The sequence below is a fragment of the Veillonella magna DSM 19857 genome, assembly GCF_000428745.1.
GTDB classification, from domain to species: domain Bacteria; phylum Bacillota; class Negativicutes; order Veillonellales; family Veillonellaceae; genus Veillonella_A; species Veillonella_A magna.
This window is the reverse complement of the sequence record NZ_KE386795.1, coordinates 22,692-687,613: the sequence shown is the minus strand read 5'-3', so window position 1 is coordinate 687,613 and position 664,922 is coordinate 22,692. Positions and strand designations below refer to the sequence as shown.

Annotated in this window: 601 protein-coding genes, 7 tRNA genes, 1 rRNA gene, 1 other RNA gene, 5 pseudogenes, 5 riboswitches and 1 other annotated feature; of the genes and pseudogenes, 310 read left to right on the top strand and 305 right to left on the bottom strand. The window is 43.6% G+C overall.

Going from position 1 to position 664,922, the window contains the following annotated elements:
• The first annotated feature begins 131 nt into the window (after nt 1–131).
• Nucleotides 132–248: ribosomal RNA gene (gene rrf, locus G344_RS0110150) — 5S ribosomal RNA — on the top strand.
• A gap of 266 nt (nt 249–514) precedes the next feature.
• On the opposite strand, the gene G344_RS11315 is transcribed toward rrf, so the two are convergent.
• Nucleotides 515–1,651: a phosphatase domain-containing putative toxin gene (locus G344_RS11315; RefSeq protein WP_051245909.1), complete on the bottom strand. Its 1,137-nt coding sequence runs from the start codon at nt 1,649–1,651 to the stop codon at nt 515–517.
• A 668-nt stretch (nt 1,652–2,319) separates the two neighbouring features.
• Here G344_RS11315 and G344_RS0110140 point away from each other — a divergent pair.
• The 7 genes from G344_RS0110140 to pth all read left to right on the top strand — a co-directional run bounded on the left by G344_RS0110140 (nt 2,320) and on the right by pth (nt 10,036).
• Nucleotides 2,320–2,988 carry an NAD(P)H-dependent oxidoreductase gene (locus G344_RS0110140; protein WP_028256116.1) on the top strand — a complete coding sequence of 223 codons (669 nt, stop codon included), beginning with the start codon at nt 2,320–2,322 and terminating at the stop codon, nt 2,986–2,988.
• Between the two features lie 557 nt (nt 2,989–3,545).
• Complete coding sequence (nhaA, locus tag G344_RS0110135) at nt 3,546–4,706, top strand: Na+/H+ antiporter NhaA (RefSeq protein WP_028256115.1); 1,161 nt, start codon at nt 3,546–3,548, stop codon at nt 4,704–4,706.
• A gap of 204 nt (nt 4,707–4,910) precedes the next feature.
• On the top strand, nt 4,911–5,735 hold the full coding sequence (locus tag G344_RS11740) for a peptidoglycan-binding protein (RefSeq protein WP_244869515.1): 825 nt from the start codon (nt 4,911–4,913) through the stop codon (nt 5,733–5,735).
• Between the two features lie 372 nt (nt 5,736–6,107).
• On the top strand, nt 6,108–6,926 hold the full coding sequence (purR, locus tag G344_RS0110125) for a pur operon repressor (RefSeq protein WP_028256113.1): 819 nt from the start codon (nt 6,108–6,110) through the stop codon (nt 6,924–6,926).
• 13 nt (nt 6,927–6,939) lie between these two features.
• On the top strand, nt 6,940–8,316 hold the full coding sequence (gene glmU, locus G344_RS0110120; RefSeq protein ID WP_028256112.1) for a bifunctional UDP-N-acetylglucosamine diphosphorylase/glucosamine-1-phosphate N-acetyltransferase GlmU: 1,377 nt from the start codon (nt 6,940–6,942) through the stop codon (nt 8,314–8,316).
• A gap of 161 nt (nt 8,317–8,477) precedes the next feature.
• Nucleotides 8,478–9,431 carry a ribose-phosphate diphosphokinase gene (locus G344_RS0110115; RefSeq protein ID WP_028256111.1) on the top strand — a complete coding sequence of 318 codons (954 nt, stop codon included), beginning with the start codon at nt 8,478–8,480 and terminating at the stop codon, nt 9,429–9,431.
• Nucleotides 9,432–9,454: 23 nt separating this feature from the next.
• Nucleotides 9,455–10,036 carry an aminoacyl-tRNA hydrolase gene (gene pth, locus G344_RS0110110; RefSeq protein ID WP_028256110.1) on the top strand — a complete coding sequence of 194 codons (582 nt, stop codon included), beginning with the start codon at nt 9,455–9,457 and terminating at the stop codon, nt 10,034–10,036.
• A 197-nt stretch (nt 10,037–10,233) separates the two neighbouring features.
• On the opposite strand, the gene G344_RS0110105 is transcribed toward pth, so the two are convergent.
• The 9 genes from G344_RS0110105 to G344_RS0110065 all read right to left on the bottom strand — a co-directional run bounded on the left by G344_RS0110105 (nt 10,234) and on the right by G344_RS0110065 (nt 19,815).
• Complete coding sequence (locus G344_RS0110105; protein ID WP_028256109.1) at nt 10,234–10,551, bottom strand: HIRAN domain-containing protein; 318 nt, start codon at nt 10,549–10,551, stop codon at nt 10,234–10,236.
• 184 nt (nt 10,552–10,735) lie between these two features.
• Nucleotides 10,736–12,088: a uracil-xanthine permease family protein gene (locus tag G344_RS0110100; protein ID WP_028256108.1), complete on the bottom strand. Its 1,353-nt coding sequence runs from the start codon at nt 12,086–12,088 to the stop codon at nt 10,736–10,738.
• A 59-nt stretch (nt 12,089–12,147) separates the two neighbouring features.
• Complete coding sequence (guaD, locus tag G344_RS0110095) at nt 12,148–13,512, bottom strand: guanine deaminase (protein ID WP_038155330.1); 1,365 nt, start codon at nt 13,510–13,512, stop codon at nt 12,148–12,150.
• 578 nt (nt 13,513–14,090) lie between these two features.
• On the bottom strand, nt 14,091–15,203 hold the full coding sequence (locus tag G344_RS0110090; protein WP_169718818.1) for a sensor histidine kinase: 1,113 nt from the start codon (nt 15,201–15,203) through the stop codon (nt 14,091–14,093).
• Between the two features lie 167 nt (nt 15,204–15,370).
• A complete protein-coding gene (locus G344_RS0110085) occupies nt 15,371–16,063 on the bottom strand; it encodes a response regulator transcription factor (RefSeq protein WP_028256105.1) in 693 nt (230 codons plus the stop codon).
• A 34-nt stretch (nt 16,064–16,097) separates the two neighbouring features.
• Entirely contained in the window at nt 16,098–17,042 is a 945-nt protein-coding gene (gene pstB / locus G344_RS0110080; protein ID WP_083963110.1) for a phosphate ABC transporter ATP-binding protein PstB, read from the bottom strand.
• Nucleotides 17,039–17,941 carry a phosphate ABC transporter permease PstA gene (gene pstA, locus G344_RS0110075; protein WP_028256103.1) on the bottom strand — a complete coding sequence of 301 codons (903 nt, stop codon included), beginning with the start codon at nt 17,939–17,941 and terminating at the stop codon, nt 17,039–17,041. Before pstA ends, pstB begins: the two co-directional genes overlap by 4 nt.
• Nucleotides 17,934–18,893, bottom strand: a complete 960-nt coding sequence (pstC, locus tag G344_RS0110070) for a phosphate ABC transporter permease subunit PstC (RefSeq protein ID WP_083963109.1) — start codon at nt 18,891–18,893, stop codon at nt 17,934–17,936. Before pstC ends, pstA begins: the two co-directional genes overlap by 8 nt.
• A 25-nt stretch (nt 18,894–18,918) precedes the next feature.
• On the bottom strand, nt 18,919–19,815 hold the full coding sequence (locus tag G344_RS0110065) for a phosphate ABC transporter substrate-binding protein (protein WP_028256101.1): 897 nt from the start codon (nt 19,813–19,815) through the stop codon (nt 18,919–18,921).
• Nucleotides 19,816–20,044: 229 nt separating this feature from the next.
• Here G344_RS0110065 and G344_RS0110060 point away from each other — a divergent pair, with 229 nt between their 5' ends.
• The 11 genes from G344_RS0110060 (at nt 20,045) to G344_RS0110010 (ending at nt 32,180) form a co-directional block, all read left to right on the top strand.
• The gene (locus G344_RS0110060) at nt 20,045–21,979 is read left to right on the top strand and encodes an LTA synthase family protein (RefSeq protein ID WP_028256100.1); all 1,935 of its coding nucleotides are present in this window, start codon (nt 20,045–20,047) and stop codon (nt 21,977–21,979) included.
• A gap of 69 nt (nt 21,980–22,048) precedes the next feature.
• Nucleotides 22,049–23,443 carry a 23S rRNA (uracil(1939)-C(5))-methyltransferase RlmD gene (rlmD, locus tag G344_RS11305; RefSeq protein ID WP_038155327.1) on the top strand — a complete coding sequence of 465 codons (1,395 nt, stop codon included), beginning with the start codon at nt 22,049–22,051 and terminating at the stop codon, nt 23,441–23,443.
• Nucleotides 23,444–23,795: 352 nt separating this feature from the next.
• Nucleotides 23,796–24,308, top strand: a complete 513-nt coding sequence (locus G344_RS0110050; protein WP_211219568.1) for a hypothetical protein — start codon at nt 23,796–23,798, stop codon at nt 24,306–24,308.
• A gap of 117 nt (nt 24,309–24,425) precedes the next feature.
• Nucleotides 24,426–24,737, top strand: coding sequence for an ArsR/SmtB family transcription factor (locus tag G344_RS11300; protein WP_038155325.1), 312 nt, complete (start codon nt 24,426–24,428; stop codon nt 24,735–24,737).
• Nucleotides 24,738–24,825: 88 nt separating this feature from the next.
• On the top strand, nt 24,826–25,839 hold the full coding sequence (locus tag G344_RS0110040; protein ID WP_028256098.1) for a permease: 1,014 nt from the start codon (nt 24,826–24,828) through the stop codon (nt 25,837–25,839).
• Between the two features lie 15 nt (nt 25,840–25,854).
• The gene (locus G344_RS0110035; RefSeq protein WP_028256097.1) at nt 25,855–26,247 is read left to right on the top strand and encodes a thioredoxin family protein; all 393 of its coding nucleotides are present in this window, start codon (nt 25,855–25,857) and stop codon (nt 26,245–26,247) included.
• Nucleotides 26,247–27,293, top strand: a complete 1,047-nt coding sequence (arsB, locus tag G344_RS0110030) for an ACR3 family arsenite efflux transporter (RefSeq protein WP_028256096.1) — start codon at nt 26,247–26,249, stop codon at nt 27,291–27,293. Before G344_RS0110035 ends, arsB begins: the two co-directional genes overlap by 1 nt.
• Complete coding sequence (locus G344_RS0110025) at nt 27,290–27,691, top strand: arsenate reductase ArsC (protein WP_028256095.1); 402 nt, start codon at nt 27,290–27,292, stop codon at nt 27,689–27,691. Before arsB ends, G344_RS0110025 begins: the two co-directional genes overlap by 4 nt.
• Before the next feature lie 142 nt (nt 27,692–27,833).
• Nucleotides 27,834–28,058 carry a helix-turn-helix domain-containing protein gene (locus G344_RS0110020; RefSeq protein WP_028256094.1) on the top strand — a complete coding sequence of 75 codons (225 nt, stop codon included), beginning with the start codon at nt 27,834–27,836 and terminating at the stop codon, nt 28,056–28,058.
• A 908-nt stretch (nt 28,059–28,966) separates the two neighbouring features.
• Complete coding sequence (locus G344_RS0110015; RefSeq protein ID WP_028256093.1) at nt 28,967–30,013, top strand: virulence RhuM family protein; 1,047 nt, start codon at nt 28,967–28,969, stop codon at nt 30,011–30,013.
• A 154-nt stretch (nt 30,014–30,167) separates the two neighbouring features.
• A complete protein-coding gene (locus G344_RS0110010; protein ID WP_028256092.1) occupies nt 30,168–32,180 on the top strand; it encodes a DUF4357 domain-containing protein in 2,013 nt (670 codons plus the stop codon).
• A gap of 4 nt (nt 32,181–32,184) precedes the next feature.
• Here G344_RS0110010 and G344_RS0110005 read toward each other — a convergent pair whose 3' ends face one another.
• Nucleotides 32,185–33,603: a Na+/H+ antiporter NhaC family protein gene (locus tag G344_RS0110005; RefSeq protein WP_028256091.1), complete on the bottom strand. Its 1,419-nt coding sequence runs from the start codon at nt 33,601–33,603 to the stop codon at nt 32,185–32,187.
• Between the two features lie 608 nt (nt 33,604–34,211).
• Here G344_RS0110005 and G344_RS0109995 point away from each other — a divergent pair.
• The 39 genes from G344_RS0109995 to G344_RS0109805 all read left to right on the top strand — a co-directional run bounded on the left by G344_RS0109995 (nt 34,212) and on the right by G344_RS0109805 (nt 70,133).
• Nucleotides 34,212–35,171: a lactate/malate family dehydrogenase gene (locus tag G344_RS0109995; protein WP_028256090.1), complete on the top strand. Its 960-nt coding sequence runs from the start codon at nt 34,212–34,214 to the stop codon at nt 35,169–35,171.
• A gap of 21 nt (nt 35,172–35,192) precedes the next feature.
• Nucleotides 35,193–36,041 (top strand): MerR family transcriptional regulator, encoded by an 849-nt coding sequence (locus G344_RS0109990; protein WP_028256089.1) that lies wholly within the window; start codon nt 35,193–35,195, stop codon nt 36,039–36,041.
• 602 nt (nt 36,042–36,643) lie between these two features.
• Nucleotides 36,644–37,021 carry a fluoride efflux transporter CrcB gene (crcB, locus tag G344_RS0109985; RefSeq protein WP_028256088.1) on the top strand — a complete coding sequence of 126 codons (378 nt, stop codon included), beginning with the start codon at nt 36,644–36,646 and terminating at the stop codon, nt 37,019–37,021.
• 116 nt (nt 37,022–37,137) lie between these two features.
• Nucleotides 37,138–37,608: a YbaK/EbsC family protein gene (locus G344_RS0109980; protein WP_028256087.1), complete on the top strand. Its 471-nt coding sequence runs from the start codon at nt 37,138–37,140 to the stop codon at nt 37,606–37,608.
• Between the two features lie 43 nt (nt 37,609–37,651).
• Nucleotides 37,652–38,179 (top strand): nitroreductase family protein, encoded by a 528-nt coding sequence (locus G344_RS0109975; RefSeq protein ID WP_028256086.1) that lies wholly within the window; start codon nt 37,652–37,654, stop codon nt 38,177–38,179.
• A gap of 39 nt (nt 38,180–38,218) precedes the next feature.
• Nucleotides 38,219–38,731, top strand: coding sequence for a flavodoxin (locus G344_RS11295; protein WP_051245907.1), 513 nt, complete (start codon nt 38,219–38,221; stop codon nt 38,729–38,731).
• Nucleotides 38,732–38,973: 242 nt separating this feature from the next.
• A complete protein-coding gene (locus tag G344_RS11965) occupies nt 38,974–39,186 on the top strand; it encodes a hypothetical protein (RefSeq protein ID WP_211219567.1) in 213 nt (70 codons plus the stop codon).
• 410 nt (nt 39,187–39,596) lie between these two features.
• Nucleotides 39,597–40,619: a phenylalanine--tRNA ligase subunit alpha gene (gene pheS / locus G344_RS0109960; RefSeq protein WP_028256085.1), complete on the top strand. Its 1,023-nt coding sequence runs from the start codon at nt 39,597–39,599 to the stop codon at nt 40,617–40,619.
• A 12-nt stretch (nt 40,620–40,631) separates the two neighbouring features.
• Nucleotides 40,632–43,073 (top strand): phenylalanine--tRNA ligase subunit beta, encoded by a 2,442-nt coding sequence (pheT, locus tag G344_RS0109955; protein WP_028256084.1) that lies wholly within the window; start codon nt 40,632–40,634, stop codon nt 43,071–43,073.
• Nucleotides 43,074–43,288: 215 nt separating this feature from the next.
• Entirely contained in the window at nt 43,289–45,733 is a 2,445-nt protein-coding gene (gene secA, locus G344_RS0109950) for a preprotein translocase subunit SecA (protein WP_028256083.1), read from the top strand.
• Between the two features lie 108 nt (nt 45,734–45,841).
• Nucleotides 45,842–46,949, top strand: a protein-coding gene (gene prfB / locus G344_RS0109945; protein ID WP_239447810.1) for a peptide chain release factor 2 whose coding sequence is annotated in 2 segments (ribosomal slippage) — nt 45,842–45,898 and nt 45,900–46,949 — 1,107 coding nt in all. Because the reading frame shifts where the segments join, the coding sequence is not laid out codon by codon here.
• Nucleotides 46,950–47,019: 70 nt separating this feature from the next.
• Entirely contained in the window at nt 47,020–47,712 is a 693-nt protein-coding gene (locus G344_RS0109940; protein WP_028256081.1) for an LmeA family phospholipid-binding protein, read from the top strand.
• A 13-nt stretch (nt 47,713–47,725) separates the two neighbouring features.
• Complete coding sequence (locus tag G344_RS0109935) at nt 47,726–49,753, top strand: DUF5693 family protein (protein WP_420864502.1); 2,028 nt, start codon at nt 47,726–47,728, stop codon at nt 49,751–49,753.
• Nucleotides 49,754–49,756: 3 nt separating this feature from the next.
• Nucleotides 49,757–50,854, top strand: a complete 1,098-nt coding sequence (gene csaB, locus G344_RS0109930; RefSeq protein ID WP_028256079.1) for a polysaccharide pyruvyl transferase CsaB — start codon at nt 49,757–49,759, stop codon at nt 50,852–50,854.
• Nucleotides 50,855–50,937: 83 nt separating this feature from the next.
• Entirely contained in the window at nt 50,938–51,771 is an 834-nt protein-coding gene (locus tag G344_RS0109925; RefSeq protein ID WP_028256078.1) for a transketolase, read from the top strand.
• 2 nt (nt 51,772–51,773) lie between these two features.
• Nucleotides 51,774–52,706 (top strand): transketolase family protein, encoded by a 933-nt coding sequence (locus tag G344_RS0109920; protein WP_028256077.1) that lies wholly within the window; start codon nt 51,774–51,776, stop codon nt 52,704–52,706.
• 17 nt (nt 52,707–52,723) lie between these two features.
• Nucleotides 52,724–53,410, top strand: coding sequence for a cell division ATP-binding protein FtsE (ftsE, locus tag G344_RS0109915; protein ID WP_028256076.1), 687 nt, complete (start codon nt 52,724–52,726; stop codon nt 53,408–53,410).
• Nucleotides 53,400–54,287 (top strand): permease-like cell division protein FtsX, encoded by an 888-nt coding sequence (gene ftsX, locus G344_RS0109910; protein ID WP_028256075.1) that lies wholly within the window; start codon nt 53,400–53,402, stop codon nt 54,285–54,287. Before ftsE ends, ftsX begins: the two co-directional genes overlap by 11 nt.
• A 12-nt stretch (nt 54,288–54,299) precedes the next feature.
• Nucleotides 54,300–55,505, top strand: coding sequence for a murein hydrolase activator EnvC family protein (locus tag G344_RS0109905; RefSeq protein WP_028256074.1), 1,206 nt, complete (start codon nt 54,300–54,302; stop codon nt 55,503–55,505).
• A 1-nt stretch (nt 55,506) separates the two neighbouring features.
• Nucleotides 55,507–56,673, top strand: a complete 1,167-nt coding sequence (locus G344_RS0109900) for a S41 family peptidase (RefSeq protein ID WP_038155322.1) — start codon at nt 55,507–55,509, stop codon at nt 56,671–56,673.
• A gap of 77 nt (nt 56,674–56,750) precedes the next feature.
• On the top strand, nt 56,751–58,022 hold the full coding sequence (gene obgE, locus G344_RS0109895) for a GTPase ObgE (RefSeq protein WP_028256072.1): 1,272 nt from the start codon (nt 56,751–56,753) through the stop codon (nt 58,020–58,022).
• Between the two features lie 17 nt (nt 58,023–58,039).
• On the top strand, nt 58,040–58,327 hold the full coding sequence (yhbY, locus tag G344_RS0109890; RefSeq protein ID WP_028256071.1) for a ribosome assembly RNA-binding protein YhbY: 288 nt from the start codon (nt 58,040–58,042) through the stop codon (nt 58,325–58,327).
• A gap of 90 nt (nt 58,328–58,417) precedes the next feature.
• Nucleotides 58,418–59,539, top strand: coding sequence for a glutamate 5-kinase (proB, locus tag G344_RS0109885; protein ID WP_028256070.1), 1,122 nt, complete (start codon nt 58,418–58,420; stop codon nt 59,537–59,539).
• 14 nt (nt 59,540–59,553) lie between these two features.
• Nucleotides 59,554–60,813 carry a glutamate-5-semialdehyde dehydrogenase gene (locus G344_RS0109880; RefSeq protein WP_028256069.1) on the top strand — a complete coding sequence of 420 codons (1,260 nt, stop codon included), beginning with the start codon at nt 59,554–59,556 and terminating at the stop codon, nt 60,811–60,813.
• Between the two features lie 156 nt (nt 60,814–60,969).
• Nucleotides 60,970–61,578, top strand: coding sequence for a nicotinate-nucleotide adenylyltransferase (nadD, locus tag G344_RS0109875; protein WP_028256068.1), 609 nt, complete (start codon nt 60,970–60,972; stop codon nt 61,576–61,578).
• Nucleotides 61,579–61,595: 17 nt separating this feature from the next.
• A complete protein-coding gene (gene yqeK, locus G344_RS0109870; protein WP_028256067.1) occupies nt 61,596–62,171 on the top strand; it encodes a bis(5'-nucleosyl)-tetraphosphatase (symmetrical) YqeK in 576 nt (191 codons plus the stop codon).
• 5 nt (nt 62,172–62,176) lie between these two features.
• Entirely contained in the window at nt 62,177–63,322 is a 1,146-nt protein-coding gene (locus G344_RS11290; RefSeq protein WP_071838114.1) for an LCP family protein, read from the top strand.
• A 120-nt stretch (nt 63,323–63,442) separates the two neighbouring features.
• Nucleotides 63,443–63,802: a ribosome silencing factor gene (rsfS, locus tag G344_RS0109860; protein WP_028256066.1), complete on the top strand. Its 360-nt coding sequence runs from the start codon at nt 63,443–63,445 to the stop codon at nt 63,800–63,802.
• A gap of 2 nt (nt 63,803–63,804) precedes the next feature.
• Nucleotides 63,805–64,737 (top strand): CvfB family protein, encoded by a 933-nt coding sequence (locus tag G344_RS11285; RefSeq protein ID WP_051245905.1) that lies wholly within the window; start codon nt 63,805–63,807, stop codon nt 64,735–64,737.
• Nucleotides 64,734–66,077: a Trk system potassium transporter TrkA gene (gene trkA / locus G344_RS0109850; RefSeq protein ID WP_028256065.1), complete on the top strand. Its 1,344-nt coding sequence runs from the start codon at nt 64,734–64,736 to the stop codon at nt 66,075–66,077. The genes G344_RS11285 and trkA overlap by 4 nt, the downstream gene beginning before the upstream one ends.
• Before the next feature lie 13 nt (nt 66,078–66,090).
• On the top strand, nt 66,091–67,578 hold the full coding sequence (locus tag G344_RS0109845) for a TrkH family potassium uptake protein (RefSeq protein WP_028256064.1): 1,488 nt from the start codon (nt 66,091–66,093) through the stop codon (nt 67,576–67,578).
• Nucleotides 67,579–67,599: 21 nt separating this feature from the next.
• Complete coding sequence (locus G344_RS0109840; protein WP_051245904.1) at nt 67,600–68,274, top strand: MBL fold metallo-hydrolase; 675 nt, start codon at nt 67,600–67,602, stop codon at nt 68,272–68,274.
• A 176-nt stretch (nt 68,275–68,450) separates the two neighbouring features.
• A tRNA-Asp gene (locus tag G344_RS0109835) sits at nt 68,451–68,526 on the top strand.
• 7 nt (nt 68,527–68,533) lie between these two features.
• Nucleotides 68,534–68,609: transfer RNA gene (locus tag G344_RS0109830), tRNA-Phe, on the top strand.
• Between the two features lie 5 nt (nt 68,610–68,614).
• Nucleotides 68,615–68,689: transfer RNA gene (locus G344_RS0109825), tRNA-Gly, on the top strand.
• A 9-nt stretch (nt 68,690–68,698) separates the two neighbouring features.
• A tRNA-Cys gene (locus G344_RS0109820) sits at nt 68,699–68,773 on the top strand.
• Between the two features lie 10 nt (nt 68,774–68,783).
• A tRNA-Leu gene (locus tag G344_RS0109815) sits at nt 68,784–68,872 on the top strand.
• Between the two features lie 57 nt (nt 68,873–68,929).
• On the top strand, nt 68,930–69,469 hold the full coding sequence (locus G344_RS11280) for a 2-thiouracil desulfurase family protein (protein ID WP_169718817.1): 540 nt from the start codon (nt 68,930–68,932) through the stop codon (nt 69,467–69,469).
• 202 nt (nt 69,470–69,671) lie between these two features.
• Nucleotides 69,672–70,133: a GNAT family N-acetyltransferase gene (locus G344_RS0109805; RefSeq protein ID WP_028256062.1), complete on the top strand. Its 462-nt coding sequence runs from the start codon at nt 69,672–69,674 to the stop codon at nt 70,131–70,133.
• Between the two features lie 85 nt (nt 70,134–70,218).
• On the opposite strand, the gene G344_RS0109800 is transcribed toward G344_RS0109805, so the two are convergent.
• Nucleotides 70,219–72,075: a phosphoethanolamine transferase gene (locus G344_RS0109800; RefSeq protein WP_028256061.1), complete on the bottom strand. Its 1,857-nt coding sequence runs from the start codon at nt 72,073–72,075 to the stop codon at nt 70,219–70,221.
• A gap of 314 nt (nt 72,076–72,389) precedes the next feature.
• Between G344_RS0109800 and G344_RS11275 the strand changes: the two genes are divergently transcribed.
• From G344_RS11275 to G344_RS0109735, 13 genes are all read left to right on the top strand, one after another.
• The gene (locus tag G344_RS11275; RefSeq protein WP_239447808.1) at nt 72,390–73,205 is read left to right on the top strand and encodes a segregation and condensation protein A; all 816 of its coding nucleotides are present in this window, start codon (nt 72,390–72,392) and stop codon (nt 73,203–73,205) included.
• Entirely contained in the window at nt 73,180–73,776 is a 597-nt protein-coding gene (scpB, locus tag G344_RS0109790) for an SMC-Scp complex subunit ScpB (protein ID WP_028256060.1), read from the top strand. Before G344_RS11275 ends, scpB begins: the two co-directional genes overlap by 26 nt.
• Before the next feature lie 70 nt (nt 73,777–73,846).
• Nucleotides 73,847–74,575 (top strand): pseudouridine synthase, encoded by a 729-nt coding sequence (locus G344_RS0109785; RefSeq protein WP_028256059.1) that lies wholly within the window; start codon nt 73,847–73,849, stop codon nt 74,573–74,575.
• Between the two features lie 6 nt (nt 74,576–74,581).
• A complete protein-coding gene (locus tag G344_RS0109780) occupies nt 74,582–75,832 on the top strand; it encodes a BaiN/RdsA family NAD(P)/FAD-dependent oxidoreductase (protein WP_028256058.1) in 1,251 nt (416 codons plus the stop codon).
• A gap of 38 nt (nt 75,833–75,870) precedes the next feature.
• A complete protein-coding gene (cmk, locus tag G344_RS11270) occupies nt 75,871–76,590 on the top strand; it encodes a (d)CMP kinase (protein WP_083963108.1) in 720 nt (239 codons plus the stop codon).
• On the top strand, nt 76,587–77,192 hold the full coding sequence (locus tag G344_RS0109770; protein WP_028256057.1) for a lysophospholipid acyltransferase family protein: 606 nt from the start codon (nt 76,587–76,589) through the stop codon (nt 77,190–77,192). The genes cmk and G344_RS0109770 overlap by 4 nt, the downstream gene beginning before the upstream one ends.
• Nucleotides 77,193–77,297: 105 nt before the next feature.
• Nucleotides 77,298–79,202: a bifunctional 4-hydroxy-3-methylbut-2-enyl diphosphate reductase/30S ribosomal protein S1 gene (locus G344_RS0109765; RefSeq protein WP_028256056.1), complete on the top strand. Its 1,905-nt coding sequence runs from the start codon at nt 77,298–77,300 to the stop codon at nt 79,200–79,202.
• Nucleotides 79,203–79,358: 156 nt separating this feature from the next.
• Nucleotides 79,359–80,693, top strand: coding sequence for a ribosome biogenesis GTPase Der (gene der, locus G344_RS0109760; protein ID WP_028256055.1), 1,335 nt, complete (start codon nt 79,359–79,361; stop codon nt 80,691–80,693).
• Entirely contained in the window at nt 80,690–81,298 is a 609-nt protein-coding gene (gene plsY / locus G344_RS0109755; protein WP_028256054.1) for a glycerol-3-phosphate 1-O-acyltransferase PlsY, read from the top strand. Before der ends, plsY begins: the two co-directional genes overlap by 4 nt.
• Nucleotides 81,295–82,296: an NAD(P)H-dependent glycerol-3-phosphate dehydrogenase gene (locus tag G344_RS0109750; protein ID WP_028256053.1), complete on the top strand. Its 1,002-nt coding sequence runs from the start codon at nt 81,295–81,297 to the stop codon at nt 82,294–82,296. The genes plsY and G344_RS0109750 overlap by 4 nt, the downstream gene beginning before the upstream one ends.
• A gap of 125 nt (nt 82,297–82,421) precedes the next feature.
• Nucleotides 82,422–82,976, top strand: coding sequence for a 16S rRNA (guanine(966)-N(2))-methyltransferase RsmD (gene rsmD, locus G344_RS0109745; protein WP_028256052.1), 555 nt, complete (start codon nt 82,422–82,424; stop codon nt 82,974–82,976).
• Nucleotides 82,977–82,980: 4 nt separating this feature from the next.
• Nucleotides 82,981–83,463, top strand: coding sequence for a pantetheine-phosphate adenylyltransferase (gene coaD / locus G344_RS0109740; RefSeq protein ID WP_028256051.1), 483 nt, complete (start codon nt 82,981–82,983; stop codon nt 83,461–83,463).
• A gap of 20 nt (nt 83,464–83,483) precedes the next feature.
• Entirely contained in the window at nt 83,484–83,942 is a 459-nt protein-coding gene (locus G344_RS0109735; protein WP_028256050.1) for a hypothetical protein, read from the top strand.
• 53 nt (nt 83,943–83,995) lie between these two features.
• Here the strand turns inward: G344_RS0109735 and G344_RS0109730 are convergent, their stop codons facing one another.
• A complete protein-coding gene (locus tag G344_RS0109730; protein WP_028256049.1) occupies nt 83,996–85,732 on the bottom strand; it encodes an Rqc2 family fibronectin-binding protein in 1,737 nt (578 codons plus the stop codon).
• A gap of 113 nt (nt 85,733–85,845) precedes the next feature.
• Between G344_RS0109730 and G344_RS0109725 the strand changes: the two genes are divergently transcribed.
• The 16 genes from G344_RS0109725 to rpe all read left to right on the top strand — a co-directional run bounded on the left by G344_RS0109725 (nt 85,846) and on the right by rpe (nt 101,813).
• Nucleotides 85,846–86,724, top strand: coding sequence for a YicC/YloC family endoribonuclease (locus G344_RS0109725; RefSeq protein ID WP_028256048.1), 879 nt, complete (start codon nt 85,846–85,848; stop codon nt 86,722–86,724).
• A 24-nt stretch (nt 86,725–86,748) separates the two neighbouring features.
• Nucleotides 86,749–87,012: an extracellular matrix/biofilm regulator RemA gene (gene remA / locus G344_RS0109720; protein ID WP_028256047.1), complete on the top strand. Its 264-nt coding sequence runs from the start codon at nt 86,749–86,751 to the stop codon at nt 87,010–87,012.
• 7 nt (nt 87,013–87,019) lie between these two features.
• Nucleotides 87,020–87,640, top strand: coding sequence for a guanylate kinase (gene gmk, locus G344_RS0109715; RefSeq protein WP_028256046.1), 621 nt, complete (start codon nt 87,020–87,022; stop codon nt 87,638–87,640).
• Between the two features lie 35 nt (nt 87,641–87,675).
• Complete coding sequence (gene rpoZ / locus G344_RS0109710) at nt 87,676–87,888, top strand: DNA-directed RNA polymerase subunit omega (RefSeq protein WP_028256045.1); 213 nt, start codon at nt 87,676–87,678, stop codon at nt 87,886–87,888.
• Nucleotides 87,889–87,940: 52 nt separating this feature from the next.
• Nucleotides 87,941–89,122: a bifunctional phosphopantothenoylcysteine decarboxylase/phosphopantothenate--cysteine ligase CoaBC gene (gene coaBC / locus G344_RS0109705; protein ID WP_028256044.1), complete on the top strand. Its 1,182-nt coding sequence runs from the start codon at nt 87,941–87,943 to the stop codon at nt 89,120–89,122.
• A gap of 98 nt (nt 89,123–89,220) precedes the next feature.
• Nucleotides 89,221–89,321: riboswitch (SAM riboswitch) on the top strand.
• 52 nt (nt 89,322–89,373) lie between these two features.
• Nucleotides 89,374–90,564, top strand: coding sequence for a methionine adenosyltransferase (gene metK / locus G344_RS0109700; protein WP_028256043.1), 1,191 nt, complete (start codon nt 89,374–89,376; stop codon nt 90,562–90,564).
• A 153-nt stretch (nt 90,565–90,717) separates the two neighbouring features.
• A complete protein-coding gene (gene priA, locus G344_RS0109695; RefSeq protein ID WP_028256042.1) occupies nt 90,718–92,895 on the top strand; it encodes a replication restart helicase PriA in 2,178 nt (725 codons plus the stop codon).
• 10 nt (nt 92,896–92,905) lie between these two features.
• Nucleotides 92,906–93,436 carry a peptide deformylase gene (gene def / locus G344_RS11265; RefSeq protein WP_051245903.1) on the top strand — a complete coding sequence of 177 codons (531 nt, stop codon included), beginning with the start codon at nt 92,906–92,908 and terminating at the stop codon, nt 93,434–93,436.
• Nucleotides 93,437–93,456: 20 nt separating this feature from the next.
• Nucleotides 93,457–94,443 carry a methionyl-tRNA formyltransferase gene (gene fmt / locus G344_RS0109685; protein ID WP_028256041.1) on the top strand — a complete coding sequence of 329 codons (987 nt, stop codon included), beginning with the start codon at nt 93,457–93,459 and terminating at the stop codon, nt 94,441–94,443.
• Complete coding sequence (locus tag G344_RS0109680) at nt 94,418–95,218, top strand: DUF116 domain-containing protein (protein ID WP_028256040.1); 801 nt, start codon at nt 94,418–94,420, stop codon at nt 95,216–95,218. Before fmt ends, G344_RS0109680 begins: the two co-directional genes overlap by 26 nt.
• Nucleotides 95,208–96,584: a 16S rRNA (cytosine(967)-C(5))-methyltransferase RsmB gene (gene rsmB / locus G344_RS0109675; RefSeq protein ID WP_038155321.1), complete on the top strand. Its 1,377-nt coding sequence runs from the start codon at nt 95,208–95,210 to the stop codon at nt 96,582–96,584. The genes G344_RS0109680 and rsmB overlap by 11 nt, the downstream gene beginning before the upstream one ends.
• A complete protein-coding gene (gene rlmN / locus G344_RS0109670; RefSeq protein ID WP_028256038.1) occupies nt 96,581–97,639 on the top strand; it encodes a dual-specificity RNA methyltransferase RlmN in 1,059 nt (352 codons plus the stop codon). Before rsmB ends, rlmN begins: the two co-directional genes overlap by 4 nt.
• A 9-nt stretch (nt 97,640–97,648) precedes the next feature.
• On the top strand, nt 97,649–98,350 hold the full coding sequence (locus tag G344_RS0109665) for a Stp1/IreP family PP2C-type Ser/Thr phosphatase (RefSeq protein ID WP_028256037.1): 702 nt from the start codon (nt 97,649–97,651) through the stop codon (nt 98,348–98,350).
• 14 nt (nt 98,351–98,364) lie between these two features.
• Entirely contained in the window at nt 98,365–100,287 is a 1,923-nt protein-coding gene (pknB, locus tag G344_RS0109660; protein WP_051245902.1) for a Stk1 family PASTA domain-containing Ser/Thr kinase, read from the top strand.
• A 7-nt stretch (nt 100,288–100,294) separates the two neighbouring features.
• On the top strand, nt 100,295–101,155 hold the full coding sequence (gene rsgA, locus G344_RS0109655; RefSeq protein WP_028256035.1) for a ribosome small subunit-dependent GTPase A: 861 nt from the start codon (nt 100,295–100,297) through the stop codon (nt 101,153–101,155).
• Nucleotides 101,156–101,159: 4 nt separating this feature from the next.
• Complete coding sequence (rpe, locus tag G344_RS0109650; RefSeq protein WP_028256034.1) at nt 101,160–101,813, top strand: ribulose-phosphate 3-epimerase; 654 nt, start codon at nt 101,160–101,162, stop codon at nt 101,811–101,813.
• A gap of 118 nt (nt 101,814–101,931) precedes the next feature.
• Here the strand turns inward: rpe and G344_RS0109645 are convergent, their stop codons facing one another.
• On the bottom strand, nt 101,932–102,591 hold the full coding sequence (locus G344_RS0109645) for a hypothetical protein (protein WP_028256033.1): 660 nt from the start codon (nt 102,589–102,591) through the stop codon (nt 101,932–101,934).
• Between the two features lie 300 nt (nt 102,592–102,891).
• On the opposite strand from G344_RS0109645, the gene G344_RS11595 reads away from it, so the two are divergent.
• The 10 genes from G344_RS11595 to G344_RS0109595 all read left to right on the top strand — a co-directional run bounded on the left by G344_RS11595 (nt 102,892) and on the right by G344_RS0109595 (nt 117,259).
• The gene (locus tag G344_RS11595) at nt 102,892–103,455 is read left to right on the top strand and encodes a TetR/AcrR family transcriptional regulator (RefSeq protein ID WP_051245901.1); all 564 of its coding nucleotides are present in this window, start codon (nt 102,892–102,894) and stop codon (nt 103,453–103,455) included.
• On the top strand, nt 103,452–104,585 hold the full coding sequence (locus tag G344_RS0109635; RefSeq protein ID WP_028256032.1) for an efflux RND transporter periplasmic adaptor subunit: 1,134 nt from the start codon (nt 103,452–103,454) through the stop codon (nt 104,583–104,585). Before G344_RS11595 ends, G344_RS0109635 begins: the two co-directional genes overlap by 4 nt.
• 10 nt (nt 104,586–104,595) lie before the next feature.
• On the top strand, nt 104,596–107,730 hold the full coding sequence (locus G344_RS0109630) for an efflux RND transporter permease subunit (RefSeq protein ID WP_028256031.1): 3,135 nt from the start codon (nt 104,596–104,598) through the stop codon (nt 107,728–107,730).
• Nucleotides 107,731–107,876: 146 nt separating this feature from the next.
• Nucleotides 107,877–109,154, top strand: a complete 1,278-nt coding sequence (locus G344_RS0109625; protein ID WP_028256030.1) for a manganese-dependent inorganic pyrophosphatase — start codon at nt 107,877–107,879, stop codon at nt 109,152–109,154.
• Between the two features lie 147 nt (nt 109,155–109,301).
• Nucleotides 109,302–111,497: a DNA helicase PcrA gene (pcrA, locus tag G344_RS0109620; RefSeq protein WP_028256029.1), complete on the top strand. Its 2,196-nt coding sequence runs from the start codon at nt 109,302–109,304 to the stop codon at nt 111,495–111,497.
• A gap of 105 nt (nt 111,498–111,602) precedes the next feature.
• Nucleotides 111,603–113,612 carry an NAD-dependent DNA ligase LigA gene (gene ligA / locus G344_RS0109615; protein WP_028256028.1) on the top strand — a complete coding sequence of 670 codons (2,010 nt, stop codon included), beginning with the start codon at nt 111,603–111,605 and terminating at the stop codon, nt 113,610–113,612.
• A 45-nt stretch (nt 113,613–113,657) separates the two neighbouring features.
• Nucleotides 113,658–113,948: an Asp-tRNA(Asn)/Glu-tRNA(Gln) amidotransferase subunit GatC gene (gatC, locus tag G344_RS0109610; RefSeq protein ID WP_028256027.1), complete on the top strand. Its 291-nt coding sequence runs from the start codon at nt 113,658–113,660 to the stop codon at nt 113,946–113,948.
• Nucleotides 113,949–113,989: 41 nt separating this feature from the next.
• Nucleotides 113,990–115,417, top strand: a complete 1,428-nt coding sequence (gene gatA / locus G344_RS0109605) for an Asp-tRNA(Asn)/Glu-tRNA(Gln) amidotransferase subunit GatA (RefSeq protein ID WP_038155438.1) — start codon at nt 113,990–113,992, stop codon at nt 115,415–115,417.
• Entirely contained in the window at nt 115,414–116,856 is a 1,443-nt protein-coding gene (gene gatB / locus G344_RS0109600; RefSeq protein ID WP_028256025.1) for an Asp-tRNA(Asn)/Glu-tRNA(Gln) amidotransferase subunit GatB, read from the top strand. Before gatA ends, gatB begins: the two co-directional genes overlap by 4 nt.
• Nucleotides 116,857–116,890: 34 nt before the next feature.
• Nucleotides 116,891–117,259, top strand: a complete 369-nt coding sequence (locus G344_RS0109595) for a hypothetical protein (protein WP_028256024.1) — start codon at nt 116,891–116,893, stop codon at nt 117,257–117,259.
• Nucleotides 117,260–117,513: 254 nt separating this feature from the next.
• Here the strand turns inward: G344_RS0109595 and G344_RS0109590 are convergent, their stop codons facing one another.
• On the bottom strand, nt 117,514–118,719 hold the full coding sequence (locus G344_RS0109590) for an MFS transporter (protein ID WP_028256023.1): 1,206 nt from the start codon (nt 118,717–118,719) through the stop codon (nt 117,514–117,516).
• A 282-nt stretch (nt 118,720–119,001) separates the two neighbouring features.
• Here G344_RS0109590 and G344_RS0109585 point away from each other — a divergent pair, with 282 nt between their 5' ends.
• The 22 genes from G344_RS0109585 to G344_RS11590 all read left to right on the top strand — a co-directional run bounded on the left by G344_RS0109585 (nt 119,002) and on the right by G344_RS11590 (nt 143,932).
• Nucleotides 119,002–120,744 carry a B12-binding domain-containing radical SAM protein gene (locus G344_RS0109585; RefSeq protein WP_028256022.1) on the top strand — a complete coding sequence of 581 codons (1,743 nt, stop codon included), beginning with the start codon at nt 119,002–119,004 and terminating at the stop codon, nt 120,742–120,744.
• Nucleotides 120,744–121,709: a tRNA modification radical SAM protein MnmL/YtqA gene (gene mnmL, locus G344_RS0109580; protein WP_028256021.1), complete on the top strand. Its 966-nt coding sequence runs from the start codon at nt 120,744–120,746 to the stop codon at nt 121,707–121,709. Before G344_RS0109585 ends, mnmL begins: the two co-directional genes overlap by 1 nt.
• A 12-nt stretch (nt 121,710–121,721) precedes the next feature.
• A complete protein-coding gene (locus G344_RS0109575; RefSeq protein WP_028256020.1) occupies nt 121,722–122,693 on the top strand; it encodes a PhoH family protein in 972 nt (323 codons plus the stop codon).
• Nucleotides 122,690–123,166, top strand: coding sequence for an rRNA maturation RNase YbeY (ybeY, locus tag G344_RS0109570; RefSeq protein WP_028256019.1), 477 nt, complete (start codon nt 122,690–122,692; stop codon nt 123,164–123,166). The genes G344_RS0109575 and ybeY overlap by 4 nt, the downstream gene beginning before the upstream one ends.
• Nucleotides 123,159–124,058, top strand: coding sequence for a GTPase Era (gene era / locus G344_RS0109565; RefSeq protein WP_028256018.1), 900 nt, complete (start codon nt 123,159–123,161; stop codon nt 124,056–124,058). Before ybeY ends, era begins: the two co-directional genes overlap by 8 nt.
• 33 nt (nt 124,059–124,091) lie before the next feature.
• A complete protein-coding gene (locus G344_RS0109560; protein WP_071838112.1) occupies nt 124,092–125,459 on the top strand; it encodes a hemolysin family protein in 1,368 nt (455 codons plus the stop codon).
• Between the two features lie 22 nt (nt 125,460–125,481).
• On the top strand, nt 125,482–126,192 hold the full coding sequence (recO, locus tag G344_RS0109555) for a DNA repair protein RecO (RefSeq protein WP_028256016.1): 711 nt from the start codon (nt 125,482–125,484) through the stop codon (nt 126,190–126,192).
• Between the two features lie 301 nt (nt 126,193–126,493).
• Nucleotides 126,494–127,369 (top strand): glycine--tRNA ligase subunit alpha, encoded by an 876-nt coding sequence (gene glyQ / locus G344_RS0109550; protein WP_028256015.1) that lies wholly within the window; start codon nt 126,494–126,496, stop codon nt 127,367–127,369.
• 1 nt (nt 127,370) lies between these two features.
• The gene (gene glyS / locus G344_RS0109545; RefSeq protein ID WP_028256014.1) at nt 127,371–129,422 is read left to right on the top strand and encodes a glycine--tRNA ligase subunit beta; all 2,052 of its coding nucleotides are present in this window, start codon (nt 127,371–127,373) and stop codon (nt 129,420–129,422) included.
• Nucleotides 129,423–129,589: 167 nt separating this feature from the next.
• Nucleotides 129,590–129,931: a 50S ribosomal protein L19 gene (rplS, locus tag G344_RS0109540; RefSeq protein WP_028256013.1), complete on the top strand. Its 342-nt coding sequence runs from the start codon at nt 129,590–129,592 to the stop codon at nt 129,929–129,931.
• A 188-nt stretch (nt 129,932–130,119) separates the two neighbouring features.
• Complete coding sequence (gene ylqF, locus G344_RS0109535; protein WP_028256012.1) at nt 130,120–131,025, top strand: ribosome biogenesis GTPase YlqF; 906 nt, start codon at nt 130,120–130,122, stop codon at nt 131,023–131,025.
• 29 nt (nt 131,026–131,054) lie between these two features.
• Nucleotides 131,055–131,864, top strand: a complete 810-nt coding sequence (locus G344_RS0109530; protein ID WP_028256011.1) for a ribonuclease HII — start codon at nt 131,055–131,057, stop codon at nt 131,862–131,864.
• Nucleotides 131,865–132,241: 377 nt separating this feature from the next.
• Nucleotides 132,242–132,631 carry a YraN family protein gene (locus tag G344_RS0109525; RefSeq protein WP_211219566.1) on the top strand — a complete coding sequence of 130 codons (390 nt, stop codon included), beginning with the start codon at nt 132,242–132,244 and terminating at the stop codon, nt 132,629–132,631.
• A gap of 50 nt (nt 132,632–132,681) precedes the next feature.
• Entirely contained in the window at nt 132,682–134,226 is a 1,545-nt protein-coding gene (locus G344_RS0109520; RefSeq protein ID WP_028256009.1) for a YifB family Mg chelatase-like AAA ATPase, read from the top strand.
• A gap of 118 nt (nt 134,227–134,344) precedes the next feature.
• Nucleotides 134,345–135,610, top strand: coding sequence for a DNA-processing protein DprA (gene dprA / locus G344_RS0109515; protein WP_051245900.1), 1,266 nt, complete (start codon nt 134,345–134,347; stop codon nt 135,608–135,610).
• On the top strand, nt 135,600–137,933 hold the full coding sequence (gene topA / locus G344_RS0109510; protein WP_028256007.1) for a type I DNA topoisomerase: 2,334 nt from the start codon (nt 135,600–135,602) through the stop codon (nt 137,931–137,933). The genes dprA and topA overlap by 11 nt, the downstream gene beginning before the upstream one ends.
• Before the next feature lie 98 nt (nt 137,934–138,031).
• Nucleotides 138,032–139,348, top strand: a complete 1,317-nt coding sequence (gene trmFO / locus G344_RS0109505) for a methylenetetrahydrofolate--tRNA-(uracil(54)-C(5))-methyltransferase (FADH(2)-oxidizing) TrmFO (RefSeq protein ID WP_028256006.1) — start codon at nt 138,032–138,034, stop codon at nt 139,346–139,348.
• Complete coding sequence (hslV, locus tag G344_RS0109500; RefSeq protein WP_028256005.1) at nt 139,348–139,884, top strand: ATP-dependent protease subunit HslV; 537 nt, start codon at nt 139,348–139,350, stop codon at nt 139,882–139,884. The genes trmFO and hslV overlap by 1 nt, the downstream gene beginning before the upstream one ends.
• A gap of 13 nt (nt 139,885–139,897) precedes the next feature.
• Nucleotides 139,898–141,316: an ATP-dependent protease ATPase subunit HslU gene (gene hslU, locus G344_RS0109495; protein ID WP_028256004.1), complete on the top strand. Its 1,419-nt coding sequence runs from the start codon at nt 139,898–139,900 to the stop codon at nt 141,314–141,316.
• A 606-nt stretch (nt 141,317–141,922) separates the two neighbouring features.
• Nucleotides 141,923–142,240, top strand: coding sequence for a hypothetical protein (locus G344_RS0109485; protein WP_028256003.1), 318 nt, complete (start codon nt 141,923–141,925; stop codon nt 142,238–142,240).
• 282 nt (nt 142,241–142,522) lie between these two features.
• Complete coding sequence (locus G344_RS0109480) at nt 142,523–142,756, top strand: RpnC/YadD family protein (protein ID WP_028256002.1); 234 nt, start codon at nt 142,523–142,525, stop codon at nt 142,754–142,756.
• 372 nt (nt 142,757–143,128) lie between these two features.
• Nucleotides 143,129–143,932 (top strand): helix-turn-helix domain-containing protein, encoded by an 804-nt coding sequence (locus G344_RS11590; RefSeq protein WP_051245899.1) that lies wholly within the window; start codon nt 143,129–143,131, stop codon nt 143,930–143,932.
• Here the strand turns inward: G344_RS11590 and lgt are convergent.
• Nucleotides 143,890–144,675, bottom strand: coding sequence for a prolipoprotein diacylglyceryl transferase (lgt, locus tag G344_RS0109470; RefSeq protein WP_028256001.1), 786 nt, complete (start codon nt 144,673–144,675; stop codon nt 143,890–143,892). The two genes, G344_RS11590 and lgt, sit on opposite strands and share 43 nt — an antisense overlap.
• 118 nt (nt 144,676–144,793) lie before the next feature.
• On the opposite strand from lgt, the gene pheA reads away from it, so the two are divergent.
• From pheA to G344_RS0109455, 3 genes are all read left to right on the top strand, one after another.
• Entirely contained in the window at nt 144,794–145,645 is an 852-nt protein-coding gene (gene pheA, locus G344_RS0109465; protein ID WP_028256000.1) for a prephenate dehydratase, read from the top strand.
• Between the two features lie 13 nt (nt 145,646–145,658).
• Nucleotides 145,659–147,698, top strand: coding sequence for a glycosyl hydrolase family 18 protein (locus G344_RS11585; protein ID WP_051245898.1), 2,040 nt, complete (start codon nt 145,659–145,661; stop codon nt 147,696–147,698).
• Between the two features lie 144 nt (nt 147,699–147,842).
• Entirely contained in the window at nt 147,843–150,755 is a 2,913-nt protein-coding gene (locus G344_RS0109455) for an insulinase family protein (RefSeq protein WP_028255999.1), read from the top strand.
• A 261-nt stretch (nt 150,756–151,016) separates the two neighbouring features.
• Here the strand turns inward: G344_RS0109455 and rpsT are convergent, their stop codons facing one another.
• Complete coding sequence (gene rpsT, locus G344_RS0109450; protein WP_028255998.1) at nt 151,017–151,277, bottom strand: 30S ribosomal protein S20; 261 nt, start codon at nt 151,275–151,277, stop codon at nt 151,017–151,019.
• A 127-nt stretch (nt 151,278–151,404) separates the two neighbouring features.
• Here rpsT and polA point away from each other — a divergent pair, with 127 nt between their 5' ends.
• The 18 genes from polA to G344_RS0109360 all read left to right on the top strand — a co-directional run bounded on the left by polA (nt 151,405) and on the right by G344_RS0109360 (nt 170,093).
• The gene (polA, locus tag G344_RS0109445; protein WP_028255997.1) at nt 151,405–154,062 is read left to right on the top strand and encodes a DNA polymerase I; all 2,658 of its coding nucleotides are present in this window, start codon (nt 151,405–151,407) and stop codon (nt 154,060–154,062) included.
• Between the two features lie 8 nt (nt 154,063–154,070).
• Nucleotides 154,071–154,892: a bifunctional DNA-formamidopyrimidine glycosylase/DNA-(apurinic or apyrimidinic site) lyase gene (gene mutM / locus G344_RS0109440; RefSeq protein ID WP_028255996.1), complete on the top strand. Its 822-nt coding sequence runs from the start codon at nt 154,071–154,073 to the stop codon at nt 154,890–154,892.
• Nucleotides 154,893–154,909: 17 nt separating this feature from the next.
• Nucleotides 154,910–155,524 (top strand): dephospho-CoA kinase, encoded by a 615-nt coding sequence (gene coaE / locus G344_RS0109435; protein WP_028255995.1) that lies wholly within the window; start codon nt 154,910–154,912, stop codon nt 155,522–155,524.
• Between the two features lie 12 nt (nt 155,525–155,536).
• Nucleotides 155,537–156,109, top strand: coding sequence for a lytic transglycosylase domain-containing protein (locus G344_RS0109430; RefSeq protein ID WP_028255994.1), 573 nt, complete (start codon nt 155,537–155,539; stop codon nt 156,107–156,109).
• A 14-nt stretch (nt 156,110–156,123) separates the two neighbouring features.
• Nucleotides 156,124–156,777, top strand: coding sequence for a hypothetical protein (locus G344_RS0109425; RefSeq protein WP_028255993.1), 654 nt, complete (start codon nt 156,124–156,126; stop codon nt 156,775–156,777).
• A gap of 233 nt (nt 156,778–157,010) precedes the next feature.
• A complete protein-coding gene (locus G344_RS0109420; protein ID WP_028255992.1) occupies nt 157,011–157,469 on the top strand; it encodes a ribosome maturation factor RimP in 459 nt (152 codons plus the stop codon).
• A gap of 49 nt (nt 157,470–157,518) precedes the next feature.
• A complete protein-coding gene (gene nusA, locus G344_RS0109415; RefSeq protein ID WP_028255991.1) occupies nt 157,519–158,616 on the top strand; it encodes a transcription termination factor NusA in 1,098 nt (365 codons plus the stop codon).
• Nucleotides 158,613–158,879 (top strand): RNase P modulator RnpM, encoded by a 267-nt coding sequence (gene rnpM, locus G344_RS0109410; RefSeq protein WP_028255990.1) that lies wholly within the window; start codon nt 158,613–158,615, stop codon nt 158,877–158,879. Before nusA ends, rnpM begins: the two co-directional genes overlap by 4 nt.
• Nucleotides 158,872–159,177 (top strand): L7Ae/L30e/S12e/Gadd45 family ribosomal protein, encoded by a 306-nt coding sequence (locus G344_RS0109405; protein WP_028255989.1) that lies wholly within the window; start codon nt 158,872–158,874, stop codon nt 159,175–159,177. Before rnpM ends, G344_RS0109405 begins: the two co-directional genes overlap by 8 nt.
• A gap of 20 nt (nt 159,178–159,197) precedes the next feature.
• A complete protein-coding gene (infB, locus tag G344_RS0109400) occupies nt 159,198–161,654 on the top strand; it encodes a translation initiation factor IF-2 (RefSeq protein WP_028255988.1) in 2,457 nt (818 codons plus the stop codon).
• A gap of 24 nt (nt 161,655–161,678) precedes the next feature.
• Nucleotides 161,679–162,044 carry a 30S ribosome-binding factor RbfA gene (rbfA, locus tag G344_RS0109395; RefSeq protein ID WP_028255987.1) on the top strand — a complete coding sequence of 122 codons (366 nt, stop codon included), beginning with the start codon at nt 161,679–161,681 and terminating at the stop codon, nt 162,042–162,044.
• Nucleotides 162,031–162,972 (top strand): DHH family phosphoesterase, encoded by a 942-nt coding sequence (locus G344_RS0109390; protein WP_028255986.1) that lies wholly within the window; start codon nt 162,031–162,033, stop codon nt 162,970–162,972. The genes rbfA and G344_RS0109390 overlap by 14 nt, the downstream gene beginning before the upstream one ends.
• Entirely contained in the window at nt 162,972–163,853 is an 882-nt protein-coding gene (gene truB / locus G344_RS0109385) for a tRNA pseudouridine(55) synthase TruB (RefSeq protein WP_028255985.1), read from the top strand. Before G344_RS0109390 ends, truB begins: the two co-directional genes overlap by 1 nt.
• 9 nt (nt 163,854–163,862) lie before the next feature.
• On the top strand, nt 163,863–164,798 hold the full coding sequence (locus G344_RS0109380) for a bifunctional riboflavin kinase/FAD synthetase (protein ID WP_028255984.1): 936 nt from the start codon (nt 163,863–163,865) through the stop codon (nt 164,796–164,798).
• Between the two features lie 220 nt (nt 164,799–165,018).
• Entirely contained in the window at nt 165,019–166,203 is a 1,185-nt protein-coding gene (locus G344_RS0109375; protein ID WP_028255983.1) for an aminotransferase-like domain-containing protein, read from the top strand.
• Nucleotides 166,204–166,507: 304 nt separating this feature from the next.
• The gene (locus tag G344_RS0109370; RefSeq protein WP_028255982.1) at nt 166,508–167,275 is read left to right on the top strand and encodes a chorismate mutase; all 768 of its coding nucleotides are present in this window, start codon (nt 166,508–166,510) and stop codon (nt 167,273–167,275) included.
• Nucleotides 167,275–169,422 (top strand): SF1B family DNA helicase RecD2, encoded by a 2,148-nt coding sequence (gene recD2, locus G344_RS0109365; RefSeq protein WP_028255981.1) that lies wholly within the window; start codon nt 167,275–167,277, stop codon nt 169,420–169,422. Before G344_RS0109370 ends, recD2 begins: the two co-directional genes overlap by 1 nt.
• Nucleotides 169,419–170,093, top strand: a complete 675-nt coding sequence (locus tag G344_RS0109360; protein WP_028255980.1) for a ComF family protein — start codon at nt 169,419–169,421, stop codon at nt 170,091–170,093. Before recD2 ends, G344_RS0109360 begins: the two co-directional genes overlap by 4 nt.
• 32 nt (nt 170,094–170,125) lie before the next feature.
• Here the strand turns inward: G344_RS0109360 and G344_RS0109355 are convergent, their stop codons facing one another.
• Nucleotides 170,126–170,728, bottom strand: coding sequence for an HD-GYP domain-containing protein (locus G344_RS0109355; RefSeq protein WP_028255979.1), 603 nt, complete (start codon nt 170,726–170,728; stop codon nt 170,126–170,128).
• A gap of 940 nt (nt 170,729–171,668) precedes the next feature.
• Here G344_RS0109355 and G344_RS0109345 point away from each other — a divergent pair.
• The 28 genes and pseudogenes from G344_RS0109345 to hemW all read left to right on the top strand — a co-directional run bounded on the left by G344_RS0109345 (nt 171,669) and on the right by hemW (nt 204,876).
• A complete protein-coding gene (locus G344_RS0109345; protein ID WP_028255977.1) occupies nt 171,669–172,490 on the top strand; it encodes a basic amino acid ABC transporter substrate-binding protein in 822 nt (273 codons plus the stop codon).
• Nucleotides 172,491–172,601: 111 nt separating this feature from the next.
• The gene (locus G344_RS0109340; RefSeq protein ID WP_028255976.1) at nt 172,602–173,378 is read left to right on the top strand and encodes a basic amino acid ABC transporter substrate-binding protein; all 777 of its coding nucleotides are present in this window, start codon (nt 172,602–172,604) and stop codon (nt 173,376–173,378) included.
• Between the two features lie 73 nt (nt 173,379–173,451).
• Nucleotides 173,452–174,639, top strand: a complete 1,188-nt coding sequence (locus G344_RS0109335; protein ID WP_169718816.1) for an aminotransferase-like domain-containing protein — start codon at nt 173,452–173,454, stop codon at nt 174,637–174,639.
• Between the two features lie 284 nt (nt 174,640–174,923).
• Nucleotides 174,924–175,580, top strand: a complete 657-nt coding sequence (locus G344_RS0109330; RefSeq protein WP_028255974.1) for an amino acid ABC transporter permease — start codon at nt 174,924–174,926, stop codon at nt 175,578–175,580.
• Nucleotides 175,577–176,296 carry an amino acid ABC transporter ATP-binding protein gene (locus G344_RS0109325; protein WP_028255973.1) on the top strand — a complete coding sequence of 240 codons (720 nt, stop codon included), beginning with the start codon at nt 175,577–175,579 and terminating at the stop codon, nt 176,294–176,296. Before G344_RS0109330 ends, G344_RS0109325 begins: the two co-directional genes overlap by 4 nt.
• Before the next feature lie 333 nt (nt 176,297–176,629).
• Complete coding sequence (locus tag G344_RS0109320; RefSeq protein WP_028255972.1) at nt 176,630–176,827, top strand: cold shock domain-containing protein; 198 nt, start codon at nt 176,630–176,632, stop codon at nt 176,825–176,827.
• Nucleotides 176,828–177,267: 440 nt separating this feature from the next.
• Nucleotides 177,268–178,332 carry a hypothetical protein gene (locus G344_RS11580; protein ID WP_028255971.1) on the top strand — a complete coding sequence of 355 codons (1,065 nt, stop codon included), beginning with the start codon at nt 177,268–177,270 and terminating at the stop codon, nt 178,330–178,332.
• 163 nt (nt 178,333–178,495) lie between these two features.
• Nucleotides 178,496–178,924: a type I restriction-modification system subunit M N-terminal domain-containing protein gene (locus G344_RS11240; protein ID WP_028255970.1), complete on the top strand. Its 429-nt coding sequence runs from the start codon at nt 178,496–178,498 to the stop codon at nt 178,922–178,924.
• Nucleotides 178,903–179,094 carry an N-6 DNA methylase gene (locus tag G344_RS12170; protein WP_028255969.1) on the top strand — a complete coding sequence of 64 codons (192 nt, stop codon included), beginning with the start codon at nt 178,903–178,905 and terminating at the stop codon, nt 179,092–179,094. Before G344_RS11240 ends, G344_RS12170 begins: the two co-directional genes overlap by 22 nt.
• A gap of 332 nt (nt 179,095–179,426) precedes the next feature.
• The gene (locus G344_RS0109300; protein ID WP_028255968.1) at nt 179,427–179,630 is read left to right on the top strand and encodes a helix-turn-helix domain-containing protein; all 204 of its coding nucleotides are present in this window, start codon (nt 179,427–179,429) and stop codon (nt 179,628–179,630) included.
• A gap of 15 nt (nt 179,631–179,645) precedes the next feature.
• Nucleotides 179,646–180,716, top strand: coding sequence for a DNA cytosine methyltransferase (locus tag G344_RS0109295; protein ID WP_028255967.1), 1,071 nt, complete (start codon nt 179,646–179,648; stop codon nt 180,714–180,716).
• Nucleotides 180,703–181,947 carry a DNA cytosine methyltransferase gene (locus tag G344_RS11235; RefSeq protein ID WP_038155316.1) on the top strand — a complete coding sequence of 415 codons (1,245 nt, stop codon included), beginning with the start codon at nt 180,703–180,705 and terminating at the stop codon, nt 181,945–181,947. The genes G344_RS0109295 and G344_RS11235 overlap by 14 nt, the downstream gene beginning before the upstream one ends.
• A gap of 16 nt (nt 181,948–181,963) precedes the next feature.
• Nucleotides 181,964–183,763 (top strand): 5-methylcytosine-specific restriction endonuclease subunit McrB, encoded by a 1,800-nt coding sequence (locus G344_RS11230; RefSeq protein WP_051245897.1) that lies wholly within the window; start codon nt 181,964–181,966, stop codon nt 183,761–183,763.
• Nucleotides 183,764–183,775: 12 nt separating this feature from the next.
• Entirely contained in the window at nt 183,776–185,221 is a 1,446-nt protein-coding gene (locus tag G344_RS0109280) for an LlaJI family restriction endonuclease (protein WP_028255966.1), read from the top strand.
• A 662-nt stretch (nt 185,222–185,883) separates the two neighbouring features.
• A pseudogene (locus tag G344_RS11225) lies at nt 185,884–187,074 on the top strand (IS256 family transposase).
• Nucleotides 187,075–187,206: 132 nt separating this feature from the next.
• Nucleotides 187,207–188,328 carry a DUF3387 domain-containing protein gene (locus G344_RS0109265; RefSeq protein ID WP_028255964.1) on the top strand — a complete coding sequence of 374 codons (1,122 nt, stop codon included), beginning with the start codon at nt 187,207–187,209 and terminating at the stop codon, nt 188,326–188,328.
• Nucleotides 188,329–188,548: 220 nt separating this feature from the next.
• Nucleotides 188,549–189,322 (top strand): hypothetical protein, encoded by a 774-nt coding sequence (locus G344_RS0109260; RefSeq protein ID WP_028255963.1) that lies wholly within the window; start codon nt 188,549–188,551, stop codon nt 189,320–189,322.
• Nucleotides 189,323–189,540: 218 nt separating this feature from the next.
• The gene (locus G344_RS0109255; protein WP_028255962.1) at nt 189,541–190,371 is read left to right on the top strand and encodes a PHP domain-containing protein; all 831 of its coding nucleotides are present in this window, start codon (nt 189,541–189,543) and stop codon (nt 190,369–190,371) included.
• A gap of 9 nt (nt 190,372–190,380) precedes the next feature.
• Nucleotides 190,381–191,220: an Asp23/Gls24 family envelope stress response protein gene (locus tag G344_RS0109250; RefSeq protein ID WP_028255961.1), complete on the top strand. Its 840-nt coding sequence runs from the start codon at nt 190,381–190,383 to the stop codon at nt 191,218–191,220.
• Between the two features lie 36 nt (nt 191,221–191,256).
• Nucleotides 191,257–192,567 (top strand): tRNA (N6-isopentenyl adenosine(37)-C2)-methylthiotransferase MiaB, encoded by a 1,311-nt coding sequence (miaB, locus tag G344_RS0109245; protein ID WP_028255960.1) that lies wholly within the window; start codon nt 191,257–191,259, stop codon nt 192,565–192,567.
• Between the two features lie 94 nt (nt 192,568–192,661).
• Nucleotides 192,662–195,319 (top strand): DNA mismatch repair protein MutS, encoded by a 2,658-nt coding sequence (mutS, locus tag G344_RS0109240; RefSeq protein ID WP_028255959.1) that lies wholly within the window; start codon nt 192,662–192,664, stop codon nt 195,317–195,319.
• Complete coding sequence (mutL, locus tag G344_RS0109235) at nt 195,319–197,478, top strand: DNA mismatch repair endonuclease MutL (RefSeq protein WP_028255958.1); 2,160 nt, start codon at nt 195,319–195,321, stop codon at nt 197,476–197,478. Before mutS ends, mutL begins: the two co-directional genes overlap by 1 nt.
• An 8-nt stretch (nt 197,479–197,486) precedes the next feature.
• Nucleotides 197,487–198,287 carry a class I SAM-dependent methyltransferase gene (locus G344_RS0109230; protein ID WP_028255957.1) on the top strand — a complete coding sequence of 267 codons (801 nt, stop codon included), beginning with the start codon at nt 197,487–197,489 and terminating at the stop codon, nt 198,285–198,287.
• Entirely contained in the window at nt 198,275–199,204 is a 930-nt protein-coding gene (gene miaA, locus G344_RS0109225) for a tRNA (adenosine(37)-N6)-dimethylallyltransferase MiaA (protein WP_028255956.1), read from the top strand. The genes G344_RS0109230 and miaA overlap by 13 nt, the downstream gene beginning before the upstream one ends.
• Nucleotides 199,205–199,399: 195 nt before the next feature.
• Entirely contained in the window at nt 199,400–200,641 is a 1,242-nt protein-coding gene (locus G344_RS0109220) for a methionine gamma-lyase family protein (protein WP_028255955.1), read from the top strand.
• A 138-nt stretch (nt 200,642–200,779) separates the two neighbouring features.
• On the top strand, nt 200,780–201,841 hold the full coding sequence (gene mnmA / locus G344_RS0109215) for a tRNA 2-thiouridine(34) synthase MnmA (protein ID WP_028255954.1): 1,062 nt from the start codon (nt 200,780–200,782) through the stop codon (nt 201,839–201,841).
• Between the two features lie 12 nt (nt 201,842–201,853).
• Entirely contained in the window at nt 201,854–203,659 is a 1,806-nt protein-coding gene (lepA, locus tag G344_RS0109210; RefSeq protein WP_028255953.1) for a translation elongation factor 4, read from the top strand.
• Between the two features lie 41 nt (nt 203,660–203,700).
• The gene (gene hemW, locus G344_RS0109205) at nt 203,701–204,876 is read left to right on the top strand and encodes a radical SAM family heme chaperone HemW (RefSeq protein WP_028255952.1); all 1,176 of its coding nucleotides are present in this window, start codon (nt 203,701–203,703) and stop codon (nt 204,874–204,876) included.
• A 114-nt stretch (nt 204,877–204,990) separates the two neighbouring features.
• Here the strand turns inward: hemW and G344_RS0109200 are convergent, their stop codons facing one another.
• From G344_RS0109200 to G344_RS0109185, 4 genes are all read right to left on the bottom strand, one after another.
• Nucleotides 204,991–205,380, bottom strand: a complete 390-nt coding sequence (locus G344_RS0109200; protein ID WP_028255951.1) for a type II toxin-antitoxin system death-on-curing family toxin — start codon at nt 205,378–205,380, stop codon at nt 204,991–204,993.
• Complete coding sequence (locus G344_RS12005; RefSeq protein WP_169718815.1) at nt 205,377–205,520, bottom strand: hypothetical protein; 144 nt, start codon at nt 205,518–205,520, stop codon at nt 205,377–205,379. Before G344_RS12005 ends, G344_RS0109200 begins: the two co-directional genes overlap by 4 nt.
• 137 nt (nt 205,521–205,657) lie before the next feature.
• Nucleotides 205,658–205,733: transfer RNA gene (locus G344_RS0109190), tRNA-Ala, on the bottom strand.
• Between the two features lie 240 nt (nt 205,734–205,973).
• Nucleotides 205,974–206,489: an ECF transporter S component gene (locus G344_RS0109185; protein ID WP_028255950.1), complete on the bottom strand. Its 516-nt coding sequence runs from the start codon at nt 206,487–206,489 to the stop codon at nt 205,974–205,976.
• Nucleotides 206,490–206,721: 232 nt separating this feature from the next.
• Here G344_RS0109185 and G344_RS0109180 point away from each other — a divergent pair, with 232 nt between their 5' ends.
• From G344_RS0109180 to thiE, 24 genes are all read left to right on the top strand, one after another.
• Nucleotides 206,722–207,651 (top strand): ABC transporter permease, encoded by a 930-nt coding sequence (locus G344_RS0109180; protein ID WP_028255949.1) that lies wholly within the window; start codon nt 206,722–206,724, stop codon nt 207,649–207,651.
• 1 nt (nt 207,652) lies between these two features.
• Nucleotides 207,653–208,558 (top strand): ABC transporter permease, encoded by a 906-nt coding sequence (locus G344_RS0109175; protein WP_038155313.1) that lies wholly within the window; start codon nt 207,653–207,655, stop codon nt 208,556–208,558.
• Nucleotides 208,555–209,613, top strand: a complete 1,059-nt coding sequence (locus tag G344_RS11220; protein WP_071838111.1) for an ABC transporter ATP-binding protein — start codon at nt 208,555–208,557, stop codon at nt 209,611–209,613. Before G344_RS0109175 ends, G344_RS11220 begins: the two co-directional genes overlap by 4 nt.
• A complete protein-coding gene (locus G344_RS0109165; protein WP_028255947.1) occupies nt 209,614–210,564 on the top strand; it encodes an ABC transporter ATP-binding protein in 951 nt (316 codons plus the stop codon).
• Nucleotides 210,565–210,574: 10 nt separating this feature from the next.
• Nucleotides 210,575–211,396, top strand: coding sequence for a serine hydrolase (locus tag G344_RS0109160; RefSeq protein WP_028255946.1), 822 nt, complete (start codon nt 210,575–210,577; stop codon nt 211,394–211,396).
• A 17-nt stretch (nt 211,397–211,413) separates the two neighbouring features.
• The gene (locus G344_RS0109155; protein WP_028255945.1) at nt 211,414–213,006 is read left to right on the top strand and encodes a peptide ABC transporter substrate-binding protein; all 1,593 of its coding nucleotides are present in this window, start codon (nt 211,414–211,416) and stop codon (nt 213,004–213,006) included.
• Between the two features lie 28 nt (nt 213,007–213,034).
• Nucleotides 213,035–213,994, top strand: coding sequence for a S66 peptidase family protein (locus G344_RS0109150; RefSeq protein ID WP_028255944.1), 960 nt, complete (start codon nt 213,035–213,037; stop codon nt 213,992–213,994).
• A 26-nt stretch (nt 213,995–214,020) separates the two neighbouring features.
• The gene (locus G344_RS0109145; protein WP_244869514.1) at nt 214,021–215,250 is read left to right on the top strand and encodes an amidohydrolase; all 1,230 of its coding nucleotides are present in this window, start codon (nt 214,021–214,023) and stop codon (nt 215,248–215,250) included.
• Between the two features lie 200 nt (nt 215,251–215,450).
• Entirely contained in the window at nt 215,451–216,044 is a 594-nt protein-coding gene (locus G344_RS0109140) for an NAD(P)/FAD-dependent oxidoreductase (RefSeq protein WP_028255942.1), read from the top strand.
• 318 nt (nt 216,045–216,362) lie between these two features.
• Nucleotides 216,363–217,385 carry a heat-inducible transcriptional repressor HrcA gene (gene hrcA / locus G344_RS0109135; protein WP_028255941.1) on the top strand — a complete coding sequence of 341 codons (1,023 nt, stop codon included), beginning with the start codon at nt 216,363–216,365 and terminating at the stop codon, nt 217,383–217,385.
• Between the two features lie 16 nt (nt 217,386–217,401).
• The gene (gene grpE, locus G344_RS0109130; protein WP_028255940.1) at nt 217,402–217,956 is read left to right on the top strand and encodes a nucleotide exchange factor GrpE; all 555 of its coding nucleotides are present in this window, start codon (nt 217,402–217,404) and stop codon (nt 217,954–217,956) included.
• Nucleotides 217,957–218,012: 56 nt separating this feature from the next.
• Complete coding sequence (dnaK, locus tag G344_RS0109125) at nt 218,013–219,863, top strand: molecular chaperone DnaK (protein WP_028255939.1); 1,851 nt, start codon at nt 218,013–218,015, stop codon at nt 219,861–219,863.
• Nucleotides 219,864–219,879: 16 nt separating this feature from the next.
• Complete coding sequence (dnaJ, locus tag G344_RS0109120) at nt 219,880–221,058, top strand: molecular chaperone DnaJ (protein WP_028255938.1); 1,179 nt, start codon at nt 219,880–219,882, stop codon at nt 221,056–221,058.
• Nucleotides 221,059–221,074: 16 nt separating this feature from the next.
• Nucleotides 221,075–221,929, top strand: a complete 855-nt coding sequence (locus G344_RS0109115; protein WP_028255937.1) for a 50S ribosomal protein L11 methyltransferase — start codon at nt 221,075–221,077, stop codon at nt 221,927–221,929.
• 6 nt (nt 221,930–221,935) lie between these two features.
• Entirely contained in the window at nt 221,936–222,667 is a 732-nt protein-coding gene (locus tag G344_RS0109110) for an RsmE family RNA methyltransferase (protein ID WP_028255936.1), read from the top strand.
• Nucleotides 222,668–222,751: 84 nt separating this feature from the next.
• Nucleotides 222,752–224,050, top strand: coding sequence for a tRNA (N(6)-L-threonylcarbamoyladenosine(37)-C(2))-methylthiotransferase MtaB (gene mtaB / locus G344_RS0109105; protein ID WP_028255935.1), 1,299 nt, complete (start codon nt 222,752–222,754; stop codon nt 224,048–224,050).
• A gap of 18 nt (nt 224,051–224,068) precedes the next feature.
• Nucleotides 224,069–224,413, top strand: coding sequence for a histidine triad nucleotide-binding protein (locus tag G344_RS0109100; RefSeq protein WP_028255934.1), 345 nt, complete (start codon nt 224,069–224,071; stop codon nt 224,411–224,413).
• A gap of 177 nt (nt 224,414–224,590) precedes the next feature.
• Nucleotides 224,591–224,770 (top strand): 30S ribosomal protein S21, encoded by a 180-nt coding sequence (gene rpsU / locus G344_RS0109095; protein WP_028255933.1) that lies wholly within the window; start codon nt 224,591–224,593, stop codon nt 224,768–224,770.
• A gap of 21 nt (nt 224,771–224,791) precedes the next feature.
• Complete coding sequence (locus G344_RS0109090; RefSeq protein WP_028255932.1) at nt 224,792–225,247, top strand: GatB/YqeY domain-containing protein; 456 nt, start codon at nt 224,792–224,794, stop codon at nt 225,245–225,247.
• A gap of 150 nt (nt 225,248–225,397) precedes the next feature.
• Entirely contained in the window at nt 225,398–227,293 is a 1,896-nt protein-coding gene (locus G344_RS0109085) for a type I glutamate--ammonia ligase (protein ID WP_028255931.1), read from the top strand.
• A gap of 117 nt (nt 227,294–227,410) precedes the next feature.
• Nucleotides 227,411–227,509: riboswitch (TPP riboswitch) on the top strand.
• A 53-nt stretch (nt 227,510–227,562) separates the two neighbouring features.
• On the top strand, nt 227,563–228,060 hold the full coding sequence (thiW, locus tag G344_RS0109080) for an energy coupling factor transporter S component ThiW (RefSeq protein WP_028255930.1): 498 nt from the start codon (nt 227,563–227,565) through the stop codon (nt 228,058–228,060).
• Nucleotides 228,061–228,086: 26 nt separating this feature from the next.
• A complete protein-coding gene (gene thiD / locus G344_RS0109075) occupies nt 228,087–228,875 on the top strand; it encodes a bifunctional hydroxymethylpyrimidine kinase/phosphomethylpyrimidine kinase (protein WP_028255929.1) in 789 nt (262 codons plus the stop codon).
• Nucleotides 228,876–228,957: 82 nt separating this feature from the next.
• Nucleotides 228,958–229,749 (top strand): hydroxyethylthiazole kinase, encoded by a 792-nt coding sequence (gene thiM / locus G344_RS0109070; RefSeq protein ID WP_028255928.1) that lies wholly within the window; start codon nt 228,958–228,960, stop codon nt 229,747–229,749.
• Nucleotide 229,750: 1 nt separating this feature from the next.
• On the top strand, nt 229,751–230,413 hold the full coding sequence (gene thiE / locus G344_RS11215; RefSeq protein ID WP_038155309.1) for a thiamine phosphate synthase: 663 nt from the start codon (nt 229,751–229,753) through the stop codon (nt 230,411–230,413).
• A 249-nt stretch (nt 230,414–230,662) separates the two neighbouring features.
• On the opposite strand, the gene tpx is transcribed toward thiE, so the two are convergent.
• A complete protein-coding gene (tpx, locus tag G344_RS0109060) occupies nt 230,663–231,178 on the bottom strand; it encodes a thiol peroxidase (protein ID WP_028255927.1) in 516 nt (171 codons plus the stop codon).
• Between the two features lie 207 nt (nt 231,179–231,385).
• Here tpx and G344_RS11210 point away from each other — a divergent pair, with 207 nt between their 5' ends.
• The 14 genes from G344_RS11210 to G344_RS0108990 all read left to right on the top strand — a co-directional run bounded on the left by G344_RS11210 (nt 231,386) and on the right by G344_RS0108990 (nt 243,994).
• The gene (locus G344_RS11210; RefSeq protein ID WP_244869513.1) at nt 231,386–233,074 is read left to right on the top strand and encodes an ABC transporter ATP-binding protein; all 1,689 of its coding nucleotides are present in this window, start codon (nt 231,386–231,388) and stop codon (nt 233,072–233,074) included.
• Nucleotides 233,071–234,837, top strand: coding sequence for an ABC transporter ATP-binding protein (locus tag G344_RS0109050; protein WP_051245895.1), 1,767 nt, complete (start codon nt 233,071–233,073; stop codon nt 234,835–234,837). Before G344_RS11210 ends, G344_RS0109050 begins: the two co-directional genes overlap by 4 nt.
• Nucleotides 234,838–234,865: 28 nt before the next feature.
• Nucleotides 234,866–235,669 carry a TrmH family RNA methyltransferase gene (locus G344_RS0109045; RefSeq protein ID WP_028255925.1) on the top strand — a complete coding sequence of 268 codons (804 nt, stop codon included), beginning with the start codon at nt 234,866–234,868 and terminating at the stop codon, nt 235,667–235,669.
• Nucleotides 235,666–236,418, top strand: coding sequence for a nickel pincer cofactor biosynthesis protein LarB (gene larB / locus G344_RS0109040; RefSeq protein ID WP_028255924.1), 753 nt, complete (start codon nt 235,666–235,668; stop codon nt 236,416–236,418). Before G344_RS0109045 ends, larB begins: the two co-directional genes overlap by 4 nt.
• 212 nt (nt 236,419–236,630) lie before the next feature.
• Nucleotides 236,631–237,083, top strand: a complete 453-nt coding sequence (gene larC2 / locus G344_RS0109035) for a nickel pincer cofactor biosynthesis protein LarC2 (RefSeq protein WP_051245894.1) — start codon at nt 236,631–236,633, stop codon at nt 237,081–237,083.
• 197 nt (nt 237,084–237,280) lie between these two features.
• Nucleotides 237,281–238,138 (top strand): ChbG/HpnK family deacetylase, encoded by an 858-nt coding sequence (locus tag G344_RS0109030; protein ID WP_038155307.1) that lies wholly within the window; start codon nt 237,281–237,283, stop codon nt 238,136–238,138.
• Nucleotides 238,135–239,142: a lysylphosphatidylglycerol synthase transmembrane domain-containing protein gene (locus G344_RS0109025; protein WP_028255921.1), complete on the top strand. Its 1,008-nt coding sequence runs from the start codon at nt 238,135–238,137 to the stop codon at nt 239,140–239,142. Before G344_RS0109030 ends, G344_RS0109025 begins: the two co-directional genes overlap by 4 nt.
• Before the next feature lie 18 nt (nt 239,143–239,160).
• Entirely contained in the window at nt 239,161–239,610 is a 450-nt protein-coding gene (locus G344_RS0109020) for an ACT domain-containing protein (RefSeq protein WP_028255920.1), read from the top strand.
• A gap of 124 nt (nt 239,611–239,734) precedes the next feature.
• Complete coding sequence (locus G344_RS0109015; protein ID WP_028255919.1) at nt 239,735–241,024, top strand: homoserine dehydrogenase; 1,290 nt, start codon at nt 239,735–239,737, stop codon at nt 241,022–241,024.
• An 8-nt stretch (nt 241,025–241,032) separates the two neighbouring features.
• Nucleotides 241,033–241,950, top strand: coding sequence for a homoserine kinase (gene thrB, locus G344_RS0109010; RefSeq protein WP_028255918.1), 918 nt, complete (start codon nt 241,033–241,035; stop codon nt 241,948–241,950).
• A gap of 90 nt (nt 241,951–242,040) precedes the next feature.
• Nucleotides 242,041–242,117 (top strand) — tRNA-Pro (locus G344_RS0109005).
• Between the two features lie 40 nt (nt 242,118–242,157).
• Nucleotides 242,158–243,027: a zinc metalloprotease HtpX gene (htpX, locus tag G344_RS0109000; RefSeq protein ID WP_028255917.1), complete on the top strand. Its 870-nt coding sequence runs from the start codon at nt 242,158–242,160 to the stop codon at nt 243,025–243,027.
• A gap of 12 nt (nt 243,028–243,039) precedes the next feature.
• A complete protein-coding gene (gene ndk / locus G344_RS0108995; protein ID WP_028255916.1) occupies nt 243,040–243,450 on the top strand; it encodes a nucleoside-diphosphate kinase in 411 nt (136 codons plus the stop codon).
• A 37-nt stretch (nt 243,451–243,487) separates the two neighbouring features.
• The gene (locus G344_RS0108990) at nt 243,488–243,994 is read left to right on the top strand and encodes a cob(I)yrinic acid a,c-diamide adenosyltransferase (protein ID WP_028255915.1); all 507 of its coding nucleotides are present in this window, start codon (nt 243,488–243,490) and stop codon (nt 243,992–243,994) included.
• A gap of 96 nt (nt 243,995–244,090) precedes the next feature.
• Here G344_RS0108990 and G344_RS0108985 read toward each other — a convergent pair whose 3' ends face one another.
• On the bottom strand, nt 244,091–244,414 hold the full coding sequence (locus tag G344_RS0108985) for a hypothetical protein (protein ID WP_028255914.1): 324 nt from the start codon (nt 244,412–244,414) through the stop codon (nt 244,091–244,093).
• A 165-nt stretch (nt 244,415–244,579) separates the two neighbouring features.
• Between G344_RS0108985 and cobU the strand changes: the two genes are divergently transcribed.
• The 31 genes from cobU (at nt 244,580) to G344_RS0108830 (ending at nt 273,427) form a co-directional block, all read left to right on the top strand.
• Nucleotides 244,580–245,155, top strand: coding sequence for a bifunctional adenosylcobinamide kinase/adenosylcobinamide-phosphate guanylyltransferase (gene cobU, locus G344_RS0108980; RefSeq protein ID WP_028255913.1), 576 nt, complete (start codon nt 244,580–244,582; stop codon nt 245,153–245,155).
• The gene (locus G344_RS0108975; RefSeq protein WP_028255912.1) at nt 245,148–246,668 is read left to right on the top strand and encodes a cobyric acid synthase; all 1,521 of its coding nucleotides are present in this window, start codon (nt 245,148–245,150) and stop codon (nt 246,666–246,668) included. Before cobU ends, G344_RS0108975 begins: the two co-directional genes overlap by 8 nt.
• Nucleotides 246,668–247,645 (top strand): adenosylcobinamide-phosphate synthase CbiB, encoded by a 978-nt coding sequence (gene cbiB, locus G344_RS0108970; RefSeq protein ID WP_028255911.1) that lies wholly within the window; start codon nt 246,668–246,670, stop codon nt 247,643–247,645. The genes G344_RS0108975 and cbiB overlap by 1 nt, the downstream gene beginning before the upstream one ends.
• Nucleotides 247,642–248,397 (top strand): adenosylcobinamide-GDP ribazoletransferase, encoded by a 756-nt coding sequence (cobS, locus tag G344_RS0108965; protein ID WP_028255910.1) that lies wholly within the window; start codon nt 247,642–247,644, stop codon nt 248,395–248,397. The genes cbiB and cobS overlap by 4 nt, the downstream gene beginning before the upstream one ends.
• 51 nt (nt 248,398–248,448) lie before the next feature.
• Nucleotides 248,449–249,327: a GHMP family kinase ATP-binding protein gene (locus G344_RS0108960; RefSeq protein ID WP_028255909.1), complete on the top strand. Its 879-nt coding sequence runs from the start codon at nt 248,449–248,451 to the stop codon at nt 249,325–249,327.
• 23 nt (nt 249,328–249,350) lie between these two features.
• Nucleotides 249,351–250,490, top strand: a complete 1,140-nt coding sequence (locus G344_RS11205; protein ID WP_051245893.1) for a pyridoxal phosphate-dependent aminotransferase — start codon at nt 249,351–249,353, stop codon at nt 250,488–250,490.
• On the top strand, nt 250,453–251,088 hold the full coding sequence (gene cobC, locus G344_RS0108950; protein ID WP_028255908.1) for an alpha-ribazole phosphatase: 636 nt from the start codon (nt 250,453–250,455) through the stop codon (nt 251,086–251,088). The genes G344_RS11205 and cobC overlap by 38 nt, the downstream gene beginning before the upstream one ends.
• A 20-nt stretch (nt 251,089–251,108) precedes the next feature.
• Nucleotides 251,109–251,810: a pseudouridine synthase gene (locus G344_RS0108945; protein ID WP_028255907.1), complete on the top strand. Its 702-nt coding sequence runs from the start codon at nt 251,109–251,111 to the stop codon at nt 251,808–251,810.
• A 79-nt stretch (nt 251,811–251,889) separates the two neighbouring features.
• Nucleotides 251,890–252,960, top strand: coding sequence for a M24 family metallopeptidase (locus tag G344_RS0108940; protein WP_028255906.1), 1,071 nt, complete (start codon nt 251,890–251,892; stop codon nt 252,958–252,960).
• A 14-nt stretch (nt 252,961–252,974) separates the two neighbouring features.
• Nucleotides 252,975–253,532 (top strand): elongation factor P, encoded by a 558-nt coding sequence (gene efp / locus G344_RS0108935; RefSeq protein WP_028255905.1) that lies wholly within the window; start codon nt 252,975–252,977, stop codon nt 253,530–253,532.
• Nucleotides 253,533–253,605: 73 nt separating this feature from the next.
• Nucleotides 253,606–254,025, top strand: a complete 420-nt coding sequence (locus G344_RS11200) for an Asp23/Gls24 family envelope stress response protein (RefSeq protein ID WP_051245892.1) — start codon at nt 253,606–253,608, stop codon at nt 254,023–254,025.
• Nucleotides 254,003–254,416 carry an Asp23/Gls24 family envelope stress response protein gene (locus G344_RS11195; RefSeq protein WP_051245891.1) on the top strand — a complete coding sequence of 138 codons (414 nt, stop codon included), beginning with the start codon at nt 254,003–254,005 and terminating at the stop codon, nt 254,414–254,416. Before G344_RS11200 ends, G344_RS11195 begins: the two co-directional genes overlap by 23 nt.
• The gene (gene nusB, locus G344_RS0108920) at nt 254,400–254,807 is read left to right on the top strand and encodes a transcription antitermination factor NusB (RefSeq protein ID WP_028255904.1); all 408 of its coding nucleotides are present in this window, start codon (nt 254,400–254,402) and stop codon (nt 254,805–254,807) included. Before G344_RS11195 ends, nusB begins: the two co-directional genes overlap by 17 nt.
• A gap of 13 nt (nt 254,808–254,820) precedes the next feature.
• Nucleotides 254,821–255,780, top strand: a complete 960-nt coding sequence (locus G344_RS0108915) for a Kae1-like domain-containing protein (RefSeq protein WP_028255903.1) — start codon at nt 254,821–254,823, stop codon at nt 255,778–255,780.
• 103 nt (nt 255,781–255,883) lie between these two features.
• Nucleotides 255,884–257,107: an exodeoxyribonuclease VII large subunit gene (gene xseA, locus G344_RS0108910; RefSeq protein WP_028255902.1), complete on the top strand. Its 1,224-nt coding sequence runs from the start codon at nt 255,884–255,886 to the stop codon at nt 257,105–257,107.
• Nucleotides 257,082–257,282 carry an exodeoxyribonuclease VII small subunit gene (gene xseB, locus G344_RS0108905; protein ID WP_028255901.1) on the top strand — a complete coding sequence of 67 codons (201 nt, stop codon included), beginning with the start codon at nt 257,082–257,084 and terminating at the stop codon, nt 257,280–257,282. The genes xseA and xseB overlap by 26 nt, the downstream gene beginning before the upstream one ends.
• A 63-nt stretch (nt 257,283–257,345) precedes the next feature.
• Nucleotides 257,346–258,224 (top strand): polyprenyl synthetase family protein, encoded by an 879-nt coding sequence (locus G344_RS0108900; protein WP_028255900.1) that lies wholly within the window; start codon nt 257,346–257,348, stop codon nt 258,222–258,224.
• Between the two features lie 11 nt (nt 258,225–258,235).
• Entirely contained in the window at nt 258,236–259,039 is an 804-nt protein-coding gene (locus G344_RS0108895; protein ID WP_028255899.1) for a TlyA family RNA methyltransferase, read from the top strand.
• Between the two features lie 12 nt (nt 259,040–259,051).
• Complete coding sequence (locus tag G344_RS0108890; protein WP_028255898.1) at nt 259,052–259,936, top strand: NAD(+)/NADH kinase; 885 nt, start codon at nt 259,052–259,054, stop codon at nt 259,934–259,936.
• Nucleotides 259,933–260,508: a tRNA 5-(aminomethyl)-2-thiouridylate-methyltransferase MnmM gene (mnmM, locus tag G344_RS0108885; RefSeq protein ID WP_028255897.1), complete on the top strand. Its 576-nt coding sequence runs from the start codon at nt 259,933–259,935 to the stop codon at nt 260,506–260,508. Before G344_RS0108890 ends, mnmM begins: the two co-directional genes overlap by 4 nt.
• Before the next feature lie 2 nt (nt 260,509–260,510).
• Nucleotides 260,511–260,966 (top strand): arginine repressor, encoded by a 456-nt coding sequence (argR, locus tag G344_RS0108880; protein WP_028255896.1) that lies wholly within the window; start codon nt 260,511–260,513, stop codon nt 260,964–260,966.
• 3 nt (nt 260,967–260,969) lie between these two features.
• On the top strand, nt 260,970–262,664 hold the full coding sequence (gene recN / locus G344_RS11190; protein WP_051245890.1) for a DNA repair protein RecN: 1,695 nt from the start codon (nt 260,970–260,972) through the stop codon (nt 262,662–262,664).
• Nucleotides 262,665–262,907: 243 nt separating this feature from the next.
• A riboswitch (Lysine riboswitch) is annotated at nt 262,908–263,078 on the top strand.
• Nucleotides 263,079–263,173: 95 nt separating this feature from the next.
• Nucleotides 263,174–263,971, top strand: coding sequence for a 4-hydroxy-tetrahydrodipicolinate reductase (dapB, locus tag G344_RS0108870; protein ID WP_028255895.1), 798 nt, complete (start codon nt 263,174–263,176; stop codon nt 263,969–263,971).
• Between the two features lie 255 nt (nt 263,972–264,226).
• Entirely contained in the window at nt 264,227–265,258 is a 1,032-nt protein-coding gene (locus G344_RS0108865) for an aspartate-semialdehyde dehydrogenase (RefSeq protein WP_028255894.1), read from the top strand.
• A gap of 29 nt (nt 265,259–265,287) precedes the next feature.
• Nucleotides 265,288–266,166, top strand: a complete 879-nt coding sequence (gene dapA / locus G344_RS0108860) for a 4-hydroxy-tetrahydrodipicolinate synthase (RefSeq protein WP_028255893.1) — start codon at nt 265,288–265,290, stop codon at nt 266,164–266,166.
• A 529-nt stretch (nt 266,167–266,695) separates the two neighbouring features.
• Nucleotides 266,696–269,890 (top strand): type II CRISPR RNA-guided endonuclease Cas9, encoded by a 3,195-nt coding sequence (cas9, locus tag G344_RS0108855; RefSeq protein WP_028255892.1) that lies wholly within the window; start codon nt 266,696–266,698, stop codon nt 269,888–269,890.
• Nucleotides 269,891–269,902: 12 nt separating this feature from the next.
• On the top strand, nt 269,903–270,829 hold the full coding sequence (cas1, locus tag G344_RS0108850; RefSeq protein WP_028255891.1) for a type II CRISPR-associated endonuclease Cas1: 927 nt from the start codon (nt 269,903–269,905) through the stop codon (nt 270,827–270,829).
• Complete coding sequence (cas2, locus tag G344_RS0108845) at nt 270,816–271,142, top strand: CRISPR-associated endonuclease Cas2 (protein WP_244869512.1); 327 nt, start codon at nt 270,816–270,818, stop codon at nt 271,140–271,142. The genes cas1 and cas2 (G344_RS0108845) overlap by 14 nt, the downstream gene beginning before the upstream one ends.
• A gap of 14 nt (nt 271,143–271,156) precedes the next feature.
• Nucleotides 271,157–272,059: a hypothetical protein gene (locus tag G344_RS0108840; RefSeq protein WP_028255889.1), complete on the top strand. Its 903-nt coding sequence runs from the start codon at nt 271,157–271,159 to the stop codon at nt 272,057–272,059.
• Nucleotides 272,060–272,931: 872 nt separating this feature from the next.
• The gene (locus tag G344_RS12245; RefSeq protein ID WP_277352591.1) at nt 272,932–273,057 is read left to right on the top strand and encodes a hypothetical protein; all 126 of its coding nucleotides are present in this window, start codon (nt 272,932–272,934) and stop codon (nt 273,055–273,057) included.
• Between the two features lie 91 nt (nt 273,058–273,148).
• Nucleotides 273,149–273,427 (top strand): hypothetical protein, encoded by a 279-nt coding sequence (locus tag G344_RS0108830; protein ID WP_028255888.1) that lies wholly within the window; start codon nt 273,149–273,151, stop codon nt 273,425–273,427.
• A gap of 311 nt (nt 273,428–273,738) precedes the next feature.
• On the opposite strand, the gene G344_RS0108825 is transcribed toward G344_RS0108830, so the two are convergent.
• A complete protein-coding gene (locus tag G344_RS0108825) occupies nt 273,739–274,968 on the bottom strand; it encodes an aminopeptidase (RefSeq protein WP_028255887.1) in 1,230 nt (409 codons plus the stop codon).
• A 128-nt stretch (nt 274,969–275,096) separates the two neighbouring features.
• Between G344_RS0108825 and G344_RS11575 the strand changes: the two genes are divergently transcribed.
• The 39 genes from G344_RS11575 to sufU all read left to right on the top strand — a co-directional run bounded on the left by G344_RS11575 (nt 275,097) and on the right by sufU (nt 317,966).
• Nucleotides 275,097–275,765: a ComEA family DNA-binding protein gene (locus tag G344_RS11575; RefSeq protein ID WP_051245889.1), complete on the top strand. Its 669-nt coding sequence runs from the start codon at nt 275,097–275,099 to the stop codon at nt 275,763–275,765.
• Nucleotides 275,725–278,115, top strand: coding sequence for a ComEC/Rec2 family competence protein (locus G344_RS0108815; protein ID WP_028255886.1), 2,391 nt, complete (start codon nt 275,725–275,727; stop codon nt 278,113–278,115). Before G344_RS11575 ends, G344_RS0108815 begins: the two co-directional genes overlap by 41 nt.
• A gap of 60 nt (nt 278,116–278,175) precedes the next feature.
• Nucleotides 278,176–279,165, top strand: coding sequence for a DNA polymerase III subunit delta (gene holA / locus G344_RS0108810; protein WP_028255885.1), 990 nt, complete (start codon nt 278,176–278,178; stop codon nt 279,163–279,165).
• On the top strand, nt 279,162–280,529 hold the full coding sequence (locus G344_RS0108805; protein WP_028255884.1) for a VanW family protein: 1,368 nt from the start codon (nt 279,162–279,164) through the stop codon (nt 280,527–280,529). The genes holA and G344_RS0108805 overlap by 4 nt, the downstream gene beginning before the upstream one ends.
• 150 nt (nt 280,530–280,679) lie before the next feature.
• Nucleotides 280,680–284,339 (top strand): PolC-type DNA polymerase III, encoded by a 3,660-nt coding sequence (locus tag G344_RS0108800; RefSeq protein ID WP_028255883.1) that lies wholly within the window; start codon nt 280,680–280,682, stop codon nt 284,337–284,339.
• A 120-nt stretch (nt 284,340–284,459) separates the two neighbouring features.
• Entirely contained in the window at nt 284,460–286,016 is a 1,557-nt protein-coding gene (locus G344_RS0108795; protein WP_028255882.1) for a gluconokinase, read from the top strand.
• 18 nt (nt 286,017–286,034) lie between these two features.
• A complete protein-coding gene (locus G344_RS0108790; RefSeq protein WP_028255881.1) occupies nt 286,035–287,354 on the top strand; it encodes a gluconate:H+ symporter in 1,320 nt (439 codons plus the stop codon).
• Between the two features lie 305 nt (nt 287,355–287,659).
• Complete coding sequence (locus tag G344_RS0108785) at nt 287,660–287,803, top strand: hypothetical protein (RefSeq protein ID WP_156886175.1); 144 nt, start codon at nt 287,660–287,662, stop codon at nt 287,801–287,803.
• A 216-nt stretch (nt 287,804–288,019) separates the two neighbouring features.
• A complete protein-coding gene (rpsB, locus tag G344_RS0108780) occupies nt 288,020–288,790 on the top strand; it encodes a 30S ribosomal protein S2 (RefSeq protein WP_028255879.1) in 771 nt (256 codons plus the stop codon).
• 153 nt (nt 288,791–288,943) lie between these two features.
• Nucleotides 288,944–289,624: a translation elongation factor Ts gene (gene tsf / locus G344_RS0108775; protein ID WP_028255878.1), complete on the top strand. Its 681-nt coding sequence runs from the start codon at nt 288,944–288,946 to the stop codon at nt 289,622–289,624.
• A 68-nt stretch (nt 289,625–289,692) separates the two neighbouring features.
• Nucleotides 289,693–290,421, top strand: a complete 729-nt coding sequence (gene pyrH / locus G344_RS0108770; protein ID WP_028255877.1) for a UMP kinase — start codon at nt 289,693–289,695, stop codon at nt 290,419–290,421.
• Nucleotides 290,421–290,981 (top strand): ribosome recycling factor, encoded by a 561-nt coding sequence (gene frr / locus G344_RS0108765; RefSeq protein WP_028255876.1) that lies wholly within the window; start codon nt 290,421–290,423, stop codon nt 290,979–290,981. The genes pyrH and frr overlap by 1 nt, the downstream gene beginning before the upstream one ends.
• Entirely contained in the window at nt 290,981–291,235 is a 255-nt protein-coding gene (locus G344_RS0108760; protein ID WP_028255875.1) for a hypothetical protein, read from the top strand. The genes frr and G344_RS0108760 overlap by 1 nt, the downstream gene beginning before the upstream one ends.
• A complete protein-coding gene (locus G344_RS0108755) occupies nt 291,213–291,986 on the top strand; it encodes an isoprenyl transferase (protein WP_028255874.1) in 774 nt (257 codons plus the stop codon). Before G344_RS0108760 ends, G344_RS0108755 begins: the two co-directional genes overlap by 23 nt.
• Before the next feature lies 1 nt (nt 291,987).
• Nucleotides 291,988–292,803 carry a phosphatidate cytidylyltransferase gene (locus tag G344_RS0108750; protein WP_028255873.1) on the top strand — a complete coding sequence of 272 codons (816 nt, stop codon included), beginning with the start codon at nt 291,988–291,990 and terminating at the stop codon, nt 292,801–292,803.
• A 17-nt stretch (nt 292,804–292,820) separates the two neighbouring features.
• On the top strand, nt 292,821–293,966 hold the full coding sequence (locus G344_RS0108745; RefSeq protein ID WP_028255872.1) for a 1-deoxy-D-xylulose-5-phosphate reductoisomerase: 1,146 nt from the start codon (nt 292,821–292,823) through the stop codon (nt 293,964–293,966).
• An 8-nt stretch (nt 293,967–293,974) separates the two neighbouring features.
• Nucleotides 293,975–294,991, top strand: a complete 1,017-nt coding sequence (gene rseP / locus G344_RS0108740; protein ID WP_028255871.1) for an RIP metalloprotease RseP — start codon at nt 293,975–293,977, stop codon at nt 294,989–294,991.
• 17 nt (nt 294,992–295,008) lie between these two features.
• The gene (ispG, locus tag G344_RS0108735) at nt 295,009–296,079 is read left to right on the top strand and encodes a flavodoxin-dependent (E)-4-hydroxy-3-methylbut-2-enyl-diphosphate synthase (protein ID WP_028255870.1); all 1,071 of its coding nucleotides are present in this window, start codon (nt 295,009–295,011) and stop codon (nt 296,077–296,079) included.
• Nucleotides 296,080–296,085: 6 nt separating this feature from the next.
• Nucleotides 296,086–297,807: a proline--tRNA ligase gene (locus tag G344_RS0108730; protein ID WP_028255869.1), complete on the top strand. Its 1,722-nt coding sequence runs from the start codon at nt 296,086–296,088 to the stop codon at nt 297,805–297,807.
• A 143-nt stretch (nt 297,808–297,950) separates the two neighbouring features.
• Nucleotides 297,951–298,313, top strand: coding sequence for a holo-ACP synthase (gene acpS / locus G344_RS0108725; RefSeq protein WP_028255868.1), 363 nt, complete (start codon nt 297,951–297,953; stop codon nt 298,311–298,313).
• Nucleotides 298,314–298,341: 28 nt separating this feature from the next.
• A complete protein-coding gene (locus tag G344_RS0108720; RefSeq protein WP_028255867.1) occupies nt 298,342–299,853 on the top strand; it encodes a bifunctional ADP-dependent NAD(P)H-hydrate dehydratase/NAD(P)H-hydrate epimerase in 1,512 nt (503 codons plus the stop codon).
• Nucleotides 299,854–299,861: 8 nt separating this feature from the next.
• Entirely contained in the window at nt 299,862–300,803 is a 942-nt protein-coding gene (locus G344_RS0108715; RefSeq protein WP_028255866.1) for a ComEC/Rec2 family competence protein, read from the top strand.
• A 203-nt stretch (nt 300,804–301,006) separates the two neighbouring features.
• Nucleotides 301,007–302,134 carry an N-acetylmuramoyl-L-alanine amidase family protein gene (locus G344_RS0108710; protein ID WP_028255865.1) on the top strand — a complete coding sequence of 376 codons (1,128 nt, stop codon included), beginning with the start codon at nt 301,007–301,009 and terminating at the stop codon, nt 302,132–302,134.
• A 5-nt stretch (nt 302,135–302,139) separates the two neighbouring features.
• Nucleotides 302,140–302,712, top strand: a complete 573-nt coding sequence (locus tag G344_RS0108705) for a GerMN domain-containing protein (protein WP_028255864.1) — start codon at nt 302,140–302,142, stop codon at nt 302,710–302,712.
• A 183-nt stretch (nt 302,713–302,895) separates the two neighbouring features.
• Nucleotides 302,896–303,873: a thiamine-phosphate kinase gene (gene thiL, locus G344_RS0108700; protein ID WP_028255863.1), complete on the top strand. Its 978-nt coding sequence runs from the start codon at nt 302,896–302,898 to the stop codon at nt 303,871–303,873.
• A 146-nt stretch (nt 303,874–304,019) separates the two neighbouring features.
• Nucleotides 304,020–304,514, top strand: a complete 495-nt coding sequence (gene tsaE, locus G344_RS0108695; RefSeq protein WP_028255862.1) for a tRNA (adenosine(37)-N6)-threonylcarbamoyltransferase complex ATPase subunit type 1 TsaE — start codon at nt 304,020–304,022, stop codon at nt 304,512–304,514.
• Nucleotides 304,498–305,256, top strand: coding sequence for a tRNA (adenosine(37)-N6)-threonylcarbamoyltransferase complex dimerization subunit type 1 TsaB (gene tsaB, locus G344_RS0108690; protein ID WP_028255861.1), 759 nt, complete (start codon nt 304,498–304,500; stop codon nt 305,254–305,256). The genes tsaE and tsaB overlap by 17 nt, the downstream gene beginning before the upstream one ends.
• Nucleotides 305,256–305,708, top strand: a complete 453-nt coding sequence (gene rimI, locus G344_RS0108685) for a ribosomal protein S18-alanine N-acetyltransferase (RefSeq protein WP_028255860.1) — start codon at nt 305,256–305,258, stop codon at nt 305,706–305,708. The genes tsaB and rimI overlap by 1 nt, the downstream gene beginning before the upstream one ends.
• A complete protein-coding gene (gene tsaD, locus G344_RS0108680; RefSeq protein ID WP_028255859.1) occupies nt 305,705–306,733 on the top strand; it encodes a tRNA (adenosine(37)-N6)-threonylcarbamoyltransferase complex transferase subunit TsaD in 1,029 nt (342 codons plus the stop codon). The genes rimI and tsaD overlap by 4 nt, the downstream gene beginning before the upstream one ends.
• Before the next feature lie 17 nt (nt 306,734–306,750).
• Nucleotides 306,751–308,187: a sensor histidine kinase gene (locus G344_RS11180; RefSeq protein ID WP_051245887.1), complete on the top strand. Its 1,437-nt coding sequence runs from the start codon at nt 306,751–306,753 to the stop codon at nt 308,185–308,187.
• A gap of 90 nt (nt 308,188–308,277) precedes the next feature.
• Nucleotides 308,278–308,856 carry an ANTAR domain-containing response regulator gene (locus tag G344_RS0108670; protein ID WP_028255858.1) on the top strand — a complete coding sequence of 193 codons (579 nt, stop codon included), beginning with the start codon at nt 308,278–308,280 and terminating at the stop codon, nt 308,854–308,856.
• Between the two features lie 331 nt (nt 308,857–309,187).
• Nucleotides 309,188–309,472 (top strand): co-chaperone GroES, encoded by a 285-nt coding sequence (gene groES, locus G344_RS0108665; RefSeq protein ID WP_028255857.1) that lies wholly within the window; start codon nt 309,188–309,190, stop codon nt 309,470–309,472.
• 92 nt (nt 309,473–309,564) lie between these two features.
• Nucleotides 309,565–311,202, top strand: coding sequence for a chaperonin GroEL (gene groL / locus G344_RS0108660; protein WP_028255856.1), 1,638 nt, complete (start codon nt 309,565–309,567; stop codon nt 311,200–311,202).
• Nucleotides 311,203–311,437: 235 nt separating this feature from the next.
• Nucleotides 311,438–312,694, top strand: coding sequence for a diaminopimelate decarboxylase family protein (locus G344_RS0108655; RefSeq protein ID WP_028255855.1), 1,257 nt, complete (start codon nt 311,438–311,440; stop codon nt 312,692–312,694).
• 345 nt (nt 312,695–313,039) lie between these two features.
• On the top strand, nt 313,040–313,783 hold the full coding sequence (gene sufC, locus G344_RS0108650) for a Fe-S cluster assembly ATPase SufC (RefSeq protein ID WP_028255854.1): 744 nt from the start codon (nt 313,040–313,042) through the stop codon (nt 313,781–313,783).
• Between the two features lie 9 nt (nt 313,784–313,792).
• The gene (gene sufB, locus G344_RS0108645) at nt 313,793–315,202 is read left to right on the top strand and encodes a Fe-S cluster assembly protein SufB (protein ID WP_028255853.1); all 1,410 of its coding nucleotides are present in this window, start codon (nt 313,793–313,795) and stop codon (nt 315,200–315,202) included.
• Nucleotides 315,203–315,211: 9 nt separating this feature from the next.
• A complete protein-coding gene (locus tag G344_RS0108640) occupies nt 315,212–316,264 on the top strand; it encodes a SufB/SufD family protein (RefSeq protein WP_028255852.1) in 1,053 nt (350 codons plus the stop codon).
• A gap of 21 nt (nt 316,265–316,285) precedes the next feature.
• Nucleotides 316,286–317,515 carry a SufS family cysteine desulfurase gene (locus G344_RS0108635; protein ID WP_028255851.1) on the top strand — a complete coding sequence of 410 codons (1,230 nt, stop codon included), beginning with the start codon at nt 316,286–316,288 and terminating at the stop codon, nt 317,513–317,515.
• A 16-nt stretch (nt 317,516–317,531) separates the two neighbouring features.
• Entirely contained in the window at nt 317,532–317,966 is a 435-nt protein-coding gene (gene sufU, locus G344_RS0108630) for a Fe-S cluster assembly sulfur transfer protein SufU (RefSeq protein ID WP_028255850.1), read from the top strand.
• Nucleotides 317,967–318,068: 102 nt separating this feature from the next.
• Here sufU and G344_RS0108625 read toward each other — a convergent pair whose 3' ends face one another.
• On the bottom strand, nt 318,069–318,311 hold the full coding sequence (locus G344_RS0108625) for a (2Fe-2S)-binding protein (RefSeq protein ID WP_028255849.1): 243 nt from the start codon (nt 318,309–318,311) through the stop codon (nt 318,069–318,071).
• 125 nt (nt 318,312–318,436) lie between these two features.
• On the opposite strand from G344_RS0108625, the gene G344_RS0108620 reads away from it, so the two are divergent.
• Nucleotides 318,437–319,114, top strand: a complete 678-nt coding sequence (locus G344_RS0108620) for an HAD hydrolase-like protein (protein WP_028255848.1) — start codon at nt 318,437–318,439, stop codon at nt 319,112–319,114.
• Between the two features lie 215 nt (nt 319,115–319,329).
• On the opposite strand, the gene G344_RS0108615 is transcribed toward G344_RS0108620, so the two are convergent.
• Nucleotides 319,330–319,827 (bottom strand): S-adenosylmethionine decarboxylase family protein, encoded by a 498-nt coding sequence (locus G344_RS0108615; protein ID WP_028255847.1) that lies wholly within the window; start codon nt 319,825–319,827, stop codon nt 319,330–319,332.
• Between the two features lie 272 nt (nt 319,828–320,099).
• Here G344_RS0108615 and G344_RS0108610 point away from each other — a divergent pair, with 272 nt between their 5' ends.
• Nucleotides 320,100–322,925 carry an FAD-binding and (Fe-S)-binding domain-containing protein gene (locus G344_RS0108610; protein WP_028255846.1) on the top strand — a complete coding sequence of 942 codons (2,826 nt, stop codon included), beginning with the start codon at nt 320,100–320,102 and terminating at the stop codon, nt 322,923–322,925.
• 231 nt (nt 322,926–323,156) lie between these two features.
• Here G344_RS0108610 and G344_RS0108605 read toward each other — a convergent pair whose 3' ends face one another.
• Nucleotides 323,157–324,038, bottom strand: a complete 882-nt coding sequence (locus G344_RS0108605) for a LysR family transcriptional regulator (RefSeq protein ID WP_028255845.1) — start codon at nt 324,036–324,038, stop codon at nt 323,157–323,159.
• 258 nt (nt 324,039–324,296) lie between these two features.
• Here G344_RS0108605 and G344_RS0108600 point away from each other — a divergent pair, with 258 nt between their 5' ends.
• The 13 genes from G344_RS0108600 (at nt 324,297) to G344_RS0108540 (ending at nt 337,444) form a co-directional block, all read left to right on the top strand.
• Entirely contained in the window at nt 324,297–325,289 is a 993-nt protein-coding gene (locus G344_RS0108600; RefSeq protein WP_038155302.1) for a YeiH family protein, read from the top strand.
• Nucleotides 325,290–325,528: 239 nt separating this feature from the next.
• A complete protein-coding gene (locus tag G344_RS0108595) occupies nt 325,529–325,906 on the top strand; it encodes a MarR family winged helix-turn-helix transcriptional regulator (RefSeq protein ID WP_028255843.1) in 378 nt (125 codons plus the stop codon).
• A 159-nt stretch (nt 325,907–326,065) separates the two neighbouring features.
• The gene (locus G344_RS0108590) at nt 326,066–326,380 is read left to right on the top strand and encodes an oxidoreductase (protein ID WP_083963098.1); all 315 of its coding nucleotides are present in this window, start codon (nt 326,066–326,068) and stop codon (nt 326,378–326,380) included.
• 184 nt (nt 326,381–326,564) lie between these two features.
• Nucleotides 326,565–326,696: riboswitch (FMN riboswitch) on the top strand.
• Nucleotides 326,697–326,796: 100 nt separating this feature from the next.
• Nucleotides 326,797–327,951: a bifunctional diaminohydroxyphosphoribosylaminopyrimidine deaminase/5-amino-6-(5-phosphoribosylamino)uracil reductase RibD gene (gene ribD, locus G344_RS0108585; protein WP_028255841.1), complete on the top strand. Its 1,155-nt coding sequence runs from the start codon at nt 326,797–326,799 to the stop codon at nt 327,949–327,951.
• Nucleotides 327,932–328,606: a riboflavin synthase gene (gene ribE, locus G344_RS0108580; RefSeq protein WP_028255840.1), complete on the top strand. Its 675-nt coding sequence runs from the start codon at nt 327,932–327,934 to the stop codon at nt 328,604–328,606. Before ribD ends, ribE begins: the two co-directional genes overlap by 20 nt.
• Nucleotides 328,607–328,621: 15 nt before the next feature.
• Entirely contained in the window at nt 328,622–329,827 is a 1,206-nt protein-coding gene (locus G344_RS0108575) for a bifunctional 3,4-dihydroxy-2-butanone-4-phosphate synthase/GTP cyclohydrolase II (RefSeq protein WP_028255839.1), read from the top strand.
• A gap of 182 nt (nt 329,828–330,009) precedes the next feature.
• The gene (gene ribH, locus G344_RS0108570; RefSeq protein ID WP_028255838.1) at nt 330,010–330,471 is read left to right on the top strand and encodes a 6,7-dimethyl-8-ribityllumazine synthase; all 462 of its coding nucleotides are present in this window, start codon (nt 330,010–330,012) and stop codon (nt 330,469–330,471) included.
• A gap of 3 nt (nt 330,472–330,474) precedes the next feature.
• Nucleotides 330,475–331,341, top strand: a complete 867-nt coding sequence (gene hslO, locus G344_RS0108565) for an Hsp33 family molecular chaperone HslO (protein WP_028255837.1) — start codon at nt 330,475–330,477, stop codon at nt 331,339–331,341.
• Nucleotides 331,342–331,448: 107 nt separating this feature from the next.
• Nucleotides 331,449–332,243, top strand: a complete 795-nt coding sequence (gene mtnP, locus G344_RS0108560; protein ID WP_028255836.1) for an S-methyl-5'-thioadenosine phosphorylase — start codon at nt 331,449–331,451, stop codon at nt 332,241–332,243.
• A gap of 17 nt (nt 332,244–332,260) precedes the next feature.
• On the top strand, nt 332,261–333,349 hold the full coding sequence (mtnA, locus tag G344_RS0108555; RefSeq protein WP_028255835.1) for an S-methyl-5-thioribose-1-phosphate isomerase: 1,089 nt from the start codon (nt 332,261–332,263) through the stop codon (nt 333,347–333,349).
• Nucleotides 333,346–334,590, top strand: coding sequence for an adenosylhomocysteinase (locus tag G344_RS0108550; RefSeq protein ID WP_028255834.1), 1,245 nt, complete (start codon nt 333,346–333,348; stop codon nt 334,588–334,590). Before mtnA ends, G344_RS0108550 begins: the two co-directional genes overlap by 4 nt.
• A 226-nt stretch (nt 334,591–334,816) precedes the next feature.
• The gene (locus tag G344_RS0108545; RefSeq protein WP_028255833.1) at nt 334,817–336,094 is read left to right on the top strand and encodes an amidohydrolase; all 1,278 of its coding nucleotides are present in this window, start codon (nt 334,817–334,819) and stop codon (nt 336,092–336,094) included.
• 354 nt (nt 336,095–336,448) lie between these two features.
• Nucleotides 336,449–337,444 (top strand): site-specific integrase, encoded by a 996-nt coding sequence (locus G344_RS0108540; RefSeq protein ID WP_028255832.1) that lies wholly within the window; start codon nt 336,449–336,451, stop codon nt 337,442–337,444.
• Nucleotides 337,445–337,519: 75 nt separating this feature from the next.
• Here G344_RS0108540 and G344_RS0108535 read toward each other — a convergent pair whose 3' ends face one another.
• The gene (locus G344_RS0108535; RefSeq protein ID WP_028255831.1) at nt 337,520–337,849 is read right to left on the bottom strand and encodes a LysM peptidoglycan-binding domain-containing protein; all 330 of its coding nucleotides are present in this window, start codon (nt 337,847–337,849) and stop codon (nt 337,520–337,522) included.
• Nucleotides 337,850–338,075: 226 nt separating this feature from the next.
• Between G344_RS0108535 and lexA the strand changes: the two genes are divergently transcribed.
• Entirely contained in the window at nt 338,076–338,762 is a 687-nt protein-coding gene (gene lexA, locus G344_RS0108530) for a transcriptional repressor LexA (protein WP_028255830.1), read from the top strand.
• Nucleotides 338,763–338,831: 69 nt separating this feature from the next.
• On the opposite strand, the gene tenpIN is transcribed toward lexA, so the two are convergent.
• The 74 genes and pseudogenes from tenpIN to nth all read right to left on the bottom strand — a co-directional run bounded on the left by tenpIN (nt 338,832) and on the right by nth (nt 420,453).
• Entirely contained in the window at nt 338,832–339,296 is a 465-nt protein-coding gene (tenpIN, locus tag G344_RS0108525) for a type III toxin-antitoxin system TenpIN family toxin (protein ID WP_028255829.1), read from the bottom strand.
• A 398-nt stretch (nt 339,297–339,694) separates the two neighbouring features.
• A complete protein-coding gene (locus tag G344_RS0108520) occupies nt 339,695–351,190 on the bottom strand; it encodes a YadA-like family protein (protein WP_028255828.1) in 11,496 nt (3,831 codons plus the stop codon).
• Nucleotides 351,191–351,229: 39 nt separating this feature from the next.
• On the bottom strand, nt 351,230–351,604 hold the full coding sequence (locus G344_RS0108515; RefSeq protein ID WP_028255827.1) for a hypothetical protein: 375 nt from the start codon (nt 351,602–351,604) through the stop codon (nt 351,230–351,232).
• 3 nt (nt 351,605–351,607) lie between these two features.
• Complete coding sequence (locus tag G344_RS0108510; protein ID WP_028255826.1) at nt 351,608–355,249, bottom strand: ESPR-type extended signal peptide-containing protein; 3,642 nt, start codon at nt 355,247–355,249, stop codon at nt 351,608–351,610.
• 312 nt (nt 355,250–355,561) lie between these two features.
• A pseudogene (locus G344_RS11175) lies at nt 355,562–356,373 on the bottom strand (transposase).
• 561 nt (nt 356,374–356,934) lie between these two features.
• Nucleotides 356,935–357,156: an RpnC/YadD family protein gene (locus G344_RS11170; RefSeq protein ID WP_028255825.1), complete on the bottom strand. Its 222-nt coding sequence runs from the start codon at nt 357,154–357,156 to the stop codon at nt 356,935–356,937.
• Nucleotides 357,157–357,438: 282 nt separating this feature from the next.
• The gene (locus G344_RS0108490) at nt 357,439–357,756 is read right to left on the bottom strand and encodes a hypothetical protein (RefSeq protein WP_028255824.1); all 318 of its coding nucleotides are present in this window, start codon (nt 357,754–357,756) and stop codon (nt 357,439–357,441) included.
• Nucleotides 357,737–357,859, bottom strand: coding sequence for a hypothetical protein (locus G344_RS12240; protein ID WP_277352590.1), 123 nt, complete (start codon nt 357,857–357,859; stop codon nt 357,737–357,739). Before G344_RS12240 ends, G344_RS0108490 begins: the two co-directional genes overlap by 20 nt.
• Before the next feature lie 331 nt (nt 357,860–358,190).
• Nucleotides 358,191–358,436 carry a hypothetical protein gene (locus tag G344_RS11165; protein ID WP_038155297.1) on the bottom strand — a complete coding sequence of 82 codons (246 nt, stop codon included), beginning with the start codon at nt 358,434–358,436 and terminating at the stop codon, nt 358,191–358,193.
• 283 nt (nt 358,437–358,719) lie between these two features.
• Nucleotides 358,720–358,989: a hypothetical protein gene (locus tag G344_RS0108475; protein ID WP_028255823.1), complete on the bottom strand. Its 270-nt coding sequence runs from the start codon at nt 358,987–358,989 to the stop codon at nt 358,720–358,722.
• Nucleotides 358,990–359,435: 446 nt separating this feature from the next.
• Nucleotides 359,436–359,984 (bottom strand): hypothetical protein, encoded by a 549-nt coding sequence (locus G344_RS11570; RefSeq protein ID WP_028255822.1) that lies wholly within the window; start codon nt 359,982–359,984, stop codon nt 359,436–359,438.
• Between the two features lie 143 nt (nt 359,985–360,127).
• The gene (locus tag G344_RS11960; protein WP_156886174.1) at nt 360,128–360,316 is read right to left on the bottom strand and encodes a hypothetical protein; all 189 of its coding nucleotides are present in this window, start codon (nt 360,314–360,316) and stop codon (nt 360,128–360,130) included.
• 170 nt (nt 360,317–360,486) lie between these two features.
• On the bottom strand, nt 360,487–361,020 hold the full coding sequence (locus G344_RS0108465; RefSeq protein ID WP_028255821.1) for a hypothetical protein: 534 nt from the start codon (nt 361,018–361,020) through the stop codon (nt 360,487–360,489).
• Between the two features lie 324 nt (nt 361,021–361,344).
• Nucleotides 361,345–362,187, bottom strand: a complete 843-nt coding sequence (locus G344_RS0108460) for a hypothetical protein (protein ID WP_028255820.1) — start codon at nt 362,185–362,187, stop codon at nt 361,345–361,347.
• Nucleotides 362,188–362,265: 78 nt separating this feature from the next.
• The gene (locus tag G344_RS11155) at nt 362,266–363,546 is read right to left on the bottom strand and encodes an ATP-dependent nuclease (RefSeq protein WP_211219565.1); all 1,281 of its coding nucleotides are present in this window, start codon (nt 363,544–363,546) and stop codon (nt 362,266–362,268) included.
• Nucleotides 363,497–363,865 carry an AAA family ATPase gene (locus G344_RS12080; RefSeq protein ID WP_211219564.1) on the bottom strand — a complete coding sequence of 123 codons (369 nt, stop codon included), beginning with the start codon at nt 363,863–363,865 and terminating at the stop codon, nt 363,497–363,499. The genes G344_RS11155 and G344_RS12080 overlap by 50 nt, the downstream gene beginning before the upstream one ends.
• Before the next feature lie 15 nt (nt 363,866–363,880).
• Nucleotides 363,881–365,677, bottom strand: coding sequence for a sulfatase-like hydrolase/transferase (locus G344_RS11150; RefSeq protein ID WP_051245884.1), 1,797 nt, complete (start codon nt 365,675–365,677; stop codon nt 363,881–363,883).
• 36 nt (nt 365,678–365,713) lie between these two features.
• Nucleotides 365,714–366,475 carry a glycosyltransferase family 25 protein gene (locus G344_RS0108445; protein ID WP_028255819.1) on the bottom strand — a complete coding sequence of 254 codons (762 nt, stop codon included), beginning with the start codon at nt 366,473–366,475 and terminating at the stop codon, nt 365,714–365,716.
• A 60-nt stretch (nt 366,476–366,535) separates the two neighbouring features.
• Entirely contained in the window at nt 366,536–367,507 is a 972-nt protein-coding gene (locus G344_RS0108440) for a glycosyltransferase family 9 protein (RefSeq protein ID WP_028255818.1), read from the bottom strand.
• A gap of 9 nt (nt 367,508–367,516) precedes the next feature.
• Nucleotides 367,517–368,413, bottom strand: coding sequence for a glycosyltransferase family 8 protein (locus tag G344_RS11145; protein WP_051245883.1), 897 nt, complete (start codon nt 368,411–368,413; stop codon nt 367,517–367,519).
• A complete protein-coding gene (locus G344_RS0108430; protein ID WP_028255817.1) occupies nt 368,413–369,171 on the bottom strand; it encodes a glycosyltransferase family 2 protein in 759 nt (252 codons plus the stop codon). Before G344_RS0108430 ends, G344_RS11145 begins: the two co-directional genes overlap by 1 nt.
• 239 nt (nt 369,172–369,410) lie before the next feature.
• A pseudogene (locus G344_RS11140) lies at nt 369,411–370,657 on the bottom strand (IS256 family transposase).
• A 150-nt stretch (nt 370,658–370,807) separates the two neighbouring features.
• A complete protein-coding gene (locus G344_RS0108420; protein WP_028255816.1) occupies nt 370,808–372,031 on the bottom strand; it encodes an O-antigen ligase family protein in 1,224 nt (407 codons plus the stop codon).
• Nucleotides 372,032–372,059: 28 nt separating this feature from the next.
• A complete protein-coding gene (locus G344_RS0108415) occupies nt 372,060–373,034 on the bottom strand; it encodes a glycosyltransferase family 9 protein (RefSeq protein WP_028255815.1) in 975 nt (324 codons plus the stop codon).
• Between the two features lie 45 nt (nt 373,035–373,079).
• Nucleotides 373,080–373,694, bottom strand: coding sequence for a glycosyltransferase family 8 protein (locus G344_RS11135; RefSeq protein WP_277352621.1), 615 nt, complete (start codon nt 373,692–373,694; stop codon nt 373,080–373,082).
• Between the two features lie 4 nt (nt 373,695–373,698).
• The gene (locus tag G344_RS12305; protein ID WP_367997317.1) at nt 373,699–373,935 is read right to left on the bottom strand and encodes a glycosyltransferase; all 237 of its coding nucleotides are present in this window, start codon (nt 373,933–373,935) and stop codon (nt 373,699–373,701) included.
• 6 nt (nt 373,936–373,941) lie between these two features.
• Entirely contained in the window at nt 373,942–374,682 is a 741-nt protein-coding gene (locus G344_RS0108405; protein ID WP_244869517.1) for a glycosyltransferase family 2 protein, read from the bottom strand.
• Nucleotides 374,683–374,922: 240 nt separating this feature from the next.
• Nucleotides 374,923–377,043: an LTA synthase family protein gene (locus G344_RS0108400; RefSeq protein ID WP_028255813.1), complete on the bottom strand. Its 2,121-nt coding sequence runs from the start codon at nt 377,041–377,043 to the stop codon at nt 374,923–374,925.
• A gap of 119 nt (nt 377,044–377,162) precedes the next feature.
• Nucleotides 377,163–378,500: an ATP-binding protein gene (locus G344_RS0108395; protein WP_028255812.1), complete on the bottom strand. Its 1,338-nt coding sequence runs from the start codon at nt 378,498–378,500 to the stop codon at nt 377,163–377,165.
• Nucleotides 378,501–378,863: 363 nt separating this feature from the next.
• Nucleotides 378,864–379,343, bottom strand: a complete 480-nt coding sequence (locus G344_RS0108390) for a deoxycytidylate deaminase (RefSeq protein WP_028255811.1) — start codon at nt 379,341–379,343, stop codon at nt 378,864–378,866.
• Between the two features lie 18 nt (nt 379,344–379,361).
• Nucleotides 379,362–381,827, bottom strand: coding sequence for a leucine--tRNA ligase (gene leuS / locus G344_RS0108385; RefSeq protein ID WP_028255810.1), 2,466 nt, complete (start codon nt 381,825–381,827; stop codon nt 379,362–379,364).
• A gap of 269 nt (nt 381,828–382,096) precedes the next feature.
• Nucleotides 382,097–382,627, bottom strand: coding sequence for a ribosome hibernation-promoting factor, HPF/YfiA family (gene hpf, locus G344_RS0108380; protein WP_028255809.1), 531 nt, complete (start codon nt 382,625–382,627; stop codon nt 382,097–382,099).
• Nucleotides 382,628–382,732: 105 nt separating this feature from the next.
• Nucleotides 382,733–383,929 carry an MFS transporter gene (locus G344_RS11130; protein ID WP_051245881.1) on the bottom strand — a complete coding sequence of 399 codons (1,197 nt, stop codon included), beginning with the start codon at nt 383,927–383,929 and terminating at the stop codon, nt 382,733–382,735.
• An 11-nt stretch (nt 383,930–383,940) separates the two neighbouring features.
• A complete protein-coding gene (locus G344_RS0108370; protein WP_028255808.1) occupies nt 383,941–384,504 on the bottom strand; it encodes an NAD(P)H-dependent oxidoreductase in 564 nt (187 codons plus the stop codon).
• 44 nt (nt 384,505–384,548) lie between these two features.
• On the bottom strand, nt 384,549–385,718 hold the full coding sequence (locus G344_RS0108365; RefSeq protein ID WP_028255807.1) for a phosphopentomutase: 1,170 nt from the start codon (nt 385,716–385,718) through the stop codon (nt 384,549–384,551).
• Between the two features lie 57 nt (nt 385,719–385,775).
• Nucleotides 385,776–386,309: an NUDIX hydrolase gene (locus G344_RS0108360; protein WP_028255806.1), complete on the bottom strand. Its 534-nt coding sequence runs from the start codon at nt 386,307–386,309 to the stop codon at nt 385,776–385,778.
• 27 nt (nt 386,310–386,336) lie between these two features.
• Nucleotides 386,337–386,786: a PaaI family thioesterase gene (locus G344_RS0108355; protein ID WP_038155292.1), complete on the bottom strand. Its 450-nt coding sequence runs from the start codon at nt 386,784–386,786 to the stop codon at nt 386,337–386,339.
• A 24-nt stretch (nt 386,787–386,810) separates the two neighbouring features.
• A complete protein-coding gene (gene nirJ2, locus G344_RS0108350; protein ID WP_028255804.1) occupies nt 386,811–387,806 on the bottom strand; it encodes a putative heme d1 biosynthesis radical SAM protein NirJ2 in 996 nt (331 codons plus the stop codon).
• 117 nt (nt 387,807–387,923) lie between these two features.
• Nucleotides 387,924–389,138, bottom strand: coding sequence for an ABC transporter permease (locus G344_RS0108345; protein WP_028255803.1), 1,215 nt, complete (start codon nt 389,136–389,138; stop codon nt 387,924–387,926).
• Nucleotides 389,131–389,856, bottom strand: coding sequence for an ABC transporter ATP-binding protein (locus tag G344_RS0108340; RefSeq protein ID WP_028255802.1), 726 nt, complete (start codon nt 389,854–389,856; stop codon nt 389,131–389,133). Before G344_RS0108340 ends, G344_RS0108345 begins: the two co-directional genes overlap by 8 nt.
• A 9-nt stretch (nt 389,857–389,865) precedes the next feature.
• Entirely contained in the window at nt 389,866–390,957 is a 1,092-nt protein-coding gene (locus G344_RS0108335) for an efflux RND transporter periplasmic adaptor subunit (protein WP_038155291.1), read from the bottom strand.
• Nucleotides 390,958–391,079: 122 nt separating this feature from the next.
• On the bottom strand, nt 391,080–392,039 hold the full coding sequence (gene pfkA / locus G344_RS0108330; RefSeq protein ID WP_038155288.1) for a 6-phosphofructokinase: 960 nt from the start codon (nt 392,037–392,039) through the stop codon (nt 391,080–391,082).
• Nucleotides 391,951–392,649 (bottom strand): shikimate kinase, encoded by a 699-nt coding sequence (locus tag G344_RS0108325; RefSeq protein WP_028255799.1) that lies wholly within the window; start codon nt 392,647–392,649, stop codon nt 391,951–391,953. Before G344_RS0108325 ends, pfkA begins: the two co-directional genes overlap by 89 nt.
• A 129-nt stretch (nt 392,650–392,778) precedes the next feature.
• Nucleotides 392,779–393,225, bottom strand: coding sequence for a hypothetical protein (locus G344_RS0108320; RefSeq protein WP_156886173.1), 447 nt, complete (start codon nt 393,223–393,225; stop codon nt 392,779–392,781).
• A complete protein-coding gene (locus G344_RS0108315; RefSeq protein WP_028255797.1) occupies nt 393,191–393,727 on the bottom strand; it encodes a hypothetical protein in 537 nt (178 codons plus the stop codon). Before G344_RS0108315 ends, G344_RS0108320 begins: the two co-directional genes overlap by 35 nt.
• A complete protein-coding gene (locus G344_RS0108310) occupies nt 393,720–394,601 on the bottom strand; it encodes a hypothetical protein (protein WP_028255796.1) in 882 nt (293 codons plus the stop codon). The genes G344_RS0108315 and G344_RS0108310 overlap by 8 nt, the downstream gene beginning before the upstream one ends.
• A gap of 34 nt (nt 394,602–394,635) precedes the next feature.
• Nucleotides 394,636–394,989: a hypothetical protein gene (locus tag G344_RS0108305; protein WP_156886172.1), complete on the bottom strand. Its 354-nt coding sequence runs from the start codon at nt 394,987–394,989 to the stop codon at nt 394,636–394,638.
• 166 nt (nt 394,990–395,155) lie between these two features.
• Nucleotides 395,156–395,797, bottom strand: coding sequence for a type II secretion system protein (locus G344_RS0108300; RefSeq protein WP_156886171.1), 642 nt, complete (start codon nt 395,795–395,797; stop codon nt 395,156–395,158).
• Nucleotides 395,772–396,194: a hypothetical protein gene (locus G344_RS0108295; RefSeq protein WP_028255793.1), complete on the bottom strand. Its 423-nt coding sequence runs from the start codon at nt 396,192–396,194 to the stop codon at nt 395,772–395,774. The genes G344_RS0108300 and G344_RS0108295 overlap by 26 nt, the downstream gene beginning before the upstream one ends.
• Nucleotides 396,191–396,634 (bottom strand): pilus assembly FimT family protein, encoded by a 444-nt coding sequence (locus G344_RS0108290; protein ID WP_028255792.1) that lies wholly within the window; start codon nt 396,632–396,634, stop codon nt 396,191–396,193. Before G344_RS0108290 ends, G344_RS0108295 begins: the two co-directional genes overlap by 4 nt.
• A gap of 38 nt (nt 396,635–396,672) precedes the next feature.
• Complete coding sequence (locus G344_RS11125; RefSeq protein WP_051245880.1) at nt 396,673–397,293, bottom strand: prepilin peptidase; 621 nt, start codon at nt 397,291–397,293, stop codon at nt 396,673–396,675.
• A 32-nt stretch (nt 397,294–397,325) separates the two neighbouring features.
• Nucleotides 397,326–397,787, bottom strand: coding sequence for a competence type IV pilus major pilin ComGC (locus G344_RS0108280; protein ID WP_051245915.1), 462 nt, complete (start codon nt 397,785–397,787; stop codon nt 397,326–397,328).
• Nucleotides 397,788–397,842: 55 nt separating this feature from the next.
• Nucleotides 397,843–399,021, bottom strand: coding sequence for a type II secretion system F family protein (locus tag G344_RS0108275; protein WP_028255790.1), 1,179 nt, complete (start codon nt 399,019–399,021; stop codon nt 397,843–397,845).
• Nucleotides 399,008–400,096, bottom strand: coding sequence for a type IV pilus twitching motility protein PilT (locus tag G344_RS0108270; RefSeq protein ID WP_028255789.1), 1,089 nt, complete (start codon nt 400,094–400,096; stop codon nt 399,008–399,010). Before G344_RS0108270 ends, G344_RS0108275 begins: the two co-directional genes overlap by 14 nt.
• Nucleotides 400,090–401,115, bottom strand: a complete 1,026-nt coding sequence (locus tag G344_RS0108265) for a GspE/PulE family protein (protein WP_028255788.1) — start codon at nt 401,113–401,115, stop codon at nt 400,090–400,092. The genes G344_RS0108270 and G344_RS0108265 overlap by 7 nt, the downstream gene beginning before the upstream one ends.
• A gap of 390 nt (nt 401,116–401,505) precedes the next feature.
• Nucleotides 401,506–403,116, bottom strand: coding sequence for a gamma-glutamyltransferase family protein (locus G344_RS0108260; RefSeq protein ID WP_028255787.1), 1,611 nt, complete (start codon nt 403,114–403,116; stop codon nt 401,506–401,508).
• A 133-nt stretch (nt 403,117–403,249) separates the two neighbouring features.
• The gene (gene eno, locus G344_RS0108255; RefSeq protein ID WP_028255786.1) at nt 403,250–404,539 is read right to left on the bottom strand and encodes a phosphopyruvate hydratase; all 1,290 of its coding nucleotides are present in this window, start codon (nt 404,537–404,539) and stop codon (nt 403,250–403,252) included.
• 247 nt (nt 404,540–404,786) lie between these two features.
• Nucleotides 404,787–406,316: a 2,3-bisphosphoglycerate-independent phosphoglycerate mutase gene (gene gpmI, locus G344_RS0108250; protein ID WP_028255785.1), complete on the bottom strand. Its 1,530-nt coding sequence runs from the start codon at nt 406,314–406,316 to the stop codon at nt 404,787–404,789.
• Nucleotides 406,317–406,327: 11 nt separating this feature from the next.
• Complete coding sequence (tpiA, locus tag G344_RS0108245; RefSeq protein WP_028255784.1) at nt 406,328–407,080, bottom strand: triose-phosphate isomerase; 753 nt, start codon at nt 407,078–407,080, stop codon at nt 406,328–406,330.
• 18 nt (nt 407,081–407,098) lie between these two features.
• Nucleotides 407,099–408,274: a phosphoglycerate kinase gene (locus tag G344_RS0108240; protein ID WP_028255783.1), complete on the bottom strand. Its 1,176-nt coding sequence runs from the start codon at nt 408,272–408,274 to the stop codon at nt 407,099–407,101.
• Between the two features lie 81 nt (nt 408,275–408,355).
• Nucleotides 408,356–409,363, bottom strand: a complete 1,008-nt coding sequence (gene gap, locus G344_RS0108235; protein ID WP_028255782.1) for a type I glyceraldehyde-3-phosphate dehydrogenase — start codon at nt 409,361–409,363, stop codon at nt 408,356–408,358.
• A 114-nt stretch (nt 409,364–409,477) separates the two neighbouring features.
• On the bottom strand, nt 409,478–410,500 hold the full coding sequence (locus G344_RS0108230; protein WP_028255781.1) for a sugar-binding transcriptional regulator: 1,023 nt from the start codon (nt 410,498–410,500) through the stop codon (nt 409,478–409,480).
• A gap of 172 nt (nt 410,501–410,672) precedes the next feature.
• Entirely contained in the window at nt 410,673–411,299 is a 627-nt protein-coding gene (gene upp, locus G344_RS0108225; RefSeq protein ID WP_028255780.1) for a uracil phosphoribosyltransferase, read from the bottom strand.
• A gap of 60 nt (nt 411,300–411,359) precedes the next feature.
• Nucleotides 411,360–412,592, bottom strand: coding sequence for a serine hydroxymethyltransferase (gene glyA / locus G344_RS0108220; RefSeq protein WP_028255779.1), 1,233 nt, complete (start codon nt 412,590–412,592; stop codon nt 411,360–411,362).
• A 54-nt stretch (nt 412,593–412,646) separates the two neighbouring features.
• The gene (gene rpiB, locus G344_RS0108215; RefSeq protein WP_028255778.1) at nt 412,647–413,084 is read right to left on the bottom strand and encodes a ribose 5-phosphate isomerase B; all 438 of its coding nucleotides are present in this window, start codon (nt 413,082–413,084) and stop codon (nt 412,647–412,649) included.
• A 76-nt stretch (nt 413,085–413,160) separates the two neighbouring features.
• Nucleotides 413,161–413,601, bottom strand: coding sequence for a low molecular weight protein arginine phosphatase (locus G344_RS0108210; protein ID WP_028255777.1), 441 nt, complete (start codon nt 413,599–413,601; stop codon nt 413,161–413,163).
• Between the two features lie 71 nt (nt 413,602–413,672).
• A complete protein-coding gene (locus G344_RS0108205; RefSeq protein ID WP_028255776.1) occupies nt 413,673–414,743 on the bottom strand; it encodes an L-threonylcarbamoyladenylate synthase in 1,071 nt (356 codons plus the stop codon).
• A gap of 24 nt (nt 414,744–414,767) precedes the next feature.
• Entirely contained in the window at nt 414,768–415,643 is an 876-nt protein-coding gene (prmC, locus tag G344_RS0108200; RefSeq protein ID WP_028255775.1) for a peptide chain release factor N(5)-glutamine methyltransferase, read from the bottom strand.
• Complete coding sequence (gene prfA / locus G344_RS0108195) at nt 415,636–416,718, bottom strand: peptide chain release factor 1 (RefSeq protein ID WP_028255774.1); 1,083 nt, start codon at nt 416,716–416,718, stop codon at nt 415,636–415,638. Before prfA ends, prmC begins: the two co-directional genes overlap by 8 nt.
• Nucleotides 416,719–416,745: 27 nt before the next feature.
• Nucleotides 416,746–417,636 (bottom strand): DUF1385 domain-containing protein, encoded by an 891-nt coding sequence (locus G344_RS0108190; RefSeq protein ID WP_028255773.1) that lies wholly within the window; start codon nt 417,634–417,636, stop codon nt 416,746–416,748.
• Nucleotides 417,637–417,711: 75 nt separating this feature from the next.
• Nucleotides 417,712–417,909, bottom strand: coding sequence for a 50S ribosomal protein L31 (gene rpmE, locus G344_RS0108185; protein ID WP_028255772.1), 198 nt, complete (start codon nt 417,907–417,909; stop codon nt 417,712–417,714).
• 73 nt (nt 417,910–417,982) lie between these two features.
• Nucleotides 417,983–418,291 carry a YdbC family protein gene (locus G344_RS0108180; protein ID WP_028255771.1) on the bottom strand — a complete coding sequence of 103 codons (309 nt, stop codon included), beginning with the start codon at nt 418,289–418,291 and terminating at the stop codon, nt 417,983–417,985.
• Nucleotides 418,292–418,312: 21 nt separating this feature from the next.
• Nucleotides 418,313–419,812, bottom strand: a complete 1,500-nt coding sequence (locus G344_RS11120; RefSeq protein ID WP_051245879.1) for a hypothetical protein — start codon at nt 419,810–419,812, stop codon at nt 418,313–418,315.
• Nucleotides 419,813–419,814: 2 nt separating this feature from the next.
• Nucleotides 419,815–420,453, bottom strand: coding sequence for an endonuclease III (nth, locus tag G344_RS0108170; RefSeq protein ID WP_028255770.1), 639 nt, complete (start codon nt 420,451–420,453; stop codon nt 419,815–419,817).
• A 152-nt stretch (nt 420,454–420,605) separates the two neighbouring features.
• Here nth and G344_RS11115 point away from each other — a divergent pair, with 152 nt between their 5' ends.
• A complete protein-coding gene (locus G344_RS11115) occupies nt 420,606–420,839 on the top strand; it encodes a DUF896 domain-containing protein (RefSeq protein ID WP_038155283.1) in 234 nt (77 codons plus the stop codon).
• A gap of 397 nt (nt 420,840–421,236) precedes the next feature.
• On the opposite strand, the gene G344_RS12165 is transcribed toward G344_RS11115, so the two are convergent.
• The 17 genes from G344_RS12165 to mraZ form a co-directional block, all read right to left on the bottom strand.
• Nucleotides 421,237–422,880 (bottom strand): nucleoside kinase, encoded by a 1,644-nt coding sequence (locus G344_RS12165; RefSeq protein WP_028255769.1) that lies wholly within the window; start codon nt 422,878–422,880, stop codon nt 421,237–421,239.
• Nucleotides 422,880–424,130, bottom strand: a complete 1,251-nt coding sequence (locus G344_RS0108155; protein ID WP_028255768.1) for a pyridoxal phosphate-dependent aminotransferase — start codon at nt 424,128–424,130, stop codon at nt 422,880–422,882. Before G344_RS0108155 ends, G344_RS12165 begins: the two co-directional genes overlap by 1 nt.
• A 241-nt stretch (nt 424,131–424,371) precedes the next feature.
• The gene (locus G344_RS0108150; protein ID WP_028255767.1) at nt 424,372–424,950 is read right to left on the bottom strand and encodes a porin family protein; all 579 of its coding nucleotides are present in this window, start codon (nt 424,948–424,950) and stop codon (nt 424,372–424,374) included.
• A gap of 68 nt (nt 424,951–425,018) precedes the next feature.
• On the bottom strand, nt 425,019–426,041 hold the full coding sequence (gene ftsZ, locus G344_RS0108145; protein ID WP_028255766.1) for a cell division protein FtsZ: 1,023 nt from the start codon (nt 426,039–426,041) through the stop codon (nt 425,019–425,021).
• Between the two features lie 194 nt (nt 426,042–426,235).
• On the bottom strand, nt 426,236–426,580 hold the full coding sequence (locus G344_RS0108140) for a small basic family protein (RefSeq protein ID WP_028255765.1): 345 nt from the start codon (nt 426,578–426,580) through the stop codon (nt 426,236–426,238).
• Nucleotides 426,577–427,263, bottom strand: coding sequence for a DUF881 domain-containing protein (locus G344_RS0108135; RefSeq protein ID WP_028255764.1), 687 nt, complete (start codon nt 427,261–427,263; stop codon nt 426,577–426,579). The genes G344_RS0108140 and G344_RS0108135 overlap by 4 nt, the downstream gene beginning before the upstream one ends.
• Nucleotides 427,264–427,280: 17 nt before the next feature.
• Complete coding sequence (locus tag G344_RS11110) at nt 427,281–428,315, bottom strand: cell division protein FtsQ/DivIB (RefSeq protein ID WP_051245878.1); 1,035 nt, start codon at nt 428,313–428,315, stop codon at nt 427,281–427,283.
• A 16-nt stretch (nt 428,316–428,331) separates the two neighbouring features.
• Nucleotides 428,332–429,264 carry a D-alanine--D-alanine ligase gene (locus G344_RS0108125; protein WP_028255763.1) on the bottom strand — a complete coding sequence of 311 codons (933 nt, stop codon included), beginning with the start codon at nt 429,262–429,264 and terminating at the stop codon, nt 428,332–428,334.
• Complete coding sequence (murC, locus tag G344_RS0108120) at nt 429,261–430,640, bottom strand: UDP-N-acetylmuramate--L-alanine ligase (protein WP_028255762.1); 1,380 nt, start codon at nt 430,638–430,640, stop codon at nt 429,261–429,263. Before murC ends, G344_RS0108125 begins: the two co-directional genes overlap by 4 nt.
• A 21-nt stretch (nt 430,641–430,661) precedes the next feature.
• Nucleotides 430,662–431,768 carry an undecaprenyldiphospho-muramoylpentapeptide beta-N-acetylglucosaminyltransferase gene (gene murG / locus G344_RS0108115; RefSeq protein ID WP_028255761.1) on the bottom strand — a complete coding sequence of 369 codons (1,107 nt, stop codon included), beginning with the start codon at nt 431,766–431,768 and terminating at the stop codon, nt 430,662–430,664.
• On the bottom strand, nt 431,765–433,138 hold the full coding sequence (murD, locus tag G344_RS0108110) for a UDP-N-acetylmuramoyl-L-alanine--D-glutamate ligase (protein WP_028255760.1): 1,374 nt from the start codon (nt 433,136–433,138) through the stop codon (nt 431,765–431,767). The genes murG and murD overlap by 4 nt, the downstream gene beginning before the upstream one ends.
• Before the next feature lie 25 nt (nt 433,139–433,163).
• On the bottom strand, nt 433,164–434,132 hold the full coding sequence (gene mraY, locus G344_RS0108105; protein WP_028255759.1) for a phospho-N-acetylmuramoyl-pentapeptide-transferase: 969 nt from the start codon (nt 434,130–434,132) through the stop codon (nt 433,164–433,166).
• A 110-nt stretch (nt 434,133–434,242) separates the two neighbouring features.
• Nucleotides 434,243–435,607, bottom strand: coding sequence for a UDP-N-acetylmuramoyl-tripeptide--D-alanyl-D-alanine ligase (locus G344_RS0108100; protein ID WP_028255758.1), 1,365 nt, complete (start codon nt 435,605–435,607; stop codon nt 434,243–434,245).
• A gap of 2 nt (nt 435,608–435,609) precedes the next feature.
• Nucleotides 435,610–437,094, bottom strand: a complete 1,485-nt coding sequence (locus G344_RS0108095) for a UDP-N-acetylmuramoyl-L-alanyl-D-glutamate--2,6-diaminopimelate ligase (protein ID WP_028255757.1) — start codon at nt 437,092–437,094, stop codon at nt 435,610–435,612.
• Between the two features lie 60 nt (nt 437,095–437,154).
• Complete coding sequence (gene ftsL, locus G344_RS11105) at nt 437,155–437,562, bottom strand: cell division protein FtsL (RefSeq protein ID WP_051245877.1); 408 nt, start codon at nt 437,560–437,562, stop codon at nt 437,155–437,157.
• An 18-nt stretch (nt 437,563–437,580) separates the two neighbouring features.
• Complete coding sequence (gene rsmH, locus G344_RS0108085; protein WP_028255756.1) at nt 437,581–438,513, bottom strand: 16S rRNA (cytosine(1402)-N(4))-methyltransferase RsmH; 933 nt, start codon at nt 438,511–438,513, stop codon at nt 437,581–437,583.
• Nucleotides 438,514–438,526: 13 nt separating this feature from the next.
• A complete protein-coding gene (gene mraZ / locus G344_RS0108080; protein ID WP_028255755.1) occupies nt 438,527–438,958 on the bottom strand; it encodes a division/cell wall cluster transcriptional repressor MraZ in 432 nt (143 codons plus the stop codon).
• A 444-nt stretch (nt 438,959–439,402) separates the two neighbouring features.
• Between mraZ and G344_RS0108075 the strand changes: the two genes are divergently transcribed.
• On the top strand, nt 439,403–440,740 hold the full coding sequence (locus tag G344_RS0108075; RefSeq protein ID WP_028255754.1) for a threonine/serine exporter family protein: 1,338 nt from the start codon (nt 439,403–439,405) through the stop codon (nt 440,738–440,740).
• 126 nt (nt 440,741–440,866) lie between these two features.
• Here the strand turns inward: G344_RS0108075 and trxA are convergent, their stop codons facing one another.
• From trxA to fapR, 31 genes are all read right to left on the bottom strand, one after another.
• On the bottom strand, nt 440,867–441,193 hold the full coding sequence (gene trxA, locus G344_RS0108070) for a thioredoxin (RefSeq protein ID WP_028255753.1): 327 nt from the start codon (nt 441,191–441,193) through the stop codon (nt 440,867–440,869).
• Between the two features lie 60 nt (nt 441,194–441,253).
• Nucleotides 441,254–441,628 (bottom strand): CoA-binding protein, encoded by a 375-nt coding sequence (locus tag G344_RS0108065; protein WP_028255752.1) that lies wholly within the window; start codon nt 441,626–441,628, stop codon nt 441,254–441,256.
• Between the two features lie 23 nt (nt 441,629–441,651).
• Entirely contained in the window at nt 441,652–442,617 is a 966-nt protein-coding gene (gene gluQRS, locus G344_RS0108060) for a tRNA glutamyl-Q(34) synthetase GluQRS (RefSeq protein ID WP_028255751.1), read from the bottom strand.
• Nucleotides 442,614–444,581, bottom strand: coding sequence for an ABC-F family ATP-binding cassette domain-containing protein (locus tag G344_RS0108055; protein ID WP_028255750.1), 1,968 nt, complete (start codon nt 444,579–444,581; stop codon nt 442,614–442,616). The genes gluQRS and G344_RS0108055 overlap by 4 nt, the downstream gene beginning before the upstream one ends.
• A gap of 37 nt (nt 444,582–444,618) precedes the next feature.
• Nucleotides 444,619–445,863 carry a type II secretion system protein GspD gene (locus G344_RS11100; RefSeq protein WP_051245876.1) on the bottom strand — a complete coding sequence of 415 codons (1,245 nt, stop codon included), beginning with the start codon at nt 445,861–445,863 and terminating at the stop codon, nt 444,619–444,621.
• Between the two features lie 12 nt (nt 445,864–445,875).
• Nucleotides 445,876–446,562, bottom strand: coding sequence for a hypothetical protein (locus G344_RS0108045; protein ID WP_028255749.1), 687 nt, complete (start codon nt 446,560–446,562; stop codon nt 445,876–445,878).
• A gap of 101 nt (nt 446,563–446,663) precedes the next feature.
• Nucleotides 446,664–447,656, bottom strand: a complete 993-nt coding sequence (gene galE, locus G344_RS0108040) for a UDP-glucose 4-epimerase GalE (protein WP_028255748.1) — start codon at nt 447,654–447,656, stop codon at nt 446,664–446,666.
• A 14-nt stretch (nt 447,657–447,670) separates the two neighbouring features.
• Nucleotides 447,671–449,107 carry a hypothetical protein gene (locus G344_RS0108035; RefSeq protein ID WP_028255747.1) on the bottom strand — a complete coding sequence of 479 codons (1,437 nt, stop codon included), beginning with the start codon at nt 449,105–449,107 and terminating at the stop codon, nt 447,671–447,673.
• A gap of 152 nt (nt 449,108–449,259) precedes the next feature.
• Nucleotides 449,260–449,982, bottom strand: a complete 723-nt coding sequence (locus tag G344_RS0108030; RefSeq protein ID WP_028255746.1) for a ribonuclease H1 domain-containing protein — start codon at nt 449,980–449,982, stop codon at nt 449,260–449,262.
• A gap of 129 nt (nt 449,983–450,111) precedes the next feature.
• On the bottom strand, nt 450,112–450,597 hold the full coding sequence (gene ybaK / locus G344_RS0108025; protein WP_028255745.1) for a Cys-tRNA(Pro) deacylase: 486 nt from the start codon (nt 450,595–450,597) through the stop codon (nt 450,112–450,114).
• Nucleotides 450,598–450,645: 48 nt separating this feature from the next.
• Nucleotides 450,646–451,647: a nucleoid-associated protein gene (locus tag G344_RS0108020; RefSeq protein WP_028255744.1), complete on the bottom strand. Its 1,002-nt coding sequence runs from the start codon at nt 451,645–451,647 to the stop codon at nt 450,646–450,648.
• Nucleotides 451,648–451,743: 96 nt separating this feature from the next.
• A complete protein-coding gene (locus G344_RS0108015; protein WP_028255743.1) occupies nt 451,744–452,343 on the bottom strand; it encodes a rubredoxin-like domain-containing protein in 600 nt (199 codons plus the stop codon).
• An 86-nt stretch (nt 452,344–452,429) separates the two neighbouring features.
• Complete coding sequence (locus G344_RS0108010; protein WP_028255742.1) at nt 452,430–453,362, bottom strand: NAD-dependent epimerase/dehydratase family protein; 933 nt, start codon at nt 453,360–453,362, stop codon at nt 452,430–452,432.
• Nucleotides 453,363–453,421: 59 nt separating this feature from the next.
• Nucleotides 453,422–454,768 carry a branched-chain amino acid transport system II carrier protein gene (brnQ, locus tag G344_RS0108005; RefSeq protein WP_028255741.1) on the bottom strand — a complete coding sequence of 449 codons (1,347 nt, stop codon included), beginning with the start codon at nt 454,766–454,768 and terminating at the stop codon, nt 453,422–453,424.
• A gap of 85 nt (nt 454,769–454,853) precedes the next feature.
• Nucleotides 454,854–456,683, bottom strand: a complete 1,830-nt coding sequence (gene uvrC, locus G344_RS0108000) for an excinuclease ABC subunit UvrC (RefSeq protein WP_028255740.1) — start codon at nt 456,681–456,683, stop codon at nt 454,854–454,856.
• Entirely contained in the window at nt 456,676–459,525 is a 2,850-nt protein-coding gene (gene uvrA / locus G344_RS0107995; RefSeq protein WP_028255739.1) for an excinuclease ABC subunit UvrA, read from the bottom strand. The genes uvrC and uvrA overlap by 8 nt, the downstream gene beginning before the upstream one ends.
• An 11-nt stretch (nt 459,526–459,536) precedes the next feature.
• On the bottom strand, nt 459,537–461,693 hold the full coding sequence (gene uvrB / locus G344_RS0107990; protein WP_028255738.1) for an excinuclease ABC subunit UvrB: 2,157 nt from the start codon (nt 461,691–461,693) through the stop codon (nt 459,537–459,539).
• A gap of 1 nt (nt 461,694) precedes the next feature.
• Complete coding sequence (locus G344_RS11095; RefSeq protein WP_051245875.1) at nt 461,695–462,108, bottom strand: hypothetical protein; 414 nt, start codon at nt 462,106–462,108, stop codon at nt 461,695–461,697.
• 99 nt (nt 462,109–462,207) lie between these two features.
• Nucleotides 462,208–463,140, bottom strand: a complete 933-nt coding sequence (gene ftsY / locus G344_RS0107980; protein ID WP_028255737.1) for a signal recognition particle-docking protein FtsY — start codon at nt 463,138–463,140, stop codon at nt 462,208–462,210.
• Nucleotides 463,140–466,691 (bottom strand): chromosome segregation protein SMC, encoded by a 3,552-nt coding sequence (smc, locus tag G344_RS0107975; RefSeq protein WP_028255736.1) that lies wholly within the window; start codon nt 466,689–466,691, stop codon nt 463,140–463,142. Before smc ends, ftsY begins: the two co-directional genes overlap by 1 nt.
• A gap of 53 nt (nt 466,692–466,744) precedes the next feature.
• Complete coding sequence (locus G344_RS11090) at nt 466,745–467,839, bottom strand: elongator complex protein 3 (RefSeq protein ID WP_051245874.1); 1,095 nt, start codon at nt 467,837–467,839, stop codon at nt 466,745–466,747.
• Nucleotides 467,840–468,021: 182 nt separating this feature from the next.
• Complete coding sequence (rnc, locus tag G344_RS0107965) at nt 468,022–468,768, bottom strand: ribonuclease III (protein WP_051245873.1); 747 nt, start codon at nt 468,766–468,768, stop codon at nt 468,022–468,024.
• Nucleotides 468,769–470,013, bottom strand: coding sequence for a beta-ketoacyl-ACP synthase II (fabF, locus tag G344_RS0107960; RefSeq protein WP_028255734.1), 1,245 nt, complete (start codon nt 470,011–470,013; stop codon nt 468,769–468,771).
• Between the two features lie 30 nt (nt 470,014–470,043).
• Nucleotides 470,044–471,000 (bottom strand): NAD(P)H-dependent flavin oxidoreductase, encoded by a 957-nt coding sequence (locus G344_RS0107955; protein WP_028255733.1) that lies wholly within the window; start codon nt 470,998–471,000, stop codon nt 470,044–470,046.
• A 69-nt stretch (nt 471,001–471,069) separates the two neighbouring features.
• The gene (locus G344_RS0107950) at nt 471,070–471,306 is read right to left on the bottom strand and encodes an acyl carrier protein (protein ID WP_028255732.1); all 237 of its coding nucleotides are present in this window, start codon (nt 471,304–471,306) and stop codon (nt 471,070–471,072) included.
• Between the two features lie 42 nt (nt 471,307–471,348).
• The gene (fabG, locus tag G344_RS0107945) at nt 471,349–472,092 is read right to left on the bottom strand and encodes a 3-oxoacyl-[acyl-carrier-protein] reductase (RefSeq protein ID WP_028255731.1); all 744 of its coding nucleotides are present in this window, start codon (nt 472,090–472,092) and stop codon (nt 471,349–471,351) included.
• A gap of 1 nt (nt 472,093) precedes the next feature.
• Nucleotides 472,094–473,035 carry an ACP S-malonyltransferase gene (gene fabD / locus G344_RS0107940; protein ID WP_028255730.1) on the bottom strand — a complete coding sequence of 314 codons (942 nt, stop codon included), beginning with the start codon at nt 473,033–473,035 and terminating at the stop codon, nt 472,094–472,096.
• A 15-nt stretch (nt 473,036–473,050) separates the two neighbouring features.
• Nucleotides 473,051–473,995: an enoyl-[acyl-carrier-protein] reductase FabK gene (gene fabK / locus G344_RS0107935; protein WP_028255729.1), complete on the bottom strand. Its 945-nt coding sequence runs from the start codon at nt 473,993–473,995 to the stop codon at nt 473,051–473,053.
• Between the two features lie 11 nt (nt 473,996–474,006).
• The gene (locus G344_RS0107930) at nt 474,007–475,002 is read right to left on the bottom strand and encodes a beta-ketoacyl-ACP synthase III (protein ID WP_028255728.1); all 996 of its coding nucleotides are present in this window, start codon (nt 475,000–475,002) and stop codon (nt 474,007–474,009) included.
• A complete protein-coding gene (gene plsX, locus G344_RS0107925) occupies nt 474,986–476,014 on the bottom strand; it encodes a phosphate acyltransferase PlsX (RefSeq protein ID WP_028255727.1) in 1,029 nt (342 codons plus the stop codon). The genes G344_RS0107930 and plsX overlap by 17 nt, the downstream gene beginning before the upstream one ends.
• Before the next feature lie 5 nt (nt 476,015–476,019).
• Entirely contained in the window at nt 476,020–476,580 is a 561-nt protein-coding gene (gene fapR, locus G344_RS0107920; RefSeq protein WP_028255726.1) for a transcription factor FapR, read from the bottom strand.
• A gap of 242 nt (nt 476,581–476,822) precedes the next feature.
• On the opposite strand from fapR, the gene G344_RS0107915 reads away from it, so the two are divergent.
• Nucleotides 476,823–478,424 (top strand): DUF438 domain-containing protein, encoded by a 1,602-nt coding sequence (locus G344_RS0107915; RefSeq protein WP_028255725.1) that lies wholly within the window; start codon nt 476,823–476,825, stop codon nt 478,422–478,424.
• 13 nt (nt 478,425–478,437) lie between these two features.
• On the opposite strand, the gene G344_RS11565 is transcribed toward G344_RS0107915, so the two are convergent.
• Nucleotides 478,438–478,887, bottom strand: coding sequence for a VanZ family protein (locus G344_RS11565; protein WP_051245872.1), 450 nt, complete (start codon nt 478,885–478,887; stop codon nt 478,438–478,440).
• A gap of 166 nt (nt 478,888–479,053) precedes the next feature.
• On the opposite strand from G344_RS11565, the gene G344_RS0107905 reads away from it, so the two are divergent.
• Nucleotides 479,054–480,613 carry a capsule assembly Wzi family protein gene (locus G344_RS0107905; RefSeq protein WP_028255724.1) on the top strand — a complete coding sequence of 520 codons (1,560 nt, stop codon included), beginning with the start codon at nt 479,054–479,056 and terminating at the stop codon, nt 480,611–480,613.
• Nucleotides 480,614–480,842: 229 nt separating this feature from the next.
• Here the strand turns inward: G344_RS0107905 and G344_RS0107900 are convergent, their stop codons facing one another.
• Complete coding sequence (locus tag G344_RS0107900; RefSeq protein WP_028255723.1) at nt 480,843–481,514, bottom strand: hypothetical protein; 672 nt, start codon at nt 481,512–481,514, stop codon at nt 480,843–480,845.
• Between the two features lie 152 nt (nt 481,515–481,666).
• Complete coding sequence (locus tag G344_RS11080; protein WP_038155279.1) at nt 481,667–482,686, bottom strand: DUF362 domain-containing protein; 1,020 nt, start codon at nt 482,684–482,686, stop codon at nt 481,667–481,669.
• Nucleotides 482,687–483,055: 369 nt separating this feature from the next.
• Between G344_RS11080 and G344_RS0107890 the strand changes: the two genes are divergently transcribed.
• Both G344_RS0107890 and G344_RS0107885 read left to right on the top strand, forming a co-directional pair.
• The gene (locus G344_RS0107890; RefSeq protein ID WP_028255722.1) at nt 483,056–484,549 is read left to right on the top strand and encodes a nucleotide sugar dehydrogenase; all 1,494 of its coding nucleotides are present in this window, start codon (nt 483,056–483,058) and stop codon (nt 484,547–484,549) included.
• A gap of 118 nt (nt 484,550–484,667) precedes the next feature.
• On the top strand, nt 484,668–485,789 hold the full coding sequence (locus G344_RS0107885; protein ID WP_051245871.1) for an NAD-dependent epimerase/dehydratase family protein: 1,122 nt from the start codon (nt 484,668–484,670) through the stop codon (nt 485,787–485,789).
• Nucleotides 485,790–485,889: 100 nt separating this feature from the next.
• Here the strand turns inward: G344_RS0107885 and G344_RS0107880 are convergent, their stop codons facing one another.
• Nucleotides 485,890–486,120, bottom strand: a complete 231-nt coding sequence (locus tag G344_RS0107880; protein WP_028255720.1) for a hypothetical protein — start codon at nt 486,118–486,120, stop codon at nt 485,890–485,892.
• A gap of 599 nt (nt 486,121–486,719) precedes the next feature.
• On the opposite strand from G344_RS0107880, the gene G344_RS0107870 reads away from it, so the two are divergent.
• Nucleotides 486,720–487,748, top strand: a complete 1,029-nt coding sequence (locus G344_RS0107870) for an Rpn family recombination-promoting nuclease/putative transposase (RefSeq protein ID WP_051245870.1) — start codon at nt 486,720–486,722, stop codon at nt 487,746–487,748.
• A gap of 644 nt (nt 487,749–488,392) precedes the next feature.
• Here G344_RS0107870 and G344_RS0107865 read toward each other — a convergent pair.
• The 10 genes from G344_RS0107865 to G344_RS0107815 form a co-directional block, all read right to left on the bottom strand.
• Entirely contained in the window at nt 488,393–489,001 is a 609-nt protein-coding gene (locus G344_RS0107865) for a DUF1659 domain-containing protein (RefSeq protein WP_028255718.1), read from the bottom strand.
• Between the two features lie 160 nt (nt 489,002–489,161).
• A complete protein-coding gene (locus tag G344_RS0107860; RefSeq protein ID WP_028255717.1) occupies nt 489,162–489,401 on the bottom strand; it encodes a hypothetical protein in 240 nt (79 codons plus the stop codon).
• A 211-nt stretch (nt 489,402–489,612) separates the two neighbouring features.
• A complete protein-coding gene (locus G344_RS0107855) occupies nt 489,613–490,308 on the bottom strand; it encodes an RNA polymerase sigma factor (protein ID WP_028255716.1) in 696 nt (231 codons plus the stop codon).
• Between the two features lie 406 nt (nt 490,309–490,714).
• The gene (locus G344_RS11560; RefSeq protein ID WP_051245869.1) at nt 490,715–491,632 is read right to left on the bottom strand and encodes an ATP-binding protein; all 918 of its coding nucleotides are present in this window, start codon (nt 491,630–491,632) and stop codon (nt 490,715–490,717) included.
• Nucleotides 491,632–492,645: a hypothetical protein gene (locus G344_RS11555; RefSeq protein WP_051245868.1), complete on the bottom strand. Its 1,014-nt coding sequence runs from the start codon at nt 492,643–492,645 to the stop codon at nt 491,632–491,634. The genes G344_RS11560 and G344_RS11555 overlap by 1 nt, the downstream gene beginning before the upstream one ends.
• A gap of 482 nt (nt 492,646–493,127) precedes the next feature.
• Nucleotides 493,128–493,604 carry a DUF4411 family protein gene (locus G344_RS0107835; protein ID WP_211219563.1) on the bottom strand — a complete coding sequence of 159 codons (477 nt, stop codon included), beginning with the start codon at nt 493,602–493,604 and terminating at the stop codon, nt 493,128–493,130.
• A 5-nt stretch (nt 493,605–493,609) separates the two neighbouring features.
• Nucleotides 493,610–494,737 (bottom strand): ImmA/IrrE family metallo-endopeptidase, encoded by a 1,128-nt coding sequence (locus G344_RS0107830; RefSeq protein WP_028255714.1) that lies wholly within the window; start codon nt 494,735–494,737, stop codon nt 493,610–493,612.
• Between the two features lie 109 nt (nt 494,738–494,846).
• Entirely contained in the window at nt 494,847–497,351 is a 2,505-nt protein-coding gene (locus G344_RS0107825) for a P-loop NTPase fold protein (protein ID WP_169718814.1), read from the bottom strand.
• 32 nt (nt 497,352–497,383) lie between these two features.
• Entirely contained in the window at nt 497,384–499,612 is a 2,229-nt protein-coding gene (locus G344_RS11550; RefSeq protein WP_028255712.1) for a KAP family P-loop NTPase fold protein, read from the bottom strand.
• A 224-nt stretch (nt 499,613–499,836) separates the two neighbouring features.
• Nucleotides 499,837–501,528, bottom strand: a complete 1,692-nt coding sequence (locus G344_RS0107815; RefSeq protein ID WP_038155370.1) for a retron Ec67 family RNA-directed DNA polymerase/endonuclease — start codon at nt 501,526–501,528, stop codon at nt 499,837–499,839.
• A gap of 729 nt (nt 501,529–502,257) precedes the next feature.
• On the opposite strand from G344_RS0107815, the pseudogene G344_RS12255 reads away from it, so the two are divergent.
• Nucleotides 502,258–502,503 (top strand): annotated as a pseudogene (locus G344_RS12255) (transposase); the annotation flags it as partial.
• 20 nt (nt 502,504–502,523) lie between these two features.
• On the opposite strand, the gene G344_RS0107805 reads toward G344_RS12255, so the two are convergent.
• The 23 genes and pseudogenes from G344_RS0107805 to G344_RS11035 all read right to left on the bottom strand — a co-directional run bounded on the left by G344_RS0107805 (nt 502,524) and on the right by G344_RS11035 (nt 528,699).
• On the bottom strand, nt 502,524–504,038 hold the full coding sequence (locus G344_RS0107805) for a UvrD-helicase domain-containing protein (protein ID WP_028255709.1): 1,515 nt from the start codon (nt 504,036–504,038) through the stop codon (nt 502,524–502,526).
• On the bottom strand, nt 504,035–505,744 hold the full coding sequence (locus G344_RS0107800; protein ID WP_028255708.1) for an ATP-dependent nuclease: 1,710 nt from the start codon (nt 505,742–505,744) through the stop codon (nt 504,035–504,037). Before G344_RS0107800 ends, G344_RS0107805 begins: the two co-directional genes overlap by 4 nt.
• A 55-nt stretch (nt 505,745–505,799) precedes the next feature.
• Nucleotides 505,800–506,678 carry an HAD family hydrolase gene (locus tag G344_RS0107795; RefSeq protein ID WP_028255707.1) on the bottom strand — a complete coding sequence of 293 codons (879 nt, stop codon included), beginning with the start codon at nt 506,676–506,678 and terminating at the stop codon, nt 505,800–505,802.
• Nucleotides 506,679–506,972: 294 nt separating this feature from the next.
• Nucleotides 506,973–507,635, bottom strand: coding sequence for a hypothetical protein (locus G344_RS11545; RefSeq protein WP_028255706.1), 663 nt, complete (start codon nt 507,633–507,635; stop codon nt 506,973–506,975).
• A gap of 197 nt (nt 507,636–507,832) precedes the next feature.
• On the bottom strand, nt 507,833–508,093 hold the full coding sequence (locus G344_RS0107785; RefSeq protein ID WP_028255705.1) for a hypothetical protein: 261 nt from the start codon (nt 508,091–508,093) through the stop codon (nt 507,833–507,835).
• A gap of 273 nt (nt 508,094–508,366) precedes the next feature.
• Nucleotides 508,367–509,045, bottom strand: a pseudogene (locus G344_RS11735) (transposase); the annotation flags it as partial.
• Nucleotides 509,046–509,127: 82 nt separating this feature from the next.
• Nucleotides 509,128–509,328 (bottom strand): hypothetical protein, encoded by a 201-nt coding sequence (locus tag G344_RS0107775; protein WP_028255704.1) that lies wholly within the window; start codon nt 509,326–509,328, stop codon nt 509,128–509,130.
• 304 nt (nt 509,329–509,632) lie between these two features.
• Nucleotides 509,633–510,553 carry an acyltransferase family protein gene (locus G344_RS0107770; RefSeq protein ID WP_071838108.1) on the bottom strand — a complete coding sequence of 307 codons (921 nt, stop codon included), beginning with the start codon at nt 510,551–510,553 and terminating at the stop codon, nt 509,633–509,635.
• A 168-nt stretch (nt 510,554–510,721) separates the two neighbouring features.
• On the bottom strand, nt 510,722–511,921 hold the full coding sequence (locus tag G344_RS0107760; protein WP_028255702.1) for an ATP-grasp domain-containing protein: 1,200 nt from the start codon (nt 511,919–511,921) through the stop codon (nt 510,722–510,724).
• Between the two features lie 40 nt (nt 511,922–511,961).
• On the bottom strand, nt 511,962–513,401 hold the full coding sequence (locus tag G344_RS0107755) for a lipopolysaccharide biosynthesis protein (protein WP_028255701.1): 1,440 nt from the start codon (nt 513,399–513,401) through the stop codon (nt 511,962–511,964).
• A 23-nt stretch (nt 513,402–513,424) separates the two neighbouring features.
• Nucleotides 513,425–514,393, bottom strand: a complete 969-nt coding sequence (locus tag G344_RS0107750) for a polysaccharide deacetylase family protein (protein ID WP_028255700.1) — start codon at nt 514,391–514,393, stop codon at nt 513,425–513,427.
• 7 nt (nt 514,394–514,400) lie between these two features.
• Entirely contained in the window at nt 514,401–515,570 is a 1,170-nt protein-coding gene (locus G344_RS0107745) for a glycosyltransferase (RefSeq protein WP_028255699.1), read from the bottom strand.
• A gap of 115 nt (nt 515,571–515,685) precedes the next feature.
• Nucleotides 515,686–516,804 (bottom strand): EpsG family protein, encoded by a 1,119-nt coding sequence (locus G344_RS0107740; RefSeq protein ID WP_028255698.1) that lies wholly within the window; start codon nt 516,802–516,804, stop codon nt 515,686–515,688.
• A gap of 2 nt (nt 516,805–516,806) precedes the next feature.
• Nucleotides 516,807–517,874, bottom strand: coding sequence for a glycosyltransferase family 4 protein (locus G344_RS11045; protein WP_051245865.1), 1,068 nt, complete (start codon nt 517,872–517,874; stop codon nt 516,807–516,809).
• 1 nt (nt 517,875) lies between these two features.
• Complete coding sequence (locus G344_RS11730; RefSeq protein WP_071838107.1) at nt 517,876–520,179, bottom strand: glycosyltransferase; 2,304 nt, start codon at nt 520,177–520,179, stop codon at nt 517,876–517,878.
• Nucleotides 520,180–520,186: 7 nt separating this feature from the next.
• Nucleotides 520,187–521,002 (bottom strand): glycosyltransferase, encoded by an 816-nt coding sequence (locus G344_RS0107725; RefSeq protein ID WP_028255697.1) that lies wholly within the window; start codon nt 521,000–521,002, stop codon nt 520,187–520,189.
• Nucleotides 521,003–521,004: 2 nt separating this feature from the next.
• Nucleotides 521,005–521,703 (bottom strand): sugar transferase, encoded by a 699-nt coding sequence (locus G344_RS0107720; protein ID WP_028255696.1) that lies wholly within the window; start codon nt 521,701–521,703, stop codon nt 521,005–521,007.
• Nucleotides 521,704–521,737: 34 nt separating this feature from the next.
• On the bottom strand, nt 521,738–522,991 hold the full coding sequence (locus G344_RS0107715; RefSeq protein ID WP_244869510.1) for a DegT/DnrJ/EryC1/StrS family aminotransferase: 1,254 nt from the start codon (nt 522,989–522,991) through the stop codon (nt 521,738–521,740).
• Between the two features lie 49 nt (nt 522,992–523,040).
• Nucleotides 523,041–523,721 (bottom strand): CpsD/CapB family tyrosine-protein kinase, encoded by a 681-nt coding sequence (locus tag G344_RS0107710; protein WP_028255694.1) that lies wholly within the window; start codon nt 523,719–523,721, stop codon nt 523,041–523,043.
• The gene (locus G344_RS0107705) at nt 523,703–525,205 is read right to left on the bottom strand and encodes a GumC family protein (protein ID WP_038155275.1); all 1,503 of its coding nucleotides are present in this window, start codon (nt 525,203–525,205) and stop codon (nt 523,703–523,705) included. The genes G344_RS0107710 and G344_RS0107705 overlap by 19 nt, the downstream gene beginning before the upstream one ends.
• 14 nt (nt 525,206–525,219) lie before the next feature.
• Nucleotides 525,220–525,879 (bottom strand): polysaccharide biosynthesis/export family protein, encoded by a 660-nt coding sequence (locus G344_RS0107700; RefSeq protein WP_028255692.1) that lies wholly within the window; start codon nt 525,877–525,879, stop codon nt 525,220–525,222.
• Between the two features lie 47 nt (nt 525,880–525,926).
• Nucleotides 525,927–526,718: a tyrosine-protein phosphatase gene (locus G344_RS0107695; RefSeq protein ID WP_028255691.1), complete on the bottom strand. Its 792-nt coding sequence runs from the start codon at nt 526,716–526,718 to the stop codon at nt 525,927–525,929.
• Nucleotides 526,719–526,761: 43 nt separating this feature from the next.
• The gene (locus G344_RS11035; protein WP_071838106.1) at nt 526,762–528,699 is read right to left on the bottom strand and encodes a polysaccharide biosynthesis protein; all 1,938 of its coding nucleotides are present in this window, start codon (nt 528,697–528,699) and stop codon (nt 526,762–526,764) included.
• Between the two features lie 468 nt (nt 528,700–529,167).
• On the opposite strand from G344_RS11035, the gene G344_RS11535 reads away from it, so the two are divergent.
• Nucleotides 529,168–529,701, top strand: coding sequence for a DUF2726 domain-containing protein (locus G344_RS11535; protein WP_028255690.1), 534 nt, complete (start codon nt 529,168–529,170; stop codon nt 529,699–529,701).
• A 71-nt stretch (nt 529,702–529,772) separates the two neighbouring features.
• On the opposite strand, the gene rpmF is transcribed toward G344_RS11535, so the two are convergent.
• From rpmF to G344_RS0107655, 6 genes are all read right to left on the bottom strand, one after another.
• The gene (gene rpmF, locus G344_RS0107680; protein WP_028255689.1) at nt 529,773–529,955 is read right to left on the bottom strand and encodes a 50S ribosomal protein L32; all 183 of its coding nucleotides are present in this window, start codon (nt 529,953–529,955) and stop codon (nt 529,773–529,775) included.
• Nucleotides 529,956–529,990: 35 nt separating this feature from the next.
• The gene (locus G344_RS0107675) at nt 529,991–530,506 is read right to left on the bottom strand and encodes a YceD family protein (RefSeq protein WP_028255688.1); all 516 of its coding nucleotides are present in this window, start codon (nt 530,504–530,506) and stop codon (nt 529,991–529,993) included.
• The gene (locus G344_RS12235) at nt 530,503–530,637 is read right to left on the bottom strand and encodes a hypothetical protein (RefSeq protein WP_277352589.1); all 135 of its coding nucleotides are present in this window, start codon (nt 530,635–530,637) and stop codon (nt 530,503–530,505) included. Before G344_RS12235 ends, G344_RS0107675 begins: the two co-directional genes overlap by 4 nt.
• 46 nt (nt 530,638–530,683) lie before the next feature.
• Nucleotides 530,684–530,818: a rubredoxin gene (locus G344_RS0107665; protein ID WP_028255687.1), complete on the bottom strand. Its 135-nt coding sequence runs from the start codon at nt 530,816–530,818 to the stop codon at nt 530,684–530,686.
• 109 nt (nt 530,819–530,927) lie between these two features.
• On the bottom strand, nt 530,928–531,713 hold the full coding sequence (locus G344_RS12070) for a TPM domain-containing protein (protein ID WP_028255686.1): 786 nt from the start codon (nt 531,711–531,713) through the stop codon (nt 530,928–530,930).
• 9 nt (nt 531,714–531,722) lie between these two features.
• Nucleotides 531,723–532,277, bottom strand: a complete 555-nt coding sequence (locus G344_RS0107655) for a LemA family protein (protein WP_028255685.1) — start codon at nt 532,275–532,277, stop codon at nt 531,723–531,725.
• Between the two features lie 283 nt (nt 532,278–532,560).
• On the opposite strand from G344_RS0107655, the gene G344_RS0107650 reads away from it, so the two are divergent.
• Together G344_RS0107650 and G344_RS0107645 are read left to right on the top strand one after the other, a co-directional pair.
• On the top strand, nt 532,561–533,502 hold the full coding sequence (locus G344_RS0107650; RefSeq protein ID WP_028255684.1) for a nitronate monooxygenase: 942 nt from the start codon (nt 532,561–532,563) through the stop codon (nt 533,500–533,502).
• 15 nt (nt 533,503–533,517) lie between these two features.
• The gene (locus G344_RS0107645) at nt 533,518–534,063 is read left to right on the top strand and encodes a gamma carbonic anhydrase family protein (RefSeq protein WP_028255683.1); all 546 of its coding nucleotides are present in this window, start codon (nt 533,518–533,520) and stop codon (nt 534,061–534,063) included.
• A gap of 248 nt (nt 534,064–534,311) precedes the next feature.
• On the opposite strand, the gene nrdG is transcribed toward G344_RS0107645, so the two are convergent.
• The 64 genes from nrdG to G344_RS0107330 form a co-directional block, all read right to left on the bottom strand.
• Entirely contained in the window at nt 534,312–534,809 is a 498-nt protein-coding gene (gene nrdG, locus G344_RS0107640; protein ID WP_028255682.1) for an anaerobic ribonucleoside-triphosphate reductase activating protein, read from the bottom strand.
• 109 nt (nt 534,810–534,918) lie between these two features.
• A complete protein-coding gene (gene nrdD, locus G344_RS0107635; protein ID WP_028255681.1) occupies nt 534,919–537,069 on the bottom strand; it encodes an anaerobic ribonucleoside-triphosphate reductase in 2,151 nt (716 codons plus the stop codon).
• Between the two features lie 326 nt (nt 537,070–537,395).
• Nucleotides 537,396–538,745: an AMP-binding protein gene (locus tag G344_RS0107630; RefSeq protein WP_051245864.1), complete on the bottom strand. Its 1,350-nt coding sequence runs from the start codon at nt 538,743–538,745 to the stop codon at nt 537,396–537,398.
• Between the two features lie 10 nt (nt 538,746–538,755).
• Complete coding sequence (locus G344_RS0107625; protein WP_028255679.1) at nt 538,756–539,952, bottom strand: acetyl-CoA C-acyltransferase; 1,197 nt, start codon at nt 539,950–539,952, stop codon at nt 538,756–538,758.
• A gap of 35 nt (nt 539,953–539,987) precedes the next feature.
• On the bottom strand, nt 539,988–540,503 hold the full coding sequence (locus tag G344_RS0107620) for a biotin transporter BioY (RefSeq protein WP_028255678.1): 516 nt from the start codon (nt 540,501–540,503) through the stop codon (nt 539,988–539,990).
• A gap of 53 nt (nt 540,504–540,556) precedes the next feature.
• The gene (locus G344_RS0107615; RefSeq protein WP_028255677.1) at nt 540,557–541,231 is read right to left on the bottom strand and encodes a hotdog family protein; all 675 of its coding nucleotides are present in this window, start codon (nt 541,229–541,231) and stop codon (nt 540,557–540,559) included.
• Between the two features lie 336 nt (nt 541,232–541,567).
• Nucleotides 541,568–541,911: a transfer-messenger RNA gene (ssrA, locus tag G344_RS11725) on the bottom strand.
• 69 nt (nt 541,912–541,980) lie between these two features.
• Nucleotides 541,981–542,457 (bottom strand): SsrA-binding protein SmpB, encoded by a 477-nt coding sequence (smpB, locus tag G344_RS0107610; protein ID WP_028255676.1) that lies wholly within the window; start codon nt 542,455–542,457, stop codon nt 541,981–541,983.
• A gap of 76 nt (nt 542,458–542,533) precedes the next feature.
• On the bottom strand, nt 542,534–544,852 hold the full coding sequence (gene rnr, locus G344_RS0107605; RefSeq protein ID WP_028255675.1) for a ribonuclease R: 2,319 nt from the start codon (nt 544,850–544,852) through the stop codon (nt 542,534–542,536).
• A gap of 80 nt (nt 544,853–544,932) precedes the next feature.
• Nucleotides 544,933–545,169: a preprotein translocase subunit SecG gene (gene secG / locus G344_RS0107600; protein WP_028255674.1), complete on the bottom strand. Its 237-nt coding sequence runs from the start codon at nt 545,167–545,169 to the stop codon at nt 544,933–544,935.
• Between the two features lie 5 nt (nt 545,170–545,174).
• The gene (gene sigH, locus G344_RS0107595) at nt 545,175–545,855 is read right to left on the bottom strand and encodes an RNA polymerase sporulation sigma factor SigH (RefSeq protein ID WP_028255673.1); all 681 of its coding nucleotides are present in this window, start codon (nt 545,853–545,855) and stop codon (nt 545,175–545,177) included.
• 97 nt (nt 545,856–545,952) lie between these two features.
• The gene (locus G344_RS0107590; RefSeq protein ID WP_028255672.1) at nt 545,953–546,510 is read right to left on the bottom strand and encodes a YacP-like NYN domain-containing protein; all 558 of its coding nucleotides are present in this window, start codon (nt 546,508–546,510) and stop codon (nt 545,953–545,955) included.
• Between the two features lie 4 nt (nt 546,511–546,514).
• Nucleotides 546,515–547,240, bottom strand: a complete 726-nt coding sequence (rlmB, locus tag G344_RS0107585; protein WP_028255671.1) for a 23S rRNA (guanosine(2251)-2'-O)-methyltransferase RlmB — start codon at nt 547,238–547,240, stop codon at nt 546,515–546,517.
• A 38-nt stretch (nt 547,241–547,278) separates the two neighbouring features.
• Nucleotides 547,279–547,746, bottom strand: a complete 468-nt coding sequence (locus G344_RS0107580; protein ID WP_028255670.1) for a Mini-ribonuclease 3 — start codon at nt 547,744–547,746, stop codon at nt 547,279–547,281.
• Nucleotides 547,736–549,184 (bottom strand): cysteine--tRNA ligase, encoded by a 1,449-nt coding sequence (gene cysS, locus G344_RS0107575; protein ID WP_028255669.1) that lies wholly within the window; start codon nt 549,182–549,184, stop codon nt 547,736–547,738. The genes G344_RS0107580 and cysS overlap by 11 nt, the downstream gene beginning before the upstream one ends.
• Before the next feature lie 48 nt (nt 549,185–549,232).
• Nucleotides 549,233–549,440 (bottom strand) — a binding site (T-box leader).
• 68 nt (nt 549,441–549,508) lie between these two features.
• The gene (pepT, locus tag G344_RS0107570; RefSeq protein ID WP_028255668.1) at nt 549,509–550,729 is read right to left on the bottom strand and encodes a peptidase T; all 1,221 of its coding nucleotides are present in this window, start codon (nt 550,727–550,729) and stop codon (nt 549,509–549,511) included.
• Between the two features lie 39 nt (nt 550,730–550,768).
• Nucleotides 550,769–552,235: a glutamate--tRNA ligase gene (gene gltX, locus G344_RS0107565; RefSeq protein ID WP_028255667.1), complete on the bottom strand. Its 1,467-nt coding sequence runs from the start codon at nt 552,233–552,235 to the stop codon at nt 550,769–550,771.
• A gap of 2 nt (nt 552,236–552,237) precedes the next feature.
• Nucleotides 552,238–553,413: a 2-C-methyl-D-erythritol 2,4-cyclodiphosphate synthase gene (gene ispF, locus G344_RS0107560; RefSeq protein WP_028255666.1), complete on the bottom strand. Its 1,176-nt coding sequence runs from the start codon at nt 553,411–553,413 to the stop codon at nt 552,238–552,240.
• Nucleotides 553,410–554,555 carry a PIN/TRAM domain-containing protein gene (locus G344_RS0107555; RefSeq protein WP_038155270.1) on the bottom strand — a complete coding sequence of 382 codons (1,146 nt, stop codon included), beginning with the start codon at nt 554,553–554,555 and terminating at the stop codon, nt 553,410–553,412. Before G344_RS0107555 ends, ispF begins: the two co-directional genes overlap by 4 nt.
• An 89-nt stretch (nt 554,556–554,644) precedes the next feature.
• A complete protein-coding gene (radA, locus tag G344_RS0107550) occupies nt 554,645–556,024 on the bottom strand; it encodes a DNA repair protein RadA (protein ID WP_028255664.1) in 1,380 nt (459 codons plus the stop codon).
• A 162-nt stretch (nt 556,025–556,186) separates the two neighbouring features.
• Nucleotides 556,187–558,619 carry an ATP-dependent Clp protease ATP-binding subunit gene (locus G344_RS0107545; RefSeq protein WP_028255663.1) on the bottom strand — a complete coding sequence of 811 codons (2,433 nt, stop codon included), beginning with the start codon at nt 558,617–558,619 and terminating at the stop codon, nt 556,187–556,189.
• A gap of 11 nt (nt 558,620–558,630) precedes the next feature.
• Nucleotides 558,631–559,698, bottom strand: a complete 1,068-nt coding sequence (locus G344_RS0107540; protein ID WP_028255662.1) for a protein arginine kinase — start codon at nt 559,696–559,698, stop codon at nt 558,631–558,633.
• A 12-nt stretch (nt 559,699–559,710) separates the two neighbouring features.
• On the bottom strand, nt 559,711–560,247 hold the full coding sequence (locus tag G344_RS0107535; protein WP_028255661.1) for a UvrB/UvrC motif-containing protein: 537 nt from the start codon (nt 560,245–560,247) through the stop codon (nt 559,711–559,713).
• Between the two features lie 3 nt (nt 560,248–560,250).
• Nucleotides 560,251–560,718: a CtsR family transcriptional regulator gene (locus G344_RS0107530; RefSeq protein ID WP_028255660.1), complete on the bottom strand. Its 468-nt coding sequence runs from the start codon at nt 560,716–560,718 to the stop codon at nt 560,251–560,253.
• 520 nt (nt 560,719–561,238) lie between these two features.
• Nucleotides 561,239–561,727: a ferritin gene (locus tag G344_RS0107525; protein ID WP_051245863.1), complete on the bottom strand. Its 489-nt coding sequence runs from the start codon at nt 561,725–561,727 to the stop codon at nt 561,239–561,241.
• A gap of 146 nt (nt 561,728–561,873) precedes the next feature.
• Nucleotides 561,874–562,320, bottom strand: a complete 447-nt coding sequence (dut, locus tag G344_RS0107520; RefSeq protein WP_028255658.1) for a dUTP diphosphatase — start codon at nt 562,318–562,320, stop codon at nt 561,874–561,876.
• A 144-nt stretch (nt 562,321–562,464) separates the two neighbouring features.
• Nucleotides 562,465–564,534 (bottom strand): polyribonucleotide nucleotidyltransferase, encoded by a 2,070-nt coding sequence (locus G344_RS0107515; protein ID WP_028255657.1) that lies wholly within the window; start codon nt 564,532–564,534, stop codon nt 562,465–562,467.
• A gap of 176 nt (nt 564,535–564,710) precedes the next feature.
• Entirely contained in the window at nt 564,711–564,977 is a 267-nt protein-coding gene (rpsO, locus tag G344_RS0107510; protein WP_028255656.1) for a 30S ribosomal protein S15, read from the bottom strand.
• Between the two features lie 136 nt (nt 564,978–565,113).
• Nucleotides 565,114–565,905, bottom strand: coding sequence for an ABC transporter ATP-binding protein (locus G344_RS0107505; RefSeq protein WP_028255655.1), 792 nt, complete (start codon nt 565,903–565,905; stop codon nt 565,114–565,116).
• 11 nt (nt 565,906–565,916) lie between these two features.
• Nucleotides 565,917–566,786, bottom strand: a complete 870-nt coding sequence (locus tag G344_RS0107500) for an ABC transporter permease (RefSeq protein WP_028255654.1) — start codon at nt 566,784–566,786, stop codon at nt 565,917–565,919.
• 61 nt (nt 566,787–566,847) lie between these two features.
• Nucleotides 566,848–567,786, bottom strand: coding sequence for an ABC transporter substrate binding protein (locus G344_RS0107495; RefSeq protein ID WP_407448694.1), 939 nt, complete (start codon nt 567,784–567,786; stop codon nt 566,848–566,850).
• Nucleotides 567,787–567,905: 119 nt separating this feature from the next.
• Complete coding sequence (locus G344_RS0107490) at nt 567,906–568,274, bottom strand: arsenate reductase family protein (RefSeq protein WP_028255652.1); 369 nt, start codon at nt 568,272–568,274, stop codon at nt 567,906–567,908.
• A gap of 30 nt (nt 568,275–568,304) precedes the next feature.
• A complete protein-coding gene (locus G344_RS11025; protein ID WP_244869509.1) occupies nt 568,305–568,703 on the bottom strand; it encodes a hypothetical protein in 399 nt (132 codons plus the stop codon).
• Nucleotides 568,687–570,099, bottom strand: coding sequence for an aminopeptidase (locus G344_RS0107480; protein WP_028255651.1), 1,413 nt, complete (start codon nt 570,097–570,099; stop codon nt 568,687–568,689). The genes G344_RS11025 and G344_RS0107480 overlap by 17 nt, the downstream gene beginning before the upstream one ends.
• Nucleotide 570,100: 1 nt before the next feature.
• The gene (locus tag G344_RS0107475) at nt 570,101–571,084 is read right to left on the bottom strand and encodes a 3'-5' exonuclease (RefSeq protein ID WP_028255650.1); all 984 of its coding nucleotides are present in this window, start codon (nt 571,082–571,084) and stop codon (nt 570,101–570,103) included.
• 9 nt (nt 571,085–571,093) lie between these two features.
• On the bottom strand, nt 571,094–572,134 hold the full coding sequence (locus G344_RS0107470; RefSeq protein ID WP_028255649.1) for a glycosyltransferase family 9 protein: 1,041 nt from the start codon (nt 572,132–572,134) through the stop codon (nt 571,094–571,096).
• Entirely contained in the window at nt 572,118–573,149 is a 1,032-nt protein-coding gene (locus G344_RS0107465) for a glycosyltransferase family 9 protein (protein WP_028255648.1), read from the bottom strand. Before G344_RS0107465 ends, G344_RS0107470 begins: the two co-directional genes overlap by 17 nt.
• Nucleotides 573,136–573,657 (bottom strand): D-glycero-alpha-D-manno-heptose-1,7-bisphosphate 7-phosphatase, encoded by a 522-nt coding sequence (locus G344_RS0107460; protein WP_028255647.1) that lies wholly within the window; start codon nt 573,655–573,657, stop codon nt 573,136–573,138. The genes G344_RS0107465 and G344_RS0107460 overlap by 14 nt, the downstream gene beginning before the upstream one ends.
• A gap of 55 nt (nt 573,658–573,712) precedes the next feature.
• A complete protein-coding gene (gene rfaD / locus G344_RS0107455; protein WP_028255646.1) occupies nt 573,713–574,678 on the bottom strand; it encodes an ADP-glyceromanno-heptose 6-epimerase in 966 nt (321 codons plus the stop codon).
• On the bottom strand, nt 574,675–576,156 hold the full coding sequence (gene rfaE1 / locus G344_RS0107450) for a D-glycero-beta-D-manno-heptose-7-phosphate kinase (protein ID WP_028255645.1): 1,482 nt from the start codon (nt 576,154–576,156) through the stop codon (nt 574,675–574,677). The genes rfaD and rfaE1 overlap by 4 nt, the downstream gene beginning before the upstream one ends.
• The gene (gmhA, locus tag G344_RS0107445) at nt 576,134–576,724 is read right to left on the bottom strand and encodes a D-sedoheptulose 7-phosphate isomerase (protein ID WP_028255644.1); all 591 of its coding nucleotides are present in this window, start codon (nt 576,722–576,724) and stop codon (nt 576,134–576,136) included. Before gmhA ends, rfaE1 begins: the two co-directional genes overlap by 23 nt.
• Entirely contained in the window at nt 576,721–577,653 is a 933-nt protein-coding gene (locus G344_RS0107440) for a dipeptidase (protein WP_028255643.1), read from the bottom strand. The genes gmhA and G344_RS0107440 overlap by 4 nt, the downstream gene beginning before the upstream one ends.
• The gene (gene nrdR, locus G344_RS0107435; protein ID WP_028255642.1) at nt 577,646–578,143 is read right to left on the bottom strand and encodes a transcriptional regulator NrdR; all 498 of its coding nucleotides are present in this window, start codon (nt 578,141–578,143) and stop codon (nt 577,646–577,648) included. The genes G344_RS0107440 and nrdR overlap by 8 nt, the downstream gene beginning before the upstream one ends.
• Before the next feature lie 42 nt (nt 578,144–578,185).
• Nucleotides 578,186–579,103 carry a VirK/YbjX family protein gene (locus G344_RS0107430; protein ID WP_028255641.1) on the bottom strand — a complete coding sequence of 306 codons (918 nt, stop codon included), beginning with the start codon at nt 579,101–579,103 and terminating at the stop codon, nt 578,186–578,188.
• A gap of 55 nt (nt 579,104–579,158) precedes the next feature.
• Nucleotides 579,159–580,307 carry a Coenzyme F420 hydrogenase/dehydrogenase, beta subunit C-terminal domain gene (locus G344_RS11530; RefSeq protein WP_051245862.1) on the bottom strand — a complete coding sequence of 383 codons (1,149 nt, stop codon included), beginning with the start codon at nt 580,305–580,307 and terminating at the stop codon, nt 579,159–579,161.
• Nucleotides 580,308–580,580: 273 nt separating this feature from the next.
• The gene (locus tag G344_RS0107420) at nt 580,581–584,030 is read right to left on the bottom strand and encodes a pyruvate carboxylase (protein ID WP_028255640.1); all 3,450 of its coding nucleotides are present in this window, start codon (nt 584,028–584,030) and stop codon (nt 580,581–580,583) included.
• 268 nt (nt 584,031–584,298) lie between these two features.
• Nucleotides 584,299–584,985 carry a hypothetical protein gene (locus G344_RS0107415; protein WP_028255639.1) on the bottom strand — a complete coding sequence of 229 codons (687 nt, stop codon included), beginning with the start codon at nt 584,983–584,985 and terminating at the stop codon, nt 584,299–584,301.
• 9 nt (nt 584,986–584,994) lie between these two features.
• On the bottom strand, nt 584,995–586,275 hold the full coding sequence (locus tag G344_RS0107410; protein ID WP_028255638.1) for a M18 family aminopeptidase: 1,281 nt from the start codon (nt 586,273–586,275) through the stop codon (nt 584,995–584,997).
• A 226-nt stretch (nt 586,276–586,501) separates the two neighbouring features.
• On the bottom strand, nt 586,502–587,902 hold the full coding sequence (locus G344_RS0107405) for an anion permease (protein WP_028255637.1): 1,401 nt from the start codon (nt 587,900–587,902) through the stop codon (nt 586,502–586,504).
• A 143-nt stretch (nt 587,903–588,045) separates the two neighbouring features.
• Nucleotides 588,046–588,873: an Mrp/NBP35 family ATP-binding protein gene (locus G344_RS0107400; RefSeq protein ID WP_028255636.1), complete on the bottom strand. Its 828-nt coding sequence runs from the start codon at nt 588,871–588,873 to the stop codon at nt 588,046–588,048.
• Nucleotides 588,874–589,109: 236 nt separating this feature from the next.
• Complete coding sequence (locus G344_RS0107395; protein ID WP_028255635.1) at nt 589,110–590,303, bottom strand: aminotransferase-like domain-containing protein; 1,194 nt, start codon at nt 590,301–590,303, stop codon at nt 589,110–589,112.
• A gap of 126 nt (nt 590,304–590,429) precedes the next feature.
• Nucleotides 590,430–591,140, bottom strand: a complete 711-nt coding sequence (locus G344_RS0107390) for a TVP38/TMEM64 family protein (RefSeq protein WP_028255634.1) — start codon at nt 591,138–591,140, stop codon at nt 590,430–590,432.
• Between the two features lie 5 nt (nt 591,141–591,145).
• Nucleotides 591,146–591,727: a phosphatase PAP2 family protein gene (locus G344_RS11525; protein ID WP_051245861.1), complete on the bottom strand. Its 582-nt coding sequence runs from the start codon at nt 591,725–591,727 to the stop codon at nt 591,146–591,148.
• 90 nt (nt 591,728–591,817) lie between these two features.
• Entirely contained in the window at nt 591,818–592,588 is a 771-nt protein-coding gene (gene surE / locus G344_RS0107380) for a 5'/3'-nucleotidase SurE (protein ID WP_028255633.1), read from the bottom strand.
• A 77-nt stretch (nt 592,589–592,665) separates the two neighbouring features.
• Complete coding sequence (locus G344_RS0107375) at nt 592,666–593,925, bottom strand: glycosyltransferase family 2 protein (protein ID WP_028255632.1); 1,260 nt, start codon at nt 593,923–593,925, stop codon at nt 592,666–592,668.
• A 16-nt stretch (nt 593,926–593,941) separates the two neighbouring features.
• Nucleotides 593,942–594,613 (bottom strand): CDP-diacylglycerol--serine O-phosphatidyltransferase, encoded by a 672-nt coding sequence (gene pssA / locus G344_RS0107370; RefSeq protein WP_028255631.1) that lies wholly within the window; start codon nt 594,611–594,613, stop codon nt 593,942–593,944.
• Nucleotides 594,606–595,247, bottom strand: a complete 642-nt coding sequence (locus G344_RS0107365; RefSeq protein ID WP_028255630.1) for a phosphatidylserine decarboxylase family protein — start codon at nt 595,245–595,247, stop codon at nt 594,606–594,608. The genes pssA and G344_RS0107365 overlap by 8 nt, the downstream gene beginning before the upstream one ends.
• 14 nt (nt 595,248–595,261) lie before the next feature.
• Complete coding sequence (locus G344_RS0107360) at nt 595,262–595,987, bottom strand: WecB/TagA/CpsF family glycosyltransferase (protein WP_028255629.1); 726 nt, start codon at nt 595,985–595,987, stop codon at nt 595,262–595,264.
• A gap of 18 nt (nt 595,988–596,005) precedes the next feature.
• Nucleotides 596,006–597,460: an IMP dehydrogenase gene (guaB, locus tag G344_RS0107355; protein WP_028255628.1), complete on the bottom strand. Its 1,455-nt coding sequence runs from the start codon at nt 597,458–597,460 to the stop codon at nt 596,006–596,008.
• An 84-nt stretch (nt 597,461–597,544) separates the two neighbouring features.
• Nucleotides 597,545–597,733, bottom strand: coding sequence for a 4-oxalocrotonate tautomerase (locus G344_RS0107350; protein ID WP_028255627.1), 189 nt, complete (start codon nt 597,731–597,733; stop codon nt 597,545–597,547).
• Between the two features lie 140 nt (nt 597,734–597,873).
• Nucleotides 597,874–598,224, bottom strand: coding sequence for a 50S ribosomal protein L20 (rplT, locus tag G344_RS0107345; protein ID WP_028255626.1), 351 nt, complete (start codon nt 598,222–598,224; stop codon nt 597,874–597,876).
• A gap of 49 nt (nt 598,225–598,273) precedes the next feature.
• A complete protein-coding gene (rpmI, locus tag G344_RS0107340) occupies nt 598,274–598,471 on the bottom strand; it encodes a 50S ribosomal protein L35 (protein WP_006555054.1) in 198 nt (65 codons plus the stop codon).
• Between the two features lie 19 nt (nt 598,472–598,490).
• Complete coding sequence (gene infC / locus G344_RS0107335; protein ID WP_083963088.1) at nt 598,491–599,048, bottom strand: translation initiation factor IF-3; 558 nt, start codon at nt 599,046–599,048, stop codon at nt 598,491–598,493.
• 134 nt (nt 599,049–599,182) lie between these two features.
• Complete coding sequence (locus tag G344_RS0107330; RefSeq protein WP_038155269.1) at nt 599,183–600,031, bottom strand: polysaccharide deacetylase family protein; 849 nt, start codon at nt 600,029–600,031, stop codon at nt 599,183–599,185.
• A gap of 510 nt (nt 600,032–600,541) precedes the next feature.
• On the opposite strand from G344_RS0107330, the gene G344_RS0107325 reads away from it, so the two are divergent.
• Nucleotides 600,542–601,729 carry a sodium/glutamate symporter gene (locus G344_RS0107325; protein WP_051245912.1) on the top strand — a complete coding sequence of 396 codons (1,188 nt, stop codon included), beginning with the start codon at nt 600,542–600,544 and terminating at the stop codon, nt 601,727–601,729.
• Nucleotides 601,730–602,046: 317 nt separating this feature from the next.
• Nucleotides 602,047–603,159 carry an IS1249 family transposase gene (locus G344_RS0107320; RefSeq protein ID WP_028255622.1) on the top strand — a complete coding sequence of 371 codons (1,113 nt, stop codon included), beginning with the start codon at nt 602,047–602,049 and terminating at the stop codon, nt 603,157–603,159.
• A gap of 61 nt (nt 603,160–603,220) precedes the next feature.
• Here G344_RS0107320 and rsmA read toward each other — a convergent pair whose 3' ends face one another.
• The 24 genes from rsmA to G344_RS0107200 all read right to left on the bottom strand — a co-directional run bounded on the left by rsmA (nt 603,221) and on the right by G344_RS0107200 (nt 629,525).
• Nucleotides 603,221–604,081, bottom strand: coding sequence for a 16S rRNA (adenine(1518)-N(6)/adenine(1519)-N(6))-dimethyltransferase RsmA (rsmA, locus tag G344_RS0107315; protein ID WP_028255621.1), 861 nt, complete (start codon nt 604,079–604,081; stop codon nt 603,221–603,223).
• A gap of 12 nt (nt 604,082–604,093) precedes the next feature.
• A complete protein-coding gene (gene rnmV, locus G344_RS0107310; RefSeq protein WP_028255620.1) occupies nt 604,094–604,633 on the bottom strand; it encodes a ribonuclease M5 in 540 nt (179 codons plus the stop codon).
• A 207-nt stretch (nt 604,634–604,840) separates the two neighbouring features.
• Complete coding sequence (locus tag G344_RS0107305; protein WP_028255619.1) at nt 604,841–605,821, bottom strand: 3D domain-containing protein; 981 nt, start codon at nt 605,819–605,821, stop codon at nt 604,841–604,843.
• Between the two features lie 478 nt (nt 605,822–606,299).
• A complete protein-coding gene (locus G344_RS0107300; protein ID WP_028255618.1) occupies nt 606,300–608,423 on the bottom strand; it encodes an RNA degradosome polyphosphate kinase in 2,124 nt (707 codons plus the stop codon).
• A gap of 3 nt (nt 608,424–608,426) precedes the next feature.
• Entirely contained in the window at nt 608,427–609,980 is a 1,554-nt protein-coding gene (locus G344_RS0107295; protein ID WP_028255617.1) for a Ppx/GppA phosphatase family protein, read from the bottom strand.
• A gap of 12 nt (nt 609,981–609,992) precedes the next feature.
• Entirely contained in the window at nt 609,993–611,531 is a 1,539-nt protein-coding gene (locus G344_RS0107290) for a Ppx/GppA phosphatase family protein (protein WP_028255616.1), read from the bottom strand.
• Between the two features lie 241 nt (nt 611,532–611,772).
• Nucleotides 611,773–612,543, bottom strand: a complete 771-nt coding sequence (locus G344_RS0107285; protein ID WP_028255615.1) for a TatD family hydrolase — start codon at nt 612,541–612,543, stop codon at nt 611,773–611,775.
• A 1-nt stretch (nt 612,544) separates the two neighbouring features.
• Nucleotides 612,545–614,491 carry a methionine--tRNA ligase gene (gene metG / locus G344_RS0107280; RefSeq protein ID WP_028255614.1) on the bottom strand — a complete coding sequence of 649 codons (1,947 nt, stop codon included), beginning with the start codon at nt 614,489–614,491 and terminating at the stop codon, nt 612,545–612,547.
• On the bottom strand, nt 614,488–615,393 hold the full coding sequence (gene rsmI, locus G344_RS0107275; protein WP_028255613.1) for a 16S rRNA (cytidine(1402)-2'-O)-methyltransferase: 906 nt from the start codon (nt 615,391–615,393) through the stop codon (nt 614,488–614,490). The genes metG and rsmI overlap by 4 nt, the downstream gene beginning before the upstream one ends.
• A complete protein-coding gene (locus G344_RS0107270) occupies nt 615,344–616,108 on the bottom strand; it encodes a tRNA1(Val) (adenine(37)-N6)-methyltransferase (RefSeq protein WP_028255612.1) in 765 nt (254 codons plus the stop codon). Before G344_RS0107270 ends, rsmI begins: the two co-directional genes overlap by 50 nt.
• Nucleotides 616,101–616,943, bottom strand: coding sequence for a PSP1 domain-containing protein (locus G344_RS0107265; RefSeq protein WP_028255611.1), 843 nt, complete (start codon nt 616,941–616,943; stop codon nt 616,101–616,103). Before G344_RS0107265 ends, G344_RS0107270 begins: the two co-directional genes overlap by 8 nt.
• Nucleotides 616,940–617,983, bottom strand: coding sequence for a DNA polymerase III subunit gamma/tau (locus G344_RS0107260; RefSeq protein ID WP_028255610.1), 1,044 nt, complete (start codon nt 617,981–617,983; stop codon nt 616,940–616,942). The genes G344_RS0107265 and G344_RS0107260 overlap by 4 nt, the downstream gene beginning before the upstream one ends.
• Nucleotides 617,984–618,059: 76 nt before the next feature.
• A complete protein-coding gene (locus G344_RS0107255; RefSeq protein ID WP_028255609.1) occupies nt 618,060–618,734 on the bottom strand; it encodes a dTMP kinase in 675 nt (224 codons plus the stop codon).
• A 3-nt stretch (nt 618,735–618,737) separates the two neighbouring features.
• Nucleotides 618,738–620,240 (bottom strand): aminotransferase class I/II-fold pyridoxal phosphate-dependent enzyme, encoded by a 1,503-nt coding sequence (locus G344_RS0107250; protein ID WP_028255608.1) that lies wholly within the window; start codon nt 620,238–620,240, stop codon nt 618,738–618,740.
• A 125-nt stretch (nt 620,241–620,365) separates the two neighbouring features.
• Nucleotides 620,366–621,076: an NUDIX domain-containing protein gene (locus G344_RS12155; protein WP_244869508.1), complete on the bottom strand. Its 711-nt coding sequence runs from the start codon at nt 621,074–621,076 to the stop codon at nt 620,366–620,368.
• 120 nt (nt 621,077–621,196) lie between these two features.
• A complete protein-coding gene (locus G344_RS0107240) occupies nt 621,197–621,394 on the bottom strand; it encodes a hypothetical protein (protein ID WP_028255607.1) in 198 nt (65 codons plus the stop codon).
• 344 nt (nt 621,395–621,738) lie between these two features.
• The gene (locus G344_RS0107235; RefSeq protein WP_028255606.1) at nt 621,739–622,350 is read right to left on the bottom strand and encodes an ECF transporter S component; all 612 of its coding nucleotides are present in this window, start codon (nt 622,348–622,350) and stop codon (nt 621,739–621,741) included.
• A 192-nt stretch (nt 622,351–622,542) separates the two neighbouring features.
• On the bottom strand, nt 622,543–623,442 hold the full coding sequence (locus G344_RS0107230) for a hypothetical protein (RefSeq protein WP_028255605.1): 900 nt from the start codon (nt 623,440–623,442) through the stop codon (nt 622,543–622,545).
• Entirely contained in the window at nt 623,442–623,843 is a 402-nt protein-coding gene (locus G344_RS0107225; protein WP_028255604.1) for a hypothetical protein, read from the bottom strand. Before G344_RS0107225 ends, G344_RS0107230 begins: the two co-directional genes overlap by 1 nt.
• Nucleotides 623,844–623,989: 146 nt before the next feature.
• Entirely contained in the window at nt 623,990–626,104 is a 2,115-nt protein-coding gene (locus G344_RS0107220; RefSeq protein ID WP_028255603.1) for a heavy metal translocating P-type ATPase, read from the bottom strand.
• A gap of 1 nt (nt 626,105) precedes the next feature.
• Entirely contained in the window at nt 626,106–626,384 is a 279-nt protein-coding gene (locus G344_RS0107215; RefSeq protein ID WP_028255602.1) for a DUF6110 family protein, read from the bottom strand.
• Nucleotides 626,385–626,553: 169 nt separating this feature from the next.
• Complete coding sequence (locus G344_RS0107210; RefSeq protein WP_038155262.1) at nt 626,554–626,736, bottom strand: FeoB-associated Cys-rich membrane protein; 183 nt, start codon at nt 626,734–626,736, stop codon at nt 626,554–626,556.
• 150 nt (nt 626,737–626,886) lie between these two features.
• Nucleotides 626,887–629,280, bottom strand: coding sequence for a ferrous iron transport protein B (feoB, locus tag G344_RS0107205; protein ID WP_028255600.1), 2,394 nt, complete (start codon nt 629,278–629,280; stop codon nt 626,887–626,889).
• An 11-nt stretch (nt 629,281–629,291) separates the two neighbouring features.
• A complete protein-coding gene (locus G344_RS0107200; RefSeq protein WP_028255599.1) occupies nt 629,292–629,525 on the bottom strand; it encodes a FeoA family protein in 234 nt (77 codons plus the stop codon).
• Between the two features lie 556 nt (nt 629,526–630,081).
• On the opposite strand from G344_RS0107200, the gene G344_RS0107195 reads away from it, so the two are divergent.
• Complete coding sequence (locus G344_RS0107195) at nt 630,082–631,371, top strand: DEAD/DEAH box helicase (protein WP_028255598.1); 1,290 nt, start codon at nt 630,082–630,084, stop codon at nt 631,369–631,371.
• Nucleotides 631,372–631,459: 88 nt separating this feature from the next.
• Here G344_RS0107195 and G344_RS0107190 read toward each other — a convergent pair whose 3' ends face one another.
• From G344_RS0107190 to G344_RS11005, 11 genes are all read right to left on the bottom strand, one after another.
• A complete protein-coding gene (locus G344_RS0107190; protein ID WP_028255597.1) occupies nt 631,460–632,446 on the bottom strand; it encodes a deoxyguanosinetriphosphate triphosphohydrolase in 987 nt (328 codons plus the stop codon).
• A 99-nt stretch (nt 632,447–632,545) separates the two neighbouring features.
• Nucleotides 632,546–633,364 (bottom strand): pyruvate, water dikinase regulatory protein, encoded by an 819-nt coding sequence (locus G344_RS0107185; RefSeq protein WP_028255596.1) that lies wholly within the window; start codon nt 633,362–633,364, stop codon nt 632,546–632,548.
• Between the two features lie 12 nt (nt 633,365–633,376).
• Nucleotides 633,377–634,006: a helix-turn-helix transcriptional regulator gene (locus G344_RS0107180; RefSeq protein WP_028255595.1), complete on the bottom strand. Its 630-nt coding sequence runs from the start codon at nt 634,004–634,006 to the stop codon at nt 633,377–633,379.
• Between the two features lie 63 nt (nt 634,007–634,069).
• Complete coding sequence (gene ppsA / locus G344_RS0107175) at nt 634,070–636,454, bottom strand: phosphoenolpyruvate synthase (RefSeq protein WP_028255594.1); 2,385 nt, start codon at nt 636,452–636,454, stop codon at nt 634,070–634,072.
• Between the two features lie 446 nt (nt 636,455–636,900).
• Nucleotides 636,901–638,109, bottom strand: coding sequence for a tyrosine--tRNA ligase (gene tyrS, locus G344_RS0107170; RefSeq protein WP_028255593.1), 1,209 nt, complete (start codon nt 638,107–638,109; stop codon nt 636,901–636,903).
• A gap of 115 nt (nt 638,110–638,224) precedes the next feature.
• Nucleotides 638,225–640,300 carry a transglycosylase domain-containing protein gene (locus G344_RS0107165; RefSeq protein ID WP_051245859.1) on the bottom strand — a complete coding sequence of 692 codons (2,076 nt, stop codon included), beginning with the start codon at nt 640,298–640,300 and terminating at the stop codon, nt 638,225–638,227.
• A 135-nt stretch (nt 640,301–640,435) separates the two neighbouring features.
• On the bottom strand, nt 640,436–642,808 hold the full coding sequence (locus tag G344_RS0107160) for an endonuclease MutS2 (RefSeq protein ID WP_028255591.1): 2,373 nt from the start codon (nt 642,806–642,808) through the stop codon (nt 640,436–640,438).
• Nucleotides 642,809–642,828: 20 nt separating this feature from the next.
• Nucleotides 642,829–645,324, bottom strand: a complete 2,496-nt coding sequence (locus G344_RS0107155) for a U32 family peptidase (RefSeq protein WP_028255590.1) — start codon at nt 645,322–645,324, stop codon at nt 642,829–642,831.
• A gap of 79 nt (nt 645,325–645,403) precedes the next feature.
• On the bottom strand, nt 645,404–646,633 hold the full coding sequence (locus G344_RS0107150; protein ID WP_028255589.1) for an aspartate kinase: 1,230 nt from the start codon (nt 646,631–646,633) through the stop codon (nt 645,404–645,406).
• A 91-nt stretch (nt 646,634–646,724) separates the two neighbouring features.
• Entirely contained in the window at nt 646,725–646,901 is a 177-nt protein-coding gene (locus tag G344_RS0107145; RefSeq protein ID WP_028255588.1) for a 4Fe-4S dicluster domain-containing protein, read from the bottom strand.
• Nucleotides 646,902–646,905: 4 nt separating this feature from the next.
• Nucleotides 646,906–647,760, bottom strand: coding sequence for a Cof-type HAD-IIB family hydrolase (locus G344_RS11005; RefSeq protein WP_051245858.1), 855 nt, complete (start codon nt 647,758–647,760; stop codon nt 646,906–646,908).
• 368 nt (nt 647,761–648,128) lie between these two features.
• On the opposite strand from G344_RS11005, the gene G344_RS11000 reads away from it, so the two are divergent.
• Nucleotides 648,129–648,620: a helix-turn-helix domain-containing protein gene (locus G344_RS11000; protein WP_038155258.1), complete on the top strand. Its 492-nt coding sequence runs from the start codon at nt 648,129–648,131 to the stop codon at nt 648,618–648,620.
• Between the two features lie 60 nt (nt 648,621–648,680).
• Entirely contained in the window at nt 648,681–649,097 is a 417-nt protein-coding gene (locus G344_RS10995; RefSeq protein WP_038155256.1) for a helix-turn-helix domain-containing protein, read from the top strand.
• Nucleotides 649,098–649,239: 142 nt separating this feature from the next.
• Here the strand turns inward: G344_RS10995 and G344_RS0107125 are convergent, their stop codons facing one another.
• The 4 genes from G344_RS0107125 to G344_RS0107110 all read right to left on the bottom strand — a co-directional run bounded on the left by G344_RS0107125 (nt 649,240) and on the right by G344_RS0107110 (nt 652,210).
• Complete coding sequence (locus tag G344_RS0107125) at nt 649,240–649,743, bottom strand: low molecular weight protein-tyrosine-phosphatase (protein ID WP_028255587.1); 504 nt, start codon at nt 649,741–649,743, stop codon at nt 649,240–649,242.
• A 17-nt stretch (nt 649,744–649,760) separates the two neighbouring features.
• On the bottom strand, nt 649,761–650,528 hold the full coding sequence (locus G344_RS0107120; RefSeq protein ID WP_028255586.1) for a cyclase family protein: 768 nt from the start codon (nt 650,526–650,528) through the stop codon (nt 649,761–649,763).
• A 235-nt stretch (nt 650,529–650,763) separates the two neighbouring features.
• The gene (locus tag G344_RS0107115; protein WP_028255585.1) at nt 650,764–651,423 is read right to left on the bottom strand and encodes a TenA family protein; all 660 of its coding nucleotides are present in this window, start codon (nt 651,421–651,423) and stop codon (nt 650,764–650,766) included.
• A gap of 25 nt (nt 651,424–651,448) precedes the next feature.
• Nucleotides 651,449–652,210 carry a DUF1638 domain-containing protein gene (locus G344_RS0107110; RefSeq protein ID WP_038155254.1) on the bottom strand — a complete coding sequence of 254 codons (762 nt, stop codon included), beginning with the start codon at nt 652,208–652,210 and terminating at the stop codon, nt 651,449–651,451.
• Nucleotides 652,211–652,306: 96 nt separating this feature from the next.
• On the opposite strand from G344_RS0107110, the gene G344_RS0107105 reads away from it, so the two are divergent.
• Complete coding sequence (locus G344_RS0107105; RefSeq protein WP_028255583.1) at nt 652,307–652,804, top strand: pyridoxamine 5'-phosphate oxidase family protein; 498 nt, start codon at nt 652,307–652,309, stop codon at nt 652,802–652,804.
• 191 nt (nt 652,805–652,995) lie between these two features.
• Nucleotides 652,996–653,132, top strand: a riboswitch (glycine riboswitch).
• Between the two features lie 247 nt (nt 653,133–653,379).
• The gene (locus G344_RS0107100; protein WP_028255582.1) at nt 653,380–654,756 is read left to right on the top strand and encodes an alanine/glycine:cation symporter family protein; all 1,377 of its coding nucleotides are present in this window, start codon (nt 653,380–653,382) and stop codon (nt 654,754–654,756) included.
• 143 nt (nt 654,757–654,899) lie between these two features.
• Here the strand turns inward: G344_RS0107100 and cas2 (G344_RS0107095) are convergent, their stop codons facing one another.
• From cas2 (G344_RS0107095) to G344_RS0107060, 8 genes are all read right to left on the bottom strand, one after another.
• Nucleotides 654,900–655,178, bottom strand: a complete 279-nt coding sequence (gene cas2, locus G344_RS0107095; protein ID WP_028255581.1) for a CRISPR-associated endonuclease Cas2 — start codon at nt 655,176–655,178, stop codon at nt 654,900–654,902.
• A 69-nt stretch (nt 655,179–655,247) separates the two neighbouring features.
• Nucleotides 655,248–656,240, bottom strand: a complete 993-nt coding sequence (gene cas1b, locus G344_RS0107090; RefSeq protein ID WP_028255580.1) for a type I-B CRISPR-associated endonuclease Cas1b — start codon at nt 656,238–656,240, stop codon at nt 655,248–655,250.
• A gap of 11 nt (nt 656,241–656,251) precedes the next feature.
• Nucleotides 656,252–656,755 (bottom strand): CRISPR-associated protein Cas4, encoded by a 504-nt coding sequence (gene cas4, locus G344_RS0107085; RefSeq protein ID WP_028255579.1) that lies wholly within the window; start codon nt 656,753–656,755, stop codon nt 656,252–656,254.
• A 20-nt stretch (nt 656,756–656,775) separates the two neighbouring features.
• Nucleotides 656,776–659,448 (bottom strand): CRISPR-associated helicase/endonuclease Cas3, encoded by a 2,673-nt coding sequence (locus G344_RS10990; RefSeq protein WP_028255578.1) that lies wholly within the window; start codon nt 659,446–659,448, stop codon nt 656,776–656,778.
• Nucleotides 659,449–659,528: 80 nt separating this feature from the next.
• A complete protein-coding gene (gene cas5 / locus G344_RS0107075) occupies nt 659,529–660,602 on the bottom strand; it encodes a CRISPR-associated protein Cas5 (RefSeq protein ID WP_028255577.1) in 1,074 nt (357 codons plus the stop codon).
• 12 nt (nt 660,603–660,614) lie between these two features.
• Entirely contained in the window at nt 660,615–661,517 is a 903-nt protein-coding gene (cas7i, locus tag G344_RS0107070) for a type I-B CRISPR-associated protein Cas7/Cst2/DevR (RefSeq protein WP_028255576.1), read from the bottom strand.
• A gap of 16 nt (nt 661,518–661,533) precedes the next feature.
• Nucleotides 661,534–663,018 (bottom strand): type I CRISPR-associated protein Cas8a1/Csx8, encoded by a 1,485-nt coding sequence (gene cas8a1, locus G344_RS0107065; protein ID WP_028255575.1) that lies wholly within the window; start codon nt 663,016–663,018, stop codon nt 661,534–661,536.
• Between the two features lie 72 nt (nt 663,019–663,090).
• On the bottom strand, nt 663,091–663,819 hold the full coding sequence (locus G344_RS0107060; RefSeq protein WP_028255574.1) for a CRISPR-associated endoribonuclease Cas6: 729 nt from the start codon (nt 663,817–663,819) through the stop codon (nt 663,091–663,093).
• Nucleotides 663,820–664,922 lie beyond the last annotated feature (1,103 nt).

Here is a 664,922-nt window from a genome sequence, read left to right as displayed (position 1 = left end):
GAGCTGACTGGTACTAATAGATCGAGGGCTTTACTTAAGAAGTAAGGAAGAGGATGTACAAAAGTACAATGACTAATGTGAAACAAATACAATAGCTTCTATGCGGTTTTCAGAGTGCAAGCTCTGACAGATTCAGTGGCGATAGCTACGAGGGTCCACCTGTTCCCATCTCGAACACAGTAGTTAAGCTCGTAAACGCCGAAAGTACTTGGCTGGAGACGGCCCGGGAGGATAGGAAGTCGCTGATTGGAAAGAAAGCGTCAACCGAAAGGTTGACGCTTTAATTGTACATATAGAAACTCTTTTGTTATTGCACATACAAGGAACTTGCAGAATAAAGAACTTGTAGAATAAAAAAGACACCGGCAGTTTGTGAAGTGAGCCTCAAATGTTAGATACATTTGGGGCTCATTTCGTTGTTGGTGTCTTTTTTGATGTCTTTTATCTAAGAGTTTTATTCGGTCAATAACTATTTATAGTGAGGGTCTTACTTAAGCTGTTTATAGTGAGGAGGTTACTTATTTTCGTTGTGACGGTTAAGCCATGTGCTCCAAGGTGTGGCGTAATTAGTATAGGTTGTTTCGGTAACATATTGATGGAATAATGCTAACATATCGCTGCGTTGTTTACTGTAAGGCGCTTTCCAACCTTTTTCGTTACCGGTAGCCATGAGAGAGATACCGCCTAAGGCTTCTTGGCGTTTTAAAATATCGTAAAGAGGAACGTGTGGATTGCGCATCATATCATAAAGGGCCATGAATGTTGTGGTGCGGCCTTTACCGGCTTCACAGTGAAAATGTAGCCATGCATTTGTTGGTAGATTGCGATACAACGAAATGAATTGATCGACGATTGTTGCATCGGGCCAAATATGATCGGTAGCAGTCAAGCGCCAGTAGTTGAAACCGGCTTTACGGGCAACCGATGCTTCCGTTGCTACGGACGTAACGGTGATGGTCATACCGGTACCGGCTGTTTTTTCTTTTGTCAGCCGATGAATACTAAGTGATTGTCCCGGTAATGTCTTCACTAATTCTTCTTCGGTGGTAAGAATTTCTTCGGAGGCTTTACCTACATTAATCCAATCGCGTTTGGCGTAGCGACTGATGGGGTAATCATTGACGAAGAGATGCGTTTCTTGACGAAGATCAACGTCGAATACAGGACCATCCGTTTTGCGTTTAATCTCCTTGGCCATGTGTTTAAACTGTTGCACGGTTGGCTGGGAGCTACCGGATATACGAAGTGTATCTAATCCTGTGGTGAAGATTCCCGATAGCTTTGGATTGAGACGAGCATCATTGGTTATCATGCGAAAGCGATCGGGATACTCTCCGTTGTCTTTACTATCATATCGCCAAAAATAATTTGCATAAGGGGCACGCTCTTCCGGCGTAATGCGGTGACGATAGAGTTGATTGGGATTTATGGGAGACGTAGTGGAAGCGTATGCAGTGCTATGGGGTGTAGTGCCTTTCGTAGCGATACTATCCGTGGCGTGCTTTATATTAAGCGTTGTTGTATTGTCTGCGGCTATGACATTGCCGGAAAGAGTAAGACACATCGTAGTTAGAATAGTAGCCACCATGCTTGTAAGAAATAATTTTTTTTGATGTTGGAGCGATACTGATTGGTCATGTAATCTCTTCATGGATAAGACCTCCTAGATAAAGAACGTTTAATACATTAGATATCATCTAGACGTATTGTAATCCCACTGAAATGCATTATGCAATAGGAATGGCAATAGAAATAGAACAAGAATAGCAATAGAACAAGAATAGCAATAGAACAAGAATAGCAATAGAACAAGAATAGCAATAGAATAGGAATGGTAATGGTAATAGCAATAGGAATAGCGATAGCTAGGAATAGAAAGAGAAAGAGTCTTGCATTGTGCACAATGAATATATTATAATTAAACAGTCGGTTTTATTGTGTACTTTATATATCGATAGTTATTGCTCATTTTATATACCGATAGTTACTGAGTACATTGCGTATCGATAGTTACTGAGTACGTTGTGTATCGGTAGTTGCTGAGTACGTTGCGTATCAATAGTTACTGAGTATGTTGTGTATCGGTAGTTGCTGAGTACGTTGTGTATCGGTAGTTACTGAGTGCATTGCGTATCGGTAGTTATTGAGTACATTGCGTATCGGTAGTTACTGAGTACATTGTGTATCGGTAGTTACTGAGTGCTTTGCATATTGGTTGGTACCGTGCACTTTATCATCGATAGTTAGTATGTAACAGTTATGTTGCCACAAATCTTACAATGGGTCGGGGGATACATTGTAGTGAACATAGGAGGAAGTATGAAAGCAGAGAACAAAAAAATTTTAGATGTGATGAAATTCCGTCACGCATGCAAAAAGTTTGATCCTACTAAGCGCGTTAGCGATGAAGATTTTGAAACGATTTTGGAAGCAGGTCGATTGGCGCCGACGTCTTTCGGTATGGAGCCGTTTAAAATTTTGGTTGTGGAAAGTCAGGACTTGAAGGATAAATTGTATCCTGTATCTTGGGGCGCGCAGCGCAGCATCGAAGGGGCTAGTCATTTGGTTATCTTCTTGGCACGTAAACGGGCAGACCTAGTAGCCGACGGCGAATATATTACGCATATGTTAAAAGATGTGCATCAGATTCCGGAAGAAGCTCGCGAAATGCGTCGCAGTATTTATCGCCAGTACAGTGAAAAGGATTTCGGTTTCATTCACTTTGAAGATGCATCCCTAGAGTGGTCTCGCAAACAAGCATACATCGTCATGGCTAACATGCTTACCGCGGCTGCTTACTTGGGTATTGATTCTTGCCCTATTGAAGGCTTTGATTATGCGAAGGTGGCTGATATTTTGGAAGAAGCCGGCGTGCTTGATCCAAAACATTTCGGCGTAGCCGTTATGGCAAGCTTTGGCTACCGCGGGGAAGAACCGCGTCATGAAAAAACGCGTCGTCCTATGAGCGAAATTGTAGAACGCATTTAAAAAGTAGACAGTGTGTATATGCAAGAACCGGCGTAGAGGACACATGCAAGTAAACGTACAGAGTGTAGATCTAATTGCATGATGGATGTTTGTAATAGATATAGGTCTAATTACAGGATGGATGTCTACTTATATAATTGATGTTCGTAATAGACATAAGTCCGATTGCGTGATAGATGCAAGTACGATTACAAAATAAAGGCAGGTCGTATACAAGGTGAGGCTTGTTATTGATAGCGGAGCGATTGTGGTGCAGGATGCATAATAGACATTGTATTCTCCTTAAATGACAGCCGTAACTACTTGACAATGAGAGTGAAGGTCCGATAACTATTGATTATATCGGGGCTTTCACTCTTTTCTATATATATACGGATATAGCAAGAGGAGTACATATAAAATATACATACATGTATTGTATACACACATTCACATTTACGACAAAGAATACCCTATGATATAATTAATATGTAATCTATGTGCAATAGGAGAAGATATGTAGTTAAGATAAATTATTATACAGAACAATAGTGTATTGAAAGAGTGAGGTAGAGTAAATGAGCAGATTGGTTTTCTTTTTTCAGTCCGCTTCGGCAGGGGGCGTATTGTTATTCGTAGCGGCTGTGTTCGGCATTATCATGGCAAACTCGCCATTGGCGCCGGTGTATTTTAATTTTCTTCATATGAAGGCGGGGCCGTTGGATGTTCACCTCTGGATTAACGACGTGCTCATGGCTATATTCTTTTTGTTGGTTGGCCTAGAAGTAAAACGCGAAATGGTTCACGGCGAACTGAACACAAATGCGAAACGTTTCTTGCCCGGCATCGGTGCCTTCTTTGGATTATGTGTGCCCGCCATTATTTACGGTGTACTCAACGGAGGTAATCCGGAGTACATTCACGGTTGGGCTATCCCGACGGCAACGGATATTGCTTTTGCTATCGGTATCGTATCTATTTTAGGATCTCGCGTGCCGGTGGCAATGAAAGTGTTCCTGACAACACTTGCCGTTATGGATGACTTGATGGCCATTGTGATCATCGCTATTTTTTATACGGACACCTTGCAATTCTTTTTCTTGTTTGCAGCGGCGTTGATTTTTATAGCACTTATGTACATCAATAAGAAAAATTATGTGCGCCCGGTTCCGTATATACTTCTTGGCATTGGTCTTTGGTTCTGTATTTTCCAATCCGGCTTGCATGCCACCTTGGCCGGTGTAATTTTGGCCATGACGATTCCCTTCCATGGTGAACGCGACGGTCGCCATATTTCGCCGGTTGTGGAATGGGAACATGCCCTTAGCAATTGGGTTACCTTCCTTATTGTACCGATTTTCGGTTTTGCTAATACCGGCGTTCCCATGGGCGATGTATCCCTCGGCGACTTGGTTCATCCCGTGGTATTAGGCGTTGCCGGCGGATTGTTTGTGGGAAAACAAATCGGCGTGTTCGGTACGATGTACGTGTTGGTAAAAACGAATATCGTACCTATGCCGGATAAGACAAATTGGGTGCATGTATACGGCATTGCGCTGTGCTGTGGTATCGGTTTTACAATGAGCCTTTTCGTAAACCTCCTGGCATTCCCGCCGGGACATGCACAGGAAATGGCAAAGATTGGTATCTTTATCGGCTCTGTTCTTTCCGGCATCTGCGGTTACATCGTTCTTCGCTTTATTGCCAAACCGGCTGAACCGCAACTGAGTAACAGCTAATCGGTGTATTAGTTTTATAATAGCTTTAAAAAAGTACGCTTGCTTTATGGAGTGAGCGTACTTTTATTTTTGTGCTTCGATTATCAAGAAGTGGGAAAACATAGCAGGAAAACGGATAAAAGTGGTGGTTCACACCCATAAAGAGGTGGTATTTTTGACAAAAAGGGCGTTTTACGGTAAAATAGGATTGCATTTAGATACGAGGTGGAAATCTTGAAAAAACTAACTATATTGACTGTTCTCTTCGGTCTAATGATGTCGGTGTGGTCTATTGCATTGGCGGACGTAGGCAGAGGCGATAGCAACAGCGAGGTCGAGCACGTACAGCGCTTGATGATTACACAAGGCTATTTGCTTGATCAAGCGGATGGTATTTTCGGGAATAACACGGAATATGCGGTGCGTGTATTCCAAGAGCAGCATGGTATTCCTGTAACGGGAATCGTAAACTCGAAAACCTTAGCGGCTATGGAAGAGAATAACAAACGATTTGTAGTACAGCAACAATCACGTAATGTGCGCAGTCAGATGGCTGTGTCACGGTATGGCGATCGCGGCCGTCATGTGGAGGATTTGCAGCTGCGCCTAGCAGGCAGCGGATTTTCTCCGGGAGAGATTGACGGTGTGTTCGGTTCCGGTACAGCCAATGCGTTGAAACGCTTTCAGCGTGCCAAAGGCGTAGAGGCCACCGGCGAATTGGATTCGCGTACGCTTCAGTTATTATCTGCAGCGCAAGGGTTCCCTACCAATTATCGTAGGACCTTAACCATGAGTGCCAGCGCGTACTCCGCAGAAGATCCGGGCAACACGGCGTATACGGCGCGAGGCAATTTATTGCGTCGTGGCTACGTATCGGTGGATCCGGACGTTATTCCGTTGGGGACAAAGCTCTACATTGAAGGCTATGGCTACGCAGTAGCCGATGACACCGGCGGAGCTATTGTCGGTAATCGTATCGATTTAGCGATGGACTCACATGGTGAGGCTATCAACTTCGGTCTACGCACGGTTAAAGTATACGTGTTATAGTCACGTGCGTTGATAACAGTGTTTTACAGTGAAATAGTGTATATGTAATTGTTAACATCTAAATGACACCATCCCTTCGACTTCGGTCGGAGGGAATTTTTTTGTTATACAGTTACTATGACACAGTTACTATGACACAGTTACTATGACACAGTTACTATGATGCAGTTACTGGAATACGGGGAAGGTACTTTTGAATGACGGTACCTGTAAACATTTCCTGGATTAAACGATGCGAACGTTCGCCGAGAAAAAATACGGGAATGTAAGGAATTTTTCGGTGAAAGTGTAGGCTTATTTCACAGTTTGTGGTATCCTAGGGTAGGAACCGACGATTTACGGTTCAAACTGTAATTCACAAGGGGGTAGACAGTGGAAAAGGTGCGACGCGTGGAGCGCATGGTGGCGTTGACGAAGCTATTGGTCGATTCGCCACAGGAGCTGATCCCATTAAATTATTTTTGTGACTTCTTTGGCATTGCCAAATCCACATTGAGTGAAGACTTGGCATGCGTAAAGGATTCGCTTCAGCATTTTTCGCTGGGAACATTAGAAACGGTGGCCGGAGCCTCCGGCGGCGTTCGGTTTATTCCGTATCGCAGCGGTGAACGCGCCAATGCGGTACTAAAGGAAGTACAGCGCCGTTTGGAAGAACCGGACCGAATTATTCCCGGCGGCTTTTTATATATGTCGGATATATTATATGATTGGCATATAGCAAGCCGATTGGGTGAAATCATCATGAGCCGCTTTGCGGATACCGAGCCGGATTATATTATGACTGTTGAAACGAAGGGCATTCCTTTGGCGGTCATGGTAGCGCGGGCCTTTAATAAACCGCTCGTCATTGCACGGCGGGACAGCAAGGTAACGGAAGGCTCATCCATCAGCATCAACTATGTGACCGGTTCATCCCGGCGCATTCAAACGATGTCCTTGACAAAGCGCGCCGTTCCGCCGCAATCGAAGGTGCTTCTCATAGATGACTTTATGAAAGCCGGCGGCACAGCCAACGGTATGCGCGAACTGGTGAACGAAATGGGCGGTGTCGTTGTAGGCATTGGCGTACTCGTTGCCACTGCATCGCCGAAGCCTAAGCTCGTCGATGATTACAAAGCGCTGTTGGTACTTAACAACGTGGATGAAGCAATAAAACAAATTGATGTAGAACCTGTGTATGATAAGGTATAGGAGGTAGACATACATGAACAAGGTAGCAGCATTAGTGCTGGCCGCCGGCAAGGGAACGCGTATGAAATCGCGCTTGCCGAAAGTATTACACAAAGTAGGCGGTAAAGCCATGGTAGAACGTGTACTTGATACAGTCAACGCCGTCGGCGTCGATCGCAGCGTTGTCATCGTCGGCTTTGGCGGTGAAGAAGTGCGCGCCTATTTAGGTGATCGTTGTGAATATGTAACGCAGGCGGAACAAAAAGGAACGGGTCATGCCGTACGCGAAGCCAAACCGGTATTGGGTGACTTTGACGGCACCATCGTTTTGATGTGCGGTGATACACCGCTGGTAACGGAAGATACCATCAAGGCATTGCTTAACGAACACGCTGCGACGGGAGCGGCCGCTACCGTATTGACGGCGCACATGGAAAATCCTACTGGCTACGGTCGTATCATTCGCGATGAAGAAGGCAAAGTGCTTCGCATTGTGGAACAGAAGGACGGCACGCCGGACGAATTGGCCGTGCAGGAAATCAACACTGGCATGTATGCCTTTGACAGTCAAAAACTTTGGCCGTGCTTGGCACAGCTTTCCGATGATAATGCACAAGGCGAATTGTACATTACCGACGTAGTGGGCATCTTGGTTAATGCCGGTGAAAGAGTAAGCGCGTACATGACTATGGACGAAGACGAATCGTTAGGCGTTAACTCCCGTGTACAGCTGGCGGAAGCCGAACGGATTTTGCGCAACCGTAAACTTCGCGAACTTATGGATGCAGGCGTTACCATCATCGATCCGGCTACCACCTATGTAGCACCGGAAGTCGTTGTAGGCAGTGATACCATTTTGCATCCGGGCACAATCCTCGAAGGCAACACCGTTATCGGTAAGGAATGTGAAATCGGACCGCATACACGTTTCACCAATGTAACAGTAGGGGACAACAATGTGATTCACTTCACCTATGCCCATGACTGCGAAATTAAAAACGGCACCGACATCGGACCGTACGTACACTTACGCCCGAATACGGTCATCGGCGACAAGGTACACATCGGTAACTTTGTGGAAGTAAAGAACAGCATCGTTGGCGAAGGTACGAAATTCCCGCACCTTTCCTACATCGGCGACAGCGATGTAGGCGGTGGCGTTAACATCGGTTGCGGTACTATCACCGTTAACTACGATGGCAAAATCAAACATCGCACGCGCATTGACGACGGTGCTTTTGTCGGTTGCAATACTAACCTTGTTGCACCGGTACACGTAGGGTCTTACAGTTACATCGGTGCCGGATCGACGATTACCAAAGACGTACCGGACAAAGCCTTGGCGGTAGGTCGTGCTCGTCAGATGATTAAAGAAAATTGGGTCACCGACGACACCTTTAAGAAAAAATAAATCGGTGCATAGGCACCTCACAGAATCAAGAAGTAAATTAAATCACAATAATTTTAAAAATTAATCACACAAAATGGCTGAAATAGTATAAAATAGTAGGCGATGAAGTTACGCAAGCTTCAGTTGTGTAGAGTACAGTTATTAAAGAGGGGTATCAAAACATGGCATTTGAAGACGGTAAGAAGCTTAAAATTTTCACAGGTAATGCGAATCCGGAATTAGCGAAAGAAATCTGCGATTATCTTGGCTTGCCGCTGGGTGAAGCATTTGTTGGACGTTTTAACAATGGCGAAGTACAGATTATGATCGATGAAAGCGTTCGCGGTAAGGACGTATTCATCGTGCAGCCGACCAGCTTCCCGGTAAACGATAATTTGGTTGAACTACTTGTTATGGCTGATGCCTTAAAACGCGCATCCGCACGTCACATTACGGCAGTCGTACCGTACTATGGCTATGCGCGTCAAGACCGCAAGACACGTGGTCGCGAACCGATTACGGCTAAATTGGTAGCCGACTTGATGCAGACCGCAGGGATTACCCGTTTGGTAACCATCGACCTTCATGCCGGTCAGATTCAAGGTTTCTTCGATGTACCGGTAGATCACTTGTTAGGTGCATCCATTTTGGCGAAATACATTAACGAAAAGAAAATGGAAGACTTGATCGTTGTATCGCCTGACCTTGGCGGCGTTACCCGCGCTCGTGATTTGGCTGACCGCATCGGCGCACCGATTGCTATTATCGAAAAGAAACGTCCGCAGCCGGGCGTAGCTAAGGTGATGAACCTTATCGGTAATGTAGAAGGCAAGAACTGCATCATCATCGACGACATCGTTGATACGGCAGGATCCTTGGTAGAAGGTGCGAAAGCATTGAAGGAATTCGGTGCGAAATCGGTTATGGCTTGCGTAACACACGCTGTATTAACGGATCCGGCATGCGAACGCATTGCTAATTCCAACATTAAAGAATTAATTGTAACGAACACGATTAGCTTGCCGAAGGAACATCAGCTCCCCAACATTACCAGCTTGTCCGTAGCCCCTCTCTTGGGTGAAGCTATCATGCGTATTTTCCACGAAGTATCGGTAAGTAATCTGTTCGATAAATAAGTCGACGTATAAGGATTACAACATTGAAAATGGTAGTGGGCCTGGGCAATCCGGGCAGTCAATATGAAAAGACAAAGCACAATATCGGCTTTATGGTCATTGATGCCATTGCCGATACGGTGACGCATACACCGTGGCGTGAAGACATGAAAGCCTTGGTGTGTACCTTTACCTTGGACGGTGAAAAAATTATGCTGGTGAAACCGCAAACATTTATGAATGCCAGCGGTGAAGCCGTAGGACCGTTGATGCGGTACTACAAATTAGACCCGTCCGATGTATTCTGCGTGTACGACGATATGGATTTGCCGGTAGGCAAGATTCGCATTCGTCCGAACGGCAGTGCCGGCGGTCACAACGGAATTAAATCCTTGTTGGCTCACATCGGATCGGATGGCTTTCCTCATTTCCGATTCGGTATCGGTCGACCGTTGCCACAGTGGACCGTCATCGATCACGTATTGGCACCGTTCCCGGAAGACCAACAGGAAAAAGTAAACGACGGCATTGCGGCTATGGCAAAAGCTGTACTGGGCACATTGGAAGTGGGCATTGATAAGGGCATGAACCTATACAATCCTAAACGCCGTGCACCGCGCAGATAACACAAACGTTACTCGTGTCGAGCGGTAACGGTGGCTGATAACGCCGACCGTGCCGGATGGTATGACCCGTAACGGTAACGAACAGAAACATAAGAAAACCCCGTACATAGGTGGTTATAAGAGACTATCTTTGAGATTATTTTCTCGGAGATAGACCCTCTATAACACATAGCCTGTGTACGGGGTTTTTGTATTGACTATAGGACGTCTTCCTTTTGGGCTTTCGTTTTTAACACACATACGGCACTGTTATCAAAAATATATTTTACCTTGCCCTTGGCGGTGTCGCCGATTTTGTCATATAGACGACCGGCACTGTAGGATTCTCCCTTTACCGTGTTGGTACTGTTGGCAACATAACCGATTTTGCCGAGCCCTTCCATGGTAACGCGAATGGCTTCACGGTCATACTTGTTGTCCGGATCTTTTTCGAGATGAACCGTCATACCCTTCTTTAAACATTGGGACCCACTGTAATGGTTCATACCGGTAATCGTAAAATAAATCTTTTTCATACTGACTCCTCCTTAATTGCTTGGCACGATTGTGCCGATTGCTATTTCCGTGTCTTTAGTATAGCACAGAGGAGAGAATTTTGTGTAAGATATAGAGATTTACTTTATGTAAGAAACTGAACAGAATATACGAAGGCAAAGAAAATCTACAGTGCCGGTGTTTGTAATAGATATTACTAGGAAATTATTTTTCGTTATATAAATTTATTTCTTGCGGCAATACTTTGTTTAGTACGATGGCAACCAATGCAGCCGAGGCGATGGTGGAATTTAGGATATAACGAAGAAATTCCGGCAAGGTGGCTACATAATCTTGGGGAAGTAAGAAGAGGGCCAACGTAACAATAATAGGAATACCGATGATAAACATGTTGCGTTCGGTCAATGGCAAATGGCGGATGATGCGGAAGCCGCTAAGGGCAATAATAGAACAAACAATTACAAAGACACCGCCTATTACCGGTGCAGGGATTGAAGCGATAAGGGTGGCTAGTTTGTTGGATAAGCCGAATAAAATCATCCAGAAGGCACAGCCATAAAAGGCGTGACGACTGGCGACGCCGGTAATAGAAATTAACCCGGCGTTTGTGGAGTATCCGGTTACCGGAGTTCCTCCGAATAAGCCTCCGATAAAACAGCCAAGACCTTCACCGATGATACCGCGATCCAGTTGTTTATCCGATAACGGTTGTTCAATAACAGAACTTACGGCGAACCAAGTGCCGGTGGTTTCAGCTAATAACACAAGGTAAATAATCATCATAGTAATGATGGCGGAAATATCAAAGACAACAGGAAAACTTACAAATGCAATTCGTGGCATTGAGAACCAAGGAGCAGCGATGACGGCATCCAAGGAAAAACGTCCCATAGAGGCAGCAGCAATACAACCGGCAATCAATGCTAAGACAACCGATCCGATACGCAACCAATTTCCTTTGCGTCCCAAGCGAATACCCAACATAACGCAAAGTGTTAATACACCGCCGGAAATAAAAGCTAATACAATATTTTCTCCAATCGTACCGGGACCATGAACAGTAAAAATATTTTCTTTTAGTCCTACCGGCATAAGAGAAAGTCCTACTACAAAAATAATTGTGCCACCAACTAACGGAGGAACAAAATAATTAATGCCTTTGCGAATAATGCTACTGAAACCTAATACAGTAGTAATGATACCACCGATTAAAATGGCACCAAACGCAGTACCTAACCCGGTGATACCTCCGCCGGCAGCTAAGGCAATACCAACAATAGATGCTATAGGAACATAGGAAGGCCCTTGGGCAACAGGCAAACGCATGAGAAAACGCGCTTGCAATAATGTAGAAATCCCACAAGCAATAAAAGTAGCTTGAATTAAAAATGCCGAATCACTTAATGACAATGATAAAATTCCGGCAATGATAAAGGGGACTACGTAAATATCCATAGCCAATAAATGTTGAAGTCCGAGAAAAATAGACTCGGCAAAAGGTAATTTTTCATCGGGACCGACAAGCAATGTCCCGTCATACTGTTTTTGTTCGTTCATAGTAGGTGTCCTTTCGTAATCAATTAGATATAGGGAATGGTTGTAACGGTTAGCAGGGATTAATTATTTTTTCTTTTATATACAGAACGACCTTGCACCCAAGTCGATACAATATTGGTACGTTGCCCTAAGAAAATTGTTTTTTGAAGAATATCTTCCGGTGTATCAAAATCGTAGGTACGCAAATTACTATCCGGTGCTTGGGTATCAATCAATAGAGCATCGAAGGAGTACCCCGGCTTAAACAGTCCTGTTTGTAAGGATAATGCAGTAGCACCACCTACCGTTGCCATATAAAGGGCATGTCTGAAATCAAAACGAGAATTTGGACAACCACGTTTCTCCGGTGCTAGTGTATGGTGAACACCGTCCTCGAGTGTACGTGAAGATAAAATAGCTTGACGCATTGCATCAAACATTGATGGGGAATAACCGCCGGAAATATCTGTTGCAAGTCCTACGTTAACACCTTGTTCCAAACGATGGCGAATAGGGGCGATTGCATTGGCGAACAATACATTGGATACGGGACAATGAGCAATGGAAGCGCCACTTTGTTTGAAAAGTAACGCATCTTCATCATTTAAAAATACGCAATGAGCCATGGCTGTTTTGTTAGTGAGAAGTCCAAAATCGTATAGAGCTTGTGTATCACGTTTGCCTGTTCGTTCTTGCACATAGGCGTGCTCCCAATCACCTTCGGAACAATGGGATTGAATAGGTGCATCATAAGTGGAAGCTAATTTTCCCAAGTCAGCTAACACTTCATCGGAACATGTGGGAATAAAACGAGGCGTTACAACACCATAAATACCTTGCGGTGTAGTTTTCGAAAGATGTTGCGTAAAGGATAAAAAGGATTCGGTAGTGGCAACCGCTTGTTCAGGTGAAGAATTACGATAGAAATCCGGGGATTGCGATATATCATCCATAACTACGTTACCAATGAATGCACGTTGTCCTTTATCTGCACAAAGCTGTGCCAGTATACGGTTTGGCTCTAAATGAATCGAACCGAAATATAATGATGTCGTTGTGCCATTCGCTAATAATGTGTCGATGAGATCGGCATATACTGTCTGGGCAAAGGCTTCATCTTGATATGAATTTTCCAGAGGAAAGGTATAGGTATTTAACCAAGTGGGTAAATCGACATGCAGTGCTTTACCTGCTTGGGGCCATTGAGGTGCATGCACATGAGTATCAATAAAACCGGGGAGTAAAAATTGGCTATCCTTCAAATGAATATAGTCTGCATGATTCCTGTGAGTTTCATAGAATTCTTCATAGTTATCATTGGTCGGTGAAACCACATCAGTGAGGACACCATCTTCATTAATGAGGAATAAATAATCTTGCAATACTTCTACATTACCTAAGGTAGGTGTATGAAATGCATTGCCACGTATCATGAGTGTTTTCATATTAACCTCCTTTATTAATTATCTGATTTTATTTTAATATATTTATAAAACGATTGACTAGGGGAACATTATGAAAAGGAAAACACCTAACTATGAGAAATTGATATAAAGATTCGAAAAATCTATGATTATTAGAAAAAAGTATGCAGTTTATTAGCTGATGCGGTTAGAATACATTGTCATCGAATAGGGTGAAGTTGATTTACAACTGTAAGATTATGTCCATACAAAATAAATAGATAGATTAAATTATTGTTAACTACATGTCCTTCAGATAGTGGATATGGTCTTACGCAATTTGGAAAGTGACATATAAATGTGACGATGACACAAAGCGGTTGTTACAATTATTATTTTCGATTATAAAAAGAGTCCTGTATATAGGCATCACGAGTCAGGTCCAGCGAATGATGTTGTTCAACCTATATACAGGACTCTCTTCTTTCAGGTGGTGGGAAAGAGGGATTCATAGATGTCGTAGATGTGTCATTCGTAAGACCTGACCAGCGAGACAGCTATGAATCCCTCTAAATATTTTTACGTCTTACGATATATTAACGGTCATGCCTCGTAATATTTTATTCTCCCGATGGTAGGCGCAAGGTGAATTCGGTTCCTTTATGAAGTTCACTTTTTACGCTTACTGTTCCGCCGTGTACATCCATAATGTGTTTTACCAAGGATAAGCCGAGGCCGCTTCCTTCGTGACGGCTGTTGCGACTTTCATTGGTTTGATAGAATCGCTCGAAGATGCGCGGCAGTTTGTCTTTGGCAATGCCGATACCTTCATCGGCTACGGTAATGAGGGTAGCCTGTCCTTGGCGTTTGGCGCGGACGGTGATGGTATTGTGCGTTGTCTTACTAAACTTTATCGCATTGTCGAAGAGGTTGACAAATACATCTTCCAGTAGTTTGCGGTTGGCAACGACGCGAAGGTTGGCGGTTCGAAAGTCGGTGGTGATTGACTTCGTTTGCCATTTAGGTTTGAGGTGTGACCAGGCACCGGAGATAACATCATCCAGTAGCAAGGATTCTTTGGCGATATCCCGACTGCCTTCTTCGATACGAGAGAGTTTTAATATGTTTTCGATCAGTTCGGACATGTGCTTGGCTGCTTTATGAATGTGGTTGCCCAGCATGGAAACGTCATCACTGCTTTGATACATACCCTTAGCCAATAATTCGGAGTAGCCTTGAATGGTAGTCAGCGGTGTGCGCAGTTCATGCGACACGTTAGAGGTAAATTCTGCACGGTGTTGCTGTTCTTTAAGCTCTTTGGCCATCGTGTCGAGTAAGATAAGATGCTTTGTCCAACGCCGTGCCAGGTAATAGCAAAGGGCGGTGATGGCGATAAAGATGCCTAGCATCCACGGCAGTGCTTGAAAGAGCAGTGCATAAATGGTCGTGCCTACGCGAGAGATGCGCAGTACCGATCCGTCGGCAAGGCGCAAGGCTTCGTAATAGTTGACGGCTTGTAGGGTCGACGAGTGTCGGATGTCACTTCCTTCACCGGTGCGCAGTGCTGCTTGTACTTCCGGACGGTGGCTGTGATTTTCCATCGAGGCGGCATCACTATTGGAGTCGTAGTAGACGTGACCGTCGGGAGAAATCCAGGTGAGGCGTAGCTGCGGATCGACTTTGCTGCTAATGTCTTTCAGTAAGGATAACGAAATTGTTGCGGGTGTGCTCACTGTGCTCTCGGCAGGTTGGCTGAGTGCTACGATGGTTTTTGCTTCCATTAATAGGGCGGTGTGGAAATCTTCTTTCCAACCGGTGTAAAAAATGGTACTGAATAAGGCAGTGCAAAGAATGAGGCATAGCATGCTAATGCCGAAGAGGGCACGGAATAAGGTTTGTTTCATAGGCTAAGCTCCCAGCGGTAGCCGATACCGCGAATGGTTTTAATATATCGCCCTACGGGTCCCAGTTGTTGGCGCAATGATTTGATATGCACATCAACGGTGCGGGATTCGCCTTCGTAGGTAAAGCCCCAGACGGCTTCCATGATGCGGTCGCGCGATAGGGCGATGCCGCGATTTTCCATGAGGTACACCAGTAAATCGTATTCTTTCAGCGTTAACGACAGCGGAGTTCCGTCTAATGTTACTTCGCGACTTTCCGTGTTGACCCGCAGTGTATCGGCGGCGAGTAAGGCAGAGGCTTTCAGGGTGGAACCCATAGTGCGACGCAATAATGCTTTTACCCGCGACACGAGTTCTACCACGCCGAAGGGTTTGGTAATGTAGTCGTCGGCTCCGTCATCCAGTCCTTTGACAATATCATACTCGGTGCCTTTGGCGGTGAGCATAATAACGGGAATGGCAACGGTTGCCGGTTGGCTGCGCAGCTTGCGAAGGATGGTGAGTCCGTCTTCGTCGTCAAGCATGATGTCTAACAGAATGAGGTCGGGGCGGCGCTTTTCCAGAGCAGACCAAAACGAGGTACTGCCTTCAAAGGTATGTACCTCGTAATGATGACCGGTCAAGACATAGGCTACCAGGCCGCGAATACTTTCCTCATCCTCCACACAATACAATAATGGTTTGTTCATGAGTACTTTCTCCTGGGTGATTAATAGTGGCTACTTAGCCAAATCGTCCCGTAATGTATGCTTCTGTTTGAGCATGGGCGGGATTGGTAAACATAATATTAGTTACATCATATTCTATCAAATCTCCTAAGAAGAAAAAAGCGGTTTTGTCAGAGATGCGTGCCGCTTGTTGCATGTTGTGGGTAACGATGACGATGGTGTAGCGGTCTTTCAGTGTCATTACTAATTCTTCGATTTTAGCGGTAGCGATGGGATCAAGGGCACTGGTCGGTTCGTCCATGAGGATAACCTCCGGTTTGGTAGCCAAGGTACGCGCGATGCAGAGTCGCTGTTGTTGTCCGCCGGAAAGTCCGAGGGCGCTTTTGTGTAAACGATCTTTCACTTCGTTCCAGATGGAAGCATTGCGCAGACTTGTTTCTACGATGTCATCCAATTCGCTACGCTTGGTGATGCCTTGCAGGCGAGGACCGAAGGCAACGTTATCATAAATGCTTTTCGGAAACGGGTTCGGCTGTTGAAAGACCATGCCCACGCGATGACGTAAGTCGATGGGGTTAATGTCGTGATAAATGTCGAGGCCGTCCAGGTAGAGGGAGCCTTCGACGCGGGCCCCTTCTTCTAAATCGTTCATGCGGTTCAAGGTTTTTAAGAAGGTGGATTTACCGCAGCCGGAAGGACCGATGAAGGCGGTAATCTCATGACTGGTAATATCCATGGAGATATTTTTTAAGGCATGAAATTGTCCGTAGTAAAAGTTAAGATTGGATACGGAGAATTTCTTTGTCTTCGTAGCAGCCGCTTCGCGACTGGCGATGTTGTCTTTCAGAAAATTTTTCGCCCGGGCTTCGTTCGGTGCATCATGTGAAGAGACGGCGCTTTGACCAACGAGAGGTGATGCGGAGGCACCGGAATGAGTTGTGGATAGTAAGGTAGTCGGGGATAGCGGAGATGATGTTGTTTGGGTAGTTATGTGTGTCATTTGGTAGCTCCTAACATGGTACGAGATAGATAACGATGTAAGTAACGGGCGCCGATGCTGACGGCGAGAACTAAGAGCAACAAGCACAATGCACTCATGTTGGCCATGGCTGCCGCATACGCATTGAGGGCTTCTGTGCGGGAGGCCCAAATGTGGAGAGCCAAGGTTTCACCGGGGCGCATCGGGTTAAAGGGATTGGTTGGGGAGAGTAAATTACTGCTGTTCCAGTTGATGTCCGTACTCATACCGGCGGTGAACATGAGAGCTGCGGCTTCACCGAATACGCGACCGGCGGCGAGAACAATGCCGGTTAAGATAGACGGAAAGGCAGCAGGCAGTAATACATTAGTAATGGTTTGCCATTTTGTAGCACCCATGCCATAGCTTCCCTTGGCATAGCCCGGTGGCAATGCGCGAAGAGCATCTTCGGTGATGGTGGCGATTAACGGCAGGGTAAGAATAGATACCGTCAGTGCGCCGGCCAAGAGGTTCCATTGCGATCCGGTAAGGATGATGAAGACTAAGTAGCCGAAGAGACCGACTACGATGGAGGGCAATGAGGATAGAGTTTCTATGGAGATGCGCATCGTTGTTTGCAGTCGTCCCGGTTTAGCGTATTCGGCCATGTAAATACCGGTACCGATGCCGATGGGAACACTGATGCAAAGTGCCAATACGACAAGGTATATAGTATTAAACAGCTGATTGCCAATGCCTTTAGGGGAAAAGGATAGAAGGGCCGGAGAAAAATCCTTCAGTCCCAACCAAAAGAGGTAGCCGATGATAGCTAACAACAAGGCAAGTGTAGTTACGCTCATGCCATAGAAGAAGGCGGTCATCATGTGATTGACGGTCAGTGCTTTACGGCGGTGGCTGTTAGTACCTGATGGGTTAGTCATGGGTGTCACCTCCTGCATTGGATAGGTAGCGCAGTGTGAAAATAAAGAGTACGGAAATGACAAATAAGAGAAGCGCCATTGACCAAAGGGCCATATTAAACTCACTGCCTTCCATAGTATTGCCCATGTCGGCGGCGATGGCAGCGGTGAGGTTAACGGTAGCATCGAAAAGCGAGGTAGGGAAGGCTTTCATTTTGCCGATGACCATGGCTACGGCGAGTGCTTCCCCGAAGGCGCGGGCAAAGCCTAGGATGAGTGCCGCCAAGATGCCGCGTTTAGCTACGGGCAGGATGATTTGGCGGATGACTTCCCAGCGTGTAGCCCCTAAACCGTAAGCGGCTTGCCGATAGGTTTTAGGGACGCTGTCGAGGGCGTTGATAGTAACGGCAGTTACCGTAGGGAACATCATCAGAGCCAACACAAGAGCCGCAGCTAATACAGAAAAGCCTGTCAAAGAGGGTGTGTATTCACGGATGAACGGCACTAAGACGGTAAGTCCTAACCAACCGTACACGATGGAGGGGATGCCTACAAAGATTTCAATGACCGGTCGCCATATGCGATTGCCCCAGGTGGGGGCGATTTCTGTCATAAAAATAGCAAGGCTTATACTGCACGGCGTGGCGATTATAAGTGCCAGCAAGCAGGTAATGAGGGAGCCGGCAATGAACATGGCAGCACCGATATGCCCGCCGCCTTCCATGGTGTCTGCCGGATTCCACTGCGATGAGATTATGAAATCCAGCGGAGAATGTCCGTACAGCCAGAAGCTGCCGGTACCGCGATATAAGAGAAAGGCACCGATAGCCAAGGTAAGTAGGATACTGGTGAAGCCGACGGTTCGAATAAGCAGTCGGCCCCAGGTGTCATGACGTAATGCTTTGGCAGCGGCGCGTCCCGGAGGGACCACCGTGCGAGAGGTGGTCCCTAGAGAGCCGGATGATGTGTACATAGGTATGCTCCTTAGTTAACGATAATTACTTTGCTTCTTTTATCTTGGACGCTACACCGTAGCCCATGTCTTCGATGTGTTTGCCGAATTCATCGGACATGATGAAGGTGAGGAAGGCTTTGACGGCACCATCGGCTTCACCTTTGGTGTACATGTGCTCGTAACCCCATACAGGATAGCTGCGGTTATAGGTGTTTTCCAAGGTAGGTGCTACGCCGTCAATGGCAAGAGCGGTTACATTGTTTGCATTTTTCAGGTAGGGTAAGGCTACGTAACCGATAGCGCCTTCGGTGGAAGCGATGCTGTGGAGCAAGGTACCGGAGTCATCGGTTTCCAATGATTTGTTGGAGGCTTCCTCTTGGTTGTTTAGTGCAAATTCACGAAAGAGTGCGCGTGTACCGGAGGAAGCCGGACGTGTTACGAGAACGATGGTTTTGTCCGGACCGCCGACCTCTTTCCAGTTTGTAATGTTACCGGTGAAGATGCCGATGAGTTGATCCCGCGTCAAACCGGGAACGGTATCGCCGATGGCTTTATTTACAACGGGAGCAACGGTAACGACAGCTACCTTGTGATCGACGAGGGATTTGGCTTTATCCGCAGGCAATTTTGTTTCGGCAGCTACATCGGAGTTACCAATCATGACGGTACCGTCGGAGACTTGTTTGAGTCCGAGCCCGGAGCCACCGCCGTTAAGGGTAATAGATACATCGGGATGGGTCTTCTTAAACTCTGCGGCTGCATCCTTTACCAGTGGCAGTAGTGCGGAAGAGCCTGCGGCTGTAACGGTACCGCTTACTTTACCTGCGCCGCCGGATGCGGTTTCGCCTCCGCAGCCTACGAGGCCGAAAAGTATAACGCCTGTCATGGCGGCAAGACCTACACGTTTCATAGTTTTCCAAAGACCGGATGTTGTTTGCATTTGTGAATCCTCCTCTGTATGCAAGTATCTTACGAATTTGTTGTTGCCCTTAGTATAACGAAGGTTTGTAAAGAACAGCACAGAGGTTTGTAAAATGTTTGTAAAATATATGGTGGTAACTGCTATTTTATTTACAAGGGATAGCATGCTATCATATAGGGTAGAATATACATGTAGAGTGTGCAGGATAGATACGTAGTAGACTGGATAGATATTGTTAGGAGGATTCATGAATCGCTATTATCGATTTACAACAGGGTTACAGCTGGACTTGAAGGGGTTCATTTGGTTTTCCATGCTGTTTACCTTTTTTCGGTTTTTGTTTATTTGGTGGTTTAGCAGTCAGTTACCGGATGGGACAACGAATTCCGATTGGTGGTTAACGCTGTGGTATGGGTTCCGCTTGAGCTTGAAAACGGTGGGAATTATTGTGCTCGCCGGTTTCATTGGAGCTACAGTACCGGAGACGTTGTATCGCAACTGGCCGGGCGTGCGCATTCGTCACTGGATATACATGGCGGCGTCTATGGTGTTTACGATTTTATTTTTTGTGCGTCTATCCTATTATGAAATTTTTAACTCCGGCTTTAACATGATGCTCATTAATGGTATGAAGGATGACTGGTATGCTATTTTGATGACAGGTATTCATGAGTACGGTTTGTTATGGAAGTTGCCGTTGGCAATTCTTGTAGGGCTCGGGATTACGTGGTGCTGTGTTAAGTTCGTCAATAATACGACTAAAATATATCGGTATAAAGATCGGAAGGATTTGTGTAAAAAGAGTCTGATTTTGGCCGTTGTTATCAGCGTCGTTGCCGTGTTGTGTCGATTTGGCGGGGCGCTGAATTACGAAAAATCCGTCAACTGGGAAAATGCAGCTCGTCTACCTTCTAACCTATTGAATGAGGCGATCTTAGATGATGCACAAGCCTTATATCGAGTGTACAGCATAGAACGTAGACGGCAAAATGCTATGAAAATTCTCTTTTCGCGAGAAGAGCTTAAACAAAAAATTAGTCTTCTAGGGGGGGACGCGAAGGCCTCAACAATTGATGCGGCATTTTCTCATACCATTAAAGAAACTAGGCTAGCAAAACAACCGAATACAGTGGTTATGGTATTGGGAGAAAGTTATGCGTTGTGGCCATTTACAGAAAAATATAATCATCCGGGTGAGTATCTGGTAGAACAAGGTAGAGCTCTAATAGCATCTCCCAATAGTATGTATACGGATGTTATGTTAGCACAGGGAACGGGGACTATGCCGGCTGTTAATGGATTTCTTACCGGGCTAGTAGACATCGGTATGTATCCTAACTACGAAAAGGAAAGTTATCGTCATTTGTACGGAACGGGCATTGCCAATGTGATGAAGTCTTTAGGGTATAAAACAGTATTTTGGTACGGTGGTTTTGGTACTTGGCAAGATGTACGTCAGTTCAGTTTGGCCCAGGGCTTCGATGAATTTTATGATGCCGCCTCGTTACCGCAACAGGGGAGCAACGCATGGGGCGTACCGGATAAGTCACTGTTTGATGGTATCTTGGAGTATATGAAGGCACATCCGGGCGAAAAGGTATTTCATTTTGTTTTGACGATCAGCAATCATCCGCCGTATAGCATTGATTTAGGGGAAGCCGGTTTTAATCCGTTGAAGGTAAAGCTTAACGATACGGATACTATCGAACGAACCCGTGACACGATGCGCGAGATGGGACATATGTGGTATGCGGATCATACTATGGGCGTTTTCGTTAAAGCCGTAGAGGGCATTGATGCGAATGCTTTGTTTGTCATTACCGGTGACCATGCGGAACGATTTACGTTTGCTAAAGAGGTAGATATAAAAACACAGTCCGGTATTCCGGCTATTTTCTACGGACAAGGGATTAAAAAGGAATGGTTGGCGCCAGACAGTTACGGCACGGCGATCCAGATTATTCCTACCTTGGCCGAGTTGGTAGGTCGCAAGGGGCAAACCTATGAAAGCTTACTGCCCAGTCTATTCGATCCGATGCCGTTTGCTTTCAATCATCGGTTATGGATTGACCGCACGGGATTGTATGATAAGCAACGGGATATGCCGGATTCCTATAAGGCAATAGTAAGTGCATATCGGGATATTAGCTTATGGCGCGTATTGCGAGGCAATCAGTTATAAGGTGTTGAGCAGAAAATAAATTATTAATTATTAATTACCAAGTAGAGATAGGAAAGGATGACATAAACTATGGGGAAACGAAAACTGGCTGTACCTGTCGCAAAGGGTCAGACGTATACGGTGCCGATTCACGGCATGGGAAGCAACGGCGAGGGCATTGGTTGCGTTGAAGGCTTTACCGTATTCGTTCCCTTTGCGTTACCCGGCGAAACAGTACAGGCTAAGGTAGATGTGGTGAAGAAAAATTATGCTACGGCAACGATTGAAACGATTGAGGTGGCTTCGCCGCATCGCATTGAGCCACGGTGCTCGGTGTACGGTACTTGCGGAGGCTGTCAGCTGCAGCATGTAAGTTATGAAGAGCAGTTAGCATTGAAAACACAAAAGGTAAAGGATGTCATCGAACGCATTGCCGGCGATGATCCGAATTTGGTGCGGCCGGCCTTGGGACCGGCGAATCCGTGGCAGTATCGCAATAAGATGCAAATGCCCGTAGGGAGTTCTAACGGTGAGCTGGCCATGGGATTTTACGCACGCGGATCGCACGATATCGTAACATATGTAGATTGTCATATCCAATCGGAAGTGAATAATGAAATGGCGAAGGTATGCTATTCCATTATGAAGGACACTGGCATTGCGCCGTATGATGAAGTGCGTGAAACGGGCGTAGTACGCCACATCATCGGTCGTGTTGCCAACGAAGGTAAAGAGAATGAAGAGTGGATGCTCATTATTGTGGCAGCCACAAAACAGTTGCCGAAGCAGGATACTTGGGTCACTCGTTTGACGGAGGCTTTTCCAAAACTAAAATCCATCGTTTTAAATTACAATCCAAAGAAAACCAATGTTATCATGGGGCGCAAGAATACATTGCTTTGGGGAAACGAATATATCAACGATAGTATTGAAGAATTAGATTTCCGCTTGTCGGCACATTCCTTTTTCCAAGTCAATCCGCGACAGACCGAAGTGTTATACGATGAAGCGTTGCGATTTGCGGCGCTTACCGGTGAAGAAACCGTTATTGACGCTTATTGCGGTACCGGCACGATTTCATTGTGCTTGGCACGGCAGGCAAAGGAAGTCATTGGGATTGAAATTGTGGAACCGGCCATTATTGATGCACGGGCGAATGCAAAACGCAATGGCTTTACCAATGCAACGTTTATGGTAGCCGATGCAGCAGAGGCTATGCCTACTCTCTACAAGGACGGTGTGCGACCGGATGTTATTGTCTTTGATCCTATCCGTGCCGGCTGTAAAGAGCCGGTGCTGTACGCAGCAGCGGCGATGGCACCGAAGCGCATCGTGTACGTGTCCTGCAATCCTGCCTCAATGGCAAGGGATATTGCTATTCTGAAAGAAAAAGGCTATCGGTTGGAAGCAGTGCAACCGGTGGATATGTTTCCGATGACTGCGCATGTGGAGGCGGTATGTTTGATGTCTAGGAAAGAGAAATAAATAGCGAAAAGTAGCGTATTTACGGGCTTTTTTGAGATTAGTAGGTAGCTCATGAAAGTCCGTAATTCTTATATTGAAACATATCTACTGTAAAAACGGTCATAGGGTTTAGGCTGTGGATTAGATGTCGTGGGTTGTGGCACTAGGATAGATGTTATCTAGGGTGCGAACTCAATTTGAGTGAGTGATTTAGATGTTGTCTATATTTCCGGATTGAGACTTATGGCATTTCATGTTGTGGGTTCACTCGATGGGTATCGTGAAATAAAAGAAAAAGGATCAATGAACTTACAAGCTGTACTTTCTGAAGAGACTACCTTAAAGAAGCTACTTGAAAGGGCAGGTGTCACATTTGACATTCCAAATAAGCTGTAAAGGGAATAGTTATGACATCGATTATGAAAAATACAGAAACCATCATTTCTTGACAGGGCTAGATGAAAAATTAGACCGTGTTGCTCATCGAGTTTATTATGATTTTTGTGTTAATGGATTCATGGCTAATGATAATGTATACAATTACGGTACAAACATTCATGAAAGACCTGAATTCCTAATGACGCTCGGAGAAGTATTTCCTCAAGCACAAAAAGTTGAAAGTTTCTGGAGAAGTAAAGCTAAGAGCTATAGAGTCGACTTCTTTGTGACTGTTGACCAAGTTCATAGATTCAATTTTGAACTTGATGAATATAGAGACCCTCCTTATGAAGACTGGGATGAGCTTGATGATGAGATGAAACTAAAAAAATGGATGTTATCACATGTTATTGATAGAGCACATGATGATTTGGGCATGACAACCTTATATATAAAAGATGATGTAACAATTCCGGCAAATCAAATCATTTCTGTAATAGAAATATAGCTATAAAGAGTGGTGTATTCACAGAAAAAAAGGTACATTTAAAAATAGTTCGATATATTGACAAGTATGAATGCATCTAATAGAATAAGTGTAGATTTACAGGAAGGAGTGGATACTATGAGTTATAAAGAAGATGTTCGTATGATTAAGGCATTGGCAGATGAAAACAGACTTCGTATTTTGGAATGTCTGCATCATGGCGAAAAATGTGCCTGCGTTATACTTGAAGAGTTATCCATTACCCAATCGACTCTTTCTCATCATATGAAATTGCTTTGCGACTGTGGACTTGTCGATTCTAGAAAAGATGGGCGATGGATGCACTACTCAATTTCAGAGGAAGGGAAAAATCGTTTTAAGGATATGTTTTCTCATTATCTTGAAACCACTGATTCAGATGGTGGATGCAGCTGCGATAAGTGCGAATAATATATTTTAGGCAATCATCTAAGATTGCCTTTCTCTTAAACGCATACATTGATATGTGTAAATATATAAAACTATCAGGAGGTTAAATATGCAATTTTTGAGTACAATTTGGATATTCATACAAGATCAAATTTTAGGAATGAAATGGCTTAGTTCATTGATTGGTAAGTTCTTATACGCTATTGGTTTTGATATATCCGGGAAGATTGGAGGCAGTGTTCAGTTTTTTATCTATGATGTGATAAAAATTGTTTTCTTGCTTTGTGTACTGATTTTTATCATCAGTTACATCCAGAGTTTCTTTCCACCAGAAAGAACTAAGAAGATACTTGGAAGATTTCATGGAATCGGTGCAAACATCATAGCTGCATTATTAGGAACCGTTACACCGTTTTGCTCTTGTTCATCCATCCCACTATTCATTGGATTTACGAGTGCTGGATTGCCATTGGGTGTTACATTCAGTTTCTTAATTTCTTCTCCAATGGTTGATCTTGGGTCGTTAGTCTTATTGATGAGTATCTTTGGAGCAAAAGTAGCAGTGATTTATGTGGTACTAGGTTTAGTTATTGCAGTTGCAGGAGGAACACTTATCGAAAAACTTCACCTTGAAAATCAGGTAGAAGAATTTATAAGAAATGCAAAGCAAATCGATATTCCACAGGAAGAACTAGCGGTTAAAGACAGAATAAAATATGCGTGGGAGCAGGTTGTTGAAACATTTAAAAAAGTCTTCCCATATATTCTTGTTGGTGTTGGAATAGGAGCCTTTATTCACAACTGGATACCAGAGGATATTATAGTGAGATTTCTTGGCACTGGTAATCCATTTGGTGTCATTATTGCCACAATTGTGGGGGTTCCGATGTATGCAGATATCTTTGGATGTATTCCTATTGCAGAAGCACTGCTTGCTAAAGGTGCAAGATTGGGCGTTGTGTTGTCATTTATGATGGGAGTAACCACACTGTCTCTTCCATCCATGATTATGCTGAAAAAGGCAATCAAACCAAAACTCTTAGGTCTGTTCATTGGAATCTGTACCATAGGAATTATTATTGTTGGTTATGTGTTTAATGCATTTCAATATTTACTTATTTAACAGAAGGAGAAGATTATGTCATTATTTGGATCAGGAAAGAAAAAAGAAGAAGTTAAGGTAGGGCCTGCTTGTGCCTGCAATGGAAAAGTAGCTACTTATGAAGCATCATCATGTTGCGGTGGCGGTCAACAAGTAGAAAACTGTTGTGGTGGAGATAACAAGCTTGCAAGCATTAAGGTGCTTGGTGCTGGGTGTAAAAGCTGTCATGAGCAGTATGAAAATGTTAAAAAGGCCATTGAAGAACTAGGGTTAGGCATTGAAGTAGAATATATCACAGATATGGAAAAAGTTATGACTTATGGTGTTATGAGTATGCCTGCAATTGTAGTCAATGAGAATGTTGTGTCAATGGGTAAAGTATTAAAGAGCGCTGAAGTAATTAAGCTGATTGGAAAGCTGGGGTTTTAATGGTAGAGAAAAAGAATGAAGGAATTAATTTTTTCCAAAAATATCTGACAATCTGGGTATTTATATGTATGGTAGTAGGAGTAATCATTGGTAAGTTATTACCGGCCATACCAAATGCACTTGGTAATCTTGAAATATCTGGGATTTCGATTCCGATTGCAATACTTATCTGGATTATGATTTATCCGATGATGCTTAAAGTGGATTTTCAGAGTATTAAACAAGTGGGAAAGAATCCTAAAGGGCTTTTCATTACATGGATTACGAATTGGCTTATAAAACCATTTACCATGTATGGAATTGCATCATTGTTCTTGTTTACAGTATTTAAAGGATTTATTGCACCAGAACTTGCTACGCAGTATCTTGCAGGAGCAGTGCTTCTTGGAGCAGCGCCATGTACAGCAATGGTATTTGTATGGAGTACTCTTACAAAAGGAAATCCTGCATATACTGTGGTACAGGTGGCAACCAACGACTTAATTATACTGATTGCATTTGTGCCAATTGTAAAGTTTTTACTTGGAGTATCAAATGTATCAGTACCCTACGGAACATTGTTTTTCAGTGTAATTCTTTTTGTGGTGATTCCACTTGTTGGGGGTGTATTAACAAGAATAGTTGTAGTTAAAAATAAAGGTATAGAGTATTTTGAAAATATTTTTGTTCATAAGTTTGATAATGCAACCACAGTTGGTTTACTACTTACTTTGGTTTTAATATTCGCCTCACAAACAGAAGTTATCTTATCAAATCCTTTGCACATAGTGCTGATAGCAGTGCCGCTTACGGTTCAGACAGTGCTTATTTTCTTTATTGCTTATGTAACGTCAAAGATATTTGGAATGTCACATGACATAGCAGCACCGGCAGGAATGATAGGGGCATCAAACTTCTTTGAGTTAGCTGTAGCCGTAGCTATTGCATTATTTGGTACAACGAGTCCGGCTGCACTTGCAACAACAGTAGGTGTATTAACAGAAGTTCCGGTTATGCTTGCACTTGTAAAGGTGGCAAATAGTACAAGAGGATGGTTTAAGAAATGATAGATGGAAGAAAAAAGGTAGCATTTATCTGTGTTCACAATTCCTGTAGAAGTCAGATTGCCGAGGCACTTGGAAAACATCTAGCATCTGATGTGTTTGAAAGCTATTCTGCCGGGACAAAAACAAAGCCACAAATCAATCAGGATGCTGTTCGTATAATGAAGGAACTCTATGGAATTGATATGGAAGCAAATGGTCAACACAGCAAGTTAATTACAGATATTCCAGACGTAGACATCTCAATTTCAATGGGGTGTAATGTTGGATGTCCTTTTATCGGCAGACCTTTTGATGATAACTGGGGACTAGATGACCCTACAGGAAAAGATGATATGGATTTTATTAAAGTAATCCGTGAAATTGAAGAAAGAATTATTAAATTGAAGAATAGTTTATAATCATTAGCACCTTGCAGCAATGCAGGGTGTTTTTTTCGTTCATAGAAAATTTACAAAGTGTAATTGTGTCAGGATTGAAAATATCAACCATTTGGTTTATAATGCAACAAATTGAGGTGAGTTTTAGACATGGAGGATAACGATGAAGACATCCGATATGATTAAAGAATTATGTAATAAAAAGAATATAAGCGTTTCGGAACTTGCCAGACGGATAGGTCAGACTCCACAGAACTTTGGTAAGAAACTGAAACGAGATACAGTTACTCTTGAGGAGTTAAAGCAGATAGCTGATGTGATGGAGGTTACTTTTGAACAGTCATTTGTCTTTCCTAATGGAGAACAGATAAAAACAAGTAACGAATAGGCGGTGAGTAGCATGGATACTGTGGATTTGATTATGATTATCTGAGTTTACAACTAGCTTTCTATTTAGCAAGTTGGGAATGTATCGTGGCTCATCATTTTTGCTACAAAAGGATTGGTGCTGATTGACAGTTGGGAAAATCAAGAGAGCATTGACTTTCACCATCAATCACCCATGATGAATAAGATTGCGGAGTTAAGAGATAAATATAATCTTCACATGAAAGTAGAGCGATATCGGTCAGAAGATACGATTCCTGATATTGATCAAAAATATATAAGAAATTGACAACTTCCAGTTTGTAGAGATGACATTAAAAATGAAGTTTAAGGAACAGAGCTTTACCCTGTTTGCCTATACAAATTATAGGGCAATTCAAGGTTATCACAGGCTCAAAACCCTAGATTTTAAGGGGAAAGGTCCGTTCCACCATTTCCTTGTACAATAGGGGTTGAGTATGTTTTTCGTTGAACAACCGAGCCATGTGGAGGCAGTTTCAAAGCTTGTTCGGGTGGAGTAACCATGGGCCTCTGATCGCAATGTGAAATTATAAAATATTACTATAAGGTAAACATATTGATTTTTAATATATAAAGAAACGGTCGCAACTTGTGAAGTGCGACCGTTTCTTCAATCATAATATCTTTGAGGTACGAGCTTGGGATTTGCAGAATGCTTTTGTATCTCGTTTTTATTTATATTATGTAGGACGCAAGGTATTTTATTAAACTATTACCAGGTTTTGAAGGTAAAGAAGGACGGTTAAATAATTGACTGAGATATTTGACCGTGATACATTCATAGTGATTACTCAATAAAATAATTAAATGTACAGGATGGTTAACGTTGTATATTGGGGCGTGCTTTTCAATTATGGAAGCAAGTAATTATAAAAAGGAGGGCTCTGATTGAAAAAGAAAAAAGATACAATTACTGTCCGGTCCAGTGCGGCAGAATATTTAACGTATGTTGCCTCTATCGGTGACCAGACGGATAGTATTGAGATGCGATACGAGGATGAAAATATATGGTTGACGCAAAAGATGATGGCTACGTTGTATGATGTGGATGTTCGTACTATCAATGAGCATATTAAAAAGATTTATTTTGATTCGGAACTTGAGGAAGATTCAACTATCCGGAATTTCCGGATAGTTCAAACCGAAGGTTCCCGTCAGGTAACTCGTGATACAAAGCATTATAATCTTCAAATGATTATTGCTGTAGGCTTTAAGGTTAATTCTGAGCGTGCGGTACAGTTCAGGAAATGGGTGAATCAGATTGCAAAGGATTATACCATCAAAGGTTGGGCTATAGATAATGAGCGCTTGAAAAATAGTGGTACTGTGCTTACTGTAGAATATTTCGATCATTTACTTGAGCAGATTAGAGAAATTCGTTTGTCCGAGCGTAGATTTTATCAGAAGATAACAGATATCTATGCTACAGCGCTTGATTATGACCGCACAGCAAAAACAACAAAGCAGTTTTTTGCAAAGGTTCAAAATAAGATGCATTATGCAGTTCATGGTCATACAGCCGCAGAGCTGATTTATGAGCGAGCAGATGCAGACAAGCCACACATGGGACTGACTACTTGGGCAGCAGCACCGGAAGGTAAGATTGTAAAAAGCGATGTGAGCATTGCTAAGAATTATCTTTCAGAGAAAGAAATGCGTTCATTAGAGCGTATCGTATCTGCATATCTGGATTTGGCAGAGGATCGTGCAGAACGTCATATTCCGATGACAATGGAGGATTGGGCAAAACGACTGGATCTATTCTTGATGGCAGATGACAGAGAGGTTCTTCGAGATGCAGGAAAAATCACTGCTGAGATTGCTAAAGCAAAGGCTGAAACTGAATTTGAGAAATATCGTGTTATCCAAGATAGATTATTTGTATCTGACTTTGATAGGTACATGCTGGAACTGGAAGAGAATGCAAAAAAATAAACCGCCTAAGGCGGTATGTGATGTAACGAAATACAAGAGTGTAGAGAGTTTGTCTTTTTAGTTGCCATCTCATTTAGTTGAAGTATTGTGAGATGATTAAGATAAAATAACAAAATGTGCAATTAAGTGTAATTTAGTAGTTAGAGGTGACAAGATGAGTAATAAGATTACTGGAAAGGAATATCCTTTGCTCAAAATATTTAGTTCAGATTTCGAGTATCATATTCCTACATATCAAAGACCTTATGCTTGGGGTGTAGAACAGGCAGGAACATTGTTTGATGATCTTTATGATTTTTTTCAGTCCGAGAAGTCTGATAACTATTTTTTAGGAAGTATTGTCTTGATTAAGGATGATGAAAAATCTTATGCTAGTGTCATTGATGGACAGCAGCGCCTTACGACATTATCCATAGTATTGGCTGTGCTTGCATCATGTTTTGAAGATAGTAATCTAAAAACAATTTGTATGGGATATCTGCGAGAAGAAGGAAATAAGATCGCTGGCATTAAGGCACAGCCGCGTTTATTTTTACGTGATAGAGATCAAGAATTTTTTAATGTGTATATTCAGAATGTTCAGTTAGATAAACTTGGTAACATCGATGCTGCTACTCTTTTAACGGAATCACAAAAACATATCAAAGAAAATGCACGTATACTGGTAGAGAAGTTTAGGGATGTTTTTCGTAATGATGATGAGTTGTTAGAATTTAGTCAATTTTTATTGAATAGATGCTATTTAATTGCTGTTTCTACAGCGAATGAGGAATCTGCATTTCGCATATTCTCAGTAATGAATAGTCGCGGACTTGATTTAATGCCAACGGACATTGTAAAATCTGAAATTATTGGTAAATTGCCCGAGTCAGAACAAGAAGTATATACACAAAAATGGGAAGATATGGAGACTCTGACAGGAAGAGAAGGCTTTAATGAAATTTTTACCCATACCAGGACTATTTTTGTAAAAGAGAGACCTAAGAGAAATTTGTTGGATGAATTTAGGGAACAGGTAGTAAGAGTTACTACGCCTAAATCGTTAATAGATGATTATTTGGCTCCCTATACTCATGTGTATTATCAGTTAAGGAATAGCTCTTATTCCTCTACTAAGCATGCAGATAAAATTAACTTACTTCTTCGCTGGTTGAATAAGACTAATAATTACGATTGGATGCCACCGGCAATTAAATTTATAGCGGAGCATCAAAATGACTCGGAGTATACTCTTTGGTTTATTCAGAAGTTAGAGCGTCTAGCCTCTTATTTGCTTGTAACGGGAAAAGATGTGAATCATCGAATGGACCGTTATAAGTGGGTGCTGGTTGAGATGGATAGTAGACCCAATAGTTCTTTGTCTGAGCCACTTACAAATATCGAGCTGACCGAATGGGAGAAGGAACAGTTTTTACAGGCTTTGAACGGGGAAATTTACACAATGACAGCTCAACGTCGGAATTATATTATTCAACGTCTTGACTCATTTGTGAGTGCTGGTGGGGCTTTGTATGATTCTAAAATATTTACAATTGAACATGTTCTTCCTCAGCATCCAGCGGCAGGCAGTGAGTGGATGATGTTGTGGCCGAATAAGGAAACACAGGCATTTTGGCTTAATCGAATTGCAAATCTAGTGCCTTTAACAAGACAGAGAAATTCAGCAGCGCAAAATTATGATTTTGGTACAAAGAAATATAAGTATTTTCAGACGAAGAGTGGTGTAAGTGCCTTTGCTCTAACTACTCAAGTGATAAATATTGTTTCGTGGACACCGGAGATTGTAGACAAGAGACAAAAGGATCTTATGGAAGTTTTTAAAGAAGCGTGGGACCTTGAGCCTGCTGAAAATGCTGTTGAAAATGCTAATTATATACTTGCTGGCCGTGGAGCTAATGCAACTGGATATCCGGGCGATGGAGATGAATTTATTGTTTTAGCAGGAAGTAAAATTGCTCCTAGTATCACAGAAAAATTTCAGACCAATTATTTAAGGCAAAGAGAGAATCTAATAGCTGCGGGTATTATTAAAGAAAATCGGTTTACCCAGAATTATACCTTTACAAGCACATCAGCTGCAGCGGCAGTTATCCTGGGAAGGTCGGCTAACGGTCGTAGAGAATGGATGACATTAGATGGAAGATCAATTTCTCAGACAGGACATTGACCATTTAATATGTCCTATTCTTCAACCGCAGTTGCAACCAATAGCACAATGGCAACAGATAGAGGTAAGCCGCGTAAGGAAGGTATCCTGTCATGGATACGCCTAGCATGACGGTGGGCACTAAGGCGGCGATATTCCAGGGGAGCAGTGGCGCGATAACGATAGCAGAGTTTTCTAAATCCATCATAAGTTGTTGATTAGAACTATGATGAGTGCTATCTGTATTAGGATTAGGCTGTTCGTGAGATGTATCGCTTGTATCGGCGGCTGACTCGGCAAGGGAGAGCGTATTGTATGCGGTCCTGGTTAAGAAATAGTTCATTACGATGGCTACTGATTGGTTGGCCCCGATGCCGGCGGTAGCCAAGGCGGTTAGGCATTGGGCGGCAAATAGTGAAGAGCAGTGTTGACAACGATGGTATAGGGATTGAAGTTGTTCCAGTTGGCCGCTTTCTTCCAGCAATGTAGATAAAGCGCAGGCAGCGGTAATGACAATGGCCGGAGGAATCATGGTAATAATGCCGCCTCCCTTAAAAATGGTATACAAGGGGTGCGAAGGGTCCGGAAGATGAAAGCCCATCATTGTCTGATAGAGTAGTTGGGATAATGGTTGATGCTGGACAGTGTAGGCTAAGATAAAAGCAATAACGGCACTGATCAGCATGGCCATACGCACTTTGACTTTACATAGAACCAAGAAAATAATGGTTACAGCTGGCAAGAGAAGCCATGGTGAAATGACGAAGGTAGAGGCGATGTAAGTGGCCAAGGCTGTATCGGTTGTTTCTAAGGGATAACGCCACGAGAAAAGTCCATAAAATATACAGGACAGGACGAGTGCCGGTAACGCTGTGCGGAACATGGGGCCTACATTATCGGGGACGGTTGTTTTGGTCAAGGTGGCGACCAAGGCCGCACTGGATGACATGGGGGAGGCTCTATCACCTACATAGGCACCGGCGATAATGGCACCGGCTGTTATATCGAGCGGGACATGTCCCAGACGTGCTAAAAGTATCAGCGGTAAGCCGATGGTGCCGGCTGTTCCCAATGAGCTGCCGATGAGATAGCTGACGGCAGACGGCAATATAAAGCAAGACAGCAGGAAAAGGGAAGGTACAATGCTTTCCAAACTGTAGATGACAATTGTCGGCAATGTGCCGGATGCTTGCCATAAGGCGGTGATGGCACCGATGAAAAGAAAAATCTGGAGTACTAGCATAGTAGAGGAAATGCCATGCCAAGACATAATACATAAGCGGCGAAGGGGATAATCCTTACCCCATAATGCCAAGGCTACCAGTAACCAACCGATGACCAAGGGATAGCCGATGAAGGTACCGGTGTACAGTGCCCCTAACAAACCTAGTACAGTGATAAAAAGTGCAAGCGGTACCGACCATGCCGTATGTGTTCTTGCCATATGTATCCCACCTTTCTCTTATGAGCTTATTATAACAAATTCGTATTGTTCCGTATAAGAGAGAACTACAGCTATAAAAGGCATATGGCTTTATAAGAGAAAGTATGTTAGAATACAGGCAAAGTAGTGGGTACAGTGATGTCATCAAGGCGTTTTTTATGTAAGAAAGTGTGAATAGACTATGTTAAATCGAATAGAATTTCTAGATATCTACGATGATCCTCATGATCCTAAATCTTTGGAAATTATAGAAGCTTTTTTAGAAGAATGTGACCGGATTCTTTCTTCTGATGCAGAGGAAAGGCCCAAAGAATATGAAAAGGTAAATATACAAAAATAGACCCTGAAAAATATGAACTGACCCCAAATATGTCTAACATTTGGGGTTCAGTTCAATATAAGGGTCTATTTTTATGCCCATTTTTAGGAGGTGATTCAATGACGATGTACTATGGACTTTTTATGTGTTCAATTTCATTTTATAATTAATCAGATAGAATGAAGATAAAATCGAAGGTAGAAAATCTATGCTATAATATAACAAATTATGTATTGCCGGTTCCTTGCATGTAAATTCAAAGGGACAGGGTAGAAAAAGGAGAGATAGTATGAAGGTACGCAGCGTAGGTATTATCGGTGCCGGTAATGTAGGATCCCATGTGGGCTTTGCATTGGCTTCGCAAGGGGAAGCCGATGAAATTTTATTATGTGATATAAAGAAAGAAAAGGCGACAGCGGAAGCGCAGGATTTAAATGATGCCTGCAGCTTTTTGCCGCATAAAATTCGAGCTCGTGCGGTGGAGGCTACGGAGATGGGCGACTGTGATGTAGTCTTTATTGCAGCGGGACCGCTACCGACGGTAGAACAGGATAGACTGGATACCTTGGATGTAACATTAGACTGCTTGGAAGAGGTATTGCCCAAATTAAAAGCATCGGGTTTTAAGGGGTTCATCATATCTATTTCAAATCCGGCGGATGTGATTGCTGCCTTTGTGCAGCGATATATGGAGCTTCCGGCTAATCGTGTCATCTCCAGCGGTACCAGTCTCGACACCGCACGCTTTCAGCATATGCTCAGCAAAGTATTGGGTGTTCATAATTTAGACATGAATGCATGGGTTATGGGTGAACATGGCAGTTCTTCAATGATTCCTTGGTCGGCGGTGGCCATTGCCGGTAAGTCTTTGGATATTTTGCAAAGCGAACAGCCGGATGTGTATCCGTCCTTTGATCGTGCAGCGATGTTGGAAGCGGTAAAGGATCGCGGTGCTGTTGTGCAAGCCGGTAAATCGTGTACGGAGTTTGGCGTTTCTACTTGTGCCGTTCGTATTTGGCGCGCCATTGTACATGATGAAAAGCGTGTGTTGCCGGTGGCGTGTATGTTACAGGGTGAATACGAAAAGAACGGTGGTTATGCATCGGTACCGACGGTTCTCGGTAAAAACGGGGTAGAGCGTATTATTGAAATTCCTATGAACGAAGATGAACGCCGTGCCTTTGATAAAGCGTATGATGTGATTTTAGCGTATACAGAGAGAGCTTGGCGACGCCATATAGGTAAATAGTGTTGGTAGGGAGATGATGGTATGCCCGGTAAATACGGAATTCCTATTAGTGAGATGGCGAAACTTCATGGGTTGCAGCGGTCTACCTTGTTGTATTATGACTCCATTGGTTTATTCAAGCCGGTATTTACCGATGACAACGGATATCGGTACTATAGCCATCAGCAAATCCCGGTACTTCGGGAAATATGCTTCTTAAAATCATTAGGGGTCGGCTTAAAAGAAATTGAATTACATATTAAGAGTCGAGATCCTTTGCGGGAAATGGAATTATTGCGGCAGCAGGCTAAGCAGTTGGAAGAGTTAAAGCGAGGAATTGAACGTAAGCAGCTGGCTCTGCAACAGCGGCTGTATATTTATACTGAAGCCGTATCGGCAGCAGGTAAAGAAAGCAGTGAGCCGTTTCTGCGGACATATCAGGATCGACGGATTATTTTTGCACCGTTTTCTATGAATGATGATGGTGTTTTGCGCCGTGAGGATATTCATCTTAGCTTTATGACATTGTGGCGTGAAATGTATGCGTATGAATTCATGCCGGCGTACAGTTTCGGAACTATATATAAAAAGGAGCAATTATCGACAGATCAGCCTCTATTGGGAGCCGGCAGTTATTTGCGTATCCCAAATGATGGTGGTCATTTTGAAGGTCGTGACAGAATTATACCGGCCGGCCGCTATGCTTGTTATTATAAAATCGGAACGCCTGATGACACGACTCATTTGAAAAAGCTTTTGCAATGGGTAGCTGATGAGGGGCATACCGTAATCGGTGATGCGGTAGATACCTGCTTTTTGGATTCCACCTTTGGTGATCCCGAAGAAGGTAAGGCATTTTCCATGGTACAGGTTCCTGTAGAGATGAAATAACGACTAGTGTAGTCCTTTATTACAATAAAGTATGCGTATAATCTATAATTTGAATAGGAAATGAACGAAAGAGTATTGACTGTAAAGTTACTTTATAGTTTATACTCTTTCTTGTAATACAAAATGTCTACTGACAATTGTCATATGACTTTTGGGTTTATTTGAAAATAAAGGAGAGATTACTATGTTAGCTATCTTAATACTGATTCAGCAGATGTTAGAAGATTTTGCTCAGAAGATGATGTAAAGGACGAATAGTGTTATGAGTTTAGAGTATGTGGTTAGGCCCCGTATGTTGGGGGTACAAGTCAGGTCTTGCGAATGACATTGTACCCCCAACATACGGGGCCTTCTCATATAGTGGAGGAGGCAGAAGCCCCCTCTATACACGGGGCTTCTTATATGATGTGGAAGGATGAGGCGTTGTACCCCCAACATACGGGGCCTTTTCATATAGGGGAGGAGGCAGAATCCCCCTCTATACACGGGGCTTCTTATATATAATAGTGGCATAGATATTGCTTTGTGGGTATACTAGTATGTAGAAACTAATATGTGGAATAAGGCCAAAGAGGCTAGGTTATAGGAGGTATGGAAATTTTATGGAGAAGGTGATATGGGTCGCCTTAGGAGGTGGTCTTGGTGCGGCATTGCGCTACGGTATTACGGAGCTGGCCAATGCGCATGGGGGAAATCTGTTTCCCTATGGCACTATATTGGCAAATGGTATCGGTTCGTTTTTGATTGGACTGTTGTTTGTATTGTTTGTGAATCATACCGAACTGTCTCCATCGGTAAAGCTATTCTTCGTGACCGGCATCTTGGGAGGGTTCACAACATTTTCAACGTATAATATGGAGTTGTTAACATTACTGCGTACCGGTAGCGTACTGGCGGCTGCTGTTTACTTCGGATGTAATGTAGTTGGTGGCTTGCTTTTATGTTGGTTAGGTTATGCGTTGGGGAATGCACTATTTTAGTCTGAGGCTGTATGAAAAATAGCTATTGCAGGATAGGTTTTTATAGAGCTTGATGTATGAAACAGGATGCCGCCTCTAGGCAGTGTTTGTTATGTGATAGTGAAAAGGAGAGAGAGATGTCAGTTGAAAAAGTGAGAACCTATTTAGAAACGTTACGGTTAGATGATCGAATTATTGTATTGGAAAAATCCAGTGCTACCGTGGATGAAGCTGCGGTTGCCGTTGGATGTGAAGGTAAACAGATTGCCAAGACGCTGACTTTTCTTACCGATAACGGTGCCATTGCCATTGTAGCTGCCGGTGATACAAAGATAGACAATAAAAAATATAAAGCACGTTTTCACACCAAGGCAAGGATGATACCCGGCGATGAAGTGGAAAGCTATATCGGATATGCGCCGGGTGGTGTATGTCCGTTTGCTATTGTTGAAGGTGTGCCGGTATATATGGATGTATCATTACAACGCTTTGCTATTGTGTATCCTGCCGCCGGTGATGATCATAGTGCGGTTCGACTTACCGTAGATGAGTTATGGCAAGCAGCGAAGGCAGTGGATTGGGTTGATGTATGTAAACATTGGGAATGACATCGTAGGATGCAGCGATGAAGAAACGCAAGGAGTGAGAAGAATGAATGCAATGATTAACGAATTAAAAGAGCGCCGTAGTATTCGTTCGTTTAAGGCAGATGCGGTACCGCAAGAAGTATTGGATCAAATTATTGAAGCCGGCTTATATGCGGCAAGCTCGATGGGCAAACAAAATACGATTATTGTGCAGGTAGCAAACGAAGAGATGCGACGCACGATTTCTAGTATGAATCGCGAGATTGGCGGATGGCCGGAGTCCTTCGATCCTTTTTATGGTGCACCGGCTATGCTGATTGTATTGGGGAAAAAGGAAAACAGTAATCGCGTGCAGGATGGCAGCTTGGTCATGGCTAACCTCATGCAAGCAGCCCATGCATTGGGTCTTGGTAGTTGTTGGATTCATCGTGCAAAGGAAGAATTTGCTACGGACTGGGGTAAAGCGGTATTGGCTGCGTTAGGCATTACTGAGGAGTATGAAGGTATTGCTCACTGTGCGATTGGATATATAGAGGGGGATATACCGGCACCGGCTCCTCGTAAAGAGCATCGCGTGTATCGGATTGATTGAAGACCTATTTGGGAGATAACTTAGAATTAGCAGATAAAGATGTATTACGTCGCGTTGGTGTTGATGCTGGTAACCGGTTGCGGAAGTGGTAACGGAGGAGCGACGGAGGCTACCGGCACTACGGCAACAACAATGACTCCACAAGGTAAAGCGTTGGTTGTGTATTATTCTTGGTCCGGACATACCAAGGAAATGGCGGAGGCTATTCAAGCAAATACAGGGGCCGACATATATCGTATTGAACCAAAAGAACCGTACACCAATGATTATGATACGTTGGTGCGCTTGGCCAAAGAAGAGCGTAGCGAAGGTAAACGTCCGGCAATGGCAAAAGCAGCTCCCGATTTACAAGGCTATGATACAGTATATTTAGGGTTTCCTAATTGGTGGGGTGATATGTCAATGCTGTTATACACTTTCTTAGATTCGGTTGATTTGTCCGGTAAGAAAGTAGTTGTTTTTGCACCAGCGGGGGTAGTGGTTTCTCGGATACTGTCAATACAATTAAGCGGTTGGAACCGAATGCAACGGTTGTCGAAGGCCTTCATGTGAGGGATAATGCGATTGATTCTGTATCGGGAGCGGTCTCTACTTGGCTAGGCAAGAGCAATAAATAAAAGGAGGTACCTTCATGAAGCGATTCTGGCTGGCAATGAGTATGGTAGTTCTCGGTGTGGCAGCCTTGGCATATGTATATCTTCCGCCGTTGTGGCACGAATGGTTAGGTATTATATCAAATAGTACTTAATGTTTTGTTGATCATAAGTTTTTCCGTAACTATGGTGACGGGGATATTGTTATCTAAGTATCTGTTTGTGGACATAGTTCCTTACACATGGCATAGAGCGTTGTGGGTTTATGAATGGCATACGGCAGCTGATTTGCCCGGCGAAGGCTACGCCTTGGTAGTCGTAACTATGATAGGACTGTATGCGCTTATTGGGTATTGGTTAGGCAATCGTATAGTAAAAAATAAAAGTCCGTATTTAAAAACTCATTTGCCATAGGCTTGCCTTGTGTGCTAGAATAGGGACAGCATTGCGAACGATGTATATATTTGATGAATCGGTTCGCAGCGAAGACAATTGGAGTCGTGCTTAGTGATAGTCTAACAATAACTGTTCGTTACGATACATAGTGTTGTGAATAGTAACGTTGGACCTCGAGCAACGATAGCAAGTATGGCGATGATAAAATCGGCGCTTGAAAGTATTGCTTTCAGAGAGCAGGGATAAGGTGTGAGCCCTGTAGCAATCATCGAGAATGCCTTTCCTTTTGGAGCCGTGAATTGAAATTACAGTAGGTTCACCGTTCGGCCACGTTACGGCTTTGAGAGTACTAATTAGGGTGGTACCGCGAGTTCAGACCTTCGCCCCTTGTCCGGGCGGAGGTCTATTTCTATTAGGAGGTTAGACGCATGAAGGAACAGTTGGACGCATTGCAAGCGGAAGCGCTGGCAAAGATTTCCGGTTGTACATCATTGCAGGAATTGCAGGATGTACGCGTTGCTTATTTGGGTAAGAAAGGGGCCGTTACGGCATTACTCAAAGGGCTTGGTAAGTTAGATAAGGAAGAACGCCCGAAAATGGGGGCTATGGTAAACACGGTACGTGAAGCGTTAGAAGCTGAGCTTTCTAACGTACAGGCGGGATTGGAAGCAAAAGCACTGCAGGCTCGTCTCGACAGTGAACGCATCGATATTACCTTGCCCGGTCGCACGCGTCGCCAAGGTCATTTGCATCCGTTGACGAAGGTTAATGAAATGATTGAAAGTTTCTTTATGAAAATGGGCTACACCGTAGCGGAAGGTCCGGAAATCGAAAGCGATTATTATAACTTTGAATGTTTGAATTTGCCTGCCGATCATCCGGCACGAGATATGCAGGATTCTTTTTACATTACGGATTCTGTGTTGCTTCGCACCCATACGTCGCCGGTACAGGCACGCACATTGCAGAGTCATGAACCGAATTCTCCGGTGCGCATGATTGCTCCTGGTAAGGTATATCGCTGGGATTATGATGCTACACATTCGCCGGTATTCCACCAGGTAGAAGGGCTTGTAGTAGATAAGGGAATTACGTTTGCCGACTTGAAAGGAACGCTGGAATTATTCCTTCGTCATATTTTCGGCAATGATACGAAGGTACGGTTTCGTACCAGCTTCTTCCCCTTCACGGAACCGAGTGCGGAAGTAGATATTTCTTGTTGCATGTGCGGTGGCGAAGGTTGCCGGATGTGTTCGCACACAGGGTGGCTTGAAATCCTTGGATGCGGCATGGTACATCCGAATGTGCTCCGCCTGAACGGCTATGATCCCGATAAGGTAAGCGGCTTTGCCTTTGGTATGGGGGTGGAACGTATTGCCATGCTTCTTTATGGCATTAACGATTTACGCTTGTTCTATGAAGATGATATGCGATTCTTAAAGCAGTTCTAGGAGGTAAAAGGAATGAAGGCAAGTTTAACATGGATGAATGAATATGTGCCTGTAGACATGAATCGTCCTGCTCAGGAGCTGGCTGACGAATTGACACAGGCGGGAATACCCGTTGAAGAAGTAGAAACAGTCGATCCGGGATTGAAGAAAATTTTTACCGGGAAGATTACGGAAATTACAAAACACCCGGATGCAGATAAATTGCAGGTATGCCAGGTAGCCTGCCTCGACACGGACGGTACACCGATTACAAAGCAGATTATTACAGCTGCTACTAATGTACGAGTAGGACAAATTGTGCCGGTAGCGTATCATAAGTCTCGATTGGCAGACGGCACGGAAATCAAGAAGGGAAAGCTTCGCGGGTTGCCGTCGGAAGGGATGTTCTGTTCTGTAGCGGAATTGGGAATTTCCAAGGAGTTGGTAGTACCGGAAGAAGCGGAAGGTATTTACATTTTACCGGCCGATACACCGATTGGCATGGATATTCGCGATGTACTCATGATGAATGATACGGTTTACGAATTTGAATTGACACCGAACCGTGCCGATTGCTTCTCTATGGTAGGACTCAGTCGTGAGTTTGCGGTGTTGACAAATCAAAAAGCGGTATTGCCGGAGATTACGGTTGATGAAAACGGTGAAGCTATCGACGGGAAGGTACAGGTAACGATTGCAGATGGCGATTTGTGCAGCCGTTTTGCAGCGCGGCTTGTAACGGGTGTAACGGTAGCACCGTCGCCGATGTGGTTACAGAATCGTTTGCGCAATAGCGGTATACGCCCTATTAATAATGTGGTAGATGTAACCAACTACGCTATGCTTGAGCTAGGTCAACCTATGCATGCATACGATTATGCACATGTTAAGGGACACAGCTTGACAGCCCGTCGTGCCAACGAAGGGGAAGTATTAAAAACTTTGGATGGCACCGATCGCGAATTGACAACGGACATGCTTGTTATTGCCGATGAACAGCGTGCTGTAGGGGTAGCCGGTGTTATGGGTGGCTATGACAGCGAAGTGACGAACACTACGACAGATGTGCTTTTGGAAGCAGCTGTTTTCAATGGTGCATCCATTCGCCGTACAGCTCGTGCGTTAGGGATGCGCAGCGAAGCATCCGGTCGTTTCGAACGTGGTGTTAATCCGGAATACAGTATTATGGCAATTAATCGGGCTGCGCAGTTATTGCAGCAGTTGTGCCCGGATGCCAAGATAGGTAAGGGTATTGTTGACGTATATCCTAATCCGGCAGCACCGACGACGGTGACTACTACTGCGGATGCTATCAATGCGTACCTGGGTACGGACATTGATGAACAGCGTATGGTGGATATTTTGACAACCTTGTCCTTTGATGTTACCTGTGGTAACGGTTCAATGGTAATCGGTGTACCGTCTTGGCGCGGTGATGTAACGGTTATGCCGGATATTGCCGAAGAAGTAGCGCGTATTTACGGCTATGACAATATTAAGGTCACCACACCATGGGCAGCACTTAACAGTGGCGTGCTCAGCGATCGTAAGCAGATGACTAAAACTATTGCGCATACATTGGCTAATAACGGTCTCAGCGAAATGATTACCTTTAGTTTCATGCATAAGGATAGTTTGGCAAAGCTCATGATTCCGGAAGGTGATGCACGGTATAAAGCAGTACAGATTTTAAATCCGATTTCCGAAGAGTATCCGGTTATGCGCACTACTTTAGTACCTAGCATTCTTGATGCAGCTGTACGCAATCGTGCGCAGAAGAATCATGATATCTGGGCATTTGAAACGGCAGCAGTGTATGAAGAAGCAGCAGATAAAGACAGTTTGCCGACAGAACGATATATGGCAGCCGGCTTTATGACCGGTCGTGCTGATGAAGCACAATGGAGTGTGGCTGCACGTCAGACAGATTTCTATGATGTAAAGGGCGTTGTAGAAGCCGTATTGGCAGCGCTTCGCGTAGAAAATTATACATTAACTACTACGGATGAACCTTATTACCATCCGGGTGTAAGTGCGGCTTATAAGGTAGATGGTGTAACCATCGCTACTTTGGGCGAATTGCATCCACAGGTAGCTAAGAATTATGATTTGGAAGGTAAGTGCTATCTCTTTGAAATCAATATTTCTGCCTTACTTGAAACGGTACGTAGTCAATTGCAGTACACACCGATTAGTAAGTTCCCGGGCATTACCCGCGACTTGGCTATCGTAGCACCGAGGTCGGTATCGGCAGAAACGATTCAACAGATTATCGTAGCCAATGGTGGCGACAAGTTGGAAAGCGCTTATGTGTTTGACGTGTACGAAGGGGAACACATAGCCGAAGGTTTCCGTAGCTTAGCATACACCATTGGTTTCCGCTCGACGGAAGGCACCTTGACTGATGCGGATGTGGATGAACCGATTCAGGCGATTATCAATGCATTGGCCGAAAAGGATTGCAAGCTTCGTTAAGTATTAGTTAAGTATTATACATTTATATAAAAGGCGTCTTGGTGACTTAGGTGATGATTTGCCAAGACGCTTTTTTATGAACATATGCATTCATGAGAGAGTGTTTGCGAAACCTTGAGAGAATGTAACTGATAATTTTGACTATTACCGGGCTTTTTGCTACAATGAATTGAATGAGGATGAAAGCAAATACACAGGCTAAGGAGTTGATCTGCTTGTTTGGTTTTTTACAGAAACTAATCGGTAACAACAGCGCACGAGAGATTAAAAAGATGCGCTCGATTGTAGAAGAAATAAATAGTTTAGAAAAAGATATGACAGGACTTAGCGATGCGTCGCTAAAGGCAAAGACACAGGAGTTTAAAGATCGTTTGCAAAACGGTGAAACCTTGGATGATATTTTGCCTGAAGCTTTTGCGGTTGTACGTGAAGCATCGGTTCGTGTCTTGGGATTGCGTCATTATGATGTACAGCTCATCGGTGGGATTACTTTGCATCGCGGTAACATTGCAGAAATGCGTACCGGTGAAGGTAAAACGTTGGTAGCTACTTTGCCGGTATACTTGAATGCACTGACAGGCAAAGGGGTTCACGTAGTAACGGTTAATGATTATTTGGCTCGTCGTGACAGTGAATGGATGGGCAAGCTTTATAATTATTTGGGTATGTCCGTCGGTCTTATCATTGCCGGTCTTGATTATGGTCAACGTAAGCATGCATACGGCTGTGATATTACTTATGGTACAAACAACGAATTCGGTTTCGATTACCTTCGTGACAACATGGTAGTTCATGCGGAGCAGATGGTACAGCGACCGTTGAATTTTGCTATTGTCGATGAAGTTGACTCTATCCTCATCGATGAAGCGCGTACACCGCTTATCATTTCCGGTCCGGGGGAACGATCCACCGATAGGTATTACACCTTGGCGGCGATTGTCCCTAAATTGGTAAAGGATGAAGATTATACCATCGATGAAAAGCAAAAGACCATTGCGCCGACGGAAGCGGGAATCGCGAAGGTAGAAAAGATGCTTCATGTAGAGAACCTGTATGATTCTGAAAACTTGGAGCTTAACCATTTACTTATTGCTTCGTTGCGTGCGTATGCCATGATGCATCGCGATAAGGATTATGTAGTAAAAGACGGCCAGGTTGTTATTGTTGATGAATTTACAGGTCGACTTATGTTCGGTCGTCGTTACTCCGATGGTTTACATCAAGCCATCGAAGCAAAGGAAGGTCTTAAGGTAGAACGAGAAAGTCAGACATTGGCATCTATTACTTTCCAGAATTACTTCCGCATGTATGAAAAGTTGTCCGGTATGACCGGTACGGCAAAGACGGAAGAACAGGAATTTAATAATATTTACGGCTTAGAAGTATATGAAATTCCACCAAATAAACCGTTACGTCGTATCGATATGCCTGATCTTATTTTTAAAACGAAGGCAGCTAAGTACAGAGCCGTTGTACGCGATGTAGTGGCGCGTCATGCCACAGGTCAGCCGATATTGGTAGGTACTACGTCGATTACACAATCTGAAGAGCTTAGTGATATGCTCACCAAAAGCGGTGTGCCGCATAATGTGCTTAATGCTAAGCATCATGAAAAGGAAGCAGAAATCGTTAAGAATGCCGGTCAACGGGGGATGGTAACGATTGCTACCAACATGGCCGGTCGCGGTACGGATATTAGTCTCGGTGAAGGTGTTGCCGAATTGGGCGGTCTTCATATTCTCGGTACGGAACGCCATGAAAGCCGTCGTATCGATAATCAGCTCCGCGGTCGTTCCGGTCGTCAGGGAGACCCCGGTTCATCCCAATTCTTCTTGTCCTTGGAAGACGATTTGATGCGTATTTTCGGAGCCGATAATATTTCTAATATGATGGATAAGCTCGGTATGGAAGAGGATGAACCGATTGAACATTCCTTGATTACGCGTTCTATTGAACGGGCGCAGAAAAAGGTGGAAAATCATAACTTTAATATTCGTAAATATATCCTTGAATATGATGATGTTATGAACCAGCAACGTGAAGTGTTGTATGAGCAGCGCCGTAAAATTCTCGGCAATGATTCATTGCGCGACACGGTTATGGACATGGTAGATTCTATTATTACCAAAGCGATGGATCACTATGCCGATGAAAAGTTATATCCGGAAGAATGGGATTATGAAGGGTTGTTGAAACACCTTGAAATTTATTTCCTAGATCCGGGACAGATTACAGTGGCACAAATGGAAGAGTTGGGCCGCGGTGAACTGGAAGAAATGTTAATTGATTTTGCGCATAAAGAATATGAAAAACGAGAAGCTCTTATCGGTGAAGCCAACATGAGAGAACTGGAAAAAGCAGTTATGCTCAAAGTGGTAGACAGCAAGTGGATGGAGCATCTCGACTCCATGGATATGCTGCGTGAAGGGATTGGTCTGCGTGCTTACGGGCAGAAGAATCCTCTCGTGGAATATAAATTCGAAGCGTATGACATGTTTGAAAACATGATTGAAGCAATTCAGGAAGATACGGTTATGTATCTCTATCGAATTCGTATCGAATTGGCAGAAGCAGTGGAAGGTGAAGAAGAAACCAGCGATCCGCTGAAGAATGCGCAAACCCATCATGACGATGTGTTGGAGCCGCAAGATGTAGATTAGACTGAAAATGGCTCGTTGCAATCGTCGCGACGGCCATTTTCTGTTTTTATAATCGTTGTTTTACCGGTAGATACCGTAAGGTGTTTGCCAAGGAAAGAGGTGAAAAATTTGCTAGAGGATTTGAAAGGTCCCATCGAAAATCTGGAAGAGCGAATTTATGGAATGAGGGATTCACTTTAACATCGCTCAAAAGGAAGACCGTATATTTACATTAGATGTTAAGATGAGTGATCCTACCTTCTGGGATAATCCAGAAGAAGCGCGAGAAATCTCACAGGAAGCGACACAGCTAAAAGATGCTGTGGAAGGCTATAAATCGTTGGTTAACGATATTGAGGATGCTCGCTTGATGCTGGAAATGGCCATCGAAGAGGAAGATGTGTCCATGGAAAAAGAGATTGCCGATTTTGTAGAAGGCATTCATCAAGAGGTGGAAAAACGTGAAGTACTCTTGCTCCTCAGTGGTGAGTATGATAAGAATAATGCTATTCTTACATTCCATGCCGGTGCGGGCGGAACGGAGGCACAGGACTGGGCATCCATGCTTATCCGTATGTATTTGCGATGGGCAGAAAAACATGGCTTTGGCATTACTATGATGGACGAGCAGCCCGGTGATGAAGCCGGTATTAAGAGTGCCACGTTCCTTATTAAAGGAGAAAACGCATTTGGGTACTTACGTTCTGAAAAAGGAGTTCATCGATTGGTACGTATTTCACCGTTTGATGCGGCAGCCCGTCGTCATACATCTTTTGCGGCTGTAGACGTTATGCCGGAAATCGACGATACTGTGGAAATACATTTAGATATGAAGGACGTTCAGGTAGATACATATCGAGCCAGCGGTGCCGGCGGTCAGCATATTAACAAGACAGACTCCGCCGTGCGTATGACACACCGCCCGACCGGGATTGTCGTACAATGTCAAAGTGAACGTTCACAGATTCAAAACCGTGAACAGGCGTTACGTTTATTGCGTGCTAAATTATTTGAATTAGAATTGGAAAAACAGGCGGAATTAAAGGAAAAAATCGGTGGTACCTACCAAGCTATCGAGTGGGGCAGCCAGATTCGTTCCTATGTATTCCATCCGTACAACATGGTAAAGGATCATCGCACCGGTGTTGAAACCGGTAATGTGCAAGCTGTGATGGATGGTAACCTGGATGAATTTATTGAAGGATTTTTGAAAAAAGAAGCTAATCTTTCCTATTAACGGCCCGCCATTTACAGTATGCTGCTAAGGTGGCTATAAAAAGTTCGTTACATGAAGTATGGAGCGGTAGATGAAAAAATTTATTTTATTTCTGGTGATTCTCGTCGGTATTGTGTTGGGCGCTGCGCAGATGTTCCTGCCTTCCTTTGTGAGTACGCAATTGGAAAAGCAAATTAGCGAGCGCTTGGAGGCGGATACAGTATCCGTCAGAGCTGAATCGTCGCCGGCTATTAAGTTAGCCTTAGGTGATGTGGCCGTATTCCGCGGCGATGTGGAAAATGTATCTTTGGGACGACTGAATTTTGCAGATGTTCATTTCGATATTTCCAATATGAAACTGGATGTGCTGCAGCTCCTGTTGAATCGTCAAGTGGTGATTACCGATATGGGGCGCGGTGAGATTGAAGGAACCGTAACGCAGGATGATTTGCAGCGGTTTATGGAAAATTCCGTACACGGACTGACAATTTCTAATGTGGAAGTGACAGCCGGCGGAATTACGGTCAACGGCAGCATTGATATCGGCGGTATTATTTCTGGTGATGCGGAAATCAAAGGAACTCTCGAACTTGATGGTAACTCCTTGGTATTTTCACCACAGCGTTTTGCCATTAACGGTATTGGCGTCGGTGGTTTGAATACTGCTATTTTGAAACGAATTGTTATTTATGATTTTGAGAAATTCCCGATTCCGGTGGATGCAGAACGCATCGACACCTCTAACGGAGAAATTCATATTTTTGTAAAACCAAAAGCAAAGTAAGAAAGGCAGAGCAGTGAACAGAGCAATGCAACAAAAGAAATACTATTCACCGGTGCTGGTTATATGTATTATAATCGGGCTGTTGGCAGGCCTGTTTCTGGTGCATCAGCGCTATCAAATCGAACAAGCACAACATCAAATTGAAAATATTGTGGAGTATGATGGCGTGCTAAGAGCCTCCTCGTTTGAGAAACGAAGCACCGAAGACGCCTTTGCTGCCCTGCGTGATGCGGGTGTAACGGCTATGGCCATCTACGATCGCACGTTGGAAAAGGCCCATGATGCCGGTGAGATTGCCGTATATAGCGGTGAAGAAGCACGGCGTCTAACCTTGTATGGCATTGAACCGCAGGCCGGTACTACTTATGTGGGAAGCTTGCCGGGCAAAGAAGGCTACTATCGTGAAATCAAGGAGGACTTGATTCGCCGTGTAGGGCAGGATAAAGTACGGGTATTGTACAGTGACCGCGGTGAGGTGTTAGCTTTAACGCAGCCTCATCAGGCGTTGATGGAAATGAAGCTGGGTATTTCCCGCTTACAAGCACAAGCTGTAAGTAATGCAGGTTTTAATGTTATTGTACGACCTACCAATTATAAAAATGAAACTAAAGCCGATGTAGAGCATGTGTTTAACCGCATCAAAGGGATTCCGAATGTGACGGGAATGGTCTTCGTAGGCAAAGAAGCGTTGGGATATCCGAAGAATTTGGACTTAACTGAAGAATTGTTGAAGGAAAACCACATTCCGGTTATGGGAATCGAAGCGGTTAATCAATTGCAGTATGATCCGCAAGCCGGATTTGATGAGTTAGCCGCTAAGTCGGAATACAGTGTAGGACGCTTGTATACAGTTACGAAAGAGGAAATGAAAAAACTGAGTCCTACCGAAGTAGCGCAGTGGTTCTACATTAGTGATATTGAACGTAATATCCGCTTTAATCTGTATCCGATTTACGAAGAAGGTAAGAACAATGAAACAGCACTGCAGACAAGTATCGGTTATATGAAGGATGTGAAGGATAAATTAGAGGACCGCGGCTTTACCTTTGGTCGTGCCTCCGTATATCCGCCGTATACGCCGAGTCCGATTGCTTTGGCCCTTACGATGTGCGGTTCAGCGGCTCTCTTCGTATTCATGGTGAATCTCTTTATCCCTATGAAACAGCATCGCCAGTTAGTAGCAGCTTTTACCTTAATGTTATTGACGATTGTTGCTTACGTGGTAACAGGCGCGACCTTGATTACGCAGGTGTGGGCATTGTCAGCAGCAATTTGTGCACCGGTTGTCGCAATTATATTATTGATGAATTGTTGGCAGATACGAAGCCAAGGGCCCAAGGTAGGGGCTACCAGAGCTATGGCGGAAGCCGCAGTGTATGTTATTGGTGCAGCGATTTTGGCTGCTATCGGCGGTATTTACATTGCAGCTATTTTAGGGAATACGAAATTCTTTATGGAATTTGCTCTGTTCCGCGGTGTGAAATTAGTGTTTGTAGCGCCGGTTATTTTAACAGCAATTGCTTACTTACAACGCTTTCCACTGTGGAAGGGGCGTACGCTACATAATTGGTCAGAAACAAAACAGTTTATTCGGGAATTTATGACGACAGATGTGAAGCTCTATATGGTAGCTGTCTTGGCCGTATTAGGCGGTGCAGCCTGGGTGTTTGTAGGTCGCAGTGGTCATACGGCTGGCGTACCGGTACCGAGTTTTGAACTTGCCCTCAGACGGTTCCTGGAAAATACATTATATGCACGTCCTCGTGAGAAGGAATTCCTTATCGGACATCCGGCGTTGTTACTCGCCGGTTACGCTGTACTTCGGCGGTGGCCGATGGTAATTCATTTCTTGCTTACCATTGCCGGTGTTATTGGTATCGGATCTATGGTAGAAACCTTCTGCCATATTAGGACACCGGTGCTCATGTCGATTGCCCGCGGCTTAGATGGACTGTGGATGGGGCTTGTTATAGGCGTGATTGCCGTTCTTATTATTCGGTTCTTAATGTATACGACGGCATGGTATCAGCGTAGGGGGTGAGCAATGAATAGGATTGTAATCTCCGGTTATTACGGTTTCGGTAATGCCGGTGACGAGGCTATGTTGGCCGCTATTTTGGAAGCTATCCTAGAAGTTGTGCCCAATGCGGATATTACGGTAATATCCGGCAATCCTAAGGTGACGGCGGAGCGACACGGCATTAAAGCTGTTGGTCGCTTTGACGGTCTTGGCATTTTGTCGGCTATTGCTCGCTGTGATTTGTTAATCAGCGGTGGCGGCAGTCTTTTACAGGATGTAACAAGTAAACGAAGTTTATATTATTATCTCAGTATTATTACTTTGGCACAGTGGTTTGGCAAACGCATTATGTTGTATGCACAGGGAATCGGGCCTTTACGCAGTGAGCGGGCGCGAAAAACTGTGGGCCGTGTTTTAAATAAGGTAACTATGATTACTGTACGTGATGAAAAGTCGCGGCATGAATTAGAAGCAATGGGGGTTACCAAGGTACCTATTCAGGTAACGGCAGATGCGGTGCTGGCTATGCATCCGGTGGACACTACTATCGGTAAAAGACTACTGGCGCCGTATCAGTTATCCGGTGTAAAAAAGCGCATCGGTGTTTCTGTACGACAGTGGAAGCAATCGACGTCATATCGTAAAGAATTGGCTACAGCACTGGATACCTTACAAGAAACATTGGACGTAGATGTTGTCTTTATTCCTATGCAGCATCCGGCGGATACGGCAGAGGCGGAGGCTATCAGCTGTATGATGAAGTATAAACCGGTTGTTCTGAATCGCGTATACACGACTACGGAGCTTTTGGCATTAGCCGGTTCAATGGATATGCTTATTGGTGTCCGATTACATGCATTGGTCTTTGCATCGCTTATGGAAAAACCGGTAATCGGTATATCCTACGATCCAAAGATAGCCAATTTTTTACATATGATTGGAGAAGTTCCTATTGGTACACTGGATGATATTTCCGCAGATGCACTGACGACGGAAGCGACGAAGGTCTTGACGGATCGAGCCTTGCAAAACGAGGTGCGTCAACGCATTATCAGTTTACGGGAAGAGTCGCTTAAGAATGCTCACATCGCATTATCTCTTCTGTCGAAGAAAGTAGAGTAACAATAGAGTCATTCACTTATGACGATTACGTCTGAGTTTGCAATACGTAGCAATGGTTTTAAACCGATGATTGGAGGGTCTTTATGACAAAGTTAAGTGCTGAACAAAAACAATTGGTTCAGGAAAAAGCGAAGGCAATTCGCGTAAGCATTTTGAAATCGGTAACAGAGGCTAAATCGGGACATCCCGGTGGATCGCTATCCATCGCGGATGTAATGGCGCTGTTATACTATGTAGAAATGAATGTTGACCCGGCAAATCCGAAGGATCCCAAAAGAGACCGCTTCGTATTGTCGAAGGGCCATGCAGCACCGGCCCTATATGCTACCTTGGCAGAAAAAGGGTATTTTCCGAAAGAAGAGTTAATGAAGCTACGCAAGATTAATGCAATGCTTCAAGGTCATCCGGATATGAAACATACACCGGGTGTTGATATGTCTACTGGTTCCTTGGGGCAAGGTATCAGTGCTGCTTGCGGCATGGCTTTAGCCGGACGCATTGATAAGGCACCGTACCACGTGTTTTCCATCTTGGGAGATGGTGAACTCGAAGAAGGGCAGGTATGGGAAGCAGCTATGCTTGCAGGATTCTATAAGTTGAGTAATTTGACAGCTTTCGTTGACTTTAACGGTTTGCAAATCGATGGCGATATTCGAGAAGTTATGTCTCCGTTGCCGATCGGTGAAAAATTTGCCGCCTTTAATTGGAATGTAATTGAAGTGGACGGCCATGATTTGGACGCCTTACATAATGCTATCGAAGAAGCTCGTCAAGTGACAGATAAACCGACAGTGATTGTTATGCATACTGTAAAAGGTAAGGGCGTAGCTGAAATGGAAGGCCAGGCCGGTTGGCATGGTAAAGCACCGTCTCAGGAACAGTGCGATACATTTGTAGCGGAAGTTTTGGAGGTGTAAGCATGGGCAAAGCAACACGTGAAGCATATGGCGAAGCATTGGTAGAAATCGGTGCTAAAAATAATAATATTGTTGTATTAGATGCGGATTTATCTAAATCTACAAAGACGGATGGTTTTAAAAAGGCCTATCCGGATCGCTTCTTTAATGTAGGGATTGCGGAACAGAATCTTATTAGCGTGGGAGCCGGTTTGGCTGCTGCCGGTAAAGTACCGTTCGTATCTTCTTTTGCAATGTTTGCGGTAGGTCGTGCCTTTGAACAGGTGCGCAACGCTGTTTGCTATCCTAAGTTAAATGTAAAAATCTGTGCTACCCATGCAGGGATTACCGTAGGTGAAGATGGTGCTACCCATCAGAGCTTGGAGGATATTGCTTGCATGCGTGCCGTGGCTAATATGAAAGTAATCGTACCGGCCGATGCAGCAGAAACAAAAGCTGTTATTCATTGGGCTGCCGATTATGAAGGCCCCGTATATGTACGACTCGGTCGTGCCGGCGTAGCTGATGTAACGCCGGAAGGTTACATGTTCACTCCGGGTAAAGCGCAGGTATTGCGCGATGGTAAGGATGTAGCCATCATTGCTTGCGGAGCCTTAGTTGGTCCGGCCATGGAAGCAGCTGATGCGTTACATGCTAAAGGAATTGAAGCACGCGTCATCAATATGGCATCTATTAAACCGATTGACGAAGAAGCTATTGTAGCGGCTGCCAAGGAAATTGGCGCGATTGTTACTGCTGAAGAACATAATATCATCGGTGGACTAGGTGCCGCTGTAGCAGAAGTGCTGGTAAGCACGGTGCCGGTACCGATGGAACGTATCGGAGTGGCCGATACCTTTGGTGAATCCGGTACGCCGAAAGAGTTGATGGCTAAATATGGCCTAAGTGCTGACAATATTGTGGCAGCTGCCGAAAAGGTCATGAAACGCAAATAGTAAAGGAAGTTTAGAGAATGATTGAATTTAATCACGTCAATAAGGTATATGACAATGGTTCGGTTGCCTTAGAAGATGTTACAGTTCATGTGGATAAGGGCGAGTTTGTCCTTATCTGCGGAGCCAGCGGTGCGGGCAAATCAACATTCATTAAGCTGTTGTCCCACGAAGTGGTGCCGGATTCGGGCACGGTTATTGTCAATGATATCGATGTAACGCGGTTGAAGAAGAGCAAGATTCCTCATCTGCGTCGACGCATCGGCGTAGTGTTCCAGGATTTCCGTTTGTTGCCTAATAAGACGGTATTTGAAAATATTGCCTTTGCGTTGGAAGTTATCGAAGAGAAGCGCAGTGTTATTCGTCGCCGTGTAGAAGAAGTGTTGGAATTGGTAGGCTTGGCACATAAGGCCAATGATTTGCCGGAAGACCTGAGCGGTGGGGAACAACAGCGTGTGGCTATTGCCAGAGCAATTGTAAATAAGCCGTTGGTTCTCATCGCTGATGAACCGACAGGAAATCTTGATCCCAATACAAGTCGGGATATTATGGAATTGTTTAAGGCCATCAATAATTCAGGTACTACCATTGTGATGGTAACGCATGATATGCAGATGGTTCAGTATTTAGATAAGCGTGTAATTGCATTGGATGCAGGCCGCGTAGTAAGTGATCGATTGCGAGGTGCCGAATTCAATGAAGCTTAGAACTTTTGGCTATTATATTAAAGAAGCCCTAAAGTCGATGCGTCGCAATGGGCTAATGACCTTGGCGTCTATTTCGACGGTGGCACTGTCCTTGTTTATCTTGGGTGTATTTACTTGCGGGGTTATGAATTTAAATAACTTGGCCTCTAATTTAGAAAATCAAGTAGAAATCAGTGTGTATTTAAAGGATGGTCTTACAACACAACAGATTATGGGTGTGGGGAAGAAGTTAAAGGCTATGCCGGATTTAAAAAATTTGGAATGGGTGAATAAGGAAGAGGCGATGAAGCGTTTTAAGGAACGCCTCGGTGATCAAGCACAGTTGGTTGATGCTTTAAACGGCAACAATCCATTGCCTAACTCCTATATTTTGACCTTTAAAAATCCGGAAGAGGTAAAGAATGCGGCTAAGTTGGTAAGCACATTCCCGGAAGTAGAAAGTGCGCATTACGGGCAAGATGTAATCGAACAGATTTTTAAAGTGACCCAGGTGATCCGCATCGGAGGGATTGCATTAATTGTATTCCTTGCAGGGGCTACGCTCTTTATTATTTCCAACACTATTCGTCTTACTGTATTTGCACGACGCAAGGAAATTGCCATCATGAAATACGTAGGGGCTACGAATTGGTTTATTCGTTGGCCGTTCCTTATCGAAGGAATGATGCTTGGTTTTGTGGGAGCGGCGATTGCTACTGCCTGTGTATGGGAATTCTACCACTTTGTAACAGTGGAAGTAGAGCAGTCGTTAGCCTTTTTACCGCTGATTCCAATGCTCCCGTTTTTCTATAATTTGACGGGCATTCTTCTTGGACTGGGCATTGTTATCGGTGCTATCGGCAGTACGATTTCGTTAAAGCAGTATATGAAGGTGTAAAGAGGAATGGCTATGTTAAAACAAACAAAGCTTTCAAAGGCCGTAGCGGTTATGCTCTGTGCCACCTTCATCGGAGGCTTTCCGCTGACGTACGCAGAAGATGAAGACTTAACCAATCAGCTGTCCGGCGTTGAACAACAGATGAGCGAACAGGCAAATAAAAAGGCGAATGCGGAAGCAACCATCGGCAGTGTTAATGAGCAGCTACGACAGATTCAGGTAGAATTGGATGCTGCCGTTAATAAATTAAAATCCGTACAACAGCAACGGCTAGCCGTGGAAAAGGAAATTGTTAAAAATGAAAAACAATTGGCCGAAGCGCAAGCGCGTCTAAAAAAACGTGAAGGCATTTTCTCCAAGCGTGTTCGCGATATCTATATTAACGGCCGTCTCAGTTATTTGGATGTGGTTATCGGCGCCAAGGATTTCAGCGATTTTGCTAATCGTTTAGAAATGCTCAAACGTATTATTGATGCAGATTTGAAGCTTATTGCCGATATTAAAGCAGAACGAGAAACCATTGAACAGCAACGGGCTGCACTGGAAGCGAATAAACAAAAATTAGTGGCTCTTGAAAAAGAAGCACAAGAAGAACAAGCAGTTATTGAAAAGAAAAAACAGGAACGTCAGGTTGTCTTACAGCGGGCTATGAATGATAAAGCGGCAGCAGAAGAAGCCTATGCGGAATTAGCCGCAGCATCGGCTAATATTAAGGCCATGTTGCAGCAACGTGAAGCTGAACGTCGAGCAGCGGCGGCTGCAGCGGCAGCTGCTGCACAGCAGCAATCATCAGGAGGCAGCTCCGGTGGTGGCGGCGGTGGCTACGTGCAAGGCACAGGGCAACTGAGTTGGCCGGTTAACGGTGTAATTACATCGCCGTTTGGTTGGCGTACGCATCCGATTTGGGGTACCAGTATTTTACACTCCGGTATTGATATCGGTGTTGATGAAGGCACGCCGGTTCATGCGGCTGACGGCGGTGTAGTCGTATTATCCGGCTGGATTTCAGGTTACGGTTATGCGGTTATTATCGATCACGGTAATGGTATTTCTACTCTTTACGGGCATAATTCCGAATTGGCAGTCAGTGAAGGGCAGACGGTATCGAAAGGATCGGTTATTGCCTATGCCGGTAGTACCGGTAACTCGACAGGTCCGCACGTTCACTTTGAAGTTCGTCAAAATGGCGAACCGGTAGATCCGATGGGGTACTTATAATATGCATATACGAGAAGGCGGTACATTACTCGGCCTGTTGCGTCGAGCAGCACAGTACATATTTGCTGGGCTGGTAGTGATGTGGCTTACCTTTTGGTATCTTTCGGGCTCACCGTTGGGCATGGTGCGATTTTTTTACACGTACTTTGTTGCTACGCATTTTTTCATGGATCCGGTAGCAAAAGAAACATTGTTTACCGGCAGCTTAAAAGGAATGATGGAGTCCTTAGGTGAGCCACACAGTCAATATCTTGATCGAAATGATTTTGATCAGATTATGAAACAAACCTCGGCTACGTATAGCGGTGTTGGTATCGTTATGGGTATGGGGCCGGATGGTCTAGAGGTTGTATCCGCTATTGAGGAACAGCCGGCGGCTAAAGCCGGAGTTAAGACAGGTGACAGAATTACATCGATTAACGGTACGTCTACCAAATCAATGTCCTTGTCAGAAGCATCTGCCTTGGTACGCGGCGAGGCGGGGACTACTGTTGTTCTCGGTATTGCCCGCGGTCAAGAAACAATGGATATTTCTATTGTAAGAGAACAGATTACATTACCTACGGTGCGTTCTAAGATGCTTACCAACGATATTGGCTATATTCGAATTAGTCAATTTGCCGAAAAGACAGGAACGGAATTCGCAGAGGCCTATAAAGAATTACAGGGCAAAGGCATGAAAAAGTTGGTCTTGGATTTGCGTAATAATCCGGGTGGTTTGTTGACGGCAGCTCAGGAGGTAGGCAGCTATATTCTACCTAAAGGTCCTATTGTGACTATAAAAGATAGGAGCGGACATACTGAAAGTTATGATTCGGATGGTCTGGAAACACCGATTCCTTTGGTAGTACTTATCAATAAAGGATCGGCCAGTGCGTCGGAGATTATAGCCGGCGCTGTACAAGATGAAAAAGTGGGGACCATTGTGGGAACCAATAGTTATGGCAAGGGGACGGTACAAACCGTTGTTAATGCATTCGGTGATGAAGGCATTAAAATTACCATTGCCAAATACCATACGCCAAATGATCGCGTTATCGATGGAACTGGCATCGCACCGGATGTCACTGTGGAACTACCGTCTCCTGAGGGAAGAACGGGAACAAAGGGTGATTTCGTGGATGACACACAGTTGGCCAAAGCAATTGAAATTTTACAGTCACGGTAATCGGGTGGCGGTAACGTAGTATCGTTACCGCCTGATTACTATCAGTATTCGGTTACGTGAAGAAAAGGATGGAAAATATGTTTATCGATTCTGCCAGAATTTTTGTAAAGGCCGGTGACGGCGGCAACGGGATGAGTAGTTTCCGTCGCGAAAAATATGTGCCTAACGGCGGACCGAACGGTGGTGACGGCGGTAGAGGCGCGGATATTATTTTAAAAGCAGACAGAAATATCAACACACTCGTTGATTTTAGATATAAACGACAGTTTAAAGGCCCGGCCGGTGAAGGTGGGCAAAGTAGTAATAAATATGGACGTAATGCAGAGTCCTTGATAATTCCCGTACCGATGGGGACAACGGTGCGGGATGAGGAAAGTGGGTTGTTAATGGCGGATCTCATTGAGGACGGTCAGACTTTTGTGGTTGCCAAAGGCGGACGAGGCGGTCGCGGTAATGCGCACTTCCATACTAGTTCCAATCGTGCGCCGACCTTTGCGGAAAAAGGCGAGCCCGGTGAAGAACGTTGGGTGCGTTTGGAGTTAAAGGTGCTGGCCGATGTAGGCCTTTTGGGGTATCCTAGTGTAGGTAAATCCAGTATTATTCGTAAAGTATCTTCGGCTAAGCCGGAGGTAGCAGCATACCACTTTACCACGCTTACGCCGGTACTTGGCGTGGTTTCCGTAGATGATGGAAAGAGCTTTGTCATGGCGGATATTCCGGGGCTTATTGAAGGGGCCAGCGAAGGTGTTGGTTTAGGTCATAACTTCCTTCGCCATGTAGAGCGTAGTAATATTTTAATTCACGTCTTAGATGTGTCTGGTATCGAAGGTCGCGATCCCATTGAGGACTTCCATAAGATTAACGAAGAATTGAAAAAGTACAGCGAAAAGCTCAGTAAAAAACCGCAATTGATTGCTTTGAATAAAATTGATCTCGTAGAAGATGTAGCAACAATTGATAGGGTACGTTCGTACTTTGAAGAAAACGGCTACGAAGTATTTACTGTTAATGCTTTGACCGGTGAAGGTTTATCCGATTTAGTTCATCGAGCATGGTATTACGTGGAAAACTATGTACCGGAACCGGATGCTACGGATGATGTGGTAATGTATGAAGCAAAACCGGATGTGGATTTTGTCATTACCCGTGGTGATGATGCAGCCTTTATTATTACCGGAGCGCGTATTGAAAAACTAGTAGCTATGACAAATTTAGATGATGAACAATCCTTACGTCGCTTCCAAAAAATTTGGAAATATATGGAACTTGATAAAAAACTCCAAGAGAAGGGTTGTAAAGACGGTGACGAAGTTGTTATTGGCGATCAGCGCTTTGTATATCATGATTAAATTATGTAGGAGTATATATGAAAGGCAAACAGAAACGATTTTTAAGAGCTATGGCCAGCACGATGCCGGCAGTAGTGTTTATTGGTAAGGGCGGCTTGGAAAACGCGGTTATTGATAGTGCACGAGATGCCATTACGGCACGGGAGTTGATTAAGGTAAAAGTCCTTAATAATGCACCGGTGGATCCGAAAGAGACCTTTGAGGATTTAGCAGACATGTTGGGCGCTGAATTGGTACAGGTTATTGGTCATAACGGCGTTTTGTATAAGGCTAAAGAAGAACCGAAGATTATATTGCCCGAATAGATCGATGCGTAGTACACTGACTCCGGCACTGTGAAGACGGTGATCCGATAGCTGACCCTGTACGTTGTATTAGAAAAAAGGAGCCATATTATGAGAGAGGCATTACAGCAAGCAAAGCGTATCGTCGTAAAGGTGGGGACAAGTACGCTAACTCACGAGAACGGACGATTAAATATATTGCGTATTGAATCGTTAGTTAAACAACTGGCAGATCTTGCTAATCAAGGTAAGGAGGTTATTCTTGTATCCTCCGGGGCTGTAGGTGCGGGGTTGGCTCCTCTGGGGCTTAAGGAAAAACCGAAGGATATTGCCACAAAACAGGCGGCAGCTGCAGTGGGGCAAGGCATTTTGCTTCATATGTATGAAAAATTATTCGGTGAATACGGTCATACCGTAGGCCAAGTTTTATTGACGCGCGAAGATAGTACCAAGCGCAGCCGTTACGTTAATTTGCGTAATACTCTGCTATCGCTATTGACATTAGGCGTTATTCCTATTATCAATGAAAATGACGTTGTCGCTGTTGATGAATTGAAGATTGGTGATAATGATACGTTGTCGGCATCGGTAGCAAGTATCATAGAAGCGGATATGCTCATTATCTTATCGGATATTGAAGGCTTATATACGGCTAATCCGCAGACGGATCCGACAGCAACGCTGATCGAAGAAGTAGATCAGATTACACCGCATATTTATGAGATTTCCGGTGGTGCCGGATCGAGTCGTGGTACCGGAGGAATGTATACAAAAATTGAAGCCGCCAATATTGCGGTGAATTCCGGTGTTCATATGGTTATTGCCTTGGGGGCAGCTCCGTTAGTTATCAGTCGCGTTGCCTCCGGTGAAAAGGTAGGTACTCATTTTGTACCGCGTACAACGAAGCCTCATATGAAAAAACGTTGGATGGCCTTCGGTTCTCGGTTGCAGGGGACAATCATTGTTGATGAAGGCTGCGCTCATGCACTGATGACGCAGGGATCAAGTTTGCTGGCTGTTGGTATTACGGCAGTAGAAGGTGAATTTGATGAAGGTGAAACGGTGAGTATTGTATTTGAAGGTGAAGAAATCGGTCGCGGTATGGTGAATTATTCTTCCTATGACTTGGATCGTATTAAAGGACATTCCTCGCGAGATATTGCGGAGTTATTACAGATAGGCAGCACATATGAAGAGGTGATTCACAGAGATAATTTAGTTATGCTTCGTTAAGAGAGGTGAAGGCAATGATGGACTACAAGACGTTATTTGAAACGATGGGGCGACAGGCAAAGACGGCGGCGTTCGATATGCAGAAGGCATCGACGAAAATGAAAAATGATGTGCTTGCTCGTGTAGCGGATATACTTGAAGCCGATATGGCTACCATATTGACGGCTAATGAGGAAGACATGAAGCATGCGGCTGCAAACGGCGTGCCACCGGTGATGATGGATCGTTTGCAGCTTACAGCAGAGCGCATCCGACAGATAGCTTTGGGGGTGCGTCAAGTTATTGATTTGCCGGATCCTATCGGTGAGTGTATGGAGCGCACAACGCGTCCTAACGGTATACGTATTGAGAAACGACGTGTACCTTTAGGTGTTATTGCTATGATTTACGAAGCAAGACCGAATGTAACGATTGATGCAGCTGTATTGTGCTTAAAAACGGGGAATGCCGTTATTTTGCGCGGTGGCAAGGAAGCAATGGCATCGAATCGTGCATTGGTGGCGGTGTTGCGAAGAGCATTAAAGGAATCGGGACTGCCGGAGGATGCGGTGCAGTTGGTGGAAGTGACAGATCGCGAAGCGGTATCCGATTTATTGCGCCAGCGCGCGTACATTGATGTGGTTATTCCTCGCGGTGGAGCTGGCCTTATCAGACGCATTGTTGAAGAAAGCCGTATTCCCGTTATTGAAACGGGAAGTGGTGTAGTACATGTGTACGTGGATAAAGAAGCTGATCCGGCCAAGGTAGTTCCCATTGTTATCAACGCAAAGACACAACGCCCTTCGGTATGCAACGCAGCAGAGACGCTACTTGTTCATCGTGAAGCGGTAGATACAATATTACCTGATGTTATTGATGCACTAATAAAAGCCGGAGTGCATTTATATGGTGATGAAGCGATACAACGTTTGACAGCGGCAGCTATGCCGGCGACGGAAGAGAGCTGGTACACAGAATATAATGATTTGGTTATGAATTGTCGAGTTGTGGACTCTTTGGAAGAGGCAATAGACCATATCAATCGGTATGGAACGAAGCATTCTGAATGTATTGTTACGGAAAACAAGGCCACAGCAGATACTTTTATGCGTGATGTGGATGCATCATCGGTATACGTTAACGCATCGACGCGCTTTACGGACGGATTTGAGTTTGGCTATGGTGCAGAAATAGGCATCAGTACGCAAAAGCTGCATGCTCGCGGACCGATGGGGTTGCCGGCGTTGACTTCGTATAAATTTCTTGTTTACGGAGATGGACAGACGCGTGGCTAAAGGAAGATATCATATACTGCGGTGGTACTATTATATACGTTGCTACTTGGCGTATATAAACACTGCCAAGGGTCGTTATGAGTGGGTATCTTATGTAAAAGCCATTGTATTATGGTTGGTTATTTCTCTTATTCTTATAAGGATAGTGAAAAGTTTATGAAACAACGGGGGCGTATCGGGATTATTGGTGGTACCTTTAATCCTATCCACCTCGGTCATCTGATGATTGCCGAGCGGGCCTTGGAAGCCTATGAGTTGGAGCGTGTTATTTTTGTACCTGCATTCCAGCCACCACATAAGCATACTGATGTTATCGAAGCACGTTATCGCTATGAAATGACGGCAGCCGCAATTATGGATAATCCGAAGTTTACTGTGTCGGATGTAGAATTGGCCCGGGGAGGACCGTCGTATACGGTGGATACAGTACGCCATTTTCATACAATCTACGGCGAAGATGTGGAATATTATTTTATTGCCGGTACGGATACCATTCAGGATTTACCAACATGGAAACACATCGATGAACTTTTAGAATTGTGTCATTTTATCGGTGCTACGCGTCCCGATGGAACGGCGGATATAGAAAATATCATTGCTTATTTCGGTGATGTGGGACGAGAAAAAATACATTCGTTGGTAGTACCGGCCATGGAATTATCGGCTACAGAGTTGCGCCGCCGATTGCGTACGGGACAGAGTATTCGCTATATGGTTCCGAAGGCGGTTTGTACATATATAGCAGAGCATGACATCTATTTATGAAGTGAGGCATTACTAGCATGACAATGGAAGATATATATAATGATTTGAAGCGTCGCATTTCACCTAAGCGATTTACACATATTATGGGTGTTACCAAGACAGCAGAAATATTGGCAAAAAGGTATGGTGCCGATCCGGATAAAGCATATCTGGCCGGGCTACTCCATGATTGCGCCAAAGAATTACCTTTAAGTCAGATGCAAGCCATGGTAGATGAAGCTAATGTATTAGTAGATCGTGCTGTCTATGAGAATGGGGCATTACTACATGGTTTGGCCGGAGCTGTGATGGCACGTGACTATTATGGTATCGATGATGAAGAGGTATTGGAGGCTATTCGAGTACATACTACCGGCAAGGTAGGTATGTCTGCGCTAGATAAGGTCGTATTTCTCGCTGATTATATTGAGCCGTCGCGTAAATTTCCCGGTGTTGATGCACTGCGAAAATTGGCGTTTATAGATTTAGATGAAGCCGTATTAGCCGGCTATGACTCGACGATTGCTCACTTATTAGAGCAGAAACTAAGTATTTATTTTAAAACTATTTTAGGTAGAAATGATTGTTTGGCACAGATGAAACGTAGCAGGTGAGAGCCATGGATGAACAGCAGGAACAACAAGAGAGGCAAGGACAGTCGAATGAGACGGAGGCGATACAACGTCCTAAACGGCGACGCCGCAAGAAAAAACGTGGAATCCGTTGGGACCGCATCGCGGTAGCCTTTGTTATAGTTATTGTGATTATAAGCGCACTTGTCTATGGCATCGGTGCCGTTATGCGTTATGTGTCTTCACCCGCTACCAACAGTACGTCGGCATCGCCAACACGACCGGAAGCAGTGGCGACTATACCTGTGGAACAAAAGGCACTGGATAAGCCGATTTATATTTTGGTAGTTGGCCGCGATGCATCACAGCAAGGTGAAGGGGATGCTATTTTCTTGGCAGCCCTTAATAAGGATCAAGGTAAGCTGGATATTATCGGCATACCGTCTAATACAAAAATAGAAAGTCGCGATAAGACTTCACAGCAAGCCATTGATACCTTTTATAGTGCTGGCAATATTAAATTGACTAAAGCAGTAGTGGAGGATATGTTCCATATTTCTGTTCCCTATTATGTTATTGTTGATGAAGAAGCATTTAAAAAAATGGTTAATGTTTGGGGAACACCGGATCTTTATGTGGAACGTGATATGGTGCATTTTGAATCTGGTGCAGATACGGCAGATATCAATCTGGCTCGCGGTTATCAGCGACTTACTGATGATAAAGCATTGCAATATATGCGCTTTCTCGATGAAGACGGAAATGCTTTTAGCCGTACGGTTCGTACGGAACGCTTGATTAAGGAAATCATTAGTCGTCAAACTGAGTCACTAACGGTGAGCAAACTATGGAATGTATGGCGTATTTGGGGTGATTTTACGACAAATATTTCATCCTGGGATGCGATGAAGTTAACCTTTGCTATGCGATCTATGGAAGCTAAGCAGATTCGATACTTTATTTTGCCGGGCACAAAAGAAACAATCGATGGGACTACGTATTGGGCATATGATCCTACGGAGGCGCAGCAACTGATTGGAATTACTATGGGAAATGAGCCTGTTGATATTGGTTCGGAACCAACTACGGGATCCGGTACATCAAAAAGTAACAGTGATGCCAACGGAAAAATAAATGAAGCCGGTACCAAGAATAGTAGTGAAACCGAAGCGGAAAAGGATAAAGGCATTTAAGTAAGATTGTGATAACTAATTGTTATCTATATCAATGTAGCGAGCCAAAGACAAGTAATGCTTGCTGGTTAAAATAGGAATATGTTGTTCGCAACGGTTATATGTAGAAAAGGAGTTTATATGAAGGAAAAAGTAGATATTAAAAAAATTGCCCTTATGTTGGCGCAAAAAGCATACGACAAGAAGGGCCAGAATATTACTATTATGGATTTAGAAGGTATTTCCATGCTGTCGGATTATTTTGTTGTCGTTAGTGCTTCTAATCCAAAGCATGCACAAAGTGTGGCTGACGAGATGGAAGATGCCGGTGCAGAAGCCGGGGTGACCGTGGTTCATCGTGAAGGCTATCGCGAAGGCGAATGGATTCTTCTTGATTTTGGTGATATTATTTGTCATATATTTAGCGGAGAAGCGCGTGACTTTTATGGCTTGGAAGAATTGTGGAGTGATGCGTCCACTGTTCCTTTTGAAGGAGAGTAATCATGGCAACAGCATTGGCAGAAAATACAATTGCCACTCTCAAGGTGTTGCGTCAAAGTGAGCAGGGTGCTTTTTTAGATGGCGGCACGGGTAATACCAATGATGATATTCTCTTACACCGTGATCAACAAACAACACCGGTTACCATCGGTGACGAAGTGACGGTATTCCTCTACAAGGACCCTAAGGGGCGCATGACGGCCAGTATGCGTCTGCCGGCTATGTCGGTAGGACAAATTGGTTATGTGGAAGTTATTAATCGCACAAGTTTTGGTTGCTTCGTAGAGGTCGGCACGGAGCGTGGTATTTTTATGCCTCATGCAGAAATGCGTGGTCGTCCCCAGGTAGGCGAAAAAGTATGGGTTCGTTTGTACGAGGATAAATCGGGGCGTTTAGCGGTTTCTATGGATGTGGATGATGCGATGCGGCGGGCAGCTAAGCCAGCGGAGGCGGCTGTCTTAGGCAGTGAAATTCGTGGAGCGATTTATAATATAACCGCAGAGGGAGCTTTTTTTATTACGCCGGAACGTTGGTTAGCTTTTATTCATCGCAGTGAAATGACAAGATCGTTAAAGGTAGGCGAAATGGTAAAAGCGCGCGTTACCTATAAGCGTGAAGATGGACGGTTGAATGCGTCTATGCGACCTGTGAAGGAAGCAGCTCTTGTATCGGACGGTGATACACTGTTGACATATTTAGGACAGCGTAACGGTCGCATGCCGTATAGCGATAAAAGTGCTTCTGATATTATCAAAGCTAAGTTTGGATTTAGCAAAGCGGCCTTTAAGCGTGCCATAGGTCATCTAATGAAAGATGGTTTAGTATATCAGGAAGAGGGCTGGACATTCCTCACGGATAAGGGTAAAGAGGCGTTCTTAAAGGCAAATGATGGAAACAATGCTAAAGGACACCATGAAGAGGAGTGCGGAAGATGAAGATTATTGTCGTCGGTGCCGGCAAGGTAGGCTACTCTGTAGCCGATCGATTGGTAAAGGACGAACATGACGTATATATCGTTGAAAAATCTGCGGAACGCATTAAAAATCTAGAAAATAATTTGGATGTTAGCTTGGTTAACGGTAACGGCAGCAGTTTACGATTGCTACAAGAAATAGGTATGGATGATGTAGGGATGCTTATTGCTGTTACTGATTCCGATGAAGTAAACATGTTGGCGTGCACCGTGGCCAAGCTTGGCGGTATACCACGTACCATTGCACGTGTGCGCGATAATGATTACTTAAAAGCCGGTAATAGGGAACTTCAGGAGAAGTTGGGAGTAGATTTATTTATTAATCCGGAGATGGTTACCGCTCAAGAAATATTACAGGTGCTTCAGACACCGGCTGCACTTGATGTAGAAGATTTTGCCAGCGGTGCTGTACGCTTAATGGAATTTAAAATTCGTGAACATCTGGATGTGTGTGGTCGTCCGTTGCGGGATATAGAATTCCCGAAAGGTGTCTTGGTGGTAGGTATACTACGCGAAGGGGAAATGATTATTCCTCATGGGGAAAGTACGTTGGAATATATGGATAGTGTATTTTTCCTGGGAGCAACGGCAGCTATCAGTGAAGTGGAAGGATGGTTCCATGTAAGTCAGAGGCCAACCAAGAATGTAGTCATTATTGGAGCCGGTCTTATAGGTCGTAATTTAACACGTCTATTGGAAGAGGCGGGCTATTATGTGAAGGTTATTGATAAAAACATGGAACGCTGTGAGTTATTGGCTACCCAGGTCAATAACTCAATGGTTATCTGTGGCGATGGTACGGACATGAGCTTGTTGGAAGCAGAAGAAGTAGCCGATAGCGATGTTATTATTTGCCTGACTGATGACGATAAGTTAAACTTGTTGGTTGCTCTTTTAGCAAAGCATTTAGGCGTGCCCAAAACTATTGTTCGCGTAGGCCGACCGGAATACATTACGCTGATGGAACAGGTAGGGATTGATATTGTATTTTCACCGCGGCTGTTGACATCCGGTGAAATTTTGCGTATGGTTCGTACCGGTGAGGATGTAGTTCGTATCTCTACATTTGAAGGCTCTAAAGCAGAAGCAGTAGAGGTCGTATTGACATCTATTTCTCCGTTAGTGGGAAAAGCCTTGAAGGATATACGGCTTCCGGGGAAAGCGTTGGTAGGTGCCGTAGTACGCGGTGATACTACGATTGTGCCGACAGGTTCGACGATATTGTATGATAATGATCATATCGTTTTTTTCTCGTTGCCGGAGCATGTAAATAAATTGCTGACATATTTGAAGCAAGGTTGACGGAGGGGCGTTTATGAAGATACAGATTGTCATGCACCTCGTGGGCCAGCTGTTGTTGCTATTGGCAACCATTATGTTGGTACCTTTTGGTTATGGTCTTCTCTGGGAGGAACCATATTATTCATTTATAGCGGTCAGTGCTTTAACGGCATTGACAGGTGGAGCACTCTATTATTGGGGGCGGCCCGGTACTAACTACAGCCTGCGTGATGGCTTTTTAATTGTCAGCGCTACGTGGCTGCTATCTTCGTTAGCTTCGGCGCTGCCTTTTTATTTTAGCGGTATTTTACCATCCTTTATTGATGCGCTTTTTGAATCGGTATCGGGTATCACAGCTACCGGTGCCAGCGTTATTGCAGATTTGGATAATGTACCGAAAAGTTTTGTTCTCTGGCGCGGGCTTACACACTGGTTGGGCGGTATGGGTATTATCGTTTTGGTATTGGCTTTTCTAAAAAACTTAGGGGCCGATGCTGCCCATTTATTTAATGCTGAGGCTTCGGTGCCACGCCCCGGAGTTGTTTTGCCGCGGATTCAGTCCATGGCAGTTAAGTTATGGCGCATTTACTTGCTGTTTACAGCTGTTTGCTGCATACTTCTTTACGGTGCGGGAATGAGTTGGTTTGATGCTATTAATATGACATTTTCCACGATTGCTACCGGTGGCTTTACGCCTAATGCAGCGGGAACGTTTGCCTATGCTGATAATTATTGGATACGCTATATCTTAGTAGTATTCATGATATTGGCCGGAGGGAATTTTACTGTCTACTACAGCGTATTTCAACGAGGAATTAAGGAAATTTGGTATGATTTTGAATATCGTATGTATCTCTTAATCCTGGGCATCGGCATTATGCTCATCACATTGGCTCTTAGTGTACAGGGAACGGAATCGTTTTTGCAGTCTTTTAATGATGCTACCTTTATGCTCATTTCTATGCAAACCGGCTCGGGATTTGCTGTTGCTGACTATGATGTATGGCCTATGATGGCACAGATGGTATTATTTTTGTCTACATTCTTTGGTGGCTGTAGCGGATCGACGACGGGTGGAATTAAAATTATCCGTATTATTATTTTAGTGAAGAGCAGCATTATTTATCTGCGTAAAGCAATACATCCTGATATGGTGCAAGCAGTGCGTATCAATGGCAAACCAATGCCGGTAAAATGGATACAATTAGCACAGCACTTTTTCTTCCTTTATATGATGATATTTGCAATTTCTTCGATTATCATTGCCGGTACGGGACTGAATGTCGGTGAATCCTTGCAATGTGTGGCCGGTATTTTAGGTAATGTTGGGTTGGCTTTTGGTACATTAGGGCCTACAGACTCTTTTGCTATATTACATCCGGTAGCTAAATTAACCTGTGTTGTAGATATGCTGTTGGGACGTTTGGAGCTGTTTACCCTTTTGGTGTTGTTGCATCCAGATTTCTGGCAAGGCTATTTTGTTAAGCAACGAAAGCGTAGTTATCGTGTTGTCATGCGATAAGCGGAAGGCATGAGGTAAAGTATGAACAGAGAAGTTGTAGCTCATACGGAGCGCTATCGAATTATAAAGCAGCCTTTGGGGTTATATAAGGCAAATTGTTATGTAATTATCTATAAGGATGTAGAGGGAGAGAAAGCGGTAGTTATTGATCCGGGATTACATGCCAAACAAGTGATGGATATGGTGGGGAAGGCAAAGGTGACGGCTATTTTGTTGACTCACGGTCATTGTGATCATGTTTGTGCCGTCGATGGTGTATATGCAATGACGAAGGCACCTGTGTATATGCATGCCGGTGATGAGGAACTTCTTCATGCAAAGCGCCGTATGCCGTCATCGTACAAGGGGATGTTTACGGCACCTTTCATTACTATTAGTGAATCTATTTTAGATGTAGGTGGATTATCTTTTTATGTATATGAAATGCCCGGACATAGTCGTGGCAGTGTTATGTTTCAGTTGGAGGGCTACTTATTTACCGGAGATACGCTGTTCAAGGATTCTATAGGCACAACAAAAAATTATAACGGTGATGAGCAATCGTTAACACAAACGCTACGACGTTTAAGCTTCTGGGATCCATCGCTGATTATATTGCCGGGACATGCAGAGATAACTACCTTAGGACGTGAGTTATTATATAATGAAAAACTTAAGTCGTATATTAATACGTCGGATACTGGTAGGCCAAGTTGAAAAAAAGATTAACAAAATAGAAAAAAACAGTTGACGGAATGAAGGGGATGCTGTATTATATACAACGTACTCTTCATAGAGTCGACTGCGTTAGAAGTGGTAATCGTAGATTGTTAAGAAAAAATGACTTGACAATGAATGATGGTTATCATATAATAACGAAGTAGCTTATGAACGGCCCCGTGGTGTAGCGGTTAACATGTCGCCCTGTCACGGCGAAGATCGTCAGTTCAAATCTGATCGGGGTCGCCATTTGTTCGCCTCGGTAGCTCAGTCGGTAGAGCAACGGACTGAAAATCCGTGTGTCGACAGTTCGATTCTGTCCTGAGGCACCATACATGCGGAAATAGCTCAGCGGTAGAGCACCGCCTTGCCAAGGCGGGGGTCGCGAGTTCGAATCTCGTTTTCCGCTCCATTTTTATGTGGCGGCATAGCCAAGCGGTAAGGCAGAGGTCTGCAAAACCTTTATTCCCCAGTTCGATTCTGGGTGCCGCCTCCACACATTTCCTGCCGGGGTGGCGGAACAGGCAGACGCAACGGACTTAAAATCCGTCGGTTGGAGACAACCGTACCGGTTCGATTCCGGTCCTCGGCACCATTACAGACTGATTTCAGTCTGTTTTTTTTATGCCCAAATTTAATGGGAGGAAAATTAATGATGCAACAAACAAGGAATGTGAGTGCTATAGCAGATATCATTCAACGAATTCGCGATGGAGCAAGTAGGAAAAAAAGGGAAAAAATCTTGATCAGTGCGTGTTTAATGGGAGAGGCTTGTCGCTACGACGGAGGGCATAACTATAAACAAATTGTGGAGAAAATTAAAACTATGGGAGATATTATTTCTTTTTGTCCCGAAGAAGCCGGAGGACTGTCTACACCACGAACACCGGCAGAACGGTGTGGTCTTCGAGTAATCACTGCTGATGGTGATGATGTTACGGAGGCATTCGAAAAAGGAGCAAAGCAAGCAGTAACATTAGCAATTCGGGAAGATTGCTGTTTAGCTATTATGAAATCTAAAAGCCCCAGTTGTGGTAATGGAACAATATATGATGGAACCTTCACCCATACATTACGAAGTGGTGACGGTGTTACTGTAGAGGCGTTACGTGCAGTCGGTATAGAGGTCATTACGGAAGCAGAGGCAGCCATTTACTTTACAGATACGCATGATACGCATCAGCGTAAATAAGTTTGAATATACAGCATAATAATCTTAAATATATAGCGTAAATAATCTTGAATATAGGGGAACTTGAAAGTATATAAAATAAAATATATTTTTAGAGGAGATTAGATACAAGATGGCGAATCTTATATACAAGAGATAAACAGCAATGTGCGCGGAATGGCGATTGCATTACTGACATATGTGTATACTAGGAGGGATTGTTATGAATTTCGAAATGAGAGACGGACATGAATACATTGATGAAATGAAGTTGTTGTTTGTAGAGTATGTAAAGTCCTTGGGTGTTACGGCAGATGTCAAAGAGTTTGAAGGTTTAGAAAAGAAGTATAAAGGTGAAGGCGAAGCTATGTATATTGCCTTTGTAGATAGTAAACCGGCAGGCTGTGTAGCGATTCGCCGCGTGGATGCATCGACAGCCGAAATGAAACGTTTATATGTACGTCCTGACTTCCGTCGTACCGGTCTTGGTATGTCAATGGCTAAGATTGTAGTGGAAGAGGCAAAAGAAAACGGCTATAAACGGCTTCTTTTAGATAGTTTGCCGAGCATGGAAAGTGCTAAACAGCTGTACAATGTATTGGGATTCCGTAGCACTGACGCAGAAACAAAACGACCGATTCGTACTGTAGTTCATCTTACCTTACCGTTGGTAAAGGAAGCATAATAACAATTGTATTGAATGGTATATTAGAAAGGTCTCGCAACGAAGAGAGTTCTTCGTTGCGAGACCTTTTTGCAATTATTTTAATCTACTTGTCAACTTCCGGATCGTTAGTCAAAGGTTGTTGGCCGAGTAAAGTAGTTAAATTATTTTTGTTATATTTGTAAGCCGGATTACTCAGATCGCGATGTGCATCATAACGATTCGATGGTGCTTGTAAGAGTCCGGACACGGTATCATACAATAAATCGTTAGTAAAATATTGATGTTCACGTTGACGTAAGAGTTGTGCTGTTGCCGGGTAGGCAGCTTGATACTGTGGTGACAGGTAAATCCAGAATGGAATTCGTGCCATGTCAAAATCAAAGATATCAGGGTTGTGTGATAAATGCAAGCTTTCTCCGTGGTCGGAGAAGTAAATCATAGCTTGTAAATTCAGATGTTCCTTAGCATAGTTATAAATTGATTTTAATACCCAGTCCGTATAAAGTTGGCTGTTAGCATACGCTTCCATCCCCTTCGGCACTTCGCCGACTTTCCATTTGCTAAATTCATGAGGATAACGATCGTTGTAATAAATGTGACTGCCCATAATGTGAATTACGATAAAGTTTGGTGTATCCTTAGGTACTTCTTGTAATAAAGGCAATAACACGCCATCGTATTTATCAGAGAACATATAGGATTCATGAGCCCATTTTGTATGGTCGGATGTTTTGGCGATTAAGGAAATTGCCGTATCATATTCCCCATATACGCCTTGGTTACTTAGCCAATAGGTAGTGTAGCCGGCTTTTTTAGCGACATCCATAATATTGGCGGATTGAAGGAAGGGCGCATCGTCATATTGATTGCGTTCTGTTAAGGCACGCTCTAAAGTTGGTACTGTTTGTACGTAAGAGGAATAAGCATGGTTGAAAAAGATAAAGTTTGGATTAGAAGCTTCTTCTGACTGCCATGGTGTATCTTCGTAAGGAAAGTCGGGATTATACACTTTCATATAGTTGCGTGAAGCCGACTCCCCGATAACTAGGATGATTGTTCCTGGAATTCGTTGGGCTGCTGTTGTTTTTTCATTTATCTGTAAGGAATCGAATACATCATGATGCAGAGTATTGTACTGCTGAAGCTCGTGCATGTATTTGGTAACATCGCTCCAGTTACGAAGAATACAGGTACCGGGTAAAAGGAAACCAAAAGCATATATGCTAATGATTACTGTAAGTAGCCAGCGCCAAAGAACCGATGTCTTGGAAGATAGAGTATCGTTATAGGTTGTCTCTGAACTAATAGGGTTAGCAGCAAAGCGAGCTAAGCAGTAATTCACGTGGTAAAGGTACAAAAATAAAAGAGCGAGACCAATGACAATGCCTATAAGTCCGGGAATGCCGGCGGCGCTTTTTAAGAAACCGAAAGCTTCCTCCGGATTTGTTTGATAGAGGGCCATTAATGTAGCCGGTGTCAGGCAATGCCATGTAGATACATAATACCCAATCTGTCCCAAAGGGATTAAAAGCAGTAGCCAATCAATGAGTGCAAAGCATATTGATGATAAGCGAAGAAAGCGTCCAATCCGGGCCAGGCCGTATTGCAGTAATGTCAGACTGATAAAGGCGGTTAAGGCAAAGAGAAAGTCACCGGCAAATTCGTAAAAATAAAAAGGCTTACTGTAAGACCAATGGAAGAGCAAGGGAAAAGTAAAAGCCCAAGCAACGCCTACTAAACCATGACCTCCGTATATTTTACGATATAGTGGAGCTTTAATTATAAGCTGTAGCCCTATTAGTCCAATCAATAGCGGTAAGGCCAGGGTAGTTATGTCTTCAAGGTCAAAGCCCAGAGTAATGGGTTCATATGTAAGCTGTAAAATGATGTAGATGACAAGTGTCGTTAGTAAGTACGGCCAACGGAACCTGTTGTACATGGATAGTAGTGTGTGTTTCATGAAGAGTTCCTCTCTTTAGCATGCATGCCTGCATGTATTATTTATAATTATGTAACTGTGATTACAATGACTAGATAATAGTATATCCTTACTAAAGATAGCAGAAGGAGACAAAAAATACAATATAAAATAGCTTTACTTCTAAGATTTGCCGTGGAGTGACAAAAATTCAGCAGATGGAAGTGAATACTGGTTTTTTAGGAGATATTTCTGTATAATAAATGCGTATATACAGTACAATAGGATGAGGCCGAAGAGGCATTTGAATCTTTGGAAAGGGAGAAGCGGATGCATGAAGAGCACCGCTTTTTATAATGAGTATGATAGTGAAAGCGGAGGAGATGCAGTACGAGTATAAGCTGGCTGTTTTTGAAGGGCCGCTTGACTTGTTGCTACACTTAATTGAAAAACATAAAATTGATATTTATGACATCCCAATAGTGGATATTACATCGCAATATATGGAGCAGCTGGAGCAATGGCAGCAGTTTGATATTCATTACAGTAGTGAGTTCCTTGTCATGGCGGCGACATTGTTGCATATAAAATCACGGATGTTGTTACCACGTACGACAATACTATCCGATGGAGAGGATGAGGATCCACGAGACGAATTGGTAACGCGGCTATTAGAATACAAACAGATTAAAGAGTTGACGACGGTACTTCAGGCAAAATCCGATGAGAGCGATATGCTTTTTCCGCGCGTTGAGGCGCTAAGCCAATGGGGCCGAGAAAGGGTATACCGATTTGAGTTAAGCGAGTTGTATAAAATTTTTAGGGCCAGTATGGCTAGAGAACACAAATCGGTTATATCAACACCGATAGTACAGGTAGTGCGAGAAACGTTCAGTATAGAAGAGACCATTCGCAGCCTACTTCATCGTTTGCACCGTGAAGGGCGTCTCAGCTTTTATACATTAATGCACTCCTCACTGTACCGCGAGGAAAAGGTAGTGACCTTTATTGCTGTGTTAGAATTACTTAAGAGGCAGGTTCTGCTTATTGACGAAAATAAACAGAAGTTGGGAACAGAAGATGTTTATGCTGAGCGTGATGTTTGGTTAATACGAGGAACAGGCAGTGAAGTGATACGAGGGGGTGATGCGGATGACACAATCGGATATTGAAGCCGTTTTATTTTCAGCGGCCAAGCCGATGCCGCTGGATGTATTGGCAGAGGTGTTTTCAGTAACGCCGCAAACTATGGAAGTGGCATTATCGCAGTATGAGAAGGCGCTTGTGCAGGAAGCCCGTGGGATTCGCATTAGACGTAGTGGTGCCGGCATTGAGCTCGTCACGGCTCCAGAGACGGGACGCTATGTAAGTCGTATTCGACAGCGGGAGGACAAGCTATCGGCCGCAGCTATGGAAACATTGGCAGTCGTAGCTTTTAAACAGCCGGTTACTAAGGCTGAAATAGAAGAAATTCGCGGTGTCAATAGTGAAAAAGTATTGAAACAGTTGTTAAATCGTGATTTAATAGCTGAGCTAGGACGCAAGGATACTGTTGGACGTCCTGTTTTGTTCGGTACGACGGATACTTTTTTGCGTAGTGTCGGTATTTCTTCCATAGATACATTGCAACGGGAAATTCGTATTCAGGAAAGCTTGGAACTAAGCGAAGTATCATCGACAGAGACAAAAGAGGATGCGAAAGAATCTGCGAATACGGAAGAAGCCGAATTTACAGCAGAATAACTATAAATGATAGAGGAAGAACTCGTTAACGAATAAAGAAATACGTATTCATAAGAGAAAGGACTTATACATGGAAAAAGAACGATTGCAAAAATATATTGCACGATGCGGTTATACATCCCGTCGTAAAGCAGAAGAGCTTATTACAAAAGGTGTTGTACAGGTAAATGGTCGTTATGTTACGGAGTTGGGCACTAAAATTAATCCGGACATTGATCGTGTAAAGGTAGAGGGGAAGCTAATACATCCGCCTAAACCATTATATTTTTTACTCAATAAACCGAAAGGCGTTATTACTTCTGTCAGCGATCCGGAAGGAAGAACGACAGTCATGGACTATCTAAAGGGTGTTGACGAACGGGTATATCCGGTAGGGCGATTGGACTATAATACGGAGGGCCTTTTACTGCTGACAAATGACGGTGCCTTGGCACAGATGCTCTCTCACCCATCGGCGGGTGTGAAGAAGACGTACGAAGTGCGCTTAAAGGGACGTGTTAACGATGACCATTTAACAACGATTAGCGAAGGTGTCGCATTGGAGGATGGGATAACCTCTCCTGCTGAATTAATAGATTATGGTTTTGATGCAAAAACAGGTTTAACGACGATTGATATAACAATTCACGAGGGTAGAAATCGTCAAGTACGGCGCATGTTTGAACACTTCGGATATCGTATTCAGAATTTGAAGCGCATCAGTTACGGTGGCCTCAATTTGTCTGGGGTAAAGCGCGGTGCCTATCGTTCGTTGACGGATGATGAGGTGCGACAGCTGAAACAGCAGACGGAGGAATAATCTATGATGCGACGTATTATAGTTATTGGGGCCGGAGCAGCAGGATTGATGGCAGGAACTATTGCGGCTCGCGAAGGGGCTAAAGTATTGCTCCTAGAAAAAATGAATATGGTAGGTAAGAAAATGGGCATTACCGGAAAAGGGCGATGCAACATAACGAATACCTGTAGTGTAGATGAATTAATTGCACATACTCCGGGAAATGGTCGTTTTCTTTACAGTGCATATGGGCAATTTAATAATACGGATTTATTGGCTTTGTTGACAGAGTGGAAGCTGGCCGTTAAGGAGGAACGCGGCGGGCGCGTATTCCCCGTATCCGATTCGGCCCTGGAAGTGCGCGATATGTTTCGTCGAGTTTTTAAGAACTATGGTGGCACACTCCATCTTAATGAGGCGGTCACCAATATTCTCGTGGAAGAAGATCGAATAAAAGCAGTAGTAACTGATAAGGAGACGTATTACTGTGATGCTGTTATTTTGGCGACCGGCGGCGTATCTTATCCTTTGACGGGCTCTACCGGTGATGGGCATAAGATAGCAGAAGCATTGGGGCTCAGGGTAACAGAATTAAGACCGTCCTTAATCCCGCTAGAGGTTGAGGAGCCGTGGGTGAAGGAGCTTATGGGGCTAAGCCTGCGCAATGTTGAATTGTCGGTATATGCCAAAGGAAAGCTACAAGCAAAGCAATTTGGTGAGATGATGTTTACGCATTTTGGGGTCACGGGACCGATTGTTTTATCTTTGAGCCATACGGTTTCCAAATTATTACGTAAAAAGGCAAGACCTATTACATTGTCGATTAATTTAAAGCCGGCACTTACGGAAGAGGTGTTGGATAAGCGTGTGCAACGTGACTTTACGACATACTCCAAAAAGCAATTGGCCAACGGTTTGAAAGATATTTTGCCGCAACGCCTTATCGGTAGAGTAATTGCCGAGGCAGATTTACAGGCGGATAAAGTGATTAATCAAATCAGTCGAGAAGAGCGGCAGCGATTGGTTCACACATTACGCGATTTACAGTTGACTGTGAAGGGAACGCGTCCGGTAGCGGAGGCTATCGTAACGGCTGGAGGCATATCGGTGAAGGAATTTTCACCTAAAACCATGGAGTCAAAGAAAATTAAAGGTCTATATGCGGCAGGTGAAGTACTTGATATTGATGCCTTTACCGGTGGTTATAATCTGCAAGCGGCATTTTCTACCGGCTATGTGGCGGCGATGCATGCGGCGCATGGTAATGATGCCGAGTGATATGATCTATGAAACAGAACGTACAAGGAGTGACATACATGAGCAGTATACGAAAAATTGCGGTGGCCGTTGATGGGCCGGCCGGTGCGGGTAAAAGCAGTATTTCAAAATTAGTGGCTCAAAGGTTAGGCTATTTATATATTGATACGGGAGCCATGTATCGGGCAATCACTTGGGCTGCATTACATGCCGGCGTGGACGTAAAGGACGAAATAAAGGTAACGGCGTTATTGCCATCGATAGATCTTCGCTTAGAGCCGACAAAAGACAGCTTTCGCGTATATGTTAACAATCGTGAGATTACAGCAGATATTCGGTCACAGGCTGTGACGGGACATGTTTCTCAAGTAGCATCTTATAAATCGGTGCGTGAATTTCTGGTAGAAAAGCAACGACAGATGGCACGTTGCGGCGGTGTCATTTTGGATGGCCGAGATATAGGTTCGGTTGTCTTGCCTGATGCAGAACTTAAAATATATTTAACGGCTTCTGTTGATGCCAGGGCGCACCGTCGGTGGTTGGAAGTGAAGGATATTGAAGAGGTTTCATTAGAAGATATTAAGCGTAGCGTAAAAGAACGGGATTTGATGGATACTACCCGTAAGGAATCACCGCTTATATGTGTACCTGAGGCAGTAGTGGTGGATTCCAGTAATATGAGCTTTGACAATACGGTGGAGCACATTATGAAGCTTATCATTGATAAGTCTGCTTTGCTGGCTGAAGAGGCAATACAGGTAAAGGGGGATGAAAAATGAATCCGGTAGTAGAATGTATATGGCGTACTGCGTTCAAAGTAATCTACGGTTGGGGATTCAATGTCCATGTGGAAGGGCGTGAAAAATTTCCTATGGAAGGTCCTCTCATTGTAGCACCCAATCATTTAAGTAATAACGATCCACCGGTCATAGGCTATGCATTACCTCGAGCTGTCCATTTTATGGCCAAAGAGGAACTTTTCCGTAATCCATTTTTGCGTACTGTAATTCAATGGTTGGGAGCATTTCCGGTGCGTAGAGGCGGAGTCGATAAAATTGCTATTCGTCATGCTATGAACCTCTTGAAAAAGAGGTGGGTATTGGGAATTTTTCCTGAAGGCAGTCGCCAAAAACCGGGAAAGCTGGGACGCTTTCATGATGGTGTAGCTTCTATGGCTTTGCGTACTGCCGTACCGGTAGTCCCTGTAGCAGTTATTGGCACACGTGAGATGAAACGGGGAAAAATTGCCATTATTATTGGTGATGTAATAGAAGTAGAAAAAGCTAAACCGACACAGGAAGCTATTGATGCATTAAATGCTAAAGTAAAAGAATCAATAGAAACTATGATTGCGGACTATCATGCAAGGACCGATTCATGATACTATATGTGTAGCAATACTGTTGCTTTATTGCTGCAATCGTTTTATTGTAGTAGCATACATAAACGGTTGTGGGCATCATATATAGATTAAAGGAGGATGGCAATGGAAATTCGCATTGCAGAGAATTGTGGTTTTTGCTATGGTGTTAAGCGCGCGGTGGCTATGGCACAGAAAACAGCAGAGAATGATTTTACCAGTTATACATTGGGACCGATTATTCATAATCCGCAGGTAGTACAGTCCTTAGCCGATGACGGAGTGCGTGCCGTTAACAGTCTGGAGGAAATTCCGGATGGACAAGTAATTATTCGTTCCCATGGGGTAGGGCCTGCTATTTATAAAGAAGCAAAAGATAAAGGCTTAGATGTAGTCGATGCTACTTGTCCTCATGTAAAAAAAGCACAGCAAGATGCTAAGTCTGTTGTGGATGATAATATGACGTTGGTTATTTTGGGCGAAAAAAAGCATCCAGAGGTAATTAGCATTAATTTATGGGCTGGAAATAAAGGAATAATCGTTGAATCTGAAAAAGACGCCGAAATTATTCCTTTCGTGGAAAATATGGGGGTAGTTGTACAGACGACCTTTTCACAATTTAAGTTTCAAAGTATAATAGGTATATTAGAGAAAAAAACTAAGAATCTAAAGGTTTTCAAAACTATTTGCACGGCTACGCAGGAGCGTCAAAACTCGGCTGTAGAACTTGCGAAAGAAGTAAACCTTATGATTGTGATAGGTGGTAAAAATAGTGGCAATACAAATCGGCTGGCGGAAGTTTGCCGAGATGTAGGCTGTACCACATATCACATAGAGACCGCTGCTGAATTAGAAGTGGCCTGGTTCCAAGGGGTCCAAACAGTAGGGGTTACAGCCGGTGCATCGACACCCGACTGGATAATTAAGGAGGTCATTGAGACAATGAATGAATTTGAAGAATTATTAACTGCACAAGCAAACTGGGACGAAGATCTTAAGAAAGGATCTGTAGTAGAAGGTACTGTTGCACAGGTAGAAGATGAACGTGCATGGGTTTCTTTCGGTTATAAAACGGAAGCAATCTTGAATCGTACGGAAATCGCATATCCGGCACCGGCTTCCGCAAAAGATGTTCTTAAGGAAGGTGACCAGATTAAAGCGGTTATTATGAACCATATTAAAGAAGATAACCCGGTATATCTTTCTGTGACTCGTTTAGCTAAGGACGAAGATTGGCAGTATGTTATCGAAGCTCAGGAAAAAGATCAGCCAATCATTTGTAAAGGTATTGATGCAATTCCGGCAGGTCTTGTAGTAACTGTAAATTCCTTGCGCGGCTTCATTCCGTTGTCCCAAGGTGACGTATACTTCGTAAAATCTCTTGAAAATTTGGTAGGTACCGAATTTGAAGCTAAAGTACTTGAAATCGATGAAAAGAAAAACCGCTTAGTTCTTTCTCGTCGTGCTGTACTTGAAGTAGAACGTCAGGCTAAATTAGAAGAAGCCTTGAAGAAAATTGCTGTTGGTGAAAACTACAAAGGTGTGGTTCGTAAGATTATGCCGTACGGTGCTTTCGTTGATATCGGAGGCATTGAAGGTTTGCTTCATATTTCCGACATTTCCTGGCATAAGATTAAAAAGGTAGAAGATGTACTTTCCGTAGGTCAGGAAATCGAAGTTAAATTGCAGTCCTTCGATCCGGAAAGCCACAAACTTTCCTTGTCCTTAAAGGCTTTGACAAAGAGCCCATGGGATTTGGCCGAAGAAACTATTAGCGTTGGCGATGTTTTGACCGGTAAAGTTGTTCGTTTGGTAGCTTATGGTGCATTTGTTGCCGTTAACGACGATATCCAGGGTCTGCTTCATATTTCTCAGATTACTAAACAGAGAAATGCTAAAGTGGAAGATTACCTCAACCGTGGTCAGGAAGTAGAAGTTAAAGTAATTTCCTTCAGCAAAGACGAAAAGAAATTAGGTTTGGCTTTGACTGAGCTTATGGAACCTGTAGCTTCCTCTGAAGACGCAGAATAAGATACTAAGTGGGAGATGTGGCAATGAGACGTTGCCGTGTCTCCCTTTCTTTTGAAAAGGCTAGCCGTATAAATCGGTTGGTCTTTTTTCTTTATTGAATAAAGTGAAATATGGTACAATGAAATAGTTAATATATGAGTATTTGAGGTGAGGAGCATGGCAAAACCGTTAGTGGCAGTTGTCGGTCGTCCAAATGTAGGAAAGTCGACACTGTTTAATGCGATTGTAAATAAGAGAATTTCCATTGTGGAAGATATTCCTGGCGTTACTCGCGATCGTATTTATTTCGATGCAGAGTGGCTAAATAAAGAATTCACCATGATTGATACAGGCGGGATTGAATTTGTAACTGCTGGCAGTCATGTTATTCCAAAGATGATGCGTTTGCAGGCACAGCTTGCTATTGAAGAAGCAGATGTTATTTTATTTGTTGTAGATGGTAAGACAGGTATCGTACCGGCTGATGAGGAAGTGGCTAATATACTGCGCAGTAGTGGTAAGCCAGTTATTTTGGTGGTTAATAAAATTGATAGCCAGGCACAGGAAGCCAATATTTATGAATTTTATAACCTAGGTATTGGTGATCCTATCGGAATCTCGGCAAAAAATCTAATGAACCTTGGTGATTTGTTAGATGATGTGGTTAAAAATTTTCCCGATGCCGGGACTAGCGAGAGTGAAGAAGATACCATTCATGTGGCATTGATTGGGCGTCCTAATGTGGGCAAGTCATCTTTGACCAATGCATTGTTGGGTCAGGAGCGAGTGATTGTCAGCGATGTGGCCGGAACAACTCGTGATTCTATTGACACGCATTGGACACATGGCGATCAGAAGTTTGTGCTGATTGATACGGCAGGTATGCGACGTAAGGCAAAGATTGATGCTCCCGTAGAACGATATAGTATTGTACGCTCGCTTCGGTCGGTTGACCGCGCCGATGTAGTTGTCTTGGTTTTGGATGCTACGGATGGTGTAACTGAGCAGGATAAAAAAATTGCCGGTTATGCGCATGAGGCCGGTAAGGGCATGATTATTGTAGTAAACAAATGGGACCTTATCGAAAAGGATGACAAGACAACCAACAAGTTTACCGAAGATATTTATGATGAAATGGGCTTCCTCCAGTATGCCCCTATTTTGTTTGCTTCTGCATTAACAAAACAGCGTATTCACCGACTAGCGGATATGATTAAATTTGTATCTGAACAGCAACATATGCGTATTTCTACCAGTGTTCTTAATCAAGTATTATCTGATGCACAGTCAGTTAATCCGGTACCGTCAAGAAATGGGCGTGTGCCTAAAATTTATTATATGACACAGGCTAGCGTAAAACCGCCTACATTTATTCTTTTCGTCAATGAACCGGAGTTAATACATTTTTCGTATATGCGTTTCTTAGAAAATCGCCTTCGGGAATCGTTTGGATTTGAAGGAACGCCGATACGACTGATTTTACGCGGTAAGAAAGGAAATGACGACGAATGACGGACGTATTTTCTCCGTGGTTGACAGCAGTATTGGCTTATGTGGTTGGAAGTATTCCCAGTGGGCTGCTAATCGGTAAACTATTTTTTAATACTGATGTACGACTTTACGGTAGTAAAAATATAGGCGCTACTAATACGTATCGCGTGTTGGGCCTGAAAGCAGCGCTCCCTGTATTTATTTGTGACGCAGCAAAAGGAATGCTCGGTGTTTGGCTTATGGGACCGATACCAGAAAATATGCTTATTGGTGGTATTCTTGCCATGGTCGGTCATAACTGGTCTCTGTTTTTAGGGTTTAAAGGTGGTCGCGGCGTAGCTACTGGTCTAGGAGTATTGATTTTTCTTGTTCCGACTGTTTCGGCTATGTGTTTTGCCGTCTGGGCCATTATCGTTTATTTTACAAAGTTAGTGTCTTTGGGATCCATAGTAGCAGCAGCATTGGTGCCAATTCTGATGTGGGCATTTAATGCACCCTTGTGGTATATTGTCTTTGGTGCTGTGGCAGCACTGTTCGTTATTGTACGTCATCGGGAAAATATCGTTCGACTTCTGCAAGGCAAGGAATTAAAGGTAGTACGTACAAAGAGTGGTGACACAAAATGAAAGTGACTGTTATCGGAGCCGGTAGCTGGGGAACAGCACTGGCCTTGAAATCCCTGCAGGCTGGTAACGATACTATATTATATTGTCGACGCCCGGAACATGCGACGGCTATGCTCCGCTACCGCGAAAATCGAGAGTACTTAGCAGGTGTTACCTTACCGCCTACTTTAAAAATTAGTGATAATTGCAGACAAGCTGTTAACTTGGCAGATGTCATTTTGATTGTTACTCCTTCCGTATATGTGAGGAGTACTTTGATGGAAATCGTCACTTATATTCGAGAATCGGCGACAGTAGTATTGTGCTCTAAAGGTATTGAGCGCGAAACAGGGAAACGTTTGTCGCAGGTGGCTGATGAGATATTAGATAAGGTTACTGATAATATTGCTATTCTATCGGGACCAAATCATGCGGAAGAAGTTGGCCGCAATTTACCGGCGGCTACAGTGGTTGCAGCAAGACGGCTGGCTACAGCAGAAGTAGTCCAACGAGTATTGAATTCCGGCACATTCCGTGTCTATGTTAATGAAGACATGACCGGCGTGGAACTGGCAGCAACGACAAAGAATATTATTGCTTTAGCAACAGGCATTGCCGATGGTATGAAGTTGGGCGATAATGCAAAGGCTGCGCTTTTGACAAGAGGACTTCATGAGATGACGAAGTTAGGCATTGCTATGGGAGCTCGCCGAGAAACCTATGCCGGATTGGCGGGAATGGGTGACTTAATAGCCACTTGTATGAGTAAACACAGTCGTAATCGAGCGGCCGGACAAAAATTAGCAGATGGTATGACAATGGATGATATTGTGACGCATACCAATATGGTAGTGGAAGGATTTTTTGCAGTTGCTGCCGTGTACGAGAAAGCCGAACAGTTGGGCGTAGAACTACCGATTACTTCCTCTCTTTACGATGTGTTGTATCATCAAAAGGCACCGTCCGAAGCATTGTGGAGTCTCATGGCGCGGGATTTGAAGGATGAAATGAATATATAGTATGATGATTATACTTCGTGCTATTGTATTTTATGAAGAAAGCATTAGAAATAATGTAAGCCTACTTTTATTTTAATGAATTATATACTATACTAGTAGAAGGAATGTAGTCATAAAGAGGATATATGAGAATTATTGCCGGAACAGCCAAGGGGCATACAATAAAAGCTCCTAAGGGCCACGCGACACGTCCAACCCAGGATAGAGTGCGTGAGAGTATGTTTAATATATTGTCTAACTACGGCCTTTTTAATGCTACGGTATTAGATTTTTTTTCTGGTACCGGGGCATTGGCATTGGAAGCGTTAAGTCGCGGTGCGCGCAGTGCTGTCTGCGTTGATGTAGCGACGGCGAAGCTGATTAAGGAGAACGCCGTACACTGTCACCTAGAAGATCGTGTAGAGGTATGGTCGCATCCGCTAATGCTAGCTGTCAAACGCTTGCAAGGCCGTAATTTTGATTATATATTCGCAGATCCGCCTTACGAAAAGGGATTTGTTCAACAGACATTGGATGCTGTAATAGCAACGGATTTGTTAAAAAACGATGGAATGCTCGTCATTGAGCGCCACGAAAAGGAAGAACCGGTGTTACCCAAAGGTTGGCAGATTGTACGCGAACAGCGTTTTGGGTATACCAGGGTAACCTATATTAGGCGTGATGAGCTTGAAAGGAGTTAATACTGTGCGCATAGGCGTTTGCCCGGGGAGTTTTGATCCCGTGACTAACGGGCATGTTGATATTTTTGAACGTGCTAGCAAATTGGTGGATAAATTGGTGGTAGCTGTATTGGATAATCCCAATAAGCATTCGCTATTTACGATGGAAGAGCGAGTGGCACTGATTGAAGCGTCGGTAACACATATCCCGAATATCGAAGTAGATTGTGCCGGTGGATTATTAAACGAATATGTAAAATCCAAGGATAGCCATATTATTATTCGCGGTCTTCGCGCGCTTAGCGATTTTGAATATGAGTTCCAGCGTGCGTTGTTCTCTAAATTTTTGGATGATAACATAGAAACTATATTTATTATGACAAATAATAAATATTCTTTTGTCAGCTCAACAGGTATTCGCGAGTTGGCGAAGTTTAACGGCAAGCTGACAGGCTTAGTACCGCCTGTGGTAAAGGAAGCTTTGGAAGCAAAATTTAACGGTAAATGATGACACTAGGAGTGGAAAGAATGAAAACGGAAAAGCTGTTAGAAGATTTGGAAAACTTAATTGAAAATAGTGGTCGCATTCCGATGACGACCAAGCGTGTAATTGAAGAAGAAGATATCATGCGCATTCTTGACTCTATCAACGAATCCCTACCGTTGGAGCTGGAAGAATCTCGCCGCGTGGTAGCCGAAAAGGACAAGATTATGGCGGAAGCCCAGCGTCAAGCTGACACGCTGATTGCACAGGCAAAAGAATATATTGCTAAGCTGACAGAAGAAAGTGAGTTGGCTAAACAGGCGCAAGAATATGCTAACCAGACGATTACATTAGCTAATCAGTCTTCTAAGGAATTAAAGAATAGTTCTTTGCAGTATGCGTCGGATGTTCTTAAGTTCTTAGAAAATAATTTAGAAAAGGTATTGGAAAGCCTTCGTCAGGAACAGGAAAACTTAAAACAGTCCGGCCGTGAGCAGCAATAAATTAATAATGAAAGGCCCGTTGTACTATGATTCGTAGTGCAACGGGCCTTTTATTATTGTTGTATAACGTCTTCCTGAGGAATGAGCGGGTCTACATATAATGTTTTTTGATGTGTATAAATAACAAATCCCGGAGGAGAGGCAGGTGGCTTTTTAATATATTTTACTAACGTATAGTCAACCGGCACCTTGGAAGACTCTCTGGCTTTACTGAAGTAAGCAGCGTAACGAGCGGCTAGCTCCAAGAGTTCTTCAGTGGGTTCTCCATCACATTTTAAAATGACATGGGATCCCTGAGTATGTAAGGTATGAAACCATGTGTCAAAGGGTTTTGCCCAACGATGAGTAAGATAGTCATTTTGCTGATTGTTACGACCGATAATAAGCTCGCCCCCATCGAGATGGATGCGTATAAAATTATCTTTCGCCGGTTTGTACGGTAAAGGTTTTTTCGATTTTTTGATTAACCCTGCTGATTCGCATTCCGTGCGGATGGCCTGGACTTCATTACTCGTTGTAGCCAGTTCTAAACTGTAAAGAATGGACTGTAAATAGTCGATGCGAATACGGCTTTGTTCTAATTGATACCGACCACTCTTAGTGCGATTTTTTAACTTGGTATATAACTTGTAGTAGGATTGGGCATTTTCAACGATGCTTAGTTCCGGTGTAAGAGGAATAGTAATCGGTACAACCGGATCGATTAACACATTGTCAACGGTAATAGAAGCGGCGTAATGACTATCTTGATAGGCATTGATCATCAATAAATCACCATAGGCTTTATAGGTATCTGCTTTACTGGTATCGGACACTTCTGCTTCGATTTTACTGTGACGCAATTCTTCTTTTTTTATAGCTTGTGTAAGCAAACGTTCTAAATCGTGACCGGCGGTATGGATGGAGCCGGAGGCAGTTATATCTGTCTCTATCGCATAAGAAAGTGAGTCGTGAACAGTTTGTGATGCGGACTCATCGGTTGTGAGATAGGATAGGGGGATAGGTGATGCAATTTTTTTGCCTGAAGTCAATGTGTATTCATAGAGTACGTTGGCAGTAGCTAACTCACATCTCAGTGAGTATAGTGCTGTAGCTAATTGATCGATTGAATCTTCGGACAAGTTTCCCCATATATCCTTTTCATTTATTTTGGCACGGTAGCATACTTCGCGCAGTAATACGGGACCAAAACCATTGAAGAGTTTTCGTATTGTTTTGCCGACTGTATCATCCGGAAATGAATGTAATATACCTTTAATTTCTTTTTCGGAAAAATCAAAGATGCTTGTTCGCTCCGCGTTGGGAGGTAACTCATAAGGTTGCTTGGGGGAGACGGTACGTTCACGGTTCATAACCGGTGATACATGGATGAGTGACTCTAATACCACACCGTCTTGGACGAAAATACAGTTGGAGTATTTTCCCATAAGTTCTACGTAAATATGGGTAGCAACGAGTGTACCGTCTAAGGCTAATTTATCAGCCGTAATGTGGATGATACGATCACCATTTACTTGTTCGATGGACGTAAGACGAGCGCCTTCTATGTGTTTACGCAGAAACATACAAAGTGAGGTCGGCTCTTTAGGAATATCTGTTAAGTGATTGGCCATATATATGCTCGGTTTGGCACCGACGGTTATGATTAAATTACGATTGCCGTTATGCGTGTTTAAGCGAAACAGCAATGTTGTCTTATCTATCTGTAAGAGGCGTTGAATTTGACTGTTCACGATATGAGCTGCCAATTCTCTGACCAATACGGATAAAGTCAATCCGTCTAAATTCATTTTATCCTCTCCTTTCATACTAGCTAGTATATCATATTTATACCTTTTTTTAGGTGGTTATTAGTGTTAGAATAAATATTGATATTAAATGACCTATATGAGAGGATACGATAATGAATAGTATGACAGGCTTTGGCAGTGGCCGCGCTGCTAATGAACAATTGGATGTTACCATAGAGATGAAATCGGTAAATTCTCGGTATTGCGACATCATATGCAAAGTTCCTCGCTTATTTACCGCTGTAGAGGATGAGATACGGCGGATGGTGAAGGGATCATTGGCTCGAGGTAAGATAGAGGTGAGCATTTCTTATAAATCGGGGACAAAGGGACGGACTTTGACGGTGGACAGCGCATTAGTGCAAGAAGTTCGTCGTGCGTTGGTGCGGGAAGGTTTTTATGGATCCGAACAAGAAGTGCCCTTGTCGGCTGTTACGGCTGTTAGCAATGAATGTTTTTCCGTGGAAGAGGTGGACATAACACCGGATACGATTGCTATGTTGACCATGAAGGCTGCAGAGGAAGCGATAACAAATCTGCTAAAAATGAGGGCTAAGGAAGGTGAAGCGTTGCGCCTTGATATTGAAGCGCGTCTACAGACGCTGGAAAATATTGTTGAGGCCATCGATTGTCATAAAACTGATGTGCTAACGGCGTATGAAGAACGATTGCGCCGACGACTGGATGACATGTTATCTGCACTCGGCAAGACCGTTGATGAGGATAGAATACTGCAGGAAGTAGCCATTATGGCGGATAAAACAGATATTTCAGAAGAAATTGTACGATTCGGGTCTCATGTGGTACAATTAAGAAACACCCTCAATGATACGGAACCGATAGGCCGTAAATTGGATTTCCTCATTCAGGAAATGAATCGAGAAGTGAATACGATGGGCTCCAAGGGGGCGGACCTGTCGATTACGGATAGAGTAGTAGCATTGAAATGTGAACTTGAGAAGATACGAGAGCAGATACAAAATATCGAGTAAGTCCCAAAGATAAGGAGTTGGAGTATGGGTACGAAACTGCTAAATATCGGTTTTGGTAATATGGTGTCCGCTTCACGGTTGGTGGCTATTATCAGTCCTGACTCGGCACCGATTAAAAGAATGATACAGGATGCACGGGATAAAAGCATTCTTATTGATGCTACATACGGTCGTAAAACGCGGGCTGTTTTAGTAATGGACAGCGGACAAATTGTATTGTCTGCTATTCAACCGGAAACAGTGGCTCATCGTGTAGTGCAGCATACGGAAGAAACAGTGGAGGGATGATAGGCAAATGACGGAGAAGGGAATTTTAATCGTGCTTTCCGGTCCGTCCGGAGCGGGTAAAGGCACAATTTGTGCGGCGCTTCGCAAGGAGATGCCGAATCTGGTGTACTCTGTGTCAATGACAACACGGGCGCCACGGGTGGGAGAAGAGGAAGGTATTAGCTACTTTTTCCGCACTAAAGAAGAATTTAAAGAACTTATCGCAGAGGATGCGTTCTTGGAATATGCACAGGTATATGATAACTACTACGGGACACCGAAGAGTCATGTTATGAAGTTGCTCGAGGAAGGTAAAAGTGTTATCCTAGAGATTGATATTCAAGGTGCAATGCAGGTAAAAGATCGTTTCAGTGATGCTGTGTTTATCTATATTGTTCCGCCTTCCTTGGATATTTTGTCGAATCGGTTGCGCGATCGTGGCACCGATGCGACGGATGTTATTAACAAGCGATTGTCAAAGGCTAGTTCTGAATTAGCTTTAGCGCACCGTTACGACTATATTGTAGTAAATGATGTATTAGAGGATGCTGTGGAAAAAGTGGCCTCTATTTTACGCGCAGAAACGTGTAAGATAAAACGCAATAAAGAAAAGATTCAGGATATTTACAAAAATTATACGAATGACTAACCGTGTAGGTAATTTATGGAAGAGGTGTTGCAGTTATGATGGTAAAACCGCTATTAAAGGATTTGGAAAAACATGTGGATAGTAAATATACGTTAGTTACATTGGCGGCTAAACGCGCACGGGAATTGACCGATGGCGATCCGGCTCTGGTGAATGATGTAGATTCCGATAAACCGGTTTCTGTAGCGTTACATGAAATCGCAGAAAATAAAATCGGGTTTGCCCGCATTAAGGATGGCATTAAATAAGAACGTTATAAATACCGGTATCATACCGGTATTTTCTATAGGAGCAGAGGCGATGAAGAACAAGCATATTATTGTAGGGGTATCGGGAGGAATTGCAGCTTATAAAGCTGTGGAAGTAGTAAGTCGTTTGCGTAAGTTAGGAGCGGAAGTAAAGGTAGTGATGACGGAAAATGCTACTAAATTTGTTTCTCCTATGACCTTCGGCGAGATTAGTGGGCATCCGGTAGCTGTAAAGATGTTTGAAGATGTTCATGATTGGAATGTCGAACACATTGCGTTGGCTACATGGGCAGATGCTTATGTAGTGGCTCCGGCAACAGCTAATGTAATCGGTAAAATCGCCTCCGGTATTGCGGACGATATGTTAACTACGCAAATTATGGCTACACAGGCACCGGTCTTTCTTTGTCCGGCTATGAATACAAATATGTATTTGAATCCAATTACGCAACGCAATATGAACACATTGCGTCAATTGGGGTACCATATATTAGAAGCTGCCAGCGGATCGTTGGCTTGCGGAACCAGTGGTATTGGTCGATTACCGGAACCGGTGGATATTGTGAAATGGTTACAATTTCATCTTATGAAAACAGATTTGTTAAAAGGGAAAACTGTGGTTGTAACAGCCGGTGGCACACAGGAAGCTATTGATCCGGTACGATTCATTAGCAATAAATCCAGCGGAAAAATGGGATATGCTATTGCCGAACAGGCTGCGTTAGCCGGTGCGCGTACAATCTTGGTATCGGCGCCGACTCATCTTGAGGTTCCGTATGGTGTGCAGTTTGTGCCTGTTCAGTCGGCCTGTGATATGCAGCAACAGGTAGAAGCAGTATATGAAGAGTGTGATGCGGTTATTATGGCAGCCGCAGTGGCGGATTTCCGCGTGGCTGAGGCAGCAGAGCAAAAGATAAAAAAGATGGAGCATATGTCTTTGGATTTGGTAAAAAATCCGGATATCTTAAAGGGGCTGGGAGAGAAGAAAACGCATCAAAAGCTTATTGGTTTTGCAGCAGAAACTAATGACGTTATCGAATACGGCCGTGCAAAAGTGCGTAATAAAAACTTAGATATGCTTGTAGCCAATGATGTAAGTAAGGAAAATGCCGGCTTTAATGTGGATACTAATGAAGTTACATTTATTTATCCCGGTGAGCAGATTACTAATCTGCCACTTATGAGTAAGCAAGATGTGGCAAAGCGAATTATTGCAGCCGTAGCTGAATTATAGTAAAAAGATATATTACATTGTGGCCTTGGCAGAATCATACTTTTGTAGTATAATATGCGAGGTAACAAAAGTTACTACAGTTAAATTAGAAATGATATGACTCATCAAGAGTAGTGGAGGGAAAGGCCCAATGAAGCTACAGCAACCATTCTGTGAAGAAAAGGTGCTAATTCCGACGGTAACAGCCGAAAGATGGGGTTTAGGTTCCTCATCTTATTGATGAGGAATTTTTTTTGTTGGAGGTAAGATGAATGGCTGAAAAACACGTATTTTTCACGTCCGAATCCGTTACGGAAGGTCATCCTGATAAAATCGCTGACCAGATTTCCGATGCGGTATTGGATGCTATTTTAGCTAAAGATCCGACTGCGCATGTTGCTTGCGAAACGTTGGTAACAACCGGACAGGTACATGTAGTAGGTGAAATTTCTACAAATTGCTATGTGGACATTAATCATATTGTTCGTGAAACAATCCGTGAAATTGGATATACTCGCGCTAAATTTGGATTTGACTGCGATACTTGCGGCGTTAATGTAGCTATTGACGAACAATCCGCCGATATTGCCATGGGTGTTGATGAAGCTTTGGAAACCCGCCAAGGCGGTCAGGATAAGTTTGATAAAATTGGTGCCGGCGACCAAGGTATGATGTTCGGTTATGCAACTAATGAAACCGAAGAATTCATGCCGATGCCGATTGCGTTGGCTCATCGTTTGTCTCGTCAGTTGACGAAGGTGCGCAAAGACGGAACTCTTAATTATCTTCGTCCGGATGGTAAAACGCAGGTAACTGTTGAATATGTTGACGGTGTACCGAAGCGCATTGAAACAATCGTAATTTCTACGCAGCACGGTCCGGAAGTAACGCGCGAACAGATTGAAGCAGATTTGAAGAAGTATGTAATTGCCCCGGTATTGCCGGAAAGCTTTGTTGATGAAAATACGAAATTCTTTATTAACCCGACGGGACGTTTTGTTATTGGCGGACCGCAGGGGGATGCAGGATTGACAGGTCGTAAGATTATTGTTGATACCTATGGCGGTATGGCTCGTCACGGTGGCGGTGCTTTCTCCGGTAAGGATCCTACAAAGGTTGACCGTAGTGCTGCTTATGCGGCTCGTTATGTGGCAAAGAATATCGTTGCTGCCGGTTTGGCAGATAAATGCGAAATTCAGATTGCCTATGCTATCGGTGTAGCACAGCCGGTTTCCATCATGGTAGAAACGTTTGGTACCGGTAAAATTTCCGAAGAACGCATTGGAGAATTGGTGCGCAAACATTTTGACCTTCGCCCGGCAGGGATTATCGAAATGCTTAACTTGCTTCGCCCGATTTATCGTCAGACGGCGGCATACGGTCACTTCGGTCGTACCGATATCGATCTTCCTTGGGAAGAAACTGACAAAGCGGATATCCTTCGTCAGGAAGCAGGACTTTAATTGGATAGCTTGAGGATTGATTCATAAACCTTAAGTGAAGATGTAATAATGGATGCTTTTACCTTCTTGTAATATAGAGAATGGTGAGGCATCCATTTTTCAATTACTAACGGAAATGGTATAATCAAAAGAAGTGACTAAGGAGGTGCTACGGTGCGATTAGCAGAAGTTATTGTCAATAGACCGGCTAAACAGTTGAACAAGCCGTTTACTTATGAAGTGCCGGATGCACTTGGCGTGGTACCGGTTGGGACGCGGGTTGTCATACCATTGGGGCGCGGTAAAGAAGAGGGGATTATTGTTGGTTATGCGCCTGAAAGAGTGGCTCTTAATTTTACGGTTAAGCCTATTCTCTCCGTACTCGATAAAACACCTTGGTTTACACCGGAGATGCTGGCTACCGCCAAAAGGCTCAGCCATTATTATCTTTGCTCCTATCCTGATGCACTTCGCTTATTTACTATTGATAAAAAAGAATTAAAAAGCTATGAGCGCCCTAAGGTAGCCTGGTTATATCCCGAATCATTTCTTACCGTGGAATCCATACCGGCTCGAAAAAAGAGACAACGTGAAGCAGTGGCGTATTTATTGTCCGTTGGCGGTGCCTCCTATGATATGCTTAAAGAGCAAGGATTCTCATTACCTATCATTAAACAGGTTTCAGAGCTTAGAGGGGTGCGACGTGAAGAAAAATATCGACACACGTACACGAATTACGATGCTCGAGAAATACCGGATATACCGTTAACAAATGCACAAGAAAAGGTGTACGCACCGGTTCATGATGCGATTATTCATCGGAGATTTAGTCCGTTTTTACTTCACGGGGTAACAGGTAGCGGTAAGACACAAGTATATATAAAGGCAGCAGCAGCATGTATAGCGGAAAATCGTATAGCCGTTATTTTAGTGCCGGAGATTATGTTGACGGATCAAATCGTTACTCGTTTTGTGGAAGCTTTCGGTGATGAAGTAGTTGTTTTTCATAGTAAGCTGACAATCAGCGAGCGCTATAATAATTGGGAGCGATTACGTCGTAAGGATAGTCATATCATTATCGGCGCACGTTCAGCGGTATTTGCACCGACTGATGATATCGGCCTTATCGTAGTTGATGAAGAACACGATGGATCATATAAGCAAGAAGACATGGTTAGATATCATGCGCGGCAGGTTGCTTTATGGCGCGCAGAAAGCAACCGCTGTCCTGTTATTTTAGGATCGGCCACGCCGTCGGTAGATTCATATTATAAGGCTAAGAAGGGAATCTACACGTTGTTGGAGTTGCCGGAACGTATTCATCATCAGCCGTTGCCAACAGTGTTGTTAGTGGATATGAAAGAAGAATTACTTCATGGAAACTACTCTGTATTTTCCGATGCTATGACGGATCTCATTCAACGCACATTAGAAAAAAAGGAACAGATGATTATGCTCCTTAATCGGCGGGGTTACAGTACCTTTGTTATGTGTCGCGAGTGCGGTGAACCGGTGAACTGTCCGCATTGCGATGTATCGTTGGTATATCATAGGGCAAATGAAGCCTTACGATGTCATTATTGTGAATACCATGCACCGGTACCTGAGGTGTGTCCTAAATGTGGTAGCAGGAAAATCAAATTTTTTGGATCCGGCACGCAGCGAGTGGAGGAGGAATTGGCAAAACGATTTCCCCGGGCACGCATTGCAAGGCTGGATCAGGATGTAGCAGCGAAAAAAGGACGTGGCGAAGATGTGTTGCACGGTTTTGCTGCTGGTGAGTATGATATTTTATTAGGTACTCAAATGGTAGCTAAAGGTCACGACTTTGAAGGTGTTACGGCTGTTGGCATTTTGACAGCGGATTCTGTATTGAATATACCGCTTTATACGGCGGCTGAAAGAACATTTGATTTATTGACGCAAGCAGCGGGACGAGCCGGTCGCGGAAAATCGGAAGGGCATGTGGTAATTCAAACTTACAATCCACTGCATTATGCTATAATAAAGAGTAAGGCCCACGACTACAAAGGGTTTTATAAGGAAGAAATCGAGGCGCGTGAAGCGTTGGGGTATCCACCGTGTGGCGAGATGATTCATTTCCGTATGCAGCATGAAAAAAAAGATAAAGCAATGCAGATAGCAACGGCTATTGTAGAAGAGCTTAGTAAAGTGTTTGACAATGATGTTGAAGTACTGGGACCATACGAAGAAGGTGTTAATCGAGTACGCAATCTGTATCGCATATCGGTTATGATACGCGGAGATACCTTATCAGATGTAAAAAAATATATTTATCATTCTTGGATATTTACGCAAGATGGGTTAGCTATTGATGTGGACCCGATGTAACGGAGGTTATATGGCAGTATTAGAAGTAATTAAAGCAGGACATCCGGTGTTAAAGCAGGTGGCAACACCAGTGGAATTTGTGAATAAGAAGATTCGTCAGCTGTTGGACGATATGGCGGAAACTATGTATGCATCCGACGGTGTAGGGTTGGCAGCACCGCAGGTAGGTGTGTCACAGAGAATGTTGGTATTGGATGACGGTAACGGTTTACAAGAGTTCATTAATCCTGAAATTGTAAAAGCTGACGGTGAACAAATTGGATTAGAAGGATGCCTTAGCGTGCCAGGTTATTTTGGTGATGTAAAACGGTATAATTTTGTGGAAGTACATTATATTGACCGTCACAATAAGAAGAAAAAAATTAAAGCTGAAGGATTTTTAGCCCGCATTTTACAACATGAAATTGATCACTTAAATGGTATTTTGTTCGTGGAACGTCTGGAAAAAGTATATGTGGCAAAAGATCAAGCAAGTCAGATAGAGGAAGCGGCCAACGAGGCAGCTGAGGAAACAAAAACATCGATGACGACTTCTGTATAGGTCATAAGGAGAAGATAGATATGCAACACTTGAGAGTTGTATTTATGGGGACGCCGGATTTTGCAGTGCCTACGTTACAGGCATTGATTGAAGGGCCTCATGAGGTAGTAGGTGTATTTTGCCAGCCGGATAAGGCTAAAGGGCGAGGTAAAAAGGTTCAAATGCCACCGGTTAAAGAAATAGCTCTGGAAGCAAATGTTCCTGTTTTTCAGCCGGATACGCTAAAAACAGAGGATATAAAGGAATGCCTTCATGAATTGCGCCCGGATATTGTGGTAGTGGTAGCCTATGGTAAGATTTTGCCACCATGGTTAATTCATCAGCCGCAGTGGGGATGCATTAATGTACATGCCTCATTACTTCCGGCATATCGTGGAGCAGCGCCGATTCACTGGGCTATCTTAAACGGCGATACAACGACGGGCATTACTATTATGCAGATGGATGAAGGGCTGGACACCGGAGATATCTTGGTACAAACTGAGGTTGAAATCGAACCGGAGGAAACTACGGGTGAGTTGTTTGATCGATTGGCTCTTTTGGGGGGCTCGATGATCAATGAAGCAATAGACGGGTTAGTGGCCGGTACGGTAACGGCAACACCGCAAGACAATAGTTGTGCTACGCATACTCGCAAGGTGACGAAGGATATGGGGTATTTGCAATGGCAGGAAGATGCTGTTGTATTGGCACGAAAAATTAGAGGCCTTTCTCCGTCGCCGGGTTGTGTAACTTTTTTGAATGGTAAGCGACTTAAAATATGGAAAGCTTATGCGCTTACTGAAGCAGGGGTGGCGCATGAATTCCCCGGGGCACAGGTAGGAGCAATAGGCACTGTTATTGGAATAAATGATAACGGATTTGCCGTACAGACAGGAAACGGCGTGTTAGCTATTACCGAGGTTCAACCGGAAAATAAAAAACGTATGAAGGCCGGTGATTTTTGCCGGGGCCATCAGCTGAAGGCGGGGATGGTATTTGATGAGCAATACACACAATCTATGTGATAAGCAAAGTACGCACAGTAAATATGGTCAATATCCGCTATATTTTCAATTAACCTTTACCGTGTTTGTCATTCTATCTTTTGCCTGGTCTACACTCATGTTTTTACTGTGGCCGGGCATGCAGGCCTTCGGTATTGGAGCGGCTATGACCGGCGAGGTTTTGCTGGCATCGTTTCCTATCGTATGCTGGGTTATGTGGGGAATCATGCTTGCGGCAGCTAAAAAGGGAATACGAATTTCACCGATAGTATTACGCATCAGTAATCGGTGGTTGTACGCTTTTTTTCCGGCGGTATTGGGGCTGGGAAAACTATGTGGTGTTGATAAGGACCGCATAAGTCAGTCTCTGATTGCTCTTATTAATCATTTGGTAGAGCTTAATTTGTATAAAGTGCCGGCAGAAAGAGTGTTGTTATTGACACCTCACTGTTTACAGCAAAGTGATTGCGTTCATAAGGTAACCACGGATGTCCATAATTGCAAGCGCTGTGGACGTTGTCAGGTTGGTGAACTGTTAGATATAGCTGATACGTACGGTTGCCACTTCGTAGTTGTGACCGGAGGGACGCTTGCACGGATGATGATAAAAAAAATACGTCCCAAAGCTATTGTAGCTATTGCCTGTGAACGTGATTTGGTAAGCGGTATGAATGATGTGTTCCCTATTCCTGTAGTAGGTGTTCTTAACGAACGACCATGTGGTCCTTGCTGTAATACGCGAGTAGATACAAAGAGGATTCAAGCAGTTGTGGAGAGATTAATTAATGGATACTAAAAAACAAGATTCGGTATTGAGGACAGGAAACCGGGTAAATGTGCGCTTGGCAGCTGTACGAGCATTGTTGGAGATTAACCGCGATGGCGGATACGCTAATATTGTTTTACAACAATATATTAGTCAGTATCATTTTACGGATGTAGATCGCCGCTTTTTTACCGAGCTCGTGTATGGTGTTATCAGACGAAGAAATTATTTGGATGCCATGATAATTAAACTGACGGGACGACCTATTAAAAAATTATCCGCCATGGTTGTAGAAATTTTACGTCTTGGGTTATATCAATTATGGTATTTAGATCGTGTCCCTCATTCGGCAGCAGTGAATGAAAGTGTAAAATTAGCACGGAAGCTTACGCGCGGATTGCATGGATTCGTTAATGGTGTCTTGCGTAATAGTGAACGCCGTCGCGAAGAATTAAGTATTGAAGCAATGGCAAACAGTGAAGCGCAGCGTTGGTCATATGTGTATAATCAACCGGAATGGCTAATACAGCGTTGGCTTAGCGAATACGGTGAAGATACAACGTTGGGACTGTTGTCTTGGTGTAATGACAATCCGGCACTTATAGCTCGCGTCAACACCTTGGTAGCTACGCCTGAAGTGATTGTTTCTGAAATGGAGAAAGCCGGATGGCGGGTAGAACAGAGTACTAAAATACCTGAGGCGTTGCGAATTCTTAGCCATCGAGGTAGTTTAGAAGCTGCAAAATGGGTGAAAGAGGGGTCAATCACTTTTATGGACGAAGCTTCTATGGCAGTAGCTTATGTTGTACAGCCAAAACCAGGAGACAAGGTGTTGGACTGTTGCGCAGCACCGGGCGGAAAGACAATGCACATGGCTGCTTTAATGCAAAATAAAGGAACTATTGTAGCCAATGATATTCACAGTCATAAAATCGAATTGATGAAACAAAATGCTCAGCGCTTGCATGTGTCCATTGTTTCCTTGTATGAACAGGATGCTACAACATTGCCGGAATCATATGATAATGTATTCGATAAAGTACTGGTTGATGTGCCTTGTTCGGGACTTGGTATATTACAGAAGAAACCCGATATGCGGTGGCGTAAGGAAGAAAAAGCTATTGATGCACTGCCGGAATTACAAGGACGTATTTTAGAACGCGCTGCAAAAGCTGTAAAGACCGGTGGTCATTTGATTTATTCTACTTGTACAATCAATAAGGCTGAAAATGAGGGCGTAGTCACTGCTTTTTTAAAGGAGCATCCTGAATTTATCATTGAAGATGCAGCAACATTGCTGCCTTTCGAGACTAAAGGGCCTATGGTTACTTTAATGCCACATAAAGATGAGATGGATGGCTTTTTTATAGCGCGCATGCGCAAGGAGGTTCTATGACAGAGCTGTTGGGTAAATCATTGGAGGAGCTACAGCAACTTATAACGGCTGCAGGCTTTCAGCGGTTCCGAGCAAAACAGCTGATGGATTATATTTATAAACGCTATATATTCTCTTTTGATGACATGGCACAGCTGCCAACAGATTTACGGACATGGCTGAAGGAATACTGCGTTATCAGTTTACCGACGGTTGTGACGGAGAAAACGGCACCTGACGGTAATACTAAGAAGTTATTGCTAAAGCTTAGTGACGGCAGCCAAGTAGAAACCGTATTGATGAAGCAGCATTACGGCAATTCGGTGTGCGTGTCTTCACAAGTAGGTTGTGCTATGGGATGCATTTTTTGTGCTTCTACCACAGGTGGCTTGTTCCGCAACCTGGAGGTTCATGAAATCGTAGCACAGGTATTGCTGTTTGCGTACGTACTTAAAGAACGTATACATTCCATCGTTGTTATGGGGGCCGGAGAGCCTTTACAGAATTATGAAAATACAATCGGCGCTTTACGTTTTCTGCATGAAAAAGAAAGCTTTGATATTGGCTACCGGCGAATGACCTTATCTACTTGCGGCATTGTCGAAAATATTTATCTTTTGGCAGATGAAGGTATTCCGATTACGTTGGCATTATCCTTGCATGCTCCCAATGATACAATACGTCGTGAGATTATGCCTATCGGTGCATATTACGACATTAAAGATGTATTGGATGCAGTTAAGACTTATTATGAGAAAACGGAACGACGGATTACGTTTGAATATATTTTGATAGACGGCGTGAATGCGTCTAGAGAACAGGCTCATGAGTTAGGAGCCTTGGTAAAGACCTTTCCAAACTGTAATGTTAATCTAATCCCGGTCAACGGGAACGAACATATACAGTTATTTAAACCATCGCCGCGAGCCATTGATGCTTTCAAGTCGATAGTGGCCTCCTATGGAGTAGCTGTTACAGTACGCAAGGAAATGGGAGATGCGATTCAAGCTGCTTGCGGACAGCTAAAGGTTCAGCATATGCGTCAGCAGGCAGAAAAAGCGCAAAGCGAGAAATGAGGTAAGCCTATGAAGTGTATTGGTATGAGTAAAATCGGTTTAGTGCGAAAACGAAATGAAGATAGATTTTGTATCGAGGGACCGTTTTGTATAGTCACTGATGGAATGGGAGGCTATAAAGGCGGGGAAATTGCCAGCACGCTAGCTATTGACAGCATCGCAGAAGCATTACGTAAATTGGAGACGCCTTCTAAGGAGGCTTTGCAACATGCTGTTAGTGAAGCTAATCGAATGGTGTATGAACGGGTATTTACGGAACCCGAGCTCAAAGGAATGGGAACGACAGCAGTTGTTGCCTATGAACAGTGTCATACATTATACTGGGCCAATGTGGGTGACAGTCGTCTTTATTTATTTGATGATGATGGCTTGGTGCAGATTTCCACGGATCACTCTATGGTGCAGAGCTTATATGAAGCAGGTACTTTGTCAAGTGATGAAATGTTAACGCATCCGCAACGTAATATATTGACACGGGCTGTCGGTGTAGGTGCTAATGTAGAAGTGGATTGTGGTCACTTGTCGGTTGAATCGGGGAATCGAATTCTTCTTTGCTCGGACGGACTGACGGGGTATATCCCTCAAGACACGATAGAGGCCATGTTCAATGAGCAGTCTGATGACGAACGTTTACTGGAAGATTTAATGGCACTTGTATATGATGCAGGGGCGAAAGATAATGTAACGATTGTAGTAGGCACGATTGAGTAGGAGGCGATGGAATAATGAAAGAAGCAGATAATAGAATGCGCGGCATTATTTTAGATAATCGCTATAAAATCCTCGAAAAAATCGGAATTGGTGGTATGGCCGATGTCTACAAAGGTGAAGATGGGTTACTGGGTCGTCCGGTGGCGATTAAAATCTTACACCAAAATTTTGCAGGTGACGAAGAATTTGTAGCCAGGTTCAAACGTGAGGCGCAGGCAGCCGGGAAGCTGAGTCATCCCAATATTGTCAGCATGTATGATGTAGGCTATGATCAAGGCTATCATTACATCGTTATGGAATATGTAGAGGGGGAAACACTTAAGGAATATATAGTGCGGCATAAGCGTTTATCTATTGATAACGCCGTGAAATTCACGATTGCCATTGCCGAAGGGCTGGAACATGCACATGCTATGGGTATTGTTCATTGCGACATTAAACCTCATAATGTTTTAATTACTAAAACGGGACGCGTGAAGGTAACTGATTTCGGCATTGCCAGAGCAATGAATGCCAGTAATACTGTAATGTATACAAATTCTGTTATGGGATCGGCACATTACTTATCCCCGGAACAGGCCAGCGGGAAACCTGTCAACGGAAGTACCGATATTTATTCCTTAGGTGTAGTACTGTACGAAATGCTAACAGGTCGTGTACCTTATGAAGGAGATACGCCTATTAGTGTTGCCTTGAAGCATGTGCGCGAACGCTTAGTGTCACCTATGCGTTATAATCCAAGCATTCCTCCCTTGTTGGAAGGGGCAGTAATGAAAGCATTGGCTAAAAATCCGGAGGATCGGTTTGCATCTATCACTGATATGATTAGTGATTTACGATTGTCTCAGGGATTTGTCAATTCAAAAAGCGGTCGCATGATTCCCCATGATTTTGCAACGCAAGTATTACCGACGGTACAGGATACTACGGCTTATGAAGAACCGTTGTATGATGACGAGGGTGAAGGAAAAAACAGTAAGAAACGCTCAATGATTGCACTGCTGTCACGATTGCCGCAAAAATATATTCTGCTAGGATCTGTAGTAATCTTTTTGTTGGCATTTTTATGGGCCTTTTTAAGCTTTGGTAATTTCTGGAGCAATGCTACCGTAACGGTACCAAATGTAGTCGGAAAACAGGTAACGGTGGCAAAACATATTTTGGAAGATAACCATTTACGTGTATCGGTAAGTGAAGTAACGAACTCCGATGTACCGGCGGGGCAGGTCATCTCGCAGAGTCCGGAAGCCGGCGAAGAGGTTAAGGAACAGCGGACGATTCATCTCGTAGTAAGTAAAGGCGCGGGAGATCTTACGATGCCGGATATTACCGGTATGAGTCTTGATCAAGCACGGACAAAATTAAAAGATATGGGACTCATACTGGGCAAGGTTACAACAGCATCTGATGATAGCAAAGAAGATGGTGTTATCCTAATGCAAAGTCCGCCGGCTAATTCTAAAGTTAACAAGGGAACCACTATTGATGTTACAGTCAACAAAATACAGGCTAAAACGGTAACGGTTCCCAGAGTAGTGGGAATGACATTGAAAGATGCCAAAGATGCGTTGGCGTCCATGGGGTTATCAGTAGGGCAAATTAGTGGATCCGGTGATGATACTGCAGTAATTACCAGTCAATCCCCGTCGCCGGGCAGTAAAGTGGATGACGGTAGTTCCGTAGCATTGGCTGCTGAGGCGTCTAAGCCGGCAGAGCCAACGCCGCAGACGGCTAAAGGTAGCGTAAATGTGACCGTACCGTCGGGAAAACAAAATCAAAAGGTACGTATTGTAGTTGTCGATGATAATGGATCAAAGACAATTTATGATGGAGTAAACCATCCGGGCGACCGTGTAGATAAGGACGTATCCGGCGTTGGTAAGGTACGTGTTCAGGTATACTTAGATGGTGCATTAATTCAAGATCAAGCATTGTAGGAGGTTTATGAAAACCGGAATAGTAGTAAAAAACATGAATGGCTACTTCTATGTGCAAGGTGAGGACGGTACTATCACAGAATGTAAGGTGCGAGGACGCCTCAAAAAGGGGCGTTATTCACTCTTGGTGGGCGATCGTGTCATCTATGGCAATGAGGGTACCATTGAAAATATTCTGCCGCGGCGCAATGAGTTAAAGAGACCGCACATTGCTAATATCGATCAAGTCGTATTAGTAGTGGCGGCTCATGCGCCGGATATTAATAGTTTGCTGCTGGATAAATTGCTCGTTATGATTGAACATGCAGATATTCCTTTGGTAGTATGTATCAACAAAAGCGATTTGGCAGATGAAACAACGGCGGAGATTGTGGAGCGTTACCAAAAAGTAGGATATACGGTAGTTATGACATCGACGTATACCGGCGAAGGCATCGATACATTGCGCACTATACTTGATGGTCATGTCAGTGCCTTCGCAGGACCATCCGGCGTCGGCAAGAGTAGCTTGCTCAATGCGGTGGAACCTAATTTTGCTTTTCAGACTGGTGAAGTCAGTGATAAAATAAAGCGGGGACGTCATACGACGCGTCACGCGTCATTATATGCGTTGAACGATCACTCGTTTATTATGGATACGCCGGGCTTCAGTGCCATTGACTTCAGCGATATCAGTCCGGAGCGATTGACTTCGCTGTATCCCGAGTTTATGATCTATGAGGATGGATGCAAATTCAGTCCGTGCTACCATGAGCATGAGCCGGTGTGTACAGTAAAAGAAGCGGTAGAAAGCGGAATAATCCATAAAGAAAGATATGCTTCATACTTAGCGATTCGAGAAGAAATTGTAAGTCAAAGGAAAAGGTGATAGTATGGTAAAAATTGCTCCGTCAATGTTGTCGGCTGACTTTTCGAAGTTGGCTGCCGAAATAAAAGAGATAGAAGAAGCGGGCGCTGATTTGCTTCATATAGATGTAATGGATGGCCATTTTGTACCGAATTTGACATTTGGCGCTCCAGTGGTACAAGCACTTCGAGCACATACGGCATTACCTTTTGATGTTCATCTGATGGTAACGAACCCGGAAGATTATGTAGAAAGTTTTGCTACTATCGGCGTAGAATATTTTACATTTCATGCCGAAGCAACAGCACATATGCATCGATTGATACAGACGATTAAGGAACATGGTATGAAAGCGGGAGTATCTCTGAATCCGTCTACACCGGTAGCCGTACTGGAAGATATAGCATCTGATTTGGATATGATACTCGTTATGAGTGTAAACCCTGGCTTTGGGGGACAATCCTTTATTCCTCATGCAGTGCGTAAAATTCAAAAGGCAAAAAATTTATTGGAATTTGTAGGAAATAAAGATGCGGTAGTAGAAGTTGACGGTGGCGTTAACGCTAAAACCGTAGAAGCCGTACGTAATGCAGGGGCTGATATCTTGGTAGCCGGGTCGGCCGTGTTCGGAGCTGATGATCGTAAAGCAATGATTGAGTTGCTTCGCGGGGGCAAATGAGTAAATGCATTAAGAAATAAAATTGTATAAGATGTAAATAATATATAAAACAGGCTGTGATGCAAAGATGCATCACAGCCTGTTTACGTATAATATAAATGTTATAACACAGATAATGTTAGCGGCGATTAAATAAAAAAATAATTTGACCTACAAGTAAACTAAGATACGATAAGAGTTCACACCATTCTTTAACAATTTGGGGAGGGACTCCCATAGTGAGCCAGAGAGAACCCAATGGTAATAAATGACCTTCGGCCGTAGTGGCGAACAGCTGCATAACAACAGCCAGTATAACTTCCGGCAAGGGGAAGCGTCGTACTTTCCAATAGGCCAGTAAATAGTAGCGGCAACGTATTATGGCCAAGAAGGAAAAAAAGGCCAGGATGCCGCAGACAATATGAATTGCGGTATAGTAAGGTAATTGCTCATGAGCTGAAAATTTATATCCTTCAATAGGATCAAAACCAAGAGGGGACAAGAAAACAGCGCCCCAACTTAGCTCTCTAAGGCACATAAACCACCATATAAATGTAATTGCCAGAAGAAGGGCCTTGGGCACAGCATTGGCTAAAGAGAGAGAAATATCCGGTTTGGGACGAAAGACAATATAGAAGGACACACAGCCGCCGATAAATAAGATAAACGCTTGAAACAGCTCGAAAGGACCACTTTCCCAACCAAAGTATAATGGTAAATGCGGTCCTATAAAAGGTAACGCTATAAATGCGAGCCAAGTTAATGGATGCCATACCGGTCGCAGTAAATCAATTCGCATAACAAACTCCCGTAATATCTGTGAATAACAACTCATGATATAGTATTTATAATTCTTACGTAGTATAGCATAAAAGGAGAAACTATGTAAGTGTATAAAAAGATAGTATTCATGCCGAAAAATAAAAGTTGAGATACACGGCTTGCGCAGAGATAGGAAGCTGGACACACCTACCAAAAAAGTTGACATTTACTAGCTTTTTAGCTAAACTAAGGAATGGTACTGGAGTTTTCTGTTAAGTTTTCAGACAGGGTAAGTTGTTGTATCTGAGTAATTAGTTTGGTTAGATTGGAGGAGAGGATGAAGGACAGTATTTTAGCAGCTGCTACTGAGGAAATTCGGCTTCACGGATCATCATTCCGAATGGAGGATTTAGCGCGGCGTTTAAATATTAGTAAACGAACACTATATGAAAACTTTCGCTCTAAAAATGAAATTTTGGAAAGAATTTTATCGGAAAAAGCCCGCGATTTTTATGAGCAGCATCAGGCTATTTTAGCGGATGAGCAGTTAACGTGCGCCCAAAAGCTGAAACAGTATTTTTCTGTTAAATCGGACTTGTACAATACCCTGAACGGAGATCATTTCCGTGAAATGTTCAATTCCATCCCATATCTTGTCGATCAAGCTATGGCCACCTTTGACAAGGACTGGGATCAGCTACAGGCCTATTTGGAAACACAGAAACAGATAGGAGTTATTAAGGATATCGATATTGATGTTCTAATCATGATGTTGCGGGGAATCGCACGATCAATTGTGTACGACAACAAACGTAATCCGGAAGAGTGCCTGCATGTTTTACCGGAAGCAATTGATATTTTATTACGTGGTATTTTAAACGAGGGAGCAGATAACGCATGAAAAAATTTCGTTATTTCGGAGTAGTGGCCGCGTTTTTGGCGGTTATGCTCGCGTTGGCAGGCTGTGGCAAGGGTCAACAGCAGCAAGGTGAGGTGGACGTCAATACCTTTAAAATAGCAGCGTCCGATACGCAAATACCAGAGTCCTTTAATGGTACGGTAATCGCACAGAATTCCGTGGCGGTACATGCTCGTGTATCCGGTCATGTGGTAGAAAAGTATGTTAAAGGTGGTCAATATGTAACTAAGGGACAGCCTTTGTATCGTTTGGACTCGCGTCAATATGAAGCAGATTTGGCCAGTGCACAGGCAACAGCCGCTCGCTCGAATGCAGCCTACCAAAATGCACAGCGTGATTTACAGCGTTACGAACAATTGGCTAGTCAAGATGCGATTGCTCGCCAGACGGTAGACACACAGGCCAGCGTGGCAGAGCAAAACAAGGCGGCTTATGAAGCAAATCAAGCAGCGATTCGCATTGCCCAGGACAATGTAGAGGACACAGTAGTATATGCACCGTATGACGGTACGCTTAAAATGGATGATGTGGACTTAGGTACTTATGTTACGGCAGGTCAGACTACATTGGTTACCATCGATTCTACCAATCCGATTTTTGTTCAGTTTAGCATGAGCGAATCCGAATACCTTGATTTCATGAAGAACAAGGACATGAAAGCATTAGACGCTACCAAGGATTTACAGCTTCGTCTAGCAGACGGTACTATGTATCCGTTTACGGGCACGCTGGTGCAGGCGGCCAAAACATTGGATAATGGCACCGGTAAGCTCGTACTTAAAGCTTCCTTCCCGAATAATGACAATTTGTTGTTGCCGAATATGTATGCTACGGTTATTTCTCCGGGAGATATTATCAAAGATGCAATCCTGGTTCCGACGAAGGCTTTGGTTCAGGTATTGGATAAGAGCTTTGTTATGGTGGTAGGCGAAAACGGCATGGTTGAACAGGTGCCGGTAGAAACCGGAGGCACACAGGGCGTATATACCATCGTCAAGAGTGGCTTGAAACCGGGTATGGATGTTATCGTTGACGGCCTTACCAAGGTGCGTACCGGCATGAAGGTTAATGCGCATGCCATTACTAAAGAACAAATTGAAGTGAATAAATAGGGGGGATATCGTGTCGAAATTTTTTATTAGCCGACCGATATTTGCCATTGTTATATCATTGATTATTACCTTGGTAGGGTTGTTGGCTATGTTTACCCTGCCGGTTGCTCGATATCCGCAGATTACACCACCGCAAGTTCGTGTATCGGCGGCATATACGGGGGCTTCGGCGCAAGTAGTCAGTGATACAGTGGCATCGGTTATTGAAAGTCAGATTATTGGTGTTCAAAACATGGATTACATGGTATCCACCAGTACGAGTAATGGTACCTATTCATTGACTGTTCAGTTTGACCAAGGCACCGATGCGGATATGGATACGGTTAATACACAAAACCGTGTGCAGCGTGCGTTGGCACAGTTGCCGACTGAAGTACAGACATTGGGTGTAACCACGACAAAATCTACCGGCGATATGGCCTTGGTATTTTCATTGAAATCACCGAACGGTACCTATGATCAGACATTCTTAAAGAACTATGCATCCAACTATATGATGGATGAAATTAAGTCGGTAAACGGTGTCGGTAGTGTACAGGAATTCGGTTCCGACTTTGCAATGCGTATTTGGTTGGATCCGGCAAAAATGTCCCAGTTGGGCGTGACGGTAACGGATGTAACCTCGGCTATTCAGGCGCAAAATAAACAGGCGGCGGCAGGTACTATCGGTGCCAATCCGACGCCTATAGAACAGCAACGTACGATGCCTATTACCGTACAGGGTCGTTTAATCAGTCCTATGGAATTTGGAAACATTATCGTTAAGAAGGACGTAAACGGCAATCTTCTTCATTTGAAGGATATTGCGAAAATTAATTTGGGATCCAAGGATTACAGTATCACGGCTAAAAGTGATGGTAAACCGGTTGCAGTGTTTGCCGTATCGCTTACCAATGATGCGAATGCAATTAAAACAATCGGAGCTATCAAAAAAATCTTGGAAGAACAGGCAAAGAGCTTACCGCCTGATATGGAATACAGCGTTATCGTTGATAATACCATGTTTGTATCGGCGTCAATTGAAGAAGTTATTCATACCTTCATAGAAGCGTTGATTTTGGTTGCCTTGATTGTATACATTTTCCTTCAGTCTTGGCGGTCTACGATTATCCCGATGATTGCGGTGCCGGTATCCTTGCTGGGTACCTTTGCCGCGTTCGAAGTTTTGGACTTCACCATTAATACGTTGACCTTGTTTGCTATGGTACTGGCAATCGGTCTTGTCGTTGATGATGCTATCGTTGTTATTGAAGCCGTTGAGTATGAAATGAAGGTTAACGGACTTCATCCGAAAGAAGCGGCTTTGGCTGCGATGAAAAATGTACAGGGCCCTGTTATTGGTATTGCTTTCGTATTGGTATCCGTATTCGTACCGGTATCCTTTATGGGTGGTATGACGGGGATTCTGTATAAGCAGTTTGCCTTGACTATTGCCGTGTCGGTAGTTATCTCAGCTTTTATTGCGTTAACATTGACACCGGCGTTGTGTGCGACTATGTTAAAGCCGCATGTGCCGGGGTCACAATCTAACTGGCTATCTCGATCACTGGATCGCTTTAATGAATTGTTGGAACGTTTCAGCGATTGGTATGGATTCCAGTTGGCTAAGTTGGCGCGTAAGTTATGGCTTACGGTGGTTGCATTGATTGCTTTCGTGGCAATTGCAGCAGGTGTATTCCGCGTATTGCCGACTTCCTTCGTGCCGGCTGAAGATAACGGTTACTTCATGATAGCTATTAATCTGCCGCCGGGGGCTTCGTCCAGCCGTACTATGAAGGTAATCCAGGATGTAAGTAACTTCTTACAGAATGATTCGGATATAACGGAAGTTGCCGGTGTATCAGGCTTTGATATCTTGTCCAACGCACAGCAATCCAGCTCCGGCGTTATGTTTGCTACCTTGGCGGATTGGAGTCAACGTAAAGGCCCGACGCAAGGTGTAGAAGCAAAAATTGGTAAAGTGTTTGGCTTTGCGGCACATGAACCGCAGGCAACGATTTTGGCTTTGAATCCACCACCGATTCCTGGGTTAGGTAGCTCCGGTGGTTTCACGATGTATCTTGTAAATAAAGTAGGGGATTCGCCGGCGAAGATGATGACGGTAGCAAATTCCTTCTTGGCAGAAGCGCGCAAGAGCCCGGTGTTTGCTTCGGTATATACCACCTATAACGATTCTACGCCGACATATAACTTTGATGTTAACCGCGATAAAGCTGCTCGTGACGGTGTATCGGTGGCTGATATTTACACGGCGTTACAGGGTTTCTATGGTGGTATTCAGGTAAATGATTTCAATGAGTTTGGTAAAAACTATAAGGTAATGATTCAGGCGGATGAAAAATATCGCGTTTCGCCGGAAATGAATCACTTTATCTATGTACGTAATAGTGCTGGCAATATGGTATCGGTTGATACATATATTATGCCTAAACCGACAACATCGGCTGCAACGATTACTCGCTTTAACAACTATCCGGCTGTTAAAATCGGGGGATCGCAGAATCAGGGCTACAGCTCCGGTGATGCTATCAATGCGTTGAAGGCAGCTGCTACCGTGACATTACCACAAGGGTATACGTATGACTGGGCCGATCAGTCACGCGAAGAAGTTAAATCCGGATCTCAAACAATTCTTATTTTGGGAATGGGGATTATCTTCGTATTCTTAGTATTGGCTGCGTTGTATGAATCGTGGAAAGTACCGTTCGCTGTACTCTTCTCTATTCCTTCGGGAATTATGGGTGCTGCGTTGATACCCTATCTCTTAAACTTTACGGGACGATACAATTTGGCTAACGATATTTATTTGCAGATTGGTTTGTTGACCTTGGTCGGGTTGGCTGCTAAAAATGCTATTTTGATTATCGAATATGCTAAGATTCGTGTGGAAGAACGTGGTATGCGTATTGTTGATGCGGCTATCGAAGCTGCAAAGATTCGTCTTCGTCCGATTTTGATGACCTCCTTGGCATTTATTCTCGGATGTATACCGCTGGCAATTTCTTCCGGTGCCGGTGCGGGTGCTCGTGTATCTATGGGGATTACCGTAGTTGCCGGTATGACCGCGGCGACAGCATTTGGTATCTTTGTTATTCCGATGCTCTTCATTATGATTGAAAAGCTCGGATTCGGTAAGAAGAAATAAAAAATAATTTATAAAGCAGGTGGGATTTAATTAATAAAATCCCACCTGTTTTGTTATATAAGGTATGTTATAGGTAAGTTATTTATGGTATAATATGAAAGATACAAAAACCAATCGGTTCAACAGTTTATAACGAGGTGATACACATGAGTGAAAAGGTTATTTTTGTAACCGGTCATAAAAGCCCTGATACAGATTCGTTCTGTTCCGCATTGGGCTATGCAAATTTAAAAAATCAGTTAGGAATTCCGGCAAGAGCTATTTGTGCGGGTCCGGCAAATAAAGAAACTACATTTGTTTTAAATCATTTTGGTGTGGAGCATCCGGAAATTGTAACGAGCTTTGCTGTTCGCATTAAAGATGTGATGGAAGCAGTACCGGCCGTTGATGCCGACGCAGATTTGAAAGCAGTATTGGCTTGGCGTCGCGAACACGATATGAATCGTATTCCGGTAGTAAAGGATGGTAAGTACATTGGTCTTATAATGCCGAAAAAATTAATCGATGCGTTGGAAAATGCCTGGGAAGGTAAAGGCGCAGCTAAGGCGGGCGACATTGCTTCGGCGACAAAATGTCAGATTATTTCTCCTGACTTAAAGCTTCGTGAGTTTGATCGCGGTCATACCGGTGCATATCCTGTAGTTGATGGTGATACGTATCTGGGTATGGTACGTGCCGGTGTGGAAGCACCGAAGGATAAACAGAAGGTAGTCTTGATTGACCATAATGAAAAAGTTCAGATTATCGATGACATTGAAGATGCAGAAATTATTGAAAATATCGATCATCACCGCATCGGTGGTTTGACGACGGAAAATCCGATTTTCATCCACTATGAACCGGTAGGTTGCTCCTGTACAATCGTTGCTAACATGTACTGGCAGTACAATCAGGAAATTCCGCAGCAGATTGCGGGACTCTTGTTGTCGGCTATCATTTCTGATACTGTACTTTTCCGTTCTCCTACCTGTACTCCGAAGGATGTGGAAACGGCTAAGCGCTTGGCAGAAATTGCCGGTGTTGACTTAGAAGCCTATGGCCTTGAAATGTTAAAAGCCGGTGCGGATGTGTCTGATTTCTCCGATGAAAAAATCGTTCGCACGGATATGAAAGAATTTACTGCCAACGGTCAGGTTATCAGTATCGGTCAGTTGACTACTATGGATGCCGCCGATGTGTTGAAACGTAAGGCTGATTTATTAAAAGCATTGGAAGAATTGCGGAGCAGTAACGGATATGCCGCTTCGTACATTATGGTAACGGATATCTTGAAGGAAAGTACCAACTTACTATATGCCGGTGATGTAGACGGTGTGGTTAAAGCTGCTTTCGGTCAAGAGCCAAAAGAACAGGAAGTATTCCTTGAAAAAACATTATCCCGTAAAAAACAGATTGTACCTCCGATTTTGGGCGCAATGAAATAAGAAAGGATGATAGACAGACAAAAACGTTGCGTATTGCAACGTTTTTGTTATTGTATGGCATTCTTAGGAGTTGGCAATGCCGATGTATATATTGCAGAGAGATGTTTGGTGACAATTCCTAAGGGGCGTAACTAAGAAAGGATGGGTATGGAGACATTACTGGATGGATTGAATAAAGAACAGCGCATAGCTGTGGAAACCACGGAAGGCCCGTTACTTATCGTAGCCGGTGCCGGTTCGGGAAAAACACGAGTGCTTACATACCGTATCGCACATTTATTGGATAAAGGAGTTAGCCCTTTTGAGATTTTGGCAATTACGTTTACCAATAAAGCAGCCAAAGAAATGAAAAGCCGTGTAGAAGATTTGGTAGGACCGGTAGCCGATAGAATTTGGTTAAGTACGTTTCATTCGTTTTGTGCCAAGCTATTACGGTTTGAGCTGGACAATTATTTAGGATACAGTAAAAATTTTACAATTTATGATACCGGTGATTCGCAGGTAGTGATAAAAGCAGCGTTAAAGGCGTTGAATTTAGATGACAAGTATTATCCGGTAGGTGCCATGCAGTCACACATTTCAGATGCGAAGAACCGTTTATTATTTGCATCCGAATTCAGACGTACCGCCAAGGATTTCTATGCGCAAAAAGTGGCGGATGTATATGAATACTATGAACGGGAGCTACGCAAGAACAATGCTCTTGATTTTGATGATTTGCTGCTGGTTGCGGTTAAGCTGCTACAAACTAATGCATCGGTACAGGATAAATACAGTCATCGCTTCCGTTATATTATGATTGATGAATATCAAGATACGAATCATGCACAATATGTGTTGGCGCGTTTGTTGGCTTCGCAGTGGAATAATATATGCGTTGTCGGTGATGCGGACCAGAGTATTTATGCTTGGCGCGGAGCGGATATTCAAAATATTTTAGACTTTGAAAAAGATTATCCGCAATGCACGACTATTAAATTAGAACAAAACTATCGGTCAACCAAGACGATTTTGGAGGCAGCCAATGCGGTTATTGATAATAATGAAGGTCGCCCGGAAAAAAATCTGTGGACCGAACAAGAAGATGGCGTAAAGATTAAACACTTTACGGCACAAAGCGAACGAGAAGAAGCGGCTTTTATCAGTGAGACTATGTACAAACAGCATGAGTTAAACAACGTACCTTACGGGGATATGGCCATTCTATATCGTACTAATGCGCAATCGCGCGTATTGGAAGAAGGATTGATCAAACGAGCGATTCCTTACACTATGGTAGGGGGGACCAAATTCTACGATCGCAAGGAAATCAAAGATGTCTTGGCGTATTTAAAGGTACTCTTTAATCCTTTCGATGATTTGAGTTTATTGCGTATTATTAACGTGCCGAAACGAAGTATCGGAGCAACCACTGTTAGCAAGCTACAAAGCTATGCACAAGATACGGGAAGCTCTTTATTTATGACGCTGACGCAGTTACACAATATCCCTACGATTAAGGGAAAGACAAAGGAACGGTTGGAAGAGTTTGGCGTATTGATTTTCGGTTTGGTAGCTTCCATGAATGAGATGAACGTACTGGAATTATTGGAAGCGATTTTGGATCAAACCGGTTACATGAAGGAATTGGAAGACAGTACAGATCCGCAAGACGAAGCGCGCATCGAAAATATCGGTGAATTACTGTCGGTGGCCAAGGAATTTATGGATGCTAATCCAACTGGGACAGTGCAAGACTTTTTAGAGCAGGTAGCACTGGTGAATGATGTGGATTCCTTTGAACAAGTAGACTCAAAAGTAACGCTGATGACTCTTCACTCGGCAAAAGGGCTGGAATTCCCTGTTGTTTTCTTGGCCGGTCTTGAAGAAGGATTATTTCCCCACAGCCGTACGCTTATGAATCCCGAAGAGATTGAAGAAGAACGACGGCTTTGTTATGTGGGAATTACACGGGCAGAACGCGAGTTATATGTATCCAATGCGACCACACGCACTGTATTCGGTAAGACGGCAGGCTATTTGCCATCGCGCTTTTTAAAGGAAATACCGCAGGAGCTCATTGAAGAGCTGCGGGCGAAGGCAAAGCGTCCGGAAATGACAGAACGCCGTATACCACCGCATATGTCTGTTATGTCACGACCGGTGACCAAGCCGATTGTGCGTAATCCGCAGGTAGAAAATTGGCAGGTCGGTGATGTAGCCATGCATGCGAAGTGGGGTAAAGGCAAGGTGTTGGCATTACAAGGTGAAGGTGCCGGTTTGAAACTAAAAATAGAATTTCCTACACAAGGAATTCGCATTTTGATGGCGAAATTTGCGCCGATTAAACGATTGGAAGAATAAAACTTTTTAATCATTGCTTACTCTCGATACATGCTTTAGGAAATACACGTAAATAGTTTGGTACCATAGCATAGGTCGGAGTGCGAGTAAACAGAGGAGTAAATCATGGCAACGAAAGAAAATGATATAGCTCTTACCATTCATACCTTACAAAAAGAGCTGGCACATCATGCCTATTTATATTATGTAAAGAACGCGCCGGTATTGCAGGACTATGAATATGATAAATTATATCGAGAGTTAGTAGATCTTGAAACAGCACATCCTGAATACATTACCCCCTATTCGCCGACGCAGCGCGTAGGAGCAAAGGTAGAAGGCGATTTTCCTAAGGTTCCTCACGGACGACCGATGCTCAGTTTGGGCAATGTGTTTAATGAAGCGGAAGTGAGAGCTTTTGATGAACGAGTTACGCGTGAGCTGGGACATCGTCCGGCATATGTGGTGGAATTAAAAATTGATGGCTTAGCGGTTAATTTGCATTATGAAAATGGTGTGCTTGTCCAGGCGGTTACACGAGGCGACGGACGAGTAGGTGAAGATGTTACGGCCAATGTACGTACGATTCAATCCATTCCTCTGTTTATCGAAGAGGCACCGCCGTATATTGAAATTCGCGGTGAAGCTTATATGCCGCATAAGGAGTTTAAACGAATTAATGAAGCACGCGATGAAGAAGGTCTACCTGTATTCGTAAATCCTCGGAATGCAGCGGCAGGGTCCTTGCGGCAACAAGATCCGGCTATTACGGCAGATCGCAATCTAGATTTTTTTGCGTATGCTATCGGTGCCGTGGAGGATAGCCCGATTCATAGCCAAGCGGAGTTGCTGGCTACCTTGGAGACCTACCGATTCCATGTAAATGAAAATTATAAACTGTGTCATTCGATTGATGATGTGATTGCACAAATTAAGTATTGGGATGAAGCACGTCATCAACTGCCCTATGACACGGACGGAATGGTTATAAAAGTGAATGACTTTGCCGATCAAGACATATTGGGAGCTACGGTAAAAGATCCGCGTTGGGCTACGGCATATAAGTATCCGCCGGAAGAAGTGGAAACGATTGTGGAGGATATTACCTTAAACGTTGGACGCACGGGAGTATTGACCCCGACGGCAGAATTGAAATCGGTATTTGTATCCGGTACAAACGTGGCGCGAGCTACATTACACAATGAGGATTTTATTAAGGAAAAGGATATCCGCATTGGCGATCATGTGTTGGTACATAAAGCAGCGGAAATCATTCCGGAGGTTATCCGTGTTCTGAAAGATAAACGCACCGGTGAAGAGAAAGTTTTCACGATGCCTTCGCAGTGTCCCGTATGTGAATCGCCAACGGCACGCAAGGATGATGAGGTAGCAGTGCGCTGTACCAATCCGCATTGTCCGGCGATTGAAAAAGAAAAAATTATTCACTTTTCTTCACGGGATGCGATGAATATTGATGGTTTGGGGCCGAGTATCGTGGAAAGTCTAATTCGATATCGCTTGATAACAACCGTGGTTGATTTGTATCACCTTACGGAAGAACAGCTGGTAACGATGGAGAGAATGGGCACGAAGTCGGCACAAAATCTTTTAAAGGCTATTGAAGATTCCAAATCCCGAGGCTTGGGACGCGTGTTGTTTGCGCTGGGCATTCGACTTATCGGTGCCAAAGCGGGGCAAACCATTGCGGCGCACTTTCCGAGTATGGAAGCTCTTAAAGCGGCAAGCTTTGAAGAGTTAACGGCGGTAGCTGAAATCGGACCGACAATGGCAGACAGTATTATCGGGTATTTAAACGATGAACATAATATGGCGTTGATTGAAGGTCTGGCAGCGGCCGGTGTGGTGATGACGGAAGAGAAAACCGAACCGGGCGGAGATGAATTGGCCGGAGAAATTATTGTACTCACCGGTAAGCTGGCGTCTATGGGGCGCAGTGAAGCAGGTAAAATTTTAAGTGATCACGGCGCTAAGATTACAGGCTCCGTAAGTAAGAAGACAACGATGGTCATAGCCGGTGAAGACAGTGGCAGTAAACTAGCCAAAGCCAACGAATTAGGCATCAGAGTTATCAACGAAGAAGAATTTCTCGCACTTATTGCGGGATGGCGTGATTAAACGCTTTCTTTTTGCTATAATGTAACAATGAAAGGAAGTGGACCTATGAAAATCAACCGCGAGGAAATAAAAAATATTGCACTCCTATCGCGTCTTGAAGTGCCGGAAGAACGAATGGCACAAATGGAAAAGGCGCTTAACGATGTATTACAATATGTGGAAGAGTTGGAAGAACTCGATTTAACGGATGTCGAACCGATGGCACATGCCGTACAGGTGCAAAACGTATTCCGTAAGGACGAAGTAAAGCCGTCGCTTGATCGTAAGCTGGCCTTACAAAATGCTCCTGAAGAAGATAACGGGTATTTCAAAGTACCGCGTGTAATTCAAGAGTAGGAGGAAGAACTGTGACAATTCATGAACTTCATGCTAAATTGATGGCAAAAGAATTATCCGCTGTCGAATTGACGAAGGCGGTTATTGCTCATAAAGAAAAGGTAGAGCCTACCGTTCACGCCTATTTGTCGGATTCTCACGAAGAAGCATTGGCGACGGCAGAAGCCGTGGACAAGAAAATTGCAGCCGGTGAAGAAATTTCCATGTTGGCCGGTATTCCGGGGGCTGTTAAAGATAATATTTGTATTCAGGGACAACGAGCTACTTGTGCATCTAAAATGCTGGAAAATTTTGTTCCTCCGTACAATGCAACGGTTATTGAAAAATTGCAATCCCAAGATTTTGTTAGCTTGGGAAAATTAAATATGGATGAATTTGCTATGGGCGGCTCTACCGAAAATTCGGCATTGGCAAAAACCAGCAATCCATGGAATGCAGACTATGTACCGGGTGGATCTTCCGGCGGTAGTGCAGCGGCGGTAGCCAGTGGCAGTGCTGTGTGGAGCTTGGGCTCCGATACAGGTGGATCCATTCGTCAACCGGGATCCTATTGCGGCGTAGTTGGCTTGAAACCGACATACGGTAATATTTCTCGCTATGGCTTGATTGCTTTCGCGTCGTCGTTGGATCAGATTGGACCGTTGACAAGAGATGTAACTGATGCGGCTATTGTACTTAATGCTATTGCCGGTCATGACCATCGCGACTCTACATCAATTGCCGGTGAACGACCGGATTACACAAAATCCTTGGTACGCGATGTAAAAGGTCTTCGTATCGGTATGCCGAAAGAATTTTTCGGTGACGGTCTTAATGCAGATGTGCGTAAGGTAATTGAAGAAGCGGCCGATACATATCGTAAGATGGGGGCAGAGATTGTAGAAGTCAGCTTGCCTACTTCTAAATATGCATTGTCTGCGTACTATATTATTGCATTGGCAGAAGCCAGCTCGAACTTAGCCCGTTATGACGGCGTAAGTTTTGGTATGCGTGTGGATGCGGATAACTTGGTGGAAATGTCGACAAAAACGAGAACGGCCGGTTTCGGTGACGAAGTACAACGCCGTATCTTGCTCGGTACCTATGTACTTAGCTCCGGCTATTATGATGCCTATTATTTGAAGGCCTTGAAAGCACGTCGTCTTATCAAAAATGAATTTGACAGTGCCTTTGAACAGGTGGATGTTCTCTTAACGCCGACGGCACCGAATACAGCTTTCAAATTTGGAGAAAAGACGGATGATCCGTTGTCCATGTATTTAGAAGATATTTGTACTGTACCGGTTAACTTAGCCGGCATCCCGGGCATTAGTGTACCGGCAGGCTTCGGCTCCAACGGTATGCCTATCGGCATGCAGCTGTTGGCACCGACTATGGGTGAAGAAGTATTGCTCAGAGCTGCCTATAGCTTTGAACAGGAACGACCGGAATGCAATAAAATCGCACCTATCGGGGAGGTAACTCTATGAAATATGAAACAGTCGTAGGCCTCGAGGTCCATACGGAGTTAAAAACTAAATCTAAAATTTTCTGCGGTTGTACTACGGAATTCGGCGGCGACCAAAACACCCACGTATGTCCGGTGTGCTTGGGTTTACCCGGTGTGTTGCCAGTTCTTAATGAAAAAGTATTAGAATATGCCATTAAAGTAGGTTTGGCATTGAATTGCGATATTTTACCGTTCAGTAAATTTGACCGTAAAAATTATTACTATCCTGACTTGCCGAAAAATTTCCAAACTTCACAGTATGATCTGCCGATTTGTTTAAACGGTCATTTGGATATTGAAGTAGGCGGAGAAACGAAACGAATTCGTATCACCCGTATTCACATGGAAGAAGATGCCGGTAAGTTGGTACATAGCGGCAGTACTATCAGTACGTCCGACTCCTCTAATGTAGACTACAATCGTACCGGTGTACCACTTTTGGAAATCGTATCCGAACCGGATATTCGCTCCGGTGAAGAAGCGCGTGCGTATGTAGAAAAATTACGCTCCATTTTGAAATACTTGGACGTATCCGATGTACGCATGGAAGAAGGCAGTCTCCGTTGTGATGCCAATATTTCTATCCGACTCATGGGGGAAGAAAAATTAGGCACCAAAACAGAAATTAAAAATATGAACTCCCTTACAGCGTTGCAAAAAGGGATTGAATACGAAGCACTTCGTCAAGCAGAAGCTTTGGAAGACGGTGAAGCTATCGTTCAGGAAACGCGTACCTGGGATGATAGTAAGGGCATGACGTTATCTATGCGTAAAAAAGAAAAAGAAAACGATTACCGTTACTTCCCGGAACCGGATCTGGTACCGATTGTTGTATCGCCGGAACAGGTAGAAGCGGCCCGTCAGAGCTTACCGGAATTGCCGGACGCTAAGCAGGCTCGCTTTATGAAAGAATATGGCTTAAACGATGAAGATAGTCGTATATTGACGGCTCTTCGCGAAACGGCCGACTACTTGGATGCGACCGTAAAAGCAGGGGCTGATGCTAAAACAGCAGCGAACTGGATGCTCGGTGATTTGTCCAAAATGGTTAACGAAAACAATCTTACTTTTGATAAAGCACCGGTAACACCGGATATGCTGGCAGGGATGATTGCGCTGATTAATAAAGGAACGATTTCCGGTAAAATTGCTAAGAAAGTAATTGTTGGCATGTGGGATACCGGTAAAAAGGCAGATGTTATCGTTGAGGAACAGGGCCTTGTACAAATTACCGATACCGGTGCTATCGAAGAAATCGTAAAACAGGTTATCGCAGATAATCCAAAACCTGTAGAAGATGTGAAGAGTGGTAACGGTAAAGCTATCGGCTTCTTGGTTGGTCAGGTTATGAAGGCCAGCAAAGGACGTGCTAATCCGGGAATGGTAAATCAGTTGCTTCAAAAGTATTTGAAGGACTAATATAACAATAGCCAAACTGATAGGAGTGATAACTATGGACGAAACAAACAGACAGGAACGCCCGCGTACTACTACGGTATTAACGGACGAGGAACGCCGTAGTTTTCAAGGCATGACTATCGATGAAGATGGACAAGAAACAAAGGGATCCGACATGAATTCCGAAGGAAATCCGTTTGCGGAAGGACGGTTTTCACAGGGCACCGAGATGCCGGGCATTAAGGTATATACATGGTCTTCGCTGGGGTGGAAGGGAAAACTTATCTTAGCGTTGGTCGTATGTATTGTATTAGCGATTGTTGTTTTCTTTGGCAGTATTTTCCTTATCGGCTTTGGTGTTATTGCCGGACTGGCAGCTATAGTGACGTTGTTGCGTATTGTGTATCGTATGTTATCATCGTAAGGATATATAGCGGCGACATAGTGTGATAGCATGGAAGATACTTCTTTTGGCTATAGCTTATGACAGTAGGGGCATTTGATTTATAGAAATAGAATATAAAAAAGGCTTCGGTCTCTGTATATGCGGAGAACGAAGCCTTTTTTTGATTATAGTATGAAATAGGTAAACACCAACAGGTATTTACCCATGGTAGTAAGCTAAATTATTTGCATGGATTATTTACTCTGGTCATTTACTCGGATTACTTACCTAAACTATTTAACGGTAGGAGCGGAGGTATCTTTTATGAGATAACTAAACAGCAAAGCAATTACACAGACTACGTTAAGGCAGAGCCAAGCCGTTTGCAAGCCGTAGATGTCGGCAGCCTTTCCCACAAGCGGAGCGACCATACCACCTAGGGTAATGCCGAGCCCCAAGGTAATGCCGGAGGCAAAGCCAATACTTTTGGCAAGATACTGCTGACCTAATACGACGATAGGGCTGTACTGTGCAAAAACGCCAACGCTAAGCGGAATGAGTAGTACCATGGAAAGCCAGTAATAGTTACTGGTCGTAAAGGCAATCATAATGGGGACTAACAGAATGTAGCAATAGCGAATGACTTTTACAAAACCAATCTTATCGGAGAGAATCCCACCGAGGAGAGTAACTACGGTACCGAGGAAGAAGAACACCGACAGTGCGAAGTTCCCGGATGCCGTACTTTGCTGCAAATGGGTGATCCAGTAAATAGGAATAAATGTATTTAATACAGCAAAATTAATCGAGCGTGCAGCGATAATGACAAAGAGGCGAAAGAAGCTTTTCCAGTCATTTACGGCAGAGGCATCGGCTAAACGCTGTGTATTGGTAGACGCTACCGAGGCTTGGCGATGGCGTGGTGCCATTACAAGATATATCAATGCCATGGAAACGGTGAGAACGGCAAAGATGATAAGACCGTGAGGACCGACGATGTAGGCGATGCCTGCCAGAATAGGTCCCACGGCGAAACCGCCGTTTCCGCCTACGGAAAAATACCCCATGGCACGTCCCTTTTGAGGTCCAGAAATACGATTAACCCAGCGAGCTGCTTCGGGATGGAAAATAGCAGAGCCGATACCGGCCATCATAGAAAAAAAGAGAAGGGCCATGTAACTGTCTACAAAGCCGAGGGCAGCGATACTGCATCCGGCAATGACCATGCCCAAGGGAATAAAGAGATGCGTAGAACGTTTGTCGGCTAAGTAACCGAAGAGTGGCTGCGCCACAGAAGCAAGTGCTGTATTGGCAAACATAATAGCAGCTGCTTTTTCATAATTTAAACCGTAAAGTGTCATGAAGAGTGGCAATAAAGCAGCCAGTGATCCCTGGGCAGTATCATTCATAAGGTGACACAGTCCCGGAAAATACGTTAAAAATCGATTTGGTGTTTCCTTCGGTGCCCGACTGCTGTAGGCCGAAGCAGATGAATTCATTGTAACACGTCCTTTCACATGTAATGCGTATAGATAATAGTATGAAATGTATTGTAGTAGTATTCTTTATATTGTGATTTTATCACATAAATTATAAGGCACACTAGCGAAATAACGCCATATTTTCCTCGTGCGTTCCGTAAGCAGTTAGCAGAGTACCGACAAGATATGTAATGTTTTGTAAGTACGGTAATAAATATGATATAATGCTAGAGTATAAGCCGGTGGAATGAACCACTCGATGAAGTCTGTGTGTATCACAGGAGAGATGAAGAGGTATCGATGAATATACTATTGACCACACTAAATGCAAAATATATACATTCATCCTTGGCGTTACGGTGTTTGCGCGCCTACGGACGAACCAAAGGGCAGGCATATGACATAGTAGAATATACTATTAATATGCCTGTTCTTAGCATACTTGCAGATATAACGGAGCACCGTCCCGATGTGATAGGCTTTGCTTGCTATATTTGGAATATTGATATGACATTACATGTGGCAAGCCTTATCAAGGAAGTGGCCCCTAAAACGCGCATTGTCTTGGGCGGACCGGAAGTCAGCTATACCGCCGAGACCGTTATGGCGGAGCATCCTTACGTGGATTATATTGTGCAAGGTGAAGGGGAAGAAGCGTTTACGGCTCTTACGCAGGCTTTGCAAGACGGAAGAACTGCAGAAGACATAACAATTGTCGGCGTACTGGGACGTACTGAGGACGGACGATTGGTTGGTTCCCGAGACATTGCGGAAGTAGCCGACTTGAGCACTATTCCTTTTCCTTACGACGAAAGTGATATGAATGAGTTGACTCATAAAATTATGTATTACGAATCATCTCGCGGTTGTCCTTTTAGTTGTCAGTATTGTTTATCCGGTAATCGTAATACGGTACGCTTTTTTCCGTTGCAGCGAACATTACAGGAGCTTCAGTGGTTTGTAGACCATGAGGTTAAGCAAATTAAATTTGTGGATCGCACTTTCAATTGTGCGCCGCATCATCACATTCCCATTATGGAGTGGATTCATGCGGCGGACACAACTACGAATTTTCATTTAGAAATGGAAGCCGTACTCATGGGGGACCGTGAGGTTGAGCTTTTGAGTACGGCACCAAAGGGGCGTATGCAAATTGAAGTCGGAGTACAAAGTACTCACGAACCGACGCTGACAGCTATTCGTCGACATAATGATTGGTCGCACATTCAAACCGTCATCCGTCCGATTATTGCGGCAGGACGAACGCATGTGCATATGGATCTTATTATTGGTTTGCCCTATGAAGATTATGAACGGTTCGGACAGTCTTTTGATGATTTGTTTTCCCTACAGCCCCATGCGTTGCAGTTGGGATTTTTAAAGCTGTTGCGCGGCTCCGGTGTCAGTCGAATGGATACGTATGACTACCGCTATGATCCGAAAGCACCGTATGAGGTGTTAGCAACACATGTATTGCCTTATGAAAACATACGGTTTCTCAAACATTTCGAAGATGTATTCGAGCGTTTTTATAACAGTGAACGATTGCGCCGTACCTTTACCTATGTAGGGCAAATAATTTTACAACGCGGCGAAAGTGCGTTCCGTTATTTTGAAGATATGACGCAGGAATGGCTGGCCGCAGGAAATGACAAGCGGAAATTAAACGATCGTGATCAACTGGCGTTCTTACATAATTTTTTTAAGAAGCGACATGATACGATTGCCATGGAGTTATTAGGCGTGGATACTCTATATGCATATAAGGGACGTTTGCGTGATGAAGCAATCGGTTTGCCGCCGCCTCGCAAGGAAGAGTTAAAAGCGAGCGAAGCGTTTTGGCGTGATGAAGCGAGCGTACGTCGGTACATACCGGAGTATTCCTTTAATGAGTGGCGCCGCATCAGACATACCTATGCGGAAGTAACATTGCAACGGGAAACGGCTAAGCGCCTGGGGGTTGACAGTACAACTCCGACGGTAACGCTTATTATAGATGTAGAAGAACGGGTGGCGCCGTTTGTACGACCGGAGGTGAGTTGATGGGAGATACGACAAAGCCGAAACGATATCGGGCATATTCGGCATTTCTAAAGGAAAAATACGGCGAGAAAGTATATAAATTACCGGTGGCTCTGCCCTTAACCTGTCCGAATCGCGATGGTTCGGCCGGTGTAGGCGGCTGCGTATTCTGCGGTGAAATCGGTGCCGGTTACGAGAATCGACCGGCCAGTATGACCATCCGTCAACAGCTGGAAGAAAACATTGCTCATATTGCGCCTAAATACAAGGCGTATAAATATATTCCTTATTATCAGAATTTCAGTAACACCTATGTGGAGCCAGAACGCTTTCGTGCATACATGGAGGCCGGCTGCATCGATACAACCGTAGGTTTGGCTATTGCTACCAGACCGGATTGCATTAACGATGTATATTTAGACATCTTGCAAGACATTAAAGAACGATACGGTGTAGATATTTATTTGGAATACGGGTTACAAACAGTAAATTATCGTACCTTGCAAACGATTAATCGCGGTCATGGTATGGCTGAATTTATCGATGCCGTGTTACGGACCAAACACTATGGTTTCGACGTGTGCGCACATATGATTTTAAATCTTCCTTGGGATGATGAAACAGATACCATAGAAGGAGCGCGTATACTTTCCGCTTTAGGCGTTGATCAGGTAAAGCTTCATGCGCTGTATATCGTAAAGAATACCCTTATGGCCAAGTGGTATGAGAATAAAGAGTTCACGCTTATTTCTGCGGAAGAATACATTGACCGCGTGATTTCTTTCCTGAGAAACTTGGATGAGCGTATTGTGTTACAGCGTTTAGTGGGTCGTGCGCCGGAAGAAAATACCCTGTTCACCAATTGGTCTATGGGGTGGTGGCGTATTCAAGAAGAAATCGAACGACGCATGGAAGAAGAACAGGTACGCCAAGGCGATTTATGTGACTATTTGAACGGCCGTGCGGTACGAAAATTTTTAAAATAAGGAGATACGTACATGAGTGAACGTATATTTACATTTCCTAAGTACGAATGGGCAGCTCCGATTTTGGGCTATCAGGATAAGCATTTAAAATTATTGGTAGAGGAATTTCCCTGTCATGTAGTAAGCCGCGGCGATACATTACAGCTTACCGGCGATGAAGCGGTGTTGGATCAATTTGTACGCGTGTTGGAAGAGCTGGTGTTTTTATATAAGGAAAGCGGTCAGGTGGCAGAGCAGCAGGTAAAGATGGCGGCCACAATGGTAAAAAAAGGAAAGGCGGATACCGTACATGCTATGTTTGACGATACGTTGAACGTAACTATGAAGGGGAGAACGATTACGCCAAAAACAGAAGGGCAAAAGTTTTATGTGGACAGTATTAGGCGCAATACCATTACGTTCGGTATCGGACCGGCCGGTACGGGTAAAACTTTTTTGGCAGTTACCTTGGCAGCATTTTATCTGAAAAACAGAGAGGTGGAGAAAATTATCCTCACTCGACCGGCGGTAGAGGCAGGAGAAAAATTAGGATATCTGCCCGGGGATTTGCAGGAAAAGGTAGATCCCTATCTGCGCCCTTTGTATGATGCTTTGCATGATATGTTCGGTGTGGAGCAGGTGCAGCGCTTCATGATGCGGGGGATTATAGAAGTGGCGCCGCTGGCGTATATGCGCGGACGTACCTTGGAAAATGCCTTTGTGATTTTGGATGAAGCACAAAATACTACACCGGAGCAAATGAAGATGTTTTTAACTCGCTTGGGCAACGGCTCTAAAATGGTAGTGAACGGTGATAAAACACAAATCGATTTGCCGGATCGCGTGGAATCCGGGTTAAACCAAGCCGAACATGTGCTTCGTCATGTGCCGGGAATCAAGATGGTTTACTTTAGTGATCAAGATGTGGTACGTCACGATTTAGTCGGTAAAATTGTTAAGGCCTATGAAGCCTATAACGAAGGAAAGGATAGGGAAAAGCAGTGATAGTAGATATTCAATATGAAGACGACTCATTGCGCAACGAGCAAAATGAAGCAGTGATTCGCCGGGTATGTGACGAAGTGGGACGCGTGTACGGTCCGGAAGAGCCGTGGGAAATGAGTGTACTTCTTTGCGATAACAAGCGCATTCATGAATTGAATCGCGAATACCGACATATTGACCGTCCTACGGATGTGTTGTCCTTTGCGCTTAACGAAGGTGATGAAGTCAACGGCGAAGCGGAGTCACAGCTGTTAGGCGATCTTGTGATTTCTCTGGAACGAACAGCGGAACAGGCAAAAGAATACGGTCATCCCTTTGAACGGGAGCTGGCGTATTTAACAGTGCATGGGTGTTTACACATCTTAGGTTACGATCATATGACAGAGGAAGATAAAAAAGAAATGCGTACTGAAGAGGAGTTTATTCTGGGAAATTTAGGTTATGTACGGGAGGATGCACCTTACAATGAATAAGGCGAATACATTTAAATCGGGATTTGTTGCCGTTGTGGGACGGCCGAATGTAGGCAAATCTACACTTATTAATGCACTTATCGGCGATAAAATTGTTATTGTATCCGATAAGGCACAGACGACGAGGAATCGAATTATCTGCGTATATACCGACGAAGAAAAGCAAATCGTATTTATGGATACGCCGGGCATTCATAAGCCGAAACATAAGCTGGGAGAATTTATGGTAGATGCGGCTATTGAGTCGCTAAAGGAAATTGAAGCGGTGCTTTTCGTAGTGGCCGGCAACGAAAAACGAGGCCCCGGTGATAATTTTATCTTGGAACAGTTAAAGAAAGTAAAGGTTCCCGTATTTTTAGTGATTAATAAAATAGATACACTGGAACGGGAAGATATTCTAAAAACGATTGTAACGTATCAGGAAGCCTATCCCTTTGCAGGTATCATTCCGATTTCGGCAAAGGAAAAGGATAACTTGGACGAAGTGCTGAAGGTATTGACAGAGGTACTGCCGGAAGGGCCGCAGTATTTCCCGGAAGATATGATTACGGATCAACCGGAACGCTTGATCATTGCAGATATTGTGCGTGAAAAGATTTTGTTGAAAACAAGAGATGAGGTACCGCATGCAATTGCGGTGGACGTGGATGAAATGAAAACGCGCGATGATGGTATGACCTATGTACGTGCTACCATTTATTGCGAACGGGATTCGCAAAAGGGCATTATCATTGGTAAGCGTGGGGCCATGCTTCGCGAAATCGGTGGTGAAGCGCGTGCCGACATCGAACGTTTACTGGCAACGAAGGTGTATCTCGATTTGTGGGTAAAGGTAAAGAAAGATTGGCGTAATAAGTCCGGTATGTTGTCGGAATTAGGCTATAAGGAATAGCTTAACGATTTGTAAGTTGATAATTGGAAAGGAATGAGAACTATCGATACGCCCCTGGGGGACGGTCTACTCACTATCGGTTTGGCTGTCCTGTGTATTGTAATTATTAATTGTTTGGTGTTGGCAAAATTTTCCTTTGCCCGCCTACGAGAAGAGCATTTGGAGGATATGGAAAATCTCAGCGATTCTGCGCGAGAATTTCTTCGGAAGTTATACCGTAATCCGGAACGCTTTATTAATACGGCACAGTTTATGCTGTTATTTTTTGTTATCTTGCTCGCCGGTGTCGGCAGCCGGTTGATGGAAGGAACGCTTCACAGTTGGCAAGGACAGCTGGCCGTAGAATATCCATGGTTGGCCGAGTGCTTAAACGTAGCAGTGCTACTCGTCATCAGTATGGTAGTCTTGGTGTTTGGGGAAATTATTCCTAAAGCCTTGGCATTGTCCTTCCCTACAAAATATGTTCGTTTCTCTGCCAGCTTTGTAGTCGCCTTAGGTACGATTGTTACTCCTTTTGTGTGGTTAGCGCAGACTATCGGTAATTTCTTTTTGACGCGCATCGCTGCTCCGTATAGAACAGAAGTAGATTTGGTTCACACGGAAGAAGAAATACGTATGATGGTTAACCGCAGTCATTTGGAAGGACAGCTGGATCAAGTGGAAGGCGAACTAATAGATAATGTATTCGACTTTGTAGAACGCATGGCTAAAGAAGTTATGATCCCGCGACAAGATGTGGACTGTGTGTATGTGGAAGATAGCTTTGACGAAACGATGAAAACAGTCGCCTCTACCAGTCATACGCGATATCCGTTATGCATGGAAGACAAGGATCATGTTATCGGTTTGGTTCACATTAAGGATTTGATGGAGCAGCCGCATAAAGCGCGGAAAGACTTACGATTAATTCGCCGTGATATTTTGACGGTACCGGAAGTGATGAAACTGTCCGTGTTATTGCAATACATGCGCACCAAACGTATCTATCAAGCGATTGTCGTCGATGAATACGGCGGTATGGTTGGCTTAGTCGGTTTGGAAGATATCATCGAGGAATTGGTCGGCGATATCAAGGACGAACATGAAACAGACATGCCCGATATTGTCGATCACGGCGATGGCAGCTTTGATTTTGACGGTAAAGTCTTGGTTGATGATGTAGAGCATGCTATGAAGGTTACCTTCGATGAGGCAGAAGAGGATACAATCGGCGGTTATATTTTCGGGCTGTTGGAACGTACGCCTGAAGTAGGTGACGTTGTGGAAACCGCAGGCTATACCTTTATGGTTACCGATATGCAGGGCTATCGCATTGCTCGTTTGAAAGCGATGCCGATGGAGCCTGCGGAGCCGGAGGCGACCGAGGATGCTACCGACGGCGATGAAAAAAATGCGCAGTAGCTGCGCCGGATAGGAGGATGTCGTGAAAGAACGGGACGGTATTAATTGCGAAGCCATTGTTTTGTGGAAGCGGAAGCGTCGCCTTCATTCCGTCATTACCTTTTTAACAAAACAAAAGGGAATTATTAATTGCTCCGTCTCTCATCGCGAACTGCAGCGTATGAAGGATACCGGTTACTTACAACCCTTCAGCAGTGTGTATATTACACTTATGCCGGACAGAGAGTATTATCGGCTCAAGCAAATCGATGGACGCTATTCGATTCGCTCCGTCGAGGAAAGCTTGGAAAGTATATATTATGCGGCTGCCGCAGGAGAGCTAATTACGCGCCTCTTTTTGCAAGAGGAACAGGATTTTCGCGTGTATCGTACGGTAGCCGCCTTCTCGGAGAGAATTCGCACTAAGCCGGTGCGACTGGCCGTGATTTTACTGGGCTGGCAGTTGTTGTCGCTGGCCGGCTTTATCCCTGCTGCCGATGCGTATCAAAAGGGGAATGGTACCGATACCTTTTTTGATGAATTGCGAGGGATCACCGGTTACGGGCTTTCCGGAGAAGCAAAGAGAGCTTTGGGTATGATACTCCTATATCGCTGGGACAACAGCGTTACGGTAGCCTTTCCGGCAGTAGTGTGGCAAGAGCTGGAAAATAATTTATGGTCCTATGCAACTATGCAAATCGGTGCCGAGCCGACAGCTCTTGCTTTCTTACGGGAACTGAGTAGTCATAAATGATAGTTGACAGACTACGTTTTCCTTGCTATGATTCTTCATATATAATATATGCGATGAAGCAGAGGAGTAGATTCCTTTTCAGCGAGTGAGGACGGTGCAAGCTCACAACGAATCAAAGGCGCTGCGGAGTAATGACAGGAACGCCGTAAGGCTAGTAAAGGTCAACAAGATAAAAAAGAGGGCTTCGGCCAATAAGGGTGGAACCGCGGGTGAATCTCGTCCCTGTAGCGATTTTCGTTACAGGGATTTTTTTATTCCCGTAACGAGCAAATTGACGTGACTTTCTAGGAGGAACACAGCAATGACATTTCAAGAGATTATTTTACAGCTGCAGAAATTCTGGGCAGAACAGGGCTGTATCTTGCAACAGCCGTATGATATTGAAAAAGGGGCAGGCACGATGAACCCGGCTACGTTTTTGCATGCCATCGGACCGGAACCGTGGGCCGTATGCTATGTAGAACCGTCCCGTCGTCCTGCCGACGGTCGTTACGGGGATAACCCAAACCGTTTGTTCCAGCATCATCAGTTTCAAGTAATTGTTAAACCGTCGCCGGAAAATATTCAAGAATTGTATTTGGAAAGCTTGGCACGTCTTGGTATTCACGCCGAAGATCATGATATTCGCTTCGTTGAAGATAACTGGGAATCTCCGACATTAGGTGCTTGGGGCTTAGGCTGGGAAGTATGGCTGGACGGTATGGAAGTTACTCAGTTCACATACTTCCAACAGGTAGGCAGCATCGACGTTAAGCCGGTATCCGTAGAAATTACGTACGGCTTGGAACGCTTGGCAATGTACATTCAAGGCGTAGAAAATGTATATGATTTACAATGGAACGATTATGTAACCTATGGTGATATTTGGCATTTAAATGAAGTGGAACAGTCCGTATACAATTTTGAACTGGCCGATACGGATATGTTGTTTACCTTGTTCGATATGTATGAAAAGGAAGCTGTACGGGTATGCGAAAAAGGCTATGTATTACCGGCCTACGATTATGTACTTAAATGTTCGCACACCTTTAACTTGTTGGACTCTCGCGGTGCTATCAGCATCAGCGAACGTACAGCCTTCATCGGTCGCGTGCGTAACTTAGCTCGTATTTGTGCGCAAAGTTATTTGGCAAAACGTGAAGAATTAGGCTTCCCGCTGTTGAAAGGAGATAAGTAATATGGCAAAGGATGTTTTATTTGAAATCGGGGCGGAAGAAATTCCGGCTCATTATATGCCGGGCATATTGGCACAACTGAAAACCTTGGCAGAAACGAAATTAGACGAACATCATCTCGGTTACGGTTCACTGCGTACCCTGGGAACACCGCGTCGTATTGCGCTTCTTATCAATGATGTGGAAGATAGTTCGGCAGATATTCACGAACGTCACAAGGGACCGTCCGTAAAGATTGCTTACAACGAAAATGGTGAACCCACAAAGGCGGCCATGGGCTTTGCTCGCGGCAAGGGTATCGATGTAAACGACTTAGTAGTGGAAGACGGATATATCTACGCGGAAACCACGACGGCCGGAGTGGCTGCCCGCGATATTTTAACCGAAATTTTACCGCAGCTGATTACGGGACTCAGCTTCCCGAAATCCATGCACTGGGGAAATCTCGATGAAAAATTCGTACGTCCGTTGCGTTGGTTGGTGGCCTTGTATGACACGGACGTATTGCCGATTACTTTTGCCGGCGTGCGTGCGTCTAACAGCAGTCGTGGCCATCGCTTCTTAGGCAAGAAGGAAATCCTTATCCAGCATCCGGCGGATTACGTGAAGAATTTGGAAGATAATTTTGTCATCGTGGATCAAGACAAACGTCGCGCCATGATTGAAGAACAATTACATGCCATTGCCGATGAAAAGAAGGCAACCATTGTTTGGGATGAAGATTTATTAGATGAAATCCTTTACCTCGTAGAATACCCGACGGCATTATGCGGTACCTTTGACGAATCCTATTTAACATTGCCAAGTGCTGCCGTTATTACGCCGATGAAAGATCATCAGCGCTATTTCCCGTTGGTGGATGCGGAAGGTAAGCTGTTGCCGATGTTCTTAACCGTACGCAACGGTGATGCACATTCGCTTACTGTGGTGCAGGCCGGTAATGAACGAGTATTGCGTGCCCGTCTTGATGATGCTAAGTTCTTCTTTAACGAAGACCGCAAGAAGGCATTGGCCGATCGTTCCGAAGGATTGACGCGCATCGTCTTCCAAGAAGGCCTTGGGAACTTGGCAGATAAAACAGAACGCTTGCTGGCGTTGGGTGAATTGTTCGGTGAAGCCTGTGGTCTTGGCGAAGATGATATGGTTGCTTTGGAACGGGCCACCGTGCTTGCCAAGACGGATTTGACTACCGGTATGGTTACGGAATTTACGGAATTACAAGGTGTTATCGGTAAGGAATATGCTCTGCTGGACGGAGAAAGCCCGGAAGTGGCAGAAGCCATTTTCGAACAATACTTACCGCGCTTTGCCGGTGATGTGCTACCTAAAACAGCAGCCGGCCGTGTACTCAGCGTTATCGACAAGGTAGATAATATTGTTGCTACCTTCAGCCGCGGTCTTATTCCGACGGGCTCCCAAGATCCTTACGCATTACGCCGACAGACAATCGGTATTTTAAATATTCTCATCGACAGCAAATGGAATGTAAGTCTTCGTCCGTTACTTCGCGAAGCCATGGCGCTCCTTAACGTGCCTGCGGAAAAGAGTGATGAATTGTTAGGTCAATTAGAACAATTTATTGCCTTGCGTTTGAAAAATATTTATTTGGATCGTGCCTTGCCGCATACCGTTATCGATTTATTGTTGTCCAATCCGTTGACAACGGTAGCTATGGCCGAAGGTATGGCAGCGGCTATCATGAAGGATCGCATCGATCAGAATACGGAATTGGTTCAGGCCTTCACTCGAATTTACAATCTGGTAAAGGATACGGAATTTGTTGCCGTTGATGAAGGATTGCTGAAGGAAGCGGCTGAAAAAGAATTGTTTGAACAGGCATCGGCTGCCTATGAAGCCAGCCGTACTGCATTGGAAGAAGAAGACTATGTTAAGTTGGTAGGTACGCCGGATAGCTTAGTACCGGCTATTAATCAGTTCTTTGATGCGGTTATGGTTATGGATAAGGACGAAGCAATCAAACAAAATCGTTTGCAGTTGTTGCGTTTAACCTATGAAACGATGGCAGTTATCGGCGATGTAAGTACTTTGAAATAGAAATGTAAGTGACTGAATAGTAGCATAGAGAATCAAAAAGTAAGAGCTGTCAGTAAATTTTACTTGTCATGGCTCTTACTTTTGTGTTAAGATGATAACGTTAATTTGAGATAGTCCGCTGCCTATGATGTTTGGGTAAGAATGTCTACAATAAGGAGGAAATAAAAGTGAACATTATCAACGTACTTGAGCAAGAACAACTTCGTGCAGACATTCCTGCATTCCGCGCCGGTGATACCGTACGCGTACATGTAAAGGTTGTCGAAGGTAGCCGTGAACGTATCCAGGTATTTGAAGGCTTGGTTATCAACCGTCAGGGTGGTAGCGTTCGTGAAACCTTCACGGTAAGACGTATCGCTTCCGGCGTTGGCGTGGAAAGAACGTTCCCGCTTCACAGCCCACGTCTTGCAAAAATCGAAGTAATGCGCCATGGTGTTGTACGTCGTGCAAAATTGTACTACTTACGTAACCTCACCGGTAAAGCTGCTCGTATTCGCGAAAAACGCTAATCCGGATAAAAGGCTGCCCTTGGAGGCAGCCTTTTATTTTGTCCGAATCTATCACATACACGAATTGCGAATCGAAAATCGGCGAAGACATACGATTATCTTAGTTATGGTGTTATATATAAAATAGAGTAGCGGTGTAATCATACAGAACGATACTTGATGAAAGATAAAATGATGGGAGGCTGACAATGGATACAAAAAAAGAAGTATTTCCGGTAGTGCATTGGTTCCCGGGACATATGGCAAAGGCTACCCGCATGATTAAGGACTATGTAAAAAAAGTAGATGTGGTGATCGAGCTCTTGGATGCTCGCATTCCGCGCAGTAGTGCGAATCCGGTGATTACCGAAGTGGTTGGGCAAAAGCCGCATATCATCGTCCTCAATAAAGTAGACCTGGCGGATGCGAAGGCAACGAAAGCCTGGACGGAATTCTTTACAGCCCAAGGCATTACTGTTCTTGCCATCGACTCCAAGACAGGCAAAGGCAAGAAGCAGTTGGTCAAAGCGGTAGAGCGATTGAGCAAGCCGATCATTGATAAATGGACAGCGAAGGGAATCCGCAGTCGTTCGGTGCGCACGATTATTTTGGGCATACCGAATGTAGGAAAATCTACGTTGATTAATTCGTTGGCCGGTGCAGCAGCAACGCGAACGGCGGATAAACCGGGACATACGCGCGGACAGCAATGGGTTAAAATCGGTAAAAATTTGGAATTATTGGATACTCCCGGCGTATTGTGGCCAAAGCTGGAAGATCAACGTGCTGCAGCGCGTTTGGCAATGACCGGTGCTATTTCCGATGATGTGTATGATTTGGAAGCAGTTATGAAACAGTTGTTGATGCAGTTAACGGAGCAAGCGCGGGATGTGCTCATGGCACGCTACAAGCTGAAGGAGGAACATCTCGTTTCAACGGATACATTACTTGATGCCATAGGTCGTAAGCGCGGTTGTTTGGTAAGCGGCGGTGTTGTGGATTTAGATAAAGCGCGCCGGATTATTTTAAACGACTATCGCTCGGCTAAGCTGGGACTGCTTACGTTAGATGCTGTTGATGAAGAACCGTATTATACCGATGGAGAAGATAAATGAGTGATAGCCCTAAGGTCCCGCTGACACAGATGCAAAAGGATGCGTTTACATCTCTTACGGTAAAGGAAATAAAAGCGATCTTTGATGACGGTAATTTTCCTTTCGATATGCTGCTATGGGCGCAGGAGGATAGGCGAAGCTCCGTGCAAAAGCTGGCAGCATCGTATGTGATGAAACAAAAAAGAGCGTTGGAAGAGAAACAACGTCTGGATGCGATGTATGTATATGAGGATAGCTTTTATGAGGAGAACCGTTACCACGTTGCCGGTGTAGATGAAGTGGGGCGCGGTCCGATTGCAGGCCCCGTAACGGTGGCTGCCGTCATTTTATCGCCTCATACATATATTGCCGGTCTTAACGATTCCAAGAAGCTGTCCGAAAAAAAGCGAGAAGCATTATATGATGAAATTATGGAGAAAGCCGTAGCGGTACGCTGTGTGTCCTACGCGGCAGACGTAATCGATCGACTCAATATTTACGAGGCTACCAGACAAGCTATGTATGAGGCTATCCGTACGTTGCCCGTTGCGGCAGAAGCCGTATTGGTAGATGCCATGCCGCTGCCGGAGCTTACCATGCCGGTAGAGTCCTTGGTAAAGGGCGATAGCAAAAGTGCCTCTATTGCTGCGGCTTCGATCATTGCCAAGGTGACCCGCGACCGATACATGAAATCGTTGGATGCGGAGTATCCGGGATTCGGCTTTGGTATTCATAAGGGGTATTATACGGAGTTGCACAGGGAAGCTATTGAGAATATGGGAATTACGCCGCTTCATCGGCGAAGCTTTGAACCTGTGAAATCAATTGTGCAAGCACATGGTGAAGAAGATTCCCTATAAACATATAATGAAGCAGACGCCCTATAACATGTAAATAGAAATATAGATGAAATAGATACAATAGATACGATAGATATAATAGATAAAACAGTAAAAAGGCTGTGACCTGTGAGATGATTTTCTCATTGCGTCATGGTCTTTTTTATTTCTTCGGTTCCTTTGCTATAGAAAAGTAAAATGATGAAACGAGTTTCTTCGCAGCGAAGAAGACTGTTTGTATTCGTGTTTTGTTGTACTTGATAGATAGTGTTGCTTTTTATCCGGTATAAGTAATAGCTCGTTCTTATTTATATGCCAAACGGTTAGCTTTTACAAACTGTAACATACGGAGTAGGCTAACAATGATTGCAGAAAAGAACAGAAGGGACTTGCAACGTATGATATGTAATAGAGAATTGGGACGACGCGGTGAAGAGCAGGCGGCATCGTATATAGAAGAACAAGGATATACCATTATAGGGCGCAATGTTCGTCTTGGCCGATATGAAATAGATATTATAGCCGTCGAGGCGAAGGTACTTGTTTTTATCGAAGTAAAAACGCGGCGAACCTATCGATATGGTTTACCTTGTGAAGCAGTCAATCCGATAAAGCAACAGCATATTAAGCAGGCCGCGGTATATTTTGTAGAGCGACTGCGGAGAAAGGCGGTGGAGTCGCCACTATCCGATCCCATCAGTAACTACGTGCTGCGCTTTGATATTATCGAGGTGTATTATACCTCGGCGGACCATGGTTGGTTACGTCATATGAAGAGTTGTTTCTAAGCATATTCGTGCATATATATTGAGTAACACAGTAGAGGGAGTGAAGATACATGTATGCCAGAACGTACAGTATGGCCATTAATGGCTTGGATGCTTATACGGTAACGGTTGAGGTGAATATTACAAAAGGATTGCCTGCCTTTGAAATCGTAGGCTTACCAACGGCAGCCGTGCGCGAAGCAAAGGAACGAGTGCGGGCAGCTATTACAAATGCAGGGTTTACTTTTCCCATGCAACGAATCGTCGTCAACTTGGCACCGGCGGATATTCGTAAGGACGGAGCCGGACTTGATGTGGCGATTGCCGTAGGCATTATTTTTGCTTCGGCCCAAGGAGGACGAAAGTTAAATAAAAATAAAAGGCAGTATATCAGTGAACACACCGTCTTTATCGGTGAAATGGCATTGGACGGAACGATAAAATCGGTGCGTGGTATGCTGGCTATAGCCATTGCGGCGGATAACGAACAATGGGACTTGATGGTAACCGGCGTAGATAATGGCAAGGAAGCAAAAGCGGCCTTTGCGAATCGGGTGATGATCAGTTCTTCGCTAAGTGAATTGATGAACATGCTTTGTAATGACAGTGAAAGAATATATGCCACAGCCGATGATAGATTAGATACGAAAGAAAGCTATACGGCCGATTTTAGCGATGTCAAAGGACAACAGGCAGCAAAGCAAGCATTGGAAATAGCCGCTGCCGGTGGTCATCATGTACTACTTTGCGGCGTGCCGGGTGCCGGTAAAACTATGTTAGCCCGCTGTATGCCTTCCATTTTACCGCCTTTAACCGAGACCGAGCAGCTGACCATCAGTCGAATTTACAGCATTGCCGGATTATTGCCGTCACAGCAATTAATGAAGGAGCGCCCCTTTAGGAGCCCCCATCACACGATTACTATGGCAGGCATGGTAGGTGGCGGAGCCATTCCCAAGCCGGGGGAGCTTACCTTAAGTCATGGCGGCGTGTTGTTTCTCGATGAAGCCCCGGAGTTTAAACGACCGGTGCTGGATGTATTGCGGCAACCTTTAGAGGATGGGGTGGTTACGATTTCACGGGCGTCCGGAAGTTATTCATATATGTGTCGATTTATTTTGGTAATGGCTATGAACCCTTGCCCCTGCGGTTGGTACGGTCATGAAGACACCATACATCATTGTATATGTACTACTCATCAGGTGGAACAATATCAGCGTACCTTGTCGGGACCGTTGCGAGATCGCCTCGATATGTATATACCGGTGGACAGACCTAAGTTAGAAGAATTACAGGACGGTGGGCACAGCGAATCGTCGGCAGCAATTCGTCAGCGTGTAATGGAAGCAAGAGAACGTCAGCAAAAGCGAGCTGCCGCATACGGCATAAAGGAAGATACCCTTAACAGCAGGCTATCTCACCATGATTTGCAACAAATGCTTCGTTGTGACAGCAGTGCCGAGCAAATGATGGAAACGGCATTCACCCGACTTCACATCAGCTTGCGCAGCTATGATAAATTGCTTCGCGTCGCACAAACGGTGGCGGATTTGTCCGGTGACGATCGGATTACCGGCGATCACATAGCAACGGCATTGGCCTATCGAGGACAGTGAGGACAGTAAGGATAGGTTGGGTTAGTCGATATAAATCATTCGTACCCATACGAGACGAATCATAATTACACATGCGGTACAAATTATAATTACACCTATGGAAAAGGAGATCATTAGTATGGCAACACAAACAAGAGAAACAAATATGACTTCCCATTTTTATATAGCGGTCATGCAATGTGTGGAAGGCTTGGGCGCTATGGGAATACGGCGTTTAATTGCGTATTATAAAACACCGGAAGCAGCTTGGCAGGCACTGTTAACCAATGATGAATCAGTGTATGCATTAGGAATAAAAGGGATTAAACCCAACACATCAGAGCGAACTATGTTGGAATCATTGCCGACGGTGCTAAAGAAACAACTGGAGTATTGGGATATTCATTTTGTTACCTACTTGGATGCCATGTATCCGCCGCAATTAAAAGATATCTATAACCCACCGGCGGTGCTTTTTTACCGTGGCAGTGAAAAATTATTGCGTACCGAGCGCGGTGTTGCCATGGTGGGAGCGCGTAAATGTACACAATACGGACGCAATGTGGCAGCTGAGTTTTCCTATGAATTGGGACAGAAGGGTGTCGTTGTGATCAGCGGCGGCGCACGAGGGATTGACGGTTGCTCGCATATGGGAGCCTTACACGCAAAGGCGCCGACAATCGCAGTTATGGGATGCGGATTGGATACGGTGTACCCGCGGGAGCATGCTAAATTATTTCGCGATATTCTTTTAGGCGGAGGTACCTTGGTCAGCGAATATCCGCCGGGAGTAAAACCACTGGGCAATCATTTCCCTATGCGCAATCGCATTATCAGCGGTTTGGCTAAAGCGGTAGTCGTAGTCGAAGCCAAGGCCAGCAGTGGATCCTTGATTACAGCGGACATAGCTATCAATGATGGACGTGATGTATTTGCTGTTCCGGGAAATGTGTTAAGCGGGGAAAGCGAAGGGACGAATTGGTTGTTGCGGCAAGGTGCGATGGTACTTACTCATACCGATGATATTATCGAGGAATACGATTGGGCACCAAAGGAAAGCAAGCAGGCATGTAAGGTGGCAGGTGTAGTCAAGGAAGAAAAAAATCACAATGGCAATAGTGACGATACAAGGAAGTCTACCGACAGCGGAACGGAGAAGATAAAAAAAGAGAGTAGCCATAATAGCGCATGTATGTTAAGCTGTAGTTTGGAAGAAAAGAAAGTATTGCAGGTATTGTCGTACAGTACAACCTACTCCGTTAATGAAATACTAGAACAAACGGACCTTTCTTTATCTTCTCTTCATACTGTATTGCTACAATTAGAGTTAAAAGGTCTGGTGGAGCAAAGCTCACCGGGCAACTATATCATGTTGACACTTGGGAGGAATCAATTTGTCGATTAAACGATCGATTGTTATCGAAGAGAAAGAAAAAACAAATGAACCTAAAGAGGAACGCCAGGTACAGGGTCGTGTATCCGTTACGGTAGGTAAAGATACAAAGGTCGTACAATATGTGGCGTCTGCACCTGAAGACAGAGAGATTCGTACCTTTAAGCCGGATGGAAAAACCTTGGTAATTGTGGAATCACCGGCGAAGTCAAAAACGATTGAAAAATTTTTAGGTCCCGATTATGTAGTGCGTGCCAGCATGGGGCATCTGCGAGATTTACCGAAAAGTCAGTTAGGCATTGACATAGAAAATGGCTTCGTACCGCGCTACACAAATTTGGCTACGCGAAAAAAATTAATCGATGAGCTGCGCGCCGAAGCGGATGATGCTAAAGGCGTTCTGCTCGCAACTGACCCGGACCGCGAAGGGGAAGCCATTTCTTGGCATTTAGCATATATACTGAATATGGATACGGCCTCTACATGTCGTATTACCTTTAACGAAATTACGAAAACAGCGGTAGCCGAAGCCATCGAAGCACCGCGCACGATAGATATGAATATGGTGGATGCGCAACAGGCGCGCCGAATTTTGGATCGCTTGGTGGGATATAAGTTAAGTCCGTTGCTGTGGAAAAAGGTATGTAAAGGACTGAGTGCCGGGCGCGTGCAGTCTGTGGCAGTGCGCTTAATCTGTGAACGGGAACGAGAAATTAAGGCCTTTGTACCGGAAGAATATTGGACAATCAGCGCCGAGTATCTCACCGAGGCGAAGGAAGCGTTTACCGCAGAGCTGACGCACATCGGTAAAGAGAAGGTGCATATTGCCGATGAATCAGCGGCGATGGCGATTAAAGCAGCGTTGGATGGGAAAGAAGCTACGGTGGTATCCGTGGATAAACGAAAACGTTCCCGTAAGGCACCGGCACCGTTTACTACATCGACCTTACAACAAGAAGGGGTGCGCAAGCTGAACTTCGGTGCTAAACGAACGATGATGTTGGCACAGCGCTTGTATGAAGGGATTGAAATCGGCGGCTACGGTCATGTCGGCTTGATTACCTATATGCGTACGGACTCTACGCGTATTGCTCACGAAATGCAAGAGGCTGCTAAAATGCACATCATTAAAGAATTTGGCAAGGATTATTATCCGGCGAAACCGAATGTATTCGGCACAAAAGAAAGCAGTCAGGATGCGCACGAAGCGATTCGTCCTACCAGCTTGGAGCTTCCGCCGAAGATGGTGGCGCAATTTTTAAATCGCGATGAATTAAAGCTGTACACGATGATTTGGAATCGCTTTATTGCGTCGCAAATGGCAGCGCAGCGCAGCGAAACGGTAACGACGCAATTAGCCGTGGACGAATACACATTGCGCGCTTCCGGGAGCAAGGTCATCTTTAAAGGCTTTACGGAAGTATATGACGTAGATAAAAACGAAGAAGAAACGACCATGCCTATACTGGCAGCCGGTGATAATGTAACCAATACGGGAATTGATCCGAAGCAGCATTTTACGCAGCCACCGGCACGCTATTCCGAAGCCAGCTTGATTAAAACCTTGGAAGAACAAGGCATTGGTCGTCCGAGTACGTATGCACCGATTATCGACACGATTATCAGCCGCAATTATGTAGAACGGCAGGATAAGCAATTTGTGCCTACCGAATTGGGATTTGTGGTTGTAGACTTTTTGATCGACCATTTTGAAAAGCTGATTAATGTGCGTTTTACTGCGGAATTGGAAGAAGAACTGGATGCCATTGCCGGTGGTAAAGAAAACTACCGTGAGGTGTTGGCACAATTTTACGATATGTTTTCTAAGGAACTGGAAGAAGCCAGTGAGGTGGATCGCGTAAAAATCGCCGATGAAGAAAGTGATGTCATCTGCGATAAGTGCGGGCATCCAATGGTGTATAAATTCGGTCGGTTCGGTCGGTTCTTGGCATGTTCAAACTTCCCGGAATGTAAAAATACAAAGCCGATTACGGTGAGCACCGGCGTGCCTTGTCCGAAATGCGGCGAAGGGATGATTGTGGAACGCAAATCTAAACGAGGCCGGGTTTTCTATGGTTGCGATCGGTATCCGGAGTGCGATTTTACACTGTGGAATAAACCGGTGAACGAAACATGTGATACCTGCGGTAGCTTACTGGTAGAAAAGACATATAAAAACGGGACGGTAAAAAAATTCTGTTCCAACGATGATTGTCCGACACGTCCGAAGAGGAAGCCTCGCAAGAAAAAAGAAGCGACTGCCGATACGGAACAAACACAAGACACTACTACCGATACAGGAAACGAACGCGGTGATACGGCGCAGAATATATAAGGACAACGCCGCTAGGCAGTACAATAAGTAATTACAGTGCCGACGGGCAGTGTAATACGTAGGTAAGAAAGTGATGTTAGTATATAAGGAGACTGAAGGTGACAACAGAAAAGGTAACAGTAATCGGAGCCGGATTGGCCGGCTCGGAAGCAGCATGGCAATTGGCGGAGCGCGGTATACAGGTAACTCTTTATGAAATGAGACCGCAAGCGTCATCGCCGGCGCATCATACAGAACAATTTGCGGAATTAGTGTGCAGTAACTCGCTGCGTGCGGCTAATATAGAAAATGCCGTGGGACTGCTTAAAGAAGAAATGCGACGCATGAATTCGTTGATTATGACATGTGCCGATGCGACGGCAGTACCGGCCGGCGGGGCATTAGCCGTAGATCGTCATAAATTCAGTGCCATGGTAACGGCTACCTTGGAAGCACATCCTAATGTAACGGTTGTGCGTGAAGAGGTAACCTCGATTCCGGATGAAGGAATCGTTATTATCGCCACAGGCCCGTTAACGGCTCCGGTGTTAGGCGAGAAGATTAAGGCGCTGACCGGCAGTAATGATTTTTACTTCTATGATGCGGCTGCCCCGATTGTAACGGCGGAGTCGCTGAATTACGATAAAGTTTTTGCCGCTTCGCGGTATGATAAGGGTGATGCGGATTATTTGAATTGCCCGATGACGAAAGAAGAATACGAAGCCTTTTGGCAGGCGTTGACAACAGCCGAAGCAGTACAGCCGAAAGAATTCGAAAAAGAAATATATTTCGAAGGATGCATGCCGGTAGAAATCATGGCAGCGCGCGGTATCGACACCTTGCGCTTTGGGCCCTTGAAGCCGGTAGGCTTGGTGGATAAACGGACAGGTGTGGAATCCTATGCTGTTGTGCAGCTGCGCAAGGAAAATAAGGATGCTACCATGTTTAACTTGGTTGGATTCCAGACGCATCTGAAATGGGGCGAACAAAAACGCGTGTTCCAAATGATTCCGGGATTGGAACAAGCCGAGTTTGTTCGGTATGGAGTTATGCATCGCAATACGTACATCAACTCCCCGGAATTACTGAATCATGCCTTCCAGCTCAAAAAGGAACCGCGTCTTTTCTTTGCTGGACAAATGACAGGTGTAGAAGGCTATTTGGAATCGGCGGCCTCCGGTTTGATGGCAGGCTTACAGGCTATGCGCTACGGACGGGGCGAAGCGCTCATTGATTTCCCGAAAACGACGGCGATGGGTGGTCTGAGTCACTATATCAGTGCGTACGAAGGCAGTAACTTCCAACCTATGAATATCAATTTTGGTATTATGGAACCATGGCCGGGAAAAATTCGTAAAAAGAAAGAAAAAAATGCACTCATTGCTGCCAGAGCCTTGGAGGAATTGGCTGCAGTGAAAGAAAAGGAGAATTTGTAATGTCAGAATTTCATGCAACTACTATATGTGCCGTAAAGAGAGACGGTAAAACTGCCATTGCCGGTGACGGACAGGTTACCATGGGCAACAGTGTGGTAATGAAAAATACCGCGCAAAAGGTACGTCGTCTATATAACGGTAAGGTGATTTCCGGCTTTGCCGGATCCGTGGCAGATGCATTTACCTTGTTTGAAAAATTTGAAGGCAAGCTCAATCAGTACAATGGACAATTAGTTCGCAGTGCGGTGGAGTTGGCAAAAGAATGGCGCAGCGATAAAGTATTGAAAAATCTGGAAGCCCTATTATTGGTAACGGATGGCACGTCGATTTTGCTGATTTCCGGTAACGGTGAAGTGATCGAACCGGACGATGGTATCCTAGCTATCGGTTCCGGCGGAAACTATGCGTTGGCAGCTGCACGTGCATTGGTGGCGAATACAACACTCAGTGCCAAGGAAATTGCGGAACGATCCTTGCATATTGCTGCAGATATTTGCGTATATACCAACCACAACGTTATTGTGGAAGAATTATAAGGGGGCGTGACGGATGGAAATGAATTATACACCGCGTCAGATTGTGGCTGAATTAGATAAATATATTGTAGGGCAACAGGAAGCTAAGAAAATGGTTGCCATCGCACTTCGTAATCGGTGGCGTGCTAAGCAGTTGCCGGAAAGCGTACGGGAAGAATATGTGCCGAAGAATATTTTACTCATCGGCCCTACCGGCGTAGGTAAAACGGAATTGGCCCGGCGCTTGGCAAAATTGATGAAAGCACCGTTTATCAAGGTGGAAGCAACTAAATATACGGAAGTCGGCTATGTTGGGCGTGACGTGGATCAGATGATTCGCGATCTCGTGGAAAACTCCGTGCGCATGGTTAAAGAAGAGATGTTGGCTGCGCAGGAAGAAAAAGCAATGGAATTGGCTAACCAGCGGTTACTGCAAATCTTGTGGCCGAAAAAAGAAGACTCCGCCAAGGGGCGTAAGTTTAACAATCCTTGGGAAATGCTTTTTAACGATAGTGAAAACGAAGATATTAACGAAGCAGAAGAAGCTAAGACACCGGCAGAAGATCCGGATATGTCCGAAAAGCGCGCTGCCTTTTATGAAAAACTTAAAAACGGTCTTATGGATAGCCGCGAAATCGAAATCGAAGTGGAAGAAGCACCGAAAGGCTTTACCGGTATGCTTACCGGCAGTACACCGGATGAACTATCCAGCAATTTCCAGGACATGATGGAAAATATCATGCCTAAGAAAAAGAGAAAGCGCCGTACTACGGTAGGCAATGCGCGCAAGATTTTCAGTCAAGAAGAAGGACAGAAGCTGCTCGATATGGATACGGTAACGGAAAAAGCCGTAGAGTTGGCTGAAAAAGAAGGAATCGTCTTCATCGATGAATTCGATAAAATTGCTGGTAACAACGGTCGTAGCGGTGCCGATGTATCCCGTGAAGGCGTACAGCGCGATATTTTGCCTATCGTCGAAGGGGCAACGGTGTCCACAAAATACGGCCCGGTTAAAACCGAACATATCTTGTTCATTGCTGCCGGGGCTTTCCATGTGTCCAAGCCGTCTGACTTGATTCCGGAATTGCAAGGGCGCTTCCCGATTCGTGTCGAACTGAACAGCTTGAAACAGGAAGACTTCAAGGCAATCTTAACGACACCGGAACAAGCATTATTGAAACAGTATCATATGTTGCTGAAGGCAGATAACGTAACCATTCATTTTATGGAAGAAGCCATCGATAAGATTGCGGAATTGGCGTATCGCGTTAATAATGAAACGGAAGATATCGGTGCTCGTCGATTGCATACGATTTTAGAAAAACTGTTACAGGATATTTCTTTCAATGCGCCGCCGGCGGAACCGGTTGATGTTACCATTACAGCAGCCATGGTAGAATCTCAGTTGGGAGATATCGTTAAGGACGTTGATTTGTCGAACTTCATCCTGTAAGAGCAATGTGTATCATTCGTTACAGCCTATGCGTAGATACTACCGGTGATACCTAGTAACGGGTGATGAAAATATAAAAGAGGTAATGTATCCTTTGCGGATGCGTTACCTCTTTTTTGTTTAGTGGTATTCCTTTGGAGAAAAATTGATTTGTGAATTCTGAATAATGTTTACTATTGTGTTGACTTCTTTTGTCCCTATTTAAAATGATGACTCTTATCTTATTTACAAAATATCACTCGCATCCGTTATATGCTAATTGATATAGAAGTAGTATGTGTCTTTAACCATAATTATTTTCTAATTACTTCATAACAATCGTATAGAAAATATGGTAATAGCAACATTTAAAATACCTGTCAGACATATGAGTAGTGTATGTGATAATTAATACCGAGAGCATCTATTAGCACTGAGCGTGTTTATTATCACTGAGAGTAAAAGAATGAACATCCAATAAGTTACATAGGATAACAACGCTCCCTTCTCGTACTTTTAATAGTAAGGAGGGATTTTATGATTACCAAACTACTTATCAGATATTTTCCCAGTCATTATGCTTTTTCCTTCGTTGATGATACAATAATAACAAAGGAAGTGTATTGAATGAACACGGCAAAATATAAATTGCCAACTATAAAAGATTGGCATTACAGCAGGGAGTTAGATATATCACAATTTTTAGTACATGATAAAACAAGGCTATACAATGCTTCGCAGTATCATATGCCAAAATGGCAGGACGCAACGATTACAGAAAATTTTTTATTCGAGAAGGTAATGCATAATAAAGGAATCTGCAAACGATTAATTGAAAAAATCTTAGGCATTACCATTCAGTCTATTGAATTTCCTGAAGTAGAAAAGTCCATTGCCATCCGTCGCGATAGCAAAAGCGTTCGTCTGGACGTATACGTAATATAAAGTAGAGTCCTGTATATAGGCATCACAAGTCAGGTCTAGCGAATGACGTTGTTCAACCTATATACAGGACTCTCTTCTCCCCGGTGCTGGGAAAGAGGGATTCATAGATGCCGTAGATGTGTCATTCGTAAGACCTGACCAGCGAGACATCTATGAATCCCTCGGAACGTTTTTTATTTCTTACAATACATTAACGGTCATGCCCCTCGAGGAAAATTTGTTAATGAAATTGACACCGAGGTAGGCAAGGTAAAAGAAAACAAAGAAATGGAGAAATCATATATGACATACGCAATGGAAATCGAAAGACACAGACGGGAAGCCAAAAATATTGGAATTGCCATTGGACGCGAGGAGGGACTACGGCAAGGCCAAGCTGCTGGAAGCCAATTACGTGCGCAAAAAATTGCCTTATCTATGTTACAGGAACAGATACCTCTCAATGTAATTGTTAAATGTACCTCTCTATCTGAACAAGAAATTCACGACCTCGCCAAAGAACATAATTTGTTATAAGCAAAAGAACTACCTTACACCGCCAGGACAAGAGGACCTGTATTCTCCTCACCTTGGCGGTATATTTTTTTCATAGTTAAAACGATATATCTATCATACTAAACGTCAATATAACAAGCATCTTACCATTGGTATATATCAAGCATCCTAGTAGCAATCCTAGCAGCAATTTTAATGGTAATCTTTATAGTAATACTATTAGCAATCCTAATAGTATACTAGTGTGAATCAGCTTCGTTCATTTTGACGAATTGAAAAATTTTTAAATTTATTTTGCATTTTGGTTTACAAAATCGTTTCCCGAAGGATTGTATATAGTAGAGGGGTAAATGATTAATCCTTTACGATTTCTGAGTATGGAGGCGATATAACATGAAGTACATGGAAGAGTTGAATAAATTTAACGTATGGATTGCGCTGCATCCGGATGTGTCCTCATCGGCAAGAGTATTATGGTATGTACTCATGGATTATAATAATATGTTTGGTTGGAAGCGGGTATTTTCTGTTTCTATATCAACGTTAGCCAGTGCCACAGGGTTATCTGTCTCTGCAGTAAAACGAGCACGTTCTGTGTTACAACGTGCCGGACGTATTCGTTATACGCCACGCAATCGTAGACTAGCTACATTATATGAAATCATTTCGTTGGCAAATGAAGGAATTAGAACAGCATATGTTGGTAATACGAAAACATCGAATGAAGAAATGAATCCTAACCACATAACGACGTCGGTTGAATCAAAGGAGAATACATCGACTGTTCAATCGGATGACGTACAGGATGTAGTACGAGATGAATCACGAGATGAACAATATAGTGAACCGTATAGTAGATCACGAGGCGAGCGCATATATAGACAAGACAAGACTAGACAAGACATATCTAAAGAAACCACAGTAAAGAAAGGTGAAGCTGCGAAAGGAAAAATGAAGAAAGAACCGAAGCGTTGTTTCACACCGCCTTCGGTTGCGGTGGTGCGTGCCTATTGTGAAGAGAGAGGCAATCGGATTGATTCGGAGGGATTGGTAGATATCTCTGAATTGAAAAGGACCTCTCATGTGGTACACATGGAAGGCCCTCTTGATCGTTTATTGCGCTATGCTTGTGTCATATGCGTAGTAGCTGCGTCTTACACAGATTGGTTGTGTCGTTTGTCAGCCCATCCTAGGTAAATAAAGACAGCGATGCCGATAATCATAATGGTGAGGCTGGTTACTTGTGCCGATTTTAATCCTAAGGTAAGGGAGACGTAATCACCGCGAAGGAATTCTAAGCAGAAGCGAGCGGCAGAATAGAGAATGGCATACAATACGAACACTTGGCCTTTAGCATGTTTAAAGCTGCTGAAGAGAAGCAGTACGACAAAGATGAGAATATCAATTTGTCCTTCCCAAATTTCGGCCGGCCATAACGGTTGTGCTCCGTACGTGCGATAGGCTAAGGTGGTTTCGGGATAGAGAATACCGAAGTTACCTCCCGTGGGATGTCCGAACGCATCACCGTTCATCAGGTTAGCCATACGTCCTACGGATTGACCAAGAATAATGGCAGGTGCAAATAAATCGGCAAAGGCCCATGTATCGATGCCGTGCTTCTTCGTATACCAAATGCCTACCAGCGTTCCCAGGACAACACCGCCTTGGATAGCCATGCCACCTTGCCAGACAAAGGGAATTTCCCACAGATGATTGTGGTAGTATGCCCAGTCGAAAAAGAATACATCCCATAACCTGGCACCGATAAGACCGGCTACACCTGTGTAAATAGAGAAATCAACAACGTGAGTGTGCCAACCGCGGCCATCTTTCTTCATTAGATAATAGGCCACGCAAGCGGCGGAGATAATGCCTAAGGCCAACAACAGACCATAGGCGCGAACGGGGAATCCCCCGATAAAAAATAAATATTGATGCATAATGCCCTCCTTTTATTCGGTTGTAGTTTATTATAACTAAGTGACGGCATTATGACAATGAAAAGAGACCTGTGCTATAATAAAATCATTCTGTGCAGTAGAGAAAAGGGGGACACACATGCGAATCAGTTATTTAGGTCCGCAGGGAACATTTACGGAAGAGGCGTTGCAGCGTTACTGTGCTATCCACGGTATAGAAGGTAAACGTCAGCCCATAAGTACGATTGATGGTGCCATTGAAGCCTGCATGCTCGATGAAGCGGATGTTGCGTTTGTGCCGGTGGAAAATTCACTGGGCGGTAGTGTGCTTACTACGATGGATTATTTGACGGAGCATGATGATGTCGCTATTTGCGGTGAGATTACTATGCCTATTCGCCATTATGCATGGGGGATCCCGGGGAGTGAGTTGGCCGGTATTCGTCAAGTCTATTCTCATCCGCAAGCACTTAGACAATGTAAACGTTTTCTTACGGATCGTTTGGCACAGGCAGATTGTCACGAAACGGCATCCACATCGGAGGCCGGGCGATGGGTAGCGGATAAAGGCGATACTGCCATGGCGGCTATCGGCGGATTGGCGTTGGGGCAAACGTACGGGTTAAAGCGATTGACCGATGAGATTCAGGATAATACGTTAAACGTAACGCGGTTTATCATGGTCAGACATGGTGCGGCTTCGCTGACAAAGCCGGAGGGAGAGGTACATAAGTTATCTCTGCTGTGCGAATTGGATGGCTTGCGACCGGGATCGCTTTACGAAGGCTTAGCCATTTTCGCCAAGCGCGGTATTAATTTGGTTCGCATCGAATCACGTCCCACAAAGGGACGATTGGGGGAATATAAATTTTTCTTTGATTTGGATATGAGTACAGGCTACGATAATGTGTCGGCCGCTGTCGAAGAATTACGGCAAACGGCAACGGCAGTACAGCTGTTTGGCATGTATCAATCGATAGCCGCAGAATAAGGAAGGATATTTCATGCAGAAAAAACGCATGACCAAGACATGGATAGTAACGGCACTGGGGCTAGGCATCGGCTCGATGATGTCTGTACAGGCCGCAACAATAACAGTGGTAAAAGCAGGACAGCACAAAACAACGCCGCAGGCAGTGACAACGGTAGTCCGTGCGGAGCAAGCTCCGAAGCATACACAGCGTGCGGATGTCGATTCGGACAATGAACAGACGATGATGCCGCAAATACCGATTTCGGTGGCAGGTGCCTTCGGATCGATAGAGACGGCTGATGAAGGAGCGCTTGTTGAAAACAATGAGGTTTTGGTGCCTTTCACGGTATATGAGAAAGCAAATTTAAACCACATTGTGAAAGCAAAACGAGGATACACGGTACGTTTACAAGGGTTGCGTCCTGCCGGCGATATGCTTTTCAGCAACGGGACGGGTCAGCGTACGGTTCCGTTGCCGGTTGTACAACGCCATGGCAAGGAGTATGTAAATCTTAGTCGCACATCATCGGCATTAGGCGTTGTTATGCAACGGAATAAAAAAGGTATCCTTCTGTCACCGCAGTTAGGCGCAGTGGAAAAACCGGTAAAACAGGCATTAGAGGCACCGTTGGCCTGGGCGTTCGACCCTACGGCTACGACGGGTACACCATATAAACGAGCATTGACCGCTGCTGGTACATCTATTATTTCTCCCAGCTGGTTCCAATTAAGCCATAAAGGAACGGTGGAGACCACGGGGATACCCAGTGAAGAGTACGTCATGAATTACACGGCCTTAGGCTATCGGGTGTGGCCGTTGATTACAAATCAATTTAATCCTACATTGACACATACCATTTTGTCCGACCCCGGTCATTGGGACGAATATGTGCGTGAGTTGGCAGGCTATGCCTTGGCGTATGGCTATGACGGCTATAATTTTGATTTTGAAAACATTGCGTTTAAAGATAAGGATCGATTAACAGCCTTTGTAGAACATTTGAGTAAAGGACTGCAGGCGTATAATTTATATACCTCAATGGATGTTACGGGATACTCGGACAGCCCTAACTGGTCATTGGTATATGATCGTCCGGCGTTGGCAAAGTCGTTGGATTACATGGTTCTTATGGCTTATGATGAAACGTGGGCAGCCAGTCCCGTAGCAGGACCGGTGGCCAGCTATCCTTGGGTTAAGCGTAATTTGGAACGGCTCATTAAGGAAATTCCGGCAGAGAAAACTGTCCTGGGGGTACCGTTTTACATGCGCACATGGACAACACCTATCGGTGCCGATGGGAAACCGGGTAAGGCAAGCTCTAAAACATTGGCGATGCCGGATAGTGAAGTGATTCGCACCACACATGCCAAATCGGTTACATGGGATGATAAAAAAGGATTGTACCATGTTGCCTTTTCGGATACCTCTACAGAGAATGCGGATATCCGTAACGCCTTAAAGGAAGATATAGCCGATGTGGTATCTGCCTATGCGAGTCATCCTACAGGGGCGACGGTTAAAAGTTCATCCGGCGTATCCCCTAAGAGTTTGTCCGGGCTATCGGCTAAAAGCTCGTCTGTAATAACAGTAACAAAGGAAACAGATGAGGAAGAAACACCGTTCGGTATAGTGCCGATACAGGTAGTGCGCGCTCCGGCAGAGACGAGATCAAAAGCGGAGGGAGCAACTATTGCTGTGAATAAGGACGGAGTTAAGGATGATACATCCGAAACATCCGAAACATCCGATACATCCGATATAGTTAACGCAGCCAACACATCTACTGCAGTACACAATAGCCCTGCGCGTAATCATGGATCGGCATATACGCGCACGGATATTTGGTTTGAAGACAGTACCTCTTTACAAAAGAAGCTGGCTCTTGTAGGCGAAGAAGGAATCGCAGGTTTTGCCGCATGGCGTAAGGGCTTCGAGTCGGACAGTGTTCGCGATTGGCTGTATCGATCCTATCCAGCGCTGGCAAAGCCCGTAGTCGATACAAAGGATAGCGGCGAGAAAAAAGAAGCTACGCATAAAAATGGTAAAAAAGCTCGTTCCGGGAAGCGGTAGCAAAGAATATCCGTTCGTGTTATAATACAGATGTTAGGTTGTGAAAATGATAATTGCTAACAATTTAAAAGTAGAGTGAAAGCAATTTAAAATGTATTTACAGCCTACGCTAAGAAGAACAATTTAAAAGTGAGGGATAGCTTAATGAAAGTTAACGATACATATGCCGGCTTTCGCGTAGAACGTGTAGAGACGGTAAAGGAAGTCAATGGTGTAGCGTACTTGCTGCATCATGAAAAATCGGGGGCACGTTTGTTATATATTGATGCACCGGATACGAATAAGGTCTTTTCCGTTTCGTTCCGGACGCCGCCGAAGGATAGTACCGGGGTAGCTCATATTATGGAACACTCCGTATTGTGCGGATCTAGAAAATTTCCGCTGAAGGAGCCTTTCGTGGAATTGGTAAAAGGTTCGTTGAATACGTTCCTTAATGCCATGACCTATCCGGACAAAACGATGTACCCGGTAGCCAGCAAGAACGACAAGGATTTCCACAATTTAATGGATGTATACCTTGATGCGGTATTCCATCCGCGTGTAGCTGAAGATCCGCAGATTGTTATGCAGGAAGGTTGGCATTACGAACTGGATTCCGTAGATGACGAATTGACGTATAAAGGCGTTGTATATAATGAAATGAAGGGTGTATTCTCTTCGGCAGATTCTATTTTGGAACGTCACATGATGTCGGAACTCTTTCCGGATACTACCTACGGTGTAGAATCCGGCGGTGATCCCGATTATATTACGGATTTAACATACGATGCCTTCAAAGCGTTTTACCACAGCTATTACCATCCGTCCAACAGCTATATGTTCTTGTACGGACAGATGAACATCAAGGAACAGTTGGATTTTATTAATGATGAGTACCTGTCTGACTTTGATGCGATTACGGTAGATTCGGAAATCGGCTTACAAGCGCCGTTCAAAGCCGGCAAGGTAGCATCGTACCCGTATAGCATCGGCAAGGATGAAGACGAAGCGGGACGGAGCATGCACTCCTTGACCTATGTAATGCCGGAGATGACGCCGGAAAAAAGCTTGGCCTTTGAAATTATTACTCATGCCTTACTGACATCGCCGGCAGCACCGTTGAAACAAGCGTTGGTAAAAGCAGGTATCGGCACGGACATTAGCGGTTATTATTTGGACAGCTTGCGTCAGCCGATTTGGAACATTACGGCTACCGGCTCCGACATGAATAAACAAAGGCAGCTGCAGACGATTGTAGAAGATACCCTCCGCGATATGGTGGCTAAGGGTCTTGATAAGACAATGTTGGAAGCATCCTTAAACAGTACGGAATTTGCTTTGCGTGAAGCCGATTTCGGCGGTCGTCCGATCGGGCTGGCTTACGGCATTCGCGTTATGGATAATTGGATTTACGATCGTGATCCGATTGAAATTTTAGCGTATGAAGAAGCGTTGCGTACAATTCGTGAAGGCTTGAACGGTAATTATTTTGAAACTTTGATTACCGACTATATTCTTACAAATACTCACAAAGCATTGGTATCCATTTATCCGGAAAAGGGGATGCAGGAAAAGAAGGAAGCGGCAGAACGAGAAAAGTTGGCGGCTCTTAAAGCATCCATGTCCAAGGAAGAATTGGAAACTATTGTAGAACAGACAAAAGCCTTGAAGGCTCGGCAGGAAGCACCGGACTCTCCGGAAGCCTTGGCGACGATTCCGCTGTTGGAGCTTAGCGATTTAAGTCCCGACGTAGAACATATCGAACGCCGCGAAGAAACACTGGGGGCCGCAAGACTTCACTTTATCCCGACGGCAGCCAAGGGGATTAACTATACGGCGTTCTACTTTGGCGTAGACTGCTTGACGGAAGAGGAACTGTTCTATGCGGAAGTGCTCAGCGATTGTATCGGTCGGGTCGATACGGACGCGCACAGCTATGAAGCGATTGCCAACGATATTAATTTAAACCTGGGCGGTTTCAGTATTGATATGACAGCCATCGGTAAGAGCGGTGATCGCAATGGATACACACCGTTGATGGTGGTGCGTGCAAAAGCATTGCACAGTAAACTAAAAGAGTTGGTTCGCATTATCGATGAACTCTTGTATCACAGTCGTTACACGGATGCGGTACGGCTAACAGAGCTTGTAAAAGAAGAAAAGGCCGTATGGGATACGGAAGCCTTCCGCCGTGGACATACGCTGGTTTCCACACAGGTAACGGCGCAGGTATCCGACATCGGACGTTTTCGTCAGGCTGATGGCCTAGGTTACTTTGCGCGATTAGCGGAATTGGTAAAAGATGAAAACGGTCTTTCCCGATTAGGTGAAAAGCTGGCAGCCGTGTCTTGCAAATTATTCCGTACGTCCAATTTAAATGTGATGTTCGTCGGTGAAGAAGAAGAGTATGCGCGCTTTAAGGAATTAGTAACACCTGTTATCGGCGCATGGCCGGATGCTGTATTACCTACCGGTGTGTTAACATTTACAGGTGATTACAAAAATGAAGGCATCATCACCAGCGGTAAGGTACAGTATGTAGCGAAAGGCGGTAATTTCAAGGATCATGGCTATACCCATGTAGGTGCCATGAGTGTCTTGGAAAATATCCTGCGCTATGAATATTTGTGGATTCGCATCCGCGTTCAAGGCGGAGCCTACGGTGCCTTTGCTAATTTCTATAACAACGGCAATATGGTATTCTGCAGCTACCGCGATCCTAACTTAACGGAGTCCTTGCATGTTTATGATGAATTGCCGGCGTATCTCCGTCAGTTCAGCGTATCGGAACGTGAAATGCGCAAATATATTATCGGCACCATGAGTAATCTTGATTTGCCGGTAACACCGTCTTTGCGTGGTGCCAGAGCTATGGGTATTTACTTCGGAGAAGGCAGCGAAGAAAAACAACGCAAATTCCGCGAACAGGTGATTGCTTGTACGCAAGAGGATATCCGTGCATTGGCTGATGTAGTAGAGTCTGTCATGAAAGATAATCACGTCAGTGTTATGGGCGGTGAACAGAAAATTAAATCGGCTGCCGATGTATTTGATACGGTAGTGGCGCTGCCGCAATAATATCTGAGTATGTTGTGAATACGATGTAAGGTCTGTTATATAGTAGACGGGTAGAACGTATTCAACATAGTAGACGTACATAAAACAGTAGAACATCTATAAAATAGTAGAACGTACATAAAATAAAAGCCTCCGTCTTGTATGGGTCATGATACCGATACGGGACGGAGGTTTTGTTTTGTCCTATAACTCTCTTTTTATATAATCGTTTTGGGGAATAAAAAAAGACTATCGGTATTCGATAGTCTTTTCTGCAGCTGATTAAAGAGCATTAACCTTAGCAGCCAAGTTAGATTTTTTACGGGCTGCCGTGTTTTTATGAAGAACGCCTTTGGAGGCTGCTTTATCAATTACGCTAGTAGCTTGAACAAGTGCTTTTTTAGCATCTTCTACTGCGCCGGCTTGAACAGCTTCAACCGTTTTGCGGGTTGCTGTACGAATCTGGGATTTCACAGCGGCATTTTTCGCACGACGTTCAGCATCCGTTTTTACGCTTCTAATACTGGATTTGATATTCGGCAATTGAGTCACCTCCTTATGTACTAACATTATACTCGAATAATTATAGCATAGAGATTAGCGTTGCGCAATACCTTATAGTACAGGATTTGTGGTATAATAGCGGAAGATATGAAATGCGAGGTGTGTTATGAGTAAATTAATGATTATAGACGGCAGTAGCTTACTGTATCGCGCTTTTTTTGCGCTTCCGCCGCTGAATAATGCATTAGGTGTTCCTACCAATGCAGTGTACGGCTTCTTAACTATGCTAACAAAATTGTATGATGAAATCCATCCCGATTATATTGCGGTGGCATTTGATAAAGGAAAAGAAACATTTCGTACGGAACTATATCCGGACTATAAGGGAAACCGTCCCAATGCGCCGGACGATTTACGCCCGCAGTTTGCGTTAATCCGTGAAGTGTTAGAGGCATTGGGGATTAAAGTGATCGAAGAGGAAGGGTACGAAGGGGACGATATTATCGGTTCTCTCAGTAAGTCCCTGGGCAACGCGGACACCGATGTGTATATTATTACGGGGGATCGTGACAGCCTGCAATTGGTTGATGAGTACAGTCGCGTGCTGCTTACCAAAAAGGGAATTTCCGACATGCTGACGGTAACACCGGATACGATGAAGGAAATTTACGGATATGGTCCGGAGTTAGTCATCGAAATGAAATCGCTTATGGGGGACAGCTCGGATAATATTCCCGGCGTTCCCGGCGTCGGTGAAAAGACGGCATTGAAATTATTGAACCAGTTCGGTAGCTTGGAAGGCGTATATGATAATCTTGAAGCAGTAAGCGGGAAAAAATTGAAGGAACGCTTAACGGAAAATAAGGACTTGGCCTTTTTATCCCGTGAATTGGCAACGATTAAGACGGACATGGATTTGCCGTATACATTGGAGGATTTTGTACAACATGCACATACTACGGAATTTATTCCCCTCTTTGATAAGCTGGGATTTCACGCCGTAACGCCGCGATTGATGCGGGCAATGGGACTGGAGGAAAGCGCAACGCATACCGGTGATAGTGATTCGCTGTTTGCTGATTTTGCCAATCCGCCGGAGATTACTTGGCAGGAAAAAGAAGCCTTTGTGCCTAGTTTCTGGCAGGATAAAGTGATATCCATCGCTTTTGAGGCTGCCGGGACATCTCCGTTTTGGGATCCTAAGGTAGTATTCATCAGTAATGGTGATAATGTGATTCGTTTGGGCGGTGATGATGCCAATCGTGAAACAGTATTGCGTGCCTGCAATGAAGCAAAAGCCGTCATAACAACGGATAGCAAAATGCTACTGGAAATGTTGGGTGTGACGGCACCGGCAGATATTGCTATTTATACTGCGGCATCAAACACAGAGGATGAGGCCGAAGCTGTTCGTCTTTATGATGTTACGCTAATGGCGTATCTGGCCGATCCGACGCGTACCAATTATGGCATCGGCTATTTGTGTGAACGATTCGAGGTACCTGCCGTGCCCGACGGCGGTGCGATGGAATTAGCCGGGACGGCTGTGGCGTTACAGGCTATGTATGGTCCGGCAGTACATCTATTGAAGGAACAGCAGCTGTGGGACTTATATAAGGATGTAGAGCTTCCGCTGGTGTATACTCTGGCTGTGATGGAAAAGAATGGTATTTATATTAATCCGGAACGATTGCAAGCACTGCGTCAGCGTTTTACCGAGGAAGTAGAAACACTTCGTCAACGTATTTACGAGGAAGCCGGCGAAACCTTTAACATTAACTCGCCGAAACAGTTGGGACATATTTTGTTTGAAACCTTACAACTGCCGGTGATTAAAAAGACAAAAACAGGTTTCTCCACAGATGCGGAGGTTCTTGATATGCTGCGCGCGGAACACCCGATTGTGGAAGATATCCTGGCATATCGCACGGTAGCCAAGCTATTATCTACCTATATTGATGGTCTGGAGGACTTGATCAATCCCGATACGAAACGTATTCACACCAGCTTTAATCAGATGGTGACGGCGACGGGACGATTGAGCAGCTCCAATCCGAATTTACAGAATATTCCGGTGCGGACGGAAAAGGGAAAAGAAATTCGCGGCTTGTTCTTACCCGGCGAAGGCTATGATTGGTTGGTAAGCGCGGATTATTCGCAAATCGAATTGCGTGTATTGGCCCATTTATCCGAAGATCCGGCGTTGATCAAGGCGTTTAACGATGGCATGGATATCCATCGCTTCACGGCGGCCGAGGTACTGGGAAAATCCCCGGAAGAGGTAACATCGGAAGAACGATCGCACGCAAAGGCTGTTAACTTCGGAATTATCTATGGCATCAGTGATTTTGGCTTGTCCCGTGATTTGGGAATTACGCGCGAAGCAGCTAAGAATTATATTTCTTTATATTTCAGTCGCTACCCGAAGGTTAAAGCTTATATGGATGCTATGGTAGCGATGGCTCATGAAACCGGAACGGTACGGACTATGTTCGGTCGTTTGCGTGCATTGCCGGATATTAATAGTCGTAATTTCAATCGTCGCTCCTTTGCGGAACGCACGGCGATGAATACGCCGATTCAAGGGACGGCGGCGGATATTATTAAGCTGGCCATGAATAAGGTAGAGGCACGGCTCCGTGACGGCGGTTATACATCACGACTTTTATTGCAGGTGCACGATGAATTGGTGCTGGAAGTTACCAATGAGGAAAAGGATGCCGTAGAAGCGTTGCTGAAAGAATGTATGGAATCGGTAGTACAGCTGGCAGTACCGCTTATTGTCGATGTACATAGTGCCACTACATGGGCGGATGTAAAATAGGAGGTACTATGCCTGAATTACCGGAAGTGGAATTGATACGACGCTACATCGACAGTCAAGTGGCAGGGAAGCGCATCGGTAGGATCGATTCCTTGCTGCCGCGGATGTGGCGTAATACAACAGCTGAAGTCGCATCGCAGGTATTGACCGATGCTGTGATTACCGGCGTGAAGCGTCGCGGGAAATATTTAGTGCTTTCCATGGAAGACGGGACTTTGCTTATTGTTCATTTAAAACTGACGGGACGTTTAATTTATCGCAGTACGCCGAGGATGGAACGATTTGACAGAGTGTTGTTTTATTTGGACGATGGCGGTGTGTTAGCCTTTGGTGATATCCGGACGTTAGGTGCGCTATACCTTTTTGCTTCGGCGAAGGATATTGATTTGCCCGGCTTATTGCAGATGGGGGTTGAGCCGCTGAGCACGGCATTTACGGGAGCAAAGCTGTATGCTATGACTTCGCGTCACAGTACACCGATTAAAGTATTTTTGCTTAACCAAAAATATGTGGCCGGCATTGGCAATATCTATGCGGATGAGGCGCTGTTTCTGGCGCGAATTCATCCGCGCCGCCGGGCAGACAGCTTGACCGAAAAAGAATGTGCTTCTTTGCACAGGGCCATTCGAAAGGTGTTGCGGGACAGCTTGGAACGTGGTGGCACAAGCTTTAGGGATTATCGTAACGGGGAAGGTAAAGCGGGACATAATCAAGAGTATCTCGCTGTTTACGGCCGTGCCGGTAAACCTTGCGTACGATGCAAGCGCATATTGGAAGACACTGTATTGGGCGGTCGTCATACAGTGTATTGTTCACATTGCCAAAAATAAAGAATCGAGGAACAGGTATGTATAAAATCGGATTAACCGGCGGCATCGCTTCGGGGAAAAGCACAGTTGTTAATTGGCTTTTACGGCATGGTGCGGTAGCCATCGATGCGGATTTGGTAGCGAGAGAAGTGGTGGAACCCGGTACGCCGGGGCTGGCAGCCTTGCGCGACGCATTTGGAGATGATATAGTAACAACGGACGGAACGCTGGATAGAGCAGCCCTCGGTGCTATCGTATTTACCGATGAAGAAAAGCGCAAACAGCTGAATGCATTATTGCATGGTTTTATCAAAGAAGCGATTGATGCAAAAGCAAAGCAACTGGAGGCTCAAGGCTATGCGGCGGCTATTTATGATATTCCGCTTTTGATTGAAACGGAATGGTATAAAGACATGGATGAAGTATGGCTAGTTTATGTATCGCCGGAAACGCAGCTGCATCGCTTGATGGAGCGCAACGGCTATTCGGAGGAAGAAGCAAGTCACCGAATCGCCAGTCAAATGTCATTCGATGAGAAGCGTCCGTACAGTGATCAGATCATCGATAATAACGGTACACCGGAAGAATTGGAACAGAAGTTACGTGTATTATGGAATGGAAAGAAACATCTTTTTGCGTTACAGGCGCGGTAAAGGAGGGACACGGTGCGAGGTAAGACCTTTTTGGCTTGGACAGCCATTATTGTAGGACTGTATTATTACAGCTATGGCATGCCATGTTTGGCAAGGCTTTACGCGTATCCTTTCGATCACAGAGAAATCGTAGTGACGGCAGCACAGGAAAATAAGGTATCGCCGTCATTGGTGGCCGGTGTGATATTGGCAGAAAGTAAGTTTAAAGAAGATGCCAAGTCGGCTCCGGGCGCTATGGGGCTTATGCAACTCATGCCGGACACGGCACATTGGATTGCGGAACAACTCAATCAGCCAAAAATGACTGACGAAGATATTAAGGAACCGGCTACCAATATTAAATTGGGAACATGGTATTTGGCATATTTATTGGACGAGTTCAAGGGCAATGAAATTTTAGCCTTGGCTGCTTACAATGCCGGGCGCGGTCACGTGGAAGAGTGGATGAAGGAATACGGCTGGGACGATAGCTTTAATGATATTGATGCGATTCCTTTCGGGGAAACGCGCAATTATGTACGCAGTGTACTGGCCAACCAAAAACGATACACCGAGTTGTATGAAGATGTAACTGATGGCAAGTAGAGAGGTAGGTAACAGTGGAAAAAATTATTGAAGCATGCAAGGACCTGGATTTTTCCTGGTTGCCACCGACAATTGCGGATTTTACGCTTACTGTCGAACGCACGGCGGATGATGCGGGCTATCATCTCTTTTCTTATGAAAATGACAAGGGATGGCGATGGGAAGCCTTGTACGATAAGGAAGTCGAGGATTATACCGTGCATGTACGCATGCCGTTATTTGAGTTTACTGACATTAGCTTTGTCCGCGAAGAGGTAACATCCTATTGGGATGGCATGAAAGCGCGTTGTGTAGAGGGATTGACGTCGTTGCTGATTACTCCGGAAAAAGGATTTACCTACGCGTATAAGAACAAACAATTACCTACTTGGAAGTATGAAGACATATTGCCGCCGCGCATTGGTGAATTTGTAAGGGACATTACGCCGGATAAAGCGATACGCATGATCAACGGCTCCTATATCATCTGTGAGTATTGTCGTCCCGACGATCGGTCCGGCTTATTATTGTTTTACAATGTGCTGCGCGATGAATTTTTTGCGGAGCTGCGACGACATAACTTCCCGGAAATCAGCCATCGCTTAGATGCGAAGACACTTCCGAAGCTGGAGCAAGTGCTTCGCGAGCATTTGGAAGATATCTTGACGGACTTGGCAGGACGCCTGTAATCACTTTCATGGAATGACGTTATCACCGTTTCACATGCATGCGGATACAAGGTCGGTTAATGAACATGAGCGATGTACATTTTATTTGCGCATCTATGTGTTTGATGATATAATGTTACATGACTTTTATATAAACTGTTAAAAGAGTGGGCTTTGGCTCACTCTTTAATTTATACTGACGAGAGTTAACCATCGCAGCATAGATAGAAAACTATATAAAGGAGGCGACAGCGATGAAACGAGAAGCAGTAGAAGAGTTGGTTACTTCGATTGTGGAGACCATTATTGCAGATACCGATATGGAGCTGGTCGACGTAGAATACGTGCGTGAGCGCGACTGGTACTTACGGGTATATCTCGATAAGCAAGGCGGTGTTGATTTGGACGACTGCCAGATGGTCAGCGAAAAGTTAAGCGAAGTATTGGACAAGAAGGATCCGATTAAGGAAAACTATTTATTGGAAGTATCTTCGCCGGGACTTGATCGCGTATTGAAGAAAGAAAAAGACTTTATCCGTTACAAAGGAAGTAAGGTGGATGTCCAACTCTTTAAACCGGTAAACGGTAGCAAACAATTTACCGGTGAACTCGGTGATTATACGGATACAACCATTGCTATTATTACCGAAAAGGAAACGATGACGTTGGAACGCAGCGCCATTGCCCAGATTCGACTTCACTTTGAATTTTAAAGAAGCGAATCACATAACAACTGAAGAATAATTATTGGAGGAATAGACAGTGAGTCAAGAATTAGTACAAGCGGTTTCGGTGTTAACAAAGAATAAAGGATTGGCACCGGAGGTTATCTTTGAATCTTTGGAGGTTGCTTTATTGCAAGCGTATCGCAAAGAGCCGGGATTTAACCCCGAAGCTTATGTAGAAATTAATCGCGAAACCGGTGACTATCGTGTGCTGGCTAAAAAACAGGTTGTGGAAGATGTGACCGATGATGCCACACAAATCAGTCTTGATGATGCACGGATGCAGGATTTGCGGTACGAGGTCGGTGATATTGTAGCTGTTAACGTAACGCCGTCGAATTTTGGACGCAGTGCGGCCCATACGGCAAAGCAAATGCTTACGCAGCGTCTTAAAGAAGCAGAACGCAGCATTGTATATGAAGAATACTTCAGCCGCGAAGGCGATATCATTACCGGCGTTATCGAACGCGTGGAAGGTCGTAATGCGTTTATTAACTTGGGAAAAACGGAAGCTATCTTGCCTCCGGCAGAACAAATTCCCGGAGAATCCTATCAAGTCGGCGATCGTTTGAAATGCTATATTGTGGAAGTAAAGAAAACCACCAAAGGTCCGCAGATCATGATTTCCCGTACGCATCCGGGATTGTTGAAGCGCTTGTTTGAATTGGAAGTTCCGGAAATTAAGGAAGGCGTTATCGAGTTAAAATCGGTGGCACGTGAACCGGGCATGCGCTCTAAAATTGCCGTGTTCTCCCGCGACGAAACCATCGATGCCGTAGGTGCTTGCGTAGGACCGCGTGGTCAGCGTGTGCAGAACATCGTTGATGAATTACAGGATGAAAAAATCGATATTGTAAAATGGGACGAAGATCCGGCGGTATACATTGCTAATTCATTGAGTCCGGCAAAGGTAATTTCCGTTACCGTTCAGGAAGAAGAAAAAGCATCCCGTGTTGTTGTACCGGATTATCAGTTGTCCTTGGCTATCGGTAAAGCCGGTCAGAATGCACGTTTGGCCGCTAAACTGACAAACTGGAAAATCGATATTAAGAGTGAATCACAGGCTGAAGAAGCAGACGATACTGTAGGCGCAGCCGATGATTCCGTTGTAGAATCCACAGGAGATGCGGAATGAAAAAGAAAACCCCGCCCATGCGTGTTTGCGTAGGCTGTGGTGAGCTTCGCCCCAAAAAGGAGTTGCTCAGAATCGTGTGCTCGCCGGAAGGAGAGATTTCCTTGGATCGTACCGGAAAAGCCGCAGGTCGCGGTGCATATATCGAACCGAAGGAGTCTTGCTTCGAAGAGGCATACAAGGCAAAGCGTTTGGAGCGTTCATTGAAAAAAAGTGTGTCCGCCGAAGTTTATGCGGCACTGAAGGATGCATTATTACATGAATGAGCAGAAAATTAAAAATCTTCTCGGCTTGGCACAGCGTGCGGGCAAGTTGATTTCCGGAGACTTTGCCGTTGAAAAAGCCGTGAAGCGCGGTGGCGCACCGTTGGTACTCTTAGCAATGGATTGCGCTGTGAATAATACAAAAAAATATACTCAAATGGCCGAAACTCACGGAGTTCCGTTGCGTACACTATTGACGAAGGAGGAACTGGGGCAGGCTATTGGAAAAGAATTGCGGGCAGTGGTTTTGGTAAATGATAGCGGATTTGCCAAAGCGCTGTTAGCTGAAATAGATCAGTAATGACTCAAGGGGGTATGCAGATGTCCAAAAAAAGAATTTATGAAGTAGCAAAAGAATTGGGCGTAAAGAATCAGCAGGTTATCGATGTGCTGCAAAAACATAATATTGAGGCCAAAAATAATTTTAATGCCATTGACGAAAAAGCCATTGACATTGTAAAAAAAGCATTAAAAGGCAACGATAAGCCGCAGGCTAAGGCAGAACAGAACGGACACCAGGATAAAGGTGGACACGGAGCGCAGAACAATCGCGCACAAGACACGCGTGCAAACGAAGACCGCAGCCACGACAATCGCAATAACGGCGGTAAACAGAATCATCGCAAGCAGTCTGAAAAGCAGGAAGCCCGTCATAACGATCGCCATGAAAAACGCGATAACAATCGCGACGGCAATCGTAAGCACGACAATGCGAAAAACGAAGGCCGTCATGGTAACGGTCATGACAATAACCGCGGCAATGATTCGAATCGCGGCAACGATAGTAATCGCAATGAACGAAATGATCATCGCAACAAGCGCGGTGACAACCATGGTGATGACCGTCGCGGTAAAAATGATAATCGCAACGATCGTCGCAATAGAAAAGATAAAAAGAATAAGCGTGACGGCAACCGCCCGCAATCCCTCTTGTCCACATCCTTAGCAAAAAGCAAGAATAAGGTAAAACAGCGTAACGAACAGAATCGTCAGCACAAGGAAGAAGAAAAACGCCGTGCCGAAGCAGCGATTGCGACAGCTATCGAATTAGACGGCCCGCTTACTGTAAAAGAATTGGCAGATAAAATGGGACGTGAAGTCAGCGAAATTATTAAAAAGTTGATGTTCCTCGGCGTTATGGCTACGATTAATCAGGAAATCGATGTTGATACGGCAACCATCGTAGCAGAAGACTTTGGTGTGGAAGTAACCGAAGTGGAACCGGCAGAAGATCCTACGGAAATCAAGGAAATCGAGGATGCGCCGGAAACATTGCAGCCGCGCCCGCCGGTTGTTACTATCATGGGGCATGTTGACCATGGTAAAACTTCATTGTTGGACGTAATTCGTCAGACCAATGTAACAGCCCATGAAGCCGGCGGTATTACGCAGCACATCGGTGCGTACATGGTACGTTACAAAGGAAATAAGATTACCTTCTTGGATACCCCGGGTCATGAAGCCTTTACCGCTATGCGTCTGCGCGGTGCACAGTCGACGGATATTGCCGTTCTCGTCGTTGCTGCCGATGACGGTGTTATGCCACAGACAATCGAAGCTATCAACCATGCTAAATCCGCTAATGTGCCGGTATTGGTAGCCATTAACAAGATGGATAAGCCGGGCGCAAATCCGGATCATGTAAAACAACAGTTGGCCGAACATGGCTTATTGCCGGAAGAATGGGGCGGCGATACAATCATGGTTCCCGTATCCGCTAAGAAACGCCAGGGTATTGATGACTTGTTGGAAAATATCTTGCTCGTAGCAGAAGTTATGGAACTGAAGGCCAATCCGAATCGCCATGCGCAAGGCGTTGTTATCGAAGCAAAACTCGATAAAGGACGTGGTCCGGTATGTACCGTACTCGTACAGAAGGGGACACTTCGCGTAGGTGATACCATTATCGCAGGTACCGCTTTCGGTAAAGTGCGTGCCATGACTAACGAACGCGGCGAAAAGGTAAAAGCAGCCCGTCCGTCTATGCCGGTGGAAGTTCTCGGTTTGTCCGATGTACCGCAGGCAGGGGAAATTATGGACGCTGTGGATGATAACGAAGCACGTACCATTGCGGAAAAACGTATTGAAAAACAGCGTGTATCCGAAATGCAGAGAACTCACAAGGTTACCTTGGATGATATCTTCAATCAGATTCAGCAAGGCGAGTTGAAGGATTTAAATATCATTATTAAAGCGGATGTACAGGGTTCCGTAGAAGCCTTGCGTCAATCGCTAGAAGCAATTAAGAATCCGGAAGTACGCATCGTGATTGTTCATGCCGCTGTTGGTGCCATCAATGAATCCGACGTTATGTTGGCATCGGCATCCAATGCGATTATCATCGGCTTCAACGTTCGCCCGGATGCATTGGTTCGCAAGGCAGCGGAAAAAGAAAATGTGGATCTTCGCACCTATCGCGTTATTTACGATGCTATCAATGACGTAGAAAACGCAATGCGCGGTATGTTGACTCCGGAATTTAAAGAAGTAATTTTAGGTCGTGCCGAAGTACGCCAGGTTATTTCTACGCCGAAGGCAATCGTTGCCGGTTCCTATGTAACGGAAGGTAAGATTACTAATAATTCGGAAATTCGCTTGATTCGTGACGGTATTGTTGTTCACGAAGGCAAGGTTGATTCGTTGCGCCGCTTTAAGGATGAAGTGAAAGAAGTAAAGAGCAGCTTTGAATGCGGTATTTCCATTGAAAAATATCGCGATATTAAGGAAGGCGACGTTATTGAAGCCTATGTTATGGAAGAAATTACGCCGCAGCTATAATCGCTCTCAACAGGAGGTGTGACTATGAGTGACGTACGAGTTCGTAAATTACAGGAATTCATCAAGCAGGAAGTAAGCAATATGTTGATGCGCGGTCTTAAGGATCCGCGTATCGGCTTTGTGACGGTAACCGATGTGGAAGTCACCGGTGATTTGCGACAAGCCACGATTTATGTAAGCCTATTCGGTTCGGACGAAGAAAAGAAGGCCTCCTTGCAAGCATTGAAGCATGCAGCCGGTCACGTGCGTTCCGAGCTGGGCAAGGTACTCCGTTTGCGTTATACGCCGGAGATTGCATTTGCCAACGATACTTCGTTGGATTACAGCATGCATATTGAGTCACTGTTAAATGATATAAAGAAGGACGAGAAGAACCATGGAGATGCTTAACATTGATAGCTTGAAAGCTATCATCGATGATGCGCAGTCCATTGTTCTTACCGTGCATGTCAATCCCGATGGCGATGCCATAGGATCTATGCTGGGGATGTATGAAGCATTGCTACAGCAAGGCAAGCATGTGCAGATGGTAGTGGATAGTCCGGTACCGCATAAGTTTTCCTTTTTGAAATATGCAGATCGAGTTCAGCCGCCGGAGGCACTACAATCCTTGGAGCAACCGGATATATTGCTCGTCTTGGATGCCAGTACGTTTGAACGCATCGGCAAAGTAGGCGAAGTATGTAAAGCACCGATTTACAATATCGATCATCATATTTCCAATACTAAATTTGCAGCAGGGCTTTACTTGGTGCCGGAATTTGCGGCGACCGGTGAAATCGTTGCCCATCTGTGTGAACAGTGGCACTGGCCGATAACCCCTTCTATGGCGGATGCTCTCTATTTGGGCATTGCCACGGATTGCGGATTCTTCAAATTCAGCAACACTACGGAGCATACGCTGCGAATGGCAGCCTTGTGCGTGCAGTGCGGGGCAAGACCGCAGGTAGTTTCGGAGCATGTGGAATTGACATCTATGAACCGTTTGGCTATTATGCGAAAAGCACTGGCCAATGTGGAATTTCCTCATGATGGTTGCGTAGGCATTATTGCGTTGGATGAAGAGCTGATGGCGTTGGCCGGTGACGATACAGACGGTTATGTTGATTTGGTACGCAATGTCGAAGGCGTTGATGTAGCCGTGCTTCTTAAAGCAGTCGGTCCGAAGACAACGCGGGTGAGTCTGCGTTCAAAGGCAACCGACGTGAATCAGATCGCCGGACATTTCGGCGGCGGCGGACATATTCGGGCAGCAGGCTGTACTATACAGTTACCATTAGAAGCGGCAAAAGCAGAATTGCTCAAGGAGTTGCCCTGATGGATGGTGTTTTTGCATTTCTCAAGCCGCCGGGGATAACGAGCCATGATGCAGTAGGTATATGCCGACGACTGTTGCACGAAAAGCGCATCGGTCACAGCGGTACGTTGGATCCCTTAGCCTATGGTGTGCTACCGATCTTTGTGGGCAGAGCAACGCGCCTTATTGAATATAACGGTCACGAAACAAAAACATATGTGGCAGAAGGGCAGTTCGGTTTTAGTACGGATACGGAAGACAGTACCGGACACATACTTACATCGGTAACATCGATCGATGCGGAACCGACAGCGCAGGAGCTGGCGCATGTGTTATCAACGTTTATCGGTGAACAAATGCAACGACCGTCCAAGTATTCGGCTATAAAAATTAATGGGAAGCGCGCATACGAGTTAGCTCGTGCCGGTGAAGAGTTTGTATTGCCGGAGCGACCGATTACTATTTACGATTGTAGGCTTTTGGCATACAAGTATCCCTTTTTCACTATACGGGTCCACTGTTCGTCAGGCACCTATATTCGAGCCTTGATTCGCGATATAGCGAATGCCGTCGGAATCCCGGCTACGATGACACAGCTGGCACGTACGCAAGTGGGAACGATGCGTATCGCCGATGCGGTTACGGCGGAAGAGTTAGCCGTATCCGGCGAAGCGCTGCTGCAACCGGTGGATACGGCATTGCAGCATATGCCTACGGTAAGACTTAGCGAAAAAGAACGTTTGGCGTTACTACAAGGTAAGCAGTTGCGCTTGCCGCTGCTTGCCGCTGATGAGGTCGTATCCGGACAGTTGTATCGGGCTTACGGCGAACGCGGATTTATGGGAATTGCCAAGGGGATGGACGGGGCATTGAAAGCGGAGAAAAATATATTTTTGGAATAAGGATGTAGTATGAAGATTTTAACCTCTTTTGACGAGTTACGTACTATACAAGCCAATATTGTATATGCTTTGGGAACATTTGACGGTATTCATTTGGGGCATCAAACCGTTATCGGACGAGCCGTAGACATGGCTCACACATGTGAGGCGGTTACGGTGGTTGTTACCTTTGATGCACATCCATTGTCTATATTGGCACCGCAAAAAGTGCCGCCTCAGCTGTTACAGCGCGAGCATCGCCCGGAGATATTGGAAGCCTTGGGTGTCGACTATATGCTGGAGCTGCCGATGAATGCTGATTTACTGTCAATTACGGCATCGGACTTTTTGGTGTACTTAACGCAAGGGGTGACGGTACGAGGCATTGTAGTCGGTGAAAACTTTACCTTTGGCAAAGGCGGTATCGGTACACCGGCGTTAATTCGGGATACATTGGAGCTAAAGGGCATCAATGTTACAGTTATGCGATTGGAAGGTCACGAAGCAGTACCGGGACACGTATCCAGCACGTATATTCGCGGTGCCATTGCGCGAGGCGATGTTGCCTTGGTTCGCACATTGTTAGGACGGGCGTATCGCTTTACCGGTACGGTGATTATGGGAGATCAGCGAGGACGAACCTTAGGCTTTCCTACATTGAATTTCCTGTTTCCCAAGGAGATGGCCTTGCCGGCAGACGGTGTGTATGTCAATCGAGTGTGCATTGACGGTGAATGGTTCGGCGGCGTAGGTAACATGGGTGACAATCCTACCTTTGCCAATCAATATCATCGCTTTGAAGTGCATCTGTTTGATTTTGATCGCGATGTGTACGGTGCGACGGCAACGGTAGAGTTTTTGCAGTTTTTACGGGGAGAAGTAAAATTCTCTTCTTTGGACGAGCTTATTACACAGATGAAGATCGATGAGCAGCAAGCACGAGAATATCTCGCAAGCATGGACTAATTACATATGAATGATGAAATCGCTTTTACAAACGTATTCATCGTAGGCAGACGTTGCCAATGATGGATACCTTTTAAAAGCGATTTTTTTGTGCCGTCATGCCGGAGAAGGCACCGATGAATTGTCTGTTTAGAATAGACTGATGTGTTTATTTTTATTGACTTTTCTTCTATAGAATAGTACTATAGTAACATCACAGATGAAATAGGAGGTTCTAACCATGGCTATACGTTATTCAGACCCGGTTAACGCGATTAAACATTCCGATACCGGAGATATCTTAAAATTAATTGCACAACCGGATATGATTTCCTTTGCTGGTGGTCTTCCGGCAGAAGAATTATTTCCCGCAGAAGAAATTGCAAAGGCTACGGAAATCGTATTGAAGAATACACCCGGTAAGGCGTTGCAATATGGTCCGTCTCTCGGTTACGATCCACTTCGTGAAAGCATTGCGAAGCGCATGAATCGCATGGTTAAAACAAATTATACGAAGGACAATGTGTTGGTAACCTGCGGCTCTCAGCAAGGGCTTGACCTGTTGTGTCGTCTATTCTGCAACAAAGGTGACACGGTACTGGTAGAGAAGCCATCCTATTTGGGAGCGATTACGGCTTTTAATTTAAGTCAGGTTAATTACGTAGAAATTCCCGGCGATGGCAAAGGGATGATTATCGAAGAACTGGAAAAGGCTCTTAAGGAAAATGAAGTGCGCCTTATCTATGTAGTTACCGATTTCCAAAACCCAACAGGCATTACTTGGACGCGCGAACGTCGCGAGCAGTTCATGGAAGTGGTTGACCGTTATGAAGTTCCGGTTATCGAAGACAATCCGTATGGCGAACTTCGTTACGAAGGCGAGTTCTTACCGTCGTTGACTACATTCGACAAGAAGGGCCTCGTATGTTCCTTGGGAACGTTCTCCAAAACCTTTGCACCGGGCATGCGTCTCGGCTGGATTGCAGCGAACACTACGTTTATCGAAAAATGCGATTTGTTGAAGCAAAATATGGATCTTTCCACATCACCGTTCTCGCAGCATGTGTGTGAAGCATGGCTGGATAATTTTGACTTCGATGCGCATGTTACCAGCGTACGCGATTTATATCGCAGTCGTCGCGATACGATGCTTAACGCTATGGATGAATTCTTCCCGAAAGAAGTAACCTATACACGTCCGGAAGGGGGACTCTTCATTTGGTGTACGTTGCCGGAGTATATGGTATCCCGCGATATTTTGAAACAGTGCATCGAAAAGAAAGTAGCCTTCGTACCGGGGGATCCGTTCTTTACATCGGAAGGCAACACAAACTTCCTGCGCTTGAATTACTCCTGTAATGACGAAGAAACAATTCGCACCGGTATTCAACGCATCGCCGAAGTATTGAAAGCAAATTTAAAATAAGTTTGCTTATCGCTTCACTCCGTTGATAGATAGCACTTTGTTTCTGTTATCGTTATTAACGGTCTTGGCGGGTTAGCATTAATGGTGTTAACAGTTAGCATTAATGGTGGTAACAGTTAGCATTACTAGTGTTAACGGTTAGCGTTCGATTCCGTTGTTTTCGTTACGAGTACATAAGGGGCAGTGCCATGCCAATGAGGCTTTGCGGCACTGCCCCTTTAGTGTGTATAAAAAATATGATATGATACATAGAGTAGAGTAGCATCGTCAACTGCTACAATTTAATAGATAAGAGGATTGACATATGAATTTAGAAGAAACACGTAAACAAATAGATGAATTAGATCAGGTACTAGTAGAGACCTTTGAAAAACGTTTGGCCGCGGTTTTAAATATTGCCAAAATTAAAGAAGCGGAAAATATTAAAATTTACGATCCGGAACGAGAAACCAAGGTATTGGAAAAAGGCTTGGCCTATGTAAACGATCCGTCGTTACGCGATTATGTAAAACACTTCCTCAATGATGTGATGGCCGTAAGCCGCAGCTATCAGAAGGATCACATCCAGCAGCATATTTTCCTGGTAGGTATGCCCGGTGCCGGCAAGACGACGGTAGGCAAAGCCTTGGCACAGCGTCAGGATATGGATTTCTATGATGTGGATGCATTGATTCAGGAAAAGACGGGCAAGTCTATTCAGAATGTTATTATTTATGAAGGGGAAGAAGCCTTCCGCGAATTGGAATACGAAGTAATCAGCGATATCGTTACCAACAAAAAGCCTAGTGTTGTGGCTACCGGCGGTGGTACGGTACTGTCAGAAAAAACGGTTAAATTAATGCGCGACTCCGGCTTTGTGGTATTCATCCACCGCGATGTAACACGTATTTTAGATGATTTGGATATGGAAATCAGACCGCTTTTGAAGGAAAGCATCGAATACATTTTCCGTCTTTACGAAGAACGGTACCCGTTATATGAAAAGGTTTGCCATGTGAAGATCCAAAATGCGTCCAGCATCGGCGATGCGGTAAATGAAATTATCGATGCCTTGCCGAATGTAGAACGCTGATGGAAACGATTCGAGGAACGGTGCAGCGACTTATTTTTGCGAATGAGTCGAATTCGTATTGCGTTTTCTTGTTGTACGATTACAACGAAGAACGCATTACTTGTACCGGTAAATGTGAGGCCCCCAAGGAAGGGGACGAACTGGAACTTACGGGACGTTTTGTGGAGCATCCGAAATACGGCACACAGTTTGACGTGCGTACGTTGGAGAAATGTAAGCCCGATACAATAGGCGGTGCCAAACAATATTTAATGAATTTAGGCGTTAAGGGCTTCGGCGAAAAGTCGGCGGAGAAGGTTATTGCCTATTTTGAAGACGAGATTATCGATATTTTAAAATCCGACGATCCCAAAGATCTGTTGGAAGTTCCCGGATTGCGTAAAAGCATTAAGGAAGACTTGTATCATACACTCATCGGAGAAGGGGCGCTGCAGGAATTGAACCGTTTTCTGGAAGCCGGCGGGCTCAGTGCCAAGTGGAGTCGTGAGATTTACAATATTTACGGCGGAGCTGCCATTGATGTACTGCGGGATAATCCCTATACATTGCTGCATATTCCTGGCGGCCCTTCCTTTACGATGGCGGATACCTTGGCTTCGTCATTAGGTATCGAACCTGACGACCCGAATCGAATCGAAGCGGGACTTCGGAATTGCCTTGCCGGCATCGGCGATAACGGACACAGCTGTCTGCCTGTGGATGTATTAATACAGAAAACCTTTGATCTGTTGCATGGCTGTGCCGATGAAATTGCTGCCGCCGTAGAAGAACAGCTGGAGTACGGACAGCTGGCAGCCACCGAACACGATGGCATTTTATATGTATATACGCCGGAGCTTTACATGGCGGAAACGGAATCGGTAGCGCTGACGCAGCTGTTGATGCAGGAACCGGTATTGACAGCGCTGGACACGGAAGCCTTTCTCGACGGATTTGAAGAACGATACAGCATACGCCTAGGCGATGAGCAGCGCGAAGCCATCGACATGGCACTGACGAATAAGGTGACGGTCATTACCGGCGGACCGGGTACGGGGAAGACGACAATTGTGAAAGCAATTGTGGAAGCCTTTCAGCAAACCAATCTTCAGCGCATTTTGTTATGTGCACCTACAGGTCGTGCGGCGAAGCGCTTGACGGAGGCTACCGGTTTTGAAGCTACAACGATTCACCGCATGCTTATGCCGGTGGAAGGCAGCGATGCGTACGACTTTTCAAAAAACGAAGATGACCCGTTGGAAGCGGATGTAGTCATTGTCGATGAAGCCTCTATGCTGAACATTCAACTGTATTACGCGTTGGTTGCGGCTGTTCCGGCAACGGCCCATCTCGTTATTGTCGGCGATGTGGATCAATTACCGCCTATCGGAGCCGGCTTTGTCTTGCGGGATATGCTAAATGCAGAAACGATTCCGTATACCAGACTGGCACATATTTATCGCCAAGAAAAAGGAAACGCCATCGTAGAAAATGCGCATCGCATTAATGAGGGACAGATGCCGGTACTCAGCGGTGACGGCGACTTTACATTCATCGAGGTACACACGTTACGGGATATGATGTCCGCCATCATCAATGCCTATAACAGTTTGCGCGATGACGTGGAGGATGAACTGGACATACAAATCTTATCTCCTATGCGCCGCAATGCTTACGGCAGTTTAAAAATTTCGCAAGCCGTGCAGCAGGCGGTGAACCCGCCAAGTCCTAAAAAAGCGGAGGTCGTTATCAACGGTATCACCTATCGCGTAGGGGACAAGGTTATCCAGGTACTCAACAACTACGAGTATGAAATTTTCAACGGTGAGATTGGAAGCATCTATGCTATTTCCAAGACACATATGGGAATTCGTTTTACCGATAAAGATGTATCGCTGCCTTTGGATGAGGCGGAGTCCATTATGCCTGCCTATGCGATTACGGTTCATAAAAGTCAGGGCAGTGAATACAGCGTCGTGATTATTCCTTTTATTCCGCCGTATGGTATTATGCTGCAACGCAGTCTCTTATATACAGCGGTAACAAGGGCGCGGCGTCGAGTGATTCTTATCGGTACGAAAAGTGCGGTGCAACGGGCAGTGGATACGGTGCGCGGCGATGAACGATATACATTATTTAAAGAACGTCTACAGGGGATGATAGAGTGATTGACTGGTTATTTGATTTTTTGTATCCGCCGCGTTGCCCGGGATGCGGACAAGCCGTACATGCAAGCGGCGAGTGGTGCCGGGATTGTTACGAAGCGGTAGCCGAGATACGAGAGATCACCGGTTGTCCCGGACGCTTTGTACAGCATGTTTGGACGTTGAGTCATTATGACAAGGGTATGAAACAACTGTTGCACGATGTAAAATTTAATAAAAAGAAGGAGCGATCCCGAGGGGCCGCTCCTTTTTTGCATTCGTTTTATTATGCTACGGCTACATGGCAGTGGTTGCCGGATTATGTTATACCCATTCCCGTCAGCGAGAAAAAAAGAGAAATACGCGGTTATAATCAGGTGGATATATTATTTAAACCTTATATGTCTAGGTTTCGTCAACGTGATTTAGGAAAATGGCACTGGCTGGAGGCGCTTGTAAAGGTTGATTCCACGCGTCCCATGTGGGGACTGACGAAACGGGAACGACAGCTGAATACTAAGGGCGCATTCCTGCCTATAGCTGCAGTGAAACGAAGTCATATTCTAAACGGAAAATCCGTACTCCTCCTCGATGATATTTATACTACCGGAGCTACCGTCAGTGAAGCAGCAGACGTACTGGCAGCCATGGGTACCGACTCTGTTAATGTACTCACATTAGCCAGCGGTCGTTAAGAAAAAAGCACCACCATAACCGGTGATGCTTCTTATGATAAGATTTCGATGAAGGCACGAACCACATCGGGATCGAAATAAATCCCGGAGCCGCTGAATAATTCCTGTTTAACCGTTTTCCGTGTTTTGGACCACAACTCCGTAGACGGATTGATGGCGGAGTCGTAATAATCGGCGATGCCGATGATGCGAGCCCCTAACGGAATATTGGCACCGCGCAAATGCTTCGGATACCCGGAGCCATCCCAACGTTCATGGTGATAACGAATATACGGCAGGATTTCTTGACAGCACGGATAATTTTCAATCATATTCGCTCCGTTTACCGGATGCTGACGGAAACGAGACATTTCCTGGCGATTGAAATAAGGTGCTTTCTTCAATACGGTATTTGGCATCGTTAACAGTCCTACATCGTGGAGGAGGGCAGCGTGCTTGATCTGTATGATTTCATTTTGCGGCAAGCCCATCTTGGCAGCGATACTAACGGAGTAGTTAGCCACTTGAATAGAATGCGTATACAGCTCATGACTCTTCATTTGAATCATCTGCAATAGCTGCGCACTGATGGCCTCTAAGCTGTCTTCCTCCAACTCATACAGTCCCGACGGCTGCATTAACGATAACATAAACATGAAAAAATCCCTTCCCTTTAAATATCCCCTTCTAGATATTTAGTGATTGTAAGATGAATAGAGTCAGTCTTGTACTCGTGACTCACAGTAAAGATATTATACAACATTTTACGCTCCTTGTGTATGTAACGAGACCGACGACGTATCTCATCTTCTCATAGTACAAACGTATGATGTTATAAACAATATAGATAAAATAAGGCTTTTTCAGCTTTCTAACTTTTATGTATGAAAGTATCAATAGGAAATTTAAAAAGTGCTATGCGATTTCTCTATAGACAAAGAAGAGAGTCTTACCGTATAATCACAGTGTACGGGTCTGTGGTTGAAAGTCGAGGCCAGTCGCAGGCAAAACGATCCACGTAAGCAATGCAAAGTCGTTGTGAGCATGGTGCGGCTTAGAAGTAAGTCCTGCCGAAAAAAATAATGTCGAGAGAGGTAGTAGTGGGGAGCCACGGGCTTAGGAGCGAACCCTCCAGCAGGCGAGTGTGGGGGCAAAGACCAGGTCAGCCGTACGATATAGTCATGATGAAGGAGGACATCTCCTTTCATTGTGGCTATTTTTTTATTGCCTGTAACGATTCGGTTTTTGTTGTGCAGCAACACATTGACGGTTTACGGAGCAGTAATAGATTGACGGATGTGAAGTTATATTGTGTAAAAATATTCGCAAAATTAAATAAAATATTCATAAAGACTATTGACTACAGGGGAATGTGATTGTATAATTATTCCATCGAAACGAGATGCAAGGATGTATTTCCTAATGGCGGTAATGAACGAATAGAGGGTAGAAAACAGATAGAAGATACATTGTATATGCAGTAACTAAGCGATTCTTGGTGCCGCTGTATATATGTGTAAGGGGAGGATCAAAAGTAGATTCACTATCGCAAGGATGCATCAAAATCAGTATAGTTATGCGAAAAGGATGAGGACAATGAATACACACATGTTAAAGAAATTAACCATTACAGCCGTAGCTACCTTGGCCATCGGTACTATGATTGCCGGATGCGGCAGCGACAATGATTCCAAACAAGCAGCCGCCGGGCAGAAGGTTATCCATGTCGGTACGAATGCAACGTTTGTACCTTTTGAATTCAAAGACGAAAAGACGCAGGACCTGAATGGTTTTGACATTGATATGATTAAAGCCGTAGCGCAGCATATGAATGCAAAGGTAGAATTTAAAAACGTATCCTTTGATGCGTTAATTCCGAGCTTAGGGAATAAGGACATCGACCTTGCCGCATCGGGAATGACCATTACGAAAGCAAGAGCGGAGAAGGTATTGTTCTCCTCGCCGTATTATGAATCGGGTCTCGGCGTAGTCGTACCGGCCAATGCCAATATCAACACCTTACAAGACTTGAACGGTAAAACCGTATCCGCCCAGATGGGAACCACCGGTGCGGACATGGCGAAAAAAATCGAAGGGGTAACGCTGAAACAATTCGATCACAGTAACGAAGCCCTTTTAGAATTGAAGAACGGCGGTGTTGCAGCAGCCGTTATCGATTTACCAGTAGCGCAGTACTATGTGTCCAAGCATAAGGATGAAGGATTCAAAGTCATTCCCTTCCCGAATACCAAAGAATACTTTGGCTTTGCTATGAACCAGAACAACAAAGAGTTACAAGCCGAAGTGAATAAAGCCTTGGCAGAGATGAAGAAGAGCGGCGAATTCAATACGATTTACAAAAAATGGTTTAACACCGATGCACCGGCTGACATGCCTACGGAATGGCAGGGTAAGTAAGAAAGTAGTTGAATAATTGTTTGACATTTGCTATATTGTACTGGTGAATACATATGCGTCATCAGTGAATAACGGACGCGTTATCAAGTGTTGATTAAAGGAGAGAACACGATGAAGTGGAAAAAGGGAGCGGCCCTGTTACTGGGTGCAATGCTTACAGTAGGACTTATTGCCGGTTGCGGTAACTCGGCAGACAACGGTGGTAAAACAGACGGTAAAAAAGTAATTACCTTTGCTGCGGAAACTACATATCCGCCGTTCGAATATGCAGAAGGCGACAAGTATAAGGGATTCGATGTTGACCTTAGCAATGCATTGGCCAAGGAAATGGGAGCCGAAGCTAAATTCGTAAGCATGGGCTTTGATGCCTTGATTCCGGCATTGCAGGGTAAACAGATTGACGCTATTGCATCCGGCTTGGTTATCACTAAGGAACGTGAAGAAAAAATTGCTTTCACCGATCCGTACTACGAAGTATCGTTGATGATGGTTGTTCGCAAGGATGAAAACAATATTAAAAGCGAAGCAGACATTGCCGGTAAGACGGTAGCTGCGCAAATCGGTACGACCGGTGCTATGCTGGCCAAAGAAAAACCGGGGACTACGGTAAAAGAGTTTGATTCTATTCCGAACATGCTTCAGGATTTGCAAAACGGTAACGTACAAATCGTAATGTTGGACGAACCGGTAGCGCGTTATTACATCCAGAAGATGAACATGGACGATCTTAAAGTAGTGGACATCGGCTTGCAGCATCACAAAGTGGCCATCGGTCTTCGCAAAGACGACAAACAGCTATTGGCCGATATGAACAAAGCATTGGCCAAGCTTAAAGAAAACGGTGAATACGACAAGTTGACAAAAAAATGGTTTGGTACCAGTAAATAAGCAAAACTAACGGCGCCGGGGCACATTGTGCCTCGGCCTGTTCGCTACTATGTTATTCTATGAGGTGATACATATGGATATGAAACAGTTATACAGCAAAGCAGCATCGAAACTGAAACGATCGGAAATCGGTGAACTGAAAAGTCGTGCCGCAGGTAAGCCGGACATTCTTTCCTTAGCGGAAGGGGTTCCGGCGGCGGAACTGTTCCCAACGGAAGAAATTGCGAAAGCGGCTTATAAAATTATTTCCGAAGACGGCGCGCGTATCCTGCAATACGGTGATTGTCGCGGCGACAAAGGATTGCGTACACATATTGCGCATATTATGGAAAAATATGCCATTCACGTGCAGCCGGATCAAGTGCAAATTACCAGCGGTTCTATGCAGTCGCTGGATTTATGTGCTCGTCTCTTCTTGGAAGAAGGGGACACCGTATTGGTAGAAGATCCTACCTTTATCGATGCCATGAATATTTTAGCCTTTGCCGGTGGCACCATCGAAGGCGTGCCTCTCGACGAAGAAGGCATGGATCTTGCCGTATTGGAAGAGAAACTGCGCACCAATCCTCGTATTAAACTTATTTATATTATTCCCGACTATCAGAACCCGACGGGGCTGACCTGGACACAGGCGCGCCGCAAAGCATTCATGGAATTAGTAGCGCAGTACAATGTGGTTGTGTTAGAAGATAATCCGTACGGCGAGCTTACTTATGGCGAAGCGTACCAACAAGCAGTTAAATCCTACGACACCAAGGACCAAGTTATCTTCATGGGAAGCCTGTCCAAAACCTTTAGCCCCGGTATTCGTATCGGTTGGTTGGCCGGAGAACAATCGGTTATCGATGCCTTAGAGCTGGTGAAGGAACACTGCGATTTGCACAGCTCGATTCCGGATCACAGCATTGCCGCTACCTACATGAATATTTATTCCTATGATGACCATGTGAAATACATGTGCGGCGTATACAAAAAACGGCGCGATGCCTTTGTTGAAGCGTTGCGTACCTACTTGCCGGACTTTACCTTTACCGTGCCTAAAGGAGGTTTCTTCCTGTGGCTTCGCATGCCGGCCGGCGTGGATTGTATGAAATTCTTCGACGCTTGTTTGGAAGAGCAGGTAACCTGCGTGCCGGGAACACCGTTCTATACAAATAAGGATAATCATGAGTTTATGCGTCTTAATTTTACGGGACTTAACGAAGAAGACTTGGTGAGTGCCGTACAGCGCATGGCGAAGGCATATGCACAGCTTGTATAAGCAGGTACGGGGTTAATGCAACTTGTATCAGCGGGGTCGGGGTTAATGCAGCTTGTATCAGCAGGACCGGGACTAATATAGAGTTAAAATAAGCGCAGCCGGCTGCGAAACTATAATTTACAAATTTAATAGAGAATGAGCATTGACATTGTATAATAATGCAACTATAATTGTTTATACATATTAAGCTATTATTATACATTGTCAGTTGTCATCGATGATCGGATGCCGTCACAAGGCGTACGGATGATGGCAGAGCACACTGGAAAAGGGAAGGTAGAAACATGAGTTTTAATTGGAGCCTGATTTGGGACAACTTGCCTCTGTTATTGCAAGGGGCTGTCGTAACCATCCAGATTACGATTATGAGTGTAGGTTGCGGCTTTTTAATTGGTATGATTGCATCGCTAGCGAATATGTCGCGATTTAAACCGATTCGCCTGTTGGTAAAATGCTATGTGGAATTATTCCGCGGCACACCGCTGTTGGTACAAATCTTTATGATTTACTTTGCATTGCCGATGGTAATCGGGCATCGCATCGATCCGTACGTTGCAGCCGTTACGGCATGTAGTATTAACTCCGGTGCGTACGTATCCGAAATTTTCCGCGCCGGTATTCAATCCATCGATAAAGGTCAGATGGAAGCCGGTCGTTCCTTGGGACTAACTTGGGGACAGACGATGCGTTACATTGTTATGCCGCAGGCATTTAAAGCCATCATCCCGCCGTTGGGAAATGAATTTATTGCCATGATGAAAGATACTTCCTTGGTATCCGTTATCGGCTTCGAAGAATTGACACGCCGCGGCCAGCTCATCATTGCTCGTACGTACGGCTCCTTTGAAATTTGGTCTGCCGTTGCTATTATTTACCTTATTATGACATTGAGTATTTCTCAGCTGGTAGGCTATCTGGAAAGGAGATATAAAATCAAATGATTCAGATGATCGATGTACATAAAAGCTTTGGCAAGCTGGAAGTGCTGAAAGGAATTAATTTAGATATCGAACAGGGGGAAGTAGTTGTTATCATCGGACCGTCCGGTTCCGGTAAAAGTACGGTGCTTCGCTGCATGAATTATTTGGAAGAACCAACCTCCGGCGATGTTATCGTTGATGGTATGAACCTTAATATTAAAGAAAATATTAATAACGTTCGTGCCGAAGTAGGTATGGTGTTTCAGCGATTTAACCTGTTCCCGCATATGACGGTATTGGATAACATTACCTTGGCACCGCAGAAAATTCGTAAAGTATCTAAGGCAGAAGCGGAAGCAACTGCGATGGAGCTTTTGAAAAAAGTAGGTTTGGCGGATAAAGCTCAGGCCTATCCGGAACAGCTGTCCGGCGGTCAGCAACAGCGTGTAGCCATTGCCCGCGCGTTGGCAATGAAGCCGAAGGTAATGCTTTTCGACGAACCTACATCCGCCCTTGATCCGGAAATGGTTCACGAAGTATTGGATGTAATGAAGAGCCTCGCCGAAGAAGGCATGACCATGGTTGTAGTTACACACGAAATGGGCTTTGCCAAAGAAGTAGGTACGCGCGTACTCTTTGTTGACGGCGGTCAGATTTTGGAATCCGGTTCGCCGGCGGATGTATTTGACAATCCGCAAAACGATAGAACAAAATTATTCTTATCGAAAATATTATAAGTGATTACTTTCTTAGCTATAACTGTTTGACGGTGTATAGTGATAGGGAAAAATAGATAGTTGCATATCCATGTTTCCCTTATAGAATTTAATCAATGAATAAAAAATCCTCTGCGTCAAATAGGAATTGGTGCAGAGGATTTTGCTATTCAAGAATTTGAAAAAAGTCACGCTATTTTCTCATAATGGTAGTATAATTTTTTGATTATATACTGATAACGCATAATCATGTCCGTGATAGGTATAAATTTGTTGACACATGTACGCATGCGTGCTACTATGACCATAGGCATCGAGGATGCCGGTTGCTTGGACAGTTTAGGAGGAATTTGTATGCTTGGTAAAGTTAAGTGGTTCAGTGCAGAAAAAGGTTATGGTTTTATTGAAAGAGAAAATGGTGGCGATGTATTCGTGCATTATTCCGCTATCCAAGAAGACGGGTTCCGCTCCTTGGCTGAAGGTCAGGAAGTTGAGTTCGAAATCGTAGATGGCCCTCGTGGTCCCCAGGCGACTAACGTAGTAAAAGCATAATTGAACACTGAGAGCGATTGCTCTTTTAACGGGTCTCCGAAAGGAGGCCCGTTTTTGTATGCAAATTTTTACTATCTATTTATGATAAAAGTGATATAATAATTAACTATGTTACAAAATAATTAAATTTACATTTTTGTTAAAAACATCGTTATATATTGTATATTTATCTGAAGGTGTTGGCAACGAATACTGCTGTAAAGGAAAGAGGGGCATATCGTGTATAGGTACTGTGGGTCAGCATGAATATGAGTGAGTACGAAGGGCAACGATGAAATATAAGTGGCAATACAAAAGTGCAAGTGGCAATACAGAAGTACAAGTGGTAATAAAGAAGTACAGTAGTAATAAAGAAGTGTAAGTTGCAATAACGAAGTATGAACCGAAATGAGTCGGTATGAGTTTGGGATGATTGGTTATGTGTATAAGGAGGAATTAGTATGTCTTATATTAATGAAATTAATGGATTTCACAAGTGGGTACAAACACATCCGGAGCTTCCTACATCAGCGCGGATACTCTGGTTTACGTTGATGCATTACAATAACAGCTGTGGATGGAAGCGAGTATTTAATGTACCTATCAGTTTACTTATGGGGGATTCCGGTTTATCACGATCGTCAATTGTACGGGCACGCAAACTTCTTCAAGAGTCAGGCCGTATTCGTTATACAACACGATCCGACATGAAAGCAACGGAATACGAATTACTGCCTATGAGTGACGAACCGGGAATTGCTACAGGCTATGATACCTATACTACACGGCGTGATACGGAACATGACACAGGCTATGACAAAGGATATACCACAGAACGTGATACACTGCATGACACAGTATATGACACAGGGCATGACACAAAGGATGACACGGTCTATGACACACCACATGATATAGTGTATGACAACACCTGTGACATAGCGCATGATACACAGGACGGACACATACCTAGACTAAACCAGACTAGACAAGACCAGACTAATACTATACAAGACACCAACACTAGACAAGACAATCAAACCAGACCAGACAGTCTTTCTGAATTTTCTTTTTCAGGGGGTGAAAAAAAAGAAAAAGAAAAAAAAGAAAATGCTTACCGTTCGGACAACGCTGATATGCATGGTAACATCATGTATGATGATGAAATGCATGATGGCACCATGTATGATGACACCATGTATGACAATAACATGCATGATAACAAAGTGTATGATGACACCGTGTACGACGACAACATGCGTAATAACAAAGTATATGATGACAACATGCATAACGACAACATGCGTGAAGAGAAAATAAAAGAAGAGGAATTTGTTCCGCCTACGGTAGAGATGGTAGAGGCGTATTGTAAGGAACGAGGCAATGTGATTGATCCGGAGATGTTTGTTGCTTATTACGACTCTATCGGATGGGTGCGAGGTAAATATCCTATGAAGGATTGGAAAGCAGCTGTACGGTCATGGGAAAAATACGATGCAGAGTATAGGGAGAATGGCTACTATTAAGAGAACAAGAAAGAGTTAATCAAGGCGAGGGGATTCAGGGGATAATTGATGAGGTGTGCTATAATAAAATGAAAATAGCATGAACTATAATTGAAGGACTCCAAGAGATAAGGTTCAATATATTTTGGATTGGTATAAACGTGCAAGGGAAGGTAGAACTTAAATGGCAGCAAAGAGTACAGCAGATATTGGATTTGAAAAAGAGATTTGGGATGCAGCCTGTGTGTTGCGTGGTAACATAGATGCTTCAGAATACAAGAGCGTTGTTCTTGGACTTATCTTTTTAAAATATATCTCCGACAGATTCGATGAAAAATACCAAGCCCTGGTAGAAGAAGGGGAAGGATTTGAAGAGGATAGAGATGAATATCTTTCGGATGGAATTTTTTTTGTTCCAGCTGGCGCGCGTTGGAATGAAATTGCGGCAAAGTCGCGTGAGGAAGAAATAGGGACGGTTATTGACAATGCTATGAGAGCTATTGAAAAGAAAATACACGTCTCAAGGATATTCTCCCTAAAAACTTTGCTCTTCCGGAATTGGATAAACGACGGTTGGGTGAAGTTGTCGATTTGTTTACCAATATTAAAATGATTGAACATGGTAGTGAAAAAGATATTTTAGGACGTACTTATGAATATTGTTTAGCTATGTTTGCCGAACAAGAAGGTAAGCGTGGCGGTGAGTTTTTCACGCCTTCTTGTGTAGTTCGCACGTTAGTAGAAGTGTTGAAACCGTTTCGGGGTCGTGTGTATGATATGTAAGTGTTTGATGTGATAAAACTTATCAATCGGGGCGCGTAGCGGAAAACCACATATATAGAGTGTGTTTAGCGAATGTCGGCAGAAGGCCGGCTTTTTTTGTGCCTAAAAACAGGTGTGTGATTTCTAGAGGATAGAGAGGGGGAATAGAGGAATGTGCGTATGGTATTAACGATAGCTGGGCATCACTGGTAGAATAACTGAGTGAAATATGCAGATATTGAAATATTTTATTTCTCCGTTGATATATTCTATGTGAAATGCTATTATAGAACAAACTAAATTTATTTGTAGCGAAATTGTGACTTTTCTTGTCTGGCAGAGGAGTGGCTTAAATGGATGTAAGCTATAATAAGTTGTGGAAGTTAATAATAGATAGAGGAATAAATAAAAGTGAATTGAGATTGTTAACGGGAATTGGAACGAATACATTGGCTAAGTTGAGTAAAAATCAACCTGTGAGTATGGACGTTTTGCTTAAAATATGTTCTAGACTTGATTGCGACATTTCGGATATATGTGAATTTATTAAGGACTGATTGGGAGGAAATTGAATGAATGCTATCGATTTATTTGCCGGTTGTGGTGGGCTATCTAAAGGCTTTATGGATGCCGGTTTTGATATTATTGTAGGAGTTGACAATGACCAAGCGGCCTTAAATACATTTGCTAAAAACCATAACGGCGCGATTGCGATGAATGCAGACCTTTCCAAACAGGAAACCTTTGATGAGATTAAGAATATTGCAGGTAATCGAGAAATTGATGTAGTAATTGCAGGGCCTCCGTGTCAGGGTTTTTCTTTAACGGGGCCAAGAAATTTTGAAGATGAAAGAAACAAGCTATATTTAGCGGTTATTGAGATTGTAAAACAGTTTAAACCGAAGGCTTTTATAATAGAAAACGTTCCTGGAATGGCAACCCTTTATAAGGGGCAAATCAAAGAAGAAATTCTCCGCCGTTTCAGAGCAATAGGATATAACATTGATTGTAAAATTCTTTGTGCAGCTGATTATGGCGTTCCTCAGATGAGAAAAAGATTAATTTTTATGGGAATTAGAAAAGACATAGGTGTACCAGTTTTTCCAATAGCAGAATTCGATACAACAAATTATCGTACATGTAGGGACGCTATAAGTGATTTGCCTTCATTAGAAGATGGAATTGGCGCTGACGTATCAGAATATCAACAGGCGCCGTTAACAGAATATCAAAAATTGATGCGCGGAAAGTGTACTGTACTATATAACCACTTAGGAACAAATCACACTCAAATGGTCAAGGAGACAATTGCGCTTGTTCCTGAGGGAGGGAACTATAAAGATCTCCCTAAGGGTTGGGGAGAAAGCAGAAAATTTCATATGGCATGGACTAGATTGAACGGAAATGCTCCGGCCAGAACGGTAGATACAGGGCATAGAAATCTATTCCACTATACATTTAATCGAGTTCCTACTGTACGTGAAAGCGCAAGAATGCAATCTTTCCCCGATGATTTTATTTTTACTGGGACGAAAACACAGCAATGCAGACAAGTAGGAAATGCAGTCCCGCCATTATTAGGACAAGCTTTGGCTAATGCGATAATGGAAATTATTCAGGAGAATGAAAATGAAAAAAAATAAAATCCGCTCCATTGATTTATTTGCGGGATGCGGTGGATTGATGGATGGCTTTGAGCAATCGGGGGGCTTTGAGACAGTAGCTGCTGTTGAGTGGGAGAAAGCCCCTAGCGAGAATCTCAAAATTAGGTTACGGGACAAATGGCATTATAAAGATGCCGAAGAAAGAGTTATTAGATTTGATATTCAACGAACAGAAGAATTGTTTAATGGATGGGAAGGTGATCCACAATACAGTAGTTCAAGTGGCTTAGATAAGTTGGTTAATAATGCCAAGGGAATTGATATTGTAATCGGTGGGCCACCGTGTCAAGCTTATTCCATTGCCGGGCGAGTTCGTGATGAGTTTGGAATGAAAAATGATTACAGAAACTATTTATTTGAGAGCTACATAAAAGTATTAGAACGATATAAACCTAAGGCATTTATCTTTGAAAACGTACCTGGTCTCTTAAGTGCTAAACCTGGAGATAGACCGATAAAAGATATAATACAAGAGCGTTTTAATGAATCAGGATACTTGCTTTTGCCTGACTTGGGGGAAGCAGTTGTGGACTTTACCGACTACGGTGTTCCTCAAAATCGAAAAAGAATTATTATTTTTGGTGTGCGAAAAGATGTTTTGGGAGATCGTAGTAAAGAGGCTATTGATTATTTTTACAAAGTTGCGTTACCAAAACATAAAACACTAAAGAAAATGACTGTTTTTGAGGCTATAGGCGATCTTCCTAAATTATATCCAGTAAATGAGGATATTAAAATAAACGGGGGCAGGACGAGACATACAATTCCGGATAGTACAATACCTAATCATATCGCTAGATGGCAGAGTGATAGAGATATTGGTATTTTTAAGCTATTAACGGAAGATATTGAATCTGGAAGAAACCAATATACGTCAATTGCCGCGCTGAAAGAACTATATACTGAAATGACTGGAAGAAAGTCTAATGTTCATAAATATCATGTTATTCGTTGGGATGCACCTAGTAATTTAATCCCGGCGCATTTGTATAAGGATGGGTTACGACATATTCATCCAGATTCTAAGCAACAAAGAACTATAACAGTTAGAGAGGCAGCAAGATTGCAAACTTTTTCTGATGATTACGTGTTTACGGGGAGTAACATGGAATTATATAAAATGATAGGCAATGCAGTTCCGCCGTTATTTGCAAAGTGCTGCGCAGAAGCTGTAATTGACACGCTAGAGACTTTTGAAATAATCGGTTAGTAGAGGAAGATGTATTATGGCATATACGGTATCACAGGCAGCAGATGCATTAAATGAATATATGCTCCTAGATGAATCTCAAAAGGAGTACATTAGTGAAACAAAAAATAGAGGCATCGTTCTAACTTTAAAAAATGGAGAAAAAATTGTCTTATTTTTGTATCCGCTAGTACACAAGCAAGACAATACAAAAAATTATTTTGATACTCGAGATAGTGGTGCTTTTGAAAGAAGTGTTGCGTGGAATTATGCATTAAAGCAAGAAATGAAATACTTTTGCTTAGGACTAAATAGCTCGGTTGAGAAATATCAAAACTACATTTTTAGCCTTGAGTCTAATGAAAAAATTATAGAGGAAATTTCAGGGACAAAGGAAGGGAAAAGGAACGGTCCAGGAAATCAAATTATTATCCCCAATAATTATATTCCAACACTTCCTTTTGAGAGAATTACCAACAAACTAGGGATCAAGATAGCGGTTGTACATAAAGACAAAATATACGACTACATTTCCATGTATGATAATAGAGCATCTTTGGATGCAGAAACTCGAAAGACAGATTTAGAGGATGCACATGATGAAGAGCGTTCAATAAACTTTAACACAGGATATCAATCTGATTTTGAAAGAAATCGCATCCTTTTTGGCGCACCGGGAACAGGGAAGAGTTATACGATCAATAAACAGGCAAAAGAACTGATCGGAGAAGGTAACGAAAACGACTATGAACGAGTTACCTTCCATCCGGATTACTCATATGCGAATTTTGTCGGCACATACAAACCTGTGATGGTGAGTGACGATAACAACGCTTACGTTGATGATGACAAAGCAAAAGCATTTTCTATCTTAACGGATAAGACAAAAACGACTCAAGAAAAAATTGAGAGACCTCTATCGCCAGGAGTTTTTGCAGACGAATCACTCGTAGCAGAAGATAGTTTACCCTATCAGATTCAGAACGGAGGAGATCGTCCATACGTTAAATTTTTATCTCCGAAAAAATCGAAGAAAGATATTTCTTACGAGTATGTGCCCGGACCGTTTATGCGGATGTATGTCAAGGCACTTAAAAATAGCAGGACGGATCATATTAGACCGTTCCTACTCATCATCGAGGAAATTAATCGCGCTAATGTAGCGTCGGTTTTTGGTGATATATTCCAGTTGCTTGATAGAGATGAAAATGGCGTAAGCGAGTATCCTATTCAAGCCTCCGAGGATATAAAGAAATATCTGTGCAGCGAATTGGGCGGTTCACCAGAAGACTATTCTAAAATTCGCATCCCCGACAATATGTTCATCTGGGCAACGATGAATAGTGCCGACCAAGGTGTATTTCCTATGGATACCGCCTTTAAGCGTAGATGGGATTTCACCTATTTGGGCATCAATGAAAGCGATGAACAAATCCGTGGAAAGTATGTTTGTCTTGGCAAAGATGAATCGCAGAAGGTGGAATGGAATAAGTTAAGAAAGGCGATTAATGACTTCTTAGCTAATCAAAAAATCAACGAAGATAAGCAACTTGGACCATATTTCATCTCTAAAAATATAGTCGTGCCGGAAAATGGCGATGAAATTGATCGGGAAAAATTTATTCGTGTATTTAAAAACAAGGTCATCATGTACTTGTTCGAGGATGCAGCAAAGCAAAAACGGTCTAAGCTATTTGGCGGTTGCGCACAGAACGCCAACAGATACTCTGAAATTTGCCGTGAGTTCGATGATAAAGGAATTAATATATTTGATGCCGACATTATCGCTCAAACGGGACTTGAGATTATAAATGAAAAAGTTGATGAAAATGAATGAGGAGCTTGACTTATGATCTCCGAATTTATTAGAGAACAGCACAGATATACACAAAGAGATATTTGTCGTATTATGCACTGCTCAGAAGATAAGGTTGTACCGTTGATTCGTAGGTTAAAAGAATTTGGGGTACTTAAATCGGTTAAATATACTGATGAGCAGAAAAATATGTCTGACTTACTCGATGAAGATGTCGCAGTAACGGATGTTGTTGAAGGTGATGACGAATATCTATACGTGATTACTTTTGTGGGCGTCATCGTTGTTGCAGGGCGTGTTCTCAAATGTTATCCAAAGTATCTGCCGCCTAATCGTACACCACAAAAAGAACTACAACAGATTCTCAAAGTCCTAGAAAAATACAACTCCAAAGAGCAGATCATTAGTATTTTCAATGATAGTAGTGAAGGGAGTACCTTTAATTTATTAGCCGTGCTCTTATTTTTGCTTCAGGACTATTATGAAAATGGAGTTTACACGACCACCGAGGATATTGTCGAAAGCAATGGATTTGGTGAGATTCTTTGGGACAAAACCATTAATGAAACTTTTACGCTCATTTCGGAAAATCGTCCCTATTATATTGATCTGCAAACGAAAAAGCGTGTCACGAATGACCACGACTACTTCAAGCGACTACATGAATGCGTTTTAACCAAAGCGTCTAAGGAACTCAAAGAAGCAGGGCTGCTAGATTTATTTGAGATTACGGATATAGATTTAACAGACGAGGAATTAGACGATTTTGGGGATGTTGAGTACATTCTGTATCGGCTAGAACAGGAACTTAATACACAGTTTAATACGAGAAAGCAACTGCTGCTGAAAACAATTTATACATATATTTCTCAAAACGGGAATTTATATGACATGGATTGTTTGTCACTTTTTGGAACGAATAGTTTCAATCTTGTATGGGAACATATTTGTGCGGATATCATGAATAATAAGCTAGATACACCGCTAGGGGCGATCAAGTTGCCCGTTCCTCTAAAGCCTGAGTACGATCGAAAGCAGAAGTTGATAGACTTGATTGAAAAGCCTCTTTGGACGGCAACGGGAAAGACCGCAGCAGATACGCTCATTCCTGATTTAATTTCAATAGCTAAGGTGGGGACTAAGTGGCAGTTCATCATCTTCGACGCAAAGTACTATGTTCCTAAACTGAGAGCGGGCACTCCACCTACAAGACAACCAGGGATTGAATCGGTGACGAAGCAATATCTATATCAGTTGGCGTATCAAAAATTCATTGAGGACCATGAATTTGATGCGGTGAAAAACTGTTTCCTGTTACCGACAGAAAATAAAGAGATAGAAGATCGAGGCGAAGTATCCATGGCAATGCTTCATAGACTGGGTCTTCAAAATATCCAAGTTAGATTTTTGCCGGCGGAAATGGCATACGAGCACTATCTGTCGGGAAAAATAATGGATATTGGACTACTTGGTCTTTGAGGCTACAGCTCATCATATCGCGTGTTTAGCGGGCGTTATTAAAAGGCGCAACGAGGAAGTATAATCATTATTTCCTTGTTGCGCTTTTTCTATTAGAGCTTTATCCAGTTTGAGCGTGCCTTGGACGGTTTGCTATGGATTAGATGAGAAAATGTAGTACAATATTAATATAATATGAAGTGCATTATCGTCTGGGTGAGCTGATAATTCATGTCGGTTTATAATTATGCGGCTTATGCCAAGGTGTTTTCGAAGGGCGTTGTTGCGCCTAATATGACCAAAATTGCTAAAATTTTATTTGAGCCGATTATTAGTCTGGGAGAGTGTGTTACTAGAAAAAACGTACCATATGTAATTAATAGTAAGTACGCAGCTCTTTGGTATAAACAGGAATCAGATATACCAGGGAATCTAAAAAAGCAGCGGATAATGCTAAGGTATACAAGGCTATAGGAAAGTATTTTGACAAGAAAGTCTTGGATAATTTTCTTAGTGGAGTAAAAGTTGATGATATGATGAGTGAGTTACTCACACTCATCAAAGAATCAGATTTATCTGAAACACAAAAAAGGGAGTGTAAAATAGTTTGTGTAAACAGGTTATTATACTAGTCTCAATTATTCCTCTCATAATTGAGCAAACACATAGCAAGGATGAGACTCATGACAAAACGTAAAGAAACTATACTAACTCCCGGTGAAAAAATCGCTCAGCAAATTCTTGATAATTACGATCTAAAAAATACCCAGGATGTACAAGATGCTTTAAAGCAGGTGTTTGGCCCTATTTTTGAAGCTATACTAAAAGGTGAAATGCAAAATCATCTCGGTTATGAAAAGAATGGGCATACAGGAAAGTCTACAAATACTCGCAATGGATATTCAAAGAAAACATTGAATACATCACTGGGAGAAGTCCCTATCTCTGTTCCAAGAGACCGTCAGGGGCAATTTGAGCCTCAAATAGTAAAGAAGTATCAGCGTAATGTATCCTCGATTGAAGGCAAAGTGCTGGCCATGTATGCGCGTGGGATGAGCCAGCGTGACATTGCTGCGACCATTGAAGATATGTATGGATTCTAGCTCTCTCATGAACAAATTTCGAATATTACCGACTGCGTTATGGAAGAAGTAGACCGCTGGCGTACGCGACCATTAAAGCCGTTCTATCCGTTTTCCTTCGTAGACTGCATCTATGTATCTATGCGGACAGAACGTGGTGTTCACCAGGTCGCTGTCTATGTGATGCTTGCTTACGACACTAATGGATATAAAGATGTATTAGGTCTTTGGATTAACGAAACGGAAAGCAAGCATGTATGGATGCAGATTTTTGATGAGCTTAAAGCCCGCGGTATTGAGGAGTTAGGTATTCTCTCGATTGACGGCGTATCCGGGCTGGAAGAAGGTGCCAAGGCTATTTTCCCGAACATCACCGTGCAACGTTGCATCGTCCATCTCATACGAAACTCAATTCGTTATATTCCGCGAAAAGAATGGAGTTCTTTTACTAAGCAATTGAAAGGCATGTATGGTGCTGTAAATGTGGAAGAAGCACGACGTGCGTTCGAAAAGTTAAAAAAAGACTGGCAGGAGTATCCTGGTGCTATCGCTGTTTGGGAAAACAACTTTCAACACGTGGAACAGCTCTTTCACTATGGTAGTGCAGTACGAAAGGCAATGTACACGACCAACGCCATTGAAAGCGTAAATGCCAGTTTTCGCAAAGTCACGAAGAAAGGTTCCTTCCCTAACGAGAATGCTATTTTTAAAATTTTCTATCTTCGTATTCAGGAACTCTATAAGAAATGGACTTCACATCGTCTGGCGAACTGGGCAATGATCCGTAACTAGATGCTTATTGATGAGCGGCTGGGACCTTTGATGGAAAAGTATGACAAAGATTTTTAAGAGTTTACACAAAATATTTGACATGCCCCAGCCATGAAGGAATATACGAGGCGTGACCAGTCTAAGTATGGAGATATGGATATTGCACGAGTAGCCTATCCTAAGTTTCAGGAAAAATTACAGGTGTGCAAAGATTTACTTCACGGATTTGATTTCAGTGGATTTATACATGGCAGTCCGTTAATGATGGCTAAGCTTATTACTGGTGGCGTGAATTTTGTTTTAGATTCGCGGGAACCGGAGCGTAAGGAGTTATTCCTAAAGGAAGCACTTTTATTGCGTCAAGCACATTCGTTATGTTCCAGTATGGCTACTGATATAGAACGGAGAGAAGCTGCTTATATGGAAGCAGTGCGTTCTACGGTGATGAAGATAACATTAGGTGGTTCCGGTGGGAAAACATTATCTTTGAATGAGATTAATGCACAGATTAATGAATTGCTAAAAGCAGCCGTGCAGAGTGATGGCGTCATTAGCTTGTTCGATAGCAGCAAGATGGGTGGAGAACATGTGAATCTTTTTGATCCGGCAGTACTGGAAGAGATTGCTGGTATGAAAGAGAAAAATATTGCGGTTGAAATTTTAAAGAAATTGATGGCAGAGCAGGTGTCCATTTATAAGCGAACCAATGTGGTGCAGTCACAAAAATTTTCGGAGAAGATAGCCCAGCTGATGAGGTCATACTACAATGGGCTAATCACTAATGAAGAAGTTATTAAGGAGCTTCTTAAGACGGCGAAGGAAATTACGGAGCTGTATAAAAATGGAGAAAAGCTTGGCTTATCACAAGAGGAATTAGCCTTTTACGATGCGTTAACAAAGCCGGAGCATATCAAGGACTTTTATCATAACAATGAATTAATTGCGTTGACAAAAGAACTGACGGATATGCTCCGTAAGAGTAGAACCATTGACTGGCAAAAGAAGGAGACGGCGCGCGCAAGTATGCGTATGATGGTCAAGCGCTTGTTACGGAAGTATAAGTATCCGCCGGAAGATTATGATTTTGCTATATCTACTGTCATTAGTCAATGTGAATTATGGACGGATTATACAGAGATGCCGGTAGAAGATACTGGCAATAGTAATCAGCATGTGGGAAACGTCAAAACTTTTACTTATAAAGAGCCGGCCTCAGAGTATCTTGATAATGTTGCTGAGGAAACGGAGGGGAGTAAAACATACCGTATAAAGTAAATCATTGCAACCCATTTTAGACATTGAACCACCGAATTTTATTAAGAGTTTCATAAATGATAGCTCTTTGATTTCTTTATAATTCCATCCCTTCCGCAAATAAACAATTGAAATTATATGCCTGTTTTGTTACTATATAAAATAGTTTGAAAAACAAATATATCTTCTGTAAAGGTGTATATGTTGGTGAATCACGATTGGTATATATGAAGGTGATGGAATGAAGCAAATAAAAGGCTGCTTCTCATGTGATGAGTTTTTTGAAAAGAAGAAGAGTCAGTTAGTTAATGAACCTACGGAATTGTTCTTGTATGATTGGGGGATATCGCTGGCGATAAACACTTACAGAGATGTTACGTCCGGAGCGTATTTTGTTGAACATGGCGATATGTTTAAAGAGAGGTTAGGAGAAAAGTTGGATGCCATGTACAGAGATAAGTTTGGCGAGGTAAGCGATATAGAGGAGTTGGATAATTTTCGCTCTTGCCCGGTAGTAGAACTTGAGTACCAATGGATACAGGAGTGTTCATCTGTACTTTCTGAACTCTTTGCATTTATTAATAGTGACCATTTGTCAGTAGGGGGATTTATATTTTCTCCTAGGACGTTGCTTGATATGATTCGCTGTATATGTGAAGAAGTGAAAGCAAGTAAAGACGGACAAATGGTCATGCAAGATGGCACGAAGGTAGACGCACGTACCTTGCATCAATGGTGGAGAGAAGGCTATCTGCTTGCCACCGGTGTTACTAGCGATGAACGACGCAAGGAATTGATAGACTTATATGAATTTGATCCCGATACATATAGTCCCAAACGTTTTGAAGCGCTATGTGAAATTATGGAAAAACGCTCCACCTCTTTCACCAAAGAGATAGAAAATAAATACCGCCGAATGGACTTACAAGTATTGAAGACGTTTGCTAGAGAAGGGGACGTTGATTACTGTGATGGAGCCGAATTTTTCCTATTAAGTGAAAAAGACCTCATGTAATGAGGTCTTTTTTTTATCGTACCGTTAGCGCCATCGATGCGCAAGGCATGTTTAACCATAATGAACTGCAGTGAAAGGAATGTGAAAAGACAATCTGCTTCGGGCAAATGAAATGCATTCCTACTTGATGAAATTTTATTTTTACGTCATAATAGATTAGATACGAAGAATGTAACCGATTTTGCTAGACATACCGACTGATGAAATGAGGTGAGTGTATGGCGGTAGATTTTCATATGCATACAACATATTCCGACGGAACCATGAGTCCTAAGGCGTTGGCGTCGTTGGCGCGCAAGCGACAGGTAACGACGATAGCCATCACGGATCATGATGAAATCGGCGGCGGTGTATGGTTACACGAGCATCCCGTAGACGGTGTGACAGTAGTGCCGGGTGTGGAGTTCAGTGCCACGTTTCACGGGAAGGATGTACATATATTAGGTTATGCGATTGATACCGCGAATAAGCGGCTTTTAGATTATATTCGTTTTTTTAAAGAAGAACGGCGAACACGTATTATTAAGATGATAACGAAGTGTCAGCAGGCAGGGTATGATGTGAGTGTGGAGGACCTTATGACAACCTGCGGCGAGCATGCGTCATACGGCCGTCCTCATTTGGCACGACTTCTCATCAGCAAGGGATACGTAACAGATATTAACGAGGCCTTTGCCACGGTGCTTCATCCTAAAAGTCCTTGCTATGTGCCGAAGTTCACTGCGCATCCCACGGATATTTTAGATATTATACGGGAGGCCGGCGGTATCGGTGTGCTTGCACATCCCGTGTTGATTCGCAATGATGAGTATGTGACGGAACTACTGGACATGCCCTTTGACGGCATGGAGTGTTATCATCCGAAGCAGGATGAAGAAGCGACGGCCCGTTATCTGGCTATGGCAAAGGAGCGGTCGCTACTCATTAGCGGCGGTTCGGACTTTCACGGCATTCCCAATCGCTATCCGTCTACATTAGGTGAATTTTTAATTACGCCGTCCATGGTGAGTGAATTTATGAGGGCCCTTGGCTTGCGGCCCGGAGTGTAGAGGTGTCCTATGGAAGTAATTGCATTTGTCGGCCCCAGCGGTACCGGTAAGAGTCACCGCGCATTGGTGGTAGCACACGAAAACAACGCACAATGTATTATTGATGACGGTATTTTAATTCATAACAATCGCATCGTGGCCGGGTTTTCTGCGAAGAAGGAGGAAAGCCGTTTGAAAGCGGTGCGTCGCGCTATCTTTCAGGATCCCGTACAGGTAAAGTCCGTGCAGGATCAGTTGCGTAAGATTAATCCCGAACGCATTATGATATTGGGGACGTCGGAAAATATGGTGCGAAAGATTGCCAAAGCATTGGAGATTCCGGCACCGGCGCGATTTATTCATATAGAGGATGTGGCTTCGGCGCGGGATATTGAAAAGGCGCAGTATGCGCGGCTAAAGGAAGGTAAGCATATTATTCCGGTGCCGACCATGGAATTGAAGCCGCATTTTAAAGGGTATTTAATTGATCCCATCAAGTCGATTTGGCGACGGAAACGGGTGCATAAGAAGGGGGCCGAAGAGGATTTTGAAAAGTCTGTCATTCGCCCCGTTTTCAGTTATTACGGCAAGCTGACCTTTTCGGACAATGTCATCATGGCCTTGATTAAGAATAGTTTTAAAAAGGTACAAGGCATTGCGGGCGGTTCGGACATTAAGATTAAAAAGAGTAATAAAGGAACGAATGCCTTATTGCTCAACATGGATGTGTCCGTGTATTACGGTCGACCGGTTAAGGATATCATGGGCGAGCTTAATAAAGCGATTCGCAATGAAATCGAATACATTACCGGCATGTCTGTAGAGCGATTGTCGATAGTTGTTAAAGATATTAAGGATGCCAAGGCGTAACTTGGCGAATACGATAGAGTACAAAGGAGCGTATGCATGAAGCAGTATTATATTTATACGTACGGTTGTCAGATGAATGAAAGTGATTCGGAGCGCTTGGCGCATCAGTTGGAGACGGCAGGCTACACAGCGACGGATGCGGTAGAGGAGGCAGATTTGATCATCCTCAACACATGCTGTGTCCGCGAAACGGCAGAGAATAAAATTTACGGTCGCATCGGTGAGTTAAAGCATTTAAAGGAAAAGAACAAAGATCTTATCTTGGCCATTACCGGTTGCATGGCGCAGAAGAATCAGGCGGATATGTTCAAACGGGCACCGCACATCGATATTGTGTTGGGCACGCATAACATTCAGCATATCAACGAAATGATTGCGGAAGTGCAGCGTACGCATACGCATCAGCTCAATGTGGACATGGATAACACCGTATTGCCAGAGCTGGAGGCAAAGCCAAACGGTACGTTCTTTGCGTGGGTACCGATTATGAACGGCTGCAATAAGTTTTGTACGTACTGCATCGTGCCGCATGTGCGCGGCCGTGAAATCAGCCGCCCCGTGTCGGCCATCGTTGAAGATGTACGTAAGTTAGGGGCGCAAGGGTATAAGGAAATTACATTGCTCGGACAGAATGTAAATTCCTACGGTCTCGATTTTAAAGACGGTACGCATTTCGGTACGCTCATTGATGCACTGGATGGGATTCCGGGGATTGAACGCATTCGGTATATGACGAGTCATCCGCAAGATATGAATAAGGAAATGATTGATGCGTTGGGACGGTCTTCCAATGTGGTGACGCAGCTGCATTTGCCGGTACAGTCCGGGTCCGACCGCATTTTGCACAAGATGAATCGCCATTATACGGTGGAGCATTACAAGGATTTGGTGGCTTACTGCCGCAAGATGATTCCCGGCCTGACGTTGACGACGGATATTATTGTAGGCTTCCCGGGAGAAACAGAAGAAGATTTCGAAGCAACAGTGCAGCTCTTAAAAGATGTGCGCTACGATATGGCGTATACGTTTATTTTCTCGAAACGATCCGGTACGCCGGCGGCTACCATGGAGGATCAGGTGCCGGAGGAAGTAAAGCGCGTACGATTGCAAAAACTCATGGATGTGCAAAACGAAATTTCCTTAGCGCTTAATAAGGACATGGAAGGGCATGTGTACGATATTATTATAGAAGGTCCGAGCCGTACGGACGAAACCATGTGGTTCGGTCGTACCTCCGGTAATAAGATGGTGCTGTTCCCGCGGGAAGATCGCTTGCATGTCGGTGATACGGTGCAGGCACGCATTACGAAGGGACAGACCTGGGTGCTTTACGGAGAGATTCTGTAATCGGTGCTGCTAGTTGAATGCACTGCATGGCATCCGCTTGTAACGGTGGAGCTATGTGGTGCATAGGCATATATCATAGATGAGAGGGACGGTAATGGCGAAAAAGCAAACGCCCATGATGGAGCAGTATTTCAGCATTAAGGATCAATATCCCAATGAATTGCTGTTCTATCGGTTAGGCGATTTTTACGAATTGTTTTACGACGATGCCATTACGGCATCACGAGAATTAAATATAACCTTAACCGGACGAAACTCCGGGGAAAGCGATAAGGCACCTATGTGCGGTGTACCGTATCATGCGGCGGAAAGCTACATTGAAAAGCTGATTCAAAAAGGCTACAAGGTAGCGATTTGCGAACAGGTGGAGGATCCGAAGGCGGCGAAGGGGATTGTGAAGCGCGATGTGATTCGCGTGGTTACGCCGGGGACGCTTATGACGGAAAACGGTACGGATTCGCGGGAAAATAATTTCTTGGCCCTGTTCTATCGCACGAAGGAAGCCTTTGTACAACTATACAGTGACATCAGCACGGGGGAAATCATTTGGGATCGCCTGGCAGATACGGACGATCGGATGGGACCGGTGCTGGATGCGCTGTCCATGTATCGCCCGTCGGAGTTGGTGTTGGCCGGAGAGACGACATTGACGAAGGATATGTCCGGATTTATCAGCAATCAGTTTTCCCGGTTGGTGGAATCCCCGTTCCATCCGGATGTGGATGTGGACGTGCTGCGCAGTACGGCGCGAGCCCAGTTTGTCGATATCGGCTTGGTTGAGGAAGATGTACTGGAAGCACTGGGGTATTTGCTGTTGTATTATCAGTCGGTGATCAAGGCGGATATTTCCCATATTAACTATGTTCATCAGCGGAGCCTGGGAGATCGGATGATTCTCGATACATCCTGCCTTCGCCATTTGGAGGTTACTCACAATTTACGCGACGGTGGTACCAAGGGCACGCTGCTGAGCATATTGGATCGCACATTAACACCTATGGGGGCACGCCTGTTAAAGCAATGGGTGGAAAGCCCGCTTATGGATGTATATCACATACAGCGTCGTCAAAATGCTATTGCGGAGTTGGTGGCAAAGCCGGCGCTGCGTGACGGTATTCGAGACACGTTGCGATCGGTCTTTGATTTCGAGCGTATCCTAAGTCGTGTGGAAACAGGCTCCGTATCGCCGCGCGATTTTACCTCGCTGCGCGAATCGTTGCGGACTTTGCCGGCTTTGCGAGGGCTTACGGAGGACTTTGAAGCATCGGCGTTGCAAGAGGTGGCCTCTCGTATTGATACGCACGATGCTGTGTATGAATTGTTGGCTACGGCTATTGCCGAGCAGCCGGCACTTACCTTAAAGGATGGACGCGTGATTCGCGACGGTTACAACGAAGAACTGGATGAACTTAGGTCATTGGCGACGAACAGCCAGGAATGGCTGCATCGCCTGGAAGAGGATGTAAAAGAAAAGACGGGCATACGACTGCGCACCGGTTATAACAAGGTGTTCGGGTATTATTTTGAAGTGCCTCATTCCCATACGGATGCAGTGCCTGCCTATTTCGTGCGCAAACAAACCTTGGCTAATGCGGAGCGATACATTACGCCGGAGCTAAAGGAGTTTGAAGTTAAAATCCTCAGTGCCAAGGAAAAAATTATCAGCCTGGAGCAGCAGCTGTACCAAGAGTTGCGTAACCGGATTAAAGCGGTTGTCCGTCCCATACAGGAAACGGCACGCGCGTTGGCACAGCTTGATGTGTTGGCCGGGTTGGCGACGGTAGCTTACGAAGAGCAATACATTTGTCCTACCGTAACGATGAACGGTCAAATCGTGATCCGTGACGGACGTCATCCGGTGATTGAAAAATATTTGAAGCATGAAGTGTTCGTACCAAATGATGTAACGCTGAATCACGATGAAGAAGAATTTTTACTGATTACCGGACCGAACATGGCCGGTAAGTCAACATATATGCGGCAGGTAGCGGTGCTCATGATCATGGCGCAAATCGGTTCCTTTATTCCGGCGCGAGAAGCGACGATTTCACCGGTGGATAGGATTTTTACCCGTGTCGGTGCCAGCGATGATATTTCTACCGGGCAGAGTACGTTCATGGTAGAGATGAAGGAAGTGGCATATATTTTGGAAAACGCCACGTCGAAGAGCTTGCTCATTCTCGATGAAATCGGACGGGGGACCAGTACCTTTGACGGACTTAGCATTGCGCAAGCCGTAGTGGAATATATTTATCGCCATATTCACGGCAAGACATTGTTTGCTACGCACTATCACGAATTGATTCATTTGGAAGAGGTGTATCCGCGCCTTAAAAATTATACGGTAGCCGTTAAGGAGAAGGGCAAGGATGTTGCTTTCTTGCGACGCATTGTAAAAGGCGGTGCCGATCGCAGTTACGGTATTCACGTGGCGCGCTTGGCAGGACTGCCTGCCGATGTATTGACCCGTGCGGAGGAATTACTACAGGCCTTGGAAGCCGGCAGTCATCGGGACGGTGAGGATGCGATGCGCACCTTACCGGCGCAGGTGGCGGAACCGGCGAAGAAGGTGTCGAAGGCGAGTCGTCAACAAGCAGCAGCGGAAGAAGCCGGGTTTGGCAGCGGTAATTTGTTTACTTCTTCTGTAATCGACGATTTGTTAGCGGTGGATGTAATGAGTCTTACGCCTATCGAAGCGTTAAATGTATTGTATAAATTACAGGAAAGCGCGCGTAAGGGAGGCGGTAAATAATGGCACATATTCACGTATTGGATGAAGCGACAATTAATAAAATAGCTGCCGGCGAGGTAGTAGAACGTCCGGCATCGGTTATTAAGGAGCTTCTGGAAAATGCGGTGGATGCCGGTGCGACTTCCATCGATGTGGAAATTGCCGAAGGCGGCGTAGCCTATATGCGCGTCACGGATAACGGTATCGGCATGACCGAGGAGGATGCGCGCTTGGCGGTGCTTCGTCATGCTACCAGTAAAATCGCTTCGGTAGATGACTTGTTTGCCATTGCGTCCCTGGGTTTTCGCGGCGAAGCATTGGCCAGTATTGCGTCGGTATCGCATTTCAGTTTGACTACGCGCACGGCAGATAATGAAATGGGAACCCGCATCACCATTGACGGCGGTCATGATATGGAGTGCATGCCTTACGGCGCACAGCCGGGGACGACCATCGAAGTACGCGATTTATTTTACAACACGCCGGCGCGGCGCAAGTTTTTAAAAACGGAACGCACGGAAACGGCAAAGATACAGGACATGGTGGGGAAGCTGGCTTTGAGCAATCCCCACATTGCATTTAAATTGGTAAGTAATGACAAGGTCAGTCTTATTACGCCGGGCAGCGGAGATATTACGGATACTATCGCGGCCTTGTACGGTTACAAGGTTAAGGAGGATCTGTTCCCCGTAGCGTATGAAATCGAAGGTGTCCGCGTGGACGGTGTCGTATCTAAACCGACATTGTTAAAAAGCAGTCGCATATGGCAGACGGTAATCGTCAACAATCGCGTCATCGGTGATAAGGCTATTAACAAAGCCATCGACAATGCGTACCATGCGCTGTTGCCGAAAGGGGGTTACCCCTTGGTGGTGCTCAGCATTGTTGTGCCGCCGGAGGTCGTGGATATCAACGTGCACCCACGCAAAAGCGAGGTTAAGTTTTCCGATGACAAGCCTATTTTTAAAGCTGTGTATCACGGCGTTTTACAGGCGCTGGAACATCCGTTGCGCCAAGTGGAAAGCGGTAGGCTACATCAAGAAACGGAATCGGTTATCGCCACGGATATTCGGTACGAAAAGGTATTCGAAGGACGACGCAACTTGTCCTTGCGGCCCGATGAAGGGGACCTGTCGATAGGCACTGATGGCAAGTTATCGGGGAATGTCGGTGCAGGATACGGGCATGACAGAATAGAATCTACGCATAACGGAACGGCATTCACGCATAACGAGACCGCGTCGGTATATGATGACAGCGAATCTAATCAAGGTGCAGGCAAGGCTGCCTGGGAGCGTCGGCGCGAGAAAACCAATGAATTGGTAGAAAAAATTCGCAGCGGTGAATATGTGCCACAGCGGCCGGTTCGCTACGAACAGGAGCAGCTGGGGGATGATTCCTTTGTAACGAATGCCCAGCCTTCGACATATACCCCGGCAGAGATACAGCAATTTTCGTCCTTGCAGGAAGCATATCGTCAAGATGGATTTTACGGTGAAGAGCAACGGCGCGAACGGGAAAACGATACTGCCAGCAGCGCAGCGGCAGCAGATAGCGGTAATGAATCAGCCGCGGTAGCACCTGACGGATTACCGCAACGGGTGATTGCTAACAGCGGATTGGTTCCGTTGGGACAAGTGGCCGACTGTTATATCGTAGCGAAAAAGGGAAGCGATTTATATATTATCGATCAGCATGCGGCGCATGAGAGAATACGCTATGACAAGCTTTGTAAATCGGCAGCGGCCATCCCTATGCAGGAGCTGTTGATTCCCTTGATGTTTGATGCGACCGATGAGGAGCAAACATTGGTAGAAGAGCAGGCGGAGGCCTTTGCGGATTTAGGGTTTGCCGTTGCTTTAGGCGGTCCTACACAAATTCGCGTTGACGGTGTGCCCAGTGATTTGGTAGAGAACAAGGCTATTGATGTACTGCGTCACACCTTCACCTATATGCTGGACGGCGAAATGCCGACCAAGGCACAGCTGCGTCATGAAATGCTGGCCTATGCATCGTGCCGCGGTGCTATTAAAGCTGGACATAGTCTTAACATGTACCAAATTTCCGTATTAATCGAAGATTTATTTGCTACCGATAAACCGTATGTGTGTCCTCACGGACGTCCTACTATTATCCGTTTTACTCCGGATGAACTGGGAAAATTGTTTAAGCGTAGCTAGGAGGATGTATGACGATAGTTACGGTATCGCAGAAAGCAACAGTAGAGGAACGCAGGGAAGCCGAGGCGGTAGCGAAATGCTTGGCCTTGCCTTATGAGGAGCGACGGGAGCGATCGTTGCCGACCATGCAGAAAATATACGGGGCGGACGATATTTTGGTAATTACTAAGAAGGGACCGCAACTATATACCGGCGAAGGCAAGGAGCATACCTTTCATTTATCTATGGCACAGCTTAGGCTATTGCGATTGCAGCGCGGCGGTGTGGATCATCTGGCAGAGGCAGTAGGCGATGAGCCGTTGGAATCGTTCCTGGATTGTACCGTAGGTCTTGGGGCAGACAGTCTCATTGTGTCGTACGTACATCCGGAGTGCCCTAGGTATATCGGGCTCGAAGGGGTACCGGCATTGGCGTATATTACAAATTACGGTTGTCGTCACTTTACGCATAAAGAGCACGCTGTTACGGCGGCGCTGCGACGGCTGCAGATTGTGGCGGTGCGTTACGAACAATTTCTGGCGCAGCAACGGGAGAATAGTATTGACGTTATTTATTTCGATCCCATGTTTGAGGTGCCTGTGAAGGAAAGTCCTCAGTTTACGGGACTGCGCGGTCATTTGGTAGAAATCGGGTTTACTGCGGATACGTTACGGCGGGCGCTGGCGGTGGCACGACGCAAGGTCATCGTAAAGGAACGACCTTTTGCGCAGCTGTTTCAAACGATGCGTCCTACACGGTTGTTAGGCGGTAAGTACAGTCGCGTAGCTTACGGCGTATATGAGAAAGGAGCGACAATGTGGAACGATTGATTACCATTTTGGGACCTACTGCGGTGGGCAAGACGGAATTAACGCTCCGCCTTGCCGAGACATTATCATCGTCGGTAATTTCCGGTGATGCGTATCAGATTTATCGCGGGCTTTCCATCGGAACGGCTAAACCCTCGGCAGAGGAATTGGCACGGGTACCGCATCATCTTATTGATATTCTCGATCCTGATGAACCGTACAGCGCAGCTGTTTTCCAGGAACAGGCGGCAGCTATTATCAGGGACTGTGCGGCAAAGGGAGAGATTCCCATTCTTTCCGGCGGCACCGGTTTTTATGTACAGTCGTTGCTGGAGCAATACGATTTTGCAACGGCAGAGCCTAATGAATCCTTGCGACAGCGCCTGGATGTATTGGTAGCTACCGAAGGCGAAGAGGCACTCAAGGCCTATGCTATGTCGCTGGCGGCCAAGGGACGGATTACGTTGCGCTTTACGGATAAGCACCGTTTATATCGAGCCATCGAATTGATGGAGCGCGGTGACTATGCGGCGCTGACGACCCAGACAAAGGCAGGCCTTGCCTATGAGGGCCCAGTGATTGGACTTAGACGACCGCGGGAAGAGTTGTACGCACGAATTAATTTGCGTGTGGATCTCATGGTAGAGGCCGGTTTGTTTGAAGAGGTAGAAGACTTACTGGCATCCGGTGTGTCACCGCATTCGCAAGCCTTTAAGGGCATCGGCTACAAGGAAACGCTGGACTATTTTGCCGGCAAAGCCACCAAGGAAGAGGCGGTGGCGGCGATAAAGCAAAATACGCGGCGTTTTGCCAAACGGCAAATTACGTGGTATAAACGAATGCCTTATATTGAATGGATAGACATTGATGCGGCTATGACCGGTGATGATATTTATGAGAAGGCTATGGACATAGTGAAATCTTATTTTGAAGGCTAATACAGGCAATTTGCCTTGCGTACATACTATAAAAATAGATGTGAGAAACAGAAGCAATATAAAAGGCGAAGCAAAACAAATGTAAGATTGAAGCAAAAATAGAATTAGAACAGAAGTAGAAAAATAAAAGTAAAAAAATAGAAGTAAAAAATAAAAGTAAAAAATAGAAGTAAAGAAGATAGGAAGTTGTACTACATGAATATGGAAGAATTACGCGCTACAGCCCTTGCTATGGCGGAGCCGCAATTTAAAAAATTTGAACCTATTGCGTTGGCAAATACAAAAAAAGTACTGGAAGCGTTTAAAGAGTGTCAGTTGTCGGATTACCATTTTAACGGTACTACCGGTTACGGGTATAACGATAGCGGACGCGAGAAATTGGATGAAGTGTTTGCTCATGTGTTCCGCGGTGAAAAGGCGTTGGTACGAGCTCATTTCGTATCCGGTACCCATGCATTGGCTACGACACTTATCGCGTTGTTAGGCAGCGGTAAGGATGGACGCGAATTTGTGTATGCCGTTGGCGCACCGTACGATACGATGCAATCCGTTATCGGCGCAGACCGAGACGTTCCGGCGTCACTTACGGAAAAGGGCTTTATATATAAGGAAGTGCCGCTCAAGGAGGGTACGTATGATTTAGAAGGAATTGCTGCGGCGGTTACTTCCGATACGCGCGTCGTAGTCATTCAGCGTTCCCGCGGATACAGTACACGTGAACCCTTGTCGGTACATGATATCGGGCGTATTTGCAAAGCCGTTAAAGCGGTCAACCCGAAGACAATTTGCTTTGTGGATAATTGCTACGGTGAGTTTACGGAAACAACAGAACCGCTGGAACACGGTGCGGACATTATGGCCGGGTCTTTAATAAAAAATGCCGGCGGCGGTATTGCTCCGACCGGTGGCTATGTAGTGGGGCGCGAAGACTTGGTGGAACGAGTAGCCTATGAATTGACGGCACCCGGCTTGGGGGACCATATGGGATCGTACACGCCGGGGTATCGCTTATTCTTCCAAGGCTTGTTCCTGGCACCTCATGTAGTGTTGCAGGCGTTAAAGGGGGCTGTGTATACGGCGGCTGTAGGCGAGCTTTTGGGATACGACGTGTTCCCGAAGGTGGATGCACAGCGATTCGATTTAATTCAGGCTATTAATTTGCACTCCGCAGAAGAAATGGAACAGTTCTGCCGAGGCATGCAAGCGTATTCGCCGGTAGATGCTCATGTACGTCCTGTACCGGGTGACATGCCGGGGTATGCGGACAAGATTATCATGGCCGGTGGCACCTTTGTACAAGGGTCCTCCATTGAGCTCAGCGCCGATGGACCGATTCGTCCGCCGTATACTATTTTTATGCAAGGCGGCTTGGTATTTGAGCATTCGATGCTGGGTATTTTAGGTGCGGCCGAAGAAATTTTGAAATACCGTAAATAGCCTTTTATCGATGAGTTGTGGTATACTTTATTTGTTTTATTGTTTGTATATACATATTCGGACTTTCACTCTGTATCATGTATATGTAGTTTTACAGTGCCGACGGTTGATAACCGGCCGGTAACAGAAGGAGAAAGCATGGAAAAAGTTGTTGCAGTAGCAATGAGTGGGGGCGTTGACAGCTCCTTAACGGCAGCGATGCTGTTAGAACAAGGGTATAAGGTATTTGGTATTACATTGCGTCTATGGGTGAGCGATACGGATCCCGACGATATTCCGTTAGCTGTGACGGACGCTAAGAAAATGTGTGATTTTCTCGGCATTGAACATCATGTAGTCGATGCTCGCGATACCTTTTATGAAAACGTAGTCGATTATTTTGTTAATGAGTATGCCGCCGGGCGTACACCGAATCCCTGTGTATTCTGCAATAAGAATATAAAGTTTGATCTACTGTTAAATAAGGCCTTGGAATTAGGGGCCACTCATATGGTAACCGGTCATTATGCGCAGGTGCGTTACAATGAGGATACCGGTTTGTACGAACTTCATAAGGGGGATGACCCCAGCAAGGATCAAAGCTATGTGCTGTACACCTTGAATCAGCATATCTTGAGCCATCTCATGTTCCCCTTGGGGGCGCAGAAGAAAACATTGACCCGCTCCATGGCATCGGACCGTGATTTACCGGTAGCCAATAAGCCGGACAGCGAAGATATTTGCTTCTTGCCGAATCATAATTACCAGAAGTTCGTCGCCGGTCAGCTAACGGAAACACCGAAGCCGGGACACATTGTGCATGAGAACGGTGAAGTGCTGGGCACACACAACGGACTCTTCAACTATACGATCGGTCAGCGTAAAGGGCTGGGGATTGCCTATAAATATCCGTTGTACGTGGTGCGCCTTGATGGTCAAACGAATGAAGTCATCGTAGGACCGAACGAAAGCTTATTTACCAATAAGATGATTTGTAAACATTATAATTTCTTGTCCGGCACGATTCCGAAGGAGTTGCGCGCTACCGGGAAAATTCGGTATGCTGCCAATCCGTCGCCGTGCACGGCACGTATTTTAGATGATACAACGATGGAGGTTGTATTCGATGAACCGCAGCGTGCGATTACTCCGGGACAGTCCGTAGTGTTCTATGACGGAACGCAAGTCCTGGGTGGCGGTGTCATCGAAAATATTCTTTGAGAGGGGTAGTCTATGGCATCGACTGAACACATTCGCAATTTTTGTATTATTGCTCATATAGACCATGGCAAGTCCACGTTAGCCGATCGACTTATCGAAGAAACCGGTACACTCACTAAGCGCGAGATGGAAGCGCAAGTGTTGGATTCCATGGATTTGGAGCGTGAACGAGGCATCACCATTAAGGCGCAGTCCGTTCGGTTGCTGCATACGGCAAAGGACGGTAAGCAATATACGCTTAACTTGATTGATACACCCGGTCATGTAGATTTTAGCTACGAAGTATCCCGTTCGCTGGCAGCTTGCGAGGGGGCACTGCTCGTAGTAGACGCAGCGCAAGGCGTAGAGGCACAGACATTGGCTAATGTGTATCTGGCCTTGGAGCATGATTTGGAGATTATTCCCGTTATCAACAAGATTGATTTGCCCAGCGCCGATCCGGAACGGGTAAAGCGTGAAATCGAAGATATTATCGGTCTCGATGCATCCGATGCCATTCTCGCCAGTGCGAAGTCGGGCATAGGCATTCAGGATATTTTAGAGGCTATTGTTGAACGCATTCCGGCACCGCCGGATAAATCCGACGAACCGACGCGGGCACTGATTTTTGATTCCCGTTTTGATTCGTATAAGGGGGCCATCGCTTACGTACGCGTTAAGGAAGGCTCCATTAAGAAAAAAGACATCATTCGCATGATGCACGATTCCAAGGATTTTGAAGTTACGGAGTTAGGTGTGTTCACACCGAATTTATTGCCTGTGGAAGAACTGACCTGCGGGTCCGTTGGTTGTATTGCGGCGAGCATTAAGAACGTGCGCGACTGCCATGTGGGCGACACGGTAACGAAGGCGGATAATCCGGCTAAGGAACCGCTTCCGGGGTATCGCAAAGCAGTGTCGATGGTATATTGCGGTTTGTATCCTACAGACAGTAAGGATTACGACAATTTGCGCGATGCACTGGAAAAATTAAATCTTAACGACGCTGCCTTGGAGTATGAACCGGAAACGTCCATTGCCTTGGGCTTTGGTTTCCGTTGCGGCTTCCTCGGCTTGTTGCATATGGATGTCATTCAGGAACGATTGGAACGAGAATACAATCTATCACTTATTACTACGGCGCCGAGTGTAAACTACAAAGTACATAAAACAAACGGCGATGTACTGGAAATCGACAACCCGTCCAAGCTGCCGCCACCGACGGAAATTGATTTCATCGAAGAACCGTATGTAAAAGCGACGACCATCGTGCCGAAGGATTACGTCGGGGCCATTATGGAATTGTCTCAGGATAAACGCGGCGAGTACCAGAGTATGGAATACTTGGATGAAACGCGCGTGTCCATCGTATATCACTTGCCGTTGGGAGAAATCATTTACGATTACTTCGATAAGTTGAAGTCGGCTACCAAAGGCTATGCATCGCTTGATTATGAATTGATCGGTTACAAAGCATCGCCGATGGTGAAGATGGATATTTTGCTTAACGGCGATCCGGTGGATGCGTTGAGTATTATCGTTCACAAGGACAGAGCCGCTATGCGCGGTCGAGCATTGGCCGAAAAGCTAAAGGAATTAATTCCGCGTCAAATGTTTGAAATTCCTATCCAAGCTGCGGTGGGAAATAAAATTGTAGCCCGCGAAACGGTAAAAGCATGGCGCAAAGACGTATTGGCCAAATGTTACGGCGGCGATATCAGCCGTAAGCGTAAGCTTTTGGAAAAACAAAAGGAAGGCAAAAAGCGCATGAAGGCGGTAGGCAGTGTAGAAATTCCGCAGGAAGCGTTTATGGCTATCCTTAAGGTAGACGATAAATAAAAAGAAACTATAATGTGGATTACATAATAAGGAGTACGGTAATGGATACACCATGTGTAACGACCGACTCGACAGGACGGGATATGGGGATTTATCTTCATATCCCGTTTTGTCGACATAAATGTGCGTACTGCGATTTTGCGGCGTATGAAGGACTGCAGGCATATTATGATGAGTATGTGGAAGCCCTTTGTCACGAAATTGAATTATGGGTTGAGAAATATCCGGAATGCACCAAGATTCCGGTGGATACCATCTATTTTGGTGGGGGCACACCGACGCAATTATCATTGGAGCAGTTGGGTAAGATTTTGAGCGCGGTATCGCAGTATTTTACATGGAAGCCCAATGTAGAAGCAACGATTGAAGCCAATCCCGGAGAATTGTCTTTCGCGTATGTGAAGGGATTACGTGAGCTGGGATATAATCGGATCAGCTATGGCGTGCAGTGTTTTGACGATGCCTTGTTACGGCTCTTGCGGCGAGGACATACGGCTGCAGAAGCTCACCGGGCAGTACACGAAGCGGTGGAAGCAGGCTTTACGAATAGTAACATTGATTTGATTTACGGTTTGCCGGGACAATCGGTGGAAGATATACGCAGACAAGTGCGGACCGCCGTTGCGTTACCGATTACGCATATTTCTATTTATGGATTACAATTGGAGCCGGGAACCAATTTGCATGCACAGGTAGAGCAGGGGAGGATTTGCTTACCCGATGAGGATGCTGCCGAGTCTATGTATGATTGCATGCTGGATACATTGGCCGAGGCCGGCTTTGAACGGTATGAGATTTCTAATTTTACAAACTGTGGTGCATACAGCCGCCATAATTTACGGTACTGGCAGTATAAGGACTACTTGGGATTCGGTGCCGGGGCCCATTCCTTTTACAAGGGAGTGCGTCGTGAAAACGAAGGGTATGTAGTACCTTATGTCAATCGTTTGCGCAATCATCGGCTTCCCCTTATAGAAGAGGTTGCTATTGATGAAGCACGTGCGATGGGAGATTTTTGTTTTCTTGCGCTTAGAACTAAGTGGGGATTATGTGCTACGACGTTTGAAGAAACATTTCACCAATCATTGGAAGACACGTACGGCGAAATATTGGAGAGGCTGACAAGACAACAGCTTCTTGAACAGCGTGAAGACTCTTGGCATTTAACACGGCTGGGTGCTAAATACGGCAATCATGTATTTGCAGAATTTATTTGAAAAAAGGCTGTAATAAAATGAGCTTTTTACTCATTTTATTACAGCCTTTTGACTTTTATTGTAATGGCAGAGATAATAATATATTCTACATATATTATTCAGTATTAATAGTGATTAATCAGAACTTTTTTGTATTAGCCACTCTTTGAGAACTTCCACTGTTATTGAACCATCAGCTACCCCGATAATCAACTCTTCAGCCTCGTCATCGGTATAATTGAGGGAAATATTTTCAACAGCCAAATAAACCTGCATCGAATGAAAAGCGGTGCGCTTATTTCCGTCTGTGAAAGCATGATTTTTTGCCAGTCCATAGCATAATTGAGCTGCTTTGTCATAAATCGTAGGGTAGAGTTCTTCGCCGGCAAAAGTTTGGAAAGGGGCATTTACAGCAGACTCAAGTAAATTATAGTTGTGTATACCGGACTTCATAATAGAGGAGGCTTGGAGTTCTTCGTGAAAACCAATGATATCATCTATTAAAAATTGAATAATTTCAGTCATCTGTTTTCCAATCTTTTATATAAGTTTTGGTTACGTTTAAGAATCTGTGCTGATAGTAGTTTTACTTTCTTAGCTAATTGTTCAGAGTTTTTTGTTGTTATAATTACTTTCTTGGTCTTATCTGATGCTATATTTTTCATACAGAATCTCCTTTCTGCTACAATATTATTATAGCGAATAAAACCGTGGAAAAACAAGGTGCAAAGGCTATATACTCCTATAAGCACTAAAAAAGAACGGTACTGCAAGTATATGCAATACCGTTCTTTTTAACTGATGGTGGAGATAAGCGGGATCGAACCGCTGACCTCTTGAATGCCATTCAAGCGCTCTCCCAGCTGAGCTATACCCCCATGTGTTACTCGTACATAATACTAAATTTATGAAATGGTGTCAATAGGGAGAGCAGTATTCACAATAAGAATTTATAATACAGTGTATACTATGACCGGCAATTACTGTCATAGTATACCTAGCAATTACAGTCATAGTATACCTAGCAATTACTGTCATGGGATACATAATCGGCAATTACTATCTGTAATGGCTATACATTTAAATAGAAATTAACGATTGATGGTTTTTGAACTGTATCAATGTTTTTTGAACTGTCGCAATATGGCGCGCACTAGAAATAAGGTGATGACACAACCTACACCGCTGGTGAGAAAAGAAGCGGGTAAACGGATGGTGGCTGCCGCCATACTGTTGAGAACATAGGCCCAAGCAATCCAATATCCAAAGGCAGTCCAAACGGAACCGATGATAAGAGCCAGGATAAGCTTTCCCAGGCTATAGGTGAGTTGATAAAAGGGACGGGGACGCATACCTACCAATATAAGTCCTACAAATAATCCGGCAAGGCCTTTAATTACGATAGAAAAAAGAGTATAGGCGGAGTGCCCCATAACAAGATCGAACAGGGCCGAACCGATGGCACCTGCCAAGGCTCCGTACATTCCGCCGAACAGAGCACCGATGGTGAAGAGTGCCGCTGATCCAAGGTGGACCATGCCGCCATTGGGTAAGGGAATTAATATTGATGTGGCGATGGCGCATAGTGCGGAAAGAACACCGATATAAACGATATCACGAACAGATAGATTCATATATACGACCTCCTTTATTAGGCATGTTGCTATTATAGGAGAATTGATGCCAACGGTAAATATACAGAAAGAAAATTCAAGAGAGGACAGATGCAAGACGCAGGCGACACAAAACGCATAATGTATACATGAGAGGTGCTTGATAAAGCTAGGATGATAATGTTCTATAATATGGTACAATAGTAAAAACTAAAAGTATCAGAGCATTACCAAGATGAGGAGAGTGAAACGAATGGGTATGTACTTGGTTAAACGATTGACCGGTGCGATAGTAGTCATGTGGGCTATCATAACCATTACTTTTTTATTAATGCATGCTATCCCCGGCGGTCCTTTTACGGAAGAAAAGAAATTGCCTCCGCAAATTAAGGCGAGTATAGAAGCTACCTATCATTTGGACAGACCGGTGTGGCAACAGTATACGGAGTACATGGGACAGATTGTTAAGGGTGATTTGGGACCGTCTTATAAATATATCGGTCGCAGCGTAAATGATATTGTCGCGGAATCCTTTCCCGTATCGGCACAGCTGGGCTTTGGTGCATTGGTGGTGGCGCTCGTAGGCGGTGTAATAGCCGGTGTTATCAGCGCATTACGACCCAACTCTTGGATTGATTACGGCGTGACGTTTTTTTCAACATTAGGTATATCCGTACCTACCTTCATTATCGGCGCTGTACTTGTCTATTGGTTGGGATTTGTATGGCCCATTTTTCCGGTAGCCTTGTGGAAGGGGCCGTCCTATATGGTATTACCAATCCTTACATTGGCAGCACAGCCGATGGCATTTATTGCGCGCCTTACCAGAACTACCATGATCGAAGTACTACAGCAGGAATATATTAAAACAGCCAGAGCCAAAGGGCTAAGTCAATTTCAGATTGTATGGCATCATGCACTGGGTAATGCGATTCTTCCGGTTATTACCTATATCGGACCGTTGGCAGCGGCTTTGTTTACAGGCAGCTTTATCGTAGAAACTATTTTTGCCATTCCCGGTTTGGGTAAATATTTTGTCACCTCTATTTACAATCGTGATTATACGGTTATCCTCGGGGTTACGATGTTCTACAGTGCTTTGGTAGTGGCGTTTAATTTGTTAGTGGATATTGTTTATCCTCTTATCGATCCGCGCGTTACCGTAGGAAGGAGGCGTGATTAATATGTATAGCAAGGAAGATTTTTTACCGTTGCAGCCAATGCGTTGTGATGAATCGGCTGAGCTTATCACACGACCCGGCCCGTGGCAACGGTTAAAAGCAAATAAGTTAGCTGTATTAGGTATGATCATTGTTTGTATTATGATTGTAGCCGCCATTATCGGACCGTGGCTTTCGCCGTATACCTATGCGCAACAAAATTTACTGGAAGCAAATCAAGGACCGTCTGCCAGTCATTGGTTTGGCACGGATACGCTGGGCCGTGATTTATATACTCGCGTTTTGTACGGAGCGCGTATTTCCTTAGCGGTCGGTTTCGTTGCAGCGGCTATCAATCTGGTTATCGGCGTAGTGTACGGTGGGGTGGCCGGTTATTTGGGTGGACGTGTCGATCGCTTGATGATGTCTATCGTAGATATTTTATACGGCATCCCATTGTTGCTGTATGTTATTTTATTGATGGTTGTGTTATCACCGGGATTAACATCTATTTTTATTGCTCTCGGTATTGCGTATTGGTTGACTATGGCACGTATTGTGCGAAGTCAAATTATTAAATTGAAAGAAGAAGAATATGTGTTGGCGGCGCGTTCTATGGGAGCATCACCTATGACAGTCTTGTTCCGCCACATTCTACCTAACTGTATGGGACCGATTATTATTACTATGACACTGGCAATTCCGGAGGCTATTTTTACAGAAGCTTTTTTGAGTTTTATCGGGCTTGGTGTTAATGCACCTATGGCCAGTTGGGGTGTGTTAGCGGCAGAAGGTATTAATTCGATGCGTTCGTATCCGTATCAACTGTTGTTTCCTGCATTGGCTATTGGCATTACCATGTTAGGCTTTACCTTTTTTGGCGATGGTTTGCGCAGTGCGCTGGATCCGAAGGAAGGAGGTACAAAATGAGTGATATTGTACGTGTAAAAGGATTGCATGTTACTTTTTCTACCTTCAACGGTCCGGTGCAGGCGGTGCGTGATGTATCACTTCGGTTGGCGGCCGGTGAGATTTTGGGCATCGTCGGTGAGTCGGGCTGTGGTAAATCCGTAACGGTACAGGCGATGATGGGGCTTTGGCCTACAGCTATTACAACGGTAGAGGCGGCAGAGCATACGGTACTGGGGCATGACTGCCGGTCTTTTACGGAAAGTGATTGGCGTACCTTACGGGGAACGGACATAGCCATGGTCTTTCAGGACCCCATGACGGCGTTAAATCCTATCGTAACTATTGGCAAGCAATTGGAAGAAGTGATTCGGCTACGTCAGAAGCGGCGCAGATCGGATCAGAAGGGGGCAATGACGGAAGGGATTGCGGAAGAGGTGATTCATTTATTGCGACAGGTGGGAATCCCCGAACCGGAACGGCGCCGTAATCAATATCCGCATGAGTTAAGCGGTGGTATGCGACAGCGCGTGGTGATTGCTATGGCGCTGGCAGGTAAACCGAAAATTATATTGGCAGACGAACCAACGACAGCATTAGATGTGACAACGGAAGCGCAAATCTTATTACTCTTGCAGAAGTTAGTCCGCGAAGAGGGGATGGGGATGATTATTATCTCACATAATCTGCGCGTCATAGCCCGTTTATGTGATCGCGTTGCTGTTATGTATGCGGGAACTATTATAGAGGAAGGTAGTATTGAAACCGTCTTAACTTCGCCGGCACACCCCTACTTGCAGGGATTGCTGTCTTCCTTGCCGGAAAGTGCGACCGACGGTAGGCTAACTGCTATAGAAGGGCAACCGCCGGATAGCTATCACATGCCAACAGGTTGTGCTTTTCATCCACGTTGTCATAAAGCAATGCGCATTTGCGCTCGAATAACGCCGACAAACAGTAATGTATCTGATGAATATTCAAAAAGAGAGAGGGTACAGCATGTTCGGGAGCATCAACAAACAAGGGAGTGTCCGCATCAAGTCTCATGCTGGCTGTATCGTCCGGAGGTGAAATAGATGGATTATATATGGCAAACGGAGGGAATTACCAAGGAGTTTAATACACCGGGTGGTATATTCTCGGGTAAAGAAAAAACCGTATATGCATTAAACGGTATTTCCTTGCAGCAAGCTCCGGGGGAAACATTGGGCATTGTTGGCGAATCGGGGTGTGGTAAATCTACGTTCGGTCGTGTTCTAATGGGATTATATGCGCCGACGTCGGGTACACTTCGCGTCGGTAATCAGCTGATAGACACGGAAACGGCGCGGAAGACGTTACATCATACCTTTCAAATGGTATTTCAGGATCCCTATGCATCGCTAAATCCGCGCATGACGGTGCGACAGACCTTGGAAGAGCCGTTACGGCGTATGGGAGTGAAAGAAGCAACAGTGCGCAGTGAGCGAATTAGAGGCATATTGGAGCAAGTTGGATTACGACCGTCATACAGCGAGCGCTATCCCCATGAGTTCAGCGGCGGGCAGCGACAGCGTGTGGGAATTGCACGGGCCTTAATCAGCAATCCGTCTTGTATTATTTGTGATGAGCCTATTTCGGCATTAGATGTATCAATTCAGGTGCAAATTATTACGTTACTGGAGCGACTGCAGACCGATACTAATATTTCCTATGTGTTTATTTCACACGATTTATCCATGGTACGTTATCTGAGCCATCGCATTGCGGTCATGTATTTAGGGTATGTGGTGGAAGAAGGAACAACGGATGAGCTATATAATCATCCGTTACATCCCTATACACAAGCGTTGATACGTCTGCATCAACCTATTGCACCGCGAATGCCCATCGGTCCGGTACCGCAAGGTGAAGTGCCGAGCCCTCTACAAAAACCAAAGGGTTGTCCCTTTGCTTCGCGCTGTCCCGAGAAGGAGGAACGGTGCATGGAAGCATGGCCGCAGTTAACGGGCAATGATGTTCACAGAGTAGCGTGCTGGAAAAGATAGGAGTGAGGATATGGAATGTATGTTAGCCGGAAAAGGGCTGCAAACAGAGTTGGATGACATAATCAAAGAATATGCTCCGCAGGCAACGATATCATATATGGTGACCATTCATAATGACGACGAGCCGGTGCGCTATGTGGTAGCGCGCAACGAAGATACTGTTCATGCATCGGCCAGTATGATAAAAATTTTAATTATGCTTTCCGTATTTGAAGCTGTGTCGCAGCAGAAGTTGGCTTTGACCGATCAAATTGCATTGACGGCGACACCGCGCGTTGAAGGCGGCGGTGCATTACAGGAGTTGCAGGGAAATCATACATTTTCCGTGTTGGAGCTTTGCCGCTTAATGATGGTGCTCAGTGATAATTGGGCAACCAATTTGTTAATTCGTACACTGGGCATGACCTTTATTAATGACACTGCTAAAAAGTATGGTGCGGCAAAGACAAGCTTGAAACGATATATGATGGATACGGCAGCGGCGGCACGCGGCGAAGAGAATGTCACTACTGCCTACGATATGATTGTATTGTTGGATGCTATTTTCCAAATACGGGAACAATCCGTAGGCGGCCACGAAATGTGGCAAATATTGGGCCGTCAACAATTTCGGGATAAGCTTCCGTTTCATTGGGGCGAAGAAGTACCGTTTCATCATAAGACAGGTTGTCTTGATAGAGTGGAACACGATGGTGGGATACTGCCGCTGATGAATGGCAACTTTGGTTTGGTTGTTCTCATTTCAAATATGGATAATGATGAAGCCATTCAGCTAACAGCGCGTATGGGACGATGTTGTAAAGCATTTATTGAAGAAAAATTACCCGTGTGACTCTGGGAGGTATGATTATGAAGAAATGGTGGCAATTAGTGGCAACTATGCTGTTGGCAACGGCGCTGCTTCTTGGAGGATGCGGTCGCAGCAGTGACATTGCTCCCGATTCCCTGCGTTTTGCACTGGAGCAAGAGCCATCTACATTGGATCCGGCTAAGTCATCAACATTGCCTGAGTCGGATGTGGAGCTGGCTATCTTTGAAGGCCTTACGCGTCTGAATGCTAAGGATTTGCCGGAGCCGGCTGCTGCTGAAAGTTGGACGGTATCCGATGATGGAATGACTTACACCTTCCGGCTGCGTGAAGGCCTTACCTGGTCCGACGGCAAGCCTTTGACGGCTCATGATTTTGAATATGCTTGGAAGCGCGTATTAAATCCGGATGTTGCCGCCTCCAATGCATATATGTTATATGTTATTAAAAACGGCGAAGCGTACAATACGGAAAAAGCAACCGCAGCAGATGTAGGGGTAACAGCTGTTGACGATAGGACGTTAGTGGTGCGGTTGGAAGCACCGGCAGCTTATTTTATCGGGCTTACCGCATTTCACGCGTACTATCCGGTACGGCAGGATATAGTAGAAGCGCACCCCGATACATGGGCAACCGATGCTAAAACTATTGTAGGCAATGGTCCGTTTATACTCACTAAATGGCAGCATAATGCAGAGTTGGATTTTGTAAAGAACGAAACCTATTGGGATGCTAAGGCAGTGCGATTGAAATCAATGGAGTGGCCTGTCAGCGAATCACAGAGTACGCGCCTTACTTTAGTGGAAGGCGGGGCAGCGGACATGACGACGGAGCCGCCGGTAGCCGATCAACAACGATTGACAAAGGCAGGTTTGTTTAAAGTAAAACCTTCATTGGGCACCTACTATTATGTGTACAATGTGACAGCGCCTCCTTTTGATAATCCTAAGGTACGGCGTGCATTGTCTATGGTTATCGACCGCAAAGCAATTGTCGACACGATTGTACATGGCGGTAAAATTCCGGCCTTTGCCTTTGTACCGCCGGGACTTACGAACGAAGCAACAGGACAAGATTTTCGCCATGAAGGCGGTAATTTAGTTTCCAAAAATGTAGAAGAAGCAAAAGCGCTATTAGCAGAGGCCGGCTACGGTCCCGGCCATCCGGTACCGCCGATTACGATTTTGTACAACACGAATGAAATGCATAAAGCCATTGCTGAGGCAATTCAAGCCGTATGGAGTAATGAATTAGGTCTGGATGTGTCGTTACAGAATCAGGAAACAAAAGTATTTATGGCCAACCGTGAAGCCGGGCACTATCAGGTAGCGCGAGCATCTTGGATCGGTGACTATGCGGATCCGCAAACCTTCTTTGACGTATTCTCCGATCCGGCCAATGATGCGCAATACCACAGTGAGGCTTATAATGCATTGATGGACCGTGTTCATGCCACAACGGATGTAGGCGAGCGCATGGCGCTTATGCACGAAGCAGAGAAAATGATGTTCGATGAATCACTGATTATTCCTATTTATTTCACGACTACGCCTTATGTGGCAAACGAAGCTATTGATGGATATAATTGGTCAATACTGGGAACCGTGGACTTTAAACATGCGTATAGAAAATAAAAGTACAACAGGTAGAAGGGAGATTTACATGGACTGGTGCTATCCGGCAAAAATAAAACCGGGCATGACAATTGCCTTCACCGCACCGGCTTCAGCCAGTGAAGAAGATATGGATGCATTACGCGCACTGGTGGAGGCAGCCGGTTACCGGGCTGTATTCGGTGAGTCTTGTTTTCGCCGTGGCGAATATGGGGGAACACCGGAAGAACAGGCAAATGAATTAAATTATTTTTTGACGGACGCGTCTTGTGATGCCGTAGTGGCCGTTCGCGGCGGCTATGGTTGTGCGCGCTACTTGGATCGATTGGATTATACCGGAATACGGCGTGCCGCCAAGCCTTTGGTAGGCTATAGCGACTGTACGTCATTGTTGCAAGCTATCGGTGTGCATAGCCGGTTAGTTACGTATCACGGACCGATGGGGGTGGATTGGCTACGTTCAGGTCGCGAAAGTGATGTGGCTGATTTATGGGACCTTTTGGAAGGACGAAAAAAAGAACAAGTCCTACTGAGCAATGATGGAGATGCTTCGGGTAATGATGAGTTATCGGAGTTACAGGAGCGTCCCTCTTTATTCCCCCGTAGGATTGAAGGTCGCCTTTGGGGCGGCAATGCTACGGTGCTTTGCAGTATTAGCGGTACCGCATATATGCCTAGCTTGGCGGAATGGCAAGAAGCGATTCTTATATTGGAGGACATCGGTGAGCCTCCGTATAAATTGGATCGGTTATTACAACAACTTCGTCTGCAGGGAATATTACGATCTGTTCGAGGAATTTTGCTAGGTACTTTTACCGATTGCAAGGATGAAGATACTAATGAAATCTATGATATGGAACGCATGATTATTACGTATGCAATGGCGGGACGTACCACGGGCGATATTCCTTTTATCGGGCATATCCCCTTGGGTCACGGAGCACCTCATAAGGCGTTGCCTATCGGACGATGGGTACATATTGAAAACGGATGTATTTCATGGACATAAAATAATGGATAGGAGGTAAAACACCGGTGAGCTATATTGTTGATAATAAAAAAGAAGCAGAGCGTATACAGCGAGAAAAAATTGCTGTTCGGACGATTGACCGTATTGCGGAAGGCTTGATTGATGTATCTAAACGATTGCATGCCCATCCGGAGCTGGGGGGCGAAGAGCATTATGCGGTGACGGCGGTTAGTGCTTATTTAGATGAACAGGGATTTACTGTCCGTGAAGATCTTAGCGAGAACGGTCGGTATCCCATATTAAAAACGGCGCTGCGTGCCGATAAAGGAGGTACCGAACAGGGACAGTATGATAGTAATGATATCTCTAGTCAGGGTCGGTTGTTGAATAATGCATATAAAATGGCTTTTCTCGGGGAATATGATGCATTACCGGGGCTGGGGCATGGATGTGGTCACAATCTTATTGCTATGATGAGTATCGGCGCAGCTGTTGGTTTTAGTGAAGCTATGCCGGAGGTAGTGACTACCTTTTTCGGTTGTCCGGCAGAAGAAACGGTTGGCGGCAAGGTGTTTATGAGTGAAGCAGGCTTATTTAAACCCTATGATGCGGCACTTATTATTCATCCCGGCGGATGTAATGAATTAGGTGGGACTTCGTTAGCTACGCATCCCTTAGAAGTACGTTTTACCGGACGTTCGGCTCATGTAGCTTCGTTAGTCGACAGGGGAATTAATGCATTGGATGCGGCGGTTGTGTTCTATCGTAAGGTTATGGATATTAAAAATGGATTTGGCAGTGCAGCCGTTATCGGCGCGATTTTTACGGAAGCAGGACAAGCTCCGAATGTAATTCCTGATAAGGCAACGGTTCGCTTAACGGTACGATCGCATACGGTTGACCATTTGGAAGAGGTTGTATTACCACGCATTCGTAACGCAGCGGCCGAGGCGGCTGCGGAAATAGGGGCTGCTGTTGAAACAGAGCATTACGAGCCTTTATTTAAAGAAATGAAAGAAGATTTGACTCTGCGTTCCATTGTAGGAGATACGATGAAAGAGTTTGGCTTTGAGCCACGTCTGCTACCGGAGGATGAAGCCGATGGCAGTACCGATGTAGGCAATGTATCACATGATATTCCTACGGTACAACCGACATTAAATATCGGGGATGGGTTAGAGATTCATACGCCTGCTTTTGCAGCAGCCGCAGGATCTGACGAGGGATATCGTCGCGCTGTTATCGGGGCAAAGATTATGGCCGTCGCAGCCATTCGATATTATTATGAAAAATAGTTATTATGTGACTTAGGTCACTAAACTGTACAATAGAAGTATGTTACAAGTAAAAATGATTGCTCATAGCGAATCATCAAGAGGCTAGCAATAGATAGGAAGTACATTATATAGACTGTCTCTGTATGTGCGTTCTCTACCTTTTATGGATTGTGCTATGGATTTACGGTAAGTACAGTGGTTGACTAAGGAGTTACATTATGAAGACATCAGTTATTCTTCATTCGTTATTCAGTGAGTTTTCGATGGAACAGCTGAAGGGGATTATGGATTTGGCGGAGCGATACAATGGAAAGTTTCGTGTAGTTGTAACGGGAATTCAGATTTACGATATAGAAAAAGAGGATAAGCCTGCTATTCTGGCGGCATTACCGGAAGGCGTGTATCCGGTCAAGCATAATGCAGTGAACTCCGTAGTCGCTTGTCGCGGCACGGATGGATGCAGTCATGCTTTTATGCAGACCATACCTTTGGGAAAGGCTATCGACACAAACTATTTCGGGGAAGAAATGCCTAATAAAATTCGTATTGGCATTAGCGGATGCACAAGGTGCTGTGCCGAATCGATGATTAAAGATATCGGTGTGTATGGATTGCCCGATGGATTTGTGCTGGTAGCCGGCGGCAAAAGCGGAAATCGTCCAAAGGGTGGTGAAGTATTGCTGAAGGGATTAAGTCCCGAAGAAGCGGAAACAAAAATTGCAGAGCTCCTATCGTGGTATAAGGCGAATGCATTACCGAAAGAAAAATTTGATCATTGTTTAGAACGATTGGGAAATCCTTTCGCGGAATGAAGAATTCGTCTTTGAAGTTGAAAACGTAAACTACAATATATTCTTAACAGGCAGCGGAATAAAATAAATTGTGGCAGAAGCTTACATGTGTAGAAGGTGCTGCGTCATAAGGTATGTAAGAATTTAATATGAAGCATAGATGTCAAGGCGTTAGAACAGAAATCTGTAAAGGGCAAAGAGTTGTCTTGCCCTTTTGACTAAACAGTCGCAATGCAGAGTTTCGGAAAAATATAGCCTTGACATTTTAATGTTATATGATAATATATTACCTGTAGTTAGCACTCGATGGTAGTGAGTGCTAATAAGTGAGGTGTGATTATGGATGAACGAAAACGACGCATCTTACACGCTATCATTCAAGACTACATACGATTGGCCGAGCCGGTAGGCTCCCGAACATTAGCTAAGAACTATGATCTGGGAATTAGCCCGGCCACGGTTCGTAACGAGATGTCCGATTTGGAGGACTTAGGTTTTTTGGAACAGCCTCATACTTCGGCGGGGCGTATTCCTTCCGCAAAAGGATATCGATATTATGTAGACTCGATGATTCATGGAACAGGTACTGAGCGAGGAGATGCTGAAGAAATTCACAGACTTTGGCAGGCTAAACCGGGAAGCTTTGATGAGTTCTTTTTAAATGTGGCGAAGCTAATATCTAACATTAGTCACAATATGAGCTTGTTCTTGGCACCGGCGCATGATTCTTCAACCATCAAGTTTATACACATTTTGCCTATTGATTCACAACGGGCAGTAATGGTGGTCGTAACCGATCGAGGTGCATTGGATAATGAACCTATGTATTTCGAAGAACCGGTGGCTGAGGAAGAGTTACATGCTGCGGCAATGCGTTTTGCCAATGCATTAAAGGATTCGCCTATCAGTGAATTGAGCCTGTACAGCTTAAAGGCAACGGTTCGAATTATCGAAGGACCGAAGCGATTGCTCGAAGAAATGGCGGCGGCATTACACCGTGCCATTGCTAAACGCAAGCTGTTTTACTCCGTGGGAACAACAGCATTGTTGGAACAGCCGGAGTTTAAAGATATAAAAAAGGTACAGCCGATATTGTCAATGTTGGAACAACAGGATCAGTTGAGCCGGCTGTTGCAAGGCAAATCTCATGATGGTATAGATATTCGCATCGGTGAAGAAAACGAGGCGGAACCGTTAAAAGATTTGAGTTTGATACAAGCGGATTTCGGTGGGGATAAAGAAAAAATTGGCACATTGGCAATTTTGGGACCGACGCGTATGGAGTACGGTCGAATCATCGGAATCTTAACGTATATGCAACAGTTTATAGATGCATTGGCATCATCGACGAATAGAAAGTAATGAGGTGATTCACCGAATGTCAACAGAGGAAATGAAGGAAAAAGAACAGGTAGTCGAAGAGGTGCAGGCAGACGAAATGCCGGAAATTACTGACGAAGCTCCGGAGGCAGAGGCTGTGGAAGCGGAAGCACAAGCAGCAGAAGAAGCTTTGGCGGAGTGGGAAAAACGGTATACTCGTTTGCAAGCTGACTTTGAGAATTTTAAACGCAGGACCGCTCAGGAGAAGGAGCAGTTGGCCGGTTTTGTAAAAGGCGACGTAATGAAAGATTTGTTCAGTGTACTGGATAATTTCGAGAGGGCTTTGGCAGTACCGACTACACCGGAAACGAAGGCGTTCTTGGATGGTTTTGTTATGATTCATCAGAATCTCATGGCTATGCTCAGCAAACACGGATTGGCCGTTATCGAAGCAGTAGGACAGCCCTTTGATCCTAATTTCCATCAGGCTATCATGCGTGTTGAGTCCGATGAATATCCGGATGATACTGTGTGTGAAGTATTGCAGACAGGCTATACCGTAGATGGTCGCACCGTGCGCCCGGCTATGGTTAAGGTCGTTCACAATGGATAATGTAAATAGACAAATTGTTTGATATAAAGTAAAAATGTAGTAGGAGGTCATGTAACATGGCAAAAGTAATTGGTATTGACTTAGGGACAACAAACTCGGTTGTTGCTGTTATGGAAGGCGGCGAACCGGTCGTAATCACAAATCAGGAAGGTTCTCGTTTGACTCCGTCCGTAGTTGGTTTCGCTAAAAATGGCGAACGCTTGGTAGGTCAGTTGGCAAAACGTCAGGCTGTTTCCAATCCGGAACGTACGATTTCTTCCATTAAACGTCACATGGGTAGTGATTATAAAGTAACGATTGATGACAAGAGTTATACGCCGCAGGAAATTTCTGCTATGGTATTGCAGAAGTTGAAAGCTGACGCAGAAGCATATTTAGGTGAAACAGTAAAGCAGGCTGTTATTACGGTTCCGGCATACTTCACCGATAGCCAGCGTCAGGCAACTAAAGACGCAGGTGCTATCGCCGGTCTTGATGTACTCCGTATTATCAACGAACCGACAGCAGCAGCTTTGGCATACGGTGTAGATAAAGATGAAGAAGGTAAAGTGCTCGTATTTGACTTGGGCGGCGGTACCTTTGACGTGTCCATTTTGGAATTAGGCGACGGCGTATTTGAAGTAAAAGCAACCAGCGGTAATAACCACTTGGGCGGCGATGACTTCGACCAGCGCGTTATGAATTGGATGATTGAAGAATTCAAGAAGGAAACAGGTATTGATTTGTCCAACGATAAAATGGCCGATCAACGCTTAAAAGAAGCTGCTGAAAAAGCTAAGATTGAATTATCCGGCGTTATGAGCACGAACATCAACTTGCCATTCATTACCGCCGACGCTACCGGCCCGAAACATTTGGACTTGACCTTAACCCGTGCTAAGTTCGAAGAACTCACTCGTGACCTTGTAGAAGCAACTATCGAACCGACCCGTAAGGCATTGGCTGATTCCGGTTTGTCTGTAAATGAAATTGATAAGATTCTTTTGGTAGGCGGTTCTTCCCGTATTCCGGCTGTTCAGGAAGCTATCAAGCGCGTATTGGGCAAAGAACCTACGAAGAATGTTAACCCGGATGAATGCGTAGCTGTCGGTGCTGCTATTCAAGGCGGCGTATTGGTTGGTGAAGTTAAGGACGTATTGCTTCTCGACGTAACTCCGTTGTCCCTTGGCATTGAAACATTGGGTGGCGTATTTACCCGTATTATTGACCGCAATACGACAATTCCGACTTCCAAGAGCCAGGTATTCTCCACGGCCGCAGATAATCAGCCGTCCGTAGATATTCATGTATTGCAGGGTGAACGCGACTTTGCGGCAGATAACAAAACGTTGGGCCGTTTCGAATTGACCGGAATTCCGGCAGCTCCGCGTGGGGTACCGAAGATTGAAGTTACTTTCAACATCGATGCTAACGGTATCGTTAATGTAAAAGCTAAAGACCTCGGCACAGGTAAGGAACAGGCTATTACGATTACTTCCTCCGGCGGATTGCAGCAGGATGAAATCGATCGCATGGTAAAAGAAGCAGAAGCACATGCAGCTGAAGATAAAGCTAGAAAAGAAAAAATTGAAGTTAAAAACAATGCAGACTCCTTGGTTTACCAGGCTGAAAAAGCATTGAAGGACTTTGAAGGTAAGGCCGATGCAGCTGTACTTGAACAGGTTAAGACGGCAAAAGATAAATTGAAAGCTTCTATTGAAGCCGATGATGTGGAAGCCATTAAGAAAGACAGCGAAGCATTGACAAAACCGTTGTATGAATTGTCTACAAAGATGTACGAACAGGCACAGGCTGCCGGTGCAGCCGGAGCTGAAGGTGCTCAGGCAAACGGCGGTGCTCAGCAGCAGGCGCAAGATGATGTAGTTGATGCAGACTACACCGAAGTTAAAGACGATAAAAAGAACTAAGAAGGGCTGGTAGACGATGGCAAAAGACTACTATGAAGTCCTTGGCGTAGATAAAAATGCATCACAAGATGAAATAAAAAAGGCCTTCCGCAAGAAGGCACGTCAATACCATCCCGATGTAAATCGTGATAATCCGAAAGAAGCGGAAGAACGTTTTAAAGAAGCCAATGAAGCGTATGAAGTTTTATCCGATGAAACTAAACGCGCACAATACGACCAGTACGGGCACGAAGCCTTCACCCAAGGTGGAGGCGCCGGTGCCGGTGGATTTGGTGGCTTCGGTGGTCAAGGCGGGTTCGGAGGCTTTGGCGGCGGTGGCGGCTTCGGCGATATTTTTGATATGTTTTTCGGCGGTGGCGGGCATGAACCGCAAGGTCCGCAGAAAGGTGCCGATTTACGTCAAGACGTTGATATCAGCTTTGAAGATGCTGCGTTCGGTAAGTCAATGGTTATCGAAATTCAGCGTCATGAAGATTGCGATTATTGTCATGGTACCGGCGGCGAACCGGGAAGCAAGGTAGAAACTTGCCCGCGTTGTCATGGTACGGGGCAGGAAACGGTTGTTCAGAATACACCGTTTGGTCAGATTAGGACAGCAAGAACCTGTTCGGCTTGTCATGGTAGCGGTAAGCATATTGAAAAGCCTTGTTCGAAATGTCATGGCTCCGGTCAAACCGTGGCACGACGTAAAATTGAAATCAAAATCCCTGCCGGTGTGGATAACGGTTCACGCCTGCGTGTAGCCGGTGAAGGCGAACCGGGAACAAAAGGCGGTCCGAAGGGTGATTTGTACGTATATATCTACGTACGCCCGCATCGCGAGTTCGAACGACAAGGTAATGAAGTGGTAAGCAAGGCCAACATTACCTTTGCACAGGCAGCATTGGGAGCTACGATTTTAGTTAACACCTTGGATGGTAAAGTCGAATTGAAGATTCCTGAAGGGACGCAAACAGGTACCGTATTCCGAATTAAGGGCAAAGGCATTCCGTACTTGCGTAATCCTAAGCAAAGAGGGGATCAACATATTCGCGTTACCGTAGAAACACCGAAGAAGCTTAGCGATAAGCAGCGCCAGCTATTGCTTCAATTTGCCAAGGAAGGTAAAGAGGATGTTTCGGTACTCAAGGTAAGTAAAAGTTTATTGAAAAATCTCGGTGAGAAATTAAAGGATGCACTGGATTTAGATAAATGACACATGAGGTGAACGGATGAAATGGATTGAAATCTCCGTTACCGCAGAGAGAGTAGTCATCGATGAGGTGACTACTCTTTTTGATACTCTGACGGTAAACGGAAGTATTGAAGAGGATATACCAGAGGAGCCTGACAAGGTTCGTTTAGTATTTTACGGTGATGCGAATATACCGGAAGCTGCTTGGCAAGAACGTGTTGAAAATGAGTTGAGCCGAGCGAAGATTAATTATGATGAAGTAACTACTAAGACGGTTACCGATGATGACTGGTATAACAGCTGGCAACAGTATATACAGCCCACGGAGATTTTACCCGGTGTAATTATTAAACCGGCATGGCAAGCGTATGAGGCTTCTGAGGGAGAAACAATCATTGAAATTGATTCGGAGCTATCCTTTGGAACGGGAGCACATGAGACGACACAGGCTTGTGCCGAACTGATGGCAAAATACGGCAAAGAAAAGAAGGTATGCTTGGATATCGGTACGGGTACAGCTGTATTATTATTGATTGCCCATGTGTTGGGTATTCCTGAATTAATCGGTGTTGACATTGATCCGGAAGCAGCTGTGCAGGCACAAAAAAACTGTAAGGCCAATGCGGTGGACGCCACCGTTTATTGCGGCGATTTAGATAGCGAATTTCACGGTAAAGCCGATTTAGTCATGGCCAATCTTACCGTAGATCCATTAAAAATTGTATTACCGGGGATTGGCAAAAAAATGACTAAAGATGGTATACTTATTATCAGCGGGATTATTGATGAACGCTATGAAGAAATCATGCCGTATATTACGGCACATTGGCAAATAAAGGAGGAGCTTGTTAAGGGGCCGTGGCATACGTTGGCACTTGTGCAGGCAGAGTAATTACCTATGAAGAAGATTTTTATACCTACGCCATTGGCTGATGTCATTATTATTCCACGCGAAGAGACCCATCACTTATTGCGTGTATTTCGACATCCGCAGGATAAGCCCGTTGTCGTAGGCGGTAGTGACGGGCGCAGTGGGATTTACCAAATTGTAGCCGTCGAAGATGGTTGCGCCAGTGCGCATTGTCTTCGTTATTGTGATGAAGATATGGCTGACGGACCTGAAATCATATTGATGCAAGCGTTTTTGAAGGGGGATCGCTTCGAATGGGTACTGCAAAAAGCGACGGAGCTTGGTGTAAATCGCATATATGCGGTAAAAACCGAAAACTGCGTTGCAAAATATACCTCCGATAAACTGGCAGGTAAAACGGCTCGTTGGGAAAAAATTATTCGCGAAGCCGGGCAGCAATGTGGGAGAATGGCGTTGCCGTCGTTAGTAATCGCTGAGTCTATGCATGATGTCTGTACGGAAGAAAAAAATATTCGGTGGCTCGTTGCCTATGAAGACGAGGATAAACATACGCTGCGGGAACGTCTCGAAGAGGCTACTCTCGCAGGCTGTGACCGTATCGGGATTATCATCGGGCCCGAAGGCGGCTTTGCTGCTTTCGAGATTGAGGCGTTGATGTCTGTAGGTTCATATCCTGTGTCGTTGGGTTCCAATATTTTGCGTGCCGAAACAGCGGCTGTTGCTGCGGTGAGTATGATTTCTTATCATTATATGAAATGAGAGCCGACGAAGCTAAACGGGCAGGAATAGATAGGGTATGTATAAGCTGTCAGTCGATGATAGTTTGATGTATAAGGAGCTGAGATGAAAACAGTAGCATTTACAACGCTGGGCTGTCGTGTTAATCAATATGACACGGATGCTATGCGAGGATTATTTATTCAAAAAGGATATGAGCCGGTTGATTTTGACAGCAAGGCGGATATCTATGTGATTAATACGTGTTCTGTAACGAACATGGGGGAACGAAAATCAAGACAACTGATTCGAAAAGCAAAGCGAACCAATGAAGATGCATACATTGTAGTTACCGGTTGTTATGCACAGCTGGCACCTGATGCGATTGCGGCCATTGATGGGGTTAACCTGGTTATCGGAACGAACAACCGCCATAAAATTGTAGAATTGGTGGAACAGCTGGAAACAACGGAAAAGCAAATCAATGCGGTGCGCAATATTATGGAGCAAGCTACGTTTGAGGAAATGCCTTTGTACGGTAATGAAATCGATAAGGCTCGTGCCTTTATGAAAATTCAAGAAGGCTGTAATAACTACTGCTCCTTCTGCATAATTCCTTACACGCGAGGTAAGCTGAAATCGCGGCGTGTTGACGATATCAAGCAAGAAGCACAACGTTTGGTAGATCATGGTTATTATGAAATTGTACTTACCGGCATTCACTTGGGAAATTACGGCGTGGAGTTACCGGGGCGTCCTAATCTGGCTGCCGTTGTAAAAGAATTACTTACTATCGACGGGTTGGAACGCATTCGTTTGGGATCCATCGAATCGGTAGAGGTATCGCCGGAGCTGGTAGAACTTATGGCGACGGAAAAACGCTTTTGTTCCCATTTGCATTTACCGTTACAAGCCGGATCGGATGCGATATTAAAAGCGATGAATCGCCACTATACATTGGATGAATACAAGAAGCTTATACGAAATTTACGGGCGCGCATCCCCGGCCTTTCGGTGACAACGGATATTATTGCGGGATTCCCCGGTGAGACGGATGAGCTTTTTGAAGAAACATTAAATACGGTAAAAGAGATTGGATTTACTCATATTCATGCCTTCCCGTATTCAAAACGCGAAGGTACACCGGCAGCTGTTATGGATAATCAAGTACCGGAAGCCGTTAAGAAAACACGCGTTGCTCTTTTAAATGAACAAGGCAGTTTAGGATTACAAACATTTGCCGCGAATCTTGTAGGTAAACCGGCGGAAATTCTTATCGAACGTGAGGAAGACGGTTGGTACGAAGGCTTTACTAATGAGTACATTCACGGTAGAATAAAAAAGGGAGATGCCGAGTATCAGATAGGCGATATTGTCGGTGGTACGGTTGTCTCCGTAGATGGCGAGTTTGTAACGATTGCATAGCATAAGGAGGGTTGACACATGAGCGAATGTCTATTCTGTAAAATTGCAGCCGGAGAAATACCGTCCAATAAAGTTCTGGAAAATGAAAATTTCATTGCCTTTCACGATATAAATCCGGTGGCGAAGGTACATGTATTGGTTATCCCGAAAAAACATGTAGCGAATATCGCGCACCTAACAGATAAAAATGAATCGTATGTTGACGGCATGCTCAGTTTTATTCGCGATGTAGCGAAGGAACTGGGAATCTCTGCCGACGGATACCGTGTAATTTTGAATACCGGTGCGAAAGCAGGGCAGACGGTATTCCATCTGCATGCCCATGTATTGGGCGGTCAAGAGTTCGGTTGGCCTGATGCATAATCACAGGTAATAACCATCTTCGGATACATGTACTCCTGTCCTTGTGAGAAAGGTGCAGAGCTATGCGGATATAGGCTGTTAATATTGACAAACTTAGTTCAAGTTATTATAATAAGCTTATGTGCGTATATATAAATACCTGCACTTCCATAAAACATTTTGGAGGGAGGGATATAGATGTCTGAAATTAAAGTCGGTAAAAACGAAACGCTTGAAAGTGCTCTTCGTCGTTTTAAACGCTCCTGCCAAAAAGCGGGTGTTTTGTCTGAAGTAAGAAAACGCGAACACTACGAAAAACCGAGCGTAAAGAGAAAGAAAAAATCTGAAGCAGCGCGCAAACGCAAGTTCAGAGGATAAGATTTATCTTGGAGGCATTGTATGTCCTTAAAAGATCAGCTTAAAGCGGATATGAAAGACGCTATGAAGGCTCGCGAAGCGGGCAAGACAGCATTATCGGTTATCCGAATGGTTAATAGCGCAATAAAAAATGTAGAAATCAATGAAAAACGAGAACTTGATGACACGGATGTTATGGGGATCGTGGCAAAGGAAATGAAGCTTCGTCAAGATTCTTTGGCAGAATTCAAAAAAGGACATCGTGATGATTTGATAGCTCAGGTAGAAGCCGAAATGGCCGTGCTTACCAAATATTTGCCGGAACAGCTTAGCGAAGATAAAATTCGCGACATCGTAACGGCGGTGCTCAGTGAAATGACTGCACCGATTAAGATGGGGGATGTGATGGCAAAGGTTATGCCGCAAACAAAAGGCAGAGCTGACGGGAAATTGGTTAATACCGTTGTTCGTCAGGAAATTGCGAAAATTAACGGCTAAGCTATTGACATACAGTTAGGAAATATGATAGTATTTCCGTAAAAGATAATACTGGTCAATGAAGACCCCTTAACCTATTGTGTAATGCAATGGGTAAGGGGTCTTTTTGCTATTTGACCAGTTGAGAAAACAGTGAATGGAGGAGCTATTATGGCAAACGAATTATTGTATTACATTCCGGCAGGGCAGTATGGTAAAGAAGGGGTTTTGGCTTTACTGGAACAGCACCCGGAAATTAAATTTGTATCGTTGGTAGGTGTTGACTTGGCAGGTAACGATACGGATGAAAAAATTCCAATTTCCATGTTCTTTGATGACTACGAAGATTTCTTCGAAGGGCGCATGGTACAAACCGACGGCTCCTCCGTTGTGTTAACGGACATTGCTACGCTCAATAATGCGCGCGTTGATATGTGGGCCGATGCCAGTGTAAATTGGTTTATTGATTATAACTATGAAAACCTCGACCCTATGACAGGATTGCCTACAGGTACTCTTCGCATTCCGGCCTTCCTTATGCACTGCGATGAATACGTAGACTCTCGCTCTATTTTAAAACGCAGTGTAGATTACGTAAAATCCGAATTGCTGGCTATGCTTAAAAATAACTATGTTCCGGGCATGGATCATGTAAAGGGCGAAGACATCGCTGATATTTACTTCACTACAGCTACGGAATTGGAATTCTGGGTTAAAACACCGTCTAAGGTGGTTAGCACAAAAGAATTGTCTACGTCTCAGAAATTGCAGGAACAATATTGGCAGCGTACGCACGGTGCCGTACGTACTGCGATGGAACAGGCGGTAGAACGCCTCGATCAGTATGGTTTACATGCTGAAATGGGTCACAAAGAAGTGGGTGGCGTTAAGGGTAAAATCGATGACGAAGGTCATATGGATCATGTATTGGAACAGTTGGAAATCGACTGGAAATATACGAGCAACCCGTTGCAGACGGCAGATAACGAATTGCAGGCGCGTATCATCGTTCGCGAAGTATTCCGCGAAAACGGTCTTGATGTAACCTTCCAGGCAAAACCGATTATTGGCGTAGCCGGTTCTGGTGAACATACTCATTTCGGCTTGATGGCTAAATTGAAAAATGGCAAGATGGTTAACCTCTTCTCGCCGGAAGATATGAAAAAGGCTGCCTTGAGTCCGTTGGGCATCGGCGCTATCATGGGTCTTCTTAAAAACTATGAAGCCATTAACCCTTTCATTTCCTCTACGACAGACTCTTTGAATCGTTTGAAACCCGGTTTCGAAGCACCGGTTTGTATCGTAACCTCTATCGGTGAAGATCCCAGCGTGCCGAGCCGTAACCGTACCATTCTTTGCGGTCTGATTCGCGATATCGATAATCCGATGGCAACGCGTTTTGAATTGCGTTCCCCGAATCCGTACACTAATACATACACGGCTTTGGCGTTGATGTACTTGGCTGCCTTTGACGGCATGAGCTATGTAATTAACTCCGGTAAGACTCCGGCACAGCTTCTTGACGAATTGGCCAAGGCACCGGAAGATGTAACGGATTACCTGGAAACCGGTCGTGCATATCGTTCCGAAAAAGATGTGTTCGAAGATTACACGCAGGAAGAACGCGATGCGATGTTTGGTAAACCGCCGGCAACGGTATGGGAAAACGTGTTGGGTTATAAAAACCATCCGGAAAAAGTGGATGTACTCAGTCGCGGAAATGCATTCAGCCGTCGTTTGATGGATTCTTTCATCGCCGGTGTCATGACTCGTTGGACGTTGGAATTGGCTAATCGTATTGTACCGGCTAACATCAAGGCGGTACGTGCTATGAAGCCGGTTCATACTACGGACGATGTAGTAGATACGGCTCGTTGGGATGCTGTAAACGAATTGCGCATCTATTTGGCTAAGGATACTGCTACGGCTAAGAGCTTGTTCACTCGTATCACCGAAGCCATTGCAGCGAAAGACTATGATACGGCTTCTGCTTTACAGGTAGAAATGAATGAAAAAATGCCTCTCTTGGAAGCAAAATATGCAGAATATGTGCGTAACATTCTGTAATAAGTCATAGATTACACGAAAGAGTTCCTTCTTGTAATGAGGGGGAACTCTTTTTGTAATGCCTCTGTACCTTGTCAGATTAGACGGCTGTTGTTATAATTGAAGTAAATTCATAGGATAAGCCACTAGGGGTGCTAACTGCTGAGATTGACACCAGTCAAATCCCTTTGACCTGATCCGGATAATGCCGGCGTAGGAAAGTGGTGTACCGTACAGTAGGGACACCTCACCATTCCGGCGGAGGTGTTTTTTATTTGGAGGTGTGTTGTATGAAGAAAAGTATTATCGCAGCTATGTTTATTGCTATCGGTGTGGCGCTGTCAACATTTCATGTTACTATTGGCGGTGCCAAAATATTTCCGGTGCAGCATATGATTAATGTTATACTCGCAGTGTTGGTAGGTGCACGCTACAATGTGTCGGCTGCTTTTGGCACATCATGCTTGCGAAATCTATTGGGCATGGGATCGCCGTTAGCCTTTCCCGGCAGCATGGTCGGAGCATTTTTAGCGGGACTTACGTATCGATACACAAAGAATATTGTATTGACTGCCTGTGCAGAGGTGGTGGGTACCGGAATTATCGGAGCTATCATCAGCTATCCTATTGCTGCATTTTTATTGGGAAAAGAAATGGCGATTATGACGTTGATCATTTCCTTTACGGCAAGTACGGCAGCCGGTTCGTTCATGGCCGTTCTGATTTTGTATGTGTTAGAACGTAAAGGAATGTTGGAACGTTTACGCCACGGATTGTATTCGTTATAAACGATGTGAAGCAAGGAGGTAATAGTATGAAATTAGCAACAGCGTTGACAATAGCCGGTACGGATCCGACCGGCGGTGCAGGTATTATGGCCGATTTAAAATCGTTTACGGCACGCGGTGTCTATGGAATGGCTGTGGTAACCAGTGTGGTTGCGCAGAATACGATGGGGGTACGCGCCATTGAAAATATTTCGTTAGATATGCTGGAGGCACAGCTAAAAGCGGTGTATGATGATATTTCCCCTATGGCGGTTAAGACCGGTATGTTGGCTACGGCAGATATGATGCGTGTTATTAAACCGTTTTTATCAAGGGTAACACCATATGTAATGGATCCGGTCATGGTGGCAACCAGCGGAGATGCATTGATTGATGAGGAGGCTCGTCACCATCTGATTAGTGAACTTATGCCGCTGGCTACATTGGTTACACCTAATTTACCGGAAGCGGAATTTTTGGTAGGACGCAAGCTGACGACAGAAGCAGATATTGATAAAGCAGCTCATGAAATTTTGACGGAGATGGGGCCGAAGGCAGTAATTATAAAGGGTGGTCATATCGGAGCGGATGCTACCGATTATTTATATGTCAAGGGAGAAGAACGAAGAACCTGGACATCGCCTAAATTCGATACACCGCATACTCACGGTACAGGCTGTACCTTCTCGGCCGTAATTGCGGCGGAATTGGCAAAGGGCAAATCAATTGCCGAAGCAGTGGCGGTAGGCAAGGCTTTCATTACGACAGCCATCAAAGAAAATCCGGGCTTAGGTAAGGGACACGGACCGGTAAATCACATGGCTTATCACGAGTGATGTCGGAATACACCGGTCAACCGGTTATACATCGATCGATTAGAGTTAAAGAAGAGATAACAAGAAAGAAGGACACACATACATGAAGTATATGGACCTCGTTCGCAGCAAACAGCCATTGGTTATTTGTTTGACGAATGATGTAGTGAAAAATTTTACGGCAAACGGTCTTATCGCAGTCGGTGCATCACCGGCTATGAGCGCGCATGCCGATGACTTAAAAGATTTATTGCGTTATGCAGGAGCACTGTTAATTAATATAGGTACTGCCGATGAACGGTCGGAAGCATTGTATCATGCGGCTATGACGATTGCTAATGCGTATGGTGTGCCGGCTGTGTTGGATCCGGTAGCCTGCGGCGCATCGGCATTTAGAAAACGCATTGCCCTGGAATTATTAGAGCAGCATAGCTTTGCTGTTCTTCGCGGTAATGCCAGTGAAGTGGCAGCCCTAATCGGCGAAAAAATACAAAGTAAAGGGGTGGATTCACAAGCGGCAGAGGACGTAGCGGCTATTGCGCAGGCTGCTGCCAAGACCTATGGACTCACCGTGGCTGTTACCGGTGAAACCGATGCGGTTTCAAACGGAAAGGAAGTTTGCTTGTTGCACAACGGATCGGCGATGATGCCGAAAGTCGTGGGGACCGGTTGTCTGTTAGGGGCAGTCGTAGCTGCTTATGTAGGTGTGGCCGGTGATGATACGTATGAAGCCTGTGCTGAAGCACTGGGCATGTATGCGGTAGCCGGTGAGCTTGCGGCAGAAGCACCTTTGGGACATCGTCCCGGTCATTATGCGGTACATTTTATTGATGCACTGTATACAGTGACGGACGAAGCGGTTCGTCAACGTTTGCATAAGGAGGTGCAGGCATAGCATGGAATATAAACGAATTCCCGTACGACCAGCATTGGCAGTCTATTTTATTTGCGGCACCCAAGATTGTCCGCACGATCCGTTGGATACCATAGAAACGGCCTTGCGCAGTGGAGTAACGATGTTTCAACTGCGCGAAAAAGGGCAGGGCTCGTTAACCGGAGATGCAAAGCGAATCTTTGCCAAGAAGGTACAGCAACTTTGTAAAACCTATGACGTTCCTTTTTTAGTAAACGATGATATTGACCTAGCCTTAGAGCTTGATGCAGATGGTATTCATATTGGCCAAGATGATATGGATATTGTCGAGGCCCGTCGATTATTTCCTGATAAGATTATCGGCTTGTCTGTAGGTAACGAAGAAGAATATAGACAGTCAAATGTGGCATTGGCTGATTATATCGGTACCGGACCGGTGTATCCTACAATTTCAAAAGACGATGCATCACCGGCAACAGGGACGGCGGGCATTACATGTGTGCGACAATTAGATGCAACAATCCCCATAGTAGGTATTGGGGGAATTACGGCTGGCAATGCGGCTGATGTCATTCGTGCCGGCGCAGACGGTGTGTCGGTTATTTCCGCTATCAGTCGTGCGGACAATGTAAGTTGTGCAGTAAAAGCGTTGCGCGAAGCAGTATACGGCGTGTTAGAAAAATGAGGGGACACCGGAGACGTGCGTCGCAAGGCTAGTCAACTACATATAGAAAGATATAATACGATTGCATAGACACGTGAATGTATAGCGAAGAGATTGCAAAAAGATTCTGTAAAAAGATTGTACAAAAAGAATATATAAAAAAGAGATGTAACAACGGAGAATAGGCTCCATGTGTTACATCTCTTTTTATTTGTACTAATTGTTAATCAGCCGTAATGTACATGACGGCGATAGGTGTTGCCCTATAAATTAGAGAGCAGCTTTAGCGGCTTCTACAGCAGCATCGAAGTTTACAGCATTAGTTACTTCCGGAACATATTCAACGTAAGTAACTTTGTCGTTCTTGTCAACAACAACGATACCACGAGTCAAAAGACGAAGTTCTTCAATTAAGAAACCATAGTTAGTACCGAAGCTTGCATCTTTGTGGTCGGACAAGGTTACAACGTTTTCAACGCCGGCAGCACCGCACCAACGTTTCTGTGCAAACGGCAAGTCCATAGATACAGTCAATACAACAACGTCATCGGAAAGAGCCGTTGCATTCTGATTGAACCAACGAGTCTGAGCATCGCATACGCCGGTATCAAGAGACGGTACAACGGAGAAAATTTTAACCTTGCCTTCGTAGTCTTTTAAGGTTTTTACTGCCAAACCATTATCAAGCAAAGTGAAGTCAGGGGCTTTGTCGCCTACTTTAACTTCTTTGCCTACGAGAGTCATCGGGTTGCCAACAAAAGTAATTACACCAGTACGTTTTTCCATGGTTACTAAACCTCCTATATTTCACATCTTAGAAAAGAATATAATATCCTCTATCAATTGATAGTGTAGCATGATAGAATAGAAAAGTAAATCGGAATTTAACGATATAATAAACTTACTGATAAACGAGGAGTTAAAATGAGCAAGTTTTTTTTGTTTAATCAATTCTTTAAAGGCTATGGGCACATATACCTTTTGGGGGTATGTATGCTGATAGCCATTGATATTTTATTCTTATGGGTACCTAAATTGACAGGAGATGCCATTAATACTTTGTATTACGGCAAGGAAGGGCTGACACATTATATTTGGTTGTTTGTGCTCGTCGCCGTTGTGGTTACTGTATTAAAGTTTTCATCCCGTCATTTACTGTTAGGATCCATACGGCGTTTTGAATTTTTGTTGCGTCGTCGCTTATTTGATCATGCCTTATATATTCCGACTGCGTATTACGAAAAGAACGGTCCCGGCAAGGTGATGGCCTTGATGACAAACGATGTTACCACGTTGCGCGTATCCTTAGGGTTGGGCGTAATGATTTTCGTAGATGCCATTTTTTTTGGTATCTTTTCATTCTTTCTCATGGCGAAGCAGGTATCGGCGCAATTGGCCATGACTATATTGACTCCCATGCCGTTTATCGTGGTCGCTATGCTGGTGTTAAGCCGTCGCATGCGTCGTAAGCAACGGGAAGCGCAAAATACGTATAGCGATTTGACGGAGTTTGCCCAAGAGTTATTCTTAGGTATGCCGGTAATCAGGGCATTTAATCGAGAACTTACCAGTTTACATCGCTTCATAGGTACTAACCGTACAAATTACGAAAAAAATATGAAGGTAGCTTTACTCGACGCGTTGTTGGCACCGGTTACCTATGTAGCACCGTTTATTTGTTATGCCATTGCCATTTATGTATGTGGTAATCTTATTATTACCAACGAGATAACGGTTGGTGATTTTGTTGCCATTAATGGCTATCTCATTCTTATCATCGGTCCGATCATGGGGATCGGTTCCTTAGCATCGGTGCTGCAAAAAGGCTTTGCGTCTTTGGATCGTCTGTCCGATTTTTTAGCATTGCCGGAGGAAGTACCGAGTGATGAAACGGATGAGTTGGCTCCGGCACCGTTACAGGTGCGGCACCTGACATTTGCATATCCGGAAACGACGGCACCGGTATTGCAGGATGTAACCGTAGATATTGAAGAGGGCGCGTTTATCGGTATTGTGGGCGGGCCTGGCTCGGGAAAATCGACATTATTCAAGTTGCTGTTGCGTTTGTATGATACGCCGCAGGGAACACTGTATATCGGCAATGAAGATATTACGACAATTCCTCTCAGTGTACTTCGACGCAGCATTGCCTATGTACCGGCGGAAACCTTTTTGCTAGGTACATCCATTGCCGATAATATTACCTTTGGTGAAGAAGCATCTCGCCATATTACCTTGGAAGAAGCAGCTAATCGTTCGGCGCTGCGTCGTGATTTATGGAATCGTATTCACGACAATGCAGCATTGCGTGAAGGCGGCGCGGATTTATCCGGCGGGCAAAAGCAGAGAATTAATATTGCGAGAGGATTATATAAAAATGCACCGTACTTATTGTTGGATGATAGCTTCTCGGCTTTAGATACGGTGAGTGCGGCAGGTATTATCAAGACATTGCGTAGCGGCCGACGTCAAACGTTGCTATTTATTTCGCAGCGACTGGAAGCCTTACGTGAAGCCGATCGAATTTTAGTATTTAAAGAAGGACGCATTGTGGAAGCCGGTACTCATGAAGAATTGTTGAGCCGTAATGGTGAATACTGTCGCCTTTATGCACAACAACTACAAGGAGCAACACAGGGGAACAGTGAAGGTGCGTCTGGCGAAACGGAGGTGAACCCATGATACATTATAAAGAAGAACGACCTAAACAAAGCGGCGATTGGTTGATGTTGCGTAGATTGGGTTCGTATATTAAGCCTCACGGTAAGCTTCTGATTGTGGCTGCCTTGTTTCTGACCGTATCATTGGCGATGGAATTGATTCGCCCGTTACTCTTGAAAGGAGTTATTGATGAAGCTTTCCCGGAACGGAATGTAGGCATTATCATGAAATATGCAGGATTATATTTCGGGTCGGTTATTATCAGCATGATCGCGCTGTTTATTGAAAATTATACATTACAATCTTTCGGGCAACAGATTATCTATGAAATCAGAAATGTGGTATTCACTAAGCTAATCAGTCGATCACCGGCACATTTTAATGAGCTGTCGATCGGTAATTTGGTTACACGCGTTACTAACGATACCGAAGCATTGCGGACACTTTATACCGATGTGGTGCTCAAGCTTTGCAGCAGTAGCCTTATGATTATTGGTATATTGATTTCCATGTATTTCCTTAGTGTTCCGTTGGCATTGGTGGTATCCGTATTGTTGCCGTTGATGGCAGTGATTATCTTTGTATACCAAAAATACGCACGCAAGGCATTTCGCGGTGTACGCAGTAAATTGGCAGCCTCCAATACATCGGTACAGGAAATGCTGAATTTCATTGTCATCATAAAGTCGTACTTAGGTGAAAAGATTATGGCTAAACGCTACGATGCGGTAAGCCGAGAATTTTTGGCAGCGGGATTATTCGAAGTAAAAACCTTTGCCATTTTTCGTCCTATCGTAGACGGTCTTTTATTTGTGGCCATTATTGCTATTTTCAGCTTTACGAACTGGTTTGACGGTGTAACGGAAGCGGGGACGGTATTTGCCTTCCTGCGATATATCAATAAATTTTTTCAACCGTTAAAAGACATTGCGGATAAATATAATCAGCTGCAAAGTTCATTAGCCGGTGCGGAACGATTAGTGCCGATTATTAATGAAATAGAAGATGTACCGATTGAATCGGTAACGGTGCCGGATGAATTGATTCCGGTAAAGACAATTTCCTTTGAACACGTTTATTTTTCATACAACAATGATGATAACTACGTGTTAAAAGATATTAACTTTACTATACACGGCGGCGACTTTATCGGCATTGCCGGTCCTTCGGGTGGTGGGAAGTCGACGCTGATGAGTTTGCTGATGGGATTTTACCGACCTACGAAGGGGTCCATTCGCATTAACGGCTATGACATTGCCGACTATGCACCGGCCGTAATTCGTGAGATAATGGGATATGTATTTCAAGATAGTCACTTGTTTAAAGGAACGATTCGTGAGAATATAACATTATATGATACGGGCATAAAGGATTCGGATATTCAAAAGGCTACCGAACAGGCGCATTTGCATCATCTTATCGAACGGTTGCCCAATGGCTATGACACGCCGGTAGGATATTTGGGATCCTTGCTGTCGACAGGACAAAAGCAACTACTAGCATTGGCCCGTGTATTGGTGCGGGCGCGCAGCATTCTTATTTTTGATGAAGCGACGGCGAATATCGACAGTCATACCGAAGGGCTGATTCAGGAGTCGATAACACGTATTCGCGGTGAAAAAACAATCATCAGTATTGCACATCGCTTATCGACTATCCGCGGTGCCGATTGTATTTATATTATTGAAAACGGAGAAATTTTAGAGCGGGGAACTTACGAGAATTTGATGAGCACCAAAGGAGTTTTCTATACATTATGGACGACGCAATTGCGCAATGCGTAGATGATTGTATGAAGGGCATGGAGTAAGTATGGAATATATACAGTCTAAAGATAACGGAACGGTGAAGCATATTGCTTCGTTACAACGAAAAAAGTTTCGGCGACAATATAAAGAATATATCGTAGAAGGCTGGCGGTCTGTTTTGGATGTGCTGCCAACAGGGCAAGTTAAACTGATTGCCATATCCGACGAAGTTAACGATGAAGAGGTGCAAGCTATGGTAGACGCGGCACATGACGCACAGTGCCGCATAGTACGTGTCGTTGCCGGATTGTATCACACGTTGGAAGAAACGGAAAACGGGCAAGGGGTATTGGCTGTAGTGGCGCAGCAGTCGTCAGATATTTCTATGTTCCGACCGGATGCATGCAGTCTACTTATTGATGAGGTACAGGATCCCGGAAATTTGGGAACAATTTTACGAACGGCGTTGGCCGCTGGGGTGACGCAGATTTTGTTAACCAAGGGGTGTGTGGATCCGTATAATGCGAAGACCGTTCGCAGTACGATGAGTGCATTAAGCAAGGTAACCTTGTTTGAACAAGTGACGGTAGAGGATATTAAATCACTTTGCACAACACATCATTTAACTGTATATGCCACTGCGTTAGATGAAGCAGAGCCATATCGTGCAGTCGATTATAAAACGCCGGTGTTACTTATGATGGGAAATGAAGGACGCGGCGTAAGCGACGAGTTCTTTGCATTGGCACATCGGCGTATTACTATTCCTATGTATGGCCCCATTGAATCGTTAAACCTGGCAGTGGCTACGGGACTGTGCCTATTTGCTATCAGAGAATCCATAGAGGAAAGGAAGCGTATGGGATGAAGGATGAAAGCATAGAAGCTATCTTGGCGGCTGTCAAGGAAGGTGATTTGTCGATCGAAGCGGCGAAGCAGCAACTGATGATGCCAAAAGAAATACATTTGGAAGGTGCTGTCCTTGATTTGCAGCGCGCGTCCAGACAAGGTTTTCCGGAGGTAGTATACTGCGAAGGCAAAACAGACGAGCAATGTGTGACTATCTTTAAGGCTCTTAATGAACGTTATAATACATTTATGGGAACGCGAGCACGACCGGTTCTTTATGAGCTGTTGAAAGATGAAATCCCGGATATTCGCTACGATGAAAGCAGTCGTATTTTGTATGTGCAGCGCAATACACGTAATGTAAACGGAGACAGAGTGATTGCTGTAGTCACTGCAGGAACCAGTGATATTCCGGTAGCGGAGGAAGCTGCCTTGACGGCAGAGCTTATGGGGAATACGGTACGCCGCGTATATGATGTGGGCGTAGCCGGTATTCATCGCCTGTTCAATAGATTGGATGATATTACATCGGCTAATGTGGTTATTGTCGTAGCCGGTATGGAAGGTGCGCTGGCCAGTGTGGTAGGAGGTCTTGTGACCAAGCCGGTTATTGCCGTACCAACCAGCGTAGGATACGGAGCCAGTTTTAAAGGCATGACGGCACTGCTGGCCATGCTTAATTCCTGCGCCGCCGGTGTAGGTGTTGTTAATATCGATAATGGTTTCGGTGCGGGGCGTATGGCTCATGTTATAAACAGCTGCCGATAATGCTGTGAAGATACGTTTGTCGGCATTGGCTATTGTAATAGAAATGTATCTGACCGTATTGGCTGCCAGATAATTTCATCGGTGACCGTTGTGTAATTTAATAGGTGGATTATAGGATGACCGCTCGTCTTGGGATGGGCGGTTTCATTGTAATCTGTTAAAATTATCCGTATGCTATGATAATAGTTTATAAAAGAAAAGGATGTGTACCCATGATGAGTGATACGAGTAAAGATGCCTTAATCAAGATGGAAGCCAATATAGACAACATGAACCCGGAACAATACGGCGGTCTATTGGATCGTTACTTACAAGCAGGTGCAAATGATGCATGGATGACACCGATTATTATGAAAAAAGGACGACCGGCGATTATGCTAAGCATTTTATGTCGCAAGGAATTACTGGATACTATGCGTGATATTACGTTTCGACACACCACGACAATCGGTATGCGGTATACCCCGTATGAGCGCTTTGTATGTGAAAGGGAGTTTCGCACCGTTACATTAGGTCACGATGTGGTGCATGTGAAGGAAGCATTTTGGCAAGGAAAGCGCGTTAATATATCGCTTGAATACGAAGATTTAGCAGCTATCGCCGAAAAAGAAGATAAACCGATAAAAGAAATCGAAAAAAAGGTATGGCGTTTATTGTCGTTATAGTGTACAATTATCCAGTGTTGTATATAAGAGGTGGACAGGCTGTCGATACAACAAAGACATACTTTGTTACAGCCGATCTTCTATAAGAAAATAAAAATATACAAAGTTATTTGCAAAGATATATTGCCAATTCTGTTTGTGTTTGATAGAATAACATATATCCTCTTTGAATGAACAAAGATAGAGGAGGCATTAGCATGAATCATTCTAAGCTTATTGTAAATGCCGATGATTTCGGTCTTCACAGCAGTGTTAACAAAGCTATTGTTGAAGGACATCGGCGAGGAATTATTACAAGTACATCATTGTTGGCTTCCGGAGATGCTTTTGATGAAGCAGTGGAGTTGGTTAAGGAAGTGCCTACGCTGGGTATTGGTATACACACGGCATTAGTCGGTGGACTGCGTCCGGTGTGTGCACCGGAAGAGGTTCCCTCCTTGTTAGTTAACGGACGTTTTCCCGACACCTATACAACATTTATGAAGCGTGTAGCCGAAGGTCTTGTTAATTTTAATGAAGTACATCGGGAGTTGGAGGCACAATGCAAGCGTATCGTTGATACGGGATTGAGGATAACTCATATTGACGGACATCAACATTTACATGTATTGCCGCAGGTGGCACCTATGATCGCGGAGTTGGCTGCTAAGTATGGTGTGTCCCGAGTGCGAGTACCGTCGGAACAACGACTTTTCATGAATGGTATCAAGGATTGGGGGCGCTATGCCGGAAAACTGACGTTGACGGAAATGGCCGAACGGGCACGTCGTACCTTTAATCGGTTTGGTTTACGCTCTACCGTATATTTTTGGGGTATGATGGCCGGAGGTCAGTTGAATGAGGAGCGTTTGGTAACAATCATAGATAAAGTGACCTCCTTGCCGGGAACGCATGAGATTATGACACATCCCGGTATGGACGCAGATATACTAGGACATCGCTTTAATTGGGGCTATCATTGGGATGATGAGCTGGCAGCTATGTGCAGCGCTCGTTGTCGTGCCCGTCTTAACACGTGCGGTGTGGAATTAATAACGTATGGAGAATTGGAATGAATAAAGTAGCCAAGCGAGGTTGTATACTCGGTGGCGTGTTGGTGTGCATTTCTGTAATTACTATTTATGCAACGGTTGATATCAATTCTCTAAAAACATTGGGTACGTTCAATTGGGAATCGCTGTTATTTGCTGCTATAGCGTTGGCTATAGGTATGTATTTTGATGGCTTGCGATTACAGCGGTTAGTAAAAATCGGTGGATATTCCTTGCCGTTGCCGGCGGTGCTCCGTGTTATTTTCGGCAATTATTTTATGGCGATGTTGACACCGGGAGCCAGCGGTGGTGCAGTAGCACAGGTATTAATACTAAAAAGCTACGGCGTGCCGGTAATGAAGGGTGCTCCGATTGTTTTGATACGTACTGTATTTTCAATTTTATTTTTGGTAGTTATGCTGCCCATTATATTTATTTATGATGCTATATCCATACCCTATATTTCGAAGGAGGCCTTAGTGCGCATTTCGTTTGTGTTGATGGTATGTGCTATTGCCGGTTTATACATATTGCAAACAAATCTAATGAAGCAATTGGTATACCGGTTGGCTACCATGACAGGGCGAGGATCTCCAAAGGGATGGTTGGCTAAGCTATCAGAATTGAATGAAGGATTTAGCCTAATTTATGCTAAGCCGTGGCAATCATTGTTAGTGTTTGTCGAATCCGGTGCAAGTCTATTGTTCTTATATGCCATAGCACCGGCATTGATGGTGGCGTTTACGCATCAAATTGATATAATCGCGATTTTAAATCGTATGATATTGTTAAATTTAATCCTTTATTTTGCACCGACACCCGGGGGGACAGGTGTGGCGGAAGGATTATTCATATATTTGTTTACGGCGTATTTACCTGTCGGGACAGTTGGGTTAGTGGCTGTAGGTTGGCGTATTGTAGCGGAGTATATACCCTTTTTTATCGGTATGTATTCAGTCTTTACCCTGTACGGCCGTCAATTCGTGGCGGGGACAATTACGGACGCCGGAAGTGCAGATCATTCGTAAGAAAGTGGAGGAACGAGTATGGCAAAGCAAAAGAAAGACAAATTTTACTTAGTTCAGGAGGATATTCTTCCGGAAGCAATTAAGAAAACCATTAAAGTTAAGGAAATTTTAAAGCTCGGTGAAGTGCGTACCATTAACGAAGCCGTGGAAATGATGGACTTAAGCCGTTCCGCATACTACAAGTACAAGGATTACGTATTCCCGTTCTATGAAATTGCGCAGGGAAAAATTGTGTCCATTACGATTTCCATGTCTAATGAATCCGGCATGCTTTCCAGCATTCTTCGTGCTATTGCGGAAGCAAACGGTAGTATTTTGACAATCAATCAGGATATTCCGTTGCAGGGAATTGCAAATGTAAGCATCGCTTTTGAAACGAAAGATATGCGTGGTTCTTTGGAGGATTTGCTCAACGGCATTCGCTCTATGCGCGGTATCATTCGTGTTGAAATTTTAGGTCAAGCGTAAATAGTGAGCAGTACTTTGATGATGTGTAACCATCATGAGTACATTTACGACGTAGAGGCCCCGACCGGAACCGGCCGGGGTTTCTATGTATATAAAATTGTAAAAGAAGAGAGAGGTTTTGTATATGAAAGAAGTCGAGGTAGCTCTGTTAGGATTCGGTACGGTGGGAAGCGGAACGTTTTCGTTGTTGCAGACTAATGCCGAATTGATTGAAAATCGATTGGGGGTACGCCCTCATGTATCTAAAATTTATGTTCGTAACCCACAGAAGTATACGGATGTTACATTGCCGGAAGGAACGGTATTTACCGATTCGGTAGACGATGTATTGGGGGATGAAACGATTCGTATTGTTGTTGAAGTTATGGGGGGAACTACATTTGCCAGAGAATGCGTGGAAAAGGCACTTAAGGCTGGGAAAAATGTAGTGACTGCCAATAAAGATTTGCTGGCAGAGGCAGGACCATATTTGTTGGATTTAGCTTCCAAAAACGGAGTAGACTTACGATATGAAGCCAGCGTATTAGGTGGCATTCCTATTATTCGCACATTATATGATTCCCTGGGTGGTAACAAGATTAGCGAGCTCGTAGGGATCATGAACGGTACGACAAATTTTATTTTGTCTAAAATGACCGAAGATGGTAGTAACTATGATGAAGTATTGGCAGAAGCGCAGGCGTTAGGATATGCGGAGGCGGACCCCACAGCTGACGTAGAAGGGCTTGATGCCGCACGTAAGCTGGCTATCCTGTCATCAATTGCATTTAATCGCCGCATATTCTTTGAAGATGTGCATGTGGAAGGGATTACTAAAATTGACTCTACCGATATTGCCTTCGGCAAGGAATTCGGATATACGATCAAGCTATTAGGTATTGCGAAGGAAACGAAAAAAGGTCTTTCCTTAAACGTGCATCCTGCATTTATTTCCCAGCAACATCCGTTGGCAGCGGTACGTGGTTCGTACAATGCGCTATATGTAAAGGGGAATGGTATTGATGATGCTATGTTTTACGGTCGCGGCGCCGGTAGTTTACCTACGGGCAGTTCCGTAGTCAGCGATATTATGGAAGTAACCAAAAATGAAGCGGCACAGGCTACGGGAAAATTGACGCCGTTCTTTTACCCGGATAAGAATCTGTATGCATCGGGCAAAATCGAATCATCGTATTATATGCGTCTCTTAGTCGATAACTCTACCGGTGTATTGGCTAAGGTAGCATCTAAATTAGCGGAGCAACGCATTTCCGTTCAAGCGGTTATTCAACGTAATGAGGATGCACAAACAGCTACCTTGGCCATCGTCACATCTATCTGCCCGCGTTCGTACATCCTGAATGTTATTAATGCATTTAATAAATTGCGTGTAGTCAAGGAAGTCGGCAGTGTCATCCGCATTATGGCGGACTAGGAGGAATTATGATGTCTATCGCTGTTAGAGTGCCTGCTACCAGTGCAAACTGCGGGCCCGGATTCGATTCGTTGGGGTTGGCGCTGGCCATGTACAATACATTTACATTTACACCGATGGAGGGTGCTGATATATACAGCTATACCTTTCAAGGATTAGGTGCCGATATATTGGAGCAAGAAAATCCGGAAGATAACTTGATCGGCGAATCTATGAAGAAGTTGTTTGCCGTCGTAGGTGAGGAAGGTGTGTTCGGACGCATCGATGTGTCGATTGCCATTCCTCCGGCACGCGGTTTGGGCAGTAGCTCTACTGCTATCGTGGCTGGTTTAATGCTGGCGAATCGATTAGTTAAAAAGCCACTCAGTAAGGAGGCTATGTTGGAGCTTGCCAACGAAATGGAAGGGCATCCGGATAATGTAGCACCGGCTTTATTGGGGGATTTGATTTGTGCTGTTCAGGATGGAGCGGCAGGGCTTTGCTATGGAAAGATTTCGGTACCGGATTCCTTGCGCTTTGCCGTAGTCGTGCCGGATGTGTTGGTATCAACCGAGTATGCACGCAGTGTATTACCTACGCAGATTGCTCATAAAAAAGCAGTAGCCAATGTAGGGCGAGCTGCTTTATTGGTTACAGCCTTGCAACAAAACAAGCCTGAACTGTTGGCTGTGGCTTTGGAGGATATGCTTCATGTGCCGTACCGTAAGGAATTAATCCCTTGTTGCGATGAGGTTTTTGAAGCAGCACGGGAAGCCGGCGCTTACGGAAGTACTATCAGCGGTTCCGGATCGACATTGATTGCCTATTGCAACGAATCCACGGCTCATCAGGTAGTAGAGGCTATGGTACAAGTATTTTTGCGAAACGGTATTGAGTGTATAGGGGAAGTGCTTACGGCAGATGAAAACGGCGCCGATTATATTTAATCGGCTGCCGTTACAGGCTCCTTGTTTTTGAAAAAAATTTTTCAAAAAATTCATAACGTTTTCATAGATTTTGTGATATAATAATTTCATCGGGACGTAGCTCAGTTTGGTAGAGCGCTACCTTGGGGTGGTAGAGGTCGCAAGTTCAAATCTTGTCGTTCCGACCATTTTTATATTACGAACAAAAGAAATGAGGCAAAGAAACAAATGAACAATGTAAAGACGGCTGTGTTGCTAGCATTGATGACGGCGTTGTTAATGGTAATCGGGCAGTTTGTCGGCGGCAGAGGTGGTTTGATTACTATGTTTGTCGTTTCCATGGGGATTAACTTCTTCAGCTATTGGAACAGTGATAAGGTTGTTTTGAGTATGTATGATGCTAAGCAAATCAGCGAGGCTAACAATCCTAATTTGTATCACATGGTACAGCGGTTGGCCAAGAACGGTGGTTTGCCTATGCCTAAGGTATACATCATCAATTCGCAGGTTCCTAATGCATTTGCAACCGGTCGTAATCCGGAGCATGCTGCAGTGGCTGTTACAACGGGAATCATGGATTTACTTACGGATGATGAAATTGAAGGTGTTTTGGGCCATGAGCTGACGCATGTTAAACATCGCGACACGCTTATTAGTACGATTGCTGCCGGTATGGCCGGTGTGATCAGTATGGTGGCAAACATGCTTCAATTTTTTGCTATATTCGGACGAAGTGATGACCGTGAAGAAGGAGCCAATCCGATTGCTATGATTGCAACGATTATTCTTGCTCCTTTAGCTGCAGCACTGATTCAGATGGCTATATCCCGTTCTCGTGAATATTTAGCCGATGAAGGCGGTGCCTATATGAGTGGCAAACCATTGGCGTTAGCATCCGCATTGGCTAAGATTGAACATTACTCTAAATACGGCACGCTGCCGCAGGTAAGTACTTCACAGGCAGAAGCGACAGCACATATGTTTATTATTAATCCGTTGGGGAGTTTACGTTCTTTTTCGGCATCGCTTTTCAGTACGCATCCACGCACGATGGATCGTATAGCGCGATTAAAAGAACTGGCTCAGCGCATGCGTTAGGAGGATGACGGCATGGAACACACATTGGTTTTGGTTAAACCGGATGGAGTACGGCGCAATCTTTGCGGTACTATATTGGCACGCTATGAGGCAAAGGGCTTGACAATTAGCGCGTTAAAGCTTATGCAGGTACCTCGCGAATTAGCGAAAAAACATTATGCGGAACATGCGGAGAAACCGTTCTTCGGAGAATTGGTTGACTTTATTACGTCCGGTCCGGTGTTGGCAATGATTTTGAGCGGTGAAAACGCAGTGGCTGCGGTTCGGCAACTCAATGGCGCTACGAATCCGTTGGAAGCTGTACCGGGGAGCATTCGCGGTGACTTTGGTCTTGCCATTAATGAAAATGTGGTTCATGCGTCCGATGCGGTTGCTACCGCACAGCGTGAAATAGCTCTTTGGTTTCCGGAATTCACGGAGTAATACGTACCAAAGACGTTGTGATTAGGAGGGATGACCTATGGCTTCTAATGTATATACTAAAACAGGTGATAAAGGTTCCACCAGTCTTTATACAGGTGAACGTGTTCGCAAATCATCGCTTCGTGTTGATGCATACGGCACTATCGATGAATTGCAATCATGTCTCGGTGTGGCAAGAGCTTTTTCCGAGCATGAAGATATTCAGCAGGTTATCTACAATATAGAAAAAAACTTGTGGTTGCTGATGGCAGACATTGCCAGCATGGGGAAAGAGCCTAATATTACGGAAGATAATATTACCGAGCTGGAACACATCATTGATAGCTATGAAGCTAAGATGGAACCGCTTACTAAATTTATTGTTCCCGGTGATAAGAAGAGCTCTGCGTTGCTCCATCAGTGCCGCACGGTAACCCGTCGTGCCGAACGTGCGTTGTGGCGTGTCGTTGATAATGATGAACCGGTGCATGCCGTAGATATTCGCTATTTGAATCGCTTGTCCGATTGTTGCTACATGTTGGCACGGGCAGAGTTCGAATTGTAAAAAAGTAATCACATACGGAAGATATCATTGTATAGTGAAAATAAAAAGCTATGGCTGTTTATACGGCCATAGCTTTTTTGTTTCGGTGTTGCATTATTACTTGCTTAACACATCTTCCGGGCTGGGGTAGAAGAAGAAGAGGGTATTAATTTCATATTGGAATTTTTCTCTGATTTTAGCGGATAATAAGGTTTCAAATTGAATGATGTCATCGGAACTCATCACACCGTCTTCTACCAAAACGGTCAGTTGTGGCTCCACTTCGGGTGCTCCTTCAGGTAATGCTTCCGGCGGAAGGGGAATAGAGACAATAAGACGGGCGCTGGCTAAATAATTATTGTTTTGATCGGTAACCATCATGCGATAAGTATTCTCCCATAAGGTAGCCATCATTTTTACAGTTACATTTGTTAATTCCATAGATCTTCTCCTTAACGGCTCTCTGCATGTAATCAGTAACAATTGTGATATGAACAGTCTTCATGATTAGGGGTGGCAGGGAGCCTTGATTTAGGTTTATAATAGTACGTGCATGTATTATAATACTCAAAATGAGTAAGCTTGTACAGACGATAGGTAGATTTTATGAGTAAGATTATTTTATGTACTGGCGGGGCACGCAGTGGCAAAAGTGAATTTGCAGAGCGTTTGATTACCGCCAAAAAAGGAAACTATGTATATGTAGCTACCGGTCAAGCCTTTGATGATGAAATGCGCGACCGCATCGCTCGACATCGAAAGCGCCGTGGTACGCAATGGAAAACCTTTGAAGTACCGACGGATTTACCGGCAGTTTGGTCAAAGATACTACACAGCGGCGAACGCATTCTTGTCGATTGTCTTACGATGTATTGCACCAATGCCATGTTGGCGGCCGGTGATTTAGAAACACAGGAAGACTATAATCGATTGGAAGCACAGGTACTGCAGGATATAAAACAAGTATTGACTGCCACAAGGACCGTCAACGATTGTACGGTGGTATTTGTTACTAATGAATTAGGATTGGGTGTAGTCCCGGAAAATCGATTGGCACGACTGTTTCGCGATTTGGCAGGCAAGGTAAATCAAACCGTGGCCGAAGAAGCAGATCATGTGTATATGACTCTCAGTGGTATCAGCATAGATATAAAAGCGTTGGAGGTAGATGTAAATGGCTAAGAAGCTCATGTTTCAGGGCACTAGTTCAAATGTAGGAAAAAGTATTTTAACAACGGCGCTATGTCGTATTTTTTATCGTCGCGGTTTAAAGACGGTTCCTTTTAAGGCACAGAACATGGCTTTAAATTCCTATGTCACTAAATGGGGCGATGAAATCGGTCGTGCGCAGGTGGCACAGGCAGAAGCTGCCGGTATAGATCCTATTGTACAGATGAATCCCGTACTTTTAAAACCTACGGGGAATCAATCGTCGCAGGTGGTGCTTATGGGGAAACCGGTAGGTGTATACAGCGCCAAGGAATATCATACACACTACTCGCTGACGGCGTTGGATAAGGTCAAAGAGAGTTTGGCCTTCCTTGATGACAATTACGATATGATTGTTATTGAAGGGGCAGGCAGTCCGGCCGAAGTAAATTTGAAGGCGAATGATATTGTCAATATGCGGGTGGCTAAAATGGCAAATGCACCGGTTATGCTCATCGCTGACATCGACCGCGGCGGGGCCATTGCTTCCGTAGTGGGGACGTTGGAATTGCTGGAACCGGATGAACGGGCGTTGGTAAAAGGAATTGTAATTAATAAATTCCGTGGTGATGTAACCTTGTTGCAGCCGGCATTGGATTTTATTGAAGAAAAGACCGGTGTTAAAGTGGTTGGTGTTATTCCGGCAATTAATCGATTGGATATTGATGAAGAGGATTCGGTTGCTCTGGAATATAAGCACACGGCAACGAATCGGGATATACAGATTGCTGTTATTCAAACGCCGAAGATTTCCAATTTTACCGATTTTGATGCATTGGCCTATGAACCGGATGTAGCCGTACGTTTCGTTAAACCGGGAGAGCCTATCGGTACACCTGATTTGGTGGTTCTCCCCGGATCTAAAAATACAATCGCTGATTTAACCTATCTGTATGAACAGGGCTATGCAGACGAGATTAAAGCATTGGCCGCTAGCGGCGTACCGGTACTGGGCGTATGCGGCGGTAACCAGATGTTGGGAACCGTGATTTACGATCCGGAACATATGGAAGGCGATGTGGATGAAATGAAAGGTCTCGGTTTGTTGCCAACGGCTACGACAATGAAGGGGACAAAGACAACACATCAAGTAGAATTCGATGCAAAAGAATTGATGTTCCTCGGCGAACCTTACAGCGGTACGGGTCTTAGAGGCTATGAAATTCATATGGGGGATACGGTTCCTACCGGTGAAGCGACGCGTTGTTTTAACATTAAGACGAGAAGCGAACAGCCGGTGGATGTTATCGACGGTTTTATTACGACGGACGGCAATGTGATGGGCACATATATTCACGGTATTCTTGACAATGACGGCTTGCGTCGCCATATTATCAATGGGTTGCGCAAACGAAAAGGTTTGGAACTATTACCGGAAGTATTCCATTACTTTGAACATAAAAATGCCTCCTACGATCGCCTGGCAGATATTGTAGAAAAGCATCTTGATATGGACTACATTGATAGAATTGTGGGGCTGAAGTAATGGAGTGGTTTACAATTAATGCCTACTATTTTATTCCTTTGTGGGCATTCTTGTTGGATTGTCTTGTCGGCGATCCTCGGTCCTCGTGGCATCCCGTTGTTCTTATCGGACGCGTTATTAGTTTTTACGAGAAGCTGTTATACCATGCAGAAGATTCGCCGGAGCGTAAATTACTGTGCGGAGGGGCTACAGTTATACTTACGCTGATTACGGTAACAGGCGTCGCCCTTTTGCTGCTAATGTTGGCCGGCTCTATTCATTTCTGGGTTGCCTATGTATTGGAAATACTCATTGTGTACATTACCATTAGCCCTCGTTCATTGGCGGAGGCCGGTGCCGAGTTGGCCGGTTTGTTGGCACGTAAACAATTAGCTAAAGCACGTCAGCGTGTAGGCTGGATAGTGGGGCGCGATACGACGGAACTTGACGAAAGTGAGATTACGCGAGCTACTATCGAGACGATTGCGGAAAATACCGTGGATGGTATTGTATCTCCACTGTTGTTTTTCGGGTTCTTCGGCCCTTTGGGAGCCTTATTCTATCGGACGGCTAACACGATGGACTCTATGCTGGGATACAAGAATGAAAGATATTTGTATTTTGGTAGAGCTGCTGCACGATTCGATGATGTAGTTAACTTTATTCCGGCGCGGATTACTTTATTTTTATACTTGGTCGCTGCATTGATTACGGGACATGATGCGAAAAATGCGTGGCGTATTGCTAAGCGTGATGCAGCCAAGCATCCAAGCCCTAACGGCGGCTACGCAGAAGCACCGGTGGCCGGAGCACTTCATATACGTTTAGGTGGTTTTAATAAATATGGTGATACCATGACATTCCGCGCATATATGGGAGATGCGGATATTCCCATGCGCGGTATTCACATTAAGAAGACAATCGGCATGATGTATATTTGCACGATATTGGCCGTGATTACGGCTACGATAATTTCAAGAGTAGTGGTGATGATATGAATGCATTTTTTATAGGCCTTCAATTTTTGACGCGTCTAAAATTAGTAAATCAAACGGAATGGACTATGGAAAGCTTTGGCCGCAGCGTACTGTTTTTTCCTTGGGTTGGCGCCGTTATCGGTGGCTGCATGGCTTTGGTATATATGCTGTTGGGGGGCTGTCTGGATCCGTCATTGATGGCATTGCTGTTGGTTGTATTTGAGTTTTTGTTTACCGGTGGTCTTCATGCGGACGGATTTATGGATACCTGTGATGGTTTGTTTTCTGGAAGGGATCGAGAACGTAAACTGGAGATTATGAAAGATAGTCGTGTCGGATCCAACGGTGTGGTCGGCTTTGTGTTCCTGACAGCTTTAAAATGGCAGCTATTAACGCATATTCCGGCGGAAAGTATGATACCGGTATTGCTTTGTATGCCTATACTCAGCCGTTATTCTTTGGTACTCAGCATTCGTCTGTTCCGCTATGCCCGGCCGGAAGGAATGGGAAAGGCCTTTGCCGTATATTCACCATCATACACATTGTTGGTGGCAACGATATTTGCATTGCTACCAACATTTCTCTTTACGTGGGATTATGTCTTGTTTCTAGGATTGACGATAGGTATAAATCTTATTTTAAATGCATATATTTCTAAGCATTTAGGCGGTGTTACCGGTGATACCTACGGTTTTGTTGTAGAATCAACGGAAATTATATTACTCTTTATCGCTGTAGTATTAATAGCTGTTGGTGGACCCTTCGCATCGTAGTAAGGCGATTAAGAGTAAATGATGTATAGTAATAAATAGGAGGAAAGAGGTATGGCCTATTTTGTGCGTGCCCCCGGAACCTGTGGTGAATTTATTCAAGGTTCTATCGATGGACACCCTTTTTTGGTGACCTGCCCGATTAATCGGTATTCGTATGCTATCAGTAAGGTAGCACAGCCGTTCCCCCATATGTTTTGTTCGTTACAACCAAAAGCGGCATTGGCTCGAAAGAGGGTTCTCGATTTGCTTCGTGTTCCCGTTGTTTCGGGCCATTCCGTATATACACGATCTGAAATTCCCCAGGGAAAAGGAATGGCTTCCAGCAGTGCCGATATTGGTGCTACGGCTATGGCAACCGGGTTAGCACATGGACATCGGTTGACATTAGATGAGCTTGCGACGATTTGCTTATCAATCGAACCCAGTGATGCTTCCTTTTATCCGGGGATTGTTCAGTTTGACTATATTCACGGTACGATGGCAAATCCGTTAGGGCATTGTCCGCCGCTGAAAATTATTATTTTTGATGAAGGGGGCAGCGTGGACACATTGACTTTTAATGCCCGCGCTGATTTGCGTACTTTAATTGCCGAAAAAGAAGAGCTTATAAAAGAAGCACTCCATCTCTTTAAAGAGGGAATAGCTATGCACGATATCTCCCTTATCGGACAAGCGGCCACTATCAGTTCGTTTGCCAATCAGCGTATTTTACCTAAGCAAAGCTTATACACTTTACATGAAATCGGCGATCAATTCCATAGTGTAGGTACGATTATTGCACATAGCGGAACTATTATCGGACTGCTGTTTCCCATTGATTTCAGCGGTGAAGAGGCATGCATTGCCGAAGTGAAAGCAACCGTACCTCATGTGCGTTACTTGGATACCGTAGAGACGACAAATGAAGGTATTACATTTATGAAACGTTAAACATGGCTTTTGAGGAGGCAAGGATGGAAAGAAAAAACATACACGGCGGTAATATTTATAAATTTGCTGCGGCCAAGGGTATTGTACCGTCGTCCGTTGTTGACTTCAGTGCCAATATCAATCCGTTGGGAATGAGTGCTGTTGCCAAAGAAGCATTGCTCGCAGGGGTTGATGGTTGTATTCACTATCCCGATCCGGGCGAGGAATCATTGCGCCGTGTGGCTGCCAACGTATTTGGTGTGTCGGCGGATATGATTTATTTCGGTAACGGTGCAGCAGAGCTTTTATATGCGCTGACACGACTTCATACTTTGCGGAAAGCTTATGTGCCGGAACCCGGTTTTTCGGAATACCGTGAAGCCGCCGGTACAGCGGGACTGACTGTTGTCGGGTATGCCATGAAAAAAGAAAGCTGCAAGCAAGGCTATCGATTTACGCCGGACTACGAGTACCTGGAAAAACAACTGACGGAAGAAAGGGAGCCGGTGATTGTATTTTTAGGTAACCCAAACAATCCGGACGGAAGCTTGGTACAACCGGAAGAAGTACTACGCTTAGCAAAAGCAGCGACTAAGACAAACAGCTTGATTATGGTGGATGAGTCATTTATAGAATTTACCGATAGTAGCACATCTATGCGATCGTATATTACTACGCAGCCGCAACTGGTGGTATTGCATTCGTTGACAAAATTTTATGCTATACCGGGCTTGCGCTTGGGTATGCTTTTTTATGGCGGCCGGGCACATCGTGATGAGCTGACATCCTATATCCCCGCTTGGTCGGTGAATCATTTGGCACAATGTTACGGACAGGCAGCATTACTGGACACACGCTATCAAGAATTATCGCGTACCACAGTAATGACTGAAAAAGAATATTTGCATGATGCATTCAATGCCTTTCCTTTTATTAAAACGAGTCACCCCAGTGTTAACTTCATGCTTTGCCGCTGGCTGCCCACAACACCGCCCATCTATGATATAATAGAGTATCTGGCCGACAAAGCGGTACTTATACGCGATTGTGCTGCGTATGAAGGACTCGGGACGGGATGGTTTCGAGTGGCCGTTAAGGACAGAGATGCTAATAATTTACTCATTCATTATATAAAGGAGTTTGCCTATGAACACAATTTATTTAGTACGACATGGACAGACTGAATGGAATTCGATTGGACGATATCAGGGGAATACGGACATCCCTTTGAGTGAAGTAGGCATTGCCCAGGCAAAGGCATGTGCTGAAGCAATGGCTGATATTCATATAGACCGTATTATTTGCAGTGATTTGTCACGGGCAAAGGTAACAGCGGAAGCGATTCTTGGCAATCGGGACATCCCGTTTACCGTCGATGCACGATTACGTGAAATCAACTTCGGCCATTGGGAAGGATTGACTTACGATGAAATTCAGGCACGCTGGCCGGAAGCGGTACACACCATGTATTGCAGTCCGGAAAAAGTTAAAATTTCCGGGGGAGAATCCTTCTTTGAAGTTCAGCATCGTGCATGGAGTGCTTTAGAGGATGAAATGGAAAAGGCCACCGACGGAGAGACTATTCTCGTCGTAGCTCACGGCGGTACGAACAGAACACTTATCTGTAAAATGTTAAATCTATCGCTTCACTATGCATGGAATCTAAGCCAGGGCAATACTTCGATTAGTCGCGTTGATTTTTACGGTTTAACAGAAAATGACCACAATACGCTAAGCCTGCTAAATGATACGAAGCATTTGGCAAATGTTACAATCGGGTAAAATGTAGAGGTACAAGAAATATGCGAATTGATAAGTGGTTGGCTAATAAGGGACGGGGAAGTCGTAAAGAAGTGCATCGCCTGTTAAAACAAGGCGTGGTTACGGTGAATAATGTCGTAGTCACTGCTAAAGAAACGGCGATTGATCCCGAGAAGGATTGTGTGGCCGTCAATGGTGAGCCTGTTTCTTCGCAGACAATATATTACGTTAAATTGCACAAGCCCGCCGGTTACATCACGGCTGTAAAGGATTCGCGACCGACAGTGATGGATATTCTGCCGCAAGAATACGCATCTATGGGGGTTGTTCCTGTTGGACGTCTTGATAAGGATACGGAAGGGCTGTTGCTTCTTACCAATGATGGTCAGTGGGGACATAAAGTAATTAACGGACGCAAGTCGGTTCCCAAAGTGTATGCCTTTACATATGAAGGGATACTCAGTGAGGAAGGACTCCATAGAATTAGGACAGGAATCACATTGGGGGACGGTACGATATGTAAGCCTGCAGAGATTACGTTGCTGGATGACAATAGGGGACGCATCACAGTGGAAGAAGGAAAATATCATCAAGTGAAGCGGATGATAGGCGCTGCTGGAGGGACGATTACCTATCTCAAACGCTTATCGGTAGGAACGATTACGTTGTCAGGTATTGAAGAAGTCGGCCAATACGACTTTCTTACGGAAGAAGAGATAAGCCAGTTCAATATCAGTCTGTAAATTCATACACTATTTTATGTAGTCAAATGTATAAAATTGTGGTATTATAAAGTGAATTTATGACTAAAAGGAGTTTGACATGAATGGATTGACACGCTTGCAAGCGTTTTTGCGCAGCAATGCCTATGACGGTGTGTTACTCCTAAGTCCGACAAATTTAAACTATTTTGCCGGTTTTAGCGGAACCACGGCAGTTGCGTTTGTAACGCCTGTACAGGCATATATATTCACGGATAGTCGTTATACGGAACAAGCAAAAGAGCAATGTGAAGGATATACGGTTATTCAATATAGCACCACCGTATGGGACAGCCTACGGCAGGTAGTTGATGAAGAAGGTATTTCGCTGAAGACATGCGTCTTTGAAGGTGACTACGTTCCGGTTGATACATATACGGCGATAGCAGGAAAGCTAGATGGTACAAGCTTTGCATCTGCCAAGCTTGCTGCACTGCGTGCGGTAAAGAGGGAAGATGAATTGGGACTCATGCGGCGCGCCGCAGAAATTGCCGATGAAGCCTTTGCTGTATTGCTGACACAATTACGTCCGGGTATGACGGAAAACGAAGCCCGTATTATTTTAGAAAAGGAAATGCTGGTTCGCGGTTCATCGGAACCATCCTTTGCAACGATTGTTGCTTCGGGAAAGCGTTCCTGTATGCCCCACGGCGTGGCATCGGATAAGGTTATCGAAGAAGGTGACTTTGTTACCTTTGATTTCGGTGCTGTATATAAGGGATATCACTCGGATATTACTAGAACCATTGTAATGGGAAACGCATCCGATCTTCAAAAGAAGTTATATGATATTGTTCTGACCGCTCAGAAGAAAGGTGTTGCCGCCGTAAAGCCGGGACTGACAGGCAAGGCATTGGATGCCATTTGCCGGGATAGTATTGCTGAAGCCGGGTACGGTTCCTATTTTGAGCACGGCACCGGTCATGGTGTAGGTTTAGATATTCACGAACAACCGGTGGCGTCACCGCGTTCGGATTCAGTATTGGAACCGGGGATGGTTGTTACGATTGAACCTGGCGTATATATTCCAGGTGAAATCGGTCTTCGCATAGAAGATAGTGTTATCGTTACCAACGAGGGCTGTGAGATTCTCACAAAGACCCCGAAGGAATTAATAGAACTAGATGTTTAAACGGAGGGATTTAAATGATTTCCAGTAATGATTTTCGTCCAGGTGTGACTATCGAACTCGATGGTAACGTATGGCAGGTAGTTGACTTCCAACACGTTAAACCGGGTAAAGGGGCAGCCTTTGTTCGTTGTAAATTGAAGAACCTGCAGACCGGTGCTGTAGTAGAACGTACCTTCAATGCCGGTGAAAAAGTGCCGAAGGCACATGTGGATCGTCGTCGCATGCAGTACCTCTATGAAGCAGATGGTGCTTATACGTTCATGGATAACGAAACCTACGATCAGATTGAATTGAACGAAGAACAGTTAGGCGACGCTAAAAACTTCTTGCTCGAAAACATGGAAGCTACAATTATGTTCTTCCAAGGCATCGTTATCGGTATCGACTTGCCGGTAGCAGTAGAACTTCGTGTTGTTGAAACCGACCCGGGTATCCGTGGCGATACGGCTACAGGCGGTAACAAACCGGCTAAACTCGAAACAGGCTACGTTGTAAAAGTTCCGCTCTTTATTGAAGTGGATGATGTGCTTCGTATTGACACCAGAACCGGCCAGTACATCGAACGTGCATAATCGTAATATAAAAAGCATTTGTCTCCGGTACTTCGCCTAGGACAAATGCTTTTTTCTATCTGGAGGACGCGTTATGGCAGAAGAAAAAAAAGAGTTTTTCGAAGGATTGACTAAAATCAGTGAAGATATTTACAGTGCCTTGGCAGCTATAAAAGCAAAAGAGGTACGTGGTATTGCAGGCATGAGCAGTACTATCGGTGATGGTATTGCTAGCTTAGTAGGTATCAAAAACGATGATGAAGGCGTTCATATCGAGCTTTCCGACGAAGGACGTCTGACGGTAGATTTGTATGTTATCGTACACTATGGTTATCGCATTCCGGATTTAGCGTTGCGATTGCAGGAACATGTAAAATCCGGTATTGAGGAAGATACGGAAACACCGGTAGACGGAGTCAACGTATTTATTCAAGGAATTATCTTTGAAGATGAAGTCGTAACTGCTACAGGTGGTGCGAAGGAGGTACATCATGGAGAAGGAAGCAACGAATGAAAGCAATCGTGTAGAAATATCCGATGCGGTGATTTTAGACATTGCTTGGCGTGCTATTGCGGGAACACCGGGATTTCATTCTATGAGCAGTCGTTTTTATGATGGTGTTATGGATGAGTTATCCAAAAATTTCGGTCAAAAACGTATTGCCGGAATGAATGTAAAACATAAAAAAGAATGTCTGGAGATCAATATTTATATCAATGTTTGGTACGGCACCAAAATGGGGGATATGGCTCGTGAATTACGCAGTACCATACGCGAACAAATGAAGCTTATGCTCGATTTGGACAATGTACGAGTTGATGTACATTTTGAAAATATTTACGTACAAGGTGAAGAGAAAGTGGTTGACGCAGATAAGGAGTCTCTCGATGAAACAGAAGAATAATCGCCATCAGGCGCGTTTATATGCATTTCAAAATTTATATGCTTTGGAATTTCATGAAGGCGCAACCAGAATTCAGTTTCCTGAAGGCGAAGTTGAAGAAAATTTAGACAAGAACTATGCACAGACATTGATTGAAGGAGTGCGATCTTCATTGGCGGATATTGATGCCGTGATTCAGGCACATTCGGCAAAACGCAAGGTAGAACGATTAGCCGGTGTGGACAGAAATATTTTGCGCATGGCGATTTGGGAAATGACAATGTCCGACGAAAAGCTGGCACCGGGTATTGTTATTAACGAGGCGGTAACACTGGCCAAAGAATATGCCGGTGAAAATACGTATAAATTTATCCATGCCGTTCTTGATGCTGTAGCAAAGGAACAGCGATAGGAGGCATAGGACAATGGAAAAAGAGAAAGCCTATTTTCTCGGCATTGATACCAGTTGCTATACTACGTCTTGTGCTGTCGTTGATGAAGAGGGAACTATTGTCAGCGAATCTAGGCGTTTATTATCGGTCAAACCGGGGGCGCGGGGATTACAGCAATCAAACATGGTATTTCAGCATACCCGTGCGCTTCCCGAACTTATAGAGAGTTTAACAATTCCCGGTCCTGTTGCGGCTGTCGGGGTCAGTGCGTTTCCGCGTCGTGAAGAAGGATCTTACATGCCGGCATTTCTTGTCGGTTACGGACAGGGGCGCACGCTGAGTACGCTGCTGTCTTGTCCGCTATACACGTTCTCACATCAGGAAAATCATATGCTGGCAGCTTTGCGTTTAGATGGTGAGATAGGAGATGAACCTTTTTACGGATTACATGTATCCGGCGGCACAACAGAACTTATATATTGTATACCGCAGTCTGACGGGACGATGGAAACTACATTGTGTGGCGGTACCATGGATTTACACGGCGGTCAATTCGTCGATCGCGTAGGTGTGGCATTGGGCTTGTCCTTTCCGGCAGGTCCGGCATTGGAGCGCTTGGCAGAGACCGCAGACAGTGAAGAACGACTACCGGTAGCTGTCAAAGAAGGTCGCATCAGTTTTGGCGGCCCTTGCAGTGAAGCTATGAGACGCATTGAGCGTGGTGTAAATTCGGCGGTATTGGCGAAAGGCATTTTTACATGTATAGGACAGTCCTTGGCTAAGATGCTGGAATATCACTGGCAACAAAAACCGGCGAATCGACTTATCGCCGTTGGCGGTGTTATGTCTAATGCTTACCTGCGATCGGTTATAGAAGACACCTGTAAGAGACATAAGGTTATGCTTCGTCTGGCGGAGGCAAAGTATAGCTCCGATAATGCAACGGGTGTGGCCTTTGGGGCTTCTTTGTGTTATAAGCTCGCACGCAGCTGATGCCACCACAAACAAATGATGTTTTAGCAAATAAAATAATAAGAAATGTAGCATAGTAGGATGCAGAGAGGCGAATGATTAACCGTGTAGCTAGGAGGTGCCTATGGACGTCTTTACAATCAGTCGTTTAAATCAATGTATTAAGCGGACATTGGAACGAGAATTTATTTTGAAAAATTGTTTCGTAGCCGGAACGATTTCAAATTTGAAACGTCACAGTGCGGGGCATTATTACTTTACTCTAAAAGATGAAGAGGCAGCCATTGATGTTGCTTTATGGTCGAGTACGGCGCAGCGTAAGGGTCTGGTAGGAAAATTGGAAAACGGACTGCTGGTAACAATGCGAGCGGCCGTAAACTTTTACGAAAAAACGGGACGCCTCAGCCTTATATGTAATGATTTGCAGGTAGGTACCAAGAGTCCGTATCAAATGGCATTTGAAGAATTGAAGCGCGAGCTTGAATCCTTGGGATATTTTGCGGAAGAACATAAAAAGCCATTGCCTCGACTGGCTTCTTGTATCGGCATTGTTACGTCCCAATCGGGAGCAGTATTACACGATATTTTACACGTCGCTAAACAACGTAATCCATTGGTGCGCTTTAAATTGTATGCTGTTCCCGTACAAGGCGAATCCGCCGGAGCCGTCATTGCCAAAGGTGTGAGCAAGGCCGATGCCGATCCAGACGTAGATTTGATTATTGTTGGTCGCGGTGGTGGCTCTATGGAAGACCTGTGGTGCTTTAATGATAGATTGGTAGTGGAATCGGTCTATGCATGTCATACACCGATTATATCGGCGGTAGGACATGAAACCGACTATACACTGTGCGATTTTGCTGCCGATGTACGCGGTGCTACACCCAGTCATGCAGCGGAAATGGCGGTCTATCCTCTTGCATCATTACAAAATGAGGTAGCTGCCGTAGCCGAATTTTTACACACCCGTATGACGGAAGAAGTGGAGTCGCGACGACAGCAGCTGTTTGCTCTTTTTAATCGCAAGTTAGGGGTACCGGCATTAACGTTGATCCATCGAGAGCAATCCCGTCTTGATGGTTATACACATCAACTTCATACAAGTGTTAAGCGAGGTGTGGACGGAGCGCGTAACCGATTAATAATAATAGCGCAGCGGCTGGAAGCCAACAATCCGTTAGCACCTCTTTTAAAAGGATACGCCAAAGCCGAAGCCAAGGGAGTTCCGGTTACATCAATTTCGCAGGTGGCCGGCGGAGATACATTAACGGTACATGTATCCGACGGCACGATTACGACAATAGTCAAGGAGGTCAAAGCTAATGGCAGCTTCATTGAAAAGTTATGAAAAAAAATACGCCGCTTTGGAAGCGATTGTCAAAGAGTTGGATGAAAACGAGTTGACGGTAAATGAATTGTTAACGCATTACAAGAAAGGTCTTACCCTTGTAAAAGAATGTTCTGATATGCTGGCATCGGTAGAAGAAGAGATCCAACAGATTATAGAAGAAGTTCGCATATAATGTGCATAATTTTACAAAATAGTGTAAAATGGTACTAGGTATTAGATGATAAGTGAGGATGCCATGATTAAAAACTATTTACACGATAATAAAGTATGGGTAGATACGTATTTGGCAGATGTCTTGGAAGACAGTTTGCCGGAGTATCAAACTCTTTACGACGCAATGCGTTACAGCTTACTGCTCGGTGGTAAACGCATACGTCCGATTTTAACAAAGGCGGTTATGGAAGCCTTGGGGGTATCGGCCGATGCGTATAAAAATGTAGTTTGTGCCATTGAGCTGGTGCATACCTATTCATTAATACATGATGATTTACCGGCGATGGATGATGATGATTATCGTCGCGGTCAGTTGACGAATCATAAAAAATTCGGTGAAGCCATGGCAATTTTAGCCGGTGACGGATTGTTGACGGAAGCTTTTAGTTTAATCGGACGACCATCGGCAGCCGATGCATCTCAACAAATGGCCTGTATCAAAGTCTTAGCTGATGCAGCAGGACCGGCCGGTATGGTAGGCGGTCAGGCGATGGACATATCTTCCGAGGGAAAGGCATTACCCTTGGAAGAATTACAGGTGTTACATCGCGGTAAAACAGGGGCACTTTTTTCGGCAGCCGTTACCATCGGATTGTTGTTGAGTCGTGCCGATGAAGCAACGACAAAGGCTTTTCAGACGTATGCCGATTACTTGGGATTGCTGTTCCAAATTACCGACGATATTCTCGATGTGGTAGGTACCATTGAAGAGCTTGGTAAAACGCCGGGCAGTGATGAACGTTTGGATAAGTCTACCTATACATCTTTGTTGGGCCTGGACGGTGCACGTGCGAAAGCCCAAGAAACAGCCGAAGCGGCTAAGGCCGCTTTGATAGGTACAAAAGCAGATACCACCGTGCTAACAGCGTTGGTAGATTATTTGATAAGTCGAACAAATTAGTAGGCGGAGTTATGAGTACGAAAGAACGATTGGATGTTCTCTTGGTAAATCGAGGACTTTTTGAAAGCCGTGAGAAAGCAAAAACGGCAATTATGGCAGGTCAGATTTTTATCGGTACCGTGTGCGTCGATAAGGCGGGAACGAAGGTTGCCATTGATGCAGACATACATGTAAAAGGAAATACACTTCCCTATGTCAGTCGGGGCGGCTTGAAATTGGAAAAAGCATTGTCCATGTATCCCATTGATTTAACGGAGGCGGTTATGGTAGATATCGGCGCTTCTACGGGAGGCTTTACGGATTGTGCTTTGCAAAACGGAGCGAAGAAGGTATTCGCTATCGATGTAGGCTATAATCAATTGGCTTGGAAGCTCCGTCAAGATTCGCGGGTCATCAATATGGAGAAGCAAAATATCCGAACCGTGACACCGGAGCAACTGGGTGAGCTAAGTGATTTTATTTCTATCGACGTTGCTTTTATTTCCTTAGATAAGGTTTTACCGGTAGCCGTTACGTTGCTCAAGGACAGTGGATCCTTGGTGGCACTTATTAAACCTCAGTTTGAGGCAGGACGCGAAAAGGTTGGTAAAGGCGGTATCGTAAGAGACGAAGCAGTACATAAAGAAGTGCTTGACCGCATTTTACATGTTGCCGAAGATGCGGGCTTATATTTACACGGCCTTACCTATTCGCCTATCAAGGGTACGGAAGGGAACATAGAGTTTTTAGGATTTTTTACAAAACAAGCGGCGAACGCGATAGCGATTACGTCGGAGCTTCTTGATAATGTAGTGGAGGAAGCTCATACATTATAGGTGGTGAATGGAATGCGTGTAGGCTTTTTCCCAAATATGGGAAAAGAAAATATAAGGGATGTAATGAAACGTACAGCGCAGATATGTCGCAATAATGGTATGGACGTTGTATTGCCGGCAGACTTACGTCATTATGATGTGCCGAATCTGTTGGATGTACCGGATAAATTTGTCATGCCCAGACCGGAAGTATTCAAGCACTTGGATATGGCTTTTAGCTTTGGCGGAGATGGTACGATTATTCATTTGGCCCGACAGATTCATACATATGATGTACCGGTATGCGGTATCAATCTCGGCGAGTTGGGCTTTTTGAATCAAATTGAATTAGACAATTTGGATGATCGAATCGAACGTATCGCTAAAGGAGATATTCGCATAGAAAATCGTGTGCATTTAGCTGCGGAAATACATGGTGCCGATGGGAACGTTAAAAAATTAACGCCTATTATCAATGAAGTGGTAGTTACACGGTCTGAGCCGGGAAAAATGGCACGTGTCAATCTCGCCATCAACGGTGGTCATACGCAGATGTATCCGGCAGACGGGATTATCGTGGCTTGCTCTACAGGTTCTACCGGTTATAATTTGTCGGCCGGCGGGCCTATTATGGCGCCGGATAATCATTCGATTATCGTAACGCCTATAGCGCCTCATTTATTACAAGGTGTATCGTTGGTGCTGAAGGAAAGTGCTAAAATAGATTTGACCATGCCGAAGCGACAGGCATCGTTACATATTTGTATTGACGGCACCTTTGACTACGATTTTACTAATGAAGAATCGCTGCATATCGAAGCCAGTCCTATGTATTGTCGCTATGTCCGCTTCCATGACCAGAAATTTTTTGCTACTTTGTTCCGCAAATTGTCGGCGCGAAGGAATGAGTTATTATGATAAATCTGAATCACGCTGTACAATTTCAGCACAATTTATGGCAGGATGCGCTGGCCAAGGCCCACTGTATAGTGGATGCCACCGTGGGGAATGGTCATGACTTCCTATATTTGGCCAATCATTGCGCACCACATGCAGCTTTATTCGGCTTTGATATACAGCTGGCTGCTATTAAAGCGACGCAGGAGCGAATGAAAGAATGCAGCCGAAGAGATATTAGCTGGCAATTAAGTCTGGGAGATCATGCGGATTTTCTCGGACCGGACACGCCATTGGATTATCCCATTGACTTAGCCGTATTTAATCTGGGTTATTTACCAAGTGGTGATCACTCATTAATGACCAAAGCAGACACAACGATTCGCGCCTTGCAAGGAGCATTATCGCATTTGACTCCGCAGGGGATGATTACCGTTGTAGCCTATCCGGGAACGCCAGAAGGTGCAGCAGAAGAAGCAGCCGTGTTGGAGTATATTACCGGTCTACCGCAACGATATTATGATGTTAGTACATGGCGGCCGTTGAATCAACGCAATCAGCCGCCTACGCTTTATATACTTAGAGGACGATAACTATGAAACGATACAGATATAATAAAATCAAAGAAATTGTACAGTCCCGTTCTATCGAAACGCAGGAAGAATTAGCTGCGGCACTTTTGGAAGAAGGCATTGAAGTTACGCAAGCAACCGTGTCTCGCGACATTAAAGAGTTAATGTTGATTAAGATTCCTACCGGTGACGGTCATTATCGCTATGCTCTATCGCCGGAGGAAAACGTACTTCTATCGCGCAGCCGCATCAACCGTTTGTTTCAGGACTCCATTACAAAAGTAGACTACAGCTTAAATCAGATTGTTTTGCATACCTTGCCGGGATCGGCACAGTCTGTGGCCTTTGCTATTGATCATGCAAAATGGGATGAAATTATCGGTACCCTCGGTGGCGATGACACGATACTCCTCATTGCACGATCTGAGGCTGATGTACAGGCTGTATTAAAACGTATTTCCGATTTGATGAAGGACTAAACTATGCTGATACAAATGGGCATTCGGAATTTTGCTCTTATTGAGCATATGAATCTTCAATTTCATAAGGGGATTACTATTTTTACCGGTGAAACAGGTGCCGGTAAATCAATTCTAATGGATGCGTTCAGTATTCTTTTAGGCGAACGTGCCAGCAATGAATTTATCCGTCACGGAAAAGACGCCTTTGTTATTGAAGGCGTCTTTGACATAACCGATGACTCTAAGTTGCAGGCATTATTGGAAAGTAAAAATATCGTTGTAGAAGATAATCAACTGATTCTGTCACGCTCCTTTAATCGGCAAGGAAAATCGACAATTTTAGCTAACGATCAAGCGATTCCCTTAAAAGCATTGCGTGAAATCGGGGAACAGCTGGCGGATATTCACGGACAATACAACAATCAATTATTGCTTAACCCGGATATTCATCATGAATACTTAGACTTTTATACGGCAGAATCGAAAACAGCGTATTATACCTATCGTGATGCCTACAATGCATATCGTGAAGCCAAGCGTAAATTGGACAGCTTGGCCGAAGCCGAAGCGGAACGGGCCCGTGAACTGGATATGTTGCGTTTTCAAATCGACGAGATTGAAGAAGCACGGCTTACGCCGGGAGAGGACGTAGCTATTAGCGCAGAGTTAAAGCGGTTGGACAGCTTTGAACATGTAGACAAAGTACTCGGTGCCTGCTATGATGCGTTCTATACACAGCGTAACCCTATTTTGGATACGGTGAACACCATAAAAACGGAAGTGCATGATTTACTGCGCTACGATGAGGGTATAAAGGATATTTCCGAATTGGTAGATTCCGCGTATTTTCAATTGGAAGAAGCGGCACAATCCTTAGATAGATATCGTGATGCCATTTCTTACGATGAAGAACGGTATGTGTACTGTCAGGAACGGGATTCGCTGATTTACGGTTTGAAACGAAAATACGGTGAAAGTATTGAAGCTGTTTTAGCATACGAAGAAAAGGCGCAGGCTCGCTTGGAAGCCTTAGAAAAGGAAACCTATGCGCAAGCAGATATAGAAGCGGACGTAAAAGCAAAAGAAGAAGCGGCTATACAGGCGCTTCAACGTTTACGGATCATACGGGAAACAAATCGCCGTATAATCGCAGACGCCTTGCAACAGCGCTTGCAGTCATTGGGTATGGCCAAGGCACGCATCGGATTTGCCATTGAAGAGGCGGACGGTTTGACACCGTTGGGAGCCAAGCATATTGAATTGCTCTTTACAGCCAATACGGGTGAGAAGCCGTTACCCCTTCATAAAGTTGCGTCCGGCGGCGAGCTGTCGCGTATTGCCTTAGCTTTTTCCGCCGTATTTAATCAGGAATCGCAGAAGACACTGGTGTTTGATGAAATTGACGTAGGTATCAGCGGCGATGTTGCTCTGCAAGTGGCGGCACAAATACAGCAACTCAGCACGAGTACACAAGTATTCTGTATTACCCATTTGCCGCAAACGGCCAGCATTGCACAGCATCATTATCATTTGGCCAAGCATGAAGAGGCAGGGCGAACAATTTCAACTATCCGGCAGTTGTCCGAAGAAGAACATATCCGTCAAATTGCGGGCATGATGTCGGGTAACAGTTTTTCTCATACGGCAGTGGAAACAGCGAAGGAGCTCATTGCTCATTTCGGCAATCCCTATATGTCTACGGAGGAATCGGTGTGATTGAGGGATAGGTAGGTCTGTGTAATTAAAGAATGAGCATCTTAGCATAGGCCTAAAAGGGCATGTCAGCGCAATCATAGAATGGACCAGTCGGTGCAATCGAATCATAGGCATATCAGTGTAATTGAAGTATAGACAGGGAGGATAATTTTGTTTTCCCTGTTGACGATATGCCGGATACAAGGTATACTAATACCATCAAATTGATATGTTTACGAATAGCGGTAAACAACAAATCGAATATGCGGAGATAGAGGTGCGAATGTCAAGAGTATGTACAGGGAGTGTGGTAGACGTTGATCTGTACAAAAAGGGGCTTTTGCCGAAGGTCGGGTGTACCGAGCATCCGATTCTGGTCATGCATTTAAGAGATGTATGACTGTCATCACTTTGTGATGGAGTGCTAGCTCATCGTATGAATTGTGCAACGGTTCTGATAATCGTACATGCATGGAACATATAAGATCAGTGGTTAGCATCCGCTGGTCTTTTTTTTAGGAGGAATTGACATGACAAAAGTTATGGTATGCGGTGCATCGGGCAAAATGGGCCGCGAAGTAGTAAAAGCGGTTCATAATGATACAGCGTTGACACTTATCGGCGGTATCGATCCTAAACAAGCCGGTGAAGACTTAGGCATAGTGGCCGGTATCGGTGCTTTGAATCTGCCGGTGTACGCTTCATTGGAAAATGCATTAGTAAAAGATAAACCGGATGTAATTGTCGATTTCACATCGCCGGCGGTTATCTTTGAAAATGCTAAAACCGTATTGAGTGCAGGTGTTCACATGGTGATTGGTACGACGGGCTTAACCGAAGAACAGCGCAATGAATTAGCGGCTATCGGTAAAGAACACCATGCCAACTGCTTAGTAGCACCGAATTTCTCCTTAGGCGCGGTGATGATGATGAAGGTGTCGGCCGAATTGGCTCCGTACTTCCCTAATGTGGAGATTATCGAGCTTCATCACAATCATAAATACGATGCTCCGTCCGGAACGTCAATTTTAACGGCTAAATTGATTAATGAAGCCAAAGCATCGGCCGGTGCCATAGCCGATGAAGACTTAACGCGGGAAAGCTTGCCCGGTGCGCGCGGTGCTAAGGTGGACGATGTTACTATTCACAGTGTTCGTTTACCGGGATATGTTGCCCATCAACAGGTATTGTTTGGCGGCTATGATGAAACCTTAACAATTCGTCACGACTCCTTAAGTCGTTTGTCCTTCATGCCCGGCGTTGTCCTCGCATGTAAGAAGATTGCTTCTAAACCGGGACTTACTTACGGATTGGAACATTACCTATAATAAATTGTGTATCTGCTAGCGTACTAGATTATTTATCTGCTTTGGATATTACAGTATGGTATTTTGAATTAAGCGTTACTGATGTAATTTAACATATAATAGTACAAACTAATTTTGAATAAAGAAGAGAGGGTGCTACGATAGAGAGCGTAGCCATGAATACACGACGATATGACGATAGTCGAAGCTGTAAAACTATGGGGAGCAGCAGGTTATTGCCAATCGTCAATGATAAGAGAGAAACGAGGAACACACATGAGAAAACCAAATGTTGCTATTTTAGGTGCTACCGGTGCGGTGGGTCAAGAAATTATTACTTTGATCGAAGAACGTAATTTTCCTTTTGAAAGCTTGAAGCTGTTAGCATCGGCTCGTTCTGCCGGTACGGAGCTTACCGTATGCGGCAAGACCTATGTGGTAGAAGAAGCAAAACCGGAATCCTTCGAAGGCGTAGACATTGCTTTGTTTGCTGGTGGTTCGATTTCCAAAACCTTAGCACCGGAAGCGGTAAAACGCGGTGCTATTGTCATCGATAACTCCAGCACCTTCCGTATGGACCCGGATGTGCCATTGGTTGTACCGGAGGTTAACCCGGAAGATATCGACAAGCACAAAGGCATTATTGCCAATCCGAACTGTTCCACAATCATCATGGCGTTAGGACTAAAACCATTACATGACTTATCCCGCATCAAACGCATTGTGGTAAGTACGTATCAGGCCGTATCCGGTGCCGGCAAAGAAGGTATTGATGAATTGACCAATCAGACAAAGGCGCATTTGGCCGGTGAAGAAATGGAAGCCCATATTCTTCCCAGTGCATCCTTGGCGAAACACTATCCTATCGCCTTTAACGTAATCCCGCAGATTGATGTTTTCCTTGATAACGACTACACTAAGGAAGAAATGAAGATGGTTAACGAAACACAGAAAATTCTTCATGATGATTCCATTCAAATCGTGCCGACGACTATCCGTATCCCTGTATACCGTTCGCATTCCGAATCGGTATTGGTAGAAACAGAAGAACCGGTAAGCGTAGATGCCTTCCGCGCAGCCTGCGATGCGTTCCCGGGACTCGTTGTACGGGATAATCCGGCAGAACAGGTATACCCGATGCCGCTGTACACATCCGGACAAAACGATTGTGAAATTGGTCGTATTCGCAAGGACTTATATAACGAACGAGGCATGAACTTCTGGATTGTGGGGGACCAGATTCGCAAAGGGGCGGCACTGAACGCATTGCAGATTGCCGAATACTTAATTGAAAAACAATCCTTTTAATACACCTTACCTATGAAGGGGGACTTTACATGAAAACATTAGGTCGTGTTTTGACAGCTATGATTACACCGTTTCATGCAGACGGCTCCGTTGATTTTGACGGCGCGGTAGCATTGGCTAATTATTTACTGGACAACGGTTCCGACGGCATTGTCGTTTGCGGTACTACCGGTGAAAGCCCGACAATTGCTAATGAAGATAAATTAACATTATTCCGTCGCATTGTCGATGCATGCGGTGATAAAGGGAGCATTATTGCTAACACAGGCTCTAACGATACGCTGCGCTCCGTAGAATTTACAAAGCAAGCGGCAGCTACCGGCGTAGACGCAGTGATGGCGGTTGTACCGTATTATAACAAACCTAATCAAAAGGGCTTGTATGCACATTTTAAAGCCATTGCCGAAGCTACAACCTTGCCTATTATCGTGTATAATGTGCCGGGACGAACCGGCGGTAAGATTATACCGGCTACGATCGAACAGTTGCACCGTGACTTCCCGAATATCGCTGCCGTAAAAGAAGCGTCCGGTGATGTAAACGTTGCTTCTGAAATTTATCGCCGTATCCCAACGGATTTTATGATTTACAGTGGTGACGATGGATTGACCTTGCCAATTCTGGCCGTTGGCGGTTGCGGGATTATTTCCGTGGCAGCTCATGTAGTAGGTAAGGACTTGAATGAAATGATTCAAGCCTTTGAACGCGGCGAAGTGATGAAGGCTCGTGAAATTCATGCACGCCTGTTGCCGATATTCGATGCTATGTTTGTAACTACAAACCCGATTCCCGTAAAATATGCGGTGCGTAGGCTGGGCTTACCGGCGGGGCCGTTCCATCTGCCGATGTGCGAACCGTCCGAAGAAGAAGCCGCTGTTATCGACGCAGCGTTAAAAATGATAAAATAAAAGATAAAAGAAGGGCTCCTATATCTCAGTGGTCAGGTCTGGCGAATGACGCGCTTACGATATAGGAGCCTTTCTTTTTTACGTGGGAGGAAAATGATTGTGGGCGTAATAACTCGGGGAAGACTGCTATCCTAGAAGCAATAGTAATGACTAGTGGAACAGTATATAGTTAGAAGTGGTGTTTACATATTTCAGCGTTCGGGATTTACAAATGCTGTTCTTAATTCTTATTATTGGTATATCAAAAATTTATTGACTTTTGGTAAAGATTAAGATAGTATGCGATTAAAGGATCTACTAAAATAAGACAATATGTCGAGAACACACATTATGTGGAATAGGATTGTTAGTGAATGGTCGTATAGGGATAAATACTTCTTAAGATTTAGAATGTAGTCAAGAATAAATAGATTTTCTAAATTTATAGGAGGTATTGTTTTAGTAACCTTTGTTTTATATTTATAGCGGTATGTATGGTAGTTGTAATATATTATTTATAATACCTCCTATATATGAAAGGGTGAGAGCGATGAAATACATTTTAGGATTGGATATTGGTATTACTTCCGTGGGGTATGGAATTATTAATGAGCAGTATGAAGTAATCACCAGCGGTGTACGCCTCTTCAGTGAGGGGACAGCTGCTGAGAATGTGATACGAAGAACAAGCAGAGGAATTCGGAGGCGTATTCGCCGCAGACGGCATCGTCTAGACAGAATGAAGCAGTTACTTTGTACAATATTAAATATAGGTACTATACATTTTGAAACAGATATTTATAATATACGAAAAAAAGGTTTATATGAACGTTTGTCGCCCTCTGAATTGGCAGCAGCAATTTTGCACTTGACAAAACGAAGAGGAATTCATTATCTAACCGCAGAAGATTTAGAGGAAAATAATACTAGTGGACAAACAACCAAAGATATTGTTGATGGTAATACAAAACAATTGAAGGATAAATATGTTTGCGAAGTACAATTGGAAAGATTAGCAGCAGGACAATCGGTACGTGGTATTGAAAATAAATATTTAGATGTATCGTATAAAAAAGAATTAGAAGCGTTATTGGATAAACAAAGCAATTTTTATCCGGAGCTTGAAGCTAATCGTGATATATTGATTTCAATATATGAATCAAGACGAGATTATGAGGAAGGACCGGGGGGAGAAAATAGTCCTACTCCATATGGGCGCTATCGTTATGATAAAGAAGGAAAAATTCAAACTGTTAATCTTATAGATTTAATGCGAGGACACTGTACGTATTATCCGGAAGAACTTCGTATTGCAAAAAATTCATATACAGCATGTTTGTTTAACTTGCTTAACGATTTGAATAATTTAAAGATAGATGGAAGCAGAAAATTAACCTATGAAGAGAAAAAAGAGTTAATTGATACAATAGTAAATAGGGGGAAAAATATAAATCTAACGCAGATTGCAAAAATATGTAACGTTGTAAAAGATACGATAAGTGGGTATAGAGTAGATAAAAATGATAAACCTCTATTTACAAAATTTGAAGGCTATCAAGAGTTGTATAATATTTGTAAAACTCTTGGCTGTATAAATATAATAGAGGGAAATAGAAATCTGGTTGATACTATTTCAGATGTGTTGACAAAAGTAAAAGATTTGGATGAAAGAGAACATCAATTGATTGTAATGGGACTAGAGAAATCTATTGCGCATGCTTTGGCCGGTGCAAAAAAATTTAAAGAATATCATTCCTTGTCGAAGAAAGCTATGGAAGTAATTCTTAATGACTTGTGGCGAACGGATAAAAATCAGATGGTATTATTTTTAGAAAGAGGTCTATCTCCCCGGCAAGAATTAGATGTTACTTCTAACGAAATCAAGTTTTCCATGGAAAATTGGATTGTCTCACCGGTTACAAAACGATCGGTGAACGAAGCGATAAAAGTGATTAATGCCTTACGAAAATGGTTAAAAAAGAAAGAGGGACAAAGTGCAGAGTTTTCTGACATAGTTATAGAATTAGCACGCGAAAAAAATAGTGCTGATGCTGCCAACAGGGAAAAAAGGAACCAAAAAAATCAGGAGGATAAGAAGAAAAAGCTTGCCAACTTAGCACCATCACGCCATTTAACTAAGAAACAGATGGATATGTTGCTACTCTTAGACGAACAAGATAGAAAGTGTGCGTACTCGCTAAGGCCGATAGATATACAGGATGTGTTTACTGAAGGAATGCTAGAAATTGACCATGTTATTCCTCGAGCGAAATCACTGTGTGATGCAATGTATAACAAAGTTGTAGTCTATAGTAGTGAAAATCAAAATAAGGGGAAACGGACGCCGTTTCAATACTTCTGTTCAGGAAAAGCAACCATCAACTACGATACATTCAAAGAATGGGTAATAGGAAATAATAGATTTTCAAAGCGGAAAAAGGCTTGTTTGTTATATGAACAAGATCCTGATAAGGATTTAGAGGGATTTATTAATCGAAATCTGGTTGATACAAGGTATGCATCTAGGAAAATAATGAATGTGTTACAATATTTCTTTAAATGCCATGGGTTCCCCACAAAAGTAAAGTCAATAAATGGAGCGATGACATTTGCTTTTCGTAATCAAGCGAGATTATCTAAAGATCGCTTAAATACCTATGCTCATCATGCACAAGATGCCCTAATAGTTGCTGGATTTGCTAATACGAATATTGTGAAAAAATTAGATCGATTCTTACCTCAGGCACGTGTAATCAATGAAAACGGTATTGAGGAATATGTTGACGTATCTACAGGAGAAGCATTGTCAGATAATGATTTTTATAGTCCCGAGTATATTCAGTTTATAAAATATATATCTAATATTACTGCTCTTAGACCTAAGTACTCTCATAAGGTAGACAGAAAACCGAATCGGCAGTTGTATGATGCTAATATAAAAAGTACACGGGTAGTTCAAGATGAAAAGGAAGAAAATACATTTTATATTACGAAGTATAGTAATATTTATGACAACGGCCCGGGTAATAATGGAAGTAAGCTTAAAGCCATGATTCTCAATTCCCCGGAAAAATTGTTAATGTACCGATATGATAAAAAAACCTTTGATAAGTTTTTAGAGGTTGTAGATTATTTTAAAGATGAGTCTAATCCTTTTTATGCATATTATAAGGAATATGGGGAGAAATTAAGAAAATATGCTAAGAAGGATAATGGTCCTGTTATTAATGATGTAAAATTCTTAGATAAAAAACTGGTGTCACACCGTGTTAATGGTAAACAACAAGGGAAAAATAAATCGGTATATTTAAAAATAAAATCTTGGAGAGCAGATATATATAAATCCGGGGAAAAGTATAAGTTAATTAATGTTACCTATGATATGCTCATACCAACACATGGTAAGTTAGAAACCACATACACAATTAATAAGGATATGTATGAAAGGGCATTGATAGCTAAAAATTTAAAAGAGGAAGATTTTTGTTTTTCAATCTATAGTGGGGAGAAACTTTCGTTTACAAAAAATGGGGAAGAGCAGACATGGATATTCAGTTGTGTTAATCGCGATAGTACCAATAGGATAGAAGTAAAATATGTAGATAAACCATCACCGGGAAACACACAAAAATATCGGATGATTGCAATTGGGGCAGTAAGTAATTTTAAAAAATATACAACAGATGTTTTAGGAAATGATTATCCTGTTTCTAAGGAGTACATTAAATATACTGTAAAAATATAGGGAGTGAATAATATGGGGTGGAGAACATTACTTATTGAAAATAGCCATAAAGTATCACTTAAATTAGATAATCTCAAGATTGAAGATATGGATCGCAGCTATATGCTACCTTTGAAGGACATAGATACAATTATATTGAATAATTATAAAATGTATATGACAGTACAACTGTTGTGTAAACTAAGTCATTATAATATTAACGTTATTATCTGTGAAAAAAATGGTATGCCAACAGTAGTAGTTAATCATTTGGCCGGTAATTACTCTACGTTTCATTATCAAAAATTACAGCTAAATATATCTAATGCAGTGAAGCAGAAAATATGGAAGAATATTATAAAACAGAAAATTCATAATCAAATGTTGATACTAGATTGCTTCACTCGTTCGATGGAAGCAATCGAATTTCTTATTACTTATGAGAATGAGGTAGATGATGATGACAGTACGAATCGTGAAGGGTTAGCGGCGAAGGTATATTTTAAGGCTTTATTTGGTGAGGAATTTTCTCGGGAACAAGATGGTGATGATGCAGTTAATATCATGCTTAATTATGGTTATGCACTGGTAAGAGCATACGTTGCCAGAGCATTGGCAGCTAAAGGATTGATTTTATCGTTGGGGATTAAGCACAAAAATATATATAATCATTTTAATTTAGTAGATGATGTTATGGAACCGTTTAGACCTATTGTAGATTATTGGGTATATAAAAATATAGTAGAAAGAAAAAATGATTTTTGTAAAGACAGTAGAGAAAGTATAGTTCGTTTTTTATGTAATGTTCCCATTAGTGTTGATAATAGGCAGTGTAAATTACAGACAGCGTTAGAAAAGCACGTGGATACATTTATTGCGGTCTTATCAGGAGAGCGAGATGTACCTTTATTTCCCGTTATACAAACAGAGTTATGGAGTGATATATGTGGGGGACTTTAGAACTGTGAGATTATTAGTCATGTTTGATTTACCTACTGAGAATCATAGTGATGTAAAAAAATACACTAAGTTTAGAAAATTTTTGATTAAAGAGGGATACTTTATGATGCAATATTCTGTATATTGTAAAATAGTTGTTAATCGTGACAGTGTAAAATGGGCCATACAAGCGATTAAAAAGAATTTGCCGCCATCTGGATCTGTTTGCATATTACAAGTAACTGAAAAGCAATATCAAAGCATGCAATTGCTGTCATGCAGAGATGAAATGATGGAGAAAAAAATATCTGTAGATAATTTGTTGATTTTTTGAGGGGAGGAAGGACATTGATTGGGGATATGCAAATAGAAGGCGGAAATTTAGATCATCTTGAATCTATAAATTTGCAAGAAGTTACAATCTTAGTAGGGGAAGACACTGGGGTAGGTAATCAAGTATTGAGATCTGTATACTGTTATTTCAATACGGGAGAAAAATTTAATTTAGGAAATTCTACTACTATTAGAATTAATGGAGAAGTTATTGCAACAGATGCCTACGAAGTTTTATATCTTTCTCCCAATATAGATGCAGATTATCTTATAAAAATTACAAAGAAAAGCTTGTTAGGGAACTGTTTAGAAAATATATTTGATGAAATAAGTGAAGAAATTAAGGAACAAGGATTTCTCGATTTTAAGACGGTTTTCTTAGCACAGCTAAATGATAAGTGTCATGAATTGGGAATAAAAGGAGTGATGAGTGATATTAACTTTTCAGTGATAAGTAAAATCTTGGATTGGGAGTTCACAGATGGGCGATTGTTAAATGAGTTAGGAACATTTGAATTAAAAATATTAGCAATTAATTTATTTAGGCGATTATCGACTAGAAAGAGAAAACTATTAATTGTTGATTTACCGGAATATGGTATATCAGAACGTGAGTATGAAGACTTATTACAATTAATAAAAGAAAATAGTAAAGCAATTAATAATACAATAATATATACCGGCCGTAAGAATGTAATAAATGAGTGGAGTTCAATTTATCATTATCATTTTATTAGTAAAAATCATATCTGGGGAATGGAAGACTTTGATGAGCTTTTATATGATATTAAGGAATTTACTGGCAAAACTGATGAGAAAAGAATCACAGAGGAGTTTGTTACACAAATATTTCATGAGGAGCAGTTTGTGAATCAGTACCCATATTTAATTTCCAAATATTTTATGCTTGACAATTAGTAAGAAGAGCATTATAGTTTAAGTAGAATTTATCATACTACAAGGTTACAGAATCTACTGAAATAAGATTTTATATCGAAGTCACACTGAAAAGTGGTTTGTTTTTAGTTTAATAATTGCTTGATTATGTAGATGGATTTCATTTGATTGTGTTTTAAATGTAGTTCTGTCAATTGGGCGTAGCTTATTCACTCGAGTAGGGTGGGTAGGTACGCCTTTTGTCGTATGGAGATAGTGATTTAGATTTATTATACAAGAAGGTTACAAAGGGCTTAGATTTGGTCTTGAGGTTTTAGTACTCTGTAATCTTGTAGTATGATAAATCGGTATCTATAGCCTTCGTTGTATAACCGTTGTTTTAGTACTCTGTAATCTTGTAGTATGATAAATCTGAATAGCGGTAATGTAGTTGCCGAAGTCAGTTTTAGTACTCTGTAATCTTGTAGTATGATGAATCCCGTCATATTATTAACCTTGCCGCCTTTTTGTTTTAGTACTCTGTAATCTTGTAGTATGATAAATCAACGTACCTTCAGGTTTAACAGCCGTCACTGTTTTAGTACTCTGTAATCTTGTAGTATGATAAATCCTACGCGTAAGAAGGCGCGGACATTGCTCAGTTTTAGTACTCTGTAATCTTGTAGTATGATAAATCATCTCGTCTGTGGTTTCGTTATGAAGAATCGTTTTAGTACTCTGTAATCTTGTAGTATCATAAATCTATGAGAGTAAAGAGAAATTATCGGAAGGAATATGGGCGATTGACGTTGCGGATCAATTGAAGATAGGCTATAATGACGGCGAAACATAAATATCAGTGTTAGAGTGATATAAATACGAAGACCAGTTAGGTTTTTGGGAGGTGTTACTGAATGAAGGAGAATAGAAACGGAATGTATCTTGACCATGATGATAGATTCATTATTCCTGACGAAATCTTGCAGATGAGTAGCGCCGAACGGCAAGCATTACGAAAAAATATGAGCTCGAAGATGTAAAAAATGAGAATAAGGATGATTTATGAATTCTCGTACTGAACCGCCTAGGTTATGTAGGCGGTTTTTTCATACCCATTTTTAGGGGGATTTAATGGTGATGTGTATTAGCTATGATAGCGTAGTGACGCAGATATGCAATATGCTAATTGAGGCTAGTCTAGATTATGATACTCCGCGTATAAGGTTGTTTGTGCAAAGCTTTGTTAAGAAGGTATTTGACTATTGTCATCGTGATGATTTCCCGGATACGCTACTGTACACAGCGATAGATTTTGCAATGAAGAACAGTGCGCGAGAGGCGGCTAATTTTGGAAAGATTCTGCGACAGTATCCCGTGCCGCTGACAGTTATGATGATATTGGGGCGCTGATCTACGATGGTTTTAGTACTCTGTAATCTCGCGCAACAAATGGTGCCATTGAAACTAATAAACCTAATTTGGTGATTGTTATAATATATCTATTTAAAAGTCGTCAAAGATATATAGATACAGAATAGACGTGATATACTTAAACTAGTAAACTAACATAGCATATGAGAATTGGAAAAGAAACCGCCTGCATAGCAGGCGGTTTCCTCATATGGGTATAAAGAAGTTTTTTTAGCATGGAAGACGCAATACAATAAAACCCCCAGTTTAAACCGGGGGCGAATGGAAAACAGAAGGGAGATTCGTTATTTTTATAGTTGCAATCGTCCGTTTTCCATAACAGTTATCTGATGTCCGTCGTGGGTAGTACCAACAATTTTCATTTGTTCATGACCGATCATGAAGTCTACATGCGTAAGTGATTGATTCAAACCACGGGCTTTCAGTTCAGCCTTAGATAATCCGTCACTATCCTTGAGACAGGTTGGATAGGCCGCACCCAATGCCAAATGACAGGATGCATTTTCATCAAACAATGTTTCATAGTAGATAGTGTCGGATTGGCTGATTGGTGAATAGTGGTCTACCAAAGCAAATTCACCGAGATAACGAGCACCTTCATCGGTTTCTAACAGAATTGTTAAATAGTCTTTGCCTACTTCCGCATCATAGTCGACGACTTTACCGTCCTTAAAGGTAAGGTGGAAATGTTCAATGCGATTACCTTGGTAGATGAGTGGTTTGGTACTGTAGACAATACCGTTGACGCCATCATACTGTGGGGCAGAGAACACTTCTTCCGTTGGAATGTTAGCATCAAATTCCGTTCCGTCTTTGGCAAGTTCGCTACCGCCTTGCCAGATATGACCTTCCGGTAAGGCAATGGTAAGGTCTGTACCGTTGGGGCAGGTATAATGCAAGGACGCAAAATTAAGTGTGTTCATACTGGCTGTACGTTTAGCCAGGCGTGCCAGATGAGCATCAATAGCTTCTTCCGGTGTTACGTTTTCAATGCGGCACAGTGTAAAGATACGTTCCCATAAGGTATCCGTCTTTTCTTCATCGGTGCCGGTAAAGCCGAGTAGGTCTGCCCATAATGACGTAGCTACGGCAGCAACACACCAGCGTACGGCCGATCCCATGATGGCTTCATGATAAAAATCTAACACCTTATTCAGATGACGGGATTGTAAGGCGATGCGATTGGGTTCGACACCTTGCATAGCATAGGGATTAGCGCTGATAAGAGAAAGAAATACAGCTCCCTTATCTACGTATGTTTTGTAATAGGTAGGAATCCAAGGTGCCGGCTGTGAAAGAACATCGTCACTGGCGTGGAGAAGACGTTCCTTGGCAATTTCATGAGCACGCCAATTGATGACCACTTCCGCAGCGCCCAGCGCATAGGCTTCACGGGTTACGATAGTGGCAAAATCTTTTTGCTCCACATCGGTGGATACCACTAAGGTACCACCTTTTTTTAAATGAACACCTGTTGTTAATAGTGTATGGGCATATGCCTTTAATCGTTCGGTTTGCATATATGATTATCTCCTTATCTATATTGATTATAAATTGCCAACACTGAGCGTGCGTAGTAGCACCAGTAGAAAAGTTATATAGGAGTTTCAATATCCTTGTAGAACATTTTCATGTAGGAGGCGATACTATGAACGCAACAAGAAAAAAGTGGTTAGCAGGCATGGGGGCGGCACTGGCCATATGCCTACTTCTACGCCCCATTATAGCAGACAATGAGGTACAAATAAATAAAGAGCTAGGCAGTGCTGATTATGAAATGACAGAAACTGCACGCAGCGGTGCATCGTCGGGCGCATTACCCAAGGAAGGGACAGAGAAAAAAGAAATGGGTACGGCAGATTCTAAGGACTCTTCTAAGGCAATGCCAATTTATAGCAAAGCGAAACAGCAAGGCATATTGGTATATGTTACGGGTGCCGTGGAATCACCGGGGCTGTATGAGTTGCCCGGAGTTCCTCATGTAGGTGATGCCATTAAAGCGTGCGGTGGACTCTTACCGTATGCAGCGGCGGATACACTGAATTTAGCAGAGCAAATACCGGACGGTACACATATTCATGTGCCGTTTTCCTTTACAGGAAATCCGGAAGTGCTGCTGCGAAAACAAAAAATCAATATTAATACTGCCGACGATAAAGAATTACAAACACTGAACGGTGTTGGACCGGCTATAGCCAAGCGCATTATTGAGTATCGTACGGAGCACGGAAATTTCGGGAGTATCGAAGATATCAAAAAGGTAAAGGGGATCGGTAATGGGCTCTTCAACAAGTGTAAAGCCAAAATCACGGTATAAGGTAATTAACTTTTTTCTTACTATGATACAGAGCTTCGGCCGTGATTTAGGATTGCTTACCTACACGGAATGGGGAAGTCTGTTGTGGCTGTTACCGGCCTGGGGCATTGCTACGGTTTATGGCAGAGTGTATGAGTTTTCTCCGTTACTGACGGCTTTTATGAGTTGTCTTTGGTATCCGTTATTCCTGCTATGGCGTGCGTGGCAACGATCGGAGGGACACCCTTACCGTATTTTCAGTGTAGCTATTCTTTGTATTGCTTTATATCTGCTGGGGCTTGGGCGCACTACCCAGGTAATTACTACTTACAGTGAAAGCGATACCTTTTTTGAAGGGCAAGAGGGAACCTATATTATGCATATCACGTCTATGCCGGAACGTATCCGCCGTGGTACGTCGGAAACGATAAAGCTTACCGGTGATGTATTGGGACTTTACGCTAAGAAAGAAATGGTAGGCGAAGAACTGCTACACGCCGACGGAGAGATTATTGCGTACGTAAATGACGCGTCATCTATACTACCGGGCAGCTATGTATGGGTACACGGCACGCCCTTGCACAGTCGTAGCGGTATGGAGGATGGTCAAATTGATCGAAGGGCGCGGATGATTGCGTCCCTCTATCGCGGTACTATATATGATGGAACTGTAACGGCAGTGGTAACTTTGGGTACGTCTTTACCGGCAGAAATACGGCCGCCTTGGTATGAATATATATTGAACGCGCTGATGCAAGATATAGGAAATATACACACTTATGTGAAACAGGCGATTGCTAATCGTTTGCCTGCGTCCGTAGCTGCTTTGGCACAGACTTTAGTGTTAGGCGGTAGTTACAGTTTGTTGTCGTCTACAGTGATGACCTCCTTTACATTGACAGGCATGATTCATATTTTATCTGTTTCTGGATCTCATATTGCTCTTCTCTTTGCCATGGTGTATGGGATAGGAGCCATAGGAGGCATTGGTAAGGAACGCTCCACCTATGCGGGGATTATTGTAGCTATTCTCTATTGCTACATGGTAGGTTTTAATCCACCGGTCATACGTGCCACCCTCATGGGGATTTGTATGGGCATCGGTGTTATTCGAGGAACACTGTATAGCAGTCGCCAAGCGATTGCCGTAAGCGCAGCGATATTATTGCTGTATCAACCGATGTTGTTATTGGATGTTAGTTTTCAGTTGTCTTTTGGGGCAACGTATGGAATTTTACTGCTCGTGAAACCGTTGTACCGCCGTATGCCCAGGGGGATGCCGAAAGTGACGATACCGCTGGCGCTTTGTTTGGCGGCACAAGTATTGATGTGGCCGGTACAGTTATATTATTTTCATATGGTAGGTATAGGGACATTCGTAGCAGCTATATTGGTAGCACCTCTATTGGATCTGGCCATTATCGGGATTGTCATACTTGTTCTGTTAAACATTATCTATGCACCTGCGTTTTTATGGGACATGGTCGGTTATTTGTTAAGGATAGCTGTATATATAAACTATACTATTGCACGATTGCCTTTGATGACGTACTGGATAGCCGCTCCGGCGTGGTGGCAGATGGTATTGTACTATCCGCTGTGTCGTTATTATTACTATTGGGCAGAAGAGGGCACAAAGGATAAGGCCCCGGTCTATGAAAAAGGAGCCTTATTGTGTATAATAGTAGTACTGTTTTGCGGGCCTTTTGTAGAAGCATCGGGCACGACATATATTCATGTTATTCCGACTGCCCACCCGGCATGGTTGGCGATAGAATCACATTGGGGTCGACGCGATGTGTGGCTGTATTGTGATATGGGAGGACGGGTACCATCGCCGCGGCTGATACATACACTTGAAAGCGACGTACATTATTATGGGGCCACTCGGTTACGTGGTCTTGTCATTGATGGTGTAAATGCGGAGAATGTTTATGCGGTTAATGCGTTGGCTTCTTATTTCGGAATTCCTTTTTCTTTTGATGCCGTGAAAAAGGGGCGTTATAGTTATGTTACTGCCGGCAATGAGGAATATATCCCCATCACGATGGAAACGAATGGAGTTATACAGGTAACCGGTTTGCATCGAAGCTTTTTCTTCTTGTCGCAAAGCAGCGGTTATCGACAAAAGGGCCAAAAGGTTTTACAATTAAAAGGAAACCCTACGGAGATGTACGTGCATCGGTACGGCCGAGACAGGATTCCTTGCATCATAGGAACTGCCGATGAATACGGTTTGCTAAGGCGATACGATAGTCGCTGTGACGGGTATGTGTATTGGCCGCCGGGGCGCAAGCTGCGTGAAATTGATCCGGCACTGGACGGACTTTATGTCGTAGGGCATGAGAGGATACCGGATATAGAGTTGTAATATATACAGTAGGTTAACTGCCAATGGCGAACGATAGTTGTGATATACAAGGAGGTTGCGGTGAGCGAAGTTCTTTTAGTGTACGGTGATGAGCCGCAGCGTATGGAAGAAGTAAAAGGTGCTTTTTTAACATCATATACTACGCTTACTGTGCGCATGTTTGATAGCGAATCATCGCCGCGCTCTATTTGTGAAGCGATGAATGAACAATCTCTTTTTGGCGATGTATCCGTTCTGTATATAGCCAATCCCCCGATTATAAAGAAAACAGCCAAGCAATCTCTCGGTGAATGGCAGCAGGTGTACGATGCATTATTGACCTATAACGGTGAGTCGCCGGTTCTACTCATGTATCACGAAAGTATAGATAAACGTATTCAAGCCAATAAGGCATTATTGGCAGCGATTCGCCACGAAGAATGCCATAAGCTAAAAGGACCAGAATTACTTACTTGGGTTACGTCGTATTGCAAAAAAAATGGCTATACCTTAACCCGGGACGGTATGCTGTACTTGCAGCATGTGCTAGAGCTATGGCAGGATGTACCGGTTAGTTTTTTGCGTACCGAGTTTGATCGCTATTTCTTGCAGTTAGGTAAGACAAAGAAAATCACCGAAGACTTTTTAAGGGAAAACAGTAGCGATTACGGAGCAAAAAATATATTTGCCTTCAAGGATGCATTACTACAAAAAAATGCGGCTGTATTAATGGAGTTGTTTCCTTTTATGCTAAGCTATAAGGAAATAGACAGAGCCCTTTCCTATATTGAAAGCCAGTTGCGATTGCAGTTGATGGTAAGCGAATGTCGGGCCTACGGCATGAGTGAAGCGGAGACGGTAGCGTATATGAAGGATAACGGTTCTACAGTTAAGCCCTATCCGATTAAGTTGGCTTACAGCGCCGCAAGGTCTGTTACTATTCCTGCCTTAGCCGGATTACTGCGCCAGTTATACGAAATCATACGCTTGGGTCGTATGGGGGAAGGACAGTTGATTCGGGTAAGAGATGCATGTTTAACCTATTGTTTATCGGAAGAGGAGAAGATATGAAACGAAAGATACTGATGGCTTCGGCTGCCTGCGTGGCTGCTATCGGCTTGGCCTTTGCAGCGGTCGTCACACCTACGGGGCGAGCTGTACAAGGAATATATCTGGATTCCAAGGACGTATCGTGGTATACGCCGGAAGAATTGCGCGAGGAAATCGATCGTCAGTTCGAGTCAGGACCGACTACATTGGTTATTGTGGATGATACCAATAAAAAGCAGACCGTATCTTCTAAGGATATCGGTGTTCGGGCCAACCGCGAAGCCACGGTGGAAGCCATCATGGCATATGGCTATGAGCAAGATCTTTGGACATATGTTACTCATCGTTTGCAGGCATTGCTATCGCCGGTACGATATCATCTGGTGTACGAAATTAACGAACCTACCGGAGAAAGCTTTTTACGTGAGTTAGGTAATCGTTTGGATGCGCCGGGTAAAGATGCGTTTCTTACCTATGAAAGCGGTAAAGTTATCCATCATAAAGCCGTACCGGGCAAGCGCCTGGACATAAAGGCAACCTTGGCAGCACTGAAAGAAAATGCACGGGCCGGTCAGCTAGAAACGCTTCCTTTGGTAATAGATACAAAAGCAAAGCCTAAAATTGGTGATAGTGATATAGCGCCTATTACGACCTTACTTGCCGTATATACCACACAGTTTAATCCGGGTGATGAAAACAGAACGCATAATATTCAATTAGCCACGGATAAAATAAACGGAGTTCTCCTCGGCCCGGGAAAAACATTTTCCTTTAATGATGTGGTAGGTGAACGCACGGCAGAAGCCGGTTATGACGATGCGCCGGTATTTATGGATGGCAAACTTGTTCCGGGCATCGGCGGCGGTATTTGCCAGGTAAGCTCTACCTTATTTAATACTGCCTTGCTCAGCGGTATGACTATTGATGAACGCACACCACACTTTGAGCCGGTAGGATATATACCGGCCGGACGTGATGCAACGGTAGCCTATGGGTACTTGGATTTTGTATTCCATAATCCTTATACGCATCCCGTATATATTCGTGCTGTTACTGAAGGTGATAGTCTGGTGATTTACATGTTCGGCACGGAAGCGGATAAGCCGAAACAGGTGACGGTAGAAACATCGGCAGGCACGGCAATTATGCGTAAAACCATAGAAAAAACGGATGCTACCAAGGATACGGATGAAATTAGGGAAGGGCACAACGGAATGTCTATGATGACGCTGCGCCATATAACGAAAGCCGATGGTTCGATTAAGACAGACCGCTTTGAGTCCGTCTATGATCCGGTGGATACTGTTATTATTCGCGGTACAAAGCCAAAAGAGGCGGCAAAACCTAAGGCACAATCGACGAAGCCGGCTACATCCGAGAATTAACGGATAGAGTAGTTGACAGATATGCAGCAATAAGCGGATATGTAGTAATAAAAAATATATAGTAATACATGTATAGTAATAACTATACATGTAGAATAAACAGATGTATGGCATTGAATATACATTAATTAAAAGAAAGGGCTCTAAGCAATGAAATTACGTTATCATGTAGTACCGCGTAAACAGATGAAAGCGTCCTATCTTATTGAGGCTGATAAAAAATCCATTGAGATTCGATTGGCCGAAGCGGGTAAACAATTACAGGCACTTGATGCATTACAAGAAAAATTAGAAAAGTGGTATACCCAAAAAGGTGTATCCTTTGCGCCGGTGCCGTTATCGTCCTCCGATAGCTGTTGCTACTCTTGGGTGGCCGATGAAATTCACGATCACACCATGACGGAATACTATTATGCCGGCGGTTGTGGCGTAGGTGAGTTAATCGAAGAGCTGGAGGAACGACGTAAAGCACAACGAGGCTACGATGAAGAGGATATTCCCGACTTTTCCGATAGTTATGATTATATAGAAGAATATGATGATGCGGACTTTGCTCCTTTTTCCGATGATGATGCGACGATGACATTACTAGATAATACGCCTGTCGAATGCGATTATGTGGAAGCGAAACCCTTGCCGGCAGATAAGCCTGCTTACGGTGGAGCCCGTAAGGGTGGCGGACGTCGAAGACGAGATGTGACAGAGCCGGGGATGCTGTTAGGTCCCAAGATTACGGGAGAACCTGTATCCATTATGAGTATTGATGATGGCGGTCGCGGTCTTGTGTTTGAAGGCGTTCTCAACGGAATTGAAATGCGAGAAACCAAGACGGGAAAGGCAATTATCAGCGGGAATGTAGTGGATACGACCAACAGTATTCGCTTTAAAAAATTTATGGACTCTGCCGAGGAAGGCAATGAGTTGATGAAAGCGTTAAAGGGGGCTAAGCATGTACGCGTACAAGGCGACGTCGATTTCGATGATCGCTTTGAACGAGATTATGTTCTTGATTTACGCAGCGTGCAGGCTGTAGAAAAAAATACTAAGCGTACGGAACAACGTGAGGATTCCCGTGTTGAGCTTCACTTACATACTAAGATGAGTGATAAGGACGCGCTGGTAGTTGTCAAGGAATTGATTTCCACCATAAAAGATTGGGGACATCCGGCGGTGGCGATTACGGATCACGGTGTTGTTCAGGCATTCCCGGAAGCACAAGCCATTGCGGCAGAAAAAGGAGTTAAGATTATTTACGGCGTCGAAGGGTATCTGATTGAAGACGAGGACTCGGATACGCGGTATCATATTATCTTACTAGCCAAGAACATGGTGGGATTACGGAATTTGTATAAACTGGTGACGATTTCACACTTAAATTATTACAAGCGGCGTCCCCGTTTGCCCCGTGCTGTTATTGAAGAGCATCGCGAAGGTTTGATTATCGGATCGGCCTGTGAAGCCGGCGAATTAATGCAAGCTATTGTGCGCGGTGAATCCAAGGAACGGTTGCTAGAAATTGCCGACTTCTACGATTATTTGGAAATCCAACCACTGTGTAACAATATGTTCTTAGTGCGTCACAATATTGTGCCCGATGAAGCAACCTTGGTGGAAATGAATAAGACCATCGTTGAATTGGGTGAGGCACTGAATAAAAAAGTAGTTGCTACCTGTGATGTGCATTATTTGAATCCGGAAGATAAAATTTATCGTGAAATCATGCTTACAGCCAGTGGCTTTAAGGATGCGAAGGATCAACCGGACCTTCATCTGCGTACCACCGATGAGATGCTCAAGGAGTTTGCCTATTTAGGAGAAGAAAAAGCTTATGAAGTCGTCGTGACCAATTCACGGTATATTAACGATCAAATCGAAGCGATTCGTCCAATTCCGGACGGTACATATTCTCCGAAAATCGAAGGGGCCGAAGAAGAGCTGACGAACATGTGTTACCGCAAGGCGAAACGCATTTATGGTGATCCGTTACCACAGGTAGTGGCGGATCGTTTGGATTATGAGTTGACGCGAATTATCGGACATGGATTTGCGGTGTTGTATTACATTGCGCATAAGTTGGTAAAAAAATCACTGGATGACGGCTATCTGGTTGGATCCCGTGGATCGGTGGGATCTTCCTTTGTAGCGACCATGGCGGATATTACGGAAGTAAACCCGTTGCCTCCGCATTATATTTGTCCAAAATGTAAGCATAGTGAATTTTTCTTAAAAGGTGAGTATGCCGGTGGATTTGACCTGCCACGTAAAAAATGCCCAGAATGCGGTAACGAATTGGAAATGAACGGTCATGATATTCCGTTTGCAATTTTTATGGGTTTTGAAGGCGACAAGGTACCTGATATCGACCTTAACTTCTCCGGTGACTATCAGCCGCGAGCTCATAAATACACGGAAGAACTGTTCGGTCGTGATAATGTATTCCGTGCCGGTACAATCGGTACAATCGCAGATAAAACAGCTATCGGTTATGTTCGTAAATATGCGGAGATTAACGGAATTCAAGTGCGACAAGGTTTCCTCGAGGAACTGGCAAAGGGCTTCACCAAAGTAAAAAATACAACCGGTCAGCATCCGGGCGGTATCATGGTATGTCCTCGCGATATGGATGTGCATCATTTTACGCCGGTGCAGTATCCGGCGAATAAAAGGGAAAGCGGTATTATCACGACCCATTTTGATTATCACTCTATCGAAGGACGCATGACTAAACTGGACATACTGGGCCATGATGATCCGACAATTATTCGTATGTTGGAGGATATTACCGGTATTGACGTACAAACTATTCCGTTCGATGATCCGGAAACATTGAGTCTCTTTTCGTCGACCAAGGCGATTGGGTTAACACCGGAACAGTTAATGGGTGATAAGGTAGCTACATTAGGGGTGCCGGAATGCGGTACCGGCTTCGTACGGCGCATGCTGGAAGATTCCAAGCCGAAATGCTTCTCTGACTTGGTGCGAATTTCCGGATTTTCTCATGGTACCAATGTATGGCTGGATAATGCACAAACCTTAATTAAAGAAGGAACCTGTCAATTGAATGAAGCTATTTCGACACGTGACGATATCATGAACTATTTGATGCATCGGGATATAGCGCCGCTGACGTGTTTCTCCATTATGGAAAACGTACGAAAGGGACGAGGTATTGAAAAGAGAAATAAGCAAGGCGAAGCCATTACGGATTATGAAGACCAAATGCGGAAGGGGCATATTCCCGAATGGTTTATTGAGTCATGCAAAAAGATTTCTTATTTATTCCCACGTGCTCATGCCGTGGCGTATGTTATGATGGCATTCCGCATTGCATGGTTTAAAATCAATTATCCTTTGGCCTTTTATGCATCGTACTTTTCCATTCGTGCCAAAGCGTTTGACGTGCGTATTATGACACAGGATTTGGCAGGGCAAAAAGCCGAGTTCAATCGCTTGAAAGCATTGGACTATAAGGCAACGCAAAAGGATAAGGATATGATGACAGCTCTCGAAGTATCTATGGAAATGATACAGCGCGGCTTTACGTTTAGTACGGTTGACCTGGAATATTCCGAAGCACGACGCTTTACTATTCGCAACGGTAAGCTGTTGCCACCATTCCTCGCTATTGACAGTTTAGGGGAAAAGGTAGCCGATGTTATCGTAGAGGAAAGAGAAAAGCGGCCGTTTACTTCGATTAAGGATTTACAGCGCCGCTGTAAAATTTCACAATCCATATTGGATACAATGGCTGAGTTAGGATGCTTTGGTGATTTGCCGGATGATGAACAGATGAGTCTTTTCGCTATGTAAGCAGGTATGCTATCTCCGTATTTTAAAAATATATTTTCCTATCGTATAATAACTATATAAATATGAAGAGATTCTCGTTGTTACACTGTTGAGGATAATCGTTGTAAGGGAGGAATTCCTGTGACAAACCAAGTAAAAGAGCCGGTATGGATCGGCGTAGACGTAGGGACCACCGGTGTACGCGCCATGGCTTATACTTCCACCGGTAAAGCGGTAGCTTCTTCGGAAGCATTTTATCCGTTGGAAACACCGCAATATGATTGGGCGGAACAGAATCCGCAACAAATTTATGATGCGGTGGAGGAAGTGGTACGCTCTACGGTAGCTGAATTACAGTATAAATTAGTGAGCATTTCCGGTATTGCTCTAAGTACCGTTATGCATAGTTTTATTCCGCTTGACGGAGACTATCAATTATTGGGAAACATGATCACTTGGGCAGATAGCCGAAGCGCGGCTATTGTTCGTCGGATGGAACAGGAAGAGCGGTGCCGAGATTTTTATTTCCGTACCGGCTGCCCGCTTCATGCATGTTATCCACTGGCAAAGTTAGTATGGATGAAGGAAAACAGACCCAACTTATTTGCTCGGATGGCACATATCGGTTCTATCAAAGACTACATGTTCCGGCTGATGACCGGCGAGTGGGTAACGGATAAGTCCGTGGCCAGCAGCAGCGGCCTTTATAATGAATTGGAAGAAGCCTGGGATTGTGATATTTTAGCGTATATCGGTATTGAAGAAACACAGTTGCCTAAGGTTGTATCAACCACATACAGTGCAAAACTCATAAAGGATACGGCGCAACGGCTGGGGCTGCCGGAAGGATTACCGGTAGTTATCGGCGCTACGGACGGAGTTTTGGTTAATGTCGGAATCGGAGCGGTATCGCCGGGGAAGTTAAGCTGTACTATCGGAACTAGCGGAGCTATCCGTATGTTGACGGAAAAACCGCGTATGGATAAGGAAGGACGCACTTGGTGCTATAACTTGACGGATGACATGTGGGTAGCTGGCGGTGCCATTAACAACGGAGGCATTATATTACGTTGGATTCGTGACCGAATCATGCATTTACATGGTTCGCAAATAGAAAACCTTGATGTGGATCCTTATGATTTGATGACCATGAAGGCTCGCCATGTACCGGCCGGTTCCGGCGGATTGCTGTTGATGCCGTTCTTTACCGGTGAACGGGCACCGTATTGGAATTCTGATTTGCGGGGTGCCTTTATCGGGTTGTCTTTGAATCATAGTCGTTCTTACATGATTCGTGCGACGATGGAAGGCATTTGTTATAGCTTGCTTTGTGTATTACAAGCATTGCGTGATTTTGAAAACGTAGAGTCTATTCGGGTTAGCGGTAGCTTTACAAAATCGGAATTATGGTTACAAATTATGGCGGATATTTTCAATGAAGATATTACGCTTCCCAATAACAGTGAAGGAGCTTCTTTTGGTGCTGCCGTACTCGGTTTTATTTCCGATGGTACATTAAAGAGCATTCGCGATACGGCTGAGCTTATTCAGCCTCAGGATGTGTATACCCCGAAACAAGCCAATCGGGATGTATATGATACATTGTTCAGTATTTATGAATCCTTGTACACACAGATGAAAGACGATTTAGCCCGTCTCGTGAGGTTCCAGCAGGAACATCCGTTTAGCAGACTATAATTGAAAGGAGTACCCACAATGCCTCTTATAATTTTGGCTTTAGGTATTATTCTCCTGTTCTTCCTCATTGTGAAAGTGAAGATGAACAGTTTCTTGTCTCTTATTTTAGTGTGTATTTTGTTAGCCTTCGGTGAAGGGTTGCCGGTAGATAAAATTTTCCCGACGATTCAAAAAGGATTGGGAGCTACCTTAGGCGGTCTTACCATCGTTGTAGGCTTCGGTGCCATTCTCGGTAAATTGATGGCTGACAGCGGTGGGGCGCAGCGTATTGCCACTACGCTAATCAATATGTTCGGCCGTAAAAATGTAAAATGGGCTGTATGTTTAACCGGTTTTATTGTTGGTATCGCTCTGTTTTACGAAATCGGCTTTGTATTATTGATTCCATTGGTATTTACTATTGCCGTATCGGCAGATATTCCTCTTTTGGAAGTTGGTATTCCGATGGCAGCGGCGTTATCTGTAACTCACGGATTCTTGCCGCCGCATCCGGGACCGACGGCTATATCGGTTATCTTTAATGCTGATATCGGTAAAACTCTTATTTACGGGATTATCATTGCAATTCCGACGGTTATCATTGCAGGTCCTTTACTGTATAACACGGTAAAGGATATTAAGACGTCCATTCCCGAAGGATTACATAATGATAAAGTATTTACCGATGAAGAAATGCCGTCCTTTACCAGCAGTATTCTTACCGCATTGACGCCGGTATTCTTGATGGCTATCAGTGCTATCGGTAAAATGATGCAGCTTCCTAAGGATGCACCGATTACGCATATTCTTAACTTTATCGGTGATCCCAGTGTGGCGTTGACAATTTCTATCGCAGTGGCATTCTATACTTTTGGTTTTGCTCGCGGCAAAACTATGAAGGAAATCATGGAAACGTCGGAAAAGGCTATTTTGACGGTAGCTATGATTCTCTTTATCGTAGGTGCCGGCGGTGCCTTGAAGCAAGTGCTCATCGATAGCGGTGTAGGTACCTATATCGGAAGCTTGGTAATGGGTGCGAATTTGTCACCGCTTACGTTGGCATGGATAATTGCCTCGGTAATTCGTATTGCTGTCGGTTCTGCTACCGTGGCAGCCTTGACAGCCGGTGGTATCGTGGCTCCATTGATTCCGTTGACCGGTGTCAGCCCTGAACTAATGGTATTGGCTGTCGGTGCGGGCAGTGTTATCTTCAGTCCTCCGAATGATCCAGGCTTCTGGTTGTTTAAGGAATTCTTTGGTTTGACGGTTAAGCAAACGGTACGTACTTGGTGTGCCGTTGAAACAGCTATTGCTGTATGTGGTTTAATCGGTGTTGAATTGTTAAGTCTTTTTGTATAAGAACATACTCTACTGAACAATGTGAGAGCCTCTTCATCAGAAGAGGCTCTTTTGTGTATTACTGATATAGCATCTATCAAGAAATCTTTTATAGCTGTTATTAAAAAGGTTAATAATGGATGTACAAACTTACAGTTGACAAGAAAAGCTTATATACCTATAATAGTCAATGTTGAAATAAGAGGATTAATAAATCTAATGAATGACGAGGTATTCATTTCGTAGATTTCGTTGTATTGATGGGACACAGTGATGTTGGTAGTGTCTGCGAAGATGAGATGCCGGTAGGAAAGGGTAGAAGAAACATGAAAACAGTAGCAGCATGGTTAGTAGCAGTAGCATTAGTTGGTGGTTTGTCGTTAGTAGCCGGTCCGGCCGATCACATCGGTTTCACGCAGATAAATTTAAATGGCGCTACGCATCTGCACATTCCCGGTGATGCACGTTAATAATTATAGATAAAATAAAGTCGATCTTGACAATGGGGTTGACTTTTTTGCTGTGTAAGAGAATTCAGTAATTTTAGTATTGCAAGCTCATTAATCGATATGATATACTACATGAGTATGATAAATTACGCACGTAGACTGATTTCGATTCTGTGTCCGCTTTTGTCGGATGTGTCGAAAGATGATGCTGCGGAGGAGACAACAGGAGGTGCCAACATGGCAGTAGTATCAATGAAACAATTATTAGAAGCTGGTGTTCACTTCGGTCACCAGACTAGAAGATGGAACCCTAAGATGGCTAAGTACATCTTCACTGAACGTAATGGTATTTATATCATCGACCTTCAGAAAACCGTTAAAAAAGTAGAAGAAGCATATGACTTCATGCGTGAAGTAGCTCAGTCCGGCGAAATCGTACTTTTCGTAGGCACTAAGAAACAGGCGCAGGAATCTATTAAAGAAGAAGCAGAACGTTGCAACATGTTCTATGTAAACGAACGTTGGTTGGGCGGTATGCTTACTAACTACAAAACAATTGAAACTCGCGTAAAACGTTTGAAACAGCTTGAAAAAATGGCTGAAGATGGTACGTTTGAAGTATTGCCGAAGAAAGAAGTTATCGTTCTTCGTCATGAAATGGAAAAATTGGAAAAATACCTCGGCGGTATTAAAGAAATGCCGAAACTCCCGGGTGCATTGTTCGTAATCGATCCGAAGAAAGAACGTATTGCTATCGCTGAAGCTAAGAAGTTAGGTATTCCGGTAGTTGCTACCGTTGATACCAACTGCGATCCGGATGAAATCGACTTCCCGATTCCGGCAAACGACGACGCTATTCGCGCTGTTAAGTTGTTGACTTCTAAAATTGCCGACGCTATCTTGGAAGGTCGTCAGGGCGAACAGGTTGACGCTGAGAAAGCATCTGAACAAGCTTTGAACGACATGGTTGACGATTCCCGTGAAATGATTCAGGACGGTCGTTTCTAATTCATTTCTTACAAGGATAAATCGTGGGACTTAAGCTGTTAAAAAAATATAAATTTAATAGCGTTAACGATTGATAAAAAGAGTAATACACTATAAAATTAAGGTAAGGCTCAAAGTCCTTACCTTAATTACTGTATGGGAGGTATATACAACATGGCAATTACTGCTGCATTGGTAAAAGAATTACGTGAACGTACTGGCGCAGGTATGATGGACTGCAAGAAAGCATTGACAGAAACTAACGGTGATCTCGATAAAGCGGTTGACCTTCTTCGTGAAAAAGGTTTGGCTGCTGCTGCTAAAAAGGCAGGTCGTATTGCTGCAGAAGGCGTTGTTACATCTTACATTCATGGTGGCGGACGTATCGGTGTTCTCGTAGAAATCAACTGCGAAACTGACTTCGTTGCTAAAACTGATGATTTCCAGGCTTTGGCTAAGGATATTGCTATGCAGATTGCTGCTTCCAATCCGGCTTATTTGAACCGTGAAGAAGTTCCGGCTGAAGTAATCGAACATGAAAAAGCAGTTCTTTTGGAACAGGCTAAACAGGAAGCGGAAGAAGACGTTAAAAACGGTAGAAAACCGAAACCGGCTGCTGTATTGGAAAAAATGGTTAACGGCCGCATTGAAAAATTCTATAAAGAAAATTGCCTTTTGGAACAGGTTTTCATTAAAGACGGCGACAAGACCATCACTGACGTAATCAATGAAAACATTGCTAAAATCGGTGAAAACATCAACGTACGTCGTTTTGTTCGTTACGGCTTGGGCGAAGGCCTTGAAAAACGTAACGATGACTTCGTTGCCGAAGTTATGGCTTCCGTTGGTAAATAAGTAGTAGAGAAAATAAGAGAACACCGTGCTGTGTTCTCTTATTTTGTAATAAGCAGAGGAGTATAGCAATGAGTGAAAGACATTTTAAACGTATCGTGTTGAAACTGAGCGGAGAAGCGTTGGCCGGTGATCAAGGGTTTGGTATTAATCCGGTTGTAGTAGAAGGCATTGCCAATGAAATTGCAGAAATTGCCAGAACTACCGATTTACAGATTGCCATTGTAGTTGGCGGCGGTAACATTTGGCGCGGTTTGGCCGGTAGTGCAAAAGGCATGGATCGTGCTTCGGCTGACTACATGGGCATGATTGCAACCGTTATGAATGCTTTGGCATTGCAGGATGCCTTGGAAAACGCCGGCGCGGCTACTCGTGTTCAAACGGCTATTGCTATGCAGGAAGTGGCAGAACCGTATATTCGTCGTAAAGCAATTCGTCACTTGGAAAAGGGTCGTATTGTTATTTTCGGTGGTGGTACGGGCAATCCTTACTTCTCCACGGATACAACAGCAGCTCTTCGCGCTGCTGAAATTGAAGCGGATGCTATTTTAATGGCTAAAAAATTTGCTGACGGTGTATATGATTCCGATCCTAGAACTAACCCGGATGCAAAGAAATTTGACGAACTTACATACATGGATGTAATCAGCCGTGAGTTAAAAGTTATGGACTCCACATCTACAACCTTGTGTAAGGATAATAATATCCCTATTGTTGTATTTAGCATGGATATCCCGGGCAATATCACTCGTGCTGCCAAGGGAGAAGCCATCGGTACTATCGTAAGAGGTGAAAACTAATGGAAATCCAAGAATTATTGACACAACAAGAAACTCGTATGGACAAGACAATTGAAGCATTGAAGCAGGAGTTTGCCTCCATTCGTACGGGACGTGCCAGCACATCGTTATTGGACAAAATTACCGTTGATTATTACGGAGCTCCTACACCGGTAAATCAGGTGGCAAATGTATCTGCTCCGGAACCGCGTATGATTTTGATTACACCGTGGGATAAATCTATGATCGGTGCTATCGAAAAGGCAATCTTACAATCTGATTTAGGATTAAATCCCAGCAATGATGGTGCCGTAATTCGCTTGGCTATTCCTCAGCTTACGGAAGAACGTCGTAAGGAGCTTGTTAAGGTGGTTCATAAAAGAGCCGAAGAAGCCAAAGTAGCTATCCGCAATATTCGCCGCGATGCTAATGAGGTGCTGAAAAAAGAAGAAAAGGCTAAGACGATTACGGAAGATGACTCCAAGGACGGTCAGGAAAAAATTCAAAAGTTAACGGACAAAAAAATTAAAGCCGTTGATGATTTGAAGGATAAAAAAGAAAAGGACGTATTGGAAGTTTAATGATTGTGTTAGAGGATATAATCGGCTTGCCATGGCAGCTCGCAGAAGGACTTTTGCGGGCTGCCAATGTCCCTTTTACGGTATCTGTCGGGCAAAATTACAATAAATTTTTTAAGATAGATAGCGATGGCTATTACGTAGCACGCATTACAAGCAATGGTACTTCTTATGAAGTATTACTGTTTCATCCCATGATTAACAGTGCGTTTGAGAAGTGTAAAGAGGTGCAATATGCTGAAACGATTATTGGGTAAGAAAAAGGCTGAACGAGTGGCCTCTACTACATTAGATCCAAATAATATACCTCGTCATGTGGCTATTATCATGGATGGCAACGGAAGGTGGGCTAAACGGCGTGGATTACCACGTACAATGGGACATAGAGCAGGTGCGGAGGTATTAAAGAAAATAGTGCGTGCCGCTGACTCTGTAGGTGTGAAGGCATTAACGGTGTACGGTTTTTCTACGGAAAATTGGAAACGGCCGGCATCAGAAGTATCACTGCTTATGAATTTGATTGGTGAATATTTGACCGGAAATGTACAGGACATGCATGCCAATAACGTACGTATTCGTTTTATCGGGCACATAGAAGGTCTTAATGAACAATTACAGAGAATTATAGCCGATGCAGAAGCATTGACAAAAGATAATACGGGCTTGATGCTGCAGTTAGCCATTAATTACGGTGGCCGTGATGAGTTGGTACGAGCAGCGCGCTATTTAGCTGAAAAAGTCGGCGCCGGTGAGATGACAGCAGAAGAAATTACGGAAGAGCGCATGGCACAGTCCTTGTATACACCGGAATTTTCGGATGTTGATTTGCTGATTCGTCCCAGCAACGACTTTAGAATCAGTAATTTCTTGCTTTGGCAATTGGCGTATGCGGAATTTTGGTTTACCGATATATGTTGGCCTGATTTTACGGAGCGTGTATTATTCGATGCGATTCGAGCGTATCAACAACGAGAAAGACGCTTTGGCGGATTGAAAACGGAGGAGTAATATGCTGAAAACCAGGGTAATTACTGCGATTGTAGGAATTTGTATCGCTATTGGAGCCATCACCTACGGCGGGCTTTTATATAATGGTCTGGTAGCATTGCTGACTATCGTCGGTTGGCGTGAATTTTTGGTTATGATGAAACGCCGCAAGATTGAACTCCCCTATGTGTGGGGCTATCCGGCTGTTATCATAGTCATGGGATGTTTACTGGCAGGTGCCTATACGACTGCTTTGGCAGCTGTGGTAGTTTTGTATCTGCTGCTCGGTGTGTACTATATATTTTCTGCGCGTAGCAATGAGTTAACAGCGATTGCGTATGGTTGCCTTGGCTTTACATATACGGTATCGGGGATGGCTGCACTGATTCTTTTGCGTGATCATACAGTATATGAAGTATTCCGGCTATCCTTTATACCGACATCTCCGGGTGTATATTACTTGTGGCTATTATTGTTATGTACATGGGCCAGCGATACCTTTGCGTATTTTGCGGGACGGCTGTGGGGAAAACGAAAGATTGTTCCTCGTATCAGTCCGAACAAAACACTGGAAGGCTTTATCGGAGGCTTTATAGGATGTATATGTACCGGTTTGCTGTATGCGTTTATTGCCGGTATTGCTGTACATGATGGTATAGCTATAGGTGCATTAGTCGGTGTAGCAGCCCCCTTGGGGGATTTGTTTGAATCTAAATTAAAACGCGATAGCGGTGTAAAGGATTCTGGTGTTCTCTTGCCGGGGCATGGCGGCGTACTGGATCGTTTCGACAGCCTCCTTTTTGCAGCACCGCTTACATTAGTATATTTACTTGTATAAGAATAGAAGGAGTCCCTATGAAAGGCATAAGTATTCTTGGGAGTACCGGTTCTATCGGCACGCAAACATTGGATGTTATAAGACAACATCCCTATTTATTCAGGGCAGATGCACTAGTTGCCCATAGTAATATCGATGTATTGGAAGCACAGATTAAGGAGTTTTCCCCAAAAATTGCCGGTGTTGTGGATGAAAAAGCATATGTACAATTAAAGGCTCGTTATCAAGGGGAAACTGTCCTTATCGGCGGTCATGAGGCACTAATGGCCGCAGCTGTCTGTGAAAGTGCCGATATGATAGTAACCGCCGTAGTGGGTGCCGTAGGGATTGAACCGACTATCGCGGCTATTAAAGCAAAAAAAACAATTGGTCTGGCCAATAAGGAAACGTTAGTGGCCGGTGGGCCTTTGATTACGGCACTTTGCAAGGAATATGGTGTAGAATTACTTCCTATTGATAGCGAACATAGTGCTATTTTTCAATGCTTGGAAGGACAGACACGCGACAATGTGGATTCCTTACTGATAACTGCATCCGGCGGACCGTTACGTTTATGGCCGTCGGAAAAAATCGCTACCGCAACGGCAGCCGATTGCTTGAAGCATCCTACATGGAACATGGGAAGCAAGATAACCATTGATTCGGCCAGCCTGTTTAATAAGGGGTTGGAAGTTATAGAAGCACATTGGTTATTTGGCTTTGATTTTGATCATATTAAGGTAACGGTGCATCCGCAAAGTATCGTTCATTCCATGATTATGATGAAGGACGGTGCTATATTGGCACAATTGGGAAATCCTGATATGCGCGAACCTATACAATATGCATTGACGTATCCGAAGCGTTATCCGTTAAAAATGGATACCCTGCGCTTTGAAGACGCATTGCAATTAGAATTTTTCCCACCGCGGTACGATGATTTTCCGGCGTTGCGTCTGGCTTACGAAGTAGGAAAGGCGGGAGGATTTAAACCGGCTATCTTCAATGCTGCTAATGAAACAGCGGTATATGCGTTCCTTGACGGAGCAATTCGTTTTGGTGATATTTATAAAACCGTTGTCGGAGTTCTGGAGCAAGCAGAAAGTGATTCGGAGTTTACATTGGAAAATCTATTGGCCGTTGATAGTTGGGCACGTCGTAAAGCACGAGAATTAATGGTATAGGAGAGTATATGATAACTATATTGGCATCAATTTTCGTTTTCGGCATCATTGTATTTATTCACGAATTAGGACATTTTATAGCGGCAAAGCTTTGCCGAATGCGCGTAGATGAGTTTGCCATCGGATTTGGTCCGGCATTATATAAACAGCAAAAGGGTGAAACACTCTATTCTATTCGAATGATTCCTTTGGGCGGATATAATAAAATTGCCGGCATGGATCCGTCGGAACCCATCGATGAACGATCGTTTTTGTCAAAACCGGTGTGGCAACGCTTTATCGTGATTGCCGCAGGTGCTACTTTTAATTTTTTACTCGCCATTGTCATCTTCTTTGGCGTATTTGCTACCGTTGGTTCAATGCAACCTTCCAACGAACCGATTATTGGAAGAATTGTCAATGGATCTCCGGCAGAAGCGGCACATTTTGAAATTAACGATCGTATTACAAGTATTGACGGTAAACCCGTTGCCGTTTGGGGTGATATTACAAAAAATCTGGAAGGTACTGCGGGAAGAGTGATTCCCATCGTAGTGGAACGAAACGGTGAAACACAGGAAAAAGCGGTTATTCCGATGAAGGCCGAAACGGGTGTTTCTGTTATAGGTATTAATCCGACTAGTATTAGTCAGTCCTATTCTATAGGTGAGGCAGCAGTTCAATCTGTTGTAGTTACGCGGGATATTTTGCGGGATATGCTAACCGGTTTATGGACAATGATAACCGGCAAGACAGCAGCAGAAGTATCTGGGCCCATAGGGGTGGCTCAGATGGCGGGGCAAATTGCTCAAGCCGGCTTCGTTTATTTGTTGCAATTTACCGCTATACTTAGTCTAAATTTAGGTGTTATCAATCTACTGCCGATTCCTGTGTTGGATGGTGGGCACTTAATTATGTTACTGATTGAAGGAATAACAAGACGTCGTATGCCACCGCGTGTGTTGCAATATATTCAAATGGCAGGTCTTACCATTTTATTATTGATTTTCATATATGCAACAACCCATGACATAAGTCGCCTTTAATGATATAGGAGAAACTGATGATTACAAGAAAACCAACACGTGGTATCCAGGTAGGAACTGTAAAAATCGGTAATGGCGCACCGATTAGTGTACAATCTATGATAACCACCAATCCTGTTAAATCCGAACAGGCTATTGCCGAAATCAACCGTTTAGCTGAGGCAGGCTGTGAATTGGTGCGCGTTGCCGTGCCGACGATGGAAGCTGCTAAAGCGCTGAAAGCAGTTAAGGCCGGTGCTCATATACCGGTCATTGCCGATATTCATTTTGATTATCGCTTAGCGTTGGAAGCAATCGAAAGCGGCGTTGACGGTTTACGTATCAATCCGGGAAATATCGGTGGCGAAGCAAATGTGCTGGCTGTCATTGAAAAAGCCAAGCCAAAACATATTCCTATTCGTATCGGTGTTAATGCCGGATCTTTGCCGGCACATATTTTAAAAGAGTATGGCGGACATCCTTGTGCCGATGGTATGGTAGAAGCAGCTTTGGAACATGTTCGGATTTTGGAACGCTTGGATTATAGAGAAATGAAGCTTTCCATTAAGGCTACCGATGTACCGCTTATGATTGAGGCGTATCGTAAATTATCAGACAAAGTGGATTATCCGCTTCATTTAGGTGTTACCGAAGCAGGAACGGTTACACAAGGAACAATTAAGTCGGCCATTGGAATTGGATCGTTATTAGCCGATGGAATCGGTGATACCTTACGCGTATCATTAACCGGTGATCCGATTCATGAAGTAGAAGTAGGAAAAACAATTTTGAGCTCTTTAGGACTGAGAAACTACGGAGCTACTATGATTTCCTGTCCTACCTGTGGCCGTTGCCAAGTAAATTTATTTGACATGGCTGAAATTGTCGAAGAACGATTAAAATCTATTAAAGCACCGATTCGCGTTGCCGTTATGGGTTGTGTAGTAAATGGTCCGGGAGAAGCCAGAGAAGCTGATTTTGGGATTGCCGGTGGTGACGGTAAGGGAATCGTGTTCTGTAAAGGTGAAATTATAAAGACTGTTCCGGAAGCGGAATTAGTTAATGCATTGTTTGAAGAAATAGATGCATATTTAGCAAAGGAGTCGTAGTTAAAGATGTTAGCTAGTAAGTTGTATGCCCCGACGTTGCGCGAAACGCCGGCCGATGCAGATGTTATCAGTCAACAATATATGTTGCGTGCCGGTTTTATCCGCAAGATGGCCAATGGCCTATATACGTACTTGCCTTTGGCATGGAAAAGCATTCGTAAAATCGAAGCCATTGTGCGAGAAGAAATGGAACGTGCCGGTTCTCAGGAAATCATGATGCCTATAGTTCAGCCAGCGGAAATTTGGCAGGAATCGGGTCGTTGGAAAGTATATGGCGCGGAAATGATTCGCCTTAAGGATCGTCATGACCGTGAATATTGCTTGGGACCAACTCACGAAGAAATGATTACGACTTTAGTGCGTAATGAAGTTAATTCGTATCGTCAACTTCCATTGAATCTGTTTCAGATGCAAAGTAAGTATCGCGATGAACGTCGCCCTCGCTACGGTTTGATGCGCAGTCGTGAATTTATTATGAAAGATGCGTATTCCTTTGATATGGATGAAGAAGGATTGGATGCATCGTATAAAGCTATGTACGATGCATATGTTCGCGTGTTTACACGATGCGGTTTATACTTTAAGCCGGTAGAGGCAGACTCCGGTGCTATCGGCGGAAGTAACAGTCATGAATTCATGGCTTTAGCCGATGCCGGTGAAGCTGATGTGATTCATTGCAAAAATTGTGACTATGCGGCCAACATTGAAATTGGTAAACCGGCGGTGCTGAAAGCAGCTGTGGCCGAACCGGAAGGCAAATTGACGCTCGTAGATACACCGGATGCAAAAACGATTGATGCTGTAGCTACTATGCTTGATTTGCCGTTGGAACGAACCATCAAGGCAGTTGTATACAATGTAGATGGGACAGTCGTACTTGCTATTGTTCGCGGCGATCACGAAGTGAATGAAATTGCATTGCAGCATGCTATGGAATCTACGGTAGAACCGGAAATGGCTTCGGATGAAGATTTAAAACGTGTAGGCTTAACAGCAGGCTTTATCAGTCCGGTAGGGTTGCATCAGACAGATGATTTTGCTATCGTTGTTGATGAAACGGTTATGGAAATGTACAATGTATGCGGTGGTGCCAATAAGCGTGATGCCCATTACATTAATATTAATCCGAAACGTGATTTTGATACAAAGGATATGCGTATCGCGCCGATTCGATTGATTACGAAAGACGATCGTTGTCCTCATTGCGGTGGAGAGTTGGAATTAGCTAAGGGCATTGAAGTCGGTCAAGTATTTAAATTGGGGACTAAGTACAGCGAAGCATTACATGCAACTTTCTTAAATCAGTCCGGTCGTCCGTCTCCGTTGGTAATGGGGTGCTATGGTATCGGGGTATCGAGAACATTGGCAGCGGCTATCGAACAATCCCACGATGAAAACGGAATTATTTGGCCGCGCGCCATCGCACCTTTTGAAGCTGTGGTAGTACCAATTAATGCTAAAGATGAACAGTTAATGTCTATGGCAACTACGGTTTACGACGCATTGCGTAAGGCCGGTGTCGACGTATTGTTAGATGATCGTAAAGAACGCGCCGGTGTCAAATTTAAAGATGCCGATCTTATCGGTTATCCGATTCGATTGACAATCAGCAAAACTACGGCGGAAACAAATGAAGTGGAAGTACGCATCCGTAAAGACGGGGAAAGCATCACCTGCAAATTAGAAGATGTAGCCGACGTGGTATGTGATCGATTACAAGCATTATAAATGTTTGCTTCGTAAATTTTTAAAAGTATATAGCAAAAGCAGTCTTGCCTGTAGGGTAAGACTGCTTTTTATATAAAATGACTTGAATTGCGAATATTTGTTTGCTATGATGATACAAGATGACAAAGGGAGGTTACAGGAATATGCATATAGGAATTGACATCATTGAAATAGAGAGAATTGCTAACGCTGTGAAGCGTCCTTCTTTTGTTCATCGCGTTTTTACGGAACGTGAGCAAGCCTATTGCAAGGGACGAGGAAAGCAACAATATGCATCCATGGCCGGAATTTACGCAGCTAAAGAGGCATTTCTTAAAGCGTTGGGCACAGGCTTGCGATATGGTTCGTGGCAAGATATCTGCGTGATTCACGATGAGTGGGGCGCACCGCAATTGGAGTGCAGCGGTGTGTTCGGACAGATGGTTGAAGAGAGGAATATAACAAAGATAAGTCTTTCCATTAGTCACTGTCATGCATATGCAGTGGCCAATGTAGTTATGATGTGAGTCGTTTATATGAAAGGAGATATATTTTATGCGTGTATGGAGTAAAAGCGAGGCGCAATATGTAGATCATTGTATTCAAGAAGATTTAGGAATGCCTTTGGGGTATGCTATGGAAAATGCCGGTCATGGGGTGGCCGATGTTATTTCTGAAGCAGATGTACAGAGTATCTTCATTATTTGCGGTACAGGGAATAATGGCGGCGATGGTATGGTAGCAGCGCGTCATTTAAAAGCACTCGGTAAAGAAGTGTTTGTCTATGTCATTGGAAATATAGATAAAGGAACAAGCCTTTGTCAGGAACAATTTGCTATCTGCCAGAAATTGGAGTTGATTACCGACTCGTTAGATATGCTGCCTACCTGTGATTGTATAGTTGATGCTATTGCCGGTACCGGTATAGTAGGTGATTTGCGAGATGACCTACGCCAGGAATTAGATATGATACAAACACATATTCAGAAAATGACGTATGAACCATTGGTAGTAGCTATTGATGTACCTACAGGTCTCGTAGCAGATACAGGAGCTGTGGATTCGGCAACACTGGCAGCGGATGTGACGGTAACATTGGGAGCTGTAAAGCAAGGTATGTTGCTGTATCCGGGACGCAGTTATTGCGGGACGATTGTGGAAAAAGGATTAGGCGTATCTTGGGATATGTTTATCGAACCAAGTCGAACTATGTATGTCACGACTGAATTTGCTAAAAAGTTGTTACCGCAACGAATACCTACGGCGCACAAAGGCACCAATGGGCATGTCGTTATATTAGGCGGTTCCGAAGGGATGTATGGCGCTCCCGTAATGGCAGCCGAAGCAGCGGTATATAGCGGCGCCGGTAAGGTGACATTAGCAGTGCCTACATCCTGCTTGGATATCGTTACACAAAAAGTTATGCCTGAGGTGATGACAGGATCATTTGGAAATATGTTGCATGTGCGTATGCATACCGTCGATAAAGATGCTGTCGCTATTGGTCCGGGCTTAGGGAGAAATCAAGAAGCAAAAGAGATGGTACGTAATTTTGTAAATACCTTTGAAGGTCCTTTGGTAATTGATGCCGATGGCTTATTTGCACTGGGTCGCATAGAAACAATGGGAACTACTTTTATTGATCGTCAACGCCCAGCAGTACTTACACCGCATCCCGGCGAGTTTGCAGCCTTAACGGGAATGACCATTGCGGATATTGAAGCCTCTCGCGTAGAAGTGGCCAGAGAATTTGCTACAAAACACAATGTAGTTTTAGTCCTAAAAGGCGCACCGACGGTTGTTGCTTTACCTGGTGGTCACGTATATATCAACGGCAGTGGCAACGAAGGCATGGGCACAGGCGGTATGGGCGATGTACTGACAGGAATTATTTCAGCTTTGATTGGACAAGGTCTTCCCGAAAGCCGAGCTGCTGTTTTAGGCGTTTTCCTCCACGGTAATGCAGCTGACCGCTTGCATGAGATAAAACCTTTTGGCTTTACGCCTAGTGAAGTGGCCCGTGAAATTGGTATTTCCATACAGGCGCTGATGACTGAAGAAGAGTGAGGCGTAGTATGAAAACAATTAAACATTATTTAGCTCTTCTTTGCATGATGATAGCCGTTGTATTTTCCTTGGCAGGGTGTGGTCCAAGCGTAGCTTCCACATCAATTAGTAACGGAAGTTCGCATACAGCTACTACGTGGCATGGTGAATCACTCGATGTGTATACGTTAGACATTGGGCAAGGAGATGCGCATTTAATAAAAATAGGCGATGAATATACACTGATTGATACCGGTGATGTAGATCATCGTGAAGCCATTGTCAAGCAATTGAAAGCGCTTCATGTCAATCGGTTGAAAAATGTGATTATCACACATCCTCATGCCGATCATCTTGGTGGCTTTTATGCTATTGCCAAAGCGATTCCCATTGAAAATGTATACGATAATGGCTTTGAAGCTAAGAGTACGGTATATAAGACATACCGAAAAGAGTTAAATAAAATGGGAATTACACCTAAAGCTTTGCGGAAGGGTGATATTGTTACCCTTGGCGATGGTGCTGTATTTGAAGTATACGCTCCATGGGATACGGAACTTACGGATAAAAAGGGAAAAGCCGATCTCAATAATAATTCTATTGTAGGTAAACTAGTGGCCGGCAAGTTCTCTATGCTATTTACGGGCGATGCGGAAAAGGAAGAGGAAGCACGTCTTATTAAGGAAGAAAACACCAAGCTTTCCAGTCGTGTCTTAAAGGTGGGACACCACGGCAGCAAAACATCTTCATCGAAGGATTTTATTCGTTCCGTTCGTCCGGAAATTGCGGTTATTTCTTGTGGATTACACAATGATTACGGTCATCCTCATAAAGAAAGCCTGCAACGATTGCTAAATGATGGGAAGGAGGTTTCACCGACAAAATCCATCACTATATATCGTACGGATACGATGGGACAAATTCATATTCATACGAACGGTGATAGCTGGTCGGTTACGACAGAACGATAATATATATCGGTTACGACAGAACGATAATATATATTTGGAATATATATAGTACGTAGATAAATACGTAGATAAATACGTAGATAAATGACGAGAGTCATCGCAGTAGCGGTGGCTCTCGTTGTTTTGTAATCAACAGGTAAGTGTGGTATAATACAGTAGTTAAGCATCGAGAGTGACTGTTACTTTGATAGGAGTGATTAAATTTGCGTAAAGTTTGGTTAGCCTTGGCTACCGTAGTTATGTGCTTACCTATGTTGATGACTACAGTAGCGGCCCGGACAGAGGTAACGGATGTGCATTGGGTAACACGCATAGATGCCCCGATACCTTTCGTACGCGTTGTGTTGAGCCTGTCGAGCCCAACCGATGCTACAGCCACGATTGATAAATCGGGACTGAATACAACAATTGTATTAAAGAATGCGGAAATTAAAGGCGCCCCTTCACAGGTAAAAATGGATAAATCCATTGCTTCATCGGTAAGCTTGGCCGAGAAGGGCAAAAATGTTAATGTGAATATCAAGACACCGACATCCATAGATGAAAATGACGTTAAAGTATTTTCTTTAACAAAAGATACCGTGAATAATAAACCGTATCGTATGGTTATTGATATTCAAAAGAAAGGCGTAGCACCGACCGATATGTATTACGGCAGTGATAAATGGCGTGCAGCTAAAGTAGCCAGAGAGGCAAAGAAGAAACCGGTTGCCCCTCAGGCGACTACCAATACAGTGAAATATCGTACCAGCGGTGGTATTGCCGGTAAAATTATTACCATTGACCCCGGTCACGGCGGTAGTGATCCAGGTGCAATCGGACCTACCGGCGTACAAGAAAAAGATGTAACCTTACCGATTGCGAAAGCTCTTAAAAAAGCATTGGAAGCAAAAGGGGCTAAAGTATTTATGACCCGCACTACCGATGTAGATGTGTACGCACCGAATGCCAGCGGTCCTGATGAATTACAAGCCCGTGTCAATGTGGGTAACTATAATTCGTCCGATTTATTCGTAAGTGTTCATATCAATTCTTTTACAAATCCAAATGTTGGCGGTATTGCTACTTATTATTACGATAAGACGCCATATGATACAAAACTGGCTTCCCGTATACAATCGCAAATTGCGGGGGAAAGCGGATTCGGCGGTGACCGAGGGATTCAACCGGGTAACCTGTATGTATTGCGACACTCTGCAATGCCGGCTGTATTAGTTGAATTAGGCTTTATATCCAATCCTTCGGAAGAAGCCCTGCTAAAGACGGAAAAAACACAGGAAAACTTTGCCGATGAAATTGCGGCAGGTATTGAAAATTATTTTAGGGGGTAACGACTATGACAAAGCACCTAAGGAATTTCCTCATGGCGGCCTTGGTCGTTATCATGACTATTGCAGCCGGTTGCAGTGGCGAAACGGCTAACAGCACAGCTGTAACTAAGGATAGCGGTGCAAAGGCAACCATGTCTGCTGAAGCTACGACACAAGAAGCAGCCAACGATCCGATGAGTAAAATGGTAGTATACGTGCCGACCGATGACGGACGCGGTGTACGACCACAATCTGTTACCTTGGACAGTAATAAGAAGACAGTGAAATATGCATTGTCTGTGATTTTTGAAGAAGATGCTCGTCAAAAATATCCTGTTTTTGCTAAAGGCACAGTTGTAAAAGGTGTGACTGTTAAAGACGGTATTGCCACGGTAGACATGAACAAGGCCTTTGTGGCAAACGATAACGGCGGCGAGCTTACCGCACAATTACGTTTGGCAGCGGTTGTAAACACAGTAACGGAATTCAAAGATGTAAAAGGTGTGTTGTTCCGAATTGATGGAAAACCGCTAACATCTTTCGGCGCTTATGATTTGAGTGATCCGTTGAGTCGAATGGATAATTTAATTGTAAAATAATGGCTTAGACATGCATATCTGGGTCAAGCAAATCCCGTATCCACGTACGATACGGGATTTTGTTTCATCAACTGATAAATTTTGATATAATGCTAGGATAGAAGTGGATTAGAACAGAACCATCATAGGAGTATATGAGGAATACGTCCCGATAAGAAGGTGGATGATGTGGAGGAGTAAGCTATGCAGATGCGTGAAATGGGTGAATTTAATTTTATAAAATCTGTAGCAGATGATACTATATACGATATGAGCACTGTAATATATGGTATTGGAGATGACTGTGCCGTATATAAAGCCAAGGAAGGATATCATCAATTAGTCAGTACGGATATGATGGTGGAAGGCATACATTTTTCGTCGAAGACGACGGCTCCTTTTGATATAGGCTACCGTTTAGGTACGGCAAATATTAGTGATATAGCAGCTATGGGTGGTGTGCCGCGACAGGTCGTTATCGCTGTGGCTGCTCCACCTGACGGTAATTCTCAACGATTGCAAGAAATGTATGAAGGCTTGAAATCTATTTGTAAAACGCATCACGTCAATATTATAGGCGGCGATACGGTATGCACCGATGGACCGTTGACAGTATCGTTGACAATTATCGGTGAAGTGCCGGAAGAAACAGAGCTATACCGCAGTGGAGCACAAGTAGGTGATGTAGTTGGCATTACCAATACCATCGGTGATTCAGCAGTTGGTTTGGAGGCACTACTTGATAATGCACGTGGCTATTCACATTGTAAACGAGTACACCAACGCCCGGAACCTCAAGTATATTTAGGAAATGTGCTTCGCAGTTTGGGCGCGCACGCAATGAATGATATCAGCGATGGCTTGGGGAGTGAGTTAAACGAAATAGCCCATGCATCGGGCGTTGCCATTGAAATCGATGAAACCGCTATGCGTTTCCATCCGGAAGTTATACAATGGGCAAAGAAAAAAGAAATTTCTCCTTGGTCATTCGCGTTGTATGGAGGTGAGGACTTTCAACTTGTCTTTACCATTCCGGAGGATATAGTCAACGAAGTTTCTGCGTTGGAAGGAATTCAACTGATTGGACATGTGGTTTCCGGTGCCCCCGGGGTTTGCCTACGAACCGCACAAGGTGAAAAGAAGATCATTCCGGCACAGGGATATAATCATTTTTCAAAGTGATTGGGATTGATTAGGCTACATAAAATAAAACAGGCAGTACATATAGTGTAAAATAGTCAATAATAGAAATAAATAGTAATAAATAGTAATAAATAGTAATAAATAGTAATAGAAATAGACAGTAATAGAAAGTGTTAGGTGACATGATGACAGGTACTGCAAATTTGCTGTGTCAAACCTCATCGGTAGAAGATACACGGCGTTTAGGTGAACGGTTAGGCACCTTTATGAAATCCATGGATGCACCGCTTTGCGTTGCGTTGATTGGTGATCTCGGGACAGGAAAAACCCATTTTTCTCAAGGTATTGCAATCGGATTCGGTATTAATGAAGAAGTGACCAGTCCTACGTTTGCTTTAATGAATACCTATGAAACCGCAGATGACAATTTATATCATTTTGATTTATATCGTCTTGACGAAGAGGATGAGTTAGCTCCTATCGGATTTGATGAATTTACGGATGACACGAAAAGCATTGTTGAGTGGGCCGACAAATTTCCGGACGCTATGCCTGAGGAAACATTGTGGGTAACAATTAATCGCATTAGCGATACAGAACGAAAATTTATATTTTCTTCATCGTATATCCTTTATAACGAGCTCGTACAGATTGGAGGTCCCTATGTATTTGGGAATTGAAACAAGTAGTGCTGTGTCAAGTATAGCATTGGCTGATGAACATTCTTTTGTCGGTGAATTGACAGTATCGGCGGGATTAACTCATTCCGAACAATTAGTTCCCCATATTGAAGGATTAATGAAGCAGTGTAACATTACGCCTGCTGATATAGCAGGCATTGCAGTTAGCATCGGTCCCGGTTCTTTTACCGGTTTACGAATCGGCATGGGGACAGCCAAAGCAATGGCATACGCTCTTAATATTCCTTTGGTAGGAATCATGACAATGGATGCATTAGCGTACAATTTTTATAATTCACAGCATCGAATCGGTATATTGATCGATGCACAAAAAAAGAACGTTTATGAAGCTCGCTATCATTGGGAAGAGGAACAACTCATATGCGATCAGTTACCACAGGTACGTGCTCGGAGTGAAGTTATCGAGGAATTGTCGCAAGGTACGGATATAACTATGGTTGCCGGTGATGGAGCCGTGAAGGCGGCTACGGCTATCGAGGAGGCAGGCGGGTCGATTGCGCTGGCACCGCTTTTACTACGCATGCCGAAAGCTTCGTCGCTTTTAATGGCGGCCATTCCACATTTTACTTCCGGTGATACGACCGATGCCATGACGTTATTACCCTACTATATCCGCCGCTCCGAGGCAGAGGTATTGTGGGAAAAAAAGCATCCCGATGCAGCGCGTAACGAAGAAACACCGTCGGTTATCGTAACGGATGCAGCGAAGGAGGAACCATAATGTTTGTTGTGCGTCAGGCAACCAAGGCAGATGCCGAAGCAATCTATGCCATTGAAACTGATTCGTTCTCAACGCCGTGGTCGTTGGAGTCTGTCATTCGCGAGTTAGAAGAACAGAAAGAACGTATTTATTTTTTGGTGGAAGAAGACGGACAGGCAGTTGCCTATGCCGGTGCCTGGATGGTATATGACGAAGGGCAAATTACGAATATCGCAGTTCGTCCCAAGAGTCGCCGCGAAGGCTACGGTGCTATTGTGACGCGTAAGCTAATAAAAGAACTATTTAATCGCGGCATGACGGAAATATTTTTAGAGGTGCGTATTTCTAACATAGCTGCCCTGGCATTATATCGTCGTTTAGGCTTTACGGTAAAGGGAATACGAAAATCCTATTACACCAATCCAACTGAGGATGCCTATATCATGTCGCTGGTTAAGGAGGAAATACTATGAGCATCTACACATTGGCAATAGAAAGCAGCTGTGATGAAACATCAGCTGCTGTATTGCGAGACGGGCGTACCGTGCTTTCAAATGTTATTTCCAGCCAGGTACCCATTCATCGAAAATTTGGCGGTGTAGTTCCCGAAATTGCGTCACGTCATCATATTGAACAAGTCGTACCTGTAGTGGATCAGGCGCTTGAGGACGCCGGCGTGCGATTGGAAGATATTGATCATATCGGGGTTACGTACGGCCCGGGCCTTGTGGGAGCCTTGTTGGTTGGTGTAGCGGCTGCTAAAGGGTTAGCCTTTGCCGCAGGGAAACCGCTTATCGGCGTCAATCATATGGAAGGCCATATTTTTGCTAATTTTCTCGCTAATCCGGAGTTAGAGCCTCCGTTCTTAAGTTTAGTCGTATCCGGCGGGCATACTATGCTGGTTGTGGTAAAAGATTATGAAACCTTTGAAGTTTTGGGACAGACACGAGATGATGCAGCCGGTGAAGCGTTTGACAAAATAGCGCGAGTTATGGGATACCCCTATCCCGGTGGACCTCACATTGATGCCTTGGCTGCTAAGGGAAATCCAAATGCTATCGAATTCCCGAAAGCATTACACGAAAAAGGAAATCTCGAATTTAGCTTCAGTGGTCTTAAATCGGCAGTCTTGAATTATTTGAACAGTGCTAAACAAAAGGGGACGCCTATCGTCGATACCGATGTGGCGGCTTCCTTCCAAAAGGCAGTATTAGATAGTTTGGTGGAAAAAACCAGAGAAGCAGCACGTATGACCGGGCAGAAGGTAATTACGGTGGCCGGCGGTGTATCAGCCAATCAAGGTCTTCAACGGTCATTAGCACAGATGTGTGAAGAAGAAGGGTTAACATTCTATCGTCCCGGACGAATTTTAGCAACGGATAATGCAGCTATGATTGGTTGCCGTGCCTATTATATGGCGAAAGCAGGAAAATTTTCAAAGTTAACATTGAACGCCAAACCGTCAATTCCATTAGGCGATGAATCCTGGCGCGGATAAAGTGAGGAGGCTTGCGCATGGAACAGTATAAGGAGTATTGTCGTCTTCATACCGATAAGACAGAAGCACAAATTAGTTTGTTAGCGTTAACCGCCGGTTATTTACCCTTTGCGGCGAGCTTAACACATCAGGAAGCCTATGTGCTTACCAACGCTGACGATGATCGGCTTATACTGTACGGGCAAGGACGATTGCTCGGAGACGGTGACGGTTCAAAGGGGTTTAGCATACTTTTAAAAGAAGAAAATGATAAGTTGTACGAAATGGCTAATACGTCATTGCCCGTGCGTAATCTGGTGAGCGATAAGAAATCGTCTTTATACGACCTAGAAGGTTATCCTATTATCGACAACGGCGGAAAATTGATTGGCAGTATTATTTTTTTACAGCGCCATGAGTCGGATGTTACTTCGGAAGAAATAGAACGGCGACATCTGTTAAATGAATCGGCCTATATGGCTATTATGGTTCCGCTACTCGAACAACCGGATCTCTATACACCCGTATCCTATCAAGACGGTATTATCATTTTTAGCGGAGAGGGTACCATCATATATGCTAATGATGCCGCAGCACAAATGGTAGATGTTCTCGGCTTTGATAAACGTCTGGTAGGGACCAGTGTGTTCGGCGGAGCCTTGAAGCTATCCTTGGTAAAGCGTTCCATACTGTCTCATCGCGGTGTTCGTTTTGAAGAAACATACGGAGATATTACGATTGAACAAACCTTAATTCCTATAACGGGGCGAGGTCGTCATCAACGTCATATTCTCGTATTGAAAGACACTACTGTGCTCAGGCGAACCGAACAAGCATTATTAGTAAAAAACTCTGTGATTAAAGAAATTCACCATCGTGTAAAAAATAATTTACAAATTATTGCCGGATTGTTGCGAATGGATGCACGTCGTTCAGAGAGTGATGAAGTAAAACGCTCGTTGCAAGAAGCGGTCAGCCGTATTGAAAGTATGGCCTTAGTCCACGAAGTTGTTTCCCGATATGAAGAAGATTATATTGAACTGCGTACCATATGTGAAGAGTTGGGGCGATTGTTAATCCAGTCTATGGTTCCCAGAGATATTAACGTACATTGCGATTATCGAGGGCAGCGAATCCTTTTGGATTCTCGACGCGCCGGCTATGTATCACTGTTAATTAACGAATTGATTGCTAATAGCTTGGAGCATGGCTTTATAGAGCCCTTTGTGCAAGGTAAAACAATCCAAGAACATTCGTATGTACACATTCAAGGAAGCGAAGAGGACGGTCGAGTACGCTTACGTGTAACGGATAACGGTATAGGGTTTCCTGCAAACTTTGATGGCAAGCGTTCGCGACGATTGGGACTTAGAATTATTCACAGCCTTGTAGAGAATGAATTACACGGTGAGATTACCTTTGAGTCCGGTACGAGCGGTGGGGCTTCGGTATGCATTACCTTTACCAATTTGTAATACAACATAACATATAATAATTGGGATAGAGTATACCGATGACAAAATAAGAGAGCAATTATAAAGTAGAGATAAAGGGGGATGCCAATCATGCGCGTGCTTGTTGTTGACGATGAATCATTAATCAGAATGGATATATGCGATGCCTTGGATGCAGCCGGCTACGAGATAGTAGGTGAAGGGCAAAATGGAGTTGAAGCACTGCAGTTAACAAAAACATTACAACCGGACATTATCGTGATGGATGTTAAGATGCCTGAACTCGACGGAATCGAAGCGGCTCGCCAGATTCGACATTTACAAATTGCGCCGGTCGTTTTACTTACTGCTTATAGCCAACAGGATTTGGTAAAAAAGGCAGCCGAATCCGGCGTGTACGGGTACTTGATCAAACCTCTTAATGAAGTACAACTCATTCCTACCCTGGAAATGGCATACAATCGCTTTCAAGAAAGTCAGCTACATCGCGAAACGATTGACAAATTGGAAGATACATTGGAAGAACAAAAATGGGTTCGTAAGGCCACAGCCATATTGATGGAAAATTTAAAAATCAATGAAGACGTTGCCTACAGACGTATCCGTAGTTTTGCTATGGATAAACGGCTGCCTGTTATCGAAGTGTGTCGACGAATTATTAAAGAACAAGAAAAGAAAACAGTACGCTAACTATTGTGAAGGAAGAAACCCTTTGATGTAATGGCATCTATCGTAATGGTGCTTGTTATATTAAAGGGTTTTTATAGTATGCGTTTCATAGTATGTTCCTTTAGAGTATATACTGTTACATATTCCTTACACATATTTCGTACATCGAAGTACCTGATAGAGGGTGATAGGTATTCGCGCATTCAAATTATGTAATTGTTTTAAGTCAAAAAGTCAAAAAAGGACTTGCAATTATTTTCAGTTTGGATATAATAATAACTGTGATTAGCACTCGAGGTTGTTGAGTGCTAACAACAAACTTGAAAGACATAAATCAAAGGAGAGATTCATAATGATGAAACCGTTAGGCGATCGAGTTATCATTCGCGTGCTTGAAAAAGAAGAAAAAACTAAAAGTGGTATCTTTTTACCGGATACAGCTAAAGAAAAGCCTTCCGAAGGTGAAGTAGTAGCTGTCGGTGCAGGCAAGGTTTACGACAATGGCCAGCGTGTGGCTTTAGAAGTAGCAGTTGGTGACAAAGTAATGTTCTCCAAATATGCCGGCACAGAAGTTAAGATTGACGGCGTTGATCATCTCGTAATCAGCGAACGTGATATCTTGGCAATCATCGGCTAAGCGTAACATAATTAACAACACGATTTGATACATCACACTGACATAAATGGTATCACCTATTGATGAGGTGATAATAATGGAGGTAGTTTTAAATGGCAAAAGAAATTCTTTTTAACGAAGATGCACGCCGTGCGTTAGGTCGCGGTGTAGATGCATTGGCAAATGCAGTAAAAGTTACGTTGGGACCAAAAGGTCGCAATGTTGTATTGGATAAAAAATTCGGCGCACCGACAATTACCAATGACGGTGTAACAATTGCTCGTGATATCGAATTGGCCGATCCGTTCGAAAACATGGGTGCACAGTTGGTGAAAGAAGTAGCTACCAAAACTAACGATGTTGCTGGTGACGGTACTACGACCGCAACTGTTTTAGCACAAGCTATGATTCAGGAAGGTATGCGCAATGTAGCAGCCGGTGCTAACCCGATGATTTTGAAAAAAGGCATCGAAATGGCTGTAAATACATTGGTAGACGAAATCAAAAAACGTGCTATTAAAGTAAACGGTAAAGCCGATATTGCTCAGGTTGCATCCGTATCTGCTGCTGACACCGAAATCGGTGGTTTGATTGCAGAAGCTATGGAAAAAGTTGGTAACGACGGCGTAATTACCGTAGAAGAATCCAAAGGCTTACAGACAGATCTCAACGTAGTAGAAGGTATGCAGTTCGACCGTGGTTACATTTCCCCGTACATGGTAACAGATGCCGATAAAATGGAAGCTGTTATGAACGATCCGTACATTTTGATTACCGATCGTAAAATCAGTGCTATTGCTGACTTGCTTCCGACATTGGAAAAAGTAGTAAAACAGGGTAAAGAATTGCTCATCATTGCCGAAGATCTTGATGGCGAAGCATTGGCTACCTTAGTAGTTAATAAATTGCGCGGTACTTTCAAAGCGGTAGCCGTAAAAGCTCCGGGATTCGGCGATCGTCGTAAGGCTATGCTCGAAGATATTGCTATCTTGACCGGTGGTACGGTAATTACCGAAGACATGGGTCGCAAATTGGATAGTGTGGACTTAGTTGACTTAGGTAGTGCTCGTCAGGTTCGTGTAACTAAAGATGAAACTGTTATTATCGACGGCGTTGGCGATAGCGAAGCAATTAAACAGCGTGTAAGCCAGATTCGTGGCCAGTTGGATGAAACTACATCCGAATTCGATCGTGAAAAATTACAGGAACGCCTTGCTAAATTATCCGGCGGCGTAGCAGTTATCGAAGTTGGTGCAGCTACCGAAGTCGAATTGAAAGATAAGAAATTGCGCATCGAAGACGCTTTGAATGCAACTCGTGCAGCCGTAGAAGAAGGTATTGTTGCCGGCGGCGGTACTACTTTCATCGACATTGTATCTGCTTTGGATAACTTGCACGAAGAAGGCGATGTTCAGACAGGTATTAACCTTGTAAAACGTGCTGTTGAAGAACCGCTTCGTCAGATTGCTTACAATGCAGGTCTCGAAGGCTCTGTAGTTGTTGAAAAAGTTAAGAATACCGATGCAGGTATCGGCTTTAACGCCTTGACCGAAGAATATACGGATATGGTAAAAGCAGGTATCGTGGATCCTGCTAAGGTAACTCGCTCTGCGTTGCAGAACGCCGCATCTATTGCCTCTCTCGTATTGACTACGGAAACTATCGTAGCTGATAAAGTAGAAGAAAACGCAGCTGCCGCACCGGCAATGCCTCCGATGGGTGGCATGGGCGGTATGGGTGGCATGATGTAATGCCCCGCTGAGTGATCCGTTTCATTCAACTCATATAAATAAAAACCGTTGTCTTTGCTAATAGCAGGCGACGGTTTTTTATTTATCTATAGAGTATGCGCAAAAGAGATGTTAGTATGCATATTATGACTTTCTATAGAATTGACAGTGTGAATCTTTATCAATATAATAGGTATAGTTAATCTTATATGCATACAAAAAACAATAATCAGAATAAAAAATAAGGAGAGAGATTATGAACGAAAAAAAAGTACCGTTTACCGGTGAACAGTTGGAGAGCATCATTGCTCAGTACCCAACACCTTTTCACATCTACGATGCTAAGGGGATTGTAGAAAATATTCGTCGTTTTATCAAGGCCTTTTCTTGGGCAAAGGATTTTAAAGAATACTTTGCGGTAAAGGCGACTCCGAATCCATATATTATGCGTCTCTTACAAAAAGAAGGCGTAGGTGCCGATTGTTCTTCCCTGGCAGAGTTAGTACTTTGTGAAAAGGTTGGTATTACAGGTAGTGATATTATCTTTTCCTCCAATGATACGCCTTACGAAGAATATGCGAAAGCATTGGAAATGGGTGCTATCATCAACCTGGACGATATTACACACATCGCGTATATTGAAAAGCATAACGGTCGTTTACCGGAACGTCTTTGCTTCCGCTATAACCCGGGTTCGCTCAAAGAGGGAGGCAATACTATCATTGGTTTGCCGGAAGAGGCTAAATATGGTATGACGCAGGATCAAATTATCGAAGCTGTAATGTACTGTAAGGACCATGGCGTGTCGCATTTCGGTTTGCACACAATGGTTGTGTCGAACGAGCTTGACATTAACGGTCTTATCGGTACGGCAGAACTCATGTTTGATTTAGCACTTCTCGTGAAGGAAAAAACTGGTGTGGAAGTGGAATTTATTGACTTTGGCGGCGGTATTGGGGTAGCGTATAAGCCTGAGCAGACACCGGTTGATTTTGAAGCATTAAGTGCCGGTATTAAGAGAGCCTACGAAGAAAAAATTGAAGGTAATGGGCACAGTCCTATTTCTTTAGCCTTTGAATGTGGTCGTATGGTAACAGGGCCGTACGGATATTTGGTAGCTACCGCTATTCATCGCAAAGATATTTATAAACACTATATCGGCTTGGATGCGTGCATGGCGAACCTCATGCGCCCGGCACTGTACGGTTCCTATCATCATATCACTGTAATGGGTAAGGAACAGGCACCGGCAGATCATGTATATGATGTAACGGGATCGCTTTGTGAAAATAATGATAAATTCGCTATCGATCGTCATCTACCTAAGATTGACATCGGTGATCGCATCGTTATTCACGATGCCGGTGCACATGGTCATGCGATGGGTTTCAACTACAACGGTAAGCTTCGTTCCGCAGAATTATTGCTTCACGAAGATGGTCGGGTAGAGCTCATTCGTCGTGCAGAAACGTTGGATGATTTATTTGCTACCTTGGATTTCAGCAAATTGTAAAAAATTATCAAAAACAAAGAATTTAATCCCTGTAAAGGGTATCGAAAAAATTAATTCTATGATATAATATTTTACGTCGTTTAGCGAAATCACTAGATATTTCAAAAAAATAGGAAACTATAGAGAAAATCATAGTAAAATAGTAGAAATTAGCTTGCAGAGTTATCATATAGATTGTATAATAGGAAATGGATATAAACATCTTTATGATTACTTACCAAAGTGGTACTAAGATTTTACTAGATATTATGCGGTATTCCACTTTGGTGGAGTACCGCTTTTTATATTCTGATTTTATACCATAATCGATATCAAATATATAACTAAACGAAGGAGTGACGTATTGTGGCAGAGCTACTTAGAGTGGAAAATCTACACGTAGCGGTAGAGGAGAAAGAAATCCTCAAGGGGATTGACTTAACAATAAATACAGGGGAAATTCATGTGGTAATGGGTACCAACGGTGCCGGTAAATCCACCTTGGCTAATGCTATTATGGGTAATCCGGCCTATACAGTGACGGAAGGTAAAATCGTCTTCGATGGTAAAGACATTACGGAAGATGCCGTTAACGATCGTGCCAAAGCAGGTATTTTTATGTCTTTCCAGAGTCCGATTTCTATTCCTGGCATTACGGTGGAAAACTTTATCCGTACTGCTAAAACCACGATTACCGGTGAACAGCAGCGCGCATTGGCTTTCAAAAAAGAATTGAAGTCCAAAATGGATGAACTCAGCTTTGACAGCTCTTATGCACAGCGCTATGTAAATGACGGCTTCAGCGGTGGTGAACGCAAGAAGAATGAAATCTTGCAAATGTCCATTTTGAATCCTAAATTAGCTATGCTTGATGAAACGGACTCTGGTTTGGACGTTGACGCTGTTCGTATCGTATCGGAAGGTGTAAGTCGTTTCCATAACGAAAATAATGCAGTGTTGATCATTACACACCACAATTCGATTTTACAGAAATTAAAACCTGACTTCGTACACATTTTAATTAACGGTCGCATCGTAAAAACCGGCGACGCTTCGTTGGTAGCAGAAATCGAAAAACAGGGCTATGACGCTTACAAGGCTTTAGTCTAGGAGGCATTCATGGAAACAAGAAAGAAAACATATGTGGAGGATATGGACCGTGGCGTCTATGATATTCGAAATGATTTCGAATATTCCTATAAATCCGATGCCGGTCTGACGGAAGATATCATTCGTGAAATCTGGGAAAATAAAAACGAACCGGAATGGATGTTGGACTTCCGTTTAAAATCTCTTAAAATTTATAACGAAATGGATATCCCTAATTGGATTCCTGACATTAGCGGTTTAGATATGTCAAATATTGTAACCTACGTTAAACCGAAAGTAGATATGAAGGGCGATTGGAACGAAGTGCCGGAAGATATTAAGAGCACCTTCGATCGCTTGGGTATTCCGGAAGCGGAAAAAACATCCTTGGCCGGTGTAGGCGCGCAGTATGACTCCGAGGTTGTATATCACAGCATTCAAGAAGATTTGGTAAAACAAGGTGTTGTGTATACCGATATCGAAACAGCGCTTCATGATTACGAAGACATTGTTCGTAAGTATTTCATGACATTGGTACCGCCTACGGATCACAAGTTTGCTGCTTTGCACGGTGCCGTATGGTCCGGTGGGTCCTTTGTATATGTTCCGGCCGGTGTTCAGGTTGATATTCCGTTACAATCGTATTTCCGTTTGAACGCACCGGGGGCCGGTCAGTTCGAACATACCTTGATTATTGTAGAAGAAGGGGCGAAGGCGCACTTCATTGAAGGATGTTCCGCGCCAAAATATAACGTGGCTAACCTTCATGCCGGTTGCGTTGAATTGTTTGTAAAGGACAATGCAACATTGCGTTATTCTACCATTGAAAACTGGTCTAAGAATATGTATAACTTGAATACGAAACGCTGTGTTGTTGGCAAGCATGGTACAATCGAATGGGTTAGCGGCTCCTTCGGTTCCAAAGTATCTTGTTTGTATCCAATGAGTATCCTCAGCGGTGAAGGAGCTCATTGTGAATTTACCGGTGTTACCTTTGCCGGTGAAGGTCAGTACTTGGATACGGGATCTAAAGTTGTTCATGCAGCGCCGTACACAACAAGTAATGTTAACTCCAAATCTATTTCCAAGAGCGGTGGTGCTGCTATTTATCGCGGTGTTCTTAACATCGGCAAGAAGGCAGAACATTCCAAGGCAACCGTATCTTGCGAATCTTTGATGCTTGACGATATTTCTCAATCCGATACCATTCCATCCATTACCGTTGAAAACGATAATGTTGACCTCGGTCATGAAGCAAAGATTGGCCGTATTTCCGATGAAGCCATTTTCTACCTCATGACACGTGGTATCAGCGAAGAGGAAGCGCGTGCCATGTTAGTACGCGGCTTTGTTGAACCGATTTCCAAGGAACTTCCGTTGGAATACGCTGTTGAAATGAATAATTTGATTACCTTAGAGCTGGAAGGCTCTATCGGTTAGGAGGTACTGATGGAAAAACGTGCAATATTTAATGAATTGCCCAGACCGACTTTCCGGTGGCTAAAGGTAAATTATACGGAAAGCCAGATTGAAGAAGGGCAACATCCGGCCATGGTTACTGTTTTCTCGGAAGAGGGAATTGTAGCACCGCTTGGTAAACGCGAATTATTAAAGGAAAGCTTTTTGGGTGCTAACAAGGAATCGTTGGAAGCCGTGACTGCACATTATACAGCAGGCTTTGCGGTAACGGTGCCGGACGGAGCTCATGAAAAAGTGGAAGTTGTTATTGATGCCGATGCCGATACGGTAAATGAAAAAACAAGAATTTTTGCCACTGTCGGTGAAAATGCGACACTTGAATTGTTATATCATTTAAAGGGTCGTGCCGAAAGCGGTAATGTAACCTTGTTAACAGAAGTATTGGCGAAGAAACAGGCTAACGTAACGGTTAAGAAGGTACAGCTGTTAGGTGAAGGGGTGCAGCAGATTGAACATCGCTACACTAAATTCGAGGATGACAGCAAGGTAGAATATATTAACGTTGAATTGGGTGGTAAGGAAAATATTCTTTACTATGACGAAGACCTCATCGGTGAACGCGCTGAATTAGTACATGATTTAGCATATCTCGGCGAAAAAGAGCAACGTTTTGATATTTCCATGCTTATGTCGCATATTGGTAAGAAGACAGTCAGCGATATTCACACCTTAGGTGCGCTCAGCGGTAAATCGAAGAAAGCCTTCCGAGGCACCCTTGATTTCATCCGCGGCAGTGTAGCTTCCGAAGGTGCCGAAGAAGATACATGCTTGTTACTCGATCCGGAAGTTAAATCCGTATCGTTACCGTTATTGCTCTGTAAAGAAGACAATGTAGTAGGCAATCATGCTGCCAGCGCAGGTCAGCTCGATCAGACGAAGCTGTTCTATTTGATGAGTCGCGGCTTTAGCGAATCCGAAGCTAAACATATCATCGTAGAATCTATGTTGCGTCCGATTATCGATCGCATTGGCAACGAAGACATCGAAGAAGCGGCGTTGGCTGCTGTTCGAGCGAAAATTTAACAGTTATAAAGAAGGTGTACTATGAAATCGATTGCAGAGGCCTATAAGGACTTTCCAATTTTAAATCAGACGCATAACGGCCATCGCCTCGTATATTTGGACAGCGGTGCGACTACGCAAATTCCGCAGGCTGTTATGGATGCGTTAGAAACCCATTTGAAAAAGCATAACGGTAATCCGCATCGAGGGGCACATATATTGGCAGTAGAGGCTTCCGAGGCCTATGAAAGCACTCGAGATACCGTACAACGCTTCATCAATGCAAAACAACGCGAAGAAATTGTATTCACGCGAAATACAACGGAAAGCTTAAATTTAATTGCTTTCAGTTACGGCATGAACCATGTGAAAAAGGGTGATAAGATTGTCATTACCATTGCAGAACATCATGCTAACCTGGTAACTTGGCAGCGCGTGGCTGAACGCACCGGCGCTACCTTGGAATATATGTATCTGGATGAAACAGGTCATTTATTGCCCGGTGAAATGGATAAAATTGATGCAACTACTAAGATTGTAGCATTTGCCCATGTAAGCAATGTACTCGGCATGGAATTCCCGGTGGATGAATTAATCCGCCGGGCCCATGAAGTAGGTGCCGTAGTAGTGCTTGACGGAGCACAATCAACACCACATAAGAAAATTGATGTGCAAGCATTAGATTGTGATTTCTTTGTGTTCTCCGGTCATAAAATGTGTGCCTCTCAAGGCATTGGAGTTATGTACGGCAAGCGTCACTTGTTGGAAGACATGCCTCCGTTCCTTTTAGGCGGTGATATGATCGAATACGTACAGGAACAATCTACTACGTATAACGAAGTACCGTATAAATTCGAAGCCGGTACACCAAATGCTCACGGCGCTGTTATGCTCAAGGCCGCTATTGAATATTTGGAAAGCTATGGCATGGATGAAATTCAGGCATATGAACATGAATTAGTAGAATATTTGTTGCCTAAGATGACAGCTATTCCGCATATTCATTTGTTAGGCTCTGCCGATCCGGCAGAAAAGCATGGCGTAGTGGCCTTTACCGTTGATGATGTACATCCGCACGATGTAGCTACTATCATGGATAGCTACGGTGTTTGTGTCCGCTCCGGTCATCATTGTGCGCAGCCGTTGGGGGCGTATTACAAAGTCCCTGCGTCGAGCCGACTGAGCATGTATATTTACACTCGCAAGGAAGATTTAGATGCCTTCTTGGAAGCCTTGAAGAAGGTACGCCCGACAATGGGTTTTAAAGACTAAGGAGGAATCGTTCGACATGGAAATGGATCAGCTGTATACAGAATTGATTTTGGAGCATAATCAGGATAAACGAAATAAACGTGAGTTAGCGGAATTTACAACATCCGAACACGGACACAATCCAAGCTGCGGTGACGATTTGACCCTACAGATTAATGTGGAAGATGGCATTGTAAAGGATGCAGCGTATACCGGTTCCGGTTGTGCAATCAGCCAAGCATCCGCTTCCATGATGATTGATATCATTCAAGGTAAATCATTGGAAGAAGCTATGCGCTTGGTAGAGCTCTTCCTCGGTATGATCAAAAAGGAAGTTACCGATGATGATGAGCTGGAAGAATTGGAAGATGCTATTGCATTAAAAAATATTTCCAATATGCCGGCTCGTGTTAAATGCGCTGTATTGGCTTGGCATACGCTGAAGGAAGCGTTGAAAAAAGAACAGCACTAATATCGGTAATAGTAGTACGTATACAGATATAATGATAAAACCCCCTGCGGTTGTTCATAAGAACTAACCGCAGGGGGTTTATGTTACAAATTTATGTTACAGTTACTTAGAGGCAGGCTTAGGAAGTTTACCCATATCCTGCAATAGTTTAACGATACGCACACCGCAATTTTTTCCACCACACGAACCGGTGCCTGCACCCGTACGTTCTCTTATTTTGGGAATTGTATCACAGCCGTCGGCAATAGCTTCTTTGATTGTTTTGCGGCTAATGCTGCGACAAGTACAAACCTTAGTGTATTTATCTAAAATCGAATCAGGGACTTTATTTTCTTCAAACTCCATGATAACCTCCTTATGTACAGCGATATCACCTGATAACTTGTTCTTCCTAAACTTTTTCCTATATAATATAGGTGCATCTATTTTAGCATATAAAGACGTAGTTTGTAAGAGGAAAGGATAACTATATGATTTGTGTATTATTTGATCTTGACGGTACGTTGACTGATTCCGCCGAAGGTATTTATAAATCCTTGGAGTACGCATTTGAAAAGAAGGGGATTCCCACGCCGGATGAAGATACGCTTCGCTTATTTATCGGACCGCCGATTATTGATTCTATGCAGGAGCAGTGCGGCATGACTTTGGCAGAAGCAGAGGAAATGTACGGCTTCTTTAAAGAACGATACGATACCATCGGTAAATTTGAAAATAAAGTATATGAAGATGTGGAACGCATGTTGGTAACCTTGCGTCAAACCAATACGTATGTAGCAGTGGCTACGGCAAAACCGCAGCATTTGGCAGAACAGGTATTGGAGCATTTCGGTCTTACCAAATATTTTGAATTGATTAAAGGCGCCGATCAGGCAAAGGGCATTGTACATAAGCCGCAAATTTTAGCAGAAGCCGTACGAGCTATGAAAGAATTTTCCGATGACGGCACGAAGAAACGCATCACTGGTTGGTATATGGTAGGCGATCGTAAATATGATATGGTAGCCGCTAAAGAATTAGGCTGTAAAGCAGTTGGGGTTGCCTATGGATACGGCAGCCGTGAAGAATTGGAAGCTGCCGGTGCCGATTATATATGTGATACACCGTCCGATGTAGTATTGAATATCGCAGTGGACACCTTGTTGTAATCCTTCACTATAATCCCTTCGAAGGTAGGGCTTACTACTGTATCACAATGTCAAAGAACATAATATAGGAAGACATAACATAGAAAGGGATAATATAAAAGGACAGGCACTACTACAGATAACTGTACTGGTGCCTGTCCTTTTTCTTTTTCTTGACATAACAAAACCCCTTTCGTTAGATTTTGTCTAACGAAAGGGGTTCAGTTCAAAGTGTCTTATTTATTTTTTTTAGTAATTACACGGAATACCTTGGCTCCCGTCGTTTTTAATTTGGTACCCGTCTTTTTAAGACTGGTACGAGTACGCGTCACGCGTGCCATTGGGGAAAGGGAGGTTCGCTTGCGGGGCTTCATATCGCGTTCGGAACCAAAATCACCGCGTTGTACACTGGTGGCCTTAACACGTTCTGCGCCGAAGGCTTGCTTTAACTCCTTCATGAGAAGGGCAGAGCGTACATCAATAGCAAAGGCATAAATATCTACCGCGGCATATCCCATATGCGGGTACGCATGAACGGCCACATGACAATGCGGCGAAACCGCTAATAATACAACTTCATCATCCAGCACCTGGCAACTTATTTCATCAATTTCCTGATTAGCTGCTTCCAATGCATTTGTTACACTTTCTTGAATAATAACAGGGGATGACAGAGCATCCTCCAAACAAGCATATAGGTCAATAAGTAAATGATGGCCTAACGAATCTGGCACAATGTCACCTTCTTTCTATTTGTACTAGGTATAGTATGTGTCGCTAACATCTATCGAATCTATTATACATGATGGACTCCCTACTTAACAATAATTATTATAGAACTATATAAAGTTATAAATGGTATACGCTATTGAGATAAGAAACTAACGATTATACTAATTTTATATACATGTATTGCTAGATTTACATTGTAGCTTGATATATGGTATCCTTTTAATAAAGTGTATGTCCGCATATAATATGCGTTTAAGTATTAGGAGGTCCTAACATGGGTTCTATGCTAACAAGGGATTATGACACCTTCGCTGAAGAGGCGAAAAAGATTTGCCCTAATAGAGTATTTACAGATTATTTACGTCGTTATGCCTACGGTATTGATGCATCCTGCTACAGCTACTTACCGAAAGTGGTTGTAAAACCAAATAACGAAGCAGAAGTAGTGGAATTGGTTTTATTGGCTAATCGTTGCGGTACACCGGTAACCTTCCGCGCTGCCGGCAGTTCCTTGTCCGGTCAGGCATCCAGTGAAGATGTATTGATCGTGGCTAATGACGGTTTTAAATATGCACATGTATTGGAAAACGGCAATGCCATTCGCTTGTCTTGCGGTGTTATCGGTTCCGATGCTAACGAAAAATTGGCACCGTACGGTAAAAAAATCGGTCCTGACCCGGCAACGATTACGACGGCTCTTGTTGGGGGGATTGTAAACAATAACTCCAGTGGTATGTGCTGCGGTACGGCACAGAACTCGTATAAAACCATTCGTTCCATTCGCGTTGTATTGGCTGACGGTACTATCCTCGATACATCCGATCGTGCCAGTGTAGAACGTTTCTTAACAGAAAAGAAAAACTTGGTAGATCAGCTAGTATCCTTGCGCAAGGATATTATGGCCGATAGCGAATTGGTTGACCTCATCAATCGTAAATTCAAAATTAAAAACACCACCGGTTACAGCCTTAACTCCTTGGTAGATTTTGAAGATATCGTAGATATCATCAATCACCTCTTTGTAGGTAGTGAAGGTACGTTGGGCTTCGTCAGCGAAGTTACGTATAACTGCGTGGATGATGCTAAATACAAGGGCTGTGGTTTGTTGTTCTTCGGCAAATTGACAGATGCATCGAAAGCCGTTGTTGCTTTGGCAGGTATGTCCCGCGATGTTGTTGTAGCAGCAGAAATGATGGACTACCTCAGCTTGAAGAGTGTTCAGCAGCTTGACGAAGTACCTGATTTTGTTCGCGGCATTCCGGAAGGCACCAGCTGCATTTTGTTCCAGTCCGAAAGCAATGATGAAGCTACCTTGGATAAGAACTTAGCGTACATTCAGGAAACCTTAAAAGATATTCCGACCGTTATTCCAAGCTTGTACTCCAAGGATGCTGCGGAATATGACAAATGGTGGGTTATCCGTAAAGGCTTGTTACCGATTGCGGCAGGCCTGCGCAAACCGGGTACCACGGTAATTACGGAAGACGTATGCTTCAAGATTGAAGACTTCACATCCGGTATCGAAATGATTACCGAATTGTTCCATAAATACGGTTTTGTAGATAGCGGTATCATCTTCGGCCATGCTTTGAGCGGTAATGTTCATTTCATCATTACACCTAACTTTAACGATAAAACGGAAATGGATAACTTCACCGGTCTTGTCAAAGAAATGGCTGAACGCGTATCCGCTGTTGAAGGTTCCGTTAAGGCCGAACACGGTACGGGCCGTATGGTTGCACCGTTCGTTGAAATGGAATGGGGCAAGAAGGCCTATGCGGTAAATCGCAAGATTAAAGACATCTTCGACCCGTCCGGTTTGTTGAATCCTGACGTAATGATTACAGATGATCCGGACATTTATAAAAAGAATTTAAAAGCCATGAGCGATATCGATCCGCTCTTCAATATGTGTATGGAATGCGGCTTCTGCGAAAAGAATTGCCCGAGCCGTAATCTTACCTTGACACCGCGTCAACGCATTTCTTTACTTCGTGAAGAACAACGCCTCTTAAAAGATGGCAACACGGAAATGGCAGAAGAATTGCGTAAAGGCTACGAATATTACGGTGTTGATACTTGTGCAGCTTGTTCCATGTGTAGCCAACTTTGCCCGTTGGGCATCGATACGGCACAAATCGCGTTGTCCATGCGTAAAATCAATGCGAAAGGAGCCAGCTTGGCTCATGCCATCTACAACAACTTCAACGCTACCATCAATGCAGCTCGTGTTGGCGTAACCTTAGGTGGTGTAGCCGGTAAGATTGCTACGAAGACATTGTTAGCTAAGATTAGTGAAGATGCGCATGACTTCACCGGCTTAACTCCGTACATGCCGACGACAATGCCGAAAGCAAACACTTATAAATTACGCAATAAACGTCGTCCTGACTTCCATAAGAATGTAGTATACTTCAGCACATGCGCTAACCGTGCGTTCCGCCAGAACCAGGGTTATGACGATACCCGCAGCTTACAGCAGGTATTTGAAAGTCTTTGCGAAAAAGCAGGCTACAATGTAATTTATCCGCCGCACATTGAAAATCTCTGCTGTGGCTTGAGCTTTGAAAATTACGAAGATATCGATCGTCAGGCATTGGCAGATTTGACGGCAGCTTTGACAAAAGCCAGCGAAGGCGGTATTTATCCAATCGTTATCGATCACTCCGCTTGCTTCAATCACGCATTCAAACACATTAAGGGCTTACAGATTCTCGATATTTCCGAATTCTTGTATAGCATTTTGCCGGATTTGGAAGTTACTAAATGCAATGAATCTGTGTTGGTTCATAAACAGTGTAAGGTTAAGGTTCTCGGCAAACAGAAATACATTGAATTGTTGGCACGTGCCTGCACGGACAAAGTATTCAACATCAAGAGCTTTGCCTGCGATGGCTTCGCCGGACAGAAAGGCTTCTTTACACCGGAATTAAATAAATGTGCCACTAAGGATTTGGCAGCGGAAGTAAAAGAATACGGTTGCACCTTGGGTGTAAGCTCCAGCTCTACCTGCGAAATCGGCTTAGGGGAAAACGGTGGCATTCCGTTCGTAAGCATCGCTTACTTATTGGATCGTTGCTCCACGGCAAAACGTAAATAAAATAGTACACGTATAATTGCATGTCAACAGCCTATCACACGTATATGTGGAATAGTTGATGACAACAAAAGAAGCGTAGACGAAATTTTGTCTACGCTTCTTTTTATTACTCGAATACAGGTATTGTTTACCTATTATAAGATCTAAATTACTGTTATATGTAATTAAAATAGATGTAATTGCAATAGATGTGACTGCAATACAATGGAATAAGAAAGTTTCATTACATGTTTATTTATTAATCAAGGCATGGGCCACGTCAATCACTCGTTGCAAACTTTTATTGATGTACTTATCTTTATGATACACAATGCTGAATAAACGCTGCAGTGATAAGTCGGTAATAGGGATGTGTGTCATCAATCCCGCTTGTAACTCTTCGGTAACCAAACGGCGAGATATAACCGTACCGCCGAAACCGGCAATGACAGCTTGCTTGAGTGACGCCGTGTTGTTATAGTTGCCAACGATTTGCAAAGGAATGTGGCGTTCTTTAATTAAACCTTCGAACAAGCTACGGGTACCGCTGCCTTCTTCGCGGAGAAATAATTTAATGGAAGGAAGCTCTTCCGTTGTAATTGTCGATGGCACCATCGATTGCCACGCACGGGGAACCACCAATATTAATTCATCAATCATAAAGGGATCTGCCACTAGGGTAGGGGCTGTGATTTGTCCTTCGATCAAGGCAATGTCTAACGTATCATTTAACAACATCGCCTGCAGTTCGTCCGTATTATGTATTTCCGAAACGATTTCCTGCTGCGGAGCCAACCTAGTAATATCTTTCATTACCTGTACCAGTAAGGTTTCACCGATGGTTAAACTGGCACCCAGGCGAATGGGAAAGTTTTCATTATGACCGTGCATCATAGAATCAATAAATCGATTTAAAGTGAGTATTTGACTGACATACGGCTGTAGTCGTTTCCCGCTTTCGCTAAGATATAATTTGCGTCCCAGTCGTTCGAATAAAGGCGTATTATAGTAGTCTTCCAATTCGCGAATAGCCTGACTGACCGATGGTTGTGTCATATGTAATTTGGCAGCGGCCTTGGTCATATTCATTTCTTCGCAAACGGCTAAAAATATAGTAAAGTGGCGTAACGTCATAACAGGTGACATCTCCTTGGTAGTGTATATTTCCGGAATCTGAGTAGTACATTAATTTATTCCCATACAACAACTATGATTTTATAGATAAATCAAATGTATATAAAAATAAAGATAGGTAATTACCTATTGATTATATCATACAATACAATTTTACGTACATTCACTAAGATGGTACAATGAGCCTGTAATTTTCAGTGATGCATCAAAAGAAATAAACAAATTTGTTATGTAACTAGTATATAAGGAGTGGAGTCTATGGGAAAATATGCTCGCGGTATGATATTGGCATTACTTATTGCCATTCCCGCCTATTGGTTAGGTAAAACCTTTCCGATTATCGGCGGTCCTGTATTCGGTATTTTGTTAGGTATGATTTTAGCAGGTATTAAACGGCCGGACATATTTGAGCCGGGTATTAAATATTCCGGTAAAAAGGTATTACAATATTCGATTATTTTGTTGGGCTTTGAAATGAATTTATACAATGTTATCAGCGTCGGCGCTTCATCCTTCAGCGTTATGATTTTTACTTTACTGACCGCCTTCGTAGTAGCATTAGTAGTGGGACGTCTCCTTCGTCTTGACTTGAAGATGACCACACTGGTCGGTGCAGGTACAGCAATTTGCGGCGGATCGGCCATTGCAGCGGTAGCCCCGGTTATCGAAGCAGAGGATAAGGACATTGCCTTTTCCATTTCTACTATCTTTTTATTCAATGTACTGGCCGTATTTATCTTCCCGTTCCTCGGTCATTGGATGGGACTGAGTGATTCCGGTTTTGGTATGTGGGCAGGTACAGCCATTAATGATACGTCCTCGGTAGTAGCTGCTGGTTATTCCTACAGTAATGCGGCCGGTGATTATGCAACTATCGTTAAATTAACTCGTGCGCTTATGATCGTACCGATTTGTGTGATTATCGCCGGTATTGTTATTTGGTCCAAGAAAAAAGCCGGTGGAGCAGGGGACAGCAACTTTAAGGTTAGCCGAATCTTCCCGTGGTTTATTCTTTGGTTCGTAGTCGCTTCTATCATTAACACCACCGGTATATTGGCTCCGTCCGTATCACACTTTCTCGGACAGGCCGGTAAGTTCTTCATCATCATGGCTATGGTTGCCATCGGTTTGAACACTAATCTTATTCATCTATTGAAAAATGGTGTAAAGCCGATTGCGCTTGGCTTTGTATGTTGGTTCGCCGTTGCTTCCGTGTCCTTGTTGGTACAACATAGCATCGGATTAATTTAATCTATTCGCAGCCTCGCAGGAAATATTCCGAATGAGTTTGTAACAATATATTTTGTTGCACCGGGAATATTCTTCGGCGAGGCATTTTTATCGGCAAAATATTTTTATCGGCAGGATATGTTCATCAGCGAGATATTTTCATCGGCGAGATATTTTTTATGTCTTGACAAGATAGAAAGTTTTAGATATTACGGTTGTAGTTGTTTATGCAAGCAAATTTAATAAAGGAGGTATGTGGCGTGAGTAATTACATTAAGCAATGGTTATCTTTACGCGATAAAGAGCGTGAAATATCTGCAGCTTTGGAAGAAGCCTTACGGGGAGTAAGCCACGGCATTAGTGTTAATGAATTCTATGCGTTGTACTTTCTGCATAAATCGGAAAGCGAAGAACTTCGCATATCTGATTTGAGTCAAAAGATTGGCCTTAGCTTGAGTGCCACTTCACGTTTGCTATCGCGTTTTGAAACGAATTGTCACGTTATAGAACGCATTGCCTGCGCCGATGATAAGCGCGGCATTGAAGTGCGACTAACACAAGTCGGTCAGGATGTATTAGAAGAAGCACTAAAAAAAGTAAATGAGGTACTGGCTAATTACGAAGCAGATTTATTGTAATGGGGATTGGCCGGGAAACTCTACAAGCAGTAGAGTTTTCTTTTTCCTTATTTACTTGCATGCACAAGCAAATAAAGTGTGTGATTTGTGTATTATAGGGTAATGAAAGAAAAGAAGTTTTTATCATGGCAGAATTAAGTAAAGTACCTTAACCAGTTTATCACTCCGCTGGTAAATAAACGCACCGATAATTATGGCGGTTCTTTGGAAAACAGATATCGTATTGCCCGCGAAGTGATTCGCGCGGTGAAAAGCGTCTTCACCGGTGCGGTGTGGGCACGGATTTCCGGAGCCGAATACGACGAAGAGGGAACTACGACGGATGAATTTGTAACTATCGTACAATGGATGAAAGAAGATGGTATTGAACTTATCGATGTATCCTCCGGCGGTGTTATCAATCGAGCACCGGATGCTATTTATCCGGGCTATCATCTTGTCCAATCCGAATTGGTTGTGGCATGCAGCGCGTGAGCTGGGTACCATTGAAAATTATAAGGTATTCAACGAAGCCTACGAACGGGGCAAGCGCTTTTAATAGATAAATCCCGATTTGCCTTTTTTGTATATTGCTAGTATAATCAAATTGTAAAACGTATTGTGCATGCAATTATTGATTCAGTGATTGCTTGCTGTTCTTAAAACAGTAACTGCATACGATAGTCTTTGAGGCAAGGTGCGAGGAGGTTTCCTCAATTCCTGACCGGCGGTAAAGTCCGCAAGCCCTGCGATGGGTTGACTCGGTTGAATTCCGAGACCGACAGTATAGTCTGGATGGGAAAAGACACGGTTTGATTGCGTCGTTTTGATGCGACCGTAATATTCAAGATATCTTAAGGACTATGGCTATGCTGTAGTCCTTTTTTAGTATAGTGTTAGGAGAGAGCAACATGACGGATGAAGAGTATATGGCGACTGCCTTAGCCTTAGCAAAAAAAGCTAAAGGTCATACCGCTCCCAACCCTATGGTAGGAGCCATCGTGGTAAAACACGGCGTCATCGTCGGACAAGGCTATCATCATAAAGCAGGCGGTCCTCACGCAGAAGTATACGCTCTGGACGAAGCCGGTGAGAACGCAGTAGGCGCCACGCTGTATGTAACCTTAGAGCCTTGCGCACACTACGGCAAAACACCGCCCTGTGCCAAACGGGTAATTGCTTCCGGCATAAGTCGCGTTGTAATCAGCATGGTGGATCCTAATCCGTTGGTAGCCGGTAAGGGTATTGCTATGCTGCGCGACGCAGGTATTCAGGTAGAGGTAGGTGTACTGGATACGCAATGCGCAGCATTAAATGATGCTTTCATTACGTACATGCTGACGAGTCGACCCTTTGTTACCTTGAAGTCGGCCATGTCGGTGGATGGTAAAATTGCTACACGTACCGGCGATTCACAATGGATTACCAATGAATCTGCCAGGGCTGACGGACATCGCTTGCGACAGTATCACGATGCCATCTTGGTTGGCATCGGTACCGTCTTGGCGGATAATCCAACCTTGACACATCGGTTAACGGACTCGGCGCAGTTTGCTCAGCCGGATGTTATCGTGTTGGACAGCCACGGCCGGACACCGATAGATGCTGCCTTGTTTAGTAACAAGGAACGTCATTTGCTGATTGCGGTCGGTCCCGATTGCCCGCCGTCCCATCGCTATGAATTAGAAAAGGCCGGTGCCGAAATTGTTACCTTACCTTACGACACGGCGCCGGAATCGACGGAGGCTAACGCAGCGCAGCTTTCCCTAATCGCCTTGTTGGACATGCTTGGCGAAAAAGGCTATCAGTCGTTACTCGTTGAAGGAGGCAGCCAAGTTATTGCCGCATTTACGGAGCAACGATTATTTGATAAGCTGATTACCTACATGGGTGCCATGCTTATCGGTGGAAGCGATGCCATACCGGCCATCGGAGGCATAGGGGCTTCTACCTTAGCCGAAGCAGTGCCCCTTACCATTTGTGATGCGTGCCTGTTAGATGGAAATGTGCGCGTAGAATCCTACTACACGGAAAGGAAGGGACGCTATGTTCACAGGGATTATTGAAGAAACCGGTCGCATAGAACGCATCGTTGCCGGTGCGCAATCCTTGCGCATTACAATTTCGGGCCATAAAATTTTATCCGATATAGAAATCGGCTGCTCCATTGCGGTCAACGGTGTCTGTCTGACGGCAACCACCTTTGATGCGCATAGCTTTACGGCAGATGTAATGCCTGAATCCGTACGAATGACAACACTGGCCGATTTAAAACCGGGTAGTCCTGTCAATTTGGAACGGGCCATGGCCGTAGGCGGACGCTTCGGTGGACATGTGGTAGCCGGACATGTTGACGGCATCGGTACGATACGAACCATAGAGAAACAGGACAACGCAGTGGTCTTCACCATCGAGGCGGCCCCGGAGGTTATGGAATACATTGTCTATAAAGGATCGGTGGCTATCGACGGCGCCAGCTTAACCGTAGCCGGACGAAGCGATACACAGTTTACGATTTCTATCATTCCGCACACGATTAAGGAAACAATTCTGGCTCATGCTAAGCCGGGCACAAAGGTGAATATCGAGACCGATATATTCGGGCGCTATATACGGCAGTTTATGACATTGCCGCCGGCAGAGAACACTGCCGTACCGGCAACAGGCAAACAAAGCGGTGGCATTACCAGCGAACTATTGGCAAAGAACGGATTTATATAAAAAGGAGTGATCCATATGGGACACAAGCTGAATACAATTGAAGAAGTATTGGAAGATATGAAGGTTGGCAAACCGGTGATCATCGTAGATGATGAAAAACGCGAAAACGAAGGCGATTTGGTGATTGCCGCAGAATTTGCGACCATGGAAAATATTAATTTCATGGTAAAAGAAGCCCGCGGTATCGTATGTACCCCGATGTTAGCCGCCGATTTGGAACGACTTGGTATTGACCAGATGGTAGAAAAAAATACCGATAATCATGAAACGGCCTTTACCGTTACGGTAGACCATGTGACGACAACTACCGGTGTATCACCGTACGAACGAGCCTTGACGATTCGTACCTTGATTGCCGATAATGCTCGTCCGGAAGATTTCCGTCGTCCCGGTCATGTATTTCCGCTTCGTTACAAAGAAGGGGGCGTCTTGGTTCGCCAGGGTCATACGGAAGCCTCTATTGATTTATGCCGTCTGGCCGGTTTAAAGGAAGCCTCCGTTATCTGTGAAATCACTAAGGATGACGGATCCATGGCTCGCCTTGATGATTTGTTGGCCTTTGCCGATACACATGGGTTAAAGGTGGCCTCCGTAGCTGATTTAATCGAATATCGCAAAATTCACGAACCATTGATTAAATTGGCTGCCGATGCCAATATGCCTACCAAGTACGGCGACTTCCATATTTACGTGTTCAAAAACGACTTGGACCATAAGGAACACTTGGCCATTGTCAAAGGTGATGTGAAAGACGGGGAAGACGTATTAGTACGGGTTCATTCCGAATGTTTGACCGGTGATGTATTTGGTTCCAAACGATGTGATTGTGGCGAACAATTGGCTAATGCACTGACCACTATCGAAAAAGCTGGTCGCGGTGTTGTGGTATACATGCGTCAAGAAGGACGTGGCATTGGTTTAACCAATAAAATCAAAGCCTATGCGTTGCAGGAACAAGGCCTTGATACGGTAGAGGCTAATGTGGAATTGGGATTCCCGGCAGATATGCGCGAATACTCCTTGGCAGCACAAATTATCCGCTACCTCGGTATTAAGAGTATTAAGTTACTTACCAATAATCCGTCGAAAAAAGAAAACCTCGAACATTGGGGTATTCAGGTGGATAAGCGCGTACCAGTTATTGTCAAAGCCAACAGTGTTAATGCTGCGTATTTGCGTACGAAAAAAGAAAAGATGGGTCATCTCTTCGATCAAATCTAACGACGCATCGCTTCGTCGCACGGCTCTGTATGTCAGCGCAACATACGAACAACTGATTCGTTTCTAATATATACGAACAACATGTTAGTTTTAAATATATAGAAACAACATATATGTCTCTATACTATATAATAGGTTATATATTGTGTACACCACGCAAGAAATATAAGGAGGCCATACTCATGGTTAAAGAAGGTCATTTAGTCGGAACAGGAAAACGTTTTGCTATCGTAGGTTCTCGTTTTAACGAATTTATTACCAGTAAATTAATTGCCGCTGCCAAAGATGCGCTGATTCGTCACGATGTGAAAGATGAAGACATCACTACGATTTGGGTGCCCGGCGCATTTGAAATTCCGTTAATTGCTAAAAAGGCAGCTAAAAGCGGTAAGTTCGATGCGGTAATTTGTGTAGGTGCCGTTATTCGCGGTGCTACCTCGCATTATGATTATGTATGTAACGAAGTATCCAAGGGCATTGCCCATATTAGCTTGGAAACCGAAGTGCCGGTTATGTTCGGTATCTTGACGACGGAAAATATCGAACAGGCTATCGAACGCGCCGGTACGAAAGCAGGCAATAAGGGCTTTGACTGCGCTATGGGTGCTATTGAAATGATTAACTTATTGGAGGAATTACAGTAATATATGGATTATATTAAACGGTATACGACACGCGAAGGCGTACGCATGGCGGTAGCTGTTACAACAGCCACCGTAGAAGAAGCGCGTCATCGTCATGATTTGTGGCCGGTGGCTACGGCTGCATTAGGTCGTACCATGACCGGTGCCTTGCTGATGGCCGGTGATTTTAAAAATGAAGAGAATGTAAGTATTCGCTTAAAAGGTGACGGGCCGCTAGGCGTTGTCCATGTTGATGCATTCAGCGATGCTACGGTACGCGGCTATGTCGATCATCCGCATGTGGATATTCCACTAAAGCGTGCCGGCAAGCTTGATGTAGGCGTTGCTGTCGGTCATAACGGCGAAGTGCAGGTAACGCGCTTTACCAAGCTTCGTCAAGATTACACATCGCAAAGTCCCTTGCAAAGCGGCGAAGTCGCTGAGGACTTGGCGTATTATCTCTATATTTCCGAACAGATTCCGGCTACCATCAGCCTTGGCGTATTAGTCGGAACGGACAACACCGTCAGTGTAGCCGGCGGCTTCCTCGTACAAGCCTTGCCGGATGCCACCGATGAAGCATTGGCTAAGGTAGAAGCCAACATTAATGCCTTAGGTCCTATTACGACCTACTTATCCGAACATCCGGACGGGGAAGGTTTGGTGGAACACGTCCTTGACGGATTGACGGTGCAAGAAGTATATAATGCGCCGGTGCGTTTTCAATGTACCTGCAGTCGCGAGCGATTCGAACAGGTTCTTATGACATTATCCGATACGGATAAACGAGATTTGTTAGAGGATGAAACGACGGAGCTGGTATGTCATTATTGTAATAATGCCTATCACTTCAGCCGTGACGAGTTAGCCTCGCTCTTTGATATGAAATAAATTAATGACAGTCGTCAATATGCCGACTGTGCCTTGATTAAAACTCACTGCCTGTTATAATAAGAGGGTAGTGAGTTTTTTTATTTTATGTAACTCGAGGTGATAGTATGGGAATCATTGCCATTATTGGAGGGACCGGCGTATACGATCCGTCCATGTTAGAATCGATTGAAGAAAAGCAATTGATGACTCCCTATGGGGAAATTACATATACACAGGGAAGCTATCATGGCAAGCCGGTTATTTTTATGGCACGCCATGGCAGCAAGCATTCCATTCCGCCGCATTTGATTAATTATCGCGCGAATATTTGGGGCCTTAAAAAATTAGGCGTAACCATGATTATTTCTACGACAGCCGTAGGCTCCTTAAATCCGGAATTCAAACCGGGGCATTTTGTATTAACCGATCAATTTTTGGATTTTACCAAATCGCGGGTCAACACCTTCTATGATGGTGGAAAGAAGGGCGTTGTTCATCTTGATGTGACGGAACCGTACTGTCCGGAATTGCGCGGTCACATCGAAGCAGCGGCTAAGGAATTGGGACTGAACGTGCATAACGGCGGCACCTATGTATGCACCGAAGGTCCGCGTTTTGAAACGCCGGCAGAAATTAAGATGTTCCACATGCTCGGTGGCGATACGGTAGGTATGACAAATGTGCCGGAAGTTACTTTAGCAGGGGAAGCTGAAATTGCCTACGCTACGATTTCCATGGTTACCAACTTTGCTGCGGGTATTTCCGAAACAGCGTTAACTCATCACGAGGTAACGGAAGTGATGAAACAATTATCCGATAGCTTTAAAGCACTCATTCTTAAAACTATCGATCGCTTAGATCCCAATGCGGACTGCAGTTGTCATCATCGCTTGGCCGAATACGGCGGATTTACCTTATAGGAGTTGAACAGCCTGTTATGAATAGTATTGAATGGAACGGACAAGCTTTGATTTTACTAGATCAAACAAAGTTGCCCGTCAGTGAAGAATACATACATTGCACCGATTGGCGACAAGTGGCGGAGGCCATCAAAATGCTTCGTGTTCGAGGCGCCCCGGCTATCGGTGTTGCTGCCGGATACGCTTTGGTTTTGGCTGCTCGCGAAGCAGCGGCCCAAGGGGATAGAGACGAACAGTTTACCGCCTTTTTCGAATTTGCGAATACATTAAAGGCCACTCGTCCGACCGCTATTAATTTGGCGTGGGCGGTAGAGCGCGTTTGCACCTTAGTGCGCACCTGCATAGAAAACAACGGTAATGATGGCGCCGATAATCATGCTGTATACCTGGCTGATTGTCTGGATCGCATTGAAGCGGAAGCCATTGCTATAAACGAGGAAGACCTGGCCTTGAATCGTGCCATGGCCAAAGCGGGAGCGCGTATTTTTGAAGGACGCCGGGGATTGCGTATTTTAACACATTGTAATGCCGGTGCATTAGCTACCGCAGGCATCGGTACGGCGTTAGGCGTAATACGTGAATTACATGCAAACGGTCAGCTAAGCATGGTCTATGCCGATGAAACCCGCCCGTTGTTACAAGGTGCACGGCTTACTACCTTTGAATTACACCAAGATGGGATTCCTGTTACGTTGCTTACGGATAATATGGCTGCCTATGCGATGCAGCAAGGACTTATCGATGCCGTTATCGTCGGTGCCGACCGCATTACCACAGAGGGGGATGTGGCCAATAAAATCGGAACCTACGGCGTAGCCGTACTGGCCAAAGCACATGGCATTCCATTTTATGTGGCAGCACCGTACAGCACCTTTGATTTTACACTGGCATCCGGCAAGGATATTCCTATCGAAATTCGAGACTCTCGGGAGGTTACTCATTTTCAAGGATGTCAAACGGCACCGGATGGCGTGCCTGTCCTCAATCCTGCCTTTGATGTGACACCGCATGAGTACGTGTCCGCCATCATAACCGAAGCCGGTGTGTTATATCCTGATTATACGAAGTCTATTGCAAGACTTCACAAGGAGGTTCAAGAGAGATGAAATCATTAATTAAAGATATTGCGTTGGCTCCGGAAGGCCATAAAAAAATCGAATGGGTGTCTAATTTCATGCCTGCCCTGAACAGCTTGGTAGATGACTTTAAAACCAGCAAAATTTTTGAAGGCAAAACTGTGGTAGTCAGCGTTCATTTAGAAGCAAAGACAGCCTACTTGGCTACGGTACTAAAAAAAGCCGGTGCCGATGTAATCGTAACCGGTTCCAATCCGCTGTCCACGCAGGATGATGTAGCTGCTGCTTTGGTTGATATGGGACTTACCGTCTATGCATGGCATAATTGCACGGATGAAGAATATACCATGTTCCTCAATAAAGCATTGGATCATAAGCCGCACATCATTATTGACGATGGCGGCGATTTGGTTCATTTGCTGCATACGACGCGTCAGGATGCACGAGAACGCTTGATCGGCGGTTCCGAAGAAACCACAACCGGTGTACATCGTTTACACGCATTGGCCAATGAAAAGAAATTGGCATTCCCGATGATTGCCGTTAACGATTCGTACTGCAAATATCTCTTTGACAATCGTTACGGTACCGGTCAATCCGTATGGGATGGTATTATGCGCACAACCAATCTTACCGTAACGGGTAAAAATGTTGTCGTAGCCGGATACGGCTGGTGCGGTAAAGGAGTAGCTATGCGCGCTAAGGGACTTGGTGCTCACGTATATGTCACCGAAGTAGATCCGATTAAAGCTATCGAAGCCGTATTTGACGGATTTAAAGTGTTACCCATGATTGAAGCAGCACGCATCGGCGATATCTTCATTACCGTAACAGGCTGCAAGGATGTTATCCGCCGTCAACACTTTGATGTGATGAAGGATAAAGCTATCATGTGTAATGCGGGCCACTTCGATTGCGAAGTAAACACGAAAGAATTGGCCGAAGTAGCGAAGAGCCATAAAAATGTACGCAAAAACATTGAAGGCTACAGCATGGCCGACGGACGCACTTTGTACGTATTGGCAGAAGGACGCCTTGTTAACTTGGCTGCCGGCGACGGTCATCCTGCAGAAATCATGGACCTGTCCTTCGCTATGCAGGCCTTGGCTGCTGAATACTTACTGAAACACGGCACGACTATGGAACATGATGTTCATGTGTTGCCTCATGAATTGGATACGCGCATGGCTGCAATTAAGTTGGCATCCATGGGATACGAAGTGGATCATTTAACACAGGAACAAATCGATTACCTGACTAAAGTTAACTAATCAATCGCTTGACTAAGGTTAACTAATCAATTACCTGACTACGATTACCTAAACAATTGCCTGACTTCGATTACCTAATCATTTTTCAGTGAATAGGCAATCCTGTAATTGACACTACTGAAACAGTAGTAATACTGTGTTTCGGAGTATTTCAATTCAGTAATTATTTTTCAACGGTTACTATTAGGCAGATAACCAATAAACGAAGAAGATAAAGGATGTATCAATGATAGATTTAGTAATACAACATGTAGACGTACTCTCCGATGATACGGTTATACGCGATGCCTACATTTCGGTTAATGGCGGACACATTGCCGAAATTTCAACGGAAGCACCGAAGGAAGCCGCCAAAGAAACAATTGACGGCAAAGGCATGCTGGCTGCACCGGGCCTCGTAAATACGCATACGCATATCGCCATGGGATTGTTGCGTAATTACGCCGATGATTTGGAATTAATGGACTGGTTGGAACATGCCATCTGGCCGGCCGAAGCCAAGCTGACCGACGATATCGTATACTGGGGGACACAGCTGGGCATTGCCGAAATGCTTCGCAGCGGTACTACCTGCTTTAGCGATATGTATTTCTTTATGGAACAAACTGCTAAGGCTGTACAAGAAACAGGTATTCGTGCCGTATTATCCCGTGGTCTTGCCGGAGTAGCACCGACGGCAGATAAAGCCTTGATAGAGAACAAGGAGTTATTTACGACGTGGAACGGCTATGACGATAATCGCATTAAGGTAATGCTGGGACCACACGCTCCCTATACATGTCCCGACGACTATATTCGCCGTGTCATTGCGTTAAGCGAAGACATCGGTGCGGAAATTCATATGCATTTGTCTGAAACGAAGGGTGAAGTAGAAAATGTGATTAAGCAAACCGGTAAAACACCGATTGCACACATGAATGACTTAGGCTTGTTCGATCGCGGTTGTGTGGCTGCTCATTGCGTACATGTAACCGATGAAGATATGGACATTATGCGAGAAAAAAATGTTCGGGTGGCCCATAATCCGCAATCTAATCTTAAACTGGCCAGTGGTATTGCGCCGGTACCGGAAATGCTTGCCAAAGGCATTACAGTAGGTCTCGGTACGGATGGATCCGCCAGCAACAACAATGCGGACATGCTGGAAGAAGTACGTTTGGCTGCGACACTGCATAAAGCTCGACTCTATGATCCCAAAGCCATTCCGGCACAGACAGCTTGGAACATGGGTACCATTGAAGGCGCGCGCGTACTCGGTTATGACGACTTAGGGGTATTAAAATCCGGACAGCGGGCAGATATTGTATTGTATAATACAACCGGCATGCATTGGATGCCACGTTACAACGATGTAGCGTCATTAGTATACGCAGCCAATTCGTCCGACGCCGATACCGTAGTTGTAGCCGGCAAAGTTCTTATGAAGCATCGTGAATTGCTTACAATCGACGAAGAACGATTACGTGCGGAAATTACCAAGATTCATAGTGTGTTCGCAAACTAAAACATATTTGCTAGATCAAATGTATTTGCCGATCATTTGCTAATTAAACCGGTCTTGGCCAATAAAGACATCGACCTTGATTATGTATCAGCATAGAATTGGTAGCTGCCGAGATAGCAGTGTAGATTACTGCGATTAGCTGTAATGTATGCGTGATAACACATATAAAATTATATACCGTATAGACGGGTTCTCCCGAATATGCTATAATTACTTCCGATAACGATATATTATCGGAAGTAATTTTTTGTATAAAATTTGGCAGTTAGCCAAGTTATTATATGTACATACGAATTAACACGCATGTATTACATTACGCAATCGTTTACAGAAATTAATTGACGAGGTTCTCCTATGACTGATGCATCCAAACATTTTTATTTACGCGATCACAACAGCTTGGCCGCCAGTTCAAAGCTTACCGCCAAAGCAAAGCAAAGTATTTTATTATCCAAAGCGGAAAATACCATTGATGCGTACGAATCCGATTGGAACGATTTTGTTGACTGGTGTAATTTTCATCATGTTACGGCCTTTCCGGCGATTCCCGAAACTATTGTCAACTATATCAACGATTTGGCCGATTACGCCAAAGCCAATACGATTTCCCGTCGCATCAGCGCTATTTCCGAAAATTTTAATGCCTCCGGTATAGCCGAAAACCCTTGTGCCTCCATCTTGGTTAAACAAGCACTTCGCGGGATTCGCCGCCTTAAAGGCACCTATCAACAAGGTAAGACACCCATTCTCCTGGAAGATCTGGAAGATATCTTCGAAGAAATGCCGAAGCTGGGCCTGTCCGAAATCCAACTGCTTCGCGATAAAGCCATCCTATTAATCGGCTTTATGGGGGCCTTTCGCCGCAGCGAACTGAGCAAGATTACCGTAGAAACCCTTCATTTCTCACCGCAAGGTGTTGAAATCTTTGTAAAGGCATCTAAAGCTGACCAAGAAGGTCAAGGTGCCGTTGTGGCTATCCCCTATGTGGAAAATTCCGAATTTTGCGCTGTAAGGGCCCTCAAGGTATGGCTTAGGTATTCCGGTATTAAAGAAGGCCCTATTTTTAGAGGTTTTACGAAGACAATGACCCTGCGTAAGACGGCAATCAGCGATAAAAGTATTGCGGAGATTGTAAAAAAATATGTGGCCGCTATCGGTCTTAACCCGGATATGTACGGTGCGCATAGCTTGCGTCACGGCTTTGCCACTACGGCTGCCGCCTTTGGCGTGGAAGAACGTAACATTATGCGTCAAACCCGCCATCACAGCGTGGCCATGGTTCGCCGCTATATCAACGAAGCCAATAAATTTGTAGACAATCCGATCAGCTCGATTTTCAGTAAACGGTAACATAAAACAAAAAACAGCGCGTCTCCGGTCATCGTGGAAATCGCGCTGTTTTTTATATAAAGTTATGTGCTCTCGTCAGTTTTGAGCCATATACGTAGAGCCTTTGTCGGAATGATTGGATAACTTAGGCACTTGAAGAACCATACCCGGTTGTAAATCACCTTCATTAGCTAAATTATTTAATTGCTTTACCGTATATACATAATGACGAATGTCCATCGTATCATGCGTTACTCGTTGAGCAATACTCCAAAGCGTATCACCTCGCTGTACGGTAATCTGCTGCGTATTGGTCGTATCCAGTGTAGGCGTGCCGGGAATAACAAAGTATCCCGCCAACATAAGTAAACACATCCCTAATACAACTGTCATATCTCTCTTTATTGCTAATAAATTACGTCTCATGAGAAATCACCCCATTATATTTCGAACATATTCAACGTATGTATGTTTGTTTACGTGCTTAGTATAGCACAAGAATAAATGTTCGGTCAATAGTTTTGTTCGAACAATCATTTGACATTGCTACGGGGTGCGCTTTATAATAAATAATAAGATATATATAACATATGTATTGTGATTGATTGGTATACAGTAATAAGTAGTTTTTTTTAGATTGTGAGGAATCCCCATGAGACGACCGGCTACGGATATTAATACAAAACAAAAGGTTATTTTAGACTTTATCAAGGAATGTCAGCTTACTCAATTCCGCTGCCCCAGCGTTCGTGAAATTTGTGATTATATCGGTGTCAGCTCTACCTCTACGGTGCAGAGCCATTTAGATACATTGGAACGATTCGGCTACATTAAACGCGATCGCAATAAGAATCGCTCTATTACTATTGTAGGCATGATGCCGTCTTCGACGCCGAAGCAACTGGAAATATCCAAGGATGATGAAGTGACATCGTCCGACCCCTATGAATTTCGCAGTGGCCAGCTTCGAAATGTACCGCTTATCGGTGTCGTTCAGGCCGGTACTCCGGTAACGGCTATTCAAAATCAAGAAGCCGTTCTTCCCTTGCCTGCTTCGTTAATTGGCAATTCGGAATGCTTCTTGCTGCGTGTGCAAGGAGAATCCATGCGGAATGTAGGCATGTTCGAAGGGGATTTGCTCATTGTTCGCAATCAGTCTACTGCCAATAACGGAGATATCGTAGTAGCGCGTATTGATGACGAAGCAACGGTAAAACGGTTTTACCGTGAAAGAGATTACATCCGTCTGCAGCCGGAGAATGAAGATTTTGAACCGATAATCACCAAAGAATGTATTATCGAAGGAAAAGTTATCGGTCTTATCCGCGATCACATCTAACAATAAAACAATGATAGAATAAAATAAATGTTCGGTTAATCACTAAGAGTCTTAACCGAACATTTATTTTTATAGAATAGAAAGTTCTTTGTGAAAGTATTGTAGTGTAGAAAATCTAAATCTTTTAGGTAGCCCCTTATCATCCACATTGTTTCTCACTATTTTTATATAGTCGGTAATAAATCTGTTGGCCCCTCTGGCTATCTTACCAATATTTTCTACAGTTTCTTTAAACTCATCAGCATCAATTACAGCATTTAGCTTTGACAGATACTCTATATTCTTAACAATAACTATTTTTGTATAATCAAGTCCTGATTGACTTTTTATAGAACGTTTTGATTTTGTAAATTTATATCCTTGTTTATGTCTCATTTCCGATCTATAAGGGATGCATATGTAATAATCGTTTAATTCTAACATCAAACAATTATATGCCCTTTTTGACTTTTCTAATATTTCAGGATAGTTATCACTAGGATAATCTAAATAGAACTTTTCTGTTAAAGTTACTATCTTATATTCAATATTCATGGCTTCTCCAAAAAAATAGTGGTGGACTATACGCCCACCACTTCATCGCTCGGTCAGTTTTTATTTTACCGATGTGTCAGAACCGTCACACATCATCATCGCTCGGTCAGTTTTTATTTTACCGATGTGTCAGAACCGTCACACATCATCATCAGAAAGGAATAGTTATCTCTTTCTTTCATATCCATTTTAGCAAATATATGTATTGCCGTCAAATATATTAAAGTTTTATACAATAAATTACGCCATTATTGTCAATAACTCAAAAGGCCCTGCCCCATAGATATTTCTATAGGACAGGGCCTTTATAATTGGAAACATTACTGAACCGGCTACGCCTTTAATAGGTATCATTTTAATGGTTAGACCTTTAATGGTTATGCCTTTAATGGCTATACCTATTTAGTCGTTGTTGCGGTAGTTGTTTCCTTTGCTTGATTCTGCGCCATCAACTGATTCATCATTGCTTCTAATTTTTCAACCTGCTGTTGAAGTTGATTGTTCTTTTCCGTCAACGATTTAATTTCAGCCTGATTGGACGCGCGGAGTTTATCAAGCTCTGCTTTATTTGCTTTGCGAAGTGCATCGAGTTCCGCTTCGTTTGCTTTCTTCATCGCATCGAGCTTAGCCTGACTGGTGGCGTTGATAACATCAATCTTGGCTTGGCCGGATTCTTGAAGCTGAGCCCACTGTGCTTTATTTGCTGCTTCTAAGGACATCAAATGATTCTTGTTAGCTTCATCCAATGCTTTCAACGTATCTTCGTTAGCCTTGCGAAGCTCTTTATTTTCCTCGGTCAAGCGATCGATACGTTCGGACATCGTCTTACGTTCCGGCTTCGTCGGATTATCTCGACCTGAACCTACGGAGAAGCCAATACCGGCAGATAAGCTCCATTTACCGCGGCTGTCATAGGTACTTGCAATCTTGTAGGTAATGTCACGATCGTCATTCGTACCGGATACACCAATAGCTACCGCCGATTCACCACCGTAAGAACCAACGCCGGCACCAATCATCAGATTATCATCATACATATTGGTTACCTGCGGAATACCGGCGGCAGCCATAGCCGCTGCTGTTCCGGCGTTAGCCTGTTTGGATACTTCCGTAAAGCGACGGTTGATTTCCGGACGCGTCATGTAGTTATCATCTAAGTACTGCTTAACCGTAACACCGGATACTGCCAATTTATCAGTAGACGTATTGGTAGCAATAGTACCTTGACCTTCCAATTCATTTTTCGTATTGAAGTTCTTGATAATATCGCCAATCTGCTTATCTACATACATCTTATTAGCAATATCACCATCCTCTGTAGGAACATCTTTTACGACTACATCCACTGTGCCTACCGCCTTCGGTGTTGTATCAGAAGTGGAGGCTCCTGTTGTATTACCGCCTGTAGTCGTACCTGCATTTACATTTTCGCCGGTAGATGTGCCGGAGCCGGTACTACCTGTTGTGCTCGTGTTACCGGTAGCAGATGTACCATCAGATTTAGAATCTGCTTTTGTTACCGTTAAGTACTTATTGAATTCGATAGCATCTTCATTGTTAATGCGTACTAAGGTTTTATTTCCATTAGCATCTTTGATGTAGAAGCCATCATTTTGTGTAGCCAATCGTACGGTTGACTGAACTACATCACCTTTTACTTCAGTAAGCATCAAATGCCCATCTTTATTTTCTAATCGTAACGTAGGCTGATTAGCACTGATGAGATTAACGCCTGTAAACTCCGGTTCCGACTTCATTCCGATGCGAATGACATTACCTTGTACCTGCGTCATAATGTTATTCGCATTAAACGCATAATCATTAATCGTCTTATCCTTCGGTAATGTGTCCGGGGTAAATGTTTTTCCATCGTTGATATCAGCGCCTTTTATACTAATTTCACTGCCTAAGGTACGATGCAACGGATTCTTTGTACCATCGGAATTATTATTCGCTTTGAAATCAAGACCAGCCTGGGCCACAGCTTGCAAATCACCAACGGTAGCTACCGTGTTAAGCTGTGAACCTTTTACATTGAGGAGACCTTCTTTTTCTACACCGAATTCATCAGAACCCCCGTTCATAGCCGTCTTAGCATCCTTTGCACTAATCGCTACGGATGGAACCATAACAGGCATGTTCGTATCATCACGAACAATTTGCCCCTTGTCATCAAGCTTCGGCGAAGTTCCGTTAAGACCGATCGTGCTCTTGATATTGCCGATTTCGGTCGGAGTATTGGTATCGCCGGACATGTTTACTGCGGACAGCTTGATATCGGATACATTTGTTTCCGATACACCTGCCTTTTTAGCCAACTGTTCGGCAGTCAGTCCATTGCCCTTAGCTTCTTCCTTAACTTTATTATCTTCATCGAAATCAGAAATGTTAAACCACATTCCGGTCAACGGATCCTGACGAAGCTTGCTTTCCAAGATATACTTATTCAACGGCGCCGCACTGTAGAATCTGTTACCGGCTTTGACTAAACGATTGCCTTTCGCATCGGTGTACACCACGTTACCGGATAACCCTTCACGCTGTGACTGTACCTGTTTGTTCAAGGAGTAATCATTCAAATTATCTCCGTTGGAAAGGTTGCCGCCAACATCCGAACCGGCAATATGGCTCGGACCTACTTCGCCTTTGAGAATACCAAGATCTTCCAACGCACCACGGGTAATCGCCGTATCGCGACGAGTCGGATCATCCTTGATACCGGAGAGAACTACATTCGTATCTCCGCCTTGGGGATGTGTAGAAGTAAAGTTAACTTCGTTACCATTCGTAGTACGGATGGTTACCTGTTTATCCGTCTGACCGAGGATTACCGAATCAAATTCCGGCTTCTTCTTGATGTTAATAGAAATTGTTTTTGTCTTCGGATCAACCTTAGTGGAAATATTTTTATCCGAGAACTCGCTGTCCTTGTACTCGGCGCCACCTTGGATAGCAATCGTGCCACCTAAGGTAGTATGGGCGGTATCAACTTTACCTTCTGTTTTACTATTGCCCGTGAAATCAAGACCGGCCTGTGCGGCCGCTTGTAAATCACCCACAGTAGCCACCTTGTTAAGGTCAGCACCTTTGGCATTGAGGAGTCCACCGGCTACTTTCCCGTCAGTACCTGTTACCCCATTCATAGCTGTCTTGGCATCTTCAGGCGTAATTGCGTTGGCAATACCTTTCGCCGGAGTTTTGCCATCGGCTTCCGTTCCAATACCGTTATAACCGTAATTGCTCTTTACATTACCGATAGTAGTCGGTGCTTTCGGTTCGCCCGTCTTAGGATCAACGGTAGAAATCTGAACATCATCAGCATCTACCGCCTTAGGCATGGTTGTAACCTTGGCAGCATCCTGTACTTTCTTCAGTTCATCGCCTTCAAGCACCTTACCGTCGGCATTAACAATCTGGCCACCCACAATCTTGGCACCAGCCTTTTCTAATGCTTCGGTATTGTAATAGCTATCGCCGGCTTTTTCCATTCCCGCTAAATCGGATGTCTTATAGTAAGTACCACCATCATTTACAAGACGGTTACCATCCTTATCAGTGTACACCATCGGACCGGCTTCACCGTCACGGATAGCTTGAATCTGCGAACCCATGTCTTTACCGTCAAGTCCGTCTTGACCGGCCGGGGTATTTGCCGGAGATTTAGCATCCGAACCGGCGTTTGCATTCGCTGCACCCACCTTGTCTATAAGGTCTTTCAACTGGGAGTAGTTGACAGCATCATTGCCGTTTACACCATCAGCTACACCGGAAATACGAACATCGCCGTTATTGCCTGCTGTTCCATTCTTACCATCTTTACCGGCAAGATTGATTGTCATGCCTTCGGTAGCATCCTTACCATTTACCGGCACGGCAGTAATATCTACTTTCCCGTTGCTACCGTCTTTGCCATTTTCAACCGTAATACCTTCGAAAGCCGGTTTGCGAAGCATCGCAATCTGAATGGTGTTGTCATCAGCTATTGTAGTCACCAGATTATCCGAATCATAGTCAGCACTGTATTGTCCATCTAACTTACCCTTGATAGATAATGTGGAGCCTAAGGCACGATGAATCGTCTGTTCCTTGTTATCTTTATCATTATTGGTACTGAAATCAAGACCGGCTTGCGCGGCTGCCTGTAAATCACCAACAGTAGCTACCTTGTTCAGATCGGCACCTTTGGCAGTTAATAAACCTTCCTTAATGACTTTTCCGTCTTCACCTTTTACACCATTCATAGCTAACTTAGCCTCTTCAGACGTAATTGCTTTATCAGTACCTTTCGCCGGAACTTTTTCGCCTTTGTCATTGAGTTCCGTACCGATACCGTTATAACCGTAATTGCTCTTTACGCTACTAATCGTCTGCGGTGCTTTCGGCTCGCCTGTTGCCGGATCTACGGTAGAAATTTCAATCGTAGACGGATCAACCGGTTTCACTTGATAGTTAGACAAGATACCAGGATTGGTAATTTCATTACCGTCTTTATCGATTACCTTACCTTCAACGGAAATCGTTACCCCATCCTTGGCCATAGCGTCCTTGCTGTAGAATGTAGTACCTATTTTTTCAGCTTTATCCGGAGCAATCGACCCCTTTTCATAGAAGTTCTTACCATCACGATCAAGCGTTTTACCTTCATGGGTATATACCATGGTGCCATTATCTACGCCTTCACGATTGTGTAACTCTTCTACAGCTTTATCCAAAGCGCCTTTCGTTACTGCCGAGTTCAGAGATTTGCCATCTTTAATGTTGTCGATGATTACGCGCGTATCTGCATCTGGTGTTGTATCTCCGTTGGATACCTTCAAACTAGTATTGCCTGCTCCATCTTTACCAGGAGCGAAGACAACCTTGTTAGAATTGTTGTTCAAAGTAATACCGGTAAATTCCGGCGATTTCTTCATACCGATACGAACTTTATCACCGTCAATAGTTGTTACCATGTTATCGAAACTATAATCGGTATCGCTATACGTAACACCATCTTTACCTTCGATAGCCAATGTAGAACCTAAGGTTTTATGAATAGTACCTGCTGTAGTTGTAACTTTATCATTTGTTGTGAAATCAAGACCGGCCTGAGCTACCGCCTGTAAATCACCAACAGTTACTACCTTGTTAAGATTAGCACCTGTTGCAGTTAATAGACCTTCACTAATAATCTTGCCATCTTTATCAACGGAACCCATTGCTTTTTGTGCATCGTCTTTAGTAATGAATGCGTCGGTTCCTTTCGCCTGGGTTCCATCAGCTTCCGTACCGATACCGTTATAGCCGTAATTGCTCTTCACATTACCGATAGTGGTCGGTGCTTTCGGTTCGCCCGTCGTAGGATCGACGGCGCTAATCTGTACATTGGAAGTTATAGGAGCAAGCTTAGCCTTAGACAGCGTATCTTCAGAAATAGCAGAACCATCCTTAGCTACAACTGTCGTACCATCATCACTCAACTTAGCCCCTTCCGGTAAGCTCGTTGCATCATAATGTGTACCATCGTTTGTTATCAAATCACTTGCTTTTACATCAGATGCTTTATAAAGAGTGTCCCCGGATTTTACCAAGTGATTGCCTTCACCATCGGTATACACCATCGGACCGTTTTCACCATTCTGCAATTCCTTAACCTGGTTATCCAAGTTTTGTAACTGTGAGTAGTTAACGGCATCGTTAGCATCAGTACCGGCGGCTACGTTAGTAATCTTAACTTGATTATCTTTTCCATCAGTACCATTAGTTAAGTTCAAGGTAGTTCTATTATTAGTATCCTTACCCGGTGTTAATTTTACAGTATTACCATCATTAACTAAATCTACTCCCTTAAACTCAGGGGTATCCTTCATCGTAATGGTTATGGTATCCGTAACAGCATCAACCTTAGTAGAAATATTTTTATCCGAGAAATCACTTGCATTATACTCAACGCCACCTTTGATAGCTATCGTACCACCTAAGGTAGTATGAGCAGTATCAAGGGTCTTAACATCCTGATCTTTTTCATCATGCGTAGTTGTATAACTATTGCCCGTAAAATCAAGGCCGGCTTGTGCAGCTGCTTGTAAATCACCGACAGTCACTACTTTGTTAAGGTCAGCACCTTTCGCATTGAGCAAGCCAGATTTTCCATCTTCGCCGTTCATAGCTGTTTTTGCATGAGCAGCATCAATTGCTTTAGTAGCGCCCTCAGCATTTTTACCAATACCATCGTAACCATAGTTGCTCTTCACATTACCGATAGTGGTCGGTGCTTTCGGTTCGCCTGTCTTATGATCGACTGCGCTAATCTGTACGTTGGAAGTTACAGGAGTAAGCTTAGCCTTAGACAACTCATCTTCGGAAATAGCAGAACCATCCTTAGATACAACTGTCGTACCATCATCGCTCAACTTAGCCCCTTCCGGTAAGCTCGTTGCATCATAATGTGTGCCATCATTTGTTACCAAGTCACTTGCTTTTACATCAGATGCTTTATAAAGAGTGTCCCCGGATTTTACCAAGCGATTGCCTTCACCATCGGTATACACCATCGGACCGTTTTCACCGTTCTGCAACTCCTTAACCTGATTATCCAAGTTTTGTAACTGCGAGTAGTTAACGGCATCGTTAGCATCAGTACCGGCGGCTATATTAGTAATCTTGACTTGATTATCTTTTCCATCAGTACCATTGGTTAAGTTCAAGGTAGTTCTATTATTAGTATCTTTACCCGGTGTTAGTATAACAGTGTTAGCATTGGAATCTGTACCATCCTTCAAGGTTACGCCGGTAAATTCCGGAGCTTTCTTCATACCGATGCGAACTTTATCACCATCAATAGTTGTTACCATGTTATCGAAGCCATACTCAGTATCTTTATACGTAGCACCAGATTTACCTTCGATAGCCAATGCAGAACCTAAGGCTTTATGAATAGTACCTGCTGTATCTGTAACTTTATCATTCGTTGTGAAATCAAGACCGGCTTGTGCAACTGCCTGTAAATCACCAACAGTAGCTACCTTATTAAGGTCAGCACCTTTCGCATTGAGCAAGCCAGATTTTCCATCTTCGCCGTTCATAGCTGTTTTTGCATGAGCAGCATCAATTGCTTTAGTAGTGCCCTCAGCATTTTCACCAATACCATCATAACCGTAATTGCTCTTCACATTACCGATATTGGTCTGTGCTTTCGGTTCGCCTGTCTTAGGATCAACCGTAGAAATCTGTACATCCTTAGCATCTACAGCCTTAGGCATGGTTGTAACCTTAGCAGCATCCTGTACTTTCTTCAGTTCATCGCCTTCAAGCACCTTACCGTCGGCGTTAACAATCTGGCCATCCACAATCTTGGCACCGGCCTTTTCTAACGCTTCGATATTGTAATAGCTATCACCGGCTTTTTCCATTCCGACTAGATCAGATTTCTTGTAGTAAGTGTTGCCATCTTTCACAACACGGTTACCTTCTCCATCGGTATACACCATCGGTCCGGCTTCACCATCACGGATAGCCTGGATTTGCGAACCCATATCTTTGCCGTCAAGTCCATCATTGCCGGATGGATTTGTAGATGGAGATTTACCATCTGTACCGGCATTGGTATTTTCAGCACCTACTTTATCAATGAGGTCTTTCAACTGGGAATAGTTTACTGCGTCCGTGTCATTAGAACCGGCGGCTACATTGGTAACCTTAATTACACTATTATCGCCATCAGTACCATTGGTCAATGTTAAGGTATTAGCTTCTTCCCCCGGTTTCAATTCAACCGTATTTGTTCCATTGCTTACCTTAACACCGTTAAAGGTTGGTGTCTTCTTCATACCGATACGAAGAGTACCATTATCATTTTTAGTCGCTAAGTTTTTAGATTCAAAACTACCGTCATCAAAATTAGCATTTTCTTCACCTTTAATTAATAAGGTAGAACCTAATGCCTTATGAATAGCATCACCGGTATTTCCTTTGAAATCAATACCGGCCTGTGCCAATGCCTGCAAATCACCAATAGTAGCTACGGTGTTAAGTGCTGAACCTTTTTCACCTAACAAGTTAGTTACATTAGTTTTAGCTGTCGAAGAATCAATAGATTTATTATCTGCACCATTAAGTCCTACCGTGCTCTTCACATTACCGATAGTTGTCGGCGCTTTCGGTTCACCTGTCTTAGGATCAACTGCACTTATCTGTACACTATTCCTATCGACCGACTTCGGTTCTACCTTAGCTGCATTCACTTTATCCAAGATAGCCGGGTCAGTAATTTCATTACCATCTGTACCTACTACCTTACCGTTTTCAATCTTAGCACCGGCTTCCGTCAACTTATCTGTGTTGTAATACGTACCGTCCGCTGCTTTTTCAGCACCGGCTAAGCTATCCTTCGTGTAGAAGTTATCCCCGTCTTTTACAACACGGTTGCCTTCACCATCGGTATAGACCATAGGTCCGGCTTCGCCTTCACGAATTGCGGCAATCTGAGTACCCAGGTCTTTACCATCAAGACCGTCTTTACCGGCAGCACCCGGAGTTTTATCCGTTTTGCTGGATACGGCATTTTCAGCACCCACTTTTTCTTTTAAGTTATTCAACTGCGATACATTAACAGCATCGTTAGCATCAGTACCGGCTGCTACATTGGTAATCTTAACACTGGTGTTTACATTTCCAGTATTGTCCGAATCTTTCCCATTGTTCAACGTTAATGTGGTTGTACCATCTTCAGTATCCTTACCCGGTGTTAATGTAACGGTGTTAGTATCCGGTTCCGTACTATCTTTCAAAGTTACACCTTTAAATTCAGGTTTGTCCTTCATCGTAATAGTAATTGTATCTGTGTCGGCGTCAACCTTAGTGGAAATATTTTTACCGCTAAAGGCAGTTGAATCGTATTCACTTTCGCCTTTAACAGCAATCGTACCACCTAAGGTAGTATGGGCTGTATCAAGTGTCTTAACATCCTGGTCTTTTTCATCATCATGCGTAGTTGTATAACTATTGCCCGTGAAATCAAGACCGGCCTGTGCCAATGCCTGTAAATCACCAACAGTAGCTATGGTATTAATTACTGAACCTTTTTTATCTAACAAGTTAGTTACATTAGTTTTAGCTGTCGAAGAATCAATAGATTTATTGTCTGCACCATTAAGTCCTACCGTGCTCTTCACATTACCGATAGTAGTCGGTGCTTTCGGTTCGCCGGTCTTAGGATCGACTGCACTAATCTGCACATCTTTACTTTCTACTGATGTGGGAGTTACCTTAGCAGTATTTACTTTTTCCAAGATAGCCGGGTCAGTAATTTCATTACCGTCTGTGCCTACGACTTTACCGTTTTCAATCTTAGCTCCGGCTTCGGCTAACTTACCTATGTTGTAATACGTACCGTCAGCTGCTTTTTCAGTACCGGCTAAACTATCCTTCGTGTAGAAGTTATCCCCGTCTTTTACAACACGGTTACCTTCTCCATCGGTGTAAACCATCGGTCCCGCTTCGCCTTCACGAATTGCAGCAATCTGGGTACCGAGGTCTTTACCATCAAGGCCGTCTTTACCGGCAGCGCCCGGAGTCTTGTCCGTTTTACTGGACATGGCATTTTCATAGCCCACTTTATTTTTTAAGTTATTCAACTGCGATACATTAACGGCATCACTACCATTTTCACCATCAGCTAAACCGGTTAGCTTTGTACCTTCCGTAAGAGTAATCGTCTGACCTTTATCTCCCCCGAAAGTCATTGTCGTTGTTTGACCATCTTTGCCCTTAGGGCCTGTAATACTTGTAATATCAGTCAGGGTAGAACTCAAGCCATAGGTAACTACACCATCTGTATCGGTGGTCGCAGTAAGGTTGTTATTTGCAGTTTTGAAATTCAAACCTGTAGCTAGCGAAGTTTTCCGCGGTAACGTTGTTCCTTCCTTTGTATCTCCCGATGCTTGATAGGATAACTGCGTATTCGATTCCAATGTTTTCTGATTAATAGATAATGTATATGTATCAGCTGCAGTGCCTTCGCCCGGAGTATTTGTTACCGTTAAAATTCCGTTTTCGGCAGGATTTACTGCTACTTTTGTCTTTGCCTTGGTTACTGCATCATACACCTGACCGGACGTAGCCACCTGCGTATTACCGGAAGCAATACTTGTTGCCTTGTTCAAAGTAATAGTTACATTATCACCATTGGCAGCGGTAGTAATATCTGGGCCGGTAGAACCCTGTGCTGCCTCGGCTCCGACAATATTGAAAGATACATCATTGGCCAATGTTTTTTCTGTAGTAGAAGAATTGCTATTACCCTTCAAACTAATTTTACGGTTACTAAATTGACCGTACGTTACAGCATCACTATCAGCACTACCATTAGCCAAACCGGTAATCTTGGCACCACCAACATTTACCTCATTGGATGTTGGGCTTAATGTGATCGTAGTACCTGTCGTTGTATTTCCGGATGTAGCAGTATTACTAATAGAACTAATGCCTGTAAGGGCTTTATTCAAAGTGTACTTCACAACGCCGTTTGCTTCTACGGAAGCTGTCAGGTTATCGGTGCTTGTAAAATTTAAACCGTCAGACAACATAACTGTAGGCGTAGTTGTGCTGCTAGCTCCATTGGCCTTATAAGTAAGTGGAATCTGCTCAGCTGCTTTTGTTCCATTAAAGGTTACGTTGTAGTTGGAGTGGCCATCAGCTACTGTCGTCTTAGTTACCGTAACAGGACTATCTGCATGTTCGGTCAATGTCGTAGTTGCGGCATTCTTTGCATTAGTAATCGCTGTATTAACCGTATCCCCGGTAACAAGCTTAGTATCACCTTCTGCAACCTTACCGGTTTTATCTACAGCAATACGTACACCGGTTGCCGTAGTCGTCGTTGTAATATCTGTATCATCACCCTCAATAGCGAAGGAAATATCTCCGGTTATTAAGGATTTTGCATTCGATGTACCAGCCGGAGTTGTATTACCGGTTACCCCAATCGTATGGGCCATCTGATCATTTAGCGTACCGATACTGGAAGTATTGGTTGTAACCTTACCATTCAAGTCATTAATTGTATTTTCAACCGTTGTAATAGCGGTCTTGACGGCACCGGAGGTTACTGCCTTATCAGCATCGTCACCTGTATCCGTTACTGTCGTCGCCTTATTCAAAGTAAAAGTAACATCCGTTCCCGAAGCCGTAGTAGTAATGTCCTTACCGTTATCGGCACCCTTTAAGCTGAAGTTCATACCGTTTTCGGTACCTACTTTAACAGCATCCGTTGCTGCATTGGAAGTCGTTGTTTCAGTTTCTCCTTCACCACTAGCAGTCGTTGTACCATTAGTAGTAAATTTAATTGTCTGCGCTGCCAACGATTTCAGCTGTGATACGTTTACCGCATCGGTATCAAGAGCACCGGCAGCCACGTTGATAATACGGCGTGTACTAGGATTGTAAGTAATACCGTCAGCTGTCTTTATTTCAGTACTTGTACCGACGGATACAACACCGGCATTCGGAGTTGCGGTAATACCATCTTTGGCTTCATTAGTATAGTAAACGCCTTTTGTTGTTGTCGTAGCGTCAGCTTCGGTAACGATAGACTTATCACCCAAGGCTACGCTGGCACCGTTCGGATTATCTGTTTCAGCCATGTTACGCGCCTCGTAACCAATAGCTACGCCACCCTTTTGTCCCTTAATTGCAGTAGCACCGGTACTGTCAGTTGTCTTTTCACCGACACGCGCATTATAGCCGATGGCAATACTACCTTCGGTAAGAGCTTGGGAGTTATCGTAGTTGATTTCTGCAAGTTTAGCAGTAAGTGCATCACTCGTCATCCCCGTAATGTAATTGCCATCTTGCGTTAATACACTAATATCAGTATCACGGGCTTCTACTAAATCCTGTAATGCATACTCAGGCAAAGCAAATTTTGCATGTAAGCCATCGGCATCTAAATTTACCTACAACAAGTGATCGGTAGTATTTTCTGTCAACGTGCCGTAGAAGTTATTTAACTTCGAATCAGCATTGAGTTGGTCTAAGGAAATACCATATTTATTAACTAAATCATTACGCAACTGTGTTAATTCTTTACGATAGCTAGTATTTGCTTTGTCTGTTAAGGTAGATCCACCATATTCTGCTTTGATCAAATACCCTTTGTATTCGCTTAATGTTCTGATAAAGCGATCATAGGTAACTTGCGCCCCGTATTTAGTCGCATAGTCAGTCGTTGGAGTAGAATTAATCTGCTGGAAGTTAGTAGCCACGAAGTGAACACCGTTATTTAAATCGATTGGATTCATTTCGCGCTGTACGGAATCCCATAACTGCATGAGCTAGCTCACGTTAACGGCATCCGTATCATAAGCACCGGCTGCTACATTAACAAGACGGCGTTCCATTCCTTTTTTGCCGATAGAGATAATGCCTGTATTTACATCGGTAGAAGCCGCTACGGCCCCCGGCGTACGCCAAGCAACCATCGCCATCTGTTCAGGTGTGTAATCCGTTTCGGAATTTACCCCTAAGGCAACTGAATTTTCTAGCCATGCTTCCGCACCGTTACCGATAGCCATAGCATTCGTACCGTTTTCACGGGCCAATGTTTTTCTTTCTTCACTGGTACGTGTCGTTGCCGTAGAATCTGTCGTTGACTCAGCATTATATACACGCGCATTAACACCAATTGCCATAGCACCGTCAATCTTTTTAGCTTCATCGGTTTCAACTTGCTTAAAAGATTCTTTAATGACCCCGGTCACGCCACCTACTTCTGTATTAATTTCTTCAAGTAAATGATTATCATCCATTAAGTAGCGTCCGATGCTGGAGCCGGTACCAATTACGATTGAGTTCGTTACCCCGGCATCAATAACAGAGTTAGTACCGAAAATAATGGAGTTTTCCGAATCATGAGCGACGCCTGAGGAGAAGCCGATAACTGAGGAGTTTTTCCCTTCGTTGATAGCGGCAATACCTACAGACAACGCATTTTCAGCATTAGCCGATGATGCGGTACCTAATGCCATCGAGTTCATACCGGTAGCGCGAGAAGCTAAACCTAATGCCACCGAGTTACGTCCTGTCGTCATGGAGTACGAACCAAGAGCCATACCGTTGGTGGCATCATCTGTTATAATAGCACCTTTACCCATAGCAATGGCATTGCCGGCAGTGGCAATCGCATTGTTACCGATTACAATAGAGTTCTCTGCATTTTTATCAGGATCATCTTCTTTCTTAGCAGCAACAACTACACCACTTACACCGTGGAAGGTCGTTGTTTCCGCCTTCGCCGTCGTTAACCCCGGATTGGTATCCGCCGTCAGCAAATCATCTAAGTTATCCAGATAGCTTTTATCGCCATTAAGTCCATCAGCAGTAATTAAATCATCATTTGCAGTAATCTCCTTTAAATCCTTGCCGGTTAAAATTGATTTTGCATAGCGAGAGGGATCGCTGTTATATAATCCATTAGCATCAAAAACGGCATGACCATCCTTTGTACCAAAGTTTATTTTTACGTTCGCATAGGCATTACTACCTACTGCTAATGAATTTTTACCACCGGCGTATGTTCTGTAACCGTAGGCATTACCACCTTCACTCAATACCTGCGAACTCGAACCTGATGCAATGGCATTATTCGCAAATACGTAGGAGTTATTCCCCATTGCCATAGAGGCAGCCCCTTCGGCACGAGTAAGGGTACCTAAGGCAGTGGAACCCTTCCCGATAGCGAATGTTAATGCACCGATGGCTGTTGCATTATCCGCATAGGCCATGGAACGAGAACCAATAGCCATAGATCCTTGTCCCACTGCCATAGTCGGAGAATATCGTATACGCCCCATACTATCGTTAGCTCGAATGAGATTACCATTCTTATCTAATATATACCCATTAACAGAGCTATTTACATCATACGGATTAGACTTTTGCAGTAACATCTGCTTATACAAGCTATTATAGTAATGCTCTGCATCATAGGTTGATACGTTATATCGAGAGTCATAATAAGCGGCATTGTCGTCATTACCGATGGCAATCGAAGAACGACCCAAAGCATAGGCATTATTACCAAAAGCCGCTGCTTGTCCGGAAGCCCAAGTAGAGTTACCTACGGCGGTACCTTCGCCTTTACCACCGATAATACCGTCATCATCATTAGTAACAGATTGCATAGTAGGAAAAACGGTCTCATCAGCAATGCCTTTTATCCAATATTTTGCATCTGTTCCCAGTAGCGCATCAGATACTCTTGCGCCGGCACCGATGACTACGGAATAGTTCATATCACCACCATTAACTTTTGTAATAGATGGTCGCGAGCCATCCGAAGCAGTTCCACCTATCAAAATAGAACTGGTAGATGTTTTACCCCCACCTTCTAATTTTATGTTATTACCGATAACGATACTTTCGTTACTAGTATTAGCAAACTGTACATTATTACCAATCGCAATCGAAGAAGTACCATTATTCTTTGTGTTATACCCCATACTAATGGAGTAATCCGAATTTGCTGTTGTAGCTGATCCTATTGCCAAAGCTCCTGTTTTACCATTTGCATTTGCCTCTCTTCCGAATGCAATAGAATCTGTAGCATTAGTTACTTTAGCTTTATGACCGATAGCAATTGAGTTTGTAGAGCCAGTTGCATTAGCTCCCTGTTGGTGTGTTGGATCACTACCAATAGCAATCGAGTAGTTTGAAGTATTTGCTGTTGCCTGCCTACCTATAGCGATACTATTACCGTAAGCAGAGGTATTACTCGTATCTTCTGCCTGTGCGTTGGAACCAAGAGCTATAGAATAGGACATATTTCTTGTTCTCGCATTATAACCGATTGCAACTGACTCTTGCCCATCACTTTTGGTACCCGTATTATAAGCTCGAGCATTCGAACCAATGGCTACCGCATATGGTGCATTACTTGTATAGGCATTTAAGCCGATGGCAACCGATTCCTTTGCATTGTCGGTAACAGCTGCCCACAGTTTACCATCGCCTCCCGCTACACGATCACCAAAAACAATAGCACCGGAAGAGTTGGATATGGTGACATTATTCCCCATCGCCAGAGCTCCTTTTGATTTTTGGATAGCATTATTCGCCCCTAGGGCAACGGCAGAGTCAGAACTGGTAATCTGTGTGTTCGCTCCCAGCGCAACCGCATTGGGAGAACTTCCATCCGCCAACGCATCAAAACCAATAGCAATACTCTGCTTGCCTATCGCCTGATTATTATCATAGTTGCTGCTCCCCAACATAGTGCTTGTTGCATCATCTATCGCCGTCTGATCCGTATCACTTGACTGCGCCGATGTTACTGCGCCGGTTGCCGTATTCGCATCTGCGTAGGCTGTTTTCATCGCATTGGCATCAACAGTTAAAATTAACTTACCATTATCATATGTACGAGTAATACCTTTAATGTTATTTACTTTAAGGACATTAATCTGCGTCTGATTATAGCCTAAGTTCAGCAAGTCCGTTTCATACTTCTGCAAATCCGTAGCGTAAGTAGCCAGCGTAGCCGCATCGGTAGTTGTCCCATTGTACACATTCTGCGCAATCGCTGTTTCGTACTGCACTATTTTATTTACATAGGCCGTATACACATTGGTGGCAAAGGTTTTATAATCGCCATTAAAAGCCACGCCGCTATACACCGTAGTCGGCTGAAAGTTAACCGACACAAAATGTTCGCTTGTTGGATTCGCGTTAGCATCTGTATCCGCTGCACTCACATTAAAGGTAATACCGGTAAGTCCGGTTAATGCTAACACTGCCACGACCGCTCGGACTGTCATTGTATTCCAGCGTTTACTAATAAAAGCAGCACTAAAAAAACGCCTTATTGCAGACGTCTCAGCTTTCGTTTGGTTGTTCTTCGTATGATTCTTCGCCAGCTCCGACGTAACCACATAACAATTTTTCGTTTTACTCCAAACAACTTTAAATATCTTATTCATAGGATGACCCCTTTTTCAAACATGCGCACTTCGCGCTCACAATACCGGTGATCAAACAAAAACTTTTCCGTAAAGGACCCTCTTCTCTCATACATCTTGCTAATTTCCACACACATTTATCAAATTACATCACTCTATTGTCGTTTTCTTGCATACACGACCCATTAATTTCAAAATTTCAATCCCAAAGCCTAAAAATTTTCCCTATTTCCTACCGTGATTATACTCTTTTTGCATAGAGATAACAAGAATTTTCCACGCGTTTACAAACGACTGTTTATATAGGGCATGTCAAATATTTTGTGTAAACTCTTAAAAATCTTTGTCATACTTTTCCATCAAAGGTCCCAGCCGTTCATCAATAAGCAGCTGGTTACGGATCATTGCCCAGTTTGCCAGACGATGTGAAGTCCATTTCTTATAGAGTTCCTGAATACGAAGATAGAAAATTTTAAAAATAGCATCCTCGTTAGGGAAGGAACCTTTCTTCGTGACTTTGCGGAAACTGGCATTTACGCTTTCAATGGCGTTGGTCGTGTACATTGCCTTTCGTACTGCACTGCCATAGTGGAAGAGCTGTTCCACGTGTTGAAAGTTGTTTTCCCAAACAGCGATGGCACCAGGATACTCCTGCCAGTCTTTTTTTACTTTTCGAACGCACGTCGTGCTTCTTCCACATTTACAGCGCCATACATGCTTGCTTTCCGTTTCGTTAATCCAAAGACCTAATACATCTTTATATCCATTGGTGTCGTAAGCAAGCATCACATAAACAGCGACCTGGTGAACGCCACGTTCTGTCCGCATAGATACATAGATGCAGTCTACGAAGGAAAACGGATAAAACGGCTTTAATGGTCGCGTACGCCAGCGGTCTACTTCTTCCATAACGCAGTCGGTAATATTCGAAATTTGTTCATGAGAGAGCTGGAATCCATACATATCTTCTCAATGGTTGCAGCAATGTCACGCTGGCTCATCCCGCGCGCATACATGGCCAGCACTTTGTTTTGCATTTCACCTTTTAGTATAGCTTCAAAAATAGGGCCAAACACCTGTTTTAAAGCATCTTGTACATCCTGGGTATTTTTTAGATCGTAATTATCAAGAATTTGCTGAGCGATTTTTCACCGGGAGTTAGTATAGTTTCTTTACGTTTTGTCATGAGTACCATCCTTGCTATGTGTTTTCTCAATTATGAGGGGAATAATTGAGCCTAGTATATTAACCTGTTTACACAAACTATTTTACACTCCCCAGAGCGTGTGTAAGAAAAATGAGTATCGATGTTGGTTGCTTCATCTGCGGGTGTAGTTGTTGTATTCGATGTTATGTCTATCGTATCAGATAGAATGCTATCCGCTTTAAAAGAAAGTCGTTTGGTAATCATAAAATCCCTCCTTACTATTAAAAACACGAGGAGGAAGTATTGTTGTCCTATTTAATTTTTGAACTATTCATTATTCTACGCTCAGTGTTAATGCTTTCAGTGAGTGTTAATTCTTTCAGCAAGAGTTAATGCTTTCAGGGTAGTTATTAAAGTCTATGCGCATATAGCTCAGAGGTCAGGTCTTGCGGAGGAATATATAAAAGAAGAAGAAGGAAAAGAGGACAACTCATGTCGTAGGCATGTCATTCGTAAGACTTGACTGCTAAGACATGAGTTGCCCTCTTGGTTATGTGGGTTACAGTAAATGATGTTCTTTGGCGAGAGCATGGAGCTCTTGTTCGGTTAAGCCGGTGTATTTACTAATCAAAGCTATGGATGCTTTGTCCTCAAGCATGGATAAGGCAATTTTTTGTGAATTTTCTTTACGACCGGCAGCTAATCCCTCTTCGCGTCCAATGGCGATTCCGATATTTTTCGCTTCTCGTCTGTGTCTTTCGATTTCCATTGCGTATGTCATATATGATTTCTCCATTTCTTTGCTTTCTTTTACTTTGCCCACTTCGGTATCAATTTCATTGACAAACTTTCCTTGTGGTGCATGACCGTTAATGTATTGTAAGAAATAAAAAACGTTCCGAGGGATTCATAGATGTCTCGCTGGTCAGGTCTTACGAATGACACATCTACGGCATCTATGAATCCCTCTTTCCCAGTACCGGGGAGAAGAGAGTCCTGTATATAGGTTGAACAACGTCATTCGCTAGACCTGACTTGTGATGCCTATATACAGGACTCTACTTTATATTACGTATACATCCAGACGAACGCTTTTACTGTCACGACGAATAGTTATGGATTTTTCTGCTTCAGGAAACTCGATAGACTGAATGGTAATGCCTAAAATTTTTTCGATGAGCCGCTTACAAATTCGTTTGTTATGCATGACTTTTTCGAACAAAAAGTTTTCAGTAATCGTTGCATCCTGCCACTTTGGCATATGATACTGCGAAGCATTGTATAGCTTTGTTTTATCATGTACTAAAAATCGTGATACATCTAACTCCCTACTATAATGCCAATCTTTTGTAGTTGGCAATTTATATTTCGCCGTGTTCATTCAATACACTTCCTTTGTTATTATTGTATCTTGCATCTGCATTTGTGTCTATTGTATTAGACGCAATACCATTAGCCTTCCTGGTAAATTGTTTGGTAATCATAAAATCCCTCCTTGCCGTAATAATACGAGGAAGGAGTACGGCTTTCCTATCCAACTTCTTGACTGTTCATTATTCTATGCTCAGTGCTAATATATGCTCCCGGTGTTAATACATGCTCTCAGTGTTAATACAATCCCTCTTCCTTAACCGATTATATACCACAGCCGTTACTATCGCCTGTCCATCAATGCAATGACTACTTTCTTCACAGCCGACTCACACCAACTTAACCGAAGGCGGTGGGAAACAATGCTTTATCTGTACAATAAACCGCCAAGACAGAGAAAATATACTTACTCTCTATCTTGGCGGTATAAGGTAGTTCTTTAGCTTATAACAGATTATGCTCTTTGGCGAGGTTGAGAATTTCTTGTTCGTTTAAGCCGGTATACTTACTAATCAACGGTATGGATGCCTTGTCCTCTAGCATGGATAAGGCCATTTTTTGTGCTTGAAATTTTCTGCCCACGGCTTGCCCCTGTTTTAGCCCTTGATTCAATCCTTCTTTACGTCCGATGGCGATTCCTTCACGAATGCCATCATTATGTCGCACCAGTAATTCCATTTCGTAGGTCATATAGGCCACCTCCTGTGTTTCACTGAATTTTATATTAGTTAATTCTTCATCAATTTCTTTTACAAAGTCACCATGAACTACATGGGTATGTATATATTGTAAAAGATAAAACAGATTTTTTACAAGCGATGTCCATATATCTCAGAGGTCAGGTCTTGCGAATGACACTCTTGCGATATATGGGCATCGCTTCTTTCCCCTGGAGGGAGAGAAAAGAGAGTAGACTATCAGTATAAGAAATGCTCTTCGATAGACCGAGCTTTCGTTACTGATAGTCTACTTTCTATGCGTAAACCCGTTTGTTGCGCATCACTTTTTCAAAAAGAAAATTATCCGTAATGGTTAGGTTCTTCCATTTCTCGCGCAAGGCTAATTGCGTTTCGTAATCGATTACATCTTCGTGGACTAATAACGATCCAGTAGGTGACGCGTAAGAAAAATGGGTATTAGTGTTGGTAGCTTCATCTGCGGGTATAGTTGTTGTATTCGATGTTGTGTCTATCGTATCAGATAGAATGCTATCCGCTTTAAAAGAAAGTTGTTTGGTAATCATAAAATCCCTCCTTGCCGTAATAATACGAGGAAGGAGTACGGCTTTCCTGTCTAACTTCTCAGCTGTTCATTATTCTACGCTCAGTGCTAATATATGTTCTCAGTAGTATTACGCACTCCCGGTACTACAACGTGCTTCCAGTGCTACTACGTGCTTTTTGTGTTGATTATTACAAACAATGCCCCTATACCACACCCAAATCCTTTAGAATTCCGAGTACAGTGAAGCAAAGTAGGGCTTACGCTCCTTCTTCTGTAGAGGCTATGGTTCATGCTCTCTTGTCTCCCTCTGCATGAATCGATTATCCTCCACAGCAGTTACTATCCCCTGTCCAACAATACAGCGAATCCTTTCTTCACAGCCGACTCACACCACCGCAACCGAAGGCGGTGGGAAACAACGCCTCGGTTCTTTCTTCATTTTGCCTTTCGCAACTTCACCTTTCTTTACTGTGGTTTCTTTAGATATGTCTTGTCTTGTCTATGTATGCGCCCATCTCGTGATTCACTTTGCCGCTCATCTTGTGACTCACTTTTCAGCCCAGCTTGTTGCTCACTTTTCCCCATCTTATTACTTATTTCCCGCCCAGCTTGTTGCTCATCTCGCTGCTTAGCTTTTGGTATATCACATGAGTCATTTAGTGACTTATCCAGCAACTTATTTTGTACTTTATCACATAACTTCTCTTCCGATGTTCGTTGTATTCCTTCACCTGCCATCGGAATAATTTCGTATATCGCAGACTTCTTGTCATCGCACAGCATGTAACGAATGCGACCGGCTTTTTGTAAAGCGACGTGTGCTTCTGTTAACTTAGCTCTTGATAAACCGGTAGCAGAGGCCAATATGTCCATTGAAAGCGTAAACGTTTTCTGCCAAAAACCTATATTGTTAAAATGTATGAGCACATACCATAAGATTCTTGCCGACATCGACACCTCCGGATGTAACATACTCCACACATGAAATGCATTAACCTCTTTTAGATAATTCATTGTATATCGCCTCCATAATTGGGGAAATCATGTACCCCTCTACTATATACAATCCCTCGAGAGGCGATTTTGTAAACCAAAATTCAAAAAATTTTTTAAAATTTCCTAAATTGCAATATGGAATTGAACACTAGCTACATCCGTTAGCTTTTTAATTTAGTCAAGGAATGCCTCTTGCGGTATACGGTAACCGAGAATTTTTCTAGGTAACGTATTACACCAATCTGTTGCTCGTTTAAGCGTTGCTTCAGATACTGTGTGAAATCGGCCAAGTACATGAGTATTGATTTTCCTTGCTTGATTTGTACTACGGTGCCGCGTCTGTAATCCATAGTATCACGATGCTAAAATTCTCAGTACAGTTACTCTCTGTGCAGTAAAGATATCCTTTCTAACATACGATAAAAAATAAACCGCCAAGGCGGAGAGGATATAGATAATCTCTGTCTTGGCGGCTTAAATGGAGTATTCAATTTTGTATTGTTATTAGGAGATCTAGTAGTTATAAAGCATCTTTGTTAAATATATCTGCAGCAATTTTCGTTGCATCATCAAACTTAGTCATATTTAGCGAAGTATCAACTAATTTATACGATTGCTTCAACACTTCTAAGGCTCCTTTATCAACGTACATTCCAACTATAGTGATTATCACAAAAATAAAAATTTTACTGAATATAATATAAAACCGAGTATTTCCTATAGTAAATCCATTCTTAGTTCCCCAATATAAATAGACACTTTCAAAAATAATGCCTAATACAATCAAAGCTTTAAAAACACTCATATAGGTGTAAGGAGAAACTACAGCTATAATACTATCTTTGACGGCTACCATCACCATAGTTAATAACAGAATTGAAAACACAAGTATTGGAATACACCTTAATAAGGTCAGTCTATCTTTCTCCTTTATAGCTATCATTATCTTCCTTCTATTCTTGTATGCTCCGAATTCAAATAGATCATTCTTTCCGAATATTATCACTTGCATAGTTTCTAAAAGATAAATAACTGCTATAATTTTCCATGGCATATGATGTAATCTCCTATAGTGATAAATAATATTTTTATAGTTAATTGTAAAATGAAATTGAACACATAAAAATCCACAGTGGATACCGTCGTGTTATAGTTAAAGTTCCTAATCAAAAACCAACACACGAGGTACCACCATGGACTACACTAATTTATAACACATCTATGAAAGATTCTTTCAACATTCTGAAAGCTGGTGCTATCAACTTGCCACTAATGGTGCGCCGTTTAACCTGTAAGGTGAGAACGCATATACAAAAAGCATCTGGGAAAGTCTATCGACTTACGAGATGAATCTATCTCACGCCGTGATAAATCAATCTTAAGACTTTTTCCCTAAATTTTGCCGTAATATATTTTTTAAAATTCTTATTAGATATTCTGTATCACCATCTTTTAATTTTTCTGATTTTGCTAAGATTCCGTCGTCCATTAACCTTTTACAATATCCATCTTTTTCCTTAAGTATTGCATTATAAACATTTATGTCATCAAATAAAAGTACATCAGCCTCTCCTTTATCTGCAGTACCATTCTTACCACCATAATATGTATTTAAATTCTGATTACTAGAACCAATTAAAATAGCTTTTGGTTTAATAGAATTTAATATTTGCTCAATATTCTCATAATATAATGGCCCATGGCTTGCAAAATCCATATCTTCTTTAATTTCAAAAAAAATCATCATTTTCCTATGGTCTCTATTATTATCATTTTGTACAATGAGTATTTCCTCTAAATTGTTAATACTACATATGGCTCTGCTATATAATTCATCAATTATATCGCTTTTGTTGTCAGCTGAAATTTTCCCCATTCCTCTTAATATACCTATTTTAATAGTATCACGCAAACAAGGATTTCGTCTAATTTGCTCGACTAAAGAGGGATCAAATCCAATCTCATTGTACAAGTTGTTAATATCTTCTTTTGAGGAATCAGATTTAAACTTTATTACTTTAGATTGCTTGCCGCCTGGTTTGAAAAGTTTGGATAAATTGTGCATAAACTCTCTGATTGTCTCTTCCGTAGTTCCTCTATATCCAGGTGCGCAAATAATTCCACATCTATACCAAGTATTTTGCATGTAAACTTTTATTGCCTCTGTAATCAAAAAGTCTTTTTTTTCTGATTGTCCCTTTGGCATGTATAAGATATACATAACTGTCTCCCCTTTACTATAAAAATGCAAACTAAAACTATAAATGAAGGTATATAGTTAATTTTATCATATTTTCATTTATAATTTATAATCAATGATTGATTGTACGAATTGACGGGCACCCTCAAGTTTTTCTTCTGAGGCTAAGTTATACACTTCTAAAGCCTTGTAAACCCATTCCTTCTTTTCCTGTACCAGTGTTTTATCAAAATCTTCCATTTCCCCTACTGGCACAATAAACAATCCATTAGATTTACAAGTTGCTTCCACGTTTTCGTATGCTCTTAATGCTTCTCTTGGTAACCCATGTTTTCCTATATTTTTAAGTATATCCCACCCCACATTACTTTGAGAGTTTACAGTATCATAAACAACTTTCATATCCTTGGCTAACTCAGTCTCCCAATCTAAACCAAACGCTTTAACCAGAGGTTTAAAAGTTGAACTAGAATTAAGCAAGTCAAAATCACAAATTGCAACTACTGGAACTCCTACTGCTCTTAAGGCACTAACAATATCTTTAACACGTGACTTACCTCCACAATGCGTAAAGAATATATCAGGAGAAATTTCTCCTCTATTTTCATACATTGCATCGATTAATGCCTGATAAAATAAGCAATCATAATCACTTTCACAAACAACAACCTTCTCATGGAAGAGACCGCTCAAAATATTTGAATAACGCATAATAGGATTACCCCATAATTCTTTGATTTTGTTACTTTCCAGGATTCTCATCCTATTAATATCTTTTTCACGATCTATTCTAATAACTATTACATTTTTATTATCTGCGTCAACTAACCCCTGAAGAAAATCCTCACTATGTGTTGATATGAGCAGTTGCCGATTCTCAGGATTATTTTGTGCTAACATTTTTCCAATAATTCTTGCTTGTGGTGGATGTAAAAAAGCTTCCGGCTCATCGATAAGAGTAATGGAATATTCGGAGGTAAATATATCAAGTAGAATACTTGCAAAACTACGCATACCATCCCCTTGCTCTTCTAGTTTTGGTAATCTATCAACCTGACTATAATACTCATCCTTTATGTCCATAGTATAAGATTTCTTATCAGGAGCTTGCCCAATATGTAAAAGGATTGTTTTCATCTCATTACTGTTAAGAACTAAATCAACACCAAAAGCCTGATGAAATAAATTTGAAATTTTATCTACTAGCTGTTCACTTTTATTCAACTTATAAATAGGATGTTTTTCATGCAAATCACTTCTATTTAAGGCATTTGATGAAAACATACGCGCTTCTGTATTAAGACGTTTGACAAATAGCTTATCTAAACCACTATACAGTGGTATGATTTTCCCAGTATCCCTGTAAAGTATTCTCTTCAAAGCTACTTCCTACTCCCAATAATTGATAACCACCATTTCCAGATTGAATAAAATTTTCTTTAAGAAAAGTGCTATCATTAATTTTTCCATAATAATCAAAAATAATATTTTTCGCAACAATTCCGCGCCTTTGGTCAGAAGGATCTAAATTGATTTCTACATCTTTCAGTACTTGACTTTTACCGCTATTATTAGCTCCTGTAAACACAATAATATTTCCCGGTTCAAGTTCTAGTTGAGTATCATCATTAAACGCAATGCTTTTCAGATAAACTTTAGGTCTGCTGAGTCTGTTTTCCTTAGTATCTTGAATGTTCACACTTATGGTATTCTCCTATTCATTATCATCAACTATCCTCTTCTCTCCATGTAACGTTGTTAAATTGTTTTTAGTTCTATCATATGTATCATTAGATAAATCAAGCTGTGGCTCTACTATCGGTGCACCCTCTATTCCCAGAATGGAAATCATCATATTGTACAATAAATCATTTGTCCAAAAATAATCTTCATGGAGGCGTAATCTATTAAATGTTTCTGGATTATTACGTATGAAGGTATCTGAGAAATTCATTATTAACGGAATTCTAGCCATATTAAAAGTAAACTTGCTACTTTCATGCGCAAGATTTCCTTGAGGTTCTTCCCCATGATCAGAGAAAAAGATAAATCCCATAAAATTAGGATTATTCTTCATCTTATTATAAATTTTTCCTAAAACATCATCTCCATAGAAAATAGCATTATCATAATTATCAACTAACTTATCTCCATCAGAGAACCTAGTAAAACCGCTGGGATATCGGTCCCTATATGTTGCATGTGATCCCATAACGTGAACCACGATTAGTGCATTCTTTACTTCTTTTTCATTAGGTAATTTTTCAACTAACATTCCATCATGGAATCTTGTTTCTGCCGTATTTCCTATATTATCATTAATCCAAATTTGATGCTTAGCCATAGATGCAATCTCTGCAACTGGTGTATCGAAAACACTATATCGTTCTTGATTACTAATCCAATATGTATCCATATTGGCCGCATTAGCCATATCAATGATTGAGTTAGCCTCAGCAAGAGACACTATATTATACTGATTTTTTTCACTAAGTGCATATGTCAGTGAAGGAACCGTATGCACATGATTGGAATATGCATTTCTAAATAGCAACGTTTCATTTTTTTCTTTAAGCCCAGTCAACCACGGTGTTGTCTGTCGTGAATAACCGTATATTCCCATGTGGTCACGGGCTTGGGACTCACCTATAACTAATACATATACACCTTTTTTAGACTCGTCCTGATATAATCCTTTAAGTTGTGCTAAACGTTGTAGTCTAATCTCGCGATTATCCCTAAATGCTTCATACGAATGCACCGCCTCTGCCACTCTATTTATAACCGTATTTACTTCATAGTAAACAAAATATTTATATCCATAAAATATCCCCATAATAATGAATCCGACCACCAAATAGTTTAATTTTTTGCTTTTTTCAGTATGGTCTATACTCTTTGTAAGTTGTAGAAATTTTATATATCCATATACAAACAACAACACAACAATCACTGCTATTATAAGATAAAGTTTGGACTGACCAGCAATATATGATAACGCTTCATGATAATTCGTCTGATATACCGTTAATACAATATCTGCCCTCAAAGCTTCATGGCTTACGATAAAATATAACCAAAACGGAAGAACTATAAATATTAATGCCCCCCCTAGGAGGACAGTAGAAAATGTCATTATTGAGGCGACTCCACCTCTTCTATTCTGAAATAAATACAAAAGCATAAGAAATACTGCGACTAGTATCAGACCTATTCCTAAGTTATTGATTATCACTCCCGGCGTTACAGCATAGCCTGTTAAGAGATTAATAAGAGGTAATCCTCCAAAAAATAGCATGCCTACTAATAGAATAAAAAAAATCCGAGACTCATAATTCCAGATGGATAGTGTCATCGAAAACAATAACGAACTAACAACTGCCATTGTAGTCGCATTAATACTTTGGTAGTCTCTCCAAAAAAATAGATTGATGCTTAGAAAAAAAATCACCCCAACAAGAAACCATAAAATTATTTTGCTACCATTTTTATATTTTAATACCCGGTTCATATATATTTCCTGCATACAATAAATTAAGTTAATTAATCATTTACACCACATTAATTCCCAAAACCATTTATTAATTCGCTGCCTATAAAATAGGACCTTTTGTTCAAACGTAAATTTATTAACTATTTTTTTTATATTCCTATCCTTTATTCTACCTAAGTCTTCTGCTACTTGACCTGTACGTGTTCCTCTAATATCTACAGTAGATGCTAAATTGGGAGCCTCCGGTGTCACAAGATTTACATTAATATCATAGAGTCTAATTAATCCCAATTTCATATATGTATACCAGCTATCTATTTCAAAATGTAGTGGCCGTTGAGCCCACAAAATATTTTTAGCAGCTTCCTTGTTAATAATATATGCATACGTACCTGAAAAGCCTAAACTTCTACGAATACTCAGATGCTGATCAACTACGCTATGCATCTTATGAGGATTGTTTCCATTATACAGCGCCAAAGAACAAGCTTTTTTATGTTTTTTTACAAAATCTACTAAAATTGGTAGATATGTGTCAAACCTTGAATCAAGCTCTATATCATCTTCAAAAATAATAATATACTCTTCACACCCATTTAAGAAATTTTCTAGTATTTTCAAATGAGTTAATGCACATCCTTTTTCGCCTAACCTCAATAAGCCATCATCATCAACACGTCTATCATCATCTGTTATAAACTTACCATCTATAGCCTTGAAAAATCGAGGAGTTATACATGTATTTTCAAATATTTTAGTTATATGCTCTCTTCGATCAATTGATGTCTCTAAATTAACTACGTAATGATTATACATATGCTAATACCACCTTTTTTAATTATCATCACTATATCCATAATAGACCATGCCTGAAGATTAAAGTGATTTTATAATAGCATTACATACAGATTCAACATCTATATTTCCCTGTTTTTCTTTTGATACAGCGAGAGAGGCGGGACCGACTGGCAGAAACCTCTGTGGATTGGCTGTTGGGAACAGCGTTACAGTACCTCTTTGCAGTGCTGCTGCTAAATGACCTATTCCATTATCAATGTTAACACATATATCTGAATGAGAAAGAACTTCTATTAGTTCTCCAAGTGAAGTTTTACCACAAAGATTTTTAACTCTTTCTTTACTTACTAGCGATTGTACTACTTCATTCGCTTGTTCAAAATCGTCTTGCACTCCTACAATGATAATATTAGTGTTACTATGTTGTAATAAATAATTCATTAGTTTAATCCAATTGGCAGTAGCCCAAGAACGTTCAATTGACTTTGTTGCAATAGAAATGACAATATATTTTTCAAAATCTATTAAAGCTGATTTTCTTTTGGAGCGAACTAACGGAATATATGTCTTATTATTTATATTTAGAGATATATCCAACATCCTTTTTGTAGCTTCCAAAAATGCCTCTGCTGTTCTATGAGTATCTAAATTGTAATCTGTAAAATCACTTCTTTTAGTGAAAAGATGGGTCCTGGTATTCCATCCAAAAACAGAGCCTACTGTAAATCGATTAGGAATTCTTGCCAAAAAGGCTGCAATTTCTGTTCTCTTTCTGGAGTCATATGATATAAAACAATCAAATTGGTATGATTTCAGTAGTTGAGACAACTTCCAGACCCCACCAATTCCTCCACCACTCTTATAGCCATATACTATATACCCATCTAATCCAGGAACATTATCTAATAAATCATCAAAACCTGGTTTAACTAAAAATCTGACCTCACACGTCGGATTTTTCTTTTTAATTAATGGGATAACAGCTGTAAGCGCCACTAAATCGCCTAAATTCATAATAGCTTCTATTAATATATTTTGATATCTACCCATAATATACCTCTAGCACATAATATGTAATAAGAAACTCCTAAACTTAAATGCTATTTTTTTTCTACAAGGATATTCAGGTTTGCCATTATCTCTGTTCATTTCGTATTTATAGTATATTCCATTAAATGGTTTATAAGGTTTATACTGCCATGGCTTTCTTCTGCCTGCCCAATGAAGTATAGCGATATCTTTAACTGCTCTTAATGCATTTTTCCTTAATTCCTTAGAAAATAGAATCGAAAATTTCATCATATACACAGGCGGTATTACATTCCATGATATATCCAAAGCTTCCCAACTATTTCCTAAAACAGCATTTAACGCATCCTGATCGTGATGCCTAAATGATTTTTCCTTTGCTGCAGTTAACACCAAATTTCCGTAATCCCCTTTTCTCCATTTATTTAGATCAATGACCAATACACCCGAATTAAAATATCCTTGACTAGGCTTCCATCCAAAGCTTTTTTCTTTTTCTTTTAACGATTTTCTTGAAGATAAAATCCCATAATCCGGCACAGCACCAATTACTTTTCCCTTCAAATCAACACTCCACAAAATAGATATATCCTTACACACTACTAAATCCACATCCAGATATATAATTTTTTTAACCGTAGGAGGTATTATATTACCTATCGCTAGCCTAAAATAAGCTGCCTTACTAATATGATCACTTGTGTACATATCATCCGATAAAAATTTATCCATATCATAAAATACGACATGCGAAATAGAAGACTCAATAGCATCAGCCATACTCTGCTTTAGCTCTTGAGGTAGCTTGTCCCCTAAGATATAGAAATCTACCGGTGAGCTAGTATGCTCTAAAATTGATTTTGCTACTACTATAGTATGTTGAGCATAATTCAAATCACATGCCATAGTTACTGAAATTCTTTCCATTATCTCTCATGTTCCTTATACAAATCGGCCAACTTAATATATTTTATCAAAGTATACATAAAATGATTCAAGCACATAACCATGCCTAGCCAGCCATCTAAAATACCTTTATCAAAAAACGTAATTTTTAGAAAGCCAAATACCGCATGCCCAAATGCAGATGGGTAAGAAACTTTTCTCCCTCTATTATATGCATCATTTGCCCAAATTGTAGTATATGAATTAAATTTATTCCAATACTGTTCCCACGATTCATATGTGTAATGTCTTAGATGTCCTTTAAGACGTCTTATTGATAACCCTGTCTCTGGATGCTCATGTACCTTACCAACCCATTCTACTGATTTTGTAGGGAATAATCGTTGTACATAATCGGGACGCATACTTCCATGTTTAAACCGTTGACCAAAGGCATATCCTTCTCTTTTAATTTCATATGCATAAGGAATAGCATTATGAGCAGTAACCTTTTTGATTTCTTGTATGGTACTAGCACTTAATCGTTCATCTGCATCTAAATATAATATCCAATCAGTTTTTACCATATTTATAGCAAAATTTCTCTGTGCAGCAAAATCATTATCCCATTGTCTATACACAACTTTAGCTCCACATGATTCAGCGATAGCTACCGTATTATCATTACTTCCTGAATCAACAACTAAAACATACTCAGTGCATTCCTTAGCATTATTCACTACTTCACGTATATTACGCTCTTCATTTTTAGTCAAGACAACAACAGTTACATTGTCCATGCTGATTATTACTCCTCCCAGTAGAATAAAAAAGACTTCTTCAACGAAGAAGTCTTTTTCTATAATATTGTCTTAATGTAATAATAAAAATATGCTCCTTCTAATATAGCAATTATACCATACCATATACCATCTCCCCAACATTGGAGCTAGTATATAAATAGTACAAATCAAAATGAGAAATCCTACATACCTGTAATGAAGTATAGTAGGGCATATCAAATATTTTGTATAAACTCTTAAAAATCTTTGTCATACTTTTCCATCAAAGGTCCCAGCCGCTCATCAATAAGCAGCTGGTTACGGATCATTGCCCAGTTCGCCAGACGATGTGAAGTCCATTTCTTATAGAGTTCCTGAATACGAAGATAGAAAATTTTAAAAATGGCATCCTCGTTAGGGAAGGAACCTTTCTTCGTGACTTTGCGAAAACTGGCATTTACGCTTTCGATGGCGTTGGTCGTGTACATTGCTTTTCGTACTGCACTACCATAGTGAAAGAGCTGTTCCACGTGTTGAAAGTTGTTTTCCCAAACAGCGATAGCACCTGGATACTCCTGCCAGTCTTTTTTAACTTTTCGAACGCACGTCGTGCTTCTTCCACATTTGCAGCACCATACATGCTTTTCAATTGCTTAGTAAAAGAACTCCATTCTTTCCGCGGAATATAACGAATTGAGTTTCGTATGAGATGGACGATGCAACGTTGCATGGTGATGTTCGGGAAAATAGCCTTGGCACCTTCTTCCAGTCCGGATACGCCGTCAATCGAGAGAATACCTAACTCCTCAATACCGCGGGCTTTGAGCTCATAAAAAATCTGCCTCCATACATGCTTGCTTTCCGTTTCGTTAATCCAAAGACCTAATACATCTTTGTATCCATTGGTGTCGTAAGCAAGCATCACATAAACAGCGACCTGGTGAACGCCACGTTCTGTCCGCATAGATACATAGATGCAGTCTACGAAGGAAAACGGATAGAACGGCTTTAATGGTCGCGTACGCCAGCGGTCTACTTCTTCCATAACGCAGTCGGTAATATTCGAAATTTGTTCATGCGAGAGCTGGAATCCATACATATCTTCAATGGTAGCAGCAATGTCACGCTGGCTCATCCCTCGCGCATACATGGCCAGCACTTTGCCTTCAATCGCGGATACATTACGCTGATACTTCTTTACTATTTGAGGCTCAAATTGCCCCTGACGGTCTCTTGGAACAGAGATAGGGACTTCTCCCAGTGATGTTTTCAATGTTTTCTTTGAATATCCATTGCGAGTATTTGTAGACTCTCCTGTATGCCCATTCTTTTCATAACCGAGATGATTTTGCATTTCACCTTTTAGTATAGCTTCAAAAATAGGGCCAAACACCTGCTTTAAAGCATCTTGTACATCCTGGGTATTTTTTAGATCGTAATTATCAAGAATTTGCTGAGCGATTTTTTCACCGGGAGTTAGTATAGTTTCTTTACGTTTTGTCATGAGTACCATCCTTGCTATGTGTTTTCTCAATTATGAGGGGAATAATTGAGCCTAGTATATTAAACTGTTTACACAAACTATTTTACACTCCCATCAATATTTTTCATAAACTATTCCCCCATAATCATTTAAAACATTATTATCGCTCATTTATCTTTCATCACTAGAGTATACACTTCTTGTAATCCCCAATAATAACATTAGTACAAAAAAATAAAACACGCTTCCTGAGTTATGCTCAAGAAATCCTTGGGTTAATCCATAAGAAAAGGTAGCAAGCACATGAACAACTCCGATTAAAGCAACTGCATATAATGAATTTTCAGTAGATTTCTCTTTTACAATTTGGCAAAAATAACATAACGGTACAAGAAATATGCCTAATCCGGTTACTAGTCCAAGTATGCCTCTTTCTAACCAATCATTTAAATACTGGTTATGTACATGATTATACTTTACAGCTTCCTTTTCCAGTATTCCCTCCTCGGCTTGTTTGGCTTTTTTAGACTGAGCACCTGAATACCCCCAACCAACTAAAGGCCTTTCTTTAATCGCCAAAGCGGCCGCTTTCCACATATTAAATCGTATTCCGACAGACGTCTTAGAATTATTTTCATGCTCATAAGATTGAACCTGTTTCTCCATCTGTTGATATCTTGCTATAGCACTATGTTGTGATGTTATTCCATTAATAAAGACCAGCCCCACCGTTCCAATAATAACTACGGTTAATAGGGACTTAGTAACCATTTGGCGGTAAGCTACGAATATTATCATTAATGCAGGAACCAAAATTATCCAGCCACCTCTAGATCCGGACAATAAACTTCCCCAAATACCACAGAAATATCCTAATAAGAATATATACTTGCTCTTTATATTTTTTCTATATGCATACCAAAAGCCTATCAATGCAAATAAACCTAAGGACATTGCCATATCACCGGCTTGTATTACCATATACCCCCTTGGGAACCCTCGTGAAGAACCTAAAACATATGCCCCATACGATGCAATACATCCACCAATAATAGCTCCCCATGTTGCTCCTCTCAGCAAAGATAAAGTAGATTTTTTATTCCACGCATAAAATGCTAAAGGCATGAACATGAGTATCCGAGAAGGATTATCCAATTGTTTAATATTTTCATCCATTACTAACGTATAAACTAAATGAATTATAAAACAAGCACTCAATACTCCTACTGAATACTTGAACCACGTATTTACACATCCATCGGTTCCTAAATTTATTTTCTTTTTTTCGAGTAACAACTTAGCTAGAACTACAAGAGAAAAAACAAAGGGAATGTAGTTATAGCTATCTTTTGTAATCAGTAGTGTAGCAAAGCTACTTAATATAAATAGGTTCATACTAGTCCTTCCTATCCCTCATTATACTTTAATTAGGTATTTTGAGACTTAAAACCTTTCTAAGAACATCTGACACGTTAATCTCTCTTTTTGATTGAACTGCAATAGATAAGGGACCTACTGGAATAAAGCGTTTAGGATCCGCAGTTGGAAATAAAGTAATCGTAGGGCGCTTCAAAGCTGCTGCCAAATGTCCTACTCCATTATCAATATTTATTGAAAGTTCAGAATGTGACAGCAAATTAATTAATTCATCCAAAGAGGTCTTCCCACATAAATCAATTATTTTCGAACTATCGTTAACATTTTCTATAATTTTCGATGACAAGGTGGAATCTTCTTTTGTTCCAATCAAAATGATATATTTATCAGTGATTTCAGAAAGTCGATTAATAAGTTCACTCCAGTTAATTGCAGGCCAGGACCTCTTTTCTGACTTTGTCGCTACCGATAAAGTTATATATCGAACGTCCCCCCCTAATAGACAATTTAAACATGGTCTAATATCTTTCACACATGGAGTATAGTGTTCATGAACCTTGTCTATCCCAAGTATCCTTCGTGTTGCTTCAACAAAAGTAGCACTTGTTGTATGTAAATCAATATCATAGTCATCAAATCTAACTCTTTTGGTAAATAGATAGGTTTTCGTGTTCCATCCAAAAACAGAACCTACTGTAAATCTATAGGGTATATTGGCTATAAAAGTAGCCAACTCCGTCCTAAAACGAGGGTCATAGGATATAAAGCAGTCAAACTTTCTCGTCCTAAGTTGTTTTGCCAAATACCAAATTCCTTGTGCACCGCCACCACTCTTGTAAACATATACTATATAACCATCTAAACTAGGTACCTTATTTAATAAATCATCAAATCCCGCTTTAACAAGAAATGTTACTTTTGCCTCAGGATTATATTTTTTTATTAAAGGAACTATAGCTGTTAGCGCCACAAGATCTCCTAAATTCATAATAGCTTCTATAAGAATATTCTTATACTTCATACCAAATTCACGCTCTCCCCAGAATAAATTTTCTAAACTGTAGTACTATCTTTTTTCTAAAAGGAAATGATGTATGGTCAGCGACATTTTTTGTATATTTATAGTACTCACCGTTAAAGGGCTCATATAATTGATACTGCCAAGTTTTTTTCTTCCTGCCCAATGGAGGATACCAATATTTTTGTTAGCTTTAATAGCATTTTTTCTTAATTGTGTACACATCAGAATAGCTGGTTTTAGTTCATACACAGGAGGAATCACATTCCATGACAAATCTAATGGTTCCCAATTTCCATCTACAACCATGTTCAAGGCATCCTGATCATGATGTCTAAAATTATGTGTTTGAGAAGCGTTCAGCACGTTAGCCCCATAACCTTGTTCTCTCCATTTAACAAGATTAATTACTAATACACCAGAATTAAAATATCCATTATCTCGTTTCCAGCCAAAGCTTTTATGCTTTTCTGCTAATGATTTTTTTGAGGATAATATCCCATAGTCTGGAACCGCAGCCAGCACATGATCATGCATATCTACTTGCCATAATTCTTTTATATCTTTACATACGACTAAATCTACATCTAAGTAAATTACTTTATTAATATCATTGGGTAATATATCGCCTATCATCAAGCGTAGATAAGCGGCCTTACTTATATGATCACTGATTATATATATCAGACATCACACTAGAATCAGTGTCATAAAAAGAGACATCAACATTTTTTCTCTTAATAGAAGCACGCATTCTATCTTGAGTTATCCCATCTATTGAATCACAAAGTATATGAAACCAAACTTTTGATTGCGTATAATCTATTATCGAAGATGCCACCACCAATGCATGGGAGGCATAATTATTGTCACACGCTAATACTATTGATATTATATCGTCCATTATATTTTACCTTTTATCTAAACCAACAAGCTTCACATACTTCATCAAAGTATACATAAAATGGTTGCAACACATCACTAAGCCTAACCAGCCATCCAATATTCCTTTGTCTAAAAAAGTAATTTTTATAAAACCATATGTAGCATGCCCAAACGCAGATAGATAAGACCCCTTCTTCCCTCTCTTATATGCATCCTCGGCCCAAATGCTTGTATAGTGATTAAATTTATTCCAATATTGTTCCCAGCTTGTATATGTATAGTGATCAGCATAGCCTTTTAATGTTTTAACGGCTAAATTTGTTTCCGGACGTTCATGAACCTTATTTATCCATGTTACGGCATCGCGCGGGAATAACCGTTGCACTTTATCCGGACGCATAGAGCCATGCTTGAATCGTTTTCCAAAAGCAAATGCACGGCGCACTATTTCATACGAATAAAAAGGTTGTTCCTGAGAAGTGACTCGTCGAATCTCCTCAGCTAGTTCTTGGTTAATAAACTCATCTGCATCTAAGTACAGCACCCATTGTGTTGTCACATGCTGTAACGCAAAATTTCGTTGCGCACTAAAATCATCATCCCATTTGCGATACACAACAGTAGCTCCCAGTTCTTTTGCTATAGTTGTAGTTTGATCGGTACTACCCGAGTCAACAACAAGAACATGAGACGTACATTGCAATGCACTTTGTATGGCCTTTTCGATTAGCTTTTCTTCATTATACGTTAAGATAACGACTGTCACATTATCCAAGGTAACACATCCTTCAAAATAAAAGGAGACTTCTACTAAGAAGTCTCCTATACGTACAAGGTCATTCATCAATTTATTCTATAATATACTAGGAAACATCTTTGTGTCTTCACATCTTAGTTATTATTCATTTTATGAATAGGCTGACCATTGGTTTGTCTACCTAAAACGACTAACCCTGTAAATTTTTTAGTTATGAGTTATACGTCATACGCAACTTAAAGGTAACAGTTAATATGACGAAACGGTAGGTATCAAATTTTCAGGATGCCGCACTGCATACCCCGTCACTTCCACATACGCATCTCGTCTGTTACCGAACAGCTCTTCCTTTTGTATCGTACCTGTTCCCGTATCAGTAAGGGCCTGGCTGATTCCGTCGGCATAATACCCGATACGGTCCTTAGTCAACCAATGATACGGAGTGACAACCGAATCAATAGGTTCAAAGAATGATGGCATCAATGCATAGTAGGTAAACTCCTTAGGAGCAATGGCTTCAATGATCGTTGGCAATATATTCATATGTCCGCCAATGGTATTGCCTGCAAACATATCTGCCGTGAAATCTCGATGGTACATAGCGAAAGCAGCCATATATTTTTCACGTAGTGTTTCCTCTGTTCGTTCCATTAAACTGCCATCATATTGATACACACGCCGTGAGTGATCACCGGTGGCAATGATAAGTGCATCTTCATAGCGCTCTTGCATATGTTCAATAAAATCAAACATCGCCTTTTCTGTATACCAGTATGTCCCCATATCTGCCATAGCTGTCTTGTTGCGACGCAACCATTCCGGAGCATCCGGCATAATTTTTTCCGGATCCCAACCGTATTCTTTAATCGGAATCGTATAAGGTCCGTGATTCGAGGTAGTATATACAAAGTGAAATACCTTTTCATCCTTTTCTTGCTCAATACGCTTGGTTACGGCTTCAAGAAAAATATGATCATATACGCCAAGCCATGTAGCCGGTGCCCCTTTTTCACAAATATCCGGACCACCATAAGCTTCATCAAAGCCGATAGCTTTGGCAAATGCGCCGAGGCTGGCCCATGACAGGCTACCACCATACCATAGCACTGTCTTATATCCCAGTTTTTTTAATTGATACGGCAACGAAGTAGCGATAGTATATGTCCAAAACTCATTCTTTTCATTGATTTCAAGGTTAGCATCAAAAATACCTGCCAACATACTGGTGATAGACGGTTGCGACACCATACCGGCCGGCAGTAAATGATTCACCGTAAATGCCCCTTGTTGACTGCGGAACTTTTTACCGCGGTCACCTAAATGTAATACGGCAAAGGGATCGTCCCACATGGATTGCGTATAGCTTTCACCGACAACCATAAAGACTCGCGACGGAGCCTCAATACGAGGCCCCTTTGCTTGCCTTTTAAAATAATCCAGCGGATTATCCTTAGTACACAATGTGTCAGACGGAGCTATTTCTGTTGTTCTGGCCTCTGTTTCTTTAGACGTTACTTCTCTAGCCTCTGTTTCTAAATTGCGTTTAACTGTATTACTACTAGTAGGTACCAGGTGTCCCTTCTTTAAAATGTCCCATGATTCCTCATCCGTATGCGCCAATACATCTTGTATAGGACGTTTCCATACCATTTCCAAAGCCACTAAATCATCTACTGTTGCCTTCGCCAAAAACATATCTTCTTTTACCAAAGATGGGACTTCATCCCATTCCGGTTTATTGCGGTGATTCAACGTACCACCAAATCGGAAGAAATAAAACAGCACTACCGCACCGATAAAGATACTCGTGTTAAACGCATAGCGTAACATAGCATTATCTATAGCAGGATAACTTATACTAGGCAAGGCCAATAAGCCCTTCGTTGCCATTACGCAAAGCACTGTATAGGGAATGTATCCCAACAAAATCCAAGCACCGTGGTTCTGATTAAAGAAAATGTCCACAAAGTTCATTTTGTCTGCATTTTTTCCCAAGCGAACCAATGGATTGTATATATCATGGAAGTGATAATAAAAAATCATCTTCCCCATAAATGCCGTATACAGTACTAGCATATATATAGTGTTTAATATAATGCGAACCGTATCGCTCCATGCATAGTACGTCTCCAAGAAAGCTGCCGGTATACTTACGAGGAGCATAGAAATTAAAAACACATACGCATTAAAATCCATGCCCCACCAAAATCCGTATCGGTAACATTCCCGTAGACGTTTGCTATCATTGGGAAGAGACTTCTTCGGTCGATACACTTTGATAAAGACATATCTAAAAACAGCACATATAATTGGTGCCAGAATCGCCAGCTTGATATCTTGTTGGATACCCATAAAAAAATGTGAAAACATGATGACTCCTTATTTCATTATCTATTTAGCAGTGAAAATATACAGTGCTATTATATCACAGCTGAACTAATCACATGTAAAAAATAGAGGGCAGCCAAAGCCACCCTCTATCTTGGTATCTACGAAATCTTATTAAGTGCCATCTCTATCAATCTATCCGTTTGATCAATCATAAACAACGGAATATTTAACACATCGTCATCCAGTTTAAGATTATCTAACGAAAATCGCACGCGAAGTTTAATCATATCTGAAAATAGTTCTTTAAATTTTTTCAGACTTCGACTGGTTGTATTTGTTTCGGCTTTCACTTCTATAGGAATAATATCGTTCTCCCGTTGTACCAGAAAATCTACTTCGTATGACGGATTTGTTTGTGACCAATAGCGTGGTTCAACTTCAAAATGTGTCGTTAGGGATTGCAGTACAAAATTTTCCGTTAACGCTCCTTTAAACTCGGTAAATAATCGATTGCCATCCCCGAATGCAGTTGGTGCCAGTTGTGCCAAGCGTCGAAGCAGTCCCACATCAACCAAATAAATTTTAAATGCCGATATATCGTCATACGCTGACATGGGAAGTTTTGGAGCCGTACTGCGATATACCTTATGTACTAACCGAGCATCTACGAGCCATTGTAATGCATCCTCATATTCACGTGCTCTAGCACCTTCTTTAACTACTTTATAAATAAATTTTTTATTTTCTCTTGCCAGCTGTGAAGGAATGGATTGCCAAATCATAGAAATTTTAGGAAATTCCCTAGTATTGGGATGTTTAGCAAAATCTCGTTCATAGGCACCTATAATATCTGATAGCACATGTTGCATGGCAGAAATATCTCGTGCCTCTGTCCACATCAATACTGACTCCGGCATGCCGCCGGTTACATAATACATCTTCAATTTTTCATACAGCGGATTAAAAAAAGCATCAGGGATAGGCTCAATACTATGTAATGCATTCATATAGTCCACTAAATTGCCGTCACCGTTAGCAAGCAGAAATTCTGAAAATGTCATTGGATCAATTTGCATAAAATTGACTTTTCCCACAGGAAACGACGATGGCTTTGCCAATGCGATGCCCAGAAGCGATCCGGCGCAGGCAACATGGTATTGTGGTGCATTCTCACAAAAATATTTCATTGCATTAATCACTTTAGGGCAGTCCTGTACTTCATCAAAAATGATTAACGTTTTTTCAGGCACGATTTGTTGTCCGCTAGCCATAACCAAGTTTTGAAGGATACGTTCCACATCTTTAGTAGTTTCAAAGAATTGTTTATATTCTTCGTTTTCATCAAAGTTGAAGTACGCTGTATTTTCATAGTAGCGTCGGCCAAACTCTTTTAATATCCATGTTTTGCCAACTTGCCGTACTCCTTTTAAAATTAACGGCTTGCGGTAGGGAGACTCTTTCCAAGCCAATAACTTTTTTAAAATAAATCGCTCCATCTCTGCCTCCTCACATTTTTATATATAATTTCGTGAAATTTATCACACTTTTATATATTGTTATGTGTTACTTTATCACACTTTTATAAATAATTACGTGTTGAGCTATCACACAATCATTATATATGTGAATCTACCAAAAGACAACATAGAGTTTACAGTACAATAAAGCTAATAGTGCATCGCGTACTTGGTCCTGCTCCATTAATTAACAATAGCATTATTCCACTAAAAAATCCCACCGATGGTAACTCGATGAAGAAATCATACACTGAATTCTCCATCCACACCTCGGTGGGATCTTTCAATTATAGTTTTTTTATTTACAGTTTTTCACTGACAGTTTTTCATTTATAGTTGCTATTACATTTGCAACTCTACGATGCGACCGGACGGAATGTATTCCGTCAACTGTACACCGGCCGTGCGGAGCATGCGCTTTGAAGCAATAACTTCGCGCGTATCCTTATAAATATCCTGCCAGTAGATGACTTCCTTAATCCCGCTTTGAATAATGGCCTTAGCACATTCATTACAAGGAAAGAGAGTTACATATATCTTGCTGCCTTCCAAGGAACCGCCGCGATAATTCAAAATTGCATTCAACTCGCTGTGAACAATGTAGAAATACTTATTATCTGCCGTCACATCACGGTCCCACGAAAATTCATCATCATTACAGCCTAAGGGCATACCATTGTAACCGATAGATAAAATTTTATTATCATTGCTTACAATACACGCACCTACCTGTGTGTTCGGATCCTTTGAACGTTTCGCTGCCAAGCTGGCCACGCCCATAAAATATTCATCCCAGCTGATATAATCTTCACGTTTAGGCATACAATCACTCCTCGCAGATTATTTCACTACGATATTAACAATCTTATTCGGTACAACGATAACCTTCACTACGTTCTTGCCGTCGATAAATTCTTGTACGCGCGGCAATGCTTTTGCCTGTTCTTCCAAAGCTGCCTTATCCATGTTGACAGCTACCGTCAACTTATCGCGTACCTTACCGTTAACCTGTACGGCAATTTCAACTTCGTCCACAGCCAACGCCTTTTCTTCATACGTCGGCCAAGCTTGCTGATGAACACTGCCTTCGTAACCACATTCATGCCACAACTCTTCCGTAATGTGCGGTGTGAACGGAGCCAGTAAAAGTAACAGTTTCTGTACCAACTCTTCCGCCAAGTCACCTTGTACGGCATCATGACCATCTTTGTACTGGTACATAGCATTTACCAATTCCATAATGGTACTGATCGCTGTATTGAAATTAAAGCGTCCGTCCAAGTCTTCCGTTACTTTTTTAATCGCACGATGAAGTTCGCGACGTAACGCTGTTTCGTCCTTTGTAAGTTTTCCATCGTGAGTATGTGCCATCGATGTATACTGATCGACGATGCGCCATACACGTCCCAAGAAACGGTACGAACCTTCTACCCCTTGATCACTCCAATCCAAATCACGATCAACCGGTGCAGCGAACAAAATAAACAGGCGTGCTGTATCGGCGCCGTATTTGTTAATAATTTCTTCCGGCGATACTACATTGCCCTTAGACTTAGACATCTTGCTGCCTTCTTTAAGAACCATCCCCTGTGTTAACAACCCCTTGAACGGTTCGTTCACACTTACAAGGCCAAGATCATGTAATACCTTTACGAAGAAGCGGGAATAGAGCAAGTGCAAAATCGCATGTTCAATGCCGCCGATGTACTGATCTACATTCATCCAATAATCGGCAATCTTCTTGTTGAAGGCTTCCTTATCATTGCGCGCATCGGTGTAGCGTAAGAAATACCAGGACGAATCAATAAACGTATCCATCGTGTCGATTTCGCGACGAGCTTCACCACCGCACTTAGGACATTTGGCATGTACAAAATGTTCCGATGTGGCTAACGGAGAAATGGCACCACCGTCAAACACAACATCTTCCGGCAAACGAACAGGAAGCTCTTCTTCCGGTACTAACTGTTCTCCGCAGTGATCGCAGTATACAATCGGAATCGGCACGCCCCAATAACGCTGACGGGAAATCAACCAATCGCGAAGACGGTAGTTAATTTTCTTAGCACCAATTCCTTTTTCTTCAAAATATTTGCACAATGCTTCCCGTGCATCGGCAGATGTCATACCGGTGAAATCACCGGAGTTTACCAAAATGCCGTCTTCATGGTACGCATCCGTTTGTGCCGCAAAGTCAAGATCCTGCGCTTCATTTTGTACTACCCAGTTAATAGGCAAATCATATTTCTTCGCGAATTTATAATCGCGTTCGTCATGTGCCGGTACACCCATAACGGCGCCGGTACCATAATCTACCAATACATAGTTGGCAATCCAAATCGGCACATCCTTACCTGTAATCGGATGTTTTGCATAGGCGCCGGTGAAAAGGCCTTCCTTTTCTACATCCGTCGATGTGCGATCGATTTCATTCAAATTGCGAATGCGATAAATAAATGCATCCAACTCGTCTTTATTGTCAGCATTCGCAATCAATTCCTGTACGTACGGATGCTCCGGTGCCAATACGATATAACTTACGCCGAAGATCGTATCTACACGCGTTGTGTACACTTCAACGGATTTATTGATAGCCGGAATTTCAAAAGCAAACTGCGCCCCTTCGCTGCGACCGATCCAGTTACGCTGCATCGTCTTAACGCGATCCGGCCAATGTTCAAGGGTATCCAAATCAGCTAACAAGCGATCGGCATAGTCCGTAATTTTAAGGAACCACTGCTTTAAGTCTTTCTTTTCTACCTTGTTGTCGCAGCGCCAGCAAAGTCCGTCAATAACCTGTTCGTTAGCCAATACTGTATGGCAATGTTCGCACCAGTTAACCTTGGCTTCCTTTTTATAGGCCAAGCCTTTTTTGTAGAACTGTTGGAACAACCACTGCGTCCAGCGATAGTAATCTTCCTTGCAGGTAGCTACTTCGCGATCCCAATCATAGGAAAGCCCCAATGCTTGCTGCTGCCGTTTCATATTTTCGATATTATCAAGCGTCCATGTTTTTGGTGCAATACCATGCTTGATCGCTGCATTTTCTGCCGGCATACCAAATGCGTCCCATCCCATCGGATGCAACACATTAAAGCCCTTCATTTTCTTAAAACGCGCTACCACGTCACCGATGGAGTAGTTACGCACATGTCCCATATGAAGGTTACCGGATGGGTACGGGAACATTTCCAAAACGTAGTACTTTTCCTTAGATTCATCATACTCTGTTTTGAATACTCCGTTTTCCAGCCAATAGGCTTGCCATTTCTTTTCAATATCCTGTGCTACATATCTGTCCTTCATGCAACAGCCTCCTCAACTCTATTTGTAACCTCATACGGTCTGTAGTAAACCAAATAAACCTTACCCCTAATTATATTCTAAGGAAAGACATGCGTCAAACAAAAAAGAGGACCACTCAATGTCGCAGGCACGCCATTTACTAAATCTAACTGCCAAGGCACGAGTCGTCCTCTTTTCTTTATATTGAATTATACGGTTATGTTATTTATTTTGATGTAATTATGTTGTCAGCCTTTTATCAACAACAGGGTACATCTGCTTGTTATGTATTATAAATCAGGTTCAATCAAACCATAGTCGCCGTTTTTACGACGATATACGACGTTCATTGTTTCTGTTTCTGCATTGAAGAACATAAAGAAGTCATGACCAACAAGGTTCATCTGCATAATTGCTTCTTCTACATCCATCGGCTGTACGCGGAAATGTTTACGACGTACAACAGAGATTTCTTCTTCTTCAACAGCAACCGGCGGTACGTACGCATCCGGACGGAATGCATTTGCTTTCTTAAAGCGTCGTGCCAAGCGTGTTTTATATTTATGAATCTGACGGACAATCTTGTCTACTACCAGGTCAATCGCTGCATACATGTCAGTATTGCTTTCAACCCCGCGCAGAGGCAACCCTTCTACAAAACAGGTCAACTCAACAACGCGCTTTTCTTTTTCTACGGATAATACAGCCTTCACTTCAAAAGGTGCATCGAAATAGCGAGACAATTTTTCGCAACGTTTTTCCAAATACTCGCGCAGCGCAGCCGTCACTTCAATGTTTTTACCTCTAACTGTCACTTTCATAGTTATACATCCTTTCTTCAAACTCCAAAGGGGAGTTCGTTATTCCTTATGTTTATATATTTCTATATGAAAGACTGAATACCCTTTTTATTTTGAAAAAAATTTTTATTTTTTATGCCAAAGCCACCATAGTACCAAACCGACAAAGGATGCCGAGGAAGCTCCGCCTACGGCCATAGGCCAACCGCCATGATTCCACAGCCATGTAGAAAGCAGGCTCCCACCGGCGGCAAACATAAAATTGCTCACTACCAAAGCCGTGTTCAACCGACTTCGCTCCGTACCGGAAAGCGCAAATAGCTCAGACTGTACAAGTACACAAATGCCTTGTATAGCTAATGCAAATACGGCGGCAACAATAAGTATAGCTATGATGGAATTATGGACATAGGCAGCCAAAGCCAATATGGCGGCGCTGAGAGCAAAGCTTACCCCCAGCGCGGTATGACCATATCCCTTGTCTTGCAATCGACCAATCCCGATACCGGCTATGGCACCTACCAATGAGGTAAGACTGACCAAACCGATTTGGAACGGACTGTAATGGTACGGAGCCTCTGCCAATACATAGGTGAGCACCGTCCAAAATATATTGAAAGAAATGCCAAAGCCCAGTCCTGTATAGGTAAGTAGTTGCAACGATTTGGGATTGCGTTTTACTGCACCGAACACGTCCCATAGTAATCGTGGATAACCGAGTGACGCTCTTCGTTTTTCATGAGGTAACACCCGCATCATAATTACGGTAACGATGGCATTTATAACTGCCGCACCTATATAAAGTCCGGGCCAACCAATCCCATCTGCTACGAATCCGCTGATGAAACGAGCGAACAGTATTCCTCCGGTAATGCCGGACGTAACGATACCGACAATACGCCCGCGATCATCGGCAGCTGCCAAATCTCCGGCCATGGGCAACAGAATTTGTCCTGCCACGGTCACCAACCCTAAGAGTCCTAACGCCATGGCTAACATACTAAACCCGGGTGACCAGGCACAAAGCAGTAATGCAATTGATGTAACACCCATTGTTATTCCTACCAATGTCCGACGCGACACAGCATCACCTAAGGGAACAAAAAAGAAAATTCCTAAGGCATAGCCTATTTGGGTCGCCGTCACCAGAAAACCACCGCTTGACACCGGCACACCAAAATCATCGGCTATCATGGCAAGCAATGGTTGCGCCCAATAAAGATTGCCGATAGCAAGACCGGCAGCAGCTGCAAACAATACAGCCGTGCCGGTCGTCATCAAAGGTACGTTCTCTGTTTGTGCCCGATTAATGTGCATACTCATAGGAATACACCTTAACCGAGTACCGATGCGATGAGCGCTTGTAATCGTTTGGCGTGATCCTTAGCTTTATCCGTCAATGCTTGTTTGGTTTCTTCATCAACGCCGATGCTCATCATACCACCGCTGTAAACAAAGCCACCCCACTTCATTCCTGTGTAGGCAGCGGTTGCTTTCATAGGCAACAGGTAGCTTTCAATGCCCGGTGTTCCTACCGCATCAGCCGTATACACGTCCTCCGGTGCGCCGGATGTAAGAGAAACAATCATTGTCTTCCCCTGTAATTTATCTCCGCCGGTGCCATAAGCGAAGCCATGGAGAAATACTTCTTCAAACCAACGCTGCACAATGGAAGGCGCATTAAACCAAAACATAGGATATTCGATGACAATGACATCCGCCGCTTCGAGTTTAGCTTGTTCCTTCGCCACATCGAACGCAAAATCCGGATAGCTTTCTGTCAAATAATCAAACATAGCTTGCGGATACATTGCTTTCATGTCATCTAAAATTGTTTTATTGGCCAACGAGTCTTTCATGTGAGTGTGACCGGACACAAATAAAATTTGTTTGCTCATAGTAATCCTCCTCATATGTTCACACTGTTTTATATCTGTTTATCTTATTTTATAAGCGATAAGAACGATGTACCGTACTCACCGACACAGCCGAAGTTATCCAGTACGGTCTGTCCCAAATCGGCATAGCTCTTGCGTACGCCGATAGGCTTTGCTTCCGTAAGACCTCTATAGTAACCGAGAAGAGGTACTTGTTCACGGGTGTGATCGGTGCCTTTCCACGTCGGATCATTACCGTGGTCGGCAGTAATTAATAATAAATCCTCATCTGTCAATAATTCTATAAATCCGCCCAACTGGTAATCAAAGTCTTCTATCTCCCGTTTGTACCCGGCCGGATTACGACGATGACCATAGAGACTATCAAATTCAACCAGGTTGACCATCATAAGGCCTTCCGCAAAATCTCCGCCCAAAAGTCGGGCCGCTATGTTCATGCCGTGCGAGTTGCTCTTGCTGGGATAGGAAGCACTAAGACCTACATGTGCATAAATATCTCCGATTTTCCCGACGCCGATAGTTTGTTTACCGGCAGCCTGCAAGGTTTCCAAATACAATGTTTTTTCCGGCATGCGGCTGTAATCATGGCGATTCGATGTACGCACTAAGGAGCCCAACTCACCGACAAAAGGTCTGGCGATAATGCGTCCTACCGCATAGTCACCGACGCATACTTCATCACGGGTAATTTGGCATATACGATATAATTCTTTCAACGGAATGACATCTTCATGGGCAGCAATTTGAAATACCGAATCCGCCGATGTATATACGATGGGCTTACCGGTACGCATGTGCTCTGCACCGAGGCGTTCGATAATTTCTGTTCCCGATGCCACTTCGTTTCCCAAATAGCCATAGCCGGTACGCTCTGTAAACAGGTCCATCAATTCCTTAGGGAATCCTTCATAAAATGTTGGAAACGGTACCGTAACGGGATGTCCCATTAATTCCCAATGACCGCTGGTTGTATCTTTGCCGGTGCTCGTTTCCGTCAAAGCACCGTATATACCTGTCACCGCTGCCTCATCATCGCTTCCCGTTGTAACCAATTGTCCCAACCCCAAACGCCGTAAGTTAGGACAGCGAATCGGTCCGGCCGCTTCCGCAATATGACCTATGGTATTTGCCCCTTCATCACCGAAAGCAGCGGCATCCGGCGCATGGCCGATACCGACACTATCCATAACAAGTACAATGACTCGTTTAAACATCCTCATCTACCTCCTTGTTCCCGTATTTCTTACTGCTCTGTTTTGTACGGATACTACTTATGAAAGATACGGTAATGCCAAGGCAATGGCCGCCAAGGTTTTACTGTCCTTAATTTCTTCCTGACGAATGGCATCCATAAGGTCCGTCAACGTGTAATATTCCAGTTCTACATATTCGTCGGGATCCCAATGCGTCTGACCTTTAGTAAGACCTTTAGCAATATATAAGTGAATCATTTCATTACAAAATCCCGGACTGGTAGCAATAGTGCCTAAGGAATGCCATTCCTCGGCATGGTATCCCGTTTCTTCAGCCAATTCGCGCTGCGCACAAACAAGCGGATCTTCATCGCCGTCTAATTTACCGGCGGGAATTTCCAATAGCGTACGTCCCAGTGCATAGCGATATTGTCGTTCCATAACAATACGTCCTTTATCATCAATAGCAATTACCGCACTGGCACCGGGATGATGCACAACCTCGCGCCATGCATCCTTACCGTTTACTTCGGCTACGTCGAAGGTTACTTGTATCAATCGTCCATCAAAACGCAGTTCCGATGATTTTTTTATTTCTTCTTTTATCGCCATAACTTTACCTCCCAAGATACTATCCGATTATAAACGCCACGGTAATTCCGGTAATTCATAGGTATCGATGACATAGAACGTGCCCGATGCCATATACACCAAATCGCCTACTTCATCGTAGATGCGACCGGTGGTAACCATAGTGCGCTTGCCGTTATGCTCTACGCGTCCCACACCGCGCAGTACACTGCCCGGTTTAACGGCTTTCATAAAGTTGCCCTTCAGTTCCAACGTAACAACGGACTTACCCAGGGTAAAACAGGCCGTACCCATCACGCTGTCGGAAAAGCCGGCACAAACGGCACCGTGTAAATCACCGCGCAAATTGGCGTGACGGCGTATATCCGTAGTAAATGTCATTTCTATATGTCCCGGATCGCCGCCGGTAACGCGTATATCCTTTGCCCATTCATAGGTATTTTGAGCTCGTACATGATCAAAATGATCAACCAGTGTTCTGATTTCTGCTTTTTTCATCTATCTTCCTTTCCGTACACCCGGTCATTCTTTATAGTGACTGAACTTACACCACGGTTCCTCAGCCATATAATCGCCATCGTTATAGTAGTACGCCCGCGCACGACAACCGCCGCAAACTGTATAGTATTTACAAACACCGCAGGACCCGCGAGGCTTTTTATGTCTGAAATTTTCAAAGATGGCTTCATCAAACCAAATTTCGTCAAACCGGCGTTCCCGAACATTACCCGATACTACCGGTAAGTACGGGCAAGCTTGTACATTCCCGGTGGGACTGATAATACAGTAACTGATACCGGCCAAACAACCGCGACGATAGCGCAAAGGAATGCCCTCTTCCCGAGCGATGCGCATAAACTGCGGTGCACAGGTTGGTTTAATTTCCAAGGGCACTTCTTTTTGTTTACGCATCAGACTGGTCAACACCTCTTCGTACTCATCGGTACGCAATGTTGTATTTTCGATATCTTTACCGCGACCGGTAGGCACCAAGAAAAATACATGATGCCCCTTTGCCCCATGCGCAACACACCAATCCGTAATCGTAAGTAGTTCATCCTTGTTGCGCCGCGTTACTGTCGTATGAATCTGAAAGCCCAAGCCACCGCGCCGACAATTTTCTATGCCTGCCATTGTCATAGCCCATGCATCGGGATGACCGCGGAATCGATTGTGTTCCTTTTCATCAAGGCTGTCCAGACTGATGCCGACGCGCATAGCACCTGCTTCCTTGAGCGTATATACCATATCCTCCGTCAGAAGTGTGCCGTTAGTACCCAATACCGGACGAAGTCCTTGGCTTGCGGCATACGCAATAAGCTCCGGCATATCTTGACGCATTAACGGTTCACCGCCGCTGAATATCATAATTTTAAAACCGGCTTTGGCAATTTGTTCAATTAATCGTTTGGCTTCCGCCGTCGTCAATTCTTCTTTTAATGCTTGCGGTGATGCATCGCGATAGCAATGCTGACATGTTAGATTACACGCCTGTGTACTGTTCCATGAAATTAACATACATTATCTCCTCTACAAAAAAATCGACGATACCTCAACAGGCATCGCCGACTCTATACCTAATCAAGTGTTCCCACTCAATTATATAACGATAGCAGGATTTCTGCTATCTTCTTTTTATTCGTAGTGCAACGCATCGATTGGATTGAGCTTCGCTGCCTTACGAGCAGGATAAATTCCGAAGATTAATCCGATGGCCATAGAGAATCCGAAGGATAAAAGGATAGGCCCCATGGAAATAACCGTCTTCATAGACGTAGCCGCACTGATAAGCTTAGATGCACCGATACCGAAGACGACACCGATGGCCCCACCGATAAGGCTGATAACTACTGCCTCGATGAGGAACTGCATAACGATGACGCGATAGGTCGCTCCCAAGGCTTTGCGAACCCCGATTTCACGAGTTCGTTCCGTTACCGACACAAGCATAATATTCATAATGCCAATACCGCCAACCAACAAGGAAATGGCCGCTACTGCTCCCAAAAATAATGTCATCGTACCGGTAGTTTCATTGACCGTTTCCATGATGGTTGCCATGTTGCGCACATTGAAATCATCCAATTCGGGATTTTTTATTTTGTGACGGACGCGCATAATATTTTCAATGTCTGACTGTACTCGATTCAAATCGGCGCCGTCCTTGGCTTTAATGTAAATCATGCTCAGATAATCTACACCGCGCACACGTTCCATTGCCGTCGTATACGGGATAAAGACGATATCGTCTTGGTCATTACCAAAGCTGCCGGACCCCTTTGTATCAAGCACCCCTACTACTTTAAAGGGATCGTTCTTGATGCGAATGTCCTTGCCTACCGGATTTTCATCGCCAAACAAATTTTTGGCTACCGTGCTACCGATGACGGCAACGCGTTCGCGTCGTTCTACCTGTGCATCCGTAATGAAACGGCCGGACTTCATCGTCCAGTTATTAATATACTGGAAGTCGCTGTTAATACCGTTTACCGTTGTCGTCCAGTTTTTATTGGTATACACAATAACATAGGAAGAGCTGCCCGCTACCGGGGATATCATATCCACATCGTTTAGCTTCTTCAAGGTTTCATAATCCTTGACCTTCAACGTCTTTTGCGATGCTGCGGTCGGTCGTACCCCCGGTGTTCGAGGTGCCCCCGGATATACCATCAACAAATTACTGCCCAAGCTGGAAATGGAGTCCTGGATTTGTTGCCGTACACCAAAACCGATGGATACCAAAGCAATTACGGCAGCTACACCGATGATAATTCCCAACATGGTAAGAAGGGAACGCATCTTATTCGCAATGAGGGAAGCCCATGCCATAATAAAACCTTCTTTATACATGAGCTGTGCCTCCTTTCAAGCCTGCCATATGAGGATTGGGTTTGTCTTCTTCGATAAGACCGTCACGTAATACTACATTACGACTGGCGTAGGTTGCAATATCCGGCTCGTGTGTAACAAGAATGATCGTACGCCCTTCTTCATAGAGCCGCGTAAAAATATTCATTACATCAACACTTGATTTAGAATCAAGATTCCCCGTAGGTTCGTCGGCCATGATGATGGACGGGTTATTGGCTAATGCCCTAGCAATGGCCACGCGCTGACGCTGGCCGCCGGAAAGTTCCGACGGAAGGTGATCCAAACGTTCGCCTAATCCCAACGAGGTAAGAAGCTCCGCTGCTCTGGCGTTGCGTTCCGCCTTAGAGACACCGGCATAAATCATCGGTAAAGCCACATTTTCCTGCGCCGTCAACTTCGGCAGCAAATTAAAGCTTTGAAAAACAAAGCCGATACGCTTATTGCGCACATAGGCCAATTCATCATCGGACAAATCCGCTACTTCCTCACCGTCCAACCGATACGATCCGGAGGTAGGCCGATCCAGACAACCTAAAATATTCATAAAGGTAGACTTGCCGGATCCGGACGGGCCCATGATAGATGTAAATTCGCCTTCATAAATCGTAAGATTGATACCGTGCAGTACGGGAACTTGCAATTTACCGTTAACGTACGTTTTCTTGATATCCTTAATTACGATAACCTCTTTTTTCATAGGCACCTCCTACATATGCGGCGCGCCGCCGGAGGAAGCCTTCTTAGTTGCCGACGTTACATCGCCGCTGACAACAATTTCATCGCCTTCGTTTAAGCCTTTGACAATTTCAATGGAGGTATCACCGGTGATTCCCGTCGTTACACTGGTACGTACCGGCTGCCCATCGCGAATAACATATACATATTCACCGACTTTATCGGTACGAACAGCTGCCAAAGGCACCGTCAATACATTAGTGCGTTCATCGCCATAGATAGTAGCACGCGCCGTCATAGTCGGGAAAAAGTCCGCTGCATATTCCGTCGGTATCGTTACACGCACCGTGTAGTAAACAACGCTAGTGCTGGTAGTCCCCATATTCCCTTTTGTACCCAGTGCAATATCTCGTACATAACCGGTATAAGTCTGCCCCGGATGCGCATCGACCGTAAAGTCTACGCGAGCGCCTTTTTTAATATTGCCGATATCGGTTTCATCGACGGTCAAATAGATTTCCAAATCCGATAAATCCGCAATGGTGGCAATAATCATCTGCGTAGAAATACCGGTACTAATCGTTTGCCCTGCTTTTAACGGTGTCCCGATAATCGTACCGCTCATCGGTGCGGTAATGGTGGTATCGCTCAAATTGGCCTGTGCTCGGTTATACGCCGCTTGTGCCTGTTGGTATTTTACCAATGCATTATCGTAGGATTGCTGCGATACGGCCCCTTGCCCTACCAAGGTTCGGTACCGTTCCAAATCAGCCGCCGCATTATCCAATGCCGCTTTGGCATCATCGGCAACGGCTTGCAGCTGACGATCATCAATGGTTGCAATGACTTCTCCTTCGGTGACCTTCTGATTTTCCTTCACCAATACCGACTCCAATTTGCCGGCTACATTGGTGGATACATCAACGTATTTAACAGGATTAATGGTACCGGTTGCACTGATAACCGATGCAATAGTACCTCGCTCTACCTTTCCCGTCGTATACGCCGGTTTTGCCGTTGCATCCTTGTTCTTTGCATATAAATAACCACCGCCGGCTATGCAAAGGATGAGTACAATAATGACCCATAGCTTACGGCTTTTCCATATACGGTTGTTCCACATGCTCTAACGCCCTTTCCTCAACTAACTTCTACTATGTCGTACACTGTACGCACAACGCGCTACATTTGCAGTGTATACATGATACGCTTTATTAATGAAATAAAAGTGAACCTTATGTTTATCTACCGTCCCAATACGGAAATCAAATCATACCACGCATCGGATACCGGGTAGGTAATTGATTTGGCTTCTTCATAGGGCAACAGCACAACGTGATCATTAACGGATGCAGTCAAACAATTACGTTTACCTGCCAGTAATCCATCAATGGCTGCTTCGCTCATAAGGGCTGCCATCATGGCATCCTTTGCCGAAGGCATGCCACCGCGCTGTAAATATCCCAAGACGGTAACACTGGGAGATATATGCATGTGTTCTTTAATAAAATTACATACATCATAGCTGTGGTACGCTCCTTCAGCCACGATGATAATGCTATTGGTTTTGCCTGCACGATGTGTTTCATCTAAATGACGACAAACAGATTCCAAAGGCACCGGCTTTTCCGGAATCAAGACAATTTCGGCACCGCAAGCAAGACCGGAGCCTACGGCAATATGTCCCGCATGACGCCCCATAACCTCCACGATGGCTACACGATCATGAGCCGTTGTGGTGTCTCTGATTTTACTGACCGCTTCCACCACCGTATTCAGTGCCGTATCAAAGCCAATGGTATATTCTGTACCGCACATATCATTATCAATAGTGCCGGGGATTGTCATGGTCACAACACCCAACTCGGCCAATGCCTGCGCACCTGCCATGGAACCGTCACCGCCGATAACCACAAGAGCATCTATGTCATATTTTTTCAGTACTTCGGCTGCTTTTTTCTGGTATACCTTATCCATAAATTCGGGGCAGCGCGCTGTTTTAAGGAGCGTACCGCCGCGATTGACAATACCGCCTACGTCACGCCGTAACAACGGACGCAGTTCTTCATTTAATAAGCCCTCATAGCCGCGATGAATACCGACTACATCCAATCCTTCATATATTCCTTTGCGAACGACGGCTCGTACGGCTGCGTTCATCCCCGGCGCATCGCCGCCGCTGGTTAATACGGCTATTCGTTTCATATGCATGCCCTCCTTTTAATGGCGCTTTAGGTTGCTTTCGCTGCGATTGAGGTTGCTTTAGTTGCAATTTAGGTTGCTTACGTGCTTTAAAAGCAACCGCCTCTTTTGTTAGCTGCTCTTCTACTTCATCCACCAAGCTCATTGTATGACCGTGTGTGGTATCCAAGACAAAATCACATTTTTTATATACCGGTCGCCAACATCGCATCATCGATGCCACGAAGCCTTGTACATCATTGTAATCCATAGTAGGACGTTTCCCTATTTTTCGATTTACCCGGCGTACAATACGATACTCCGCTGCTCTGATGCCAACAATATACGAATACTTTTGCAAAAAACGAAGCGTCTTCATTTCAATAGGAAAATTACCGCCTACGGAAATGACCGCTTCATGATACATACAAACCCGTTTTAACACCTCTAATTCGGCTGTTCTGAAAGCGCGTTCTCCCAATTTGTTAAATATATCCGCAATAGGTAACTGATAACGCTGTTCCAGAACACGATCGGTATCGACAAACTGCCATCCGCGAGCCTCCGCTAAATTTCGCCCCAAATGGCTTTTACCGCTCCCCATGGAGCCGATAAGAACTATATTTCGTTTCATACTAACCTGCCGTTCTATCCTTTACTAGTTTTTATATTTGTATTCTATTCTACTACATCGCTCTTAAAAAGGAAATGAAAACGGCTGTATTCAAATGAAAAAGACGGCCCTAAGGCCGTCTTTCCTTAATTATGTACTCGCTGTATTCTCCGTACGAAACCGTATATGTAACAGTCCTTCTTTTTTCGCTATTTGTAATGGTTGTACTCGCACGGTAGGATACGCCTCACCAATATCAGCTGCCAGTGTCAGATAGTCTTGCAAGGATCCGGTGATTTCCCATTGTAATCCGGATGTACCTACCTCCTCTATACCGACTACTGTAAGTGCACGACTACCGATACGCTCTATAATGTCATTTTTGAGGGAATCACGGGAAACCCTTTGTATGTGCTGTACAAATTGATACCGACGACTATGAATCACTGCCTCTTCTGCTTGACGCTGTAAATTTCGCTCCTCGCTATACGCCGTCATCAGTCGGATATCATGATGGCAATAGGCAGCCACTGCCGTTGCCGCAACCATCCCTAGTACGTAACTAATCAGAAGTACGGTGGCTGTCCTTTTTGACATCGGCAGGTACTGTATACTTTCCTTCCACACGAAACGAAGTCGCTCCATGTGTTCTCGCATCATCTTGTTTGGCATGAATGACAACTCCTTTCAACGTACCTTTCAGATGCTCACCATACGCTATGGCTGCCTCCGGATTAGGTGCTCGTCCTTCAATAACAAAGCCCGTTTCCGAAAAGGTAACAGCCGTCAACATCACCGCACCTTGTGCGCAGTCGATGCTATGCAACAAAGTGGCTTCGTCATTCCGTTTGGATGTTCTGGAACTATGCGCTTCTACCCATTGCCGGTAACGCACAAGTGCCGTATGATTTGGCAAGGGCTGTTGCTGCTCTGCCTTCCACATCATGCGATAGCGAACCCATGTCACGCCTTCGTATGCTGCAGTAAGGATTGTAGCGGGAAAAAGCAAAGCTACGATTACCAATCCAATACGCAACCACTCTCTATGTCGACGGCACCAGCTGTGAAAGCGCATAGTAGGGGATAAAAAATTAATCATATGTCTTCATTCCCAATCCCCTCCGTACCAGTCCCAACGCCATATCCCATAACATAGATCCTTTCTCTTCATAGGTAACGGCACGGTTGGTGCATTGATAGGAAGCGTGCGACAGCATGCCATATTCGTTGTATAAGGTCTCGGGAAAAACCTGTTCCGACGCTTCGATGCTCATCCCGTCGTAAGGGACCGCTTCGGTATATGCATATATGCCGTCAATGCCGGACAGGCCCACTAAAAAGATAGCTTGCTCTGCTTCCTGCAGCGCCTGCCGTAACGAGGCTTCATCAGCCCCACTATACAGGGATACATAACAAACATCCTGCCTCCACACTGTCAAGCGCCACCCTTCACCTTCCGGCCACATGAGAGCCTTCGCTCCCGTTTCCTCAAATACGCGACTTAACGGAGACGGCCAATAATCAATGATCCGCACATCTCCGCCACCGCGAAAATAGCCGGTCGCCAACGCATCTACATGCACTTTCGGTAGCACTACCCAATATAAATAATCCGTCCCCGCCTTTTCTCCGGCTTCCTCGTACGCCCTTAACATAAAGTCACTATAGTACGTGTCTTTGTCCCATTCTAAGGTATCTTCTAATTGCCAATGAAGCATATCTTTCGCTTCTTGGCGCGATAGTCTAGGTATTTCCATACCGCCGCAACGGTAAGCACTGACGGCAGCTACCGCCATTCGTTCGCCTTCCAAAGAGAATCGATGCACAAAGGCTTCACAATCCTCTTCGATCGTATGCTTACGCGATGCGCACATTACATCGTCAATGATAAGACAATCTTCTTTTATATATCCGTTTAATCCAAGCAGCATTGTTGTATCCGAAGCAATGCCGATCACATTTTTCTCTTTCATACCCTACTCCTATATCCGGTTATCTCTTATATGGCTAGAACGCAAGTGCTGCATGTGTAATCCGTGCCATGCGTATCCCACCCCGCACGGTTTCCTCCATTTCAACTACATAGGTAACACTCATGCCAAGAACCTTGTTCTCATAATATACGGTAATTTGGGTTTCTCCCGTTGTACCTTCACTCGTATTATCCGCCGGCGTAATATAATAGGTTACTTTTTCTTGTTCTGTTGATAAATACGTCCGCTGCCGACGCAACACAATATGTGGTGAATGATGTAAATATTGCTTAGTAATCACAACGCCCCAGCCTTCTGCCTTATAATCCATATCCGTCATTTGCTGTTCTTCTACTACACTCGTAACGCAATGCTGTACCTCTGCCATGATTCCACTCCAAAATAGGAAACAGGCCGCCGTAATGAGCAGCATTATGTAAGAAAAAAATCCGTTGCGTTTTTTATATGTAAGTGATCGTCCGACATACATTTTCCGCAGTAATGAGGGCACCGGGCGACACTGCCATTGACTTTTTCTTGCCTCACTCATGGGATTACTCCTTTTGATAGCTGTCTGCCATAGTAAAATAATCATATGCCGGAAACAGTGTGGTCTGCGCACGGTAGATAATTTGTTGTCTTCCGCGCAGTCTTGGAATCGTAGCTGCCGTTTCACGCCAATGCATGCTGTATGTACCATTGCGATTTTTTTCAAAATACGAACCATCATACACATTATTAGTGCTCAATGGTCGGAACATAACAGGATTTTTATATGGCGGTAAATCTTCCAGTCCAACTACTTGCAGCTGTCCTGTTGATAGTTCTCTCTTCACATTTCCTCGTACAAAATAAAACCCGTCTTGACCATTGGATACGGCATGATGCTGAATGAGGTACATTTTCTTATCACTACGTTGAAGGTAATTACTTATTAACAATCGGCACAAACGTCCGTCAAACATTATTTCACAAGTATTTTCTAAGCGCTGTGCCCAGAGTACCGACGAAGCCATCGTTGACATCACGACACTCATCACCGATAAAATAATCATCATGGCAATTAACAGCTCCGCCAGCATGTACCCTGCTTCTTTCTTTTGCCGAACTATTCGTTGTCTCCTTTCTTCACAACCGAGGAGATGTTCCCGAAGCCATCGGATTGTTCTTTCATAGTGATGTGGCAGCAGTGGCATGAGGTGTCATCGTCCTTTCATCCCAGAGAATCGTTGTCAACGTACAATATAATTCATCTTGATAATAACCGCGTACCGTCAATCGCTTGACTGTCTCGCCCTTGATTTCATCAGGTGTAATGGTCGGCTCCGTCCGATAGCCTTCCTCCCTATGAGTATCATGATTAGGCAGTGTGGCTGTGCCTTGCTTACGGTAATCCGCTTTGCCTTGTTCCATAGCGGCTATAGTATATTGCAGTATCGTGTCACGAATTGTCGCCTCATGCATACGCCCCAAAGCCGTCGTAATCATCATCGTCAATCCCAATACTGCTACCACGGCAATTACCGTAGTAAGCATAGCATCGGCATACATAAATCCATTGCGCCTAAGAATGCGTTGTTGCCTATCGTTCATCGTGTGCTGTCCTCCCAACGAATGCGTGGTGTTTGCTGTGAAAATATATAGGTGCGCGTTCGCTTTAACACGGTATCCTTAATATACATTCGATATAGTGTCCGCTGTCCGAACATGGCATCTACATTTAGATTCGGGTGGCTCGGACCATCTAATGTAATTTTGATTGTCGGCGGTAATCGCTTTTCTTCTTCACCCCACAGTTTCTTAAAGGGATTATATGAATAGCCATGTTCATCCATATCCATTCTGTTCACTCTGCCACCACCGGTAGTACTACCGCGCTGCGTCATAATCTGCATACGTCGCATCGCATAATAGAGCTGCCTTGTTGTCGTGTCAAAGACCCTGTCTTCATTCATTGTAGATTGCATGGTAAGAACAGCTACAGCGAAGAAAATACCTAGCAGTGCTACATACATCATAAGTTCAATCAGCAATCCTCCCTCTTGTCTTGATCCTTGTTTTTTTAATTTCATTACCGATACGCTTTCACTACACTTTGAAAACAATATACACACCATGTGGCCGTACATAGAAATGGGCCGAAAGGAATATAGCGCCGTCTGTTATGCAGACCCCATACCAGACCGGCCGTGCATGCGAGTATCATTGTATACGCCAATTCCAGCGGCGTAAGCCAAACGGAAATCGCCAACACCCATTTAATATCCCCTTCTCCCATACCGCCTCGGCTGAGACGGCGAAGCATATATCCTACACTACCGACAATGACCAGTACAATTCCCACGTCGAGATACGCAGTATCATACCAATAGCATCGAAGCAAACCAACTATACCGATACACAAAGCTCCTTCATCCGGCAGGATGTAGTAGCGCTTATCAATGGCAGCACCGTATAGTAATGTTAAACCGAACAGTATGGTACTTACGGTAATCATCGGCGATACGGCATGACCGTGTAAAGCTATGCAGACTATGCCGTACAGGCTTCCACCCAATGCGGTAGCAATACGATGATAGGTGGTAACACTCGCTACGCAACGCCAAGCACGCAAGAGATAGAGGCAACCGAGTGCGCCAGCCATAGCCGTACCTATGAGAATGATGTCGTAGCCTTGTAGTAGTAATCTCATATGTCTTCTCCTATGTTATCCATTGCCAAAAATTATTCTTCCTTACTATCCGTTGCATCGGAGGCCGTTACGGCTACATGCTTGCCACTGCCGCTGCCATTCGCTTCCAAGGTGATTGTGTACTCGCCGCCTTTCGGTGTCTTTACATTCTCTGACAAATAGCCGGATTGATATAACTCGTTCACTGTCGGTACATCCGTAGTGGCTTTATCAACCATATACAGCTGCGCCGCATTGGCAATTGTCTGTGTATCTGCTTGTATCTTTGCATCCCGCGCTTTATCGGCAGCCGATAAAAACTGGGGCATCGCCATAGCGGCCAAGATGGCAATAACAGCGACAACTACCATGAGTTCAACCAATGTAAAGCCCCCCGAATGACGATGTGCTGCACGTAGTGTGCATCGACGCTGCCAACGATTGCATAATCGATGTATATATTCTTTATACGAGGATTGTAATGTGTTAGTGTATGTTTTCCATGTGTTACTCATGTGCATGTGAAGCACCCTTCTTTCTATATATTACAAAATAAATATAATCTGCGTATCATTGATGAATCATCGTAACAGCCTGAAACATGGGAAGCATAACCGCGATAACCAATATGGCTACACCAATCCCCATGCAGGTTACCATCAACGGTTCCATCAAACGTTCCAACGAGGCCGTTACTTGTGTTACGATGCGTTGGTAATAGGTAGCACAATGAGACATCATGGCTACCATTTCTCCCGTTTCTTCACCGATTGCTATCATCTCCCAAAGCAAGGGACTGCCAAGGCCGGACTCTTTAAGAGATGTACTGATGCCGCGACCGCTTTGTATGGCCTGTATCGCTTGCTGTTGGCAGGCAGTCGCATATCGGTTATTCCATAAATTGGCTGTCAGCGCCATTACATCGGTAATGGATAGCCCACTGTCGAGCAGCATCGACCATACACGACATAAACGGGCTAAATAAAAAGCGTGACATCGTTCATAGCAAACAATATGTTGCCACCACCATTGATGTAGACGCAGTTTCATCATCGGCTTACGGTAAGCCATAGTCAGCAAGCCTCCCAGCGCAGCCGCAAGCATCAGTGCCCACCACCAATACACTCGCCACCAATCACCGAAAGCAAACAGCATACGCGTCAGCAGTGGTAGGTGTACTTGCATGGAAGCAAACACATTGCGAAAGGCCGGTAAGATAAAACCTACGGCTACACCGGTGAAGATAATCATCAATACTGCCAAAAACAAAGGATATGCCAAGGCCGACATCAGCTTGTGTCGCCACGATGCTTCTTGTTCGTAATAGCGATGAATAATCCGAAACGATTCTCCCATCGTCCCCGACAGTTCACCGGCTTGAAGCAAGGTGCAACCGATAAGGGGAAAACCCGTATCACGCAGTGCCTCCGAAAGGAGTTTACCCCGTTGTAAGGCTTCATTGAGAATATCATAGGGTATAGAGCCGCCGCTGTTCATGAGAAATTTCATGATACTGCTCATCGGTAACCCCGACTCGATAAGTAATGACATGCGATACGAAAATTCAATACAGTCCTTATACCGCCAACGCCTATGGGCAGCCGCAACGGAATGCATCTCGGTAATGCCGATGAGATACCATTCTTTACGGCGCAGTTTAAAACGTACCTCGTCTTCACTGTCTGCCCACATACCTTCTTCATAGATATGATGCTCTTGATCATAGGCTTTATAGCTATACCAATTCATGGATGGATTCCATCACCTCCTCTAATTCGGGAATCGAACCCACTTGCCTTCGCAATTTATCGGCTGCCATTTCCATTGTTTGCATAGGACGCTGTGTTTCCTGAATAGAAATAATTTGCGGTTCTTTACGTTGTCGTATCAAGTTTGCTACCGCCTTGGTATTCAGTAAGATATCACGCAGCGGATAAAATGCGGTATCCGTAATGATGAGACGCTGACATATAACGGCGCGCAATACTTGTGACAGCTGACTGCGTACCTCATCCTGTTGTGCCGCCGGAAACAAGGAGATCATGCGATTGATGGCCATTACGGCACGCTGTGTATGCATGGTAGCAAATACTAAATGTCCTGTTTCTGCCGCATGCAGCGCGGCTTCCAATGTGCTTCTGTCACGGAGTTCACCAATCATGAGGACATCCGGATCTTCCCGTAGTGCGTCTCTTACCCCTTCCGCCATGGATACTACATCTTGTCCCAACTGACGTTGATGAATTAATGCACGCTTACCGGTAAAAACGTATTCCACCGGATCCTCCAAAGTAATGATATGTGTTTCCCTTGTGCGATTGATATACTCTAAGCAGGACGCTAAAGTAAATGACTTTCCCGACCCCGTAGGTCCCGTCAGTAAAATCAGCCCTTCTCTCAGTTCGGACAATCGGATTAACAGTCGATCCTCGTCACTGTCACCGAGCACGGCACATCGATCATATAAAAGTCGCAACGTGCCACACAACTTACCGGATGCCGAGAATAAATGAACGCGAATACGCAGTCCTTCATAGCTGAAGGCACCATCGTACGAACCATTATCACTAAGTACAAAGCCACCATTATCGTTAAGTGCAGAACTAGTATCGTTAACTACATCATCCGATATATTAGGCAGTAATGTATGTGACGTAGCCTCACATTGCGAACGCAACCATCGCATATCTTCCGGCGTACATAGTTCTTCCGACGAAATCGGTGCAAGATGGCGACCATGTCGCAAAAACGGAGGATTACCGCATGCTATATGTATATCTGTTGCCCCTCGCATAATGGCTGTATCAATCACAGATGTCAGCATGTCGTCATCTCCGTAATTCCTACTCGATGTAATTCATCCCAAGTAGTGTCTCCTTCCTCCACCGCTTGGCGGGCGGCTTCGGCCAGCGTGCATACCATATACTGTTCCGGTGATGTCCAATCCATATGTGTTCTCGGCGTAATCCAACCTTCAAAGATGGCCATGCGCCCTTTGTAGCCATCGCCACATTTACGTCGCACAAGTCGCTGCGATAAAGCGCCTATCAGTGTGGCTTCTACTAAATAGCGATCAACCCCCATATCTACCAATCGGTCTATCACACCCAGCGCCGTATTCGTGTGAATAGTAGAAACTACTCGATGCCCTGTTAGGGCAGCTCGGATGGCTAAGGCGGCTGTTTCGTTGTCCCGAATTTCACCGACCATGATGGTGTCTGGATCTTGTCGTAGTACAGCGCGCAAGCCATTGGCAAAGGTCAAACCCGCTTTAGGATTAATTTGTACCTGTACCGCCCCTTCAATAGAAGATTCCACCGGATTTTCCAATGTCACCAAATTCTGATGGGCAATATCCAATTCGCGCAGCATCGCATACAAGGTCGATGTCTTACCGGATCCGGTAGGTCCTGCTACGACTAAAAGACCATACGGTCTGTGTAGTACATCTCTCACTTTTTCCAACAATACCTCTGACATGTCGAGTTCAGCTAAGCTCCGCCGATAACCTTCATTGCCCATGATGCGGCAAACCACAGTTTCACCGTACATAGAGGGCATAGTCGAGACGCGCATTACCACAACCATGTCCTTATCTTCCCAACGCCATCGTCCGTCCTGCGGTATCCGTCGTTCACCGATGTCCAAACCGCTAAGCACTTTAATCCGATTAATCAGTTGCTCCGACGCCGGCAAGGGAATTCGCCCTTCTTCCTCCAGTAATCCGTCAATGCGTAAGCGTAGGACAAGGCCATCCTCCAATGCTTCAAAATGTAAATCGCTGGCTCCTTTCTCCTTTGCTGACCGTATCATGCGGTCAAGCTCAATATCAACATGAAACATAAGTACCTCCTTTCTTGTTCGCACCGCTTTGTTTCGATGTGACACTATATAATTCTAAGGAATGCAGTACATCTCCTATATAACTTCTTAGTCATTCAATATTCTACGCTCCGTACCAATTGCGTCTGTCAGTGTTACGTACTGAGTGAGTCTTCATTGATATAGTCGGTGGTATGTATTCTCTTAGTGCTACTTACATGCACAGTAGAATTCACACTCCCAGTATTACTTACACCTCCAGTGTTACTTACAGGTTCAGTAGCATTCATACGTCCAATGTTACTTAATCACTTAGTATATTGTTCAATAACATATAAAAAAACAGCCGATACCGTTATAGTATCGACTGTCGTCTATTCCTCATTCTGAAATTATTAATTCCATGCTCTCCTAGTATGCCGCTACCAATCCATCCGCTCTGGCTTCGCTGGCACCTTCCAAGACACCGTCCTCCTTACAGCGTATAATCTGGCCCCTACCAAATGAAGTCGGATCCGAATTCACTTTTACAATATGTCCCAATTCCTTCAAACGGCGTACTACGTCATCGCCAAATCCCGGTTCCACTTCAATGCGTAAACCATCAATCCATTGCCAACGCGGTGCATCCAATGCTTCTTGCCCATTCATAGCAAAGTCAATCATATTCATCACCGCCTGTACATGTCCTTGCGGTTGCATGAAAGCTCCCATCACACCGAAGGGACCTACCGGAGTAGAATCTTTTGTCAGAAATCCGGGAATAATCGTGTGGTACGGTCGTTTGCCGCCGGCCAAGCAATTGTCATGCGTTTCATCCAAACTAAAATTAGCCCCTCGATCATTCAAAGCAATCCCGTAACCGGGGATAACAATACCGGAACCGAAACCCATATAATTACTTTGGATAAAGGAAACCATCATTCCTTCCCTGTCTGCTGTTGCTAAATATACGGTTCCTCCCGAATCGGGACGTACTGCTTTCGGTTTTACGGCGCTGTCACTAATGGTATTACGCAATCGTTGAATATACTCCGGCGATAATAATTCTTCCACGGACACCGACATATGATTAGGATCCGTGATAAAAGCCTTCCCGTTTATATAGGCTTGCTTAAGCGCTTCGATTTGCTTATGCACTGTATCTGCCGTACCGAATTGCTTACACGGCACTTCATCCAAAATAGCCAATGCCATAAGAGCTACCAAGCCATGCGTATTCGGTGGCATCTCCCAAACGTCATAGCCATGATACTTACATGAAATCGGCGTTTGCCATTCCGGATGATAGGTAGCCAAGTCTTCCTTCGTAATATAGCCTCCCGTAGCTTTTGAAAATTCATCGATAGCCTTCGCCAATTCACCGCGATACAAGGATTCACAATGTGATTCCGCCAAAAGCCGCAATGCGTTAGCATGTCCCGGAAGATATACCCTGTCTCCCGCCTTCGGTCCTTTACCACCATAACCGAAAGTATCAAAGAAACCAGCAAAGGGAGCCTTTCCGGCAAAGGGCTTCATCAGTTGTAACGCCTCTTGCCATTCTTTGGCTGTGGTCGGCGATACTCCGTACCCTTCTTCAGCATATCGAATCGCATCGGAAAAAAGTCGTTCAAACGGCAAGCGTCCAAATCGACGGTGTAACTCTGCCCAGGCTCCCGGTGCCCCGGGCACTGTAACAGGGATCCAGCCGCGTTCGGGCATGGCACTGTAGCCGCCGGCTTTTACCGCAGATAATGACAATGACTGCGGCGAGGCACCGCTACCGTTCAAACCATGTAGCGCACCGTCGGCCCATACTAACACAAAGGCATCACTGCCAAGACCATTGCTGTTAGGCTCTGTAACAGTTAATGTTATCGCTGTAGCTATAGCGGCATCAACTGCATTTCCCCCTTCCCTCAACACTGCTAGGCCGGCTTGCGCTGCCAACGGCTGCGATGTACATACCATACCGTTAGTCGCATACATTGGTTTTCGAACGGATGTAAAATTATATGCTTTATGCTCACATGTACCCATTTCTTCCCCCTTGCCACGGAATACAATAAAGGCCCGCCGCATGCCGCAAGGCAATGTCGGCAGGCCTCCAGTGCCGCAACACACCAATTACTAGTTACAATATTGTAGTTATAGTTATGCGATACATCGAAAATCAGCCCTTCTTGATGTTGTAGAATACATCACGGCCGCGATACTGTGCCGTTTCTGCCAGTAAATCTTCGATGCGAAGCAACTGATTGTACTTAGCTACACGTTCGCTACGAGCCGGAGCTCCCGTCTTAATCTGTCCGGCATTAACAGCAACAGCAATGTCGGCAATGGTAGCATCTTCCGTTTCACCGGAACGGTGCGAAATTACACAAGTATATCCGGCACGTTTTGCCATTTCGATGGCATCAAAGGTTTCCGTCAAAGTACCAATCTGATTTACTTTAATCAAAATAGCATTAGCTGTGTCATTAGTAATCCCTTTAGACAGACGTTCCGTATTGGTTACGAACAAATCATCACCTACGAGCTGAACCTTTTTGCCGAGGCGTTCGGTCAATACTTTCCAACCGTCCCAATCTTCTTCTGCCAATCCGTCTTCAATGGAGATAATCGGATATTTATTAACTAATTCTTCGTAGAAATCAACCATTTCGGTTGCTGTTTTCGTCTTGCCTTCACCGGCTAATTCGTACTTGCCATCTTTATAGAATTCCGAGGAAGCAGCATCAATAGCCAACATAATATCTTTCCCCGGTTCCAAACCGGCTTCTTTGATTGCTTCGCAGATAACCTGCAATGCTTCTTCATTGGATCCCAAGTTAGGGGCGAAACCGCCTTCATCACCTACGCCTGTTGCCAAGCCTTTACCCTTCAATACATTTTTAAGGGTATGATAGATTTCGGCGCACATCCGCAATGCCTGTGCAAAGTTTTCTGCGCCTACCGGCATGATCATAAATTCCTGAATATCTACATTGTTATCGGCATGAGCACCGCCGTTTAAAATATTCATCATCGGTACCGGTAATTCTTTAGCATTGGTTCCGCCTAAATATTGGAAAAGTGGCAAATCAAGCGATTCTGCTGCTGCCTTTGCTACAGCCATAGATACACCAAGGATAGCATTGGCTCCTAATTTGCCTTTATTCGGAGTACCGTCAAGCTCGATCATAATTTTATCGATAGCAACCTGTTCGGTAGCATCATAACCGATAATAGCAGGTCCGATAATGTCGTTTACATTTTCAACTGCTTTTAATACGCCTTTGCCCAAATAACGACTCTTGTCACCGTCACGCAATTCAACGGCTTCGAACATCCCCGTAGAGGCACCGGACGGTACGGCAGCACGAGAAATGGTGCCGTCTTCCAAATATACTTCTACTTCTACTGTCGGATTGCCGCGAGAATCCAAAATTTCTCTTGCGTATACGTCGGTAATCATTGCCATGATAATTTCCTCCTTCAGATGTATCCAGGCCCCGGTCGGGATTGAATACTGTCAACTTTATTGCCATGCAACGCATGTGCATGTGCTTCTCTATATATGATACAACATCATTCTTACTTTGCCTAATTCTTCTACAACGAATGTCAGCGCTTCTTACCTTATATTTTTGTGTTCCATACTAAACAGCAACACTGTATATAGCTTCGCTACTTTTCGGCTTCGCTACGTTTGTTAGTTACTGTTGACCTTACTTAATCAGCAAACTTTTTCCTGTCATCGCTGTAGGCTGCGGTATTCCTGCCAATGCCAACATAGTCGGTGCAATGTCGCATAACTTTCCTTCCGCTAATTGCGGTGTATGACCTTCCGGTCCCACCAGTACTAAAGGTACAGGATTAGTAGTATGCGCCGTATGTGGTGTTTCTGTTTCATGGTTCACCATAATTTCCGAGTTACCGTGATCGGCAGTGACAAGCAGATAACCGTTTACCTTACGGATAGCATCAACGATGTTTCCTAAGCATGCATCCACCGCTTGAATTGCTTTTACAGCTGCTTCGAACACGCCGGTATGACCTACCATATCCGGATTGGCCAGATTCAGAATAATCATGTCATATGTACCATCGGTAATCGCTTTTACCACATGATCCGTTACTTCGTAGGCACTCATTTCCGGCTGCAAATCATAGGTAGCCACCTTTGGAGACGGCACTAATATTCGATCCTCACCTTCAAAAGGTGTTTCTTCACCGCCATTAAAGAAATACGTTACATGCGCATATTTTTCTGTTTCCGCGATGCGAAGCTGTGTGTAACCGCCTGCAGACAATACAGCACCCAACGTGTCTTCCAACACTTCTTTAGGATATACCACATGTACGGGTAAGCCTTCTTCATATACAGTCATCGTTGCGATGTACAACGATAGATATCCTTTCTTCCGTGCAAAGCCGTCAAAGGATGTATCGCAAAGAGCACGTGTAATCTGCCGCACACGGTCAGGACGAAAATTACATACCAAAACGGCATCACCGTCATGAATACATCCTTCGGTATCGAGTACGGTAGGCACAACGAATTCATCCGTTACGCCTGCATCATAGGATGCCTGTACTGCTCCGACTGCCGAAGATGCCTTTTCACCGAGGCCATCTACAATTGCTTCATAGGCTTTTTCAATACGGTCCCATCGTTTATCACGATCCATACCGTAATAGCGCCCGCCTACGGTAGCAATTTTTCCAAGGCCCAATTCCTTCATATAGGTTTCCAATTCTTCAATATACCCTAATGCGCTCTTCGGTGCCACATCGCGCCCATCGAGTAATGCATGTACATATACCTCTTGAACACCGGCATCCTTCGCACCTTTAATAACGGCCTTAAGATGTTCTAAGGAACTGTGCACACCACCATCGGATAAGAGTGAAATAAGCTGTAAGCGACTATGCTGCGCCTTCGCATACAGTTCGCGAATAACCGGCCGCGTAAAGAATTGACCGTCTTCCACATCCTTGGTAATCCGTGTTAGTTCTTGATATACAATACGTCCTGCCCCTAAATTCAGATGACCTACTTCAGAGTTCCCCATCTGTCCTTCCGGTAAGCCCACAGCTAATCCCGAAGCTGTCAGCGTAGTATGCGGACATGTATTCCATAATTTCATGAAATTCGCAGGTTTTGCCTGCACTACCGCATTTGTCGGATCCTCTGTATTACCCATACCGAAACCATCTAAAATTGCCAGCATAACCGGCGCTTTTAATTTTGCCATTGCAACCTCCTTTATCCGTTGATAATGGCTACAAAGTCTTCAGATTTCAGCGATGCGCCGCCAACCAGTGCGCCGTCTATATTCGGCTGACTCAGTATGTCTGCTGCATTGCTGCCTTTCACACTGCCACCGTATTGGATGCGCACCGCTTCTGCCGTAGCTGTATCATAAAGCTCTGCTACGGTTTGGCGTATTGCCTTACATACCTCTTCGGCCTGTGCCCCCGTAGCAGTCTTACCTGTACCGATGGCCCAAATCGGCTCGTACGCAATAACCATATCACTCACTTGGGCTGCCGTTATCTGCGTCAGTCCTGCCGTAAGCTGTGCCTTTATGAAGCTTAGTGTTTCACCTGCTTCACGCTGTGCCAGACTTTCACCGACACAAAGAATCGGCGTAATGGCATTAGCAAACGCTGCCTGCAATTTTTTATTGATCAGCACATCGGTTTCGCCGAAGTATTGACGGCGCTCGGAGTGTCCTAAAATTACATATTCACAGCCGATGTCGGTCAGCATAAGCGGCGAAACTTCTCCGGTAAAAGCACCGGCCGATTCATAATGCATATTCTGTGCGCCTACCCCAATAGCAGTATCACCAACTAAATCTGCTACGGCACTAAGCGATGTGAACGGCGGGCACAAGACTACCTCCCGTTCCCCGTCATACGAAGCAAGTGCTTGCTTAATCGCTTCCGTAAGCACGATGGCCTCCGCTCTGGTGGTATGCATTTTCCAGTTGCCTGCGATGATTTGTCGCCTCATAGAAATGCCTCCTCTATTTTATTCAGCCAATGCTTCGATGCCCGGCAATGCCTTGCCTTCCAGATATTCCAAGGAAGCACCGCCACCTGTGGAAATATGAGAAATCTTGTCGGCTACTCCCGTCTTTTCTACGGCAGCTACCGAATCACCGCCACCGACGATAGTCGTTCCTGTGGAAGCAGCAACTGCTTTAGCCACCGCATTGGTGCCTTCCGCAAAATTGTCCATTTCAAATACGCCCATAGGTCCGTTCCATACAATAAGCTTCATCGGAGCTAATGCATCGGCAAAGGCTTTACGCGATGCCGGCCCGATATCAAGTGCCATCCAGCCATCTTCGATACCGTCTGCCGGAACAACTTTATGCTGAGCATCATTTGAGAATGCATCGGCTACAACAAAGTCTGTCGGCAATAATAAATTAGTTCCTTGTGCCTTCGCTTCTTTAATCAAGGAGGCGGCCAATTCAATCTTATCGGCTTCTACGAGAGAAGTTCCCGTCGGATATCCCTTAGCGGCGATAAAAGTATTGGCCATACCGCCACCGATAATCAATACATCTACCTTAGGTAATAAATTAGAAATAACTTCAATTTTATCACTTACCTTAGCGCCGCCGATGATAGCTGCAAAGGGGTGCTGCGGATTGGATACGGCACCACCGATATAATTAATTTCTTTTTCCAGAAGATAGCCGGCTACCATGGGCAAGAATTTAGTAATGCCTTCTACGGAAGCATGCGCACGATGGGATACACCGAATGCATCGTTAATACCTACTTCGGCTAACTTTGCCAAAGCTTCGGCAAATTCCGGCACATTCTTTTCCTCTTCTTTATGATAGCGGAGATTTTCCAGTAAAACGATGTCTCCTTCTTTCAAGGCAGCCACCGCGCGTTCTGCTGCATCACCGATGCAATCATCGGCAAATGCCACCGGCACACCTAACAATTCGGATAGACGCGCTGCACAAGGACGCAAGGAAAATTCAGGCTTACGTTCCCCCTTCGGTCGACCCAAGTGGGATGCTAAAATAATTTTTGCTTTATGATCGAGTAAATAGCGCAATGTAGGTAAGGTAGCCCGAATACGCGTATCATCCGTAATAACACCATCTTTCAACGGCACGTTAAAATCAACTCGTACAAACACACGTTTACCGGTTACATCAATAGATTCCAATGTTTTTTTCATGAGTGCCTCCCAATATATACAGAATTGCTTCCCAATATGTACAGATAAAATAAGGGGACTACCCAGTAGTCCCCCGTCGTATTATAAACCTTTCTTGCCGATGTACGCAGCTAAGTCTACCATGCGCATAGAGTAGCCCCATTCGTTATCGTACCAGGAAACAACCTTAACCATATTGCCATCCATTGTCATCGTCAAATCAGCGTCAACAATAGAGCTGCGCGGATCACCGTTGAAATCACAGGATACTAACGGTAAATCGGATACGCCCAAGATGCCTTTCAAAGAACCTTGTGCTGCTTCGCGGAAAGCATCATTGATTTCTTCCTTCGTTGCTGTTACTTCCAGTTCAGCAACCAAATCGGTGATAGACACGTTTGGTGTCGGTACACGCAAAGCGAAACCGTTCAACTTGCCTTCCAAGTCCGGCAATACTTTCGCAACCGCTTTAGCTGCACCGGTCGTTGTCGGAATAATGGATAAAGCCGCAGCACGAGCACGGCGCAAATCTTTATGCGGTGTGTCGAGAATACGTTGGTCATTAGTGTACGAATGAATAGTCGTCATCAATCCGCGTTTAATACCGAATTTTTCATGCAATACTTTAGCAAACGGTGCCAAGCAGTTTGTCGTACAGCTTGCATTGGAAATAATCGTGTGCTTAGCCGGATCGTACATGTTTTCATTTACCCCCATAACAATGGTGATATCTTCGTTCTTTGCCGGAGCGGAAATGATAACTTTCTTTACGGATCCACCTAAGTGTGCGCCTGCTTCTTCGGCCGTACGGAATTTACCGGTACATTCAACAACAATTTCTACACCGGCACCGTTCCAATCCAAGTTTTTCGGATTGCGGTCATGGAAAACAGTAACTTTTTTGCCGTCGATTACCAAGTGATCATCTTCTACATGGATATCATTCGGCAAGATGCCGTGAACGGAGTCATGCTTCAGCATCAACGCAGAGCCCTGAATATCGCCTACGTCATTGATTGCCACTACTTCTACATCAGGATTTTGCAATGCTGCACGCATTACACACTTACCGATACGACCAAATCCATTAATACCAATTTTCACTGCCATGCTTTTTTCCTCCTACTGTTACCTTCACACAAGCACTAAAATAATCTATCTTACATCATATAGCTGTAATTAACATTACGTCGTAATAAAACCACGATGATTACGGGCTTTTCCTCATCGACGCAACAAAGCCATCATAGCTTCTGCTGCCGCTTCATCAATAATCAGCGTACCTCTGTGGCAGGCACGCATCACACCGATAATAGCTCGTGCCTTTACCGCGCCGCCGGCTACGGCAATGACATGTGCAATACGTCCGATGTCGGCAAAGTCGATACCTACATTATTTGTAGCGTAAACGATGGTCCCGTCTATATCACAATAATATCCCAAGGCTTCCCCAACAGCGCGCTTTCTCCGTAGGTCCTCACGTTGGGCATCACTGATGTGACGCTGCTCGGCCATGTGAATAGCTTCGCCTATACCAAACATCAATACATCGGTACGAGCTGCCAACTCCATAATCTCTTTAATTTGAGGCTCCATCGTTGTAAGAATGGCCAATGACTCCTTTGTCAAACCATCCGGCAGGTGAAGCATCTTATAAATACCTTGAAGTTTATCTGCCATAACGGATGCAATCACATTCGCCTGATACTCAACACGTTCGCCGATACCGCCACGCGCGGGAATTACAATCGGTTTTACACGCTTTACAGGTAACGCCTCCGCCACTGCAGCCATTGTACTGCCGCCACTGACGGCGATAACAGCCCCCGGCGTAACTACGTCTTGCAAAAGCTTGGACGCATGAAAGCCCAACTCTTTTCGATCTGTCGCTGCTTCACCGGTCGTTCCGGTAATAATGACTCTGTCGATACATAGCGCCTCGCGTAACGCTTCTTCCAGTTCGCCGATTTTATTCATTTCCTGCAATGATACTGTAAGTTTGGGGAGCAACTCTTTACCTTCGTCGGTTAGCATCATTCCTTGCTGCGTAAAATCAATCAAACCATTGTCCTTCATGATTTCCACATGTGATCGTACTACACGCTCCGATAGCTTGCTAAGGCCCGCCAACATACGACGACCTACAGGTTGCGCATAAGAAATATGGTTTAAAAGTACATATCGTTCTTCCACTACACGCATTAGCTCCGGTGCTATGCGTTGATACACTTCCGATAACTCTTTCATTCCACACCTCTTTTCGTCCCACAGGAGCAATTTGCGTCCCACCGAAATTAAAAAAACAACTTACATGGCTATTGTATCTTATTATGTGCAAGCTGTAAAGCGTAAAATTAAAAAGACCGTCTCTGTTGAACACCAGAAACGGTCTTTCCCTATAAATAGTTTACACTATATATTATTTTGTACCGAAAATACGGTCACCTGCATCACCCAAGCCCGGGAGAATGTAACCGTGTTCATTTAGTTTTTCATCCAAGGCAGCTACGTAAATGCGTACATCCGGATGGTCGCGATTAACGACTTCTACCCCTTCCGGTGCAGCTACCAAGCACATTAACTGGATGTCCTTAGCTCCTTTTTCCTTGAGCAAAGAAATCGCTGCCGAAGCACTGCCACCGGTTGCCAACATAGGATCCGTTACAATGATGCGACGTTCTGCCAAGTCTGTCGGCATTTTGCAATAGTATTCAACCGGTTTTAATGTTTCCGGATCTCGGTATAAACCTACATGACCTACCTTAGCCATCGGCATAAGTTCCAACAATCCGTTAACCATACCTAAGCCGGCACGTAAAATAGGTACAACGGCTACCTTTTTACCGGCAATCTGTTTACCGATTGCTTTTACCAACGGAGTCTGTACTTCTACATCTTCCAACGGGAAATCGCGAGTAATTTCATAGCCCATCAAAAGAGTAATTTCTTCCAATAATTCTCTAAAGTCTTTAGCACCTGTTTCTACGGAACGAATTAACGTTACCTTATGCTGAATCAAAGGATGTGTCATTACATTAACATTCATGAATCGTCGTTGCCTCCTCACATACGTATCCAAAATTTATGCACTCGTCACTCCCGCCGATTAATACAACGGATAGGTTTCACAAAGCACGGCTACGCGTTTGCGCGCTTCTTCCAGTTTAGCCGTATCTTCAGGATTATGCAAGACCAAATCAATAATTGCGGCAATTTCTTTCATATCGTCTTCCTTAAGTCCACGACTGGTCAATGCCGGTGTGCCCAAGCGAATACCGCTGGTAACAAACGGGCTGGCAGGATCGAAAGGAATCGTATTCTTATTGCAGGTAATGCCTACTTCATCGAGAAGATGTTCGGCTTCCTTACCGGTAAGGCCTGTGTTACGCACATCTACGAGCATAACATGCGTATCGGTACCGCCGGATACAATAGTGAAGCCGTAATCAGCCAATGCCTGTGCCAATACTTTAGCGTTAGTAATAATCTGCTGTGCATACACTTTAAATTCCGGCTGCAATGCTTCACCGAAAGCAACGGCTTTAGCAGCAATAACATGCATAAGCGGGCCGCCCTGAATTCCGGGGAAGATTGCTTTATCAATCGCTTTCGCATATTTTTCCTTACACATAATCATGCCACCGCGCGGTCCGCGCAATGTTTTATGCGTAGTTGTAGTAACAACATCTGCATATTCTACCGGGTTTGGATGAAGACCGGCAGCTACCAAGCCGGCAAAATGAGCCATGTCAACCATGAAAATAGCATCTACTTCATGAGCGATATCGGCCATTTTCTTGAAATCGATAATGCGGGAATAGGCACTGCCGCCACCGATAATTAGTTTAGGTTTTGTTTCCAAGGCAATACGACGCATTTCATCATAATCGATTTCCTGTGTCGTTTCATCTACACCGTAAGGAACGATATTAAAATACGTACCGGAAATATTAACCGGCGATCCATGTGTAAGGTGACCACCGTGGGACAAGTTCATACCCATAATGGTGTCACCCGGTTTTAGTAGCGCGAAGTACACACCAAAATTAGCCTGGGAACCGGAATGAGGCTGCACGTTCACATGATCGGCACCAAACAATTTTTTAGCGCGTTCGATGGCTAAGGTTTCTACCATGTCAACATATTCACAACCACCGTAATACCGTTTACCGGAATACCCTTCCGCATACTTGTTCGTCAGTACGCTACCCTGTGCTTCCATAACCGCTTTGGATACAAAGTTTTCAGATGCAATCATTTCCAACTTATTGCGTTGGCGACCTAATTCCATCTCAATCATTTTTGCAATTTCAGGATCGCGCTTCTGTAATGTTTCCATACGTAACCTCCTACTTACCCTGTTACTTATATTCTAATTTGAATATTTTACCTATTATACCTCTAAATTAGTAATTTTGGCTACCCGTCTTGCATGACGTCCACCGCTAAATTCGGTGTGTACCCAAATATCCACAATACTCAGGGCTAAGCCGGGTCCTATAACGCGTTCACCCATGGTCAAAATATTAGCATCATTGTGCTCACGCGATGCCTTTGCCGAAAAGCAATCATGACATAATGCTGCACGTATTCCCTTTACTTTATTGGCAGCAATGCCTATACCGATACCTGTGCCGCAAATCAAAATACCGCGGTCATATTCACCGGCTGCCACTGCTTTTGCTACCGGTTCGGCAATATCCGGATAATCAACGGATTCTTCGGAATGAGTACCAAAGTCGGTTACTTCAAAACCTTGTTCCGTTAAAAAAGTCTTAATGGTTTCTTTCAGATGAATCCCGCCATGATCGGCGCCTAATGCGATTTTCATGTATACCTCCCGTGCGAATCGATTCGCTCTACCTATTCGGTACAATCCATGTATCGTACCTCATTCCTATTATCCGTTATTTCTCTAACTTAGTCCATCCTTTTTCTAATAATTGTTTGATTTGAGCAGCACACGCATCATATACACTTTGATCCTGACCAAACGGATCCTCTACCTCTTCATTGGTACCGGCCCATTCACCCAGTGTAAAAATCTTATCCTTATCGAACGGATATTGACGAAGCAATACATTTTTGTGATCCGTAGTCATGCCAATGACCACATCTGCGGCATCGATAAACTTAGGCGATACCGCACGCGATCTGTGCTCGGAAATATCCACGTCAGCTGCCACTGCTTTAACAGCATTCGGTGTCGGTTCCGCACCCGGCGCTGTAAATAATCCGGCAGACAATGCCAAATGATTTTCATGTTTGGCTTCGTTAATGGCTCTGAATAATCCTTCCGCCATAGGGCTCCGACATGTGTTGCCGGTACATACAAATAATACGTTCATTCTTCTTACCTCTTTTTGCTAGTATTGTTACTTCTGTTCTCGTAAGTAATGTTCTCGTAAGTAATCATCGGTTATACACGAATAACCCGATGGGCACTGGCTTTATCCATACGATTCATAACAGCTGTTCCCAAGCCTGCCGGAGATACACCTTCCGCGATAATCACATCAGCATTCCATTCATTGAATCGTAATAAACTGCTATATAACTCCTTAGCCAGTGATTGCGCCGGTTCCTTGCTGTCGTAAGTTATTGCTTTTACGGCAAGATCCATTGTCGCTACTTGTGACTTCATCCGTTGCCAACATTGTTCGCTTATCAATAAGCCCACCTTCGTCTTATCGGTTGCGGACGTTGACGGTGCTATAGTTTTTAATTGATCTACGATAGCCTGCACAACGGCATCGACATTTCCCACATACGTAGTCATCGCCGCATCCGGTGCATAATGCTTGTACTTCATGCCCGGCGCTTTCGGTATCGTATTGGCACCGACCAAAGCCGCATCGTAGCGAACCGTACCGACAACCTTAGCCAGCATTTCTTCCGTAATACCGCCGGGACGCAAAATAGTTACTCCGTCTTCATTGCATTCCACAACAGTAGATTCTACACCGATAGTACATGGACCTGCATTGATAATTGCTTCAATTTTACCATTCATATCATGGTACACATCTTCAGCCGTTGTCGGACTGGGACGGCCGGATATGTTAGCGCTCGGTGCTGCCACCGGTACACCGGCAGCTCGCAAAAATTCTCTACACAAGGTATGATCCGGACAGCGCAAAGCAACATTCGGTAATCCCCCCGTTGCCTTATCCGGTACTATATCCGATTTTGGCATCGTAATCGTCAGCGGTCCCGGCCAAAATGTATCCATCAGTGTTTGCGCTATCGCCGGGATATTCTTCACCAAGGGTCGTACAGCTTCGCTGTCGGGGACATGAAGAATTAACGGATTATCCGAAGGTCGTCCTTTTGCTTCATAAATGCGCGCCATTGCCTCGGCATCCAGTCCGTTAGCACCTAATCCATATACGGTTTCCGTAGGAATGGCTACCAAGGCACCTTGCCTGAGCTGCTCTCCTAAGGATGCCAATTCCTGTGCCGTCGGATCTGTGTATATTCGAGTTTTCAACTCTCTCACCTTCTTTAATTCATATTACAGGCGCTGCCACCGTAACTCCCTGATAATACCGGCGATATCTCGGTTATATACGGGGTCACTATAATAGCCGGTTGCCGCTGCCATATCGGCTACCTTATTTTCTTGACCGCAACCGATTTCAACAGCTAGCCAACCACCGCTTTTGATGTACGGCGCTGCCTCTTTTACCAGTATATCATAAAAATCAAGTCCCGTTTCTCCGCCATCTAAGGCTATCATCGGTTCTCGTTTAACCTCCTCGGATAGTGTGGCAATCTCTGCCGTCGGTATATACGGCGGATTCGATGTGATAACATCAAAGCTTTCTTCATAGCCCCCTAATTCGCGCAGTGCACCGAACATATCGGATACACAAAGCTTGGCACGTTCTTCTAACTCCAACTGCTGTCGATTGGTAGCTGCGACTTGAAGTGCTTTTTTCGAAATATCAAGTCCCATACCTGTAGATTTAGGCAGATAATGCAACAAGCTATACAAAATAGTTCCCGGACCGGTACATACGTCGAGTAAACGGTATTCCGTATCCTTATCGAGAAGAGACAGTATATCTTCCACCAATGTTTCCGTATCGGGACGCGGTATAAGCACATCTTCAGATACATTAAACATGAGACCCATAAATTCCTTTTTGCCAATAATGGCTGCTACGCTCAATCCTTCCGCCCGTTTCATCACCAAAGGACGGAACGCATCCAACTCTTCCTTAGTCATCGGCTTGTCGTAATTGACATACAAGTAAATTCGTTCCTGCCCCAATATATGAGAAAGCAGCACTTCCCCATCAAGGCGACTGCTTTCAATCCCCTTGTTGCGAAAATACTGCTCCGTCCACTGGAGCAAGCGACCGATGGTCCACAGCTCCTTATTCATTCGCATCTGCCTCCTGCATTTTTGCCGCTTGGTCAGCGGTAATCAACGCTTGAATGAGTTCTTCCAAATCCCCATTCAATACGGCATCCAGCTTATATAAAGTTAAGTTGATTCGGTGATCCGTTACGCGCCCCTGCGGATAATTATATGTGCGGATACGTTCGCTGCGATCGCCGGTACCCACCTGGCTCTTTCTGTCAGCAGCTACGCTGGCCGCTGCTTCCTGTTCCGCCTTATCCTGTAATTTTGCACGCAATACGCGCATGGCTTTATCCTTATTTTTTAATTGAGACCTTTCGTCCTGACAGGCAACAACAATCCCCGTCGGCTTATGCGTAATACGCACTGCCGATTCCGTACGGTTAACGTGCTGACCGCCGGCACCACTGGCACAATAGGTATCGATTTGTAAATCTTTATCATTAATTTCTACGTCTACGTCTTCCGCTTCCGGCAATACCGCCACGGTTACCGTCGATGTATGGATACGACCGGACGATTCAGTTTCCGGTACACGCTGCACACGATGAACACCACTTTCAAATTTTAATTTTGAGTATGCGCTGTCACCATCAACAGAGAATACGACTTCCTTAAAACCGCCCAATTCAGGTTCGTTAGCATCAATAATTCCGCAGCGCCAGCCTTGCGCTTCCGCATATTTAGTATACATACGGAATAAATCACCGGCAAACAATGCTGCTTCGTCACCGCCTGCACCGCCACGAATTTCCACGATAACATTTTTATCATCATTCGGGTCTTTAGGCAATAATAAGATATGAAGCTTATCTTCCAATTCCTGGCGTCGTTCTTTTAACTCTTTAAGTTCTTCCTGCGCCATTTCTCGAAATTCTTCATCCATGCTTTTATCTTCCAACACTTCCAGCGCTTCGTCAATTCCGGTCAGCACCTTTTTGTACTCACGGAACGTTTCTACCGTTTCCGTCAGCCCCGCATGCTGGCGCGTCAGCTTTTGCCACTCCTGTTGACGTGCAATCACTTCCGGATCGCTAATGCGCTGTTCCAAATCCATATATTTATCTTCTATTACTTGTAATTTATCCACCAACATCATCGGTGCGTTACCCCTTTCGGTTATTTATATATATTCGTAGGCATCTTCTTCGGACGGGCGCACAGCTTCTAACGCGCGAATAGCCACTTCGATTTGATCGGCTTCAGGCTCCCGCGTTGTCATGTACTGAAGCCACAAGCCGGGACCGATAAGTGCTTTTACTACTACCGAATCACTGCGTCCTGCCCATCGTATCACTTCATAAGCAATACCGGCTACCACCGGCATCAACAACACTCTGGATACAATGCGTTCCAATAAATTCGGCCAGCCTAAAAATGCGAATACAATAATACTTACTACCATGACAATAAGCAAAAAGTTTGTTCCGCACCGTGCATGCAACCGTGAATGCTTGCGTACATTTTCCACGGTAAGCGGCTGGTCCTCTTCATAGGTGTGAATAACTTTGTGCTCTGCTCCATGGTATTGAAACACGCGTTTTATATCCGGCGTAAGCCCGATAGCCCAAATGTACACTAAGAATAAGGCTAATCGGATAACCCCTTCTACTAAATTCAATGCAATATGGTTATCTCCGATGCCCGGTATGTACTTGGCTACAAAGGTGGGCAAAGCCAAAAAGAGTCCGATAGCAAATAGGGTAGACACCACCATAGTAATGGCAATATCCTTATTGGACATACTCTCCTCTTCTTCGCCGGCTGCTTTAGCTGAATAGGCTAATGCCTTCATCCCGATTGTCAGTGATTCATACAATGCCAAGCAACCGCGTAGCAACGGTTGCTTGAGTATAGGGTAGCGCTCCGCTAAAGATGTAGTCGGAGTCGTATCTACCACAATGCCGCCGTCCGGTTCTCGAACGGCTGTCGCTGTATATTTTGGGCCACGCATCATAACGCCTTCTATGACTGCCTGGCCTCCAACAAATTTTTTAATCCGCTTTTGCTCCACGAGAACTCCTCTCTCAAACAAATATAGGCAGAGCCTAGGCTCTGCCGTATAATTTGTATAATTACATTGCGATAATTATTTACCGTAACGTTTGTTGAATTTTTCAATACGACCACGAGCCTGCGCTGCACGCTGCTGACCGGTAAAGAATGGATGGCATTTGGAGCAAACGTCTACGCGGAGATCGCTTTTCACGGAACCGGTTTTAAAGGTATTGCCACAACCGCAAGTTACGGTAGCTTCACCATAATTCGGATGAATTCCTTCTTTCATTCTGTAACACCTCTTTCCACTGACTAAACTATACTTAATGATTGTATCATACAGTTATCTGTAATGCAAGTCATCACTCGCTTTTTTCTTCTGCCTTTTCCGCTGCTTTAGCTGCCGCTTTCGCAGCCGCCCGTTCTTCCAAAGATTCCTGCATAGCCTGCTCTAAATCAACGGAGTTCAGTAACTCTTTCAATGCTAAAATTTCTTCCAGCGTCAATGTAACACCTTTTGTCATGCCCGTATATTCGCTGTCCCAAGAACGTAAATCAAACTTTGGATTATAACGGCCCCAACTGGTGCAGGTAAGCTGTTTCTTCCAACCATCTTTATTTTCTGACAACGTCCCCAATACTTTAAAAATTTCAAAATTAACGACTGCCATTCTATCAATCTCCTTTATCGGTTATTTATTATCGGTGTCTTCCGCCGGTACTTCCGGTGCTTCCGGCAAGATTACCTGCGCCATTGCTTCCAGTTCCGCACCCCATGTTGCATCTGCTTGAGCCAGTGCATCCTTGTAGGCACTGCGTCCCTTTTCGAAACGTTCTTCCAAAACTGCCAAGGCATCTTTTTTGATAATTCGACGTCGGCAACTGCCCATAAGCTGTAACAATGCTTCCGTTGTAAGAACCATATGGGATAACGTCGTCAATATCTTACTGCCTTCTTCGCTTTTGAAATAAGCATACCAGATATACGCGGCCACAGGATTCGTAAACATCCAGTATGCAACGCCATCATCCTTGGATTCAGCAGCTACCGCTGTAGCAAACTGTTCTTCGCTCATAGCCGTGTCCGGTGCCAAACCTTCTACCTGCGTGATTTTTAAATCGACACGCCCTTTTTTGCGTTCCACTTCAAGGCGCGTTGCCTTGTATGCTTCAAATACACGGCGCATATACAAAGGTAAGCGGCCGTCGTTTTTCATAAAGCCATCATCGCCCATAGCCGTATCCTGCGGGTTTAACGCCGGAATGAAACCACACAAAGATAAACCGTATTGTACAACCGAGAAGGTGTCCATGGATGCCAGTACTTCATGAGGCAACGCAATAAACGGCGTGCTCCGCCAAGAGTCATTCATAATTTCTCTGATTTCCAGTGCAACCTTTTTGATATCTCGATTTGTGTAGAAAAATTCTACCGCCCCTAGAGGTGCCCATTCGCGCACACTTTCCAAGCGACGCTGCAACAGCATGTACTGAATGGCCATGCGATTCATGCCCACCTGATCTTGTACTGCTGCCAGCGGTATAAAGTAATGCGCTGTTCCCACTTCGGTGATGTTCATAACACGGGAGGCCACTTCCTCCATCATCTTCACCGGAGCTTGGAAAATTCCTGTCGACGCCGCTACGATATGATCAAAAATAACATCCTCCGGCCATTCATTGGTAATCGGTGCCAAAGGATATAATTTTTTAAATAAGGCATAACAGCTTTCCGACGGTGTATAAAAAATTAAGCGATCCGCTGGAAGCTCCTGCAGGATATCTTCCGCCAATGCTGCGTACTCTTCAATATACGCAAATAAAATAATTCCGTCTGTATGCTTATGTTCTTCGATAATATCCTTCATAGGTACCGTCCACTGACGTCCCGCATCGATACCTTCCAAATAACCGGTTTCACTGATAACATCCATCAGCTCTACCGCAAAGGACGGACCATACAAAGCACCGAAATCATTTTCCGAATACGTGATAGGGCCAAACTCCTCTTCCGTAGACTGTTTTGCCAATGTATATAATTTGTCCGCCGTAATGCCCCATTCACGTACCTCTGCGCTGGCACTGATCATTTGGTCCAATGCACGGAAACGCAATAACTCGTTGATGATAGCGACACCTCGTAAGCCGATGGCCTCAAAACGTGCAATTAACGACTCAATTTCCTTTGTCATTCTTAAGCCTCCTTATCTGCCGATGGACACACCGGTGCCAACGGACACTCCCCGCATAACGGTTTACGCGCTTTACATATTTTTCGGCCGTGCCATATCAGCCAATGATGAGCGGCACTCCATTTTTCCATAGGAATCGCCTTTTTTAATTTTTCTTCTACCTCTTCCGGCGTCTTCCCTTTTGCTAAGCCCAACCGGTTTGATACACGAAACACATGTGTATCAACGGCAATGGCAGGGACACCGAATAAAACAGAAACTAAAACATTTGCCGTTTTACGTCCCACACCGGGTAGCTTGATTAACTCATCAAAGGACTCCGGCACTTCACCATGATAGGTATGCACCAAAATATCACAAGTTTTAATCAGATTAGCTGCCTTCGCTCTGTATAAACCGCAATCGCGAATTAACACTTCCAATTTAGAAACACCCAACGCCAGCATATCCGCCGGATTGCTATACGTCGGAAATAAACGCGCTGTGATGATATTCACTCGTTCGTCCGTGCACTGTGCCGATAAAACCACGGCCACCAGCAATTCAAACGGACTATTATACGTCAACGCCGGCTTCGCGTCCGGATACGTTTCTTCTAAAATCCGAATCTGCTCTGCCTTTATCGCCTTTGTTACTCTCATGTACAACTCCTTTGAATGATGCAATGTATTTCTCCACGATTATATCACTCCTTGTCGATAAAAGCTACACATTATGCATAGATGAGATAAAGGCTTGACGTCCATGCTATAATAGCAGTATATATCTATTAATAAGGGGGGGTAACCTGATAATGAATATAAATGAAACATTACAACGTATTAACGAATTAGCAAAAAAGAAAAAGGCCGGTATTCCTTTAACCGAAGAAGAGTTGGCTGAAAAGAAAGAACTTTATAAAATTTATCTTGACTTTATTCGCGGTCAAGTAAAACAACAGCTCGACTCCATTGAGTTTGTTGATGAACTACCGGAAGATGCCGGACATTGTACCTATGATAATGTAGGTTTTAAAAAATTAAATTAAAACTCATTTGCTATCGGCTTTAATGCATCATCAAAGATTAAATACTAAACAATCTACACAAACAAAATAAGAGGAACACAGTAGCATGCTGTTCAATGATTACATCGTATACACTTATTCATTAGAACAGTCCTTGCTCCTGTGTTCCTCTTTTATTATTAGATTTTTATTTTCATTATGTCTTATATCATATCTTTACAGTTACTTCGTTTTACACCTATCACATTTTATATGTACTGCCTTCTGCCTTTACTACATACTATTAATACTTATTATTTCACATTTGCCATATTCTAAAGTTATCCTACTTTGCATATACTATATTTTTCATTTACCATATTTTACACGTAATATATTTTTACATTATATATCGTAAACTAAATATATGTATCGTGTCCTAACCAATAAATTCTTTTAAAATACTATTACTCGGTACATAGCTGGGATCTAATACCTTGAAAGGTGATAAAAAGCGAAGCAGCTGATGTGCCCGATAGTAATACGGACTCTCCGGAGTAATTGCCTCCAATAAAGGAACGGCCAATCCCTTTAACACCGGCAACTCATATAATAAGGCGGAATTAAAAATCATATCCGCATCTTCTTGGAACGGGAAAATATTACTTTCCTCTCCGCGTCGCACATTGTCCCACATTTCCAATGTACGTTCCGCACCATGTCCACGAAATTGGTGATCTCGCACCAATCGTCGCACCAAACGTGTATAGGATGTAGAAATACGATTATGATCATTAATCGCCAACTGCGTTAATGCCCCCAAATAAATTTTACACTTCTCATAGCGCGGCACGACGCGACTAAGGTCATCATTCAACGCATGTAACCCTTCCACAACAACAGGCGATCCCGGCGTTAACCGAACAGTTTTATCTTGCCATTCACGGGTACCGGTTAAAAAATTAAATTGTGGCAGTCGTACTTCTTCACCGGCATACAGTGCCAATAGTTGTTGTGAAAAAAAGCCTACATCAATTGCATGAATCGATTCGAAATCATAACTTCCGTCAGGCAAGCGTGGCGTGTAGGCGCGTTCCACAAAATAATCATCTAAGGATAGCATGATAGGACGCAATCCATTGACCTTGAGTTGTGTACAAAAACGTTTGGTAAAGGTTGTCTTTCCCGCCGAGGATGGCCCGGCTACCAAAATTAAACGAATCGCTGGCTTCTGCGAAACTACATAGTCTGCCATCTGTGCCCGACGCTTTTCCTGAAGTGCTTCGGCCAAATCGATAATCTCTGTAATACTACCGTCATGAATGTGATCGTTTAGCTGACTTACATAACTACAGTCGAGCATACGCCCCCACTCTTTAGCTTCCAAAAACACCTTTGCAAATTTAGGAACCTCTTTATATGTTGCCAATTCACGCGGTCGCTCCCAATCAGGATAGCGAAGTAAAAATCCCGGCGTGTATAACTCTAACGAAAAGTAACGCAAATAAGAAAAATCAGGGACCATAGGACCAAAATAATAATCTGCCGTTTTTCCCGTTTGGTAATACGTTATTTCCGGTAAATCCAGAGATTCCAGAATTTTACAATCAAAATCATTTCCATGCTTACGCACATAGCGTAAGCAATCGCTTTTAGACATAAATTCTTTTTTTATGGCCGGTTCCTCACGCTGGATTAGACGCATTCTTCGCTGTATACGTTGTATATCTTCGTAACCGGCACTGCGCCCGTTCGTATGTGTTAATTCACAATATAAGGCATTGCCCAGTGTATGCAGCACTTTAACAGTGGCTCCCGGAAATTCATCATTTACCGCGCGCACCATCAGTAAGATAAGACTTCGCTGATACGCCATAAATCCTTCTCGCGTATTCAGAGGTAACCATCGTATCGTTACATCTTCATACAAGGCCGTCTGAAAATCACAAATATCATTATGTATGATTGCTAGCACAGCATTCTCCGTAGTAAAAAACGGCAGTAGGCGAGCTACCTCACCTACTGTCGTCCCACTTGGTACGGTTACAGCTGTGCCGTTAGCATCGGTAACCGTTATATTCATTATAAATACCCCAATCGTTTCATAATCGTATGCATCGTCGTTGCCAAACCTTTCATCTGGCGCTTCGGAATGCTGCATGCCGCAACACGTATACCATGTCCTAACGGAATAACATATACATGTTCCTTAGTTAATTCTTCTACAACTTCCTTAGAATGTTCCGTCGGAATCGTTAAGAAGAAACCGCCGCAATACGGTAAACAAGGCAATCCGACTTCTTTTGCTTCCTCTACGAAAATCTGTGCTCGTTCGTTAATTAATCGGCAATACTCATTTCTTTCTTTTTCGTACGCTGCCAACTTGGCCGGATCGTGTACGATATTTGCCATCGTGCGCATAGCCGGTCTACAAATATTAGACCAAGTTGCACGAGACGTTAACTGATTAATTTCATGGAACTCCTCATGTACATCTTTATCGGAAGTAATACCGATCATAGCGCCTACACGCTGACCGTACATGGTAAATCCTTTGGATAAGCTATAGCAAACAACACCGAGAATTTCCTTAGGCAAGTTGCCAAATTTTTTAAAGAAGCGACGTACCGATTGCTTTTCTCCGGAATAATCAATATATGCTACATCGCAAGCAATAATCACCTTGTTTTTCCCTTTGGCAACCAATTCCTTTGCAAAAGAAATTACTTTGTCCCAATCCTCTTCGGTTAAACTAAAGCCCGTAGGATTGTTCCCCGGTGTATTAAAAATCCATACTACATTTTCCTGTTTCGCAGCTATCTCTGTAGCCTTTGCTTTAAACGCTTCAAAATTAAACGTATTATCCGGTGTAAAGAGTTGATATGTATCTAATGTTCTATGATTATCGCCACAAATCTGTTGATAAGCACCCCAATACCAATCAGCAGTCAACACTGTATCCCCCGGATTCGTATAATTATGTACCAAGTGATGAATGCCACCTGTACCGCCGGCTGTCGCTACCGCTTCAAGATATGCATCCGGTTTCGATTCACCGAAGCATTCACTGATTGCTGCATCCAAAAATTCCGGCAAGCCTGCAATCGGAGCATAGGCTACGTATTCGTTGCGCGGTAAATTAAGGTATTCATGTTCTACGGTTTTCAAGAAAACGATATCCCCGTTTTCGTCCAAAATAGAACCTAAGGTACCATTCAATACGTTTTCCTTACCGATTTTTTTTGCGTCTTCCTGCGCACGTGAATTCATAACAAAAATATTATCCTTTGCTTTCTTGCCTTTCGCGTGCGTAGCCGCCATACTCATAGTCATGTCCTACACCTTCCTATCCATTATAGCAATAATCTATATTTATAATAGCCTAAATATATACACTATACAAGGGATAAACCATGAAAAGTGCCATGTTTTTTACATTTTTATAAAAAAATATTGTATACAATATAGAGCAAACTATAAAAATATAAAGAAAAGCTCCCAAGCACAAGTTCAACTCGTACTCGGGAGCCTTTCTTCTTTGTAAAGTAATCTCAGCGTTCTTCGCCAATCCTACTTAGAACGAATAGCCTAAACCGGCATGTAAGCCTTTAATATCGCTGTCATTACCATCAACGCTATATTTATCATACTGATAATATACGTTAAGGCCTAAATCGTTCGTCAAATCGTAAGTAGCACCAATCTGATACGTTTGTTTAATATCATTACCAAAGCCAACCTTAGCAAAACCTCTTAAGTTATCTGCTAAAGGAACGTGACCGATTACGCCACCTTGGAAACCGGTTTCATGTTCACCATCGGCTCTAAGATATGTACCTGCCCCATATAAATTAACATTTTTGCTTACTTTATATACAGCTTCTAAGCGATGATCCTTCACATCGCCGCCTTTGTCAAGATTAACACGGCTGTATTCGTACTGCAATGCCAATTTATCGGACAAACCAGTCGATAGAGAGGCCCCAAACCCATCGTTGGAACCGCCGTTGCCCTCAGCATGTTGAGCAAAGCTGTATTCTACGGCAACCTTACTCTGGCCTGCATTAATGTCTGTCACCGGAACGGAAGCCGCAAATGCTGCACCGGTCACCGTAGCAGTCACTACTGCACTCAAAAGTAATGTTTTATTCATCGGGTATCCCTCCAAGCACTACTACACAATATAAAAATATATTCTTCTCACAGATATCTGTGAAACTCCTACCGTTTCATGAACGTAGGAATTTCGAGACCTCCTGTCGACATAGGACGTTTAGCGCGGTTTCCGCCAAAGTCCGGTCCTGGATTGTGAGAAGCACCAAATCCGGTAGCTACTACAGTAATCTGTACACGGTCACCGAGATTTTCGTCAATAACGGAACCGAAGATGATGTTTGCTTCCGGATCGGCAGCTTCGGAAATAATTTCCGCTGCTTCATTAATTTCAAACAAGCTCAAGTCACTGCTACCGGTAATATTCAAAAGAATTCCCTTTGCACCTTCAATAGAAGTTTCAAGCAAAGGACTGTTAATAGCCATCTTAGCAGCATCAACAGCACGATTTTCACCTTCGCCTACACCAATACCCATCAAGGCTTCACCTTGATTAGTCATAATGGTTTTTACGTCAGCAAAGTCAAGATTGATTAAACCAGGTACAGTAATCAAATCAGAAATACCCTTGATACCTTGGCGCAATACATCATCCGCCGTGCGGAATGCTTCGTTAAGCGGGGTTTTCTTATCAACTACCTGTAACAATTTATCATTCGGAATTACGATAATCGTGTCTACTTTGCTAGTCAACATTTCAACACCTTTATCCGCCTGTGTACGACGACGTTTACCTTCAAACGTAAACGGCTTCGTTACTACGCCTACCGTTAAAGCACCGATTTCACGGGCACATTCGGCAACAATCGGTGCAGCACCGGTACCGGTACCGCCACCCATGCCGGCAGTAACAAATACCATGTCGGAACCCTGAAGTGCCTTAGTTATTTCTTCGCGACTTTCCTGTGCTGCTTCTTCTCCTACCTGAGGATTTGCACCGGCACCTAAGCCTTTTGTAAGCTTTTCACCCAATTGAATCTTAATATCTGCTTTAGAATTATCCAATGCCTGTGTTTCTGTATTGGCCACTAAGAAGTCAACACCCTGAAGGCCACTATCAATCATGCGGTTTACGGCATTGCTTCCGCCGCCACCTACACCTATTACCTTAATATTTGCGAATTCCGACATCTAAGATCCTCCTCCTATTTCCGCAGGATATTACAAGTATTGTAGCCGCGTTTGCTAACGCTGCATTATCACACAATACTTGCCATAGTTTGTTTAGTCTATTTTACAATAGATTTCAAAGTTTTTCCACTTTATAATTGCATTCTGATTTACATTATATCATTATCGCCCCTACTTTTTCCAGTAGTCATTCCTCATTTTGTACGGCGCGAAAGCAATAAGCGTCGTATCGCCGCCGTATTTTGAAAGAGTCGTAAACCAAAGCTGATTAATGCTACATAGTATAAATCAATACCGACAATGTTTCCCAAAAATACAAGTAGCGCTGCCAACAACGAGTTAGAAAAGAATCCTGTCAAAAAGATGGACAAGTCAAATACGCGTTCCAAGGCAGCCCTGGTTCCGCCAAACACACTGTCTAAAGCAGCCAACAATGCTACTGATGTATATTTGGCATATACCGGCGGAATTTCCAAGGGTGATATCGAACCTAAGCTGATACCTACAATCAGGCCCAACACTATATATACATATATCATGTAGTCGCCCCCTCTTTTACAGCTGTCAAATGCTCTTCTCGAAAGGTACCATTAAAGGCAGGTACTACTACTTGATTTTCTTTTTGGATTTTTAGCTCAATGCCCCAATATTTCAATGTATCCACAATGCCACCTCGCATCGTAAGTGCTGCAGATAATGTTTTGGGATCACCGATTGCCTTTATAACAAAAGGCGGTGCAAACACTTTGCCGTTAACCATAATCGTCGGTCCTGCACATCGAACTTCCGATACACCGATTAGTCGTTGATCGTTTATCGCAATGGCTTCCGCACCTCCGGCACGTAACTCATTAACAATGCGCAGAATATCTTCGTCATGAATTAAATATAAGTTGGGGTTTTCGTTATCCTTAACAGGTACTTTACTATCATTGATAGTAACCACAACACCCGTACCACTGACCGTAGTTAAGCCGGCTCGTTGTTTCAACACACTGTAATCCGAATTAACATCATCAGTGGTGCCTTTTTTTATTTTTTCCAGCTGAGCCCGTAACTCATCGCGCTCTTTTTGCGCCGCATTAAGTTGTAACGCCAAGTCCCCGGCTCGCTGCAAATGCACATTATTCTCTGTAATGGTCTGAGTCATTCTGTATTGAGTAACCAACATGATTCCCAATACCATACTTACCGCCGCAATGGCCCAACGTCCTTGCTTCAATGCTTGTCCTTTCCTATCTATTGCACCTTAATAAACGGTGACGTAACATTTACATCTAAATACTGTGCTGCTACGCCGCGTGTTTTCACATCTTTAATCATTTCTTCGCTTAACTGTGCTTTTTTAACCAGTTCGGAGCCATCACCTAATCGGAGCGGAAGCCCGTCTACGGTATATGCCGTCAACTGATTTTCATCACCTACATTGACTTCGGCAATAGATTTTAAGCCATCCGGTGTCAAGGCATTCAGGTAAACCAACGCATCGTGAATTGCCTTGTTATCAAGCTTATCGCCTAATAAAATATTGCCTAGCTTAACGCCGGATATAATCGGTACTGCCGTGTCCTCAATAGCCGGCCCCATAGCAATTACCTGTCCGTTCTTATCTATCGACGCAAATCCGAATTTAGTCGTTACTACCGCTAATGCTTTTCTATCGGTGATATTAACTTGAAGAGTTAAAGGAAATACATAGTTAACTTTGGCAACTTCAACACGTAAATCATTTGCCAATCGATCTTCCAAACGTCCCGTATTAATCTGCAATAAATTAACGGGAGAACGAATATCTCCGGCGGCCATCACGTCCTGTACCGTCACCTTATCACTGCCCACTACTTGTATCGTTCCCAAAGGAATCGGTAATACATAAAGCAAGGCAAGAACCACGATAACCAGTATCGTGCTGATAATCGCTTTTCTCTGCCAACGGTGCGGGCCTTTTCGAAACTGTGTTCCGCCACTGCCTCGCATTGGCCGTTGCCCATCCGTTGTCATTTTTCGTCTTCTATTGTCTTGGTTAGCTTCGGTTTGCGTAGTATCTAAGTCAGAGGCGTTTTCAGGAAATTCGCCATTCCTATAGTGCCCGTCATCCTCCGTCATCGCAACCGAACCGGATGATGATAACGTAGTGTCATCATTAACACCGGCAACGATAACACCACGTCTACGCAATTCTTCGGCAAAAGACACTACCGGAGCCGCTACTGCTTGCCAGGGTCGCTCAGACTGACGTTCGCCCTGGCTGTTACCACCTTTATACTCTCTCATGGGCGACCCTATCCTCCTAGAATTTTCCTAAGCCTGCAGACTGTAATATTTTTTCGCATAATGTAGGAAAGTCAATTCCCAATGCGCCCGCGGCTTTAGGCACCAACGAGGTAGCCGTCATTCCCGGTATCGTGTTGTATTCCAACACATACGCATCACCGTGGCTGTCTGTCATAACATCTACGCGAATAGTTCCGCTGCACTGTAATTCTTTAAATACAGTTTCACCAATACGTTGCATGGTAGCCGTCAATTCTTCATCAATCGGAGCCGGTACTAAATAATCCGTAGCACCGCTTGTATACTTAGACGAGTAATCATATTCACCGGAGTGCGGTCTGATTTCAATGACAGGCAATGCTTTACCATCCAATACGGATACCGTAAATTCCCGACCGTCCAAGTATGTTTCCACTACCAAGATTGGGTCATACGATAATGCTTCTTTCACCGCTGTTCCCAATGTAGACTCATCTTTAACGATTACCACACCAATACTCGACCCTTGTGTAGCCGGTTTTAATACAACCGGCAAGGAAAAGCGATGGTGAATATCTTCAATAATTTCCTCTTCGCTTTGTACCGCACCGTTGTAGGATACGGATGATGCCGTAGGAATGCCGGCACCGCGGAATACATCTTTACTGATTTTTTTATTCATCCCTACCGCATGTGCCATAACACCTGAACCGGTATAAGGAATGCCGGCCATTTCCAGTGCTCCCTGTACAGCCCCGTCTTCACCAAATTTTCCGTGAAGAGCGATAAACACGACATCACCGCCTACAGAACGTATATCTTCAACTACATGTGCCGGACGAAGTTCCAACGTTTCAGCCTTGTAACCAATGCTTTGCAGTGCTTCGGCAATGGCAGCCCCTGTACGACGAGATACTTCCGCTTCCTTAGAAGGGCCACCCATTAATACAACAATTTTTTTGTCTTTCATTTATTATCGTCTCCTAATAGTGCCAACAATTTAGGGCCGTACTGATTAATCGAACCGGCTCCCATGGTGATTACCAAATCCCCGGGACGTAATTCGCTTTTTACACGGGCAGGCAGTTCTTCTATATCTGCCACATAGCATACGTCTTGTCCCGTTGTTTTCTTAATCATAGTAGGAATAGACATACCGTCAATGCCTTCTATAGGATCTTCTCCGGCACTATAAATATCTGTCATATAAATTTTATCGGCTGCTTTAAATGCATTCCCAAACTCAGAAAGCAACAACTTTGTGCGCGTATAACGATGTGGTTGAAATAAACAAATCACCCGATGTTCTTCCAAGGCCTTAGCTGCTTGCAAGGTCGCATTAATCTCCGTAGGGTGATGTGCATAATCATCAACCACCCATATGCCTGCCGTATGTCCTTTTGTTTCGAAACGACGTTTGGCACCTGTAAAGTGAGATAATGCATCACAAATAGTTTTTGCATCCAATCCGCATTCTTTCGCCATAATAAAAGCAGCTAACGAGTTAAGTGCATTGTGAGTACCCGGCACGCGTAATACCATTTGACCGATAACATTCCCTTTGAAAGCAATATCATACACAAGCTTTCCCTTTTCATAATGAATATTCAGTGCACGATACTCATTATTTTCACCTAGACCATAAGTGATAAAGCGTCGTTCTACTTGAGGAATAATAGATTGAATCGCTGTATTATCACCACAAACTACAGCTACTCCGTCACTAGGTAATACAGATAGGAATTGTGCAAACGCACGATGCAAATTTTCAATGGTCCCATAGTGATCCATATGGTCATTCTCAATATTGGTTACAACAATTTTTTTCGGTCGCAGCTTAAGAAAAGAACCATCGCTTTCATCAGCTTCCGCAATACTGTACTTCCCTTTCCCCCATTGGCTGCTGCCTTTCAAGTAATCTACTTCGCCACCGATAATAACGGTAGGATCCTCACCGGCTTCCACAAAAATCTGTCCCAGCATGGATGTAGTCGTTGTCTTGCCATGAGCACCGGCCACTGCGATACCGGTCGTAACATCAAGTACAGCTTTTACGATGTCCGAACGATGAAGAATAGGAATTCCTTTTTCCTTTGCTGCCATCAACTCAGGATTATCGTCATGAATAGCTGTCGAACGAACCACTGCATCCGTACCGTTTACATATTCTGCCTTATGTCCGATATGAATTGTCGCTCCCATAGAACGAAAACGTTCCGTTACAGCTGACTCCTTGATATCCGATCCGGACACTTGAAATCCTTGACTAATCAGTATATTCGCAATTGCCCGCATGCCTGATCCGGCAATCCCGATTAAATGAATTTTATGTATACCATCCAACATGGTCGCATTCGCTCCTCACATTTATTTTGCTATTTCCAATGCCAATTGAGCAATATCTCTTGCTGCATTCGGTCGTCCCAATGCCTTGGCTTCCGACGCCATATGCGCCAACTCTTCTCGATTTTCTAAAAAGTATTCTATTTCTCCGATTAAATCTTCACCGGTAAGCATCTTATCCACAATCATACGCGCCGCTCCGGCTGTTACCAACGAACGTGCATTATATGTCTGATGATCCTCTGCCGCGTAGGGATACGGTATCAAGATAGAAGGTATCCCGCGTACGGTCAACTCAGCCAGACCTACCGCTCCGGCTCTGAACACGGCTAAATCCGCTGCTGCCAAGCCTTTTGGCATATCATGTAAATATGACAAAATTAACGACGACTCACTGAAAGAGTTGCCATCTTCGGCACCCAATTCTGCTAGCACTCGATCGTATTCGGCACTTCCGGTTACATGAATGAGTTTAATACCCTTTCTATCTTTAAAATGGCGATGCACCTCTATCATAGCATTATTTATACTACGTGCACCGCGCGATCCGCCGGCAATTAAAACGGCAAAGTCGGAATCGTCCAGTTTAAAATGACGCCGACCATCGGAGCGTGAATCGATAAGGACTTCAGGTCGCACAGGGTTGCCTGTGTAAATAACGCGCTTACAATGACTAAACGATGCTGCCGCTTCTTCATAGCCTACAGCCACAACATCGACGAAACGGCTGAGAATTTTATTGGTAATACCGGCAATTACATTTTGCTCCTGAATTAATGTAGGTATTTTACGCAATGCTGCTGCCATTAATATAGGGCCACACACGTAACCGCCGGTACCTATAACCACATCCGGCTTAAATTCGGAAATAATACTGTTGGCCATAAACAAAGATCCCACCGATTTTCCTAATGTCACCGCGGTTTGGAGAGACAGCTTGCGAGCTAACCCCTGAACCGGTAACGTGCGAAACGGCAATCCTTCTTTAGGTACAATAGAAGCCTCTAAGCCACGTTCCGTACCGATATACAAAAACTCAGCTTCTGTCATAGCCGCTATTTCTTTATAAATAGTAATCGCCGGATAGATATGACCTCCGGTACCGCCACCGGATATGATTACCCGTTTCATTCCGTAGCCCCCTTTTTTGCCATTTCATGTACACATTGCTTAAAATCGTCGCCTCGTTCTTCAAAGCAATGATACCAATCAAAACTGGAGCATGCCGGCGACAGCAGTACCACATCTCCTTCCGTAGCCAAATCAGCCCCCATAGTAACTGCTTCTTCCATAGAGTCGGCCCGGTATATATTCGTTACGCCTGCTGTTATAGCGGCTTGTGTAAATCGATTGGCTGCTTCACCCATGAAAATTACGGCTTTTGTATTCGATTTTACCTTAGCCATAAAGTCTTCCAGCGGAGTCATCTTATCATGACCACCTGCCAACAGAATCACCGGCTGATGAAATGCATCTAATGCCTTTATAGCCGAATCGGTATTTGTAGCTTTTGAATCATTATAGTACGTAACACCTTTATAGGTCGTTACTTTTTCTATACGATGTTCCACCCCATTAAAACTGTCGATGGCTAATGCAATGCTCGCTTTAGAAAAGCCTAGTGCATAGGACAGGGCAACAACCGCTAAAATATTTTCTACATTATGGGCTCCCGGAATATGAATCTCTTTTACAGTGACTACCGGATCCGGTTTGCCGTTTTGTACGGCATAACATACGCCGTCTTCAAAAAATGCACCGTCTGTTACGCGCCGCTGTTGACTGATTGAGAGGACTTTGCCAGGTACACGCATGGCCATATCGGCTACTATAGGATCATCTATATTCAAAACCATAAAATCGTCGGCCCGTTGTCGACGGAAAATAGCTTCCTTCGCATATTGATAGGCTTCCATTGTCTTATGTCGCTGCAGATGATCCGGCGTAATATTTAGCATGATGCCACCTTTAGGCCGGAAAGTGACACTGCTTTCCAACTGATAACTGGATAATTCCGCTACCACATACCCGTCCTCCGTTGCCTTATGGGCAGCCTCACTGAGAGACAGACCAATATTGCCACCGACAAATACCGGCTTGCCTGCTGCTTTTACTACCTCAGCCAACAATGTAGTCGTCGTTGTCTTACCGTTAGTTCCTGTTACGGCCAATATGGGAGCCTTGGAAATTTCATAGGCCAGTTCCACCTCGCCAACAATTTCTATATGGCGACGCTTCGCCTCTTCCAAAATAGGAATTGTCAACGCAATTCCCGGAGAAACGATGATACGCTCTACTCCATCCAGTAATGAAAAATCCTGACGGCCTGTAATGACCTCAACACCGGATTCTTCCAAAAGGTGTTCCGTTTTTTTATCAAAGGAAACTTGCTTATAGTCGTTTAAAACTACATGAGCTCCCAATCCGGCCACAATATGTGCCACGCCAATGCCGCTGACACCGGCCCCCAATACTAAAATATGTGTACCTTTATATTCCATAATTTCACCTGCTCAGCTAATGACTTTATTGACATTGCACGATGTACACAGCCAATCCTATAATCGCGCATATGCATCCGCCCAACCAAAAACGTGTTACTACCTTTTGCTCACCCCATCCGGATAATTCAAAATGGTGGTGAATCGGGCTCATCTTAAAGACACGAACACCCCGCGTTTTAAAAGAAGCCACCTGTATAATAACCGAAAGCGCTTCCATAACGAAAATGCCCCCGATAATCACAAGTAATAACTCTGTTTTTGTCATAATAGCCATGCCGGCAAACGCACCGCCCAGTGCCAACGATCCGGTATCGCCCATAAACACTTTTGCAGGATTCATATTGTAATACAAAAATCCTAAGGCGGCACCGCAGAGTGCTACACCATAGAAAGCTACGCTGGGCAGTCCTGCCAATAAGCCGATAACCGCATAAGAAATTGCCGCAACCGCACCTGTGCCGGCTGCCAAGCCATCAAGCCCATCCGTTAAATTAACTGCATTCGTCGTCCCTACAATAACGATAAATACTAAGAAGTAATAGAACGCACCGATATCTACGGTAGTATCAACAAAAGGAATCCATACTGTCGTAGGCAGAGTTATATATTCTGTTGCAATGTAACAAAAAATAGCTGCCATCACCAACTGACCTGCCAATTTTTGCTTAGCTGTCAACCCCAGATTACGTTTTTTAACAGCCTTAATAAAATCATCACTAAAACCTAAGAGTGCATGACCCAATGTCAGAAACAACAAAATTCCTGTTGTGATACTCAACGGAGCCATGAATAGCACACCAATGATGAGAGCCAGCATCATAAAAAGCCCGCCCATAGTTGGGGTCCCCGCCTTTGCTTGATGATTTTTCGGACCTTCCTCACGTATACTTTGCTGTGCATGTAATCGTCGCAACATAGGAATGCCAAAATGTCCCAGCACTACCGTAACAACTAATGTAAAAATAAACGTATATATCAATTGTAAAATCATTTTATCAGGTTCGCTCCCTTATTCTTGCATTGAACATAGTGATAGCCATGATGCCACGAAAAAGCACCGCTATATATAGTAGTACATAACCGATTACAATGCAATATATTTTACCGTTCTTTTAGTTCCTGTACTACCCGTTCCATCCGCAGGCCGCGCGAGCCTTTTACCAAAATAACATCGCCCTTTACGGCCATTTCCAAATATTCATTAGCCATTTCCATATGACTGGTACATGGCTTAACAATTGGCACACCGGCTTCCTTAGCTGCTTTTGCTATGTATTTTGCTGCTTCACCAAAGGTAAAGACTGCGCTATACCCTTCTTCTGCCAGTAAGCTTCCTACCTCACGGTGACTTTCCTTGGTGTATCCACCAAGTTCCAACATATCGCCTAGCATAGCAATTTTTCGTTTACCTTCCAGCTGGCCTAATGCTCTAATCGACTCTGCCATCGATGCCGGATTTGCATTATACGCATCATTCAAAATAACAAAATCCGGGAAAGATACGATTTCCTGACGCATCGGTGTACCGGCAAACGCTGCCAACCCTTTGGCAATCTTTGCCGATGGCACACCGAGAACACGTCCTACGGTAATTGCCGCTAATGCATCGTATACATTGTGTTCCCCAATCATCGGTAAGGTTACCGGAAATACTTCATCAAAACACCGACAAGTAAATCCTATCCCGTCCTTCCGATATTTTAATTGGACACCCTGCACCGTAGCCGGCCGGTGTATACCATAATAAATCGTTTTCCCCGCAGTAAGGCTGTCCATAGCTTTAACGAAATTATCATCACCATTAAGAATCGCAGTACCATCCTCTTTAATGGCTTGGATTAATTCACCTTTCGCTTGAGCAATGGCCTCCTGTGAGCCTAACAGTTCAATATGACTGGTTCCCACATTGGTAATGACCCCTATCGTAGGTTCCGCAATATCAGCCAGCTCTTTAATTTGCCCCAAACCACGCATACCCATTTCTACTACGCATGCTTCATGCTCATCAGTAAGCTGTAATAATGTTTTAGGCAAACCAATTTCATTATTAAAGTTTTTTTCAGTCTTTAAAACAGCATACTTTGTTGCCAACACAGCAGCAATCATTTCCTTTGTTGTTGTTTTTCCCGACGAACCGGTTACAGCAACTACCGGTATCGTAAAACGACGCCGATGATACCGAGCAAGATCCTGGTATGCTTGCAGCGTGGAATCGACTTCGATACAAACGAGACCATCTATGCCTCGTCCATGATCAACAATGGCACCGATAGCCCCTTTTTCTCTGGCAGTCTTTAAAAAATCATGACCATCAAAGGTGTCGCCTTTTAATGCCACAAATAAATTACCGGCCTCAATAGCTCGAGTGTCCGTTGAAATATGCGTAAACATCGTATCATTTCCTGCTGTTCCCGAATAATTTCCTCCGGTAGCTTCAATGACTTCCTGCAATGTAAATTCAGCCATGATTATCTCTCCTTAAGAGCATCTCGAGCAACTTCGCGGTCATCGAAATGTATTGTTTTATCCTTCAAAATCTGATAATCTTCATGTCCTTTGCCGGCAATAATAACAACATCACCGGCCTGTGCTTGGGCAATTGCCTTGTGAATAGCCTCTGCTCTGTCGACGATAACCTCGTAGCGTACGCCATCACGAAGGCCTTCTTTTACACCTACCTCTACATCCTTTACAATCTGTACCGGATCTTCTGTACGCGGATTATCCGAGGTAACAAATACAACATCACCGTATTGTGCAGCAATACGTCCCATAATCGGTCGCTTTGTTGCATCGCGGTCACCGCCGCAACCAAAGACAACCAAAATTCTATGTTCAACAATCTTCTTGGCTGTTTGTAATATATTTTCCAATCCATCCGGTGTATGTGCGTAATCCACTACCACTGCGAAAGGTTGTCCTTCTTCGATAAGCTCAAATCGTCCCGGCACAGCTGTAAAATCACTCAATGCCTGAATAATAGCATCCATACCTATGCCTTCGTTGAGACAAGCACCTACTGCCGCCAATGTATTATATACATTAAACAAGCCTGTAATACGCATATGATTATGATACGTAGTACCATCCCATACTATATCGTACGCCGACGTCTTAGCTGTAATCGTCAAATGAGAAGCTTCCAGCGAACCTCTACCTTCCGTACCATAGGTAATCAGCGGCGCCGAGTTCTTTTCCATAACACGTTTTCCGTAAGGATCGTCAATATTAATAACGGCACCTTTTTTCCCTTTATGCTGATTGGTGGCACTTACCTGTTCAAAAAGCTTACATTTAGCTGCCAAGTAATTTTCAAAGGTATGATGGAAGTCCAGGTGATCCTGCGTCAAATTAGTGAATACTGCCGTATCGTATTCTACACCGGCCGTACGTCCTAATGCCAAAGCATGAGAAGATACTTCCATTACACAATGTGTTACCCCTTCTTCTACCATCTGTGCCAGTATATGCTGTAAATCGACTACATCCGGTGTCGTGTTATGAATAGGATACGTTTTATCTCCGATGAGCACATGTACCGTTCCGATAATACCTACCTTATATCCTTGTTTACGCAAAATATGTCCGATAATATGCGTTGTTGTCGTTTTACCATTCGTTCCTGTTACACCTATCATCCGCATTTTATTCGCCGGATATTCATAAAAATAAGGCACGCACTCTTGCATTGCCTTTCTCGTATCGTCGACACGAATAACCGCTACTTCCGTAGGCACCTTCACATCTTCGGATACCAAGACGGCTGCCGCTCCTGCTTGTACCGCCTTATCAATATAGTTATGTCCGTTTACGTGAGCCCCCACTAAGCAAATAAATAAACTTCCTTTTTTTACTTCGCGAGAATCCGCAGTAATGCCGGTAATTTGTATGTCACCGTTGCCCGTCAGGGTGGCATTTGTGATACTGTTATATACTTCGTTTACCGTCTTCACCAGTAAAACCTCCACTTCAAACAAGGAGAGCAGCCCTTGAGGGCTGCTCTATACCATAGATTAATCTACAATACGCTTCGTTACTTGTACGTCACGTTCTACCGTAGTACCTTTGCTATTGTACACGAAAGCGTCCGGTAATACCATCCCTAATTTGTCCTGCGCGATTTTTTGTATACGCGTCGGCGATTTAAGTTCTGCCACTTCTAAATTTAATTCATCATTGGCTTTGGTCAGTTGTACAACTTCTTGCTGCATACGAACAACTTCATAACCGGTACGTGCTTTCATCGACTGCATGAACAGTAACATTATAACACAAAGCACTATCATTCCGACAACTATGCATATCCCTTTCATCTCCGGAGACATGCTCAGAAAAGAGCCACCCCGGCGCCTGACTTTTTGTACGTCACCGACATAGGGCTGTGCCGAATTCATCTTCCAGGCTGCCTTTTCTACCAACATGTTATCCTCTCCCGTCTATCATAACTTTTCCGCTACACGAAGCTTGGCACTGCGCGAACGCGGATTACGCTCTATCTCTTCCACACTGGGCTCTATTGCCTTATTTCTTGCTTTCACTGTTGCTACATGATGGCATACACACACCGGCAATTCCGGCGGGCAAATACATCCTGTACTTAATTCTTTAAATGTTTGTTTTGTAATTCGGTCTTCCAACGAGTGGAAGGTGATAACCCCCATACGACCGCCGGGTGTAAGTAATTCCGCTGCATCCACAAAGGTATCGTGCAAAATCGACAGCTCCTGGTTAACTTCGATGCGGATAGCCTGAAAGGTGCGCTTCGCAGGATGCGGCCCATCCTGACGTGCCTTGGCCGGGATTGCCTTTTTTATAATGGATACCAATTGCCCCGTCGTCGTAATACGTTCTTCTTGCCGAGCATCTACGATAAATTCTACAATGCGTTTAGCCCATCGCTCTTCACCGTACTCTTTGATAATTCGAACCAGTTCCTCTGCATCATAGTCATTGACTACAGCCTCCGCCGATAGCTGATTATGCTGATCCATGCGCATATCCAACGGTCCATCGTTCATATATGAGAATCCACGCTCTGCCGTATCCAACTGATAACTGGATACACCTAAGTCAAAAATAATACCATTGACGGCATCAATTCCCCGCTCAGCCAATTCCTTTTTAAGATACCGAAAATTGCTGGGAATCGTCATAACCCGACATGGTAAATCGGACAGTCGCTTCTTAGCTACTTCTAACGCTACTTCATCTTGGTCGAATCCGATTAACAGACCTTTTTCGCTAAGGCGTTCTCCCAACGCATGCGAATGACCTGCACCGCCCAGCGTGCAATCCACATAAATGCCATCGGGATCTGTTAAGACAGCCGTCACTGTTTCTTCCAATAAAACGCTTACGTGCTGAAATTCCATACAAGACCCCTTTCTACAGCATAATATCATCAAACTCTTCAACTAACGCTTCTAAATTGCCCCCGACTTCATCGTTATACCGATCCCATTGTTCTCGGCTCCAGATTTCAATATGATCACTGGTACCGACTACAACAGCATCTTTTTTCAACATGGCATAGGTGCGCAACGAATTGGGAATGAGAACACGGCCCTGCTTGTCAAAATCCAATTCCGCAGCGCGTCCGAATAAAAGGCGTTTCAATGCGCGTACGCCGCTTTTGGTATCGGACAGCTTTGCTAACCGCGCCCGCATATCTTCAAATTTTTCCAAGGTGTATACGGCCAGACAAGAATCAAATCCACGAGTGATAACACAAGTCTCTCCCAATTGCTCACGCATCTTTGCAGGGATAATCAAACGACCCTTTGTATCAATCGTATGTGAAAACTCACCCATGAACATGTTGTCTCGCCTCCTTCCATCCTTGTTCTTCACACCCACTATATGGTAAATTCTACCACAATCCCCCACTTATCACAATAAATATAGCCTAATTTGTAAATTTTTCTGAAATTTAATGTAATTTCTTATTGTATTCATACTATTTTATAATATATTAGTTCTATATAATTGTTCATTTTTTCGTTTCTATAACATCAGCTTGCCTACTGGGCACCACTTTCCACCACCTTATGTACCACTGCATACCACCTCATGTACCACTGCATACCACCTCATGCACCACTACATATCACCTTATATACCACTACACACCACCTCATAATCTGTCACACCATAACGGTATTATCTTCGGCCTCCTCTCTTTTACAAAAGGAATGCTCTTTTGCCCAACTCTTAATCATGCTATACTTTAGAAACGATAATAAAGAGAAAGGACAGTATGTAATGAATGTATATACAAAAAAAGAGTTGACCCTGCTAGAAACGCCGTTTGACGACATCCGTCGAAAAATGGATCTCCTGCTTCTACTGGGTCAACTTCTTATGGAGAACGGCGCCAACACCAATCAGATTTTACGTGATATACTACGCGCTGCCGCCTATATGGGTATTGATGAAAATTTAGTGCATGTTCATATTTCATATACCACGATTATGTTGAATATTTCCGATGACTCACATGCCTACACGGTTTTTAGAAAAACATTACATCACGGAGTAAATATGACAACGCTTTCCGTACTGAGTAAGCTAACTTGGAAAGCGCTGGAGCAATCGTTTACCTTAGATGAATTTGAAAAACGTTTACGAACCATTGCCGAAACACCGCCACGTTATCCTCATGGTCTCCTTAACATAGCTGCCGGTTTTGCCTGTGGCGCATTTGCTTTGCTCTTCGGTGGTACTATTCTTTCTGCGTGGGTTACAACCTTATGTGCAATCATAGGATTTTTTGTTCGTACACTCTGTAATCGCTGGGAAGTCAATATTTATATCAGTATCATGGCTGCTGCCTTCGCTGCTACCACATCCGCCTATCTACTGCACACACTGTTTGCTTCCGATGCCATGATTTACGCCATGATAAGCTGTACCTTATTCATGATTCCTGGTGTTCCCCTCATTAATGCGGTAGATGACATGATAAACAATCATATCATGGCCGGTATGACAAGAGCTATGAATACCTTTCTTATCGTCGGCAGCATGACAGTCGGTATAACGATGGCATTATATTTTGATCGCCTGTCCAATTTTACCAGCCTGAGTATTCTTCCCGGTCAACTATATCCTTTACAGTTAGCAGCTTCTGTGGTTGGTGCCATAGGATTTTCTATTATTTTTAATATTCCGTACCGTCTTTTACCATTGGTGGGCATTGGAGGACTTATTGCCGTAGCCATACGCAACACCCTACTGGTGTACTTAGGATTTTCTCTTCCCGGTGCTACCTTTCTAGCTACTGCTATTATCAGCATATGTGCTTTGAAAGCAAGTCGCTACTTCCGAACCGCTGCACCAGTACTTTCCATTCCCTCGGTGATCCCTTTGATTCCCGGCGTATTACTGTATCGTTTCCTTTTTGGAATTGTTACGATTAACACATTGGATACTGAAAGTCTTCTTCATGCACTACGTAGCGGTGTAACCGGAATAACAACTATTATTTGTATTGCTATCGGCGTATCTATTCCGCATATTCTGGCCAGTCGTTATCTGGATCGTGCTAAACATCAACGACTCTTACAGCTATTACAGGATAGAGGTGCCGGTCACCAGTAATAATATAAGACATAAAAAGAAGCAGTAACGAAACGAGAAAATATCCCATTCGTTACTGCTTCTTCATTTGTAATTTATGATGTTTTATACCTTGGCAAAGCTCGTATCCACTTTACCGCTATTCAATTATAAATGTTTTTCTACAGCAGCCTGCAATTCGCTTAGCGGTACATAACCGATTTTACGATCAACAATTTCACCATTCTTGAAAATAGCAAATGTCGGCAATACTTCAATCTGGTATTCCTTTGCTAAGTCAACCTGTTCATCCGTATTAACCTTTGCAAGCACAACCTTATCGCCCAAGTTAGCTGCCAGCTCATCATATACAGGCATCATACGTACGCAATAGCCGCACCACGGTGCCCAAAAATCAACGACAGCTACGCCTTCATAATTAACTACGGTATCTTTAAAATTTTCTACGGTTACATCTTTAATTACTTCGCTCATGTGTATATCTCCTTTACTGTCACTCTATATTTACATGCTGTAAGCCTGCCATACTTACGGCTACTTAAGTTGTACTAATACGCAATCCGTTATAACTGCTAAACCGGCCTCATTCGCCTTTGTAATCACTGCCGATGTATCCGCACCCGGCTGCAACCAAGCGATTTCCACGCCCAGCTGTTGACATTCGTCAACAGCCTCAAGTCCAACCCGTTCAGGAACAACAAAATCGACTACCTGCGGCACTTCCGGCAAAGCGCGTAACGATGGATAGCAAACATCACCGTCAATAGCGGTGACATTCGGATTTACGGGATATACCGTATAGCCATGGTCACGAAGATGTTTGTAAATTTTATAACCGAATTTTTCTGTTCGTGCCGTGGCACCGATAACGGCCCAAACCTTTTTCTTCAATGCTTCTTGGGGCATCATAGTATATCACCTCACGCCATTAATTATACCTTAATATCGAAATTTGTCAATCTTATAGATGGGCATTTTAATTTTGTAAAATTTAGTTTTATGTTTCTCAACTGTGCTAATGTTATTGTCCGGTGCGGTCCCAGCATAGATTCCTCTACTAATCCACCTAACAATGCTAAGCGCCCCCATATCATGGCCGCACTGAATCCCGAGGCCTTTAGTTCTCGAATCGTAATACTTTGCTGCCGCTTGGACAAGCGATACCCTTTGCCATCTACGATAAGCGGTGCATGCTTATAAACCGGTGGTTCCTTTCCTAATATATCGTATATATACAACTGAATCGGTGTGCTGTCCAATAAGTCATAGCCTCTAACGATTTCGGTAACCCCCATCGCCGCATCATCGAGCACGACTGCCAAATTATAAGCAAACATTCCATCGGCCCGACGAACTACGCAGTCATGGGTAGCTGCCTGTAATTCATATAACTGAGGTCCTTGCCAAGTATCATAGAAATATACGCTTCGCGTATCACAGCACAATCGCCACGAAGGGTCCTTCTTACTGCGCAACGCCTTTCTCTCATCAGCAGATAAATGACGACAGCGGCCATCATAACTATGAGGCGGTTCTCCCGGATGCGGTGCCGACGCAATACTTTGTAAGCGTGCCCGATTGCAGTAGCACGGATAAATGCGCCCTTTTTCTTGCCACGCTTCCAAAATTTCCGTATATCTATCATAGCGTTCACTTTGCCAGTAAGGACCATCGGGACCACCCGTTCGCGGTCCTTCATCCCAATCGAAACCAAGCCATTCCAAATCATCCAGTAAATCTTCACCTAAACTGCGCTTGGCTCGTACATAATCGATATCCTCCATACGAAGCACATACGAACCCTGCTGTTGCCGTGTGGATATATACGATAACATGGCTATCCATACATTGCCTAAATGAATATGGCCGGTGGGACTTGGTGCAAATCGCCCCTTCATTCTGCCAAGGCCTCCCATTGTTCATAAAGAGTTTCTAATTTTGTAGTAACCTCTTCCATTGCATGAGCTACCTGTGCCATTTCTTCAAGATCTGATTGTACTTCAGGATTGGCTACCTGTACTTCATACATTTTTAGCGTTGCTTCCAAACGGGCAATCTCTGTTTCTATTTCTGTCAAACGCTTTGCTTGCATATAGGCATTGGGTTTTTTAACCTCTGCTGCTGGTGTTGCTTCAGCACTACCGGTATCGACAGGACTCTTTGTCTGTGCTCCCTTAACACCTACTGCATTATCGGCTGTAGGTGTTCCGCTATTCGCACCATGATTTTTTTTGCCTGCTTCGGACTCTTCGTTAGCCAATCGTTCACGCTCCGCTTGCTCATGCAGCTTTTCCTTATAATAGGAAAAATTACCTCCGTATTCCGTGATTTTCCCTTCATCCAAGACAAGAATACGCTTGGCTACCTTATCCAAAAAGTAACGGTCATGGGAGATAACAAAGCAGGTTCCTTCAAAGCGTTGTAACGCCTCTTCTACCACTTCACGCGTAGGAATGTCCAAGTGATTGGTCGGTTCATCCAGTACGAGAAAGTTATCTCCTTCCAAAAATAATTTTAGCAAAGCCAATCGTGCCCGTTCGCCACCGGATAAATCGCCTACCGTTTTAAATACATCATCCCCGCGGTAGAGGAACATGCCCAGCACATTGCGTGCTTTTTCTTCGGAATAATTAAAATTATTCATAATTTCTTCCAATACGGTCCAGTGGTCATGCAACTCCTCGTGCTCCTGTGAGAAGTAACCTATTTGCACGCGATTGCCAATATCGATAAACCCTATCTCTGGCACCAGTTCACCCATAATCGCTTTAACCAATGTCGATTTACCGGCACCGTTAGGACCAATAAGGCCTACTGCTTCACCACGGCGTACGGTAAACGATACATCATCAATAATATCTCGGTCCCCATAACCTACAGATACTTCTTCTACTACTAATACCTTGTCGGCACTGACGGCAGCCGGCGGAAATGTAAAGCGCAAGTGTTGTGATGCTTCCGGTGCTTCTAGACGTTCCAAACGATTCAGCTGGGATTGTCGGCCCCGCGCCATTTTAGACTTAATACCGGCTCTGTATTTATCAATATACTCCTCAGTCTTACGGATATATTCTTGCTGTTTTTCATATGCCGTTCTCGCCGCCTTCATACGTTCGTCCCGGAGCTGTAAATAGCGACTATAATTTCCTTTATATACGGTAGCCTTATGATGATCCAATTCGACAATACCCGTCGCTACGCGATCTAAAAAATAGCGGTCATGGCTGACGATAAGAATTCCGCCGCGATAAGCACTCAAATAGCCTTCCAACCATTCCAGCATATCCATATCCAAATGGTTGGTCGGTTCATCCAAGAAAAGAAATTCCGGTCTGCGCACCAATGCCTTCGCCAGGTTAATACGTGTCTTCTGTCCCCCGGAAAATTCATCCGCCGGTTTCTTAAGATCTTCATCGGTAAAGCCCAACCCGTAAGCGATGCGACGACTTTGTGCTTCATAATCATAACCGCCTAGCCATTCCAACCGTTCCTGCAAATGTGCTAATCGCTGTAAATCACGTTCATTATCCGGTTGCTTCTCCAGCCGTGCCGTCACTTCTTGCAGCTGTTCTTCCAAATGCTGCACATCGCGCCATGCTTTTTGTATTTCCTCTTCCAAGCTATCATTACCGAGGCTGATATCCTGCTGCAAATAACCGATACTGGCCGCATCATCAATGACTACTTGTCCTGCATCCGGTTCTTCCAGCCCCATAATGCATTTAAGTAATGTCGATTTACCGGCACCGTTAGGACCTACTAACCCAAGACGATCGCCGGTTTTTATTTCAAAAGATATATCTTTAAAAATTTCACGTATGCCGAAGGACTTACCCAATCCTATAATACGAATTCGCTCCATACCTGCCTCCTTGCTCGTCATTACATAATCTATTTAATTATCCTCTATCCGGCGCGTATTGTAAAGGTCCCTCGTCATAGCCGACAGAGGGAATCACATCGGCTTTTACTAAAATACAAAGCTCCACGCTGTCTTTCGTACGTCGCGCATGGCGAAATAAATGACCTACCAACGGTAAATCCCCTAACAATGGCACTTTACTTTCCTGGCGTCCTGTGCGATTATCCATCAGACCGCCGATAACCAAGACTTCTCCCCGCCGTAAATGTACACGCGTGTGTGCTTCTCGTGATGTAATTCTGTACGCCTTTAATTCGGACACCATGGAAGGGCTGCTGACCTCTGCAAAAATATCTGCATCTACACTACCGTCGGATGTAACATATGGTGTACAGGTCAATCGAATCCCCGACTCTTCATAGCGCACGGTCGTTCTCGTTTCACCGTCTTCGCGATTTTCTACCAATACAGGCAGCTTATCACCGATAAGAATTTTTGCTTCCTCTCCGTTTACCGTCATGATGGATGGTTTTGTAATAAGTACACTTTTACCTTCCGTTTCCGACGCATGAAGTGTCGGTTTTACTAATACGTGGTACCTATCGCTTCGCAGCAGCTTACCGTAAGTAATCGCGCCGTATTCATGCGTGCTATCTTCTCCATGCCCAGTCAAGCTTTGCCAACTCCATTCAATTCCGGCTTCCTTCATATAAGAAGCCTCCATAGCTACCACGGCCGCTTCAATATGAACCTGTTGCGGTATACGATCTATCGTATCCAGCACCTCTGTAATACGACGCCATTCGGCCGGCGTAGCATACACCATAATTTGATTGGTAGCTTTTATAACACGGCACCGTTTCGTATCAATAACTGCTGCCAATGCGTCGGCCAGTGCCGGCGGCGATAAATGTTTTGGGACAATAATATGTGCCTGTCGATCCTCTTTGTTTTCCATTCCGCTGCCATCTACTACGAGAATTCCCTTTTCTTCCGTTACGGAAAAATGCTTTAGTTTTCCCAACATATAGATAGCTTCCTTACCGCTTTCGTGATTAAAGTCAGCCGTTACTTCGCCGGATAAGGTTTCCGTCCCTATAATAGGAATCCCCTCCGATCTGGCAATCCCCCGTACTAATGCGGCTATATTGGCATTATTAACATGCATTGTTACGGCGGCTTCCACTGTAGTGCGCCCGCCCCACAGGCTCACCGTTATCACAGCTACCATAATGAACATAAATTTCTTTACTAACGATTTAGGTACATACCCGATTACCATGTATTCCATCTCCTATAAATATATTCTTCTCGTACCGGTGCCGTCGGCAATGACAACGCTGGTATCTGCAATAGAAACAATACGCACACCGCCTACACCTTCACCTACTCCGCAGGCTTCTTCCTGCCCACCTACACGCAAAAGTGCTACCGGATGTCCCCCGGTTACGATACCTTGTAGCGTAACCGTTTTATTTCGAGAAGAGGAGACGCTTTTCTTCGGCAACGTCGAAGCATCTCCCTGTAATGCTTGTGGTGTCCGGCTCCGCAGCGCCTGTACATAGTTTCCTACTCTCATCTCACTGCTTCCGCGCTGTCTTTTTGCTGTATTCTCTCCCCCTCTATCTTGTAGCGGAACTAATTCCATCGACATACTCTCAGTCGTATCTCCGTGATGTATAATTCCGTCGAAGGGATTCTCCAATGGCCAAGCTCGCTGACTATTGGCTACACTTACTAACTCTTTTTCTCCGTCGTCTGTTACCTGTTTGCCCTCAGTCAATTCATATCCTCTATTATGTGCATCTATCGTTGACGTTGTATTTGCTGCCAATGTATGTCCAAAAACAGTATGTAATGCGCCTACATGCCAACCGTATATACCTATACTGCAAAATAAAAAGACCGCTCCACACAGGAGTCGGCCCTTTCTTTTTACTATATCCCATACTGCCTGTCGGTTCGGTCTTTTTATATTCATATGTTTTGCCTTCTTTTACTTATTTATCTTCTTTCACTTATAATAGACTACTTTTCTGCCGTAGAACAATCACTACTTGCTAGTTTATTCCGTATTCTTCATCAGTCTTTGTCATCATATCCGTTAGGATGTGCTTCATGCCAACGCCATGCATCAGCCAATACTTGTTCTACCTCACTGGCTACCGGCTTCCATCCCAGCATATCTTTAATTTTATCCGAAGAAGCAATCAATTTTGCCGGGTCACCGGCACGGCGTTCACCGATAGTCACGTTAAAATCAATGCCCGTCACTTTCTTAGCCGCATCAATAATTTCCTTAACACTAAAACCATTGCCCGTTCCTAAATTAAATACCTGCGATTCGCCGCCGTCACGTAAATATTCCATTGCCAACACATGAGCCGACGCTAAATCGCTGACATGGATATAGTCGCGTATACAAGTACCGTCTGCCGTAGGATAGTCTGTACCAAACACGGTAATAGACTCACGTTTTCCCTGTGCTGCCTGCAATACAAGCGGAATTAAATGTGTTTCCGGTGTGTGATCTTCGCCAATACAACCCGAATGATCGGCACCGGCCGCATTAAAATACCGCAAGGCTACATAGCGCATACCGTAAATGGAACTGTAATCGCGAAGCATATGTTCAATCATAAGTTTCGTACGTCCATATACATTAGTAGGATGCAAGTCTGCTGTTTCCTTAATGGGCACCTCATCCGGTTCGCCGTATACGGCAGCTGTCGAAGAAAATACGAAGTAACGAACACCGGCCTGCCGTGCTGCTTCGATAAGGCGAAACGAACCGACCACGTTATTTTCATAATAAATCGCAGGGTTTATCATAGATTCGCCTACTTGCGAATGTGCGGCAAAATGCATAATGCCCTCTATCTGTTCCTCCCGGAGAAGCTCCGCCAGATTCGGATCCGCAATATCTTTATTAATAAACGTAACTCCCGCCGGTACGGCTGCCACATGCCCTCGCGATAGATTATCCAATACCACCGGTTCGTGACCGGCTGCCAATAAAGCCTTCACAGTGTGACTGCCGATGTAACCGGCACCGCCGGTAACCAATAACTTCATAGCTGTAACGCCTCCTATTTTTCTTCCTTGTGCGCTGCCAATTTAGGACCCAGCAGCTTCTTATACACTTCCACGCCCGGTTGATTAAACGCATCTACGCCGGCGAGCTGTCCTTCATAGAAAATAGCCCAGCAATACATGAACATGATTTCCCCCAAATGAAATGCATTCAATTGCGGCAATTCCACCGTACAATTAAAACGATTGTCGCTGGTCAATGCTTCTGCGTTAGCTTCCAAGGCTGTATTCATAATCGTATGTAAGGGTAATCCGCTGAAGGCAGCCAGTTTACTGTACGTATCGTATGTATGCGGTACGACGAGATCCGATTTTCCTTTTGCTATCCGCACAAAGCTGACGATTTTATTGTATCGACCCTCTTGATGCTCCTGCGTCTGCGCATGCATATCCGTCGTACCTACGGCCACCACCGGTGTGCGACCGTACCGACTGCCATTCTTTTGCTCCTTGCCGAGAGATTCCGCCAACAGCTGTACATACCATTCCGATAAGGACTTAAGATTATCACCGTAGGGCATCATAATTTCTATATTGCGACCGTATTTTTCTGCTGCAATATATTTTAACAATGCATTCATCAACGCCGGATTCTCTGTAACAATGCCTGTCTGACACGCTTCATCCATAGACTTGGCACCATCTAAAAATTCTCGAATGGCAAAGCCGGTCACGGCACCGATAATAAGACCTACTTCGGTAAACACGGAGAAACGACCGCCTACACCGTCCGGTACGGAAAAGATAGGCCAATTCTTTTCTACTGCCAAACTGTGCAGCAGCGTTTCCTTTTCGCCTTCATGAGGATCCGTCACAGCAATGACTTCGTAATCAATGCCTGCATCCCGCAGTCCTTGCTCTACTACCATAAAATTAGACATAGGCTCTATCGTAGATCCGGATTTAGAAATGACGATGAGCATAACCTTGTAGTTACCGCTCTTCGCCTGTGCTTCACGGCAAAGCTGATCAATAAGTGCTGCCGTGCGATCACCGTCTACATTATTACCACTAAAATATAATCGCGGATATTGATTACGTTCTTCCGCACTCATGGAATTCCAAAATTCGCCGCAATGTACATCAAACAGCACCTTGCCTCCCAAATAGGAGCCACCGATACCAAAGCTCACTACCGCATCAATCTCTGCCTGCGCATGCTTTCCCAGCGCCTCTAAACGATGAAGTACCGCCGGGCTGTTAATATTCCCTTCCTCTATATACGGTAATTGAGGAAACAACACTGCCTCCGGCTCGCCGTCTTTGGAAAGATGACCGTCTACAACGCCGCTGCGCCGTACACGTTCAGATGCCTTTACGGCATTGGCAATGCGTTCAAAGGATTCTTCGATATCCTGTTGTACTACGCCGCCATCCATCATTATATTTGTATAATCAAAGGAAAAACCCGATGATAATGTGATCTTTTTCATAACTGTCACCGTCCTTTATTAATTATTTGCATAGCAATCATGAAAATAGCTACCTTTTTCATTGTAACGGTATTTTTGTTCATTAGCAACCAATAAATGCTCATTAGCAGTCTATATTCCCACTATTCACATAACTCTTGTCAATGCGCATACTATACCTTTTTGGTTCCTGCCTTAGCCAAACTGTCTGCCCGTTCATTGTAGGCTACTCCGGTATGCGCCGCCACCTTATGAAATACTAGCTTCACGTTGTTAGCTGCGGCTTTACAAAAAGCAGCGTACGATTGCGTTAAAGGATTGTTTGCCTTCCACCGGCCCGTGGCCCACATTTCTATGCCCATATAATCGTAGTAAATATGACACTCATCGTATCTGCCTGCCAAGGCTTCCTCAATAACATGCCGTGCTGCCAACAATTCTCCGGCCACATTCCAATACGCCGTGTACAGGGATTCTCGAGTACCGAACGAAAACTCCGCCTCTTCATTGCCACGGAATATAATTCCGCCGGCACCTACCGCCCCCGTTCTTTTATCAAAGCTACCGTCAATATATGCGGTCAATATAGTTTCTGTCGATGGTGCGACCTCTTCTTTTCCGGTTTTGTCGGATATACTCTCTCCTATAGATTTACGAGACGTAGGCACGCCACGGCTTAATATCCTTCTTTCCTCGGCTTCCTTAGGTGATCCGAAATAATCGGCTAAGGACATGCTTACACTGCCCCCTGTCATAAAAGCCTCCGCTTCCTGCATCGTGGGAAATGATTTGAAAACAGCTCCGGCATATCCCTTCACCTGCTTTTCACAGTCGCTCCAGGTCACGTAGATCCCCGGTGTACGCCCTCGTTGTACGGCATAAAACTTTTTGGCCATGCGACCTCCTTTGCATTACATCTTCACTAGTATTAATACATTGTATATTCTCGATTGACCATATATTACATACGAATCTATTGCCTGTATATTATACGCTTCTATAATCCACTGCATAGGACTAATCGGTTACATGGTAAGCGGTACGAACTGTGCTTGTACCACCTCTGCCAATTCCTGCGGATTCAGCTGAATTTGCATGCCGCGCAGTCCCGCACTGACATAGACCGCATCAAATTGCGCCATAGTTTCATCGAAATATGTAGGGAAAAGCTTCTTCATCCCCACCGGCGAGCAGCCGCCGCGCATATAACCGGTAATACCCAATAACTCCTTCACGTGAATTAATTCCACCGACTTGTTACCGCTGATTCTAGCAGCTTGCTTCAAATCCAATTCCGCCGCTACGGGAATACAAAAAACAACCGGACCTGTCTTGGCGCCGCGGCCAACCAATGTTTTAAACACACGCTCTGCCGGCAAATGTAATTCTTCTGCCACATGCACACCGGTACCACGCCCTTCTTCCCATTCATATTCCAATACATTATATGCCACCTTATGTGTATCCAAAATACGCATAGCATTTGTTTTCTTGTGATCCTTCTTACTCATACCTACTTCATACCTCGTTTACTATGTTTTATTTTTCTTTATCAGACGTTACTTATTAGAAATTTTATTTATATTCTTTAACTCGATTCGCAACGTACCGTCAGGATTCGTAACGATTTCAATAAAATCTCGATTCTTCATATATTCTACGGGAAAACTGATTTCGATGCCCGTATCCGTTTTTATCTTATGCTGTCGTCCCTGCTTGCCGGCAAACTCGCGATTCACCGGCAAAGGTCGCATCATATCGGCTTCGGCCAATTCCTTTTTAGCCGCTTCCTGCTGAATAGGATTACTGCTGAACACATCTTCAATAACAGCTACCGGATCTAAGGTATCGGACACCTCGGCATTCTTTGCAATGATTTCCTTCGCCTTGGCCATCTCTGCTACGCCGTCCGACTCATGAGCCGTTGCCACTCGATTTACGATATTTTTTACTTTACGCACCGTGTCGCGTGACGACTGATTGGTTCCGATGTCAAGAAGCTTATCGCTGAGAATATACACAACCTCACCGTCATATTCTCCCTTAGGCTCAAATACGCGCACACTGTAATTCTCTAAATTGACGGCAAAAAAAGATCGTATTTTCTGCGTCGGCATGGGAAGTACTGCCCGATGCTCAACCAGTTCCGTCGTCAAGGTACCATCATCCTCGCTAAACAGTTGATGCGTATATGCATCGTGTGCTTGACAAAGAAGTAAGCACAGATAATTGCCTGCATCACCGGCAGCTTCACAGAAAATCCCATCCATAACTACCGGCTCCGTAGCTTGCTTCATATAATTGAACAGTTGTTCCCCCATCGTCTTAGACAATGCTACCAACGAAGTTTCGCCTGCCGCATACGATGCCAGCTGCTGACCTATGTGACTCTCTTCCCGAATATAGCCGGTACGAGCGCCGGGATCTCTAAACGCCTTATCCACATGAGCTTGCAAATAATTTTGTATATGCTCTTCGCCTACCTGTAGTTCATTTTCCGAATACACTGCTAAGGACGAGGTAAAGTCAAAAATTTGCAGTACTGCTTTATTTACCTGCATCTATCACAACTCCTATAAAAAAATTAAGTGCTCTGTCATCACGTATTATAACACATGAATCGGAGCACTCATTATTACATATTTTATTAATATTCGTTAACCGGCTACATACGGTCCGTGCAAACCGGCAAACAAATGGGAACCTTGCTTCCCGAGAATAGCTGCCACAACGGACGAAACTAACCCCAAACCGGCCATGATCAACGCATTTTCCGGTCCCACGCCGGTTGAAAAGGCAATATAGGACTGTCCCAACGTAATGAGGAAATACACAATACTCAAGTACATCTTGCGTTTTAACAACGGTGCCGTAGTCGTCTTATACCGCAGCTTACCACCGATATAACCACTAACTGCACCGATTAATGTCAAAAGCGGCATAATCATAGCAATCAAAGTTACCATATCGAACAAACGATAAGATAAACCATAAGGTACTACTAAGGCAATCAACGGCAACAATAAGGTACTTGCCGAACCGGTAATTGGGAAGTGTACGGCAATCGGATGTAAATGCAAATCCAATAATTTCTTACGTGTCGGATTCAAACGGCGCGGATTATATTCCATCCAAACCGTCTTTGGAAAACCACAAGCCGGACAAGGCTGATCTGCCTTATCTGCCGTTTCGATGTATCCGCAAACGCGGCAAATAATATACTGTATCTTCTTCTCTTGTTGCTTCTTCGTTTCCATACATCTCTCCTTCATCATCTAACACATCAATATGTCATAAATAGTTTTCGTTTACACATCTGTAAAAGTGTAATATACTCTCACCTTTACATATCAAAATTTTCCATATCTGCAAAATAATGATACGTTGTTTTCAGGCCACTTGTCAAATCTATTTTTGCTCTAAATCCAAGGTTATCATTGCTTTTTTTGATACTTAATCTTGAGTGTTTTATATCACCAGTTCGAGTCGGCTCATAGTTGACATCAATATCGGTTCCGATAATAGATTTCAATTCGTTAAGCAGTGTATTCAAAGAAGTGCCTACCTCGGTACTTACATTATACACTCCGCTGCATTCCGTATGCTGCAACGCCAACATATTTGCTTCCACTACATCGCCGACATAAATAAAATCACGGGTTTGCTCGCCGTCGCCATATACCGTAACACCTTGTCCTTTGGCTAAACGTTCACAGAATATACTGATAACACCGCCTTCACCGCCGTGCCCCTGACGAGGCCCGTACACGTTAGAATAACGGAAACAAATATAATCAAGACCAAAGGCTTCCTTATAGATACGCAGGTAACTTTCCGTCGTCAGCTTCGTCAAGCCGTAAAAGGAAGACGGTGCCCCCTGCATGGCTTCCGTTAACGGCAACGTATCTAAATCACCATACACGGCTGCGGAAGATGGCATAATCAATTTTTTAACATGAGCCGCCCGACACGCATTAAGGACATTAATCAATCCCATCAGATTGATATCACAATCCAATGCAGGCTTCTCCATGGATACAGGCACCATCGTTTGCGCCGCTTCATGAAATACGTAGTCCGGTTTAAATGCAAGCAATACCTCTGTTAATGCCGTATCGCGAATATCCATTTCACGGAAATCGGCCTTAGCATTGACAAACTCACGACTGCCGGTAAATAAATTGTCAATCACAAGAACCCGATGTCCTTCTTCAATCAAACGATCTGTCAAATGGGACCCGATAAAACCGGCCCCGCCGGTAACACAAATATTCATGGAGCATTCCTCCTACTTAATTAATATAGCCGTACATGGTCAGTGAAATTATAGATGCGTTATACTTGGGCACGCGAAAAAGCCGCATGTATACAGCCGATGATACAACCGATAATCGATGGCACCACCCATCCCATGCCAATATCGAAAAACGGCAATTGCCCGTATGCAGCCAGTATGCTTTGCACCGTTGCCGTGTGCGCTAGCGCTGCCGGCAATGTATTCAATGCATCACCGATAGCAGCCAATACGGCAAAGCCCGTAGTCCAAGCATATACAGCGCGACGATGATGGAACAACGGTGATAAAAAGGTTAATAAAATCAACGTGATCGTCAATGGATATAAGAGCATTAGAATAGGAATAGCCAACGTAATAATTTGTGTCAACCCTACATTGCCGATTAAAAAGGAGACTACGGTAAACACATATGCATACGGTTTATAACTCATACTTGCCGGAAATAAATCAGCGAAGGTTTCCGAACAAGCACTGATAAGACCGACCGCTGTTTTCAAACAGGCCAAGGTAACAATAACAGCCAGAAGAACAGCCCCTACGGATCCAAAATAATAATCCGCCGTTTGTGCCAAAGCAATCCCGCCATTTGCCGAAAGCGTCAGCGTCGTTACACTGGATGCCCCTACATACGCTAAGAAGCCATAGATAACTACCATTAAAATAACCGTAACAATCCCGGATTTTACAATACCTCCGGCAATGGCACTCGGTTCGGTCACGCCCAATTCGCGCATGGCACGTACTACGACAATACCAAATGCTAACGCTGCCAGTGCATCCATTGTGTTATAGCCTTCCGTAAATCCTTTGAAGAAAGCATGACTTACATAATCACCGCTAACGGGTGCTCCCGCAATACTTCCCATAGGTGCGAGCAAGGCCGTCACCAAAAGCACTGCCAAAAAGAGTAAAAATAAAGGGTTGAGCAATTTTCCGATATATACCATCAGCTTGCCCGGATTCATGGCAAAGAATAAAGCTACCACAAAAAATGCCAACGTAAAACCGGCCAAGGCCATCGTCTGATATGCTTCGCCGATATACGGTGCCAATCCGATTTGATAGGATACCGTAGCCGTACGCGGCAAAGCAAACGCAGGACCTATGGTTAGATATAATAACACCGTAAATAATTTCGCATAGGTCGGATGTATGCGCGAAGCCAAATCAAATAAGCCGTTGCTTCGAGAAATACCGATGGCTACCACACCTAAAAACGGTAACCCGATAGCCGTAATAAGAAAGCCTGCTGTCGCTAGCCATACAGAAGCACCGGCTTCCTGTCCCATATGAACAGGGAAAATCAAATTGCCGGCACCGAAGAACATGCCGAACAACATTGAGCCGATAAGTATCGACGAACTCAATGATAATTTTTGCTGCACTGGAATCACTCTCCTGTTAATTAGGTAATATATTGCACACAATTACCATAGTATCCCAAATAAAGACCATAGTCAAACATGTATATCAGCCTTCGATAATTTTCTTTTTTTCATCCTTCGACAAGCGGAAAAAACGATATACTGCTTCCGCCGCTTTATGATTCATGCCGTCTGCCGCCGCCAGTTCTTCCACCGTCGCCGCCTTGATGGCTTCCATAGTACCGAAATGCTTCCACAGTGCCTGTCGGCGCTTGGGGCCAATTCCCTCAATATGATCGAGAATGGATTCCAGATTGCGCTTGCCCCTCAGCTTGCGATGGTACGTAATGGCAAAACGATGGGCTTCATCGCGAATTTGCTGGAGCAATTGTAATTCCGGCGAATGATGTGACAAGATAATGCTTTCCGATTTGCCTTCCACAAACACTTCTTCAATGCGCTTGGCCAAGGAAATAACGGGTACATCGCTGACACCTACCTTGCGTATCAACGGAAGTGCCGCATTCAGCTGACCTTTGCCGCCGTCAATAATAATCAAATCCGGCAAGGGCCAATCCCGTTCATTACCGTAGCGGCGTTCCATAATTTCTGCCATGGATTTAAAATCATCCGGCTTTCCCTGCACGGTTTTCAATTTAAACCGGCGATATTCTTTTTTTGCCGGCCGTCCGCCTTCAAAGACAACCATGGAGGCTACCGTTTCACTTCCTTGGGTATGAGAAATATCAAAGCATTCCATGCGCTCCGGCAAACGCGGTAAATCCAACACCTCTGCCAATTTTTTCACCGCACCGCCGCTTTTATCCAAATTATATTGCCATTGACGACGGCGTTCGTTCAAAAAATTATGTGCATTTTCTTCCGCCATGCGAAGCAAATCTTTTTTATAACCCCGCTGCGGTACACTGACTTCCACCTGCTGTCCCTTCATGGCACTGAACCATTCGCTGAAAAGCGTACGGTCCTCCGTTTCCAGCGGCAATAACAATTCCTTTGGGATAAATGTAGACGCACCGTAATATTGCTTAATAAATTCCGTCATAATCGTCACCGGTTCATCGCCGTCATTTTGCACGAAATAGTTTTCCCGTCCCAACAAGCGACCGCTGCGAATAAAAAAGAGTTGCACACAGGCCAGTTGTCCTTCCGCAGCAATCCCCATTACATCAATATCGCCACGCTGCGTCACCATCCGTTGCTTTTCCTGTACCTTCTCGATGCTTTGCAGCTGATCGCGGTATAGCGCCGCCGTTTCAAAGTCTAAATCTTCCGCGGCAGCTTCCATTTTTTGCTGCAGCACATCCAATAAGGGAATACGCTTTCCTTCAAAAAGATGAACAATCTCATCAATGTACGTCGCATAGTGTTCTTTCTTCACATAGCCCATACAAGGAGCCTCGCAATATCCCATATGATATTGCAGACATGGCCGGTCCACCTTCATATTGCGGCATGTACGCAGGGGAAAATGTTGCCGCAACAGCTTAAGCGTACGATGTACTGCCGTTACATCCGTGAAGGGGCCGAAATACTTCGCCCCGTCCCGTTCCATGCGCCGTGTCATCAATACACGGGGAAACTCCTCTTGCACCGTAATTTTCACATACGGATATGTCTTGTCGTCGCGAAGCATAATATTATAGCGCGGATGATGTTCCTTAATAAGAGTAGCTTCCAAAATCAACGCTTCCATTTCCGTCTTGGTTTGTATAACCTCCACATCGACGGCGCGTCGCATCATAGCTTCCACCTTTGGGGCACGTCGGCTGTCATGGCGCACATAGGAACGCACGCGATTGCGCAAATTAATTGCTTTACCGACATAAATAATTCGCTTGTACTGATCGTGCCATAAATATACGCCCGGCGTAGTCGGTAAATGGCTGACTTTCTCCAGTAATTCTTCGCTAACCATCAATCTTTCCTTCCATATGTGCCTTAGTCTTGGCTAAAACAGGTGCCAAAAAACGCCCCGTATAGCTTTCCGGTACTCGGCATATCGCTTCCGGTGTACCCGTAGCCACAATGGTGCCACCTCGCGTTCCCCCTTCGGGACCGAGATCGATAATATGATCCGCCGTTTTTATCACATCGAGGTTATGCTCGATAACAACTACCGTATCGCCACCGTCTACCAGTTTCTGCAATACATCGAGGAGCTTACGAATATCTTCGGCATGAAGTCCCGTAGTCGGTTCGTCCAGAATATACAAGGTTTTCCCTGTACTGCGCCGCGCCAATTCCGTCGCCAGTTTAACTCGCTGCGCTTCGCCGCCGGACAAAGTCGTTGCCGGCTGTCCCAGGCGAATATAACCCAGGCCTACCTCTTGCAACGTTACCAACTTCCGGTGAATCTTAGGAATTGCCTTAAAGAACTCTACCGCATCATCTACGACCATATCCAACACATCGGCAATGGATTTTCCTTTGTATTTCACCTCTAAGGTTTCCCGATTGTAACGCGCCCCCTTGCAGACCTCGCAAGGTACGTACACATCCGGCAGGAAATGCATTTCGATCTTGATGATACCGTCGCCGCGACAAGATTCGCAGCGACCGCCGCGCACGTTAAAGCTGAAACGTCCTTGTTTATAGCCGCGCATCTTCGCTTCCGGTGTTTGACTGTACAACTCGCGAATCGCATCGAACACGCCGGTATAGGTAGCCGGGTTGGAACGCGGCGTACGCCCGATAGGACTTTGATCGATATTAATAATCTTATCTATATATTCGGTACCGCGAATTTCTTTGTGCGCTCCTACCTTATGATGGGAACGATACAGCGTATTGGCCAAGCCCTTATACAAAATCTCATTAATTAACGTGGATTTTCCCGAACCGCTGACGCCGGTTACTACCGTGAACACACCAATAGGGAATTTCACGTTAATACCTTTTAAATTATTTTCCTTGGCCCCGCGGATTTCCAAATACTGCTTGCCCGGCTTACGTCGCTGCTCCGGCAAAGCAATATATTTTTTACCACTTAAATATTGACCGGTTATAGATGCATCGTTAGCCATAACTTCCGCCACCGTGCCGGCCGCTACAACCTGTCCGCCGTTTTCACCGGCTGCCGGACCGATATCAACCAAATAATCGGAAGCCAGCATCGTATCTTCATCATGCTCTACCACTAATAGGGTATTGCCCAAATCACGCAAACCCTTTAACGTAGCAATCAAGCGATCATTATCGCGCTGGTGCAAGCCGATAGAAGGTTCGTCCAAAATATACAGGACCCCTACCAACCCGGATCCGATTTGCGTAGCTAAGCGAATGCGCTGCGCTTCACCGCCGGACAGCGTACCGGCACTGCGACTCATAGTTAAATAATCCAAGCCTACATCATTTAAAAATTGCAAACGGGCTTTGATTTCCTTTAGAATCTGCGCACCGATAAACTGTTCCCGTTCTGTCAGTACTACCTCATTGAAGTATGCTCCGGCCTCATTGATTGTCATCTGCGTCACTTCGTCAATATTTTTATCTCCTACCCGAATAGCCAAGGCTTCCGGTTTTAACCGCGCACCGTGACAGGTTTTACACGGCTTAATAGACATAAATTCTTCAAAACTTTCCCGCATGCTGTCCGTAGATGCTTCGCTATGGCGCCGTTTCACCATTGGTAAAATTCCTTCATATTCGGTATGGAAGGTTTTTATTTCCCCCCGCATATTTTCATATTCGAAACGTACCTTTTCCGTCGTGCCGTTCATAACCTTGTCCTGTAATTCTTTGGGAAGATCGTTCCAGCAATTATCCAGCGTGTAGCCATACTCCTTCAAAAGTCCTTCCAACTGACGCATAAACCACGCATTGGGATTCGAACTGAGAGGCAATACGGCACCGTCCGCAAAACTGGTATCGCCGTCCAACAGCACTCTGTCTTCATCGACCTCCATAGTGCTGCCCAACCCTGAGCAGGCCGGACAAGCTCCGAAGGGACTGTTAAAGGAAAACATGCGCGGTTCGATTTCCGGCAGCGATATTTGACAATCCGGGCAGGCAAAGTGTTGGCTATAGGTATGCTCCGGCCCATCTACCTCCTGTACGACCACAAGGCCTTCGCCCCATTGCGCCGCTGTTTCCATGGAATCCGTCAAACGCGACTCGATGCCTTCCTTCACTACCAGACGATCCACAACCAATTCAATGCTATGTTTTTTATTCTTCTCCAGGTTAATTTCTTCTTCCAAGGTATGAATCGTACCATCGATACGCACGCGCACAAAGCCTTCCTTGCGCAACCGTTCCAGCAGATTTTTATGTTCCCCTTTCTTGCCGCGCAATACAGGCGCAATGACGAGAATTTTCGTTCGTTCCGGCAAGCGCATCACATCGTCTACCATCTGCTCGATGGTTTGTTGCGTAATCGGTTTGCCGCAAGACGGGCAATAAGCTCTACCGATACGGGCAAACAGCAAGCGCAGGTAATCGTAAATCTCCGTCACCGTGCCCACCGTAGAACGGGGATTACGACTGGTAGTTTTTTGATCGATAGATATTGCCGGTGACAGTCCTTCGATATAATCCACATCGGGCTTATCCATTTGTCCCAAAAATTGTCGAGCATACGCCGAAAGCGATTCCACATAACGACGCTGCCCTTCCGCATATATGGTATCAAATGCCAATGATGACTTGCCGGAACCGCTCAATCCGGTAATGACAATAAACTTGTCTCGCGGCAAGCTGACATCAATATTTTTTAAATTATGTTGACGGGCTCCTTTTACTATAATTTGATCCTTCACGGCAACTCCTTTCACTTTTGTTGTTTCTGATCCTTGGCCGCACGCGGTTTACGCCGGCCTGCCTCATGCATATCAGACCAACGCTGACGCAATTCACCCAGTTCATCGCGCAATGCAGCGGCCTTTTCAAATTCTAACAGCTTAGCGGCTTCCTTCATTTCACGGGTTAACCGTTCAATCCGATTATATATATCCTCCGCAGTCATTTCTGCTGCTGCCGTCACACCTGTTTTATAAGAAGCTGTTGTTTCCGCCACTTGCGAAGACGTATCCGTGCTATCTTTACTGCGTCGTCCTCGCTTGCGACTTGTCGGCTGCTCTTCATCTTCCAGTTTCGTTAAATCAATAAGGTTCTTTACTTCTTTGCGAATCGACTTCGGCACAATACCATGCTCTTCATTATATGCTTGCTGTACCTTGCGGCGACGATTCGTTTCCGCTATGGCTCTATCCATAGATCCGGTTACGCGATCCGCATACATAATAACGCGCCCGTTTTCATTGCGCGCCGCACGACCTATCGTCTGAATCAGTGACGTATCGCTGCGCAAAAAGCCTTCCTTATCCGCATCAAGAATAGCCACCAAGGACACCTCCGGCATATCCAATCCTTCGCGAAGCAAGTTAATCCCCACCAGAACATCGAATACGCCGGCACGCAAATCGCGTATAATATCGGCCCGCTCGATAGTGGCAATATCGGAATGCAGGTATCGCACCCGCACGCCCATTTCCTTGAGATAATCCGTTAAATCCTCGGCCATTTTTTTCGTCAGCGTCGTTACCAGTACGCGCTCGTTCCGTTTTGTACGCTGATGAATTTCACCTAATAAATCATCCATCTGCCCCTTGATGGGACGAATTTCGATAACCGGATCCAACAAACCGGTAGGACGGATAATCTGTTCCGCAATATTGGTTTGCACTTCCATTTCGTAGGGTCCCGGCGTAGCCGACACGTAAACAATTTGATTAATGCGTTCTTCAAACTCCTCAAACTTCAAGGGGCGATTATCGAGAGCCGACGGCAAGCGAAATCCGTATTCAATCAGGTTTTCCTTGCGGGCTCGGTCCCCGTTATACATAGCACGCAGCTGGGGCAAGGTCACGTGAGACTCATCGATGAGAATCATAAAATCATCGGGGAAGTAGTCAATCAACGTAAACGGTGCTTCACCGGGCTTGCGATTCGATAGAAGACGGGAATAGTTTTCGATACCGGAGCAATACCCCATTTCCTGCATCATTTCAATATCGTATCGCGTGCGTTGCTCCAAGCGTTGCGCTTCCAACAAACGATCCTTCGCCTTCAGTTGTGCCAAACGTTCCTCCAATTCGGCTTCAATTCGTTGAATGGCCAGATTTAATTTATCCTTAGTCGTTACATAATGTGATGCCGGGTAGACAGCAATATGCTTGCGCTCCGCCACGACCTCACCGGTAAGTACATCAATTTCCGCCAGGCGATCGATTTCATCACCGAATAGTTCCACCCGTACCGCCCTTTCACTGTAAGCGGCCGGGAAAATTTCAATGGTATCCCCGTGAACGCGGAAAGTACCGCGGGTAAAATTCATATCGTTACGGCTGTATTGAATATCCACCAATTTTTTTAGAATGTCTTCGCGCGACTTTTCTTGCCCTAAGCGAAGAGACAATACCAAATCACTGTAATCCTCCGGATCGCCTAAGCCGTAAATACAGCTGACGGAAGCTACAATAATGACATCCCGTCGTTCGAAAAGGCTCATCGTCGCCGAGTGGCGCAATTTATCGATTTCATCGTTAATGGACGCATCTTTCTCAATATATGTGTCGGTAGAAGCAATATACGCTTCCGGTTGATAAAAATCGTAATAGGATACGAAATATTCTACGGCGTTATTCGGGAAAAAACTTTTAAATTCACTGGCCAACTGCGCCGCCAATGTTTTATTATGGGCAATAATCAACGTCGGCTTTTGCACCCGTTCGATAAGCTTAGCCATCGTATAGGTCTTGCCCGTACCGGTAGCCCCGAGGAGTACCTGTGCCCAATCGCCGTTTTCTATTCCCTTCGCCAAAGAATCAATCGCTGCCGGTTGATCCCCCATAGGCGCAAAGGGAGCCTCCACCTTAAACGGTGTAGGCTCGCCGCTGTAATTTCTGTGTATAGTAGGCGTCGCCATATTACTGCTCCTGTTCCGCCGGAACCTCCGTACGACTGGCCTGCAAGTGTTCTTGAATCATTGCGCGCTCTGCCGCGGTCAGTGTCGTCTTACCGGCTTCTGCCTGAATTGTCGTGTCTTGTCCTTCCAATACCTCAATAAGTAATGCTACCGAACGCTTGTCCAGTCCGCTTTCGTCAGCTACTTTAGCAGGTAGCTCCCATTCGCTGTCTTTAAAGGAAGCCAACCGCCCCTGCAGCTCGCGCCAATTTGCCAGTAACAGGCGTGTAATGGGGCGATATAATTCGCGCCCCATATACATAACAAGATCCGCAATGGTGGCAAAGGCTTCCTTCGGTGCGCCGTATTGGTTTACTTCGTTTTCACGTTCGCTATAAGCGATAATATCATCTCGTGTCATAGTACGTACATTCATTCTCTCTTTGTCCTTCTATTCGTCCTTACTAATTTTACAATCCCATACAACTCGTCTCGCGTACCTATGCCTTTTCTTTTATTTTATCTTACTCTATTTCTACGGCTGCTCTTCCGTCGTTTTGGCAAATAAGGCATTCGTGAAATCCTTGGCATTAAACGGACGCAAATCGTCCATGCCTTCGCCTACGCCGATCCACCGTACGGGAACCCCTAATTCCTCTTTGATGGAAATAACCACGCCGCCTTTGGCCGTACCGTCCAGCTTCGTAACAACAATGCCATTAACCGGCACGGCTTGGCCGAACAGTTTCGCCTGGCTTACTGCATTTTGTCCCGTTGTACCGTCCAGTACCAACAGCGTCTGATGCGGTGCGCCCGGTACCTGTTTGTCGGCTACGCGACCAATTTTTTTCAGCTCTTCCATCAAGTTTGTTTTGGTATGAAGACGACCGGCCGTATCAATGATGACTACATCCGCCTGTTTGGCTTTCGCCGAGGCCAAGGCATCGAATACAACCGCTGCCGGATCGGCGCCTTCTTTATGCTTTACAATGGGAACACCGGCCCGTTCCGCCCAAATCGTAAGCTGTTCGGACGCAGCTGCACGGAACGTATCGGCCGCTGCCAAAATAACCGATTTACCTTCTTCTTTGTAATAATGCGCCAGCTTGGCAATCGTCGTCGTTTTGCCTACACCGTTGACACCTACCACTAAAATAACCTCTGGATTGTGCAACGTCAGTTCTTCTTCCTGCGCACCCAGCATTTCGGCAATACGCGCTTCCATGAAAGGCATAACATCGCCGGTATTGTTAATGATTCCTTCCGTAACACCGCGACGAATTTCTTTCATCAAATACTCCGTAGTGCGCACCCCTAAATCACCGGTGAGCATAACGGCTTCCAAATCATCCAAGAAATCATCGTCAATCTGCGCATAACCGATAACAACGCGTTCTACGTTTTTTACAAATTGTTTACGGGTTTTTTCCAACCCTTTTTTTATTTTATTAAAAAAGCCTAAGGCCATTACATATCCTCCTTTACATCCTCTAAGGTTACCGTGAGCAATCGCGATACACCGCGTTCCACCATCGTTACCCCTTGCAATACATGAGCTGCCTCCATGGTTCGCTTACGATGAGATACCACAATGAATTGGGTATCCTCACCCAAGGTTTTAAGATACCGACCGAAGCGTTCTACATTTGCTTCGTCCAAGGCCGCATCCACTTCATCCAACACGCAAAACGGAGCCGGCCGGTAATCGAGAAACGAAAACAGTAGCGCAATAACCGTCAAAGCCCGTTCACCGCCGGACAATAAACTCAGCTGCTGACGCTTCTTTCCCGGTGGCTGAATATAAAAATCAATGCCCCCCGTCAAAATATGCTCCCGATCAGTCACTACAATCTGTGCCTGTCCACCGCCGAACAGCTGACTGAAAATACTTTGAAAGCGTTCGCCAACGATATCCAATACCTGCAACAGTTGATCGGTCATCGCCTTGTCGATTTCTTCGATTACTGTTTCCAGCTGTGCTTTTGCTTCGGTTAAATCATTTTGCTGCGCTTCGTAGAAGGCCAGCTTATTCCTTGCCTCTTCATACTCCTCGATAGCATTGGGATTAACGGCCCCCAACGCTTCGATGGCTGTGGATAAAGTAATATGTGCTGTCTTCCAATCGGCAACGGCACCATCCACGCGCAGTGCCTGCGCTTCCTCGCGGGTAAAGCCGAGAGCATCCAATTTTTCCAAGGCTTGCTCCTTCTGTACCTCATACTTTGCCAGCTGTTCGCGCATATCGCCTAAGCGACGCTGCACCTGGCGAAGACGATTTTCATTTACCCGTCGGCGCTCTCGTAATTCATTGACAGCTTGCTCACACTCTTTAATGCGTCCGTACATGGCATCCTTGCCCGACGCCATCGTCTGTATAATAGCGCGGCATTCCTTCAATGCTGTTTCCGCCTCGGACAGCGCTTGCGGTAACCGATGCTGCATTGCTTCGCTGGCTTCCTGCCAAGCCGTATACAACGGTTGACGACGCAATTCATAAGAAGCAATGGCACCCTTCTTTTCGTGAATCGTGCGACGTCGTTCGTCTTGTGCATTGTCTCCTTGCATAACGGCCAACTTCGCTTGACTCAACACTTCATACGCTTTTTGTTGGGCCTCCTGCAGTCGACTCAGCTCTTTCACGCGTTCCGCTTCGTCCTCCGCACTTTCCCCTTCGCTGTACAACGCTGTTCGCTGTTGCTCTGCATCCTGTAATGCCTGCGTAAGCTGAACTCTGCGCGTCTCCAATTCATGACGACGCGCCGTTTCATCATGATATACTCGTTCCTTGCGCTCCAACCGTTCCTTAGCTACCGTAAGTGTAGCCTCGCGACTCGCCTGCTGCAAATGTAAATCGCGATACCGCTCCGTCGCTACTTGCAAGGCTGTATCCGTTTCACTCAGTGCCGTTTCACAGGTTGCCATCTCTGCCTTGGCCGCTTCCAAGCGATGCTCCGTTACGGCGATGCGCTCGTCCAGTTGCTGTGCTTCTCGTTTGCGCGCCATAACGGTAGCCTTCCGCCGTTTTACGGCACCGCCCGTTAACGATCCGCCGGGTTGTAATTGTTCACCGCCAAGAGTAACTACGGACAACCGATGCTGGTATTTTTTCTGCAACCCTATAGCATGTTCTAATGTATCAACTACAATCACTCTGCCCAACAACTGTGCAAAAATTCCCTCATAGCGATTATCAAATTTGATACAATCAACAGCCAATCCTTGTACATGCGGTTCCTGCAGTGCCGGCGATGTAAGACGTCGCCCCTTCACCGCTTCCAACGGCAAAAATGTAACGCGTCCGCCTTGGGTTTCCTTCAAATACGCCACCGCTTGCGAGGCTACCTGCGACGTAGTGGTTACGACGTGATTGACACTGCCGCCGAGAGCAATTTCGATAGCCGTTGCATACGTGTCATCTACCGTAAATAATTCGGCTACGGCACCGGCCACCGCCTTACGCCACGGCAAGGTAGCTTTCAATACGTTTCGCGTACCTTCACTGTAGCCTTCGTACTGTTCGGCCCATTGTGATAACAGCTCCCGTCGCCCTTTATCCTGCTCCAAGCGTTGTCGATTCTGGCGCTGTTCCTTTTCCAAGCGGCGCATCGTTTGCTGGCATTCGCTCTGACGTTCCCGGCAACGGCGTCCGTCTGCTTCCGCCTCGGTTAGTTGTATCGTCAGCTGTTCATAGCCTTCGCGGATAGATGCGGTGTCACGACGCGCTTCTTCGATTTCCGTTTCCAAACGTTCCAAACTTTCCGTTAAGCGCCGATACTCGTCTTCCGCCGCCGTCACATCCGAACGATAGCTTTCCGCTTTCGCAATCAACGCCATTTCCTGTTCCCGTCGGGTCCGCTCCTTTTGTTGCGCCTCCATAAACGATGCTTGTCCGGCCGTCAAGGCTGCCGTAGCCGATGTATAATAGCTCTCCGCTTCCCGTTCTTTAGCACGCAGCAATACAAGCTCCGCTTCTTCGTCAGCCATCAGTTTCTCCAATAACTGCACCTGCTGCGAATCAGCTTCCCGAGAGGCATCCAATTCATCCAAGCGACTCTTTTTATCCGCCGCTTCCTTTTCCATGGTTCGCATTTGCTCGCACAACATGCGTACGTCTCCTTCGCATTCTGCCTCGCGGCGCTGTGCTTTGGCATAATCCTCTTCGCAGGTACGCAGCGCGGTACGCTGTTCCGTCAACGCCAGCTGTAACCGTTGCTCTTCCGCGCCGGTCGTCGCCTCCGTCGTTTGTAGCTCCACATCCTCTGCTTCCAACGCCAGCTTATCGTTTTCCTGTCGCGTAAATAAGCGATCCGCCGTGCGATACTCATGCAGAGTCAGCACGGCTTCATAGGTCCGTCGTTCTCGACTGAGGCGGTTATACTCGCGCGTAGCCTCGGCCTTCTCTGCCAAGCTTTCCGTTTGCTCCGATAGATTGGCCATTAAATCCGCCACGCGTTCCATATTGCGCGTCGTCGTTCCAATGCGCCGCAATGCCTCTTCTTTATTGAGCTTAAACCGAGCAATACCGGCTACCTCTTCAAAAATCAGACGTCGTTCCTCCGGTTTGCTGTTTAAAATGGCATCCACGCGATTCTGTCCGATAATGGCCATGGAATCCTTACCAAGCCCGGTATCCGCCAAAAGCAAATGAATATCCTTTAATCGACATGCTTGCTTATTAATAAAGAATTCGCTTTCCCCGGTACGATACAACCGTCTGGTTACGGCCACCTCCGCTCGCTCTACCGGTAATTGCCCGTCGCTGTTATCAAAGACTAAAGTCACCTCTGCCGTACTGAGCGGTTTACGCTTTTCCGTTCCCGCAAAGATGACATCTTCCGAACGCTGGCCACGCAAATTACGCACATTCGATTCGCCCAACACCCAACGCATGGCATCCGTAATGTTACTTTTACCACTGCCGTTAGGCCCTACTATGGCAGTCATGCCCGGTGAAAATTTCACTATAGTTTTGTCCGCAAAGGATTTAAATCCTCGTAGCTCCAAACGAAGAAGCTGCATGGCTACCACCTTTCCTACTGCTTGTACCTATGCACTATGTATTATCTTATCTATTATACCACATAGGCTATACCATCTATATACATTTGTACGGTTGTTGCTTCTGCCGTTCCCCATCGACGATGAATCGGGATCAAGCGTTGCCACGACCGACTACCCCATTCGCACCAGGACCATCGCACAGTATCATACAAGCTCTCCATCTGTTCGCGATTGCTGTTATGTAAACCGCGCACCTTTGAAGTAAATGCACGCGGATACACCACAACCACTGTATTCGGCTGTCCCCATTGTACTTGATGGCTTTGCAGAACTGCTTTCATTCGCATAAGATATTCATAATTGACAACCATTTCTCCCATCGCCGGTTCGTAAGGACCACCTACAAGACCGATGCCTTTATCAAAATCCTCTGTTGCCTGTAAACCGATGCGAATAGTGGGAATCCCTTTACTCTTCATATAGCTGTGTAAAAACGCACTGTAGGCGACTGCTTCTTCCGTAGTTAATGGTGTATATTCACCACGGCGCATCATATCTGCCAATTCCGTATCCTCCACCACTACTACCGGATAGATGCGAATAAAATCAGGTGCTAAGGCTGCCACCGCTACTGCCGTGGCTACCAAGGTATGCCAGTTTTCACCGGGCAGTCCCGGTAAGAGTTGAATACCTACGGTAAACCCTGCCTCGTTAAGAAGTGCCACCGCACGGATTACATCCTCTGTCGTATGGCCGCGCTTTGATGCATCCAGCATCGCTTGATTCATCGTCTGTACGCCTAGTTCAACGGTAGTGACGCCAAAGCGGCGAAGCCTGGCTATCACTGCTTTATCAATGGCATCCGGTCTTGTGGAGCAACGAATGGCTTGAATGGCACCGCGCTGCAATGCCTGCCAAGCCGGCGTAAGTAAACGTTCTTGACGCTCTGCCGGCAATGCTGTAAAGCTACCGCCGTAAAAAGCGACTTCCCAAAACGACTGTCTGTGGCAACTTGCCCCTGTCGTACAGTCCTCAATGGTGCGTGCCACATCTTCCGCCGTTGCCTGTACTTGTCCCGAAGCTATGCGATGTTGATTACAAAACACGCATTGCTGCGGACATCCGATATGAGGAATAAAAAAAGGAATCAATCCTTGCTTTGCCATCTCCCCTTCGTCACTCCTTCCTATCCTACGCACAACCGTATTCATCATCGGCTGTATTCAATCCCAATCATACTCTCTTTTACATTACTTTCTTTTACATTACTTTCTTTTACATTACTCTCTTTTACATCACTGTCTTTTACATCAACAAAAAAGGAGCGGTCTCCCACTCCTTTCCCTAATCAATGTGATGATGCCTGCTGCAGCTGCGCCAATGTTACCTGTGCAGCATGCTGCTCTGCTTCTTTTTTGCTCTTACCTGTACCGGACGCGTACCGATGCCCGTCAATGCGTACTTCCATACAAAATACCTTGTCGTGATCTGGGCCGGATTCGCCGATTAACGAATAGTGAATCTGGCGTTCGCCTTCCTGCTGTACAAATTCCTGTAATAGCGTTTTATAATCTTTACCTAAGGTACCCTTTCGAGCTTTTTCCAAATATCCTGCCAAATGACTCAACACAAACTGCGAGGCTGCCTCATAGGATACATCCACATACAGCGTTCCCACCAAGGCTTCAAAGGTATCCGCCAAAATCGACGGACGTTCGCTTCCGCCGGTGGCCGCTTCGCCGCGTCCTAATAATAAATATTTGCCAAAGCCCAGCTTCTTACTGCACGCTGCCAATGAAGTTTCACAGACAATCGCTGCTTTTGTTTTCGTCAGTTCACCCTCAGTCATTTGAGGATATGTTTTAAAAAGATACTCGCCGATAATCAAGTCCAATACAGCATCACCTAAAAATTCCAAGCGTTCATTATGCTGTACATGACGTGCCTTATTTTCATTTGCATAAGACGTATGCGTAAATGCCCTGTCCAGTAAGGCAATATCCGTCAAGGGTAAGCGCAAACGCGCCACAAGCTCCTGAAGCGAAGCCTCACGAGCCTGTAACGAGATTGTCTTATGGGTCCTGCGCCCTTTCAATTAGTCCTCATAGCGGCGTACTAACAATGTAGCATTGTGACCGCCGAAGCCGAAGGAATTGGAAAGTGCACAGTTAACCTTCAATTCACGAGCCCCTTCCGGAACATAATCAAGATCCAACTCCGGATCCGGATTCGTCAAGTTGATGGTCGGATGAATTTTACCTGTTTCGATAGCCATGGCCATAACAATCGCTTCGATAGCACCGGCGGCACCAAGCAAATGACCGGTCATCGATTTGGTAGAGTTAACGGCAATATCCTTAGCATGATCGCCGAACAATTCCTTAATAGCAAAGGTTTCGTTCTTATCATTCAAACCGGTAGACGTACCGTGCGCATTGATGTAGTTAATTTCGCTCGGATCAATACCGGCATCCTTAATAGCTAATTCCATACATTTACGTGCCTGTACACCACCCGGTGCCGGAGCCGTAATATGGTATGCATCACCATTGCTGCCGTAACCGATAACTTCTGCGTAGATATGAGCACCGCGAGCCTTGGCATGTTCTAGTTCTTCCAATACAACGATACCGGCTCCTTCACCCATAACAAAGCCATCGCGTTCGGCATCGAACGGACGAGATGCCAATTCCGGTTCATCATTGCGCGTAGACATAGCTTTCATAGAAGCAAAGCCGGCTACGGCTCCCGGAGATACAGCTGCTTCCGTACCGCCGGCAAACATAATATCGGCATCGCCGCGAGCAACGATACGGAATGCGTCACCGATAGCATTCGTACCGGATGCGCAAGCAGTTACATCCGTAATAGCCGGTCCGCGAAGACCGAGCTGGATAGAAACACGACCGGATACCATGTTGGCAATCATCATCGGCACTGCGAACGGACTTACGCGAGCAGGTCCCTTATTAAACAACGTTACATATACATCGTGGATGGAGTCGATCCCGCCGATACCGGTACCTACTACAGTACCGCAACGATCGCGATCTTCTTCATCAAGATCCAAATGGGAATCTTCCAATGCCATTACTGCTGCCGCAATAGCAAATTCAGCAGAACGGTCCATACGGCGTGCTTCCTTCTTTTCTACACCGTAATTGGTTATATCAAAATCCTTCACTTCACCGGCAATACGAGTGGCATATTCACTGGCATCAAAATGGGTAATCGGGCCAATACCGGATTTACCTGCCAAGAGTGCTTCATAAAATGCATCCTTACCGATGCCCACCGGAGTAACGGCGCCGAGACCGGTAATAACTACACGTTTTTCCAATTATTTCACCTCTTACATCTATCACTTACATTACTCTATTTCGGCAACCTGTTTCTTCAAACGGGCAAAAATCTCCTTAACCGGCAAGATTTCATCTACCTTGCGCATGTTATTGCCGGAAAATACCAATCCCGTCTCAACGTCACCTTGCTGTGCGCGGGAGAGCGCTTTTATAATACAGAACTTGTGTGAACAATGTTTCAAACAACGATCACATTCCGTCGGTGGTGGTACCGTACCGTCCAATACCGTTTCCGCAAACTTGTTGCGAATGGCCTGTCCCGGCAATCCTACCGGACTTTGAATCAATACGATATCTTCCGGATCCGTAGCGCGTACATACATCTTCTTCAATTCATCCGAAGCATTGCATTCCACGCTGGCTGCAAATCGGCTTCCCATCTGTACACCGTTGGCACCGAGTCGTAACATGTCCACGATGTCCTTACCGTCAAGTACACCGCCGGCACCGATAACCGGAATCTTCTTCACTGCTGCTACAACTTCCGGTACAATCTCACGCGAAGAGCGGTTTGTACCTAAATGTCCGCCGGCTTCACTGCCTTCCACGATAACCGCAGATGCGCCCAGCCCTTCGGAGATACGAGCCAACTTAGCAGACGATACAATCGGAACGATAGGCGTTCCGGACTCTCTGCCCATGCCGAACATATCACGCGAAAAACCTGCGCCGGCTACCACAAGGTCAATTCCTTCTTCTATAGCGGTACGAACCAAACCCGCAAACTGGGTGGCCGCCACCATTGCATTTATACCAATAATCCCCGTAGGTGATAATTTTCGTGCTAATCTAATTTCGTAACGTAATTCGTCAAATGGCATACCCGAGGCCGCAATAAGACCGATGCCACCTTCATTTGCTACAGCCGCTGCGAGACGAGCCGTAGATAATCTGATCGCCATACCGCCTTGAATAATGGGCACCTTAGCCACCAAATTGCCAATGCGAAGTTCAGGGAGCTTCACTATTAATTCCTCCTGTTGGGTGCATACCGACAGGAGGGTGGCCATACCACCCTCCATCGGTGCACAGTCTTACGCTTCTTTGATAGAATCGATATATTCTACCGTATCTTTTACTGTTTTAATTTTTTCAGCTACATCATCAGGGATTTCTACGTTGAATTCTTCTTCGAAAGCCATGATCAATTCAACGATATCCAAGGAATCAGCGCCTAAGTCATCGATGAAAGTAGAATCAATGGTAACTTCAGACTCGTCAACGCCTAACTGTTCCACAACGATCGCCTTTACTTTATCAAACGTGGTCATTGGGATTCACCTCCTTTCACATTGTTCTATCTATATATTGGCTTACATTACCATGCCGCCGTCTACATTCAGCACTTGGCCCGTAATATAAGACGCATACTCAGATGCCAGGAAGACAGCTACCGATGCTACTTCCTTCGGTTCAGCCATCCGATGTAACGGAATAGCCGCCAGCGTAGCTTCCTTCACCTTTTCCGGAAGCACGTCGGTCATATCTGTATGAATAAAGCCCGGTGCAATAGCATTTACCAAAATACCGCGACTGGCCAATTCCTTAGCACAGGTCTTGGTAAAGCCGATAACGCCGGCCTTGGAGGCACTGTAATTCGCTTGTCCCGCATTACCCGTAACACCGACTACAGAGCTCATATTTATAATGCGACCGCTACGCTGTTTCATCATCAGCTTGGACACCGCCTTGGTTACCAGGTACACCCCTTTAAGATTGATGTTAATTACATCATCCCAGTCGCTGTCCTTCATACGCATCAACAATGTATCGCGCGTAATGCCTGCATTATTTACCAAAATATCAATGTGACCAAATTCAGCCTGTACAGCTTCTACCATTGCTGCCACTTCATCCGCATCGGCTACATTGGCCTTTACCATAATAGCCTTACGGCCCAATGCTTTTACCTGATCCACCGTAGCCTGTGCAGCTGCTTCGCTACCGCTGTAGTTTACGGCAATATCCGCACCGGCCCGTGCCATTTCCAACGCTACGGCCTGACCGATACCGCGAGACGCACCGGTAATCAATGCTACTTTACCTGCCAAATGCATTTTATATCCCTCCTTGCAAAAATTCAAGTGTTTTAGCCAAGGATGCTACATCCTCTACATTTGCCAGCTTCATTTCTTTGTTAATTTTCTTCGTAAAGCCGGTCAACACCTTGCCCGGTCCTACTTCGACAAATGCTTCCACGCCACTCTTCACCATCGTATCCACGCAGTCTTCCCAAAGTACCGGATGCGCTGCCTGTACGACTAAGAGCTTTTTAATTTCTTCGCCGGATGTTACCATCTGGCCGGTAACGTTAGCTACCACCGGGATAGTTGCATCATGGATGGCGATTTTATTCAATTCTTCTTCAAGACGAGCTGCTGCCGGTTCCATCAAGCGACTGTGGAAAGGAGCGCTTACCGGAAGCATAACGGCACGTTTCGCACCGGCTTCCTTCATGCGTTTGGATGCTTCTTCTACGGCAGCGGTTTCACCGGCGATAACAATCTGTCCCGGGCAGTTAAAGTTAACCGCCTGTACGGAACCGACTTCACCGTCAACGGCTTCGCAAATGTCTACTACCGTTTCGCGAGGTAAGGCCAAAATAGCTGCCATAGCCCCTTTTCCGAGCGGTACCGCATCCTGCATATATTCGCCACGTTTATGAACAACATATACCGCATCCTTGAAATCAAGTACGCCGGCCGCAACCAACGCACTGTATTCTCCGAGGCTGTGTCCACCCACTACATCCGGTGTAAAGCCTTTTTCCTTTAAGACTTCATAACATGCTACACTGGCTGTAAGAATCGCCGGTTGCGTATTGGCCGTCTTCACCAATTCCGTGTCCGGACCGTCGAAGCAAAGCTGGGAAATAGAATACCCCAAGGCTTCGTCTGCTTCGGCAAAACGCTGACGCACGATTTCATATTCCTTATACAGGTCCAGAAGCATACCTACCTTCTGCGAACCTTGGCCGGGAAATACAAATGCTGTTTTCATCGGTACCCTCCTATGTTACTTGACAACCGTCTGCAAACCGCCAATAACGGATTCTGCTTCGGTAACAATATCCTTAATAATCGTAGCGCACGGCTTGATATCGGTAAGCATACCGGAAATCTGACCGATCATTACGCTGCCGTGTTTCACTTCACCTTCGATAGCTGCACGACGAAGCGTACCGGCACCGAGGTTTTCCAATTCTTCCTTAGGCGCACCGCTGAATTCCAGTTCCTGGTACTGGTGAGACAAAAGGTTTTCCAAAATGCGAACCGGATGTCCTGTAGTCAAACCGGTCATAACCGTAGAGCGATCCTTTGCCTTTAATACGGCTTCCTTGTAATTCGGATGTGCAATACATTCTTCGGATACAACAAAGCGACTGCCCATCTGTACTGCCTGCGCACCCAAAGCAAAGGCAGCTGCCATGCCGCGACCGTCGGCAATACCGCCGGCTGCGATAACAGGAACATTTACGGCATCAACAATCTGCGGGATTAAGCACATCGTAGTAATTTCGCCTACGTGTCCGCCGGATTCGGTACCTTCCGCAATGACTGCATCAATACCGCCGCGGAGCAAGCGCTTCGCCAACAATACGGAAGCCACTACCGGAATTACCTTGGTACCAATTTCCTTCAAACGAGGAATGTAGGTACTCGGATTACCGGCACCCGTGGTGATTACAGGTACGCGTTCTTCCAAAACCACTTCCATAACTTCTTTTACAAACGGCGACATCAACATGATGTTACAGCCGAAAGGTTTACTCGTACGTTCCTTCAACTTATGAATTTCGTTGCGGAATACATCCGGTGGCATGTGACCTGCACCAATGATGCCAAGACCACCTGCTTCAGACACAGCGGCTGCCAATTCGGCAGTTCCGAGCCATGCCATACCGCCTTGCAGTATAGGATACTCAATACCTAACAAATCGCAAATATCAGTCCTTATCATGATTTTCCTCCTTAGCACCATTTCATTACTAAGCCGGCCCATGTCAATCCGGCCCCGAATCCGGCAAATGCTACATTATCGCCTTTTTTCACAAAACCGGAGCGTACTGCCTCATCCAGTGCAATCCCTACAGATGCCGCCGACGTATTACCGTACTTCGGTAAATTAACAAATACCTTATCCTCGGATAATTTCAAACGATGCGCTGCGGAATCGATAATGCGCAGGTTCGCTTGATGAGGAATAAAGCAATCCAATTCTTCTAATTCCATATTAGCACGTTCCAGTGCATTTAGCACAGTCCGTCCCATAGTTTTTACTGCAAATTTATAAACTTCCGAACCGTTCATATGAATATAGGTCAAGCCTTCTTCTATGCGCTGATCGTTTGGCACCATCGCCGTACCGCTGGACGGAATACTCAAGGACATTCCGCCGGTACCGTCAGCCCCCATATCCATACCGCGCATGCCGTACCCTTCTTCAACGGTAGAAACTACGGCCGCACCGGCTCCGTCACCGAAGAGAATACATGTGCCGCGATCCTTCCAGTTCAACACGCGGGACAATACTTCTACCCCGATAACCAACACGTTTTTAAACATATTCATATTTACATAGCTACCGGCTGTAATCAAACCGTATACAAAACCGGAACAAGCAGCCCCTAAATCAAAAGCCGCCGCCTTGGTGGCACCCAGATTGGCCTGTACGATACAAGCCGTAGACGGAATGGCCATATCACCGGTTAACGTAGCCACGATGATACAGTCGATGTCCTCTGCCGTAAGTCCGGCCGCGTCCAATGCTTTCTTAGCTGCTTCCGTAGCCATGTCCGAAGCATTCATACCTTCCGGCGCAACACGACGTTCCTCGATGCCGGTCCGTTCTCTAATCCATTGATCGCTGGTGTCCACCATTTTTTCCAAATCATGGTTTGTCACCACATTATCCGGTAAAAAGCTGCCTGTACCGATAATACCGACCGGCTTAGTCCACATCGTCATAGGTAATTGCTCCTTCTTCTTCTATACTATGCTGAATATTCTCAATGATTTTGCGTTCCACCAATTCGCCGGCAATCTTAATGGCCGTCAAAATTTCCTTTGACCGCGAACTGCCGTGACAAATCATGAAAACACCGTTAACACCCAGTAATGGCGCCCCGCCGTTTTCTGTATGATCCAGCCGTTTCTTCAATTTCTTAAACACCGGATATACCAATAACGCACCAAGCTTTGCGAATAATCCGCTTTCTTTAATACCTTCTTTTAATAATTGCGTTACAACGCCTACAAGACCTTCCGCAAATTTAAGCACCACGTTTCCTACAAAACCGTCGCAGACAACAACGTCCACGGTGCCTTTTGGAATATCGCGGCCTTCCACATTGCCTTTGAAGGGAATCGTCTTAAGCTGCTCCAATAGTTTGTACGTCGCTAATACAACGTCATTGCCCTTCGTCGATTCTTCACCGATATTCAAAAGTCCCACCGTCGGGTTTTCCTTACCAAACATAAGTCTGGCGTAGTTATACCCCATGATGGCCCCCTGCACCAAGTGCTTTGGCTTACTGTTAGAGTTGGCGCCGGAATCGAGCATAACCGTTACACCTTCCGGTGTAGGAATCGGCGTTGCAATCGTCGGTCTGTCAATGCCTTTGATACGACCGAGACCAAACAACGCAGCCGCCACAGCCGCCCCCGTACTGCCCGGAGCGATAACGGCCTGACATTGTTTTTCCCGTACCAACCGTGTAGCGACTACGATGGAAGCATCTTTCTTCTTGCGTAAGGCAATACCCGGATGCTCGTTCATCTCGATGACTTCACTGGCATGGTGAATAGAGATACGCGGATTATCCGCTTCACCGTGTTCGCTTAACACCTTATGAATCTGTGCTTCATCGCCGACAAGGACGATCTCCATGTGAGGAAATGCCTTGACTGCCTCGATGGAGCCCTTGACAATTTCCAGCGGCGCAAAATCACCGCCCATAGCGTCTACTGCAATTTTCATCCGTATTACATCCTATTCTTTACGGGCTCCATGATAAACTTGGCCCGAAACACTTCTCTAACCTTATCCTTAATCGTCACCCAAATGAATGCTTTGTCACCGCGACGACGAACAACCTCTGCCTTAGCGACTAAATTACATTCCGCCGCAACAGGATTTTTATATTTTATATTGCCTACGCCGGCAATGGCGGCGGGAATACCGATTACCGCTTTTGCCAACGAATCGGCCTGGGCATATAAGAAGTGTGGTTCCACATACCCTGTGGCATCCAGCATATCCGCCGTAGTGTGCAACATACTAAGGCCTTGTTTGCCCGCTGTTAAATCGAGCAACTCGCCTACCACTTCTACCCGTTCGTTCTCTATTGTATCATGACTATGCTCTTCTGCCATAGCCTTAATGCGTTCTCGCAATTCGGGAATCCCCAATTCCAATCGATCCAGACGAATCGTTGGCACGCTTACCTGAAAAAAGGCAGCCAACTCTTCATCAGTAACAAAGGGCGTATTATTCAGTTTTTCCCGCAACTGCTGCTGGCGCTCTTGTTTTTTTATCCGACTCATGAGACCACCTTTTATGACCAAGTAATAATAGTTCATTCCAATTATATGCGACTATGTCCATTTATGCAAGCACAAATTTAACCTATGTGCATCCTGCCAAACAGTTATTGCGCAAAATGTATCCCCAGCTACTGAAAATATGTTTCAATTTCACTATAATGACAATCACAACAGCACACTGTTTGCGCAGCGTGCGCCACGTGAATTGTACTACATAATCCCTACGCTAAGGAGGTTTTATAATGAATAACGAATTACAAAAGAATTTTAAATTTACCGACACCGATCGCTTAACTACATTAATTACTATTAAAGATAAATACTTATCCGGCGAATACACTATGGAGGAAGCGCGTGCCCAGTTAAAAGAAAAAATCGGCACCTGTACACCGGATGAATTCGCGTACGGCGAACAACAATTAAAGGGAACCTACACGGACGAAGAAATTACCCATCGCATGGATGACCTGCTTGCCCTCTTTGACGGCATTCTCGTACGCGCCAACAATGAATTCCCCAAAAATCACCCGCTTTGGGTATACAAACAGGAAATCAATGCCGCCGAAGACTTGGCCCGCGAAGCGGAAGCACTGTTGCAGGCACCGCACTTCATCAAAAATCCGTGGCTCGGTCTCTTCGATCGCTTCCGTCAATGGCCTACCCACCTATCGCGTAAACAGAATCAGCTGTATCCCATGTTGGAACGCTATGGCTTTGATCGCCCCACCAAAATTATGTGGACCTTCGACGATACTGTACGCGAATCCATCAGCCGCGCCTACACGTTGCTGACCACAGACACTACGGATGAATTTATAGCCGCCATGCCGAAACTGATTGACGACTTCCGCGATTTGCTGGGCAAAGAACAAGAAGTCCTTCTGCCTACTGCCTTTAAGCTTCTCAGCGAAGAAGACTTTGCCGTAATGAGCCGCGGCGATCATGAAATCGGCTTTGCCCTCATCCCTACACCGCCCTTCTACGGCACGGTACCGGCGGATACTGTAACAACCGCCAACACCGAAACAAAAGCACCGGCGGGCTTTATGGATGAACTGGCTGCCCTTCTCGGCAAATACAATATCGGCACCACGAGCAAGGAAGAAGAGCTGGATGTAGCCACGGGCAAGCTTTCCTTGGAACGCATTAACCTTCTCTTCAAGCACATGCCTGTAGACCTTTCCTACGTTGATGAAAACGAACTGGTCAAATTCTACAGCGACACGAAGCATCGCATTTTCCCGCGCAGTGCCAATGTCATCGGCCGCGAAGTAAAGAACTGTCACCCTGCCAAGAGCGTTCACCTCGTGGAAGAAATTATCGAAAAATTCCGCAGCGGCGAACAGGACAAGGCCGAGTTCTGGATTAACAAACCGGATCTCTTTATTTATATCATCTATACCGCCGTTCGCGATGAACAAGGAAACTTCAAAGGCGTATTGGAAATGATGCAGGACTGCACGCGCATTCGCTCCCTCGAAGGCTCCCGTACCTTGCTTACCTGGGACGATGAAGTTCACGGCGATACTGCCTACGCCGATACCGCCGATAATGCTACCGACGAAACCGACAAAGCAGATACCGGCAAAACTGATACCGCCGAAGTGACGCGCACCGTGAAAGGCATTACGTTAACCGGCGATACCAAACTGTTTGACCTCTTCGATAAAGTCGACGGTTTGAAAAAACACATGCCTTCCATTCATCCCATGTTTACCATGCTCGCTACGCCGATGGCGAAAATGATGGCCGGCAAAGCCACTTTAGAAAAAGTATCCCACCGCAGTGGCATTCCTCTGTCGGAATTGATTCAGAAAATCGGCGATTATATCGAAACAAAATAAAACTAAGCATTTATCAGTTACGCCCTGTAATATAACGAAATACACTGCCTACTACGGATGCCAGAATAATTCCCACCAAGCCGCCGGCACTGTCCAACACCACATCCTGCCACATCGGTGCCCGGCCGGGGCTAAAGAATTGAAAATACTCATCGGTAGCAGCAACGACTATGCAAAGAAGCAAAGTGCCTATCCACCGTCCGTATCGACGCCACCCGATAACCAAAAACGCTATATAAGCGGTAATCCCTAAACACATAAACTCAAAGGCATGCGCCATTTTGCGCAGCACATGGTTTGTATAGGCTACCGACCAGTGAAATCCTAAATCGTTAAAGATCCATCGTACCTTACGGGTAATCAATAAGCTCAGTCCATCCGACACATCGGCCGATTGCCACGAATTATGCCAAATAGCCACGATAACCGCAGCCACTACGGCAAGGACTATCCATTTTTTCATCTATCGACGCTCCTTCCTTTTACTCAATACGCTTAGAGTACCAAAGGTACTTACATATGTAAAGGAAGTATTCCCTTACCGTGTTACCAAACTTTATGATATAATAATGTAGATTTTACTATTTACTGTATATTTACGTGTTAAAACTATTAGGAAGAGTGATGATATGAAACGTCATGTATTGTATGCGGCTGTCCTCGGTAGTCTCCTACTCCCTGCCGTAGCCGGTGCATCTACTACAACACCGGATGTTGCGGTAGACACTGTATACTACAACTACATTGAAAAACTAAGCGGTATGGGGTATATCAAGTCCATGCCGAACGGTGCCAAACCGTACAGCCGTCAGCAAATGGCGCAATGGGTAAAAGAAGCGGAAGCCAAAGCTGCCACTAAACCGATGCCGGCCTATTTGCAAAGCCAATTCAATGCATTAAAAGACTATTTAGCACCTGAACTGGCTGTATTGAACGGCGAAGAATTAAACAACCCCTTACATGTAACCTCCGCTACCCTCGGCTATGCCTATAACCACAGCGATCAGATGAACTATCGATATGTGCACAACAAAAAAGACGGCAATGTGCGCAGCAACGTGATTAACGGTCACTACCAGCCGTTCGGGACCGGCAATAACGGCTATGACAACGGCCGCGGTTCCAACTATTTGGCCACCTTCCGCGTAGAAGGCAACCTGACGAAGGACATCGCCGTGTCCGCACAACCGCGCTGGAGCTACGACAAGGACAACAGCGGTAAGCTAAGCCTGGAAGAAGGTTATATCAAAAGCGGTATCGGTGCTTGGGATCTCCTCTTCGGTAAAGAAGCCATGATTTGGGGGCAAGGTGCATCCGGTAATCTTTTGTTAGGCAATTCTATGAAACCGTTGACTACCTTCCGCGTACAAACTAAGAAACCGCAGAAAATCGGTGGCTTCTTCCGCTTCTTAGGCGAAGTTGACGTACATGCTTTCTACGGCGAACTGGAAGGCAATCGCCGCGATGTAGCAGCACAGCTGGGTGGCAAAAAAGAATTTGATCATCCGGGCCTGTTGGGATTACGCGTTGACGTAACGCCTACCAACTACTTCACCATCGGTGCTTCTCGTATTTCCATGATCGGTGGCGACGGCAATGCGTTGAACCATTCCGACTGGAGCGACTGGTTCACCGGTACTAACGCGTACTTTGATGATAAATGGAATGACATCGCCGGCTTTGACTTCCGCTTACGTCTGCCGGGCGTACAATTCTACGGCGAACTGTACGGTGAAGACCAGGCCGGTTACTTGCCGAGTCAGGTAGGCTATCGCTTCGGTACATACCTGCCTAACCTCGCCGACAACGGCGCATGGGATATGACATTGGAAATCGCCGATACCGGTCGCAACTGGTATCGTCACGGTACCTTCCAAAACGGTTGGACCTACAGCGGTCACATTCTCGGTGACCCCATGGGACGCGAAGCCCGCTCCTACTATGCACGGGTAAATCATTACCTGCCGAATGAAACCACCCTTGGTCTTTACGCCAAACGTACCGAAATGGAACGGGACATCGCCAACCATCCTATCGTTAACGAAGTAGCCTTGACCGGTCAATACAAACTTCGCAGCGACGTATACCTCCGCGGTACCTTGGGATATGCTCAGGTAAAACATGCGGAAGGAACAAACACCTCCGACAATTCCGTGTTTGCCGGCACCACCGTTGAATGGATGTTCTAAGGGTATTCCTGCATAAACAACATTTATATTTATAACTATATGATAAAACCTATATAGTAAAATCCATATAGTAAAAGGTCTGTAGCTATATAGTAAAAGGTCTGTAACACAATGGGATGCGTTTCTCATTGCGTTACAGACCTTTTTATATACACTACATTTCTATTACATTTAAATTATTCATACTAGTTTGCAATCATCGACATATATAAATAATTTACTTATTCTATCAATAATAGCGTGTTTCTATCTCGGCCTTTGGAATCGTCGCTCCATCACTGACCATACCAAACCAATTCGCCGTATTATCCCAGAACAACCTGACTGTTACTGGATCCTCATCAGTCCACGTCATATATGTCGGCAAATTAAAATCTACATGTACCTTCGTGAGACGAATATATAAATCTCCATCCACAACTCCTATATAATTTCTTGAGCTTTTGTGTAGAGGGCGATTCCACCCCATATTCCTCATACTTTGCTCAGACACATAAACAACATATGTTCCTTTATATTCCCCTACAATCCAAAAACCGTATCCAATAACCTTATTACCTTCTCTTGAAGTTACGACCCAAAAGCGTTTACCACTGGTAGTATCTCTTAATTCCTTAATATAAAAATCTATAGGTGCCATATTCATTCCCTCCGGATAGGGCAAACGTAGTACCGGCACATCTTTCCGACTGCTTATCAACTGAATAGATGAGTAGTAAGCATTCCCTTTTACCTTAAATGTAATCGTATCATTCATCTCTCCTTTTACTGTATATGTGCGCTCATGAAAACCAATATGATGCCAATCTTTAGCTAATGAAAAATTTCCGGCTAGAACACTGCTTCCAACACACCCTATTATCACTAACAGTAAGGCAATCCATCGTCGTATAATCATCATTTTCCTTCCCCCTACTTTCAATCACTACGTCCTATTCTTATATTGTTACTGTAATATCATTATACCACTTCATAATCTGCCCGTTCCTATTCCTGCGGACGTCCTTTCAATCCCACATCCTCGGGAACCAAGGTAACCGAACCGTCTTATACTTAGACTTGAAATGCATCCGGAACCCAAGTTCCTTTAATACCGGCTACCGCTTCCTGTGCAGTAATGACCGCATCATCATGGTCAATATCAATCAGACGGTATCTATCATGCCCCATATTCATTTCCTTCATGTAGGAAAGCTGGCGCAATCCGTGACGGGATTCCATCCGTTCTACCAATGCATGCTTGCTTTCTTCCGGTAGCGCATACACCAAATCAACGGAGGCCTGATCCACGGCCAACAAATCTACCGAGGCGACCATACCGATATCCGGGGTCACCACCGGTTCCGCCGCCGTCCCTTCGCAGTCGCAGGATACACTCATATTCCGCAATACGTTAAGGTAAGCAACATGGTGACCGAAATGGGTAATCGTAGCCAGTGTAGATTCCGTAATGCGCTCCATCAACTCTTCCTTGGCAATATCCCACATATCCGATTGATTCGGCGTGGTATGAATCATCTTCTTTCCTATACGGCCGTCGGCGCAACCGATGCCGATATTTTTATTCGACCCGCCAAAACCGCCTTGCACATGACCTTTGAAATGCGTCAACGCTAACAATGAATCGTATGTCAGCAAATGGGTTCCTACGCTCATCGCATCAAACCACTTGCCCTTCGGCACAGGCAGCTTCGTCGTTCCTTCCTCATCCATAATGTCTACCGGCGCAAAGTCCCAACCGTTGACCTCCAATGTATTCCGGTGCTGCTCCGTCGTATACCGTTCCCCTTCATAATAGGTATTGGTTTCCACGATAGACTGCCCTTGCAAACGCTTGACTATCAACTCTTTTACCCAAGGACGAGGAATAATATTCGGACCGTGAGGCTCTCCGGTATGCAGCTTAATCGCAATCTTACCGCTTAACACATCCTTGATGCGATCGTACAAGCGTACCAGTCCGGCCGGTGAAAGATCCCGCGTAAAATATACTACTGCTTCCTCGCCGGTGCGCGCTTCATACGGAACATATACATTGCCATCCTTGCCGGGTACTTTCTTTGTTGTTGCCATGAAAATTCCTCCCATCTACTATTGCTTCCTAACTTGTTTCACACACCTAGCATACGTTGTATGCCTAGTCGTCATTCCTACTTCTATGGTTTTATCATACTACCTATAGTCGACTCTAGGTCAAGAGGGAAAGTAAGCATATATAGTTTGGGAGGTCTACTACAAATATATGCGGCGCATACCATCTCTATTCATTAGCTAAGTTCTCCATGTATTCACCAACTTCTCTATTGTCATCAATGTTTATTTTTGGTAACATAAACATATAAAAATTCTGTAAAAATCTTTTTTGTTTATATTTTTTTACAATTTATCTCTTCATATGTTACTCAAAGTAACATATGTATATATTTCTAAAGGATGTGCCCTATGAAAACATTATCCCTAGCTAAATTAGCAGACACGCTTATTATCAGTCGTAAAGCAAAAAACTTAACCCAGCAGCAAGTCTCCGATCGCACCGGCATCAATCGTATCATGATCGGTCGTATCGAACACCAAGAATACACCCCTTCCATTGAACAATTACAAAAGTTAGCCGCCACGCTAGACTTTGATATTACCGATGTATTCGTGGAAGAAGCAGCCTCTGCCGCTACCGCCATCAACATCCCTACACTCAAAGAGGGCGGCTACTCCATTGCCGTAGCCGGTACCGGTTACGTCGGTTTATCTCTGGCTACGTTGTTAGCCCAGCACAACAAAGTCACTGCCGTAGACATCATTCCGGAAAAGGTAGACCTCATTAATCAACGTAAATCGCCGATTCAAGACGACTACATCGAAGCCTACCTCTCCGAAAAAGAATTAAACCTTACGGCCACCTTGGACGGAGAAGCAGCCTACCGCGATGCAGACTTTGTTATTATCGCTGCCCCGACTAACTACGATACCAAGAAAAATTTCTTCGATTGCTCTGCCGTGGAAGCCGTTATCGAATTGGTATTAAAAGTAAATCCAACGGCGATGATGATTATTAAATCGACAATCCCCGTAGGCTACACGAAACATGTGCGCGAAAAATACAATACGGAAAATATTATCTTCAGCCCCGAATTCTTGCGTGAATCGAAAGCCCTTTACGATAACCTGTACCCGTCCCGCATCATCGTTTCCTGCGATGAAACATCGGCACATAAAGCGCGCGTATTTGCCGCGTTGCTCCAACAAGGCGCCATCAAGGAAAACATCCCCACCCTCTTCATGGGCTTTACCGAAGCGGAAGCTGTCAAACTATTTGCCAACACTTACTTGGCCCTGCGCGTATCCTACTTCAACGAACTGGATACGTATGCGGAAATGAAAGGCTTGAGCACACAAAACATTATCGACGGCGTTTGCCTTGATCCTCGCATCGGTGCCCACTACAACAATCCATCCTTTGGGTATGGCGGCTATTGCTTGCCGAAAGATACAAAACAACTATTGGCCAACTACGACAACGTACCGCAAAATATGATGTCTGCCATTGTTGAATCCAATCGTACACGGAAGGACTTTATTGCCGATCGTATTTTAGAAATTGCCGGTACCTATGAAGCTAACAGTGCTTGGGACCCGGCTATGGAAGAAGCTAACCATAAAATTATCGGCGTATATCGTCTGACTATGAAATCCAATTCGGATAATTTCCGTCAATCCTCTATCCAAGGCGTTATGAAGCGCATCAAAGCCAAAGGAGCTACCGTAATTATTTATGAACCGACTCTCAAGGACGGTGAAACCTTCTTCGGCAGTAAAGTAGTAAATGACTTGGCTACCTTCAAAGCACAAAGCCAAGCCATTGTCGCCAACCGCTACGATGCTTGCTTAGACGATGTAAAAGATAAAGTATATACTCGCGATATTTTCAAACGCGATTAACCCTGAGAACATCAAAGTCAATCCCCTAATCGGGATGCACAAAAAAAGGGATACACCTTCCCCAATGAATATCTCTCAAAAAATCTATGAGTAGTACCTAAGAAAGGAGTCTCATCTCATGGTAACCTCTACCTCGACATCCTCTGCACCGGCCAAGACCGCCATTTCTCTTACCGGAAAAACCGTACTCGTTACAGGCTCTGCCGGATTCATCGGCAGTAACCTCGTCTTGGAATTACTTCGCACACAGTCGCCCATTACAATTATCGGATTTGATAATATGAGCGACTACTACGATGTGTCCATCAAAGAATGGCGGCTTCAACACATCGACGCCTGCGCCGCCGAACATCCGGACTCCACCTATCATTTTATTAAAGGAAACTTAGCCGACAAAGCCTGCATTGATCAGCTGTTCGCTACCTATGCACCGGATATCGTTGTCAATCTTGCTGCTCAAGCCGGTGTTCGCTATTCCATTACGAATCCCGATGCATATGTGGAAAGTAATCTCATCGGCTTCTATAATATTCTGGAAGCCTGCCGCCACTCCTACGATAATGGTGCTACCGGTGTGGAGCACTTGGTATATGCCTCATCCTCCTCTGTATACGGTTCCAACAAAAAGGTCCCTTACAGTACCGACGATAAAGTAGATAATCCGGTCTCCCTCTACGCTGCCACTAAAAAGAGTAATGAATTATTGGCGCACGCGTACAGCAAACTTTACAACATCCCTTCTACGGGCCTGCGCTTTTTCACCGTATACGGTCCGGCCGGACGTCCCGACATGGCTTACTTCGGATTTACCAATAAACTGTTGAAAGGTGAAACCATCCAAATTTTCAATTACGGCAACTGCAAACGTGACTTCACTTACGTTGACGATATCGTGGAAGGCGTAAAACGAGTGATGGAAAAAGCACCGTCTAAACAAACCGGCGAAGACGGTCTCCCGTTACCGCCGTATGCTGTGTATAACATCGGCAACAACAACCCGGAAAATCTCCTGGACTTTGTCACGATTCTTCAAGAAGAGCTTATCCGCGCCGAAGTCCTACCGGCCGATTACGACTTTGACAGTCACAAAAAACTTGTCCCTATGCAACCCGGCGATGTTCCCATTACCTATGCAGATACCTCTGCACTGGAACGGGATTTCAATTTTAAACCCAACACAACATTGCGCGAAGGTTTACGCCGCTTCGCACAATGGTACAAAGAATTTTATCGCGTGTAATATATCGTAAAACACCGTAGCATGTATCATAACAGCCTATAAGTAATCAACAATAAAAAGACGATCTTCCTTCAAATGGAAGACCGTCTTTTATTTTACATCACAACGTATCGTAGCGGCTATTTCTATCTCTTTCATCTAAGGCCTTCTTTTTAACATCAAGCCCTGCACTATCGTTCGTGTGTTCATACTGCCATTGTGCATGTGTGATTTCATAATTTTTATCCACTATATCTAATTTCAAACTCTGCTGTGTTGTAAAAAACTCCCTAGCGGCTGCATCATCAGCAATTTTAAAAAGTCCGTTCCCAATCTTTAAAAATTCATTCACATAATCAGCCTTAGCATCCGCTTTTGTTTGCTGCCATACAGCATACTCCTCCGGTGAGGTTACAATTCATGACCTCGCCAAAAAACATAATTTACTATAAAATATAAACCACATAACCAAGAGGGCAACCCATGTCTTGGTAGTCAAGCCTTCCTCTTTTTCTTCTCTCCCCAAAAAAAAGAAAAGCGATGCTCATATATCGCAAGAGTGTCATTCGTAAGACCTGACCTCTTAGATATATGAGCATCGCTTTATTTAAATTACGCTCTTCGATAGACCGAGCTTTCGTTGCGGATAGTCTCCTTTTTTTATGTGTTCATTCGCAAGACTTGACCTCTGAGACATATGCACATCGTAATAACAAAGATGCACTTGTATTGATCAACACCTGGAGTACGTATTAGCACCGAGAGTATATATTAACACTGAGCGTAGAATAATGAACAGCTGAGAAGTTAAGCAGGATAGACGTGGTCCTTCCTCGTATTATTATAGCAAGGAGGGATTGTATGATTACTAAACAATTTTTCAGATACTTCTCAACCAGTCATTATGCTTTTTCTATCGTTAATGATACAATAATAAAGGGAGTGTATTGAATGAACACGGCGAAATATAAATTGCCAACTATAAAAGATTGGCATTATAGCAGGGAGTTAGATTTAGGCGTATCACGATTTTTAGTACATGATAAAGCAAAGCTATACAATGCTTCGCCGTATCATATGCCGAAATGGCAGGATGCAACGATTACTGAAAACTTTTTGTTCGAGAAGGTAATGCACAATAAACGAATCTGCAAACGATTAATCGAAAAAATCTTAGGCATTACCATTCAGTCCATTGAGTTTCCTGAAGCTGAAAAATCAATTGCTATCCGTCGCGATAGCAAAAGTGTTCGCCTGGACGTATATGTCACTGATGACACAGGTCGAGTGTATGATATTGAAATGCAGTGTACGAATCCATTCGATAATGAGTTAGTAAAACGAACTCGCTACTATCAAGGCATGGTAGACATGGATCTCATTGACAAAGGGATGAACTACACCGATTTAAATTCGACGTATATAATTTTCATTTGTACCTTTGATTTGTTTGGACTAGGTTATCCCATGTATACATTTCGTAACATTTGCCTTGAAGATAACAAGTTAGAACTCAACGACGGAACAACGAAGCTTTTCCTTAACAGTACCTCTGTTATTCCCTACGAGTCGCCGGATACATTTCCCTATTCAAATTTGGATGATGATATTTTTTATTTCTTACAATACATTAACGGTCATGCACCACAAGGAAAATTTGTAAATGAAATCAATGCAGAAGTTTCTAAAGTAAAAGATAACAAAGAAATGGAGAAATCATATATGACATACGCAATGGAAATCGAAAGACACAGACGGGAAGCTAAGAATATTGGAATTAATATCGGAATCAATATTGGACGTGAAGAAGGCTTGGTTGCTGGACGCGAAGAAGGATTAGCCGCCGGCCGCAAAGAAAATTCACAAAAAATTGCCTTATCCATGCTAGAGGACAAGGCGTCCATACCGTTGATTAGCAAATACACCGGCTTAACCGAACAAGAAATTCATGACCTCGCCAAAGAACATAATTTACTATAAGATATAAACCATATAACCAAGAGGGCGACTCATGTCTTGGTGTCAAGCCTTCCTCTTTTTCTTCTCTCCCCCAAAAAAAAAAGAAAAGCGATGCTCATATATCGCAAGAGTGTCATTCGTAAGACCTGACCTCTTAGATATATGAGCATCGCTTTATTTAAATTACGCTCTTCGATAGACCGAGCTTTCGTTGCTGATAGTCTCCTTCTTTTATATATTCATTTACAAGACCTGACCCCTTAGATATATGAGTCTCGCTTTAAATATTATCTGTTAAGCTTCGAGAATTCCTATAGCTATATAACTAAACTTATACTCACCAAACACTTACAAAAATAAAATTAACCCTTTCATCCTCACCTTCCCACTAAAGAATGACTTTACTCCCTCTCTCCCAGAGGAAGTAATTCCCGCTTATCGGAAATACCGAGAAAACAGCGACTCATCAATATAATATCAAACCTTCCATCCTGCCTCCCCACTAAAGGTCGACTTTTCCATATCGGAAGCGTGTCATTCGTCAGACCTGACCGCTGAGATATAGAAAAGTCGCCTTTACTCATCCCTTCGCAAGACCGAGCTTTCGTTATTGATGAGCTGCTGTTTTATAATAAGGTGTAACCTATTATGCGGGCATCACTCTTTTATTTAAACAACAAACTTTCCGGTTTATATGTCATTGTATTAATGCGCACGAACCCTACAGAAGGATAGGCGAACAACGATGCCAGCTTATCACAGAGAATGTTTAACTCTTCATCCGTCTTCTTCGGACTAATATTATTAAACGCGACTAACTTTACCTTAGAAGACCCTTCACTTTCCACATTTAAACGCAGCTGCACCTTGGTAGTCGGCACCATGACGTCCCAATGCGGACCATGCATTTCCTCTTCCTCATCGTAATCATCGGAGATATCGCCGGATCCATCATCTACATCATGGGATTCATCATTGACAACATCAGGAGATTCATCATTGTTTACATCGCGTTCAGTATCAACTACACCGCGAGATTCACCGTCAACCACATCAGGAGATTCACCGGTAGCTTTCTCATCAGAGGCGTTATCAATTTCAGTACCAACCCCATCGGCCGTACCCTCTCTCGTAACCGCTGCCGCTACGGCACTACCGGCCTCATTAGCTCGTACACCATCACCCATAGAGTTATCTTCTTTAGAGGCTACTGCACCGGTATCCTTCACATCATTTACTTCTTCATTCATTGCATGTACCATTTCTTCACTCATACGTATCTCTCCTTATCACATACTCACTCACATTTATAATTTTTTCAAAATCACCGCTGCTATCACTTCCACCAGCAGCTTGATCACTTCTTTCATCGACATGTCATCACCCTTCTTTTCACACCGGAATTTGGTGAAAGGTAAAACCCAATGAATCAGCTTACTTCATTTCTTCCACGGTCGTGTGTTCCTTATGGGCACAAATATAACGCGTGGCTACCAAACCGGCGGAATCCACAAAGAAACCACCCATGGCAATGAAGCGCCCTACTTCATCGACGTCTTCCAAAGTAATCCCTTCCTTAGGCATACTGATGGGCACGCTTAAGGACATCTTCGTCGTATCATCGGTAAAATTCATTTTAATCACGTCAGTCGCTTTATGGTGTGTAGTAATCATAACTATACTCTCCTTTTCATCCCTGTACCGCCCCATGAGGCGGCACCTTCACAACAACATACTCACAAATCCAATCTCGATTCATTGGCATTTCATTTACAACACGTATACACCGCTATCTGCGGTGACGCACCTCCTTTTATGACCCCTGTTCCGCCATATCGTCATGGTCGTTCACCTCCCTTCAGTCATTGCTAAATCATCACTCTATTTAACATTCTTTATGCCGCTTTGCCAACATCCGCAACTTTTTTACGCAACTGTTACGGCGTTTATTCATAGTTTGCCGACTGATTCCTTTCCTCGCTGCCAGCTCCGCCACCGACAAGCCTTCATAATAAATGGCATAAATAATTTCCCGTTCTTCCTCATCCAACTCTTCTACCAGCGCATCCACCATAGCCTCTACCATATGACCGACAGCCACATGTTCCGTATCGTACGAAGTGCTTCCTTCTAATCCTATCGGCACCATCTCTTCACCGATTACGCCATCTTTGAAAAGCTCCTCTCGTTCCGCCACCTGCATAACACGTTTAAGCCCTTTCAACTTGCCGAAGAACAGAGAATGATTCAAATGGCACGTGAAAGAAAACCCTTTAGCCGGATCATATGAATTCACAGCTTTTACCGTAGCTATCCACACCAAATCCAGTACATCGTCCCCATAGCTCTTTCCTCGTAGACTGGCACAGCATTTTTGAATCATCGGATTGTATACTTTTAGCAATCGCTCATAGGCGCGTTGGTCACCGTGTTGCGCACGAAGCACCAAATCGTTATCCCGTTTATCAATGACTGCCCAATCCGGTGTAGGCTTCCTTGCAACACTATTTCTCGCGCTGCTCTGTTCCGTGCTCATTTTACATTCCTTCGGTGTTACAACATTATCTCTTCCATGTGTCATTACTTTTATAGCCTCCCTGCTTGTCTTTGCCTGCTTCACTTCGTGCCTATTCCGATTTTCCTCTGTACCCATGTCCATCGTACTGTATACCGGCTCCTTTCTGTTCCTCTTTACCCAATCGTGTGTTCTGAAATTTCTCACCTGTTGTTAATCGCGCCCTTTCTGCCATACACACCACTTGTTTTACGGTCGTAACGCATCACCTCCTTATGCCTATCTCTTGCCAACAGTTTCTTACTACATACCATTGACCCTAACACGATTCGCTGACTATCAACTTCTTTACACAGCAATCTTTTAAATCTGCAATCTCTTCACACAGCCGTATCCTACCACCCGCCGCCTAGTACAGCCGTATCCTACCACCGGTCGCTTAGCACAGTAGCATTTGCTAATTATCAATCGCTTAACACAGCGGTGCCATGCTATATGACTCTTGGCACGGCGACATCGTTCGTCTGTCCTCTCCGTCCAACAGAAATACTTCGCAACTCCCGGCCAAGCGACTGCAAATACGCTGACTGGCTATGCCGCCTTCCGCTTCAAACTCCTCCATCGTCAAATTTGACGTAATCACCATGGGCTTTCCTTCCGCATACCGCGCATCGATGATGAGTAACAGCTGTTCGCGCACCCAATCCGTATCGTGCTCCGCACCGAAATCATCCAGCACCAACAGGTCTACCTTGGCCAAGCTCTCCAGATACCGGGACTTTCGTTCATGGGAATGCACACACTCGCGCAATCGCTCCATCAAAAGCGGTACCGTGCAAAACGCACCGCTGCGATTGTTCTGTACCCACGCCTGTAATATGGCAACAGCCAAATGCGTCTTGCCTACCCCCGTAGGCCCGATGAGGAACAAACCGCGTCCACCGCTTGTTCCTGTGGACAGTGTCTTTCCGTAGGCTAACGCATCCCGATTCATTTCGTTACAGTCGTAATTCGCAAAGGTCATCGTTGCATAGAGCGCAGGAATCCGTGCTGCTTCTTTCAGTTCCGCCGAAGAAAACACATCCTCGTAGGCCTTCCCTGCTTGACAAGGCGCATACGACACATAGCCGTGGGCATCTACCTTGGCCGTATAGCCTTTGACCACGTGATCGCACGCGGCCCGTCCCGGACAGTGAAAGGTGCAATGCTCATTGCTACGGGCAAACTCCAACAACCGAAAAAAATAATTTTCGTTCTGCGCTACTGCCTTGTCCAAGGTAATGTGCTCCCGTGCCAACGCCGCGGCAATACGTGCTTCATCATCGGCTAGCAACGCCTCCTCCTTTACACCGGAAGGTGCTTTGGCAAGCAACGCCGTAAGATCCGTCATCAGTTCGTCGTCCCTCCCTTACGATACACAAAAGTGTGACGCCGTGCCTGACTACCTTCGCCTTTTCCCGAGGAGTTACTGCTGCGAGCATACCGCTTCGCCTGTTGACTGCGCGTTCCTTCCTCTTTGCGACGACGCTCCCAATTACGTATGGCACACTTCCAGTCCTTCATCTTCGACTTGCCAACCATCCAACCTTTGGAACCATAGAAATCTACGAATTCCTCAGGATCAATGTGATTGCTTCTCTCCTCGCAATAGGCACGCACCATCGCAACCGAAGGTGGTGTGAAACAACACTTCGGTATTTTCTTGGCTTTACCCTGCTCAGGCTTGCCTTTCTTTACTGTGGTTTCTTTAGTGTTGTCTAGTCTAGTCTTGTCTTGTCTATGTATGTGCCCACCTCGTTGCCCACCTTGCAGCTCACCTTGTAGTTCACCTCGTGGCTCATCTTGTAATTCACCATGTGACTCATCTTGCAACTCATCTTGTCGTACAGCCGGTCCATCTTCCGCTTGAATCATCGATACATGATTACCTTGTTCTACCGGTACATGATCAAGGGAATCTGTCGGTACATCATCAAGTGTAGTCGCCAATACATCTTTTTGTGTTTCAACCGGCATAGTTGTCGAGTTAAGTGGGTCCATCGACATGGGTGTCGAGTCAGGAATGATGTGTTCATTCGCTCTTCCTCCATGACCGGCACACACCATTCTGCTTCCTTCCTCTTCTAGCGGAATGATTTCATATAACGTAGACAAGCCACCCTTACGCGGCATGTAACGAATACGTCCGACCTCTTGCAAAACAGATCGCGCTCGTTTTACCGCAGATGGAGATAAGCCGGTAGCAGCGGTCAACCTTGCCATAGAAAGGGAGAACACCCGCTTCCAATAACAGCCATTGTTATAATGCATGAGCACAAACCATAACAATCTGGCCGGTGTGGGCATATCCGGATGTGACGCCAACCAAACGTGAAATCTGTTCAATTCTTCTATGTACTTCATTGTGAATCGCCTCCATAATTAGGAACTAATCAAGGGATTAAAAATTTACCCCTCTACTATATACAATCCCTCGAGAAGAGATTTTGTAAACCAAAATCTAAAAATTTTTCAAAAAATTTTTGAATCTACCAAAAAGCAAATAAATGAATCATCGTTATATGATTATTAATTCATAAAAACATTATCGAATTATACACTTATATTCAAACTTTACAACTCATACTTTTGTATAATTCTCATTTTACTTAACTTCAATTAGTCATAAAAATAATTGATTAGGCTTTCATTCTCGTATACTTTAATATATATTTTTGTACGACTATTTTATCTGCAATGACTTTACCCATAACTTTTTTTGTAAAGGAAATAAAAAATACGCCGCAAAAGCAGAGAGTGTTTACTCTCTGCCTTGGCGGCGTAGGTGTGGTATATTAAATTTAAACTATAAATATTCTTCCGTGCCTAATCGTATTGCCCTATAATTACATCCTAAATTGTAATTGCCGTAGCATGTCAAAAGGACTTATATAGGATACACTAAAAACTTGACAGATATTTGGAATCTTAACCTTTCTTGATTGTGAATCGACCAACTGCTCTAAAGTTACTACCGTATCTCCACGCGCTTTAGCTGTAGCAATAAGCCACGGATCTGCCTTTGATAAAAATTTATTCTTCTCCTCTGGCTTATACTTATCATTTGAGTTTACATAATTTACAATAGCTTGGTACTCATTAACAATTTCAATATTATCATTAGTTTTTATCACTGAATTATGCCAATTATTAGAAAACCATGAAGATAAATTATCCTTTCCATCGTTAATCTCATCTTCAACCCAATCAATTGTTTTAATTGAATTGCATCGGGATAAAAAAGCCCAAAAAGAAGGAGCAATATCGAAACCATAATATAAATTTTTGGCCGTTATGAGAGTATTAGTATCTATTAAATACACCACTATTACATCCCCCCATTCCGACTAGAAGTCAATTTATCAATCACTTTATTATATGTATCGCCCTTAACTCCCAATAAATCATACGCATCACCATACAACAACTCTCCGCTCTTGGCCGCTCTATCTACAGTAATGCCAAATGTCCTACCGACCCTGTATACAGAGGTTTTATAAAAATCTCCTCCCGATTTTTTCTTCTTTTTTTGATTCCAAAACTTCTTATAAAACTCTTCCACCAAACTATGATATATTGGTTCACTAATTGCATGGTAGGTAAATGCGATTCTATAAATTGTTAGTTCACTTACTTTTAAAAGGCTCGATAGCTTACCATAATCCTCTTTGTGTTCACGCCATTCATTTAAGAATATTTTTTTAGGAACCAAGAAATTTGCAGCGTAGCGATTACAAATAACTTCGTGATCAATGTTATTCGTTACACCCTCTTGCCCTAAAAGGATATGACAAAATTCATGCAATAATGTAAATAAGCGAGCCGCATCTGTATCAGCACCATTAATAAAAATGATGGGGGCATAGGGATCTAAAAGGGTAAATCCCCTAAATTCATCCACTCGTAATTTTCTGGATGTATTATTCCCCACAATGCCATTAATAAATACAGATATCCCTATATTCTCTAATCGCTGTATTAAAACAGCACTTGCTTCATTCTTAGTTCTTAATTTTTTTTGCCAACCCTCATACAAATCCAGCATTTTATAAGAATCTGCTACCATTTTATCAATATCGATACCATCGTAAGCACCAATAAAAGAAAGCATAGGATATTCCTCTTTTTTACGATACTCACTCAACCAATCTTGTCTGAGTCTCATACTGTTGATAGTATCAACTAATTCTCTACTATATTGCATACTTTCCTTAGTCGTTACAGTTCTGAACGCAGGCATGTCGTTAGTAACTTCTTTTGGGGGCTGCGTGAGGAATAAATACCCTATAGGCACTCTTGTGTACTTAGCAAAATCTTTAACCTGATTCATTGTAGGCATAGCATCCCCGCGCAGCCACTCACCCAACTTCGCATACCGCTTTTCTAATTCTTCATATGGCTTCTGGCTATAGTTTATGACCCATCGCAACACCTCAGGTTTAATAGATACTCTCATCAGCCCACCTCCTTTCGATACCTAGCTTATACTATTTTCAGTATAAGCTGTTGTTACTTATTATGCAATGAATTTTCCTTATCTTGAGTAAACCTACTGGCTACTTTTCTCATTTTTGATTATCTTCTTCATCAAGTAAATCTTCCAATGCTTTTAATGATAATTCATCTTTTTCGTATTCCCTTTCAATCGTCTCTATCGATATATTTTGTCCCATGCGCTCCCTTAATCTATCTAACTCCTTGTAAGTAGTATTAGATGTAGCAAAACGCATATCTCTTACTTTAATGTTTTTATTCTCTTTTATATGGCTTTTAAGTTTATCTATTAAGCCCTCAATATTTTTAAAGGTATCATTTATTACCTTACTTTCTATATAATTATCCTGATCTATTCTTTTTAACTTATTAATCTTTGTTTGTAATTTATTGCTAAGATTTATATGTTGACTTTTTATAGATTGTATAGAGCTGTCTAAGCAGTCTATTACCAACAGTCGATTCTCCTCATTGTACTCACGATATATATTTTTTAGATTTTCAATTTTTTCTATAGGCCCATATATCATATGCCCAGATAGTACAAAAGTATACATAAAATCATACATATACACTACTAAATCACCCCAATATATATGCTGCATCATTTTGTCAAAAAAATCACTGTATAAACTTACTAGCGCATCTATTTCTTTAATTGTATGTGCAGACTTAATAGCTTGCCTGCATATCAACGTAACATAATTATCGGAGTAGTTCTGATGCAGCCAGAATGTATATAGACAAAATATTTTTAGCCATAAATCAGGATATTTATCCCCAACATTAGTAGTAAATCTTACTATACTCCATGCTTTGAATATATAATCAAAGTCATTATTAAATAATTCATCATTTCTATTTTGGTTTCTAATATAGCCATTTAGATATTCTTTATTCTTTATCACTCCATGTATAGCTTTTACCCGTTCCTCTTCAGATGAATAAGTATCAAAAATCTTAATACATTTATTAATTAACGCTTCAGAATCTGAAAAAGCCTTCAAAGAAGGATTAACTAAACTAGCAACAACTATATCAATAGTACCTATATTACTCAAATTTTCTTGTTGTCCATATCCCCAAAACAACATTAATTGGTTAATACGTTGGTATTCTAAATCTCTCTCTAATTTTTCTCTCACACCTTTATTTGGTGTACTATCACTTTCCACCTTAGCTTTTTGTATCTGTATCATAGCTGCCCAGGGCATCTTTTTTCCGTTAAAATCATATTCGATATAATGGGCCAAATTTTCTTTCAAACAATAGTTTTCCAGTTCTTTATATAAATCGGGATAAAATATCTTTATAAAGAGAACTTTGAGAACTTCATTCTTTTTATCTGTAAGATCTTCTCTATCACGTAATGTTTCCTGAGCTAATTTATAGTATTCCTCTATTCTTCTATAATCATAAGGTATCACCCATAGCGGTTTAGGAATATACTCCAGCGTGTTGACCATCGCCATAGATATTCCGTGTTGCCATTCCACTTGCTTATCAAAAACAGCTTCCCAATGAACATCCTCCAATAGATCTTTTTCGTTAGTATGACTTTTCTTCCACTCTGAACTAATATTTTGGATTATCATATCAAAGGTTAATGTGCTCAAAAATATCTCTTGCGGAATATATTTCTCAACATATCGTTTATCCATACCTAATTCCTTTAATTTTTGATAATCATATTGATATATAATTTTAATTCCTTCAACTCCTTCTTCTAATTTCCGATTTATATCTAGTATTTGACGTAACCGTTCTCCTGCTTCTATTCTGTCAATATCTTCATAGTTAATGACAATATTTTTATTCAAATATTTTAACTTTTGAATTAATGCTCCTAATGTATCCGATGGCGATTTAATGACGCCTAACAAATTACCGAGAAATGCTAACTTATCAGACCAGTTTACTTTTCCAACTATGGTTGTAAGACTACCGCTTATAATCCCATGTCGACGTAATACGACTGATAATTCCGTAAAGATTGTATGTATTAAACTATCTATATTTATCTGTAGGGCATCTATTGTTATAACAATCCATCCCTGATCTTTCTTTTTTTTCAATAATCGGTTCACTAAATAGGTCTTGCCTGTTCCCCAAGCACCGTCAATTCCAACAATTGAAAACTTTTCAAATTTCTTTTCCAGCTCATCAAAATCATTTTTTCGACATGCTAGTAATCCCTTTTTATATATATCCTCCGCTTGCTCCAAACGATTCTTTCTTTTATATATTTTATATATTATTTTATACATTTTATACATTTTTTCATATATTATATTCACTAAAATATAGCGGATACAAAGAATACCAAGGAAAGTTATCCCCCCTATCCAATAGCCATATGCCATAACTGACCAGAGTATACCTAACAAAACAGAAAAAAAGAGCACTACCGATATAATATTCCTCAAACTAAAATAGTAGTTGATATCAATATTTTTAAAACAATACCACACTATTGCACAGATTATGGTTATCCACACATGATCACCTATAAACAAAGCTATGTTTTGATAAAGCCCAAATATAGTCTGCCAGAAATCATCAGATAAAAAATTCAACAACATCATCCCCTTACATTGCACATTATAAGTTAAAGCTTCTCTTTTATTTCAAGAATTTTTTGTACTTTATTAAGAATTATAGATTTATTCTCTCCAAATAATTCAAATGATGGTCTATCCTCATTATGAAATATATATAAAAAAATTGCCAATCTCTTTTTTTCTAACTCTTCTAAACGTTCAAAACCTGGTTTCAAAAGATACTCCCCTATACGTCTAATCGCATCTTCTTTAGTAATAAATTTATATAGCATGTTTTCATCTATGTCGTTCTTTATATATACTGTTGTAAAGTCTTGTAGGTTCTGTGTAACTATAGAACCCTCCGACACATAGAGCACTAACTTAATGAGTCCCCGAATATCTGCAATAATATATTCTGTAAGATTCCTTAAGATATCTCCATCTATCATATCCATTAGATTTAAAAATCCCAAACCATATGTATCATCGATAAAATCTCTATTCTTAATAGTATCTACAGCTTTTTTCATAAATACTTGCTTTAACCTGTCCACCTCAGAACTTGATAGTAATTTAGCTTGAACAACCTTTTCCAGATTATTAATAGCGCTGTATAAAAACCGTGCCATTGAGCTTATATGTAGCTCAGTACTATTAAAAATTTCTTCTATCAATACATCATGTTTTTCCTCTTTAAATGTATTTAACAACCGATATATTCCTGCTACTACTGATATTTTATTAAGTGCCTCAACTTTCACATCAATTCTTCCTAAAACCCAAAACAAAGAATCTATAATCAATTTTACCCGTTCCCGTAAAATTTCTTGTCGATCTTTTTTATTTATATATACGACTACATAATCTATAAAATCTCCAAGTTTACCCAGCATATAATACGTCATTAGTGTATTCCTAACAGTTTGTTTGTCATACATTATTAAAAATTTATTAACACCCATTTGAGTTATATTGTTACTATCAAGATTCCATACAAAATAGCGGTCAAAATTATCTATATAACATATACTATGATTCATTAGCTGTTCCTCATATGGATATACCGTATAAAGAGCCTTATCGTTTACATAGCTGTTAAATGAAGGAAATAAACAAAGTAGTATAGAGCGTGCAGCTTCAGTCTTTTTTGCCATGTTTAGTAGTTGTTTTAATTGCTCTTGAATAACTTCCTTTTGCTTCTCATTGCCTAGAGTCCATGACTCCATATAAGGTTTACACAGGAAGTCACGATATTCAAAAAGCTTTTGATGCAACTCATGTTCGAATACCTCTAAGCAACAAACTCCCATTAAATCAATGCTATCTATACCGCCCATATCATTTTTTAAAATCGCTAATTTACTTCTTATATTATTAAAAAATCGTTTCACACTTCTCATAGTGGTTAAATATGGCATTATACCTTCTGCATATAATTGTTTTCCTCTCTCTAAAGAAAGCATTCGTTGTACCTTACTTTCACCCAATACCTTATATAAGTATTCGAGATATAGATTTTCTATATCTTTCTTCTGAATAGCCGGTATCGCAATCGGCACCTGTATGATTTTCTCCATATATTCTTTGCCTCTATTATGCTGCACCCGATTTAACGCTTCGGCCACCACCTCATAATCAAAAGCCAATACATAGGTTACATAGGGAAAATCCGCAAGTAGCTTTACTAGTTTAAACGTAGTAACGATTTCTTCATCAGACAATCGGTCAATATCATCTATAAAAATAACTATCTTTTGCTTTAATTCTTTCAGTTTCTCCACAATCTCATCTTTAATAGTTTGCAAACTACGGTTTTCTGTTTGTGAAGTATATGTCGTCAAGGCATCTATTCCTGCCTTTGTCGCTATTCCTGCAGTCGGGCCGAAAACTAGTGATACTACCGGTACCATCGCCTCTTTATATTGTCCCAGTTGTGTAACTATCGTTGTAAATTTATGTGCTTTATTTTTCTCTAACTCACCCTGTAAATGAGTAAAAAATTGCCTAGTCAAATCACTGGCATTCGAATACAACCAAGGATTAAAATGTATAACCTTGATATACTCCTCTCCTTCACCATATCCGTACCCCTCTTTATCTACAGAAGTAAGTCTCTCACATATCATATTAATAATTGATGTTTTACCGCTGCCCCATTCACCGTACAAACCGATTGTTAAAGAGTCATCATCATCATTATTACGTAATAAATTCACGATACTATTTACAAATTTTTCTCGATGTAAAAGATCCACTTCATGGCTTTGTATGGGTTTATCCTTATTAATTTCCATAATTGCTCCTACCTATACCACGAACAAACCAACGATATATTTAGTTTTATTATAACAAAAGTCTTAATTGTATGATATATAAGATAAAAAAGCCGACATGAATCTAGCATTATTAATCTTATAATGACTTGATTAATTTCCATGACGGCTTTCCTCTATTCATTTTATAATTTTTTATCAACTATAATAACTTGATTATTATCTCTTAATAAATTTGTCTACTTTTATTCCTTATATTCTTTTATAATTGAATTTAAAGTATCTAATAGCGGCCTAAAAGAGTCAAACCTTAATTTATCATAATTATCTAAAACATACTGTGAAAATTCATTTTTTCCAAAAAATTTACTTATATCATAACGCTCTTCTCTACTAAAGTTCCGTCCCCCTATCTGTATTAAAGGATTATCTTTTAGAATTAAATCTTCTATCTCATTTTCTGCCATCCCATTCAGAGTAGGAAATGTTAAAATGTACAAATTTCCTTGCAAACAACAGTATTGTTGCTTTTCTACTATGTTTACTATATCCTCTACTTTCTGTTTCCAAAAGTTAAGCATTTTTCTTATAGGTTTGTTTTTATTGCTTATTTCATTATCATAAAGCAGAAAAACTGGATTTGTCGCTTCACAAGAATATTTTGAAAAATATGAGTAATAGTCAGGAAGTCCTTCACTGTTGGGGGAGCCGTAATAATTTGAAATAACTTTCATTGAGTCTGCCCCATCATGTTGAATCCCTAAAAACCGCTCTAATCGCTTACTACGTCTTAGAAAGGAAATATGAAATTTAAACCTTCCATTTCCAACTGCAGTTACTAATGCAGGGTAATGATGACACAACGATTTTAATGCAGCCTTTATATATCGTTTATCTGTTTTTCCTTCAGTAATAATCACAGGTAATTCATTATGATAGAAATATTTATAAAATAAAAATTGTTGAAATAGACGTTCTCGGCCAGACATCTCTTTAGGCGTAAATCGATTATATCTTTTATATTCTGCATATGTAGAAGCATATTTATCAATATAGTTAATAAAAGATAACCGTCCTTCCAACTGTTCAATAGATCCTAATACCCCATCAATATTAAATTCACCTTTTGTATACAAGCTATGTGCCATAGCACGGGTTCTTCTTATATACTCATGTGGTATATTTAATTTTTTATTCACCACTAAGCCTGTAACCACTTGCCTAGAATCCTTATACATAAAGCGAGTCTTTTTTGTATTCATCCTAAACCCAGCACGAATAATTTCCGCTTCAACCTGTTTTATAAATTCATCATATTCATTAACAAATTTTCTATCATTAGTGGAAAAAGTCAAATCATCTGCATATCTTGTATAATTAAGTTTGAATTTCTTTGCAATTCTCAAAACTCTATAATCTAAAATTTGGCATATCAAATTTGTGATAATAGGAGAACAAGGAGCGCCCTGTGGTAAACTCCCTTCATAGCATGTTAACTGGGCTAAGGTAACCGCAACTTCTTTTGGAAAAAGGAAATTTTTATTTTTTTCAAAAAAGCCACACACCCGACCAAAATGAAAACTGTCAAAAAAATTCTCCAGATCAATATTTATTACATACCTTTTATTCCTATGATTACGAGCATTGGTTATAATACTTCTTGATTTTAAGAATCCATGCGCTATATTATTCTTTTTTGTAGTCGATCCATCATAAAAAGTTTGTAACATTTGCGCTAGACGTTTTTGTACAAACTTTAACGGCCTTTTAGGTGCAGAAATTATTCTAATGCCCCCACTTTTTTTAGAAATCTTAAATTGTTCATAAAAACTATCTATCCCCTTTTTATAAAGAATATATGTAAGTAATCTATACTGTATTCTTAATTTCCTGCATAGGTCCCGTTTATCTTGAATCCCACTACCTCTCTGATTCATAACGATCACCTTCACCCTCTTATATAAATAGACGCACGAGAACTCATTAGGCTAAACTATAAACTACTCATAAACTATTGAGTATCATTAATTTGGCACAGAAGCGCGATGTGCACTTTTTTGTCAATGCTTGCGAATCACAAGCAAAAAATCTTCTCATGCGTCTATTCTCAGTATACTGTATTCTAAAATAATAGTCTATCTTAAAATGATAACTCAAAGTTAGTAATTAAATTATTTTATCGTTTCAGAAAAATATCCCCCTAAATTCTTAGTGCATCATAGCACTACTCTTACACATGAAGTAAGTATTATATTAAACTATCATCAATAACCATCATCTTAATAGAAGCATCTCATTGATTAATTGTAAAATGAAATTGAACACATAAAAAATCCATAGTGACTACCGCCGTGTTATGATTAAAGTGACCAAACCAAACACACGAGGTATCACTATGGACTGCATTAATCATAATACATCACTCCGTACAAACACCTATCGTATGAAGAATGCTTCTACATCTAAAAGTAGTTACAGGCTAATTATCTCAAAGGCAGTCATTGCTAAGGCACTGGGGCATTCCAGAGCAATGATTTATACTGAAATCAGACGCGGCACCGTAGTACAAATTAATCAAGGAAAGCCAATACTCATGTACTTAACTGATCGCGGTCAGGGTAGTTACGAAATATCTCGGAAAGGTTCGTTCAACACTTTGAAATCTATTTTCTCATCCCTATACCGCATGGGAGCGTGGCACTAATGAAAGGCACAATGGATTATTGCGTCGCTTTATTCCTAAAGGTACACCTATTCACACGGTATCTAAAGAAATTCTTAACCGAGCAACAAATTGGTGTAATACGTTGCCTAGAAAAGTCCTCGGTTACCGTGCACCGCAAAAGTCATTCCTTGACGGAGTCAAAAAGCTAACGGACGTAGCAAGTGTTCAATTTCATATTGCAACTTAGAAAAATTCTTTAATTCTTGGTTACTTCATAATAGTAGCTATTTCTTTCATTTTTAGACTTGATTTTTCTAAAATTTCATTGATATTATTAGCAAACTGATTTGCATAAGAATTTTTATGAACATATACGATAAATAACTTAGATTTTGCCCGTGTTACTGCAACATAATGATTATATATCTCCTGCTTAGTTGCTAAACTATAATCAGATGCAAATATAATCACCTGATCAAATTCCAAACCCTTAGAAGAATGAAATGTCATAGCAACATGTTTAAGTTCATCAATCTTAAATGCTGCGTGATATTGTTCATCGCAAATTGTAGTATATAATTGCTTACAATGATCAATTTTTGTCTGATAACCTAAGTAGTTAGCTATTTCCTCCACCTGTTCATAAAAACTTAGTTCATCTTTTTCCTCCAAACTTTTACCTAAATAGGTAAGCGCAGTTTTAATACGATTTAAGATTTTTCTATTTCCATCTGCTTCATTGGGAATCTCATCCCGAAGGTCATAAGCTGAGTACTGTGGTAATATAAAATATTTTGCTACTGCGTTATATAGCCATGCGGCTTCAGTAGTTATATCAGCAATAGGAATTTGAGGAATATATGTAAACTCAATGCCACTATCCAACAGTTTATTGGCTCCTACTTTAGCATTCTCATTACTATATCTCAATAATGCACTCTTCTTACTCTCATCTAAATAGGGGGTAATCTTAGACACCCAATTCTCTTCCGATGAACATACTATTACTACAGAAGATAAATCATCTACCGGTACATATAGATTCCTGGTATTTTCAAATAGCAAATTTGAGTAATTTTGAATTTGCTGACAAGAACGAAAATTCTCTACCATAAATCTTTTTGAGAAATTGACTTTATTCAAAATTCCTTTGAAAGCTTCAGGGTATGCTCCCCGCCACATATAAATCGATTGCTTTTCGTCTCCCACAATAAAAGTATCTATTTTTAATATATCACAAATATACATAAATAAATTATGCATATCTTTATCACAATCCTGGTATTCATCCACATAAATTTTGAAATATTTTGCTTTCAAATACAACTGACATGCTTTTGAGCATTTTAAAATATTTAAAGCAAGTTCAAATATAAAATTTTTCTTATTATCTTGATACGAACATAATATTTGTTTTGTTTTTATTTTATCTATACCTTCTTCAAATGTATGAATCTTTACAGAATAATCTGTACTCATACCTACTCTATATGCCATACCGTATACATCTTTCATAAAAGGCTTGATAATTTCTTCAATAGCAAAACTATTATTTGTTCCAATAAAATGCCCCATTGTATCTACTGCCAATCGTTCTTTTATTTCTTTAGCAGCCTTAATTGTAAAAGTAATCGCCGCAACCACCTTGTGCGTATATTGGTGTTCAATATCATGCACCATTTTAGCCACTAGAGTGTGTGTTTTTCCTGTACCAGCACTCGCGCTTACAATCAAATTACCTGGCGTTTCGACAATTTCCTTTTGTATTTGAGATAACATCATTCCATTATATCCTTTAAACATGCAAAATTATAATGCTCATAAATCCTTGTGCAATCTTGCTCTTCCAGTTTTTCGACAAGTTCAACCATGTGCTTATTCTTCGCATCCTGCAAATACTTAATAGGATCTCCATCAGCATTAGGAAGATATGTAAGCATTTTATCGTGAATAACCTCATCCAAATCTTCTTCTAAGCTACATCTAGATAAGTAAAGAGAATATTTAGATCTGATTTCATCGAGTCTTTCTCGATTATTTTCATATAATTTCTGTTTTGCTTTAACCCCGTTTCTATTAATCGGCGTTTCAGGAAGGAGGCACTTTTCAACATCATCATTTTCACTCTTCTTAATATATCTATTTAATCGTGAAAAACCTAATACACTATACTTCTTTTTCCCCTTTATCTTTCTTAAATCGTTATCTGTCTTAACAATCTTTTTTATCTGCAACGCATCAAGAATTTCATAATATGGTTCAAATCCAAATCCACCTACCGGGAGTATATAAATACCATCAGCCTCATACAGTGGATTTATTTTCGTTAAAACTTTATCAAACAAGATCTTCTCAGATGGTCCTTCAACAAGTAATACCTTATCTGCAAAAATCGCCTCTACCAATCCCCGATTCAACATTTTTCGTTGATTTTTAAACTCATCAGGCACCTTATAAAGAATACTTTTGCTTACTACTTTATCTTCGTTATATATTCGAACCAAATTTACCTTATCCATTTCAGTCAACACCTGAGGGGAATGGGTCGTCATAAACAGGTATCGATATTTATTCTCGTCAAACAAAACATGAGATAAGGCTATCTGCATAGAGCGATGCAAATGATTTTCAGGCTCTTCGATTAAAAAGATATTGATTTTTCGTTCTTCTTCCTCTTGAGAAAGTAAACCAAAAATAGAATATACTAATAGCTTTTTCCGTCCTTCTCCCGACGTCGGATATAAAAAATCATCTGCATCCTGTTTTATATAAGGAACTATATTAGAATATAAGCCTTTCACTGCAATTTCTGACTTAACAGATATAGATACATCATCATGCCTAAATTTTTTATATTCAGGTGAAATTTTCTCCTCAAATGATTTTACGCCAGATAACTTAGATATATGAGAGTTTAAATTATCACAAGTATTGCCAATATCATCTAAAATCGCTCTATCCTGTTCATTATCATTAATAAGCAATTTATTGACATTCTTTTTAAACAGGGCATATAAATCGACATATGCATCAATGTAAACTACGTTAAAAACATAGTCAATCTCAAAAAATGTGCTACGAGCCGGCATTACTTCCAGATCTTCAAGATTCCCTCCCCAGTATAAAGATGGAATACCAACCATTTCTTTTTCATCATACTCAGCTAGTAATTTTATATATACAGTCTTTTGATTCGAGAGAATCGCCCCTTTTAATTTTGCACGCAACTTTTGATTGTCCATATCACCTGTATCGCTAATATCAATTCCCACAATAATTTCTATTGGTGTCTCTACATTCTTTTTATAATAATCTGTATCTCCAAAATTGCGTCTTCTAATCTCTTTGTCAAATATGTATCTTATAGCATATAAAAAATTTGTCTTTCCTACATCGTTCATACCAAATATAACATTTTTATTAGTTAAATCTATAGATATATCTTCAAAGTTTCTAAAATTTATTATCCTTACTGACTTAAATTTCATACAACTATACCTCATATATCGTAAGAATACATCAACATTATTTAATCTATAGTCCTCATTCCGCGATTGATTTAGTGGTCTCTGCCAATTCCTCTACTGCCTTTACTTTATTCATGATAGCCTTTACTGCCACCTCTATTTGACTACCTTCACTATAATCAGCGGGTACTACAAAATTTACACGATTAGCTTTCATCAAATCTCCCGCTTGTTGACGCCCCTGGTCGCGATTGTATACTGCAATAGATTGCCCTCCGTTGACCTTAACTAATTTCATGCAAGGGACATCCGTTAGTCCATCGCCAACATAAATCATATTAGAAAAAGGAATCCGACGCTCCATATCTTCTTTATATGCATTTAATTCTCTTTCACTTCTTGTATCGACTGTAAGTACACCTTTATTTATACGAAATAAAAATTGAGTTTTAGTTGTATAATTAACAGCAAACTTTGGCCATTGAATCATCCCTGTATAATCATAAAGAAACTCACAAGCATAAATCTTTTTAAACTGTTTAGCAATCGTTGTTCCTTCAATAATTTCTTTTAACCCGGATGAAACAATGTAATGTTCTACTCTTATTCCAATCTCTCTAGCATAACTATTAATACGGTCGAACCAACTTTCCACACCTTCGAAGAATTCTACATCTTCCCCCATCTTCTGTAATGTAGATCGTTGTATGTGAATCTTTTTCTCCTTTGCTTTTTCAACCATCTTTAACATGTACGCTAGGATACTATCCATCTCTTCCCTATCTGTAAGTTCTTGTGCCTCTTTCCAAAACTGCTCTGCTGTCATTCCCAATGCAGGGATAAATGCGTATTCCTGCATATCTTTTGTACATAGTGTCTTATCAAAGTCATACATAATTGCAACAATAGGAACCTTATTCAATTTTCTTCCTCCCATTCTGTATTTAACTTTCATAATAAATAACTACTTCGCACTCAGCAAAATTATATCGCCTTATCTATATTTCTAATCATAACTATTTCAAATCAAGCTATCATCGATTCTATGTTCATATTATACCATATCACACTATCACTGAATTATGCACGAATATCCCCTACAAATGATTTGTTAAACTCAAGAACACTTTCAGTCGGGAATTTTCTACATACAAAAATAAGCTGCCATAACCAAGCAATCAACCTATAGACCTGATTACTTAGCTTTGGCAGCTTATATTTTTTATAGCAACCTAACTTACATATCTCTCTACAACATTAACTCGTAAATTCCTTCAGCCTTCGTACTCTCCCTCTCTTTCTTAACTTTATATATCACTACTTCCTTATCCACAAACTTCCCATCCTTATAAAATTCATGAGTTATCCCAAAACTATTTGATTGTATATCCCATGGATGGAATATACAAAGAATTCCCATTTTATATTTATAGTTCCCATCCTGAGAAGTTAAATTTTTAAGGCGAGTCCCGTCAGAATGTATCCCTTTCTTTTCTCTCCTAGTTATGTAGTCAAAATTGCCAATTTTTTTCACCTCTATGGCAATTTCATTACATGTACTCTTTCTTTTGTGTACAATAATATCTGTAAAAATATATCCCTTATGTTTTCTACGATTTTCTTTTCTCTCAACTATAATTCGTTTTTTATTATCCCCGTCCAATTTGCTCTTACAGAGTCGATTATACTCCACATCGGCTACTGTCTCCGGAGCAAGATTATATGCGTGACCATCAAAGCAAATTATCTCATTAAGTCTATTCATGAGCGCTCCGCAAAGAGTGCGTTCTGCAAGACCTTGCTCTATTAATTTCCAATCTAATAGAGAAAACCTTGCTTCTGCAGCCGTGAAAAGGCATAGCAATTTATCATAATGTTCATCACGATAATTATCGTGATCCTTTTCACTCATCTTCACACCTCCTTAGGTACGTAATGATATTATTAAACTCGACATTCTTACATGACCAAAAACCTACATTCTTAAGTTGCCATTTTCCTACATTCTTATCGTATCATTTGTACCATCGTATCACGATCAAAATCCTACACACGAGATAACACTATGGACTGTATTGATTATAACATATTCTTTAACTGTTGCGTGTCTTAGCCTACTCCATCGTAAGCTAATTTTTCTTTGAATCTTTTAAACTTTTCTTTCTGTTTGTGGATATCATCAGGTGTCTTAATTTTTTCGACAGCCAACTCTTGCTGTCTGTCCAATATATAATCCAAATATTTTTTCTTCGTCATATCATCAAGCGTAGACATTCCAATATGAGCATAGCATTGATTATATAATTCGGCTAACACTTCAATAGCAGAAAATCTATTCGCTTCAAATCTGTATTGAGCAATTTTGTCCATTGGGCTTTCCTCCTATACAAGAAAAGTAGCTAAGCCAATCACAGGCTACTCCTCGCTTCCCCTGTATTCTCTTTTTGACCTACATCTTAAAATTCACTTTTATATAAGCCACTATATTAAAATACGGGCATGTCAAATATTTTGTGTAAACTCTTAAAAATCTTTGTCATACTTTTCCATCAAAGGTCCCAGCCGCTCATCAATAAGCATCTGGTTACGGATTATTGCCCAGTTCGCCAGATGATGTGAAGTCCATTTCTTATAGAGTTCCTAAATACGAAGATAGAAAATTTTTAAAATAGCATCCTCGTTAGGGAAGGAACCTTTCTTCGTGACTTTGCGAAAACTGGCATTTACGCTTTCAATGGCGTTGGTCGTGTACATTGCCTTTCGTACTGCACTGCCATACATAAAGAACTGTTCTACGTGTTGGAAATTGTTTTCCCAAACAGCGATGGCACTAGGATGTACGCCAGCGGTCTACTTCTTCCATAACGCAGTCGGTAATATTCGAAATTTGTTCATGAGAGAGCTGGAATCCATACATATCTTCAATGGTAGCAGCAATGTCACGCTGGCTCATCCCGCGTGCATACATGGCCAGCACTTTGCCTTCAATCGAGGATACATTACGCTGATACTTCTTTACTATTTGAAGCTCAAATTGCCCCTGACGGACTCTTGGGACAGAGATAGGGACTTCTCCCAGTGATGTTTTCAATGTTTTCTTTGAATATCCATTGCGAGTATTCGTAGACTCTCCTGTATGCCCATTCTTTTCATAACCAAGATGATTTTGCATTTCGCCTTTCAATACTGCTTCAAAGATAGGGCCAAAAATCTGCTTCAGAGCATCTTGTATATCTTGAGTATCTTTAAGGTCATAGTTATCAAGAATCTGCTGCGCAATTTGCTCTCCGGGAGTGGGTATAGTTTTTTTACGTTTTGTCATGAGTATCATTCTTGCTATGTGTTTGCCCAATTATGAGGGGAATAATTGAAACTAGTATAATAACCTGTTTACACAAACTATTTTACACTCCCGTCGTACTTGGATTATCAGTAAATACTTGAAGAATAAAAAGCGCAAGAATCCAAGTAAAAATTAAAGCAATTGGGATAGAAATAAGTAAAAGCAGAGTCATAAGAGGATTACTAATAATTACTATAAATAGCATAAATAGGAAAAGAAATGCATTAAGTACGAGTTTGCCGATGCGGCGAAGTATTTTCATGCCTATCCCCTCCCTTTTTAGGACCATGAAATTATATTTTTATTATAGCATGAAGGTACACACGGGATTTTAATTTTTGATATCTGTCATTTCTAGATCTATATCATGTGTAGATGCATATCATTCACAGATGTATATCATTTATAGATGTATATTATTTATACTCTAGCCCATAACAGCGTATTGGTAATTAAAATCTGTATACAAATAAAATTGTATCCATATTAATATGCTAAAAAGGACATGTGATTCGTCACATGTCCTTTTGTTAGATGCATCAGTACTCTCCCAATCTTTCTGAGCATTATGAATATAATTTTCTCAACCAAGAAAATTTAGATATATTACTCAATCTTAATATTCCCCAGGAGATAATTAACGTTATAATAAGAACAATAATAAAGGGGCTTATAAAGTCCATAAAATGCGTATGTAGCAACTTATCACTAAACATTAGAAGAATGATAACCCATGGATGTACTAAATAAATCAATGTACTCGCTGGCCCTAAATACGGAAAGACTCTATGGTAGTCTGTAGATAGAGCTAATACTGTTTGAAAAAGAAAATATGCCGTAAACGGTAGCATAATAAAAGTGTCATAGTGAATTGCCATATCATTGGACTTTACATAATATAATTCTATAGCTTGTAAAGCTAAACATATTATTCCTCCCATTACTGATAATGGCAAGCTATGCGCCTTTCCCTTAATCGACACTAAGATCCCTAAACAAATAAATAGCATCCCCTCAGACAAACCATTCCTAGCAGTTACAAAAATTTTACCAGTAAAAACAAACAATATATGTAAACTAGGTACAATCTGTTCACATATTTCCGCCAGCCCTCCCCAGCTTTCTCCTAATAACCCAGCACAATACAAAATAATCGATATGAAGAATATCTTTTTAAAAGCTATTCCATGATAAACTAAGTAAAATACTATTCCTACACTCCATATAACTGCATTTAAATACCATAGATGGTGATAAAATCCTACCACAATAAAATAGTGTGCTATATGGACAATATATTTTACAAGGCCTGACAACGAATCAACATTATGATATAAATCCCTAAAAACAATAGGTGAATAGATAATACACCATATTGTATATAACCTTATAATTTTTATTAAATAACGTTTTATGTTAAGTGTCTCAGCCTTGTATTTTTCCCATAAAAAGTATCCTGTACACATGAAAAAGAAAGGTACGGCCAAGCGCGGTACTAAATTAGTAAGCTAAAAATCAATACTATTTTCACGGTTTCCCCAAACATGAATATGAATCATAATAACCAAAAGCGAAAAAATAAACTTAAACATATCTATGGAATAATTTCGAATAAGTTTCATTCATTATATCTCCCATCAATATATAGGCTAATTCTATTTTCTTCTACATTTATCTACTATTTTTTCAAAAACTCGCTTCACATATGGTTTATACCAAGCTAAGCTTCCGCTTATATCATCACGACTCCATTTAGCGAAAGCACCTGCTTTCATAATATAAGCCCCCCAGTTAATTAAAGATATTCGCCCCTCTTTTACGTGCCTGATATCACTTAATTCATCCATAAAGAAAACTTTAGAATCCACTCTTGTTTTCAAGGCGCGAGATAATCTTTTATTAGTTACATCCATAAAATAGATAAGAGGAAAATTTACTCCAGCTGCCATCATCCCATATCCATTTCCACTAGTCCGAAAATTAATCTCATTTAAATACACTTGATCTTCGCACACAAGCAAATCAATATCGTACATACCTCGATAGCCTTGCTCCCATAATTTTTCTAACACTTTATAAGCAAGCGAACGTAAAAAACAGTCTTTACTTTCAAAACCTGCATATGTTGTACTCCCCCCCTTTACAGGATACTCTCTTAATTTTTTTATCATTCCACCACAAATACGTGGTGATTGCTCAACCAAACAGCCATAAGCACACTCTTCATATTTTTTTATTAAGAATTGTTGAATAAGCAAATGTTTATAGCCCTTGTCTGCAAGCTCAACCAGAGCTGCGCTTAATAGTATTTTATCCTTACAAATAACAATATCTGACTTTTTCCCTAACGCCGATACTTCCGGTTTTACAATACAAGGATAAATAATATCAGCAGGTATTGTAAAGTGTCCTGCTTCAATACCTATACTCCACGTTTTTGCCATGGGAATATTATTTTTATCAGCCCATACTTTTTGTTGGTATTTATCCATCATAAAGGCCACTTGCCCTTTACGGTCCTTAAATCCTGGGAGGATGAAATTTTGAGAAGAGAGTATATCACTCTTATCAATAACATAAGCAGAAAAGTCAGAACACGGTATAAGCACCCATCTTCCCCTGAACATAGTGCTGTAGTCATAAATACGCTGTTCCAATATAGTCTCATCATCCGGACAAAATGCAATCATATCAGGCTTAATATACTTTGAAGCGGCAATGTGAATATCTCCTATTGAGGAATAATCACCATGTACTAGGACCTTAAAGGGTATATTTCCTCTACCTAAGTACCGTATCACTGCTAACGTATTATGATGATCTCCTCCAATAACCAACACTTTATATTCGACCATATGCTGACATCTCCAATTCATAGTTATCTAATAAAATACTTTATCTACTTTTAAGTTTTTTCACCAAATAAGTCATAGCAGATAATTTAAAACAAAATGCAATTCCAATATAAATAATAATTCCAACTACAACTTGCACCACTAAATTAAGCAAGGAACTAACAAATACATGTCCAACTAAGCTAGTAACACTACTCATAACAGCAGCTATCATAATAGATGATCCGATATCCTTTAGTTGATCTAAAAACTTATACCTAAGATATCGCTTCATGCAATAGGAAAAAGACAATACACTGACTATAGTACCTATCAAAATACTCTTAGCAAAGGCAAGCACGTCTAATGATAAAATCATAACAATCATCATTGATACAAAAGAAATAACATTAATTAACACCATAACATAGAACGAGCTTTTTACATGTCCTCTCGCAATCAGCGCTTGATTGGCTATAGACTCAAATGGTCTTGTCAAATAATACAACGAAAATATCTGTAAATACGGAGTCGCCATTATCCATTTTTCTGTCAACAAGGTTACTATTAAATTATCTGCTACTGCGAATAGACCTAGCATCATCGGTGCCATAAAAAAAATACCAACCCGAATAGATGTTCTTACTTTATCTCTCAATAAAGTAATGTCATCCTGCATTGAAGAATACACCGGTAACATCACTCTATTAATTGCCGTACTAAGATTTCCAACAACTATTCCTGTATATCTTTGGCCTTGATCATAATATGCTAAATCGCTTGGCGTGTACATCTTAGCCATTATCATGGTTCTAATCGTTGTCATAGCATTCGCTATAATCTCAGATTCAATCAATTTACTACCAAAAGAAAATATATCTCTAAGCCCTTCTCTCCTCACCTTCCAACTAGGGCGCCATTTTGAAATATAAAATAGGACTAATGTAGATAATATGCTATTTGAAAGGGCCTGAGCAACTAACGCCCATATTCCATATCCCAATAGCGCTAATGTAATTCCAATAACTCCCGAGCCTATAGCCGCACTTAGTGAAGCAAGAAAAAAATTTCTAAAAAGCATCGCTTTTTGTATATATGCTTGTTGAATAGAGTAAAATGACGAAATAGGAACCCTTAATGCCATCACTCTAACAATCATACTTAGCTCTTCTATTCCATAAAATTCTGCAATATAGGGAGCAGAAATAAACAAAATAACATATACAGTTGAAGAAATTAATATACTAAGAAAAAATGCATTATCATAATCTTCCTTACTAGCATTTTTCTTTTGCACAACAGCCCTACCAAACCCCGAATTAGCAAGAATATCACCTAGCGTAATAAATACTGTCACCATGGCTATAACTCCATAGTATCGAGGTTCAAGTAGCCTTGCTAAAACAATCGCAACAATTACCGATACAACTTGTGATGAAAATCGTTCAAAAAATGACCATATAAGACCATCCAGAACTTTACTAGCTAAACTATTCTTCATAATAATTGATCCTACAATCCATTTTATTTTTGCTCATGCATAAGTCCATCTGCACGAAACTTTGTTTTCGTATACTCTGCTAATGTTCTGCCGTCAAAAAATTGGCTTACATAATCAAATAATTTTTCTAAATCATTATACAATTGTTCTATGGATTGTTCATTAGGGAACGTGGGGCTTCCTCCTGGCATCAATTCAGAAGAATGTATCATAAACATTGCATAATCGCTTTTTGATTGTACAACCGTATCTATTACATCTTTCATTTGATGGAAATTATATCCATTAGGTCGTATCCATAGGGACTGACCTTTAATCCTTCTCCATACGGTTCCAGCTATCGACCTTGGTGTTAGTCTTTTAGGTAAGTAAAATTTTTTACCTCTTCTCACTGTTACCGGTACTTCCAAGAGGTCCTTATCCTCGTCTATATAATACGGTTCTTCAGGATAGTGTCTATAGTCAGTACCTTTTGCCCCCTGCGTTTGTCCTAAACTAGTACGCCAATCAATGTGGGGAGTAACAGAACAATCTACCTTATACCCATATTTTTTTAACAAAGAGAAATATGTATCATTCATAGCCCATCGTCCGGCACGATGTGAGACAGGCTGAATACCTACTCTCTTAGTAATAAAATTCGTCATATAAGAAATTTTTTCTTCCATGACTTCTTCCGGATACTCTATTAAATAAGGCGCTCCGTTCTGAGCCACCGGCAAATCATATAACGGCGGAGAATTCCAGGCATGTAAATGCATACCTATTTCTCCCGAGTTATCTTTCGTAATAGCCTTTGCAAATTCTATATATGCGTCATCAGCTATCATTTCATAATTACTCAGCCATACAGGCTTAAATCCATAAGTATTTGCTAACATTTGGAATCGAGTAAGATATTTAACATTTTCGGTTCTAACAACATCCCCTGCTTTCCATTTCCATAAATTATCTCCTTCCGTGTCTATTGTAATAATAAAGGATTTTTTCATTTACCGATCAATTCCTTTCTTTAGCCTCTACGTGCATAGTTGCGTACTCATCTTCATATAATTTTTCTAATTTCTTAATAACATACTTCATATCCCATGACTCTAACCCATAATATTGAATTTTTTTCTCATCACAATCTGTAATACAATCCAGTATTTTATTGGCCCAGTCACTTTCTGATCTATCCAATGATACATATTGTATTAGATTACTAATGGCTGTTCTTTTATCTACTGCTTCGGATGTAACAACCGGACACCCTGCAAACTGGGCCTCGATAGTAACTATCGGAAGTCCTTCAGAGATGGAGGGAAATACAAAACAATCCATTGCTTTCATTATTTCAGGTATATCTAATCGATTTTCTAAAATCTTAATGTCCTCGTCAATGCCTAATAGCTTTGCCTCTTCAATAATTTTATTTTTTAGTTCCCCGGAGCCAACCAACAACAACTTGGCCGCAGGCACCTTATTTTTCACCTGTCTAAAAACTTTCAATAAGAATGTGTGGTTTTTTACCTGTACAAATCGACCAATATGACCAATAACAACATCGGTCTCTGCAAGGCCCAATCTCTGTTTTGCCTGCGACTTATTCAGGTTAATACGAAATCTATCTCCATCAACGCCATTATTCAGAACAGATATATTATTGAACTTAAAAATATCCTGCAGTTCATTTTTCATTTCGTCATGTAATGCGAGAATATGCGCTCTATATTTTTTTATTAATTTCTTTATATTGGATATAGCCCCTTTATATGCATAATCTTCCAACAAACGCTTTACTGTTGAATGATGTGTATAAAAAATAACAGTCTTTTCTTTTGGACTGGCAAAATTAACATAACTAGCAACATTAAGATGAAAATGTATAATATCCGGCTTCATTTTCCGAATATATTGTCTCACTAATATATATCTTAAGATCTTATTAAAAGCTCTCTCAAACAAGTTAGGATGTACTTTATTTATGAAAAACCTGTGATCCGATAAAAATGTAACAGTTATATTGCTTTCTTGTAATAACTTTTCATAAGGAGAATTCAGACGATTAAAACAAAGAACCTCAATATGAAATTTCTCTTTATCTATTTTCTGAGCATACTCCTTAACAAGAGTTTCTGCTCCACCTGAATATAAACTAGGTATAAAATGTAAAATATTAATTTTCATTTCTGTCCACACCTTATTGCAAAAATCAAATCAGACTTCTAGAGAAAAATTTCTCTTAAGCCAATCACATTAGAATATCATCAACGAATAAGCAGATCGCTGCATTTTTCTTTCCTCATATTACACTTTCCCAAAAAGGATAATAAGGGATAACATATCCAGATGATTCAGGAGTTGATAGAAGTACAAGAAAATAATATAATCCAAACGCAATCATCACACTACCATAAATAATTATATTTCCTACTTTTTTTCTAAAAGCATAAGAAATATCCGGAATTATAACAAATAAACTTATTAAGAAAAATCGCATAATACGTTCAAATAAGCCAATCTCTAGTGCCATAACATTAGAAATAATTGCTATTCCCAACATCCACAACCATAAATCAATTTTATTATCAAATGTCTTAATCCTACTTTTCATAATAAAGGTCAATATAAAAATAAAGGTTAAAACAATTAAAATAGATAAGCCACTACCGGTCCTATCCGCGTACCAAAAATATGATGTAAAGGATAATAATGTTGTCAAGAAAGATCTAGGAGTTAAAAAAATAATTATCGTAATAATTAAAATGACTTGAAATGCCTTTTTACTAAATTTTATCTTATCGAGAAAAAAAACTAGTATAAAAACAACAGATGAAGCATGTATTGAGATTGCCAATATAGTTATGATAAAAGCCTTTATTTTATTTTTTTCTTGCCAACAAACAAAAGCCCAACTTAATAATCCTATAGCAATATACTGACGAACAGTATTAAACGAATTACTCCAATAACCGTACGTTATAAATATAAAAATGCTTAACTCTGGTATTTTAGAAAACTTAGCAATAAATTTATAGAAGCCATATATTGTAATAGCGGAAGTTGCTATTAGAAAAGGCTGAATACTTGAGGGGAAAATTCCTGATAACAACTTACAAAAAATTATAAACCCCCATTCAAAACTCCATGACTCCTTAAAATAAACTAAATTTTCCCATGTTGTACCTGCGATGCTAAAGTACCTTGGTACATAGGTAAATAAATCTGTACCAACGGTCTCCCCTCTAATAGCTCCTATACAGCCCAATATAAACATAATACAAGCTGTCAAATAAACCCTCTTCTTATTTTCATCATAAACTGTATATCTCCCTATAACAACTTTTTGATAGCCAGAGAGAAAACAATACATAAATGAAAGAAAAGCCACGACAGAAAAGGTAAAATAATACACTGTCATACTTAACACCTCAATTGTTCAAAAAAACTTTCCCACTCATCATATATTGTAGACTTTTTGAACCTGTCTTCATAATCTTTATTATCATTCTTCAATGCTAGTTGACCATCATCTTGTAAAAATCTTCGCATAGCTTTTTCTAAGGACTGTACATCGTTACATGGAACAATAAGTCCATTCACCTCGTTTATTATAATCTCTCTTGCACCACCCGGACGGCAATCTGTAGAAATACAGGGCACCCCTAATACCATTGCTTCTATAAGCACATTTGGAAGACCTTCATAATCAGATGTTAGAACAAATAATGAAGATGTATTTAATATATCTAATATATTCTTTGAGGTCCCCCTCAAAAAGGCTCTATCCTCTAAATGAAGAAATCTAATCTGATTTTTTAAGTCTTTTTCTAGAGGCCCCTCACCATAAATCTCCAGCGAATATTCGGGAAAATCCGATGCCACTTTTGAAAAAGCATCTATCAGTAACTTCTGATTTTTCTGCGGATGCAATCGTCCTACATTTATAATAGCCTTTCTGCGACTCTGAGGTTGTTCATAATCTTTTTTACTAAACGATATAGGGTTCATAATAACTCTATAGTTCTCATTTTTGACTGTTGGAAAGTACTTTTTTGCTCCTTGTGACTGAAATACAAATCCATCTATTTTCGTAATACATAAGTTCCTAATCATCCCCAATATTCCGGTATACTCAGCATCAGAAGGATCTCCCCTCTCAGCATAAATAACCTTCCCTATAATTGATTTATTCATACAAGCAGTCATATACGCCGATTGAAACCAAAAGTTAACAACCAAATCACATTTGATTGTTTTTAAAACACCATAGAGCTTATAGTATCTGAAAACCAGTCGTCTATAATCAGTATACTTATCAGGAATATAAATATATTTTATTTTTTTATCTAATTCATAGCATAAGTTATTGGCGGCTAAAGAAACCAACGTCACATCATGTCCACGTGACACCATTTCATTAGCCAACATAATTATTTGTTTCTCTGCTCCACCAAATCCATGAAGATAAGCTACAAATACAATTTTCATCTTATCTAATCCTTTTTATAATTTTAACTAACTTTCTCAAAAATCTATAATTTACAGACACCATACTCATCAGCATCTTTCGATTAAAAGAAATTGGCGCATTCATCAATAGACTATAATGTTTTCTTAAATTATATTGCAGGAAATATATATCATTATCTGATATACTCTGATCTCTTCCTCCAATCACATATTTAGCTAAAAGTGAAAAATAGCTTCTTGCTACCTTAATTTCAGCAAGTTTTATTATTCCTGGATAATTTCTGTATCTTCTTGATAATTGAACCAACTCATTACTTGCATCTAATAAATCGAAATCTTTCCTCTTTAATTTCCCACTTGTTAAGCTATCAACATTCCCCTGGTAGTAATAATATCCCACTACATCTAAATGGACTAATGTATCCGCCTTTTCAAGCAATTTAAAATTAGTTACTATATCTTCATTTAACCTTCCTTCAGGGAAAATAATTCCTTCAAAAAGTCTTTTTTTGTATATTTTTCTACAGACAGAAAAAGGACATACATCTGTTTGACCACGATATAAATAATCCTCAATAATCATATTACCCTTGACAATAGTGGGTAATCCTTCTTCAGTGAATATAGGACTCTCCTTTCTTACCTTACTGAACTTAACTTTAAAATCTACAATATCACAATTAAAAGTATGAATAGCTTTTAAAGCTTTATCATAGATGTTATTAGCTATCCAATCATCACTATCAACAAATGTAATGTATTCTCCATGAGATAACTTTATTCCAGCATTTCTAGCACTAGATAACCCTCCATTCACTTTATGGATAACTTTAATTCTCTTGTCTTTTTCTGCCCATTTGTCACATAACTTTCCACTTAAATCGGTCGAACCATCGTCAACTAAAATAATTTCAATATTCCTATATGTTTGATTGAGTAAAGACTCTACACACATATCTAAATATTTATCTACATTATAAACAGGTACTATTATACTCAATAATTTCTCATTCTCTTTTGTTTTTGAAAGAGATGCTAAATAATTAAAGCTAGAATTAAAATCAATTATATAAAGTCCTCTTTTCCCCTCAAATACGCTATCAAAGCATATTTTATTACCTCTTCTATTCCATCGAGGATGTAAATCACACCGTGTATCATTATCGTATCTGAATGGAGAAAAGACTTTAGCTACAGTATATACTTTGTCTTTTGTACTATCCGCCTCCATAATCTTAATTTTTGAAATACGAGCACGGTCTGGATAGGTATCCGTAACAACATACTTTCTGTCAGGTGAGTAACTTGGATGTCCATCACTGGATAATTCCGGCCAACAATGGATATACTCTTGTGTTTTATCTTTCATTAAATAATATCCAGGTCCATCATTAGATTTATTTTCATAAGCCAATATATGCTCATTATCCTGCCAAAAACAATGGCTTACCATATCATCATCTGAAAGAACATACATATTAGTTCCATCAACGTCACATGTAATTAGCCGAGTATATTTTCTATGCCCGTTAAACCATCTATATAAGACCATAAATCTCTGATTATCTGGATTTAGCATTAAGTGATTAACCTTATGTACACTTCCCTCCTCCATCATCTCCGGTCTAGGCATAAATGAAGAAAAATCTACATATGTAAGCAAAGGTTTGCTTTCACCTGTAAAAAGATCAACATACCAAATAGCCGTTGCATCTGGAAGAGCTACGTCTTTAGTTTTTTCGGGAATATTATAGTATCCATAACCAGGACGAAGATTATATAACCGGCTAAAATCCAATGTTAAAGCAAATGTTCCGTCGGATGCTACCGTATATACAGGCATCTCAATAATTCTTTCTTCACCTGTAAACACATTCAAAACTATAGAACAGTATCTTCCTTCACGACAATCATTATAGATAATACGTTCCTTATAATCGGGGCCTAGCCACTGCAACATACATCCTTGTTGTACATTCCACGAATGCGATTCTGCTAGCTTGCGAATGCGTTTTGGATAGGACTCAGATAAACTTGTATCAATTAAAACAATATCCGCTACGTCTTTAGGTGAAACATCATCCCATGTTTTTTTTACTCGCAAGCACAACATATATTGTTCTGTGGCATCCCATGGCGATTTATCATAGTAACCAAAGAAATACTCATAGCTATCATCTATTGGTGTCATTCTCTGAATACTACCTTCTGATTTTATTTTTTTTGATAACCCATACATAGTATACTGGTATGCACGTTTTATAAACTTTTTAGCTACTGGATACTTATTTAACTGATAATTAATTGTCTGCTCAATCCCCATTATGCTATTATCTCCTTAATAAAACACGGTAAAGAAATTTTTGAAAGCCCACTGGCAATACATACATTCCCGTTTGAGCTACAGCTACCTTGAAAAAATCAAAGAAAGAGTTAAATCCACTTCTCCAAGCCCTATATCTTATACCAATAAGAATACTTGTATTCAACCATGTCTTACGCTTAGCATATGTATTTTTGTCAAATCTAAACCTAAATAAATCGCCGTCTAGATTTTTACATACAGCATGGTCTTGAAGCATTTTAATCCATAAATCTGTATCTTGATTTTTTCTATAACTTCCATATCCTCCAACAGCCTCAACTGCTGACTTTCTATACATAACGGTAGGATGGTTGAAAGGATCCCTTGTTCTGATGAACTTATATATTTCATCATTATCAAGAGGAACTCTTCTCTCTCCAATAATATTATTAATATCGCATTCAAATTCCCTTACTTGACAACCAACAATAGTAAGTGTTTTATTCTCATCAAAGGCCTTTACTTGTAATTCACAACGAGTCGGCATAGAGTAATCATCTGAATCCATTCTAGCAATTAATTCATTAGTGCAATATTTAAGTCCTTCATTTAATGCTAAGCCTAATCCTTTATTAGTGCTAAGTTGTACTTCTTTAATAGATATATCATCCGTTTTACATTTATCTATAACAGACTGCAATTCATGTGTTATAATGCCATCTTTTACAATTATTATCTCGTCTGGTCTATAACTCTGATTTATCATACTTCTTAAGCTTAATAGAAAATATTCAGGGTTATCTTTCTTATATACTGTCATCAGAACAGAATATTTTTCCACTTCTATTTATCTCCTATTCCAGCAACGCTCAATACCGTTTTAATCATCGTCTTGATGTCACTCATAAAGTTAAAATTCTTCACAGTTTGAAGGTTATATCTCATTTTTTCCGGTAATACATCTTCTATATATACCTTATCTGCATCAACAGCATTTTTTAGTAATTCCGCCTCATCCTTATATTTAATACTCGCTTCACTTGTAATCCCAGCTGGCAACAATAATGTAGCCAGCATTTCATTACTGTAATGTTCCACATATTTTGTAGCTTCAGGCCTTGTTCCTACGAAGCTCATATTACCACTGAGAACATCAAATACCTGAGGAAATTCATCAAGACGGTATTTTCTAAGAAAGTGACCAACCTTTGTAATGCGACTATCGCCTTGTACAGTGACTGCAGTTCCTATTTTATCCGCATTATTGACCATCGTCCTAAATTTATGGATTCCAAATTTTTTTCCATACGTTGTTACACGTTCTTGACGATAAAAAATAGGTCCCTTGGAATCAGCTTTAATGCACGCTGCGATAATTGCCATCGGTCCCGATAAAACAACAAGGAGCATGCTCCCTGCTATTACATCAAAGACTCGTTTGGCAATTAAGCTACCTTTCTTCTTCTCTAAAATGTCATAATATGGTCTCACCTCATCACATTGCATATGAGAGGGTAACTCATTCCATTTTCGTAATAGCATGGCACGCTCCTTATTCATTTACTTCTATTAATCTTTAATATTGCTTAATTACATCTTTTACATTTTCAATTACATAGTCCAAGTCCTCGTCGGATAAGTGTGTGTGCAAAGGTAATGTAATAAGATTCTGATAATAATCATAGGCATTTGGAAAATCCTTAATATCCCATCCCAACGCTTTATACGCCGTCATCATCGGCAATGGCTTATAGTGAACATTAGTTGCAATACCGCGTTTTGCCAATTCAGTAATAATTTCGCGGCGTACTTCATCGCTAGCCCCCGGAACTCGAATTAAATATAAATGACCGGAAGAAATCTGGTGTTCTGCAAAGTGATCCAAATGGAATAAACCTAATTCGTCACACATAGCATCATAGCGCTTAATCATCTCTTTACGGCGTTCCAGCAACTTCGGATAGCGATCTAGCTGTCGAAGTCCGATAGCAGCCATAATATCTGTCATATTACATTTATACCAAGGACCGATAATATCATATTCCCACGCACCGATTTGTGTCTTTGCCAATGCATCTTTACTCTGACCATGTAAAGAATACAATTGATACTGGTGATAAATTTCTTCATTATCAATTCCTGGGATATCCCGCCAGGTCGATGCACCACCTTCGGCCGTGGTAAAGTTTTTTACTGCATGGAAGGAAAAGTCGGTAAAATCTGCAATAGCACCGGTCATCACGCCATCTCGCGAAGCGCCGAGAGCATGTGCACAATCGGAGAAAATAAGAATACGACCTACACTCTGCTGAATACGAGCACCTAAATCATCTCCCTGCTTTGCCGTAAACAGATTACGTTTTTCTTCGGCAATCTTAAACAGAGGTTCATAATGTGCTACCACGCCACCTAAATCTACGGCTACAATCGCCTTTGTACGCGTTGTAATGGCTGCTGCTACTTTTTCGTAATCCATTTCCGTAGAATCTTTTTGGCTGTCTACGAAAATAACCTTCGCACCGCAATGAATAGCTGCCGACGCAGATGCTGTATATGTATAGGCCGGAACTATAACTTCGTCACCTTCACCAATACCGCAAATTCTAAAATTGAGTTCTTCTGCTGCTGTCGCCGAATTCAGGCAAACAACCTTACTGGTTCCGCAATAGTCTGCCAAGCGTTTTTCTAACTCTTTCGTCCGAGGTCCTGTCGTAATCCAACCGGATTGTAAGGCCTTAACTACTTCTTCAATTTCATAATCTGTAATATCAGGAGGGCTAAAGGGAATATTTCGTTTAGCCATATCTTTTAGTCCTTTAGTATCTGTCATAGTTCTCTCCTCCTACCTATGATGAAAATTTTTGTTTAGTATCTATCGCTTACAGCTTATCATCATCGTGATAATAATATTGATAATAGCCATAGCGTCGTTGTTGCGGCATCTTATTTAAGATAACGCCGAGAATGGTAACGCCGGCCTGTTGTAACCGTTTCTTCGCATCCATAGCTTCGTTCGGCGTCATACTGCCGGATGCCACTACCATGAGCACGCCGTCAACCATGTTCCCGATAACTGCCGCATCAGCTACAGCCAGAATCGGCGGTAAGTCGATAAGAACATAATCATAGTGATCACGGGCCCATGCAATGACCTCAGCCATTTTATGACTGCCCAATAATTCCGATGGATTCGGCGGAATCGGTCCGCTAGTTAATATATCTAAATTGGGAAATACATCGTGCTGCACCAAAGCATCCAAAGCTTTCCCGCGCACGAGAGTATTCGTCAAACCATCCTGCTCGATTTCAAACTTTTTATGCTGCGTCGGCTTACGCAAATCACAGTCAATGAGAAGCACCTTCTTATTGTCCTGCGCCATAACGATAGCCAAGTTGGCAATGGTCGTCGATTTCCCTTCCCCCGGTGAAGACGAGGTCACACCTACTACTTGCAAGGCTTTATCCGCTCCTGCAAATTGTAGGTTAATACGAATAGCACGGTAGCCTTCACTAATAGGAGAGAGCTTATCGTAATGTGCTATTAATTCCGTTTTCGCCATGACAATCCTCCTTTTAGCTTATCCCACCATGATTGTTTGCTGTGACCGGGACCCTCTTCCATCTGATCCTCAAATTTAGGAATCACACCCAGTACCGGCAAGCCCAAGTATTTTTCCACATCGTCTGCTGTGCGTACTTTGCGATTAAGCAGGCTCCGGGCAATAACGAAAGCACTGCTGCCTAGCAGCCCCAAGATAAACGCGATGGCTAACGTTAACACCTTACGCGGTGCAATCGGTTTTTCCGGCAGTGTCGGTTCATCGATAACCTGTACCTCTGTAGGTACCATGATTTCCGCTACCTTTGCTTCTTCCAAACGCTTCGATAGCATAACGTAGATTTCCTGTGCCACGTCCTGATCGCGTTTTAACTGAATATATCCCTTTTGCTGTTCCGGGAATTGTTCCATCATCTTATCCGCTTCCGCATCCAGCTGTGCCAAGGCACCGGATTTACTCTGTGCTACCGCAATCTGCGCTTCATTTTTAAACTTGCTCGCTAAGAGTCCTTGCTGAACCGGATTGCTGGACGGTGCTTCCTGAGAGACTACCTTGTCTATTTCCGTATTTAACGAAGACGTTACCTCTTGGATTTGTTTATTCAAAGCCTGCATCTTCGGATGTTCATCCGTATATTTGCCCACATAACCGGCTTTTTCTGCTTCCAGTTCCGCCAGTTGTGTTTTGTATTTCTGGATGGTCGGACTATCTGCAATGCTAATACCGGCTGACGATAATTGACCGTCCGCACTGGCCAAGGCTGCTTTTGCAGTTTCCAAATTCAATTGGTTTTCTGCCTTTGCCTTATCCAGCATAGAAATCTTATCGGTTAATCCCTTCATCTGATCCGTTGGCGAGAAGATTTTATTATCCGACTGGTACGCCTGCAATTTATCTTCTGCCGCCTGTAGTTCCTTCTTCGAAGAAACTACACGTTTTTCCAAAAATTGACGAATCACTTTCTTTTCATTCTGCGATAGTTCCGTTAAGCGTTTAAGGAAACCATTTACCAATAGCTTATTGGCTTCTTGCGCCCCTTCCGCCGTGTCGGCTGTCATGGCCACCTGCATGATGTCCGTATCCTTAAAGGGTGTCGTAGTAATATGCTTCTTAACAAAACCTTCATATTCCGGATATTTGCCTTCATCATTAGGCTCTTGCGTGGCTTCAATAACCGGAATAACTACCTGGCGGCTCTTTAAAATTTCTGCATCTGTACTCATCTGTTGCTTGGATTGCAATGGATTTCCCGATGCAAGACTACTCAGCATGGAATCACCCAAGCCTTGACTCTGCTTCACCCGCAGCAAGGCTACTGACTGGTATGTCGGTGTTGCGATTGCCAAATACAATCCGGCCAACAAAATACATACCGCCGTCGTTTTCACAATAAACGATGTATGCTCACGGATGGTATGCCACAGCTCGACCAGGTCTATGGTCTCTTCTTCTTTTGGAATATCCTTACGTGTATCTTCTGCCATTGTCACACCCCTTATCAATCATCTAAATTCTTTTTAGCTTCTGTAATAGAATAAACGGCACTAAAGATAGGTGCAATATCGCGACTAAAGCTAATACGACCATTCTTCGTTAAGTACAGCATATCGCCTTCGCGCATTTCGTAATTTTCGCTCATATCCCCCGTTTCGAGCATGCGATTTAAGTTAATAGCAATCAGTTCTTTCGGACGGTCTTGACGAATAAGGTAAATTTTCTTTTTCGCCGTATCCCAATTAAAACCGGAGGCAGCCCCGATAGCATCAATAACGGTATGTCCCTTGGTGAGCTCAAACGCACCGGGACGGTTCACTTCACCGAACACATAGACGCGTACGGTACCCAGTTTTACAACGTTTACCGCCACATCGGGATCCACAATATACTTGGACAAGCGCGTCCGCAGTTCCTCCGTAAATTGTGCTACCGTCATACCGTTTGCGTTAATTTCACCGGCCAGCGGTATGGATACTCTTCCATCAGGCCGTACCAAATAGGGTGTCATAGTACCCGATGCATTCACTGATGTACTGATGCTCGGCTCCTGGGTGACCACAATGCTTAGCTGATCACCGGAGCGCATGGTATATTCGCTGGCCATGGCGCCACTTGTCGTCAATGCAAGGCCCATGACCATTGCTGCCAATTTCTTCTTCATCCTACAACTCCTTATGCTATCCACTTACTTACGTGTTGCTATCTGTCTTATCCGAACAATTTGGCAAAGAAGCCTTTTTTCTTCGGCTTTTCTTCACGCCATTCCCCTTCTATGGACGGATAAATAGCTTTTTTATTCAATAGCTTTCTCCCATTATCCTCACAACGCTGCCATAAAGCGGCACCGTTCGTTAGCTTTTTAATCGCCACCTCAACAGGGGCCAAGTCAGGATTGCGCACCGTTGTCCGATGAGCATCACTGCCGAGGAAACAAATCATGTCCTTACGGGCCAGCATTTCTACACGGCGTTGTACTTCTTCACCGAAATAGCCTACAAAGCTACCGCCGTTACACTGGGTGAGTACCCCTTTTTCCAGCCACTTCCAAATGTACCGCGGTTTTTCCATAATGCGGTCATACCGTTCGGGATGTGCCAAGATAGGACGATAGCCACGTACCATTAATTCAAACAGCAAGTTTTCGGTTTGCTTCGGTTCACTTTGATTGGTCAATTCGCAAAGAATGTAGCGACTGCCAGCAATACAGTAATCCCGTGCGTCTTCCTTTAGGAAATTTAAGGCTTCAAAGTTAATTTCCACCTCCGCACCGGTATGAATGGTAATGGGAATGCCCGCTTTTTTGGCATCTTCCTGCAAGGCGGTTGCCTTTTCCACGATAACCGACCATTCCGGTACTACACCGCGCCGGTTCACATGAGGCGTGGCGATGATATCCGTCGTGCCGCAGGCTGCTGCCATACGCAACATTTCAATGGACATGTCAAACGATTTAGATCCATCATCTATATCATATAATATGTGAGAATGTAAGTCTATCATTAGATTAATCTCCTACTCTTCTTTTCTACGCGAGATATCCACTTTACTGTTTAGCATTCGTTTTAGTCAATGTAGCCGATGCAAGCTCGTTTAAGTTTACGCCGTCGCTGGTTGCCTTGGCGCGAATCAAGCTATCTGCCACGGCATTGGCCGCTTCCGATGTATGGTTCGGATGATAGGTGGGGATAATCTCTTTAAAAATGGTAATAATGTCATCCGCCGAATGTGTATGCAACAGCTCTTCGATTTTATTAAACAGCCAATCTGCATCCAGTGGTTCAATGCGTGCTTCGTAAATTTTTTCGTGTTTAGTGTGTTCCGTTCCCTCTTCGGCGGTCAACAATTCTTCATACAATTTTTCGCCGGGCCGTAAACCTGTAATCTGAATGGGGATTTCCGTTCCCGGTTCAAAGCCGCTGAGGCGAATCATATTGCGAGCGAGGTCAATAATCTTAACCGGTTCCCCCATGTCCAAGAGGAAGAGTTCGCCGCCTTTCCCCATGGCACCGGCTTGGAGTACCAATTGACTGGCTTCCGGAATGGTCATAAAGTAACGAATCATTTCTTCGTGCGTTACCGTTACCGGTCCGCCCTTGGCAATCTGTTCCCTGAAGAGCGGCACCACACTGCCGCGGCTGCCCAGTACATTGCCGAAGCGCACCGTTACATATTCCGTAGGATAACAGGTATTCATCGCTTGGATAACCTTTTCCGCAATGCGTTTTGACGCGCCCATAACGCTGGTCGGATTTACCGCTTTATCCGTAGAGATCATTACGAATTTACGTACACCGCTGCGTCCGGCTGCGTCCGCCACGGACCGCGTTCCTAAAATATTGTTCAACACTGCCGACATCGGCCATGCTTCCATGAGCGGCACATGTTTATGCGCTGCCGCGTGGAACACAACCTCCGGCTTGTATTCGGCGAAGATACTCATCAACTGTTCTGTATCGCGAATATCCGCCACTACCGGCGTAACGGCATCAACACCGTACTGCTTGCTCAGTTCTTTATTGATTAAGTAAATGCTGTTTTCACCGTGACCGAGTAAAATAAGTTTGGCCGGTTTCATGCGCATAACGCTGCGACAAATTTCCGATCCGATAGATCCGCCGGCACCGGTAACGAGAACAACCTTACCTTCCAGGTACGCCGCAATTTCTTCCATATCAAGGCGCACCGGTTCACGCTGCAGCAAGTCTTCGATTTCGATGGGACGCATCTGCGACAAGGATACATTGCCATCCAATAATTGATACAGTCCCGGCAAAATGTTTGTCTTACATTTCAGCGGTGCACAGATGGAAACGATTTCCTTCACCGTAGCTGCCTTCGCCGATGGCATGGCAATAACGATTTCTTTAATACCGTGTTCGGCTACGAGACGCGGAATATCGTGGCGGTCCCCCATAATCATCTGTCCCGCCAAGAGGCGACCTACCTTTTTCGGATCGTCATCCACAAAGCCTACGAGTTCACGATTTTTCGCATGATAGGTCATGATTTCACGGGCAATGATGGCCCCTGCATCACCGGCACCGACAATGAGGACAGGTACGGTTTCTTCATTCTTTTGCTTATTAGAATAATATTTCAAGCTAACGTAACGGAACATAAGTCGACCGAAGCCGATAATCCCGGTAATCACGATAAAGAGAATTACGTATAAGGAGCGTGGCAGGTTCAATCCCATGGCCATAGTAATCGCCGCGTAGGTAACACAAGCACCTAAGCCGGAATAAATGAGCGCAAACAATTCCCGCGATCCCGCATAACGCCATACCCGCTGATAAATGCGCAGAATATACATCCAAGCTAAATAGCTAAGCACCAGTATGGGCGCTGTTTGCTGCAGCATCGACGCATAGGGCGTTGTATGAAATTCAAAGCGCAAGCCGTAACTGATGGCTGTGCCCAAGAGCACCGCCACTATATCCGCTATAATAAAAATTAATAATTTCGTCCATCGTCCGCGCATGTACCATCATCCTTTGTTTCCAATACTACATCAAAAATTTTGTTTCAATTATATAACATCGTCCCCCCATTGTACATTTATAAATAATTTTTACTAAAAGGGAGAGCGTATTTCATTAATAACAATCAACATGTATGACAATTCATTATAGCACATCACAGATATGTAGAGTAGATGAAACTAGCGTTCTCGGTATATAATAATAGCCGTTGATATCCATCTGTTGGTATCCATCTGTTGATATCCATCTATTGGTATCCATTTACCAGCATACCCCCATTGGCATCTTATCATTTATTTATTAGTATTTATCTATTAGTATTTATCTATTAGTATTTATCTATTACTACTTATCTATTACTACTTATCTATTACTACTTATCTATTATTATTTATCTATTATATTATTGTGTCTATTATTATCTATCATCATCTCCCTATTGATATTGTAAGAAAGGGGTGCCTCGTATGCCGATATTGTCCACACCGTCTTTATATACTACCATTGAATGGCTCGCCCTCGGCGTTTCCATAGTCATCATCGCGCTCATAGCACGACGTGTATTTGGTTCTCGTCGCAAGGAAATCAATGCCAAGTGGTATACGCGAAATGGTGTCTACCCATTGACGAAGATGGAGCGCGATTTTTATGTGTTGCTTCGCCGGTATTTCGGTGATGATACCATCATTCTCTCTCAAGTGCCTCTCATCTGCTTGGCTCAACCTAAAGCACGTCCCGACACGGAAGTGTTTCGCCGTCTAAAATACAAAATCGATCGCATGCGATTGGACTTTGTTATCCTTCGCTCCACCGGCAGCGTGGAATGTATTATTGAACTTGACGGGGACTCGCATCAGACAAAAGCCCAACGTCGCCTCGACAAAGAGCGCGATCGCTTTCTTACCGAACTGGGCTACGATATTTTTCGCTATACACATAAAAACGGTACACCCCTCTCGAAAGAAAGAGTGTACCGCTTCTTGGATCAATATTTCGAATAATAGTATCTACCTTACAGCTATCGTCACTACAGGCAATAAAAAATCCCAAGGCATGTCCTTGGGATCATTTATTATTCAGCTACTTTGTTGATAACCTGAGTTCCTTTGTAATAGCCGCATGTAGGGCAAACCCGATGAGGCATCATAGGTTCGTGGCACTGCGGACAAGCTACATAGCCGGGAACAGTTAATTTCCAATTTGCACGACGACGGTCACGACGGCATTTGGACAATCTACGCTTTGGTACTGCCATTATCTGCACCTCCTTAACATAATCACTAGGATTAATTAATCATCATCTTTATCGAGCAGTGTACGAAGCACCGCCAATCGAGGATCCACCACAAAGGATTCACAAGAACAAGGTGAAACATTTAAATTTGCTCCGCAATGAACGCACAATCCTTTGCAATCATCCTGACATAACACTTGAGAGGGTTTATTGATGATTAATGTTTCCCGAATGAGGTCCGTTACATCGATGGTTTCACCATCAAAGGGAATTATTTCCGCATCCTCCGCATTCTGCCATTCTTTCAAAACACCAAAGGTTTCTTTGAACGGAGTCACCTGCACATGTGTAAGCGGAGTCAAGCACCGCGTACATTCGTACTCGCCTTCGGTACGAACGGTCCCTTCTACAATGTAATTCTGCCCATCATATCGAAACTCACCACTAATGGTTATATCATGACGGCTCCAAGGAAAAGCAGTTACGTCACCAAGCACGGTGGCCGGTTCCGTACATGTATAAGGAAACGGTTTTCCTATATGTTCTTTTGCTTGCTCTACTTGCAGTTTCATAATTCTACCTCGACTATACTATTATAGCTACCACACCGGCCTTTGTCAAATTCTATTTCGCCTAAGGCCAACGAGGCTGCTAAGCTATGACACAGCTTTACACCAGTCACAGACATACCCATATGTGTCAAAACGGCCCTCCTCGCGGAGAGCCGTTGGTTATTACCAATTCGTTTATTACATTTTTTCGAACTGATCTTTGCCTACACCGCAAACCGGGCAAACATAATCATCCGGCTGATCTTCGAATTTAACGCCTTCAACAGCTTCATCATAAATCCAGCCACAAACAACGCATACGTATTTATCCATCACTTGCGCCTCCTTTCGATCACAATATAGACACTTAATCTACACTCTTAGTCTATCACGGATATCGATATTTATCAATATCTTTTTTCTCATTTTTTCTTCATCATTATTACCAGCCTCGACCGGCTCCGCCACCGCCGCCGGAACCGCCGCCAAAACCGCCGCCACGGCCTCCGCCGAAGCCACCGCCTCCTCCGCCGCGGCCTCTCGATAACAGAATGATTATCATCATTGTCATCTGTCCGCCGAAGAAAAGGATGTCCACCGCGAAGAATCCGATAACCAAGGCACCGACCAACAGCTTTTGCCACCATGGCCACGAGCTATCGTTGTCTTGATTAGCCGCTACCTTTGTCGATTGACTCTTGGCATCGCCGGTTAAGGTGACATTGTATCCCTTGGCCGTCACTATCGCCATGGCCGTAAAGGTTTTCACTATACCCGTCTGCATCTGTCCTGCTTTAAAGTACGGCAATGCATAGGTATCGAGGAGTTGCCCTGCCTTGGCATCATTGATAATGCCTTCCAGTCCGTATCCCACTTCGATGCGCACACGCTTATCTTCGGTGGAAACGAGGAGTAGCATACCATTGTTTTCCTTCTTTTGACCTATGCCCCAACTGCGCAACACGGCCAAGGCATAATCATCCGGTGCTTCGCCCTCAAGGCTCTTCACCGTCAGCACCGCCAGTTGGGCTGTTGTCTTTTCATCTACTTCGTGCGCCAGCCTGTTCATCTCTGCTTCTGCTTGCGGCGATAGGATGCCTGCCGTATCCACTACATAGACACCGGGCTGTGGTTTTTGCGGAATGTCCGCAGCCGATGCTGTTTGCATCACACCGAACAGGATGACGAAGGCCAGTAGAATTCTACCTACATATCGTTTCCATTTCATAGGCTACCCTTAGAAGGATACCTTCGGAACCTGCTGTGCTTCCTTGGAGGCTTCGAAATAATCCTTAGCACTGAAACCAAACATACCGGCATACACACTGGTTGGGAAGGTACGCACTTTGGCGTTGAAGGCCTGTACGCTCTGGTTATAGTCGCGGCGAGCTACGGCAATTCGATTTTCCGTACCGGCCAATTCGTCCTGAAGGGCACGGAAGTTAGCATCCGCCTTCAAATTCGGATAGTTTTCCGCTACCATCAGCAAACGGCTGAGAGCGCCGGTCATCTGATCATTGGCTTCCGATGCTTCTTTTACAGATTTAGCCCCACCCAAACGAGCACGCGCATCGGCTACGGCCTTGATGGCTTCTTGTTCATGAGATGCATAGCCCTTTACGGTGTTGACTAAATTAGGAATTAAATCGTTACGCCGTTGTAGCTGTGTTTCTACCTGTGACCATTGTCCGTTCACTTGTTCATCCATTTGAACCAATCCGTTATAGCCGCTGACCAGCCAAGCTATCAGGGCTATGATGACAACGACCACCCCAATCCATACTTTTTTCATACGTATCAAACGCTCCTTTCGTTATCACAGTATCTCGCATCATTATCTTCGCAGGATACACTGTGTATCACATGCCGGGCTTATAACTTTTATTGTTCAGTCATTGCCCCTTGCAAATTACTTACTTACTGCATACTTGTATTATATCATATTTAAAAATTTTTCGTCATTGACACCCTTCCTCTGTATTTTTCTACCATTTTACTATATAATAGGATTCGTAAGCAATAAAAGAAAATGATTCTTAAATTTACGGTATATATGTTACGTATAGGAGGTTTACATGAATACACGATTAACAGAATTGTTAGGCATTACATACCCTATCATCCAAGGTGCTATGGCATGGACTTCGGAGCACAAATTAGCGGCTGCCGTGGCTAACGCCGGTGCTACGGGTGTTATCGCTTCCGGCGGACGCGATGCTGATTGGCTGCGCAATGAAATTCGTCAGGCCAAGGCGTTGACGGATAAGCCGTTCGGTGTTAACTTAATGCTCATGGCAAAAAATATTGATGAGCTTTTACAGGTGTTGGTAGAAGAAAAGCCTGCCTTTGTCACCTTGGGAGCCGGTAATCCGGTGCCTCACATCGAACCGTTACACGCAGCCGGTATTAAGGTGATTCCTGTTGTGCCTAGCGTAAAATTGGCTAAACGCGTAGCCGGATCCGGCGCAGATGCTATCATCATTGAAGGACAGGAAGCGGGCGGTCACATCGGTACGCAGACGACGATGGCTCTTATGGAAAACGTATTGCCCGAAGTAGATATTCCGGTAATCATCGCCGGCGGTATTGCTGACGGCCGTGCATTGGCCGCTGCCCTTACCATGGGTGCCGAAGGGGTACAGATGGGTTCTCGCTTTATCTTAGCCGAAGAGTGCCAGATGCATCCGAATTGTAAAGAAGCTATTATCGCCGCTACCGATACGGATTCTGCCGTAACCGGTCTTACCAGTGGTCACGGCGGTGTTCGTTCTTTGAAAAACGAATTCACCGCTAAATATTTGGCTGCCGAATTCAGCTGCACGCCAAAGGAAGAATTGACGGCTATGTCCGTGGGCACGAACCGTCTGGCTGCGGTTGACGGCGATATTGTAAACGGTGCCGTTCAGTGCGGTCAGAGCTTAAACCGTCTTACTAAAATCGAACCGGCTAAGGCCATTGTGGAATCCGTTGTTGCCGAAGCCAAGGAAGCCATCAAACGCGCCCAGCGTTTTATTTAAGAAGGAGATGTTATTATGTTACCGTTCAAAGGTAAATATCCTAAGCTGGATCCTAAAAGTTGTGTTATGCCCGGTGCAGAGCTCGCCGGCGATGTAGAGTTAAAGGAATACGCCTCCGTTTGGCAAAATTGTGCCATGCGCGGCGACGTAAATAAAATCGTAATCGGTCGCTACACCAATGTACAGGATAATTCCGTTCTTCATGTTGACGATGACAAAGCGTGCATTCTCGGCGATTATGTTACCATCGGTCACAATGCAATCGTTCATGCGTCTACCTTGGAAGATCATGTATTGGTCGGCATGGGTGCCATCGTTCTCAGCGGCTGTCGTATAGGTAGAGGCTCCATCATTGCTGCCGGTGCAGTTGTGTTGGAAGGGACTACCATTCCTCCCTACTCGCTCGTAGTCGGCTTACCGGGTAAAGTAATTCGCACCGATGAAAGTCAGTTGGAACGCATTCACAACCAAGCCGTTAAGTATAAAACATTGTGGACGAAGGAATACGGTCTTCTTCCCGATGCCGGCGGCGAAGTGTACGACGGCGCAAAAATCGTATAAGTCTGCGATGATGCCAACATCGTATACGTGTACGGCAGTACCAACATCATATACATGTACGACGGTGCCAACATCTTATACATGTACGACGGTGCCAACATCTTATACATGTGTAGCAGTACCAACATCGTATAAGAGCTAACATCATATAAAACTAATTATATATTATGTCACTACAACAAAAGGGCTGTAACGAAATGAGATCACTCATTCGTTACAGCCCTTTTCATGTATTTCTTTTCTTGATGTTATTCCATAGCAATGACAGGTGTACCGGCTTGAAGCGATGCTTTTACATCCAGTATCCGCTGATTACTGCTGCCGCGAAATCGCAAAGCCGGATCCCGTAGTGCATCCACATAACGACCATCGACGAGAATATCACATTGCTCTAACAGCGCTTTCTTATTGGGGCAAGCCATAATCTCTTCAAAGGTATAGCCGGAGTAGGTCCATATATTTTTTTCCGGTACTGCCTTGCGCACCGCTTGTACCAGCGGCAGTAAGCCGTCTACATTCTGAAAGGGTTCTCCCCCGAGAAGTGTCAGCCCCGCTACGTTCGGATCCTGTACGTAATCCAGTACTTCCTTTGTTTCCTTCTCCGTCCAAGGTGTACCTGCCGTAGGATCCTGATATTCCTCATTAAAACAATTAAAACATTTATGTGTACAGCCGGTGACAAATACTGTCGTACGAATGCCATCGCCGTTTGCTATATCATATTTCCGAATTTGCCCGTAATTCATACCATCGCATCCTTTTATATTTCGTTTGCGTTTTTTATATTTTATTCACATTTATATTTTATTTATAGTTTCCCATTTTGTTTACATCGTTTCTATTGGGTTTGCCTTCTTATATGTGCAGCACGCGATCCTTGATCTCCTTCGTACGCCCTTCGTTCCAGAAATTTTCTCCCAGGTACCCGCAGGTACGACGAATTACCGTCAGCTTGTCACGATCGGTATTATGGCAACGCGGGCATTCCCACTGATTATCATCGTTAACTTTGATTTCACCGTCAAAGCCGCACACATGACAGTAATCGGATTTCGTATTAAATTCTGCATAAGAAATATTATCGTAAATGTAACGAATCATGGTTAACACGGCGGGAATGTTATTTGTCATATTCGGAATTTCCGCATAGGAAATACAACCGCCGGTAGATTTCTTCTGGAATTCCGCTTCGTACTTGAATTTATCGAAGACGTTGATTTCTTCCCGTACGTTAACATGATAGCTATTCGTGTAATACCCTTTATCCGTAATGTCCGGAATTTCTCCGAAGCGGGCTCGGTCGATAGAAGAGAAGCGATTGGTCAGACTTTCTGCCGGTGTACCGTAAAGAGCAAAGCCCATATTGTGCTTAGCGCGCCATTCTTTAATCGCCGCGTTCAAGCGATCCATAATTTTCATGGCAAAGCGACGACCGTCCGGTTCCGTATTGGACTGCCCCGTAATAAGGCGTGTTGCTTCGTAAATCCCGATATACCCCATGGAAATCGTAGCATAACCGCCCTTTAGGAATTTGGCAATGGACTCGCCCTTTTTAAGACGAGCAATAGCCCCGTACTGCCAGTGAATCGGCGATACATCGCTGGTTACGTTTTTCAACAGTTCGTAACGAAGCAGTAATGCTTTTTCAACCAGCTTCAAGCGCTTGTCCAAAATTTCAAAAAATTTATCTTCATTACCGCGTGCTAATATACCGATTTGCGGCAAGTTGATGCTGACTACACCCATGTTAAAGCGACCGTCAAAGACGTACTCGCCCTTTTCGTTTTTCCACGGCGACAGGAAGGAACGGCATCCCATAGGGCTGAACACATTGCCTTCGTAAATTTCTTTCATTTTTTTTGCCGAAATATAATCCGGGTACATCCGTTTCGCCGTACATTTAGCCGCGAGTTCCGTCAAATAGTAGTACGGGCTATCCGGATAGATATTGTGTTCGTCTAATACGTAAATCAATTTCGGGAATGCCGGTGTAATATATATATTCGCTTCATTCTTCACGCCTTGAATACGTTGTTTCAAAATTTCTTCATCGATTAAAGCCGCTTCCTTCGCATATTCGCTGTTCGGATCGAAATGCATGAACAATGTAACAAACGGTGCCTGCCCGTTGGTTGTCATCAATGTATTAATTTGATACTGAATGGTTTGGATACCATCCTTTACTTCCTTGCGCGTACGCTTCCAGGCGATTTCGCGCGCCTTTTCCATATTCGGTTCCATCCCGTAAATCTCTACTTGTTCTTCAATGACATTATTGAGAATCTTTTCGTAGGATTTACGCACAAACGGTGCCAAAATGCGATCGATGCCGTTAATGCTTTGTCCGCCGTACTGACCGGATGCTACCTGCGCAATAATCTGCGTCGTTACGGTACAAGCTACTTGGAAAGACTTCGGCGTATCAATGCGTTTGCCGTTGATAACGGTTCCGTTCGTAAGCATGTCCTTCAAATTAATTAAGCAACAATTAAACATCGGCTGAATAATATAGTCCATGTCGTGGAAATGGATAGCGCCGCTGTCATGCGCTTGTACAATATCGGCGGGAATCAATTTACGGCGTGCAATATCCTTGCTGACTTCACCGGCAATCAAATCGCGCTGTGTGGAAACGATGGCCGCATCCTTATTGGAGTTTTCATCCAACACCGCTACGTTACTGCGATCCAACAAGCCGAACACATCTTTGTCCGTCGTATTTTCGCGACGTTTAAAGGCCTGTACTGCCTTGTAGTTTTCATAGGCTCTTGCCGTTGCGGGATTATTGTATTCTACCAATTTGTAATACACTTGATCTTCGATGGCATAAATAGTCATGTCCTTATGCAGCTTGGATGCATAGCCTTCGATTTCATTGGCAATACGATCCGCCAAGCCTTCTTCATATAAACCGGTACTGCTGTTCATTGCTTTTTCGATGGCGATTACAATTTTTGATTTATCAAAAGGCACCTTGTGTCCGTCTCGTTTAATAACCTGTAACATAGCTTCCTCCAAATACGAAATCTACCTCATCTTTACACTATATATTGTGTTACCCCTTTGTTCAACACAATATATAATACCATATCATCCATCGATTAGACCATACATACATATAGGGGATTGACATTTTATCGCATGCCAATCCCCGTGTATTTCCTATTTTATTTTACAGTTACCAAACATAGCCTACTATATATTGTGATTAAATTCGCGTACCAAGTAATATAATTACTTCAAAATTACACGTTTCGTGTAATTTAATTACCTCGCTTGTGAATTTATTTTCTATTCATCAAAACAAATGATAGGGTTCATACCGGCCATGGTTATGTCTCCAATAACCTTAAGAGCTGTCGCTTATCTATTTTCGATCCCGCCGTAAGCGGTATTTCCTCTACACCTATGATGCGATGCGGCATTTCTTGCACAGATAACACCTTCGTCATAACTTTTTTTATCATCGTTTCCGTATATCCCGGTTCGCATTGAATGAAGGCTACCGGTTCTTCACCGCGCAACGCATCCGGTTGTCCCATAACGACTGCCTCTGCCACACCATCCAGCTCCTGAATCTTTTTTTCCAACAACGGCACAGACAGTTTATAACCGCCTCGGTTAATAACGGCACCGCCGCGCCCTTCGAACATAAGTCGTCCCGACGAACTGAACCAGCCCTTATCGCCGACGGAGAACGGACAAGCTACGCCTTCAATCGTATATGGCGAGGTAACGTAAATCATGTGATCCTCATCAACCGTAACCCTTACTCCCGGGAAAGGCCTGCCCACCGTATTCGGCTCCAGCAGCCACTCCTCGGCGGTGCAGCACGTAACATAGTTTAGTTCGCTGGCACCGTAATAAAGAATAAACCGCGCCTGCGGCCAAGTCCTTTGCAAGTGATGCATCAGCTTTGTGTCCAACATTTGCGAACCTGCAAAAATCATTCGCAAGGACGATAGTGCCGCCGTATTCTCCTTGCTTATAGGCATTGCCTCCATAAGCAAACGCAATTTGGTAGGCAATAAGTAGATGTGTGTAATCGCATACCGCGCCATCACCTTCAGCCACGACCGCGGGCGCAAATAAGCAGAGGTCACCACCGTACCGCCGGCATACCATACGGCCAACAGAGCATTTAAGTTACCGGTAAAGCTCATGCTGCCATGTAAAAACAAACGTGTATCCTTAGTTACTTCAAAGATTTCATTTTGTACGGGAAAGAAATCGGCCCACGAAGCGGTACGTCGCCACAAGATTTTCGGTACCCCCGTTGATCCTGACGAAAGCACGCCGAAGTCAGCCTTGTCGCAACAAGCGCTAGGTTCTTTCAATCGTTCCTCCAGTGCCTTTCGAACGGTATCATCACTGTCCGGATGACCGATGATCGGCTGTAGACCTGCTCCTATGGCAGCTATCCACACCGTCAACTGGTCGTACACGGAATTTCGGTATATGACTGGCGGCTGTGGTTGCGCATACGTTTCCAGCTTTTCTTTTTCCACCTGCACGTCTCGCATAAAGTTATCATAGGTGTATACCGCATCATCGATACACAAACAAGGTTTATTCGGCTCCGCCTTTTGCCATGCAAGCATCATCGCATATAACGAGGTCACTCTATTCCTCTCCGGGGAATACGTCATCTCACTTTGTCCGGTCTGATTATAATCATCCATGTTAATTTCCTCACTTTGTTATCATCCGTTCGATAAGCATTGCCGTCCCTACACCGCCGGCACCGGCAATGGCGGCCAATCCGTAACGTCCGTCGCAGCATTCCAACGATGCCATGAGATGAAGTACAATAATCGCTCCCGATGCACCGTACGGATGCCCGTACGCCAATGCTCCGCCGCAACGGTTATAGCGTTCCGTGTATGTTCCGTACCGCCGACCGAACAATACATCAATCACTGCAAAGGCTTCGTTCCACTCCACTGCATCTATTGCTTCCATGGTCAGTCCCGTTTGCGTCAACAATTGTTCCGTTGCTTCCATAGCACCTTCCGGACTGTACAAAGGATTGCCTGCCCATGCTGTAACCGCTGTCATTCGATATCTTGAGGGCTGTGTCCCCAGTAAAAGAAAGGCCGCTCCATCATGCGTAAGACAAGCATTCCCCGCCGTAGTCAGCGTATTCGGTCCCAAAAGAGACGGCATTCGTTGTAACAAACGCTCCGACATACGCGGCCGAATGCATTCATCAACCGGCGTATGCGTTAATATCGGCTGCGGTATGCCATAGGCCTTACTTACAAGCGCTATGCGCCGTTCCATGTCTTCGCCGTCAAGTTTGTATGATTGTAGATAGCCTTCTTTCTCAGCCAGCACGGCACGCTGATGACTGCGCAATATCCACGGCGTCAAATCATCGGTCCTTACCTGATATTTCTGCATGGTACGCTCCGCCCCTTTGAGCATGGCCAGCTCATCTCGCTCGTGCGGCGAAAACTGTGCCACGCGGTACGAGCCTTCCCGATAATCATCGTCCCCATAGGTACGCAGCGGTTGCAGCGAACTACTTTCAGTCCCACCGGCCAAAACGGTATCGTACAACCCGGCTCGTATACCGCTGTACGCCCATTCCAAGGCACCGCCGGCCGAAGCGCATTGCATATCCACCGTTACGGCCGGTACTGTTTCCGGCAATGATGAAAGCAATGCAGTAAGACGCCCTATATTTCCTCCGCCGGCTACGGCATTGCCACAATAGACACGATCCACCGTCGTATAACCGGTGCGCTCCAGCAATGCATCAATCACTGCCGCTCCCAATACTTCCGGCGGCGTTGTCTTATATTGTCCTCTATATACACCAATGGGCGACCTAAGGCCGCCCATGATATATACGTCGCGACAAGAAGTCTTGTTACCGTTACTCACAACGTTTCCTCCTCTTGCGATCTGTTACATTTTGTTTACAATCTAATTTTTGTAGCTAACCACGAAGCCACCAGGCATTTGAAAACATCCCCGGGAATAAAAGGCAACGCATAACCGGCTAAGGCTGCGTTAAATCCGATTCCTGTTACAATCATACCGCCGGCAATACCAAACGCGTAGGTAATGGGAATCGTAATGACGCAGGCGCGCCATGCATAACTCCAAAAGGATACGGTTTTACCTTTGCAAATACTCAGCAATGTATACGCTACCGGCCAACCCCAAATAAAACCGCCGGTCGGTCCGAACAGCTTGCCCAAACCACCCGTACCGCCTACATATACCGGTAAGCCTACCGCTCCCAGCAACACATAGACACAAAGTACAATGAAAGCTTCCTTCGGCGGCAGCATAAAGGCCACCAAGCACATAACCAATGTTAATGCCGTAACCATCGCCGGTGTAAAGGGCAAGGGAAACGAAATATACGCCGAAATACACATTAACGCTACCAAAAGCGCCATTTTTGTCAATTTACGTACATCACTCATCTAGCTCTACTTCCTTCTTCATTTATTTTTAATTGCTACGTCAAGAACCTATCCTATGCCGATACAGTAACCACCACATCAAACAGCCGCAGTCCATCTGCAGTAATCACCGTATAGTCTGTGGGTCCCTCACTTCGGAGAAACAACGGTGTATCCCCGTACACGGGATTGCGAAAACGGATACGGATCTCCTTGATGGTATCCTTTGTTGATGGTATTTTTGTATTACCGCAAACCGTCTCATTCCCCACTATATCAGTGCCAAGTGTATCGCCTTCCTGCCGTGCCTCGTTTTCCTTATTCCCACGTATTACCGATGGCCAGTCTTCGTAAAAAGCAGCCAGCAATAAGCACCCCGGCACAATACAGCAGTCGTCTCGGTGAATGGGATTGGCATCGCCTACCGCTTCGGTAAACGCATGTACCACCGTTGGCGAAAAGGAACGCCAGCGTATCAACTGCTCGGTATCGCCTACGCTTGTTACATCAGCAGTACTCGTCGGAAGAATCGTGCGTGAAGAATCATAGGGCACTAAGACAGCCTCCAAGCTTCCCTCATCATCGACAGCAAAGAAACGGTAGCGATTTCCACGACAACGCACCTTCGTTTCCGGACTTTTGTCATAGACTCCGGCACGAGACGGATTGTGTTGCCGCCATGCCAAAGAAGCAATAACAACGTCCTTCGGTATATCCGCTGCCGTCATAGCACGAAACAATGTATACACCGCTGTCCCTCCTCAATTTTGATTTCTACGTTTCGATTATAGAAGATATATATACATTAGTCAACTGTATACTACACCAAAGTTAACAAAAGAGTTATCCGGATTTCAACCGGAGCCACTACGATAATCCAAACTCGGCATTCTTCGTAAATTACGGTATATAACAAAACAAGCCACTACTTACATAGTGGCTTGTTTTGCTGAGAGGATAGCGAGGGGGAAAAAATTGAGGTAATTAAAAATTTAATATTAAATGCTACCTCTCACAGTATAATGGAATGTATTTGGCCGATATTTCTCCATGATTAACACATTTCGCAAAACCGACCAAGCATGTGGTGGAGACGAGGGGAATCGAACCCCTGTCCAAAAACGGTGCCCCAAGGACTTCTCCGAGCGCAGTCGCTGTTTTAAATCTCAGACAGCTATTGTACAACGACAAACTACACTGTCCCAGCTCAAGGAATCTTATTTAACTCATTTGAGCAAGTGAGTTAAACCAGCCCGTAGTTTGACGCCTTATCCCCTCTCACGGGCGAAGAGAGGTAAGACGTAGCTTATGCAGCTAATGCAAAGTTTTCTTTTGCGTTTAATTTAAAGGTTCCACCGTTTAACGGCCTAATGGAACGCCGGCTCGCTATCCATGATACACGCATCCCTGTCGAAACCATTACGTCCCCGCGAGTACGCACATATCATGTGCAAACTTTATTATACGCAATACCTCATTAGCTTGTCAATTATTTTAATTAATAGCGATCTTGTTCTTTCATGCGCCGCTGAATATCACGCTTCGCATCTCGTTCCGCCATATCCTGTCGCTTATCATAATTCTTTTTCCCTGTCACAAGACCTACGGTAACTTTAATCAAGCCATGACTATAGTGAAAATTCAACGGCACTAAAGAGAAGCCCTTCTCTTTGACCTGCCCCAACAATTTATGAATTTCCGCCTTATGCATTAATAGCTTACGTGTCCGTTCCGGTTCATGATTGAATTGATTGCCCTGTTCGTAATGGCTAATATGTGCCTGATAGAGAAAGAGCTCTCCATTTTCAATACCGCAAAAGCTGTCCTTCAAATTGAGTCGACCTTGGCGAATCGATTTTACCTCTGTCCCGGTTAGGGCAATGCCGGCTTCATAGGTTTCATGAATATGATAATCATGACGTGCCTTGCGATTATCCGCAATTAAGCTGGTACTGTCCTTCTTTGTCTTTGCCAATGGTATCCCTCCTGTTTCAATTCTTTTCTATATTTTTATTCCCTTTTCATGCGTTCAATTCTTTTTATGCTTTCAACTATTTTCTATGTTTTCCTTTACTGCGATTACGCTTACGCGATGCATGGGCCTTTTTCTTTTTTCCTTTCCCGCTGCCGGATTTACCGTTGCGACTCTTCTTAGCTTTGCTCCTACCCCCGGCAGATGACCCGGCATTACCTTTCTTGCGACCGGCCTGACTGTCGCGCTTCATACTTTTATCCAGCCAACGTCGTTGCAAGGCGGCTAAGTTTTCTACTTCGCCGAGGACAAAATCAATTTGGCGTCGTTCCGTGTCTGCCTTAATCAGCGTAACCGTTACTTCCTGTCCCAGGTGATATTGTTTGCCCGTGCGACGTCCTACCAATAGGAAGTGATCTTCATCAAAGAAGTAGTGGTCATCTTCCATCATGGATACGTGTACCAATCCGTCAATGCCATTCTCCAATTCGACGAACATCCCAAATCCGGTAATAGAATTAATTCGTCCTGTAAATACCTCACCGACATAGCGTTCCATATATTGTACTTTTTTCAAATCATCCGTATCGCGTTCGGCTTCCACCGCTACCTGTTCCTGCATGGAGCAGTGTTCGGCTGCTTCTGCCAAATACGCTATATCGTCATCGCGCTTGCTGTAGCCGTCATGCCAATGCATCGTTTTTTTCAGCAAACGGTGCACCATCAAATCAGGGTAACGGCGAATCGGCGATGTAAAATGCGTATAGCATTCCGACGCCAAACCGAAATGTCCTGCATTGTTGGCAGAGTAACGCGCCTGCTGCATGGAGCGAAGTGTCATGACCTGGGCAACCTGCTCAATGTCTTCACCGCTGACGCTTTCCAAAAATTTCTGTACATCCTTCGGCGTCACATCTTCGGTAAAGCGTTCATTACGTCCCAGATACTGCAATACGTTTTGTAGTGCTGCCAGTTTTTCCGCATTCGGCGTTTCATGAATACGATACACCGAGGCCGGCGCGTGATCACGCAGATAGCAAGCTACCGTTTCGTTGGCAATCAGCATACATTCTTCGATGATTTTTTCCGCAATCGTCCGTTCCCGTTTAACGATGCGCAGTGGCGTACCGTCACCGTCAAGAATAATTTTAAATTCCGGGAACTCAAAATTGATAGCACCGCGCCGATGACGCATGTCCATCAATGTTTCGGCCACATTCCGCAGCTCTTTTACCATCGGCATCAGCGGGACTAAGGTGTCCGGAATAATGTCTTCTTCCAAGGCTTGGTAAATTTCGCGATAGCTACAGCGTCGGTCAACCCGAATAACCGAAGGACTGATAGTTGATTCCACCACAGTACCATCGTCATCGATTTCCATAATGCAACTCATGGCATAACGGTCTTCACCGGCATTTAAACTACAAATTCCGTTGGATAAAATCGTCGGTAACATCGGTACTACACGGTCAACCAAGTACACACTGGTACCACGGCTGTACGCTTCGCGATCGATCGCCGTATTCGCCACCACATAGTTGCTTACATCCGCAATGTGAACACCCAGCTGACAATGTCCGTTAGGCAAGCGCTTAACACTGACCGCATCATCCAAGTCTTTCGCATCTTCGCCGTCAATGGTAACCATCGGTTCGTTCCGTAAATCCAATCGACCCTTTTCCGGCAGAACGGTCATGCTGATAGACTCCGTTTCCTTCAGTACATCTTCGGGGAAAGCAAAGGGGATCTTATGCTGTGCCATAATGCAATTAATGTCAAGACCCTTATCACCTTCATAGCCGAGTACGGCAGTAATACGTCCTTCCGGCAATTCATTGCCTTCCGGCCATTTAATAATTTCCACCGCCACTTTAGCACCGCTGCGTGCATCCAGCGCATGATCCAGGCTGATATAAATATCCTCGGTAATCCGTTCATCGTCAGGTTTCACAAAGCCAAATTTTTTCTGGCGATCGTAAGTACCAACAATAATCGTATTGGCTCGTTCGATAATCGCTACGATTTCACCTTCTCGGCGTCGTCCCTTCTCGGCTCCGATAATCCGCACTCGCACCTTGTCGTTCTGCATAGCTCCGTGACGATGTTCTTCGGAAATATGAATATCCTCTTCCAAATTGGGACCTACCACAAAGCCAAAGCTCTTGCGATAGCTTTTATAAATTCCTTCTGCCATCATTCCTTTGGCCACTGCCGGCGCATACCTATAATACTCTCCGTCCTTTGTCATCAATAGCCCGTCCCGCTTTGCTTCATCCACGGCATCCATAAAGGCCGCTACTTCATCGGCGCTTTTCATGCCCAGCATATACGCTGCATCCTCCACATGATAGGCTTCCGGTGCAATGTCTTTATAAAAAGTGAGCAACTGCTCTTTTATTTCTTGTCTGTCTATTGCCTCTCGCATATACTGTCGTCTCGCTTTCTATAAAAAAAGACCCGCATACGCAGGCCCTCCTATTAATATTGGTTTAATAAGAACCCTAATACAAGGCTCAACACGGCAAAAATAACCGCCAACACGATAGTGCATTTGGATAAAAATCCGTCAATGCCGCGTGCTTTACCGCCAAACACGGAATCAGCCGCGCCCGATACAGCACCGCCCATGCCTGCACTCTTGCTTGACTGCATCACCACTACCACAATTAATAATACAGAAACGATTACCTCTGCAAACATCAAAAAGCTTTTCACTTCGTTCATCCTTCCTTACCGGCTGCCGCGCCTTTATTTTTATGGTGAATTCCCCAATGTTGCTCCAACTTGCGCTTAGCCCGTTGCAGAGCATTGTCGATGGACTTGACACTGCGTCCTACCTCTTCACCGATTTCCTGATAACTTTTCCCGTCTAAATAGGCCGTCATTACCCGAGCTTCGAATTTACTGAGGATGATACCGATGGAATTTTCCATAGCTACCAAGTCCTCGTGGTTTATCATTTCCTCTTCCGGACTGGCTACTTGTCCTTCGGAAATGACATCCTCCAATTTACGTTCCGACTCATCCGTGTAAATCGGGGTATTGAGAGATACATATGAATTCAGAGGAATGTGCTTTTGCCGCGTCGCTGTTTTTATTGCTGTAATAATTTGTCGTACAATACACAATTCGGCAAATGCCCTAAACGATGCGGTGCGATCGGCTTTAAAATCACGCATGGCCTTATAAAGACCAATCATCCCTTCCTGAATTAAATCTTCTCTGTCTGCACCGACAATAAAGTATGTCCGCGCTCGAGCTCGTACAAAATTTTTATACTTCTCTACAAGAAAATCTATAGCAATTTCATCTTTAGTTGCCTGTATATATCTGACAATGTCCTCATCCTTCAAGCCCTCAAAGCGGTCATAACCTTCATAATGCTGTCTTATCACGCTCATTTACGGCCCTCCGTTACATACAAGAACGATGTATCAATACATCCTCCATTATACGTTAACCCTTGCCGTAACGCAAGGGTTCATTCGTATTTACTTACTATTCCTTGTTCTCTCGTTTCTTGCCGTTAAGGCGCATTGTTTCCCAACCTTCGGCTGCCTTTGTCCCCTCGATAAGACGACCGAATTCATTGCGTTCCAACCGAACGCTGTCACCGGTATGCGTATGTCTGTAATGACGTCGTTCATCCAACTTGGCCCGTTCTACTTGCCGCAATAGTTCCCGCGCGGAAATACGAAGGCCCCCGGAACCGAGAATCTGGTTTTGTTCCGCGTGATCCGATGTGCACACATAAATATTGCGGAAGCTGTTTTTACGGATAAATACTGCTTTTTCAATATATGAATCCGCCGTCACGCCTTCCGCCGTATACACTTCCAAAAAGTCCGGCGACACTTCCTCCTCCGCCGGTGCCATTCCCGCATACTTACCGTCAAATACCAAAATAACGTAATAGCCCTTGAACATACCATAGTTCTGCAGTATATGTCGCAAACGACTACGCGCATGCGATAATGATTGCTTACTCAATCGTTTGAGTTCGGGCCATGCAAAAATTACATTATATCCGTCAACCAGCAATATGTCTGCCTTCATAGTATCAAGCCTGCCTTTGTCGCTGTGCCTCATACATGAGCAATGCCGCTGCTACCGAAGCGTTCAAGGAATTAAGGCGTCCTGCCATAGGAATCGTCACCAAAAAATCACAGCTTTCTTTGGTTAAACGACTAAGGCCTTTGCCCTCGTTCCCCACCACCAACACAGTAGGTACTGTCATGTCTGCCTCGTACATCGTTCTGTCGCCTTCCATATGAGCGCCCATTACCCAAAAGCCCTGCTTCTGTAACTCCTTAATGGTTTGTGCCACATTGCCCACTTGCACTAAAGGAATAAACTCTACCGCCCCGGCCGATGTCTTTGCCACTGTTGCGTTAATCGGCGCATTGTGACGTTTCGGTATGAGAACAGCCGTAGCACCTACACATTCTGCGGTGCGAATAATTGCTCCCATATTGTGCGGATCCTCTACACCGTCCGTCAGAATAAGCAGCGGCGTTCCCTTTGCTTGTGCCAGTACATCATCCAGCGAAGCAAAATGTACGGTGGCAACCATGGCCGCCACGCCTTGATGCACATTACCGTGAGCACAAGCCTGTAGCTGTGATTCCGGTACGTGACGTACTTCAATGCCCTTATCCTTTGCCAAGGCAATAATTTCTTTCAGTGAGCCTTGCCCTTTCTCGGTAGTCACCAACAGGCGTTGAATGGGTCGTCCCGACCGCAATGCCTCGCGAACAGCATTGCGTCCTACAATATATTCTTCCATGGTCGTCCTTTCTTATCAGTTCAGCATTCTTCGGATAGTTAAAAGTGTAAATTCTCCAGCGTAACCGAAAATGCTTTTGCCATCAGGCTCTGCAATCGATCCCGGCGCCCTTCATAATATAAATAACCGAGTACGGCTTCAAATGCCGTACTGGCTCGGTATTCCTGTACGGTAGCACTCTTCGGCACGTTCACATGACCGTTGCGTGCCCGTCTGGCCACCTCATGTTCTTCTTCCGTAAACAAGGTTTCCAGTACCGGTAACGCCTTCGCCTGTGATTTGGCACAGATAAATTCCGTCACTATCGTGTGAAGTACCTGCACTTTGGCAATGCCCGTAGCAATCACACGTTCTCGTACATATAGAGAATACAGCGCATCCCCCATATAGGCAAGCATGAGGGAATCCTCTGCCGCCTCAACGGTGTGCATCCCCTCATGCGTGTCTTGTTCTTTCAATATAGCAACGGCTCTGTCTCGTAAAAACTGATATTGTTTAAATTTCACGTTTCTTCCACCGTGCTCCCTGCGGAGAATCTTCGATAATAATACCCAATTCATTCAATTCGTCACGAATTGCGTCCGCTACGTCCCATAATTTTTTATCGCGGCAATGCTGACGTACGCGCAGAATCACCTGCATAAGCGCATCATATTCTTTTCCGTCTGCCTTCGGACCTTCCCATGCTTGTTCCAAAATACCGAGAATATCCGTCATCATACGGAAAATACGTTTTACTTCCGCAATGGTTTCGCGGCATACCGTGCCGGATTGGTTCTGTACCGACTGGTAATAAATGTTGATTTCTTTTGCCAAACCGAACATAGGTGCTCCGGCTAATGCGGTGTTGAAATCATCGGACATGGCTTCTTCAAATTCTTCTTCGTAAGCTTTTGCCTTCTTTAATAATTCTGCTGCTTCTTCATCACACGGGCCGTCTTCACAGCCTTCCAAGTACAATAAGTTTTCGATAGCCGTCGTCATGCGTTCCAATGATTTATTGGCTTCTTCCAAGCGTTCATCGCTGAAATCCAAAGGACTGCGATAATGCGTGCTCAAAAGGAAGTAGCGCAATGCATCCGGACTGTACTCTGCCAAGATATCTTTTACCAAGAAGAAGTTATTCAAGGATTTACTCATTTTTTCTTGGTTAATGGTAATAAATCCATTGTGCAACCAGTAGCGCACGGACGGATGATGACCGTTACACCCTTCTGACTGGGCAATTTCATTTTCATGGTGCGGGAAGATTAAGTCACTGCCGCCACCGTGGAAATCAAATTCCTCACCCAAGTATTTATTACTCATGGCAGAGCATTCGATATGCCATCCCGGACGACCGTTGCCCCAAGGACTTTCCCAGTACGGTTCCCCCGGTTTAGCACTTTTCCACAACGCAAAATCCATCGGGTTATGCTTGCGATCGTCTACATCAACGCGAGCACCGGCTTCCATATCATCCAACGTACGACCGGACAGTTCACCGTAATGCTCGAATTTTTCTACACTGTAGTACACATCGCCGTCCAACTCGTATGCGTATCCTTTTTCCACCAAACGGGAAATCATGGCAATGATGTCATCAATGTGTTCCGACACGCGCGGATAGATATCGGCATGACGTACATTGAGGGCATCCATAACTTCAAAATACGAATCGATATAACGATTAGCAATGGTATCCCAGCTTACGCCTTCGCCATTGGAGGTGTTAATAATTTTATCATCTACATCCGTAAAGTTTTGCACATAGGTTACTTTGTAACCGATATGCGTTAAGTAACGGCGAATCACATCCCAAGTTACAAACGGGCGCGCATTACCGATATGGGGGTGATTGTAGGGAGTTACGCCACAGACGTAAATTTTAGCCTCCCCCTCTTTTACAGGCTTAAATACTTCTTTCTCCCTCGTCATTGTGTTGAATACTTTAACTTCTCTCATCGTCCCCGATGCCTCACTTCCGTAAAAATATAAAGGGCCACCATCTCATACAGAGACGGTGGCCCGCGGTTCCACTCTGTTAAGCGCTGTACACGCTCACTCAATACGCATAACGGGCGTCGCCGGGCTAGTCTACTGCATCATTCGACCCACCAACTCCTGAACGCATTCCTTTTTTCTATACTTGAACCCTTCCACCAGTCGGTCCTCGCTGTAAAGCTAGTGTAAAAGTACTTCTTTCAATCATAGTCGTTACATTATAAATTTTCAATATGTAATACTATACCACGACCGCCGTATAAAGTCAAAGTATTTCAGAGTAAACTATTTATTCGTATCACAGATATTAACAATAGTGGCAACCGCTTTTTGCATATCATCAAGACAAGCAAATTCATGACGACCGTGCAAGTTTTCTACACCGGTAAAAATATTCGGCGTCGGTATTCCCATAAAGGAAATTTTCGAACCGTCGGTACCGCCGCGAATCGGTTGAATAATCGGTGTTACGCCGGCTTCTTCCATGGCGCGCTTGGCAACATCCACGCATTCCATGTGATCCTTAATAATTTCGTACATATTATAGTAACTATCTTTCATGGATATCGTTACTACATCCGTACCGTACCGTTCATTTAATACTTTTCCTGCCAATAGGAATAATTGTTTTTTAGCTTCAAAGGCTGCTCTGTCGTGATCGCGAATGATATAACTCATTTCGCCGCTGTCGATAGAGGTAGTAGTGCTTTGCAACATAATAAAGCCTTCATGGCCTTCGGTTAATTCCGGTACGGCGCACTGCGGTAACATGCGATCGAATTCCATCGCCAATTTATTGCAGTTGATCATGGTATTCTTTGCCGAACCGGGATGTACGGAAATCCCCTTTAAGGTAACCGTAGCTCCGGCAGCGTTAAATGTTTCGTATTCCAGTTCGCCTAAGCAAGAACCGTCCACCGTATAAGCAAAGTCAACAGGGAAAGTATCCGGTTCAAACAAATTGGCACCGCGCCCGATTTCTTCATCCGGTCCGAAGGCACACATAACAAGACCATGTTCGATGTCCGGATGAGCCATTAAGTATTGTAAGGCTTCCATGATTTCTACGATGCCTGCCTTGTCATCACCACCCAACAGAGTTGTACCGTCGGTAACAATCAGTGTTTTTCCTACATAGTTTTTTAAATTCGGGAAGTCTTTTACGCGACTATAAATCTGTTCCTTTTCATTTAGCAAGATGTCCTTACCGTCATAGGATTCAATAACGCGCGGAGAAATACCTTCCGCATTGTAATCGGCGGTATCCATATGAGCAATAAAGCCTATAGCCGGTACCTTTTTATCCGTATTCGCCGGCAATGCCGCCGTTACAAAACCATTTCGCGGGTTGATCATTACGTTTTGCATACCGATACGTTCTAAATCCTCTGCCAACATCTTGGCAAAGGCCACCTGAGATTCGGTAGACGGCACCGTCGTGCTTTCTTCATTTGACCGCGTATTAATTTTTGTATAACGAATAAAACGTTCCAACATAGTTTCCATTGTACTGCCTCCCTTATGCGCCTAACGGCGCTACCTGTGTTATGCCAATGTATCTACGGATGCCAAGCGTGCCAATACGGTATCGCGACCGAGTAACGGCACGATGTAGTTTAAGTCCGGTCCGTGCATCTGTCCGGTGATGGCCACACGAATCGGCATAAACACGAATTTACCCTTCAGTTTAGTTTCCTTCATGATGGCCTTAATGGCTGCTTTTACCTGTTCCGGCGTCACTTCGTCCATCGCTTTTAATTTATCGCTGAAAGCAGCTAATACAGTCGGGCAGGATTCTTCCGCCAACACAGCCTTGATATCGTCACGGTGTTCTTCGTCAATACTGATGCTGTCGGTAAAGAACATAGCCGCTTCTTCTTTAATTTGCGCACCGTAACTGATATGATCCTTCAAGCATACGCACAACATGGTAAGCCGTGCTTTTTCCGCTTCATCGGGCTGCGCCGATGCATAGCCTGCTTCCTGTAGCGATGGCAAACACAACCTATATAATTCTTCATCGGTAAGTTTCTTCATGTAATTGAAGTTAATCCAATTCAACTTATCAATGTCGAACACGGCCGGGTTTTTAGCAACGCGATCCATGGAGAAGTTCTTTATCAATTCTTCTGTCGTAAAGAGTTCCTGTTCGCCTTCCGGAGCCCACCCCATAAGAGCCAAGAAGTTATTGATTGCTTCCGGCAAGTAACCGAGGTTTTTATATTGTTCTACCGATGTAGCACCATGACGTTTACTCATCTTCTTACCGTCTTTGCCCATGATCAACGAAATGTGACCGAACGTCGGTACCTCCCAGCCCAAGGCATTGTAGATAACAATCTGTCGCGGCGTATTAGATAAGTGTTCTTCCGCGCGAATAACATGGGTTACTTCCATCGTGTGGTCATCGATGACAACGGCATAGTTATATACCGGAATACCGTCGGACTTAACAATAACAAAATCGCCGATACCGTTCGATTCGAAGGATACATGACCGCGAACCATGTCATCAAACGCAACGGTTTCGTTAAGAGGTACGCGAAGACGTACCGTCGGCTTACGTCCTTCCGCTTCGTAAGCAGCGCGCTGCTCTTCCGTCAAATGACAGCAATGACCGTTGTACTTCGGTGTTTCGCCGCGTGCCAACTGTGCTTGACGTTCCGCTTCCAATTCTTCTTCCGTGCAATAGCAATAATATGCTTTGCCTTCGGCAATGAGACGATCCGTCACTTCTTTATAAATATCGAGTCGTTCTGTCTGGCGATACGGACCGTTGTCACCGCCAACGTCAATACCTTCGTCCCAATCCATGCCTAACCATTTTAAAGCGGCTTTAATATTTTCTTCGCTTTCACGGGTAGAGCGCACCAAATCGGTATCTTCGATACGAAGTAGGAATGTACCTCCTTCGCGGCGAGCCAACAACCAGTTGAATAAAGCGGAGCGTGCGCCACCGATATGGAACGGCCCCGTCGGGCTCGGAGCGAAACGAACTTTCATTTTTGACATAATCACAAATCCTCTCTTTCACACAGTGTAACTACTGCCTGTGCCGCAATACCTTCTTTTCGGCCCAAGGCACCAAGCATTTCGTTGGTAGTAGCCTTTACACTTATATAGCCGGGCTCCATGTCCAGCACACGAGCGATGTTTTCTTTCATTTGCTCAATATGCGGTTTTAACTTCGGCGCCTCAGCAATAACCATAACATCTACATTATAGGCTTTTAACCCTTCTTCTTTCAACAATAAATTCACCCGGCGCAACAGCTCCATGCTGGAAATCCCTTTATACTGCATGTCTTCCGGCGGGAAATAATAGCCGATATCCCGTAATCCCGCAGCTCCCAACAGAGCATCCATCAAGGCATGAATCAGTACATCTGCATCGGAATGACCGTCCGGCCCTATGGGACTCTCAATGGTAACACCACCTAAAATACAAGGGCGTCCTTCTTTGAATCGGTGAATATCGTAGCCATAGCCTACGCGCATCATGGGCTGTTTCCCTCCTAAATAACACATGGCTGCCTGTCTGTCCGACGGCGTTGTAATCTTGATATTCTTATAATCACCGGCAACAATGGCCACCGGCTCTCCCATGGCTTCTACCAATGAAACATCATCGGTGCCTCGCACCTTATGGGTAACCGCATAGCGTCTTGAGGCTATCATTACATCTTTGCGAAAGCCCTGCGGCGTTTGCGCAATATATAATTCTTCCCGCGGTAACGTAGCCAAACTTCGAGAGGCATCGCCATCCACCCGTTTAATGGTATCCACGGCCGGCACCGCCGCTAAAGCAGCGCCGACTTCGGCGGCCTTTGCCGCTACCGCTTCAAACAGTTCAGCCGTAGCCATAGGACGCGCACCGTCGTGAACCAGTACGACATTACAATCGTCACCGACCATGGCCAGTCCGTTTTCTACCGAGTCTTGCCGTTCCTTGCCACCATCACAATACACAACGCGCCAGGGAAATTCTCCCATAGCCGCCACTTCGCCTTGAATGGAGTCACGCTCGCCGGGAGCCGTAACAATAACTACCTCTGCCAGATTCGTAACCTCTCGTAGATGTTTTAAATTCCACTGCACCAAGGAGAGTCCTCCGATGCGAAGAAATATTTTATTCTTATTCATACACATGCGACGACCGCATCCGGCCACCAACAAAATACAACTAATCATTCCTTACTCCCTTTAGCACGTGTAAAAATCATACGGCCCGCACTGGTTTGTAAAATTGAAGTAACCATAACATCAATAGACGTATCCACATATTCGGCGCCGTTTTCAATGACAATCATAGTTCCGTCATCCAGATAGGCTACGCCTTGACCGTTTTCTTTCCCTTCCTTGATAACCTGCACGCGAATCCATTCGCCCGGAATCATTGCCGGCTTTAATGCATTGGCCAAATCATTTAAATTCAATACGGCTATGCCTTGTAATCGCGCTACCTTATTAAGATTAAAATCATTAGTAATAATCTTCCAACGTCGTTCCAAAGCCAGCCGCATCAATTTAGAATCTACTTCGGCAATATCATCATAATCATCGTCAATAACAATAATCGGAATGAGATCTCGTTGCTGCATATCCTGCAAAATATCCAAACCGCGTCGGCCGCGATTCCGTTTCAACGTATCCGACGAGTCGGAAATGCGCTGCAACTCTTCCAATACAAAAAGAGGGACTACCAATGGACCTTCTAAAAATCCAGTAGCACACAGTTCGGCGATGCGACCGTCGATAATCACCGATGTGTCCAGCAGTTTTGCTTCCGATATACCGGAAAAACGATCGTCCTGTATTGCCGCTGCTTTTGCGTCTCCTTTTTCTTTTTTCTTCGCCTTCGGTGCACTCTTATACTGCAATAGCGAAGTATACAATTCCGGACCCTTTCGCGAGGCCAGTTGCATACCGATGTAACCGAGAACAGCACTTAACACGATAGGAATATAGGAGCCTATGATAGGAACTCTGTAAAATGCCAAGCCGATTAAATTTGCTATTATGAGTCCGAAAAGTAATCCGGCTGTGCCGGCCATTAATTCTTGACTCGGCACATGAGATAACACACGCTCTACATGTTTAGACATGCGAATCCCTTGGTCGAGTACAAAGGCTGAAATCAAGTAGCCTACCACACCGCCTAGACCGGAGCCTAGTATCAGTGCTAAAATCTTCATCAGCGATACACCGAAAAAGCCCATTTTTAAAAACTTCACATCAATAATAGGCGATAAAATCGGCATGGACGCCTCCATTAACATGAAGCCCATGATTCCGAATAAGATGGCTATGACATATCGTAAAATCCTATACATATTTCGTTTCACCTCCTTTCCGTATATATAATATTGTACAGCAAAATCATAAATTATACATGAACAATTTCAGGTATTCCATGATTTTATTACCCAAATACAGCCTGTAATGCTTCTTCGACTGTACTTACACCATGTACCGTTATATCTCCGTTCAGTTTTTTTAACTGTTGTTTGTTACCGGCTGGAACAATAAAACGTCTGAAACCAAGCTTTGCCGCCTCCTGTATACGTTGCTCAATACGAGGAATGCTGCGCACTGCTCCGGTAAGGCCGACTTCACCGAGAATAACCATATCTGCCGGCACAGCTCGATTTTTTAAATTGGAAACGATAGCTACGGCCATTGCCAAATCACAAGCAGGCTCGTTTACTTTGAGTCCGCCGATAACATTTACATAGACATCTTTATTTCCCAACGTTAACCGACATCGTTTTTCCAACACCGCCAATAACACAATCAAACGATTCAAATCATAACCGATGGATGTTCTACGCGGCATGCCGAATGCTGTAGTCACGACCAGACTTTGCACTTCTACCAGAATAGGGCGAACACCTTCCAGGTATGCCATAATAGCCGAACCACTTTCCTCTTCGGTACGCTCCGCCAGCAATGTTGCCGACGGATTCAGTAGTTCTCCTAAGCCTTCTTCTTCCATGGCAAACAACCCCGTCTCCGAGGTGGAACCGAAACGATTTTTTATAGCCCGTAGTATACGAAATTGATACGACCGTTCTCCTTCAAAATAAAGTACAACATCTACCATATGTTCCAGCATGCGTGGCCCTGCAATATTTCCTTCCTTAGTAACGTGACCGATAATAACTACTGGTACCCCTGTTTCTTTAGCAAATCGTAATAACCGCGCCGTACATTCCCTTACCTGGCCCACACTTCCCGGCGCCGACTCAATATCTTCGGTATACATAGTTTGAATGGAATCGACAATAAGCAATACCGGTTTATTTCGAACCGCTTCTGCTAAAACACCGTCAAGACGTGTATCCGCCATTACCTGCAAGCGTTTGCCAGTAATGTGAAGTCGTTCCGCCCGCAGTTTTAACTGTGTTTGCGATTCTTCGCCAGATGCATATAAGACTACACCGCTTTTTTCTGCAATATGTCCGGAAACTTGTAAGAGTAGCGTGGATTTGCCTATGCCGGGGTCTCCGCCAAGCAGTACTAAGGATCCCGGAACAATACCGCCGCCAAGTACACGATCGATTTCGCCGTACCCTGTTGTAAGACGAGCTACGCCCGTCGTTTGTATATCATCCAATGCCAGAGGCTTGGTCGCCGTGCTATCCACCGGTCGATACGCGGCGGATGTTGATTTTTTATTGCTATCGTGTACTACCTCTTCAACCAATGTATTCCATTGCCCGCATTGAGGACACTTGCCTAACCACCGCGGTGATTCGGCACCACAGTTATTACAAAAAAATGTAGTCTTTACCTTCGCCATACATCCTCCTTATATAAAAAAATCACGAATACCTGTTACAGTATTCGTGATTTCCATCGCTAATCCCTGCATTACTATCTGTAATGTATCATGTATTAGCTAAAGTTGCAATATTAATTCTCTTGTTGATGATATCTGTTTCGGTGAGGACGTGCCTTGCAGTTATACCGTCAATTCAATTTCGCCATCCTTAGCTTCTGCTTTGATGGTACTACCTTCCTTAGCCTCTCCTTTCAAAATCAAGTCAGAAATCGGATCCTCAATAAGTCTTTGAATAGCACGTTTCAGCGGGCGTGCACCAAAGGCAAAGTCGGAACCTTCTTTTACCAATAACTTCATAGCATCATCGCTGATTTCCAATTCCAATCCGCGTTCGTGTAAACGTTTTGTTACGGAGCGCAACAGGATGGTGACAATCTTGCTTAAATCATCGCCGGTTAACGGGTGGAATACAATCATTTCATCGATACGATTCAAGAATTCAGGTCTGAAATGACGTTTTACTGCTTCCATCGTCGATTTCTTGGCTTCTTCAAAATTATCGTTTGCTTCTTTGCCATCTTTATTCTTACCGGCTAAGAATCCCATCACAGCTGCATCATCCGTTTTAAGGAATTTAGCACCTAAGTTACTGGTCATGATAATAACCGTATTTCTGAAATCAACGGTACGACCTTGGTTATCCGTCAGACGGCCATCATCCAATACCTGGAGCAAAATATTGAAGAAATCTGCATGGGCTTTTTCAACTTCGTCAAAAAGGATTACGCTATATGGTTTACGACGTACCGCATCCGTCAATTGACCGCCTTCATCATAACCAACATATCCGGGAGGTGCCCCAACCAAGCGAGACACAGTATGTTTTTCCATGTATTCCGACATATCAAGTCGAATCATAGCATTTTCGTCACCGAACAGACTAGCTGCCAAGGAACGGGCCAATTCGGTTTTCCCTACCCCGGTCGGTCCTAAGAAGAGGAACGAACCGATAGGCCGTTTCGGATCTTTTAAGCCGGCCCGTGCACGACGTACTGCCTTAGCTACGGCTACTACGGCTTCATTCTGACCTACTACGCGTTCATGCAATTCATCTTCCAAACGAAGGAGTCGTTGCGATTCTTCTTCGGCAATACGCGCTACCGGTACACCGCTCCAATCGGATACGACTTCGGCAACATCTTCTTCCGTAACAACTAATTTTTCTTCATCTTCTTTGGAACGGGCTTCTTGCTTAGCTTCGATATCCTCCGTCAATGCTTTTTCACGGTCACGCAGTTTAGCAGCTTCTTCAAAGTTCTGTGCCGTAATGGCTGCCTCTTTTTCTTTGCGTACATCAGCTAACTCTGCTTCCAACTTCTTAACATCCGGCGAAGCGGTAAATACGCGCATGCGCACTTTAGAAGCTGCTTCATCCATAACGTCGATGGCCTTATCCGGTAAGAAACGATCGGAAATATACCGACTGGACAATTCTACGGCGGCCTTTAATGCTTCATCGGTAATTTTTGCTTTATGGAATGCTTCATACCGATCGCGTAACCCCTTCAAAATTTCCAATGCATCTTCTTCACTCGGTTCACCTACCTGTACCGGTTGGAAACGACGTTCCAAAGCTGCATCTTTTTCAATATGTTTCTTATATTCATCCAGCGTAGTCGCACCGATAACTTGGAAGCTACCGCGAGCCAACGCCGGTTTTAAAATATTTGCCGCATCCATAGCACCTTCAGAAGCACCGGCCCCAATCAATGTATGTAATTCGTCAATGAACACAATCATATCATCATGAGACTGTACTTCATCAATAACTTTTTTCAGCCGTTCTTCAAATTCACCACGATATTTGGCACCGGCTACCATGGAAGACAAGCTTAGCGAAATAATACGTTTGTTACGTAAGATTTCCGGCACGTTCTGACTTACGATGCGCTGCGCCAATCCTTCGGCAATCGCCGTTTTACCTACGCCCGGTTCACCGATAAGTACCGGATTGTTTTTCGTACGACGACTCAAAATTTGAATAACACGATTAATTTCATTGTCACGGCCGATAACCGGATCAATCTTTCCTTGTTTAGCTGCTTCGTTCAAATCAACGGCATAGTCGGCTATTTCGCCGAGATCGCTGTTAGCGCCGGCGCTTTCGGAACTACTGCCACCTTCACGACCAACCATAGCCTGAATTTCCTTTACAATATCTTCGGCACGAATACCGAATGCCTGTAAAACAGCTACTGCCACGCCGCCGCCATCACTGAGAATGCCTAGCAAAATATGTTCGCTACCCACATAGCTGTGTTGCATGCGGTTAGCACTATCCACAGCCAATTCAAGAACTCGTTTCGTACGCGGTGTCATGTATAATGTATCGCCATGATTAGAACCGCGACCGACTGCATCAAGAACAGCCTTTTCTGCCTCTTTATCCTGTAAACCTAATTTATGCAATGCCTTAGCGGCAACGCTGTTTTTTTCTTCTAATAAACCAAGCAATAAGTGTTCTGTACCCACATAATCATGGCCGAACTCCTTTGCTTTTTCCTGAGCAATTGCTAATGCTCGTTGTGCTCCGTCTGTAAATCGTTGCATCATATCCCATCACCTCATTTTTCTATATAAGAACGAATCACTTTAGCGCGATAACTATCTCGTTCAGATGCTGTCATCGCATCTTTACCGGCATACTTCGCCAAGAAATTCGGTCTTGTTATCACAATTAATTCGTTAAAGAATGTATCACCCTTTTTCGGCAATATTTCCATGTCCATGCCCAGTTGTACATCGCTTAACAGCGACAACGCTTCTTCGCCGGACAGGCGACGTGCATATTCCAAAGTGCCATATGCACGCCATACTCTATCTTCAAAGGCTTCCCAGTCACCGTCATGCAGTGCCTGACGCGCCTTACGTTCTTCCGCAACCAAACCGTTAATAACCTTTTCAAGCTGCGCAATAGTATCCTCTTCGCTGATGCCCATTGTTAACTGATTGGATACTTGATAAATATGTCCCAATGCATCCGAACCTTCACCGTACAGTCCTCGTACAGAATAGCCTAACTGTAAAATGCTGCGTACTACGCGGTTAATACGTCCTGTCATTACCAGTGCCGGCAGATGCATCATAACCGAAGCTCTCATGCCCGTCCCCACATTGGTAGGACATGCTGTTAAGTAGCCGAAATGTTCATTAAATGCGTAATCGTATTTACTTTCAATTGCATCATCTACCTGCACCGCATGAGCATAAGCACTGCTTAAATCAAGCCCCGGTGCCATTGCTTGTATACGAATGTGATCTTCTTCATTCACCATAACGGCTACAGATGCATCATCGGATACAACCAACGCTCTATATGGTGCTTTCTGTGCCATAGCCGGACTAATCAAATGCTTTTCCACTAGGATTTCCCGTTCCGCATCCGACAGCTTATCAAGGCTGATACTAGAGTATTCATGACCGTCAGCCTTCTTTAATACTCCCAAGATACCTCGCATCATAGTGTCGACCTTCGCCAGTGCTTCTTTGTCTTGACGATTGGTAAATACTATATCTTTAAAGTTACGAGCCAAACGAATGCGACTGGAAATAACGATGTGTTCTTTCGTATCACTTTGTTCCGGCCGTTTCAGCCAATTACTGAGAGGCTCATCCAAAATTCGATCTAACATCGTAATCCCTCCTTACGCTTCGCCTTGCTGCAATGAATCTTCCAAGACTTTAATTTCATCGCGCAGCTTAGCTGCTTCTTCAAAATGTTCTGCCTGAATTGCTTTTGTCAATTCTTGACGCAGTCGTTTAATCTGATGTTTTGTCTTAAACACCCCTGTACCTCGTCCCGGTACACGACCTTCATAGTCCAATGACCCTTGTAAACGTTTTACCAACGGATCAATTTCGCTGGCAAACGTTTCATAACACCGGTCACATCCAAACTTTCCTGTTCGATTAAAATCGGCGAAAGTCATACCGCAACCGCTGCACGTTTGGCCTCGTCGTCCCAACATTCCGTCAGGATATACCGCATTGGTAAAGAAATCGTTAGTGAAGAAATCATTATCAAAAATGCTTCCGCCAAATCCGAAAGTACCAAAGGGACTTCCGGAGCCACCGTGCTTAGCCGCACAGTCCGCACATAAGTGACTTTCGGTCTTCTTATTATTAATTACGCTTGTCATATGGACAGTAGCTTCTTTTTTCTTACATTCATCACAAAGCATAGCTTATGCCTCCCTCGTTAATTTTAGTACCGCATCGTATAAACGACGAACCTGCTTTGTCCGCTGCTCTTGATTGGACTCTTCCATCAAAATCGCAAACGCCTCGTGAAGAAACGCAGCCTCTCGCTTGGTCAGTAGTTTATGCTTTATCAAATCAAATAAGGCATTATCTACTGCACCAAGTGTAAGTGGCTTTTTATCTTGAACGGCTTCTTTCTTCACCTGCTGAGGCACAGCATTTTCAGAAGCCGGAATACGGGTTATACTGATAAAGCCGCCCAAGCCCCGACGAGACTCTACGGTAAAACCTCTATCAGTAGAAAAACGAGTACTCAATACATAACTGATTTGTGATGGGGCGCATTCAAGTTCATCGGCCAATTCATTACGGCGCAACACTATCGCTTGTTCTTGTTCTTCTAAGAGTTTCTCCAAAATGAATTGTTCAATCCGATCTGCCAAGATTCCCATAATCATCACCTCATTATATTCTCTTGATGACATCTTGATCGATGACTCATATACATCACTTCTTTTTTACTTTTTGGTCTTTTGCTCTTTTGTTCTTTTGACCTTGGCTATATAATATTAGACTTTTTGACTTTTGTCAAGCGCAAAAAGTCAAAAAGTTAAACTTTTTATAAAAAACTTCAAAGAAGCCTTTCTCATCTTTGCAAAAAACTAATTCATACGGTTAAACATACCAGCCTCCGGCAAACATCATATCAGCATTATATTTCTATACCCCCCTATCCATCTATTATTCAAGAATAACAAGGATTATTTATATACACATATAATCAAACTACCAAAATACATTTATAATAAGCTACAAAGACACGTTCATCGAGTTAACGCAACATAAAATTTATAAATACTTATATATCATTTCTCGAGAGCCTTGTGAACGGAATACTTTAAAAAGAAAAAGAGTTGTCACAGCAATAACTGTAACAACTCTTTCAAACCTATGTAATTAGTAATCAAAGAATTATTTAGCACGACCACCTAAACGTGCATCCACAAACAACTGGCTTGCGCGACTATCACCGGCAAATGTAAATTCATCTACCAAATCACGTGCATTAGCTTCTTCTTCTACCTGTTCCGTTACAAACCAGTTGAGGAAATTTACCGTAGCATAATCTTTTTCTTCTACAGCCAATGTGTAGAGATCATTAATTTTACCAGTAATCACCTGTTCATGCGCGTATACTGCTTCGGCTACCTTTAAGGGATCCGTAAAATCAACAGCATGCGCTTTGATATCGCCTAAGGTTACGCTTTCGTTTCGGCTATCGAGATAATCCACAAATTTAAATGCATGATCCATCTCTTCCTGATACTGGAAGCGCAGCCATGCAGCAAAGCCTTTGAAACGAGCATCAGCCATAGCCAAAGACATTGCTAAATATAGGTATGCGGAATTAAATTCAAAAATAACCTGTTCATTTAATGCTTTTGCAATTTTCTGATTCATCAAGAAAACCTCCCATCGATAATATATCGAAAATTTTTCATCTACACTCTAGTATGATTATATCACAGAAAACGAAAACCTTCTATATATTATTTACGGGGACAAAACAAATTTCTTTTTGTATGGCTCTAATGACCAAGAAGATATTACTTGCCCGTGCTACCTATCCCACCGGTACGGATGCCCGTCGCTTGATCATCTGTAGCTACTAAATATTTAGAGAATATCCCCTGCGCTACACGTTCTCCTTTAGCCAAGGTTACGGTTTCATGTCCCATATTACGAATAGCAATTAGGATATGTCCTTCATTATCTTCATTATTATAGTAGTCGCTGTCTATAATTCCTGTGCTGTTCACTAGCATCAATCCGCGTTTAATCGCCATACTGGAACGAATATGAATTGCTAAATATTCATCATAATTCATAAACGCTTTTAACCCCGTTGGGATTAACCTCATTTCCCCCGGTTGAATCTCTACCTCTTCTGCACATTCAATATCATAGCCGGCACTTTCCGCTGTCTTTCGCTGCGGCAAATTAATATCTGCCTCTTCATAAGCGGACACGACTTCAAATCCACGTATATCCATCTAAATAACTCCCTTATCGGTTGATTTCATAACTATGCCACCCTAACTAGTTACATCATGTCAAGCAATGCGGCTGCCGTCAACACTATGAAGGCAACCGCCATATACTCTGCACAATATAACCACAACGGGTTGTCATGATTTTTATTTTAAGCAGTCTTTGCGAGACAAGTTAATGCGGCCCTGTTTGTCGATTTCAATAACCTTAACCATAATTTCATCGCCTACATTAACTACGTCTTCTACTTTTTCCACACGTTCTTTAGCGAGCTTAGAAATATGTACCAATCCTTCTTTACCCGGCAAAATTTCTACGAAAGCACCGAAGTTCATCAGACGTGTTACCTTACCCATGTACACTTCACCTACTTCAGGCTCCTTTGTCAGGCTGGTAATAATTTCGATAGCACGGTTGGCACCGGCAGCTTCCACGGAAGCAATGTATACAGTACCATCATCTTCGATATCAATCTTCGTGCCAGTTTCTTCAATGATTCCGCGAATTACTTTACCACCTTGACCGATTACATCGCGAATCTTATCCGGATCGATATGAATCGTGATAATACGCGGTGCCCACTGAGACATTTCGCCACGAGGAGCATCAATGACTTCCATCATCTTGCCCATAATATGCATGCGTCCTTTGTGAGCCTGCTGTAATGCTTCACTGAGTATTTCACGGGACAAACCGGAAATCTTGATATCCATCTGAATTGCCGTAACACCTTTTGTCGTACCGGCTACTTTAAAGTCCATGTCACCCAGTGCATCTTCCATGCCCTGAATATCCGTCAAAATGGTGTAATGTTCACCTTGGGTTACAAGTCCCATAGCAACCCCTGCTACCGGGGCTTTAATCGGTACACCGGCATCCATCAAGGATAAGGTACTGCCGCATACACTGGCCATAGAGCTGGAGCCATTAGATTCTAACACTTCAGATACCAAGCGGAGGGCATACGGAAATTCTTCTTCCGACGGAATAACAGGCACCAAAGCACGTTCTGCCAAAGCCCCGTGACCAATTTCACGACGTCCCGGGCCGCGAGATGATTTTGTTTCCCCTACCGAATAAGACGGGAAGTTATAATGATGGATATAACGTTTTTCCGTTTCGATACCAATACCATCGATTGTTTGCTTTTCAGATAATGGTGCTAACGTACAGATATTCAATACCTGTGTTTGTCCACGCGTAAACAATCCGGAACCATGTGTGCGCGGTAATACCCCAACGCGTACAGAAATCGGACGCACTTCATCCAATTTACGACCATCCGGACGAATTTTTTCTACGGTAATCATATGGCGAACAATTTCCTTCACCATTTTTTCTAATGTCATGGACACATCTTGCATCTGTTCCGGATAAATTTCTTCGAAATGAGCCAACACCTCAGCAAACACAGCTTCCTGCTGCGCGTCACGCTGCTGTTTATCTGCACAGCGAACCGCTTTATCCAAAGCATCATGTGCATATTCATGTACGGCCTTTGATACTTCTTCATCAATTTCATGAACAGGAAACACGCGCTTTTCCTTGCCTACCTTAGCTACCATGTCTTCTTGGAATGCTACGATACGCTTGATTTCTTCGTGTGCAGTCATGATAACTTCCAGCAGTACTTCTTCCGGTACCTCCTGAGCACCGCCTTCAACCATCAGAATAGCATCCTTTGTACCGGCTACAACAACATTGAGATCACTTTCTTCCAATTGTGCTACCGTTGGGTTAACAACAAACTCACCGTTTACACGCCCCATACGTACACCCGCAATCGGACCTGCCCACGGGATATCGGAAATAGCCAGTGCCGCCGAAGCACCAATCATACCGCAAATTTCCGGTGCGTTATCTTGGTCAACAGATAATACCGTTGCCACTACATGTACCTCATTGCGGCATCCTTTATCAAAAAGAGGACGAATCGGACGGTCAATTAAACGACTGTGTAAAATAGCTGTTTCCGGAGGACGTCCTTCACGTTTTACAAAGCCTCCCGGAATACGGCCAACGGCGTACATTTTTTCTTCATAATCAACAGTCAGCGGGAAAAAGTCAATATCCTTAGCTTCTTTAGATCCTGTAGCCGTCACTAATACTACCGTATCACCATAGCGAACCAATGCGGCACCGCTTGCTTGCTTAGCCAACTCCCCCGTTTCAATCGTTAGGGTACGACCGGCTAATTCCATTTGGAATTGTTCCATTCCGATTCCTCCTCTGGCGACATCCAACAAATCGTAAAGACCTGTGTCGCTTTCTTATAACTATAAACATTTTTAGATTTCCCTACTATTCTAAAGGAAATAGCCGAAAAAGGCAATTTATTTATCTACAAAAATAGGAGTGGCCATAGCCACTCCTATACGTATCAGCAAATAAATTATTTGCGAAGGTTCAATTTTTCAAGGATTGCACGGTAACGTTCGATATCCTTGCGACGAAGGTAGTCGAGCATGTTACGGCGCTGACCAACCAATTTCAACAAACCACGACGGGAATGATGGTCTTTCTTGTGTTCTTTCAAGTGTTCCGTCAAGTAAGTGATGCGATTAGTCAAGATTGCAATCTGTACTTCCGGAGATCCGGTGTCGCCTTCATGAACTGCAAATTCTTTAATGATTGCCTGTTTTGCTTCAGTAGTTAACATTTCTGTATCCTCCTTAATTATCATAACCTCGCAAAGCTGAAGTAGTCGTCGGAGAAGTCGGTTACTTCGCCTGCGTTAGCCACTCTCATCGGTGACCTATGTCAGTATACACTATATCCGTATTGCTGTAAAGAGGTTATCCCAACATCATACGGTCGCTTAGGCCTCCTTCGCCGGCTACCTCGAAACGTTCCAATAAATCTTTGACGGTGAGTTTTTTCTTTTCTTCATCACGAACATCAAAAATGATTTTTCCGTTATCCATCATAATAAGGCGATTCCCGTAACGAAGTGCATCGCGCATGTTATGCGTAATCATCAATGTCGTTAACTTATGTTCCTCAACCAGTTGTTCCGTTAAGGTTAATACATTAGCTGCTGTTTTAGGATCCAGCGCTGCCGTGTGTTCGTCCAACAACAATAAATCAGGACGCATCATCGTCGCCATTAACAACGTAATCGATTGACGCTGACCACCGCTAAGCAATCCCATACGCGCTGTCAGTCGATCTTCCAGACCCAAGCCAAGCAAAGATAATCGTTCTTTGAAAAATTCTCGTTCTTTAGGTACAAAGGCCCATTTCAAACCCATGCGTTTACCGCGGCGTAAGGCTAGCAATAAATTTTCTTCTATTTGCATATTACCTGCCGTCCCCAGCATAGGATCCTGAAATACACGCCCGATAAAAGCAGCCCGTTTATATTCCGGCATCTTTGTTACATCCGTATCATTAATAACAATTTTTCCTTCATCCACAGGGAATACACCTGCAATGGAATTCAGTAACGTACTCTTACCTGCCCCGTTACCGCCGATAACCGTCGTAAAATCACCGCTTTCCAATCGCAAATCCACACCGCGGAGCGCCGTTTTTTCATTTACCGTCCCTTTAAAAAAGGTTTTCACAATTCCCGTAAGTTCTAGCATGGTACCCCTCCTTAGCGACTCTGCCATTTTGCCTTCAATGTCGGTAACGACAAGGCAATAGCTACCAATACAGCTGTAAATAATTTCAAATCATTTGGTGGCATACCGAGATACAACACTACGGCAATAACAATACGATACACGATAGAACCCAGTACAACGGAAATCAGGTTCGATACGAAAGAACGGGTTCCAAAAAGAACCTCACCAATAATTACCGATGCCAAGCCGATTACGATGGTACCTACCCCCATACCGACATCGGCAAAGCCATTCCCCTGTGCAATTAAAGCACCGGAAACAGCGACAAAACCGTTGGAAAGAAGAAGGCCTAACACAATCATGGTATCGGTATTAACCCCCTGCGCACGAATCATTTGAGGATTTACGCCGGTTGCTCGCAGACAAGCTCCTATTTCCGTGCCGAAGAACCAGAACAATACAACGCAGGTAACAACAGCTACCAATAAACCTACCAACGCCAATGCCCATGTGTGCATGAAGCTCAGCTTTTCAAAGAACGTATAAATGGTGTCCATTCGCAATAAGGATACATTGGCTTTACCCATAACACGTAAGTTAATAGAATATAGGGCAATCATCGTTAAAATCCCTGCCAACAATGCGGGAATCTTTAATTTTGTATGAATCCATCCCGTAACAGCACCGGCAATCATTCCCCCGATGGCAGCGGCTAAAATTGATACCACGGGATCTACGCCTTCAACGATAAGCGTAGCCGAAATGGCTGCTCCTAAAGGAAAACTTCCTTCTACCGTCAAATCAGCAATATCAAGTACGCGGAATGTTATAAATACACCAATGGCTAAGAGGGACCACAACAATCCCTGCCCCAATGTGGCAATAATTAAATCTGTCATAATTTCCTCCCGGTTAAAAAAGAAAAGGGCATCAGATGCCCTTTTCCTGCTTGTTACAAACCTACTTCACTTCCTGCGCCAAATCAGCCGGAATAGCAATACCCAGCTTTGCCGCTTCTTCCTTGTTAATAACTAGCTTCATTTCTTTCTGACGTTCGATTGGCATATCCGAAATCTTTGCTTCCCCGGATAGCAGTTTAGCTGCCATCACACCGGTCTGGAAGCCCAGTTTATAATAATCTACCGAATAAATAGCTACCCCACCGGCCTTAACCATGTTTTCTTCTGCCGGGAATACAGGGATTTTTGCTGCATCAGTGATTTTAACTACATTGGCAAATGCCGAGGCTACCACATTGTCCGTTGGTATGTAAATGGCCTGTACGCCTTGCGACGCAAGATTTTGTGCTGCCTGCTGAATATCGTTTACATTAGACACCGTAGCTTCTACCACAGTAATCCCTTTCGTAGCTGCATAGGCCTTCATCTTTTCTACCTGCAATTGCGAATTCACTTCGCTAGCTGTATAAATAGTACCCAGTGTTTTTAAATTAGGCACCAATTTAATAATCAGGTCTACCTGTTGTTCAATCGGATTCATATCCGTAGTACCACTTACATTCGTACCCGGTTTTTCATCGGATTGAACGAGCTTTGCCGTTTTATAATCGGTAATCGCCGTACCCAATATAGGAATATCCTTTGTAGCATTAGCCATCGCCTGTGCTGCCGGCGTAGCAATAGCCAATACTAAGTCCTTCTTATCCGATACAAATCGCTGTGCAATACTATTCAAATTAGACTGATCGGCCTGTGCATTTTGCTGATCCAATACTACATTCTTATCGAAGCCTTTTGATTTCAAACCATCAACGAACCCTTTGTTGGCCGCATCCAGTGCCGGATGTTCTACCAACTGCACCACACCGACCTTATACTGTTTATCTCCGCTCGTCGTTCCCTGGCTCCCGCCACATCCTGCAATGAGTCCTACTGCCATAAGTGTTGCTATGGCACCTACAATTCGTTTCTTCCACATGCGAAACTACTCCCTTCTACTATGCTACAAATATCCGTCCATCACGGATAGATTGAGTTTATTATAGCGTGTTTCTCCAACTATTTCAATAGTCCGTTTCTAACTAACGCCGCTTCCCATTCGGCCTCTTTAAACCCAACTAGCACAGTATCGGGCAACACCAATATCGGACGCTTCACCAACATGCCATTAGCTGCCAATAAAGAAATTTTTTCTTCTTCATTCATAGACGGCAATCTATCTTTCAGCTGTTCACTGCGATATATCTGTCCGGATGTATTAAAGAACGCTTTTAACTCCTTACCACTTTTAGGTTGCCATTCCCGTATTTCCGCCTCAGTCGGATTATCTTCCTTTATATCTCGCGCCGTAAAGTTGATTCCTTTATCCACTAAATACTTTTTTGCTTTACGGCAAGTAGTGCACTTAGGATACTCGATAAACAGCATACAATCTCTCCTTTTCTTATGCGCTAAGAACTATGATTCCTTCTTAGACAATTCTACCATCATATCTTCCGTCAGCCCATTGGCAGCCAAGATATATTCTTTCAATTTACCTCTTTCATAGGCTACCTTCATAACGGGAATTTCGAAAGGATCCAAAACAACGCTCATCAAAACCTCACCTGTATGGTAATACCCTACGACGGCCTGTCCTTCATCAGGGTCTAAACAATCAACGGCGACGTGTTCGCAATACGGTTCCATTACTTTTGTAGCCTCGCGAATACAAAAATCGCGATCCTTTAAAAATTGTTCCGCTTCATCCGCCGGAATATCAAATATATCAATATGTACTGTCTTATGCTTCCGTCCATCATGACTGTCAGGGTTTACCGCTAACGGCGCACCGGCAAAATTATTTGCAGAGGTCATTTAATACCGACTCCTTTCCGGCTGCTTGTAAAAAGGCCACATAGCATTTTTTAGCTTCATAAATGTCGGCTTTACTTGTTACTTCCCACGGCGCATGCATGCTCAATACAGCTACGCCGCAATCGATAACATTCATTCCGTATAATGCCATGATGTACGCAATAGTGCCGCCACCGCCAAGATCAACACGGCCTAATTCGGCTGTCTGGAAGGTAACTTTATTATCGTCCATAATACGACGTACCAAACTCATATATTCTGCATTGGCATCATTAGAGCCGGATTTACCGCGTGCTCCGGTGAACTTATTAAATACAACACCCTTACCGAGAAATGCCGCATTTTTCTTTTCAAAGGCAGATGCATACAACGGGTCATAACCGGCACTTACATCGGAAGAAAGCATACGACTGTTTTCCAATGCACGGCGTACGGCCAGTGGCGAGGTTATACCCATGCCTTCCAATAATTCAGCTACGATGTTTTCAAAGAATCGTGACTGCATTCCTGTCGCCCCAACAGAACCGATCTCTTCTTTATCCACCAACAAGGTGCAACTAGTGCGCGCTACCGTATCAACTTCCAGCATAGCCGCTAAAGAAGTGTATGCACATACGCGATCGTCTTGACCATAGGCGATAATCATACTACGATCGAAACCCATTTCCCGAGCTTTACCGGCCGGTACAATTTCCAATTCTGCTGACAATAAATCTTCCTCTTCAAAACCATATTCGTTAGTGAATACATCCTGCAAGAACTTGGTTACGCCTTCTTTCAACTCTCCCTTTACCGGACGACTGCCAATAAGCAAATCCAATGCTTCTCCTTCAATCACCTTGGCCGCTTTCTTTTCCATTTGCTCCTGACCTAAATGTGGTAACAAATCCGTTACGCAGAATACCGGATCTGTTTCTTTTTCCCCAATGGAAATCGGAATTACCGTACCATCTTTCTTGACAACCACCCCATGTAAGGCTAAGGGCATAGCTACCCAATGATATTTTTTTATGCCACCGTAGTAATGGGTATCAAAAAAAGCTAAATTGCTATCTTCGTAAAAAGGATTTTGTTTTACATCAAGGCGAGGTGAATCAATGTGAGCCCCTAAAATATTCATGCCGTCTTCAATCGGCTCCGTTCCGATATTAAAAAGAGCTACTGCTTTTTTCATCTGCACCGCATACAGTTTATCACCTGCTTTAATGGTGTCTCCCTTTGCCAATACCTCTTTTAAATTACGATATCCTTTGGCTTCTGCCAATGCTACGGACTGCTGTACACATTCCCGTTCCGTTTTGCCTGCATCAAGAAAGGCCATATATTCATCGCATAATGTGTTAAGCGCCTTCATATCCTGTTCGTTATATTCATGCCATGCATATTTACGTTCCATACTATCCTTCCTTTCCTTGAGACTCCATTTGCGCTTTACGCGCCAAATAGCGTTCCCACTTTACTTTGTTTATATGTGCTTTCTTTTCGTATAGCGCCGTCATAAAAGGCGGAGCTTCCGTTATCGTCTTTGTAATATAAAACCGCGGTAATCTATGTCGTGCCATATATTTGCTGACACGCCACAATACGGCAAAATCACCGTGCTTTTTGCAGTGACCGATTGTCATTTGCTTATCTCTGGCGATGCGCTCCACGCGTCGCAGCTGAAGTGGTTCCTGGCAGTGTGGACAATACACGCGATGCACCTTCGGTAACCGAAACCCTTCTTCTTTATCTTCGAAGTTTTCATAAATAAAGAAGGCCAACGGATCCGGGAAGTACACGGAATGTGTAGATTCACGCGTCAATTCATCGTAAATCGCCATTCCCTCCGCCAATGGTATTTGCTGACAAACACGACCGGTAAAAATAGAATCATGCAATGCATCATGAGCCGTTAAATCATCGAAAGAAATAGATAATTCTTCCATGGCCCGCTTCAACGACACCTGCTCTTGATTACCATGCATGAAGTGTGCATATAACAATTGAGCATCATACCATGGCAATCGCAACTGTCCCGGCAATTTATGTAATCGCAAATTATCGCGTAACATCGTAATATCATCTACGCCCCAAGTCAGTAGCACCACATCATCACCACACCATGCATCGAATCGTCGAAATGCTGTGACAAAGTCGGTCCCCAACGCCAAATCTTCATTTGTGATATGAGTTAATCGCTGTACATGACAATGCATTCGCTTCAAATATTTTGGCTTCACGATACAATTAAAGCTATCTATATGATGAAATTTTGCATCTAACTTAATCGCTCCGATTTGAATAATTTCACCGGCCAAAGGCATACCTGTACGCTTAATAAAGCTTATATCATTATCATACGGCTGATTCCACTCTAAATCAAATATTACATACTCCATATCTACCTACTATTCCTGTTTCTGCAATAAAGTATGCGCTGCCTCCAAAACAGCCTCCTCAGATATAACACTAAGACCTTTATACTTTCCTTCGCGTATAATCTGCTTCATACTTTTGCCGATTTCATAGTCTGTCATTGATTCAAGAACAATACACTTCGTTGTATACGGCCCGTAAAATTTAGGATTTGACGGACCATACAAAGCCACTACCGGCACTTGTTGGCTGACAGCTACATGCATAGGCCCCGAATCATTGGTAATGAACAAACGGCAACGCTTAATCGCTTCCGCTAATTCCCCTAATCCCAAGCGACCTGTCATGACAATCGGTGTATGCGACATACCGGCAACTACCTCCGACACCATTTCTTCGTCCATAGGTCCCCCGAAGAATACCGGTACATAGCCTTCATCAGCCAATGTATCGGCAATTGCTGCAAAGCGCTCCTTAGGCCAACGTTTTTCCGGCACTGCGCTTCCTACATTAAAACCAACTAGCGTATCTGATGCAGACACTCCTTGGGCCTTATATAAATCATCTACCGCAGACTGCCACTGCGGACAACTAAAAATCTGCAATCCCTTATTCGGCACAATGGGTACCTTAAGTTGCTCCAACACATTGATATACATATCAGCCGCATGACGCGTACGCCTATCTAATCGTGTATACGTTGTCATCCACAGACGAAATAAAAAGTGACTCATCCCCACGGTTTTCTTAGCACCGATGGCCCATGCCAAAAAGGACGTTCGCTCGTTAGGATGTAAATTAATCACCACATCCGGCTGCACTTTGCAATGAATATTTCGCGCAATACGGTATAATGCCCCTATACTGTTATCCTTTCCCTTTTTATCAACCGTTATAATTTCATCGATGTACGGGTTATACAGCATAACATCTTTAAGTTTCTCATCCATTACATACGTAATATGACTATCCGGAGCAGCCTGTCGTAATACATACATAAAAGGGGTCGTCAAAATCACATCGCCTAAATGCATCAAAAATGTAACGACAATGCGCTTATGGTTTAATTCCATGGTTTGACACCTCCTCATAGATCGACCACACATCATCTACCGTAATTTGTTTTATACATTCCGGATCATCTACCAAGGGATGCTCCGGGGTTGCTTTACTGGTAGGAGAAATAAGACAATGCACATGTGCACCGCCGTACGGTCCCGTTCTCTGCGGCGAAGTGGGACCAAACAGAGCAAGCAACGGAACTTTCAGCGCATTGGCTATATGTAACGGTCCCGTGTCGGCACTCACATACATAGAGGCGCCGGCTATAAGTTCTATTAGTCCCTGTAATGTAGTTTTCCCCGTCATATCAATACAATACGTTGTACCCGCGATATCCCTAATAGACATGGCCTTTGCCTTTTCCGCCGAGGAACCTACAATCACCGTATACATTCCTTTTTCTGCCCAGCGCTTACACAAAAGCCCATAATTCTCAGAAGGCCACTCCTTAACTGCCCAGCGTGCCCCCGGAGCTACAACGATGTAAGGCATGCCTTTCGGCATACCGTCCATCTGCAACAGTGTATTTACTGCATCAGCCTCTTTTGGATCTCGGCGCAATGGGAATTCTACCTTATCTACCGTACCTCCTAAGACACGTACGGTATCCAGATAACGCTCAATCACATGCCCCATTTTATGAGGCCCTACCAATGCTGTATTAATCAAACCGCTACCTTCGCGCAATTCCCAATAGCCATAATGCTCCTTCGCTCCCGACAACCAAGCAACCAAAGCGCTTTTTGCTAAACATTGTAAATCCAAACACATATCAAACTTACGACGGTGTAACTCTTTTCGCAACTGCCACAGATACGGCAAGGATGTGAGTTTCTTTTTATCAATGTATATAATTTCATCTATCCATGGTTTGCCAGGCAAGACTTGACTGAATTGTTCATGCACTGCCCACGTAATATGAGCGTCCGGCCAATTTTTGCGAATAGCATACAATGTGGGTAATGCGTGAATTACATCACCGAGAGAACTCATTTTTATAATTAAAATTCGTTTATACGCTTTCATCGTATCCTCTTTTCGCTAAAATGGGGAGCAAGAAATCCGCTAAATCGATACCTTTAAACAAGTATCCGTCCATACCGGCCGCCTCAGCAGTAGCAACGTCGCTAGGTTTATCACCAATCATAAAGCTGTGCGCCACATCCACCTGATGCTCACGCACCGCCTGTAACACTAAACCGGGGCGTGGCTTACGGCATTCACAAGATTTTGTATACGCCGGTACTACTCCTTTTTCATGATGTGGACAATAATAGAATGCTGTGATTGGTGCTCCCGCAGCAGCCAGTTGATCTCCCATATACCGGTGCAAGTTTTTAACATCGTCTTCCGTATAATAACCCCGCGCCACACCACTTTGATTGGTAATAACAATTAATTGATAACCGGCCTCGACCGCTACCTTCAGCGCTTTTATTGCGCCCTGTATAAATTTCATATCCTCAATGCGATGTAAATAGTGGACATCTACATTAATAATTCCGTCACGATCGAGAAAAAGTGTTTTTCTCACGACTGTCCTCCCTCTTTCATCCCACATACTACACTAATGTTTATACACCAGTTCGCTAACGCAGGTATCCTTCATTATGATCCAATAACTCGCAATATTCGGCTACCGCTTCTTCCAGTGGCGTAAAGCCTTTATCATATCCGGCTGCCAACAATTTGGTCGTATCTGCTTCTGTAAAGCTTTGATATTTTCCCTTTAATACCTCCGGGAACGGAATATAACGAATAGCACCCTTACCCGCATAGGCTATTACCGCCTTCATGAATCGATTGAAGCTTTTTGCTTCACCGGTTCCGCAGTTGTAAATTCCGCTCAATTCCGGATGTTCCCAGAAAAACAAATTGACATTAACTACGTCCTTTACATAAATAAAATCACGTACCTGTTCACCGTCACCATAACCATCCGTGCCTTCAAACAGAGTTATTTCATCGGTTTCTTGCAATTTATAAAACATTTGACGTACTAATGATGCCATCTTATCTTTGTGATTTTCATTAGGGCCGAAAACATTAAAATACCGTAATCCTACCACCTGTGATTGTAAGGAATCCTTAAATCGGCGAACGTAGCGGTCGAAAAATAATTTAGAATACGCATAAGGATTCAATGCTTCTTCACAAGCTGCTTCCTCGCGGAAGCCTTTATTTCCATGACCGTAAGTAGATGCAGATGATGCGTAAATAAACGGAATTCGATGCTCTTGGGCAAAATGGAATAAATTTTTCGTTCCTTCAAAATTATTCTTCATCATATAGCGGCCGTCATAATTCATTGTATCCGCACAGGCCCCTTGATGAAAAATAACTTCTAGCGGGCCTACATCTAGCGCCCCATTGGCAACCGCTTCATCAAAATCAAGACAATCCACATAATCATAGAAATCCAACATCTGCAAATTTCTGATTTTTCGTCCGTCTGTTAAATCATCAACAATCAAAATATCATTACGGCCGCGATTATTTAATTCTTTTACTATATTGCTGCCAATAAATCCGGCCCCGCCTGTTACTAGTATCATAGTTTTCCCTCCTTCACCAAAGCTTTAATACGCTCAATAATGCCTGTCGTAGAATATCCGTCCTTAAATGGTAAAATTTCTACGCGATCTACGTATTCACCGCCGATAACATTCTCCGGCGTATAGTCACCGCCTTTAACTAAAATGTTAGGTCTTAACTCACTAAGGAGCTCCGCCGGTGTATCTTCATCAAAGAATACCACGCCGGACACAAACCCCAACGCCTGCATCATAGTTGCGCGATCGGTTTCATTATTGATAGGTCGTGCTTCACCTTTCAAACGTTTTACAGATGCATCGGAATTAAGTGCCACCACCAGATGATCTCCCAATTTTGCAGCCGCTTCCAAATACGAAATATGTCCGCAGTGAAGAATGTCAAAACAACCATTAGTAAAAACTACCGTATCACCATCATTTTGCCATTGTCTAATCTGTTGTGCCATCGAGTGCCGATTGTAAAAATCAACGGCACGTCGACGCCGCTGACGCACGTTGCGCCATAACTCCAACAGTTCCCGACGATGAATTGGATAGGTGCCTACCTTCGATACAACAATGCCGGCAGCACCGTTTGCTACGTGTAAAGCAGCACGCATAGTAAGACCTGCGGCAATTGCTGTAATAATCATAGCCACAACCGTATCACCGGCACCGCTTACATCAAATACTTCTTGCTGCGTTGCCTGACTATGCCAAATTTTACCCGTCCGACCGACAACGGTAATCCCTTTGGCAGAACGTGTTGCCACTACATAATTAAGCTGTACCGTGGTCAATACATTTTTAGCTGCCTTGACGATAGCTTCATCTGTATTAGCCACTGCATAGCCTACACGTTCCGACAACTCTTTTACATTCGGAGTAATAAAGGTCGCTCCGTTATATTTTGTCCAATCATTTCCCTTTGGATCAACGATAGTGGTAATATTATATTCTCTGGCGATGGAAAGGATTGTTTCTAACATTTGCGGGGTACATACACCTTTGCCATAGTCGGAAATAACAATACCATCCAATCCCATCTTCGCTTTTTCCTCAAGCCAACTAATAATATGTTTCGCTTCTTCCTTAGCTATATCACGCGGTTCTTCAAAATCCAGGCGCAACATTTGCTGCCGTGCGCCTAAGATACGCATTTTAGTCGTTGTATGGCGACTATCTTCGTAAAGAACACCGCTATCATCAATACCATTCTCTTTCAAAAGACGCTGTAATAAGGGACTATGTTCATCATTACCGGCTAAGCCTGCTAAAAATACATGGCAGTCCAAATTTGCCAAATTGGATGCTACATTAGCCGCGCCACCTAGTACTTCACGAATATCCGTCACTCGATTTACCGGTACCGGTGCTTCCGGCGAAATACGCCCCACATCGCCAAACACATATCTGTCAACCATGATATCGCCAATAACGGCAATAGAAAGCTCCGGCAGCTTTGTTGTTAAAAAATCATTTATCGTCTGCGTTACCATAATCCTCTTCCACCAATTCGCATATAATATGGCCTACCAAAATATGCATTTCCTGAATCCGTGCCGTAACTTTAGACGGCACGGCTAACGTGATATCACACAAAGACGATAATTTCCCACCGCCTTCACCGGTGAAAGCAATTGTATGCATGCCTATATCACGGGCCTTTTCCACAGCCTTTACTACATTTTTACTGTTGCCAGAGGTGGAAATGCCAATCAGCACATCGCCGGAACGACCCAAACCTTCTACTTGCCGAGCGAATACTTCTTCATAGCCGTAATCATTAGCCACTGCTGTCAGGATAGATGTATCGGTCGTCAATGCTACCGCAGCTAAGGAGCGTCGTTCTTTCTGAAATCTACCGATCAACTCTGCCGCTAGGTGCTGTGCATCGGCAGCGGAACCGCCATTGCCGCAAAACAATATTTTTTGTCCTGCTGTTAAGGCAGCCCGACATCGCTCGGCTATATCACTGATGACCTCCATCTGTTCCATCGTCTGTCCAAAAACATCCAGATGATCACTAAATCGCTGTGCGATTAATACTTGTATTGCTTCGTTCATGCCAGCCACTCCTTCATAACCCGTTCAGCATTCCGCCATGCCATTTTTTCTATTGCCTCTTCCGGTAATCCCGCTTCGGCTAAAGACGTAAACAACCGCGGTACATCCGCAGCATTTTCAATTTCCGTGTCCGGTCTGATACCATCGAAATCAGTTCCCAGTGCCAACACATCACTGCCGCCTACCTGATATATATGCATCGTGTGACGTACCATATCTCGAATCTGACTTACCCTTGACTCTCCCAAAAATGCCTGGGCAAAGTTAAGTCCGATAACGCCACCCTTTTCCGCTATACTCCGAATCTGTTCATCCGTTAAATTTCTTGTATGCGGTGTCAAGGCGCGTGCGTTGGAATGTGAAGCAATTAACGGTTTTTTCATCATATCCACAAGCTGGAACATCCCCGCAGCATTTAGATGCGAACAATCTACCATAATCCCTAATTCTTCCATATACTCTACAAAAGCTACTCCTGTCTTGGTAAGCCCTTTACCCTCATATTCCGGTCCATGAGGATAAGATAGCCCATTAGGAAAATTCCAACTAATAGTAATTAGGCGAACACCATCGTCATAGGCCTTCTTTAATTTTTCCAAGCTACCGCCGAACACGCCACCTTCTTCTACAGATAACAATGCGCCGAGTACACCATTACGACGACACGCTTCATACTCATCATAGCTTTTCACATGACGAATATAAGGACTGTATAATTCCATCTGCTTTGCAAATACCTGACGCATGGCCTCATAGCGAGCATAAGGATCCGCTTCGTGGTCCAATTCCACAAATAGAGCAAAGTCCTGCAGATAGTAGCCACCGCGCTTTAATTTTTCTATATCTATTTTCCAACAATTATTCATTAAATCTCCCTTATCGGGATGATTTATAAGTTGCATAATCGTATCACAGTGTAAATCAATCATCACTGTCTCCTTGCTGACGCCGTCCGCGTCTGTTATTGCTAAGTTTCTTCAGCTGCTCCAGTTCATCCATGAAGCTGTCAATATTATCAAACTTGCGATATACCGACGCAAAACGCACATAGGCTACTTGATCGATATCGCGCAACTGATCCAACACCAATTCTCCAATACGTTCGGTAGGTACTTCCATTTTACCCTCGCTACGAAGCGATTCTTCCACGGACTTTACAATTCCTTCCAATACTTCACTGTCAATGCCACGCTTATTACAAGAGCGACTAATGCCCCGTAATAATTTATTGGCATCAAACATTTCCGTACCACCGCTACGTTTAATCACAGCCAATGGCGGACGATCGATATATTCATATGTTGTAAAACGACGGCCGCAACTCATACACTGCCGACGACGACGAATACTCTTGCCATCATCTGTTGCCCGTGAATCCGTTACACGGCTGTCTTCATGCTTACAATAGGGACATCTCATAATCGCACTTCACCTCTTTTTCAACATACTGCCAGCCCTATTCTATTTGCGTAAATATTCTTTGCTACAGGCTGCAATTTCTTCAATAAAAGTATCTAGCATTTCATAACGTTTGCGATACATATTACGCTTATGTGTCTTAGCTGTTTCATAGGTTTTACGCTCTTCCTCCAAGGGAATCCGATAGAAACGAGCATCCTCAGGACACACCGTTCCCCCCATTTCTTCCCAAAACGGATCAAAGCGAACTTTTTTAGATCGATTTCCTCGAATCAAATGTGTATTTGTATAAAATCCTTCGTCCGACACGGCATACAACGAATGTATTCCCATGTTTGTAGCCAGCTGCCGTAATAAAAAGAACATGAAATTTTTCGGACGATACCCAAACATTTTTTTGGTTAATTTTTTGGCATTCGCCAATCCTTCACGGTAACCTTGTATAGTCCCAATCCAAATGCATGGTTCCTTTTTATAGCCATAGCCGAGACGGAAATTAATATGATAAATTCCTTGGTCACCCATAAAAAGGAATAAGCTTAGGAATCCTTCCTTGCGTTGCCCCGTGTGAAACCATAACGTAGCGCGCAAATCCAACTCTTCATTACTCCAAATCACAACTTCTTGCGACTGGTCGTTAGTGTACATCCGACGAATGGCTTCTGTCGTAAAATACTGAGGCAATCTATCAAAATGATCCATAATACACTGCAAACGTTCCTTTGCCGTAGAGTTTTTATATAAAAAGATACGATTGATTACTTCATAGATCCCCACATGTTCTTCCAGCAAACCGGGAAAGGCCGTGTAGGTATCAAAGTAGGCTTTTAACGCCTGCAACTGGCTGTAGTTTTTATAGGAACGTAACGTATGTAGAAAAATCCGTCGTTTTTCTCTCCAGCTATGATATCCGTAAATTTCGCGACCCTGTCGCCATTGCTTCTTTGCATAAGTTAACACAAAAAATCCTCCTATATCACCTATTCGGTTTTTAATTACTTCATCCCGCTCTTGCTTAACGCCCTAGCAAACGACTCCAAAAGCTTTTCTTAGGTTCTTCTATATACGCCTTAACCGCCTTGCGGAACCGTTTCGTTTTTAAATCGTTGAACAAAGCTTCTTCCATATCCTCATCCACTTGTTTATCTGAGGTAAATCCGGCATTTACAGCTTTTTCTTTTTCCAGGTCATACGGCACGGCACGTAATAAGCGGCGATTATCTTCAACAATATCCAGACACGTTTTCCAAACTGCATCGCCTTGTTCCGTATTAAGTTGCACGATAGTCAAGCCTCGATTGTCCGCGGCAAAACTATCATCCACCGCCGACCACGCATCACTTATCGTAAAGTCAGACAAATGATGCGGCTTACGGAATTGACAACTCCGACAAGACGGCCGATAGCCATAGCCCTTCTCATATAATTGTACATACGAATTTCTTTGTGCTAATTCAAAAATCTTAACACTGGGCTTGCAGAATATTTTGACATACGGCTCTTTATAACCTTTATACTTCTCCCGAACCCGTAATGATACAACCGGTTCACCGTAATCCTTGTATAGTCCTTCCAAGTAGTACGCTAACAAGCGTGGCGAACTGACGCCGGAACATACGAAATCAATGGTAATCAGCGTTTCGTATTCACGTCCCAAAAAGGCTAAGAATCCCTCTATCTGACAAGGCGTCCCTGCATATAACACCCATTTACCATCATTAAGGAGATCTCTAGCCTCTCGCATAGTATGTTTTGTATCACTTTGCGAAAGCTTAACCCCTTGCAATTTAAAAATATCATTTAACTCGGTAGCACTGCGATGGCGCAACTCCATATCCGGGGAAAAAGAAGCACCGAATACGGTACCTCCTTTCTCAATGACATATCGTGCCAACATAGCAAAGATAGCACCGCCTGCTGCCGGTTCCAAAAATCCTTCATGCTCATAACAGGTCAAATACACTGTAGACTCGGATGTTAACGTCATCAGCGGCGTCAACGGAGGGCAAGCTGCTTCGCAAGCACCGCAAGAAATGCACACCGCCGTATCGATGTTAGGATATAAAAATCCTCGTTCATCGGGGACCATTGTTATACAATTCATCGGACAGGCATTATAGCAGGCACCACACCCATTGCATTCTTCTCTTGCCAACTCAAGCATACTTGACTCCTTCCTACTACGGCTTGTAGCCATCTCCACTGCAAGGCATTATAAAATACAGTATCTACATTCATCCATTTATTATACAACATATTGCTCCGTTTATTAAGTAGTCCCTCTATAATCCGTAAGAAAACTAAAAACAGCTCTTCAGGGTATATCTTACCCTGAAGAGCTGCTCCGGCTAAATACAAATTAACAGTCTATCATTCGCATATAGCAATTAATTACATAATCTGGCAACCTGTATGTACTATAAAGTAATAGTACCAATTACTGCTGACTGCCTTTATCTTCAATCTTCATGAGACAATCGCCACTTTCGATACGACTGCCTTCACGAACATATACTTCACCAACCAAACCGTCGATAGGAGAAGTGATTGTTGTTTCCATCTTCATAGCTTCTGTTACAATAAGCGGTTCTCCTTTTACAACAGCCTGTCCGTTTTTAACCAAAATCTTAACAACGGATCCCGACAAGGTAGCACCGATTTCGCCCGGCTGCGTCTTGTCTGCTTTATGACGAACTACACCGGTGGTCTTAACGTGTTTATCCTGAATTTTGATGTCACGAGGCTGACCGTTAAATTCAAAGCTTACTATACGCTTGCCATCTTCATCGGCTTCACTAACGTGAATCAATTTAATGATGAGCATCTTACCTTTTTCAATGACAACGTGAATAGCCTCACCGCGACGCATCCCGAAGAAGAATGTCGGCGTATCCAGGACCGAAATATCACCATAATCCTTGGTAAATTCTACATAATCGCTGAATACCTTCGGATATAAGCAGTAAGCAATTACATCTTCATCGGTAGTGCCGGCACCCATATCAGCTAGTTTCTTGCGTACATCTTCAAAGTCTACCGGCTGTAATGCTGCCCCCGGACGCTGCGTTAACGGCTGTTTTCCCTTCAATACAATCTTCTGTAACTTTTCCGGGAATCCTTGATACGGCACACCCAAACGCCCTTCAAAGAATTCCACTACCGATTGCGGGAAGTCCAAGGTTTCACCTTTTTCATAGATATCTTGTTCGGTTAAACCATTTTGCACCATATACAATGTCATATCACCAACAACCTTAGAAGACGGAGTTACCTTGATAATATCACCGAACATCATGCTGACTTGATGGTATACCTTTTTAATTTCCGACCACCGATCACCAAGGCCTACACTCTTAGCTTGCTGTTGTAGATTTGAGAACTGTCCGCCCGGCATTTCATGTTGATACACTTCTGTGCTCGGGAACGGAGAGGTGTGGTCTACCCCTTTATAGTATGGACGAATTGATGCAAAATAGTGGGACATACTTTCCATATAGTCCACATCCATAGACGGCTGACGTTCATGACCTGTCAAACCATAATACAAGGAATTCATACTCGGTTGGCTAGTACCATTAGCAAATGCTGAGTAAGCTACATCCACTACATCTACACCTGCATCAATGGCACGACCATAGGTATAAATGGCATTGCCGGCTCCTTCATGTGTATGTAAGTGAATCGGCAAATCAACAGCATCTTTCAAAGCGGATACCAAGTTATACGCAGCCTGTGGTTTCAACAAGCCTGCCATATCCTTGATAGCGATAATATTAGCCCCTGCATTGGCAAGTTCCTTCGCCATATTTACATAGTAAGCCAAATTATATTTAGGACGAGATGCATCTAAAATATCTCCGGTATAACACAAAGATACTTCAGCCAATTTATTCTGACTACGAACTTCATCAATAGCAACATGCATGTTGTCCAAACTGTTTAAGCTATCAAATACGCGGAATACATCTACCCCGTTTTTAGCTGCCAGCTGAATAAATTTGCGCACTACATTATCCGGATAGCTGGTATAACCAACAGCATTAGCACCGCGCAACAACATTTGTAAAAGTACATTCGGTACTTCTTTGCGGAACATGCGAAGTCGTTCCCACGGATCTTCATGAAGGAATCGATAAGCTACATCAAAGGTTGCGCCGCCCCAGCATTCCAGGGAAAACAGATTCGGTACACCGCGCGCTGCTTCACCGGCAACACGAGCCATATCGGCTGTGCGCAGACGCGTAGCAAATAAGGATTGATGAGCATCACGCCATGTAGTATCCGTAAAGTAGACTTGTTTTTCCTTCATTAACCATTGCGCAAATTTTTCCGGTCCCAATTCATCAAAGCGCTGTTTGGTTCCGCGCGGCGGTTCGATAGCCAGTGTCGGCGGTAACTGAATCGGTTCAAAATCAGGTAACTCCTGTTTACCCGTATCGGCATAACCGTTTACAGTAACATCTGCAATGTAACGTAACATCTTCGTACCACGGTCGCGTTCTTGTTTGAACACAAACAATTCCGGATGTTCATCAATGAAGTTTACGTTGCAGGTACCGGCCTGGAATTCAGGACTTTCCAATACATTTGTCAAGAAGTGAATATTCGTTTTAACACCACGAATACGGAACTCACGTAAACAGCGAAGCATCTTGTTAATAGCTTCCTTCGGTGTCAAAGCCCAAGAGGACGCTTTTACTAACAAAGAATCATAATACGGTGTAATAACCGATCCCGTAAAGGCATTACCACCGTCAAGACGAATACCAAAGCCACCGCTACTGCGATAAGCTAACAACTTACCGGTGTCAGGCATAAAGTTATTACTTGGATCTTCTGTTGTAATCCGGCACTGGATTGCCTGTCCATCACAACGAATATCCTTCTGTTCCGGCACACCGACTTCTTTATCGTATAAGGAATATCCTTCGGCTACACGAATTTGTGTATGTACGATATCGATACCGGTAACCATTTCGGTAATTGTATGTTCTACCTGAATACGCGGGTTAACTTCGATAAAATAAAAATTACCATCGTTGGTTACCAAAAATTCTACGGTACCAGCCCCTACATAATGCACATTTTTCATAATCTGAACTGCTGCATCACATATTTTTTGACGTGTTTCCACAGGTACGGCAAAGGCCGGTGCCATTTCGACAACCTTTTGGTGACGGCGCTGTACGGAGCAGTCACGTTCATGGAGATGAACTACATTGCCATGCGTATCCCCAATAACCTGCACTTCAATATGTTTCGGTTCTACAATTAATTTTTCGACATATACATCGTCATCGCCAAAAGCCATCTTAGCTTCTGATTTAGCACGATCGTATGCATCCCGTAGTTCTTCCATCCGAGACACGGCACGCATACCGCGACCACCGCCGCCGTTTACTGCTTTAATCATCAGCGGGAAGCCATGCGTTTTAGCGAATGCTTCTAATTCATCAAAATCTTTTAACGGACCATCACTGCCAGGAATCATAGGAATATTAGCTAGCTTTGCCTGGATACGAGCATTTACTTTATCACCAAACATTTCCAAATGTTCTACATTCGGTCCGATAAAAATAATGCCTTCTTCCTTACAGCGTCTGGCAAATTTTGCATTTTCAGACAAGAACCCGTAACCCGGATGAATAGCATCTACATCATGTTCGTGTGCAATGCGGATAATATCTTCGATATCCAAATAGGCATCAACAGGTTTCTTACCACGGCCTACCAAATACGCTTCATCCGCTTGATTTCGATGTAAAGAAAGAGCATCTTCCTTCGAATAGATAGCTACTGTCCGAATGCCCATTTCATTACACGCACGGAATACGCGAATCGCAATTTCACCGCGGTTCGCTACCAATACAGATTTTATTTCTTTCATGGTCTTTCCTCCTCACGAAACAGCCATCTCCCATCCTCACTTAGGAGATGGCCTCAAACCTATCTTTAATCCTACACCGTTGGCAGTCAATTGTCCATTAATTTATCTGCATATACATCAAAAACCGGCATTTTCCAGCAGAGCAAGACAGAAAAAAGGGAATGTCTATTCCGTATACTATCAATACGGCTTGCATTCCCTGTTTTTTACATGATTTCTATTAATTTTAATCATCTTCTGTCAATCATATATATTTGTCATACTTGCCTTATACATGACCAACAAAATACAATGCTTCCAGTAGCATAATAATCCCCATCAACCGTTTAAAGAAACGAATCCCCCTTCGATAATCAGGTTTAGTCACCAAACCAGCCAATCGTTCCATCCGATTGGTCAGCCAGAAAATCGGTATTATATCACCTAAAATAAAGGCAATCGTCATAAGTGATGCCAGACGCCACCCCACCAAAGCAATCCCGGCAATAAGCCAAATATAAATAGGCAACCGGTCATACCGCCACGTCGCACCCACACGGATACCTTGTACCATAATAGATAAGAGGCGTTGTGCGGTAGAACTTTTTCTCTCCGTCCGTCGTGCCGTACGAAGCCCTCCTAACGGAGCCGGATGAATAAAAGCAACCCACTCAAAACACTGCAATGCCATCGCCACCAGTAATGCACTCCATAAATAATAGGCGCCTTTGCCAATTATCGAAGGTCCCAATATCCAAGAAGACACCACTCCGATACCGATAACTGAAATAACCATCCCCACTGCGAAATAAATACGTTTATACACATGTCCGGCCAAGCGCGGTAAAATCGTCGCTACTGTTTCCGGCAATAATGCGGTAGTAAAACCGGCGAGAAAAAACAGTAACACAATCAAGCCCTGCCCTTGCCATGTTTCCAGACCATGTGAAATAAATCCAACATATGTATCCAGCATGTATATCACCTATCGTAAAAATGCCTTCATCAATGAATTTAATGCAGCCTGGTCTTGTATCCCCATAGTTTCTCGTGCAGAATGCATGGCCAATAACGCAACCCCCACATCCATGGTACGCATCGTCAACATAGCTGAAGAAATGGACCCTACCGTAGAGCCGCCGGGAATATCTGAACGATTTACATAACTCTGCCATAGTATGTCGTTTGTTTCACATAAATCACGAACCGTAGCCAGCGCCATTGCATCACCGGCATAGGATTGACTGGCAGCAATTTTTAATACTACCCCACCGTTTAAAATCGGTACATTGGTAATATCATTTTTTTCACCGTGATTGGGATGATATGCATGAGCTACATCGGCAGAAACCATAAATCCTCCGCTTATATCGGCACGACATGCCTCCGCCGATAATCCCAAGGCATCGTAAATACGATGGATTATAGTCGGTAATATCATGGAAGCACCGCCTTGTTTCGTACGGCTGCCTACCTCTTCATTATCGAAGAGAGCAATCACACGCAATCCTTCGGCTTTTGCCTGAGCCGCTTCCGTGATACCTGTCAAACATGCCACGCAAGATGTCAGATTATCAAGGCGTGGAGAACTGATAAACTCATTTTGTAAACCAAAAATACATCCATCCTCTGCCGGATACAATGTTAATTCATAGGATAAAATATCTTCTGCTGCACAGCCGATTTCATTTCCCAAGACTTCCATCCATTGTTTTTCCGTCGGTGTTTCATCACCGCACATCATAGCCAACGGTAACATATCTTTCTGACGATTGAGCGCTACGCCATCATTCATCGCTCGATTCATATGAATAGCCAAATTAGGAATTGTAAACAACGGTCTTTTCATATCAATCAAATATTGTACCGGAGAGAATGGTGATGCTCCACGGCATACAACGGCACCGGCCATTGACAAAGGTCGATCCAGCCATGTATTTAAAATCAATCCTCCATACGTTTCGACATTCAGCTTACTATATCCTTTTTCCTTACTGATAGGATTCGGTTTTACCCGTATAGCCGGGAAATCGGTATGCGCCGAGGCAATGCGCATGGAAGAACGCACCCGACGACCGATATGAAAAGCAAATAGTGTCGTTCCGTATACCTTCACATAATAATTACCTTCAGACAAATGCCATTCTTCATTCAAAGCCAATTCTTTAAATCCATTTTCTTCCAGTATATTGGCGGCACTGCTCACCGTATGATAGGGTGATGTGCTCTGCTTTATAAATGTTAACAGATGCTCTGCTGTTGTCATTCTCGCACCTCCGTTATAATTAGTATTATATTGCCTTTATTATATCACATCTACAGTTGCAACCAAAACAGCACCCTCTTCTATATAATTAGCGAGTAAGAGAGACACACTACTAACAGTAATTGAATCACAACAAAAAAAGAGCTATCCTCCGAGGAAAATCCATTGAAGGATAGCTCTTTTACGTCTAATTATTTATGTGCCCATAGAGGGGTAGTCAAACCCATTACCACAAGCCCAATACTTTCCACCATACAGAGCCGATACCAAGCCAAATAACAAGGTTAATCACCGATGCCATAAAGCCTAAGCGCCACCACGTATTTTGCGGTACATACCCGGCATTAAAGCAAACCGGCGACGGCCCGGCTGCATAATGTGTCAAGGACATACACAAGTTCGAGAAGAACGCCAAGGCCAACATAGCCAAGTACGGCGGTGCTCCGGCGCTGATTGCTACAGCAACGAATACAACATACATGGCCGAAATATGAACAGTAAGACTGGCAAAAAGATAATGCGAATAGGTATATACCAGTACCAAAATCAAGAAGGCTACAAACCAGCTGGTTCCGGCTACCTGTGCTCCCACAATTTTAGCAAACCAAGGAATAAAACCAAGCTTTGTTAAGAAGGATGCTAACGCCATCATGGTACCCATCCAAATTAAGGTATCCCAGCCACCTTTTTCTTCCGTTACGTCTTTCCATTCCAATACCTTAGTAACAAGCAGGATCGATACGCCAAGCAAAGCAACTACCGTAGCATTGATATGTGTGAATTGTCCGGTAGCCCAAAGAATCAACGACAAGATAAATACGCCAAGCATAACCTTTTCACCGTAGGACATAGGTCCCAGATCTGCTAATTCTTTACCAATCATCTTCTGGATGTCGCGTGTATCCTTCAATTCCGGCGGATATACCTTGTAAAGAATAAACGGCATAACGATTAAGGCAACAATACCGGGAACAATAGCAGCCATAGCCCACATGCCCCATGTCATTTCCATGCCGAAGGACTCAGCAATCAAAGAAGCAACCAACGTATTACCAGCCATAGAAGTCATGAACATAGCCGAGGTAATCGTATTACCTTGATAAATAACCTGAATCAAATATGCCCCAATTTTACGAGCTGTACTACCCGGTTCCGACCCAAAGGCAGATGCCAAGCTTTTTGTTATCGGGAAAATTACCCCACCGGCACGAGCTGTATTAGACGGTGTAGCCGGCGATAAAATCAAATCGCTTAACACCAATGCGTACGACAATTTCAAGGAACTACTACCGACGGCTTTAATCAATGAATAGGCGATACGTTTCCCTAAACCTGTTTTGATAAAGCCGCGCGAAAATAGAAAGGCTGCTACAATCAGCCAAATAGCAGCATTGGAGAATCCAGATAATCCTTCATTGATTTTCAAGGTATTCGTCAATCCGGCTACTACAATACTGATAATCGATAATGCCCCTATCGGGAGCGGTTGTAAAATAAATCCTAAAATAGTACCTGCAAATATAGCAAACAAGTGCCATGCTTGTGGCTTTAATCCATCCGGTACTGGTGTAAACCAAATGCCCACACCTACTACGATAGGAATAATCCACGATAGATACTTCTTCATATGGTTTTGCTCCTCTTTTCTACTTAGAAATATAACGAGTTACTATCCACCCACTAAAAAACCTGCCTGCATCAAAGACGCAGGCAGGTACATATCCTGTCTAGTATCCCCCTGAGTCGCCCCTCTCTACACCTACTTACCTATTATTGAGGTAATACGACATCTTCCAATCCGGTCTTTTCAATATCCTCAAGCTTACCGGCATCACATAATGCGGCAATATCCGGATTGATAGGAAGTCGTGCCATTAACAACAAATTATACCGTTTCAGCACTTCATCGATATGACTGTCCCCGAAAATTTTGTAATCTTTGCCATTGTCCGGGCAATGGAAATATGAGAAATTTTCCACTACGCCGATAATTGGAACCTGCATAAGATCTGCCATCTTTACGGCTTTTTCCACAATCATGGCTACCAAATCCTGCGGAGAGGTAACAACCACAATACCATCTAACTGCAAGGACTGGTATACGGTAATAGCTACGTCACCGGTTCCCGGTGGCATATCTACAAACAAATAGTCCAAATCCTGCCAAATCACATCGGTATAAAATTGTTTAACCACATTACCAACGATAGGACCGCGCCATAACACCGGATCTGTTTCGTTTTCCAATAATAGGTTAACTGACATAATATCAATGCCGCCTTTGGACGGTAATGGATACATGCCGGCTTCATCAACACGTGCCTTACCTTTTACACCGAATACTTTAGGAATCGACGGACCGGTAATATCCGCATCAAGAATACCAACTTTATAGCCTTTACGCGCCATGGAAATAGCAAGCATACTAGTCACTAAGGACTTACCAACGCCACCTTTACCACTAACGACACCGATTACATGTTTAACACTACTCAACGGATTTAACTTTGCCGTCAAATCCTGCGGTTGCTGTTGCGCACTACCGCATGTCGATGCAGAAGAACAACCGCTGCATCCGCCCGAACTACCACAGGCCATTATAAACACCTACTTTCATCAAGTATGTAACTATTTTTATATCCGGAGCACACGCTCCCACGTATGTTATTCTATCATACCCATTGTAAATCTTCAATATCCATCAAAAGCAAACTAAAAAAATAATCGATAATTTTCAATATTGGCATAACCACCTTATAAAAACTACCGATTATTCTTATTCTGCTGTCATTAACTATCAGTTAATCAAAATTTATAAATATAATCAAATTCGCTCAATCACCACATACTTCTTTTGTCAGCGCTCCTACAATCTTCATGCCTTCCACGATTTGCTCCTTCGATGGGAAGGTAAAGCTTAATCGGAAGGATTGACCTGCCGGAATTCCATCAGCAGCAAAAGCAGCACCTTTCACAATCCCTACCTTATGTTCCATACAGGTTTCAAAGAAAGCATCGCAATCCACGCCATCCGGCATGGTCATCCATACGAACATGCCTCCCGTCGGCGTTGTAAAACGCACCTTACTGCTGCCATACTTTTTAAATGTATCCAGCATTAAATCGCATTTTTCCTTATACACTCGGGCTACTTTTTTTATCTGTTCATCATAGTCTATCGTGTCTAACAGATGCGCCACAACCCGCTGTGTTACCAGCGGCATTTGACCATCGCAATTATTCTTTACCATCTGAATGGCTCCGATAATTTCTTCCGGGCCATATAAGAAGCCTACCCGCAAACCTGCGGATACAGTCTTGGAATAAGATCCAGCATAAATGACGCGATTATCTTCATCCATCGATTTAAATGTCGGTACAACTTCATCAGTAAAGCGGATTTCACCATACGGATCATCTTCATAAATCAACAAATCATACGTCCGTGCGATGTCATAAATAGCGCGACGACGTTCTAACGGCATGGTAATACCTGTCGGATTTTGGAAGTTAGGAATTAAATAAATGTATTTACCCTTTCCCGACTTTGCCGCCTTTTCAAGCGCTTCCGGAATCATACCCTTTTCATCCATAGCGATACCTACCGGTACTGCGCCGCAATTCCGCACTGCGTTAATGCCACTTGTAAAAGTATAAGCATCCATATACACTTCGTCGCCGTCTTCACATATAGTGCGAGGCACTAAGCCCAAATCCTGACCGGCACCAATAGAAATCAAGATAGATTGTCCCTCTGCCGGCATGTGTCGCACATTAATTAAGCGCTGCCGCGTAAGCTCTGCAAGATGAGCATCCCCCTGCATAGGGCCGTATTGCAAAATTTCAATTGGATTCGTATGAACTATTTCATCAAAGGCGTCTTGAATTTCCTTAACAGGAATTGCTTCCGATGCGGGATTCCCAATGCCGAAACTTATAAATCCCGGTATACCCGCTCCGCGTTCAAATACTTCACGGATAAAGTTTGGGCCTTTGTGCATTGATTTTTTCGGTAATTTAAATTTCATATGTTACTACCTCTCTCCTACTGTTTACTACCATGTCGCTCTAAAGCGACCCTACAGATGTATCCCATTATACACAAAAAGAGAGTGTCACGCAAAGCTACACTCTCTTTAACAACTTACATATATTTATTCTTCTCTTGCCTTGCGATAGCGACGATACAAATACCACAGTAGTCCGTAAGCCATAGTTGCTACCACAGCAACCACACCGAGGCGATTCATGTGCTCATGAAACATGACCGCATCATGACCGACGACTACCTCCAAAGCAGTAGAGGGAAACTTACCAATAAGATTAGCAATGATATAATCGCGTAAACTAATGCGACTTACCGCCCCCAATGCGGTGATAAGACCACTGGGGAAATACGGAATAGCTCTTGCGAACAGCATGACCATCAGTCCGTTTTTATCGCTAAAATCATCTACTTTCAGAAGAAATTTACTCTTCTGTATTAATGTCAAGGCCGACTCACGAAGAAAGTACCGCATGATGACAAAACTAATAACGACACCGACCGTTTCTGCCAGCCATGAGATAATAATGCCTGGAACTAACCCGAATACCAGTCCGTTAGCGGTAGAGAAAAAAATAGACGGCAGTACGCCAACAGCGTTAATGAATATGTCTAACACAAAACTGATGACCATAGCCATTGGGCCATAACTTTGCAATACGGCCGCTATATGCTTCACATCTCCGGTAACCGCCAAGTCTGCCATTTCTCGATAAAATCCGGGTTTGATAACTTCAATCCCGATCAGCAACACAATAACTGCTACAGCGAAACCTATCCGTATCCATGTTTCCGTCCGTTTTTCTCGTTTCCCCGACATACTCCTTAACTCCCTTGCTTTTCATAATGTGATTGCAATCGTATTAGCAAATGCTCCAGCTTTTCACTGATACTGATGATAATAAACGACGCGACAATACCAATAATAAAGCCACTGATTATATCCATTGGGTAATGTACTCCCACATATACCCGCGACAATGCTACCAATACCGCGATGGTAGTACAAACGCGCGCACCCCAACGCCGCCTAAAACAAAGCGACATAGCCATGGCTGCCGAAATTGCGGCATGATTGGACGGCCACGACGACGTTGCATCATGATATACCAAAAGATTGACAGCATGATCAATAAATGGCCGATCTCTAAAGAATAGCTGTGCTAGTATACCATTAATTGCCAAAGCCAAAACGGCGGCACACAACGCCACCATAACAGTGGTTCTATTGCGTAAACGTTTTTCCGCATTATCACCTCGTACTACCAGAGATGCTAAATACAATAGCATCAACGGAATACCCAATTTAGTAAAAAATACCATAGCCGCATCGAGAATTCTATAATGATTGGCCCATCCGTTGATCACCTGAAACCACTGATAATCCAGTGCTACCAAATATTCCATATGTAATTGCCTCGCTACACTACTCGTTTACAGGCATACTTCACCTGTTTTTCTATTATATGTATTATAAATGAAAATACAGTGAACCAATTATGCCTTCTTTTTAGCAGTTACCATCGTCGAAACAATTTCCGTTCCACCTTGATCCTGTTGCTGCCATCCCAACGCCACAACAGTAATCCGTCCCTCTTTAATAGAGGTTACATCGGTAGGACGATCTTCTCCTTTAAAAACAAGACTGCCCCCTATGTGGTATTGCACTCTGCCATCCGGTAATTCCTCTCGGCGTACAATACCATCATAGGGCATGAGACCCTGATTGACTACGTCGCAATGCTCCCAATCACAGCATCCCGTAAGCGGGAAGTTCATGTTCAACATACCGTAATAGTCCTGATGTTCAAAAACTTCTTCAATGAAGTCACATACGAAAGGAATAATTTCTTTTCCTCGTTCTTCGGAAAATTTTTCCACAGATACAGCCAACCCAGGGACACCGAAGAAAAGCCCTTCCATACCAGCCCCTACCGTACCGGAATACAACGCATCGGATCCGAGATTGAATCCATTATTTATACCGGATACTACCAAATCAGGTTTATCATCCTTTAATAAATAGGAAAGTGCAAATTTAACACAATCCGTTGGAGTCCCCGTTAATGCATAGCGCCGAGGATTTACCCCCTCTCCATTCATTTCAATAAGCTGTACGGGATTATGAATTGTCAACGCATGCGATTTTGCACTCTGCTCTTTCTCCGGTGCCACAACCGTAACACGATGTTTCTGTGCCAGCCTATCTGCCAACGCTATAATCCCCGGAGCCATAATACCATCATCATTACTTACTAAAATATGCATTCCATCACCTTTCTTTTATTGTACAAAAATAACCGGGTCATAACTGGCTCCGGTTATTTTTACGTATACATTTCTCTTTACTTATCTTTATCTACATCACCCATACGCGTGAGTTTCACTTCACCCAAAGCCACTCCTCGCGTATGCTGCGTATGCGCCCACACTTTATCATGACGATTCAAATATCCCAAGAAAGTTACCGGTACCCAGGTGTACATAAAAATCGGATATACCAGATAGTACAACCACACTTTAGGCGGAACCTTAATCGTTGCCAATACAATCAGAGGGAACAAATACTGCCCGATACCAATAATTGTCCATACTGTAACCGGCAATATTTGATAAATAATATTCGTATACACCGGCACAAAGGCATTGATATAGGTCATAATCAAATAGAACGCTGACAGCAATAAGAAATAAGGCTGACTAATTTGGATAATTCCATCCAAAATACGATAATTGCCTTGCTTAATGCCTTCGACAAATAGTTTGGGAATATACCGTTCTCCACAATCAAAATGGCCTTGTGCCCAACGCTTACGTTGTCTCCAGGATTGCATAAATCCCAACGGTTTTTCATCATACACAATTGCATCATGAGCCCACGTTGTCTTTACACCGTGAATCAACAATTTCATAGAAAATTCCATGTCTTCTGTCAAACAGTTACAATCCCAACCGTAGTCACGAATAATGTCGGTACGAATGCACATTCCTGTACCACCGAGAGCCGTGGATAAGCCAAGATTATACTTTGCCAAATGCCACATGTGGTTTACCATCCAAAAGGCAATGGCAAACGTCCCGGCTACCCAAGTATCTGTCGGATTTTTAGCATTCAGATAACCTTGAATAACAGGTTCGCCTTTTTCCAAGTGATTATTCATTTCCAAAAGGAAATTAGGATGCACCAAATTATCGGCATCGAAAATAACAAAAGCATCATATGTACGCTTCATGGCAAAAACACGATCAAACATCCAGCCCATGGCATACCCTTTACCTACTTCTTTATCATTGAAGCGTTCATATACAGTAGCACCGGCTTTAGCAGCTACCTCGGCTGTTTTATCGGTACAGTTATCAGCGACTACAAAAATATCGTACAGCTCTTTAGGATAGCGTAAAATTTGCAGATTTTCCACCAATTGTCCTACAACAGCTTCTTCATTATGTGCACAGACAATAATTGCAAATGAGTTTTTAGGCGCATATTGCTTTTTCTCTTTTCTTCGCCACATTCCGAATACCGCTAATATAAAATAATAAATTGTATAAAATACAATGATTACTTGTAACGGAATCATGACAAGGTCAAGAAGGTAATCCATTTACGTCCTCCGCCCCTTACTGTTTTATTAGTGTAATTACAGTATTGCAAATACCAAATACCGCATATAACGAAAAAATCAATACCGGCCAGGAGTGCCAATCAAGAACCAATGCAATCACCGCTAATACAGCTACAATAAGTAACGCCGGCATATGCACCGGATCAGCACCTTTACCTTTAAAATCAGGATGATGGACATTACTTACCATCAAATACCCCACAACAATCATAGCTATCATCAATAGCCATGCCGGTATGTGAATACCACTCAATACATACGCAGCTGCCATACAACCGGCTGCCGGAATTGGTAATCCTAAAAAGTACCCATGTACATCATCCGCCATAATATTAAAGCGTGCCAGACGGAAAGCGCCTAAGACAGAGAATACCAAAAGTGGTACATAGCCTAGCCAACCATATTCTGTAAGCTCACGAGCAAATAGCATAAACGCAGGAGCAACACCAAAGCCGACTACATCGGCTAAGGAATCTAGCTCACGCCCCATCGGCCCGGACACGCCTAATGCTCGAGCCACACGCCCGTCACAGCCATCAGCCAGCAATGATAAAAATACGCAGACAGCAGCTGCCGTAAAGTTACCTTGCGCCGAAAATGTAATACCGATAACACCAAATGCTAAATTAGCACCGGTAAATAGGTTTGGAAAAATTGATTTATTCATCGTTCAGCCTCCCGACAATAGTTTCTCCGCCCTTAACATGATCTCCCTTTTTAACGCAAATCGTCACGTTTTTTGGTACAAAGAGCTCCGTACAGGAACCGAACTTAATCATACCGTAAAGCTGCCCCTTTTCCAGGTTGCTATCCAAATCAGTCCAAGACACAATACGCCGCGCTAACAAGCCCGCAATTTGTGTCACCAAAATAGATATACGCCCATTGTCAATCCCGATAGAATGACGTTCATTTTCATAACCTACCGAGGATTTATACGCCGGTAAAAATCCGCCGCATGTATATTGTCTAAAGGTAATCCGACCTGCCATCGGTGCCCGATTGACATGCACATCGAACACAGATAAGAAAATAGTTACCTTTTTGCATTCAGTGCCAAGAAATGTATCTTCATATACTTCGGATACATCCATCACCTTCCCGTCCGCAGGAGAAACCAATACATTGGGATCCTCCGGAATTTGTCGCTTAGGACTACGGAAGAAAAAAGTAAAAAAACAAGCTAATATGAAAGGAATAATTGCTACGTATACCGAAACAAAATATCCGACAAGAAAAGCAACAAGAAAAGTAATCCCTATGAACGGATACCCTTCTTTTACAATAATCCCTGTGGGCATCGCGCACCACCTCTCTATTTTTTTGCTGTTAATACGGCCCACATAAACCGCGGTAACGCCAACATCCGCAAGATGCGTTGCGGCTGCTTAGCCAAGCGATACAGCCACTCAATACGATTGCGTTGCATCCACAACGGTGCTCGTTTTACTACACCGGCCATAACATCAAACGACCCACCTATGCCAATAGCTACCACACCATCCAAATGTGCCAGCTTCTGGCTAATCCATTTTTCTTGCTTAGGCACACCCAGCGCTACCAGTACCAGCTTAGCACCGCTTTGGGCAATAGTATCTATAATACGTGCCTCTTCTCGGTCATCAAAAAAGCCGGAATGAGTACCGACTACGACTAATGAACCTACTTTTTTTTCTACATTACGAATCGCCTGTTCAGCCACTCCCGGAGCCGCCCCTAAACAATATACCGGTGTTCTCCGTTTAGCTGCTTCAGCAAGCAATGCCATCGACAAATCACAACCGGCTACCCTTTCAGGGAAATGTTGTCCTTTCTGTTCACCGGCCCAAAGCACGCCGGCACCGTCTGCCACAACTAATGCCGCATTGCTTAATATCGTATGTAATTCTTTATCCCGTCGCGCTAACATGACCATTTCAGCGTTAGCCGTGGCTACTAAATGTAGCCCCGGCTCTTCATACATATGTTGTACGCGCTGAATTGCTTCCTTCATGGTCACTACGTCAACAGGTACGCCTAACACGTCTACTTGTTTACGCAAAACCTTACACCTCATCTATCAGCCGCTGTAATTCGGTGCTTCTACCGTGATACTTACATCATGCGGATGGCTTTCCTTCAAACCGGCAGCTGTAATTTGGATAAACTGTGTATTATTCATCATTTCTTCGATAGTATGGCAGCCGCAATATCCCATGCTGGCTCGTAACCCACCTACCATTTGGAAAATTGTATCAGCCGCAATTCCCTTGTATGGTACACGGCCTTCAATGCCTTCCGGCACTAATTTTTTTGCTTCCGACTGGAAGTAACGATCCTTACTACCAAGCTTCATAGCGCCCAAGCTACCCATACCACGATATACCTTATAGCTACGTCCTTGATAGATCACCGTTTCACCCGGACTTTCTTCCGTACCGGCCAAAATATTGCCCATCATAACTACTTGAGCACCGGCGGCAATGGCTTTGGCAATATCTCCGGAGTATTTTATACCACCATCAGCAATAATTGGAATACCGTACCGATGCGCCACTTTAGCACTTTCATATACAGCTGTTATCTGTGGAACACCGATACCTGCAATAACACGAGTCGTACAGATGGAACCAGGGCCGATACCCACCTTAACCGCATCTGCTCCGGCTTCAATTAACGCTTCTGTTCCGGCTGCGGTAGCCACATTCCCGGCAATAACAGGAACATGCGGTACTGCTTTTTTCAGTTCCTTCAACGTACGGAGTACACCGGCAGAATGACCATGTGCTGTATCAACAATCAATACATCGACCTTGGCCGCTACCAATGCATCCATACGATCATACAAATCCTTACTTACGCCGACAGCTGCACCAACCAAAAGACGGCCGCTTCCATCTTTGGCGGAATTAGGATATTTTGTTGCTTTTTCAATATCTTTAATGGTAATTAACCCTTTAAGGTTTCCGTCTCCATCTACTAACGGCAATTTTTCGATACGGTGAGCACGCAAAATTTCCTTTGCCTTTTCCAACGATGTGCCTACCGGTGCCGTAATTAGATTTTCATGTGTCATTACTTCGCCAATAGGTCGCGCCAAATTGCTTTCAAAGCGCAAGTCGCGGTTAGTGATAATACCAACAAGTTTACCGTTTACTGTAATCGGCACACCGGAAATGGAGTATTTCTTCATCAATTCTTCCGCATCGGATAATAAATTCTGCGGACTAAGATAAATGGGATCAACTATGATACCATGCTCTGAGCGCTTTACTTTGTCGACCTCATGGGCCTGCTCTTCTATCGACATATTTTTATGGATAACACCGAGGCCGCCTTCACGTGCCATGGCGATAGCCATCTTGGATTCCGTAACAGTATCCATACCAGAACTGATCATCGGAATATTCAATTTAATGTCGCGTGTCAAATACGTAGTTAAATCCACTTCATGTGGCAATACATCTGATGCTGCCGGAACCAACAGCACATCGTCAAAAGTCAAGCCCCGTAGACCAAACTTATCTTCTCTCATGGTAACTTCCTTTCTCCTTACTTCAATACGCCTTCCGTGTGCAAGCGCTGTATAGCAGCGCTGTAATCAACATCTTCCTATATTCTATTTACGTTCGGAACGTAAAACGCCGCCTTCCATAAATTCATCGGCTTTCATATCAACAAAGATAACCTTTACTGCTTCTACCGGTACCTTTACGATATCAACAGTTGCTTTCGTAATTGCTTCCCCTAACTGTTTCTTCTGTTCCTTCGTACGACCTTCTACTAATTCTACATGAATGATTGGCATATCCATTACCTCCATCATTAATAAAGAGAAATAAATTCTATTCCCTTATTATAAGCGAAATCTCCTAATCTGTATATAGAAAAAGAGGGCTCATATATAGAAATAGAGTTGTAACCTATGGTTACAACTCTACTAGTTTCTTATGCGTTTTTAGCTACTTCAACGAGCTTAGCAAATGCAACAGCGTCGTTTACAGCAAGGTCAGCTAACATCTTACGGTTAACTTCTACGCCAGCCTTAGTAAGACCAGCGATGAAACGGCTGTAGCTCAATCCGTTCATGCGGCTTGCTGCGTTGATACGAGCAATCCATAATTTACGGAATTCACGTTTCTTAGCGCGACGGTCACGACGAGCATAATATAATGCTTTCATTACCGTTTCGTTAGCTTTTTTGAATAAGCGGCTGCGGGTTCCGCGATAACCTTTAGCTAATTTTAAAATTTTCTTATGACGTGCATGAGCGGTAACGCCCTTTTTTACTCTAGCCATTATTATCTATATCCTCCATTACTCTACGAATTAACGATTAGATTCAATCTTAAGCGTACGGCAAGCATTTAGCTACGCGTTTGTAATCAGCTTTGCTTACCAAAGTAGCCTTGCGAAGATTGCGTTTACGAGCCGGAGATTTCTTTTCCAAGATATGGCTCTTGAACGCTTTAGCGCGTTTGAATTCACCGCTACCTGTCGGTACAAAACGTTTAGCCGCTGCACGGCGGGTTTTAATCTTTGGCATAATTAATAATCCTCCTCAATTAACCTTTCTTTGCTAATATCATCGTCATGTTTCGCCCTTCAAGCTTAGCCGCTTTTTCAACAACAGCTTGTTCTGCCAATTCCTCAGCAAATCGGGTTAATACATTATGTCCTAATTCGGGGTGGCTTAGCTCACGTCCGCGGAACATGATGGTAACTTTCACCTTGTTTCCCTCACCAAGGAACTTGGACGCATTCTTCATCTTCACATAAAAATCATGATCTTCAATGTGCGGACGAAGTTTCACTTCCTTCAAGGTAAATGTTTTTTGTTTCTTCTTCGCTTCCTTTTCACGTTTCTGCTGTTCATAACGATATTTGCCATAATTCATAATACGACAAACAGGTGGTTTGCCGTTCGGTGCTACTTCGACAAGATCCAACTGATGTTCCTCTGCCAAAGCCAACGCCTCTCTTGCAGACATAATACCCAACTGCTCGTTATCAGCACTCACCACACGAACTTCACGGGCGCGAATTTCTTCATTAATACGCGGCGTATCCTTGCTAATGATAGTCACCTCCACAAAATAAATAAAACGGACAGCATACGCCATCCGTTGACTCATCGTAATATAATAACCTATTGCTTCATGGCAAAAGGTGAGAAGCGGATGGCCTCTACTTCTTAATTAGTACTCATACATGATAATACACTTTTCTCTTGCTGTCAAGATGTCTTTTTACTTTTTTAAATCAAAGGCACCTTAGAAGCAATTTCTACATAACCATGATCACGTAACGCATCGCGTAACTTCCACATACTACCTACGAGATCAGCCATGTGCAGTCGTATACGCATACTCAAGAATGGATCGTCCCCTTCAAACACAGCCAGCCGCTGCAATGCTAAAGGATTATCACCGCGCCGAGCATTCCCGGTCGTTACCGTTAGGCCCAGACGATAACCTGTGTCCTTGGTGGCTTTCAACACCGTATCGTTGTAAAACCCACAAGGATATGCCACATAACGCACCGGCTTATGCAATATATCTTCCAAGATTAACCTGGATCGCATCAATTCCGATTCAACGTTTGCTTGATTCATCTTCGTCAAATCCTTATGACTATATGTATGCGACTCAACATCAATGCCATTTTGTTGCATAGTCCGCAACTCATCAGCCGTCATAAACCGCGGTGCTCCAACAGAATCACCAATCATAAATACAGTTGCCTTCATCCCATATTTTTTTAGAATCGGCAACGCATTTTTATAATTGTCTTGATAGCCATCATCAAAGGTAATCACCACTGCTTTATCCGGCAATGCTTTACCTTCCTCCAAAAACGCATATAACTCATCTAAGGTAATTGTATGATATCCGTTATCGTGCAGGTATGCCATTTGTTGTTCAAAATGAGGCACCTGCATAGTAAGTGGTGAATAATTCACATCATTCACTTGATGATAATTAAGGATAGGTACTCCTGCGATAGTAGAATAAGAGGCTGTCCACCAACACCCACCTATATACATTGCCGCACCTAAAATAAATATACCTACAACCGTACACCAATATTTTATTTTTCGTTTCATACCCTTATGACTCCATTCCTATCCGTTCACCTGAATGTTGAGGTATTTTCACCTACATCATCGTCATTACACCGACTATGTAATGCGTTATAAAAATAGCACACTTCGCCGTGACTTTCAATATCTTGACCTATGAAATTTATTGGTAAGAACTCCTTCTATTATAGATAAGTCATAAATTATGTAATTGTATTTCATAAAGCCTTCTCATCTATCTCATATAGTAATAATCTATTTTCTCTGTGCGTACAAATATAAACCCTTTGTCTGTGCGCTTCTCAATTATTGAGAATACGACCGGAGCAGTTCTGTATATTGTATCTCCTCAATATATACATTACAGTGATACACATATGCGTCATTGATATACCTATAACTATTCTATAGAAAAAATTTTTATGCTATTATGTTGACGAGGACCAATCTATAAAATACAAAAAGGGGGTTTTTCAAGTGAAAGGTCTTATTGACTTAAGCCTCGTAAACGGCGTCTGGACATTGAAATTATCCATGATCCAAACCGTTGCCTTGGCAATTGTAACATTGTATCTGGGTGAATTCATAAAAAAACATTCATCCTTTTTGCAGAAAGTGTGTATGCCGGCACCGGCTATCGGCGGTTTGCCCTTTGCATTTATCTGCGCGTTTTTATCGTATTATAAAATCATTAACATTTCCTTTGAAAGCTCCTTACAGAGCTTCCTCATGTTGGCCTTCTTTACTACCATCGGTCTTATGGCCAGCTTAAGCGTTCTTAAAAAAGGCGGTATTGGTATTATTATTTTCTGGATTGTTTGTACCGCCTGGATTGTAGTACAAAATGCCGGTGGTATTATTATCGCAAAACTTATGGGCATTCATCCGATATTCGGCATCATGGCCGGTTCCGTTTCTATGATGGGTGGTCTTGGTACAGCCGGAGCCTTCGGTCCCTTCTTCCAAGAACAGTTGGGTATGCCCGGTATCGCTACCGCAGCCATCGCGGCAGCCACCTTCGGTATGGTAGCCGGTACGCTTATGGGGGCTCCGGTGGGAGAACGCATTATTAAGATGCACAACGTAACGACACCTGCCGAAGATCCTTCTCTGCTACAGGCAGATGGCATTGATATGTCTAACGAAGACGAAGAAAGCAAGAGCTTTACATTGCCACAGTTAATGAATACCATCGCCATCGTTGGTATTTCCCTGGGCCTAGGTACCATTGTAAGTTATGGCCTTTCTATTGCTGTTGGTCCGTTACCGGCCTACATCGGTGCCATGATTGTCGCCGCTGTCATTCGAAACTACGGTGACCTTACCGGGTCGTATCGTATTAACAGCGCTGCATTAGATGCCGTATCTAATATTTCGTTAAGTATCTTCGTAACCATGGCGATTAACAGTTTAAAACTGGTACAGCTCATCGATTTGGCTATTCCGCTGTTGGCTATTCTTGCCTACCAGATGGTTGCCATTGCTGTCTTTGCCTACCTCATTTTCTGGATTTTCCAGCGCAATTACGATGCGGTTATGCTCGGTACCGGCGCTATCGGTTTCGGTCTTGGGGCTACGCCTAACGCTCTCGTAAATATGCTTTCCTTGGCTGATAAACACGGTCCGTCTCCTAAAGCATGGCTCGTTGTATCGTTAGTTGGGGCTTTCCTCATTGACTTCACCAATGCATTCTTAATCACCTTTATGGCAAAAATGCTGTAATACCTATTATATTCGGTTAGCGTATAACCCATTATAATTGGTCCTACATACAGAAAGAGCACTGAATTTTAATTCAGTGCTCTTTCCTTTTACATCACTTTACTTTTTATCTTATCATTAGAGTTATAGGACAAAATGTGTTGGTCTAAGAGCCGATGGAATCAGTATTTTACTGGGGCCATCGGCTCTCAAACTTTTTTTAGACAACTTTGAGGGTGGACAAAATGTGTTGGTCATGGACACGATAAGCCCATAATTTACCTGCTTTCAATAAGGTTGTATCTTCAAATAGTGTATTTTGTTTTGGAGGTACTCACATGCGATATATAAAATGTCCTTATTGTGGAGAAAAGTCTAGCAAGTATGGAAGAACAAGAGCTGGTACACAGCGTTGGAAATGTGGTAATTGTAATAACACGTTTACCGAGAAAGTAGATAGTTCGGCTAAATTATTAACCCAATTTTTGAGGTGGCTTTTCAGCAAGGAGGTACAGGCAGACATGCCGGGAAAAGGCCGTACATTTCGGCGCAAAACAGCTAAATTCTGGTCTATATGGCCTCTGCCACCTAAGATTGAGGAACAATATGATGTGCTCTATTTAGATGGTATTTATCTATCTAGAAAACTGTGTGTACTGATCTGCTGTAGTGATGAACATGTACTTGGTTGGTATGTGTGTCGCTATGAAAATAGCCGGGGATGGAAGGCTTTAATGGAACGCATAGTGGCACCTCGTGTGGTGATTTCAGACGGTGGTTATGGCTTTGCTAAGGCTTTACGTGAAAGCTGGCCTCATACGAACCACCAACGTTGTATATTCCACGCCTTTACCCAGGTAAAACGGTATACTACCGGCCGACCGAAAACAGTGGCAGGACGAGAGTTGTACGAGCTATCCAAGAGGCTATTTAGCATTAACAACCTCGGCCAAGCTGCCGCCTGGATTGAGGAGTTAGAATCCTGGCGTATGAGGCATGATGCTTTTCTCCGGGAAATGACTATGGATGAATTTGGAAACCAACGCTCTACGCACGAACGACTTTTAAAAGCAGAAAAATCCTTAATTCGACTTATTAAACGAGAGACCTTATTTACTTATTTAGAGTTCATAGATATTGCAGTGTCGCCCTACAATAACCGATTAGAGGGTGGTGTAAATGCACAGCTACGGGCCATGCTGAGAAACCACCGTGGTTTATCTCTTGAAAGACGATTGAAAGCGGTCTATTGGTGGTGCTATATGCACTCACCAAGACCGCTTTCAGCTTCTAATATATTACGTTGTATGCCTACAGATGCATGCATTGCCAAAGCCTACCAAGTTGCCGATAGGCGATACCGTGTTGATCGTAGCATTCCACACTGGGGCGATGCCATTGTTTGGAACGAGCTTCATATGTCTACGGAATTTCCTACTTATTGGGATTAGGGCCAACACGTTTTGTCCTATAACCCTATCATTACGTATCTTACTATTAATTATCTTACCATTATTTATCTTGCAGCAACACATACCATGCATTAGCTACGTCAGCTAATTCTTGTAAAGAGAATGTTTCTCCCCGCCGCGCGCCGTCAATATTAGCTTTCGCTAAAACAGATGCGATGGTTTCCTTATCCAAACCGGTTGTCTTCATCGTATTACTGAAGGTTTTTCGACGTTGAGCGAATGCTGCCTTAACGACGCGGAAAAATAATTTTTCATCAGCTACTTCCACCGGTGGTTTCTCCCGCAAGCGGCAGCAAATAACAGCACTGGTTACCTCCGGCGCCGGCATAAACGCCCGTGGAGGCACATCCATTACAATAGATGGTTCCGTATAATACTGAACCGCTACCGATAACGCCCCATAGGCCTTCGTTCCCGGTTGTGCCACCATGCGCTCAGCCACTTCACGTTGTACCATAACCACCAGTCGTTCTATGGGAAGCTTCATTTCCAACAAAGACATTATTATCGGCGTTGTAATGTAATACGGTAAATTAGCAACCACCTTAAATGGTTTATGATTCATAATCTCCGGAATATTTACCTTTAATACATCACCATGAATAATACGAACGTTGTTGTACTGTGCCAAGGTAGTATCAAGAACTTCTAACAAGCGACGATCCAATTCAACAGCCGTCACTGCTGCCCCACTTTGCGCCAAGCCTTGTGTAAGCGTACCAATGCCGGGACCAATTTCCAACACAGGCTCGCCTGCAGTAAGTTCCGCAGCAGCTACAATTTCATCTACCACCGAGCGGCGAATTAAGAAATTCTGTCCCAGTTTCTTACTCATATGTATGCCAAACCGCTTGCAGACATAGTGTACGACTTCCGGACTGGCTATAATAGATTCTAACATGCAGTTCCTCCGTTAACTGATTTGATCATCGCGCAAGGCAGCATTAAACTCTTCACGCGTAATTCCATAATGATTTAACCGATATAAAAATTGTTTGCTATTACCGTACCCGATTCCCAATTTATCACCAATCAATGCACGGCGGCCCGCACTCGCCGGACAGCCTGTAAGATCGTGAGCGACCATATCCTGCATCGTAAACAATTCGGATGATGTCATTGTCTGCGTATGCAACTTAGCTAATGCACGACGAATGGCTTCCGGAGATGCTTGCTCAATGCCGATATCATTATTAGCCAACGCATCTTCTCGCGCAACAAATGCATGCTGTGCATTAGGAAATTTTTTAGATAAAAATCTACGGATACGTTCTCCCGCCGTATCGGGATCCGTCAAAATAATAATACCTCGTTTATTATAAGCCGCTTCGATTTGTTCCAACACACCGGCTCGCAGTGTAAAACCTTCTGTTGCAATGCAGTCAGCTTCAACTGCCTGTGCAATGCGTTGTATATCCGATTTACCTTCTACTACAATCACTTCTTTTAACATAATGTATCACCGGCCTTTCTTACAAGTTTGCCTCTTTTATTTTAGCAAATCTACCATAAATAGAAAAGCGACAAACAGTCAAACGATAGTAGCTTTCACATCGTCTGTTCTGTCTGTCGCTTTTGACGAGCATCTTATTTCATCACAGAGATTTCATTTCTCTCCCGACGCCTCAAAACCTATATATCACATTCACCTATAATGCACTTACTGTAATATGTAGACCTCTACCGAACGTCGACCAAAATTCATTGCTTCGCCATAATCTTCCATTAACAAATCAATTCTGTTACCTACAATAGCTCCACCGGTATCGGCTGCAATCGCCACACCATATCCGGGGATATAAAGTCGCGTACCCAATGGGATTACATCCGGGTCAACCGCCACTACTCCTCGGCGAGCTACCATACCGGTTGCCGTAATACCTCGACCGTCTCCATCACCGGGTAAATACGCACTGGCCTCCATAGTCAGCACTTCTTTATATCGCATATTACCGCGCGATGTTTCGATTGAATCACGGCCTCCCTCCTTAATAATAGTTGGCACCATTTCTTTAAGGGGAGTTTTCTGTATGATTCGTCGTTTTATTTCTTTGCCGTTCTCATAGAGCACTTCTTCACGAACCTGCTCTACCCCCGGCGTTCCTTCCTGCACTACCTGAGTTTCACCGATATGCATAGTCTCGTCACGCTGACGTACCTCTTGCACATCAATCTGTCGTTCTGTTTCCTTGACGGAACGACTCGTCACATGAGCAATGGAAATAGAACTGCCTGCTTTAAGCACTTCGCCTTCATCACCACTAGGTACGTAATTAGGTGCCTTATATCCCAACTCATCAGCCAGCCCCCGTGCCGTATGCTGTACAGTCATCACAGTTGATGTCTTGCCATTAACGGTTACGTTTACAGGGAACGCGCGCAAAACAGTAATTACGGTACCGTCTTGTAGGGTCTGCGTGCTGGTAAGTACAGCATCCTTGGCGCCCATGGAAATACCTGCATCACGTAAAATTCCGGAAGCAGAGTTGAGGTGTGTCTTAATTGTCTGTGTTTGACCATCGGCTTCGATTGTCACCGTTTTTACATTCCAAGCAAAGCCGGAAACGGTAATCAGTAAGACAAGTAAGAGTGTTAACAGTAACGTCATATGACGTTTCTGCATTGTCAGATATTTTGTCATCTAATCCCTCCTGCCTTACGTATTCTACCACAAAGAGATACCTCCGTCAAACATTGGTAAGTATCGTCCATCCAAGCACACGATAAACTCTTATTTCATCATGCTTTTCTTATTTCCCCCTCATCTCTTTAAGTCCATTACAAAAATACACTGACTAAATATTTATTTTTGAAATTATATTATCACTTTTTATTTCTTCATTTTATATTCATTTAAGTAATAGCAAAGCCTTGTCAAGTTATTTACAATTCTTCAAGAGCTGTAAATTCGCTTAGGACAAGGCTTTTCAATCTATTATTCATTTGAAGTGATAATTCATTGGATCAAAATCATATTCCAACTCCCCATAAACGACGGCAACCAAACTTAACGATTCGCAGAATTATATCCACCTATGGATGTCCACGATAGATACATCTCACTATACATATAAGGTTGGTGATTTATGGCAGAACCCTATTCATCGATTTCAACCATTTTATTTGTCCGATTTCATCATCGGTTGCATTCGTTCTATAACTGTCATGGATGGTTTCTCCACTGCTTTCAAGGCATCCTTCATCAGCGTTTTCTGTACGCTAATACCATCTTCTTTAGTAACCAATTTTCGATAAGAACCATCGGCACGCATGACATGCGCCTTTGTATTATCCGCTAGGTATAAATCCAAAATACGACGTATGCGATCCTTATGACGTTTTTCTTCGATAGGTATCATTAGTTCCACACGATCGTTTAAATTACGTGGCATCCAATCAGCACTTGATAAAAATGTGCTGTCTTTACCGCCATGGCGGAAGTAAAATAATCGGTGGTGCTCCAAAAAACGTCCCACAACAGATCGCACCCGAATATTTTCGCTGACTCCGGGGATTCCTGGACGCAATGTACAGATACCTCGTACAATCAAATCAATAGTAACACCCTTTGAAGAAGCTTCATACAACTTAGCAATTACTTTTTTATCCAGTAACGAATTCATTTTTGCAATGATATACGCTTCCTCGCCGCGTTCCGCCCAAGCAATTTCTTCATCAATATTTGCCATAATTTTTTCACGAAGATTTAATGGCGCCACAATAAATTTATTCCAAATCGGCGGATCCGAATAGCCGGAAATTAAATTAAAGAAAGCCGACGCATCTTCGCCGTATTCATCATTACAGGTGAAAATCCCACAGTCCGTATACATACGCGCTGTTTTCCCATTATAGTTCCCTGTTGCCAAATGCACATAACGACGAATAACATCATCTTCACGACGTACGACCATAGTAATTTTCGAATGTGTTTTAAGCCCCTTCAAGCCATAGATTACATGGCATCCTGCTTTTTCCAAGCGCCGTGCCATTAATATATTATTAGCTTCATCAAACCGAGCCTTAACCTCCATAAGAACCGTTACCTGTTTGCCATTATCCGCCGCCTTAACCAACGAAGAAATAATCGGCGAATCACCGCTAACGCGGTACAATGTTTGCTTAATGGCCAACACATCCGGATCGTTAGCCGCTTGTGCCACAAAGTCTTCTACTACCCTAAACGTTTCAAAAGGATGATGAACGAAGATATCCCCCTGACGAATTACTGAAAAAATGCGTTCTCCCTCATGCCCTACCAGTTCGGCCGGTTCGCACGATTCAAAAGGCTTATAACGTAAATGCTCATAGCCCGGCATATCGCAAAACCCAAAATACATGCATAAATCTAAATGGCCGCCTACTTCATATACATCGCCCGGTTGTAAACGAAGACTGTTCAAAATGAATTGCAATAGGTCTTTATTACCTTCCCCCATAACTTCCAAGCGAACAGCTTCCCCCCGTCGACGACGTCGCAGGGACTCTTCCATTTCCCGCAAAAGGTCCTTTGCTTCCTCTTCATCAATTTCCAAATCCGCATCACGAGTCACTCGAAATGTCATGGAGTTGACAATTTCGTGTCCCATAAAAAATGCATCGGCATAATAGGTAATGATATCTTCCAAATACATAAACTGACGTTTATTTTTATCTACTGACGGAAGCTCTACAATGCGATTCAATACAGAAGGTATCGGCAAGATAGCAATTTTTTCATTTACTGTGCTATTTTTACGTCCCTCACGATGTCGAATCGTAACTACTGTATTCATCGTCTTGTTTGCCAAGAACGGAAACGGGTGACCCGAATCAACAGCCAACGGAGTTACTACAGGATATACCTCTCGTTCAAAATACGTTCGCAGCCATGCCTGCTGTTTCTCCGTTAAGTCCTGAGGCGTAACAAAATATAAACCTTCCTTTTCCAAGGCACTCAACACATTACGCAAATAGGTATATTGTACGCGCACTAGGCGCTTAGCCGATTCATCAATTGCCTTGAGTTGTGCTTTCGCATCCATATGAGCCGCATCGTAACGAACAATGCCATTAGCCTCCTGATGTCTCAATCCGGCTACGCGAATCATAAAAAATTCATCCAGGTTAGAACTGGTAATAGCAATGAAGCGTAATTTTTCCATAAGTGGATTTGATTTGTCGATGGCTTCCTGCAATACCCGCTGATTAAACTTTAACCAGGATAATTCACGATTAAAATAATATTTCGAATTGGTAAACATCCCTTATCTGCCTCCAATCTTAAGCTTGATAGATAAGCCGAACACTTCGCTGAAATAGTCGGCTTCTCGGGCAAAGGTCCATTTTTCCAGAGATACATCCTCTTGTGCTACGGCTTCTACCACGATGTTGCTATCACGGCGATGTAATGAAATACGTTCAATCTTATGCTTATGACTAGCATCCAATGCCCGTGCTATACGTAAAATAGCCACTAATTTTGTGACACAAATTTTTTGTAATTCTCTAAGGCGCCTAAAATTATCATCGTCATCACCGGGCGTTCCCTTATATTGATAATACACAACATTGGCCACAATTTCCTTTTCTCGATCGGAAAGTCCGAAAATATCCGTTCCCATTACGATGTGATAACCGTGTTCACTGTGATTGCGCAGACTTACATACTTACCTACTTCCGAAAGAATGGCTGCTATACGTAATAAAAATGCCATACGCGTTGTAATTCCATGATCCCGTAAGGCATCACAAATCTGCAGCCCAAACCGTTCTGCTTCCCGAGCATGCGTCTCATCCACATGATATCGTTGTGCTACCGATCGTGCCAGTTGTACATTTTGTTCACGCAACATATATAAAAACGGATGATTTTCTACTTCCGCTCCATAGTACAAAGTAACTCCGTTAACAAAACCGGATGAACTGATAAGTAACGTTTGAGCGTGAACCATTTTTAATATTTCATGATACAGAACCAATGTAGGCATCAAAATATTAGCGCGGTGTTCCGGTAAGCCGAAACGATTCATCAGTTTTGTAGAGGTGACACCGTGAAAGGAATCCACAAATTGATTGAATTGTTGTGGCAGCATAGCTACCGTTCCTCTTGCTCCCGAAGACTCAACACCCATTAGGCGCGCAATTTGTTTTGCTTCGTCCCCGGACAAAATAACATATTTTACATTAAAACGACTTACTTCATCACGCACCGGCGATAACATGCTATAAAGGTATTCGCCTACCGCATCAGGAAACGATAACGACGATCTTTGATTCCGATTAAACGATTCCATAACACGCAAGGTACCGATATGTACATTTTCTTGAAAGAGCATAGCACCGCCTTGCCATACAGTGATGCCTACACCGCCCGAAGTGATATCCAAAAACAAAGCAGCATCCTTTGTATCGGTAAACCCTTCCTTTGTCATATGATAGTACAGTCCAAAGTATTTATAATAAATTTCTTTCGGCATATCCACAACTTCAACGGTAAATCCGGTTTGGATAAAAATCTGATCCAGAATACTTCTTCTATTATCTGCTTCTCGAACAATCGCCGTGCCATACACCTTATACTCCGTTACGCCGTACTCCTTCATCAATCGTTTATATCCCTTCAACACACGACAAATTTCTTCAATCGTGTCAAAGGAAAGGCGATGATTCTGAAACAGTTCTTCCCCAAACGTAACATCACGACTGGCATATTCGATTATTTTTACTTGGTCTAACGTTGTGTATTCAACGATAGTCATACTCATACTACTTGCTCCCAGATGTAAAATTCCGTAAAGCAAGGGCTTTTGTAAGGCCATATCGTTACCTCCTTACAAGGCTTCGCACCATTTAACATGTAATGTTCTCTTGTATTCTTTCTTAAATTGCTTCAACAATTTATTAACTGCCACTTCCGCAATCGATGTATTTACACCATGCTTAGTCCATACAGTCAACTCTACCGCGTCGTCCTTGATGACTGTCGATACAGACACGGTAGCCTGTTCATGGCTTTCATCAATGGCCTCCGCCAGCGCCAACATCATAGATATACGATGTACCACACCTTTGTCATCATCACTGAGCAGACGACCATAAGGACTAGTCTTCATATATTTGCTATTAGCTCCGTGAGAATCGGCGGCCATAAAAGAGCACATTGCTTGTTCGTAATGGGAGATTCCATACAAATTACTGTTGACAATCATATACGCACTATGCCGCGCATGGCTGTAATAATTAATTCGTTTACCGATATCATGCAGTAGCGCAGCTACCCGGAGCAGTTCGCGCATTCGATCATCACCGCCGTGCAAACTTTGCCACTGCTCGTAGAGCATATCCGTTAAACGTGCAATGTATTTCGCGTGAATCAAATCGTTTTGCGGCATTCCCAACAATACATTTTCTGCCGAATGAAGCAAAATATTATCAATGATACCGTCAGGATTCATGAAATTCTCGCCGTAATATCGATAAAACAAACCTTCACGTAAACCACATCCGCTAACACGCATAGCTGATGCTTTGGTGTAATCCATCAATTCCATGATTAATGCCGTACCGGCAATAATAATGTCGGCCCGTTCCTGTGATAATCCTGAAATCTTGCGCCGCTGTGCCAATGTTTTATTACATACTTGACGATAAATAGCCTCCAACCGCTCTCTCGTCAATTCGTAATTATGAAGTTTGGCTATAGGATATTCATGAGCACGCTGGTCCATCTTTGCTAGGTTACGTGCCGTACCGCCGATACCTACCAAAGGTAATCCCACTCCGGCTAGCCATTCTTCATCCGACAACAGCTCCTGAATATATGCTTGCATGCGCAGCCGCTCTTCACCGGACATCTCTTTACCACTTTGAAATTTACCGGTTAATGTTAGTGCCCCCATGGGAAGACTAACCGATCGCAAAGCCTGTCTATCTCGTACCAATGTCACTTCCACGCTGGCACCGCCCAAGTCAAACAACACAAAATCTCGTAAACCGATTGTGTTAATGACACCGAGGAACCCAAGATGCGCTTCCTCCTCACCGCTGATACAAACCAAATCAATTCCTGTTTCTTCTTTTACCCGATCGATAAATTCACCGCCGTTATGCGCTAACCGCACCGCTGCCGTCGCAACCGCGTAAATTTCATGACTGTCCATCGCCTCTGCCATATGAGAAAAGGCTTTCATACTACTCAACGCACGTTGAATCGCCTCTTCCGTAAGACGGTTATGTGTCCACATATTCTCGCTTAGGCGGATACTCTCCTTCTGTTGATAAATCAACTGATAACTACCGTTATCTGCAATTTCCATAATTACAAATCGTACGGAGTTAGAACCCAAATCTATAAATGAAACTCGCTTCATCGCATCCCCCTATAATAATTCACTGCTCGATACTAATTGCATTACCTATGGTAAGTAAAATCTACCGTATTGCGGTAGACGATCTACTTCAATCTTACCCAATGCAGACATTCTTTTCAAGTCTAACCACAAAAAAGCGTCGCCTTCAATAGGATTTTCCCATAAAAAGCGACGCTTTCCTTTATAAGTTTATCATTCGCAAAATTGTCAGTAATCAACATTAACGAATCAGTGAAATCATCTACTGAATGCCAAAGAGACGTTTACCGTTTTCCAACGCAATTTCAGCCAGTTCATCTGCTGTTATTCCTTTCAATCGCGCAATCTCTTCTGCTACAAATTGTGTCTTTGTCGGATCGTTGCGGCGACCGCGGAACGGTGGCGGCGTCAAGTATGGCGAATCTGTTTCAATCAAAATCCGGTCCAACGGCACTTGCTGTGCTACTTCTTTTAGTCGTGTGGACTTCGGAAATACTACCGGTCCTGCAAACGAAATATAATATCCCAGCTTCATACACTCTTTAGCCATTTCCCAACTACCGGAATAGCAATGGAAAATACCGAAATTTCCTTTGCCATACGTACGCAGTGTATCAAGAATATCACCGTGTGCATCACGATCGTGAATAATGATAGGTAAATCGACTTCACGAGCCAGCGCTAACTGACGCTTAAACTCTTTCATTTGTGTTTCACAATCAGAGAAATCATAGTAATAATCTAATCCGATTTCACCAATGGCCTTTACCTTATCATGATGTAATGCCATATCTTTAAAATATTCGTAATCTTCTTCGGTAACATCCTTCGATTCATGAGGATGTACACCCACCGCTGCATAAATTTGTTCATACTGATCTGCCAAGGCGATGGCTGACTCTGCCGTAGCCCTATCCACAGCAGGGCACATAATATATTCTACCCCTGCCGCAAAACAAGCGTCCAACATTTCGGTACGATCATTATCAAAGCGCTCCTCATTAACATGCGCATGAGTATCGAATAAACGCATATTATTTCACCAGACTTCCTGCCGGCAAGGAATCAATGTTTGTTACTTCCAAATTATCCGCAAAATCTGATGCGGACAAAATCATACCATACGACTCAATGCCCATCAATTTTTTCGGTGCCAGGTTAGCCAAATAAATTACCTTTTTACCAATCAACTGTTCCGGTTCATAATATTGCGAAATGCCGCTTACTACCGTACGTTCTTCGACACCTACGTCTAACGTGAATTTTAACAACTTCCTAGATTTTTTCACCTTTTCACAGGTCAACACTGTAGCTACTCGTAAATCAAGTTTAGCGAAATCATCATATTCAATGTTTTCTTTAATCGGTGGAATATCCTGAGCTTCCTCTTCCTGTGCCGGTTCTTCAACCGGTGTTGCTTCTACCATTTCAGGCATATCAAAACGAGGGTAAATCGGTTGTCCCTTCTGTACCTTAGTACCGCTGGCCAATCCGCCCCAAGCACGTACATCATCAAGTGATGCTGTCTCAAATCCGGAAAGACCAAGCTGTTCCCAAATTTTCGGTGCGCCTGTCGGAATTACCGGGTCTACCAATACAGCGATAATGCGCAATGCTTCGGCTAAGTGATACATAACTGTTTGCAGACGTTCTGCATCTCCTTCGTTAGCACCCTTCGCCAATACCCACGGCATAGTTTCATCAATATACTTATTCGTGCGACCGATAAATGCCCATACCGCTTTCAATGCACGGTTCAATTCATAGTTTTCCATGCATTGTTCATAGGTAGACACCGTTTCTTCTGCCATTTCTTTTAAGGAGATATCAAATTCACTAACCGACGGCATAGCCGTAATCACACCACCATGATATTTTTCAATCATAGCTACCGTACGATTTAACAGATTACCTAAATCATTAGCTAAATCAGAGTTGACACGCTGTACAAAATTCGGCAATGTAAAGTTACCATCATGGCCCAACTGAATTTCACTGAGCAAATAATAACGCAGTGCATCCGAACCATAGGTATCGATAAGCGGAATCGGATCAATCACATTCCCCAAGGATTTACTCATTTTGGTGCCGTCAACAATAAGCCAGCCATGACCATATACCTTTTTAGGCAATGGCAACTCCAAACTCATAAGCATAATCGGCCAAATAATAGAATGGAATCGAACAATTTCCTTACCAACCAAGTGTAAATCAGCCGGCCAGAACCGTTCGTACAAATCACTGGTAGGATCATCCGGTGCCAGCGCACTGATATAGTTAACCAACGCATCGAACCATACATAAACAACATGCTTCGGATCGAAGGGCACCTTAATCCCCCAATCAAAACTAGTGCGGGATACGCATAGGTCTTCCAGACCCTGCTTTACAAATTGAATCATTTCATTGCGGCGCGATTCCGGCTGAATAAAGTCCGGATTGTCCTCGATAAACTTCAGCCAACGATCGGCGTATTTATTCATCTTAAAGAAATAACTTTCTTCTTGAATGCGTTCTACGGGGCGACCGCAATCCGGGCAGGTATGATTGTCTCCCAGCTTTTGTTCTGTCCAAAAGGTTTCGCACGGTGTGCAATACCAACCTTCATAAGTAGATTTATAAATATCTCCCTTATCGTAGGCCTTTTGGAATAGCTCCTGCACCACTTTTTCATGACGAGGTTCCGTCGTCCGGATGAAGTCGTCATTGGAGATATTCATTTTCTTCCACAGATTTTGGAAACCTTTAACAATATCAGTGGTATATTCCAAAGGAGTAATTCCCATAGCTTCGGCAATGCGCTGAATTTTTTGACCATGTTCATCAGATCCAGTCAAAAAGCGTACATCAAATCCGGCACGGCGTTTATATCGAGCAATTGTATCAGCAATAGCCGTGCAATAAGTATGCCCAATATGCAGCTTCGCACTGGGATAATATATCGGTGTCGTAATATAAAACGTTTTTTTCTTCTCTGTCATTCTTGTTCCTCCTCGGCTTGGCTCCGAACCTCACTATTAGTTTGATTCGCTCGTTCAACGGCATTGTATACCCCACGGCGAGATACACCGCGCCGCTTCGCCACTTCGCGTATGGCTTCTTTTTTGGCGATACCCTTTGCCATCAGTTCTCCAACCTCTTCCTCGTAGGATAGGTCATTTATATTAGTATACCCCTCAGCGTTATCTTCATCAAGTCGCGTTTTAACTCCGCCAATGATAATAACAAACTCACCTTTCAAGGTTAAACTCTCCTCATCGGCTACAACAGATGCAAGATCGGTATACGTAAATTCCTCGAAACGTTTGGTTAGCTCGCGGGCAATAGCAACCGGACGATTTCCCAACACCATCTTCATATCACTCAATACTTCGCGGATTCGGTGCGGTGCTTCATAGAAGATCAGTGTTTCTTCATAGGCGCCGACGCGCGTTAATACCTCGAGGCGATGTCGTCCCTTTTTCGGTAAGAAACCGATAAAGCAGAATCCCGTCGTATCCCGACCGGAAGCAATAAGTGCCGTCAGTCCCGCATTGGCTCCCGGCAAAGGAACAACCCGAATTCCGACTTCCAGCGCCCGCCGTGCAATGTCCGCACCGGGATCAGAGATTGCCGGCATGCCCGCATCACTGATGACCGCTATAGATTTACCCTCTTGCAGCATCGTCAACAGCTGCGTTCCTTTTTCCGCCTTATTATGCTCATGATAGGATATCATCGGTGTATGAATATCAAAATGAGATAATAAAATACCACTGTGTCTTGTATCTTCGGCAGCAATATAATCTACCTCTGCCAACGTTCTAACGGCGCGGTACGTCATATCCTCCATGTTACCGATGGGTGTTGGCACAAGATACAGTATGCCAGTCTTTTCCTCCATACCAGCTCATTACCTCCTCACTATACACACCAGACGTTTCATATACGTATAAAGGAGGCTCCACTTCCATACCGGCCGCAGCCCCCTTACGACCTTCCACCACAACCAACTTCGCCGGACGCCCTACTAAACTATGTATCATTCGCAATCGTTTCGGTGTAAGCCTATATCGCTCCATACCGACGAGTAGCTCTGCCAATCGTTCCGCCCTATAAATCAACCACACATGTCCATGAAACTTGACCAGACGGTAGGACGACTCCAAGACATCATCCAATGCCGTCACCGTTTCATGGCGAGCCATAGCCCGTCCAACACCGGTTGCTACACGCCCACTGCCTACAGAAAAATACGGCGGATTCACAATGACACCGTCAAAGGCTTCCGCCGCAAGTAGCGTACGATCGCGATAATCTCCCTCTATTACGGTAATACGATGCTCGCGTTCATTCATCTTCACATTCCGCCTGGCCAAGTCAGCCATAACCGGATTTATTTCTACCGCAGTAACCGTACCGGCCCCCCTTGATGTCAACAGCAAGGGGATAGCTGCCGTTCCGGTCCCTAAATCAATATACCTTCGTTTGCTATGCACGGTAGCAAAATAGGTAAGAATAACCGTATCTAACGAAAAACAAAATTCATCGGGTCGTTGCCAAATTTTCAAATCGTCGATTAAAAGATCCACTAACCGTTCTTTCACATGCTCAGTCATCCGGCAAAGCTACCTCCGACCACGGCAAATCAACAGTACGACCTCCATCAAATTGTACCTTGACCATTTTCTTGTTACGATTAATACGAACAACTTTTCCAAGCCCTTCATCGGTAACTACTTCTTTACCCACACCGGGTGGTTCTGTAATAACCGGCGCCTGTTTTGTTTTTTCCGTATATAAATCGCCACCCTTGGCGTACAAATCGTTTTCATAATTCAAGCAACACATCAAACGGCCGCAAACGCCGGAAATTTTAGTTGGATTTAAGCTTAAATTCTGATCCTTAGCCATTCGGATTGACACGGGTGTGAAGTCTCCCAAAAATGTAGAACAACACAGCGGCCGTCCGCAGGCTCCGATACTGTTAATAATTTTTGCTTCATCACGCACACCGACCTGACGCAATTCAATACGTGTACGGAATACAGTGGCTAAGTCCTTAACTAACTCGCGGAAATCGATACGACCGTCGGCAGTAAAGAAGAAAATAATTTTGCTCATGTCAAATGTATACTCTACATTAATAAGTTTCATGGGCAAGCCTCGATGTGCAATTTTTTCCAAACCGATATCAAAGGCTTTCTTCTCACGCTGTTTATTTTTTTCTACCTGCTTATAATCTTTAGCCGTCGCTTTGCGAATAACACTTTTCAGCGGCTGTACCACAGAATCATCGTCTACTTGCCGCGGCGCAATAACAACATCACCGAATTCAACACCGCGCGCCGTCTCGACAATAACGCCGTCGCCCAATGCCAAATCGGCACCACCGGGAGAAAAATAGTAAATCTTCCCGGCTTTTTTAAATCGAATACCTACAATGGTAATCACCGTATATCCTCCTTCACCGCTCGGCGCAGAGCAATAATGACTCCATCTACCACCAAGGCGGCTTTCACATATAATCGTAACGCATCATCCGCATCCAACAGCTCTCGCTGCAGTACTACCAATGATCGCGTGCTCCATCCGTGTAACATACGCAACAGTCGTTCCTCATATAAGGGACACTGCAACAAACTATGGGCACCACCGGCACGGAGTACCATCATATCACGTCCCAAAACGCGCATCCAGCGAAACACCTCTCGCAGCGTTTCCCTATCCAGCGATTCCAACAATAAAGAAATACGTGTAAAAAATCGACGTTCACCTAACAATTCCAATACGGTAACAGCTATTTCTAATTGTTTAGGTACCCCTTCTTCGGCTAATTTTTGCACCAATAAGGGATTTCCGTGTCCCGCTGCCAACGCCTCTGTCAAATCACCGTGATAGCCTCTTTGCTTCATAGCCTGTCGTATACTGTCATCATCAACAGCTCCAAATCCTACTGCCATACAGCGGGACCGAATTGTCGGTAAGACAGAAGAAAGCTGTGTAGTAATAATAATAAAATACACATTCGGTGGCGGCTCTTCAATCGTCTTTAACATGGCATTAGCCATAATTGCATTCGCCGTCTGAAAATCCTCCACAATTACCACACGGTTACCATCACCGGCGCGTCCCATGTATTCCTGCAACAAACGATACCATTGCTCTACTTTTAGCACGGTCTTCGTCGGCCGGATCCAAAAGACAGTTCCACCGTCAACATAAATGGGCAAACCTTCTTCGGATGCCTTCTTTTCAGACTCACCATCTTGTCGCCTTGCTTCGTGCACCTGTTGCAAAAAGGTTTCACCTCGATCGGGACTGAGTGCCTGTCTGCCAATTAAAAGAGAAGCCAATCCGATAGCCGTATTTAATTTTCCTAAACCAGATTCGCCATAAAATAGCAGACTATGCGGTAGCATATTTCGTGTAACGAGCGTAGTCAAATGATTGATAATCGATTGCTGTCCCACTACCTGTGAAAAATATGACATCCGCCTTCCTCCCTATATACAAGTACTGTTCCTACTGTGCGTAAGTATCTATATTATATACTAAAAAGAGGATATTTTAAAGAATTACGGATTGTATCGCCGCATACAATTCTTCATGAATCGAGGCAATACTACGCAATTGATTCTTCTGATTGCAACAAGCAATCCTATGCCAACCATATCGTGCTACCAACTCATCATAAGCAGCATGAACCGCCTTGAGATATGCGTGATTATTTTCGTGAATATCACCGGTAGCACCACCCGTTTTAGCTACACGGTCTGCCATCAGCGCTTCGCTTACAGATAAAGGCATATCCAATAAACATACCGCGTCAGGCTGCGGCAATCCAAATTTATTAAACTCAAAGTCCTCCAACCAATCTAAGAAGGCTCTGCGCTCTGCAGGATTATCATATTTTACCATCTGATGAATCATGTTTGACGTAGTATACCTATCTGCCAAAATAATCGCGTCACCTTCATAAGCTTCTTGCCAGTCTTGGCGAAAGGAAGCAAATCGATCTACCGCATAGAAAGAACTGGCCACATAGGGATTGACAGCATCAGGAGATTTACCAAAGTCACCGGCTAAGTACATCTTAACAGGCATAGCTGCCGGACTATCATAATTAGGAAAACTTATAGTCTTAACCGCATACCCTTCACTACGTAAACGCTGTGCCAATACCTTTGTTTGCGTGGCCTTACCGCTACCATCGCCACCTTCAATAATAATCAATCGTCCCATATATTACTCCTCATTGCACACCACTATCGTCTGTAAGCTTTCATCCTTGGCACCATTCGGTACATATCCCAGGGAACGACGTCGTTTTATATACGCTACTACATCCGGTGTAATCCGTTCTCCCATCCCCAAAAAGGGAATTCCCGGCGGATAATAGCTGATGGTTTCGCCACTAATACGACCTATCGCATCCGTCAATGCTACGTTTTCTCTCTTTGCCTGCCAGGCTTGGCGCGGTGTCAACACCACATCAGGTTTAGGCAATCGCACCTCCGAACCTGCGAGGGCCGTAATTGCCTCTCTCCCTAGCTCATGAGCAGGATCACTATGCTTACCTTGTACACCCTCTATATTCATTCTATGTAATTCGTCAAGTCGCTCCTTGCTAACAGCCGCCACCGCCTGTACTAAGGCATTAGCTGATGTTTCATCATCACCGATTGTCAACAATATGAGCACATGATAGCCCTGCACCAATTCAACTTCAATGCGATGCTTGCGCAATCGCTGTTCCGCCTCACGACCTGATAACTGTAGCCCTTTAAAATCAATAAGAATTTTTGTGCAGTCAAGTCCGCCATCGCCGCCAAAGTCGTTAGCTTCCGGCACCGCTATACCTGTAATAGTACGCAACCGATGCCGCACGGAAACGGACAAGCGTTCCGTAGCCGCTACCAATTGCCTACCTTCCGTAGCTAATTGATGACGTGCCATATCCAAAGAAGCTATAAAAATATAATTCGGACTGGTACTTTGTAGTAATTGATGCGCTTGTGTAATACGTCGGTAATCCACCAATTTACCTTGTGCGTGTAACATAGAGGTCTGCGTCAAGGATCCTGCTAGCTTATGCGTACTCTGTGCCACTACATCAGCACCGGCAGCGATTGCTTCTAGCGGCATGGTTTTACCAAAAGGTAAGTGCGGTCCATGTGCCTCATCGACAAGAACTATCACTCCTCGACGGTGAGCCTCCTCAACAATGTCCTCTATAGCTACACCGATACCATAATAATTAGGATGTACCAATAGCAACGCTTTAGCCTCAGGATGCGCATCCATCGTCCGACATACTTCATCAACAGAAGCTCCCAAAGGAACACCCCATCGTTCACTAAATCGTCCTTCCATATAAATAGGCCGCGCGCCGCTTAATACAAGACCGCCTATTACCGAGCGATGTGCCTCTCTAGGAACAATTATCGCATCCCCTTCGCCAACTGTCCCTAGAATCATAGCTTGAATAATTGCTGTGGTGCCGTTAATAGAAAACCAAGTATGCTCTGCGCCGTACAGCTGCGCTGCCAACTCCTGCGCTTCTTTTAATGGTCCCTCCGGCTCATGTAAATCATCCAGGGCATACATGACACCCAAATCATACGGTAAGGCCGGCCCCATCCAATGTTGTAACAAGACCGGGGCAGACTTACCTATTTTGTGTCCCGGTGTATGGAACGGTACATAGTGTTGCGACACATATTCTTCCAGCATACGCACATAGGGCATATCATTTTGATTCCCCTTCGCCCGTACATCGTTTTCTCTATGGCAACCTATGTTTCCCTCATCCTGTGTCGACATGTCATCCACTGCACATCCTTGCCTATTACTCTCTTCGCTCATGCAACCTCCTAGCGAAATGTTTCTACAAAATAATGTCGTAACTCATCACCGCGAGGACTTGTATCCCGAATAGCCTCCAATGCTGTACGCAATGATTTTTGTAAGTGATACCGATGAAAATCTGCCGGACGCACCCAGGCATAGTCCGTATGTTCATGTGATAAACGTACCCTCTTTGATGTTGTTTCTGCTACGAATATAACACCTGTTAAAAAACTGGTTTTCGTTCGAGCAAACGACCACAAGCCGGCCACATCTAACACTTGGACAGACAGACCTGTTTCTTCGCGGACCTCGCGAATAGCCGCCGCTCGCAAGTCTTCACCAAACTCCAAACCACCGCCGGGAAATTCCCACGGACGCAACCCTTCTCTATCTTTCTTTTGCAATAGAAGTACTTCGCCATCACAGAATACCATGCATTTAACAGACATACTCATGTGTGTTGTCTTTTTCGTAGCTATAGGATTGTCTTGACGAGTATACCGTAATGTGCGATTTCCTTGCCGAGCACTATTTGACTTTATTCCCAACGGTGCTCCGCCACTTTGTTTCACATTACTGCGACCACGACCTGTCACACCGGATTTCTTTTTTTTATTTTTATATAATTTTTTGGTACTGTTTGCCTTAATTACAACGGCGTGTGCATTCTCTCCCGCCGCATAGGCTGTCGCGGAAGCACGTTTTTTTCGTTTATCTGCGTGCCTTTTTATCATAATTCCTCCTAGTATATTTCTTTAGTACTACGCGCTCATAGTTGTTATATCTTATCTATTATATACTATCCATATATAAGAAAAAAGAGACTATCCATCGATAGTCTCTTTTACTAGTCATTATTTACTGTAAGACGCTACGTATTCCGTACCCAGCGCTACATATTCTTCTAACTGCCGTGCTACCTCATGCAACTGTGAGTGCGTCAACGCATGTAAATGCTTTCCGCCGGCGGCATTATTAATAATATGCGAAATTTCGAAACCACTATATCCCAGCACTGATAAGCGGTTCGATAACGTTCTGATTCTGCTCATAATCGAACCTCCTTTATAAAACGTACTGCAACACGATCGGGTTATATCAAGTTGCGGACTACGGATGGGTTAGCTCCGTAGGTTATTCATTTTCAATAACATAATCCATTATATCTAAAAATATTAATATTGTCAAATTGACTCTATAATTTTTACTAATTTATATTGACAGATGTTATACCATCTATGAAAATATATGGACACAATCTTTTTCGCACCCGACTAGCGGTAATTTATTATTTCGACTCCTAACGGAACTTCAACAATCTAAAGATACATAATAAAATGGCACTTCTTGCGAAGTGCCATGTATATATTTTCTGTAAACAATACCGTCTACGATATTATTTCTTCAACTTTGCACGTAATGCCATCACTACCGGAGTACCGATAGCGGTTGCTGCTAAACCTTCCAACGGTCCATGGAATAAAGCCACTCCGATTACAATGTTAAGAACATTACTTACCGGAATTCCTTGCGCTGCCGCATAAGGTTCCGCATAAATGAGATAAATCATCCCCATAACCAAAATAGTATGGATCATCGTTCCTAAGAAAAGCGAAATTGCCACTTTTATCGCTGCTCGTTTTATCGGCATATATTTATAGATTACATATGCTGCCGGTCCAATTAACATACGCGGGACTACCGCTACCAAAGGATTTAAAAATGCAAAGGACATAATGTTTGGTGCCATAATATTTTGTAGCATACTATACGCACCGAAAACAAAACCAATCACCATCCCTACCTTAGGACCTTCTACGAGAGCCCCTATCAAAGTCGGAATATGCAATATGGTAGCATTAATCGGCGGAATAGGGATAAATCCCAAACCGGTTACGCTGAGCACTACGGTCAGTGCCGAAAGTAAACCTACCACCGCAATTTGCCGAAGCGAAAATCGTTTTTTCGCGTACGGTGCCTTTACATCCATTGTCTGTTCTTTTGCCATGTGTAATTCCTCCGTTCTTATTCCCCACGGGATATAAGTCGAAATAAAAAAATAAAAAGATGATTTCGTACATGCCTTCTTCCGTTCTGTTCAAAAAGATACAGACATTGAGAGATCACAAAATCATCTAGTATACTAATATAGCGACCTGCATTTGTCAAGCCGCTATCAATATATTCATTTATTTAGTTATCACTTATCATTATTATTTTTAGATGGCATAATGATGTCTACATTGGCTATCTTTTCTTTCTGATTTTGTCTACGCTCCCAAATAGTTTCTACCCATCTGCCAAGCCACATAGAAATATATAGTACAACAACTTCAAAAAGGCCGGGCGTTACATATACTAAATAGCTACCACGGAATACCGGAAGCAAGAAATCAAGCACCATATATGACCACTCTGGCTTCCAGCCGTATAGCATATGGCCGTTAATAGCCAACCATACTGCAGCCGTAACCAAAATACGACATAACCTAACGGCCTTATTCTCTCCGTGCCGCGGATATAAATACAAAGCAATCGTAGCCATCGTCAAGATCACCAGTGCATACACAACAAGAGCCAGCATACCAAACACAGTGTTGCTGATTTGCATGGCTACCAACGGGTCACTTACGTCCAGCACCAATAAATCACCAAGCAGCAGCATAGGCAAAGGTAAACTATACACCGCAATATCCAGTGTTTCATCAACCAATCCAAATTGGCGCGGTCGATTAAAAAACGCCGTTAACAGTGAAGCTGTTCCTACCATTAGCACAATAGCCAGTAGCATCACCGCTGCCCACACAATCGTAATCTGCCACGGTGCTGTTAACGTGACCGATAAAGGTACCAAGCCATTACCGGCTAGGAAAAATACATTCCACCCCAACCAGCTATATACATACATTCCTGTGCGCCAAGGAAACTCCATGCCTAAGCGTACATGCATATTACGATATACCAACACCGGCACAACCAGTGCCAATAGCACAAACACCAACACGGATGTACCTGTTAAATGCCCCATACCGGCCAGCAGAGAAAAGGGAATACATCCCAACGCCGACAGTGCACTAAATCGCAGCATACCTTGCACCATTACTGTTCACCTCTTACTAAACCGGAAACACCATACGCCAGCCACAGTCCCATCGCCACCTGACAATACATGATCAGTATAAAGACAATATCACGGCCGATAGTCGGTAATTCCCACAACCACGTTAAATCAAAGGCCATAAAAATTCCATATGTGCCTACTTGAATGAGAAACCACATTAAGATATACACCCAACGATTAGCGCGTTTTTCTGCCGGGCCAAAGCCACTACGCGATGAAGTAAGATAAAAAAAAGGAATACACACGGACAGTACCGCATAGCTAAACGCGGCTGCCATCGCACTCGATCCATTGTGTATGGTATACGCACCTATGGGCAATAAAATAATAAAAAAGCTCATGAATAGCGTCCGTCCTAATATGTCGGTAAGAACCTTCATGATAACCCCCTTGTCATACATACTCGTCATGCAAACTCAACTCTTCTCATTCTACTATATCTATGGCTCCCAGACAAGCATAACACATAGGAAAAGGCTGTTATCGTCAATGTTCTCAACGATAACAGCCTTAGTATCAAATAAATTTACCGGTTAACCTCTCTATTTTGTTCAGCGCAAGTATCCGGTAGCAACGGAGTCATACTCCGTAATCCTATTCCCAGCGTAAATAAATTATGCAGCCATGCCGTAGTACTCGGTGTCAATATTTCAAATACACCAAGTCCTACTAAGCCACCGTTGACACCGACAATCGAATTGTAATTAAAATGAATGCGCTTCATCAACGCCATGGAAATTCGACGCAAATCGACAAGAGCTTGCAGATTATTCGATGAAATAGTGACGTTAGCAATTTTTTGTGCAATAGGTGCACCTTCATTCATGGCAACGCCCACATGCGCTTCCGACAGTGCCGGAGAATCGTTAATGCCATCGCCAACCATCATAACCGTATAACCATCCTCTTTTGCCTGCTTAACAAAGGCTGCCTTATCACCGGGTAACACCTCGGCATACACTTCATCGATACCAATATCCGCTGCCACCCGTTCCGCATTGCGTTTACTATCGCCGGTCATCATAACCACTTTTTTTACACCCAGTTCGTGAAGTTCGCGAACTACCTGTGCCGCTTCTTCGCGCACCGGATCTTTAATGCAGATAACCGCTGCCAAGCGACCGCGAATTGCTAAGTACAGATGGGATGACGTGTTGGGCAGTGCATTAAATTTATCTATTTCATCTTCCGGAATAACTGTTTTTTCATCCTCGAAAATAAAATGCGCACTGCCAATACGGCATCGATAGCGACTTACCCGCGATGCGATACCATGCGCTACAATATATTCCACCTTAGAGTGAAGCTCTTTATGAGGTAAGTTATGCTGTGTCGCCGCATTAACAACGGCCTTTGCCATAGAATGAGGGAAATGCTCTTCCAAACAAGCAGCGAGCATTAGCATTTCATCCGCATCGCGTCCATCAAATGGAATTATCTGTTCAAACACAGGCTCTGCTTTCGTCAATGTTCCAGTTTTATCAAAGACAACCATATCTGCCGCCGCAATTTGCTCCAGGAATTTACCGCCCTTCACCGTAATTCCTCGTCGTGAAGCCTCTTGCATAGCCGATAGTACCGCCAACGGAATACTTAGTTTAAGCGCACAAGAAAAATCCACCATTAGGAACGAAAGTGCTTTCATAGTATTGCGCGTTAGTAAATATGTTAAAAGGGTGCCGGCAAAGCTGAGGGGAACTAATCGATCCGCCATGTGGAATGCCTTCTGCTCCATACCTGACTTCATCTGTTCCGACTCCTCGATGAGTGCTACGATTTTTTCATACCGAGAGCTCTTCGAATTCCCTCGCACTTCGATGGTACACTCGCCTTCCTCGATTACCGTACCCGCGTAGACAGATGATTCCGCATCGCGTCTTACCGGTACAGGTTCACCGGTCATAGAACTTTCATTTACCAGGACTACACCATCAACGACAACACCATCAACAGGCACAACCTCACCTTGCCGCAAAACTACTAAATCACCTTCGCCTACTTCGGCTACAGGACGACTGATTTCCGTACCATCAACCTTTACCCACACTTTATCGACGTTAAGCGACATACTTTCCGCCAAATTTAAAACGGATTTTCTAAGAGTCCATTCTTCCAAGGTTTCGCCGATTCCCAGCAAATACATAACTGCGCCTGCCGTTGATACATCCCCACGTAACAACGATACCGTAATAGCGACACCATCCAACACATCCACTGTCAATCGCCGTTTCCACAAGGCTTTTACAGCCTTGCCAACAAACTTAACTGCACTCACCCACGACCAAGCCGTACGCAATGGCATAGGTAAAAGTAAACGCTTTCCTACATACAAAAGCGTTTGATTGATCATATCTTCTCGATAACGCTTGTTCACCAGGCGCGGCGAATACTCTGTTAATGCCGGAGCCTTTGTTAAATCCAAATCACGTATAGATAAAATCGCCGCCTTAACCGCCGCTTCATCACCGTTATGTGCCACCACAACTTCACCGGAGCGTGTAAAAAACTGTGCCTTTTCAATAGCGTCCGTTCGTTCCAGCATCTCTTCTATGTAAGCAGCCTGTGCATCAGTAAATAGCCACCCTGTACATTTCACATGCAACCGGCGGCGCAATCGTCTGATTACAGAAAAGCGTATCATATTATTTTTCCTTTACTTCTTCGGTAACTTCTTTAAACAACTCTTCACTGCGTGCTTCGTTAATTTCTTTAGCTTCCGCTAAAATGTCACCGCTGCTGGCCTGTACTTTTTCTGCTGTCTGCATAATGCTTTCCTTAGCACGTAATCCTGCCGCTACAACATTTGCATACACTTTACGCGCATCCTTACTGGTCAATACTTTGAGGCCCAACGTGCCTAAAGCCAATCCGGACATAAAGAAGTTTGCGTTTTGTACCTTGTTCTTGTTGAATTTCATCATTATGAAAACCACCTTTCATTACTTGGCATCAGTATAGATGCCCGCTTTAAACAAATCCCATGTATATATGTAGCAAAAAGAGCCGAAGAAATAATCACTTACTTCTTCGGCCCCCTTTGTAACTACCCAATAGATATACAAACCCTTACGAACAACAACATCCTACCATTTATTTTTTTGCTTCCATCATACTGCTACATCCACCGCAACCGGAGGAAGACTCTGCCTTACTTGCGCCGCAACCGCCACAACTACCACAGCCGCCTTTTCCCTGCCAACTACGATACGCTTTTCTCGCTACATACAGCACTGCCAAAAGCCCGATTAAGTAGACTATCATTGTTTCCATCATTATAAACCATCTTCTTTCTATTATCAATTAGATATTAACATGCACATGTAAGGAAATATATAAATCCCTATATGTTAAATGACTTTATCACTCCGTAGATAATTATTGATTTTCAATTAGAAAGTTGAAAGCTTTCCTTGAATTTTACAATTAATGGAAGCCCATGAGCAAACCAATGCGATATACGGCAAAGGTACAAACCCAAGCCAACACATTAGCATACACAAAGAAGAAGGCTAACCATTTCCATCCGCCGGCTTCACGTTTAAACACAGCCATTGCTGCAAAGCAAGGCGGATAAATAAGAACAAACGTCATTAACCCAACTGCTACCAAAGGACTGAACGACGGATCCTGCTGGAGATATACCTGAAGCGGTGCTTCATTATCTTCATCAGCAGCTACCGCATAAATCGTCCCCAGTGTACTTACCATAACTTCCTTAGCAGCTAAGGCAGTTACCAAGGATACACTCATCTTCCAATCAAAACCAAGCGGTTTCATAATTGGTTCAATCGCTTTACCAATCATCGCTGCATAGGAGCCTTGAATCTTTTCAGACGCTTCCTGCTGATCCAAGAGACTAATCTGTTCATCACGTTCTTGATTATTCAAATAAATAGCCCAAGCTACATCGAATTTATCATTAGCGTTAGCGCGGATAGAGGACATATATTCAAGCACTTCTACTGTTTTTTCATCAGTGACTTCCTCTGCCGTTGCTGTCTCTTCATCATCGCCTTCCTCTTCGGCAGCCGCTTCGGCTTCTTCCGTAGCTGCCGTCATTTCATCAACAATGGCCATAACAGCATCCTTGCCGTCAGATGTGTTGATACCGAACTGAGCTAACAGCGCATCATCCTTAGCATCAAACGTTTGGGTCACCTGTTCGCGAGCCGCATCAAAGTCTTGGGAATATTGAACATCCTGCGGATAAGTGGCCAGGAACCAAATCAATACGGATGCAGCCAAAATAAACGTACCGGCCTTTTTAATATATAACCAAGCCCGTTCCCACATATGCATTAATACATTTTTTAGTGTAGGCATATGATACGGTGGCATTTCCATAACAAACGGTTCAGATTCGCCGGGGAATAAAAACTTACGGAAAATCTTAGACATAACAACGGCCAAAATAACACCTGCAATATATACTGCAAAAAGTGCTGTCCCTCGCTGCGCAACCGGGAAAAAGGCTCCGATAAACAAAGTATATACCGGCAAGCGAGCACTGCAGCTCATGAGCTGCGATACCAGAATCGTAATCATCCGATCTCGGCGATTATCCAAGATACGCGCACCCATAATGGCCGGGATACTGCACCCAAAACCAAGAAGCAACGGAATAAAGGATTTGCCGTGTAAACCGCACGCACGCATGACACGGTCCATAACAAACGCTGCGCGTGCCATATATCCAGTGTCCTCCAAGAAGGAGATGCCTAAGAATAACAAGACAATCAACGGTACAAAGCTAAGAACGGCACCAACACCACCGATAATCCCGTCAACAACCAACGATTGTAATTGTCCGGCCGGAATAACGGTCTTCGCCCATTCTCCCAACGCTGCCACACCATCTTCAATCCAGCCCTGCGGATAGGCACCGATTTCATTAACTAAGTTAAACATGAGCCACATAACAAAAAGGAAAATCGGAAGCCCCAATACTCGATGTGTCAAAATTTTATCTAACTTATCAGACTGGGTATCCTGCATTTTTGCTTCCCCCTTAAGAGAAGCCGTATACGTAGCTACTGCATAACGGTGACGGAATTCTTGGAATACAACTTCCAAATCCACCTTATCTTTCAATGTGTTACGAAGCTCTTCAGCCTTAGCTAATACCCTCTCCGTATTTTCAAAGACCCGTACCTTTTTAGCTACATCCGCATCATTTTCAAGCAGCTTAATAGCCACCCAACGAATCGGATACGTAATACTACCGGCCTTTTCGATTTCTGCTACCAACTCTTGAATAGCCGGTTCCAGTACATCACCGTAATTAATGGTAATACCCGGTTTCTTTTGCTCTCTTGCTACATCGATAACAGCATCAAGTAGGTCCTTAGTTCCTACATTATTTCTGCCTACCGTGCTGACAATTGTGGCACCGGTCATTTCGCTCAATTTTCTGATGTCGATATCAATGCCCATTTCCTTAGCTACGTCCGCCATATTAAGGGCCATAACCAAAGGGCGTTCTAATTCTAAGAGCTGTGCCGCTAAATATAAATTTCGTTCGAGGTTGGATGCATCCAATACATTGATGATTACATCCGGTTCGTCGTTAATAATTGTATTACGAGCCACTAATTCATCTAGTGACCGTGCCGTTAAGCTGTACGTCCCCGGCAAGTCGATGAGCATCATCTCTTGTCCTTTATAGGTACATTCGCCTTCCTTCTTTTCAACAGTTACACCGGGATAGTTACCCACATGCTGTTTAGAACCTGTTATATTGTTAAAAATAGTAGTCTTGCCGCAGTTCGGGTTGCCGGCTAACGCAATCCGGATGCTGTTGGCCTTACTGTCTGCCATTACACTTCCTCCTAATCAGCCTCTACATCTATTGTTGCTGCCTCACTTACACGCAGTGCTAAATCAAAGTTTTTAACTTTAATCTCCACCGGATCCCCCAAAGGAGCAAACTTCATCACACGAACCTTCGTCCCCGGCACCAGTCCCATATCGATAAGACGATGCTTGATGTTGCCGGTACCACGAAGAGCAACGATGATCCCTTCATCATTTGGTTTCATCTGTGCCAATGTCTTCGTAGCCATAACTACACCTCCTATGCAAGACACTCACAAACAGCCTTGCTACTTAAATGATAAATAATTGCAACTCAATTATAACAGCCTTCTTCCAATATTTCAATAACCATTATCAATATTTAATATTTTCGATACACTTAGAATATTTTAGATAATATCTAAAAATAGCTTAATTATCCTCTTTATACCTATCATCATCCACTCTGCCCATTATCATTTACATGATAATCTACCTCTTTTAAAATTGAGAAATTTTATCAAAATTATTTATAGCCATGCGTTTTAATGTCCATATTTTCTCATTTATATTTTCACTTTCTCTATTTATGTTGCCCACATCACGTAAACAAGGTATTTATTTGCTCTCCCCTATAACTTTCCTGTATAATTTAAAAAAAGGATATTTTCAATTAATAGATGTCTCAGCCTCAGTATTTTCTCTACTAATTGATAAAACAAGAATGTACATTGATTTGTATATATCACCTAGGGCACATGATGACATCTCATTTATAAGATTTTATTTTATATTTTGTTATTTATTATGACCAAGGAAACTGCTATGAAAACATTTCAACCATTAGGGGTCCTCCCTCAATTACAAGATGCACTACTAAAAAAAGGAATCAAAGAACCAACACCGATTCAAGCGCAGGCTATCCCCCCTATTTTCAAGGGTCACGATGTCATTGCTAAAGCCCAAACAGGTACGGGCAAAACATTGGCGTTCTTACTGCCTATTATTCAACGTATCCATATTGATCTCCATCAAGAACAAGCACTTATTATCGCTCCTACCCGTGAGTTAGTTCGTCAATTAGCCGACGAAGCGAAATACATTGGAGATATTCTCGGCGTTGATGTGCTCCCCTTAACAGGTGGTCGTACTATAGAAGGACAATTACAACAACTCGGACGACGCCCACAAGTCATCCTCGGTACACCGGGACGTCTGTTGGATCATGCTGAGCGCGGCTCTCTTCACCTTGACACAGTACGTCGCGTTGTTTTAGACGAAGCCGATCAAATGCTACATATGGGATTCTTGCCGGATGTAGAAACATTAATCGATCGTACCGATGCCAATCGACAGCTTCTTCTTTTCTCCGCTACCATCCCCGACCGCATTCGCGCCTTAGCTAAAAGCTATATGAAAAAGCCTATGTCTGTTACGGTCAAAGGTGAGCATATTACCTTAGATACCATTGATCAACGAGTCTATATGATGGATACCAAGGATAAATTGCCGCGCCTCACCGAAATGATTCGGGAAGATAATCCGTATCTGGCTATCGTCTTCTGTAATACTCGTGAAAGTGCCATCCGACTTTCCTATGAATTAACCGCAGCCGGATTTACTATCGGAGAAATGCATGGCGATATGACACAAGGCCGACGTACACAGGTATTACGAGAATTTGCACGTGCTCGCACGCAGATTTTGGTGGCTACCGATATTGCAGCACGCGGTATTGACATTGAAGGTATCAGTCACATCTACAATTATGAAGTACCTCATGACGTAGACTACTATATCCATCGTATCGGCCGTACCGGTCGTGCCGGTACCACCGGCGTTGCAGTTACCTTTGCTTCACCGGACGAAGAAATTTGGCTCCGTCGCATCGAACGAGCCATCGAGGCTACCTTAACAAAATATACAAAGGATGGACAAATTAAAACCAAGGGCAGTAAGCAGGCTCCCAAGAAAGTAACAACTTCGAAAAAAACAACCATCACCTCTACGTATCAGGCCACCAAAGCCAAGGCACATAAAGCTCGCGGTCACAAAGGAAGTAATACACGGCAACGACGCACCGGATCTTCCGGGGGACGCCGCGGTCGCCGATAATACCAATAATACAAAAAGCCTATTCACTATATCATCATCGTTACTCAATAACGATAGATGAACAATAGCGAATAGGCTTTTTACTTTCCTACGCATCCCAAATGTGAGGAATATGAAATTCTTTAAACAACTTAATAGCATACTGATCTGTCAATCCGGCCACATAATCAACAATGTCCGTAACGCTGACAATCCGATTATGCCCCACCTCATGACGTAATGCCTCGGGATGTTCCAAATAATACGTAAACAAATGCTTAACTACATAGGCCGCTTTCTCTCGCTCCGGAATCATGGAAGGGGCCAGATATACATTCGTAAACATAAAACGGCGAAAACTATTCATTACTTCCGTAATGACAGGCGACATTTTAATCGCTGCCTGATCCATAGAACTTTCTACCATGTCCTTTACCATACTGGTAATCATCTCCGATGGCGTTATACCCAAATACTCCCGAACTTCTATAGGAAGGGCCCGACTATCCAGCATACCTGCCCGCTGTGCATCGTCAAAGTCATGGCATAAATACGCAATGCGGTCAGCGGTTCGTATAATTTGTCCTTCCAAGGTATACGGTATATGTGTACCGGTGTGTCCCAGAATACCGTCACGTACCTCTTTCGTAAGATTAAGACCGCAGCCGTTTTTTTCGATGACTTCCACCATGCGCAGGCTTTGCTCGTTATGATTAAAATGTCCTACCATATCACGCAATGCAAATTCACCTACATGCCCAAATGGCGTATGTCCTACATCATGTCCCATAGCAATGGCTTCGACCAAATCCTCATTCAACCGCAGCGCCCGCGCAACGGTCCGGCCAATCTGTCCCACTTCCAAGGTGTGCGTCATCCTCGTTCGATAATGATCGCCGGGAGCAATATATACCTGTGTTTTATGCTTCAAACGCCGAAAACATTTGCTATGAATAATACGATCTCTATCACGTTGAAAGGCAGTGCGCAGCGGATCCTTCGGTTCATATCGATCGCGTTCCGCCCGACTGCTTTTAGCTGCCAACGGCGACAGTATCGCCTCTTCTCGTTCTTCAATCTCTTCTCGTATGCGCATCTTCATATACAACAGCCTCCGTATCCCCCAGTAACTACGAGTTCAGACCTATAATAATTCACTTTTTATTACAAACAAGTAAAGGGTAAGCTACTCGTATTACGCCTCCTGCAAGCGATTGCGATCGATAATTTGCATAACGAAGGAAGCTGTTTCTTCGATAGATTTGTTTGTTACATCCAGTACCGGGCAATGTACTCGACGCATAACGGCACGAGCATATTCCAGTTCTTCTTCAATGCGCGCGATTGTTGCATAGTTTGCTTCACCGTCTAAGCCCATCGTACGCAACCGTTCGCTACGAATATTATTTAATTTATACGGATCGATAACAAGACCCACTACCTTCTTTGGCGGAATTTTAAATAATTCTTCCGGCAACGGTACTTCCGGCACTAGCGGTAAATTGGCTGCCTTTATCTTTTTATATGCCAAGAACATAGATAACGGTGTTTTACTTGTACGGGACACCCCAATAATAACGATATCAGCTTTTTCAAAGCCCTGTGGATTTTTACCGTCATCATATTTTACGGCAAACTCAATAGCTTCTACCTTTTTAAAGTATTCTTGGTCAAGCTTATGTACCATACCGGCTGTAAGGCGCGGTTTTGTGTCTGCCACTGTACCTACCGCATCCAATACCGGTCCCATAATATCAACAGCTTGCACGCCCATAACCGTCGCTTGTTCATGTAAAAATTTGCGCAATGTCGGCGACACGATGGTATGACAAATAATATGTTTACCACCGGCCGCTTCCTTTAGTATATCCGTAATTTGCGATTCCTGATTAATATACGGAATACGTACAATATCTATATTTTCTTGATCGAATTGACTGGCCGTTGCCCTTGCCACCGACTCTGCCGTCTCCCCCAAAGAATCCGAAATAGCAAAAATAATTTTATTTGCCATAGTGCACCTCACTTATTTTAAGCCACATTCAAGAAATACTTTTACAATGGATGTCTTCGATACGCGACCGACCACTTTTAATTTACGCCGCCCGTCTACATCCTCTCGTTCGATAACGGGAACACAATCTATTTCATAGTCTATCATACGTTGCGCCGCATCTACCACACTATCCTCCGGTCCAACCCAAATAACCTTGCTGGCCGGTGTCATCACCATGGATATAGGCATCGTGTTGGGATCGTTTTGTCCAATAGCTGCACGCAATAAATCCTTACGCGATACCAGACCTACCAAATATCCGTCTTCACACACCAAGAGAGTACCAACGTCTTCCGTAAACATCATAACAATTGTATCATACAAACTCATGCTTGGTGTAACAGCCACCGCCTGTGCCATTACTTGCGATACCTTATACCGGTTGATTTCTTCCGCCGCCGGATCCGGTCGGTTCGTTCCCACATAATAATAACCTACTTTAGGGCGCGCATCTAACAATCCCGTCATAGTCAATACCGTTAAATCCGAACGCAAGGCCGAACGCGTTACATGTAAACGCGCTGCGATTTCCTTGCCGGTAATGGGCCCGTCCGCCTTTACCATAGCCGCAATTGTTTCTTGTCGCTTTGACAGCTTCACAGTCTCACCCCTTTACCTTTACTATGAAAAAAGGAGGCTCCGTAGAGCCTCCTCTGTTATCTATTACCATTCCAATTCGTTATTGTCTACACGACCACGACCGGTTACCGCATCTAACAAAATGCGCTGTTCCAGCTGTGCTACCATTTTCTTAGTAGATACAACCGCATCAGGGTTTACGGAAATAGAATCGATACCGCTCTTTACGAGGAATTCGCAGAACTCAGGATATACACTAGGCGCCTGACCGCAAATAGATACCGTCTTACCATCCTTATGCGCTACTTCGATAAGATGACGAATCGCACGACGCACTGCCAAGTTACGTTCATCGTAAATATGCTGTACTGTTTCATTATCACGGTCACAGCCTAAAATCAACATCGTCAAATCATTGGAGCCAATAGAGTATCCATCTACAAACTTATTGAATTGATCTGCCAAAATAATATTTGCCGGAATTTCTGCCATCAACCATACTTTGAAATCGGCACTGCGTGCTAATCCGTTTTCAGCCATAATACGCGTTACTTCTTCGGCCTCTTTTACTGTACGGCAGAAAGGAATCATAACCTGCAAATTCTTGAAGCCATACTCTTCACGGACCTTGCGAATGGCCTGTAATTCCAACAAGAAGGCCGGCGCATATTTCGGATCATAGTAACGAGAAGCACCGCGCCATCCGAGCAATGCACTGGATTCATGTGGTTCATATGTATCGCCACCTTTAAGATCGCGATACTCGCTGGATTTGAAGTCGCTAAGGCGAACAACTACCTGACGCGGAGCCAAGGCCTGACACACCTTGCGCATACCTTCAGCCAAGGTATCTACCGCAAAATCACTGCGACCGGTTTCAATCAAATGTAACGGATGTTCGTGAATAAAAGTAGTCCAAATAAATTCTTCGCGCATCAAGCCAATGCCATCGCACGGAAGAACACCGTATTTTTCCGCTAAATCAGGATCGCCTAAATTCATATACACTTTCGTGCCCGTTACCGGCACATTTTCCACAACCTGCTGTGCTGCCGGCTGTTCTGCTTTCTTCTGTACTTCTTCCAACATGCCGTCGTAAACGATACCGTTAGTGGCATCTACCGTAATCAACTGACCATCGGAAATGCGTTTGGTGCCTTCTTCACTGCGGCTCTTGGTACCCACGATACAAGGAATGCCCAATTCGCGGCTTACAATGGAAGCATGACAAGTCATACCGCCGGCATCGGTAACGATAGCTTTAGCTTTCTTCATAGCCGGAACCCAGTCAGGCGCAGTCATGGTGGTTACCAAAATTTCGCCTTCCTTGAAACTATCAATATCTGCCGGATCAAGAATAACATGTGCCTTACCTGCCGCACGTCCCGGGCTGGCCGGCAAGCCTTTTACAACAATTTCACGTGTCGTTGTCGTCGGTGCCGCGGTTTCTTCAACTGCCGGTTTAGCATCCTTATTTTTACGGGACCAAACGGTTTCCGGACGAGCCTGTAAAATCCAAATCTTACCGTCGCGTTCATCAACGCCCCATTCCATATCCATATAGCAACCGTAATGCTTTTCGATAGCCTTAGCATAGGTAGCCAATTCCAATACCTGTTCATCGGTAATTACCTGAGATTTAGCTTTTTCCGGCGGTACGATTTCTTCTACGCAATCCCCTTCCGGACGACGTACCAAGGAAATGTTTTTATCATTAATCATACGATTGATAATCTTCATATCTTTCTTATTGACCGTGAAGTTATCCGGCGTAACCGTTCCCTGTACAACATATTCGCCAAGGCCCCAAGAACCTTCAATCAAAATATTTTCGTCATTGCCTGTAACAAGATCAACGGTGAACATAACACCGGCTGCTTTGGAGAATACCATCATTTGAATGGCCGCACTCAAAGCAACCGTCATATGATCAAAGCCCTGTTTTACACGATAGTAGGTAGCACGATCGGTGAATGTAGATGCATAGCATTCCTTTACCTTCTGAATGATAACATCTGCGCCGCGTACATTGAGGTAGGTGTCCTGCTGACCGGCAAAGCTGGCATCCGGTAAATCTTCGGCTGTCGCACTGGAACGAACCGCTACGAACGGATTATCTTCGCCGACTTTCTTGCCCAATTCTGCATAGCCATCACGAATAGCTTGTGCTAAATCTGCGGGCATCTCCTCTTTGCAAATCATATCGCGAATGTTCTGGCATACTTCGCGCAATAAAGCAGAGTTTTCTACGTCATCCAACTTATCCAACTCAGCTTTAATACGGCTTTCCAATCCGGTCTGTTCCATAAAATAACGATACCCGTGTGCCGTAGTTGCAAATCCGTAAGGAACCGGAACATTTGTAGACGAAGTCATTTCACCGAGAGATGAAGACTTACCGCCAACTAACGCAACGTCTTCACGACGTAATTCATCAAACCAAAGCACATACGCATTCTCGCGATTCATACTGGTAACCTCCTACACTAACGTGTAACCTAACAAGTAACTCATTTTGCTTATTATGAATTTGATTGCCTTATATCATTCCATGCGCAAAATAATATAATCGCCAAATAATATGCAATATAACGACATAATGTATATCTAACATACGATCTTACATGCACATATGCCATACTATACACACTATTTCAAATTCATATGACTTATTTCTCTTAAATAGTATAACACTTATCTGGAAATGTCAACACTATTTAGTGTACATCATTGAACTATGTGTCACATAACAAAGAAGAAGCTTTCAATTACATCCCTGCAATTACTCTATAGAACATACAGTATGTCCCATCTGCTCCACATAAAAAGCACCTATCGATATGTGTCTTCAATAGACGCAACCGTTAGGTGCTCTTATAGTATGTATATGGCTAAGCTACATCCTAGCTCTTTTATTACTTAAATGCTATTTTGATGAACTTCCGCTTGCCCACCTGTAATACCATACCCTCGGTGAGCTCGATATTTTCTTCACTGCATTTTTCACCGTCAATCTTAAAAGCCCCTGCCTTAATAGAGCGACGTGCTTCACTGTTGCTGGCCGTAAGCCCGGCATCCGTTAATAACTGCGGTACATACACAGCTTCCGACGGAGCTTCCATAGCATACTCCGGAATATCGGTCGGCAATGCATGCTTTTGGAAAATTTGAACGAAATGAGCCTGTGCACGATTGGCTGCTTCTTCGCCATGATACAAGCGCACAATCGTATGTGCCAACTTCATCTTCGTATCACGCGGATGTGCCGTGCCATCAGCCAAGGCTTTTTCCAAAGCTTCCTGCTCTTCAATGGACATATCCGTTACCAACATGAAATAGCGCATCATCAATTCGTCAGGAATCGACATTGCTTTACCGTACATTTCTTCCGGTGCTTCACTGATACCAATATAGTTGCCTAAGGATTTACTCATTTTCTGCACACCGTCAAGGCCTTCCAAGATAGGCATGGTAATAACAACCTGCGGCTCCTGTCCGAATTCCTGTTGTAAATGACGCCCCATCAACACATTAAAGGTCTGATCGGTACCGCCAAATTCAATATCAGCATGGAGTGCTACCGAGTCATACCCCTGCATGAGAGGATACATAAATTCATGCACCCCGATGGCACGCCCTTCCGTATAGCGCTTGTGGAAATCATCGCGTTCCAACATACGTGCTACTGTGTATTTAGCTGCTAACTTTAATACATCTTCAAAGCTTAATTTGCTAAGCCATTCACTGTTGTAACGAACGATGGTTTTCTTTTCATCCAATACTTTAAAAATTTGTTCCTTATAGGTAGCTGCATTACGAAGAACTGCTTCTTCATCCAGCGGCGGACGTGTAGCACTCTTACCGGTAGGATCACCGATGCGAGCCGTGAAATCGCCGATAAGGATTACAATCTGATGTCCCAAATCCTGGAACGTTTTTAGCTTACGAAGTACTACCGTATGACCTAAATGAATATCCGGTGCTGTCGGATCAAGACCCAATTTTACCACCAAAGGCTTATTCTTAGTCATAGATTCTTCCAGCTTTTTCTTTAGCTCTTCTTCCGGAAGTATAGTATCTACACCATGTTTAATCAGGCGCAGTTGTTCTTCCACTGTTTTCATCCTCGTACATCCTCCTTAAAATTAACCTTTGCTCCCTATTATACACAAGATTTAGAAATTATGCACATATAAAAGCACCTCCCGTTAATCGAGAGATGCTTTTACATAAAATTATCTATTCTGATTTAGACTTTTTACCGGATGATTTACCATTTGACGATTTAGTTTCGCCACTGTCTTTGGAGCCACCATCATCACCATCTTCAACGGTAGCACCGTCATCCTTTTTAACACCGTCTTTATCTTTAGACTTATCTTTGTCTTCATCCTTTGCTTTAGGATCTTCCTTCGGTTTAGGCGCTTCATACCCCTGGTTAGCAATGGCCGCTGCTCCCGGCGGTGCCGTAAAGTCCGATGCCGGCGTATCCGCCAATGCAACGCGCATAAAGTCACTCCAAATATGTGCAGGGATAGTACCACCTGTAGTGCCGTTCAAGGTTTCTACACCAAAGTCGTCACCCATCCATACGGCCGCTACCAAATCCGGCGTATAGCCTACAAACCAGGCATCCTTGGATTCATCGGTTGTCCCCGTTTTACCTGCTGCCGGTCTACCGATAGCCGCACCGCCACCGGTACCGCCGGTAATAACCGATTCGAGCATATTAGTAATAATGTACGCATCTTTTTCACTGACAACGCGCTTTTCATCCATAGATGCTTCTTCCACGATTTGACCGTTGCGATCGATAATCTTCGTAATCGCTACCGGCTTTACTTTAACACCGCCGTTAGCCAACGTACCGTATGCCACAGCCATGTCAATCGGTCGTACCCCATGAGTCAAACCACCTAATGCAGCTGCCAAGTTATTGTCTGTCGTATCGCCTTTACGCACCAATGTGCTGATACCCAAGCTTTCCGCCAAATCAAGAACCTTGCGCATGCCCACCTTATCAGCTAATTCTACAGCCGGTACGTTAACGGAATGTTGCAATGCATAACGCAATGTCATACTTCCGGAGAAAGTACGTTCATAGTTCTGCGGACTCCAACCATTATAAGTAACCGGTTTATCCTCAATAATATCCCCCGGTGTCATACCGTCCTGAATAGCAGCCAAGTAAACAAACGGCTTGAATGCCGATCCCGGCTGACGTTCTGCCATGACTGCACGGTTAAAGGAATCCGTACCGCGCCCGCCGACCATGGCAACAATGTGTCCGTTATGCGGATTAATGGCTACCAATGCGCCTTGCGGCTGATGTAACCCGTTCTTATCTGTGTAGAAGGTCGGTAAGTTATCCATGGCTTTAACAGCTGCTTCCTGAGCCTTCATATCCAGTGTGGTATAAATCTTCAAGCCATCCTTGTAAACGGCATTGTCACCGTACTTTTCGGCTACCTGCGAAATAACATAATTAATGAAATACGATGCTTTCGAATCGTCATGGGCCACATCTGCTTTATTCATTAATTTTAAATCGGCATCCTTCGCTTGATCGGCCGTTGCTTGATCGATATAACCGTATTTTACCATCTGTCCCAATACAATGGCTTGACGTGCTTTGCCGGCCTTCAAGTTGTTGAAGGGAGAGTAATAGTTTGGACTCTGTGGTAACCCGGCCAGTATAGCACACTGTGCCAGATTCAACTCGCCTACATCTTTACCAAAGTATACATGGGAGGCAGCCTGTACGCCATAGGCTCCCTGTCCGAAGTAAATCTGATTCATATACATTTCAAGAATTTCATTTTTAGTGTAGTGCTGTTCAATTTTAATCGCCAACATGGCTTCCATCAATTTACGCTTCAGCGTTCGATCCTGCGTCAAGAATGCATTACGCGCCAACTGCTGAGTGATGGTGCTGCCCCCTTCGGCCACTCCATCATGAGCAATATTTACCCAGATAGCACGCAGAATACCGATAGGATCGATGCCATGATGACTATAGAAGCGTGAATCTTCCGTAGCGATAAAAGCATTCTGAAGATTTTTAGGCACCTGGCTCAATTTAACGGGCAAGCGATTTTCCGTTGAATGCACCGTAGTGATTAAATCCCCGTGCACATCATAAATTTGTGACGATACCGGTGGCTTTACATTCGCTACATCGGGCAAGCTGGACATAGTAGCAAATGTGAATCCGCAACCGGCGCCGGCAATAATCAAAAATAAAAGTATGGATACAATCCATAAAAATCGGCGAACCGGTGAAGTTTTCTTTTTCGTCGATTTAGGCGTACTCATTGTAGTTTGTCGTCTCTTTTGAGACGAACCCCTTAAGCTCATACGACACCTCTCTGTTAGTCAGTACATAGATTATAAAACTATGCCATGTTGTGTCCATTATACCACAGCCGGTATCATTATGGTATATGTCACTCATTTCAAATACACGATGGTAGCACCGGCACCACCTTCGTCAAGACCTGCAATTTCATAATGCTTAACCTGCGGCAGATGCTTAAGATATTGCTGAATACCTGCGCGTAATGCGCCCGTGCCCTTGCCGTGTACAATGCGTACCGGCGAAATGCCGGCCAAGATCGCCTGATCGATAAAACGTCCTACCGTCACCGTAGCTTCATCTACCGTTTGGCCGATGACATTCAATTCCGTCGTAGCCTGCTGCTGTCGCAATACTGCCGTTCCCGACCGTTTGCGCGCCTTCGGTTGCGGTGCCTCATTCTTACGTCGTAAATTACCGGCCTCTTGTCGTGATGCTTCACGAAGATCTGCCAATTTGACCGTTGCCGTTAACCCGTTAACATCCACCTGCACGCGTTTCCCCTGCACTGCCAACACGGTACCTAACTGACCGAGAGAATCTACAAAGACAGGCATTCCCTCTACAACCTCTTTAGCTTCTATACGACGTCGTTCATCCGTAGGTGCCTCGGGAATCTGTACACCGGCAATTGATTTTCTTGCCTGCGTAATAGCATCCTGCCGTTTTTGCTTATCCCCTTCAGAGAACTGTGATTTCAATTCTTTTATAATCTGTTCCCCTTCGATACGAATAGATCGCTTCAAATTTTGCGCCTCTTCCTGGGCCTTTGTCAGAATAGCTTTGCGCCGTTCATTCATCTGCTTCTTTTCGCGTTCTACCGATGCCTTAATGCGTCGTGTATCTTCTAATTCTTTTTTCAGTGCTCGTTCTCGTTCTCGCGTCCGTCGCAGTTGTTCATTCAAATCACTGAGAACGGCTTCCATATCACGGTTGGCCGAACCGTCCTTATTCGCCTTCGCCATATCAATCACTTCACGCGGCAATCCTAACCGCGCAGCAATACTCAGTGCGTGACTGCTGCCGGCAACACCGATATGCAGGCGATAGGTAGGGCGCAGGGTTCTCTCGTCAAATTCCACGTGACCGTTTTCAATATCATCCGTATCATAGGCATACCGTTTTAATTCATTATAATGTGTACTTACCATAAGAAGAGCACCGCTTTTACGGAAATATTCCAATATAGCCATCGCTAAGGCACTGCCTTCTTCAGGATCGGTACCGGACCCCAATTCGTCAAGCAATACCAAGTCCTTACTGCCCACCGCTTTAAGAATAGATACTACCTGCGTCATATGGGCAGAGAATGTACTGAGGCTGGCCTCGATACTTTGTTCATCGCCGATATCAGCATAGATTGTGTTGAAGATAGGCAGTACCGAACCTGCTTCCGCCGGAATACAAAGCCCTGCCTGATTCATCAGACTCAACAACCCCAATGTTTTTAGTGCCACTGTTTTCCCGCCGGTGTTGGAGCCGGTAATCAAAAGGATTCTGTACGAAGTCCCCAGTGTAATCGTCGTCGGTACGACAACATTAGCCGGAATCAAAGGATGACGAGCATGTATCAAATTAACTTCGCGTGCTCCGCTCAATACAGCCGGTACCGCTTTCATGGCCAATGCTAAATTCGCTTTACCATAAACAAACTCAATATGCGACACTCGATCACATGCATCCATAAGCGTATTGCTATTCTGGCGTACCAACCCCGACAGCTCACGATAAATGCGCAGTACTTCCTGCTCTTCCTCCATAACGGCTTCCTGCAAATCATTGTTGAGATTAACCAGCCGCATCGGTTCGATATATAAGGTAGCCCCCGTAGCCGAACGATCGTGAATCAAGCCTTCAAAGGCATATCGATATTCCTGTTTTACAGGAATTACATACCGATTATTACGCTGTGTTACGATAGCCTCCTGAAAATATTTTTGGTTATCCTTATCGTGAAGAATAGCCTGTAAATCATTTTTTATACGTTCCTTTGTCTTGACAATAGTCGAGCGAAGATGTTGTAGCTTCGGGCTGGCCGAATCCATCAATTCCCCCTTTTTGTCAAAAATGCGTTCAAACCGTCGTTCCAACTTTTCATGAGACGGAATATCTTGCGCCCACAGCGTTAACAAAGGATACTGCGCATACTTTTCTCGAAAGAACGTATACATTCGTCGATACGCACCGAGCGTCGTATATATATCCCACAATTCTTCGCGACTGAGAACGATTTCCTTACGGCTTTTGGCGCAGGCACTCCGAATATCACGCGTGCCTCCCAAAGGCTGTTCTATTTCGGTTTGCAATGATTGCATTGCCTCTACCGTTTCGTCGAGAGCTTCCTTTATCTTCACCGCATCACGCATCGGTTCCAGCTGCATTGCCAATTCTTTGGCAATAACCGACGAACAATGCTCTGCCAAGCGCTCCCGAATACTGCCGAAATCCAGCAGTGCTTCACTATGCATATATGTAATTCCTTCTTCCTTTAAAAGATTCCCTTAAAGTAATGACCGCGCGTAATTACATCCGCGCCGGCACTCTTCGGCGGAGCCTGTTTTTGTCCGGCTATGAGTGCCTTATATTCGGTAACAATATCCGTTACCCATTTCACATTGCGTTGCCGCGCATCAATACGAAAATCTGCCACACCCTTGCGCAACAGTTCCGGCACATAGGCGCGCATATCCAATTCGCGACTGTTCATAATGTGCATCCGGCAATACGGATCGGTTCGCAACGGAAATTCTACACCCTTGCGATCTCTTAGACGATACCGTCCTGTTAGGCACGGAGCCGGACAATTTGTTTTACAGCCAATACCGGCAAAGGCATTAATAACACAATACTCGGAAATCATCAGCTCCGTATAGCCTTGCACAATACAGCTAATCGGAATCCGTGAACACTTTGCCATCACACCGACTTGCTGTAAAGTAGCCTCCTGCGAAGCCACAACGCCGGATAATCCCAGTTCTTCCAACATAGACACCGCTTCTGAATTAAATACTTGAAGACTACTGTCACCTTCTACCGCACCTGTATAGCCCAATGCTTGTAACCATTCCAACGCACCTAAAAAGTGAACACTGATTGCATCCGGCTTAGCCGCCACGATATGGCGCAATGTTTCATAATACGCTGTTCGTTCGGATTCTCGTACTACACGCGGTGTTGCCACCACGACAGGCACACGGGCATTACGACACAACGCCACCACCTCTTTATACACATTGGTATCATACGGGCGACGTTGCAAGCGGTCGCCACCAAATACAATGCGGTCAGCTCCTCCCAACAGCGCAGCTTCCACTTGCTCCGGCTCGTCTGTTTGCACCGTTACCGTAGGTGCTTCGCTAGTCGTATTTTCATGCGTGGCAAATGAATAGTCATTATCCTGCGGATACGCTTGTCCATCCATTTGTTTACGCTGCCGCCGTTCTAATATCAGCCGCTCTAACTCCGCTACCGCCTTGCGACGCAATTCGTTTAATACGCTACTGGGCCACATATACGGTGCATCGGGCATGGTGACTTCTGCCAATACAAATAAGGTATTTCCCAAACGCCCTAACTGCTCCCGTACTTTTTCCGGAGAAGTAGGTGCTTTTTTAGCAATGGCAACCGTATACGAGTCTACACTGACCGTTACTGCCTCGCCGCTTTCCATCATCAATGTCAACGTCGGATACGCATCTTCCGCACCGTCCAGATATGCATAGACACGGTGTTTTCGCGTAAACTCTTGCAATCCCCGTCGCTTTGCTTCGCTATTTGCCTTAGCGGCTAAATAAACCCTGCCACTTTGCACCGTTTCCGGACGAACATCATTATAAATATATAAACCGTTATGCGTTGCTTTCTGTTTTTTCGGCTGTCCCTTATGGATTGCCTTTGCCTGTTTACCATCTACCTGCTCTTCCGGTAACGGCCACTGCTCGTCTACCGTTACATAAGCAATACGCCCGGCTGGATGAATCACCTTTAGTAAATCGCCACGCTGTACGGGTTCTGTCAGTTGTAGTTGCATAGCACCGTGACGTACTGTAGCATGACCGATTTCCTTTCCTTGATTATTCGGTGCCACCGCCGTAATCATGGCACGCCCCGTGGTATTTTGTAAATACGCCGTCGAAAACCCTCGATTAAAGCCCTCTGACAAACGCGCTGTATCCTCTGCTGTCACTTCACCGGCTTCATCAATAATATGACGATAGGTACCTATGATTTGTCTTACATAGGACTCCTTTTTCATGCGCCCTTCTACCTTAAACGATGCGACGCCGGCCTCAATCAATTCTTTCATGTATTCGCTGTAATTGAGATCCTTGGGACTCATGATATAGCCTTCGTTCGCTGCGTTTACAACTTCACCTGCATCATTTAAAAGTTCGTACGGCAATCGACACGGTTGCGCACAAGAGCCTCGGTTACCACTGCGTCCACCGATGAAACTACTCATTAAGCATTGTCCCGAATAGCATACGCAAAGAGCCCCATGTATAAACACTTCAATTTCAGCCTTAGCGGCTCGACAGATATCGGTAATTTCTTCTAAGCTAAGCTCCCTGGCCAGTACAACACGGGTAAAGCCCAACCGTTCTAAAAATTGTACGGTTCCCAAATTGGCTGCCGTCATTTGCGTACTTCCGTGCAAATGCAACCGCGGTGCCACCCGTCGTGCCAAGCGAGCCACCGCTAAATCCTGCACGATAATCGCATCAACGCCAATGGCTTCCAGCTCTTGCAAATACGCAATGAGCTCATTAATTTCAGCGTCGCCGATAAGAATATTAACCGTCACATACACATCTACATCCAAGATGTGAGCCAGGCGTACCGCTTCCTGCAATTCTTCGCTTGAAAAATTAGCGGCATGCGATCGTGCATTAAATACCTTGCCGCCCATATATATTGCATCGGCGCCCGATTCCAAGGCAGCTAAAAAATTTTCCCATGTACCGGCCGGTGCCAAAAGCTCCATAATTGCCAACTCCCATCCATAATTATATGTAAAAAGGGCTCAAGTCACACTTGAACCCTGTTCTTCACACCTACAATTTTTAGCCACGACCGTCAAGTACGAGCTTGTCATGAATAGCGTGCACCGCTTCTTTTACGCGATCCTCCGCTATCAAGCAAGAAATACTGATTTCAGAGGTGCTGATAATTTCAATATTAATACCTTCCGCACTGAGGATACCAAACATCTTAGCTGCCACACCCGGCTGTCCAAGCATGCCCGCACCAACGATAGATACTTTGGCCATGTGTTCGTTAATCACAAAATCATCCATGCGAATGGTCTTTTTCAAATTTTCCAAAATATCTTTTGCCAATACTACATCATCACGGGTAATTGTAAATACAATATCCGTCAATGCATCATTGATAGTGCGTACGCTTTGTACAATCATATCCACGTCAACATTGCCATCAGCCAATGTCTGGAAAATCGTATGCGCCACGCCCGGCTTATTTTCAACACCGGCCAAAGATACCTTTGCTACATTGGTATCATCGGCTACGCCGGTAATTACATGTTCATTTGCACTCATAGTATATGCCTCCCGAATAATAGTCCCTTCATTGTCGCTAAAGGTAGAACGTACATGAATCGGTACGCCGTAACGACTACCCATTTCTACTGCCCGCGGCTGCATGACACCGGCACCGAGACGCGCCATTTCAAGCATTTCACCATAGGTAATTTCGGCCAGCTTAACCGCATTGGGAGAAATACGAGGATCCGTAGAATAAACGCCTTCTACGTCCGTAAAAATTTCACACACGTCAGCCTTCATAGCACCTGCCAAGGCTACTGCCGTCGTATCGGAACCTCCGCGTCCCAAGGTAGTAATATCACCATCGTCGGTAATTCCCTGGAAACCGGCTACAATTACAATGTTGCCGCCCTTAAGCGCTTCAAACACACGCGACGGATCGATGTCCGTAATACGACCTTTTCCGTAAGCATTACTACTCTTAATGCCCGCCTGTTCGCCTGTCATTGAAACAGCCGGGTGCCCTTTTTCCATAAATGCCATTGCCATAAGTGCAATCGACATCTGTTCCCCCGTAGATAAAAGGCGATCCATTTCACGGCCATACGGATGCGAAGTCACCTGTTTTGCCAGGCTCACTAATTCATCTGTTGTATCGCCCATAGCCGACACAACTAATACAATATTGTCGTCTTCTTTTTTACCCGCCAATACGCGGTTTACAATATTGAACATCTTTTCCGGCGTAGCTACCGAGCTACCACCGAATTTCTTAACAATTAAGGCCACTTCTATCCCTCTTTGTTCTACACCAAAAATATAAAATACATATAGATTAACTTTACCAAAAAGAGGCCTGTTTGTAAAGTATTACGCCCACTCACCCCTTCTTTACCACAGCCCCTACAGGGCAAATTTCATAGCAGTCGCCACAGCCGATGCAACCATCGCCAATATGAAAGGATACATCCCGTTCCTCGATAATTTGCTCCGGACAGTCCATGGCACAGGCTCCGCACTTAACACACCGATCGCTATCTATACTAAATTGTCGCATGTGTTTATTTCCCTTGCCTCGCCAAAACAGTATAAATGGCCTGTGCTACACCATCCTCCTCGTTGGAGGCCGTTATATATTTAGCCGCCTGCTTGGCCGTATCTTCGCCGCTAGCCATAGCAAAGGATGTACCGGCGTAGGTCAACATAGATAAATCATTATTGCTGTCGCCAATGGTCATAACCTGTGCCGCCGTAATTCCCATTGAATCTGCCAATGCTTTGACGGCCCGTCCTTTGCTGATTTGCGGAAGCACAAATTCCAAATTGCCTTCACTGGACTCAATAACCGTAAACATACCGAGCTCTTCCACCAAACGCTTCGCTTGTTGTTTTTTACCTTCCGTACCGTAAAAAATTTGCACCTTCTCTATCGGCAGTTGTTTTTCTAATACATAGTCTATCATATGAGGTATCATTTGCCGCGTTGCCATAATCAACGGAGCGATAGTATCACTGACATAATCGCTGAAATGAGACACACACGCCTCTTCACCATAAATATGTGATCCCGAGTAAGCCTCTGTATAAACGTCCAAATCTTTCAACGCCGTTAAAATAGCCTTTGTCTGTTCCCTGCTGAAAGACTCGCGAAACAACGTAGTTTCCTTTCCCTCACGATAGTGAACAACCAATGCACCGTTACTACAAATAAAATCCTCCACCATAGGTAATGTAGTTAAAATCTCATCCATTTCGCCCCATGCTCGTCCCGAGGCAATAGCAAAACGAATACCGGCAGCTTGCGCCTTTGTTACGGCAGCCATCGTCCCCGGGGTTATCTTCTTTTTATTATTCACTAATGTTCCATCAACATCACTGACAATTAATCGTATTTCTTTCATAGTTTGTACTGCCATCTATATCTCCTACTCTACTCACATCTATATAAACACCGGTATACGCAACAATCGTTGGTATACCCACTGTTACACAACCACCAGTATGTAGATTGTATCAAACTTAGCTTTCTCCTTACAACCTCTATCCTATTTTATCGCAAAAGACTCCGAATTTATAAATCACATCTGTATCTGCAATCATCTTACAATTATACAACCTATACAGACGACGCCGTTTCATTTCAACCAATATATACTCTTAATTATTTGACGTATCTATAAATTCATTATTTCAATTTATCACAAATTATTTACTTTTATATCTGCAAATAGTAAGATAATATATGTTTTTATTTTAAATATTTTTATTAAGGAGTGTCTAAGTAATGAAAAAGCCAGTGTTAGTATCAAATTCAGAAGAACCGGAAGGAAGTACACAGAGTATATCCGCCAATCTTTCTCACACATCAAATTCTAAGAAGTCACCGAATAATTCATCCCCTACCGAACCATCTAGCCATATATCGCTTGCTAACGAAAAGGGACTCATTGACGGTGCGTATAACTGTTTATTCCACTTTGATCCTGAAAAAAGTAAGGAAACACTACTCATCGTATTCCGCTGTATAGGGCGAAAATTGGCCGAACGTCGCTATAACATGAATTTATCACAAAAGGAGCTTGGAAAACGCGCCGGTGTCAGCACCAGCTACATCAGTAAAATCGAGTGTGGCCGCAACTGCTCCGGCATTACCTTACAAATTTTATGGACCATCGCCCATGCTGTAAACTTTCAGCTCGGTGAACTCTTCAGCATTTCCTTAAAAGATATTGAGCGCTTGTATTATTATGACAGGTGTGATTACCAAAATCGCTAATACCCCTTTGCTTTCCAACAAGCGAAGAATCTAACCAAAGAAAGAAGATGTACACAACTATTGGAAAAGCTATTTTCACTCAAAGAAATAGCCCACCTTTTCTTACAAGAAAAAAATTCCTTGGATGATCGTCTGTTCGAGACTCTTTCAAACCCGGAAGAGAAAATTGATGAACTGGCCCTTTGTGTGGGAAGAAAGTTAGCCTTTCGCCGCTATTCGTTAGACGTGTCACAAAAAAGCTTGGCCCATATTACCGGTCTAAGCGTAAGCTATATCAGTAGCCTCGAGCGAGGTGAAAGAGCCGGCGGCATCACTATGAGTCAATTATGCTTAGTCGCCTTTGCCCTTGACTATGAACTTTCCGATTTATTTACCATCACTACGCAAGATATAAAGCGCAGCCTTTCCTATCGCGAGTGCCGTCGTACGCATCATGCAACACGTATTCACACCACCGAAAGAGTGGGAACAGATTAATTTTATATTGTCATTTGGATTACAAAAAACTACTCTCCTATCGTAGTCATACAGAAGTGTTTCGTAAGTCTATAAATCTATAAAATCTATAAAAAGAAGGTTCTCCTATGACACTATCCGTGCTCATAGAAGAACCTTCTTTTTATATTCCATGCTTGTGCCGAATGGCCGCCAGCAAATTTGTACAGCTTACAATGACATCATCATAGGTTTCATCAAAATTCCCTGTGTACCATGGATCCTTCACGTCACGTGGAGCTCGCCGCTGACCTTCATCTGCCTGTAGCGACACGTCCGGTGTTGTAAAATACATAGCCTTATACACCTTATTATCCCGATCCTTACCAATAATTCGCATTGTGTTGCGCCAATTATTGTCATCCATCAAGATAACATACTCATAGGAAAGATAATCTTGCTTCGTCATCTGCCGCGCTTCACGTCGCCATATCGGCACGCCCATCTCTGCCATTTTTTGCTTTGTCCCATAATGAACATCGTTTCCTATTTCTTCACGAGACGTTGCTGCCGACGCAATATGAAACTGATCACTAAGCCCCGCTTCATTTACTAACTTTTGCATAACGAACTCTGCCATTGGTGACCGGCAAATATTGCCGTGGCAGACGAACAGAATATTGATCATCTTTTACTAATTCCTTTCTAGCGTTTTGGCTGCACTGCCACAGCTCGTACCGGTAATCCATTGGCTCCCTCAATATTAGCCCACGCCGCAAACAACACCGCACCGGTAGGTGCTACCCTATCAAGATTAGCCAGTAACTCTATCTGAATTTTGCCTTTAGACAATACATAGCGTTCACAAACCAAATCGCCATGTTCACGTACTATATACGATGCATCGGTATCTAGTGTTTCATGACCATTACCGGCAGCATTGCGTTCCTCATAAATATAGCGCAGTGCCTCCAGTGACCACCCCGGCGCATGCTCAACCCCATCCGCATCAACCCCGCTGAGTAAATCCATATTTGGCCAATGCTTATACCAATCCGTACGCAATGCTACGAAAGCACCTTCCGGAATTTGACCATACTCGGCTTCGAAGGCTTTAATATCTTCTACCGTCACGGCATACTCTTGATCCTTCGCTACCTTATCCGCCACATTGATTACCACCAACGGATATACCATATCATAAGGTCCAAAGGCTTCCGCTAATGCTGCACCGCGTACAAAGTGTCCGGGAAAGTCGATATGCGTACCAAACTGTCCGGGGAACTTAAACGTTTGAATCTGGCATTCCAAAATATCGTTATCCCAATCAAAGCAAGGCTTTCCAAGTTCAACGGAGCCTTTGGGAATACCGGACCACACCGGACTTTCATTGTTCAGCCTATGACTAAGTCCAACCCATTCATAAGCATCAGATTTTAGTTCTGTCACTAGATTCCATAAATTTTGTGCCATAATAACACCTCTCTCTTTTACATATACTCTTTCTCTCAAATCTCTCCTATCAATGACAACATATGTATCTGCACTTAATATACACCGCTAATGCCTTATATGGCCAGGAGTTGACTTATTATATCACGAGAGTCTATTACACACAATTGTCAGTGTAAAAAAGACTGCAAGGTAGTTAGTATCTATTAATATCTACCAATTTTATTAAATTAAGATATTACTACTTTTTATGAAATCACAATAACATCTTCCAAAAGGCCAACTCATGCCGACTAGCCTCAACAAACAAATCAATGAGAGCCGCTTGTCTTTCATTATCAAGTCCAGCACACAGGCGCTCTACCTCCTGTCGCCAGCTTTCAATATAGGCAGCATAACGTGATGATGTATAATCGGCAACCATCGGCGCGTAATACCCATGTGCCAAATGTGGCGACTGCCCTACCAATGTTGTAAATACATCATAATAGCCCATGAGACACGGCATGGTGACCATGACAATATCCTCTACTGTTCCCTGTTTTGCCGTAGTCAACAAAAACTCAGCATATGCCTTACCCACCGGTTTTAGTGTCATCTCATCGATATCAGCATCACTAAGTCCAAACTCTTCTAAATATGCTAACCTCGTTTTATTTTCTCCGTCACTTACATAACCGAGGGCTTCATAAAAAAGCTGCATTTCGCGAAGCGTTCGACTCTTCGCTACTGCATAACCAAAACATTTTAAATAGGCACGTAAATACAGGCTGTCCTGCACTATATAATTTCTAAACGCATCCTGCGAAAGTGTTCCTTTCTCCATAGCAACCAAAAACGGTACCTTACTGTATGCCTTCCAATAGGAATCCGCCGCCGAGATTGCCTTATCAATAAACAATGTAGACTGTTTCATTCACACCCCGCCTTCACGTCTGTACTTAAAGATCCGTATCTATCGTATAGTATGATGGCGGCACTTCTCCGCCTTTCGGTACAATCAAGAAGTCATCATCAAATTGCTGTCGTGCAATTTTACGTAACACACCATATGTTCCCTTGACGCTTAGGATCCGCCCATCCAGTACATTCACCAACGGACGGATATACTCTTCTACTTCTTTTGTGTTATACGTACCCGTGTCGATAATGTAAAAATCCTTGAAGTCCTTATAAATCTGTCGCAAAAATGTTTCCGCCGCTTCACGGCCTTTACTCTTCACGAGACTATCCAAGTCAAGAGTAGACTGCTTCATGTAATCAGCCCAATCAGCTGTTAAAAAAATACTGTGCTTAGGTCGTTGCAACGTAGTAAGACTTTCACCGCTAAGAAGAATATCAAGACAATCACGCGTGCGCGGTAGAATCAGCTCACCATGTGTTGCACGCAAACCAATAGTGCCTCCGCCACAACCGGATGGACAAACGATGATACGCATTGCATCGGTCAACTTATCAATCTGCTCTTGTACATAGCGCTGCAGTTTCTCAGGATCACTGTGCAATCCGGCAGGTAAATAAATTACCATTGGTGTACTTAACTCATCGGCCCTCATAGTAGCCGTTGGTTTACTTAACTCGCCGGCCCTCACAGTAGCCGTTGCCTTTTTATTAGTTACCTTATCTTCCTCCTCACCTAAGGCGGCCAATAGTTCACGCTTTAATGTGGGACAACAGAGAATATATGTCTTGCCTACGCTCATTATACCTTTCCTCCATTCTCTTTTTGTTATCCTCAGTATATAATGGTATTGGTCGATAGGCAATGATTATACATTTTCTACAGAAAGGATGAGTCTATGTTCCGTTCTATGCGCCGCCACAAACAACAGCTTCCCATGAGTGAAACCGAAGCTATTTTACAGCAGAACACTTCCGGTGTACTCTCTGTCATTGGCGATGGTGGATATCCTTACGGCGTTCCCATCAGCTATGCCTATAAAAATAATAAACTCTATTTTCACTCCGCTCTTTCAGGGCATAAAATCGATGCTCTTACAGCAAATGACAAAGCCAGCTTTACCGTCATCGACAGCGACCTTGTTATCCCTCATAAATTTACCACCTTGTACCGCAGTGCGATTGCCTTCGGACGTGTGCGCATCATTACCGACAAGGAAGAATTTATGGCGGCAGCTCATATCCTGGCCGATCGTTACGCTCCGGAATCTTTGGTTACCATGGATCGACGCGAACAAGAAATCGCCACCGGTGGCCCGTCCATGCACATGTTAGTCATGGATATTGAGCAGCTTACCGGCAAGGAATGTATTGAGCTGACACGACTACGCGACTAAGAAAATCTACATACAAGATACACTCTTCTCTTGTATGTAGATTTTTTTTGTGCAAACCTCTTGCTTTTTTTCATTGACCTCGTTATAATTAGGTCCATCAAATCAATATGGCGTGGATGAAACATATGGGAGAAGGATTACCTACCGAAGGAGCAAAACTCTCAGGTGCTCACAAGAGCGGAACCGTATGCGGACACAACTCTGGAGAGTCCCTTAAATGGGCGCCGAAGGTGCACGGGACTGATCGATGTAACACGATAAACCATCATTGGAATGTCAGTTACGAATCAATCCCTTATCTCTCAGGCCAAAGGACAGAGCTCATCGTAAATTGTTACAACCAAGTAATACGCGGCAATGTAGATATTACCCGTGGTGATACATTTGCTTTTTATACATTTGCCTTTTATTGCTTATATTGGTATCTTATCATCCCGGTAGGCTGCAGCCCGGCGTGACAAGCCACCATAGTAACGACTTCGTTTGCACCAGAGTATATTCCATATTCCGGTGTTTTTTTTATTACCAAAAACACCCTCTTATTTCCTACTGTTTGAGAAAAAGGAGATGTATGTATGTTAGATATACTCAACCAAATTGATTCGTTTGTATGGGGCCCACCCCTTCTTATGTTATTAGTCGGCACCGGTATCTGGCTGACCGTACGGCTCGGTGTATTGCAGGTTGTCCGTCTGCCTCGTGCCCTTACCTTAATTTTCACTTCTAAAAATGATGGGTCCGGCGATGTGAACAGCTTTCAATCACTGATGACCGCCTTAGCTGCTACCGTCGGCACCGGTAATATCGTTGGCGTAGCTACGGCACTGAAAGCCGGTGGTCCCGGTGCCCTCTTTTGGATGTGGCTGGCAGCATTCTTCGGTATGGCCACCAAGTATGCGGAAGGTCTCTTAGCCGTGAAATACCGCAGCGTTGATAAAAATGGCAATATTGCCGGCGGTCCTATGTACTATATTGAAAAAGGACTCGGAGAAAAGTATCGCCCCTTAGCTGTGCTCTTCGCTTTATTCGGCGTACTTTGTGCCTACTTTGGCATCGGTACCTTTGCCCAGGTAAACTCCATCGTTGAAATTACTCAGCTAGCAGCCGGTATCCCTGTGGAATATACCGGTATAGTGCTCACTGTCTTGGTCGCCTCTATTACCCTTGGCGGGTTGAAATCCATTGCTCGTGTAGCCGGTAAACTCGTGCCGACTATGGCTCTATTATATTTACTAATTACTATGGGCATCCTCATTTTTAATATCGATGCCCTACCGGCAGCTATTGCTTCCGTCATTGAAAGTGCGTTCACACCTACAGCTGCTACCGGCGGTTTCCTCGGTGCCACGGTAATGATGGCGCTTCGCAACGGTGTAGCTCGCGGTGTATTCTCCAACGAATCCGGCCTCGGCAGTGCACCTATTGTAGCTGCTGCAGCAAAAACAAAATGGCCTGCCGAACAAGGTCTCATCTCCATGACAGGTACCTTCATCGATACTATTATCATCTGTACGCTTACCGGTTTATCGCTTATCGTAACCGGAGCTTGGTCCGGCGAATTTAACGGCGCCGCTATGACACAGCAAGCATTCGTTTCCGTATATGGCAATCTGGGCAGTCTTCTCCTCATGATTGGACTTTCCCTATTCGCCTTCACCACTATTCTCGGTTGGAATTACTATGGTGAACGCTGTATCGAATACCTGTTAGGCGTGAAAGCTATTCTCCCGTATCGGTTGATCTTTATCGGTCTTATCGCTTGCGGTCCCTTCCTCAAATTGGAAGCTATCTGGGTATTGGCCGATATCGTCAACGGTCTCATGGCAATTCCTAACCTAATCGCGCTTCTTGGTTTAACCGGCGTTATCGTTGCCGAAACCAAACGCTACTTCGACTATGTAAAGCAAGAAGAAGCGGAAGCGGCTTTAGAAGGGGAAACAGTAAAGATGTAATTCCCAAAAGGCTTCCTTATACCTCGGCAATTTAATCGCATAAGAACAGAGAGGTTCATATATCCTAGCGGTCAAGTCTAGCAAATGACACTCATATGATATATGAACCTCTCTATTTCTATTCTCTTCATAAATAAAGATATCTATAAAAAATTAGATGTTGCTTTATCTTCCTTTCCCCACACCTCTTTTTTGAGCCATCTGGACCCACTGCTCTTAAAAAGCAACACAGAATCAAGATCATCGCGAATCCATTGTTTTAGTTCTGCTCGCAATTTAACAATGCCTGACTCTGTCAATTCGCCTTCAAAAACAGAGTTTTGCACATGATGTAAATATTGTTTAGAAATAGAATAAATCCGCCGCCATGCTTTTGCACCATTCTCATCCTTAGCAATGTCATACACTAAAATAACATACATATTATACCTCCTGCGATGATAGCCAATATTACACCTATCGCTCTAACGCTATCCTATCACACATCAGTACTACCACCAGATAACAAAGGGCTCGTAATTCTTTTCACCAATAAAATGCTTCGTTAACTTAAAGCATTCCAACCGCATCAAATATTGATAAGATACCTGGCGACCCAAGTCCTTATGCATAATAGTTTTCTTCAAGCTTTCCTCCAGTTCACCGGCAATCAGCCGTGATGCTTCAGGCTTCAGATGCAGGTAATTTAGTCCCTCCGTAAAACTTTTCTGCGTAATCTGCTTCTTGTTTAGCAGACGGAAAATCAAACGATCACCGATAAGTGGCTTAAATATTTCCGTAATATCAAGGCACAAAGAAAAGCGTCTCTCTCCCGGCTCATGTAAATAGCTAATCGTCGGATTTAGTGCTGTATGATATATTTCGCCTAGTGCCTTCGTGTAAATCAACATATTAACGTATGATATCAGGGAGTTAATCATAGTAGTCGGTGGCCGTTTTTCTCGTTTCGTAAAATTAATTTCTTGATCTACGATGGTATTCCATGCGCTGTAATATGCTTTACGTGCCATCCCCTCACAGCCCATAACCTCTTGAATTGTTATGGCCCGCGACAATGGTCTTTCCATCGCTTTTATTTCTCCCATCATAGATGACACATCCTTACCGCGACTGTTGTAATAGCGTAGATTTCTATACATACTGTCCATAGCCCCTTGAACAAACGCCTTAGCCAAGGTCAATCGTTTATCTGCTTCTTGGTAATGCTCCACCTGTTTAACCAATAATTTTCCTGCTACTTGTTTTTCTCGCGGATAAAAAGAACCTGTATAAAAGCTATAATAATTAAAAAAATGAACGGCCACATTAGCTGCCCCCAGAAAGTTTAAACACCGACTGTTAACATCTACTTCTCCCATAATATATAAATCACTAATCGTTTCAATAGGAAGGTATCTCCCCTTGCCTTCTGCCGTTACAAAGTGAACCGTATTATCCTTACGTTCCAAGCGCCCTGCCGAATAGATGTAAAAGCTCTGTTTCATAATCCCACCTCTTACAAATAGCACAAATCATAGTACGCACAGGCGTTACAAATTTTTTTAGTTGTTAGCTCCGGTGGTTTCGTGTCTGTCACAATACGCCGAATATCTACCAGCATATCGTCAAGCACCTGCTCATCATCCGCTGTCAATGTGACGTATTCTTTCTTTTTTAATAACGGGTAATTAATGACACCACTAAGGCCTGTAGCGCCGCGCTCTTTCAAATAATACAAATAATATTTGATTTGCCAAATAGATGCCTCTTCCACCGCACGACTTTTCTTTACTTCGTGAATCTCCTTCTTAGATTTAATAAAATCAATGTTAATCACCGCATCAATCTCGATATGCTTATCCTCTTTGGCAAAAGTTTGTTCATCGATAACGCGCCCGATTTGTACCAATTCATTATCTTGCTCCAATGTAATTCCGTTAGCAAAATACCAAAGCTTACGCGGGCACACCAGATAGTAGTAAAGCATAACGCCGGTAACCCGTATATTCGATGTACTCATCACCGTTCACCTCCCTGCGCTTACAGCATATTATTTCTCCCGCTTGCTTCATCGTCGGTATGAGATAGCATAGCCTCATAGGCGCTAGCTATATCATCCTTCATAATTAAACCAATGGTATTGTCATAGTACAGTGTGGTTCTGGGAATTTTCCAATACGGTGTAACCTCATAACATAATTTACTTATTGCCAATGTACCATCTTTTCTTGGATACCGAATACTCCCCGGTACCGATACGGTATGCTGCTGAATAGTTTGCCTTGCTCGTTCCTTATCCGCTGCCGAAGCATTGCCATCATTAAGGACCTCTTTGGCCGCCTCCATAGCCGCATATGTATCGGTATCAAGGCTGTCATGACAGAGAATTTCCTTTTCGGGAATCACATCAATAGAATCAATATCCCGCAGCTTGCGCGCCATCACTGCATCAGGCGTATCATTTGTACTCTTAATAATGGCCAGCTCACCGTTTCGTATCGCGCTATATTCCTCGCGATATGCCTTCATAAATCGACTGTCCTTCACCCTATCCATGGTGAATGCCGTCTCAATCCAGGCTAATTTTTCTTCTTCCGTCATCGGTATGCCCGCACACACTCCGATAGAACACGGATCCATCGTATCATCCACGAGTGTTAACAATACGTCCTTCGACGCTTCATACAAATCTCGGTCGATGAATCCCTTTTTCCTGTCGCCTGCCTCGTACGACTCTGTTAAATAGGCATCTTCAATGTCCGTATAAATATAACAATTACATACATCAATCGGCTTATTGCCTTTCCGATTACACCGTCCCAATCGCTGCAATAACGATGTTATATAAGATAACTCCGTAAACAATACATCAAAGTCAATGTCTAGCGAGGCTTCACAAATCGAAGTCGTTACCCAAATGCCGGATCCACTATGCTCCGTCCTGCCAAAGGACATAATCTGGCTTTCTTTTTTAGCTCGATCGACACCGGTAAACCGACTGTGAAAAATAGATACCGCCTCACCCACTTCTTGGCGCAAAGTAATATACATACGCTGTGCATCGGCAATGGTATTACATATAACTAAAATTTTATTGCTGTTACCCTTCGTTTCGTTTCGACGATAACAAGTCAAAATATCCTCGGCCGAGATCTTACAAGGTCGTATGCATACCGAATGGCGCGGTGGCTTTGCTTTGAAAAACGACGGGTTTCCTAGTGCATGAAGCTGTCTACGACCATCAACAATACGTCCCGGTTCGGTATCTACCCCGTCAAAGGGTATATGCTGTACCAATAAATCGCGAATGAATGGTGGCATAGTCGCTGTTATGATAGCGACTTTTCCTCCTAATTGCACGGCACACTCCAAACCGTAAATTAAATAGGCCAACAGTCTGGGGTCATACATCTGAATTTCATCAATTACTACTTTAGAAATAGCTACGGTTGCCATTTTTCGCTGGTACCCTTTTAAGCGAAATACAAAGTCAAAGAGCTGGTCAACCGTAGATATAATTAGGGGCAATGAAAATTGTTTAGCTCGTTCACGCCACTCCAGTAATTCATAAAAGAGTTCCGACGCATTCGATGCAGCCATGTCTACTTCTTGACTCTCCTCGATTTCCGTCTTCATCAAGTGATATAAACCGGTAGAGTGAAGTAATGATGTGCTCTCATGCACACGTTGCCGATAGTCTTCATATCCTTTGGAGCGGTAATATGCCGTTACATATTCCACCACACGATTATGAATTGCATTAATCGCTGTACGTAGCGGCAGAAAGAATAGCCCCTTCTCATTGCCAATCCATAAAAGTGCACCTTCCGTCTTTCCCATCCCCGTTTCACCGGTAATCATGACATTCGCATTGCGATGATCTTTACAATATCGCTGTAAGTCGTTCCATTCGGCGTCCGGATTTTTTTCTCGCCACGTTGTCACCACATGCTCCATGGTCTCTTCCAAAAATTCATTGGCGTAAGCTACCTCTCGATCGCCGCTGGCCGCATAATCACATAACATGAGCAGTCCCGTAATATAATCGCGATAATTCCAAATTTCAATGGGAATTTTTACATTAGTACGATCAAGACCATCCCGTAGCGTTCTCTTTTTTACTTTTGTTGCCTTTGCGCAGAATTGCTGTAAAAACTTTTCTTTAACCTCTTCTAAAACGGCACTCTTATCAATGCGTTTAGCCATGTCATCAAAGAGAAAGTGATGATGCGCTATCGCATACACTAAATCCTGCCATTCAGCATCCTCCAATGCATACACACCGTCTATCGCTTGGCGAGTACAAAAAATAGACAAATAATTGTGGGGCAATTCTTCTGCACTGTTAAAATATGTCTTCTTCTGACTTTTAACCCGTTCTTGAAACTGTTCATTACATTTTCCCATGTCGTGGAAAAAAGCAGCCAAAAGAACGATAAGCGCCGGATGCTTTTTATACACTGTTTGTCCTTTTCCTGCAACAATCTCCATTGTGCCATCGGGAAGTACGCCAATCTCTATTAATTGCTTCGCTTTACTTGCCACTGCTTTCAGGTGACTCCTTAATGATTGCCAAGCCGTAGTATCGTGAGTGCCACGTCCTTTACCTTTTGCATAGTAGTGTGACAATTCTTCCGTGGCAATGGCTTCGCATAGCCGTTCGAACAATACATCAATATCCATGCGTACATTATTTGCTATTGTTATCTCCATACCGACTCCTCAATACTAAAAAATCGCCGCATGACACGCCATTAATCAACGTGCCATAACGGCGAACTAACCGGTCACTGCTATAAAAAATTAACTACCAACGGCATATCTGCTTCCGTTATATCAATAAACGTGCGTCCGTCTTCATCACATTCAACATCAACCGAAGGCGATGATGTAAGTATAACCGGTACCTTCGAAAAAATACGTTTTCCCGTTTTCTCTTCCAGATGATATACCTTAGATACATAATACTTTGTACGATATCCTGTTGCCTTTATGATTTCGTCAAAATCAGGACTATATACATACATGGTGTATGGTGATTGTATCTCTTTTTCAGTTTCGTTGATGGATAATTCCACCATCCGACAATCCTCAATCGTAACAAAATCTTCGCTGCGACCAATGCATGATACATTATCTATATGATCCATAATATCGCGTAATATGTCTTCATCAGCCCGAACATGAATAACAAGCTCTACTTCGTACAAGGTTTCATAGTACTGAGGAATGGTGGTTAAATCCTTATAACAGCTCATCGGTAGCGTGTATTCGCGCTCTTCGCGATCCTTAAACTCATCCTTGTACGCTTTTGCTTCTGCTTTTAATGCCTTTGCTTTTTCTTTTAGCGCCTTCGCTTCTTCTTTGCCTGCTTTCTTAGCCGCTACCAGTAATTCTTTGGCTTCCTTCTCCAAAGGATTGCATACATCGGCAAGGCGCCCTTTCTTTTCCTCATCAAAGGCATCCTTTTTTCTCAGCAATGCCCGATATTCTTCCAATAGCTCTTCGTTAAGAACGTCAATGGTAATCCCCTTCTTGAAGCTATTCCCTTGCGATTTCTTTGCCTTGGCTACCGGAATATATTGTCCGGATAAAAACTCACCGTTCGGCACCTTAACCAACATACCACGGTCATCCATAACTGTATTCAAAAAGCAATGGCTCGTAAAAATTTCTTTCTGCAACGAACCGAATCTTCCTTGGATACTCACATCCATAGGATGATAGGAGTTATACCCACACGCCGCATGTAACGCCCCGATGACGGTCGACGGCTGCGGTAAGGGATATGTCATGCGGTTATCAATGGATTCACCGCGATGATAGTGGGCCACCGGCTGCGTTACGTGCAATCGTACCGCTTTCATTGTGATTTCCTCCTACTTTCCTTCATAGTACGCAGCTACATCAGCTTTGACCCTATCAAAGAAGGCACTTACCGATTGCGGTTTTAATACTGCTTTAACCTCTTCTTCATTGGTAAATCCGCCACCTTCTAAGAATCCGCAATGGAAGCCTTGGTCTAATTTATTCTTTAAATCTTCCGTAAGCTGTAACGCCCCATTCTTCATGTGAACTACATTTTCAAAATAGTGTGTACGACGCGGACTAATCCCTCCGACTACAAAAATAGGTTCTGCATTATCCAGATTACCTTTGACAACTAAATTCAAATCGCGGACAGCATCTAACAGCGCATTAATACGAGCAATTTTTTCTTCTTTAGGCGCCTCGGCATTAAAATTATCATCTCGCCCCAGCTGTTCCAAGTCGATAGTTAAGCTGTATACTTTATAGGATTTATCATATTCATATTGATAGGGCATAAGACCTACCTTATCAGCACTGTTTTGTACATTCAGCCCCTGCTGTTTGGCTTCGATAGTGGCTAAATACAAATTATTATGGAATCGCGTTTCATCGGCAAAGGGGTCCACCGAAATGGCATCGGTTAGAAAAAAAGAACTCTTGCGGATATACGTAGCCTTTCCCTTATCACCGGCTACCTTAACATTCGTATTCATATAGCCTGCATCGAGAGCGCGGCAGGTAGCCGCATTTTTTACTTCGGATACAGCCTTTTGCACGGCGCCGTCAACAGTGGTGGCTAATTCATCATACCAACCGCTTTGCACCATAAGCGCATTCTTTAAACTTTCTCGGCTTCGGATAGCATAACTGCGCTGATTACGAACTACCTTTTGCACCGTTGAAATATTCCCCAATCCTTCCGAATAATTTGATGTCATGTTAGCAATGACTGTTATCGTTACTGCTTTCATTGGTTCTCCTCCTTACTTATTCATTGACACCCGATGACGATGCTTCTACTTTTTCCGGTGCCCCTAATGCTTCGATAAAGGTGTAAAATACGTCCTTATTCTGTTCAAAATCAGCAAATATTTCACTGGCAAAGGGGAAATATATACCACTGTAAATCGATAAATGAAGTAGTATTTGGCTGGCTTTATCATAGTTATGCCCGACTATCGCACTGAGCAATTTCGTCCGATAGGTTCGTAGTTTATTTTCCTTAACAGCCGGGCTTTTTCGCACTTCTTGTGCACAGGCCCAAGCTTGCTTTGCTGCTTTCTTCATCGTATCCCCTCCAGTTCTAATTTGTAAGTTTATTTCTATCAGTCGATGAATCACTGCCTTTACATGCGCATTGGCCGTAAATTCATTTTCCTTAAGAAAAAATTCAATCCATTTATCCAGTAACGTATCTTGTAAAACGGCTTTGAGTACCTCTTTTTGAATATCGATATAATCTTGACTACTGTCGCTCTTATAAATCCGCGATAGCGCCTGATAAAAAGTTACTTCTTTCTTTTGTCCCGGATTGGCATGATCATCCATAGTAAAGGTCTTTTCCATGCCTTCTAATATTTTCATCGCTTTCTCGCGAACATATACTGTTTCAAAAAATCCCTTGTCTTGATCCTTAACAATGATTTCAATATCTCCCGGATTATGCTTTATGATATGGATTAAAAATTTCCACAACACCTGCGTATCTGTTAACCGGCGTCCTTTCCTCTCCTCATCACCTTTAATCCCCCGTAGGATTCCTGCCACGGCTATCATCTGCTTAATACTATAGCTGTTATTAATAAAATACTTGATTCGTCCACCAGAAAACGCAAAGGGAATAAAATCAAAAATAATACTGTCCGTACTGTCGATTCTCCCCTTATCAAAGCCATACCCTTGTGATTTTCCCTTTTTAGGTACATCAAGATAATAACCGTTTAACCGACATGCCTCTCCGGCCTCTTTGAGCAGCATATTCGTGTTGGCATAGTTAGCATAAAGATTTTTCTTATTGCGATATGTTTCTAGTACCAGCTCTTGCTTATGGGCCCGCAAGGTATCAAGAATCTCCGCACGATTTTCCTCGCTAATCTTTTCTTTATTAAATATTTTCTTAAGAATCGTATTGGACCCTTGCCCTGTCAACAAGTCATTGCATTCTTTTAAGTCGTCTTCACTAAGCGGAGCTGCTTCGCGTAATTTTCTCTCTAATTGGCAAGGCTGTAACAAGGGGCCGAAAAATTCACCGACAAACTGAATATATTGTTCTTCCGTAATATCTGTCATGTTAAACTGAAAACATTCATCTTCACAATCGATAACCGGATTGTATGCCCTGGCATCCTCATTGTACTCAACGCCACACGACTCCAAATATTCGCGTAAGCCTATAATGGCTGCAGAATAACGCCAGTCGGAAGCAAAGATTGACGTATCAAATTGACTCCCTTCCGGATTATGTATTAACACAGTATCCCTCCTTCCAAGCTATATATCTTTCACAAGTAACTTGTAGGCTATGCCTTTACACCTTCTATCTTTTTATACCTGTACTTTGTCAATTTTGCCAAACCCCTGCGACCGTCGACTGCCAATCCCTGCGTCAAGCAAATATTGAAGAGTAAATCGATTACCGGAAAGAATGAAATATCCCACTGTTATAGGTAATTTAAGACCAAAATGTGACACAATAACTTTTTTTGCTTCCGCCACTGTAACTGTAATGGCCGTGTCCTTAAAGCCGGCTCGATCTAACTGATCGGACAGCGAACGCTCCAACTCCGTTACAAAATCGGCATCATCACAGCAATAGTAGCTATCTTTGTTCGTGTCTCTATCATGATTACGAACTACCAGTCCACCACCGGGACTTGTACGTACCAAGACTTGATCACTTACTACTTTCTGTTCTCGTTCCAGTTGAATACGATCCAAGGTCATCTGATTTTGTAACGCCAACGGATATGTTTTATGCTTTTGTTTTATTAAACAATTCAAGAAAATTCGACCTAACCCATTGGACTCGTCCGTTGCCGAAACACTAACCTTCATACGAGGTTTTTCAATAGTAATGCATTCGCTGCTGAACACCGGCTTGTCTAATACCACCGAAAATGTATAGCACTTATTGATTGTATTTTGAAAAAACGATGTGAAGTATCTTCCATCATTGGCTTCTGTCAATGCATTTTTGATAAAGCTAATGATAGAACGCCGTAACTCTGTAGGAAGCCGATTATGCGCCAGCGTGAAATACAACGAAAAACGCATTTATACGTTTCACCCTTTCTATATATATTTTAACATGGAATTACTTTATTTATAAATTAATTATTACTCTTAAATTTTGTTCTGTCAAGTAAAAATAAATATATTTCATAGATTACATGCAATAATCTCATATATTGTAAACGCTATGCAAAGATTAAATTCTTCCTTTAATTGTATCGAAGCAATTAGCTATTAAGAATATTATTAGTACACTAAGTATATAAAAGTTTCACTTTTTAATTCCACTCTGGAATTACTGATACACAAATATATGCCATGACACAATGATATGTAGAAATTTACATTCCACTATGGATTAATTTCTCACTTCTGTGCCAACAATAGTAAAATATAAATAAAAGAGATTACTCTCTCTATCGCAGCGTAAACAAACTCGAGTTGTTACTGCCGTAGAATTTAAATTTAGTGTGCTAGAAATTTTCTAGCTATTTTATCCTGCTTCAGTTGTTACTACAGTAGAATTTAAATCGGGATGTTATGAAGGCGTTGTATCCGATGACGGCCTTCAGTTGTTACTACAGTAGAATTTAAAATTTTTTTGACAAGAGCATTCGGAAAACCGAAAACGACTTCAGTTGTTACTATAATGAAGTTCAAATTATATTTGACTTGATGTGCTTTACCCTGTTACAAACTCCTATCGTCACTTTTTATACATACCTGGTATATCATAAAAAAATCTCTTTTATTATGCAATTTTCTACCAGCTATTACCAGTCCCAGTATATCACATGCATCTGATTATATATAGCATCTTTGCCTTCATCACTTGGAGTACACACCAAGTAGTATCATTCAGACACAGCCTCACTAAACAATCTCTGTCGACCCTTAGTATGATCTATTTTCCCTTCTATCGACAATGGATCAATGACTTGTAAATATGAAAAATTTATAGCATAATTATTTCATCAGAATACTTAAGAGTAGCAGTCCGACAGAAATGCTTATTTTTATCTGCACTGCCACTACAATATGAGTGTTAGCCTTCAGTTGTTACTAAAGTAGAATTTAAATGAAAACTATCAAAGTTACATTGCTTTTTGCGTGCAACCTTCAGTTGTTACTAAAGTAGAATTTAA

Coding starts and splice junctions, on each gene's coding strand:
- G344_RS11315 (WP_051245909.1), bottom strand. CDS start 1,651: ATGAAGAGATTACATGACCAATCAGTATCGCTCCAACATCAAAAAAAA.
- G344_RS0110140 (WP_028256116.1), top strand. CDS start 2,320: ATGAAAGCAGAGAACAAAAAAATTTTAGATGTGATGAAATTCCGTCAC.
- nhaA (WP_028256115.1), top strand. CDS start 3,546: ATGAGCAGATTGGTTTTCTTTTTTCAGTCCGCTTCGGCAGGGGGCGTA.
- glmU (WP_028256112.1), top strand. CDS start 6,940: ATGAACAAGGTAGCAGCATTAGTGCTGGCCGCCGGCAAGGGAACGCGT.
- G344_RS0110115 (WP_028256111.1), top strand. CDS start 8,478: ATGGCATTTGAAGACGGTAAGAAGCTTAAAATTTTCACAGGTAATGCG.
- G344_RS0110105 (WP_028256109.1), bottom strand. CDS start 10,551: ATGAAAAAGATTTATTTTACGATTACCGGTATGAACCATTACAGTGGG.
- G344_RS0110100 (WP_028256108.1), bottom strand. CDS start 12,088: ATGAACGAACAAAAACAGTATGACGGGACATTGCTTGTCGGTCCCGAT.
- guaD (WP_038155330.1), bottom strand. CDS start 13,512: ATGAAAACACTCATGATACGTGGCAATGCATTTCATACACCTACCTTA.
- G344_RS0110085 (WP_028256105.1), bottom strand. CDS start 16,063: ATGAACAAACCATTATTGTATTGTGTGGAGGATGAGGAAAGTATTCGC.
- pstB (WP_083963110.1), bottom strand. CDS start 17,042: ATGACACACATAACTACCCAAACAACATCATCTCCGCTATCCCCGACT.
- pstA (WP_028256103.1), bottom strand. CDS start 17,941: ATGACTAACCCATCAGGTACTAACAGCCACCGCCGTAAAGCACTGACC.
- pstC (WP_083963109.1), bottom strand. CDS start 18,893: ATGTACACATCATCCGGCTCTCTAGGGACCACCTCTCGCACGGTGGTC.
- G344_RS0110065 (WP_028256101.1), bottom strand. CDS start 19,815: ATGCAAACAACATCCGGTCTTTGGAAAACTATGAAACGTGTAGGTCTT.
- G344_RS0110060 (WP_028256100.1), top strand. CDS start 20,045: ATGAATCGCTATTATCGATTTACAACAGGGTTACAGCTGGACTTGAAG.
- rlmD (WP_038155327.1), top strand. CDS start 22,049: ATGGGGAAACGAAAACTGGCTGTACCTGTCGCAAAGGGTCAGACGTAT.
- G344_RS11300 (WP_038155325.1), top strand. CDS start 24,426: ATGAGTTATAAAGAAGATGTTCGTATGATTAAGGCATTGGCAGATGAA.
- G344_RS0110040 (WP_028256098.1), top strand. CDS start 24,826: ATGCAATTTTTGAGTACAATTTGGATATTCATACAAGATCAAATTTTA.
- G344_RS0110035 (WP_028256097.1), top strand. CDS start 25,855: ATGTCATTATTTGGATCAGGAAAGAAAAAAGAAGAAGTTAAGGTAGGG.
- arsB (WP_028256096.1), top strand. CDS start 26,247: ATGGTAGAGAAAAAGAATGAAGGAATTAATTTTTTCCAAAAATATCTG.
- G344_RS0110025 (WP_028256095.1), top strand. CDS start 27,290: ATGATAGATGGAAGAAAAAAGGTAGCATTTATCTGTGTTCACAATTCC.
- G344_RS0110020 (WP_028256094.1), top strand. CDS start 27,834: ATGAAGACATCCGATATGATTAAAGAATTATGTAATAAAAAGAATATA.
- G344_RS0110010 (WP_028256092.1), top strand. CDS start 30,168: ATGAGTAATAAGATTACTGGAAAGGAATATCCTTTGCTCAAAATATTT.
- G344_RS0110005 (WP_028256091.1), bottom strand. CDS start 33,603: ATGGCAAGAACACATACGGCATGGTCGGTACCGCTTGCACTTTTTATC.
- G344_RS0109995 (WP_028256090.1), top strand. CDS start 34,212: ATGAAGGTACGCAGCGTAGGTATTATCGGTGCCGGTAATGTAGGATCC.
- G344_RS0109990 (WP_028256089.1), top strand. CDS start 35,193: ATGCCCGGTAAATACGGAATTCCTATTAGTGAGATGGCGAAACTTCAT.
- crcB (WP_028256088.1), top strand. CDS start 36,644: ATGGAGAAGGTGATATGGGTCGCCTTAGGAGGTGGTCTTGGTGCGGCA.
- G344_RS0109980 (WP_028256087.1), top strand. CDS start 37,138: ATGTCAGTTGAAAAAGTGAGAACCTATTTAGAAACGTTACGGTTAGAT.
- G344_RS0109975 (WP_028256086.1), top strand. CDS start 37,652: ATGAATGCAATGATTAACGAATTAAAAGAGCGCCGTAGTATTCGTTCG.
- G344_RS11295 (WP_051245907.1), top strand. CDS start 38,219: ATGTATTACGTCGCGTTGGTGTTGATGCTGGTAACCGGTTGCGGAAGT.
- pheS (WP_028256085.1), top strand. CDS start 39,597: ATGAAGGAACAGTTGGACGCATTGCAAGCGGAAGCGCTGGCAAAGATT.
- pheT (WP_028256084.1), top strand. CDS start 40,632: ATGAAGGCAAGTTTAACATGGATGAATGAATATGTGCCTGTAGACATG.
- G344_RS0109940 (WP_028256081.1), top strand. CDS start 47,020: ATGAAAAAATTTATTTTATTTCTGGTGATTCTCGTCGGTATTGTGTTG.
- csaB (WP_028256079.1), top strand. CDS start 49,757: ATGAATAGGATTGTAATCTCCGGTTATTACGGTTTCGGTAATGCCGGT.
- G344_RS0109925 (WP_028256078.1), top strand. CDS start 50,938: ATGACAAAGTTAAGTGCTGAACAAAAACAATTGGTTCAGGAAAAAGCG.
- G344_RS0109920 (WP_028256077.1), top strand. CDS start 51,774: ATGGGCAAAGCAACACGTGAAGCATATGGCGAAGCATTGGTAGAAATC.
- ftsE (WP_028256076.1), top strand. CDS start 52,724: ATGATTGAATTTAATCACGTCAATAAGGTATATGACAATGGTTCGGTT.
- ftsX (WP_028256075.1), top strand. CDS start 53,400: ATGAAGCTTAGAACTTTTGGCTATTATATTAAAGAAGCCCTAAAGTCG.
- G344_RS0109905 (WP_028256074.1), top strand. CDS start 54,300: ATGTTAAAACAAACAAAGCTTTCAAAGGCCGTAGCGGTTATGCTCTGT.
- G344_RS0109900 (WP_038155322.1), top strand. CDS start 55,507: ATGCATATACGAGAAGGCGGTACATTACTCGGCCTGTTGCGTCGAGCA.
- obgE (WP_028256072.1), top strand. CDS start 56,751: ATGTTTATCGATTCTGCCAGAATTTTTGTAAAGGCCGGTGACGGCGGC.
- yhbY (WP_028256071.1), top strand. CDS start 58,040: ATGAAAGGCAAACAGAAACGATTTTTAAGAGCTATGGCCAGCACGATG.
- proB (WP_028256070.1), top strand. CDS start 58,418: ATGAGAGAGGCATTACAGCAAGCAAAGCGTATCGTCGTAAAGGTGGGG.
- G344_RS0109880 (WP_028256069.1), top strand. CDS start 59,554: ATGATGGACTACAAGACGTTATTTGAAACGATGGGGCGACAGGCAAAG.
- nadD (WP_028256068.1), top strand. CDS start 60,970: ATGAAACAACGGGGGCGTATCGGGATTATTGGTGGTACCTTTAATCCT.
- yqeK (WP_028256067.1), top strand. CDS start 61,596: ATGACAATGGAAGATATATATAATGATTTGAAGCGTCGCATTTCACCT.
- G344_RS11290 (WP_071838114.1), top strand. CDS start 62,177: ATGGATGAACAGCAGGAACAACAAGAGAGGCAAGGACAGTCGAATGAG.
- rsfS (WP_028256066.1), top strand. CDS start 63,443: ATGAAGGAAAAAGTAGATATTAAAAAAATTGCCCTTATGTTGGCGCAA.
- G344_RS11285 (WP_051245905.1), top strand. CDS start 63,805: ATGGCAACAGCATTGGCAGAAAATACAATTGCCACTCTCAAGGTGTTG.
- trkA (WP_028256065.1), top strand. CDS start 64,734: ATGAAGATTATTGTCGTCGGTGCCGGCAAGGTAGGCTACTCTGTAGCC.
- G344_RS0109845 (WP_028256064.1), top strand. CDS start 66,091: ATGAAGATACAGATTGTCATGCACCTCGTGGGCCAGCTGTTGTTGCTA.
- G344_RS0109840 (WP_051245904.1), top strand. CDS start 67,600: ATGAACAGAGAAGTTGTAGCTCATACGGAGCGCTATCGAATTATAAAG.
- G344_RS11280 (WP_169718817.1), top strand. CDS start 68,930: ATGATGCAACAAACAAGGAATGTGAGTGCTATAGCAGATATCATTCAA.
- G344_RS0109805 (WP_028256062.1), top strand. CDS start 69,672: ATGAATTTCGAAATGAGAGACGGACATGAATACATTGATGAAATGAAG.
- G344_RS0109800 (WP_028256061.1), bottom strand. CDS start 72,075: ATGAAACACACACTACTATCCATGTACAACAGGTTCCGTTGGCCGTAC.
- G344_RS11275 (WP_239447808.1), top strand. CDS start 72,390: ATGAGTATGATAGTGAAAGCGGAGGAGATGCAGTACGAGTATAAGCTG.
- scpB (WP_028256060.1), top strand. CDS start 73,180: ATGCGGATGACACAATCGGATATTGAAGCCGTTTTATTTTCAGCGGCC.
- G344_RS0109785 (WP_028256059.1), top strand. CDS start 73,847: ATGGAAAAAGAACGATTGCAAAAATATATTGCACGATGCGGTTATACA.
- G344_RS0109780 (WP_028256058.1), top strand. CDS start 74,582: ATGCGACGTATTATAGTTATTGGGGCCGGAGCAGCAGGATTGATGGCA.
- cmk (WP_083963108.1), top strand. CDS start 75,871: ATGAGCAGTATACGAAAAATTGCGGTGGCCGTTGATGGGCCGGCCGGT.
- G344_RS0109770 (WP_028256057.1), top strand. CDS start 76,587: ATGAATCCGGTAGTAGAATGTATATGGCGTACTGCGTTCAAAGTAATC.
- G344_RS0109765 (WP_028256056.1), top strand. CDS start 77,298: ATGGAAATTCGCATTGCAGAGAATTGTGGTTTTTGCTATGGTGTTAAG.
- der (WP_028256055.1), top strand. CDS start 79,359: ATGGCAAAACCGTTAGTGGCAGTTGTCGGTCGTCCAAATGTAGGAAAG.
- plsY (WP_028256054.1), top strand. CDS start 80,690: ATGACGGACGTATTTTCTCCGTGGTTGACAGCAGTATTGGCTTATGTG.
- G344_RS0109750 (WP_028256053.1), top strand. CDS start 81,295: ATGAAAGTGACTGTTATCGGAGCCGGTAGCTGGGGAACAGCACTGGCC.
- rsmD (WP_028256052.1), top strand. CDS start 82,422: ATGAGAATTATTGCCGGAACAGCCAAGGGGCATACAATAAAAGCTCCT.
- G344_RS0109735 (WP_028256050.1), top strand. CDS start 83,484: ATGAAAACGGAAAAGCTGTTAGAAGATTTGGAAAACTTAATTGAAAAT.
- G344_RS0109730 (WP_028256049.1), bottom strand. CDS start 85,732: ATGAATTTAGACGGATTGACTTTATCCGTATTGGTCAGAGAATTGGCA.
- G344_RS0109725 (WP_028256048.1), top strand. CDS start 85,846: ATGAATAGTATGACAGGCTTTGGCAGTGGCCGCGCTGCTAATGAACAA.
- remA (WP_028256047.1), top strand. CDS start 86,749: ATGGGTACGAAACTGCTAAATATCGGTTTTGGTAATATGGTGTCCGCT.
- gmk (WP_028256046.1), top strand. CDS start 87,020: ATGACGGAGAAGGGAATTTTAATCGTGCTTTCCGGTCCGTCCGGAGCG.
- rpoZ (WP_028256045.1), top strand. CDS start 87,676: ATGATGGTAAAACCGCTATTAAAGGATTTGGAAAAACATGTGGATAGT.
- coaBC (WP_028256044.1), top strand. CDS start 87,941: ATGAAGAACAAGCATATTATTGTAGGGGTATCGGGAGGAATTGCAGCT.
- metK (WP_028256043.1), top strand. CDS start 89,374: ATGGCTGAAAAACACGTATTTTTCACGTCCGAATCCGTTACGGAAGGT.
- def (WP_051245903.1), top strand. CDS start 92,906: ATGGCAGTATTAGAAGTAATTAAAGCAGGACATCCGGTGTTAAAGCAG.
- fmt (WP_028256041.1), top strand. CDS start 93,457: ATGCAACACTTGAGAGTTGTATTTATGGGGACGCCGGATTTTGCAGTG.
- G344_RS0109680 (WP_028256040.1), top strand. CDS start 94,418: ATGAGCAATACACACAATCTATGTGATAAGCAAAGTACGCACAGTAAA.
- rsmB (WP_038155321.1), top strand. CDS start 95,208: ATGGATACTAAAAAACAAGATTCGGTATTGAGGACAGGAAACCGGGTA.
- rlmN (WP_028256038.1), top strand. CDS start 96,581: ATGACAGAGCTGTTGGGTAAATCATTGGAGGAGCTACAGCAACTTATA.
- G344_RS0109665 (WP_028256037.1), top strand. CDS start 97,649: ATGAAGTGTATTGGTATGAGTAAAATCGGTTTAGTGCGAAAACGAAAT.
- pknB (WP_051245902.1), top strand. CDS start 98,365: ATGAAAGAAGCAGATAATAGAATGCGCGGCATTATTTTAGATAATCGC.
- rsgA (WP_028256035.1), top strand. CDS start 100,295: ATGAAAACCGGAATAGTAGTAAAAAACATGAATGGCTACTTCTATGTG.
- rpe (WP_028256034.1), top strand. CDS start 101,160: ATGGTAAAAATTGCTCCGTCAATGTTGTCGGCTGACTTTTCGAAGTTG.
- G344_RS0109645 (WP_028256033.1), bottom strand. CDS start 102,591: ATGCGAATTGATTTACTGCGACCGGTATGGCATCCATTAACTTGGCTC.
- G344_RS11595 (WP_051245901.1), top strand. CDS start 102,892: ATGAAGGACAGTATTTTAGCAGCTGCTACTGAGGAAATTCGGCTTCAC.
- G344_RS0109635 (WP_028256032.1), top strand. CDS start 103,452: ATGAAAAAATTTCGTTATTTCGGAGTAGTGGCCGCGTTTTTGGCGGTT.
- G344_RS0109625 (WP_028256030.1), top strand. CDS start 107,877: ATGAGTGAAAAGGTTATTTTTGTAACCGGTCATAAAAGCCCTGATACA.
- pcrA (WP_028256029.1), top strand. CDS start 109,302: ATGGAGACATTACTGGATGGATTGAATAAAGAACAGCGCATAGCTGTG.
- ligA (WP_028256028.1), top strand. CDS start 111,603: ATGGCAACGAAAGAAAATGATATAGCTCTTACCATTCATACCTTACAA.
- gatC (WP_028256027.1), top strand. CDS start 113,658: ATGAAAATCAACCGCGAGGAAATAAAAAATATTGCACTCCTATCGCGT.
- gatA (WP_038155438.1), top strand. CDS start 113,990: ATGGCAAAAGAATTATCCGCTGTCGAATTGACGAAGGCGGTTATTGCT.
- gatB (WP_028256025.1), top strand. CDS start 115,414: ATGAAATATGAAACAGTCGTAGGCCTCGAGGTCCATACGGAGTTAAAA.
- G344_RS0109595 (WP_028256024.1), top strand. CDS start 116,891: ATGGACGAAACAAACAGACAGGAACGCCCGCGTACTACTACGGTATTA.
- G344_RS0109590 (WP_028256023.1), bottom strand. CDS start 118,719: ATGAATTCATCTGCTTCGGCCTACAGCAGTCGGGCACCGAAGGAAACA.
- G344_RS0109585 (WP_028256022.1), top strand. CDS start 119,002: ATGAATATACTATTGACCACACTAAATGCAAAATATATACATTCATCC.
- mnmL (WP_028256021.1), top strand. CDS start 120,744: ATGGGAGATACGACAAAGCCGAAACGATATCGGGCATATTCGGCATTT.
- G344_RS0109575 (WP_028256020.1), top strand. CDS start 121,722: ATGAGTGAACGTATATTTACATTTCCTAAGTACGAATGGGCAGCTCCG.
- era (WP_028256018.1), top strand. CDS start 123,159: ATGAATAAGGCGAATACATTTAAATCGGGATTTGTTGCCGTTGTGGGA.
- G344_RS0109560 (WP_071838112.1), top strand. CDS start 124,092: ATGAGAACTATCGATACGCCCCTGGGGGACGGTCTACTCACTATCGGT.
- glyQ (WP_028256015.1), top strand. CDS start 126,494: ATGACATTTCAAGAGATTATTTTACAGCTGCAGAAATTCTGGGCAGAA.
- glyS (WP_028256014.1), top strand. CDS start 127,371: ATGGCAAAGGATGTTTTATTTGAAATCGGGGCGGAAGAAATTCCGGCT.
- ylqF (WP_028256012.1), top strand. CDS start 130,120: ATGGATACAAAAAAAGAAGTATTTCCGGTAGTGCATTGGTTCCCGGGA.
- G344_RS0109530 (WP_028256011.1), top strand. CDS start 131,055: ATGCAAAAGGATGCGTTTACATCTCTTACGGTAAAGGAAATAAAAGCG.
- G344_RS0109525 (WP_211219566.1), top strand. CDS start 132,242: ATGATATGTAATAGAGAATTGGGACGACGCGGTGAAGAGCAGGCGGCA.
- G344_RS0109520 (WP_028256009.1), top strand. CDS start 132,682: ATGTATGCCAGAACGTACAGTATGGCCATTAATGGCTTGGATGCTTAT.
- dprA (WP_051245900.1), top strand. CDS start 134,345: ATGGCAACACAAACAAGAGAAACAAATATGACTTCCCATTTTTATATA.
- hslV (WP_028256005.1), top strand. CDS start 139,348: ATGTCAGAATTTCATGCAACTACTATATGTGCCGTAAAGAGAGACGGT.
- hslU (WP_028256004.1), top strand. CDS start 139,898: ATGGAAATGAATTATACACCGCGTCAGATTGTGGCTGAATTAGATAAA.
- G344_RS0109485 (WP_028256003.1), top strand. CDS start 141,923: ATGAACACGGCAAAATATAAATTGCCAACTATAAAAGATTGGCATTAC.
- G344_RS0109480 (WP_028256002.1), top strand. CDS start 142,523: ATGACATACGCAATGGAAATCGAAAGACACAGACGGGAAGCCAAAAAT.
- G344_RS11590 (WP_051245899.1), top strand. CDS start 143,129: ATGAAGTACATGGAAGAGTTGAATAAATTTAACGTATGGATTGCGCTG.
- lgt (WP_028256001.1), bottom strand. CDS start 144,675: ATGCATCAATATTTATTTTTTATCGGGGGATTCCCCGTTCGCGCCTAT.
- pheA (WP_028256000.1), top strand. CDS start 144,794: ATGCGAATCAGTTATTTAGGTCCGCAGGGAACATTTACGGAAGAGGCG.
- G344_RS11585 (WP_051245898.1), top strand. CDS start 145,659: ATGCAGAAAAAACGCATGACCAAGACATGGATAGTAACGGCACTGGGG.
- G344_RS0109455 (WP_028255999.1), top strand. CDS start 147,843: ATGAAAGTTAACGATACATATGCCGGCTTTCGCGTAGAACGTGTAGAG.
- polA (WP_028255997.1), top strand. CDS start 151,405: ATGAGTAAATTAATGATTATAGACGGCAGTAGCTTACTGTATCGCGCT.
- mutM (WP_028255996.1), top strand. CDS start 154,071: ATGCCTGAATTACCGGAAGTGGAATTGATACGACGCTACATCGACAGT.
- coaE (WP_028255995.1), top strand. CDS start 154,910: ATGTATAAAATCGGATTAACCGGCGGCATCGCTTCGGGGAAAAGCACA.
- G344_RS0109420 (WP_028255992.1), top strand. CDS start 157,011: ATGAAACGAGAAGCAGTAGAAGAGTTGGTTACTTCGATTGTGGAGACC.
- rnpM (WP_028255990.1), top strand. CDS start 158,613: ATGAAAAAGAAAACCCCGCCCATGCGTGTTTGCGTAGGCTGTGGTGAG.
- G344_RS0109405 (WP_028255989.1), top strand. CDS start 158,872: ATGAATGAGCAGAAAATTAAAAATCTTCTCGGCTTGGCACAGCGTGCG.
- infB (WP_028255988.1), top strand. CDS start 159,198: ATGTCCAAAAAAAGAATTTATGAAGTAGCAAAAGAATTGGGCGTAAAG.
- rbfA (WP_028255987.1), top strand. CDS start 161,679: ATGAGTGACGTACGAGTTCGTAAATTACAGGAATTCATCAAGCAGGAA.
- G344_RS0109390 (WP_028255986.1), top strand. CDS start 162,031: ATGGAGATGCTTAACATTGATAGCTTGAAAGCTATCATCGATGATGCG.
- truB (WP_028255985.1), top strand. CDS start 162,972: ATGGATGGTGTTTTTGCATTTCTCAAGCCGCCGGGGATAACGAGCCAT.
- G344_RS0109380 (WP_028255984.1), top strand. CDS start 163,863: ATGAAGATTTTAACCTCTTTTGACGAGTTACGTACTATACAAGCCAAT.
- G344_RS0109375 (WP_028255983.1), top strand. CDS start 165,019: ATGGCTATACGTTATTCAGACCCGGTTAACGCGATTAAACATTCCGAT.
- G344_RS0109370 (WP_028255982.1), top strand. CDS start 166,508: ATGAATTTAGAAGAAACACGTAAACAAATAGATGAATTAGATCAGGTA.
- recD2 (WP_028255981.1), top strand. CDS start 167,275: ATGGAAACGATTCGAGGAACGGTGCAGCGACTTATTTTTGCGAATGAG.
- G344_RS0109355 (WP_028255979.1), bottom strand. CDS start 170,728: ATGTTTATGTTATCGTTAATGCAGCCGTCGGGACTGTATGAGTTGGAG.
- G344_RS0109345 (WP_028255977.1), top strand. CDS start 171,669: ATGAATACACACATGTTAAAGAAATTAACCATTACAGCCGTAGCTACC.
- G344_RS0109340 (WP_028255976.1), top strand. CDS start 172,602: ATGAAGTGGAAAAAGGGAGCGGCCCTGTTACTGGGTGCAATGCTTACA.
- G344_RS0109335 (WP_169718816.1), top strand. CDS start 173,452: ATGGATATGAAACAGTTATACAGCAAAGCAGCATCGAAACTGAAACGA.
- G344_RS0109330 (WP_028255974.1), top strand. CDS start 174,924: ATGAGTTTTAATTGGAGCCTGATTTGGGACAACTTGCCTCTGTTATTG.
- G344_RS0109325 (WP_028255973.1), top strand. CDS start 175,577: ATGATTCAGATGATCGATGTACATAAAAGCTTTGGCAAGCTGGAAGTG.
- G344_RS0109320 (WP_028255972.1), top strand. CDS start 176,630: ATGCTTGGTAAAGTTAAGTGGTTCAGTGCAGAAAAAGGTTATGGTTTT.
- G344_RS11580 (WP_028255971.1), top strand. CDS start 177,268: ATGTCTTATATTAATGAAATTAATGGATTTCACAAGTGGGTACAAACA.
- G344_RS11240 (WP_028255970.1), top strand. CDS start 178,496: ATGGCAGCAAAGAGTACAGCAGATATTGGATTTGAAAAAGAGATTTGG.
- G344_RS0109300 (WP_028255968.1), top strand. CDS start 179,427: ATGGATGTAAGCTATAATAAGTTGTGGAAGTTAATAATAGATAGAGGA.
- G344_RS0109295 (WP_028255967.1), top strand. CDS start 179,646: ATGAATGCTATCGATTTATTTGCCGGTTGTGGTGGGCTATCTAAAGGC.
- G344_RS11235 (WP_038155316.1), top strand. CDS start 180,703: ATGAAAAAAAATAAAATCCGCTCCATTGATTTATTTGCGGGATGCGGT.
- G344_RS11230 (WP_051245897.1), top strand. CDS start 181,964: ATGGCATATACGGTATCACAGGCAGCAGATGCATTAAATGAATATATG.
- G344_RS0109280 (WP_028255966.1), top strand. CDS start 183,776: ATGATCTCCGAATTTATTAGAGAACAGCACAGATATACACAAAGAGAT.
- G344_RS0109265 (WP_028255964.1), top strand. CDS start 187,207: ATGGATATTGCACGAGTAGCCTATCCTAAGTTTCAGGAAAAATTACAG.
- G344_RS0109260 (WP_028255963.1), top strand. CDS start 188,549: ATGAAGCAAATAAAAGGCTGCTTCTCATGTGATGAGTTTTTTGAAAAG.
- G344_RS0109255 (WP_028255962.1), top strand. CDS start 189,541: ATGGCGGTAGATTTTCATATGCATACAACATATTCCGACGGAACCATG.
- G344_RS0109250 (WP_028255961.1), top strand. CDS start 190,381: ATGGAAGTAATTGCATTTGTCGGCCCCAGCGGTACCGGTAAGAGTCAC.
- miaB (WP_028255960.1), top strand. CDS start 191,257: ATGAAGCAGTATTATATTTATACGTACGGTTGTCAGATGAATGAAAGT.
- mutS (WP_028255959.1), top strand. CDS start 192,662: ATGGCGAAAAAGCAAACGCCCATGATGGAGCAGTATTTCAGCATTAAG.
- mutL (WP_028255958.1), top strand. CDS start 195,319: ATGGCACATATTCACGTATTGGATGAAGCGACAATTAATAAAATAGCT.
- G344_RS0109230 (WP_028255957.1), top strand. CDS start 197,487: ATGACGATAGTTACGGTATCGCAGAAAGCAACAGTAGAGGAACGCAGG.
- G344_RS0109220 (WP_028255955.1), top strand. CDS start 199,400: ATGAATATGGAAGAATTACGCGCTACAGCCCTTGCTATGGCGGAGCCG.
- mnmA (WP_028255954.1), top strand. CDS start 200,780: ATGGAAAAAGTTGTTGCAGTAGCAATGAGTGGGGGCGTTGACAGCTCC.
- lepA (WP_028255953.1), top strand. CDS start 201,854: ATGGCATCGACTGAACACATTCGCAATTTTTGTATTATTGCTCATATA.
- hemW (WP_028255952.1), top strand. CDS start 203,701: ATGGATACACCATGTGTAACGACCGACTCGACAGGACGGGATATGGGG.
- G344_RS0109200 (WP_028255951.1), bottom strand. CDS start 205,380: ATGACTGAAATTATTCAATTTTTAATAGATGATATCATTGGTTTTCAC.
- G344_RS12005 (WP_169718815.1), bottom strand. CDS start 205,520: ATGAAAAATATAGCATCAGATAAGACCAAGAAAGTAATTATAACAACA.
- G344_RS0109185 (WP_028255950.1), bottom strand. CDS start 206,489: ATGAATCTATCTGTTCGTGATATCGTTTATATCGGTGTTCTTTCCGCA.
- G344_RS0109180 (WP_028255949.1), top strand. CDS start 206,722: ATGGGTATGTACTTGGTTAAACGATTGACCGGTGCGATAGTAGTCATG.
- G344_RS0109175 (WP_038155313.1), top strand. CDS start 207,653: ATGTATAGCAAGGAAGATTTTTTACCGTTGCAGCCAATGCGTTGTGAT.
- G344_RS11220 (WP_071838111.1), top strand. CDS start 208,555: ATGAGTGATATTGTACGTGTAAAAGGATTGCATGTTACTTTTTCTACC.
- G344_RS0109165 (WP_028255947.1), top strand. CDS start 209,614: ATGGATTATATATGGCAAACGGAGGGAATTACCAAGGAGTTTAATACA.
- G344_RS0109160 (WP_028255946.1), top strand. CDS start 210,575: ATGGAATGTATGTTAGCCGGAAAAGGGCTGCAAACAGAGTTGGATGAC.
- G344_RS0109155 (WP_028255945.1), top strand. CDS start 211,414: ATGAAGAAATGGTGGCAATTAGTGGCAACTATGCTGTTGGCAACGGCG.
- G344_RS0109150 (WP_028255944.1), top strand. CDS start 213,035: ATGGACTGGTGCTATCCGGCAAAAATAAAACCGGGCATGACAATTGCC.
- G344_RS0109140 (WP_028255942.1), top strand. CDS start 215,451: ATGAAGACATCAGTTATTCTTCATTCGTTATTCAGTGAGTTTTCGATG.
- hrcA (WP_028255941.1), top strand. CDS start 216,363: ATGGATGAACGAAAACGACGCATCTTACACGCTATCATTCAAGACTAC.
- grpE (WP_028255940.1), top strand. CDS start 217,402: ATGTCAACAGAGGAAATGAAGGAAAAAGAACAGGTAGTCGAAGAGGTG.
- dnaK (WP_028255939.1), top strand. CDS start 218,013: ATGGCAAAAGTAATTGGTATTGACTTAGGGACAACAAACTCGGTTGTT.
- dnaJ (WP_028255938.1), top strand. CDS start 219,880: ATGGCAAAAGACTACTATGAAGTCCTTGGCGTAGATAAAAATGCATCA.
- G344_RS0109115 (WP_028255937.1), top strand. CDS start 221,075: ATGAAATGGATTGAAATCTCCGTTACCGCAGAGAGAGTAGTCATCGAT.
- G344_RS0109110 (WP_028255936.1), top strand. CDS start 221,936: ATGAAGAAGATTTTTATACCTACGCCATTGGCTGATGTCATTATTATT.
- mtaB (WP_028255935.1), top strand. CDS start 222,752: ATGAAAACAGTAGCATTTACAACGCTGGGCTGTCGTGTTAATCAATAT.
- G344_RS0109100 (WP_028255934.1), top strand. CDS start 224,069: ATGAGCGAATGTCTATTCTGTAAAATTGCAGCCGGAGAAATACCGTCC.
- rpsU (WP_028255933.1), top strand. CDS start 224,591: ATGTCTGAAATTAAAGTCGGTAAAAACGAAACGCTTGAAAGTGCTCTT.
- G344_RS0109090 (WP_028255932.1), top strand. CDS start 224,792: ATGTCCTTAAAAGATCAGCTTAAAGCGGATATGAAAGACGCTATGAAG.
- G344_RS0109085 (WP_028255931.1), top strand. CDS start 225,398: ATGGCAAACGAATTATTGTATTACATTCCGGCAGGGCAGTATGGTAAA.
- thiW (WP_028255930.1), top strand. CDS start 227,563: ATGAAGAAAAGTATTATCGCAGCTATGTTTATTGCTATCGGTGTGGCG.
- thiD (WP_028255929.1), top strand. CDS start 228,087: ATGAAATTAGCAACAGCGTTGACAATAGCCGGTACGGATCCGACCGGC.
- thiM (WP_028255928.1), top strand. CDS start 228,958: ATGAAGTATATGGACCTCGTTCGCAGCAAACAGCCATTGGTTATTTGT.
- thiE (WP_038155309.1), top strand. CDS start 229,751: ATGGAATATAAACGAATTCCCGTACGACCAGCATTGGCAGTCTATTTT.
- tpx (WP_028255927.1), bottom strand. CDS start 231,178: ATGGAAAAACGTACTGGTGTAATTACTTTTGTTGGCAACCCGATGACT.
- G344_RS11210 (WP_244869513.1), top strand. CDS start 231,386: ATGCTGATAGCCATTGATATTTTATTCTTATGGGTACCTAAATTGACA.
- G344_RS0109050 (WP_051245895.1), top strand. CDS start 233,071: ATGATACATTATAAAGAAGAACGACCTAAACAAAGCGGCGATTGGTTG.
- G344_RS0109045 (WP_028255925.1), top strand. CDS start 234,866: ATGGAATATATACAGTCTAAAGATAACGGAACGGTGAAGCATATTGCT.
- larB (WP_028255924.1), top strand. CDS start 235,666: ATGAAGGATGAAAGCATAGAAGCTATCTTGGCGGCTGTCAAGGAAGGT.
- larC2 (WP_051245894.1), top strand. CDS start 236,631: ATGATGAGTGATACGAGTAAAGATGCCTTAATCAAGATGGAAGCCAAT.
- G344_RS0109030 (WP_038155307.1), top strand. CDS start 237,281: ATGAATCATTCTAAGCTTATTGTAAATGCCGATGATTTCGGTCTTCAC.
- G344_RS0109025 (WP_028255921.1), top strand. CDS start 238,135: ATGAATAAAGTAGCCAAGCGAGGTTGTATACTCGGTGGCGTGTTGGTG.
- G344_RS0109020 (WP_028255920.1), top strand. CDS start 239,161: ATGGCAAAGCAAAAGAAAGACAAATTTTACTTAGTTCAGGAGGATATT.
- G344_RS0109015 (WP_028255919.1), top strand. CDS start 239,735: ATGAAAGAAGTCGAGGTAGCTCTGTTAGGATTCGGTACGGTGGGAAGC.
- thrB (WP_028255918.1), top strand. CDS start 241,033: ATGATGTCTATCGCTGTTAGAGTGCCTGCTACCAGTGCAAACTGCGGG.
- htpX (WP_028255917.1), top strand. CDS start 242,158: ATGAACAATGTAAAGACGGCTGTGTTGCTAGCATTGATGACGGCGTTG.
- ndk (WP_028255916.1), top strand. CDS start 243,040: ATGGAACACACATTGGTTTTGGTTAAACCGGATGGAGTACGGCGCAAT.
- G344_RS0108990 (WP_028255915.1), top strand. CDS start 243,488: ATGGCTTCTAATGTATATACTAAAACAGGTGATAAAGGTTCCACCAGT.
- G344_RS0108985 (WP_028255914.1), bottom strand. CDS start 244,414: ATGGAATTAACAAATGTAACTGTAAAAATGATGGCTACCTTATGGGAG.
- cobU (WP_028255913.1), top strand. CDS start 244,580: ATGAGTAAGATTATTTTATGTACTGGCGGGGCACGCAGTGGCAAAAGT.
- G344_RS0108975 (WP_028255912.1), top strand. CDS start 245,148: ATGGCTAAGAAGCTCATGTTTCAGGGCACTAGTTCAAATGTAGGAAAA.
- cbiB (WP_028255911.1), top strand. CDS start 246,668: ATGGAGTGGTTTACAATTAATGCCTACTATTTTATTCCTTTGTGGGCA.
- cobS (WP_028255910.1), top strand. CDS start 247,642: ATGAATGCATTTTTTATAGGCCTTCAATTTTTGACGCGTCTAAAATTA.
- G344_RS0108960 (WP_028255909.1), top strand. CDS start 248,449: ATGGCCTATTTTGTGCGTGCCCCCGGAACCTGTGGTGAATTTATTCAA.
- G344_RS11205 (WP_051245893.1), top strand. CDS start 249,351: ATGGAAAGAAAAAACATACACGGCGGTAATATTTATAAATTTGCTGCG.
- cobC (WP_028255908.1), top strand. CDS start 250,453: ATGAACACAATTTATTTAGTACGACATGGACAGACTGAATGGAATTCG.
- G344_RS0108945 (WP_028255907.1), top strand. CDS start 251,109: ATGCGAATTGATAAGTGGTTGGCTAATAAGGGACGGGGAAGTCGTAAA.
- G344_RS0108940 (WP_028255906.1), top strand. CDS start 251,890: ATGAATGGATTGACACGCTTGCAAGCGTTTTTGCGCAGCAATGCCTAT.
- efp (WP_028255905.1), top strand. CDS start 252,975: ATGATTTCCAGTAATGATTTTCGTCCAGGTGTGACTATCGAACTCGAT.
- G344_RS11200 (WP_051245892.1), top strand. CDS start 253,606: ATGGCAGAAGAAAAAAAAGAGTTTTTCGAAGGATTGACTAAAATCAGT.
- G344_RS11195 (WP_051245891.1), top strand. CDS start 254,003: ATGGAGAAGGAAGCAACGAATGAAAGCAATCGTGTAGAAATATCCGAT.
- nusB (WP_028255904.1), top strand. CDS start 254,400: ATGAAACAGAAGAATAATCGCCATCAGGCGCGTTTATATGCATTTCAA.
- G344_RS0108915 (WP_028255903.1), top strand. CDS start 254,821: ATGGAAAAAGAGAAAGCCTATTTTCTCGGCATTGATACCAGTTGCTAT.
- xseA (WP_028255902.1), top strand. CDS start 255,884: ATGGACGTCTTTACAATCAGTCGTTTAAATCAATGTATTAAGCGGACA.
- xseB (WP_028255901.1), top strand. CDS start 257,082: ATGGCAGCTTCATTGAAAAGTTATGAAAAAAAATACGCCGCTTTGGAA.
- G344_RS0108900 (WP_028255900.1), top strand. CDS start 257,346: ATGATTAAAAACTATTTACACGATAATAAAGTATGGGTAGATACGTAT.
- G344_RS0108895 (WP_028255899.1), top strand. CDS start 258,236: ATGAGTACGAAAGAACGATTGGATGTTCTCTTGGTAAATCGAGGACTT.
- G344_RS0108890 (WP_028255898.1), top strand. CDS start 259,052: ATGCGTGTAGGCTTTTTCCCAAATATGGGAAAAGAAAATATAAGGGAT.
- mnmM (WP_028255897.1), top strand. CDS start 259,933: ATGATAAATCTGAATCACGCTGTACAATTTCAGCACAATTTATGGCAG.
- argR (WP_028255896.1), top strand. CDS start 260,511: ATGAAACGATACAGATATAATAAAATCAAAGAAATTGTACAGTCCCGT.
- recN (WP_051245890.1), top strand. CDS start 260,970: ATGCTGATACAAATGGGCATTCGGAATTTTGCTCTTATTGAGCATATG.
- dapB (WP_028255895.1), top strand. CDS start 263,174: ATGACAAAAGTTATGGTATGCGGTGCATCGGGCAAAATGGGCCGCGAA.
- G344_RS0108865 (WP_028255894.1), top strand. CDS start 264,227: ATGAGAAAACCAAATGTTGCTATTTTAGGTGCTACCGGTGCGGTGGGT.
- dapA (WP_028255893.1), top strand. CDS start 265,288: ATGAAAACATTAGGTCGTGTTTTGACAGCTATGATTACACCGTTTCAT.
- cas9 (WP_028255892.1), top strand. CDS start 266,696: ATGAAATACATTTTAGGATTGGATATTGGTATTACTTCCGTGGGGTAT.
- cas1 (WP_028255891.1), top strand. CDS start 269,903: ATGGGGTGGAGAACATTACTTATTGAAAATAGCCATAAAGTATCACTT.
- G344_RS12245 (WP_277352591.1), top strand. CDS start 272,932: ATGAAGGAGAATAGAAACGGAATGTATCTTGACCATGATGATAGATTC.
- G344_RS0108830 (WP_028255888.1), top strand. CDS start 273,149: ATGGTGATGTGTATTAGCTATGATAGCGTAGTGACGCAGATATGCAAT.
- G344_RS0108825 (WP_028255887.1), bottom strand. CDS start 274,968: ATGCAAACCGAACGATTAAAGGCATATGCCCATACACTATTAACAACA.
- G344_RS11575 (WP_051245889.1), top strand. CDS start 275,097: ATGAACGCAACAAGAAAAAAGTGGTTAGCAGGCATGGGGGCGGCACTG.
- G344_RS0108815 (WP_028255886.1), top strand. CDS start 275,725: ATGGGCTCTTCAACAAGTGTAAAGCCAAAATCACGGTATAAGGTAATT.
- G344_RS0108805 (WP_028255884.1), top strand. CDS start 279,162: ATGAAACGAAAGATACTGATGGCTTCGGCTGCCTGCGTGGCTGCTATC.
- G344_RS0108800 (WP_028255883.1), top strand. CDS start 280,680: ATGAAATTACGTTATCATGTAGTACCGCGTAAACAGATGAAAGCGTCC.
- G344_RS0108790 (WP_028255881.1), top strand. CDS start 286,035: ATGCCTCTTATAATTTTGGCTTTAGGTATTATTCTCCTGTTCTTCCTC.
- G344_RS0108785 (WP_156886175.1), top strand. CDS start 287,660: ATGAAAACAGTAGCAGCATGGTTAGTAGCAGTAGCATTAGTTGGTGGT.
- rpsB (WP_028255879.1), top strand. CDS start 288,020: ATGGCAGTAGTATCAATGAAACAATTATTAGAAGCTGGTGTTCACTTC.
- tsf (WP_028255878.1), top strand. CDS start 288,944: ATGGCAATTACTGCTGCATTGGTAAAAGAATTACGTGAACGTACTGGC.
- pyrH (WP_028255877.1), top strand. CDS start 289,693: ATGAGTGAAAGACATTTTAAACGTATCGTGTTGAAACTGAGCGGAGAA.
- frr (WP_028255876.1), top strand. CDS start 290,421: ATGGAAATCCAAGAATTATTGACACAACAAGAAACTCGTATGGACAAG.
- G344_RS0108760 (WP_028255875.1), top strand. CDS start 290,981: ATGATTGTGTTAGAGGATATAATCGGCTTGCCATGGCAGCTCGCAGAA.
- G344_RS0108755 (WP_028255874.1), top strand. CDS start 291,213: ATGCTGAAACGATTATTGGGTAAGAAAAAGGCTGAACGAGTGGCCTCT.
- G344_RS0108750 (WP_028255873.1), top strand. CDS start 291,988: ATGCTGAAAACCAGGGTAATTACTGCGATTGTAGGAATTTGTATCGCT.
- G344_RS0108745 (WP_028255872.1), top strand. CDS start 292,821: ATGAAAGGCATAAGTATTCTTGGGAGTACCGGTTCTATCGGCACGCAA.
- rseP (WP_028255871.1), top strand. CDS start 293,975: ATGATAACTATATTGGCATCAATTTTCGTTTTCGGCATCATTGTATTT.
- ispG (WP_028255870.1), top strand. CDS start 295,009: ATGATTACAAGAAAACCAACACGTGGTATCCAGGTAGGAACTGTAAAA.
- G344_RS0108730 (WP_028255869.1), top strand. CDS start 296,086: ATGTTAGCTAGTAAGTTGTATGCCCCGACGTTGCGCGAAACGCCGGCC.
- acpS (WP_028255868.1), top strand. CDS start 297,951: ATGCATATAGGAATTGACATCATTGAAATAGAGAGAATTGCTAACGCT.
- G344_RS0108720 (WP_028255867.1), top strand. CDS start 298,342: ATGCGTGTATGGAGTAAAAGCGAGGCGCAATATGTAGATCATTGTATT.
- G344_RS0108715 (WP_028255866.1), top strand. CDS start 299,862: ATGAAAACAATTAAACATTATTTAGCTCTTCTTTGCATGATGATAGCC.
- G344_RS0108705 (WP_028255864.1), top strand. CDS start 302,140: ATGACAAAGCACCTAAGGAATTTCCTCATGGCGGCCTTGGTCGTTATC.
- thiL (WP_028255863.1), top strand. CDS start 302,896: ATGCAGATGCGTGAAATGGGTGAATTTAATTTTATAAAATCTGTAGCA.
- tsaE (WP_028255862.1), top strand. CDS start 304,020: ATGACAGGTACTGCAAATTTGCTGTGTCAAACCTCATCGGTAGAAGAT.
- tsaB (WP_028255861.1), top strand. CDS start 304,498: ATGTATTTGGGAATTGAAACAAGTAGTGCTGTGTCAAGTATAGCATTG.
- rimI (WP_028255860.1), top strand. CDS start 305,256: ATGTTTGTTGTGCGTCAGGCAACCAAGGCAGATGCCGAAGCAATCTAT.
- tsaD (WP_028255859.1), top strand. CDS start 305,705: ATGAGCATCTACACATTGGCAATAGAAAGCAGCTGTGATGAAACATCA.
- G344_RS11180 (WP_051245887.1), top strand. CDS start 306,751: ATGGAACAGTATAAGGAGTATTGTCGTCTTCATACCGATAAGACAGAA.
- G344_RS0108670 (WP_028255858.1), top strand. CDS start 308,278: ATGCGCGTGCTTGTTGTTGACGATGAATCATTAATCAGAATGGATATA.
- groES (WP_028255857.1), top strand. CDS start 309,188: ATGATGAAACCGTTAGGCGATCGAGTTATCATTCGCGTGCTTGAAAAA.
- groL (WP_028255856.1), top strand. CDS start 309,565: ATGGCAAAAGAAATTCTTTTTAACGAAGATGCACGCCGTGCGTTAGGT.
- G344_RS0108655 (WP_028255855.1), top strand. CDS start 311,438: ATGAACGAAAAAAAAGTACCGTTTACCGGTGAACAGTTGGAGAGCATC.
- sufB (WP_028255853.1), top strand. CDS start 313,793: ATGGAAACAAGAAAGAAAACATATGTGGAGGATATGGACCGTGGCGTC.
- G344_RS0108640 (WP_028255852.1), top strand. CDS start 315,212: ATGGAAAAACGTGCAATATTTAATGAATTGCCCAGACCGACTTTCCGG.
- G344_RS0108635 (WP_028255851.1), top strand. CDS start 316,286: ATGAAATCGATTGCAGAGGCCTATAAGGACTTTCCAATTTTAAATCAG.
- sufU (WP_028255850.1), top strand. CDS start 317,532: ATGGAAATGGATCAGCTGTATACAGAATTGATTTTGGAGCATAATCAG.
- G344_RS0108625 (WP_028255849.1), bottom strand. CDS start 318,311: ATGGAGTTTGAAGAAAATAAAGTCCCTGATTCGATTTTAGATAAATAC.
- G344_RS0108620 (WP_028255848.1), top strand. CDS start 318,437: ATGATTTGTGTATTATTTGATCTTGACGGTACGTTGACTGATTCCGCC.
- G344_RS0108610 (WP_028255846.1), top strand. CDS start 320,100: ATGGGTTCTATGCTAACAAGGGATTATGACACCTTCGCTGAAGAGGCG.
- G344_RS0108605 (WP_028255845.1), bottom strand. CDS start 324,038: ATGACGTTACGCCACTTTACTATATTTTTAGCCGTTTGCGAAGAAATG.
- G344_RS0108600 (WP_038155302.1), top strand. CDS start 324,297: ATGGGAAAATATGCTCGCGGTATGATATTGGCATTACTTATTGCCATT.
- ribD (WP_028255841.1), top strand. CDS start 326,797: ATGACGGATGAAGAGTATATGGCGACTGCCTTAGCCTTAGCAAAAAAA.
- ribE (WP_028255840.1), top strand. CDS start 327,932: ATGTTCACAGGGATTATTGAAGAAACCGGTCGCATAGAACGCATCGTT.
- G344_RS0108575 (WP_028255839.1), top strand. CDS start 328,622: ATGGGACACAAGCTGAATACAATTGAAGAAGTATTGGAAGATATGAAG.
- ribH (WP_028255838.1), top strand. CDS start 330,010: ATGGTTAAAGAAGGTCATTTAGTCGGAACAGGAAAACGTTTTGCTATC.
- hslO (WP_028255837.1), top strand. CDS start 330,475: ATGGATTATATTAAACGGTATACGACACGCGAAGGCGTACGCATGGCG.
- mtnP (WP_028255836.1), top strand. CDS start 331,449: ATGGGAATCATTGCCATTATTGGAGGGACCGGCGTATACGATCCGTCC.
- mtnA (WP_028255835.1), top strand. CDS start 332,261: ATGAATAGTATTGAATGGAACGGACAAGCTTTGATTTTACTAGATCAA.
- G344_RS0108550 (WP_028255834.1), top strand. CDS start 333,346: ATGAAATCATTAATTAAAGATATTGCGTTGGCTCCGGAAGGCCATAAA.
- G344_RS0108545 (WP_028255833.1), top strand. CDS start 334,817: ATGATAGATTTAGTAATACAACATGTAGACGTACTCTCCGATGATACG.
- G344_RS0108540 (WP_028255832.1), top strand. CDS start 336,449: ATGACTGATGCATCCAAACATTTTTATTTACGCGATCACAACAGCTTG.
- G344_RS0108535 (WP_028255831.1), bottom strand. CDS start 337,849: ATGAGACGTAATTTATTAGCAATAAAGAGAGATATGACAGTTGTATTA.
- lexA (WP_028255830.1), top strand. CDS start 338,076: ATGAGACGACCGGCTACGGATATTAATACAAAACAAAAGGTTATTTTA.
- tenpIN (WP_028255829.1), bottom strand. CDS start 339,296: ATGAATATTGAATATAAGATAGTAACTTTAACAGAAAAGTTCTATTTA.
- G344_RS0108515 (WP_028255827.1), bottom strand. CDS start 351,604: ATGCAGTTATGGGATTCCGTACAGCGCGAAATGAATCCAATCGATTTA.
- G344_RS0108510 (WP_028255826.1), bottom strand. CDS start 355,249: ATGAATAAGATATTTAAAGTTGTTTGGAGTAAAACGAAAAATTGTTAT.
- G344_RS11170 (WP_028255825.1), bottom strand. CDS start 357,156: ATGACATACGCAATGGAAATCGAAAGACACAGACGAGAAGCGAAAAAT.
- G344_RS0108490 (WP_028255824.1), bottom strand. CDS start 357,756: ATGAACACGGCGAAATATAAATTGCCAACTACAAAAGATTGGCATTAT.
- G344_RS12240 (WP_277352590.1), bottom strand. CDS start 357,859: ATGATTACCAAACAATTTACCAGGAAGGCTAATGGTATTGCGTCTAAT.
- G344_RS11165 (WP_038155297.1), bottom strand. CDS start 358,436: ATGACCTACGAAATGGAATTACTGGTGCGACATAATGATGGCATTCGT.
- G344_RS0108475 (WP_028255823.1), bottom strand. CDS start 358,989: ATGATTACCAAACAACTTTCTTTTAAAGCGGATAGCATTCTATCTGAT.
- G344_RS11570 (WP_028255822.1), bottom strand. CDS start 359,984: ATGAATTATCTAAAAGAGGTTAATGCATTTCATGTGTGGAGTATGTTA.
- G344_RS11960 (WP_156886174.1), bottom strand. CDS start 360,316: ATGGATTACAGACGCGGCACCGTAGTACAAATCAAGCAAGGAAAATCA.
- G344_RS0108465 (WP_028255821.1), bottom strand. CDS start 361,020: ATGCCATGGAAAATTATAGCAGTTATTTATCTTTTAGAAACTATGCAA.
- G344_RS0108460 (WP_028255820.1), bottom strand. CDS start 362,187: ATGTATATCTTATACATGCCAAAGGGACAATCAGAAAAAAAAGACTTT.
- G344_RS11150 (WP_051245884.1), bottom strand. CDS start 365,677: ATGAACCGGGTATTAAAATATAAAAATGGTAGCAAAATAATTTTATGG.
- G344_RS0108445 (WP_028255819.1), bottom strand. CDS start 366,475: ATGTATAATCATTACGTAGTTAATTTAGAGACATCAATTGATCGAAGA.
- G344_RS0108440 (WP_028255818.1), bottom strand. CDS start 367,507: ATGGGTAGATATCAAAATATATTAATAGAAGCTATTATGAATTTAGGC.
- G344_RS11145 (WP_051245883.1), bottom strand. CDS start 368,413: ATGGAAAGAATTTCAGTAACTATGGCATGTGATTTGAATTATGCTCAA.
- G344_RS0108430 (WP_028255817.1), bottom strand. CDS start 369,171: ATGGACAATGTAACTGTTGTTGTCTTGACTAAAAATGAAGAGCGTAAT.
- G344_RS0108420 (WP_028255816.1), bottom strand. CDS start 372,031: ATGAACCTATTTATATTAAGTAGCTTTGCTACACTACTGATTACAAAA.
- G344_RS0108415 (WP_028255815.1), bottom strand. CDS start 373,034: ATGAAGTATAAGAATATTCTTATAGAAGCTATTATGAATTTAGGAGAT.
- G344_RS12305 (WP_367997317.1), bottom strand. CDS start 373,935: ATGGACGATATAATATCAATAGTATTAGCGTGTGACAATAATTATGCC.
- G344_RS0108400 (WP_028255813.1), bottom strand. CDS start 377,043: ATGTTTTCACATTTTTTTATGGGTATCCAACAAGATATCAAGCTGGCG.
- G344_RS0108395 (WP_028255812.1), bottom strand. CDS start 378,500: ATGGAGCGATTTATTTTAAAAAAGTTATTGGCTTGGAAAGAGTCTCCC.
- G344_RS0108390 (WP_028255811.1), bottom strand. CDS start 379,343: ATGCCTAAACGTGAAGATTATATCAGCTGGGATGAATATTTTATGGGC.
- leuS (WP_028255810.1), bottom strand. CDS start 381,827: ATGAAGGACAGATATGTAGCACAGGATATTGAAAAGAAATGGCAAGCC.
- hpf (WP_028255809.1), bottom strand. CDS start 382,627: ATGAAAGTGACAGTTAGAGGTAAAAACATTGAAGTGACGGCTGCGCTG.
- G344_RS11130 (WP_051245881.1), bottom strand. CDS start 383,929: ATGAGTATGCACATTAATCGGGCACAAACAGAGAACGTACCTTTGATG.
- G344_RS0108370 (WP_028255808.1), bottom strand. CDS start 384,504: ATGAGCAAACAAATTTTATTTGTGTCCGGTCACACTCACATGAAAGAC.
- G344_RS0108365 (WP_028255807.1), bottom strand. CDS start 385,718: ATGTTTAAACGAGTCATTGTACTTGTTATGGATAGTGTCGGTATCGGC.
- G344_RS0108360 (WP_028255806.1), bottom strand. CDS start 386,309: ATGGCGATAAAAGAAGAAATAAAAAAATCATCGGAACTGCGTTTTGAT.
- G344_RS0108355 (WP_038155292.1), bottom strand. CDS start 386,786: ATGAAAAAAGCAGAAATCAGAACACTGGTTGATCATTTTGATCATGTA.
- nirJ2 (WP_028255804.1), bottom strand. CDS start 387,806: ATGTTAATTTCATGGAACAGTACACAGGCGTGTAATCTAACATGTCAG.
- G344_RS0108345 (WP_028255803.1), bottom strand. CDS start 389,138: ATGTATAAAGAAGGTTTTATTATGGCATGGGCTTCCCTCATTGCGAAT.
- G344_RS0108340 (WP_028255802.1), bottom strand. CDS start 389,856: ATGAAAAAAGAGGTTATCGTAATTAAGGATATCAAGAAAACGTACGTT.
- G344_RS0108335 (WP_038155291.1), bottom strand. CDS start 390,957: ATGTGGAACAACCGTATATGGAAAAGCCGTAAGCTATGGGTCATTATT.
- pfkA (WP_038155288.1), bottom strand. CDS start 392,039: ATGAAACGAATAGCCGTATTAACCAGCGGCGGCGATGCGCCGGGGATG.
- G344_RS0108325 (WP_028255799.1), bottom strand. CDS start 392,649: ATGAAACGAAATATAGTTCTTATCGGCTCCATGGGGAGCGGTAAAAGC.
- G344_RS0108320 (WP_156886173.1), bottom strand. CDS start 393,225: ATGTCAAAAAGGACAGCCACCGTACTTCTGATTAGTTACGTACTAGGG.
- G344_RS0108315 (WP_028255797.1), bottom strand. CDS start 393,727: ATGATTAATTTTTTATCCCCTACTATGCGCTTTCACAGCTGGTGCCGT.
- G344_RS0108310 (WP_028255796.1), bottom strand. CDS start 394,601: ATGAAAGAGAAAAATGTGATCGGCATTGCTTCGGATACAACAATGCTG.
- G344_RS0108305 (WP_156886172.1), bottom strand. CDS start 394,989: ATGGCAGAGGTACAGCATTGCGTTACGAGTGTAGTAGAAGAACAGCAA.
- G344_RS0108300 (WP_156886171.1), bottom strand. CDS start 395,797: ATGCCACTGCTGCCACATCACTATGAAAGAACAATCCGATGGCTTCGG.
- G344_RS0108295 (WP_028255793.1), bottom strand. CDS start 396,194: ATGAACGATAGGCAACAACGCATTCTTAGGCGCAATGGATTTATGTAT.
- G344_RS11125 (WP_051245880.1), bottom strand. CDS start 397,293: ATGAGATTACTACTACAAGGCTACGACATCATTCTCATAGGTACGGCT.
- G344_RS0108280 (WP_051245915.1), bottom strand. CDS start 397,787: ATGAGTAACACATGGAAAACATACACTAACACATTACAATCCTCGTAT.
- G344_RS0108275 (WP_028255790.1), bottom strand. CDS start 399,021: ATGAATTGGTATAGCTATAAAGCCTATGATCAAGAGCATCATATCTAT.
- G344_RS0108270 (WP_028255789.1), bottom strand. CDS start 400,096: ATGCTGACATCTGTGATTGATACAGCCATTATGCGAGGGGCAACAGAT.
- G344_RS0108265 (WP_028255788.1), bottom strand. CDS start 401,115: ATGTTTCATGTTGATATTGAGCTTGACCGCATGATACGGTCAGCAAAG.
- G344_RS0108260 (WP_028255787.1), bottom strand. CDS start 403,116: ATGGGTACATGTGAGCATAAAGCATATAATTTTACATCCGTTCGAAAA.
- eno (WP_028255786.1), bottom strand. CDS start 404,539: ATGGCAATGATTACCGACGTATACGCAAGAGAAATTTTGGATTCTCGC.
- gpmI (WP_028255785.1), bottom strand. CDS start 406,316: ATGGCAAAATTAAAAGCGCCGGTTATGCTGGCAATTTTAGATGGTTTC.
- tpiA (WP_028255784.1), bottom strand. CDS start 407,080: ATGAGGCGACAAATCATCGCAGGCAACTGGAAAATGCATACCACCAGA.
- G344_RS0108240 (WP_028255783.1), bottom strand. CDS start 408,274: ATGAAAAAAACATTGGAATCTATTGATGTAACCGGTAAACGTGTGTTT.
- gap (WP_028255782.1), bottom strand. CDS start 409,363: ATGGCAGTGAAAATTGGTATTAATGGATTTGGTCGTATCGGTAAGTGT.
- G344_RS0108230 (WP_028255781.1), bottom strand. CDS start 410,500: ATGAAAGAGTTATCGGAAGTGTATCAACGCATAGCACCGGAGCTAATG.
- upp (WP_028255780.1), bottom strand. CDS start 411,299: ATGAATGTTAATGTAATGACACATCCTTTGATTCAGCATAAGGTAACG.
- glyA (WP_028255779.1), bottom strand. CDS start 412,592: ATGGAAACATTACAGAAGCGCGATCCTGAAATTGCAAAAATGATTGAG.
- rpiB (WP_028255778.1), bottom strand. CDS start 413,084: ATGAAAATCGCATTAGGCGCCGATCATGGCGGGATTCATCTGAAAGAA.
- G344_RS0108210 (WP_028255777.1), bottom strand. CDS start 413,601: ATGAACGTATTATTTGTATGTACCGGCAACACATGTCGGAGCCCTATG.
- prmC (WP_028255775.1), bottom strand. CDS start 415,643: ATGAATAAGGAGCTGTGGACCATCGGTCGCTTGCTCCAGTGGACGGAG.
- prfA (WP_028255774.1), bottom strand. CDS start 416,718: ATGTTGGTGGATAAATTACAAGTAATAGAAGATAAATATATGGATTTG.
- rpmE (WP_028255772.1), bottom strand. CDS start 417,909: ATGAAAGAAGGAATTCATCCGAATTATGGTGAAGCTACCGTAACTTGC.
- G344_RS0108180 (WP_028255771.1), bottom strand. CDS start 418,291: ATGGCAGTCGTTAATTTTGAAATTTTTAAAGTATTGGGGACGTTGTCA.
- G344_RS11120 (WP_051245879.1), bottom strand. CDS start 419,812: ATGACAAAGGAAATTGAGTCGTTAATTGCACGTTTTGAGGCCATCGGC.
- nth (WP_028255770.1), bottom strand. CDS start 420,453: ATGAGAGTAACAAAGGCGATAAAGGCAGAGCAGATTCGGATTTTAGAA.
- G344_RS11115 (WP_038155283.1), top strand. CDS start 420,606: ATGAATATAAATGAAACATTACAACGTATTAACGAATTAGCAAAAAAG.
- G344_RS12165 (WP_028255769.1), bottom strand. CDS start 422,880: ATGAATATAACGGTTACCGATGCTAACGGCACAGCTGTAACCGTACCA.
- G344_RS0108155 (WP_028255768.1), bottom strand. CDS start 424,130: ATGACTATGAGTATGGCGGCTACGCACGCGAAAGGCAAGAAAGCAAAG.
- G344_RS0108150 (WP_028255767.1), bottom strand. CDS start 424,950: ATGAATAAAACATTACTTTTGAGTGCAGTAGTGACTGCTACGGTGACC.
- ftsZ (WP_028255766.1), bottom strand. CDS start 426,041: ATGTCGGAATTCGCAAATATTAAGGTAATAGGTGTAGGTGGCGGCGGA.
- G344_RS0108140 (WP_028255765.1), bottom strand. CDS start 426,580: ATGATATATGTATATATAGTGTTGGGCCTGATTGTAGGTATCAGCTTA.
- G344_RS11110 (WP_051245878.1), bottom strand. CDS start 428,315: ATGAGAGAGTATAAAGGTGGTAACAGCCAGGGCGAACGTCAGTCTGAG.
- G344_RS0108125 (WP_028255763.1), bottom strand. CDS start 429,264: ATGAAAGACAAAAAAATTGTTGTATTAATGGGTGGCCCTTCTAAGGAA.
- murC (WP_028255762.1), bottom strand. CDS start 430,640: ATGTTGGATGGTATACATAAAATTCATTTAATCGGGATTGCCGGATCA.
- murG (WP_028255761.1), bottom strand. CDS start 431,768: ATGAAACGGGTAATCATATCCGGTGGCGGTACCGGAGGTCATATCTAT.
- murD (WP_028255760.1), bottom strand. CDS start 433,138: ATGGAATATAAAGGTACACATATTTTAGTATTGGGGGCCGGTGTCAGC.
- mraY (WP_028255759.1), bottom strand. CDS start 434,132: ATGATTTTACAATTGATATATACGTTTATTTTTACATTAGTTGTTACG.
- G344_RS0108100 (WP_028255758.1), bottom strand. CDS start 435,607: ATGGCTGAATTTACATTGCAGGAAGTCATTGAAGCTACCGGAGGAAAT.
- ftsL (WP_051245877.1), bottom strand. CDS start 437,562: ATGTTGGTAGAAAAGGCAGCCTGGAAGATGAATTCGGCACAGCCCTAT.
- rsmH (WP_028255756.1), bottom strand. CDS start 438,513: ATGGAATTTCAGCACGTAAGCGTTTTATTGGAAGAAACAGTGACGGCT.
- mraZ (WP_028255755.1), bottom strand. CDS start 438,958: ATGTTCATGGGTGAGTTTTCACATACGATTGATACAAAGGGTCGTTTG.
- G344_RS0108075 (WP_028255754.1), top strand. CDS start 439,403: ATGAATGTATATACAAAAAAAGAGTTGACCCTGCTAGAAACGCCGTTT.
- trxA (WP_028255753.1), bottom strand. CDS start 441,193: ATGAGCGAAGTAATTAAAGATGTAACCGTAGAAAATTTTAAAGATACC.
- G344_RS0108065 (WP_028255752.1), bottom strand. CDS start 441,628: ATGATGCCCCAAGAAGCATTGAAGAAAAAGGTTTGGGCCGTTATCGGT.
- gluQRS (WP_028255751.1), bottom strand. CDS start 442,617: ATGAAGGGGCGATTTGCACCAAGTCCCACCGGCCATATTCATTTAGGC.
- G344_RS0108055 (WP_028255750.1), bottom strand. CDS start 444,581: ATGGAGCGAATTCGTATTATAGGATTGGGTAAGTCCTTCGGCATACGT.
- G344_RS11100 (WP_051245876.1), bottom strand. CDS start 445,863: ATGGTAATCGGGTATGTACCTAAATCGTTAGTAAAGAAATTTATGTTC.
- G344_RS0108045 (WP_028255749.1), bottom strand. CDS start 446,562: ATGAATATAAAAAGACCGAACCGACAGGCAGTATGGGATATAGTAAAA.
- galE (WP_028255748.1), bottom strand. CDS start 447,656: ATGAAGTTATTGGTTACCGGCGGTGCCGGTTACATCGGCAGTCACACT.
- G344_RS0108035 (WP_028255747.1), bottom strand. CDS start 449,107: ATGAAAAAGATCACATTATCATCGGGTTTTTCCTTTGATTATACAAAT.
- G344_RS0108030 (WP_028255746.1), bottom strand. CDS start 449,982: ATGGCCAAAAAGTTTTATGCCGTACAACGAGGGCGTACACCGGGGATC.
- ybaK (WP_028255745.1), bottom strand. CDS start 450,597: ATGAGTAAGAAGGATCACAAGAAAACAAATGCTATGCGTATTTTGGAT.
- G344_RS0108020 (WP_028255744.1), bottom strand. CDS start 451,647: ATGCAGGTAAATAAAGCAGTACTGCAAATTTTTGACTTTACCTCGTCC.
- G344_RS0108015 (WP_028255743.1), bottom strand. CDS start 452,343: ATGGAAACGAAGAAGCAACAAGAGAAGAAGATACAGTATATTATTTGC.
- G344_RS0108010 (WP_028255742.1), bottom strand. CDS start 453,362: ATGAATATTTGTGTTACCGGCGGGGCCGGTTTTATCGGGTCCCATTTG.
- uvrC (WP_028255740.1), bottom strand. CDS start 456,683: ATGGTTAGCGAAGAATTACTGGAGAAAGTCAGCCATTTACCGACTACG.
- uvrB (WP_028255738.1), bottom strand. CDS start 461,693: ATGGCGACGCCTACTATACACAGAAATTACAGCGGCGAGCCTACACCG.
- G344_RS11095 (WP_051245875.1), bottom strand. CDS start 462,108: ATGAATGTACGTACTATGACACGAGATGATATTATCGCTTATAGCGAA.
- ftsY (WP_028255737.1), bottom strand. CDS start 463,140: ATGGCCTTAGGCTTTTTTAATAAAATAAAAAAAGGGTTGGAAAAAACC.
- smc (WP_028255736.1), bottom strand. CDS start 466,691: ATGCAGCTTCTTCGTTTGGAGCTACGAGGATTTAAATCCTTTGCGGAC.
- G344_RS11090 (WP_051245874.1), bottom strand. CDS start 467,839: ATGGCAAAGCAAGGATTGATTCCTTTTTTTATTCCTCATATCGGATGT.
- G344_RS0107950 (WP_028255732.1), bottom strand. CDS start 471,306: ATGACCACGTTTGATAAAGTAAAGGCGATCGTTGTGGAACAGTTAGGC.
- fabG (WP_028255731.1), bottom strand. CDS start 472,092: ATGCATTTGGCAGGTAAAGTAGCATTGATTACCGGTGCGTCTCGCGGT.
- fabD (WP_028255730.1), bottom strand. CDS start 473,035: ATGAAAACAGCATTTGTATTTCCCGGCCAAGGTTCGCAGAAGGTAGGT.
- fabK (WP_028255729.1), bottom strand. CDS start 473,995: ATGATAAGGACTGATATTTGCGATTTGTTAGGTATTGAGTATCCTATA.
- G344_RS0107930 (WP_028255728.1), bottom strand. CDS start 475,002: ATGACGATGTGGACTAAGCCGGTCGGTATTATCGGTACAGGCAGCTTT.
- plsX (WP_028255727.1), bottom strand. CDS start 476,014: ATGAAAATTGCAGTAGACGCTATGGGCGGTGATTTTGCGCCGCTGGAA.
- fapR (WP_028255726.1), bottom strand. CDS start 476,580: ATGAGTCGGATAAAAAAACAAGAGCGCCAGCAGCAGTTGCGGGAAAAA.
- G344_RS0107915 (WP_028255725.1), top strand. CDS start 476,823: ATGAATAACGAATTACAAAAGAATTTTAAATTTACCGACACCGATCGC.
- G344_RS11565 (WP_051245872.1), bottom strand. CDS start 478,887: ATGAAAAAATGGATAGTCCTTGCCGTAGTGGCTGCGGTTATCGTGGCT.
- G344_RS0107905 (WP_028255724.1), top strand. CDS start 479,054: ATGAAACGTCATGTATTGTATGCGGCTGTCCTCGGTAGTCTCCTACTC.
- G344_RS0107900 (WP_028255723.1), bottom strand. CDS start 481,514: ATGATGATTATACGACGATGGATTGCCTTACTGTTAGTGATAATAGGG.
- G344_RS11080 (WP_038155279.1), bottom strand. CDS start 482,686: ATGGCAACAACAAAGAAAGTACCCGGCAAGGATGGCAATGTATATGTT.
- G344_RS0107890 (WP_028255722.1), top strand. CDS start 483,056: ATGAAAACATTATCCCTAGCTAAATTAGCAGACACGCTTATTATCAGT.
- G344_RS0107885 (WP_051245871.1), top strand. CDS start 484,668: ATGGTAACCTCTACCTCGACATCCTCTGCACCGGCCAAGACCGCCATT.
- G344_RS0107870 (WP_051245870.1), top strand. CDS start 486,720: ATGAACACGGCGAAATATAAATTGCCAACTATAAAAGATTGGCATTAT.
- G344_RS0107865 (WP_028255718.1), bottom strand. CDS start 489,001: ATGAGTGAAGAAATGGTACATGCAATGAATGAAGAAGTAAATGATGTG.
- G344_RS0107860 (WP_028255717.1), bottom strand. CDS start 489,401: ATGATTACTACACACCATAAAGCGACTGACGTGATTAAAATGAATTTT.
- G344_RS0107855 (WP_028255716.1), bottom strand. CDS start 490,308: ATGACACATGGAAGAGATAATGTTGTAACACCGAAGGAATGTAAAATG.
- G344_RS11560 (WP_051245869.1), bottom strand. CDS start 491,632: ATGACGGATCTTACGGCGTTGCTTGCCAAAGCACCTTCCGGTGTAAAG.
- G344_RS11555 (WP_051245868.1), bottom strand. CDS start 492,645: ATGAAGTACATAGAAGAATTGAACAGATTTCACGTTTGGTTGGCGTCA.
- G344_RS0107830 (WP_028255714.1), bottom strand. CDS start 494,737: ATGAGAGTATCTATTAAACCTGAGGTGTTGCGATGGGTCATAAACTAT.
- G344_RS11550 (WP_028255712.1), bottom strand. CDS start 499,612: ATGGAAATTAATAAGGATAAACCCATACAAAGCCATGAAGTGGATCTT.
- G344_RS0107815 (WP_038155370.1), bottom strand. CDS start 501,528: ATGAATCAGAGAGGTAGTGGGATTCAAGATAAACGGGACCTATGCAGG.
- G344_RS0107805 (WP_028255709.1), bottom strand. CDS start 504,038: ATGATGTTATCTCAAATACAAAAGGAAATTGTCGAAACGCCAGGTAAT.
- G344_RS0107800 (WP_028255708.1), bottom strand. CDS start 505,744: ATGAAATTTAAGTCAGTAAGGATAATAAATTTTAGAAACTTTGAAGAT.
- G344_RS0107795 (WP_028255707.1), bottom strand. CDS start 506,678: ATGAAAGTTAAATACAGAATGGGAGGAAGAAAATTGAATAAGGTTCCT.
- G344_RS11545 (WP_028255706.1), bottom strand. CDS start 507,635: ATGAGTGAAAAGGATCACGATAATTATCGTGATGAACATTATGATAAA.
- G344_RS0107785 (WP_028255705.1), bottom strand. CDS start 508,093: ATGGACAAAATTGCTCAATACAGATTTGAAGCGAATAGATTTTCTGCT.
- G344_RS0107775 (WP_028255704.1), bottom strand. CDS start 509,328: ATGAAAATACTTCGCCGCATCGGCAAACTCGTACTTAATGCATTTCTT.
- G344_RS0107760 (WP_028255702.1), bottom strand. CDS start 511,921: ATGGTCGAATATAAAGTGTTGGTTATTGGAGGAGATCATCATAATACG.
- G344_RS0107755 (WP_028255701.1), bottom strand. CDS start 513,401: ATGAAGAATAGTTTAGCTAGTAAAGTTCTGGATGGTCTTATATGGTCA.
- G344_RS0107750 (WP_028255700.1), bottom strand. CDS start 514,393: ATGAAAAAATCCTTTATTATTACAATAGACACGGAAGGAGATAATTTA.
- G344_RS0107745 (WP_028255699.1), bottom strand. CDS start 515,570: ATGAAAATTAATATTTTACATTTTATACCTAGTTTATATTCAGGTGGA.
- G344_RS0107740 (WP_028255698.1), bottom strand. CDS start 516,804: ATGACAGTGTATTATTTTACCTTTTCTGTCGTGGCTTTTCTTTCATTT.
- G344_RS11045 (WP_051245865.1), bottom strand. CDS start 517,874: ATGAAAATTGTATTTGTAGCTTATCTTCATGGATTTGGTGGAGCAGAG.
- G344_RS11730 (WP_071838107.1), bottom strand. CDS start 520,179: ATGGGGATTGAGCAGACAATTAATTATCAGTTAAATAAGTATCCAGTA.
- G344_RS0107720 (WP_028255696.1), bottom strand. CDS start 521,703: ATGCTATTACGAAAATGGAATGAGTTACCCTCTCATATGCAATGTGAT.
- G344_RS0107715 (WP_244869510.1), bottom strand. CDS start 522,991: ATGACAGATACTAAAGGACTAAAAGATATGGCTAAACGAAATATTCCC.
- G344_RS0107710 (WP_028255694.1), bottom strand. CDS start 523,721: ATGGCGAAAACGGAATTAATAGCACATTACGATAAGCTCTCTCCTATT.
- G344_RS0107705 (WP_038155275.1), bottom strand. CDS start 525,205: ATGGCAGAAGATACACGTAAGGATATTCCAAAAGAAGAAGAGACCATA.
- G344_RS0107700 (WP_028255692.1), bottom strand. CDS start 525,879: ATGAAGAAGAAATTGGCAGCAATGGTCATGGGCCTTGCATTGACGACA.
- G344_RS0107695 (WP_028255691.1), bottom strand. CDS start 526,718: ATGATAGACTTACATTCTCACATATTATATGATATAGATGATGGATCT.
- G344_RS11035 (WP_071838106.1), bottom strand. CDS start 528,699: ATGCGCGGACGATGGACGAAATTATTAATTTTTATTATAGCGGATATA.
- G344_RS11535 (WP_028255690.1), top strand. CDS start 529,168: ATGCCGATATTGTCCACACCGTCTTTATATACTACCATTGAATGGCTC.
- rpmF (WP_028255689.1), bottom strand. CDS start 529,955: ATGGCAGTACCAAAGCGTAGATTGTCCAAATGCCGTCGTGACCGTCGT.
- G344_RS0107675 (WP_028255688.1), bottom strand. CDS start 530,506: ATGAAACTGCAAGTAGAGCAAGCAAAAGAACATATAGGAAAACCGTTT.
- G344_RS0107665 (WP_028255687.1), bottom strand. CDS start 530,818: ATGGATAAATACGTATGCGTTGTTTGTGGCTGGATTTATGATGAAGCT.
- G344_RS12070 (WP_028255686.1), bottom strand. CDS start 531,713: ATGAAATGGAAACGATATGTAGGTAGAATTCTACTGGCCTTCGTCATC.
- G344_RS0107655 (WP_028255685.1), bottom strand. CDS start 532,277: ATGAAAAAAGTATGGATTGGGGTGGTCGTTGTCATCATAGCCCTGATA.
- G344_RS0107650 (WP_028255684.1), top strand. CDS start 532,561: ATGAATACACGATTAACAGAATTGTTAGGCATTACATACCCTATCATC.
- G344_RS0107645 (WP_028255683.1), top strand. CDS start 533,518: ATGTTACCGTTCAAAGGTAAATATCCTAAGCTGGATCCTAAAAGTTGT.
- nrdG (WP_028255682.1), bottom strand. CDS start 534,809: ATGAATTACGGGCAAATTCGGAAATATGATATAGCAAACGGCGATGGC.
- nrdD (WP_028255681.1), bottom strand. CDS start 537,069: ATGTTACAGGTTATTAAACGAGACGGACACAAGGTGCCTTTTGATAAA.
- G344_RS0107630 (WP_051245864.1), bottom strand. CDS start 538,745: ATGGATGATTATAATCAGACCGGACAAAGTGAGATGACGTATTCCCCG.
- G344_RS0107620 (WP_028255678.1), bottom strand. CDS start 540,503: ATGAGTGATGTACGTAAATTGACAAAAATGGCGCTTTTGGTAGCGTTA.
- sigH (WP_028255673.1), bottom strand. CDS start 545,855: ATGAGCGTGATAAGACAGCATTATGAAGGTTATGACCGCTTTGAGGGC.
- G344_RS0107590 (WP_028255672.1), bottom strand. CDS start 546,510: ATGAAGGCAGACATATTGCTGGTTGACGGATATAATGTAATTTTTGCA.
- rlmB (WP_028255671.1), bottom strand. CDS start 547,240: ATGGAAGAATATATTGTAGGACGCAATGCTGTTCGCGAGGCATTGCGG.
- cysS (WP_028255669.1), bottom strand. CDS start 549,184: ATGAGAGAAGTTAAAGTATTCAACACAATGACGAGGGAGAAAGAAGTA.
- pepT (WP_028255668.1), bottom strand. CDS start 550,729: ATGGAAACTATGTTGGAACGTTTTATTCGTTATACAAAAATTAATACG.
- gltX (WP_028255667.1), bottom strand. CDS start 552,235: ATGTCAAAAATGAAAGTTCGTTTCGCTCCGAGCCCGACGGGGCCGTTC.
- ispF (WP_028255666.1), bottom strand. CDS start 553,413: ATGATTAGTTGTATTTTGTTGGTGGCCGGATGCGGTCGTCGCATGTGT.
- G344_RS0107555 (WP_038155270.1), bottom strand. CDS start 554,555: ATGTATAGGATTTTACGATATGTCATAGCCATCTTATTCGGAATCATG.
- radA (WP_028255664.1), bottom strand. CDS start 556,024: ATGGCGAAGGTAAAGACTACATTTTTTTGTAATAACTGTGGTGCCGAA.
- G344_RS0107545 (WP_028255663.1), bottom strand. CDS start 558,619: ATGATGCAACGATTTACAGACGGAGCACAACGAGCATTAGCAATTGCT.
- G344_RS0107540 (WP_028255662.1), bottom strand. CDS start 559,698: ATGTTAGATCGAATTTTGGATGAGCCTCTCAGTAATTGGCTGAAACGG.
- G344_RS0107535 (WP_028255661.1), bottom strand. CDS start 560,247: ATGCTTTGTGATGAATGTAAGAAAAAAGAAGCTACTGTCCATATGACA.
- G344_RS0107530 (WP_028255660.1), bottom strand. CDS start 560,718: ATGGGAATCTTGGCAGATCGGATTGAACAATTCATTTTGGAGAAACTC.
- G344_RS0107525 (WP_051245863.1), bottom strand. CDS start 561,727: ATGAATCAGAAAATTGCAAAAGCATTAAATGAACAGGTTATTTTTGAA.
- dut (WP_028255658.1), bottom strand. CDS start 562,320: ATGGATATACGTGGATTTGAAGTCGTGTCCGCTTATGAAGAGGCAGAT.
- G344_RS0107515 (WP_028255657.1), bottom strand. CDS start 564,534: ATGGAACAATTCCAAATGGAATTAGCCGGTCGTACCCTAACGATTGAA.
- rpsO (WP_028255656.1), bottom strand. CDS start 564,977: ATGTTAACTACTGAAGCAAAACAGGCAATCATTAAAGAATTTGCAGTT.
- G344_RS0107505 (WP_028255655.1), bottom strand. CDS start 565,905: ATGCTAGAACTTACGGGAATTGTGAAAACCTTTTTTAAAGGGACGGTA.
- G344_RS0107500 (WP_028255654.1), bottom strand. CDS start 566,786: ATGACAGATTTAATTATTGCCACATTGGGGCAGGGATTGTTGTGGTCC.
- G344_RS0107495 (WP_407448694.1), bottom strand. CDS start 567,786: ATGGCAGTAGGACTCATTGCAGGATGTGGCGGGAGCCAGGGAACGACG.
- G344_RS0107490 (WP_028255652.1), bottom strand. CDS start 568,274: ATGCTGTTTATCGAGTATCCTAAGTGCACTACTTGCCGTAAAGCAAAA.
- G344_RS11025 (WP_244869509.1), bottom strand. CDS start 568,703: ATGACCTCTGCAAATAATTTTGCCGGTGCGCCGTTAGCGGTAAACCCT.
- G344_RS0107480 (WP_028255651.1), bottom strand. CDS start 570,099: ATGGAACGTAAATATGCATGGCATGAATATAACGAACAGGATATGAAG.
- G344_RS0107475 (WP_028255650.1), bottom strand. CDS start 571,084: ATGGAGTATGTAATATTTGATTTAGAGTGGAATCAGCCGTATGATAAT.
- G344_RS0107470 (WP_028255649.1), bottom strand. CDS start 572,134: ATGGAATTAAACCATAAGCGCATTGTCGTTACATTTTTGATGCATTTA.
- G344_RS0107465 (WP_028255648.1), bottom strand. CDS start 573,149: ATGAAAGCGTATAAACGAATTTTAATTATAAAAATGAGTTCTCTCGGT.
- rfaD (WP_028255646.1), bottom strand. CDS start 574,678: ATGATACTAGTAACAGGCGGGGCCGGATTTATTGGCAGCAATATAGTA.
- rfaE1 (WP_028255645.1), bottom strand. CDS start 576,156: ATGGTAACGCAGACGATAAATGATTTTTTAACAACAAAGCTGCCGGAG.
- gmhA (WP_028255644.1), bottom strand. CDS start 576,724: ATGAACGAAGCAATACAAGTATTAATCGCACAGCGATTTAGTGATCAT.
- G344_RS0107440 (WP_028255643.1), bottom strand. CDS start 577,653: ATGATTGATTTACACTGTGATACGATTATGCAACTTATAAATCATCCC.
- nrdR (WP_028255642.1), bottom strand. CDS start 578,143: ATGAGATGTCCCTATTGTAAGCATGAAGACAGCCGTGTAACGGATTCA.
- G344_RS11530 (WP_051245862.1), bottom strand. CDS start 580,307: ATGCTTGAGTTGGCAAGAGAAGAATGCAATGGGTGTGGTGCCTGCTAT.
- G344_RS0107420 (WP_028255640.1), bottom strand. CDS start 584,030: ATGAAAGAAATAAAATCTGTATTGGTAGCGAACCGCGGTGAAATTGCG.
- G344_RS0107415 (WP_028255639.1), bottom strand. CDS start 584,985: ATGCTGGATACATATGTTGGATTTATTTCACATGGTCTGGAAACATGG.
- G344_RS0107410 (WP_028255638.1), bottom strand. CDS start 586,275: ATGACAACAGCAGAGCATCTGTTAACATTTATAAAGCAGAGCACATCA.
- G344_RS0107405 (WP_028255637.1), bottom strand. CDS start 587,902: ATGAAGAAGTATCTATCGTGGATTATTCCTATCGTAGTAGGTGTGGGC.
- G344_RS0107400 (WP_028255636.1), bottom strand. CDS start 588,873: ATGGCCTGTGGTAGTTCGGGCGGATGCAGCGGTTGTTCTTCTGCATCG.
- G344_RS0107395 (WP_028255635.1), bottom strand. CDS start 590,303: ATGAAATTTAAATTACCGAAAAAATCAATGCACAAAGGCCCAAACTTT.
- G344_RS0107390 (WP_028255634.1), bottom strand. CDS start 591,140: ATGTCGGGGAAACGAGAAAAACGGACGGAAACATGGATACGGATAGGT.
- G344_RS11525 (WP_051245861.1), bottom strand. CDS start 591,727: ATGGAATATTTGGTAGCACTGGATTATCAGTGGTTTCAGGTGATCAAC.
- surE (WP_028255633.1), bottom strand. CDS start 592,588: ATGCATATTTTAGTAAGTAATGATGATGGTATTATGGCTCCGGGGATT.
- G344_RS0107375 (WP_028255632.1), bottom strand. CDS start 593,925: ATGGATTACCTTCTTGACCTTGTCATGATTCCGTTACAAGTAATCATT.
- pssA (WP_028255631.1), bottom strand. CDS start 594,613: ATGAATAAATCAATTTTTCCAAACCTATTTACCGGTGCTAATTTAGCA.
- G344_RS0107365 (WP_028255630.1), bottom strand. CDS start 595,247: ATGCCCACAGGGATTATTGTAAAAGAAGGGTATCCGTTCATAGGGATT.
- guaB (WP_028255628.1), bottom strand. CDS start 597,460: ATGAGAGAAGATAAGTTTGGTCTACGGGGCTTGACTTTTGACGATGTG.
- G344_RS0107350 (WP_028255627.1), bottom strand. CDS start 597,733: ATGCCAATCATTCATGTAGAATTAGTAGAAGGTCGTACGAAGGAACAG.
- rplT (WP_028255626.1), bottom strand. CDS start 598,224: ATGGCTAGAGTAAAAAAGGGCGTTACCGCTCATGCACGTCATAAGAAA.
- rpmI (WP_006555054.1), bottom strand. CDS start 598,471: ATGCCAAAGATTAAAACCCGCCGTGCAGCGGCTAAACGTTTTGTACCG.
- infC (WP_083963088.1), bottom strand. CDS start 599,048: ATGGCGTATGCTGTCCGTTTTATTTATTTTGTGGAGGTGACTATCATT.
- G344_RS0107330 (WP_038155269.1), bottom strand. CDS start 600,031: ATGAAACGAAAAATAAAATATTGGTGTACGGTTGTAGGTATATTTATT.
- G344_RS0107325 (WP_051245912.1), top strand. CDS start 600,542: ATGATCCAAACCGTTGCCTTGGCAATTGTAACATTGTATCTGGGTGAA.
- G344_RS0107320 (WP_028255622.1), top strand. CDS start 602,047: ATGCGATATATAAAATGTCCTTATTGTGGAGAAAAGTCTAGCAAGTAT.
- rsmA (WP_028255621.1), bottom strand. CDS start 604,081: ATGTTAGAATCTATTATAGCCAGTCCGGAAGTCGTACACTATGTCTGC.
- rnmV (WP_028255620.1), bottom strand. CDS start 604,633: ATGTTAAAAGAAGTGATTGTAGTAGAAGGTAAATCGGATATACAACGC.
- G344_RS0107305 (WP_028255619.1), bottom strand. CDS start 605,821: ATGACAAAATATCTGACAATGCAGAAACGTCATATGACGTTACTGTTA.
- G344_RS0107300 (WP_028255618.1), bottom strand. CDS start 608,423: ATGTTTACCAATTCGAAATATTATTTTAATCGTGAATTATCCTGGTTA.
- G344_RS0107295 (WP_028255617.1), bottom strand. CDS start 609,980: ATGGCCTTACAAAAGCCCTTGCTTTACGGAATTTTACATCTGGGAGCA.
- G344_RS0107290 (WP_028255616.1), bottom strand. CDS start 611,531: ATGAAGCGAGTTTCATTTATAGATTTGGGTTCTAACTCCGTACGATTT.
- G344_RS0107285 (WP_028255615.1), bottom strand. CDS start 612,543: ATGCGTTTATTCGATACTCATGCGCATGTTAATGAGGAGCGCTTTGAT.
- metG (WP_028255614.1), bottom strand. CDS start 614,491: ATGACAGAGAAGAAAAAAACGTTTTATATTACGACACCGATATATTAT.
- rsmI (WP_028255613.1), bottom strand. CDS start 615,393: ATGGAGGAAAAGACTGGCATACTGTATCTTGTGCCAACACCCATCGGT.
- G344_RS0107270 (WP_028255612.1), bottom strand. CDS start 616,108: ATGACTGAGCATGTGAAAGAACGGTTAGTGGATCTTTTAATCGACGAT.
- G344_RS0107260 (WP_028255610.1), bottom strand. CDS start 617,983: ATGTCATATTTTTCACAGGTAGTGGGACAGCAATCGATTATCAATCAT.
- G344_RS0107255 (WP_028255609.1), bottom strand. CDS start 618,734: ATGGGACGATTGATTATTATTGAAGGTGGCGATGGTAGCGGTAAGGCC.
- G344_RS0107250 (WP_028255608.1), bottom strand. CDS start 620,240: ATGCCCTATGTGCGTATGCTGGAAGAATATGTGTCGCAACACTATGTA.
- G344_RS12155 (WP_244869508.1), bottom strand. CDS start 621,076: ATGATAAAAAGGCACGCAGATAAACGAAAAAAACGTGCTTCCGCGACA.
- G344_RS0107240 (WP_028255607.1), bottom strand. CDS start 621,394: ATGAGCAGAATCAGAACGTTATCGAACCGCTTATCAGTGCTGGGATAT.
- G344_RS0107235 (WP_028255606.1), bottom strand. CDS start 622,350: ATGGCAAAAGAACAGACAATGGATGTAAAGGCACCGTACGCGAAAAAA.
- G344_RS0107230 (WP_028255605.1), bottom strand. CDS start 623,442: ATGGTGCAAGGTATGCTGCGATTTAGTGCACTGTCGGCGTTGGGATGT.
- G344_RS0107225 (WP_028255604.1), bottom strand. CDS start 623,843: ATGAAGGTTCTTACCGACATATTAGGACGGACGCTATTCATGAGCTTT.
- G344_RS0107220 (WP_028255603.1), bottom strand. CDS start 626,104: ATGATACGCTTTTCTGTAATCAGACGATTGCGCCGCCGGTTGCATGTG.
- G344_RS0107215 (WP_028255602.1), bottom strand. CDS start 626,384: ATGATGAAATTCAACAAGAACAAGGTACAAAACGCAAACTTCTTTATG.
- G344_RS0107210 (WP_038155262.1), bottom strand. CDS start 626,736: ATGATGGAAACAATGATAGTCTACTTAATCGGGCTTTTGGCAGTGCTG.
- feoB (WP_028255600.1), bottom strand. CDS start 629,280: ATGGCAGACAGTAAGGCCAACAGCATCCGGATTGCGTTAGCCGGCAAC.
- G344_RS0107200 (WP_028255599.1), bottom strand. CDS start 629,525: ATGGCTACGAAGACATTGGCACAGATGAAACCAAATGATGAAGGGATC.
- G344_RS0107195 (WP_028255598.1), top strand. CDS start 630,082: ATGAAAACATTTCAACCATTAGGGGTCCTCCCTCAATTACAAGATGCA.
- G344_RS0107190 (WP_028255597.1), bottom strand. CDS start 632,446: ATGCGCATACGAGAAGAGATTGAAGAACGAGAAGAGGCGATACTGTCG.
- G344_RS0107185 (WP_028255596.1), bottom strand. CDS start 633,364: ATGGCAAATAAAATTATTTTTGCTATTTCGGATTCTTTGGGGGAGACG.
- ppsA (WP_028255594.1), bottom strand. CDS start 636,454: ATGAATCGCGAGAATGCGTATGTGCTTTGGTTTGATGAATTACGTCGT.
- tyrS (WP_028255593.1), bottom strand. CDS start 638,109: ATGAAAACAGTGGAAGAACAACTGCGCCTGATTAAACATGGTGTAGAT.
- G344_RS0107165 (WP_051245859.1), bottom strand. CDS start 640,300: ATGAGTACGCCTAAATCGACGAAAAAGAAAACTTCACCGGTTCGCCGA.
- G344_RS0107160 (WP_028255591.1), bottom strand. CDS start 642,808: ATGCATAGTGAAGCACTGCTGGATTTCGGCAGTATTCGGGAGCGCTTG.
- G344_RS0107155 (WP_028255590.1), bottom strand. CDS start 645,324: ATGGAGCTTTTGGCACCGGCCGGTACATGGGAAAATTTTTTAGCTGCC.
- G344_RS0107145 (WP_028255588.1), bottom strand. CDS start 646,901: ATGCGACAATTTAGTATAGATAGCGATCGGTGTGTTAAGTGCGGAGCC.
- G344_RS11005 (WP_051245858.1), bottom strand. CDS start 647,760: ATGGCAGTACAAACTATGAAAGAAATACGATTAATTGTCAGTGATGTT.
- G344_RS11000 (WP_038155258.1), top strand. CDS start 648,129: ATGAAAAAGCCAGTGTTAGTATCAAATTCAGAAGAACCGGAAGGAAGT.
- G344_RS0107125 (WP_028255587.1), bottom strand. CDS start 649,743: ATGATCAATATTCTGTTCGTCTGCCACGGCAATATTTGCCGGTCACCA.
- G344_RS0107120 (WP_028255586.1), bottom strand. CDS start 650,528: ATGGCACAAAATTTATGGAATCTAGTGACAGAACTAAAATCTGATGCT.
- G344_RS0107115 (WP_028255585.1), bottom strand. CDS start 651,423: ATGAAACAGTCTACATTGTTTATTGATAAGGCAATCTCGGCGGCGGAT.
- G344_RS0107110 (WP_038155254.1), bottom strand. CDS start 652,210: ATGAGCGTAGGCAAGACATATATTCTCTGTTGTCCCACATTAAAGCGT.
- G344_RS0107105 (WP_028255583.1), top strand. CDS start 652,307: ATGTTCCGTTCTATGCGCCGCCACAAACAACAGCTTCCCATGAGTGAA.
- G344_RS0107100 (WP_028255582.1), top strand. CDS start 653,380: ATGTTAGATATACTCAACCAAATTGATTCGTTTGTATGGGGCCCACCC.
- cas2 (WP_028255581.1), bottom strand. CDS start 655,178: ATGTATGTTATTTTAGTGTATGACATTGCTAAGGATGAGAATGGTGCA.
- cas1b (WP_028255580.1), bottom strand. CDS start 656,240: ATGAAACAGAGCTTTTACATCTATTCGGCAGGGCGCTTGGAACGTAAG.
- cas4 (WP_028255579.1), bottom strand. CDS start 656,755: ATGAGTACATCGAATATACGGGTTACCGGCGTTATGCTTTACTACTAT.
- G344_RS10990 (WP_028255578.1), bottom strand. CDS start 659,448: ATGGAGATAACAATAGCAAATAATGTACGCATGGATATTGATGTATTG.
- cas5 (WP_028255577.1), bottom strand. CDS start 660,602: ATGAAAGCGGTACGATTGCACGTAACGCAGCCGGTGGCCCACTATCAT.
- cas7i (WP_028255576.1), bottom strand. CDS start 661,517: ATGAAAGCAGTAACGATAACAGTCATTGCTAACATGACATCAAATTAT.
- G344_RS0107060 (WP_028255574.1), bottom strand. CDS start 663,819: ATGCGTTTTTCGTTGTATTTCACGCTGGCGCATAATCGGCTTCCTACA.